The sequence below is a fragment of the Undibacterium sp. KW1 genome, assembly GCF_009937955.1.
Taxonomy (GTDB): Bacteria; Pseudomonadota; Gammaproteobacteria; order Burkholderiales; family Burkholderiaceae_D; genus Undibacterium.
Genome location: NZ_AP018439.1, coordinates 4,783,985 through 5,706,730 on the forward strand (window position 1 = coordinate 4,783,985; position 922,746 = coordinate 5,706,730).

At 51.7% G+C, this 922,746-nt stretch carries 844 protein-coding genes, 19 tRNA genes, 3 rRNA genes, 14 pseudogenes and 1 riboswitch (2 of these 881 only partly in view); of the genes and pseudogenes, 397 read left to right on the forward strand and 483 right to left on the reverse strand.

Annotation, left to right across the window (positions count from 1 at the left end):
* Both UNDKW_RS21405 and UNDKW_RS21410 read right to left on the reverse strand, forming a co-directional pair.
* On the reverse strand, positions 1–144 hold the 5' end (the start) of the coding sequence (locus UNDKW_RS21405; RefSeq protein WP_232063074.1) for an amino acid ABC transporter substrate-binding protein. 744 nt of this gene lie to the left of the window's left edge; only the first 144 of its 888 coding nucleotides appear in the window; its start codon is at positions 142–144; its stop codon lies off the left edge, out of view.
* Positions 145–164: 20 nt separating this feature from the next.
* On the reverse strand, positions 165–1,631 hold the full coding sequence (locus UNDKW_RS21410) for an aspartate/glutamate racemase family protein (RefSeq protein ID WP_232063075.1): 1,467 nt from the start codon (positions 1,629–1,631) through the stop codon (positions 165–167).
* Positions 1,632–1,813: 182 nt separating this feature from the next.
* Between UNDKW_RS21410 and UNDKW_RS21415 the strand changes: the two genes are divergently transcribed.
* Positions 1,814–2,719 (forward strand): LysR family transcriptional regulator, encoded by a 906-nt coding sequence (locus UNDKW_RS21415; protein ID WP_162060374.1) that lies wholly within the window; start codon positions 1,814–1,816, stop codon positions 2,717–2,719.
* Positions 2,720–2,811: 92 nt separating this feature from the next.
* Here UNDKW_RS21415 and UNDKW_RS21420 read toward each other — a convergent pair whose 3' ends face one another.
* On the reverse strand, positions 2,812–3,645 hold the full coding sequence (locus UNDKW_RS21420) for a hypothetical protein (protein WP_162060375.1): 834 nt from the start codon (positions 3,643–3,645) through the stop codon (positions 2,812–2,814).
* A 333-nt stretch (positions 3,646–3,978) separates the two neighbouring features.
* Positions 3,979–4,278, reverse strand: coding sequence for a hypothetical protein (locus UNDKW_RS21425; RefSeq protein ID WP_162060376.1), 300 nt, complete (start codon positions 4,276–4,278; stop codon positions 3,979–3,981).
* Positions 4,279–4,630: 352 nt separating this feature from the next.
* Here UNDKW_RS21425 and UNDKW_RS21430 point away from each other — a divergent pair, with 352 nt between their 5' ends.
* The 4 genes from UNDKW_RS21430 to UNDKW_RS21445 all read left to right on the forward strand — a co-directional run bounded on the left by UNDKW_RS21430 (position 4,631) and on the right by UNDKW_RS21445 (position 9,184).
* Positions 4,631–5,560, forward strand: coding sequence for a hypothetical protein (locus UNDKW_RS21430; RefSeq protein ID WP_162060377.1), 930 nt, complete (start codon positions 4,631–4,633; stop codon positions 5,558–5,560).
* Between the two features lie 384 nt (positions 5,561–5,944).
* A complete protein-coding gene (gene aspA, locus UNDKW_RS21435) occupies positions 5,945–7,381 on the forward strand; it encodes an aspartate ammonia-lyase (protein WP_370529146.1) in 1,437 nt (478 codons plus the stop codon).
* Positions 7,382–7,432: 51 nt separating this feature from the next.
* The gene (locus UNDKW_RS21440) at positions 7,433–8,734 is read left to right on the forward strand and encodes a dicarboxylate/amino acid:cation symporter (RefSeq protein ID WP_162060379.1); all 1,302 of its coding nucleotides are present in this window, start codon (positions 7,433–7,435) and stop codon (positions 8,732–8,734) included.
* A 162-nt stretch (positions 8,735–8,896) separates the two neighbouring features.
* Positions 8,897–9,184: a hypothetical protein gene (locus UNDKW_RS21445; protein WP_162060380.1), complete on the forward strand. Its 288-nt coding sequence runs from the start codon at positions 8,897–8,899 to the stop codon at positions 9,182–9,184.
* Positions 9,185–9,298: 114 nt separating this feature from the next.
* Here UNDKW_RS21445 and UNDKW_RS21450 read toward each other — a convergent pair whose 3' ends face one another.
* Entirely contained in the window at positions 9,299–10,525 is a 1,227-nt protein-coding gene (locus tag UNDKW_RS21450) for a YbfB/YjiJ family MFS transporter (RefSeq protein ID WP_232063076.1), read from the reverse strand.
* A 152-nt stretch (positions 10,526–10,677) separates the two neighbouring features.
* Here UNDKW_RS21450 and UNDKW_RS21455 point away from each other — a divergent pair, with 152 nt between their 5' ends.
* The 8 genes from UNDKW_RS21455 (at position 10,678) to UNDKW_RS21490 (ending at position 19,894) form a co-directional block, all read left to right on the forward strand.
* Positions 10,678–11,622 carry a LysR substrate-binding domain-containing protein gene (locus tag UNDKW_RS21455; RefSeq protein ID WP_162060381.1) on the forward strand — a complete coding sequence of 315 codons (945 nt, stop codon included), beginning with the start codon at positions 10,678–10,680 and terminating at the stop codon, positions 11,620–11,622.
* Between the two features lie 238 nt (positions 11,623–11,860).
* Positions 11,861–12,088 (forward strand): hypothetical protein, encoded by a 228-nt coding sequence (locus UNDKW_RS21460; protein WP_162060382.1) that lies wholly within the window; start codon positions 11,861–11,863, stop codon positions 12,086–12,088.
* A 1,510-nt stretch (positions 12,089–13,598) separates the two neighbouring features.
* A complete protein-coding gene (locus tag UNDKW_RS21465) occupies positions 13,599–13,868 on the forward strand; it encodes a hypothetical protein (RefSeq protein WP_162060383.1) in 270 nt (89 codons plus the stop codon).
* Positions 13,869–13,945: 77 nt separating this feature from the next.
* Positions 13,946–14,788 (forward strand): DUF692 domain-containing protein, encoded by an 843-nt coding sequence (locus tag UNDKW_RS21470; RefSeq protein WP_162060384.1) that lies wholly within the window; start codon positions 13,946–13,948, stop codon positions 14,786–14,788.
* A 24-nt stretch (positions 14,789–14,812) separates the two neighbouring features.
* Positions 14,813–15,583 (forward strand): DNA-binding domain-containing protein, encoded by a 771-nt coding sequence (locus UNDKW_RS21475; protein ID WP_162060385.1) that lies wholly within the window; start codon positions 14,813–14,815, stop codon positions 15,581–15,583.
* Between the two features lie 584 nt (positions 15,584–16,167).
* The gene (locus UNDKW_RS21480; protein WP_162060386.1) at positions 16,168–17,853 is read left to right on the forward strand and encodes a hypothetical protein; all 1,686 of its coding nucleotides are present in this window, start codon (positions 16,168–16,170) and stop codon (positions 17,851–17,853) included.
* A 313-nt stretch (positions 17,854–18,166) separates the two neighbouring features.
* Positions 18,167–19,117, forward strand: a complete 951-nt coding sequence (locus tag UNDKW_RS21485; protein WP_162060387.1) for a hypothetical protein — start codon at positions 18,167–18,169, stop codon at positions 19,115–19,117.
* 366 nt (positions 19,118–19,483) lie between these two features.
* Positions 19,484–19,894 carry an NUDIX hydrolase gene (locus tag UNDKW_RS21490; protein ID WP_232063077.1) on the forward strand — a complete coding sequence of 137 codons (411 nt, stop codon included), beginning with the start codon at positions 19,484–19,486 and terminating at the stop codon, positions 19,892–19,894.
* A gap of 237 nt (positions 19,895–20,131) precedes the next feature.
* Here the strand turns inward: UNDKW_RS21490 and UNDKW_RS21495 are convergent, their stop codons facing one another.
* From UNDKW_RS21495 to UNDKW_RS21570, 16 genes are all read right to left on the reverse strand, one after another.
* Positions 20,132–20,548: a hypothetical protein gene (locus tag UNDKW_RS21495; RefSeq protein ID WP_162060389.1), complete on the reverse strand. Its 417-nt coding sequence runs from the start codon at positions 20,546–20,548 to the stop codon at positions 20,132–20,134.
* A gap of 528 nt (positions 20,549–21,076) precedes the next feature.
* On the reverse strand, positions 21,077–23,200 hold the full coding sequence (locus UNDKW_RS21500) for an NHL repeat-containing protein (protein ID WP_162060390.1): 2,124 nt from the start codon (positions 23,198–23,200) through the stop codon (positions 21,077–21,079).
* Positions 23,201–23,416: 216 nt separating this feature from the next.
* Positions 23,417–23,501 (reverse strand) — tRNA-OTHER (locus UNDKW_RS21505).
* Positions 23,502–23,630: 129 nt separating this feature from the next.
* A tRNA-Leu gene (locus UNDKW_RS21510) sits at positions 23,631–23,713 on the reverse strand.
* Between the two features lie 441 nt (positions 23,714–24,154).
* Positions 24,155–25,195, reverse strand: coding sequence for an IS110 family transposase (locus tag UNDKW_RS21515; RefSeq protein WP_162060391.1), 1,041 nt, complete (start codon positions 25,193–25,195; stop codon positions 24,155–24,157).
* A gap of 112 nt (positions 25,196–25,307) precedes the next feature.
* Positions 25,308–25,384: transfer RNA gene (locus UNDKW_RS21520), tRNA-Pro, on the reverse strand.
* 266 nt (positions 25,385–25,650) lie between these two features.
* Positions 25,651–25,735: transfer RNA gene (locus UNDKW_RS21525), tRNA-Leu, on the reverse strand.
* Positions 25,736–25,782: 47 nt separating this feature from the next.
* Positions 25,783–25,869: transfer RNA gene (locus UNDKW_RS21530), tRNA-Ser, on the reverse strand.
* A gap of 14 nt (positions 25,870–25,883) precedes the next feature.
* Positions 25,884–25,968, reverse strand: a tRNA-Leu gene (locus tag UNDKW_RS21535).
* A 24-nt stretch (positions 25,969–25,992) separates the two neighbouring features.
* A tRNA-His gene (locus tag UNDKW_RS21540) sits at positions 25,993–26,067 on the reverse strand.
* Between the two features lie 140 nt (positions 26,068–26,207).
* Positions 26,208–26,284 (reverse strand) — tRNA-Pro (locus UNDKW_RS21545).
* Between the two features lie 23 nt (positions 26,285–26,307).
* Positions 26,308–26,383: transfer RNA gene (locus tag UNDKW_RS21550), tRNA-Gln, on the reverse strand.
* A 7-nt stretch (positions 26,384–26,390) separates the two neighbouring features.
* Positions 26,391–26,475 (reverse strand) — tRNA-Leu (locus tag UNDKW_RS21555).
* Positions 26,476–26,498: 23 nt separating this feature from the next.
* Positions 26,499–26,573, reverse strand: a tRNA-His gene (locus UNDKW_RS21560).
* 141 nt (positions 26,574–26,714) lie between these two features.
* Positions 26,715–26,791, reverse strand: a tRNA-Pro gene (locus UNDKW_RS21565).
* A gap of 161 nt (positions 26,792–26,952) precedes the next feature.
* Positions 26,953–27,261, reverse strand: a complete 309-nt coding sequence (locus tag UNDKW_RS21570) for a hypothetical protein (RefSeq protein WP_162060392.1) — start codon at positions 27,259–27,261, stop codon at positions 26,953–26,955.
* Positions 27,262–27,668: 407 nt separating this feature from the next.
* Between UNDKW_RS21570 and UNDKW_RS21575 the strand changes: the two genes are divergently transcribed.
* A complete protein-coding gene (locus tag UNDKW_RS21575; RefSeq protein WP_162060393.1) occupies positions 27,669–29,267 on the forward strand; it encodes an FAD-binding protein in 1,599 nt (532 codons plus the stop codon).
* A 259-nt stretch (positions 29,268–29,526) separates the two neighbouring features.
* Here UNDKW_RS21575 and UNDKW_RS21580 read toward each other — a convergent pair whose 3' ends face one another.
* Entirely contained in the window at positions 29,527–30,489 is a 963-nt protein-coding gene (locus tag UNDKW_RS21580) for a LysR family transcriptional regulator (RefSeq protein WP_162060394.1), read from the reverse strand.
* Positions 30,490–30,664: 175 nt separating this feature from the next.
* Here UNDKW_RS21580 and UNDKW_RS21585 point away from each other — a divergent pair, with 175 nt between their 5' ends.
* The 8 genes from UNDKW_RS21585 to UNDKW_RS21620 all read left to right on the forward strand — a co-directional run bounded on the left by UNDKW_RS21585 (position 30,665) and on the right by UNDKW_RS21620 (position 40,663).
* Complete coding sequence (locus UNDKW_RS21585; RefSeq protein WP_162060395.1) at positions 30,665–31,531, forward strand: oxidoreductase; 867 nt, start codon at positions 30,665–30,667, stop codon at positions 31,529–31,531.
* A gap of 1,057 nt (positions 31,532–32,588) precedes the next feature.
* A complete protein-coding gene (gene zigA, locus UNDKW_RS21590) occupies positions 32,589–33,851 on the forward strand; it encodes a zinc metallochaperone GTPase ZigA (protein ID WP_162060396.1) in 1,263 nt (420 codons plus the stop codon).
* Positions 33,848–34,363 carry a DUF2796 domain-containing protein gene (locus UNDKW_RS21595; protein ID WP_162060397.1) on the forward strand — a complete coding sequence of 172 codons (516 nt, stop codon included), beginning with the start codon at positions 33,848–33,850 and terminating at the stop codon, positions 34,361–34,363. Before zigA ends, UNDKW_RS21595 begins: the two co-directional genes overlap by 4 nt.
* Positions 34,363–35,082, forward strand: a complete 720-nt coding sequence (locus UNDKW_RS21600; RefSeq protein WP_162060398.1) for an ABC transporter ATP-binding protein — start codon at positions 34,363–34,365, stop codon at positions 35,080–35,082. The genes UNDKW_RS21595 and UNDKW_RS21600 overlap by 1 nt, the downstream gene beginning before the upstream one ends.
* Positions 35,082–36,380, forward strand: coding sequence for an ABC transporter permease (locus UNDKW_RS21605; protein WP_162060399.1), 1,299 nt, complete (start codon positions 35,082–35,084; stop codon positions 36,378–36,380). The genes UNDKW_RS21600 and UNDKW_RS21605 overlap by 1 nt, the downstream gene beginning before the upstream one ends.
* A 139-nt stretch (positions 36,381–36,519) precedes the next feature.
* Positions 36,520–37,221, forward strand: a complete 702-nt coding sequence (locus UNDKW_RS21610) for a DUF3299 domain-containing protein (protein ID WP_232063078.1) — start codon at positions 36,520–36,522, stop codon at positions 37,219–37,221.
* A gap of 203 nt (positions 37,222–37,424) precedes the next feature.
* Positions 37,425–39,509 (forward strand): TonB-dependent siderophore receptor, encoded by a 2,085-nt coding sequence (locus tag UNDKW_RS21615; RefSeq protein WP_162060400.1) that lies wholly within the window; start codon positions 37,425–37,427, stop codon positions 39,507–39,509.
* Positions 39,509–40,663, forward strand: a complete 1,155-nt coding sequence (locus tag UNDKW_RS21620) for a DUF1624 domain-containing protein (RefSeq protein ID WP_162060401.1) — start codon at positions 39,509–39,511, stop codon at positions 40,661–40,663. Before UNDKW_RS21615 ends, UNDKW_RS21620 begins: the two co-directional genes overlap by 1 nt.
* A gap of 99 nt (positions 40,664–40,762) precedes the next feature.
* Here UNDKW_RS21620 and UNDKW_RS21625 read toward each other — a convergent pair whose 3' ends face one another.
* Positions 40,763–41,263 (reverse strand): phage tail protein, encoded by a 501-nt coding sequence (locus tag UNDKW_RS21625; protein WP_162060402.1) that lies wholly within the window; start codon positions 41,261–41,263, stop codon positions 40,763–40,765.
* 186 nt (positions 41,264–41,449) lie between these two features.
* Positions 41,450–41,851, reverse strand: a complete 402-nt coding sequence (locus UNDKW_RS21630; protein ID WP_162060403.1) for a DUF3224 domain-containing protein — start codon at positions 41,849–41,851, stop codon at positions 41,450–41,452.
* A gap of 268 nt (positions 41,852–42,119) precedes the next feature.
* On the opposite strand from UNDKW_RS21630, the gene UNDKW_RS21635 reads away from it, so the two are divergent.
* Positions 42,120–43,028: a lipase family protein gene (locus UNDKW_RS21635; RefSeq protein ID WP_232063079.1), complete on the forward strand. Its 909-nt coding sequence runs from the start codon at positions 42,120–42,122 to the stop codon at positions 43,026–43,028.
* 36 nt (positions 43,029–43,064) lie between these two features.
* Here the strand turns inward: UNDKW_RS21635 and UNDKW_RS21640 are convergent, their stop codons facing one another.
* Both UNDKW_RS21640 and UNDKW_RS21645 read right to left on the reverse strand, forming a co-directional pair.
* Positions 43,065–45,083, reverse strand: a complete 2,019-nt coding sequence (locus tag UNDKW_RS21640) for a methyl-accepting chemotaxis protein (RefSeq protein WP_162060405.1) — start codon at positions 45,081–45,083, stop codon at positions 43,065–43,067.
* Between the two features lie 189 nt (positions 45,084–45,272).
* Entirely contained in the window at positions 45,273–45,674 is a 402-nt protein-coding gene (locus UNDKW_RS21645; protein ID WP_162060406.1) for a response regulator, read from the reverse strand.
* Positions 45,675–46,002: 328 nt separating this feature from the next.
* On the opposite strand from UNDKW_RS21645, the gene UNDKW_RS21650 reads away from it, so the two are divergent.
* The 5 genes from UNDKW_RS21650 to UNDKW_RS21670 all read left to right on the forward strand — a co-directional run bounded on the left by UNDKW_RS21650 (position 46,003) and on the right by UNDKW_RS21670 (position 51,935).
* On the forward strand, positions 46,003–46,809 hold the full coding sequence (locus UNDKW_RS21650) for an AraC family transcriptional regulator (RefSeq protein ID WP_162060407.1): 807 nt from the start codon (positions 46,003–46,005) through the stop codon (positions 46,807–46,809).
* A 74-nt stretch (positions 46,810–46,883) separates the two neighbouring features.
* Positions 46,884–47,780: a DMT family transporter gene (locus tag UNDKW_RS21655; RefSeq protein WP_162060408.1), complete on the forward strand. Its 897-nt coding sequence runs from the start codon at positions 46,884–46,886 to the stop codon at positions 47,778–47,780.
* A 155-nt stretch (positions 47,781–47,935) separates the two neighbouring features.
* On the forward strand, positions 47,936–49,243 hold the full coding sequence (locus tag UNDKW_RS21660) for a M20/M25/M40 family metallo-hydrolase (protein WP_162060409.1): 1,308 nt from the start codon (positions 47,936–47,938) through the stop codon (positions 49,241–49,243).
* Between the two features lie 35 nt (positions 49,244–49,278).
* Positions 49,279–50,205, forward strand: a complete 927-nt coding sequence (locus tag UNDKW_RS30635; protein WP_232063080.1) for a barstar family protein — start codon at positions 49,279–49,281, stop codon at positions 50,203–50,205.
* 233 nt (positions 50,206–50,438) lie between these two features.
* Positions 50,439–51,935 carry a serine hydrolase gene (locus UNDKW_RS21670; RefSeq protein ID WP_162060410.1) on the forward strand — a complete coding sequence of 499 codons (1,497 nt, stop codon included), beginning with the start codon at positions 50,439–50,441 and terminating at the stop codon, positions 51,933–51,935.
* 291 nt (positions 51,936–52,226) lie between these two features.
* Here UNDKW_RS21670 and UNDKW_RS21675 read toward each other — a convergent pair whose 3' ends face one another.
* Together UNDKW_RS21675 and UNDKW_RS21680 are read right to left on the reverse strand one after the other, a co-directional pair.
* On the reverse strand, positions 52,227–52,511 hold the full coding sequence (locus UNDKW_RS21675) for a hypothetical protein (RefSeq protein ID WP_162060411.1): 285 nt from the start codon (positions 52,509–52,511) through the stop codon (positions 52,227–52,229).
* A gap of 13 nt (positions 52,512–52,524) precedes the next feature.
* Positions 52,525–53,040: an MFS transporter gene (locus UNDKW_RS21680; RefSeq protein ID WP_232063081.1), complete on the reverse strand. Its 516-nt coding sequence runs from the start codon at positions 53,038–53,040 to the stop codon at positions 52,525–52,527.
* Between UNDKW_RS21680 and UNDKW_RS21685 the strand changes: the two genes are divergently transcribed.
* On the forward strand, positions 53,018–53,236 hold the full coding sequence (locus UNDKW_RS21685) for a hypothetical protein (protein WP_162057054.1): 219 nt from the start codon (positions 53,018–53,020) through the stop codon (positions 53,234–53,236). The genes UNDKW_RS21680 and UNDKW_RS21685 overlap by 23 nt on opposite strands.
* Positions 53,237–53,502: 266 nt before the next feature.
* Here the strand turns inward: UNDKW_RS21685 and UNDKW_RS21690 are convergent, their stop codons facing one another.
* The 4 genes from UNDKW_RS21690 to UNDKW_RS21705 all read right to left on the reverse strand — a co-directional run bounded on the left by UNDKW_RS21690 (position 53,503) and on the right by UNDKW_RS21705 (position 58,246).
* Positions 53,503–54,378: a hypothetical protein gene (locus tag UNDKW_RS21690; protein ID WP_162060412.1), complete on the reverse strand. Its 876-nt coding sequence runs from the start codon at positions 54,376–54,378 to the stop codon at positions 53,503–53,505.
* Positions 54,379–54,646: 268 nt separating this feature from the next.
* Positions 54,647–56,251 carry an SMI1/KNR4 family protein gene (locus UNDKW_RS21695; protein ID WP_162060413.1) on the reverse strand — a complete coding sequence of 535 codons (1,605 nt, stop codon included), beginning with the start codon at positions 56,249–56,251 and terminating at the stop codon, positions 54,647–54,649.
* Between the two features lie 45 nt (positions 56,252–56,296).
* A complete protein-coding gene (locus UNDKW_RS21700) occupies positions 56,297–57,046 on the reverse strand; it encodes a hypothetical protein (protein WP_162060414.1) in 750 nt (249 codons plus the stop codon).
* A gap of 285 nt (positions 57,047–57,331) precedes the next feature.
* Positions 57,332–58,246, reverse strand: coding sequence for a LysR family transcriptional regulator (locus tag UNDKW_RS21705; RefSeq protein ID WP_162060415.1), 915 nt, complete (start codon positions 58,244–58,246; stop codon positions 57,332–57,334).
* Between the two features lie 105 nt (positions 58,247–58,351).
* Here UNDKW_RS21705 and UNDKW_RS21710 point away from each other — a divergent pair, with 105 nt between their 5' ends.
* The gene (locus tag UNDKW_RS21710) at positions 58,352–59,557 is read left to right on the forward strand and encodes an MFS transporter (protein ID WP_162060416.1); all 1,206 of its coding nucleotides are present in this window, start codon (positions 58,352–58,354) and stop codon (positions 59,555–59,557) included.
* Positions 59,558–59,637: 80 nt separating this feature from the next.
* Here the strand turns inward: UNDKW_RS21710 and UNDKW_RS21715 are convergent, their stop codons facing one another.
* Positions 59,638–60,249, reverse strand: coding sequence for a DUF4124 domain-containing protein (locus UNDKW_RS21715; RefSeq protein WP_162060417.1), 612 nt, complete (start codon positions 60,247–60,249; stop codon positions 59,638–59,640).
* Positions 60,250–60,617: 368 nt separating this feature from the next.
* Here UNDKW_RS21715 and UNDKW_RS21720 point away from each other — a divergent pair, with 368 nt between their 5' ends.
* Positions 60,618–61,250, forward strand: coding sequence for an MFS transporter (locus UNDKW_RS21720; RefSeq protein WP_162060418.1), 633 nt, complete (start codon positions 60,618–60,620; stop codon positions 61,248–61,250).
* A 614-nt stretch (positions 61,251–61,864) separates the two neighbouring features.
* Here the strand turns inward: UNDKW_RS21720 and UNDKW_RS21725 are convergent.
* Together UNDKW_RS21725 and UNDKW_RS21730 are read right to left on the reverse strand one after the other, a co-directional pair.
* On the reverse strand, positions 61,865–62,251 hold the full coding sequence (locus tag UNDKW_RS21725; protein ID WP_162060419.1) for a phage tail length tape measure family protein: 387 nt from the start codon (positions 62,249–62,251) through the stop codon (positions 61,865–61,867).
* Positions 62,252–62,560: 309 nt separating this feature from the next.
* Positions 62,561–63,208, reverse strand: a complete 648-nt coding sequence (locus UNDKW_RS21730; RefSeq protein ID WP_162060420.1) for a hypothetical protein — start codon at positions 63,206–63,208, stop codon at positions 62,561–62,563.
* 901 nt (positions 63,209–64,109) lie between these two features.
* Between UNDKW_RS21730 and UNDKW_RS21735 the strand changes: the two genes are divergently transcribed.
* From UNDKW_RS21735 to UNDKW_RS21770, 8 genes are all read left to right on the forward strand, one after another.
* On the forward strand, positions 64,110–68,282 hold the full coding sequence (locus UNDKW_RS21735; protein WP_162060421.1) for a hypothetical protein: 4,173 nt from the start codon (positions 64,110–64,112) through the stop codon (positions 68,280–68,282).
* A gap of 67 nt (positions 68,283–68,349) precedes the next feature.
* On the forward strand, positions 68,350–69,693 hold the full coding sequence (locus tag UNDKW_RS21740; RefSeq protein ID WP_162060422.1) for a hypothetical protein: 1,344 nt from the start codon (positions 68,350–68,352) through the stop codon (positions 69,691–69,693).
* A 451-nt stretch (positions 69,694–70,144) separates the two neighbouring features.
* The gene (locus UNDKW_RS21745; RefSeq protein ID WP_162060423.1) at positions 70,145–71,689 is read left to right on the forward strand and encodes a hypothetical protein; all 1,545 of its coding nucleotides are present in this window, start codon (positions 70,145–70,147) and stop codon (positions 71,687–71,689) included.
* 176 nt (positions 71,690–71,865) lie between these two features.
* A complete protein-coding gene (locus UNDKW_RS21750) occupies positions 71,866–73,317 on the forward strand; it encodes a DUF1254 domain-containing protein (protein WP_162060424.1) in 1,452 nt (483 codons plus the stop codon).
* A 393-nt stretch (positions 73,318–73,710) separates the two neighbouring features.
* On the forward strand, positions 73,711–73,986 hold the full coding sequence (locus tag UNDKW_RS21755) for a hypothetical protein (RefSeq protein ID WP_162060425.1): 276 nt from the start codon (positions 73,711–73,713) through the stop codon (positions 73,984–73,986).
* Complete coding sequence (locus UNDKW_RS21760; RefSeq protein WP_162060426.1) at positions 73,976–77,068, forward strand: hypothetical protein; 3,093 nt, start codon at positions 73,976–73,978, stop codon at positions 77,066–77,068. The genes UNDKW_RS21755 and UNDKW_RS21760 overlap by 11 nt, the downstream gene beginning before the upstream one ends.
* A 581-nt stretch (positions 77,069–77,649) precedes the next feature.
* A complete protein-coding gene (locus UNDKW_RS21765) occupies positions 77,650–77,904 on the forward strand; it encodes a hypothetical protein (protein WP_162060427.1) in 255 nt (84 codons plus the stop codon).
* A 482-nt stretch (positions 77,905–78,386) separates the two neighbouring features.
* Positions 78,387–79,397 carry a YiiG family protein gene (locus UNDKW_RS21770; RefSeq protein ID WP_162060428.1) on the forward strand — a complete coding sequence of 337 codons (1,011 nt, stop codon included), beginning with the start codon at positions 78,387–78,389 and terminating at the stop codon, positions 79,395–79,397.
* A gap of 188 nt (positions 79,398–79,585) precedes the next feature.
* On the opposite strand, the gene UNDKW_RS21775 is transcribed toward UNDKW_RS21770, so the two are convergent.
* A complete protein-coding gene (locus UNDKW_RS21775) occupies positions 79,586–80,674 on the reverse strand; it encodes a hypothetical protein (protein WP_162060429.1) in 1,089 nt (362 codons plus the stop codon).
* Positions 80,675–80,766: 92 nt separating this feature from the next.
* Between UNDKW_RS21775 and UNDKW_RS21780 the strand changes: the two genes are divergently transcribed.
* From UNDKW_RS21780 to UNDKW_RS21795, 4 genes are all read left to right on the forward strand, one after another.
* Positions 80,767–81,300, forward strand: a complete 534-nt coding sequence (locus tag UNDKW_RS21780) for a hypothetical protein (RefSeq protein WP_162060430.1) — start codon at positions 80,767–80,769, stop codon at positions 81,298–81,300.
* A gap of 213 nt (positions 81,301–81,513) precedes the next feature.
* Positions 81,514–82,344 (forward strand): AraC family transcriptional regulator, encoded by an 831-nt coding sequence (locus tag UNDKW_RS21785; RefSeq protein WP_162060431.1) that lies wholly within the window; start codon positions 81,514–81,516, stop codon positions 82,342–82,344.
* 80 nt (positions 82,345–82,424) lie between these two features.
* A complete protein-coding gene (locus UNDKW_RS21790) occupies positions 82,425–82,817 on the forward strand; it encodes a cupin domain-containing protein (protein WP_162060432.1) in 393 nt (130 codons plus the stop codon).
* 527 nt (positions 82,818–83,344) lie between these two features.
* Positions 83,345–83,827, forward strand: coding sequence for an Imm30 family immunity protein (locus UNDKW_RS21795; protein ID WP_162060433.1), 483 nt, complete (start codon positions 83,345–83,347; stop codon positions 83,825–83,827).
* A gap of 133 nt (positions 83,828–83,960) precedes the next feature.
* Here the strand turns inward: UNDKW_RS21795 and UNDKW_RS21800 are convergent, their stop codons facing one another.
* A complete protein-coding gene (locus UNDKW_RS21800) occupies positions 83,961–84,524 on the reverse strand; it encodes a DUF6210 family protein (protein ID WP_162060434.1) in 564 nt (187 codons plus the stop codon).
* Positions 84,525–84,728: 204 nt separating this feature from the next.
* Here UNDKW_RS21800 and UNDKW_RS21805 point away from each other — a divergent pair, with 204 nt between their 5' ends.
* From UNDKW_RS21805 to UNDKW_RS21825, 5 genes are all read left to right on the forward strand, one after another.
* Positions 84,729–85,406 (forward strand): GntR family transcriptional regulator, encoded by a 678-nt coding sequence (locus UNDKW_RS21805; RefSeq protein ID WP_162060435.1) that lies wholly within the window; start codon positions 84,729–84,731, stop codon positions 85,404–85,406.
* Between the two features lie 49 nt (positions 85,407–85,455).
* Entirely contained in the window at positions 85,456–85,974 is a 519-nt protein-coding gene (locus UNDKW_RS21810; RefSeq protein WP_162060436.1) for an isochorismatase family protein, read from the forward strand.
* 22 nt (positions 85,975–85,996) lie between these two features.
* Positions 85,997–87,139 carry a PLP-dependent aspartate aminotransferase family protein gene (locus UNDKW_RS21815; protein ID WP_162060437.1) on the forward strand — a complete coding sequence of 381 codons (1,143 nt, stop codon included), beginning with the start codon at positions 85,997–85,999 and terminating at the stop codon, positions 87,137–87,139.
* 79 nt (positions 87,140–87,218) lie between these two features.
* Positions 87,219–87,911: a hypothetical protein gene (locus UNDKW_RS21820; RefSeq protein WP_162060438.1), complete on the forward strand. Its 693-nt coding sequence runs from the start codon at positions 87,219–87,221 to the stop codon at positions 87,909–87,911.
* A gap of 311 nt (positions 87,912–88,222) precedes the next feature.
* Positions 88,223–88,444, forward strand: a complete 222-nt coding sequence (locus tag UNDKW_RS21825; protein ID WP_162060439.1) for a hypothetical protein — start codon at positions 88,223–88,225, stop codon at positions 88,442–88,444.
* Positions 88,445–88,569: 125 nt separating this feature from the next.
* Here UNDKW_RS21825 and UNDKW_RS21830 read toward each other — a convergent pair whose 3' ends face one another.
* Together UNDKW_RS21830 and UNDKW_RS21835 are read right to left on the reverse strand one after the other, a co-directional pair.
* Positions 88,570–89,055: a tetratricopeptide repeat protein gene (locus UNDKW_RS21830; RefSeq protein ID WP_162060440.1), complete on the reverse strand. Its 486-nt coding sequence runs from the start codon at positions 89,053–89,055 to the stop codon at positions 88,570–88,572.
* Between the two features lie 114 nt (positions 89,056–89,169).
* Positions 89,170–90,555 (reverse strand): S9 family peptidase, encoded by a 1,386-nt coding sequence (locus tag UNDKW_RS21835; protein ID WP_162060441.1) that lies wholly within the window; start codon positions 90,553–90,555, stop codon positions 89,170–89,172.
* Between the two features lie 321 nt (positions 90,556–90,876).
* Between UNDKW_RS21835 and UNDKW_RS21840 the strand changes: the two genes are divergently transcribed.
* Positions 90,877–91,842, forward strand: coding sequence for an IS110 family transposase (locus tag UNDKW_RS21840; RefSeq protein ID WP_162062063.1), 966 nt, complete (start codon positions 90,877–90,879; stop codon positions 91,840–91,842).
* A 29-nt stretch (positions 91,843–91,871) separates the two neighbouring features.
* Here UNDKW_RS21840 and UNDKW_RS21845 read toward each other — a convergent pair whose 3' ends face one another.
* Both UNDKW_RS21845 and UNDKW_RS21850 read right to left on the reverse strand, forming a co-directional pair.
* Positions 91,872–92,165 carry a hypothetical protein gene (locus tag UNDKW_RS21845; RefSeq protein ID WP_162060442.1) on the reverse strand — a complete coding sequence of 98 codons (294 nt, stop codon included), beginning with the start codon at positions 92,163–92,165 and terminating at the stop codon, positions 91,872–91,874.
* A 64-nt stretch (positions 92,166–92,229) separates the two neighbouring features.
* A complete protein-coding gene (locus UNDKW_RS21850) occupies positions 92,230–92,826 on the reverse strand; it encodes a DJ-1/PfpI family protein (RefSeq protein ID WP_162060443.1) in 597 nt (198 codons plus the stop codon).
* Between the two features lie 87 nt (positions 92,827–92,913).
* On the opposite strand from UNDKW_RS21850, the gene UNDKW_RS21855 reads away from it, so the two are divergent.
* A complete protein-coding gene (locus UNDKW_RS21855) occupies positions 92,914–94,248 on the forward strand; it encodes a PLP-dependent aminotransferase family protein (RefSeq protein WP_162060444.1) in 1,335 nt (444 codons plus the stop codon).
* A gap of 91 nt (positions 94,249–94,339) precedes the next feature.
* Here UNDKW_RS21855 and UNDKW_RS21860 read toward each other — a convergent pair whose 3' ends face one another.
* The 3 genes from UNDKW_RS21860 to UNDKW_RS21870 form a co-directional block, all read right to left on the reverse strand.
* The gene (locus tag UNDKW_RS21860) at positions 94,340–94,744 is read right to left on the reverse strand and encodes a hypothetical protein (protein WP_162060445.1); all 405 of its coding nucleotides are present in this window, start codon (positions 94,742–94,744) and stop codon (positions 94,340–94,342) included.
* 27 nt (positions 94,745–94,771) lie between these two features.
* Positions 94,772–95,323: a hypothetical protein gene (locus UNDKW_RS21865; RefSeq protein WP_162060446.1), complete on the reverse strand. Its 552-nt coding sequence runs from the start codon at positions 95,321–95,323 to the stop codon at positions 94,772–94,774.
* 225 nt (positions 95,324–95,548) lie between these two features.
* Positions 95,549–96,463: a hypothetical protein gene (locus UNDKW_RS21870; protein ID WP_162060447.1), complete on the reverse strand. Its 915-nt coding sequence runs from the start codon at positions 96,461–96,463 to the stop codon at positions 95,549–95,551.
* 248 nt (positions 96,464–96,711) lie between these two features.
* Between UNDKW_RS21870 and UNDKW_RS21875 the strand changes: the two genes are divergently transcribed.
* On the forward strand, positions 96,712–97,395 hold the full coding sequence (locus UNDKW_RS21875) for a hypothetical protein (RefSeq protein ID WP_162060448.1): 684 nt from the start codon (positions 96,712–96,714) through the stop codon (positions 97,393–97,395).
* Between the two features lie 121 nt (positions 97,396–97,516).
* Here the strand turns inward: UNDKW_RS21875 and UNDKW_RS21880 are convergent, their stop codons facing one another.
* From UNDKW_RS21880 to UNDKW_RS21890, 3 genes are read right to left on the reverse strand one after another with little or no spacing between them, the layout of a single operon-like run.
* Entirely contained in the window at positions 97,517–98,725 is a 1,209-nt protein-coding gene (locus tag UNDKW_RS21880) for an aminotransferase class V-fold PLP-dependent enzyme (protein WP_162060449.1), read from the reverse strand.
* Positions 98,722–99,186, reverse strand: a complete 465-nt coding sequence (locus UNDKW_RS21885; RefSeq protein ID WP_232063082.1) for a RidA family protein — start codon at positions 99,184–99,186, stop codon at positions 98,722–98,724. Before UNDKW_RS21885 ends, UNDKW_RS21880 begins: the two co-directional genes overlap by 4 nt.
* A gap of 11 nt (positions 99,187–99,197) precedes the next feature.
* Positions 99,198–100,172 (reverse strand): quinone oxidoreductase, encoded by a 975-nt coding sequence (locus tag UNDKW_RS21890; protein ID WP_162060450.1) that lies wholly within the window; start codon positions 100,170–100,172, stop codon positions 99,198–99,200.
* A gap of 99 nt (positions 100,173–100,271) precedes the next feature.
* On the opposite strand from UNDKW_RS21890, the gene UNDKW_RS21895 reads away from it, so the two are divergent.
* The 4 genes from UNDKW_RS21895 to UNDKW_RS21910 all read left to right on the forward strand — a co-directional run bounded on the left by UNDKW_RS21895 (position 100,272) and on the right by UNDKW_RS21910 (position 102,666).
* Positions 100,272–101,195 carry a LysR family transcriptional regulator gene (locus UNDKW_RS21895; protein ID WP_162060451.1) on the forward strand — a complete coding sequence of 308 codons (924 nt, stop codon included), beginning with the start codon at positions 100,272–100,274 and terminating at the stop codon, positions 101,193–101,195.
* Positions 101,196–101,449: 254 nt separating this feature from the next.
* Positions 101,450–102,133 carry a DUF3106 domain-containing protein gene (locus tag UNDKW_RS21900; RefSeq protein ID WP_162060452.1) on the forward strand — a complete coding sequence of 228 codons (684 nt, stop codon included), beginning with the start codon at positions 101,450–101,452 and terminating at the stop codon, positions 102,131–102,133.
* 95 nt (positions 102,134–102,228) lie between these two features.
* Positions 102,229–102,372, forward strand: a complete 144-nt coding sequence (locus UNDKW_RS21905; RefSeq protein WP_162060453.1) for a hypothetical protein — start codon at positions 102,229–102,231, stop codon at positions 102,370–102,372.
* Between the two features lie 12 nt (positions 102,373–102,384).
* On the forward strand, positions 102,385–102,666 hold the full coding sequence (locus UNDKW_RS21910; RefSeq protein WP_370529147.1) for an ExbD/TolR family protein: 282 nt from the start codon (positions 102,385–102,387) through the stop codon (positions 102,664–102,666).
* 50 nt (positions 102,667–102,716) lie between these two features.
* Here the strand turns inward: UNDKW_RS21910 and UNDKW_RS21915 are convergent, their stop codons facing one another.
* The 6 genes from UNDKW_RS21915 to UNDKW_RS21940 form a co-directional block, all read right to left on the reverse strand.
* A complete protein-coding gene (locus tag UNDKW_RS21915; protein ID WP_162060455.1) occupies positions 102,717–103,157 on the reverse strand; it encodes a hypothetical protein in 441 nt (146 codons plus the stop codon).
* Between the two features lie 229 nt (positions 103,158–103,386).
* Complete coding sequence (locus UNDKW_RS21920) at positions 103,387–104,163, reverse strand: ATP-grasp domain-containing protein (protein ID WP_162060456.1); 777 nt, start codon at positions 104,161–104,163, stop codon at positions 103,387–103,389.
* Between the two features lie 276 nt (positions 104,164–104,439).
* Positions 104,440–104,892 carry a cache domain-containing protein gene (locus UNDKW_RS21925; RefSeq protein ID WP_162060457.1) on the reverse strand — a complete coding sequence of 151 codons (453 nt, stop codon included), beginning with the start codon at positions 104,890–104,892 and terminating at the stop codon, positions 104,440–104,442.
* Between the two features lie 179 nt (positions 104,893–105,071).
* Complete coding sequence (locus UNDKW_RS21930) at positions 105,072–105,332, reverse strand: hypothetical protein (RefSeq protein ID WP_162060458.1); 261 nt, start codon at positions 105,330–105,332, stop codon at positions 105,072–105,074.
* Positions 105,310–105,789: a hypothetical protein gene (locus UNDKW_RS21935; RefSeq protein WP_162060459.1), complete on the reverse strand. Its 480-nt coding sequence runs from the start codon at positions 105,787–105,789 to the stop codon at positions 105,310–105,312. The genes UNDKW_RS21930 and UNDKW_RS21935 overlap by 23 nt, the downstream gene beginning before the upstream one ends.
* Positions 105,758–106,615, reverse strand: coding sequence for an oxidoreductase (locus UNDKW_RS21940; RefSeq protein WP_162060460.1), 858 nt, complete (start codon positions 106,613–106,615; stop codon positions 105,758–105,760). The genes UNDKW_RS21935 and UNDKW_RS21940 overlap by 32 nt, the downstream gene beginning before the upstream one ends.
* A 201-nt stretch (positions 106,616–106,816) precedes the next feature.
* Between UNDKW_RS21940 and UNDKW_RS31205 the strand changes: the two genes are divergently transcribed.
* From UNDKW_RS31205 to UNDKW_RS21955, 4 genes are all read left to right on the forward strand, one after another.
* Positions 106,817–107,389: an AraC family transcriptional regulator gene (locus UNDKW_RS31205; protein ID WP_370529045.1), complete on the forward strand. Its 573-nt coding sequence runs from the start codon at positions 106,817–106,819 to the stop codon at positions 107,387–107,389.
* Positions 107,272–107,757, forward strand: coding sequence for a helix-turn-helix domain-containing protein (locus tag UNDKW_RS31210; protein WP_370529148.1), 486 nt, complete (start codon positions 107,272–107,274; stop codon positions 107,755–107,757). The genes UNDKW_RS31205 and UNDKW_RS31210 overlap by 118 nt, the downstream gene beginning before the upstream one ends.
* 63 nt (positions 107,758–107,820) lie before the next feature.
* Positions 107,821–108,378, forward strand: a complete 558-nt coding sequence (locus UNDKW_RS21950; protein WP_162060461.1) for a hypothetical protein — start codon at positions 107,821–107,823, stop codon at positions 108,376–108,378.
* A 16-nt stretch (positions 108,379–108,394) separates the two neighbouring features.
* Positions 108,395–108,829, forward strand: coding sequence for an EamA family transporter (locus tag UNDKW_RS21955; protein WP_162060462.1), 435 nt, complete (start codon positions 108,395–108,397; stop codon positions 108,827–108,829).
* Between the two features lie 391 nt (positions 108,830–109,220).
* Here UNDKW_RS21955 and UNDKW_RS21960 read toward each other — a convergent pair whose 3' ends face one another.
* From UNDKW_RS21960 to UNDKW_RS21970, 3 genes are all read right to left on the reverse strand, one after another.
* Complete coding sequence (locus UNDKW_RS21960) at positions 109,221–110,240, reverse strand: alpha/beta hydrolase (RefSeq protein WP_162060463.1); 1,020 nt, start codon at positions 110,238–110,240, stop codon at positions 109,221–109,223.
* A 424-nt stretch (positions 110,241–110,664) separates the two neighbouring features.
* Positions 110,665–111,138, reverse strand: coding sequence for a MarR family winged helix-turn-helix transcriptional regulator (locus UNDKW_RS21965; protein ID WP_162060464.1), 474 nt, complete (start codon positions 111,136–111,138; stop codon positions 110,665–110,667).
* Positions 111,139–111,355: 217 nt separating this feature from the next.
* A complete protein-coding gene (locus UNDKW_RS21970) occupies positions 111,356–113,005 on the reverse strand; it encodes a Tar ligand binding domain-containing protein (protein ID WP_162060465.1) in 1,650 nt (549 codons plus the stop codon).
* 421 nt (positions 113,006–113,426) lie between these two features.
* On the opposite strand from UNDKW_RS21970, the gene UNDKW_RS21975 reads away from it, so the two are divergent.
* The 3 genes from UNDKW_RS21975 to UNDKW_RS21985 all read left to right on the forward strand — a co-directional run bounded on the left by UNDKW_RS21975 (position 113,427) and on the right by UNDKW_RS21985 (position 114,805).
* On the forward strand, positions 113,427–113,828 hold the full coding sequence (locus UNDKW_RS21975) for a PRC-barrel domain-containing protein (RefSeq protein WP_162042992.1): 402 nt from the start codon (positions 113,427–113,429) through the stop codon (positions 113,826–113,828).
* A 311-nt stretch (positions 113,829–114,139) separates the two neighbouring features.
* A complete protein-coding gene (locus UNDKW_RS21980) occupies positions 114,140–114,556 on the forward strand; it encodes a PRC-barrel domain-containing protein (protein WP_370529046.1) in 417 nt (138 codons plus the stop codon).
* Positions 114,557–114,610: 54 nt separating this feature from the next.
* Positions 114,611–114,805 carry a hypothetical protein gene (locus tag UNDKW_RS21985; RefSeq protein ID WP_162042994.1) on the forward strand — a complete coding sequence of 65 codons (195 nt, stop codon included), beginning with the start codon at positions 114,611–114,613 and terminating at the stop codon, positions 114,803–114,805.
* 74 nt (positions 114,806–114,879) lie between these two features.
* Here UNDKW_RS21985 and UNDKW_RS21990 read toward each other — a convergent pair whose 3' ends face one another.
* Positions 114,880–116,970: an AsmA family protein gene (locus tag UNDKW_RS21990; RefSeq protein ID WP_162060466.1), complete on the reverse strand. Its 2,091-nt coding sequence runs from the start codon at positions 116,968–116,970 to the stop codon at positions 114,880–114,882.
* A gap of 160 nt (positions 116,971–117,130) precedes the next feature.
* Between UNDKW_RS21990 and UNDKW_RS21995 the strand changes: the two genes are divergently transcribed.
* On the forward strand, positions 117,131–117,667 hold the full coding sequence (locus UNDKW_RS21995) for a ferritin-like domain-containing protein (protein ID WP_162060467.1): 537 nt from the start codon (positions 117,131–117,133) through the stop codon (positions 117,665–117,667).
* An 87-nt stretch (positions 117,668–117,754) separates the two neighbouring features.
* Positions 117,755–118,057: a YqjD family protein gene (locus UNDKW_RS22000; protein WP_162042997.1), complete on the forward strand. Its 303-nt coding sequence runs from the start codon at positions 117,755–117,757 to the stop codon at positions 118,055–118,057.
* Between the two features lie 75 nt (positions 118,058–118,132).
* Here the strand turns inward: UNDKW_RS22000 and UNDKW_RS22005 are convergent, their stop codons facing one another.
* From UNDKW_RS22005 to UNDKW_RS22020, 4 genes are read right to left on the reverse strand one after another with little or no spacing between them, the layout of a single operon-like run.
* On the reverse strand, positions 118,133–118,774 hold the full coding sequence (locus tag UNDKW_RS22005; protein WP_162060468.1) for an ABC-type transport auxiliary lipoprotein family protein: 642 nt from the start codon (positions 118,772–118,774) through the stop codon (positions 118,133–118,135).
* An 18-nt stretch (positions 118,775–118,792) separates the two neighbouring features.
* Positions 118,793–119,725, reverse strand: a complete 933-nt coding sequence (locus tag UNDKW_RS22010; protein WP_162060469.1) for an MlaD family protein — start codon at positions 119,723–119,725, stop codon at positions 118,793–118,795.
* Positions 119,710–120,600 carry an ABC transporter ATP-binding protein gene (locus tag UNDKW_RS22015; protein ID WP_162060470.1) on the reverse strand — a complete coding sequence of 297 codons (891 nt, stop codon included), beginning with the start codon at positions 120,598–120,600 and terminating at the stop codon, positions 119,710–119,712. Before UNDKW_RS22015 ends, UNDKW_RS22010 begins: the two co-directional genes overlap by 16 nt.
* Positions 120,600–121,793, reverse strand: a complete 1,194-nt coding sequence (locus tag UNDKW_RS22020) for an ABC transporter permease (protein ID WP_232063083.1) — start codon at positions 121,791–121,793, stop codon at positions 120,600–120,602. The genes UNDKW_RS22015 and UNDKW_RS22020 overlap by 1 nt, the downstream gene beginning before the upstream one ends.
* 504 nt (positions 121,794–122,297) lie before the next feature.
* Here UNDKW_RS22020 and UNDKW_RS22025 point away from each other — a divergent pair.
* The gene (locus UNDKW_RS22025; protein ID WP_162043001.1) at positions 122,298–122,444 is read left to right on the forward strand and encodes a lmo0937 family membrane protein; all 147 of its coding nucleotides are present in this window, start codon (positions 122,298–122,300) and stop codon (positions 122,442–122,444) included.
* Between the two features lie 77 nt (positions 122,445–122,521).
* Complete coding sequence (locus UNDKW_RS22030) at positions 122,522–123,367, forward strand: YihY/virulence factor BrkB family protein (protein WP_162062066.1); 846 nt, start codon at positions 122,522–122,524, stop codon at positions 123,365–123,367.
* 41 nt (positions 123,368–123,408) lie between these two features.
* Here the strand turns inward: UNDKW_RS22030 and UNDKW_RS22035 are convergent, their stop codons facing one another.
* Complete coding sequence (locus UNDKW_RS22035; RefSeq protein WP_162062067.1) at positions 123,409–124,689, reverse strand: sorbosone dehydrogenase family protein; 1,281 nt, start codon at positions 124,687–124,689, stop codon at positions 123,409–123,411.
* A 488-nt stretch (positions 124,690–125,177) separates the two neighbouring features.
* Between UNDKW_RS22035 and UNDKW_RS22040 the strand changes: the two genes are divergently transcribed.
* On the forward strand, positions 125,178–125,843 hold the full coding sequence (locus tag UNDKW_RS22040) for a hypothetical protein (RefSeq protein WP_162060471.1): 666 nt from the start codon (positions 125,178–125,180) through the stop codon (positions 125,841–125,843).
* A 242-nt stretch (positions 125,844–126,085) separates the two neighbouring features.
* Entirely contained in the window at positions 126,086–129,571 is a 3,486-nt protein-coding gene (locus tag UNDKW_RS22045) for an EAL domain-containing protein (RefSeq protein ID WP_162060472.1), read from the forward strand.
* A gap of 61 nt (positions 129,572–129,632) precedes the next feature.
* Here the strand turns inward: UNDKW_RS22045 and UNDKW_RS22050 are convergent, their stop codons facing one another.
* Entirely contained in the window at positions 129,633–130,457 is an 825-nt protein-coding gene (locus tag UNDKW_RS22050; RefSeq protein ID WP_162060473.1) for a M50 family metallopeptidase, read from the reverse strand.
* A 176-nt stretch (positions 130,458–130,633) separates the two neighbouring features.
* Here UNDKW_RS22050 and UNDKW_RS22055 point away from each other — a divergent pair, with 176 nt between their 5' ends.
* Entirely contained in the window at positions 130,634–131,053 is a 420-nt protein-coding gene (locus tag UNDKW_RS22055) for a hypothetical protein (RefSeq protein WP_162060474.1), read from the forward strand.
* Between the two features lie 126 nt (positions 131,054–131,179).
* Here UNDKW_RS22055 and UNDKW_RS22060 read toward each other — a convergent pair whose 3' ends face one another.
* The 4 genes from UNDKW_RS22060 to UNDKW_RS22075 form a co-directional block, all read right to left on the reverse strand.
* Positions 131,180–132,262, reverse strand: a complete 1,083-nt coding sequence (locus UNDKW_RS22060) for a calcium:proton antiporter (protein WP_162060475.1) — start codon at positions 132,260–132,262, stop codon at positions 131,180–131,182.
* Between the two features lie 122 nt (positions 132,263–132,384).
* Positions 132,385–133,704, reverse strand: a complete 1,320-nt coding sequence (locus UNDKW_RS22065; RefSeq protein WP_162060476.1) for an MFS transporter — start codon at positions 133,702–133,704, stop codon at positions 132,385–132,387.
* Between the two features lie 124 nt (positions 133,705–133,828).
* Complete coding sequence (locus UNDKW_RS22070) at positions 133,829–134,623, reverse strand: substrate-binding domain-containing protein (protein ID WP_162060477.1); 795 nt, start codon at positions 134,621–134,623, stop codon at positions 133,829–133,831.
* Positions 134,624–134,643: 20 nt separating this feature from the next.
* The gene (locus UNDKW_RS22075; RefSeq protein WP_162060478.1) at positions 134,644–135,744 is read right to left on the reverse strand and encodes a porin; all 1,101 of its coding nucleotides are present in this window, start codon (positions 135,742–135,744) and stop codon (positions 134,644–134,646) included.
* Positions 135,745–135,906: 162 nt separating this feature from the next.
* On the opposite strand from UNDKW_RS22075, the gene UNDKW_RS22080 reads away from it, so the two are divergent.
* Both UNDKW_RS22080 and UNDKW_RS22085 read left to right on the forward strand, forming a co-directional pair.
* Positions 135,907–136,821: a LysR family transcriptional regulator gene (locus UNDKW_RS22080; protein ID WP_174244961.1), complete on the forward strand. Its 915-nt coding sequence runs from the start codon at positions 135,907–135,909 to the stop codon at positions 136,819–136,821.
* A complete protein-coding gene (locus UNDKW_RS22085; RefSeq protein ID WP_162060479.1) occupies positions 136,818–138,080 on the forward strand; it encodes a cation:dicarboxylate symporter family transporter in 1,263 nt (420 codons plus the stop codon). Before UNDKW_RS22080 ends, UNDKW_RS22085 begins: the two co-directional genes overlap by 4 nt.
* Positions 138,081–138,092: 12 nt before the next feature.
* Here the strand turns inward: UNDKW_RS22085 and UNDKW_RS22090 are convergent, their stop codons facing one another.
* Complete coding sequence (locus UNDKW_RS22090; protein WP_232063084.1) at positions 138,093–138,593, reverse strand: histidine phosphatase family protein; 501 nt, start codon at positions 138,591–138,593, stop codon at positions 138,093–138,095.
* A 152-nt stretch (positions 138,594–138,745) separates the two neighbouring features.
* On the opposite strand from UNDKW_RS22090, the gene UNDKW_RS22095 reads away from it, so the two are divergent.
* Positions 138,746–139,165 carry a hypothetical protein gene (locus tag UNDKW_RS22095; protein ID WP_162060481.1) on the forward strand — a complete coding sequence of 140 codons (420 nt, stop codon included), beginning with the start codon at positions 138,746–138,748 and terminating at the stop codon, positions 139,163–139,165.
* On the opposite strand, the gene UNDKW_RS22100 is transcribed toward UNDKW_RS22095, so the two are convergent.
* Positions 139,166–139,771: a hypothetical protein gene (locus UNDKW_RS22100; RefSeq protein ID WP_162060482.1), complete on the reverse strand. Its 606-nt coding sequence runs from the start codon at positions 139,769–139,771 to the stop codon at positions 139,166–139,168.
* A gap of 158 nt (positions 139,772–139,929) precedes the next feature.
* On the opposite strand from UNDKW_RS22100, the gene UNDKW_RS22105 reads away from it, so the two are divergent.
* The 9 genes from UNDKW_RS22105 to UNDKW_RS22140 all read left to right on the forward strand — a co-directional run bounded on the left by UNDKW_RS22105 (position 139,930) and on the right by UNDKW_RS22140 (position 153,127).
* On the forward strand, positions 139,930–141,855 hold the full coding sequence (locus tag UNDKW_RS22105) for an ATP-dependent Clp protease proteolytic subunit (RefSeq protein WP_162060483.1): 1,926 nt from the start codon (positions 139,930–139,932) through the stop codon (positions 141,853–141,855).
* Positions 141,855–141,980 (forward strand): hypothetical protein, encoded by a 126-nt coding sequence (locus tag UNDKW_RS30880; RefSeq protein ID WP_255431518.1) that lies wholly within the window; start codon positions 141,855–141,857, stop codon positions 141,978–141,980. The genes UNDKW_RS22105 and UNDKW_RS30880 overlap by 1 nt, the downstream gene beginning before the upstream one ends.
* Positions 141,981–143,378, forward strand: coding sequence for a class II fumarate hydratase (gene fumC / locus UNDKW_RS22110; protein WP_162060484.1), 1,398 nt, complete (start codon positions 141,981–141,983; stop codon positions 143,376–143,378).
* Between the two features lie 167 nt (positions 143,379–143,545).
* On the forward strand, positions 143,546–143,845 hold the full coding sequence (locus UNDKW_RS22115; protein ID WP_162060485.1) for a putative quinol monooxygenase: 300 nt from the start codon (positions 143,546–143,548) through the stop codon (positions 143,843–143,845).
* An 88-nt stretch (positions 143,846–143,933) separates the two neighbouring features.
* Positions 143,934–145,181: an alkaline phosphatase family protein gene (locus UNDKW_RS22120; RefSeq protein WP_197892970.1), complete on the forward strand. Its 1,248-nt coding sequence runs from the start codon at positions 143,934–143,936 to the stop codon at positions 145,179–145,181.
* A 1,439-nt stretch (positions 145,182–146,620) separates the two neighbouring features.
* Positions 146,621–149,458, forward strand: a complete 2,838-nt coding sequence (locus UNDKW_RS22125; RefSeq protein ID WP_162060486.1) for a TonB-dependent siderophore receptor — start codon at positions 146,621–146,623, stop codon at positions 149,456–149,458.
* Positions 149,459–149,622: 164 nt separating this feature from the next.
* On the forward strand, positions 149,623–149,778 hold the full coding sequence (locus UNDKW_RS22130) for a hypothetical protein (RefSeq protein WP_162060487.1): 156 nt from the start codon (positions 149,623–149,625) through the stop codon (positions 149,776–149,778).
* A 462-nt stretch (positions 149,779–150,240) separates the two neighbouring features.
* Positions 150,241–151,245 carry a ferritin-like protein gene (locus UNDKW_RS22135; protein WP_162060488.1) on the forward strand — a complete coding sequence of 335 codons (1,005 nt, stop codon included), beginning with the start codon at positions 150,241–150,243 and terminating at the stop codon, positions 151,243–151,245.
* Positions 151,246–151,261: 16 nt separating this feature from the next.
* On the forward strand, positions 151,262–153,127 hold the full coding sequence (locus UNDKW_RS22140) for a hypothetical protein (RefSeq protein ID WP_162060489.1): 1,866 nt from the start codon (positions 151,262–151,264) through the stop codon (positions 153,125–153,127).
* Positions 153,128–153,230: 103 nt separating this feature from the next.
* Here UNDKW_RS22140 and UNDKW_RS22145 read toward each other — a convergent pair whose 3' ends face one another.
* Together UNDKW_RS22145 and UNDKW_RS22150 are read right to left on the reverse strand one after the other, a co-directional pair.
* Positions 153,231–153,722 (reverse strand): DUF3060 domain-containing protein, encoded by a 492-nt coding sequence (locus UNDKW_RS22145; protein WP_162060490.1) that lies wholly within the window; start codon positions 153,720–153,722, stop codon positions 153,231–153,233.
* A 210-nt stretch (positions 153,723–153,932) separates the two neighbouring features.
* Positions 153,933–154,433: a GNAT family N-acetyltransferase gene (locus UNDKW_RS22150; protein ID WP_162060491.1), complete on the reverse strand. Its 501-nt coding sequence runs from the start codon at positions 154,431–154,433 to the stop codon at positions 153,933–153,935.
* Positions 154,434–154,624: 191 nt separating this feature from the next.
* On the opposite strand from UNDKW_RS22150, the gene UNDKW_RS22155 reads away from it, so the two are divergent.
* Positions 154,625–155,542, forward strand: coding sequence for a LysR family transcriptional regulator (locus UNDKW_RS22155; RefSeq protein ID WP_162062069.1), 918 nt, complete (start codon positions 154,625–154,627; stop codon positions 155,540–155,542).
* 124 nt (positions 155,543–155,666) lie between these two features.
* Here the strand turns inward: UNDKW_RS22155 and UNDKW_RS22160 are convergent, their stop codons facing one another.
* The 5 genes from UNDKW_RS22160 to UNDKW_RS22180 all read right to left on the reverse strand — a co-directional run bounded on the left by UNDKW_RS22160 (position 155,667) and on the right by UNDKW_RS22180 (position 158,581).
* Entirely contained in the window at positions 155,667–156,140 is a 474-nt protein-coding gene (locus UNDKW_RS22160) for a hypothetical protein (RefSeq protein ID WP_162060492.1), read from the reverse strand.
* 194 nt (positions 156,141–156,334) lie between these two features.
* Positions 156,335–156,685: a hypothetical protein gene (locus UNDKW_RS22165; protein ID WP_162060493.1), complete on the reverse strand. Its 351-nt coding sequence runs from the start codon at positions 156,683–156,685 to the stop codon at positions 156,335–156,337.
* A 108-nt stretch (positions 156,686–156,793) separates the two neighbouring features.
* Positions 156,794–157,381 carry a pilus assembly protein PilP gene (locus tag UNDKW_RS22170; protein ID WP_162060494.1) on the reverse strand — a complete coding sequence of 196 codons (588 nt, stop codon included), beginning with the start codon at positions 157,379–157,381 and terminating at the stop codon, positions 156,794–156,796.
* A 108-nt stretch (positions 157,382–157,489) separates the two neighbouring features.
* Positions 157,490–158,134 carry a gamma subclass chorismate mutase AroQ gene (gene aroQ, locus UNDKW_RS22175; protein WP_162060495.1) on the reverse strand — a complete coding sequence of 215 codons (645 nt, stop codon included), beginning with the start codon at positions 158,132–158,134 and terminating at the stop codon, positions 157,490–157,492.
* Positions 158,135–158,200: 66 nt separating this feature from the next.
* Complete coding sequence (locus UNDKW_RS22180; RefSeq protein ID WP_162060496.1) at positions 158,201–158,581, reverse strand: hypothetical protein; 381 nt, start codon at positions 158,579–158,581, stop codon at positions 158,201–158,203.
* 96 nt (positions 158,582–158,677) lie between these two features.
* Between UNDKW_RS22180 and UNDKW_RS22185 the strand changes: the two are divergent.
* A pseudogene (locus tag UNDKW_RS22185) lies at positions 158,678–159,843 on the forward strand (IS4 family transposase).
* A gap of 819 nt (positions 159,844–160,662) precedes the next feature.
* Here the strand turns inward: UNDKW_RS22185 and UNDKW_RS22190 are convergent.
* From UNDKW_RS22190 to UNDKW_RS30665, 10 genes are all read right to left on the reverse strand, one after another.
* Positions 160,663–160,968: a hypothetical protein gene (locus UNDKW_RS22190; RefSeq protein ID WP_162060497.1), complete on the reverse strand. Its 306-nt coding sequence runs from the start codon at positions 160,966–160,968 to the stop codon at positions 160,663–160,665.
* Between the two features lie 58 nt (positions 160,969–161,026).
* On the reverse strand, positions 161,027–161,776 hold the full coding sequence (locus UNDKW_RS22195) for a TylF/MycF/NovP-related O-methyltransferase (RefSeq protein ID WP_162060498.1): 750 nt from the start codon (positions 161,774–161,776) through the stop codon (positions 161,027–161,029).
* Between the two features lie 795 nt (positions 161,777–162,571).
* Positions 162,572–162,790 carry a hypothetical protein gene (locus UNDKW_RS22200; RefSeq protein ID WP_162060499.1) on the reverse strand — a complete coding sequence of 73 codons (219 nt, stop codon included), beginning with the start codon at positions 162,788–162,790 and terminating at the stop codon, positions 162,572–162,574.
* Positions 162,791–162,824: 34 nt separating this feature from the next.
* Positions 162,825–164,969 carry an Ig-like domain-containing protein gene (locus UNDKW_RS31005; RefSeq protein WP_162060500.1) on the reverse strand — a complete coding sequence of 715 codons (2,145 nt, stop codon included), beginning with the start codon at positions 164,967–164,969 and terminating at the stop codon, positions 162,825–162,827.
* 389 nt (positions 164,970–165,358) lie between these two features.
* Positions 165,359–165,742, reverse strand: coding sequence for a hypothetical protein (locus UNDKW_RS22210; RefSeq protein ID WP_162060501.1), 384 nt, complete (start codon positions 165,740–165,742; stop codon positions 165,359–165,361).
* Positions 165,739–167,349, reverse strand: a complete 1,611-nt coding sequence (locus tag UNDKW_RS31215) for an Ig-like domain-containing protein (RefSeq protein ID WP_162060502.1) — start codon at positions 167,347–167,349, stop codon at positions 165,739–165,741. Before UNDKW_RS31215 ends, UNDKW_RS22210 begins: the two co-directional genes overlap by 4 nt.
* 218 nt (positions 167,350–167,567) lie before the next feature.
* Positions 167,568–169,157: an IS66 family transposase gene (locus UNDKW_RS22220; protein ID WP_162059049.1), complete on the reverse strand. Its 1,590-nt coding sequence runs from the start codon at positions 169,155–169,157 to the stop codon at positions 167,568–167,570.
* A 43-nt stretch (positions 169,158–169,200) separates the two neighbouring features.
* Positions 169,201–169,542, reverse strand: a complete 342-nt coding sequence (gene tnpB / locus UNDKW_RS22225) for an IS66 family insertion sequence element accessory protein TnpB (protein WP_162059050.1) — start codon at positions 169,540–169,542, stop codon at positions 169,201–169,203.
* The gene (locus UNDKW_RS30885) at positions 169,542–169,667 is read right to left on the reverse strand and encodes a hypothetical protein (RefSeq protein WP_255431519.1); all 126 of its coding nucleotides are present in this window, start codon (positions 169,665–169,667) and stop codon (positions 169,542–169,544) included. Before UNDKW_RS30885 ends, tnpB (UNDKW_RS22225) begins: the two co-directional genes overlap by 1 nt.
* Positions 169,668–169,716: 49 nt before the next feature.
* Positions 169,717–170,658: a transposase gene (locus UNDKW_RS30665; protein ID WP_162060503.1), complete on the reverse strand. Its 942-nt coding sequence runs from the start codon at positions 170,656–170,658 to the stop codon at positions 169,717–169,719.
* 202 nt (positions 170,659–170,860) lie between these two features.
* On the opposite strand from UNDKW_RS30665, the gene UNDKW_RS22235 reads away from it, so the two are divergent.
* Positions 170,861–171,073 (forward strand): hypothetical protein, encoded by a 213-nt coding sequence (locus tag UNDKW_RS22235; protein ID WP_162060504.1) that lies wholly within the window; start codon positions 170,861–170,863, stop codon positions 171,071–171,073.
* 297 nt (positions 171,074–171,370) lie between these two features.
* On the opposite strand, the gene UNDKW_RS22240 is transcribed toward UNDKW_RS22235, so the two are convergent.
* The 7 genes and pseudogenes from UNDKW_RS22240 to UNDKW_RS22270 form a co-directional block, all read right to left on the reverse strand.
* On the reverse strand, positions 171,371–171,802 hold the full coding sequence (locus UNDKW_RS22240) for a DUF4279 domain-containing protein (RefSeq protein WP_162060505.1): 432 nt from the start codon (positions 171,800–171,802) through the stop codon (positions 171,371–171,373).
* On the reverse strand, positions 171,799–173,436 hold the full coding sequence (locus UNDKW_RS22245) for an Ig-like domain-containing protein (RefSeq protein ID WP_162060506.1): 1,638 nt from the start codon (positions 173,434–173,436) through the stop codon (positions 171,799–171,801). Before UNDKW_RS22245 ends, UNDKW_RS22240 begins: the two co-directional genes overlap by 4 nt.
* 84 nt (positions 173,437–173,520) lie before the next feature.
* Positions 173,521–173,739: pseudogene (locus UNDKW_RS31220) on the reverse strand (Ig-like domain-containing protein); the annotation flags it as partial.
* Positions 173,736–174,200, reverse strand: coding sequence for an Ig-like domain-containing protein (locus tag UNDKW_RS22255; protein WP_162060507.1), 465 nt, complete (start codon positions 174,198–174,200; stop codon positions 173,736–173,738). The gene UNDKW_RS22255 and the pseudogene UNDKW_RS31220, both read right to left, overlap by 4 nt.
* Complete coding sequence (locus UNDKW_RS22260; protein ID WP_162060508.1) at positions 174,197–175,609, reverse strand: RHS repeat protein; 1,413 nt, start codon at positions 175,607–175,609, stop codon at positions 174,197–174,199. Before UNDKW_RS22260 ends, UNDKW_RS22255 begins: the two co-directional genes overlap by 4 nt.
* Positions 175,606–177,717, reverse strand: a complete 2,112-nt coding sequence (locus UNDKW_RS22265; protein ID WP_162060509.1) for a DUF6531 domain-containing protein — start codon at positions 177,715–177,717, stop codon at positions 175,606–175,608. Before UNDKW_RS22265 ends, UNDKW_RS22260 begins: the two co-directional genes overlap by 4 nt.
* A 1,446-nt stretch (positions 177,718–179,163) precedes the next feature.
* A complete protein-coding gene (locus UNDKW_RS22270) occupies positions 179,164–180,417 on the reverse strand; it encodes an MFS transporter (RefSeq protein ID WP_162060510.1) in 1,254 nt (417 codons plus the stop codon).
* A 96-nt stretch (positions 180,418–180,513) separates the two neighbouring features.
* Here UNDKW_RS22270 and UNDKW_RS22275 point away from each other — a divergent pair, with 96 nt between their 5' ends.
* From UNDKW_RS22275 to UNDKW_RS22310, 7 genes and pseudogenes are all read left to right on the forward strand, one after another.
* Positions 180,514–181,482, forward strand: coding sequence for a LysR family transcriptional regulator (locus UNDKW_RS22275; protein WP_162060511.1), 969 nt, complete (start codon positions 180,514–180,516; stop codon positions 181,480–181,482).
* 26 nt (positions 181,483–181,508) lie between these two features.
* Positions 181,509–181,579 (forward strand): annotated as a pseudogene (locus UNDKW_RS22280).
* A gap of 121 nt (positions 181,580–181,700) precedes the next feature.
* Positions 181,701–181,771, forward strand: a tRNA-Ser gene (locus tag UNDKW_RS22290).
* A gap of 108 nt (positions 181,772–181,879) precedes the next feature.
* A tRNA-Ala gene (locus UNDKW_RS22295) sits at positions 181,880–181,952 on the forward strand.
* A 51-nt stretch (positions 181,953–182,003) separates the two neighbouring features.
* Positions 182,004–183,317 carry an SDR family NAD(P)-dependent oxidoreductase gene (locus tag UNDKW_RS22300; RefSeq protein ID WP_197892973.1) on the forward strand — a complete coding sequence of 438 codons (1,314 nt, stop codon included), beginning with the start codon at positions 182,004–182,006 and terminating at the stop codon, positions 183,315–183,317.
* The gene (locus UNDKW_RS22305; RefSeq protein ID WP_162060512.1) at positions 183,307–184,497 is read left to right on the forward strand and encodes a ribonuclease inhibitor; all 1,191 of its coding nucleotides are present in this window, start codon (positions 183,307–183,309) and stop codon (positions 184,495–184,497) included. The genes UNDKW_RS22300 and UNDKW_RS22305 overlap by 11 nt, the downstream gene beginning before the upstream one ends.
* A 57-nt stretch (positions 184,498–184,554) precedes the next feature.
* The gene (locus UNDKW_RS22310) at positions 184,555–185,163 is read left to right on the forward strand and encodes a hypothetical protein (RefSeq protein ID WP_162060513.1); all 609 of its coding nucleotides are present in this window, start codon (positions 184,555–184,557) and stop codon (positions 185,161–185,163) included.
* 137 nt (positions 185,164–185,300) lie between these two features.
* On the opposite strand, the gene UNDKW_RS22315 is transcribed toward UNDKW_RS22310, so the two are convergent.
* Complete coding sequence (locus UNDKW_RS22315) at positions 185,301–185,702, reverse strand: DUF1801 domain-containing protein (protein WP_162060514.1); 402 nt, start codon at positions 185,700–185,702, stop codon at positions 185,301–185,303.
* Positions 185,703–185,856: 154 nt separating this feature from the next.
* Between UNDKW_RS22315 and UNDKW_RS22320 the strand changes: the two genes are divergently transcribed.
* Together UNDKW_RS22320 and UNDKW_RS22325 are read left to right on the forward strand one after the other, a co-directional pair.
* Positions 185,857–188,037, forward strand: a complete 2,181-nt coding sequence (locus tag UNDKW_RS22320) for a prolyl oligopeptidase family serine peptidase (protein ID WP_162060515.1) — start codon at positions 185,857–185,859, stop codon at positions 188,035–188,037.
* Between the two features lie 79 nt (positions 188,038–188,116).
* The gene (locus tag UNDKW_RS22325; RefSeq protein WP_162060516.1) at positions 188,117–188,596 is read left to right on the forward strand and encodes an NADAR family protein; all 480 of its coding nucleotides are present in this window, start codon (positions 188,117–188,119) and stop codon (positions 188,594–188,596) included.
* A 344-nt stretch (positions 188,597–188,940) separates the two neighbouring features.
* Here the strand turns inward: UNDKW_RS22325 and UNDKW_RS22330 are convergent, their stop codons facing one another.
* The 4 genes from UNDKW_RS22330 to UNDKW_RS22345 all read right to left on the reverse strand — a co-directional run bounded on the left by UNDKW_RS22330 (position 188,941) and on the right by UNDKW_RS22345 (position 192,945).
* Positions 188,941–189,357, reverse strand: a complete 417-nt coding sequence (locus UNDKW_RS22330; protein WP_162060517.1) for a VOC family protein — start codon at positions 189,355–189,357, stop codon at positions 188,941–188,943.
* A gap of 89 nt (positions 189,358–189,446) precedes the next feature.
* Entirely contained in the window at positions 189,447–190,079 is a 633-nt protein-coding gene (locus UNDKW_RS22335) for a hypothetical protein (protein WP_162060518.1), read from the reverse strand.
* A gap of 150 nt (positions 190,080–190,229) precedes the next feature.
* Positions 190,230–191,486, reverse strand: a complete 1,257-nt coding sequence (locus tag UNDKW_RS22340; protein WP_232063085.1) for a DUF4861 family protein — start codon at positions 191,484–191,486, stop codon at positions 190,230–190,232.
* Between the two features lie 37 nt (positions 191,487–191,523).
* Positions 191,524–192,945, reverse strand: coding sequence for a glycoside hydrolase family 105 protein (locus tag UNDKW_RS22345; RefSeq protein ID WP_162060519.1), 1,422 nt, complete (start codon positions 192,943–192,945; stop codon positions 191,524–191,526).
* 208 nt (positions 192,946–193,153) lie between these two features.
* Between UNDKW_RS22345 and UNDKW_RS22350 the strand changes: the two genes are divergently transcribed.
* The gene (locus UNDKW_RS22350) at positions 193,154–194,047 is read left to right on the forward strand and encodes an alpha/beta hydrolase (protein WP_197892976.1); all 894 of its coding nucleotides are present in this window, start codon (positions 193,154–193,156) and stop codon (positions 194,045–194,047) included.
* Positions 194,048–194,395: 348 nt separating this feature from the next.
* Here the strand turns inward: UNDKW_RS22350 and UNDKW_RS22355 are convergent, their stop codons facing one another.
* Together UNDKW_RS22355 and UNDKW_RS22360 are read right to left on the reverse strand one after the other, a co-directional pair.
* On the reverse strand, positions 194,396–196,402 hold the full coding sequence (locus UNDKW_RS22355) for a sulfatase-like hydrolase/transferase (RefSeq protein ID WP_162060520.1): 2,007 nt from the start codon (positions 196,400–196,402) through the stop codon (positions 194,396–194,398).
* A 318-nt stretch (positions 196,403–196,720) separates the two neighbouring features.
* Positions 196,721–197,371 (reverse strand): hypothetical protein, encoded by a 651-nt coding sequence (locus UNDKW_RS22360; protein ID WP_162060521.1) that lies wholly within the window; start codon positions 197,369–197,371, stop codon positions 196,721–196,723.
* Here UNDKW_RS22360 and UNDKW_RS22365 point away from each other — a divergent pair.
* The 5 genes from UNDKW_RS22365 (at position 197,370) to UNDKW_RS22385 (ending at position 200,480) form a co-directional block, all read left to right on the forward strand.
* Positions 197,370–198,263 carry a LysR family transcriptional regulator gene (locus UNDKW_RS22365; RefSeq protein ID WP_162060522.1) on the forward strand — a complete coding sequence of 298 codons (894 nt, stop codon included), beginning with the start codon at positions 197,370–197,372 and terminating at the stop codon, positions 198,261–198,263. The genes UNDKW_RS22360 and UNDKW_RS22365 overlap by 2 nt on opposite strands.
* A 90-nt stretch (positions 198,264–198,353) precedes the next feature.
* Positions 198,354–198,758, forward strand: a complete 405-nt coding sequence (locus UNDKW_RS22370; protein ID WP_162060523.1) for a RidA family protein — start codon at positions 198,354–198,356, stop codon at positions 198,756–198,758.
* 75 nt (positions 198,759–198,833) lie between these two features.
* Positions 198,834–198,907: transfer RNA gene (locus tag UNDKW_RS22375), tRNA-Gly, on the forward strand.
* A 119-nt stretch (positions 198,908–199,026) separates the two neighbouring features.
* The gene (locus UNDKW_RS22380; RefSeq protein ID WP_162060524.1) at positions 199,027–200,049 is read left to right on the forward strand and encodes a ribonuclease I; all 1,023 of its coding nucleotides are present in this window, start codon (positions 199,027–199,029) and stop codon (positions 200,047–200,049) included.
* Positions 200,050–200,189: 140 nt separating this feature from the next.
* Positions 200,190–200,480: a YciI family protein gene (locus UNDKW_RS22385; protein ID WP_162060525.1), complete on the forward strand. Its 291-nt coding sequence runs from the start codon at positions 200,190–200,192 to the stop codon at positions 200,478–200,480.
* A gap of 58 nt (positions 200,481–200,538) precedes the next feature.
* Here UNDKW_RS22385 and UNDKW_RS22390 read toward each other — a convergent pair whose 3' ends face one another.
* Together UNDKW_RS22390 and UNDKW_RS22395 are read right to left on the reverse strand one after the other, a co-directional pair.
* A complete protein-coding gene (locus UNDKW_RS22390) occupies positions 200,539–201,051 on the reverse strand; it encodes a S41 family peptidase (protein WP_255431555.1) in 513 nt (170 codons plus the stop codon).
* A gap of 332 nt (positions 201,052–201,383) precedes the next feature.
* Complete coding sequence (locus tag UNDKW_RS22395; protein WP_162060527.1) at positions 201,384–202,658, reverse strand: S41 family peptidase; 1,275 nt, start codon at positions 202,656–202,658, stop codon at positions 201,384–201,386.
* Between the two features lie 270 nt (positions 202,659–202,928).
* On the opposite strand from UNDKW_RS22395, the gene UNDKW_RS22400 reads away from it, so the two are divergent.
* The 5 genes from UNDKW_RS22400 (at position 202,929) to UNDKW_RS22420 (ending at position 211,855) form a co-directional block, all read left to right on the forward strand.
* Positions 202,929–205,343 (forward strand): PAS domain-containing protein, encoded by a 2,415-nt coding sequence (locus tag UNDKW_RS22400; protein ID WP_162060528.1) that lies wholly within the window; start codon positions 202,929–202,931, stop codon positions 205,341–205,343.
* Positions 205,340–205,948: a response regulator transcription factor gene (locus UNDKW_RS22405; RefSeq protein WP_162060529.1), complete on the forward strand. Its 609-nt coding sequence runs from the start codon at positions 205,340–205,342 to the stop codon at positions 205,946–205,948. The genes UNDKW_RS22400 and UNDKW_RS22405 overlap by 4 nt, the downstream gene beginning before the upstream one ends.
* A 118-nt stretch (positions 205,949–206,066) precedes the next feature.
* Positions 206,067–206,486, forward strand: a complete 420-nt coding sequence (locus UNDKW_RS22410; protein ID WP_162060530.1) for a response regulator transcription factor — start codon at positions 206,067–206,069, stop codon at positions 206,484–206,486.
* 13 nt (positions 206,487–206,499) lie between these two features.
* Entirely contained in the window at positions 206,500–208,200 is a 1,701-nt protein-coding gene (locus UNDKW_RS22415) for a methyl-accepting chemotaxis protein (protein WP_162060531.1), read from the forward strand.
* Between the two features lie 277 nt (positions 208,201–208,477).
* On the forward strand, positions 208,478–211,855 hold the full coding sequence (locus UNDKW_RS22420) for an EAL domain-containing protein (protein WP_162060532.1): 3,378 nt from the start codon (positions 208,478–208,480) through the stop codon (positions 211,853–211,855).
* A gap of 606 nt (positions 211,856–212,461) precedes the next feature.
* Here UNDKW_RS22420 and UNDKW_RS22425 read toward each other — a convergent pair.
* Positions 212,462–213,219, reverse strand: a protein-coding gene (locus UNDKW_RS22425) for an IS5 family transposase (RefSeq protein WP_370529047.1) whose coding sequence is annotated in 2 segments (ribosomal slippage) — positions 212,462–212,890 and positions 212,893–213,219 — 756 coding nt in all. Because the reading frame shifts where the segments join, the coding sequence is not laid out codon by codon here.
* Between the two features lie 209 nt (positions 213,220–213,428).
* On the opposite strand from UNDKW_RS22425, the gene UNDKW_RS22430 reads away from it, so the two are divergent.
* The 4 genes from UNDKW_RS22430 to UNDKW_RS22445 all read left to right on the forward strand — a co-directional run bounded on the left by UNDKW_RS22430 (position 213,429) and on the right by UNDKW_RS22445 (position 216,080).
* On the forward strand, positions 213,429–213,836 hold the full coding sequence (locus tag UNDKW_RS22430; RefSeq protein WP_162060534.1) for a response regulator transcription factor: 408 nt from the start codon (positions 213,429–213,431) through the stop codon (positions 213,834–213,836).
* 51 nt (positions 213,837–213,887) lie between these two features.
* Positions 213,888–214,199 (forward strand): hypothetical protein, encoded by a 312-nt coding sequence (locus tag UNDKW_RS30145; protein WP_197892979.1) that lies wholly within the window; start codon positions 213,888–213,890, stop codon positions 214,197–214,199.
* 173 nt (positions 214,200–214,372) lie between these two features.
* A complete protein-coding gene (locus tag UNDKW_RS22440; protein ID WP_162060535.1) occupies positions 214,373–215,590 on the forward strand; it encodes a hypothetical protein in 1,218 nt (405 codons plus the stop codon).
* Positions 215,591–215,744: 154 nt separating this feature from the next.
* Positions 215,745–216,080: a hypothetical protein gene (locus tag UNDKW_RS22445; RefSeq protein ID WP_162060536.1), complete on the forward strand. Its 336-nt coding sequence runs from the start codon at positions 215,745–215,747 to the stop codon at positions 216,078–216,080.
* A 70-nt stretch (positions 216,081–216,150) separates the two neighbouring features.
* On the opposite strand, the gene UNDKW_RS22450 is transcribed toward UNDKW_RS22445, so the two are convergent.
* Positions 216,151–217,050, reverse strand: a complete 900-nt coding sequence (locus UNDKW_RS22450) for an ABC transporter substrate-binding protein (RefSeq protein ID WP_197892982.1) — start codon at positions 217,048–217,050, stop codon at positions 216,151–216,153.
* Positions 217,051–217,442: 392 nt separating this feature from the next.
* Between UNDKW_RS22450 and UNDKW_RS22455 the strand changes: the two genes are divergently transcribed.
* Positions 217,443–218,336: a CPBP family intramembrane glutamic endopeptidase gene (locus UNDKW_RS22455; protein ID WP_162060537.1), complete on the forward strand. Its 894-nt coding sequence runs from the start codon at positions 217,443–217,445 to the stop codon at positions 218,334–218,336.
* Between the two features lie 479 nt (positions 218,337–218,815).
* Positions 218,816–219,622 (forward strand): hypothetical protein, encoded by an 807-nt coding sequence (locus tag UNDKW_RS22460; protein ID WP_162060538.1) that lies wholly within the window; start codon positions 218,816–218,818, stop codon positions 219,620–219,622.
* 14 nt (positions 219,623–219,636) lie between these two features.
* Here the strand turns inward: UNDKW_RS22460 and UNDKW_RS22465 are convergent, their stop codons facing one another.
* Entirely contained in the window at positions 219,637–220,191 is a 555-nt protein-coding gene (locus tag UNDKW_RS22465) for a carboxymuconolactone decarboxylase family protein (protein WP_162060539.1), read from the reverse strand.
* Between the two features lie 137 nt (positions 220,192–220,328).
* Here UNDKW_RS22465 and UNDKW_RS22470 point away from each other — a divergent pair, with 137 nt between their 5' ends.
* The 3 genes from UNDKW_RS22470 (at position 220,329) to UNDKW_RS22480 (ending at position 223,089) form a co-directional block, all read left to right on the forward strand.
* Positions 220,329–220,676: a helix-turn-helix domain-containing protein gene (locus UNDKW_RS22470; RefSeq protein ID WP_162060540.1), complete on the forward strand. Its 348-nt coding sequence runs from the start codon at positions 220,329–220,331 to the stop codon at positions 220,674–220,676.
* A gap of 84 nt (positions 220,677–220,760) precedes the next feature.
* Positions 220,761–221,828, forward strand: coding sequence for a tetratricopeptide repeat protein (locus UNDKW_RS22475; protein WP_162060541.1), 1,068 nt, complete (start codon positions 220,761–220,763; stop codon positions 221,826–221,828).
* A gap of 22 nt (positions 221,829–221,850) precedes the next feature.
* Complete coding sequence (locus tag UNDKW_RS22480) at positions 221,851–223,089, forward strand: metallophosphoesterase (RefSeq protein ID WP_162060542.1); 1,239 nt, start codon at positions 221,851–221,853, stop codon at positions 223,087–223,089.
* Between the two features lie 187 nt (positions 223,090–223,276).
* On the opposite strand, the gene UNDKW_RS22485 is transcribed toward UNDKW_RS22480, so the two are convergent.
* The 4 genes from UNDKW_RS22485 to UNDKW_RS22500 all read right to left on the reverse strand — a co-directional run bounded on the left by UNDKW_RS22485 (position 223,277) and on the right by UNDKW_RS22500 (position 226,980).
* Positions 223,277–224,401: a DegT/DnrJ/EryC1/StrS aminotransferase family protein gene (locus UNDKW_RS22485; RefSeq protein ID WP_162060543.1), complete on the reverse strand. Its 1,125-nt coding sequence runs from the start codon at positions 224,399–224,401 to the stop codon at positions 223,277–223,279.
* Between the two features lie 77 nt (positions 224,402–224,478).
* Positions 224,479–225,657 (reverse strand): MFS transporter, encoded by a 1,179-nt coding sequence (locus tag UNDKW_RS22490; protein WP_162060544.1) that lies wholly within the window; start codon positions 225,655–225,657, stop codon positions 224,479–224,481.
* On the reverse strand, positions 225,654–226,058 hold the full coding sequence (locus tag UNDKW_RS22495) for a hypothetical protein (RefSeq protein ID WP_162060545.1): 405 nt from the start codon (positions 226,056–226,058) through the stop codon (positions 225,654–225,656). The genes UNDKW_RS22490 and UNDKW_RS22495 overlap by 4 nt, the downstream gene beginning before the upstream one ends.
* A gap of 142 nt (positions 226,059–226,200) precedes the next feature.
* Entirely contained in the window at positions 226,201–226,980 is a 780-nt protein-coding gene (locus UNDKW_RS22500) for an ABC transporter substrate-binding protein (protein WP_162060546.1), read from the reverse strand.
* Between the two features lie 195 nt (positions 226,981–227,175).
* On the opposite strand from UNDKW_RS22500, the gene UNDKW_RS22505 reads away from it, so the two are divergent.
* From UNDKW_RS22505 to UNDKW_RS22515, 3 genes are all read left to right on the forward strand, one after another.
* Positions 227,176–229,893 carry a TonB-dependent siderophore receptor gene (locus UNDKW_RS22505; protein WP_162060547.1) on the forward strand — a complete coding sequence of 906 codons (2,718 nt, stop codon included), beginning with the start codon at positions 227,176–227,178 and terminating at the stop codon, positions 229,891–229,893.
* A gap of 505 nt (positions 229,894–230,398) precedes the next feature.
* Positions 230,399–230,881: a hypothetical protein gene (locus UNDKW_RS22510; RefSeq protein WP_162060548.1), complete on the forward strand. Its 483-nt coding sequence runs from the start codon at positions 230,399–230,401 to the stop codon at positions 230,879–230,881.
* A gap of 11 nt (positions 230,882–230,892) precedes the next feature.
* Entirely contained in the window at positions 230,893–232,173 is a 1,281-nt protein-coding gene (locus tag UNDKW_RS22515; protein ID WP_162060549.1) for a DUF2235 domain-containing protein, read from the forward strand.
* 64 nt (positions 232,174–232,237) lie between these two features.
* On the opposite strand, the gene UNDKW_RS22520 is transcribed toward UNDKW_RS22515, so the two are convergent.
* From UNDKW_RS22520 to UNDKW_RS22535, 4 genes are all read right to left on the reverse strand, one after another.
* A complete protein-coding gene (locus tag UNDKW_RS22520) occupies positions 232,238–232,681 on the reverse strand; it encodes a thioesterase family protein (RefSeq protein WP_162043093.1) in 444 nt (147 codons plus the stop codon).
* A 102-nt stretch (positions 232,682–232,783) separates the two neighbouring features.
* Positions 232,784–233,155, reverse strand: a complete 372-nt coding sequence (locus UNDKW_RS22525) for a nuclear transport factor 2 family protein (protein ID WP_162060550.1) — start codon at positions 233,153–233,155, stop codon at positions 232,784–232,786.
* 17 nt (positions 233,156–233,172) lie between these two features.
* The gene (locus UNDKW_RS22530; protein WP_162060551.1) at positions 233,173–233,781 is read right to left on the reverse strand and encodes a transglutaminase family protein; all 609 of its coding nucleotides are present in this window, start codon (positions 233,779–233,781) and stop codon (positions 233,173–233,175) included.
* A 55-nt stretch (positions 233,782–233,836) separates the two neighbouring features.
* On the reverse strand, positions 233,837–234,250 hold the full coding sequence (locus UNDKW_RS22535; RefSeq protein ID WP_162060552.1) for a GNAT family N-acetyltransferase: 414 nt from the start codon (positions 234,248–234,250) through the stop codon (positions 233,837–233,839).
* 353 nt (positions 234,251–234,603) lie between these two features.
* Between UNDKW_RS22535 and corA the strand changes: the two genes are divergently transcribed.
* The 3 genes from corA to UNDKW_RS22550 all read left to right on the forward strand — a co-directional run bounded on the left by corA (position 234,604) and on the right by UNDKW_RS22550 (position 236,589).
* A complete protein-coding gene (corA, locus tag UNDKW_RS22540; protein ID WP_162043097.1) occupies positions 234,604–235,572 on the forward strand; it encodes a magnesium/cobalt transporter CorA in 969 nt (322 codons plus the stop codon).
* 37 nt (positions 235,573–235,609) lie between these two features.
* Positions 235,610–236,005 carry a VOC family protein gene (locus UNDKW_RS22545; RefSeq protein WP_162060553.1) on the forward strand — a complete coding sequence of 132 codons (396 nt, stop codon included), beginning with the start codon at positions 235,610–235,612 and terminating at the stop codon, positions 236,003–236,005.
* 173 nt (positions 236,006–236,178) lie between these two features.
* Complete coding sequence (locus tag UNDKW_RS22550; protein WP_162060554.1) at positions 236,179–236,589, forward strand: VOC family protein; 411 nt, start codon at positions 236,179–236,181, stop codon at positions 236,587–236,589.
* A 3-nt stretch (positions 236,590–236,592) separates the two neighbouring features.
* Here UNDKW_RS22550 and UNDKW_RS22555 read toward each other — a convergent pair whose 3' ends face one another.
* From UNDKW_RS22555 to UNDKW_RS22565, 3 genes are all read right to left on the reverse strand, one after another.
* On the reverse strand, positions 236,593–237,792 hold the full coding sequence (locus UNDKW_RS22555; RefSeq protein WP_162060555.1) for a DUF4272 domain-containing protein: 1,200 nt from the start codon (positions 237,790–237,792) through the stop codon (positions 236,593–236,595).
* 216 nt (positions 237,793–238,008) lie between these two features.
* Entirely contained in the window at positions 238,009–238,824 is an 816-nt protein-coding gene (locus UNDKW_RS22560) for an ABC transporter substrate-binding protein (RefSeq protein ID WP_162060556.1), read from the reverse strand.
* A 172-nt stretch (positions 238,825–238,996) separates the two neighbouring features.
* Positions 238,997–239,461 carry a MarR family winged helix-turn-helix transcriptional regulator gene (locus UNDKW_RS22565; protein WP_162060557.1) on the reverse strand — a complete coding sequence of 155 codons (465 nt, stop codon included), beginning with the start codon at positions 239,459–239,461 and terminating at the stop codon, positions 238,997–238,999.
* A 123-nt stretch (positions 239,462–239,584) separates the two neighbouring features.
* On the opposite strand from UNDKW_RS22565, the gene UNDKW_RS22570 reads away from it, so the two are divergent.
* The 4 genes from UNDKW_RS22570 (at position 239,585) to UNDKW_RS22585 (ending at position 242,249) form a co-directional block, all read left to right on the forward strand.
* Entirely contained in the window at positions 239,585–240,007 is a 423-nt protein-coding gene (locus tag UNDKW_RS22570; protein WP_197892985.1) for a nuclear transport factor 2 family protein, read from the forward strand.
* Positions 240,004–240,369 carry a cytochrome-c oxidase gene (locus UNDKW_RS22575; protein ID WP_162060559.1) on the forward strand — a complete coding sequence of 122 codons (366 nt, stop codon included), beginning with the start codon at positions 240,004–240,006 and terminating at the stop codon, positions 240,367–240,369. Before UNDKW_RS22570 ends, UNDKW_RS22575 begins: the two co-directional genes overlap by 4 nt.
* Positions 240,370–240,503: 134 nt before the next feature.
* Complete coding sequence (locus UNDKW_RS22580) at positions 240,504–241,475, forward strand: YHYH protein (protein ID WP_162060560.1); 972 nt, start codon at positions 240,504–240,506, stop codon at positions 241,473–241,475.
* Positions 241,476–241,586: 111 nt separating this feature from the next.
* A complete protein-coding gene (locus UNDKW_RS22585) occupies positions 241,587–242,249 on the forward strand; it encodes an SCO family protein (protein ID WP_162060561.1) in 663 nt (220 codons plus the stop codon).
* A 42-nt stretch (positions 242,250–242,291) separates the two neighbouring features.
* On the opposite strand, the gene UNDKW_RS22590 is transcribed toward UNDKW_RS22585, so the two are convergent.
* Complete coding sequence (locus UNDKW_RS22590; RefSeq protein WP_162060562.1) at positions 242,292–242,609, reverse strand: hypothetical protein; 318 nt, start codon at positions 242,607–242,609, stop codon at positions 242,292–242,294.
* A 108-nt stretch (positions 242,610–242,717) separates the two neighbouring features.
* Positions 242,718–242,894, reverse strand: coding sequence for a hypothetical protein (locus UNDKW_RS22595; protein ID WP_162060563.1), 177 nt, complete (start codon positions 242,892–242,894; stop codon positions 242,718–242,720).
* A gap of 315 nt (positions 242,895–243,209) precedes the next feature.
* Between UNDKW_RS22595 and UNDKW_RS22600 the strand changes: the two genes are divergently transcribed.
* The 6 genes from UNDKW_RS22600 (at position 243,210) to UNDKW_RS22625 (ending at position 248,203) form a co-directional block, all read left to right on the forward strand.
* Positions 243,210–244,226 (forward strand): SPFH domain-containing protein, encoded by a 1,017-nt coding sequence (locus tag UNDKW_RS22600; RefSeq protein ID WP_162060564.1) that lies wholly within the window; start codon positions 243,210–243,212, stop codon positions 244,224–244,226.
* A gap of 14 nt (positions 244,227–244,240) precedes the next feature.
* Positions 244,241–245,218, forward strand: a complete 978-nt coding sequence (locus tag UNDKW_RS22605) for a sugar kinase (protein ID WP_162060565.1) — start codon at positions 244,241–244,243, stop codon at positions 245,216–245,218.
* 221 nt (positions 245,219–245,439) lie between these two features.
* A complete protein-coding gene (locus UNDKW_RS22610; RefSeq protein ID WP_162060566.1) occupies positions 245,440–246,378 on the forward strand; it encodes an ADP-ribosylglycohydrolase family protein in 939 nt (312 codons plus the stop codon).
* A complete protein-coding gene (locus UNDKW_RS22615; protein ID WP_162060567.1) occupies positions 246,375–246,833 on the forward strand; it encodes a macro domain-containing protein in 459 nt (152 codons plus the stop codon). Before UNDKW_RS22610 ends, UNDKW_RS22615 begins: the two co-directional genes overlap by 4 nt.
* A 78-nt stretch (positions 246,834–246,911) precedes the next feature.
* Positions 246,912–247,577, forward strand: coding sequence for a hypothetical protein (locus UNDKW_RS22620; RefSeq protein ID WP_162060568.1), 666 nt, complete (start codon positions 246,912–246,914; stop codon positions 247,575–247,577).
* Positions 247,578–247,669: 92 nt separating this feature from the next.
* Complete coding sequence (locus UNDKW_RS22625; RefSeq protein ID WP_162060569.1) at positions 247,670–248,203, forward strand: hypothetical protein; 534 nt, start codon at positions 247,670–247,672, stop codon at positions 248,201–248,203.
* Between the two features lie 324 nt (positions 248,204–248,527).
* Here the strand turns inward: UNDKW_RS22625 and UNDKW_RS22630 are convergent, their stop codons facing one another.
* The 3 genes from UNDKW_RS22630 to polA form a co-directional block, all read right to left on the reverse strand.
* Positions 248,528–248,869, reverse strand: a complete 342-nt coding sequence (locus UNDKW_RS22630) for a hypothetical protein (RefSeq protein WP_162060570.1) — start codon at positions 248,867–248,869, stop codon at positions 248,528–248,530.
* A gap of 39 nt (positions 248,870–248,908) precedes the next feature.
* Positions 248,909–249,436, reverse strand: a complete 528-nt coding sequence (locus UNDKW_RS22635) for a transposase (RefSeq protein WP_162060571.1) — start codon at positions 249,434–249,436, stop codon at positions 248,909–248,911.
* 248 nt (positions 249,437–249,684) lie between these two features.
* The gene (gene polA / locus UNDKW_RS22640; protein ID WP_162060572.1) at positions 249,685–252,453 is read right to left on the reverse strand and encodes a DNA polymerase I; all 2,769 of its coding nucleotides are present in this window, start codon (positions 252,451–252,453) and stop codon (positions 249,685–249,687) included.
* On the opposite strand from polA, the gene UNDKW_RS22645 reads away from it, so the two are divergent.
* On the forward strand, positions 252,454–253,191 hold the full coding sequence (locus UNDKW_RS22645; RefSeq protein WP_162060573.1) for a TIGR00730 family Rossman fold protein: 738 nt from the start codon (positions 252,454–252,456) through the stop codon (positions 253,189–253,191).
* Positions 253,192–253,262: 71 nt separating this feature from the next.
* On the opposite strand, the gene UNDKW_RS22650 is transcribed toward UNDKW_RS22645, so the two are convergent.
* Positions 253,263–254,027, reverse strand: a complete 765-nt coding sequence (locus UNDKW_RS22650) for a hypothetical protein (protein WP_162060574.1) — start codon at positions 254,025–254,027, stop codon at positions 253,263–253,265.
* A 289-nt stretch (positions 254,028–254,316) separates the two neighbouring features.
* Here UNDKW_RS22650 and UNDKW_RS22655 point away from each other — a divergent pair, with 289 nt between their 5' ends.
* On the forward strand, positions 254,317–254,820 hold the full coding sequence (locus UNDKW_RS22655) for a hypothetical protein (protein ID WP_162060575.1): 504 nt from the start codon (positions 254,317–254,319) through the stop codon (positions 254,818–254,820).
* A gap of 139 nt (positions 254,821–254,959) precedes the next feature.
* On the opposite strand, the gene UNDKW_RS22660 is transcribed toward UNDKW_RS22655, so the two are convergent.
* The 8 genes and pseudogenes from UNDKW_RS22660 to mpl all read right to left on the reverse strand — a co-directional run bounded on the left by UNDKW_RS22660 (position 254,960) and on the right by mpl (position 263,336).
* Complete coding sequence (locus UNDKW_RS22660) at positions 254,960–255,508, reverse strand: hypothetical protein (protein ID WP_162060576.1); 549 nt, start codon at positions 255,506–255,508, stop codon at positions 254,960–254,962.
* Positions 255,505–256,199 (reverse strand): annotated as a pseudogene (mtgA, locus tag UNDKW_RS22665) (monofunctional biosynthetic peptidoglycan transglycosylase). The gene UNDKW_RS22660 and the pseudogene mtgA overlap by 4 nt, the downstream one beginning before the upstream one ends.
* Positions 256,199–257,035 (reverse strand): shikimate dehydrogenase, encoded by an 837-nt coding sequence (gene aroE, locus UNDKW_RS22670; RefSeq protein WP_162060577.1) that lies wholly within the window; start codon positions 257,033–257,035, stop codon positions 256,199–256,201. The pseudogene mtgA and the gene aroE overlap by 1 nt, the downstream one beginning before the upstream one ends.
* On the reverse strand, positions 257,032–258,123 hold the full coding sequence (locus UNDKW_RS22675; RefSeq protein ID WP_162060578.1) for a TonB C-terminal domain-containing protein: 1,092 nt from the start codon (positions 258,121–258,123) through the stop codon (positions 257,032–257,034). The genes aroE and UNDKW_RS22675 overlap by 4 nt, the downstream gene beginning before the upstream one ends.
* Before the next feature lie 2 nt (positions 258,124–258,125).
* Positions 258,126–260,240, reverse strand: a complete 2,115-nt coding sequence (locus tag UNDKW_RS22680) for a ribonuclease catalytic domain-containing protein (RefSeq protein ID WP_162060579.1) — start codon at positions 260,238–260,240, stop codon at positions 258,126–258,128.
* 501 nt (positions 260,241–260,741) lie between these two features.
* Entirely contained in the window at positions 260,742–261,308 is a 567-nt protein-coding gene (locus UNDKW_RS22685; RefSeq protein ID WP_162060580.1) for a chorismate lyase, read from the reverse strand.
* A gap of 46 nt (positions 261,309–261,354) precedes the next feature.
* Positions 261,355–261,927: a YqiA/YcfP family alpha/beta fold hydrolase gene (locus tag UNDKW_RS22690; RefSeq protein ID WP_162060581.1), complete on the reverse strand. Its 573-nt coding sequence runs from the start codon at positions 261,925–261,927 to the stop codon at positions 261,355–261,357.
* Positions 261,924–263,336, reverse strand: coding sequence for a UDP-N-acetylmuramate:L-alanyl-gamma-D-glutamyl-meso-diaminopimelate ligase (mpl, locus tag UNDKW_RS22695; RefSeq protein ID WP_162060582.1), 1,413 nt, complete (start codon positions 263,334–263,336; stop codon positions 261,924–261,926). Before mpl ends, UNDKW_RS22690 begins: the two co-directional genes overlap by 4 nt.
* Before the next feature lie 169 nt (positions 263,337–263,505).
* On the opposite strand from mpl, the gene UNDKW_RS22700 reads away from it, so the two are divergent.
* Positions 263,506–264,117, forward strand: a complete 612-nt coding sequence (locus tag UNDKW_RS22700) for a hypothetical protein (protein ID WP_162060583.1) — start codon at positions 263,506–263,508, stop codon at positions 264,115–264,117.
* Between the two features lie 103 nt (positions 264,118–264,220).
* On the opposite strand, the gene UNDKW_RS22705 is transcribed toward UNDKW_RS22700, so the two are convergent.
* The 14 genes from UNDKW_RS22705 to UNDKW_RS22770 all read right to left on the reverse strand — a co-directional run bounded on the left by UNDKW_RS22705 (position 264,221) and on the right by UNDKW_RS22770 (position 281,375).
* The gene (locus UNDKW_RS22705) at positions 264,221–265,267 is read right to left on the reverse strand and encodes a M48 family metallopeptidase (protein WP_162060584.1); all 1,047 of its coding nucleotides are present in this window, start codon (positions 265,265–265,267) and stop codon (positions 264,221–264,223) included.
* 7 nt (positions 265,268–265,274) lie between these two features.
* On the reverse strand, positions 265,275–266,540 hold the full coding sequence (locus tag UNDKW_RS22710) for a YjgN family protein (protein ID WP_162060585.1): 1,266 nt from the start codon (positions 266,538–266,540) through the stop codon (positions 265,275–265,277).
* Between the two features lie 113 nt (positions 266,541–266,653).
* Complete coding sequence (locus UNDKW_RS22715; RefSeq protein ID WP_162060586.1) at positions 266,654–268,543, reverse strand: DUF3426 domain-containing protein; 1,890 nt, start codon at positions 268,541–268,543, stop codon at positions 266,654–266,656.
* Between the two features lie 7 nt (positions 268,544–268,550).
* Positions 268,551–269,462, reverse strand: a complete 912-nt coding sequence (gene prmA / locus UNDKW_RS22720) for a 50S ribosomal protein L11 methyltransferase (protein ID WP_162060587.1) — start codon at positions 269,460–269,462, stop codon at positions 268,551–268,553.
* 452 nt (positions 269,463–269,914) lie between these two features.
* A complete protein-coding gene (gene accC / locus UNDKW_RS22725) occupies positions 269,915–271,282 on the reverse strand; it encodes an acetyl-CoA carboxylase biotin carboxylase subunit (protein WP_162043138.1) in 1,368 nt (455 codons plus the stop codon).
* Between the two features lie 110 nt (positions 271,283–271,392).
* Positions 271,393–271,848, reverse strand: coding sequence for an acetyl-CoA carboxylase biotin carboxyl carrier protein (gene accB / locus UNDKW_RS22730; protein ID WP_162060588.1), 456 nt, complete (start codon positions 271,846–271,848; stop codon positions 271,393–271,395).
* A gap of 145 nt (positions 271,849–271,993) precedes the next feature.
* Positions 271,994–272,431: a type II 3-dehydroquinate dehydratase gene (gene aroQ / locus UNDKW_RS22735; protein ID WP_162060589.1), complete on the reverse strand. Its 438-nt coding sequence runs from the start codon at positions 272,429–272,431 to the stop codon at positions 271,994–271,996.
* Positions 272,432–272,509: 78 nt separating this feature from the next.
* Positions 272,510–273,046 (reverse strand): TlpA disulfide reductase family protein, encoded by a 537-nt coding sequence (locus tag UNDKW_RS22740; protein ID WP_162060590.1) that lies wholly within the window; start codon positions 273,044–273,046, stop codon positions 272,510–272,512.
* A gap of 287 nt (positions 273,047–273,333) precedes the next feature.
* Complete coding sequence (locus tag UNDKW_RS22745) at positions 273,334–275,844, reverse strand: VIT and VWA domain-containing protein (RefSeq protein WP_162060591.1); 2,511 nt, start codon at positions 275,842–275,844, stop codon at positions 273,334–273,336.
* A gap of 54 nt (positions 275,845–275,898) precedes the next feature.
* Positions 275,899–276,327, reverse strand: a complete 429-nt coding sequence (locus tag UNDKW_RS22750; protein WP_162060592.1) for a MerR family transcriptional regulator — start codon at positions 276,325–276,327, stop codon at positions 275,899–275,901.
* Positions 276,328–276,481: 154 nt separating this feature from the next.
* A complete protein-coding gene (locus UNDKW_RS22755; RefSeq protein ID WP_162060593.1) occupies positions 276,482–278,038 on the reverse strand; it encodes a DHA2 family efflux MFS transporter permease subunit in 1,557 nt (518 codons plus the stop codon).
* Entirely contained in the window at positions 278,038–279,303 is a 1,266-nt protein-coding gene (locus UNDKW_RS22760; RefSeq protein WP_162060594.1) for an HlyD family efflux transporter periplasmic adaptor subunit, read from the reverse strand. Before UNDKW_RS22760 ends, UNDKW_RS22755 begins: the two co-directional genes overlap by 1 nt.
* Positions 279,300–280,832 carry an efflux transporter outer membrane subunit gene (locus UNDKW_RS22765; RefSeq protein ID WP_162060595.1) on the reverse strand — a complete coding sequence of 511 codons (1,533 nt, stop codon included), beginning with the start codon at positions 280,830–280,832 and terminating at the stop codon, positions 279,300–279,302. The genes UNDKW_RS22760 and UNDKW_RS22765 overlap by 4 nt, the downstream gene beginning before the upstream one ends.
* A 57-nt stretch (positions 280,833–280,889) precedes the next feature.
* On the reverse strand, positions 280,890–281,375 hold the full coding sequence (locus tag UNDKW_RS22770) for a MarR family winged helix-turn-helix transcriptional regulator (RefSeq protein ID WP_162060596.1): 486 nt from the start codon (positions 281,373–281,375) through the stop codon (positions 280,890–280,892).
* Positions 281,376–281,900: 525 nt separating this feature from the next.
* Here UNDKW_RS22770 and UNDKW_RS31225 point away from each other — a divergent pair.
* Both UNDKW_RS31225 and UNDKW_RS31230 read left to right on the forward strand, forming a co-directional pair.
* Complete coding sequence (locus UNDKW_RS31225) at positions 281,901–282,449, forward strand: diguanylate cyclase (protein WP_370529048.1); 549 nt, start codon at positions 281,901–281,903, stop codon at positions 282,447–282,449.
* Entirely contained in the window at positions 282,446–282,736 is a 291-nt protein-coding gene (locus tag UNDKW_RS31230) for a GGDEF domain-containing protein (protein ID WP_370529049.1), read from the forward strand. Before UNDKW_RS31225 ends, UNDKW_RS31230 begins: the two co-directional genes overlap by 4 nt.
* Before the next feature lie 43 nt (positions 282,737–282,779).
* Here UNDKW_RS31230 and UNDKW_RS22780 read toward each other — a convergent pair whose 3' ends face one another.
* Positions 282,780–283,193, reverse strand: a complete 414-nt coding sequence (locus tag UNDKW_RS22780) for a hypothetical protein (protein WP_162060597.1) — start codon at positions 283,191–283,193, stop codon at positions 282,780–282,782.
* 126 nt (positions 283,194–283,319) lie between these two features.
* Positions 283,320–285,248: a phosphatase PAP2 family protein gene (locus UNDKW_RS22785; protein WP_370529149.1), complete on the reverse strand. Its 1,929-nt coding sequence runs from the start codon at positions 285,246–285,248 to the stop codon at positions 283,320–283,322.
* 235 nt (positions 285,249–285,483) lie between these two features.
* Here UNDKW_RS22785 and UNDKW_RS22790 point away from each other — a divergent pair, with 235 nt between their 5' ends.
* Positions 285,484–286,569, forward strand: a complete 1,086-nt coding sequence (locus tag UNDKW_RS22790) for an endo-1,4-beta-xylanase (protein ID WP_162060599.1) — start codon at positions 285,484–285,486, stop codon at positions 286,567–286,569.
* 160 nt (positions 286,570–286,729) lie between these two features.
* A complete protein-coding gene (locus UNDKW_RS22795; RefSeq protein ID WP_162060600.1) occupies positions 286,730–287,527 on the forward strand; it encodes a DUF4019 domain-containing protein in 798 nt (265 codons plus the stop codon).
* 96 nt (positions 287,528–287,623) lie between these two features.
* Here UNDKW_RS22795 and UNDKW_RS30890 read toward each other — a convergent pair whose 3' ends face one another.
* On the reverse strand, positions 287,624–287,749 hold the full coding sequence (locus UNDKW_RS30890; RefSeq protein ID WP_255431520.1) for a hypothetical protein: 126 nt from the start codon (positions 287,747–287,749) through the stop codon (positions 287,624–287,626).
* A 27-nt stretch (positions 287,750–287,776) separates the two neighbouring features.
* Here UNDKW_RS30890 and UNDKW_RS22800 point away from each other — a divergent pair, with 27 nt between their 5' ends.
* Positions 287,777–288,049 carry a hypothetical protein gene (locus UNDKW_RS22800; RefSeq protein WP_162060601.1) on the forward strand — a complete coding sequence of 91 codons (273 nt, stop codon included), beginning with the start codon at positions 287,777–287,779 and terminating at the stop codon, positions 288,047–288,049.
* Between the two features lie 164 nt (positions 288,050–288,213).
* Here the strand turns inward: UNDKW_RS22800 and UNDKW_RS22805 are convergent, their stop codons facing one another.
* Positions 288,214–289,365 (reverse strand): hypothetical protein, encoded by a 1,152-nt coding sequence (locus UNDKW_RS22805; RefSeq protein ID WP_162060602.1) that lies wholly within the window; start codon positions 289,363–289,365, stop codon positions 288,214–288,216.
* Positions 289,366–289,520: 155 nt separating this feature from the next.
* Here UNDKW_RS22805 and UNDKW_RS22810 point away from each other — a divergent pair, with 155 nt between their 5' ends.
* Positions 289,521–290,057 (forward strand): NIF family HAD-type phosphatase, encoded by a 537-nt coding sequence (locus UNDKW_RS22810; RefSeq protein WP_197892987.1) that lies wholly within the window; start codon positions 289,521–289,523, stop codon positions 290,055–290,057.
* Positions 290,058–290,135: 78 nt separating this feature from the next.
* Here UNDKW_RS22810 and UNDKW_RS22815 read toward each other — a convergent pair whose 3' ends face one another.
* The 5 genes from UNDKW_RS22815 to UNDKW_RS22835 form a co-directional block, all read right to left on the reverse strand.
* Positions 290,136–290,369, reverse strand: coding sequence for a hypothetical protein (locus tag UNDKW_RS22815; protein ID WP_162060603.1), 234 nt, complete (start codon positions 290,367–290,369; stop codon positions 290,136–290,138).
* A 27-nt stretch (positions 290,370–290,396) separates the two neighbouring features.
* Positions 290,397–291,047, reverse strand: a complete 651-nt coding sequence (locus UNDKW_RS22820; RefSeq protein ID WP_162060604.1) for a YdcF family protein — start codon at positions 291,045–291,047, stop codon at positions 290,397–290,399.
* A 9-nt stretch (positions 291,048–291,056) separates the two neighbouring features.
* The gene (locus tag UNDKW_RS22825; protein WP_162060605.1) at positions 291,057–291,749 is read right to left on the reverse strand and encodes a hypothetical protein; all 693 of its coding nucleotides are present in this window, start codon (positions 291,747–291,749) and stop codon (positions 291,057–291,059) included.
* A gap of 91 nt (positions 291,750–291,840) precedes the next feature.
* Positions 291,841–293,106 (reverse strand): M56 family metallopeptidase, encoded by a 1,266-nt coding sequence (locus tag UNDKW_RS22830; RefSeq protein WP_162060606.1) that lies wholly within the window; start codon positions 293,104–293,106, stop codon positions 291,841–291,843.
* Positions 293,096–293,473 (reverse strand): BlaI/MecI/CopY family transcriptional regulator, encoded by a 378-nt coding sequence (locus tag UNDKW_RS22835; RefSeq protein WP_197892991.1) that lies wholly within the window; start codon positions 293,471–293,473, stop codon positions 293,096–293,098. Before UNDKW_RS22835 ends, UNDKW_RS22830 begins: the two co-directional genes overlap by 11 nt.
* A gap of 231 nt (positions 293,474–293,704) precedes the next feature.
* Here UNDKW_RS22835 and UNDKW_RS22840 point away from each other — a divergent pair, with 231 nt between their 5' ends.
* Positions 293,705–295,357 (forward strand): glycoside hydrolase 43 family protein, encoded by a 1,653-nt coding sequence (locus UNDKW_RS22840; RefSeq protein WP_162060607.1) that lies wholly within the window; start codon positions 293,705–293,707, stop codon positions 295,355–295,357.
* Between the two features lie 117 nt (positions 295,358–295,474).
* Here UNDKW_RS22840 and UNDKW_RS22845 read toward each other — a convergent pair whose 3' ends face one another.
* Positions 295,475–295,834 carry a hypothetical protein gene (locus UNDKW_RS22845; RefSeq protein WP_162060608.1) on the reverse strand — a complete coding sequence of 120 codons (360 nt, stop codon included), beginning with the start codon at positions 295,832–295,834 and terminating at the stop codon, positions 295,475–295,477.
* 398 nt (positions 295,835–296,232) lie between these two features.
* Here UNDKW_RS22845 and UNDKW_RS22850 point away from each other — a divergent pair, with 398 nt between their 5' ends.
* Genes UNDKW_RS22850 through UNDKW_RS22865 form a run of 4 tightly spaced genes read left to right on the forward strand, consistent with a single transcriptional unit; the run spans position 296,233 to position 300,800 of the window.
* On the forward strand, positions 296,233–296,967 hold the full coding sequence (locus UNDKW_RS22850; RefSeq protein ID WP_162060609.1) for a response regulator transcription factor: 735 nt from the start codon (positions 296,233–296,235) through the stop codon (positions 296,965–296,967).
* On the forward strand, positions 296,964–298,496 hold the full coding sequence (locus UNDKW_RS22855; protein ID WP_162060610.1) for a sensor histidine kinase: 1,533 nt from the start codon (positions 296,964–296,966) through the stop codon (positions 298,494–298,496). Before UNDKW_RS22850 ends, UNDKW_RS22855 begins: the two co-directional genes overlap by 4 nt.
* Positions 298,493–298,759, forward strand: a complete 267-nt coding sequence (locus UNDKW_RS22860) for a DUF4212 domain-containing protein (protein ID WP_162060611.1) — start codon at positions 298,493–298,495, stop codon at positions 298,757–298,759. The genes UNDKW_RS22855 and UNDKW_RS22860 overlap by 4 nt, the downstream gene beginning before the upstream one ends.
* 4 nt (positions 298,760–298,763) lie before the next feature.
* A complete protein-coding gene (locus UNDKW_RS22865; protein ID WP_162060612.1) occupies positions 298,764–300,800 on the forward strand; it encodes a sodium:solute symporter family protein in 2,037 nt (678 codons plus the stop codon).
* Positions 300,801–300,911: 111 nt separating this feature from the next.
* On the opposite strand, the gene UNDKW_RS22870 is transcribed toward UNDKW_RS22865, so the two are convergent.
* Positions 300,912–301,934 carry a GlxA family transcriptional regulator gene (locus tag UNDKW_RS22870; protein ID WP_162060613.1) on the reverse strand — a complete coding sequence of 341 codons (1,023 nt, stop codon included), beginning with the start codon at positions 301,932–301,934 and terminating at the stop codon, positions 300,912–300,914.
* A 95-nt stretch (positions 301,935–302,029) separates the two neighbouring features.
* Here UNDKW_RS22870 and UNDKW_RS22875 point away from each other — a divergent pair, with 95 nt between their 5' ends.
* Positions 302,030–302,641 carry a LysE family translocator gene (locus UNDKW_RS22875; protein ID WP_162060614.1) on the forward strand — a complete coding sequence of 204 codons (612 nt, stop codon included), beginning with the start codon at positions 302,030–302,032 and terminating at the stop codon, positions 302,639–302,641.
* 81 nt (positions 302,642–302,722) lie between these two features.
* Here UNDKW_RS22875 and UNDKW_RS22880 read toward each other — a convergent pair whose 3' ends face one another.
* Positions 302,723–303,820, reverse strand: a complete 1,098-nt coding sequence (locus UNDKW_RS22880; RefSeq protein WP_162060615.1) for an MBL fold metallo-hydrolase — start codon at positions 303,818–303,820, stop codon at positions 302,723–302,725.
* A 225-nt stretch (positions 303,821–304,045) separates the two neighbouring features.
* On the opposite strand from UNDKW_RS22880, the gene UNDKW_RS22885 reads away from it, so the two are divergent.
* The 4 genes from UNDKW_RS22885 to UNDKW_RS22900 all read left to right on the forward strand — a co-directional run bounded on the left by UNDKW_RS22885 (position 304,046) and on the right by UNDKW_RS22900 (position 305,821).
* On the forward strand, positions 304,046–304,690 hold the full coding sequence (locus tag UNDKW_RS22885) for a TetR/AcrR family transcriptional regulator (protein ID WP_162060616.1): 645 nt from the start codon (positions 304,046–304,048) through the stop codon (positions 304,688–304,690).
* A gap of 21 nt (positions 304,691–304,711) precedes the next feature.
* Positions 304,712–305,110, forward strand: coding sequence for a hypothetical protein (locus UNDKW_RS22890; RefSeq protein ID WP_162060617.1), 399 nt, complete (start codon positions 304,712–304,714; stop codon positions 305,108–305,110).
* Between the two features lie 112 nt (positions 305,111–305,222).
* Positions 305,223–305,471 carry an AbrB/MazE/SpoVT family DNA-binding domain-containing protein gene (locus UNDKW_RS22895; RefSeq protein WP_162060618.1) on the forward strand — a complete coding sequence of 83 codons (249 nt, stop codon included), beginning with the start codon at positions 305,223–305,225 and terminating at the stop codon, positions 305,469–305,471.
* The gene (locus UNDKW_RS22900) at positions 305,471–305,821 is read left to right on the forward strand and encodes a type II toxin-antitoxin system PemK/MazF family toxin (RefSeq protein WP_162060619.1); all 351 of its coding nucleotides are present in this window, start codon (positions 305,471–305,473) and stop codon (positions 305,819–305,821) included. Before UNDKW_RS22895 ends, UNDKW_RS22900 begins: the two co-directional genes overlap by 1 nt.
* A gap of 58 nt (positions 305,822–305,879) precedes the next feature.
* Here UNDKW_RS22900 and UNDKW_RS22905 read toward each other — a convergent pair whose 3' ends face one another.
* From UNDKW_RS22905 to UNDKW_RS22915, 3 genes are all read right to left on the reverse strand, one after another.
* Entirely contained in the window at positions 305,880–306,317 is a 438-nt protein-coding gene (locus UNDKW_RS22905) for a hypothetical protein (protein WP_162060620.1), read from the reverse strand.
* 226 nt (positions 306,318–306,543) lie between these two features.
* The gene (locus UNDKW_RS22910) at positions 306,544–307,170 is read right to left on the reverse strand and encodes a tetratricopeptide repeat protein (protein ID WP_162060621.1); all 627 of its coding nucleotides are present in this window, start codon (positions 307,168–307,170) and stop codon (positions 306,544–306,546) included.
* Positions 307,171–307,227: 57 nt separating this feature from the next.
* Positions 307,228–307,743 carry a MarR family winged helix-turn-helix transcriptional regulator gene (locus tag UNDKW_RS22915; RefSeq protein ID WP_162060622.1) on the reverse strand — a complete coding sequence of 172 codons (516 nt, stop codon included), beginning with the start codon at positions 307,741–307,743 and terminating at the stop codon, positions 307,228–307,230.
* Between the two features lie 204 nt (positions 307,744–307,947).
* Here UNDKW_RS22915 and UNDKW_RS22920 point away from each other — a divergent pair, with 204 nt between their 5' ends.
* Together UNDKW_RS22920 and UNDKW_RS22925 are read left to right on the forward strand one after the other, a co-directional pair.
* Positions 307,948–308,829, forward strand: a complete 882-nt coding sequence (locus UNDKW_RS22920) for an EamA family transporter (protein ID WP_162060623.1) — start codon at positions 307,948–307,950, stop codon at positions 308,827–308,829.
* Between the two features lie 36 nt (positions 308,830–308,865).
* Positions 308,866–309,483: a nitroreductase family protein gene (locus UNDKW_RS22925; protein ID WP_162060624.1), complete on the forward strand. Its 618-nt coding sequence runs from the start codon at positions 308,866–308,868 to the stop codon at positions 309,481–309,483.
* 15 nt (positions 309,484–309,498) lie between these two features.
* Here the strand turns inward: UNDKW_RS22925 and UNDKW_RS22930 are convergent, their stop codons facing one another.
* The 5 genes from UNDKW_RS22930 to can form a co-directional block, all read right to left on the reverse strand.
* On the reverse strand, positions 309,499–310,212 hold the full coding sequence (locus UNDKW_RS22930) for an SDR family NAD(P)-dependent oxidoreductase (RefSeq protein WP_162060625.1): 714 nt from the start codon (positions 310,210–310,212) through the stop codon (positions 309,499–309,501).
* Positions 310,209–310,448 (reverse strand): TIGR02450 family Trp-rich protein, encoded by a 240-nt coding sequence (locus UNDKW_RS22935; protein ID WP_162060626.1) that lies wholly within the window; start codon positions 310,446–310,448, stop codon positions 310,209–310,211. The genes UNDKW_RS22930 and UNDKW_RS22935 overlap by 4 nt, the downstream gene beginning before the upstream one ends.
* Positions 310,449–310,478: 30 nt before the next feature.
* The gene (locus UNDKW_RS22940; protein WP_162060627.1) at positions 310,479–312,026 is read right to left on the reverse strand and encodes a cryptochrome/photolyase family protein; all 1,548 of its coding nucleotides are present in this window, start codon (positions 312,024–312,026) and stop codon (positions 310,479–310,481) included.
* A 26-nt stretch (positions 312,027–312,052) separates the two neighbouring features.
* Entirely contained in the window at positions 312,053–312,220 is a 168-nt protein-coding gene (locus tag UNDKW_RS22945) for a DUF2256 domain-containing protein (protein ID WP_162060628.1), read from the reverse strand.
* A 114-nt stretch (positions 312,221–312,334) separates the two neighbouring features.
* On the reverse strand, positions 312,335–313,003 hold the full coding sequence (gene can, locus UNDKW_RS22950) for a carbonate dehydratase (protein ID WP_162060629.1): 669 nt from the start codon (positions 313,001–313,003) through the stop codon (positions 312,335–312,337).
* 209 nt (positions 313,004–313,212) lie between these two features.
* On the opposite strand from can, the gene UNDKW_RS22955 reads away from it, so the two are divergent.
* Entirely contained in the window at positions 313,213–313,860 is a 648-nt protein-coding gene (locus UNDKW_RS22955) for an amino acid ABC transporter substrate-binding protein (RefSeq protein WP_162060630.1), read from the forward strand.
* On the opposite strand, the gene UNDKW_RS22960 is transcribed toward UNDKW_RS22955, so the two are convergent.
* The 4 genes from UNDKW_RS22960 to UNDKW_RS22975 form a co-directional block, all read right to left on the reverse strand.
* Entirely contained in the window at positions 313,854–315,116 is a 1,263-nt protein-coding gene (locus tag UNDKW_RS22960) for an RNA polymerase sigma factor (RefSeq protein ID WP_162060631.1), read from the reverse strand. The genes UNDKW_RS22955 and UNDKW_RS22960 overlap by 7 nt on opposite strands.
* The gene (locus tag UNDKW_RS22965; RefSeq protein WP_162060632.1) at positions 315,098–315,481 is read right to left on the reverse strand and encodes a YciI family protein; all 384 of its coding nucleotides are present in this window, start codon (positions 315,479–315,481) and stop codon (positions 315,098–315,100) included. The genes UNDKW_RS22960 and UNDKW_RS22965 overlap by 19 nt, the downstream gene beginning before the upstream one ends.
* Before the next feature lie 129 nt (positions 315,482–315,610).
* Positions 315,611–316,717: a hypothetical protein gene (locus UNDKW_RS22970; RefSeq protein ID WP_162060633.1), complete on the reverse strand. Its 1,107-nt coding sequence runs from the start codon at positions 316,715–316,717 to the stop codon at positions 315,611–315,613.
* Positions 316,717–317,427, reverse strand: coding sequence for a glutathione S-transferase N-terminal domain-containing protein (locus UNDKW_RS22975; RefSeq protein WP_162060634.1), 711 nt, complete (start codon positions 317,425–317,427; stop codon positions 316,717–316,719). Before UNDKW_RS22975 ends, UNDKW_RS22970 begins: the two co-directional genes overlap by 1 nt.
* Before the next feature lie 165 nt (positions 317,428–317,592).
* On the opposite strand from UNDKW_RS22975, the gene UNDKW_RS22980 reads away from it, so the two are divergent.
* The gene (locus tag UNDKW_RS22980) at positions 317,593–319,755 is read left to right on the forward strand and encodes a gluconolaconase (RefSeq protein ID WP_162060635.1); all 2,163 of its coding nucleotides are present in this window, start codon (positions 317,593–317,595) and stop codon (positions 319,753–319,755) included.
* Positions 319,756–319,839: 84 nt separating this feature from the next.
* Complete coding sequence (locus tag UNDKW_RS22985; RefSeq protein WP_162060636.1) at positions 319,840–320,580, forward strand: hypothetical protein; 741 nt, start codon at positions 319,840–319,842, stop codon at positions 320,578–320,580.
* A 45-nt stretch (positions 320,581–320,625) separates the two neighbouring features.
* Here UNDKW_RS22985 and UNDKW_RS22990 read toward each other — a convergent pair whose 3' ends face one another.
* From UNDKW_RS22990 to UNDKW_RS23010, 5 genes are all read right to left on the reverse strand, one after another.
* Entirely contained in the window at positions 320,626–321,438 is an 813-nt protein-coding gene (locus tag UNDKW_RS22990; protein WP_162060637.1) for a TOBE domain-containing protein, read from the reverse strand.
* 22 nt (positions 321,439–321,460) lie between these two features.
* Positions 321,461–322,144 (reverse strand): ABC transporter ATP-binding protein, encoded by a 684-nt coding sequence (locus UNDKW_RS22995; RefSeq protein ID WP_162060638.1) that lies wholly within the window; start codon positions 322,142–322,144, stop codon positions 321,461–321,463.
* Positions 322,145–322,168: 24 nt separating this feature from the next.
* Positions 322,169–322,843 carry a molybdate ABC transporter permease subunit gene (modB, locus tag UNDKW_RS23000; RefSeq protein WP_162060639.1) on the reverse strand — a complete coding sequence of 225 codons (675 nt, stop codon included), beginning with the start codon at positions 322,841–322,843 and terminating at the stop codon, positions 322,169–322,171.
* Positions 322,844–322,861: 18 nt separating this feature from the next.
* Entirely contained in the window at positions 322,862–323,620 is a 759-nt protein-coding gene (modA, locus tag UNDKW_RS23005; protein ID WP_162060640.1) for a molybdate ABC transporter substrate-binding protein, read from the reverse strand.
* A gap of 191 nt (positions 323,621–323,811) precedes the next feature.
* Positions 323,812–324,159, reverse strand: a complete 348-nt coding sequence (locus UNDKW_RS23010) for a hypothetical protein (RefSeq protein WP_162060641.1) — start codon at positions 324,157–324,159, stop codon at positions 323,812–323,814.
* A gap of 255 nt (positions 324,160–324,414) precedes the next feature.
* On the opposite strand from UNDKW_RS23010, the gene UNDKW_RS23015 reads away from it, so the two are divergent.
* Positions 324,415–324,789: a hypothetical protein gene (locus tag UNDKW_RS23015; RefSeq protein WP_162060642.1), complete on the forward strand. Its 375-nt coding sequence runs from the start codon at positions 324,415–324,417 to the stop codon at positions 324,787–324,789.
* Between the two features lie 127 nt (positions 324,790–324,916).
* Here the strand turns inward: UNDKW_RS23015 and UNDKW_RS23020 are convergent, their stop codons facing one another.
* Together UNDKW_RS23020 and UNDKW_RS23025 are read right to left on the reverse strand one after the other, a co-directional pair.
* Positions 324,917–325,519, reverse strand: a complete 603-nt coding sequence (locus UNDKW_RS23020) for a chalcone isomerase family protein (RefSeq protein ID WP_162060643.1) — start codon at positions 325,517–325,519, stop codon at positions 324,917–324,919.
* 70 nt (positions 325,520–325,589) lie between these two features.
* Positions 325,590–328,568 (reverse strand): EAL domain-containing protein, encoded by a 2,979-nt coding sequence (locus UNDKW_RS23025; protein WP_162060644.1) that lies wholly within the window; start codon positions 328,566–328,568, stop codon positions 325,590–325,592.
* 160 nt (positions 328,569–328,728) lie between these two features.
* On the opposite strand from UNDKW_RS23025, the gene UNDKW_RS30895 reads away from it, so the two are divergent.
* The gene (locus tag UNDKW_RS30895) at positions 328,729–328,860 is read left to right on the forward strand and encodes a hypothetical protein (protein ID WP_255431521.1); all 132 of its coding nucleotides are present in this window, start codon (positions 328,729–328,731) and stop codon (positions 328,858–328,860) included.
* A gap of 26 nt (positions 328,861–328,886) precedes the next feature.
* Here UNDKW_RS30895 and dnaJ read toward each other — a convergent pair whose 3' ends face one another.
* The 3 genes from dnaJ to grpE form a co-directional block, all read right to left on the reverse strand.
* Positions 328,887–330,005: a molecular chaperone DnaJ gene (gene dnaJ, locus UNDKW_RS23030; protein WP_162060645.1), complete on the reverse strand. Its 1,119-nt coding sequence runs from the start codon at positions 330,003–330,005 to the stop codon at positions 328,887–328,889.
* Positions 330,006–330,163: 158 nt separating this feature from the next.
* Positions 330,164–332,104: a molecular chaperone DnaK gene (gene dnaK / locus UNDKW_RS23035; protein ID WP_162060646.1), complete on the reverse strand. Its 1,941-nt coding sequence runs from the start codon at positions 332,102–332,104 to the stop codon at positions 330,164–330,166.
* A gap of 143 nt (positions 332,105–332,247) precedes the next feature.
* Positions 332,248–332,850 (reverse strand): nucleotide exchange factor GrpE, encoded by a 603-nt coding sequence (gene grpE, locus UNDKW_RS23040; RefSeq protein WP_162060647.1) that lies wholly within the window; start codon positions 332,848–332,850, stop codon positions 332,248–332,250.
* Between the two features lie 607 nt (positions 332,851–333,457).
* Here grpE and rfbB point away from each other — a divergent pair.
* The 15 genes from rfbB (at position 333,458) to UNDKW_RS23115 (ending at position 349,254) form a co-directional block, all read left to right on the forward strand.
* Positions 333,458–334,540, forward strand: a complete 1,083-nt coding sequence (gene rfbB / locus UNDKW_RS23045) for a dTDP-glucose 4,6-dehydratase (RefSeq protein ID WP_162060648.1) — start codon at positions 333,458–333,460, stop codon at positions 334,538–334,540.
* On the forward strand, positions 334,537–335,445 hold the full coding sequence (rfbA, locus tag UNDKW_RS23050) for a glucose-1-phosphate thymidylyltransferase RfbA (RefSeq protein WP_232063086.1): 909 nt from the start codon (positions 334,537–334,539) through the stop codon (positions 335,443–335,445). The genes rfbB and rfbA overlap by 4 nt, the downstream gene beginning before the upstream one ends.
* 17 nt (positions 335,446–335,462) lie before the next feature.
* Positions 335,463–336,008, forward strand: coding sequence for a dTDP-4-dehydrorhamnose 3,5-epimerase (rfbC, locus tag UNDKW_RS23055; RefSeq protein ID WP_162043202.1), 546 nt, complete (start codon positions 335,463–335,465; stop codon positions 336,006–336,008).
* On the forward strand, positions 336,005–336,982 hold the full coding sequence (gene rfbD, locus UNDKW_RS23060) for a dTDP-4-dehydrorhamnose reductase (protein WP_162060649.1): 978 nt from the start codon (positions 336,005–336,007) through the stop codon (positions 336,980–336,982). Before rfbC ends, rfbD begins: the two co-directional genes overlap by 4 nt.
* Complete coding sequence (locus UNDKW_RS23065; protein WP_162060650.1) at positions 336,979–337,380, forward strand: FdtA/QdtA family cupin domain-containing protein; 402 nt, start codon at positions 336,979–336,981, stop codon at positions 337,378–337,380. The genes rfbD and UNDKW_RS23065 overlap by 4 nt, the downstream gene beginning before the upstream one ends.
* Before the next feature lie 114 nt (positions 337,381–337,494).
* Complete coding sequence (locus UNDKW_RS23070; protein ID WP_162060651.1) at positions 337,495–338,619, forward strand: DegT/DnrJ/EryC1/StrS aminotransferase family protein; 1,125 nt, start codon at positions 337,495–337,497, stop codon at positions 338,617–338,619.
* 2 nt (positions 338,620–338,621) lie between these two features.
* Positions 338,622–339,869: an O-antigen translocase gene (locus UNDKW_RS23075; RefSeq protein WP_162060652.1), complete on the forward strand. Its 1,248-nt coding sequence runs from the start codon at positions 338,622–338,624 to the stop codon at positions 339,867–339,869.
* Complete coding sequence (locus UNDKW_RS23080; protein ID WP_162060653.1) at positions 339,856–341,277, forward strand: hypothetical protein; 1,422 nt, start codon at positions 339,856–339,858, stop codon at positions 341,275–341,277. The genes UNDKW_RS23075 and UNDKW_RS23080 overlap by 14 nt, the downstream gene beginning before the upstream one ends.
* Before the next feature lie 15 nt (positions 341,278–341,292).
* On the forward strand, positions 341,293–342,084 hold the full coding sequence (locus tag UNDKW_RS23085) for a glycosyltransferase family 2 protein (RefSeq protein ID WP_162043208.1): 792 nt from the start codon (positions 341,293–341,295) through the stop codon (positions 342,082–342,084).
* A 3-nt stretch (positions 342,085–342,087) separates the two neighbouring features.
* Positions 342,088–343,044: an SDR family oxidoreductase gene (locus UNDKW_RS23090; protein WP_162060654.1), complete on the forward strand. Its 957-nt coding sequence runs from the start codon at positions 342,088–342,090 to the stop codon at positions 343,042–343,044.
* 8 nt (positions 343,045–343,052) lie between these two features.
* Positions 343,053–343,613 (forward strand): sugar transferase, encoded by a 561-nt coding sequence (locus UNDKW_RS23095; RefSeq protein WP_162062075.1) that lies wholly within the window; start codon positions 343,053–343,055, stop codon positions 343,611–343,613.
* Between the two features lie 18 nt (positions 343,614–343,631).
* Positions 343,632–345,560 carry a nucleoside-diphosphate sugar epimerase/dehydratase gene (locus UNDKW_RS23100; RefSeq protein ID WP_162062076.1) on the forward strand — a complete coding sequence of 643 codons (1,929 nt, stop codon included), beginning with the start codon at positions 343,632–343,634 and terminating at the stop codon, positions 345,558–345,560.
* Positions 345,561–345,585: 25 nt separating this feature from the next.
* Positions 345,586–346,962, forward strand: coding sequence for a phosphomannomutase/phosphoglucomutase (locus UNDKW_RS23105; protein ID WP_162060655.1), 1,377 nt, complete (start codon positions 345,586–345,588; stop codon positions 346,960–346,962).
* A 180-nt stretch (positions 346,963–347,142) separates the two neighbouring features.
* Positions 347,143–348,144, forward strand: a complete 1,002-nt coding sequence (waaC, locus tag UNDKW_RS23110; RefSeq protein ID WP_162060656.1) for a lipopolysaccharide heptosyltransferase I — start codon at positions 347,143–347,145, stop codon at positions 348,142–348,144.
* A gap of 282 nt (positions 348,145–348,426) precedes the next feature.
* Positions 348,427–349,254 carry an AraC family transcriptional regulator gene (locus tag UNDKW_RS23115; RefSeq protein WP_162060657.1) on the forward strand — a complete coding sequence of 276 codons (828 nt, stop codon included), beginning with the start codon at positions 348,427–348,429 and terminating at the stop codon, positions 349,252–349,254.
* A gap of 21 nt (positions 349,255–349,275) precedes the next feature.
* Here the strand turns inward: UNDKW_RS23115 and UNDKW_RS23120 are convergent, their stop codons facing one another.
* From UNDKW_RS23120 to UNDKW_RS23145, 6 genes are all read right to left on the reverse strand, one after another.
* Positions 349,276–350,268, reverse strand: a complete 993-nt coding sequence (locus UNDKW_RS23120; protein ID WP_162060658.1) for a proline dehydrogenase family protein — start codon at positions 350,266–350,268, stop codon at positions 349,276–349,278.
* 360 nt (positions 350,269–350,628) lie between these two features.
* On the reverse strand, positions 350,629–351,075 hold the full coding sequence (locus UNDKW_RS23125) for a hypothetical protein (RefSeq protein ID WP_162060659.1): 447 nt from the start codon (positions 351,073–351,075) through the stop codon (positions 350,629–350,631).
* A 248-nt stretch (positions 351,076–351,323) separates the two neighbouring features.
* Positions 351,324–351,536: a hypothetical protein gene (locus UNDKW_RS30150; protein WP_197892994.1), complete on the reverse strand. Its 213-nt coding sequence runs from the start codon at positions 351,534–351,536 to the stop codon at positions 351,324–351,326.
* A gap of 53 nt (positions 351,537–351,589) precedes the next feature.
* Positions 351,590–352,279 carry an energy transducer TonB gene (locus UNDKW_RS23135; protein ID WP_162060660.1) on the reverse strand — a complete coding sequence of 230 codons (690 nt, stop codon included), beginning with the start codon at positions 352,277–352,279 and terminating at the stop codon, positions 351,590–351,592.
* 64 nt (positions 352,280–352,343) lie between these two features.
* A complete protein-coding gene (gene kdsA, locus UNDKW_RS23140) occupies positions 352,344–353,189 on the reverse strand; it encodes a 3-deoxy-8-phosphooctulonate synthase (protein WP_162060661.1) in 846 nt (281 codons plus the stop codon).
* 44 nt (positions 353,190–353,233) lie between these two features.
* On the reverse strand, positions 353,234–354,232 hold the full coding sequence (locus tag UNDKW_RS23145) for a hypothetical protein (protein WP_162060662.1): 999 nt from the start codon (positions 354,230–354,232) through the stop codon (positions 353,234–353,236).
* A gap of 372 nt (positions 354,233–354,604) precedes the next feature.
* Between UNDKW_RS23145 and UNDKW_RS23150 the strand changes: the two genes are divergently transcribed.
* Together UNDKW_RS23150 and waaA are read left to right on the forward strand one after the other, a co-directional pair.
* The gene (locus tag UNDKW_RS23150; protein WP_162060663.1) at positions 354,605–355,507 is read left to right on the forward strand and encodes a DMT family transporter; all 903 of its coding nucleotides are present in this window, start codon (positions 354,605–354,607) and stop codon (positions 355,505–355,507) included.
* Positions 355,508–355,510: 3 nt separating this feature from the next.
* Positions 355,511–356,788 carry a lipid IV(A) 3-deoxy-D-manno-octulosonic acid transferase gene (waaA, locus tag UNDKW_RS23155; RefSeq protein ID WP_162060664.1) on the forward strand — a complete coding sequence of 426 codons (1,278 nt, stop codon included), beginning with the start codon at positions 355,511–355,513 and terminating at the stop codon, positions 356,786–356,788.
* Here waaA and UNDKW_RS23160 read toward each other — a convergent pair.
* Complete coding sequence (locus UNDKW_RS23160; protein WP_232063087.1) at positions 356,783–361,864, reverse strand: two-component regulator propeller domain-containing protein; 5,082 nt, start codon at positions 361,862–361,864, stop codon at positions 356,783–356,785. The two genes, waaA and UNDKW_RS23160, sit on opposite strands and share 6 nt — an antisense overlap.
* Before the next feature lie 14 nt (positions 361,865–361,878).
* Positions 361,879–362,070 (reverse strand): annotated as a pseudogene (locus UNDKW_RS31235) (hypothetical protein); the annotation flags it as partial.
* A 697-nt stretch (positions 362,071–362,767) separates the two neighbouring features.
* On the opposite strand from UNDKW_RS31235, the gene UNDKW_RS23170 reads away from it, so the two are divergent.
* Both UNDKW_RS23170 and tnpA read left to right on the forward strand, forming a co-directional pair.
* Positions 362,768–365,257, forward strand: coding sequence for an adenosylcobalamin-dependent ribonucleoside-diphosphate reductase (locus tag UNDKW_RS23170; protein WP_162060667.1), 2,490 nt, complete (start codon positions 362,768–362,770; stop codon positions 365,255–365,257).
* A gap of 184 nt (positions 365,258–365,441) precedes the next feature.
* Positions 365,442–365,872 (forward strand): annotated as a pseudogene (gene tnpA / locus UNDKW_RS23175) (IS200/IS605 family transposase).
* A gap of 187 nt (positions 365,873–366,059) precedes the next feature.
* Here the strand turns inward: tnpA and maiA are convergent.
* The 12 genes from maiA to UNDKW_RS23235 form a co-directional block, all read right to left on the reverse strand.
* Positions 366,060–366,716: a maleylacetoacetate isomerase gene (maiA, locus tag UNDKW_RS23180; RefSeq protein ID WP_162060668.1), complete on the reverse strand. Its 657-nt coding sequence runs from the start codon at positions 366,714–366,716 to the stop codon at positions 366,060–366,062.
* Between the two features lie 6 nt (positions 366,717–366,722).
* Complete coding sequence (locus UNDKW_RS23185; protein WP_162060669.1) at positions 366,723–367,439, reverse strand: ABC transporter ATP-binding protein; 717 nt, start codon at positions 367,437–367,439, stop codon at positions 366,723–366,725.
* An 11-nt stretch (positions 367,440–367,450) separates the two neighbouring features.
* On the reverse strand, positions 367,451–368,200 hold the full coding sequence (locus UNDKW_RS23190; RefSeq protein ID WP_162060670.1) for an ABC transporter ATP-binding protein: 750 nt from the start codon (positions 368,198–368,200) through the stop codon (positions 367,451–367,453).
* Complete coding sequence (locus UNDKW_RS23195) at positions 368,197–369,222, reverse strand: branched-chain amino acid ABC transporter permease (protein WP_162060671.1); 1,026 nt, start codon at positions 369,220–369,222, stop codon at positions 368,197–368,199. Before UNDKW_RS23195 ends, UNDKW_RS23190 begins: the two co-directional genes overlap by 4 nt.
* Positions 369,222–370,145 (reverse strand): branched-chain amino acid ABC transporter permease, encoded by a 924-nt coding sequence (locus UNDKW_RS23200; protein WP_162060672.1) that lies wholly within the window; start codon positions 370,143–370,145, stop codon positions 369,222–369,224. The genes UNDKW_RS23195 and UNDKW_RS23200 overlap by 1 nt, the downstream gene beginning before the upstream one ends.
* Complete coding sequence (locus tag UNDKW_RS23205) at positions 370,146–371,321, reverse strand: ABC transporter substrate-binding protein (RefSeq protein ID WP_162060673.1); 1,176 nt, start codon at positions 371,319–371,321, stop codon at positions 370,146–370,148.
* A gap of 64 nt (positions 371,322–371,385) precedes the next feature.
* The gene (locus tag UNDKW_RS23210) at positions 371,386–371,697 is read right to left on the reverse strand and encodes a non-heme iron oxygenase ferredoxin subunit (protein ID WP_162060674.1); all 312 of its coding nucleotides are present in this window, start codon (positions 371,695–371,697) and stop codon (positions 371,386–371,388) included.
* 7 nt (positions 371,698–371,704) lie between these two features.
* Positions 371,705–372,178, reverse strand: a complete 474-nt coding sequence (locus UNDKW_RS23215; protein ID WP_162060675.1) for an aromatic-ring-hydroxylating dioxygenase subunit beta — start codon at positions 372,176–372,178, stop codon at positions 371,705–371,707.
* A 1-nt stretch (position 372,179) separates the two neighbouring features.
* Positions 372,180–373,457, reverse strand: a complete 1,278-nt coding sequence (locus UNDKW_RS23220; RefSeq protein WP_162060676.1) for an aromatic ring-hydroxylating dioxygenase subunit alpha — start codon at positions 373,455–373,457, stop codon at positions 372,180–372,182.
* Between the two features lie 30 nt (positions 373,458–373,487).
* A complete protein-coding gene (locus tag UNDKW_RS23225; RefSeq protein ID WP_162060677.1) occupies positions 373,488–374,186 on the reverse strand; it encodes a fumarylacetoacetate hydrolase family protein in 699 nt (232 codons plus the stop codon).
* Positions 374,187–374,199: 13 nt separating this feature from the next.
* A complete protein-coding gene (gtdA, locus tag UNDKW_RS23230) occupies positions 374,200–375,252 on the reverse strand; it encodes a gentisate 1,2-dioxygenase (protein WP_162060678.1) in 1,053 nt (350 codons plus the stop codon).
* A gap of 15 nt (positions 375,253–375,267) precedes the next feature.
* Positions 375,268–376,254, reverse strand: a complete 987-nt coding sequence (locus UNDKW_RS23235; protein ID WP_162060679.1) for a 2Fe-2S iron-sulfur cluster-binding protein — start codon at positions 376,252–376,254, stop codon at positions 375,268–375,270.
* A gap of 117 nt (positions 376,255–376,371) precedes the next feature.
* Here UNDKW_RS23235 and UNDKW_RS23240 point away from each other — a divergent pair, with 117 nt between their 5' ends.
* Both UNDKW_RS23240 and UNDKW_RS23245 read left to right on the forward strand, forming a co-directional pair.
* A complete protein-coding gene (locus UNDKW_RS23240) occupies positions 376,372–377,277 on the forward strand; it encodes a LysR family transcriptional regulator (protein ID WP_162060680.1) in 906 nt (301 codons plus the stop codon).
* 197 nt (positions 377,278–377,474) lie between these two features.
* Entirely contained in the window at positions 377,475–377,939 is a 465-nt protein-coding gene (locus UNDKW_RS23245) for a cache domain-containing protein (RefSeq protein ID WP_232063088.1), read from the forward strand.
* Positions 377,940–378,207: 268 nt separating this feature from the next.
* Here the strand turns inward: UNDKW_RS23245 and UNDKW_RS23250 are convergent, their stop codons facing one another.
* Positions 378,208–380,286 (reverse strand): multicopper oxidase family protein, encoded by a 2,079-nt coding sequence (locus UNDKW_RS23250; protein WP_162060681.1) that lies wholly within the window; start codon positions 380,284–380,286, stop codon positions 378,208–378,210.
* Positions 380,287–380,636: 350 nt separating this feature from the next.
* Between UNDKW_RS23250 and UNDKW_RS23255 the strand changes: the two genes are divergently transcribed.
* The 19 genes and pseudogenes from UNDKW_RS23255 (at position 380,637) to UNDKW_RS23345 (ending at position 402,447) form a co-directional block, all read left to right on the forward strand.
* Positions 380,637–381,881 carry a nitrate/nitrite transporter gene (locus UNDKW_RS23255; protein WP_162043225.1) on the forward strand — a complete coding sequence of 415 codons (1,245 nt, stop codon included), beginning with the start codon at positions 380,637–380,639 and terminating at the stop codon, positions 381,879–381,881.
* A gap of 146 nt (positions 381,882–382,027) precedes the next feature.
* The gene (locus UNDKW_RS23260) at positions 382,028–383,413 is read left to right on the forward strand and encodes a NarK family nitrate/nitrite MFS transporter (RefSeq protein ID WP_174247611.1); all 1,386 of its coding nucleotides are present in this window, start codon (positions 382,028–382,030) and stop codon (positions 383,411–383,413) included.
* Positions 383,414–383,765: 352 nt separating this feature from the next.
* Complete coding sequence (locus tag UNDKW_RS23265) at positions 383,766–387,494, forward strand: nitrate reductase subunit alpha (RefSeq protein WP_162060683.1); 3,729 nt, start codon at positions 383,766–383,768, stop codon at positions 387,492–387,494.
* Positions 387,491–389,044: a nitrate reductase subunit beta gene (narH, locus tag UNDKW_RS23270; protein WP_162060684.1), complete on the forward strand. Its 1,554-nt coding sequence runs from the start codon at positions 387,491–387,493 to the stop codon at positions 389,042–389,044. Before UNDKW_RS23265 ends, narH begins: the two co-directional genes overlap by 4 nt.
* 62 nt (positions 389,045–389,106) lie before the next feature.
* A complete protein-coding gene (gene narJ / locus UNDKW_RS23275; RefSeq protein WP_162043229.1) occupies positions 389,107–389,784 on the forward strand; it encodes a nitrate reductase molybdenum cofactor assembly chaperone in 678 nt (225 codons plus the stop codon).
* Positions 389,781–390,464 (forward strand): respiratory nitrate reductase subunit gamma, encoded by a 684-nt coding sequence (narI, locus tag UNDKW_RS23280; protein ID WP_162060685.1) that lies wholly within the window; start codon positions 389,781–389,783, stop codon positions 390,462–390,464. The genes narJ and narI overlap by 4 nt, the downstream gene beginning before the upstream one ends.
* A 40-nt stretch (positions 390,465–390,504) precedes the next feature.
* Positions 390,505–391,251 carry a peptidylprolyl isomerase gene (locus UNDKW_RS23285; RefSeq protein ID WP_162060686.1) on the forward strand — a complete coding sequence of 249 codons (747 nt, stop codon included), beginning with the start codon at positions 390,505–390,507 and terminating at the stop codon, positions 391,249–391,251.
* 16 nt (positions 391,252–391,267) lie between these two features.
* The gene (locus UNDKW_RS23290) at positions 391,268–391,726 is read left to right on the forward strand and encodes a hemerythrin domain-containing protein (protein WP_162060687.1); all 459 of its coding nucleotides are present in this window, start codon (positions 391,268–391,270) and stop codon (positions 391,724–391,726) included.
* 104 nt (positions 391,727–391,830) lie between these two features.
* On the forward strand, positions 391,831–393,048 hold the full coding sequence (locus UNDKW_RS23295; protein WP_162060688.1) for a hypothetical protein: 1,218 nt from the start codon (positions 391,831–391,833) through the stop codon (positions 393,046–393,048).
* An 84-nt stretch (positions 393,049–393,132) separates the two neighbouring features.
* A pseudogene (gene moaA / locus UNDKW_RS23300) lies at positions 393,133–394,139 on the forward strand (GTP 3',8-cyclase MoaA).
* A 41-nt stretch (positions 394,140–394,180) separates the two neighbouring features.
* Entirely contained in the window at positions 394,181–394,876 is a 696-nt protein-coding gene (locus UNDKW_RS23305; protein WP_162060689.1) for a carbonic anhydrase, read from the forward strand.
* 68 nt (positions 394,877–394,944) lie between these two features.
* Entirely contained in the window at positions 394,945–396,882 is a 1,938-nt protein-coding gene (locus UNDKW_RS23310) for a type IV pili methyl-accepting chemotaxis transducer N-terminal domain-containing protein (protein ID WP_162060690.1), read from the forward strand.
* Positions 396,883–396,918: 36 nt separating this feature from the next.
* A complete protein-coding gene (locus UNDKW_RS23315) occupies positions 396,919–397,566 on the forward strand; it encodes a response regulator transcription factor (RefSeq protein WP_162060691.1) in 648 nt (215 codons plus the stop codon).
* Between the two features lie 154 nt (positions 397,567–397,720).
* Positions 397,721–398,413: a Crp/Fnr family transcriptional regulator gene (locus UNDKW_RS23320; RefSeq protein ID WP_162060692.1), complete on the forward strand. Its 693-nt coding sequence runs from the start codon at positions 397,721–397,723 to the stop codon at positions 398,411–398,413.
* A gap of 71 nt (positions 398,414–398,484) precedes the next feature.
* Complete coding sequence (locus tag UNDKW_RS23325; protein ID WP_162060693.1) at positions 398,485–399,489, forward strand: peptidase U32 family protein; 1,005 nt, start codon at positions 398,485–398,487, stop codon at positions 399,487–399,489.
* Between the two features lies 1 nt (position 399,490).
* A complete protein-coding gene (locus UNDKW_RS23330; RefSeq protein WP_162060694.1) occupies positions 399,491–400,414 on the forward strand; it encodes a U32 family peptidase in 924 nt (307 codons plus the stop codon).
* A gap of 6 nt (positions 400,415–400,420) precedes the next feature.
* Complete coding sequence (locus tag UNDKW_RS23335; RefSeq protein ID WP_162060695.1) at positions 400,421–400,873, forward strand: SCP2 domain-containing protein; 453 nt, start codon at positions 400,421–400,423, stop codon at positions 400,871–400,873.
* Entirely contained in the window at positions 400,873–401,247 is a 375-nt protein-coding gene (locus tag UNDKW_RS23340; protein ID WP_162060696.1) for a putative zinc-binding protein, read from the forward strand. The genes UNDKW_RS23335 and UNDKW_RS23340 overlap by 1 nt, the downstream gene beginning before the upstream one ends.
* A gap of 15 nt (positions 401,248–401,262) precedes the next feature.
* The gene (locus tag UNDKW_RS23345) at positions 401,263–402,447 is read left to right on the forward strand and encodes an NnrS family protein (RefSeq protein ID WP_255431522.1); all 1,185 of its coding nucleotides are present in this window, start codon (positions 401,263–401,265) and stop codon (positions 402,445–402,447) included.
* Positions 402,448–402,564: 117 nt separating this feature from the next.
* Here the strand turns inward: UNDKW_RS23345 and UNDKW_RS23350 are convergent, their stop codons facing one another.
* From UNDKW_RS23350 to msrB, 4 genes are all read right to left on the reverse strand, one after another.
* Complete coding sequence (locus UNDKW_RS23350; RefSeq protein ID WP_232063089.1) at positions 402,565–404,007, reverse strand: coniferyl aldehyde dehydrogenase; 1,443 nt, start codon at positions 404,005–404,007, stop codon at positions 402,565–402,567.
* Positions 404,008–404,177: 170 nt separating this feature from the next.
* On the reverse strand, positions 404,178–404,885 hold the full coding sequence (gene msrA / locus UNDKW_RS23355; RefSeq protein ID WP_162060698.1) for a peptide-methionine (S)-S-oxide reductase MsrA: 708 nt from the start codon (positions 404,883–404,885) through the stop codon (positions 404,178–404,180).
* A 126-nt stretch (positions 404,886–405,011) separates the two neighbouring features.
* A complete protein-coding gene (locus tag UNDKW_RS23360; protein WP_162060699.1) occupies positions 405,012–406,880 on the reverse strand; it encodes a cytochrome c biogenesis protein DipZ in 1,869 nt (622 codons plus the stop codon).
* 40 nt (positions 406,881–406,920) lie between these two features.
* A complete protein-coding gene (msrB, locus tag UNDKW_RS23365) occupies positions 406,921–407,397 on the reverse strand; it encodes a peptide-methionine (R)-S-oxide reductase MsrB (RefSeq protein ID WP_162060700.1) in 477 nt (158 codons plus the stop codon).
* Between the two features lie 152 nt (positions 407,398–407,549).
* Here msrB and UNDKW_RS23370 point away from each other — a divergent pair, with 152 nt between their 5' ends.
* From UNDKW_RS23370 to UNDKW_RS23380, 3 genes are all read left to right on the forward strand, one after another.
* A complete protein-coding gene (locus UNDKW_RS23370; protein ID WP_162060701.1) occupies positions 407,550–408,266 on the forward strand; it encodes a response regulator transcription factor in 717 nt (238 codons plus the stop codon).
* Positions 408,263–409,774 carry a HAMP domain-containing sensor histidine kinase gene (locus UNDKW_RS23375; protein ID WP_162060702.1) on the forward strand — a complete coding sequence of 504 codons (1,512 nt, stop codon included), beginning with the start codon at positions 408,263–408,265 and terminating at the stop codon, positions 409,772–409,774. Before UNDKW_RS23370 ends, UNDKW_RS23375 begins: the two co-directional genes overlap by 4 nt.
* 126 nt (positions 409,775–409,900) lie before the next feature.
* Complete coding sequence (locus UNDKW_RS23380; protein ID WP_162060703.1) at positions 409,901–410,512, forward strand: phosphohydrolase; 612 nt, start codon at positions 409,901–409,903, stop codon at positions 410,510–410,512.
* A 52-nt stretch (positions 410,513–410,564) separates the two neighbouring features.
* Here UNDKW_RS23380 and UNDKW_RS23385 read toward each other — a convergent pair whose 3' ends face one another.
* From UNDKW_RS23385 to UNDKW_RS23400, 4 genes are all read right to left on the reverse strand, one after another.
* Positions 410,565–411,983, reverse strand: coding sequence for a PepSY domain-containing protein (locus UNDKW_RS23385; RefSeq protein ID WP_162060704.1), 1,419 nt, complete (start codon positions 411,981–411,983; stop codon positions 410,565–410,567).
* 67 nt (positions 411,984–412,050) lie between these two features.
* Positions 412,051–414,375, reverse strand: a complete 2,325-nt coding sequence (locus UNDKW_RS23390) for a TonB-dependent receptor (protein ID WP_162060705.1) — start codon at positions 414,373–414,375, stop codon at positions 412,051–412,053.
* A gap of 232 nt (positions 414,376–414,607) precedes the next feature.
* Entirely contained in the window at positions 414,608–415,012 is a 405-nt protein-coding gene (locus UNDKW_RS23395; RefSeq protein ID WP_162060706.1) for a DUF2946 domain-containing protein, read from the reverse strand.
* A gap of 203 nt (positions 415,013–415,215) precedes the next feature.
* Positions 415,216–415,767: a fasciclin domain-containing protein gene (locus UNDKW_RS23400; protein ID WP_162060707.1), complete on the reverse strand. Its 552-nt coding sequence runs from the start codon at positions 415,765–415,767 to the stop codon at positions 415,216–415,218.
* A gap of 665 nt (positions 415,768–416,432) precedes the next feature.
* On the opposite strand from UNDKW_RS23400, the gene UNDKW_RS23405 reads away from it, so the two are divergent.
* Positions 416,433–418,526 carry a TonB-dependent receptor gene (locus tag UNDKW_RS23405; protein WP_232063091.1) on the forward strand — a complete coding sequence of 698 codons (2,094 nt, stop codon included), beginning with the start codon at positions 416,433–416,435 and terminating at the stop codon, positions 418,524–418,526.
* Between the two features lie 154 nt (positions 418,527–418,680).
* Here UNDKW_RS23405 and UNDKW_RS23410 read toward each other — a convergent pair whose 3' ends face one another.
* The 4 genes from UNDKW_RS23410 to UNDKW_RS23425 are packed head-to-tail and all read right to left on the reverse strand — an operon-like array spanning position 418,681 to position 425,627.
* Positions 418,681–420,126: an efflux transporter outer membrane subunit gene (locus tag UNDKW_RS23410; RefSeq protein WP_162060708.1), complete on the reverse strand. Its 1,446-nt coding sequence runs from the start codon at positions 420,124–420,126 to the stop codon at positions 418,681–418,683.
* Positions 420,127–420,135: 9 nt separating this feature from the next.
* Entirely contained in the window at positions 420,136–423,363 is a 3,228-nt protein-coding gene (locus tag UNDKW_RS23415; RefSeq protein WP_162060709.1) for an efflux RND transporter permease subunit, read from the reverse strand.
* A gap of 40 nt (positions 423,364–423,403) precedes the next feature.
* On the reverse strand, positions 423,404–424,639 hold the full coding sequence (locus UNDKW_RS23420) for an efflux RND transporter periplasmic adaptor subunit (protein ID WP_162060710.1): 1,236 nt from the start codon (positions 424,637–424,639) through the stop codon (positions 423,404–423,406).
* A gap of 58 nt (positions 424,640–424,697) precedes the next feature.
* Positions 424,698–425,627 carry an alpha/beta hydrolase gene (locus UNDKW_RS23425; protein ID WP_162060711.1) on the reverse strand — a complete coding sequence of 310 codons (930 nt, stop codon included), beginning with the start codon at positions 425,625–425,627 and terminating at the stop codon, positions 424,698–424,700.
* A gap of 187 nt (positions 425,628–425,814) precedes the next feature.
* On the opposite strand from UNDKW_RS23425, the gene UNDKW_RS23430 reads away from it, so the two are divergent.
* Positions 425,815–426,846: a LysR family transcriptional regulator gene (locus UNDKW_RS23430; RefSeq protein ID WP_162060712.1), complete on the forward strand. Its 1,032-nt coding sequence runs from the start codon at positions 425,815–425,817 to the stop codon at positions 426,844–426,846.
* A gap of 111 nt (positions 426,847–426,957) precedes the next feature.
* On the opposite strand, the gene galA is transcribed toward UNDKW_RS23430, so the two are convergent.
* From galA to arsA, 3 genes are all read right to left on the reverse strand, one after another.
* Positions 426,958–429,825, reverse strand: a complete 2,868-nt coding sequence (galA, locus tag UNDKW_RS23435) for a beta-galactosidase GalA (protein WP_162060713.1) — start codon at positions 429,823–429,825, stop codon at positions 426,958–426,960.
* Between the two features lie 102 nt (positions 429,826–429,927).
* Positions 429,928–431,976: an ATP-binding protein gene (locus tag UNDKW_RS23440; RefSeq protein ID WP_162060714.1), complete on the reverse strand. Its 2,049-nt coding sequence runs from the start codon at positions 431,974–431,976 to the stop codon at positions 429,928–429,930.
* A gap of 127 nt (positions 431,977–432,103) precedes the next feature.
* The gene (gene arsA / locus UNDKW_RS23445) at positions 432,104–433,867 is read right to left on the reverse strand and encodes an arsenical pump-driving ATPase (protein ID WP_162060715.1); all 1,764 of its coding nucleotides are present in this window, start codon (positions 433,865–433,867) and stop codon (positions 432,104–432,106) included.
* A gap of 462 nt (positions 433,868–434,329) precedes the next feature.
* On the opposite strand from arsA, the gene arsC reads away from it, so the two are divergent.
* The 3 genes and pseudogenes from arsC to arsH all read left to right on the forward strand — a co-directional run.
* A complete protein-coding gene (arsC, locus tag UNDKW_RS23450; RefSeq protein ID WP_162060716.1) occupies positions 434,330–434,758 on the forward strand; it encodes an arsenate reductase (glutaredoxin) in 429 nt (142 codons plus the stop codon).
* The gene (locus tag UNDKW_RS30155; RefSeq protein ID WP_370529050.1) at positions 434,742–434,933 is read left to right on the forward strand and encodes a hypothetical protein; all 192 of its coding nucleotides are present in this window, start codon (positions 434,742–434,744) and stop codon (positions 434,931–434,933) included. Before arsC ends, UNDKW_RS30155 begins: the two co-directional genes overlap by 17 nt.
* Before the next feature lie 255 nt (positions 434,934–435,188).
* Positions 435,189–435,737, forward strand: a pseudogene (gene arsH / locus UNDKW_RS23460) (arsenical resistance protein ArsH); the annotation flags it as partial.
* 78 nt (positions 435,738–435,815) lie between these two features.
* Here the strand turns inward: arsH and UNDKW_RS23465 are convergent.
* Positions 435,816–436,169, reverse strand: a complete 354-nt coding sequence (locus tag UNDKW_RS23465) for a CZB domain-containing protein (protein WP_162060718.1) — start codon at positions 436,167–436,169, stop codon at positions 435,816–435,818.
* Between the two features lie 575 nt (positions 436,170–436,744).
* Between UNDKW_RS23465 and UNDKW_RS23470 the strand changes: the two genes are divergently transcribed.
* From UNDKW_RS23470 to UNDKW_RS23490, 5 genes are all read left to right on the forward strand, one after another.
* Complete coding sequence (locus UNDKW_RS23470; protein WP_162060719.1) at positions 436,745–437,194, forward strand: hypothetical protein; 450 nt, start codon at positions 436,745–436,747, stop codon at positions 437,192–437,194.
* A 236-nt stretch (positions 437,195–437,430) separates the two neighbouring features.
* Complete coding sequence (locus tag UNDKW_RS23475) at positions 437,431–438,579, forward strand: hypothetical protein (protein ID WP_162060720.1); 1,149 nt, start codon at positions 437,431–437,433, stop codon at positions 438,577–438,579.
* A 186-nt stretch (positions 438,580–438,765) separates the two neighbouring features.
* Positions 438,766–439,869, forward strand: a complete 1,104-nt coding sequence (locus UNDKW_RS23480) for an aminoglycoside phosphotransferase family protein (protein WP_162060721.1) — start codon at positions 438,766–438,768, stop codon at positions 439,867–439,869.
* Complete coding sequence (locus UNDKW_RS23485; RefSeq protein WP_162060722.1) at positions 439,866–440,873, forward strand: T3SS effector HopA1 family protein; 1,008 nt, start codon at positions 439,866–439,868, stop codon at positions 440,871–440,873. The genes UNDKW_RS23480 and UNDKW_RS23485 overlap by 4 nt, the downstream gene beginning before the upstream one ends.
* A 20-nt stretch (positions 440,874–440,893) precedes the next feature.
* Entirely contained in the window at positions 440,894–442,207 is a 1,314-nt protein-coding gene (locus UNDKW_RS23490; protein ID WP_232063092.1) for a lanthionine synthetase LanC family protein, read from the forward strand.
* Between the two features lie 136 nt (positions 442,208–442,343).
* On the opposite strand, the gene UNDKW_RS23495 is transcribed toward UNDKW_RS23490, so the two are convergent.
* From UNDKW_RS23495 to UNDKW_RS23505, 3 genes are all read right to left on the reverse strand, one after another.
* Positions 442,344–442,643: a DUF1843 domain-containing protein gene (locus UNDKW_RS23495; protein ID WP_162060724.1), complete on the reverse strand. Its 300-nt coding sequence runs from the start codon at positions 442,641–442,643 to the stop codon at positions 442,344–442,346.
* A 119-nt stretch (positions 442,644–442,762) separates the two neighbouring features.
* Entirely contained in the window at positions 442,763–444,232 is a 1,470-nt protein-coding gene (locus UNDKW_RS23500; protein WP_162060725.1) for a GDL motif peptide-associated radical SAM/SPASM maturase, read from the reverse strand.
* 56 nt (positions 444,233–444,288) lie between these two features.
* Positions 444,289–444,741, reverse strand: a complete 453-nt coding sequence (locus UNDKW_RS23505; RefSeq protein ID WP_232063093.1) for a DUF1843 domain-containing protein — start codon at positions 444,739–444,741, stop codon at positions 444,289–444,291.
* 220 nt (positions 444,742–444,961) lie between these two features.
* Here UNDKW_RS23505 and UNDKW_RS23510 point away from each other — a divergent pair, with 220 nt between their 5' ends.
* Both UNDKW_RS23510 and UNDKW_RS23515 read left to right on the forward strand, forming a co-directional pair.
* On the forward strand, positions 444,962–445,585 hold the full coding sequence (locus UNDKW_RS23510) for a bifunctional 2-polyprenyl-6-hydroxyphenol methylase/3-demethylubiquinol 3-O-methyltransferase UbiG (RefSeq protein ID WP_174247612.1): 624 nt from the start codon (positions 444,962–444,964) through the stop codon (positions 445,583–445,585).
* Between the two features lie 110 nt (positions 445,586–445,695).
* Positions 445,696–446,781 (forward strand): hypothetical protein, encoded by a 1,086-nt coding sequence (locus UNDKW_RS23515; RefSeq protein WP_197892997.1) that lies wholly within the window; start codon positions 445,696–445,698, stop codon positions 446,779–446,781.
* Here the strand turns inward: UNDKW_RS23515 and UNDKW_RS23520 are convergent.
* The 6 genes from UNDKW_RS23520 to UNDKW_RS23545 form a co-directional block, all read right to left on the reverse strand.
* The gene (locus tag UNDKW_RS23520; RefSeq protein WP_162060726.1) at positions 446,778–447,212 is read right to left on the reverse strand and encodes a GAF domain-containing protein; all 435 of its coding nucleotides are present in this window, start codon (positions 447,210–447,212) and stop codon (positions 446,778–446,780) included. The genes UNDKW_RS23515 and UNDKW_RS23520 overlap by 4 nt on opposite strands.
* 31 nt (positions 447,213–447,243) lie before the next feature.
* Positions 447,244–448,143, reverse strand: coding sequence for an EboA domain-containing protein (locus tag UNDKW_RS23525; protein ID WP_162060727.1), 900 nt, complete (start codon positions 448,141–448,143; stop codon positions 447,244–447,246).
* Positions 448,144–448,166: 23 nt separating this feature from the next.
* Positions 448,167–449,126 carry a UbiA family prenyltransferase gene (locus tag UNDKW_RS23530; RefSeq protein WP_162060728.1) on the reverse strand — a complete coding sequence of 320 codons (960 nt, stop codon included), beginning with the start codon at positions 449,124–449,126 and terminating at the stop codon, positions 448,167–448,169.
* The gene (eboE, locus tag UNDKW_RS23535; RefSeq protein WP_162060729.1) at positions 449,123–450,343 is read right to left on the reverse strand and encodes a metabolite traffic protein EboE; all 1,221 of its coding nucleotides are present in this window, start codon (positions 450,341–450,343) and stop codon (positions 449,123–449,125) included. Before eboE ends, UNDKW_RS23530 begins: the two co-directional genes overlap by 4 nt.
* A gap of 7 nt (positions 450,344–450,350) precedes the next feature.
* Entirely contained in the window at positions 450,351–451,634 is a 1,284-nt protein-coding gene (locus UNDKW_RS23540; RefSeq protein ID WP_197893000.1) for a 3-dehydroquinate synthase, read from the reverse strand.
* 161 nt (positions 451,635–451,795) lie between these two features.
* On the reverse strand, positions 451,796–454,474 hold the full coding sequence (locus tag UNDKW_RS23545) for a ferritin-like protein (RefSeq protein ID WP_162060730.1): 2,679 nt from the start codon (positions 454,472–454,474) through the stop codon (positions 451,796–451,798).
* A gap of 363 nt (positions 454,475–454,837) precedes the next feature.
* Here UNDKW_RS23545 and UNDKW_RS23550 point away from each other — a divergent pair, with 363 nt between their 5' ends.
* The 3 genes from UNDKW_RS23550 (at position 454,838) to UNDKW_RS23560 (ending at position 460,318) form a co-directional block, all read left to right on the forward strand.
* A complete protein-coding gene (locus UNDKW_RS23550) occupies positions 454,838–456,295 on the forward strand; it encodes a nucleotide pyrophosphatase/phosphodiesterase family protein (RefSeq protein WP_162060731.1) in 1,458 nt (485 codons plus the stop codon).
* Between the two features lie 24 nt (positions 456,296–456,319).
* Positions 456,320–457,441, forward strand: coding sequence for a TatD family hydrolase (locus tag UNDKW_RS23555; RefSeq protein ID WP_232063094.1), 1,122 nt, complete (start codon positions 456,320–456,322; stop codon positions 457,439–457,441).
* 102 nt (positions 457,442–457,543) lie between these two features.
* A complete protein-coding gene (locus tag UNDKW_RS23560; protein ID WP_162060732.1) occupies positions 457,544–460,318 on the forward strand; it encodes a tetratricopeptide repeat protein in 2,775 nt (924 codons plus the stop codon).
* 27 nt (positions 460,319–460,345) lie between these two features.
* Here UNDKW_RS23560 and UNDKW_RS23565 read toward each other — a convergent pair whose 3' ends face one another.
* A complete protein-coding gene (locus UNDKW_RS23565; RefSeq protein WP_162060733.1) occupies positions 460,346–460,924 on the reverse strand; it encodes a 5-formyltetrahydrofolate cyclo-ligase in 579 nt (192 codons plus the stop codon).
* Between the two features lie 33 nt (positions 460,925–460,957).
* Between UNDKW_RS23565 and UNDKW_RS23570 the strand changes: the two genes are divergently transcribed.
* From UNDKW_RS23570 to UNDKW_RS23585, 4 genes are all read left to right on the forward strand, one after another.
* A complete protein-coding gene (locus UNDKW_RS23570) occupies positions 460,958–462,916 on the forward strand; it encodes a lytic transglycosylase domain-containing protein (protein WP_162060734.1) in 1,959 nt (652 codons plus the stop codon).
* An 18-nt stretch (positions 462,917–462,934) separates the two neighbouring features.
* The gene (locus UNDKW_RS23575) at positions 462,935–463,648 is read left to right on the forward strand and encodes a glutathione S-transferase family protein (RefSeq protein ID WP_162060735.1); all 714 of its coding nucleotides are present in this window, start codon (positions 462,935–462,937) and stop codon (positions 463,646–463,648) included.
* A gap of 35 nt (positions 463,649–463,683) precedes the next feature.
* Positions 463,684–464,808 (forward strand): multifunctional CCA tRNA nucleotidyl transferase/2'3'-cyclic phosphodiesterase/2'nucleotidase/phosphatase, encoded by a 1,125-nt coding sequence (locus tag UNDKW_RS23580; protein ID WP_162060736.1) that lies wholly within the window; start codon positions 463,684–463,686, stop codon positions 464,806–464,808.
* A gap of 163 nt (positions 464,809–464,971) precedes the next feature.
* Positions 464,972–465,658, forward strand: a complete 687-nt coding sequence (locus UNDKW_RS23585; protein ID WP_162060737.1) for a GNAT family N-acetyltransferase — start codon at positions 464,972–464,974, stop codon at positions 465,656–465,658.
* A 170-nt stretch (positions 465,659–465,828) separates the two neighbouring features.
* Here the strand turns inward: UNDKW_RS23585 and UNDKW_RS23590 are convergent, their stop codons facing one another.
* Positions 465,829–466,332, reverse strand: a complete 504-nt coding sequence (locus tag UNDKW_RS23590) for an Lrp/AsnC family transcriptional regulator (protein ID WP_110256008.1) — start codon at positions 466,330–466,332, stop codon at positions 465,829–465,831.
* A 178-nt stretch (positions 466,333–466,510) separates the two neighbouring features.
* Between UNDKW_RS23590 and hppD the strand changes: the two genes are divergently transcribed.
* Together hppD and phhA are read left to right on the forward strand one after the other, a co-directional pair.
* On the forward strand, positions 466,511–467,623 hold the full coding sequence (gene hppD, locus UNDKW_RS23595; RefSeq protein ID WP_162043281.1) for a 4-hydroxyphenylpyruvate dioxygenase: 1,113 nt from the start codon (positions 466,511–466,513) through the stop codon (positions 467,621–467,623).
* A gap of 74 nt (positions 467,624–467,697) precedes the next feature.
* The gene (phhA, locus tag UNDKW_RS23600) at positions 467,698–468,603 is read left to right on the forward strand and encodes a phenylalanine 4-monooxygenase (RefSeq protein WP_162060738.1); all 906 of its coding nucleotides are present in this window, start codon (positions 467,698–467,700) and stop codon (positions 468,601–468,603) included.
* 54 nt (positions 468,604–468,657) lie between these two features.
* Here the strand turns inward: phhA and UNDKW_RS23605 are convergent, their stop codons facing one another.
* Positions 468,658–469,188, reverse strand: coding sequence for a DUF2147 domain-containing protein (locus UNDKW_RS23605; protein WP_162060739.1), 531 nt, complete (start codon positions 469,186–469,188; stop codon positions 468,658–468,660).
* A 220-nt stretch (positions 469,189–469,408) separates the two neighbouring features.
* On the opposite strand from UNDKW_RS23605, the gene UNDKW_RS23610 reads away from it, so the two are divergent.
* Positions 469,409–470,155 carry a response regulator gene (locus tag UNDKW_RS23610; RefSeq protein ID WP_162060740.1) on the forward strand — a complete coding sequence of 249 codons (747 nt, stop codon included), beginning with the start codon at positions 469,409–469,411 and terminating at the stop codon, positions 470,153–470,155.
* On the forward strand, positions 470,155–471,495 hold the full coding sequence (locus UNDKW_RS23615; RefSeq protein WP_162060741.1) for a HAMP domain-containing sensor histidine kinase: 1,341 nt from the start codon (positions 470,155–470,157) through the stop codon (positions 471,493–471,495). The genes UNDKW_RS23610 and UNDKW_RS23615 overlap by 1 nt, the downstream gene beginning before the upstream one ends.
* A 586-nt stretch (positions 471,496–472,081) precedes the next feature.
* Here UNDKW_RS23615 and UNDKW_RS30160 read toward each other — a convergent pair.
* Positions 472,082–472,963, reverse strand: a complete 882-nt coding sequence (locus UNDKW_RS30160) for a DUF2087 domain-containing protein (RefSeq protein WP_197893003.1) — start codon at positions 472,961–472,963, stop codon at positions 472,082–472,084.
* A 337-nt stretch (positions 472,964–473,300) separates the two neighbouring features.
* Entirely contained in the window at positions 473,301–473,921 is a 621-nt protein-coding gene (locus UNDKW_RS23630) for a LysE family translocator (protein ID WP_162060743.1), read from the reverse strand.
* A gap of 124 nt (positions 473,922–474,045) precedes the next feature.
* On the opposite strand from UNDKW_RS23630, the gene UNDKW_RS23635 reads away from it, so the two are divergent.
* Positions 474,046–474,942 (forward strand): LysR substrate-binding domain-containing protein, encoded by an 897-nt coding sequence (locus UNDKW_RS23635; protein ID WP_174247613.1) that lies wholly within the window; start codon positions 474,046–474,048, stop codon positions 474,940–474,942.
* Here UNDKW_RS23635 and UNDKW_RS23640 read toward each other — a convergent pair.
* Together UNDKW_RS23640 and UNDKW_RS23645 are read right to left on the reverse strand one after the other, a co-directional pair.
* Positions 474,936–475,799: a lipid A biosynthesis acyltransferase gene (locus UNDKW_RS23640; RefSeq protein ID WP_162060744.1), complete on the reverse strand. Its 864-nt coding sequence runs from the start codon at positions 475,797–475,799 to the stop codon at positions 474,936–474,938. The genes UNDKW_RS23635 and UNDKW_RS23640 overlap by 7 nt on opposite strands.
* The gene (locus tag UNDKW_RS23645; RefSeq protein ID WP_162043288.1) at positions 475,796–476,656 is read right to left on the reverse strand and encodes a lysophospholipid acyltransferase family protein; all 861 of its coding nucleotides are present in this window, start codon (positions 476,654–476,656) and stop codon (positions 475,796–475,798) included. Before UNDKW_RS23645 ends, UNDKW_RS23640 begins: the two co-directional genes overlap by 4 nt.
* A 237-nt stretch (positions 476,657–476,893) precedes the next feature.
* Between UNDKW_RS23645 and metK the strand changes: the two genes are divergently transcribed.
* Entirely contained in the window at positions 476,894–478,075 is a 1,182-nt protein-coding gene (metK, locus tag UNDKW_RS23650; RefSeq protein WP_162060745.1) for a methionine adenosyltransferase, read from the forward strand.
* 195 nt (positions 478,076–478,270) lie between these two features.
* Here the strand turns inward: metK and UNDKW_RS30670 are convergent, their stop codons facing one another.
* Positions 478,271–478,432 carry a hypothetical protein gene (locus UNDKW_RS30670; protein WP_232063095.1) on the reverse strand — a complete coding sequence of 54 codons (162 nt, stop codon included), beginning with the start codon at positions 478,430–478,432 and terminating at the stop codon, positions 478,271–478,273.
* Positions 478,433–478,457: 25 nt separating this feature from the next.
* Between UNDKW_RS30670 and UNDKW_RS23655 the strand changes: the two genes are divergently transcribed.
* The 4 genes from UNDKW_RS23655 to gorA all read left to right on the forward strand — a co-directional run bounded on the left by UNDKW_RS23655 (position 478,458) and on the right by gorA (position 482,230).
* Positions 478,458–479,111: a M14 family zinc carboxypeptidase gene (locus tag UNDKW_RS23655; protein ID WP_255431556.1), complete on the forward strand. Its 654-nt coding sequence runs from the start codon at positions 478,458–478,460 to the stop codon at positions 479,109–479,111.
* Between the two features lie 318 nt (positions 479,112–479,429).
* Entirely contained in the window at positions 479,430–479,837 is a 408-nt protein-coding gene (locus UNDKW_RS23660; protein WP_162060746.1) for a lysozyme inhibitor LprI family protein, read from the forward strand.
* A gap of 120 nt (positions 479,838–479,957) precedes the next feature.
* Positions 479,958–480,839 (forward strand): dienelactone hydrolase family protein, encoded by an 882-nt coding sequence (locus tag UNDKW_RS23665; RefSeq protein ID WP_162060747.1) that lies wholly within the window; start codon positions 479,958–479,960, stop codon positions 480,837–480,839.
* A gap of 38 nt (positions 480,840–480,877) precedes the next feature.
* Positions 480,878–482,230, forward strand: coding sequence for a glutathione-disulfide reductase (gene gorA, locus UNDKW_RS23670; RefSeq protein WP_162060748.1), 1,353 nt, complete (start codon positions 480,878–480,880; stop codon positions 482,228–482,230).
* A gap of 206 nt (positions 482,231–482,436) precedes the next feature.
* Here the strand turns inward: gorA and UNDKW_RS23675 are convergent, their stop codons facing one another.
* The 3 genes from UNDKW_RS23675 to UNDKW_RS23685 form a co-directional block, all read right to left on the reverse strand.
* Positions 482,437–483,207, reverse strand: a complete 771-nt coding sequence (locus tag UNDKW_RS23675) for a hypothetical protein (RefSeq protein ID WP_162060749.1) — start codon at positions 483,205–483,207, stop codon at positions 482,437–482,439.
* Between the two features lie 230 nt (positions 483,208–483,437).
* Entirely contained in the window at positions 483,438–484,499 is a 1,062-nt protein-coding gene (locus UNDKW_RS23680; protein WP_162060750.1) for a tetratricopeptide repeat protein, read from the reverse strand.
* A 179-nt stretch (positions 484,500–484,678) separates the two neighbouring features.
* A complete protein-coding gene (locus UNDKW_RS23685; protein ID WP_162060751.1) occupies positions 484,679–485,485 on the reverse strand; it encodes a hypothetical protein in 807 nt (268 codons plus the stop codon).
* Between the two features lie 206 nt (positions 485,486–485,691).
* Between UNDKW_RS23685 and UNDKW_RS23690 the strand changes: the two genes are divergently transcribed.
* On the forward strand, positions 485,692–486,441 hold the full coding sequence (locus tag UNDKW_RS23690) for a ZIP family metal transporter (protein ID WP_162062088.1): 750 nt from the start codon (positions 485,692–485,694) through the stop codon (positions 486,439–486,441).
* 175 nt (positions 486,442–486,616) lie between these two features.
* Here UNDKW_RS23690 and UNDKW_RS23695 read toward each other — a convergent pair whose 3' ends face one another.
* From UNDKW_RS23695 to UNDKW_RS23720, 6 genes are all read right to left on the reverse strand, one after another.
* Positions 486,617–487,462 carry a sulfurtransferase gene (locus UNDKW_RS23695; protein ID WP_162060752.1) on the reverse strand — a complete coding sequence of 282 codons (846 nt, stop codon included), beginning with the start codon at positions 487,460–487,462 and terminating at the stop codon, positions 486,617–486,619.
* A 26-nt stretch (positions 487,463–487,488) separates the two neighbouring features.
* A complete protein-coding gene (locus UNDKW_RS23700) occupies positions 487,489–488,409 on the reverse strand; it encodes a DMT family transporter (protein ID WP_162060753.1) in 921 nt (306 codons plus the stop codon).
* 59 nt (positions 488,410–488,468) lie between these two features.
* Positions 488,469–489,569 (reverse strand): aromatic ring-hydroxylating dioxygenase subunit alpha, encoded by a 1,101-nt coding sequence (locus UNDKW_RS23705; RefSeq protein WP_162060754.1) that lies wholly within the window; start codon positions 489,567–489,569, stop codon positions 488,469–488,471.
* 192 nt (positions 489,570–489,761) lie between these two features.
* Positions 489,762–490,208: an SRPBCC family protein gene (locus UNDKW_RS23710; protein ID WP_162060755.1), complete on the reverse strand. Its 447-nt coding sequence runs from the start codon at positions 490,206–490,208 to the stop codon at positions 489,762–489,764.
* Positions 490,209–490,217: 9 nt separating this feature from the next.
* Entirely contained in the window at positions 490,218–490,898 is a 681-nt protein-coding gene (locus UNDKW_RS23715; RefSeq protein ID WP_162060756.1) for a GntR family transcriptional regulator, read from the reverse strand.
* A gap of 30 nt (positions 490,899–490,928) precedes the next feature.
* Positions 490,929–491,747 (reverse strand): fatty acid hydroxylase family protein, encoded by an 819-nt coding sequence (locus UNDKW_RS23720; RefSeq protein ID WP_162060757.1) that lies wholly within the window; start codon positions 491,745–491,747, stop codon positions 490,929–490,931.
* Positions 491,748–492,370: 623 nt separating this feature from the next.
* On the opposite strand from UNDKW_RS23720, the gene UNDKW_RS23725 reads away from it, so the two are divergent.
* The 3 genes from UNDKW_RS23725 (at position 492,371) to UNDKW_RS30165 (ending at position 495,282) form a co-directional block, all read left to right on the forward strand.
* Positions 492,371–493,303, forward strand: a complete 933-nt coding sequence (locus UNDKW_RS23725) for a triacylglycerol lipase (RefSeq protein ID WP_162060758.1) — start codon at positions 492,371–492,373, stop codon at positions 493,301–493,303.
* 68 nt (positions 493,304–493,371) lie between these two features.
* Complete coding sequence (locus UNDKW_RS23730; protein ID WP_162060759.1) at positions 493,372–494,328, forward strand: lipase secretion chaperone; 957 nt, start codon at positions 493,372–493,374, stop codon at positions 494,326–494,328.
* A gap of 249 nt (positions 494,329–494,577) precedes the next feature.
* Entirely contained in the window at positions 494,578–495,282 is a 705-nt protein-coding gene (locus UNDKW_RS30165) for a type II toxin-antitoxin system HicB family antitoxin (RefSeq protein ID WP_197893006.1), read from the forward strand.
* Between the two features lie 94 nt (positions 495,283–495,376).
* Here UNDKW_RS30165 and UNDKW_RS23740 read toward each other — a convergent pair whose 3' ends face one another.
* Positions 495,377–497,716 (reverse strand): DUF1631 family protein, encoded by a 2,340-nt coding sequence (locus UNDKW_RS23740; RefSeq protein WP_162060760.1) that lies wholly within the window; start codon positions 497,714–497,716, stop codon positions 495,377–495,379.
* Positions 497,717–498,199: 483 nt separating this feature from the next.
* Here UNDKW_RS23740 and UNDKW_RS23745 point away from each other — a divergent pair, with 483 nt between their 5' ends.
* The 4 genes from UNDKW_RS23745 (at position 498,200) to UNDKW_RS23760 (ending at position 502,174) form a co-directional block, all read left to right on the forward strand.
* A complete protein-coding gene (locus tag UNDKW_RS23745) occupies positions 498,200–498,487 on the forward strand; it encodes an exodeoxyribonuclease VII small subunit (RefSeq protein WP_162060761.1) in 288 nt (95 codons plus the stop codon).
* Positions 498,484–499,377 (forward strand): polyprenyl synthetase family protein, encoded by an 894-nt coding sequence (locus tag UNDKW_RS23750; RefSeq protein WP_162060762.1) that lies wholly within the window; start codon positions 498,484–498,486, stop codon positions 499,375–499,377. The genes UNDKW_RS23745 and UNDKW_RS23750 overlap by 4 nt, the downstream gene beginning before the upstream one ends.
* A 391-nt stretch (positions 499,378–499,768) precedes the next feature.
* Positions 499,769–501,610 (forward strand): 1-deoxy-D-xylulose-5-phosphate synthase, encoded by a 1,842-nt coding sequence (gene dxs, locus UNDKW_RS23755; RefSeq protein ID WP_162060763.1) that lies wholly within the window; start codon positions 499,769–499,771, stop codon positions 501,608–501,610.
* A gap of 162 nt (positions 501,611–501,772) precedes the next feature.
* Positions 501,773–502,174 (forward strand): hypothetical protein, encoded by a 402-nt coding sequence (locus UNDKW_RS23760; RefSeq protein WP_162060764.1) that lies wholly within the window; start codon positions 501,773–501,775, stop codon positions 502,172–502,174.
* Positions 502,175–502,327: 153 nt separating this feature from the next.
* On the opposite strand, the gene UNDKW_RS23765 is transcribed toward UNDKW_RS23760, so the two are convergent.
* Positions 502,328–502,621 carry a hypothetical protein gene (locus tag UNDKW_RS23765; protein WP_162060765.1) on the reverse strand — a complete coding sequence of 98 codons (294 nt, stop codon included), beginning with the start codon at positions 502,619–502,621 and terminating at the stop codon, positions 502,328–502,330.
* A 145-nt stretch (positions 502,622–502,766) separates the two neighbouring features.
* Between UNDKW_RS23765 and UNDKW_RS23770 the strand changes: the two genes are divergently transcribed.
* Positions 502,767–503,327 (forward strand): hypothetical protein, encoded by a 561-nt coding sequence (locus UNDKW_RS23770; RefSeq protein ID WP_162060766.1) that lies wholly within the window; start codon positions 502,767–502,769, stop codon positions 503,325–503,327.
* Between the two features lie 149 nt (positions 503,328–503,476).
* Here the strand turns inward: UNDKW_RS23770 and UNDKW_RS23775 are convergent, their stop codons facing one another.
* A complete protein-coding gene (locus tag UNDKW_RS23775; protein ID WP_162060767.1) occupies positions 503,477–504,124 on the reverse strand; it encodes a DsbA family oxidoreductase in 648 nt (215 codons plus the stop codon).
* A 395-nt stretch (positions 504,125–504,519) separates the two neighbouring features.
* Between UNDKW_RS23775 and UNDKW_RS23780 the strand changes: the two genes are divergently transcribed.
* Both UNDKW_RS23780 and UNDKW_RS23785 read left to right on the forward strand, forming a co-directional pair.
* A complete protein-coding gene (locus UNDKW_RS23780) occupies positions 504,520–505,269 on the forward strand; it encodes an acetoacetate decarboxylase (RefSeq protein WP_162060768.1) in 750 nt (249 codons plus the stop codon).
* Positions 505,270–505,298: 29 nt separating this feature from the next.
* Complete coding sequence (locus tag UNDKW_RS23785; RefSeq protein WP_162060769.1) at positions 505,299–506,081, forward strand: 3-hydroxybutyrate dehydrogenase; 783 nt, start codon at positions 505,299–505,301, stop codon at positions 506,079–506,081.
* Between the two features lie 80 nt (positions 506,082–506,161).
* Here the strand turns inward: UNDKW_RS23785 and UNDKW_RS23790 are convergent, their stop codons facing one another.
* The 3 genes from UNDKW_RS23790 to UNDKW_RS23800 form a co-directional block, all read right to left on the reverse strand.
* Positions 506,162–506,923: a hypothetical protein gene (locus UNDKW_RS23790; RefSeq protein ID WP_162060770.1), complete on the reverse strand. Its 762-nt coding sequence runs from the start codon at positions 506,921–506,923 to the stop codon at positions 506,162–506,164.
* Positions 506,920–508,521 (reverse strand): RNA-directed DNA polymerase, encoded by a 1,602-nt coding sequence (locus tag UNDKW_RS23795; RefSeq protein WP_162060771.1) that lies wholly within the window; start codon positions 508,519–508,521, stop codon positions 506,920–506,922. Before UNDKW_RS23795 ends, UNDKW_RS23790 begins: the two co-directional genes overlap by 4 nt.
* Positions 508,522–508,705: 184 nt before the next feature.
* Positions 508,706–509,257 (reverse strand): cob(I)yrinic acid a,c-diamide adenosyltransferase, encoded by a 552-nt coding sequence (locus UNDKW_RS23800; RefSeq protein ID WP_162060772.1) that lies wholly within the window; start codon positions 509,255–509,257, stop codon positions 508,706–508,708.
* A gap of 89 nt (positions 509,258–509,346) precedes the next feature.
* On the opposite strand from UNDKW_RS23800, the gene UNDKW_RS23805 reads away from it, so the two are divergent.
* From UNDKW_RS23805 to UNDKW_RS23815, 3 genes are all read left to right on the forward strand, one after another.
* Entirely contained in the window at positions 509,347–509,979 is a 633-nt protein-coding gene (locus UNDKW_RS23805) for a hypothetical protein (RefSeq protein WP_232063096.1), read from the forward strand.
* 153 nt (positions 509,980–510,132) lie between these two features.
* Entirely contained in the window at positions 510,133–511,557 is a 1,425-nt protein-coding gene (locus UNDKW_RS23810) for an FAD-binding oxidoreductase (RefSeq protein WP_162060773.1), read from the forward strand.
* 187 nt (positions 511,558–511,744) lie between these two features.
* The gene (locus tag UNDKW_RS23815; protein WP_162060774.1) at positions 511,745–512,632 is read left to right on the forward strand and encodes a LysR substrate-binding domain-containing protein; all 888 of its coding nucleotides are present in this window, start codon (positions 511,745–511,747) and stop codon (positions 512,630–512,632) included.
* A gap of 227 nt (positions 512,633–512,859) precedes the next feature.
* On the opposite strand, the gene UNDKW_RS23820 is transcribed toward UNDKW_RS23815, so the two are convergent.
* The 6 genes from UNDKW_RS23820 to UNDKW_RS23845 form a co-directional block, all read right to left on the reverse strand.
* Positions 512,860–515,193: a bifunctional diguanylate cyclase/phosphodiesterase gene (locus UNDKW_RS23820; protein WP_162060775.1), complete on the reverse strand. Its 2,334-nt coding sequence runs from the start codon at positions 515,191–515,193 to the stop codon at positions 512,860–512,862.
* Positions 515,194–515,436: 243 nt separating this feature from the next.
* Positions 515,437–516,354 (reverse strand): aldo/keto reductase family oxidoreductase, encoded by a 918-nt coding sequence (locus UNDKW_RS23825; RefSeq protein ID WP_162060776.1) that lies wholly within the window; start codon positions 516,352–516,354, stop codon positions 515,437–515,439.
* Positions 516,355–516,362: 8 nt separating this feature from the next.
* On the reverse strand, positions 516,363–517,013 hold the full coding sequence (locus tag UNDKW_RS23830; protein ID WP_162060777.1) for a DsbA family protein: 651 nt from the start codon (positions 517,011–517,013) through the stop codon (positions 516,363–516,365).
* 162 nt (positions 517,014–517,175) lie between these two features.
* Complete coding sequence (locus UNDKW_RS23835; protein WP_162060778.1) at positions 517,176–518,327, reverse strand: anhydro-N-acetylmuramic acid kinase; 1,152 nt, start codon at positions 518,325–518,327, stop codon at positions 517,176–517,178.
* 53 nt (positions 518,328–518,380) lie between these two features.
* Complete coding sequence (locus UNDKW_RS23840) at positions 518,381–518,914, reverse strand: GNAT family N-acetyltransferase (RefSeq protein ID WP_162060779.1); 534 nt, start codon at positions 518,912–518,914, stop codon at positions 518,381–518,383.
* Between the two features lie 3 nt (positions 518,915–518,917).
* A complete protein-coding gene (locus UNDKW_RS23845; RefSeq protein ID WP_162060780.1) occupies positions 518,918–520,291 on the reverse strand; it encodes a M23 family metallopeptidase in 1,374 nt (457 codons plus the stop codon).
* 276 nt (positions 520,292–520,567) lie between these two features.
* On the opposite strand from UNDKW_RS23845, the gene tyrS reads away from it, so the two are divergent.
* The 3 genes from tyrS (at position 520,568) to UNDKW_RS23860 (ending at position 523,138) form a co-directional block, all read left to right on the forward strand.
* On the forward strand, positions 520,568–521,836 hold the full coding sequence (tyrS, locus tag UNDKW_RS23850; RefSeq protein ID WP_162060781.1) for a tyrosine--tRNA ligase: 1,269 nt from the start codon (positions 520,568–520,570) through the stop codon (positions 521,834–521,836).
* A gap of 186 nt (positions 521,837–522,022) precedes the next feature.
* Complete coding sequence (gene dtd / locus UNDKW_RS23855; RefSeq protein ID WP_162060782.1) at positions 522,023–522,463, forward strand: D-aminoacyl-tRNA deacylase; 441 nt, start codon at positions 522,023–522,025, stop codon at positions 522,461–522,463.
* 15 nt (positions 522,464–522,478) lie between these two features.
* Positions 522,479–523,138, forward strand: a complete 660-nt coding sequence (locus tag UNDKW_RS23860; protein WP_162060783.1) for a histidine phosphatase family protein — start codon at positions 522,479–522,481, stop codon at positions 523,136–523,138.
* Positions 523,139–523,259: 121 nt separating this feature from the next.
* On the opposite strand, the gene UNDKW_RS23865 is transcribed toward UNDKW_RS23860, so the two are convergent.
* The 3 genes from UNDKW_RS23865 to UNDKW_RS23875 are packed head-to-tail and all read right to left on the reverse strand — an operon-like array spanning position 523,260 to position 525,720.
* A complete protein-coding gene (locus UNDKW_RS23865) occupies positions 523,260–524,006 on the reverse strand; it encodes a LytTR family DNA-binding domain-containing protein (RefSeq protein WP_162060784.1) in 747 nt (248 codons plus the stop codon).
* Positions 524,003–525,037: a sensor histidine kinase gene (locus UNDKW_RS23870; protein ID WP_162060785.1), complete on the reverse strand. Its 1,035-nt coding sequence runs from the start codon at positions 525,035–525,037 to the stop codon at positions 524,003–524,005. Before UNDKW_RS23870 ends, UNDKW_RS23865 begins: the two co-directional genes overlap by 4 nt.
* A gap of 29 nt (positions 525,038–525,066) precedes the next feature.
* The gene (locus UNDKW_RS23875; protein ID WP_162060786.1) at positions 525,067–525,720 is read right to left on the reverse strand and encodes a hypothetical protein; all 654 of its coding nucleotides are present in this window, start codon (positions 525,718–525,720) and stop codon (positions 525,067–525,069) included.
* Between the two features lie 236 nt (positions 525,721–525,956).
* Here UNDKW_RS23875 and UNDKW_RS23880 point away from each other — a divergent pair, with 236 nt between their 5' ends.
* Positions 525,957–527,639, forward strand: coding sequence for a hypothetical protein (locus UNDKW_RS23880; protein WP_162060787.1), 1,683 nt, complete (start codon positions 525,957–525,959; stop codon positions 527,637–527,639).
* A 71-nt stretch (positions 527,640–527,710) separates the two neighbouring features.
* Here the strand turns inward: UNDKW_RS23880 and UNDKW_RS23885 are convergent, their stop codons facing one another.
* The gene (locus UNDKW_RS23885; RefSeq protein WP_232063097.1) at positions 527,711–529,039 is read right to left on the reverse strand and encodes an NAD(P)/FAD-dependent oxidoreductase; all 1,329 of its coding nucleotides are present in this window, start codon (positions 529,037–529,039) and stop codon (positions 527,711–527,713) included.
* A gap of 326 nt (positions 529,040–529,365) precedes the next feature.
* Between UNDKW_RS23885 and dusB the strand changes: the two genes are divergently transcribed.
* From dusB to UNDKW_RS23925, 9 genes and pseudogenes are all read left to right on the forward strand, one after another.
* Positions 529,366–530,376: a tRNA dihydrouridine synthase DusB gene (gene dusB, locus UNDKW_RS23890; RefSeq protein ID WP_162060788.1), complete on the forward strand. Its 1,011-nt coding sequence runs from the start codon at positions 529,366–529,368 to the stop codon at positions 530,374–530,376.
* Between the two features lie 93 nt (positions 530,377–530,469).
* Positions 530,470–530,703 carry a helix-turn-helix domain-containing protein gene (locus UNDKW_RS23895; RefSeq protein WP_110258221.1) on the forward strand — a complete coding sequence of 78 codons (234 nt, stop codon included), beginning with the start codon at positions 530,470–530,472 and terminating at the stop codon, positions 530,701–530,703.
* 47 nt (positions 530,704–530,750) lie between these two features.
* On the forward strand, positions 530,751–532,316 hold the full coding sequence (purH, locus tag UNDKW_RS23900) for a bifunctional phosphoribosylaminoimidazolecarboxamide formyltransferase/IMP cyclohydrolase (protein WP_162060789.1): 1,566 nt from the start codon (positions 530,751–530,753) through the stop codon (positions 532,314–532,316).
* 142 nt (positions 532,317–532,458) lie between these two features.
* Positions 532,459–532,680, forward strand: a pseudogene (locus UNDKW_RS31240) (GIY-YIG nuclease family protein); the annotation flags it as partial.
* Between the two features lie 273 nt (positions 532,681–532,953).
* A complete protein-coding gene (gene ruvC / locus UNDKW_RS23905; protein WP_162060790.1) occupies positions 532,954–533,496 on the forward strand; it encodes a crossover junction endodeoxyribonuclease RuvC in 543 nt (180 codons plus the stop codon).
* 124 nt (positions 533,497–533,620) lie between these two features.
* The gene (gene ruvA / locus UNDKW_RS23910) at positions 533,621–534,202 is read left to right on the forward strand and encodes a Holliday junction branch migration protein RuvA (protein ID WP_162060791.1); all 582 of its coding nucleotides are present in this window, start codon (positions 533,621–533,623) and stop codon (positions 534,200–534,202) included.
* Between the two features lie 3 nt (positions 534,203–534,205).
* On the forward strand, positions 534,206–535,276 hold the full coding sequence (ruvB, locus tag UNDKW_RS23915) for a Holliday junction branch migration DNA helicase RuvB (RefSeq protein WP_162060792.1): 1,071 nt from the start codon (positions 534,206–534,208) through the stop codon (positions 535,274–535,276).
* Between the two features lie 50 nt (positions 535,277–535,326).
* Entirely contained in the window at positions 535,327–536,151 is an 825-nt protein-coding gene (locus tag UNDKW_RS23920) for a 2-keto-4-pentenoate hydratase (RefSeq protein WP_162060793.1), read from the forward strand.
* Between the two features lie 56 nt (positions 536,152–536,207).
* On the forward strand, positions 536,208–536,399 hold the full coding sequence (locus UNDKW_RS23925) for a hypothetical protein (RefSeq protein ID WP_162060794.1): 192 nt from the start codon (positions 536,208–536,210) through the stop codon (positions 536,397–536,399).
* 12 nt (positions 536,400–536,411) lie between these two features.
* On the opposite strand, the gene UNDKW_RS23930 is transcribed toward UNDKW_RS23925, so the two are convergent.
* Both UNDKW_RS23930 and UNDKW_RS23935 read right to left on the reverse strand, forming a co-directional pair.
* A complete protein-coding gene (locus UNDKW_RS23930) occupies positions 536,412–537,473 on the reverse strand; it encodes a porin (RefSeq protein ID WP_162060795.1) in 1,062 nt (353 codons plus the stop codon).
* Positions 537,474–537,854: 381 nt separating this feature from the next.
* The gene (locus UNDKW_RS23935; RefSeq protein WP_162060796.1) at positions 537,855–538,991 is read right to left on the reverse strand and encodes a porin; all 1,137 of its coding nucleotides are present in this window, start codon (positions 538,989–538,991) and stop codon (positions 537,855–537,857) included.
* A gap of 348 nt (positions 538,992–539,339) precedes the next feature.
* On the opposite strand from UNDKW_RS23935, the gene coq7 reads away from it, so the two are divergent.
* On the forward strand, positions 539,340–539,990 hold the full coding sequence (gene coq7, locus UNDKW_RS23940; RefSeq protein WP_162060797.1) for a 2-polyprenyl-3-methyl-6-methoxy-1,4-benzoquinone monooxygenase: 651 nt from the start codon (positions 539,340–539,342) through the stop codon (positions 539,988–539,990).
* Between the two features lie 120 nt (positions 539,991–540,110).
* On the opposite strand, the gene UNDKW_RS23945 is transcribed toward coq7, so the two are convergent.
* Positions 540,111–542,402, reverse strand: a complete 2,292-nt coding sequence (locus tag UNDKW_RS23945; protein ID WP_162060798.1) for a UvrD-helicase domain-containing protein — start codon at positions 542,400–542,402, stop codon at positions 540,111–540,113.
* Between the two features lie 350 nt (positions 542,403–542,752).
* On the opposite strand from UNDKW_RS23945, the gene dapA reads away from it, so the two are divergent.
* On the forward strand, positions 542,753–543,697 hold the full coding sequence (gene dapA / locus UNDKW_RS23950; protein WP_162060799.1) for a 4-hydroxy-tetrahydrodipicolinate synthase: 945 nt from the start codon (positions 542,753–542,755) through the stop codon (positions 543,695–543,697).
* A gap of 239 nt (positions 543,698–543,936) precedes the next feature.
* Complete coding sequence (locus tag UNDKW_RS23955; RefSeq protein ID WP_162060800.1) at positions 543,937–544,497, forward strand: ATP-dependent Clp protease proteolytic subunit; 561 nt, start codon at positions 543,937–543,939, stop codon at positions 544,495–544,497.
* A 31-nt stretch (positions 544,498–544,528) separates the two neighbouring features.
* Here UNDKW_RS23955 and UNDKW_RS23960 read toward each other — a convergent pair whose 3' ends face one another.
* The 9 genes from UNDKW_RS23960 to UNDKW_RS24000 all read right to left on the reverse strand — a co-directional run bounded on the left by UNDKW_RS23960 (position 544,529) and on the right by UNDKW_RS24000 (position 558,259).
* Positions 544,529–545,413 carry a DUF2628 domain-containing protein gene (locus UNDKW_RS23960; protein WP_162060801.1) on the reverse strand — a complete coding sequence of 295 codons (885 nt, stop codon included), beginning with the start codon at positions 545,411–545,413 and terminating at the stop codon, positions 544,529–544,531.
* Between the two features lie 122 nt (positions 545,414–545,535).
* A complete protein-coding gene (gene thiE / locus UNDKW_RS23965) occupies positions 545,536–546,168 on the reverse strand; it encodes a thiamine phosphate synthase (protein ID WP_162060802.1) in 633 nt (210 codons plus the stop codon).
* The gene (locus UNDKW_RS23970; RefSeq protein WP_162060803.1) at positions 546,165–546,983 is read right to left on the reverse strand and encodes a hydroxymethylpyrimidine/phosphomethylpyrimidine kinase; all 819 of its coding nucleotides are present in this window, start codon (positions 546,981–546,983) and stop codon (positions 546,165–546,167) included. Before UNDKW_RS23970 ends, thiE begins: the two co-directional genes overlap by 4 nt.
* Before the next feature lie 21 nt (positions 546,984–547,004).
* Positions 547,005–547,796 (reverse strand): thiazole synthase, encoded by a 792-nt coding sequence (locus tag UNDKW_RS23975; RefSeq protein WP_162060804.1) that lies wholly within the window; start codon positions 547,794–547,796, stop codon positions 547,005–547,007.
* 170 nt (positions 547,797–547,966) lie between these two features.
* Positions 547,967–548,167 (reverse strand): sulfur carrier protein ThiS, encoded by a 201-nt coding sequence (gene thiS, locus UNDKW_RS23980; RefSeq protein WP_162060805.1) that lies wholly within the window; start codon positions 548,165–548,167, stop codon positions 547,967–547,969.
* A 2-nt stretch (positions 548,168–548,169) separates the two neighbouring features.
* Positions 548,170–550,083: a phosphomethylpyrimidine synthase ThiC gene (thiC, locus tag UNDKW_RS23985; RefSeq protein WP_162060806.1), complete on the reverse strand. Its 1,914-nt coding sequence runs from the start codon at positions 550,081–550,083 to the stop codon at positions 548,170–548,172.
* Positions 550,084–550,163: 80 nt separating this feature from the next.
* A riboswitch (TPP riboswitch) is annotated at positions 550,164–550,265 on the reverse strand.
* A 71-nt stretch (positions 550,266–550,336) separates the two neighbouring features.
* Positions 550,337–552,466: a tetratricopeptide repeat-containing diguanylate cyclase gene (locus UNDKW_RS23990; RefSeq protein WP_162060807.1), complete on the reverse strand. Its 2,130-nt coding sequence runs from the start codon at positions 552,464–552,466 to the stop codon at positions 550,337–550,339.
* Between the two features lie 70 nt (positions 552,467–552,536).
* A complete protein-coding gene (locus UNDKW_RS23995; RefSeq protein WP_232063098.1) occupies positions 552,537–557,090 on the reverse strand; it encodes an EAL domain-containing protein in 4,554 nt (1,517 codons plus the stop codon).
* Between the two features lie 197 nt (positions 557,091–557,287).
* Positions 557,288–558,259 (reverse strand): ABC transporter substrate binding protein, encoded by a 972-nt coding sequence (locus UNDKW_RS24000; protein ID WP_232063099.1) that lies wholly within the window; start codon positions 558,257–558,259, stop codon positions 557,288–557,290.
* On the opposite strand from UNDKW_RS24000, the gene UNDKW_RS24005 reads away from it, so the two are divergent.
* Positions 558,260–558,730, forward strand: coding sequence for a hypothetical protein (locus UNDKW_RS24005; protein ID WP_162060809.1), 471 nt, complete (start codon positions 558,260–558,262; stop codon positions 558,728–558,730).
* A gap of 145 nt (positions 558,731–558,875) precedes the next feature.
* Here UNDKW_RS24005 and UNDKW_RS24010 read toward each other — a convergent pair whose 3' ends face one another.
* Positions 558,876–559,133 (reverse strand): hypothetical protein, encoded by a 258-nt coding sequence (locus tag UNDKW_RS24010; protein WP_162060810.1) that lies wholly within the window; start codon positions 559,131–559,133, stop codon positions 558,876–558,878.
* Between the two features lie 224 nt (positions 559,134–559,357).
* Here UNDKW_RS24010 and UNDKW_RS24015 point away from each other — a divergent pair, with 224 nt between their 5' ends.
* The 3 genes from UNDKW_RS24015 to UNDKW_RS24025 all read left to right on the forward strand — a co-directional run bounded on the left by UNDKW_RS24015 (position 559,358) and on the right by UNDKW_RS24025 (position 563,782).
* Entirely contained in the window at positions 559,358–562,183 is a 2,826-nt protein-coding gene (locus UNDKW_RS24015) for a valine--tRNA ligase (RefSeq protein WP_162060811.1), read from the forward strand.
* A gap of 120 nt (positions 562,184–562,303) precedes the next feature.
* Positions 562,304–562,768, forward strand: a complete 465-nt coding sequence (locus tag UNDKW_RS24020; protein ID WP_162060812.1) for a DUF2147 domain-containing protein — start codon at positions 562,304–562,306, stop codon at positions 562,766–562,768.
* Between the two features lie 207 nt (positions 562,769–562,975).
* Positions 562,976–563,782 carry an ABC transporter substrate-binding protein gene (locus UNDKW_RS24025; protein WP_162060813.1) on the forward strand — a complete coding sequence of 269 codons (807 nt, stop codon included), beginning with the start codon at positions 562,976–562,978 and terminating at the stop codon, positions 563,780–563,782.
* A gap of 23 nt (positions 563,783–563,805) precedes the next feature.
* Here the strand turns inward: UNDKW_RS24025 and UNDKW_RS24030 are convergent, their stop codons facing one another.
* Entirely contained in the window at positions 563,806–565,413 is a 1,608-nt protein-coding gene (locus tag UNDKW_RS24030) for a sensor histidine kinase (protein WP_162060814.1), read from the reverse strand.
* A 308-nt stretch (positions 565,414–565,721) separates the two neighbouring features.
* Between UNDKW_RS24030 and UNDKW_RS24035 the strand changes: the two genes are divergently transcribed.
* Positions 565,722–565,970 carry a YdcH family protein gene (locus UNDKW_RS24035; protein WP_162043364.1) on the forward strand — a complete coding sequence of 83 codons (249 nt, stop codon included), beginning with the start codon at positions 565,722–565,724 and terminating at the stop codon, positions 565,968–565,970.
* Between the two features lie 30 nt (positions 565,971–566,000).
* Here the strand turns inward: UNDKW_RS24035 and UNDKW_RS24040 are convergent, their stop codons facing one another.
* From UNDKW_RS24040 to UNDKW_RS24050, 3 genes are all read right to left on the reverse strand, one after another.
* The gene (locus UNDKW_RS24040) at positions 566,001–566,798 is read right to left on the reverse strand and encodes a DUF3025 domain-containing protein (RefSeq protein WP_162060815.1); all 798 of its coding nucleotides are present in this window, start codon (positions 566,796–566,798) and stop codon (positions 566,001–566,003) included.
* A gap of 16 nt (positions 566,799–566,814) precedes the next feature.
* Positions 566,815–567,879, reverse strand: coding sequence for a dihydroorotase (gene pyrC, locus UNDKW_RS24045; protein ID WP_162043366.1), 1,065 nt, complete (start codon positions 567,877–567,879; stop codon positions 566,815–566,817).
* Between the two features lie 143 nt (positions 567,880–568,022).
* Positions 568,023–568,730, reverse strand: coding sequence for a hypothetical protein (locus UNDKW_RS24050; protein ID WP_162060816.1), 708 nt, complete (start codon positions 568,728–568,730; stop codon positions 568,023–568,025).
* 99 nt (positions 568,731–568,829) lie between these two features.
* Here UNDKW_RS24050 and UNDKW_RS24055 point away from each other — a divergent pair, with 99 nt between their 5' ends.
* The 3 genes from UNDKW_RS24055 to UNDKW_RS24065 are packed head-to-tail and all read left to right on the forward strand — an operon-like array spanning position 568,830 to position 571,136.
* Positions 568,830–569,162 carry a hypothetical protein gene (locus UNDKW_RS24055; protein WP_162059051.1) on the forward strand — a complete coding sequence of 111 codons (333 nt, stop codon included), beginning with the start codon at positions 568,830–568,832 and terminating at the stop codon, positions 569,160–569,162.
* Complete coding sequence (gene tnpB / locus UNDKW_RS24060) at positions 569,162–569,503, forward strand: IS66 family insertion sequence element accessory protein TnpB (protein ID WP_162059050.1); 342 nt, start codon at positions 569,162–569,164, stop codon at positions 569,501–569,503. The genes UNDKW_RS24055 and tnpB (UNDKW_RS24060) overlap by 1 nt, the downstream gene beginning before the upstream one ends.
* A gap of 43 nt (positions 569,504–569,546) precedes the next feature.
* On the forward strand, positions 569,547–571,136 hold the full coding sequence (locus UNDKW_RS24065; RefSeq protein ID WP_162059049.1) for an IS66 family transposase: 1,590 nt from the start codon (positions 569,547–569,549) through the stop codon (positions 571,134–571,136).
* Between the two features lie 313 nt (positions 571,137–571,449).
* Here UNDKW_RS24065 and UNDKW_RS24070 read toward each other — a convergent pair whose 3' ends face one another.
* From UNDKW_RS24070 to UNDKW_RS24110, 9 genes are all read right to left on the reverse strand, one after another.
* The gene (locus UNDKW_RS24070) at positions 571,450–576,582 is read right to left on the reverse strand and encodes a DUF4214 domain-containing protein (RefSeq protein ID WP_162060817.1); all 5,133 of its coding nucleotides are present in this window, start codon (positions 576,580–576,582) and stop codon (positions 571,450–571,452) included.
* 273 nt (positions 576,583–576,855) lie between these two features.
* On the reverse strand, positions 576,856–577,581 hold the full coding sequence (locus tag UNDKW_RS24075; RefSeq protein ID WP_162043369.1) for an amino acid ABC transporter ATP-binding protein: 726 nt from the start codon (positions 577,579–577,581) through the stop codon (positions 576,856–576,858).
* 20 nt (positions 577,582–577,601) lie between these two features.
* Positions 577,602–578,291, reverse strand: coding sequence for an amino acid ABC transporter permease (locus UNDKW_RS24080; protein ID WP_162060818.1), 690 nt, complete (start codon positions 578,289–578,291; stop codon positions 577,602–577,604).
* Positions 578,292–578,293: 2 nt separating this feature from the next.
* A complete protein-coding gene (locus tag UNDKW_RS24085) occupies positions 578,294–579,046 on the reverse strand; it encodes an amino acid ABC transporter permease (RefSeq protein ID WP_162060819.1) in 753 nt (250 codons plus the stop codon).
* 120 nt (positions 579,047–579,166) lie between these two features.
* Positions 579,167–580,114 carry a transporter substrate-binding domain-containing protein gene (locus UNDKW_RS24090; RefSeq protein ID WP_162060820.1) on the reverse strand — a complete coding sequence of 316 codons (948 nt, stop codon included), beginning with the start codon at positions 580,112–580,114 and terminating at the stop codon, positions 579,167–579,169.
* A gap of 205 nt (positions 580,115–580,319) precedes the next feature.
* On the reverse strand, positions 580,320–581,216 hold the full coding sequence (locus UNDKW_RS24095) for an amino acid ABC transporter substrate-binding protein (protein WP_162060821.1): 897 nt from the start codon (positions 581,214–581,216) through the stop codon (positions 580,320–580,322).
* 412 nt (positions 581,217–581,628) lie between these two features.
* A complete protein-coding gene (locus tag UNDKW_RS24100; RefSeq protein ID WP_162060822.1) occupies positions 581,629–582,915 on the reverse strand; it encodes a Glu/Leu/Phe/Val dehydrogenase in 1,287 nt (428 codons plus the stop codon).
* A gap of 260 nt (positions 582,916–583,175) precedes the next feature.
* Positions 583,176–584,147, reverse strand: coding sequence for a LysR family transcriptional regulator (locus UNDKW_RS24105; protein ID WP_162060823.1), 972 nt, complete (start codon positions 584,145–584,147; stop codon positions 583,176–583,178).
* Position 584,148: 1 nt separating this feature from the next.
* Positions 584,149–586,026, reverse strand: coding sequence for an ABC transporter ATP-binding protein/permease (locus UNDKW_RS24110; RefSeq protein WP_162060824.1), 1,878 nt, complete (start codon positions 586,024–586,026; stop codon positions 584,149–584,151).
* Positions 586,027–586,299: 273 nt separating this feature from the next.
* Here UNDKW_RS24110 and UNDKW_RS24115 point away from each other — a divergent pair, with 273 nt between their 5' ends.
* Positions 586,300–586,980 carry an acetyltransferase gene (locus tag UNDKW_RS24115; protein WP_162060825.1) on the forward strand — a complete coding sequence of 227 codons (681 nt, stop codon included), beginning with the start codon at positions 586,300–586,302 and terminating at the stop codon, positions 586,978–586,980.
* On the opposite strand, the gene UNDKW_RS24120 is transcribed toward UNDKW_RS24115, so the two are convergent.
* Positions 586,955–588,604 (reverse strand): glycosyltransferase, encoded by a 1,650-nt coding sequence (locus UNDKW_RS24120; protein WP_162060826.1) that lies wholly within the window; start codon positions 588,602–588,604, stop codon positions 586,955–586,957. The two genes, UNDKW_RS24115 and UNDKW_RS24120, sit on opposite strands and share 26 nt — an antisense overlap.
* Before the next feature lie 149 nt (positions 588,605–588,753).
* Between UNDKW_RS24120 and UNDKW_RS24125 the strand changes: the two genes are divergently transcribed.
* Both UNDKW_RS24125 and UNDKW_RS24130 read left to right on the forward strand, forming a co-directional pair.
* Positions 588,754–589,173: an acyl-CoA thioesterase gene (locus UNDKW_RS24125; protein WP_162060827.1), complete on the forward strand. Its 420-nt coding sequence runs from the start codon at positions 588,754–588,756 to the stop codon at positions 589,171–589,173.
* 8 nt (positions 589,174–589,181) lie between these two features.
* Positions 589,182–590,759 (forward strand): alkaline phosphatase, encoded by a 1,578-nt coding sequence (locus tag UNDKW_RS24130; protein ID WP_162060828.1) that lies wholly within the window; start codon positions 589,182–589,184, stop codon positions 590,757–590,759.
* 70 nt (positions 590,760–590,829) lie between these two features.
* On the opposite strand, the gene UNDKW_RS24135 is transcribed toward UNDKW_RS24130, so the two are convergent.
* The 3 genes from UNDKW_RS24135 to UNDKW_RS24145 form a co-directional block, all read right to left on the reverse strand.
* Positions 590,830–592,506 (reverse strand): long-chain fatty acid--CoA ligase, encoded by a 1,677-nt coding sequence (locus UNDKW_RS24135; RefSeq protein WP_162060829.1) that lies wholly within the window; start codon positions 592,504–592,506, stop codon positions 590,830–590,832.
* Between the two features lie 319 nt (positions 592,507–592,825).
* Positions 592,826–594,922: a molybdopterin-dependent oxidoreductase gene (locus tag UNDKW_RS24140; RefSeq protein ID WP_162060830.1), complete on the reverse strand. Its 2,097-nt coding sequence runs from the start codon at positions 594,920–594,922 to the stop codon at positions 592,826–592,828.
* Positions 594,923–595,116: 194 nt separating this feature from the next.
* Complete coding sequence (locus UNDKW_RS24145) at positions 595,117–596,034, reverse strand: NAD(P)-dependent oxidoreductase (protein WP_255431523.1); 918 nt, start codon at positions 596,032–596,034, stop codon at positions 595,117–595,119.
* A 147-nt stretch (positions 596,035–596,181) separates the two neighbouring features.
* Here UNDKW_RS24145 and UNDKW_RS24150 point away from each other — a divergent pair, with 147 nt between their 5' ends.
* Positions 596,182–596,721, forward strand: coding sequence for an acyloxyacyl hydrolase (locus UNDKW_RS24150; RefSeq protein ID WP_162060831.1), 540 nt, complete (start codon positions 596,182–596,184; stop codon positions 596,719–596,721).
* Positions 596,722–596,843: 122 nt separating this feature from the next.
* On the opposite strand, the gene UNDKW_RS24155 is transcribed toward UNDKW_RS24150, so the two are convergent.
* The 7 genes from UNDKW_RS24155 to UNDKW_RS24185 all read right to left on the reverse strand — a co-directional run bounded on the left by UNDKW_RS24155 (position 596,844) and on the right by UNDKW_RS24185 (position 604,932).
* Complete coding sequence (locus UNDKW_RS24155) at positions 596,844–597,224, reverse strand: hypothetical protein (protein WP_162060832.1); 381 nt, start codon at positions 597,222–597,224, stop codon at positions 596,844–596,846.
* Positions 597,225–597,817: 593 nt separating this feature from the next.
* Positions 597,818–597,930: ribosomal RNA gene (gene rrf / locus UNDKW_RS24160) — 5S ribosomal RNA — on the reverse strand.
* Between the two features lie 244 nt (positions 597,931–598,174).
* Positions 598,175–601,047, reverse strand: a 23S ribosomal RNA gene (locus UNDKW_RS24165).
* 413 nt (positions 601,048–601,460) lie between these two features.
* Positions 601,461–601,537: transfer RNA gene (locus UNDKW_RS24170), tRNA-Ile, on the reverse strand.
* A 26-nt stretch (positions 601,538–601,563) separates the two neighbouring features.
* Positions 601,564–601,639 (reverse strand) — tRNA-Ala (locus UNDKW_RS24175).
* 89 nt (positions 601,640–601,728) lie between these two features.
* Positions 601,729–603,257: ribosomal RNA gene (locus UNDKW_RS24180) — 16S ribosomal RNA — on the reverse strand.
* The 16S, 23S and 5S rRNA genes sit together here with 2 tRNA genes alongside, the layout of an rRNA operon.
* A gap of 898 nt (positions 603,258–604,155) precedes the next feature.
* Positions 604,156–604,932 carry an enoyl-CoA hydratase gene (locus tag UNDKW_RS24185; RefSeq protein WP_110258199.1) on the reverse strand — a complete coding sequence of 259 codons (777 nt, stop codon included), beginning with the start codon at positions 604,930–604,932 and terminating at the stop codon, positions 604,156–604,158.
* Positions 604,933–605,084: 152 nt separating this feature from the next.
* Here UNDKW_RS24185 and UNDKW_RS30030 point away from each other — a divergent pair, with 152 nt between their 5' ends.
* Positions 605,085–605,255, forward strand: coding sequence for a hypothetical protein (locus tag UNDKW_RS30030; RefSeq protein ID WP_174247614.1), 171 nt, complete (start codon positions 605,085–605,087; stop codon positions 605,253–605,255).
* Positions 605,256–605,273: 18 nt separating this feature from the next.
* Here the strand turns inward: UNDKW_RS30030 and apaG are convergent, their stop codons facing one another.
* A complete protein-coding gene (apaG, locus tag UNDKW_RS24190; RefSeq protein WP_162060833.1) occupies positions 605,274–605,648 on the reverse strand; it encodes a Co2+/Mg2+ efflux protein ApaG in 375 nt (124 codons plus the stop codon).
* Between the two features lie 103 nt (positions 605,649–605,751).
* Between apaG and rpe the strand changes: the two genes are divergently transcribed.
* The 6 genes from rpe to trpC all read left to right on the forward strand — a co-directional run bounded on the left by rpe (position 605,752) and on the right by trpC (position 611,412).
* Complete coding sequence (gene rpe / locus UNDKW_RS24195) at positions 605,752–606,417, forward strand: ribulose-phosphate 3-epimerase (RefSeq protein ID WP_162060834.1); 666 nt, start codon at positions 605,752–605,754, stop codon at positions 606,415–606,417.
* 65 nt (positions 606,418–606,482) lie between these two features.
* A complete protein-coding gene (locus tag UNDKW_RS24200; RefSeq protein WP_162060835.1) occupies positions 606,483–607,166 on the forward strand; it encodes a phosphoglycolate phosphatase in 684 nt (227 codons plus the stop codon).
* 270 nt (positions 607,167–607,436) lie between these two features.
* Positions 607,437–608,933 (forward strand): anthranilate synthase component I, encoded by a 1,497-nt coding sequence (trpE, locus tag UNDKW_RS24205; RefSeq protein WP_162060836.1) that lies wholly within the window; start codon positions 607,437–607,439, stop codon positions 608,931–608,933.
* A 73-nt stretch (positions 608,934–609,006) separates the two neighbouring features.
* A complete protein-coding gene (locus UNDKW_RS24210; protein WP_110258194.1) occupies positions 609,007–609,579 on the forward strand; it encodes an aminodeoxychorismate/anthranilate synthase component II in 573 nt (190 codons plus the stop codon).
* Positions 609,576–610,607 carry an anthranilate phosphoribosyltransferase gene (gene trpD / locus UNDKW_RS24215; protein ID WP_162060837.1) on the forward strand — a complete coding sequence of 344 codons (1,032 nt, stop codon included), beginning with the start codon at positions 609,576–609,578 and terminating at the stop codon, positions 610,605–610,607. The genes UNDKW_RS24210 and trpD overlap by 4 nt, the downstream gene beginning before the upstream one ends.
* Positions 610,608–610,611: 4 nt before the next feature.
* Entirely contained in the window at positions 610,612–611,412 is an 801-nt protein-coding gene (trpC, locus tag UNDKW_RS24220; protein ID WP_162060838.1) for an indole-3-glycerol phosphate synthase TrpC, read from the forward strand.
* 189 nt (positions 611,413–611,601) lie between these two features.
* On the opposite strand, the gene UNDKW_RS24225 is transcribed toward trpC, so the two are convergent.
* The 6 genes from UNDKW_RS24225 to UNDKW_RS24250 all read right to left on the reverse strand — a co-directional run bounded on the left by UNDKW_RS24225 (position 611,602) and on the right by UNDKW_RS24250 (position 617,734).
* On the reverse strand, positions 611,602–612,234 hold the full coding sequence (locus UNDKW_RS24225; protein ID WP_162060839.1) for a hypothetical protein: 633 nt from the start codon (positions 612,232–612,234) through the stop codon (positions 611,602–611,604).
* A gap of 153 nt (positions 612,235–612,387) precedes the next feature.
* Positions 612,388–614,256, reverse strand: coding sequence for a PDZ domain-containing protein (locus UNDKW_RS24230; RefSeq protein WP_162060840.1), 1,869 nt, complete (start codon positions 614,254–614,256; stop codon positions 612,388–612,390).
* 68 nt (positions 614,257–614,324) lie between these two features.
* The gene (locus UNDKW_RS24235) at positions 614,325–614,789 is read right to left on the reverse strand and encodes a DUF3429 domain-containing protein (RefSeq protein WP_162043392.1); all 465 of its coding nucleotides are present in this window, start codon (positions 614,787–614,789) and stop codon (positions 614,325–614,327) included.
* Between the two features lie 224 nt (positions 614,790–615,013).
* Positions 615,014–615,628, reverse strand: coding sequence for an NTP transferase domain-containing protein (locus tag UNDKW_RS24240; protein ID WP_162060841.1), 615 nt, complete (start codon positions 615,626–615,628; stop codon positions 615,014–615,016).
* Between the two features lie 23 nt (positions 615,629–615,651).
* Complete coding sequence (locus UNDKW_RS24245; RefSeq protein WP_162060842.1) at positions 615,652–616,392, reverse strand: DsbC family protein; 741 nt, start codon at positions 616,390–616,392, stop codon at positions 615,652–615,654.
* Positions 616,393–616,516: 124 nt separating this feature from the next.
* Positions 616,517–617,734 carry a UbiH/UbiF family hydroxylase gene (locus tag UNDKW_RS24250; protein ID WP_162060843.1) on the reverse strand — a complete coding sequence of 406 codons (1,218 nt, stop codon included), beginning with the start codon at positions 617,732–617,734 and terminating at the stop codon, positions 616,517–616,519.
* Positions 617,735–617,889: 155 nt separating this feature from the next.
* On the opposite strand from UNDKW_RS24250, the gene UNDKW_RS24255 reads away from it, so the two are divergent.
* The 7 genes from UNDKW_RS24255 (at position 617,890) to UNDKW_RS24285 (ending at position 626,142) form a co-directional block, all read left to right on the forward strand.
* Positions 617,890–617,965 (forward strand) — tRNA-Phe (locus UNDKW_RS24255).
* 466 nt (positions 617,966–618,431) lie between these two features.
* A complete protein-coding gene (locus UNDKW_RS24260) occupies positions 618,432–619,466 on the forward strand; it encodes an AAA family ATPase (RefSeq protein WP_162060844.1) in 1,035 nt (344 codons plus the stop codon).
* Entirely contained in the window at positions 619,444–621,960 is a 2,517-nt protein-coding gene (locus tag UNDKW_RS24265; protein WP_162060845.1) for a S8 family peptidase, read from the forward strand. The genes UNDKW_RS24260 and UNDKW_RS24265 overlap by 23 nt, the downstream gene beginning before the upstream one ends.
* A 578-nt stretch (positions 621,961–622,538) precedes the next feature.
* Positions 622,539–623,039: a helix-turn-helix domain-containing protein gene (locus tag UNDKW_RS24270; RefSeq protein WP_370529051.1), complete on the forward strand. Its 501-nt coding sequence runs from the start codon at positions 622,539–622,541 to the stop codon at positions 623,037–623,039.
* A gap of 424 nt (positions 623,040–623,463) precedes the next feature.
* Positions 623,464–624,456 carry a taurine ABC transporter substrate-binding protein gene (gene tauA / locus UNDKW_RS24275; RefSeq protein WP_162060846.1) on the forward strand — a complete coding sequence of 331 codons (993 nt, stop codon included), beginning with the start codon at positions 623,464–623,466 and terminating at the stop codon, positions 624,454–624,456.
* Positions 624,429–625,253: a taurine ABC transporter ATP-binding protein gene (locus UNDKW_RS24280; protein WP_162060847.1), complete on the forward strand. Its 825-nt coding sequence runs from the start codon at positions 624,429–624,431 to the stop codon at positions 625,251–625,253. Before tauA ends, UNDKW_RS24280 begins: the two co-directional genes overlap by 28 nt.
* A 10-nt stretch (positions 625,254–625,263) precedes the next feature.
* Positions 625,264–626,142: an ABC transporter permease subunit gene (locus tag UNDKW_RS24285; protein ID WP_162060848.1), complete on the forward strand. Its 879-nt coding sequence runs from the start codon at positions 625,264–625,266 to the stop codon at positions 626,140–626,142.
* A 66-nt stretch (positions 626,143–626,208) separates the two neighbouring features.
* Here UNDKW_RS24285 and UNDKW_RS24290 read toward each other — a convergent pair whose 3' ends face one another.
* Positions 626,209–626,775 carry a DUF3455 domain-containing protein gene (locus tag UNDKW_RS24290; protein WP_162060849.1) on the reverse strand — a complete coding sequence of 189 codons (567 nt, stop codon included), beginning with the start codon at positions 626,773–626,775 and terminating at the stop codon, positions 626,209–626,211.
* A 229-nt stretch (positions 626,776–627,004) separates the two neighbouring features.
* Between UNDKW_RS24290 and UNDKW_RS24295 the strand changes: the two genes are divergently transcribed.
* The gene (locus tag UNDKW_RS24295; protein WP_162060850.1) at positions 627,005–627,553 is read left to right on the forward strand and encodes a hypothetical protein; all 549 of its coding nucleotides are present in this window, start codon (positions 627,005–627,007) and stop codon (positions 627,551–627,553) included.
* A gap of 60 nt (positions 627,554–627,613) precedes the next feature.
* Here the strand turns inward: UNDKW_RS24295 and UNDKW_RS30170 are convergent, their stop codons facing one another.
* Positions 627,614–628,093 (reverse strand): hypothetical protein, encoded by a 480-nt coding sequence (locus UNDKW_RS30170; RefSeq protein WP_197893009.1) that lies wholly within the window; start codon positions 628,091–628,093, stop codon positions 627,614–627,616.
* Positions 628,009–628,596 carry a hypothetical protein gene (locus UNDKW_RS30175; RefSeq protein WP_197893012.1) on the reverse strand — a complete coding sequence of 196 codons (588 nt, stop codon included), beginning with the start codon at positions 628,594–628,596 and terminating at the stop codon, positions 628,009–628,011. Before UNDKW_RS30175 ends, UNDKW_RS30170 begins: the two co-directional genes overlap by 85 nt.
* 186 nt (positions 628,597–628,782) lie before the next feature.
* On the opposite strand from UNDKW_RS30175, the gene UNDKW_RS24305 reads away from it, so the two are divergent.
* Complete coding sequence (locus UNDKW_RS24305; protein WP_162060851.1) at positions 628,783–629,976, forward strand: glycerophosphodiester phosphodiesterase; 1,194 nt, start codon at positions 628,783–628,785, stop codon at positions 629,974–629,976.
* Between the two features lie 77 nt (positions 629,977–630,053).
* Here UNDKW_RS24305 and UNDKW_RS24310 read toward each other — a convergent pair whose 3' ends face one another.
* The 3 genes from UNDKW_RS24310 to UNDKW_RS24320 all read right to left on the reverse strand — a co-directional run bounded on the left by UNDKW_RS24310 (position 630,054) and on the right by UNDKW_RS24320 (position 632,456).
* A complete protein-coding gene (locus UNDKW_RS24310; RefSeq protein ID WP_162060852.1) occupies positions 630,054–631,253 on the reverse strand; it encodes a S9 family peptidase in 1,200 nt (399 codons plus the stop codon).
* Positions 631,254–631,486: 233 nt separating this feature from the next.
* Positions 631,487–632,254 carry a zeta toxin family protein gene (locus tag UNDKW_RS24315; RefSeq protein WP_162060853.1) on the reverse strand — a complete coding sequence of 256 codons (768 nt, stop codon included), beginning with the start codon at positions 632,252–632,254 and terminating at the stop codon, positions 631,487–631,489.
* A gap of 1 nt (position 632,255) precedes the next feature.
* The gene (locus UNDKW_RS24320; protein WP_162060854.1) at positions 632,256–632,456 is read right to left on the reverse strand and encodes a hypothetical protein; all 201 of its coding nucleotides are present in this window, start codon (positions 632,454–632,456) and stop codon (positions 632,256–632,258) included.
* A 470-nt stretch (positions 632,457–632,926) separates the two neighbouring features.
* Here UNDKW_RS24320 and UNDKW_RS24325 point away from each other — a divergent pair, with 470 nt between their 5' ends.
* Both UNDKW_RS24325 and prfH read left to right on the forward strand, forming a co-directional pair.
* Positions 632,927–634,120, forward strand: coding sequence for an RNA ligase RtcB family protein (locus UNDKW_RS24325; RefSeq protein ID WP_162060855.1), 1,194 nt, complete (start codon positions 632,927–632,929; stop codon positions 634,118–634,120).
* Complete coding sequence (prfH, locus tag UNDKW_RS24330; RefSeq protein WP_162060856.1) at positions 634,120–634,752, forward strand: peptide chain release factor H; 633 nt, start codon at positions 634,120–634,122, stop codon at positions 634,750–634,752. Before UNDKW_RS24325 ends, prfH begins: the two co-directional genes overlap by 1 nt.
* Here the strand turns inward: prfH and UNDKW_RS24335 are convergent.
* Positions 634,749–635,204 carry a MerR family transcriptional regulator gene (locus UNDKW_RS24335; RefSeq protein WP_162060857.1) on the reverse strand — a complete coding sequence of 152 codons (456 nt, stop codon included), beginning with the start codon at positions 635,202–635,204 and terminating at the stop codon, positions 634,749–634,751. The two genes, prfH and UNDKW_RS24335, sit on opposite strands and share 4 nt — an antisense overlap.
* 239 nt (positions 635,205–635,443) lie before the next feature.
* Between UNDKW_RS24335 and UNDKW_RS24340 the strand changes: the two genes are divergently transcribed.
* The gene (locus UNDKW_RS24340) at positions 635,444–637,870 is read left to right on the forward strand and encodes a penicillin acylase family protein (protein WP_162060858.1); all 2,427 of its coding nucleotides are present in this window, start codon (positions 635,444–635,446) and stop codon (positions 637,868–637,870) included.
* Positions 637,871–637,910: 40 nt separating this feature from the next.
* Here UNDKW_RS24340 and UNDKW_RS24345 read toward each other — a convergent pair whose 3' ends face one another.
* The 3 genes from UNDKW_RS24345 to UNDKW_RS24355 form a co-directional block, all read right to left on the reverse strand.
* Positions 637,911–639,026 (reverse strand): AI-2E family transporter, encoded by a 1,116-nt coding sequence (locus UNDKW_RS24345; protein ID WP_162060859.1) that lies wholly within the window; start codon positions 639,024–639,026, stop codon positions 637,911–637,913.
* Entirely contained in the window at positions 639,023–639,445 is a 423-nt protein-coding gene (locus tag UNDKW_RS24350) for a cyclic nucleotide-binding domain-containing protein (protein ID WP_162060860.1), read from the reverse strand. Before UNDKW_RS24350 ends, UNDKW_RS24345 begins: the two co-directional genes overlap by 4 nt.
* 204 nt (positions 639,446–639,649) lie before the next feature.
* Complete coding sequence (locus UNDKW_RS24355) at positions 639,650–640,585, reverse strand: DMT family transporter (RefSeq protein ID WP_232063101.1); 936 nt, start codon at positions 640,583–640,585, stop codon at positions 639,650–639,652.
* Between the two features lie 119 nt (positions 640,586–640,704).
* On the opposite strand from UNDKW_RS24355, the gene UNDKW_RS24360 reads away from it, so the two are divergent.
* The 19 genes from UNDKW_RS24360 to prmC all read left to right on the forward strand — a co-directional run bounded on the left by UNDKW_RS24360 (position 640,705) and on the right by prmC (position 660,983).
* The gene (locus UNDKW_RS24360) at positions 640,705–641,607 is read left to right on the forward strand and encodes a LysR family transcriptional regulator (RefSeq protein ID WP_162060861.1); all 903 of its coding nucleotides are present in this window, start codon (positions 640,705–640,707) and stop codon (positions 641,605–641,607) included.
* Positions 641,608–641,754: 147 nt separating this feature from the next.
* On the forward strand, positions 641,755–642,966 hold the full coding sequence (locus tag UNDKW_RS24365) for an acyl-CoA dehydrogenase family protein (RefSeq protein WP_162060862.1): 1,212 nt from the start codon (positions 641,755–641,757) through the stop codon (positions 642,964–642,966).
* 12 nt (positions 642,967–642,978) lie between these two features.
* Positions 642,979–643,776, forward strand: a complete 798-nt coding sequence (locus UNDKW_RS24370) for a methionine ABC transporter ATP-binding protein (protein WP_162060863.1) — start codon at positions 642,979–642,981, stop codon at positions 643,774–643,776.
* A complete protein-coding gene (locus tag UNDKW_RS24375; RefSeq protein WP_162060864.1) occupies positions 643,769–644,431 on the forward strand; it encodes a methionine ABC transporter permease in 663 nt (220 codons plus the stop codon). The genes UNDKW_RS24370 and UNDKW_RS24375 overlap by 8 nt, the downstream gene beginning before the upstream one ends.
* Positions 644,432–644,457: 26 nt before the next feature.
* A complete protein-coding gene (locus tag UNDKW_RS24380; RefSeq protein WP_162060865.1) occupies positions 644,458–645,288 on the forward strand; it encodes a MetQ/NlpA family ABC transporter substrate-binding protein in 831 nt (276 codons plus the stop codon).
* An 8-nt stretch (positions 645,289–645,296) separates the two neighbouring features.
* A complete protein-coding gene (locus UNDKW_RS24385; protein WP_162060866.1) occupies positions 645,297–646,685 on the forward strand; it encodes an LLM class flavin-dependent oxidoreductase in 1,389 nt (462 codons plus the stop codon).
* Between the two features lie 44 nt (positions 646,686–646,729).
* The gene (locus UNDKW_RS24390; RefSeq protein ID WP_162060867.1) at positions 646,730–647,716 is read left to right on the forward strand and encodes an aliphatic sulfonate ABC transporter substrate-binding protein; all 987 of its coding nucleotides are present in this window, start codon (positions 646,730–646,732) and stop codon (positions 647,714–647,716) included.
* A gap of 22 nt (positions 647,717–647,738) precedes the next feature.
* Positions 647,739–648,578 carry an ABC transporter permease gene (locus UNDKW_RS24395; protein WP_162060868.1) on the forward strand — a complete coding sequence of 280 codons (840 nt, stop codon included), beginning with the start codon at positions 647,739–647,741 and terminating at the stop codon, positions 648,576–648,578.
* Position 648,579: 1 nt separating this feature from the next.
* Positions 648,580–649,338 carry an ABC transporter ATP-binding protein gene (locus tag UNDKW_RS24400; protein ID WP_162060869.1) on the forward strand — a complete coding sequence of 253 codons (759 nt, stop codon included), beginning with the start codon at positions 648,580–648,582 and terminating at the stop codon, positions 649,336–649,338.
* 358 nt (positions 649,339–649,696) lie between these two features.
* A complete protein-coding gene (gene minC / locus UNDKW_RS24405) occupies positions 649,697–650,491 on the forward strand; it encodes a septum site-determining protein MinC (protein WP_162060870.1) in 795 nt (264 codons plus the stop codon).
* A gap of 46 nt (positions 650,492–650,537) precedes the next feature.
* Positions 650,538–651,353, forward strand: a complete 816-nt coding sequence (gene minD / locus UNDKW_RS24410; protein WP_162060871.1) for a septum site-determining protein MinD — start codon at positions 650,538–650,540, stop codon at positions 651,351–651,353.
* Position 651,354: 1 nt separating this feature from the next.
* Entirely contained in the window at positions 651,355–651,618 is a 264-nt protein-coding gene (gene minE, locus UNDKW_RS24415; RefSeq protein WP_162043427.1) for a cell division topological specificity factor MinE, read from the forward strand.
* Between the two features lie 222 nt (positions 651,619–651,840).
* Entirely contained in the window at positions 651,841–652,533 is a 693-nt protein-coding gene (locus UNDKW_RS24420; RefSeq protein WP_162043428.1) for a response regulator transcription factor, read from the forward strand.
* 57 nt (positions 652,534–652,590) lie between these two features.
* Entirely contained in the window at positions 652,591–654,309 is a 1,719-nt protein-coding gene (locus UNDKW_RS24425; protein ID WP_162060872.1) for a FecR domain-containing protein, read from the forward strand.
* 44 nt (positions 654,310–654,353) lie between these two features.
* Entirely contained in the window at positions 654,354–656,759 is a 2,406-nt protein-coding gene (locus UNDKW_RS24430; RefSeq protein ID WP_162060873.1) for a CHASE2 domain-containing protein, read from the forward strand.
* Positions 656,760–656,942: 183 nt separating this feature from the next.
* Positions 656,943–658,223 (forward strand): glutamyl-tRNA reductase, encoded by a 1,281-nt coding sequence (gene hemA / locus UNDKW_RS24435; RefSeq protein ID WP_162060874.1) that lies wholly within the window; start codon positions 656,943–656,945, stop codon positions 658,221–658,223.
* Between the two features lie 111 nt (positions 658,224–658,334).
* The gene (gene prfA, locus UNDKW_RS24440; protein ID WP_110258149.1) at positions 658,335–659,414 is read left to right on the forward strand and encodes a peptide chain release factor 1; all 1,080 of its coding nucleotides are present in this window, start codon (positions 658,335–658,337) and stop codon (positions 659,412–659,414) included.
* A 208-nt stretch (positions 659,415–659,622) separates the two neighbouring features.
* The gene (locus tag UNDKW_RS24445) at positions 659,623–660,129 is read left to right on the forward strand and encodes a disulfide bond formation protein B (RefSeq protein WP_162060875.1); all 507 of its coding nucleotides are present in this window, start codon (positions 659,623–659,625) and stop codon (positions 660,127–660,129) included.
* Positions 660,129–660,983, forward strand: coding sequence for a peptide chain release factor N(5)-glutamine methyltransferase (gene prmC / locus UNDKW_RS24450; protein WP_162060876.1), 855 nt, complete (start codon positions 660,129–660,131; stop codon positions 660,981–660,983). Before UNDKW_RS24445 ends, prmC begins: the two co-directional genes overlap by 1 nt.
* A gap of 44 nt (positions 660,984–661,027) precedes the next feature.
* On the opposite strand, the gene UNDKW_RS24455 is transcribed toward prmC, so the two are convergent.
* From UNDKW_RS24455 to UNDKW_RS24470, 4 genes are all read right to left on the reverse strand, one after another.
* A complete protein-coding gene (locus tag UNDKW_RS24455) occupies positions 661,028–661,711 on the reverse strand; it encodes a phage tail protein (protein ID WP_162060877.1) in 684 nt (227 codons plus the stop codon).
* 189 nt (positions 661,712–661,900) lie between these two features.
* Positions 661,901–662,953, reverse strand: a complete 1,053-nt coding sequence (locus tag UNDKW_RS24460) for a sulfotransferase (RefSeq protein WP_162060878.1) — start codon at positions 662,951–662,953, stop codon at positions 661,901–661,903.
* Between the two features lie 9 nt (positions 662,954–662,962).
* A complete protein-coding gene (locus tag UNDKW_RS24465) occupies positions 662,963–663,682 on the reverse strand; it encodes an aspartyl/asparaginyl beta-hydroxylase domain-containing protein (RefSeq protein WP_162060879.1) in 720 nt (239 codons plus the stop codon).
* On the reverse strand, positions 663,669–664,244 hold the full coding sequence (locus tag UNDKW_RS24470) for a GNAT family N-acetyltransferase (protein ID WP_162060880.1): 576 nt from the start codon (positions 664,242–664,244) through the stop codon (positions 663,669–663,671). The genes UNDKW_RS24465 and UNDKW_RS24470 overlap by 14 nt, the downstream gene beginning before the upstream one ends.
* Before the next feature lie 89 nt (positions 664,245–664,333).
* Here UNDKW_RS24470 and UNDKW_RS24475 point away from each other — a divergent pair, with 89 nt between their 5' ends.
* The 4 genes from UNDKW_RS24475 (at position 664,334) to UNDKW_RS24490 (ending at position 676,263) form a co-directional block, all read left to right on the forward strand.
* A complete protein-coding gene (locus tag UNDKW_RS24475; RefSeq protein ID WP_162060881.1) occupies positions 664,334–664,663 on the forward strand; it encodes a hypothetical protein in 330 nt (109 codons plus the stop codon).
* A 330-nt stretch (positions 664,664–664,993) separates the two neighbouring features.
* Positions 664,994–665,554, forward strand: coding sequence for an adenylyl-sulfate kinase (cysC, locus tag UNDKW_RS24480; protein WP_162060882.1), 561 nt, complete (start codon positions 664,994–664,996; stop codon positions 665,552–665,554).
* Positions 665,555–665,802: 248 nt separating this feature from the next.
* Positions 665,803–666,660 carry a sulfotransferase gene (locus UNDKW_RS24485; RefSeq protein ID WP_162060883.1) on the forward strand — a complete coding sequence of 286 codons (858 nt, stop codon included), beginning with the start codon at positions 665,803–665,805 and terminating at the stop codon, positions 666,658–666,660.
* 168 nt (positions 666,661–666,828) lie between these two features.
* Positions 666,829–676,263 (forward strand): DUF4347 domain-containing protein, encoded by a 9,435-nt coding sequence (locus tag UNDKW_RS24490; protein WP_162060884.1) that lies wholly within the window; start codon positions 666,829–666,831, stop codon positions 676,261–676,263.
* Positions 676,264–676,381: 118 nt separating this feature from the next.
* Here UNDKW_RS24490 and UNDKW_RS30900 read toward each other — a convergent pair whose 3' ends face one another.
* A complete protein-coding gene (locus UNDKW_RS30900; RefSeq protein WP_255431525.1) occupies positions 676,382–676,516 on the reverse strand; it encodes a hypothetical protein in 135 nt (44 codons plus the stop codon).
* 219 nt (positions 676,517–676,735) lie between these two features.
* On the opposite strand from UNDKW_RS30900, the gene UNDKW_RS24495 reads away from it, so the two are divergent.
* The 9 genes from UNDKW_RS24495 (at position 676,736) to UNDKW_RS24535 (ending at position 688,928) form a co-directional block, all read left to right on the forward strand.
* Positions 676,736–677,605: an ABC transporter ATP-binding protein gene (locus tag UNDKW_RS24495; protein WP_162060885.1), complete on the forward strand. Its 870-nt coding sequence runs from the start codon at positions 676,736–676,738 to the stop codon at positions 677,603–677,605.
* Positions 677,602–679,197 (forward strand): hypothetical protein, encoded by a 1,596-nt coding sequence (locus UNDKW_RS24500; RefSeq protein ID WP_162060886.1) that lies wholly within the window; start codon positions 677,602–677,604, stop codon positions 679,195–679,197. The genes UNDKW_RS24495 and UNDKW_RS24500 overlap by 4 nt, the downstream gene beginning before the upstream one ends.
* A 334-nt stretch (positions 679,198–679,531) precedes the next feature.
* On the forward strand, positions 679,532–681,376 hold the full coding sequence (locus tag UNDKW_RS24505) for a M48 family metallopeptidase (RefSeq protein ID WP_162060887.1): 1,845 nt from the start codon (positions 679,532–679,534) through the stop codon (positions 681,374–681,376).
* A 194-nt stretch (positions 681,377–681,570) separates the two neighbouring features.
* Positions 681,571–682,839 (forward strand): efflux RND transporter periplasmic adaptor subunit, encoded by a 1,269-nt coding sequence (locus UNDKW_RS24510; protein WP_162060888.1) that lies wholly within the window; start codon positions 681,571–681,573, stop codon positions 682,837–682,839.
* 31 nt (positions 682,840–682,870) lie between these two features.
* Positions 682,871–683,626, forward strand: coding sequence for an ABC transporter ATP-binding protein (locus UNDKW_RS24515; protein WP_162060889.1), 756 nt, complete (start codon positions 682,871–682,873; stop codon positions 683,624–683,626).
* A gap of 8 nt (positions 683,627–683,634) precedes the next feature.
* The gene (locus UNDKW_RS24520) at positions 683,635–684,939 is read left to right on the forward strand and encodes an ABC transporter permease (protein ID WP_370529052.1); all 1,305 of its coding nucleotides are present in this window, start codon (positions 683,635–683,637) and stop codon (positions 684,937–684,939) included.
* 7 nt (positions 684,940–684,946) lie between these two features.
* A complete protein-coding gene (locus UNDKW_RS24525; protein ID WP_162060891.1) occupies positions 684,947–686,194 on the forward strand; it encodes an ABC transporter permease in 1,248 nt (415 codons plus the stop codon).
* Between the two features lie 41 nt (positions 686,195–686,235).
* A complete protein-coding gene (locus UNDKW_RS24530; protein WP_162060892.1) occupies positions 686,236–687,570 on the forward strand; it encodes a sigma-54 dependent transcriptional regulator in 1,335 nt (444 codons plus the stop codon).
* Positions 687,567–688,928, forward strand: coding sequence for a PAS domain-containing sensor histidine kinase (locus UNDKW_RS24535; protein ID WP_197893015.1), 1,362 nt, complete (start codon positions 687,567–687,569; stop codon positions 688,926–688,928). The genes UNDKW_RS24530 and UNDKW_RS24535 overlap by 4 nt, the downstream gene beginning before the upstream one ends.
* Here the strand turns inward: UNDKW_RS24535 and UNDKW_RS24540 are convergent.
* Complete coding sequence (locus UNDKW_RS24540) at positions 688,925–690,163, reverse strand: ATP-binding protein (RefSeq protein WP_232063102.1); 1,239 nt, start codon at positions 690,161–690,163, stop codon at positions 688,925–688,927. The genes UNDKW_RS24535 and UNDKW_RS24540 overlap by 4 nt on opposite strands.
* Positions 690,164–690,181: 18 nt before the next feature.
* Positions 690,182–690,871, reverse strand: coding sequence for a response regulator (locus tag UNDKW_RS24545; RefSeq protein WP_162060893.1), 690 nt, complete (start codon positions 690,869–690,871; stop codon positions 690,182–690,184).
* Between the two features lie 202 nt (positions 690,872–691,073).
* On the opposite strand from UNDKW_RS24545, the gene UNDKW_RS24550 reads away from it, so the two are divergent.
* Together UNDKW_RS24550 and UNDKW_RS24555 are read left to right on the forward strand one after the other, a co-directional pair.
* The gene (locus UNDKW_RS24550) at positions 691,074–691,946 is read left to right on the forward strand and encodes an intradiol ring-cleavage dioxygenase (RefSeq protein WP_162060894.1); all 873 of its coding nucleotides are present in this window, start codon (positions 691,074–691,076) and stop codon (positions 691,944–691,946) included.
* 299 nt (positions 691,947–692,245) lie between these two features.
* Positions 692,246–694,015: an ABC-F family ATP-binding cassette domain-containing protein gene (locus UNDKW_RS24555; protein ID WP_162060895.1), complete on the forward strand. Its 1,770-nt coding sequence runs from the start codon at positions 692,246–692,248 to the stop codon at positions 694,013–694,015.
* Positions 694,016–694,088: 73 nt separating this feature from the next.
* Here the strand turns inward: UNDKW_RS24555 and UNDKW_RS24560 are convergent, their stop codons facing one another.
* The 3 genes from UNDKW_RS24560 to UNDKW_RS24570 are packed head-to-tail and all read right to left on the reverse strand — an operon-like array spanning position 694,089 to position 696,603.
* Positions 694,089–694,352 carry a hypothetical protein gene (locus UNDKW_RS24560; protein WP_162060896.1) on the reverse strand — a complete coding sequence of 88 codons (264 nt, stop codon included), beginning with the start codon at positions 694,350–694,352 and terminating at the stop codon, positions 694,089–694,091.
* 54 nt (positions 694,353–694,406) lie between these two features.
* Positions 694,407–695,903, reverse strand: coding sequence for an ATP-binding protein (locus UNDKW_RS24565; RefSeq protein WP_162060897.1), 1,497 nt, complete (start codon positions 695,901–695,903; stop codon positions 694,407–694,409).
* A gap of 58 nt (positions 695,904–695,961) precedes the next feature.
* A complete protein-coding gene (locus UNDKW_RS24570; protein ID WP_162060898.1) occupies positions 695,962–696,603 on the reverse strand; it encodes a response regulator transcription factor in 642 nt (213 codons plus the stop codon).
* Between the two features lie 434 nt (positions 696,604–697,037).
* On the opposite strand from UNDKW_RS24570, the gene UNDKW_RS30675 reads away from it, so the two are divergent.
* The 3 genes from UNDKW_RS30675 to UNDKW_RS24585 all read left to right on the forward strand — a co-directional run bounded on the left by UNDKW_RS30675 (position 697,038) and on the right by UNDKW_RS24585 (position 699,936).
* On the forward strand, positions 697,038–697,709 hold the full coding sequence (locus UNDKW_RS30675) for an energy transducer TonB (RefSeq protein ID WP_162060899.1): 672 nt from the start codon (positions 697,038–697,040) through the stop codon (positions 697,707–697,709).
* 160 nt (positions 697,710–697,869) lie between these two features.
* Entirely contained in the window at positions 697,870–698,226 is a 357-nt protein-coding gene (locus UNDKW_RS24580; protein ID WP_162060900.1) for a hypothetical protein, read from the forward strand.
* Positions 698,227–698,310: 84 nt separating this feature from the next.
* A complete protein-coding gene (locus tag UNDKW_RS24585; RefSeq protein ID WP_162060901.1) occupies positions 698,311–699,936 on the forward strand; it encodes an alkaline phosphatase in 1,626 nt (541 codons plus the stop codon).
* A 345-nt stretch (positions 699,937–700,281) separates the two neighbouring features.
* Here the strand turns inward: UNDKW_RS24585 and UNDKW_RS24590 are convergent, their stop codons facing one another.
* The 7 genes from UNDKW_RS24590 to UNDKW_RS24620 all read right to left on the reverse strand — a co-directional run bounded on the left by UNDKW_RS24590 (position 700,282) and on the right by UNDKW_RS24620 (position 707,181).
* On the reverse strand, positions 700,282–700,683 hold the full coding sequence (locus tag UNDKW_RS24590) for a hypothetical protein (protein WP_162060902.1): 402 nt from the start codon (positions 700,681–700,683) through the stop codon (positions 700,282–700,284).
* 514 nt (positions 700,684–701,197) lie between these two features.
* Positions 701,198–702,037 (reverse strand): penicillin-binding protein activator LpoB, encoded by an 840-nt coding sequence (locus UNDKW_RS24595; protein WP_162060903.1) that lies wholly within the window; start codon positions 702,035–702,037, stop codon positions 701,198–701,200.
* 59 nt (positions 702,038–702,096) lie between these two features.
* Complete coding sequence (gene lpoB, locus UNDKW_RS24600; RefSeq protein ID WP_162060904.1) at positions 702,097–702,711, reverse strand: penicillin-binding protein activator LpoB; 615 nt, start codon at positions 702,709–702,711, stop codon at positions 702,097–702,099.
* A gap of 52 nt (positions 702,712–702,763) precedes the next feature.
* Positions 702,764–703,165, reverse strand: a complete 402-nt coding sequence (locus tag UNDKW_RS24605) for a YcfL family protein (protein WP_162043465.1) — start codon at positions 703,163–703,165, stop codon at positions 702,764–702,766.
* Positions 703,166–703,187: 22 nt separating this feature from the next.
* Entirely contained in the window at positions 703,188–704,729 is a 1,542-nt protein-coding gene (locus UNDKW_RS24610) for a COG3014 family protein (protein WP_162060905.1), read from the reverse strand.
* Between the two features lie 211 nt (positions 704,730–704,940).
* Positions 704,941–705,918 (reverse strand): S9 family peptidase, encoded by a 978-nt coding sequence (locus UNDKW_RS24615; protein WP_162060906.1) that lies wholly within the window; start codon positions 705,916–705,918, stop codon positions 704,941–704,943.
* Between the two features lie 48 nt (positions 705,919–705,966).
* Positions 705,967–707,181: a toxin-antitoxin system YwqK family antitoxin gene (locus UNDKW_RS24620; RefSeq protein WP_162060907.1), complete on the reverse strand. Its 1,215-nt coding sequence runs from the start codon at positions 707,179–707,181 to the stop codon at positions 705,967–705,969.
* A gap of 284 nt (positions 707,182–707,465) precedes the next feature.
* On the opposite strand from UNDKW_RS24620, the gene UNDKW_RS24625 reads away from it, so the two are divergent.
* The 3 genes from UNDKW_RS24625 (at position 707,466) to UNDKW_RS24635 (ending at position 712,230) form a co-directional block, all read left to right on the forward strand.
* Positions 707,466–709,814 (forward strand): Tex family protein, encoded by a 2,349-nt coding sequence (locus UNDKW_RS24625; protein WP_162060908.1) that lies wholly within the window; start codon positions 707,466–707,468, stop codon positions 709,812–709,814.
* Between the two features lie 281 nt (positions 709,815–710,095).
* A complete protein-coding gene (gene adh / locus UNDKW_RS24630) occupies positions 710,096–711,616 on the forward strand; it encodes an aldehyde dehydrogenase (protein ID WP_162060909.1) in 1,521 nt (506 codons plus the stop codon).
* Positions 711,617–711,882: 266 nt separating this feature from the next.
* Positions 711,883–712,230, forward strand: coding sequence for a DUF779 domain-containing protein (locus UNDKW_RS24635; protein WP_232063453.1), 348 nt, complete (start codon positions 711,883–711,885; stop codon positions 712,228–712,230).
* On the opposite strand, the gene UNDKW_RS24640 is transcribed toward UNDKW_RS24635, so the two are convergent.
* Positions 712,231–714,078: a sigma-54-dependent Fis family transcriptional regulator gene (locus tag UNDKW_RS24640; RefSeq protein WP_232063454.1), complete on the reverse strand. Its 1,848-nt coding sequence runs from the start codon at positions 714,076–714,078 to the stop codon at positions 712,231–712,233. It lies immediately after the preceding gene.
* Positions 714,079–714,361: 283 nt separating this feature from the next.
* Between UNDKW_RS24640 and grxD the strand changes: the two genes are divergently transcribed.
* Positions 714,362–714,673, forward strand: coding sequence for a Grx4 family monothiol glutaredoxin (gene grxD / locus UNDKW_RS24645; protein WP_162043472.1), 312 nt, complete (start codon positions 714,362–714,364; stop codon positions 714,671–714,673).
* Between the two features lie 7 nt (positions 714,674–714,680).
* The gene (locus UNDKW_RS24650) at positions 714,681–715,271 is read left to right on the forward strand and encodes a UbiX family flavin prenyltransferase (RefSeq protein WP_162060911.1); all 591 of its coding nucleotides are present in this window, start codon (positions 714,681–714,683) and stop codon (positions 715,269–715,271) included.
* Here the strand turns inward: UNDKW_RS24650 and UNDKW_RS24655 are convergent.
* The gene (locus UNDKW_RS24655; RefSeq protein ID WP_197893018.1) at positions 715,268–716,113 is read right to left on the reverse strand and encodes a hypothetical protein; all 846 of its coding nucleotides are present in this window, start codon (positions 716,111–716,113) and stop codon (positions 715,268–715,270) included. The genes UNDKW_RS24650 and UNDKW_RS24655 overlap by 4 nt on opposite strands.
* 163 nt (positions 716,114–716,276) lie before the next feature.
* Here UNDKW_RS24655 and UNDKW_RS24660 point away from each other — a divergent pair, with 163 nt between their 5' ends.
* Entirely contained in the window at positions 716,277–718,361 is a 2,085-nt protein-coding gene (locus tag UNDKW_RS24660; RefSeq protein WP_370529053.1) for an esterase-like activity of phytase family protein, read from the forward strand.
* Positions 718,362–718,416: 55 nt separating this feature from the next.
* Here UNDKW_RS24660 and UNDKW_RS24665 read toward each other — a convergent pair whose 3' ends face one another.
* A complete protein-coding gene (locus UNDKW_RS24665) occupies positions 718,417–719,301 on the reverse strand; it encodes a LysR family transcriptional regulator (RefSeq protein ID WP_162060912.1) in 885 nt (294 codons plus the stop codon).
* A gap of 78 nt (positions 719,302–719,379) precedes the next feature.
* Here UNDKW_RS24665 and UNDKW_RS24670 point away from each other — a divergent pair, with 78 nt between their 5' ends.
* Together UNDKW_RS24670 and UNDKW_RS24675 are read left to right on the forward strand one after the other, a co-directional pair.
* A complete protein-coding gene (locus tag UNDKW_RS24670) occupies positions 719,380–719,808 on the forward strand; it encodes a DoxX family protein (protein WP_162060913.1) in 429 nt (142 codons plus the stop codon).
* 14 nt (positions 719,809–719,822) lie between these two features.
* The gene (locus tag UNDKW_RS24675; RefSeq protein WP_162060914.1) at positions 719,823–720,485 is read left to right on the forward strand and encodes a glutathione S-transferase family protein; all 663 of its coding nucleotides are present in this window, start codon (positions 719,823–719,825) and stop codon (positions 720,483–720,485) included.
* 60 nt (positions 720,486–720,545) lie between these two features.
* Here the strand turns inward: UNDKW_RS24675 and UNDKW_RS24680 are convergent, their stop codons facing one another.
* The 7 genes from UNDKW_RS24680 to petA form a co-directional block, all read right to left on the reverse strand.
* Positions 720,546–722,732, reverse strand: a complete 2,187-nt coding sequence (locus UNDKW_RS24680; protein ID WP_162060915.1) for a S9 family peptidase — start codon at positions 722,730–722,732, stop codon at positions 720,546–720,548.
* 191 nt (positions 722,733–722,923) lie between these two features.
* Positions 722,924–722,999: transfer RNA gene (locus UNDKW_RS24685), tRNA-Thr, on the reverse strand.
* A 58-nt stretch (positions 723,000–723,057) separates the two neighbouring features.
* Complete coding sequence (locus UNDKW_RS24690; RefSeq protein ID WP_162060916.1) at positions 723,058–723,549, reverse strand: ClpXP protease specificity-enhancing factor; 492 nt, start codon at positions 723,547–723,549, stop codon at positions 723,058–723,060.
* Positions 723,550–723,704: 155 nt separating this feature from the next.
* A complete protein-coding gene (locus UNDKW_RS24695; protein ID WP_110256517.1) occupies positions 723,705–724,316 on the reverse strand; it encodes a glutathione S-transferase N-terminal domain-containing protein in 612 nt (203 codons plus the stop codon).
* 151 nt (positions 724,317–724,467) lie between these two features.
* On the reverse strand, positions 724,468–725,328 hold the full coding sequence (locus tag UNDKW_RS24700) for a cytochrome c1 (RefSeq protein WP_162060917.1): 861 nt from the start codon (positions 725,326–725,328) through the stop codon (positions 724,468–724,470).
* 22 nt (positions 725,329–725,350) lie between these two features.
* On the reverse strand, positions 725,351–726,763 hold the full coding sequence (locus UNDKW_RS24705) for a cytochrome bc complex cytochrome b subunit (protein WP_162062098.1): 1,413 nt from the start codon (positions 726,761–726,763) through the stop codon (positions 725,351–725,353).
* Complete coding sequence (gene petA, locus UNDKW_RS24710; protein ID WP_162060918.1) at positions 726,763–727,377, reverse strand: ubiquinol-cytochrome c reductase iron-sulfur subunit; 615 nt, start codon at positions 727,375–727,377, stop codon at positions 726,763–726,765. The genes UNDKW_RS24705 and petA overlap by 1 nt, the downstream gene beginning before the upstream one ends.
* Positions 727,378–727,777: 400 nt before the next feature.
* Here petA and mscL point away from each other — a divergent pair, with 400 nt between their 5' ends.
* Positions 727,778–728,197, forward strand: coding sequence for a large conductance mechanosensitive channel protein MscL (gene mscL / locus UNDKW_RS24715; protein WP_162060919.1), 420 nt, complete (start codon positions 727,778–727,780; stop codon positions 728,195–728,197).
* Positions 728,198–728,358: 161 nt separating this feature from the next.
* On the opposite strand, the gene UNDKW_RS24720 is transcribed toward mscL, so the two are convergent.
* Positions 728,359–729,120 carry a Nif3-like dinuclear metal center hexameric protein gene (locus tag UNDKW_RS24720; protein WP_162060920.1) on the reverse strand — a complete coding sequence of 254 codons (762 nt, stop codon included), beginning with the start codon at positions 729,118–729,120 and terminating at the stop codon, positions 728,359–728,361.
* A 13-nt stretch (positions 729,121–729,133) separates the two neighbouring features.
* Here UNDKW_RS24720 and UNDKW_RS24725 point away from each other — a divergent pair, with 13 nt between their 5' ends.
* Positions 729,134–730,309 (forward strand): Do family serine endopeptidase, encoded by a 1,176-nt coding sequence (locus UNDKW_RS24725; protein WP_162060921.1) that lies wholly within the window; start codon positions 729,134–729,136, stop codon positions 730,307–730,309.
* A gap of 6 nt (positions 730,310–730,315) precedes the next feature.
* Positions 730,316–730,990: a DUF2461 domain-containing protein gene (locus UNDKW_RS24730; protein WP_162060922.1), complete on the forward strand. Its 675-nt coding sequence runs from the start codon at positions 730,316–730,318 to the stop codon at positions 730,988–730,990.
* On the opposite strand, the gene tatC is transcribed toward UNDKW_RS24730, so the two are convergent.
* The 30 genes and pseudogenes from tatC to UNDKW_RS24885 form a co-directional block, all read right to left on the reverse strand.
* Positions 730,976–731,749, reverse strand: a complete 774-nt coding sequence (gene tatC / locus UNDKW_RS24735; RefSeq protein ID WP_162060923.1) for a twin-arginine translocase subunit TatC — start codon at positions 731,747–731,749, stop codon at positions 730,976–730,978. The genes UNDKW_RS24730 and tatC overlap by 15 nt on opposite strands.
* A 44-nt stretch (positions 731,750–731,793) precedes the next feature.
* Complete coding sequence (gene tatB, locus UNDKW_RS24740; protein ID WP_162043487.1) at positions 731,794–732,279, reverse strand: Sec-independent protein translocase protein TatB; 486 nt, start codon at positions 732,277–732,279, stop codon at positions 731,794–731,796.
* Between the two features lie 46 nt (positions 732,280–732,325).
* Positions 732,326–732,544, reverse strand: coding sequence for a Sec-independent protein translocase subunit TatA (gene tatA, locus UNDKW_RS24745; RefSeq protein ID WP_162060924.1), 219 nt, complete (start codon positions 732,542–732,544; stop codon positions 732,326–732,328).
* Positions 732,545–732,644: 100 nt separating this feature from the next.
* Positions 732,645–733,016, reverse strand: a complete 372-nt coding sequence (locus UNDKW_RS24750; protein ID WP_162060925.1) for a histidine triad nucleotide-binding protein — start codon at positions 733,014–733,016, stop codon at positions 732,645–732,647.
* 47 nt (positions 733,017–733,063) lie between these two features.
* Positions 733,064–733,417, reverse strand: a complete 354-nt coding sequence (locus UNDKW_RS24755) for a phosphoribosyl-ATP diphosphatase (RefSeq protein ID WP_162060926.1) — start codon at positions 733,415–733,417, stop codon at positions 733,064–733,066.
* Positions 733,414–733,815 carry a phosphoribosyl-AMP cyclohydrolase gene (hisI, locus tag UNDKW_RS24760; RefSeq protein ID WP_162043491.1) on the reverse strand — a complete coding sequence of 134 codons (402 nt, stop codon included), beginning with the start codon at positions 733,813–733,815 and terminating at the stop codon, positions 733,414–733,416. The genes UNDKW_RS24755 and hisI overlap by 4 nt, the downstream gene beginning before the upstream one ends.
* Positions 733,812–734,576 carry an imidazole glycerol phosphate synthase subunit HisF gene (hisF, locus tag UNDKW_RS24765; protein WP_162043492.1) on the reverse strand — a complete coding sequence of 255 codons (765 nt, stop codon included), beginning with the start codon at positions 734,574–734,576 and terminating at the stop codon, positions 733,812–733,814. Before hisF ends, hisI begins: the two co-directional genes overlap by 4 nt.
* Complete coding sequence (gene hisA, locus UNDKW_RS24770; RefSeq protein WP_162043493.1) at positions 734,573–735,364, reverse strand: 1-(5-phosphoribosyl)-5-[(5-phosphoribosylamino)methylideneamino]imidazole-4-carboxamide isomerase; 792 nt, start codon at positions 735,362–735,364, stop codon at positions 734,573–734,575. The genes hisF and hisA overlap by 4 nt, the downstream gene beginning before the upstream one ends.
* A gap of 103 nt (positions 735,365–735,467) precedes the next feature.
* The gene (hisH, locus tag UNDKW_RS24775) at positions 735,468–736,106 is read right to left on the reverse strand and encodes an imidazole glycerol phosphate synthase subunit HisH (protein ID WP_162060927.1); all 639 of its coding nucleotides are present in this window, start codon (positions 736,104–736,106) and stop codon (positions 735,468–735,470) included.
* Between the two features lie 49 nt (positions 736,107–736,155).
* Positions 736,156–736,758 carry an imidazoleglycerol-phosphate dehydratase HisB gene (gene hisB, locus UNDKW_RS24780; RefSeq protein ID WP_162060928.1) on the reverse strand — a complete coding sequence of 201 codons (603 nt, stop codon included), beginning with the start codon at positions 736,756–736,758 and terminating at the stop codon, positions 736,156–736,158.
* Positions 736,755–737,831 carry a histidinol-phosphate transaminase gene (gene hisC, locus UNDKW_RS24785; RefSeq protein ID WP_162060929.1) on the reverse strand — a complete coding sequence of 359 codons (1,077 nt, stop codon included), beginning with the start codon at positions 737,829–737,831 and terminating at the stop codon, positions 736,755–736,757. The genes hisB and hisC overlap by 4 nt, the downstream gene beginning before the upstream one ends.
* A 69-nt stretch (positions 737,832–737,900) precedes the next feature.
* Entirely contained in the window at positions 737,901–738,674 is a 774-nt protein-coding gene (locus tag UNDKW_RS24790) for a site-specific DNA-methyltransferase (RefSeq protein ID WP_162043497.1), read from the reverse strand.
* 37 nt (positions 738,675–738,711) lie between these two features.
* Positions 738,712–740,028, reverse strand: coding sequence for a histidinol dehydrogenase (gene hisD, locus UNDKW_RS24795; RefSeq protein ID WP_162043498.1), 1,317 nt, complete (start codon positions 740,026–740,028; stop codon positions 738,712–738,714).
* A 17-nt stretch (positions 740,029–740,045) separates the two neighbouring features.
* A complete protein-coding gene (gene hisG / locus UNDKW_RS24800; protein WP_162060930.1) occupies positions 740,046–740,723 on the reverse strand; it encodes an ATP phosphoribosyltransferase in 678 nt (225 codons plus the stop codon).
* Entirely contained in the window at positions 740,723–741,973 is a 1,251-nt protein-coding gene (murA, locus tag UNDKW_RS24805; protein ID WP_162060931.1) for a UDP-N-acetylglucosamine 1-carboxyvinyltransferase, read from the reverse strand. The genes hisG and murA overlap by 1 nt, the downstream gene beginning before the upstream one ends.
* Complete coding sequence (locus UNDKW_RS24810; RefSeq protein ID WP_162043501.1) at positions 741,973–742,209, reverse strand: BolA family protein; 237 nt, start codon at positions 742,207–742,209, stop codon at positions 741,973–741,975. The genes murA and UNDKW_RS24810 overlap by 1 nt, the downstream gene beginning before the upstream one ends.
* A gap of 73 nt (positions 742,210–742,282) precedes the next feature.
* Positions 742,283–743,038 (reverse strand): ABC transporter permease, encoded by a 756-nt coding sequence (locus UNDKW_RS24815; protein ID WP_370529150.1) that lies wholly within the window; start codon positions 743,036–743,038, stop codon positions 742,283–742,285.
* A gap of 5 nt (positions 743,039–743,043) precedes the next feature.
* Positions 743,044–743,964, reverse strand: coding sequence for an ABC transporter ATP-binding protein (locus UNDKW_RS24820; RefSeq protein WP_162062099.1), 921 nt, complete (start codon positions 743,962–743,964; stop codon positions 743,044–743,046).
* A 171-nt stretch (positions 743,965–744,135) separates the two neighbouring features.
* Positions 744,136–744,411: a lipid asymmetry maintenance protein MlaB gene (locus UNDKW_RS24825; protein ID WP_162060932.1), complete on the reverse strand. Its 276-nt coding sequence runs from the start codon at positions 744,409–744,411 to the stop codon at positions 744,136–744,138.
* Positions 744,412–744,438: 27 nt separating this feature from the next.
* Entirely contained in the window at positions 744,439–745,092 is a 654-nt protein-coding gene (locus UNDKW_RS24830; protein ID WP_162043504.1) for a phospholipid-binding protein MlaC, read from the reverse strand.
* Between the two features lie 135 nt (positions 745,093–745,227).
* The gene (locus UNDKW_RS24835) at positions 745,228–746,004 is read right to left on the reverse strand and encodes a VacJ family lipoprotein (RefSeq protein ID WP_370529054.1); all 777 of its coding nucleotides are present in this window, start codon (positions 746,002–746,004) and stop codon (positions 745,228–745,230) included.
* The gene (gene mlaD, locus UNDKW_RS24840; RefSeq protein ID WP_162043505.1) at positions 746,001–746,477 is read right to left on the reverse strand and encodes an outer membrane lipid asymmetry maintenance protein MlaD; all 477 of its coding nucleotides are present in this window, start codon (positions 746,475–746,477) and stop codon (positions 746,001–746,003) included. The genes UNDKW_RS24835 and mlaD overlap by 4 nt, the downstream gene beginning before the upstream one ends.
* Positions 746,478–746,603: 126 nt before the next feature.
* Positions 746,604–747,371, reverse strand: coding sequence for a lipid asymmetry maintenance ABC transporter permease subunit MlaE (gene mlaE / locus UNDKW_RS24845; protein WP_162060933.1), 768 nt, complete (start codon positions 747,369–747,371; stop codon positions 746,604–746,606).
* Positions 747,368–748,171: an ABC transporter ATP-binding protein gene (locus UNDKW_RS24850; RefSeq protein ID WP_162043507.1), complete on the reverse strand. Its 804-nt coding sequence runs from the start codon at positions 748,169–748,171 to the stop codon at positions 747,368–747,370. The genes mlaE and UNDKW_RS24850 overlap by 4 nt, the downstream gene beginning before the upstream one ends.
* Positions 748,172–748,513: 342 nt before the next feature.
* Positions 748,514–749,977, reverse strand: coding sequence for a glutamate synthase subunit beta (locus tag UNDKW_RS24855; protein ID WP_162060934.1), 1,464 nt, complete (start codon positions 749,975–749,977; stop codon positions 748,514–748,516).
* 115 nt (positions 749,978–750,092) lie between these two features.
* The gene (locus UNDKW_RS24860; RefSeq protein WP_162060935.1) at positions 750,093–754,781 is read right to left on the reverse strand and encodes a glutamate synthase-related protein; all 4,689 of its coding nucleotides are present in this window, start codon (positions 754,779–754,781) and stop codon (positions 750,093–750,095) included.
* Positions 754,782–755,226: 445 nt separating this feature from the next.
* Positions 755,227–755,925, reverse strand: coding sequence for a transposase (locus UNDKW_RS24865; RefSeq protein WP_162060936.1), 699 nt, complete (start codon positions 755,923–755,925; stop codon positions 755,227–755,229).
* 252 nt (positions 755,926–756,177) lie between these two features.
* A complete protein-coding gene (locus UNDKW_RS24870; RefSeq protein ID WP_162043511.1) occupies positions 756,178–756,519 on the reverse strand; it encodes a hypothetical protein in 342 nt (113 codons plus the stop codon).
* Positions 756,520–756,748: 229 nt separating this feature from the next.
* Complete coding sequence (gene phnD, locus UNDKW_RS24875) at positions 756,749–757,726, reverse strand: phosphate/phosphite/phosphonate ABC transporter substrate-binding protein (protein WP_162060937.1); 978 nt, start codon at positions 757,724–757,726, stop codon at positions 756,749–756,751.
* A 282-nt stretch (positions 757,727–758,008) separates the two neighbouring features.
* Positions 758,009–758,575 (reverse strand): annotated as a pseudogene (locus UNDKW_RS24885) (hypothetical protein).
* On the opposite strand from UNDKW_RS24885, the gene UNDKW_RS24890 reads away from it, so the two are divergent.
* Positions 758,510–758,842: a right-handed parallel beta-helix repeat-containing protein gene (locus tag UNDKW_RS24890; protein ID WP_162060939.1), complete on the forward strand. Its 333-nt coding sequence runs from the start codon at positions 758,510–758,512 to the stop codon at positions 758,840–758,842. The pseudogene UNDKW_RS24885 and the gene UNDKW_RS24890 overlap by 66 nt on opposite strands.
* Positions 758,836–759,249 (forward strand): hypothetical protein, encoded by a 414-nt coding sequence (locus UNDKW_RS24895; protein ID WP_162060940.1) that lies wholly within the window; start codon positions 758,836–758,838, stop codon positions 759,247–759,249. The genes UNDKW_RS24890 and UNDKW_RS24895 overlap by 7 nt, the downstream gene beginning before the upstream one ends.
* Before the next feature lie 18 nt (positions 759,250–759,267).
* Here the strand turns inward: UNDKW_RS24895 and UNDKW_RS24900 are convergent, their stop codons facing one another.
* Positions 759,268–760,539 carry a DEAD/DEAH box helicase gene (locus tag UNDKW_RS24900; protein ID WP_162060941.1) on the reverse strand — a complete coding sequence of 424 codons (1,272 nt, stop codon included), beginning with the start codon at positions 760,537–760,539 and terminating at the stop codon, positions 759,268–759,270.
* Between the two features lie 185 nt (positions 760,540–760,724).
* Between UNDKW_RS24900 and UNDKW_RS24905 the strand changes: the two genes are divergently transcribed.
* On the forward strand, positions 760,725–761,252 hold the full coding sequence (locus UNDKW_RS24905) for a GNAT family N-acetyltransferase (protein WP_162060942.1): 528 nt from the start codon (positions 760,725–760,727) through the stop codon (positions 761,250–761,252).
* Between the two features lie 24 nt (positions 761,253–761,276).
* Positions 761,277–761,696, forward strand: coding sequence for a VOC family protein (locus tag UNDKW_RS24910; RefSeq protein ID WP_162060943.1), 420 nt, complete (start codon positions 761,277–761,279; stop codon positions 761,694–761,696).
* A gap of 169 nt (positions 761,697–761,865) precedes the next feature.
* Here UNDKW_RS24910 and ssb read toward each other — a convergent pair whose 3' ends face one another.
* Together ssb and UNDKW_RS24920 are read right to left on the reverse strand one after the other, a co-directional pair.
* Entirely contained in the window at positions 761,866–762,366 is a 501-nt protein-coding gene (gene ssb / locus UNDKW_RS24915; RefSeq protein WP_162060944.1) for a single-stranded DNA-binding protein, read from the reverse strand.
* A 34-nt stretch (positions 762,367–762,400) separates the two neighbouring features.
* Positions 762,401–763,585, reverse strand: coding sequence for an MFS transporter (locus UNDKW_RS24920; RefSeq protein WP_162062102.1), 1,185 nt, complete (start codon positions 763,583–763,585; stop codon positions 762,401–762,403).
* 190 nt (positions 763,586–763,775) lie between these two features.
* Here UNDKW_RS24920 and uvrA point away from each other — a divergent pair, with 190 nt between their 5' ends.
* The 3 genes from uvrA to UNDKW_RS24935 all read left to right on the forward strand — a co-directional run bounded on the left by uvrA (position 763,776) and on the right by UNDKW_RS24935 (position 768,568).
* The gene (gene uvrA, locus UNDKW_RS24925; protein WP_162060945.1) at positions 763,776–766,715 is read left to right on the forward strand and encodes an excinuclease ABC subunit UvrA; all 2,940 of its coding nucleotides are present in this window, start codon (positions 763,776–763,778) and stop codon (positions 766,713–766,715) included.
* 180 nt (positions 766,716–766,895) lie between these two features.
* Entirely contained in the window at positions 766,896–767,468 is a 573-nt protein-coding gene (gene pth / locus UNDKW_RS24930; protein WP_162043524.1) for an aminoacyl-tRNA hydrolase, read from the forward strand.
* Positions 767,465–768,568, forward strand: coding sequence for a patatin-like phospholipase family protein (locus UNDKW_RS24935; protein WP_162060946.1), 1,104 nt, complete (start codon positions 767,465–767,467; stop codon positions 768,566–768,568). The genes pth and UNDKW_RS24935 overlap by 4 nt, the downstream gene beginning before the upstream one ends.
* Here UNDKW_RS24935 and UNDKW_RS24940 read toward each other — a convergent pair.
* The 5 genes from UNDKW_RS24940 to UNDKW_RS24960 all read right to left on the reverse strand — a co-directional run bounded on the left by UNDKW_RS24940 (position 768,565) and on the right by UNDKW_RS24960 (position 772,347).
* Positions 768,565–769,170 (reverse strand): ACP phosphodiesterase, encoded by a 606-nt coding sequence (locus UNDKW_RS24940; RefSeq protein ID WP_162060947.1) that lies wholly within the window; start codon positions 769,168–769,170, stop codon positions 768,565–768,567. The genes UNDKW_RS24935 and UNDKW_RS24940 overlap by 4 nt on opposite strands.
* 61 nt (positions 769,171–769,231) lie before the next feature.
* On the reverse strand, positions 769,232–769,444 hold the full coding sequence (locus UNDKW_RS24945; protein WP_162060948.1) for a hypothetical protein: 213 nt from the start codon (positions 769,442–769,444) through the stop codon (positions 769,232–769,234).
* Positions 769,444–769,899, reverse strand: coding sequence for a hypothetical protein (locus UNDKW_RS24950; protein WP_162060949.1), 456 nt, complete (start codon positions 769,897–769,899; stop codon positions 769,444–769,446). The genes UNDKW_RS24945 and UNDKW_RS24950 overlap by 1 nt, the downstream gene beginning before the upstream one ends.
* 19 nt (positions 769,900–769,918) lie before the next feature.
* Positions 769,919–770,839 carry an SPFH domain-containing protein gene (locus tag UNDKW_RS24955; RefSeq protein WP_232063103.1) on the reverse strand — a complete coding sequence of 307 codons (921 nt, stop codon included), beginning with the start codon at positions 770,837–770,839 and terminating at the stop codon, positions 769,919–769,921.
* Between the two features lie 185 nt (positions 770,840–771,024).
* Positions 771,025–772,347 (reverse strand): MFS transporter, encoded by a 1,323-nt coding sequence (locus UNDKW_RS24960; protein WP_162060950.1) that lies wholly within the window; start codon positions 772,345–772,347, stop codon positions 771,025–771,027.
* 141 nt (positions 772,348–772,488) lie between these two features.
* Here UNDKW_RS24960 and UNDKW_RS24965 point away from each other — a divergent pair, with 141 nt between their 5' ends.
* The 4 genes and pseudogenes from UNDKW_RS24965 to UNDKW_RS24980 all read left to right on the forward strand — a co-directional run bounded on the left by UNDKW_RS24965 (position 772,489) and on the right by UNDKW_RS24980 (position 778,334).
* Complete coding sequence (locus tag UNDKW_RS24965) at positions 772,489–774,174, forward strand: SgrR family transcriptional regulator (protein ID WP_162060951.1); 1,686 nt, start codon at positions 772,489–772,491, stop codon at positions 774,172–774,174.
* Positions 774,175–774,392: 218 nt separating this feature from the next.
* Positions 774,393–775,681, forward strand: a pseudogene (locus tag UNDKW_RS24970) (MATE family efflux transporter).
* Between the two features lie 197 nt (positions 775,682–775,878).
* Positions 775,879–776,970 carry a redox-regulated ATPase YchF gene (gene ychF, locus UNDKW_RS24975; RefSeq protein WP_162060952.1) on the forward strand — a complete coding sequence of 364 codons (1,092 nt, stop codon included), beginning with the start codon at positions 775,879–775,881 and terminating at the stop codon, positions 776,968–776,970.
* Between the two features lie 170 nt (positions 776,971–777,140).
* Positions 777,141–778,334 (forward strand): GGDEF domain-containing protein, encoded by a 1,194-nt coding sequence (locus UNDKW_RS24980; protein ID WP_232063104.1) that lies wholly within the window; start codon positions 777,141–777,143, stop codon positions 778,332–778,334.
* Between the two features lie 234 nt (positions 778,335–778,568).
* On the opposite strand, the gene UNDKW_RS24985 is transcribed toward UNDKW_RS24980, so the two are convergent.
* Together UNDKW_RS24985 and UNDKW_RS24990 are read right to left on the reverse strand one after the other, a co-directional pair.
* Positions 778,569–779,681 carry a LacI family DNA-binding transcriptional regulator gene (locus UNDKW_RS24985; protein ID WP_162060954.1) on the reverse strand — a complete coding sequence of 371 codons (1,113 nt, stop codon included), beginning with the start codon at positions 779,679–779,681 and terminating at the stop codon, positions 778,569–778,571.
* 148 nt (positions 779,682–779,829) lie between these two features.
* A complete protein-coding gene (locus tag UNDKW_RS24990) occupies positions 779,830–780,468 on the reverse strand; it encodes a cysteine hydrolase family protein (RefSeq protein WP_162060955.1) in 639 nt (212 codons plus the stop codon).
* Between the two features lie 140 nt (positions 780,469–780,608).
* On the opposite strand from UNDKW_RS24990, the gene UNDKW_RS24995 reads away from it, so the two are divergent.
* The 3 genes from UNDKW_RS24995 to UNDKW_RS25005 all read left to right on the forward strand — a co-directional run bounded on the left by UNDKW_RS24995 (position 780,609) and on the right by UNDKW_RS25005 (position 783,765).
* Positions 780,609–781,601 carry a GlxA family transcriptional regulator gene (locus tag UNDKW_RS24995; RefSeq protein ID WP_162060956.1) on the forward strand — a complete coding sequence of 331 codons (993 nt, stop codon included), beginning with the start codon at positions 780,609–780,611 and terminating at the stop codon, positions 781,599–781,601.
* A gap of 163 nt (positions 781,602–781,764) precedes the next feature.
* On the forward strand, positions 781,765–782,607 hold the full coding sequence (locus UNDKW_RS25000; protein WP_162060957.1) for an MOSC domain-containing protein: 843 nt from the start codon (positions 781,765–781,767) through the stop codon (positions 782,605–782,607).
* A gap of 24 nt (positions 782,608–782,631) precedes the next feature.
* Positions 782,632–783,765, forward strand: coding sequence for a DUF484 family protein (locus UNDKW_RS25005; RefSeq protein WP_174247615.1), 1,134 nt, complete (start codon positions 782,632–782,634; stop codon positions 783,763–783,765).
* A gap of 6 nt (positions 783,766–783,771) precedes the next feature.
* On the opposite strand, the gene UNDKW_RS25010 is transcribed toward UNDKW_RS25005, so the two are convergent.
* The 3 genes from UNDKW_RS25010 to rsmD are packed head-to-tail and all read right to left on the reverse strand — an operon-like array spanning position 783,772 to position 785,305.
* Entirely contained in the window at positions 783,772–784,038 is a 267-nt protein-coding gene (locus UNDKW_RS25010) for a YfhL family 4Fe-4S dicluster ferredoxin (RefSeq protein WP_162043539.1), read from the reverse strand.
* Between the two features lie 39 nt (positions 784,039–784,077).
* Positions 784,078–784,578: a pantetheine-phosphate adenylyltransferase gene (gene coaD, locus UNDKW_RS25015; RefSeq protein WP_162043540.1), complete on the reverse strand. Its 501-nt coding sequence runs from the start codon at positions 784,576–784,578 to the stop codon at positions 784,078–784,080.
* Between the two features lie 55 nt (positions 784,579–784,633).
* Positions 784,634–785,305: a 16S rRNA (guanine(966)-N(2))-methyltransferase RsmD gene (gene rsmD, locus UNDKW_RS25020; protein WP_162062104.1), complete on the reverse strand. Its 672-nt coding sequence runs from the start codon at positions 785,303–785,305 to the stop codon at positions 784,634–784,636.
* Positions 785,306–785,436: 131 nt separating this feature from the next.
* Here rsmD and ftsY point away from each other — a divergent pair, with 131 nt between their 5' ends.
* The 4 genes from ftsY to rpoH all read left to right on the forward strand — a co-directional run bounded on the left by ftsY (position 785,437) and on the right by rpoH (position 789,411).
* Positions 785,437–786,531: a signal recognition particle-docking protein FtsY gene (gene ftsY, locus UNDKW_RS25025; RefSeq protein ID WP_162060959.1), complete on the forward strand. Its 1,095-nt coding sequence runs from the start codon at positions 785,437–785,439 to the stop codon at positions 786,529–786,531.
* Between the two features lie 26 nt (positions 786,532–786,557).
* Positions 786,558–787,232, forward strand: a complete 675-nt coding sequence (locus UNDKW_RS25030; RefSeq protein WP_162043543.1) for a cell division ATP-binding protein FtsE — start codon at positions 786,558–786,560, stop codon at positions 787,230–787,232.
* Positions 787,233–787,263: 31 nt separating this feature from the next.
* The gene (locus UNDKW_RS25035) at positions 787,264–788,178 is read left to right on the forward strand and encodes an ABC transporter permease (protein ID WP_162060960.1); all 915 of its coding nucleotides are present in this window, start codon (positions 787,264–787,266) and stop codon (positions 788,176–788,178) included.
* 336 nt (positions 788,179–788,514) lie between these two features.
* Positions 788,515–789,411 (forward strand): RNA polymerase sigma factor RpoH, encoded by an 897-nt coding sequence (gene rpoH, locus UNDKW_RS25040; RefSeq protein ID WP_110256444.1) that lies wholly within the window; start codon positions 788,515–788,517, stop codon positions 789,409–789,411.
* 128 nt (positions 789,412–789,539) lie between these two features.
* Here rpoH and UNDKW_RS25045 read toward each other — a convergent pair.
* The 5 genes and pseudogenes from UNDKW_RS25045 to UNDKW_RS25065 all read right to left on the reverse strand — a co-directional run bounded on the left by UNDKW_RS25045 (position 789,540) and on the right by UNDKW_RS25065 (position 793,401).
* Positions 789,540–790,093, reverse strand: a pseudogene (locus UNDKW_RS25045) (SCO family protein).
* Between the two features lie 23 nt (positions 790,094–790,116).
* On the reverse strand, positions 790,117–791,001 hold the full coding sequence (gene cyoE, locus UNDKW_RS25050) for a heme o synthase (RefSeq protein ID WP_162060961.1): 885 nt from the start codon (positions 790,999–791,001) through the stop codon (positions 790,117–790,119).
* The gene (locus tag UNDKW_RS25055) at positions 790,998–792,089 is read right to left on the reverse strand and encodes a heme A synthase (RefSeq protein ID WP_162060962.1); all 1,092 of its coding nucleotides are present in this window, start codon (positions 792,087–792,089) and stop codon (positions 790,998–791,000) included. Before UNDKW_RS25055 ends, cyoE begins: the two co-directional genes overlap by 4 nt.
* Positions 792,090–792,095: 6 nt before the next feature.
* Entirely contained in the window at positions 792,096–792,653 is a 558-nt protein-coding gene (locus UNDKW_RS25060) for a cytochrome C oxidase subunit I (protein ID WP_232063456.1), read from the reverse strand.
* A gap of 34 nt (positions 792,654–792,687) precedes the next feature.
* Positions 792,688–793,401 carry an SURF1 family protein gene (locus UNDKW_RS25065; RefSeq protein WP_162060963.1) on the reverse strand — a complete coding sequence of 238 codons (714 nt, stop codon included), beginning with the start codon at positions 793,399–793,401 and terminating at the stop codon, positions 792,688–792,690.
* A gap of 61 nt (positions 793,402–793,462) precedes the next feature.
* Between UNDKW_RS25065 and UNDKW_RS25070 the strand changes: the two genes are divergently transcribed.
* The gene (locus UNDKW_RS25070) at positions 793,463–793,663 is read left to right on the forward strand and encodes a twin transmembrane helix small protein (protein ID WP_162060964.1); all 201 of its coding nucleotides are present in this window, start codon (positions 793,463–793,465) and stop codon (positions 793,661–793,663) included.
* Between the two features lie 116 nt (positions 793,664–793,779).
* Here the strand turns inward: UNDKW_RS25070 and UNDKW_RS25075 are convergent, their stop codons facing one another.
* The 7 genes from UNDKW_RS25075 to UNDKW_RS25100 all read right to left on the reverse strand — a co-directional run bounded on the left by UNDKW_RS25075 (position 793,780) and on the right by UNDKW_RS25100 (position 799,601).
* Positions 793,780–794,640, reverse strand: coding sequence for a cytochrome c oxidase subunit 3 (locus UNDKW_RS25075; RefSeq protein WP_162060965.1), 861 nt, complete (start codon positions 794,638–794,640; stop codon positions 793,780–793,782).
* Between the two features lie 39 nt (positions 794,641–794,679).
* The gene (locus tag UNDKW_RS25080) at positions 794,680–794,895 is read right to left on the reverse strand and encodes a DUF2970 domain-containing protein (protein WP_162043552.1); all 216 of its coding nucleotides are present in this window, start codon (positions 794,893–794,895) and stop codon (positions 794,680–794,682) included.
* Positions 794,892–795,488 (reverse strand): cytochrome c oxidase assembly protein, encoded by a 597-nt coding sequence (locus UNDKW_RS25085; RefSeq protein WP_162043553.1) that lies wholly within the window; start codon positions 795,486–795,488, stop codon positions 794,892–794,894. Before UNDKW_RS25085 ends, UNDKW_RS25080 begins: the two co-directional genes overlap by 4 nt.
* 12 nt (positions 795,489–795,500) lie before the next feature.
* Positions 795,501–795,608, reverse strand: coding sequence for a cytochrome oxidase small assembly protein (locus UNDKW_RS30680; protein WP_232063105.1), 108 nt, complete (start codon positions 795,606–795,608; stop codon positions 795,501–795,503).
* A gap of 48 nt (positions 795,609–795,656) precedes the next feature.
* The gene (ctaD, locus tag UNDKW_RS25090; protein ID WP_162043554.1) at positions 795,657–797,252 is read right to left on the reverse strand and encodes a cytochrome c oxidase subunit I; all 1,596 of its coding nucleotides are present in this window, start codon (positions 797,250–797,252) and stop codon (positions 795,657–795,659) included.
* Between the two features lie 24 nt (positions 797,253–797,276).
* A complete protein-coding gene (coxB, locus tag UNDKW_RS25095) occupies positions 797,277–798,464 on the reverse strand; it encodes a cytochrome c oxidase subunit II (protein WP_162060966.1) in 1,188 nt (395 codons plus the stop codon).
* Between the two features lie 222 nt (positions 798,465–798,686).
* The gene (locus tag UNDKW_RS25100; RefSeq protein WP_162060967.1) at positions 798,687–799,601 is read right to left on the reverse strand and encodes a methyltransferase domain-containing protein; all 915 of its coding nucleotides are present in this window, start codon (positions 799,599–799,601) and stop codon (positions 798,687–798,689) included.
* Positions 799,602–799,693: 92 nt separating this feature from the next.
* Between UNDKW_RS25100 and UNDKW_RS25105 the strand changes: the two genes are divergently transcribed.
* The 4 genes and pseudogenes from UNDKW_RS25105 (at position 799,694) to UNDKW_RS30690 (ending at position 803,503) form a co-directional block, all read left to right on the forward strand.
* Positions 799,694–800,413: a phosphoribosyltransferase family protein gene (locus UNDKW_RS25105; protein WP_232063106.1), complete on the forward strand. Its 720-nt coding sequence runs from the start codon at positions 799,694–799,696 to the stop codon at positions 800,411–800,413.
* A gap of 9 nt (positions 800,414–800,422) precedes the next feature.
* Positions 800,423–800,893, forward strand: coding sequence for a tRNA (uridine(34)/cytosine(34)/5-carboxymethylaminomethyluridine(34)-2'-O)-methyltransferase TrmL (gene trmL, locus UNDKW_RS25110; RefSeq protein ID WP_162060969.1), 471 nt, complete (start codon positions 800,423–800,425; stop codon positions 800,891–800,893).
* A 130-nt stretch (positions 800,894–801,023) separates the two neighbouring features.
* Positions 801,024–802,529: pseudogene (locus UNDKW_RS30685) on the forward strand (PAS domain-containing protein); the annotation flags it as partial.
* 44 nt (positions 802,530–802,573) lie between these two features.
* On the forward strand, positions 802,574–803,503 hold the full coding sequence (locus tag UNDKW_RS30690) for a GGDEF domain-containing phosphodiesterase (protein ID WP_162060971.1): 930 nt from the start codon (positions 802,574–802,576) through the stop codon (positions 803,501–803,503).
* Here UNDKW_RS30690 and rfaE2 read toward each other — a convergent pair.
* The 15 genes from rfaE2 to UNDKW_RS25195 form a co-directional block, all read right to left on the reverse strand.
* Positions 803,500–803,979, reverse strand: coding sequence for a D-glycero-beta-D-manno-heptose 1-phosphate adenylyltransferase (gene rfaE2, locus UNDKW_RS25125; protein WP_162060972.1), 480 nt, complete (start codon positions 803,977–803,979; stop codon positions 803,500–803,502). The two genes, UNDKW_RS30690 and rfaE2, sit on opposite strands and share 4 nt — an antisense overlap.
* Positions 803,980–804,271: 292 nt before the next feature.
* The gene (locus UNDKW_RS25130; RefSeq protein WP_162043560.1) at positions 804,272–805,135 is read right to left on the reverse strand and encodes a ferritin-like domain-containing protein; all 864 of its coding nucleotides are present in this window, start codon (positions 805,133–805,135) and stop codon (positions 804,272–804,274) included.
* Between the two features lie 311 nt (positions 805,136–805,446).
* On the reverse strand, positions 805,447–806,379 hold the full coding sequence (locus UNDKW_RS25135) for a CysB family HTH-type transcriptional regulator (RefSeq protein ID WP_162060973.1): 933 nt from the start codon (positions 806,377–806,379) through the stop codon (positions 805,447–805,449).
* An 18-nt stretch (positions 806,380–806,397) separates the two neighbouring features.
* Positions 806,398–807,462: a sulfate/molybdate ABC transporter ATP-binding protein gene (locus tag UNDKW_RS25140; RefSeq protein WP_162060974.1), complete on the reverse strand. Its 1,065-nt coding sequence runs from the start codon at positions 807,460–807,462 to the stop codon at positions 806,398–806,400.
* An 18-nt stretch (positions 807,463–807,480) separates the two neighbouring features.
* The gene (gene cysW, locus UNDKW_RS25145) at positions 807,481–808,386 is read right to left on the reverse strand and encodes a sulfate ABC transporter permease subunit CysW (RefSeq protein ID WP_162060975.1); all 906 of its coding nucleotides are present in this window, start codon (positions 808,384–808,386) and stop codon (positions 807,481–807,483) included.
* A 2-nt stretch (positions 808,387–808,388) separates the two neighbouring features.
* Entirely contained in the window at positions 808,389–809,243 is an 855-nt protein-coding gene (gene cysT / locus UNDKW_RS25150; RefSeq protein ID WP_162060976.1) for a sulfate ABC transporter permease subunit CysT, read from the reverse strand.
* A 284-nt stretch (positions 809,244–809,527) separates the two neighbouring features.
* Positions 809,528–810,373, reverse strand: coding sequence for an EAL domain-containing protein (locus tag UNDKW_RS25155; RefSeq protein WP_162060977.1), 846 nt, complete (start codon positions 810,371–810,373; stop codon positions 809,528–809,530).
* Positions 810,374–810,397: 24 nt separating this feature from the next.
* The gene (locus UNDKW_RS25160) at positions 810,398–810,613 is read right to left on the reverse strand and encodes a molybdopterin-binding protein (protein WP_110256421.1); all 216 of its coding nucleotides are present in this window, start codon (positions 810,611–810,613) and stop codon (positions 810,398–810,400) included.
* Between the two features lie 26 nt (positions 810,614–810,639).
* Positions 810,640–811,569 carry an ATP-binding cassette domain-containing protein gene (locus tag UNDKW_RS25165; protein WP_232063107.1) on the reverse strand — a complete coding sequence of 310 codons (930 nt, stop codon included), beginning with the start codon at positions 811,567–811,569 and terminating at the stop codon, positions 810,640–810,642.
* A complete protein-coding gene (ssuC, locus tag UNDKW_RS25170) occupies positions 811,566–812,450 on the reverse strand; it encodes an aliphatic sulfonate ABC transporter permease SsuC (protein WP_232063108.1) in 885 nt (294 codons plus the stop codon). The genes UNDKW_RS25165 and ssuC overlap by 4 nt, the downstream gene beginning before the upstream one ends.
* 9 nt (positions 812,451–812,459) lie before the next feature.
* On the reverse strand, positions 812,460–813,605 hold the full coding sequence (gene ssuD, locus UNDKW_RS25175) for an FMNH2-dependent alkanesulfonate monooxygenase (protein ID WP_197893222.1): 1,146 nt from the start codon (positions 813,603–813,605) through the stop codon (positions 812,460–812,462).
* A gap of 166 nt (positions 813,606–813,771) precedes the next feature.
* Positions 813,772–814,746 carry a sulfonate ABC transporter substrate-binding protein gene (locus UNDKW_RS25180; protein ID WP_232063109.1) on the reverse strand — a complete coding sequence of 325 codons (975 nt, stop codon included), beginning with the start codon at positions 814,744–814,746 and terminating at the stop codon, positions 813,772–813,774.
* 8 nt (positions 814,747–814,754) lie between these two features.
* Positions 814,755–815,741: a sulfonate ABC transporter substrate-binding protein gene (locus tag UNDKW_RS25185; protein ID WP_162060981.1), complete on the reverse strand. Its 987-nt coding sequence runs from the start codon at positions 815,739–815,741 to the stop codon at positions 814,755–814,757.
* Positions 815,742–815,871: 130 nt separating this feature from the next.
* Entirely contained in the window at positions 815,872–816,444 is a 573-nt protein-coding gene (ssuE, locus tag UNDKW_RS25190; protein ID WP_162060982.1) for an NADPH-dependent FMN reductase, read from the reverse strand.
* Between the two features lie 27 nt (positions 816,445–816,471).
* The gene (locus UNDKW_RS25195; protein WP_162060983.1) at positions 816,472–817,482 is read right to left on the reverse strand and encodes a sulfate ABC transporter substrate-binding protein; all 1,011 of its coding nucleotides are present in this window, start codon (positions 817,480–817,482) and stop codon (positions 816,472–816,474) included.
* Between the two features lie 311 nt (positions 817,483–817,793).
* On the opposite strand from UNDKW_RS25195, the gene UNDKW_RS25200 reads away from it, so the two are divergent.
* Positions 817,794–818,363, forward strand: a complete 570-nt coding sequence (locus tag UNDKW_RS25200) for a glutathione peroxidase (RefSeq protein ID WP_162060984.1) — start codon at positions 817,794–817,796, stop codon at positions 818,361–818,363.
* A 17-nt stretch (positions 818,364–818,380) separates the two neighbouring features.
* Here the strand turns inward: UNDKW_RS25200 and UNDKW_RS25205 are convergent, their stop codons facing one another.
* Positions 818,381–819,178: an IclR family transcriptional regulator gene (locus UNDKW_RS25205; RefSeq protein ID WP_162060985.1), complete on the reverse strand. Its 798-nt coding sequence runs from the start codon at positions 819,176–819,178 to the stop codon at positions 818,381–818,383.
* 130 nt (positions 819,179–819,308) lie between these two features.
* On the opposite strand from UNDKW_RS25205, the gene UNDKW_RS25210 reads away from it, so the two are divergent.
* The 3 genes from UNDKW_RS25210 to UNDKW_RS25220 all read left to right on the forward strand — a co-directional run bounded on the left by UNDKW_RS25210 (position 819,309) and on the right by UNDKW_RS25220 (position 822,308).
* The gene (locus UNDKW_RS25210) at positions 819,309–820,271 is read left to right on the forward strand and encodes an MBL fold metallo-hydrolase (protein ID WP_162060986.1); all 963 of its coding nucleotides are present in this window, start codon (positions 819,309–819,311) and stop codon (positions 820,269–820,271) included.
* A 127-nt stretch (positions 820,272–820,398) separates the two neighbouring features.
* Entirely contained in the window at positions 820,399–822,084 is a 1,686-nt protein-coding gene (locus UNDKW_RS25215; protein ID WP_162060987.1) for an FAD-dependent oxidoreductase, read from the forward strand.
* The gene (locus UNDKW_RS25220; RefSeq protein ID WP_162060988.1) at positions 822,075–822,308 is read left to right on the forward strand and encodes a DUF2783 domain-containing protein; all 234 of its coding nucleotides are present in this window, start codon (positions 822,075–822,077) and stop codon (positions 822,306–822,308) included. Before UNDKW_RS25215 ends, UNDKW_RS25220 begins: the two co-directional genes overlap by 10 nt.
* 5 nt (positions 822,309–822,313) lie before the next feature.
* Here the strand turns inward: UNDKW_RS25220 and UNDKW_RS25225 are convergent, their stop codons facing one another.
* Positions 822,314–822,934 (reverse strand): TetR/AcrR family transcriptional regulator, encoded by a 621-nt coding sequence (locus tag UNDKW_RS25225; protein WP_162060989.1) that lies wholly within the window; start codon positions 822,932–822,934, stop codon positions 822,314–822,316.
* A 331-nt stretch (positions 822,935–823,265) separates the two neighbouring features.
* On the opposite strand from UNDKW_RS25225, the gene UNDKW_RS25230 reads away from it, so the two are divergent.
* The 7 genes from UNDKW_RS25230 to UNDKW_RS25260 all read left to right on the forward strand — a co-directional run bounded on the left by UNDKW_RS25230 (position 823,266) and on the right by UNDKW_RS25260 (position 829,036).
* Positions 823,266–824,567, forward strand: a complete 1,302-nt coding sequence (locus tag UNDKW_RS25230; RefSeq protein ID WP_162060990.1) for an NAD(P)/FAD-dependent oxidoreductase — start codon at positions 823,266–823,268, stop codon at positions 824,565–824,567.
* Positions 824,564–825,373 carry a DUF1365 domain-containing protein gene (locus UNDKW_RS25235; protein ID WP_162060991.1) on the forward strand — a complete coding sequence of 270 codons (810 nt, stop codon included), beginning with the start codon at positions 824,564–824,566 and terminating at the stop codon, positions 825,371–825,373. The genes UNDKW_RS25230 and UNDKW_RS25235 overlap by 4 nt, the downstream gene beginning before the upstream one ends.
* The gene (locus UNDKW_RS25240) at positions 825,370–826,632 is read left to right on the forward strand and encodes a cyclopropane-fatty-acyl-phospholipid synthase family protein (protein ID WP_162060992.1); all 1,263 of its coding nucleotides are present in this window, start codon (positions 825,370–825,372) and stop codon (positions 826,630–826,632) included. Before UNDKW_RS25235 ends, UNDKW_RS25240 begins: the two co-directional genes overlap by 4 nt.
* Complete coding sequence (locus UNDKW_RS25245; protein WP_162060993.1) at positions 826,629–827,204, forward strand: chalcone isomerase family protein; 576 nt, start codon at positions 826,629–826,631, stop codon at positions 827,202–827,204. Before UNDKW_RS25240 ends, UNDKW_RS25245 begins: the two co-directional genes overlap by 4 nt.
* A gap of 34 nt (positions 827,205–827,238) precedes the next feature.
* Positions 827,239–827,814, forward strand: coding sequence for a DUF3833 domain-containing protein (locus tag UNDKW_RS25250; RefSeq protein WP_232063110.1), 576 nt, complete (start codon positions 827,239–827,241; stop codon positions 827,812–827,814).
* On the forward strand, positions 827,811–828,512 hold the full coding sequence (locus tag UNDKW_RS25255; RefSeq protein WP_370529055.1) for an SDR family NAD(P)-dependent oxidoreductase: 702 nt from the start codon (positions 827,811–827,813) through the stop codon (positions 828,510–828,512). Before UNDKW_RS25250 ends, UNDKW_RS25255 begins: the two co-directional genes overlap by 4 nt.
* 65 nt (positions 828,513–828,577) lie before the next feature.
* Positions 828,578–829,036 (forward strand): nuclear transport factor 2 family protein, encoded by a 459-nt coding sequence (locus tag UNDKW_RS25260; protein ID WP_162060994.1) that lies wholly within the window; start codon positions 828,578–828,580, stop codon positions 829,034–829,036.
* Between the two features lie 2 nt (positions 829,037–829,038).
* Here UNDKW_RS25260 and UNDKW_RS25265 read toward each other — a convergent pair whose 3' ends face one another.
* The 13 genes from UNDKW_RS25265 to UNDKW_RS25325 all read right to left on the reverse strand — a co-directional run bounded on the left by UNDKW_RS25265 (position 829,039) and on the right by UNDKW_RS25325 (position 840,775).
* The gene (locus tag UNDKW_RS25265) at positions 829,039–829,467 is read right to left on the reverse strand and encodes a nuclear transport factor 2 family protein (RefSeq protein ID WP_197893021.1); all 429 of its coding nucleotides are present in this window, start codon (positions 829,465–829,467) and stop codon (positions 829,039–829,041) included.
* 108 nt (positions 829,468–829,575) lie between these two features.
* A complete protein-coding gene (locus UNDKW_RS25270; protein ID WP_162060996.1) occupies positions 829,576–830,790 on the reverse strand; it encodes a phospholipase effector Tle1 domain-containing protein in 1,215 nt (404 codons plus the stop codon).
* Between the two features lie 12 nt (positions 830,791–830,802).
* Positions 830,803–831,312, reverse strand: coding sequence for a hypothetical protein (locus UNDKW_RS25275; protein ID WP_162060997.1), 510 nt, complete (start codon positions 831,310–831,312; stop codon positions 830,803–830,805).
* Positions 831,313–831,844: 532 nt separating this feature from the next.
* Positions 831,845–832,159, reverse strand: coding sequence for an HU family DNA-binding protein (locus UNDKW_RS25280; protein ID WP_162060998.1), 315 nt, complete (start codon positions 832,157–832,159; stop codon positions 831,845–831,847).
* Between the two features lie 232 nt (positions 832,160–832,391).
* Positions 832,392–833,378: a hypothetical protein gene (locus tag UNDKW_RS25285; RefSeq protein ID WP_162060999.1), complete on the reverse strand. Its 987-nt coding sequence runs from the start codon at positions 833,376–833,378 to the stop codon at positions 832,392–832,394.
* A gap of 94 nt (positions 833,379–833,472) precedes the next feature.
* Positions 833,473–834,573, reverse strand: coding sequence for a M23 family metallopeptidase (locus UNDKW_RS25290; protein ID WP_162061000.1), 1,101 nt, complete (start codon positions 834,571–834,573; stop codon positions 833,473–833,475).
* Complete coding sequence (locus tag UNDKW_RS25295) at positions 834,563–835,273, reverse strand: hypothetical protein (protein ID WP_162061001.1); 711 nt, start codon at positions 835,271–835,273, stop codon at positions 834,563–834,565. Before UNDKW_RS25295 ends, UNDKW_RS25290 begins: the two co-directional genes overlap by 11 nt.
* Positions 835,273–835,923 carry a hypothetical protein gene (locus tag UNDKW_RS25300; protein ID WP_162061002.1) on the reverse strand — a complete coding sequence of 217 codons (651 nt, stop codon included), beginning with the start codon at positions 835,921–835,923 and terminating at the stop codon, positions 835,273–835,275. The genes UNDKW_RS25295 and UNDKW_RS25300 overlap by 1 nt, the downstream gene beginning before the upstream one ends.
* Before the next feature lie 43 nt (positions 835,924–835,966).
* Positions 835,967–837,658: a hypothetical protein gene (locus UNDKW_RS25305; RefSeq protein ID WP_162061003.1), complete on the reverse strand. Its 1,692-nt coding sequence runs from the start codon at positions 837,656–837,658 to the stop codon at positions 835,967–835,969.
* A 16-nt stretch (positions 837,659–837,674) separates the two neighbouring features.
* Positions 837,675–838,844 carry a hypothetical protein gene (locus tag UNDKW_RS25310; RefSeq protein ID WP_162061004.1) on the reverse strand — a complete coding sequence of 390 codons (1,170 nt, stop codon included), beginning with the start codon at positions 838,842–838,844 and terminating at the stop codon, positions 837,675–837,677.
* Positions 838,845–838,858: 14 nt separating this feature from the next.
* Positions 838,859–839,509: a hypothetical protein gene (locus UNDKW_RS25315; protein ID WP_162061005.1), complete on the reverse strand. Its 651-nt coding sequence runs from the start codon at positions 839,507–839,509 to the stop codon at positions 838,859–838,861.
* A 151-nt stretch (positions 839,510–839,660) separates the two neighbouring features.
* Positions 839,661–840,287 carry a hypothetical protein gene (locus UNDKW_RS25320; protein WP_162061006.1) on the reverse strand — a complete coding sequence of 209 codons (627 nt, stop codon included), beginning with the start codon at positions 840,285–840,287 and terminating at the stop codon, positions 839,661–839,663.
* Positions 840,287–840,775, reverse strand: coding sequence for a hypothetical protein (locus UNDKW_RS25325; RefSeq protein ID WP_162061007.1), 489 nt, complete (start codon positions 840,773–840,775; stop codon positions 840,287–840,289). The genes UNDKW_RS25320 and UNDKW_RS25325 overlap by 1 nt, the downstream gene beginning before the upstream one ends.
* Before the next feature lie 177 nt (positions 840,776–840,952).
* On the opposite strand from UNDKW_RS25325, the gene UNDKW_RS25330 reads away from it, so the two are divergent.
* Together UNDKW_RS25330 and UNDKW_RS25335 are read left to right on the forward strand one after the other, a co-directional pair.
* Positions 840,953–841,480 (forward strand): hypothetical protein, encoded by a 528-nt coding sequence (locus tag UNDKW_RS25330; RefSeq protein WP_162061008.1) that lies wholly within the window; start codon positions 840,953–840,955, stop codon positions 841,478–841,480.
* A gap of 82 nt (positions 841,481–841,562) precedes the next feature.
* Positions 841,563–843,818, forward strand: coding sequence for a DotA/TraY family protein (locus UNDKW_RS25335; RefSeq protein WP_162061009.1), 2,256 nt, complete (start codon positions 841,563–841,565; stop codon positions 843,816–843,818).
* 315 nt (positions 843,819–844,133) lie between these two features.
* Here the strand turns inward: UNDKW_RS25335 and UNDKW_RS25340 are convergent, their stop codons facing one another.
* The 13 genes from UNDKW_RS25340 to UNDKW_RS25400 form a co-directional block, all read right to left on the reverse strand.
* Entirely contained in the window at positions 844,134–845,135 is a 1,002-nt protein-coding gene (locus UNDKW_RS25340; protein ID WP_162061010.1) for an HNH endonuclease, read from the reverse strand.
* An 828-nt stretch (positions 845,136–845,963) separates the two neighbouring features.
* The gene (locus UNDKW_RS25345) at positions 845,964–847,058 is read right to left on the reverse strand and encodes a hypothetical protein (RefSeq protein WP_162061011.1); all 1,095 of its coding nucleotides are present in this window, start codon (positions 847,056–847,058) and stop codon (positions 845,964–845,966) included.
* A gap of 4 nt (positions 847,059–847,062) precedes the next feature.
* Complete coding sequence (locus UNDKW_RS25350) at positions 847,063–847,716, reverse strand: DUF882 domain-containing protein (protein ID WP_162061012.1); 654 nt, start codon at positions 847,714–847,716, stop codon at positions 847,063–847,065.
* Between the two features lie 8 nt (positions 847,717–847,724).
* On the reverse strand, positions 847,725–850,286 hold the full coding sequence (locus UNDKW_RS25355) for a type IV secretory system conjugative DNA transfer family protein (RefSeq protein ID WP_162061013.1): 2,562 nt from the start codon (positions 850,284–850,286) through the stop codon (positions 847,725–847,727).
* Between the two features lie 103 nt (positions 850,287–850,389).
* Positions 850,390–851,178 (reverse strand): hypothetical protein, encoded by a 789-nt coding sequence (locus UNDKW_RS25360; protein ID WP_162061014.1) that lies wholly within the window; start codon positions 851,176–851,178, stop codon positions 850,390–850,392.
* A gap of 40 nt (positions 851,179–851,218) precedes the next feature.
* On the reverse strand, positions 851,219–852,376 hold the full coding sequence (icmP, locus tag UNDKW_RS25365) for a type IVB secretion system coupling complex protein DotM/IcmP (protein ID WP_162061015.1): 1,158 nt from the start codon (positions 852,374–852,376) through the stop codon (positions 851,219–851,221).
* Positions 852,354–852,881, reverse strand: coding sequence for a lytic transglycosylase domain-containing protein (locus UNDKW_RS25370; protein ID WP_162061016.1), 528 nt, complete (start codon positions 852,879–852,881; stop codon positions 852,354–852,356). Before UNDKW_RS25370 ends, icmP begins: the two co-directional genes overlap by 23 nt.
* Before the next feature lie 10 nt (positions 852,882–852,891).
* A complete protein-coding gene (locus UNDKW_RS25375) occupies positions 852,892–853,434 on the reverse strand; it encodes a hypothetical protein (protein WP_162061017.1) in 543 nt (180 codons plus the stop codon).
* Between the two features lie 23 nt (positions 853,435–853,457).
* On the reverse strand, positions 853,458–854,036 hold the full coding sequence (locus UNDKW_RS25380; RefSeq protein WP_162061018.1) for a hypothetical protein: 579 nt from the start codon (positions 854,034–854,036) through the stop codon (positions 853,458–853,460).
* Positions 854,033–854,767, reverse strand: coding sequence for a hypothetical protein (locus UNDKW_RS25385; protein ID WP_162061019.1), 735 nt, complete (start codon positions 854,765–854,767; stop codon positions 854,033–854,035). The genes UNDKW_RS25380 and UNDKW_RS25385 overlap by 4 nt, the downstream gene beginning before the upstream one ends.
* A 5-nt stretch (positions 854,768–854,772) precedes the next feature.
* Positions 854,773–855,390 (reverse strand): hypothetical protein, encoded by a 618-nt coding sequence (locus UNDKW_RS25390; protein WP_162061020.1) that lies wholly within the window; start codon positions 855,388–855,390, stop codon positions 854,773–854,775.
* Positions 855,391–855,401: 11 nt separating this feature from the next.
* The gene (locus tag UNDKW_RS25395; RefSeq protein ID WP_162061021.1) at positions 855,402–855,902 is read right to left on the reverse strand and encodes a hypothetical protein; all 501 of its coding nucleotides are present in this window, start codon (positions 855,900–855,902) and stop codon (positions 855,402–855,404) included.
* A gap of 305 nt (positions 855,903–856,207) precedes the next feature.
* On the reverse strand, positions 856,208–856,981 hold the full coding sequence (locus UNDKW_RS25400; protein ID WP_162061022.1) for a hypothetical protein: 774 nt from the start codon (positions 856,979–856,981) through the stop codon (positions 856,208–856,210).
* A 744-nt stretch (positions 856,982–857,725) separates the two neighbouring features.
* On the opposite strand from UNDKW_RS25400, the gene UNDKW_RS25405 reads away from it, so the two are divergent.
* Positions 857,726–858,592, forward strand: coding sequence for a hypothetical protein (locus tag UNDKW_RS25405; protein WP_162061023.1), 867 nt, complete (start codon positions 857,726–857,728; stop codon positions 858,590–858,592).
* A gap of 32 nt (positions 858,593–858,624) precedes the next feature.
* On the opposite strand, the gene UNDKW_RS25410 is transcribed toward UNDKW_RS25405, so the two are convergent.
* The 3 genes from UNDKW_RS25410 to UNDKW_RS25420 form a co-directional block, all read right to left on the reverse strand.
* A complete protein-coding gene (locus tag UNDKW_RS25410; protein WP_162061024.1) occupies positions 858,625–858,975 on the reverse strand; it encodes a hypothetical protein in 351 nt (116 codons plus the stop codon).
* A 167-nt stretch (positions 858,976–859,142) separates the two neighbouring features.
* Positions 859,143–859,385, reverse strand: a complete 243-nt coding sequence (locus UNDKW_RS25415; protein WP_162043613.1) for a hypothetical protein — start codon at positions 859,383–859,385, stop codon at positions 859,143–859,145.
* A gap of 82 nt (positions 859,386–859,467) precedes the next feature.
* A complete protein-coding gene (locus tag UNDKW_RS25420) occupies positions 859,468–860,307 on the reverse strand; it encodes a hypothetical protein (RefSeq protein ID WP_162061025.1) in 840 nt (279 codons plus the stop codon).
* Between the two features lie 460 nt (positions 860,308–860,767).
* Between UNDKW_RS25420 and UNDKW_RS25425 the strand changes: the two genes are divergently transcribed.
* Positions 860,768–861,106: a hypothetical protein gene (locus UNDKW_RS25425; protein WP_162061026.1), complete on the forward strand. Its 339-nt coding sequence runs from the start codon at positions 860,768–860,770 to the stop codon at positions 861,104–861,106.
* Between the two features lie 91 nt (positions 861,107–861,197).
* Positions 861,198–861,728, forward strand: a complete 531-nt coding sequence (locus UNDKW_RS25430; RefSeq protein WP_162043616.1) for a PH domain-containing protein — start codon at positions 861,198–861,200, stop codon at positions 861,726–861,728.
* Between the two features lie 7 nt (positions 861,729–861,735).
* Here the strand turns inward: UNDKW_RS25430 and UNDKW_RS25435 are convergent, their stop codons facing one another.
* A complete protein-coding gene (locus UNDKW_RS25435; RefSeq protein ID WP_162061027.1) occupies positions 861,736–862,425 on the reverse strand; it encodes a thiol:disulfide interchange protein DsbA/DsbL in 690 nt (229 codons plus the stop codon).
* A 299-nt stretch (positions 862,426–862,724) separates the two neighbouring features.
* On the opposite strand from UNDKW_RS25435, the gene UNDKW_RS25440 reads away from it, so the two are divergent.
* The 4 genes from UNDKW_RS25440 to UNDKW_RS25455 are packed head-to-tail and all read left to right on the forward strand — an operon-like array spanning position 862,725 to position 865,099.
* On the forward strand, positions 862,725–863,603 hold the full coding sequence (locus tag UNDKW_RS25440) for a hypothetical protein (RefSeq protein WP_162061028.1): 879 nt from the start codon (positions 862,725–862,727) through the stop codon (positions 863,601–863,603).
* The gene (locus tag UNDKW_RS25445; RefSeq protein ID WP_162061029.1) at positions 863,603–864,043 is read left to right on the forward strand and encodes a hypothetical protein; all 441 of its coding nucleotides are present in this window, start codon (positions 863,603–863,605) and stop codon (positions 864,041–864,043) included. The genes UNDKW_RS25440 and UNDKW_RS25445 overlap by 1 nt, the downstream gene beginning before the upstream one ends.
* Positions 864,040–864,693, forward strand: a complete 654-nt coding sequence (locus tag UNDKW_RS25450; protein WP_162061030.1) for a hypothetical protein — start codon at positions 864,040–864,042, stop codon at positions 864,691–864,693. Before UNDKW_RS25445 ends, UNDKW_RS25450 begins: the two co-directional genes overlap by 4 nt.
* Positions 864,683–865,099, forward strand: a complete 417-nt coding sequence (locus UNDKW_RS25455) for a hypothetical protein (protein ID WP_162061031.1) — start codon at positions 864,683–864,685, stop codon at positions 865,097–865,099. The genes UNDKW_RS25450 and UNDKW_RS25455 overlap by 11 nt, the downstream gene beginning before the upstream one ends.
* Positions 865,100–865,174: 75 nt before the next feature.
* Here UNDKW_RS25455 and UNDKW_RS25460 read toward each other — a convergent pair whose 3' ends face one another.
* The 5 genes from UNDKW_RS25460 to UNDKW_RS25480 form a co-directional block, all read right to left on the reverse strand.
* Complete coding sequence (locus UNDKW_RS25460; RefSeq protein WP_162061032.1) at positions 865,175–866,614, reverse strand: hypothetical protein; 1,440 nt, start codon at positions 866,612–866,614, stop codon at positions 865,175–865,177.
* A gap of 112 nt (positions 866,615–866,726) precedes the next feature.
* On the reverse strand, positions 866,727–867,014 hold the full coding sequence (gene icmT / locus UNDKW_RS25465; RefSeq protein WP_162043623.1) for an IcmT/TraK family protein: 288 nt from the start codon (positions 867,012–867,014) through the stop codon (positions 866,727–866,729).
* An 18-nt stretch (positions 867,015–867,032) separates the two neighbouring features.
* On the reverse strand, positions 867,033–868,286 hold the full coding sequence (locus UNDKW_RS25470) for a type IV pilus twitching motility protein PilT (protein WP_162043624.1): 1,254 nt from the start codon (positions 868,284–868,286) through the stop codon (positions 867,033–867,035).
* 13 nt (positions 868,287–868,299) lie between these two features.
* A complete protein-coding gene (locus UNDKW_RS25475; protein WP_162061033.1) occupies positions 868,300–869,244 on the reverse strand; it encodes a type IV secretory system conjugative DNA transfer family protein in 945 nt (314 codons plus the stop codon).
* 19 nt (positions 869,245–869,263) lie between these two features.
* On the reverse strand, positions 869,264–869,797 hold the full coding sequence (locus UNDKW_RS25480) for a DotD/TraH family lipoprotein (protein ID WP_162061034.1): 534 nt from the start codon (positions 869,795–869,797) through the stop codon (positions 869,264–869,266).
* Here UNDKW_RS25480 and UNDKW_RS25485 point away from each other — a divergent pair.
* Positions 869,796–869,960, forward strand: a complete 165-nt coding sequence (locus UNDKW_RS25485; RefSeq protein WP_162061035.1) for a hypothetical protein — start codon at positions 869,796–869,798, stop codon at positions 869,958–869,960. The genes UNDKW_RS25480 and UNDKW_RS25485 overlap by 2 nt on opposite strands.
* A gap of 180 nt (positions 869,961–870,140) precedes the next feature.
* On the opposite strand, the gene UNDKW_RS30905 is transcribed toward UNDKW_RS25485, so the two are convergent.
* The 15 genes from UNDKW_RS30905 to UNDKW_RS25555 form a co-directional block, all read right to left on the reverse strand.
* Positions 870,141–870,263, reverse strand: a complete 123-nt coding sequence (locus UNDKW_RS30905; RefSeq protein ID WP_255431526.1) for a hypothetical protein — start codon at positions 870,261–870,263, stop codon at positions 870,141–870,143.
* Between the two features lie 64 nt (positions 870,264–870,327).
* Positions 870,328–873,363, reverse strand: a complete 3,036-nt coding sequence (locus tag UNDKW_RS25490; protein WP_162061036.1) for a type IV secretion protein IcmB — start codon at positions 873,361–873,363, stop codon at positions 870,328–870,330.
* Positions 873,364–873,647: 284 nt separating this feature from the next.
* Positions 873,648–874,058 carry a type IV secretion protein IcmD gene (locus UNDKW_RS25495; protein WP_162061037.1) on the reverse strand — a complete coding sequence of 137 codons (411 nt, stop codon included), beginning with the start codon at positions 874,056–874,058 and terminating at the stop codon, positions 873,648–873,650.
* Positions 874,059–874,205: 147 nt separating this feature from the next.
* Positions 874,206–874,805, reverse strand: coding sequence for a hypothetical protein (locus UNDKW_RS25500; RefSeq protein WP_162061038.1), 600 nt, complete (start codon positions 874,803–874,805; stop codon positions 874,206–874,208).
* Between the two features lie 31 nt (positions 874,806–874,836).
* Complete coding sequence (locus UNDKW_RS25505; protein WP_162061039.1) at positions 874,837–875,967, reverse strand: hypothetical protein; 1,131 nt, start codon at positions 875,965–875,967, stop codon at positions 874,837–874,839.
* A gap of 70 nt (positions 875,968–876,037) precedes the next feature.
* The gene (locus UNDKW_RS25510; RefSeq protein ID WP_162062108.1) at positions 876,038–877,483 is read right to left on the reverse strand and encodes a DotG/IcmE/VirB10 family protein; all 1,446 of its coding nucleotides are present in this window, start codon (positions 877,481–877,483) and stop codon (positions 876,038–876,040) included.
* Entirely contained in the window at positions 877,484–878,572 is a 1,089-nt protein-coding gene (locus UNDKW_RS25515; RefSeq protein WP_162061040.1) for a DotH/IcmK family type IV secretion protein, read from the reverse strand.
* Between the two features lie 16 nt (positions 878,573–878,588).
* A complete protein-coding gene (locus tag UNDKW_RS25520; RefSeq protein WP_162061041.1) occupies positions 878,589–879,314 on the reverse strand; it encodes a DotI/IcmL/TraM family protein in 726 nt (241 codons plus the stop codon).
* A 29-nt stretch (positions 879,315–879,343) separates the two neighbouring features.
* The gene (locus tag UNDKW_RS25525) at positions 879,344–879,664 is read right to left on the reverse strand and encodes a hypothetical protein (protein ID WP_162061042.1); all 321 of its coding nucleotides are present in this window, start codon (positions 879,662–879,664) and stop codon (positions 879,344–879,346) included.
* Positions 879,665–880,030: 366 nt separating this feature from the next.
* Positions 880,031–880,465, reverse strand: coding sequence for a hypothetical protein (locus UNDKW_RS25530; RefSeq protein WP_162061043.1), 435 nt, complete (start codon positions 880,463–880,465; stop codon positions 880,031–880,033).
* A 62-nt stretch (positions 880,466–880,527) separates the two neighbouring features.
* On the reverse strand, positions 880,528–880,923 hold the full coding sequence (locus tag UNDKW_RS25535; RefSeq protein WP_162061044.1) for a hypothetical protein: 396 nt from the start codon (positions 880,921–880,923) through the stop codon (positions 880,528–880,530).
* Complete coding sequence (locus tag UNDKW_RS25540) at positions 880,920–881,621, reverse strand: hypothetical protein (RefSeq protein WP_162061045.1); 702 nt, start codon at positions 881,619–881,621, stop codon at positions 880,920–880,922. Before UNDKW_RS25540 ends, UNDKW_RS25535 begins: the two co-directional genes overlap by 4 nt.
* Positions 881,622–881,640: 19 nt before the next feature.
* Positions 881,641–882,081: a hypothetical protein gene (locus tag UNDKW_RS25545; protein ID WP_162061046.1), complete on the reverse strand. Its 441-nt coding sequence runs from the start codon at positions 882,079–882,081 to the stop codon at positions 881,641–881,643.
* Between the two features lie 5 nt (positions 882,082–882,086).
* A complete protein-coding gene (locus UNDKW_RS25550) occupies positions 882,087–882,359 on the reverse strand; it encodes a hypothetical protein (RefSeq protein WP_162061047.1) in 273 nt (90 codons plus the stop codon).
* Between the two features lie 58 nt (positions 882,360–882,417).
* Positions 882,418–882,993: a hypothetical protein gene (locus tag UNDKW_RS25555; protein WP_162061048.1), complete on the reverse strand. Its 576-nt coding sequence runs from the start codon at positions 882,991–882,993 to the stop codon at positions 882,418–882,420.
* 165 nt (positions 882,994–883,158) lie between these two features.
* On the opposite strand from UNDKW_RS25555, the gene UNDKW_RS25560 reads away from it, so the two are divergent.
* From UNDKW_RS25560 to UNDKW_RS25570, 3 genes are all read left to right on the forward strand, one after another.
* Positions 883,159–883,533 (forward strand): hypothetical protein, encoded by a 375-nt coding sequence (locus tag UNDKW_RS25560; RefSeq protein ID WP_162061049.1) that lies wholly within the window; start codon positions 883,159–883,161, stop codon positions 883,531–883,533.
* Positions 883,533–884,000 (forward strand): hypothetical protein, encoded by a 468-nt coding sequence (locus UNDKW_RS25565; RefSeq protein WP_162061050.1) that lies wholly within the window; start codon positions 883,533–883,535, stop codon positions 883,998–884,000. Before UNDKW_RS25560 ends, UNDKW_RS25565 begins: the two co-directional genes overlap by 1 nt.
* Positions 884,001–884,171: 171 nt before the next feature.
* A complete protein-coding gene (locus UNDKW_RS25570) occupies positions 884,172–885,182 on the forward strand; it encodes a hypothetical protein (protein ID WP_162061051.1) in 1,011 nt (336 codons plus the stop codon).
* 7 nt (positions 885,183–885,189) lie between these two features.
* Here the strand turns inward: UNDKW_RS25570 and UNDKW_RS25575 are convergent, their stop codons facing one another.
* Both UNDKW_RS25575 and UNDKW_RS25580 read right to left on the reverse strand, forming a co-directional pair.
* On the reverse strand, positions 885,190–887,031 hold the full coding sequence (locus UNDKW_RS25575) for a phosphoethanolamine transferase (RefSeq protein ID WP_162061052.1): 1,842 nt from the start codon (positions 887,029–887,031) through the stop codon (positions 885,190–885,192).
* Between the two features lie 54 nt (positions 887,032–887,085).
* Positions 887,086–887,607 (reverse strand): hypothetical protein, encoded by a 522-nt coding sequence (locus tag UNDKW_RS25580; protein ID WP_162061053.1) that lies wholly within the window; start codon positions 887,605–887,607, stop codon positions 887,086–887,088.
* A gap of 156 nt (positions 887,608–887,763) precedes the next feature.
* Here UNDKW_RS25580 and UNDKW_RS25585 point away from each other — a divergent pair, with 156 nt between their 5' ends.
* Positions 887,764–888,021, forward strand: coding sequence for a hypothetical protein (locus tag UNDKW_RS25585; protein WP_162043646.1), 258 nt, complete (start codon positions 887,764–887,766; stop codon positions 888,019–888,021).
* 120 nt (positions 888,022–888,141) lie between these two features.
* Entirely contained in the window at positions 888,142–889,038 is an 897-nt protein-coding gene (locus UNDKW_RS25590; RefSeq protein ID WP_162061054.1) for a hypothetical protein, read from the forward strand.
* Positions 889,039–889,080: 42 nt separating this feature from the next.
* Here UNDKW_RS25590 and UNDKW_RS25595 read toward each other — a convergent pair whose 3' ends face one another.
* Positions 889,081–891,096, reverse strand: a complete 2,016-nt coding sequence (locus UNDKW_RS25595; RefSeq protein ID WP_162061055.1) for an NADPH-dependent 2,4-dienoyl-CoA reductase — start codon at positions 891,094–891,096, stop codon at positions 889,081–889,083.
* Between the two features lie 238 nt (positions 891,097–891,334).
* On the opposite strand from UNDKW_RS25595, the gene UNDKW_RS25600 reads away from it, so the two are divergent.
* On the forward strand, positions 891,335–891,883 hold the full coding sequence (locus tag UNDKW_RS25600; RefSeq protein ID WP_162061056.1) for a PadR family transcriptional regulator: 549 nt from the start codon (positions 891,335–891,337) through the stop codon (positions 891,881–891,883).
* 42 nt (positions 891,884–891,925) lie between these two features.
* On the opposite strand, the gene UNDKW_RS25605 is transcribed toward UNDKW_RS25600, so the two are convergent.
* The gene (locus UNDKW_RS25605; protein WP_162061057.1) at positions 891,926–892,879 is read right to left on the reverse strand and encodes a hypothetical protein; all 954 of its coding nucleotides are present in this window, start codon (positions 892,877–892,879) and stop codon (positions 891,926–891,928) included.
* A gap of 11 nt (positions 892,880–892,890) precedes the next feature.
* Positions 892,891–893,310, reverse strand: a complete 420-nt coding sequence (locus UNDKW_RS25610; protein ID WP_162061058.1) for a hypothetical protein — start codon at positions 893,308–893,310, stop codon at positions 892,891–892,893.
* A gap of 290 nt (positions 893,311–893,600) precedes the next feature.
* Here UNDKW_RS25610 and UNDKW_RS25615 point away from each other — a divergent pair, with 290 nt between their 5' ends.
* Positions 893,601–894,572 carry a hypothetical protein gene (locus tag UNDKW_RS25615; RefSeq protein ID WP_162061059.1) on the forward strand — a complete coding sequence of 324 codons (972 nt, stop codon included), beginning with the start codon at positions 893,601–893,603 and terminating at the stop codon, positions 894,570–894,572.
* A gap of 132 nt (positions 894,573–894,704) precedes the next feature.
* Here UNDKW_RS25615 and UNDKW_RS25620 read toward each other — a convergent pair whose 3' ends face one another.
* Together UNDKW_RS25620 and UNDKW_RS25625 are read right to left on the reverse strand one after the other, a co-directional pair.
* Positions 894,705–895,619 carry a PhaM family polyhydroxyalkanoate granule multifunctional regulatory protein gene (locus tag UNDKW_RS25620; RefSeq protein ID WP_197893023.1) on the reverse strand — a complete coding sequence of 305 codons (915 nt, stop codon included), beginning with the start codon at positions 895,617–895,619 and terminating at the stop codon, positions 894,705–894,707.
* Positions 895,620–895,652: 33 nt separating this feature from the next.
* Positions 895,653–896,966 carry a branched-chain amino acid ABC transporter substrate-binding protein gene (locus UNDKW_RS25625; RefSeq protein WP_232063111.1) on the reverse strand — a complete coding sequence of 438 codons (1,314 nt, stop codon included), beginning with the start codon at positions 896,964–896,966 and terminating at the stop codon, positions 895,653–895,655.
* Positions 896,967–897,076: 110 nt separating this feature from the next.
* On the opposite strand from UNDKW_RS25625, the gene UNDKW_RS25630 reads away from it, so the two are divergent.
* Together UNDKW_RS25630 and UNDKW_RS25635 are read left to right on the forward strand one after the other, a co-directional pair.
* Positions 897,077–898,207 (forward strand): DUF3108 domain-containing protein, encoded by a 1,131-nt coding sequence (locus tag UNDKW_RS25630; protein WP_162061060.1) that lies wholly within the window; start codon positions 897,077–897,079, stop codon positions 898,205–898,207.
* 2 nt (positions 898,208–898,209) lie between these two features.
* The gene (locus UNDKW_RS25635; protein ID WP_162061061.1) at positions 898,210–898,968 is read left to right on the forward strand and encodes a DUF3108 domain-containing protein; all 759 of its coding nucleotides are present in this window, start codon (positions 898,210–898,212) and stop codon (positions 898,966–898,968) included.
* A 15-nt stretch (positions 898,969–898,983) separates the two neighbouring features.
* Here the strand turns inward: UNDKW_RS25635 and UNDKW_RS25640 are convergent, their stop codons facing one another.
* The 3 genes from UNDKW_RS25640 to queC form a co-directional block, all read right to left on the reverse strand.
* The gene (locus tag UNDKW_RS25640) at positions 898,984–900,420 is read right to left on the reverse strand and encodes a bifunctional serine/threonine-protein kinase/universal stress protein (protein ID WP_162061062.1); all 1,437 of its coding nucleotides are present in this window, start codon (positions 900,418–900,420) and stop codon (positions 898,984–898,986) included.
* A 12-nt stretch (positions 900,421–900,432) separates the two neighbouring features.
* On the reverse strand, positions 900,433–901,176 hold the full coding sequence (locus UNDKW_RS25645) for a metallophosphoesterase (RefSeq protein ID WP_162061063.1): 744 nt from the start codon (positions 901,174–901,176) through the stop codon (positions 900,433–900,435).
* 71 nt (positions 901,177–901,247) lie between these two features.
* Complete coding sequence (gene queC / locus UNDKW_RS25650; protein ID WP_162061064.1) at positions 901,248–901,970, reverse strand: 7-cyano-7-deazaguanine synthase QueC; 723 nt, start codon at positions 901,968–901,970, stop codon at positions 901,248–901,250.
* Between the two features lie 154 nt (positions 901,971–902,124).
* Here queC and UNDKW_RS25655 point away from each other — a divergent pair, with 154 nt between their 5' ends.
* Entirely contained in the window at positions 902,125–903,408 is a 1,284-nt protein-coding gene (locus UNDKW_RS25655; RefSeq protein ID WP_162061065.1) for a lipopolysaccharide biosynthesis protein, read from the forward strand.
* Here the strand turns inward: UNDKW_RS25655 and UNDKW_RS25660 are convergent.
* The 7 genes from UNDKW_RS25660 to UNDKW_RS25690 form a co-directional block, all read right to left on the reverse strand.
* Complete coding sequence (locus tag UNDKW_RS25660; RefSeq protein WP_162061066.1) at positions 903,377–905,314, reverse strand: serine aminopeptidase domain-containing protein; 1,938 nt, start codon at positions 905,312–905,314, stop codon at positions 903,377–903,379. The two genes, UNDKW_RS25655 and UNDKW_RS25660, sit on opposite strands and share 32 nt — an antisense overlap.
* Before the next feature lie 10 nt (positions 905,315–905,324).
* A complete protein-coding gene (locus UNDKW_RS25665; RefSeq protein WP_162061067.1) occupies positions 905,325–907,862 on the reverse strand; it encodes a glycoside hydrolase family 2 protein in 2,538 nt (845 codons plus the stop codon).
* A 9-nt stretch (positions 907,863–907,871) separates the two neighbouring features.
* A complete protein-coding gene (locus UNDKW_RS25670) occupies positions 907,872–908,858 on the reverse strand; it encodes a DUF1839 family protein (protein ID WP_162061068.1) in 987 nt (328 codons plus the stop codon).
* Entirely contained in the window at positions 908,855–909,766 is a 912-nt protein-coding gene (locus tag UNDKW_RS25675) for an amino acid--[acyl-carrier-protein] ligase (RefSeq protein WP_162061069.1), read from the reverse strand. The genes UNDKW_RS25670 and UNDKW_RS25675 overlap by 4 nt, the downstream gene beginning before the upstream one ends.
* Before the next feature lie 10 nt (positions 909,767–909,776).
* Entirely contained in the window at positions 909,777–910,946 is a 1,170-nt protein-coding gene (locus tag UNDKW_RS25680) for an acyl-CoA dehydrogenase family protein (RefSeq protein ID WP_162061070.1), read from the reverse strand.
* A 1-nt stretch (position 910,947) separates the two neighbouring features.
* The gene (locus UNDKW_RS25685) at positions 910,948–911,187 is read right to left on the reverse strand and encodes an acyl carrier protein (protein ID WP_162061071.1); all 240 of its coding nucleotides are present in this window, start codon (positions 911,185–911,187) and stop codon (positions 910,948–910,950) included.
* A gap of 344 nt (positions 911,188–911,531) precedes the next feature.
* Positions 911,532–912,740 (reverse strand): ABC transporter substrate-binding protein, encoded by a 1,209-nt coding sequence (locus UNDKW_RS25690; RefSeq protein ID WP_162061072.1) that lies wholly within the window; start codon positions 912,738–912,740, stop codon positions 911,532–911,534.
* Positions 912,741–912,923: 183 nt separating this feature from the next.
* Between UNDKW_RS25690 and UNDKW_RS25695 the strand changes: the two genes are divergently transcribed.
* On the forward strand, positions 912,924–913,757 hold the full coding sequence (locus UNDKW_RS25695) for a Sir2 family NAD-dependent protein deacetylase (RefSeq protein WP_162061073.1): 834 nt from the start codon (positions 912,924–912,926) through the stop codon (positions 913,755–913,757).
* 2 nt (positions 913,758–913,759) lie between these two features.
* On the opposite strand, the gene UNDKW_RS25700 is transcribed toward UNDKW_RS25695, so the two are convergent.
* A complete protein-coding gene (locus tag UNDKW_RS25700; RefSeq protein ID WP_162061074.1) occupies positions 913,760–914,932 on the reverse strand; it encodes an alpha-D-ribose 1-methylphosphonate 5-triphosphate diphosphatase in 1,173 nt (390 codons plus the stop codon).
* Positions 914,933–915,212: 280 nt separating this feature from the next.
* On the opposite strand from UNDKW_RS25700, the gene UNDKW_RS25705 reads away from it, so the two are divergent.
* Positions 915,213–916,097 carry an amino acid ABC transporter substrate-binding protein gene (locus tag UNDKW_RS25705; protein WP_232063112.1) on the forward strand — a complete coding sequence of 295 codons (885 nt, stop codon included), beginning with the start codon at positions 915,213–915,215 and terminating at the stop codon, positions 916,095–916,097.
* Between the two features lie 18 nt (positions 916,098–916,115).
* Entirely contained in the window at positions 916,116–916,793 is a 678-nt protein-coding gene (locus UNDKW_RS25710) for a DUF1045 domain-containing protein (protein WP_162061076.1), read from the forward strand.
* A gap of 16 nt (positions 916,794–916,809) precedes the next feature.
* Here the strand turns inward: UNDKW_RS25710 and UNDKW_RS25715 are convergent, their stop codons facing one another.
* Both UNDKW_RS25715 and UNDKW_RS30695 read right to left on the reverse strand, forming a co-directional pair.
* Positions 916,810–917,412 carry a substrate binding domain-containing protein gene (locus tag UNDKW_RS25715; RefSeq protein ID WP_232063113.1) on the reverse strand — a complete coding sequence of 201 codons (603 nt, stop codon included), beginning with the start codon at positions 917,410–917,412 and terminating at the stop codon, positions 916,810–916,812.
* Entirely contained in the window at positions 917,391–917,690 is a 300-nt protein-coding gene (locus tag UNDKW_RS30695) for a LysR family transcriptional regulator (protein WP_232063114.1), read from the reverse strand. Before UNDKW_RS30695 ends, UNDKW_RS25715 begins: the two co-directional genes overlap by 22 nt.
* A gap of 144 nt (positions 917,691–917,834) precedes the next feature.
* Between UNDKW_RS30695 and UNDKW_RS25720 the strand changes: the two genes are divergently transcribed.
* From UNDKW_RS25720 to UNDKW_RS25735, 4 genes and pseudogenes are all read left to right on the forward strand, one after another.
* Positions 917,835–918,479, forward strand: coding sequence for an NAD(P)-dependent oxidoreductase (locus tag UNDKW_RS25720; protein ID WP_162061077.1), 645 nt, complete (start codon positions 917,835–917,837; stop codon positions 918,477–918,479).
* Positions 918,480–918,499: 20 nt separating this feature from the next.
* Positions 918,500–919,329 (forward strand): annotated as a pseudogene (locus tag UNDKW_RS25725) (MFS transporter).
* 99 nt (positions 919,330–919,428) lie between these two features.
* Entirely contained in the window at positions 919,429–919,731 is a 303-nt protein-coding gene (locus tag UNDKW_RS25730) for a hypothetical protein (RefSeq protein ID WP_162061078.1), read from the forward strand.
* Between the two features lie 20 nt (positions 919,732–919,751).
* Positions 919,752–920,489: an alpha/beta fold hydrolase gene (locus tag UNDKW_RS25735; RefSeq protein ID WP_162061079.1), complete on the forward strand. Its 738-nt coding sequence runs from the start codon at positions 919,752–919,754 to the stop codon at positions 920,487–920,489.
* Here the strand turns inward: UNDKW_RS25735 and bchE are convergent.
* Both bchE and UNDKW_RS25745 read right to left on the reverse strand, forming a co-directional pair.
* Positions 920,486–922,063 (reverse strand): magnesium-protoporphyrin IX monomethyl ester anaerobic oxidative cyclase, encoded by a 1,578-nt coding sequence (gene bchE, locus UNDKW_RS25740; RefSeq protein ID WP_197893025.1) that lies wholly within the window; start codon positions 922,061–922,063, stop codon positions 920,486–920,488. The two genes, UNDKW_RS25735 and bchE, sit on opposite strands and share 4 nt — an antisense overlap.
* A 36-nt stretch (positions 922,064–922,099) precedes the next feature.
* Positions 922,100–922,746, reverse strand: the final stretch of a protein-coding gene (locus UNDKW_RS25745) for a CoA transferase (RefSeq protein WP_162061080.1). Its footprint extends 745 nt past the window's final position; only the last 647 of its 1,392 coding nucleotides appear in the window; the start codon falls outside the window, past its right edge; its stop codon occupies positions 922,100–922,102.

Here is a 922,746-nt window from a genome sequence, read left to right on the forward strand (position 1 = left end):
CGCATCGAGATAAGAAAACGGAATCGACGATTCACGGTGCGCAATGATGATGGTTTTGCGTTCGCGGATAGTGCTCAGGGTGTCGCTGGCCATGGCTGATAATGGCAATAGCAGAATGACGAAATGCAAAATAATCTTGGCCACAAAATACTCCATCAAGGTAGTTACGCTGCCTCGGCCCGCTTGACACAGGCCTGAGCGAGTATCGTCGTAGGATCAAGCAAGGCAACCGTCTTGCCAGCAATGACAAACGCCGAGTCTTGCTGCAAGACCAGCGGCAACTCGGTGCAACCGAGGATGACAACTGCCGCCCCCTGCTCCACCAGGTGTGCCAGCGCATCGAGCAAATCCTGCCGGGCGACACCACCGGTATGGCCCGCCTTGATGCCCAGCGGGCCGTAGATGGCGTTCATGACCTTGTCTTGATGCACCGCGTCTGGAGTAATAAGTTCAAAGCCCTGCCCAACGGCGGCATCATGATAAACGCGGCTGGTGATCGTGCCAGACGTCGCCAGCAGGCCCACTTTGGCAGGCAAAGTGAAATGCGCACGGATGTAGCTGACCGTTTCTTCCAGCATGTTGACGATGGGGATGGACAGATGCGCCTGTATGCGCTTGACGTAGGCATGCGCGGTGTTGCAGGGGATGGCAATCAGCGCCGCCTCGTTTTCTTCCAGGCGTTTGCAGGCAGAATACAGGGCGATGGTGGGGTCTTCGCCATCGGCAATCAGGTTGGCGGTGCGGTCAGGTATTTTGGGGTTATGTTCGACCATGATCTTGATATGGTCCTGATCACGCGCGGCGTGGGTGTTGTGGATGATCTTGTCCATGAAATCAACCGTGGCTGCTGGCCCTACGCCACCGACCACACCGATCTTGAAGCTGCGCGGTTGCGGTGCCTGCTCATTGCGCAGCGCATATTCGACATATACCTGGTTGGTATCAACGATGGGTATGCCACGGCTGCGCAGCAGGTCAGCCACAATGGCAACATCGGTGGCACCCGAGACAATTACGTCAGCCCCGCGTGCCAGCAAATGCACGCATGCTTCATGCAGGCGATTGACGGCATCACCCTGCAGATTGCCGGCCTTGATACCCTGCTCGCCATAGATCGCCGACATGACGCAGCCGTCCTGCACGGCATCGTCAGGATACACGACCGTAATACCTGAACCTGCAAAGTATTGGTCAAACAGTTTCTTGTTTTTGACATAGGTCGATGCCAGCACGCCAACCTTGCAACCAGCAGGGAACTCTTGCTGCAAATGGGCCAGCAAGGCATCCATGATATTGACGATAGGGGTGGCCAGCTCGCTTTGCAATTCCTTGATGAAGGTGTGGCTGATAAAGCAAGGCAGCAGCACGCGCTCTACCTTGCTTTTTTCGAACTGCTTGATCATGTCGAAAATGTATAGTTTGCGCGCATTCAGGTTGGGGTTTTCACCGCCTGAGTTCTCATTGCCTTCAAACGGGTGTTGTTCAAAGAACAGCTCATAGCGCTCAGAAATGCTGTCGCGCGCCAGTGCGCGGGCGACTTTGAAATAGACATCCACACCTGCCAGCGTGCCCAGGCCACCGATGATGCCCAGCCGGGTTTTGTGTGTTTCTGGTTTGATGGTCATGTTCATGGCAGGTCGATTTTCTTTTTTGGACGTACCAATAAAGATACCGGATAGCCAGAAAATGTTTATGCAAAATCGGTCTAGTTCTATGCCGATACTACATAGATGGTTTTTTGTACCGCGCACGGAGCTACAATGGCAGTCATCAAAGTGCTTGGGGAAGCGCTGGGGGACGCATTGGGAACGATATGGACATCAAATGGCTGGAAGATTTTTTGAGCCTGGCGCAGACACGCAATTTTTCTCGTGCGGCAGACGACAGGCATGTGACCCAGTCCGCCCTGAGCCGCCGCATCCGCAGCCTGGAAGCCTGGGTAGGTGCCGACCTGGTGGACCGCAGCACTTACCCCCTGGTGCTGACACCAGCCGGTAAAATCTTCAGTGCCTCGGCAGAAGAGGCGATGCGCCTGTTGAACGATACGCGGGCACAACTGCGTGTGCGCGGGCCGGATGAAAACCTGCTGCGCATCTCTGCAGGCCACACACTGTCGCTGAATTTTTTTCCCATGTGGTTAAAGAGCGTGCGCTCGCAAGTGGGCGAAATCCACGCCAGCATCCTGCCTGCAAATGTGCATGATTCTGTGCTGTCCCTCGTCGAAGGCAATTGTGACCTGCTGCTGTCCTACTACCATGCCGACCTGCCGGTGGAACTTGATGCCCTGCGTTATGAATATGTGAGCCTGGGTACCGAGGTCGTCTTGCCAGTATCCGTGCCCAGCCGCAAGGGCACGGCCCTGTACAGCCTGCCCGGCAGCAAAGCCAAACCCATTCCCCGCCTCAACAACATCAAGGCATCCTTCTTTGGCCGGGTGGTAGAGCGCGTACTGGCCCGCTCAGACCAGCCCTGCTATTTTGTGAATGCCTACGAGAGCGACATGGCCGAACTATTAAAACGCATGGCCCTCGAAGGCCACGGCCTGGCCTGGCTACCCCAGAGCAGCATCGCCAATGAACTGGCAGAAGGCAAACTCGTACGCGCTGGCGGTGAGCAGTGGGCTATGGAGATGGACATACGGCTGTACCGGGCGGTGGATAACAAGAATCCGGTGTTGCTGAAGTTGTGGGGGGCGCTGGGTGGGCGTCAGGGGGAGTAACGAATTTGTCGATGTCTCCTGTATCACGGTAATGCTCGCAACCGGATAAGCGTAGGTGCGATTAGCGCAAGCGTAATCGTACAACTACCAAATCACGATTTCGTCTCACATTGGGATTGAAGGATAACAAAGGGACCATCTCTTTTGGCCTGATCTCGTAGATCATTCAATCTTGTTTCCAACCGCCCGGCTTCTACGCAACCAATAACGACAAATCCAAATGACTTTCCAAATAAGACTTGCAGCATAAAACTATTTTTGTCAGATGAGATTGAAAGCTTAATTTCAAATTGATCGTCTAAGTATTTCCCTGAACGTACAATTGGAGGAACTTCTCCATCAATAGATTTAAAAATATCAGAAACAATATAATTTCCATGCAAAAAAATTTGCGCATTGGTAAACCAGTTCATCAGAAGACAACCATCCAAAGGAAACGCCTTGCCAACGTATTGATAATAAACTCCTTTTACTAATTTTGATGCCAGCACAGCGACTGCCTTATGGAAAACATCTGGCAACTTCATTGCAGCAATATCTTGATGTGCCTGACCAGAAACTGGATTAATACCCAACCTCTTGTTTAAGTTACGTTCTTCCAAAGCTGTTGGTTTCATATTCTGAATAAGGTTTGGGTATTGCCGGTTTGCACTTTTAACTAAACCACTAAGTGCACCATCCTGATCTCCCTGGCCATCGTTTTGACCTATACGCGCTAGTACAGCTATTAACAAATCATCGTTTGTAGAACCATGATTGCATTCAGCGCATGAAGGAAACTCGAACCCCTCTGGCCATTTACGTCCTTGAAACATAGCGCGTGGAGGACAATGCTCTACTGTTGTGGCTTTTTCCACTCCGCCGCAAAATATGCATAACGGATTTTCTTGTAGAAAACTCTTGCGGCGGCGCGTTGCGGATCCCATGCATTTCTCCATTTTTTGTGTCACCACGCGATAAATTTACACTAGCTTGCAATTGTCAACCACCACTAGTTTTTCTACCGCGCAACGTAATTGCACACATCCTCAGCTTCACTTTGCCTGAACCGAATTTGCACAGATGGACCCCAGCCTGCGCTTGGATGACCTGAATATCTATACTTGGGCGCTACGTACTTTGCTTCGGTAAGGATCAAAGAGCAATGTCAGGTTAACTCTCCTGACCGTAAGGCGCCTTGTAAGATACCGGATATTGAGCCCACGTAGATACGATTACCTAGCGTAATCGTACGCATGCCGCATGCAATGTGAATCACCTTAGCGCTCTCCCCACATCATAAGGGCAGCTCCCACAATCACCAATGCCCAGCTCATCAATTCGGTTTTTCTCATTGATGAGACACACTCTTTCACCTCCTCTGGTTCGCGCTCAAAAACCAAAGTTAATTTCCTGATTGAGCTTTTCCAGAAAAGATATTCGAAAGTGCCATGGCGATACAATCGGTCTGCGTACTGCACGGAAGCATGCATGATATCTGGATGGTAACGTCGTGCCCGCAACTCAGTCACCCATCCGCAAATCACCCCCAATATAAACAAGGTAAATCCATATGGCATGTTAGTCTGCTTTCTCTGTTTTTTCTGCACTCGCGTTTATCTTGCATGGCCGTGCAGACATTATAAACCCGTCTACTTTTTACTGAAGGCTGCCTGCGAATAAAGGGGGGCGGTAGTTACACACCTGCGTCCCGTCGTCACAGTTCCGGGAGCAATCGCAAGGCGCAAGCCAGTACGTGGCGATTAGGTTCAATCTTCATCCACTTTAGCGCAACTTATTCCAAACAATGTAATAAGTGTAACTAAGTTAAATTTTTATTAATATATTTGATGTTAATGTTATATTTTTATTGCAATCTGGAAAGTCTTATTTTGTCAATCAGGTCAATTTATCACTCGAAAAGGAAATGCCATGACTTCAACAGTACATCAACTCACCAAGGGTTCTGAAGCGAAGTTCAAGAAAACAGACCGCAAGCGCTACTTTGCCCCGGCTCTGCTGGCACTTTGTGCCAATCTGTTTTTGCTGCCCCAGGCAAGTGCAGATCAAACCATCTCGGCGATGGCTGGCCCTTGGCCAATCACCATCAGGACTTGCTCTTACGATGCCGGTGCCGTCTGTTCACTGACATGGAGAGGTAAGGAATTCATCAACGACTATGATCATGGCCGGCAACTGCAATCCGCTTCATCGTTTGACAATTTAGGGGAAAGTTTTAATCCAACCGAAGCTGGCGCAGCGGTACCGTATAACGGCGTCAATCCAAGCGCGAGCAGCAGTATCCTGCAAGGAGAATGGGCAACCAGCAATGTGCTGGCGACACAGACCAGGATGGCATTCTGGTATCCGGTAGGAGGGAACCAGGTTTCCAATCATATTCTCAACAAGCGGATCACCATTGGTCTGCCCAACATGCCGCATGTGATTGAGTATCTGACGCAATTTACCATCCCGAGTAATGAAACACATTCTTTCGGCGTATTTGAGGCCCTGACAGGTTATATGCCGCCAGAGTTTTCCAAGTTCTATACATTCGATGTCAGGAACAACGCCGTCATGGAAGCCCCGCTAAGCGATGGGCCTGGTGAGCAAAATCTGCCCGTCATTTTTTCTACGCCAGATGGTGGATGGGCAATGGGGATTTATTCGCCAGAAGCGCCACAACCTACGTTCGCAGGCCTTGGCTATGGTCGCTTCAGGTTTCCAGATACGGTGAAATGGAATAATGTATTTCGCATCTACAATCCATCTGGCACCTATCACTTCAGGTCTTATGTCATTGTAGGGTCACTGGAAAACGTGAAAGTTTCAATGACGCAGTTGTATAACTACGTGCATTGAGATTTGCCGTAGATTCCCATTTATCATCAGGTAGTGATGCGGGCATCCGGAACGCTGCAATGCACCGGGTGCCTGGCTACCAGAGACAATCAGCCTCTTCGGGCCTGCCCGCATTACAGGGTATAAATGGTACGCACGGCGCGCCCTGCTCTTCCGGCGTGAAAACCGTACTTCCTTACACCTGAAAATTATTTTCCACCGCCACCACTACTCCTGTAGCAAACCCTGCCATTTCCCCCCACATGCCGCCACCGCATCAAAGTATGCGTAATCAGAATAAGTAGGCCGTCTTAATTATCTACACTGCGTTGCGAAGTGTATTCATCTGCCTTTCATGGCCGGTGCCATACATGCAAACCAAACCCACCCAACCACCAGGAGTTTATTTTGTCCATACCAGCGACCAGGATAGAGCACGATTTGCTCGGCGACCGTGCCGTACCGGCAGATGCTTATTACGGCGTGCACACCTTGCGCGCGATTGAAAACTTCCCGATTACGGGCACGCCCATCTCCAGCTACCCAGAGCTGGTGGCGGCGCTGGCGAGTGTCAAGCAGGCGGCGGTGGTCGCTAATCGCGGCCTTGGCTTGGTCAGTGATGAACATGCCAAAGCGATTATCAATGCTTGCGAAAAAATTCGCCAGGGTGGCTTTCGTGCGCATTTTGTAGTCGATGTGATACAGGGTGGCGCGGGTACTTCTACCAATATGAATGCAAATGAAGTCATCACCAATATCGCGCTCGAAGAGCTGGGTTATGCGCGCGGCAGCTACAATATCTTGCATCCGAATGAGCAGGTCAACCTGAGCCAGAGTACCAATGACGTTTATCCCACGGCCTTGCGGATTGCAGCTTACCAGGGCATCTTGCGTCTTGTGAGTGCGATGGAGGTATTGAAAACATCTTTTCATAACAAGGCGCTGGAATTCAAGGATGTGCTGAAGATGGGCCGCACGCAATTGCAGGATGCGGTGCCGATGACGCTGGGCCAGGAGTTCAGCACTTATGCAGTCATGATAGACGAAGACCAGGAACGCCTGCGCGAAGCGGCCAAGCTGATGTGCGAGATCAACCTCGGTGCAACGGCGATAGGCACGGGCATCAATACCCACCCTGATTATGCGCGCCTGGCCTGCCAGGCTTTGCAGGACATCACTGGCATACCGGTCAGCACTTCACCCAACCTCGTTGAGGCAACGCAGGATGTAGGTTCGTTTGTGCAGTTGTCGGGCGTGTTGAAACGTGTTGCCGTCAAGCTGTCGAAGATGTGCAATGACTTGCGGCTGTTGTCCAGCGGCCCGCGTGCGGGTTTTGGTGAAATCAATCTACCTGCGGTGCAGGCTGGGTCCAGCATCATGCCGGGCAAGGTCAACCCTGTGATACCTGAAGTGGTGAACCAGATTGCCTTTGAAGTGATCGGCAATGATGTCACCATCAGCTTTGCGGCAGAGGCTGGGCAATTGCAGTTGAATGCCTTTGAACCCATCATCGCGCACAGCCTGTTCAAGAGTGTGTCGCACCTCAGTAATGGCTGCATGGTGCTGGCAGAACGCTGTGTCGATGGCATCACCGCCAACCATGAACGCCTGCGCGAAATCGTCGAAAACTCCATAGGCATCGTCACTGCCCTCAACCCTTACATAGGTTACAGCGCCGCCACCGAAGTCGCGCAACAAGCCCTGCTGAGTGGCAAGAGCGTGTATAGCCTGGTGCTGGAAAAGAAACTGCTGACTGAAGTGCAGCTGAAAGAAATCCTGCAACCGCAAAGGCTGACGATGCCACGCCAGGTGGAAATAAGCGAAGCGCTGATGACGAAATAAGGCGCAACCGCAACCAAAAAAATTTGAGCAAACAAACCTGAGGAGACACAAATGAAAAAAAACAGACTAACCACATGGATCATCACCGGCATGGTGCTGGGGCTGATCACTGGCTATATCTGCCACCGCTATGCGGCAGATGCCGCGCAGGCCAAGACCATTGCCGGTTACTTCAGCATCGTCACCGACATCTTTTTACGCCTGATCAAGATGATCATTGCACCGCTGGTGTTCACCACTCTGGTAGCGGGCATGGCGCATAGCGAGCCGGGCTCGATAGGCCGGGTGGGCTTGAAGGCGATGAGCTGGTTCATTACCGCATCTTTGATTTCGCTGGCGATAGGCCTGCTGTTCTCTAACCTGTTTGAACCTGGCCGTTCGCTGGCGCTGGCTTTGCCAGATGTGAATGCGAGCACCAAGCTGGCGACTGGCTCGCTGAACCTCAAGGATTTTTTGACGCATGTATTCCCGCGCAGTTTCTTTGAGGCGATGGGCAATAACGAGATTTTGCAGATCCTGGTGTTCTCCATCTTCTTTGGTTTTGCCCTGTCTTCACTCAAAGGCAATGGCCCGCGTGTGTTGGTCAGTGCGATAGAAGAAACCGCCAACACCATGCTGAAGATCACAGACTATGTCATGCGCTTTGCGCCGATAGGCGTGTTCGCTGCCGTGGCTGCGGCAATCACCGTGCAAGGGCTGGAAGTGGTGCTCACGTATGGCAAGTTCCTCGGCAGCTTCTTCCTGGCGCTGGCCTTGTTGTGGGTGATTTTGATTGCAGTAGGTTTTCTGTTCCTCGGGCGCGAGGTATTCCGCCTGATGGGCCTGATCAAGGAACCGATGATCATTGCCTTTTCTACCGCCAGCAGTGAAGCGTCTTATCCCAAGACCATAGAGCAACTTGAAAAGTTCGGCGTCAGCAGCAAGATCACCGGCTTTGTGCTGCCATTGGGTTATTCCTTCAATCTCGATGGTTCCATGGTGTATCAGGCCTTTGCCGTAATGTTCATCGCCCAGGCGTATGGCATAGAGATGAGCCTGTCGCAGCAGATCACCATCCTGCTGGTGCTGATGGTATCGAGCAAGGGCATGGCTGGTGTATCCCGCGCATCACTCGTGGTAGTGGCGGCAGTGCTGCCCATGTTCAACCTGCCAGAAGCTGGCCTCTTGCTGATCATGGGCGTAGATCAGTTCCTCGACATGGGGCGCACTGCCACCAATGTACTGGGCAACAGCATTGCCACCTCAGTGGTGGCGAAATGGGAAGAAGGCAAGGAGCCCGTTGCCAGTGGTGTGCCGGCGAATGAGGCTTATGAGGAGCATGAACCAGTGTTGGCGAGGGCGGCGAATAGTTAAGGTAGCGAAATATTGGTTGTGCTTGCAGGGATGGCGCGCGTGAGTGTGCTGTCCTTTTTTTAGGGTGCGCCGTGCGCACCTTTGAATCAGGATCAAAACATGGAAATGAAAATTTCGCTTGAGATATACTAAATTTTTAAAAATCACGCGACATGCGACATGATGAACAAAATAAGGGCCATGAGCTGGATCAACGAAGTCTGCGGTGCAGGCTGGCTGCCATTGGTAGAAGACGTATTTGATCAATTACCTGCAGATGTACAGGTAGAGCAAGTCTATCAAAAATATGGTTCCTTGCGTTTTGACCTTATTCCTCGCAGGTGTGCGTTTGCCTCTTACGTTAAGAGTATAGAAGAACGTAGCTTGAGCATGTGTGAAATATGCGGAGAGCCAGGTACAGAAAAGATTGTCGATTCTTGGGTCAGGACGCGATGTGAAATCCATAGTTAACAATATTTGCTTGCGTAAAACGAGCAGGCGGTTTTTGTAGGGTGCGCCGTGCGCACCAGCTCATGGTCTAGGCAATACGAATACACGCTAATGCAGCGGTGCGCACAGCGCACCCTACTCGTGATCGGCGTTTTGCACAGGCTTTTGCTGCCACGCCAGAATGCCACCCACCAGCAGCGTCAGGCCAGAGAATATCAGGCCACGTTCCAGCCCGCCCTGGCCGTCGGCTATCCAGCCCACGATGGTGGGGCCGACAATCTGGCCCAGCGCAAATACGGTGGTGAAGGCGCTGATGCCTGCTGACCAGGCTTCTGGCCTGGCGTTGTGCCGCACCAGTGCGGTGGTGGATGCAACGGCGGACAAGAACACCGCACCAAACAAAATGCCGGACGCAAACACGGCAAAGACATTGCTGCTCAGTGCGGGCAGCAAGGCCGCGACACCCGCCAGCGCAGTCAATATCGCGAGCGACTGGCCGCCCTTGTAGCGGTCCAGCATGCCTGCCCAGATGCGTGATGAAGCCAGCACGGCCAGCCCCAGCAGGGAATAAAAGCCAGTGATGGCTGGCGCTGGCATGCCCTGTTCTTTCAACAGCGCGACGACAAAGGTCATATAACCTATATAGCCGGCACCAAACATGAAATAACCTGCCAGACCAAAGCCAAACGCCTTGATGCTGAACGCACTTTTGGCACCAGCCTGCCCTGGCAAATCCTGTATCGCCCTGATGGGCAGGCTCATGACTATGGTTGCCAGCAGGCAGGCAGCGCCCATCGCCAGCCACGGCCATTGCCAGGCATGTTCGACATGCTGCGCCTGTGCAGCAGCCAAGGTGGCAGGTACCAGCAAGGCAGACAGGGTAATGCCAAAACCAGTGCCACCGTAATAAAGGCCTATCAATAAACCTGCCCGTGCCGCATGCAAGCCACCAAGGCGCGAAATCAATACGCCACCCGCAATAAAAATCAGTGCGCTCGATATGCCCGCGAGTATGCGTTGCAACAGCAAAAACCCGGTGGCAGTGACCATGCCGGACACCAGCATGAATATGCCCGTCAGCACCGCGCCGCCAGTCAACAGGCTATGCGCACGATAGCGCCGCATCAGCAGGGGCGTAATCAGTGCACCTAAAAAATAGCCGAGGGCATTGCCGGTATTCATCACCCCGGCCAGCAGGTAAGACCAGCCTAGGTCGGCGCGCATGGGTGGCAGCAGCAGGCCGTAAGAAAAGCGCGACAGGCCCAGTGCAATTGCCGCCCCCAGCGACAGTGCCAGGGCAGTCAGGACGGGGCGTTGTGCGGGGAAATGACTGAACAGCCTGGGCATGGTGATAGTGGTCATGGTAAGCAATTCAAGTAAGGTTGCTGGCAGCCAGGCAACAAGTTTTAGCTTCCTGCGATAAAATGGCTGTGAGTATAGTCCTGCCCCCCATTTTATAGACAAGCCTACCAACTACAAACGCAATTTACACATGTGTCGTATGAACTAAATTCATGAGTAACCCGCTACTCCACCTGCCGCCGCTGGATGCCATCCGTGGTTTTGTTGCCGTCGCCCGGCGCATGAGCATCACCGTTGCGGCAGAAGACCTGTGTCTGACGCAATCTGCCGTCAGCCGCCAGATACAAAGCCTGGAAGAACATCTGGGCAGCAAACTGCTGATACGCAAGCACCGCGCCATCGCCCTGACCCCGGCGGGTGAACAATTGCTAAAACTGGCCTCGCCGTGGCTGGATCAACTCGCTGAATTTTCAGCTTCGCAGCGGCAACAGTTGCAGTCGCGCCCGGTCACCATGACATCGGCAGTCAGCGTGACTGGCTTGTGGATTTTGCCCATGCTCGGTGCTTTTCAGGCGGCGCATCCCAATATCGATGTGCGGGTATCTGCCGACAACCGCATGCTGGACCTGAAGAAAGAAGGTCTGGACATGGCGATACGCTATGCCCGCGCGGCGGATGTGCCAGCGCAGGCGATCAGGCTGTTTGGTGAAAAAATCATGCCGGTAGCCTGCCCCGCCATCGCCGCCCGCGCCTTTGGCGAGCCTGAGGGCTTGCTCAGGGAAGTCTTGCTCGAACTTGATGAACGCGCCCTGCCCTGGCTGCGCTGGTCAGACTGGCTGAGCGCCACCGGCCTGCTCAGCATCAAACCCGACGCCAAACCCAAGGCCTACCTGCACCTGAACCAGTACGACCAGGTCATCCACGCCGCGCTTGAAGGCCATGGCATAGCCCTGGGCCGCGCCGCACTGCTGCAACCCATGCTCAAGGATGGCCGCCTGGTAGCCCTCGAAGACCCGCGCCTGGGCAACAGCGACTATGCCTACTGGCTCATCGTTGAATCCACTACACCACGCGCTGATGTACAGGTGTTCAGGGACTGGATTATTGCAGCAGCAAAGCAAGCGGATCAAACAGCTGAAAGCTCGGCGGACGCCTGAGACCAGGGCATTGATCTGCGCTGAACTGCACCATCACCGTGACGTAGGGCCCATTGCAATGCCCTACCTCTGCATGGTGCGATTTTTCTGTAGGGTGCGTTTCAACGCACCAAATCGCCAATAATCAACAACGTGAAGAAAGACGGTGCGTCAAGACGCACCCTACGGGCTGTTTTGGTTGCAGGCAGGAATTTGAGAGCGTAAGATATCTTTCAGAAGATAAGCGGCCAGGATCATAATGAAAAAAGCAAGAGCATCTTTTTGGGAACAGTCTGCAGGCTTTTATCTTGGCGCTGGCTTCGTCGGAGAAATACCGTTGACACTGTTTTTGAAAATGGACATCAGCCGCCAATTTCTCGACAGGTACGTCGATTGGCCACCACCAGTTTGGTTAGTAATGATGCTGGCGCTAGTCGCTTACGTTTTTACATGCTGGGCAAGCTATCAATTAGGGTTTGGGGAATGAAATTTTTCCAGACAGATGTCGCCGCAAATATGGCGAATATCTGGTGTGGTTTTTCTGTAGGGTGCATTTCAACGCACCAAATCACCAATAATCAACAACGTGAAGAAAAACGGTACGTCAAGACGCACCCTACTGGCTACGGGCTAGGTGCGATTGCGCCCCGTCGATTACATTGGCGCCCCAGGTTTGTCACTGAGATATCTGTCCTCTTCCGCAAAAACTGACTTTTTTAATGCCCGCCAGCTTATAAACTCTACTACCATCAGCAGAGCCAGCAGGACAACCTGCGTACCGGGTCGCCAGGGGGAGAAAGCAGACGCGATGATGAGAAGCGGAAGCGCAGTCAATTCTGCCCTGCTCCTGTACGGAATAGTCCGGTCCCTTAGAAAAGCCTGACAATGTGGGCATTGCGGCTTATAAGATTGTGGCCGGTACCATTTCACATTGGGCGGCCATAGTCCAGTGCCAACCTGGTCAAAACGGCAGGCGCAATCCGGGCAGCGGTACTTGCCGGTATGCTGTGCCGTGTTTGGTGCTAAAAATTCTGGTTCGCAATGTGGGCAAACCATATTCGGCGTAGCCAGACGAGCGCCGCAATTGGCACATTGAGTTACGCTATCGTTCATGAACTCTGGGCTCTGTTTTATTAAATAGGGATGGATCAAGTTCGAAGTGCCGTCGGTACGATTAGCGCAGCGTAATCGTACGTATGTTCGGCCAGAAAATTACAGAAACACATCAAGCTGCCCTGTTCTGAACTGCCGGAAGAAAAAGATTTTACTCTACAATTTCCCGAGAAAACAAACTTCGAGAAAAGCAGAATTTTGCTGACATGCGTGCGATTACGCTGAGCCAAGAGCCTGGAAAAAATCTGTGCCATGCACAACGCATACATGCGGCGCATTGCAATCCGCCCCACGGCGATGGCCTTGATACACAGCATGAGCATTTTGCAGGGTGCGCCGTGCGCACCGGCTCAGCTCCTTATCAATATTGACGTACAGCATCTATTGCTGCGCACGGCGCACCCCGCCCCCCTCATTGATGTCTTTCAAAGTTTTTTAAAAATATTTAAAAAGAAGTGTAAGTAATCTGAAATCCGTCCGACTGATGCTTAAGTTCTGCTTGTTGATGCTTACAGCAAGGCAAGCAAAGGACTTGGTTTGACTTTCAATCATGTTTCAAAAGTCGTTGGCAGTATTTAGAACTCATTTCATAAATAGGATGAGTGCGAACAAGACGATTTGGGATGCAGTGCAAGGCGTGGTCCGCTGCTAAGGCTCCTGCCTTAGCGAGGGCCACAACGCCGCAATGCGCCCAAATCGTCAGTTCCCGGAGGGTTTACCTCATAGCGCGTGCTGGACAGCGTTGGACTCGTTATCAATAGGCAAAGCTATTGACTGCCTCGTCCGCCTTGCCAGCCCACGCTATGAGGCAAACGCATCTCACCCTATTTATGAAATGAGTTCTAATTACCTTCACTTATTTTATATTTTACGGAGAACACATCATGAAAAAATCTATCCAAACTGGCGCCCTGATCGCTGCTGCTGCCGCTACTCTGGCTTTGTCTGGTTTTGCTGTTGCTGCTACAAGCACCATCAGCGCCGGTGACAAGGTACATTGTGCTGGCATCAATAGCTGCAAAGGTACTAGCGACTGCAAAACAGCAGAAAACGCATGCAAAGGCCAAAATTCTTGCAAAGGCCATGGTTTTGTAGCAACTGCTGCTGGTCAATGCCTGGCCAAAGGCGGCAAGATCATTGATCTGGATAAATAATCCAGCTTAATCGATGAAATGCGCTGGCCGACTCTCAGGCTGGCGCATTTTCTGTTTTCACTCCATATATCTTCATCATGACAAATCCCCTCACCTCTTCCAGCTTTGGCCTGGGTTTGCGTACCGACCATTATCTGTCCATACTGGCCGATAAACCGGCAGTCGATTGGTTCGAGATTTTGTCTGAAAACTATATGGTGCCCGGTGGTAAGCCGCTGGCGATGCTCGATGCCATACGCGCTGATTACCCTGTCGTCATGCATGGCGTATCGATGTCCATCGGTACACCCGAAGGCCCGTCGGATGACTACCTGCGTGACTTGAAGAAGTTGATGGACAGAGTTGAACCGATGTGGGTATCTGACCATATCTGCTGGACGGGTGTGCATGGCAAGAATATGCATGACCTGTTCCCGCTACCGTATAACGAAGAAACCATCAAGCTCGTGGTCAACAATGTGCGTTGCGTGCAGGATGTGCTGGGGCGCAGGCTGGTGCTGGAGAATGTATCCAGCTATCTGCAATACAGCAGCGACAGCATGCCTGAGTGGGAATTTGTCGCGGCCATTGCAGAACAGGCTGACAGCATGATTTTGCTGGACGTGAATAATATCTATGTCAGCAGTATCAACCATGGCTTTGATGCGATGGACTATCTGCGCGGCATACCGCTGAACCGCGTGCAGCAAATCCACCTCGCAGGCCATAGCGACCACGGCACGCATATCGTTGATACCCATGACCAACCGATTGCCGACCCGGTGTGGGACTTGTATGCGCAGGCAATACGCCGCTTTGGTGCGGTGCCGAGCATGATAGAGCGCGATGACAATATCCCGCCGCTGGCCGAACTGGTGGCAGAGTTGGAGCAAGCTCGCCGTATTTGCGCTGACATACTTTCACCAGCTATCGCGGCATGAAGCTGACAAAAAAACGTGACGATGATGAATACCACGCAAACCCTGCAAACGGATTTCCAGCAATTTATTTTAGGCCAGCGTGATGCGCTCAGCATGCACAAGCACCTGGCCGAGACACCAGGCCTGGGGCGTGATGCCAGGCTGGATATTTATTACCAGGCTTACCGCCTGCGCCTGCGCGATGCCTTATCCGAGGCTTACGGCAAGACCCATGCTTATCTTGGTGATGATTTGTTTTCCCAGGCGTGCGCGACCTACATAGACGCCCACCCTTCGTCGTACCGCAATCTGCGCTGGTTTGGTGATGCATTTGCAGAGCAGTTGCGCACGCAGTTTGTCGAACACCCGCAAGTCGCCGAACTGGCACAGTTTGAATGGGCGCTGGGCCTGGCCTTTGATGCGCCTGATCACGCCATCCTGAGCCTGCCTGATCTGGCAAGCGTGCAAGACTGGGAAACCGTGGCTTTGCGCACCAGCGGCTCTTTGCAATTCATCCCCATGCAGTGGAACAGCGTGGCGATCTGGCTGGCCCTGAATGAAGACAGCGCCCCGCCCGATCCGGTATCAACACAGCAGGCAACGACCTGGATAGTCTGGCGCAAGCAGTTGCAGGCGCATTTCAGGTCCTTGAGCGCAGCAGAAGCGCAGGCGCTGGCGCAACTGGGTGCAGGCAGGCGCTTTGCCGATGTCTGTGAACAGGCGGCAGAAAATAATCCAGAGATCGCCGGTGAGATAGGCGGCTGGTTGCAGACCTGGGTGGTGGATGAAATGCTGGTGGAGGCGGTGGAGGCGTAACAGAATTGTTGCCATAGCCGTCATTTAAAAAAAACGATAGCAATCCAGTAGGGTGCGCCGTGCGCACCGCTGCATAGCCGTACATTAATATTGCCAGGACCATCAAACGGTGCGCACGGCGCACCCTACTTCTGACATCAGGCCGCCGCTCCCGCAAATCATCATCGCCGTATATGATGCTCTCTGAAGACCACTCACCACAGAGGCACAGAGACACAGAGAAAACCCAAAGAGATTGCTGAAAGATTTGTACAGGATACGGCCTGAGATCGGGTGGCACATACATGCCATATTCACGCGATGTGTCGTATGAACCTATGGTCCCGTTCACATAAATCTCCAACGCCGTGCATGACGCCCATATGCGGCGCATTGCAATGCGCCCTGCCATGATCTTCTTGCACGCATCGCCGTCAACCTGCCCCTACATCCCCCGCAGAAGCAAAGCCTGCAAGCAATATTCCCACAGAGAAATTTTGTCGTTTTGCAAAGCAGTGAAACAATTTGACACAATTCACGCGGCAATGTTCTAATCCATGCTTCGCTACGGCGACATCCCAGCCTAACTGCCTCACAGATCACCCATGACATTTGACCCGCCGAACCGGAACACCTCTGCTACTCCCTTCCCTGAGATCAATGTCAATGCAGGCACATTGAGTCTTGAAGAATGGGATGAGCCAGTCGCCAAAAAAGCAGCGCCTGCTGCTTCTACTTCTGCTCCTGCTTCTGCTGCTGCGCCACCGCCGCAATCGCAATCACCAACGCCGCCTAGCCAGCAAGAGCTGACGGGGCATGATATTTCTTACCTCAACCCCAAAGAATTTCGCAATGCCCATCTGGGGCTGGAGTTTTATGCGCCGGGTAGCTGGAGAGAGGTCAAGAACAGCCGCTCGCTGCATTTGCTGGACGCGGCCACAGGCACCAAACTCGAAGCAAATGGTTTTGCGCGCGAAGGCATCTCCATAGAAAAATGGGTGGGCATGCGCCTGCACATTGTCGATAAAGAGATGCCGCACTTCAAGCAGGTCGCCAAGCCCACTGTCATCAAGGGAGAGAACTGGGGCAGCCGCGTCCAGGGCATCGTGGCCGAATACAAGGGCATACAGCCTGGCGACACTGAAGAAAGCCATCTGCTGATCTGTTGCATGCGCACCGACAGCATGCTGGTTTCTATCGCCATTACGGCCAAGGCTTCGGTGTTTACCATCAAGCGGCCGGTATATAACTGGATTTTTAGTCGCAGCGATATGGTGATGCCCGTGGCTGCGGGCGCTGCCGCAGCAAAAAGCAGCGCGGCGGCCAGTGCAGGCAGCCGCAATGAGGGTGAGCGCAGCAATACCCTGGCAGACAGCGTATCGTCTGTGCAATACGCGTGCGCCGATGGCCATGACGTGGGCCGCCTTGCCATAGGCCAGCGCCTGTTGATATTGGGTATCTTGTTCTACTTTGTCCTGGCTGCCTGGGCAAAGAGTATGGACTTCTCCAGCCGCGTAGAAATACTGGGCTTATGCTGTCTGGGCCTGATGACCATCTTCTCCAGCCTGCTCGGTTTTTTCCGTTTGGCTGGTGGTTTTGGCTGGTCGGCTGTCAAGACGCTTTTCATGTTCATCCTGTCTTTTATACCGCTGGTGAATATCATCCTGATGGTGTCCTATAACATGAAGGCCACTGCGCGTATCAAGGAAGATGGTTACAGGGTCGGCTTTCTCGGTGCGCGTGAAGCGATACCGGATGATAACCATGACTTGCGCAATATCTTCCTGGTCAGCCTCGCCCTGACGGCATGTCTGTTTGCGGTGTCAGGCAAAATCATCAAGCCACCAAAAGAAGAGCCCGTCGCCGAGTTTTCACCGCCTGACAACCGCTATTCCATCAGCATGCCGGGCACGCCAATTGAACAAGAGGCGCCAGCGGCCGAAGGTGTGTTCAATAATCATACCTATTCCGTGACCTCTGGCAAGATACAGTATGCGATCACGTCTTTTGACCTCGCCGTCAGGCCCGCCGACCCCACCTATTTCCTGGATACGATCAAGGCAGGCATGGTAGGCCAGGGCAAGGGCAAGATCAGCGTCATCAACGAAAACAGCATACAGGTAGAGGGCAATGCCGGACGCAGCGTCACCCTGTCTGCCCCTGGCGCGGTGAAGAAGGTGGATTTCTTCCTCGTCGGAAAAACCGTATACATCATCGAAGCGGGCGCACCAAAGGAGATGGCCAATTCACCCAAGATTGCAGCGTTTTTTGAGTCTTTCCATACGAATTGAGTATCGCTGGCGCATTCCATCAACTGGGATGCGCCATATAGTCAAGGCTTAACATCGATAGCCATGTCGCGTCATTGAGTAGGGTGCGCCGTGCGCACCGGTGCATCGTCATAGGATTATCTTGCGGTAGTTGATACTGCTGTAGTTGATATTACTCTCGCCAGAGATCGGTGCGCACGGCGCACCCTGCGCCTCACCTCATACTGATCCTGCATCCTTCCAAAACTGATATCGCAGTAGCTCAGGCGATGTGCGTCCGGTAAAATACGCCCGGACATTCCCATCCTGACCAGGTCTTACCAGCAGATTACCCATGCCCACGACAGAAAAAGTCAGCATCAACCATCCACTTATCAGCATCGCCTTTTTCGCCAATTTGCTGCTGGTGCTGTATTGCGTCATCCGCTTCCTGGCGTATTTGTTCCGCCCCAACTATGCAAGCGCAGACATGTTGTCCATCATGATGTTCATGATACCGGTAGGCGTTTCTCTCAGGGCTTGCTCAGAGGGCAGCAGCAGACTCAGGCGCCTGCTTGCGGTGCTGCTGAATTTGCTGTTTTTGCTGATGGCAGTGAAAAGCATGTTCCCGGCCAAAAAAGTGCTTGAACCAATCAGCCTGTGGATCAGTATACCCTTTGCCCTGGGGTTTTTAATCAATGCCCTGGTATTGTGGAAAAAGGATGTGGTGCAGATCCGTACCGTCAATGACGAAGTTGAAGACGGTGAAGATGGTGAAGCTGGCAACAGCAGCGAGCAGGAAAGCCGCGAACACCACTGGACCATGACACGAGTCGTCTTGCCACGCCTGTTGCAGGGTGAGGGTGCCGCCAGTTTTGTTGCCAGCCTCAAGCAGGATGGCACTGCTATCGTCACCCGCATCTGGGTTAATTTTGGCAAAAGCAATATCAGCGACGCCAACAAGATCGTACCCTGCCGCGGTATCGCCGTGTTTACGGACAAAACCCCATCCGGCAAAGAGCTGATCACGATACAGATGCCCAGGGCCATCGCCAGAGGAGAAGCCCACTTCATGGCCATCGCCCCAGGCGACCAGGATTCTGGCTACCAGACCTTCAGCCTTGAATACAGCACCATGCCGCGCGGCGGCAAAGCCTTCACCATGCTGACTGGCATACAGGACGGCTGCCGCAGCAATTACGGCCTGGGGCCAGTGCCGGACAAGGATGCGTTTGTGAAAGCTGTCACTGCCCTGCTGGAAAAACCAGAACCACCCATGACGGCGATGAAAATGCCGTCGCTCTGAGCAATACAGGATGTAGGTACGATTAGCGCAAGCGTAATCGTACGCATGTCAGCGTTTGCCAGTCGTTAAGATTTCAATTTTTATGCATTGCTTTTCCGGGGAACAATATCTCATCGAGAAGGTATTCCATTCCGCGCAGTCTTTGAAAGACCGTAATTTCTCAGACATATCATGCGTACGATTACGCGCTGCTAATCGTACCTACGCGGACTACAAACCAAGGCTACTATGCGCAAGCAAATCAGAGATGAAGTTATTTCTATCACTCCCATCGACGCCATCGAGCGTGATGATATTTCTCGTTGCCTTGCATGGATAGACTCCGGAACTGATTTGTGCCGCGTAGCAAAGCCAGCCACGCCGCCCATGCATCTTGTATCCTATGTTGTCGTTGTAGATAACGGGCATGTCCTGCTGGTCGATCACAGGAATGCGCAGTTGTGGCTTCCACCAGGTGGCCATGTTGAGCCAGGAGAACACCCGCGTGTCACAGTCGATCGTGAATTGGAAGAGGAACTCGGCTTTGTCGCATCACATCCCATAGAGCCACCTCTATTCGTGACCATCACGACGACTGTTGGGCTCACGGCCGGACATACCGATGTTTCGCTATGGTACGTAGTACGCGCCAGCCGTCACCACAGCTTCAAATTTGACGAAGCTGAGTTTAGGGATGCACGCTGGTTTCCGTTTGACGAAGTTCCAATTGAGCGCACTGACCCGCATATGAAACGCTTCCTTACCAAGCTGGAAAATAACAAGCTCTTAGCGTCATGACGCAGGTTCAATTAGTGACGTAGGTACAATTAGCGCAAGCGTAATCGTACGCATGTCAGCGTTTGCCAGTCGTTAAGATTAAAAATTTTATGCATTGCTTTCCCGGGGAACGACATCTCATTGAGAAGGTAATTCATTCTGTTCAATCTTTGAAAAACCGTAATTTCGCAGACATATCATGCGTACGATTACGCGCTGCTAATCGTACCTAGGTGGGTTATATGCAATAGCCTGGTATCACCTGCAATCAGCCGGTTCCAGCATCACTTTCCAGGTTTCGCTGGAGAGGTCATTGAGTGAATGTGGTTGCGTTTTAAAGTTGTATTCGACCCTGGCCTTGGCTTTGTAAAACGGCTGCATATTCCCCTTGCAATAGGATGCGACCATCTCTTTTTTGAATTTCTCTTTCTGGCTGTCAGTCGCTTCAAACTTGAATGCTTCTGTGGCATACATGCGGGCCACGCGGTCAACGTACTCTGCCTTGTCGATACGGATACCGTTCTCCAGTGTCATCGGCAATTTTTGCTGCACCTTGTCAAATTGAGCTTTAATCTCTACATCATCGGATGCTGCCTTGATGTCGCCCTTGTTCATCGTATAGACAACCTTGGCCACAACGCCAAGTACCAGAAGCATGGATAAAAAACGAAACATGGTGCAAACCTTCCCGGGTTAAAGTGCCTGCGCATGCCTCTATCATGGCGCGCGGGCTTTTTGTTTTATGTGAATACAAACCTGCACGCATGGCCTTGCAGGTGCACATGCGTAGATGGACGTATCAGTTTTATGGTTTTTAATACGAGTATGAGAATGACGACAGGGAGCAAAATTACTGGCAAGCAATCGCAAACCCATCGCGCAAAACAGCGCGCATTTTATCAATGATTGTTGGGCAGAGGGAGACAATGTCCGGGCCTGGGGGCGTTTTTTGCTGCGCTTGACAGATTAGTCAAGCGCAGCAATTCCGGGCGATGCAAGCCCGTCATCATATAAAGCAAGTTCAGATGCCAGGTGCAACAGGGTAGGTGTTCATTGTCGAAATGCGCCGTATGAAATTGCCATCTGCTCAAATGAATCATTGTCGCCGTGCACGACGCTCACATGCGGCGCATTACAATGCGCCCTACAGTCTGGCTGATGCTACCCGTGTGAGTAACATCAGCCACGAACATTTAACAACACTCAAAAATTACGCGCCACCACCACGCCTTGGTAAGTGGTGATGTACAAGGCATCATTGCTGAACACCACAGACTGCGGTTTTGACAATACGCCTGGCAAGGGGCCGGTGGTAAAACCTTCCTGCCCTGCGACGCCGACGATAGTGCTGACCACGCCTGCCGGGGTGATTTTGCGTACGGTATGGTTGTCGGTATCAGCCACATACAAATTGCCTTTGGTGTCGATAGTCATGCCTTGCGGGCGGTTGAAGCGGGCGGCGGTGCCTGTGCCATCGGCACTGCCAGGCTGAAATTCGGCACCGGCAAAAATACTGCTGATGCCTGCGCTGGAAATCTTGAAGATCACATGGCTGCCGCCGTCTGCCACATACAGATTGCCACTGCTGTCCATCGCCATGCCATTGGATATATAAGGTGTTCCACGTCCCTCACCAAAGGGCTTGAAGCTGGCTGACTGCGTCAGCGGGATGCTGGCATAGGTGCTGACCTGGCCAGCAGCCGTGACTTTGCGTATGGCCTGGTTGACCATGTCAGCCACCAGCATGTCGCCATTACCCATGTTGACGATACCATTGGGAGATTTGAACCTGGCTTCGCTGCCCTTGCCATCGACCAGACCAAACTTCCACTCCACACCCGCCACTGGCGTGATGACACCGGCCGGGTTGATCTGGCGGATGGTGCCTACGGTATCGGCGACATACACATTGCCATTGACATCTGTCGCCAGGCCACCGATCTGGTCAAAATTGGCAGACACGCCAGCTATGGTGCTGACCACACCTGCTGCTGTGACCTTGCGCACGATGTGTTTGCCAGACATAAAATCATTGAGGTAAAGATTGCCGTTGATGTCTGCGGCCAGGTTACCTGGCGCATAAAACCCGGCAGCGGCACCTACGCCATCGAGGGCATACCTGACGTTGATGGCACCCGCCAGCGTCGTGACCACACCGGCTGCATTGATTTTACGTACGTTGAAATTGCCTGCATCTGCGACATACAGGTTACCCGCGTTGTCACCAACGATGGCCACAGGCTGGGCAAATCTGGCGGCCACGCCAGTGCCATCGTCTATCCCCACTTGCCCGCTGCTACCGGCCAGGGTGCTGACCATGCCTGCCTGTGTGATCTTGCGGATGACGCTGTTGAAAGTGTCAGCCACAAAGATATTGCCAGCCGTATCGACAGCCACTGCACGCGGCGTATTGAAACGGGATACAGCGACTGTGCCATCGACGCTGCCGGTCTCACCGGCCCGGCCAGCGACGGTAGTGACTGCGCCTGCGGGTGTCATCTTGCGTATGCTGTAATTGTAGCTGTCTGCAATATAGACATTGCCAGCAGTATCGGTCGCCAGGCCAGAGGGCCAGAAAAACCGGGCATTGCTACCCTGACCATCATCTGCCGCACTGACCCCGCGCTTGCCCGCGATAGTCGTGACCATGCCTGCTGGAGTGAGCTTGCGTATGGTGTGCTCATCCGCGATATACAGGTTGCCTGCGCTGTCTATGGTCATGCCTGAGAGCGTGGAAAAGCTGGCAGCACTGCCCTGCCCGTCTGCCATAGCACCAGAACACACACTGCCAGCCAGCGTCGATGAGACGGCAGCAGGTGTCAGTTTGCGCACCACGCAGGCATAAGGGTCGAGCACATAGATATTGCCGGCAGCATCACTTGCCATGTGCTGTGCCTTAAAGAACTTGACACTGCTGCCGCTACCTTCTGCATAACCAAATTCGCCTCCGGCAAAGCTCGTGACCACGCCTGCTGGCGTAATCTTGCGCACGCGCTTGTCGTCACCGACATAGAGATTGCCGCTGGTATCGAGCGTGATGCCATTGAGGCCACTGAAGCGCGCGTTTGTCCCCGTGCCATCAACAATGCCAGGACCACCGACATTACCGGCAAGCAGGGCAATACTGCCTGTGCCAGCTGTGGTGCCAGTGTTGGTGCCTGTCGTATTACCTGCGCTGCCGCCGGTCGTACCCGGAGAGGTGGCAGCAGGAGCCGCACTGCCACCACCGCCACAGGCCGTGAGTATGGCTGCGGTGATGAGACAGCTCAGGGAGGCGCGAAAAGGAATGCCAGAAAGAGAATGACTAAAAGCTTTGAATGTAATCATGAGCAGATACGGGAGGGTAAACAAGCAAGCAGACTGGCCGGTCCATGCATGGGTTTAAGCTGAACCATGTCCGGGTGCACCAAGCGCTGAGGCAGCGGCACAAGAATGCCAAATTGCAAACATATTACCACATTTGAATATCTTTATCGCAAGCAACTATATTGGCGGTAGCATTTCACGAACGCGACTGTCTTCATCTACCACCAAGAAAATATCTGAAAACGGTGAGATTCGAACTCACGGCCCCCGACAGCGATTGCTGTATTTAGACAGGTGCATTCAACCGCTCTGCCACGTTTTCAAAATTCTTATTGCCATACACTCGGTACGCGCAAATTTTATCTCTGCCCAATCTCGTCCTGCTTGGCAGCGAACGTGGCTGGATGACAGATCAAGTCTGACATGACGGCAGTAATATTGACGACTATCCTGGTGCGCGTGGTGGGACTCGAACCCACATGCCAGAGGCGCTGGTGTTTAAGACCAGCGTGTATACCATTCCACCACACGCGCAAAAACTGGGTTGTATTTTCTGGCAGGGTGCGCCGTGCGCACCAGTGCACGCGTATCGTTGATCAACGATGGTGCGCACGGCGCATACATGGACGCCCCCCATTTGCAAGAGCATTTTCAAATTAAACCTGACATAGTCGATTGCAGCCATACATTCGGTCTTTATTGCAGCCGCTTGATGACTGCTGACGCATGATGAAATACGCTGATGGTCGCTCAATCACCCTATCGTGCTGATCGCACAGTGCGCCGAACGAGCTATTGACCATCCCGGTCTGACCTGTCCTGTCTTCATTTGAGTTTGCCCAAACAATCGGTGGTGTGCTCCGTTTCTTTGTCTTTGCTGCTATTTTTCCTGCTACTGCATGACGTTTTTACTTCACCTGGCTTCCTGCCTCGCCCCTGCTTTGTGGTTGCTACTGTTCTTTCAAACCGTGCTGATCATGTGCAGACGTCGTTGGTCTGCGCATGATCAGCACGGAATACTTCTCCGCTCTGCAGCATCGCCCAGATCCTCCTGGCATTCTTGGCTGCCAGAGCGCACACGGCGATGTTGTGTCCCCGCCTTTTGGCCAGTTTTACGACCCAGTCTTCGGCATAGGCCGGTTTGTTGATCCTGGCCTGCAAGACGGACCTGGCCCCATGGACGAGGAGTTTGCGTACATAACCATTGCCTCGCTTGCTGAGCCCCAGCAGAACTTGTTTGCCACCACTGCTGTGTTCCCTCGGTATCAGCCCCAGGGCATTGGCAAACTTGCGTCCTTCTGTAAAGTTCTCTGCCCGTCCAAAGCTGCCGATGATGGCGGTGGCGGTGAGGACGCCTACGCCGGGGATGGTTTCTATCAGTTTGCAGGCGGGATTGCTTTGCAGTACTTGTTTGATCTGTTTCTCTACTTGACCAATTCTTTCTTCTAACTCACTGAGATACTGCAGTAACTCATCGACCAGGCCGTTGAGTATGCCGAGCATGCCGCGGCTTTGCTCTTGCCAGAGGGCGACTTCACGGCGCAGGTGGCGCAGGCCGGGAGTGAGTATCTGACCAAACTCAGCGAGCAGGCCCCGTATCTGGTTGGCGGTCGCAGTACGGTGTTTGACCCAGGCTTCTCTTACTCTGTGCAGGGCTTGTATCTGTTGTTCTTCACGGCTGCGTATCGTCACTCTCTGGATACTTTCTCTTACTGCTGCTTCTGCGATACCTGCGGCATCTCTGGCATCGGTCTTGTTTCCTTGTACAAAGCCTTTGACGTACTGGGGTGCCATCAGTTTGACATCATGCCCAAGTGACTGGATCTGCCGCGCCCATTCGTGAGCTCCTCCGCAGGCTTCCATCCCTACCAGGCACGGTGGCTGTGATGCAAAGAATCCCATGACTTCGCTACGCTTGAGTTTCTTCGACAGCAGCTTCTTGCCTCGGGCATTGGCACCATGAACTTGAAAAATACTCTTTGCCAAATCCAGCCCAATTACGGTAATCTTTTCCATGACGCTTCCCTTCTGTTAAGTAGTTTGTCGAAACTCTACTTTGGCACATCACGATGCCGTTTGGGAGGGGGCGTCCATTTCATTACCCTACAAAATCATGCGAGACTCAAACTGGTCGGAGTGCGAGGATTTGAACCCCGGACCTTCTGCTCCCAAAGCAGTTGCGCTACCGGACTGCGCTACACTCCGAAAAAACTTTTCACTACTGAATACTGGAAGGGGATCAAGGATTCGAACCTAGTGGACTGTGAAAGTGAAAGCGAAAGTGAAGGACATGTGCCCGGCGAATCAGGGCAAGGCGCAAAACACAGCGATAGCGGGGCTATCGCGAGTATTTGCAACGCAGCCATGATCGTCGCGCACATGGCAGGCACTTCGCTTTTCACTTTCACAGTTCACTAATATGCCGGACTCAAATTCCGGTGCCTGGCCTCTTGGCAAATCCCCTGTAAAACTGGTGCGCGCGGAGGGACTTGAACCCTCAATCCTTTCGGCACTGGTTTCTAAGACCAGCATGTATCCCAATTCCACCACACGCGCATACAACTCTCTCGCTCACCGACATGCATGCCGATGCGCTTACTCACTGGCGGAAACGGTGAGACTCGAACTCACGGGACCTTTCAGCCCTACTGTCTTCCAGACAGCTGCAATGGCCGCTCTGCCACGTTTCCAAATTTCTAAATACTGGTGCGCATGGAGGGACTCGAACCCTCAAACCTTGCGGTGCTGGTTTTTGAAACCAGCGTGTATTCCAATTCCACCACATGCGCATTTATTCATTCTTCAACCTGCTTTGGGGTGACCACCCGGAGTCGAACCGGGATAAGCGGAATCACAATCCGCGACTTTCACCGTTAAGCTATGGCCACCCCAAAGCAGGCTGATCTTTTCTTTCATTGCTGAACCTTTGCTTGTTCTCGTAGGGTGCGCCGTGCGCACCAGCACACCCGTTTCGTTGATCAACGATGGTGCGCACAGCGCACCCTACAAAATCATGCAAGACTTAAACTGGTCGGAGTGCGAGGATTTGAACCCCGGACCTTCTGCTCCCAAAGCAGTTGCGCTACCAGACTGCGCCACACTCCGAAGAAAATTTCACTACTTAATACTGGAAGGGGATCAAGGATTCGAACCTTGGAGTGTCGGGTTCAAAACCCGATGCCGTCACCGCTTGGCTAATCCCCTGTAAAACTGGTGCGCACGGAGGGACTTGAACTCTCAATCCTTTCGGCACTGACTTCTGAGGCCAGCGTGTATTCCAATTCCACCACATGCGCTTCATTCATTCTTCAACCTGCTTTGGGGTGACCACCAGGAATCGAACCGGGATAAGCGGATTCACAATCCACGACTTTCACCATTAAGTTATGGCCACCCCAAAGCAGGCTGATTATTTCCTTTCATCGCTGAACCTTTGCATGGACTCGTAGGGTGCGCCGTGCGCACCATCACGCACGTTTCGTTGATCAACAACGGTGCGCACGGCGCACCCTACAAAATCATGCAATACTCAAACTGGTCGGAGTGCGAGGATTTGAACCTCGGACCTTCTGCTCCCAGGGCAGTAGCGCTACCAGGCTGCGCCACACTCCGATTTGACTGTTAAGGCCTGTTGCAATCTGCAATCAGGCTAAAAATTCTGCACTCCGCAGGGCTTTCGCAAAATTGTCCCAGCAAGGCGTCAGCGACGACGACAGTACTTTAGTACGGCTAGGAGCTGCAACGCAGCTGGGGCGGTTTTGCGTAAGCCCTGCCTAAAAACTAAAAAGCCCGGTGCGTTGATCGCATCCGGGCTGGTCGCTACAGGTGGCCTGACCATTAACTGGTGAGGCTTGCCTGTGGGGTTTCCCCCGGATGTTGAGCTGCACGCATGCGCCCAGATGATGCAAGGGCAAGGCGAAGAGCGGGCTGGGCAATGTTGGCAGTGCTGGCTGCAACTGCAGGTCAGTGGCTAAATGGGATGGGAGCGATGCTGCATCCAGCAGCGCTGCGCCAGCCTGTGCCATGCCCTGCGCGATGAGGCGCAGGTTCTGGTGCAGTTGTTGGAGTAGCGTTGCGTTCACAATAGGTCCTGTTCTTTAAAAATTGATGTTGGTATTCAAGCGGGTGTTGCTGTATTCGATGGATGTATCTTGCCATAGCTTTTAAAATAAAACAAGCATGGCATGACGAATTTATTCAAGTATTTGATATATTTTTGCAACAGGTGGGTATTTCAGCAGGAAATTAAGCTGAGAATATGTGCATGTCCACACTATGACAAAGGCTTATTTTATTGAAATTTATGCTAGAGTAAATTACATCGAAATATTTTTTTGCTGCTTGAAATTTGATGTAACTGGACAGAATTTTTAGCATCACACATGCGCTTGACTTACAGATGCCAATCGCAAATGTGAAGTTTTAGTCCCCTCTCCTTCAAGGGGAAGGAGCAAAAACATCCCCCTTGCATCCCCTACCGGAGTAATCCATGCCACAAACCAGCACAGACAACACCAAGCCCTCCTCGCCACTCTGGCTGAACTGGAGCCAGAACCTGTTTTACCAGGGCGATAATTATTACTACACGCCACGCACGCGCGCAGAATTACAAGCTATCGTCAGCACAGCCGCTGCACAAGACAAACAACTGCGTGTTTCCGGCCAGCGCCATTCACAAACCCCGCTGGTGGCCAGCAGCGAGACGCCTGCGAGTGGCGTCGTTATCCTTGATCTGTCCTGCTATGCAGACCTGGGCCGCGAAGGTGACCAGCGCATGCAAATCAGCAGCGATGGCAAAAGCGTTACCGTGAACACTGGCGTGCGTGAAGATGAACTCGATGCCTTTCTGACGCAAAACAAGCTCATGCTGGAAACCGTGACGGCTGGCGGTTTTTTTAGCCTCGGTGGCATGACGGCGGTAGATGTGCATGGTGCGACCGTGCAGGCACCTATCTTTGCCGAGACCGTCACCGCCTTTGCCATCATGGGGCCCAGCGGCATCGTCAATACCATCGACGCCAGCACACCCAAGGTGGGTGCATGGTCACCACTGCAATTTGCCCGCGTGTCACTGGGCAGCCTGGGTATTGTGACTGCCGTTACCATCAGCGTCTTGCCACGCCCGTTTGCGAATTGTCTGGCTGCGGGGATCAGTGATTTTGTGTGGGAGAATGCCGCCAATTTTGGTGCTGGCCTGTCTGCCCTGCTGGCCTCCAAATCCAGGGTAGAAACCTTCTTCAACCCCTATGCACTGACAGGCACCAGCAACTTCACTGCAGCATGGTGGAATGTAGAAAGCGGCTCGGGTGTAGCCCCCGTGGCAGAACCCACGACAGATGCCTGCCAGCTCGCACAAAAAAATGAATTCGGAGCACCCTATCTGCCTTATGCGGAAAAAATCGCCGAGGACGCCGCCATCTATGCACAAAGCTTTGATGCGCCCATCGTCGGCACCGCAGCGGCAGCGATGATCACATCGACCGCGATATCTGTCATCAAGGGTGAAGTCAAAAAAGCAGCGCAAAAGAATTCCGACCTTTGGCTGAATGAGGCCGCCAGGGTCATTTTCATGTCTTACTTTATCGAGTTGCCTGACCTGGGTGCAGAAAGTTTATCTACGGTCTGGGGAGCCTTGAAATCAGTCAGCGACAAGGTCAACAAGAGCAGCAACTTTCACATCGCTGCGCCTATGGAGTTTCGCTTCATCAAAGGTGGCAATACTGCCATGGCAGGTACCTACACCAGCAATGCCGACGCCTATTTCGTCAACCTTGACCTGATCGCCTTTGTCGCCGTGCATGAAGATAATAGCGGTCTCGACTACCCGACCAAGCTGTTGAATTTTTTTGCGGAGGTAGAAAGCGAATGGGTCGCCCTCGGTGGCTGGCCTCACAATGGCAAGATGTATGGTTTCTATGATCCCACCACGGGGCCAGGTACCGGCACACAGCCCTTCAACCCGGCATTTCTGAAGCAGTTACGCAGCCGCCGTACAGAGCGCGTGCAGGCCTTTGATGATTACCGCCAGAGTTGTGACCCTACCGGGATGTTTGTGAATGCCTATGTGGCGAGACTGGTGGGGGAGTGAGCTTGCAGGTTCACATGCTGCATGTGAATACACAGCCACTCACCGCAGAAAGGCACAGAGAAAGATATTTATCGCTTGCCCTCCCTCAGCGCACAAGGATAAATGTAGCCGTAACGGGAGATGCATTGGAACGCGCCGCATATGAACGTCGTGCACGGCGCAGATTATTTGCCCGTGTGTTGTGAGACCATGCGGCGCATTGCAATGCGCACTATGTCAAGGCGATGACGGGAAATGGGGTACGCATGCGCGATCAGATTCAATGCTTTTCGCTGGTTTTCTTCTTTTTGACAGCGGTGGCAAGTTTGTGATCAGCACCATCCGGCGCACGAATAAAATCAACAAATGCACGCAGGGGTGCAGGCAGGTGTCGCCGCCCTGAATAATATAAAAACGGCCCCGAAAAACTCAACCACCAATCCTGCAATATGGGCTGCAACTGTCCTGATGCGATGTAGGGAGCAAGCCATTCTTCAAACAGATAAATGACACCATGGCCAGCCACTGCAGCATTGACTGCCAGATCCATCACGGTGGGTGTCACGATCAGGGGACCGCTGGGGTCAAGGCTTAGTTTTTGCCCATCGCGCTCAAACTCCCACGGAAAAATAGCACCGCTGAGAAATTTTCCGCGCAGGCAGGCATGTTGCAACAAATCACGCGGGTGCTCAGGTATGCCCCGCCTGGCGAGATAGGCAGGTGCAGCGGCGACAGCAAAACGTTGCGTCAGCGGGCCGATGGGGACGGCGATCATGTCTTGTTCCAGCCGTTCGCCATAACGTATGCCAGCATCACACCCGCTTGCCACGACATCGACAAAATTATTGTCAATGACGATGTCGAGCAGGATATCCGGGTATTTGCGCATGAATTGATCGACGATGGGCTGCAAGAAAAAAAGCGCCGCACTGACTGGCACATTGAGTCGCAAGGTACCACGCGGGCTGTCGCGCAGATCGTTGAGTACATCCAGTGCACTGGCTACATCGTTGAGTGCGGGTTGCAGGCGGCTAAGCAATAGCGCACCGGCCTCGGTTGGCGTGACGCTACGGGTGGTGCGCAATAGTAGCCGTATGCCAAGCTGGCTTTCCAGCCGCCGTACAGCCTCGCTCAGTGCCGAAGCGGATTGCCCGCTGGCACGCGCAGCCTGGCGGAAGCCGCGATGCTGCACGACCAGCGCAAAGGTGGACAGGTCAGCCAGGGAATGCAAGTCTGTGGTCATGGTTGGAATGCTCCATTGTGCGGAATATCGTACAAGCCGTGCGGAATTGCCCTGATTATCACACAGTACGACTCTCGCTATGATGTCTCCATGCCTTACCCCAATAAGCGACAAACGCGAAACAAGCGCAAAACAGGGGCCTGGCAAACCTGTCAACCATCACCCTGGAGTTTTTATGAGCACTTATTCCCCCTCCCGCGACCAGTTCACACCTAAGCATTGCGACATTGCATTCAATCGCATGGGCTACGGCGCCATGCAACTGGCAGGCCCGCATGTATGGGGCCCACCCAAAGACCGCGTTGCTGCCGTGGCAGTGTTGCGTGCAGCCATAGAGCTGGGCATCAACCATATCGATACCTCGGATTTTTATGGGCCGCATGTGACCAACCAGATCATTTGCGAAGCCCTGCATCCCTACCGCGATGAGCTGACCATCGTCACCAAAATAGGTTTCAAGCGTGGCGAAGATCAATCATGGCTGCCCGCCGCATCTGCCAAGGAATTGCGCGACGCCGTCCACGACAACCTGCGCAACCTGAAGCTGGATGTGCTTGACGTGGTCAACCTGCGTGCGCCTGGTGTGGCTGGCCCGGACGGCTCATCTCTCGCCGCAGCGCTGGATACCATGCTGCACCTGAAACAAGAAGGCCTGATCCGCCACATAGGGCTCAGCAACGTCGATATGCAGCAACTGACAGAAGCGCAGCAGATCACCGACATCGTCTGCGTACAAAACCAGTACAACCTGGCGCATCGCGGTGACGATGCCATGATAGATACACTGGCTGCACAGGGTATCGCCTATGTACCGTTTTTCCCGCTCGGCGGATTTACACCTTTGCAGTCGGACGTGTTGACGCAGGTGGCAGCAAGACTGCAAGCCCAGCCCATGCAAGTGGCACTGGCGTGGCTGCTGCAACGTGCACCTAATATTCTCGTCATCCCTGGTACATCATCGGTGGCACATCTGCATGACAACGTCGCAGCGGGTGCATTGCGACTTGATGAGGCGGCATTGGTGGCGTTGAATAGTATGTAAAAGCAAATGAGTAACCAGCTTCATCCAGTGCCTAATCAGACTGGCCGAAGCTGGCGATGATCGTTTGATGATGCAGATATCTTGACAAAAGGGATCATCGTTGCCGTAATGGGAAGTGCATTGTAATGCGTCGCATGTACGCGTGGGGCATGGCGCAGATATGTTGCCCAGGATAGTGTGAAGCCATGCGGCGCATTGCAATGCAACCTACGTCACGGCGCTGATAAAGAATTGGGTACGCGTCGCCCTCAGAAAACGTAGATACGATTAGCGCAGCGTAATCGTACGCATGATGTGTGCCCAAATAATCACAGCCCCAAGAAAATCTGAGCATCGCAAAAGACCTGCTTCAACAACATTACGGCCTTTGCTGAAAACACTACATTGAAGTCGTGATGACTTTCACTCTCATCAGTTAGCGGCGGTTGGCATGCGTACGATTACGCTGCGCTAATCGTACCTACACACGGCTCATTTACTTTTATCACTGCACGATAGATTGCGATGTAAACCTCATGCTTGAGTATCGTGCACGGCGTAGATATGTTGCCCGGGATGGTGTGAAGCCATGCGGCGCATTGCAATGCGCCTTACACCAAGGCTGGCAGAAATATCCCTGCAGTGCCGCCATCTTCCATCCGTCCATTCACTGACAACCACATCTATTGCAACACTGTTGCAAAAAAACTTGAATTACTTTATGATCCTGAAAAATGCAATTGTGTTGCAAATAGACTTGAGTAACAAACCATGTGCGTGCCTGATGCGTGGCGGATGCTGCCTGTTTGCTTGAGGTGTTGAGCTGCTGAGGTGCTGAGCTGCACGCACGTCTTTGCAGGCGTTGCTCAGAGCTGGAAAATTGAGAGATGCAAAGATAAGCACAGACTGATTTCAGTCTATTTTTTTTAAATCAATAATGCAACAAAGTTGCATTTAATAATAAAACGAGACCGGATACGCCGCACTTCTGTCGTTGAAAACTCTGGCCTGGTGCCATCCCTATCAAGACTCAGTCACACATCTGCCACCTACCGCAAACCCAGACACAGGACCCATCATGCCAAATCCCACGCTCTTGCCCGTCACCGTACTCTCCGGTTTTCTGGGTGCAGGTAAAACTACCCTGCTCAATCACATCCTCAACAACCGCGAAGGCAGGCGGGTGGCGGTGATTGTCAATGATATGTCTGAGGTGAATATCGATGCTGATCTGGTGCGGCAAGGTGGGGCCGAGTTATCGCGGGCGGATGAGAAACTCGTCGAGATGAGCAATGGCTGCATTTGCTGCACCTTGCGGGAAGACTTGCTGATAGAAATCCAGCGGCTCGCCAGTGAGCAGCGTTTTGATTATCTGCTCATAGAATCGACCGGCATATCCGAACCCATGCCGGTGGCCGAGACCTTTACCTTCAGGGATGAAGATGGTCGCAGCCTGTCTGACATTGCGCGGCTCGACACCATGGTCACGGTGGTGGATGCCTATAACTTCTTGCGCGACTATGCGTCTGGCGACAGCCTGAACCAGCGCGGCACTTCCATGGGGGAAGAAGATGAACGCACGGTGGTTGACCTGCTGGTCGAGCAGATAGAATTTTGCGATGTCATCGTCCTCAACAAGGCTGACATGGTCAGTGCTGCCGAGTTTGAGAGGCTGAGCCAGATCTTGCGGGCGTTAAACCCGCGTGCGGATATCGTGCCTTGCAGTTTTTCAAATGTGCCGCTGGAACGGATATTGAACACGGGCCGCTTCAATTTTGAACAGGCCTCTGCCGCACCAGGCTGGTTGAAAGAACTGCGTGGCGAGCATGTACCTGAGAGTGAAGAATATGGCATAAGCAGCTTTGCCTACCGCGCGCGCAGGCCGTTTCACCCTCAGCGTTTCTGGTCTTGCATACATCAGGGCTTTGCGGGTGTGGTGCGGTCAAAAGGTTATTTCTGGCTGGCGACGCGCATGGATATCGCTGGCGAATGGTCACAGGCGGGTGGCATTTGTCGGCATCATGAAGCAGGCTTGTGGTGGTCAGCCGTCAGCAAGGCGGAGTGGCCGCAGGATGCAGATTACCAGCAGCATATTTTAAGCAAATGCATAGAGCCATTCGGTGACCGCCGACAGGAGCTGGTGTTCATTGGCATGGATATGGATCAGGCGGTGATAGAAGCAACACTGGATGCCTGTCTGCTGACGAATGAAGAAATGGCGCAAGGGCCAGCAGACTGGGCCAGCTATGACGACCCTTTCCCATCGTGGATGGAGACGGACGATAGCGAAGATGACGAAGACGCCAACATGATCACACAGCATGTGGAGGCTTTAGCATGAACAAACTGATCCCCCTCACCCTGCTCGCTGCATTGCAGGCGATAGCAATCAATAGTAGCGCCCATGAAGCCCACGTACACGGCAGCGCGACTGTCTTGCTGGCGCAGGATGGCAACAGGCTGACGCTGGAATTTGACAGCCCGCTGGATAACCTGCTGGGCTTTGAACATGCGCCGCGCACGGACAAGCAAAAACAGGCAGCCAAGGCTTTGCTTGATCTCATGCAAAAGCCGGATACCTTATTGAAGCTCAATGCAGAAGCAGACTGCCAGTTAGCCACGGTGAAAGTAGTTGCGCCTGTACTGCAATCCACTGCGACAGCTAAGGATGAACATGCAAACCTGCATGCCGAATATGAATATGGCTGCACCAAAGTCGCCGCATTGAAGTCGCTGCAACTGAGTTTGTTTGATGCATTCCCGTCTATACACAAGGTCGATGCACAAATGGCTGGCGCACGTGGGCAGGCTGCCGCAACACTGACACCAAAACAACGTATGCTGGCATGGTGATGTCTGCAATAGAAAAAGACAGCAGCCCCGCGCTGAGCCTGAGCAACGTACAGTTTCACTGGCAGGCCGGACATGCAGCTTGTCTGGACATAGAAAGCTTCGCTATCAGCAAGGGTGAAAGCGTGTTCCTGTACGGCCCCAGCGGCAGTGGCAAGAGTACATTGCTGTCGCTGGCGGGTGGCATCATCACGCCGCAGCGCGGACAGGTCACGGTGCTGGGCAGTGACCTGGGTGCCTTGTCTGGTGCAGCGCGTGACCGCTTTCGCGTTGATCATGCGGGATTTATTTTCCAGCAGTTCAACCTCATCCCTTATCTGTCTATGCTGGAGAATGTCTTGCTGCCTTGCCGCTTGTCGGTGAGACGGCAGCAACGTGCCAGTGCAGCACATGGCAGCCCGCGCGAGGCAGCAGTGGCTTTGCTGGATACGCTGGGGCTGGATGCCAACCTGTATCAGCGCCATGTCACAGGACTGAGCATAGGCCAGCAACAGCGTGTGGCGGCGGCGCGTGCGCTGATAGGCCAGCCAGAAATCATCATCGCTGATGAACCCACATCGGCACTGGATGCGGACAGGCAAAAAGATTTTATCGCACTCATTTTGCAGCAATGCGCCAGCCATGGCAGCAGCCTGCTGTTTGTCAGCCATGACCACAGACTGGCCAGCCAGTTTAGCCGCGAGCTGGACTTGCAAAAAATTAACCGCGTGGAGCAGCACTGATGTTTTCGCAGTTATTTTCGCAGTTATTTTATTTCTTGCGACTGGCAGGCAAAAGCGCCTGGAACCGCCGCCTGACGCTGGGCCTGATGCTGTTTGTCATTAGCCTGTCGGTCTGCCTGTTGCTGGCGGTTGAGAGGCTGCGTAATGATGCGCGTGAAGGCTTTTCGCATGCCATCTCCGGCACTGACCTGGTCGTGGGTGCGCGTACCAGCCCGGTGCAACTGATGCTGTATGCGGTGTTTCGTATCGGTGCGGCGACCAATAATATTGCCTGGCAAAGTTACCAGGATTTGCTGCATGACCCAGCCGTGGCCTGGGCTGTGCCGCTGTCGCTGGGTGACTCGCATCGCGGCTTTGCAGTGGTGGGCACGACGCCAGATTACTTCAACCGCTTTCGCTATGGTGATGCGCAAGGCCTGCAACTGCGGGCGGGGCAGGCTTTTGCCGGGGATGCAGATCATCTGTTTGACGCCGTCATTGGGGCAGATGTGGCAGACAACCTCGGTTATCAGGTCGGCACAAAAATCACGCTCAGTCATGGTACTGGCGATGCTGCATTGGCTGAACATGCCGACAAACCTTTCAAGGTAGTGGGTGTGCTGGCACGCACCGGCACGCCAGTCGATAGTAGCGTGCATATCAGCCTGCAAGCCATGCAGGCTATCCATCTTGACTGGCAAGGCGGCGCACCCGTGCCGGGCTTTTCCATTGCCGCCGAGCATGCGCGCAAGTTTGATTTGCAACCCAAAGAAATCACTGCCGTGCTGGTGGGCCTGCACAAGCGCAGCATGGTGTTTCGCTTGCAAAGGCAGATTAATACCAAGAGTGGCGATGCCTTGCTGGCCGTACTGCCAGGCGTGGCGCTGGATCAGTTGTGGCAAGTCATCAGCATCATTGAACGGGTCTTGCTGGCGATGTCGTCGCTGCTGGTGCTGCTGGGCAGTGCAGGTTTGCTGGCGGTGATGCTGGCCAGCCTTAATGAGCGCAGGCGTGAGCTGGCGATTTTGCGTTCTGCCGGTGCCGGGCCTGGTCATTTGTTTTTGATGTTGATGGCTGAGAGCCTGGGCCTGACCATTGCCGGGGCCATCAGCGGCCTGCTCTTGCTTGATGTACTGACGCTGGCGGGCAAGGACTGGGTACAGATGCATTACGGCATCCTCATCAAACCCGGCATTCTCAATGCAACAGAAATCCCGCTGCTAGGTATGGTGGTACTGATGGGCATGCTGACCAGCCTGGTACCGGCATGGCTGGCTTACCGTAATTCGCTGGCGGATGGTTTGACACCGCGCCTGTAGAAAGTAGGACTTACGCAAAACCGCCCCAGCTGCGTTGCAGCTCCTAGCCGGACTAAAGTACTGTCTTCGTCGCTGTCGCCTTGCTGGGACAATTTTGCGTAAGTCCTAAATAAGTAAATAAATGAGTGAAAGCATATCAATGAAAACCAGACATCAATCCCGCTTTGCTTACCAGTTTTGGCTGGGTAGCGCCTGCTGTATTTTATTCATGCTGACTGCCTGGCTGTTGATGACGGCCAAAGCGGCGGAGCCCAGCGGGCAATACAAGGTCGGGGACAGGCTGCCGCAAAACAAGGCTGCCGCAGTATCAGCATCAACGTCGGCATCAGCAACACCAGCATCAGCGCCCGCCAGCAAACCCGCAGCCACGCCTGTCGCCAGCGACAGCTACAAGGAAATCCGCTGGGAAGCCCTGATCCCAAAAAACTGGGACCCGAGCAAGGACTTCAAGAACCTGGACATGAATTTTCTCAACGATGGCGACCCACGCGCCATGGCCGCCCTGCAAACCATGCGCGAAGCCTGGGACAAGGCACCAGTCGAAGCCAGCCTGAACGGCACGCGCATCAAGATACCCGGCTTCATCGTACCGCTGGATGGCGAACGCGGCAAGCTGCGCGAATTTTTGCTAGTCCCCTACTTCGGTGGCTGCATCCACACCCCGCCACCGCCTGCGAACCAGATCATCGATGTCGTGCTCGACAAGCCTGCGAAGATACAGATGATGGATGCGGTATGGGTCAGCGGTGTGCTGGAAACCATCCGTAGTGATACCTCCATGGGCAGTGCGGGGTATCGCTTGAAGGGGATGAAGGTGGAGGCTTATGTTTATGCGAAGTAGGGTTTACGAACCGGTGCAGGTTAGACCCGAGCGCAGGTTGGGACCGAGCGTAGGTTGGGCTACGCCTTATCAGCCCAACACTGGGCCTCAACATACGTATCGTCATTTAAACGCCGAGTGTTGGGCTGGTAAACCGTAGCCCAACCTACGCCCTATTCAACCTACGTCCCCAAATCAATTTTTCAATTTCCCCAGGAACCCCCATGCACTACAAACACCTCACCCTCCTCATCGCCGCCGCATACCCCGCGTTCACCCACGCCCAGGAATCAACCCAAACCGAAGTCCTCATCAAAGCCCAAAGACAAAACTACCGCAGCATCTCCGCCACCGGTGCCACCAAGACCGATGCCCTGCTGGCCGACCTGCCGCAAAGCGTGCGGGTCTTGACGGCTGACCTGCTCAAGGACAATGGCGTCACCAGCCTTAACAATGCGCTGGACCTGACGAGCGGCATTGCGCGGCAAAGCAATCTGGGTGGTTTGTGGGACAGCTATGCCATGCGCGGTTTTACCGGCGACCCTAATTTTGGGTCTGATTACATGGTCAATGGATTCAGTTCCAGCCGTGGCTACAATGGCTTGCGCGATACTGCGAGTACGCAATCCATCGAGATATTGAAGGGGCCATCATCGGCCCTGTATGGCCGTGGAGAACCCGGCGGCACGGTAAATATCATGACCAAGAAACCGCGCTTCAAGCCTGAGTATGATGTTGACCTGACGCTGGCCAGCCACCAGACTTACCGCATCGCTGCCGACCTGACCGGGCCAGTCAGCGACAATATCGCCTACCGCATCAATGCCGCAGCAGAACAGGGTAACAGCTACCGCGACACCGTCAGCAGCAAGCGCAGCTTTGTCTCGCCTTCGCTGGTGTGGCTGATAGGCGATCGTACGACACTCTCATATGAACTCGAAGCCAGTGAGCAGAAAACACCGTTTGACCGCGGTGTGCTGGCAGTAAATGGCAAACTGGGTCTGATACCCAATTCACGCTTTCTGGGTGAGCCTGGCGATGGCCTGATGACGGTAAAATCTCTGGGACACCAGGTGTTTGTGCAGCATGATTTCAACCAGCAATGGTCGCTGCAAAGTGGCTTGTCTTACCGCGACAGTGCGCTCAATGGTTACTCCACCGAGGCAAATAATCTGCTGGCAGATGAACGTACCTTGCGCCGCCAGCGCCGCTACCGTGATTTTTCTGCGACGGACAAATCTGCGCGGGTAGAACTGGTGGGCAAGTTTGACACTGGCATCATCAAGCACCATGCCTTGCTGGGCGTGGATACCTACCAGTTTGATGACAGCCGCGTGCAGTTGCGCCGTAATCCATCGGCTACCAACGCCTATGCCATCGACATCTACAATCCTGTGTATGGCAAGACAGCCGACCCGCTGACCCTGTCCATCAATACCCTGGAAAACCAGCGTGCGCGTGGACTCTACCTGCAAGACCAGCTTGATCTGGGCACACAATGGAAGGCGCTGCTGGGCCTGCGCAGCGACCATTATGAGCAGACCCTGACGAACTACCGCGCATCAGTCGCCAATAACCAGTCACTCAGTGCCACCAGCCCGCGTGTTGGACTGGTGTATCAACCCATGAAGGGCATATCGCTGTATGCCAATGTCGCAAAAGGCTTTCGCCCGAATAGCGGCATCAGCATCAGTAACACGGCTTTCCCGGCAGAAGAAAGCCGCTCTTATGAAGTAGGCCTCAAATTTGATACACCAGACAACAAAACCAGCGCGACTATTGCCCTCTACCGTATCAAGAAAAGCAATGTGCTGACCACTAACCCGGCCAATACTGATTTCTCTATCGCAGCGGGTGAAGTGGGCAGCAAGGGGCTGGAGCTGGATGTGGTGGGCGACATCGCCACTGACCTGCGCCTGTCTGCCGCCTATGCCTACACCGATGCGACCGTCACAAAAGGCGACAACACCATCATCACTGGCAGCCGCTTCCCGAATGTGGCCAAGCATAGCGCCAACCTCATCCTGAGCCAGTTATTCACCATAGGCACAGCCAGGGCCAGTGTGGGTGCGGGTATCAATTATGTGGGTGAACGCCTGGGCGACGTGGCGGTGTCTTCCAGCTTTGTGCTGCCAGCCTACACAACGGTGAAACTCATGTCTTCTTATAGCCCCAGCAAAACTACGCGAGTGTCACTGAATGTGGATAACCTGTTCAACAAACGTTATTACGCCAGTTCGTATAGTCAGTTGTGGGTGGCACCGGGCACAGAGCGCGGTGTCAACCTCACTCTGCATCAACAATTCTGATGAACGTGGCGACTCAAAAAACCAGCCAGCGCATCAGCAGCATTGATGCGCTGCGCGGCCTGGTCATGATGATCATGATGTTTGATCATGTGCGCGAGACTTTCTTTTTGCATCAGCAAGTCAGCGATCCCATGGATGTGGGCCAGACTGCACCAGCATTGTTCTTCACGCGGCTGGCGGCGCATCTGTGTGCACCTGTGTTTGTATTCCTGACGGGCTTGTCTGCATGGCTGTATGCAAACCCGCCATCTGGATCGCGCGATGCCAGTGGCTTTCTCATCAAACGTGGCTTGCTGCTGGTGGCGCTGGAGCTGACAGTAGTCAACTTCGCCTGGGCCGGGCAATTCCCGCCTGCGACGATTTACCTGCAAGTGATCTGGGTCATCGGCCTTTGCATGATTATCCTCGGCCTGCTGCACAAGCTGCCACCGCTGTTATTGGGCATGCTGGGTTTGCTGATCGTGACCGGGCACAATGCCCTGGCTGAATTGAATTTTGCGCCAGGCACTGTGTCGCATGCCTTGTGGACTTTGTTGCTGCATCGTGGTTATCTCATCAGTGATGCGGCAATCAAGATCAAGGTCAGCTACCCTCTGCTACCGTGGATAGGCATCATCCTGCTGGGTTATGTTGCTGGTAGTTTGTATGCGGCAGACATCAGCGCAGCACGCCGCCAGCGCCAGCTGACTATCCTGGGCATCACTGCCCTGCTTATGTTTGCGATGCTGCGCGGCATCAATGGCTATGGCGAAACCCAGCCCTGGCAGGATCATGGCAACAGCCTGCTGACGCTGATGTCTTTCTTCAACCTGACCAAGTACCCGCCCTCGCTGGACTTTGCCCTGTTGACGCTGGGCATAGGAATGTGTTGTTTATCCTTGCTGGAAAAATACCCAGGCAAGTTAAGCCGCATCGCCAGCGTGTTTGGTGGCGCACCCATGTTTTACTACCTGCTGCATTTATATGTCTTGCTGGCCTTGCAAAGGCTGATGCTTGCCGTATATGGAGCCAACCATGGACAGCGTTTTGGTGTCGATCATGTCTGGCTAGTCTGGTTGATTGCTGCGGCCTTGATACCTATATTGTATTACCCATGCCGTGCTTTTGCGCTTTACAAACGGCAAAGCGGGAAGACATGGGTCAGGTATTTTTGATAGGTAGGGAATCAACTGGCAGGGTGCGCCGTGCGCACCGTTTTCCTGACACGGATGTGGTGCGTCAAGACGCACCCTACGGGGTAATTTCTTACGCGTTCAATACTTGACGATATACGTCAGCGCAAAATACGGTGGCCGGTTTTCATGGGCCTGGCCGCCGCCGGTTTTGTCGGTGCCGCCTATGTAGGTGTTATACTTGGTTTCATAAGGCAGGTCAGAGTCGTTGTTACCTTCAAATGAACGGCTATGCAAACCAAAATCACCGTTGTTGATGGTGTGCGAGTGGGATGGTATCTGGTCAGTGGTGAGCGTTACGGTTTCAAGACCGCCGGTTGCGTTGGTGGGGTAGTTACTCAGGCCAGCGCCCTGCCCTGCGCCGACAACAAAGCGGCTGCGCAGGTCTGGCAGTGTGCCGTTAACCAACATGGGATACAGGTTGGGATAAGTTGCCTGGTCGATGCGCGTGCCATTGCATAGCAGCCAGCCATTCGGCGCGCTTTGTCCCAGAAAGCTGATGACCGTGCCAACCGGCATGGCGATCAGGGCAACTACCGAGCTGCTGTCTGCGGGGAGTTCGGCATCGAGTGTATATGTCATCATCCAGTCCTTTTATCTGAGTTGCACAGCGAGGGGTTAAGCGGCATAAGGTATAAGGCATCAGAACACTCTGGACGACCAGAGCGAGCGCCATTAATTGACATAACAATAATTGTTAATTAATTAAATTTCAAGCTTAATTCGCAATTAACGTGCAAATCCTGGGAAAGATGATCATTACTATCTTCAAGGCAAGCTGAAATCAAAAGTGTAAAAATGCTGCCCTTCCTTGATATCGATGCCCATGTTGCCGCTGATGCCTGTCAGCTCGTCAGTACCGGAATCAGGCACGACCTGTATCGTCAACTGTGGCTGGCCACGGTTCATGGTGCCGGTGTGCATGAGCGCGAAGCTGCCCTTTTTGCCTGCCAGAGTGCCGCTCACCCTTTCTATCGCGACATAGCCCGCCGAGCCCTTGACCTCGCCCATGGCAGACATCATCTCGCCCAGGCTATGGGCTTGCAAATCGCCATGAAATTGCTTGTCTATCGTCATGTGGCCCAGCCTGGCAGCTTCTATTCCTGGTGCTGCGGCTTGCGGGCTGAGTTTGACTTCAAATGTACCGCTGATGTGATGTGGGTATTGCATACTCTGCTCCTTTGCGATGGCAGGCGGGAATTGAGGCCTGAGTCTGTCAAGTCGCAGTGTACAGCTAGATCGCACTGGAGGCGACAACAGGCAGGCTGGCAATCGGACCGGCTTACGTTGACCAGACCTATTTTGTGCGGGATTTCAGTCAGTTGGTGGCGATGACTCAGGGAAGATGAGAAGAGTTTGCGTCAGGCAGGACAGACTTGCAAAATAGATAATTATGTTTTATCTTATATTTTCTCCTCCCCGACAACAAGGAAATAGCATGAACTACGACAATAGCGCGACTGCCCTGTTTCACCCTGAGCTACAAGCTCCCTTACTGACAAATAATTTTCCGGCAAGCGAACATGCACTTTGCGCAGAATTGTCGCGACTGGCGTATTGGCGTTACGAAAACGAGGGGCTAGACGACCAAGGCAAATTTGTACGTAGAGAATTCAATAATATACTTGTCAATGCAGGTTTTGATCACCTGTTGCTGTTGATCGACGCACGCACGGGTACGCAGGGCTTCGCCGCCACCAGAGGGGGGAAAGCCTATGTCGTCTTTCGTGGGTCACAAACGGATGAGCCTGCAGATGTCTTCATCGATGGCTTTTTCTGGCCAGTACCATGGAGAGGCAAGGGCTGTGTACATAGCGGCTTTCTGGCATCTTACCAAGGTATTGAAGGCCAGCTCAATGAATGGCTCAAAAAGCATCAGGACATGAGGGTCTGCTTTACTGGCCACAGTCTGGGGGCCGCAATAGCAACGCTGGCGGCAGCCATCCATACCAACAGCACTTTGATTACTTTTGGATCACCGCGTGTTGGCGATAAAGAATTCGCCCAAGTCTTTGATCTGCGCGATGTTCGTCGGTATGTCAATCATGCCGATCTTGTTACTCGTGTACCACCCGATTCTCTACCCTTTGCTAGTTTGGAATATCTACTAGATATCGTGTATTACGCACATGTACAGGGCCTGCGCTATCTGGATGCAAACGGCAAAGAGGCAACTGGTAAAAATGCGCTAACCAAGTTTGAACACGCCAGTAATTCAGTGTCATTCAACTGGCGCTTACAAGTGCGTGGTATGTGGGATTCAAATGAGACCACAATCAATAGTCGCTCCCTGACTGATCACGCGCCGATCAATTATCTGCGGGCGGTGCTGGATTTGCCAGGGTAACAGGGGGCCATAGCGCCCCCGCTATTTTTAACTTTATCAGGCAACAATAAAGTTGGCGATTTCACTTTGCAGGGTTTCTGCCTGTTGCGTCAGAGCGCCTGCGGCTGCGGCGGTTTCTTCGACCAGGGCAGCGTTCTGTTGGGTATGTTCATCCAGTTCATTGATGGCAGTGGCGACCTGCGACACACCGGTTGCCTGCTCTTTAGAGGCAGAGGCAATTTCGGTCAAGTAGCTATTGATCTGGCGGGCGTTGTTGACCATGGTGTTCATGGTGGCACCAGCCTTTTCTACGACGACGGTACCGCTGTTGATCTGATCGACGCTATTGGAGATAAGGCTCTTGATCTCTTTGGCGGCATCGGCACTGCGATGCGCCAGGCTGCGCACTTCGCTGGCAACCACGGCAAAACCACGGCCTGACTCACCGGCGCGCGCTGCTTCTACGGCGGCATTGAGCGCAAGGATATTGGTCTGGAAGGCGATACCGTCAATCACGGAAATGATGTCGCTGATCTTGGAGGACGATGCATGGATATTGTGCATGGTGTCCACCACATCGACGATGACCTTGCCACCTTCTTCTGCGACGTTGGCGTTGTCGGCGGCAAAGCGCGCCGCCATCAGGGCTTTGTCGGTGGTGTTGTTGACGGTGCTGCCGATTTCTTCTATGGCTGCGGCTTGTTCTTCCAGCGAAGCTGCGGCATTTTCTGAACGCGAGGACAAATCCAGGCTGGCAGAAGAAATTTCGCTGCTGGTGTGGTGCAGGGCGCGCGCCGAGTGGCGTACGGTGCGTATCAATTCATGCAGGGCATTATACGTCCTGCGCAGATCTATGATCACATCCGCCGTTTCGTCCTTACCCCACGGCACAGCGGGAGAAACGCGCAAGTCGCCCACTGACATTTCGTTCAGATGCTTTTGGATGGTCTGCAACCCGCCGCGCGTTACCAGAAAGAAGCTGTAGAAGAAATAGGCTGCCAGCAACATGAAAAAGATAAATAGACCAAATCCTGTATATAGCGCGTTTTTCATGCCTGCGATGCGGTTTGCGAGAATTTCATCAAGCTCAGCCAGCATGTGGCCTGCCAGTTGATGTTGCTCCTCTAAAGCCTTATTCGCATGAGAGACGAAAGCGATTTGAAATTCAGGCGAGAAATTCTGAGTTTCAACGAAATTTTTTTCAAACACTGTTATAAATGAGGATATATCGCTACTGATTTTTTTTGTATCCACTTGCTTCGCCAGAGCGGGATCGGCTACCACAGCTTTTCCAAGCGCTTCCTGTAAACCTTCAAATTCATTTGCTGCAACCGCATGCAGACTGATCAGCTCCACACTTTGCTTAGGGCTGACGTTGCCACGTTGCAATGTCGCAATGCCCTTACCACCCAACAAGCCCGTCTGATCAATCACCTGTGGCATATGGCCTAAAGATGCATCCATCATGTAGAAGCTCGCAACTTCTGGGTCCAGGGTCAGTTTTGAACCATCGGTCACGAGGCCCATCAACTCGAGTAGGGCTTTTATATGTTTGCCATGGACTAGTAGAACTTCATCAGCTGTCTTCGCAGAGGCTGTCTCAGCATAGGCTGCCTGGACTTGGGCAAAGGCTTTCGCGCTGCCAAAATCAGCCCCATATTTTTTTTCGGCTTCCGCCAATTTGGCCTGCAATACTTTCAGTTTTTCTTTGGTCGCTTCAACCGTGGCAGCAGCTCCTGCGTTGGCAATTGCAAGGCCAGAATCTCGGCGTAATTGCTGTGCATAGTCGATCATCTGAAAAACAATCTGATTGTATTCGACCCCCTGTCTTTCTTTGGCTGAGAAACTGATATTCTCAAGCGTCTGGTTCACATAATTCCACGATACCAGTGACATGGGGATCAAAAACATCAGGCAAATGACAGCCGCTTTTGACTTAAACCGCAAATTGCGCATCAAGACCACACCCATGGTCCAGAATCCATGGGCAGCAAAGGCGGAATCGTATTTTGGTTTGGCTGCGGGGGCGGCCAAAAACTGCTTGAGCTCTGCACTGGCTCTGACAATATTCGACATACTCACGTCCTTTTGATACGAAGTTTAGTGCTATGTAGGGAGCGAAGTGTGCCTGAAATGTCTCCTGAGACACACAACCCGGCTTTGATGCAAAAACTGACCACGATGCTGCCACTTGCTGCTTGATGACTTACTTAGCTGATGCAAAATTTGAAACCGTGTTGCACTATCTGATTACTCGTGAGGATGTCAGCTCATCACACGCCGGAGTTCTCGCTCCAGTGCATCGATCTCCAGCGGTTTGCTAACATAGCCATCGGCTCCCGCGGCGCTCAGTCTGGCTCTGTCCGTTGGCTCCGCATGACCAGTGACCATAATGACACGCTGATGCCTGCCGTTAACCTGCTCTTGTTTGCGCAATGAGGCAAGCGCCTGCAAGCCATCCATATTGGGCATCATGATATCCATCAGAACCAGGTCAAAACGTCTTTTGGCTAATGCAGCCAGGGCCTTTTCACCGTCGTCAACCACCACACCAGTGTGGCCCAGACTATTGAGCAGGATAGTGGCGAGCCTTTGCATGAAGAAATCATCATCAGCCACCAGCACATGCAGTGAAAGTGCATTTTTTCCAGTACCTGTATCCCCCATGCCTTGCAGTCCTCTGTCAAGATATCAAACCGGTTTTTGATCAGTTTCACCGCATCGCTACTGTGTTGATCGACTTAAAACCAGGGCGAGGAGGCAAATGAAGGTGTTTCTTCAGACTTGCTTATTGAGTACTTAGCTTACCCGAAAAAAAGTAGAAAAATACGACTTGCACCAAAAATCCATACACGATAATGTCATTAGCAACAATCGTTGACATCCCTTGCATTTGGCAGTTTTAATAATACAAGCACAACATTGTACATACACATTGTAGGAAAATCATGCAATATTGCAATATTAACTTGCATTAAATTTGTCTCATCACCCCATGCCCGCCAGCCGACCAAAACAATTCACCCTGCTGCCCTGCCACTTGCCTGGCGTGGAAGCAGTGCGGGCGCAATCCCGGCACCGCTTTGGGCGGCACATGCATGAGCAGTTTGGCATAGGCGTTCTGGTGCGGGGTGCGCAAAAGTCCCTGAGCAGGCTGGGCATGGTCGAGGCCATGGCGGGGGATACGATTACTGTCAACCCTGGCGAAATCCATGATGGCACGCCGATAGGGGATAGCGGGCGTAGCTGGCAGATGCTGTACTTTGAACCGGCGCTGATCGCCAGCCTGATGACTGATATCAGCGAAGGCAAAATGGCCCAGGCCGAATTTCGCCTGCCAGTCATGCGTGATGCACGTATCAGAAAAGCAATGCAGGAATTGTTTGCGACGATGACTGCAACACCGCATGTGGCAATGTTAGCAGAAGAACAAATGCTCTTGCTGTTCGCCAGTGTCATGCAACAGCCTGCCGTGCTCGGCCAGGCGACGCCGACTGCCATACACCATGCACGCAGCCGCATTGATGATGACCCGACCTCCATCCTCAGTCTGCAAGACCTGGCGCAGCAAAGCGGGCTCAGTCGCTTCCAGCTCTTGCGGGCTTTTGCCAAAGCCACCGGCATGACACCGCATGCCTATATCCTGCAACGCCGCCTGCACCATGCCCGCCGCCTCATCGCTGCGGGCATGCCACTGGTACAAGTCGCGATGGACAGCGGCTTTGCTGACCAGAGCCATCTGACGCGGCTATTTGTGCGCAACTTCGGGATATCGCCAGGGGCTTATAGCACCAAGCGATAAGCTGCAATTTTATTCAAGACACCGCAATTTCAAACTGGCACGCTGTGGTTTTTTCATCCATGGTGAGGCAGGCAATGTCAGAGAAATTAGTGGGATATGTATATTTGGCGCTGGCGATGATCGTCGTTGGCAGTACGGTAGTCGCCAGCAAAGTCACAAGTAGTGGCTTGCCGGTGTTTACCGCAACGGCGCTGCGTTTTGCCATCGCCTTCCCTTGCTTTTTATTCTTGATGCGCGTCACCGGCGCGCCACTGCCCAGGCTGGGCAAGCGCGACTGGCTACTGCTGATCTTGCAGGCGGGCGCTGGCAGTGTAGGCTATACCACCCTGCTGATCGCTGGCATGAGCCTGACATCGGCGGCCGATGCCGGTGTGATCATCGGCACTCTGCCCATCGTCTCTGCCGCGATTGCCATCGTCTTGCTGGGTGAAAGACCTCAAGCCAGTTTATTGCTGGCCGTGCTGCTGGCGGGTGCAGGTGTGTTGTCGATCGCTGTGCGGGCAGATGGGGCAAATACAGGTGCTCAGCATTCACTGCTGGGCAATGCCCTGATTTTTGCTGCGATTGTTTGTGAAGGCTTGTTCATCCTGCTGAATAAACGTCTGAAGACGACAATCCCACCTTTAGCCTTATCGACCATCATGACGGGCCTGGGTCTGGCCTTGTCCATCATCCCCGCCGTGTTTGAAATGCCGTGGCAGACGCCTGTCACCAGCAAGGCAGTATGGGCCGTGGTCTATTATGCGCTGGTGCCGACCGTTGCCGGTTTTTTGCTGTGGTATGCAGGCGCGGCCAAAGTCAGCGGCAGCGAAGCCGCTCTCTTCACTGCACTGGCCCCGGTATCAGCCGTGGTGCTGGCGGTTGTAGTACTCGGCGAAGTGGTCAGCAGCAGCCAGCTCACAGGCATCGCTTGCGTGTTGCTGGCGATAGGGGGAATGGCGTTGTTTGGCAAACGTGAAAAGAGTGGGTAAGGTGAGTAGCGTGCGCCGTGCGCACCATCAACCGTGTCCAAAAAATGGTGCGCACGGCGCACCCTACCAATATTTTCGCCCTCCCCCGTCTCTTGCAAAACCGTGTACATTATGCATCTGTCCAAACCAGCCAACACAGATACCAGGAACGCGCCATGCTCATCAAAAAAGTGCTCCCTTTTTGCATCGTCTTGTCCATAGGCGCATTGACCTCCACTGCCAACGCGCAAAGCCTGTCACCGACTGAACAAAAAATTGTCGCTACTGTGCAGGCCAGGTCAGAAGCCGCGCTGCAACTGCTGGAACGCAGTGTCAATATCAATAGCGGCACACTCAATCATGCAGGTGTGCGCGAAGTCGGCAAGTTATTCAGCAATGAACTTGAGGGCCTGGGCTTCAAGACCAGTTGGTCTGAGATGCCCGCAGCCATGAACCGAGCCGGGCATTTGCTGGCCGAGCGTGAGGGCAAGCAAGGCAAGCGCATACTAATGATAGGCCATCTCGATACCGTGTTTGAAAAAGACAGCCCCGTGCAGTTATGGGACAGGCAGGGCAACCGCGTGCGCGGCCAGGGCGTGAATGATATGAAGGGTGGCGACGTCATCATGATAGAAGCCCTGCGCGCCCTGCATGCCGTGGGCGCACTCGACAATACCCGCATACAGGTCATCTTCAGTGGTGATGAAGAAAGTGCTGGCCACCCCATCGCCACTTCGCGTGCTGACCTGGTCAATGCAGCCAAACGCAGTGACGTAGCCCTGGCCTTTGAGGGTACGGCACTCGATAAAAACGGCAACGCCACCGGCACCGTAGGCCGCCGCGCCTCTGGCGGGTTTGTGCTGGATGTGACAGCCAAGCAAGGCCATTCCGCTGCCGTGTTTGGCCACAATGGTTATGGCGCGATTTATGAAACTGCGCGCATCCTGAACAGCTTTCGCGAACAATTGATCGAACCCGACCTCACCTTCAACCCCGGCAATATCGTCGGTGGCACCGAGATCAGTTACGACAACCAGAACAGCAAGGGTACTGCCTTCGGCAAGACCAATGTCATCGCCCCCAGCGCCCAGGTGCATGGCGATTTGCGCTACCTCAGCGCAGAGCAGGGCCAGCGCGCCAGAGAGCGCATGAAAGACATCGTCAGTAAAAACCTGGCTGGCACCAGCGCAAAGATACGCTTTAGCGAAAACTACCCACCCATGTCCCCCACCCCCGGTAACTACGCCCTGCTAGACCTGTACTCCAAAGCCAGCTTTGATGCAGGCCTCGGTGAAATCAAAGCCTTCCCGCCGGGCGAACGCGGTGCTGGCGACATACAATTTGTCGCACCGTATGTCGATAGCCTGGATGGCCTGGGCGCCACCGGCAGAGGTGCGCACTCACCGGATGAAGACCTGGATATTTCTTCAATACAGAGAGCGACGATCAGGACGGCGATATATTTGTATCGGTTGACGCGGTGAGACAATGCAATTCGTGACGCTACAAATACCAACCAATGAAAATTCAAAGCCACGTGACGCACCACAAAAATTTTTGCCTGTCCAACTGGGAATTCCAGAGAGAAGATGACGACTTAAAGCTCATTGAACTTCTCTCCTTTAGCACGATTCAAGTGCTGCATAGAGAAGTTCGTTTTCCAAGCAGTCAAGATGCGACTTTGCAACTGTCCGGGTGCGTTATTGTAAATCCGGATTTCCAGAAATCCATCACGTCTGCCGCATCTGTCACCAGGATGACAGGCCTGGTAGTTTACATGATGGACTCAGAGGGACGAAAAATTGCGGAATACTCTGTAACAGCGACAAATATTTTGAATACCAGTGTACAGATTAATGGCGTTATGGACATCGTCTTGGCCGTAACGCATTTTGATCCTGATCTGAAGCACGTGAATGTTTTACAGGCGATGTGGTGCAGAGATAAGCAAAAAAATAATCGTTGGGCTGATCTGGACTTTCTGCAACGCAGGTCATGGCTGAATCTGGTTCGCAAGCATCATTGTCTATGTGAGAACGATATTGAAGATAAACCTGCCAATATGGTGTATGAACTGGATGGGAATCATGTCACTGACTATTCAAGCTTTTTTATCGCACTAGGCGAAGCTGTCAATGGCCCGGGTGGCTATTTTGGTGGCAGTTTTGATGCACTCGCTGATTGCCTTTGTGGTGGCTTTGGAGCAGAGCACCCCTTCACATTGATTTGGAAAGCATCAAATATCGCCAGAATAGCGTTCGACAAAAAGGCACGCATTGAAGAAGTCTTAGCGCAACGCGAATATGCATTACGAAACCATGATTATGAGGAAGATGAACTATCAAGCATTGCCGAAATCATGGCACGGGATGACCGGCCATTGTTTGATGAGATTGTGGATTTCTTGCAAAGAAAAAATTACATCCGCTTAATTTTGGAAAACTAACTCAATGGATATTCATTAGCAGTGTATGTGCAAGATGAAACTCAAATTTTGACATAATTTGCACAGATTGATCCCTGCCTATGCCGGGATGACCTGAATATTGATTGCTGAACTACAAACGTCAATGCTTCGATACGGCAATGCGAATAAGGCCCTCATGTCATTACCCGAAACCGTGCAGTTTTTTAGAGTGACATAGTTCGTCCTTCCTGACCATTTAAAGAATTGGAAACATGTTTCGATCAAGCCGTATCATTCAACTCTTCTACGTTTTATTTATTTTTAGCCACGTTCAGTGTTTCGCATTTGGGAAAAATTTACCTGCCAATTTCGCTGCTCTTGATAATTATTTACAGTCGCAATTTGATGCTACTGGAGTGCCCGGTGCTGCGTTGGTTGTGGTGTCAAAAGACAAAATCCTTCACATGCGGGGATTTGGTATTAGCGGGCCGGATCAACGAGCTTGCACACCGCGAACTTTATTCTTAATTGGATCTACCTCAAAATCATTTACCGCCCTTGGCATCATGCAATTGGTTGAAGCAGGAAAACTTGAATTGGATGCACCAGTGAGCCGCTATCTTCCTTGGTTTCGAACATCTGATTCAGTAGCCTCAGAACAGATCACGGTTCGTCATCTGTTAAACCAAACCAGCGGATTCTCGACGTTCGAAGGCTTAAAAGACTTTGCCAATACCGATACTTCCGACGAAGCTGTTGAAAAAAGATTGCGGGCGCTCCAATATCTTAAGCTAGGATCTGCTCCAGGAAAACACTTTGAATATTCAAACATTAACTATGTAATCCTCGGTTACTTGATTCAGGTAGTCTCCGGGCAGTCGTATAGCCAATATATGGAGGGCCACGTTTTTGCACCTCTCGCAATGAGAAGCAGTGCAGCTACCGATAAACGCAGTGACGCAACTGATCTCGCCACCGGCTATCGTTATTGGTTTGGTAAATCAATTCCAGCCACATCATTGCCATATCCAAAAATTTTAATTCCAGCTGGCTATTTGTATACAAACGCAGAAGATATGGGACATTATCTGATGGCGCATATGTCTGGAGGTATGTTTGAGGGTAAGGCGGTATTGTCTTCGAATGGCATTGATGTACTGCATAGTTCAAGCGTCCCATTTGGCTCACGTTTGCGATATGCGATGGGTTGGATTGCTGATACTCAAGACCCAGGGTTTTATGATCATGACGGCGGATTGCCGCATTTTGCAAGCTACATGGCAATCGCACCGGATGAGGATTGGGCTGTCGCTATACTTGTCAATGCCAATAATATGTTGTCAGACCGAAGCATCGCTGCAATCGGATCTCAAGCTGTTCGTATTGTAAGGGGGAAAGCGCCGACTGCTCTTGAACGAGATAAATTCCTGCCTACTGTATTGATAGGACTAATTACACTCTTTGTTATTCAGCTTATCATCGTCACTTGGATGATTCGACGAATCCGGAAGTGGCACGCACACCCCGAAATATCGCCAAAGAACCGATGCAGATGGTTGTTAAATGCGTTCGTACCGTTGATCTTTGGCTCGCTTCCAATACTGACGATATTCATTGTTCTTCCTGTTTTTCACAATTTTTACCTCCCCGATTTGCTGATGTTCACACCAGATGCCGGTTTCTTGATCATGCTTAATCTTGTCATAGCGTTGGTCGGCGGAGCCACTTGTGCGCACCTGACATTAGCGCAGGGCCGTAGGTACGATTAGCGCAAGCGTAATCGTACGCATGATCAGCTGCCGGCTCCCATGCTGCTTGACAATCCGTGGCCTTGTGATGAGATAAAGGCTGGCATGCAACACGCTCACATCGCAAAGGTGCAGCCGGACAAGTGAATTACTTGAGACTACTTGAAATTTGAGGTATCGCATGCGTACGATGACGCTTGCGCTAATCGTACCTACACGGATTGAATATCTACTACAGAATTACAAACGAAAATGCTTCGATACGGTTATAGAAACAAGGTTTTCATGTCATTGCACGCCACCTTGCCGCCATTAATTCAAGAAAACCATACGCCCCACAACCAGCATCACCATCGCCAGCAAACCCCAGGCAATAAATTTATTTGATTTTTTGGTCGCAGACTTTTTATGGTGTTCAATAACGATAGGCCATATCAGTAGATAGTCGATAAAGGACTTATTGTTTCCCTTCTCGCCGCCTTTTAAAACCCGAGAGACGCGATAAAAAACAAGGGTAAACCCGGGCAGGAGCAAGAATATTCCAACTACGTTATAAGCATAGGGATAGGTAGAAAGCCATGATAAAAAGCTTTGCATAAGATTTTCTAATTCACTCAGCGCTACGGAATTTCAAGCTTAGCACTAGCGGCACCGCCAGTGCATACACCATCATCACGCTGAGCCAGATCGCCCCTGGCCATTGTGAGCGTACGACAAAATACAGTGTAGAAAACATCAGCGGGCCAATGATGGACGCAAGGCTGACGGCGGATGCCAGCACGCCCTGGAATTGTCCCTGCATGCCTTCATCGACCATGCGGCTGGCCAGCGACTGCAAGGCTGGTATGCCGACGCCGCCCAGCACAAACACGGGCATGACAGCAAATACCATCCAGCCCTGTTTGGCAAAAACCATGACGACTAGAGCCAGGCAGGTGCCTGCAAACCCGGTCAGTATGGTGCCGCGCTCGCCCAGCAGTTTGACAGCAGGGCCGGGCAAGAAGGCTTGCGCGAGTGCCTGGCACAGGCCATAGGTGCCTAGCGACAGGCCTATCCACAGACCGTTCCAATGAAAGGCATCATTGCCCCACAGTGACCAGCAGGTGCCATACACTTCGCCCGTCAAGCGCAAAGCTGGCGACACCGACGCCATACTGGCGGCCAACCTGCTGCTGGCAACGTGGACGGTGGCACTTATACAGGCTCACCAGAGTTTCAGGCAAAAGCAGCATACGGCAGAAGCGAAAGCGGTTTTTTTGGCGATAGTGGATAAGGGCAGCGTGGGGATCAAGGCGGCGATGGCGGAGACGGTTTATGCTTGAGTGTAACTGCGTGAATGCCGTGAACCTCGTTTTGCTGCGGCATCGAGATGTAGCCTGCCTCCCCATACTACTGAAAGCTACTTACTATTGCTGACCACGGCATTTCCGCAGATGGATCCCAGCCTGCGCTGGGATGACCTGAATACGTGTTGCGGTGCTTTAAACTCCAAGGCTTCGATACGGTTATAAGAGCCGCACGTTCATTCTAAAGCCGTATCCGGTAGGGTGCGTTGTAACGCACCGCATGGGTGTACGCAATCAAATATTTAAAAAGCTAGGGCCATCCATTGCAGGGCAAGTTCAGATGAAGGTGAAGCCAGGAAAATTTCAGCCTTCCTCGCCCACTCATTTGCATCTTCGTCGCTTTGCGCTTTCAATAGTGAAATAGCAGCCATCATATCTAGCAAACCGTCTGGATTTTTTCCTGCAAGAATTTGAGAACCCATACTTCCACACATTGCGTACAAAATGGAAAACATAGTTTTTCTTGTTGGACAATTCTGGTCACTGGCAAAGTCTGCAATGAGTAATAACCGATCAATGATGAGCAGTTGATGTAAGACTCCTTCAAATGGACCACCACTATCCGAATATGCCAATTCGCGGATATCTTCATCACTCAATAAAGACATTCTCTTACTGGACAATTCAATTCGCTGTTCTATGAAAAGCTCAACTTCTTCCCGACGTGATTTCATATAAACCTGAGTCTGGACTTTTACTTCTTCACAGACTAGCTGACACTCCTGATCAAATTGATTGAAAATTCTGGCCTGAACTTCATCGCATTCTATTTGTTCAATTACATCAGGCAACAAGCCTGGCTCATAGGGATGTTCGCCTTTCGTAACAAGCATGGTGACTTCTGCAAACATGCTGGAAGCCTGATTCGCCTTGATCAGATCGAGAAAGCGCGTAGCGTCAATCCACCTATTCTCCGAACAAAGTAAATAATGACTTACGCCCTCGGATTCTATCGCTGTGACTAACTCATGGAGTGCGACAGCCAGTTGGCCAATTTCCTTCATCTTGCGGTAATCAGCATAACCCTGACAGTTGATCAACTGAGTCAATTCAGAGAGAAACTGTCCTGGCTCATTGACAGAAAAGAGATCAGATTTTAAGCGAACACTCTTTCTCATCTTAGTCGCTCCAACTTTAAAACATAGATGGCAGTTTCTCTCATATTTTTTCTGACAGGTTCAATAAAACAGATAGGTGTATTTGGAAAGCAGATTCAAGTAAGAAAACCAATAAGCAAAGATCACAACATACGATTCCATACGTCTTTTCTTTGACAGCAAATGCACGGACAATGCGACACCAATAATTGCACCTGCGATGAAAATAACGCGCAATACATCATCTGAAGAGAGAAAACTGCCTACGCTTGCTACCATAAAAGTCATATTAATTAACATCCTTTGTTGGTACATAAGTAGTATCAATAAAAGGATATTTCTTCAAAGTCTCTTCAACAAATGTTGATAATTCAGTTCGCCAGGACATGGCAACACCATCGTAATCAATGATCGCATCTTCGCAATCATTGCGTAATTCTGCACGGGCGATGACTATAGTCTTTGGCCATGCGAGCAAGCGCAACAAATGCGCCCGCAAAACATGATGCGGTAAGACTTTATTGCTTGTGTAGTCTGGCCCGACGGAAAAGATACCCACAAGACCAGGGCGAACACGCAGCTCATCGCGAATTGGATGAGGGTTTCCCTTTTCAAGGTCACGGCAAACAGATAGTAGTTTCTCAAAACACTTAACATCTGCTGCTTGCCCGGAGTCGGAAACCAGTTCGACAAGCTCAGCTTCTGGTCTTTGGTTGTTCATATATTTAAATTCCCAGACATCGTTCAACATGAAGGCCTGCGGAAAAAATCTTACCTGCGATTTCACGTAATCTATAGGGATTTCGATGTCTTCAGTACAAACATAAAAATCCATAGCCCGCCCCGAAAGCGAGAAAGATGGGCCATCGTGGTAGATAGCGTCGCTTTTCCATCCAGCCTTTTTTTGCTCCTGCCGTATGATTTTCTTGGCATCTTTGGAAAAACTGGCAGACCATCGCGTGACACTGTTTATCCAGCTCCAGTAAATGCCAACATCACAAAAACGCAAACCCTCTGGCGCAAGTACGCGAACTATACTTAAGCGCCCCTCAAGGAGGGGGGCAACTAAAAACCTGACGCAAGCAGTTTTTTCAAATTGCCTGCCTTTGTCTTCCAGGTCCATTAAAGACACTTTACCTACTTCAAAACTGACATTCTTACACTCCAACAATCCCAGCTCTAATTTTTCCACAGAAATTGAATTACTCAATTTAGTCTTACTTTTTTCTCTTGATTTTCCATGCGAAACCAGTCCTGAAATTTGCCAACGCCTATTCGAGACTTCATCTGTCCATCCCTTGGTGATATAGGCCAAAGGATCATTCACTACGATACTAAAAAACGTCAGGTAGGATACGGCAACTTCATCGACATCGCTGGGCAGCAAAGGCCCGCCATGCCTCATTTCATGACCGATAAAAATGACCGGGCATTCTCCATCTGATCGGCGATTATAAGTATCGAGGGCAAAGCGATCACCAGAACAAAAGGGAGCCGCGATAGGTATCAGGCCTGCCATCCATGCAAGCTCTTCTGCATCGTTATCGCTGGATTCTGCATCGTCACTAAATTCATCTTGCAGGTCAATTTGTTCTTGCGTAATTTCTTCCAGATCGAAAAAAATAAAGCCTGCTTCTGCTTCATCATTGGGTCGGAATAAATTGGCGCCGTTAAAATTCTTAAACAATTCCTTCATCGAAGGTGGCATCCATGTTGCCAGTCGCCTGGCGGGCAGCTTGGTACCAAACTGATGTACAGCCTGGTGTATCTGTTCTGTTGCCCCTTCTTCTGAGATACATAGCATGTGTGGGGGATTTTTTAAAATACTCAGAACTGCCTTTACCTCATCCTGCATGTCAGTGTTTCCTGAAACTGGTTCTATGTGGTTATTCATGCGGTTTCAACTTTTCGGCTGATATTCTTCGCTTTGCGAGTTTCATCATTTCCTCCCCTTCTCCAGCCGCCACTCTTTCTGACAATCCGCATAATTCGCAAACTCATAACTGACGCCGACTTCGCCGCGGTTGATGGCGTGGGCATGGGCGAAGACGATGATGTTGAGGATGTTGTCGGGCAGTTCGCGTTCGGTTTTGCCGTTGGCCCACAGGTAGCCGTAGCTGACTGAGCCTTCTTTGAGGCCGACCATCCAGAATTGCGGGCGGCGGTTGTAGATGTCGGTTTTGACTTTGTCTTTTTTGAGGCTGGGTTTGCCGTAATGCTGTTCGAGCGCTTGCGCGATGCGGTCGGCGGCGGCTTTGATTTGTTCACCGGTGCCGCTGACGGCGGTGATGGTGCGCGATGCGCCGACCTTGCAGATGCCGCTGATGGGCGCGGTGACGGCGTAGTAGTCGCTGAAATCAGTTACCGGTATTGGCGGCTGGCCTTCGAACAGGTGTTTGGCTTTGCTGGATTTGACAAAACCAAACTTGCTGGCGAGCTCGGTTTCGCTGATGGCCATGGCGAGGCCGAAGGGGCCAGGTTCTGTGGATGCAGGCGCTGCATCTGACACTGCTTCTGCGGCAGTGCTGGTTTCTATCGTGGATGCAAGCACGCTGGCGGGTTGCTCTGCTACAGAGCTGGCGGCAGTGTTGGCATTAGCGTTGGCAGTCTTTTTGCAGGCGACGAGGCTGGCTGTCGTCATCAACAGGGCTATGATGCAGAGGTGGTGGAGTTTATTTTTATGCTGCATCAGGCTGGGGTGGATGTATGGATATGGTTTGCCAGGGTCGCTGCAATTTAATGATATTCAGGCATAAATTGCAATGGGTTTGATTTAATTCCTTCTCACGAAAAAATGGGGACACGGTATAGCGTTTGCGGCTGAAGCCGCTTCTGCGGGATATTTGTGATATGCACTGTATGGCACATCAAAATTCACGGCGTAAATACGATGGATTCCTGTATGCGCAGGAATGACGATTTTGAGGGTATGCAAATTAACGGGCGACGCGGTTTGCATGGCCCGACTCCCCCCTCACACCCTCTCCAGCGGCAATCTCGTCATCAAAAAATCCAGCAAGACTGCCACGCGTGGAGGTATGGCTTCCTGTTTATAGAATACCGCCCAGACCGGCTGCATCCATGGCAGGCTGATGTCGGCCAACACGGGTTTGAGCCTGCCGTGGGCGCGGTCGGCCATGGTCAGGAAGTCGGACAGGCAGACGATGCCAGCGCCCTGCACGGCCAGGTGCCGCAGGGTTTCGCCATTGCTGACGCTGACTACAGGGTCTATGGCATAGCCCTCAGCGCCTGTACCATCTTTGACGCCATCCAACTTGGGCAGCGGCCAGGTATTGAGGCTGGCGGGGGCGGTAAAACCCAGCAGCCTGTGCTGTGCCAGATCAGCCACGGTGTGAGGTTCACCGTGACGTGCAAGGTAATGCGGTGCGGCGACCGGGCGGATGCGGCTGCTGCCCAGGCGACGTGCGTGCAGGCTGGAATCGGTGAGCTGGCCTATGCGTATGGCGAGGTCGGCGCGTTCTTCAATGAGATCGACAAAGGTTTCGCCGCTGATCAGTTCAAGCTTGATAAGAGGATAGGCATCGAGAAAATCGGCCACCAGCGGGGCCAGCAGATGATCCAGCGTGGGGGTGGCGGCATTGACCCGCACCAGGCCGGATGGTTGCGACAGGCATGCAGTCAGTTGTTCTTCAGTGTCATCAATATCACAGAGTATCTTCTTGGCCCTTTGCAAGAGCCAGTGGCCTTCTTCTGTTATCTCAAGCTTGCGGGTGGTGCGCGTCATCAGGGTCATGCCGAGCTGTGCTTCAAGGCGGGAGATGCTGCGGCTGATGCCGGATGGCGTTTGCCCCAGGCGCTCGGCTGCGGCTGAAAATGAGCCAGTATCGGCCACTGCGACCAGGGCTTTCATGGTTTCCAGGCTTAGCATTGTTGACTCCGAGTCATAAGTAAAGTGTAGCTTAAGCTATTTTTCTTTGTCTTGCATGGGTTCAGACTGCAGCCTGTTATTCATTTCCCCATGCATGGAGTCCATATGCCACTTGCTTTGTGGGCGCTGACACTCAGCGCCTTTGCCATCGGTACGACAGAATTTGTGATTGTCGGCCTTATCCCCACCATCGCCAGCAGCCTGGCGGTATCTGTTCCTTCTGCCGGTTTGCTGGTCAGCCTGTATGCGCTGGGCGTGGCAGTCGGCGCGCCGGTGTTGACAGCACTGACTGGCCGGGTGCCGCGCAAGCAGTTATTGCTGGGCCTGATGGCCTTGTTCACGATTGGTAACCTGGTGGCCTGGATGGCACCCAACTATGCCTCGCTGATGGCGGCACGGGTCTTGACTGGCCTGGCGCATGGGGTGTTTTTTTCGATAGGTTCAACGATAGCCACTGGCCTGGTCGCCAAGGACAAGGCAGCCAGTGCAATTGCGCTGATGTTCAGCGGCCTGACGGTGGCGCTGGTGACGGGTGTGCCACTGGGTACCTTCATCGGCCAGCATCTGGGCTGGCAGGCGACGTTTCTGGCAGTGTCGGCGCTGGGTGTGGTTGCCTTTATTGGTTGTGCGATCCTGATCCCTTCAACCATCGCCAGCAGCAAGCCTGCCTCTTTATTAACACAAATGGCGGTGCTCAAAAAACCGCGCCTGTTACTGGTATATGCGATGACGGCGCTGGGTTATGGCGGCAGCTTTATCGCCTTCACTTACCTCGCACCGATACTGCAAGACATCAGCGGCTTTAGCGCCAATGCGGTGGGCCTGGTGATGCTGGTGTATGGTGTCTCGGTGACGTTTGGCAATATCTGGGGTGGCAAACTGGCCGATAAAAAAGGCCCCGTGGCTGCATTGCAAATCGTGTTCGCCTTGCTTGCCCTGGTCTTGCTGGTGCTGACTTTTACTGCACACAATAAATGGCTGGCCTTGCTGACGGTATTGGCCTGGGGCGCGGTGGCCTTTGGTAATGTGCCGGGTTTGCAGGTGTATGTAGTGCAACGTGCTGAACATGATGCACCACAGGCTATCGACGTTGCATCTGGCTTGAATATCGCTGCCTTCAATGTCGGCATCGCCTTTGGTGCCTGGGCGGGTGGCTTGATCGTCAGCCACATCGGCCTCATGCATACGCCATGGATAGGTGCCCTGGTCGTGGTAGGTGCCTGGGCTTTGACGACGCTGGCAGGCAGGCTGGACAAGGCGGATGGTTTGCCTGACAAAGCCGTGCGACTGGCTGCGGTCAGCATGCATTGATAGCTATCCAGGCTTAAAAAAAGGGACAGGCTTTACGACCTGTTCCCTCTTTTTTTTGCATAAATAGCTGCACAAGGCGTCTATCTTCTTCTGTTATAAGAACTGCTGCTTTTTTCAGGATCAGGCAAACCCATTAATTTGACCTCGATATTCTTGGCGTCTTGTGGTGGCACTTTGTCGCTGAAGTTTTGCTTCAGATAGGACCACATATCTTTTTCCAGCACTTCACATTGCAAGACAGCGCGACTTTTGCGGGTATTCCTGTGGCTATATTCGAGATCATCGACTTCTTGCGATGACTCTCTGTATTCTCTACGCTCCCTGTAAGTTCTATAGCTGGTGCTGACGTTGTCGTTGGCGCGGTCTTTGATGAACTGGTTTCTCGGTATGGTGCAGTTTTCCTTGAAGTTGGTCATCAGGGTGCGGTCTACGCTGACATCGCATTGACTGTACCTGTGCTCCAGCACCCAGCAGCTTTTGCCGGTATCGCGGTCTTTTTGCATGGCCGTGATCTTGCGCAGTGTGGCGTCGTTTTTGACTTCGGTCGCGTTGCTGCCTATCTTGGCATTGCAGGGTTGGTCGGTAAATATCGTTTCACCGGAAGGCGTCACACATTTGCGCACCTCGGCCTGCGACAGGCTGGGCCAGGCAAAAACCAGGAAAGACAGACAAGCCAGAAATGTTTTTTTCATAATATAAAGTGACGATGAGCAGATTTTATTGCCTTTTAATAGTTAAAATAGCAATGCGCGCGCGTAAAAAGCAATTGCAGATTATAGCCCAGGCTACAATTAGTTACATTTGAAATTGTGATGGTATTTGCTTATCTATTTTGTCAAGTCAGCACTACCAAGCGGAGCAACAAGCTGATATTCAGTAAAAATCGAGCCACGCTATCCATTCGGGCAGGCATAAATCCAGCACGTTGACTGCCTGTTTTTTCTTTGTTAGCACCGCCCCATATCACTGGAAACAGTGACGTAAGCGTTTACGTTAGCCAACGCGCAAACAAATTTGTCCTGCATTTGCAAGCAGATTTGTCGCGCCATTGATAATGTATATGCGATTACTATTGCGACTGCTGTCTCAGCTCCCCCGCAGATTCTCTGCCTCTCTCCGCATTTTCACGAATGCACCTCTTGCCACTGCTGTTGGCCTTTTCCTCTGTTTCTTTGTCGGCTTTGCTGATGGTGTACTCATGCCGTTTTTTGCCCTGTGGGCAGAAAAAGATGCAGGCATTTCTGCCAGCCGCATAGGCTTGCTGCTGGCCTGCTATTCTGGCGGCGAGTTGCTGGCCACGCCTTTGGTTGGCGGCATTGCCGACCGCGTCGGGCGCCGCCCGGTCTTGCTGATCTCCACAGCAGGCGTAGGTATTGGCTTTGCGATACTCTACTTTACCCATGGCGTATGGGCATCTGCCCTGGTGCTGATCTTGATAGGTGCGTTTGAAAGCGTTTTGCACCCCACTATCTCTGCCGTCATCGCCGATACCATACCGGCTGAGCAGCACCGTTATTACTTTTCCATCGCACGCGTCATGTCGAGCGCAGGCCGTGTGGCTGGCCCGGCAGTGGGCTCTGTGCTGGCGCTGTTCGATGATGGTCCAATTTTAATGAGTCAATCTGTTGAATCCTCCATGGTGTTTCAATTTTATCCCTTGGGTAATCTGGTCGCTGCGGAAGTGCAATTTTGAAAGAAAGTCAGACTTAACCCAATTGCATACGATGCGAATGCAGCGTAACCAGATATCTGACGGGATATCCTTTATTGCCCGAGCGAGCCATAATACGAATTAATTACTTTCAGGTGCGAAAAAAAATTTATCCATGAACTATAGCTCTCTCCATTTTTTCCTGGAAAGCCCATTGCTTCCATTAATGCCTTTTGTGCTCTTTTTGGGCATTTCGACGATTTTGCCGTTTCTTGGTGGCTGGGCCAGTCTGGCGACACATTATCGGGCGACGCAGGCAGCGACAGGTGAGCGTTTTCGCTTTGTTTCAGGCTCCATGGGTTCCAGGTTTTTCACGGTCAATTATGGCAGCTGTCTGTTTGTGTCGGTCAGAGATGTAGGTAAGATTAGCGCAGCGTAATCGTACGCATGCTCAGCCGCAATTTTCTGTGCTGCTTGCAAATCACGGCTGCTTTATGATTTTTAATCAAGGATACATCACTCTCGTGGGGAGATGTACAGGCGGCGATCATCGGATTTTCTTGGCGTCTGTAGCTATTTTTGGTATCTCATGCGTACGATTACGCTGCGCTAATCGTACCTACTCAGGCTCACTCCAATCTCACACCAATTTCGTCTTATTTCGGACAACCGTCGAGTGGCGCGCGTGCTGATGGATCGACCATTTTAATCAAGGTGGTAACCGCCTCTTTTTCACTCAGCCCTTGTGCAGATACCAAACCTAAGGCAGCTTTGGCCGATGGTTCGATTGTGGCGGATGAAAACCGGCCGCTGCATACCAGCCAAAAAATCACTTCACGCGCTTCTCCTATGGTGCCTACGCCATTCTTTGAGATGCTAGTCCCAAGTTCATAGAGCTGGCCTTCTGTCATGCCGACGTAACCCCCGGTCAATTGCAGAGCAGATTGCATACGGCGTTGATCACCAGCTCCTTGCATTGCAACCACCACAATAATGACGGCAAGGCCGACAACGACGATTGCTAACCACTTTAATATTTTCACACTAAGTCTCTTTCATAAAATAGATACGATTAAATTACAGCTAAAGCGACTCGCAATGGTCAAATAGTCCGAAAGGGACGTGGGTACGATTAGCGCAAGCGTAATCGTAATCGTACGCATGTTGCAGACTTCCACTTGCTTCTGCAAGCATGGCTTCTTTGCGATTACTAGTCAAGAATAAACCATGTTCATCTTGAGATGGACTGAAGATAACCATGCGATGTGCTTGATATCTTTTCTTTTGGGGACGCGGTTTTGTACGATTACGCTTCGCTAATCGTACCTACGCGGGGGTTGCGAATTTCCTTGCTATTTCTGTTCAACAAAGTCGAGTGATATTTCGCTCAGATAAGGCTGTGCCTGGATGACTGCTGGCAGGCTGGATTTGATTTTTTGTTCGCCAAGAATTGCCTTGGGCGTATTTTTATCAGTACGTAGCTGGAAGCGGAAATTTGGGGTGCAGTCGCTGGATGGTGTTGAAAAGGTGCCTTCATTGAAGCTGGTGACGTGGCCGCCATAATCCCAGCCAAAGCCGTACAGAATCAGCGGCTTGCCGTTTTGTTTTTCTACCGCCTGGATGGAATCAAGTATCTTCAAGCCTTGATAAGTCCACTGGCTTTTCTCAGCATTGATATTGACGGAAACAAGGCGGGTCATTGCGTCATCATCAAAGTACACTTCTACTCTATAGGGCTTCATCTGGTTTTGCGGGTAGAGCACCAGTACTTTTTGAGTTGCTCCTTCCGCGCCATCCACTTCCTGCACTGTGGTGTTTCCTGGATAGCGTTTCTTCAGGCTTCGTGCGGTATCGCCTTTCTTTACCGGGTTTTGGCAAGAGAGCGCGAGGTCAGCGGGGGCAGCAGGTTTATCGGCTGCATAGGCACAGGGGGAGCTGGCAAGCGCGATGGCTGCACATAAGAAAACAGCTGGTTTCAACAAAGAAGTCATGGCGCTCATTTCTCGAAATCTGGTATGCGAAAAGTAAATGGATGATGTGCCTGTTTCGGGTAGATGTGAACCAGACTAAAGTTCAGGTCGCTGGCTTTAAATTACGGCCGAGCACAGGAGAGAACTCTCTGTGCTGAGACATGCTTAGGCAGTCAGCTTTACAGTCGTTGATTTTCTCTCGCTCCATTGTCGCGCATGGTCTTGCGCTGGCGGGCTGAATGGCGTTTCAGATCTGCTGCCACCGGCAGTGATGCCTCGCGAATTGCTCTGACTGGAAAGGCGGGTGACTTCCATGTGATCACAAAACTCAACATAAGCTAGTCAGATTTCCTGAAAAAGTGATGAAAAAAACAGTCGCACATGTTGTATTTTGAATAATTTAAGTGGCGCTTATGCCAACAATAGATGCTTTATGATAATCTGCATTTCGTCGGCAATTTTTAGACACCTTTATAGCGTTCGTCGCGTTTATCGCTTGCCTCCTGTTCTTGATCAACGCCCTTAATTTAAACAATTTCGTTAAACAATTTCGTTAAACAATCTTCGTCACCGCTGCATTTGTATCGGCTTGCACGAATACCTTCCTGAGATTGCATCACATGAAAATTCAGCGTCTGATCGGTAATGGGTCGTCCCTGCTGGCGATTTTATTCTTTGCGCCACAAGTCGCGCACGCCTATCTTGAGGTTCTCTGTGCCTCCGCGAAAGACTGCAAGATCGTTGCCCCATGCACGGTTTGATGGGGGCTAGCAGCCTGGCGACTGTCCTCTACTTTAACCGGCTTTTTTTAGTGGAATATTCATGTCCGGACAAAACCTCCTTGGGCACTAAGAAAACATTAAAGTTGCGCTTGTAATAGCAGCTGTATACATCAATTACGACCGTCAAGCAGAGAAGAAGGAGTACTGTGATGCCAAGTTCAAATTTAGGTGGGAATGTGTTGTCGGGGCAGTTCTCGGCTTCGGCGGGGGATATGGCTAGTGTGGCCGGAAGTGGCCGGCTTGATGCGGGTCTATCAGCTGAGTTCAACCGTGGAGTAGAGTTGAGTGCGCAAATCAATGCGCAAGTCGGCTTGAGTGCTGAGTTTAGTCATTTTATCAGTGCTGGAGTCACGGGCGAGACACATGCTTCTGCGAGCATTCAGGCTCAAATCCAGGCACCCATGAATCTTTTTGATGAAGCTGGTTTGTTCGTGCGTTTAAAGGCGGCAGCCGAGGTGGGTGCAGGAGTTCAGTTAGCGATTGGCTTGAGCGCCAGAGAATTTCTCGAGCAGGCCGCAAATATCCCCGGCATGGGTTCGCTGCCGCTGAGGCTGGTCAAGGTGCTGTTGGATGAAGTGGTTGTAGAAGGTGGTGTTCATGCCCAGGTAGCGGTTTCTGCAATGGCTTATGCCAATACGGTGGTGGGATTTCAGCTGGTCGAAACCAATAAAGGTGGCGTCGTTCAGAAGCCAGGATTCTACGTCGGTGCCGAGGCGGGAGCTGGCCTTGAAGCGGGTGCAGGATTTCGCGTCTTTGCTCAAGCCAGCTTGTCAGACCCAAGGCGTATGGTTAGACGATCAATTGACTTGCTGGCAGATGAGGCATTGAGTCAGTTAGCTGACATGGTGCGAGCGCAATCACCTGCCGTCTCGGTGTCGATTGATGCTGCACGCAGCCCACTGAAAATGGCCTTACGGCTCTGCTATGAGCTGGGGGATTTGAGCGCGCAGCGGATAAAAACCGGTCAGACAGGCTTTACCACCAATGACTCTGGCCAAATGGCCTTGCGGACTCTGCAGGTCATCATTGATGAGGCGCAGCGATATATTTGCAGTCAAGTATGTGAGGCCGCAGTCACGCTCCTCAGTCAACAAATAAGCGCGATCGGTGTGCCGGCAACAACATGGCAATCTGCGCGATCGCAGCGTGAAGCTTTCGCCGCGCAATTGCGGGCAATACCGGACGAGCCTTTTGAGGCGACTACAGTCAATCGCACCTATTGGTCAGACCTGGTTAACAAAGGTGCCAGTTTGCTTGCTGCGCTGCTGAGCACTCAGCAGCGCCAATCAATCGCCGAACCGATCGCCATGCTGTGGGCGGGATCGCAATTACTTTTCGCGGTGATGGAACGCATAGCGCCCGCCAGTGCGAGCGCCACGTTTCTCGGGCACAATATCAGCAGACCTACGCCCTCATTCTCAGGGGCGAATTTGCAGCAACCGCCGTCGCTTATTGGTCAGCATATTCTGACGGCACTGAACATGTCCACGACTCACACCCTAGTCCACGCGGACTTAATCGCCTATCTGACTAGGGCGTCTGGGCTAACAAATCTGCGCCAGCGTCAGGCAGGCCTGGATCAGTTCCTGTCAATTTTCGAGTCTGTTATGCCATCAAACCTGCTCGTCAATTCGGCTGCCGAATTGTTTTTGAAGGGCGAGGCTGCGTTTGTCCCTAACGGCGGCACGTTTAATCCAGAGCGTGCCTTGCTTCCCTTGACCAATGCCTTGCGGGCATTTGTGGATGATCAAATTAATGCTGTTATCACGCCTGCAGTGCGCAACTTGGGCCGTAACAATGATGATGTCGTGGTTTACTGGCGCGAAGTTTGCGTTCCATCACTTAACGCTGCGACGCAGATGGTGTTTGCTCAGGTGGAGAGCTGGAGTCGTCAGCAGTTTTCAGAGAAGGCGTTTCAAGAGGCGCTGTCTTCTGTTCTGCTGACATTTCTCGGTCGCAATTTAGTTGTCTTTGCCGATGTGATTACCCATTCCGCCCGCTCACAGATGCGAAGAATGTTAAACCAGGCGGCGGACAATGTAGGTGCACCGAACGGGCTGGCTAATACCTTGCGTCCAGTAACCGGTGGCTCAGCTGACGAGCTTGCGGACCTGCTCGAAGAAGTGCTGCGAATCGGCGGTGAAGTCTTTGGCCCACTGCCGCCAGAGCAGCGCCAGCGCATGCGCAGTCTCATGTTTCGGGCGATACAACCCATCTCGCTTGAAAATCCTGGCACATTGATACAAAACTTAAGCAATCCCGCCATGGTGCCTGATCCGCAGCTCTTGGCAGAGTTGGGTTTGGCAATGGGGAGCTTGATGGTTGAGCAATTTCTGGATTTCGTCGGACGTGTACTCGCACGTGTAGCTCAAATGATACTCGACGCTCTCAGCGACGCTGTTGAGGCACTCACCGAAGCCGTGCAGCAATGGTTAACTGATATTGGTAATGCCTTGGAAGATGCGCGCGAGCGTGTCCAGGCCATCGCGCGCGAGCTGCGCGAGGCATTGGATGCGATGCAAGACCATGTGCAAGATGAAGCAGAAGCGTTCACCGCGCTTATCACACAATTTAGTCGTCGCAAAACGCGCATGGCTCTTTTGGATGGCATCAGCAATCACGTCTACGACCAGGTCGCCAGCGCGCTACATTCGATTCCCGGATACGATTGGTTGCCCTCTGTGGCGCGTAAAAGCGTCCGGCAAACTCTGCGCGGCGTTATTGAAAATCTCATCGAGTCCGAAGTCATGGATGATTTGCTGGAGGCCTTGCGCACCGACCAGGCAGAAGCCAATCGCCTGTTGCGCGATGTGCGAGCACTGCGAGGCCGTAGTGGGTACACCAGAAAACTTTTGGACCTCATGCTCGATTGGGCCATTGGACGGCTGCAAGAGCGGTTGCGCGATGGTTTTGTCATCAACATAAAATTCACGGTCTTCGATAATGATTTTAACCTCGGCGAGATAGCGCTTGGGGCGAGTGATTTACTCCTGGGTGTGTTGCGCGCCTTGCTTGAGGGTGTTGCGGATATAGTAGATGCCGTTGGAGAACTGTCTGATAAGGCGCTCGCGGCTCTTGCTGCCGAGAATTTGTTGGAGAGCAAGCAAGCCGAAGCCCGTGTTGTCGAGGAAACGGAGGCACGATTAACAGCGCTGCATGCAGAGTCCCGCCCTCAATCGCGTCGCATCGAGATCATGGAGCCTGCCAATGGCGCATTCTGCGGCGACACGCCTGATTTTGAAATTCACCTTTACGGAGTCCCACTCTCCTTCATCAAGGAAGATGAAGGAGGCCGCGAACGGGTGGCACTTTTCTTGAACGGGCAAGAACTAGAGCTGAACCAATTCAGTATTCGGGAATTTGCCGCCACATCGACTGAATCGGTTCGATCAACTCCCCCCATCGATATCAATGCAATAGGGCGCTCGGTAAAATCGAAAGTGCCTTTCACATTGGCGCAAAATTTTTCGGCAACCGTGCTGAATCAGTCCTTACTGAAAGCACAGCGTGAAAAAACTGCATCTAAAACAATCAACCGCACAATCACCGGCGGGATGCTCAAAGGGCCTGCACTAGCGAATGTCGATCTGGCCAGTGGCGGATTAGGGCGCCTGCGCCGTGTCGATCTTGGTGCCATTCGTAACAAGAATGATGCCGAAGCGGGTATAGTGCTGACGCGCAGAGTCAAGTCAACAGAGCTGCAGCAGGGGATTAATACCTTGGTCGTGGTCGTGGCCGATGGACACGGAGCGGCGTTGCGCTCAACCGCTACTTTCTTGAGTCCGCCACAAACCAAGGCACCGGTGACGTCATCCAATCCCAGAGATCCTGGTCGCCCCTCCAAGCTGCCTGCTTCCACCATGGAAGACTTGCGCGCCTGGCTGCCCAATGCCGAACATATCAAGCGCGCTGTTTCAAAAGGCCGTGACATTAACGCTGCAAAACCACGCGTCGTGCCACGCATTCCCACAGTATCCACCGCACCTATGGGGTGGTCGGCAGCGCCACCATTCGCACTATTTCCACTTAAGCAGGGGGCGCTTGTGCGTGGCCGAATAATATCGGCAGATACAAAAGTATTGACACTTGCATTAGGACCAGGCGTCATTGGCAAATTGCCGATCAAGAATGCATCTCCCGATCAAACCGCCGTCCCGACCAAAACCGGGCAGATACTTTATGTTGAGGTTGTGAAGATATCGAACGCAAAGTCAATTAGCCTGAAGCTTGCTGCTGACAAGCCCCCCTCAATGGTGGTGGCGAGACCACTATCACCCTTGAAGTGGATGGCACCTGTACCAAGGCGAGGCCAAAGGCTGTGAGACAGTGCGATAACAAGCTGCAAATTAATTGAGCGCAAGTAATACCACTCTCGGAGAGGAGATATTCATGAGTAACTTAACTGAAACTTTTCAAAAGGCCGCCGATTTCTTTTGCGGACCAGCACCGGGTAGCACCTACGTGCCTTTTGCATTTGAAGTTGCAGATCGTAGTTCACTCCCGATTCGTTATTCAAGTTATGGGGTTCCTGGTTTGACGGGCGATGCTTCGGATTTTGTGCCAACTGATGCGGTTTCATCATTTTTGCAAACATCTGCAGATGTTAGTTGGCAGAATGATCCTATCGGCGGCGGCTTTGGCGAAACCAGATTGTCGCTATTGTGTGGTTATGGAACTGGTGTGCGTGTAGTTCCAGATGAAGAAATAGATGCTTTAATCGATGTGGGAACTATTGATGTTCTCCTAAAAGCCCCTCCTCACTATCTCTTTCGTACCGCGCTAAAAGACAGATATGTTTTTCGAGTGTGTTCTGCCGCTTTTCAGGACGGAATATTGTTTTTGGCTTCAGATGAGCCTGATTTACGTGAACTCGGAAATCCTGATCTTGTTGGGCTATATCCGCTCAATATGCAACAAATTCAAATTGCCACGAAACGAGATCCAGCCGACATTCTGCACACAATTAAACACGAATTACTTCATTATGTATTCGACAAAAGTTTTAATATATTAGGTAATGTTAGGCATGAAAACCCATCGTTGGATCCCCCATCTATAGCTGTAGATCACTTCGTTATCGAGGTGGTAATGGAGAAACTTCAGGCGCAGACTCTTTGTAAACAAGGTTTAATAACGCATCTCAGTAAGCCTATGTGGTCGGCGAATACTTATAGATTTACAGCAAAGTTTGATGTTCCTTTTTTAATGGAAATTGAGGAGAAAGATGCAGTACTGGTGAAGTTTGTACATGCGACAACGTTCAGCGTCATATCATTTGGCGGCATAGATTTTCCTCTGTTAATAGAAAGGCATCGCTTGGCATGGGATGAAAATGATCATATTGGCATCATGTCCGTACTCGATGACCCTGACTTCGCCAGTGCAGCTGTCGCCGCTCAGTTAATTCCTCTTTTGCCCCAACCAGGATTTCCTGAATTGGAATCCATCCCCCTGCTGTTCACGCCAGAGATGTACCAAGACATGGCATTTCTCCATGCCCAGCGTTACGCCATGTATGTGCACGGTATTTATGAGCTGAGTCTTATTTCGAAGAGGGAACGGAAAACGATGAACATCTTGTTTGCAAATGCTGACATAAGCGAGGGCGCTATGCTACGTAACTTTGGATGGGCCGCTCGTATGGATGCTTTTTTCACTGAATTTTTTGAAGCTTTGATTACTGATCCCATGGAAGGCGTGCTCGCAATTGAGCGGCGACTGCGCAAGCCATAGTGTCAATGCCAAAACCTGTGTACGGTCTTTCATTGCGACATTTTTACTTTACTTCTGATCGCTGATCCTGCCCGATACCTCATCTGCCAGCCGCCAGCTCAAGCTATCCCCTTGTGCCTATCTCATCGCAGGGCATCCAAATCGCTCCAGTCCCAAAGGCCGGGGCGACTTTCATGTGATCCCTGAGATCTCATTCAAGATATCGCATTTACTGAAAAAAACGACAGGGAAAAACACTGCCACAGTTGTTGTATTTTAACTAATCAATATAGCAATTACATTAATTAAAGATGTTTTTATGATAATCTCAATCTTGTCGGCGATTTTCCAGGCATCTTTGTAGCGTTCGTCGCTTTCATCCTGCTTTTGATTGACAGCCTTCACTTTAACAATCTTCGTCAGTCTGACGTTTATATCAGCTTGTGCGAATACCATCCTGGGATTACATCACATGAAAATTCAGCGTTTGATCGGTAGTGGGTCGTCCCTGCTGGCGGCTCTATTCTTTGCGCCGCAAGTCGCGCATGCTTATTTTGAAGATCTCTGTGTCTCCGCGAAAGACCGCAAGATCGTGGCCTGTGTGGAGCCGCGTGCGGCGTGTGCAAAGACGCCGTCTGAAGGAAAAGCTTGTCCGGCGCAACTTGCGCAGGCGGTGAAGCAAATTGCCGCGCCTGTTCCCGCCAGAAGTATGATCCATTCAGATGCCACCTACTTTTTGGCGCAGGCACTGGGCTATAGGGCCGATGTGGCGTATTGGATTGTTGCCTACAATGAAGTGGCAGACTACACGCAATATGCACCCATTGACCAGTGCGGCGTGCAAGCGTCTGCCAGCAACTCTGGCCAGTCTTATATCACGGCCAAATTTAATGGCTTCCAGCGCACCAATGCCACAACCGATGGCCCGCTGTATCACTATGTGCTGCCGTTTTCCCCGAACGGTGCAGGCACGGACGTGCATGGTGCCAGTGGTATCCAGGCCGTGTACCCGTTCCATTTCCCTGTACCCGGCTATCCGCTCGTGATTGACGATGTTTATGAGGGTTCGCTCTCCAATATGCGGCAATGGGCCATGCAAGCAGATGAAGAACCTGGCTTGCTGTGCGCGGCAGGCCTGACGGTGCCAAATGGGGCGTCGAATTTCAGTGGCCGTGCGTGCAGGACCGGGATCACTGCGCAGGGAAATGTGCCGGTGATTACAAAGTCACAGAACGGTGTTCAGGTAAGCTTTAACTCAGGGCCTAAAATTCTCGACAATAGCAATGGTGATGTCAGTTACCGCGAACTGGGCCAATGGCTGAAGGATAAATCCCGTACAACCGGTGTCTTGTGGAAAGATCCGGCCATGCCGCCAGTTCCGGTGCAGCTTGCCCGCATCGGCTTGTATATCCACAGCATGCAGGACACGGCTTCGCATTCGACTTACTGCGGTGACGATGCGCCTTCTCCTCCTGGCGGCACCGATGCCGGCAGCTATATGAAACTGGATGGCAATAATCTGCAACTGATCTTTGGTGCGACCTGCGCCACTGCGCCGCACATCGCCGGGCATACAGAAGAAACCGCGACCGGCGATTCTCCCTTGCCCCTGCGTAATTACTCAGCACTCAATATGACCTTGAACGAGCTGATTATTTTTGGTAATACGGTGGCCAAAGCAAGGGGATGGATCGTCAACCCTGAACTGCTGCCACCTGATGTCGTTGGCGGTAAAAACGCACTGGGGCAAAGTGCCGCCGATCTGCAAGCCAAGCTGGTTGGCACCATCACTCAGGGTCAGCAATGGACACGCGGCGAAGTTTACAAGTCCGGTCTGGTGACATTGCCACTGCAGCAGCTTTCCACTTTGAACCGCTTGCATGTCATGAACGCGGCGCTGATGTCGTACTCTGACTATGTGCAAAATCAATACACGGCACCTGCCCGCTTCACGCCATTCGAGTTGATGCCTGGCAACGCGAAAAACCCGCAAGATACCAGCGTCTGTTATAAATAGGATAGGGCTTGCAAAAAATTGCCACAACAAGGCTATCGCTGTAGGGAACCCTCTCTTGCCGGAGAGGGTTCCAAGTTTGGCAAACAAGAGCTAGTCTGAAAACACTGACTATGCCTCCAAGCCAAAGAACGTGTTTTGCTTCAGTCACCATCATTCCACCCCGGATAGGAGTCATCATGAGCAACGCAGCATCAACACCAGACACCAGCCTGTTTAGCCTGCAATTGCCGCAACTCAGTCTGCCTGATTCAGACAATGCCGAAGAAGAGTATGCGTATTCGCTGGGCATCCAAGCCTACATCTATGGCTTTCCCTGGATTTACAATGCGCAATTGCGCTGGTTGTGGGCCAGCGAAGCAGGCAAGCATTTTTCAGAAAAGCATGGGCTGCCTGACCTGTATGCGCCTATCAATACTTTTCATCACGCAGCCGTACTGGCTACTCCGGCGGCACAAACGGGGGGCGCGCCCAATACCGATACGCTGTACTCCACTGCCTGGCTCGACATCGCCGAAGACCCCATCGTTCTCTCGGTTCCAGCTGTCACCGACCGGTATTTCGTGATCGAAATGGTGTGCATGGACGCCGACAACTTTGCCTATGTGGGTACGTACGCCACAGGTACAGAAGCAGGCAACTACCTGATTGCACCACACCACTGGAACGGTACGGTGCCAGATGGCGTGGCTGATATCTTGCCACGCTCGCGCACTGATACTGTATTCCTGTTGGGGCGCACCGGAGTCAACGACAGCAGCACGACCGAAGTTCAAGCGGCCAATGAGGTCCAGCAGCAATACATTTTGACGCCGCTGGCAGACTGGCCCAATGCGCCCACGCCATATAAAAAACCGGTGATGATACCCTGGGGTGTCGACTACAACCATACCGCAGGAGCATGGCGCACCATGAACGACGCCATGACACAAAACCCGCCCGGTTTGCCACCGGGGATCAACCAGGAGCAATTGCTAAACCTCTTTGCCACGATTAACATCGGCCCGAACCAGCATGTAGAGCAACAATCCGAAGCTACCCGCATCGGCCTTCAGCGGGCGGCGAGAGACGGGCTGGACTTGCTTAAAAAGTTCAGCAAGTCCCGTGGAAAATCGGTGAATAACTGGACGTATCCACCGCAAGACGTAGGCCGCGCCGGGCAGTACAGCGACTTTATTACCAGGGCAGCGGTGCAATCACTGTCAGGCATCTGCGCCAATGACCCGGACGAAGCGGTGTATATCAACACCAGCATCGACAGCCAGGGCAATGAATTGAATGGTTCCAATTGCTATCGCATGACTTTTTCGGCAGGTAATTTCCCACCGTTCAATGCAGACATGCATGGCTTCTGGTCAGTCACCTTGTATAACTCGACTTACAACCTGTGCCCTGGCTCAAGCAATTATTCCATCAACGGCTATTATCCAGAATTTTCAACAACCGATGCCGAGGGCGGCATCACCATCGTGATCCAAAGCGACAAGCCCGACAACTTACCTGCAGGAAGTTACTGGTTGCAGTCGCCCAGTGCCGAAAGTTTCTTTTTGATTTTGCGGGTCTATGTTCCCGGCCCTACTGTCAGCTTCACGCAAACCTATAGCCCGCCAGCGATTGATCTTGCAAGTTAGAACTCATTTCATCAATAGGATGAGTGCGAACAAGACGATTTGGGATGCAGTGCAAGGCCTTAGGTGTGTACCCTGTGCAGCTAAGGCGTCCGCCTTTGCAAGTGCGTGGTAACAAAACTGCACGCTGCAATGCGCCCAAATCGTCAGTTCCCGGAGGGTATGCCTCATAACGCGCGCTGGACTTGCCCCGTTGATGAGCGCAAACACAATTCGGGGCCACGTCATTCCTGGATACATTCTCTTGACTTGGAGATGTCGCGATGTTGAGCCTGACTTCCATGTTGACGATCTTCTGAACTTACTATCTTTAAAGTCTTTGTGGCTCATAAGAAATTTCGCTTTCACAGTGTTGCTCTTTGGATATAAATCTGCCCATTCAGTCATAGAGAGATCATGAAAGAAAAAGATTACCACGAAAAAATTTCACAACTACATTCTGAATGCGGGTGTCGTTTTGCTGCAATTCTATTTCTCATAACAGGGGTGGCTTATCCTTTGGTTCTCAGCGTGGACGCATCAGGTTTCGGTTTGTCAGGCTATATCGCATGCTGGATTCTAAGCATGTTCATATCTGCTGTTGTTGGCAAGATTCTCGGAATAAGCAACGCCCGATTCAAAATCTCATTGCTAAGAAAACGTTGCAAGGAGGCGGGAAATTATGTCTGCTGATAACTGCATTTATGAGGCAAAAAAGTGCATTGAGCACGCAACAAAGAAAACAAAGATTTGTGTAGAGAACGAGGATAGGGGTTATAGAAAATGCACGGAAGAAGAAGATAGAGGATACAACGCCTGTTGTGACTGGCAGCCATGCAAATTATTTTGCAGTGTGCTGACATGGGTGTCCAATTGGGTGTGCACCGCTTCAGTCTGGATAGCCAAAATTGTTTGTATTGCCTGGGAATGGTTAGTCACGACGGTATGTATTGTATTCGCGACAGTCACTTTTACCGTGTGTGTTGTTTTGAAAATGATTGTTTCGCTCATCAGCCCAATCGTTCTGATGGTCTCCGGCCCGTCGCGAATAGTTAATTCAACCATAGGCAGGCAGGTTCCAGGAACAAAGAAAGTGTTTACAGATTCACGAAGCCCTGCATCGGCAATCGATTATGACGATCTTTCTGATCGCCTTCAATTTTGCGATGGTGGCCGCTATTTAAGATTCCGTTTGGATGATGAAGGTAGCGTAAGCTGGAGCAATTCCTTTCCGATTGATAGTTTCAGTACTTTCGCACCTAACGGAGCAGTCTTTAATTCTCCACCCAATCCAGATGGCAACCCAATTTCAGTCAGCTACGACGAGTTAAGGGCAGGAAGCTGGAGTGTCAAGGAAAGCACTCCCAAATTGGAGATGTTAGCTGCATCTTCAGATCGTGTTTTCGCCAAGGAGCGCAGTAAAGATATTTTTTACCTGGCACTTCCCACACAAGTCTTCCTTCATAAAACCATCAATGGCGAGCTGGTCAAGTTGCCGCAATCTTTCTTCAAGATCGATCCGGAATTAGGAACACAAGACGAAAATGTCGATGATTTACTGTTACACCTGAAGGTGTCCGAAGATGACGAGAGTCACCTCGCCACGGAGAGGTTTCCGCTTTTTCGTTCGCTCTTTCGCGTATTTAGTTCGCCTCTAAAATACCTTGCTCCTATTCGAAATTTGTTCCAATCAATGGTCGTGCAAGTTCATCCATTCGTCTGGGTTAAGTTCGACACACGGCCTGGTCGGGGAAGTTCAGATACACCAGAATCCTTTCCATCTTATGAACACGTCGTTTATAGGAAAGATGGACTATTTGGTATCTCAAAAACCGAAGCTTATCGTTCGATACTGTTTGATAAAGTACTCGATATAGGCGTTGGTTTGTCTCATTTGCACGAACAATATGAACCAATTTACGGAGGTGAGCTGGATAATCTCGATGCGCCCTCACCCTTTTCTTTGGTTTCAAATGAAGCTCTATATAGATTCGCTAACGGACCAATACAAGATACCGGCGGTTGGGTCGACGGGACATGTATCTATTATGTGTTGGCGCAACTGCCTCATTCAAAAGATCCTGGTTCTGATTCCCCGTCAGATTCTCCCGACGATCAGTTGAGTAGCGACAACAAATTATTCCAGGATAGGTATTGCATACTTTGGGTCGACGAGCAATTGGCCTTTACTGAAAGATGGAGAGTATTGGGCCTCCGTGACACGGAATTTACCTCCCCTGTAAAACCCATGATTGCAATATTAGGCGAAAACTCAGAAGCCTTCAGCTTCAATCCAATGACTTTTATGGATCCTTTTCAGCAAGGTTACATCAGAGCCTTTAGTCGTATGGCGGTCGCTCGTCAAATAATAATCGTCAACGGTTTTGATCGGAGCAAAGGAGAAGCTGGAAAACACCGATTATTCTCCATCCATTTTTCATGGCCCACGATGGATAGAACCTGGCGAGTTCGGGATCTTCCAATGGATACGAATCCGCGATTAATGGACGACCATCATGATGTTGAGGAAGTACAGCGAATCTTAAGGGAGGAGCAGCATTCCACGGTGTTGCCGCAGTCAATTGGTTTGCGCGAAGACATGACCTTGCATCTTTTGGGAAGCCATCGGGTTGGTGGAAAACTCAGGCTTGGCAGATGGGTGCAGAAGTACTTACCACCAGATAATATGGAAATACCTTCTGCTCAAGAACTTCTCAATGGGGACCTTGCTGACTTGTCGCGAGGATACAATCATCCCTGGACTTTCTACACAGAGAAGGCTTTTCTGAAAATGCATCAAGCCTATAGTCATTTCGGTGTATATGAAAAAGTTGAGAGCCGCAATCAATACTACCAAGTAGACATACTTAAAACTGCAATGAATGAAGCTACGATTGAAGAGGCGACATGGCTAGATAGGGAGAAAAGCGCAAAAATAAATCGACTTGAATTAAATTATGCGAAGCTTGCCACGGTAGTTGATGTCGCCGCATACACAATCCCGATAACTCTTTTATTAACGGTGGCAGCAGCCATTTTTAGTGAAAGCTCTTGGGGTGCTTTAATTATGCTGCTTGAGCTACTCGCAATTCAAGCTGGCCTTGCTATCGCTTACAGCATCGAGTTGCGTAGTTTCCCGTCTCTGTATGAAGATATTGTTCGTTTCAAAATAAAATTCACCAGTTTAGGCCCCATTCTTCTCTATCTGGATAAGCGAGAAGATAAGACTATCAGTCTCGATGGAATTCCGCTTTCATTGACGCTATTCAATGAGCAAGACGTTTCTCAAACCTTAAGTGTGATACTGACAAAATCTGTAAGAAATTCACGTTCCATTGCCGATAAAGGCATCCTCACGCCACCAGAAATTCTAAGCGCAACTATTACCAAAATTTTCGACTTGGCGGGAAACTTAACCCAGGTGAAAGTAGATTTTTTCTCAGCACGTGCTGTAACAGAATTTGGATCAGACTCGGATTTCACAAATTGGTTTTCGCTGAACGTTGATCAAGTGCGTATTGGTCTACCTGATTCTTTGGGTGGAGTCACTTTATTATTCTCCTCACAACGCGAGGGAATAATTAAGCGAGTAGATCGAAGCAATCAATTTTCATTCGCGTGGACTCCAGTAAGGAGCGATCCACTTTATCCTGAGTTGAATGAAATTCTTTCAGAGGATGGACAAATTTTGAAAGGGGTCAGCTTGTGGTTCATTGGCATTACAGGGCTTGCTAACATTCCAGGAAAAATAGTATTCGCCACAACAATCGAGTAGAACTCATTTCATAAATAGGGATGAGTGCGAACAAGGCGATTTGGGATGCAGTGCAAGGCCTCAGTTGTCTATCCTCTGCAGCTAAGGCTCATGCCTTAGCAAAGGACGCAACGCAGCAATGCGCCCAAATCGTCAGTTCCCGAAGGGTTTGCCTCATAACACGTATCAGACAACATTGGATTTATTGAAAATAGTGCCACAATTGACAACCACAAACGTGTTACCGGTCCGTGTTATGAGGCAAACGCATCTCATTCATATTTATGAAATGAGTTCTAAATCATTGCAGTTCAAGGATGTGTAAACCTGCAAGATCGCGGCTATGCAAAAATAGGCGTCAGGTTATAGATTAAGACAATTCCACGCTAAGGAAATGTGCGAAAGTAAGACCTGACAATCATCTACAGACATATCAAATTCAGGCAATGGCCCTGCGCGTGAGATTATCAATGGTAAGCAGGCAGCTCATGCATATATCCTTTGTTCTGTGGAACTTTCTCGGCTAAAAATGGCCTGAAGCAAACCGTCCGTAAAGTAATCACTACGGGCATCGCTTGAGAATTTCCATTAACAGATTGCCTATGAATAAGCTACTGCCAGCCCTTGTTCTGTCTTTTTCGCAAATTGCTTTTATAGAAGCAGCGCAAGCAGTGCTCTCTGACCCTGGCCCCGGGGCTGCAACACCGGCACCGTCAATCGAAGCACCGCGTGACCGGGCGTTTCATGGCGTCATGACACTGGATGTGGATGCCTCTGATACGGTGCACAAGATCATCCGTGTGCGGCAAAGCATAGGTGCCCCCGGCGAGACGTCGCCAACACTGGCAGGCCTTTAGTACGACAGGGAGGCGCAACAACGACAGGTTAATTTTGCAACAGCCTCCAAGTAATTACGTGCAGTGCCTCCCATGCGTGCAAGGCATCTATACGATGCGGTGGTTGGGCGATGTCATCGTGAATCTGCATTAACATCAGGGCAACTCGTCATCTCTTCGATTCAAGCCAGGACAACCGTCGCACATTGGTAGCGTGGCAGGCAGGGCTTTGTCGGGTGAGTTTAATCATGGAAGCCGCGCTAGTAGTCAAAACATAAAGCAGACACATGACCGTTCATCGCCAGAAACCTATCAGTGGTGCATAAAAACGCAGAAACAAAATACAGTGCAACCAAACACACAAATGGATACAAATTGTTGCAACTTTAAAAACATCAAGCGGCTAAGATGGCCCACCCAATCTGAACTTGACTAGCATGACTTTGCCTCACACTGCTGTATCTGCAATTTCAATAAACATGCGTACGAGAATATGTACGACAATGCGAACGCGCACGCTGGCGGGCCTGGGTCTGATTTTGCTGGCTACCGCGTGCAGCAAAAATACCGACAATGCGCCCGCAACGACAGCAACCCAGCCCGTTGCCGCAAGTCAGGTACAAGTTGCGCCTGTTACTGCGCCAGTTACTGCCCCCACAGCAAGCGGCTCAGACAAACTGCAAGACTACATCGCCTGCTATAACCAGCTCGACAGAAATGCCCATCGCAGCATTGCGCGTTACGCGAGCTGGGTCAAGAACATGGAAACTGGCCCCAGCGGAAAAGAAAGCGTGGTGTATGGCCTGTATAAAATCGATGTCGATGAGATAGCCAAATGCCAGGCCAGCTTTGCCCAGGCAGGCAAGGCAGCACCGGGCAAACTTGATGTGGCTGCTACGGCTTACATCAACAGCCTGGCAGAGCTGGGCACACTGGTGGCCGATGCCGACCAGTATTACAGCCGCGACAATTACAAGGATGATGCCTTTGCCAAGGGCAAAAAAATGCACGCGCCGCTGGCAGCAGCGATGAAGCTGTTTGAAGAAAAGAGCAATGTTTTTTCTGATGAAATCGAAGCAGAGAACGACAAGGTACTCGATGCAGAAATGCAGCAACTCGAAAAAACCGAGGGCCGCCAGCTACCCTATCTGCAAATGGCGCTGATGAGCAAAGCCAAGCACCTGATACGCCTGATAGGTGAAGAGAAGTTCGATGCCGCCACCGCGGCCAAGGCACTGGCCGAGTATGAAAGCGTGACTGACGAAGCGATTGCCTATGTCAAAAAGAATAGTGAAAGCGCGGCCAGTGGCTGGTCCAGCCTGGAGAGAGCCAGCGAAGATTATCGCAAGGCCGCCAAAGAACGCGTGCGCCGCATCCGTGACAAAGTGCCCTACAGTGAAGGCGACAAGATGATGCTCAAGCCAGGTTCAGCCTGGATGGTAGAGGGCAGCCAGGAGAAAGTCACCAAGGCCTACAATGAATTGATAGAAGCGAGTAACCGCATGCACCGTTAAGGTCGATTAATTATACAAAATTAAGTATTCACGATTTTTTTACGCATGCGGGATTTTTTCAAGCGCGCATCGCTACTCTGCAGTCACGGAGTGCATTTGAAGAAGCCCCCATGAACCCCACCCGGTAGTACTCCAGGTCCCCATCTGGAGATGCTCTTTACAATGCCCTGCTGTCCGAGGGCATTTTTTTATGGCTTTACAGGCTTGCATTGCGCGGCCTGTTTATCCACTACGGCCTTGTCGCCAAACAGCAATTTCACCCCGCATTGTGAACCGAACATCCTGGTTTGGTCATGACCTACACCTTCCACATCGAGGTAATGATGGTTGCTGGCTGGCAGGGCTTTGGCGACCGGGGTTTGCTTGCCCAGGTATTGTTCATAAGCCCAGTAGGCATGGGCACGGTCATAGCGCGTTGGCCCTTCTGCCTCGGCACCGCAGGACTTGTCGAGCACCCGGTGGTTCGGATCAGTATCCAAGCTGCCAACCAGATAAGTGACCTGTCTTTGCAGGTGACGGCTGAATAAATCCTGGCCATTCATGCCCTTTGCATAGGGCACCATATTCTGCATGCCATAGCGGTAGTCATCATAGGCAGGGCACACTGATTTGTCGTAGAGAGCAAAGCCAGTAGATGCTGGTCGCTCAGGCGTGAAATACAGATAGGAGGAAGGATTCGCCACCACATATTGCACATCCAGCCCGCGCGCACGCAAGGCTTCATCCACATGATTGAGGACGGCATAACGGTGTATCAATTGCCCGCCACCAGAATGCCCGGCGAACGTGATTTTCTTTAGCAGAGGCAGACGCGACTTGTCTGCCAGCAGCTGGGCGATATCATCGATGACCTGCAATGAACTCAAACCCGCCTGCGTGCCTGTGCCCGGCAAGGCAGGATCACCCCCGGTCCAGCCCTGCACAGACCAGACCGGCATGCCATCAAAACCGCTATCAGGCTTGCCTGGAAAATTGGGCGCAATCACCAGCACTTCGTCCAGCGAGCGACCAGACGCCTGCAACAAAGCCATCGCCGCCGCATAATAATCATTGCCATTGCGCTGTATGCCATGCTGGACGATGATGACTTCACGTATCGTATCGAGCCTGTCATCGAGCCTATGATTCGCATATACCGGAAAATCATATCCAGCCTGCTGACCAGGTACAGGAAGATGCAAACGCTGCCAGGCAGGTGCGGCACTGGCAGGCTGCACAAGACAGCAAACAGCCAGCGTCGAGGATGCCAGCCTGCAAAAGAAATTAGATGCTTTCATGCCTGCCTCTGCGTTATTTGTATGGTGGGAATGATAGCATTGCCATTCCATTCAAATTGACCGCAGCCCGCCCATTTTGGAAATGAAATGTAATGAAAAGTAGCATCGTATGTATCGCCACAGCCTTGCTGCTGGCCTCAGGCAACAGCTTCGCACAAGACACCGCCAGCGATACCCGCCGGCTTCTCTCGCTGGCCCTGGTCAATTTTCAATACACGACCGCGGATGAAATCGAGGCTTTTTGCACCCGCCTTGATCCCGCCTACAGCCCACGCTTCGCAGCAAAAAGACTGGAGTGGGACAAGAATATCAAGACCATGTACGCGATGATGTCGCTTACAGTCAGCCGCGCAGGAACTACCGACAAGGCAACTGGTGACAAGGCCACATCAGGTTTACGCGCACAGTTTGAAAAAGGTATGGAAATGTCTAAAGAGCTGGCCGACAGCGCCAAACCTGGGTATGAAATCCCCGCACAGTGGAAAGAAGTGAAATTGGGTAAAAATATAAAAGAAGACGTGCAACGCGCCATGTCTGGCCTGGATGAGAATGAACAAAAGCGGCGCTGTGATTTTGTACTCGCACAAAAGGGAATGCCAGCAATACCACCGAAAGAATTACCCTGATTTGGAATGATGCGCTGCAGAGTGCGCCGTGCTCTCCCTACCAAAGTCTGATCATCCGCTTTTCAGCATCTCAAAGACCTCATCCCGCATTACGGATGAAAACCTTGCAACCACCGTACCCGACTTCATCTGGTATCTGGTAGAAAATTCAGACTCTGTGTAAAAACCACCCACAAGTGCTAGCATATACCCCATGGAAGCGAGCACACCGCCATGAGCAAGAAAAACACCGACTGGATACGCCACGCGCCAGGGTCTGCCCGGCTGGAACGTATCGAAGCTTATTTTTCAGGCAATGCCTATGCCATGCACAGGCATGACACTTATGCCATAGGCAGCACGCTGGCGGGCGTGCAAAGCTTTGCCTATCGTGGCAGCAAGTGTAACAGCTTGCCAGGCGGCACCATTGTGCTGCATCCTGATGAAGCACATGATGGCCAGGCGGGTACTGGCGATGGTTTTCATTACCGCATGATCTATGTCGAGCCTGCGCTAATACAGCAAATCCTGGGCGGCCAGGCTTTGCCTTTTATCAAGCACGGCATCTCCAGTGACCCGCGCCTGTTTGCCGCCACCCTGCCCCTGCTGCAAGCCATGGACAAACCCATGGATGCGCTGGAAGAACAAGACGCCCTGTTCGACCTGGCCCATGCCATGCACAATTGCTCAGACAAACTCGCTGGCGCAGCGGCCAGCAAATTACATTTCGATTACCAGGCCGCCGAACGGGCGCGCGAATATATCCACAGCGCCATAACGGACAACATCACCCTCGATGAACTGGCAGACCACAGTGGCCGTGACCGCTGGAGCCTGTCACGCGATTTCCGCCTGCTGTTTGGCACCAGCCCCTACCGCTACCTGACCATGCGCCGCCTTGACCTCGTCAAAAGCCTGCTGATGCAAGGCTACACGCTAGTAAATGCCGCACTGGCTGCCGGGTTCAGCGACCAGAGCCACATGAGCAAACACTTCAGCAAGGCCTTTGGCCTGACGCCTTTGCGCTGGCTGAACATGCATGGCAAAGCATCACGGCCTGGATAGCTGACGCACAAACGTACAAGAATTGGGGCAGCAGCTTGCGTATGCTGGGGCTTTTCAAACAAAAGCCAGGAGCGCCAGCCATGAATACCGCAGCAGTCAACGACAGCAAGACTTATCACAGCATTAATTTCGCCAACAAGTTCAGTCTGTTCAGCGAACAATGGTCACAAAAAGTCATCGCCGAGATGAATGACTACCAATTCAAAGTCGCCAGACTGCAAGGCGATTTCATCTGGCATGACCATGCCGACACTGATGAAAGTTTCATTGTCCTCGAAGGCCAGTTACGCATCGATTTTCGCGATGGCCATGTACTGATATCTACAGGCGAAATGTTTGTCGTACCCAAAGGCGTGGAACATAAACCCAGTGCAGAACATGAAGTTAAACTCTTGCTGATAGAACCGCGTGGTGTGGTCAACACCGGTGATGAAGGTGGGGAGCGTACCAGTCCGCTGGATGTGTGGATTTGAGATTGAATTTGAGTTTGAATTTTTCCTTGATATTTTTCTGAATAGTCTGAAAAGACGTATCGCTTATTCAAAGCAAAAACTCAAAAAACTGTCATGCCAGACTTGATCTGGCATCCAGCGGCGTTCGTTGCGCACTTGCGGCAGAATTCACAAGCCGGAAGCTGCACACGTCTTTTGCAAATATCAGTAACGATCTTTAGCCAGAGTTCAACGACACTGGATGCCGGATCAAGTCCGGCATGACGAGTTTGAGGGTGATAGTAAAACAAGCAGAGTGTCGTTAATGTCTGTGATGTAGCCGTAACGGGAGGTGCATTGCAATGCGCCGTATGCACAGCAAGATACGGAGGAGTTATTTCCTCCAGTGTGCCTAAAGCTGGATAATTGAGCCTTCCCAGTAGGAAAACTATAAAGCTAAATCATGCTCTTCTGCGTTCGATAATTGCTCGCTCAGTATTACAATCCACCCTGCATTTTTGTTAAACTTCACTATACAGAATCTGTTCACCATAAGATGAATATTAACTATGTCACGATCTGAATTTGAAATAGCTAAAAACTTGAGTGACTTTGGCCCAATCACAGAAGACAAGGTTGAGCGATTTGAGCATTTAATAGCCGAGGCAAGCGATGGTTTAAGTATCTCAATGATCTTGCCATTGCTATTAACCTTAGATGACAAGTGTGAATTTGACGAAGTCATGTTCAGCGTAGTGCACGCCGTGGAAAGATACCCTGCCGAGTCCTACTTCGCGGTTCTAGTGGAAAACATATCTGCTATTTGGAATAATTCCCCGCGTTGGTGTGAAATCCTGCATACAAGAATAATCAATTCACCATCTTCTTTTACTCATTTTATAAACGCGTTCTTGCTCATGGACAGCAACATCAAAGCATTAGAGACTCACATACTCAAAAAAATATCAGGCAAAGAAAAATTTACTGATCGTTGCATGACAGGTATTCACTCTCTTGCTAACAAAATACCTATGCAAAGTGCCAGCACTTAGTGACACTGGATGCCGGATCAAGTCCGGCATGACGGGTTTAAGTTTGCGCATTCAAGGCACATCTCAACGCACGCATGAGTTGCAAAAAATTGCTTTGCATACGTTGATCACCTGATGGGAAATTCAAATTGCTTTAATCACTATTTTGCCAAACCAGGACCATTTCTGAGCGTGGATTTGAGTTAGTACAAAATGGTACCCAGGTGTATTCTGGCCTGACACAAACATGCAACCAGGCTTCATAAGATTCTTTGAGACGGTTAGGCGCAATACATAGCCAATTCAGGCCATTTCTATTTAAGATAGCTTCGATTTCTGCGATCTCTTCCCATTCCAGGCCTGAGTAACTATGGCCCGAGATGAAGTATTGCGCCAACTCTTCTTCTGCCCCGTCAGTTTGTTCCAAGGGCACCAGATATCCTTCCAGCGAAAGATGGGAGCACGAAAGCCCAGCACATTGATGGGTATATTCCACCCCGGTAGGATGGCGGACTATGAGGTATAAGCCTTTCAATTCCTGAAGCTCAACATCAATCAACTGGCGCTTTTCCTGTTCAGGCAGCGACTTGGGGGCATCAACTGTTCTTGGGGAAAATGTATAGGGTGGGAAATTACTGCTGTAGCGTAAATTGACTGCAGGTTTGGCTACAAGCGGCACTTCTTCTTTTATTCCCAACAATTTCTTTAGCCAGTTCACTTTATTTACCCTCATTTGATGCTGCGTTAATCCCTATAAGTGCCTCCTTAATCCGCGTCCCAATCAGTCGTGCGTCCTGATTATCGAAGAAGATTTAAACGCCATTACAGCATATGCCATATCAAAGAATCAATTAAATTCGTCCAGTGACTAAATTATTATCCTGTAGTATATTACATACTACCTATTTTATTATCGCATCACATGCCCATCCCCACCAGCACAACCCCTCTGAACCGCTCACTCGCCCGTGAAGAGGTATACCGCAGCCTCAAGCAATGGATAATAGAATTGCAGCTCGCACCCGGCGAGATCTTGCGTGATCAGGAGCTGGCGGTGCAGTTGGGGGTATCGCGCACGCCTGTGCGCGAGGCCTTGCGGCAGCTTGAAGATGAGGGTCTGGTGGTCACCAGTTTTCATAAATGGACCAAGGTTGCACCTTCCAATCTCGAAGAGATTACCGCGCTTTACCCTGTAGTCGCTGCGCTGGAAGCAGCGGCGCTGGAGCTGGCCATGCCGCGTCTGACAGCGGCGGATATAAAAGAACTGGAAGCCATCAATGTCGCACTGGCAAAGGCGATTGCAGCAGATGCCCGGCAGCAAGCGACTGAACTCGATGCGCAATTCCATGCCCTCATCGTGCAGGCCAGCCAGAATGCGGAGATAGAAAAGCTGCTGGCGAATCTGCGACCACGCATTAAACGCATAGAGCTAGCGCATTTTGATGACCAGCGCATGGCACCGCAATCGATACAAGAACACAAAACCATCATCGCGGCGCTGCGTGCTGGTGATACCCAGGCAGCAGTGCAGGCCATCAAACAAAACTGGACTCTGCCACCGGATTTATTGCAGGTGATCGCAACTACTGTTTCTGCATAAGCCTTTAAGTCCCCCTTTGTAAGCCTGCTTATCAATTTTGGAGTAAACCATGTCATCTGCCCTGCTAATCATCGATTTCCAAAATGCAGTTTTCATCGACCCGCCAGCCCATAGGGCAGACGAGGTGCTGGCGCGCATCTGCGAATTGATTGCAAGGGCACGCAAGGCCGGCATGCCGGTCGTGTATGTACAGCACAATGAAGCAGGTACCGCCTGGGAAATAGACAGCGACAGCTGGCAATTCCCTGCCGCCATTGCACCACAGGCTGGCGACTATGTCTGTGCCAAGCAGCACAGCAGCGCCTTTCAGCAAACGGGTTTTGAAGCCGGGCTTGCTGAACGTGGCATAACTGAAATTTTTGTCTGTGGTTATGCCAGCGAGTTTTGTCTTGACAGTGCAATACGGCAGGCAGCGGCGCTGGGTATCAAGACCAACGTCATTGCCGATGCCCATACCACACGCAATCGCCCTCACCTTGATGCAGCGACCATCAGCAATCACCACAACTGGGTGTGGAGCGAGATGGGGCAGATCAGCGTGATACCGGCTGCGCAACTGCCATTCTGATCAGTGTTTGGAGAGTATAGCCATGACTGACATCAATACCAGCCTCGTAAAACCTGCCAGCGATATCCCGGATGGATTTGCGTCGTTGTCGCAGGGTGTATTCCATGCATCGACTATCGTCTTCCCGGATGTTGCATCATTCCTGCGCAGGCAGGCGCAGGCACATACGGGTTATAGCTACGGGCAAAATGGCACGCCCACCCACTATGCACTCGCAAATAAATTGTCTGAGCTTGAAGGTGGTGGCCATACCGTGTTGGTGCCCACTGGCCTTGCCGCGGCGGTGCTGGTCAACAGCATGCTGCTGGCTGCCGGCGACCATGTGCTGCTGCCAGACAGCATCTATGGCCCGACGCTGGAGACCACCAAATCCCTGTTTGCCAAATGGGGCGTGCGCCACAGCATTTACCCGAATGATATTGGCGCTGGCATCGCTGATTTTTTTGGACACAATACCAAACTGGTGTGGACAGAAAGCCCTGCTTCCAACAGCATGGAAATGCAGGACATACCCGCTATCGTTGCTGCTGCCCATGCGCGCCAGATCAAGGTAGTGATGGACAATACCTGGGCCACGGCACTGGGCTTCAGGGCGCTGGATGCCGGCGTCGATTTCAGCATACAGGCGCTGACCAAATACGTGGGCGGGCATTCTGATTTGTTGATGGGTGCAGTCAGCACACGCGATGAAGCAGCCTACCATGCACTGCGTGACACCGCAGAACTGCTGGGCTATTACGTCGCCCCTGATGAATGCTTCCTGGCGCTGCGCGGCTTGCCGACATTGGCCTTGCGGCTGGAAAGGCAATATGCATCTGCCCTGCGCATCGCCGCATTCTTGCAAAGCCATGCCGCGATAGCCCAGCTCAATTACCCACCACTGCCGGGGGACACATATCACCACTTTTGGAAACGCGATTTCAAACTCGGCAATGGCTTGCTGTCTTTCAGTCTGAAACAGGATGATTTGCCCGCAATAGAAAAGTTTGTCGCCGCACTACAGTTATTCACGCTAGGCAATAGCTGGGGTGGTGTGCACAGCCTGATTGCGGTTGCCCCACAGCGCGCGCCAAAAACCGGCTGGCTGCTGCGCCTGCATGTGGGGGTGGAACATGTTGATGACTTGCTGGCAGATCTTGAACGGGCGCTGGCTACCTTGGACTAATAATGGCCTGTGTTAGACTGGCAGCATACAATAGTGGACTGTACCAGCCCAGGCAGGCCAAAACAGATATTCCCCCTATATGACCGAAAGTACAGATTCCATACACCAGATACCCGTCGCGACAGATACGTGCAAACAGCGTTTAGATTTGCAAACACAGGTACAAGCGGACTTTTTTGCGGCTCTTGAAGCAGAACTGCGCAGCCTGGTGTATGACCGCCTGCTTGTTTGCCGCAAGCGGATTTTTACAGACACCATACAATTATTTCGCGCAAGGCTGGCGAAATATGTCAGCGCCATTGGGCTCTGTCTCTCGGTGGTATTGATTTCCCTGGATGGATCAACAATGCATGGCATCAGGGTTGATCTGCTACTTTTTTTCCTGTTCTCTGTCGCTTTTTTCTGCACCTGGGATACCGACAGGTTCCTGAAAACACAGGAAAAAATCATCCTGCCCTATTGGCGCCGGATTGCCAATCTTAGTGCAGCCAAAATACTCAAGGCCCCAAAAAAAGTCTTGCCATTCACTGCAGAATATCAGTTTCGTGATGATGTCGTCTCTTGTTACCGCATCAACACAAACGGCAACAGGCTGGCCTGGAGCAAAGCACTGGAAGGCTGGTACTTCAGTGGACAACATGTCACCATGCTGTTCAAGAAGAAAACTTCAATCCATCCCTACCTGCTCATCATGCACGAAGCCCCGCAAGAGTTGGCCTTGTATCTGGATGCACTGAGCTTACAGTGTATTGACAGTATCCAGGCTACATAGATTTGAGGGGCGCGCCACGCGCACCGATTTACAATCAGTGAATGGGGCGCATGACGCATTTACCCAATTGCGAACGTCGCCACCTACATAGCAAATGCAGAACATATGCAATGCACCGTAAGCTGGCGGTATGCAGCACGCTATCTTCTCTAATAAAGCGTCATATAGCCTCTTGCAAAAATCTGGCGTATCCGCAAATACGCGATATTGATATTTCAAATATAGAAAGCCCATCATGAACCAGCACAGCAAAAAGTTCTTCATGCCACACAAGGCGGCAATCGGGCCGCCCGGGGTATTGAGGAACTATCATGAAAGATCTCTCTCGTGCTTTGCGCAGGCATCATGCTGCGCGCCTGAAGAAGAAACGTCAGTATTATTTTTATAGCTGGGAAGAAAAGCTCAGTGTCTTGCGCCTGGGTATGGTCTTGCATACACCAACCACCTGCAGTTGCCATATGTGCGGCAATCCGCGCAAGTATTTCAAGGAACGTACCGTGCAGGAAAAACGCTGGATGCAGGTAGTTGAATAAGCGAATGCTAGCGGTATAAGTTCAGCATAACTGCAGGCAGTCATCGGACAGAAACTCAGGATATAGTCTGGGTTTCTGTCATTTTCTTGCGCTACATGTGTACGATTACGCGACGCCATTCGCCCCTACGAATTGATTTGCTTCAAAATTTTGTGTGCCTCATCATGCGTATCAGGCATGACATTGTCTGATTCAAGGGATATATTCAAATATTTAACTGCTTGGGCTCTACTTTGCTTTGTTCCTTTATGGACGCAAATTTTTGCCAAAGCAATTGCAGCGTCACCGTCGCCGCTATGTAGAGCTTTTAAAAACCAATAAGAAGCACGCTTAAAATTGCCCACATTACGATACCATGCACCGATATTCATAAAAGCGCAGATGTCCTTATTTTTTGCAGCCTTTTTATACCAGAGCAATGCTATATCCTTATTTTGAGGCACGCCGACACCTTCGTCCAGGAAATAGCCAATAGTGTTATAGGCATAAATTTCGCCCTGATTGGCCGCTAAATGTAGCAATTCAAAAGCTTTCTCGTTTTCTCCGCCGTCCCATGCATCGTTGGCCTGGTCAAATAAACTTTGAGATGAATTCTCGTCCGCCTTAATCATCGCATTTTCTTTCAATTCAATTTAGATGACACGTAGAGACATAAAAATATCAATAGTCATCATAAAGTCATGAGTACGATTACGCTTTGTTAATTGTACCTACACGGGTTAAATTTATTGTTGCAGTATCCAACCAGACATAGCTTCTAAGGCTGTAGGTGACAAAGTTTCGTCGATTTTTCCGTATTCAGCCGATGAACCGGTGGTCGCGGTTTGGAACAGATGGTTTAGTTTAGGCAGTTCTTTGATCACGACGTTTTTGTTTGCTTTCATATTGGCACGAATGCCATCGAGATTCATTTTAGCGGGAACTTGCAGATCCAATTCGCCATTCAAAACCAGTGTTGCTTGCTTCACTTTCGCCAGGGTCGGTGCGGGGTCGTATTTGATAAATGCTCTAAACCAGGGCCTTTCCAATCTGCTTAATTGTTTTGCTCCTGCGCCCTTGTCCAGATCGCCGTTTTTTTCCGCTTGGTCGAAATATGCTTTCAGTCGCTCGCTGATCGTCTTGTTGTCTGCACCTGAATTCATAATGGAATAGGCTTCACGAAATACTTTCTGAGCTTTCTCGACTTCGGCTTGGCTCTCACCATTGGCAAGTAAAGTTAGTCGACTCTGTTCCAGTAGTACAGCATCGGTGCGTACGCCAGGACCTGCCATCAAAACAATAAATTTCAGTTTGGGATTGTTTGCTGCCAGCATGGGCGCGATCAGACCACCCTCGGAATGGCCTATCACTCCCAGTTTGTCCTGGTTGATTTCAGAGTGGGTGCGCAGATAATCGACTGCTGCCTGGGCATCGTCGGCAAAGTCAAAGGTCGTAGCACTCTTGTAATCGCCTGTCGATGCTGCGATGCCGCGTTTATCGTAGCGCAGCACCGCGATCCCTTGTGTGCTTAAATGATCTGCCAACACCAGAAAAAATTTATGGTCTTTAATTGTCTCATCTCTATCATTGGGACCTGATCCATGCACCAAAACGACTGCGGGAAATGGACCTTTTCCTTGCGGTAGCGTCAGTGTGCCCGCCAAACTTATCTTGACTTTTGCATTTTGAAAACTCACATCTTTACTCGAATAGTTGCGCGGGCTTTTTGCTATTGCTTCTTCCTGCGGGCGCCTTTGCGTTTGTGCAGCTAAGGCTTCGGCGTCTAAACGCGTAAGCTTAAGTTTGAGTGACTGCCCTTGTGTCCATGTACCGAGCCATGCTTTCTGGGTCTCGTCCCATTTTGCTTCGTAGTTGGCGTTGTACTTCGCAATGCTAAAACGCATGAAATTTTCTCGAGCTTCTACTTTGTCGGCTTTAATGGTTTCCTTGTCGTCGTCAGGACTGATGATATTGACTTCGTGTTGGCCTGATGGTGTCTTAGTGAAGAAAATATTCAGACGAATCATGCCTTCTATTGAACCTGTCCAATCTCCCACGGGGTCTTCCGCGAATGCAGGCAGACTGGCTGACAAGGCGAACAGCGTGCCGCAAGTGATGAGAAGCTTTTTCATCTGGTATTCTTTCTAAGAGGTTGTTGCAAGCGCGGGGGTAGGTTTGACATACATACATTTTCAGCCCGGCGGGTAATTTCGCTTTTCTAATCGTACCTTGTATTATGACGCTTTCGGTAGTTATTCGTTAATATAGCGACCAACAAGTTCTTGGTAGGCATATCAAGATCGAGTGACTGGATGCCGCATCGTACCTTTGGTTTGAAACCTGCAACGTAGATTCCCGCACCAGTCACTCACCCCTCGTCTTAAATCGGACAGTATCTTTGGCCCAGCATGCTGGCAGCCCGCATTCACAAGGTTGGTTATCAGAGGATTTGTATGCATGATTTTCATTTAGGAATTGATGTCGCGAAGCTGAAATTAGATTGTACTTTGCGCCTGACATCTGGCAAATTTCGCCATAAGGTGGTTCAGAACAACCAACAAGGATTCCAGGACTTAGGCGTCTGGCTCAACAAGCAAGGTGCATCAATTGCCCATGTCTGCATGGAAGCTACTGGCGTCTATTGGGAGGCCGTGGCATACTATTTTGTTCAACATAAATTTCCTGTCAGTGTGGTCAACCCTGCGCAAATTAAGGCTTTCGGCGTTTCTCGCTTGGTCAGAACCAAGACAGACAAGATAGATGCGCAACTGATTGCTGAATTTTCTTTTGAGCGCAAGCCTGAACTTTGGATCGCACCGTCATTGGCAGAACAATCTTTACGCGCCATGGTGTTGCGCCTCGACGCGTTACAAGTCATGCGGACACAAGAGCTGAACCGGCTCGACGTCGCCCGTGATGCCATTCGACAAGGAATAGTTGATCATATCGAATGGCTGGATAAAGAAATCAAGTCACTTATCAGGTCTATCAACGACCATATGAACAACGATCCAGATTTAAAAGACAAGCAGAAATTATTAGACAGTATTCCTGGACTCGGTGACCGCACGATCGCTGTATTGCTCTCCTACTATGCTGATACTAAACGTTTTACTTCGGTGAAGAGGGCGGTGGCCTTTGCTGGTCTTGACCCGCAGCACCATGAGTCTGGCAGCAGCGTCTGTCGAAAAACAAAAATGTCAAAGGTCGGACACACTTTTATCCGTAAAGCACTCTATATGCCTGCCATGGTGACTTTGTATCGAACTACCTGGGGTAAGGCTTTCCAACAACGATTAGCTGCTGCTGGAAAACCTCCCAAGCTCATTATTGGCGCTATGATGCGAAAGCTGGTTCATGTCGCCTTAGGCGTATTGAAATCCGGCAAACCATTCGATGCTAGCTTACATTTAGCTTGACCGGAATAACAGTATCTACAAACAATGCCTTAGGACGCCGACAAAATCTCCAGCAGCCGCGCAAAGCCTGCTGGGATTTCATGCATCTGTTCGGGTGAATAAAGCACATTCAAGACCTGATCCTCCGCATCAAGATCAACGACGTCAATCGCCAGCCAGTCTTTGGACCAGAAATCGATCGCGCCGATTTTGGAGGATGATGAAAATTCCAGTCTTTTCAAATCACCAAAATCCCCTTCCAGATATTCAGTCCAGGTCAGGACATAGGAAGCGGGGATCAGAGGTTCTACAAGTTCCTTGAAGTAAGCAAGGTGTTCGTTCATATACTGGTGGACTGTAACAGTGGAAATCGGGAACACGCATCTTATCCTGAACCTGTCGCCGGTGTCACAAATACGGAGTGATATTGCGCATGGTGCGCTGTATATAGTCTTCTTTCTCACCGACTGGTGCAACATAGTGGATGGCGCTTTCTGCTGCTTCTGTTCCTGCCAGGCGGGCAATGACCCAGGCAGACAGGTATTGCGAAGCCAGGCAGCCACCTGCAGTGGCGACATTGTCTTTGGCGAAGAAGGGCTGGTTCAAGACTTCAATACCTGCTGCCTGCACCCAGGGTTTGGTGGTAAGGTCAGTGCAGGCTGGCACGCTGCCCAGCAAACCCAGTTTGGCCAGCACCAGCGTGCCTGAACACTGTGCGCCCAGGATTTGCCGGGCTGGGTCAAGCCGCAATTGCGCCATCAGGGCGGCGTTTTCCACCACTTCTCGGGTGCGCATGCCACTGCCGATGATGACGGCATCTGCTGCATTTGCTTCCTGCAGGGATATCTGCGACTCCAGCAAGAGCCCATTCATGGAACGAACCTGCGTTGCAGGACTGGCGATGGACACACGCCAGCCTGGCGTCTTGATGCGGTTCAAAATACCCAGAGCGATCAGGGAATCAAGTTCATTAAAACCTTCAAATGTCAGGATGGCGATGTGCATAATCTCTCTTTGGGTTTGCAATGGCGATGAGGCATAATATGCTGGCAAAACAATACAATCAAATAATTGTCATGGATACGCTTTAGTATGCCGCTGAGCCGCTATAAACAACTCGTCGATACAATCGCCAGCGAGATACGTTCTGGCCGCCTGGCGCCAGGCACCCGCCTGCCCACGCACCGCAAACTTGCGGCAACACATGGTCTGGCGCTGGTCACGGCCAGCCGCGTGTATGCCGAACTCGAAACCATGGGCCTGGTCAGTGGTGAAACCGGGCGTGGTACCTTTGTGCGTGAAACGACGCTTTCACCCGGCATGGGCATAGACCAACATGCGACTGCGACGGGGATGACTGACCTTAATTTTAATTATCCATCCCTGCCGGGCCAGGCAGAATTATTGCGCGCCGCCTTGCGCCAGTTAGCATCTTCAGGCGACATAGATGCACTGCTGCGTTATCAGCCGCATGGCGGCAGGCAGCATGAGCGTGCCGCCATGGCCCGCCATCTTGCCAGTCGTGGCGTTGATGTCAGGGCTGAGCAGCTAGCCATCGTCAGCGGTGCGCAACATGGGCTGGCAGTGACCGCCATGGCTTTGCTGCAACCGGGTGACGTGGTCGCTGTGGATGCGCTGACTTATCCTGGTTTCAAAGTTGTTGCACAAGCACAGCATCTGGAATTGTTGCCGATCGCAATGGGCAAAGACGGCCCCAACCTGAACGCGCTGGAAAAACTATGCAGGCAACGCAAAGTGCGGGCGGTATATACCATGCCCACCATGCATAACCCCCTGGGCCTGGTCATGGGTCTGGCATGGCGGCAAGAGCTGGTGCGCATCGCCCGCAAGCATGGCTTGCTGATCATGGAAGATGCTGCCTATGCGTTTCTGGCGACCAGGCCACCTGCACCACTGGCAGCACTGGCACCTGAGCTGACGGTGTATATATCAGGATTTTCCAAGAATATTTCTACCGGGCTCAGGGTGGGTTATGTCGCAGCACCCACGCAACACCTGCCCGCGATTGAACGTGCGATAAGGGCCACGACCTGGAACACGCCTGCCTTAATGACCAGCCTGGTGTGCAACTGGCTGGGCGATGGCACGGTAGCCCGCCTTGAAAAAGAAAAGCGTGCCGATGCAAAATCCCGGCAGGCACTGGCGGGAAAAATACTGAATGGATTTGATTACATCAGCCACCCGGCATCGTATTTTATCTGGCTGCCCCTACCCGCAGAGCTGCGCGCAGATCAGATAGCCATGGCACTGGAACGTGAGCAGATTGCCGTCTCAACGGCAGAACCTTTTGCGACCACAGAACAGGTGCCGCATGCCTTGCGTTTGGCACTGGGTTCGGTTGATATGGATATGCTGAAGCTGGCGCTGGAGAAAGTGAAGCATATAGTCAATCACTTTTCGTATTAAAACTGATGAGAGCGATCTGCTCTACCTACATTGTCACCTGCATTCACTTTCACGCCTGAGTGGATTCTTGGCCAAATCGTGGCACCAATTTTTAATCTACCGACCACCACAATTCAAGCGAGAAATAGCGATTATCAGAACGACGAACCATTGAGAAAGTAACTTCCATATCCCATCCCTTATCATCTGTTGTCATCACTATTTCATCATATTCAAGATCGGCTTGCAGCATAGTAATGAAAGTGCTTGCCAGTAAAACTGATTCTTCATTCGCCTCTTTGATACCATAATGCTGTTCACTCTGGCTTTGTTGCAAGAACCTGGCAAATTCTTTCACTTCTAATGTATTTAAAACTGCGTCTCCCGGCTTAAGCATACGACTGTGTGCTTGTCTAGACGCCTCTGTGTATGTGTAAAGGAGCCCGCCTTGATCATACTCGACGTCCGATTTTTCTTGTAAGACTTCAAGCAATTGAAGTAAATCCGTTTTTAGCATGCGCTTCTTTCTGTATATACAAGCGTTCTAACATTCAAGCCGCTGCAGCATGAAATCAACGAAGGCATCCAGCGTCGGTTGTGGCCCGGCACCCAGATTGGCATTTGTCCCCATGGCATCAATCTCGCGCAAAACCGTACCACCACCCATGGAGGTTTGGCCCAGTACATAGTAACGGATATGCTGGCTGGCCTTGTTACGCACGATGCCCGAGAAATGCGGTGCCAGCACCCAAGTGCCTGCGCTTTGCTTGACTTCTTCCAGCGACTTGCCCGTCAGGTCAACCGGCGTGGCCTGGGGATAAGCCAGCACCAACAAAGTATGGCTGGCATCAAGTTCACACTGATGCCAGCGGTATTGCGTGGCTTCTTCCTGCAAGCTGGGTATTTCCTGCGCTTTGCAGCCAAGGTGATAAAACAGGTAGTGGGAATTTTCGTCGGCTTTTTCGACAATATCAAACAATTGCGCGGCCTGGCGAAAGACATAGTGCGGCAATATCTGGTAGGCGATGTTATAAGACAATTGCTCCAGCGAAGTGCGTGCAGGTGGCTTGCTTTTGAAAAAGTCGAATAGTCCCATGGTGTGGCCCCGGATTTTTTGTATGTTTTCTCTTTGCCTCGCAAGAGACAGGATTGCAGATGAAACCATACGGGCGGGAGTTTTGTCAATTAGTCAGGTCGGACATGTGGGCAACAGTGGCAATTTCCTTGTTGGGGACGCCGTGCGCGCCAGGTTTATTGATGACAAAGACTGGTGCGCATGGCGCACCCTACAAGATCGTATTTCCTATCGCAAGGCTAACTATTACGCGTCCAGCCGCAGCAGCTTGCTCAAATCCGTGCTCTCTACCAGGGCATCATCCAGCCCTTCGTTCCAGTCGCCCAGGTTTTCTTCAGCGAGAAAACCTGCGACTTCCATCAACCGGTGCTCGTCATAGTCTTCAGCGAAACTGTCCTGCACTTCCCCCATCACCGCCGCAAACCTTTTATCCTTGCGCAAGGCGTTCAGGAAAATTTCTGTGACCTGCGCATATTGCGCTTTGTCCTCACCTGCGTAGATACGGGCGAATTCGCGTAATTTCCAGGCAGATTCAGGATCAGGCAAGATAGCCAACGCAGTGCTGACAAAATCTTCAAGCGCGATTTGCTGTTTGAAACCATGGCGATACAAGGCACGCAAGACATTCTCACCGCTATGCTGGCCATCGGCGCAAACACGCGCTGCCAGCAAGAACAGTGTCTGTTCTGTATAGCCGTATTTTTCAAAGAGTTTATCGATGAGCCTGTAATGATAGGTCTCATGGCCCATGTCCCAGTTGAACAGGAGTTGGGCAAATTGCGGTATATAGTTTTGATCAGCCAGCACCAGTTCTGCAATGGCATAACTGCCCCTGGGGTGGTATTCGTCCTGCCAGGTGTTGCTCTCATGATTGACATTGCTCACATATTGCGAGATCAATGATCTCAGGGCAGCAAACTTTACCGCTTCATGGAAGAAGGCACGTTCATGGACGATGGTGTCGCCATGCCTGAAAATGATCTTGTAATCACTGGATCGTTCTCCATTGCCAAGATCTAGAAATTTTTCCATGTCAGATGTAGCCGCAATCAATTGCTCGCAGGCTGCTTGCAGGCCAGTCTCATCCATCTGAATATCTATGGTGAGGACCAGCCAGTCGCCAAAATTTTTTCTGTCACCTGCATGTCGCCAGCGCTGCATCTGTCGTTCCTATTGAGAAGTAAGTTGGGAATTATGGCATTTTTTAATTAATGAGCCTATTGATGATATTCTCAAGCATAAATGTAAAAAAAACCAGATAAAATCACTAAGTACAGACATCAACTTTATGGTGAAAAGTTCTGTCACTCAGAGCTGTGGCAGTGGTTTGGTTTTCGCATTAAAACAAGGCTTACAATGATTTTAATTTCTAAAAATTCTGGCTTATCTCGGCGAGAAAGTAGTCACTAATGGGAATAATTGCCTTTGCCGGTTTATTGGTTTGCCTTGCAGGTGCAGTTTTACTATATCTAATCTGCGGATGGGTAGTCGATCGCAAATTCAGCGCACAAAGCGCCCGTCGTCGTTCTGTCATTCATAAACTCAGTGTATTCGTGCTTGTCCTTACGGCTTGGTTAGCTTTCAACTACTCTGATATCGTCAAACAACACCAGATAGACGCATTTACCCAAGATTGTGGCTGGAAAGTATATAAACAAGCGGTCGATGTTGAAGGCGTTTATCTGGAAGATGACAATACAGGCCGGTACGGTGATATCAATCAACTTTTTCTGGGTATTTACCCCCAGATTGAATATCAGGACAAGGGAAAAAAATTTCATGTAAAAAAACTAGGCAGTGCGGAAGAGTCAACGTTAGACAAGCGTACTTTCAGATACGGTTTTCGCAGGGAGCATCAAGAACTGCCGCATCAACTTACGCGATATGCCATCACCTACCTGGACTTTGATACACAAGAAAAGTTAGCAGAAGATATTTCTTACGAAATCAACGACACAAGCAATCCGGATTTCCTGTCCTTGATGTTTTTTTTCGTCAGTTATCAAAAGCATTCTTGCGAATGGGCGGGATCAATGGAACGTGAAAAGCGTTATAAGTCGGTATTGCGCCCCAAACCCGTAGAAAAAATCTGAATTAACAGAACATGCGTCGCAGCCATGGTGAAGAGCATGCAGATTCCCTGCAAGGTGCGCCATGCGCACCATGAGGTGACGATCAAAGTTAGCAGGCGGTGCGCACGGCGCACCCTGCAAATCAAATCATTGCCGCCAAAGCCCGCGCCAATATCTCCACATCATCCTCGGTATTGAGATAAGAAAACGACGCCCGCGCTATGCTGTGCAAGCCACGCGCCTGCATGTCCAGCGGAGTATAGGGCACGCCGTTTGCACCTATGTAGATGCGTTGCCGGGCGAGTTTGTTTTTCAGGCTCATCGCATCATGTCCTTGCAAGTTGAAAGAGACTATGCCGGATCGTGCGCCCTCCCCCAGGTCATGCAGGCTGATGGCCGGGATGGTCGCCAGACGTTCTCGGCAAGCTGCCGCCAATGCAGCACTGACGGCTCCCAGCTCGGCGACACCCATGTGCAATGCCAGCCTGACTGATTCTGCCAGACCCAGTTGCAGGGCGACTGCGGCTTCGCTGGTTTCAAAGCGGCGGGCGTCATTGCGCAGATGGGTTTCATTTGCCGCGATGGGGGCAGATGAGACATCGACCCAGGCGGGTTCCAACTTGTCGAGAAATGATTTGCGCACATAGAGCAAGGCGGTACCGCGTGGCCCGCGCAAGTGTTTGCGGCCTGCGCTCTTTAATACATCGCATTGCAGGGCTTTGACATCAACCGGTATTTGCCCTAGGGCTTGCCCGGCGTCGATGAGATAAGGCACGCCAGCCGCAGCGGCGACACGGCCAACGGAAACGGCGTCATTGATAAGGCCACCATTGGCGGGTAGCCAGGTCAGTGAAATCAGGCGTACATGTTTGTCGATCATTTGTGCCAGGGCATTTGCATCGACACTACCATCTGCTTGGCTGGGGATAGTCTCTACCGTCGCACCCGCGCGCTGTGCGGCACGCTGGTAATTAGCAAGGTTGCCGCCCCACTCCTGTCGCCCTGTCAGTATTCTGTCGCCCGGTCTTAATTGTCGCATGGCGGCAAATACGCTGCCAAAGGCACTGGAGCCAGAGCCCATGAGAGCGATTTCATCGCTGCTGGCATTGATCAGTGCGGCGACATCTTCACGCAGGCTTTGCAGCCTGTCAGCCACCAGCAGGGCAGCCTCCATGGGGCCGACCTGCGCTTCGAGATCAAGGTGGGCGTGTATGGCTTGCAGGGCAGCCCGTGGCAATAGCGAGGCACCGGCATGGTTCAAGTGCGTGCTTTTGTCGAGGCCTGGTGTTTGCGCCCGCAATTGCGCCAGTTGTTCAACACTGATCACGCTGTTAATCACGGGCTTGATCATGCTTCCACCAAAGTGACTATCGCATCGACTTCTACCGCTGCACCTGTGGGCAGGCTCGATACGCCTATTGCCGTGCGGGCATGGCGGCCTCGCTCACCGAGGACAGCAACGAAGAGATCAGAAGCCCCATTGGCAACGGTGCTATGGCCATCAAAGTCATGGCTGGCGGCGACGAATACGCCGAGACGCTGTACCTGTGCTATGCGCTCTATGTCACCGCCGGTGACTGCATCAATAACGGCCAGCAGGCGCAGCGCTGCCATTTGCGCTTCTTTGTGTGCTGCCTCGACTGAGCCGCCTGCACCCAGCACGCCGTCTTTGGCTGTGCCTGGATTGCCTATCTGCCCGGCGATGATGAGCAGGTTGCCTTGCAGGGTGTAGCTCAAATAATTGGCCGCCGGTGCTTTGACGGGCGGTAAAGTGTGGCCGAGTTCTTGCAGTTTTTTTGCGATCGTAGTCATGATGGTATTTCCTAAACGAGAGTGGGATTAATTGCTAACAAAAGCTTGCCTTGCGTACCGCGTTCTGCCAATGCTGCATGGGCTTGTGCGACTTCTGCCAGCGCATATTCGGCATGGATGCGCAACTTGACCGTGCCATTGGCCAGGTAGTCAAACACCTTGCTGGCATGCGCCTGCAAGACCGTCGGAGTTGTCAGGTAATGCGGCAAAACCGGTCGTGTCAGGGTGATGCTCTTACGCATGAGTTGCAGGACATCGACAGGATCAGGCTGGCCGCTGGCGGCACCAAATAAAACGACGTGGCCGCAAGGGGCGACGACATCCAGGCTTTGGGGGAAAGTACTTTTACCGACGGAATCAAATACGACATCGACACCACGCCCCTGGGTTCTATCGCGGATGTGGGCAAGCCAGTCTTTGCCATCTTCATACGTCACCGGCTGGGCACCAACGCTGCGCAACCAGTCAGCCTTGCTGGCGGACGATGCCGTACCAAATACCGTCAGGCCGCGTGCCACCAGTAATTGCACCAGCCAGCCGCCAACACCGCCAGCGGCAGCATATACCAATACCGACCCGGAGGCTGGCAGGCGAGCGACATTGTCGGTCAGCATGATGGCAGTCAGGCCGTGCTCTATGGCGGCGCAGGCATCACGCAGGCTGACTGCAGCGGGGATGCGTATCAGGTGCGCAGCAGGTACGGCCACCTGGCTGGCATAAGTGCCTTGCACGCCTGTGGTATAGGCTACCCTGTCGCCCGCGTGCCAGCCGCTGCCCGCCGGTGCAGTAGCGACTATGCCTGTACCCTCTATGCCCATGGGCCAGGGTTGTTTAACACCGGGGTAGCGGCCTTCACGCTGGTAGATATCGACAAAATTGATACCTGCCCAGGCAGCATTTACGATGACATCGCCGGTGGGTGCAGGCACATCCTGCAAGAGCAATTGCCCTGGCCCGCCAAACTGGTTCACAATGATAGCCTGCATGCTCTTTTCCCCGTCAAGTGTCGATGTCGCCATTATTGTCGTAACATAGACAGGTAAAAAAACGATACTTTCGCAATATGAAAGTGAGGAAAATTCAATATGCAAGGAAAACTGCCACCCCTGTTCACGCTGCAAGCCTTTGAGGCAGCCTCGCGCCTGGGTAGTTTCAGCAAGGCAGCCGATGAACTGAGCCTGACGCCGGGTGCCATCAGCCGCCAGATACGCCAGCTTGAAGACTGGAGCAGGCTGACCCTGTTCAAGCGCCACGGCCCCAAAGTAAGCCTGACCGATGACGGTGCAGCCCTGCTAACTCGCCTTGCCGGCCCCCTGTCTGCCCTGCACCAGGCGATTTACCCACCGGCAGATGCAGCAACAAAGACCCTGCACATCTCCACCCTGGCATCCATCGCCAAAGAATGGCTGCTGCCACGCCTGACCAGCTTCAGTGCGGCCCACCCGCATATACGCCTGATCATTGATACCGACTATGCGCTGGTGCGCCCTGCCCCGCGCGTGGCCATGGTGGCGATACGCCACGGTGCCAGGCAAAGTACAGACCAGATTTGCGAGACGCTGTTCACGGACCGCTTATTGGCAGTGACATCGCCAGAACTCAAGAGCAGGCTGGGTACAGATGCACGCCTTTGGCCCGCATCGATGATGCTGCAACACCTGTCACTGGACCCCGGCCACTGGCTGGCTGCCGCTGGCCTGCCTGAGGACTTCAGCCTGCAAGGCCAGGCCTATAACGATGCCGATGTCCTGCTTGAAGCTGCCCAGCACAGCCAGGGCATCGCCCTGGGCCGCCTGTCAATAGCCTGGAGACGCCTGCAGGCTGGCAGCCTGGTACTGGCTAACAATACCATCTGCCCTACCTCTCGCGACAATCTGCTGGTCTTGCGCGAAGACAGTGCGGCACTGCCCGAGGTACTGGCCTTTACCACCTGGCTACGCGAGCAGGCCAGGCTGTGGCAGATGGAAATGGACAACTTCGACAGCATGCATCATGTCGGACAGGGATGATAAGTATCTGAGTGTGTCCACAAAGCTATCACTGTGATGGAACTGATTGCTTTAATTGACAGATGAATGCGTGAAACAAGCAGCCAGCGCTCAACGCGACGCCCGGTGACGCTGACGAAAATCCAAATGAAGCTTACAATGGAGGAAACTTCATCTCTGCAATATGGTCTCATGCTGGTACAAGCGAGATTTTACAAACGCAATCTCAGGGCCTGTTGCAGTAATCCTGATTCGATCAATTCGAGAGTAGCGTCATGAAACCAGTGAACAAAACCATAGACTTGGCCAGCCTGAGCGCTTTAGCAGGCATAACAGCATTGGCCGGCTTGCTGTTTTTTAATATCCATGAAACAAGGCAGGCTGCTGTCGCTGGCCTGCAGGCCAGCAATGACGCTAAAATGGCCGCAGGCAATGCCAGGCCAGCATCGCGCCTGGTCGGTAAAGCAGAATGGTCACAATTAAGCGCAGCCCAGCAAAAAACCCTGTCGCCCTTGCTAAGCCAATGGGCCAAGCTTGACGACAAGAACAAGGCAAAGTGGATCACCATTGCCGACCGCTACCCGGGCCTGAAACCTGAAGAACAAAAACGCATACAAAAACGCATGGAACTGTGGGCGCAACTGAGCCCAGAACAAAAACAGATCGCCCGCCTGAACTACGCACAGGCCAAGAAAATCGAGACTGCCCAAAAAACCAGGCAATGGGAGCTGTACCAGCAATTGCCGGCAGAGAAAAAACAACTGCTGGCCAGCGGCGTACCTCTCCAGCTCGCCCCCTTGCCGGCCCCCAAAACCCTGGCCGATACGATTACGGCAGCCAGTACAGAAAACATCGCAGCATCAGCCACCGAGCAAAGCTCAGCCTCTGCCAGCCAGTCTGCTGACCTGGAGGTAACAGCTTCTCCCGCCAGCCATGGTGATTTGCCAGTGGCGAAGTAAGCATCATTAAACTGTACCCATCCAAACGACAGCTACTTGCGCCCTAAACAGATTAAGGCAATGCTAAGGCATCACACCGTCAGCAGGATGCCATCATGTTTTTTTCAACTTCAGCCAGACCAGACGAAGACAGTGATCGTCTATTGGGTATGAATATGACGCCCTTGATTGGCGTCATTCTGGTGCTGATGATGGTAATGATCATTGGCGTACCAAGGCAGCGGGATATGTTGCTATGAAAACTGTCAAGCCTGGCAAATGTTAGCTGCGACGGCATGATGGAAATATCCGTGACACAAATTGCTATAGATTTTGATGACAGCATATTGTGGAACGGGCATGTGATATATCTTGAGGAAATGCAAACCCGCTTGTCTCAGATAAACAAGACTGAAGCGTTGCCGCCAGCGGTATATTTGAAACCAAGTTTCATGACCAGCCATGCGAGCCTGGTATCGGTTACCAATAGCATACGGCGCAGCGGAATAGACAGCATACGTCTGGTGATGAGTGAGTTCAGGACGACATCGTAGAACCACAGAGTGCATTGTAAAATGCTCTGCACTCTACAGTCATATCCCAGTCAATAAGCATGTACCCGCATAGGCCCTAGTTTGACGATGTTTTCTTTGTTCTTTTCTATGAGTGCGATCATCTGCGCCCTTTTTTCTGGGTTCGCCTTTCCAAATTTAAAGCTGTAATAGGCAGCGGTAAAAGACAGGGCTATGACGCCTGTGCAGGCAGCGACAAACCACCATGCGTCGCGGTCGATTGGGCTGCCGGACAATATGATCAACATAGATAAAATCGACACAATAATCACAGCACCTATCAGTAACCTCAAATATGCAAAGGCGATAGATTTGAAATTGATGGGAATACGCAGGGTATGCGTATTGTCGATCACAATATAGCTGCCCTGATAAACCAGAGGTATCAAAGAAAAATGATGGAATCGTGTCGCTATATGCAAGTGACGATCAACAGACTCAACCTGCCCAAAGAATTTGGTACCATAAAACATCCTCTACACTCCAGTGAAATTTGCGCACAGTATCAACCTGGCGTAGCCGTGCCAGCCATCATTGCGATGCCGATCTTACTAGCTTTAACAATTGCAGACAAATGAAGTAAAAGTCTATCGCTTTAATGCCGTGACCGTAGGGCGCATTGTAATGCGCCGCATGAGAGCATTGCACGCCGGGGAAAATATCTGTGCCGTGTAGCGCGCCTGCAGGCAACTCACTGTGAGACTAGGCTTCAAACATTCCCACAAACTTTGCCGCATCCCATTTCTTGCGATCAGAAACCTGACCGTCGCCGAGTTCCATCAACCTGGCTACACCGTGACTATTCAAAACGATATCGATGGAAAAAAACGGGCTGTCTATTCGCCGCGCAATATCCAACACGATATCGGGCACGACATCTTCGCGCGCATACACCTGGTCACTCAATACAAAGTATCGCTCTTCTGTTTCAGGCAATAGTTCTTCAAACTCACGTACGCAGATGCCGCCTTCAATCTGGCCGCGGTAGCGTTCCATCAGACCGACGATTTCGCGCACCTCATCTGCATTGCGTGCTACTGATCCTCGGCTCGTGGTCAGGGACTTCACATAGTCCTTGACGAAATACGCTTGCCAGCCTGTGCTTGCCAGTGCCGCATCAAAGTCGTCATCGCGCGTCAGGAAAATGGTGCCCGGTGTCACGTCGCGGCAAGCCTCATACCATGCTGGCAGATAATGACATTGCCTGTATTGATGGGCAGTAGTGAGCAAAGCAGCATTTTTTGCTGCAATTGCCTGTTCCAGTTGGGCGTAGCGCTCTGGTGTCAGCATCCAACCCCTGTATAGTATATTCCCGGAAAACTGGTTTGCTGGTCTGGGCCTGAAGTCACCGGACGCAAAGTCTTCTGCCGAAAACAGGAAACAGGTCAGGCCTGCTGCTTTGGCCGCATGGAATTCTTCTGCATAGGCTTCATCAGGCTGGTTCTTGTCAAAGGGATCGCAAGGATAGAGGAGTTGCATGTTATATTTTTATGATTGTATAGATGATTGCTTGTGCAATTTCAGCCTGTCACTTCAGATGATTGAATCAAAGAAGAGATATCAGACTGGCCGTGACCGTAGAGCGCATTGTAATGCGCCGCATGAGAGCATTGCAAACGAGAGAGAAATACAGGTGCCGTACACGCCGCATGCATGCGGGCACTGCAATACGCCTTACGTATCAGCGTAATTCAGCGATTGAAAACGTGCGATCACTCTTTGCTAATCGCACCTACGCGATGCATCCCAACTACATCAATTGCCTTTATAAATCCCTGCTTCCAGCGTGTAGTCGCCGCTGCGTACATAGTACGTGGATTTATTTTCCAGTTGTTTGGTGACGGGATTATTGTAGCGGTAATCGACCCAGCCTTTGCCCTTGGCTTTTGCGCCTTCGACGATTTCCTTGCGGAAGAGTTTGCCGTCTGCATCTGGCAAGACGATCATGTTCTTGCCGATCAGCTTGGGATTGACGGGATGGGCCAGGGTGGTGCCATCGAGACTACGTACAACGAGATACATTTCGCCTTTGACAAATTCAGGGTTTTTGTTATTGACCTCTTTGATGAGTGCTTCAATACTGTTTTTCTTGACATAGGCCAGACCTTTTTCAACCATGTCGATGGCATCAGACGGGTTGTCGGCGTAAGCGCCAGGGGTAATCATGGAGCAGAACAAGACCAGAAAAATCACTGCACGTCGTTTCATCGCGTCTCCCCTTATGGTGATTTGTTGGCTCAGTATAGGCAAGTAGCATGGGCGAGACAAGTCAAATATCATTAAAGAAATACGGCATTGACATGTGCAAGCAAGATGGAGTTTAATGCGAAAATTACCAATTCAACACTATTACCAACTTGGTTCCAGCTAAACTAGCTGTGAGCAGGTCAGCTTGCATCCCCCTGCCACATCGATACGAAAAAACTATCCCCGAGTTCCTCCTGCAAATTTATTGCCAGCTCTTTAGCCATTGCGATGAAATCATTTTCTGCATCGATGCTGTCGAAACCGCATGTCTTTTGAGCACGGCCGATAGAATAGATCTTCCTGGCCTGCGTAGGCGCACAAAGCCATTCATCAATGCTATCCAATTGAAGTAAGAACCAGTTGTGAGTTGAGTTCTGATCAACCAGGGAAGTTGAAGTCACGTCTGACTGCGACAAAGCCGGGATAGGCAGTCTTCCTGACGAAACTCATATTTGCAGATTGCCACAAGGTGAGTATGTCATTATCTTGCGCAAAGATCAGGTAGCCATTTCCTATATAACCCAATACACCGAGCTTGCCTGCCCGCCCACCAGTAATATACACACTGGCCTCGCCAGTTTTGCTTATTTTGTGGATAAGTGAAATATTATCCTTGTCCCAGGAGCCGCCGACATAAATATTACCTTCAGCATCAATAGCAAAACCAGTGCTGGGTCTCTCCAGCTTGTGGAATACTTCCCCCTCGCCACCCTGAGTATATCTGCTGAGCTGTCCGCCAGAAGATTCGACCACAAGTTCATTGCCATGCGCACTGATATAGCAAGGATGAGCCAAGGCAGCCAGATCACGTACCTTGCCATGCTGATCAATGACTTCCAGCATAAGCAAAGTCACCATCTGTCGATACCGACAAGACCCGCCATTGCTGCAACTCTTGCTGGTGTTTTTCGAGGCTGGCGCCAACAACCTCTATCGCGTCGGAACCTGCGGCGTAACGCAATGGTGGTTCTGCCATATTGCTGAGGCTCACCACAGCAGCACCCAGTTTGACCGGGTCACCGGCTTGCTGGTGATTGTAGCTGGCGAAAGTCTCGCGGCTGTTGATGCCGCTGCTGGCGTAGTCGGCGATGGTTTTGTCACCATAGCGTACCGAAGTTTGATCCAGGAAATCCGTACGGAAGAAGCCGGGTTCAACGATGGTGATGTGTATGCCAAAGCGTGCCACTTCCAGCGCCAGTGATTCTGAAAAACCTTCTATGGCGAACTTGCTGGCGCAATACACCGATGCGCTTTCAAAGCCAGCGACACCACCTATTGAAGACAGGTTGAAGATATGCCCGCGTCTTTGCTCGCGCATCACCGGCAAGGCAGCGCGTGCCATGTTCATGCTGCCATACACATTGGTGTCGAATTGCTGGCGTATCTCTGCCGTGCTGATTTCTTCAAACAGGCCCAGCTGACCATAGCCCGCATTATTGACCAGCACATCCAGGCTGCCAAACTGTGCGCAGGCTGCCTTGACGGCGGCTTGTGCCTGGGCTTCATCATTGACATCGAGTGTCAATGCCAGCACCTTGTCGCCATAGCTGGCGAACTGGCTTTGCAGTTTGCTGATATCGCGGCCAGTGACGACAACCCTGTCGCCGGCATCGAGTGCGGCTTTGGCGATGGCTGCGCCTATGCCACGGGTGGCACCAGTAATTAACCAGGTTTTTTGTTTCATGATCTGCCTTTCAAGGATGACCGCTCATTGCGGAATGTAGCCATGATAGGCAGACAGCGTCATAAGCTAAATGCCGGAAACTTTCTGATTCTTGCCTAATCCTATTTCTGGCTTCATTCGGCGAGCAAAGTGCCCGGGATTATTGCTATGATGAATGCCTGTTCCTCTCTGGCTCATCTACAAGCAAGATATAAACAAACCATGCAAAACAAGGACGACATCAATCAGCAACTGGCCGCCATGGTCGCCACCTTGGCGCAGCAGGAAGGCTTTACTGCATCAGCACTCGACTATGTGCATTTCATGCGTAGCGAGCAAGCCTACAGCCGCACGCCGGTGATGTATGAACCCTGCATCTGCATCATCGTGCAGGGGCGCAAGCGCGCCTATCTGGGTGAGGCCATGTACACCTATGATGCGCGGCAATACCTGGTGGTATCCGCCCCCATGCCTTTTGAGGCGGATACTGAAGCAAGCGCCGAGCAGCCGATGCTGGGCATACACCTGGGCATACAGCAGACGCTGGCTGCCGAACTGGCACTGGCGGTGCAGGAAGCACAGCAGTTGCAAGCCGATGTGCCTGCCAACGCCACAATTACCCCACCTTCATGTATGCCACTCAGGTGGACGATACCCTGGCAGCCGCCGTGCTGCGCCTGTTGCAGGCACTGGCATCACCACTGGAAGCCAGGATACTGGCGCCTGCCATCGTGCGGGAAATTTATTTCCGCATCCTCATGGGTGAACAGGGTGCGGCAATGCGGGCGGCACTGAACCAGGGCAGTCACTTTCAAAAAATCACACGTGCCCTGCGCAAGATACACGATGGCTTCAGTGACAAACTTGATGTCGATAGTCTGGCGCGTGAATCGGGCATGAGCCTGCCCGCCTTTCATCTGCACTTCAAACAAGTGACTAGTACCACGCCTATCCAGTACATCAAGGCCATGCGCCTGCACAAGGCGCGCCTGCTGATGATACGTTCAGGCATGAATGCCTACACCGCATCGAATACCGTGGGTTATGAAAGCAGCTCGCAGTTCAGCCGCGAATTCAAGCGCCTGTTTGGCCGCAGCCCTCTCGAAGAAGTCAGGCAAATGCGCAGTGTCTTGCGCATGCACGAGGGTGCTGGTTTTTCTTAATCAAAATAGAAGGTAAAATAACACCACCCCCTAGCCTGCCTACCTTCAGTAAGGAGTGTCCCCATGGCGATCACCATAGTCAACAATACTGGCTACGAAGCGTTTCTCACCATCAACAAAGGTGACCTGGTCATCGCGCGCTGGGCACGTGTAGGTAGCAGCCACAAGTTGGAAATACCGACCCATATCATAGGCACTATCGTTGCCAAGGCCACCTTCCAGAACCGGGAATACGTGTCAGCCAGGATGCAGTTGAACGACACCGCCGCTTATATCGCCCAGATAGAGCAGGACCTGGAAAACAAGTCCTATGTATTGCGCCTGTTGGAAAGCGGCAGCAGCGAACCACCCTTCATGCAGTTGTACAAGACCTGCACACCAGCCGTCAGTTTCATCATCCAGATGCATGGCCTGTTCGAGCAGGAAATCACCCAGTCGCTCGGCTTTATGCCATTCAGATTAAGAAGCGGACCAGCCTATATGCTGCAAGCCGTTATCAATGGCATCACCCTGCCGCCGGTGCAATTCAGTGACGAGAATGCGACGATTACGGTAGAGACGGTGGAAAATGATCCCGCCGCAGGTTTTTACAGGCTGGACGTGGCGCAATCAAAAACTTGAAAACCTGGGGCAAGCAATGAGTACATCCAACGCCTGGTTTTATTGGGCTGCCCTGTCGGCGATGTTTGCAGCGATGACGGCCATTTTTGCCAAGATAGGCATACAGGGCGTAGATTCTGACCTTGCCACCCTGATCCGTACCGCCGTCATCATCGTCGTGCTGTCGCTGTTTGTGGTGTATGCCGGTAAATGGGCCAACCCGCTGGCCTTGTCTGGCAAGACCTGGTTGTTTCTGACGTTGTCCGGCCTGGCCACGGGCGCATCATGGGTATGTTATTTCCGCGCCTTGAAGCTGGGTGATGCATCCAAGGTCGCGCCTGTCGATAAATTCAGCCTGGTGCTGGTGGCGGCGTTTGCATTTGCGTTCCTCGATGAACGGCCATCCTTGCGGGAATGGGCAGGTATAGGCATGGTGGCGGGCGGGGTTTTGTTGTTGGCGTTTAAGCGGTGAGCTTGATTTATTGTTTTGAAAAAGACCAAAAATCTTACCACAGAGGCACAGAGACACAGAGAAAGCACGGAGAAAGGCTGAGAGATATGTGGGCAGTAGTAAATTGCCTGCATCTTTTAGTTCTCGTTGCCCCCTCTGTGGTGCAGCAGGGATTTCGAACGGCATGCCGTTCGCCTGCGTAACGAAGACTGCTTGCAAGCGGTCTTTCCTTCCTCTGTGCCTCTGTGGTGAGTGGTCTTAATTTAGTACGTAGGTTAGGCCGGGCCTCGTTAGGCTAAGGAGTATCAGCCCAACACTTAGCATTTGCAAACTATATGTCATTTGAAAGCCCAGTGTTGGGCTGATGAAGCGTAGCCCAACCTACAAACCTGGACAAGCTATCAAGCAGCCCTTACTTCAAACTCGCCTTCAATTCCCCACCTGCCTGCAACATCGCTGAGCGCACTGCCGGTACCTTGGCCAGCACATTCAACAAACCAAAATCATGGATCATGCCCTTGTAGCGCACGGTCGTAACCTTGACGCCTGCGGCATCGAGTTTGCGGCCATAGGCTTCGCCTTCATCGCGCAGGACATCGAATTCTGCGGTCTGTATCAGGGCTGGCGGCAAGCCCTGTAACTGCGCATTGCTCGCGCGCAGTGGCGATGCATAAATCTCCTGGCGTTTGGCAGCGTCGGTCGTGTAATTGTCCCAGAACCAATTCATCATATTGCGGGTCAGGAAATGTCCATCGGCAAACTGCTTATAGGATTCATTATTGAAATCAGCATCCGTTACCGGCCACAACAGGATTTGTGAACGCAGTTTGGGGCCGCCCTTGTCCTTGGCCATGAGACTGACCACTGCCGCCATATTGCCGCCTACGCTATTGCCTGCGACAGCCAGACGGCTGCCATCGACCTGGATTTCCTTGCCGTGTTCTGCAACCCATTTGGTGGCGGCATAAGCCTGCTGGATGGCGACGCCATAACCCGCTTCTGGTGAAGGTGTGTAATTGACGAAGATGGCAACCGCGCCGGATTCTGCCACCAGGTCGCGCACCAGTCTTTCATGGGTAGGATAATCGCCGAGTACCCAGCCACCACCGTGGAAGTACATAAAGCCGGGCAAGGTTTTTTTGATGCCAGCCGGACGCACGATCGTGAGTTTGATGTCGCCACCATCGACCCTGATGGTTTTTTCGGATACATCGGCAGCGGGCAATGTCAGCTTGACACCAGCCTGTGCACCGACCAGTACGCCACGTGCATCAGCTACTGGCAATTGTTCCAGCGGCTTGCCGCCCCCTGCTTCCAGTGCCTGCAAGAAAGCCTGGGTAGTCGGTTCAACACCGGGACTGCCTGCCGCAAAGGCATTGCTGATGGAGAGGCTGATGGCGGTTGCAGCGAGCAGGGATTTCAGGTGTGTCATGGTCATTTCCTTTTCATGTTATGGCAGTGTGATTACTGCGCGGTGACTACGTTGGGGTGCTACAAACTAGTTTTCTTTCTTCTTGCCAAAATCTTCTTTTAGCCATCAATTTAAATAAACAACTATTAAATAGCGCACTATATATTTACCAAACTGCTGAAGGCGTAACAAACTCACGGGCAGACAAAATCGCCCATGCTTATAGTGTCATTAGCCATCTCTTCAACATCAGCCGTGTCCGCAATATCCCGTAGGAGCGGCTTTAGCCGCGAACATCCAGCCATATCGATTATTCAAGTTGCGCAGCGATTCGCGACTGAAGCCGCTCCTACGTCATCAATGCAAATGAGCACTAACAAATAAAATAATAAGCTATTAAATAGCGCACTATATATTTAATACTCCAAAAATCTCTGAACTATCCTCACACATTCTTCATCAATGCCGCGCGCAGGGCCAGTATCTCTTGCTTGAGGTCACGCGCCTCATCGGCTGAACATTCTGTTGCACACAAGACCGAGGTCGGCAGACTGGCTGCCTGCTTGCGCAAATCACTGCCGGCTTTGGTCAGTGAAATGATCACCTGGCGCTCATCTGCGGCTGACCTGACGCGATTGATCAACTCCTGCGCTTCCATGCGTTTGAGCAAGGGCGTCAGCGTGGCTGAATCCAGTATCAGGCGCTCACCTATGTCATTGACGGTTTGCTCATCCTGTTCCCACAAGACCATCAGCACCAGGTACTGCGAATAGGTGATCCCCATTTGCTTGAGCAATTTGCGGTACAGCTTGTTCATCGCCAGCGAAGTCGAATACAGGGCAAAACAAAGCTGGTCACCCAGTTGCGGCGTTGCCGTTTGCTCTACTTTTGCTGCTGATTTGGCGTTTGCGGTTTTCATGCTTTGCATTTTAAATAGCGCACTATTTATTTGCAAGCTATTTTTGAAAAATATTTTTCGATGGAAACCGCAGGACTGCTAGCAGACAGACCTGAGAAATTCTTCTTTTCTCTACGCTAGCCCGTTGTCTCCACGGTACAGCAGGGAATTCCTGCGGCCCGCGCAGGGTGGTATGTCACTCGCCTGCGCAACAAAGACTGCTTGCATGAATCATGGTTCAGGTACGCACCAAGCGCAAGTCCGGGCGTTTATGTGGCACATGTCCGGTCACTGTTGAGCTAACCACCTGCAATTGCGACTTCGCCTTGTGCCCTGCGCCAAGTTTGAATCCATTACTCAGCCGCGTGAGATGGCTGGCATGCTGCTCCATTAGTTTGGCGGCTGTCGTGGTGGCGCTGAGCAGGATAGCGTCCTTGCGGCTGGCATAGTCGAGATCACTGACGGCATGCCTGATCTGCCTGAGGTCTGCTTCCTGTTTTTTGCCTGCGGCATCGATTCCTGCCATGAGCTTATTGGCATGCTGCAGGGTGAACAGCAGCTTTTCTGCATCGGCATTGTCCTGGCTGGTCAGCCTGCCAGCGCGGCCCAGGCTTTCCCATGATTCATTGAGCAGGTTCTTGATTTCATGAACGGCACAGGCAGCGCCTTGTGCAAGGCCGCGTACTTCAGATGCGACAGTGGCAAAGTACAGTTCAGCGCCCTCTGCAGTCTCAACAGCCTTGCCTTCTACCGTACTCCTGAGCACTGCGGTATCAAGCTGGAAAACAAGTTCATCTATCACCTGGATGTTGGTGTCCAGCTTGTCCCAGGCATGCCGCAATTCTGTCATGGCAGCCATTGCCCCGCTGCCTGCCTGCGCTTTTTTAATGGCAAGTTCGCTGGCTTCGTCAGCAAGCAGCATGGCCTGGCGCGCCTGCTCTGAATTCTGGCGTATGGCTGCGCTCAGGTCCCTGGCGGCCAGGCTAATCTGCGTGTGCGAGGCGGACTGTTGATCCATGCGCGAGGACAGTTGCGCATTGTTATTCTGTATTTGCACGGATGTCCTGGCTATGCTGCCAGTATGGCGGTGCAAGTCCTTGCCGATTTTTTCCAGCTCTCTTTGCAGCTGCTGCAGTGAGGCCAGCAAACTGGCATCGTCATGCACATCTGGCGTGATACTGACAGCGTGATTACCATCTGCCATTTGTCTGGCTATGCGCGCAGCATAAGCAGGCTCACCGCCGAGCTGGTGGTAGATGACATGGATGAGGAAATAAGCCAGTGCAGCGGCCAGCACCAGGCCCATGCCTATGGCGGCCCACATCAGATTGCTTATCCGGGCATAAGCAGCCTCGGCACTGCCGAACTCTATATTGAGTGTATCAAGTTGCAGGCTGCGCAGGCTGTCCATGGCGCTGATGACGGGGTCTTTGAGTTTGTCTGCGACGAGCCTGATTTCCTTGAGACTGGCGATGTCAGCGGCGTGCATGGCCTTGATCGCAGGCAGGGTCACTGCATGGTCGAAGCTGAGACGTGCTGCACTGAGTTCATCCGCTTTTTTCCTGGCATCCTGTGACATGGGGAGTGTCGCAACGTCCAGCCATAACTGTTCTATGGCGCGCCTGTCGTGTTCCATGGTATCGGCAAGGGTACTGAGTTTTCCGGCGTCCGGTTCAGCCAGTGCTGCAAGGATGGCATGCCGGTTTGCCAATAACAATTTGTCCATGCTGGCGAGCTTATACAGCCCCAGGCTGCGCTCTTCATGGCTGCTTTTCAAGCTGTCATGCGAGGCTTTCATCGCATACAGACCCGTCAGCCCCAACAACAGCATGAGTGTACTCATGATACCCATCACCAGCATGAGTCTGGTTTTCAACGTCGTCTTCATTGCCCTGCCCCGGTCGTGAATCTGTATAAATAAAATAGCAAAATCCAGAACTCCCTGCGGCCTCAATGCTTGTCATGTTTTTATTTTTTCAAGACCAGATCGCAAGCGGAATTCTTTTACTGTATTAGACAGGAAGTTATAAGAGAATTGCCCGATGGAAAACCGTATTTAGCAATGTTTGACCGTGTGCAATATGAATTCACATTCCTGTGTAAATGGCATCATCAGTATCTGGATAAACCATCAACTGCGACTTACCATTTCAGCAGATTAACTCAGTGAAGGATACGGTTACGTGCAGAACACTCATGGACCTGTTTAAAATTCCTGTCAAAAAGACCTTCTTATGTGTGGTATCGAACTGTTAAGACTTGCAAGAAAGCGCATGCTCAGCTCTCCACTCACCCTGAAGGACAAGACAATGATTGATACTACTTCCAGTACTTATACTCCCGGCAGCTCTACAAATGGTCACAAGGGTCCGGGCCCTGAACTGATGGGTGCCAACACCCTGACTGGTGACAATGTCGTCAATCAGGCGGATGAAAATCTGGGTGACATCAAAGAAATCATGCTGGATATGCGCACTGGCCGCGTTGCCTATGCGGTCGTGGCTTTCGGTGGCATTCTGACCATAGGCGAAAAACTGTTTGCGGTACCGTGGTCAGCACTGACGCTGGACACTACCAACAAACGCTTTGTCCTGAACATAGAAAAGAGCCGTTTTGAAAATGCACCAGGCTTTGACTCTGATCACTGGCCAGATATGGCAAACCAGGCCTGGGCAGATTCCATACACAGCTACTACGGCATGACTGTATGACTGCATGACGAAGCGCTGCAGGCGCAGATCGCAGGGGTCAGAATGACGACCCTGGTCTATGAACAGCAGCATTTCGTTTTTATCGATGATGAATGGCATAAACCGGCACTGCAAGCGCAAGCTTGGCAGTGCCGTTTGCTTTAAAGAAGCAAATCCCTCCATTGGGTGGTTGATCGCCGGAACCCAGTGCCTGACTGTTCTTCCGGATTCAAACCGGCACTCAAAATTTGCTGTCTGTGTACGCTATCGTACCGATCACTTTCATTGCGGCGCACATACTGGAGGCTCCAATTCTTATGAAGGAAAAGATCATGATTGATATTAATTCCAACATTTACGATACGGGCCCGGGTAACAATGATCACAAGGGGCCTGGCCCTGAGCTCATGGGCGCACGCACGCTGACAGGTGACAATGTCGTCAACCATGCTGACGAATACCTGGGTGAAGTCAAAGAGATCATGCTGGACATGCAAGCCGGGAGGATAGCCTATGTGGTCGTCGCCCACGGTGGCTTGCTGGGCATAGGCGAAAAACTGTTTGCCATCCCCTGGACAGCGCTGACACTGGATACAGTCAATAAACGCTTCATCCTGAATATAAAAAAAGCCATTTCGACAATGCCCCGGGCTTTGATCCTGAGCAGTGGCCAGACATGGCAGATGAAATTTGGGTGGATTCAGTACACGCCCATTACGGCACGAAAACATGAAGCAGTAATCAGCTAAGCCTTAACCAAGCATCAACTGAGCATCAGCAAAACAAGAGAACAGGAGAAAGACATGGACTACACAGAAATGCAGTTTGCCTTCAAGGTATATGAAAAAGCCCTCAACAAACGCAGCCGTCATTTGATACGGACGCCAGAATCTGTACGTGAAGCGGAAGAAGCAAAATACACTTTGCAAATGGCGGTCAATGATGTGCTGGCTGAAACGCGTGAAGTAGCGACGATGATCAGGACCAGCCCGTATTGATGGCAGCAATGCCATCTGCAATCGTGCAATACTGCAATGGCAGTCTTTAAACATAGCAGCTCTTAAAAGGGCTGCTATTTTTTTGCCGTTTTCAACAAGCTGCCACAGCCACTGGTCTGATCCGGCCCGGTACTCACCAGTGGCAAGAGTGCGGCAAATGGCGTCAGCAGGGCCAGGCCTATGGCACCACCGGCACGCAGGGCCATCACACCTTTATCGACTGAGACCTGAGGATGCAAAAAAGTGCCGCGTACATACAAAGGGGCACGCAGGGAGAAGACACGCAAGCCTTTGCTATTGGGCTTGATGGTCAGGTTCAGGTCCTCCTTTTGCATATTGATACTGCCACTGATGTCTATCAGTGCTTCGTCAGTATCAACCAGGAAACTGCGGGCATTCATTTGGCCATCTTTTACGGCAAAATCTGCGAGCATGCAATTGAGTTTGACCTGTTTATCACCAGACAGTCGGGTCAGGATGACGTTGCCTATGTTCAGGCCCATTTCTTCCAGCAAGAGCTTGCTGACCGTGCCACGGTCTATCATGCTGCTGAGCTCGCCATTCGATGTTCCCAGCAGACCGGCGACAGAATTGCCGGTCGCGGTCAGGTTGCCGTCGGCATTGATCTCGCCGACTGTCAGCTTTGATGCGGCCAGTGTCGGGATGAATTTTTGCAATTGTATATGCCGCGCAACAAGCCGCATTTTTGCCCGTATGGCATGCGCCTGTGTCTCTTCATCGCCCTGCTCGCTTGGCTTGTTCTTGTTGCCGCCACTGCCGTCGAGGGTGATATGCGCCTGCAATTGCCCGCCTGCAAGTTCAAAACTCAGAGGCAGCATGCTGATGACACCATCTTTCATGATCAGCCTGGTTTGCAGCTTGTGTATGGGCAGCACTTTTTCACGTATCAGTTTGGTGGCGCTCAGGTTCACGTCTGCATCAATGCTGCGCCAGCGCTCAGTACGAAAATTTTCTACTGGCAGGAGTTTATCACCCGGTTGTACTGCAGCCATGCCACGTTTGAGTTTGTTGGCATTGGAATCAGCACCGACCAGTGGCGCCAGGTCGGCGGATTGCAGTACCTCTGAACTCATATTCCCTTGCAACAGTGGGCGCAGCTTGTCTGCCTTTCTGGTCTGGTAACCGAGGCTGCCAGCGAGATCACTGGAACCTACCTTGCCTGTGAACTTTTCATATTTCCAGTGATTATCTATCTTGCCAAGGGTGGCACTGAGATGGCCAGCAGTGCTGTATGCCGGGGTCTCAGGCAAGACTATGCCAGTCAATGGATACAGCCTTGCCATGCTGTTGCCCGAGATTTGTAATTGCATATTGACTGCAGCCAGTTCGCTGGGCTTGGTAACGCTGCCTTCAACACTGACCCTGGTTTGCCCCATTTGCAACTGCGCCATGATGGGGAAAGGCTGGGTCTGGTGCTGTAAGCTCAGGATGGCCCCGGCCTTGCCGTTGCCAGTGACGGCTTCACCGTGTAGCTTGCCCTTGAGCTTCCAGTTGATGCCGTAATTGGCCTCCGTCGTCAGGCTTTCTATATCGGCGACGACATCGGCATGGCGTATGGCATCGACATAATGCACTTTGCCCTGGCTGAGTACCAGCCTGCGTAGTTCCAGCCGCCACGGAGATGCATTGCTGCTTTTCCTGAAGGTCCAGTTATTGCTGCCATCGGCAAAACGTTGCAGGGACAGGCTGCTGTCATGGAAGCGCAGCAGGGGTATCTCAAGTCGTTTGTCCAGCAAGGCCAGCGGATTCAGGGAAAACGAGACTTCATTGATCTGTGCCATGTCTTCTGCCGGCGCGGCGGCAGATTTTGCAGATGCGGCAGATTGCCTGGCTGGCGGCGCTCCAGTCAGACTATCCGGCGGCTGGCCAATATGGATATCTTGTGCCAGCAGATGTGGCCAGGGTATCTTGCCGCGCCAGCCAGTCGCGTTTTCCGGCCCGCTGAGCTGCTTTTCCCAACTGAGTGCAAGGTTGCCACGTATGCTGAAGGGCCGCCCCAGTGCTTCGCTGGTGCGCTCATTGAGCCAGGGCCTGGCACGGTTCCAGTCCATATTGAGCAGGATCACCACAGCAACGGTCAGCAGCACGATGATGCCGGACAGTAGCCAGAGGCTGATACGCAATATTTTATTGTTGAGTGTCATGGATCATCTTCTTTTTCGCCAGCCTACAGGCTAACGCAAAACTATATAGCTCTATGTACGGCAGCGTACTGACCTTATTTTTGGTGAGGGATATAAAGGAGCCTGGACGAAAAAAATCGTCCGTCTGAATTCTCTCTCTTAATTTAACCGGAATCTCATCATGCATGAAGTCAATAGCAATCTCCGCAATGGCATGGACACTGCTGCCATCCGCGAAGCAGCCAAAAATCTTGATGACGGTGCAGTCACTGCAGGTTATCAAGGCAATCGTGAAGAAGTCATCGCCATGCTTAATGGCGCACTGGCTACGGAGCTGGTGTGCGTCTTGCGATACAAACGTCATTATTACACTGTTTCAGGCGTGCACAATGGCCCTATCAAGGCAGAATTTCTGGAGCATGCAGTTGAAGAACAGGCGCACGCTGATTTGCTGGCAGAACGCATCGTCCAGCTCAATGGCAAACCCGACTTTAACCCCGCCACACTGACTGAACGCAGTCATGCTGAATATGATGATGCCGAAGATGTGCGTGCGATGCTCAAAGCTAATCTGATTGCTGAACGGGTCGCCATAGAATCATACCGTCAGATGCTGGCAAAAATCGGCGACAGTGATCCAACCACGCGGCACATGCTGGTCGGGATCATGGCTAAAGAAGAAGAACATGCGGATGACATGAGAGATTTGCTGGCTTGAGAACCAAGGCAACACCAAGGCCGCAAGCAGTTTCAACGACCGTTTCAACAATTGCAGCGCCCACCCCCACACTGAAAGGTATGCATCATGCTCGAATCTGATTTTAAATCTGTCAACAAAGACATCAAAGTATTACTCAAGGATGCTCAGGCATTGCTGACCGCTGCAGCATCCCTCACCGGCGAAAAAGCCGATGAAATGCGCGCACGCGGGATGAAGATGATAGACTCAGCCATGCAAAAGACGCACGACGCTCAGGCATCCGTGCTCGCCACCGGCAAGCAGGTGGCTGAATCTACCGATACTTACGTCAAGGATCATCCCTGGAGTACCCTGGGAGCAGCAGCCACAGTGGGTTTGCTGGTTGGCTTGCTGTGCTGCCGTAAATAGCAGGCTATCGTAACAAGCCATACAGGCTTGCTACAACAGTAAGGTCAAGAAAGCAGAAGCAGCCCTGTTCCAGTATCAGGGCTGCTTTTTTCTTGCCTGCGCTGCCAGCGTAATCTGCTCTACACAAAATACCCTCAGTTGCTGCAAGACCTGGGCTACCGCCTGATTGCTGGCGAGCACGCCGCCATAGGCATCTTCACTCGCAGTGGGAATACTGATGCTGAATTCACGCCAGGACATGACCTGCTGAGTCTGGCGGTCCGACAAATGGGCGCGCAGCTTGAACTGAACATGGCTGGGCTTGCTGCTGAAGTCTTGTTGCAGGCTCAACAGCTCCAGGTCCAGACGGTAAGTTGTCAGCGTCGCATTGGGTGCTTGCAGAACAGCCTTGAACATGCCGGTCGATTCCAGCGCCGTTGCCACCAGCGGCATGAGCATTGCAGCGGGCGGTTTTTGCCACTGGCTTTGCTGGAATTCTTCTACCTGATACGGCTGGCGTGTATAAAGCATGCGACCGGTGTCAAAACCGGCAGCCGCGCGGATATTGCCAACCAGGATACTGGCCGTGACATTGGCGGGTGCGACTGAGCTGCCGGGTGCGGTGGCCTCCAGTCTATAGACGGCCATGGGAGCCACATTGGCAGGCTGCAGGGCGGAGCAGCCAGTCAGGGCGATTGCCATCACGGAGACAAAACTGCTTGTGGTTAAGTGTTTCATGGGGTGACTCCTTTAGTTTTATTTAGCTTCACCCGGACCTGCCGGTGGGGTTTGCCGCCCTCTGATCAGGCTGCTGGGATTATGTTCTGTCTGCTCTATGAGACGGGTCATCGAGGCTGACAGGGTCGTCAGCTCTGCCATCAGCCTCTGCAATTCCGGCAGGGTATCGCTGCTTAACTGGCGCACACCGCCACCGAGCTCGTCTGCAGTTTTCCTGGTGCTGTCGCTGGCCTTGCCTGCCTTGTCTGCCATGCTGGCGACGGCATCGGCACTCTTACCTATGCGCTGGAACAAGAGATCAATCTTGGCACTGGCCTGGGCAGTGTTGGCGGTGGTGATGGCGGCATTGCTGATGGCCACGCGCATGGCATCTTTTTGCGAGGCCAGTGTATCCATGACAGTCGAGGTATCACGCAAAATCTTGCCAAAGGCAGCGCGGTTTTCATCATTCAGTATTGCGTTAACGTTGGCGGCTGTACGGTCGAGATTGGCCAGCACGGCACTCAGTACATTCTCCAGTCTGGCACTCAGGGACGGCTTGGTGGGTATCTGTGGATAAGCCTGGCCTTCCCTGGCCTGCAATAATGACGCTGCCGGTGAGCCACCGCTCAACTCGACATAGGCAATACCGGTCAGGCCCTGGGTCTTGAGAACAGCCAGGGTATCAGTCTTGATGGGTGTACCTGCAGCGATGGCGAACACCAGTTGCACTTGCTGGGGATTGGCAGGGTCAAGGCTGATAGTGCGCACCTTGCCGACATTCACGCCCTGGTATTTGACAGGCGCATCGAGGTTCAGGCCCGCCACCGACTCATTGACGATGGATTGATACAAGACAGTCTGCTGGCGTTTTCCCAAACCGACGGAAAGCCACAATACCGCGGCCACCAGCAGCGCGCCCAATGCCAGCACAAAGGCACCGACAGCGGCATAATTTACTTTGGTTTCCATGGGGTTTCCTGTGCGCTCTTGTGTACGCTGTTGTGATCATTCTTTTGTTCGTTCCTGAATTCAATGTCGCGTGCCTGTTGCGCCTGTTGCTGTGCAGCCCTGCCACGTGCACCATCAAAATAATCGCGGATGACGGGATGCTGCAGTTGCGATAATTCTTCCATGCTGCCCACTGCCAGCACCTTGCCCTCACCCAGTACCGCCACCCTGTGTGTGACTTGCCATAGCAGGTCAAGATCATGGGTGATCATGACAATGGTAGGCTGGTACAGCTCGTGCAAATGACGCAGCAGGTTATCGAGCCCACCGGCGCTGGCCGGGTCCAGCCCGGCAGTCGGCTCATCAAGAAACAATAGCTCAGGGTCCAGCGCCAGTGCCCTGGCCAGTGCCGCCCGCTTCAACATGCCGCCACTCAGCTCTGCCGGATAAAGGCCCGCAGCTTCGGGCTTGAGGCCGCTTAGTGCGAGCTTGAGTGCGGCGATATCATTGATGCTCTTATCATCCAGCTCACTGTGCTCACGCAAGGGCAGGCCTATGTTCTCTGTGACAGTCAGGGTGCCAAACAGGCCGCCTTTCTGGAACATCACGCCGCAGCGCTGCCGTAAAGAGCTGGCTTGCTCATCGCTGATATCAGCCAGGTCCATGCCCAGCACTTTGACCGTGCCTGAGTCTGGTGTATGCAACAAGATCATCTCGCGCAGCAAGGTCGATTTACCAGAACCGCTACCGCCAACAATTGCGAATATCTCGCCACGGCGTATCTGCAAGTCCAGGCCTTCATGCACGATCTTGTCACCAAATCGGGTGCAGACTTGCTGCATGTCTATGGCGTAGTCATACGCTTGCGTCGGGCTTGTGGGCTGGTTTGTACTCATTAAAGTCCCAGCAAATTAAAGATGACGGAAAATACCGCGTCGAGCACGATGACGATAAAGATCGCCTGCACCACACTGCGGGTAGTCTGGCGACCGACGCTGTCGGCATTACCTCTGGTGCGGAAGCCCTGGTAGCAGCCGATGATGACGATCACCGCGGCAAACACCAGTGATTTACCCAAGCCGATGAGCAGGGTCTTGAGCGGGATCTCCGTGGCAAAGCGATCAACAAATTCATGCATGCCCACATCCAGCTGGCTACTGGCCATCAGCATGCCGCCAATGATGCCGATCAGGTCGGCAAACAGGGTCAGCAAGGGCAAGGCCAGCATCAGCGCGATGAGCTTGGGCAGCACCAGTAACTCTATGGGTTTGATACCTATGGTTTGCAGGGCATCGATTTCTTCTGTGACGACCATGGTGCCTATCTGTGCCGCATAGGCAGAACCAGAGCGGCCAGCAATGATGATGGCCGTGATCAGCGGTGCAAATTCACGCAGCATGGCGTAACCCAGCAGTTCAACGACAAAGATATTCGCGCCATAATGCTTGAGCTGGTCTGCTCCCTGGTAGGCGATGACGATACCGAGCAAGAATGAAGTGACACCGACTATGGGTAGCGCTTCAAAACCGGCGATCTGGATATTGTGCAGGATCGTGCGACCACGCCAGCGGCGCGGATGCAGGAACAGGCCCAGCAGGCTGACGGCAGTTTCCCCTACAAAGCTCAGTAGCGCCAGGTTGTCTTTGAAGATATCGACAGTGGCTTTGCCGGTTCTTGCCAGCACGCCCGGCATTTTTATGTCCGGGACAGCATCCTGTGGCAATTCACCCAGCCCATCGAGCATTTGCTGATATTGCGCAGGCCAGCCTTGCATGCTGATCAGCACACCGCTGTCACGCAATTTTTTTAAACGTGTTTGCAAGACCCAGGCCGTGATGCTGTCTATCTTTTGAATTTGCTGCCCGTCCAGTTCCAATACCGCTGGATGCCGCATGAGCAGTCCATCTAGCTGACGCATGACATTGCCAAGCTGGCAGACTGTCCATGTACCGGAAAATTGCAATACACCAGGCGCAGTTTGCAGTATGCGGGCAGGCATGCGCGCTGGATCATTGGCAACCCTGGAGCTGGCAACTTCGCTTGCCACTCTGGTGGCAGATTTGATGGGACTGACAGGAGCAGCAGGCATGATGGATTCTTTTATTTGCACACGCTCAACAGCTTGCCGTTTAACAGAAACTTAATCTGTGCGCTGGCGTACTCAGAAACTGAGTAAACACAGGAAAACAAGCACTTGCGCAAAACCACTCCAGCGACCCTTACTGTATTTGCATACATATTTGCATGCGGTATGGGCCACCGTTTGTGCTGGAGTGATCTTGCGTAAGTACTCTTTTCCTGACGTTTCTGGGTTGGCAGTTTTGCCTTGACTGCATCAGTAAGAATTAACTGACATTATCTTGGTCAATTTCTTCCCTGGCGTCCGTACGCTGGCGAACAGACGCTGGCCGGCTGCTGCATCACGATGCAAGTGTGCTTCAGGTAAGACCAAGCGTTGCATTGTTGATGCGGATTGTTGAGCGATATGACAATGAGAATAGCTTCAACACGGTTTGATCACTTATCTGATGCCAGCAATCTTAAACCCTGTGCGCAATCGCTACGCTTGTGCACTTTTACAGGAAGAAAAATCATGCTCTATACCATCGCTGTCATTTTACTGATCATGTGGCTGCTTGGCATGGTGTCGGCTTACACCATCGGTGGCTTTATCCACATCTTGCTGGTCATCGCCATTGTCATGATACTGGTTCGTGTCATACGCGGCGAACGACTCTGAAGCCTTTGTTTTCTGCACTCGGGTCGCTGCTGAAACGTGGCATTACGCTGCCACTGCTGTCGCCGGACCTCGTCCACATCCTGCAGCGCACCCTGAGTGAATGGCTACGCCACCGCGCCGCCAGCAAGGGCGCGGCGCTGGCTTTCTATACCCTGTTTTCGATGGCACCTATCCTGGTACTGGTGCTCGCCATCGCCGGTTTTTTCTACGGCCAGCAAGCAGCACAGGGGCAGTTATTCCATCAATTACAGACCCTGGTCGGACACACCAGTGCTGAGGCCATACAAGCCATGCTGGCGGGTGCACGCAATGAAGAGGAGGGCCGTCTGGCGACCATCATTGCCAGTGTGCTGCTGCTGGTTGGTGCCACCAGTGTCTTTGCCGAACTCAAGGAAAGCCTTGATGAAATCTGGCAAGTGCCACACCAGACCGACAGCAGCATCTGGCATTTGCTGCGTACCCGCCTGCTGTCTTTTGGCCTGGTGCTGGTACTGGCATTTCTGATGCTGGTTTCGCTGGTGATCAATGCCGTGCTGGCAGCGCTGGAACATTACTGGAGCGGTAGCCAGATTGCTATTTCCCTGGTGTTCCTGCCCCTGTCTGCGATGACCAGCTTTGCCGTCATTGCCTGTCTGTTTGCGGTTATTTTCAAGATGCTGCCACAGGTAAGACTATCCTGGAATGATGTCTGGGTAGGTGCGCTTGGTACGGCGGGTTTGTTCCACGCCGGTAAATATGCGATAGGCCTGTACATAGGCAATAGTGGTGTCGCCAACAGCTTTGGCGCAGCCGGATCAATGATCGCGATTTTGTTGTGGGTATATTACTCAGCCCAGATTTTCCTGTTAGGTGCAGAATTCACTCGCCAGTATGCTTATTCGCTGGGCAGTTTGCAGGATCAAAAGCAAACTGCCGCGGTGTAATAGCATTCTCTAACTACCATGCTGTAAGCCTGGCACCTGACTTATTTTGCAGTTACTCTCCAGATGATATTACCAACATCATCTGCCACCAGCACTGCACCCGCAGTATCCACCGCGACACCTACAGGACGGCCCTTGGCTTTGCCATCGCCCGTCAGGAAACCTGTCAGCACATCCTGCGGCATGCCGGTCGGTTTGCCATTGGCAAATGGCACGAAGATGACTTTATAGCCACTATGCGGCTGGCGGTTCCATGAGCCATGTTGCCCAATAAATGCGCCGCCGGCATAGCGCTCAGGCAGCATTTTTGCACTATAGAATGTCAGACCCAGCGATGCCGTGTGCGCACCCAATGCATAATCCGGGGCAATGGCTTTGGCGACAAGATCGGGCCTTTGTGGTTTGACACGTACATCCACATGCTGACCAAAATAACTGTAGGGCCAGCCATAAAATGCGCCATCCACCACTGAAATCATGTAGTCGGGGACCAGGTCATTGCCCAACTCGTCCCTTTCATTGACTGCCGCCCATAAAGCACCACTTTGCGGTTGCCATGCCAGGCCATTGGCATTGCGCAAGCCGCTGGCAAATACACGTGTGTGGCCAGTGGCGATATCAATCTCATGAATGGCAGCACGGTCTGTTTCTTTATCAATGCCATTTTCACCTACATTGCTGTTCGAGCCTACCGAGACATACAGGCGCAAGCCGTCGTGGCTGGCAATCAGGTCCTTGGTCCAGTGGTGATTGATTTTCCCGGCAGGCAGATCGACCAGCTTTACTCCGGGTGTAGTGATCTGCGTCTGCCCACGCTGGTAAGGGTAACGCATGATGGCATCGGTATTGGCGACATACAGGTAGTCACCCACCAGCGCCATGCCAAACGGTGAATGCAGTCCTTCTAAAAATACGGTGCGAGTCGTTGCCTTGCCTTGGCTATCGATACCCCGCAAGAGAGTAATTCGGTCGGCACTTTTTACATTCGCCCCGGCAGATCCCTTGACCAGTGACTCCACCCAATTCTTGATACGTTTGATACCGTCCACCGCATCATGCACTGCTGGCGCATTGCTTTCAGCCACCAACACATCGCCATTTGGCAAAACATGCAGCATGCGCGGGTGATCCAGCCCATATGCGTAAGCAGAAACAGCGAGACCATCTGCAGCGACAGGCTTCTCCCCTTCTGCCCATCCTATGGCTTTGGCGATGTTCACGGTCGGCAGAAGTTTTTTCTTCTCTGGATCGGGCAAAGTGGGCTGGCTGCCAAAACCTGGCGCGTCTGCTGCAAGCACAGTTGCCAACGCACAGGTTTGCATGCTTAAAAAAACGCAAGTACGGAGGAGGTGCGGGTGACGACGGTGGTGCTTCATGGAATGCTCCTGAACAGAAAAATGTGGTTCGGCTATGTCCAACGGTGCTTAACTATGAGCATCAGGGAAACACTGATCTGCCTAGCATGTCTGTTCGCCATCTCACATTGATGGCATGAACAAAAGCTCCTATTCTGTAATCACAAGGCAAAGCGAGCCAGCCATAGCTGGATCAGGGAAATTTTGTTCATCTCTCATTAAGGTATAAAAGGAATAACAAATTACCTTTTAGTTATGAAATTACATTGCAGTTGACCAGAATCACTGCAAAATCCCGCCACTATTTGGCTTCCGACATGTTTGCTTACAAATGTACATAAAGTGTCACTCAATTAATATTGTTAAATAATGTAAACTTGATAGTATTGCTGCTGGTAAATAGATTTACAGATGGCGAGCTAGCCAGAAGCTAGGGTTTGACCATTTTTTTGCAAATGAACACAGCATTTCTACACGTAGTAACAGACCCGGACCTGGCCAGAGACTTGAGCCGGATTGCGGATGATTTTGACATACTCGGTTTTTTCCATCACTTTGGCAGCTCCTGTTTTGGCATGTCGGCCATGCTGGCACAGATACTGACAGCTAAAGGTTATCAGGCCAAAGTACAGGGCTGTTATGGCGAGATCAGGCAGGGTAATGGGGTTTTCTACATAGGCTATCAGGGCTTTACCCATCAGGGGCAAAAAGAAGGCCATGCAGTTTGCCTCGTAGAAGACAAATACCTCATCGATTTTGGCCTCGGCTCGGTCAGGAAACATTACGCAGCCAACTTCGAGCCAGCACTGGTCAGTCCACTCCACAATAATGCAGGCGGAGCCGGGGTGATTGCCCACCTGCCACTGGACGATGGCAGTGATATGGTCTGGCGCACCGACTGGATTTCACCCATGGTAGAAGTAGAGCTGCAGTCGCAGACAGCGGCCATACAAAGGGTTCTGGCAGTATTTGATGACTTTCAAAGAAACCGCGTTGCCCATCTGGTCAAAAAGCTGTTTATCGATAAAGATGCTTCTCCGGCAGACCATGAATTGCTGGTCATGCGCCATCCCCATGAAGAAGTCATCAACACACTGACACCACAACAACGTGTCGCCTGAGCTGCTGTCAACTTCCCTTTGGATTTGCCGTCTGGATTTCCTGCCGAATTGCCAGTGCAATGCAGCACTGACTAAGCACTGGTCAAGCCAAGCAGAGATGGTTAAGATCAATACAAGTTATCTCTCGTCAAATCACATCTTGCCGCAAGTCACCTTTTGAAAAGGATATAGTTACCGCTTCATGTTAAATTATTGATCTCAAACGGTTTTTCATTCCAGACCCTGCCCTGTGGGAAAGCAAGATGACAGAAACGCGTAAAGGCTTACCGGCACCGGCGCAAGCAGCGCCTGCGAGGTCTATACGCAGTTATTTGCTGATGCTGGTACTGGCCGTGTCCTTGCCACTGCTGGCGGTGGTCGCTTTTGGCATCTATTACGATTTCCAGCAATCGACCAATTTCACCAAGACCACTCTCAAGACCATGACCAGCGTCATGATCAAGAATACGCACAGCAAGCTGGACCAGGCGCACAAGATCATGGCCGGGGTTGCCAGCCTGCCGCTGGTGAAGCAATTGCAGTTGCAGGATTGCCCTGAAAAAATGACCAACCTGGCCAGCCTCGACCCTGCCTATACACGCCTGGCCATCGTCGATCTGCAGGGCAATATCCTGTGCAGTGCCCGCAACATTCCTGCTACCTTGGTCAAGGACATGGTCAACGTTGCCGAATTTGCAGAAACCGTCAAGAGCGGGCACCTGACTATCTCAGCACCACACAAGGTACAGGCATCAGCTCCCTTAAGCACGGTTATGAGCCTGCCTGTGCACAATCAGGCAGGCCAGATCATCGCCGTGGTGGTCTTGTCGCTGGATGTGAATTTCTATGATCCCGGCATTCCTGCCGAGTCCTTGCCAGAAGCCAGCCGCTTTGGTTTTTTCAGGGATGACGGCATCATGGTCTGGCGCAATCTGGACCCGGAACAGTCAATAGGTACGCGCCCCAGTGCCGAAGCCGCCAGACGTATTGTGGCGACCAGAAAAGGTGAATTCGAGAGCGTGGCGGTGGATGGTGTCAGACGCTTTTTCTCGGTCATGCCCATGCCTGAATATGGCATGATTGCCTTTGTCGGCGTACCGGCTGACACCATCTTTGCCCAGGCCAGGACGCGTGCTGTCGAAGCCATTATGCTAGCACTGCTGATGATAGGCTTGCTGTTGGTAGTCGCACGCGCTTTCGGGCAACGCATCACGCGGCCCATGACAGCACTGGAAAGGGTTGCCCGTGCGGTGCAAAGGGGTAACCTGAGCGCCAGGGCTACCCTGGCGGGGCCAGGAGAATTGCAGGCAGTAGCAAATGAATTCAACCGCATGCTGGCGGCACAACAGCATAGTGATGAATTATTCCGCGCCTTTCTCGACAATAGCGCCATCGTGGCCTGGATCAAGGATGAAGATGGTCATTACCAGTTTGTCAGCGACAATTTTCTGCGGCGTTTTTCTTTCCAGGCCAGCGAGGTCATAGGCAAGACTGACCACGATATTCTACCGGCAGAAATTGCCGACAGCTATCGCGCCAGTGACCTTGCCCTGCTGGCCAGTGGCGAGCAGGACGAGGCTATCTGGCCTTCGGACAATCCCGGTGACAGTGTCAGCTGGTGGCTGGTCAACAAGTTTGTGTTTACCGGCTCGGAAGGCAAGCGCCAGCTTGGCGGCCTGGCCGTGGATATCACTGAACGCAAGCGCATGACCGACCTTGATGAGTTGATCCTGCAAACTGCCATGGACGCTTTCTGGCTGGTCGACAAGAACGGCAAGCTGCGCGCCGTCAATGAAACTGCCTGCAGCATGATGGGTTACAGCCGTGAAGAAATGCTCAAACTCAGTATCGACGATGTCGATGTGCTCGATGAATATGAAGGCAAACTGGTGCATGAAAGGCTGGACATCGTGCGCCAGGCTGGTGCCCAGCAATTCGAGGCCAGACACAGGTGCAAGGATGGCCACATCATTGATGTCGAAGTATCGGTGCGCTACCTGCCCGGCCAGGAATTGTTCCCCGCCTTTGTGCGCGATATCACGGCGCGCAAGCAGGCCGAACAAAGCCTGCACCTGGCAGCTACCGTATTTGAATCGCATGAAGGCATGTTCGTGACGAATGCCAACAAGATTATCCAGCAAGTCAACCGTGCGTTTACCGAGATCACCGGCTATAGCCGCGAAGATGCGATAGGACAAAGCCCCAAGATTCTGAACTCTGGCCGCCACGACCAGGATTTTTTTGCCGACATGGATGTGCACCTGGGCATGGGTGGCTCCTGGCAGGGTGAAATCTGGAACCGTCACAAGAACGGCCATATCAGCCCGCAGTGGCTGGCCATCACCGCCGTGTATGACCGCAATAATGAATTGCTGCATTATGTTGGCACCCTGGTTGATATCTCCATGCGTAAGGCTGCAGAAGATGAAATCAAGACCCTGGCCTTCTATGACCCGCTGACCCACCTGCCCAACCGCCGCCTGCTGACCGACCGCCTGCAACAGGCCCTGCTGGCCTGCGCCCGCAGTGGCCGCAAGGGTGCGCTGATGTACATCGATCTCGACAATTTCAAGACGCTCAATGATACCCAGGGCCACTACAAGGGCGACCTGCTGCTACAGCAGGTATCCGGGCGCCTGACCAATTGTGTGCGCGAAGGTGACACGGTAGCACGCATAGGTGGCGACGAGTTTGTGCTCTTGCTGGAAAACCTCAGCGAATCGTCTCATGAAGCTGCCAGCCAGATAGAAATGGTAGGCAAGAAAATACTCGCTGCACTGAACCAGCCGTATGACCTCGAAGGCTATGAATGCCATAGCACGCCCAGCATAGGCGCGACCCTGATTGCCGATCACGAGAATGGCTATGAAGAGTTGATGAAGCAGGCCGACCTCGCGATGTATGCAGCCAAGACCGCAGGCCGCAATACCCTGCGCTTTTTTGACCCTGCCATGCAAGCCGTGGTGAGCTCACGCGCCCGCATGGAAAAAGAATTGCGCGATGCCTTGCGCGAGCAGCAATTGCGACTGTTTTACCAACCCCAGGTTGGCCGCGATGGTGAGTTGCTGGGGGCAGAAGCCCTGGTGCGCTGGCAGCACCCTCAGCACGGCATGATCTCGCCCGCCGAGTTTATCCCGCTGGCAGAAGCCACCGGCCTGATCCTGCCGCTGGGCCAGTGGGTCTTGCGCACGGCCTGCATGCAATTACTGGACTGGGCTGACGACCCCATCAGTGCAAAACTGACCATTGCCGTGAATGTCAGTGCCCGCCAGTTCAGGCAGATAGATATCGTCGAACAGGTCCTGGGCATATTGCAAGAAACCGGGGTCAATCCGCAATTGCTGAAACTGGAATTGACAGAAAGCCTGCTGGTCGATGATGTAGAAGATACCATCACAAAGATGGAACAACTGAAAGCCGCAGGCCTGTGCTTCTCTCTTGACGATTTTGGTACCGGCTATTCTTCCCTGACTTACCTGAAACGCCTGCCGCTCGACCAGCTCAAGATAGACCAGTCCTTTGTACGCGATGTCCTGACTGACCCCAATGATGCCGCCATCGCCAGGACCATCGTCGCCCTGAGCCAGAGCATGGGCCTGTCCGTCATCGCCGAAGGGGTGGAAAGCGCCGAACAGAGGGATTACCTCGCCAGCCAGGGTTGTTTTGCTTATCAGGGCTATCACTTTGGCAAACCTGTCCCTATTGCTGACTTCACCACGGCCCATCTTGATCAGCCTGGCCTGCCCTGATCTTGCGGTAATTGCATGAGTCAGTGAAGTGCGAATGCCACCACTGACGCGGCTAACTCTGCTAAGCGGGTTTGCGTAGTGCCCGCCCTACTCCCAGACCCAGCAAGGCAAAATTCAGTACGGCGATCAAGGCAGCAAAAAATACAAACACCAGCCAGGGCAAGCCCTGCACGCTGAAGGGCGAAAACAGTGCCGCAAATTCCCGCGCATCTGAATACATACCATTGCGCAAGGCTTCATACTGGAAAATATAACTCGTGTCACTGAAGGCCGAGTAACACATGACAATGCCCAGGCATTGCAAGACCAGCCGCTGCCAGGCGTCTGAGGCACGCATCAGCATGACAGTCATCAGTATCAGGCTAACGGGCAAGATCAGGCCCAGCAAATGCGTGGCATGCCACTGCGCCAGTATGGGATAAGTGCTGCTGCTCATGAAGAGCGGCTTGATCATGTAATAAGCACCGCACACAAAGAAGAGCAACAGGATCAAATACGCTATCCGCAACTTCTCTGCCCTGGTCGAGACCATCAGCAAGATGCTGCCAGACACCGCTGGCCCCAATAAACCACCCAGCAAGACCAGGCTTTGCCAGCCACCGCTGGTAATCGCCGCACCACCATCGCCATCCATCTGGAACCAGTAAAACGAGCCACCACTGAGCAGGCTGGCCAGCCCATGCCCCATCTCATGCACGAATACCCCCAGATAGCGCAGGGGCGCGGTCAGCCAGTACAGCAAATAAGCCTGGGCAGGCAGTAGCAAGGGCAAGACTATCCATAACAGGAAAAACACTGCCATCAGTGAAAGCAACATGCGCCTGTGCCCCAGGCCGCGGTTGCTGGCACCATGTACTGGATCAAACGGCATCTGCTGGCTTGCCATGGGTATTCCTGTCAAAAAGATATTGGCTTAGTGTACCTCAAGATCAACTTTGCCCTGCACAAGCGGCCTATGCCAAGCTCAGATTAAACGACAGCAAAGCCCGACGATACTTCAAGGCAATAGTAAAAACCGCCGAACATAGTAAAATTGCGGGATACCCCTTACCGGAAATTTGCATGTCCAAGAAAAACGAACTTACCCTGCTGATGGCAAAAGTTCTTTTAAAACTCAGCTCCGAATCCCCGCAAGCCTGGGACCAGTCATATTGCCGCTTTTTAGCGCAAGGTCAAACCAGGCCCGGCTTTGAGTTCGTTATCCGCTGGGGCAGAACCATCTACACCCTGCCTGTACAGCCTGAATACACCGATTTGCTGGCACCGCTGATGCAATCACTGTTTGATGAAATGCAGGTCGAGACCACGCACAGACCCATACTCGCCGTGTTGACGGTAGATTCAGCAAAAGCCTATAAACTCAAACTTGAGTACAACAATCCGCAGGCACATGAAATCAGCGTGCAGGCACTGGGGACAGCGGCTTCGTATTTTGCAAAAGATGAAGTTGATGTGCCACCGCGGGATCAATTCAAATTTTAAAATGATGCGTCTTGGTTCAAGGCAGTAATGTAGAGCGCATTGCAATGCACCTCCTGTTACGGCTACGGCTACGGCTATGGTTACGACTACGCCTTTACCATCATCACACCAAATCTCAAGAAAAGCTTACGGCACTATCGTCGTAAACAAATACACCGCAAAGATCACGCAATGAATAGTGCCCTGCATGATGGTGGTTCGTCCCGTCCCCAAAGACAAAGAAGTAATCATCAGTGACAACAGCAGCAACACCGTCGATTTCGCATCAATGCCGAGGTTCAGTGACCAGCCTGTGGTCAGCGAAATAACGGCAACGACAGGGATGGTAAGGCCTATGCTGGCGAGTGCAGAGCCCAGCGCCAGGTTGATGCTGGTTTGCAGGCGGTTGGCGCGGGCGGCGCGAAAGGCGGCGACACCTTCTGGCAGCAAAACCACCATGGCAATGATGATGCCTACCAGTGCCTGTGGTGCGCCAGCAGCAGCGACGGCACTTTCCAGCGTTGGAGCCAGGGACTTGGCCAACAATACCACGGCCCCCAGGCATAACATGAGCAGGCCTGCACTTGCCCAGGCCACGCCATTGCTGGGTGGCGCTGCGTGCGCCTCCTCATCACCGCTGGATGCAGCGGGCAGGAAATAATCGCGATGGCGCACAGTCTGCACCAGTACAAAAGTGCCATACAAGACCAGCGAAACGACCGCAATAAAAGCCAGCTGACTGGCGCTATACACAGGCCCTTGTGCAGTCGAAGTAAAGTTCGGCAATACCAGGGTCAGTATCGCCAGCGCAGCCAGGGTCGCCAGTGAAGTGCTGGCACCGCGCAGGCTGAAGCTTTGTTCCTTGTGCAGGCTGCCTCCGGCCAGCAGGCACAGGCCGATGATGCCGTTAAGGATAATCATGATGGCCGCAAACACGGTGTCGCGTGCCAGACCAGCCGTGACTTCACCGCCAGCCAGCATCAAAGAGACGATCAGCGCCACTTCTATGAGGGTGACGGCCAGAGCCAGCAAAAGCGTGCCAAAGGGCTCGCCAATTTTATGCGCGACTACTTCAGCATGATAGACGGCAGTCAGCACACCACCAAACAGGGCGATGGTCAGCAGGATTGCATATAAGGGGGCGGTGATCAGCATGCCGCCACCAAGGATGACCCAGGCAGCAAAAGGCATGATGATGGACCAGCGCGGCAAGTTAGCAGATATCGTCATGTATGGAGTCCGGGGGCAAAAAAAACGTCAACACATAGCGTGTTGACGCATTGTATCAGGAGCCCGATGAATCTATCTTTTCTCATCTGGCAGAGACGGTGGAACCATACCTTGCCGGGGGGCTAACGTTCTTTTACCACACCGCGATAAATCAGGAAGGTGGCCAGCAAGCCGAAGGCACCAGCCATAGCCATCCAGTATCCAGGTGCGGCCTTGTCGCCCGTGCTTTCTATCAACCAGGTAGAAATCAGCGGCGTCAAGCCACCAAACAATGCCGTTGCAAGACTGTAAGCAAGGGAAAAGCCGGTGGTGCGTATGCGCACCGGGATGATCTCCGTCAGTGCGACAATGGTGGCACCGTTATAGCTGGCATATAGAAAAGACAGCCACAGTTCTACCATTAACATGTGCTCAAAACTGGGATTAACAATCAGCCATGATAACAAAGGGTAAGCTGTCGCCATTGTAAGAGCAGAAAACAAAGCCATGATCGGCCATCTGCCAATACGATCTGAAAGTGCGCCCATTATGGGCAACCAGATAAAATTTGATACACCCACACACAGGGTCACAAGCAGACTTTCTACCGTTGTCAGTTTCAGTACGGTTTTACCAAAGGTCGGTGTGTAAACGGTGATGAGATAAAACGACACCGTTGTCATGACGATCAACATGGTACCAGCGACCACCAGTGGCCAATTAAGCGAAATGGCTTTCAACATTTCTTTGAAGCTGGGATGTGTCTTTTGAGCCAGATAATCTTCTGTCTCCTGCAATGAGCGACGGATGTAAAATACAACAGGGATGATGGAACAGCCAATGAAAAAAGGGATGCGCCAACCCCAGTCAGCGATAAATTCCTTGCTCAGCGTTTCATTGAGAAAGTAGCCCAGTCCCGCAGAAAATACGATCGCTACTTGCTGGCTTGCCGATTGCCAGCTGACATAAAACCCCTTATGTCCCGGTGTCGCCATTTCTGAGAGATACACTGACACGCCACCGAGTTCCACGCCTGCAGAAAAGCCTTGCAGCAAGCGTCCGATCAATATCAGGAAGGGTGCGAGCAAGCCTATGGTGGAATAATCGGGGATAAAGGCTATCATGGCCGTTCCTGAAGCCATGATAGCCAATGTCAGCACCAGGCCCTTGCGACGACCTATGCGGTCAATATAGCTACCAAGAATAATCGCGCCCAATGGCCTCATGAAAAAACCAGCACCAAAGGTGGCAAACGTCATCATCAATGCAGCGTACTCGCTACTGGCCGGGAAAAAGGCTTTGGCAATATAGGTGGCATAAAATCCAAAAAGAAAAAAATCATACATTTCTATGAAGTTTCCACTGGTGACACGAATAACGCTGGAAAACTTCGACTGACGCTGTGCAGGAGCTATGGGCACCTGATCAACGAGAGTTGGTGCTACTGATGGGTTGCTGGACATTTTATTCGACCTTTGTACTCTGATGGCGGGCGTTCATGCTGGCCATATCTGCTAAAAAAATGAATGAAACCGGATGAGACGGAATGATTTCGGACAGGATGGATGCGAACGGCATTCATGACACCTATTTACCGGCAACTGGCTCCAGACCTGTCTCTGCAATCACTGGAGCATTTTTCGTCGCCGCAAGAAAGTTCAGCAATGCCTGTGCCTGTGCCTGCACTTTGCTTCCTTTGACGATAGCAGCAGAGAATTGCGTTTGCAATTGCACTTCTTGCGGAAGCAAACCAACAATTTCTATGCCTTGTACAGGCAACAGTTCGCTACGTTGCTGGCATCCAAAGTCAGCCTCACCCTGCGCAATGATTTCACCAACAGGGGTGGCAGGTATTTGCGCGGCCTTGCCCTGCATTTGCTCTTCTATCTCCAGCTTTTTCATCAATTGATGCTTGATGTACTCACCACTGGCGCTATCAGAATAGGCGACTTTGCGCGCCTTCAAGAAAGCATTTTTCAGGCCGACTATCGTGCTGATGTCAGGTTTTGAATTTCCTTTTTTTACTGCGCACGCGATGGGAGAATTAGCCAGCACCACCTTGCTGCCAGCGACCAGCTTGCCTTCATTCATCAGCTTGTCCAATGAGTCGCCAACCATGATGACAACATCTATTTCTTCGCCGCGTGCCATGCGTGCCGGGATAGCATTGCTAGTTTTACCCATTGATGGGCCCCAGTCCGACAGCAACTTGTCGCCAGTGGCAAGCTCGTAAGCGGGTGCGAGGTTCTTGTAAGCCTGGGCAAAACCGCCAGAGCTGACGACACGTATATCGGCTGCCTGAGCCTGCTCACTTGCACATAATGCAGCGACACTCATACAAATAATGCTAACCAGGCTTGCGATGTGTTTGGGTGTGGACATGATACTTTCTCCTTACTGATTCAAAACTTGTGCATTAGTCCAAGGCTTAAGCCAAGGCCGCGGTCTCTGTTTGCCTGACCAGCAGTGATGCCGGCAGCATTGCCTCTCCAACTGGTATAGTCAGTTTCCACATAGAGCATGCTGCGTTTGGATAATGCCTGTTCCAGATAAACAAAACTGCGATCGAAACCATCATCGGAATAAGTACTTGCTTCGCGACGCACACGATAATAGGCGGTCGTCAGATTCAGCTCAGGGTTAATCGAATAAGCCACTCCGGCAGAAGCAATCCGCTGTCGGGTTTGTTTACCCGGACCCGTTTCCGCACTGTTATCGCCTGCATTAGCCCTGAATACCAGGCCACCATATTGACAGGCAACACCCAGTGTGTAAGCCTGCAGGTTAAAGCCAGCGCTGTTTTTCAATTTCATATATGCCCCGGAAACTGACCAGCCATCACGCTGATAAGTGAGACCAGCGGCAACACTGGACAAGGCAGAGTTGTTACCTGCCACTTCACCAAAGGAATAGGAGCTACGTACAGTGTAGGGGCCGGTTTCAAGTGTATATTTCACCATATTATCAAGGCGATAATAATTATCTGCATAGCCACTGCTGCCATACTGCACACCAAACGCATGCGTGCCAAAAGCAGTGTTGCTGAGTGCGGTTATATTAATATTCGGATTAAAGCTGGCGTAGCGCATGCCCAATGGATCAACGCTTGAGATTGCATCCGACAATATTGTGGCCTGGCGACCAGCGGTCAGATTACCGTAGTTCGACTTGATACCGACAAAGGAAAGCCGGTCAAACAATTTGTCGGGTTTTGCCGATGTACCAGTGTCGAAATTCAAGCCGCCTTCGAGCTGAAAAACCGCTGCCACACCGGCACCCAGATCTTCCTGCCCTTTAAAACCCCATCGACTGGTATTATTGACGCCGCTATTTAATGCAAGACTACTGCCAACTGAAGCACCAGAAACAGGTGTATTGCCAGCATTCATGCCGCGGCTGTAGTGCACACCAAGATCAGCGATGCCATAAACGTCAACTTGGGATTGTGCATAAGCGCTGTCGCTTGCGCATACTAAAATGGCAAGGTAGATAAATTTTCTCACATTGTCTCCAAAGGATTTTCATTGCGGCCTTCTTGATGAGGCGTTAAGTATTTGCCAAAAAAATTGGCCGCTCCTGGCGGATCAATGTTCTTATTCAGGCTGGTACGCATCATCCAACACATGGCATAATTTGTGAATTGCAATATTTATTAAGATTAATGCATGGGACGCATCAATTTCGATTTGCAGGAATTACAGGCATTTGTTGCAGTAGCTGAACGTAGCAGCTTCAAGCATGCAGCGGAGGACCTGTTCCTTTCACAGCCAGCGCTCAGCCGCCGCATAGAAAAGCTGGAAGACTTGCTTGGTGTAAAACTGTTTGAACGTACTACCCGTCGCGTGCAGCTGACGAATGTGGGCAGAATTTTTTTGGCAAATGTCAGAAATGCGCTGGATGAACTTGAGGGTGCCATGCTGAGCGTGTCTGATCTTGCGGCACACCGTACGGGTGTCATCAGCCTCGCCTGCGTGCCTTCTGCTGTCCATTATTTTCTGCCCGGTGTGCTCAAGAGTTTCACTGAGCGTTTTCCCAAAATCCGTGTACGAATCCATGACGAAAGCGCGCAGGACGTTTTGAACCTGGTCTTGGCAGGTGAAGCCGATTTTGGCATCAATTTTGCAGGCGCAGAAAACCCGGAAATTGACTTCCAGCCCATCTATAAAGAACACTTTGTGCTGGCGGTGCCACAAGATCATCCGCTCGCCAGGCGAAAGAAGCTGACCTGGAAAGAAACTGCCAAGGAGCGCTATATAGCAGTTGCCAAATCAAGCGGCAACCGAAGCCTGATCGACAATGCGCTGGCAGGAGTAGAAAAGCACCCCACGATTTATTATGAAGTCAATCATGTTTCCGGCCTGCTTGCGCTTGTCGAAGCCGGTATGGGTGTAGCGGCGGTACCACGTCTCTCATTACCCGCAAATCCCAGGCTGGTCGGTATTCCACTGACTGAACCTGTCATACAAAGAACTCTGGGTATGATCAGCAAGCGGGGCCGCATTATGCCACCAGCGGCACAAACTCTATTTGACATGCTGGTCAGCAGCATGGCAAAAAACAAGAGATCACTGCCAAAATGAAGTCATCAACCCTGTTTAGGCAGCGTTACATACAAGTGATATTCGCGGTGATCCTGGGTATTTGCTTTGGCTATTTATGGCCAGATCTTGGACGCGATATAAAGCCGGTGACCGATGCCTTTATAAAGTTGATCAGGATGATGCTGGCTCCACTGGTATTTTCCACTATCGTCCTTGGCATTGCCAGTCACAGTCATCGACATGGCAGTAGTGTAGCAAGTACGCTTTTTAAATCGATGGGTCTGTTCTATTTTTTGACCCTGCTCGCCCTGTTATCGGGCTGGTTGGCAGCCACCTTATTGCAACCCGGGGTGGGATGGCATTTGCAGACCGCCGCTATAGATAAACACTTGCTGCCAGCGCTGCCTGCCAACACGGCAGAAAAGGGGGTAGCCGGATTTTTGATGCAAATCATTCCTACAACTTTTGTCAGCGCATTTACTGAACCGGAAATCTTGCCGGTGCTTTTGCTGGCCATGTTGACCGGTTTTGCCATAGCGAGCGCCAAACCCAGCAACGACTATGCCTTGAAGCTCGTGGACGAACTGGGAAAGATATTTTTTAGCATCTTTGACGTCATCATGAAGCTGGCACCGCTGGCAGCTTTTGCTTCCATGGCGTTCACTGTAGGCCAGCATGGAATACAATCCCTGGCCGGTTTCAGCTATCTGATATTGAGCTTCTATCTTGCTTGTACGGCTTTTGTATTGCTCGTCCTGGGTGGGCTGGCAAGATGGCACGGTTTTAGCCTGTGGAAGTTAATACGCTATATCCGTGAGGAACTATTGGTGGTTCTTGGCACCTCCTCGTCCGAACCGGTATTGCCACCGCTTTTGCAAAAGCTACAGAAGCTGGGGTGCAAAAAAGAGGTGTCAGGCCTCGTGTTACCAATGGCTTATTCCTTCAACCTCGATGGGACTGCTATTTACCTTACTTTGGCTTCACTATTCATTGCCCAGGCTTGCGATATACAACTGAGCAATGCACAAATACTGAGCTTGATTGCAACCATGTTGCTGACATCTAAAGGGGCAGCAGGTGTCAGCGGCAGTGGCTTTGTAGCGCTGGTGGCAACCCTGGGGATTATCCCGGATTTGCCACTGGAAGGTGCTACTCTTTTGCTTGGTATAGACCGCTTCATGTCAGAAGCCCGGGCCCTTACAAGTACCATCAGCAATGTTGTAGTTTGCCTCATTGTCAGCATCTGGGAAGGGGCCTGCGACCGCACACTCCTGCAGCAGCAGCTTGATTTGCCATGAATAAATGGGCTGCTACTGACAATCTGCGCTGAACTTTCCCGTATCTGCTTCACCATAACGTGTTTGCACTACATGCATGTCCGGTCCGGCGGGTCGTAAAACCAGCATGTGACTGTAACTGCTTTCACAAAATTCCTTCATCGCAGGTGCACCCAGCGCAGTAGCAATTGCGGGTACGGTGTTGCCATGCCCCACTACCAGCACGGTGCCGCTGCTGGCACGCACGGCATCAGCCACCTCTTTGATATGCTCGGCGCCGCGTTTGGCAGACAGCACTTGCGGCGTGATATTTCTTGCTTGTGCCAGCGGCTGTGCCGTTTCGCGGGTGCGTTTGAATTGGGTAGTGAAGATGCTGCTAACACCTGCATTCTGCAAAGCCAACGCCAGTGCCTGCGCACGCGCCTGCCCTGCTGCTGACAGGCTGGGGTCAGCAGGATTTTCTACTGCTTTTTCTGCATGACGCACCAGGATGATGAGTTCAGGCTCGGCGCTGGACATCATGGGAGAGAGCATCGTACAGAAAATGAAAAAGCAGGTCAGGGAAGTTCGCATACTGGCTCTATGAACAAAAAAGGGAAAATAACCCGTGCATGCGTCATTGCATGCATGAAGATTTTAATACGTCACCATGTTATGCTTGCATATCAGTTTTGCAGGAATAATTCATGAAACTAACGGGCAACAGAGCATTGATCAGCAATGTCGTGCTGAACATAAGAAACGCCATGCCGCCTAGCTTGCTAAAGTTGTTGAAAGTGCTGGCTGTCATGCCCTGCATCATGCTGGTATTTGTTGTGCTGGTATCTTATGCCAGCAGACATTCACTGTCTTACTGGATGCTTCTCGCCATGCTGGTGCTGCCTGTTGCCATCTGGCGCAGCAGCAAATTCACATTGACTGCCGCCATTTTTTTACTGGTTGGGATGCTCCTCGCACTCAGCCCGGTAGATTTTGTTTACAAGTCTGGGCAAGCGGGCTTAAACCTGCTACCTACCAGCGTCGGTAATGCGACGCGTCCAGGTACCGTAGGCTATGGCTGCATTGCCAGAAATACTCCACCATGGGCGCTGGTACTTTCTTTTTAATCAGCTGGCCTGCAATTGCAGAAAACCAGCCACCACCGCCATCACCGCTGCCACCGTCTGCTCCACACTTGCAGCAGCATCTCCCAGCACTGCCCATAAACCGGTATCCACCCTGGCCAGTTTGCTGATTTGCGCATACGCATCACGGGCGCAAGCACCTGATCTTGCGATCGGAATGACGAGCGCGCCGTTGCTCAAGGCGATCTGCACTTCATCTGCCGTCGCTGGCCCGCCTTCGATGACGATATACACGGGTGCCATGCGCGCCAGCACGGCGCGGCGTTCCTGCATGTCCTTGCCTGCATGCAGGGTCTGGCCATAATCCCAGGCAGCCATGCCTTGCGGCAGGATGTGGAATACCTGGGGCGGCATTTGCAATTGCTGGCGGCGCTGGTAAAAACTGCGGCCACAGGCCTCGCCTATGCCACTGACGCCACCCGTCAGCAGCACCAGACCAGGGATGGATGCCAGAGCTTGCCCCAGCAATTGACAAGTCTGTTCACTATCGGGATGCCAGAAGGCAGTACTACCTATGATCGCAATACGCGGGCCAGGTGGCAATATGTGGAGCAGGGTTTGCAGGGTTTGATCTGTTTCGGTTTGCATAAAATTTCTTGTCAGCGTCTTTCTGGCATGAGCATAATCCTGTATTAGAACACCTCACTGTGCCCTTTGTCCACGCAGCACAAATAGATGCGCCTTGCCATCTGCCAGCCTGATATGCGATGCTCTCGCTTTATCCTGCCAGCCTCTCCGTAACACCCATGATCAAGTTCACGCGCATTGCCAATTTGTCCCTGATGATATTGCTGGGCCTGGTCTTACTACTGGAAGCAACTGGCAGATTGCCTCAGAGACTGGTGACGCTATTTGGGCCCTGGACTGAATTAATGGCGCTGCCAATCATTCACCTGATTCCCTGGTACGCACTCAATGATACGGCTAAGCCGCGTTTTCTGCGCTTTGCCAGAGGCTTTGCGGCCATCAACCTGATGCTTGCCATCGCTTTATGTGCTCGCGTAATATCGAACCCGGACTTACTCAACAGGCCCCCATTTATGATGGGCATGTTGCTCATGGCGCTGCTTGCGCTTTTGAATTTCCTGGGATTGAATCAAAAGTACAAGCATCTCCAACTGGCCGTCGGCCCCCTGCCTAAGCAGCCTGAGAGACTGACGGCCTGGGGTGCATACATGATGGCACACTGGCGTGGCCAGTTGTCGCTGGCGCAATCATTCTGGGTCAATGGCTTTGGCATAGGTAGCCTGCTGGCGGCATTGATGGTGATAGGCTTATCCAGATTGCTGGAAGTGACAGATGTCAGTTTGCGCATGCTGGCGGCGATCAACATAGTGGGCTTCGTTATTTCCGGGATGTTATGGCTATGGGCCATCACTGGCATCATACGCTCTGCCAGCAAACATGCTGAGCGCGGCGGCTCAGGTTGGGTCGCAGGTTTGACAATGATGTTGGTTTTTTTTAATGCCCTGGCCATGCTGCTGAGTACCTTGTCGTCTTATCTGCCGCAAATGAAAGAGTATGCGCTGATCGCGACAGGGCACGACAGCATGAGCACGGTCGTGATCACCAGCACACCCAAAGGCGATGTCCTGAACCTGCGAGGCACTCTGGGCGAAGGCAGCGTGGCGCGCTTTGCCGCCGCCCTGAAAAAAACACCGCAAGTCAAGACCATTTCCCTGAATTCGCCCGGCGGGCGCTTGCGCGAAGCCCAGCAAATAGCCAGCTTGCTCAAATCGCGACAGCTCAATACCTATGTCGAGGGCGAGTGCAGTAGCGCCTGTACTTATGTGTTTTTGGCGGGCAAGGACAGGGCTGCAACCCCGAATGCCCATATAGGTTTTCACCAACCCAGTTTTCCTGGCGTGAGCGACACTACGCTGGCGATTGCCAGCTCTGGCATGGAAAAATACTACCGGTCAGCAAATTTGCCCGACGATTTTATCCAGAGAGTGCTGCAGATCAAGCCCGAAGGCATGTGGTACCCAGACCGCGAAGAATTGCTCCAGGCGAGGGTCATCACCCGGGTTTCGCTGGGTAGTGAAGCCAATAGCCTGTTTGATTTGCAGTCGCGTGATGAAGTCTTCGCAAACCTCAGCAACAGCAGTATCTGGCGCCAGTATGAAAGGCACTCACCCGGCAAAATGAATGAAGTGGCTGACCTGATCTGGAACATGAAGCAGCAGGGCAAGGACCATCTGGACATACAGGATGCCGTCAAGACGGCGACCAGAGATATCTATCTGCGTGCCTTGAAAAGTGCGCCAGATGATTTGCTCGATGAACACGCACAATTACTGTCCGAGCAACTGGAAGCCGCCCGGCACATCAGCCCACAAGCCTGCGGCCAGTTGATCAAAGGGAGACTGAGCATACATCGCACCATGCCGGAAGAGCTGGTCAAGCGTGATACGGCCCTGATGGAGAAAATGCTGGCGAGCAGCCCGCGCAGTGTCAGTCATTACATGGGGTCAAAAGAATTTGCCAGGAGCGCCAGCAAACTGCAAGAGCGCCTGAGCCCGCTGCAGCGGCAAGTCACTGCCAATCTGGCTGCCTATGACGACCAGCCCATGTTCCAGTGCGATGCCATCCTCAGCATGTACCGGAACATCCTGCGCATGCAGGATACCGACCGGCATATCATCCTGAGTGCCCTGATGCAGGCGAAGTAATGGCAATGCCCGGCATGGCAGCAGGCGCAACTGTCTCGGCAACTGTCGTGGCAGACATCTGGCTTCAGCGCTACAATGTCGGCAGCCATCGCCAAATCTTAGAACTCATTCAGGAGCAGGTGTAAATGAAAACCGATACTACTGTCGCGCAAAGAACAGAGCGCGATACCTTTGGCGACATCGCCGTCCCCGCAGCCGCCTTGTGGGGTGCGCAAACCCAGCGTTCGCTGCATCACTTTGCCATCTCCACAGAAACCATGCCGCCAGAACTGGTGCTGGCCCTGGCACGTGTCAAGCGCAGTGCTGCCCAGGTCAACAGTGACCTCGGCCTGCTCGATGCCAAAGTGGCAGCAGCGATTGCCCAGGCGGTGGAAGAAGTGCTGGCAGGCACGCATGCAGCAGAATTCCCGCTGTCGGTATGGCAGACTGGCTCCGGCACGCAAAGCAATATGAACATGAACGAGGTACTGGCTAACCGTGCCTCTGAATTTTTGGGCGGCACGCGCGGCATGAGCCGGGTGGTGCACCCAAATGACCATGTCAACATGGGCCAGTCATCGAATGATGTCTTCCCCACAGCCATGCATGTGGCGGCCAGCATTGCCGTCATCAGCCAGGTATTGCCATCGCTCGCCAAACTGCGCACCACGCTGGATGCCAAGGCGAAAGAATTTGCCGACATCATCAAGATAGGCCGCACCCATTTGCAGGATGCCACACCACTGACACTGGGGCAGGAAATATCTGGCTGGGTTGCGCAACTTGATTATGCAGAGCGCGCCATACGCCACACCCTGCCCGCCCTGCAAGAGCTGGCCATCGGCGGCACGGCGGTGGGCACTGGTCTTAACACCCATGCAGATTTTGGCAAGCTGGTTGCGGCCAGCCTGACGCTCGATACCGGCATAGCCTTTGACGCAGCACCCAACCGCTTTGCCGCACTGGCCGGGCATGATGCCATGGTCAGCAGCCATGGTGCACTCAAGACCCTGGCCACCGCACTGATGAAGATTGCCAACGACATACGCTGGCTGGCATCCGGCCCGCGTTCTGGCCTCGGTGAATTGCAGATACCAGAAAACGAACCGGGTTCATCCATCATGCCGGGCAAGGTCAATCCCACCCAGTGCGAAGCGGTGACCATGTTGTGCTGCCAGGTCATGGGCAATGATGTGGCACTGAGCATAGGTGGTGCCTCCGGCAATTTTGAATTGAATGTTTTCAAACCCCTCATCGTTCACAACTTCCTGCAAAGCTGCCGTCTACTGGCCGACGGCATGGCCAGCCTGGATGAACACTGCGCCCGTGGCATGCAGGCCAACCGCACACGTATCAAGGAATTGCTCGACAATTCGCTGATGCTGGTGACTGCCCTCAACCCTTACATAGGCTATGATCGCGCCGCCGCCATAGCCAAGCATGCCCACGCCAAAGGCACGACACTGCGCGAAGCCGCACTGGCTTTGGGATATGTGACGGCTGAGGAATTTGATGGCTGGGTCAGACCTGAGGATATGGTGTAATCACCGTTTTAGTATTGCTCTTGATGACCACGCATCGGACTTAAAATCCGATGCGTAATTTCGTGGGGTGCGCCGTGCGCACAGCCCTAATTTTTGCACACACAATGGTGCGCATGGCGCACCCTACCGCGTACAAATCCCCCAACATAAAACACAGAAACCCCACCATGTCCGAACAACTCAAACTCGTCATCCTGATACAGACCAAACCTGGTCAGGCTGCCGAACAGATCGCCGCCTTCACACAACTCGCACCACTGGTGCGTGCCGAAGCAGGCTGCCTGCAATATGAAATGCACCCCATTGCTGGCGATGAAAACAAATTCGTTCTCATAGAAACCTGGACATCCCAGGCAGCACTGGATGCACATGACGCCATGCCATATATGATAGAGGCCGATGCCAACAGCCCCAGCTTTCGCGCCGGGCCAGCGACTGTGCTGTTTTTAGGACCTGTCATCGCGTAGTAAGACACTGATCTTAGAATCCATCCTGCCGCCTCAGGCAAAATACCTTGTGCCTGGCCCCTAGCTATTGTTTATACCAAGAGTCACCATGATGAAACCATCTTGCAAAAAAATCCTGAACTACAGCTTGCTTAGCCTGGCCATCGCTGGCTGCTCTTCCAAGCCACAGCAAACTGTCAGCAATGCTGACGACAACTACCATCCCGTCATCCTGGTATCGATAGATGGTTTCAAGCCTGACTACCTGACGCGCGGCGTGACTCCGACGCTGAATGCGCTGGCAGCAGATGGTGTACGCACCGAGGCCATGCGCCCTTCTTTCCCGTCGATCACCTTCCCGAATCATTACACCCTGGTCACCGGCTTGCGCCCTGATCATCACGGCATCGTCGGCAATACCATGGAAGACAGCAAGATACCTGGCGTGCGCTTCAAGCTCAGCAATAAAGAAGCCGTGCTCGACAGACGCTGGTGGGACGGGGCTGAACCGGTCTGGGTCACTGCAGAAAAGAACAAGGTAAAAACCGGCATCATGTTCTGGCCAGGTTCTGAGGCTGCCATACAAGGCGTGCGCCCCAGTGAATACCGTCCCTTCGATGACAAACTTGCCCCTGCCACGCGGGTTGATACCATGCTCAGCTGGCTCGACAAACCTGTCGCTGACCGACCCGGATTTTTGACCGTGTATTTCGACCAGGTCGATCACGCAGGCCATGATTTTGGCCCGGATACCAAAGAAGTAACGGACGCCGCCGCAGATGTAGATGCCGCGATTGCCCATTTGATGAAAGGCCTGCGCGCCCGCAACATCAAGGCGAATGTTGTGATCGTCTCTGACCACGGCATGGCCGCAACCAGCCCTGAACGCACCATCTTGCTGGACCAGATTGCTGACCCAGCCAGCTATGATGTCGTCAACTATGGCAGCTATGCAGGCGTCAATCCCAAACCCGGGCAGGAAGCAGTCGTGGCAAATACACTACTGAAAAAGCATGAACACATGCAGTGCTGGAAAAAAGAAAACATACCAGAACGTTTTCACTTTGGCCAAAACGCCCGCGTGCAACGCTTTGTCTGTTCAGCCGATGTAGGCTGGCTGGTGGTGCCAGATGCCAAGGCAGCCACCAAGGCCAACCGGGGCTCACACGGCTACGACAACCTGAGCAAGGAAATGCAGGCCCTGTTCATCGCAAACGGCCCGGCCTTCAAGAAGGCGACAGTCTTGCCACCGTTTGACAATGTCAATGTATATCCGCTGCTGATGAAGCTCATCAAGCTGCCTGCACTGGCGTCCGACGGAAACATCGATGCGACCAAAGCAGCCTTGACGGATTGAACATATCGCCTCTGGTATCCATGCTAAAGGTTACTAAATGAGGACTTATGCAAAATTGGCCTTGACAGTTCTTTTGTCGGCCATGCATGCACAGCAATCAGCACAATGGGCACAAGCCATCCTATGCACCACAAACCGTCATTCCCGCATGCTTTTAGCGGGAATCCATCGTTGATTAACCGCACAGGCTTAAGACAGGTGTGGCCGATCAGACATGGATACCCGCCTGCGCGCACTGCTGTCCGGAATAGCGTGCTTGAAAAAAATGATGAGCAGATTCCCTCCCTTTCAAGGGGAGGGTCAGGGTGGGGATGGGGTTCGGTCGATCAACGGCAATTGAATTTACGATAGAAACCCATCCCCATCCCAACCTTCCCCTTGAAGGGGAAGGAGCTTCAAGCATGACTGCTGGCAGAAAATATTCAATTACAAAATCAAGTCTCCGACACAGAAAAAATGCCAAGACGTCGGCTATATATTGATTTCAGAACAAGTCAATATAATTATTCCGGACAGCAGTGCGCTTGCGCGGATATGACGAATTTAGAAGTACGGTGAGCTGCAAGCTTTGGGGTAGTTTTGCGTAAGTCCTATCAATGAAACTGCCCCCCGCCAATGCACTCTTGCTGATATAGACCGGCAACTTCAGCACGGAGTCGAGATAATTCATGTGAGAATACAAGCGCTTCACAAGAGGTCAGATATTTCTGGAAAACTTTCTCGCTTTATTCGACATCAATTTCAAAAGCTCCAGGCTTTCTTTCGGTAGCACTTTACATCTCCTCCCTTTCAAAAAAGCCGTTGCTAATTTCCGTCATTGTTGTTTCGCAAACAAACTAAACTGAAAAGCGCAAATAAGCTCTGATTGACTGAATTTTCCAGACAAAGTTAGGATGAGTTATCGCCAGGGTTTGCCTTTCATGATTCTGTTTAGTGAATTTTCGCATTAATTATTTATATTATTTATATTATTTATATCAATAATTGTGACATGAATATGCCAGGACTTGAATGAAGCAAAGGGCTTCTCACTTGGCACTGTATCGAGTGCATGCAAAAGGCGGCCTGACACGACGGAAACAACGCACGCAATGGTATTTGATACTGCTCAAGGCAATGCTGATGCGCTTAAAAAATTGAAATACGGTCGAATACTGGCGCTCGCCATATTCAAAGCCTGAAGCTCGCTTGCAAGAGCGATTAGGAGCCGTGTTTGCCAGCCGCGCCGACCTGGTGACGCGAACGATGGCAACATAATTTTGAAGCAACCGGGCCTGGCATTGGTTGGCGCAAGGGGCGCCATCATTGCGACCTCGTCAAGATTCACGCCTCGTCAAAAAATCACGTATCAAGGAATTGGTCTGGCCATCGTTGCCGAGCGATGGCTGACCTGCATAGGGCGTAAACACAGAGACTCGAATAAACATAAAGGAATTGATATGACGAACAAATTGAAGGTATTACCCCAGGCAATTGCCTCTCTCATCGCAGCCGGAGCATTTTCCGCTTCGTTCGCCGGCGTCGCATTTGCACAAGAAACTGAACCCAAGGCAAGCCCTGTAAATCGCGTCGAGATCACCGGCTCTTACATCCGCCGCGCTGACGCTGAGACCCCGAGTCCGGTACAGGTGATTAATGCAGCCGACCTGAAAAATTCCGGTTACACCTCAGTGTCAGAGGTATTACAGCATATAACAGCCAACGGGGCGGGGACGCTGAGCCAGACATTTTCGGGCGGGTTTGCGGCTGGCGGCAGCGGCATTTCGCTGCGCGGTTTGAACAACAACGCTACCCTGGTACTGATCGACGGTCACCGCATGGCCGGCTACCCGCTGGCCGATGATGGCTCGCGCTCGTTTGTCGATATTTCGAATATTCCTTTTGATGCTGTGGAGCGAATTGAAATCCTCAAGGACGGTGCCTCTGCGGTGTATGGCTCCGACGCCATGGCCGGCGTGGTCAACGTCATTCTGAAAAAGAATCTGGTCGGCACGACGCTGTCTGCCGAGACGGGCACTACCAGCCAGGGAGGCGGCAGCACAACTCATGCAACGTTTAGCCATGGCATCGGCAAACTGGACCAGGATGGCTTTAATTCCTATATCAGCGTGGAATATCGCAAGCAGGACCCAATTTATTATACGCAGCGACGTGACGCGGGATTGTGGCAGGCCCTGGATATGTCGGCCTATGGCGGCGCGAACAAGGCGTTGGGCGTTGTGACCCCGCAATCAACTGCCCCCACCGTGCTGTCGCCTTATCTGTTGAATCCCAACGTGAAGCGGGTAGCTGGTGCTGACAACAGTGCCGCTTTCGCCTTCTTCCCCGGTACGGTTTGTGGCAGCTACTCCCAACTGGCGTCCGGTGGGTGCGCCTATGATGACCCGTTCAAACAGCTACAGCCGAAGACGGAAAACATCAATATCCTGGGCAGTTATACCAAAAATCTGGGCCAGGACTGGAAAGTGAATATCAAGGCATCCCTGTTCGAGAGCAAGGTTACCCTGCCACAGGGCTTCAGCAACTTCCCATCGTCCTATCCCACCCAATTGGAAATGGTATCCGGCGTGGCACCACACTATATTGCAGGCACAGCCATTCCCTCCATCCGCGTTCCCGCCGACTATCCGGGCAATCCGTTTGGTGTACCAGCCATCGTGCGCGGCCCCATCCCGGGCGCTCCGGCACGTAACATCACTACCGACTCCAAGGCCTACCGCCTGGTGGCTGATCTTAGTGGCACCATCGGCGCGTGGGATATCGACGCCTCGCTCGGCTATACACGTAACAACCTGAACCGGGTAAGCACGGGCAATGTGAATGTACCGGCGATGAATGCTGCCTTGAATCGCAGCAGCAATCCGTATTCTGTGACGGGGGCCAACAGCGCGGCCGACATGGCAAACATCTTCAGGACAGTTTCCTCCTTCGACACCTCAGAGCTCAGCTTTGGCGAGCTGCGCGCCGCGCGTGCACTGACAAAGCTTGACGGTGGCGATCTGATGGTAAGTATGGGCCTGCAGTCTTTCCATACCAAGTTGTCAGCGCCTTCGATGCCGCAGGCGGACGGGCACACCAACGGTGCATATGCCTATGGTTCTGAGACGGCAACGTCTGCCTACGCGGAATTCATCGCGCCGGTGTTGAAGGGTCTGGAAATCGATGGGGCTGTCCGTTTTGATCACTACGGCCTGGCTGGCAATTCGAGCACGCCCAAGCTGGCGTTCAAATGGACGCCGAGCAATGCATTTGCGCTGCGCGGTACAGTGGCTAAAGGATTCCGTGCGCCAGGCCCGGCCGAGAACGGTAATTCAGCGAGCAGCGGCGGAGTCGGTAATGCGAACGATCCCGTGCTGTGCCCGGGCGGCTATCTGGCCAATGGCATGTATCCCAAAGGCACTGTCATCGCCTCTTGCAACGAGTCGCTGATCGGTTTGACCACGACCAATCCAAATTTGAAGCCGGAAAAGTCAACTTCGGCCACCCTCGGCGTCATACTGGAACCAGTCAAAGGCTGGAGCACGGCGATCGATCTGTACCAGATCACCGTCAAGGATCAGATCATTGGCGGCCCACTTTCTAGCACACCGGTACGCAATTCCCCTGAACTCAGCGACTGCGCTGACGGTAATGGCGGCACCACCTCGTGTACGCCCCCTGTTGGCCGGATCGCCTACTATCCGGCTACCCCGGTCAATGCCAACAGCACGCGCACCCGCGGCATAGAATTCGACACCCGCTACACATTCAAGCTGGGTGAATATGGCAGCCTGAAGGCCGAGTTTCAATATACGCACGCCTTCAGCTATGCCATGACTATCGATAACAAGACTTACGAACTGGCGGGTACCCACGGGCCGGCTGGTATTGGCGCCGATACCGCCAATCCCAAAGACCGCGCGCAGCTGGACCTGACATGGAATATGGGACAGCTGGAGGTCGCCACCAGCCTGCACTGGATATCTGGCTACGACCTGACTGATCCTACCCTTGGTCAGACCACATGTAGTGAGGGTGGCAAAATGAATGGCGTATTCCCGGAAGGAAATACACCTGCACGTTTCTGCCGTGTCTCGCCCTTCCTGGAAACTGATTTGTCGCTTAACTACAAGATGGGCAAGCAATGGACCTTGCATGCATCGGTCTCTAATCTGTTCAATCAGGCCCCACCTGTCGATGTCAGCACCTACGGCAGTGGGCGTCCATACAATCTGTCGCTGCACTCGGCAGGTGCGGTGGGGCGTTTCATCAACATCGGGGCGATCTACAAGTTCTGATTTGATAGAAACTTTGCATGCTGAAGTAGCCTGGAACGTAGCGGGTGTCCAGGACGATGTTGACGCCCGTTATGGTCAAGCTTGGCACGCACGCCTGATTTGCGGCGCTTGGTCAGGCATTCATCCTCTGTAGGTGTGTGACTGCGTATCCACGAACGTTGGTAATGAAAATACTGCCCCCTGAGGCGAAGCCACAAGCCGGGCCGGCAGGTCGCACCCAACTGCTCATACCCGCCTGGCAACTCTTCCCTGCCTTGGGCTTGTTCCAGCGCCTGTTCCAGCATTTTTCTGACAAATCTGTCTCATTAATGCAAATTTGACAAAACATCCCCTACTTGACTATTATCATATAGTAAATTCAAATTATTAATTTATCTGACTTCTGTAGCCGCCGCAAACAGGGAAATCTTTCCAATAAACAACATGGTCGCGTCCGCCGGTTTTGTTCTGGCTTGCTGCCATGTCCCGTCTTCACTGTTTGTTGCGCACTGTGTTTTTGCCGTGCTTTTGCTGTATGTCCGCTGCGTGTCTGTTGCGTGTCTGCTGTTGGACAGCAGCGCAGGCCTGGGCTATGCCCAGGTCTTTTTGATCATGTATGCGCATTGCCTGTGGCTTGCAATATCTGTCGCAGGATAAACCGGGGATTGCCAACAGGCAGTCTCACCCGTCGTTTGTGTTTGTTGGTCCATGTTTGTCTATACCAAATCACTTCTTGCCAAGGAGAACAGCAATATGAATACGCATTTGACGCTTGACTGCCACCATGCATGCAGGGGGCAAGCATGATACGCTTACAACTATCCCCGATCACCAGTGTGGCGCAGGCGCAGGCCATGCTGGAGACTGCCATCAATGTGGAATTTGGCACCCTGCCGCCCTACCTGTATGCGCAACTGACGATACTGCCGGGCAGCAATGCACCCGCTGCCGGACGCCTGCGCTCCATCACGCATCAGGAGATGATCCATCTGTGCCTGGCGGCAAATATCCTCAATGCCCTCGGTGGCAGCCCCAAGCTGCAGCCGCCCAAATACCCCGGCCCATTACCCGGTGACATAGGCCACGACGGCAAGGTGCTGACCCTGCACATACTGCCGTTTGGCAAGCCCGCGATGCAGCAAGGCATGAATATAGAAATGCCGGTTGATCCTATCGATTTCCCGCAACTGAAACTGGCAGCATCGCCGACCAAGGCGGTCACCATAGGCCAGTTTTATGAAGCACTGGATGCCTACTTGAAAACCCTGCCCGCCACGGCCTGGCAGGCCAACCGCAACCAGATCGACGACAAGCAATTCTTCCCGGGCCAGTTGTTTGCTGTGAATAACTATGCAGATGCCCACAAGGCCATACAGATCATCGTCTCTGAAGGTGAAGGTGCCAGCACCAGCCCGCTGGACTTCAGTAATGAACTCGCGCACTTTTACCGCTTTGAAGAAATCTACCGCAACCAGGTACTGACAGCCAGTGATTCGCCGCAAGGTTTTTCCTGGGGCGGGCCGCTGGGTGTGGATTATGCCAAGGTCTTTCCAGCGATTGCGGACCCGCAACTGCATGATTTTTCCAAAGAACCGGCGGCAGCCAGGGCAGCGCAGAATGCCTGCACCAAGGCCTATAGCGCCATGGTCGATGCACTGAACCTGGCCCTGAATGGTGATGCGGCACAACTCGGCATTGCGGTACGCAAGATGTTTGATTTGCGCATGGCGGCCATCGAAGCCTTGCATACGCCCCTGAACGACAAGCACAAAGTCGCCGGGCCAGCCTTCATCTACAAAAAAACCTGAATCGGGAGAGAACAGCATGAGTATCCTGCAAACGCCGCGCATCCATTTCAAGGGACAGATTTCCTGGGACCCCATCGTCACCAATAACTACAAACGCTTTTATGACGAAAACACTTCCCAGACCGTCATGACACCGACCGAGACCATGCAACAGTTCCGCCAGAGCGCGATTGAATCGGTCAAGACCGGCGCTGGTGGCGGTAACTGGAACCCGCATGGCACCCACCGCGTGCAATTCTTTAATACCGCAGTCTCCAGTGTCGACCTGGGCAAGGGGCCGGTCACCACAGACAAGCTCGTTGGTGCCCCGGCCAAGCTCAGCGCTATGTTGATAGACCTGGAACCCTATGGTGCCTGCACTTCGCAATTATTCTTTGACGGCATCAGCTTTGGCATAGATGGCGGCTGCCGTGTTGCCGCGCCATGCAACCAGCGCTTTACGGCACGCTATATCAACTTCCAGCGCAATGCACAAGGCATTATCGCAGGCGTTGCCTCGGTCAACTGGCAGACATCCTTTTCCAAGCACGGCCTGCAGATTGATGTACATAAGAGTGATGCCCTCGCCGCCCTGCACCATGCACTGCAAGACAGTGATGCACAAGGCATCGTCGTCAGCTTCAATGCCTACTGCACAGTTTATTTCGATGACCCCAGCCTGGCCACAGCAGGTGCCTCTGCCACGACGGCACAATTCCAGGCATTACGCGACAAACTGACGAAAGGCGGCTTCCAGCCCAACCCTGCGCGCAGCCAGGTGGTCGGTACCATAGGCGTCTGGCGCAAGGACGAACCCATGCATGAACCAGGTGACCGCGCCCTGCTGCCAGTCGATAATGACAAGGCCTTTGTCGCGGCTGCCCATGCACGCCAGGGCAAGGGCATCATGACAGTCGATTTGTCGAACAGCGTCAGCGAAACCGGCATGGACCTGACCAAGCAGGACCTGGGTGCATTGCAACTCTTCCTGACTGGCAAGACCGATCCCATTGCCAGCATCGACTATGCCAAATATGACCGTAAGGCCTATGAGGCAGGCGCAGGTATCGTCACTTTTGATATCAGCAAGGTCAACCCTGTGGATATAGAAAAAGGCCAGCTTGAACTGCATAGCTCCAAATATGGCCTGCTGTTACAGGAGACTGTGCTGCGCCTGATACCGCACACGCCCAACCTGTATCTGGACCAGGGCCCGGCAGGCAATGTCAAGTTCACACTGTATTCGCGTGGCAAGCCGCTGCACCAGGTCAGCGATGTCACCCTGTTCCAATTATCGGCCAGCGGTGGCCAGGTGACGGGTACACAAAACCTCAAGACCGATGCACAAGGCGTGCTCAATGTCACGGCCAGCGCCACCAAGGGCACGGTCTATGCCTACCTGCCTGTACCCTCAAAAAGCGCCCCGCCACCAACCCAGGGCCTTGATACCCAGACCAATACCTATGCCTATGTACGCGTACGCCAGGCAGACAGCAATATCGCAGCCATGGCCCCTACCTGGGACAATGTGTATAAATACGTGCTCATCAACTGGAATGCCATGGCCCCCTGCATGGACAACTGGCTGGACCTGGCCAACCCGGCCCAGGTACATCAATACGCCAGCATCCTGCGCCGCCTGACCGCGCCTGCCGCATTTGAAACCTACCTGTTCATGCCGGTCACACGCGATATGACGGCAGGACAGCGCAGCCTGTTGTACAAGTTTCTCGACAAGCCATTGACTGCCCTGACTGCCGCCGAGCAGGCCGACCTCGCAGAAAAAGCACCCGCCATGGCACTCAAGGCAGCGCAGGTAACAGAGGCCGCCGATACAGAAGAAGCAGCCTTGCCTCACTTTGCCCAGCTCAGCCGCTCATTACGCAATCCCAACAATGAGTAATCCAAATAATGAGTAAAGCGATGGGTATATTGATTGGTAAATAAAAAGGGTGTGGATATCTGTTTGATTATCCACACCCTTTTCAAGTCAACGGCTTGCCTGCTTACTGCCTGCTGATCTGGTTATCATTACCCGAACTCTGCACCTGCGGCTTAGCCCCATTCACTCCCTGCGCCCACCTGACCTGATTATCGTTACCCACCACCTGCACCTTGCCCAGTTGTTCTATCGTGATCTGGTTTTCATTCCCGTTCACACTGACCTGGGGACAAACCCCGCTGAGGCTGATCTGGTTGCCGTTGCCCTGTATGCTCACAGGCTGGCCATTGCATTGCGTAGATTTGCTCATGTCATTGCCCATGATGCGTCCGCCATCGGCGCGTCCAGCCTGCTTGCCAGCGCCATTGCCGTTGCCATTACCGTTACCTTGCGCTGCATTCACGCTCACACCGGGCATCTGCACATTCGCCTTGCCCCCATTGTCCTGCGCCTTGACGCTGATGCCCGGCATATTGACCGACACATCGCCTGCATGGACAACGCATGTGCTGCCTGCCAATAATAAAACTGCCAATATATGTTTTTGGATAGTCATCATCCTGCCCTTATTTATCTCAACGATTGATCATGCTGTCTGTCTCTGCCTTGAAAAACCGGTACCAGCAGACAGGTGGCCTGTGAGTGATTTAAAACACTGTATTTACATTTTGCTCACCCTGGCAAAGCAGGATGCTAACATAATGCCAACACCACCCTCAAAAACTGCAAGGACCGAGAAGGAAAAAGGTCGATGATCATAACAAAATCAGGCTGCAGCCAGCGTCTTGCCACCTGCAGCAAAAGCCTGCAAACCTTCACCAGCAAGACGATAACGCACCCATTCATCCTGCGGCTGCGCACCTATCGACAAATAAAACTGTATCGCCGGTTCATTCCAGTCCAGCACACTCCATTCAAGACGACCACACCCACCCTCGACGGCCACCTGGGCCAGATGCCGCAGCAAGGCCTTGCCCGCGCCGCTGCCACGCTGGCCGGGCGAGATATACAGGTCCTCCAGATACATGCCCTTGCGTCCCAGCCAGGTCGAATAACTGAGAAAGTAAACCGCATAACCAACCGGCACATCATTGATGCTGCATATCAGGCCACGCGCCGGGCTGTCTGGCGCAAACAGGCTTTGCCTGACATCCTCGACACTGGCAATGACTTCATGCTCGGCTCTCTCATAAATCGCCAGCTCGGTGATATAGGCATGGATCAGGGCGGCGTCTTCGGGCTGGGCTGGGCGGATTTGTATATTCATGAATATCTCATTCGGTATCCCTCGTTCTTCAAAGATCGGGGGAGAAGTTTAGGGTGGGACAGTCTTAGCTCAATGAGCGTAACAGCAAAGTAACAGCAAAAATTGAAGGCCATCTACCTCGCATTTGCCACATCCTAACAAGCCAGCCTACAATGCGGCAAGTGCAATTACTTCAGACTATCATGCAGAACATGCATCTTGACCTGCGCAAGCTCGACCTCAATCTCTTGCTGGTATTTAATGCCCTGTACCAGCAACGCTCGGTCACGGCTGCCGCACATGAGCTGGCACTGAGCCCATCGGCCCTGAGCCATGCACTGGCCAGGCTGCGCACCGCCCTCGGAGACGAGTTATTCGTGCGGCTAGACAACCAGATGCAACCAACCTTGCGCGCCGACCAGATCGCTGAACCCATCAGCACGGCACTGGCACAATTGTCTGCCGGGCTCAGTCTCAGACAGCGCTTTGATCCCGCCACCAGCCAGCGCAATTTTGTCATCTCAGCCAGCGACTATACCGCCTTTGCGATACTGCCGCGCCTCATCAGCAGGCTGCAACAGGTCGCCCCCAATATCACCCTGCGCATCATCAACACCAGCCAAAAAATCGCCATCGCAGAACTGGCCGCAGGTCATATCGACTTCGCCCTTGGCTACGATGAAGAACGCAGCCCACTACCCGCAGGCCTGGAAGAATTTGACTGGCTGCAAGACGACTACGTCGCCATCGCCCGCCAACACCACCCGCATATCAAACGCAAACTGACATTAAAAACCTATCTGCAGGCTCGCCATGTCGTCGTCACCCCCTGGAATGAAAGCCGAGGCGTCATCGACTATGTACTCGACGGCATGGCCCTGCAAAGACAGGTCACCGTCCAGCTCCCCAATGTCCTGGTCGCCCCCTTCATCATCGCCAGCAGCGACCTCATCATGACCCTGCCCCGCAACGCCGCCAATACCCTGGCTCAGGCCGCAGGCATCGCCATCTACCCAGCCCCGTTTGCGATACCGCCCTATACTTTGAAAGTCTATAGTCACAGCAAATATGCTCGTAGCGATGCGCATTTGTGGTTAAGGGGGGTGATGATGGAAGTGGCAGAGAATTAGAGCCTTGGGTTTTTAAAAACCAGCTTTAAAATGCAGCCACGACGAAACGCACGTTACAATGCGCCACATCTCGCCACCGACTTTCTGAAAAAGACGCATGGATGGATTGCCTCACCCCACTGACTTACCTTGGTCGGTGAAACCAGCCACTGCTAGCAAGCCTGTCTCGATAAGCCTTTCCTGCATCAAATGGCTGGCTTATATCGATACCAATGATTGCGTCAATGTACTCGGCCGGGGGAAGATAATGATGCACTTCCATGTAATGCAGGATAAGGACAGGGGACGCAAAAATAATGTCTTCGTATGGTATCCACAATTCAGCATCCCGGATTAACTCACCGCCAGAATTGCAGATTTTGACTGGTCCGCAGACTTCGCAGAATGGAAAGCCTCTACCAGGTTCCACCGTTGGCTGAAAAATTTCATCCTGTCTGGCGACATCTTTGAGTTTTCTTAGAAGGGAGCTTCGCAACTCTCCTTTCTGAAAATCAGATTTCAAGTTTAACCATCCAACATTTTTCACGCCAACAAATGTGTAGGGACTGATTAAATGCGAATAATCAGTAATATCTTCATAAGCAAATAACTCTTGCATCGATATTGCCCTGGAATAGGTGAATGAGAATATATGACTTCAAATAAACTCTCGATATTTGGTTCATCAGCTTCTAGCGAAGTAACGTAACGTACGTTGCAATGCGCCGCATGTTGGTCAGAAACCACAGTGAGAAATAAGAGACTATCACGTCTTGCAGATCATATTACCGGCACTGGCAAGCTCAGCCTGCTTCAGACGGACTTCTTTCTCTGCCAGATCACAGTTTTTTCAAGACCGAAATATATAGTCTCTACCGTTGCCGGAATAGCGATCTCAGACGAAAAACTGACAGATGAATTTGCATGCGCTGGTGCCAAATGCACATAAACATGCAATGTTTTTCCCTCTGGTATTGTTCTTACTTCTTGCACGGCCAATGCACTATGAAATGCGAGACCAGATATTGTAATTGAAGATGACTTCGCGGTTACGTGCTCAGCAACTTTGAAGGCTTGCACATCCCGCGACTCTAATATCATCTTATCCCGTCCGGCGCACGCTGACAGGAAAAGCAGCATCATTACTATGGCTAATTCCTTCACGGCATCCTTAAAAAATTAAATTATTTCCATGCGCGTGCAGACCTTCCCGAGACTATGCACACACAATGTCATCCTGCATCAAGCCGATCTGGCCACGCAACATCACAACTACCGCGATAAATGCAATTCTATTTGTTTTGGCTTGTATTCACCTCTAGCATCAAGCTCCCATTCTTCTATCAACAGATGGTCACTCTTTATTTCGCGGACATTTCCAAAATTCCTCGTAATAAGATCATTCTTTCTGACTATGCGAGCGATGCCTGATTCATCGACAATTGTTGCTTGTCGCTTGCGAGAATCGACTGAAACCAGTTTCAAATTTTCGATACTGCCTACAAATCGAAGGCTTTTCAATAAGCTCACCAACTCTCTGTTATCTGCTTCAGGCAATCCAGAGATGGTAAAAATAATCAATCCAAAGTTAGCTTCGTCTTTAGTATCTTTGATTGAGATTTTTCGTTTTATTTTTTGATGATGCCGCTCTGACGAAATACATTTCAGATCATCCAATGTGATCATCACAGACATATCAGAAATTTCGCAATCAAGCTGGTGATCTGACACACGTAATCCATAATCAAACACAATGAGTTGTGATCCCTTGCTCAAGCTAAATGCCTGACTATCGGGAGATCTGTTTTTTTGAAAGCGCCAACCGGGTGACACATCCAAAAATACCGGGGGTTGCCACACAGGCTTTCCATAGACAGAAATCTGCAGAACAAGCAATATGCAAAATAAAAGAGCTCTATTCACGGAAACGGTTTTCTCAATTTTATCGACCAGATTAGTTGGGTAAGTTCACCTGTCAGCTAAACCTCCAAGCGCATGCTCCCACGCAGCCGCATAGCCGGGCATAGTTTGCAATACGCCTGCACGCACACCGGTATCTGCCGCTGCCAGCTTCACTGCCTGCTGACGATCTTTAGTCTGCAAGGCCGGTTGCGCTTCGGCCAGCGCTGCCAATAGCTGTGGCGTCAGCTTGTCGAGTGCCGGGCGGATTGCTGTCTTCAGGTCAGGCGGATTGTCAAACGGGGCCTGCGCTTTGCTCACCCACTCTGCAAACAAGGCCGTCTGTATCATCTTGCCAGCCACTATCTGTGCAGTAAAAAAGTCCTGTACCTGTCTGGGTGCCAGGCCATATTGAATTGCCTGCTGCGCCAGTGCATCCAGTATTTGCTGCTCACGCACGGGGTCGTCAATCGCTGCTTTGGCGTTCCACTTGTACATGGCGACATCTTGCGCGAGATTCAGGCGTTGCTGCATGAGACCCATCAAACTCACGAGACGCGGGTCGCTCGCGTTCTCGGCCTGGGCAGGATGTGACAGCGACAGTGCAGCGCATGCGAGGGCCACATAAGCCATATAAGTCACATAAAGCAGCCATGGCAAAAAAACTTTTTGCGCAGTGCGCTGTGCTAAAGTGGAAAAAGAATGGTCTGTCATCAGTAATCGCCAGCCTGTTTGTGAAATCGATAAATGACATTGTAATGCCCTGGCTCCGCTTTAAACCTAGCAACTTTTTATTTCAGGTTCTTCCCAGGCCAGCACGCTTACACAGCCATTGCTGCTGGTGATTAAAAATTCCTGGATGGCGGCGATATCCTTTCTCAGAAAACCGGGCCGCAATGATTCTTGCGCATACCAACCGCCTTCTTCAATTTGAAACACCCAGTGTTCAGAATCTGCACATGCCGGCCAAAATTCAAGTAAATCACCTTCATCCAAAAGACGGAATCCGCAGATTTCTGCAAAGCTCGCTTGATAGCTTTTATTTTCTTGCGATGACTCAACCGTAACAGTCAATTTCCCCAGATCGTAACAAACCTGCGTCACATCTGATCTGGAATCACTAGTGTCCCAACGTTTACACATCAGGGGTTTGTAAGTCAATGATTTGTTTGCATAAAATGATGTTTTTATCTGGTCTCGATTTGAACGTCGAGGCGCAGAATTGGAGCTTTTTGCGGATATCCGCCAAAGGCTCCTATGCATCAGGGCAAACTCGTTTTCTCGCAGGTCATGACGTATTTGCCACTGACCACCTTTCGATGATGCGTCGCAGCCCACAGGGGCGATCACAAGGTCAAGGATTTTTCCTGTCTGGATCAATTCTTCGCCATGGCCTTTGCGCAGTTGACCTATCGGGAATCGCTGCGCGATATCGAAGTCAATTTGCGCGCTCAGCCCCATCGGCTGTACCACATGGGATTTCGCTGCGCGACGATTTCCCGCAATACGTTGGCCAATGCAAACGCCACGCGCCCCTGGCAAATTTACGCCGATCTGGTGCAACATCTGATTGCAATGGCGCGCCCGTTGTATGCCAGCGAACCATTTGGCGTGGACCTCGATGCAACGGTCTATGCGTTCGATGCCACTACCATCGATCTGTGTTTATCGGTGTATCCGTGGGCACCTTTTCGATCCGCCAAGGCGGCCATCAAATTGCATACACTGCTGGACCTGCGCGGCTCTATTCCCAGCTTCATTCATATCACCGACGGCAAGACCCACGAGGTCAATATTCTCGACGATCTGCTCATCGAGCCAGGAGCGTATTACCTGATGGATCGCGGCTACCTGGATTTCGCCCGATTGCACAGGCTGCATGCGGCGGGCGCCTTCTTTGTCACGAGAGCAAAAAGCAATACCAAGTTCAAGCGTCGGTATTCGCAGCCAGTCGATCGGGCGACGAGCAGCGTTATCTGCGATCAGACGGGCGTCCTCCCGCTCTTCTACGCAAGCAAGGACTACCCGGCGACTTTGCGTCGTGTCGTCGTCAAGGACGACACTGGGGAACGCATCATTTTTTGACCAACAATTTCACTCTCAAACCGGAGATGATCGCTGCGCTTTACAAGCAGCGTTGGCAGGTCGAATTGTTCTTCAAGTGGATCAAGCAACATTTGCGTATCAAAACCTTCCTGGGAACCAGCGAGAATGCCGTGAAGACGCAAATATGGATCGCAGTCTGTACTTATGTACTCATCGCTATCGTCAAAAAACGTCTGCATTTGCCTCACAGTCTTTACGAGATTCTACAAATCCTGAGTCTCACCATGTTTGAAACAACACCAATAAATCAATTACTTACGCCGCCATCGGGAAATATCAATGACGAAAATCAACCAAAACAGATGTCTCTACTATGAGAAACGTTGGGACACTAGTGATCTGGAATGAAACATCATTGTCGACTTCAAAGCCCTGGCTTTCATCTTAAAACTCTTTTAAAAGGTGTAATTTCAATCTTATAAGAGCATCCGGCTGCGCAGAATAAAATGAGCAGGAAAGACAGGAAGAGAAATTTTTTCTTGATGAGCAATTCGGGCATGATATCCGTGGAGAATGAATAAAATAAAAGAAAATGAGTGAGCAGGGCAAGATCGCGACTATATCTGGAATCAAATTTTCAAAAGAAGACGGGGGCAGTTCTAATATTCCAACATTTTCCAAACCAGTACGCAAAAACGCCGCATGGCTTTGCTTTGGACTTTACTTTACAAACACCTCGCGACGTCACGTGATACAAAACTTCAGTAAATTCTAAACGTAGTGGTCTGACCATGTGTAAAGCAAAACATAACCGCTAAGATATGGCCGAAAATGTATGAATGAAAGCGTAGTAATCGGCTCGCTGCCGAAAATCGCGCCGAAACAAACATTAAAATTTATTCATTGAAAATCAATGAATTAGAATGTTTGCTTAAGAGACCTTTCACGTTGAAGCAAAAGGCACGACGGCATTCTGAAACGAGCGAGTGATGGCGCAGTAAATATTATCGCGGTGTATTGCGAGTATGTTGTTCGGCTACTTGACTGCCGGGGGATAATGGGTGCCCCCGTTTTTTCTGAGAAAGCATGGATTGTTATGAGGGATGAGCGTTAGCACTCGTAGGCACGGTGCATTGCAATCGCAAAAAGTCACCACATCACCGTCTCTCGTAGGAGAGCTTGAGAAAAGCCTGAACTTAGCTATTCTTATTCAATTTGCTCATGACAAACCCGAGCATGTTCGATATTGCTCTTTCTTGAAAGCCACTCCCGGCCAGGTGCAGTTTGAAGCTTTTGGCGAATTGCACTTTTTTGTAGAAATTCATGCTTTGCATCAGATTGAACTGATAGATTTTCATCGTCAGATACTGCAAGACTTCCTGTTTCTTGATTAAAAATCTGTCATTTTCCATCGCCATTTCTTGCGGCAAATTGCTGACTATATGTTCTGCCAGTAAATGCCCCAAATTCTTCGCAGCGTCTGCATTGAACCAGTTAAACATCAGGTGCTCTCAATAATTGATAAATAGTGTCGGGCATTCAGCAGTGATGGCAGAGTACTTATGCATGCTTGATGACCATGCCTTGACCGGTAGGCAACTCCAGCACCTGATAGCCATTTTTTTCGAACCAGGGGTCTTCAAGCAATTTCTGCTTTCTATAATATGCCCAGCCATAGTCATCCAGTATCAACACGGCACCTGGAACCATTCTCTGGAACAAAACATCCAGCGCACCTATTTCTGCTTCCGGGTTATTGATATCCAGATGCATGAAAGCGATTTTCTCGGGGGCTGCGATTGTCAGGCTGTCAGGGATATTGCCTTGCGTGACACGGACATTGGGGAAGTCGGAAAATCTTTCCTGAACTTGCTGATACAGGTTCTTGCCATGCTCAGGCATGTCGTGATGCGGCATGCTGTCGTCATGTTCAAACAAATCATACAGAAAATACTTTTTACTGGATTCTTTCATATCGACGTAGTCGCATACAATACGAGCTGTCGTGCCTTTGTAGCAGGCAATTTCAACAAAATCGCCGTCGAGTTTTTTACCATTCTTTGCCGCCCAGCATACAGTTGCGTAACGCCATATCAACGATTGCTCTGCCGTATTACTTGTATGCGCATGGAAGGCAGCCATAAACTTCTCGTCTTCAAGAAAACTCAGGTTGCGGTTATAGGTGTACATATTATCGCCAGCGAAGATGCCGACTTTGTGCTCTACCTGATCAACAGTTTCCTGTATGAGTTTCATGAACGTACCATGGTCTTTGAGGCCATAGAACTGGCTGGTCGTAAAATTTTGCATGGAATTATTTTCTGGTCAGTATATGGATATTGCTTGTTTGTTTTAAAGCGTGTCAGATGTGCAGGTCCCAATTGCTGGCGAGCAGCTTGCAATGAGGGGAAACTTTTTCATGGCCTTAATGGCTTTTTCCCTCTTTCAGACCAGAGACCTACAAGCCTGCCATCAGACGGATTAAATCTTTCCAGAATATAACATAACTTGTCTATTTGATCAAAAATAGAACCAGCATCCCTACCCAAAAGATACTGTTAACGCTACGTAATCGTACATTTGTGGGAACGGAAAAAGAATATCTCCAGCAGAACCTCTAGCCGTTGTCTAATAGCATCTACAACTCTAATGCCTGAATGGGAATTCCGCTCTTGTCAAAAAAGGCTAACGACCAGGTTAGCCATCTCTGGGGTTGGATCACAAGCCATCAGAACTGATTGGACACGCAGTATCTGCCATCATAATCGTTGTTTTACAATGAGTCGTCTGCAATGCGAGCCACAAGGGGTTGGAACCGAATCCGGTAGCCACAGATCTGCCCATCACTTGAACGCAACGCGGTACTGAGATGCTTCTGGAGTAGCTGTGCTAATGGGCGAAATCCAGCTTGATGTTTCGCTAGATCCACATGGGTGAAGCTGCGATTCACGCAACCACACGTTGAAGCAAAAGGCACGACGGCATTTTGAAACAAACGTGTGATGGCACAGCAAATCTTATCGCGGTGTGTTGCGAGTATGTTGTTCGGCTACTTGACTACCGGGGGCTAATGGGTGACCCCGTCTTTACAGTTGGCAGGCATCATCAATCTTCAGGCTCACCATCAACTTGGTCCTTTTCAAAAAATATGCGTTTAGTAGAATAATATGCAGCAATAAACCATAAAACTACTAAAACAGGAATCACATAAGGACCAATATCAATATGAAAAAATTTATGCAATATTATCAATGGCAATATGAAGATAAACATGGCCGCAAAAACCTGATAGATGCGGAGTAGTGAATTAGACTTTTTTTTCATATTACACCTCAAAAAACACTTCATTTATTGCTATTTAATCTTTCGACGCGTCATCTTCTTCGTGATTTGTATAAACGTACTTACTCCAACATTTCATTGCCCCGCATACAGTTCCCATACCAATTTTAGGCCTCACCGAGAAAATCTTCATTGGATCAAAATTGAAACTTGGATTGCCATCACTTTGTTCTAATGAGACACCTCCAGTTGGATTAGTCATTATTATGCCACTAGATTCTGACCAACCTATTTCTACCCCACCTGCACCAACACCAACAGAAGGACCACCGCCTGCATACATCCCCGGCCCCACGACTACGCAATATTTTTGGTAGACGCCCCAATGGCCTTTATTATCAAAACCGACACCATACTCGACAGTGCCACCTTTCATAAGGGCATGGATTTGCGCACCGACAGAAACCTGCATGTTCATTGCGCCACCCTGTTTGTCGTGCACAGGAGAAATATATTGCTTAAAGAAATTCATGAAGTCGATCGCCCCTGCTTGTAAGCCCAATCGATCTGATAATGTGAGCGGCCTCGCTTTAACATAGCCGTAGGTATTAATTCCTCCATTCAACCCAATCGGATCAGATTCCACATACCTTCCTGTCTGCGGATCGTAATCCCGATGGTAGTTATAGTGCAGCCCCGTCTCCTGATCATAATACTGCCCCGGAAACCGCTGATTAAACACGAACTTAGTTGGTTGGCTGGCTGGCTGCTCATTCGGCAGCGTCTCCCCAAACGGCGCACTATCCCAACGCCAGACTTCCGTCCCTGTCGCGTCCGTAATCACCCTCGGTGTATTGAGATGATCTGCATGAATATCATACGCCTTTGGTGTATTGGCAGTCACTGCGACTGGTACTGCTGCTGAAGTCGTGCTTGCACCGAGGTTGTCTGTAGCTTTTGCCGTCAGGCTGTAACTCCCTTGAGCCACATTCGCCCAGTTGGTCGTATACGGTGCCTGCGTCACTGTCGCAATGCTGGTTGCGCCATTCAGGAACTCCACTTGCGCAATCGTGCCGTCTGTATCCGTTGCTGTCGCATTCAGGATGATGGTCGCTGGCGCTGTGCCATTGGCCGGGTTGGCTGTGAGGCTGACCGTTGGTGCTGAGTTGTTGATGACATTGACGGTGACAGGTGCCGTGGTTGCCGTGGCGTTCTTATTGTCTGTCGCCTTGGCCGTAACGTTATAGCTGTTGGCCGTGACATTGCTCCAGTTGACGCTATAGGTCGTGCCGTTCGTGACTGTGGGTGCGGTGGCTGCGAGGCTGATGCCTGCTGGTGCAACGAAGCTGCCATTCGCTGGTGCAGTCTGGGTAGTTTGCTTGAGTGCGGGTGTCAGGCTGACAGTTGGTGGCGTCGTTGCTGCGGCCTTGACTTGCACACTAACCGGGTTACTGGTTTGTGTGAGGCTTTGGCTGTCGGTGACTTTGGCTGTCAGGCTATAAGTACCGATTGCGGCATTGGTCCAGCTATAACTGTAGGGGCTGGCTGTTGCGCTACCCAGCAGTGTTGCTCCATTGTAGAACTCGACTTTTGAGATGGTGCCTTTGCTGTCTGCTGCTGTGGCAGTGATGGCGATCGGTGTACCTACCGTGACACTGGCATTGTTGGCGGGTGCGGTGACATTGACAGTGATCGGGTTGGTAACGATGATGCTGACGGGGGTGCTGGTCGTTGTGCCGCTGAGGTTGTCGGTTGCCTTGGCGGTGATGCTGTAAGTACCAGGTGCGACGTTTGTCCAGCTATAGCTGTAGGGTGCGGCTGTATCACTGTTGAGCAAGGTAGTGCCGTTATAGAACTCGACTTTGCTGATGCTGCCATCTGCATCTGTGGCATTGGCCGTCAGGGTGATGGTGGCTTTACCAGCAACGCTGCTGTTGTTGGCGGGTGCTGTGATGCTGACGGTGGGGGCATTGTTGACGACGACGGCAACTGCGGTCGAGGTCTTGGTTTCATTGTGGCTATTTGTCGCTTTGGCGGTGAGGCTGTAGCTGCCAGTGGTGACATTGCTCCAGTTGTAGCTGTAGGGGGCTGTCGTGGCTGTACCCAGTAATGTCGTGCCTTGATAGAACTCGACCTTGCTGATGGTGTCGCCGGTGTTGGTGGCAGTGGCTGTCAGGGTAATGGCTGCGGGTGCACCGTAGCGGGCATTGGCGGCTGCCATTTCCGAACTCTACACAGCTATAACTTCTTTTTATAGGTGGAGCGGCTGGACGCTTACCCATCATAATCGTTGTTTTACAATGAGTCGTCTGCAATGCGAGCCACAAGGGGTTGGAACCGAATCCGGTAGCCACAGATCTGCCCATCAATTGGACGCAACGCGGTACTGAGATGCTTCTGGAGTAGCTGTGCTACTTGGGCGAAATCCAGCTTGATGTTTCGCTAGATCCACATGGGTGAAGCTGCGATTCACGCAACCACACGTTGAAGCAAAAGGCACGACGGCATTTTGAAACAAGCGTGTGGTGGCGCAGTAAATATTATCGCGGTGTGTTGCGAGTATGTTGTTCGACTACTTGACTACCGGGGGCTAAAGGGTAACTCCGTCTTTCACTTAGTAAAAATAGTATCCTCAAGCGCTAGTGTTTTTTTGTTATATACAAGATAAATACATCCTCCAAACACAAATTCGACTTTACTCCCAGATTTTGGCCAAAATTGAACTGTATACGAATTGGATTCTTCAAGGATTTTTACTTCGTAATTTTCGACTTTGCTATAAAACCCATTGTCAGCTTTGTAATTTAATTTCTTCAGAATTTTTGTGATTTTAATATATGACAAGTAGCTGACTTTTAACAGTTCAGCAGACATCTCCACTTTCGGTGCTAATGGCGGGTATCTATCATAGACGACGCTACCTTCTTGACCATGGCAATCATAAGAAGTCAACAAGTTGATCACAAAAAAGGATAACCATAATATTCGTTTCATTCACATTTACCCAAGTCTGTTGTTTTTCCAGGGATACCAATTTCTGCTGGGTCATAACGCTTTATGCGATTTAGAGGAGTACCTAAATACGAAGGTACACGCTCTCTATATGCATGTATCTTATCTTTGTCGGAAAAATCCTCGTCAGAGGGCCGTATATATTTTCCATGCGTATGGTACATCGCCACAGCAGTACTATGTCGCTCACCTGGGTTTGAATTATGGCTACCTTCTTCGCCATAGTATTTTCTACCTTCGGTATACGAGTACGTACCATTAGGATTTCTATATATCCAACCGGCATACTCTCTATTCTGTTCAATTGAGCGTGGATTGTAATCTTTTATTGCTTCCCTAGCAGCCCGCTCACGGCTAGCATATTCACATTTAGGGCACAATCCAAGTATGTCTATCATGTCTATAGGACTTCCATCAACATAGGCGTACGTGTTTTTTCCACCAGCTAATCCAATAGGATCAGACTGGACATACCTCCCCACCGCCGGATCATAATCCCTAAAATAATTGTAATGCAGCCCAGTCTCAGCATCATACTGCTGCCCAGGGAAGCGCAAGTTGAACGTGAACTTGGCCGTTGCTTGAGTCGGCTGCTCATTCGGCAAGGTCTCTCCAAATGGCGCAGTATCCCAGCGCCAGACCTCGTTACCATTCTGGTCTGTGATCACACGCGGCGTATCTATCTGGTCCGTATGGATATCATAAATCTTTGGTGCACTTGCCGTCACTGCGACTGGTACTGCTACTGAGGTCGTGCTTACCCCCAGGTTGTCCGTGGCTTTTGCCGTCAGGCTGTAACTCCCCTGCGCCACATTCGCCCAGTTGGTCGTGTACGGTGCCTGCGTGACTGTGGCAATGCTGTTGGTTCCGTTGAGGAACTCGACTTGCGCTATCGTGCCGTCGCTGTCTGTTGCTGTCGCATTCAGGATGATGGTTGCTGGTGCCGTGCCATTGGCCGGGTTGGCTGTGAGGCTGACCGTTGGTGCTGAGTTGTTGATGACATTGACGGTGACTGGTGCTGTCGTTGCCGTGGCGTTCTTGTTATCGGTCGCCTTGGCGGTGATGTTATAGCTGTTGGCTGTCACATTCGTCCAGTTGACACTGTAGGTGTTGCCGTTGGTGGTCGTTGGTGCGGTGGCAGTCCCTATCAGTGTTGCCCCTTGATAAAACTCAACCTTGCTAATCGTGCTGCCGGATGCGGGTGTAGCTGTCGCTGCCAGGCTGATGCCTGCCGGGGCAATGAAGGTGCCATTCGCTGGTACAGTCTGGGTAGTTTGCTTGAGTGCGGGTGTCAGACTGACAGTGGGTGGCGTTGTCGCTGCGGCCTTGACTTGCACACTGACTGCGGTACTGGTTTGCGTGAGGCTTTGGCTGTCAGTGACTTTTGCTGTCAGGCTATAAGTACCGATTGCGGCATTGGTCCAGCTATAACTGTAGGGGCTGGCTGTTGCGCTACCCAGCAGTGTTGCTCCATTGTAGAACTCGACTTTTGAGATGGTGCCTTTGCTGTCTGCTGCTGTGGCAGTGATGGCGATCGGTGTACCTACCGTGACACTGGCATTGTTGGCGAAGATGGGGTCAGGTCTCACATTACGACAATTCTAAACTAAGAAATGCATGAGTGGTTTTGCCCTGCTTCAAATGCCCGCACTGCCCTGCTGACCGTGACGTAGTGGACAGAGAAAAAAGCAGCAATCTCCGCCATGGAATATGCGCCAGAGCGATAAGCCTGGGCCATGGCCTCATTGCGATCACTGAAGTTTTCCTGGTAGGGTAAGCGTCCAGCCGCCCCACCTATAAAAAGAAGTTATAGCTGTGTAGAGTTCGGAAATGGCAGCAGCGAATCGATCTGGTTGTTAGGGCACGTCGGGAGACGTTCCAGGACGCTGGTCAGCCATTGCATCGGATCAAGGCCATTGAGCCTGGCGGTGCCCAGCAAGGTCTGGATGGCGGCAGCACGGCGGCCGGCGCGTTCTGAGCCGGCGAACAGCCAGTTCTTCTTGCCTATGGCAATCGGACGTATCGCGTTTTCGACCGCATTGTTATCAATCGGCAGCGTGCCCGAATCGATATAGCGCACCAGCGCCGGCCAGCGTTTGAGTGCGTGCTCAATGGCCTTGCCCGTGCCGCTGCCTGGTGCGACAGCTTGTTGCATCGTCTGCAGCCAGGCATGCAGTTCAACCAGTACCGGCCTGGCTTGCACTTGCCGTAGTTGCAGGCGCGCTTCGGCCGTCGCGCTCGCGGCCTGTTGCTCGATGGCGTACAGTGTTGCGATGCGGCGTAGTGCCTCGGCCGCCACCGGGCTGCCGTTGGCCGCATGTAGCTCGAAGAACCTGCGCCGCACGTGGGCCAGGCAAGCCAGTTCGGTCACGCCATCGGCGAACAGTGCCTTGTAGCCGGCATAGTCATCCACCATAAGATGGCCGCGCCATGTACCGAGGAAGGTGCGTGCGTGAGCACCGGCACGGCCGCTCTGGTAGTCAAACACGATAATGGGTGGCCCCTGGTCCAGATGGTTGGAGCGATAGGCCCACAAATAGGCGTGTTTGGTCTTGCCCTGGCCGGGATCAAGTTGGCGTACCGGGGTTTCGTCGGCATGCAGGCAAGGCCGCTGCAGCAGCAGCCCGGCTAGTCGCTCGCTTAAGGGTTGCAATACCACGCCGAGCTTACCTATCCAGCCTGCCAACGTAGAACGCGCCAGCGGCACACCCTGGCGGGCGGCGATCTGTTCCAGCCGGTACAGCGGCAAATGATCGGCAAACTTGCTGACCGCAACCCAGGCCAACAAGCCGGGAGCGGCGAGGCCACCATCGATCACCGCTGGCGGGATCGCCGCAGCGGTGACCGTGTCGCAGCCACGGCAGGCATATTGAGGACGAATATGGCGATGCACAAAGAAGCGTGCTGGTTCGACATCAAGTTGTTCGCTGACGTCTTCGCCGATCTTGACCAGGTCGCGCCCGCAGGCTGCACATTGGCAAGAGCTTGGTTCATGGCGGTACTCAATGCGCGGCAGTTCGCTGGGCAGCGGCTGGCGACCGGCACGGCTGCGCGGCTTGGCCGGACGCGGCGCTTGCAGCGCCTCCAGTTCGGCCTCCATCGCCGCCAGGTCGGCATCGCCGGCTTCGTTGAACATATCCAGTTGCTCGCCGCTGTAGGCTTCGCTGGCCTTGCCGAAACGGATGCGCCTGTGATGCGCCAGTTCCAGCGTCAGTGCCTTGATCTTGATGTCCTTGGCGTGCCCAGCGGCACTCAACGCATCCTGCTGTCTCTGCAGGACGTGTAGTTGGGCATCCTTCGCAGCGATCAACTCGTCCTTCTGGGCCAGCATGGCCTGCAACTGCGCAAGGAGCGCAGGGTCGGCGTTGGTATGGGCGAGTTGTTCGAGCAGATCCATGGCGCCATGTTAACAGATTCGCGTCGAAGTTAACAGGGACTTGCTACAGTGCCCAGGCTGCCGGAGCCGGTGCCGACAAGCGCTGCCAATCGACGCCGGCCACCAGCCACTGCCATTGCTCGGCGGTCAATTGCCAACTGAGCTCGCCAGGCTTGGGCCAGACGAATTGACCACGGTGCAGGCGGCGCACGCACATCCACACGCCGTTGCCATCCCAGCACACCACTTTGAGGCGTGTGTGGCGCCGGTTGCTGAAAACGTAGGCAGTACCGTCGCAAGGCATACGCCCCAGTGCTTGCTGGACGTAGGTTGACAGGCGGTCGATCCCGGCGCGGATGTCGACCGGCTGCACCGCCAGCCAGATGGCATCTGCCTGCCATTGCATCACAGGCCACGCAGCAGGTCGGACAGCCAGTCCGCCTTGACCTCGGGTGGCAGACGCAGTTCCCAGCCTTGCGGGCTGCGCAACATCAGCCCTGTGGGAGCAGAAGGAGCAGATGTTACTTGCACGGGTAATAGCGCAATGCCGGGATGCTGCGCTTGGGATGCTGACTTATTCTCAACAGACTGTTCGGCGATGAGTGCGCGCCGCCAATAGTCGAAGGTGGAGAACTTGAGGCCTGCATGCTCGCAAAAGGCGCGCTGACTCAGTGCACTCTGCTGCCACTGGGTGATGTGCTGTTGCCACTGCTGCCGCTTGGCTTGATCTCGTTTCATACTGCTCCTCTTTACTTGTGATGGGAGCGTGAGTCTGGATGAGGTCATCGTTCAATGCTAGATGGGGCGGCTGGACGCTTACCTGGTAGGTATGCAATGGTAAAGATATCGCACGTCGATGTGCAATGGAGACGTCTCTGAGGTCTTCCGGGCGCAATTGATGTTGGTATTTTTCGACAAACTCATCATCCCCCAGCAGCAGTTGGTGCCGGGTCGCCAGCAGGGGTGAAGCCAAGCCTATTCCGTCCAGTACAAACTTGGCATAGGCCACCCTGGCCTGCTTACGTTTACTGCCGAACTGTCCCAATAACCAGTCAGTGTCCAGCCACGGCGGCGCATGCTGATCACGCACGCAGTAGTCATAACTACTCCAGTGCCATTGCTCTGGCATTGCCACCATCCTGGCACGCACCGGATTGAGCACAATGTAGCGCGCCAGTTCCAATAAATGCGCTTCTTTTTGTACCAGGATAGCCTTGTACCTACCCTGGAACAAATGCCCCACTTGCTTGTGCCGACGATTGAAACACTGGGTATATAAACCATTGAGTTGACGCATGCCCCGCGACAAATTGCCATCGATGGTTTCCACCAGCAGATGGTAGTGATTACTCATCTCGCAGTAAGCATGCACCACCCAGTTAAAGCGGTCGCAGACCTCTGCCAGTACCGTCAACCACTCTTGCCTGTCCTCATCATCCAAAAAGATATCCTCACGCCTGTCCCCGCGAGAAGTGACGTGATACAAAGCACCTGCAAACTCTAGTCTTAGGGGTCTGGCCATTGCTCAAGCTCAACACAATTTTTGAAATGTATGAATGTAAGCGTAGTAATCGGCTCGCTGCCGAAAATCGCGCCGAAACAAACATTAAAATTTATTCATTGAAAATCAATGACTTAGAATGTTTACTTAAGAGACCTGACCCCGGCTTCCGCGTAGCAGCAAGTCTTCATTGGGTGCCTCTTATCGTCGCTTGTGCTCTCGTATGGACAAAGCGAAAGCCATTACTGCTGTTGCACACAAGCTGGCCAGGCTTATCTACATGATGCTGACAAAAGGTGAAGAGTACACTGATCAAGGGCAACAATATTATGAAGAGCGCTATCGCGAACGCGTACTCCATCATCTCGCAAAGAAAGCCGAAAAACTGGGTTTAAAACTCGTCAGCAATGAGGGCTGCCAATTTAAATCCAACTAAATCAAAGACTTAGATTTGTTTCTTAAGAGACCTGACCCCACCTTTCTTTGCAAAATCAAAGGTTTGGGCACCTGTGTACCAACATTACCGGCAACTTGGCTGGCCATCAACGGCCACCATGATGATCATCGCCCGTAAAATATTACGGATCGCTTTTACCTTGTTCAAGAACAAGACCGACTTTAATCCTGATCTGATCACAATAAAAACTTGACGGGAACCATAGAATCTAATCGGAGGCATCGTGGGCTGTCCAGCAAAGTGGAGGGGAATTCCCGTGCAAATCAACACTACTAATTACTTCAAAAAAGCGCCGTATGCATCCAATTGAATAGAAATTTCTAAATCAGCAACCCTACGAAGGATTTGCCAATCAAGGATTAATCCAGCAGTCCCTTCAAAAAACCATCCAATAAAAAAGTGCATTTGACCGCCGGAAGACGTCATTTTAACAATGTCGCTCTTTTTCGACTCCAATAGGTCAAGCGTTCGATTGATGGCAGCCTCCAAAGTATCATCCTGATCAAAATCTAATGTACATGTACAAAAGGACTGTTTATGTACTCCACCCAACAATCTGCCGTCTTTAGTTTTTCTTACTTCCCCGGCAGTATTCCATTTCCATGGAATCAGTCCAATAAGATCACAAAATACCAATAAATCTAGCTCAGGATGCGTCATCCTTAAAGATAGAGAAAATTCCTTATTCTTGCGTGGCGTCTTCATCAACAGTCATCCCTCTTATTTCTATTCCCGTTTCGACCATTCTTTCCTCCTTTTCCGCCAGGCTTTTTATTTGACTTTGTATCTGGTGGACCGTGATTAATTCCCTTTCCATCAACATCGCTGGTCCAAACATCTCCCGCTGGTGAAATGCCTGTCCAATCTTTAGGTCCCGCGTTAACCCCATCCTTGATTTCGTGTACCGTATCTCTGTCCCAACCTTGTTCATCAATACCTCTAGTTCCTCGTGGGGCATCAGTTGGTTTTGATTCATTGCCTGGTTTCGCTCCAGCGTTTGCGACCCAATTCGCTGCTTTTCGAACACTGTCCCAATTCCACGTCGGCAAATTAGCACTTGGTTTTGACCAATTAGTGTTTTGGCTCATATACCAAGCACCACCAATTACAACCCCAATACATGGGAGACACAATCCAGTGGGATCAACGCCATCAAGTGGACTGCTATTCACATAGTCATAAGTGGAGAGACTACCGCCATAGAGACCAATCGGATCACTCTGAACATACCTGCCCGCCTGCGGATCATAATCCCTATAGTAATTGTAATGCAGCCCCGTCTCAGCATCATACTGCTGTCCAGCGAATCGCAAATTGAAGACGAACTTAGCCGTTGCCTGCGTCGGTTGCTCATTCGGCAGTGACTCTCCAAACGGCGCACTATCCCAGCGCCAGACCTCATTACCATTCTGGTCTGTGATCACACGCGGCGTATCTATCTGGTCCGTATGGATATCATAAATCTTTGGTGCACTTGCCGTCACTGCGACCGGTACTGCTACTGAGGTCGTGCTTACCCCCAGGTTGTCCGTGGCTTTTGCCGTCAGGCTGTAACTCCCCTGCGCCACATTCGCCCAGTTGGTCGTGTACGGTGCCTGCGTGACTGTGGCAATGCTGTTGGTTCCGTTGAGGAACTCGACTTGCGCTATCGTGCCGTCGCTGTCTGTTGCTGTTGCATTCAGGATGATGGTCGCTGGTGCGGTGGCGTTGGCGGGGTTGGCTGTGAGGCTGACCGTTGGAGCGCTGTTGTTGATGACATTGACAGTCACAGGTGCTGTGGTTGCCGTGGCGCTCTTGTTGTCGGTCGCCTTGGCGGTGATGTTATAGCTGTTCGCTGTCACATTCGTCCAGTTGACGCTGTAGGTGTTGCCGTTGGTGGTCGTTGGTGCGGTGGCTGTGCCTATCAGTGTTGCGCCCTGGTAAAACTCGACCTTGGCAATCGTGCTGCCGGATGCGGGGGTGGCTGTTGCTGCGAGGCTGATGTCTGCTGGTGCAATGAAGCTGCCGTTCGCCGGTGCTGTCTGTGTCGTCTGCTTGAGGGCAGGCGTCAGGCTGACGGTTGGTGGCGTTGTCGCTGCTGCCTTGACCTGGACACTGGCGGCATTGCTGGTTTGTGTGATGCTTTGGCTGTCTGTTGCTTTGGCGGTGATGCTGTAAGTGCCGACTGCGGCATTGGTCCAGTTGTAGGTATAAGGGCTGGCTGTGGCGCTGCCGAGCAGGGTGGTGCCGTTGTAGAACTCGATTTTACTGATTGTGCCTTTGCTGTCTGTTGCTGTGGCTGTCATGGCAATGGGCGTGCCTACCGTGACGCTGGCGTTGTTGGCCGGTGCGGTCAAATTCACCGTGATGGGGTTGGTGACGGTGATGCTGATGAAGTTACTTGTCGCGGTGCCGCTGAGGTTGTCGGTGGCTTTGGCGGTGATGGTATAGCTGCCGGGGGCGACATTGGTCCAGTTGTAGCTGTAGGGAGCGGTCGTGCTGCTGCCGAGTAAGGTGGTGCCGTTGTAGAACTCGACTTTGCTGATCGTGCCATCATTGTCAGCCGCATTGGCTGACAGGGTGATGCTGGCTTTGCCGACAACGCTGCTGTTGTTGGCGGGTGCCGTGAGGCTGACCGTGGGGGCGTTGTTGACGATGGCAGCTATTGCTGTGGAGGTCTTGCTTTCATTGTGGCTATTTGTCGCTTTGGCGGTGAGGCTGTAGCTGCCGGTGGTGACGTTGGTCCAGTTGTAGACGTAGGGGGCGTGGTGACTGCACCCAGCAAAGTACTGCCTTGGTAGAACTCGACTTTGCTGATGGTGTCGCCACTGCTGGCGGCAACGGCTGTCAGGGTAATGGCTGCTGGTGAAGTGTAGCGGGCATTGTTCGTCGGGGTGTTCAGGCCGACGGTGGGTGCGACGGCGAAGGCTGGGCTGCTGATGGCGAGGCTGCCCAGTCCTGTGATGCAGGTCAGGGCTGCGCTGAGGGCTGCTCTGCTGAGTGATGGTTGGTAAAACAAATTTTTCTCCCCTGCCATCAGGTCTGCTCTCGTGGGTGACTTGATGGCTGTTTTTTCAGTAATGGGTTTGACTCTTGGATGCTTGTCTCTGGCTACCAGTTTCATCATTTGATGACCGCCACCGGAATGTTATCCAGATAGACGTAATCCACATCACCTTGCCCATTGCGTTCGCTGATGAGCCTGCCGTTCATGTCGTAGTGGTAGACGGTGTTCGTTGCGGGATTGCTGCCATTGGCGGGAACGTTCTTTTGTACGCGCTGGCCCAGGGCATTGATCTGGTATTGGACAGTACCAATGGCTGTCGTTGCAGTGATCATGCGGCCACGGGCGTCATAGCTGAACTGGTTGATGCCGTTGTTGGTGATGCTGCCATTGGGGTCAGTGGCAACAGGTTTGACCTGGCTATCAGTCACCTGGGCCAGTCGGTTGCTGGTGCTGGCGTAGCTGTAGCTGGTGTTGGCGGCGCCATTGGTCTTGGTGCTGCGGTTACCGACGGCATCGTAGCTGAAGCTTTGGCTGGTTTGTGGTGTGAGGTAGCTGGTCAGGCGGTCAAGGGTGTCGTAGCCGTAGGTAGCCTGGCGGTTGGGGTTGTTGACTTCGTTGATGGTGGCAATACGGCCACCGGCATCGTAGGTAATGGCTTGTACTTTGTTGCTGAGGGTAAAACTGGCAATGCGGCCTTCGTTGTCAAAGCCGCGTGTGTAGTTTTGACCAGCGCTGTTGCGGTAGCTTTGTACGCCGCTGAAGGGGCGGTAAGTTGCCTGGCTCAGGATGGTGGCAGCAATGCCGTCTTTGCTGGTGTCAATCTGGGTGATGCGCCCGAGGGCATCACGGGTGTAGCTGATCTGGCGGCCATTGGGGTAGGTCAGACTGCTTAACCGGCCTGCTGTGTCGTACTGGTAGCGGGTGACATTATTGACGCTGTTCATCACGCGGGTTTCTGTCAACACGCGGCCACGCATGTCGTAGGTGTAGCTGATGCTGCTGTTCTGGTCGCTGATGGTGCTGAGGCGGCCTTTGGCATTGGTACCCTGGTCATAGGTATAGGTGGTGACGCTGTTGTCGTGGTAGGTGATGCTGGTGATGCGGTTGAGGACATCATAGGTGTAGCGGGTGATTTGTCCTTTGGCGTCTTTTTTGGTGAGGACATTGCCTGCCGCATCGACGGTGAGTATGGTGTCGCCGGTGTCGGGGCTAGTGAGGCCCAGCTGGTTACCGAGACCATCAACATTATATAAAGTGGAGAGGTTGCGGGCATCGGTGACTTTGGTGAGGCGGTCTTGTCCGTTATATTCATAGCGGGTGATTTTATTGTCAGCGTCAGTCTGGGTCTTCAGGCGACCGAGTGCATCATATTCGAGTATGGTGATGGAGTTGTTGGCATTGAAGCTTTTGGTGACATTGCCCATGGCATCATAGGCAAACTGGCAGGTGGTGCTGGCAACAGTCTGGCCATACAGGCTGATCAATGTGGCGGCGAGTATGCTTCGTTTCATCAGGATAGATTTTTTCATTGGACGCCTCCGGTCACTTTTTGCAGGCGGTTGAGGGCGTCATAAATGCGGTCAATCTGGCGTGTGAGGTTGCCACTGCTGTCAGTGGTGGTTTCATTGATGCGGTTACCCATATTGTCGAGGGTGTAGGTGATGCTGTTGCCTAAGTTGTCGCTGACTTTTGTGAGGCGGTGGGCATCGTCGTAGGTGTAGCTGATGCTGCTGTTGTCTGGCAAGGTGACTTTGATCATCTGGCCTGCATTGTCGTAATCGTAGGTGGTGGTTTCTGACTGGCCGTCACCTGTGCTGACTTTTTGTTTGAGCCAGCCGCGTGGCGTGTACGTCAGAGTAGTGACGAGCCCATTGGGGTCGGTGATCTGGCCTACTCTGCCGTTGGCGTCGTAGTTATCCAGGGTGGTGATGTGGCCAGCGGCGTTGGTGATGGTGCTGAGGTTGCCTTTGGTGTCGTAGACGTAGGTGGTTTTATCAACGACATCGGTGCGCGGGCCGGTGACGGTCAGGACCTGACCTACTTCATTGTAGGTGTAGCTCCAGGTGCGGGGGCTGCCTGTCACTGTGGCATTGGCACCCTGGCTACCGTTCACGTCGCTGGTGGTTTGTTCTGTTCTGGTCAGGACGTTGCCTTTGCTGTCGTACGTATAAGTGGTACGCAGCAAGGGGACGTTGATTTGCAGGGGAGACGTAAAATTGGCATGCCAGCTGGTGGTGGTGGTTTGGGCCACTGCCGTGCCGCTCGCGTCAACACGTTTAGTTTCGAGGTTACGGCTCAGGTCATATTCGTAGGTGGTGATGGTGCCATTAAAATCAGTGGTGCTGGCGATATTGCCGTTGGCGTCATAGGTTTTGTTGCTGATGTTGGCGCAATTCACGCAAGGCTGGTCAACGCCGGTATTGCCGAGAGTATTGAGCATGGCTTTGAACTGGTAGGTTGCCGTTACCTTTTGCGGATTGGCGCTGGTACCAAGGTAGGTATCAACCACTGTAGATTGCACGCCGCTGGCATTGGCAGCAACGAAGCTGAGGGTGACTTTTTCTACACCGCCTGCATGCTGTGAAGATGTTGCACGGCCCATGCAGTCATAGGTCCAGCTGGCATAGCGCTTGCCGTTTTCGTCTATGATGCCGGTCAATACATAGGGCAGGCCACCAGAGCCATTACCCACTGAACTGGCATAGTCGCAGGCATTACCGCCATTAATATTGCTGGCCTCGTTGTACACATAGCTGCGGGTTTTGCCGTCAGGATAAGTGACTGAAGTAAGATTACTTGCATTGCAAGAAATACTCTGCGTGTTGCTGCCGCACCCCCCTGTCACACCATCGTAGGCATACTGATATTGTCCACCCGCCGGGTCAGTAATATTGTTGATGCGTCCCTTGGCGTCATAACTGAACTTGATCTGTTTGTTCCAGTTATCTGTCACGCACAAGAGCTTGCCTGCCTTCAGCGTCGGCCCTGCATTTGCCGTACCACAAACCGGCGCATCGGCCGGAAGACGACTGACTGTGGTGTCGTTCGTCGCGCCCGAACTATACGTCAGTTTATAGACAACACCATTTCTTTTGGTGATGGAAATCAAACGGCCTTTAGCGTCATATTGCTCTACTTCGTCGATTGATGTATTGCGCAAAGTCCAGCCAGTGACAGTCGTATTGTCGGCATTGTACTGAGCGAGCAGCTTGAAGTCAGCATTGGAATCACCCTGCCAGACCAGGCCATTGCGATTAAAAAAGACTTTATTTCCCCGTGGGCGTGTAACAGATACCGCTTCAGGGACCGTTGCAGTTGTCGTTGCTGGTTTGTTTTCACACCAGTATGCCTGATAGTCTGCAGAAATATAGCAATCAGAACGTGACTGATTGAGTGTCAAAGCCGCCTCTGGCTGTATGCGGGATTCAAAGTTGTGTGTCCACCTGCGACCAAACTGATTAACATCTGCAGAACCAGGCTTGAATGGATTACTGTCATAAAAGCGGGTAATGCTAAGATCACTGATATGAGCGACGCTAAATTCTTTTTCAGCTTGAACTTTTGCGCCAGTTGCAATTGAAATAGGGTTACCGCAAGAGGGGTTGGGGCCACCACCATCACCAGAGCCTGGACACATTTTGGGTGGCTCAGGTTGCGGCGGCTGATTGTAAACGCTAATGCAAGCCTGTTGCTTGCTGAACCAGCGGTAATAAGATGCTTGGCAGACACATGCCTTTGCAGCTTTACTGTATATGGTATTGGATGGGCAAACATATTGATAACTCGTAATCATCCCATGCTCTGAAACGACCTCTCTGCCATCGTACAGATAATTGCTGCAATAAATCGCAAATAGTGGATGCTCTTCATTTTCATCAGGAGGTGACGTATATTTAATTTCTTTCAAGCGCCCTGCTTGACCATCCAGCCAACTTGCATTTTCACAAACAAACTTGGCATGTTCATTGTCTGAAGAAAATTTTTTGTCACCAAACCAATACCCTTCATCGATAACCGACGTACTGGAAGACTGCGCATATGCACTGCTTGCGAAAAAAAACATCAGACTCAAACAAACAAGGCTCATAATGAACCGTGTGGACACAGAAAACACTGCAGGAAAATTTTTCCCGGTTAAAAACCAAGTCATTAAGGGCCTTTCGGGTGGCTTACGAAGATACATAAACAAGTTCCAAACGAATAAACAAAATTTGTAGTCACAGCGATGTGTCAGCCAACGACAGCTCAAACTTTAAGAGTACAGGCTACACAACAGAGCAAAAAATTAATGAGGCAAGCAGATACAGCAAGGGTCTGGTAAAACCAGCAGGCTAACTGCTAACTACCCTGGTCAAATAAACAGGTGTGTTAAGCGATGTGGATATCGAGAGCAGCAAAATATTCATCACTACAAAATACTCAGCTTAATTACATTTCAAGGAAAACGGGGCGCTCAAGCTGAACACCAGCATCAGCATCAGCAACGCTGACAGACGGCATGAAAAGGATTGCATAAACTTCATAAAGTGCTAACTCCATAAGGACAAACCTTGACCATGGCGGGCATGGCCAATTCGTCGTTGAACTTTAAAGAATGGGGTAAAAATGCATAAAAGCTGCGATGACAGGAGCAATTATTCCGGTCAACAATGACAGAGTGTCATATCTGCAGATAAATTCCGGCTGATATGATCTTTCAATGACCAGTGCCGGGAGTTGACATCTGTAAAATCAAAAAAATCAACGCTGCCATATGTATAACTATACGCAGCTTATTTGGATAAATCTTGGCGTTTTAAATTATTTCATTAACAATTAAATGCTTACTGCTCAACAATTTCTGGGCAATTATATGGTAAAAGCATAATCATTGTGAAATTTTGTTTCTCATTTATTTTAAACAATCATTGATCAAATATCACCATTACCACGCTATTTGTCAAATCTGTCAAATCAGACAAAATTATAAAAAGAATGGAATTCAGGCAATAAAAAAGCCAGTTGAGTTTGCACTCAACTGGCTTTAATCTATTACTCAGCAGATGCCGCACATGCAGCAAACGAACAGGTATTAATCTTGTACCTATCTTTCATGCATTACCAGTTTCCTCCCCCAAAACCGCACCGCCAATGCCGCCAGCGAAGTAACTGTTGCCATACCCGTCACGCCTATCCAGCCCCATTGCGCCAGCAGGGCGCTGCCCAGGGTGGCACCGGCTGCCATGCCGATGAACATGCCGACAAACAGCACAGCATTAAGGCGGCTGCGGGCGGCATTGTCTATACCATAGACTATTGTTTGATGAGCGATCAGGGTGCTTTGCACACCAAGGTCAAAGCCTACCGTGCCTATGCCCAGCAGCCACAGTTGTGCAGTGGGCGGCAACAGCGGGCTCAGGTTCATGATGGCGAACGATGCAGCGCTGATGCTGGCACCTACCTTGGTGACGAGCTCTGGTCCGTGCTTGTCTGCGAGATGGCCAGCCAGCGGTGCTGCCAGTGCACCTGCAGCACCGGCCAGGCCAAAGGCACCTGCGACTGCGCTGCCCAGATGGAACGGTTCTGCATGCAACATGACGGCCAGGGTGGACCAAAAGCCGCTGAAGCCCATCGCCAGCAAGCCTTGTGCAAGTGCGGCGCGGCGCAGTTTGCCATGACGGCGAATAAGTTCAAACAGTGAACCCAGCAAGGCACGGTAACTCATGGAGGTGGTTGGGGCAAAATGCGGCAGGCCACGCCAGACTGCAACAGCGATGAGTGTCACACCAAGCGCTGCCACGACGAACATGCTGCGCCAGCCAAATTGCTCAGCCACAAAGCCACTGACCACACGCGACAGCAAGATGCCCATGAACAGGCCTGTCATGACCGTACCCACGACCTTGCCACGGCGCGATTCATGCGCGAGGGTGGCCGCAGCAGGCACAATGTCTTGCGCCATCGTCGCCGTGAGTCCTATCGCCAGGCTGGCGAGCAGCAGCAGGCTCAGGGAATGTGCAGCAGCCATCACCAGCAATGCAGCCACCAGCAAACCAGCCTTGATGAGGATGATATTGCGGCGGTCATGCTTGTCGCCCAGTGGAGCCAGCAGCAAGATGCCGAGTGCATAACCGAGTTGCGTGAGCGTGGGCACATAACCCACTGCGACATTGCTGATACCCAGGTCACTCGCCAATACGCCCAGCATGGGTTGACTGTAGTACAGCGACGCCACCGACAAGGCAGCGCCACAGGCCAGCAAAAATACCAGTGCAGGCGATGGTTGCTGATGTACCTGCGTATCTGTCGCCGGAGATATGGCAGTTATATGATTATGCGAATTTTGAATGGAAGACATGACTTTCTCTCTGCTTTAACTGATGTCTTGCAGTGTAAGACTCTCGCATTTCAAACGGTAGTGGCATGTCACGCAGATTTGTTATACATTTGACGTATGACCAAAACCCTGACCAGCCGCCCGGACAATTCTGCTACCGCCGCCCTCATGGCAGGCGCGGGCGATCGCATAGAGCTCATGCAGACCTTTGTACGCATCGTCGAGGCGGGCAATTTGTCCGCTGCTGCGGCGCAACTGGGCACGACCCAGCCCACGGTCAGCCGCCGCCTGCAATCGCTGGAACAATCCCTCGGTGTGCGCCTGTTGAACCGCTCCACCCACAGCATGCGCCTGACTGCAGATGGCGAACGCTGCTATGAACATGCCCGCAACCTGCTGGCAGGCTGGGCCGCCTTTGAGTCTGACCTGCGTGGCACCAATGACGAGCCTGAAGGCGTGCTGCGCGTCGTTGCACCGCATGCGTTTGGCCAGGAACGCCTGGTCAGACCGCTGGCAGACTACCTGCGGCGCTACCCGCGTGTGTCAGTAGAATGGCTGCTGCATGACGATACCTCGTTGCAGGATTTTATTTCTGAGGGCATAGACTGCGCCATACAGATAGGCGAGCTCAGAGATACCAACCTGGTCGCCATCAAACTGGCAGAGGTGCCACGCATCGTGGTGGCGGCACCATCCGTCCTGGCTGGCAGGCCCATGCCGCAACAAGCCATCGACCTGGTCGGCCTGCCGTGGCTGTCGCTGCGCACCTTTTACCGTAGCGAAGTATTCCTGCACCATGTACAAACCGGCGAAATCCAGCGCGTGGCCTTCACCCCGCGCCTGAGCACTGACAACCTGTATGCGCTGCGCATCGCCACGCTGGAAGGACTGGGTGTCGCCATCGGTTCTACCTGGATACTGGCCGACGACATCGCCGCCGGGCACCTGATACAACTGGCACCGCAATGGCAGGCCGCGCCACTGCCAGTGAATCTGGTTTATCCGTATGCCCGCTTTTACCCGGCGCGGCTGCGCAGGTTTATTGAAGTGATACGGGCTAGTGTGGCTACGGCTTTGCATGTATGAGCCAGCGCCCTTTATAATCGCAACCGGGAACGGTGGTGTAATGGAAGCATGTCTATCACCAAAGAAGAAGGCGCTGGTTCAAACCCGGCCCGTTCCCTTTCATTCCGTTGTCCCCAACAGTTTGCATTCTCCAACCTTCGCCAATATCGATGCATGAGCAAAACCAGCCTGCGGCTTTTTGAGCATGACGGGCGTATGCCCCGCTATAATCGCTAGCGGGAACGGTGGCGTAATGGAAGCGCACTTTCCAGCTAAGAAAGTGGTGTTGGTTCAAATCCAACCCGTTCCCATTTAATTCCACGGTTTCCACTAGCCCTCTCTCCTTCACTATTGACGCAGGCAAATCCTGTCTGTATTTTTTTGACCGTGTCAGGCAAGCTCCGCTATAATCGCCGCCGGGAGCGGTGGTGTAATGGAAGCGCATTTTCTTTGCAAGAAAAAGGTGTTGGTTCAAGCCCAACCTGTTCCCACTGATTTTTGCGTGGATGCGCAAGCGCATTTGACCAGTAAGGATAGCCGCCGTGGCATACACAGATGAAGAATTGAGCATCGCCTTGCGGGTACTGCACACCATTGCAAACGATCCATCGCAGATGGATGATCACCCGCAGTTCAAGACTCTGATTGCCAAAATCCAGAAAACAGCCAAGCGTGGCCACCGCCAGGCGCGCGCCAATGCAGCCAAAGAACAACTGCAACATGCACGCCTGCAGACTGGCCTGGTGCGTACGCAGCTTGCAGCATCATTGCCGCTGACGCTCAGCGACGCAACTGCCGGTACATTGCGTTCACAACGCTGCTATGTCTGCAAGCAGGGTTTTCAGCAACTGCATCATTTCTACCATTCCCTGTGTCCGGTGTGTGCGGACAAGAACTGGCAAAAACGGCACCAGCAGGCAGACTTGCGCGGGCGTTATGCGCTGGTCACTGGTGGCCGCATCAAGATAGGCTTTGAAACTGCCCTGCATCTGCTGCGCGCCGGAGCCCATGTCACGCTGACCACGCGTTTTCCACAGGACGCAGCAAAACGTTTTGCCGCCTTGCCGGACTATGGCGACTGGCAGGAGCGACTGAACATACAGGCACTGGACCTGCGCTGCATCCCCGATGTCGAACAATTCGCCGACAGGCTCAATGCAGAGCTGCCACACCTCGACGTCCTGATCAATAATGCGGCACAGACCATCAAGCGCCCAGGTGAATTCTATGCAGCACTGATGTCTGCCGAAGCAACCCCGTGGCTGCTGGAAGCCAGGCAACAATATCTGGGCAATCAGCCCGGCTATGCCGATTATTTTCCGCGGCATGAGGTCGATATGTATGGACAGGGGCTGGATAAACGGCCCGCCAACTCTTGGTCGCAACGGCTGCATGAAGTATCAACTTTTGAACTGCTGGAAGTGCAACTGGTGAATGCGGTAGCGCCCTTCATGCTGACTGCCCGCTTTAAACCAGCCTTGTTGCGTTCACCACATGCACGCCGCTTTGTGATCCAGGCATCGGCCATGGAAGGACAGTTCAACCGCGACAGCAAGACAGAATTTCATCCGCACACCAATATGGCCAAGGCAGCGCTGAATATGATGGTGCGTACCAGCGCTCAGGACTGGGCCCGCGATGGCATCTTTATGAATGCCGTGGATACCGGCTGGATTACCGATGAAAAGCCCTATCCGCAAGCCATGCATGTGCGGCAGACCCAGGATTTTTACACGCCACTGGACGTGACGGATGGCATGGCGCGCCTGCTCGATCCTGTCATCCGTGGCGTCAATGAAACGGAGGCACCGCTTTACGGCCATTTCCTCAAGGACTTTGAACCCTATGCATGGTGATACTGCTCAAGCATCTCTTGCATTGCCTGGTGATGCAATCACGGCTGTCCAGTGTCCGGCACACCGCGTCAGTATCACGCCTTGTGATGCTGACGAGCTTGATCCCTTGCTGCAGCACCTGAGCGCCAATCTTGCTGCCCACAGCGACCAGCAATTCCCCCGTGGCACGCTGACCGCCGATGGCCGTCTGGATTTATGCAAGCAAAGCCTGGGAACCAGCCACTGCCTGGCGATCACAAAGGCATTGCAAGACAATACCCGCGTCCGCAGCCTCATGCTGGGCACCGATGCAATAGGCGATGCTGGTGCGGCAGCGGTGGCTGGCCTGGCCAGCATCAATCCTCAGCTTGAGGTTCTTTACCTGGGTTGCAATAATATCGGCCCGACAGGAGCACATGCGCTGGGCACGACGCTGGCAGATGGCGCACAAAACATTAGCGGCCTGTGGCTCAAGCGTAATCCACTAGGCCCGGATGGCGCAACAAGCATTGCCGGCATGTTACGCAGCAACCAGCACTTGCGCGTGCTGGACATGGTCAATACCGATTTGCGTGCAGAAGGCGTGCGCGCCATCGTTGATGCCCTGTGCAGTGATAACAAGAACCTGCAAAGCCTTTACCTCAGCGGCAACGGTCTGAACGCAGCAAGCGCAAACGACCTGGCACGCCTGCTGCGCGAAGCGCCACATCTCAAGGCACTCTACCTTAGCGTCAACCGTCTAGGTGATACAGGTGCAACATGCATCGCCGATGCGCTGTGCCACAACCACAGCCTGCAAACCCTGGAACTGGCAAGCAATGGCATAGGCACACAGGGAGCATCTGCTCTGCTGGACGCAGCCCGGCATTCTTCATTGCAAAACCTGAATCTTGGCTACGCACCATCCACCAGGGTGCTGGGTGCACAGGCCAATCACATGGGAGATGAGGGTGCGCTACACGCCGTGGAGTTGATCAACACCTCTGCGACATTGCGCAGGCTTAACCTGACCCGCAATAACATCACGGCTCAGGGAAATGCGGCAGTCATAGATGCTGCGCTACGCAATGGCGAGCTTATCCAACTGACACTTGATGGCCGCCATCCAGATGATCTCGCTGCTCAATTAAAACATAATCAGGCTTTATCTGGTAGAAGCGATACACTGGGTCAGGCGATGATCAAGAGTGTTTATCGATAAAAAATCTACAGGTACAACAAAAGAAATTCTTCTGTTTAAACGAATATGCGGTGAACCATGTTGCCCAATTTTTATATCTGTACCAGTTGCAATGAAAAACTCTTCTTGCCGTTTCGCGAGGCTTATTACTACCTTGGCTCAAGCACCATGGGGCAATTGATAAGGAATGAAGACTTGTTCGCGATACCAGTCCGCCCAGCCTGGTGCAAGACCTGTTCGAACCTGTGTATAGCCGAGGATATTGCCAGCTTGCGTGATTTTGAAAATGCCTTTGGTGCGGTACGCAGTGGCAAGGCAGTGGAATATCCGCTGGAAACAGAGCACATGAATAAGGAGCTGGCGATCCATGAAATCCAGAGCTATCTGCGCTGGAGAATGTCGCGTCAGCAGAAACCAAGAGCGTTGTGCTGCGGTAGCCATGATTTCTTATACACCGACGTGGAGCAACCTCTATTCAAGCACGCGGGCTGCGACTTTGGCAGCATGGAGCCACGGTGCATTTTCCCGGGTGCACATAGCTGGCACGGCCCCGGCATATCCAGCCCTGCCGATATCCGCATATATGATGCTGAGGGCGAACTGAAGGGTAAGCTAACCTGGCGCAAGCGTGAAGAGAATGCATGGGATACAGAAAAATTGACGTATCCGGTTCAGCCTGAAGAATAAGGACTGTCAGTCAGTAGGGTGCGCCATGCGCACCACTCTCAAAAAAACATCAAAGAAAATTCATAAGAAACGGTACGCACGGCGTACTCTACCACGAATATTAAACTGAGCCGCTGGCTCACTATTCTGGTGTTGACTCATTTCTTCACCGACACAGCTTCCTTGATCAGGGTCTCCAGCACCTTTATATTCACATCATTTAATTTCCGTATATACAGGCAGCCTTTGCCGGATTTGGTTTTACCGAGTTCAGACAATAATTGCGCATGGTTGGGTGCGGCATTGAGGCCATACAGGCTGATGTCACCCTTGCGGGATGCAAAGCCGATGAGGCACATATCGCCTTCGCGGCCGCTCTCATAGACATAGTGGTAGTTGCCAAAGCCGACGATGCTGCCCCACATGACGGCGGGCTGTTTGCTGGCCCTGGACATGAGCTTGATCAATATTGCGCAGTCATTGCGGCGCGTCTCGTCCTGTATCGCGGCGAGATAATCATCTACGCTGGAGTCTGTTGCTTTGGTTTTGTTTTCAGCCATGACATTCCCCATCTTTGGGTAGAAAGTGAATCGGCAACGTAATCATGATAGCAGGGACTTGGCCGCACGCAGATCAAATTAAAGGCGGCATTGTCAGTGGCTTGCAAATCCGTCTATACTCAGTGACAGACCCCATACTGAGAGGTAGCAGATTATGATTTCCCGTCGCCAATTTGCCTTGTCCTTGTCCGCATTTGCCCTCTCACCTCTCAGTGTGCATGTGCATGCTGCCGTCAGGAAAACACCCTCGCCCTTGCTGCCACCGCTGGCACGCGAAGAGCCGGTGACCGACAGCTTGTGGGGCAAGAGCATCGTTGATCCTTACCGCTGGATGGAACAAAAGCCGGACACTGCCGAATTCACTAACTACCTTAAAGCGCAAGGCGCTTTTGCAAGGCAAGTGCTGGACAAGTTGCCAGGGCGACGAGCGATAGAAGCATCTCTGCAACGATTCAGTGCAGCAACAACTACGCTGGCGATACGGCAAGTCACGAGTACCCAACTGATTTTTGCGCGCCGCTCGCCAGACCAGCAGGTACTCAAGATTTATGCTGCCCCACACGCGGGTGGTGCAGAACGCCTGTTGATTGATCCCGAAGCCGGTAACAAGGGTGGCCCGGGTGGCCAAGGTGGTCAACCCAGGCGCGTGACCGAAGTGCTGATGTCTCCTGACAACAAGCATCTGGCTTACGCTATCGACAAGGGTGGTGATGAGATGCATGAGTTGCATGTGCTGACACTGGATAGTGGCAAGGACGTGCTGATTACCCGTTTGAATGGCATACCGGCAAGCTGGCTGCCCGATTCCAGCGGCCTGTTTTATGCACGCCTGCGCGACGGTGCAGTCAAGGGCAAAGTCGATTTCTCCTTCGACACGGCAACATGGCTGCACAAAATGGATAAAGACCCTGTGCAAGACACACTGGCCTTCCGCTGGTCAGATGGCCCGGCCATGGGCCAGACAGAACGTGAAATGCCTGTCGTGCATGTGAATACCGCCAGTGACTGGGCACTGGGTGCTATCTATAGCAATGGTGAATGGCCGGCCTATGGCATGGTCGCACGTCTCAATGATCTGCTGGCAGGCAAACCCGGCTGGGCAGAAGTGTTCCGCAAGGACGATATCGCGACCCACGCACTGACCGTGGGTGACGATGTGTATGTACTGGCCAAAGGCAAGTCTGAGCGTGGTGAAGTGTTTAAGGTCAGCCTGCGCGAGGCAGATAAGGGCAAGCGTGTCGTGGTGGTGCCACAAGGCGATTATGTCATCGACAGCCTGAGCCTGGCAAAAGATGGTTTATACATCCATGAGCTGCGTGGCCAGGTCGGTGCCTTGCGGCGTTACAGCTTTGCCACAGGCAAGGTGGAGGATGTAAAACTGCCTTTGACAGGTGCGGTATGGAATATACAATGCCACCCGGCCATAGAAGGTGCCTGGTTTGGCATGGACGACCTGACCTGGTCGGCCCGCACTCTGCAAACCGGCCCCAATCTGGTCGCCAAAGACACGGGCCTGACACCGAAGGCAGCATTTGACACATCTTCGTTCCTGACTACGCGCCAGGACATCAAGGCGCGTGACGGAACGGCTGTACCGGTAGAAATACTGCACAAGAACAATACCAAACTGAATGGCAAGAACCCTCTGCTGATTATTGCCTATGGTGCTTACGGCATCATACTTGACCCTGGCTTCCAGGGTTCCATGCTGGCTTTTCTGGACCAGGGTGGCGTGATTGTCTACGCCCATGTGCGCGGTGGTGGCGAGAAGGGCGAGACCTGGCACACTGCCGGGCAAAAAGCCAATAAGCCAAATACCTGGCGCGACGTGATTGATGTGGCAGAAGCAATGATTAAAGACGGCTGGACTGCACGCGGCAAGCTCGCTGTATGGGGTACCTCTGCCGGCGGCATCATGGTGGGCCGCGCCATCACTGAAAGACCAGACCTGTTTGCCGTGGCAATCGGTGAAGTCGGGGTATTCAATACCCTGCGCTTTGAGCTGACATCGAATGGCCCTGGCAATGATGAAGAGTTTGGTACGGTCAAAAAAGAAGATGAATTCCGCGCCCTGCTGGAGATGGATGCCTATCACCATGTACAAGCTGAAACCAGCTACCCGGCAACGCTGCTGATGACGGGCGCCAACGACATGCGGGTAGAACCCTGGCAAATCGCCAAGATGGCTGCCCGCATGCAAAAAAATTATGATCCCAAGCGCCCGGTATTGATGCGGGTTGATTATGATTCAGGGCATTATTCCACGACCAAGAAAATCGGCATTGCCAAGCATCTGGATATGTTTTCTTTTATTCTTGCGTATACACGGGCTTGATATTTCCAGAATTAAAATCCGGTCATCGCATGCATGGTGGCCGGTTTTCCCTCTCATTTTTTAAGGTGATTAATTTATTTTGAACGACCGTAAATCAAGCACAACTCCAGACGCAAATTCAAACACCATCATCAAATTCTACTCAGTAGAAGATGAGTTTGGAGAGTTCTCCAACTTCGCACGCTATTCCATCTCCATCAAGGGAAAAACCTGGCCCACTTCTGAACATTATTTCCAGGCGCAAAAATTTGTAGATGCGGCATATCGCGAAAAGATACGCAAGGCCAATACACCAGCCATTGCGGCCCGCCTGGGACGAGCACGCACAGAAAAATTACGCCCGGATTGGGAGTCAGTCAAAGTACAGGTCATGCGGGATGCGCTGATGGCAAAGTTCCAGCAGCATGCCGATTTAAAAGCCTTGCTGTTAAGTACAGGCGCTGCAAAACTGGTTGAAGACACCAGCGACGATGACTATTGGGGCTGTGGCAGTGATGGGCGTGGCAAGAATATGCTGGGCAGGATATTGATGGAGATACGTGCGACATTAACGCAATAATAAGCACAATAATAAGAAGGATAATAAAGATGGAGATTTATCGAAATTTGAGGCATTAATCTTTGGTGGGATAGTCTCAGATGTAGATAAAATTCCTATTACTTTTGATGGACTCGATCAAGTTATTAATTTGCTGAAAGTAGGAAAAGATAAACCCTAGTATTCATCTCAAATCCAGCTGGACCGAATGTACTTAATTGGAACTCCATTATCAGAGTAATCACATAGAAACCAAAAATGTGTTGCCACTTATCAAGCGTCAACTAAAGTCAATGAATTGCAGATTACGAGGCGTGCTACAACGCAACATGCAGCAATAAGGCTGGCACGAACAGGCGCAAGCTTTATTGCTCCCTGGCCGGATTCCACACGACCTCCCACAGATGCCCGTCAGGGTCCTGGAAGTAGCCCGAGTAGCCACCCCAGAAATTATCATGCGCAGGCTTGACGATCCTGGCCCCGGCTGAGTCAGCTTTTGCCATGACGGCATCCACCTCTGCTTTTGATGTCACATTGTGACCCAGCGTCATTTCTGTTGCGCTTGCGGTTTGCACTGCAATGCCAGTGTCCTCTGCAATACTCTTGCGTGGCCACAGGGCGAGGCGCAAACCCGCTTGTAGCTGAATGAATACCACGGCACCGTATTCAAATTCTTTACCGATGATACCTTCTGTGGCAAAGCCCAAACCATCGCGATAAAAATGCAAGGATGCTTCCAGGTCATCGACACCCAGGGTGATGACGGTGATTTGTGGTTTCATGGCAGACCTTTATTGGAAGGTTTGTCAGAAGCGGTTATTGTCAACATTTATTGTAAGCAGCGACTCATCAAGCAAATGCCATAAATTCTTCAGCAAAACACGATGGCAGTCTTGTGCTCCAGACTAAGGCGAGCTGCTTCAAACAGCGTGATCCATGTTTCCAGCTCACGGTAGCAGGCACCTTCTTTTTCGGCTTGTTCTTGTATGCGTGCCACTTCGGCATCTGACAATTGCCCGTTGTCGAGTTGTATGCCCAGCGCCGGTGCAATCAGTACCAGCTCGTCCATCAGGCGGTAAGAGGAGCCGAGCATGCCGCCTGGCAAACCGGCCTCTTCACTGTCGAACAGAACTTCATCAAAATCGACAGGCACATAATAACCTTCTGCATCTGAATGACAGATCAAATGGCTAGCAAGATTGTCATATTCTGCCTGCAATGCCTCGTCCTGGCCCGGGTCTTCATTGTCTGCCAGCGGTGTTGCAAGCCATGCAGGGTCTGCCTTGCGGTGCGCATAAGCACGGCGCAGATAATGCAGGAAGGAATAGGGGAAACCATCAAGCTGCGCACGGGATTCCAATGCAGGCAAAGACCTGGGTTCTACGTGCGCAGGTAAACCGGCTTGTGCCAGCACGGTGTTAATTGCCGCAAAATCCTCCTGTGACCATTCAAGCTCTTCATCATCGCAATCTGCCAGAGTGCCTATGCTGATACCCAGTCCCATTACTTTCTCCTGTTAGCGCACTATACGGTGCAAAGACGCATTGCCTGAAAACCGCAATGGTAGCTGCTCAATTGAGCAGATGCAACGTAAAAAAACCAGAAATGCATGGCGGCATATCTGGTTCTTTTTTGAATGACACAGACCTCAATATCAAGGCGTGCGTACCGTCACAATCTTGACGGGATGCTGCATTCTCTCGGCATGGGCCTTCACATAGGCCTGCCATTTTTCATTGCTATTGTAGGGGCTGGCCCTGTCCCAGGCTGCTCCTACGTAATAGCGCAGGGGCTTGCCTGATGCGACTGTGGCGACGATGAGATCATTGAGCTTGTCTTCTGCATAGCCCTCTGCCGTTGGCAAGATAATGGCCGTGCCTATCGAGCCATTGCTGGCCTGATCTACCCATTGGGTGATGGATGGCGTAGCCTGGTTTTTGCTGAGTTTGATGACGGGGTTCTGGCCCTTGTCTGTCGGCGACTTGTTCAGGCCAAGAGCAACCTTCAGTTGTGCCGGGCCACTGAAAGTGAATGTGCTTTCCATCTGGTCAAACAAATGACCTGCATCAACGGTGAAACGTTTGACTTCAGACACTTTGACACCCGCCGCATCCCAATTATCGTAATTGAGTTCAAACACGGTGCGTATGGGGCCGTTGGCGATGATTTTCCAGGTAGCGTAGTTTGCACTGGTATAGAGGGTCTGGCCATCCCAGATGCCGGTGCCGCCACAGCCGCGTGAACGGCCGACATTGTACATGTCCATGCCCTCGCCTTCATCCTTGTGGTAATGGTCATGGCCCTTGTTGTACCAGCGATCGACGATGGGGTAGGTCACGCGCTTGAACCAGATGTCGAGTCCGCTGCTGCGCAAGACTTCTTTATTGCTGCCCGCCGGTGCGGGTGCTTCCAGTGCCGGGCCATAGGTGCGGTGGCCTATCCTGTCATTCTCCCAGGCGAAGTCGTCCAGGCGTTCTGGTATGTAGCGGGCAAAGGCCCTGGTTTCAAATACCGGTATCAGGGTATCGATTTTTTCTACGCTGAAGACGGCCTGTTTTTCACCGGGCGCAAAATCATACTGGAAAATCAGTTCGCCATAAGCAATGCCCTCACCCTTGGGGTCTTTCGACAGGGGCGCAACATTGGTGACCTGGTGCGCCAGCACTTTGCCTTTGGCATCCTTAACGGCAATGCGTTGTATCAGCGCACCGGGCAAGGCCTTGTTGACTTCTGACCACGGCAGCGTAATGGTTTCGGACGGGCGTGCGGCCTCAAGATCATGGCTGACCTGGATAGTGAGCTTGTCGGCAGCGTTGGCCGCTCCCGCACCAAACAGGCTGAGCAATACAAACGGAAGTATCTGATAGCGCAGAGAGAGATGCAGAGTCTGTTTCATGACGATGGATTTCATTGTTGGTGTCCTGTTGGTATCCATAAGATGTAAGGCATCAATGGTGTTCGCGATAATCTGTCTTGCTGTTTCCAGCAGGCAGATAGTGGTAAGTGCGTACCTTGTGCTGGATTTCAATTACCGGATTTTTCAACAATTTGATCATTTCAGCACCAGCCAGCAGCATGGGGCCATAGCCATGCAGGGCATCAACACTGGTGGGGCGGTTGTAGTAATACACCTGATCACTCGCAAAGGTGGTGCCTACGCAAGTGCCTTCAACCTGGCCTTTGGCATTGATGCGCGGGTACAGGGCATTCCAGCCAGCCTGGGCGATCGAGCCATAAGTCGTCGGGCTGATCCAGCCCTGGTTGATTGCATGGGCAAACACATACACATACATGGCGCTGGCCGAGGTCTCAAGGTAAGAGTCATTGCGGTCCAGCATCTGGTGCCACAGGCCCTGGCCAGACTGCAACTCGGCTACGCCATTCAGAGTGGCACGCAGTTGCGCCAGTACCTTTGGATAACCCGGATGATCCTTGGGCAGCACATCGAGCAGATCAGACATAGTCAGTACTGCCCAGCCATTAGCGCGCGCCCAGTAAAAACGCGGCGCGTCAGGATTATTCGCATTCCAGCCGTGGGTGTAAATATTCGCCTGCTTGTTGAACATATAGGCAGACATCTGCAGTACGTTTTTGACAGCATCATCAAAGTGGCTGCGGTCTTTGGTGTAATGCCCTATTTCACCAAGCGGCATGACACCCATATACATATCATCTGCCCACAAGGAAGATGCCTGCGGGCGTTTTCTGGCGAGCGTACCGTCAGCCAGCCTGTACTGCTGTTTGGCGACGAAATTGCTGCACACCTTGATCATGTTACTGAGGTCAGGCCCGATATTGGCAAACCTGGCCCTGATCAGTGCCGCGCACATGGAGCCACTATCGTCGAGCGAGCGTGGGTCCAGGAAGCGGGCAAAGCTGTTGGCGCGCTCTAGGTGAAACTGTTTTTCCTGCGCATCAAAATAAGGCATGGTCTTGGCAAAAAACTGAAAATGGCGTTCTGTCATGGCGGTGAATTTTTTGTCGCCCGTGACTTCTGCTGCCTTCATCAGACCTGCATGCACGACACCCATTTCATAGACCAGGATGCCAAAGTCCCCCTTGCTTGGCTCAAAAATCGCATCGGCAACCGGTGGCTTGCTAAAGTCAGTGATTTCGGCACCCGTATTCTTCTGGATCACGCGGGTAGGCGTGACTGATTCCATATAGGCGCGTATGCGGTGCAGGGCTTCGGTGATTTCTGCCACTTCCGGCTTTTGGTAAGGCACGGGATAAGTACCCTCGCCTGTATCCTTGAGGTCTTTATTGTCCCTGTTACGGTAGCCGCCGTCGGCATAGGCCGTGCCACACAAAAACAAGGATGCGATGACCATGGTCAATAAGTTTTTAACAAGGGTAGAACTTGGTTTCATGTGCGCCCGCCTGGAAGATTTGTTGGTTTGTCTCGTTTGCGTTTTTATTGAATTCATTACCTGAAGCGATATTATTGCTCTCAATTGGTCAGACCATTCTAAATTGGTCTGTCCAATAATGCAATGTGGACTAGCCGCTTATTCTATGATTATGCGATAATTCTTGCGCCTGCCTGCGGCAGGCAGGCAGCAATATTAATAGAAATACATGAAGGAGCAGCGCTTGAAGCCAGCCATCATCACCTTGTTTGCTTCTGTATGCATGGCAGCAAGCCTGCTCACAGCATGCGCAAAACCTGCCCAGCCAGCGCCTGCAGACAATGCCTATACAGCCGAGAACACCTATAAAAAGCTGGTGGTGGCATATCCATATATCCACATCGCCAGCAAACAGCCGCCTGCAACTGTCAGGGTCTTGCGCAATATCAGCTATGTCAGCAATCAGGGCCAAGCCCTGCAACTGGATGTGTTCATGCCAGCCCGCAGCAGTAGCAGCAACCCAGCCTTGCCTGGCATAGTCCTGGTGCATGGCGGCGGCTGGCGCTCAGGCACACGCGACAACCTCGCCCCCATGGCGATACGGCTGGCTGAACGCGGCTATGTTGCTGCCGCCATCAGCTACCGCTTATCAGATGAAGCCCGTTACCCCGCCGCCATCCATGACGTGAAGGCGGCGATACGCTGGCTGCGCACGCATGCGGTTGAATACCAGCTAGACCCCAGGCACATTGCCGTGGCCGGTGGTTCGGCAGGCGGCCAGATCGCAGCCCTGGTGGGTGTCACGAATGACAGGCCTGAATTTGACCCACAGGCACAGCCCGGTGCGGTTTCCAGCGCCGTTTCCAGTGCAGTGCAAGCCATCATCAATATCGATGGCCTGTCCGACTTTACCTCAGAGGAAGCGCGCAAGTATGAAGACGACCCGCGCAAGCAGCCATCTGCGGCGGGTGCCTGGTTTGGCGGTACCTATGCAGAAAAGCCTGAAGTATGGAAAGACGCGTCACCACTGATACATGTCAACAAAAATACCCCACCTATCCTGTTCATAGGCAGCGCACAAAGACGCTTCAGCCTGGGCGGGATGAGATGGTGGAGAAATTAAATGCTCTTGGCATCGCCAATCAGACCGTGCTGCTACCGGATACACCGCATAGCTTTTGGTTGTTTGATCCATGGCTGGGAACAACGGTGGAGGCGATGACGGCATTTTTAGGGAAGATGTTTGGCAGACCATGAGTTGTTGACTTGACGACTTATAACGGGCCATATCAGGGCAATCTGAAGCAATACCAATCTCATACGCACCGCTTTTTTGACCATCGCTTTCAGTTCAAATGAATGACGGGAGTAACCAACAGAACCCCATCCCTCACCCCGCCTCTCCCTTGAAGGGAGAGGCGTTGACGGCAGTGTCATCGCAAAAACTATATCTGCCATTGCTGGTAGCAATTCAGCTCGGTGCCTGTCCATCTGCCACGATGCCCATGTCCTGCATGTTCTGCGGCGTATAACCAGCTTTGATCAGCGACTGGTTCAGAGCCTTGCGTAAATAGGCGAGGTCAAATTCTGTCTGTGCGAGGTTCAGGCCCAGCTCAACGAGCTGGCCAGAGCGCAGTATAGGCGCACCTGTGGTTTTGTCCCAGTGCAGCAGGTTGTGGTTTTCATTCGGGTCGGCATCGAGGTTATACAATTCCCATTGGGTATTCGTGGGATTTTGCGGTTCCCAGTAACGCACGAGTTTCCATGGTTTCTCAAAATATGATTGTATGTGGTTGGGTTGTACGACAGGGCCGGATGCTGTCAGTGGTTGCTTTTCGGTAGGCTTGCCAGTAGGGCTGGTCAGGCGTTCTGTGATATTCACATACCACTGGTATTTGTCAGGCAGATAGTTGGTGTCCAGCGGTGCGGTGATGTTGTCGTCAGAGACAAACAGCACGCCACAGCGTTCAGTTTCATTTGCCGTGCCACGAATGACGGGTGACAGGTCTTCGCCAGCCAGGGGTTTGACATCATGGCCCTGTATGAATTTAGCCAGTGCCTGCCTGTCGTTTTCATCATAGCCTGCCAGGCCCAGCAAAGTTGGCACCCAATCGACATGCGTGGTGTGGCATTGCACGGTGCGCATGGTTTTGTCACCATTGACCAGTGGTGAAGAAATAATGGCGGGAATATGCGTGGCCTCTTGATAGGCACCACACCATTTTTCTATCTGCCCGCCATGCGCACCTGCAAGCTCACCATGGTCAGAAGTGAAAACGACGATGGTATTCTGGTCGAGACCACTTTCATACAGGCGTTCAAGTATGGTGCTGACTTCGATATTGACGAGGTATTGCAGGTACAGGTAAAACGCCAGGTAGTTGCGGTACCAGTCCTCGGCATTGCTTTGCATCTTGAATGGATAAGGCGATGGAATGACCGCATGCTGACCACGCAAGGTCGTCAGTGCAAGTTGGAATTTATAGGAATAATCGTACTGGCAATCCGGCTTGCTGGACAGGTCACCGTCCCAGTTGGCAGGCAGCCTGACATCGCCGAGTTTGAAGCCATCAGGGTTCAGCGGCACGCGGTAAGTTGCCTTGAACTGATTGGGTGCCTTGCCGTAAGTCGGCGGCTGACTCAGCGTACCTTTGACAGGTGCACCATAGGGCGCAATGATGTCGCCCAGCGTCGGCGGTGTAGTGGGTGTTTCTACCGCTGGTTGCCAAGGAAATGGATAAGCACCGATATCATGAGGATTGACAAAAGACGCCACCGCCAGCCAGGGCCGCGGCTTAAAACTGGCATTGGTGGGGTTGTTACTGTTGATCATATTCGCCTCCACGCCCACGCCCTTGCGGCGCAGGAAGGTGGTGACGAGGTCAGTATAGGTCTTGTCGCGATACACGCCGAGGTTGGGCGTACCGAAGCGCTGGTCAGACGGGGTTGAATATTCCCAGTCGCCAAAGCCCCAGTTCTCCAGACTGCCATCAGGCGGGTTCGATAAATCCCAGCGGCCAAAATAATGCGTCTCATAACCCGCCGCACGGAACCAGTCACCCATGGTTGGCACGCCATCTTGCGGCAACCATGGGAAGGCCGGATCAGTATCGACCTTGAACATGCCCTCGGTCTGTGTCACGCCACTATGCGCACTGTACTGCCCCGTCATGATGGTGGCACGACCAGGCACGCAGGCAATGCTGGAGCAGGTATGGTTTTGTAGCGATACCCCATTCTCACGCAGCTTGACGAAACCGGGGAACTGTTCTGCATACGGATTGTCCGCCAGACTACCCTCTTCAAAACGCAAAATCTGGTACAGCGGGTCCAGCGGGTCATCCGCATAACGCGGCGGATAACGCATCTGATCAACCATGATGAACAGGATATTCGGCCTGGCTGGTGGCGCGCTACTGTCACTGGCATTGCTACTCGAATTATTGGAATTACTGGCGTTGAGGCTTGCTGTGCTCATGATCATCCTTTGTGCGTTAAGGGCTAGAACAATGCGGAAGGTTTGCAGCAAGGATGAAGGGGAGTTCACCCTTGCATTGAATTATCTAATTGTCAATTCTAATGCGACTTATCGAAAAAACAAAGATATAAGTTGTACAGGCACAAAAATTTTCAATTGGCGCGTGGCAATAGGAAAATTTATGCCTCCCGAAGGATATGGGCTATTCGCGGGCTCGGTAAGTGATACTGCTTCTGCTCAGACGCAGCACCGGTTCAGGCATTGCGACCAATGCGCTGCACATCTGTTTCTTTATCAAGATATTTATCAGAATCGTTATCAGGATCTCGAATATAAATATTTCAGATTTTTCTCATACACTGCTTCCGCATCAACACGGGTAATCAAATCCAGGGCAAGCAAAGTATGCTTCCTGTCGCGGTTTTCTCTGGTCCCATATTCGTGCAGCACCAGAAAATCCTGATCCAATTCTTCTACTTCACCAATAAAACAGACATCATTGCGCACGCGCTCTGTATGCAGAGTCACATGCCCAAACTGCTCCTGAATAGAGGCCAGCGCTTCATGTAGCGAATTGATGGCAATCCCGGGCATGCATGGCGCGGCCTGGTTGCGCTTGATTAAGGCGTACAGTGATTCAAGGAAATTGCCACCCCAGCGTATCCGGGTAATATCCTCGCCATAGACAAGGCTGAATCCATTCGCCACGCCCTCTTCGGTAAACAAGCTTAACAGTACAAATTTGTCTGAGTAATCGGCAATGATGCCCGTAAATGCATTGCTATCCAGATCGTCGCGGTACAGGTCTATCAGCTCTTGCGTCTCTTTTAGTTTGTTTATCGTCTTGTAATGCACACTCATTTTTATCTTTTCAAACTGTATGCGCAGCCCGGCATTCATGCTGACAATGCTAAAATGAATCACCGGAATCAAGCTGGAAAACGACCATAGCACGAGACGAGGCCGCATGATAGAAAAGCTGGAAATAAATCATCTCAGAACCCTCGATGCCCTGTACAAGTTTGAGAACCTGTCGGCAGCGGCAGAATATCTCGACGTCTCCCAGCAGGCCGTCAGCCTGCAGCTTAAAAAGTTGAGGGATATCCTCAGTGACCAGCTCTTTGTCAGGACAGGTCATGGTGTTGTCGCCACGCCATATGCAAAACTGATACAGCCACATGTCCGCCAGGTATTGATGCATCTCAATGACATCCCCCTGCCTGGCTCAGTCACTCCGGCAAATACAGCAAGAACCCTGGTCATCTCTGCCACTGACTACACGCAAAAAATCATCGTAGGCGAGCTCATCAATGAACTGCGGACTTCTGCACCCGGGGTAAAAATCACCATCATCAATATCGAGAGTGCAAACCTGATCCAGAAAATGCACCAGGGTGAGATAGACCTGACGCTGACATCGAATGGCTACGTGCCTGAGGGCCTGGTGTCAGATGCGATTTTCACGGAAAGATATGTCTGCGTATCCGCCAACAAAGACATTGTCTTTGATGACTATTTACCGCTGGAACGCCTGATCGAATATGACTTTGTCGTGACATCGCCGGGCATCGCCAGCTTCAAAGGCTCGGCAGACAGCTGGTTTGAACAACAAAAGCTGCGACGCAAGGTACAGGTATCAGTACCCTCTTTTTTCATGGCGCAGGAATATTTAAAGCAATCAGGCATGGTCGGCTTTTTACCATCACGCCTGATGCCATGTGCTGGCCTGTTTGAAATACCACTCAAGAAATATCCACCCGGGTATGAAGTCGTTGCCGCCTACCACCCCAGCGCACGGAATGATGCGTTCATGGTATGGCTGCTGGACAAGATAAAGCAAAAGTTCTCGCCAGCTACATAAATCGCTTGTATCGCTTACAAGCCTGCCTTGATGGTCAAGCGCGGCCCTTTCCTCCAGACTCTCTGCATGTTTATTCAACAGAGAGTTCATATGACCATCAAGAAAATCAATCCCGCCACGCTATATGACGGCGCGCCATTTGGCATGTCGCAAGCAGCAATAGAGACTGACAGCGGCCTGGTTTTTATCTCAGGCCAGGTCGACTGGGACGGCGGCTACCAGGTCAAGCATAAAGACATCGCAGCGCAAGCAGGAGGGGCAATCAAAAACCTGCTGACCGTGCTGGAAGCAGCAAATTCTTCAGTCGCCAATATCCTGCAACTACGCGTCTATGTCAGGGGAGAACTCGCCGACCATATGGAAAAGGTAGTACCTGTGCTGCTAACATACCTGGGCACATCACGCCCGGCATTAACCGGTATCGGTGTTGCTTCTTTAGCGACAGCGGATACCCTGATAGAAATTGAAGCCGTAGCAAAGCTGAATCCTGCGTAGTGATCAGCGAATAGCCCGAAGCTGCCACATGCACGATAGACATCACCTCAAAAAAACGCGTAGAATATACGTCATGCGGGTGTAGTTTAATGGCAGAACGGCAGCTTCCCAAGCTTCATACGAGGGTTCGATTCCCTTTACCCGCTCCAGTCCTTTCCATACTTTTCCAGTTTTTCCTTATTGAAGATACAATGCAGGGCAATTTTTACTTTGCTTGCGTACCAAGTACTCCTGTTCACTACCATCTGCCATGGAAGACAAGATCAAAATGAAGCAACTGAGATCACGCAACATCGTCGCGTTTGCATTTCTGGCCGCCGTAGCGTTTTCTACCTACGCCAGCGAACCCGTGAATGGCAGCTTTACCGCCAACAAATCTTGCGAACTGTACTCGTCTTTCAACAAGCAGAGTAATCCTGGTGCTGTGCATACCGTGGTCGGTAAGAGCTATGCGGTGAAGGAGATCAACAAGCCGGGTGACTATGCCTGGTTGCGGGTGGATGTGGATGGTGCCAATCCTAATTTGCGCTGGGTGGCGCGGGATTGTGGTACTGCACAACTGGACCAGGTGCCGCAAGACAATCCTCCAGCAGGCCGGGCCAAGGCGAACCGGGAGGCTGACCGCCAGACCATGTGCAGCACGCCGAATCTTGAAGACAGCTATGTACTGGCAATCACCTGGCAGCCCGGCTTTTGCGAGCACTTTGCTTATCGCGGCAAGAAGCCTGAGTGCGACGCCATCAATAGCGGCAAGCTGAAGATCAACAACCTGACCCTGCATGGCCTGTGGCCAAATAAAAAAGAATGCGGCATCAATTACGGCAACTGTTCTACCGAGCCGATGAAGCTATCTTCAGACACCATCAGACGCATCGCCAAGTGGATGCCGAATTTCCAGTTTGAAAGCAAGTTTGGTGAGTATGAATGGAGCAAGCATGGCACTTGCCAGGCACGCGATGCGGATACGTATTTCAAGACCGCGGCGGCAGCCGTTGAGGAAGTCAATAATTCAGCGGTGGGCAAGTTCATCCTCGATCACGCTGGTAAATCTTTCGCGGTGAAAGATTTCTTTGAAATGGTCAAGAAACAGGAAGGCGAAAAAATCGCGCAAAACTTCATGCTCAGTTGCGCCGATGGTAAATACCTGCAAGAGATACGCCTGAAGTTGCCAACGAATTTTGAAACGGGCAAGGGCCTGGCAAAACTGGTTGGTGATGCGGAGGGATTTAACCGCCAGACCGACAAGTGTGACAATGAAATTATTGTCGAAACGAGTGGCCGCGGGCGGTGATCATTTTGCAGGATGCGCCATGCCCGCCGTTTTCACATACATGAGTATTTGACGATGGTGCGCAGCGCGCCCCCTACTACACCACAAACACTTGGCTTCATTTGCTCGAACATACTTTATCCGCAGAAAATTTATCTATCATGTTCGTCATCGAACTCACCTATATTCAGCCCTTGTCGATAGTGGATAATTTTGTCAGCGAACACCGTGCATTTCTTGAACGGCATTATGCGACAGGACAGTTTTTGCTGTCTGGGCGCAAGGAGCCGCGTACGGGTGGATTTATTCTGGCGAATACGGCAAGCCGGGAAGCACTTGAATCGATCTTGCAGGGAGATCCGTTCCAGCGTGAGGGCATTGCACGGTACACAGTGACAGAATTCCTGCCATCCATGGCGGCGGCGGACTTACAAGGTTTGCTGACGAATTGAGCGTATTACGGGCAGGTGCAGACAAAGCACATGCTGCCTGCATCTGCCCATCAACCCCTTATTTACTGAGCACAGCTACCGCCTTGTCCAGCACCACATCACGCCCGGCACGTATATCTGCAACAGTCGGGGCGATTTCTATATCTGGCGCTATGCCCTTGCCGACAAATTCGCGGCCATCTGGAAAGCTGTCATGCTTGACGCAAATGCGGGCGCTGCCACCACCAGGCAATTTAAAGAACATGGGCATACCCGTGCTGCCAGCAGTAGCACTGCCTATGACGGTACCACGCTGCAAGGTAACGAAAGACATCAAAAAATCTTCTGCGGCTGAAAAAGTTTTTGCGCCAGCCAGCACAACGACCGGGCCTGCATAAACTTCCTTGCGCTCATTCACATACGGTTTGGAAATACCACCACGTACCGTATCAAGCAGGATGACGTCACTCCTGGCACGCATGAAGTTACTCTCCTGTCTTTCTGCGCTGTATGCGTAGGGTACGGGTTTTTTGCTTAAAAAACTCAGTATGGCAGCGCCATGCAAACTGGAGCCGCCGCCGTTATTGCGTATATCTAGAACTCATTTCATAAATAGGATGAGTGCGAACAAGACGATTTGGGATGCAGTGCAAGGCGTGACGCGAAGCTAAGGCTGGTGCCTTAGCGAGGGGCACAACGCTGCAATGCGCCCAAATCGTCAGTTCCCGGAGGGTTTGCCTCATAACGCGCGCTGGACTGCGTTGGACTCGTTGTCAATAGGCAAAGCTATTGACTGCCTCGTCTCCTTGCAGGACGCATGTGCGCTGGTAAGCGCACATCGTACGCAGGCGTGCAGCATGCTGCACGAAACCCCTGCTTTACCCTTGCCAGCCCACGTTATGAGGCAAACGCATCTCACCCTATTTATGAAATGAGTTCTAGTATCAATCCTTTGGCCTTCATGATATTGGGCATCACGGATTCAAGTTTCTTGACACCAGCATCGCTTTCAAAGTGATCAAGGGCAAGATAGGCGATGTCGCCGGGCAGCATTCTGAAATCAAAAGATGGGTCGCCTGGCACGTCCCGGTCTTGCCCGCGAGCGACAACTTCTATCCTTTCTTTACCGGTTGCATCGCGTAAACCAAGGCGTATGCTTTTACTCTGGTCGCCGCTAAACAAGCCATAGCTGTACATGCGCACAACCTTGTCCTGTGGGGTGCCGCTACTGGCGCGTGGAGCTACATTGTTGAGCGCATACTCGTGCACTGGCTGACCGTCTATGCTGATGATTTCATCACCACGCTGGATTTTTTGGGCAAGCTGCTGGTTCTGCACCTTGGTGACCAGTACGCTTTTGCCAATCAGGGCAGTTGACAGCGCTGGCCGTGAATAAAACCCATCTTGCAATTCTTCCGGTGCATAGATATTGGTGTGCCCATCTTGCAGCAAAGGTGCCAGTTGCATCATGACCTGGTAATACTCACGGGTACTCTTGGTTTGCATGACTTTATCCAGGTATTCCAGATAGACCTTGTCCCAATCAAGGTCAGGAACATTATGGAAATTCACAAAGCTGCGCTTGACCTCGGCCCAGAACATCGACAGGCCTGCGACTTTTTCTGCGGTGCTGATTTGCTCTTTGTAGGGCGTTCCTAGTACAGAAGCACGTCCCATTTTTGCGGGCAACTCTATCAGTTTGAGATAAGCTTTAAAGCGCGGTTCATCCTTGACGGTGGCAAAGGCTGGTGTAGTCAGATAGCTCTTCAGGGCAGGAATCAATACCCAGGTCTGGCTGCTTTCGAGGAAATTCAAAAACGCTTCTTTATTACCCAGGCGTAGCTCCAGCACGGCTGCATCGAGCATGAAATCAAAACGGCGACCCCTGAAGTGCAAAGCATCTGCGCTTAGGTTAAGTGATTCATTACTATCTATCGCCGCCAGAGCAAGTTTAAGTTTGGCCAGAGCTGCCTGCAGGTCTTCTTTACTGGCATCCGGCTTGGACAAACTGCTGGCCTCGCCCCTGAGCCGGTATATTCCATCCATTGCATGTGTTATCGCCTGTGCTGATTCACTGACTCTGGTTTTGATGTCACCTTGCCAGGTAGCGTTATCCGCAGCATTTGAGAGATGAAAGACCAGCAACAGAGGGAACGCAGCCAGCAAGCGTAAAGTCAGGGCAGAGGCGGTATTTTTCACAAAGAATATCTCTTTCACTTAAATGATATTGATATAGCATTACTGAATGAATTCAATAATTATAAATTGCATCATGAAATTACAACTACGACAATAATATTTTCTCTACGTAAACCACACTGTGTCTTCGCGCTCTGTTGTAAAGCCCGCAATTCAGACACACTATTTATGCAGAAATTGCGGACAACAAAGTTACAATCCAGACTGATTTAGCTCAATACGTTTAATGTTTTATTGTGCAAAGTTGCAAAAGTAATCTAACTCGAGCTCATGCAAATAATTTCTCATACAACTCTGCAAGACCCGCTGAATACAACACAAAGTGATCAGCTTGCTGCGCAACATTTGCTTGCGCGGGTGGAGCAGCTTGAGCACGAAAATGCAGCTCTTAAACTTACCCTGCAGTCGCAACAGGCCAAACAGAGTTTTTACGAAGACTTTTTCCAACATTCGCGCACCCCTTGCCTGTTCATCGATCCCGCTGGGGAGGTAATGCATGTCAATCTGTCGGCAGCGAGCCTGCTAGGCACAACACCAGAAAACCTGGAGGGGCAGCAACTACGGACATTTGTCTTTGAAGATCAGGCAGTGCTAGAAACTCAATTGTCTGCACTGACCGCCCTTGGCGAGACATCTACTTGCGAGATAAGGGCTGTAAAGGCTGACCGGGAACTAATCTTGCTCAGATTAGAGATGATCGTCCTGAACTCCAACAGTCAGCAAAGCTGTCTGGGTGTGCAATTGACAGATATAACGCGCCAGCAAGGCAAGCTCATGAGCCAGGCTGAGGGGCAATATTTTGCCAGCGTTGTCGCCGAGAACGTACCAGGCATGGTGGCCTACTGGAATTCGGACTTGCGCTGCACTTATGCCAACCACCATTACCTGAGCTGGTTTGGCCGCACCACTGAACAAATGCGAGGCATACATATGCAGGACTTGCTTGGCCAGGAGCTGTTTTCCAAAAATATCGCCTATATCAAGGCAGTCTTGAAAGGTGTAGATCAACAATTTGAACGTACTCTGGTGAAGGCCAATGGCGATGTTGGCCATACTTGGGCGCAATACATCGCTCATACCATTGATGGTATTGTGCAAGGATTCTTTGTGCTGGTGACAGATGTCAGTTTGCTCAAAAAATCGCAAAAAGCACTGTTGGAAAGTGAAGCCAAGAACCGCGCCCTGGTAAGAGCTATCCCGGATTTGATTCTGACTATCCACCGCGATGGCCGCCATCTTGACGTGCATGCCCCTGACCCAGGCATGTTATTGCAAAGCAAGGAACAACTACTGCGATTAAAAATTGAGGAAGTGTTACCGCCAAATGTGGCAAGCCAATATATAAACGCAATTGACCAGGCACTGACCAGCGGCAAACTCCAGGAATTTAGCCATGACCTGCCAGTTGCTGACCGAGGTGACATGCAGTTCGAAGCCAGGATAGTGCCATGCACCCAGGATACCGTCATCGCCATCATCCGCGATATTACAGAAACCGAGCGCGAGCGCCGGGCACAAGAATTGCGGCTATCCGAGCGCCTGCAAGTGCGTGAAAACGATTTGCGCGAAATACAGCTGAGCCTGACCATGGCCAGCGATATTACCAATATAGGCACATGGATACGAGATCTGAGAACTGGAGAATTGTGGGCCTCGTTGGAATGGCGCAGGCAATTTGGTTTTAGTCAGGATGAAACCTTGAATATGGAGATGGTCATTCAGCGCATCCATCCAGCTGACCGCCGCCATATACAAAACGTCACAGGCAATTATACTCAAGATGGAAAGCATCGATTCCAGGCCGAGTTCAGGGTGATTTTTCCGCACGAATCCGAACGATGGGTGGCTGTAGTCTGGCAGGTAGAACTTGATGAACAAGGCCAACCATTGCTGACCCGTGGCGTGGCTGTAGATATTTCTTCACGCAAGGAGGCAGAACTTGAATTGGCACAAAAGCGTGTGGAAGTCATGCACCTGGCACGTGTCGCCACCATGGGTGAATTGTCTGGTGCCCTGGCGCATGAACTAAACCAGCCACTGACTGCCATACTCAGCAATGCCCAGGCTGCCCAGCGTTTTTTGGCCAAGCCCGAAGTGGACCTACAGGAGCTGGGCGAAATTCTGCAAGATATCGTGGACGAAGACAAGCGTGCCGGCGAAATCATCCGGCGTTTACGTCGCTTGTTCGATAAGCGCAGTAATGAGCATCAAAATGTGGACATCAATGAAGTGGTGTTGAAAGTCGTGCATATCCTCCGTAATGACATGATTAATCAGGGAATTACTTTGTTAAGTGAACTGCAAGAAAACTTACCTCTGATCAGCTCGGATACCGTGCAATTAAAACAGGTCTTGATCAACCTTGTTATGAATGCGAGTGAAGTTGTCTCTGAACTCAGTGCTAACCAACGCGTCATAGAAATCAACACCAGACTAACACCAGAAAACAAAGTCGAAGTCAGTGTGAATGACCATGGCCCTGGCGTACCAGAAGCTCTGGGCGACAAAATATTCGAAGCTTTCTACACTTCCAAGAAAAATGGTATGGGACTGGGTTTATCTATTTGCAAGAATATTATCGAAGCCAGTGGCGGCCAATTATGGTACGAAAACCATGACAATCACGCTGGCACTGGCGCAAGTTTCCGCTTCCACTTACCTGTTTCGAACGAGCCCGCCTCATGACAGAAGCACCCAGCGTATTTCTGGTCGATGACCAGCCAGCAATACTCAAGGCCATGTCGCGCCTATTACAATCTGCCGGCCTGAATGCTGTCACCTTTGAATCAGCAAAAGCCTTCCTGGACAGCGACAGTGCAAATAAGGCTGGCTGCCTGGTGCTGGACCTTGCCATGCCGGGTATGGATGGTATGGCACTACAGCATCGGCTCAGCGAGGTGGATAGTGATTTGCCCATTATCTTTTTGACAGGCCATGGCAGCATAGATGCCGGTGTGCTTGCCATGAAGCTGGGTGCGCAAGATTTTTTGACCAAGCCAGTGGATGACGAAAAACTGTTGGCAGCGGTAAAGGCCGCCTTTGAACGTAACCAACGCGCCAGACTTGCGAAAGCCGAAAAGCAAGCAATACAAGCCCGCCTGGACAGCCTGACACCACGAGAGCTTGAAGTCTTGTACCTGCTGATAGAAGGCAAGCTCAACAAACAAGTCGCAGCAGAGCTGGGGACAGTCGAAAAAACCATCAAGGTACACCGCGCCAAGGTGATGAGCAAGATGGACGTGACATCCATCGCTGCCCTTATCCATTTGCTGGGAAAACTAAAAGTCTGAGATCTGCCAGCTCCAGCTGGTCCCGCCCACGCCAACTCACCTTGTTTAACAATGAAATGCCTGCTATTGGACCAAGGTCCAATAGCCTCATCATCTTTTCAAACATAAGATGATGCTCATGGGAAATACATCTACATGGATAGCGGTGGTTGATGACGAAGAAGGAATTCGTCGCTCTTTGCTGCGCCTATTGCGCTCGGCTGGTTTGGAAGCACACGCTTTCGTATCGGGCAAAGTCTTCCTGGGCAGCCTTGAATCCAGGCAACCTGCATGCGTATTACTCGACCTGCACATGCTGGATATGTCTGGCTTTGCCGTGATTGCACAGCTGGCTCAAATTGCACCTGAGCTGCCTGTCGTCATTCTGACAGGGCAAGAAGTCAGTGAAAAACAAAGAAATGCTGATCTTGCCCATGCCTTAGCAGTTTTACAAAAACCAGTCGACGATCAGGAATTATTTGCCGCAATAACCAGCGCCCTGATTAAAAAAGACAAGCAACCACTTTATCACAGCACCAATCCAGTAATAGCTAAATAGCCGGAGACAGAAAATGAAATTATCCAATTTGAAGATAGGCCAGCAACTTGGCATAGGTTATGGCCTGTTGCTTTGCATATTGGCAATCGTCGCTTTGCTTGGCGTTAATGGCATGCATAAATCCAATGAAGCGCTGCACCATGTCGTCGATATCAATGTCGCCAAAATCAATCACCTGGAAGACATGGCCAGCTCTGTGCATATTGAATCGAGGGTGATCAGAACCATTGCCCTGGTGTCTGATGACAGCATGGCGCAAGAGCAGCATAAAAAAATTGACGAAGCCCGCGTGGAGTACAACAAGGCATATTCCAAACTGGAAAAAATGCCTATGGATAACGCGGATAAGACTTTCATGCCCAAAATCAAGGAAGCTCAGCAAGCAGCGCGGACGCTCAATGACAAATTTGTCGAATTGGCAAAAACGGATAAAGATGCAGCAGTCAAATTTTTGTTGAAAGATGTCGTTCCAGTTAACAGCAAATGGCAACATGCAATTCACGAATTTGTCTTGTTGCAAGGTGAAGAAAATGCTAAGGACGAAGTCGATGCCAAGGAAGCCTATAAGGCGTCAATGACTTTCATGATCGTTGCGACACTTGCAGCCATTTCTATCGGCATTGCAATTGCCTGGAATAGTGCACGTGCCATCACCACCCCAATAAAAAAGGCGATACAAGTAGCCCAGAGCGTGGCCGAAGGCGACCTCACCAGCCAGATTGAAGTACAGGCGCAAAATGAAGCGGGTCAATTGATGCAGGCATTGAAGCAGATGAATGACAGCCTCGCTCATCTGGTTGGCCAGGTACGCCAGGGCACAGAAACAATCAACACCGCATCGAGCGAAATTGCCACGGGTAATATGGACTTGTCATCCCGTACGGAGTCACAGGCTGGTGCACTGGAAGAAACAGCGTCGTCCATGGAAGAGTTGACTTCTACCGTCAAACAAAATGCCGACAATGCCCGCCAGGCCAACCAACTGGCCATCGCCGCCAGTGAAGTCGCCATCCAGGGTGGGGCGGTAGTTGCCCAGGTTGTCAGCACGATGGGCGATATCAATACCTCATCGAAAAAGATCGTCGATATCATCAGCGTCATTGATGGCATCGCCTTCCAGACCAATATTCTGGCGCTTAATGCAGCGGTTGAAGCAGCGCGCGCTGGTGAACAAGGCCGTGGCTTTGCCGTAGTGGCCAGCGAAGTGCGCAACCTGGCACAACGTAGTGCATCTGCTGCGAAGGAAATCAAGACACTTATCGATGATTCCGTTGAAAAGGTTGGCGTGGGTAGCCGCCTGGTTGATGAGGCTGGCGTGACCATGAACAAAGTGGTCAGCAGCATCAGTAACGTGACTGACATCATGGGTGAAATCACGGCTGCCAGTGCAGAACAGACATCGGGCATAGAGCAGATCAATACTGCAATCATACAAATGGATGAAGTCACACAACAAAATGCGGCCCTTGTAGAGGAAGCCGCCGCCGCTGCCGGTTCATTACAAGAGCAGGCGGCGAGCCTGGCCAACCTGGTACAACAATTTAAAATCGAACCAACAAATCATCTGCAAACAGCGCCTGCGATAAAGGCGCAGCCTGCCAGCATCAGTAAATCGACTACTGCAGGGATACAAAAAATCCAGCGCGCAGTTGCAAAGACCAAGCCTATGCCCAAGCTTGTCACGGCAAATGAGGGTAGTTGGGAAGAGTTTTGAGCATAATTATTGTGTCGTGTTGGTTTGATTTTCCGGCAAAAGATTAGAGGTAGTTAACATTCAAGAAAATGTGTTTGCTTTCCTTTGGATTTATTGAAAGTAAGCATAGCCTAGTTTGATGGGGTTTTATCTCTTAAATTAGATGTCATATTTTATTAGATGGCCTCAGGTACGTAGTGCATTGAAATCGTACGTTAGTCAATCGCCAACAATCAAACATTTTAATGTTAGTTCATTAAATTTTCTAATTTTGATATTTTCCCTAGAATGATAAGCAATGAATCCAGCACACTTGCCAGCCAACGAGAAAGACCGATTAGCCTCACTTCAATCACTTGACATTCTTGACACTTCTCCTGAAGCTGAATTTGATGCTTTGGTGAGAGTTGCATCTTCCATTTGCGGTGTGCCTATTTCATTGATCAGCCTGGTTGATATAGAGCGCCAATGGTTCAAGGCAAATATTGGGTTACCTGGTGTATCGGAAACACCGCGCGATATCGCTTTCTGCGCGCATGCGATTCTAGGGGATGAGGTATTTGAGGTATCAGATGCAAAGCAAGACGTGCGTTTTGCTGACAATCCCCTGGTTGCGGGTAATCCTGATATCAGGTTTTATGCTGGTGCACCGATCATCTTAAGTGATGGGAATCGTGTTGGCACCCTATGTGTTATTGATCGTCAGCCAAAATATTTAGATGAAAAGCAGCGTGAAAATCTGCAATGTTTGGCTCTCGCTGCCGCAGCGGCTCTGGAAGGGCGGCGCGCAGTACGTCAATACCAACAAGCGGCACTTGATTTGCAGGCCAGTGAAAATCACTTACGCCAGATCTATCATACAACTCCCACGATGCTGCATTCGATTGATGTGAACGGAAGATTGATTGTTGTAAGCAATACGTGGTTGCTTAAACTCGGTTATAGCCGCGACGAGGTGTTGGGACATTTATCTTCAGAATATCTGACCCCTGAGTCACAAGAACATGCCAAAAATATTGTAATACCAGAATTCTTTAAAACTGGACGATGCGATAACATTGCCTATCAAATGGTGGCCAAAGATGGCTCAATACTTGATGTCTTGCTTTCGGCCATTCTCGAATACGATGCAAATGGACAGCCACGCAGTAGTGTTGCTGTAATCGAAGACGTGACTCAACGACGCATCGTTGAGCATAAGCTGCAACAAAAGCGTCAACGGTTAGCACACATCATTGATAGTACCCAATTGGGAACGTGGGAGTGGAATGTTCAGACAGGAGAAGTGATTTTTAATGACCGATGGGCTGAAATTATTGGTTATTCCTTAGAGAATTTTTATCCTCTGTCAATCCAAACCTGGGTCGATACTGTACATCCGGATGACTTAAAGGTGTCGGAAGCATTACTTGAACGACATTTTGCAGATATTAACGTGCGCTACGAGTGTGAAATTCGAATGCGTCACCGGGATGGACACTTAGTACTGGTGCGTAGTCATGGTCGTGTCATGACGTGGACTGCCGATGGCAAACCTGAATGGATGTTTGGCACACACGAAGACATCACGGAACGCAATGCGGAAAAAGTCGCATTGCAAGAAGCGAAAGAGCGAATATCTCTGGCGACAGACTCTGGTCGCATTGGCATTTGGGATTGGGATATTTTAAGCAATACCTTGGCCTGGGATGAATGGATGTATCGCTTGCATGGTTTGACTCCGAGGCAAGATGCTGCCCCTTTTGAGTTATGGTCACGAAGCCTTCATCAAGAGGATCGTAAGAACGCAGAATTAGCCTTGCGGGAAGCGGTCTCTGGACGTAGTGTTTTTGCTACAGAATTTCGTATCGTTTGGCCCGATGGTTCTATTCATCATATCTGTAGTACGGGTCGCGTCACGTGTGATGAATCGGGACGCCCATTACGTATGGTTGGTGCTAATTGGGATGTTACCGAATCTCGAAGCTTGACTGCCGATTTGGCAGAGCAACGTGAGCTGTTAGAAGTGACCTTGCGTTCGATTGGTGATGCGGTCATCACGACCGATGATAGGGGACAAGTTACCTGGCTTAACCCAGTTGCTGAGCGAATGACTGGCTGGCTTGTGGCTGAGGCGATAGGAAGACCACTGGGTCAAGTTTTTCATATCGTTAACGAGGAAACGCGCAAAGCTACTGAGAATCCAGTCTTGGTCTGTCTAGAGCAAGGTAAGATAGTGGGATTGGCTAACCACACTGTACTGATGTCGCGTAATGGAGAGGAGTACGGTATTGAAGATTCTGCGGCGCCTATTCGCAATACAACTGGCGATCTTTTAGGTGTCGTGCTGGTATTTCATGACGTGACGGAGCAACGACGTCTATCCGGTGAAATGAGTTATCGCGCAACCCATGATGCACTGACAGGACTTGTCAATCGAGCGGAATTTGAAAATCGGCTTCGTCGCGTTTTGCAAAAAGCACACGATGAAAGAAGTCAGCATTTCTTACTCTACATTGATCTTGATCAATTCAAACTGGTTAATGACTCTTGCGGACATACGGTTGGTGATCAACTTTTGCAGCAGGTAGCGAAATTATTATTATCTGCAATACGGGAACGAGATACGCTTGCGCGACTAGGTGGGGACGAGTTTGCGATTATTTTAGAACACTGTGCTGATGATCCAGCACAACGGGTCGCGCAACAAATTTGCGAGAAAATGGATGATTTTCGCTTTATGCATGATGGCAGACGTTTCCGGATCGGGGCTAGTATCGGTTTGGTTCCCGTTGATAATCGGTGGTCAACCATCGAATCAATCATGAAAGCGGCAGATACCTCTTGTTATGCCGCAAAAGAGGCTGGACGTAACAGAGTACATGTCTGGTTTGATTCTGATCTGGCGATGCGGACACGGCATGGCGAAATGAAATGGACCGATCGTATCGGGCAGGCACTCGATGAAGACCTTTTCGTGCTCTATGCGCAACATATTTCACCGATAGGCTTTTCATCCAAAGGGCTGCATGCAGAAGTACTTTTGCGGATGGTCGACAGTGATGGCTCTCTCGTGCTGCCAGGTGCTTTTATGCCAGCTGCAGAACGGTTTCATCTGGCCTCACGCATTGACCGCTGGGTCCTTATGCATGCCATAGATTGGCTTAAATCATTGCCGTCGATCGACGACATTGAGAATCTCAGCATCAATCTTTCTGGTCAATCCGTTGGCGACCGCGCTTTTCATCGATGGGCGCTCGAAAAAATGAATGAGGCAGGTAAAGAGATTTGTCATAAATTGTGCATCGAGATAACAGAAACGGCGGTGGTAACCAATCTTGCAGACGCTGCTATATTTATCGAGCAGGCACACACGGCAGGAATCAAGATAGCATTGGACGACTTTGGTGCAGGTGCATCTTCGTTCGGCTATTTAAAATCATTGTCTGTCGATTTCTTAAAAATAGATGGTCAATTTATCCGTGATTTAGCGAAGGATCAGTTGAATGTGGCAGCTGTTCGCTGCTTTGTTGAAGTTTCTAAGGCCGTGGGTGTTAAAACTGTTGCTGAGTTTGTCGAGACGCAGGACAATTTCGACCGGCTACGTGCGATTGGTGTCGATTATGCGCAAGGATATTTAATGCACAGACCATCGCCGCTTGACGAAATAATGGTGTCGAAAATAAACATTGATTAGAAATGACAAAAATTACAGCTTTCTTTCTCAAAATAATCTGCTTAAATGGGTCGCAACCACTTTACTCAAATACAAAGACACACCTGGCTTGATTAGTTTTCTTGCTCTTAGTCGAAATTCGACTAAGCGCCATGCGCAGGCAATCATCCTCTGACCTTGGGTGGCTCCTATCTTAGCAGTCATCGGTCAGTGGGGACAGTATTAAAACAGGAGAAATAGTAAGTTTATTTGTCGAGGTTTCTAGAACTCATTTCATAAATAGGATGAGTGCGAACAAGACGATTTGGGATGCAGTGCAAGGCCTTTGGTGTGTACCCTGTGCAGCTAAGGCTGGTGCCTTTGCAAGCGGCACAACGCTGCAATGCGCCCAAATCGTCAGTTCCCGGAGGGTTTGTCTCATAACGTGGACTGCGTTGGACTCGTTATCAATAGCACCGCTATTGACTGCCTCGTCCCCTTGCAGGGCGCATGTGCGCTGGTAAGCGCACATCGTACGCAGGCGTGCAGAATGCTGCACGAAACCCCTGCTTTACCCTTGCCAGCCCACGTTATGAGGCAAACGCATCTCACCCTATTTATGAAATGAGTTCTAGGGGCTGTTAACATTCAACAAATCCAAAGGTAAGCAAATACAAGATTGATAAAGGAAAGGAAGTTTCTATCCAATTTTTCATACCGTGTTGCAAGTCTACGGAATTGCTTTATGCGATTGAAAAAACGTTCAACAATATTTCTATCTTTGTATAAGTGGCGGTCATATTCACGCTGCACCAGTCTGTTTTTCTTTGGCGGAATAACGGCCAGCATCCCGTTAGCATGAATGTAATCCACAAAAACATTCGAGTCATAACCTTTGTCAGCCAATATCGCTTTCGCCTGAAAGCCTTTAATCAATGGCAAACCTTGATTCATATCGGATCCCTCTCCCCCTGTCAGTAACCAACGCACAGGATTGCCAAGCGCATCCACCGCGACGTGTATCTTGCTGGTCAGGCCGCCGCGTGAACGTCCTATCGCTTGACGCCCTTCTTTTTTGCAGCACCTGAAGCATGTTGATGTGCTCTCACCACCGTACTATCAATCATCAATGCTTCCATATCCCGATCGCCGCTCACTGCTTCCACTATTTCTTGCCATACACCTGCTTCACCCCAGCGCTTAAAGCGCGTATAAGTCGTATGCCAATTCCCTAATTCCGCTGGTAAATCACGCCAGGGTGAACTGGTGCGCACTATCCATAACACAGCTTCAACAAATTGACGATTATTCTCCCCTGACCGACCAGGATCACCCACTTTTCCCGGCAACAAGGCTTCTATTTTCTCCCATTGATCATCTCTTAACATCTTGCGGTCGCCTTGCATTTCGGTATCCCGTTTTTTCAATACCGTATGTAAACACATTTTCTTGAATGTTAACAGCCCCTAGTACGGGTGTATGGCTTTTTGAAGAGAGTGCAGAAAAAATCTGCAGTCTTTTTTTGTATCGGTTTAACACGGCTTTACAAATTCACGTCCCATATTGGACCAAGGTCCAATATCTCAGAACGAAGTAACATCATAAGATAATGCTCATGAGAAACAAATCTACATGGATAGCAGTCATTGATCACGACGCAGCAACGCGGGAGGCGTTAGTCAATCTGTTGGAAACAATGGAGTTAAAGGCGTTGAGTTTTAGCTCTGGTTACCTGTTCATAGCCAGCCTGCCCTTTACACAGCCTGACTGCATCATTCTGGATTTGCACATGCCTTATATGTCCGGCTTTACGATCATGTCCAAGCTCGAGCAACTGGCGAAAAAAATTCCAGTAATCGTCTTGACCAGACACGAACTGACAGAAGATTTTAAACAGGCTTGCTTGTCGAACGCTATTGCAGTTTTACAAAAACCTGTGAGTGATCAAGCTTTAAGCAAGGCAATTAAAAAGGCCCTCAATCACGAAACGCCTGGCTTGCCAGGGTCCAGGCTGGCAATTTGAACGAAGACCAAATCATTTATTAAAGAACTGGTACTTTCATGGAATTCCATCATGCGTAATAATTTTCCCGTCACCAATCAAGAACAAAGTGCGGGCATAGAACAAGTCACTCAGACAAGCACGAAAATGGACGACATTACTCAGCAAAATGCAACCCTTGTTGAACAGGCGGCAGCCTCGACTGAGCGCTCGAAAACCCAGGCGATTAGCCTTAGAGAACTGGTAAATGCATTTACACTGGTGAAAAGCGATAAATCTTCAGTGGTGGCAAGACATGTCACTTCGGAGATGACGGCCTACATAGACGAAAAAAAAAGAATATCTGAGCAAATAAGTCAGATACTCATTGCCAATCAAAGCTGAATTTCACGTTTACATGACTGAACGGGAATTAATGGACTGACAAACCGGGGGGAAGGACGCAAATACGGCGAACACAAGTCCCATCGTTGACGTTATCATACAGAAAATGCCCTGCAGCAAAGATGTAGGGCATCACTGGATTTACGATAACCACACAGCAGGCCGGGAGATTCATGGGATTCTTCGATTTATTCAAGTCCAAGCCATCGACGCACAAATTTGCCCAGATCGTCATCAAGTATGCACGCAACAAGGGCATCGCCCAGACCATGCATTTTGATGAAGCGGAGTTCCGCCTGGTGGCTGGTGAAAATGGCTCGCACATCCTGAACCTGCACAATGCCTACCGTGATTATTGTGCTGCGGCCAAAAGCCAGCGTGACCATGTGCTGCTGAAGTACACCGCAGGTCTGCAGGTGAATGGCATACCCGAGGATTTTGCCAGTGCCAGCAAACATCTGATGCCCAGTCTCAAACCCTGCGGCCAGGGTGAATACCTGCGCCTGACTTCGCTGATGCAGGACAAGTCCATGTCTTATCAGCAGGCTGCCCTGCCCTTTGGCGACGATGCCATGCTGATGCTGGCTTACGATACCGAACATTCGATGGCGCTGGTCAACCAGAGTAATTATGAAAGCTGGAACATCAGCCTGGAAGATGCCCTGAAAGTGGCACTGGATAATTTGCGTGACCGCACTGAAGACAAGTTTGTCAATCTTGGTGAAGGTGTCGTCGCCGGGGTGTGGGAAGATGCCTATGACTCTTCACGCATACTGTTGCCCGACCTGATTTATCGCGCCGGTTGCGGCAGTGACCCGGTATTGATGGTGCCCACCCGTGGCAGGTTATTGCTCTGCAATGCCAATTCCAGCACCTCGCAATTAGCGATGCTGGAGCATGCACAATCCTGCATGGAACAGGAAGGCCGGGTAGTCTCAGCCGGTATGTACAAACTCAGGGATGGCAAGGCAGTCAGTTATCTACCTGAAAATGCCGATGTACTTGACCGCCTGAAAAACCTGCTGACTGCACAAAGGGCAGAAGATTATGGCTCGCAAAAAGAATTGCTCGAAGCCCTGCATGACAAGACCGGGGAAGATATTTTTGTCGCCAGCTATACCGTACTCAAGAACAATGACACCGACAAACTGACTTCACTCTCGACCTGGACCCGGGGTGTAGTATCGCTGCTGCCTAAAACCGACCTGGTCGCCATGGTGATCCCTGGAAGCCAGGAGGGTGAATACACCAGCAAGATACTGAGCTGGGATGACTTGTGCAGCACGGCAGGCGAGCTCATGCAAAAGAAGGAAGGCTATCCTGAACGCTATCTGGTATCAGAGTTTCCGGCACAGGACAAGCTGGATGCGGCGACGGAATCGACTTTATAAGACAGCACACAAGCGTTTTATGGATCATGGCAATTTGCAGGGTGCGTCTTGCGCATCGATAGATTTGCCATGTAGCGATAAACGGTGCGCACGGCGCACCCTGGCCTATGCAATTTAACCTGCTTTCATATTTCACTTTTGCTGAAGCTCCTCTATGAAAATGTATATCCTCGTCAAAGAAGACGTTCCTCTTGGCTTTGCAATGGTGGCGGTGGCCCATGCATCCCTGGCGGGCTATCTGCGCTTTCAGGATACACCTGAAGTCAAAGCATGGCTGGCCGGGCCATTTTTTAAAGCGGTATGTCGTGTCAATGCCAAAGAATTTGACAATGCCAAACTGGTTGAAGATCATGTAGTGTTGACAGAATCTGCGCTTGATCACCGGGAAGTTGCGATTGTGTTCAAGCCGCGCGAAGAATGGCCGAAGATGTTCAGGTTTTTGAAGTTGTACCGTGATTTGCCTGCACAAAAAAATTTGGATAAGCTTTGAGAAGTGCGCAGGGCGCACCCTACCCCAATTTTTCAGCGGCAAAAATCGCGTTGAAACGCAGTCGGTCTTTTCAAGGTTTAAACCACAATTCCGGCCTGTTCAAAGGCATTTTCTCCGGGTTCAGCAAAGGGTTGCGCAAGCTGATGATGGTGCGGGATTTGAGGTTGATGTTTTTGATCGTGGCTTGCTGGTAGCGCTGGAATATTTTTTCAAAGCTGCCATTTTTGATCATTTCTTCCAGGCCGTTCTGTATGTCTTCTGCCATTTTTGGTTCGCGCGGGCTGACAAAGAAGTACAGGGCAGCTGGATAATACAGAGCGATATGCTTGTCGATGACCAGTTTTTGACCTGGGCGGCCATCGAGTTCTACCTGCACTTCAAAAACAGAACGCGGGAAATAATCAAAGCGCCCCGCCTTGAGCATATTGAACAGTGGTTCGTAGGATGCCGAAGTTTTTAGCGGCAGGCCATTGCTTTTCAATATAGGCCCATCGGGCCAGTCCAGCTCTTGCCCGGCAGTGAAGGCCGCCAGGTCCTTGAGGTTTTTGACATCCTTGAAGATATTCGTATTCGCCTCTGTCAGCAGAGCAATGCGCCAGCCTATCAGGCCCTTGTCGATGGGGATGCGGATGGGGATTAGCTGCGCCTCCCTCTCATCTGTGGTCATGGTCCACAGGATATCGACATTCCCCTTCACCGAGCTCAGCTCATAGATACCGCGCGCCTGTTGCATGGGGGCCTCACTTGCTTGCAACTGATAAGGCTGACCACTAGCCTTGATCGCCAGCCTTAACACTTCCAGTACATAGTCACTATGCGGATCAAGTTGCGTGGACAGACGTGGATAGCGTATGAGCTTGCCTGCATTGCTGCTGACATTACTGGAATTGCTGGCAACATCACTGGCGTGCGCCGGGTACAAGCAGCCCATGATCATCCAAAGCAGTATCAGCAGTCTAGGCAATTTCATCTGATATCCTGGTAAAAAGGTTTGCAGTAAGGCTGGTGCCACATTTAAGTGTAATGCGCACTGCCCAGTCTGTGTCAAGAATCCGCAGGCGAATTACAACTTCATCCCGCAGATTGACAGGAAGCAGACAAAATACAGGGACTTGCATTAAGGAGAATGACTGGCCCGATGGATTGCAGCTTGGCGGGCTCTCAATCCGGACTTGCTTTTTATCGGCGTATTTTCCCATTCAATCCCTGCTTTTTGCACTTTGTCTTATCCCTGATGTAAATAGTTTGTCACCTGTTTATAGTGCCAGCCAGTCATCCACGCAATTATTGTCGGGCATTGCCTGCCATTGATGGGTCTGGCTGACGCAGACTATACTCACAACAAAATCCATGGGGATATTTATGACAACTGCAGAAATCACCACCAGCCTGGACAAGCCAGTCTGGCATCAAAAACTTTTGCAATACACCATCGTCAAATTCCTGCTGGCGGTACTCATCGTCGGTGGCGTGCAATTTGTTTCCCGCAAGGCCATGTCACATTTCCTGGGCGGGCCGGACTGGGTGGTATTTCGCAATATCACAGCCATGCTGCTGGGCTGGCTGAGCTATGCTTTCTATGTACGCGTCATAGAAAAACGCAAGGCGACTGAGCTGGCCTTATTTTCTGCCTGGAAAGAATGGCTGATCGGCCTGGTGCTGGGCGCCATGTTGTTTGTGCTGGTGCTGGGTAGTTTGTCCTTGCTGGGTGTATTTCATGTCGATGGCTATAATGACCCGAGGCTGATGCTCAAATACCTGCCCATCTTTGTGGTAGTAGCGGTCATGGAGGAGCTGTTTTTTCGCGCCATGATCTTTCGCATGATGGAAGAATCCCTGGGCAGTGCCGTCGCCATCCTGATCTCTGCCCTGGCCTTTGGTTTTGCCCATGCGTCCAACCCGGGTGCCACTGTCTTCAGTTCAATTGCGATTGCGCTGGAAGCGGGTATCGCATTTGGCGCAGCCTATATGCTGACTCGTCGCCTGGCGCTGTGCATCGCCATGCATTTTTCCTGGAACTTTACCCAGGGTGCGGTGTTTTCTGTTGCGGTATCAGGCACAGACAGCAAGGGCTGGCTGCAAACCCATATGACAGGTTCTGAATGGCTCAGCGGTGGTGCTTTTGGGGCAGAAGCTTCAGTGCTCGCGGTTTTTCTGGCGACCTTGATGGGTGTGGTATTCCTGTACCTGGCCTGGAAGAAGGGTGAAGTCAAATCAGGCTTCTGGAAAAAACCGCGCCAGCTTGCGGCGGCATGATATCTGCGCTGTAGCCAAGTCGCCAATACCGTCACCAGCACCAGTCTGGTGATGTGCCTTTGCGAGAAGATGGGCGTGGCTCATTCAGCTAGCAAAGTAGCGCTCCACACGCCTTACCAGGCGAGGTTTCTCAACCATTCGCTTGACTAAAAGATGGAGTGACACGCCCTGATACACAGTCTTGCGACTTGTTCGGTAGCCCATGACTTTGCAGGTTGAATATCAAAAACTTCTGTTCGCCAGATGGTGCTATGCAAAAATTCATGAGCCTGAATGTGGGTATTCCGGTGTCATGACATAACCTGATCAGCGAAACAGGGCAAAGCAGCCAGGTTTACATTGAGGCCATGCCTGGCAGTTTCTACCAGCGCTTGTGCAAAAAATGCTCATGTGAATGCAAGTGTGAGCAAATGAAAATCTGTTTTTGCTGGAGTGAGCAAGCTGTTATTGTAAAACCTTGAACAGCCCGCAGGAAATATATGCCCGACATCACCCACCAGCAAGCCCTCGACAAACTGGCCGCCCATCAATTGGTGCAGGTCATAGAAGATGATGTCGCCAGCCTGACATCGACTGCCATGAGCTATGCCAAACATGATCAGCAACTGACCGTGGCTGGCTATGTGTTGCCCAAACTGCTGGCGCGCTGGAATTGTGTGCTCAACGCCAGTGACGATGAAGCCACGCCCTTGTACAGGGACAAGACTGCACTGGCACTGGCGCTGCTCTTACACAAGCACGGCATGACCGAGGCAGCCATTACCGTGTCTGCGCTGCAGGCGATAGACAACTTGAATGCAGCAGTGGCACTCAGCGATGCTTTTTTCAGAAATACCGATGCCATCAAGGCCTTGCTGAACAGCCCTGCCCAGGCTTTGAAAAAGCGGCCATCGACGAGAGACAGCCTGACATTCCTGCGGGCGCAGGATGTCATTGCCATCAGACTGGAAGAGTATTATTACGCCGCCTATGTGCATGAGATCAATGGCTTTAATGAATACCCCATTATCGAGTTTTACCGGACGCGCTTTGAGCACAGGCCGGACATGGCCGCCTTGCAGGGATGCACAGCACAAGGTGAGACCTATAATGATGGCAAGACACGCATTTCATTACATGCAGTCTGTGGCATGCGCCATGTGCCTGACCCGGCTAACCAGTTCCACCTGATTGCCACGGGCATTACTGACAAACCTGACCAGAGCCACCTGGTTGCGTCGGTAGGCCTGTATGCAATGAGTGACTTGTTCAGGCTGCAGGCCATGATGCGAAAAACCGGTAACTGATTCAGATCGCCGGCTCACTGGTATTGCGCAAAACGCGCGGCGAAAGTTTCCAGCTCTATTCTTGCGGCATTGGTGACGAAGGACACGGTGTGATAGCTGCCCACCAGGCTGATGATTTCGAGTAGTTGCGCCTGGCTGAAATGCTGTTCCAGATTTGCCCATAACGCATCCGTGATGCTTGATGTTTCATGCAAATCATCGACGACTTTGAGCAATAGCATTTCGCTGGCTGACAAAGCGCTTGATGCTGGCGCATCGCAGAGCGTGGCAGCAATGTCTTCCCTGCTCAAGCCTGCCCTGGCGGCAAACAGGGTGACATGTACCCCCCATTCATATTCCGAACCACAGCGGGCACAGGTGCGCAGGATGATCAGTTCGCGCTCCCGCAAGGATATCTCGCCCTTGTCCAGCAGATTGCCGGCAAACATGCGCAGCAAGACACGCTTGTTATGCGCCTGGGTACGGAATAGCGCCAAGGGCGGCATGCCGGGTGGCATGATGCGGGCAAGAGCCTGCTCTAGGTCAATATCAAAAGGTGGCTCCAGTGGGGCAATTCTTGGCATGTCCATCGTATTCTCCTGAAAAATTCGCCATGAAATAGGGGCCAATGCCAACAAGGCATCACCCGGTGTTAAAATTCACAAACCGCTACGCTATCAGTAGCAAACAGCATACCGCTACATTTAATGTAGCACAAGGAAAAAATATGACGACACCAAAACCAGGGCAGGCAGTACGGGGATCGCAGACTGGTCGCCCCATCATGGCCTTACTGGATTTGCTGGGCCGCCGCTGGACTTTGCGCATGATCTGGGAATTGCGGGGCGAGCCGATGAGTTTTCGTGAATTGCGTGATCGCTGCGACGCCATGTCGCCCACCGTGCTCAACCAGCGCCTGCGCGAACTGCGCGAAACCCGCATCGTCGAGATGGGTGCTGCTGGCGGTTACAGCCTCAGCCCATCAGGCTTGAACCTGGTCAAGGCAATGCTGCCCTTGCTGGCCTGGTCAGAAGAATGGCAGCAGATGCTGGACGATGTCCAGCAGCAGTGCTGATTTCACCTGTGCAGAGCAAGATGATTTACACTAACACCCTCAATAGCAAACCTGAGCCGTCCGCCTGCAAGCCTCTCATCATCCATGTACAAATCCACACTCCTCGCTCCCCTGCTCTGCTCTCTGCTCTCAGCCCATGCCCTGAATGCGAATGCTAATGCTAATGCCATTGCCACAGCAGTCACCGCACCAGCCAAACCTGCTGCCACAGCCGCACCGGATGTCGGCGCAGCCGCCTTCAGAGAGGGTAATTTTGCCCTGGCCTTCCAGGACTGGAGTACCCGGGCAGCAAGCGGCGAAGCCGCAGCCCAGCATAATCTGGGCACCCTGTACCTGAGCGGCAAAGGGCCAGACAAGGATGAAGCCAAGGCCATGGAGTGGTTTAGCAAGGCTGCTGCTTCTGGCTATGCCAGTTCACAATTCAACCTGGCAGAAGGCTATCGCCTGGGCATAGGTGTAGAAAAAGACATGGCGCAAGCCATCTCCTGGTATCAAAAAGCTGCTGCGCAAGGTCTGGCCAGCGCCCAGGTCACCCTGGGTATTTGCCTTGAAATGGGCCTGGGTGTGCCCAAGGATATGGAGCAGGCCAACAAGTTGTACCGGGCTGCCGCCGACCAGCATGATGCAGAAGCCCAGTTCCGCCTGGCGCGCATTTTTGCGCTGGGCCTGGGTACCGAGGTCAACCAGCGCGTCGCCAATATCTATGCGGCGCAGGCTGCCAACCAGGGTCACCCGCAGGCACAGACTTATCTGGCTACCCAGTACCTGTCCGGTGCCAGCATGCCACGCGATGTCAATCTCGCCATCCACCTGCTGGCACAGGCTGCCCGCCAGGGTCACGCACGGGCGTTTGCCTGGCTGGGCAATATCTATAGCGAAGGCAATGGCATTGCCGCCGACCTGCCCCGCGCCTACCTGTATTTCTCTATCGCCGACAGGCTCGATACCGCCAAGGAAATGCAGGACATGCCCAACAAACAAAAGCTGGGCCTGGCCTTCCGACTGAAGACAGAAGAAATACAGCAAGCCATGACACTGGCCAGCGAATGGAAGCTCGGCAATCTGCCACCGAGGCTGGTCTTGCCGGTCTTGAACACGAATCAAGCCAAACCCGAGATTTATCGGGGTGAAGTTTATTATCTAAAAAACTAAGCAAAAATTTTCCAGATAGATCATGCCAGCATCAGCATCACTATTTCGCCTTCGCTCGTTCAATTCATTCAATTCATTCAATTCATTCGTATTGTGCAGTAGCGTTGCCGCCCTCGCCAGTGTCTTAATGCTGAGTACGGCGCTGGCGCAAAATACCGCACCGGTGCCGGCATCAGCTGCAACGGCATCTGCGTCCACCACACCGGTCACTGGCATCAATGATGGCCCGTATGCGTTCTACCAGTCGCCGAACCAGCCCGACAAGGGCGGCCTGGATGTGAACTGGATATGCAATGACCAATTGCAAAAGCAAAACTTCAGCACTTCTGCCAACATCAGCCTGCCCCCAGCTTGCGGTTATCCGCAGGCATTGACGATACGTCCGGCTGAAACTGCCTTTCCTGCGACCATCAAATTCAAGGCCGACAAGCTCGCTGCCATTAGTGACATCCACGGCCAGTTTGACCTCATGCTCAAGCTCTTGCAGGCCAATGGCATCATCAACCAGGACTGGCGATGGACCTATGGCAAAGGCCATCTCGTCATCGCCGGTGATGTACTGGACCGTGGCCCGAAGGTCACTGAATCCCTGTGGCTATTGTATGCACTCGAAGCCCAGGCCAGCGCCGCCGGTGGTGGCGTGCACCTGCTGCTGGGTAATCATGAAGCTATCTCCATGGCAGGCGACGTGCGTTACCTGAATAAAAAATATGCTGCCGTCGCCCAGCACCTGAGTGTCAGTTATCAGCAAATGTTTGATAACAGCAGCGTGCTCGGTCGCTGGCTGCGCAGCAAACCTGTGATCGTGCAGGTCAATGACATGCTCTTCATGCATGGCGGCCTGCATCCCGATCATCAAAGCCTCAACATGAGTCTGCAACAGATCAATGAAAAATACCGCAGCACGCTGGGTTTGAGCAAAGCACAAATCAAGACTGACGATGTACTGAGCTGGCTGTACGGCAGCATAGGGCCGTTATGGTACCGTGGCTATTTCAATGCACCCAAATTACCCCTTGCCGACCTTGATAAGATGCTGCAGCAACTCAAGCTCGAACGCATCGTCGTTGGCCACACCACCATGGATGGTGTGTATTCCCACTACCAGGGCAAAGTCATCTCCATCGATTCCGGCATAAAAGGCGGCGTCAAGGGTGAGATGCTGTTCTGGGATAAAGGCCAGCTTAGCAAGGCAGGCGTGGATGGGCAAAAAGTTGCAGTGCCGGATGCGACGGAAAAGCGCAAGGATGCGGGCGATTGACTCAGCATCAAAACTACCCATACCAAAGCCATACTCTTTGACGTAGGGCGCATTGTAATGCACCGCATGTTTGCTTAATCAACAGATCGCCCTCATTTCACGATCCCATGCGGCGTATTACAATACGCCCTACGATATTCAAATAGCTGAAAGACCGAATAATTTCACTAAAACCGTTGCTGGATAATCACCCCATTAATATTTTTTTCACCACCGCACAAATCTCATCCACATCCACCACCGTTAAACCCACATGCAAAGGCAGGGTCACAGTCTCGCGGGCGATGCGTTCTGCATTGGGGAACATACCCTCGCCATAGCCAAAACTCTTGCCCACGGTAGTCGTGTGACAAGCTTCATAAGAAACGCCCGTACCTATACCTGCATCATGCAGCGCCGCACGGAAGCTGCTGCGGGTGTGGCCAAAGTTTTCGTAAGGGATGAGTACGCAAAACATATTCCAGGTCTGCTCTGGCTGGTCCTGCGGTGGCAGCACGACACCAGGTAGCTGCGGGAAGCTGGCGAAATAGCGATCCGCCAGCACCTGGCGCTGGGCCATGAAGTCGTCGAACTGTGTCAGTTGATGCAGGCCTATCACGGCTGATACATCCGACATATTGAACTTGCCGCTGGCCTCTACCACATCACGGGTCTGGTCTGGCAGTTTGACGATGCCGTGAAAGCGCAGTACATCTACCCGCTGTGCCTCAGCCTCATCGTTCACGACAATCGCACCACCTTCTATGGTGGTCATGTTTTTGTTTGGATGGAAGCTGAAGATGGCGATGTCGCCAAATGAGCCTACGGGTTTTCCCTTCCACTTCGAACCCTGCACCAGTGCTGCATCTTCTATGACGCGCAGTTTGTACTTCTTGGCCAGTGCATACAGCGCATCCATATCACCAAGTGCACCAGGGAAATGCGTAGGCATAATGGCTTTGGTTTTAGGTGTGATGGCTGCTTCGACCTGGGCCAGGTCAATGGCGCGGGTGACCAGGTCACAATCGACAAATATGGGTTTGGCACCGCATTTAACGATCATGTTCATGGCCGAGAAAAAAGTCTGCGCAGACGTAATGACTTCATCGCCTTCACCTATATTGCACAGTGCCAGCGCCACCTCCATCGCACCTGTGGCCGAGGTCAGCAACCTGGTGGGGCGATGTCCAAAAGTTGCTGATAGCGCCTGTTCCAGTTCACCGACCCTGGGGCCAGTCGTAATCCAGTTGGAACGCAGCACATCTACCACGGCCTGTATGCTGGCTTCTGATAATTGTGGCTGGGCGAATTTGCGGTATGCGGATGAGGTCATGGCGAAAATTGTAGGCTGAAAATGAAAGCCTATTGTAGCTGAAGATTTTTTTAAACAGCTTTGCGCCAGCAAATCAATCAGACTGAGCTCCCTGAAAACAGCTTCAACCTCGCACTGGCAGCCACCAGCAACATCGCCACACCCAGCCCTGCAAAAGCCATGTTGAGGCTGATGGCATGGGCAACAAATCCTATCAGCGCCGGGCCAGCCAGCACACCGGCATAGCCTATGGTGGTGATGGCGCCAATGGCCAGGCTGGCAGGCATGGCATTTTGCTTGCCTGCGGCGCTGAACAAGATAGGCACGATATTTGATGCACCTATGCCTATCAAAATAAAGCCCAGGATGGCAATGACTGCTGAGCTGGCCAGTACAGCGGCAAAAAAACCCAGCGCCGCACACACGCCCCCAGCCAGCATGACCAGCTTGCCACCCAGGCGCGCCACTACGCGGTCACCCGTCAGGCGGCCCAATGTCATGGCGACCGAAAATGCGGCATAGCCTATACCGCCCTGCCCGGCATCCAGCCCGCGCCCGGCGGTCAGCAATAATGCGCCCCAGTCGAGCAAGGCACCTTCAGCCAGGAAGACCACGAAACACAGGACACCGATGAAAATCACTGCACCATGCGGTATCACAAATTGCGGGCCATCACGCTCGGATGCTTCGAGTTCATGCAGCAGATTCGGGCTGGCAATCAGCAACATCAATGCGACCAGCAAACTCAGGCAGATACTGGCGGCCAGGACAGGCATGTTCAACCATAACAGCAAGGCCATGGTACCCGCGCCGAGAAAACCACCGGCACTGAACATGCCATGAAAGCCGGACATCAACGCGGCACCGCTGTTCTTCTCAACAATCACGGCCTGTATATTCATCGCCACATCGAGAGTGCCTACTGAAGCCCCGAACAAAAGGAGCGTCAGACCAAACAGCAAGGGACTACTGACGACAGCGAGGCAAGGCAGGATCAGGCAAGTCAATGCACCTGCCGTCAAGATCACGGGCCGGCAGCCAAAGCGTGCAGTCAGCATGCCTGTCACAGGCATGGCACACAAAGAGCCACCACCGAGACACAGCAAGAGCAGACCCAGTGCAGCTTCATCAAGGCCCAGCCTGTCTTTGGCATACGGCACCAGTGGCGCCCATGCAGAAACAACCAGGCCAGCGGCGAGGAAAGCGAGGCGGGTGGAGAGACGGTGTGCCGAGTCAGTTTTATTGATGGGGACTACTTTATTTGATATCAAACTCATGGCAATATCATGTCCCCAAATTTATTCGGAGGACAAAGATATCTCCCATCGCCACCCAGCCCATATTCAGCAAAAGCAGCTTTAATTGCCGATTTCAATTCTTCCAGCTTTGCAGGCTTCATATTCACATGTTCAGCAAAATAAATTGTCTGTGAATCCCTCGTTTTTATGTGCAGGACATGCATGACTTTCTTGAAGAAGAAATAATATTTATTTTCTTCCGACATGCTGACTGGCGGCGCAGAAAACAGATAAGTATCGTTTTCTCTGTCTATGACCCATTTTCTTGGCACGCCATCGTTAAAATAACCTCCTCTCATCTGCAACCATCGCGTCTTTCTAAAGTCATTGGCGAGATCACTAAAAATCTTGTCTTGGTCAGGCTTGGAAATTTCTTCCATTACGTAATTCATTTTTTTCTTCACTGTCTGCAAATGCAATTTTCGTTATCAATATACAGCTTGGTAGGGTGGGCCATTCGCACCGAAATCTCGCCTCGCTTGGGATTTTAAAACGGTGCGCATGGCGCACCCTACCCAAGATTCATGGCTCTGGCCTGGCCCATTTCCTTTCTATGGCCGCATACACACCATTTGCCTTGATCTGGCGCAGGCCCTGATCAAGGGCGTTTGCATAGCGCTGTGATTCCGGGCGGCGCTTGGAAAAACTTACATACAGACTGTCTTCCAGCAGGATGCCGGTTTGCTGGATTTTCCCCTTGAACTCATCCGGGTGTATGCTGCTCAGGTAATCAGCAATACGGGTATAGATGAGAGAGTAGTCAGAACGCCCAAGCAGGAGTTTGCGCAAGCTGGATAAATCACTGGGTGCAGCTTCACGGACTATGCGCGCATCGTTTTCAAATGCGCTGCCATAGGTATAACCATGAGTCACACCGATCACATATTTATGCAATTCCTGCACATTGATCTTGCTGACTCTTGATTGCGGGCTGTCTGTTCTGGCATAGATGCCGACGCTGGCCTTGAAGATGGCTTCCTTGTGGAAGATGAAATCCGGCTCCAGTGCAGTATCTTTGAGGCTGTCGAAACAACCAAGCTCCTGCCCGCTTTTGACCAGCATCAGGCAGCGTGAATATGGGGTGGCAATAAAGCGCACATCAATATTCACCGCCGCATAGGCAGCCTTGATGACATCGACGGCAAAGCCCCGGTTCTTGCCATCCTTGAGGGCAGAATACGGGTACCAGCTATCCTCACCGATGAGCGTGATGGTTTCTGCCTTGCCATCGGTGCTGCCTGCGCATGCGAGACAGCACAACAGGAGACAGAGCAAGTTATACAAGGATTTTTTAAGAAACACTGCGCGTATTCTGAAATATTGGAAACGAAACCACTTTCATAAGTGTGCCACACATTCTCCAGGCAGATGCTGATCAAGGGCAGTCATTAAGTAGTAATACCAATCATGCTATGCATGTGGATATACGGATATATTCGTTTTAATATAAATATATTCTTGATATTTTTCGGTCTTCATTCATACCTGAGAAGACCCATGCATCAAAAAAACTATCCCCGCAAAGCTGCAAGCCAACCCGCGCTGAAACCCCTTGCAGCCTGTTTACTGGCGCTCTTTTACAGCCAGACCCTGAGTAATTCTGCCTTTGCTCAAACGGCAGAAGGCAAACCGGAAGCCGTCGTCATCACCGGTTCACGAATACCCCGCGCCAGCCTGGAAGGCCCCGCCGCGGTGACCATCATCACCGCAGAAGAAATCACCAGGCAAGGCTACAAAAATGTCTATGATGCGATCAATAACGCGGTACAAAACTCTGGCTTTACCCAGGGCGAAGACTTTGGTAATACCTTCACGCCGTCTGCCAACACCATCAGCCTGCGCGGTCTGGGGCCTAACCATACCCTGATCCTGCTTGATGGCAGACGCATGGCTGATTTCCCTATCGCTTATGAGGGCACGGTCAATTTTACCAACCTGGCGAATATCCCGTCGAATATTGTAGAGCGCATAGAAATCCTGAATGGCGGTGCGTCGGCAATTTATGGTTCTGATGCGATTGCCGGTGTGGTCAATATCATCCTTAAAAAACAAAGCCAGGGCTATAACCTGAATGTCAAACTCGGTGATACCGACCGCGGCGGCGGCAGCAACAAGCGCGTGCAATTCTCTGGCACCGCCAATGTCGATCAGTTGCGCAGCCTGTTCAGCCTGGAGTATAGCGAACGTGAACCGCTGCGTGCGACCCAGCGTGATTTCATGGCGACCCGCAGCACACCGAGCGCGACGCTCTACCGCAAGGATATGAAATCTGGCAAATACCTCGACCTGGGTGATGCCTGTAGCCAGCTCAGCGATTTTTTTGAAGGCACGCAGATCAGCTATAAAACCAGCAAGGGCAGCTATTGCGCGAGCCCGCGCCTGAGCCCCATGCACTGGACAGTGCAGACCAAGAACCAGAGCCTGAATTTTTTCTCCAGCAGCAACCTGGATTTGAACGCAGACACTACCCTGTTCGCCGATATCCTGCTGGGCAAAAACAAGACAGAAAACGATACCCGCTCGCCAAGCTGGGTATCGTCTTCGACCAACCAGAGCTATTTCTGGAACAAGAACAGCAATACCTATGAAGCCTGGAGCAAGGTATTCGCACCCGAAGAAATCAATGGCGTGAACCGCTTCAACCGCCTGTGGGATGACCAGTCTGCCGGTATCAATCTCGGCATCAAAGGCGTCATTCCTGGCACGCAATGGAATTATGAGGCAGCGTATAGCGCTTCTGCTTACCGCAGCGAGAACGTGGCACCGCGCACACTGGCCAATATAGACCAGTTTTTCCTGGGCCCCAAGCTGGGTGTGGACGCCGCAGGCATCGCCATCTATGCACCTGATCCAAAACGCCTGACGCAAAGACTGACACCGGCAGAATTTGACCAGATCACCTCGGCATCTCGCAGCTCAGACAGTTCACGCACGCAAACACTGAGCCTGGCAGTCAATACAGAGCTATGGAAGCTGCCCGCAGGCGCGGTCAAGACTGCCGCCATTGCAGAGATAGGCCGCCAGAGTTTTGATAACCTGCCTGATCCCAAGATCAACCAGGGCGTGTTCAATACCGTCACCAAATCAGATGATGTGCGTGGCTCGCGCCAGCGTTATGCACTCGGTGCAGAAGTCTATGTGCCGCTTCTCAAGGAAGTCACCGCCAGCCTGGCTGGCCGCTATGATGATTATCACTTCGCTGGCCGCAAGGATGGCAAGCTGACCTATAACGGCGGCTTGGAGATTCGCCCGACTTCCGAGCTTTTATTCCGCGCCAATTACGCCACCAGCTTCCGCGCGCCGGACATGAACTACATCTTCAAGGCGCGTGGCACTGGCTATTATTCCAGCACCACTGACTATTACCGCTGCAAGGCTGAAGGCCAGGAACTCAAGGATTGCGATTATGCAAATTACTCACCAGGTGCCAACTACGTGCAGTTTGGCAGCCCTGACCTGAAGTCAGAAAAAGGCAAATCCTTTGGCCTTGGTGTGGTCTGGTCACCCAGCAATCAGTTTGATGTCTCGCTTGATTACTGGAACATCAAGATCAGCGACATGGTCGTCAACCTCAGTGCCGACCAGCTCTTGCGCGATGAAGCTGATTGCCGCACCGGCAAACGCGATATAGGTTCCAGCCTGTGTGCTGATACCATCAACCGTATCAAGCGCTACCCCAAAGATGCGTTGAGCCATGCCGGTGAAATACAGGAGATTTGGGTCAATCCCATCAATGCGGCTTATCAGGCCACCAGTGGCATCGACATCAGTGGCAAGTATCAGCTCAAAACCAGTGCTTATGGCAGCTTCATCGTCAAGGCCAATTACAGCAAGACCCTGAGCAAAAAATCCAAGCAGTTTGAAGGCGATGCCCTGTATGATGATTTGGCCGACCTTGGCAACACCGACTGGCGCGACAAGCTCATCACCAGCGTCAATTGGGTAAAAGGAGATTTTTCCAATACCCTGACAATCACGCGCTATGGCAAGATACCAAATGGCTCTGGCCAGTATTACCTGTCACCGACAGGCATCGCCAACTGGAGCACAGTCTATCAGGCCAATAAAAACCTGAGCGTATCCGTCATCGTCAACAATGTCTTGAACAAGATCAAGTATGACTATAGCGGTGGCTGGCCCAACTACCCGGTCGGTTCATTCAGCCCGCTTGGCCGCCAGGGCTGGGTGGAAGTCAATTACAAGTTTGGTGCATGATGATTTAGTAGTTATTGCTACTCTCCGGCCTGGAGAGTAGCAATTGCTGGCTGATGTACATTTCCCCGTCAATCCCCCACTGGCACTCTGCTACTGACATGCTGCATGGCTACCCATGATGCAAGCACCTCCAAAGATAGACCGTCCACACGGTTGGCCTTATAAATATCGCATGCTGTAATGATGCATGGAACTCTGGACAATTTCGCACTATCAATGCTATAAACATAAGGAATATTTAGTATTGCACAGCGCAACGCTTGAATTTTCCTGAAGCAACTAATTGATGCACTCAATCTGAATGGGCAGTAGTGAGGCGAGTGATTAAAGTAATGTATTTCTACATTCTTTTTCCAGCCTCGCCTGACTCGGATCAGCATGCACTATCACGGTCAAATTGCAAATGTTAACGGTAAAAACTGACACTGTATCAAGAAGAAAAGTGCTGAAATGGACGGCGTCTATACTGACTATTCTTTTACAAACACAAATGGGAAGCCTCGCCATGGCAGCAGAAGATGATGTTTTGAAATTCGATTCACACGATCTGAATATCCAGGTCTACAGTGCTGGCGATTTACGGCTTGTTTATGCGGGCTTGCCACACGAACTCGCATTTGGTGAAACGGCCAGAGAAAAAACTCCTGCAGATGCCACTCGCTACCCTGGCTTCACCTCCGGTATATATCCGACCTTTGCCAGTCTGGTAGAAATGGAATGGCGCTCAAAAGATGGTAGCAAGTTTACACACACACTTGATCTGGACAGCATTTTCAAAGACAGGAAAGTACTGCATGATGAAAATCCAGCCGATATTTATAAGCCTGCTCCAATATTAGGTCGTCGCCCCACCATCATTATTGAGGTGGATGACAGGACTGTGAATGTGTACATGTTCACCCCTATACAGTTGATTCCCAAAGACCCCAATGCATTGCGCCGTGACAGACGTGATCATCGGATCCTTGCGTATTCCAAAACATTTTGACTGACTAAATCATGGCAAAGACCGCAGGCAATGATGGCGTAGATGTGAAGGTTGCAACACCAGAACATCTCGACACTTACACCAAAGCGCAAGCCCAAGTAGACAATTTCAAAGTGCCGGGTTTGTACGACTCTGCAGATCCTAACGCCAGAGTTTTCGTTGCACTATTTGATGGCACGGGTAACGATGCAATTAATGATCCGGCTCATATAACCAATGTAGGGACTCTCAACAAGCAACTTGAAAATATCAGCAGGAACAACCCTCATATAACAGGTCAATATATTGCAGGTCCGGGAACCCAAACCGGAGCGATGAGAACACTTGATGGTGCACTAGGCGTAACTTACAACGAGCGCATTGAAAGCATGTATGAAAAGTTCCAATTGCAGTGCGAAAACTGGCTCCAGGAAAACCCTAATGCCAAAATCAGTGTCGTTTCCGTCGGTTTTAGCCGTGGTGCTGAACAGGCTGCTGGCTTTTCCCGCATTGTCGCCGAACGTGGTGTCCAGGATATTCAATCCCAGGTTAATCATCCTGCAAGCAATGATGCTGACCAGTCAAATATCACTTATGCAGCTCCCCCGTTAGTCAAAGGCGACACCATACCGCAAGCCCTGGGTTTGTTTGATCCTGTTGCCACCGGCGTGCCCTCAATGAATGACAGAAGACCGCCAGATACTGTGATTACGGGTATCCAGATCCGTGCTGCGGATGAGCGAAGGCTGCAATTTCCGGCAACCAATTATAGCTATGACGGCTTGTCTGCGGACGGTAGATTCTTGAAGGTCATGGTCGCCGGTGCGCACAGTGATATTGGCGGTGGCTATGAAAAGAATGGCCTGCCTTACCGTAATTTCAATATGATGTCGCAGTTTCTGAATGGCACGCTGGGCGACAATCTCATCAAGAAACTTGATGTTCCTGCAGACCCTGGCATGAGCGTAATACATGATTCATCACAGCATAAAGTGTACTGGATCAAGATGTCAGAACGCGGGGAAAGTAATAGCCTGGATTTATTCGGTAAAAAAATGGAGCCCATGAACCCGGCAATGGAGCAGTATGCAAAAAATGCCAAAGCCCTGGGTACCCAAACGAATAGTGTGGACGACATCAGGCTGGGCAGCAAGGACGCCGCCAGGCCCTTGCCAGCCACGACACAGGAGTGCAAGAATGGCGCCAAACCAGCGGTAGATACCGGCTTGCTGACGGTTGCCGACAGCCCTTCCAGCCGCATGCTGGCGCAATTCAGGGAAGTGCCTCGGGCACCGACGCAGCCCAAGTTGTAGGAATGTCGCCTTCATCTGGCCACATGTCTTGACCAAAAAAGACATGAGCTGTTTTTCAGGCAAATCAATCCAGAAAATTCACACGTGCAAACTTGGCCTTGAAGTCTTCCGGCATTTCCACCACGCGCCCGGCGCGGTAATCAAAAAACACAAAACCTGATTTTGCCATGGCGACCAGGGTCTGGTCTGCTGGCCGGGTGATGCGGAAGGTGATGTCGCCACCATATTTGTTAAAGTCCATGACACCGACTTCAAACAGCAACTGGTCGCGCGCATGAGCTTCTGCCTTGTAGGTCGTTGCGAGGTCAGTCACGATAATACCGCTACCACCAGCCGCAGTTTCTCGTATGCCAAAGTCATACAGGAAGCGTGCCCGCGCTTCAGAAATCATGGAGATCATGGAGTCATTACCCAAGTGGTTGGCGCCATTGATGTCAGTCACCCTGACTGTCAACTGGGTAGTGAAATAATATTGGTCTTCGGGAAAATGTAGTTGCAGGCGGGCCATAGCTGGAGTAATAAAGCTGGATAAAACCTTATTTTAACGCGCAGCCAAAAAAATGCCCGCAAATTGCTGACCATAGCTGGCCACCACAATGTAAATCCGACATCAATCCAGTATCTTGGCACCCAAAGCCACGGAAGCGCTTTGTATCAAGCCATTTTTAATTTCATAGATGGCGATCATTTCCATGCGCCCCGTACCTTCTGGAAAAGTACGCGTGACTTCTTCATGATCAATGACGATGTGGCCTATCACTTCACGGCGTATCAGTTTTGCATGCAGATTGGCTTCGGCGAAGCGCACTGCCATGCGTGGGCGTATTTCTGCGTGACCTGTTGCCAGCAACTTGCCCGGAAATTCAAATTGCTGTGCATCGATGGCATAGGTTTTGAGTATGGCTTCGACATCGCGGGCATTATAGGCATCGAGTTGGGCCTGAACGACGGTTTCAGGACTTAGGTCATTGGTAGTTGTCATGGGCTCAGGTAATCCTTTCAAAGTAGATGCGCGAGCCTGGCAGGCGTGGGATCATTACTCAAATCGCCATCAGGCAAATGGGCCATCACCGCTTCTACCGTTGGCTGCGTCAACAATGACTGCAGCACCGCTGCATGCGGCTCTGCCCAAATACCGGCGAAATCCTGTTCGCCTGGCGTGGTAAGTGCAAAGGCCAGTTGTTCTTTTGGCGGGCAAAATTCTGCATCCACACCGGGCTTATTACCACGCGCGTCCAGCCGGTACCAGCCATGTTCCGGCAAGTAGGCGGCATTCAGGCCATGCAGGCAAAATGGCGGTTCTGTGCCTATGGTCAGTCGCTGGTAACACAGACCAGCCGGAATGCCATTGGCACGCAACAGGGCAGCCAGCAAATGGCTCTTGGCATAGCAGTAACCTGTACCGTGGTCCAGCACATCAGATGCCTTGCAGGTCACGGGATTCTGGCGGTAGTCCCAGCTATGTTTGATCTGGTCACGCACAAAATGAAAGCAGCGTCGCGCGATATCAGCCTGCTCGCCACCGGCGGCAGCCAATTCTTGCGCCTGCGCCAGTACGGCGGGGTGTTGCCAGTCGATATAGGTGGTACTTGCCAGGAATTCTTGCATGCGTGTTTCCGTGAAATAGGTTCTGGAACGGATTCTGAATTGGATTTGAATTGCGTCAGATTTTATAAGCCATGCCCACCGAGGCCGGCGCTGTATGTTTGAAACCAAACTGTGCATACAAGTCTTGCGCCGGGCCGTCAGCAATGAGGCTGACATAGGCTGACTCTGGCGCATTTTGTTGCAGGTAGTGGGTGATCTCGCGCATGATCATCTTGCCCAGGCCCTTGCCCTGATGCTCTGGCAAGACCGCGATATCGACAACATGGTATGAAGTACCGCCATCGCCGACAACACGCCCCATACCAACGACCAGCTCACCTAGCATGATTTGCACGGCAAACAGGCTGGCTGGCAAACCACGCGCCGCCGCTTCTACTGTCTTGGTGCTTAAACCGGATGCCTTGCGCAAGTGGCAGTAGGTGGCAATATCAGGGATGGCGGCAACCGCCTGGTAAGTGTTTGTGCTCATGCTGTTCTTCAGATTAATTTTTACACTGGTTTATTGATTTCAATGAGCAGAGAAATTTATCACAGATAGGCGAGAAACGTGTGCCAGCATACAGCAGGGTGCGCCATGCGCACCGGTTCGTATCAAGCCCAATAGTTCACACAGGACATCTACGCAGGTTAAAAGACACGGTAATGGTGCGCACGGCGCACCCTTCAAAAATGCCAAATCCCCTTCAATCAGAAAAAATTGAACAAAAGACATATAAATCCCCACGAAAAACCCAAATAAAATCCCGCCCCAACCCGCCCACGGGCATAAAACAGGTTTACAATCCAGCCAAACCAAAGACTTTGCTTTCCTGGAATTTGCCTATGATTAATGTCTTCGTCTTGCATAATGGCCGCCTGAGCCAGATCAATGTGGAAAACCGCGCTGATCTTGAAAATACCCTGCCTATCTGGGTCGATCTGACTGACCCCAATGAAGAAGAGCGCGAATGGGTAAAGAGTATCTATGGCGTGACCTTGCCGGGGGAAGACGAGGTCAAGGATATCGAGGCATCAGCCCGCTATTACGAAGCCGATAATGGCGACTTGCATCTGCGTACCGATTTTCTGATCGATGATGACGATGAACCGGCACGTACCGTGACCGTGGCTTTCATCCTGGCGCGTGATATTTTATTCTCTGTCCATACTATCGATTTGCCAGTATTCCGCCTGGTACGCATGCGTGCGCGTTCGCGTCCTGGTTCGATTGCTGATTACAAGGACGTGCTGCTGGACCTGTATGCGACAGACGCCGAATATTCTGCCGATGCGCTCGAAGGTATTTATCAAAACCTGGAAGACGTCAGCCGCAGCGTGCTGCAAAAAAACTTCAGCGATCAGGATGCCGCCGCCGCGCTGAACTCGATTGCTGTTGAAGAAGATTTGAATGGCCGCATACGCCGCAACATGATGGACACGCGTCGCGCTGTCAGCTTCTTGATGCGCGGACGTTTGCTCAATGCCGACCAGTTTGAAGAAGCCCGCCAGATTTTGCGTGATATAGAATCACTTGATGGTCATACCTCCTTCCTGTTCGACAAGATCAACTTTTTGATGGATGCGACCGTCGGTTTCATCAACATCAACCAGAACAAGATCATCAAGATATTCTCGGTCGCCAGCGTGGCCTTCCTGCCGCCTACCCTGATCGCCAGTATCTATGGCATGAACTTCAAGGGCTGGTTCCCGGAACTGGACTGGCAACTCGGTTACCCGTTCGCGCTGGCGCTGATGCTGGCTTCAGCGATTACGCCGTTCTGGTACTTCCGCCGTCGTGGCTGGCTGAAGTAATCCATAGATAAAATAAGCAGATAGAAAGCACAAGCCTATGCCCGCCATCGCCCTTGGCCACTACAATCTGCGCGGCGACCGTGCCACGCTGGAAAAACTTAAGGATTTTTATATCCACTATGTGGGTCTGACAGAAGGCCCTCGCCCGCTGAAGAGCTTTGGTTTCTGGCTTTATGCCGGTAACCGTGATGTCTTGCACCTGTCAGAAAACCGTCCCGGTGAAACTCGCCAGACCGCGTTAAAAACCGGTTTCGACCATGTCGCCTTTGCCTGTACGGATTTGCCTGTCATGCTGGAAAAATTGCAGGCAGCTGGCATTGTGTATCGCCATGCCACGGTGGAAGCATCAGCAGGTTTTGCAACCCAGCACCAGGTATTTTTTAGCGACCCTGAAGGCAATGGCATAGAGCTTAATTTTTCTGAAGGTGCTTGAGTAATCTTCTGCGTTCGTCCGACCAATACGCTCTCAGTAGGGTGCGCCATGCGCACCGGTTGTGCACATGACGATGGTGCTGTAGCGTGCGTCATGCGTCCCCTACCAGGCGTCAGCACAATTCATCAAACAGGTTTAAGATAAGAAATCGCCACTACTGACGAGTCTTAACCATGTTCAAGATACGCGAGATCGATCATCTTGTGCTCAGAGTAAAAAACCTGGACAGCATGCTGCATTTTTATTGTGATGTACTGGGCTGCACTATCGAGCGCAGGCAGGAAGAAATTGGCCTGACACAGTTGCGTGCAGGCAGGTCACTGATAGACCTGATCACGGTTACAGGTAAACTGGGCCGCATGGGTGGAGCTGCACCTGGCAAGGAAGGCCACAATATGGACCACCTGTGCCTGCGCGTTGAACCCTTTGATCTGTCCAGCATACAGGCGCACCTGCAAAGCCACGATGTCAGCGTTGGAGAAGTCGGCCAGCGCTATGGTGCCGAGGGTGAAGGCTTATCGATCTACATCACTGACCCGGAAGGCAATGTGGTTGAATTAAAAGGACCGCCAGACGGCCCCTAAAGATCAGGTCGGTGTATCCACGTCATCCCAGTCTGCATTCTCAAAGTTGACCAGCCAGTTAAGGGCATAGTGCCGCTCATAGATGACACCGGCTTCCAGGTTGAGCGGTAGCGCTTCTTCTTTCATCCTGTTCTGGCGTACCAGCCAGTGCAGGCGATAATGCAGGTCCAGCGCATCGAGTATCTGGCTGGCCGGACGTGTTTTCGCCTTTGCCAAGGCGGCGTCAAAATCCATGTTCATGATGGTACGTGCCGTCAGCGGCACATCGCAGATATCGTCAGCAAAAGGTAATTCTTCCTGCAAGCCCAGCGCCCATTCCAGCACATACAGAGATTCATAACGCCAGGCAAATTGCGGCAGGATATCTTTTGTCGGTTCTTCAGTCTCCAGAAATTCGCGCTCTACCGGCGACAACCACGCATGTACCTGCGGGAAGCGATCTGTCAATTCATAAGCAGGAATGGGCTGGTTAGTTGCCACAGATTCTGCGCGCAAGGCGACGACATACAAAGCCAGTGCCCTGCCCAGTATTTCAACCGCCGGACGTAATTGCAGCTCGGCCTCGCTGACCAGTGGCGGCAGATGGGCAGGCAGTTGTATGCCCATTTCAGTCAGCAAGGTATCGGTACGCGCCTTTCTTTGCCAGGCCAGTGCCGGATAAGGAATAGCCGCGCCGGTTTCGATACCGCCATCAGCAGCGCCCAGCAAGACATATCCATGCGGGTCGCGGATATCGCCATCAGGCATGAAGGCGATGGCATTTGCCGCCACGGCCCAGTCGGAATAGGCATCAAGCTGGCTTTCATCCAGCCACAGGCTAAGGTGTTGCTGCACCCGCTGGATATGGCGCATCACATGATAACGCTGATGTGTCATCTGCCCGTCACCACGCTTGAGTACATAGCCAATAAAGCCTTGCAGGTGCCCATGCAGCTCCGGGTCGCTCATATCGCGCTGGCTATTGAGCTTGTGCGGGAAATTCAGGGGTGGCAATTGCGCGCATGTGCAATAGGCATTGATCAGTATACTGCTGGCGCTGTCAATATCAATCTCGGTTTCTGCTGCCGCAGTTGCGTCCGGGCTTGCTTCTGCAGTTGCTACTGCCGCTACCTCTGCCACCGCCAAACTTGCAGAGCCTGTTGATGGCGCCTGGGCTACCGCAGAAGATTTTCCGGAAATGAGATTCTTTAATTTTTTCAGCATGACGCAAACAGAAATGGAGATTGATCTGCTGATTCAGCATTGACACTTGTTAAGCAGCCAAGATCACTGTTCAGCATGAAAGCGTAACAGGATAAGGGCAATGTAAAAGCCGTGGGCCAGCTTTTACATGTAGAAACAGAATTGAAAACAGGCAATGTTTTGCACGCATGCCTTGCAGGCAAATACAGATTGGCAGGCACGCGTCTGGTGCAGGAATCAATGCCCACCCTCTACCCTGTGTACTTCCATGGGAGGGACTTCACCGGGCAACCATTTCTGGTGTATTTTTTGAAAGCTGCCGTCCTTCTTCATTTGCCGCAAGGCGTTTTCCCACAGGGTGATGCTTGCTGCCCGGGTTTTAAGAGAAAACGCCAGATACAGTTCCAGGCTATCCAGCACCATAACTTCTTCTACATCGGCCACGCTACGGCCACTTTCCTGAAGTACAGAGTTGACAGCCAGGCTACCTTCCACCCACAAGTCAAAACGCCGTGCAAACAGCATCCTTGAAGAATTGAGCGGGGAATCAGCCTGGGCCAGATTGATGAAGCCCTTCTTTTTTGCGGCATCAGCAAAGATGCTGCCACGGTAAGCACCGATTGGCAGCTTGTAGATATCCGAATCGAGGGCCTTGAGTCTTGCTGCTTCACCCTTGCGTGTATAGACAGCAGTCTTGGATATCGCTATCGGGCCAAGCATATGCATGAGTTTTTCGCGCTCTGGTGAGCGACCAAGGCTGAACAGCAGCACGTTGTCATCTTCCAGCACGGCCTTGTAGCCACGTGCCCAGGGCACCAGTTGTATCTCTTCCTTATTACCCGTAATGGCTTGCATGGCCTTCACGATATCGACCGCCATGCCATCAATACCGGTCTTGGTCTTGAAGTTCATCGGTGGCCAGTCTTCCGTGTAGATTGTCAGCTTTTGCGCTTGCGCCGCATGGGCAAACACAAGACACAAGATGCCAAACATCAGCACCGGCAAGCGCCGTGCGCACATCTGCTGCAAAAACAAGAGAGCCTGGCTGAGCATATTTCTCCTGAAGCATGGCATGCCCCTACGTGGACATGTGCTTAATAGTACGCCCGTGCTTCACTGCGGAAAATGTCAATATGGCGATTTAACAGCCCATGAAACGATTTTTTACTTTTTTATTGATATAAATTACATCATCAGTGCGGATGAGGACGAATTGCATGAACAGCTATTTGCGTCCATCACCAGACTCCTCCAGGTGCTGATAAATCTCTTGCAAGATATTCCTGAGCTGTTTGATCTTGCCCTCGCCCACCAGTGTCGAAAGATAAGCCTCTCCCTGCCGGGATAATTCTATGCTGGCATTCACCACCTCTTCGCCACGCGCTGTCAGCTTCACGGTATTGGCCCGTTTGTCATGCGGGTCTGGCGCAATTTCCAGCAAGCCGGCAGCCTGCATCTGATCGACCAGATATCCCATGCTTTGCTTGGTCATGCCGGCACGCGCCGCCAGGTCCACCACGCGCGCGCCTCCCAAAGGCATATTGCGCAATACCGCACTATAAGCAGGACGAACATCATCAAAGCCCAGCTTGGCAAGTTCCGCATAGAGCCAAACGGACATATATTCATACGGCCTGCGCAACAGTGTGCCCAGGGTTGCGTGGATTTCTGGTAAGGATTTGGAATTCATTTAGTGAGTATTGCACAAGACAGAATGACTGTCTATAATAGGCAGACATTCTGTCTATTTGAATTAAGACAAAATACCTGTTGTGCGGGCAGCATCCGCATTTGCTTGATGACTGGAGTAGTAATGAACACCATAGAACATAATCTGGATGTCGTTGATCGCCATATACAGGGCGAGGCACGCGACGTTGATTCCATACTTGATTTGTATACTGACGATATCGTGCTGGAAGTACCGGGGCGCGGTCTGCGTTTTGCCGGGCGTGACGCCATCCGCGCCAACTACCTCGCCATGTGGCCCTCAATGGCGGAAGTTGAATTACAGCCGCTAGACCGCTTCGCCACTGAACATCGCGTGGTTGATGACATGATAGTGCGCATGCGCCTGGTTGGCCCTGGCATGACGAATGCACCAGTGCCTATAGGCAGCCGCGTTGAGCTGCGCCTGATTCATCATTTCACCATGCGCGATGGGCTGATAGCGCGCGAACAAGTATTTGAACTCTGGCGCAATCTGGATGAAACTGATGCAGGAGTGCGGCCATGAGCAAATTCTTTATCCGTATCGCCGTGTTGTGGATGCTGGCCGGCATTTTGCTGGGTATCTGCATGGGCATATCGCACCAGCATCTCGACAAACAATTGCATGTGCATGGCTTGCTGCTCGGCTGGGTCAGTTGCGCCCTGTTCGGCCTGGTGCATTTTGCCTGGCCGCAGTTGCAGGCCATGCTGACGGCACGCGTGCACTTCTGGTTGCATAACCTGGGGCTCGTAGCCTTGCTGGCTGGCCTATTCATGGAAAGGCGTGAACTCGCACTGGCAGGGCCATTCCTGGGTAGTGGGTCGATAACACTGGCAATCGCTACCGCATTATTTGGCTGGAGCGTATGGCGGGTAACGGCGAAGTAAGTACTACTGTCTTGCTCGCTGCAAGGCGGCTGTAAAAATCGTTTTCACTTCATATTTCCTCCATATTTGGATCGCAAGCTACATCTATTGCCATAGATGACGATTTGCGCTGCCATACGCAATCAGGAGAAAATATGAAACACGCCAAGTTGCAAACCAGAGTGCCAGCCATCTTGCTCACCAGCCTCATCTTCAGTATTGCTGCCTGCGGCGGCAGCTCTGGCGGGGCGGCGGCAACTGCCAGCAGCACTACACCTGCCACGACTGGAACAAGCAGTGGGATAACTCCTGGCGCATCCTCTGGCAGCACCAGTGTTGATGCCAGCAAACTGCCACTTGGCGATGGCAAATTCACCCGCACCACTCCGGCGATTGGTTATGTCTATGCCTGCTATACCGCAGGCTCGGGTGGTGCGAGCAGCAAGGGGCCATGGTTTAATGCCGATGGCATGACCTGGAATTCACTCAGCAAGATCAGCGTACAGGGTGCGGTTAACTGGGTCTCTAGTTTTATGGTGACCGTGGGCAGCTCCCTGGGCATCACGGGTAATGGCCTGCCGCCTAATCCCACTGGCACCTTCCCCATCGCCAGCACTGATCCAGCCTACGTATATGACCGCAATCCCAACAGCATCAGCCAGGCCAACATCGCCTGGGGCTTGCCTGCCAACCCGGTCGTCGCTGCACAGCCCACCTGTACCAGCCTCGGCGCTATTGGCGTACTGCTGGATGGCGTGCGCCTCTACAATGCTGACGATGGCGGATACCGCGATGCCGTCGCCTGGGAAATCCAGGATGCCTGCCAGGGCCACCCAGAACGCACGGGTCAATACCATCATCACAATATCACTTCCTGCCTGACACAAAAAGATACCCCGGGCCAGCATTCGCCGCTGGTCGGCTACATCGCAGACGGCTTTGGCATCTATGGTAATCAGGGTGAAAACGGCAAGGCGCTGGCCAATGCCGACCTCGACGAATGCCATGGACATACCCACGCCGTAGAGCGCAACGGCGTCATGGTCACACAATATCACTACCACCAGACCAGGGAATTTCCATACACAATTGGTTGCTACAAGGGGACGCCAGCGACTGTGCATTAGCGCAGCTCCAGTAAAACAGGAGCAGAAGAAGAAAAACATCCTGAGCTTTTGTTTGTCGCTGCGCACACCGAAAAATAAAGACCGCACAAAATTTACTGAGACTTACTCAATATGTCCCTGCTAAAATCATTGCTCTTGTCGATGCTCAGCTTCATCGCCACCGTCGTGACCCTGGGCTGGCTGACAGGTGCGTTCGCCGCACCACAAAATGCCCTCAACAACGACAAGCTACCCTACTACTATCAGCAAGACCTGCAAGCGCATTGGGACACCTGGGCATCCCTGCAGCGCATTGCCACGTTTGAACTCATCAACCAGCATGCGCAAGAAGTTGATCACGGCCTGCTGCGCGGCAAAGCCAGCTTTGTCGGTTTCTTTTACGCAGGCTGCGTCACACTCTGCCCCATTTCACTCGAAGTCATGCGTGAACTGCAAACACAGATCAAACAAAAATCCATCGCCACACCCCAATTCGTTTTACTGACTGTCACTCCAGACCAAGACGATGCCAAAACCATGGCCGCCTATGCAAATAAACTGAAACTGCCTGCGGACTGGAACATGCTCACAGGTGATTCCAGGCAAATGCAAAAGCTCACCACCAGCCTGATGACCGACATCAACGCCCGCGCCAGCAATGGCGAACCCCTGCACGGCCAGCGCGCCTTCCTGATCGATGCGATGGCCCGTATCCGCGGTATCTATGATGCATCGTCGATGCTGGAATTGCGGCGTATGGCAGGGGATTATGAGAGATTGATGATGGAGGAATAGCAAAGAATTATATTTTCACCCCATTGACGTTTCACATTTAATTCATGCTCCCGCGTACAAGGCACCTAAACGCAAGCCTAGACTGTTATCGCAACGAGCATCAATTTTCAACAACAAAATCAAATCAATCAGGGTTGCTTTCCTTGTCTCAAAAAATCTCTCAGTCGAATTTAAGCTGAACAATCTTAATAATACAAGAACAAAAATATTGAAACCCTCGCTACTTAAAGTTTCAAGATACAAGAAATCATGTCCCTCATCATCATAAACTTGGTAGATTTCATTCTTTAAATAAAATTCACTCTCCAAGTAAAGAGGACGCATTTTTTCAAGCAAATAGTCAAAGCTAATTGTGCTCAATGTAACTGACCTACCCTTTGATACAAATATCGTCCCGCTCATAAAATGATCTTCAATCCTTTTATCAATTGTATATGACTGTTTTTTAAGTTTTCTCTATGCAATCAATCAAAAAGCGAAAAAATGCTCTAAAAACTTTTCGCCACTCTTCTCTTTCCTGACATCGCTCACGCCGCAAAAAAACCCGTGTGCATCAATGTCGGTAACTATCGCCTTTCTACCAATGCATGAAATGATTTCGGTCTTTTCATCTTCAGGTAAATCATGAACAAACCAATCTGTCACACCCTGCAATCTGACCTAATCACCGATATTCATCGTCTTTGCACTCATTCCAGTTTTTTCTACATAGTCTAACCGAGAAAATGTTAACAAGTTTTCCATGCCAGTATGGTGCGCGCGGCGCACCCTACCAGTCTTTACATGCCCCATCTGAAAATTGCTGCAACCTACCTTGGTTGAAATAAAAAACTAACTTAGTTGCATTTTATATTTAAGTAGATTATTCTATATTCAAGCAAAAGAAGCGAATCATACCGAGATCAAAATAAACGATCCAAAAACACCTCTGAGCACCTGAAGACAAGAAAAGGAATAGCCATGTTCAGCATCAAATTCATCAAGTTCCAGCCCACCACCTATGTGCTGCAATTCAAGAATGGCAAGCTCAGGCGCGAGGGTGCCGGGCTGGCTTTCTTTTACTATGCACCTACCACGTCCATGCTGGCGATACCCATGGTGAGTACGGATACACCATTTATCTTTGAAGAAAATACCGCTGATTTCCAGACCGTCACCGTGCAAGGTCAGGTGACCTATCGCATCAGCGATCCGCAAAAAGTCGGTGCCTTACTCAATTTCGCCATCAACCCTGTGACCCAGCAATACATTTCTGATGATCCGCAAAAGCTCTCGCAGCGCATCGTCAACCTGGTCAAGGTGTTGACCCGCAAGGGCTTGCAAAGCCTGGCTTTGCGTGATGCCCTGAAAGCGGCTGATACACTGGGTTCTGCGGTGACCATGGCAGTACGCGACAGCAAGGAATTGCAGGCACTGGGGGTAGAATTGCTGGGCCTGAATTTTCTAGCACTCAGACCAACGCCAGAGGCAGCCAAAGCGCTGGAAGCACAGGCGCGCGAGCAAATTCTCAAATGCGCTGACGATGCCATCTATGAGCGTCGCAATGCTGCTGTTGAACAAGAGCGCCGCATACGCGAGAATGAATTGAATACCGAAATCGCCGTTGAAAGTAAGAAACGCCAGATACGCGAAACCCAGATGGAAGCCGAGAAAAGCATACAACAAAAGCAAAGCGAACTGAAACTCGCCCAGGTACAAGCCAAAATCGCAGAAGAAAACCAGCAAACCACGCTTGTCAAACTAGCGACAGAAAACGCCAGGGCAGAAGCAGACAGCCGCGCCTATGCTGCTCAAACCTTGATGAACGCCTACAGTGGCGTCGACCCAAAAGTCTTGCAGGCTCTATCCATGGGCAATATGCAATCCGGTCAGTTGATCGCCCTCGCCTTCCAGGAACTGGCAGAAAAAGCCGGTGCCATAGGCCAGTTGAATATCACCCCAGACCTGTTGCGTGAACTGATAAACCAGCCTGGATAAACCGGGGAAATGATATGAGCAGCATCCATAGTACAACAACGCGCCATACAGAAAACAAGATCATCCTGATCACCCGCAAGACCAGGCTCGAAGAACTCATCGTCAAGTACAACACCGTCGGCCAGGCAAGGTTTTACATAGAACATCTGGGCGGCGACTTTGCCACCTACCAAAGTGAGCATGACAATTACTTGGCTTGTGTCAGCGCGGCAGAAAGCAGTCTCACGCAGCTTGCGCGCCTGCAAAAGATAGATCGCAGCTTCTTACCCAACATGATCTTTGGTCGTGACGATATCGTCATCGCTGTGGGGCAAGATGGCCTGGTCGTCAACACCATGAAATATCTTGACGGCCAGCGCCTGATAGGCATCAACCCTGACGTGCAGCGCTGGGATGGCGTGTTGCTGCCTTTCCAGGTCAGGGATTTACCCAAAATCGTCCCTGAGGTACTGCAACAGCGCCGCCCGGTGCGCGAAGTTACCATGGCCATGGCCAGGCTGAACAACGGCCAGACCATGCTGGGCGTGAATGACATCTTCATCGGGCCCAAATCCCATATCTCTGCGAGCTACACAATACAACTGCAAGAACGCCAGGAACGACAGTCATCAAGCGGCATCATCATCTCCACTGGCATGGGTTCCACAGGCTGGATGAAGAGCATACTGACAGGCGCAGCAGCGCTGCAAGAGAGATTTGATGATCCGCGTCTGATGATATGCAACATCGCCGCCGAGCCGCCGACATATAGCACAGACTGGGATGCCCGCGAACTGATGTTTGCCGTACGCGAACCCTTCCCCAGCAAGACTTCCTCTGCGACTTTAGTCCGTGGTCAGATTCAGGAAGACAGCAAGCTGCAAGTCACCTCCCTGATGCCGGAGCACGGCGTCATCTTCAGCGATGGCATAGAAGCAGATTACCTGGAGTTTAATGCAGGCCTGACGGCTGAGATAGGCGTGGCCGACAGGCGTGGTTATCTGGTGGTGTAGTCAATCAGATGCGCCATACGTATCAAATTTTCCTCCAGTGTTTACACCGCGTTTGTACATATTAGTGCGCGCGGGGCTCGCAACACGTTGATAGTTGCGCGCGAATCTCTCTTTTATCCAAAACAAAACTAAGATAGTTGCAATTAAATACTAACAAGATTAATATCTGCTCATAGAACTACTTAATGCAAGCTTTGAGCGTGCCAATAATGGAATAAATCATGGGTGTCACTTTAGAACAACGCTATCTCGGTACACTGGCCGGCCTGGCCTGCGGTGATGCCGTAGGTACCACGGTAGAATTCTCAGCGCGCGGCAGCTTCGCGCCTGTGACTGACATGGTTGGCAAAGGTCCTTTTGGCCTGCTGCCTGGTGAATGGACAGACGACACCTCGATGGCACTGTGCCTGGCAGAAAGCCTGTTGACGAAGGATGGCTTCGATGCTAAAGACCAGATGGGGCGTTACCTGAACTGGTGGAAATGGGGTTACCTGAGTTCTACCGGCATCTGCTTTGACATCGGCAATACCGTGCGTGCAGCCCTGTCACGTTACGCCATTAGCGGTGAGCCCTACTCTGGCGCAGAACATCCCAGCACGGCTGGCAATGGTTCATTGATGCGGCTTGCCCCTGTCGTCATGTTTAGCTACCCAAATATAGCCGAAGCCATCCACTATGCAGGAGAAAGCTCGCGCACTACCCACGCCGCGCCAGAAGCCATACAAAGCTGCCAGTTGCTGGCGGCGATATTGTGCAAGCTGTTTGCCGGATGTGGCAAGGCTGATTTATTCACGGACCTGTCTTTCACGCCGACCGAGCCAAAAATCGTAGCTCTCAGCAAGGCCGGCTTCATTGATAAAGACAGTACACAAATTCGTGGCAGCGGCTATTCAGTTGAATCCCTCGAAGCCTCGCTATGGTGCTTCATGCACACCGACAGCTTTGAAAGCGCCATCCTCACTGCTACCAACCTGGGTGACGATGCAGATACCACAGCCGCCATCACAGGGCAAATTGCCGGTGCCTATTACGGTGTGGAAGGCATCCCTGCAAAATGGCTGGAACGCCTCGCCATGCGTGAAGAAATACTGCGTATGGCGCGGGACTTGTATGAGAGGTTTGGTAGCAGGGACATTTCACAAGCTAGAGAGTCAGCATGAAAGAATGCAGAGGAGATTTATTGGTACTCGCCCTGCAAGGTGAGTTTGATGTCATTGTTCATGGCTGCAATTGTTTTTGCAATATGGGCGCTGGCATCGCCAAGAGCATCAAAAAACAGTTCCCAGAAGCCTATGCAGCGGATCAAACCACCTTGTCTGCCGATCATGCCAAGCTGGGCAGCTATAGCCAAGCCCGGATACAAAGAGACGACAGGCAATTTGTCATTCTCAATGCTTATACTCAATTTGACTGGCGCGGCCAGGGTGTGAAGGCTGACTATGCAGCAATACGCAAGGCATTTGCCGCAATACGTAAAGAATTCGATGGCTTTCGTATTGCGTATCCATTGATAGGTGCAGGCCTTGCTGGTGGCGACTGGGCGACCATTGCGGCCATCATTGATGAAGAACTGGATGGCATGGATCATACCTTGGTAAGACTACCGTCAAACTGACATAATCAAGGCAGAAGTTTTTTTTCAACATCACACAATGACGGTATTCAATACTAATTACCGCCTTCGTAAAACTCCATGAATAAAATTTATACTTCACATTGCAAAGAATTTGGACATCCAGAATTTTGTCTGCAATTTGATCCAGACATAGCTCTGGCTACCGATGCTGAGTTTGTTGCCAGCCTGCTTGAATCCATGGTCAGCAAGGGTAGTTGTTTTCAGGATGGGCAATCAATGCAGCTGGGCTGGTCTTATCTCATGCTCAGCACACAGCAAGACGGCAGCCTTGGTTTCAAAGAAGCTGATTTTCAGACCATGCCCCTGGTCTGGAATATTGGTATCTCCAACACCTTGCGCCACTTGCGTCTGCATAAGGATATTGTCGAAAGCGTCGTACCCACGGAATATCTGTCCATCCCTTCATTTCGTGCAGAGTGCATCGTCTGCAATGAATTGAAGACTGCAAATGGACAGATCATGATGGTCAGGCAAGAAGAGAAAAACCTAGACAGTGGCTGGTTCTTTGGTTGCTGCGAGGAAGGACATGATCACAATAACGTGGACAATCTGGAACGTATCTCATTGTACGAAGCAGTAGTCATGCATGCATCTGCATGTCTGCCATATCTTGGATTTCCGCAAGGTATGACGATATTATTGGGCGAAGGCAGACCCATCTTTTTCTATGAGGATAAGGAACTCGCCATACTTGAAGGTTCTTATCTGGACATAGCGATCTGATTTACTGGTTCGTCTGATGAAAGAATTGGAACATAGAAACCAGATGTATCATGCATAATTGCTGCACTCCGTATTTAAAATCTAACCTATACATGCGCTCACGTCTTTTTCAACTGGCAGTTCCCATATTGCTGCTCTCTGCCTGCAAGGCCAGTACCGAAATCCCGGCCTACCTTTTACCCGGTGCTGCGCAGGAATTGGTTGCGTCTTCACTGAAACTGAGCAAATGTGATCCTCAAAAAGTAAGTACGGACATCAGTTTTTGTGACGTCAAAGAAGCTAAATTTGGTGGAGCACCAGCATCATTCAAATTGACCCTGCTAAACGGGAAATTGATTTCTACCATTATCACTTTACCCGCTGACGAATTTTCATCCACGGTTTCCAACATGACGAAGCGCATGGGAGAGTCAAGCTATGAAAGAGAATTTGAGGTGTATGGTGTCAAGCACAAAAGCATATATTGGGGAAACAAGAACGTGTATGTCACAGCCAACAGATATGCCTTTGGCGATACCAAACACAGTATGTTGATCTTGATGTTGCCAGAGGCAACGCCAGAAATAGCGCGTCCTCTGTTTTTGAAAAATGACGCAAAGCCATCAAGCAATGCCGCTCGTCAGTAAATGACCGGATCACCGTCAGGCATCAGTAAGTAGGTTGGGCTACGCTTCACCAGCCCAACACTCGGCATATAAATAACGTAAATTTTAATTCTGGATAAGGCATAGATTTATTGAACTTCGTGTTTCGAAACATGCTTAATTTGAGGCCCAGTGTTGGGCTGGTGAAACGTAGCCCAACCTACGATACTACATCTTTGAGCCTTAATTCCACTATGCAGCAACAGAGGCTCGCCTTTTAAAAGGTATTTTCAACAGAAACTACCAAGTGAAAATAAACACCTTTACTTCATCATGCAGACAGGTGATATATGAAAGGCCTGCCCGTTAATAGTCATTCATGTCCATCGACTGTAATCTTTCTGGCGGGTAGGCTTTTTTGACATCTTTAGCAAAAATGTAGAGGAGTTCTTTTTCGACCGCCTTGCCAAACATGACATGACCGTAGGATCCGCCGATATACGGCAGATCAAATGGCAACTGCTCAAGAATGTTTTTAGGGACAGGAACAAAAGGCCAATACACTTTAGCACCGGGATAACTATGCCGCTTCATTTCGCAAAAAGGTCCAATGACTGCATTCAAGTCAAGCTCAAATCCTTTGGTGCAGACCAGTTCACCATCGTCATGTTCAAAATCTACCGGGACAAGGCAGAGATCAACTCCCATGGTTTTCCTTTTTTTAAAGCGATAACAAATGAGCTTGACTTATTCATACCCTGGCAGATCAAGCGAAGAAACATTGTCACCCCAGCTAGTATTGAGCAGGCCTTTTTCTACAAATTTATGCAATGAAGAATAAGGCCAGTCGCTGGCGTTATCTACATAGCCGTGCTTTACTGGATTGTAGTGCAGATAAGCGACGTGTTTTTCCAAATCGTCGTCATCTCGTATCATATGCTCCCAGAATCGACGCTGCCAAATTCCACGTTCACGCTTTCTCTCGCGGCTGGAGCTGATGTTTTCCTGTTTGGGCAAGGCTTTCGAAAATGCTGCCTTGATCAGTGACCAGCGTAAGGAAAAATCTACATCGCCTTCTGGTAGTTGCCAAATGCTATGCAGATGTTCAGGCATGACAACCATGGCGATGATTTCGAAGGGGTATCTTATTTGTACTGTCCGGAATGCATTTCGCAACGCGTCTATGTGGTCTGTGAGGAGCTGACTCTGTCGGTCTTGCAAATTGACCGTGAAAAAGTAAGTAGCACCGGGGACATTGGCGCGGCGATAGCGCATGGTATTAAATTAGAAAGAATTAAAGAGTACATCAAAATTATCGCAGATTCGTAGTATGTCGTAGGTTGGGCTACGCTTCATCAGCCCAACACTCAGCTTATAAATAACGTACCCCCTAACCCTGGTGGAATACAGATTTATCCTACATTTTATTCAGATACATACGTTTATTAAAGGCCGAGTGTTGGGCTGATAACCCGTAGCCCAACCTACAAGGTTCACAACCTACGGAAGCACTCGATGCTCTCTCAATGCGCCTCTTCCCAATTCCCGCCCACGCCGACTTCGGCAAGCAAAGGCACATCCAGTTTCGCCACATTCGCCATCAGCTCAGGCAATTTTTGTTTGACCAGTTCCAGCTCCGCTTGCGGCACTTCAAGCACCAGTTCATCGTGCACCTGCATGATCATTTTTGATTGCAGCTTGTCTTTTTCCAGCCAGTTTTGTACGGCGATCATGGCGAGTTTGATGAGGTCGGCTGCTGTGCCCTGCATGGGGGCGTTGATCGCTGCGCGTTCAGCGCCGGCGCGGCGGGGGCCGTTGGGGGAATTGATCTCGGCCAGCCACAGGCGGCGGCCGAAGACGGTTTCTACATAGCCGTGGGCCTTGGCCTTGGTGCGGGTGTCGGCCATGTATTGGGCGACGCCGGGGTAGCGCTGGAAGTATTTGTCAATATAGCTTTGTGCTGCGCTGCGTTCTATGCCGAGGTTGCCTGCCAGGCCAAAAGCGCTCATACCATAGATGAGGCCAAAGTTGATGACCTTGGCGTAGCGGCGATGTTCGCTTGTTACTTCAGTCAGCGGCACGGCAAAAATCTCTGAGGCGGTAGCGCGATGGATATCTTCGCCATTGGCAAAGGCAGCCAGCAGGCTGGCGTCGCCAGAGATGTGAGCCATGATGCGCAATTCGATTTGTGAATAATCGGCAGAGATGATGACATTGCCTGGCCCGGCGACAAAGGCCTCACGTATGCGGCGACCTTCGGCAGTGCGCACGGGGATGTTTTGCAGGTTGGGGTCATTCGATGACAGGCGGCCAGTGACAGCCACGGCTTGCGCATAATTGGTGTGGACGCGGCCTGTGCTGGCGTTGACCATCTTGGGCAATTTGTCAGTGTAAGTCGATTTGAGTTTGGCCAGGCCACGGTATTCAAGCAAGACCTTGGGCAGGGGATAATCCTCGGCCAGTTTTTGCAAGACTTCTTCATCGGTCGATGGTGCGCCGGAAGGTGTTTTCTTGACGACGGGCAGGCCCAGCTTGCCAAAGAAAATCTCGCCCAGTTGTTTGGGTGAGTTCAAATTGAAAGGCTGCTCTGCCAGCTCGTAGGCCTTTTGTTCGAGTTCCAGCAGGCGTATGCCGATTTCATGCGACTGCGCTTCGAGCAGGTCTTTATTGATGTGTACGCCGTTGCGCTCTATCTTTTGCAAGACAACCGAGGTGGGCAATTCTATGTCGTGATAGACGCGCAGCAGGTTGGCGTCCGGCTCTATCTCTGGCCACATGGCCAGATGCAGTTGCAGGGTGATGTCGGCATCTTCTGCAGCATAGGCAGTAGCACGTTCCAGATCGACCTGGTTAAAGCCTATCTGGCTTGCACCCTTGCCGCAGACTTCTTCAAAGCTGATGGTTTTCTTGCCGAGGTGGCGCATGGCCAGGCTGTCCATGTCATGCGATTTATGCGATTCAAAGACATAGGATTCAAGCAGGGTGTCATGCGCGATGCCGCGCAGGTTCACGCCCTGATTGGCGAAGATGTGGCTGTCGTATTTGAGGTTCTGGCCGACCTTGGGTTTGCTGTCGTCTTCCAGCCAGGCTTTCATCTTGCCCAGCACCACAGCCAGCGATAATTGCTCAGGCGCACCAGGGTAGTTGTGGGCAACCGGGATGTACGCCGCATGGCCGACTTCGCAGCACAGCGAGACGCCGACGAGTTGCGCAGTCATTGGTTCGAGCGAGGTGGTTTCGGTATCCACCGAGGTCAGTTTGGCGGCATTGATGCGGGCCAACCATTCGTCGAGGGCGGCTTCTGTCAATACGGTTTCGTAGTTGGTCACAACGCTGGCCTGGGTTTGCGCATCTTCATTGAACAGGCCGCCTTGTGCAGGATTAGCCGCTTGCACCTTGGCAGCAGGCAATGGCGTTGCACCTGCGGTGGCATCACCTGTCAACTCACGCAACCAGGTCTTGAAGCCCCAGCGGCTGGCAAAGCCGACCAGTTCTGTCTTGTCTTCTTGTTTCGCGACCAGACTGTCCTGTATCGATGTGTAATGCCCGGTCAGGTCGCAATCGGTTTTGACGGTGATCAGCACACGGCCTTGTGGCAGCCATTCCAGCGCACTGCGCAGGTTGTCGCCGACCACGCCCTTGATCTTGTCGGCGTTGGCGATGACGCCATCCAGGCTATCGTATTCTGTCAGCCATTTGACGGCAGTTTTGGGGCCGCATTTGGCAACACCAGGGACGTTATCGACGGTGTCACCTATCAGTGTCAGGTAATCGATGATGCGGTCGGGCGGCACGCCAAATTTGGCCAGTACACCGGGTTCATCGAGCTTTTCATTGCTCATGGTGTTGATCAGGGTGACATTGGCATTGACCAGTTGTGCCAAGTCCTTGTCACCGGTAGAGACGATGGTGTTCATGCCCAGCTTGGTGGCTTCTACTGCCAGCGTGCCGATGACGTCATCTGCCTCTACCCCTTCGACCATGAGGATAGGCCAGCCCATGGCCTTGACGGCGACGTGGATAGGTTCTATCTGCAGGCGCAGGTCGTCTGGCATGGAGGGGCGCTGAGCCTTGTACTCGGGATAGAGGTCGTCACGGAAGGTTTTGCCTTTGGCATCAAACACACAGGCGATGTATGCTGCCGGGTAATCCGTACGCAAACGGCGTAACATATTGATCATGCCGTGTATGGCGCCAGTCGGTTCTCCTTGTGCATTGCGCAGGTCGGGCAGAGCATGGAAGGCGCGGTACAGATAGCTAGAGCCATCAACTAACAAGAGAGTATTTTGCATATGAACGGAAACAGAAAAGATGTAACGAGGTTGCGCCAGATTATCGATCAGGAAAAAGCAACTTCGCTGAAGGCGCGCGAATCATGGCATATGTTCACGATTATGGCAGAATTTATCGAGTCCACCGAGCGGCTTTCATCTATCCGCCCTGCCGTGACGATTTTTGGGTCTGCCCGCACCAAGGATGACCACCCTGATTATGTCAAATGTGTGGATTTGTCGCGTCGTTTGTCGGACGAAGGTTTTGCCGTCATCTCTGGCGGTGGCCCGGGCATCATGGAGGCGGCCAACAAGGGTGCCTTCGAGGGTGCCTCCCCTTCTGTTGGCCTGAATATAGAATTGCCACATGAGCAACGTAGTAATCCCTGGCAAAACATCAGCCTGTCTTTCCGTCATTTTTTTGCGCGCAAGGTGGCTTTTGTCAAATATGCCGATGCCTATGTGGTCTTTCCTGGTGGCTTTGGTACCATGGATGAAGTCAGCGAGGTCCTGACACTGATACAGACTGGCAAGACCCGCCATATCCCGGTGATATTGGTGGGCACCAGCTTCTGGAGCGGCCTGCTGGAATGGATCAAGGTGCAGATGGCAGGTAATGGCATGATAGAGCCTGGTGACCTCAACCTGGTGCAACTGATAGACGAACCAGCAAATATCGTCGATGCCATTTTTGCGTTTTATGAGGCCAGGGATATTAATTTGTCTGAGGATGAACGGCAGAAGATGCTGTATTTGTAGCACGCATGAGCAGGGTGCGCACGGCGTACCCTGCGAAGCTTGTAGCCCCCCCCAAAAAAAACATCCAACTTCTATTTGGCTTTCACAGCCCCCTGCTCTGCCTGCGGAAAACTTTGTATCACCTCACCTTTGTCATCCAGGAAGTTCAGCATGGCCTGGCCTTCTGGTGTCACCAGCATCATGATGCGCGGCTTGCCTTTGGCGTCGGCCATGATGATGGCAGATGATTTTCCACGGGTCTTGCCGACGAACATTCGGTTGGTTTGCTGGCCGCCCGCATCTTTCCACTTCTGCAGCAACGCATCTCTTTCTGGGCCGGCCGGGGCTTTTTCATAGGCCTGGTACAAGCCATCATAATCTTTTTGCAGGCCACAGTCATAGATCTTCAAGCCCGATTCCATGCTGCCGCCACTCTCATAATGACCGAGCGAGAGTTGCTGGTCGCCACCAAACCTGTCCATAGAGAAATGCATGCCGGCGACAGGCTTGCCTTTGTCGTCAAGCTTGCCGTCGAAGATGAAGCCGCCATTTTCATCGCCCTGCGCATTATAGAAAATCATGCTTGGGCGTTGCGGGCCGCTGCGCTTGCTTTGCTTGCCGTCTATCACAGGCTCAGGCAGGCGCAGGTGATTGGCGATGACCATCTCATGCTTGCCTTCTGGCGTGACGATGTTGATGCGTTCGACATCGATTTCAGAAAATTTGCCACGGTTCTCTGTATATGCGGCAGCCGTCAGCAGCATGATGCCCAGACCGGCCCCCGCGACCGTCAGCACTTGCTTGAGCAAACGATTCTGGCGGCTTAATTGTGTGATGAGTTCATCTTGCTGTGTCATGCTGTCTCCTTGATTGTCGTTGATCGTTGTGGCTGCCTTCATGGTTTCTTGCAGCGCTTGCGCATGATAAAAGTTCGGCATTCCTGCAAGCCAGCATGCTGCGACTAGTGGAAAGACCGGAGGCTCGAATGGCAGATTAGAACGATGAGCGGGAGAGCATACTTCTGTATATAGGCTGCGAATGGAAATCGGACTACTATTTGCCAACGACTTGGCTACATGCCTTTGATCCTGATCTGAAAACATGATACGCGCACTACTTTTATTGATTAGCTTGCCAGGAGCTCTCTTGTCCGCCCTGGCATTGCTACTGTCTTACAGCAATCCCGTCATGGTAGAGAACATGGCACCCTTGAGCCTGCTATGGGGTGGCTTTGCGCTGTTTTGGGAATACAGCGTCATCACTTCTGGCGCTCCCCTGTTTTTTTGCTTGTGGGGCATCCCTTTTGTACTGATAGGCTTACACATGATAGGAGGTCGCTTCTTTCTTAAAGCAAGACAAAGCGCTGGCACTTATTATGCCGTCACCAGTGAACGCATACTGATAGTCTCCGGCCTGTTTAACAGCAATCTGAAATCACTGGACCTGAAAAACCTGGGTGAAATCAGCCTGGTTGAAGCAAAAGAGGGTGAAGGCAGTATCGTGTTTGGCAATAACCCACTGGCAACCCTGTTTGGCGGACTCTCAGGCCTGCCTGGCAGGATGAACGCGAAGACGATGACGCAGTTTCAATCCATCGCCGGTGCGAAACAGGTATTTGAGTTGATACATCAGGCCAAAAGGATGGCTTAAAGCTAAAGACGCCGTGCTTTAATTTGCAGGGTGCGTCGTGCGCACCGTCGTAGATTTATCGCTGTAAAACGAATGGTGCGCGCAGCGCACCCTGCGAATCAATAAAAAGCGATAGTGGCGCTGTAAGCAGCCCTGTAAACTATTTCGTTGCCTTATCAATTGCGCGGTTCATGGCCTTCAGATGCAGGTCTTCATCAGCACTGGATGCCGGGGCGCTTTTACCCAAGGCCTGCTCCATGATTTTTTTCTTCATTTCTTCATTGTTCATGGAAGCCGGATAATTATTATCTGCACCCTTGCCGCCATCTTCTTTGGCGACGGCAGTTTTTGGCGGCTCCATGCCTTTGGAGTCGTTGAGCTTGATTTTTTTTGTGGTAGGGTTATTGTCCAGGCACAGGGTGTCTGAATACACGGTCTTGCCATCAATAGTACAGCGATGCACGCCTTCGCTGGTGGTGGCAGCCTCGCGCATGCCGGGGCCCTCACTGCTGCCGGTTGGCAGACCCGTGGTTTCTTTGACGTCATTGCTGATAACGGCAGCCGCCTTGCCAAAGCGCGCCCACATATCATGCATGGGCAGGCGGCCATAGCGCATGTAGTACAGAAAACCCATGCCCAATGCAGCAATCAGCATGGAAAGCAAGGCGACGGCAATCAGGCTCAGCCCGCGTTGTTTTGTATATTTCATGGCAGTTCCGAATTATTCATGCGCTGCAGGATGACTTCACTGCGTCTTTGCAAATAACCAGAGCCCGGGTTTTTATAAAAATAGCGTGGTTTGGGCAGCATCACGGCCAGCCTGGCTGCCTGGGCAGGGCCGAGATTGGCGGCACTGGTATGAAAATAATTTTGTGCAGCAGCCTCTGCCCAAACACACCTACGCCCCATTCTACAACATTGAGGTAGATCTCCAGTATGCGTTGTTTGTCCATGCATTTTTCCAGCATATAGGTGATGATCAGTTCTTCGCCCTTGCGGAAATAACTGCGGTCAGGCGAAAGGAACAGGTTCTTGGCTAATTGCTGGGTAATGGTGGAGCCACCAGAAACGACCTTGCCTTTTTTCTGGTTTTTTTCGTAAGCGGCTTGCATGGCTTCCCAATCCACGCCTTCATGATCGACAAAGCCATCATCTTCTGAAGCGATGACGGCACGCTTGAGATGATTGGAGATACGGTTATACGGCACCCATTTATGCTTGAGCTGGAAGTCGGGCTTTTTCTCTTGCAAGACACTGAGTTGCTGGCGCATGAAGCTGGTGGATGTCGGGTTGTGGTCTATCCACCACCAGACATGCGCCAGATAATAAGCCTGCAAAAGCGTGAACAGCAACAGGGGTACGAGTACCAACCAGAACAGGATACGGCCAAATAATTTCATCACAGGCTCGCTTGCAATGCTGCGCGCATTTCTGCCAGTACCGGTGTAGATGGCGGGCGCACGCCGCGCCACAGGGCAAATGCTTCTGCTGCCTGCTCGACGAGCATGCCCAGACCATCACGGCATTGCGCACCGTGGCTGGCAGCCAGCCGCAAGAACGCGGTGGGTGCGGCGGCATACATCATGTCATAGGCCAGTGTGGTTTTGCCAAATACTATTGCAGCCAGCTGTGGCACATCATCATTGATGCTGGCCGAGGTGGCATTGATGATGACATCAAAAGGCTGTTGCAAATCTTCAAACCTGCAGGCTTGCAGCTCACAACGATCACTCAGGCTGCTGGCCTGTTGCTGCAAATCCTGCGCTTTGGCGAGGGTGCGATTGGCAATCGTCAATGAAGCGGGTTCTTCCTGCAACAACGGCAGCAAGACACCACGGGCAGCGCCGCCAGCACCCAGCAAGAGCAGGCGCTTGCCATGCAGGCTGACACCGGCATTGCGCACGATATCTGCCACCAGGCCTATGCCGTCGGTATTGTCGCCATAGATATGGCCATGCTCAAACTTGAGGGTATTGACAGCACCGGCAATCCTGGCGCGTTCACTGAGTTCAGTCGCCAGGGCAAAAGCTTCAAGTTTGAAAGGCAGGGTCACATTGGCGCCCTTGCCATCAGCCGCAATAAAATCGTGCACGGTGCTGGCAAAACCATCGAGCGGTGCCAGCAGGCGCTGGTAATCCACTTGCTGGCCTGTCAGCTCAGCAAAGCGGGCATGAATGGCAGGTGACTTGCTGTGCGCAATCGGGTTGCCGATGACGACGTAGTGGTCGGCGCTCAATTTGGCCTCTTTTGTAATTCAGTTTCCAGTTGCTGTTCATGTGTGAACTTGAATCTCGCGAACATGATGAAGACCTCATTGCTGTCCGGCCCCAGGCTGGCTTTTGGGTAGTGTCCAAAAGGTGCAGAGCGGCGGACAATACGCAGCGCCGCAGCATCAAGTGCCTTGTCGCCTGAAGAGACCTCTATGCGCGGGCCGCCTTCTTTTTCATAGATGGTACCATCCTGGAAAATCGGTATAGAGACAAACATTTCTCCATACAGTTTTTTACCATCTTTCTGTGGAAAGTTTAGTGTACCGGTATCTTCTATGCGCTTTTGTACAGCCTTGTAATAGATGGCATGGTCAAGACGCTTGGTACTGGGAGTAATATAGTTTTTTTTGGGGCGCTTGTTCTGATCTTCTATGGTTTGAGAAATCTCGGCCGCCATACGGGCCAGAGCCTTGGTGGTCTCGACATTATCGTTGCCTGTGGAGGGTTTGGGCGTGTCGTCGGTATTTTTCTTTTCCTGCTTATCTTGCCGGAATTTGTCCTTGAGCTTGGCCTGATCCATCAACTGCTTTTGCTGCTCTTCCAGATCGGCAATTTTGCGGGTATTGGTTTGCAGGGCATCACCATCTTCACTGCGCTTCATGTCAGGCAAAGGTGATTTACTGCGACCAGTGTCGTGTGCGCCACCACCGTCAAGATCAGCCTGGGCCAGTGCTTCGGCTTTGGCCGGGGGTTTGGCATGCTTGGAATTGACGAGGATAATTTCCAGGTCAGTATCGCGCGGTTTACTATCCACCGTCTTGGGTGCAACAAAATGTACCAGCAAAACTGTACCCGCATGCAAAACCAGGGAAGTGGTGATGGCGATCGTGAAAATCAGTTTTTCAAAATTGGCCTTGCCTGGACTCAAGCGGGCGGAAGAAGGCTTGGCGGTACTGCTTTTGACCTTGCTGCTTGAAGCACTGCCTGCCACAACAGGAGGTGCAGAAACGGAGGATGCGACTTCACCTGCCTTGACGGCCTGTTCTTGCCCGTCTGGCAGTTGTTCTTGTTTGACCTGTTTCGCAGGTTTGGTTTTTTTATTCTGACTTTTCATTACTAGGCTTGTGGCTGTTCTTCGTCTGGAGTATTCGCGTCGTCATTGGCAAGTTCATTGCTAAGCTCAGTTGCCACCTCTGCTGGCGCGCTCTCCGCCTCTGCTACTGTCTCTGTTGCAGGTGCGCCTTCTTCTGCGCTGAAGTCTTCTGCAACTTCAGTGCTGGTTTCGTCGTCCAGTTCTTCTTCCTCAAGCTCGGTGACGGTAGATAACAATTCCAGCAGGCGCGCTTCGACTTCAAGATCGACTTCATCCCAGCGCAGGATATCCAGGCGCACCTGGGCACCGCGTGCTGTCTGTGGCATGCCCGGCAAACGGATGATGAGCGGAATATCGACGAGGCGCAAGACTTCGTCTTTCAAAACAACAGCTTCGACCTGGCGCTGCTCTTGCTGGCCCAGCCAGCGCAGACACCAGTAGCGTTCCATATTGTTCTGGAAATCAGCATAGGCGGCATAAGCGGCATCAAAACCGGAGACTATCGCAAACAGGTCGGCATCCTTGGGTTTGAAGGTGGCGACCAGCGGCGCAGTGATGCCATGTTGCACGCAGGCGATGATTTGCCATTGATTAACCAGGTCGGTATAGCGGCGCAGTGGCGATGTGCTCCAGGCATATTGATCGACACCCAGGCCCTGATGCGGCGCGGCATGAGTCAGCATGCGTACCTGCATGCGCGCTGTCCAGCCGCCGGGGCCACGACCACCTGCCACACCCTGGGCGCGGTAGATGCCAGGGATGCCATGGTCAGCCATGAGCTTGCCCCAGGTGCTGTTGGCAAAGATCATCAGTTCGGCGACGATCTTGTCCAGCGGCGCACCACGCTTGCGGCGCACGATGGAGACCACATCATCTTCTACATAGAAATTGAAATCGACGCGATTGTTTTGCTCAGGCTTCATGCCAAAGCTTTCGCGCTTGACCATACGGCCCTGCTCCAGCACCAGCGCCCATTTCCACAGTTGGGCGATGTCGGCCTTGTGCGGGTATTCACCGGCATCGTTGGCAAGATTGTCTTCAGTCACCAGCGCATCGAGATCATTGTGACGCAGATTGCTGGCCATGGGCACGGCTTCTACCCTGGTCTCGGTGCTGATGACAGACCAGTCTTCAGTATTCAAAGTCGCATACAGCGATACTGCCGGGCGGGTCTGGCCTGCCCCCAGGGTGTAGACATTGACGAGTTCATCCGGCAGCATGGTGATCTTGTCGCCAGGCATATACACGGTGGACATGCGGCCACGTGCCATCTGGTCTATCGCATCACCACGCTGTATGCCCAGTGCTGGCGCGGCAATGTGTATGCCCACACGCAACTGACCATTGCCAAGATCAACGACAGAGAAAGCATCATCAATCTCGGTGGTGGTAACGTCATCGATGGAGAAAGCCTGTACATCTGCCACGGGCAAATCAGTGGGCAAAGCTGGCAAGGTAATCGCCGGGAAGCCCACGCCTTTTGGGAAATGCTCGTAATGAAATTTGGCCAGGTGCAAATGCTTGGGGCTGGCAATGCCACCGACGGCAAGCATCAGACGTTGTGGTGACATTTGCATGGCATCGCAGGCTTCTGCCAGGGCTTTGTATTCTATGCTGTTCTTGTCGGGCTTGAACAAGAGCTGCAGTGCCAGCGATTTCATCGCCTCTGGCAGATGGTTTTGCTTGAGTTCTTCGACATAGCCAGCCTGTATCAAGGCTTGCTGTTTTTTCTTTTCTATACCGGCCAGTGCAGCCTTCAGCGACGCCTCAGGCGCGGCCTTGTAACGGCCACGGCCTTTTTTGTAGAAATAAATGGGGGCGTTATGCAGGGCGTAGATCAGGCCTGCGGCTTCTACCGGTTGTGGTGCATGACCAAAATATTCTGTGCCCAGCTCAGCAAAACCAAATTCTTCCTGTCCGGCGACTTCCCACAGAAATTCCAGGTCTATCTCAGCCGCAGCGGCCTTGGCCTGTTCGATCAGGCTGGCGGGATCGGGCGAGGCAAATTGCAGCAGCACATCCTTGGCTTTGACCTTCGTGCGCTTGCCACTGGCCATCTCGACCTGATAAGCCTCACCAGCATGCGTCATGATGCTGCCTGCCTTGAAATCACCGGATTCTTCGAAAAATAAATTCATTCAATACTTCTTTAATTAAGACCAAAAAGCTCAACACAGAGACACTGAGACACAGAGAAAAGCAAGAGAAAATCTTTGCACTTTTTTTACCCTGCTGTTGTCAGTTACTATTGGTTGAAACGTTTATTGTTTCTATTCTTACTTTGCTTTATCAGCAAAGCGAAAATCATTCAAATACCTATTCAATTCCCCTCCCTTCCAAGGAGAGGAGTAAATACATTGCGGCTTGCGTTTTGGCTACATTAGCTTGCTACAAACGCCGCTGGATCGCCAGCCCGATGGATTCCTGCCTCCGCAGAAATGACGACATTGGTAGTACCACTTCACTTATACGATGCTGGCCTGCTTCTCTCTAAATCTTTTCTGCATTTCTCTGTGCCCCTCTGTGGTCCAGCTGGGGTTTCGAACGGCATGCCGTTCGCCTGCGTAACGAAGGCTGTCTGCAAGCAACCTTTCCCTCATCAGTGCCTCTGTGTTGAGAGGTCTTAAGGTCTTAAGTCCTTAACGCTTTTCAATAATCCGCAAACCCTCAACCCCAGGCAAAAACACTTCCGTCACCTGCAAACACCCGCCCTTGCGCCAGAACAAAGACCGGCGGGCCAGCATGCTGTGCACGCCTGCCAGCTCCGGCTGTCTCGCCACGATGCGGCGTATCAGCGGGTGGCTTTGGCGTAGCCTGGCGTAATGCAAATCACCACGGCGCACCAGCGGGTCATTGAACAAGGTGCTGCCCAAAGACTTTTCACCTAGTGCATGAAACAGCGGCCATTCGTTCGCCGTGGCACTCAGCGGCACTATCGTATGGCCATAGACCATGGCCTCGCCATCGCAACGCAAAAACACTTCGCGTTCATGCACCTTCATGGCACGCGGTAAACCTATGGCAGCATATTCATCCTGCAGGCACACTGCCTTGTGCTGCGACAAACGCTGTACGCGAAACTGCTGGCACCTGGCTACCAGCCTGGCAGTCAGCGAATCGCGGTTGCTGAGCCAGTCTTCCATCAGCGCACTGGTATCGACAGCATTCACATGCGCATACCATTGCGCGGCCAGAGGGCGCCGCATTTGCTTACTTGTCTGCAAACTCGTGTGCAAAATCGCTGCGTCCAAATCAGGCCCTGCCATCCGCAAAGGCCATCACCTGATCCAGGTAATCAGCAAATTCTGCTATGCCATGATCACTGCCTTCAATCACGAACTGCCTGGCTTGCGGATAATGGGCGACCATTTCGCGCCAGTCCAGCACTTCATCGCCAGTCGCGGCAATCAAAAAATAGCGTTCAGGCTGGCTGATCTGTTCCACAGCGAGTGTGCGCAGTTCAGCCACGTATTCTGCCTTGAATTCAAAGACTCTATCGCTATGGTAATAAGTGGTTACACCTACATAGCTTTCCAGGTCGCGCGGTGGCTTGACGGCTGGGTTCAGCAAGATGGCTTTGCAGCCGTATTTTTCTGCCAGCCAGGTCGCATAATAACCACCCAGAGATGAGCCTATGATGCAGATGTCTTCTGCCTTGTGCCCGGCCAGCAAGGCCTCGGCCTGTTGTATCGCCAGCGCCGGCGAGGGTGACAGGTCGGGGCAGGCTATCTCTTCGCTACGGCCGAGCTTCGCCATATGCGCAAGCATGACACGCGCCTTGTAAGAATCTGGCGATGAGCGAAAGCCGTGCAGGTAGAGGATCATGCTGCAATTGCCCTATTACCGTGATTACCAGACTGCTGCGCGCGGTCTTGCAGCGCATCCAGCAATTTCTGGTGTATGCCGCCAAAGCCGCCGTTACTCATGATGAGTACATGGTCGCCGGCCCTGGCCTTGCTGACGATGTCCTGCACCAGTTGATCTATCTTGTGATGACAGGCAACCTTGTCACCCAATGGTGCCAGGGCTTCTGCCAGGTCCCAGCCTAAAGCTGATTTGCCATCCGCCTCGCCAAAACCAAATACCAGATCAGCTCGTTCCAGGCTGCCAGGCAAGGCCTGTTTCATGGTGCCCAGCTTCATGGTGTTTGAACGTGGTTCCAGCACAGCCAGGATGCGGGCATTGCCGACCTTGTGGCGCAAACCTTCCACCGTTGTAGCAACTGCTGTAGGGTGATGGGCAAAATCGTCGATGACGGTGACGCCATCGGCCACGCCACGCACTTCCATGCGACGCTTGACGCTGACGAACTGAGCCAGGGCTTCTATCGAAATTTCTGGTGTGACGCCGACATGGCGGGCAGCAGCAATCGCGGCCAGTGCATTCTGGCGGTTATGTTCGCCATTCAAATTCCATTGCACCCTGCCTTGCAACTGGTCGTTGAAATAGACATCAAAGTCTTCACCGTCTTGCATGAGCAGACGCCAGGCCTGCTCATTACCAAAGAATTCTTTTTCACTCCAGCAGCCGCGTTTGAGCACACGTTCCAGCGAGTCATTATTGCCATTGACGATAAGGCGGCCTACGCCAGGTACGGTACGCACCAGATGGTGGAACTGGGTTTCTATGGCGGCAACATCGGGGAAGATGTCGGCATGGTCATACTCCAGATTGTTCAGTACGGCTGTCTTGGCATGGTAATGCACGAACTTGCTGCGCTTGTCGAAGAAGGCGGTATCGTATTCGTCAGCCTCGATGACAAAAAAGTCAGAGGCATGGTTGCCCCATAAACGGGCAGAGATACCAAAGTTCAGCGGCACGCCACCGATCAGAAAGCCAGGTGCGTAACCGGCATATTCGAGTATCCAGGCCAGCATGGCTGACGTTGTTGTTTTGCCATGCGTGCCAGCGACAGCGAGTACCCACTTGTCATGCAGAATATGTTCGCCCATCCATTGCGGGCCAGATACATAGGGCAGGCCACGGTTGAGGATTTCTTCCATCAGCGGGTTACCGCGCGAAACGACATTGCCTATGACATATAAATCAGGTTCCAGCGCTATCTGTTCAGCCCCAAAGCCCTGGGTCAGGCTGATGCCCTGGGATTCGAGCTGGGTGCTCATGGGCGGATAGACATTGGCATCACAGCCCGTCACGGTATGACCTGCTTCTTTTGCCAATACGGCCAGGCCACCCATGAAAGTGCCACAGATACCTAAAATATGAATATGCATAATTGAACCAAATTCCAGAATCCCGCAATTCTACCTGAGAGAAGGCATGTTCTTGTCACCACTCGTAACAGAAGCTGAAAACCTATGACTACATAGGCAAAAAATTGGCATTTCTCTGGCTTGAAGTCTTGTCTTTGGATTTAACCAAGGTTTCAGTTATGATTACCCCATGATGATCCATACACCGAATGAAGCAGAGAGTCTGCGGGCTGAGATTGCGGCGCTGGCGGCGCGCATGATCGCCGAGGATGGGGCCGACTATGCCTCGGCCAAGCGCAAGGCAGCCAAGCAATTGCTGGGCAACCATAAAGTCAAGGGCGATGTCCTGCCTGACAATGCCCAGATAGAGCAGGAAGTACGCGAATACAATGAACTGTTCTTTGGCGATACCCAGCCACAGCGCTTATTGCATTTGCGACAACTCACCCTTGAACTGATGGAAGAACTGGCACGCTACAATCCTTATGTCGTAGGTGCGGTACTGAATGGCACGGCTGGCAACCATTCCGACATTCATTTGCATCTGTTTGCCGACAATACCAAAGAAGTTGCCATTTACTTATTAAACAAGGATGTGCAGTTCGAGGTTTCTGAAAATTTCAATAATCGCAATGAAAGCATAGAAACCCTGAGTTTCATGTACAAGAATGAAGGTGTACACCTGATCTTGCGCGATCAGGACGATATACGCAGCGGCCATGGCAAGGCTACAGAGCGCGCCAATGCCTCAGGCTTGCGTGCCATCATGGCGGAAGATCAAGCAGATCCCGATACAAAATAAGTGATGCCCCGTCTTTAAATACCTATGCTTAAGTCAGAGTTCACTCATCCGCCCTTGTTTTGCTTCAGACAGGTGGGGAATTGGTGACCTTGAACCTATCTATTTAACGTGCTGCCGCCCTGAACCTTGCCACCCTGTCTTCGGTCGCCGGATGGCTGGACATGTATTGGGTGATACGCTTGGTGGTGGATTCTTGTGCGGCTTCACGCTTGTGCATTTTTTCCATGCGTTCCAGCGCATCGGCCAGGCGGGCGGGTGACAAGCCTGTTTCCTTCATGCGCCTGATCGCATAGCCGTCGGCTTCGGTTTCCATTTCACGCGAAAATTCCATATTCACGACCCCGGCAGACGCCAGGCTGACGACGGAACTGAAATCAGAAAACAGACTGCCCGCAATCACCGTCACCATGGCATCACGCACCAGACGGCGCATGCCATGATTGCCTTCGACGTGGCCGATCTCATGCGCCAGCACGCCCGCCAGTTCTTCCGCCCCTGCCGGGCTCAGGCCACGGTCTTTACTGGTACTGAGCATCTCTATCATGGCGTCGGTAACGACTATGGTGCCACCTGGCAGGGCAAAGGCATTGGCACCTATGTCCGGTGCATTCCTGATTTCCAGCCGCATGGGTATACGGCCATGTTCGGGCATGACACGCTCTATCGCTTCCTTGGCCTGGGCTATGCGGTGATCACTTAAATGGCTGCGGCTCAGCACTGATTTGTCCAGCAGTTTCATGACTTCGTCGCCAAGGGCCTGTTCATACTTGCCTGGCAGGCGCGCAGCGATCTTGTCAGCCAATAAAGGCACGCCCCATTCACGCGCGGCCAGCAGCAAGGCCGCCATCACGGTGATTGCTGCCAGTGCCCATTTCCATTGTCTTTGCCAGCGCTGCACCAGGCTGGGCCGGTAATCAAGAAAATCCAGCAGGGTTTGCTGGTCTGCCCTGTCATGGATTTCGCAATGGCTGCCATCTGAAAAACTGAGTATGCAGGGCGCATGCTCAAAGGGCTCTGACACCTGCAATCTCTTTTTCCTGACGGGATATTGCTTGCCATCAAAAATGACATTCACAATATCTTGTTGCAAATCCAGCTGGATGGGTTGTATCCGGCTCTGGCGATGGTCGAAATAATTGGCTTTAATCATGGGGCAATTACCAGGATAAATCAAAGCCAAACATGTCGGCAGAACTGTCGCCAGTGGCTTGCGTCTGCCCGGCTCTGCTGATGGCTTGCACCTGATCCAGTTCTTCTGCCAGCAGACGTACATACGCAAGGCGAAAGCGATACACGGCCACGACAGCAAATGGCCGGTACAAGCCAAGGCTGAACAAGGTGAAGAAAAAATTTTTCACCTGCAGGCGCCAGTAAGGCCAGTATGGCAGTGAAGAGTCTATGTCTATACCTGGGAAGCTGGTGTTGTCCCAGGATTTATTCCAAGCCACGGCCTGTATATAGCTCAGGCACCCGATTGCGGCCAGCACCGCAGCCAGCAGCATGAGAAATCCTATGACCATGAAAAAAACGTCTTTGGTACTACGGATGTATTGCAACAGGCTGCCACCATTTTTTTCTATGATGACGGCAACTATGCCACTCAGAAAAATGCCGACAATCAGGGAACAAAACAGTGCCAGCAATACGCCGACATAACTCCAGCTAAAGGCCCCGCTTTTCATGTCGCAACTGGCGCGCAAATTACCGTAGCTGATATTGTCATGCTGGTAGATACGCATTCTGGCATGCAGCCAGGGCCAGAAAATATAACCCAGAAAAGCGAAGAATGCCATATAGCTTTCTTCAGGAAACAGCGCACCAAACAGACCCGGCAAGAGGATCACGAGAGCAACCGGTGCATAGGCCGCATAGGCATCCTGTACCGAGCCATGGAACTGGAAACGCAAGCCACGGTAACTGGTCTGATGCAAGCGAAAACGCAAGGCGCTGCGCATCATGAAAGGCAAACCCAGCACGAATATGACGAAAAAGAGCAATGCCAGGTTCTTTGACAAAGTGAACAGATAGTGATAACAGAACAGTAAAACCACGGCAACAATACGGCCACGCAAGATGGTTTTTGCCTCACCATGAAAATTGAAACTGGCACCGGCGAGACTGGTATTGCGGTCAAAATATTCCAGCCGCCTGACCTTGGCCCAGGCCGAATAAATGCCCAGTGTTGCCAGACTCAGGCAAAGATTGACGACCCAGATACGAAAATACTCTTTGCCAGTCCCGCTGAAGCTGAGTTGATACCAGTCAGGCATGCGCGGCTGTCCGGTCTTGCTGGCGATGGCTGCGGCTGTGGTTGCAGGTGAAGGATCAATGTCCAGGGCATCGATGTTCTCGTTCGTCCACTCCTGGTATTCAACAAGGGGGACTGTGGGCAGCCAGACTTCGGCGTCTTGATGGATTTGCATTGCTGAACGTGGTTGTAATGTTTATCTGTGATCAGATGCAAATAAATTTTCCGGCTTCGCTGTACCGGATATATGGATCAGGATGTATTGGCGAGTATGGTTTTATCAGTCTATCAAGGATAAAACACACCTACGTGAAAGCCCGCAGGTTTAAGTACGGGCAGCTCAAAATACAGCTTGATGCTTTGTTCGCCGCCAGCTGCAAAGCCTTTTGCCAGCTTGTCTTTTTCGGCCAGATAGTCTGCCGGGGTAAAAGCACGCTGCAACAGGGGCTTGTCTTTGACGTCGTTCAGGACCAGTTCTATATTTGGCCAGGCCTGCACGACATCGCTCTGGTTCTGGATTTGCATGACCAGCATGAAGACATTGCGTTCTGGTGCCAGGTTTTGCAATTCATTTGAATCAACGGCAATCTTATCTATCTGTGCCGGCAAAGCCACCTGGCATCCCAGGTATTTGCATGCCTGCAGCAACCAGGGTTTGGTTTCTGGCACGCGTGCAGCGAGCTGGTTACGGAAGATATAGGCAGACTGGCCCAACAACAAAGGCAGCAACAAACCAACCATCAGGCCCAGCATGATGTTGGCCATGCGTTTGCGTGAGCGCTGTTTTTCTGCCTGGATGACAAAATTGGGTTTGGCCAGCTCTTCTTCAGGATCACTGCTGGAGTCTTCATTGGCAGCAGCCTGCTGGGCGAGTGCAGCTTCGGCCTCGCCTATATAGGATTCACCATGTACTTCATCCGCGGTATTGGCGGCAGTGTCGGTTCCAACTTCATCATTGATGGAAACAGCCTCATCTGGCGTGGCGATGTCAGCATGGTCTTTATGACGCCAGACCTTGCTGGCACCATGCGCATCGGCTATTTCAGTGGCGGGGAATTCCGGTAGTTTTTTCTTGCTGTCTGCTACCTCTTCTGCACCTTCGCTGACTGACCAGTCGGCAGTTGGTGGGTCCATCAGGGCGGCACGGGTTTCCAGTTCCATGCGGGACAGATCAGCTTCCTGCACTTCTTCAGATGGTAACAGGAAGCCGCCATCACCGAGGTCAAAATCGAGAGCCGATGAGCTAGTGATGACAGGTTCTTTTTTTAAACCTGCCGGTTCAGGGTCAGCCTTGAACTGGCTGAGCGGGTCGAGCACAGGCTCAAGCTTTTGCGTCTCTGCGGTGGTGGGCGCCGCACTGACTGGAGTAACAACGGTGGGAGTAACAGCGGCGGGAGTAAGCACAGCGGGCCTGGCTGCAGGAGGATTATCCCTGGGCATGTCAAAAGCTTCTGCCTCAAATTCCAGCTCGGCCTTGCTGATGGCGGCCAGCACTTTTGTTGCGGGCCTAGCCATCGCGCTGCTTGCTGGCTTGCCGACAGCTGCTGGCCTTTCTGGCGGCACCAGGCTGTCTGGCAAGAGCATGTCTTCTTGCGGCAGCGCATCGGGCGGGAAGAAGCGGCCCACAGGAGTGACGGGAGACGGCGGAACTATACGCGTCTGTTCGAAATTGGGCTCAGGTTCTATCAGGGATGACAGATGTTCTGCTGGCAGTGGCTTGGCGTCCTGCTTGGGTTGCGGCTTGGATTCTGGCTTGGATTCTGGCTTGGATTCTGGCTTGCTTTCTGCCACAACTTCGCTTGCCGTAGCAGACATGACTGGTTTTGCCGCTGACGCTGGCACCGCTGCACTGACTTGCGGCCTGACAGGTGCAACAGGTTTATCAGGTGCTGCTGGTGTGAATGGTGTGGTTGATGCAGCACTGGCCGCCGCTGGCACGGTGGCTACCGTCGCTGTCGCCGGAGTCGCGACACTCGCCATAGTTGCTGGTCTGGCAGGCGTTGGTGCAGGTGTTTGTGCCGGTACAGGTTTTTGCCCATCGCCAGGCAACAGGTTTTCTACGGCGTTAAAGGTTTGCTGGCATGAGCCGCAACGCACCAGGCCCGCATGCAATTTCAACTGATCATTGGCTACCTTGAAGGCAGTCTGACAGTGGGGGCAGCGGGTCGCCAGTGCCATAGTCGCCTCAGTTAGCCAAAGAACCTGACAATGCTACCCAGCCTTCATGCTCAGCCCAGACAGTGAGCTTGATGAAAGGCGCATATGCTGCGGCCACTTCGTCGGCCTGCCTTGCCAGCACGCCTGAGAGTATCAGCGAGCCACCAGGGACAACACGGCCCGCCAGCATCGGTGCCATCAACTTGAGTGGGCTGGACAGGATATTCGCCACGACCACATCAAATTTCTGGGTGGCTGGATGAGCTGCACCAAATCCTTCTGGCAGCGCGTATTCTATCTGGCAGCTATTACGCTCGGCATTGAAATTCGCAGACTCAATTGCTTGCGGATCAATATCCACACCAATGACGCTGGCCGCACCCAGCTTGCTGGCGACCATGGCCAGGATGCCGGAACCACAGCCATAATCGAGTACAGACAAATCCTTGGGCGCGTGCGCTTCCAGCCATTCCATGCACAGCTTGGTGGTGGGATGACTGCCAGTACCGAAGGCCAGACCAGGATCAAGCTCCAGGATCAGGGCATCAGGATCAGGCGCATCATGCCAGCTAGGCACGACCCAGATATTCTTGCCGATATGGATAGGGGCAAACTGCGATTGCGTCAGGCGCACCCAGTCTTGCTCTTCGACATTGCGGGTGATATAGGCTGGCACGGCTGTCAGGCCAACCGCAGCGGCAGCTTCAGCCACCAGTTCGGCGTGATCGGCATCGATATCGGCCAGGGCAACCACTCGGCTGCGATCCCAGGCAGCTTCGTCAGGTTCCATGCCTGGCTCACCAAACAGCGGGCGTTCAGCATCCGTACCTTCATCGGCATCTTCCACGGACACCGACAAGGCACCCGCATCCATCAAAGCGTCCGACAAAGCCTCAGCCTGCTCACGCGCTACTTCTATGACTATTTCTATCCAGCCCATATTGCTACTTTCTTACGTTCTATATACAGCGTTATTACTTCCAGAAACTTCAAAGTACTTCAAGACCAAAAGGCTCACCACAGAGACAGCACCGAGATGCACAGAGAAAAAATCACTCATCGACGCGACGCATATAAAGATGAATATGCTGTGTTTGTTTAACTTCATGCGTTAAAAATCTCAATAGCAAAAAGCTTACCACAGAGGCTCCATAACAAAGCCAAAAGCACAGGGAAAAACTTGTGTTTTCTCTGTGCTTCTTTTTGACGGCATTTTTTTACATCCCGCCTATTCTCGTAGGTTGGGCCACGTTTCATCAGCCCAACACTGGGCCTCAACAAACATATACGTCATTCCAGCGCCGAGTGTTGGGCTGGTAAACCGTAGCCCAACCTACACTCCAAAGCCTTACTCCGTGACTCGGTGTTGAAAGGTCTTAAGGTCTTAAGCTCTTACTTACTTTTCTTCGACAACTCCGGCATATCTGCAAGCTTATGCTCAAGGTAGTGAATATTCGTACCACCTTCAATAAAGCGCGCATCTATCATCAGCTCGCGGTGCAGGGGGATGTTGGTTTGTATGCCCTCCACCACCATCTCTGACAAAGCGATCTGCATGCGTCGGATAGCCTGTTCGCGGGTTTCGCCATAAGCGATGACCTTGCCTATCATGGAATCATAATTCGGCGGCACGAAATAACCTGCGTAGGCATGCGAATCCACCCGTATGCCAGGGCCACCTGGTGTATGCCAGGAGGTGATGCGACCTGGCGAAGGGATGAACTTGAACGGGTCTTCGGCATTGATACGGCATTCAATGGCATGACCCTTGAGTGCGATATCGGTTTGCTTGAAGCGCAGCTTTTCATTGAAGGCGATGCGGATTTGCTCTTGCACGATATCAACACCAGTAATCATTTCTGTCACTGGATGCTCAACCTGAACGCGGGTATTCATTTCGATGAAATAGAATTCGCCGTTTTCGTACAAGAATTCAAAAGTACCAGCGCCACGATAACCGATCTTGCGGCAGGCGGCAGCGCAGCGGTCACCGATTTTTTCTATGATCTTGCGCGGGATGCCAGGTGCAGGTGCCTCTTCGATAACTTTTTGATGACGGCGCTGCATGGAGCAATCTCGCTCACCGAGCCAGATGGCATTGCCGTGCTGGTCAGCCAGGATCTGGATTTCCACGTGACGTGGGTCTTCCAGAAACTTTTCCATATACACTTCTGGATTACCAAATGCTGCACCAGCCTCTGTCTTGGTCATGGTGACTGCATTGAGCAAAGCTGCTTCAGTATGCACCACACGCATGCCACGTCCACCACCGCCGCCAGCGGCCTTGATGATGACCGGGTAGCCGACCTTGCGGGCTGTTTGTACGATGACTTTAGGGTCGTCTGGCAATGCGCCTTCAGAGCCTGGTACACAAGGCACACCAGCCTTGATCATGGCATGCTTGGCAGATACTTTGTCACCCATCATGCGTATGGATTCTGCACGCGGGCCGATGAAAACAAAACCGGATTGCTCTACACGTTCAGCAAAGTCGGCGTTTTCAGACAAAAAACCATAACCAGGGTGGATAGCCTGGGCATCTGTCACTTCAGCGGCGCTGATAATGGCTGGCATGCTCAGGTAACTTAAATTCGACGGAGCCGGGCCTATGCAAACAGATTCGTCAGCCAGCTTCACATATTTTGCTTCGCGGTCAGCCTCAGAGTGCACGACCACGGTTTTGATACCCATCTCGCGGCAGGCGCGCTGTATGCGTAGCGCGATTTCACCACGATTGGCGATAAGAATTTTTTCAAACATGATTTAACTTTGCGGTGGCAATGGTTGCAATTGCGTGAGCAGGAAACACGGTCCGGTCATTTTGCCCTCAACACGGGCACAGGACTTGAGTTTGCACACGCGCGCCTGGATCAGCCAATCACGAACAGCGGCTGGCCGTATTCAACAGGCTGACCATTTTCAACCAGAATCTGTTTGATCGTGCCTGTGAAATCGCTTTCGATTTCATTCAGCAATTTCATTGCTTCAATAATGCAGAGGGTGTCGCCAGCATTGACGCTTTTGCCAATATCAGCAAAAGGCGCTGCGCCAGGAGCAGAAGAACGGTAGAAAGTACCAACCATAGGGGATTTGACGATATGACCATCCGGTACCACTGGTGCGGCGGCGACAGGAGCGGCGGCGGCTGGCGCGGCAGCTGGCATCATTTGCTGGTGCTGCGGCTGCTGCATCATGACTACCTGGTTTTGCGGCATCGCAGAAGATTTGACGATGCGGACCTTGCCTTCACCTTCAGTCACTTCGAGTTCAGCGATATCTGATTCTGCTACGAGGTCGATCAGGGTCTTGAGTTTTCTTAAATCCATGTGGAATCCCCTTGAAAAAAGTGGTTCTGAATTAATTGGGACGCACAATACTGAGCAGGAAAACAGCTCTGCAATTGCCGCCGAAGTTTGGATTATATACGAAATAAGCTGACATTATCAGCAAATTACGCGAAGATGCGAGAATTTAAATATTTTTCAGGGAAAAGTCAATCGCCAGGCGATAACCTTCAGTACCGAGGCCGCAGATGACGCCTTTGGCAATTGCAGACAAGTATGAATGATGTCTGAAGGATTCTCTTTGATGTACATTCGATATATGTACTTCTATAAACGGGATCGCCACACCTGCCAGCGCATCCCTCAGGGCAACGCTGGTATGCGTCAGGCCGCCCGGGTTGATGATAATAGCATCGACTTGCTCATTGCGGGCAGCATGGATGCGGTCAATTAATGCGCCTTCGTGATTACTTTGAAAAAATGACAACTCTGCGCCAGCTGTTTTTGCCTGTTCCTGCGCTGCAGCCTCTATCTCAGCCAGGGTAGTGGCCCCATAGGTGGCAGGCTCGCGCGTGCCGAGCAGATTCAGATTGGGGCCATTCAGCAGCAAGAGTTTGCGCGCCATAGTCACATTCAATTTGACGAAGATGGCCGCATTTTGCCGCTAATCGACGCAGATTGGCAAGGAAAAACGACGCGTCTTCTATTTTTCCAAAGAATATTTGGCAATATCGGTATGCAATTCATCCATCTTCAGGCGGCCAAGATAGGATTTCACGACCTTGCCTTCGGCATTAATCAACACGGTAAACGGCAAGCCGCCACCAGTATTACCTAATTGACGCGACAGCTCAGAACCTTCCATGCCCGCAGAAAACAAGGGATAGCTGATTTTATATTTTTTTGCAAAATCAGCAATATTTGTCGGGCTATCTATGCCCAAGCCCAAAATCTGTATGGACTTGCCCTTGTATCCATCTTGCATGGTTGATAACTCAGGCATTTCCTGCACGCAAGGTGCGCACCAGGTTGCCCAAAAATTCACGACCAGGAACTTACCCTGCCACTCCGCCATCGATTGCGGTTTACCTTCGCTATCCTTGAACTGCTGCGCCATCAATTGCGCGACCGACTTGTCGGCAGGTGGCTTGGGCGTGGTCTGGCGGTTGCCCGCGTAGATACCCAAACCCGCAAACAGCAAACCCAGCGCGACTGCCAGGCCAATAAACTTCTTATTCATAAATACCCACTCACATAAATCCAAAATCACGGCTCAAGGCAGGGATATTAGCCTAGCTGGGAGATTTATGCTGCATAAGTAAGTGATGCGGGATAGATGGCGAACCGTCATCAGGCTCCCTTCACCGAAACTCTATTATGCGTTTGACATTAAAAATGGATAAACCGGGCCTGCTGAGTCTATTTATCTCGACCACATATACGGGGAGAGTCGTTTGATGCGAAAGCAGGACACCATGCCTTGCAAAATGTCCCTGCCCGCCCCTGACTCAGACTGATACAGCTTGCCTACCCTTCCATATTCATCAAAAAGATAGACTCTGACCAGGTTACAGCATCAAGCTCCCGCACTGTTTTGCGTAGCTGGGCTTCCAGCCTGACACTGGCAGCAGGGTTTGCTGACACACTGAGCAATTGCGCAGTATCCGCACTTGTCCTGCCGCTCACCTGCAGCCCTGCCCTCTTCTCTTGCGATGGCAGCAGGCGTTCCAGCATTTCTGGTTCAGCCATGATGCTGAAGAAGAGTTTAATGACTTGCTGTGGGCTGAGCTGGTCTTTGCAGTCTTCCCAGATTGCCAGTTCCAGCCATTCAATGACAGCTTCACCCAGCAGTATCTTCCTGAGCCCGGCAAAACTGTCTGGCCACAATTGCTCATCGAAGTATCTGAGCAAGAGTGTCAGGCCCAGCGGTGTCAGCCCCTGGTAATGCATGTCACGGCGGATTACCCTGTCTGCCCCGACAACGCTGGCGTATTCAAAAAACGCTTGCATTGCCTCTGCATCAAGTACCAACCATTTTGCGACAGGCGATGGCAAATTACTGGCGTCCATGTAGCGCTCGCCCGATTCACCAGCCATGTCCAGAGCGGCCCGTTTCGACAATTTCCAGGTCGCCAGCCTGCTTCGCAGGTCCGGCGGCGCAGCAGCCACAGGTGCTGCCAGCATGGACAAGGAATAGGCCGCACCACCGGCGGCAGCGGGCGCAGCCATGACCGGCGCGGAGCAAACACCGCCCGCGATAGCTCCCAGCCCACCCCAGCCTGCTGGCAACATGTGAGCGACTTCTATCAAGGCTGGCATATCCAGTGGTTTCTCATCTTCGGCTCTTTCCTCGACGATCAGGAAGCTGGTTTCTGCTGAGATCAATTGATATTGCACCGCCAGCTCCTGCACGACAGATACCTGCTCAGTCATGCCTTGCATGCCGGACAAATAAGTCGCTGCAGCCACGCGTGACAAACTGCTTTCAGCCTGCAAGTCCGCTGTCAATGCAAGGCTGCCCAATTCGACTTCTTCTGCCTGCCCCGACAAGCGGCCAAACAGCTTCATCTGACCCTCAGGTTTTTCTGGCAAGAGATAAAACATATTCAGGGTTTCACCTTTGAAGACACTTGCAGGCAAAGCCGTGGACCACAGTGGCTGGCTGGCAAAGCCGGTGTCGATGCGGATATCCTGCCAGACTGGTGAACGCAACTTCATGAACATGCGCAGGATGGCGGGTGCCACGTCTTCGCCCGGCGCCACATATTCACAAGAGCCACCACTGGCCCTGGCCAGGCGTTCCAGATGCACTTCTGCCGGGCTGGAACCTATGCCAACAATAAACACCCTTTGCCCGGCAGCGCGGGCACTGCTGATCAGGCTATCGACGCTGTCGATTTCTCCATCGGTAATCATCAGCACATCGCTGCGCCCGCTGCTCTGAATGGCAAAGGTAGATTCCAGCGCCAATGCCATCTCGGTACCACCAAGGCTGGCATCAAGCTCATCTACCCAGCGCAGCGCTGCCGCCTTGATGGGTTTGGCAAACTTCCACATCGCCGGTGAGCGGTGCTGCACTTCACTGCCAAAGCGTGACAGGGAAATATGATCCCCGACACTGAGTTGTTCGACGATCTCTTTCAGGGCGGTGCGTGCTGCCTGTATGCTGTCACCATGCATGGAACCAGAACAATCAACCAGCAACTTGACGGCCACATCAGTCATGTCAGCAGCAGCAATTTGCGGGCAAAAACTGGCCAGCAAAGCGACATGCGCAGGCTGATGATAGTCCCGTCCCAGGACACTGAAAGCCTGCTGGCTGAACTGATCCAGGCACAGCACAAAATCGCGGTCGAGGTTACCCTTGCGTGACAGGCTGATTATCGTACCGCCGTCGCCAGGCATGACACTGATGGGATGGCTGGGCGAGGCAATGCGTGCGCCCGCCACTTCAGCCGCCAGGCGCAAGCTGATCTCAAACGGATATTCGACGCGTATATCATGCTTGGGAGTGGTCAGACACTCAAACAGATTTTGCTTTTTGCTCGCGACCGCCTCTGTCATTTCATAGCGTGGGGCAATCACTGTTGGTACACAAATGCGCAAGGCATTCATGCCATCCACCTCGGCAAAGCGCAGGCTTTGTGCGTAGTGCATGCTCAGCGTACACGCTTCACCGGGCGCCAGGTTGCCTATACTGAGGCTATAACTGCGATCACCATTTTCTTGCAGCATGAAAGCCGTATTGCCTTCAGAGATAGCTTCTTCATAATCGATCTCAGCTTTTTTCCTGGGTACGACAGCGCCGGATAGCTTCTTGCCATCCAGCTCGACTTCTATATCCAGCAAAACTGCATCCACAGGCAAAGGGAAGGTATATAACACCTCCACATGTTCTTTGTCCGATGGATTGATAAAACTTTGGGTAAGCTGCATGTCCAGCAGCATGCCTTGTATGACACCCGTCGCCCTGACCTTGGTCAGGGCCATTGCCTGTCCCAGGCTGGATTGTATTGTGGCTGTATTTTGGTTAAACATATTCATCCTCTCTGTGCTAGCCATTCGCATTGACGTGTGTTGTTATGCGTGCTGTCATGCGTCCTGGCTGTTTTTCATACGCTCTGCCAATTCGATAGCCTGCCTGACGAATTCCCTGAGCTGCTCCGGGGTCCAGCCTGCTTTGCCAGCATCGATCACCAGCTCCACCCCCTGCGCTACCGTTAAATGTGTACAGACAGAAATTGACCCGATTTGCTGCGGTTTTACTTCCAGCGGGGCTGGTGCGCCATGCAACAATTCACGTATGCGCTCCAGCGATACCCCCGCAGAACTCCACTTCTTGATCAGCAACAATTGTTCGAGATGCTGCGCTCCATAGCGCGCCGCCCGCGTCCCGCCTTCAGGCTTGCTGACCAGACCTATCTGCATGTAGTAACGCACAGTGCGTACTGACATCTCTGCCATCAAACAGAGTTCAGGGAGCAGATAGCTGCTGTCTTTTTTATCAGAATAAGTATTCATACAGTACTTTATAACAGTTAAACTGTTATTATTCAAGTTTACTTTTCAAGCTCCCCCTGAGCAAACCTCAAGATGGAGATGAAACAGTTTGAAAAAGACGAAAAAAAAGCGCTCATGTCATGAGCGCTTCTTCTTGCCTGCCTGAACCTGGAGCCTAATGTGCCCCGCCCGCATCCACAGGGGCGGCTGATTTCTTCGGTTTGGTCAGCCACACCAGACCTATCAGGCCGATGAACATATAAGCAGACATCCAGAAAATATCCGTCGCGGCCATGGTGCTGGCCTGTACGCTGATAGTGCGGTCGATGATGGCGTAGGCACCTTGTTCTGGTATGCCTTGCTGCATCAAGCCCTGCACGGTCTGTACAAAGTTGGGGAAACTGCTGCCGGTGTTCTCGGCGATCTGGGCATGGTGCAGGGTGCTGCGGCTGTCCCAGATGGTGGTCATGATGGAGGCTCCCATACCGCCGCACATGATGCGCACGAAGTTGGACAAACCCGAGGCTGCCGGGATTTTTTCCGGGGGCTGGCCTGACAGGATGATCGATGTCAGCGGGATGAAGAACATCGACATCGCTGCGCCCTGTATCAGTGTGGGTATCAGCAGGGTCGCAGTGTCCACGTCAGTATTGAAATGTGAGCGCAGGAAAAACACCAGGGCAAAGCCCAGGAAGGCAGTCGAGGCAACCTTCCTGGCATCCACCTTGGGCAAAATCTTGCCTATGATGGGTGACAGGATAATCGCGAAAATACCAACTGGTGCCATGACCTTGCCCGCCTCTGTTGCGGTATACGATAACTGGGTTTGCAACCACAGCGGCATGATGACCAGACTGCCGAAGAACAGGCCATAACCTATCGAAATCGCAATCACACCGGCACTGAAATTACGCCCCTTGAACAGCGACAGATCAACCACAGGGTGATCCTGCCCCAGCTCCCAGACAATGAAATACACCAGACCGATGACAGCAATCACAGTCAGCAGGATGATCTCTCCAGAATTGAACCAGTCCAGCTCTTTACCCTTGTCGAGCATGATTTGCAAGGCACCCACCCAAACCACCAGCAGGAACAAACCAACCTTGTCGATAGGCAGACTCTTGATGGCAGATTCGCGTTTGCGATAGATGGACCAGGTGGCCCAGGCAGTAAACAAACCTACCGGGATATTGATATAGAAAATCCAGGGCCAGGAATAATTATCCGATATCCACCCGCCGAGCAAGGGGCCCATAATGGGCGCGACCAGGGTCGTCATCCCCCATAGCGCCAGCGCCATCGAGCTTTTGGCGGGCGGGTAACTACCAAGCAACAAGGCCTGTGACAGCGGGATCATCGGGCCGGCAACTGCGCCCTGCAAGATACGCGCAGCAATCAAAATCTCGATATTCGGTGCCATACCGCACAGCCACGATGAAATGACGAACAGCAGGATAGATGACAGAAACAACCTGACCTGACCAAAGTGCGTCGTCAGCCAACCTGTCAGTGGCACGGAAATCGCATTCGCCACCGCAAACGAGGTAATGACCCAGGTACCTTGCTGTGGTGAGACACCGAGATTACCCGAAATGGCCGGTATCGATACGTTGGCAATCGAAGAATCCAGCACATTCATGAACACCGCCAGCGACAGGGCCAGCGTGCCCATTGCCAGTTGCCCACCTTTCAGTGGCGGATGCGGTGCCTGAGGACGTGGCGCGCTCATTACGCACCCTTGCCTGTGGTTTTCAATGCGGCAGCACTATGATTTTCTTTATGGTCGTCTTTGTGATCTTTAGCACCCGGCAAATTCGCCGCGATAATCTCGGCGATGCGCTGGTCAGCATCTTTACCGTTTTGTTCAAACACAGCAGTCTGATAAGCAGGTACGGTGCGGGCAGCCGCCGTTACTGGTGCGCCTTGCTGTTGCGAGATATTGACCTGCACCTGCATGGAAACACCAATGCGCAATGGATATGCTTCCAGCTCTTTAGGGTCAAGACTGATACGCACAGGCACACGCTGCACGACCTTGATCCAGTTACCACTGGCATTTTGTGCAGGCAGCAAAGCAAAGGCTGAGCCTGTACCTGCTGACATGCCAAGTACCTTGCCGTGGTAAGTCACATCTGTGCCATACAGGTCAGAATGCAATTCCACCTCCTGACCTATGCGCATGCGGGCGAGTTGCACTTCCTTGAAGTTAGCATCTACCCACAAGGTATTCAAAGGCACGATGGACAGCAAAGGTGAGCCGGGAGCAATACGCTGGCCCACTTGCACGGCACGTTTGGCGACAAAACCATTCATGGGTGCTGGCAGGCTGGTGCGGCTCAATGCCAGCAGGGTTTCACGTACACGGGCAGCGGCACGCAAGACATTCGGGTGCTGGGTGACGGTGGTGTTCTCTGTCAGCGTGCGGTTGGATGTCAGTTGCTCACTCGCGGCTTGCAAGGCGGCTTCTGCACTCTTGACGGCATTGCGCGCATGTTCGAGTTCTTCAGAAGAAACCGCACCTGTGCTCAGCAACTGGGTACGGCGTGCCAGGTCAGCCTTGGCTCTTTCGACTTCACTGCTGCGCAGGCTGACATTTGCCTGCAGGCTGCCGTTATTGGCAAACAGTACGCGTACTTCGCGCACGGTCTGAGCCAACTGGGCTTCGGCCTGATCGACCGCAACCTTGGCATCAGTCTTGTCGAGTTCTACCAGGGGCTTGCCAGTCTGCACCACGTCGGTGTCATCAGCATGGATGGCAACTACAGTGCCGGCAACTTGCGACGTCACCTGCACGACATTGCCAGCGGCATAAGCATCTTCAGTATGTTCAAAATTGCGGCCCACTGCGTACCACCATGTGCCATAGGCTGCCAGGGCGATCAGTACGATGAGGGTGATGATGATCAGCAGTACCCGGCGCTTGCCGCTTTTATCTGGGGCATATTCAGGCTGAGCAGGTACGCTGACGGATTTGTTTTGATCTGGGGCGTTCATAACGCAGCCTCCGGTGTGTTTTTAACTAGTGATTGAGTGACGGTTTGATTGGTGCTGGCGGCAGTAACATTGGTCGCAGGCAAGGCCTTGCTCTCATATCCACCGCCCAATGCCTTGATCAGGTTGATGCGTGCTTCGGTATGGCGCACTGCCAGATCCAGCGAGAGTTTTTGTTGCGACAGCACGGCACTTTCAGCAGCCAGTACAGGCAGCTTGTTGGCAGTGCCCGCTTTTTGTCTTTGCTGCGCCAGTTGCAGGCCAACGCGGGCAGCCTGCTCGGCGGCTTGCTGCTCAGCCAATTGTGACTGACTGGCCTGCAGTATCTGCACCTGGTCAGCGACTTCATGCAGGGCATCCGTCAGGCTCTGGTTATACGTCGCCACCGCCACATCATAAGCGGCGACCTTGCCTTTTAATTGCGCACGCAGGCGGCCACCTTCGAATATCGGCAAGCGTATGGCCGGGCCTGCACCTATGATGCCGCTGCCACTATTGGCCAGATTGGAGAGACCCAGGCTGGACAAACCAACGAAGCCAGCGATATTGATGTTGGGATAGAACTGGGTCCTGGCAACCTCAATGTCACCCTGCCCCGCTTCTACGCGCCAGCGCGCCGAGACGATATCAGGACGACGGCCCAGTAATTCCAGTGGCAAATTACCCGGCAAAGCGACATCTGCCGCAGGCGCGAATTTTGGTGTGACAATCAGCTTGCCCTCCTCCGGACCCAGGCCCTGCAAGGCAGCGATCTGGTTACGCGTCAGCGCCATCGCTTCCTGCCACTGGGCGATGTCGTTTTTAAGGCCAGACAATTGCACCAGGTTTTGCTGCACTTCTACTTTAGTGTCAAGACCAGCCTTGACACGTTGCTGCGTCAGGCTGTCAAACTGTTCACGCACTGCCAGTTGCTGCTTGCTGAGTTCCAGCTGTGCATTCTGGCGTGCCAGTTGTAACCAGGCACGGGCGATGGCATTGCTGAGCATCAGGCGCACGCTTTGCGCTTCGGCTTCCGCGACTTTTTCCTGCGACAATGCACCACGCATTTCGGCACTGTGCTTGCCCCAGAAGTCCAGCTCATAAGTGGCATTGAAACTGATCTGGTTATTTGTATTGTATGTACCTGCCAGTGGCGGCGGCACCAGGCCATGCTCGGTAAAGCGCTGGTAAGTGCTGTCGACACTCAGATTAGCCGATGGCAATTTGTTGGCACCTACGAAAGCAGTAGCAGCCTGCGCTGCCTGCAAACGCGCAGCAGCAGCCTGGAGGCTGGGGTGGTTGGCCAGCGCACGGTCTATCAATGCCTGCAACTCTGCGCCACCTATACTGCTTGCCCATTGCAAATCCGGCCAGCCAGCATTGCCGCCCTGGTCAGGGAAGGCTCCCGCTTGCGCCGTCAGTGTCTTGAGTTGCGCCTGGCTTTGTATGCCCTGATAACTGACGCAAGCCGACAGCAGGCACAATGCAGAGGCACTGAGCAGCAGGCGCAGGCTGGCTGCAGCTGTGGCTGGTTTGAAAAATGATTTTTTCATATGGATGATGTCAAAAATGATGACTAAAATTGGCTAACGAATTTATTGCCCAAGCAACTAATTATTCTTTGCCATCCATGCTTCAAGGGTAGATCTGTTGGCTAGCAATTTGCGCAAGAGATACTTGAGAAAACTGATTTCTTCAGGAGCAAACCCGGTAAAACCCACATCCAGTACTTCTGAATACACGGCGGGCAATTGTGCCGCCAGTTGCTTGCCGCTACTGGTCAGCGCGAGCTTGAACAGGCGCTTGTCATTCTCATCGACGATGCGCTGCACATAACCCTTGCTTTCAAGTTTGTCCAGCGTGCGTTTCATAGCGGCAGAGTCAATAAACAACTCACGCGCCAGGTCAGCCGCGGTATGGCAACTCCCCATGGACAGCATCATGAATACACTGCCCTGGGCATGGGTAATATCCAGGCGACGCAGGGATTCATCAATGGCACGTGACAACATGGTGCGGGATCGGGCAAGCAAGTAACCCACGCTTTCTTCAACCTGATGAGCAAAAAACTCTGAATTTTGATTTTCGGGATTCATGGAAGCAACAATATTCATTGACTAGTCAACAGTTTATACCAGTTTAAAATTTTTTGCAGGGCAGCATGGAAATTGATTGCAGCAACAAAGATATATGTCGCTGTCATAGGAGAAATTGACCGAAATTGGCCCAAAAATAGGGATAAGAATGGAGTAATTCTTTTGCTGCGTCACAAAAAATAACAATCGCGGCACAAGTAATAGCATGCTGATAGCATGCTATGCAGGAACAGGCTTGCTGGCAAAAAACAAAGGGGGCACGGCACAGAATTGAAGAAAATCATATCTGATTGCCAATGCGCTCTACAATCAATCTCCATAATATTTATCTATTTTGCACTGATTTTGCCGATTAAGATTATGAGACTCTTGCCACTTATTGCAGGTGGCCTTAAACAATGATGGAAGGTGCCCCTTCATGACCACCTTGACAGCCATAATTACCGAGCGCCCAACCCAGGCATTATTTTATGACGGCGTCCGTTTGAAGAAAAAACTTTGGACAAAGATATCTCGTAATTCCACTTGTTCCGTGAGTATCTCCCCCAGGCCAGGGCTGCGACGAAAACATTTACTTCTGCCCAGGACGGTGTTGTCCGCCTCAATAGTTACCGTCAACTCGATGAATACCCGCTGGTAGTTCCTGCCGCCCTGTCACGCGACGAAGTATTGGCGGACTGGAAATCTAACGCCATTATTCACGCCATAGGTGTGAGCTGTCTGGTCATCGTACTGGCATTCATAAGCTCACGCCTGATACGACAGATCGCATTGCGTGTGCAGGCAGAAGCCGAGCTGGTCAGGGCACGCAACTCTCTCAAACAATTAAACCGGACACTGGAAAAACTCGCCATGCAGGATGGCCTGACGGGTCTGGCCAACCGGCGCCAGTTTGATATTGTCCTGAAAGATGAATCCAGCCGCGCCATGCGCAATGCCAGTTCCCTGGCTTTGATCATGATCGATGTCGATTGCTTCAAACAATATAACGACATCTACGGCCACACAGCCGGTGATGAATGCCTGCGCGCGATCAGTAAGTGGCCGCCGGTAAACACAGGCCAGGGGACTTGAGCGCACGGTATGGCGTTGAAGAAATGGTCGTTTTATTGCCAGGCACCGATGTTGCCGGTGCCATGAAGGTCGCTGAAAGCATCAGACAGGCAATTTACCCGCTGGAACTCAGGCACTCAGGAAATGCCACCGGCGTAGTCACCATCAGCGCTGGCATAGATGCCTTTGTCCCCGTCAGGGAAAACAATCAACCACTGGAATTGATAGAGGCCGCCGACAAAGCACTGTATTACGCCAAGTCTCAGGGGCGCAATTGCATACGCGTCAGCAACGGACATCCAGCCTGATCATGCTTTTGCGGCTGAACTTCTGTGGCTGAACTCTGTAGCTCTAAGACTTCACCTTCCTGCGCCAGATCGTGTAATAGATCAGCCAGACCGGCATGATGAGCGCATTTGAAATCAGGAAGGCAAGACCAGGACTGTCCATATCACCATTGATGCTCAGGCCTATCGCAAATAACTCTGCATAGACCAGTGGGCCAACAACAAACAGGGCAAACCAGGTTTTCTTGACCCAACTTTTTTGGCTGCTACTGATACTGGCAATTGCACGGGCTTCGTCTATTGATGCCTGGAAGGGATCATTTGGGCGATAGACGTATTGCGCCTCTTCCAGGGGCTCGGGTGTTTCCGGCTTGTCTGCTTTGACTGGCGCAGCAGTTGGGTCGGCAGAGATGGAACTGCCCTTGGGCAGCTCCAGGTAAAAATCGCCTGCTTTAAAGCGTTGTGGTGTTTCGCTCATGGTGCGATGTGGTACAAATCTGTACTGAAAAAGAATGCCCACATCTTACACGCGTGCACAGCAAAATTAAATCCTTGCCATACATTGCTACACAAACCCAAAAAAGCCAAACTACTCACAAGCGCATCAGGCAGTCAGCTTCAGTTGCAGACTGGTCGCAGTGTAAGTCGGCGTCGCAGTAAATCCATCCACCGTGATGCTGGTGAACTTGCCTTTCAGGCTGCCTGCATTGATAACGGTAAGGGTGTCGCCAACGCCGGGTTTGTAGCCATTCTGGAAGCGTATGCGCAAGCTGCCGCCAGCGATGGTGACTGTGCTGCCAACCTGCATCTGGCTTTGCGCGCTGCGCAGGTTGATCTCCAGTGTGCCGCTGGTTAACTGCGTGTATTTGCCTGCGATTGCCAGATTGCCTGCAGTATTGACGATGACGCCAGCGCCGCTATACACATCGCCAGTGCCAAAGGCCGTGGCTGAATTGGCTTCAATTGTACCGGCATCAATTTGCGTGCCGCCTGTCCAGCTATTATTGCCTGCCAGCTTCAATGTGCCGCTACCGAGTTTGCTGAGTTTGCCGCTGCCATTGATGTCATTGCGCCAGATATCCATGATATTGAAACCACCTTTGGTGGCATCCATGTTGACAATGACATTGCCAACAAAACTGCCATAACCATCAGCGGCGGCAAACAGGTTAAGCCTGCCCCAGCCTTCAGCATCATCCATGACGGGGTAACCAGACGCCATGGCGGTGGTTTTCAGGACCACGCGCCTTTGCGCATCGCTCAAATAAGGCAAGCGGGTTTCCAGCAAGACTTCTGCCCCCTTGGGTACGACAGGTGCAACATTAGTGGCCGCAATCGGCGCAAAGCCATAGGTCATGCGGCGCAGGTAGTTGGCCTTGTTACTGGCATAGTCAGCAAAGCGGTCAGTCGTTGCAGTGGCAGAATGGGCATAGGCATTAAAGCTGTCTGCCGTGGTATTGGTTTGCGTGATCAGCGTCGCGTGTGCCTGTGCATAAGCTGCGGCTTTCTTGGCTGCATTGGCAGCATCATACAAGTTGGCGGCGGCTACGGCCTGTGCCTGTATGCGGCCACTCATGACATCCAGTGGTGAATGCATACCTGCCATGATGCGGTTTTCACCAAGTTCCAGGCCACGGCTCAACAATTCCTGAAAACGCTCAGGCACCATATAAGCCATGGCAATGACGTCGCGGGTCGCTTCTGCCGAGTGGCCGCTGGTGAAACCACCATCGGTTGCCGGTGTCGTGCTCTTGGCTGGTACCAGTGATGGCGCGACGATGACCTGGCTGCTCCAGCGGTAAGGGCGGGCATATTTATAAAAGCGTTTGGCCGGTTCGGTAGAACCGTTATTGCCTATCAGCGACAACAGATCGACGGCATTGCCAAAGCTGGTATTGGCCGCGCCACCCACACCTGTATTATTACCGCTGTCATTGTACAAAACCGTGCCTGCATCAGCCGGGATGGCAGTGATGCTGGTGGTTTGCTGGGCTGCACTGCGCCATGCGGCTGTCAGTGGTCCCAGGCCATCGGTGACGCTATAGCCTTTGCCGCGACGGTCATCGAGGTAGGCAGCCAGCTCCTGCTCAGGCGTGCGTTTGCCAGTCAGGTTCGCAACGTAACTGATGTTGGCATCATGCACTGCTCGGTTCAGGATAGTGCCATCTGGCGTGCCGTCATTTGGCACACCTGTCCATTTGGAAGTGACTACTGCCGGGAAATTATCTACCGCCGGTGCGGTCACACCAGCATCCACGATCAGGGTCAGCGGCTGCCAGATGGCGAGAAAGCCTGACAACACGCGCACACCCGCATTGGTTTCCAGCGTCGCATATCTGGCGTCCCCGCGCTGGTTGCTGGCGACATTATCGACAAAGGCGGGCACACCAGCAGGCACCGGTGCGCTATCAACCGTGCCAGGATCAGCAGGCGGTGCAGGTATCACCAGTGGACCTTCAACGACGACGGTATCGGTCGCCACGGTGTTCGTGCCACCGCCACAAGCCATAAGAGTAAGTGCGGTGCTGATCATTAAAGCCAGGGGCAGGCGTTTCAAGCAGTGTTTCAAGCAATAAGCAGAGGTCATGATGCAGGTCTGATCTGAAGTGAAAAAGTCCGGCGATCATAAAGTATGCACATGACTGTTGTATGACAACCGATCACAAAGCACATGAAATTTGCCATGTCTTATCAGAAAAACATGATTATTTACCTGCTTCACTGGCATTTACATGGCAATGTTGTAGGATGACTACCTTGCAAATAACATGCCAAACATCATGTCTTACCGCTTTACCGCGACCTTGCTCGCTTTGATCTGCTGTTTCTGCCAGCCTGATAGCCGGGCGCAATCTGCAGCACCTGTGCCCGCACTGAAAGACAATGCCAGGTTTCCCATCGGGGTCGCATTGAATGTGGGCAATGAACCTGGTGATATGGCCGACATCAGGGAAAGTGCGACACTCATCAATTCGCAGTTCAACAGCATCGTCGCAGAAAATGGCATGAAAATGCGCTTCCTGCACCCCGCCATTGATACCTATGATTTTGCAGCGGCAGATGCGCTGGCAGACTATGCCAGCACACATGGCATGATATTGCATGGCCATACCCTGATCTGGCACCATGATTACCAGCTACCTGTCTGGATGAAAAACTATCAGGGTGACTGGCAAGCGATGCTGCGCGAGCATATACAGCAAATTTGCAGGCATTTTGCAGGCAAGGTCAAAAGCTGGGATGTCGTCAATGAAGCGATAGATAACAAGCACCCCAAACAATACCGTGCCACCCTCTTTCTTGAAAAGCTGGGCCCTGCCTACATAGAACAGGCCTTCATCGCCGCCCATGAAGCCGACCCTGCCGCAGTGCTGTACTACAACGACTTTAACATAGAGAGCAAGTCCGATAAATTGCAGTTCATGCTGGATATGGTGGATGACTTCCAGCGCCGACACATCCCCTTGCATGGCATAGGTTTTCAGATGCATGTCAGTATCGATAGCCCGGATATCGCGCAGATCAAAACTGCACTGCAGGCGGTGGCTGCGCGTGGCCTGCAGGTACGCATTTCTGAACTCGATGTCAGCCTGAATCAACAACAAAAGGCAGCCAGCCTGGACCCGGCACGGGCACAACTGCAAAAAACCAGATACCGGGACATTGTCAGCACCTACCTGCAAAGCGTACCACCTGCCCAGCGCGGCGGCATCACCTTCTGGGGTTTGCTGGACAAGGACTCATGGTTGCTGGACAACAAACCTTATCCGGACTGGCCGCTTCTGTTTGACGACAAAGGACAGGCCAAACCAGCGTACTTTGGCGTACTGGAGGGTTTGAAGGAGTCACAATAACTGCTGCCTGATGCCATTTGCTTCTCATATATTTTTCGCTCCGGAGTCACGCGCTTCAGATGCAGTACAAACCTCAGGTAATTTTTTGAAACAGTTTCGTGATTGTTAAATCAGGTCGCATCCCGTATCTTTGCTGGATCTTCTCTCATCACTGATTGCCATGACACCATCCCGCCTTGCCATTGCTGTAAGCACCTGCCTTTTCATCAGCGCCAGCCCGGCGTGGGCTGCTGACCTCGCCTATAAAAAACTCTCAGGCACAAGCTTTGAACTGGTGCTCAGCAGTGACACCAGTTTGACAGTCGATCAGGCGCAAGCCATGATGGCAGAACCAGCAGTAAAGCTATGCAATGGCAAAATACCAGAATTCGGTAAATACAAATTCAGCAGCAATGACCCCGTTGCGGGACAGCCCGCAAGTAACAAAACCAGTTTCAACATGGTGCAAATACTAAGCTGCGTAGCTGACATACCAGAACGCCCCAAGCAGGCAAGCAGCAAACTCAGTGAAGATGACATCGCCAGATTCAAGATAGAAGGCAACAAACTCAGCAATGCCTATATGTCAGCCATCGATAATGGCTACTATGAAGTTGCCTACAATATGCTGGGCAAAAGCCTGAAAAACCTCGGCCCATTGGAAGAATGGCAAACCCGGACAGTTGCCTATCAGGCACAAATAGGCAAGCAATTAAGCCGCGAATTCTGGCGCATTACCGTCTATGACAACCCTCCAAATGCGTACCAAGCAGGCACCTATGTCGCCGTCGATTATGAAACCAAACAAAGCATCGCCCCTATCACCTGTGGTTACCTGATATGGTTCCAGCCAGCTGGTACAAAAAATAATTTCACCCTCATGCGTGAAGAATATGGACATATCTCTGATGACATCCTGAAATCAACAGCGGCAACTGACATGGGCAAACTGCGCAAGCAGATGAAGTGCAAGACATAGATTGAACAATCAATGACACGCCTCTATCACTACGTTGGCCCAGATGAAATTGCCGCCGCAGTTGCAGCCATCCCCATAGGTTTTGCGATACGCCAGTTACAGGATGTCATGCGCTAGATAAAAGAAACTGAACAGCATATCAACCGTGACGGCAGCATTATTGCGACCTGCACCATTGACCAGCATGGCACCCTGCACCTCGCTGACCGGCATAGCGAACATGTCGCTTGCGCCGGTGGCAACCCGGTATTGTCTGCCGGTGAAATCACTTTTGTCATCAATGGAGAAAAGCTCGAAGTAAGTGCCATCACCAATCAATCCACTGGCTATTGCCCACAAGCCTCGTCATGGCCAGACGTGGCAAACGCCTTGCAACTCGCGGGCATAGCTGGGCCCGGACATTTCAGCAGCCACTATGAATTTCGCCGTTGCAGGCTATGCCAGGCTATCAACATCATCAAGGACGATGTGCTTGAATGTGCGTTGTGTGAAGCTGCATTGCCTCAGGATTGGAATTTTTGAAATTATTTAGCAACCGCAGTAATTGTAGATACGATGAGTGAATCGTAATCGTACACTTGCAAGGCTTTGAAGCCACAACGATCTCAATAATGTGGCGCCAGATAACTTCAATATTACCTTGATATTGTTTTTAATTTTGCTGATAAGTTTTTGCTACAGTAGCTTCAAACCTGCCCCTCCCCGGCCAGCCTGTTAAGCCTGAACCACTCAGCAAATCCCTGATCTTCCAAAGCATAGATACCGCGCGATTGTTTCCAGACCAGGTTTTTTTCGCGCAAGCCATCGATGGCTGTTTGCACCGTTGCCTTGGATAATCGTCTGGTTTTGGTGATGGCCATATAGGCCGCCATGGACTCATCAGAAAACGGTATCCATAGTTCGCCCTTGCTGATGAGCACGCTGAGCACGGCTTTTTGTATCGCTGTCAGGGCATCGAACTCGCTGGCGAATTCTTCCCACAGGCGGTTATTGATTTTGCGGGCACCGTCTTCAAGTATCTCGGACAGGCTTTGTGCCTGGCCTTCCAGCGCGATGTGGGCGATCAGGTCGCGCAGCATTTCTGGTCTGTGGCCAAGCAACTGGAATGCTGCCCACACACTCTCGGCGCGCAGCTTGTTGCCCCTGGCCAGATTGCCATTCGCCCATTTGGTGAAGGCATCAGTGTATGATTTGCTGAGCAAGGGAAAAGCCGTGATGCTGGAACCAAAGAAAGGCTGGGTACGGTTCAGCACCAGGTGAGCGAGTTTGTCACGGTTAGAGCCGGTAAACACCAGCATCAGCGCGGGCAGCTCAGCACTGAAGTTCAGGGTGTCGCGCGCTGACTTGAGTGCAAACATGGCATTCAGGCCCGCTGTCGTACTCAGTGCATGCTGGGCTTCATCGACGATGAGCACGATAGGTTTTTTAACCTGGTGACTGAGCTCGGCAATCACATCTGAGAGCGTGACATTGTCTGGCAAACCCGGCTGATTGATATCGATGGTCAGCGTGCCCATGACATTGACTTTGGAGAGGCCCACGGCCTTGGCCGCCTTGCTGATGATGCCTATGGTGTCGGCCAAATGTTTTTTGATGGCCTCGGTTATGATGAGCGCAGGGTCACGTTCTTTGTTGGCCCACAAATCCACATACACTGGCAGCCAGCCACGTGCACTGATCTCTGGCACAAGGTCTTCGCGTAGGAAGGTGCTCTTGCCGACACGCCTTGGGGCCGCCAGGAACAGCCCTGAACGTGCATCACTCAAGCCTTTGCCCTGCAATCTGTTGCAAAGATCCTGTGCCAGCTCAGGGCGGCGAAAAGTGAAGGATAGACTCATGGCTGATACCCTTTATTTGCTCTATTTTATCTTTATTATGCGCAATTATGTTCATTTGCATAAATTATGTACTCAAACATAATAAAGCATAAATTACTGCAAATGCAAGACCATTTCGTATCTAGACGCAGTGCCGCACAATCGGAGGGAGCGCCATGCGCACCAACTATGGCCACAACTTCAAGTACAATGGTACCCCCGCTGCAAAAATCACGTTCATACACTCGCTGACAATGAGCTTCAGTCAAATGAAAATACCCCTGCCCTCCGTACTAGCACTCGACCTTGAAGGCACACTGATCTCCAACGCCATGAGCCAGATACCACGCCCTGGCCTTTATGCTTTTCTCGAACGCTGCGCTGTATTATTTCCACGCCTGGTCATGTTCACGACAGTAAAAGAAGACAAGTTCAGGCAAATCGCCCGCTTGCTGGTGGACGAAGGCATGGCACCAGCCTGGTATGCAGACATAGAGTATGTGCATTGGCATGGCGAAACCAAGAATCTGGAATTTGTACCTGATGCAGCAGTCAGCGATATCATCCTGGTGGATGATTTTGAAATCTATGTCCATCCTGGTCAAGAGGCGCAATGGATGCAGATAGCGTATTTTGACTATCCCTATTCTGAAGAGGACAGGGGTTTATTTGTGATGCTGGAAAAGCTGGAGCCGCTTTCTAACAGAGCTTGATTGTGGAAAGAAAGTCCTTGCCATGTGAAGTGAACAACACTACAACACTGCTGTCGCCTGAAAGACAGCGTACCATGCCTATCTGCCATCCTGCAATGTATGCCACATCATGTACACTCCAATGACAATGATTCCCAGGCCAAGCAGACTGATTCCTGTATGCTGGCCGAACAGCATAATCACCAGATGCTCGAATGCACAGCCCCTCCTGCAAGACAACTTCACGCTATCTGGGGCATAGAGCATGGCCACGCCAGTCAGCACAGCGATCAGGCCCAATATGGTAAATCCTGTCTTCATGAACACATTCATTTGATCAATCTCCTGTGCTGCGACTGTTCAACAAGCATGATCTTCCTCTCGCAACAATTGATGCTTCACATAAAAGAAGCTCTCATACAACAACGACTTCGTTTTTGAGCGCCGACTGATATAACGACTGGTCGGTGTAGCAGCAGAAATGGCATGGAGTTGCAGTTCATTCGCCATCGTCATCGCCCGCTTCATGTGCAAAGGGTCACTGACTATCATTACATTCTTTAATTGATGCGCGCGCATGGGCTTGCAGGCCTGCACCAGATTTTGATAGGTATTTTTCGATACCTCTTCTGTCAAAATATTATCAGCAGGAACACCCTCGGCAATCGCATATTGGCGGGCAGCGGCTGATTCAGAAAGAGTGTCGCCCTCACTCACACCACCTGTAAAAATCAGATACTGCACCTGACCGTTTTTGTACAGGTGTATGCCATGCTTGATGCGCTCTGCAAATACGGGCGATGGCCTGTCTTTCCATACAGATGCGCCTAACACTATCGCCGCATCAGCCTTGATCTTTTCAGGCGTGGCAGATTGTTGCGCTAGCATTGCAGGATAAAGAGCAATGCTCAGCATGACCTGGATAAAGTCAGCCAGCGCGATGATCAATGCCAGCAGCAGAATATACTTGATACGGAAGTAGCGGTGCAAACCAGGAAAATGAAGCTTCACGCCGGCCTGCTACTTTCTTATCACGCGCCAGGGCTTGCTGGTTGTTGGATCGACGGGCACACGTTTTTCATTACTCGCATAATCGTCTTCAAAGACTACCCATGCATCTCCACGCCTGACCAGATACCAGAACGGCAGCTTGCGGCCTTCAACACGCAATGGCGTGCCATACAAATCCAGCTCAGACAAATCCAGGGACAATCTGGCTTTATCCGGTTTGCCATTGATGCTGAGCTTGCCGTCTGCAAAACACCATTGCTCTTTTTCTTCGCTGACAAAGCAGCCTTGTATGATGCGTGCCAGATAAAGATCGGCCTCATTCTGCTCAAGTATGCCCAGGCGTTGATAAGGCCCCTGCTCTGCCCTGTGCTTGCCGTCACCCACTAACCAGATTCTATCGCCTGCTACGCGCAGGCAATATGCAGTCTCGTCACCCTCATGCCAGGCCAGGTTCTGTTTGATGAGTCCGTCCCCGATTGTGAGCGCAACTTGCTGGCTGTCAGTGGCTTTCATGACCCCTGTCCAGTTGCCATGCTTTTTCAACAGACTCAGAAAATGAGTCTTGGTCCAGTAACCGTCTAGCTTGCTCAGGGCGGCGTCGCCTGTGCAAACTTTGGCAGATGCTGCCATGGCAGTGGAAGCGCATAACAGCAGCAGGGGAAATAACAATAAGGCAGTAAATCTGGAAAATGTGAATTGCATGTAATGCCTGCTCTTTTGCTATCAATAAGAATTAAATATTTTACCAGAGCAGCCTGGCGATTCCTGACTAAAGCTACACGGATCATTGCGCCTATTTGACCAGACTAGCCGTCATCGCAATATCAAAATCCTGTTGTTTGTCAGGCGTTTCTTTTTGCAACTTCGCTTGCTGGCCCAGGCCTGTGATCAGTTTTGGCTTAGCGATCACTTCATCGCCTTTTTTGACTACCATATCAATGGTGACTGCATTTTTATATTGCTCGGCGGGTGCAGGAGTCAGCGTAAAACTGAAGTCCCATTTTGCATGGCCATCTTCAGACTGGATAGCGACCCTGGCTTGCGTACCTTGCCTGACGATCACTCGGGGAGAGCTTTTTATTCCAGCCACCTTGATATCCATCGCTACCGAATAACTGTCCGCATCTGGCTTGCCGGCTTCCTTGTCGCTCTGGGTGCTTGTTGCTACGGCACTGACAGGAGTGCTAGCCCAGGCGCTGTAAGCACTGGCACCACAAATACAACTCAATACCGCGTAGGCGACAACACGTTTCAATTTACTCGGATTATTCTGTTGCAATTGCATGATTCTCTCCTTTAAGGGATGACGGGAAGGCCAATGGCAGGCCAGGGCACTGGGGGTGACACTTAACTGGGTTTTGAGCATGGCTTCGGCATAGGTACGCCTGGCCAGTGGCTCTTGCGCAATCACGCTGGCATCGCAGGCCAGCTCCTGGTCGAGGCGGAAATAGCGGGCAGCGACATGCACGAGCGGGTTGAACCAGAACAGGCATTGCAGCAATGCAAACAGGATATTGGCAATGACATCACCACGGCCTTTGTGCACCAGTTCATGGCGGATGATGAGTGCCTGCTCTGCGTCGCTGTAACGTTCATAAAAATCGGCGGGGACGATGATCTTTGGCCTGAAGCAGCCTGCCAGTGCAGGGCCGGTATCAACATCGCTGGCGATATAGACCCCCTCGCTCTCAGTTAGCTTGCCGAGCCTGCGCAAGAAATGCCGGTGCTGCATGACGCAAAGGGTCGAAGCGCACAGACTGCCTGTGAGCCAGACCACCACCATCATCACAGGCCAGACGCTGGCAGTTTGTATCTCCAGCAGAGTTGTACCGGAGATGAGCTGGTTAGCAGGAGCCTGCAACTTTTCCGCCATGTCCAGGTATTGCCGGTGCGGCAAAAACATGGCGAGCAGGGAGAGTGGCAAGACCGCCCAGAGCTGGTAGGCAATACTGGCACCTGCCAGTTTGCGCAAGGGATTTCTGACCAGCAGGATGAGCACGATCAGGCCGCTGATGACGAGGCATGCGAGTATTGATGACTGCAAGAAATTACTGATCATCACCGAGCTCCTTGATGAGACGTTTGAGTTCAGCGATATCCTGCTTCGATAATTTCTTTTGTTCGCTGAAGTGCGCCACCAGTGGTGCGATGCGGCCATTGAACATGCGGTCGAGAAAACCCTTGCTCTCTGACATCAGCCATTGTTCACGCTGCAGGACGGGCGAATACAGAAAACGCCTGCCATCCTTCTCGGCGGCGATCGCGCCCTTTTTGAACAAGCGGTTCAGCAGGGTTTTGACTGTGGCTTCCTGCCAGTCCTGTTGCTGTGCCAAAGCGGCACTGACCTCTTCGGCTGACTGAGGATGCTGTTTCCACAGAGTTTCCATGACCAACGATTCTGCTTCGCTGATGGCGATGTTTTTCATTGCGGGCTCCAGGGAGAAATTTGCATGACGCATTCATTTACAGATGTAATCGACAATAAATGATTACACGTGTAATCAATGAAGTCAACAAAAAAATGCAGCTCGCTGGTTTGCGCAATCCACTGATTTTTGTCACGCACCTGCAAACCACGCTTGCACAGCACAACTTTGCATCGCATAATTGGTCTTACCAATTTAAATTTGGTCAACCAAACTCCAAGGTAATGCGTGATGACAAGAAAAGCCGGATTTTTGCCTCAACTGTTGACAGCGTGCCTGCTACTGCCCGTTTTGACTATACGGGCGCATGCCCAACATGCTGCCCATGCCGACCGGGCGCAATACCAGAACCCCATCATCCACGCCGATTATTCCGACCCCGATGTCATCCGTGTAGGCAAGCACTATTACATGACGGCATCAAGCTTCAATAGTGCACCCGGCCTGCCTTTGCTGGAATCGGCAGACATGGTGCACTGGCAACTGGTGGGGCATGCCCTGCCCCAGCAATTGCCACTCGCGGATTTTGCCCGACCACAGCATGGCAAGGGAGTGTGGGCGCCCTGCCTGCGTTATCACGACCAGCGCTTCTGGATTTTTTATCCCGACCCTGACCAGGGCATTTATGTGATGACGGCAGACAATTTCAGTGGCCCCTGGACTACGCCCCACCTGCTGCTGGCAGGCAAGGGCATCATCGATCCTACGCCCTTGTGGGATGAAGATGGTCAGGCTTATCTGCTACACGCCTGGGCAAAAAGCCGCGCAGGTATCAACAATATGCTGAGCCTGCGCCGCATGAACAAGGAGGCGACACAGATACTGGATACCGGGGGCAAGGTCGTTATCGATGGCAACAAGCTGCCTGGCTACAAAACGCTGGAAGGCCCGAAGCTCTACAAACATCAGGGCTATTACTATGTCTTTGCCCCGGCAGGTGGCGTGGAAGAAGGCTGGCAATCGGTATTCCGCTCACGCCATATTGAGGGCCCCTATGAAGACAAGATCGTTATGGCGCAAGGCAAGTCAACCACCAATGGCCCGCACCAGGGGGCCTGGGTACAGACACCAGCAGGCACTGACTGGTTTTACCACTTCCAGGACAAGCGCGCCTATGGCCGCATCGTGCACCTGCAACCCATGCACTGGAAAGATGGCTGGCCCGTCATCGGTGAAGATGCCAAGGACACTGGTACCGGTGAACCTGTGCTCAGGCATGCGATGCCAGTAGCAGGCAATTTCCCTCAAATACAGCCTGCGACTAGCGATGAATTCAGGGACAGCAAGCTGGGCTTACAATGGCAATGGAATGCCAACTGGAAACCAGCATGGTATTCATTGACAGCCAGGCCACAGCACCTGCGCCTGCACACTCAAGCTGACAGCAGCTATGCAGAACGCAACAACCTGTGGGACGTGCCCTCCTTGCTATTGCAAAAACTGCCTGCCGAACAATTCACGGTAGATACCAGACTGGATGTGAGTCACCTGCAAAATGGCAGCAGCACTGGCCTCATCATGTATGGTTTCAACTATGCCTGGCTGGGCGTGCGCCAGCAAGACAAGGCAAGACAGTTACTCTTATCGACTTGCGACAAGACAGAAGCAAAATGCGCAGAAGTGATACGCGCCAGCCTGCCATTAAACAGCAGCACTGTCTATTTGCGCATGGTGGTGCAGGCAGGTGGCAAAACGCAATTCTATTACAGCACCGACAATCAGCAATTTAATGCGATTGGCGATGAGTTCAATGCAACGATGGGCCGCTGGGTTGGTGCACAGATGGGTTTGTTCAGCGTGCGGCCCGATGTATCACCTTCTGCTGACGATGATTATGTCGATGTGGATTATTTCAGGGTGGCGATAAACAAGCAGTTACCATAATTCAAACGCCCAGGCGGTGCGTCAAGACGCAACCTATTGCCGTGCCCGTAGGGTGCGTCTTGACGCACCGGTTCTGGCTTTGGAGTTTGCTTTTTACAAAGCTGAAAGTGAACGGGTTCAGACTTCTGATGACGCATTAATTTTTTCCCATAGCGCCCGAATTAAAATCGCAGAAGCACCATCGGCATTGATATAAAAAGAACCGTTTTCCACTTCAAGTACGCCTGGATAGCCTGGTTCATGAGCGGCAACAAGATTCAACAGTTTTTCAGCATCAGGTTTCCAAAGCTGCAGATGAGAACGGATTTTTGCACCCAGAGTCAGATGGGCCTGGCTTATTATTTCCTCTTTTGAAAAAGAGGAAATCAATTCCATTTCACTGGGAGTCAAACTGCTGAATACATTTTCTAAAACTTGTTCAAACACCGAAAGATCGTCACTTTCAGCACTGTTTTTAAGGGGCTCATCATTATTCATTAAACATATCCGAATATCTGCGTATTCTTTATATTCTATGCCATCGCAGTATATGAGCAGGTTTTTTACTTGCCTGCTTCATCTTAGGATTTTGATCCCGCGAAGGTACAAGCGCCAGCACCAGCGCTCATCACTCCAAGGTCTCCTACCGTTAATAGCCTGCCAACACATCTTAATATCAAGCTTCCCTGATGCCCCTCAACGACAAATCCTTGTCATGGCGCAAATATATCCCTGCGTAACTCCAGCAAAACCTGATATTGAGGTAAAGTTGATCCTGCATGCAGCGCAAATCTCAGCAGCGTGCAAAAATAGAAAGAGATGCAGCCGGGCAAAGACCATTGCCACGTATGCTGACATCCGATAACAGAGACAAACCACCGTAAAACGAATTCATCATGCGTATTTTGCTAGCAGAAGACGACAGTGTACTGGCCGATGGTCTGACCCGCTCGCTCAGGCAATCCGGCTATGCCACTGATTGTGTCAATGATGGGGAAGCGGCAGATACTGCGCTGACTACCCAGGACTTTGATTTGCTGATCCTTGATCTGGGCTTGCCCAAATTGAGCGGACCAGAAGTATTGCGCCGCTTGCGGGCGCGTAATTCACGTTTGCCGGTGCTGATACTGACAGCGGCAGATTCGGTCGAACAAAGGGTCAAGGGACTGGACCTGGGCGCAGATGATTACATGGCCAAGCCCTTTGCCCTGTCTGAACTCGAAGCACGAGTGCGAGCACTGACGCGGCGTGGCGCGGGTGGCGGGCCTACCGTCATCAAGCATGGGCCGCTGACTTATGACCAGGTCGGGCGTATCGCCTATATCCATGAACAGATGCTGGACTTGTCTGCGCGTGAGCTGGGCCTGCTCGAAGTGTTGTTGCAACGTACCGGCCGGCTGGTATCCAAGGAGCAACTGGTCGATCACCTGTGCGAATGGGGTGAAGAGGTCAGCAACAATGCGATCGAAGTGTATGTACACCGCCTGCGCAAGAAAATAGAGGTGGATGGCGTGCGTATAGCCACGGTACGCGGTCTTGGTTATTGCCTGGAAAAATTCTTTGTTCCTGCAACTGCCCCGGCAACAAGCTCTGCTACTGCCACGCCTACCGCCAGCACTGAACAAAAATGAGTCAACAGCCAGGCAGGGACGACAGCGACGCAGCAGCGCCTGACAGCCTGGCTGGCAAGCAGCCCGAAGAAAAAACGCAACGTTCCCTGTTTGGTGAAATCCTTGACTGGATGCTGGCACCGCTCTTGCTGTTATGGCCGATGAGCATTGCCATCACCTACCTGGTGGCAAAATCCATCGCCAATCAGCCCTTTGACCGCGCGCTCGAAGATAATGTGCTGGTACTGTCACAGCAGGTCAAAGAGATAGACGGCAAGGTCGTGACCCAGCTCAGCAACCCTGCAAGGGATATCTTGCGGGCAGATGATCTCGACAATATCTATTTCCAGATCAAGGTCAGCAAAGACCAGCTCATTGATGGTGACCGTGACCTTCCCGCTCCCATTGAAGAAGACAAACCGACCATAGGTACAGTCCAGTTCAGGAACGCCGTCTTGCGCGGCATAGATATACGCATTGCCTATAGTTATATCGACCTCAACAAGACAGGCAAACCCGGCCCGAATACAGACCCGCATTTAGCCTTGGTACAGGTCGCAGAGACACTGGAAAAACGCGCCCTGCTGGCCAATGAAATCATCAAGGGTGTGATCCTGCCGCAATTCATTATCTTGCCGATTGCCCTGGCGCTGGTCTGGTTCGCATTGAGCCGTGGCCTGTCGCCTCTGGCAGAACTGCAGCAGCGCATACGCGCGCGCAGGCCAGATGACCTCAGCCCCATCGATTCACGCCATGTGCCTGAAGAAATCACACCACTCGTCAAATCACTCAATGAAATGCTGGAAAGGCTGGCACAAACCATCGCCATCCAGAAACGCTTTATCGCTGATGCCGCCCACCAGATGAAGACCCCGCTGGCCGGTTTGCGCATGCAGTCAGAGCTGGCCTTGCGCCAGACTGACCAGCAAGAGATACATCAATCATTAACGCAACTGGCCACCAGCTCAGAAGCAGCCACACGCCTGGTCAACCAGTTGCTGACACTGGCACGCGCAGAAAACCTGGCCCCGGCCAATCAGCCACGCGAACAGATAGACTTGAACATTCTGGCCCGTAATGTCGTGCAGGACTGGATACAGGCTTCTTTTGCAAAAAAAATAGATCTGGGTTTTGAGCAGGATAAAAATGCGGTACTGATTTTTGGCAGCCCGCTGATGTTGCGTGAAATGCTCAGCAACCTGATCGACAATGCTTTACGTTACACCCCACAAGGCCATAGCGTGACCGTGCGTGTGCGCACCGACCATGAACAGGCACTGGCGGTACTGGAGGTCGAAGACAATGGCCGTGGCATACCGATTGAAGAACGCGGGCACGTGTTCGAGCGTTTTTACCGCATCCTCGGCAGCAATGTGCAAGGTAGCGGCCTGGGCCTGGCCATCGTGCGTGAGATCGCCAGCCAGCATGAGGCCAGGATAGAAATACTCGACAATCCGCAACCGCAAGACCCGGCCTACCCCGGTTGCGTATTCCGCATCTCTTTCCAGTTGAACCCTTACGATGAACTTGCCATGGAGGGCTTGTCATGAGCGCAGCACCTGAGCAGACTGGCAGTGTCAGCAAACAATACTGGCGGCATACCCGGCGACTGACCGTGGCCCTGATGGCTTGCTGGGCTGTGCTGTGCTTTTGTGTACTGTTCTTTGCGCGTGAATTGTCCAGCGTGGTTTTCTTTGGCTGGCCGTTTTCTTTCTACATGGCAGCGCAAGGCCTGACGCTGAGCTTTGTGCTGATACTTGCCATCTATTCACTCAGCATGGGCTGGATAGGCCGCAGGCAGACCGGGGACTGATCGCATGGCACAAAAGCGTTTTACCCAAAAACTGACGGTTTATTATCTCTGGTACACACTGCTGTTTTTCATCTTCCTGATCAGCCTGGCCATCCTCGAAAAAGAAGGCGTGCCGCGCGCCTGGATAGGTTATCTGTTCATGTTTGCCACCATCGTGCTATATGCAGGCATAGGCGTGGTCAGCCGTACGGCTGACATCAGCGAGTATTATGTCGCCGGGCGGCGCGTGCCTGCGGTTTTCAATGGCATGGCGACGGCAGCCGACTGGATGTCTGCCGCCAGTTTTTTGAGTCTGGCGGGTGGCTTGTATTTGCAGGGTTTTGATGGCCTTGCCTACGTCATAGGTTGGACCGGCGGCTTTTGCCTGGTGGCCATGCTGATTGCACCTTATCTGCGCAAGTTTGGTCAATACACAATCCCTGATTTTCTCGGTGCACGCTTTGCCGGTAGCCCGGAAAACAATATGGTCAGAATACTGGCTGTCATTGCCACGGTATTCATTTCCTTCATCTATGTGGTCGCACAAATCTATGGTGTGGGCCTGATCACTTCACGCTTTACCGGTGTGGATTTTTCTGTCGGCATCTTCCTCGGCCTGGCCAGCATACTGGTGTGTTCTTTCCTGGGTGGCATGCGTGCGGTGACTTGGACCCAGGTCGCGCAATACATCATTATCATCATCGCCTTCCTGATCCCGGTTGCCTGGTTGTCGGTCAAACACACCAATAACCCGGTCGCGCCGCTCTCTTACGGGGCGGTGCTGCCAGAGCTGAGCAACAAGGAAAAGATTTTTGAGTCAGATCCAAGGGAAAAAGAAGTCAGGGCCATTTACCGCCAGCGTGCCGACGAGCTGCAAAAGAAAATTCAACAATTGCCGCAATCATGGGAAGACGGCCGTTTTGAATTGCAGCACAAACTCGAAGAATTAAAATCAGGCAATGCCTCGCTGCTGGAGATCAAGGCTGCAGGCCGGGTGCTGGCGAATTACCCCAAGTCACAACAAGAAGCACAAAACCGCTGGAACGAGGTACGCAATAATTATCTCGCCAAGGCGCAACCCGGTTTTTCCAAATACACGCCGTATGCGGCAAAGGACAAGAAAGAATCTGACAGCAAGCGCAATAATTTCATGGCACTGGTGCTATGCCTGATGATGGGTACTGCCGCCCTGCCGCATGTGCTGGTGCGCTACTACACCACGCCCACGGTCAAGGAGAGCCGTGACTCGGTGTTCTGGTCACTGTTCTTTATCATGCTGCTGTACATCACGATACCGGCGCTGGCTATCCTGGTCAAATACGATATCTATAATTCCCTGGTCGGCACAGAATTTTCCAAACTGCCTGCCTGGGTCACTTACTGGGCCAATATAGACCGCAACAACCCGCTCGTGAATATCACCGACATCAACCATGACGGCATAGTCCAGCTCGCCGAGATTGTGCTTGATGGTGACATCGTCGTGCTGGCAACACCCGAGATTGCCGGCCTGCCGTATGTGGTATCAGCGCTGGTGGCTGCTGGTGGCCTGGCGGCTGCACTCTCTACTGCAGATGGCTTGCTGCTGACGATATCGAATTCCCTGTCGCACGACATTTACTACAAGATCATAGACCCGCAAGCCTCAACACAAAAGCGGGTGACAATATCCAAGCTGCTGTTACTGGTGGTGGCACTGGTGGCAGCCTATGTGGCTTCGCTCAAGCCTGCTGATATTCTGTCACTGGTAGGTGCGGCATTTTCAGTGGCTGCATCAGCGCTATTCCCCTGCCTGGTATTGGGCATATTCTGGAAACGTGCGAACCGCCAGGGTGCCATCTGCGGCATGATTGCTGGCTTTGTCGTCTGCGTGTTTTATATGCTGTATACCCACCCTATATTTGGTGGCAGCCCGGCGAATCAGTGGTTTAGCATTGCGCCTATATCGGCAGGTGTATTCGGCGTCCCGGCTGGGTTCATCACCATGATGGTAGTGAGTTTTTTCACGCCCAGGCCGGATCAAAAGACCTTGGATCTCGTCGATTTTATACGGCAGCCTTGAGAGCGGAACATGGCAGTGGTGAAAAATCGGAAGATGTAGGGCGCCTTGCAATGCGCCCTAGGTCACGGTATTTCTGCACTCATGTTTGTTGCTCATATTACAGATGTGCAGCTATAGGTCTGGCGGCATGCCCGGTGATGTCTTTCGAAATTGCGCAGGCGACATACCAAAACGCTTGCGGAATATTTTCCCCAGATAACTGACATCGGCTATGCCTGCTTCATCTGCGATGACAGCAATACTGTGGGCAGAATTGAGCAAGCGCCATTGCACATGCTGCAGTCGCAACTCATTCCAATAGTTCTTTGCCGTCATGCCATGCTCAGACAGAAACTGGCGGTCTAGTTGCCGCCTGCTGATGCCGACCATGCCCGCAAGTTCATCGATGGTCTTGCTGGCACTGAGCAGGCTGCGCATCAGGGCAATGGCGCGGCCTGTATGGCGGCTCGTTGCAGCTTCTATATCAAATGAGCGCAACTCATGACCGCTGCTGCGTGCCTCATCGACCAGCATGTCGGCCAGGCCCTTCAGCGCACGGCTGCGGCCGCAGGCACGCGCAAGCATTTCTATCGCCAGGTCTATCGCTGCCATGCCACCGGCGCATGAAATTCGTTCACCGCGCTCGCCATCAAAACAATACATCTGTCCGCTGACGACTTCTATGCGTGGGAATGAGGCACGGAATTCAGCTTCATGCCGCCAGTGCAAGGCAACTTTATGCCCAGTCAATAAACCACAGGCAGACAGCAGGAAGCAGGCATTATCAATACAGACCAGCTTCACGCCATGCCCTGCCGCTTTACGCAGGATGTTTTTGTAGCGCGGTGCCAGCGCCTGCGTTGCCTGCGCGTTCCTGCCACCAAAAACTACCAGATAATCAAAGTCTGCATAATTAATTTCTGCCGGGGTAGTCTGAACTTGAATATCGATGCCACTGCTGGATTTGATACTGCCCGCTTCCAGTCCCAGGATTTGCCAGGTGCAGTACCGCTGGCGACTGTAGTCTGCGTCATCTGCGGTAAAGCGCAGCTTGTCGAGAAATCCCCCAAACGGCAGCATCGCAAATTCAGGCATAGGCATGATCAGCAGGCGTATGTCTGCCACAGTCGTTTCAGTATGCACATAGCGTGGCATAATCGATGTCCATAAATTACCTAAATAAGTCCAGATAATACCATTTATAAAACATGATCCTGTTTACACTGACTTCATGGAAAACAGGAGAAAACATGGCTTTAAACATCTGGATTATTTACGCAATCACAGTACTGGGACTGTCGCTGACACCGGGCCCCAATGGCTTGCTTGCAATGACCCATGGCGCGATGTATGGAGCAAAAAAAGCGCTGTGGACAATCACTGGCGGCGTGGTGGGTTTTACTGCCCTGATTGCCTTGTCCATGTTTGGCCTCGGTGCCTTGCTGCAGGCATCTTCACATGCCCTGCTGGTACTCAAGATAGGTGGCGGGCTTTATCTGGTCTGGCTGGGTATACAGTTATGGCGCGCACCCGCGCTGCATATGTCAATGCAGGAAAACAAGGGAAGTGCCCGTGGGTCCAGCCTGTTTCGCGCCGGTTTGCTGACAGCTATTGCCAACCCAAAAGTGATCTTGTTCTATGGCGCTTTCCTGCCTCAGTTTATTGATATGCAGCGCTCTTTGCTGACACAATTCCTGATCATGACCGCAACATTTGCAGGTATGGAATTCGTGGTCGAATGCCTGCTGGCCAGATTGGCCCACCAGATACGCCCCTGGCTGGAGCGCGGCGAAAAGCTGTTCAACCGCTCTTGCGGGACTTTATTTGTGCTGGCTGGTGCGGCCTTGCCAATCATCAAGTAAGGCCAGATTTTTGAATAAAACCTGGCCCTGCCTTTGTAATCGTATTATGTGTGATCGTCTCTGCGCGCTTGCTGTGTAATATCACTCGGCAAGTGCTGACTGCAAGGACACAGGCTTGCTGGCCTGAACCATAGGAAACAGCCACCAGCGTTTGCCCGTTTGTGGTTCGGCAATATCGACTTCTTCGCCCATCTGCGGTGTGCTGATTTTCACATCATGCTGCTTCGCCAGTGCGACGATACGCTCGAACGGTTCGAACCAGCTATGCATGGATAGATCAAAGGTGCCGTTATGGATAGGCAGCATGGTCTTGCCACGCAAATCGATATGCGCCTGCAAGGACTCTTCTGGCTGCATGTGCACATCAGGCCACATCTTGTTATAGGCACCGGTTTCTATCATGGTCAGGTCAAAGGGGCCGTATTTATCACCTATCTCTTTAAAACCTTTGAAGTAGCCAGTGTCGCCACTGAAAAATATTTTCAGTTCAGACGTCAGTATGCTCCACGATGCCCACAGGGTCTGGTCACGGTCATGCAGGCCACGGCCAGAAAAATGCTGGGCAGGTGTGGCGACAAACTGCGTGCCATTGATCCAGGTGCTTTGCCACCAACCCAGTTGCTGGATTTTGTCTGCGTCTATACCCCATTTGATGAGTCGGTCACCAACACCTGTCGGCGTCAGGATGTGCTCGGTCTTTTTCGCCAACTGCAAAATAGCGGCATAATCAAGGTGATCATAATGATCATGCGACAGGATGATGCCCTTGATGGGCGGCAGGTCAGCAATACTGATCGGTGGCTGGTGAAAACGTTTTGGCCCCATCCACTGGAAGGGCGATGCACGCTCAGAAAACACAGGATCAGTCAGCCAGAACTCACCCTGCAACTTCATCAGTATGGTTGAATGGCCAAGGCGGTAGAGACTATTGTCCGGTGCAGCCAGCAACTGCTCTTGAGTCAGATCAAACACGGGTATGCTGCCGCCCGGTACAGTGTCTTTAGGCTTGTCAAAGAAAAACTTCCACATGATTTTGAGGCTGCCCCACAAGCCTGGTTCGCGCATCTCTTTGTCATTGACAAAACCGCCTGTAGTAGCGGGAGCCTGTGTTGCTGGCGCAATTGCAGAAGCAACGACAGGTAAATTCTGGGCATTGCTGGGGTAAGAAACATAAGCCATGATGATCAACACTCCTGTCATGAAGAGACTGAATACAAACCGCGAAATTCGGGGCATAAATGATTGCGCCTGATGACTGCATAAAACTACACAAGAAAAATGCTGCGCCCAATATTTACACTACACAGTGTAGTTTCTAAATCTTAAAAAGTAAACTAGTTAGTGTAAAATTCTTTTATCGCAGCCAGACAGGCTCAACCAGCACACCAGATAATAAAATTACAAATGTCAGAACCCGTACGCCAGACCGACCGCAAACGCGAAGCCATATTGCAGGCAGCCATTCATGAATTTCGCCTCAATGGTTTCGATGCAACCAGCATGGACAAGATCGCCGCCACGGCGGTGGTCTCCAAACGCACGGTGTACAACCACTTCCCCAGTAAAGACGATTTGTTCGCCGCAATATTGTTAAAATTGTGGCAAAGCGCTGTTTCTCAGGATGATTTTCGCTATCAGGCCGATAAAAACCTGCGCGAACAACTGGAAACTTTCCTTGGCAACAAGATGCGCCTGATGAGCGACACCAATTTCATCGACCTCGTCCGCGTCGCTGTCGCCGCCACCATCCACACCCCAGACCGCGCCCGCGACATGGTAGAACGCATGAGCAAACGCGAAGAAGGCATCGTCGCCTGGATCAGGGCAGCACAGGCCGATGGCAAGCTGAAATCTGGCGATCCCTATTTCATGGGCGACATGCTGCAAGGCCAACTGAAGTCCCTGGCCTTCTGGCCGCAGGTGGCGATGGGACAGCCTATGCTGGAAGAGCCGCAGCAAAAGGTGTTGATAGAACTGACAGCAGGGATGTTTTTGGGGTTTTACGAGGTAGTGCCTGCAACAGCGGTAGGTGCGATTAGCGTAGCGTAATCGGACGCATCGAAAAAATATATGAAACTGGTCTTATATATATTAGCCACCCTGCTGACACCGCTGACAAGTTCCGCTGCTTGTTCTGGCGAAGTTTCAGGTAAGAGCCACAATGTAGCTATCGAAATTTCTGACAGAGGCTGCGAATACAGTAGCGTTCATATATTTTTCGGTAAGAAAAATGGTGAAGAAGGGCATTTTCCAGTTGAGGAAGAATGTACGGGTGACGGAGACCAGTTCTCGTGTAAAGCAAATAGCCGCACACCTCTTGCAGGAAAAACCTACAGACTTCAAAAACATGGGCGTGATGCTTGCGATGCAACGGGGAAAACTCCAGGCGAAAGATTCAAGTGTATTAAGGGCTGCACAAAAACTGGTGATGCCCCGATGTACTTGTACATCACGCCCTACGAATGTTAATCAGCAACATGCGTAATCTGACGCATGCCAAGCGCGTGCATTCAAAATTATCCTACTTGTGTAAAACAAAAAGTCCTACTAAAATAAAACTGATGCAATATCAGGAGGCATTATGCTGCAAACATTAAGACGTGCCGGTGGCTCACTGGTGATGACGGTTCCCAAAGCGTTTATAGAACAAAACCAATTGCAGGAAGGCTCCCAAGTAGAGCTTTCGCTGGAAGGGGCGCGCATGACTGTCAATGCACCAAGTAAGCGTCGTTACAAGCTCGAAGAGCTGCTGGCAGAAATGCCGGGCGGGGAACTGCCAAAAGTAGAAGGCTGGGATGAAATGCCTCCCGCCGGATTGGAAGTTCTCTGATGGCGGCATATGTTCCGGCTCGTGGTGATATCGTCCATTTACAATTTGACCCGGCATCCGGTCATGAAATGAAAGGCAAGCATTTTGGTCTGGTGATCAGCCAAAAGGCTTTCAATCAACGTGGTCTGGCGATGATCTGCCCCATTTCCCAAGGTGCTGCAGATGCTGCCAGGACACACGGGATGATCGTTACCCTGATGGGGTTGGGACTTGATACCCAGGGTGCAGTCCATTGTCATCAAATGAAATCACTGGACTGGAAAATACGTCAGGCCAAATTTAAAGAAAAAGTGCCACTGGCCATCGTTGATGATGTGGCTGCGCGTGTTGAGGCGATTATTTTTGAGTAGCGCACCTATTTTGCAAGCGCAAAATCGCAGTCTCCTGCTAATTCTCTGTCTATTGAAGTTATCTCGTAGCCGGGACAGTCAAATAATTCACCGCCTCCACCAATTTCTGCCAACTGTCGTCACTAAAACTTTCCCGTCCAACAATGACGTAATTTCTCTTGCCATCGACTTCCCACAAACAAGAAAATGTCTTATTGTCCAAATTTTTATGCTTCAGTGTTTGATAAGTAATGGTATTCGTAACTACATCTGCGTTCATTATTGTCAGCCTTTCTGGAGTGAAAATTAATTGATCACCCCACTTGTTCCGCTTGCGAAAAATCAATGGGAAACTAATCAACAACGCCACGATCAGGACGACTGGATATATCCAGGATTTATAAAACAGGATATTAAAAATTATCATCGTGGCGAGTAACCACAGTGGCAAGGAAGTTTTTATATTACGGAAAAAAGCGCCCTGGTTTTTATCTTTTGTTATCTTGATTTCTGTCATAAATTTCAATAGCTCGAGTCAATTAAAAATTGGAAAAATACTCTAATTCATTATATCAAAGTCAATTTTTGATAATAAGGCTATTTGCAAAAACTGGAAGTAGTCAAAATGGCGAACAAATAAGTATTGCAACACAAGAGCTGTTTTACCCATCTACCTTTTTAGCACCTGATCATCACCCTTAGAGCTCGGATGACAACGCATTTGGCATGACATGCACACCTGCTCACTGGCTCTTCAGATAATCACTCGCTACCCAAAATCCAAGTTCTGCCGAGCGTCTTATAAAACGCAGCCCTTGCTCATTATCGAAATCATCTTGCATATACATCAGTCCAAAACTATATAAGGCTTCAGGATGCTCAAGCCGGACGGCCTGATGAAGCCAATACATCTGTTGCTCTGGATTTGCCTTCAAACCACACCATCCATATTTCCATAGGCAGGACAAATGAAATTGCGCTTCTGCATGACCCTTACTGGCTGAAAGCGTGTAAAACTCAACCGCTTTTTTTTCATCGCATCGAATGCCATTTCCATACTGATAGCTGCTGGCTAATTTGAAACTGGCTTCAGCATCACCTTCCTGAATTTGGCGTCTGAGTAAAAAGAAATATTTTGAATACCAGATTGTCGATAGAGCTTCGTCTTTTGCAACATCTTCATTGCCGTCAGCATACATATAAGCCAGATGTACACATGCATCTGGAATTTCCAAGGCGGCCAATTCCTCCAGCAAGGGTAGTGCTTGTTTATAGTCAAGCTCACTGCATGCCGCAAGTGCTTGCTCCATCATGTCCTGGGTATTCAGTTGCTTTGTCATTTGCCTGACTTTCTCAACTTCATTGTTCATGCACCTGCAAAATTTTTGCTTTCACGCTTGCTGATTTGGGTCTATAAGACCAGCGGTTTAGATATCATCTGAACTCTTCTCCAACACCGCCAGCATCGCCCTCAATCCCTCATTCAAACGCTGCAAATCCGTAGCATTTAAACCAGCCATGATGCGTCTCTCGTTCTCTACGTGAGCAACCAGCGCACGGTCTACCAGGTCTTTGCCGGTATCCGTCAATTGCACCAGCATGCTGCGGGCGTCGTCGGGGTTTTGCAGGCGTAGTATCCAGCCGCTGGCTTCGAGCTTTTGCAGTCTGTGGGTCATGGTGCCTGAGGTGACCATGAGTTTGGAAAACAGGTCAGTCGGGCTCATGCAGAAGGTGCTACTGGAGCGGCGCAGCGTGGCCAGCATGTCGAATTCCCAGGCGCTCATGCCGAAGGTATTGAAGGTACTCTCAAGCGCGCGGCTCAGCAGGTCACTGCAACGGCGCAGGCGGCCTATGTTTTCCATGGGGCTGCAATCGAGGTCTGGTCTGGCATTGCGCCATTGTTCCAGAATCTTGTCGACTGCATCCATCTTCTTTTCCGCCATCTTGCTCCCCTGATTATTCATTCGCGCATCAATTATTCGTTTGCGTATAGGTCGCCATTATATGGGCAGCCATCTGGCGATTCATGTATTTACGCTCTTTCACCTCTTGCAGCGACCTTAAAGACCACACAAGGCATATGCATTTATCTTGATATCAAGATAGTTTATGCTAAGATGAATTTATCTTGAACTCAAGACATTATCATGAAAACTGCAAATGCATCTTCGCGTCTGGGCTTTTGGCTCGACACCTTGCTGACTGCCCTTGCCCCTGCCATCTGGGGCTCGACTTATATCGTCACGACACAATTCCTGCCGCCAGACCGGCCATTTACTGCCGCCCTGCTGCGCTGCCTGCCTAGCGGGATTTTGCTGGTGCTGTTTTGCAAGCGCCTGCCCTTGTCGCGTGAATGGGGGCGTTTGCTGGTGCTGGCTGCACTGAATATCGGTTTCTTCCAGGCGCTGCTGTTCATTGCGGCTTACCGCCTGCCGGGTGGCATGGCAGCGGTGATTGGCTCTATACAGCCCTTGCTGATCATGGCGATGGCCTGGCTGCTGGACAGGCGCAGGCCAGCCGCGCTGGCGATCACGGCCAGTGTCTGTGCCGTACTGGGGATGGCGGCCCTGTTGCTATCAGCCACAGCGGTCATGGATGCCGTGGGTCTGGCAGCTGCTGCGGCAGGGGCGGTTTGCATGGCGGGTGGTACCTATCTGTCGCGACGTTGGCAAAGCAGTTTGCCGGTATTGGCTTTCACTGGCTGGCAGCTCTTGCTGGGTGGTTTGATCCTGCTGCCTTTGAGCCTGCTGGTGGATGCGCCGCTGCCTGCACTGAACCTGACGCAGATTTTGGGTTATGCCTATCTGTCCATCGTTGGTGCCTTGCTGGCCTACAGTCTGTGGTTTCGCGGTATAGCACGCTTGTCACCGGTGGCCGTGTCTTCACTGGGTTTGTTAAGCCCCATCACCGCCGTCATCCTGGGCTGGATTGTGCTTGATCAAAGCATGCGGGGACTCTCGCTGGCAGGTTTATTGATCGTTCTTGCCAGTGTCATCGTCGTGCAAAAAAGCATGCGTAGCCAGGCCTGAATTTTTATCACTCTCATCTTTATCAAGGAAAATAAAATGCACGCATCCATACAAGAAATTATTGAATCTCGCGTCTCTGCGAATAACTATGACAGCAGCCGCAAGCTCAGCAATGACGAGATCACCGAGCTCGTGCGGCTGGCAACGCTGGCGCCCTCTGCCTATAATTTTCAAAACTGGAAATTCCTGGCGGTTGTCAGCGACGAGGCTAAACAGCGCTTGCAGGCAGCAGCTTTTAATCAGCAAAAGGTCAGCGATGCTGCAGTGACTTTCATCATCTGCGGCACCCTGAATGCCCACGCCCAGCTCGAACCCGCTTTGCGCCCTGCTGTTGCTGCCGGGATCATTGACGACAAGATGTTGACAACATGGGTAGGCATGGCTGAACAAAGCCATACCAATAATGCGGTGCTGCAAAGGGATGAAGCCCTGCGCTCAGCATCGCTGGCGGCAATGACCTTGATGCTGGCAGCACAAGGCAAGGGGCTGGCATCTTGCGCGTTGAGTGGTTTTGATGCAGATGCGGTGGCGCGTGAATTTGATCTGCATGCCACAGAAATCCCGGTCATGCTGATCACGGTGGGCTATGCCGCCAAAGGCAACTGGTCGCAAAAACCACGCAAGCAAGTGCATGAAGTGATGCAACTGGTTTGAGAATCTGTTGAGGATTTACCAGGGCAGCGTCTCACCGGCATAAGTATAAAACTCACCCGATTGTGCAGGCCGCATGCTGTTGATCACCGCCAGCATTTCACTGGCTGCCTGCGCTACCGGGCGGCCTATGCTGGCACCGCGAAAAGGTTGAGACAAGGCGGTGTTGACCGTGCCGGGGTGCAAGGCAAATAAGACTGCATCGGGATGGGTGCGTTTGAGTTCTATGGCGGCGGTCTTGATCATCATGTTCAGCGCCGCCTTGGATGCGCGGTAGCTATACCAGCCGCCGAGGCGATTGTCTTCTATACTGCCGACCTTGGCAGATAGCATGGCCATGACACCTCTCTGTTTGTCGAGCAGAGGTGCGAAGTGACGCAGGAGCAAGGCAGGACCAAAGGTGTTAACGAGAAAAGTCGCCTGCATTTGTGCATACTGCAAATCGGCCAGTTTTTTCTCGGGCATGAAGTCAGCGGTATGCAATACGCCAGTCGCATTGATGATGAGATGAAAAGGACCACGCTCTTTCATCTCGCTAGCTGCTGCAGCAATGCTGTCTTCACTAGCAAAGTCCAGTACTGGCTGGCTTTGGCGATGCAGACTTACAACCAGTCCACAATGTTCCTGCGCGCGCAATAGTTCTACAAATGCCGCACCTATGCCGCCAGATGCGCCAATCACCAGCGCCCTGAAGCCCTGTGGGAAGGAGCTTAGCAAACTATCAGCCATCATACCCACCCTTGCTTCCACATGGTCGTGTCAGCCAGTTCACGCCAGGCGATCTTGCGTTTGGCCTTGCTATAGACAGCTTCAAGCTCAACAAATTCGACCTGGGCATTCATGACAAGCTGCCCTTCTTGTTGCTCAGGCAAATAGACTTTACTGACCAGAAAATGCTTTTGTTTGGCAACGACTTCTACCGCAGTCCATTTGGAGAGCATGAGCTTGTTTGGTTGTATGGGGTTCATTTTCTGGCTTTCAAATGGTGCTATATCTGCTTAAAGATCATCGAGTCTGGCACGTATATCTGTTGCCCTGTCACGCAACGCCTGCAAGGTGTCTTTATCCATTTTTCTGAGCTGAGGATACACCATGCCTATGCGAGGATTGCTGGATAACTTGTCTTCGTTACGGGCAAAAAAATCCCAGTACAGCGCATTGTAGGGGCAAGCAAGTTCGCTTGTACGTTGCTTTTTATCGTAATGGCAACCCTTGCAATAATCACTCATCTTGTCGATATAGGCTGCGGCAGATACATAGGGTTTGGTTGCCAGCATACCACCGTCAGCAAACTGACTCATGCCCAGGGTATTGGGCAATTCAACCCACTCAAACGCATCTATATATATGCCCAAATACCAGCGATGAACATGCTGTGGCTGCAAGCCCGCGAGCAAGGCAAAATTGCCTATGACCATCAGGCGCTGTATGTGGTGGGCATGGGCTTGCTCCAGCGACTGGCTGATGGCGCTGGAGAGGCAGCGCATTTTTGTTTTACCAGTCCAGAACCATGCTGGCAATTCTGCCTCATGGCCAAAGAAATTATGTTCTTCATAGCCAGGCATTTGCGCCCAGTAAATGCCGCGTACATATTCTCGCCAACCCAGTATCTGCCGTATATGACCCTCTACCGCAGGCAGTGCGGCATGGCCGGCCCAAAGTGCAGCCTCTACCTTGCTGACCACTTCTTGTGGCTGCAGCATTTTGACATTCAAGGCGAAAGAAATCAGTGAGTGAAACAATCGCCATGACTTGCTGCTCATGGAATCCTGGAACTCGCCAAAATGCGGCAGGGCATGCTGGATGAAAGCATCAAGTTGTGCCAGTGCTTCTGCCCTGTTCAGCGGCCAGGCAAAATTTGCCGCATTCGCTTCACCAAAGCTATTGATACCTGCCTGCTGTATGGTTTCCCACAAACCTGAATGATCATGTCGAGGCCGGAAGTCTGCCGGTTCCCAGGGTATGCCGGGCCAGGCTTTGCGGTTGTCGTGGTCATAATTCCATTGCCCGCCGACTGGTTTATTGGCTTCTTCCAGCAAGACCTGGTGCTTGACGCGCATGTGCCGATAGAAATTTTCCATCAGCCATTTCTTGCGACCTTCGAACAGGATGGCGGCTTCATCACGGCGGGTAAAAAAATGTTCACTGCTGCGCATGCGGCAATTGATCTTGCTGGCATCGCAATAGGCGGCGAGTTGTTCATCGAGCCTGAATTCGTCAGGCTCCTGGTATTCAAACTGGCTGCACTGATAACGTGCCAGCAGCCAGTCGAGATTGGCTGTCAGGGATTGTATATTGTCTGCGTCATCGATAGTCAGATAATGCAGGCGATGGCCAGCAGCCTGGAGTTGTGCAGCCAGCGCGCGCATGGCGGCAAAGATGGCGATAATTTTTTGCGCATGATGGAGCACGTAATCTGTCTCTTGCCGGATTTCCATCATGACATAGACGATGTCGTCAGAAGTTTGGCTAAACCAGCTATGCGCAGGATAGAGCTGGTCACCGAGTATCAGGCGTAATGTGGTTGCGGGTGCGGCAGTTTGCATGGCGTTCTCCGATTTGGTGGCGGCTCTCAAGTCTGTGACTTGCCACTGCGACTGCTCTGGCTGTTGCTGCGGCAGCGCTGGGAACAGTATTTGACCTCGTCCCAGTTTTTTTCCCATTTCTTGCGCCAGTTAAATGGCAGGCCGCAAGTCTGGCAAAGCTTGCTGGGCAGGTCCGCCTTTTTTCGCATTTTCATCTGAATTTCATCTGAATACGACCATCAGGAAGATGCCTTGATCTTGCAAATGATGAGATGGCTGCATTGTGCAGCCATCTGTATTGCTACTGACTGATTCCAAAAATGGCGTCTTTATTGATCATAACGTGCCAGGCTGGCTGCGTGATGCGTAGCCAGTTCATCAGCAGAGCTGATGGTCATGCCTAATTCGCTCAGTAAACCGTCGCGCAGGCCATACACCCAGCCATGCACGGTCAATGGCTGGCTACGCTCCCAGGCGTCTTGTACGACAGTGGTGCGGCAGAGATTGACGACTTGTTCAATGACATTGAGCTCGCACAGGCGTTCGCTTTTCTCTTGCACAGACAATACCTCGCCCAGGTATTTCTCATGTTTTTGATGCACATCCTGGACATGGCGCAGCCAGTTATCGGCCAGGCCAACGCGACGGTTGGTCATGGCAGCATGCACGCCGGAACAGCCATAATGACCGCAGATAATGATGTGTTTGACACCCAGTACATCAATCGCGAATTGCAATACAGACAGGCAATTGAGGTCAGAATGCACGACAACGTTGGCGATGTTACGGTGGACAAACAGTTCGCCGGGCAAAAGGCCCAGCAATTCATTGGCCGGAACGCGGCTGTCAGAGCAGCCTATCCATAGGTACTCAGGGCTTTGCTGTGCCGCCAGCGTCTTGAAGAAATTGGCGTCTTTTGCCGTGATGGCAGCAGCCCATTTGCGGTTGTTTTCAAATAATTGCTGTGGAGTCAATCCTGTGTTGCTTGTTGCGCTCATGCTCTCGCCCATTTATTCTAGACAGGCGAGATTCTAACCGTATTGGCGTTTGCCTGCATAATATATCCTGACATGCTAATCTGGCATGCTAATCTGGCATAGTCGATCTGACATGGCAATCCTTGCAGGAAACAAACGTCCAGTGATGGAGATGGAGTTCAGGCATGATCTCAGGCAAGACAATAGTAATTTGGCTTTACGCAGTCAGCATGTTTTGCCTCGGCATCACAGCCCCTGTCACAGCCCAGGCGCAGCAAAAAAACTTGCGTATCGCCACTTTTGGTCAGGGCGGCCCCATGGAAAAAGCTGCGGCTGCCTATCTGATTGAACAATATAAAAAGCTGGGCGTGCAGCTTGAGTTCGTCAACCTGCCCGGCAATCGCGCCTTGCAAGAATCAAATAACGGACGACTGGATGGCGAACTCATGCGCAAGGCAGGCCTGCGTGCGGAATATCCCAATCTATTGCAAATCCTGGTGCCGCTGGCGACCACCAATACCGTCGCTTTTGCTCTGGATAAAAATATCGCTGTTGATCATGGCTGGGACAGTTTGCGTGAACATAGTTTTTCATATGAAACCGGCACCAAGCTTATAGAACAAAACACCCAGGGGTTTAGTACCGGCCATGCCGAACAAAATATCAAGACAGCCTTCCGGCAAATGTTAAACAAACGGGTAGAACTGATCGTCATTGATGAACAGGCTGGTTTGCAGTTGGTGAAAGAATTGGGGCTGGAAGGCACGGTACACATGCTGACGCCGGCAATCAGCACTATCCCACTCTACCACTACCTGCATAAAAAACATGCGGCACTGGCAAACAAGCTGGAAATCCTGTTACGCAAAAATCACTGATCCAGACTGGCACGCTGTTTTTGCAAAAAGCGCCGCACTGCTGCATCCGGCTCCAGCCCTATGGCAATATCATAAGCCTGGCGGGCCTGCTCCACGTCACCGGCACTTCTTAGCAAATGTGCACGCGCCGCCCAGTAAGCCTGGTAGTTTTGCAGGCGCGGCTGTGCCTGTACTGTGGGCAAAATGTCCAGCGCTGCTTGCGGGCCGGCTGTTTCTGCCACAGCGATGGCATAGTTGATGGCGACTACCGGCGAATCAGTCATACACATCAACTGCACATAGAGTTGCACTATGGCTGGCCAGTCCGTCTGGCCACTAAAGCGCCGGGCGACATGGGCAGATTGTATGGCGGCTTCCAGCTGGTAACGCCCGGCCTGTTGCAAGACACTGGCACGTTTCAGGATTTTTTCAGCAGTGCGTATTAGTTTGCCATCCCAAAGCTGGGTATCTTGCTGAGCCAGAGGCACATACTCACCACTGGCATCACGCCTTGCTGGCCTTCGCGATTCTGTGTACAGCATGAGTGCCAGCAAACCCAGGGACTCAGCTTCATCCGGCTTCAGCGCAGCCAATAAATCGGCCAGCCAGATGGCTTCATCAGCCAGACTGGTTTGCCCTTCTGCCCCTGCAAGATCTGCCCAGCCTGCTGTATAAACGGCATAGATGGCGTCATTGATGGCATCCAGTCTTGCTGTGATAACACTCTGGTCTGGTATCAATAAGGGAATGCGAGAGTCGCGTATCTTGGCTTTCGCCCGCACCAGCCTTTGTGCCATGGTGGCAGGTGATACCAGAAAGGCCGAGGCTATGGCTGCCGCGTCCAGGCCAAGGATGGTTTGTAAAATCAGCGGTGCCCGCATGCTGGCATCGATGGCCGGATGGGCACAGGCAAACATCAGGGCCAGGCGCTGGTCAGGTATAGCAGCACTGTCGACCTCCTCCATCAAATCATCGCTGAGCAAGAGTAAATCTGGCAAGGCTGCTGCCTGGGTTTGCCGCTGACGTGCGCCATCGATCATGGCACGCCTGGCCACGGTCAATAACCAGGCTTCTGGCTTTGCCGGTATGCCAGTCTGCGGCCAATGTTGCAAGGCATTTTCAAAAGCCGTGGCCAAGGCATCTTCTGCCCAGGCCACGTCATGCGAACGTGCCGACAGAATAGCGACCAGCCGCCCATAACTGTTGCGGGCGGCGGCCCCGGCTACCTTTGCAGCCTTTTCTACTTCGCCAACACCAGTCAGGCTGCTGCCGTGCATTCGTCGCCAGACATGTTTTCTGTAGGCCAGATGGGTCTGACTTCGATAGAACCATAAGCAGCACCCGGGCAACGCGCCGCCCAGTGCAAGGCTGCATCGAGGTCGGCCACATCGATGATGTAAAAGCCACCCAGTTGTTCCTTGGCCTCGGCATAAGGGCCATCCAGCACCGTGGTCTTGCCTTCCCGCACACGTACCGTGGTTGCCTTGGTCGATTCACGCAAACGTTCACCGGACACCAGCGCGCCTGCCTGTATCAACGCTTCAGTATAGGCACCATAGGCGGCAATCATCTGCACCATGTCGGCATCAGGAATTTGTTGCTCTTCGGCTTCATTTGCAGCGATCAATAACATGTATTGCATGACTTTCTCCTCTTTAATAGTCAACGGGCAGGATGCGCCGTCATGACAATGACGTTTGGGATACTGGCAAATCGACAAAGCAGTGAAAATATTTTATACAGCAATCTTTATTGTATGTCATGACAAGGTTTAAGGAGCTGCCTCGAATGTCAGTGTCTTGCCTCCCCCGCGCCATTGCCCAAGCAATTTATTGCCTGCGCGGCGGTAACTTATGCTTGCCGTAGTATTTCCCTTGCTGTCTGACTCAGTCAGTTCAGTGACATCTTTCTTGCGCTCAACGCTGAGTTCTATGGCCTTGCGATGCCTGTCATAAAAATAGCGGGAACTGGGATAGGATATTCCTTCAACATTGCTTGTCAACATCAAGGTAATGGGCATATTGCCATTAATCTTGCCACGAAAAACTTGTGCATAGGGATTGATGTCATCAATGCTTCCTGTACCCTCTCCCAGCAAAATATATTTTCCATAATTGCTGAGGTAGGCAGTCAACTGTGGTGCCTTGAATGTCATGACCAGATTGCCCAGATCATCAAGGGCCTGGTTAACATGCGCAGAACAAGGTCCAATATCAAAACTGAGGGCACCGTCGAGTATGCGTATAGACCCAAGGTAGTTGCCTGCCTTGCCATTACGAGCTTCCAGGCAGTGCTCATATAGTTCAAGCTGTTGCGCTATCACTTCTTTGTTGTACTGTTTCGTGCCCTTGGCCAAGAGTTTTTCCAGGCGGGCTATTTCTGTGCGCAAACGCCTGAGGCTGTCTTTTTGTAGCAGCGCACCCAGTGCCTTTTTACCAGACTCACTTAATAATTCCACAGGCGTGATGACGCGCCCGCTTCTGGTATCAAAGTCAATATGTATTTCACTCGAAGAGCAATATGCACCGCAGCCTTCGGTATTGACAGCGATGGCATATTGCCGCTTGCCATTCACCAGACCAGAAGATGCTGGCTCCATGGACTCAAGAGGAAATTCCAGCTCTAACAATGCCGTTTTTTTAGCAGCATCTTCTTTTGCAGGTGACAAAGTATTCAGCAAGTGTATGTGCAGAAAGTTATTGATGCGGTCTGCCACTTGCTGATCTTCAGTCGAGATGAAGGGTATAGTGAGTTCTGTCTTGCCACCCATATTATTCTTGCTGACATACTTAAGTGGCTTATCGCTGAAGGTGGCGCCCAGGCAAGTGCCTGAAAATAACAAGGCACTGCCTAGCAAACTGATATTTTTGACGAGCATTATCCGCGTGCCGGTATCAACAAGCCTCTTTGCACAGCAGGACGCCCGACAAACTCAGCCAGGGCGCGTTGCACATGCGGGAAGTCATTGATGCCTACCAGATCACCTGCTTCATAGAAACCGATCAGATTACGTATCCATGGGAATATCGCGATGTCGGCGATAGTGTAGGTATCACCCATGATCCACTTGCGGTCTGCCAGGCGCTGGTTGACGACAGACAGCAGGCGTTTGGATTCTGCCACGTAGCGGTCGCGCGGGCGTTTGTCTTCATAGGCCTTGCCAGCAAATTTATTGAAGAAACCAAGTTGACCAAACATCGGGCCTATGCCACCCATCTGGAACATCAGCCATTGCAGGCATTCATAACGCTCTGCCGCATCGGTGGGGATGCACTGCCCGGTCTTGTCTGCCAGGTAGATCAGGATGGCACCAGATTCAAACAGCGCCAGTGGCTTGTCACCGGGGCCTTGCGGGTCGATGATGGCGGGGATTTTATTATTCGGGTTCAGCGACAAAAATTCTGGCGAAGTCTGGTCATTGGTCTCAAAGCTAACCAGGTGGGGCTCATAAGCCAGGCCGGTTTCTTCGAGCATGATGGAAACCTTGACGCCATTCGGTGTCGGCAATGAATACAGTTGCAGGCGCTCAGGATGCTGGGCTGGCCATTTTTTGGTGATGGGAAAATTATTGAGAACAGAGCTGGACATGGTGTTTCCTTCCTGGGTTGATCTGATAGCGGCCTTTCAGGCGTAGAAACCAGATGCTAATCCATTTATGAAATTTCTGCGCAGGGCCATCATATCTGTGATGGCGAGTGGACGACATTTGGGCTAAGCTGCACGACTTGTGCCGTACATACTATTATTTGCCTCATGCTCAGAACCATCCTCATACGCCTGCTGTTTGTTATCGCCTTGATCGCCATAGTCCTGGGACTGGCACGCTATCTGGGCAAAGACAGCAGTAATGTTGCGCCCGATAACTTGCTGGCGAAAGTAGGTATCATCAAAAAACCGGCAGCAACTTCATTTGACTGGCAGGCTGAACTGGATGTGTATGCAGGCGTGCCTGACGTCGATAGCAGTTATTTTTCTGATCCTTATGCAGTCGCGATAGACAAACACGGCACTATTTTTGTCAGCGATGCAGGTGAGCATAATCAGATATTGAAGATCAGTGTTGATGGCGCAGTTGCGCCTTATGCCGGTTCTGTCGAAGGTTTTGCCGACGGCAAGGCTGATCAGGCGGCTTTCAATACGCCGTCTGGCATGGCGCTGGATGGCAAGGGTAATTTGCTGGTGGCTGATACCGGCAATCATGCGATACGCAGCATCAGCCCTGAAGGCATAGTGACGACATTAGCCGGTAATGGCAAACCCGGCTATCGCGATGGCATGGGTGCTGAGGCACAATTCAATGGCCCGGTAGGCATAGCCGTAGATGCTGCTGGCAATATCTATGTGGCAGACACCTACAATGACCGCATACGCAAGATCAGCCCTGATGGCCAGGTCAGCACACTCGCCGGTGGCAATGGCTCGGGTTATCTGGATGGAGCAGCAGCCACTGCCCTGTTTGATACGCCAACCGGTCTGGCAATCAATAGCAAGGGCGACATACTCATCGCCGACAGCAAGAACGACGCCATACGCAGGCTGAGCAAGGATGGTCAAGTCACCACCCTGGCCCGTGCACTGGATGATGAAGAGAAACCGCTGATGCGCCGCCCTTTGAGTATTGTTGCCACTTATGACGATCATCTGTACATAGGTGAAGGTGGCAAGGGGCGCATCATACAAATTTCTCCCACGGGTGAAATGCGTGGTCTCACAGGTGTGGGCATCAATTTTGAAGCCGGGGATGAAAAGGCCATACGCTTCTTGCAGCCCACAGGTATAGCGCTGAATGACAAAGATGGTCTGCTGGTCAGCGATTCCGCCCGCCTGCAATTGGTGAGCCTGCATAGCAAAGGTATGCCTGACAGCATGGCCGGACAAAAATCAGCTGCACCAGCGCCTGTTCAGGAAATAAAAAATACCCGCACCGATGATGAAATCAAATCCTACCCCTGGCCCATCAAGCCACAAAATTCTCCGCATGAAGTGGTAGGCACCATGGGTGAAGTGCGTGGCAATTATGATGGTGAAAGTCGCGATCACTTCCACGGTGGCCTTGATGTACAGGCCAACATGGGCACGACCGTATATGCCATCGCCAGTGAAAAAGTGCGCGGCACCAGCAGTAGCTGGGGTTATGCCGGGCTCAGCGAAGGCATCAAGCTCGACAGCATGGCGTATATCCACATGAAGGTGGGGCGCACCGCCAAAGATGCGCTGATTGACGAAGACAAATTCCAGCTACAAACACTGGCAGATGGCAAACCCTATGCCGTGCGTGTCAGGCGCGGCACCCGTTTCAAGACTGGTGAAGCACTGGGCAGCATCAACCGCATGTTCCATGTGCATCTGGAACATAATCATGCGGGTCTTAAAATCAATCCTTTGAAATTGAACTTCCCCGGCCTGGTTGATACTGTCGCACCGCAGATAGAAGACATCACTATCGTTGATGGCAGCGGCAAAGAGATCAAGGACAAACAACAGGGCCGCTTGCTCCTGTCCAGCCAGGTCAAGGATTATGGCATCGTCGTGGATGCCTATGACCAGGTCGATGACAATGCCAAACGCCGTCGTCTGGGTCTGTATCAGTTAGGCTACCAGCTCCTGTATACCGATGGCAGCCCCGTGCCTGGCTATGAAACCCCGCGCATGACCATGGAATTCAACGCCCTGCCACCCGACCGTGAAATGGTCAAATTATTGTATGCAGAAGAAAGCGGCATCACCGTGCATGGTGCAAAGAAAACCCGCTTTTTGTATATGGCCAGCAATACGGTCAAGGATGGTATTGCGAAGAAAGGCAGCTGGGATGTCAGCAAGCTGGCGCCGGGCAATTATGTCTTGCGTATCCATGCGGCGGATTTTGCGGGGAATGTGGCGAAGGATAATCGGGACTTGAGATTCACCTTGGAATAATGCTTTTGCAAGCACACTGTAGCTAATAGTAGCTAAGCACTTGGTAATCATCTACCACATTAAGGATAGTACAAATTCTTCACGATGATGCATATTCACATAGTACGTTTACTTTTTCTCGCTGCTTTGATGCAGCTAACTTGCCCTGCATTGGCAGAGATTGTTCAAGAGTCATCTGGACACGGTAGTGTCTATTTCGGAAAATACGAACCGAAAGAACCAAAATCGCTTGCAGACATCCCACAGTCTGTAGCAGCAAGACTTATTGAGCACCTGAAAAAACGCCTGGGTGAAGCACAATATGCACATTTGAAATTTGCAGGTGGCCAGGTGATAGACGCAAAAGAGCTGCGTAAAACAGAACCGGACTCCAGAGACTATCAATGGGAAATTCCGGCCTATATATTGCAATTCGATTTTGAACTGCCTGGTACACCCAAAGTCATTTTTCCTGTTGAAATTTCACTCAGGGCCAATGCAAGCGTAATGAAGGAGATAAATCTACCAGCTTATGCCGATTCAACAGACAAACAAGTATTTCATTCTTTCAAAGATTTAATGGGAGTCATAGCCAGAAAAGGTTTTCTCGAAAAAAACATGGCTTACAAGCTCGAATACGATGAAGATGGTGTCATCGTCAAGAAAGGTTTGTTCGAAAACAATATGACTGTAAGGCTCGAATACTATGAAAAACTTGATACTCTCGTTTGGAAATATACCAAGGTATTATCTGACAACGGCTATGCGATAGAGATGAAATCCATTGTAGTCAATGCATATTCTGGCAAAATTATCCGCACCACTAAATCCAGGGCTATACGTTGAAGTAAGGTGCCAGGTCTGACACCTCTTGCACCAACTATCAAACAATCAGCCTGCCACGCCCAAAATCACGCTCGAAGCCTTGAACAGGCCCGTCACCGTACCACCTACGACGAGACCCATGCTGGTCGCGCTTTCATTGGTGATGATGGCGGCCAGTGTCGCGCCACCTGGCAATTCAAGCACCACTTCGGTATTGACTGCGCCTGGCAGGATGCGGCTGATGGTGCCGGTGAGCTGGTTGCGGGCTGACAGTCTGGCTTTGCGGTCTTCTTCCATGAGGATGATGGAAGACGCTTTGATCAAAGCAAAGGCTTCTGCTCCAATTTGCAAACCCAGCTCCTGCGTGCTCTCATGGGTGATGATGGCGACGATCTTCTGGCCGCCGGCTATTTCAAGTTCAATTTCATCATTGATGGCACCGGGTTTGACCTGGCTGACTTTGCCGAGGAACTGGTTGCGTGCACTGGTTTTCATGTTCATTTTCCTGATGAGTAAAAAGTCGTCGGCAATGCCCTCTGCCTGCCGGTCTAGCTGGGCGATGAAGTCGCGGTGTTCTTTTTCTATAATCCTGAAATTATTGACCAGTTGTTCACCTCGCTTCGTCAGTCTTGTACCACCACCTCCCTTGCCGCCGGTCAGGCGTTCTACCAGGGGTTCGCCTGCGAGATTGTTCATGGTGTCTATGGCATCCCAGGCGGCTTTATAGCTCATCTTGACGGCTTTTGCAGCCTGGGTAATGGAGCCACTTTCGGCAAGCTGGGCCAGCAGGGCGATGCGGCTTTGGCCTCCAAGGTTTTCTCCATCGACGGTCATCCAGACTGAGCCTTGCAGAGTAATTTCTTTATTCTTTGCATTCATCTGCTACAGTCCTCATTGGCTTTCATGCTGCATATTTTGTGCTTTCGACGAGTCTGCCATCCTGCAAATTCAATACATGCTCACCAAACACCTGCGCGTCTTCTACATCGTGGGTGATGAGTATCATGGGAATATTCAATTGCTTTTGCAGGCTGTCCAACTCCTTGCGCATGCTGATGCGCAGGGGCTGGTCGAGGGCAGCGAAAGGTTCATCGAGCAAAAGCGCCCGGGGCTCGGCGATCAAGGCGCGGGCCAGGGCGGTTCTCTGTTTTTGCCCGCCCGATAATTCATGCGGCATCTGCCCGGCCAGGGCTTTTATATGCAGAGCATCCAGCCAGTATGCAACTTTTTCATCCTGCACTTTGGCAGAAGGATTACGCCAGCCATGACTGAGACCAAACGCAATATTCTGCGCCACGTTCAGATGCGGGAACAGGGCATAGTCCTGGAACAGATAAGCCAGTTGGCGGCGCTGTGGCGGCAGATTGATACGCGCAGTATGGTCGAACAGGGTATTGCCAGCGACATGGATATACCCAGTATCGGGCGTCATCAAACCTGCGATGGCTTTAAGCACCAGGCTCTTGCCCGCACCGGATGGGCCTAGTATGACGAGGCGCTGGCTATCGCTGCGAACTACAACATCCAGTTCAAAACGACGCTGGCCAGATTGCAGAGTCTTGTGTATGTGCAGGTCAAATTGCATTTTATTTGCTCATATTCAAAGGCGTCATATACGGTTGGCGACACGGCCAGGGGCCAGTTTGCCCGCCAGTAGCAAGACTGCAATACAGACTGCCGAGGTCAGCAAGACCAGGGTATTGGCGACATCGTCCTGCCCGGCCTGGACGGCTTCATACACAGCAATCGACAAAGTCTGGGTCTTGCCGGGTATGCTGCCAGCCACCATCAGGGTGGCACCAAATTCACCCAGGGCGCGGGCAAAGGCCAGCAATACACCCGCCAGAATGCCGCGCCATGCGAGTGGCAAAGTCACGCGGAAAAACACTGCCATTTCAGAAATACCCAACACCCTGGCCGCCTGCTCCAGTTGCCCATCGACCGCTTCAAAAGCCGCTCTCGCTGGTTTGAATACCAGCGGGAAGGCGACAATGGCTGCGGCAATCACAGCACCCTGCCAGGTAAAAATAAAGCTGAAGCCAAAGTGATCTTGCAGCCATGCACCCAGCGCACTACGCCGCCCCAGCAAGACCAGCAGGTAATAACCGAGTACCGTGGGCGGCATGACCATGGGCAGGGTCAGTATGGTATCGACCAGGTCACGGCCAGGAAAGCGTTTGCGTGCCAGCAGATAGCCCACGCCTATGCCAAAAATCAGGTTCAGCATCGTAGCCCAGCCCGCGACTTTCAATGACAATAGCAGCGCTGTCCATGCTGGATTCATTAATAGCCTTAATTTTATTTAGGATTTCTGAAAACCATATTTGCTCAGGATAGCCTGGCTTTGCGGCAGGAACAAAAAGGAGATAAAACGCTTGGCTTCTTCCCCATTGTTGCTCGCTTTGATTTTCGCAACAGGATAAGTGATAGGCATGTCCAGAGGCACTTCCATGGCGACCTTGACCTTGTCTTTCATGATGGCTGCATCTGTGGCATACACAAAGCCACTTTCGACTTCGCCACGGGCCACATAGTCCAGAGACTGACGCACATTCTGGGTGTAGATAGCCTTGGTTTCCAGCGCAGGCCAGAGCTTGGCTGCAGTCAACGCATGCTGGGTATAACGTCCGACCGGTACGCTGGCAGGGTTACCAATGGCAATGCGCTTGACGCCAGCCTGGCTCAAATCTTCCAGACGCTTGATGGGCAAGGTGCTGTCTATGGGCGCAATCAACACCAGGGTATTTTTGACGAAATCGCGGCGGTCTGCGGCGACGACCAGGCCCTGCTTCTGTGCTTCATCCATGCTTTCCTGGTCAGCTGAGGCAAACACATCGACCGGCGCACCTTTGGCAATTTGCTGCAAGAGTGCGCCAGATGCGCCAAAGTTCAGCGATACCTTGGCCCCAGGATATTGCGCCTGGTAATTTTGTGCGATTTCCTTGAAGGCATTGGTCAGGCTGGCAGCGGCAGAGACTGTGACTTCTGCGGCAAGGCTGATAGCAGAAATTGTGCAGAAAGCAATACTGGCAATTAACTTGCCCAAGGTCTTGATTTGCATGAGTTATCCAGAAGAATAAGTGTCGAACAAGAAGCGTAATATACACTTATATATAGCGACTGAGAAATAAGCAGATTTGAATACTTGATATGTGTCACGAAAATACCCGCTTCCGGTATTTCTGCGCAAAAAAAATGTGATTTTTACAGGAATGAGTAATTAAAAACGCGTGGGTCTGCATCTACCTGAGCCTAAGCTATCATTAGTTCCAATCCATGATCAATTGCATAGCTTATTCCATCCTTCAGTTCATTTATGCGCTGAAAAAAATCTTCAGGCACACCTACTCTGGGGTCGCCATCAGTCCAGTATTTTTCTAATTGCTCTACTTCATTTCTAAAAAGAACTAAATTATCAGAAGAGAGTATCAATCCTTGTTCAAAATCTGCGTTTTCTGTCAATGTAGAAATAATTGGTAAATTTAATTTGCGCCCGACAGATTCCCAGTAAATATCAATAGTCACTGCTGTCCCTAAGAAAAAATCAAGTATTGGCTCATCAGAAGGAGAATCACCAAAAATAAATATGTTGTATGCCATTTTTTGATAGTCCTTATCGTGAAAACTTGAAGCAGGTCTTATACCGCAACATACTTAAGCAGTTCATTGCCTCTGATGTTTACACATAGTGAACCGAAAAAAACAGCGCATTCTGCCAAGGAATACTCGCCTGAGTGATACGGCTGGAAAATTCCTATGTTATCGTCAGCACATTTTTCCGTATGGCGGGAAAAGATTTTGAAATCTCAGAAAATTAGGGCTTAATCAGCCATTCCTTAAGCCGTTATCTTACATATGCGCCCTATCTTTGCAACAGAAGACGACAATGAATATACCATCGCGTGGGATCGATTGATTGAGAGCGGAATTCCTGTTTTCGAACCTTCAAAGTTCTCCAACGTCCCTGGCTTCAAGATTGGCCCTCACCATCGAGTGCTGGCCATTTGGTTGGATCATCAGTACGAGGACGCAATGCAACTTTTGCGTGACCCAAGCCACATAGTTGCGAATCCTGTTGATGTAGATGAATTCGCCCAGATCCAGGATCAGGTCGATGACAGCATTGAGGAGCAGACAGATCAAGCAACTGAGAAAACACTGAATTGGGTTTTCGCCTTCATTGCAGCCGCTTTAATCGGGGCTGTGGCTTATATTGCATTTAGACAGTAAATATGAGGTCACCTATAGTCACGTAAATCAAGCAAATGAACAAGATACTCGCGGCGCAAATGGTACAGGCGTAAAAAAACGCAAGGATTTGCATCCCTGCGTTTTTCCCATTACCTAAGTTGAAAGATCAACGACCGCGTGTATCTTCCTCAGCCAGCATGGCTTTCTTGAGGCTGCGGTCTACCGGGGATTCGCCCAGCCAGATACGCAGCAAGGCATTGTAGAAACCGAGGTCCGGATAAGGATCGCCCATTTTCTTGCCGTTCAGTGCTACAACGGTGCCGACACCGGGTATCCAGTCATTGGTCATGACATCGCCTTTTTTGAGTTCAGGCACGGAGGCAAACAATTCACCGAAACGGATGAATTGCGAAGTCATTTTGGACTTTTCTGCCTTGTCGGTGTTTTGTTGAATACCGGTCATGAAGCCACGCCCGAATTCTTCATTACTGAGGTCGCGCAGCATGACGATAGTCACACGGCGTGGTCCTTGTGATGCCAGTACTTCTGGTACTGTGGTCTTTTTCTCTTTCAGATACAGTCCCGCTGCATAGACTTTGAAAATGGCCTTGTAACGTATGCCAGCACCGTTCAACTTCAGATCAGTGCCACCTACCTGTACGCTTTCATCAAACTTGACCCCGGCAACTTCGGTGGCTCTGGCCTGCACACTCATGCACATGACCAGCGCCAGACCTGCCAGGCGCATTACTGTTTTGTTCAATCGCATTTGTCTCCCCTTTTATTTTAATACCACTTGAAAACTGCCCACCTCGCTTTGGGTTACGAAGGCGGTGCCACTAGCTTACCTGAATTTCAACTTTTGGGCTGTCGGCTTTTTGCAGCGCGTGGCGGGTACTGATGAAGCGGTCAAATTCGTCTATGGGAATAGGTTTGCAGAACAGGTAGCCCTGATAAGCCTGACAACCAGCCTGCAGTAAAAATTCGCGCTGCTGTTCGGTTTCCACACCCTCTGCAATGACGTTCAAATCGAGGCTGGCACCGAGACTGATGATGGTGCGCACGATGTTGGCATTATTTACATCATCAGGCAGATTATGCACAAAACTGCGGTCTATCTTGAGTTGCGTCAAAGGCAAACGTTGCAGATAAGAAAGGGATGAATATCCAGTACCAAAATCATCCATGGAAAAACCGACACCGAGTTTCTTGATGGCATGCATTTTTTCTATGACGATGGCGACATCTTCGAGAACGACACTCTCTGTCAGTTCCAGTTTCAGCAAGACCGGGTTGGTACCAGTTTCATGCAAGATGCGTTTGACGTCATCGACAAAACCGGGATGGCGGAACTGGCGGGCACTGACATTGACGGCCAGTTGCATGCCGGATTTAACCGGGTCGTCGGCCCAGATGGTGATTTGCTTGCAGGCTGTTTCCAGTACCCATAACCCTATCGGCAGAATGAGGCCGGTTTCTTCTGCCAGCGGGATAAAGTCCAGCGGCGATACCAGGCCACGTGCTGGATGGTGCCAGCGCAACAATACCTCTGCCCCTATCGGGTCGCCGAGCGCACTGACCTGCAATTGATAATGCAGGACAAACTGCCTGTGCATGAGGGCATGGCGTAAATCGGTTTCCATTGCGGTGCGGAATTCCAGCGCGGCCTGCATGCTGGGGTCAAAGAAGCGCACACTGTTTTTACCGAGTGCCTTGGCCTGGTACATGGCCATGTCGGCGCGACGCAATAATTCATCGATGCCAACAGCTTCGGCACCAAACATGGTGATACCTATACTGCCTGAACTTTCATAATCAATATGCCCAAGATTGACGGTCTGGCTCAGGGTAATGCGGATTTTTTCTGCGACGTTTTCAGCCAGGCCGGCAGCATATTGCAGGTCTTCATGCAAGCCTTCGAGCAAGACCACGAATTCATCACCACCGGTGCGCGAAACCGTATCATCGGCACGTATGCAGGCATGGATGCGCTTTCCTATCTGGGTCAGCAGCAAGTCACCCATATTGTGACCTTGCGTATCATTCAGGGTTTTGAAGTTGTCCAGATCTATCATTAAAATCGCGCCGTAACGCTGATGCCTGCGGCTTAACGACAAGGCGCGCGCCAGCCTGTCGAGCAAGAGGCGGCGGTTAGGCAAACCCGTGAGTGGGTCAAAGAAAGCCAGTTGATGGATTTTTTCTTCGGAGACCTTGTGCTCGGTGATGTCATTGAAAGAACCAACGTAATTACTGACCTTGCCGTCTTCATCGAGTACTGCAGAAATGACCAGGCGCTCGGAGTAGATTTCACCATTCTTGCGGCGGTTCCACAATTCGCCTTGCCAGTGGTGATTACGGCATATCTCTTCCCACATCTGGCTGTAAAAAGACTCGTCGTGGCGACCGGATTGCAACAACCTGGTGCCCTGGCCTACGGCCTCGCTGGCTTCATAACCGGTAATGCGGGTAAATGCCTTATTGACACGCAGGATGACCAGGTTGGCATCGGTGATCAGGATGCCTTCTTCTGTTTCAAAGGCCATGGCGGCGATTTCGAGTTCCTTGTCGGCCAGCTTTTTATCTGTGATGTCACGCAACAGGGCAACGTATTGTTGCAAAACATTTTTCTGGTCATACACGGGGGTCAACAACAGCTCCAGCCATGACAACTGGCCATTGTCGGCCTTGCGGCTGTATTCCAGCGTCAGCGGTTTTTTTTCCTGATTGTCTTGCGCCAGCATGGTGGCAACAGCAGGTGTGAATAAGTCGCCGAGTTTTTTTTCATATAAGGCGTGCTCAGCATAGCCACTTAAATGACAGGCAGCTTCGTTGACGTAGTTGATATGACCATCACGTGCGGCGATCATGACGCCTTGCGAAGTTGCGCTCAGGGCTTCATTGCGCAGGCGTAGCAGGGCTTCACTTTCTCGCAATTCTTCGGCATTGAGTTCGCGCTGACGGCGTTTGATGGTTGATTGGTAACTGAGCATCCATGCCATCAGGCAGACGATGAGGCCAAAAACCTCAATGAATCTGGATAACCTGGTCGTGCCTTGCCAGCCGCCATGCGGCAAGGCAGCCAGTTCCCAGCTACCGCCCGGCAAGATGATGCTCTGTCTGACAGCATCGCCAGTAAACAAATTGGCTTCACCGAGAAATACTTCACCCTTGCTGCCCTTGGCATCGCGGCCACGTATGGCAAGATTGATTTCATTTTGCACCTGGGCGATACCAGCCTGCTCCATCAATTGGTCATAATTAACGACCATGGCGATAGAACCCAGGAACTCGTCGCGGTTTTCATGCTGATAAACAGGAATACGTACCACCAGCCCGACACCGCCCTGCACCAGGGTCAGTGGCCCGGCTATCTGTATGGTGTGTTCTTCTATCATGCGCTGATAGACTGGCCATTGCTTGGGCAACTGGCGATAATCAACACCGAGGATTTTTTCATTCCCTTTATAAGGGTAAACATAGCTGGCTACCGTGCCTTTGACGAGCACCAGATTGCGTATGCTGGAATTGGCACTGGCCACTTCAGCCGCCAGTACCTTGAATTCCTGATCAGATAAATCCGGCTTGGTGGCGAAGGTGACAGCCAGTACGCGGGCGGCAGAAATATTTGAAGTCATACCAGTACCGAGCTTGGTACGCAAGACCACCAGTTTTTCTATGATGTCGACTTTTTGCTTTTGTATTGCCAGTTCGCGTTCATTATTGTCCAGGGCCCACAAACCCAGGAACACAATCAGGGCTACCCCCAAGGCAAAAAGCCTGGGGTATCTGGATGACAAGCCGATATATGATTTATCCATCAAGGCGATAAGTGTCCTGAAAACAGGCTGAATGTGCCGCTTTCTTGATTTAAGCCATTGCTCTCTGCTGAATTTTTACTTATTTTTTTGCCTGCTTCTGATCAATCTTTTAACTCAGGAGCAACAATAAATTGCTTTTATCATAGTAGCAGAATGCCATATGGGTGACAGGCAGAATTACACCCTTGATGCGCAAGAAATGGTTAAGCTGTCTGGCAACAACAAAAAAGCCTGTCCAAACAAGTTTGAACAGGCTTTTTCAGTTTATTTTGCAGGTCTTTTTGCAAAATAATCAGGATGCGGCTTTATTCTGCAACTTCATTCAAAGAATTTCTTGACCTTGTCCATCCAGGTTTTGCTTTGCGGATTGTGCTTGGAGCCGCCTTCTACCGTCAGCTTTTCAAAGTCACGCAAGAGTTCTTTTTGCTTTTCTGTCAGTTTCACCGGTGTTTCGATGACAACGTGGCAGAACAGATCACCCGCATAGCCGGAACGCACACCCTTCACACCCTTGCTGCGCAGGCGGAAAGTCTTGCCTGACTGGGTGCCTTCAGGCACAGTGAACGATGCCTTGCCACTCAGGGTCGGCACTTCGATATCGCCACCCAGGGCCGCCTTGACAAAGGAAATCGGGATTTCGCAGTGAAGGTCGTCACCTTCACGCTGGAATACCGGATGCTGCTTGATATGGATTTCCACATACAAGTCACCTGGCGGGCCACCATTGACGCCCGGTTCACCATTGCCGGATGAGCGTATGCGCATGCCGTCATCGATACCTGCAGGAATTTTGACTTCCAGCGTCTTGTTACGCTTGATACGACCAACGCCGGAACAGCTAGGGCAAGGGTCAGGAATCATCTTGCCTGTGCCATGACATTTGGGGCAGGTCTGCTGTATGCTGAACAAGCCTTGCTGCATGCGCACCTGGCCATGTCCGGCGCAAGTGGTACAGGTAACAGGTGAAGTGCCTGGCTTGGCACCAGAACCATGACAAGTCTCGCAAGAATCCCAGCTAGGTACGCGGATGGTGGTATCAAAACCGTTGGCAGCCTGTTCCAGTGTGATCTCAAGGTTGTAGCGCAAATCAGCACCACGGTACACTTGCGGGCCCGCATTGCGACGGCCACCACCAAAGATGTCACCAAAAATATCGCCAAAGGCATCCGCAAAACCACCTGCGCCACCACCACCGCCGCCACCCATATTCGGATCGACACCGGCGTGACCATAGCGGTCATAGGCATCGCGCTTCTGGCTGTCGGACAACATCTCGTAAGCCTCTTTGGCTTCCTTGAATTTTTCTTCCGCGACCTTGCTGTCCGGATTGCGGTCCGGATGGTATTTCATCGCCAGCTTGCGGTAAGCCTTTTTGATTTCTTCTTCAGTGGCGTTTTTGCCCAACCCAAGAATCTCGTAAAAATCACGCTTCGCCATCTCTTGTTAACCTCAGTATTGTTCTTGAACTTATGCTGCGGACTTAAGCATTAGCCTAAGCGCAAACGCCGGGTCAGCACCGCAAAGCGAGCCACCCGGCGCGTCATGACGGGCAAGCCCGTCATATCAGTGGACTGGAACAGTCCACCGGCGACGTCTTACTTGCTGTCTTTGACTTCCTTGAAGTCAGCATCCACGACATCATCATCTTTTGGTTTGGCTTCTGCACCAGCAGCGCCTGCACCACCGGCCGCACCTGCTGCTGCCTGTTGTGCCTGCATGTCGGCATAGACTTTTTCACCCAGCTTTTGTGATGCGGTGGACAATGCGCCCAGCTTGGTGTCGATCTCTGCCTTGTCACCGGATTTCAAGACATCTTCCAGTTCCTTGATGGCAGCTTCGATTTTCTCTTTTTCGCCAGCTTCCAGTTTGTCGCCATGTTCAGCCAGCGCTTTTTTGGTGGAGTGCACCAGCGCGTCGCCCTGATTACGGGACTCGGCCAATTCCTTGACCTTTTTGTCTTCTTCCGCGTTCAGTTCAGCATCTTTGACCATTTTCTGGATTTCATCTTCGGTCAAACCAGAATTGGCCTTGATGGTGATCTTGTTTTCTTTGCCAGTAGCTTTGTCTTTGGCACCTACGTGCAAGATACCATTGGCGTCGATGTCAAAAGTCACTTCAATCTGTGGTGTACCACGTGCTGCTGGTGGGATACCTTCGAGATTGAATTCGCCCAGGCCTTTATTACCGGCAGCGATTTCGCGCTCACCCTGATAAACCTTGATCGTCACCGCAGGCTGGTTGTCGTCTGCAGTAGAGAACACCTGACTGAACTTGGTCGGGATAGTCGTATTTTTCTGGATCATCTTGGTCATGACGCCGCCCAGGGTTTCGATACCCAGGGACAAAGGTGTCACGTCCAGCAGCAACAGGTCTTTACGGTCACCAGACAGGACAGAACCCTGGATCGCTGCACCAACGGCAACGGCTTCATCAGGATTAACGTCTTTACGTGGTTCTTTACCAAAGAATTCCTTGACCACGTCCTGCACTTTAGGCATACGTGTCATACCACCAACGAGGATGATGTCATCGATGTCAGTTGTCTTAACGCCTGCATCCTTGATCGCCATGCGGCAAGGTTCGATCGTTTTCTGGATCAGTTCTTCTACCAGGGCTTCCAGTTTTGCACGTGTGATTTTCAGGTTCAAATGCACAGGTGCGCCGTTTGCCATGGCGATGTAAGGCTCGTTGATCTCAGTCTGTTGTGAGCTCGACAATTCGATTTTTGCACGTTCGGCAGATGCCTTGATACGTTGCAAAGCGATAGGGTCTTTGGACAAGTCCAGACCATTGATCTTTTTGAATTCATCGATGATGTAATCGATGATGCGTTGATCGAAATCTTCACCACCGAGGAAAGTATCGCCGTTCGTGGACAATACTTCGAATTGCATTTCGCCATCTACGTCAGCGATTTCAATGATGGAGACGTCGAAAGTACCGCCGCCCAAGTCATACACGGCAATCTTGCGGTCGCCTTTTTCTTTTTTGTCCAGACCAAAGGCCAGCGCAGCAGCAGTTGGCTCATTGATGATGCGTTTGACATCCAGACCGGCGATACGGCCTGCATCTTTGGTTGCCTGACGTTGTGCATCGTTAAAGTAGGCAGGAACAGTGATGACTGCTTCTGTCACTTCTTCACCGAGGTAATCCTCAGCGGTTTTTTTCATTTTGCGCAAAACTTCAGCAGAGATTTGCGGTGGAGCCAGTTTTTTGTCGCGCACGGACACCCATGCATCGCCATTGTCAGCTTTGGAAATGGAGTAAGGCATCAGACCTATGTCTTTTTGCACTTCTTTTTCTTCGAACTTGCGACCGATCAAGCGTTTTACCGCAAACAGCGTGTTCTTGGGATTTGTAACAGCCTGGCGTTTGGCGGACGCGCCAACCAGGATTTCACCGTCTTCTTGATACGCAATAATGGAAGGCGTAGTACGTGCACCTTCTGCATTTTCTATCACTTTTGGCTGACCGCCTTCCATGATAGCAACGCAAGAATTGGTAGTACCCAAATCAATACCAATCATTTTTCCCATGATAATTCCCTCAGAATGTAGATTTTTTTGTCAATGTTGGTGAGTCAGTGCGTTTTTTTAAGCTGCAACTAACTCGTCTGTTTCGGATATATGGTAAAAAACACGCTTTTCAAGCCACTTTTGCGTGTATTTTTACGCTTTTCTTACTTTCCTTGCGCTACTGTCACTAAAGCCGGGCGCAACAGGCGGTCGGCAATGGTATAGCCTTTTTGCAATACCGTCACGACGGTATTTGCCTCTTGCTCGGCTGGCACCATGGAGATGGCCTGGTGCTTCATAGGATCCAACTTATCGCCCTGGACCGGATTGACTTCGGTCAAACGATTCTTTTCAAATGCAGAACTGAGTTGCTTCAATGTCATTTCCACGCCTTCTTTCAGCGCTTCTATGGAAGGCGTGTCTATCTTCAGCGCCATTTCCAGGCTGTCCTTGACTGGCACCATGGCTTCAGCAAAGCCTTCAATCGCAAATTTGTGTGCCTTGCTGATATCTTCCTGGGCGCGGCGGCGGATATTTTCACCCTCGGCCTTGGCACGCATGAAGGAATCTTGCAATTCTTGCACTTTTGCTTCCAACTTGGCAATGACTTGCTCGGCAGTATCCTGTACAGGCGCTGCAGCCTGGGCAGCTTCTGGTGCGGATGTCTGCACCGTTTCACCTTGAACTACACCGTCCAGTTGAACTTCCGGCGCGGCGGCTTCTTTTATTTCTACCTTTTCCGCTTGCTGGTTTTCTTGCTCTTGCATACTTACTCTCCCGATCAAAAACGTACATTACCCCTGCATCTGGGGATATATTCTTACGATTTCAAGGCTTTATCAGCAAATTTTCCTGAACATCCCTGAATTTTCCTAAACTGAGCTTTCCTGACAGAATATTGGGGCTAGGCAGCCAAGCTGCAAGCAGCATTTGATGTACAAATGATGTACAAATAAACACATTTCGTAACAAAGTCAGAACAATTCATTACTGGCATCTGCTGCGCCGCCTTCTAAACTAATGAGTAAGAAATATCTCCCCTGGAGGTCTCATCATGAAACTCTCACTCATCTCCCTGCTCTTGCTGGCTTACACCGTTGCCACCGTCGCCTGGATCTGCCTGTCCCAGACAAACCCGCTGGCCTCCTAGACCATCAAGACATTGCAACATTTTCATATTGGCAAGTTTATAAGCCAGCCCGCTACTTTACTGTGCGCTGTTACACGCTGTCGCGGACTGTCTGTACATAAACAATTGCCAAAACATATTAAATAAACGTATAGATTAGTAGGCCCCGTCAACGAAAGCACGCTCTTCTCAAGTAAAATCGCCTGTTGCGAGCAATTCAGCAGATTTCAGCGATTATTAGAGGAGTGAGGCATGATTTTTGTCACAGGGGCGCAGGTTTCATCGGTGCCAATTTTGTTCTGGACTGGCTGGCCCAGTCAGATGAGTCCGTACTCAATTACGACAAACTGACCTATGCCGGTAATTTGAACAACCTGGCCAGCCTCAATAACGACGCACGTCACGTATTTGTCAAAGGTGACATCATCGACAGTGCGCATTTATGCGGCTTGTTTTTTGAATATCAGCCCAGGGCTATCGTCCACTTCGCAGCAGAAAGCCATGTAGATCGCTCCATCCATGGCCCGGCAGCTTTTGTGACGACCAATGTCAACGGCACCTTCAACCTGCTGGAAGCGGCACGCACTTACTGGCAAAGCCTGGAAGGCGAAGACAAGGCCAACTTCCGCTTCCTGCATATTTCTACTGATGAAGTGTATGGCACGCTGGCTACAGATGATGCGGCATTCAGCGAAACCACGGCTTACGCACCGAACAGCCCTTATTCAGCCACCAAGGCAGCGTCCGACCATCTGGTACGGGCATATCACCATACCTATGGTTTGCCAGTACTGACAACCAATTGCTCAAACAATTACGGCCCTTACCATTTCCCGGAAAAACTGATACCGCTGATCATAGCCAATGCCCGCGCCGGCAAAGATTTGCCGGTGTATGGCGATGGTTTGCAAGTGCGTGACTGGCTGTATGTGAAGGACCATTGCGCCGCAATCCGCCGCGTGCTCGAAGCTGGCAAACCCGGAGAAACCTATAACGTCGGTGGCTGGAATGAACAAACCAATTTGAGCGTGGTACACACCCTGTGTGAATTGCTCGACGAGCTGCAACCCAAGGCGCAAGGCAGCTATAAAGACCAGATCAGGCATGTGACTGACAGACCAGGCCATGACCGTCGCTATGCGATTGATGCCCGCAAGATAGAAAAAGAACTGGGCTGGAAGCCGCAAGAGACTTTCACTACCGGCCTCAGAAAAACCGTGGAATGGTATCTGGACAATGATGAATGGACCAGGCAGGTACAGTCTGGCGAATACCTGAAGTGGGTAGCGCTGCAATATGAAGAAGATGAAGACGGGGACGTAGTATGAGTGGCAACAACATGGCCAGTACTTCGGCACGCAAAGGCATTATCCTGGCCGGTGGTTCAGGCACGCGACTGTATCCGGTAACCCAGGCGATATCCAAGCAATTGCTGCCTGTATATGACAAGCCCATGATTTACTACCCGCTGACATCGTTGATGCTGGCGGGGATACGCGACATCCTGATTATTTCTACACCGCAGGACACGCCGCGCTTTGCCGAATTGCTGGGTAATGGCAATCAATGGGGCATACAACTGAGTTACGCCGTCCAGCCCTCGCCCGATGGCCTGGCGCAAGCCTTTATCATAGGCCGTGAATTTGTAGGCAATGCCAGCACGGCGCTGATACTTGGTGACAATATCTATTACGGCCATGATTTTGAGCCGCAAATGCGCCAGGCTGATGCACAGCAAAGCGGTGCCACCGTATTTGCCTATCATGTACAAGATCCTGAACGCTATGGCGTCGTTGAATTCAATGAAAAACGTCAGGCTATCAGCATAGAAGAAAAACCGAAGACACCGAAATCGAATTACGCCGTCACTGGCCTGTATTTCTATGACAACCAGGTCTGTGACATCGCCGCCAGCATCAAACCTTCGGCCCGGGGTGAACTGGAAATTACCGACGTCAATAATGAATATTTGAAGCAGGGTACGCTGAATGTGGAACTGATGGGCAGGGGCATGGCCTGGCTCGATACCGGCACCCATGAATCGCTGCTCGAAGCCGGGCAATTCATCGCCACCATAGAAAAACGCCAGGGCCTGAAAGTAGCCTGCCCTGAAGAAATTGCCTACCGCCGCCATTACATCAGTGACGCCGACCTCGAAAAACTCGCGCAGCCACTGAAGAAAAATGAATATGGCCAGTATTTGTTGAAGTTACTGGACAAGAAAGCGTATTGATAGATGAGAGTTTTACGATGAAAGTGGTTGAAACCGGCTTGCCCGGCGTATTGATACTGGAACCCCGGGTTTTTGGCGATGACCGTGGCTTTTTCTATGAAAGCTTCAATGCCCGTACCTTTGCTGAACTGACAGGCCTGGATGTCAATTTTGTCCAGGACAATCATTCCAAATCAGCTAAAAATGTCTTGCGCGGCCTGCATTACCAGATACAGCAAAGCCAGGGCAAACTGGTACGTGTGATTGCTGGTGAAGTCTTTGATGTCGTTGTTGATCTGCGCAAGTCTTCACCGACTTTTGGCAAGTCTGAGGCTGTCGTCCTGTCTGGAGAAAACAAGCGCCAGTTGTGGATACCGCCAGGTTTTGCCCATGGCTTTTTAGTCACCAGCGACAGCGCAGAATTTTTGTACAAGACCACCGATTACTGGGCACCGGAGCATGAACGCTGCCTGCTGTGGAATGACCCGGTACTGGACATCAACTGGCCCTTGCAGGATGCACCACTGCTGTCTGGCAAAGACCAGTTGGGCAAACTGCTGGCAGATGCTGAGGTCTTTGCATGAGGATATTATTGACAGGCACGAGCGGACAACTGGGCCATGCCCTGCTGCCGCACTTGTCACGCCTGCCTGCAACTGCGATCATCCATGCGCCACAAAGAGCAGGACTGGATCTAAGCAATGCCGCGCAATTGCGACTGTGCATCAACGACTTCAAACCAGACCTGATCATCAACCCGGCTGCTTATACGGCAGTAGATCTGGCCGAAAGTGAGCCAGAAAAAGCCCATGCCATCAATGCGACTGCACCTGCCATCATGGCAGAAGAAGCTCGCAAGCTTGGTGCTGGCCTGATCCATTATTCAACGGATTATGTCTTCGCCGGTGACAAGGCAGATGCAGCGGGCAACTGGCAAGCCTATGTAGAAGCTGATGCGACAAGCCCCTTGAATGTGTATGGCAAAACCAAGCTGGCAGGCGAGCAGGCCATCATCGCCAGTGGCTGTCAGCATCTGATCTTGCGTACCAGTTGGGTCTATTCAAACTTTGGCAAGAATTTTTTCCTGACCATGTTGAAGCTGGCGCGTGAACGCGATCAATTGCGCGTTGTCAATGACCAGTGGGGCACGCCCAATTCGGCTGACTGGCTGGCTGCTGCTACTTGCAAAATACTGGCTCAGCTACAGCAATCCACAGATGCGGCGGCATGGTGGCAGCAATTTGGTGGCATCTATCATCTGAGTGCTACAGGCGCGAACAACTGGTTTGCCTTTGCCACCGCCATCATAGAACTGGCAGACCAGCAAAACAAACTGGGCAAGGCTGCGCCGCAGATCAGCGGCATACCAGCCAGTGAATACCCTGTGCCTGCACGCCGACCTCACAACTCTTTATTGAATACAGAAAAATTGCAGGCTGCTTTTGGATTGTCCATACCGGACTGGCGCACCACCCTGGATGCCTGCATGCAGAGCGTTCACGCTCCTGCTTCTGCGCAACTAAATTCAACAACTCAAGCTCAAGGTCAGATCACGTGAAACTGCAAATGATACCTATGCGCGTGCTCGGTGATGAGCGCGGCAGCCTGGTCGCCGTTGAGGCCAATCAGGACATCCCTTTTCCTATCGCCAGGGTTTACTATATTTTTGGTACGCTGGAAGGTGTGGAGCGTGGCTTCCATGCCCACAAGACTCTGCAGCAAGTGGCAGTCGCCGTGCGCGGTTCCTGCACCATGGTGTTTGATGACGGCAAAGAGAGAGTAGAACTGGAACTTGATTCCCCGGCCAAGGGCGTTTACATAGGCACGCGCATCTGGCATGAAATGAAAAATTTCACTGAAGATTGCGTCTTGCTGGTGTTTGCTGACCAACACTATGACGAGGCAGATTATTTGCGCAAGTATGATGAGTTTTTGAAGTTCATTGAAACCACCTGAATTAGTAAATCACAAAAAACCTCTCAACACAGAGGCACAGAGATACAGAGAAATTCGTAAGAGAAAATCCATGCAAACTCTCTGTGTCTCCATTCTTTTGAACGAATGGACAATATGAAACCTATACCTTATCTGGAACTCAAGCCTCAGCATCAGGATTTGCGGGCGGAGTTGAATCAGGCTTTTAATGAAGTATTGGAGAGCGGCTGGTTCATCCAGGGCAAACAGCTGGAAGCCTTCGAAGCTGAATATGCTGCTTACTGCGGCAGCCAGTATTGCGTTGGTGTTGGCAACGGCATGGATGCGCTGCACCTGATCTTGCGTGCCTATGGCATAGGTGAAGGTGATGAAGTCATCGTGCCTTCGAATACTTATATCGCCAGTTGGCTGGCGGTGTCGTATGCGGGCGCTAGGCCAGTGCCGGTGGAGCCGGACCTGGCGACCTACAATATCGATCCGGCAAAAATCGCGGCGGCTATTACTTCCAGGACCAAGGCCATCATGGTCGTGCATCTGTATGGGCAGTTGGCAGATATGGACCCGATTATTGCCATTGCCCGTGAACATGGTTTGAAGGTCATAGAAGATGCGGCGCAATCGCATGGCGCAACATATAAAGGGCGAGTCTCTGGTGGCCTGGGTGATGCTGCTGCTCATAGTTTTTATCCGGGCAAGAACCTCGGTGCCCTGGGTGATGCGGGCGGTGTCACCACCAATGATGCCGAGCTGGCCAAACAATTGAAAGTCTTACGCAATTATGGTTCACAAATCAAATACCATAATGAAGTCAAAGGCTATAACTCGCGCCTTGATGAATTACAGGCCGCACTATTAAGAGTAAAACTGCACAGGCTGGATGGCTGGAATGTACAGCGCCGCGCACTGGCGCAGCAATATCATGAAGGTTTGAAAGACTTGCCCGGCCTGGTCATACCGTTTGTACCTCAGTGGTCTGAACCGGTCTGGCATATCTATGCCGTACGTCATGCCAAACGTGACGCCTTGCAAAAACATTTGCAGGATGCCGGTATAGGCAGCCTGGTGCACTACCCTATCCCACCGCACCTGCAACCAGCTTATGCTGAATTGCAACTGGGTGTGGGCAGTTTCCCGTTGTCTGAGCAAATCCATGCAGAAGAACTGAGCCTGCCGCTTGATCCTTATCTTGCACCGGAAGACGTCAGCCGCGTCATTGCCGCTGTGCGCGATTTCGTCCTGCAAGCTAGCTCAACTCTCTGACAATGACACTGGTACATACCAGCCTGTTGAATGCAATTGCTGTCATGGTCAGAATGCTGACCATGCTGGGTCTGAACAAACTGCTGGCAGTGTATGTAGGGCCAGGCGGCTATGCCGTCATAGGGCAATTCCAGAATGCTGTGACCATGATTTTGTCATTTGCCAGTGGCGCGATTTCCACAGGCGTGACCAAATATACTGCTGAACATGGCGACGATGCCGCAGCCCAGCAAAGAGTATGGGCCAGCGCGGCGCGTATCTCTGTTTATTGCTCGCTGGCTGCTTCTGCCGTCATTGCGGTATTTCATCAGCAACTGGCGGTATTACTCTTAAAAGATGCGCAGTATGGCAGCGTGTTTTTATGGCTGGCAGCCAGCCTGGTGCTGTTTGTCTTGAATACGCTCTTGCTGGCGATTTTGAATGGCAAGAAAGCGGTCGCTGCCTATGTGGGGGCGAATATCGCGACCAGTATAGTCACCTTGCTGGCAACCTGGCTGCTGGCCAGCGTCTGGGGTCTGTATGGTGCACTGGTCTCGCTGGCGGTGAACCAGTCTTTCGTCGCCATCATTACACTCGTACTCTGCCTGCGTAGCAAGTGGTTCAGCATGGGCATGCTGTTTGCAAAGGCAGACAAGGACATGCTGCGCAAACTAGGCGCGTATGCGCTGATGGCCATCGTCACGGCCACGGTCGTGCCGCTGAGCCAGATGCTGATACGCAATCAGCTAGTGCAAGACTTTGGCTGGCAAGAAGCGGGTTACTGGCAGGCGGTGACACGCATCAGTGATATTTACCTGATGCTGATCACAACCACGCTGACCGTGTATTACCTGCCGCGCCTGGCAGAAATCAAGGTCGCGGCAGAATTGAAAAAAGAAATCGCCCGGGTATATCGCTTTGTCTTGCCATTGACAGCGCTGGGTGCGGTCATGGTCTATCTCTTGCGTGACCTCATGCTGTGGCTGGTATTTACTGAAGAATTCCGTCCCATGTTGCAGCTACTGGCCTGGCAACTGGCAGGGGACTTTATCAAGATAGGCAGCTGGGTACTGGGCTTTGTCATGCTGGGTCGGGCGCTGACCACACCTTATGTGATTACCGAGATTGTCTTCAGCCTGTCGCTGGTTATCCTGACTTATCTGCTGACCCCGGCATTTGGCTTGCAGGGTGCGGTGATTGCTTTTTGCATTAACTATGTATTGTATTGGGCATGTATCGCCTGGATTTTAAAAAAATATGCCTACCGCTGAACGCCAACTCAAGCTCGCCAGTTTTATACAGGCATGCATCGCCCGTGTACTCGCGGCGGGCGAACTCGATAGCTGCATGCGGCGTGCCCGCGCGCTGGGCGAGCTGCTATGGAAAAACAATCTGGGCCAGTATGCCTTGGTTGAACTGGAACAGGCTTTACTGCAACGCTACCAGCATTTGTTCACAGCACCAGCACAAACAGACATCAAGGCAAGCTATCTACATGTATTGAGCCAGGCTTATACCGCCAGCGGCCATACCCGCGTCGTTGAACACCTGATCGCCAGCCAGGCCTTGCAGAATTCTGCAGTACTGGTAACAGAAAAAGCACCGCCTGCTACCTGGGAGAAGCTGAGTACGCCCGGCCATCCATGCATCTGCCTGCCCAGGTACAGCGACAGGCAAGAGAAGATACAGGCCTTACTGAATCATTTTGCACAATACAAAATCCTTGTGCTGCATATCCACCCCTATGACATTGATGCTGTCGTCGCGGCAGGATTGGCCAGGCAATTGTGCGGCACCCGCATTTATATGTACAACCATGCAGACCATGTATTTTCTTATGGTCACGGCATGGCGGATGTAGTGCTGGAACTCAGTTATTTTGGCTGGGAACTCAGCAAGCTGCGCGGCACGCATGAGAAATGCGTGTTTGCCGGTATCCCGCTCAAGTTGCCGGATGCCACTGCCGATAGGCAGGAAAATGCCACTGGCCATATCGCCAGCGCAGGTTCAGCCTATAAATATAAACCCGGCGGTGACTATTCCTTCCCTGATTTTGCAGTGCAATTACAAGCCAGGACGGGACGCAAGCTGATGCTGATAGGCCCCAACCTGAAAACCAACTGGTGGTGGTGGAAACCTGCGCGGCAGATGGGCAAGCAGGCGATTTTCCACAAGCGTATGGCTTATCAGGATTATCTGGCCTGCATGCGCGACGCCAGTGTGTATGTTGACAGCTTCCCGCTGACCGGCGGCACGGCCTTCCCCGAGATGGCGGTCAAGGGCCTGCCCTGCTTTGGCATACTGACAGGTGCACATGGTTATTCACCAGCGGACCAGCTTAAATCTGCGAGTCAGCAAGCCCTGCTGGATGACATGGGTTATTATCTGCAACAACAGCAACGCCCGGCAATGGACCAGACTGGGATACTGCAAGGAATCAGGCAAGTGCATGGCATAGAACAGGTGGCACAGCGTATCAGCAGGGCAGAAACTGCGAATGCACAAGAAAAACAACCACCATGGTCAAATCCGGCACCTATAAACTGTGATTTCTATGAGAAAATCTGGTACACAAGGAAATTGTTTACGCCGCCCATCCATAATTTCCCTGACTGGAAACTGGGCGTATTATTTTTAAAGTATTGGATACAAAGTCGGCAGCTTGCTCGCCAGGCTTAATGCTGCAGCTAATTTATGATACATGTCGCAATCGTCAGCCACGGCCATGAAAACCTGCTTATCGCAAGCGGCGTGGGTGGCCTGCGCGATGCCGCCGAAGGCATGCATGTGTGGATCAAGGATAACCAGCCTTCGCCGGAGTTGAAAGCCTATTGCCTGCAACATGGCGTGTCTTATATAGACGATAAGCCTGGCCTGGGCTTTGGTGAAAACAATAATTACCTGTTTGACCTGATCAGCAGCAGTATAGGTTTTGCCGAAGGTGACAGCTTTATCGTCATGAACCCCGACATCACCATCAATGCTGACACCATCTTTACCCTGGTAGAGAACATGCGGCGCGATGCTTTTCCGGTGGCGACGATCAATCTCTACCGCGATGACCAGCACCTGTATGTGGATGCGAATGTACGCCGCTTCCCGAATGTGATTTCTTTACTGCGCATGGTGGCGGTACGCTCCCTGTCCGAGCCTTACGACAAGAAAACCATGACAGAAACCTGCCATGTCGATTGGGCTTCAGGTGCCTTCCTGGCTTTTGATGCACTGCACTACCAGGCCTTGCAAGGTTTTGATACCCGCTACTTCATGTATTTTGAAGATGTAGATATCTGCTACCGCTCCAAGCAATTACTGGGCAAGGGCATACGTTTTTATCCGCAACTCGATGCTACCCACACTGCCGCCCACAAGAACCGCAACCTGGTATCACGCCATGCGAGCTGGTTCTTCCGCAGTTTTCTCAAATTTTTGTCGCGCCGCTATTTTGTCTATGACAGGCGGTCGAATTTGCCTGCTGCCAAATAAGGTATGAAGCAGCAAATCTTGTTGACCGGTGCCAGCGGCTTTGTCGGCCAGGCTATTGCGCGTGCCTGCCTGGCTCAGGATGTTGCCCTGATTTGCCCCAGCCGCCGTCCCCTGGCCTGGCAGGATACAAACATGCGCAATCCCATTGTCAGCGATATGAGTGCGGACACTGACTGGTCTGCCCATTTGCAAGGTGTGGATGTCGTCATCCATAGCGCAGCGCGGGTACATGTGATGCAAGAGACAGCGAGTGATCCCCTGGCACAGTTCCGCACCGTGAATGTCGATGCCAGCCTGCAATTGGCGCGCCAGGCAGCAGCAGCGGGCGTCAGGCAATTTATTTATTTGAGTTCAGTCAAGGTGAATGGCGAAGCGACCTTGCCAGGTCATCCATATACCGCTGATGACCAGCCCTTGCCGCAAGATGCCTATGGCATATCCAAAATGGAGGCAGAGCAGGCCTTGCTGCAACTGGCACAGACAACGGGCATGGCTGCCACCATCATACGCCCGCCGCTGGTGTATGGGCCGGGTGTCAAAGCCAATTTCCTGAGCATGCTGCGCATGGTGCGCCGTGGCCTGCCTTTGCCCTTGGGCAGCATACACAACCAGCGCAGCTTTGTGTATCTTGGCAATCTGGTCGATCTTGTCTTGCATTGCCGTTTGAACGAAGCGGCGCGCAACCAGGTTTTCCTGGCATCCGATGGCAGGGATTTATCGACAACAGAATTACTGCGCCTGTGCGCGCAGGCCTTGCAAGTCAAGTCGCGGCTATTACCATTCCCTGCTGCTTTGCTGACACTCGCAGCCAGCATGCTAGGCAAGAAAAATGTTGCAAACCGTTTGTGCCAGTCACTGCAAGTCGATATCAGCAAGACCAGAAAGCTGCTGGCCTGGTCGCCGCCCTATACCGTAGAACAAGGCTTGCAGGCCACAGCCGCAGCCATACCCGTTGAATGAAGAATATGTTGAAGCGTCTTTTTGATCTCGTCCTTGCACTGACAGCCAGCCTGTTTTTGATGATACCTTTGATCATCGTTGCCATCTGCGTCAGGCTGACCTCGCGCGGGCCTATTGTGTATTGGTCTGACAGGGTCGGGCGCAATAATGTCATTTTCAAGATGCCCAAGTTCCGCAGCATGCTGATTGATACGCCCGCAGTGGCTACTCACTTGCTGAGTAATCCTGACCAATACCTGACACCCATAGGTTCTTTCCTGCGCAAATCCAGCCTCGATGAATTGCCGCAATTGTGGAGCATACTGCGTGGTGACATGAGTTTTGTCGGCCCGCGCCCTGCCTTGTACAACCAGCATGACCTGATTGCCCTTCGCACTGAAAAGCAAGTGCATACTATCCCACCTGGCCTGACGGGTTGGGCACAGATCAACGGCAGGGATGAGTTACCTATCCCCGTCAAAGTAGACCTGGATGCGTATTATCTACAGCATCAGTCCTTCATGCTGGATATCCGCATCTTGTTCCTGACCTTCTACAAGGTGGTGCGTCGTGATGGTGTTACACATTAATAAGGCTGCGCTATCATGATGCAATCCGTACTCAATCTGCCCCGCCTGCAAAAACAGGTGATAGCTGCCCTGGCTGACGCCGTCTGCCTGCCGCTGATGTTTATCCTGGCGATCTGGCTGCGTTATGAAACCTTTAATGCCAGCCTGTTCAATCATTACTTCTGGCTCATCGTTTCTTCTTCCCTGATCGCCATACCGGTATTCATACGCATAGGTTTATACCGTGCCGTGATCCGTTTCATCGACCAGAAAATCATCAGCGTCGTCGTCTTTGGCGTTACCCTGTCGGTGCTGTTCATGGCCTTTGTGGCGGTGATGCTGCATATCACGCCTTTGTCGCGTGCCGTGTTTGGTTTTTTCTGGGCCGGTTCCATCCTGTATGTGGGTGCCAGCCGCTTCCTGGCCAGGGCCTGGCTGTTGCAGGCCGACATGGCCGAGAACGCCACCCGCATTGCCATCTATGGTGCGGGCAAGGCTGGTGCGCAACTGGCCACTGCCCTGCGTGCCGGTGGTGAATATGTTTGTACCGCCTTCATCGACGACAACAAATCCATACAGGGCTCCACCATAGGCGGCGTCAAGGTATTTGCACCTGAATTGTTGAAGGACCTGGCTGAGCGCCACGATATACGCGAAATCCTGCTGGCCATGCCCAGCATCAGCAAGACCCGGCAAAAGCAGATACTTGACCAGCTAGAACCGCTGAAACTGAAGATCAAGGTCACGCCATCAATACAGAGCCTGGTGAATGGCGAGCTGCGCTTGCAAGATATACGCGAAGTAGAGATAGAAGATTTGCTGGGCCGCGACCAGGTAGAACCAGACGCCCGCCTGCTGAGTATCTGCATCACTGGCAAGCGTGTCATGGTGACCGGGGCTGGTGGTTCCATAGGTTCTGAACTATGCCGCCAGATCTTGCGCCAGCGCCCGGCCAAACTGGTCTTGCTGGAAATGTCGGAATATGCCTTGTACGCGATAGAGCAGGAACTGACTGGCCTGCGACAGCAACTGAAGCTGGATGTCGAGATACTGCCGTTTCTCGGTTCCATACTCGACAGCGCCAAGCTTGACCGCATATTCACCACCTGTGAAGTTGAAACCCTGTACCACGCTGCCGCCTATAAGCATGTGCCACTGGTAGAACATAATCCCGCAGAAGGCATACGCAATAATGTGTTTGGTACGCTGTCTGTAGCGCAAGCGGCGATGGCGGCAAAGGTCAAGAATTTTGTGCTGATTTCTACCGACAAAGCGGTGCGCCCGACCAATGTCATGGGTGCGACCAAGCGTCTGGCCGAACTGATCTTGCAAGCCTGCTCACGCCGCCAGCAACATACCCGCTTTTGCATGGTGCGCTTTGGCAATGTGCTGGGTTCATCCGGCTCAGTCGTGCCTTTGTTCCGCAAGCAGATCATGGCAGGTGGCCCCATCACTTTGACCCATCCCGAGATCACTCGCTACTTCATGACCATACCCGAGGCCGCGCAACTGGTCTTGCAGGCTGGTGCCATGGGAGAAGGCGGTGATGTATTTGTGCTCGACATGGGCGAACCGGTACGTATCATTGACCTCGCACGCCGCATGGTGCACCTGAGTGGCCTCGAAGTGAAAAGCGAAACCACGCCCGACGGCACCATAGAAATCCAGCACGTAGGCCTGCGCCCTGGTGAAAAACTGTATGAAGAATTGCTGATAGGCGACAATGTTGAAGGCACCTCCCACCCGCTGATCATGCGCGCCCAGGAGAGCGAGTTGCCATGGGATCAACTGAATGCCTTGTTGCAAAACCTGCAAGCTGCCTGCACCGCCTTTGATTATGAGCAAATCCGTGCCCTGTTGCTGCAAATAGTGGCAGAATATGAGCCACAATGCGGTATTGAAGACCTGATCTGGCAAGCCCAGCAAACTGGCCCCAAAGACCAGACAGCTACCGGACTGCTCCACTGACTCTTTTTACTATAGAAAAATAATCATGTCCCTACTCTCCCCCAGCATATTCAAAGCCTACGATATTCGCGGCATCATCGATAAAACCCTCGATGCAGAAGTTGCCCACCTGATCGGTCAGGCTTTTGGCAGTGCCGCCATCGCCAAAGGTGAGAAAACCGTAGTCATAGGCCGTGACGGCCGCTTGTCCGGCCCCGATCTCATCACTGCGCTGGCCAAAGGTTTGCAATCGACTGGCGTGGATGTCATCGACCTCGGTGTAGTCGTCACCCCCATGGTGTATTTTGGCACCAATGTGCTGGGCGCGACATCCGGCATCATGGTCACTGGCAGCCACAATCCACCTGACTACAATGGCTTCAAGATGGTGCTGGCAGGCGAGGCAATTTATGGTGATGCAATCCAGGCCCTGTACCAGGCCATCCTGAATAAAGACTTTAAACAAGGCAGCGGCAACTACCGCACGCATGACATCAAGGCGGCTTATCTTGAACGCATCATTGGTGACGTGAAAGTTGCCCGTCCTTTGAAAATTGCCGTCGATTGCGGCAATGGCGTGGCTGGTGCATTTGCCGGTGAGTTGTTTCGCGGCATGGGTTGTGAAGTCATCGAACTGTTTTGCGAAGTCGATGGCACTTTCCCCAACCACCATCCTGACCCAGCTCACCCGGAAAACCTGCAAGACCTGATACGCTGCCTGCAAACCACTGATGCAGAAATAGGCCTGGCATTTGATGGCGATGGCGACCGTCTCGGTGTCGTTACCAAGGATGGCCAGATCATCTACCCAGACCGCCAGCTCATGCTGTTTGCCGAAGACGTATTGACACGCAACCCCGGCGCGCAGATTTTGTATGACGTCAAATGCACACGCCATATCGCCCCTTGGGTAAAAGCCCGTGGCGGTGTCCCGCTGATGTGGAAAACCGGTCATTCCCTGGTCAAGGCCAAGCTGCGCGAAACCGGCTCACCTCTCGGTGGCGAAATGAGTGGCCACATTTTCTTCAAAGACCGCTGGTATGGTTTTGATGATGGCCTGTATGCTGGTGCCCGCCTGCTGGAGCTCGTCAGCCGCGTGGCTGACATGACAGCCACGCTGAACAACTTGCCACAATCCACCTCGACACCAGAACTGCAATTGCAACTGGCCGAAGGCGAAAACTTCAAGATCATCGCCGCCATGCAGGCGAATGCCAGCTTCCCTGGTTCCGATGAAATCATCACCATCGATGGCCTGCGCGTGGAATATCCCGACGGTTTCGGCCTGGCCCGCTCATCGAATACCACCCCCGTCATCGTCATGCGCTTCGAAGCCGAAAACCCTGAAGCATTGGCACGCATACAGGGTGCAATGAAGCAGGCTGTGCTGGCTGTGAAGCCAGAAGCTGTCTTGCCATATTAATTTCCAAGACCGAAAAGATCACCACAGAGACACCGAGACACAGAGAAAGGCAAGAGAAAATCTTTTGAGATAAGGGTGTTTAGTAAGAACTCTTCACATCTTTAGTTTTTCTCTGTGCTCCTCTGTGTCTCAGTGTCTCTGTGGTGAGCAGTTAGGTCTTCACCCGTATCTACTATCCAAGTGAAAATCCTTCTTGTTCGTGTCTCATCGCTGGGCGATGTTTTGCATAATATGCCCATCGTGGATGACTTGCGTCGCCAGTTTCCGCAGGCGCGCATAGACTGGGTGGTGGAAGAAGCCTATGTACAACTGGTGCGCCTGAATCCCGGCGTCGATCAGGTATTCCCATTCGCCCTGCGCCGCTGGCGCAAGAGCCTGGGGCAGGCGGGAACGCGGCAAGAAATCAAGAATTTCTTTCGCCAGTTACGGCAGGAGCAATACGACCTGGTACTTGATACCCAGGGCTTGCTCAAAACAGGCATCATCATGGGCCTGGCAAAAACCGTCAAAGGTGGCAAAAAAGTCGGCCTCGCCAATGGCACTGAGGGTTCAGGCTATGAAGGCATTTCCAGAATTTTCCACGACATCAGCGTACCAGTAGATAAGCGTACTCATGCCGTCCTGCGCGGCCGTCTGGTTGCTGCCGCCGCTGGCAGCTATACCGTCAACACACCTGCCAGCTTTGGCTTGCAGGCACCGGATATACCAGTTGACCAGCATGCATGGTTGCCAGCTACACCATATGCAGTGTTCTTTCATGGCACTGCAGGTGCAGCCAAGAAATGGCCACGCGATCACTGGCAAGCGATTGCCGCCGAATTAAAAAACTACGAATTACCGATACTGCTCCCATGGGGTAGTGCTGCTGAAAAAGCCGAGGCCGAAGCGATGGCTGCGGTCATGCCTAACGCCAGCGTCTTACCTGCGCTCTCCATGCAGGCTGCAACTTTGCTGGCACAAAAAGCACACCTAGCCATTGGTGTGGATACCGGCCTGACGCATATCGCAGCAGCTTATGAAACACCCACCATAGAAATCTATTGCGCTTCACCGCGCTGGAAGACTGAGGGCAACTGGTCAGACAAGATTATTAATCTTGGGGATAGCGGGCAGCCTGCGACTGTTGACGAAGTTCGCGGGGCGATTAGCGTACTAATGAGAGTAACCAGCGCACAGCAATAGCCTGGCGGTTAAGAATAAACCTTCTACTTAGTAACGTCATTCCAGCGTGCCTTTAGCTGGAATCCAACGGGCTGGCGCTCCAGCAGCGTTCGTAGCACGTCACAGAAGGTATTTACTTCATGCCCGTACAAATTTACACATTAAATTTTCAAATATCTTCGTAAGTCATTCAGGCAGGCCAGAGGTAGCCCAACATCCCCCCCTTCTCTTGCATTCACCAAGATGCCAGGAAAGTGCCAGATACGGTAAAATAAACCCCCGCCTGTCAATATACCGCGAACCATGGCATCCCCTTCCAGCCACAGCGCTTCACCCAGTTTCTGGCACGACAAAAAACTGCCTTTTGTTGAGATGCGGTCTATCAAGGGAGCGCGTAGCATAGGCTATGCGAAGCACTCGCATGAGAGCTTTTCCATCGGCGCAATCACTGGCGGGAAGAGTACCTACCTGAACGGCAAAATGAAAGAGCAGGTAGGTGCGGGGACGGTCGTCATTATCAATCCTGAAGAGATGCACGCCTGCAATCCCGTTGTTGATGAGCCCTGGTCTTACCACATGCTATATGTCGATCATGCATGGCTGGCGGCGCTTCAGCACGAACTTGGCTTTAGCGCCAATGCAGACTTCAGGCCGTTTTCAACTATATCGACCAATTCCCTGTTTGTGGAACTGACCACCTTGTGTGCGATATTGGCGGATGAACATGCGGATCAATTGCAAAAACATGGCGCTGTCATCGATTTTTTCTCAATGCTGCAAAACCGGCTTGATCCTGCATCCACCAGCAACAAGGATGCCAACGTCAAGCTTATGCGCGCGGCAGAATTCATCAAGGAAAACTTTAATCGTAGCCTTAAGCTTGAAGAAATCTGCGCTGCAGCAGAATTATCGCCAGCCTATCTGATACGCGCATTCAAGCAGCATTTTGGCATGACGCCTCATGCCTATCTGATCAATCACCGCATTCAACAGAGCCGCGCCCAGCTCAGACGTGGCCATGCCATAGCCGACATTGCCATCGACATTGGGTTCTCGGATCAGGCGCATTTCCAGCGCGCTTTTAAACAGCATCTGGCAGCCACACCCGGTCAGTATCGCGGTCGCGGATAGACTCATGCCTTCATAAGCGAATTATGATGATGCTTCCATGACGTCAATCACTGCCTGATATAGCCGCACAGGTTCCTCCGCAATACGGTTGAGTACGTAAAGAAAATATTCTTCGCCAAATACCGCATATTCCCGTGTCGGGAAACCCTGCTTCTGCAAGCTATCAAGCAAATCAGTGCCAAGACCGATCAGGGATTCAAATTCATAGCGATCGCGACTTACATCCTCGCTTGAGATAAAGGTAGATAATTCCTCTTGAATTTGCCCATCATGGGTCGCTATCGAACATAGATGGCCGCTCGTGAGCAAGGCCTTTGCGTAGCGTCGATAGCAGGCTGCCAGTTCAGGGCTATCGCGGCTGTAAGCGATATTCTCTGCCTCCAGAAATGCGCCCTTGACCAGGCGTATCCGCCCTGGATACGCTATCAACGCCGGAAGATCCTGCTCGGTGCGATGCAGCTTGGCGGGCACGGTAATGCCAACATTGCTCAGGCCCGCCTCCGTATGCAAGCGGCCATAGGTGACATAAATATTGTCAGCACGATCCGATCCCTCCATGGAAATCATGACCTCACGCCCCACCGCTGCTGCGGCTGTGGCGATACGTTTCATATTTTGGAACCCAAGTTCGGCATCAATCACAGATCCCACGTGTGACAGGTCCAGGGAAATCGAACAGCGCAAGTTCAGTCTATCGATAGCCGCAATCAATTCAAGGAATATGGCTGTTTCTGCCAGTGCCTTGCCTTCGTCGCGGCAACTTTCTCCCATATATTCAGCCGACCCGGCATGGCCTCTTGCATTGATTTGTTCTATGCGCCGCAGCAAATCTGGAATTGTCTCGCCAGCGACATAGCGCTTGGCCACGCGTTGCATATAGGGACGTAAGCTTGGATCGTAACAAAACCGCTCCTTGGCTTCTTCATCCAGTGCCAATTGGCGAAGTTCATTCGCCGCCTGCGCAACCAATGGCTGCCATGCCGCTGGAAATTTTGGCAAATTTGATACTGTCATGTTCAACTCCGATCGAAGAATGGAAAGGAGTCAATGGTGGCGGGATACTTCGCCAAAGTATTGAAGAAAACTGCCCTTTACCCATCTCAAAGCCCAAGTGCCCTCCCTCGGGGGAACAAGTCAGCGATCGCTACGTCTGTCAACGAATGTGCGTTTGTCCGGCCTACGGACGTCCGCAGGTAGCACCTGCGTACAGTGAGCGCTAAACTCAATTAGGCGAAAAAAATAGTAGAGAATTTTTCCCGATGCTGCAAAAGAATGGGCAGGATAAATGGGGTGATCGACCAAGCCTAACTCGAATCGTCAAGATCTGTACATGACCAATACCAGACAAGATAAATATGTACGTGAATGTCTTACTCAAGAAATCCAGACATTTTTCACACAAACAATCAACTGCTTTTCTTCGCCGAATTTGTAATGTGCCCCACGTCCAGATGTGCCGCCCCAAATAAAATCCAGGTAAATCAATTCCGAATCACTTACTGGTGCAAAAGAAGCCAAACCTATGGAGTGAATGCGAAATGGCCTGTCGTTAAATATTGTAGATGGCAAAACCGGGATTGTCAGACTATTCCAATGCACGCCAGACTGCACTGTCCTGAACCGGACGTAATCAGATGCTGACCGCTCTTCGATCCCATCGTGATCCATTAACCATGCGTGACACACCGGTGTATCAGCGTGCGCGCAATATTTTGAGATATGGCTGTGCTCAGCTATCCAGACTGAGTATGGGCGCATGTTTTCTTCAGCTTCGAGCCAAAGTCTATGTATCTCATCTAAACATGCTTGCTGAATACTCATCTATGTCGCTTGCTGTGTTGTGTTCAGACATTTTAATTTTTCACAAATCTGCCCTGATGCCGCAAAAGAATGGGCCGGATAAATGGGGTAATCGACCATGCGTCGCTCAAATCCTCAGTATCAGTGCATGACCAATACCAGACAAGATGAATATGTATGTCAATATCTCGCTCAAGCAAGTCCAGAAACTGCGTCCAGCTCTCGCTACGCAGAAAATTCTCTTTTCTATCTATGGCGTCGCAAGATGATTACACTAACATAGCCATGAGCGTGAATTTTTCGTCTTCCCTCAACTCGCCACTATCATAGGCAACAAGAAATTCATCTATCCTGTTTGCATCAGCAACTTCATATTCCCAATCCTGCATATTTTTTGTATTGGGCAGATTAAAGCGTATTGCCAGTGCGTCTATAGCAGCTCTGGTGGGGAAGCGGTAAAGATGATCGAGGTTTTCGAACATGGCTTACTCAAACATCTTTACTTAAGAAATTCATTTACTGGTATTCGTAATTCTCAATTTGCTCGCAACGGCAGAAACCTCAGAGAAATCGTTGATGCCCGATTTCCCTTTTCATTCGATGCTGGCTTGAATTTACAGGAACGAGCAAGTCTTAAACTTTCTTGATCCAATTTGTTTTCCATCCGCCATTGAAGTTCAGCCACATCGACTCCTCCCTCATTATTCAACCAAACGCCAACTACAATACCGCGTCCAGGTTCATTTGATCTTGCGAAACTTACAAATTCAGATTTGCTACATGTATCTGTCAACAACTCTGCCGGAATCTCAGCAGGCCCCTCCAATTTCCAAACAAAACCACCCTTTACATATACTTTCTCCAACCCTGGATTATCAAATATTTTACATCCCATGATATTTATTAAAACAGTTTCATCCAATAGGCGCCAGCCACTACTTCTCACGATCTCAGCAATAATAACGCGACCCTCAGAGTCAGTCACGGCATCAACTTCAGTTTTTCCTTCAAATTCGTGTCGCAATGCAAACCGTGGATATTCAGCTCTTTTGCAACGGTGAAATGCCAAGGGTTTGTCAGAAAAATATGCTTGCATCTCCGAAATTTTCGCGTTGTTAGAATTTATTCTTGAATCAGTTTGTATCTGCGCTGAGGATAGCCCCCAATTTAAATTCAACAGCACAAATAAAAGAATATAACGAATAGAAATTTGATTTTTAAACATGTTTTCTTATTAAATCGCGAGTCAATGCAAGGAGAACATACGCCTCATTAAAATGAACCTGATATTAAATTTCCAGCTTGGCAAACGACTTTACCAAATCATCCAGCGATTTCAATTGCGCCAGGAAAGGTTCCAGCTTATCCAGCGGCAAGGCACTTGGCCCATCACACTTCGCTTGTGCCGGATCAGGATGTGCTTCGAGGAACAGGCCCGCCAGACCAGTCGCCATGCCCGCACGTGCCAGCTCGACGATCTGTTCGCGGCGGCCACCTGAGGCTGCTGCGCCAGCTTCGCGTTGTTGCAGGGCGTGGGTAACGTCGAAGATGACAGGCAGATTGTTCGTCACTTTTTTCATGACGGCGAAGCCGAGCATATCGACCACCAGGTTATCGTAGCCAAAGCAGGTGCCGCGGTCGCAGAGTATCAATTGATCGTTGCCTGCTTCCCTGAATTTTTCGACGATGTTCTGTACTTGTGAAGGGCTCAGGAATTGTGGCTTCTTGATGTTGATGACACGGCCAGTTTTGGCGAGTGCAACCACGAGGTCAGTCTGCCGTGCCAGGAAGGCGGGCAGTTGCAGGACATCGACGACTTCTGCCACTTGCACAGCTTGCCATGGCTCGTGTACGTCGGTGATCAGGGGTACGCCAAATTCTGCCTTGATGGCTTCGAATATCTTCAAGCCTTCTTCCAGGCCAGGGCCACGGTAAGAATGGATGGAAGAACGGTTTGCCTTGTCAAAGCTGGCCTTGAAGACATAGGGGATGCCCAGCTTGCTGGTGACGCGCACGTATTCTTCGGCAACGCGCAAGGCCATGTCTTTGGATTCCAGCACGTTCATGCCGCCGAACAGGACGAAGGGGCTTTGGTTGCTGGCTTGAATTTTTGGGGTGATGGCGACGGTAGTCAAGATGATTCCAGTTCTGAAAATAATATATTAGCTTCTGAATATGTTTAGGATACCCAGCGCAGGTAGTCTTGCCATTGCGGATCAAATTCGCTGCTGATAGCAAACTCCAGCGGGGCAAAGTTTTGTGCCAGGTTGTGCGCCTTGGCCATAGCGGTTTCTACATCGCTGACGTGCCAGTTCATGCTGCGCACATTGCCATGCAGGGTGATCTGGCTGGTGATGCCTTCCTGGGTTTGCGCGAGCAGGGTTTCAAGCTGGTCTTCAAACTCGCGGGCGGCTTCAAGATCATCTTTATTGTCCAGTGTCACATCGACTTGCACGCGCCACAGCATGTCGGCCCTGCCAACCAGCGCCATGGCGGATTCATTGCGTTGTACCAGCAATTTGTCGTCAGGGTCGGTATTGCTGACGAGCTCAAAACCTGTCCATTCATTTTCACCGGTCGGGAACAGGGTCGTATGCCCAAGTTCATCGCGCCAGAAATGGTCAAGCACAGCCGGGAAGGCAGCCAGGCTGACAGTGTCCTGTTCAGCTTCGTCTTCCATAAATTCTACCGGACCTATCTTGATGGCGAAATCATATTCACCGATGGCATGGTCCAGCAGGATGAAGGACATGTGCCTGGCATGATCGACCATGTCTTGCGGTATGGGTTTGGCAAACCATAATTGCAAACCCACCCTGCCTGCGTCGGCATAATGGCCAACCAGCACGTCGGCAGGGCTGAGGCTGAAATTATCCATGGACATGCCAAACTCACCCATTTCTGTGCGTGCCCGGAAGGCAGTTACATTGGGGAACATGGTCAGTTTGGGCGCTGTCTGCGCCAGCGTCATGACATCCTGAAAATGTTCGGTCGCGCCGTGGGCGGTGATGATGAGGTCATAGACACCATCTTCAGTCTTGCCTTGCAATTCAGCAGCCAGCTTGGGGAAATGGGGTTCCAGCAATGCATTGATGGCTTCCATGACATCGCGAATTTCCATTTGCTGTAATTGTGGCTGTGCATTTGCCAGTGCTTGCCAGAAAATATCTGTACTCATCTATTCATGTCCAGGATGGTGAAGGGCTCAACATGTCCTTGCATGTTGTTTAAGAGGCATAGGATATCATTTTATGGGGGTGGTTTTGTATGGTGTTGCAGTGAAGGCAACTAGATTGCTGTTTTAAGCAATCTGAAGAACTTAAAATTACGAATGAGTCACTTCACCGAATGAGTCCCCTCCCCTTCAAGGGCGAGGGTTAGGGTGGGGATGGGTTTCGGTCGAATGACCACTTATTAAATTTACTACAAAAATCCCCCCTATCCCAAGCTTACCTTTGAAGGGGAAGGAGTAAATCCCCAAAACAAGACATAACCCCTGCACACCGTTTTCAGGTATATTCCCACCTCTTCGCCCACACTCCCAAGCTTGATGTCTGCTCATCGTAAAAATCTTGATGGTTTTGCCACTTCCCTCATGCTGGTGCTGTGCCTGTGCTGGGGTTTGCAGCAGGTGGCGGTTAAACTGGCGGCGCCTGTTATCGGTGCCACCATGCAACTGGGTCTGCGCTCAGGCCTTGCGGCGATGCTGGTGTTGCTGCTGATACTTGTTAAAAAGCTTCCATTTTCTTTGCGCGACAAACATCTTATGCCCGGTATTGCGGCGGGTGTTTTGTTCGCTGTTGAATTTTTATGCATATCGCTGGGACTGAAATACACCACGGCTTCGCATATGTCGGTGTTCTTATATACCGCCCCTATTTTTACCGTGCTGGGCCTGCACTGGCTGATCCCGGCTGAGCGTTTGCAGTCGACACAGTGGCTGGGTATCTTGTCGGCATTTGCGGGCGTGGCAATTGCCTTTTCTAGCGCCTTCAGTAGTAGCCAGCGTGATGTGGCTGACATGCTCATCGGTGACAGCTTTGGTGTGGCGGCAGCGGTGTTGTGGGCAGCGACCACGATTACCATACGCAAGTCCAGCCTGTCTGAGGCAGAACCAACGACCACGCTGTTTTACCAGTTGGCGGTGGGCGCAGCGATCCTGCTGGCATTTGTCACGCTGCGTGGCGAAAGCCTGCCCACGCAATGGGATATAACCAGCATCGTCAGCCTGGTTTTTCAGACGGTGGTGATTGCCTTTGCCAGTTACCTGACCTGGTTCTGGCTGATGCGGCGTTATCTGGCGTCGCGTCTATCTGTTTTTTCTTTCCTGACACCCTTGTTCGGCGTGGCCGCTGGTGTCATTCTTATGCACGATCCCATTAGCCCGCGCTTTGCGCTGGGTGCAATACTGGTCTGTGGTGGTATTGTATTGGTGAATTTCCGTCGGACATAAAGCATGCGTCTTCTTTACTCCCTGGTATGGGGCCTCTCCCTGCCGTTTGCCCTGTTCCGTCTCTGGTGGCGTGGACGCCTTGAGCCCGGTTATCGTCAGCATATCGCTGAACGCCTGGGCTTTTACCCAGCTTCTGCAAGCGTGCCAACGATCTGGGTGCATGCTGTCTCAGCCGGTGAAACACGTGCGGCTGAACCGCTGATACGAGCCCTGCTGGCGCGCTGCCCTGAACACCGTATCTTGCTGACGCATATGACAGCCACCGGGCGTGAGACGGGCGGCAAGCTGTTTGCCGATGTAGGCCCAAGGCTGCAACAGGCATTTTTGCCATATGACATCAACTGGATGATCATACGTTTCCTGCAGCATTTTTCGCCGCAACTGTGCATCTTGATAGAGACAGAAGTCTGGCCTAACCTGATTGCCCAGTGTGAGGCCAAGTCCATCCCCGTGACGCTGGTGAATGCCCGTTTGTCAGAAAAATCTTTGCGCAAGGCCCAGCGGCTGGCCTCGCTGATCTTGCCTGCGGCGCGTGCCATCAGCAGTGTGGCGGCACAATCTAATCCCGATGCCCTGCGTCTTCATGAGCTAGGCATAGAACAACCGGGTGTGACCGGCAATATGAAGTTTGACGTGACACCGCCGCCATTGATGGGTGAGCGCGGTGCAGCCCTGCGCCGCAGCTTTGGCGAGCGCCAGGTGATCTTGTGCGCCAGCACCCGCGATGGCGAAGAAGAGCTGATACTGCAAGCCTTTGTTGAGCAGGTGCCTTTGCTGCAAACCAACCCGCTGCTGATCATCACGCCACGCCACCCGCAACGCTTTGACCATGTGGCCGGCCTGCTGGAATCACATGGCATTAAATATCTGCGCCGCTCCAGCCTGAACCATGAAGAGATCGCCCCTATAGGTAAAGACATACAGGTCATACTCGGTGACAGCATGGGCGAGATGTATATGTACTATGCGGCCTGCGATATTGCCTTTGTCGGTGGCAGCCTGGTGCCACTCGGTGGCCATAACCTGATTGAAGCCTGTGCCATGGGCAAGCCTGTACTGACAGGCACGCATACCTTCAATTTTTCTGAGATCACTGACCAGGCGATTGCCAGCGGTGCAGCCTTCCGTGTCGATGGTGCGCTGAGCCTGTTCCGCCAGGCTCATGCCCTGCTGGCTGACAAGCCAAAATGCCATCGCATGGGTGAGGCAGCCTACACGTTCTTTTTGCAGCATCAGGGCGCAACCGCACGTACCATGCAGATGCTGGAAAAATATCTATGATGTGGTACTGCCGACAGGACTGACATTATCGAGTATCTGCAGAGCCGCCTCAAAGTCAAACGCCTGCAGGGCCCGCACAAATTCATCAGCCTGCGCCCCCAATACCTGGCGCATGCTGGGCTGGTGGGTATTGAAATAATCGAGTGCTTCACTGTCTGAGTCTTCGAGATACTGGCGCAAGGTCGTGAACAGACCAGCAATTTCTGCTGCATCAGTAGTATTTCGGTCTCGCCCTGTCTGCTCTGCCTCTTTCTCCTGTAAAGCGGCTTTAGTCGCCTGATCTTGCAAAACCTGTTTCAGGGCATTGATAAGTTCTGCACTGGCCGCACTGAATTTTTGTAGCAGAGCCTCATTCTCTTCAGAATTTTCTATAGCCAGCTCCAGCTCAGTGGATACTGCAGCCAGTGCTGTCGCACCGATATTGCCCGCCGCACCGCGCATGGTATGGGCTTCGCGCTCTGCCGTGCCACGGTCACCCCGCTCCAATGCCTGCCTGATCTTGTCTGGCGCACTTGCAGCACTTTCAACAAAGATTTGCAGCAGGCGCAAGTAGAGGTCGAGATTCTGGCTGCAACGGCGCAAGGCGGGGGCGACATCGACACCGGGTATGTTCAGGTCGTGGACAGGGGCCCCTGGCTTGACTGGCTCCGCCTTGGTGGTTGCTGTGGCGGGTGCATCGGGTACAGTACCAACAGCCGCTGCCGTCACGGCTGGTGCTGATGCTGAGTCTTCAGCCTGATAACCTGGCATGCGCTGGCCACACCAGCGGGCAAGAGTGGCAAAGAAACTGTCGGGGTCTATCGGCTTGGCGATATGGTCATTCATGCCGGTATCAAGGCAGCGTTGCCGCTCTTCATTCATGGCGTGCGCGGTCATGGCGATGATGGGCAAGTCCAGCCATTCGGGGTAAGAGCGGATGACGGTAGTGGCGGCATAGCCGTCCATCTCCGGCATTTGCAAGTCCATCAGCACGATGTCATACGGGTTGCCCTGGTTCAGCTTGTCGATAGCGATGCGGCCATTGTCGGCCACATCGACGATCATGCCTGCCTCAGTCATCAGCTCAGCAGCAATTTGCTGGTTGATATGATTGTCTTCTACCAGCAGGATGCGCATGCCTTCAAAGCGGCAGTCGCTATGTGTCTCAACTGCAGTGCTGTCAGGCGCCTCACGCGATGTGGCACTGATACGCAGCAGGACCTCCAGCAAACCCGCCATGCCTGTGGGCTTGGACAGATAGGCGAGTGGTGCATAAGTCCTGGCTTGCATGGTGGTTTCATCAAAACTCATAGTGGTCAGCATGATGACCTGGGGTGCTTCCTTGCCCATGCTGGCGGCGATGGCATTCATGGTGGCGGCACCATCCATGTCAGGCATGTGGGCATCAAGTAACAGTAAATCATAGGGGTGACCATGTACCCTGGCTTCGCTCAGCATGTGCAGAGCCAGCTTGCCGCTGTTGGCAGCATTCACTGTCAGGCCAAGTTGCTGGCCCAGCTTTTGCAAATGCATGCGGGCAACGTCATGGTCATCCACGACCAGCAGCTTCAGGCTTTGTACCTGTTCAGGCAAGACGATTTGCGGAGCCGGGGTAGCAAACGCGAACCAGGAAGTGAAATGAAAATTACTGCCCTTGCCTACCTGGCTTTCTACCCAGATCGTGCCACCCATGAGTTCAACCAGGTGCCTGGAGATAGTCAGGCCCAGCCCAGTGCCGCCATATTTACGGGTAGTGGAACTATCCGCCTGGGTAAAGGCCTGGAACAGGTTTTCCTGCTGCTCTTCTGTCATGCCGACGCCGGTATCCTGCACGCTGAATTGCAGTTGCACCTTGTCGATTTCTGCCTGCACCTGCTTGACCAGGATGATGACTGAGCCCTGATCGGTAAACTTGATGGCATTATTGACCAGGTTGGTAATGATCTGGCCCAGGCGCAAGGGGTCGCCGCGCATGCTGCGCGGGACATGGGTATCGATATCAAATACCAGTTCTATGTCTTTTTCTGCGACCTTGTGGGCAACGATGGTGGCAACATCGTCGATGACATCGGCCAGTACAAATTCGGCAGATTCTATATCGAGCTTGCCTGCTTCTATCTTGGAAAAATCCAGGATGTCATTCACCACGCCGAGCAGCGAAGTACCAGCACTATGTATTTTGTCGATATAGTCGCGCTGCTTCAGGCTCAGGCGGGTTTTCTTGGCCAGGTGCGAGAGACCGATGATGGCATTCATCGGTGTGCGTATCTCATGGCTCATATTCGCCAGGAAATAGGACTTGGCAATGGTAGCCTGCTCAGCCTGCTCCTTGGCTTCGCGCAGTTCATCTTTTTGCAGATAGGTTTCGGTTTCATCTATCCAGAAACCATTCCATATCCAATCCCCATTGACACGCTTGGGTGCCACGGTTTGCGAGCGCAACCAGCGCACCTCGCCATCGACAAGAACACGCTGGTGAAAATTGCTGGAGGTGCGGTTATCAACGGCCCGGTTCAGGCTGGCCTCGGCAGTTTCACGGTCTTCTGCCAGTGTGGTGCGCCAGCGCGCGTCCTTGTCGGCCAGCAAGTCTGCTGCTGGCACACCCATGACGTTTTTCACATTCTCGCTGACATAGGCATATTCTCTTTGCCCATCCGGCCTCTCACGGTATTGATAAACCGAGAGTGGCAGGACATCGGTGAGATCGGTCAGGCGCTTGCGTTCACGGTCAGCCTCGGCAGTTCTCTGCCTGACCAGTTCTTCGAGCTGGCTTTGTTGGTAAGAGAAACGACTGACACGCCAGCGATAGGCCAGGAAGATCAGACCCAGCAGGATAAGGCTGACGATGATCCTGAACCACCACTCCATCCAGAATGGTGGCGTGATGGTGATGAGCAGGCTGGCACCTTCTTCACTCCACTCGCCATCCTTGGTGGCGGCACGCGTCCTGAACACATATTCGCCTGCGCCCAGATTGGTATAGTTGGCAGCACGGTGGGCACCATCTATCTGTACCCAGTCCTGGTCAAAGCCATCGAGCTTGTAGGCATAGCGATAATGCAGGGGGTCGGAATAATTCAGTGCGGCAAATTCTATCGATACAACACTGTGCTTGTAAGACAGGGTGATGGATCTGGCATCAGAAATATTGCCGTCCATCTTCACACCTGCAGGCAATTTGCCGCCACGTACGGACTGGTTGAAAATCAAAAAATCAGTAATTGTTGTGACAGGTTTGGCAGTGTTATCGCGTATGGCTTTAGGATAAAACCAGGCCATGCCCTGAAAGCCACCAAAATACAACGCACCGTCAGCATCACGGTGACTGGCCCCTACCGTGAATGTGCCATCGATGAGGCCATCATCGGCGGAATATTTTTTGATGGTCTTCCTGTCCGGCCCGAGTTTGTACAAACCACCATCGGTGCTGATCCACAGATTGCCAGCTTCATCTTCAGCAAAACCGGCGGTCGCATCATTCCCCAATGCACCACCGTAACGAATAAAACTGATCTTGCCATCCGCGCCCTGCACCATCTGGTTCAGGCCGCTGGCCGTGCCTACCCAGATCACCCCGGCCTTGTCTTCATACACGGCATATACGCGGCTATGGCTCAGGCTATCCGGGTTATCGGGATCGTGGGCATGATGTTCAAAGCGGCCTGTGCTGCGGTCCAGCCTGTCGAGGCCGCCAAAGCTGCCCACCCAGAACTGGTCGCGACGGTCAAACAGGATGGACACTACCCGGCCATGGGCAAGGCTGTCGCTGTCCCTGGGATTATGCATATAGCGCTTGAACTTGCCACCCTGCATGAGGTTCAGGCCGTCATCGCTACCCACCCATAAATTACCTGCCCTGTCATAGGCCAGCGAGTGCACGATGCTGGAACTGATGCTGTCTGCCTGCTTGGGGTCATTCTGGAAATGCTGCGCACGCGCGGTCACGGTGTCGAACAGGTTCAGGCCATCCTGGGTACCGACCCAGAGCTTGCCCTCAGGTGCCAGCTTCAAAGCCCTGATCTTGCTATTACTGAGGCTGTTTGGCATGCTGTCCAGGTGATGATAGGCGCGCACCTGACCGCTGGCCTTGTCGAGACGGTTCAGGCCATCGCCGGTACCTATCCAGACCACGCCGTCCTTGCTGGTAATGGCTGAGACTGTATTATTGCTGAGGGTCTTGGCTTCGCCCGGCAAATGCAGCAGGCGCTCGAACCCACCACTGGCCAGATTGGTCCGGCTGGCACCACCGAGCCAGGTGCCTACCCATAAGGTGCCGGTACGGTCTTGCAGCAGCCGCGTGACGCGGTTGTCAGCCAGGCTGTGCCTGTCGCTGGCATGATGGCGGTAAGATGAGAATGTGTTGTCGGCAGCGTTCCAGCGCTTGAGACCATCATCGGTGCCTACCCAGATCACGCCGTCACGGTCTTCCAGCAAAGAAGTGACAGGGCCCGGCTCCAGGCCTTCTGCCCGCCCAAAGCGGCGTTTTTGCTTACGGTCGCGTGACCATAGCTCCAGCCCGGCCGAGGTGGCGATCCACAGGTTACCCTGTTTGTCGCTGAGCAGGGCCTGTACATTATTGTGGCGCGGGTCTGGTCTGGCATCGCTGTCCAGGCGAAAATTCTCGAAGGCGGTCTTGCCCCGGTACATGACGCTGAGACCGGCATTACTGCCCGCCCACAGGTTGCCATCCTTATCCAGGTTCAGTGCACTGATCTGGTCACTGGCGATGCTGGCGGCATCCTTGTCGTCATGACGCAGGATCTGGAAACGGGCAGTATCCGGGTCAAAATACGCGAGGCCATCACCTGTTGCCAGCCACAGGCCTGAGCTGCTGTCACTGATAATGGCCTGTATCTGGTTGCCGCCAGAGCTGCGGATATCGGCGAGGTTGCGCTTATACCTGACCATGGTCTCGGTTGCCATGTCATAACGGTGCAGGCCGCCATTGCGCGTGCCCACCCATATCCTGCCCTTGTCATCCTGATGCAGGGCCCAGACCCAGTTGTCGGTGAGGCTGTCTGTACGGCTGGGGTCATGGCGGAAAAATACCACCTTGGCACCGTCATAGCGATGCAGCCCCCCTGGGTGCCAAACCACATATAGCCCTGGCGGTCTTGCAGCATGGATTGCACGGATTCATGCTGGAAACCCTGGTCCCGCCCAACCTGCTCAAAACGCAGGCTTTGCACACTGACCGCATGAGCAGGCTGGCAAAACAAAAGGAAAACCAGGCACAGCAAGCTGATGCAGGCGAACAGGAACTGAGGAAAAGTATATCGCCTAGCCAAACTGCCCTGCCTCATTATGTGCCCTCTGTTTTTATTGAATTTCTTGGATCAAATTTTGTTCAAGTATATGTTATACAGTCATCAAGAAATCACTGTTACCCCTGAGATTCGCAGAGTTTTTCACAGTTTGTAGGGAATTCGCTAAAAAGCGGCAAGTTTGGCTAGACTTACTGACATCAGAGCCCTGTCCGGACGCAAGTGGAAACAAAAAACTATGCACGCAGATATCAAAAATACATATCTGCCTGGCAAACCGGATGAGGAATTTTTTTAACGATAAAAATCTGTTCATGTCATACAGACATGGTTGCCGGAAAGATAAAGTCCGGCCCAACTTCCTGCATCTCTATCCAAAAATCCTGTATCGCTACGGCAGTTTTCATTCTGCCGGAAAATCAGTTGTTCCGGCTGAAATTTTTGCTTGGTAATTTTGTTATGTCTTGTCTGCAAGATTATTCTTATCTAGATGCAGCTCAAGAAAAATTGTCGCAGCGGGGTTTATAATGGAAGCCATCAGACATCAGGATGGTTGGCATTGCGATGCCTTAAATTCAATAGGGCAATACTTCGCAATACTTCTTTTAATAAGGACTACGCCATCCTGCTTCCCATCTAATACCCAGGCAAAACAGCCTGGCACCCTGCCTGTTTTATTGAACAGGCAGGGCTTAGGATTCATCTCTGCAACAAGTAACAAAGAAAAACTATTGATATGAACGCAAACGAAAAAATTTTAGGATTGACAGAAATGTCTCCCCAGGAAATCTCCCTCGATGTCTTGCTCGAAAAATATGCCAAAGGCGATGAAGTCACCATCCATGATGTGCAGTCTCGTGTTGCCAAAGCACTCGCCAGTGTAGAGCAGCCAGACTTTCAGGCTTACTACGAAGAAAAATTCTTGTGGGCGCAAAAGAATGGTTTTGTACCAGCAGGCCGCATCAATTCTGCCGCTGGCATGGACTTGCACGCCACCCTGATCAACTGCTTCGTACAACCGGTAGGTGATTCTGTTTCCAGCGCCACCGATGGCAAGCCTGGCATTTATACCGCTTTGGCAGATGCCGCAGAAACCATGCGTCGCGGTGGTGGTGTTGGCTATGATTTCTCTACCATACGCCCCAAGGATGCATTGGTGCGCGGCACCCGTTCACGCGCCTCCGGCCCGGTTTCTTTCATGCAGGTCTTCAATGCATCCTGCTCGACAGTTGAATCTGCCGGTGCGCGTCGTGGTGCGCAGATGGGTGTCTTGCGTGGCGATCATCCTGACATCCTGGAATTCATACGCTCCAAGGACCAGGGTGGTTTGACGAATTTCAATATCTCCATCGGTGTTACCGATGAATTCATGGAAGCAGTGGCAAAAGACACAGACTTTTGTCTGGTCCATAAAGCGGAACCTGGCGAAGACAAAAAAGAAGCCGGTGCCTACCAGCGTGAAGACGGTCTGTGGGTCTATCAAACCGTACGCGCACGTGATCTGTGGGATGAGGTCATGAAATCGACCTACGATCATGCAGAACCAGGCATCCTGTTTTTGTCACGCATGAATGCGGAGAATAATCTCTACTATTGCGAAAAAATCGAAGCCACCAATCCCTGCGCAGAACAACCGCTGCCTGACTATGGCTGCTGCTGCCTGGGTTCGATCAACCTGACGCGTTTCATCAAGGGTGCATTCACTGATGCTGCCGAATTTGATTTCACTGCCTTTGAGGCGGTAGTGACTGTAGCGACACGCATGCTCGACAATGTACTCGATGCCACTGCCTGGCCTTTGCCACAGCAAAAAGCTGAAGCCATGTCCAAGCGCCGTGTCGGCCTGGGCTTCCTTGGCCTGGGTAGCAGCCTGGTCATGCTGGGACAGCGTTATGACTCCGATGCTGGCCGTGCTTTCGCACAAAAGGTATCTGAAGTCATGCGCGATGCAGCCTATCTGGCATCGGCAGAACTGGCCAAAGAAAAAGGCCAGTTCCCCTTATTTGACAGCACAAAATACCTGTCTGGCGCATTCGCCAAACGCCTGCCAAAAAATGTACGCAATGCGATTTCCAAACACGGTTTGCGCAATTCCCATTTGCTGTCCATCGCCCCTACCGGCACCATCACCCTGGCCTTTGCTGACAATGCATCAAATGGTATAGAACCGGCATTCTCCTGGGTGTATAACCGCAAGAAACGCATGGCTGCGGGTGACCCAAAAATCTATGAAGTGGCTGACCATGCATGGCGTTTGTACCGCCACCTGGGCAATGATGTATCTGACGACAGCAAGCTGCCCAAGCAGTTTGTCACCGCTCTCAATATGTCCGCCAGCGACCACATGAAGATGTTGCAGGTAGTGCAGCCTTACATTGATTCTGCGATTTCCAAAACCGTCAACGTACCGGCAGATTATCCTTACGAAGACTTCCAGAACCTGTACATGGATGCCTGGCGCGCTGGCCTCAAGGGCCTGGCAACTTACCGCCCAAATAGCATCCTGGGCAGCGTCCTGTCGGTCTCTACTGAGCCAGCACCGGAAGTCAAACATATTCCTGATGATGACCTCTTGCGCAAACAATTCGATGGCCGCCCATTTGGCGACCTCGAATCTGTCACTTCCAAAGTGCAGTACATGACGTATGAAGGCAAAAAGACAGTCTATCTGACAGTCAGCTTCATCCACATAGATGGCATGGTCGGCGGCGAACGCGTGACGATAGAGCGCCCGTTTGAATTCTTCATGCCTGCGGGACAAAAGAACGATGGCCAGCAATGGATATCAGCCAGCATGCGCTTGCTGTCGATGGCAGCTCGCTCAGGTGGCTCCATCGCCAAGGCACTGGCAGACATGCGTGAAGTGGTGTGGGACAAGGGCACAGTACGCTGTGGCATGATCACCAAGGACGATGGCTCACAGGCACCGCTGTTCCATGAATCCGAAGTCGCCGCCATAGGCTACTCGCTGCAACGCATACTGATGAAGCGCGGTTTCCTCGACGCTGCAGGCAACCAGATCCCTATCACCGTATTGGCAGAAAAGTTCAAACAAAGAAGCCATCACTACGGCATGGATGACCTGGCCTATGAAGGTGAAAATGCAGCACCGATCAGCTATATCCCCACCGGCAAAAAATGCCCGGATTGCGGCGCACATGCCCTGCAAAAAATCGATGGTTGCAGCCGTTGTGTTTCTTGCGGCTATGTCGGGGCCTGCGGTTAACTTGCAGGCTAATTATTGGTAGTAACTGTGGGTGACACCATAAGCTGCAAGTTTGACAGCATAAGCTGCAAGTAGTTTAAATAAATAAGGTAATCCCCCGGCTCTGCCGGGGGACTCCTCAAGGTTTGACCTATACGGCGGTCGGTTTGAAACTTCTATCTCTACCAAAAGAAGGAGTTTCAAGATGAAAGAGTATCAAAATTTGAGTCATACGAGGTGGGATTGTAAATACCATATAGTGTTCATCCCGAAATACCGGAAGAAGTTGATCTACGGGGCATTGCGGAAGCATCTTGGAGAAATATTTCGGGAATTGGCGAGGCAAAGAGAATGCAGTGTTGTTGAAGGCCACTTGATGATTGACCATGTTCATATGTGTTTGAGCGTTCCGCCAAAGTATTCAGTATCGAACGTTGTGGGATTCATGAAAGGCAAGAGTGCAATTTCGATAGCCAGACACTTTGGTGGAAGGCAAAGAAATTTCACAGGAGAAGTATTTTGGGCAAGAGGTTACTTTGTCTCAACAGTGGGACTGGATGAAGAAATGGTTCGGCATACATCCGAAATAAGGAGCAAGAAGATGAACGTTACGACCAAATGAAATTGGGACTGTAGCCGCCTTTAGGCGGCTCAAGGGTTACCAGCGCCTTTGAGGCGCACCAGCAATAAACCTCCGGCTTTGCCGGAGGCAATTTAAGCAATATTTGTTGGTACGCCATATCTTGAGTTGACACGCTCAAGATATGGTGACCCAGGGAAAGGTGAAGCTAGTCCCTATACATCCGATAAACTCTGGCTGAAATTACTCTGTGTCTGGTTGCATTCCAGGATGCGCCAATTCAAATGCTTTTAGCATCTCACATTCATGCGCAATTGCTAGCAAGGTCGGGTATGGTGCGAGATCTACATCAAAGCGCCTGGCATTGAATAACTGAGGGACAAGGCAACAGTCTGCTATTGTTGGTGTGTTTCCACAAATAAATTGCCCTCTCTTGGGCGAATTCAAAATAGTCTTTTCAAGAGCCTGCAAGCCCAGTTCGTTCCAGTGACGAATCCAGCCTTTTTTCGCGTCATCAGTCAGTTTGAGTTCTTCAGTCAGATATTTCAGCACACGCAGGTTATTCACGGGATGCATCTCGCATGCAATTGCATTCGCTATCTGCCTTACGTAGGCCCTGTCCTCGGGCGTTGATGGCAATAACGGATGCTCAGGATACATTTCTTCAAGATATTCAATGATGGCGAGTGACTGGCTAATACTGTTTCCATTTTCAAACAGTAGTGGAACCAGTTGTTGTGGATTTAGCGTTCGAAAGTCATGCGAAAATTGCTCGCCTCCATGTCTATTCAAATGCACGGCGAGATACTCGAATGGAAGCGATTTCAGATTCAGTGCTATACGAACCCGATATGAAGAAGAGCTACGGAAATAATTGTAGAGAATACGTTCGCTGGACATGATGATTTAAACTCCAAGGTATCGATGAATGATGTCGGATTCATTTGAAAGATTTGCTGAAGTGCCGGTCCAGACTATCCTTCCTTTTTCCATGACAAAATGACGATCAGCCAGGTTCAAAAGAGATTTGATGTTTTTATCAATCACGATTTGTGACAGACCTTCATTTTTCAATATCTTTAAAGCGGCCCATATCTCTTGCCTGATTAAGGGGGATAGCCCTTCCGTAGCCTCGTCCAAAACCAGAAGTCGTGGATTGGTCATCAAAGCTCTGCCAATTGCCAGCATTTGCTGTTCACCGCCAGATAGCTGCCACCCCTGATTACTGCGTCTCTCTTTTAATCTTGGAAAAAATTCGTAAACACGGTTTAGTGTCCAAGGCGAAGAGCGGGTGTTTTTTTTCGACGTCCTTGCTGTAGCGACTAAATTCTCTTCCACAGTCAGATTGGGAAATATCTGGCGCCCTTCTGGTACCAGCCCTAAGCCAAGACGAGCAATTACATGTGATGCGCTTGATTGAAGGTCAGTCCCCGCAAAGCATATATTTCCTTTTTGTATCGGCAATAGTCCGAAAAGGCATTTGATTGTCGTCGATCTACCCATGCCGTTTCGCCCAAGCAGAGTGACTACTTCTCCTTCTCTGACATCCAGAGTAACGCCAAACAAGGCCTGGGCATGTCCATAAGACGCAACAACATTTTCAATGTTAAGCAATTGGTCCATCGGGTTAATCCTTATTCTTCTTCGCCAAGATAAATAGCTTTCACCTCTGGGTGATTGCGAATTTCATCTGGTGTCCCACAAAACATGATGCGACCGTAAACAAGCACGCTTATACGATCCGCAAGTGCAAATACGGCGTCCATATCATGCTCGATAAGCAGGATTCCATATTTGCCTTTGAGTCGCCTGAGTAAGGCTATTACGACTGTAGACTCTTGAGAGCTCATTCCAGCCATCGGCTCATCCAATAACAGAAACTTGGGTTCCGCCGCTATAGCCATTGCGAGTTCGAGTTGTCGTCTCTCCCCGTAGGCCAATTCGCCTGCCGGAATGTTTTGGTTGGCTACCAGGCCAATATCTTCAATAACTCTGTCTGCTATATCGGTAAGGTTTTTATGCGCGAGCATCGGTTTTAGAAAAGAAAATGCATTTCTTTTAGCTCCGGCTGCAGATAACACAACATTCTCGCGAACAGTGAATGCCTCAAAGATCGAAGTTATCTGATACGACCGGAGCAAGCCAAGGCGAACCCGTTTTTCGATATCAAGACTTGTGACATCCTGACCTTGGAAATATACTTGCCCGACATCAGGTGATAATTCTCCTGACAATTGATTGATGAGGGTAGTTTTACCCGCGCCATTTGGCCCAATGATTGCATGTAGTTCACCTGGCTGAATATCAACTGTGACATCATCAGTAACGAGCAATCCACCATATCGTTTTGTCATGGAGCGGGTACTTAGTAAGCTTGTCGTCATACTGATTTCTCCTCAGACGGGATATTGCTCGTATTTTTCATTGTTTCATAATGATTGCGAAGACGTGTCAGCCTTTGATCAATGCCATTCAACCAGCCAATAATTCCTGACTTCCCGAGCAGGGCAATCAAAACAATAACAGGGCCAAAAACGACCATCCAATGCTCGAAGTATGCTTTCAGTATTTCTTCAAGTCCCAAGAATACAAATGCGCCAATCAGCGGTCCGGCAACTGACCCCATCCCACCGAGTACGACCATCACAATTAAATCTCCAGACACGGACCAGGCCAGTGTGCTGGGTGATGCAAATGCATTCAGGTTTGCCAAAAGAAATCCTGCAATGCCGCAAATAATCGCAGAAATAACATAGGCAACAAGCTGATATTTTTTTGCTGAAAACCCTGATGCATTAATGCGACGCGTATTTTGTTTTGTGCCGCGCAGCACCATCCCAAACAACGAGGAATAGAGCCGCCACATAAACCAGAAAACAACGCACAGCAGAAAAAAAGCGACATAATAAAGCGTGGTCAGATCACCTAAATTCATGCTGAAAAATTTGGATGGATTAGAGATGGTCATGCCGTCATCTCCACCGAAATTTTTTAAACTTACAAACACGAAATACCCCATTTGAGCAAAGGCAAGCGTAATCATGATGAAAGCGATACCTGAAGTACGAAGGCTGATTAGGCCGGTGATGCAACCGAGTACAGCACATGTTGCTATACAAATGCACAGTTGTATCCACCCGGAATCGATACCATAAAAGGCTGGTATCGCAACACAATAGGCGCCAACTCCAAAAAAAAGAGCATGGCCAAAACTGACCAACCCTGCATAACCCAGCGAAAGATTTAAGGCCATTGCAGCCAATGCGTAAATGACTATGCGGCCAAACAGTGATACATAAAATGGCTGATCAAGCATTCCTGCCATTAATGGCACCAGACCGAGCAGGGCCAATATGAACATTGGCAGGAAAAAGGCTATTTTGTGAAGCATTACTTTTTTCAACATTACCGCCTCCCCGTTGGAAAAAGGCCTTGTGGTTTGACAGCCAACACAACTGCCATCAAGATATAGACCAGCATTGAAGCAACAGCTGGCCCGGCTGCTGTGGCCACTTCTCTATCCATTATCGAGCGGAACAGCAGGGGCAAAAAAGCACGCCCCAGCGTATCTGCTACACCAACGATGATTGATGCGTATAGGGCGCCCCGAATTGACCCAATTCCACCGATCACAATCACGACAAGTGTGGTTATCAATACAGATTCACCCATCCCCGATTGAATCGACAGTATTGGCCCAGCCATCACGCCCGCCAATCCTGCAAGTACAGCACCTATGCAGAACAAGAGCGTGTTGAGTAATTTAATATTGACCCCCAGTGCGCCAACCATGGCAGGGTTGCTCGCGCCTGCACGAATGAGCATCCCCAAACGTGTGCCTTGCATGAGCCATTGCGCTCCCACGGCGACCACGATACCGACAACGATGATAGAAAAGCGGTAAGCAGGGTAGGTGATGCCAAAAAGATTCACCGTTCCTTCAAGGAATGACGGAACTGGCAAAAAATAAGGCTGCGAACCAAACAGGATGCGTACCAGTTCATTAAAAAAAAGCACCAGTCCAAAAGTTGCTAACACGTGATCCAGATGGTCTCGGTTATATAGTTGGGTAATGACAATGCGCTCTAAAAGCAATCCAACAGTAGCGCAACCGACGACTGCTGCCAGCAATGCCCATATGAACGATCCTCCATACTCGTAGCCAAGAGCGGAAAAATATGCGCCCAGCATGTACAGTGAACCATGCGCCAAATTGACAAAGTTCATGATCCCGAACACCAATGTCAGGCCGGCTGCAAGCAAGAACAAGAGCACGCCATATTGGACGCCATTCAGGATCTGCGGAAATACCTGCATCAAGATGTCCATTTACTTCCTCGGGCATTGATTGCTGTAGGCGTCAGAATGTTCTTTTAGCGCAACGCTACTTTGCTTTACTTCAATGTTGCCAGCATTTTTTATCACGTCAAATATGTAGTAATTTTGGATGGGGAGATTATTGTTATTGAACTGAAAAGGACCTCTTACCGATTTAAACTCTTTGCCAGCGGCTCTTACGGCTTCTGAGAAAGCTTTTTTGTCTGAGGTGTTGCCGCCGAGCTTTTCCACCGCCAAATTTAAAATGCGTGCAGCATCAAACGCAGTTGCGGCATATTCACTTGGAACACGTTTGTACTTCGCCTGGAACGCTGCGACGAATTTCTTGTTTTCAGGGTTGTCCAGGGCAGCATCCCACATGGCACCAAAGGTACTGCCAACTGCAAAGTCTCGCAATGCTGGCATTGTTGTGCCGTCTACTGTGAATACCGAGAACATCGGCACTTTACCCAATAAGCCAGCCTGGCTGAATTGTTTTACAAAATTGACACCCATACCGCCTGGATAGAAGACAAACACAGCATCTGGCTTTGCAGACTGAATTTGGGCAATTTCGGCAGAGTAGTCAGTTTGACCGACTTGCGTGTAGAGTTCCTCCGCGACGCCGCCTTTATAGAATCGCTTGAACCCCGTCAGCATATCTTTGCCGGCCTGATAGTTGGGAGCCAGGATGAATACTTTTTTGTAGCCTTTGGATTTTACATATTGACCGACTGCTTCAGCAGAACTGTCATTTTGCCATGCCACTGAGAACACGTTTGCCGCGCATGAGATACCAGCGACTGGGGACGGGCCGGCGTTTGTTCCAATAGCTACCGTTCCCGAGTCTACGATAGTCTTGAATCCGGCCATGAAGACGTTAGAAAACCCCAGGCCGACAATTGCGTCAACCTTATCCTTTTCGATAAATTTACGAATGATCTGCGCACCTATCTCCGGTTTTAGTTGATCGTCTTCTTTAAACAGGGTTACTGTGCGGCCGCCCAAACGACCAGTATATTGCTCGACTGCCAGGTTAAAACCATCCAATTGATCTTGCCCGACCATTGCCTGACTTCCTGATAGTGGCGCTGAAAAGCCAATCTTTATTTCATTGGCGCTGTGGGCTGATGATGCGAAAGCTAGAGTGAAGGCTATTGTTGAGCTTATTTTTTTTAAGTTTTTCATTTTGTCTCCTGATGTTTTTTGGTGCCTGCTTTTGTTCAAACGCAAGCGTTAACTGGGGTGCTATTTAAATTTCTATGAAAACCTTTCCTGCCTCAATCTTCACAGGGTAGGTGCGAAGGTCCTGAGTGAGAGGGGCGCACATAGCCTTGCCATTGCGAATGTCGAATTTTCCCTGATGCAGTGGGCATTCGATTTCATGCCCTTCCAGGAAGCCATCACACAAGCGCGCATGTCCATGGGTGCAAATGTTGTCAGTTGCGTAGACGTTTCCGTCAAAGCTATAAATAGCTAAATCCTTGCCTTCCAAAGCGACGCCAATAACATCATCTTGTGGAAGATCATCGACTGCAATTGCCTGGATCCAGTGCTGATTCATGAGTACCTCAAATTGGATAAATAAGTGAATTCGGAATCATTTCTGAGTCATAAATACATAGCTTTGACTCGAACTTCATTCCTTCAGGAGTAAGACGTACTTTATCCAGGTATTTGCCAGCGTTAAATACGGTGGTTTCCTGGTTAAGTTTGGTTCTGAATACGGCATAGTTCGTTTCGACAGTAATCAGACCGCCTTCGCAGTTCTTTACCAATGGAATGCCGGTAATATTGCGTTGATAATAGGGATCATGAAATATGGTCTCTTCGATACCGTAGACACGATCCAGCAACATTTTCTTGCTGATGAACGATAGTGTGGCAAGAGGGAAGTTTCGCTCAAAATTCTCACGGGGCTGTATCATGTACGTACATGTATCAGTAAAAAAATCCGGCCATTTCTTCCATTCTGCATTGCTGACCACGGAGGCGTAGTTCGCATGCAGTTGGCATAGGTCGAAGTATGTTTTTTGATCAATCATGTTAACGCCCCATCACTTTCCGCCAATAGTTGTACATGCCGCGAATCAATGTCTCGGTCACCATATGCTCAGTGTCCTGGATGTGTATGCCATCCAATTCAGCAAGCGTATGATGGTTGGGTTTCTGTTCGAATCCGCATTGTGAAAACTCGATTACTTCACCGTCATCTGCCGATACAAAGCCCGCTGGACCGAACAGATTTGCCTGTATCAAACGTCGCCCTGTCATTTCTTCGGTATCATCTGCAAAGCCAAAATGAGTCCAGATAAAGTCAAATGAACCCGTGCCATTCGGCTGAATGTGGCGGGTGGATACGCTGTTGACCTGCTGTTGGAAAATAACACTTGGAAACACCGTCATCATTACCGCCGTTGGGCCGTTCCACCAATCTTCCTTGACAATATCAAGAAGACGCTGGTCGTTGATTTGCATGTTCTCTTTAAAGCTGCTTACACCAGCAGTGACTTCGGTTTTGCTGCCACCGGTGCCACGGGTCGAGATCATCGCGGCATGACGGAATTGATCATCCATGCGCAACTGCGATTTGTTGTCTGCGCGCCAGAGACCATAGGTGACAAACCAGGTATGAAGCAAACCAGGATGGTAGGGATCCTTGATATTTTCTTGCATCAGCTTCCAGTTGCCAGGTATGCGCTGACGGTTATAGCCCAGGATTTTGAGCTGGCGTCCATTGAACAGACGATCAAAATACGTCAGCATTTGCGGCCCCAGAAATTCTTCCAAGGGCTCTATGTCCAGATCGAAAGAGGCAAACACCACGCCTCCACGGGTAGCGACCTTCAACTTAGTCAAACCGTTATCCTCGGTTTTAAAGCTGGCTGGCATCCCGCCATTGATTTTTCCATCTTGTTTGACGCCGCGACGAAATGGAACTCCTTGCAGGTCACCGTTGAGTTTATAACTCCACTGGTGGTAAGGGCAAACCAGCTCTTTTTTATTGCCGTGACGCACTCGGCAAAATTGCATGCCCCGGTGGGCACAAACATTTTCAACAACGCTAATGGCACCGTCGGCATCGCGTGTCATGACGACCGATCTTTCGCCAACAACTGTGCGTTTAAAATCGCCAAAATTGGGGATTTCAGCTTCAAGTCCGACGTAACACCAATGCTTGTTGTAGAAAAACCGTTCCAGCTCCTTCTTGTAGATGGATTCGTCGGTGTAGGCCCAGAATGGAATCCGGCTTGACCCGTCTCCTTCCCATTTAGGATCGCTTGGAAAAATAGTTTTTGAATCATCCGTTTTTGAATCATTCATATCTCGCTCCCTTTTTTTGATTCATGGCTATCAGGCTGCAACGCGAACTGTAATTGTGCCCAGGCCATCTATTGATCCGACCATCACATCGCCAGCTACGACCGCATTGACGCCTTCTGGCGTTCCAGTCATGATGATGTCGCCAGGTTCCAATTCTTCGAACTGCGAAAGATAGGCAATACTTTCCTCAACAGACCAAATCAATTCCTTTACGTCGGAGGATTGCTTGGTCACACCATTGACAGTTAAGCTGATTGCTCCGGTTGCGATGTGGCCCACTTCTTCTATCCGGTGGACAGGACCGATTGGTGCAGAGCCGGAAAAGGATTTTCCAAATTCCCAAGGCCGTCCTTTTTCTCTCGCATCCAATTGCAGGTCGCGGCGCGTCATGTCCAGCCCAACGGCATAACCGTATACATGTTGCAGCGCGTCTTCTTTTGAAATGTTTGATCCGCCACGTCCAATCGCGACCACCATCTCAATTTCATGATGAAAATTGTTGGTCATGCCTGGATAAGGAATGCTGGATTCTGTATTTTTCACTTTGACTGCAGCACATGCTGGTTTCATGAAGAAAAATGGTGGATCACGTTCTGGGTCTTTCCCCATTTCTCTTGCGTGGGCAGCATAGTTTCTTCCGACGCAAAAAATGCGATTGACGGGAAATTCATCTGTTGTGCCTGCCACTTCCAGACTGTATATGGGAGCTGTATTGACGACGTATTTCATCTTCTTTTTCCTATTAGTTATTTTGGATTCGTTCTTCTCGCCAAATTCCCAGCGCTTGCTGAACAGGCCTGTCGGAATAACTGAACAGGATGCAGTTACTGGTAGCATGCAGACTGAGTTTGTTCCAAGAGGGAACGACGAATACGTCGTTTTGCGAGAAGTGAAATGGTTTGTTGTCAATCGTCACTGTTCCTTCACCTTCCAGGCAGACGTAGACAGTTGCATCCGTGCAGCGATACGGATGGCTCTTAAAATCTTGTGGTAGGTATTGTGCGAAAGCAGCAATCGTTGGCATTGGAGATGCACCTGTAGCTGGATTCACAAAACGCAGCTTGTGCCCGTGATGTTTATCAGTTTCTCCTTGAGACACTGTCAACAGCGACTGGCGTGTTTGGGTAAATGGATAAACAAAGACCTTGGTAGGCTGATTGCATGTCTGGTAAAAATCTACTGGCAGCATATTGCTACCGTAACGCGCCAATGCGTCTCCTTCTGGTCGGCTGACTTGCTGAGATCGTTCCTGACTATGTTCAGCAAAGCCTGCATCAAAGAATCTGACCAGGGGAATATCCAGCCCATCCAGCCAAATCACTGGGTCATTACCCAGATTGCCATGGTCATGCCAAGTCCAGGAAGGTGTAATGATGAAATCACCTCTCTGCATGGTAGTGCGTTCGCCATCAACTGCCGTGTAGGCACCTTCGCCGTCCAGCACCAGTCTGAGAGCAGACTGGGTATGACGATGTGCCGGAGCTACTTCGCCGGGCATAATCAGCTGTAGGCCAGCATACAAGCTTTGTGTGATGGATGAATTCCCGCGAAGTGCCGGGTTTTCCAGAATAAGCACACGGCGTTCTGCCTCTTCTGCGGTAATAAGCTTGCCTGCTTTCAGTACATGATCACGTACTTCGCTGTATTTCCATAAAGTGGCAGCTACGACAGGTGCAGGTTCTTTGGGAACCAGGCGGCCTAATACTTCCCATAGGGGTGTCATGCTGTATTTGTTGATGTGCTGGTAGTATCTTTGACGTTCTTCGTGAACATCATTCGTTAGTTCTTTGTTCATAGGGTCGTTACTCACTTAATTCGCACTGGCATAAAATGCATCTGCATAAACATGTTCATTCGCAATACCTTTTCTCTTCACTATCAATTTCGCTGCATCAACCATAGGCGGAGCGCCGCAAAGATAAGCACGCCATCCTGTTAAATCTCTCCAATCCTGTTCAACGGCATCCGTCACCAGTCCGATGCGATATTTGGAATCGGCTTCGTTGGTTGAGACGATGACGTGTATGTGTAAATTTGGATTCTGCAGTGCTATGGATTCGAGCCATGCCAGACCGTATATATCTGCTGATGAACGAGCACCAAAGTACAGATGAATTGGATTATTGAGTCCGGCGGAGGTGGCGCCGCGAACGATAGCCAGTACGGGCGCAAGCCCTGTGCCGCCGGCTATGCAAAGTATTGGACCGGTATGTTTTTTACGTAAATAGGCAGTCCCCATGGGGCCTGAGATGCGAATCGCATCGCCGACCTTGAGCTCGTTGAAGACGTAGCTGGTAACACGACCATGCGGCACTGCACGGATATGAAATTCGAGTATGTCATCGTCAGGCAGGCAGGCCATTGAGTAAGGGCGTATATGTTCTGCAGTGAACTGCAGCGTCGCATATTGACCAGGTGAAAATGAGAGCTGCTTGGGAGATTTCACGACGAGTCGTTTGATGTCGTGAGTTAAATTTTCCAGGGAAACCACGGTCCCTTTAATTATTTTGGCAGGGTGATGAACGATCTCATCAGGTTCAGGGATTTCGATTACACAGTTTTCTGTCAGCACACTCATGCATGCCAATACATGATTATCGTCATCTGGATTGGTGATTTTTGCATCTCTTCCAGACTCGAGTACTTTGCCTTCCAATATACGGCACCGGCAAGTTCCGCATCTTCCTGATTTGCAACTATAAGAGATTGGAATACCGTTCGCTTCCAGCACCCCCAGCAGATTTTGTCCAGGCTGAACGCTAAGCGCGCGCCCCAGGGGTTGCACAACGAGTTCCATTTTTTCTCCCTTTAGCTATTGCAATTGACTGGCTGGGGGAATTATAGAAATCCATGCTTTATTAATATATAGTATTCTGTGAATTTTAATAATCACTAAAAATGATATTACTTAACTATGGAACTCAAGGACATTGACCTCAACCTGCTAGTCGTCTTTAATCAATTGTTGATAGACAAGCGCGTTTCTATCGTTGCAGAAAAGCTTGGTCAGACACAGCCGGCAATCAGTAATGCGCTCAACCGGCTCAGGCGTCTATTGGGGGATGAGTTGTTCCTTCGAACTTCAAAGGGGATGGAGCCAACCTCGTTGTCGGTACAGTTGGCTGAACCTATTGCGTATGCATTGAGTGCTATTCACAGTACCTTGAACCAGCAAACACTATTTGATCCAAAAAGTAGCTCAAGAACTTTTAGGATAGGGATGACGGATATTGGCGAAATATATTTCCTACCTAAATTAATGAATGCGCTATCCGGGATTGCACCTCATGTTTCAATCAGTACGGTTCGTAACACCGCGGTTAATCTTAGAGATGAAATGGAAGCAGGGAATGTTGATCTGGCTGTTGGCTTATTACCTCAGTTGAAGGCTGGCTTTTTTCAGCATCGCCTCTTCGAGCAAAAATACGTTTGTATGTTGCGCCGTGGCCATGCTCTGGATAAGAAAAAAATTTCAATCGAGGAATTTTCCAATGCTGAGCATGTTGTTGTTATCTCGGCCGGAACCGGGCACGCAAAATTGGATGAATCTATAGAAAGAAAAGGCGTCAAGAGGAACATTAAATTAACTGTCCCTCATTTCGTCGCAGTCGGACATATTCTGTCTACAACCAATATGTTGGCAACTGTCCCCGAGCGCTATGCCAGAGAATGCCTGGCACCGTTTAACCTTCGTTACATGGATCATCCAATACCACTTCCGGAGACAGGAATCAATTTATTCTGGCATGCCAAATTTCATAAGGAGCCAGGCAATCAATGGATGCGACGGTTGATATTCGACATTTTTTCGGATTCGTAACAATGCGTAGTAAATTGACAAAAGGAACCACACATTGAAGTGAATGTGCCGTTTGTTGGCTGATCATGGCGATTGACTTGATTGCCCACTATTGACAGTGTTGCTAAAAGAGGAGAACAATGAAGCGTTGCACTTGAAAGATCCTATAATCATTGTTGAATTCTTTAACCTGTTTAAATTTGCAAGGAGGTCATACCATGTGCTTTTTTATAAAACATATGTTTGCCGTTGTTGCTTTTTTTGTGATGTTACCTGTTGCTTACGCTGCTGGCGAGTCTGGGACTAAAGAAGAGGCGATTGCCTTTGTAAAAAAAGCTGTTGCGTTTGCCCAGAAGAATGGGAAAGAAAAAGCGATTGCCGAGTTCAATAAACCACAAGGACAATTCATCGACAGGGACTTGTATATCGGTGCTCTTGATTTCAACGGCGTTATGCTGGCTAACGGAGCCAATACTAAGTTGGTAGGCAAGCCATTAATTGATATTAAGGATACGAACGGCAAATTTTTTGTTCGCGAAGAAATAGATGTGGCTAAAAACAAGGGTAGTGGGTGGGTGGAATTTCAGTGGATAAACCCGTTAAGTAAATCCTTGGAGCGTCGGTCTGTTTACCTGGAACGTGTCGACGATTACATTATTTTGAGTGGGGTTTTTAGTAAATGAAAACGTATAATTGAAAGTGCTATCTGTTTATTAAGCCAGTAAGTATCAGTATCGGACTCTTAAACCTCACCATTTTTAAAACAGGGCTGTGCAATTGCAAGTTACTTGCTGGTTCGCGCGGGAAAGGTATCTGCACGGATAAATGCAATAACTCCCCCGCATCATCACTATGCTGCAGAGCAATGATGCGCTGAATGCTCCAGACAACAAAATGGCTGCCGTACAGGCAGCCATTTTGAGAGTGCAAGATGTGCAATATTACAGTCTGTTAGTGATGCGCCCCATGCCCACCTGTGGATGCACCGCCATTACCATCCGGCAGCACCACCTTGACGTTTTGCATCATGCCCTGGTCTTCATGATCGAGGATATGGCAATGCAATACATATTCGCCGATATAACGTTGATAGCGGGTGCGGGTTTTGACGGTATAGCCTGGTGTCGCCATGATGGTGTCTTTCCAGACTCCCTGCATACCGGCATATTGGCCTATGGTCGGTGCTGTTGTATCTTTGAGTGCGCTGACATCAACACCGTTCTTATCGGTGATGCTGATAATCTGGTAGGGATTCACGTGGATGTGAAAAGGATGCTGTATCGGTGCTTCACCTGTGTCAGTTGGGTTGTAAGACTTGATATGCCATTCCTGCACCTGGCCCAAGATCAGGGTCTGATGAACTTCTGACGGTACATAGGGTGCACCATTGACGTCAAAGGCAATTTTGCCGCCGCGCTGATCAATACCCAGTACCAGATCGACTGGTTTTTGTGGGTCGGTGAGTTCAGATTCAGGGATGGCTTTATGCGGCACGAATTTCGTCAGTTTCAAGCCATCTTTCAAATCCCTGATGATGGTATCGCGCACACTTCTTGACAACAGACCGGCGGCACGTACCAGTTCTTTGGTGACGAATTGCGTTTGATCACCGCTGGTCTTATTGCCTGTCGCATGGATCACCGTGATCACCTTCGCATTATTCGGCTTGGCAGAAACAAAGTCAGGCGCGCCGGAATCGCTATAGACGCAATAATCACCTTTTTCTGGAAGGCTGAACAGGATGTCGCTGCGATAGCCCGGTTGCAAGGTATTGGTCACCTTGGCGAAAGCGCTGGGGCGGGTCAGGCCATCGGTTGCGACTTCAAACTGCAATACGTCTATGCCGTTGCAGGCATTTTTTACCTCGGCTTGCAGTGCCTCTGGTGTATTGGCGGTGGGTGTCAGCTTGCTGATGTCGTTGATTTTGCGGATACGTAAAACGATGGACTCACGTACACCTGCATCTATCAAGCGCCAGCGATACAGTTTGCCTGCTTCCATCACCAAAGGTTTGGCAGGATTACGTGCGAAACCGTTGATCAGGGTATGACGGCCAGACTTGGTCCAGGCAGTGGGGGCGAATTGCGCCTTAAAGTCTTGCACTATGCCTATGTCTCCCTTTTTACATAGCCAGGTACCATCAGGGTTGGTCTGTATGACGTCTATTTCTTTGCCAGGGTTCTTGGGGTCAGGTCCCTTGATGAAGCAGGCATAGGGAATCTGCTGCATGAGCATCACTTCGCCATAGCTGCCCGCAGCAGGCTTGAAGGGATTGAGCAAGGTGTCGAGATCACCATTGCTGAGTACGGTGGGCTGCCTGTCGCCCTTGACGATCAGCGCACCTGCCATGCCGCTACCTACCTGTATAGCGGTTGAGCCATGCACATGCGGGTGATACCAGAAAGTGCCAGCCGGGTGATCCCCCGGCACGTTGTATTCGTATTCAAAATTGACCTTGGGCTTGATCGCCAGCAGCACATTGTCGCTATTGCCCGATGGTGAAATCCACAGGCCATGTGAATGCAGATTGGTGGTGTTGTAGCAATGCGGGGTATTTACATTGTCTTTCGCGACCAGCTCGCAACCCGGTTCCTTGTCGAGGCGGTTACTGAGGTCAAAGCGCACGGTCTGCCCTGGTTTCATGACTACCGTAGGTGCAACAAAGTCGGGGCGCAGCAGATTGGGTACACCAGAAACATTGCGGCCATACGAACGCAGGGACACCTGGTCATACTCGCCTGTAGAAGGATTGTAGATAAACCCCGGTGTCATCTGTATGGGCAGGAAATAACGGATTTCACGGCCCGATCTTTCCACCATCTTGCGCTGCTCACCACTCAGCAGATTGGCTGCGGGCTTGATCAGGTCCGCCGCTACATCGCGGTCATCGATCTGGCTGGCAAGCGGCGGTGCTGGTGGCGTCTCTTTGATTTTGGCCTCTTGTGCCAGAACCGCATGACAGAACATGCTGGCCCCGGTCACGGTGGCGACACCAGCCAGGCGGCGCATTTGCTTTAATTGTGTGTGCATAAGATGATCTCAAATCGGAGTGAGGAGGATGAGGAAGATATCAACGGTATTTACTTGCCATTTCAGTTTATAAAATTGACATGTATCTTGCAACAAAGTTAATCAATCGCTAGCACAATTTTGTTGTTTTTTCGATAAATCTTTCAATTACTTGCAATTGAAACACTCATCGTGAGCGCGCCGCCCTGCGCGGCCTGCATGGTTTGCTCCGGTCTGGCTATTCAAAAGAACTAGTTCTTCCAGATATGCCTCCCCTCCTTTTGCATGGAAAACAGCAACCGTCAGACGAATTTCTTAATACCCCTACTCTTTGTAAGCTGATAGCACCTATAAAAGTAAAAGGAGCTGTCATGGCCAGTCAGGGCAAAGCGTATGCGGTGCTGGGTTCCAGCACGCTGGCGTTCACTGTATGTTTCACCATCTGGATGATGTTTGGTGTGATCGGGATACCCATCAAGACCGCCCTGCATCTGAATGAAACCGAATTTGGTTTGCTGACAGCCATGCCGGTGCTGACCGGTTCGCTGATACGCGTACCACTGGGCATCTGGACAGACCGTTTTGGCGGTCGCATCGTCCTGTTTCTGCTAATGCTATTCACAGTAATACCTATTTATCTGATCAGCTATGCCACGGCTTACTGGCATTTCCTGGTGCTGGGCTTGTTCGTTGGGCTGGCAGGTGGTTCTTTTTCTGTTGGCACACCTTACGTAGCGCGCTGGTTCAAGAAGGACAGGCAAGGCCTGGCCATGGGCATCTTTGGCGCTGGTAACTCGGGGGCGGCTGTGAATAAATTCATTGCTCCCGCCCTGATCGCTGCTGCGGGCTGGACCCTGGTGCCCAAGGTGTATGCAGGCTTGATGCTGGCTGCAGCCCTGATCTTCTGGGTGTTCTCTGCCACTGATCCCAGCCATAACGTCAAATCCAATATCAGCTTCCTGGCCCAGCTCAAGATGCTGAAAGACCCAAAAGTCTGGCGCTATTGCCAGTATTACTCAGTCGTGTTTGGTGGCTATGTGGGTCTGAGCCTGTGGATGGTCAAGTATTACGTGACTGAGTATGGTTTCGACATCAAGAGCGCCGCCCTGCTGGCCGCATGCTTCTCTTTGCCTGGCGGCGTCCTGCGCGCCTTTGGCGGCTGGCTGTCCGATAAATTTGGTGCCTATAAAGTGACCTGGTGGGTCATGTGGGTGTGCTGGGTCGCCTTCTTTTTGCTGTCTTATCCGCAAACTGATTTTACGATCAAGACCATCAATGGCATGCAGACCTTCCATATCGGCCTGACACCAATGCTGTTCACGACCATCCTGTTTGTCGTGGGTATTGCGATGGCTGTTGGCAAGGCATCTGTCTTCAAATTCATCTCGGATGACTACAGCAGCAATATCGGTGCCGTGTCCGGCGTGGTTGGCCTGGCTGGCGGTCTGGGCGGGTTCATCCTGCCTGTGCTGTTTGGTGCGATCGTCGATGTGACAGGAGTACGCAGCTCCTGCTTCATGCTCTTGTACGGCACGGTCTGTGTATCCCTGGTATGGATGCACTTCCAGTTCCGCAGAGAGGGCATGCTGGCGGCACAGGCAGCCATGCCAGCCTGAAGGACTTACGAAAAACCGCCCCAGCTGCGTTGCAACTCCTAGCCGTACTAAAAGTACTGTCTTCGTCGCTGCGCCTTGCTGGGACAATTTTGCGTAAGTCCTAAACAGAAAATTGTAATTACAAGTGAGTTGAGAACAAGGAGCGTATGATGGGTCATGTATTAAACCGCTGGGAGCCAGAAAATATTGAATTCTGGCGCAAGGAAGGCAGCTCGATTGCCAACAGAAATTTATGGATATCCATCCCCAGCCTGATGCTGGCATTTGCGGTCTGGATGCTGTGGAGTGTGGTGGCAGCCAATCTCGACAAGGCGGGATTTCATTTCAGCAAAGACCAGCTGTTTTTCCTGACAGCCTTGCCCGCGCTGTCTGGCGCGACCTTGCGGATATTCTATTCTTTCCTGGTGCCTGTATTTGGTGGCCGCAAATGGACAGCGATTTCCACCGCAAGTTTGCTGATCCCCGCCATTGGCATGGGCTTTGCCTTGCAAGACCCGACGACCAGTTATTCGACCTTGCTGATACTGGCCTTGCTGTGCGGCTTTGGTGGCGGCAATTTCAGTTCCAGCATGGCGAATATCAGTTTCTTTTTCCCTAAATCACGCAAGGGTTATGCGACTGGTATGAATGCGGGCATAGGCAATCTGGGGGTCTCTGTCGTACAGTTTGTGACTCCGTTCGTAATTTCTTCTGCCATGTTTGGCGCAGCCGTCTCTGGCGAGGGCTTCCTCTTCCATCATGCCAAGACGGGCGCAGACCATATGTACTGGCTGGCGAATGCCGGGTTTATCTGGGTACCGTTTATCGTCGTGGCAACCCTGATGGCCTGGTTTGGCATGAATGATATTGCCTCTGCCAAGGCGTCTTTCGCCGACCAGGCGGTGATCTTCAAACGCAAGCATAACTGGCTGATGTGCTGGCTGTACATTGGCACCTTTGGTTCTTTCATAGGTTTTTCGGCTGGCTTTGCTATGCTGATCAAGGCGCAGTTCCCGGAAATAGATGTGGCAAAATTTGCCTTCCTCGGCCCTTTGGCCGGTGCGCTGGCAAGACCGGTAGGTGGCATGATCTCGGACAAGATAGGTGGCGCAAGGTTGACCTTCTGGGTATTTGCTGCCATGACCATCACTATACTGGCGGGTATCTTGCCAGCTTTGCATGATCACCAGTTCATGATCTTCCTGGTATCTTTCATAGGCATGTTCATTTTGACAGGTCTGGGTAATGGCTCTACGTTTTGCATGATCCCCATCATCTTCCAGACTGAGCGTGAGCGTGCCGCCAAAGGCAAGGGCGAAGCTGCACTGAAGCAGGCCAGGCTGGATGCGGCCAAGGAATCTGCAGCTGTACTGGGTTTCTCTGGTGCGATAGGTGCTTATGGCGGTTTCTTCATTCCCCAAAGCTTTGGTACTTCCATCAAGATGACAGGCGCGCCTGACATGGCCTTGTATGTCTTCATCACCTTCTACATCTCTTGCATGGCTATCACCTGGTGGTATTACTCGCGCAAGGGCGCAGAGATGCCTTGCTAGTTTTTTAATAGACAGAAATATCCTGAAAACAGCCTGTAGATACACAGGCTGTTTTTTTGCAAGCCTGCTCTTAGGAATACCTGAGTAAGCGTAGCGAGCGGCGCTAGTTTGGGTTAAGACGCGCAGTCGTACAAAAGTACGACGACGTACTTGCAAAAACAGCAGGCCCAAAATAGCGTCGCGCAGTAGCTTAATCAGGGATTACGTAGTTCTAAAGGACTAGACGACCTAGTGCGAATGCGCAACTTATTACACCGCACCGAAGAATGGGCGTAAGGCCTCTCCTTCCCTACACTTCCAGCATGCATTAAAGAAAATGTGGGTACATCCCCCACCTGATAAGGAGTTTACGATGAGTCATTTTCTGGATAGATTGAAGTTCATGTCGCGGGTGAAGTCTACCTTCTCCGATGGTCATGGTGCCGTGGTCGAAGAAGACCGTAAATGGGAAAATGCCTATCGCAGCCGCTGGCAGCATGACAAGATCGTGCGTTCTACCCATGGTGTCAATTGCACAGGTTCCTGCTCGTGGAAGGTATATGTCAAGAATGGCCTGATCACCTGGGAAACCCAGCAAACTGACTATCCACGTACCCGCCCCGATCTGCCCAATCATGAACCACGTGGCTGCCCGCGTGGTGCGTCTTACAGCTGGTATGTGTATTCTGCCCAGCGCGTCAAATACCCGATGATACGTGGCCGCCTCATGGAAATGTGGCAAGAAGCCCGCAAGACCATGGGGCCGATAGAAGCCTGGGAGAGCATCAGCCAGAACCCTGAAAAAGCCAAACGCTACAAATCCATACGTGGCCTTGGTGGTTTCGTGCGTGCAGACTGGGATACGGCACAGGAAATCATCGCTGCATCAAATGCCTACACCATCAAGAAATTTGGCCCTGACCGTGTGATCGGTTTCTCACCGATTCCAGCGATGTCCATGGTGTCTTATGCAGCAGGCGCACGTTACCTGAGCCTGATAGGTGGTGTACCGCTGTCCTTCTATGACTGGTATTGCGATCTGCCACCAGCCAGCCCACAAATCTGGGGCGAGCAGACTGACGTGCCTGAATCTGCCGACTGGTATAACTCGACCTACCTCATGGTATGGGGTTCGAACGTACCGCAAACCCGCACGCCGGATGCCCACTTCTATACCGAGGTGCGCTACAAGGGTACCAAGACCGTCGCCGTGTCATCTGACTTTGGCGAGATGGTCAAGTTTGGTGATATCTGGATGGCACCGAAACAGGGTACCGACGCTGCCCTCGCCATGGCGATGGGCCACGTTATCCTCAAGGAATTCCATCTTGGTAACAAGTCAGACTACTTCCGCAGCTATGTCAAACAATATACCGACATGCCCATGCTGGTACGTCTGGTCGAGCGCAATGGCAGCTATGTACCAGACCAGATGCTGCGCGCTTCGCAATTGCCTGGCAACCTGGATGAAGCCAATAATCCAGACTGGAAAACCCTGGCGATTGATGAAATCACAGGCGAAATCGTATCACCCAATGGTTCCATAGGTTATCGCTGGGGCGAAGGTAAATTCGACGACGGTGCAAAAGTCGGCCGCTGGAACCTGGAAGCCAAGGACGGCAATACTGGTCGCGCCATAGACCCGCAACTGAGTCTGGTCGGCAAGCATGATGAAGTTGTCACGGTAGGCTTCAATTACTTTGGTGGTGCTGATGCGAATGACATGTTGTTGCGCCACTTGCCAGCAAAACGTGTGACTCTGGCCGATGGCAGCACTGCGCTGGTGGCAACTGTGTATGACTTGTCGATGGCGAATTATGGTGTCGATCAGGGTCTGGGCGGTGCGGTGGCAAGTTCGTATGACGACGACGTCCCCTACACACCTGCCTGGCAAGAAAAACATACCAGCGTCAAGCGTGAGCTGGTCATACAGGTCGCCCGCGAATTTGCGCAAAATGCCCATGATACCCAAGGCAAGAGCATGGTCATCGTCGGTGCCGCGTTAAATCACTGGTACCACAACGACATGATTTATCGCGGCATCATCAATATGCTGATGATGTGTGGCTGCATAGGCAAATCCGGTGGTGGCTGGGCGCATTATGTAGGACAGGAAAAACTGCGTCCACAGTTTGGCTGGGCGCCGCTGGCCTTTGCCAGTGACTGGGTACGCCCTGCCCGTCAGATGAATGGCACCAGCTTCTTCTATGCCCACACCAGCCAGTGGCGTCACGAAAAACTGGCGATGGATGAGATACTCGCACCGACTGCCGACAAGTCAAAAATCAGCCACATGAGCATGATAGACATGAATGCCAAGTCTGAACGTCTGGGCTGGCTGCCATCGGCGCCGCAACTGGAAACCAATCCTCTCGACGTCTGCGATGCAGCAGAAAAAGCAGGCCTGACACCGCAAGACTATCTGAAGAACAGCCTGAAGTCTGGCACGGTCAACATGAGTTGTGATGACCCGGATAATCCTAGAAACTTTCCGCGCAATATGTTTGTCTGGCGCTCGAATATCCTCGGCAGCTCAGGCAAGGGCCATGAATACTTCCTCAAGTATTTGCTGGGTACACAAAATGCCTTGTTTGATGATCCTGACGAAGCAGTCAAACCGTCTGAAGTCAAATACCGCCCTGTGGCGGCTGAAGGCAAGCTGGACTTGCTGGTCGTGCTCGACTTCCGCATGAGTACCACTTGCCTGTATGGCGACATCGTCTTGCCGACTGCGACCTGGTATGAAAAGGATGACCTCAATACCTCTGACATGCATCCCTTCATCCACCCATTGAGTGAAGCAGTACAACCGCTGTGGGAAAGCAAGACAGACTGGGAAATCTATAAAGGTATCGCCAAGAAGTTTACTGAAATTGGCGGTGACTATCTGGGTACCCGCAAGGACATCGTCCTGCAACCTTTGATGCACGACACACCGGGTGAACTTGGCCAGGCTTTTGAGCCCAAGGACTGGAAAAAAGGTGAATGTGACCTGATACCTGGCAAGACTGCACCTAACTTCTTTGTCGTCGAACGCAACTACAAGGATATCTACAAGAAGTTTACTTCGATAGGACCTTTGCTCGACAAACTGGGCAATGGTGGCAAGGGCATCAACTGGAATACCGAGCATGAAGTCAAGGAAATCGGTGGCATTACCAAGGTCGTGACTGAAGAAGGTGTCAGCAAAGGTCGCCCACGCCTGGAAAGTGCTATCGATGCCTGCGAGATGATACTGACCTTCGCACCGGAAACCAATGGCCATGTCTCCGTCAAGGCATGGGAAGCACTGGGCAAGATCACTGGCCGTGACCATACCCATCTGGCAGTAGGCCGTGAACATGACAAGATACGCTTCCGCGATGTGCAGGCACAGCCACGCAAGATCATTTCTGCACCGACCTGGTCTGGCCTGGAATCTGAAGAAGTCAGCTACAACGCCGGTTATACCAATGTGCATGAATACATACCATGGCGCACGCTGACTGGTCGCCAGCAGTTCTACCAGGATCACCGCTGGATGCTGGATTTTGGTGAGGGCCTGTGTGTGTATAAACCGGCGATCGATACCAAGACCGTGGCACCGATGCTGAATAAATCACCCAATGGTGAGAAAGAGATCGTCCTTAATTTCATCACTCCGCATCAGAAATGGGGCATCCATTCCACCTATTCAGATAATCTGCGCATGTTGACCCTGAGCCGTGGCGGCCCGCATGTATGGGTATCTGAAGTCGAGGCGAAAGAAGCAGGTCTGGTCGATAACGACTGGGTTGAAGTCTTTAACAGTAACGGCACTTTGACAGCCCGTGTCGTGGTCAGCCAGCGTGTGCCCAAGGGCATGTGCCTGATGTATCACGCCCAGGAAAAAATCATCAATACCCCTGGGGCGGAACTCAGCGGCAAACGCGGTGGCATCCATAACTCGGTCACCCGAGCAGTCCTGAAGCCTACCCACATGATAGGTGGCTATGCACAACTTGCTTATGGTTTCAATTATTACGGCACCGTTGGCAGTAACAGGGATGAGTTCATCGTCTTGAGAAAAATGAAGAAAGTAGATTGGCTGGAAGGCAAACTGGAAGAGGAGTCAGCATCATGAGAATACGCGCACAAGTCGGCATGGTGCTGAACCTGGATAAATGCATAGGCTGCCATACCTGCTCGGTCACTTGCAAGAACGTCTGGACCAGCCGTGATGGTGTTGAGTATGCCTGGTTCAATAACGTGGAAACCAAGCCTGGCATAGGTTATCCGAAAGAATGGGAAAACCAGCAGAAATGGAAAGGCGGCTGGCACCGCACTGAAGCTGGCAAGCTGGAACCCAGACAGGGTGGCAAGCTGCGCATACTCGCCAATATCTTCGCCAACCCCAACCTGCCTGCGATTGATGACTATTACGAGCCATTCACGTTTGATTATGAGCACCTGAAAAATGCGCCATTGATGCAGACACCTCCAACTGCACGCCCTATCTCGGTGTTGACTGGCAAGAAGATGGACAAGATAGTCTGGGGCCCGAACTGGGAGGATGATCTTGGTGGTGAATTCAGTGCACGCAGCAAGGATGCCTTGTTTGAAGGTGTGCAAAAAGAGATGTACAGCACCTTTGAATCCACCTTCATGATGTATTTGCCACGCCTGTGTGAACATTGCCTGAATCCGGCCTGCGTCGCATCCTGCCCTTCTGGCTCGATTTACAAGCGTGAAGACGATGGCATCGTGCTGGTCGATCAGGATAAATGCCGTGGCTGGCGCATGTGTATTTCTGGCTGCCCCTACAAAAAGATTTATTACAACTGGAGTTCGGGCAAGGCTGAGAAATGTACTTTCTGCTATCCACGCATAGAGGCTGGTCAGCCTACTGTCTGCTCGGAAACTTGTGTAGGCCGCATACGCTATCTCGGTGTCTTGCTGTATGACGCCGACAAGATAGAAGCCGCAGCATCGGTACCGGATGAAAAGGATTTGTATGAGGCGCAACTAGGTTGTTTCCTCGACCCACATGATCCGGCAGTGATCGCCGAAGCGCGCAAGCATGGCATACCCGAGAGCTGGATAGAGTCTGCACAAAAATCGCCTGTCTACAAAATGGCGATGGAATGGAAGATAGCCTTCCCCCTGCACCCTGAATACCGCACCCTGCCCATGGTCTGGTATGTGCCGCCACTGTCACCGATACAAAAGGCAGCAGAGGCAGGCCATATGGGCATGAATGGCATTATTCCTGACGTCAAGTCCCTGCGCATACCTGTGCGCTACCTGGCTAACCTGCTGACCGCAGGCAAGGAAGAACCCATCACCAGCGCACTCGAACGCATGCTGGCCATGCGCGCCTACAAACGTTCTGAAACCGTGTATGGCGAGCTTGATCACGCAGTATTGAAACAGGTTGGCCTGAATGCAGCGCAAGTCGAAGATATGTACCAGACGCTGGCGATCGCCAATTATGAAGACCGTTTCGTGATCCCGTCATCACACAAGGAAATGGTGGAAGACAGCTTCAATGAAAAAGGCAGTTGCGGTTTCACCTTTGGCAATGGTTGCTCAGGCGGCACTTCGGACGGTGCCTTGTTTGGCAAGAAGCCACAAGGCAGTGTGATCTTTGTCGATATGCCCAAGTCACGCAAGAAAATATCGACTGTTGAGTAACAACAGGTGCGCGTGTTATGCGCACCTGTAAAAAACAATAAAGACACCATAAAGGAAATCGTATGCAAATTTATCGCATCCTGTCGGCACTGATGAGCTATCCACAAGCTGATCTGATCGCCGCCCTGCCTGAGATTGAGCAGGCGCTGCAAGACGAGCCTGTGTTTCTCGATGCCTTGCAAGCCACCCTGGACTATCTGCGTTCTGACAGCCTGATCGCTCTGCAAGAAAACTATGTGGCAACGTTTGACCGCACCCATTCTTTATCACTGCACCTGTTTGAACACATCCATGGCGAAAGCCGTGACCGTGGGCAGGCCATGGTCGATTTGCTGGAAGAATACCGTACCCATGGCTTTGAGCCAGAGGCCAGTGAATTGCCTGACTTTGTTCCCTTGTTCCTGGAATTCCTGAGTCTGATGGATGAGAGTACGTCAGAAAAATTGCTCGGAGAAGCCATCCATGTACTGGCAGCCATAGGTATGCGCCTGCAACGCAAGGACAGCCCTTATGCCAACCTGTTCCTGATACTGACGACCCTGACCGATGTCGTACCGCATGAACAGGGGGAGCCGCCAGTGCGTGACATGGACGATGCAATGGAAACCTTTGGCCCGGGTGCCGACGGTGTAGAACCACTGCTCAAACCCAATCTGTCGGGTACGCACCCCCTCAATTTTTATCCCAGACAGCCCGGGCACGGTGCTGCTGCCGCCCAATCAACAGGGAGACCATCATGACTTATCTGCACCAATTCATTTACGGGATTTATCCCTATATCGCACTGGCGATTTTCCTGTTCGGCAGCCTCGCGCGTTTCGAGCGTGAGCAATATACCTGGAAGAGCGATTCTTCACAGATGCTGCATGCCGGTAATCTGCGGCTAGGCAATATCCTGTTCCACGTAGGGATACTGGGCCTGTTCTTTGGTCATCTGGTGGGTTTGCTGACGCCTGTCATCGTCTGGGATACCTTGGGTATCAGCCACAGCTTCAAGCAAATGATCGCCATGGTCGCCGGTGGCGTCTTTGGCAGCCTGTGCATGCTGGGCTTGCTGATTTTGTTGCACCGTCGTTTTACTGACGCACGTATTTCTGCCGTCACCAAGGCGGGCGACAAGGTCTTGCTGTTATGGATCTTCGTCACACTGGGTCTGGGCTTGTCGACGATATTTGAATCTGCCCATCACAGCGATGGCCACATGATGGTCTTGCTGATGACCTGGGCCCAGCACATCGTCACTTTCAAGGGAGATGCTGCAGAATTTATCATCGCTGCGCCCTTGCTGTTCAAGCTGCATCTGTTCATGGGGCTGAGCCTGTTCGTAATCTTCCCATTCACCCGTCTGGTACATGTCTGGAGTGGTTTTGCTTCAGTAACTTATATCAGCCGTGCATGGCAGCTGGTCAGGCCACGCTGATCGCCCCTGATCATTCATGATTTGAAAGAAGGAGAACAAGATGCCCGTCATAGTCAATGATTACGAACTGACAGACGCTGACATGGAAAAGGAATTGCCTGCCCACGAGGGCACGGCAGATGCCATGAAAAGCGCCATGACTGCCCTGGTATTGCGCCGCGTGCTGCTGGATGAAGCGCAGCAACAGGGTATGCAACAGGCAGATGAGGATGAACGCATTGATGCGCTGTTGCGGCAGGAAGTCATCGTCCCCATACCGGCGCGTGAAGAATGCCTGCGCCAGTACCAGGCCAATCCTGCCCGCTTCAAGGTCGGTGAACTGGCGGAGGTCAGCCATATCCTGCTCCAGGTAACGCCAGGTGTGGATCTCGATGCCCTGCGCAAGCATGCACAATTGCTGCTCGATGAGCTGCTGGAAAACCCGGCGCAGTTTGCCGCATGCGCCAAGGTAAATTCGAATTGCCCCTCCAGCGAAGTGGCTGGCAGCCTGGGGCAGGTGACACGTGGCATGACGGTGCCTGAGTTTGAGCAAGCCGTATTTGCAGCAGAACCCGGGCACATCATCCCCAGGCTGGTGGAAACTCGCTTTGGCCTGCACATCATACTGCTGGGCCGCAAACTTGATGGCCAGTTGCTGCCTTTCGAAGAGACCGAAAGCAAGATCGCCCTGGCCATGCAAAAGGCCAGCCATGACCGTGCCCTGCACCAGTACCTGCAATTGCTGGTAGGGCGCGCAAGGATATCCGGCATCGATATCCAGGGTGCAGCTACTCCTTTAGTTCAATAAACCCGAAAGTAAAATCATGTCGCAGGCAATGAAAAAACTCGTGCTTCAACACCTGGAGTGCGATGAACAACTGAACCGCTGCGAAGCAGCTTTGCACAAGGGCGATATGGCGGCTGCGGCCAGGAATTTTGCCCTGTTCAGCCAGCAACTTGATGCTCATTTCGCATTGGAAGAAGAGCGACTTTTCCCGGCGCTGGAAAAAGCCACTGGCATGCTGCATGGCCCTACCGTGGTCATGCGCGCCGAGCACGCAGAAATCCGCAACCTGCGTGATGAAGCCAGGGCTGCCATCAGTGAAGAAGCGGCAGGACAGGCACTGGCCATACTTGATACCCTGAATGTCCTGATACAGCAACACAATATCAAGGAAGAGAATATTCTCTATCCCATGTGCGGCGGCAGCATCCCCGACCTGGAAACAGTGCTGGGCATGAGCACCGGCAGTACCTGCTGCGGTGCCTGTTCCTGCTCCTGATCATTTCAGGAAAAAAGATGTGCTTCAATGGCCAGCCTGAAAGTTCTTAACTACGAACTGTCCCCCGCACCAGCCACCATCTTTGGCTGCTTGTTACCCGCCCCATGGATGGGGTGGTAACGGGACTGCTGCTGGCCTTTGGGCCACAACAGGGCTTGCCTGAGCGTTTTTCCCCACTGGTACTGGCGCTGACGCATTGCCTGGTACTGGGCATGCTGGCACCCATCATGCTGGGCGCCTTGTTCCAGCTCATGCCCGTGGTGGCAGGACAGGCGGTGACAGGTGCCCGCAGGATAGCGCCGTTTGTAGCCCTGGGTTCTGCCCTGATTGCGGCGGCACTGACCCTGGGCTTCTTGCGCGGTCAGAGCTCAGGCTTTGTCTTTGCAGCCGTGCTGGCGGCGATCTTGTACGGTTCAATCATTGTCGCCTTGCTGGTGGCGGCCTGCATGGTCGTGGTGGTCGATGCCACCACCCGCAGCCTGCGCTGGATAGCCTGGCCCCTGCTGCTGGTCGTCGCCCTGGGTATCAGCCTGGCCGGTAATTTTGCGGGCTGGTGGCAGCTTGATGTCATGTATGTACTGGACTTGCACGTGGGTTGGGGTCTGGCAGGCTGGATAGCGGCGCTGGTACTCGGTGTCGCTTCCACCACGGTACCGATGTTCTGGCAAACCAGACGGCCATCAGCGCATTGGCAAAAAGCTTTGCCGGGCGTCTTGTGGCTGGCCTTGTTACCGGCCTTCCTGCCATCCTTGCAGCCTTATGCCCTGCTGTTTGCCTGTTTGCTCATTTTTATCATCGCCAGCTTGTCCTTGAAGGCTATTTCACAGGCCAGGCGGCGCTTTGATCCGGCCTGGGGTTTATGGCTGGTGTGCGCTGGCAGTTATATGACCGCAGCCCTGCTGGCAGCCCTGCCCACTTTGCAAAGCCTGAGTGGCGGCTTTGTCTTACCGGATTTTATGTCTAAGGCAATACCCTGGTGGACAGGTATCCTGGTGCTGGTCGGTGGCGCCGTCTTGCCTGTCAATGCGATGCTGGGCAAGATCATTCCCTTCCTGGTCTTCCTGCATTTGCGCAGGCAGACGCCGATGGGGCAGCGGGTACCGACGATGCAGGTAGTATTACCGCCGCAGCGCCTGCTATGGCAGGCACGCATGGTATTACTGGCATTTGCCCTGCTGTTGCTATTACCGCTGGCACCTGCCTGGCTGACGACTGCAGCAGGTCTGGTATTTTCGCTATCACAAGGCTATCTGGGCAGCCTGCTGATCATCTGCCTGTTGCGTTACCGGCATGAATTGAAGGCCGTGTTGCTTGCTCAATAAACTATTCATATAGGTCAAAAGAACTATCCTGCTTTAGCTTGGCGGCGAATTGTGTCATTGCCGGTCACAGACCACAATGCAGACATGGAAACTCCTGCCCCTCCCTCAAGCACAGCCGCACTGACAGACCGCTTTGGCCGTCGCGTCAGCTACTTGCGCCTGTCTGTCACTGACCGTTGTGATCTGCGTTGCAGTTATTGCATGCCTAAAGGATTTTCTGGTTTTGAAGAACCCGAGAACTGGCTGCGCTTTGATGAGATCACCCGAGTGGTAGCGGCATTTTCCCGCATGGGTGTGGCGCGGGTACGCCTGACCGGCGGCGAGCCCTTGCTGCGCCGTGGCTTGCCACAACTGGTGACACAATTATCGGGCTTGCCTGGATTGCAAGATATTTCGCTTTCCACCAATGCCACCCAGTTACACAAGCATGCCCAGGTCTTGCATGATGCAGGCGTGCGCCGCATCAATGTCAGCCTGGACAGCCTGGACCGTGCCTGCACAGAAAAAATCACCGGGCGCGACAGTTTCGCCAGCATCATGGCCGGGCTGCAGGCAGGCAAGCAGGCAGGCTTTGATCCCATCAAGCTCAACATGGTGGTCATGCGCGGCATCAACGACCATGAAATCATGCGCATGGCACAATTCTGCTTTGAAGAAGGCTTCATCCTGCGCCTGATCGAAGCCATGCCCATGGGCGAAACCGGGCGCAATAGCCAGTACATGGACATAGGCCCGGTACGTGAGCAACTGGTCAGCAAATTCAATTTGATCCCAGCTGCAGCCGAACTGGGGGCGGGCCTGCCCGCTACTGGACCACAGCCGACAGCAAGGGCACGATAGGCTTCATCTCGCCCATCAGCCAGCATTTCTGCGCTACTTGCAACCGGGTGCGTCTGTCGGTAGATGGTACCTTGTATATGTGCCTGGGCCAGGAAGAAAAATTTGAATTGCGTCCCCTGCTGCGTGCCGGCATCAGCGACCAGGAGCTGGAAGCTGCAATCAGAACGGCGATAGAATTGAAGCCTGAGCGCCATGAATTCAAGGAACAACCGCATAAAATCATCCGTTTCATGTCGCAAACCGGTGGCTAGCCATGATGGAAAAAAGGATGAAAAAAAGGGTGGAGTAAAGTATGGAAGTCAGAAATATTCAACAGTTCATCGAGGGATTCCAGCGTTTCCAGAGCAAGTATTTTGCCGGTGAAGACAAGTTGTTTGAAAAACTCAATCATGGCCAGAATCCTACGACCCTGTTGATAGGTTGCTGTGATTCCAGGGTAGACCCGGCGCTGTTGCTTGACTGTGATCCTGGCGATATCTTCGTGGTACGCAATGTGGCGAATCTGGTACCACCCTGCAATGAATCGGCACAGCAGCATGGTGTCAGTGCAGCGATACAGTTTGCTGTAGAAGCATTGAATGTCAAGCGCATCATCGTCATGGGGCATGAAAAATGTGGCGGCATACGGGCGCTGATGCAGGGTTACCAGCCTGGCCGCAAAATAGATTTCATAGGCCGCTGGATGAAAATCGCAGAGCCGGTAAAACTGCAAGTCAAGCAGCAACTCGCCCATTGTTCAGAGGCAGAACAACTGCGTGCCTGCGAGTTAGGTGCGGTGATCAATTCACTCAATAATCTGCGCAGCTTTCCCTGGGTATCCGAGCGGGAAGCCACAGGTGAACTGGCACTGCACGGCTGGTACTTTGATATGAGCAATGGCGCCTTGCTGGCCTATTCAGAACGCTCGGATACTTTCTTGCCCATGGTCTGTCCCCTGAATATTTCCAGTAAAACCCTTATTCCCGAAGTTTCGTACAGCGAACCATAAAAAAACTTCCTTATGCGCCTATACTACGGCTAATCACCAAGACTAATCAAACAGCACTGACCACTACCATGAATCCTATCTCAGGTCCCCCATATACCTTACCAGCAGGCAAGCGCCTGACTTTCAGGATCCTGCTGACGACACTGATAGGTTTAAGTCTGACGCTGGCAGCAGTCGGCTATACCTTATTGCTGTCATGGCAACTTGAGGGCGGTGGCGCAGCGATCAATGAGGCAGGCAGTTTGCGCATGCGCTCTTACCGGCTGGCCATGGAACTCGAACACCAGCAGGTCGCCACAGAGATAAAGCAAGAACTCGATGACTTCAACCGTATCCTGAACGACTTGCAAACAGGCGACGCCAAGCGCCCGCTATTCCTGCCAGCATCACAAGCGATACGCGAACAAATGCTGCTGGTACAAAAAGAATGGCAGCAGCATGTAGAGGTCAATGCAAGAAAAGTCCTGGCTGAAACCGACCTGCAAAACAAGCAGGCCATGCTGACCCTGTATGCAAAAGAACTGCCGGTTTTTGTAGAGAGCATCAACAAGCTGGTGTCGCTGGTTGAAGTAGAGCTGGCAGAAAAAACAACCTGGCTGCGCCTGTGCCAGACCGCCCTGATTTTCATGTCACTGGCCGCCAGCATTGCCTTGCTCTATCTGCTCTACCTGTGGATAGTTGGCCCGGTAACGCGCATGCAGGCCGGTATTGCGCGCATGTCCAGGGATGATCTCAGCGTGCGCCTGCCAATTGAGACTGAAGATGAATTCGGAGTCCTGGCACATGCCTTCAACCAGATGGCTGACCATGTGCAAAGCGTGCACCGCACGCTGGAAGAACGAGTGGCTGAAAAAACCGCCAGGCTGCAAAACCAGAACCATGAAATCAGTACCCTGTATGAAATTGCCGGTTTCCTGGCTGGCCCACATGCGATAGAGGATTTATGCCGGGGTTTCCTGAAAAGAATCATGCAGAGGATGGAGGCTGATGGCGGTACCGTGCGCATACTCGACAACCAGAGCGATAACCTGCATATCACGGTGCATGAAGGCATCTCGGAACAAATGATAGAAGAGGAGCATTGCATCAAGACAGATGACTGCCTCTGCGGTGCAGCTACCCATCAGGGCATTATCATCGTCAGGGATTTTCGCAAGATGGACCAGCAGCGTAGTTATCGCTGCCAGGAAGAAGGGTTTTTCTCGCTGGCGGTGTTCCAGATAATGGCGCGTGAACAGGTCATAGGCAGTTTCTCCCTGCATTTTTCCAAAGAGCGCAATATCATCAGCGAAGAACGCAGGCTGCTGGAAACCCTGGGTAAGAACCTCGGCGTGGCAATTGAAAACCAGCGCCTTATCGCCAGGGAAAAAGAATTTGCTGTGTCCAGTGAACGCAACCTGCTGGCGCAAGGCCTGCACGACAGTATTGCGCAAGGCTTGAATTTCCTGAACCTGCAGGTACAGATGCTGGAAGATTCATTAAGCCGCAATGATGTAGCAGAAATCAAGGACATCGCGCCGCTGCTGCGTGCCGGTGTGCAAGAGAGTTATGAAGATGTGCGCGAACTGTTATTGAATTTCCGTACCCGCCTGCAAGACAGTAATCTGGAATCCGAGATGCGCAATGTCGTCGCCAAATTCCAGCGCCAGACCGGCATCCATGGCGAGATAGAATTTGTCGGTAATGGCGCACCACTTGCGCCAGAACAGCAATTGCAGGTGCTATTCATTTTGCAGGAAGCCTTGTCGAATGTGCGCAAGCACGCGCAGGCTGGAGAAGTCAGGATCAGGGTGAAGAATGAACGTGATTTTTCCCTGACTGTGACGGATAATGGCGAAGGTTTCAACATGGACGAAGTCCATGAAAAAGGCGAAGCCCATGTGGGACTGCGCATCATGCAGGAAAGAGCAGACCGGCTGGCTGCCAAATTCCATATCGCAAGCCAGTCTGGCGAAGGTACCACGATAGCACTGGAGTTATTGCGGCAGGAACGCCTGGTAGCATAAGCATCATTTATAAAAAACTGGGGACACGGAATAGCCATGCCTATCAAGATTTTGCTGGTGGATGACCACACACTTTTCCGTAGCGGCATACGCTTGCTGCTACAGCGTAATCCTGAATTTGAGGTGGTCGGCGAAGCCGTCGATGGTCTTGACGGCGTCAAGCGGGCCAAGCAATTGCGCCCTGATGTCGTGCTGATGGATTTGAACATGCCCGGCCTGTCTGGCCTGGAAGCCATGCAACTCATCGTTGAGGATTTGCCCGACACGGCAGTGCTCATGCTGACCGTATCTGAAGAAGCCGAGGATTTAACGACCGCCTTGAAAAATGGCGCACGCGGTTATTTATTGAAGAATATAGAAGCAGATTACCTGACCCAGGCCATCAAGCGTGCCGCCGCTGGTGAGCCTGTGATCGCCGAATCCATGACCGCCAAGCTGGTATCGCAATTTCGCTCCGGGTTGAATCAGAATAATGTTCCCAAAAAAGAAAAACTGACACCGAGAGAAAGAGAAACCATGGTCTGCCTGGCTCGCGGCGAGAGCAATAAGGAAATTGCCCGCAATCTCGACGTGGCAGAAAGCACCGTCAAGATCCATGTGCAAAACATATTGAAGAAACTGAACCTGACCAGCCGTGTGCAGATTGCCGTGTATGCAGTCGAGCATGGCATGGATAAAAATTAATTTTTAAACAAAGCCATCCCTTTCCCCTCATCCGACCACATCTCGCCTCATCCTCCCTTATCCATTTGCAGCAGCGGCCTAGTCCTCCCGGCGTATAGGCATAGCCACATCAGACTTCTACACTTGATCTCAGTCAGTTTGCCGGAGATCTGTGATGACGAAAATAAATTTATTGGGCCTGCTGCAAAACCATGCCTTGTTCCGCCATATTTCGCAGGAAGATGTCAGGGAACTGCAAAAAGAAGTCCTCAAGCTGGAGCTGGATAAAGGCGCCATGCTGTTCCGCAAGGGCGACATGGCAGAAGCCACCTATATTGTGGTCTTTGGCCTGGTCAAGCTCTGCCTGCCCTCATCACAGGGCAATGATAAAGTCCTGGAGCTGATACGCGGCGGGCAAAGCCTCGGTGAAGCCATGATGTTTCTCGATGAGCCCTACCCCTTTTATGCAGAAGCGCTGGAGAATACGCTGCTGCTGAAAATCCCGCGCCACGCGCTGTTGCAATTGCTGGACCGCTCCCCCCTGATTTCGCGGCAGATGCTTGCTGGCCTGTCATACCGCCTGCTGGGTTTCATCCGCAATGTAGAACGCTATTCCCTGCAAAATGCGACGCAGAGAGTGATCGATTATTTGCTGCAATTGTCTGCCTCGCAGCACAGCAATGATATACGGCTGGAACTTAAAAAACACCTGGTCGCGTCCCTGCTGAATCTCTCGCCTGAAACCTTGTCACGTGTCTTGCACCAGTTAATGGATGAGCAATTGATCAGGGTATGTGGATCAAATATACATATCGCTTCTGAAGAAGCACTGAAATCATATCAGACGCAAATTCCCGCCATGAACTGAAACTGAAGCAGAGCCCATTTTATTGACCCAGCACAATGACTGTGCGAATAATTTTCATTACCATTTGAGGCATGAAACCTATAGATCTGGTGGCTCCTGCCGGTAGTCTGCTTGCCTTGAAGGCAGCGGTAGATAAAGGGGCAAATGCGGTTTACCTTGGCTTGCGCAATGCGACCAATGCGCGCAATTTTGGTGGATTGAATTTTGCCGACCACGATATACGGCAAGGAGTTGCCTATGCCCATGAACGTGGCCGGCAAATCCTGTTTGCCATCAACACCTATCCGCAGGCACGCGCTGTTGGTGAATGGCGGGCGGCAATTGACACTGCCGTGCAGATGGGTGCAGATGCGGTGATACTGGCCGACCCTGGCCTGATGGCGTATGCGCGTGACCGCCACCCTGAGCTGCGCCTGCATTTGTCGGTGCAGGGCTCGGCCAGTACGCTCGATGCGATAGAACTCATGCGTGAGCAATTTGCCATCCGGCGCGCCGTACTGCCGCGCGTGCTGACCCTGCCCGAGATAGAAAAGATCATACGCCAGACCAGCGTGGAAATAGAAGTGTTTGGCTTTGGCAGCCTGTGCGTTATGGCGGAAGGCCGTTGCCTGCTCTCAAGCTATGTCACCGGCGACTCACCAAATAATAAAGGCGTATGTTCGCCAGCGCATGCGGTGAGCTGGGAAGAACAAGACCAGACCATGTATGCGCGTTTGGGCGGTACCCTGATAGACCGCTATGCACCCGGTGAAGCCGCCGGTTATCCAACCTTGTGCAAAGGGCGTTTCGAAGTCGAAGGTGAAATCGACTATGCACTGGAAGAACCAACCAGCCTGAATGCCATTGGCCTCTTGCCCAAGCTGATCAATATGGGTGTTGCCGCCATCAAGATAGAAGGCCGCCAGCGCAGTCCGAATTACGTCAGCCAGGTCGTGGCTACCCTGCGTGCGGCACTCGATGCCGCGCAACGCGACCCGGAACGCTATTCACCGCGCACAGACTGGCAAGCCAGCCTGGCCCGCCATGCCGAAGGCGCGCAAGTGACCCAGGGTGCTTTTGAACGTCCGTGGAAATGATATGACTGACAGCTTACCTGCTACCACCGCTCTGCTTTCCCTCGCGCCCCTGGCCTACTACTGGTCCAGACAGGACACTTTGAATTTTTACGTCGATGCCATGCAATGGCCGATCGATATCGTCTATCTCGGTGAAGTCACTTGCTCGCGCCGCCATCTGATGAAACTGGATGACTGGCTGGCACTGGGCAAGGAATTACGGGATGCAGGCAAGCAGGTTGTGCTATCCAGCCTGACCCTGATAGACAGCGAGGCCGACCGGCGCAATATGCACAGGATGATAGAACGCGCCTGCGCAGAAAACTTCCTGGTCGAGGCGAATGACTACAGCGCCGTGCGCGCCATGCAGGGCAAGCCCTTTGTTGCCGGGCCGCATCTGAATATCTATCATGCAGACAGCCTGGCATGGCTGGCCAGCCTCGGTGCCTGCCGCTTTTTACCGCCGCTGGAAATGGGGCGCGATGCGCTGGCAGCCTTGCAACAGCAACGCGGTGTACAGATGCAGACTGAAGTACAGATCTGGGGGCGCATGGCCCTGGCTTTTTCATCACGCTGCTTCACCGCCAGGCATCATCGCCTGCGCAAGGATAGTTGTGAATTCCGCTGTGAGCTATACCCGGACGGGCTGCCCCTGGCCACCCGTGACGGCAAGGATTTTTTGACCATCAATGGCATACAGACCCAGAGTGCCAGTTGCGTCGATCTGGGTGCGCAATTACCTGAACTGGCCGCCATGCAGGTGGATATCTTGCGCCTGCAGCCACAGTCACAAGGCATGGCAGAAGTGATTGCGGCATTTGACCGTGCCAGAACGGCAAAGCTGGCTGCCGAAGTCAGCGAGACCCTGCTGCCACCCCATGCACAGCGCAGCAATGGCTACTGGATGGATAAGCCCGGCATGCAATGGCTGGCCGGAGAGAGATAAATCAACATGGACCTGAGTAATTTCCGTTTTCCCAAGAACATACAAAAACTGGGCAGCTATGTGCCAGCACCACTGGCGAATGCCCCTTTGATGCTGCTGCTTGAACTGGCCAGGCAGCGGGCACTGCTGGTCGCACCTGAGAGTCTGTACGGCAAGAGTTTTCGTATCAGGGTAGAAGACCTCGGTTTGTCACTGTGTTTTTACTGCGAGGCTGGCAAATTCAAGCCACTATCATCTCTGCCCCAGCCGGATGTCAGCCTGTCTGCCAGCGCCATGGATTTTTTAAAACTGGCAACTGGTCAAGAAGATGCCGACACCCTGTTCTTCCGCCGTCGTTTGAAGATGGAAGGTGACACTGAACTGGGCATCGCCGTCAAATACTGGCTTGATGCCAGCGAACGCCCTGCCTGGCTCGCCCGCTTTGGTCAGCGCTTCATGCATGCAGGTGAAGGTGTGTGATGAAAACCGTGCCACTGCCCCTGGTGTATTCCTGCTCTGGCTGTTCCAGTGTCGCGCAACTGGCCAATGATTGTGCGCTCAGGCTGGACCGCGAACAAAAGGCGCAGATGTCCTGCATCAGTGGCGTTGGTGGCGGCGTTGCCAGTCTGGTTAAACTGGCGCAATCTGGCAGGCCTGTACTCGCACTGGATGGCTGTGCACTGGCCTGTGTCAAAGCCTGCCTGCAACAGGCCGGTGTCGTCCCTGATGTTCATCTGGTGCTGAACCAGCAAGGCGCACGCAAGCGCTTCCATGCTGATGCCACTGAAGATGAGAGGAAACATATCTGGCAACAGGTCGAAGATGCCGTGCAGGCCCTGGAGCCGCAAGCATGAAGCCAGGTTTATATTTTGCGGGGCCTCGCTGGCCCCACCCAAGGGATACATGATCATGAAACGTCTTGCCACCGCCCCCACAGACTGTATTTCTTTCTCGGTGCTGTGTCTGTCTTTATCCTGTTCTTCTGGTGGTGGTTGCAGCTACAGCATCCGCAGACCATGGCCATACCCTTGCATGCCTTGCTGATGCCGCTAGGTGTCTTCCCCTTGTTCATTTTGGGTTTTACTTTCACTGCCGGGCCTAAATGGCTGGCCGTCAGCGCTGACGATGACTACTTCCTACTGCATGGTGCCACCTATTTTTGCGGCCTGCTGTTGGCCATGCTGGCAGCCAGTCTGGGCTTGTCGCCTTTGCGCAGCTCGGGTTTTGCACTGATGCTATGCGCCTGGCTGGCAGTGATCTGGCGCTGGGCCGGTTTGATCAAACGCAGCACAGTGCCGGATAAAAAACATGCGATTGCCATCTTGCTTGCCATGTGCGGTGGCGCATGTGCACTGGCCGCGACCCTGATGTGGAGTTGTGGCTGGACAGATGCATGGATCATCGCCCGCCAATGCGCCTTCTTTGGCTTTTTACTGCCGGTGTTCCTGACCGTCTGCCATCGCATGCTGCCATTTTTTAGCGGCAATATCATCAAACCCTACGTGGTCTGGCGTCCTTACTGGTTGCTGCTTGCCTGGTTAAGCGGCTGTGGTTTGCTGGTGATCAGCGGCAGCCTGCAATGGCGCTGGCTGGAAGCTGGTGCGGCCACAGCGATGAGCCTGAGTTTCATGTATACCTCCTGGCGCTGGGGTCTGTTGCGCAGCATGGCAAACCGGCTGCTGGCCATGCTGCATCTGTCGTTTGCCTGGCTTGCCATCGTCTTTGCACTGCAGGCTGCGGGCGCGTATGGCGTATCAGTCGGATCAGCGCCTGTGCATGCGCTGGCCCTGGGTTTCATGGGTACCATGCTGGTGGCATTTGTCAGCCGGGTTACTTATGGTCACAGTGGCCGCCCGCTGCAGGCCTCCGGCCTGTTATGGGGTATTTACCTGGGCTTGCATATTGCCGCCCTGTTGCGCATTTTGGGAAGCCTGTTGTCATACAGCTTTCTCATCACGGTCTCTGCAACAGCCTGGCTGGCCCTGCTGGCATGCTGGATCGCGATGATGCTGCCTATCTACCTCAAAGCGCGGGCAGATGGGCAGGCTGGTTAATTGTGAAGTCCATGCAAAACAAAAGAAATCAGGCGCGTATATACACCCAGGCTCGCCTGCCATATTTTAACAATATGAATTGATGATGCAAGTCGATAAGGCATGCAGATTTTATTTTCAACCTATGAGCTTCAATAACTTCAGCATGCGTGCGAAAGTTTTTCCATAAGGTGGATAAAGCAGGTGCATGCCATTCAGGCTGCTTTGATAGAACACAGGCTTCTCCTTGCTGAGCGCACGGAAACCCCATTCGCCATGGTAGGCACCCATGCCACTGGCACCAACGCCACCAAAAGGCTGTGACTCCTGACTCAGATGCCACAGACAATCATTGATGGTCACACCGCCAGACACGGTTTGCTGCAGCACCAGGTCGTGGTTGCCATTGTCGGTGCCGTACCAGTACAGGGCCAGTGGGCGCTCCCGGTTGTTAATGAATTCTATCGCCTCTTTGACGTTGCCTTGATAGGTAACGATGGGCAGCAAGGGGCCAAAAATTTCTTCCTGCATGATGCGCATGTCTGGCGTGGGATTCAAGACCAGCACCGGGGCCTGTTTGCGTGCGGCTGTCATGCCTGCTGACTGGGCGGTGCTGGTGAGTGGCAGCAATTGCGCACCCTGCTCTATGGCGTCATTCAATAAGCCTTGCAAGCGCTGGTAATGATGGTCGTTGATGATGGCAGTGTAGTCTGGATTGTCTTCCAGCACCGGGTACATCTTGCCAGTGGCAGCTACCAGCGCGGCCACCAGTTCATCGCGCTTGTCTGCCGGCACCAGTACATAATCCGGTGCCACGCAGGTCTGGCCGGCATTGAGCAATTTGCCAAAAGCCAGGCTGGCTGCGGCGGTTTTGATGTTGGCGCTGACATCCACAATTGCCGGGGATTTGCCACCCAGTTCCAGCGTTACTGGCGTCAGGTTCTTGGCTGCGGCAACTGCCACATGCCTGCCGACTGCGGTTGAACCTGTGAACACCAGGTGGTCGAAACGCAGTTCAGAAAATGCCTTGGCCACGTCTGCACCGCCAGTGATGACCACCATTTCATCTTCAGAGAAATAATCAGCAACCAGCTTGGCCAGCAGTGCTGAATAATGTGGAGTCAGCTCTGAGGGTTTGAGCATGACCCGGTTGCCTGCGGCAAAGGCAGCAATGGCTGGCCCCAGCGCAAGTTGATGCGGATAATTCCATGGCGAGATGATGCCGACCACACCCAGCGGCTGGCTCAGCAACCTGTTCTTTGCAGGCAGGTATTGCAGGGCAGTGGCAGCACGACGCGGCTTCATCCAGCCAGCAAGGTGGCGTCTGGTGTGCTTGATGGAAGAAGCGATGAGCGATAAATCGGCCAGTTCAGTTTCGTGCGCTGAGCGATGTCCAAAATCCTTGCTGATCGCCTGGTTGATTTCTGCACCATGTTGCACGGTTATTTTTTCGAGACGGCTGAGCCAGTCCAGTCGCTGCTGCAGATCAGGGTGAGGCTGGGTACGACAGGCAGCTCGCAAACGCTTGAGCGTGGCTTCCAGGGTTTGCGCAATGACTTCGGGTGCCAGATTCATTTCCATACCAGTCTCCTCAACATAATGATCATTTATGTAATTTTTGCCATTATGCGTCAAATTTCAAGGGGATCAAGGTATAAATGTATGAGGAACCTTTGATATCAACAATAGACATGAAAACCGGCCAGTATCAGTTGACCAATACCTGACCGGTTTTTTTTAATACTAGCTACTCAAATGCCTTTACGCACCAGCACTGGATCTGGCCGGTATACCGCAGGCATGACACGCTTGAGGTTTTCAACCTTGGGCAAGTCGTTGATGGCGATGTATGGCTCATTAGGATGCAGGGTCAGGTAATTCTGGTGATAGGCCTCTGCTGCGAAGAAACCTGTGTCTGCTTCCAGGGTGGTCGCCAGTTTGCCACGGAAAGCGCGCGAGGCATTTAGTTGGGTGATGTATTTTTCAGCCACGTCGTGTTGTACTGGCGTAGCTGGGAAAATCGCAGAACGGTATTGTGTACCACTATCCGGCCCCTGGCGGTTCAACTGGGTTGGGTCATGCGCGACAGAGAAAAATATCTGCAGCAGCTTGCCATAACTGATCTGGCTAGGATCATAGGTCACCTGCACTGCTTCTGCATGGCCGGTTGCGCCTGAGCCCACCAATTCATAATGCGCAGTTGCTGCCTTGCCACCGGCATAGCCCGAGACTGCATTGGTGACACCGCGCACATGTTGGAAAACGCCCTGCACACCCCAGAAGCAGCCACCGGCAAACACTGCAGTCTCAGTCTTGGCACTGCCTGCCGGTACATCCACCACTGGCGCGGCAATGATGACTGCTGCCTCATCGGCCCTTACCTGGCCATTGAAAACCAGTGCTGCTGCGACACAGCCTATGCCCAGCAACAGGGCTGTAAAACTGTTTGCTATTTTCATGTCGTACTCCTTGTAATTAATGTAGAGGCTGTTGCAAAATTAAGCTGGCTAGGCGTCGCCGACGAAGACAGTACTTTAGTACGGCTAGGAGGCGCAACAACGCCAGGTTAATTTTGCGGCAGCCTCTTAACCAAAAGTGAAGGCGTAAGTTTCAACGCCAGGATCAAGAAACTCTATGCTGAAAGTGTGCCCGGCAACTTTGCCGGATTGTCGCACCAGTTGGTACAAACGCTGGCCAGTCACCGTGCCCGTACCGTCGGCGGCGATGTCACTGCCATGTGCGGCACCAGGCGCAGCACCGTCGATAGTGACGCGGAAACGCACAGGCTTGCCGTCTTTGCCGGGCCCCAGCACCAGATGCAGGTCACGGGCCTGGAAGCGGTAAGTGATGCGCCCGCCCTTTTGCGTCAGGGCGGCATGTTCTTCCTGCACCTTCCAGTTACCTGCCAGACCCCATTGATTCAGCGCGAGTTGCGCTGGCAGGCTGTAATCAGCATTGCGGTTTTGCTGTACACCGCCAGCTGAAGCAAAGTTTTGCACGCGGCTATAACCAAGATAGGTTTCTGGTGATTTGACCTGGCTATCGTCCGCCGCCATTTGTGCACCGGCCGCCCCCGTCTCAATGACGACATCATTGGCGACATTTTTCTGGCCTGCTTCTTCCAGCAATTGCTGTATCACCTGCTCAGATTGCACATACTCGCCTTCACCAAAATGATGGTGGCGTATGCGGCCAGTGGCATCGATGAAATAATGCGCAGGCCAGTACTTGTTGCCAAAAGCACGCCAGATTGCATAGTTGTTGTCGATGGCAACCGGGTAGCTGATACCCAGGTCGCGCACGGCCTTGCTGACATTGGCAGGGTCACGCTCAAACGCAAATTCAGGCGCATGCACACCAATCACAACCAGGCCCTGGTCACGGTATTTCTTGGCCCATGCCTGCACATACGGCAGGCTACGCAGGCAATTGATGCAAGAGTAGGTCCAGAAATCGATGAGCACGACCTTGCCTTTGAGCTCCTGCGCAGTCAGTGGTTTGGAATTGAGCCATTGTGTTGCACCATCCAGTGACGGCATGCTGCCCTCTTCGGGCAAAGAACCCGTTGCTGCATTATTGCCATGCGCAGACATCGTGGCATTCGATGGTGCCATGGTGTTGGATGTCATTTGCTTGTTCGATGCCATCATGGCATTGGAAGCCATCGTTGCATTCGAGGCCATCATCGCCCCCTGCTGCGTTGCGATCTGTGCTGGTGCCGGATTGGCTTGTACATCTGGTGAAAAACGGTCTATCAATTGCTGTTCCAGACCTGAGGTGGCAACAGTAGATAAGCGTGTCAGCAGGCCAGTATCCAGACCCAGCGCAATCGCAGCAACACCGGCTATCATCGCAGCACCCAAAATGCGGCGTACCCATTCACCAGCACCCAGTGAGCGTTTCATCGCGGCAAATACCTTGCCACCTATCAGCAAGGCCACGGCCAGTGAAGTCGCGGCACCAGCAGCATACGCCAGCAGCAGGAAAGTTGTCTGTGCACTCGCACCATTGAGTGCTGCGCCAGTGAGCAGCAGACCAAGTACCGGCCCGGCACAGGGTGCCCACAACAGGCCCGTCGCCACGCCAAGCAATAACGATGAACCTATGCCACCGCCATCTGCCTGTGCCGTACTTGATAAACGGTCACCAGCAGCCACCAGTGGCTTGGTGAGCTTGTCAGCCAGGTGCGGGAACAATAGCGTCAGGCCAAAGAACGCCAGCAAGGCCATTGCAAGCCAGCGGCCATATTGATTGGTCTGCAACACCCAGTTACCACCAACCGCAGCCAGCGTGGCAACCGCGGCGAAAGTCAGCGCCATGCCCACCAGCAATGGCAAGCCACTGCGGCGGAAAGGCTGACCAGTGCGGGCGAAGACAAACGGCAGCACCGGCAGGATGCAGGGGCTGAGTATGGTCAGCACGCCACCAAGATAAGAAATAAGTATCAACAACATGTTTGCTTTCTGTATGCCGCTCAGGCTTAATCAGGCTTAATTAGGCTTTACCCGGTGTGAATGTCATTGCCACGCCATTCATGCAATAACGCAAACCGGTAGGGCGCGGGCCGTCATCAAATACATGGCCGAGGTGACCACCGCAGCGGCGGCACAGCACTTCTGTGCGCAGCATGCCAAAGGTAGTGTCGGTCACATTGACAACAGCGCGCTCCAGTGGCGCATAAAAGCTGGGCCAGCCAGTGCCGCTGTCAAACTTGGTTTTTGATGAAAACAGTGGCAACTGACAGCCAGCGCAACTGAACTGACCGCTGCGGTGTTCATCATTGAGCGGGCTGCTGAAGGCACGCTCGGTCGCGCCACGGCGCAAGACCTCGTATTGCATGCCGGTCAGCAGACGACGCCATTCGGCATCGGTGCGTTGAACTTCAAACACATTCCCCACAGGGGCGGCTGACAACATGCGGCTCATGGCGAGCATGCTGCCAGCCAGTAGAAATTGACGTCGGTTTTGCATATATCCTCCTTGGTGTATGTGCAGCATCTGTGCCACTGTTCTTATTGTGCGCCTCAATCGCTGTCCAAGTCTTCACGTAAAGTTAAACGATTTGTGATACTTTTTATCTGCAAATCCTGCACAATGACAACATTCGGATGGCGGGGAAAAGCGTGGATACAGCAAAAAATATTCTGATCGTGGAAGATGACATGCCCATCGCCGACCTGCTACGCCTGCACATGAAGGACGAGGGTTATCAGGTCACGCATTGCGCTGACGGCAGACAGGGCCTCGCACAATTGCGCACTGGTAACTGGGATGCCCTGATCCTCGACATCATGCTGCCTGGTGTGGATGGTCTGGAGATTTGCCGCCAGGCACGTGCCATGGAAAACTATGTGCCGATTATCATCATCAGTGCCCGTTCCAGCGAAGTGCACCGCATCCTGGGTCTTGAACTTGGCGCTGACGATTACCTGGCCAAACCTTTCTCGGTACTGGAGCTGGTGGCCCGCGTCAAGGCCATGCTGCGCCGTGCCGATGCGACGGACAAGAGCCGCCGCACTGAAGCCGGAGACGTGGCCGTAGATGGCGTGGCCTTGTCGCCAGTGACACGGGTCGCCACTGCCGATGGCAAGCTACTGGACCTGACCCCGCGTGAATTTGACTTGTTGTACTTCTTTGTACGCCACCCTGGTCAGGTCTATTCACGCCTGGATTTGCTCAACAAGGTCTGGGGTTATGAGCATGAGGGGTATGAACATACCGTCAATACCCACATCAACCGCCTGCGTGCCAAGATAGAGAGCAACCCGGCGGAACCGCAGCGCATCCTGACTGTGTGGGGCAAAGGTTACCGTTACGCGCTGCCGGGAGAGGTGACGTGAAGCTGACGCTGTCCCAGCGCCTGTCGCTGGTATTTTCTGTGTTGTTGCTGGCCAGTTGTGGTGTCTCTGCCTGGTTGCAGATACGCGCCAATGACATGCGTGAGATGGAAGTGGTGCAGGGCCTATCGCGCGGACTGGCAGCCAGCATCGCCGTCAATGCGCAATTGACAGGCACAGAAGAAATGGGGCCGGATTCTGTACGCCGCCTGTTTGACCAGTTAATGAGCGTCAACCCCAGTGTGGAAGTTTATCTGCTCGATGAAACCGGCAAGATCATCGGCAATGCGGCACCACCTGGCCGTATGAAACGCCAGCAGGTTGATCTGACACCTATACGCAAATTCCTTGATGGCCGTATGTTGCCCATACTCGGTGACGACCCCCGCAGTATCACCGGACGCAAAGTATTCAGCGCGGCGGCATTGCGCAGTAACAAGCCTGAATCACATTACATCTACGTTATTTTGCAAGGCGAAGAACATGATCGCTATGCTGCGCATGCGGGTATCAATGCGGTATTGCGTGTCACCCTGTTATCGATGGCACTGGTAGCATTGCTGACACTGGTGGCTGGCTGGGCTGCACTGCGCTGGGTCACCCGACCTTTGCACAAGCTGGCAGACACCATGCGCCGTTTTGATACCCAGGCTGAACAGCCCGTCGTACCACCACCGTTAGCACAGGCTACCAACCAGCGTGATGAAATCGCGGTACTGGAAACCAGTTTCGGGCAAATGGCGGCGCGCATCAATGAGCAATGGCATACATTGAAGCAGATGGATCATGACCGGCGCGAAGTGGTCGCCAATATCTCGCACGACCTGCGCACGCCGTTGACATCCATCCACGGTTACCTGGAAACCCTGGCTGCCAGAGATGCGACGCTGGATGCGGCTGAGCGCCAGCGCTATCTGGCGATTGCGCTGGGCCAAAGCCGCAAAGTTGGCCGTCTGGCGCAGGCGCTGTTTGACCTCGCGCGTCTCGAACATGGCGGCGTAGCGCCAGAGCCTGAAGCCTTCATGCTGAATGACCTGATACAGGATGTGTTCCAGAAGTTTGAGCTACAGGCGCAAAACGGCCAGGTCAGGCTGGAAGCAGAGCTGGATGGCAATGCCATGGTCATGGCAGACCTCGGCATGATAGAGCGGGTGCTGACCAACCTCATCGACAATGCCATACGCCATACACCAGCAGGCGGCGCGGTGGCTGTGGCGGTAGCAAAACGCTCGCAGGCAGTGGAAATCTGCATACGTGATACTGGCCCGGGCATACCCGCTGAATTACTGGACAAGCTGTTCAAGCGGCCATTTGCACTCAGCGGTGCAGGCCACGGTGGCGGCCTGGGTTTGCTGATCGTGCACCGCATCCTGCAATTACACCATAGCAGTATAGAATTACGTACAAACCCTGCTGCAAACAGCACGGGAGCCTGCTTCTGCTTTGCCCTGCCACTGGCAACTGACGCTGCGGGTAACATTAACTCATCGATAAATAAACAGATTAAGTAGGACTTACGCAAAATTGTCCCAACCAGGCGTAGCGACGAAGACAGTACTTCAGTACGCGGCTCCTAGGAGAGGAGCTGCAACGCAGTTGGGGCGGTTTTGCGTAAGTCCTATTAAGGAAAAGCACCATTGAAAACTAGAGCATGGATCAGGCTGCCGTCGGGCAAACACCTTGACCTGATCAACCCCGATCCCCAGGCCTGGCTGGATAGCGACCTGGCAGACAGACTGTCGAGAACTTACCGCTGGGGTGGCGAATCCTGTTGGCCACGTCCACTGTCAGTAGCCCAGCATAGCCTGAACGTACTTGCCCTGCGCAGTACCATGACAGAAACACCCATGAGCGCAGGAGCCGCCTTGCGCGAACTCTTGCATGATGGTGAAGAAGGCCTGCTGGCCTTCGACTGTATTTCACCGCTGAAAGCCGTATTAGGCGCGCCGTTCAAGGAAGTCAGCGACAGGCTCACAGATGCGATCGTCAGACGCTATCAGCTACCCGCCTGGGATGAGATGGATTACCGCCTGCATAAACTGGCAGATGAACTGATCGCCGCCTCAGAAGCCGTGCATTGCGCCGGCTGGCCGCGCAATGAAGTACTGGATGTGCTGGAAATCAAACTCCCCATCCTCGAAGACGACCCGCTGGCAGAAATCTATGATAGTCAGCCGTGGGAGCCTTGGCCTCCAGAACTTGCAAGTCAGCGATTTCTGGATAGGATGATAGAGTTGAGCAAGACATAAGGACAGAAAAGTCTGTACCTGCTCATTCTCCTGCCTGATAGAAATTTCTGTGCTAAAAATCAGGCGACAAGGTTTTTTTCCAACTCAAATAAGTCAGCTCTATCATTATCAGCAGCAACATGCTTATACCCAGTGCAGGCAAAGCTATTCCCAGGGCGATCATGAGCAGCCATACCCACCAGGAGATTGCCTGTGCATGCCTGCGCTCCAGCTTAGGTGCAGACAATGTACCTGCTTTGCGGCGTTGCAGCCACATGACATAGCCAGATACCACTGAAAAAATCACGCTTACACCCACCAGCACCAGCAGTGCCTGGTTCCACCAGCCAAATTCACCACGATGAAATGGAATGCCAACAGCAGTAGCGCGGGACAGGACTGGCATCTGCTCCCAGCCAGACTGGAACATGGTATTGCCGCTGTAAGCATCCAAAATCAACTGAAAGCGTTTGCCAGGCTGGCTGCGATCATAATTATCTATCTTCCATACTCCGCTTTCAGATTTTGGTGGTGTCAATTGCATCTGTACATCAGGTGCCTGATTTTTTGCCTGTTGATATACCGCTTGCATGCTCAGTGCCAAGTTGCCATTGATAGCAACAACTGACTTTAAGTCTTTCGGTGCTCTTGGTGTATTTTGTGCAGCCGCATTCTGCGCCATGCGGAAGTTTTCCCCTGCATATTTAGCCCAGGTCAGGCCTGTCAGCAAAATAGTCAGAGTGACTAAGCCCAGGACGATACTTAACATGCTATGCAGGTAGCGCCAGGTAGCACGGCGATTATTGCCACTGTATTGCAACACGCTGCGCCAGCTTGCTTTGCCCCGTGGCCACCAGAGATAAATGCCAGTGATCATCATCATGAGCATCCAGCTGGCTCCCAGTTCTATGATCCAGCGCCAGCCATCCCCTTGCAGCATATTGGAATGCAGTTTGCGGGCCCAATTGCGGAATCGCCCTGACTCCAGAATACTTCCCTGTATTTTGGCTGTACCAGGATCAACATAGACAATCAGGTTTTCTGCCCGGGCGCTATGATCATTAGCTTCGACCTTGGCAGCCTTTGACGCTGCTGGCATCTGATGTCCCTGGTGCTCTTCATGCCCATTCGGCTTACTGGTCTCTGTATTGTCAGTTTTTTTGCCGCGCTGTCTTTGTTCACCAAAGATCACTTGCGTGGTTTCTCCCACTGTATAAGCCGGGATTATGGACTTGATTTGCTTACCCGGAAAGGCTGCCATCGCCGCATCAACTTGACGATCAAGTGGCAACGCAGGCCTGATTTGCTCAACCTTATCCAGCTCGCCATGTTTCCATGCTTCGATCTGCGGTGTAAAAATGTACAGTATGCCTGTCAGTGCAGCAAACAAGACGATAGGTGCAGTCAGCAAGCCTGACCAAAAATGCAAGCGCCAAAAGACCCTGTGCAATAAAGCGCTTTTATTGACATGCTGTATATCCAGGTCACTCATTTTCTTACTCCAGAATTCTTAGGGAAGCAGGCGGACGCCAGTGCTCCGCCTGTTTGTTGATCGCTACTTAGTATTGGTAGCGCACTTCGACAAACAGATTTCGTCCTGGCGAAGGATGAGATTGATATGCCCGGTAATCCGTGACGTTGTCTATTCCCGCTGCCAGCTCCAGACCTTTGACTGGCTTGAACAAGACACGCAGATCAAGCTGCTTGACACGCGACAAACCTCCATAGGTATCTGGATTGGTATCCAGATTCAGCATGTCATTGTATTGACGCCCTGCGTAACGGTAACTGCCCGCCACACTCCAGCGACCGCTTGGTGCGTAACTCAGGGTGACTGATCCACGGATGCGGGGTATGCGTACCCAGGTCTTGCCTACTGAGGCGATAAAATTATCGTTCTCGATGATCTTGGAATCATTCAATGCCAGATTACCATCCAGATTCAGGCCGTTAATGAACAGATTGTCGATGTCGCCAGCCAGTTCAATACCCCGTGTACGTACCAGCCCCACGTTTTGTACATTGGTGATACTTGGGAAAACAGCCGTATTGGTCTGACTCCAGATGGTATCGCGTATATTGTCTTGAAATAGTGAGACTCGCAGACTGGCATTGCGGTAGCGTTTCTCCAGCATCAATTCAATGGCATCGGATTTTTCCGGGCGCAAATTAGGATCATTCAACACAATGCTACTGCCGGATTGCGTGCCCTGGAATAACTCGGCAACCGTGGCAAAGCGCGTACCTCGTCCAGCAGAAAGGCGGGCAGTAATATCATCTGCCGCTTCCCAGGTAACAGCCAGTTTGGGTGACATCGCAGTGATACTGCGCTCCGGGTAAGCTTGTGATGCGCCAGGAATAAAACGCTGACTACCGTTGTAAGCCTTCCATGATTCCCAGCGGGTACCTATAGTCGCCTTCCAGTCCTGGGCAAAACGCCATGCATCTTGCGCATATAAAGCAAACAAGCGTGTATCACCGCCTACAAACTGGCTTTCAGCTCCAGCGCCGCGACGCCAATCCGTTGTCAAGGTCTGTGTGCTTTGTGCCAGATGATAGTCATTGGCATGCAAACCAAAAGTCAGGTAGTGCACGCCACCGGTCCAGTCACCTTGTATCGGGCTATAGGTAGATTGCAGCTCGAATGTCCGAAATCCTGTGCCGTCACGCAAGGTAGAAGTTCCCGCGCCACCATTTGCGGCCACAGGGTCTGGATTGTTTGCAGTGCGTTGAATGTCTTCAATAATCCGATATTGACTTGCAACTACAGACATATTCCAGCCTGACTGATGACGTGTCTTGACGGTCAGTCCTGCCTGCACATGGCTCTCCTGGCGATTGAAGGGGGCAAAGGCTGAAGCAGGTATATCAAAAACATTGCCGTTATTGCTGACTCGACCCGACCAGATGGTTTGACCGTTGGCATCGCGCAGGAAGCTATTATTGCGATTGTCGCTATCATTTTTCCACCAGGCCAGCATCCCTTCTGCACTCAGGGTCGGTGAGAAATCATAGCCAAATGCAGCTTTCCCTGTGGTTTGTATGGTGTGATCAATAGCACCGGCGTTGGCACCAAAGACTGCACGTTTTTGGCCGGTAGGAGCTATATCGTACTGAACTCCGGTAACAGTGGTCGTCGGCCTGGTTCCTGTTGGTGCGGTGAATACGCCTGCATTATTTGCATTCACCGTGTAGTACTGCATGGGGTGACCAGTAGAGTCCTGACGATTGAGCATAAGGCGATACCATGCTCCATTCGCGAGTTTGTCACCAATCTGGGCAGACGCCTGTGCGTTGGTGTAGGTTTCACTCAAGCCATAGCCGTCAAATTTTTCTGATTGCACCGCCAGACGGGCTGATGCTTCAAACTGCTTTGGTTTTCTGGTGCTGATAACCACAGTTGTTCCTATGGAGTTGCCCGGATAAATAGCCGAATAAGGACCATACAACAAATCCACCCGTTCGATTTCTTCCGGTGCAATCATATTCCAGCGTGGGGCATCGAATCTTCCAAGGAAGTTTGAAATCAGATAGCCATCCATCAGCACCAAGCCACGCGGAGCCTGGGTCGTGCCGAAGCTACGGCCACCAATGAGAGCATTGCGATCACCGCTGTAACGCTTGCGTATCGTGGTATTCGGCATATTGCGCAAGACATCTTCCGGATTGAATATATTTTGCTGCTCGCGGAGTTCTGCCGCTGTCAGGCTGGCAGTTGTAGATGGCAAATTTGCCGCCAGTGGCAAGCGGGTGCCGTCCACGGCAACTGTTTGCAATTGTTGTTCTGTGGCGACTCCCTGAGCAAAAACAACAGTAGAAAACGTACTGGCGATCAGTACGGAAAGTGGTTTCAACAAGGGTGAAACGCGAAAGTTTGTAGTCATTTGAAATGAAATTACATCTTGAGATTTTTGGACTGCCAGGCTGATGTTTTCAAGAAATTCGGAATAAGCTACTTTGACGCACACGATCCTTTGGCATGACCTGAAGCCAAATGCCAATCGCTACGCAATTGAATGCGACAGAAGCTTAAAACCGGACTAAGTAGAATTTCCCTGAGTGCAATCAGACATACCCAGAGCCACATTGCGATGTGCTCAGGGAACTAGTTGATGATCAGGATTGTGCTGGCGGAGCTCGCGGCTGTGCGCTTGCCCATGAGAAGAGTGCTTGTGGAGAGTGATAAAACAGCGAAGGGAAAGATTCACTCAACGCCATGTCGGGAGAATCTGCAGCATGTGTTGGCAACAGAAAATGGTGATCTGCGTGCGGCAGGCAATTGGCACAATGCGCTTTGGCATGTTTTGATTGTTGCGGATCAGCATCTGGACTGTCTTTGACAAACTTGCCGGTAGTAATGTCGAATAATTTATTACCGTCAACACTACAAATTTCGATAAAGCCTGCTTTGACTTTCGTCGGAGTCATTGCGCTTGCCATAGACGGCACGATGCCATTGAACAGCAATGCAAAGCATGCCAGCCAAATGGTGAGGTGTCGGAGACTAAGGGAAATTCGCATGGCCGGATTATAACCAAACTGCGCGCTATTGAAAAACTTGTTTTGAATTTAGATGAAATTATATTTTTAATATGGCGATGCTAATACCGTTCAGACCTTCAGAATAAAATGACACATAGAAGAGCAGTGTTGCATCAGAAATGCAACACTGCTCTTCCAGGGGGACATAGCCTGATATGGATGAATCTATATCAAGTGGTTATTTATTTCGGCATCAAAACCGTATCAATCACATTGATGACACCATTGGATTGATAAACATCATAAGTACTGATACTGGCGACATTACCGCTCTCATCCTTGACGCTGATGTTGTGAGGGCCATTCATCATGAACGATAATTTGCCACCACTGGCTGTCGCCAGTTCTATGGGGCCGCCCTGCTTTTTGATCTGGGTAGAAATACTCATGAAATCATGTTTGCCTGGTACTACGTGGTAAGTCAATATCTTGGTCAACGTGGTTTTGTTTTCTGGTTTGACCAGGGTTTCCACGGTACCTGCAGGCAGCTTGGCAAATGCGGCATTGGTTGGCGCAAACACGGTGAACGGGCCTTTGCTTTTCAGCGTATCGACCAGGCCTGCTGCTTTGACTGCGGCAACCAGCGTGGTGTGGTCAGCAGAATTGACGGCGTTATCAACGATGTCTTTGGATGGCATCATACTCTGGCCACCGACCATGACATCAGCAGCACTGGCGATGGATGTTGCAGCCATGGCGGCAGCGAAGACAAGAGCGTAGCTAAATTTGCGCATGATCATTTCCTTTTAAGATAAGTGCGAGTTCGCATCAAGTTCTACGGAGGAAAAATCATATCGGTTTCAATTATTTTTAAAAAATGTGAATTTACATTTATCGCGGGCCATGCGTGAAGTAACCACCAGTCTTCAAACGCCAGGTTTGCAAACGGCTCTTTTCAATTTGCCGTGCACCTGCCAGTTGCATGGATATCTCGCAGGCCAGTCCTGCCCTGGCTCTTTCATCCCGAACTGGAAATAGTCATGCCCTAGCGCTCTGCCAATTTCAACAATGTCGGGCTCGTCCATAGAAGTCATGATCAATGTGGTGTCTGACACTGGGAAAATTTAGCTCAAGTATGAAGATTATCAGAATCTTCATACTGACGGGCAGAAGCCTGGTGCGATATAAGGGTGAGATATAAGGGTGCAAAAAATTTTAAAAATGTGAATCCGCTTGTTTGTTTTCAACGTAATAAGTAAGAGCAGCAATAAAGCAGGTTCAGAAATCGACTTTTCTCTCTGAAGCAAGCATGTGCGGTAACTGGATATTGAATGGAAAGACTACAGGCCTGGTTTTTGCTCATTCAAATGTTAAGTATGAATAATTTTATTTTCCTCATACAAATGAACGAGCAAGAATTGAAATGAAACTACATAAAAAGAATATATACGGAGCAATAATGCAAAAGACGACCATGAACCGCACTGAACTTGTACTGCTGCTGGCAAGCCTTGGTGTGATGTTGATGCATGTCGCTCCGGCTGCGCAGGCACAACAATCCAGTGAAACAGCACAGTCAGAAAAAATCGCCACCGTACAAGTGCTGGGCAATTACGATAATGCCGTTGGCACCAGCAATGCTGCCAGCCAGGGCTCGGTGACATCCAATCTCGTCAGTAACCGCCCTGCCCTGCGTACTGGTGAATTGCTTGAATTTGTACCAGGCATGATCGTCACCCAGCATAGTGGTGATGGCAAGGCCAACCAGTATTTTTTGCGAGGCTTCAATCTTGACCATGGCACTGACTTTGCCACTTTTGTTGATGGGATGCCAGTCAATATGCGTACCCATGCGCATGGCCAGGGTTATTCGGATTTGAATTTCCTGATTCCTGAGCTGGTACAGCGCATTGATTACAAGAAGGGGACGTATTTTGCCGATGAAGGTGATTTTGCCTCTGCCGGTGCGGCTCATCTTCGTATGACAGACAAGCTGGGTGCCGGCATTGCCAGCTTGTCTTTGGGGCGGTATGGCTATCAGCGGGCTGTGCTAGCTGATACTGCGGCTGTAGCGAATGGCAATCTGCTGTATGGGATAGAAGTCAACCGCAATGACGGCCCCTGGGTCACACCTGAAAATGTGCGCAAGTACAGTGCCGTGCTGCGCTATAGCCAGGGCGGCCATGACGATGGTTACAGCGTGACAGCCATGGCTTACAAGAATAACTGGAATTCCACAGACCAGATACCCTTGCGTGCTGTGCAGTCTGGCCAGATCAGCCGCTTTGGTGCGCTTGACCCTACGGATGGTGGACAAAGTTCGCGTTACAGCCTGTCTTATGCCATGAAGAAGCGCAGCCAAGATGGCGTGTTTGAAATCGATGCTTACGCCGTGCAATCCAGTCTTGACCTGTTCAGCAACTTTACGTATTTCCTGGTAAACCCTGATACGGGTGACCAGTTCAGCCAAAGTGAGAAGCGCCAGATGCTGGGGATGAATATCAGCCAAACCTGGCCGCTGACTGTGGCTGATCTTGAAATGCATAACAAGATAGGTGTGCAGTTGCGTTACGATAAACTTTCACCCGTCGGCATTTATAACACCATCGCACAGCAACGCATATCAACAATACGCGAAGACAGCGTGAAGGAAGCCAGCGCTGGTTTTTATGCAGAAAACTCCATACAGTGGCACCCCAAATTTCGCAGCATTGCCGGGCTGCGCTACGATGCCTACCGCTTTGATGTCAACAGCAGCATAGACGGCAATTCAGGCAAAGTCAGTGACCATATTGTCTCGCCCAAGTTGTCATTGATCTTTGGCCCATGGAACAAGACCGAATATTTCATCAACTATGGCAGCGGCTTTCACAGCAATGACGCGCGCGGCACCACGCAAACACGCTTGCCTGATGGCGGCATCTCCACGCCGGTACCACCACTGGTTAAAACCAGGGGCGCAGAATTGGGTGTGCGCACAGAAATCATCCCCGGTCTGCAAAGCTCGCTGGCACTGTGGCGGCTGGATATTGCCTCTGAACTCTTGTTTGTCGGTGATGCTGGTGAAACCGAACCCAGCCGCGCCAGCCGCCGTACCGGCATAGAATGGAACAACCATTACATCGCCAGACCATGGCTGTTGTTTGATCTTGACCTGGCAGCATCCCAGGCGCGCTATACACAAAATGATGTGGCGGGTAATTACATCCCCGGCTCCATTGACAAGGTGGCCTCTTTTGGCGTGACAGTGACCGACCTGGGCCGCTGGCATGGTGGTTTTGAGCTGCGTTATTTTGGCCCACGTCCTTTGATTGAAGACAATAGCGTGCGCTCTTCATCGACGACACTGGCCTATGCCCGCATGGGTTACAGGATCAATGCCAGGACCAGGCTGACGATGGATGTGTTCAACCTGTTCAACAAGCAGGCCAGCGACATTGATTATTATTACCAGTCACGCCTGCCGCGCGAAAGCATGGAAGGTGCCAATGACATACATTTTCACCCAGTAGAACCACGCTCTGTGAGACTGACATTGACACATAATTTTTAATGCATACAGATGCCATTGGCGCAAAAAAAAAGCGTACTCCTTGACGGAATACGCTTTGGAAACCAGAACTCGTTCTGGGAGGGTGGAAATCTTAGCCGGCTTTTGCCGCGATAATTTTCAGAGCAGTTTCAGTGTTTACTACAGGTAGACGATCTCAGCCGCCACTCCAGCCACCACCGATGGCACGTATCAGGCTGACCGCAGACCTGGCGCGTGCACCATCGAGTTGTGCGGCGATGCGCTGTTGCTGTAATACCGTACGGTCAGCATCGATGACGTTCAGGTAACTGACTGAGCCTTCACGATATTGCACATGCGAGAGTTTCGCTGCCCGTTCTGCCGCCTGCACCGCATTGTCTTGCGCCTGGGTCTGGTCGCGCAGCAACCGCAAATCCGCCAGATTGTCTTCGACTTCCCTGAAGGCGTTCAGCACAGTCTGGCGGTAGTTGGCCACATCTTCTTCATAGACGGCGCCCGCTCTTTCCACATTCGCCTGGCGGCGGCCACCATCAAACAGCGGTATGGACAATAAAGGCCCCAGCAAGAAGGTACGGCTGCTCCAGTTCAGCAAATCACCGAGGCTGGCTGATGCATAACCGGCAGAGCCTGTGATATCCAGCCTGGGGAAGAAGGCTGAGCGTGCCACGCCGATGCGTGCATTGGCGGCAGCCATGCTGCGTTCTGCTGCGGCAATATCAGGGCGGCGTTCCAGCAAGTCTGATGGCAAACCGGCCGGGATATTGACCGCAATGCGTGACAAGGGACGCGGCAGAAAATTGAATTCTGCCGGTGTCGTGCCCAACAAGACGGCCAGCGCATGTTCTGCCACCGCCCGGCTGCGTGCAAGGCCCAGTGATTCTGATTGTGCCGTTGCCAGTTCTGCCTTGGCGCGTGCCAGATCCAGTTCGCTGATATCACCCTCATTAAACCGGGTTTGCACCAGCTTCAGGGTTTTTGAGCGCAACTCTACCGTAGCGGCATATAAAGCCTGTTCTGCATCCAGCTCGCGCAGTAGAAAGTAGGCTTGTGCGACATCGGCTTGCAAGGCCAGTTGCACAGACTGGAACAGGGCCTCGTTCTTTTGCGTATCTGCCGTTGCGGCATCAACGCTGGAAGCCACGCGGCCAAACAAATCCAGCTCATACGATGCACCAAGCTGGGCATTGTAGGTTGTGGAAGTAGGCATCCTGGTATTGTCAGGCTGCCCCTGGGACGCCGGTGCAGCACGCCCACGGTTGGCACCCAGACCCGCATTCACTTGCGGGAACAGGCCAGCACGCGCATCCTGCCGCAAGGCGCGGGATTGCTTCAGGCGGGCAGCAGCGGCTTTGAGATTCTGGTTGGCAGTCATGGCCTGAACCTCCATCTCGTTGAGGCTATCGTCCGCAAAGATTTTCCACCAGTCGCCACGGGCGACTTCTTCTGAGGGCTGGGCTTCTTTCCAGTTGCTCGAGTTACTGCTTGCCTGCACTTCTTTATAGGCAGCGGGTGTTGTCACTTCCGCTTTCTGATAAACCGGTGCGACTGAACAGCCAGCCAGCACCAGCAATAACATCAGCAGGGATGAAGCAGATTTCAGGGGTTTGATTGTATTCATCATCATGCTCTCTCAAACTTTAACTACGCTGTGTGCGTGCTCATGATCGTGACCATGGGCAAGGTCGTGTGCAAGAGCGGGCGCTTCATGCACGACAGCAGAATGCAGCTTGCGGCCACCTGCAAGAGTACGCAGCAATACATAAAATACCGGCGTCAGGAACAGGCCAAACAGGGTCACACCCAGCATGCCAAAGAACACCGCCACACCCATCGCATGACGCATCTCGGAACCTGGGCCGCTGGAAATCACCAGTGGCACCACACCCATGATGAAGGCGATGGAAGTCATCAGGATAGGACGCAGACGCAAGCGGCTGGCATCTATCGCTGCCTGCAGTGGAGTGCTGCCCTGCAGTTCAAGCTCCCGCGCAAATTCCACGATCAGAATCGCATTCTTGGCCGATAACCCCACCAGCACCATCAAACCTATCTGGGTGAAGATGTTATTGTCACCACCTGTCAGCCAGACACCAGTCAGGGCCGCCAGCAAACTCATGGGGACTATCATGATGACAGCCAGTGGCAAGGTCAGGCTTTCATACTGCGCCGCCAATACCAGGAAGACCAGCAAGACACTGATAGGGAATACCCAGACACCGGCATTGCCCGCCAGGATTTGCTGGTAAGTCAGGTCCGTCCATTCAAACTTGATACCGGCTGGCAGGGTCTTGGCAGCAATACGTTCTGCCGCAGCCTGCGCCTGATTCGATGAATAACCGGGGGCAGGGCCACCATTGATATCCGCCGCGGTATAGCCGTTGTAACGCACTACCATTTCCGGGCCAAAGCTCGGCGTGACTTTGACGAGGGAAGACAGCGGCACCATTTCACCAGCCGTATTACGGGTTTTCAGTTGCAGGATATCTTCCGGTTTGGCACGGTAAGGCGCATCTGCCTGGGCACGCACCTGATACACGCGGCCAAAGCGGTTGAAGTCATTTACGTATAAAGAGCCAAGATAGATCTGCATGGTGTCAAACACATCGGTCACAGGCACACCGAGTTGCTTGGCCTTGACGCGGTCGAGATTGACATCCAGTTGCGGCACATTGATCTGGTAGCTGGAAAACATGGGCCCCAGTTCTGGCGCTGTTTTGGCGGCAGCGATAAAGGCCTGTGTTGCGGCATCCAGTTCAGCATAGCCGAGCGCACCCTTGTCTTCTATCTGCATCTTGAAACCACCCACCGTGCCCAGGCCCATGACAGGCGGTGGCGGGAAGACAGCGATGAAAGCATCCTTGATGCCGAAATACTTCTGGTTCAGCTTGCCTGCAATCGCGTTGGCAGAAAGCTCGGCACTGCGGCGTTCTTCAAACGGCTTCAGCGTCACAAAAACAATACCAGCGCTGGAGCTATTGGTAAAACCATTGATGGACAAACCAGGGAAGGCAACTGCGCTTTCCACACCCGGTTCTTTCAAGGCGATGGCAGACATGTCACGGATGACTTTTTCAGTCCTGTCCAGTGTTGCGCCATTCGGCAACTGCGTGAAGCTGATCAGGTATTGCTTGTCTTGCCCCGGCACAAAGCCGCCCGGCACGATATACGAAACACCCACGGCTGCCGCCAGCAACACCACATACACCACCATGCTGGAAGCCTTGCGGGAAATAACACCGGCCACACCCTTGGAATACTTTTCAGAACCGCGATTGAACATGCGGTTAAAGGCATTGAAGAAGCGGCCAAACAGACGGTTCATGACCTTGGTCAGCCAGTCCGGTTTTTCATCATGGCCTTTGAGCAAAATCGCAGCCAGTGCTGGTGAAAGGGTCAGCGAATTGAAAGCAGAAATCACGGTCGATATCGCAATCGTCATCGCAAACTGTTTGTAGAACTGCCCGGTCAGACCTGTCATGAAGGCCAGCGGCACGAATACCGCAACCAGTGTCAGGGCGATAGCGATAATAGGGCCGCTGACTTCACGCATGGCTCTGTAAGTCGCTTCTTTCGGTGACAGGCCAGCCGAAATATTTCTCTCGACATTCTCTACCACCACAATCGCATCATCGACGACGATACCGATGGCCAGCACCATGCCAAACAGTGACAGGGCATTGATGGAATAGCCAAAGCCCAGCATCAGCGAAAAAGTACCGACGATGGATACCGGCACGGCCAGCAAAGGGATCAGTGAAGCACGCCAGGTTTGCAAAAACACGATGACCACCAGCACCACCAGCGCAATCGCTTCCAGCAAGGTCTCGACTACCGCATGGATACTGGAGCGCACGAATTGTGTAGGGTCATACACGATCTTGTATTGGACTGAGCTGGGGAAGTCTGTCGCCAATTCTTTCATTGCCGCACGCACCTGATCAGACACGTCCAGCGCATTCGCACCAGGTGCCTGGAAGATAGGTATGGCGACGGCCGGTTTATTGTCGAGCAGGGAACGCAAGCCATATTCAGCGGCATCCAGTTCTATACGCGCCACGTCCGCCAGGCGGGTAACGGCACCATCGGCAGAAGTCTTCAAGATGATTTCGGCAAATTCTGCTTCTGATTTCAAACGGCCTTGCGCATTCACATTGAATTGCAAAGGTGTGCCTGGCACATTCGGTGATGCACCAATGACACCCGCCGCCACCTGCACGTTTTGCTCACGCACGGCGTTCACGACATCAGAGGCAGTCAGGCCACGCTGTGCGACTTTTTGTGGATCCAGCCAGACGCGCATGGCGTAATTACCAGAACCAAACAAGCCCACTTCACCGACGCCCTTGATGCGTGCGAGGCGGTCTTTGACATTCAACACTGCATAGTTGCGCAGGTAAGTCATGTCATAGCGGTTATCTGGTGAAATCAAATGCACGACCATGGTCAGCGCAGGTGAACTCTTGATCGTCGTCACACCCAGGCGTTGCACATCAGCAGGCAGGCGTGGCAAGGCTTGCGAGACACGGTTTTGCACCAGTTGTTGTGCCTTGTCAGGATCAACGCCGAGCTTGAAGTTGACGGTCACCGTCAGATTGCCGTCACTGTTTGCCTGTGACTGCATGTACAACATGTTTTCCACGCCATTGATGGATTCTTCCAGAGGAGAAGCCACCGTTTCTGCAATCACCTTGGGATTGGCACCCGGATATTGCGCCCGCACGACAACCGAAGGCGGCACCACCTCGGGATATTCCGAGATGGGCAACTGGAACATGGCCAGGGCACCGGCCAGCAAGATGATTACCGATAACACCCCGGCGAAGATGGGGCGGTCGATAAAGAATTTTGAGATATTCATGATGTTTTTCTATCTGCGTTTATATTTGTGTACGCAATGATCAGGACTTGTTGGCCGCAGCAGTTTTTCCTGCTTCGGCAGTCGTGTCCGGTTTCGCTGCTGCAGCAGCCACTTTGCTCATGGGCACCATATTCGGTGTGATGGCGTCACCAGGTCGTGTACGTTGCAGGCCATTGACGACGATGCGTTCACCGGCCTTGAGGCCTGCTTCGACGATGAGCAAATCTTCCTGCCTGTTACCGAGGCGTACTTCGCGGTAAGCAGTGTGATTGTCCTTATCAACTGCCAGCACAAAGCGTTTGCTCTGGTCTGTACCCACGGCTTTTTCATCTATCATCAGGGCTGCATGTGGCGCACCACCACCCAGGCGTACACGGGCATACAGGCCGGGCAAGAGCAAGCCATCCTGGTTTTCAAACACGGCGCGTACACGTACGGTTCCTGAAGAAGTATCCACACGGTTGTCGATGGAAACCACCTTGCCCTGGCGCGAATAGCCTTCTTCATTCGCCAGGCCCAGGAAGACTGGTACCTGGGTATTTTTGGCCTGCGCCGGGTTCACGTATTTCAAAAAGCTTTGTTCATCCACATCAAAGGATGCATATACCTGCGAGACAGAAACCAGGGTGCTCAGCGGCGGGGCATTGCCGCCGACAGCGATGACGTTACCGACAGTAACCTCGGCACGGGAAATGCGGCCAGCAACCGGTGCGGTGATCTGGGTATATTCAAGATTGAGTTTTGCTGCTTTCAATGCCGCCTGCGCTGCCAGTACATTGGCGGCTGCTTCACGCGATGCATTTTGTTTTTCTTCAAAGTCACGGCGGGCGATAGCGTTTTCACCGAGCAGTCTTTCACCGCGGGCCACGTCAGAACTGGTATAGGCTGCACGTGCCTCAGCGGCCGCCAGTTGTGCCTGTACTCTGGCAACTTCAGCCGCATAAGGGCGCGGGTCTATGGTGAACAGCAAATCACCTTTCTTGACCAGGCTGCCATCCTTGAAATGCACGGCAGTCAGTGTGCCGCCTACCAGCGGGCGTATCTCTACGCGGTCTACCGCTTCGAGCTTGCCAGAATAATTTTGCCAATCGACGATATTGCGGCTGACGACTTCAGCGACATCAACCATCGTTGCAGGTGGTGCAGCCTTGGGGGCGTCATTGGCTTCAACATTGATGGCGCCTATGGTGCCAGCAGCAGCAATCAACAGGACGATGGCGGCGCTGATGGCGATGGATTTACGGCTAGGTACAGTGGAGCTGGTAGATTCGGACATGATATTCCTCGTGGATGTAGTATGTAAGTTACTGAGTTCTTGAGAGTTTTTTGTTTTGTCAGACATTTTGTTTTTCCTCCAGGGATACGAAAGCAGATGTATTCAAATCATTGGGAACTGCAAGGCGGCGGCGCAAAAAATCCGCCACTTCCACCAGCACAGGCTGGTGCTCAGGCAATGAGGCATGCTTGATCCCGGCAAAGCGGGCAACCTGCACAGGCACACCAACGGTGATCAGGGCTGCTGCATATTTTTCGGCTTCCACGTGCAGGACATCATGTTCAGCAGTAGCGATAAAGGCGGGGGACAAACCACCGAGGCGGCTGGATTCCAGCGGTGCGGCATAGGGGTGCAGGCGTTGCAAAGAACGCGGCAAATATTGGCCATAGCAATGCGCGCATTCTTGCGGAGTCAGGTCAGATTCCAGTTTTTTGGCGTCGCCCAGGCGTGTCATGCTGGGGTCCAGCATCGGGCCTATCAGCGCCTGCGCCAAAATCGGCGGAGCATTGCGGTCACGTGCTATCAGGGTCAGGCAAGTCGCCAAGTTGCCACCGGCATCGTCCCCAGCTACTGCCAGGCGGCTGGCGTCAGCCCTGATGCTGGCAGCGTTCTTGATGGCCCATAGCATGGCGGTGTAAGCATCTTCCGGCGCGGCCGGAAAAGGTTTGGCCGGGGCCAGCGAATAACCTACGGACAGGACGATCACGTTACTGTTACGTGCAATGAAGCGAGCCGGTACATCGGCATCATTCAGGGAACCGCTGATGAAACCGCCACCGTGGAAATACAGCACCACTGGCAAAACCGCGTTGCCCTTTGGGCGATACAGGCGCACAGGAATGACCCCAAGCTGGCCAGGGATAAGGAAATTGTCTATCTGCAAAGATGGCTCAGCCGTCTTTGTGGTCTTTTTTCTTTTCTTGACGGCGTTGCCGGGATTGCCAATAGCGCCGGAAATACCAAGAATTGTTACTGTTTCGTCCATCATATTGTCGCCAATCGCGCCAGAGCTTAGTGAATGGACCGAATAGTAGGCGCGATGCGCTTGCGGATAAACGCCTATAATCGAACATGACTATTCGGTCAGGTCGACTAATCAAGCTTCAAATTAGGTTTATACTTCGTTCAGACGAATAGTCCTTAACTATGCCAACCAGTTATTCAGGAGTACCGCGATGGACCGCTTCCAGGCAATGCAAGTCTTTACCCGTGTGGTGGACAGCAATAGCTTTACCCGCGCCGCCGACAATCTCGGCTTGCCGCGTACTACTGTCACGACCATCATCCAAAACCTGGAAAGCCTGTTGCAGGTACGCTTACTGAACCGCACCACCCGCCGCCTGAGCCTTACTCCAGACGGCGCAGCCTACTATGAGCGCTGTGTGCGCATTTTGGCCGACGTCGATGAGACTGAATCCTCATTCCAGAACGTCGCGCGCGGCCCCAAAGGCCAGTTGCGCATAGATGTACCAACTTCGATAGGCAGGCTGATACTGTTGCCGCAAGTCTGTGAATTTTATTCGCGCTACCCTGACATCAAACTGGTCATGGGCATGGGCGACCGCATGGTGGACATGGTGCAGGAAGCGGTCGATTGCGTGATACGGGTAGGGGATTTGCAGGATTCCAGCATGGTGGCCCGCCGCATAGGCACGTTCCAGAGCATCACTTGCGCAGCGCCAGATTATCTCGACACTCATGGTGAACCACAAACCATAGAAGACTTGCAGCACCATCAGGCCGTACATTATTTTTCCAGCCGCACTGGCCGCAATCTCGACTGGGATTTTGTCGTCGATGGCAAGACCGTGGATGTCACGGTTAATGGGAAAATCTCCGTCAATGATTCTGAAGCCTACATAGAATGCGCACTCAAGGGTTTTGGCCTGATACAGGCACCGCGCTTCATGCTGATGCCGCATCTGCAATCCGGTGCATTGCGTGAAGTATTACCGCAATGGACACCCGCCCCCATGCCCATCTCGGTGGTCTACCTGGCTAACCGCCATCTGTCACCCAAGGTACGCGCCTTTGTTGACTGGGTCGCAGAACTGTTCCCGCGTTGCCCGCTGTTCAGCGGCCGCGATGCAGAATTGCTGAGCGGGATGGGTGAATGTATTTTCGCAGGCAAGCAAGACCAGGGAGCGTCACACAATACTTTGCGCTCTGTCATCGAGAAAAAGAATATTGCTGAGAGCGTTTTTTAGTCTCGCTTAAAGCATGTTTTCTGTTAGACGTTCATGACAATATCAGACTTGCCAGCAACGGCTGCGCTGCTGGCAAGCCTTAAGCGCATGGTCCCGGCTTTGGCAAGCCAATTACTTTTTTGGCTCTGCAATAATATTACCTTCCAGCCCGGCTTTCTTGCCTGGTTCGCCCTCAACTAACACCGTCACTTGCGCAGGTCCTTCAACGGCGGGCAAATCCAGACTGAAGTCACCTGTGCTCGCAGAAGTTTTTGTTCCCAGCAATTTGCCATTCAACCAGACCTCGGCCTTGCCGTTGATGCGTGAAAAAAGCAGGCGGGCTTTGCCGCTGCCTAGTGTTCTATCCAGCGTAAAATAGCTGCGGAACAGATGGAAGTGATTTGCCTTGCTATCACTTCCCCTGGTATCAACTTCCAGCATCGGTGCTTGCCCCCAGCTCCAGGTATTCATGTCATTGTCTGCCAATGTCTGAGCCGGGTCGGGTCGCGTGGCAAACGTGGGTGAGATGCGCCAGTTTTGCAGATACAGCGTGGGGGCATAGCTGACTGCGACAGCAGGAATACCCGCCGTTTTCTGTACCGGTATGCGCACGCTGGCTGCTGTCATGCCAGGCGCTGTGGCGGTAACCAGCAATTCGCCGCTGCTGTCAAAATGACTTTGCACGATCAGTTGTGCCAGACCGTTAAACAGCTTGCGTGTCTTGCCTTTTTCATCTTCGTGCGAATTAGGGTCACCATTGCCATGACCTATGGACTGGCCAGCACCTGAGACTGCAAAGCTGACTTCGCTATGATCAATTGGGACGGCGCGCCCTTGCGCGTCAAGCGCACGCACGGTAATCGGCATGGCATCACGGCCATCACCTGCCAGTGATGCACGGTCAGGCAAAAGTTGTAATGCGGTTGCCTTGCCTGTGGTTTCTACGCTGGTGTGCGCCACCTCTTTACCCCCCTGGTAGCCCAATGCTTCCAGCTTGCCGGGTTCATACACGACCTGGAAGGTATTCATGCGGTAAGGATCGACCTTTTGCTCACCCAGCTCACGGCCATTCAGCAAGAGCTTGATGCGCTCTACATTGGCCATGACCATGACGCGGATTTCCTTGCCCTCCTGCCCTTGCCAGTTCCAGTGCGGGGCGATATGAATCAAAGGGCGATCCTTGATCCACTGTACCTGATGCATGTAGTAGGCAGTCTTGGGAAAGCCATTCATGTCCATGATGCCGAAGACTGAACTCACCGAGGGCCATTCGTGTGGCGTCGGTTCGCCACGATAATCAAAGCCAGTCCAGACAAAGCCACCTGCCACATACGGGCGGCTGTCTATGGCTTGCCAGGCATCGCGGTGACTATTCCCCCATTTGGCAAAGTCATCGTCATAACTGGCGACGATATTCCTGCTTTTATCAGTAGTGAATTCACCGCGCGTCATGAAGGCCGAGGTATCTTCTGCGCTGGTGAATGGCTTGTCGGGATTGGCCTTGTGATAGCGATCATAATCAGGCACCTGGTAATTGGCACCCAGCACATCGACGGCATGTGAGACATTCAAGGCAGTAAAAAATCCGCCATTCATCGCGGCAGTGACAGGCCGGGTATCATCCAGCGCCTTGACTGCCGCTGTCATGCGGCGTGCCATTTCATAGCCGACTTCTGTGCCCTGTACCGGTTCTTCATTAAACACTGACCACAGGATCACGCCGGGATGATGCCGGTCACGCCGCACCATCCATTCCAGTTGCTTCATATAGTCTGGTGAGGGATTAAAATTGCGGTTTTCATCCATGACCAGAAAGCCCATGCGGTCTGCCATATCCAGCACTTCAGGGGCCGGTGCATTATGGGAAAAGCGTATGGCATTCACGCCCAGTTCTTTCAGGCGGCGCAAGCGATATTCCCAGATAGCATCTGGCACCGCCACACCGACACCGGCATGATCCTGATGCAGGCAAACCCCCTGCAATTTCACATGCTGATCATTGAGGAAGAAACCTTGCCTGGCATCAAAACGTATGCTGCGAAAGCCGGTTTTCAGACTCACCTCATCCAATGCCCTGCCGTCTTGCAGCACCACTGTTTTAACGCGGTACAGTGCCGGTTTATCCAGCGTCCAGCGCTGTGGTTGATTGATGGCTACTGGCAATTTGGCGATAGCCTGGCCAAGCACAGGCACACTGACTGACTGTATCTTGCTGGCGACCACCTTATCATCGGGACTAAACACCGTGACTTCGACCTTGACATTAGCTGTCTGCTTGCCGCTGTTGTCCAGCGTCACCGCTACCGGGATTTGCCACTGTTTGTCATTGATTTGTTTGGGTGTTGCATGCACACCGTCAGTCATGATGTGGACGGGATCGGATTTCAGCAGCCATGCATGGCGGTAAATACCCGCACCTTCATACCACCAACCCTCCATCTGTTCGGCATCGACACGAATGGCAATGGTATTGCTGACATCCCCATAGCGCAGATAGGGTGTGATATCGATATTACTGGCGTTATAACCAGACCAGTTGCGGTGCACGATATTGCCGTTCACCCAGATACTGGCATGGGTGGCAATGCCGTCAAACTGCAACTCAAAATAGCGGCCACGCTCACTTTCGTCGACCCGCAGGTAACGGCGATACCAGGCAATACCGCGCGGCCTGTAGCCTTGCGAGATATTCGCCCTGGGGTCGAACGGTCCTTCCACTGCCCAGTCATGCGGCAGGTCCAGCTTGCGCCAGTCACTGTCATTGTATTTTGTAGCTGCCGCCCCCCGGGCGTTGCCTGCCTTGGCATTGCCATAGCTTGCACTATGACCGACTATCTCTGGCATGGAAATATCGCCGGGATGGAATAACCAGCCTCTGTCCAGCGACAAGCGCTCACGGCCAGAATCAGCGAAAGCAAAAGTCGATGGTAAAAGCGACAGCAGGATGCTGATGATGCACAGCCGCCATGCCTGCCTCAGTGATGATATGAAAGTTAGCATATCCTGCCCCTTTGAATAGAGCAGGATATTTTATGGGAGTATGCTCAGCGCCGACGCCCGCCCCGGAAAGAATCAACACCTTGACTGATTTTCATAAAATGCTCAATTTTTCGCAGTAGCTAAATCACCACCACGCTGTGCAGCAGCAGGCAGGGTGAACCAGAACACGGTACGCACACCAGACTCTGATTCAAAACCTATACTGCCGCCCATGGTCTCTACCAGATTCTTGGTGATGTTCAGGCCCAGGTCAGCGCCGCCGAGATTTTTTTCACCATGTTCTTCTGCCTGGGCAAACTTGCCAAAAATACGCGGGCGGAATTCGTCAGGAATACCTGCACCATGGTCTTCTACCTCTATCCTGAAAACCTCATCCTCATGCCTGAGGCGGATTTCAACTTGCACATGTTTGGGTGAATATTTGGCCGCATTCGACAAGAGGTTGGCAAACACCTGCATGATGCACTCTGGATCACCCATGACCCAGGCCGACCTTGGATAGTCGGTCAATACAAAAGATGTCTGGCGTTCCTGTGCATAGCCGGTATTTGCTTCTATCGCCTGCAAGGCCAGGGCGGCCAGATCGACGCGCTGAATTTCAAAACGCATGTGACCCGAGCTGATTTTTTCCATGTCGAGGATATCGTTGACCAGGCCAGTCAGGCGCTTGCTGTTGTTATGGGCTATGCGTACCAGTTGCAAGGCCCTGGGAGTGAGTTCCATCAGCGTGCCTGATTCCAGCAAACCCAGTGCACCCCTGATGGAAGTGATAGGGGTACGCAATTCATGGCTGACCGTAGAAATAAAGGCCGCCTTCATATTATCTACCTGCTTGCGCTGGGTAACATCACGTGCAATAGTGGAAGCGCCTATGACGTTTTGCTCGCCATCATGTACCGGTGACATGGCAATCGAGAGCTGGATTTTTTCACCATTCTTGCGCAAGCCCGTGACTTCAAAATGACTGACCCGCTCTCCCCTGATGATGCTGTCCAGATGCGCAGCACTGGCAATCACATCATTGTCCGCATACAGTAGCCTGGAAGAACGGTCCAGCACTTCAGCCGCCTGGTAGGCAAACAACTTCTCTGCTCCGGCATTCCAGCTGGTGATGATGCCTTCCAGGGATACACCGATGATGGCGTCTTCCGAACTGTCTATGATGGCAGACAACTGGGACAGCTTTGCAGCCGCTTGCAATTGCCTCTCAAATTGCCGGACGATGATACCGCCAAAGATCAGCAGCATGATGGTCAGCGCAGCATTGCCTATGCCTTGCACGATGGCACTGGAGCGCCAGGCTTCCAGTACTTCTTCCCTGGACAGGGCAGCCACCGCTATCAGAGGAAATTGTTCAAGACGGCTATAACCAACGATGCGTTCTATGCGGTCAAGCTTGGAGGTTGTAGAAAATGTGCCGAAATTATTGACAGCAATCTGCTCACGGAAGATGGGGCTGTTAATGTATTTTTTCCCGAGTGCGCCAACGATGAGCGGCCTGCGCAGGATCAAGGTACCGTCATCTGTCAGCATGGCGACAGAACCTTTTTTGCCAAGGTTAATGCTGTTGAAGTATTTGAGCAGGAAATCAACATCAATATGTGCCAGCACCATACCCGCATATTCGCCGTTTTTATGGTCGAAACGGCGCGACATCAAAAAAACCCAGCTGCCATCCTGCACCACTTTGGCTGATTTGCTGATATACCAGCCAGCCCCGGCATGTTCCTGATGATAAGCAAGATTGTCACGCTCCAGTTCACTGACCTGGGTAAAACCGGCATTGCTCGATGCCATGAGCTTGCCATCGGCATCGACTACCGTCATGAGTTTTAACTGGGGCAGGTTGTCCATCTGACGCTTCAGGGTCAGCGTCAGTTTGTCGCGCTGATGCAGGTAATTGGCATCCTGCTCCAGCCTGTCCATGACAGAAATGATGGCAGCATCCACAGCCTTGAGCGTATCACCGGAATGCTGGGCCATGGCCTGCGCCAGATTACCGGCGGCCACATCGCCGGCACGCATGGCCATCTCATGGGTTTTCCACATTTGCCAGATACTATTGCCTGTCAGTACCGTACAGACCAATACAATGAAGATGTACATGGCCAGTTTGATGGGTAGCCTTTTTACAGGAACTGCAGTTTTCATACGTGATAGTGAGCGACAAAGGCAACCGCCTGGATGGCAATGTCGGCCATTGTATGTTGTCTGGCATATTGTGAGCAAACTTTCATTGCCCGCCTAAAGCACTATCGAGAAGACGCCTTGCCAATACTTAACTCACTGCGTGTAATAATTTTTTGAGTCGCTCCAATCCCACCGGCTCTTCTGCCTGCAAGGGTATTACAGCCCAGCGCTGGGCATATTTTTTTGCTACTTCATCAATCAGTGGTAGTTCACTACGTGCACGTTGACGCAGCAAACCAGAAACCGGATTTGCCAGGGCCAGACTGTTATTAATGATCCAGGCCCAAGGCTCTATACCTGCACGGCGCAATTCATTTTGCAGGCCCGCTGCTTCCAGAACTGGCGTAGTCTCAGCCAAGGTGATGATGACAACTTTGGTTTGAAGCGGGTCTTGCAACTGCATCATGGGCGTTGTGAAATGTACCTTGGTATTGAGCATCTGCCGTTCAATTTCTCTATGGTAGGCGCCTGTCGCATCAAGTAACAGCAGCGTGTGTCCAGTCGATGCGGTGTCCATGACCACAAATTTCTTGCCGGCTTCGCGTATGACACGTGAAAAAGCCTGGAACACGGCAATTTCTTCTGTGCAAGGTGAGCGTAAGTCTTCCTCCAACAAGGCGCGCCCACGATCGTCCAGATTCTTGCCCTTGCTTTTCATTACCTCCGCGCAGTAACGTGCAGTCTCTGTATGCGGATCTATACGGCTAACGGTCAAATTTTCCAGGCTGCCGTCCAAGGTCTCAATCAAATGTGCCGCAGGATCAGAAGTCGTCAAATGTACTGGATAGCCGCGACCAGCCAGTTCCAGCGCAATGGCTGCTGCAACTGTGGTTTTACCCACACCACCTTTGCCCATGGTCATGATCAGGCCATGACCGTTACCAACCAGACCGTCAATTAAACCAGCGAGACTGGGAACAAGAGGAATATCTACCGGCGCAACATCGCTCCGTTTTTTCTGCGTGTTCGCTGGTACCAACAAGGCCCTTAGTGCCTCCAGTCCGACCAGATTAAATGCTTTCAGCGGTAGATAATCAGTAGGAGTGTCTTTCAATACGCTGGGTATGGCTGATAAGGCTGCCTGTTCGCGTTTCCATACTGCGGCAGCCAGCACATCCCCGGCAAGTTCGTTTTCTGGCAGCATCCCATTAATCACAAGGTATTGGTGTTGGAAGCCGATATCTGCCAGTTCCTGATGGGTACGCGCAGCTTCACGCAAACTTGCGCTCTGCGCGCGTGCGACCAATATCATTCGGGTATGTCGCGGGTCAGAAAGCGCGCTGACCGCTGCATGGTATTGCTCGCGCTGCTTTTCCAATCCTGCCAGTGGCCCCAGGCAGGAAGCATCGCCCTTTCCTTCCTCCAGAAAACCAGACCATGCCCCAGGCAATTGCAACATGCGTATGGTGTGACCGGTAGGAGCAGTATCAAAGATGATATGGTCAAAGCACTTCGTTATAGTGGGATTAGTCAAGAGATTGGTAAATTCGTCGAATGCGGCAATCTCGGTTGTGCAAGCACCCGATAATTGCTCTTCCATGCTTTTTAGCACCGCATCAGCTACACGTCCACGGGCAGGTCCGACAATGCGGTTGCGGTAGATTTGTGCAGCCGCCTGTGGATCAATCTCCAATGCGGACAAATTCGCGACATCGGGCACTGCAGTAATGGCGTTGCCAATGCTGATACCAAACACCTGTCCCACGTTAGAGGCCGGGTCTGTACTTACAATCAAGACACGTTTGCCTGAGTCAGACAGCATAATCGCACTGGCGCAGGCCAGCGAAGTTTTGCCGACACCGCCTTTACCAGTAAAAAATAGAAACTGCGGTGCTTCTGTCAGAAATAACATGGCATTCCTTGAGGTGGGTTCGATCTTCATTTCAGATTGTCAGTCCTGTCACAAAAAGCCCCAGCTGCGTTGCAGCCAGTGCGAGTACAAAAATCTGCACATTGAAGCAGCAATTTTTATATACCCTTTCAATTTAATCAGGTGGTCAGATACTGCATTGTCTAAGAACAAACAAATCTATCTTACTTTACTTTAATTCTATATTTCCAATATTATTGAAGTATAGAATCAAAGCAAAGTTTCATTTTGATATCAAGCTTCCCGGTAGAAGCCACATTCAAACGCCTGTTACCAGTTGACTGAAAGGCAGTGAATGCAAATTGCGAGCATGCTGGTCAGCTTAACGCGTACTCACTTGGGCGTAAACGCAGCGGTACTGAGGGTGTGATGGCAACGGTGGCATTTTGCTGCTTGTATCGACTTCCACACTCTGTAAACGCTTAACTTTTTCTGGAAAGATATATGACGATTACCATTTACCATAATCCTGAATGCGGCACATCCCGCAATACCCTTGCCCGGATACGAAATAGCGGCGCTCAACCGCAAGTGATTGAATACCTGCAGCATCCGCCAGGGAAAGCAAAACTGCTCGAACTGATCGCGGCAATGAAGGTGCCGGTAAGAGACGTCTTGCGCAAAAAAACTGGGCCTTACGAAGAGCTGGGGCTTGAAGATGAAAAATGGTCTGATGATGATCTCGTCAACTTCATGGTCGCGCATCCGATATTAATGAATCGCCCTATCGTAGTAACGCCGCTTGGCACGAGGCTATGCCGCCCTTCAGAAGTCGTACTGGATATTTTGCCATTACCGCAGCAAAGCGAATTCTTCAAGGAAGACGGCGAGAAAGTCATCGACAAGGAGGGTAATCGTGTTCACCAACAATGACTTTCCCAGCCTGCACCTGGACTTGTTCAGGCAGCCGGAAACAGAGCAATTGTTTGCACCTGTACGAGCAGGCCACGCGCCGCGAATACTGCTCCTTTATGGCTCTTTGCGCGAGCGTTCGTACAGCAAATTACTGACCCTGGAAGCGGCCAGGTTACTAGAACTCATTTCATAAATAGGATGAGTGCGAACAAGATGATTTGGGATGCAGTGCAAGGCGTGACCCGCTGCTAAGGCTCCTGCCTTAGCGAGGGGCACAACACTGCAATGCGCCCAAATCGTCAGTTCCCGAAGGGTTTGCCTCATAACGCGCGCTGGACTGCGTTGGACTCGTTATCAATAGCACCGCTATTGACTGCCTCGTCCATATTTTTACCATTGGCCAGCCCACGTTATGAGGAAAACGCATCTCACCCTATTTATGAAATGAGTTCTAAAGGCAATGGGCGCAGAAACACGGATTTTTGATCCACATGGTTTGCCATTGCCCGATGAGGTACCTGACAGTCACCCCAAAGTGCAAGAATTGCGCGAGCTGGCGCTATGGGCTGAAGGAATGGTCTGGACTTCGCCTGAACGTCACGGTGCTATGACTGGCATCATGAAGACGCAGATCGACTGGATTCCCCTGTCCGTTGGCGCCGTGCGCCCTACGCAGGGCAAGACACTGGCGGTCATGGAAGTATCAGGAGGATCGCAATCATTTAATGCCGTCAATCAAATGCGCATACTTGGCCGCTGGATGCGCATGATCACGATACCGAATCAGTCATCGGTCGCGAAAGCTTTTCTTGAATTTGATGAGGTCGGACGCATGAAGCCATCAGCTTACTATGATCGCGTAGTCGATGTCATGGAAGAGTTAATGAAGTTCACTTTACTGACACGTGATGTAGCCACTTATCTTGTGGATAGATATAGTGAACGCAAGGAGACCGCAGAGGAACTGTCCAGGCGCGTCAATCAGCGTGGCATCTGATAGTTGCCCCCCCATTAGCCCGGCGACAGACTAATGGGGGTAAATGAATGTCATCCATTAATAAAAGCATAATTCACTTCATAATCCCGCCTCTTTTTTGAATTTCATGATGGCCACTCCTACCGCACTTGATGCTGCCGAATAATTCGTGCCAGCATTAATCATTGCTTCTGCCTCGGAATATTTCTTCGCATTGATAGCCTGTGCCACTTTACCAGCTTCAATATGAAATGCCGCATGCCTGGCAACGCAATCCGCATGCGTTGCCAGATTGCCGAATAAGGATTTGCCCTCGCCGTGCAAATACTTGCCCAACTCGCAGCAATTGTCCCTGGCGATAGTGGCAGCATCCATGGCTTCTTTTTTACTTATTGCCATACGGAATTTTGTCTTCCATTCTGAATGTTTAGCCACAGCATCTTCAAGATCCATGTCTTCTCCTCATTATTTTTTTACTTCCGGTTCAGGATAGATGTGCCTCACTTTCACGAGTTGATGCAAATCAAGCTGCAGGCAAAGCTGGACAGAGGTCACAAAGCAAAATTTCTCGACATCAACCACTATTCACACATCGTTACGGAAAGCAAAAAGATACTCATAAAACAAGATAGTAATAAATTGTTACGCATTTCGACCTTGACAAATATTAATAATAAATTAACCTTGAATTATTGACATGCAAATAAAGTAATAAGCATATGCATTAAATTTCCTCGTCTGCAATCTCTCCCTTTCAAGTGATTTTTGAGCATTTGAGCCCGTTTCTGACTGGCTTGGGGTGGATCGTTGTCGCCGTTTTTTTTTGCACGCACGGATTTGCATCACAGCAGGGATTTTGAACGTGTCATTTGTTTGTAACGGTGGCACGTGTTGTAGCTGCAAGGCAGGAGCCTGGCTTTTGCTTATTGAGTTTGTATTGTTGTCCAAATTTTCTGAATCCAGCACCAGGTATCTGAAAAAGCCCTATGCCTGATCTGTGTTTCAGTTTCAACCGAATGGAGAATGTGATGGCGAAAGACAAGTATTTTGTAGAAGTATTGGCCGCTGATCCGGCGAATATTCCTGATGTGGTCTTGCTCAATGGCTTTGTGGGTAATTCTGCACTGGAAGGCTATACCCGGCTGTACCTGAATGCAGTCCTGAATGAATATTATGAAATCCCCAGCGACGCAATCTTGCACACGGCGGCGGCATCCGCCAGCAGCAATAATCCCCTGGAAACAGCCTATGTATGGATCAAGGCCGATGCCGAGCTCATACGCAAGGGCAAGAGCGTGGCTGACACCAAGCTCAGTTTTTTCAACGGGCCCATACAAAGTGCGCAGGCAGCATCCGCCGCCAATGCTGCAGCCCAGGCAGCGGTGGCTGGCGGCCCTACCGGCGTACTGAACTGCACGCAGGCCCCGGCGCAATGCGGCAACACTGCATGGCCAGGTTGCCCTGATACCCCGAAATAATCTGACAGAAATTCCGACAAGAATTCAGACCGAATTACCCGAATTGGAATATTCGTGATGTGAAGGGCTCTTGTTTGAATGGCCTTTTTCTCATGCGAATGTGTGAAGAATGGCGCATGTCATTGCCCTGCTTCTTATCAGAGGCATGCATTGCGGCCATTAGTTTGTTGTTTTGTTTTTCCCTGGTTTTCTTTTTTGTTCATGAAATGCAGTACCACTCTTAGGAGAGTTTTGCCATGACTACTCAATTACCGATTTGTCACATCAACACATTGATTCCTCAATGCCTGCCTGTGACTATTCCGGCCGCATGTCATCATCTGACACAACCACCACAATGCCTGATACCAACTTCGCCTGTCATCTGCCATGTGACGCAACCGCCACAATGCTTCCCGCAGACTCTGGTTGGACCAATCTGCCAGCATGTCACCAGCCCCGCAATATGCCATTTCACCCATAATCAACCTCAATGCGGCATACAATGTCAGGCTAATACACGCTTGCCTATCACTACGACCTTCGATCCAACCATAATCCAAAACCAGACACCAGTATTCCAAAATCAGACACCGGTACTACATGGTGGTGTGGGTGGCCTGGCCGCACCAGCGCAGGCACAAAACTTTGCCGGAGCAGCAGCGCCTGCCCAGCAATTTGCAGCACAAGCCAATGTCGGACCAACCGGCGTACAGCATTGCACAGCCGCACCACAATTTTGCGGTAACACAGCGTGGCAGCCTTGCCCGCCCATCGGTCCAACCGGCGTGCAACATTGCACCGCTGCACCTCAGGTTTGCGGCAATACGGCATGGCAGGGTTGCCCGCCACCACAAGCACAACAAGCGCAACAGGCACAATTCCCTATCCATCCAACGACAAATCCTACTGCCAATACTCATTGCTTCATTTGCCCACCGTTCACCATTGAGGCGCAGCAGGCTGCACCTCAGCAAGCACAGGCAATGAACCCAACGAATGCGACACATTGCTTTGTTTGCCCTCCACCTACCCTGGAAGCACAACAGCAGGTTGGCCCAACTGGCGTTCACTTTTGCACAGCCGCGCCGCAATTTTGCGGTCATACAGCGTGGCATGGTTGCCAGCCACCACTGTCAGCGCCGCCACATTGCCCAACCGTTGTTGCCGCTGTTTGCCATACCGCCGTACCTGTTTGCCACACAGCTGCTACGGTGTGCACACAAACGGTAGCTCCCACCCATCTGCTGGGTTGCACTTGCCTGCCGATGACAGTTGGCCCTGTAATTCCTACCCAAAACATGCAAGTTTGTGGCAACACTTGCCTGCCAATGACGGTAGGGCCTGTTATTCCTACGAATAACATGCCAATTTGCGGCAATGTCACTGCACCTGGTTTTTGCTAATCAAGGAGCAAGTGAACTAAAGCAGTACAGAGCAGTTTGATCAGCCCTGGTAAAAACGGTCGGGATACATTCCCGACCGGGGGTTGACTCATTCTTTGTAAACCCCGGGTGCAATTTTGCACCTGGGGTTTCGGCATACTGGCAAGCGTAAGGCTTGCGCAATACCAGGAGTAATCAGGAATGTTTTTGACCGCATCCAATATGGCCCACTATCTGCTGGCGCGAGGCACGGTTCCACCAGGCGTGGTCGTCGATGGTGATTTCATGGTGGTAGAGGCAGGCCGCCGCAACCGCAATTACAAGATCATCAGACGCGATGGTTCAGGCTTGTTCGTCAAGCAGATCAAGGAAGTCGAGCCCATGGCAATCTCGACCATGCAACGCGAAGCAGCCTGCTACCGCATGGCGCAAAAAAAAGGCTATGAAGCATTGGCAAGACTGATGCCCGGCTTTGTCGATCATGATGCTGGCCGTCATTGCCTGACCATCAGCTTGTTACCTGGCGGTGAAAACCTGACAGAATTTCATGCCCGCAAAAAAACATTCCCAGCCGGGATAGGCAAGTTGCTCGGTGCTGCACTGGGAAGCTATCACCAGACCCTGCGTGGCAAGTCGCTGCAGGCAGAAGATCTCAGCAATTTCCCGCGTATGGCACCATGGATATTGAGTTTTCATCTGAACAGTGTGCAGGCTGGCTCCACCCTCAGTGGTGGCGTGCAACAATTGGGGGCACTGATCAGGCAATACCCTGACCTGCAGCAAAACCTGGCACGGCTGGCACAGGGCTGGCGCTATGACAGCATTATCCACGGTGACATGAAATGGGATAATTGCGTGGTCTATCCTGACCCCAATGGCGAACCGGCTTTACGCATCATAGACTGGGAACTGGTTGATTATGGCGATGCCAGCTGGGATATAGGGGCAGTGTTGCAAGCCTATCTGACCTCTTGGATTTACTCCATGCCGCTGTATCAGGAATTTGACCCTGCCCGCTTTGTCGATAAGGCTGTTTATCCACTGGAGGGCATGTACCCGTCCATACACGCTTTCTGGCGCAGCTATGTACAAACGGCAGGCATAGATAATTCGCAAGCCTATCCCTACCTGCTACGCTGCATAGAATACGGTGCTGCACGCATGGTGCAGACTGCGTTTGAATCACTGTATTACTCGCCCACCATGACCAATCATGCAGCGACCTTGTTACAGGTCAGCCAGAATATTTTGCGCGATTCACGGCAGGCCTCATCCGCCCTGTACGGGTTTAGCGGGGAGTTATCATCATGAGCGAGCCATCCATGCACGAAGAATTAAACAATATCTACGCTGCCTTGCAAATCCACAATCAGCATAGCTATGCACTAGGCAATAATACTCTCATCCCCGTCACATCGACAGGTGCCCAAGCCAGCCCAGCCCAGGCACTGACCGCCGCCATCAATAACAGCCTGTATGGCATGTACTATGTACGTGATGCTGTGGATGAAGCTGCCCTGCCTTCGCAAAGCCTGGTAGCCAACCTGAGCCAGGCCAACCAGACATCAGACCGTTGGGACCCTGGCTGGAAAATTTACCAGCAAAGCCCCGATGGCCGCGTCATGATACAAAAGGGTGAACGCAGCCGCACCGCAATGGCAGGCGAATACGCCGCCAACAAATGGCCGGGCATGCCAGCGCTGGCCGGTGAGATGGTGAACTTGCGTGTGTATCCCGGCACAGCCGATATGCAACAAGGCTTTTACTATGCGTTTGGCAGCAACCTGTCTGACCAGTTTGACGATTATGAACTGATACGTTTTTACTTCAATGTACCAGCCCATGCCGCAGCAGAATTACTCTACGGCCTGACCACACAACTGAACCGTTATGCCCTGCCCTTCAGGTATAAAACCCTGGTCGATGCCAGTGCCTACCGCCGCGCCGATGCCGCTGTACTGTACATCGCCAAGCGCCACTACGCCATGGTCGCAGCGCTGATGCAGGACTTGCATGCCAGCCTGGGCAGCAAGCTGCGTGCAGCCACACCAATGTTTTGTAAATCACTGATGAGTGGCATAGGTGTGGCAGAAGAACCGGGTACCGGTGAAAGCTTTGGCATGCACAGATGCAGGCTGGTGGCAGAAGGCATGGTCGATGCATGGCTGGCAGGCTCACAGAGCGTGAGCGCACGCGCAGACGCCGTGCAAAAACGCTTTGCAGCGAGCGGCATAGACATGCGCACCCCCTACCTGAACCGCAATTCAGTCAACCTGTTTGAAACACCCGTATTTAGCGGAGGCTTGCTGTTATGAATGCACCGATCAATGTACCTATGACTACACCTGTAACTGCGCCTATGACTGCACCCATCAATGCGGTCATCAATCCTTACAAAGAAATTTATCTCGACGTTGCCGACCGTATAGGTCGCAATTTATGCCGTGATGCGGTCTGGGATGGTGCGCGTTGCAACTGGCTGGGCTGGTCCATGGAAGCCGTGAATCAAAACTGGGTACCAGCTTACCGCTCCTTTGCCGGTGACCTGTATGGCGGCACCAGCGGCATCGCCCTGTTCCTCGCTGAACTGCATCAGTTCAGCGGCGACAAACAACAAAAACGGATACTCGAAGGTGCATTGAACCAGGCACTGTCGCTGTCTGACAAAATGCAGGGCCCAGCCCGCAGCGGTTTTTACGCAGGCAGCAGCGGCTTTGCCTATGTGCTGGTACGCATAGGTACATTATTGAAAAATGAAGCCCTTATCGCCCGTGGCCTGCGTGAAATGGCCAGCCTCAAAGAGCAGGTGCCGGATGCGATGTTCATCGATGTCATCGGCGGCAGTGCCGGTGCCATACCGGCGATGTTGAAACTCGGCCTGGAACACCAGCGCTCTGACTTCATCACCATGGCGCAAAGACACGGTGATTATTTGCTAGAGCACGCCAGCAAAAGCGACGCTGGCTGGTCATGGGAAACCATGCATGTGCCCGGACAAAAACACCTGACCGGTCATTCACATGGCGTGGCTGGCATCGTCACTGCCTTGCTGGAACTGTATCGCGCCACAGGAGAAAAGCGCTACCTGGATGGGGCCAACGAAGGCTTGCGCTATGAACGTGGCCTGTTCAGCGCCCAGCATAATAACTGGCCAGACCTGCGCATCATGGATGCCAGCCAGACCGATGCACCTCCGGTGTATAACATGGCCTGGTGCCATGGCGCACCAGGCATAGGTTTATCACGCCTGCGCAATGTTGCCCTGATGCCGGATGATGCCATGCTCATGCAGGAATTGAATGCGGCCATACAAACCACCGCCAGTTCACTGTTGCCTGCCTGGGTGCATGGCATAGGTAATTTTTCGCTGTGTCACGGCGCATGTGGCAATGCCGAATTGATGATCATGGCCGGACAATGTCTGAAACGCCCTGACCTGACACAGGTCGCCGAAAAGATAGGGCAGGAAGGCTGGCAGCATTACGGCCAGTCCGACATGCCCTGGCCTTGCGGCGTGGCAGGTACGGGTGAGACGCCTAACCTGATGCTGGGTACGGCGGGCATAGGGCACTTTTATTTGCGCCTGTATAACCCTGAGGCTGTGCCTTCGGTGTTGATTGTGACGCCGCCGGAGAAGGTGGGGAGTTGATTGAAATTTTGTAGGTTGGGCTACGCTTCATCAGCCCGACACTTGGCCTCAACATACGCATACGTTATTTAAACGCCGAGTGTTGGGCTGGAAAACCGCAGCCCAACCTACAAGTTCAAGCCAACCTACGAAAACATTAAAACAAACGATTATAGTAAGCCACTTGCGCTTTCAGACGAGAAATTTCAGCCTGATCACCACGTGTCACTGCATCTTGTATCGCCACACCATACAAGGCTTGTGGCGGCAAGCCCTTGGCCTTCATGGCTGTTTCCAGCGACGGTAAGAGGCGTTCTATTTCTGATGCGGCTGCCAGATAGTCCAGTGCCTGATCGCGGACGGTGGACATTTTTTTGACATCGCCACTGGCGATTGCTTCATGCATGGGTACTGCATACAAGGCGGCCAAGGGTGCTGCATGTGTTGGGGAAACCATATCTACTCCTTCGAGAAATCCTGGCATCAATATAAAGCCAGGCGGATTAAGGAAAATATTCATCAATACAAAATTTCCCCCGGCAAACCCCAAAAAATTTGGAGGCCGGGCTTTGATCGTTACACTGTGCTGGTCAGCACATGCAGGCGATCGAGTACGCTCTTGAGTTCTGTCATGACGGCTTGCCGTCTGGCTTCTTCAATGGCATATTTTTGTGCGGCGGTAACGACATCGGCATGGCAGTGCGGGCACTCTGTCTCATCCTGCCAGATGTACTCATGACAGTTGCGGCACAATCCCAGTTCAGGCAAGGGATTGCTGCTGGTGCGTTCTGCCACGCGTGGTGCTGGCGCAGGTTCCTCAGGCAGAATTTGCCTGCCGGGAATCGCTTCTTCATACAGTTCAAACCTGCCTATGGCAAAAGGCTTGTCAGGCGCTGGTGCCACTTTGCGGATTTTTTCATGTATGCCGCGTTTCTCCAGCTTCAGTGCACGGTAGTGGCAATAGGGATTATTGCCGGGCTTGCCGAACAGGGAATCTGAAGTCCAGGTACAGCCACCACGGCAGACATCGGCGTAGTAGCAGGTGCGACAATGCCCCCACAGTGAATCGATATTGCGCATGCGGCCAAAGTGCAGTTCCTCAGACGTGTTCCACAATTCTGCCACGGCAGTGTCACGGACATTGCCACCACCATAGGTTTCTGTTGCCAAAGATGGACAACCCTTGATGGTACCGTCCGCCTCAAGACCGATGACATTCTGGCCGGCAGCGCAACCTGTCCAGTGCAAGGTTTCATCACCGAGGCCACGCCAGTGATGCTCGAAAGGACCGAAGTAACCAAGGTTGTTGCCAAAGGTCAGCAACAGGCCGCGTTGCTGGCCTTCATGATAAAGGCGGTTCAGCAGTGGCATGAGCTCCAGCACGCGGTGCGGTTGCAGCAACAGGTGGTCATTCTCTACCGCATTGCCCATGGCCACGGTGATCTGTAATTGCCAGTGAGTGGCACCTGCTTCGATGATGCGGTTGAACAGGGGCTCCAGCTGATCTATGGTCTCTGCACCTATCTGGGTATTACAGCTGACACCCAGGCCCAGGGACTTGGCGGTTTCCATGGCACGCAGGGCATCATTCCAGGAACCGACCACGCCACGCACCCTGTCGTGATAATCCTTCATGCCATCGATGGACACACCTATGCCAAACAAACCGGCCTGCTTGCCTGCTTCCAGCCTTGCAGTATTGAGGTTGCGGGCACCGGTTTGCATGCCTACCCGTATGCCGTGACCAGCAATACGTTCCACCATTTGCAGCCAGTCCTTGCGCAAGAAGGCTTCGCCACCTATGAGGGTGATTTCACGCGTGCCCAGGGCGGCCAGTTGATCGATCACGGAGAAGGCTTCTTCGGTGGAGAGCTCACCCACCCTGCGCTTGCCTGCGCGAGAACCGCAGTGGCTGCATTTCAAATTGCAGGCGAGGGTAATTTCCCACACCACGTGCACAGGCGTATGGCCGTTGAGATCAGACAGCGTACGCGCCCTGGCGGGTTGGGATAGTTGAGAAGATTGAGATACCTGAGTTTGTTCCATACTTGGCTCCGGTGGCAAATGCCAGCAAGCTGGCATCCGGGATCATGCGGCTGTACTTATTTGCTGGCGTTGAGCTGTGCCAGCAGGCTTTGTGCGAGTTCTTTCAGGCGATCGACTTCGGCCTGATCACCACGCGCCTGCGCGTCCTGAATCGCGACGCCATAAGGTGTGACAGGGTGAAAAGCGGCGGCAGAGTTGCTGACACCACCGAGCAAATTGCCATAGGAAGCGAGTTCGGATTTGATGCGGGCGATTTCAACCTGGTCGCCGCGGGCGACGGCGTCTTGTATGGTAACGGCATACAGGGGACGGATAATACCGCCCTTGCTTTTGATGGCGCTTTCCAGTTCAGGCAACAGACGGGCCACATCGGCGGCAGCCGCCAGGTGGCTGAAGGCGGCATCACGCGCTGCGCTCATTTTTGCTGCGTCGCCACTGGCAATTGCATCGCTCATTGCGACTGCATACAGGGGGATGAAACCGCCATAAGATTCTTTACTGGTAGTCATAAAATTACTCCTTTAAGTGAGTACGGGTTATGAAACTGGGGTGGGTATCTATAAAATTCTGGAAACCTGCCTGCTATCAATATGGCAAGCTTACTTAGTATATTTTCAATTATTTAAAAGTCAATGACATTATTCTTTTTTTAATTAAATTAAATGGATAAAGAAATCATCAAGGCCGATGCTTTACACTTGGCAATCCTGCCAAACACTAAACCAGAACATGAATGTGAATAAAGTCAGTGGCACCGAAGGCTATGCAGAGATGGCGGATTACCTGGTGCAGCAATGGCAGGAAATTTCTTTCAAAGAACATCACGCTACCGTCTTGCACCTGCTGCCGGTAACACCTGGCCGTGTGCTTGATATTGGTTCTGGCATAGGTAGTGACGCTGCCGCCTTTGCAGCAATGGGACATCGTGTTGTCGCCGTAGAACCGGTCAGTGAATTACGCCTGCCGGGCATCGCCCTGCATGACTCAGCACTGATCACCTGGCTGGATGACAGCCTGCCAGACTTGTCATTACTCAGCGCCAGGAATGAGACTTTCGACCTTATCATGTTGAGTGCTGTGTGGATGCATCTTGATGAGCTTCAACGCCAACACGCCATGCCCAGACTCGCGAGTTTGATGAATACATCCGCGACCCTGATATTGTCGCTGCGCCACGGCCCTGTCCCTGCGGGACGACGGATGTTTGATGTCAGCGCCGCAGAGACCATAGGACTGGCTGCGCTGCAAAACCTGGAACCTATCTTGCACGCAGAGGCACCGTCAATACAAAAACTCAACCAGCAAAGTGGAGTGACATGGACACGGCTGGCGTTCAGGCATGCAACACCGTAAAGCGACAAAAATACCAAGATGCAAAGACACATATCATATTGACCACAATTGTCTTTTGTGAAACACTTCCTGTATTGAATTCATTTCAGGCTCATTTTCAGGCTCATTACATGGCAAACCCGCTACCCATCGTTGTGCCGCAACTCATGATGCAGCAGCGATGCGCATCCAGCATTGTCTTGCGTGGCCTGAATAATCCGCGCGGCATCAAATTCAAACAAGATGGCAGCCTGTTGCTGGTAGAAGCAGGCAGCGGCGATGCAGGGCAGCCTTTCTCTGGACGACTACTGCAATTCAAGCAAAATGCAGCTGGCGAGTATGTAAAGTACGAAGTACTCGCTGATGGTTTTCGCTCAATGAATATGCAGGCACGCATGTGCAGGGATGAAATATTTGGACTTGCCGATATCGCCTACGGCGATGGTCGCTGGTTGTTGAGCCAGACTGATTATGTGTCCGGCTCGCGCATACTTGATTTAAGCAGCCTGCCACCACGAGCAATCATCCATAGCCGTGGCAACCTGAATGCACTTTGCTATCATCCGCAAAGGCATAGCTGGCTGACGGTAAAACCAGATACCAACCAGGCGATAGAATTTATTGATGATCAGCCGGAAGCGGTAGTCGGTGCACTGGCAGATTTGTCTGGTGGCCAGCATGCGGTGCCAGTGACTATCATCCTGGATCAAAGCTCAACAACAGATGAGGCTAATCAGCCAGTCTTGATTTCCCTGTTCTCTGGCGAGTTGCAAGGCGATGCAGACAGGATGGGTATCAACTTTGAAAAAGGTGTCAGCCAGATCGTCAGACTGGATCTTGCTACGGGTGAAGTCAGCACAGTCATAGCGGGCCTGACGCTGGCGACTGGCATGGCATTCACTGAACAAGGACAATTGCTGGTGCTGGAATTATGCGAGGATTTTTTAGAACCCATGCCTGCAAATGCAGTGCCAAAAACTGCCTGGCATGGTGGTTTCAAGCGTTATTCCGGTCGCCTGCTTTGCATTGATCTGGGCAAGCGCACGGTAACTTGTCTTGCGAGGCATCTGGATACACCATCGAATTTATGCGTGGCAGGCAACACAGTTTTTATCAGCGAAGGCATGGGCCTGCCTGGTCGCCCCATCGCCAATGCAGATGGAGAAACCAAGGCACTCGAAGGCTATGTGCGCAAACTGATATTGCCCGAAAACTAGATCGCCTGTAAAAGCGCAGTCAGCTCAGCCAGCTTAGCGGGGAAAGGTGCCTGTGCCACCCACTCTGCCGGGTCACCTTCTTTTTGCCAGGCAAAACCAACCACGGCCATGACATCGCCCGCTTTGCTGAGCAGGGGAATCGCAATTGCCGCCTGTGCACCAACAGCCTTGGCACCGGGTCGTATATTGCCACTTTTATCGTCTTGCAGATTGCAGGTTTGCACAGGCGCCTTGCTCAACTGCGCCGCACCTGCCATGCCCTTGCCATGACTGACATGAGCAACGATGGCGAGTACTGGCTCGGGTATACGCAAGGCCGCACTCAGGTATAAATCTTCACCGCGCTGTACATGGATAGTACCAGCGGCAGCATCGAGATTGGCGATGCTGTCTTCCAGCCATTGCTGGTGTTCTGTGTTTTTTTCGAACATATTCATTCTCCTCAGTTTATGAGTATTGCTATCAATGTGAATCTTGCAACAGCTCTTGCCAGCTCTGGTCTTTGGCTGCTGTGATCAGATTTTGTTGCTGGCACAGTGAGCGAATTTTGCTGTCATGGGCAGGCAGGCTTTTGGCAATCGCCAGTTTTTCTGCGATGCTGCCTTGTTCAAGCGCACGCAATAATTCTGGTTCACCGAGCAATGCCAAATGCGGTGTCACGCAACGCCATAATTCAGGACTGATGGCACGTCCCGCTGCCCAGCGTTCATGGGCGAGATCAATCAGGATAGCGGCCAGGGCAGGATTATTCCTTTGCTCCAGGCCTTGTATTGGCCATAGCAGGCTGTCGAGAAAAAAACATTTGACGACCATCTGGTTCCAGGCAGCCTCATCAAACGCCTGCATGGGGTAAGGATTGCGGTGCGCCATCGCTTCAAAAATGGGACGCATGCTGGAGCGTATCGCTTCACGGGCGCGGTGCTCTATCGCCACCGCTGCGGGATACAGCGGAAAGCCGGAATACAGGGCGATCAGTTCATTGATCTCGGCACTGTCAGCGATGCTGTCCAGTTGCATGGCAAATTGCGCTTCATCACCGGCATAGCTGGCGAGTATGAAAGCCACCCTGGCTGCGATATCGACGCTCCAGGCCGAGGGGTCAAAACCAGGGCGTAGTGCATGCGCTGCGGCCAGTTCATCGGTACTCGAGTTCAAATCCTGTTTGCCGAGTTTGCGCGAGGCCATGCCCATGGCGCGATATACATCACGCTCCTGTTTCGCGGTACTGATTTGCTGGCATTGCAGGCGGAACCACAGCAAGGCTTCTGGCGTGCTGCGTGCGGCTATCCAGATATCGAGTTGCGACAAGGCTGCAGCAGTTGGTGTCAGTGCCTGCATTTCTTCTAAAGATGGATGTCTCATGATGGCCGCCTTCAAATGATGGATCAGGTTCCGGGAATGACACGTTGCAGAACCCTGGTCAGGATAAAGGCGCCCAGGCAAAATGCCACGGCGGCAAGGCCGCCGCCGGCAATGGCAATCACCAGTGCATCCAGCAAAGAGGTCGCAGCAATCAGTTGCGCCACGGCTCTGGGTACCGAACCTGCCAGATGACGGGTAATCAATAAACGCACAGCGATAACGTCTGCAACGATCAGGGCCAGCAGCATCAGCAAGGCCAGCCCGCCGTCGGCCCAACTGCTAACCGAGCGGCTGCCATACAAAAGCACAGGCAAGGCCAGTATCAGCAAGGGCCACAGGCTGCCAAGACGGTTCAGGCTCTCTTGTTTTGCAGCATATGTCAGGCCCACCACATGCGCCCAGATAGCCAGTGCTGCCAACACCACTGTAGTATTGAGCAGCACAGTGCTGGTCAGGGACGGCTCAACAGCAGTCTCAACAGCAGTATTCAATTCAACCATCATGACACTGGCAGCCGCAACAAAATACACCAGTGCGCGGCACAGGCCCATGATCAGCGGGCTCAGTGGATTACCCTTGTGCCAGACGTTGTACAGCAGGATGGTGGCAGCCAGTGCGCAGCCACAAACAATGGCCCAGGTGCCGTAATAACTGAGTATGGCAATGCCTGCCACTTGCAGGACAAAGCCTATGGCAAACACTGCCCTGGCGCTGATCTGGCCAGAAGGAATTGGTCGCCCCGGCCTTTCACGGGCATCAATTTCACGGTCAAAGGCATCATTCAAGTACATGCCCGCACAATAAAAAGCCGATATCGCCAGCATCACCAATAGCGTATGCATGAGGGATAAAGGACGACCAGTAATGCTGCCAGCAACGATGGCACCCGCCAGCACATTGGTCCATACGGTTGGCAGATTGGATACCCGGCCCAGCCTCAGATAAATACCCATGCGGCTGTTATTCATGACTAAAGTATTCATGTCAGCAGTTCTTTCATGATAAAGCTCAACTCACGCGCAATGGCGTGGGCTTTGGATTCAGTCTTCAAGTGCGCAGGCAAGACATCCCAGGTATAAGTCTCGACTTCCAGATGCCCTGAAAAGCCTTGCTTGCGCAAAGCTCGCAAAGTCGCCAGCAAATCTGCACGGGTTGATCCCAGTGTTGAAGCTTGCTGTTGTTCACTATCCCAGAAAATAGGCACATGGCAGTGCACACGCCATTCACCGTCTGCATGGCCAGCCTGGTAAGCTGACAGCGCGGCAGGCAGGTCGGTATAACGTTGTAACTCGTCTTCATTCTGAATCACGACCTGATGCAGATAAACACCGTCATCAAAACGCCGCAATTCACTAAGCAAATCTGCATGCATGACAGGAATGCGCAAGGCACAAGATAACTGTATCTTGGGTATGCGTATGCCGAGCGCGGTGAGGGTCTGCATGGCATGGACGGGGTCTTCAAATTCGACAGCAGCATGACAGACGTCATAGCACACACCCAGATGACGGCGCATCAGGCGCTCAGCCTGCGCTTCTGTGCAGGCCAGCAATGCAGCCAGCTTGCTGATGCTGTCTTTTGCCCATAGCTGGCCGCAGAAAAAAGCCGTGGTCTCGCTCATGGTTTCCAGAAAACAGCAGGGCTCTGGCTCCAATGCCAGGGCTATGCATTTTCCAGTTGCTTGTTCCAGTTCGGCCAGCATGGCAACTGCCTGTATGAGCTGCTCAACAATCTGCTGTTGTGCATCCGCAGTCTGCGTTTCAGATTTGTAGGCACCTGGGACGGTGGAAATACTGCCCTCCATATCATCAGGCAGGAGCTGGCTCAAAATCATGGCGCATTGTCTGGTGTAGCGCAAACGTTCAGCATCGCGCCAGTCTGGCAGATAGACTTGCTCCTTGACCCTGACATTGTGAAAGGGCCCGTAAGGAAAAGCATTGATGGTGAATACATATGCACCCAGGTTTTGTAGTTGCGTCTTGAATTGCTGCAAGACTGCTGGCTGGGCCAGACTGTCAGCCGCCATCGCCGACAGGCGCAGACCTATGCCGAAGGGCTGGTCTTCAAGCAGCTCCAGCTTTTTCCTGAGTACGGGGATAGTTTCATCGAGGCTGGCGCTGATTTCTTCCCAGCTTTCACCCGCATGGATATTCGTGCAGTAAGTCAGGTGCACGTTTTGCGGTGGCAGGGATATCAGCATATCAGTCTCAGCCTGCGATGGTGGTTGAAGTTTCGGCTGATATTGCGGCTGGTATTGCTGACTGCGCGCTTGCCTGCAGGCTTTGCAGCCAGTCTATCGCTGCCCGCACCAGCCCGGCATCCATCTCATGTACTTCTACACCGCTGCCTATCGCGGCCAGCAGGGTGATGGTCAATTCTCCGCCCAGATGTTCGCGGAATTCTCGCAAACCCTGCAGCACCAGTAATTCGCCTTGCGCATTCTGCGCGAGTAATTGCGGGTGCCACAAATCAAAACCCAGTTGCGTCAACAAGCGGTGGATGCGCGCATCTTCTCCTGCTGGCAATAAACCGGCGAGGCAGGAATAACGGGCATCAAGCGCGAGGCCTATCGCCACCGCCTCGCCATGCGACAGCGCATGTGCGGTCAGGCGTTCGAGTTTGTGGGCGACCCAGTGCCCATAATCGAGGGGCCGGGCGGAGCCACTTTCAAACGGGTCACCACCATGCGCGATCTGGTGCATGTGCAGGCTGGCTGAACGGGCGATAACACTGTTCAGGATTACACTGTCAAATGCGGCCAGTGCGGGCAGCTGTTTTTCCATCATGAGAAAGAAGGCGTGATCACGTATCAAGGCCACTTTGACGGCTTCTGCCAGCCCTGCCCGTTTCTCGCGCGCAGGCAGGATATCGATGAAAGCCGCATCATTGATGACCGCCCAGGGCGGTGCAAACGTGCCTATGAGATTTTTCTGCCCTTGCCAGTTGACGGCATTCTTGACACCGACACCGCTGTCATCCTGCGCCAGCACCGTCGTCGGGAAGCGTATATGGCGCACCCCGCGATGGAAAATCGCCGACGCATAACCGACAGCATCCAGCACTGCGCCACCACCTATGGCAATGGCATAGGAATGCCGGTCTATCGCCCGCTCTGACAATGCCTGCAACAGTGTTTCTACGAGGGCAGGATCATTTTTGCAGGCTTCACCACCGGGCATCATGAAGATGTCACCTATTAATTCCATCGCTTCATGGTGGAAGTTGATGTAGGTCAGTATCTGCTCGGCAAGACCAGGCATGGCCCTGGCCACGCCTTCATCGAGAAAAATGGCGAGGCGGTGGCGGCGTTGTGGCTCACGCAACGTCACAACCGCACGAAAATCAGGATTGGCAATATCAAAGGCATCGCGGGTGGATACCACGGGGAAAGAATAATCGACACGCACATGTTGCTGCTGCCAGGCACCGCGCAAGGCAGGCGGCGCTGTCACATCCAGATCGGGCAGCCTGTTGAGTTCAGCCAATTTCACGATAAGTCCTTTTCATGGATATCCACATCCAGTTCACCATCATGCTGTCATTGATTATAAAACTGATATGCATTTGTTTGCAAATTTATCAATCTCTCCAGACAACATCGACAACATTGGTAACATCAGCAATGCTGTCTGGAGGAAACACGATGGCTCACTCAGTCAGGGAAAGGCAGTTGGAAGCTCGGCCCTGCTGTCGTGCCATCGTTCAAACCAGAAGGCGTCTCCATCAATTGCTGCGCTGCCAAACCCAGCGAGAACATCAGGCCAACTGCCTGGCCCAGCTTGTCTGGCTCGCCATTGAAGGCGATGTGCAAGCCATTCAGCAGTGCCTGATAAGTACTGGCAAACTGCTCCTGCAAGATGCGGGCGCGTGAGCCTTTGGGATACACCGCCAGATTGGGGTCATCCATCATTGGCCAGACACCATCAGGGTCAAACGGGATTTTTTCGCCACTATAGGAAAAGCCATGTTCGCTCTTCACAAGGCGATGTCCATTGACTATTTCTGCATATTTGTAATAGTGCGACAACTCCCCATCACCATCACCGGGATGACGTGCATTTGCGCCCTCGCCCTGACGCTTGATTTCATCGATCGCCCGGCAGGCATCCGCCAGCGACGTGATCGTGAACAGTTTACCTGTGCCATGCCATTCCGTGACCTGTTTCTCTGCATTGCCAAAACTGATCTGTCCGGCATTACTGAGCTCCGTCAAAGCCTGTTTGATTTCATCATAGAACCAGCCTATGGTGTATTTCGATGTATCAACAGGATCACCTCTCCTGGCGCGATAATGCACGGGCTCTATGGTTTTTTCTGGTTGCTCTATGGACATGAAGGCACGCAACTGGTCTATCGAGCATTTGCGCAGGCGTACATTCAGGTCTGCTCTTAAACCACCCGGCAAGGAGCCAGGATAGACAGGGACGAATTTGGGGCGGTTGAAGCAGGGCTGGCCACCTATGGAGATGAAGAGATTTGATACCAGCGCCATGTGCAACATCTCTTCCATGACAACGCTACGTATCAACTGCGCCACTTCGATATTGGCATTTGGCTTGATACTGTAGAGCGCAGTCAGGTAAGGCGGTATCGTCGCATGCTCCAGCTCTATCGCCTGTTGCAGGGCGCGGTGCAGATCAGGGACTGAATCGAGCTCCATGTAGAGCGGGCTTTCCAGCCACTTCAACAGCATCTTGCGCTTTTTGGTAGAAAGGTCGCGTGTCACCGGCATGTAATTGGGATCGGATACCGGGGCCTTGAACACATTCTTGAGTGCATAGATCTTGTTCGTCAGACTGGCATAATTCGACAGATCGACGATCTTGTGCATGATGGGATAGAGGTCGGCATATTGCTGGAAGATGGGCCGCACATCACACATCCAGTCTGGTTTGTCAGGTATCGTGTAGCCGCTGAAGACCAGGGCATTCAGCGTCAGTGCGCCATTACCCACGCTGCCCAGCGGCGGTGGCGCACTTCCTATCTGGTAGGTCACGCAATATACCTGCCCATCAATATAGCCGCGTGGATTACCGGGGTCTGTCGCTTTCAGTGTCAGTTCCGCCCGGCCATCGCTGCCAGTGGTAATGCTGGTCTGGAAAGCCAGTGCTTCGGTAGGTGTGCCGACTTGTTGCGGGCCCGATACTGGCCCCTGAGTGACCTGGCCTTGCATCGCAGATGGATCATAACCGAGGCTGATCTGGGTATTCGCCAATGGCTGCCCGAAGCTGCTTGCATAAAAATGCACGCTGGTATTTTCAGGTGGATTAAACCTGAAGACGAAATTGTCTGCCCTCACCCATTGACCATTCGGTGCTTCTGCCAGCAGGGGCTGGGTAGCGTTTTTGACCAGGCCCAGCGGGGTATTGCTGGCAGCGGCGAGCTGGGTGCTGCTCAAGGGAATGGAGACTATGCCTGCCGTGCTTTCATACCAGTGCTGCCCTTGGTAATTGACTTCGGCCAGCAATTGCGGCGGGCCATCATTCGGCAGCAAGGCTATAGTCAGGCTGCCAGAATCTGCACGGGCACCGCCCAGTTCTGCGATAGGCAGGCTATTACCCAAATCCAGTGTCAGCACATTGCCGACAATTTGCCCGATGGCGTCATTGGCTGTTTGCCCTGGCACTGCCCACAGGCGGCGGCCAGGCACGAAATGCCGGGGCTCACACACATCATGCAAGCCTATGCTGCCGACCACGCGGCCAAAGGTGAAATTGGGCGAAGACATGGTGTCGTCAAAACTGTCGACATTGAACTTGATACTGAAATTGTCTGGCGTTTTATTCTCGGCCAACAACTCTTGCAGGAAGCGCGAAGGTCCGGCCCCGGTAATGCTGATCTGTTCGAGCACTGACTGGTAATACGCGCAAAAGAATGAATCAGGCTCACCAGGCGGGTAATTGACCCAGATGTCCGCAAACGGCGCGACCGCAAAACGGCTACGGAAGCCCATGCCGGAAGCCTCGCTGCCAAGATTGACCGAAAAACCCCAGATCTGCGACACCATCTGCTGTTCACTATCGAGATCAACCAGCTTGCCCTCTACCCTGCTGTCGGTGCCATTCACTGCCAGGCCGATGACGGGATCAAGACTGGGGTCGCTGCAAGTGCTGCCATCCTTATACACCACGCTGGTCACTACGCACTGACGGAAACGCCACGAGCCAGTGCCATTCGGGTTCCACCAGCCATTGCTGGCGCCTGGCCCGGGCATCTGGTAATTCGAACGGAAACGCGCTGTATTGAAATGTTCGGGGTCATTATTGACCGTGGATACATCCGCTTGAAACTGCCCGGCAAAAACCAGACGGGGAAGGCTTAGATAACTCATGGTGACTCCTGGGGTAGATATCAAGTGAATTGACGGGCTTACCTGGGTTTGCCGGGTTTGTCTTGGCAATAATGGTGACGCCTGATAGTGGTACTGAGGGCGTTCCGCTACTGCTCGCAGACAACCGCTGTGCCAGCCTGAACAGGCAGCACACAATTACAAATATTGAAACATTAATGCAAAATAATCAATGAATATTTGCAAACAAATGTTGAATTATGATGACATTTCGAAATTATTCAAAAAGAAACATTTTTTACATAAAGCATATTGCAGTAAACGATAGATAAGATAATAATCAGGCAACAAGAGAGACCAGCAAGGAGCAAGACAAGGGCAGGCTTTGCAGCGCAAACCCGTTTCATGCTTACCAAACCTGCCCAACTCAGCCGACCCAGCCACATAGCCAATGAACAAAGATTTGCCATGCAAGCCCAAACCCTGTTGATACTGAATATCGTTGGACTGACACCTCGCCTGATAGGAACCTACACACCAAGGCTAAAGGCTTTTGTTGAACAGGGCAGGCTGCTGCCCTTACAAACCGTGACACCAGCAGTCACCTGTACCGTACAGGCCAGCATGATGACGGGGCTGTCGCCGCAGCAACATGGCATAGTCGGCAATGGCTGGCTATTCCGTGATCTGGCAGAAATCTGGTTCTGGCGGCAATCGAACAAACTCGTCAGCGGAGAAAAAATCTGGGAAGCAGGCAAGGCGCGCGACCCCAGGTTCACTTGCGCGAACCTGTTCTGGTGGTACAACATGGCCTCCAGCCATGACTATGGCATTACGCCCCGCCCTATCTACAAGGCAGATGGCCGCAAGCTGCCAGACTGTTATACGACACCTCCAGAGTGGCGCGATGAACTGACTCAAAAACTCGGTGCCTTCCCGCTGTTCCAGTTCTGGGGCCCGGCCACCACGATCAAGTCCAGCCGCTGGATAGCTGATGCTGCCAAGCTGGCGATCACAGAAAAAAATCCCACCCTGACCATGGTCTATCTGCCCCACCTTGATTATGACTTGCAAAGACATGGGCCAGACCTGACAGACCCGGCGGTACAGCAATCGCTGCGTGATATAGACGAAGTGGCCGGAGACCTGATCGCCCATGCACAACAGGCCGGGCGTCGTGTCATGATACTGTCTGAATATGGCATCACGGCTGTTGATCGCCCGGTGCACCTGAACCGCATACTGCGTGACGCCGGTTATCTGGTGGTACGCCAGGAAGATGGCGCAGAACTGCTGGACCCGATTGCCTCCAGCGCCTATGCGGTGGCTGACCACCAGTTTGCCCATGTATATATTTCCAGGCCCGAGCTGATTGCGCCGGTGCGCAGGCTACTGGCCGGTGTCGCTGGTGTGGAAGGTATCTGGGCCGGTAGCGAGCGTGCAGAAATAGGGCTGGACCACCCGCGCTCCGGTGAACTGGTCGTCATGGCAGACAAGCGCTCATGGTTTACCTACTATTACTGGCAAGATGATGCGCTGGCACCAGACTTTGCGCGCACGGTAGAGATACACCGCAAACCCGGCTATGACCCGGCTGAATTATTTGTCGATAAAAATATCCGTTTCCCCAAACTCGCCGTTGCATGGCGGCTGGGCAAGCGCCTGCTGGGTTTGCGCAGCCTCATGAATGTCATCGGCCTCGATGCCAGCCTAGTCAAAGGTTCGCATGGCAGGCCGGTGGATGATGTGGCCGATGGCCCCTTGCTGATACTGGACCAGGCAAAGGCCGATGGCGTGAACGAAGTCCACGCGACCGATATCAAGGACATCGCCTTGAAAATCATGTTTGAAAATCATATTTAAAGATGCACACTCAGGAGCAGGCAAATGAACGAGAATGGCACCCCCCAAGATAAGTACCCTGGTAACTTCGTCGCCGACAGCACGATAGTCGATGAAATGTTTTCCGACCGTGCCGTCACCTGCCCCTGCTGCAATGGCACGATCACGCCGCAGATGCTGCAAAACCTGCTGACCCAGGCCGGACAACTGCAACAGGGCCAGGCCGCATTCAGGCAACTGGCCAGCGGTGGCAATGGCATGATGATAGACCCGCATGCACACATGATCGCCCGCACTACCGATGACTATGAAGCCATGGCCAAGGCTGGCATCGTCGCTGTCATAGAACCGGCATTCTGGCTAGGGCAGTTGCGTACCAATGTCGGCAGCTTTATCGATTATTTTTCTACCATCACCGGCTTTGAGCGTTTTCGCGCCGGGCAGTTTGGCATACGCCATTATTGCGCGATAGGTCTCAATCCCAAAGAGGCAAATAACCCGGCACTGGCAGAAGCGGTACTCGATATCATGCCACGCTACCTAGGCAAGGAGGGTGTGGTGGCGCTCGGTGAAATTGGCTACGACGAGCAAACCGAACTCGAAGACAAGGCCCTGCGGGCGCAGATCGCCATGGCAATAGAATTTGAACTGCCCATCATGATACACACGCCGCACCGTGACAAAAAACGCGGTACCACCCGCACCATGGATGTTCTGGAAGAATGCGGCTTTGACCCGGCGCGCTGCGTCATCGACCACAATAATGAAGAAACCGTGCAAGAGGTACTGGACCGTGGTTACTGGTGCGCCTTCACGATTTACCCATCAACCAAGATGGGCAATGAAAGACTGGCTGACATCGTCAATCAATACGGCCCTGAACGCATCATCGTCAATTCTGCTTGCGACTGGGGCGTGTCTGACCCACTGGCGGTACCCAAATCAGCCCGTCTGATGGCCAGCCGGGGTATTTCTGCCGAAGTCATACACCAGGTCGTGTATGCCAATGCCCTGTCTGTCTATGGCCTGAACCAGGAGATGCAGGAAGCCCACTGGTGCCAGCCAGCGAAAATAGACCAGCGTACCCTGTATAGCGGCAATTCCGTGCTGCGTGGGCAGATGCCACGTGTGGATGAAGAAGTCTTGAATCCGGATATTATTCGCTGAGTTGGCCGGGAGCTTGTCATTTGCTGAAGTCGATTTGCCGCCAGTAAGCCTGATTACTGGTTAAAATACCTGAACTTGAGACCAACCAGATGACCAGCTCCCATGTTGAAATGGCTTAAAAACACTTTTTCAAAGTCAACAGAAACGTCCCAACAACGATCTGTAGAAACCGCAGTAGAGCAACATGCTCAGGCACCTGCGCCAACATCTCCGACAGAACAGGCTGCGCCTGCTGCATCAACAGTCGTCACCATGGTTGAGGGCGACCAGAATGCGCTAATCATTGCCTACCAAAAACTGGCCCTGGACCCGGCAGAAAACCTGCCCGCCGATATCCTGGCTGACAAGTTGTATGAAAAAATGCTGTTGCCAGAAGCAGAAGCAGTGTATCGCCTGGTGTTAAAGGCCAGGCCAGAATCGCTGGAAACCTGGACCAATCTGGGCCTGACCCTGGATGGGCAGTCACGCTCTGCCGAGGCGATACCGTGTTACCAGCACGTCATTGCAAAAGATCCTGGTAATACGATTGCTCATTTCAATCTTGCCGTCAGCCTGTCATTGCTGGGAAAAAATCCTGAGGCTGAGCAGGCTTATCTGCGCGCACTGGAAATCAATCCGCAAATGACGCATGCGCATTTCAACCTCGGCATACTTTTCCAGCAGCGCGACCATTTTAGCGGGGCCATCCATCATTATGAAGAACTGCTGAAACTGGACCCACAACATTACTACGCCTACTGTAACCTCGGCATGATACTCGCCAGCCAGGGCCGCATGGCTGAGGCAGAATCCTGTTTCCAAAAGGCAATTGCTGCGCAACCTGAATTAGTCAATGCAGATTTTTTCCTGATCAACCTGTATCAGCAACAAGGCAGGCAGGCTGATGCAGTAACCCTGCTCAAGAATCTCTATCAGCGCCAGCCTGAGAATACCAATGCGCGTGACAGCTTGCTGAATCTGTATATGCAGCAAAAACGTTTTGCCGAGGCGGCCAATATTTATAAGCAGATGCTGAACCAGGCGCCGGCAGAGCCAGTTCATCACTACAACCTGGCAGTCGTACTCAAGGAGCAGGGCCTGGTTGATGAAGCCTTGCAACATTATCAGCAGGCCGTGCAACTCAAGCCCGACTTTACCGAAGCACACTGTAATCTTGGTGTCGTCTTGCAAGAGCAAGGTAAATTGAAAGAGGCGCAAGCCAGCTATCAGCGCAGCCTCGAATGCAATCCCTGCTACAGCATAGCCTTGAGCAATCTCACCTATATTTACGTCGGCACAGGGCAATTTGCACAGGCAGAAGCAAATTATCGCAAGGCACTGTCGCTGGAACCTGGCAATGCAGACCATCACGGCAATCTGGGACGTTTGTTGTATCAGCAAAATCGGTATGCCGAAGCCGAAGCCAGTTTCAAACAGGCACTGAAACTCAATCCCAATTCCTTCAACGCCCTGCACGATTATGGCAAACTGCACATGCATTTCAGCCGCCTGACGGCAGCGCACCAGTGCTTTGAGCAGGCCATCAAACTCAAGCCGGATTTTGCGGATGCCTACAATAGCCTGGGTGCCCTGTTTGATGACCAGGGCATGATCCCCGAGGCAGTAAATGCCTATCGCCGCGCTCTGGAATACCGCCCGAATTTTTCTGAAGCCTATGGCAATCTGCTGTTTGCCCTGAACTACCATCCAGACCTGAGTGCAGAAGAGATTTTTGCTGCCTACCGTGAATATGAACAGCGCTTTGCCGCACCACTGTATCAGTTGCAGCGACCGCACACCAATAACAAGACCGCAGACCGCCGTCTGAAGATAGGCTATGTATCTCCAGATTTGCGCCGCCATCCGGTGCAGCATTTCCTTGAACCGCTGATGGCGCATCATGACAAAAACCAGTTTGAAATTTATGCCTACTCTGAATTGCTGAATGAAGATGCGGTATCAGAACGTTACCGCAGCTACGCCCATCATTGGATACCTACGACACATTTAAATGATGATGCACTGGCAGACCGGATCCGTACTGATGGTATTGATATCCTGATAGACCTGGCCGGACATACCAGCAATAACCGTCTGCGGGTATTTGCCCGCAAACCTGCGCCAGTGTCCCTGTCCTGGCTGGGTTATGGCTACACAACAGGCTTGCAGGCCATCGATTATTTTCTGGCAGATTCTTCTACTGCCCCATACCGGACGGAAGCCCTGTTTGCTGAAAAAGTCTGGCGCGTCGAAAGCCCGGTATTTGCCTACAGGCCCAAGGAAGGCATGGGTGCGGTATCGAGTCTGCCGGCCCTCAAGAATGGCTATATCACACTGGGCACCTTAAGCCGGGCAGTACGCATCAACCATAAAGTCATACGTACCTGGGCAAAAATATTGCAGCGCCTGGAAAACGCCAGGCTGGTGATAGACAGTAGCAACTTCAGCGATGCGGCCACGCGCAAAGCCATGGAAGACAAATTTGTTGCCCTGGGCATAGACAGGAGCCGTCTGCAAATTGGTGTACATAGCCCGCCATGGGATGTACTCAGGGGCATGGATTTAGGCCTGGATTGCTTCCCGCATAATTCGGGTACCACCCTGTTTGAAACCCTTTATATGGGTGTGCCCTTTGTGACCATGCAAGGCAGGCCGGGGGTGGGCGGCATAGGCGCCAGCATACTGGAAGGTCTGGGGCGGCCAGAATGGATAGCCCGCACTGAAGATGAATATGTAGAAAAAGTCGTCAGCCTGGCAGCCAATCCAGATTACCTGAGCACCCTGCGCATGAGCCAGCGCAGCCAGATGCAAAACAGCAGGCTCATGGATGAAACCGGCTTTTGCCGCAAGGTGGAAGCAGCTTACCGTTCCATGTGGCAAACCTGGTGTGAGAAATAAAGCTGAAAATAGAGCTGAATACAGGGCCTAAGCCTTGATGATGAAGTCCATCGCAATATCATGTGGCTCTGAGGCAAATTCAGCCTCGGTACAGGCATAGGCAATCCCTATCGCCACAGGACGTGGGCTGGCGGCCAGAGTACGGTCATAAAAGCCACCGCCATAGCCCAGGCGATAGCCTGCTGCATTCCAGCCCAGACAGGGGATGATCAGGACAGGCGGCTGGCTGACCAGCCTGCCATGGGCAGGAATGGCGATACCATAGCTATCGACCGCCATGGCATCTCCAGCCTGCCAGTCAAGAAAACTCAAAGCCATGTCCTTGCCCGTCACCAATGGCAAGGCCAGGCGCAAGCCGCTGCCCTGTAATTCCCGGTAGTAAGTACGCAAATCCGGTTCAGCCTGTATCGGCCAATACACGCCCAGACTGGCTGGCTGGTTTTGCTGACACCATGCAAGTAATTGCCTTCCTATCTCTGCATCCAGCACCTGCTTTTGTTCTGCCGCAATCTCCTGGCGTTTTTTACGCAGGAGCTTGCGCAATTCGGGGCGACTTTGCGCTGTTTCAATGCTGAGTTTGTGTGCGCTATTCTTGGGCTGTGTCATACTGTCAGAAATGTAATCTCAAACTGTCAAAAGATGTCTGTGAAAAAAAGTTTAGCTAGTCTTGGCCTGATGATCTTAGCAGGTTTTGCAACAAGTCCTTTCGCCTATGCAGCGCCAGCGAAGAGGAGCCTGATTGCCAATGATGATGACCGTTTCATGGCGCTGCGCGATGCCGCCATGCATGATGACGCTGCCAGCGTCGAGCAATATGCGGCGGCGCTGAAGAATTATGACATTCCTTCCTACATCGATTATTACCGCATACGCTCGCGTCTGGTAAAAACCAGCAATAGTGAATTCCGTGACTTTATTAGCAAGTATGAAGGCAGTGCCATCGCTGATCGCCTGCGTAATGACTGGCTACTCATGTTGGGCAGGCGTGGTGAGTGGGACTTGTTTGATCAGCAATATCCGCAATTTGTAGTTGCCGACGATAATCAGCTGCGCTGCTATTCCCTGTTATCGAAGGCAAACAAACAGCAAAAAGTGGCAACAGAAGCACGCAATTTGCTCAATAGTCCGCGTGACTATGGCGAAGGCTGTTATGCGCTGGTGACTTATCTGTCTGCTAACGGGCAATTCAACCAGTACGATTTATGGGCGCAAATGCGCATGGCGGCAGAAAACGGTGCCATACCCCTCGCGCAACGCATAGGCAAGTTACTGAATCTGCCAGAAAAACAAGTCGCAGAAGTCATCGACAAACCTGCCGGCCTGTTGAAAAAAGCACCGGATGCCGGCCATGCAGCACATGAGCTTTACCTGATCGCCCTTGGCCGCCTTGCCAAAACTGATCACGAGCAGGCTGCCGCCACCCTCAGCCGTCATACGGCCCTGTTCACTGACAATGAAAAAGCCCTGGGTTGGGCGCAAATCGCCATGCAAGCTGCACTAAAGCTGGAGCCAGAAGCTTTAGGCTACTGGCAAAAAAGCGAAGGCGCACCGCTGACGCTGGAAGCCTATCAATGGCGCACCCGCACTGCCTTGCGTGAACTCGACTGGAAACTGGTGAAATCCAGCATCACCGCCATGCCTGCCAGCCTCAAGGGTGAACCAACCTGGGTCTATTGGTATGGCCGCGCCCTGAAGGCAGAAGGCAAGAATGAAGAAGCACGCCAACAGTTTGCCAGCATCGCTGATCAATTGCATTTCTATGGCCAGCTTGCGCTCGAAGAGCAGGGTCAGAAAATCGGTTTGCCCGCCACCGTCAAGCCTGTAACGCCAGAAGAACTGGCACCGATGGAAAAAAATCCCAACCTGCAAAGAGCCTTACGCTTCTATGCCATGAATTTGCGCTTTGAAGGCACGCGTGAATGGAACTGGGAATTGCGCAAGATGAGCGAACGCCAGCATCTGGCGGCGGCGGAGCTGGCAAGACAAAACAATTTGCTCGACCGCATGGTGAATACTTCGGACCGCACCAAGGGCGAACTGGATTTCAGCCAGCGCTACCCTACGCCGTTCAATGACAGCATGTACAAGACTACCCAGGCACTGGGCATGGATATGGCCTGGGTGTATGGCTTGATACGCCAGGAATCACGTTTCATCATGAATGCCAAGTCACATGTGGGTGCCTCTGGTCTCATGCAACTGATGCCGGCAACTGCTCGCTACGTTGCCAAGAAAATTGGCCTCGGCAATTTTGTACCTACCCAGGTCAATGATGTGGAAACCAATATTGCCCTCGGCACAAATTACCTGAACATGGTCCTGACTGATCTCGGTGGTTCGCAAGCGCTGGCATCGGCCGCCTATAACGCTGGCCCTGGCCGCCCGCGTGCCTGGCGCTCCAAGCTGACCCGCCCGGTGGAAGGGGCGATCTTTGCCGAGACCATACCGTTTAATGAAACCCGTGGCTATGTCAAGAATGTCTTGTCAAATGCAACTTACTATGCCGCCCTGTTCGAGAAAAAACCGCAATCACTGAAGACACGCCTGGGCGTTGTCGTGCCCAAGGGTATGACTGCTGGCGACCCTGATCTTCCTTAATTTTCAAGTGTAAACATCATGCAAGATACAGAAATGCAACCCGCCCTGGCCGCCTTGCTGGACCAGCACCGTGCCGGTTTGCGACTGGTGATAGGCAATAAAAATTATTCCTCCTGGTCCATGCGCGCATGGGTGCTGATGAAGGCCTTTGGCATTCCGTTTGAAGAAATACGCATCATACTGAACCAGCCGGATACCACCAACCGCATTGCCGAATATTCAGCCGCTGGTCGCGTGCCTGTCTTGCTGGCAGGTGAAATCACGATCTGGGACTCTCTGGCAATCTGTGAATACCTGGCTGAGCAATTCTCGATACTCAATCTGTGGCCGGAAGATGTCGCCGCAAGAGCCACTGCACGCAGCATCTGCGCCGAAATGCATTCCGGTTTTTCTTCGCTGCGCTTTGACATGCCCATGAATATCCGTGCCGACCTGTTTGGCAAGGGCCGTACCATAGGTTCACAGGCTGACATAGGCCGCATCTGCGAAATCTGGGAAGATTGCCTGGCTCTGTATGGCGCGCATGAATTTTTGTTTGGCGCATTCTCTATTGCTGACGCCTATTATGCACCGGTCGTCATGCGCTTCCGCACCTATGGCGTGTCGCTGGCCCCTGCCCTGCAAGCCTATGCCGATCGCGTCATCGCCCATCCTGCGGTAGCCCTGTGGGTCAGGGAAGCCTTGATGGAAACCGAAAACATGCCTGGCCATGACAATCGCCATGGCGATTGAGCCATAGCTGCATGAAGACATCGGTGAAGACATAGATGAAAACATACATCGTAGGCGGCGCCGTGCGCGATGCCCTGCTCGGTTTCCCTGTACAGGACCGTGATTTTGTCGTCGTAGGTGCCACTCCTGAAGACATGCTGGCCCAGGGTTACCTGCCGGTAGGCAAGGACTTTCCGGTATTCCTGCATCCCAAAACCCATGAAGAATATGCACTGGCCCGTACTGAACGCAAAACGGCTGCAGGTTACAAGGGCTTTGTCTTTCATACCGATGCAGAAGTCACGCTGGAACAAGACCTGATACGCCGCGACCTCAGCATCAATGCGATGGCGCAGGATGATGACGGCAATATCATCGACCCTTATGGCGGCTTGCAAGATATCAAAAACCGCGTATTCCGCCATGTATCGACGGCTTTTTGCGAAGACCCGGTACGCATACTTCGCCTGGCCCGCTTTGCTGCCCGCTTTGCCGTACCGCCCCAGGATTTCAGCGTCGCAGAAGAAACCACAGCACTGATGCAAAGCATGGTCGCTGCCGGTGAGGTCGATGCGCTGGTGGCTGAGCGGGTATGGCAGGAAATTTCGCGTGGCCTGATGGAAGCCCGTCCTTCACGCATGTTCGACGTCTTGCGCAGTTGCGGAGCCTTGCAGCGTTTGTTACCAGAAATTGATGCCTTGCCAGAAGTGCAAATGCAGCGTCTCATGCAGTTAATCGATGCCAGTGCCCAGGCAAATTTGGCCCTGCATCTGCGCTATGCCGTGCTCTTGCATGATTTGCCAGGCAAGCTCGTTGATGGCATCTGCCAGCGCCTGAAAGTCCCGGCAGAATGCCGTGATCTTGCCGTCATGCTGGCACGTGAACATTTATGCATCAAGGATGCAGCTGGCCTGTCTGCGGCAGATACCGTCGATTTATTCGGACGTTGCGATGCCTACCGCAAACCCCAGCGCTTCCTCGAACTATTGCATGCAGCAGCCTGCCTGTATGCCCGGCCGGAACAACCATATGCACCACTAGCCAGCCTGAGCAAGTCGCTGGAGGTTGTACAGCAAGTCAATGGCGGCGAGATTGCCAGTTTGCATACCAACAAACCAGCGCAAATTCCTGTCGCTATACGGGCGGCAAGGATAGCGGTGCTGGAAGCCATGGATAAATAGCATGAAAAGCCAGGCCAGGTTCCGGTTTCAATCAGGTTTCATTCCGGCTCCACTGAACGGAATAGAAGGTTTATTCTCAAAAACCGGGCTTTTCTGGAATAATCAGGGCAGATCATCTACAATGCATTGTGCAGTGCACAAAAGCTACCCATAAGGAGCTGATATGAATGCGTCTGATATGTTTCCCGAAGATCCCAAACACTTGCTCGACTCCTCCAACAAGCCCTCCAAGCCCACTATTTTTGTCAAGGAATTGTCAGAAAAAGACCGGCACCGCATCATGAAACACTTTCTTGGCCTCGAAGAAAGTGACCGCCTGCTACGCTTTGGCACCTACCTGCCCGATGCCATGGTAGAAAAATATGTCGATGGCATAGACTTTTCCCGCGACAAGGTATTCGGCGTCATCAGTCACAGCTTCAATCTAGTGGGGGTTGGCCATCTCGCCTATGCTCCCCGCAGTGAAGACGATGAGCACACCGACAAGGACAAGGTCGCAGAATTTGGCGTCTCCGTCTCAGGTAATGCACGCGGCAAGGGCATAGGGTCCAAGCTGTTTGAACGCGGTGCCATCCACTGCCGCAATGATGATGTTGATACTCTGTACATGCATTGCCTGTCGTCGAACCAGACCATGATACACATCGCCAAGAAGGCGGGCATGGAAATCCACCGCGCCTATGGCGAAGCCGACGCCTACCTCAAGCTCATGCCAGCAGACGCCGCCAGCATGCTCAAAGAAGCCATGCAGGAACAGGTCGCTGCGATAGATTACAGCATCAAGGCGAATACCCGTGCTGCGGCAAAATGGCTGAGGCATTTGCCGGGGATAAGGGGTAAATCGAAGTAGCGTAACCAAGACCTTTCACCACAGAGACACGGAGACACAGAGAAGATCAAGAGAAAAGCAAAGCCTGTTTCTCTGCGTCTCAATCGTGGATTTATTTACTATCAAGAAATCTGAATGCAAGTCGTCATTTGAAGGCTAACTATATTAAAGATGCCGCTGACAGTAGTCCTTTATACCCCAACCACCACCGGCAATGCCGTCGTATCCTTAATCTGCTGCAAGGCAAAGCTGGACTTTACATCCAGCACGGCAGGATGACGTAACAGCGTCTCCATCATGAAGCGTGAAAAGTGGTTCATGTCTTCCACATGCACCCGCAAGAGATAGTCCATTTCCCCGGTCATTGCATAACAGGCCACCACCTCGGGCCACTGTCCTACCGAGGCCGAGAAGTCATCGCGCGGCGAGCGTGATGCGCCCTTGCCAGGGGCATCACTATGCTTTTCCAGGCGCACATTGACGTAGGCCAGCAAGCCCAGGCCTATCTTGGCGGGTTCCAGCAAGGCTACATATTTGCGGATGACACCGCTGTCTTCGAGGCGCTTGATGCGGCGCAGGCAGGGCGAGGGCGAGAGATTGACGCGTTCGGCCACTTCCTGATTGGTCAGCCTGCCATCGGCCTGCAAAATCGCCAGTATCTTGCGGTCTATCTTGTCCAGTTCAACTTCAAGCATAATCTGCCTCACATCAAATAAATTAAGCAATATTATTGCTCAAATCAACCAAGTATTGGGTTATTTTGCAATTATATGGCGCGTTTCGCAGACTATACTGAGAACTTGAGCTATATCAAAACCAGCCGTAAAAGCGGTGGATATAGCAAACACTGATGATCACACTGAGGAGACAGGCATGACTTTCCAAACTTGGGAAAACCCTATGGGTACCGATGGCTTTGAGTTTATCGAGTACGCAGCACCCGATCCAAAAGCACTGGGCGAATTATTCGTCACCATGGGTTTTACCGCGATAGCCAAGCATCGCACCAAGGATGTAACCCTGTTCCGTCAAGGCGATGTGAATTTCATCATCAATGCAGAACCTGATTCTTTCGCACAAAAATTTGCCCGCAAACATGGCCAGTCTGTTTGCGCATTCGCTTTCCGCGTCAAGGATGCCAACGCTGCCTACAAGCGCGCTCTGGAACTGGGTGCCTGGGGTTTTGACAATAAAACCGGCCCTATGGAACTGAACATCCCGGCCATCAAAGGCATAGGCGACTCCCTGATTTATTTTGTTGACCGCTGGCATGGCAAAGATGGTGCGCAAGCTGGTGCGATCGGCAATATCAGTATCTATGATGCTGACTTTGTAGCTATCCCTGGCGTGGATTCCAACCCGGTTGGCAAGGGCCTGACTTATATCGACCACCTGACCCACAATGTACACCGTGGCCGCATGAAGGAATGGGCAGATTTCTATGAAACCCTGTTCAACTTCCGTGAAATCCGTTACTTCGATATCGCTGGCAAACACACAGGCCTGAAGTCCAAAGCCATGACTTCTCCTTGCGGCAAAATCCGTATCCCTATCAATGAATCTTCGGATGACAAATCCCAGATCGCTGAATACCTGGACTTGTACCACGGCGAAGGCGTGCAACATATCGCCATGGGTACGGACAATATCTATGACACAGTTGGCGGCATGAAAGCCAATGGCGTGGTATTCCAGGACACGATAGAAACTTACTATGACCTGGTCGATCGCCGCCTGCCAGGCCATGGTGAAAACCTGGAAGAATTGCGTAAGCTGCGCATTCTGATTGATGGCAAGAGCACAGAAACATCACGTGAATTGCTGTTGCAGATTTTCACGACGACAGTTATCGGCCCTATCTTCTTTGAAATCATACAGCGCAAGGGCGACCAGGGTTTTGGTGAAGGTAATTTCCGCGCCCTGTTTGAATCTATTGAGCTCGATCAGATCCGTCGTGGCGTCATCAAAGACGAAACCGTTGCGTGATTTTTGTCAATAGCTAATGGAGATATGAAAGAGGCTGGTTATCATCTTGATGCCGGCCTTTTTCACTGAAAAATATGGATACTATCGCTACTCCCGCTACTGCTGACACAACCGTCAGCAACGACGATTTTCTGGCCACCGTTGCCGAAAAATCCAACGGCGCAGCCTTGCGCGGCAACTATGAAAAAGCCGATGATCATTATGTCGTAGCACAAGACTGGGCTGCCTATACAGAAGAAGAACACGCACTTTGGCGCAAGCTTTATCAGCGCCAGATGGAACTCTTGCCTGGCCGCGCCTGCGACGAGTTCATAGAAGCACTGCACAAGATGGATGCCTCGAGTGGCATACCAAAATTTGAGCGCACTTCAGAGGAATTGTTTGCCGCTACTGGCTGGCGCATTGTGGCCGTGCCCGGGTTGATTCCTGAGCTGACCTTCTTCGAACACCTGGCCAACCGCCGCTTTCCCATCACGGTATGGTTGCGCAAGCCTGAAGAGTTCAATTACATTGTAGAACCTGACGTTTTCCACGACTATTTCGGCCATGTACCACTGCTGTTCAATCCGGTCTTTGCTGACTATATGCAGTTGTATGGCAAGGGTGGTTTGAAGGCGATGAAACTCGGTGGTCTGGACTTCCTGGCCCGCCTTTACTGGTACACAGTGGAGTTTGGCCTGATCAAGACGGACAAGGGTTTGCGCATCTACGGCGCGGGCATCCTGTCATCAGGCGGTGAAGTCGAATACTGCCTGAAACCGGGCACGCCTTCACGCCATATCCATCTTGACATAGAACGCTGCCTGCAAACCCTGTACAAGATAGACAGCTTCCAGGAAACTTATTTTGTCATCGACAATTTCCAGCAGTTGTTTGATGGCACGGCACCGGATTTCACGCCTTATTATGAGCGCCTGAAACAACTTGATGCCTTGCCAGCCAATACCCTGTTGCCAGATGAAGTTGAATTGCTGCCGTAAGTCTGCATTGAAAATGGAAAAATGAAATGGGAGCATCAGACGATGCTCCCATTTTTATTTTTGCGCTGTGATGATGTTGGACACGCGCGTCCACACCTGGGTACGGCCATTTTCTGGCTTGTCCTTGTAGGCCGTGACTTCCAGCTCAGTCGGGTTCAGCATGCGCATCTGGCAGGCGTAAGTCTGGCCATCGGCACGGTTGAAAATCTTGCCTGACCAGGTGTCGGCCTTGCCTGGAGTAAAGCCTTCCATGATGGTCTTGCCCAATACCGGTGCTGCGGATGCGGGCGTTGCGGCACTACCCATGGCGGTCATGTTGCTCAAATTCGCCGCATCATTGACCTTGCTGACTTTACCGCACAAAGCATCGCCGCAATTGCTGATTTGTACTTCCAGACTGCCACTTTGCGTGAGCCAGGTACCGGCGACTGCGCCAGCCTTGCCACTGGCAAGATTGTTGGCCTGGATTTGAGCTTCCACAGGTGCCAGGTAGTAATCAGACAATCCAGCCTGCTGCGCCTGGGCAGACCAGGCACTCATCAATACAGTGGCGAAAGTGCTGATAACGATCATTTGCTTTTTCATGTCAGTTCTCCTTGAGTTGTCGAGGTGATGTCATTCATCACGGCCATGTCATTAGACAGGCGCAAGGTATCTGGCAGATGTCAGGAAATGCCATATTTGCATCTGCATATGTTTCTACAGCACTCAGATACACTGGGATACAAAAGATTTTGCCTCTGCCGCGATTTAAGCTATAAAGCCCTATGAGCGTAGCGAATAGAATGAGCACAAAGCCCGACACATGGAAAACACAGAATCCCCGGATCACATCCTCATCGTTGATGATGATGCAGAAATACGCGAACTGACTGCCCTTTATCTGCGCAAGAATGGCAACAAGGTCAGCACGGCTGCGGGCGGCAAGCAAATGCGCGCCCTGCTGGAAGGCAGTGCCATCGACCTCATCGTGCTCGATATCATGATGCCGGGTGAAGATGGTTTGAGCCTGTGCCGTGAATTGCGCTCTGGTCCGCATAAAGTCATTCCGATATTTTTTCTGACAGCACGCGCTGAAGAAACTGACCGCATCGTCGGCCTGGAAATGGGTGCCGATGATTACCTGACCAAACCTTTCGCTGCACGGGAGTTGCTGGCACGCATCAAGGCGGTCTTGCGCCGTACACGCATGCTCCCACCTAAATTGCGCGAACAAAAGCCACCTGCGATGCTGCAATTTGGTGACTGGCAACTTGATACACTGGCACGCCATCTCCTCGATAAAGACGGTGTCATGGTCACCCTCAGCGGAGCGGAATACCGTTTGCTGCAAGTCTTTGTCGAACACCCGCAACGCGTGCTGAACCGTGACCAGTTGCTGAACCTGACGCAGGGTCGCGATGCCGACCTGTTCGAACGCTCCATCGACTTGCTGATCAGCCGCCTGCGCCAGCATTTATGCGATGATGCGCGCGAGCCGCGTTATATCAAAACCGTACGCAGTGAAGGTTATGTATTTTGCGCCCAGGTCACAGCACCCGAGGAGGCCTGATGCACATCATAGAAAGCCCGCACTGGCCGCACACCCTGTTTGGCCGCCTGTGCCTGATCTTGCTCAGCGCGCTGCTGATGGCCTATGCGCTGTCGTTTGCCTCGTCGCAATGGGACAAAATGCAGGTCAGAAAAAATCATATGGTTTACTCAGTTGGCAAGGATGTCACCAATGCGATTTCATTTCTTGACCGGCTGCCAGTCAATGAACGTCAGGGCTGGTTGGACAAACTTGCCCGCAACAACTATGAATATACTTTGCAGGCCGCCCCCGCTGATGCCAAGGACAACATAGACCTGGACATTGCCAACGAGGCGATAGAGGCTATCAAAAATAATCTGGAGCATCCGGCAAAAATCAGGATCAGCGTACGTACTGAAAACGATAAAAAAATCCTGCAGTTGCATCTGGCCCTGAGCGATGGCGCGCCGCTCACCGTGCGCCTGGCTGCAACGCCATACACCATACAATGGAACATGTTCTCGCTACTCTGCGTACAGCTTGCCATCATCATGTTGGCAACCTGGCTGGCCGTCAGGACGGCGACGCGCCCACTGGCCATGCTGGCCGACGCTGCCGATGCGATGGTCAAGCCAGGCGCCAGGCCACAGTTCCCTGCCCGCGCGCCACGAGAAGTATTCCGTGCAGCGACTGCCTTCCAGAATATGCAGGAACGTATAGACACTTACCTGGCCGAACGCATGCAAATCCTGGCCTCCATCACCCACGACTTGCAAACCCCCATTACCCGCCTGCGCCTGCGTACCGAACTCATGGAAGACGATACCCATAGGGAAAAAATGCAGGCAGACCTGCACGCCATGCAAAAACTGGTGGAACAGGGTCTGGCCTATGCCAAGGTGCAAAATCAACTGCAAGCCGACCAGGAAGCCAGCAGCAAGATCAATCTCGACGCTTTGACTGGTAGCCTGGCACAGGACTATTGCGACACCGGCCAGCAGGTCAGCCTGCATGGCAATAGCAACCAGATCCTGCAAACCCGCCCCCTGGCCCTATCCCGTTTACTCGGTAACCTCATCGACAATGCTCTTAAGTTTGGTGGCGAAGTAGAACTTACTTTAAGTAGCGATACACAGCACGCAATCATCACGGTACAGGACAGAGGCCCAGGCATCCCGGAAGAACAATGGGACACCGTCATGCAACCCTTTGTGCGGCTTGAATCTTCCCGTAACCGAGAGACTGGTGGCGCTGGCCTTGGCCTTGCGATCGTGGCACAACTGGCGTTGCAACTGCATGCGGAGATACGGTTTGCCAATCGTGAGGGTGGGGGCTTGGCGGTGAGTGTCAGGTTGCCTTTGCAGGCTGCGGTGGGGTAGGTTTAATCGGTGAGCAGTTGATCGCGAAGAATGTGAGTGGCAGTCGTGGTAACGTTGCTGTTGCTGTTGCTGTTGGGTTTGACTTTGGGGTTGAGGCTGTTTTTGACTTTCGCTGTTCCCATGTGTAGACGCCGATTGTGCGGCACAGAAAATGGATTAAGAAGAGCCGCTGTCTGAGGTGTAGCAGGGGTTTCGAAGTGCATGCACTTCGCCTGCGTAACGGCAATCGCTTGCAAGCGATTGTGCGCCCTGCAAGGGTAGCGAGTTTCGGATCTTCCCATTTTTTGTACTGCACAAATGGGAACCCCGAAGGGGATGTTGGCAGGGTTTCGCAAAGCATGCTTTGCGCTGCCAACATCTAAGCCGCTTGCAAGCGGCGCAGTGGAGCGCTATGCCTGGGTCGCCTTTCTTTGAATTCTTTCTTTGGCGACGCAAAGAAAGAATTTCGGCCGCCGGGCCGAGACCCGGCTTGGTTCTACGAAGGGAAATTTATTTTAATCGATACGGTATGCAATAAAAGCCTCTGGATTCCAGCCAAAAGCACGCTGGAATGACGGTAACTTTATTGCCGTTAGTTTGGATATTTTCAGCCCGGTATGTATATCAGGACCGCGAATTTCATCTGCAGCAAAATGCAAGTATGCCAATCACACTCTCCAATACTCCCCTCCGCCCTCTCCATCAATCCATTCATAATAAACTCCCGCCGCAAGGTCGCAAAATCAGAATGAAACTGCAACAGGAAACTATTGATATCAGCCTCCACATAACGCCGTTCAAACTGTAATTGCTCCACCAGCCAACGCAAGATCACCAGCCGCTTTTTACGCTGTTCAGGAATACTCACCAGACGCCCATCCTTGACGAAAGACTTCATCACCCGCTCAGCCTCAACTTCGGTCGATTGCAAATCCAGCATGATTTGGGAGGCATCCCAGTTCGCCTTGAAACGCTCGGTACGGCTGGCTTGCAGGCGTTGCTGCGCCAGGTTCAGCCAGCTTGCACTACCGTAACCCTGTACCAGATCACGACCGATAGCGTCCCAATATTCAGCAGCAGCGCTAACGCCCAGCGCCTGCAAATAATCACTGGTGACGACAAGGTATTGCTTGCGGTAAGGCAGCAGATAGCCAGCGTCATTCGCCTGCAATTGCGCCTGCGCTTCGGCATAGCTGGCATACCAGTGATTGATAAAGACCGACACCTCGGGACCATGCCAAAAGTCCCCCATGTCCTCACCAGGTTTGGCTTCGCCACCGAGGACGATGCGGGCATGTTCCCAGTTCTGAAAACCGGCATCAGCTGCGGCCAGGTTCATGCAATGCTTGAGTTGCCAGTTCCCGGGGATTTCCCACTGGCGCTGGCGGCTTAAGATCAGGGCGCGTTTGCTGGCTGCGGTATTGCGTGTCTCCAGCAGTTTTTGCAATAAACGGGCACGGGTTTTGATTTCTGTAGTTAATGCGTTCATGCTGCAGCTCCAGTCAATATGGGCTGTTGTGCGATGAGCAAGGAAGGGTAATACGACGATAACATGATGAACTCCAGTTCGCTTATCGACGACCCGCTGACGTCAAACGAAACATGGAAACTATCACATTAGTATGGATGTGAATATCTAGAGGCTGTTACAAAATTAAGATGGCTAGGCGCCATCGCCGCAGACAGTACTTTAGTACGGCAAGGCGATGCAACAACGCCAGGTTAATTTTGTAACAGCCTCTAAGGGTGAGAGCCTCTTGTGCGGGTAGGCGCCCCTTTAGCACCTGCCGCAATTCTAGGCGTGCATCCGGGTTTCGTCAACCATGTCACGAATGCAAGGCCGGCAAACTGGCAAGTGATACACCCAGAATGACCAGCACTGCGCCAATGAAACGATTCAATATCACTTGCTGCCTGAGCATGCCAGCACGCAGGCGATGATCTGAAAAGAACAGGGCAACCAGGCTGAACCATATCCAGTGTGCGACAGACATGAACAAGCCGTAGCCAAATTGCGCCAGCAGGCTGGTATCAACTTGCACGACTTGCGTGTAAGTGCTCAGGACAAATAAAGTGGTTTTGGGATTGAAGGCATTGGTCATGAAACCTGCGCGCAAGGCCGCCAGATTATTCAATGACAGCCCCTCTCCTGCTTCTGCGTTAACGACAGCGCGGGCAAAAAAAGTCTGGTAACCGATATAAATCAGGTAGACCGCACCGATGATCTTGATGGCGAAATACAGACTGGGGGATTTGGCTATCAGCAAACCTACACCCAGCATGGTGTACATCACATGCACCTGCACACCCAGTGCTATGCCACTGGCAGCCAGCAGGCCTGCACGGCGGCCATACAGATAACTGTTCCTGGTGACCATGGCAAAGTCAGCCCCGGGGCTGATGACGGCAAGAATGGTGATGATGGCGACGGCGATGAGTTCTGTCATTTTCTTCCTCAGAATAAGAAATATTTACTTGTGATGAGACATCACATATACGTGTATTCTGAAGCACAGCATTAAACATAAAAATCGATATATACTCAGACATATCATTGAGAAAAACTCACACATGTCCAAGCACTTGCCATCGCTGAATGCCATACGTGTATTTGAAGTCGCCGCACGGCATTTGAGCCTGGTCAGGGCGGCGGAAGAACTGCATGTGACCCACGGTGCTGTCAGCCGTCAGATCAAGCAACTGGAAGAGAACCTGGGCCTGGAATTATTCGAGCGCCGCAACCGCGCCATCTTTTTGACAAGCGCCGGGCTGAGTCTGCAAGGCACTTGCACTGACATCATGCGGCAACTGGAAGCAGGTTTGCGCCAGCTCAGGCAGGCCGATGATCAGCCGCTGGTAGTCTCCTGCGAACCGACTATCGCCATGCGCTGGCTGATCCCGCGCCTGGGTAAATTCAGAGAACTACACCCTGAGCTGGAGATTCATTTATTCGCTGCTGGCGGTTCTGTCGATTTGCGCCATGGGCATATAGACCTTGCTCTGCGGCGCAATGATTTTGCCTGGGATGCGAACTATCATGTAGCCACAGTTGCCCGTGAACTGATCGCTCCGGTTTGCACACCAGGCTTGCTGAAGCAAGGCAAACTGCAACTTAACCAGCAATGCCTGCTGCACACGGCAACCCGGCCCGATGCCTGGCCGCAGTGGCAAAAACTCAGCAGGCAAACAACATGCGGTAAAAGCCGGGCGAACTATGAACATTTTTACCTGAGCCTGCAGGCAGCTTGCGCTGGCCTGGGTGTCGCGATGGCATCAGCGTATATGGTGGAAGATGAAATCCGCAGCGGGCAACTCATTGCGCCTCATGCTTTCATGGAAGACGGCACAGACTATGTCTTGCTGTCATCCCTGTACTTTGATGAAGACCAGCGCCGCCTGAGGTTTCTGGAATGGTTGCAGCAAGAACTGGAAGTGACGGCGCAAGCCGTCACTGACCTGACTCAGTAAACGCTGGGTTCACCAGGAGGGCGTGTTTTGAAACGCTTGTGCGCCCAAAAATATTCGGCTGGCGCTTTCAGAATCTCCTGCTCAATGAAGGCATTCATATAACGCGTGGCCGCGACAATATCGTCGCCCGGATAATTTTGCCAAGGCTCGTGGAAAGTCACTTTCCACCCCTTGTAGTCAGGCAAAATAGTCGCGATGACAGGAATGACCTTGGCACCTGTGGTTGCGGCAATTCTCGGCACTGCTGTCAGGGTCGCTGCAGGCACGCCAAAGAAAGGCACGAACTCAGAATCCTTGGCACCAAAGTCCATGTCCGGCAGCATGAAGAAAGGCAGGCCTTCACGCATCGCCCGTATGATGGGCTTGACACCCTCAGCCCGGGAAAACAGCTTGACCGGGCGGAAACGTGAACGCCCCTTGCGCAAGGCGGCGTCAAATACCTTGCTGCGCTGGCGGGTATAAATCGAACACAGGTTAGACTCCAGCAAGACGGCCACCCCAGCCACATCAAGGCTCACAAAATGCGGGCACATCAAGATCGTCGCGCCCTCACTCATTGCCACCACGGGCACCGCAGGGTCTAGCTGTATCAGGCGTCGCAGGCGTGCTTCTGAAGCCCACCAAAGTATGCCGCGCTCCAGTACGCTGCGCGCATAAACCTGGAAATGACGTTTGGCGATAGCCTGACGTTCAGCCGCACTCAAATGTGGCAGGCACAATGAGAGATTCGTGAGCGTGATATGCCTGCGTTTGCGTATCAGCATAAATAATATGCTGCCTATTCCCTCACCAAGACGCCCAAGGACTGATAAGGGTAACCAGTGCAAAATCCACATCAGGACCAGCACCGCCCTCATGCGAGCTCCCTGTCTGCGCTGGCTTCGGGGCCATCGACGCCTTCTGGTTTTTTGTAACGGTTATAACTCCAGAAATATTGTGCGGGTGACAAGGCAATCAGTTTTTCCATGCCACGGTTAATGGCTGTTGCCTGCGCCACCGGGTCTGTACCCAGCTCTTCTTCAAAGGGCACGAAGCGGATCACATAGCCGCGACCGCCGGGCAAGCGTTCTGCGAAAGTCAGGATAATCGGTGCGTCTGTCATGCCGTGCAATTTGGCAGACAGGGTCATGGTGTAGGCACGCTTGCCAAAGAATTTGGCCCAGACGCCCTCACCCTCTTGCGGCACCTGGTCGGGCAGCAAGCCTATGGCCTCACCTTTTTTAAGGGCCTTGGCCATGATACGGACACCGGAAAAGTTCGCCGGGGCCAGCAAGAGATTGTCACGCGCACGCGCCCCCTCTATCAGCGGTTTGAGAGCAGCTTTACGCGGCGGGCGATATAAAACAGTCAGGCGGGTGCGTACGGCGATGCTCTGGGCGACGATTTCAAAACACCCCAGATGTGGTGTTAAAAATATCACACCTTTTTTGGCGTCCAGTGCGGCCTGCACCAGTTCCCAGTTCTCTATCGTCGCCGTTTTCAATACCCTCTCGGGCTTGGCACACCAGATAAAGGGCAGCTCCAGAATATTCTTGCCAGCCTCACGTACGGCCTCATGCAGATGACCAGGGAAACCGGCGCGGCGGATATTCTGCTTCAGGCGGCGACGGTAGGAGCCAGACAGCAAATAGACGACCCACCCCAGCACAGCCCCGGAAAAATGCAAGACCGACAATGGAAAGATGGAAAGGAAACGAAACAAAGTGACAAGCATGACGCCGCTCAAGTATCAGTATAATAATAAGGGTATATTCGACAGACTATGCAGAACGAGCGTAAAATATCACATATTGGCTAGCTCTGACCTGCTTTAGGGCAGGATAAACACAGAAGACCAGCCACCGCCGAGTTAATGACAACTTGCGAGGCGGTTAATAAAATTCGCTAAAGCGTCGCAGGACTCTTCCGACTGCGGCATAATTTTTACGGTCAATTTTTATAGGAGCCTGCGATGGCTAATGATTTTCTCTTCACCTCTGAATCGGTATCCGAAGGACACCCGGACAAAGTCGCCGATCAGATTTCCGATGCGATTCTGGATGCTATCTTTGAACAGGATCCACGTTCCCGCGTTGCCGCCGAAACCCTGACCAATACCGGCCTGGTAGTGCTGGCAGGTGAAATCACCACGAATGCTCACGTAGATTACATACAGGTGGCGCGCGACACCATCAAGCGCATCGGCTACGACAATACTGAATACGGTATAGACCATAAAGGTTGCGCAGTGCTGGTTGCCTACGACAAGCAATCCAATGATATCGCCCAGGGCGTAGATCAGGCGTCTGACGATCACCTCAATACCGGTGCCGGTGACCAGGGTCTGATGTTTGGCTATGCTTGCGATGAAACACCAGAACTGATGCCCGCGCCAATTTACTACGCGCACCGTCTGGTTGAACGCCAGGCACAATTGCGCAAGGATGGCCGCCTGCCTTTCCTGCGCCCTGATGCCAAGAGCCAGGTCACCATGCGTTATGTTGATGGCAAACCGCACAGTATCGATACTGTCGTGCTTTCTACCCAGCATCACCCTGACCAGAGCGAAACCTCAACCAAGATGAAGCAGTCTTTCATTGATGCTGTCATTGAAGAAATCATCAAACCAGTCTTGCCTAAAGAATGGTTGCTGGACACCAAATTCCTGATCAACCCGACTGGCCGTTTCGTTATCGGCGGCCCGCAAGGTGATTGCGGCCTGACTGGCCGCAAGATCATTGTTGATACCTACGGCGGTGCCTGCCCTCATGGCGGCGGTGCTTTCTCTGGTAAAGATCCTACCAAGGTAGACCGTTCTGCTGCCTATGCTGCCCGTTATGTGGCCAAGAATATCGTCGCTGCTGGCATCGCCCGGCAATGCCAGATACAGGTAGCTTATGCGATTGGCGTAGCGCGTCCTATGAACGTGACTGTTTACACTGAAGGCACAGGCGTCATTCCTGACGACCAGATCGCCGCACTGGTGAACGAGCATTTTGACCTGCGTCCAAAAGGCATTATCCAGATGCTGGACTTGCTGCGCCCGATCTATTCGAAGACAGCCGCTTACGGCCACTTTGGTCGTGAAGAGCCAGAATTCACCTGGGAACGCACTGACAAGGCAGCGATTTTGCGTGCCGCTGCCGGACTGTAATGTATCTTTATTGTTTTAAGTAATAGGTAGCACTGGGAGTAGAAGCGAGAATGCCGGTCAGTTTTATGAGAAGTAAGTTCTGCGCATCTCGCTGCAAAAACCTCAGTGCTTTGTTTGCGGTGGCTGGCCTGCTGGTCATGCCATCTGCAAACAGCCTGTCTGCTACTCCTGCTGCATCAGTTCCACCAGCAGCATCTACGCCATCAGCAGCGTCAGCACCATCCACGCAAGCCCCCCCCCTGTCAAACCAAAAATCGTCAGCGACTGGTGCACGCCACTGGTAGCGCGCCTGCCCAAGGTCAGCCTGGCTGACTGCAAGAACAGCAAACTCAGCCCTACGGGTGCAAACTCGCTCAACGGTTTCCCGGTACTATTCCGCGATATCAAGGCAGATGCCAAACATCCGCAAGCCATACGCGTACTGCTGCTGGGTGGTATCCATGGTGATGAACAGACTGCATCCTCCATCGTCTTCAAATGGATGGACACTATGCAAAAAAGCCCGCTGGAATTCAACTGGCGTATAGCACCGATAGTCAATCCTGACGGTTTGCTGGCCACCAAGCCACGCCGCGTCAATGCACGGGGCATAGACCTGAACCGCAACTTCCCCACGCCCAACTGGCAAAAAGAAGCGCCAAGCTACTGGGCTCGCGTCACCCGTAGCGACCCGCGCCGCTATCCAGGCAAGGCACCTATCTCAGAACCGGAAAGCCGCTGGGTGTATGAAACCATAGAAAAGTACAAGCCCGACGTCATCATCTCCGTCCACGCCCCTTTTGGCGTACTCGACTTTGACGGCCCGACCACGCCACCGGACCGCTTTGGCCGCCTGATCTATAACCGTGTTGGTGTCTATCCTGGCTCACTCGGCAATTACAGCGGCCTGCACAAGGACATCCCGGTGGTCACTATCGAGCTGCCAAACGCCACGCAAATGCCGCCAGACGCTGAAGTACAGCGCATCTGGCAAGACATGCAGACGTGGATACGGCAGAACGTGGCAACCCCGTTGAAGACGGCACGCAATCCTTAATACCCTATTCCCGATTTGTAGTGCATTGAGTCAAAACCAGCTAATCATGGACGGCTTGGCTCTGTGTAACGCATCCTGACACCAGGGATCAACTTCATAACTGGCATTGATGACGCAAACCAGGATACGAATACACGTACTGATATTTCAAATTTCTGGTCACAACGCTATTCACGATCACCGCATCGATGAAGCAAAAACAGTGCTTCAAAATAAGTTGTTTCCGGGTAAGTTCTGATAATTTCCTTGTGTTATTATTTACTTAACATCATTCCAGTGCTGATATGTTGTGACAATCTCAAAGAACTTAAGGACTTTATGAAATCCATTCAATTAGCACTGTTGCCCTTGCTCTGCACCATAGCAACATCCAGCCAGGCTGAAATCCTGTGTACAACAGCGAAAAATACGCAGGAAGAAGCCCAGTGCATGGCTACCGAAGTGAGCAAGGCAGACAAGAAGCTGGGCACCTATCTGCAAGCTGCCAAAAGCCGGATTGGCAAGACTCCAGACGTCAAACTCAACCTCGATACCGCGCAAAAAGTCTGGGAACAATACCGCGCCGCCCATTGTGGCGATGTCTATACTTATTGGGCACAAGGCAGCGTGCGCTATCGCCAGTCTGCCCAGTGCCAGCTGGACCTGACACAAAGCCGTACCCATGATGTGTGGCAAGCCTACCTGACCTATGCAGACAGCACGCCACCTGTACTGCCCCGTCCCTGAGGCCCAAACCTTAAACAAGCGGGGCTGACAGGTAGGTTTTGGTAATCGGTTGTACAATGCAATGCTGTTTTATCCGGCGTTTCATACATAACCCACGAAGAAACCTTACAGGAGAACACCATGCAGCTTCGCGAAGACTTTAATAGCCTGGTTGGTAGCACTGAAGATAGTACGGCAGTCAACCGCCGCAGTTTCATGCAAACAGCAGTTGGTGTCGGCTTTGCCGCAGCAGTTGCTCCAGTGAGCGCGCAAACCATGATCAAGACTGACCGTGCCGGTCTGACAGATGGCGTGGCAAAACTGACGGTCGCCGGTGCAGAAGTACCTTTGTACTTTGCCAAGCCTGAAGGCAAGAGCAATTTGCCAGTGATATTGGTGATCTCTGAAATTTTTGGTGTGCATGAACATATTGCCGATGTCGCCCGCCGCTTTGCCAAACAGGGTTATCTGGCAATTGCGCCTGAATTGTTTGTGCGCCAGGGTGATGCAAAAAATGCTGCCAGCGTGGCCGAACTGATCAAGGAAATTATTTCCAAAGTGCCTGATGCGCAAGTCATGGGTGATCTTGATGCTTCAGTTGCATGGGCAGCCAATAATGGTGGCGACACCAAGCGCCTGGGTATCACCGGCTTTTGCTGGGGTGGCCGGATTACCTGGATGTATTCTGCCTACAACCCGAATGTCAAAGCCGGGGTGGCATGGTATGGCAAGCTGGTCGGCGATGCGTCGGCATTGACTCCCAAGCACCCTACCGATATCGCCGCCAGCCTGAAAACACCGGTGCTGGGCCTGTACGGTGCCAAGGATCAGGGTATACCCGTAGAGTCTGTTTTCAAGATGGAAGTGGAACTCAAAAAAGGCAATAGCAAATCAGAATTCAAGGTGTATGAAAATTCTGGTCATGCCTTCAATGCTGACTACCGCCCCAGCTATAACGAAGCCGATGCCAAGGACGGCTGGGGCCGCGCTCTGGCCTGGTTCAAGGCTAACGGCGTCGTGTAGTCCATCTTTCTTCCTCACCATATTCCAGGGCCACTACCATGCACACTTACGACTATGACTTATTCACGATAGGCGGCGGTTCTGGTGGTGTGCGGGCCAGCCGCTTTGCGGCGCAATATGGTGCCCGGGTTGCCCTGGCAGAATCGGGCCCGCTGGGTGGCACCTGCGTGAATGCAGGTTGTATCCCTAAAAAACTGATGTCGTATGCGGCGCATTACCATAATGACTTTGAAGAAGCCGCCGGTTTTGGCTGGAGCCTCGGTGAGCAACGCTTTGACTGGGCTACCCTGATCGCCAATAAGGATAAGGAAATCGCCAGGCTCAATGGCATCTACAGCCAGATACTGACGAAGGCAAATGTGGATGTCATCGCCGGTCATGCGCAGATAGTCGATGCGCACACGGTGGTGGTTAACGGTAAAAGCTATAGTACGCATCATATCCTGATCGCCACTGGTGGCCACCCCATCAAACCAGAATTGCCCGGCATTGAACTGGGCATTACGTCGGACGAATTCTTTCACCTGGCTGCCCTGCCGCGTCACGCGGTAGTACAAGGTGGTGGATATATTGCGGTAGAGCTGGCCTCCATCCTCAACGGCCTCGGTTGCAAGGTCACGCTGGTGCAACGTGGCACCCAAATTTTGCGGAGCATGGACGCTGACCTTGGCCATTTCCTGATTGCTGAAATGCGCAAGAAAGGTGTGGAGATTGCGCTTGATACCAAAATATTGTCCATCACGGCCCATGGTGACAGCAAGCAAGTGACTCTCAGTGATGGCCGTACCCTGGATAGTGACTGCATCCTGTTTGCTACGGGCCGCAAGCCTAATGTCAGAGGACTGGGGCTGGAGAACGCCGGCGTGATAGTGCGCGAGAATGGTGCCATCAGCGTGGATGAGCATTTCGCCACCAATGTTCAGCATATCTATGCCATCGGCGATGTCATCGACCGCGTGGCACTGACCCCGGTAGCGCTGGCAGAGGGCATGGTTGTTGCAGCCAACCTGTTCCAGCATGGCCGCAAGCTGATGTCGTATGACAATATTCCCACTGCCGTATTCAGCCACCCTAATATCGCCACCCTGGGCATGACTGAAGCCAGGGCACGTGAAAAACATGCCCATGTCAAAATTTTCAAAAGTGAATTCAAGGCACTCAAGCACACCTTGTCAGGTTCCAGCGAACGCTGCCTCATGAAAATGATCGTCGATGCCGATACCGACCGTGTACTAGGCATGCACATGGTAGGCCCGGACGCTGGCGAAATCATCCAGGGCTTTGCAGTGGCAATGCAATGCGGTGTGACCAAGGCACAAGTAGATGCGACCATAGGTGTGCATCCCACGATAGCCGAAGAATTTGTGACGATGCGGACGGCGGTGGTGTAGTTTGATGTGACTGTCTGTTTAAAGAAATATTGTTGAAATTATTTCAGCCAGGGTGCGATAACAGAGCATAGTCGCACGCAAATTAATCATCAAGAACCATCTTCGTTTGCGCGACAAGGAGGGGCCGTGTGATCCACTCTTACCCCAATTCCACTCTTACCCCAATTCCAGTTTTTTCGATCCAGATGAAGCTGTTTCAGCCTGCCTTATAGACCAAATATCTTTCGATCACACTGCAGTCTATCTTCCTCTTTTTCTAATTTTTCACAGTTGCGCATACGTGGTTTTAATTCTGTCAGTTCGGTATATTTTTGATTGCTCTCTATCGCCACGCATTTCCGTAAGTTGTACACATAAATATAAGTAGTATCGACATCAGGATTTTCAAAAACCTCGTTAATTATTGCTGGCATTACCCGCAAAGTAAGCTGGTCATTTTGCAATCCAGTTTTGACGAGAGCGCTGGCACTTTCTTTTGACATTCCTTTGTCTCTGGCAACGGCAACATTGGATGCGGACTGGCCGATATTTTCGCATAGAGGCACTCGCTTCAATGGATCCCATGCAGACCGTGGGTTTCTTTCGAGGTAGTTGGCAATATAACGCGTATCTGCATTTTGGCCTTTGTAATGCGAACAGGCATCGACAATTGTAGCTTGAGTCGCGCCACGCTGGATGGTCTGATCGGCATAAATAAGCTCATAGATTTTGCCAACAACAGCGATGTATTCAGACAGCAAATTTGCCGGAATTTTAAGATGACGATTCATTGATGCTTGGACCATGTTGAATGCAACCTCCTTCGGCAGTGCAGAGTCACGTCCGTCTACTGCGAAGTCTGCATACATATCAAGGTTAGAACAAACCATCAAGGTTTCTTGGTTGACTGGATTCTGGCTGCTTTGGTCTGCTGCCTTCACGGCAAATGGAAGCACCATGCCCAGGATGAAAAAGAGGGAAAATATTTTATTTTTCATTTTCTTGAATACCAAGTTTAGAAATAGTCAGGCTAATTAAAACCACTCAGCAGATCCCGGCGACAAAGCGACACATGAATGACAGCCGGTAGGGTACGTTTCAACGCACCGGCTGTGATGGCCATGATGATAGATCGAGAACAGTGGCAATATAAAATCGGTGCGCTAACAGGTACCCTACAGACGGCTTGTTTGCAGCATTTATAGTGTTCGCAGCATTCCTGCTTTGCTCAATCAAGGTAGCCCAGCGTCTGTGCCAAAGGATCTATCTTTTCCCATTGCTCTTGCTTGGGGATTGCTTTCGCCCGCAACATCAGGGCATCAGCTTCGGCAATCTGGCCTTTGCGCTGACTCAGTTCAGCCAGCCTGGTCAGCACCAGCGGCAATCGCTTGCCAGCTTTCTTTTCCTGTACCAATAAAGATGCGCGCAACAGCGGTTCAGCTTCAGCGTCGCGCCCCAGTTTCAGGTAAATCGCTGCCTGATCATCCAGCAAGGCGGTTGGCTCACCGTGCGTGGCCCAATATCCTCCCGCTACGGGCTCCTTGGGCATTTGCGAAATGGTCTGCGCGCGCTTCTGCTCCATGCTTTGCAGCAGGACTAGGGCTTTTTCGTGTTTCCCTTCCCGCATGAAGTGGGCGGCAATACGGCGCCCTGACTCATAGGGATTGACTGGTTCCAAACCGATGGGATTAGCTTCCCAGGGGGCTCGCCCGGAAAAATTGAGTTTCTTGAGCAATTGCTCAAGCAGGACCTCGGCTTCGCTAGCACGCTGTAAGCCTATCAGCGCGGCACAACGCATCAACACAAGCTCGTCAGGCTCACCTTCAGGTTTGCCCAGTTTTCCCCAGATGGAGGAATACTGGTCCAGATAGCCCAATGCCTCTGCATATTCACGCGTGCTCAAAGCAAGATTTGCTAAATTGATGTTAATCATGATGCCAACAATACTGGCACTCATATCGGCATCTCTTCCTGTAAATTTTCTTTTTTTGCTCAAATCCACTGCAAGCAGGTTAAATTTTTTCGCATCAGAAAAATCCCTAGCCCAATACGCCAGTTTTGCCATCATGATATACGAAAATAACTGCTCACCAAATTCGCGCTCGTTCTGGGGCGGTTTTGCTTTTTCCAGATAATCAGCGAGACGCTTCCAGCATTTGGATACAGGTACTGGTTCACAAACTGGTGAATCATCGAATTGTGTTTTCTGATTATTCTTTGTATTGTCTGCTGCCTGGGCCCGGTCAAAAGCGAGTAACAACACCAGAGAATATACTATCCATTTTTTCATTGATATGTCTTTGGTGAAGGCGATAGCAGGACGAAAGTATATAGTTCAAAAAATATCGCTGGCATTTCGCAGCATTCCTGTTTGAACCGATTACCAGCAATGCTGCAATATTTTTTTTATTTCTGACGATGCGGTACATTTCAGTTGCGCAGGAAAGCTCCCTTTACCTGCACCTGCCATCAATTCGATGGCTTGATCTTCTGATATACCCGTCCAGTGCCCTGATCAAACACCCAAATTTGCTCCAGCTGGAATACCAGCGCATTACCGGCATAAGTTCCTTCTGTCATTCGGGAAGCAGAAGGGCTTCGGACATGCAGGTAACTCTGTATGAATTGCGGTACCAGGTGCCCAACATACAGTATCCTTAATCTGCTTTTAGCAAGGCGCGCCTCATCTGCCGGTATGTTGAAATCGAGCCTGACTCGCTGCCAAGCGCGGGTATTGGCGATATTCAAAGCACAAACACGGTACTGAAAAAGATCGACATAAACTTCAATACCAGAGGCGCTTCTTGTTCGACCTTTGCTGGCACCTTCGTACGTTTGATTAAGCGTCCTGCTACTTAATATTTCAGTTTTCGCGCTACTCAACTGACTGTAGTCTCCAATCTCAAATGAACCACTCATCTGGGCTTTGTCTGCATCATAATTGAATTCCAGCACGTTTCTTGGTACGACAAAAGCCAGCGTGTCGGACAAGCGCAATTGACCACGCAAACCGGCGTTTGCCATTTGTCCAACCCTGCTCTGATAATCTGCAGTTGACTCAAATTCGTCTTTGATCAAACGGAGTTTTTTGACATCTCCGACGATATCTCCACATACTTGCCCGGTATAAGCAGGACTCAAAGCTTCAAGCTTGTCATCAAAAGGCATCAGTGCAGGAGAGTTTTCATTTCCAGAAACCCCGACACCACTGGTCTGGGCGCAGGCAGATAACATCAGTAATAAGGCTGCGGAAAAAATACTCTGTATTGTTTTCATCTTGTGGATTGGTAGTAGTGAGATAGATTGTGAATTAACAACGTCATTCATTATAGCCAAGGAACCATAGGATTCGGCGAATAATGCATATCCCGATGTTGACAAGAGAACCAACTTGATTTGCAGAAAACCCCGCAATATGTTTTAATTTGCAACCTGGTTGCAAATTCCCGAGGCTTAAAATTCACTCCACGCTGTTATCCATCCTGTTTGCTACCACGATTGCTGGTGTATTAAGCATCACTGCGGCTGCCATTTTTTCGTTTTCATTGCTATCAAAAGTTGTAGAACGCATGGTCAGTTTGTCGGTCGGCATCATGCTATCGACTTCTTTGTTGCATGCCCTGCCTGAGGCTTTTGAGTCTGGGGCGGACACACGTACGCTGTTTGCTTGTTTGCTGGGCGGCTTGCTGGCTTTCTTCTTGCTGGAAAAATTCGCCATTCTGCGCCATTCACATCATCATGAGGGTGACGGTCATCACCATGAGCATGGCCATGATGCGCATGAGGCTGGTAAGGCTGGCTGGATGATACTGGTGGGTGATGGACTGCATAATTTTACCGATGGCATTCTGATCGCTGCTGCCTTTCTGGCCAACCCAAAACTTGGCCTGGTGACCGGCCTGGCGATTATCGCGCATGAAATCCCGCAAGAGATAGGTGATTTTATCGTTTTGCTGAACGCTGGCTTCAGCCGCATGCGTGCATATATGTATAACCTGATCTGCAGCATGATGGGTGTGGTTGGCGGCGTACTTGGCTATTACACGCTGGAAAGCGCGAGCGGCATGATCCCGTATGTGCTGGTGTTTGCGTCTTCCGGGTTTATCTATATCGCAGTCAGTGATCTGATGCCGCAGATGCAGAGGCGGGCGACGATTAAAGAAACGATACCGCAGATTATTCTGATTTCACTGGGAGTGGTGCTGGTGTTGTTTGTGACTAGTCACAAGTAATCTTTTGCAGTCTGGCCTCACAAGGCTGCGCTTCCAAGGTTGAGACAAGCCTCGTAGGTTGGGCTACGGGGTATCAGCCCAACACTGGGCCTTCATCAACGAATACGTCATTTGAACGCCGAGTGTTGGGCTGGTGAAACGTAGCCCAACCTACCATAATCCACCCGGCCTCAACTCAGCGCTCCACCGGCCTGGACGTATCCGCACACCACTCACTCCACGATCCCGGATACAAGGCCGCGCCGTGCAAGCCTGCCACTTCCAGCGCCAGCAGGTTATGACAGGCCGTTACGCCTGAACCGCATTGCATGATGGCATGGCTGGCATCGCCCACGATGGCAGACCACTCTTGCTGCAACTGTTCTGCCGGTTTGAAGCGTCCATCGGCTTGCAGATTGTCTTTAAAGAAGCGGTTTTTGGCACCGGGAATGTGGCCACCTACCGGGTCTATGGTTTCATTCTCGCCACGGAAGCGGTCAGCAGCGCGGGCATCGACCAGGGTTCTGGCAGCGCTGCTGATATTGCCCAATACGTCAATGACACCAACGGTCAGCGCCAGTGCATGCTTGTCTGTGATACTACCGCTGCGTGCAGGTGGCACTTCTGTCGTGACTGGCTGGCCTGCCGCAGTCCAGGCTGGCAAGCCACCATCCAGCACGGCAGCCGCCCTGTGCCCCACCCAGCGCAACATCCACCACAGGCGTGCGGCAAACATGCCACCATGCGCGTCATAGACGATGACCTGACTGTCATCATTGATGCCCAGCGCCTGCAAAGTAGCGATGAAATCCGCTTTCTCAGGCAGGGGATGGCGGCCACGGAAAACACCATCAGCATCGACCTTGGCAGCCGACAGGCGCTGGTCCAGGTGCACAAATTGCGCGCCGGGGATGTGGCCCTGCTCATAGGCAGCCTGGCCTGCATTGGTATCCATCAAATCATGGCGGCAATCCAGCACGACCCAGTTGGTGTCGGCGATGTGGGATGCCAGCTCTGTTGCATTGATCAATGTGGTGTACATCCTGGTCTCCTGAAAAAAGATGATGATTATTCTGAACTGATGGCATCGCCGGGTATGGATTTGCGATTGGTTTTGGCATTATAGAATGTCGCCAGCAAGCCGCTGCATAAAATCACCGCTATACCCACCCAGCTTAGCCAGGCCAGGCTTTCTTTCCAGATCAGCACATCCCATACACTGGAAAAGACGATGCCCACATATTGGAGGTTGGCTGTGACCAGGGTATTACCAAGTCTATAGGCACGTGTCATGGCCATTTGCGCGCTGGCGGCTGTCACACCTATCGCCAGCAAGAGCATGATGCCCCTGCTGTCAAGATGATGCCAGGTGACATCGCCCACTGTGGCGTGGAAGGACTTGCCTATCAGCGTGCCCAGCAGACCAGCGACAGCACAGGTCATGGAAAAATAGAATACCACGCGGTATTCAGGCTCGCCCAGCAAGCCCATCTGCCTCACCTGCATATACGCCCAGGCTGCCAGCATGCCGGATAGCAGGGCGATCATGCCACCTATGACCTGGTCAGCATGTATGCTGGGTCGCAATAACAAAACCACGCCGATAAAGCCCATGAGGATGGCGGCTACCGGCTGCCAGGTCAGGCCACGCTGCTTGCCCCACCAGGCGCTGACGAGCAGGATGGCGGCAATCCAGATCGGCGACATGTAATTCAGTGTCACGGCCATTGCCAGCGGCAACTTGCCCAATGCATAGAACCATAACCATAGCGAGACCACCCCCACGCCACCACGCACCAGATGGTGATAGGGCATACGGGTTTTTAGAGTGCCGCCTTTGAACCTGATCAGCGCAGCAATCATCAGCATGCCTATCGCACCACGGTAGGCGACGATTTCTGAAGTTGAATAATCGGCCGATGCCAGCTTGACGCAAACACCCATGATGGAAAACAGAAAGCTGGCCACCAGCATCCATAAAGACTGCATAAAAACACGACTCCAAAAGATAAGGGAGGCCCACGCCTCCCTTATTTACATTGCTTGCACTATACCGCGATTTTTCTTCGGTACCATTCATGGAAGTGCTGCATGCCATCTTCCATGGGCGATTGATAGGGGCCGACTTCATTGACGCCACGGTCAAACAAAATCTTGCGCCCGGCATCCATGCGCTGGCCTATCTCATCATCCTCGACGCAGGTTTCCATATAGGCTGCACGTTCAGCCGCGATGAATTCGCGCTCAAACAGCACGATCTCTTCAGGATAATAAAACTCAACCACATTACGGGTCTTGCCAGTCGCCGTAGGCCACAGGGTAGAGACCACCAGGACATGCGGATACCATTCAACCATGATGTTGGGGTACAGGGTCAGCCATATCGCGCCGTACTTGGGTGCTTCGCCATTACGGAACTTCAGCACTTGTTCTTGCCAGCGCTGGTAAGTGGGCGAACCGGACTTTTGCAAGCCCTTGTGCACGCCTACAGTTTGCACGCTGTAGTCTTCGCCGAATTCCCATTTAAGGTCATCGCAAGATACAAAACTGCCCAGACCAGGATGGAAAGGCTCAACGTGATAATCTTCCAGATAGACTTCAATAAAAGTCTTCCAGTTGTAATCACATTCATGCACTTCGACATGATCCAGCATATAGTCAGTGAAATCCAGGTCCTGGGTGACACTGAGTTTGGACATGCGTTCCATGACGTTGTAGCCGTTTTGCTCGAACAGCAGGCCATTCCAGTTTTGCAGCGGTGTACGCTGCAAATTCAGGCAAGGGGTGTCTGCAAAATGCGGCGCACCGATGAGTTCGCCCTTGAGGTCATACGTCCAGCGATGCAGCGGGCAGACAATATTATTGGTATTGCCACGCCCATTGAACATCAATGCCTGGCGGTGACGGCAGACATTCGACATCAGTTCTATGCCCTGCGCACTGCGCACCAGCATGCGGCCTTCATTTTCGGCAGCAAGCGTGGCAAAGTCGCCGACATTGGGCACCATGAGTTCATGGCCGACATAACGCGGACCAGAATGGAATAAATCTTTGATTTCGCGCTGTAACAGCGTTTCATCAAAATACACGTAAACCGGAAGTTGCGCGTCAGAACGCGCGAGTGTAGACAAAGAAGCCAGATCGGACATCCCCACCCCCAAATTAATTTGCACCAACCTAAGAGAGAAAGAATCCACAAAAACCTGTTCCGTAAGGATGTTCAATCCCGACGAAAATTCAAACGATCAAACGACTTGAAGAGGAAATTTTGGACAGAACCGGGGATTATACCCGAACTTGAAAAAAATGGTCTGAAAGGATAATGAAATGATATAAAAAGTTCAGCCTGCCTCTAAAACTGCCTGCAGTTGCCTTAATGACAAAGCTGATTCTTCGGCGATGCGGCGGCGCAAAATCAGGAAGTTGAGAATGTTCAGCAAGGGGTTCGGCAAATCGTAATGCAGATGCCTTTCAAACAAGGTTCCTGCTGGTGCCGCTGAAAATTGATAACTGACTGTCAGGCGGGCGCCATTATCAACTGTTGCCTGCCCGGTCCAGCGTTGCAGATCCTGGCATTCAGTTACCGTCCATACCAGGTGCCCGGTGCGGCCACCGGCACGTACATCTTCTTCAAAGCGGGTACCGCTGGTGGCGATGCCGGCATGATCCATATACAGCTTCAGGGATGGGGGATGCCAGTCCGGCCAGTGCGTGGGCGAGCAGGCGTAGTCAAACACCTGGCGGACAGGGCGCTGTATCTCTATGGCATTGTAGATATGTGTAGCCATGGCATACTTTCAGCTGCGGTCCAGCGCAGCGCGGGTATAGGTTTCGACATGGTCGAGCAGCTTTTCTGTGGCGGCAACGGCGCCATCAGCATCGCCACTGGCGATGGCATCGGCCAGGTCAGCATGGGTCATGGCGGTAACATGCAGGATGTCTTCAAACTGTGCCTGCATCTTCCAGAAACGGCGTGTCAGGGCATGCATACGCTGCAAGGCCGAGACCAGGAATTCATTGCCTGCCACCGCGAACACCAATTGATTAAAAGCTGCGTCGGTTTCGCTCAGGATAAGTTCATCTGCCTTGCTGGCTGCCTGGCGAAAGCCTTCTGCCAGGCCACGGAACTGTGCGCGCTCACCCTTGCTCGCCTTGCGGGTGGCGATGCGTATCAGGCTGGACTCCATCGCACGGCGCGCTTCTATCAAACGCATCTGGCATTGCAAATCAACTTCACTGACTATCATGCCACGCCTGGGCAAAACCTTGACCAGCCATTCCTGCGCCAGTCTTTGCAAGGCTTCACGCACTGGTGTACGGCCTAGATCAAGATATTCACAGAGTTCACTTTCAGTAATCGCCTGGCCGGGTTTGAGGTCCAGCGAGACGATACGCAATTCCAGCAGGCGATAAGCGCGCGCAGCTTGCGACTCGTTTTTGATAACAGGAAAAAGCTTGCTGAATTCTGATTTATCCATGGTCTGTTGATGAGGTAAATGGCCGTTGTTTCATAGGTTTTTTTTGGCATCAGGGGACAGCACCACCACGCTCACTGGCTGTAGCGGCGCTTGCACATGTGGCGCCGGGGGCTGCATGCCCAGCTCCTGATAACGCCTGGCTACTTCCGGCTTCAGGTGTTGCGAAGCATAGCCATTGAAGATGGTGCCCAGCAAACTGCGCTGCAAGTCTGATGTACCCAGCAGCCAGTCAGCAAAAGGAAATGTCAGGTTCATATTGTAGTCGGTCATCAACGCCTGGGTATGGTGCACCATGTGATTCCTGCGCATGGTATTCACTAGTGGCAGATGCCTGACCACGCTGTTTTCATCGACATGGCAAAGAAAATGCATGGCTTCATACAAAAGATAAAAAGCGATGGCAGTGGCAAATACGATGTAGCCAAGATTGCGTCCCGCCACCAGCGCGCAGACCAGACCCAGCAAAATGCTTTGGATAGCGATCAACACAAGAGCATAGGCCGGGAAAAATACGATGCGGTATTCACGTGTGCTGGCTACCCGCATTTCTTCATGGGTGAAGTAATGATGATGCTCCTTGGTGTGGCGATGCCAGATCAATTGTGACAAGCGGTTCTTGCCACGCTTGTGCAAGCGGTTCTTGTGCACATACCACTCGTTCAGATTGGCAATCAGCAAGGTCGCTGGCACGCCCAGCCAGGCCCAACTGGCTGCCTGCACCTGATTGAGCGCTGCCACAATGAGGGCAATACCCAGGCCAAATACAAACAGGCCGTGCAAGACGCCATTGTAATAAGGGCTGGTCGCAGCCTGATACTGACTGCGGAACAGACGCTGCTTTTCATCCATGCTGCCATCTCCGGATAATTTTATTTTGAAGTTCAACTGATATATCACATGTTCATCGTATACCAGTTTTAAAAAATTAAAAGCATCCATGTATGATTTTTTGTTCAGGCTGGTTGAACACACACGGTAGCCACAGCTGGCGCCCCAGGCTGCGCGCCCGGACAAGGACTGTCCTCATTTGGCACTACGCGTAAGCAGATGGCTCAGCCAAGATTGATGACTGGTTCTGCAATACATACATGGGATGAAGACGCGGGAGACATCGCAAGAGAAAAGTGGCAACAGAGAAGTAGCAGCAGAGCGCCTGTTGTGGTGAACCGACAAACTTGCCCGCCAAAAACGCAAGACTGCATTTTAGTGAATTTCATCTAAAACCCCGCAACTGCATGCCTTGCTCAGGGAACTACAGAGTGCATATAAATGATTTAACTATTTATATGGCCGCTTGTGCCGTCACAAATTCCCAACACTCCTCATTTTCCGGTCTGTTTTATGTTGCATAGCAACTTGCTAATCAAGCCTGACGAACCTAGCCTGAGCTTGCCATATCAAGACCTGCTCACAGAAGCAGGCACATAGGCACCGCTGCGTTTCATTTCAACGATAACAATGAAAGAGACAAAATGAAAAAACAAATGGTAAAAAGTGTAGTGATGTTCGTCATGGCCATGATGGTGTTACCAGCACCGTCGTGGGCAGCAGGTTATACGGAGACAAAATATCCGATCGTGCTGGTGCACGGCCTGTTCGGCTTCGATAACATCGGCCCGGTAGATTACTGGTACGGAATCCCCTCGGCCTTGCGCAGTGATGGTGCCAAGGTCTATGTCACCCAGGTTGCGGCTGCCAACAGCACCGAAGTCCGGGGCGAACAATTGCTGACCCAGGTCAAACAAATCCTGGCAGTCACAGGCGCAAGCAAAGTCAACCTGATTGGACATAGCCACGGTGGTCCCACCATACGCTATGTGGCTTCTGTCAGGCCTGACCTGGTGGCGTCAGCTACTTCGGTAGGCGGTGTCAACCGTGGCTCCAAGGTGGCAGACGTCTTGCTTGGTGTAGCACCGGCAGGTTCCTTGTCGAACACCGTACTGGTCTCGATCACGAATGGCCTGGCACAAGTCATCAGCTTCCTGTCAGGCAAACCAAAAATGTCGCAAGATGCACTGGCCGCAGCCAATTCGCTGAGCACGGCTGGTTCACTGAAGTTCAACGCCAAATACCCAGAAGGCGTACCAACGACAGCTTGCGGTGAAGGTGCCTACACGGCACGAGGTGTTGCATATTTTTCCTGGAGTGGTGCCAAGCCCTATACCAATGTGCTCGACATCATAGACCCAGCGCTGGCACTGACTTCACTGGCTTTCTCAGGTGAAAAAAATGATGGCCTGGTCGCCAGTTGCTCCACCCATCTGGGCAAGGTCATACGGGATGACTATGCAATGAACCACCTGGACGAAGTGAATCAGACCATAGGCCTGATCAATATCTTTGAAACCAATCCGGTTACCCTGTATCGTCAACATGCGAATCGCCTGAAAAATCAGGGCCTGTAATTTTGTAATACGGCCTCTGAATGCAGTCCCCGCAACAAGATGCAAATTTGAACAAGGAGCGGTAGTCTATGAGAACAGCCAATCTGGCATTTGCTGGCGCGACGGCCCTGGTCGTCGCGGTTTTTTTCGTTTTTACTTCCCTCAAATCAGAGAGCAATAGCGAGCCCATCAAGCAGCGCAAGAGCGATCAAAGCTTTGACTTTGTACGCTCATTTGAAGGCACTACCCGCGATGGCAATATCAGCCAGAGTGACATGAGCCAATTACAGGTCAGCGCAGAATTGCGACTGCTGTTTGATTACTACCTGGCAGCGACCGGCGAAAAAAAACTGCCCGAGATACGCACCGAAATTGAAAGAGTACTGGATCAAAAACTCAGCGGCAATGCAGCTCTGCAAGCCAAGAACCTGCTGGCCCGCTACATCCAGTATAAAGAAGCCCTGGTCAGCGTAGAGGCCAATGCACAAAACATCAGCGCGGGTAAAACCAGCATGGCCTCAGCAGCCCGCCAGCGCTGGTCTGCCATGCAGCAAACCCGCCAGCGCTTCTTCAGTGAAAAAGAAAACCAGGCCATGTTTGGCTTTGATGACGCCTACGACATCGATGCCCTGAACCGCCTTGATGTCTCCGAAAACGCCAGCCTCACCCCCGAACAGAAACAGGCACAACTGAAAGCCCTTGACGACGCCCTGCCCGCTGCCTTGCGCGAAGAAAAAAATGCCCCCTACCAGGTCATACGCCTTGAAGAACAAGCCGCCAATCTGCGTGCCACAGGCGCCAGTGAAGAAGACATCTATAAAATGCGCGCCGCCGCCACTTCACCAGAAGCCGCCAGCAGACTCGCCGAAGTCGATAGAGAAGAAAGCATCTGGAAAGCCCGCATACAACAATACCTGGAGCAAAAGAATAAACTGAATACCGAAATGGCCTTCCACAGCGCGACCGAAAAACAGGCTGCACTAGACCAGGTACGCAAGCAGTATTTCAATGCGGATGAACAGCGCAGGTTGCCTGCGTATGAGTGAATGCAGTCCACTTTTTAAAAATATGCAGATAGTTCAAATAGACGAAACTTCGTAGGTTGGGCTACGTTTCACCAGCCCAACGCTCGTCCATTGATAAACAAATATGCTATTTGCGGCCAACAAAACCAAAATACAAACAATTTTGTTTATGTTTATCACACTATATAAACAATTTTGTTTATAATTAATCTGCGCAATAGCAGATTCGCGGAATTTCATTGCGTCTTTATATAGACATTGGAGGCAAAAATGAGATATCCAGCAAAATTTTCCGAAGACAAAAACGGGTATGTTCAAGTCACATTCAGAGACATTCCCGAGGCAATTGCAAATGGTGATTGCGAAGACAGTGCAATATTTCTAGCAGGCGAAGCTCTTGTTTGCTCAATGAAAAATTATCTTCAAAATAAGCGAGCTGTGCCAATGCCATCCACATTAATGGACGGCGAGCAAATTATTGAGATTCATTTGCAAACCTGGTCAAAGGTTTTACTTCTCAATGAAATGATAAAACAAAACGTCAGAGCTGCCGATCTGGCAAGACGGATGAACTTGTCACCTCAATCTGTAAATAGGATAGTTGATATATCCCATCCAACAAAAATAGAAACCACATACGAAGCACTAAGAGCTCTTGATTCCCAGCTCTGTTTAATCACTCAGCCGACAACACCGAGCCTAACACATTGGCAATTTAGTCGAGAGGAAACTCCATTTCCAGACCAAAGACAGCGCGCATCAACTGACGCCGTCAATGCACTTTTTCGCTGGCAAAATAAGGGGGGCAACAACAATCGGAGACTTGAAAAATTTATTGATGAAGATGATAAGCTCGAAGCTATTCTTTATTCTTCCGCAAATGACCAAACTGCCTGGAGCGACTTGAAACTGGAGTGTGAAAACTTATGCTTACGGTTGGAAAAAATAGAGGAAAAAACACAGCTGGGACGTTGAGTGTGCCGCTTTGAACAAGCTTAGCCACAACTTACAGGCACTTTATATCAGATGAATTGCCTGTACTCTTAGCTCTGCAATACAGAAACGAAAATCAAACCAGACTCATCTCTTCTTCAGCCTCTTGCTCATCTGGCGTATTTTCCAGAGCTTCGGTCAAAGCGCGATCGACGACGCGGTCGAGTTCGAGTATCTTCGCGCGTTTTTCGCGGAAGGTTTGTTCAAGTTCTTCGGCAGTGACCTGGAAGGTTTTTTCCTTGTCACCGGTTGTGAAGATGTACAAGCTGCGCATGGGGCTGACCCAGGCGAGTTTGACCTTGGTGGTGCCACCGGTTTTCTTGGTGAATTCCAGCCAGACGCCACGTTCGAGTTCGGTGACGGTATCGACGTGTTCATCTGGTGGCGGTGCAGGTTCGGCTTCGGCCTTGCCTTCTGCTTCTGCACGTTTTGCTATTCTGCGTTCGGCAGCTTGCTGTGCCACTTCGACAGCGATTTCAATCTGACGCTCTGGTGACAGGTCTAGTGGTGCACGGACGATGGAGGCGTGGCATTCTGCCAGGTCAGCAAAGAATTGCACACGGTCGGCATCTTCCCACTTGATCAGGCTCAGCCATTTGTTCAGGCGGGCCAAAATCGCAGGCAGTCGGTTCAATAATTCCTGCCGCTGTTGCAGGGTGATCTTGGGCTTGACGCTCCAGATCAGGTCATCCATGGTCTTGATGGCGTCTTCAACAGCATAGGGCTTTTCTTCCTTGACGCTATAGGCCAGAGTAAGCACCTTGGTCCAGCGGTCTTCAAGGAAAGTTTCAACAAAGGCGACGACTTCACCAGTACCCACGCGCAAGGACACCTCGTGGGTGGCGGCGATGCCAGCCTGTTTGACTTTTTCTTTTTTAAGCGCTGTCTTGATCGGCAGTTGCAATGCCTCGGCCGCTTCTTTCTCTTCTTTCTGGATGAAAGATTCGAGATCGTTGACGACTTCATCAAACAAAGCGACTTCCTGGTCAAACTCTTGCTGCACACGATGGACGTTGCGCTGCATGGTCTGGAACAGGGGATCTTGCTGACCTTTTTTCTGATCCCAGGCCAGGCTATAACGCGACAGCAAATCTACCAGGCGGCGGGCCGGATGATTTTCCTGGAAGAAGAATTCCTTGTCCATCAAGGCGGCCTTGAGGACAGGTATCTGCAGGACTGAGATCAATTCCTTGATCTGGGTAGGAATGGCCTGATTGCGGAACACGCTGTCAAATACTTGTGACAGCAAATCCAGGGTATTTTTTTCTATACCGGTGTTGGCGATGTTGGCAATTTCCGGCATTTGCTCGCGCATTTGCGAGAGGCGCAATACGTCTTGCGCACCGGCCATCATCTGCTGCAGCTTGACACTCTTTTGCAGCTCAGCGAGTTTTTGGAACAGCTCGGCACGCGCCACTGTCTGTGACTCACCCGACTGGGCAAAACCGGAATAAGGGGTAGAGCCACCAGCACCTTCCGATGCACCGCCCATCTGGCCTGCACCACCTTGGTGACCGCCGAAATTACCTGAACTGCCTGAGCCACCCGAGCCACCACCAGCAAAACCACCGCCTGCGCTCATGCCACCAGCACCGCCATGTCCGCCGTCAGCATGGCCACCTGCTTCATTCGCGGCACCAGCCTGGGCATTGCCAGACAAGAGGTTTCTGAGTTTTTGCGAGATATCGCCAGGGGCTGCTTCTTTGCGCTTTTCTGAATTACGGCTACGGCGTATGCGGAAGGACTCGTGCAAGTCGGGCAAAATGCCTTTGGCAATCAATGCTTCATTGAGGGCATTTAAAATTGGTTCCAGATCGAACAGTATGTCGGCTCGCAACAGTGGCAACACCAGCTCATGGGTGTTTACCTCTGGATCAAACTCACACCAGGCAGAATAAATGGTGTGCAGGAAAATCTCTGGACGGAAAGGATTTTGCGCAATGCTCAGTGCATCATGCTCCATCAAGTGGGCAAAACGCATATTCAATGCGGCATACTGCTCGGCACTATCGAGTTCCAGTGTGCGGCCAGCCCTGCTCAGGGCCAGTTTTTTGTCCATCTCTTCGTAAGTGACCAGCGTCAGGGCGACGTCGGCATTGCTCGCGACGATTTTGACACCTTGCAGGAGAGCCTCGATTTCCTTGCGGAAAGCAGCTTCAAATCCAGCCGATGTCAGGTAGAAAAAGGCATAGCCATTTTTTTTGAGCAATTGCCCGGCGTTAAAGCTCAGGTTTGCTTCGCGCGCATCCATGCTTTGCTCAGACAAGGCGAGGAAGGCATTTGCCAGGCGGGCAGAGAATGCATCTAACTGGGATGCCACCAAATGATTCGCCAGCGGAATCAGACCGCGCAAGACGGCATCGCGGGACTGTAGAACAGTACCGGTAGGCTTGGGCAGGTTGGCTGGCGTGGACATGGTGACAAGAGAATCAGGTTATTTTGTTCAAACTGAAATTAGAACAATAAAAGTAAGAAAATTTATCCAAGTAATACTATAGTGCAAATCGCACATTACAATTGCAAAGAATTAAGACAAAGTCATGACACAATTACAGTTTCTTTTGCGGTGTATGTTCTTTGCTCTAAGATAGTTGGAAAACAGCTAATCTGCACAAGAATTAATCAAACTGGATGAACGAACTATATACCGCTAATTTCCACATGGAAATGTTTGAAACGCAATTTCTGCAAAATTTAAGCATAGCTTCAGAACAAATTTCAAAACAGCAACAGCTCCGAGCACATCCCTTAAAATTGATTGCCATCATTGCAATAAACAGTAAATTTCTCGGTATTGCTCTAAAATAGCAGGTTGAACTCTGTTTACCTTGCTTTTCACGCCGATTTTTACGTTTGGTTTCACTTTTTTTTGTTAACGGCGCGAAACAAACATTTCTTTATGACAAAAAAACAATCAACTGCAAATCTAGCTGTTCCCGCCCATCTGGAGGGTCTGTCCTTTGAAGATGCGATGGCTGAGCTCAATAAGCTCGTCAACAGCATGGAAGCAGGCGAGCTGCCGCTTGAAGCCTCTGTAAGTGCTTACCAACGCGGTTCTGAACTGGTGAAATATTGTGCATCCCAGCTAGAAAAAGTAGAGCAACAAGTTAAGGTACTGGAAGCTGGCATGCTCAAACCTTTTGCCGACTCTGGCAATCAGGGTGGCAATCAAGGCAATGAGGAATGAGCATGAGTGAACAATTTGGTAACTGGATGCGACAAACCCAGGCAGAGTGCGAAACCAGCCTGAAACAGTTTTTGCCGGACGAAAATACAGTCCCGCAGCAATTGCATGCCGCCATGCGTTATGCGACCCTGGATGGCGGCAAACGGGTACGTCCTCTATTAGTATATGCAGCAGGCCAGTTGTTTGATGCGCCTGCCGCCTTGCTGAGCCGGGCTGCTGCTGCAGTAGAAATGATCCATGCGTATTCGCTGGTACACGACGACATGCCCTGCATGGACGACGATGCCCTGCGCCGTGGCAAACCTACAGTGCACGTCAAATATGATGAGGCAACCGCACTGCTGGTCGGCGATGCCTTGCAGGCACAGGCCTTTTTGGTCTTGTCTGAAGGTGAAGGTGATGCCAGCGCCAAACTGGCCATGCTGCAATTGCTGGCACGTGCTGCCGGCTCGGTCGGCATGTGTGGCGGACAGGCGATTGATCTGGCCAGCGTCGGTGTCGCCCTGAACCGTGAACAACTGGAGCAGATGCACAGGCTGAAAACCGGTGCCCTGCTACGCTCTTCTGTATTATTAGGGGCCATGTGTGGCAAAACCCTCGCTGCAGATGAAACTGCAGCGCTGGATAGCTATGCTGCCGCGATAGGCCTGGCTTTCCAGGTGGTAGATGATGTGCTCGACGCAACGGCAGATTCTGCCACTCTGGGCAAGACGGCAGGCAAGGACGCGGCAGATAACAAGCCCACCTTTGTCAGCCTCATGGGCCTGGAAGCTTCACGCGCATTAGCCACGCAACTATGCCATGATGCGCATGCAGCACTGAGCAATTTTGGTGACAAGGCCAGTTTATTGCACGACTTGGCAGATTTGATCGTGCAACGCCAGGCTTGATGTCAGGCTGTAGTTGATGTTGTAGGGTGCGCCATGCGCACCATCGTAGTTAAGCCTGCAATCAAGCAAGCGGTGCGCATGGCGCACCCTACGGGCAGCAGTAATTAAGGCTAACAGTAATCACGTCATTCCAGCGCAGGCTGGAATCCATCTGCGCAAGATCAGTTCATGCAGATAGACAAGGTTAGGAGTGTGCGCCGTGCGCACCACAGCAGTAAAAATAGTAAAGCGAACAATAAATTTGGCAGAGAGTTTTGCCAAAGAGTAGTAGTCAGACAGAAGTAAGCACGGACAGTAATACAATGCAGGTATGCGATAGCAGCTCTGACCATCGACCAGTTAATACATGGCAGACAATCAGAGGCGTTTAGCCAAGTAATGAAAAAGAACAATGACGACTTTATTAAACACCATTAATTCCCCCGCTGACCTGCGCAGCATGACGCGCAGCCAACTCAAGCCGCTGGCCGATGAATTGCGTCAATACGTGCTTGACTCCGTTTCCAAGACGGGCGGCCATTTGTCGTCGAACCTGGGCACGGTGGAATTAACCATCGCCCTGCATTACGTCTTCAACACGCCAGAAGACAGGCTGGTATGGGATGTCGGCCATCAGACCTATCCACACAAGATTCTGACAGGCCGTCGTGACCAGATGCATAGCCTGCGTCAGTTGAATGGCATCTCCGGTTTCCCGCGTCGTACTGAAAGTGAATACGATACCTTTGGCACCGCGCACTCATCGACCTCGATTTCTGCCGCGCTGGGCATGGCACTGGCCGCCCGCACCAAGGGTGAAGACCGCCACGCTGTTGCCATCATCGGCGATGGCTCGATGACGGCGGGCATGGCTTTTGAAGCCATGAATAATGCTGGCGTACATGATGATATCAATCTGCTTGTCGTGCTGAATGACAATGACATGTCTATCTCGCCACCTGTGGGTGCACTAAACCGCTACCTGGCGCGCCTGATGTCAGGCAAGTTTTATGCGGCCGCACGCAATGTCGGCAAATCGGTCTTGCCATCACCTGTGCTGGAGCTCGCCAGGCGCTTTGAAGAACATGCGAAGGGCATGATAGTACCGGCCACCATGTTTGAAGAATTCGGTTTCAATTACATAGGCCCTATCGATGGCCATGATCTTGATTCGCTGATACCGACACTGCAAAACATCCGCAACCTTAAAGGCCCGCAATTTTTGCATGTGGTAACCAAAAAAGGCCAGGGTTATAAACTGGCTGAAGCTGATCCCGTTTTGTACCATGGCCCGGGCAAATTCAACCCGGCGGAAGGTATCAAGCCTGCAAGCGCACCGGCCAAACAAAGCTATACCCAGGTATTTGGCAACTGGTTGTGCGATATGGCAGCGGCGGACCAAAAACTCGTCGGCATTACACCGGCCATGCGCGAAGGCTCGGGCATGGTGGAATTTGAAAAACAATTCCCCAAGCGTTATTACGATGTCGGCATTGCTGAACAGCATTCCGTCACCTTTGCCGCTGGCCTCGCTTGTGAAGGCTTGAAGCCTGTCGTCGCGATTTATTCCACCTTTTTGCAGCGCGCTTATGATCAGTTGATCCATGACGTCGCCCTGCAAAACCTGGACGTGACTTTTGCCCTAGACCGCGCCGGCCTGGTTGGCGCCGATGGTGCAACCCATGCCGGTAATTATGATCTGGCCTATCTGCGCTGCATCCCTAACATGGTCGTCATGGCCGCATCCGATGAAAACGAATGCCGTCAGATGCTGAGCACAGCCTATCAATACCACGGCCCTGCAGCAGTACGTTACCCGCGCGGTGCTGGCATAGGTGTGCCAACAGGCAAAGACCTCGATACCATCCCCCTGGGCAAAGGCGAAATCAAACGCCAGGGCAAGCGCATCGCGATTCTGGCATTTGGCTCTCTCGTGCACCCCGCACTGCAAGCGGCGGAACAACTAGATGCGACGCTCGCAAATATGCGCTTCGTCAAACCGCTGGATGTGGAATTGCTCAAATCCCTGGCCGCCAGCCATGATGAACTGGTGACCGTCGAAGAAGGCTGCACCATGGGTGGCGCAGGTTCAGCAGTGGCTGAAGCACTTGCCGAAGCAGGTATCAACAAGCCCCTGCTGATACTGGGCCTGCCAGACCGCTTTGTCGATCACGGCGACCCAGGTTTGCTGCTGGCGCAATGCGGGCTGGATGCTGCGGGTATAGAGAAATCAATCCGCGCCAGGTTCGATTAAAAAAACCTGCGACGCTGATGCTCAACAACAAAAAGACTGCTGGCAAGCAGTCTTTTTCGCTAATGGTGGCATGACACTCATATTCACTATGCTCTGAAGAGTGAAGTAAATCAGGGTGCAGATATTATAGATAGAGCATCCTCAACACTGTAAGGAAATCCATTGAGACTATTGATTGACAAGGCAGGTTTTACTGCCACGCTTGAGTCCATTCATGGCGTAGATTCATTTTCCGGGCTACTGGAAGCAACACCTTTTCTGCTCAGAAAGCTGCGGCAGGCGCGAATGCGCCGTACTACTGAGCAGCCTGGCCATCACTTCCCGGGCATGGATGACCTGACACAAGAGTTGCGGGATATGCCATCCGATTATAATGTCTGGCCTGACAAGGAATATTGGTATGCAAAATTAGTCCGGTCGCCGGAATGGCCGGCAAATCGCAGGCTGTTTGTAGTTTTATACTGGTATCAGGAAGGCGACGATCCGCTAAAAAGGCTGGAAGAAATTGTCTCGACAATCAACTTGGAACAATGCATGGCATATGAAGAATACTCTTACGATTAAATGCCCATAGTGTCCACGGCCTTAATCTCGACTATGACAAATCCTTTCTGCAATTTGTCCTCCAGCGTATCTTCCTGCATCTCGCCAAACTGGGCAACATTGCGGGTCTGAGGCTCAAGTCTCGCCTCTGCAACATATGCAGAATATGCAGCATCATCGACTACCGCCTTTTTTAACTGCTGGCTGCACAATTATCTTTGCAGCCGCGGTTTTTGGAGAGTGGACGAAATAAGTCAGGCTGTCGCCACTGACCTCACCCATGTCAGCCGATGTTGCACTGCAATCTGCGCGACGCTTTCTGTCGCTAGCGTCACCAACACAAATATCGAACACTTCAGCCCACCACTGTTCGAGATTACCATCACCGTCCAGATCGAACACCTGCGCGAGATTGTTTTGCGCCGGTCCGCCACGAAAGCGCACCGGCAACCATACATCGCCCAGCATTGCCGCTGATCGCCTGGTATTTGAACTAGGTGCACTACATCAATATAATCATTGCACCGCAGTTTTTACATGTGCATTGTGTGGATAGAAATCACGCAAAGACGACACTGCCACAATACTCCAGGAATTTTTAAAGGAAACCAGTATGCATATACATTCCAAACGACTCTGGTCAGCCATCCTCCTGCTAGGTGCGCTATCTTGCGGACACGCGCAGGCAGCAGATGCAGGCGGGCAGGTAGTGACGACGGATGACAAGCACGTCAAATTCTGGGCGGCAGGCACGCCAGAAAAAACTGAAGAAACCATGCCCGACCGTAAGGGTGCACCCTATAAGCGCACCACTTACACGATGGAAGCTGGCGGTAGCACGCTCATGCTCGGCGTACTGGAGTTTCGCCAGGATGATGGATCGGCCCCAGGTTATGAAACCGCCTACCTGAACACCATGCTGGACAATATGCGCAGAAGCTTTGTTAACAAGTTTTTGCTCGATAGCGATGGCGGCTGGAAAGATATAGACCTGCCCAATTCAAACCTGAAAGGCAAGCAGGTCAAAGGCAGGCTTGAGAATCAGGATTTTGTTTTGCGCGCCTACGTGGCCCCGCATACTATCTACATGCAGCAGGCAGGTCATGCGCCGCAAGATAAAAAGGCCGCAGAAGTGGCGGACAAGTTCTTGCAATCGCTGGAGATCACGCCTTAAGCAGGAGTGCGATGCCGCCTGGGAGTAGCCCCAGGCAAGCATTCAGCTATTCATCCCCCCGTAACTTCAAGGGTGATTGAATAGCCTTCAAAAAAAGCATGGGATTGCCCCTGCTTTTTTCTCCTGCTACAGTTTATTCCTGTTGCAGCTTATTCCTGCGTCATTATCTGGCGCAGCGCCCGTTCAAATACTTCTGGCGGCTGGCCGCCCGAAATCAGGTGGCGCTCGTTGATGATAATCGCCGGTACCGAATTGATGCCTTGCTGGTGATAGAAAGTCTCAGTCTCACGTACCTCGGCAGCATAAGCATCAGATGCCAGGATGCGCGCAGCCTCCGCCGTATCCAGCCCTACTTCACCCGCTACCCGGAGCAAAGCCTCGTGCGAAGCCGGGCTTTCACCCTTGCTGAAATACAGTTCAAACAGCGCTACCTTCAGCGCATGCTGGCGGCCCTGCGTTTCTGCCCAATGCAGCAGGCGGTGTGCATCAAAGGTATTATAAATACGGCTGCGCGTCGCCATATTGAACTCAAAACCCAGCTCTGCACCACGGGCCCGTATCATTTCACGGTTCTTGGCGGTCTGCTCCTGACTCGCGCCGTATTTCTCTGCCAGATGTTCTGCAATGTCCTGCCCTTCCGGCACCATCTTGGGATTTAATTCAAAGGGCTGGAAGTGCAAATCCACTTTGGCATCATCACCTATCTGATCAATTGCTTTTTCCAGTGATTTGAGGCCAATGATGCACCAGGGGCATGACACGTCCGAAACGAAGTCGATTCTGATTTCTTTACTCATGATATTTCTTTCTGCTGTCAGGCCAGTGGACTGTAACAGCTATCCAATTGATGGCGCGTTAAACCAGGGGCTTGTGCACCGATATGCCAAGCTATATATGCACTTTACCAGTCAATTCAAGTGTCTGCTGCCGGATGCTATCGGACGCCACTGCGCCCACCGCCTGCAAATTGATACACATTAGTTTTCCTGGCAAATTCATATATATGCATTAAAAAACAGATAAGCCCACTTTTTTTATGCACATATGGCTATATCTATAAGCCTATGGGTCTGAGGATTACCGACCCCGGAGCAGGAATTTACGGAACCATAAGCGCAACGCTGAGTCATCCCCTGTAGTCTTCATTAGCCGTCTGCATTCCCCTCACCCACGCATTAGCCAAGGAAAAGAAATGACAGAAGATGAAATCCGCCGTAACGCCTTTGCAATGCCTTATTCGAATTCAGCCTTTCCACCCGGGCCCTACCGCTTTACCGACAGGGAATACCTGATCATCACCTACCGCACTGACCCTGATCTGCTGGAAAAAATCATCCCCGCCCCTTTGAAGCTGGCAGAACCTGTCGTCAAGTTTGAGTTCATCAATATGCCAGACTCCACAGGTTTTGGGCATTATTGTGAATCCGGCCAGGTCATCCCGGTGACATTTGATGGTGTGCATGGCGCTTATGTGCACAGCATGTATCTGAATGATCACCCACCAATTGCGGCTGGGCGTGAGCTGTGGGGTTTTCCTAAAAAACTGGGTGATCCTGAACTCCGGGTCCACAAAGACACCCTGGTTGGCACGCTGGACTATAGCGATTTCCGCATCGCCACTGGCACCATGGGTTTCAAGCACACGCAACTCGATCATGCCGCCGTCAAGGCAAGCATGGAAGTACCTAATTTCTTGTTAAAAATCATCCCCCATGTCGATGGCACACCGCGCATCTGCGAACTGGTGCAGTATCAGCTCACTGACATCACTATCAAAGGTGCCTGGGGTGGCCCGGGTGCGCTGGACCTACACCCACACGCGCTGGCCCCTGTCGCTGGTTTGCCAGTACTCGAAGTTTTATCTGCAGTGCATATCCTGTCTGACCTGACTTTACCTTACGGTACAGTCGCCCATGATTACCTCGCCCCCACCAGGAAATAAGCAAGTCATAACCAAATAAAGGAATTCACATGCTACTCAATAATAAAGTCGCCCTCATCACCGGTGCTGCCAGCGGCATAGGCAAAGAAATCGCCATAGAATACGCCAAGCAAGGCGCAAAAATCGTCATCGCCGACATGGCACTCGAAGCAGCACAAGCCACCGCTAAAGAAATCGAAGCGTCCGGCGGTACCGCCATGGCTGTGGCCATGAATGTGACTGACGAAACACAGGTCGATAAAGGCGTGGCTGATGCAGTGGCTGCCTACGGTAATATCGATATCCTGATCAGCAATGCAGGCATACAAATCATCAGCCCCCTGGTCGATCTGAGCCTGGATAACTGGAAAAAAATGCTCGCTATCCATCTGGATGGCGCATTCCTCACCACCCGCGCCTGCATGCGTTCCATGATCGCTGGCGGCAAAGGCGGCAGCGTGATCTACATGGGCTCCGTCCATTCGCACGAAGCATCCCCACTGAAAGCCCCCTACGTCACCGCCAAGCACGGCCTGATCGGTCTGGCAAAAACCGTTGCCAAAGAAGGCGCAAAAAACAATATCCGCGCCAACGTCATCTGCCCTGGCTTTGTCCGTACCCCACTGGTCGATAAACAAATCCCGGAACAGGCAAAAGAACTAGGCATCACAGAAGAAGAAGTCATCAAGAATGTGATGCTGAAAGAAACAGTCGATGGCGAATTCACGACCGTACAAGACGTCGCCCAAACCGCGCTATTCCTCGCGGCCTTTGGCACCAATGCATTGACTGGCCAATCCATTACGGTTAGTCATGGGTGGCATATGCAGTAAGGTGATTTGCTGAACGGCGCACCTGTGCGCTGTTCAGATGAGGTAACTGACTTTAAGGATTCCATACCGTACTGTCACACTTAAAAAGTGTGATCTATCCTTGTCTCATTTGCCTCAACAAATTTGATCAGTTCAGCTAAAACATCAGAACTTGGCTTTCCTCCTGAAAGCCGTAGAATGAGTGGATCAATTTCTGCATAATGAAAAGTGCCGCGTCTAGGATTAAAAAGTCCGATATGCGACCATTTTCTTCTCCCAGTATTTGCATCAAGTGCCAAGTAGGATATTAATTGCTTGATGTTGCTTCCTGATGCTCTCCGGGTAGTTGTCTTAACTTCTATTAATGCAGTTCCTATCCCTATATCACCTTCACAAGAGTTTAAAAACCCAGATCCACTAAATTTCGGGCAAAACTCTATATTTTCACTTTCTGGAAATGCGGCAAATAATGCATCATAGCGACTACATAATAGAAAGCCGTCAGCCATTTCCATTTCTGACAATGGCGCACTTACAATTGCTTGATTACCGTCATACCTTTGAATTAATTGAAACGCTAGCTTCTGAGCATCGGCAACGATAGGTGCCTGACACCAAGCATCCTGTATGCTTAGACCATTTTGATTTGCGAGTTGTGCAAGGCGAAAAGCGAATTCTGCAATGATATCAAGGCGCTTAGTACCAGGCTTAACCAGAATAGGAACTAATTCTCTTCGACTACGATCGCATAGAATTTTTTGATATGCTTCATTAAATAGCGAAACAAATTGAGGTGTGAGCAAAGGAAGGAGTTCGCTCCAAAAAGAATGAAAAGCGCGGGAAAATGATCTCTCAGAAATCATACTGGCGCACTTTTATTTTTTTGAAACCTAGCCGAGTACCAATCGCGAATTAGCAACTCAGGCTCACCCCAATTAGATTTTGTATTTTCCCTCCAATGCTTCCCTTCATCTCCTAGTGAGTAAGAAGAAATAATAAAAGCACGTCTCTCAAATAGGGACATGGATCCGTATCTATTTTTTATATCTGTAAGCCAATAGTGACAATTCCAATTGGCCATAATCAACATTATCAACCGACGTATCATAGGATTAGAAATATTATCAAAAACCTCACAAAGAATTTCCTCCTTGCGCAAAGTTCGATTTCCGCTAAGTGCCCTAATGTAATAGGATAAGTTAACTTCTACAGAGAGAAGAGGTGATTTTTTGCTCGATAGTTCACACAATATTTCATCTATTTTTGTTTGAAAAAGTGGATTCGATTTAGAGTAAATTTCTCTAACAACTCGCATCACAGTTACAAAAACGGGAGCAAGTGTCATCAAATTGTTATATTCCAAAAGCATTTCAACAGCAAGCTCTTGCTGTTTATTATTCAATGCTAAAACCGCTTGAACTGCATGTTTAGCAACGACTGAATCAATCGTTGTTTTCCCGATCTCCCTACCTAAAATTCCAATTATGTCAATTTGCTCAATCGCATCTTTTAACTCTTCATACTCATCTTCCGCATTTGGCGAATATGGGTCAAATCGGAGCGAAATATTCAGCAACTTTTGCTCCTCTGTTGCTAGTTTTTCGTTGGCATCCGCTGGGTCAAGTAGTTGTGCAGTTTGTCGGAATTCATCAGCAGAAATAATACGTGTTTTTTTCTTTTGAAGGACAAGCCCTTCGTTCATAAGTTTTTCAGATAAAAAAACTAAAATTCGATATGCATCACTTTTATCCTCACAGAAAATTGCATAGTCATCCGCATATCTACAAAATTTTATTCCTTTTCGAACCAATAAAGTATCAACTCCATTTAACGCTAATTCTGAGAGTAAACGAGAAGCTGGTCCTCCAACTGGAAGACCGTATGACACATTTTTTGAAAATGAATTCAAGAGAGCCATTATTCGCTTCGGAGTATCACCAACCTCAGGAAGTCGATTAAGAGCATTTTCTACTCGATGATGGTAAATACGCGGATAAAAATCAGAGATATCAGTTTGGACGACAATAGGATAATCTTCACTCAACTTTAAACATTGTTTCCTAAAATCATTCCAAGTGCTGTCTTTGAAGATTTTAGCTTCATCATCTTGCCAATTAAAACGATAAGAGAAGACTACATTTTGCGCTTCTGGAATTCGTTGATCCTCAATTTTTTGAGCCAAAGAGATTACTAAGGCCAAGTAATATGCGTTCCAAAAAGGGTCAATTAATGTTGCCCATCTAAATCCTGTATATCCGACTTGTGCCAAGGTAGGCATGGTCTCAGGCGGAGACATCGCAATTTGATTATAAAAATTAGTGTGAATAGCCGTTAAAACTGCTTTTGATTCTTTAGGTTTGTCATAGAAAACGAAATTTTCAAATGGGAATGGGAAAATATCAGTATCGCCGTGACTAGCTATATTTCTCAATGATGCCGCTATTGCCGAATCGATTTTCATAATTACCTTTTTTACGCACACACAATTTCAATAGTTTACTTTTATCAAAATATAGCTTATTTTAAAAATATAAAAAAAGCAATTATTTAATCAAGTCACCGAGGTAACTTATCGCAAATACGCATTCGAAAAATTAATTCATACCTTTTACTTATAGGCAAAACCCATCTCAAAATTCATTGCATCATCTCGTCCTATCTTTTTCCCACAACACATCCGATCCCCCCGCATACCAGTTCAACACCCGCGACAACACAAACAGCAAGTCCGACAAGCGGTTCATATACTGCCTTGGTGCGTCATTGATGGTCTCGGCATTGCCGACGCTGACTATCGCGCGTTCGGCGCGGCGGCAGACGGTGCGGCAGACGTTGGCGATGGCGGCGGCGCGGGAGCCTCCTGGCAGGATGAAGTCTTTTAATGGTGGCAGGTCGGCATTGTATTTCTCGAGCAGGGAGTCCAGCCTTTCTACCTGGGTATCGGTGATCATGGTGTAGCCGGGGATGCAGAGTTCGCCGCCCATGTCGAACAGGTCGTGCTGGATGGAAAACAATTCCTGCTTCATCTGCTCTGGCATGTCTTCACACAGCAGGACGCTGATCTGGGAATTGAGTTCATCCACGTCACCCATGGCGTGCACGCGCAGGGCGTCTTTGGCGACGCGGCTGCCGTCACCGAGGCCGGTCGTACCTTTGTCGCCGGTACGTGTTGCGATTTTTGAGAGTCGATTACCCATGGCAAATAAATTAAGTGAAAAATAAATAAGGAAGTGTGCAAGGATACGGCAAAATCTGCCTGGATACATTATGCACAGCGCTGTGCAGCATGCACATCATAGCTGGTATTGGTGCTTGGACACTCGCCAAGATTGCCCTGCTTGCCGCGTATCAATATAATCTCGCCATGACACTTATACAATTATTCGCCGCGATACGCGCTTCTTATGTTGCCGTGCTGACTGCGGCCATCAATCAGGTTAATGCCCACGTTGAACCGGCCTACCGCAATGCCGATGGTGCACTCGCTCTGGAAGGCAGCCCGGCCTTGCCCTGCCGGGCAGACTGGATACCGTTAGAGGGTGAATATGCCGGTCAGTCGCACACGGTGGATGCCAAAACCCAGCTGGAATTTGAGCCCTTTGGCTTTGGCATGTCTGGTACTGAAGTAAGCATCACTCCGTTTACCTGGGACTGGCTGCCCCTGCAGATCAGCGGCCTTGCGCCTGAGCCTGCAGAGGCTATCCTCGCAGACTGGTTCATGGCCTGGTTTGATGCTGAGGATAACAATGCCAAAAATGCCGAAGGCCTGTATGGGGTCGTGCATTTCATGTCAGGCATTACGCAGGAAGATGAAGCCCTGCAAGTCAGCATAGACCTGGGTTCTGTCTCGGAGGCGGCTCTGGAAGATTTGCTATTCAAACTGACTGATGCCAAGGCGCAGTCCATACAACTGGGCTGAAGTAGCACTGCAAAGTACTGCTTGCCGAACAGGCAATATTTGTACACGCATTGCTGCTGGCAAATAAAATAAGGCAGGAAGTTGGAAAGCTTACGGCAAAATCTGGCAGGACACAGCATAATAGAGGTCACCACTACCTGTACGGACCGCATAATGAACCATCCTGCCATTTTGGCGAATGTCAGAAAGCCCCTGCCCGCTGGCCTGCTGCATGCTCTGCAAGCCTTGCTGGAAGACCGTTGCAGCATTGCCCTGGCAGTGCGCGAGCATCATGGCCGCGATGAGTCTTCGTATGACCCCATGCCGCCAGAAGCGGTGGTATTTGCCCAGAGCACCGAAGAGGTCGCAGAGATCGTCAGACTGTGTCATGCGCATGATGTGCCAGTGATCCCCTATGGTGCCGGTTCTTCGCTGGAAGGCCATATCCTGGCCCTGCATGGCGGCGTGACGATAGATTTGTCACAGATGAACAAGATGGTGGCTGTGCATGCCGAGGATTTGACCGCTACCGTGCAGGCTGGCGTGACACGCAAGCAACTGAATACCGAGATACGCGACACCGGCCTGTTCTTCCCGATAGACCCTGGTGCTGATGCCAGCCTGGGTGGCATGGCAGCCACGCGGGCATCCGGCACAAACGCGGTGCGCTACGGCACCATGCGTGAAAACGTTATGGCGCTGACGGTGGTGACAGCAGATGGCCGCATCATACGTACGGGTTCGCGTGCCAAGAAATCATCTGCCGGTTACGATTTGACGCGGGTGTTTGTCGGCAGTGAAGGCACGTTGGGCATTATCACTGAAGTCACCGTCAAACTTTATCCCTTGCCGGAAGCCATCTCGGCTGCGGTGTGCAGCTTCCCTGATAATGCCGATGCGGTGAATACCGTTATCCAGACCATACAGATGGGCGTGCCAATTGCGCGGGTAGAATTTCTGGATGCGAATGGCGTGCGTGCCATCAATGCGCATGACAAGCTGAATTTGCCAGTCAAGCCTTTGCTGCTGTTTGAATTTCATGGTACTGAGCATGGCGTCAAGGAACAGGCTGAGCTGGTACAGGAGATAGCAGCAGCCAATGGTGCCGGTGATTTTGAATGGGCGACCAGGCCAGAAGACCGCAGCCGCCTGTGGGCTGCGCGGCATAATGCCTATTTTGCGCTGCTGCAATTACGGCCAGGTTCACGTTCTATTTCTACCGATTGCTGCGTACCGATTTCACGCCTGGCTGAATGTATCAGTGAGACCCAGATAGATTGTGAAAACCATGGCATTACCTATTCCATCATAGGCCATGTCGGCGATGGTAATTTTCATGTGCTGATGCTGGTAGATCCGGACAGCCCGGATGAAATTGCGGTGGCAGAATCCATCAACCAGCGCATGGTGACGCGGGCGATTGCCATGGATGGCACCTGCACGGGTGAGCATGGCGTGGGCATACACAAGATGGGATTTTTGATAGAAGAACATGGGGCAGATGCAATACGCATGATGCGTATGCTCAAGCATGCATTTGATCCCAAGAATATTTTAAACCCGGGCAAAATTATTGCGTGGGATGAGGCTGAAGAATAAATCGAGACAGTATTCAATTTGGTAAAAAACCACTCACCATAGAGACACTGAATCACAAAGTAAGCACCGAGAAAAGCAAGCAAAGGATATACAGAATTCCTCTTTGTCTTTTATTGCGACAACCGGATTTACGGGTGATCTCTTAACGAGTGCTTGAGTACGCTACATAAAACAAATCAGGAAGAGTATGGCAACACGATTACCACCGGTACATGCATTATCTGCTTTTGAGGCTGCGGCGCGGCATAGTTCTTTTGCGATCGCGGCAGAGGAATTGTGCATCACACCTTCTGCACTGTCGCACCGCATACGTCTGCTGGAAGAACATTTGTGCGAGCGCGTTTTTGTACGTGAAGGGCGCAGTGTCACGCTGACTGAGTTTGGTCGCCGTTACCTTGATGTGGTGCGGGTAGCCTTGCGCACCTTGTCTGATTTCCCGCTGCCAAACAAGATCACGCAAAGTCAGTTGCGCGTCAAGGTGACGGTGCCGCCTACCTTTGCGCGCTATATGTTCATGCCGCGCCTGGCTGAATTCATGCACCAGTATCCCGATATAGAAATTGAAGTCTATCTGTTTGTGCCGCTATATGATCTGAGCTTGTCAGAAAGTGATGTAGAAGTGCGTTTTGGTGCTGGCGAATATCCTAATCTGGTCACCAAGAAATTATTTGTTGAACCCAGCTTTGCCGTCGCCAGCCCGGCTTACCTGAAATCTTTGCCGTCGATACAGACACCGGCAGACCTGCGTCATGCCAGACTCTTGCGGTCTGCCCTGGAACCCTGGCAGCCATGGTTTGAAGTGGCCGGACTGGACTGGCCAGAACCAACGACAGGCTTGCGCATCGATGACCTGGGCCTGTTGCTGGAAGCAGTCAAGCATGGCCATGGCATAGGCCTGACACGCCAGCATTTTGCCCAGGAGATGATCAACCGGGGTGAGGTCGTGCGTGTGTTTGATACGCAACTGGCAACGCCACCGCATGCCTATTACCTGGTGCATGAGGCCCAGGCAAATATACGGCCCGAGGTAGCGCTTTTCATAGACTGGATGCAGGCAACTTATCAGCAGGCTTAGTGCTATGTTTTGTAGGGTGCGCCATGCGCACCGTTTGAGACACGGACACGCCTCCTTGAGTTTATAGTTTGCTGCATGCGATGGTGCGCACGGCGCACCCAGCAATTTGCTCAGGCTAATCAATCACCGGGACTTGGGTAATGAGAAAACCGTAGGGCGCATTGTAATGCGCCCCACAACACGGCTACGTTTAAAACTAGCCTATGTGCACCGCAAAACTGTCTGCGCTACACCACCCTGCTGCTTTCCTGCCCCGGTTGCTCTATCTGTTTTTGCAGGGCCAGCCATTTGTCCAGTGGCATGGGGCGGGCGAACAAGAAGCCCTGCATGGATGCGCAACCGTTGGCGATCAAAAATTCTGCCTGCTCCTTGGTCTCCACCCCTTCTGCCACTACACGCAAACCCAGGTGGGATGCCATCGACAATATCGATTGCACGATGGCCGTGCCATTCGCATCACCCGGCGTATCGTGAACAAAACTCTTGTCTATCTTGAGTTCATACAAAGGCAGGCGTTTGAGGTAAGCCAGGCTGGAATAGCCGGTACCAAAATCATCGATGGAAAAACGTATGCCCAGCGTCGTCAATTCCAGCATGCGGGCGATGGTGTCTTGCAGGTTATCAATGAGCAGGCCCTCTGTCACTTCAAAGATCAGGCGTGATGGCGGCGCGCCAGTGTAGCGTAAGACGCGCCTGACTTTTTCTACAAAATCTGGCTGACGGAATTGCTTGGGGCTGACATTGACAGACAGCGGGATGTCCCAGCCTGCCGCCTGTAATTGCAGCAGGGCCAGGCAGCCCTGTTCCAGCACCCAGTCACCGAGCCGCAAGATCATGCCGGATTCTTCTGCCACTGGGATAAACAGCGCGGGTGACACAAATCCACGCTCAGGGTGTATCCAGCGCATCAGCATTTCACCACCAACCGGCTTGCCCAGTCTGTCAACCTGGGCCTGGATATACATATACAGTTGCCCGCCCGAGATGGCTTCGCCCAACTCCCTTTCCATGGTCAGCCTTTGCTCGACCTCGGTCTGCATGCCGGTTTCATAAAAAGCGATCTGGTTGCGGCCACTGCTCTTGGCGCGGTACATGGCGGTATCTGCTTCACGCAGCAGGTCGTGCGAATTCTGGTTTTCTCTTGGCAACAGGGTCACGCCTATGCTGCAGGTCGTGCTGTATTGCAGGCCATTGATGTCAAAAAACTGTGAGATCGAATGGCGGATTTTCTCAGCCACGGCCTGTGCGGCGTGAGCACCTGCTGCGGCATTATTCGAGATATGGCAGAGCATGACGACGAATTCATCACCGCCTATATGGGCCACCGTATCGACTTCGCGCAGGCTGCTGGAGAGTCTTTGCGCGACCAGGTTCAGCAAGGCATCGCCAACGGCATGGCCGCGCGCATCATTGATGTATTTGAAGTGGTCGAGATCGATGAACAGCACTGCACTGACCATATTGCTGCGTCTGGCGGTGGCCAGCAGTATGCTCATGCGGTCCAGCAAGAGGCGGCGATTCGGCAAGCCTGTCAGCACATCGAAATAAGCCAGCCTGTGTATATGTTCCTGGGCTTTTTTGCGGTCACTGATGTCGCGCCCGGTAGCAACCCAGTGGCTGAACAGACCGTGTTCGTCGGCCAGCGGTACCACGTCGGCCTCCATCCAGAATTCACTGCCATCGTGGGTGTAGCAAATCAGTTCTATATGAACCGATTCATAAGACAGCAATGCCTGGTTGAGTTTATCGACTTCATCTACCTGGGTGCGCGGCCCTTGCAAAAAAACCGGGGACCTGTCGATGACATCCTCACTTTTAAAACCAGTCTGGCGCACGAAGGCGTCATTGACGAAGACGATCTTGAGACGGCGTTTCCCTGCGCCATCAATATCGACCTTGATGATCATGACGATGTCATTAAGGCGCGCCACGGCAGCAACAATCAGGCGCAATTCTTCGTTCGCTGCTTTTAATGAAGATTGCCCGTGTTGCAATGAAGCAGCGATGACATGCTGATGTTCAAGAGAACTATCCAGCCTATGCAACAACACGCTGCAAGAAATGGACATAACGGCTGTGATAAAACTGAAATTGATGGTCACCACCACCAGTTGCATGAAGGGGTGGGAATCAAAGCCATAAACATGCAAATTGGAATCAGAGATATAGCCCACCCCCAGCAAGCTCACTGAAGCCAGCACCAGCGCATACATGGACAACCGCATGTTCAGCAGCAACGAGGTCAGTACCGGGAATGCCAGTAAATAAATCAAGCCAGTCAGGCCGACCTTGATGAGGAACCAGACACCGAGGAGATACAGGAAAAGCAAAAAATTCCAGGCGCGTTGCTGATAACTCAAAAAAGGCAGGCGCCAGATCGTGGCAACCCAGCCCAGGGCAAAAATATCCACCACGACGACTGACCACAGGTTTTCACTGATGGCCAGCACGATGCTGGGTATGGCTGTTGCGCCACCAAGTGCGAGTACAAAAAACAGGATGGCCGACAGAACCTGCTCACGCCACTGGTGGGTTTCCCCAGGTGCCGAAGAGCTAACCATGAAATTACTGCGGATGAATTGAAAAACAGTCACAAATCCTGTCCTTCTGCAATCACATCACGAAACGGGCCAGACCAGATTTAGCGGCCAGAAAGGTAATAATATACCAACATTTATCGATTCAAACAGAAATTGCGGCCTTGCTCGCAAAAAGCGACAAATGACTTTACACAAGGCAACAATATGGCTGTTTGGCAGGCTGGTTGATCAACAAACTGATCAATCAGTGCCTGACAATCCCGACTAATCTACGTTTTTGCCCGCAGACGCACACCACAGGGCAAACCATTGTTCACGGCTGAGTTTGATGGCAGTAGCATTGACTGCATCTTCAATCGCGGCGATACGGCCTGAACCTGTCAGCACCAGTGGCCGGGATGGATGTTGCAAAATCCAGGCAAGGGCAATGGTACTGGGGCTGCTATCAAGCTCTGCAGCAATGCGGGCCAGCACAGTGCTGATACGCTGGCCACGTTCGTCCTGCTCATGCAGGGGACGGAACAGGCTGCCACCGCCAAGGGCCGACCAGATCATCGGTGCAATGCGCAGGCGCTGACACAAATCCAGCGTGCCATCGTGCAGGGGCTGCATATGCAGCAGCGATAATTCAACCTGATTGGTCACCAGCGGGAAGCGGGATGCCAGCAATTCAAATTGACTGTTGGTGAAATTTGACACGCCAAAATGCCTGACCTTGCCACTGTCCTGCAGGTGCTGGAAGGCACCGGCGATTTCATCGGCATCCATGAGCGGATCTGGCCTGTGTATCAGCAATAGATTAAGCTGTTCTATTTGCATCGCACGCAATGATTGTTCTGCCGACGCAATGATGTGTGCGGCACTGGTATCGTAATGCTGCATGCCATGGGCAGGGCGATTATCAGACACCAGCTTGATGCCACATTTGCTGACGAACTGGAACTTGTCACGCAGATGCGGTGCCAGCGCTATCGCCTCACCGAGCAATTGCTCGCTCTCATAATTGCCATAGATATCTGCCTGGTCTATGGTGTTAATGCCAAGCGCCAGCGCCTTCTCAAGAAAAGTCACTCTTTGCTGTGCTGTCATCTGCCAACTGGCGAGCCGCCACAGGCCAAGTACGATGCGGGAAAATTCAGGGCCATTTGGAGCGATAGGGGCAATCTGTAAATGTGGGGTCATGCTATTTGTCATTGTTGTGTCAGTGCCTGGAAAGTAGAGATCAGATCATCACGCGTGGTGTAGCCAGAAGCGAGCATGTGTAGAGCACCTTCATGCACGAGCAAGAGCGCCGGAAAGCCTCGTATTCCCCAGTTTTTTGCCTGCTCAAAATGCTCGCGGGCATCTGACATGGCCATGGGTGACACCAGGGTTTCGGCAAAGCTGGCCACATCAAAACTGCCCTCACCTTCGACCTTGTTCATCGCAGCGACGGCAAGTTCAGACAAGACTGCCGGATCACGCACATCACGCCCTTGCGCATAAAAACCATGCTGTACCGCATGGAAGACGGCCAGTGCAGATCGCCCGGTATCATCGTCAGTCAGCGTGCGCGCAGTCACCACTGCACGGCAGGCTGGTTCGGTGTCATACACAAAGCCGGGCTGTGGCATGGCACTATCGCTAAAAGGCAGGCCACTACGTTCTGCTACCTGCTGCCAGTGCCCCATGATGGAAGTGCGCGTAGCATCATCCAGCACTTGTTTGTTATAGGCGCGCAAACCGCCCATAATCAAATCAATTTTGGCATGCGGCACAGTATCAAGAAAAGCCAGCAATTCTGGCCCGAACCCATAGCACCAGGAACACATGGGGTCGGCGACATAAATCAGTTGCGTCATAAAGCAATCTCAACGTATCAGTATTGATTTGCCATTGTATAGAAACTTGGGATTGACTGTCGCCTGCGATTTTGCAGGGTGCGCTGTGCGCACCTGCCTGCCTATATTTGCACGCATGGATTTACACGCGTGACTACGGTGTGCACGGCGCACCCTGCTAAACTACGCGGGGTAAAGGGCACCTAAAATTCGCCCGCCAGCGGCCCCCGTCACATCCGCCAGATTGCCCGGCAAACGCAGGCAAAAGCGCTGTGCCAGCCAGGCGAAGGCCAGGGCCTCTACCTGTTCAGGTGCGACACCGAGCACCGCAGTGCTGCTGACAACGGCAGGGCAGGATTGCGCTGCCAGAAGAGCCTGCAAGCGCTGCATGAGCTGGTGATTGAGAGCACCACCACCGCAGACATAAACATGGGCGGCATCGGCAGCATGGCGGGCAATATCATTAGCCAGCGTCAATGCGGTAAACTCACATAAAGTTGCCTGCACATCGACAGGCGATGCAGCCTCGAATCCCTCCAGCTTGCCTTGCAGCCATGCGGGATGAAACAAATCACGCCCCGTGCTTTTGGGTGGTGGCATCCGCAGATAAGCTTCGTCCATCAGGCTTTCCAGGAGGGTTGGTATGACTGCGCCCTGTGCTGCCCAGTCACCATTGGCATCATAGCTTTTACCCTGATGTTGCAGCACCCAGGCATCCATCAATACATTGCCGGGGCCGGTATCAAAACCACGGGTACTGCCATCTGCCGCGAGCACGCTGATATTGCTGATGCCGCCGATATTGGCAACCACGCTGGAAGCACCCGCGCGGCCAAATACGGCACGGTGAAAGGCGGGCACCAAGGGTGCGCCCTGACCTCCGGCGGCGACATCACGGCTGCGGAAGTCAGCGATAACATCTATCCCCGTCAACTCTGCCAGCAAAGAAGGGTTATTGGTCTGACGGGTGTAGCCTAGCTCTGGCCTGTGCCGGATAGTCTGGCCATGCGCACCTATGGCATGCACAGTTTGCTCCGGCGCACATGCCTGCAGCTTTTTGACGCAAGCGGCATAGGTGCTGGCGAGTGCATTTGCCAGCAGTGCCTCATGATGCAGTTCATTGTCACTGGCCTGCTGCAGGCGCATGGCTTGCTGGCGCAAGTCTGGGTCAAAGGGGATATAGGCAGTTGCAATGATCTGCATGCCTGGATCAACTCCATCGGCTTCATCAACTGGATCAGGCAGACGCACCATGACACCATCCACGCCATCGAGGCTGGTGCCTGACATCAGGCCTATATAGATGTTTGCCGTATTGTGTTGATTGTGCAGCATGCTGATTCCACCTGTATGTTGATCTGCATGAGTATAGAAGAATCAATTGAGTATTACAGCGTCTTGCAAAAAATTCTGTTGTCGACTTCTTCGTTTTCCATGCGGAAGACGGTGGCACCTATGTCGGCATAACCAGTACCTGGATAAAAGCGCAGGGCTTTGTCGTTACCGACCCAGGCTGTCAGCCACAGTTGCTGTACGCCCAGAGAACGTAAATGTTCTTCGGCTTCAGCCAGCAAGCGGCGGCCTATGCCGCGACTAAAGAATCCAGGATGCACGTACAGATGATCGAGTTCGGCCTGGTGTTCGGCCTGCACCTGGTCATTGCGTTTACCATTCAGCGTCTGACAATAGCCAACCAGATGGCCATCCATTTCTGCCAGCAGGATGTGGGTATGTTCTTGCGCGAGATAGGCGGCCGTGCGTGCTGCTGTCAGTTCAGACAGCACATAATCGGCAATCGACTTTTTGATGCCATGCTTGACATAGGTATCAAGCCAGACTTGCAATATCAATACAGTCAAGGCAGAGACATCCTCTGTCTCTGCCTTGCGTATGATGACTTCGCCCCCTGCCAAACCAGCCAAGGCTTATGAGCGCTTGGCCGCCAGACGCATGACTTCTGCCATGCGTTCAGGATGCAGCAGGTTGAAGCGATGAATCATGTCGCCAGCAAAACCTTTGAAGCGGCTCATTTCAGCGGCTGCCAAAGGCGCTGCCTCTGTCATGTTGATGCTCATCGGGTCACGCGCTTCATTATTGACGCGGAACTCATAATGCAGATGTGGACCAGTGGACCAGCCGGTAGTACCGACATAACCAATGACATCGCCCTGGCTGACCTTGCTGCCCTTGTGTATGCCGGGAGCAAAACGACTCATGTGGGCGTAAGCTGTGCTGTAGTTATTCCAGTGCTTGAGCACGACCAGGTTGCCATAGCCATTGCTGGGCGCGGCGGAATCAACTACGCCATCAGCCGAGGCGCGGATAGGTGTACCCGTGGCAGCAGCAAAATCAACACCCTTGTGCGCCTTCCATTGACCGGAGATAGGATGCACGCGCATGGAGAAGCCAGAAGATACGCGGGTAAATTCTATCGGTGACTTCAGGAAGGCTTTTTTGAGGGACTTGCCGTCAAAGGTGTAGTAACCACCCTTGCCACCAACCTCTTCAAACCAGGCAGCCTGATACAGCTTGCCAGAATTGCTGAATTCACCTGCCAGCACGCGGCCAGTGCGGACGCGCTCACCGTTTTGCCAGAAGCTTTCATAGACAATATTGAAATAGTCACCCTTTTGCAGGCGCTGGTAATCAACATTGGTCTCGAACATGGATTTGACCTGCTCGGTGACGTTGTAAGGGATCATGGCATCATCGGCAGCCGGGTAAAAGGCGGTACGGATATAGGCTGTTGCCATTTCCACACGTCTTTCGAGCTTGGCAGTAACATCGGAAGATGTCAGTTTGCCATGGGCATCACGGTTGATGACGATATTTCTGACTGGTTTGTCCGGGCCATCAGAGACCGTTGTTTGCAACCACAGCAGTTCACCCTCTTCATCCGTTTTAACTGCCACGGTTTTGTCAGCCCTGAATTGCAGGATAGTACGTGCAATATTGTCTGATTTGATGAACTGTGCCGCTTCTTCATCATCCACGCCTATGCGCTGCAAGAACGTGGCCAACTGCTCACTGCTCTTGAAGGTGGCTTCACGGATGAATTGCTGATCAACCGCTTCGAGTGCGGCGACCTGTTCATCAAGGGAAGGCAGGCTGAGTTCTTCCTTGATGCGCTTGACGGGCAAGTCAGATGCATCTGGTGCCAAAGGAGCAACACCAGCAGCGCCAAATGCGCAAACAGCAAAGAAGAGTGCGGAAACAGAAACGATGCGCGAAGCGCGTGTGGTGCCGAATAACAGCCTGCCGCCAGAGACGATACGAAGTAATTTATCTGTTGGACGCATGCAATAAGTTAAAATTGACTGGTTTTATAGAAAATTCGAGTACATTGCGGTGAGATGTTTTTGCATATTTTATGCGCACATTATCAAGACGGCAATATTAAAACTCGCACTAAGTTCGGGATTAAAAAACCAGGCAAAGGCATTAAAATGCTGACATCTGGCTTGAACGATAATCCCTGCTAATTAACCAACACCCAGAATTTGGCAAACGCTGATTATGGATTCAGATTTGAAATTCGACCAGCGGTGTTACAAAAAAATTGATTTCCATTAAAGATGACTTCTGAACATAATTCCAGCTCCTCTGAAAACTCTGGCAATGCCAGCAAAACCCTGCCCCTTTCCGATGCAGTGCAACATGCACTCGCAGTGACCAAGCGCGGCGTTGATGAACTGCTCATCGAATCCGAATTTGCCCAAAAACTGGCACGTAGCGAACAGACAGGCAAGCCCCTGCGCATCAAGCTGGGCCTTGACCCGACTGCACCAGATTTGCACCTGGGCCACACTGTTGTACTCAACAAGATGCGCCAACTGCAAGATCTGGGCCATACCGTGATCTTTTTGATAGGCGACTTCACTTCCATGATCGGTGACCCGTCTGGCCGCAATGCCACCCGCCCGCCGCTGACGCGCGAACAGATAGAAGAAAACGCCCAGACTTATTTCAAGCAGGCTGCTTTGGTGCTGGACGCCAGCAAGACCGAGATACGCTACAACTCTGAATGGTCAGACCCACTCGGTGCACGCGGCATGATACAACTGTCATCCAAGTACACCGTCGCCCGCATGATGGAGCGCGACGACTTCACCAAGCGCTTCAAGGCTGGCACACCTATTTCCGTACATGAATTCCTGTACCCGCTGATGCAGGGCTACGATTCTGTCGCCCTCAAATCTGACCTGGAACTTGGTGGCACTGACCAGAAATTCAACCTGCTGGTAGGTCGTGAGCTTCAAAAAGATTATGGACAAGAGCCACAATGTATTTTGACCATGCCTTTGCTCGAAGGCCTGGACGGCGTTGAGAAGATGTCGAAGTCCAAGAACAACTACATCGCCATCACTGAGCCAGCCAATACCATGTTCGCCAAGATCATGAGTATTTCTGATGTCATGATGTGGCGTTATTACGAGCTGCTGTCTTTCTGTTCTCTGGAGCAGATCGCTGCGTACAAAAAAGCCGTGTCTGAAGGCCAGAACCCGCGTGATATCAAGGTGGCGATTGCGCAGGAAATCGTAACGCGCTTCCATAACAGGCAGGCGGCGGAAGATGCTCTGGCAAATTTTGTCAATGTTACCAAGGGTGGGATACCGGATGATCTGCCAGAAGTCAGCGTCAGCGGTGCGCCAATTGGTATAGGCCAGTTGTTAAAGCAAACGAATCTGTGCGCATCATCATCCGAAGCCCTGCGTATGGTGGAGCAAGGCGGCGTGCGTATAGATTCCGTTGTTATCAGTGATAAGGGCTTGAAAGTGGAAGCAGGTACTTTCGTGCTGCAAGTTGGCAAGCGCAAGTTTGCAAAGGTGACGTTGACGGCTTAATGTTTGAAATTCGTAGGTTGGGCTACGTTTCATCAGCCCAACACTCTGCGTTTAAATAATGTATGCGTTTGCCAAGGCCCAGTGTTGGGCTGGTAAACCGCAGCCCAACCTACGGGTCCCAGCCCAGCCTGCGATGTCTCACGCACTTCACCTCCTCCAAAAAAAACAAAACCTAGCACATCCTCCATGATCGCCCTACTCCAAAGAGTCACCGAAGCCAAAGTTGTCGTCGATGGCAATACCATAGGCGCCATCAATGCCGGCCTGATGGTCCTGGTCTGCGCCGAGCGCGAAGACACTGAAAAACAGGCTGACGACCTGCTAAAAAAGTTACTCGCCTACCGCGTCTTCTCTGACGACGCGGGCAAGATGAACCGCAGCGTCACAGACGTACAAGGAGGCTTGCTCTTGGTGCCGCAATTCACGCTGGCGGCAGATACCAATTCCGGCACGCGCCCGTCTTTCACACCGGCTGCACCACCAGAACTGGGCAGGCAATTATTCGATTACTTTGTCGCCCAGGCGCGTAGCAAACATGCCCAGGTAGAAACCGGCAGCTTTGGTGCCGACATGAAGGTCTCACTGACCAATGATGGTCCAGTCACGTTCTGGCTAAAAACAAAATAAGAACAAAATAAACAAATGAAACCCACAGAAATTTTATTGATACGCCACGGCGAAACCGCCTGGAATGCAGAACGCCGTTTGCAAGGTCATCTCGACATCCCCCTGAATGCAGAAGGCACGCGCCAGGCCAAGGCATTGGCCTGGGCTTTGCAAAATGAAAAACTGCACGCGATAGTCTCCAGCGATTTGCAGCGCGCCGTACAAACCGCCGGTGAAATCGCCCGTCTGCAAGGTGTCAGCACACGCATAGACAAGGGTTTGCGTGAGCGCTGCTTTGGCGGTTTTGAAGGCAAACTGTATAGCGAACTACCGAGCCTGTACCGCAAGGAATATACGGCCTGGCAAGCACATGAACCAGATGCGCAATTCCCACCTGGTGAAAACGAAGGCGAAACCATACGCCAGTTCCACAAGCGCATCATGGAACATGTGCTGCACTATGCCAAACAATTCGAGGGCAAGAAAATTGCACTGGTTGCTCACGGTGGCGTACTCGAATGTGCCTACCGTGCCGCCAAGGATTTACCGCTGAACGCCCCACGTGAAGTGACCATCTACAACGCCAGCATCAACCGTTTTGAAGTGATGGGTAAAGAAATCAAACTGCTGCAATGGGGTGATATTGCGCATCTGGATGCCGATGACGCGATGGATGAAATCAACCAGAAGCCATGAACCGAACCAGCACATGTGCATGGCGGGTGGGGTATGTCTACTCCAGGCAATACGTCGCCTTCCGGTACGGCAGGGTAAGGATGACAGGAGACAGTTTGCCTGCAACTGATACCCTGCCCCCTTACATCTGCCTGAACTGAAATTGATACGGCTGCGATACGGCCAGCCATTCCATCTCGTTTTCCAGCCGCAGGCTGAGTCCGCCATCAACACGTTGCACGGCGGCGATAGCGGCGACGTTGATGATATTGCTGCGTGATATCTGCCAGAACCTGTCGCCATCCAGCTGAGCCACCAGGTCCTTGATGGTGGTGCGTATATGGGCTTCGAGTTTGCCGGTCAGCACCTTGGTGTATTTGGCGTCGGCCCTGAAACAAAGCACGTCGCTGACATTGATGAAGCGTATCTGCTGGCCGACTGATGCCTGTATCCAGCGCAAGGCAACATCCGGCTTTTTGATCTGCAATGCCGACAGGTCAGCTGGTTGCTGTGTCAGGCGTTGCTTCAACCTTTGTACTGCCAGCGCCAGGCGACCGACATCAAGCGGCTTGAGCAGGTAATCGACAGCACCCTGGTCAAAGGCATCGACCGCATAATCATTGTGGGCAGTCAAAAAGACGATATGGCAGTCCTGGCTTGCCAGACGCGCCACGTCTATGCCAGTCAGGCCCGGCATGCGCACATCAAGAAAAGCCAGGTCGGGCTGCAGGTCGGCAATGGCCTGGGCGGCGGTGATACCGTCCTCGACTGCGGCGACCACTTCCAGTTCTGGCCACAGGCGTGCCAGTGCTGCCTGCAATTCGTCACGCAAGATGGTTTCGTCTTCGGCGATCAGGGCGCGTGGACTGGTTTTGCCGGGCAGGTTCATGTCTGCCCCCTCGTTGTTGCTGGCAGAATCAGTTCTGCATTGACACCGCCGGTTTGCAGCGGCGAGAGTCGTAACTCTGCCTTTTCACCAAACAGTGCCAGCAGCCTTTCCTGCACGTTAAGCAAACCGACTCCACTGCCCAGCTCGTTCTGGAAACCACGGCCATTATCCCTGACTGCCACATGTAAAGTACCGCCTTCGCAACGGGCGTGAATATCAATGCGCACTTCACCTGGTTGCGGCTCTATGCCATGCTTGATGGCGTTTTCCACCAGACTCATGATGGCCAGTGGCGGGATCAGGCAAGCGCGCACTTCATCTGCGGCCTGGACTGAGTATTGAAAGCGTGCGCCCAGACGTATCTGGAAGATTTGCAGATACGCCGCTGCCCTGTCCAGCTCTTGCCCCAATGTGGTGGTACTCAGGCGCATGTCGGGCATGGCGGCACGCAGATAGGCAATCAGGTGGTTCAACATTTGTTCTGCCTGATTTGCATCCTGGTGTATCAGGGCACGGGTATTGGCGAGGGTATTAAACAAAAAATGTGGTTCTATCTGGCCCTGCAGTGCCGCAAGTCTGGCTTCCAGCATTTGCCTCTCGACTTTGTGCTTGCTGGCTTCTGCCGCCAGGCTGGCCTGGGTGCGGTGCCTGATTTCCTGGTCTATGGCAGCAGGCAAGACGGTGGCGAAAATAAACACCAGGATAATGGCTGGCAATAACCAACTGGCATGGCCTGTACTCATCGCTGGCCAGAATACGGCCTCCGCCTTGAGACCTGCAAGCAATGCCAGCACCACGGACAAGGCCAGGATAGCCCAGCGCTGGCTGGCATGTTTGAACCACAGTATTTTTTGCGACAGACATAAACCGGCTTGTGCCAGGGTATAGGCCAGCAGGATAGCCAGGCTATCTGCCAGCCAGGCTGAGCGGCTAGCACTAAAACTGGCGAAAGCCGACATGCCCAGTACAGCAAGGGCAGGCAACAGAGGCCAGGAAACAGGCGTCAGGCTGCCATTGTCTGGTCCGGGCATGGTCAATTCTTGATACATCAATTTTTAATTTATTCCGAGAAATTCAAGTTTTGCAGGGATGCCATCACAGACCCCATCGTGATTTTGTTGGCGACATAATCTTTACTTTCAGGGATGGGGGTTCTCACCTGCATTTCGTTGAACGCCATGCCCTTGACGAATAACTTCCCATTATCCTTGAGACTTACACCAAGCTCCAACTTTGTGGCATTAGCGGGCACAGTCAATTTGGCCCTGATCGCCTCCCAGGTATCACTCTTACGTGCCCAGGTTGAAGAAATTGAAACACCGCCCTTGTCATCCACGGTCCTGATCCAGAACTCATAACCACCGTGCTCCCCAATATGCAGGACTGACGCAGTAAAGGACATTGTCTTCCCTCTATATGCGGCGGCATCGACCACTTGCGTGATGGCAGCAAAGTCATCCGCTTTGGCATCCTTGGCTGCGATAAAGAAAGCCGGTTGCTCTTTGCTTCCTTGCGACTCATCAAACCCACTTTCGTAATGAGTAGCGATTGCCCCATTGCCTGTCCAGCCTTTGGGAATACCATTCTTGACAGCGCCTGCGTAAGAGAAATTAACGGCAAAGGCAACCAGGGGGGCTGCGATCAGAATTTTCCAGTGTTTCATCATCTTTACTCCATGTGGGTTGTTGATGATGTGCAATATACGGATGAACAAGTTTGGTTTCCTTCGCTTTGCGATTACTGCCCCGTCACCGCCGATAAATGGCGGGAAATTTCTGATGAATGGAGCTGTTAAAAAATAGTTTTATGCATGGCTGCCAGAATGACACAAGTGAATTGACCATGGCATGCTAAATGGCGATACTGCCAGCTTTATCTTGCAATTTTTTCGCGCATACCATCTGCGTGAAGTTATTGCTGATCTGCCTCTTTAATTGAAGGAATGTTGTAGTGCGAGCCTTCTATCAACTCGATTATGACGCACTCCCCCGTGACGTCAAAAAGCAACTGGCCAGGTCAGTCAGAAGCCCGGACTATTTGGTGCATGCTGACGCCATGTCGAATCGGTCCTGGTACCTGCGGCATGCGGCCTTGATGGCGGTGTGTATTTTCTTCATTTATGTGGCTGCAGCGTCCAACTTTGGCGACCCCATCAATGATCTGGCCTGGGATAATACCGGTCTGATCGTCTGGTATGCCATCCTGTTTTTCGGGGTGGTCTATGCGGGCAATGAAATATGGCAGCGCATGCAGTTGAGTGCCAAATTTCGTTTTATCCCTGGCTGCTATCTGTTCCCGCTGGCACTGCTTGATATCCGTAGCAATAAAATTGCGGTACATGATCTGGCACAGTTGCGCAAACTGGATGCTACCCATTTTGAATCGAATGGCCGTTATCAAAAAACGGTTTTTTCCTTCAATTTCAATGATGGTACACGCAAGGACCTGATCATCAATAACCAGAATCTGGCTGAAGCCACGCTGGGAAAATTCAATATCTATAAGACCAAGGCCAAGGATGCATTTCATAACCGCGATCTGGCAAGCCTGTATGGCTTTGACCCTTTGCTGGATGTGCGCAGACACAAGTGGCGGGAAGCACTGGCAACTGCAGGCCTGGGCAAGCGCTTGCTCGATCTGTTGAGTCAATTCAAGGTAACACTACTGGTCCTGGCGATCTTTATCGCAGCCTTGTTCTGGTACGGCAGGAATACGGCAGCTGACAAGAAAATGTACCTGAATGCCAAGCACATGCAGACCGAAGCGGCGTATCTGGGTTATCTGGCGCATGGCAAATTCAAGATTACTGAAATGCAGGCAGAATTGCCGCGCGTGGTATTCAACGAGGTGCAAAAGAAAAATTCAGTGACCATGCTGCGCCAGTTGAAGCTGCGCTTCCCGCAATCAGATATCTTGCCTGAGGTGGCAGAAGAAATTCATGTGCTGTATGAAAACTCCATGCAAAAATTCCGGCAACAGGCAGTTAATTCAGACGCTGCCTTGATCAGGTCAATGGAAAATTTGCTGAAATTTGCCGAGGAGCATGACGACCCGAATGTGGCAATCAGCTTTACTCGCCCGACGGAAAGTGAGCTTGGTCAGCTCGATGCGATCCTGAAACTCAAGGAAAATAAATTGCGCGGCATGCGTATCATACCAGCGGCGAAATACTTTGCAGACAATAGCGCAGCCGTCAGGGAAACACGGATTATCGTCGGGATACGTAGTGCGTTCAGCTCCATATTCCCGAATGATGTGCTGTCATTCAATGCCAATCCTGTCGCCCCTGACAATGCGCCCAGGTTGCAGATCACTTATCAGATAGAACCTTCTGGCAAGGTGTTTGTGTCTGACAAACAAGATGATGCCTTTGTTGGCATGGTCATGCGCTTCAAGTCCGCGCTCATCGTACCTGATACCAGAGACCGGTGGAAATTCGACCTGGAAGTAGAGCCACCAGATTCATTCAATGTCGAGTACCAGACATCCAGCCGCACACTGGTACAGCACGCACCTGAAGGCCAGGTCTATGCGGTAATGGCAGAGCGGGCCTTCGATAAACTGGCAAACAAGATCAATGCCGCATTCTTCAGGCCAGATAGTACGGCATACATGAAGCAGAATGGGCGATGAATTGCAGTACAGGCAGGTTTTGCACCCCGTCCATACTGCAGGATCAATGCCGTTTCAGCATTGCATAAGAATCAATGCAGCTTGATACGCGGATTACGTACCCTGTCTATGGTCTCTGCCCAGGTCGACAGCCAGGTATGGAACAAACCATTGACTGCCACCTGGTGATGTTTGTGCAAGGACCAGTACATCCATTTTGCCAGCGTGCCTTCAATAAAGACTGAGCCGCTGGCAATTGCGCCCATGAGGCTGCCTACCGTGCTGTAGTTACCCAGCGATACCAGCGAGCCATGGTCCTTGTAAGTGAATTCCAGCAAGGACTTGCCCTGTAACTGGCGCACCAGTGACTTTGCCAGCATGCTGGCTTGCTGATGGGCAGACTGGGCGCGCGGCGGCACATTAGGCAAACCCTCGCCTTGCGGGCAGGCACAGCAATCACCGAGGGCAAAAATGGCCGGGTCACGTGTGGTTTGCAGCATGCGGTTAACCACCAGTTGGTTAATGCGGTTGCATTCCAGTCCATCGAGGTCTTTCAAAAACTCAGGGGCCTTGATACCGGCTGCCCATACGACGATGCCGCTAGGGATGAATTTACCGCTGGCCATTTGCACGCCCGCCTTGGAGACTTCCACCACTTTTTCATTGGTATGCACTTCGATGGCGATGCTGCGCAATTCTCGGACGACAGATTCTGACAGGCGCTCAGGCAACATTTGCAGCAACCGTGGCGAGGCATCGACAATAACTATCTTTAAATCTTTTTCAGGATGAAAGTTGACCAGTCCATAGCTGGACAGGATTTTGGTGGTCATGTGCAGTTCAGCCGCCAGTTCTACCCCGGTAGCACCACCACCTATGATAGTGACGGTAAAGCGCCCTTCACCAGCAACCTGGTCCTGTGTCTGCGCACGCAGGCAGCAATTGATGAGTTTTTGATGGAAGCGTTCAGCCGCCGCCAGGGAATCCAGCATGATGCTGTTCTCACGCGCACCGGGCGTACCAAAATCATTGGTCTGGCTACCCAGGGCGATGACCAGACTGTCATAGGGTATGGCCTGGCGTGGCAACAACTCTATGCCATTCTCATCCAGCGTAGGGGCGAGATAAATTTCTTTTTTGTCACGTGAGAGACCATCCATACGCCCCAAACGGAAATCAAAATGATTTGATCTGGCCAGGGCAAAGTATTCGCGCTCGTCAGCATGGCTGTCGAGGGTGCCTGCGGCCACCTGATGCAATAAAGGTTTCCACAAATGGGTGCGGCTGGCATCGACCAGCGTAATGACGGCTTTGCCGCGTTTACCTAATTTCTTACCCAGGCGAACCGCCAGTTCCAGCCCGCCCGCACCACCGCCAACGATGGTAATTCTATGCACTGCCTCCTTGTTTTGCGTGTTCACGACGACTCCCTGTATATTAAAAATGTATTCCCTTGGTGCCGGTCAAGCAAATACCGGGTCCACGGGAATGGACTTTTGTCAGGAGTCAATATGACAAATGGCAGATAGAGTATACACACATGCCGTCAGCTCGTGGTTGATATCCCGCCTACTACAGTAATTTAGAAATGCAAGTCTAAAAGACTGACAATTTATCCAGATTTATACTATCGCCAGCGCATGTCATATAGATAAAAATATTCCTTACGAGTGGTAACGAATTTGCCGAATATTTAGGCAGGATTCAGGTAGAATAGCGCTTCTTCGAATTTCCCCCTTCCCTGATCGTGCAAATCGGCTCTTACGTGCTGCGTAATAATATTTTTGTTGCTCCCATGGCTGGTGTGACTGACAGACCTTTCCGTCAGTTGTGCAAAGAACTGGGTGCGGGTTATGCCGTGTCTGAAATGGCGGCCTCCAATCCCAAACTCTGGGAAACAGAAAAATCCACGCGCCGTACCAACCATGAAGGCGAAATGGAACCCAAGGCCGTGCAGATTGCCGGTGCAGACCCACAGATGCTGGCTGAATGTGCCAAACACAATGTTGATAAAGGTGCGCAAATCATCGATATCAACATGGGTTGCCCGGTTAAAAAGGTCTGTAATGCCTGGTGTGGTTCTGCCTTGTTGCAGCATGAAAGCCTGGTCGGGCAGATACTGGATGCGGTGGTCGGCGCAGTCGATGTGCCGGTCACACTCAAGTTCCGTACAGGCTGGGACAGGGCCAATAAAAATGCCCTGAACATTGCCCGCATGGCAGAAGCGGCTGGCATACAAATGCTGACCCTGCATGGACGTACCCGTGCCGATGGCTATAAGGGTGATGCCGAATATGAGACCATTGCTGCCGTCAAGGCCGCAGTCAATATCCCCGTAGTTGCCAATGGCGACATCACGACACCGGAAAAAGCCAAATATGTACTGGAGGCCACCGGTGCGGACGCCATCATGATAGGGCGGGCGGCGCAAGGCCGACCGTGGATCTTTCGCGAGATCGCCCATTTCCTCAATACCGGCGAGCATTTACCTGCCCCACTGATTTCGGAAGTTCGTGAACTCATGGATGCCCATTTGAAAGCGCACTATGCCTTCTATGGTGACTACCTTGGCGTACGAACGGCACGCAAACATATAGGCTGGTATGTGCAGGACCTGGTAGGTGGTGAAGATTTCCGGCAACAAATGAACTTACTGACGGATTGTGATGAACAACTTGCCGCCGTCAGCAGTTTTTTTGATCACATGGCTGGGGAGCGGTTACAATACCGCCCCTTTGAAGAAAAACTGGCAGCATAAGACAAAGCACTTTCACAAAAACCAATTTGTCTTGCCGTCCATGAAGCATGGACTACCCGCCGCCTGGCTTAACCGAACAGTGATAAAAACAGCATGAGCAAAGATAGCATTCAAGACGCCGTCCACAAAAATCTGGAAAAATATTTCCGTGACCTGGGCGAGCAACCTGCCTCCAATATTTACGACATGGTCGTGTTAGCCGTTGAAAAACCTATGCTGGAAATGGTCATGACGCGCGCATCGAGCAACCAGTCACAAGCCGCCGATATGTTGGGCATTAACCGGAATACCTTGCGCAAGAAATTGCAGCAACACGGTTTGCTTTAATCCATCCGCGAGGCTTGACACCGATTTCCTTACTCACATCAAAAATCATGATCAAACAAGCCCTCATTTCCGTCTCCGACAAGACCGGTGTGCTCGAATTTGCACGTGAATTGTCTGCACTCGGTGTCAAGCTCTTGTCTACGGGTGGCACAGCCAAGTTATTGGCTGACAATGGCCTGCCTGTTACCGAAGTGGCTGACTACACCGGCTTCCCTGAGATGCTCGATGGCCGTGTCAAGACCCTGCACCCTAAAGTGCATGGCGGTATTTTGGCACGCCGTGATTTTCCTGAACATGTGGCAGCACTGGAGCAGCACGGCATCCCTACCATCGATATGGTGGTGGTCAACCTGTACCCGTTCCAGCAAACTGTCGCCAAGGGTGAATGTTCACTCGAAGATGCGATAGAAAATATCGACATCGGCGGCCCGACCATGTTGCGTTCTTCTGCCAAGAACCACAAGGACGTGACCGTCATTGTTGATCCGTCTGATTATGCCGTTGTACTGGCAGAGATGAAGGCAAATCAGAACGTCGTCAGCTACGACACCAAGTTCACGCTGGCGAAAAAAGTATTTGCTCACACAGCACAATACGATGGCGCCATCACCAATTACCTGACCAGCCTGGGTGAAGACAAGGCGCACACCACACGCAGCGCTTATCCACAAACCCTGAACCTGCATTTTGAAAAAGTGCAGGAAATGCGTTACGGTGAGAACCCGCATCAGTCAGCCGCCTTTTATCGCGACCTGAAGTCTCTCGAAGGCTCGCTGGCCAACTACAAGCAATTGCAAGGCAAGGAACTGTCTTACAACAATATAGCCGATGCCGATGCCGCATGGGAATGCGTGAAGTCTTTTGCTGAATCTGCCTGCGTCATCGTCAAGCATGCCAATCCTTGCGGCGTAGCCCTGGGGGCGACACCGCTTGAATCTTATAGCAAGGCTTTGCAGACTGACCCGACTTCTGCATTTGGCGGCATCATCGCCTTCAACCGCGAACTTGATGGCAAGGCTGCTGAAATCGTCGCCAAGCAATTCGTTGAAGTGCTGATCGCACCATCGTTCACTGCCGAAGCGAAACAGATTTTCGCTGCAAAACAAAACGTACGTCTGCTGGAAATTTCTCTGGGCAATGGCTTCAATCTGTATGACATGAAACGCGTAGGCGGTGGCTTGCTGGTACAGGCACCGGATGCCAAAAACGTCTTGCAGGAAGAACTGCGCGTCGTCTCTAAACTGCAGCCAACTCCACAGCAAATGGCTGATATGATGTTCGCCTGGCGCGTGGCAAAGTATGTCAAATCAAATGCAATTGTTTTCTGCGGCAATGGCATGACACTGGGTGTAGGCGCTGGCCAGATGAGCCGCATAGACTCGGCCCGCATCGCGTCCATCAAGGCACAGAATGCTGGTTTGACTTTGACTGGTTCTGCCGTCGCGTCTGACGCCTTCTTCCCGTTCCGTGATGGTCTGGATGTGGTCGTCGATGCTGGTGCGACTTGTGTGATCCACCCGGGTGGCTCCATGCGTGACCAGGAAGTGATTGATGCTGCGGATGAACGTGGTGTCGTGATGGTTTATACCGGTACACGTCATTTCCGCCATTGATAATGATATTGATGCGGTATTGATCCACTAGCGACTCTGTTTAAAACGGCTCTGTTCAAGCAGAGCCGTTTTTCATTCTGCATTCTCGCCTTTATGGCTTACGTCTATATTCTTGCCAGTGCCTCCATAAGTTGGTGTTACCAGCGATTTGATAGCTCGTGTTTATCAGCATAAGAACGGTTTCGTCGGCAGTTTTACTTCCCGGCATAGGGTTTATCAACTGGTCTGGTTTGAACAGGTCGATTCAATTCTTTCGGCCATTCAGCGTAAAAAGCAGATCAAGGCCTGGAAGCGGGAATGGAAGATCAGGTTAATTGAAGAAACCAATCCCTACTGGCGGGAATTGTATTTGGATATTGTTTGAATCTCACCAAGCTCTTTTCCGCTGACGTGCCGCAACCAGTCTTGACGTCGCTCCAGCGAAGGATGGAACCTAGCGGCATTGCTTGTTCACGAATACCATCCGCAAATGTGCAGCAAGTCGGCACGCGACACGTATCAATCACATATAACAATAAACAAAAGTAATCACCCACTCACATAGCAACAAATAAAAATCCAGGCTGATACGCTATACTGCCCAGCAAGACCCGCTCAGCAACACCAGTACCAGCTCACCGATATCCACAAAGAATCCATGAAAATCCTAGGCATAGACCCCGGCTTGCGTACCACCGGTTTTGGCGTCATCCATAAACAGGGTAGCAAGCTGACGTATATTGCCTCAGGCACCATCAAAACCGTCGATGGAACTTTGCCAGAACGCTTGAAGACGATATTGTCAGGCGTGTCAGAAATAGTACGCACTTACCAGCCAGACTGTGCAGCGATAGAAAAAGTCTTTGTGAACGTCAATCCGCAATCCACCCTGTTGCTGGGGCAAGCGAGGGGTGCGGCAATCTGCGCGCTGGTAGCTGCTGACCTGGCGGTGTCAGAATACACAGCGCTACAGGTCAAGCAAGGCGTAGTTGGCCATGGCCGCGCCAAGAAGGAACAGGTACAGGACATGGTGCAACGTCTGCTGGCCTTGTCCGGCCTGCCCGGCAGTGATGCGGCAGATGCGCTGGGCGTCGCTATCTGCCACGCACATAGTGGCGATACACTGGCGACCCTGGGTGCGATTGCACCGGGACTGGCCAAGAAGGGCTTGCGTGTCAAGGGCGGGCGTCTGGTCGGTTAACTTCTGGCGGAACTCGCTACATTGCAGTATCGCAATATCCATATAATTTCCCCGCATTTACCTCGTCAAACGCACAAGAATCGTTTACTATCACTGCTTATTCATACAGTATGAAAGCAGTCTCATGATAGGTCGCATTGCAGGCACTCTGATAGAAAAGAATCCTCCGCAATTGCTGGTCGATTGCCAGGGCGTAGGCTATGAAGTCGACGTGCCCATGAGCACTTTCTATAACCTGCCGCATCTGGGTGAAAAAGTGGTCTTGCTGACGCATCTGGCTATACGCGAAGATGCCCATGTACTGTTTGGTTTTGGCACGGCTGAAGAACGCACGACGTTCAAGCAATTGATCAAGATCAGCGGTGTTGGCGCCCGCACTGCGCTCTCCATATTGTCCGGCATGTCGGTAGCCGATCTGGCGCAGGCGATTACGCTGCAGGAAGCCGGACGTCTGACCCGCGTGCCCGGCATAGGCAAGAAAACTGCTGAAAGATTATTGCTCGAGCTGAAGGGCAAACTCGGTGCAGATCTGGGCACTGCGACTGCGGCACTGGCTGCAGGTGATCATAGCGCCGACATCCTGAACGCCTTGCTGGCTCTGGGTTATTCTGACAAGGAAGCCTTGCTGGCGATGAAATCCGTGCCTGCTGGCAGTGGCGTATCCGATGGCATCAAACTGGCATTGAAAGCCTTGTCCAAGGGTTAAGCGATGACGATACAGACTGACAATCTTTCTTCCAACTTCAGCGAGCCACGCATTATCTCGGCCACGCCCAGCTCGCCCAATGAAGAAGCGATAGAACGCGCCCTGCGCCCCAAGCAACTTGATGAATATGTGGGCCAGGAAAAAATACGTGGCCAGCTGGAGATTTTCATTACAGCAGCCAGGCAGCGTAGTGAAGCGCTTGATCACACCTTGCTGTTTGGCCCGCCGGGCCTGGGTAAAACCACGCTGGCTCATATCATTGCCCGCGAGATGGGTGTCAACCTGCGCCAGACTTCTGGCCCTGTGCTGGAGCGAGCTGGTGATCTGGCTGCCTTGCTGACAAATCTGGAAGCCAATGATGTGCTCTTCATCGATGAGATACATCGCCTGTCGCCTGTCGTAGAAGAGATTTTATACCCGGCACTGGAAGACTACCAGATCGACATCATGATAGGCGAAGGCCCGGCAGCCCGCTCGGTGAAGCTGGATTTGCAGCCTTTTACCCTGGTTGGCGCCACCACCCGCGCCGGTATGCTGACCAATCCGCTGCGTGACCGCTTTGGTATCGTCGCCCGGCTGGAATTTTATACACCGGAAGAATTGACCAAGATCGTGACCCGCTCCGCATCGTTGCTGGGCGCACCGATACAGGCGGATGGTGCGCGTGAAATTGCCAAGCGGGCACGTGGCACACCGCGGATTGCCAATCGTCTGTTGCGACGTGTCCGTGACTATGCCGAGGTCAAGGGTAATGGTGAAATCACCAAGGGTATTGCTGATGCGGCCCTGAAAATGCTGGATGTCGATGCCGTTGGCTTTGACCTCATGGACAGAAAACTGCTGGAAGCCATCCTCTTTAAATTTGGTGGTGGCCCGGTAGGACTGGACAATGTTGCCGCCGCCATAGGCGAAGAACGCGACACCATTGAAGATGTACTCGAACCCTATCTGATACAACAAGGTTTTTTGCAACGCACGCCCAGAGGCCGGATAGCAACCCCGTCCGCCTATGAACATTTTGGCGTAACCATGCCCAGATCGGGCAACAACGGTGACTTATGGGGCGGTGGCTAATACTCCGACCTTCTCCATAGTTTGTGCTCAATCCAACCAAACTTGATGCCATGTCCTTACTAGCCGAACAGCATGCCTATACCTTCCTTGAGGCAAGAGCACGCACCCAGCACTTGAGCCCCCTGAGCTCGCAATTTGATTTAAGCATTCACGATGCGTATGAAATCGCCAAAGCATCCGACACCATACGTGCCTCCGAAGGCGAAGTGCACATAGGTCGCAAACTGGGCTTCACCAATCGCAAACTGTGGACCAAGTATGGCGAAAAAGCCGCCATACGCGAACCTATCTGGAGCAGCCTGTTTGACAGCACGGTGCGCTATGTAGAAGACAGCCATGCTTATCAAAGCCTGACAGGTGCCTTGCAGCCACGTATAGAGCCGGAAGTGGTATTCAAGCTCGGCAGGACACCTGCTGCAGATGCCTGCATAGAAGAGCTGGCAGATTGCCTGGAATGGATGGCACATGGCATAGAGATCGTCGTCAGCCCCTACCCCGACTGGAAGTTTGAGGCTGCCGATGCGATAGCTGCACTTGGCCTGCACGGCACCCTGCTGATCGGTGAACCGCGCATCTTGTCGAGTGCCAGTCGCCAGCATCTGGCTGAGCTGCTGGCCAATGCCAGCGTCTCACTGTCTTGCGACGGTACTTTGCTAAGCGCGGGTTATGGCAGCAATGTATTGGACAGCCCCTTGCATGCGATCTGGCACCTGCATGGCCTGCTGCAGAAGCAACCGCAATTCCCAGCTTTGCACGCGGGTGAAATCATCACCACCGGCACCTGGACTGATGCTTACCCGGTACAGGCCGGGCAAACCTGGGGGACTGCTTTCTCTGGTATCCCATTACCGGGCCTGAGTGTCAGTTTTGCTTAAAACAACCAAACATCAGATACTATGGCGGCAACCTCTGTGAAACACTGGCTGTCTGAATGAAAAAGGCTGACATTTATCGCATGTCAGCCTTTTTCTTTTTTCAGAAACGCATAAACTTTACTGGCAATTCAGCCTGGCAGCCGCTGCCAGCATTGTTTGAAACACTTCACAAAGCAAACGCGAAAAGAGAAAGCACTCACCGGGAGTGCCTTCTCAATCTTGCCAGGCTCTTTTTAAAACTGACCTAAGTCAGCATTAAATTAGAACTTGTGACGGATACCAACGTTAACCAAACGTACATCAGCGCCGTTAGGTACTGGGTGGAAAGTTGCTGAAGAATCAGCGCTACCCAGGTTGATGTTTGCATCGTTGCTTGCGCGGGAGATCGAAGTATACAGGTTAGTACGCTTGGACAGAGAGTATGTGTAACCCAGAGCCAATTGTGTACCGTTAGCAGCTTTCAACAAGCTGTTTTGGTTAGTGGAACGGATGTAGCTGGCGATGATATTACCAGAACCAACTGGCACTGTCGCACCCAGCAACCATACGCGACGATCCAGAGCTGCTGCGCCTACGCCATCATCTTTGATAGAGGAGAAAGCAGCGTGTGCTGTAACTACGTCAAAGTTGTATGTACCAGCCAGCAAGTAGCTCTTGGTTGCATTAGTACCAGCAGCATTTTGCGCATTGCTGTATGCCAGTTCAGCAAACAGAGGACCAGCAGTGTAAGCGCCGGAGAAACCGATGTAACGGCCAGCTGTTGTATTACCAGCAACTTCACCGAAACCATAAGCCAGAGTACCTACGAAACCGCCCAGGTTAGTTGTGTTATAGACAGCGGAGTTGTTGATACGAACGCCACCGTGGTCGAAGTAAGCTGCAGCGCCCAGACCGGATGTGCCGCTACCTGCTGTACCGCTAGTGATACCAGTGCTGAATGGATCGAAGCTGTCGATAGCAACGAATGCTGGTGTGTATTGACGGCCGAAGTTAATCCCACCGAAGTCACCAGACAAACCTACGAAAGCTTGACGACCGAATGCACGGCCACCTTGAGCGGAGCTACCTGTATCAGCATTGATACCCATTTCCAATTGGAAATTTGCTTTCAGACCGCCACCCAGGTCTTCAGAACCTTTGAAGCCCAGACGGGAACCGGATTGAATACCACTATCCAGACCCAGTGTGGAGCCAGCAGGATCGCCAGTGTTTTGATGTTGCAAAGCCATATCAACTACACCGTAGATAGTGACGGAAGATTGAGCTTGCGCTGTACCAGCAACAGCAGCCAAAACTGACAGAGCGATGAGTGATTTTTTCATTGATATTTCTCCAAAGGATTTCACATTGATATTGAACTACATTAAGCACAGTTCGCGCAAAACAGAGCCAAAACATTGATTGCACGAAGAGCGCAAATACTTAAGAACCGACAAGACAGCTAAAAAGAAGTTAACGTATTTGACCAAAAATGGTGTCAGGCAGCCAAGCTAAATCGGCTTTTGGAGGGAATATGGGGGTGTTTTGTCTCGAATAAGCAACAAAAGTTACCTTAAAAGCAATAATTTAAATGCTATTTAATTAACATCGATAATGCCGGACAAGTGCTGAAAAATTACATTATTACCAATGAAAATGAAACAAAAACAAAATTGCAAAGGTCGCCTTCGGCGACCTTTGCAAGTAAAACCGTCTATCTACAATCAGAATGCGTGCAATACGCCTACTGCTGTACGTGTTGCAGAACTATTGCCTGCACCAATGATGCCCAATGCCAGGGAAACATCTTGTGCATTAACAGAACCAGCTTTTGCATATGTCAGGGAAGCATAGGCAGTTGTACGTTTGCTGAATGCATATTTACCCAGCAAAATGTACTGATCAGCTTTACCATCGATATCGCCAGAGCGTTTGGTGTTGTAATAAGCAGTAGTCAAAGTCGTTTGATCAGACAATGTGAAGTCTGCACCCAGGCCTATCACAGCCAATTTGCGGCCATCAGCATTTGGCAGTGCATCAATCTTGATTTTGCCCTCAACTTTGGTATGTGCATAAGTACCGCGCAGCATGACAGTTGGAGCAACTTTGAACTTCGCACCACCTGCAAAGCCAGACAAACTAGCTCCACCAGTATTGTCTTTCAGCTTGGCATAAGACAGGGCTGCACCATTGGTACCGTCAGTAAAGAAGCCTGACACACCGGCATAGTTACTTGCAGCGTTGTCGCCCGCTTTTTCACCAAAGCCATACATCAGCGCACCACCGAAGCCTGACATAATTGGAGAAACGTATTTGATCGAGTTATTTTGACGCAAGCCCGAACCACCCTGATTAGTACCGAAACCGCCATACAGCGCACCGGAATTCAGGGCACTAACCATGACGTTAGGATTGGAACCTGCGTGTGCCAGACTGATAGGGTCGGCCAGACCGACAGAGTCAACACCCAGAATATTATTGCGGCCCAGAGTGACGCTACCAAAACTGCCAGACAGCCCTACCCAAGACAGACGGTCAAACAAGGAAGTATTGCTACCAACCTGATTGAATACATTACCACCATAACCTGCACCGGCCGTGCCAGTGTCATTGGCCAGTGTGCCTTCGAGATTGAAGTTGGCTTTCAAACCACCACCCAGGTCCTCAGAACCCTTGATACCCCAACGGGAGGTCAGTAATTGACCAGCATCCATGGAGAATTTGGAGCCACCAGTTGGTGTCTGATTGGTAGTGGCAACTACGGCTGCGTCGATAATACCGTAGATAACGATAGAAGATTGTGCTGAAGCGGTTGCTGCAAATGCGCTCAAGACTGCGAATGCCAGTATCGATTTTTTCATTGAAAGCGTCTCCAAAATTATTAATTTATGCGGCCACAGTTGAAAAGCTTCGGCCATTATTTTACGAATTTAGTCTTGCCAAGACTTCGAAACCTGCTGATTAAGAAGCTAGATTCCATTGAAACAAATTAAAGGAATTAGGGCAAAGAGAATTTGCGAACGATCGTTTTTAAGCAAATTTTATGTGGCGTTATCGCAACAAGCATCTACTTTCTCATTATTAGAATCTTAAGTTTTCTGTAGGTTTCCAGACTTGGTCTGATGGCGCGGATGCTTAATCCTTCCTACAATAGACACTATATGGCCTGGTATGGCTCATGGCTCCATCATTACATGCTTAAAAACAATATGAATCGACCAATAACATCTCCCAGGGTTAGCCTGGATCAAATAATCAGCAAATTTGACCGCGCCTTGCGTGTGGTCAGCGGCCAGGCCATGTCCAGGCGCACTTACCCTGGTCATGATTTGCCCGATGGTAATTTGTCAGAACAGGAGAAATCCCATAGCGCAGGTTTGATGCGTGTTAATCATGTCGGTGAAATTTGCGCCCAGGCCCTGTACGACTCTCAGGGCGCGAATGCGCATACAGAAGATATACGCCAGCAGTTCGAGCATTCCGGCATAGAAGAAGAAGATCACCTGGCCTGGACGGCAAAAAGGCTGCATGAACTGAATTCACATACCAGCTTTCTGAATCCACTTTGGTATGCCGGGGCCTATGCCTGCGGAACCCTCGCTGCCAGATTTGGCGATGCCGTCAGCCTGGGCTTTGTCGTCGAAACAGAAAAGCAGGTAGAAGCGCACCTGGCCAGCCACCTCAAGAAATTACCGGCAGAAGACCAGCGCTCACGCGCCGTGGTAGAACAAATGCGCGTCGATGAAATTGCCCACGGCGCAGCGGCGCAAGCTTTGGGTGCCAGCACCCTGCCCGCTCCAGTGCAGGCAGGCATGAAACTCATGGCCAAGGTCATGACGACGACGGCTTACTATATTTAAAGCCCGAAGTCTTGAAAAGCAAAAAGACTGAAGAAGGCCAACCTATAAACTTGAGCAGTTGAACAACCGAGCTACTGCGCAACTAACACGCAATCCCTGGACTGCGCGTTAGTCTTTTGCTTATATTTTTTCCAGCTTGGCAATGCTCAAGTCCAGCTCCTTCATGCCAAACTTACCGAAATTGATTTGTGCTCTCAGGCTGCCACTGCCGCCACCGCCATTCAAATTCACAATGACACCCTCACCAAATTTTGCATGCTCCACATTCTGGCCTATGCGCCAGGTCATGCTGTCGTTGCTTTTCTTGAAGGTCTGAGCAATACGATTCGCGGCATCATCCGGCGCTTCATCCCAGGCGGACTTTTTATTACCAAACCAGGTCGGCTGTACCCGGGGCGCCAACCACTTCAATGATTCTTCCGGCAACTCATCAAGGAAGCGGGAGCGCATGTTGTAACGCGTCTGGCCATGCAGCATACGGGTTTGTGAAAAACTCAGGTACAGGCGTTTGCGCGCACGTGTAATCGCCACATACATGAGGCGGCGTTCTTCTTCTACACCGCTGTCTTCCTGTGTACTGTTTTCATGCGGGAACAAGCCTTCTTCGAGACCGGTAATAAATACCGCATCAAACTCCAGGCCCTTTGCAGAATGCACGGTCATCAACTGCATGGCGTCTTGCCCGGCTTGCGCCTGGTTGTCACCCGCTTCGAGAGAAGCATGCGACAGGAAAGCAGACAGCGGTGACATCACCGTTGGCAAGGCCGCGTCGGCATCAATAATTTGATCACCATTCTCGCTCTGCAGTAAAACAGCCGCACTGCTGGCAGGCCCGGCAAAGGCTGGCGCTTCTTTGTTAAAGCCTTCTTCCGACACAAACAGGGTGGCAGCGCTAACAAGCTGCTCCAGGTTTTCTATACGGTCTGCACCTTCTTTTTCAGTCTGGTAATGTGTCAGCAGGCTGCTGACTTCCAGCACGATCTTGACCATCTCGGGCAAAGGCAGGTTCTGGGTTTCAAAACGGGCACCTTCTATGAGCTTGACGAAGTTCGCCAGAGAAGAACCCGCCTTGCCAGCCACGTAAGGTACTGCAGCATACATGGAAACATTTTGCTGCCTGGCGACATCCTGCAATTGCTCGAGCGAGCGAGCACCTATGCCACGGGTAGGGAAGTTCACCACGCGCAAAAAGGCAGAATCATTATGCGGGTTGTCCATCAATTGCAGATAGGCGATCGCATGTTTGATCTCGGCGCGCTCGAAAAAGCGCTGGCCGCCATAAACGCGGTAAGGGGTATTTGCCGTGAACAGCGCATGTTCAATGACCCGCGATTGCGCATTCGAGCGATACAGTATCGCAATCTCGCTACGCAGAGAACCTTCACGTATCAGATTTTTTGCCTCTTCTATGATCCAGTTGGCTTCCTGGATATCGCTACTGGATTCCATGATGCGTACTGGTTCACCATGACCGGCATCGGTACGCAAATTCTTGCCGAGTCGTTTGCTATTGTGCTCGATAAGCACGTTAGCACTATCGAGGATGTGACCATGGGAGCGATAATTCTGCTCCAGCTTGATCAGGTTCTGCACCTGGAATTCACGCTCAAAAGCAGACATATTGCCGACATTGGCACCACGGAAGGCATAGATACTCTGGTCATCATCACCGACGGCAAACACCGCGCCACCTTTTTTACCACCCTCGCCCGCCATCAGCTTCAGCCACTTGTATTGCAGGTCATTGGTATCCTGGAACTCATCGACGAGGATGTGGCGAAACCTGTCCTGATAATGCTCACGTAACGGCTGGTTACGGCTCAGCAATTCGTAGGTGCGCAACAGGAGTTCAGCAAAATCAACCACACCTTCGCGCTGGCACTGCGTGTCATACAGATCATACAAGCCAACCAGCTTGCGGTTGAAATCATCATAGGCATCGACCTGGGCAGCACGCAAACCCTGGTCCTTGGCACCGTTGATGAAATACATCAAAGTCTTGGGTGGGAATTTTTCATCATCGATATTATTGGCCTTCAACAAACGCTTGATGAAGGATAACTGGTCGCCAGAATCAAGTATCTGGAAAGTCGATGGCAAACCTGCATCGCGGTGATGTGCGCGCAAAAGGCGGTTACACAGGCCATGGAAAGTACCTATCCACATGCCACGTGTATTAATCGGCAACATGGCAGACAAACGCGTCAGCATCTCCTTGGCGGCCTTGTTGGTAAAAGTCACGGCTAAAATACCACCGGGCGACACCTGGCCAGTCTGTATCAGCCAGGCGATGCGGGTAGTCAGCACACGTGTCTTGCCAGAACCGGCACCAGCCAAAATCAGGGCAGACTGCGCCGGCAAGGTCACGGCAGCAAGTTGTTCGGGATTTAAGTTATGGAGTAAATTTTGCATAGGCAGATTATACGGGACTATGCCTGCCAGCCTGTTTTCCAGTGCCTGAGACAGGCAAAATCAGACGAAATTTATTGTCGGCAGGCTTGACAGGCCTGGCTGCACGCGCAGATAATCAATCCAGCCGATATTACAATTTCATTATGCAAACTCAAGTCAAAGATCAATTTCACACGCAAAGCAGCACTGCTTTGTGTATGGTCTTTACTAAAGCCAAGAAACAGACGCTCATCTGACCGGGGCGTGCTGTCCCGTCAGGTGAGCTGACAGGATGGCAAAAACGGTACTCTTCCCTTTACGCTATAAGTCAACTCCCTGCGGGTCTTTAACCGGTCCAAAGGAGAACAGGTATGTCCAGCAGCAATAATAGCAATTCCAGTAACACTCATATTGAATCCAGTCATCACAACAGGCGCGACGATTTTTCTGGCATCTGGGTCGCCCTGATAACGCCATTTTGCGATGGCCGGGAAGCGGCAGTGGATGTCCCTGCACTGCAGGCACTGGCCAGCAAGTTGATCAAGGAAGGTGTCACCGGATTGGTCGTTTGTGGTTCCACAGGCGAAGCTGCAGCCCTCAGTGAAGAAGAACAATTGCAAGTGCTGGATGCGGTGCTGGCCGTGGTAGCGCCCAATCAAGTCATCATGGGCTTGAGCGGTAATCATATGGGGCAAGTATTGCACCGGCTGGCAGACATAGGGCAAAGGCGGGTTGCCGGAGTATTGGTCACGCCACCGTATTACATACGGCCATCACAGGCAGGCATCTTGCACTACTTCCATGAAATTGCCGAGGCGTCTGCCGTGCCGGTACTGCTGTACAACATTCCTTACCGCACGGGCGTAAATATGGACTTACCCACTCTGCAGCAATTGGCAAAACATCCAAACATCGTCGCCATCAAGGATTGCGGCGGCAATCTGCAAACCACCATGCAACTCATCACCGATGGCGACATACAGGTGCTGACCGGAGAAGACCATCAATTGTTTACTACTCTATGCCTGGGCGGTGCGGGCGGCATATTGGCATCTGCCCATCTGCGGCCTGATCTTTTTGTACGCCTGCAAGCACTGATCATTGCAGGAAAGCTTGCGCAGGCCAGGATAATTTTTTATCGCCTGCTGCCTGTCATGCAGGCCTTGTTTGATGAACCCAATCCTGCGCCGCTGAAAGCTGGACTGGCAGCATCAGGGCTCATACAGGCTAATCTGCGCGCGCCTATGCTGCCAGCAAGTACCGAAACTACGGACAAACTCTTAAGCAAGATGGCACAACTTGACCTGCTTCAATAGCAGATTGCCTTGTCGGCGCAAGCAAACCATCATGCCGTGCAATAACTACTTACAACATGATGATGCGACGACTTAATTCTTTGTTTGCCGTTTGCGCTGGCATGGCAACGGCCCTGACTATCCACAGCAAGCCAGCCTCTGCCATGACCATGCTCAGGTCAAATGACAACTTGATTTTTTATGGCAAGGTGGAGCCTGAAGACGCATAGCGATTTCGCCGCAATCTGTCTGGCGGTGAAGTGCATACTGTCGTATTGACCGAAAGCCCGGGTGGCGACCTGGGCGCCGCTTATGCCATTGCCGAGCTGATCAAAAATAGAAAAGTCAATACCGCCGTTCAGGGCAATTGCTTTTCTTCTTGCGCTGTTATATTCATGGCTGGCACTGAGCGGCGCATGCTGGCCAACAAGAATCTGGCACGAACCCGATTGGGCTTTCATGGCCCACACAATAAGTTAACTCTCGAAGTCAGTACAGAAGGCATACCCAAATTGCGTGAATGGCTACTAAACGCGACAGATGGCAAATTTCCGGAAGCTTTACTGGATCAGGCCATGTATATCAACAATGCCGGTGACATGATGTACTTCTACTACCCGGGTGCAAACAAAAATAACAATATCCGTTTTTGCAAAGCAGGCACTATCGCTTATCCAAAACTGTGTGAAACAGTAACAGGTCACGATGTCGTCAGCGTTGGCATCCTGACTACAGCAGACTTATTAAAGGTTGAAGAGCTGGACCAACAAGCCGCTGGCGGCAAGGAAAACCCTGTGGCTGCAGAAAGCCTCAAGCAATAAAGATCACCGGGATATACCGCAAACCTGTCTCTTACTTACGCCTGATGTAAAAAAATTCAGTCGCGTCGTATCTGCATTCATGCGGTATATCCAGGGTAGAAAAATCACCGCGCATACATCTCCATAAAATTTCCTTTTCCCCTTCGTAACGGGGTGCCAGATAAAAAGTCTGCGCTATGAAGGGAGCAACATTCATCGTGACAGCGATCAGGCCATGCCTCTGGTCAATTTCTATACTCTTGACATAATCTGGTAGCTGGGATTCAAAACCGGCCTGGGCGATATTTTTAGGGAAAGCCTGATGAGCAAGAATATAGTCGCCAACTCCCTGGGAAACGTCTTTTGCAATATTCACCGCGTCGGCAACGGCGTGACGGCCATTCAACACCAGCTCTTTCCTGATTGCTTCATTTTTAGCGTCAAGCTGCTTCCTGGCGACCTCTCTTTGTATGTCAGGATATTTTACAGCGCCGACTAGCGCAATCGTCAGCGCATACAGGCTGAATGCAACAAGTGTCCAGTTCCGTTGTGCGCTCTTGAAGTGCTCCAGACTATCCCAGTAAACATTTTGCCAGGCCCATAGTCTTGCGTTACGACCAATTTTGACAGCGCAAAAGAAACTGATGACAGGACTGAAAAAAAACAGCAAAACCATCCATCTTTTGCCTATGCTGCTTATGTTATTAAGCCCGACCACGCTAGCGACAATGGGAGCTACGAGAAGAAAAAAACTGATCCAGCGTTTATGACGGGCTGTCCAAAAAATCGCAAGCAAAAATGCGCCCCACGACCAGCCAGCCACACCATCAGGTGCCGGATAAAAATCTCCTTTACCCGAAGTATTGTCTTTGCCCACCAGCTGTCTGCGGGAAATCATTTGTGGTTCTGGATTTGCTGGAAAGCTGTTCGCACTCATGGGGACAAGATAATTGGTCGGCTTGGAAAGCGAAGTATATCTGAGGTCCCTGCATCTCTTCGAGCAGTTTTTGAGCCAGCCGACAAATGAAATCCTTCACGCAGACAAGATAAGCAAGCAAACTAAGCAAACAAGCTGGCAAATGCCCGTGCCGCCTGTTGCGGCTGCTCTGCCATATACACGCTGCTGATTGCAGCGACCATGCGCGCGCCTTGTGCGAGCAGGGGCTGACAGTTTTCCAAGGTCATGCCACCGATGACCACATTTGGCACAGTAAATTCCCTGACCGCATCTCCAACTATGCTGGCGGGCGTGGTCACTGCATATTTCTTGATACGGGAAGGATAGAAACCACCAAAGGCAATATAACTCGCATCCCCCACGACAGCAGTACGCGCCAGTTCCAGGTCACCATAGCAGGACGCACCCAGTATTTTGTCCGCACCCAGCTTGGCTCGGGCATCGGCCACTGAGATATCCGTGCCACCTACATGCAGGCCATCGGCATCAATATCAAGACAGAGTTGCAGATGGTCGTTGATGATGAAGGGCTTGTTAAAGCGGCGGCAGAGTTCCAGCAAGGCCAGTGCCTGTGTTTTGCGCAATGCATCGCTGGCAGTCTTGTGGCGGTATTGCACAATATTCGCGCCGCCCAGCAGAGCTTGTTCGGTGACTTCAAGCAGCTTCGCCGTATCGTCCCAGTCGGGGGTAACGATGTACAGGCCACTGAGTTGATGCTTGCTTAAATTATTCATGATTTCTTTCTTGTAGTCAGAACTGGCTGACGTGCCGGAATGAGCTGCCCTGCGGCAATCGCATACGCATGTTGCAAGCTCTGCTGGGTATAGCTTTGCGCCTGTTGCAGCGCTACAGGCAAGCTGGCACCAATTGCCAGTTGCCCGGCTATCGCCGACGCCAGGGTGCAACCGCTGCCGTGGAATTCACCAGGCAAACGCGGCCACAACCATTCTTGCGCAGTCTGCCATTGTCCATGCTGGAACCAGATATTTTTAACCTGCGCTTCAGTTGCATGTCCACCCTTGAGCAAGACATCCGCCGCATAGGTTTGCATGAGATTTTCTACCTGTGCCTGTATGTCTATAACCAGTGGTGACAGGCGTTTTAGCTCAGGCAGATTCGGAGTGATCAGGGTTGCGATTTTCAGTAAAGACTCAATCGCCTCTACCGGGTTATCGAGAGACAGACTGTCACCATGACCGCTGCCCAATACAGTATCAACGATGACTTGCAAATCAGGCTCTTGTAGTTTCATCTTCTGGATAAAACTGGCAATCGCCGTCGCATTCTTTTTATGTGCGACGATGCCCAGCTTGACGACCTTGACCGGCATTTTTGCCACCAGGGTCATTGCTTGCTGCAAAATGATTTGCACATCAACGGCATGCACGGCATAGGCATGATCATTGTCTTGCACGGTCAATGCGGTAATCACCGGCAGGGCATGTGCGCCCTGCGCAGCGATGGCTTCTATATCTGCCTGTATGCCAGCACCACCGCTGGGATCATGCCCGGCAAATACCAGCACACAGGGGCGCGTAGTTGTTTTCATCAAACGATCATCAAACGAATATCAGACTATGCGGCCAGCCATAGGAGACGAAGGCGATGCTGCAAACTTGCGCGGCATGCGTCCTGCCAGAAAAGCTTCTCGCCCGGCTTCGACCGCCAGACCCATGGCGCGTGCCATGCGCACCGGGTCTTTGGCGCCTGCGATGGCAGTATTCATCAACACACCATCACAACCGAGCTCCATGGCTATCGCGGCATCTGATGCAGTACCTACGCCAGCATCGACCAGTACCGGCACTTTGGACTGTTCGATAATCAGCGACAGATTCCATGGATTCAATATACCCATGCCTGAACCTATCAATGAAGCCAGCGGCATGATGGCAACGCAGCCTATGTCTTCCAGCATGCGCGCCTGTATAGGATCATCGCTGCAATACACCATGACATCGAAACCATCCTGCACCAAAGTCTTGGCAGCCTTCAGGGTCTCGGGCATATTCGGGAACAGGGTTTTCTCGTCGCCCAGTACCTCCAGCTTGCACAGCTTGTGGCCGCCCAATAATTCACGCCCCAGTTGCAAAGTATACACCGCGTCTTCAGCGTTGTAGCAACCGGCTGAATTTGGCAGTATGGTGTATTTGCTTGGTGGTACTACATCCAGCAAACTAGGTGCATTCGGGTCTTGCCCTATGTTCACACGACGGATCGCTACCGTGATGATATCGGCTCCGCTGGCTTCTGTTGCCAGGCGGGTTTGTTCCAGGTCTTTGTATTTACCGCTACCAACCAGCAAGCGGGAGCGGTAGGTTTTTCCGGCTATGCTTAAGCCTTGAGTGTTTTCTGTGTTCATAAAATTCTTTCAAATTTGTGAAGACCAAGTAATACGTCATAGATTGGACTGCATCCTGTTAGCGCCGTAGGTTGGGCTACGGTTTATCAGCCCAACACTGGGCCTTGAATCAACATGCACGTCATTTGAATGCCGAGTGTTGGGCTGATGAAGCGTAGCCCAAGCTACACTCATCCACCGCCAATCGCCCTCACCACATCAACCTTGTCATCCACTTGCAACTCATGCTCCGCCCACTGCGACTTCGGAATAATCTGCCTGTTCACTGCCACCGCAATCGCCTGCTGTGACAGATTCAATTCAGCAATCAAATCTGCCAGCAGCATGCTCGCTAGTTGCCGCTTCTCTCCATTGAGCTGTATCTCTACCATGGCTATTGTTTCTTATAAATTTCCGCGCCGGATTTGATGAACTCAACTGCCTTGACTTCCATGCCCTGCTTCAAGGCCTGGATTTCGCTGATACCTTGTGCATTGGCATAGTCTCGCACCTCCTGCGTGATTTTCATCGAGCAGAAATGCGGGCCGCACATGGAGCAGAAATGGGCGACCTTGGCAGAATCCTTGGGCAGGGTTTCATCATGGAATTCGCGCGCCTTGTCGGGGTCGAGGCCAATGTTGAACTGGTCTTCCCAGCGGAATTCAAAGCGTGCCTTCGACAAAGCATTGTCACGTATCTGCGCACCGGGATGGCCTTTTGCCAGGTCGGCTGCATGAGCAGCAATCTTGTAAGTGATGATGCCATCCTTGACATCGACCTTGTTAGGCAAACCCAGATGTTCTTTGGGTGTCACATAACACAGCATGGCAGTGCCATACCAGCCTATCTGGGCTGCACCTATGCCGGAAGTGATATGGTCATAGCCAGGGGCGATATCCGTCGTCAAAGGGCCCAGGGTATAGAAAGGCGCTTCATGGCATTGCTCAAGTTGCAGGTCCATGTTTTCTTTGATGAGGTGCATGGGCACATGGCCAGGGCCTTCTATCATGACTTGCACATCATGCTTCCAGGCGATCTGTGTCAGTTCGCCCAGGGTTTTCAATTCACCTAACTGCGCTTCATCATTGGCATCATAGATAGAGCCTGGACGCAGACCGTCACCAAGGCTGAAGGACACATCATAGGCTTTCATGATTTCGCAGATATCTTCAAAATGCTCGTACAGGAAGCTTTCCTTATGATGCGCCAGACACCATTTCGCCATGATGGAACCACCGCGCGAGACGATGCCGGTCAGGCGCTTGGCTGTCATCGGCACATATTGCAGGCGCACGCCGGCATGGATGGTGAAATAATCGACGCCCTGCTCGGCTTGTTCAATGAGCGTATCCCGGAATATTTCCCAGGTCAGGTCTTCTGCCTTGCCATTCACTTTTTCCAGTGCCTGATAGATCGGTACGGTACCGATAGGCACAGGTGAATTGCGGATGATCCATTCGCGGGTTTCGTGGATATGCTTGCCAGTGGAAAGGTCCATGACATTGTCGCCACCCCAACGTATTGCCCAGGTCATTTTTTCGACTTCTTCACCGATGGAAGATGTCACCGCAGAATTGCCGATATTGGCATTGATCTTGACCAGGAAATTACGGCCTATGATCATGGGCTCGATTTCAGGGTGATTGATATTCGCAGGGATAATCGCACGGCCACGGGCGATTTCTGAACGCACGAATTCTGGCGTGATTTCTGCGGGAATTGAAGCGCCAAAAGACTGGCCCGGATGCTGGCGGCCCATGACTTCTGCCAGCTTGCTACCCATAGGGCCTGAGGCTTTCAGGTTTTCCAGATATTCTTTCCTGCGCAGGTTTTCGCGTATCGCGACAAATTCCATTTCCGGCGTGATGATGCCCTGGCGCGCATAGTGCATTTGCGAAACATTTTTGCCTGCCAGTGCACGGCGCGGCAGGCGTTTGAGGTTGAAGCGCAGCTCAGCCAGTTTGGGATCATGCAGGCGGGCGATGCCGTATTCTGATGTTGGGCCTGCCAGTTCTTCAGTATCATTGCGCTCGGCTATCCAGGCACCGCGTACGGATGCCAGGCCAGAGCGGATATCGATTTTTACTTCTGGGTCGGTGTAAGGACCAGAGGTGTCATACACATAGATAGGCGGGTTTTTTTCCGAACCAAACATGGCTGGCGTATCAGACTGCGTGATTTCGCGCATGGGTACGCGGATATCGGGTCGGCTGCCCTGTATATAAGTCTTGCGGGAATTCGGCAGTGGCTGTATGGCTGCCTCATCTACCGTGGCGGTAGCGGACAAGAATTGCGGGTTGGCGTTCATTTTGGCTCCTTTGCTTTGTTGGCATGGAGCCAGCAAAGGAGTTTCCAAAATCAAAATGTGCACGCTGAAAGCGCGTAGCAAGAAGTCTTTGGCAGCTTCCCTTCGCTGGCATTATCCAGATCAGGTTCGAGGGTATTTCTCACCCGCCAACAAGATTGATGGCAGGACCCCTAGCATTTTTTCTTCGGGTTCCAGAAATAAATCCAGAACCGCGACGACGGCAGATTATACGACTTTTTTAAACTCAGGTGCTTTATTTGATGGCGCTGGCCAGTTCTTCATCAGATACCGTTGCCGACGCAGCAGGATTGCCTTCTGGCAGTTTTACCGGTCCATGCACCTCTATCAACTCGACCATGCCAGCCTTGATCGCAGCCGACAGATCATGATCGAGTACGGGCAAGGCTTCTTCATAGGCGATCAATAATCTGCTGACACCATAGGCGCGGTTGCGGCCATTGAGCTTACCCAGATATAAGGCCATGTCGGCAATTTGCAGGGCTTTTTCCCAACTGCAGATGGCTTCTGGCAAACCGGAAAATGGCAGGCTGATGAAACCGGCAGTCAGGGTGACAGGAACACTGGCACCATCAGCCTGAATGTCTTCTTCACCTATGCTGCGCAAGATGCGTTCAACCAGTCCCTTGAGTTGTGCGGGATTGGAACGTGGTGAATAAATCAGGAATTCTTCACCACCCCAGCGCAACACCATGTCACTGTCACGCACGGTACTGCGTAAGCGGCGTGCCACTTCTATCAATACCGCGTCGCCAGTGGCATGACCAAAGCTGTCATTGATATTCTTGAAGTGGTCGATGTCCATGAGTATCAGGCAGTCAGGATTATCAAGCGCATCTTCACGCCTTTCACCTTCAGGCAAGATGGCCCTGCCCTTCATCATATCGACAAAAGAGCGGCGGTTATACAAACCTGTGAGGGGATCACGCACCGCATGGAATTCGAGTTGCTCATTGACTTCACGCAGTTTTTCATTGGTCTTGCGAACTCGCCGGTACAGGAAGAAAACCACCATCCCCGCCATCACCATGATGACTGCAGCCAACATCAGCACCAGTTGTTGCAACTGACGGTTTTTGATATCGGCATCCTTGAGCTGGTTTTCACGCGCCAGCAATTCAATTTGTTTTTGCCTTTGCTGGGCATTGAATTGCTCTTGCAAAGTGGCTACGGCACGTGCCCGGTCAGAGCGGAATAATTCATCGCTGAGTTTTTGCTGCTCGCGCACCGTCGCCAGCGCCTCTTTATACATATCGGCGGCTTCATACATATTGCCGATTTCACTGAGCAGGTTTTCCACATCCGACTTGGAGCCGGTTTCCATGAAAAACTTCTTGGCTTCATTGATGTAGCCTATGCCCTGGGCGAATTTCTTTTGCCCTGCCAGTGCAAACCCGATATTTGCCTTGGCAATAGCGATCGCAAAAGGATCATTCACGGCCTGGGCTTTTTCCAGTGAGAACCTGGCGGCGCGTTCAGCCTCAGTAAATTTGCGCACATGCAGGTAATAATCGGCAATATTGCCGAGTGCTGTGGCGGCTACGGCAGGCATGCCGGCATCGGTGGCTATCTGCAAGACGGTCTTGTAGGCCTCGAGTGCTTCATCATGACGCCCCAGGTCTATCAGGGCCAGGCCACGTGTCATTTGCAGCGAAGAAGTGATTTTGGGCGAGTCTATGCCGGGCAACATTGCCAGGGCCTCATTGGTGGTTTCCAGCGCCTTCTCTGCATTATGCATATTCAGGTAGAGTCTGGCAATGGATTCCATGCGGTACAGTTTGGCCTGGGCACTGCGGCGCGGTATCTGGTCAGCCAGCTTCAGTGCTTCAAGAAAATAAGGCAGGGATTTATCAAAATTGCCTATCGCCAGTTGCACCATGCCAAAGGCGATATTCAGGCGCATCTGCACTTCAGCATTTTTTGAATCACGCAGGCTTTGCTGTATATCATTGAGCTTCACCAGCGCCATGGCGAATTTGCCCTGATCCAGCATCTGAAAGGCTTCGCCTATCAGCGCCATATTGATCATGTCATTGTCTTTTTGTGCCCTTGCCAGTTGCAGCAACTCTGCGTTGGCGGCATCAGCCTCCTTGATTTTGCCTGCGTCATACAAGATACCTATCAATGTCTTCAAGACTTCGGCACGCAAGGCGTAATTGGCATCTTTGCCCAATTTGTCCTTGTATTCCTGCAACTGTTTAAGGGCTGCAGTATTGTCGCGATCAGATAAAGAATGTATTGCTTCTATCTCAGAAAAATCAGGCCTGGTCTGGGCATATGCAGTACTGTTCATGCATAGCAAGGCAATAACCAGCAAACCCGGCATCAGCCTGGTTTGCCATTTAGGTAGTTGAAGCTGCGACATGCAAGCCCTCATTGTTCTGTCCGTATCTCTGTTCAATTTTTTATCAGGCTGGCGCTATTCTGCCCCGCTTTTATTTACCTGTCTGGTCCAGGAATACGCTGCCCACTTGCGACAATATTTCATCTTCGAGTTGCTGCGCCGGTATAGGTTTGCTCAGGTAAAAACCTTGCAGGATATCGCAGGACTGGGTGCGTAAAAACTCCAGTTGTTCGCGGGTTTCTACCCCTTCTGCCACCACTTCCAGCCTAAGGCTATGTGCCAGCGCGATGATGCCGGTGACGATGGCGGCATCGTCGGCGTCACCAGGAACGTCACGCACGAAGGACCTGTCTATCTTGATGATATCCACTGGGAAGCGTTTAAGATAAGACAAAGATGAATAGCCAGTGCCAAAGTCATCAATGGTCAGCCTGACGCCCAGGCTGCGCAAGCGGTCCAGTATCGCCAGGGTATCCTGTGCATGTTCCATCAGCGTGCTTTCGGTGATTTCCAGTTCCAGCATTTTCGCTGGCAGGCCGGTATCAAACAAGACCTGCTCCACAGTATTGGCAAAATCTTTTTGCAGTAACTGGCTGACAGACAGGTTCACGGCAACCCGCAGATGCCCCATGCCCTTGTCCATCCAGTTGCGCATCTGGGCGCAGGCGGTACGCAGCACCCATTCGCCAAGTGCAATGATGAGACCGGTTTCTTCTGCCATGGGGATAAATTCCAATGGCGACACCATGCCACGGGTAGGATGGAACCAGCGCACCAGTGCCTCGGCACCGATGATTTCACCATTATCCATGCGTGCCTGGGGCTGGTAAAACACCGCCAGCTCATTACGCTCCAATGCGCGGCGCAGGTCGTTCTCCAGACGTACCCGTTCAGAAATCGAATGTTCCATCGCTGCTTCAAAAAACTGGAAGTCAGTATTGGTTTTCTTGGCGCGGTACATGGCTGTGTCTGCATGTTTGACCAGGGTGCCTACGTCCATGCCATCGCTGGGATAGACAGAAATGCCGATGCTGGCGGTCACAAAAATATCATGGCTATCAATCTGGAAAGGCTTGGCCAGGGTGCGGCAAATATTTTGCGCCGCCGATGCGGCAGCAGCAGGGTCGGCCAGTTCACTGAGTATCACCGTGAACTCATCACCACCCAGGCGTGCCACGCAATCGGCATTGCGCACACTGCGGCGTATGCGCTGGGCCACGGCAATCAGCAGGCGGTCACCGACATCGTGGCCGAGCGTATCATTGACGTTCTTGAATCTGTCCAGGTCAAGGAAAAGTATTGCCACCGACTCGACATTTTCCTTGGCCATGGCCAACCTGCGACCGAGTTGATCGAGGAACTGCGTGCGGTTGGGCAAGCCAGTCAGCACATCGTTGAAGGCAAGGTGACGTATGCGTTTTTCTGCCTGGTTGGCTTCTATGATGCGGCGCACACGTTGCGACAATACGGCGAAATGGATAGGCTTGGGGATATAGTCGCAGGCACCGGCAGCAAAGGCTCTCTCCACCGAAGTATTGTCTTCCAGCGCAGTAATCATCAACACCGGTATGCTGCGGCCACGCGGCATTTCCTGTATCAGGCTGCAGGCGGTAAAACCGTCCATGACAGGCATGACGGCATCCATGAGAATAACGTCAGGACGCATGCGCTTGAGCATCAGCAAGGCTTGCGAGCCATCTGCCGCCTCTTCAACCTTGAAACCATCTCTTTGCAGGGTATGACGCAGCGTGCTGCGGGTGCTGCGGTCATCATCGACCACGAGCACTTTGGCAACATGTCGGCCGGGGCTGACTACTTCATGGCCTTCCAGGAATACCTCATTGCTCAGTTCATACGCCACTGCTTCGTAAGCCTGATGCAGGCTGCTCAGCAGCGGCGAGATTTCTGACAAATGTCTTTCCAGCGCCAGTTGTTCAACTTCCTTGGCAAACTGCAAAAGATTGCTGGCCCCCAGGTTACCACTGCTGCCTTTGATGGAATGTGCCATGGCGCGTACCATTTCAGCATCGCCTTGCTGCAAGCCCTGGTTCAATTGTTCCAGATAGACAGGTGTATCTTCCAGGAACAGGGATACTGTCTGCTGCAAACCTGGCCCCAGGATATCGCGCAACTTGTCAAACACCGCGCGGTCAAGTGGCTGACCATCAAGCGGCTGCAATTGTCCACCTGACGGCAAGGCACGTCCTGCCGCGCCGCCACGGGTAAGCCAGCGTTCCAGCTTCTGACGCAACTCCACCAGGGTGATAGGTTTGGCCAGATAATCATCCATGCCTATCGCCAGACATTTTTCTGCATCGCCACGCTGGGTATTGGCCGTCATCGCCACGATAGGTGTGCGCCTGCCCAGACCATCTTCATAACTGCGTATCCTGACGGTGGCTTCATAACCATCCATTTCCGGCATGCTGCAATCCATGAGTATCAGGTCATAGCGGTTGCGGCGTGCCGCTTCGACTGCTTCCTTGCCATTTCCGGCAAATTCGCAATGGCAGGCGGACAGTGACAGCATGCCCGCCGCCACCATCTGGTTGGTGCGATTATCTTCAACCACCAGCACGCGCCACTCCACCTGGCCACCCTGTGCAGGGTGACGCGCCACTTCCATGTCCCTGGCTGGCATGGGTACAGGTGGCCTGACTATATTTGCCGTGGCTGGTGACTGCGATTGGCTTTCAGTCAGCAACAAATGCCGCAAGGCTTGCAACATTTTTTCTATATGCACTGGCTTGCTCAGGCAGATTTCTGCTGCCGTGGAGTTGGTATCTCCCGCACAGCCATTCCTGTCCAGTGCCAGAGTGTGGATGCCGCTATAACGATGATCGTTGCGCAGACGGCGCGCGAGTTCCACGCCGTCATCATCCGTGCTGCCGACATCCATAATGACCAGGGAATGAGGGGCACCTTCTTTGGCGGCCCTGTCCAGTAAACTCAGGGCCTGCATGCCACTGGCTACTGCATGACATGCCATGCCATGACGGGAAAGTTGCTGCAGCAAAAAGCTGCGCACGATCTCACTGGGATCAACGATGAGTATGCGCTCGCCCTGCAAGTCGGTGCTGGCCAGGGCTGGCCTGTCAGTGTTGCTGATGCTACCGGTGTTAATAGTGCTGCTGGCCCTGCATTGCATGCTGAAGTAAAAATTGCTGCCTTGCCCCGGTACGCTGCTGACGCCGATTTCACCATGCAGAAGTGCCACCAGTTGTTTGCAGATAGCCAGGCCCAGGCCGGTTCCACCATATTTGCGTGTCGTTGAGCGGTCAGCCTGGGCGAAGGATTCAAACACATTGGCGACAGCATCAGCCAACATCCCTATACCGGTATCGCTGACATCAAAACGCAAGCTCATCGGTGCAGCCGGATCTGCCTGGTCGTGGTACTGGCTCAATACCACCCGCACCGCTATTTCACCATGCTCGGTAAATTTGACAGCATTACCTATGAGGTTGAGGAGTATCTGGCGCAAACGCAAGGGATCGCTCTTGATGCGCAGAGGAACATCATCGGCGACCAGGTAGGCCAGTTCCAGACCCTTTTGCTGGGCAGACTTGGACAACAACTCCAGCACCTCAGCCACCAGTTTATTCAAATCAAATTCGATTTCTTCGACCTCGACCTTGCCCGCTTCCATCTTGGAAAAATCCAGGATGTCATTGATGAGCTCGATCAGGGACTGGGAAGAATTCCAGGCCACATCCACGCATTCGCGCTGGCTGCGGGTAAGGCGCATTTCCTTGAGCATGTCGAGCATGCCAACCACGCCATTCAAAGGGGTGCGCACTTCATGGCTGACGGTGGCAGCAAATTGTGCCTTCATGACGGCGGTATGCAGGGCCTGGTCACGTGATTGCTTGAGTTCAGCTTCACGCTCTTCCAGCACTGCCATCATCTGGTTGAAGGCATGCGCCATTTCCATGATGTCTTTTGAGCCTTGCGGTGTCGCGCGCATGCCGGACTCGCCGGATTCTGCCCTGCCCATGAGAACAGACAAATGGTTCAGCGGGCGTATCATCTGCCGCGACATCAGGCGTATCACGGCCAGCAGGATCAGGGCAAATGAGAACGTGATGGCGAGGTTGCCGAGCAGCAGCGACGACACCAGTTTATCCAGCGTGGTCTTGCCGACCACTACGTGTACATAACCCAGTAATTGTGGCTTGCTCTCCTGCACTTCAAAAGGCGAGGCTTCTGCCTCACCGGCAAATACCGGGGCGCTGAAACGCCAGTCCTGCTCACTTTCCTGTTCCAGTCTGGCACTCGACAATGGCCCGGCCGGTTGCGTCTGTAAAGGCGGCAAGACAACGCCAGGTTTGCTTTGTGACAGCAAGACCTTATGCTCTGCATTGGCGATTTCTACCTGTAGGACATCAGGAAAAGCCAGGGTGGTCGTCACCACTTCCCTGGCATTATCGGCAGAGTGATACAACAGGGCCAGGCGGCTTTGACGTGCCAGGTTTTCTGCCACTTGCTGACCCTGCACAACAAAGTAAGCGCGCATGCGATGGCTGGCCTGCCATGAATTCATGATGGAAGAAAACAATGCCAGCACCAGGATAGCAGCCGTGATGATCACCGTTAGCTGGAGACTGAAACCTGTGCGGCGAAAGTAATTTCTGAAAAACTTCATACTTGAACCAAATTACTTGTGGCCATCCACCGTCAGGCATCGCTGGTGAACAACACTTTGTCTCAGAATATTCAAGATCATGGCAGCATTCTCACGGATGCATGGCATGCTTGGCTCTTTCACTTCTCTTCGTTTTTATTATTCTTTACATCGCAGCAGCATGGCAGACAGCCTGCAATGGCAATCAATTACAACACTCAAGGCTCAGGGAAGATAGAGTCAAAACTTCTCTGGCTTTGATAATCAATGTTCAAACCTATATGGCTGGCTGTACGCAAATTCACTGCCACCAGGACCTCACGCAGCAAGGACACGCCAGACTTGCGGCCATCTCCGCTCACGGCACTATGGGCTGCCATGGCCAGGCTGTGTCCCAGCTCCAGATTATTCGGATAGAGCGCAAACAGTGCTCCTTTTTTTGCGTGCAGAAAACTGCTGGAAAAGAAGGGGATGCCACGGTTCCAGGATTCACGCAAGACCAGCGGCAAGATACTACCCTCTTCCACCGTGGTTGAATCTTGTGGCAGCCACAAGGCGTCGCGCCGGTCCGCGCTGGCAAAGGCCATTTCATACTGATGGGCGGCACCAGCGAGGTCTTTGGCTTCATAGGTTACCAGCTCCAGCCCCTGCTGCCTGGCTGCTTCGCGCGCCAGTTTGATCAGTGACTCATTGTTTTTGGGGTCATACACGACAATGACTCTTTTGACGCCTGGCAGCAGGCTTTTGAGGCGGGTAAACAACAAGGCAGGATCGGGCATAAGACTGACGCCTGTCATGCTGCGGCTTTCGCTTTCAGGAATGTTCAGCACACCACCAACGACCACGGCAATCTCGCGGTCCAGGCCACTGGCCAGCTTGACTCCCTGACGGCCAAGGGCGATGACGACCCTGACACCATTGCGTTTCAATTGCGCATTCAGGTCAGCGGTTTCCAGCTTGGCGCTTATCGGCACGCTGATCACCGGCATGCGTGACTTGCTTTCTATGCCTTCGATGATTTTGGCAAAAATACTGCGGTAAGGTTCACCCATGTCAGGATACAGTACCGCCAGGCTGCCCCCGGTACTAACCTCAGGGCGGCGGCCCTGAGTAGCGGCATCTGCAAAGACCAGATGCTCGCCATAGCGGTAACCCATGCGCAAATCCTGGGCCATTGCAGGAGTCTGCACTTGCAACACCTGGTTTTGCAGCATGGCCAGGTCTTGCCTGAGCATGGGCTGCTGAGCCATGGCAGGGGAAACGAGCAAAAACAATATGCACAGGACGAGATTGAAAAACTGGCAGGCGTGCTTAAGCAAGCCAGCTTTCGCATCAGTCTTTTGACCGAGGCGGCAAGCATGGATATCAGAAAAATAAGAACAGCCTTTTTCCAGCATCTAAAGTTTTATTCCTTATCTTATTCTCAACACAGTTTCGTCCTGCTTTTGCGGCGCTTGCCGCTCCTGCCGTTATTACTATTCTTACTCCTGCCATTATTCCTGCCGCCATTGCTGCTGTTTTTTTACAAACAAACTATCAGGCTGCTACAGCCATACCAAGAATCAGCCATCAACATTAACAGATTTACGCACGCCCCCATATCGAAATTGATGCGCCTGCTTTATTCACCCGACAAGCGGTCAGATGTCACTGCAAAGTGATCATCGGTATTCCTATAATTTATAGCCAAATTGCAAAAAGACCGAACGCCCGCCCTTGGGAAATTTCCTGACTCTCTCTGATGGTCTGCGATATGGTTGATTTGGGTATTCACTCTCCATCCTGATCCAGGCCACCAACCCTCTCTCAACTGGTAGCGCCGCTTACCTCTATATCAGCAGCAGTAATCACTATCGCTACGGCAGTTGCATGGCGCAAAGGAAGGGCAGAACCTGTGGCAACGCTGATGACAGACTTGTCGCCGGATTTGTCACCGGATTTGTCAACATAGGCCAGCACCAGGGCTTCTTCTGTATTTGGTTTATCAGCCCTGGCGGGCTGAAACAGGACTATCAGCAGAAAGACAAAATTCATGGCACTTATCGTATTGATCAGACTTCTCATGATGTCCCCAGGGGTTTTCAAACATCTTAATCCAATCTTTCCGGCAACAACAAGCCAGATGCATGGTGGCAACATGGCATTTGTCGCTTTGCTGTCCACAAGTGACGAGATTTAAAATATTTATTGTCTTTAAGATATTTTATTATTGCTATCCGCAGGAAAAACCGCCTTCTGCACTTTCCTCATTTATAATCAAAGGTTTAGCAATCACCGCAGATCATATTATGGAATTAGCCAAGTCTTTTGAGCCCGCAGAAATCGAACAATCCTGGCGTGGCGAGTGGGAAAAACGTGGATATTTTGCCGCCACCATGGATGAAGGCAAACCCTCATTCTCCATACAGCTGCCACCGCCAAATGTGACAGGCACCCTGCACATGGGTCATGCCTTCAACCAGACCATCATGGATGGCCTGACGCGCTATTACCGCATGCGAGGTCACAATACGGCCTGGGTGCCGGGTACTGACCATGCCGGTATTGCCACCCAGATCGTCGTGGAACGCCAGCTGGATGCACAAAAGATTTCGCGCCATGACCTGGGCCGTGAAAAATTCCTGGAAAAAGTCTGGGAATGGAAAGAAAAATCCGGCTCCACCATCACCGGCCAGATGCGCCGCATGGGTGCGTCTGCCGACTGGGACCGTGAATATTTCACGATGGATGCTGAACGCTCCAAGAGCGTCACCGATGTCTTCGTCAAACTGGTAGAGCAAGGCCTGATCTATCGCGGCAAGCGCCTGGTGAACTGGGACCCCGTGCTGGGTACTGCGGTATCTGATCTGGAAGTGGTGTCGGAAGAAGAAGATGGCTCTATGTGGCATATCTGCTATCCGTTTGTAGATGGCTCCGGCCATCTGACAGTAGCGACCACCCGCCCTGAAACCCTGCTGGGTGACGTGGCCGTGGCAGTTGACCCGACGGATGAACGTTACATCCACCTGGTTGGCAAGATGCTCAAGCTGCCGCTGACAGACCGTGAAATCCCGGTGATTGCCGACAGCTATGTCGATAAGGAATTTGGTACTGGCTGTGTGAAGATCACGCCTGCGCATGACATGAACGATTACGCTGTTGGTCAGCGTCACAAACTGGACATGATCTGCATTTTCACTCTGGATGCCAAGATCAATGAAAACGGTCCTGCGCAATATCAGGGCATGGACCGTTTCGTCGCCCGCAAACAAATCGTGGCTGACCTCGATGCACAGGGTTTGCTGGAATCGGTAAAACCACACAAGTTGATGGTGCCACGTGGCGACCGTACCAATGTGGTGATTGAACCGATGCTGACTGACCAGTGGTTCATGGCCATGAGCAAACCGGCACCGGAAGGTACCTTCTTCCCTGGCAAATCCATCGCTGAAGTGGCGCTGGAAAAAGTCGCTGATGGTGAAATCAAATTCATCCCGGAAAACTGGACAACGACTTACAACCAGTGGCTGACGAATATCCAGGACTGGTGTATCTCTCGCCAACTCTGGTGGGGTCATCAAATCCCGGCCTGGTATGGCGACAATGGTGAAATTTTTGTTGCCCACGATGAAGCAGGTGCCAAAGCCAAGGCAGCTGCCGCTGGTTACACTGGCGCATTGAAGCGTGATGATGACGTGCTAGATACCTGGTTCTCATCTGCGCTGGTGCCTTTCTCTACCATGGGCTGGCCGGAAGAAACACCGGACATCAAACAGTTCCTGCCATCCTCGGTACTGGTCACCGGCTTTGACATCATTTTCTTCTGGGTAGCGCGTATGGTCATGATGACCACGCACTTCACCGGCAAGGTACCGTTTAATACAGTTTATGTGCATGGCCTGGTACGTGATTCCAGCGGACAGAAAATGTCCAAGTCCAAGGGTAATACCCTGGACCCTATCGACCTCATCGACGGTATCAGCGTAGATGAACTGGTGGCCAAGCGCACTGCCGGCCTGATGAACCCGAAACAGGCTGCCAGCATAGAAAAAGCCACGCGCAAGGAATTTGCCGACGGCATCCCTGCCTATGGTACGGACGCTTTGCGCTTCACGATGGCCAGCTATGCATCACTGGGCCGCAATATCAATTTCGATCTGGGCCGTTGCGAAGGTTATCGCAACTTCTGCAATAAACTGTGGAATGCGACCCGCTTTGTCCTGATGAATACTGAAGACAAGGATTGTGGTTTTGGTGCTGGTGTCACAGATGCTGACCTCGAATATTCACAGGCTGACAAATGGATCATCTCTACCCTGCAACATGCAGAGGCTGAGATAGAAAAAGGTTTTGCCGACTACCGTTTCGACAATATCGCTTCTGCCATCTACAAGTTTGTCTGGGATGAATATTGCGACTGGTATCTGGAAGTAGCCAAGGTGCAGGTACAGCAAGGCAATGAAGCGCAACAGCGTGCGACCCGCCGCACTTTATTGCGCGTGCTGGAAGTGATCTTGCGTCTGGCTCACCCTGTCATTCCTTTTGTTACCGAAGCCTTGTGGCAAACAGTGGCACCGCTGGCAGGCAAGACCCTGAACCCTGCTGGCGACAGCATCATGATCCAGCCTTACCCGCAATTCGTGGCGGCAAACGTCGACACTGCGGCAGAAGCCTGGATGCAGGCACTGAAAGCCATGACCGACGCCTGCCGTAACCTGCGTGGTGAAATGCAATTGTCCCCGGCCAAGCGCGTGCCACTGTTGTTGCAGGCCGCGAACGCAGAAGACAAGGCCCGCCTGCAGTCTTTTGCGCCTTACCTGGAAGCACTGGCGAAACTGTCTGAGGTAGCTGTCGTTGATGCGCTGCCTGAATCACCGGCACCGGTATCCGTCGTTGGCGAATCGAAGCTGATGCTGAAAGTGGAAATCGATGTGGCAGCAGAGCGTGCACGTATCAGCAAGGAAGTCGCCCGTCTGGAAGGTGAAATTACCAAGCTGGAGACCAAGCTGGGTAACGAAGGCTTTGTCGCCAAGGCACCTGCACAGGTCATCGCGGTTGAGAGAGAACGTCTGGCGAATTTCAAGGCAACCCTGCAAAAACTGCTGGAACAGTTAGATAAGCTGCCACCAGCCTAAGATGTTGCAATACCGTGGGTTAAAGTAGGTACTCTAAAAATATTGTACGTGGTGAAAATTTTGCCACGTACAATCAAATCACATAAATCAGAGACCACAGTTTTTTCTTTTGGAGACAGCATGAAAAAAACAGTTCCACTCGTGTTATCCGTACTATCCGCATTCATCGCATTCGCAGGCATGCCCCTGCTGGCACAGGCTGAAGAAAGCCCGGTCGGCCTATGGAAGAGCATAGATGACAAATCAGGCAAACCCAAGGCACTGATACGTATCACCGAAACTGCCGGTGAATTGCAGGGCAAGATAGAGAAACTGTTTTTGGAAGCCGATGCCCCCGAAAAGAACCCAAAATGCGATAAATGTGAAGGCGCAAATAAAGACCAGCCCATCGTCGGCATGACCATCTTGTCTGGCCTCAAAAAAGACGGTGACGAATATACTGGCGGCAAAATCCTCGACCCAGGTAATGGCAAGCTGTACAGCAGCAAGCTCAGTGTCGTTGAAAACAACAAGAAACTGAATGTGCGCGGCTACATAGGCGCACCGATGTTTGGCCGTACCCAGACCTGGTTGCGCGAACAATAAATCCGCAACGCCAGATAAGGTAACAACAATACAACAACGGGAGCTCAGGCTCCCGTTGTTGTTTCTCATTCATGATTCCAGCATGGTTTGGTCTGCGCACTATGGTCTGATACTGTGGTTGCACCTTGTTGCACGCCAGCGACTTGCCAGAAATAGCAATAAGGCAGATGATAGGCTACTGAATCCCTTTTTGATGAAGGCGGTATCATGAAAAAAGCATGCTCATCCTGGTTTGCTGTCGCTCTGCTGATACTGCTCCCCTTATTGCCAGGCTTGTCATCGGCACAAGGAAAATTACTCAAAATCGCCACTGGCGAACTCCCACCCTATGCGACTGAAAGCAGGCCAGACAAAGGCATAGCCCTGAGCATAGTGCGGCGTGCTTTTGAACTCGAAGGCTATCAGGTGGAATTTACTTTCTTGCCGTGGTCACGCGCCCTGGCCGAGAGCCGCGCAGGTAAATGGGATGGTACGGCTTACTGGGGTCACAAACCTGAGCATGACCAGAGTTTTTTCCTGAGTGACAATGTCATCACCGAGCAATGGGTGCTTGTCTATCGCAACGCCATCGATTTTAAATGGAAACAACTCGACGATCTCAAGCCCTACCGTATTGCCATGATACAGGACTATACCTATACGCCAGAGATCTGGGCGATGGCGAATAAGGGTGACCTGAAGATGGAAAAGCTACCGAATGATACGGCCGCCCTGAAGCTCTTGCTGTTGAAGCGGGTAGATATCGCACCGATGGAGAGAAACGTCACCTGTGATTTATTGGCGAAGAATTTTTCACCTGCCGATGCGGCACAGTTATCTGCACACCCAAAATTGATGACCGAAAGTTTTACGACTCACCTGATGATGTCGCGTGGCCTGCCAACCAGTGCAGGCAGGGTTGCGGCATTTAATAATGGCCTGAAAAAACTGCGCGCCTCTGGCGAATATCAAAAACTGTCTTCCCAGGTGAATTGCCCGCAAGGTTGGTCTGATGTGGCCAAGTCCAGCCACTGAATTTGCTATTCATTATTCCGTCTTCACTGCGCAGTATCACCAGCATGACCGGGAGCACACAAGGGCAAATGCATGATAAAGCTGGCACCTTTTCCTGGCTCGCTTTCCACCCGTATGCTACCGCCCAGTACATCGCACACCAGGTTATAGACGATATTCAAACCCAGGCCACTGCCGCCCTGCCCCAGCTTGGTCGTGAAGAAGGGATCAAAGATACGCCCGAGGTTGATGTCAGCAATACCAACGCCGTTGTCATTGACGCTTAATTCCACTTTGGCTGGCTCTGTATCCAGCAAATGCGCCCTGATATCGATGATGCCATTTTCACGGCCATCAAAACCATGAAGGATGGCATTATTGATGAGATTGCTGATAATCTGTCCGAGTAAACCCGGGTAGGCATCCATACGTATTCCAAGCGGAATATCGATACGGACTTCATGTACATGATGCCTGATACTGGCCCCCATGGTCAGCATGGTTTCCCTGACGACTTCATCAAGAAAAAACACCCGGCGCTGGGCGCTGGTCCTGTCTACCGCCACGCGCTTGAAACTGCCGATCAGGTCAGCCGCGCTATGCAAATTGCGCAAGAGTATATCGCTGGCCTGCAGGTTATTTTCGACATAATTTTGCAGGGCTGCACGGGTGACACCCTGTGCCATTTTCTTATTGAATTCGCGGCTCAGGTCATGAATGGTACTGGCCACCGTCACAGAATTACCTATAGGTGTATTGAGTTCATGAGCCACGCCTGCGACCAGCGAACCGAGCGCGGCCATCCTGTCGCTGCGCTGGATTTCGGCGTGTGCGCTGTTCAAATCATTGAGGGCCGTGCGCAACTCCTGATTCGATGCGTGCAACTCCCTGGTGCGGTCGGTGACCCTTTGCTCCAGCGTAGCATTGTGGCTGGCCTGCTCGTTCATGAGTTCACCTAGGCGCAGGCGCATGGAATCTACCCCAAGCGCCAGGCTGCCCAGTTCATCGGGCCGGGCGGCGCTGACGACTTCTGTGAGATGACCCTCACCCAAGCGATCGACATCGCGCTGTAATTGCTGCAAGGGACGCATCAGGCGTTTTTGGAACAGCAGCCATAACAGGAAAAAAGAAATCAGCAATTGCACCAGGATGGCAGCACCGCCCTTGAGGAATTTTTTCAGGAATTCCTGTTCCATCCAGTAGCTGCTCATTTCTATCGTGACCCGGCCTATGATGCTGCCATCTTTGCGGATATTGCGGGTTTCACTGATCAAGCCCTGCTTTTGCTGTATGGACTGCTCAGCATGGACAAAACGGCCCAGGGCGGCATCTTCGACAATAATGCGCACGACATCAGGATTGAGCATGACAGAATTAACAAAGCTTTGGGCACTGCTTGCATCGACTTGCCACAATGGCACAGGCATGGTTTGCTCCAGCATGCTGGCATATTGCTTCAGTGGCCTACGCACGCGCACTTCGTACTCGCGTTCATAGCTATCCCTGGCCAGCACAGTGCCGAGCAGGACGGCGGGAATCAGGATGCCCAGAGCTATACCCAGCACGATGGCCTTACGCAAGGACATGGTCGCTGCACGCCAGCCTGTATGCTGGTCTGGTAATACTGGATGAGGTGAGTGCTTGCCCAACATAGTTGCAGCCAGTCCCGGTGTTAGCCTGATGCCAGATGGCGGAATTTGTCCAGACCATAGATCCAGACCTGATAAATTTGCAAAGCAGCTGCCGGAATCCCAAGGCCATACACCTGCAGGTATACGGCATTGCACAAATATTCTACCCGAAATTGATGATGGGCCTGCAATCAGCAATGCAGGCGGCAAACATCAAGGCCAGCATTCTGTCTTTCTCTGCCTGACTTGATGCAGGTCATGGATGAGGGTCTGGATAAGCTTAATATAGGGGCAGGGAAAATCCCTTCCTCTATCATTAAGGAGTATCCATGCAAGTAGATCACCACCCTCTTTCCACTGAATTCCCAGAGTTCAAGCAAGCCATCCACGAACTGAAAGCCAACGACAAGCATTTCGCCAAGCTGTTTGCTGAATATGATGACACCGACAAGGCCATCAACCGTGCAGAGAACGGTGCAGAGCATCTGGGTGATGCTGCGCTGGAAGACTTGAAGAAAGCACGCCTGAGCCTGAAAGATCAATTGTTCAAGATCATACAGACTGGCGCTGCGGCCTGATAGTAACCTGCGGCCTCTTGAACGCCGGGCTCAGTTCCGGCGTTTTACCCTGAAAACTTGCTGATCTTGGTAAAAAGCTGCATCCTGCTGCGGCCACCAGCCTGGTATGCCAAGTACGGGTAAAGGCGTGTAATCTGCCGTGGTCAACACCTGGCTTGCGAGTTGCGCTGCCACTACCCCATCGATATGTGCACGTCTGGCGCTGGCATCGAGCTTGAAATAAGCTGGCTCCACCATGACGACCCAGGTATGTGCTGTAATCGCCTTATAGGGCTTGACCAGCTTTTCCATCAAGGCATGTCCAAAGCACCAGACTTCGGCGCAGCCACCGAATTTATCTGCCTGTCTGACAAAGGCGTCCTGCCATGCATGCGCGCGCAAAGCGGCGATCAGGTCTGCTCCTTCGGGCGTATCTGCAAGGACCAGCAGCGCCGCATTCTCATCAAAGATAGTTGCTGCATCACGCGCGGGGCCGCGTGACTTGCCTATGCCGAGAGCAGCAATTTGCGCGGCCTGCAAGGCATTCAACTGCCGCTTGATGGCAGGGAAAGTCAGCCACACCAGCGCATTGAAAAAATCATGCAGGTTCTCGCGCGTGGGCACTAGTCCAGTGGCACTGATATGCGCTTCATAAGCCGTCCCCTCAGGCAATTCTTCCTGTGTGATAAAGCGCAAGGGCAATTCGAGGTGATTGCTTAAACCTGCCTCCAGAGCGAGATGATTGAGTTGCGAGCGCCAGTCTTCGGCCGCCAGCAAGCTGTCAGCCGATTCGCGCACGGCAGCAAACCAGGCTTGCGGCCAGTCTATCTCATCAAAAAAACGTGTCATGAATTGCCAACCAGATTTATGCAGTACGCATTTTCCAGTGCAGGGTTTCGCCACTGTTCAGTGGCACGATGCTGGTGTCGGCAAATGGCAGTTCTGCCGGCATTTGCCAGTCCTCGCGCACCAGGGTAATGCTGCCGCTATTGCGCGGCAATTGATAAAAGTCAGGGCCATTGAAACTCGCAAAAGCTTCCAGTTGGTCAAGTGCACCAGCCTGCTCAAAAGCCTGGGTATACAACTCCATCGCATGCAAAGCGGTGTAGCAACCGGCACAACCGCAGGCATGCTCTTTCAAACCCTTGGCATGCGGTGCAGAATCAGTACCCAGGAAGAAACGCTTGCTGCCCGAGATAGCCGCCTTGACCAGCGCCTGGCGATGGGTTTCACGCTTGAGCACTGGCAAGCAATAATAATGCGGGCGTATGCCGCCTTTAAAAATCTCATTGCGGTTATACAGCAGGTGATGGGCAGTAATCGTCGCCGCAATCGGGCCACCCGATTCTGCCACATAGGCTGCAGCATCACTGGTCGTGATATGTTCAAACACCACTTTCAATTCCGGCATGTCCTTGCGCAGCGGTTGCATGACGCGGTCGATGAACACGGCTTCGCGGTCAAACAAATCAATCTCGGCATCTGTCACTTCACCATGCACGAGGAAGGGCATGCCGACTTCCTGCATGGTTTCCAGGGTCTTGTAGCAATTTTTGAGGTCAGTCACGCCAGCATCAGAATTGGTGGTGGCACCTGCTGGATACAATTTCACGGCATGCACAAAACCACTGTCCTTGGCACGGCGTATCTCATCTGGTGGCGTGTTATTGGTCAGGTACAGAGTCATCAGCGGTTCGAAATTCATGCCTGCTGGCAAGGCAGCAAGTATGCGTTCACGATAAGCGGCAGCCTGTTCAGTCGTAGTGACCGGCGGCTTCAGGTTAGGCATGATGATGGCACGGGCAAACTGTGCCGCCGTATGCGGCAGCACGCTGGCCAGGGCGGCGCCATCGCGCACGTGCAAATGCCAGTCATCCGGGCGGGTAATTGTGATTTCTTGCGGGGAAGTGCTGGAAGTAGAGGCAGTCATGGTAGCTCGCAGTGACGGAATACCGGCATTTTACCTTTTCCCTCTGCCTTAAGCACCTTTGCCAGCACAGATCAGGTGCATTTCAGCAGCAGTAATGGCTGAAAAATAGTGAAGCAGCAATAATCTTCCAACACTGTATTTCCCTAATGACATGCAATCACGGGATCAAGTCTTCCACCAAAACGCTGCAATGCCATGATCCGCATGATCAGTGCCTGCTCCGGCAATATATCCAAAGCATTTTGCGGTGAAGTACCCTGGGTCATCAACAAGGCCTTGTACTGCGTGTGTGCAAGACCCAGTACGTGCCCTAGTTCATGCCCCAAAGGTTTGCCCATCAGGAAATAGGGATTCGCGTGTCTGCTTGGACGATTCATCAGCACATCATTAAATACTGCCTTACCGGCTGGCAGATTGCCAAATGCATCGGAGACCTTGCCAGCCGGGGCAGGCATGGCCGAAGAAAAAATCACTGTCAGTTGATTGCGGTTTTCAGTCCAGGCTGGCAATTCGCCTATTGGACGGAATCTGAAATTGAAAGTGATGCGCGCCTGCTGATAATAGCGATTGACGAGTTCGATATAAGGCTGCAATTGCTCAGGCTTGTTCCAGATGGCAGAGTTCTTGAAAAACACATCCACATCGACTGCGATGATTTTCAAGCTTTCAGCTTCGCTACAAATTGCCGCATTCATTGCGCAGGCAACTTGCTGATCAGGAAAAATTTTTAATTCGCGCGGTAAGTCTGCAGCACGCAAATGTGACCAGTCCAGTGTCTGCCATTGATATTCGTCGGGTAGCAATTTGCTGCAGTTTTTTGTAGTAGCGTCGGTTGCGGCGTTTGTGGGCATATTCTGTTCCGCACCAAGTAAGCGTCCAGCCGCCCCATCTAGCATTGAACGATGACCTCATCCAGACTCACGCTCCCATCACAAGTAAAGAGGAGCAGTATGAAACGAGATCAAGCCAAGCGGCAGCAGTGGCAACAGCACATCACCCAGTGGCAGCAGAGTGCACTGAGTCAGCGCGCCTTTTGCGAGCATGCAGGCCTCAAGTTCTCCACCTTCGACTATTGGCGGCGCGCACTCATCGCCGAACAGTCTGTTGAGAATAAGTCAGCATCCCAAGCGCAGCATCCCGGCATTGCGCTATTACCCGTGCAAGTAACATCTGCTCCTTCTGCTCCCACAGGGCTGATGTTGCGCAGCCCGCAAGGCTGGGAACTGCGTCTGCCACCCGAGGTCAAGGCGGACTGGCTGTCCGACCTGCTGCGTGGCCTGTGATGCAATGGCAGGCAGATGCCATCTGGCTGGCGGTGCAGCCGGTCGACATCCGCGCCGGGATCGACCGCCTGTCAACCTACGTCCAGCAAGCACTGGGGCGTATGCCTTGCGACGGTACTGCCTACGTTTTCAGCAACCGGCGCCACACACGCCTCAAAGTGGTGTGCTGGGATGGCAACGGCGTGTGGATGTGCGTGCGCCGCCTGCACCGTGGTCAATTCGTCTGGCCCAAGCCTGGCGAGCTCAGTTGGCAATTGACCGCCGAGCAATGGCAGTGGCTGGTGGCCGGCGTCGATTGGCAGCGCTTGTCGGCACCGGCTCCGGCAGCCTGGGCACTGTAGCAAGTCCCTGTTAACTTCGACGCGAATCTGTTAACATGGCGCCATGGATCTGCTCGAACAACTCGCCCATACCAACGCCGACCCTGCGCTCCTTGCGCAGTTGCAGGCCATGCTGGCCCAGAAGGACGAGTTGATCGCTGCGAAGGATGCCCAACTACACGTCCTGCAGAGACAGCAGGATGCGTTGAGTGCCGCTGGGCACGCCAAGGACATCAAGATCAAGGCACTGACGCTGGAACTGGCGCATCACAGGCGCATCCGTTTCGGCAAGGCCAGCGAAGCCTACAGCGGCGAGCAACTGGATATGTTCAACGAAGCCGGCGATGCCGACCTGGCGGCGATGGAGGCCGAACTGGAGGCGCTGCAAGCGCCGCGTCCGGCCAAGCCGCGCAGCCGTGCCGGTCGCCAGCCGCTGCCCAGCGAACTGCCGCGCATTGAGTACCGCCATGAACCAAGCTCTTGCCAATGTGCAGCCTGCGGGCGCGACCTGGTCAAGATCGGCGAAGACGTCAGCGAACAACTTGATGTCGAACCAGCACGCTTCTTTGTGCATCGCCATATTCGTCCTCAATATGCCTGCCGTGGCTGCGACACGGTCACCGCTGCGGCGATCCCGCCAGCGGTGATCGATGGTGGCCTCGCCGCTCCCGGCTTGTTGGCCTGGGTTGCGGTCAGCAAGTTTGCCGATCATTTGCCGCTGTACCGGCTGGAACAGATCGCCGCCCGCCAGGGTGTGCCGCTGGCGCGTTCTACGTTGGCAGGCTGGATAGGTAAGCTCGGCGTGGTATTGCAACCCTTAAGCGAGCGACTAGCCGGGCTGCTGCTGCAGCGGCCTTGCCTGCATGCCGACGAAACCCCGGTACGCCAACTTGATCCCGGCCAGGGCAAGACCAAACACGCCTATTTGTGGGCCTATCGCTCCAACCATCTGGACCAGGGGCCACCCATTATCGTGTTTGACTACCAGAGCGGCCGTGCCGGTGCTCACGCACGCACCTTCCTCGGTACATGGCGCGGCCATCTTATGGTGGATGACTATGCCGGCTACAAGGCACTGTTCGCCGATGGCGTGACCGAACTGGCTTGCCTGGCCCACGTGCGGCGCAGGTTCTTCGAGCTACATGCGGCCAACGGCAGCCCGGTGGCGGCCGAGGCACTACGCCGCATCGCAACACTGTACGCCATCGAGCAACAGGCCGCGAGCGCGACGGCCGAAGCGCGCCTGCAACTACGGCAAGTGCAAGCCAGGCCGGTACTGGTTGAACTGCATGCCTGGCTGCAGACGATGCAACAAGCTGTCGCACCAGGCAGCGGCACGGGCAAGGCCATTGAGCACGCACTCAAACGCTGGCCGGCGCTGGTGCGCTATATCGATTCGGGCACGCTGCCGATTGATAACAATGCGGTCGAAAACGCGATACGTCCGATTGCCATAGGCAAGAAGAACTGGCTGTTCGCCGGCTCAGAACGCGCCGGCCGCCGTGCTGCCGCCATCCAGACCTTGCTGGGCACCGCCAGGCTCAATGGCCTTGATCCGATGCAATGGCTGACCAGCGTCCTGGAACGTCTCCCGACGTGCCCTAACAACCAGATCGATTCGCTGCTGCCATTTCCGAACTCTACACAGCTATAACTTCTTTTTATAGGTGGGGCGGCTGGACGCTTACCGCACCAAACACTGCTGAGACGAACAGCAGCAAACTTGTGAACGCGCCAACGCAGATAGCAAGCCGTGCTGAATTAAACGAATGAAGAAATGCATACATAGAATTTGCCAGATGTCTTTGAGTTGATTGTGATGCCTCACATGCAAAGACGCAGCAATTTTATTGTATCTGTGAATGCTGACTACAGTTACAAACAAGCCCGGCACTTTGCAGTGCCGGGCTTGTTTGTTTTTTAGTTTGCGACAGGGGATCACTCCCCCTGCTTTGCTGCGAACCTGATTAAGCGATGAAGTCGCCAGCGACGATGGAACCTGCGCCAGTGATTTTAACGATAAAGTCAGTTGCATCAACTGCACCAGTAGTGCCACCGATGTTTTGGAAGGCGTATGTACCAGCTGCTGTACCTGCGGCTACAGTGATGATGTAAGCCTGAGTGTTCGCTGCCAGAGCCGCGCCAGCACCAGTTGCTGCTGTAGCGATTGCTGCTGCCAGAGTTGCTACGTCAGCGTTAGCGATGTTCAGTGCGTTCAATGTTGTTGCATTAACGCCTGTTTTGAACACGTCAGCGCCAGCAACTTTGAAGTTTGCCACTGTATCGATAGAACCGATGTTGGAACGTGTTCCAGCAGTAGTTGCATCGATAGTTTCAGCACCAGTTGCAGTTGCAGACAGGTTGATTGTATCAACACCTGTACCGCCTGTAATGGTGGTTGCACCAGTACCAGTACCCAGAACATTCAGGGTCTGACCACCAGTTCCAAGGATGACGTTATTGATTGCAGTAGAAGCAGACTTGGTGAAGTTCAAAGTCACACCAGCACCGTTTTCATTAGTCACAGTCCATGCGGCGTTAGTACCACCAGTCACATTCACGGTTTCAACACCGGTTACCTTTGCAGACATATCCAACGCAGCAGTCACAGCACCTACGTTCAGGATGTCACCGGCACCAACACCACCGTTAATACCATTGGCAGCAACAGTTGCCGTGATAATGGCATCGCCCACTGTGAACGTATCGACACCTGTGCCACCAGTGACAGAAATCAAGCCAGCCGCGCCAGTGAAGGTATTTGCACCATTCGCAAGTACATAATTTTCTACAGTCGCGTTACCAGCGATAGTACCTGCTGTAGAGAATGTGAAGGCATTTGTACCTGTCGCCGTGATGCTGGTGAAAGCACTGTATTGAGCTGCAGACAAAGTAATACCAGCATTGCTGGCAACCACCAGGCTTTCGAAGCCAGAGATATTCGCACCAGCAATATTGGATGACGCGACCAGACTCAGGATGTCGGATGTCCCTGCACCTGCAGTGAAAGTCCCACTGTAAGTCTTGCCTTCCATGGTCAAGGTATTGTTACCTGCACCCAGATTGACATTACCCGCCAGCATGGAGTTGCCGGAGTTTGCCAGGTAGACGCGGTCATTGCCTGTGCCGCCATTGACAGTGGTAACACCTGCGGTAGCAACGTTGAAGTACACGTCTGTCGATGTATTGTCGATTGCCAGTGTCTTGATGTTAGTGATGGTATTGCCGCCACCGATAACGATACTGCCGCCACCAGTGAATGTGATCATGTCTGTATCACCGGCATTACCGTTGACAGTTGTACCAACCAGCGCTGCCGCATTACCTGTGAAATTATCATTCACGCTTGCTGTACTGTTAAATACACCACCTGCAGTCAGGGCAATCGGCGCCAGAGCTATGCCACCGCCATTGACTGGATTAGTACCTATGACACCAGCAATCGCAGTAGCGCCACCGGATGTACCGATTGCATTCGATGTCGTCGTGTTGTTCACGCCACCACCAGTTGCGTTGGAAGAAGACGTTACGTCGAATACCAGACTGCCGCCTGTGACCGTAATAAAGGACAGGTCGATGTTATTAATACCACCAATATCGTCAACGATAGTCAGTTGATGAGGTACGTTACCAGAGAATGTCAGCACAGGACCAGACAGGTTCAATGCCGCACGCGCTGCGATTAATGCAGCATATTGGGAAGCAGTGATCACAACAGCAGAGTTCGCTGTGATGTTTTCAATACCAGACAATTGTGCACCAGCCAGGTTGATCGCACCGTAAGTAACCAGTGTATCGTTACCTGTACCCAGGTTGATGGTGTCTGTCACTACACGTGCCACGGCATTTGCTGTGGATTGTGCGTTCAGGTTCACACCGTTTTCAGATGTGTTGTATGTACCGGCAACATAGTTACCCAGCAAGACAACGCGGTCAGCACCAGCACCCAGGCTCAGGAAGTTGGCGCCACGGGCCAGAGTCACGTCCAGAGCAGATTGTGCTGTCAATGCGCCTGCATCGATCGATACACCAACAGTGGCGTTAGCAACGTTGACGTTGTCCAGTGCGCGGATAGTCAGACGTTCTACGTGTGTTGTTGTGTTAGCAGCCTGGTAGCCGTCAACCAGTGCATCAACGATCGTATCGTTCAACTGGATTTGGGACACTTGGGTGACTGCTGTGTCGTTGGTCAGTTCGATGTTACCGATGTTGCTGATACCGTTGAAGTCACCGATCGCTGCGTTTGTTGCATTACGCAGTTCGATGACGTCATCATTCTTCTGGCTGTTGTTGGTGGTGTTGTTGTCCACTGCACCGCCGTTGATGGCGTGTGTACCATTGAAGTTGGCATCTGTGAAGATGATACGGTCTGCTGTGCGGCTTGCACCTTCTTCGCCGTTGTAGCTGAAGCGGCTTGTGGCGCTCAGGCTACGGGCGTCGATGACGACTGCGCTTTCAACGGCTGTACCAGCTGTGTCTGCGGCGTTAGCTGCATCATTGGCTGTGTCGTTGTCGTTGACGATAGCCAGAACACCACCGTTGTTGTTGGCAGCGATCAGGGCATCTGTCAATGTCAGACGGTAGTTACCTGCACCGTCAACACCGGCGTTGTTGGAGGTACCAACCAGACGGATTGTTTCGAAACCGGAAACGTTAGTCCATTCAGACGCGCCCAGAGCGATGGTGTCGCCCAGTGCTGCACCTGTCAGGTCGCCGTCGATGACGAGTGTGTCTGTACCAGCACCACCTACGACTGTGTCGGAGATTGTCAGGCCAGCACGTGTGTCTTGCAGGTTATCGAAAGTGACTGTGTCGTTACCAGCACCCATCTTGATGTTTTGCGCGCCGTTAGCTGCACCGCTGGTGGAAACACGAACGATAACGCTGGCTGTTTCTGCGGATGCATCGATGTTAGCGGCAACCAGTTTGATCTGGCCAGCTGTTTTGGACAACTCTTGTACGCCAGCGATGTTGGCTGCTGCGCCGCCTGTTGTGTCGATACGGTACAAACCGCCGTTACCTGCAACTGTGGTGTCGAGGTTGAGGAAGGTTGTTGTGGAACCAGCACCTGCTGTTGTGCCGATCGTGATGGTGCCTGTGTGGGCAGCAACGTTGGCGAGAGCAACTGTGTTGGATTCTGTATCAGCATCGACCAGAGTGATGTTTTCAACAGCGTTGGTGTTCAATACGAAGTTGAAACGTGGGTCAACGTTCAAGCCTTCAGCGATCGTGACAGCAACGGTATCGGATGCACCAGTCGCAGTCGCCAGGTTGGCGTTGATGGTGGATTGGCCGATGGCGTTGGAGCCTGTGTCGCTATGACGGATGGTGATGGCTGCAGCTTGACCAACACTCAGGTTGTTGAGTGTGAACACGTCTGTACCAGCGACTGGTGCGGAGTTCGCAGGAGCTGCGACGTTGGTGTTGGAGACGTTGCGAACCAGTACGCCTGTGACGTCTGGCAGTTTGGCGAAGTCAACTGTGGAAGCGGCGTTGTTCAACAACACTTGCACTGCTTCTACTTTGGTGATGATGGAGGAACCAGCTGCACCGGCTGTGACGTTACCGCCGTTGACGATGACCAGGGTATCTGTACCGTCGCCGCCTGTGATGCTGTCGCCTGTTTCTACTGTGTCTGCCAGGTAGAATGTGTCGTTACCAGAACCGCCAGTGATGGTGACGTTTTGAACGGAACCGGATGTGTCAGCTTTACCAGTGGTGAAGATGCCATTGCCGAGGTTCAGGGTCAGGTTGCCTTTGAATGCGGATGCATCAATGGCGGACAGACGGCCTGCTGCTTGGAGGATACCACCGGAGAAGTTGGTGGATTCAATGGTTGTTACACCATTAACAACATTGGATGTTTGGGCCAGTGTGAGGTCTTTGTCGCCAGTGATGATGACTTTGCCTGCTGTACCTGTGTCCATTGGCAGGTTGAGTGTGCCGATGTTGTTGGTGTTGCCTGTGCTGTTGATGGTCAGTGTTTCGTAACCTTGGTTGCCTACGCCTGCGGCGGATGTGCCGGAGGTGTTTTGACCAATGTTGACGGTACCAACTTGGACGTCGGACAGGTTCAGTGTACCTGCATTGGCGCCGAGCAGTGTGCCGTTGCCGAAGGAGAATTCAACGACGCCAGCGTTGTTGGCGTTGGTGCTGGTCAGGGACAGTGTGTCGAGAACGGATTTGATGTTTTCGATACGGGCAACGTTTGTACCTGCTGTGGAGGCGATACGGTTGATACCAACATTCTTCAAGCCAGTGGCATCTTGCAAGTCAACTGCAACAACGGCGTTGTTGTTGACGTTTTGTGCATCAGCAGAGCCAGTGAACGTGAAGTTCGCTGTCTGGATGTTTTTGAGCGTTGGGGTGATGATTGGCGCGCCGTTGTCATTGGAGTTACCCAGTGTGGCTGTCAATTTGTTGTTGGCTGTGGCGGATGTGTTGGAGCCTGTCAGGACGTCTTCGTCTTGCAGGGCGTTGACACGGGAACCACCGTTTGGTGTGTAGACGAGGCCAGCTGTGAAGTTTTCTGCTGTAGCGATGTCTGTGTTGCTGGTCAGTGCGAAGTCTTTAACACCACCACCGTTGACGATGGATGTCAGGACTGCATCTTGAACTGCGATCTGGGATGCTTGTGTGGCGGAATCCAACACTTTGCTCAACCAGTCCTTGGCCAGGGCTGTGTTGGCTGGCAGGGAGTAGGCAACGATTTCTTCGTTGGTGTCGATGGCTGTGGTGAAGGAAGTCGCAGCGGCAACTTTGGAGTCAACGGCAACTTTGTCTGCACCAGTAGCACCACCGAGGATGGCCAGAGCGGCTTGACCCAGTGTGACTTTGCCGTTCAACAGTTGACCTGTCCAGTAGTTGAGACCTGCTACGTCAGCTTTGTGGCCGAACAGGTTGTTGTAGATGGTGTTGACGGTGTCTTCTGTTGTTTTACCAGCGAATACGGTGGCGTATTCTGCTTGTTTGGAGAAGCTGTCGGCGATTTGGTTCAGTGTCAGGCCTTGGGCCATCCAGTAAGCCAGACCATTTGGGTCTGCTGGGCGGTTGAAATAGGCGATGTAAAGCTTTTGGATGTCTGCTGCTGTGTTGGCCATTGCGATTTGTCCTGTGTAATTGTTATTAATACAAAATGAAATAATTGAAGAACTACTTTTCAGTGCATTTTTTTAGCGATGAAAGATTAGCACGGCAGGACTCTTTTACCTGTGACGTAAATCACAATTTCCACTGTTTTACAGAGAACCTGCCCATAAAATGAAAACAGCCCTGAAATCAGGGCTGTTTTTCAAATCAAACATCAAGCCAGAGGGCAAATTTCAAACAAATGCCATAATGCAATTTATTAAAAGTCAGGCATTAGCTAGGTATTAGTGAATGATTTTTGCCAGGAAATCACGGGCACGGTCTGAGCGAGCATTGTTGAAGAATTCGTCTTTTGAACAATCTTCAACGATCACGCCCCTGTCCATGAAGACTATGCGGTTTGCCACTTTCTTGGCAAAGCCCATTTCATGCGTAACCACCATCATGGTCATGCCTTCTTGCGCCAGGCCTACCATGACATCCAGCACTTCATTGATCATTTCAGGATCAAGCGCAGAAGTTGGTTCATCGAACAGCATGGCGATCGGGTCCATGGACAAGGCGCGGGCAATCGCCACACGCTGTTGTTGACCACCGGACAACTGACCAGGGAATTTGTCTTTGTGCGCAATCAGGCCGACGCGGTCGAGGTATTTGAGACCGCGCTCAGTCGCTTCCTCTTCTGAACGTCCGAGCACTTTGACCTGGCCGATAGTCAGGTTCTGACGGATAGACAGGTGCGGGAACAACTCAAAGTTCTGGAACACCATGCCTATGCGTGCACGCAATTTGGACAAATTGGTTTTAGGATCGCCAACAGAAACACCCTCTACCGTGATCTCGCCTTTCTGGAAAGGCTCCAGGCCATTGACGGTCTTGATCAGGGTGGATTTACCAGAACCGGACGGGCCGCAAACAACCACAACTTCACCCTTGGACACTTCGGTCGTGCAGTCAGTCAACACCTGGAACTGACCATACCATTTACTGACATTATTCAATTTAATCATTTCAAATCTCCACAATATTCTTAACGTATGATCGCCACTTTTGCTTGCAACTTCTTCACGAGTGAGGACAAGCCAAAGCACATGACGAAATAGACAACCGCTGCGAAGGAATACATTTCCACCAGACGGCCATCACGCTGCGCCACTTTGGCTGCAGAGCCAAAAAAGTCAGGAATGGACAAGATCGATACCAGTGACACGTCCTGGAACAAAACGATGGTTTGCGTAAACAAGATGGGAATCATATTGCGGAATGCCTGAGGCAAGACAATATTACCCATGGTTTGCCAGTAGTTCATGCCCATAGCATAACCGGCCCAGATCTGGCCACGCGGAATGGACTGTATGCCTGAACGCATGATCTCGCAGTAATAAGCTGCCTCAAACATGACAAAGGTGATCAGGCAAGAAGAAAAAGCACCCACGGCCACAGGCTCATTTGCACCAATTATCCAGGCACCAATATAGGGCACCAGGAAATAAAACCAGAACAGCACCAATACCAGAGGTATCGAGCGCATCAGGTTGACATAACCGGAGGCAAACAGATTGATCAGCCTGTTGCTGGACAAACGCATCATCGCCAATAAAGTGCCGATGATGATACCGCCTGTCATTGCCAGGAAGGTCAGCTTCAGTGTAAACACCATGCCAGTCTGGAACAGATACATCCAGGAACGCTGAATGACATCAAAATCAAAATTACCCATGTTTAGTGCCCTCCACTATTGGCTGAACCAGAAGTAATGAAACCTGGTACGCGCAGTTTCTTTTCCAACAAATTCGACATCAGGATCGCAACCACAGACACGATCAGATAGATGATGGTGGCAGCACTGAATGCCTCAAAAGTCTTAAAAGACATTTCTTGCATGGAACGTGTACTTGCCATCAGCTCTATCAAACCGATGGACAAAGCCACCGAACTGTTTTTGATGATCGCCGCCACTTCATTGATCAGTGAAGGAATGATGATGCGAAATGCCATGGGCAACAGCACAAAGCGGTAAGTTTGTGGCAGTGTCAGACCCAGTGCCGTACCCGCCATTTTCTGACCACGTGGCAGGGCATTGATACCCGTTGATACCTGTACCGCCACCCTGGCTGAAGTAAAAAACCCCAGGCTCAGTACTGCCGTGACGAAAGGTGCATTCGGCAATTGCTTAAGTGCCGTGCCCCATGCTTCAGGCAAGACTTCAGGGAAGACAAAGTACCAGAGAAACATTTGCACGATCAGTGGAATGTTCCTGAATAATTCCACATAGGCATTTGCCAGCCTGACTACCCATTTGTTTGGCGCTGTGCGCAATGTTCCTATCACCAGGCCCAATGCCAAAGCAATCACCCAGCCCAAACCTGCTGTCGCCAGCGTCCACTTAAGACCAGCGATCAGGGATTCAAAATAGGTTCCCGTTCCATCGGGCGCAATGTCCCAAAAGATATTCCAATTCCAGTTGTAATTCATATTCTCCTCCTGTGCAGCGCTTTCAGTCCGCTTTTTGCAAGATGATGCATACATGGTCTTGCAAAAGAAAACGGGAGGTGCATCCCCCCGTTTTGTCGGACTACCTTACCTTGCTATGTATTATTTTTTCTTGTTCAAAACGGCTTTTTGAGCCTCTGGAACAGCAGCATAAGCAGAAGGTTCACCTGAATCTGTAGGCTTGGCGGCCACTGCCTTGAGCTGATCAGACATAGGCCAGTTCAAGGCGATGCCTTTAGGTGGAATAGGTTGCATGAACCATTTATGGTAGATGCGGTTAACATCACCAGAAGTCAGTACATTGCCTATCGCTGTATCAACTACTTTCTTGAATGGAGCATCGTCTTTACGCAGCATGATGCCGTATGGCTCAACTGACAGTGCTTCCTTGCTGATTTCATAGTCAGCTGGATTTTTTGAGTTGGATACTTGTGAAGCCAGCAGGATATCATCCATGACCCATGCGACTGCACGGCCAGTTTCTACCATCAGGAAAGCTTCTGCATGATCCTTGGCTGGCAAAATATTGATGCCCAGATTCTGGTCTGCATTCAGCTGTGTCAGCTGTTTCAGGTTGGAAGTACCTGAAGTCGATACCACAGCCTTGCCTTTAAGGTCAGCCAGGGTTTTAACGCCAGAAGATTTTTTTGACAGAATACGGTTAGCGGTCACAAAAGTGGTCGGTGCAAACGCAACCTGTTTTTGACGTTCTACGTTATTGGTTGTAGAACCACATTCCAGATCGATCGTGCCATTGGCCATCAAAGGAATACGGGTAGCAGAAGTCACCGGATTCATTTTGACGTTCAGGGAAGACAAACCCAGTTGCTTTTGCACTGCCGTCACAATTTTCATGCACAGGTCAATGGAGTAACCCTGATAGGACTGCTTATCGTCCAGGTAAGAAAAAGGGTTGGAGGAATCACGCACGCCCAGGGTGATGATGCCTGTATCCTTGATTTTTTTCAGCGTACCAGTTTCCTGCGCCTGTGCTGCACCAGCAACCAGGCCAGCACCAACCAAAGCTACCAACAATTTCGAAAATTTCATACTGTCTCCAAAAAGTTAAATCAAAAAATCGTGGCTTTGAGTTTAACAAAAACCCTCAGCAAATTACCGTTTTTTTCAGCCGGTTTAATACGTATTACTACTTATATGTTGCTAAAAAATTAGACAGCCGTTACTGCTAACAGATCAGATAAATTCCACCACCGTAATATTCTTCCTACCTGCTGGCAAACACGGAACCAGCCTGTTAATCCGCAACCTTGTCCGTAGGGAAGCGGATATTGTCGCGCAACAGAAAATTCATGGGCATGTTCAGGTTTGCACCTTTTGGGGGCACAGGCTTACGGAACCACTTGTCATACAATTTGGTGACTTCGCCATCACTCATCAGGCGCGCCATTTCACGGTCCAGCAGATTCTTGAATGCAGGATCATCCTTGCGCAGCATGATGGCATAGGGCTCGGTAGATAATGAATCGCCTACCACAACGAACTTGCTGGGGTCTTTGGCATTGGCGCGTTGCCCGTACAGGAGCACGTCATCGACGGTAAAGGCATCTGCTGCACCGCTCTCTACCATGCCAAAGGACTCATTATGATCAGCACCTTCCAGCAATTTCAAATCCAGGCCCCTGACCTTGTCACGGTCATTGAGCAGCTTGACGGTCGTCGTCCCCTTGGAGGTCACGACTTTTTTACCCTTGAGGTCAGTCCAGTTTTTGATGCCGGAATCGGTCCGGACTATCATTTTTGCGGTGGCAAAGAAATGGGGGATAGTGAAGGCGACCTGCTTACGGCGCTCCGCATTATTGGTGGTTGAACCGCATTCCAGATCAGCCTTGCCCTCAGCAATGGCAGGAATACGTGTGCTGCCTGTCACCAGAACATAATTCACGTTGAGTTGGGGCAGCTTGAGTTCTTTTTTTATCGCATCGACCAGTTTCAGACAAATGTCCATGGAATAGCCGATGGGCTTCTTGTCATCACCAAGATAAGAAAATGGAAAAGACGCTTCACGGTGCGCGATAGTCATCGTGTGCGTCTCTTTGATGCGTGCAAGGGTATCCGCGGCTAATGAAAGCGAGGAGCACAGGACTAGCGCACAGGGCACGCCAGCCTTTACTATCCATTTCGAAACTTTCATATGATCCCCTTTGAACTTAATTCAGGATGGTAATGATAAAGCCCAACAAAATTCAACAGAAAAATTCACATTTAACAAAATATTATTCGGTTTTTTTGACAATTCACTCTTGCAAAGATTTCAAAAACAAGTATGCAATTATTGTTCCATACTCTTGCACCACCTTAACCGGATTAAACTAAGCCTTGATGACACTGATATATTCAACTGCAGCACCTGCGTTAAGCTTCTTTACAACGCCCTGACTCAGCAAACGGACTCATTAAACAAAATGAAGCGAAATGAAATGAAATAAATGCGCATGCGACGCAAAAATGGCTTTTCTTTAGCCAAGTCCACATCGCATCACGCCTCGTTCGCATGATTGATCAGCTATCAGCATAGGTGATCAATAGCTTTTTACAATTCCAGATTATGGATACAAGCCGCGAACTTCACGCGCCTGCAACACTCTGGAGCAACCGATGATAAATGCTGCTGTACGCAAGGAGACGTTTTTGTCTTCTGTAACTTGCCATACAGAATTAAAAGCTTCCTTCATGATGCGGGTCAGGCGCTGGTTGATTTCATCTTCAGACCAGAAATAGCTGGAGAAGTCCTGTACCCATTCAAAATAAGACACGGTTACACCGCCGGCATTGGCGATCACGTCTGGCACAACCAACACGCCTTTATCGCGCAAAATATCATCTGCTTCTGGTGTAGTCGGACCATTCGCGCCTTCGAGTATGATTTTGGCGCGGATCTGGTCAGCGTTTTTCAGGGTGATCTGTTGTTCCAATGCTGCCGGGATCATGATATCGCAGTTCACGGCCCAGAATTCATCATTTGGCAAAACAGCTTCTATACCTTCAAAACCGGCAACACTGCCTTTGGCTGCCACGTGATCCAGCAGTTTGTTGACATCAATACCATTCGAATGGAAGATCGTGCCACCGTGATCTTGCACAGCCACGATCTTGGCACCTGCTTCTGCGAACAAACGAGCAGCAATACCGCCTACATTACCAAAACCCTGCACGGCAATTTTTGCACCAGCAATGCTCAGACCACGCTTGGCTGCAGCTTCGCTACCGACCACGAATACACCACGGCCAGTCGCTTCACGACGGCCCAGGCTACCACCGAGGGAAATAGGTTTGCCTGTAACGACACCAGTAGCAGTACGGCCTTCATTCATGGAATAAGTATCCATCATCCATGCCATGGTTTGCTCATTGGTGTTCACGTCTGGTGCCGGAATGTCTTTGTCCGGGCCAATGATGATGCCAATTTCAGAGGTGTAACGACGCGTCATGCGCATCAGTTCGCCACGTGACAAGGTTTTTGGATCAACGCGGATACCACCTTTTGCACCACCGTAAGGCACGTTCACCGCCGAGTTCTTGATCGTCATCCAGGCAGACAAGGCCATCACTTCTGACAGCGTCACATCCTGATGGAAACGCACACCACCTTTGCCTGGGCCACGGGAGGTATTGTGCTGTACACGGTAGCCTTCAAAGTGAGAAATGCTGCCGTCATCACGTTCGATAGGCACATCGACGATGAGGATACGCTTGGGGCGCTTCAGGGTTTCTACCCAGCGTGACAAATGGCCAAGGTAAGGAGTAACACGATCAATTTGCTCAAGGTAAACTGACCAAGGACCGGTCTCAGTCGGGGTAAGATAAGACGGTATCTGGTGCTGGCTGGACATTATATGACCTCTTGAATGTGGTTTGAACTGACTTGCAAATCTTGCATTTTCAGACAGGTCTTTCACCCGCGCTGAAAGCAGACGCATAGTAGTCTTTTCGCTTTGAGATCAGCCAATGCTTTGTTTGCATGTATCTATGCATGAAATGCATAACCATGTAGTGGCCTTATGATATGTTCGGCCTGATGCCCTGGCCCGCTACCGCACTCCTCTTTTGATGTTTTCAATTTAGCAAACCCGTGCAGAATCCGTGCATAATATCAACTACTGCGACGGCTCTTTCCTTGCCGGTTTTTTCCCTGACTTTCTTCCGTCTGCAATTGCTCCAGGTATTCCCACAAACGTGAAACGATGGCCTTGCCCGGTCTTTGTATGGATGGCCGTTCACGGTACAGGCGGATTTCCATATTCACTTCCCAGGTACCACTGCCATCATCGGCACGTGCCAGTTGCTTTTGCTTGACTTCGCGGGTCACCGCAGACTCTGGTAGAAATGCCACGCCACGGCCTTCCAGCGCCATCATTTTCAGGCCTTCTGCCATATCGGTTTCATAGCATTTTTCCAGATGCAAAGGCTGGCGTGTGTCATTCAAAATCAGATCTACCATGCGCCCCAGATAGGCATTGTTGGCATAGGCCAAAAAGGGTAATGGAGTTTTTTCTGTCCCTGGCAAACGCAATTCAGGCACGCCATGTTTGTCGCAACGCGTGTAGGCGCGCACGGTCTCTGTACCCATGCTGATCATGTCGTACTGACCGCTGTCAAGCAAGAGCGGCTGACGCGGATGGTGATAGCAGAGCATGAGATCACAACCACCTTCTACCAGGGTCATGACGGCATCATGCACATTCAACGCCAGCAAACGGCTGTTGATTTCACCAAAGGCCTGATCCAGGCCTGTCAGCCAGCGCGGCACGTAGGTCAGCGATAGCGTATGCGGCACAGCAAAATCCACTGTGGTTTGCGTGGTAGTGCGCTTGCCGCGCAACAGCGCGCGGGCATTATTGATTTGCCCCAGCATGGCAATGGCCTGCTCGTAAAAAACTTCACCCGCATGCGTCAGCCTTGTCGGATACGACGTGCGGTCTATCAGATCGCTGCCCAGCCAGGCTTCCAGCGATTGTATGCGGCGTGAAAAAGCCGGTTGCGTCACATGGCGCAATTCTGCAGAACGGCTAAAGCTGTTGGTCTCTGCCAGGGATACGAAATCTTCCAGCCACTTGGTTTCCATTTTATGCGCTCACGAGTTCAATTTCATCGGCTTCGTCATCATCTTCAGCCATATCTTTTTTCTTGCTTTGCTGCCTTTCCCACATGCGCGCATAAGCACCGTGCAGAGCCAGCAAATCATGGTGGGTGCCGCGCTCTATGATATGGCCTTTGTCCATGACCAGTATCTGCTGCGCATCAACAATCGTCGATAATCTGTGGGCGATGACCAGGCTGGTGCGGCTGCGGGCGATGTCTTTCAATTGTGCCTGTATCAATTGCTCGGACTGAGAATCAAGTGCGGATGTGGCTTCATCAAAAATCAGGATGGACGGATTCTTCAGCAAGGTGCGCGCAATCGCCACGCGCTGTTTTTCACCGCCTGATAATTTCAAACCACGCTCGCCAACCATGCTGTCATAACCGTCGGGCAGCGACTCGATAAAGTCATGGATATAGGCAGCCTTGGCAACCGCAATAATCTCTTCTTTACTCGCCCCCGGTTTGCCATAGGCGATGTTGTATTCTATGGTGTCATTGAACAGCACCGTGTCTTGCGGAACTATGCCTATCGCCGCCCTGACTGAGGCCTGTGTCACGTTGCGCAAATCCTGTCCATCGATGGAAATATGGCCAGACTGAATATCGTAAAAACGGAACAATAAACGCGACAATGTCGATTTACCAGAGCCGCTATGGCCTACCACTGCGGTGGTTGTACCAGGGGCAATCGTAAAATCTACATCGAACAAAATCTGGCGCTTTTCTTCATAACTGAAATTCACATGCTGGAAGCGTATTTCAGCACCATTTTTATGGTGCACCTGTAGCGCTTGTGCAGCAGCATCGTCAGCCACTTCGCGGTTCTGGTCGAGCAGGGAAAACAGCCTTTCCATGTCGGCCAGGCTTTGTTTGATTTCACGGTACAGGACACCGAGAAAATTCAAGGGAATATACAGCTGTATCATGAAGGCATTCACCAGTACCAGGTCACCCAGGCTCATGGTACCATCGATGACACCCTGGGTTGCGCGCCACAGTATCAGGGTCACAGCAGTAGCGATGATCATCGATTGACCGGTGTTCAGCAAGAACAGGCTGCTTTGCGATTTGACGGCGGCAGTTTCAAAACTTTTCAGGCCTACGTCATAACGCTGGGCTTCGTATTCTTCATTACCAAAATACTTCACCGTTTCATAGTTGAGCAGCGAATCGATGGCCTTGGTATGCGCTTTGGAATCAAGCTCATTCATGGTACGGCGAAAATGCGTGCGCCATTCAGTGACAACAATGGTGAACACGATATAGGTCACCAGTGCCGTCGCGGTAATCACACTGAACCATTTATCGTAATGGGTACTCAGGTAAATCAGGACCAGGGTAATTTCCAGCAAGGTAGGGACAATACTGAACAGGGCATAAGAAATCAGCGAAGAAATCGCCCGCGTGCCCCGCTCTATATCGCGGGTGACACCACCGGTTTGCCGGTTCAGGTGAAAACGCAAAGACAGGGCATGCAGGTGGCGAAACACTTGCAGGGCTATCGTGCGCACTGCCCTTTGCGTGACTTTGGCAAACACGAACTCACGCAACTCTGTGAACAGGGTTGTTGATAAGCGCAGGGCACCATAGGCAATCAACAAGCTCACAGGCAAGACCATGACAGCCGCCGGATGGGCGGGGCTGATGGTCATGCTGTCGACCAGATTTTTCAAGACCATGGGCACACCGACATTGGCCAGTTTGGCCGATACCAGAAAGGTCAACGCCAGCAAAACCCGCCACTTGTAGGCCCACAGATACGGCAGCAGGGTTTTGACAGTGGACCAATCGCCGCGCTGGGCAGGATTGCTGACCGGAGCAGAGGGAGAAGGATGACGAACGGATTCTCGGCGTCGCATTAAAGATGTACTCGTATGAAGGTTGAATGGGCTTATCAGAACTGGCACGGCTAGTACTGACGTGAATTGGCAATTCAACAAAATCGCCCCGGCTTCTGGCAGGCGACAGAGAGAACAACACATCATGCAAAAACTGCATAAGGAAAATTATAGGCCATAAATCAGATGTTCATCGGCCACCGCTCTCTGGCTATCGTACAATTTGCATTTCGTCACCACCACGCAGGTATACTGTGGCGAAAATGTCCCACATACAAAGTACAAAACTACAATATGAACAAGAATAAACTCGTAATTTTTGGCAGCAGCAATATTTTGTCTGACTTGTTTGATTGCGCCCTGGCCCATGGCCTCACCGTATCAAAAATTGTGTTGCATTTGCCAGAAACACCAGGCGAGCGTGACATCCCCCTGCAAGACCGGATAGCCGGATGGACGCAATATGGCGCGACACCTGAAGTCATCAATCTTGCTGATTTCATCCCTGCTGCGGATGAACTGTATCTGCTGGGGCCGACCACACCGACACGCAATGCTTTGGAACAGGAAATACTGCAGCGCCATGCTGGCCTGGAATTCCATACACTGATACACCCACGTGCCTTTGTATCGCCATTAGCAAGACTGTCACCTGGTGTATTTGTTGGTGCGAATAGCGTGATAGGTCCCGGTGCCGTACTGGGTCGCCATGTCTTTGTGAACCGCGGTGTCACCATAGGGCATGACACCCATATCGGTGCTTTTTCACGGGTGCAGCCAGGCAGCAATGTCGGTGGCTTGTCGCGCATAGGACACAGTGTCACCATCGCCATAGGTGCCACCCTGATAGAGCGCCTGCGCATAGGTGAACATGCCTTCATCGGTGCAGGCGCTGTCGTGATCAGCGATGTTGAAGCCGGGGCGCTGATGGTCGGCAACCCGGCCAGATTCAAGAAGTCTGTGCTGCCATCCTGAGATGAAAACGCTGTAAAGCCAGCTCGCATGCACCCTGCAAGCTGGCAGCCGCCTTGCTCAAATCCAGATATTCGTCAAAATGCTTTTGCATGGCGAGCCCGGCAGTTTTTCTGACATCAGGATTAGCCAGCCACAGCGCCAACGTCTGGAAATATTCCTGCAAGTCAGCCTGTGCTGCACTACCCAATTTATCGCCACCGTCCGAGCCCTGCAAACTCAGCGCTGGCAAGCCCAGGGCCATCGCTTCTGCGACGGCAAAACCGCCACCCATCATGGGTGGGTTGATATAGATATCGCTGCAGGCCAGGTATTTGACGGCGTCCGCGCAAAAGGCGAAACAGCGTACCTGCCCAGTACTTGCTGCCTGCAAGGCTGTTGGCATGGCACCGTTGCCACCAATGATGAGCCACTGCACCTGAGAGTGCCCGTCCAGCACTTGCAGCATGGCCTTGGCCCATGCGCCCTGTATCCTGGATTCGCTCTCATTGACGAGCGTGACCAGTAGCAGCTTGTCTGGTGCCAGTCCTAAAGATGCGCGTGTGTGATTGCCTTTGATCTCTGGCCTTTGTACACGGTAAGAGTGATGGTAAGCCTGGCTGGCCGGGAAAGCCGTAGTCCATTGCGAAGCCTGTAAGCCCTGCAAGTCTTGTTGCGCAGTCAGCCATACATCGGCGGGTGACATTGGCGACAGGGAGTTGATGCCCAGACTGAGTACCGGACGGGCTGGATAAGCTGCTGCCGCCAGCCCCGCATACAGACCAACAAACATGACCAGGTCAGGGTCAAAAGAGGCAAGCGAACCCAGCAGGCTTTTCCATCTTTGCAGCAGCGAAAAGCGCGTATCGCCGGTCATGACCTGCCCGCCCTGCCCCAGGTATTTGTCCCAGCCTGCAGTGACAAACTGTGGCTCGGGTGTATAGGAACGGCTGCCGAGATAATGCATGAAGTCTGGCCCAAGCATTTCTTGCGCTGAATACAGCACGACTTCATAACCTAGCTGGCGCAGGTTTTCTGCCTGCTGCAAGGCCATCAGCGTGGGTGGATGCTTGATATTACTGACAAAGGGTGCGATCAGGGCTACCTTGCGTACTTCGTTGATAACACGCAGCTTCAACACCTGCGCGGGTTGCACCTGCTGCCATATCCAAGAGTTAAGACTGGCGGCAATCGCAGGCAGCGCCAGTTCCTGCAGGCGTTGCTGAAAAGCCTGGCGACCAGGAATATCGAGCAAAACTCTTTGCCAGCTATATTGCAAAAACGTGACCATGCGGTCTGCATCAAAGGGCTGCAAGCTCAGGGCAATTTGCCCGGCCTGCTGCAAATATTCTGGCCTGCCGGTCAGCATGTCGAGGAAAGTAGCGCGGTAAAATCCTGGCAAGCCGCTGGCAGCGACATTCGCCAGCAGGAATTGCTCAAGTTGCAGCGTCAGCGCCGGTGTAGCATGACGGCGCATCAGATCGACCATCTGATGCCAGCAATGGCTGGCTGTGGGGTTGGCTACCGTGCGCAAGACCACATCGTCGAGCAGTCTTAGTTCTTCGTGTTTTACTTCCATTGGCTGTTCTTTATGTTTTTCCACCAAAATCAGCGGCCGTACCAGCCAGTCTGCTCTATTCTGGCTCATGAAATTACTACATTGTCATCAACTTCACAATATATCACCCTGTAAGTCGCTGGCAAGCCACTTGCTTTGCTCAGTCAGCATTAAATCTGGTTTAAGATTTGCCTGACCACCTTCTACTCATCCTACTCATTCTATTTTGCAAAATTATTATGACTGAACAAATTTCCAACGGCTTGCCAGCCCACATGCCTACCCTCAGGGTCATGCCCATGCCCGCTGATGCGAATGTGCATGGCGACGTATTTGGCGGCTGGATCATGTCACAGGTCGATATTGCCGGTGCCATCCCTGCGGCACGCCGTGCCAATGGCCGCGTTGCCACCATCGCAGTCAATTCTTTCCTGTTCAAGCAACCGGTATTCGTTGGCGACCTGTTGTCGTTTTATGCCGAAGTCATCAAGGTAGGCAACACTTCGATCACAGTATCAGTAGAAGTATATGCCGAACGCAACCGCTTGCAGGCTTCGACCGTCAAAGTCACGGAAGCAACCCTGACTTACGTCGCCACAGGCAACGACCGCAAACCACGCCAGATTCCGCCACTGGAAGAAATCACCAGGGTGGGCTGAGCATTGGTATGAAGTTAACACGCCGTTCGTTTTTACAGCAGTCCCTGCAATTCACTACTTTTGCTGCACTGTCCCAGGCTTTTCCCGGCTTTGCCGCCGAGCGCAGCAGTGTTTATCCTTTCAGCCTTGGTGTAGCCTCAGGCTCGCCGCGACAGGACAGCGTAGTCTTGTGGACACGCCTCCTCCCTGAGCCACTGAATGCAGCCGCGCTGTCCGCCATTCCCTATAAGCTACGCTGGGAAATTGCCGAAGATGAGCAATTCAACCGCATTGCCGGCAAAGGTGAAACCCATGCCTTGCCTGAGCTCGCGCATAGCGTGCATGTGGATGTCACTGGCCTGCTGCCAAATCGCTGGTACTGGTACCGCTTCATGCTGGGCGATGCAGTCAGCCCGGTAGGCCGCACCCATACGGCACCGGCTGCCGATGCACTGAACGTCAATCTGCGGCTGGCCGTGGCGTCTTGCCAGCACTGGGAGTTTGGTGAATATGCGGCGCACCGGCATATTGCTGCCAGCAATCCTGATCTGGTGGCATTTCTGGGAGATTATATTTATGAGTGGGGGCCTTATGACTTACGCCACCCTGGCAAGCCGCGCAACCGCGAGATAGAGAGTTTCAGCCTGGCAGATTACCGTGCCCGTTATGCACAGTACAAGACCGATCCGCAATTGCAGGCTGCCCATCATGCGGCACCATGGATAGTCACCTGGGACGATCATGAGATCGCCAACGATTACGCGAATGACAGAGACGAACGTCTGGACGTGAACTTCATGCTGCGTCGTGCTGCTGCCTACCAGGCATTCTATGAGCATATGCCAGTACGTTTGCATGCTGGCCATACCGACTTCGTCAATATGCGTATTTATGAGCGTTATGACTGGGGCAGGCTGGCGCGCTTCCATGTACTCGACAGCAGGCAATACCGCTCGCACCAGGTGTGCCCCAAGCCTGGTCGCGGTGGTTCGAATTCTGTCACCAATGCAGAATGCAGTGAGCGACTCGACCCTAGTCATAGCATGCTGGGCATGGAACAGGAGAGATGGCTGGCGCGCGGCTTTGCCAGTTCAAATGCGAAGTGGAATATGCTGGCCCAGCAAACACTGATGGCGCAATCTAGCCAGACTATCATCAATCAGGAAGGTGATGGCAAATTCTGGACCGATGGCTGGGACGGTTATCCCCTTGCCCGCCAACGCCTGATGGATGATCTGCAAAAGCACAAGCCTGCAAATCCTGTCGTGATTTCTGGTGATGTCCATACCTTTTATGCAGCTAATCTGAAGCGTGATTTTTATAGCAAGGCATCGGCCAGCAACCCCATACTGGCGACGGAATTCTGTGGCACTTCGGTCACCTCAAGCTCACGCCCGCAAGAGCGCACTGAGCAATATGTGGCACAAAACCCGCATATCAAATATGGCCGCAGTGATAAACGTGGATTCATGCTGCTTGATCTTTCACCGACCAGGATACAGACACATTTCCTGGCGCTGGATGATGTGGCTAAAGCAGATTCCGGTATTTCCACGCTCAGGAGTTTTGTTGTTGAAGATGGCAGAACGGGTGTGGTCGTCGCCTAGCCGCCAGGTTCAGGCATGCAATAAAAAAGGAAGGCTAAGCCTTCCTTTTTTATTATCAAGAGCCAGGTACTCAGGCTTTTTTCTCGTCACGCAATTCGCGACGCAAAATCTTGCCCACATTTGTCTTAGGCAGCTCAGAACGGAACTCGATGTACTTCGGTTTCTTGTAACCAGTGAATTGTTCCTTGCAATAATCCATGAGCTGATCGACTGTCAATGCTGGATCTTTGCGCACGACAAACAATTTCACGGCCTCGCCAGAGTTTTCATCCGGCACACCAACGCAGGCACACTCCAGCACGCCCGGATGCATGACGATGACTTCTTCAATTTCATTGGGATAAACGTTGAAACCGGATACCAGGATCATGTCTTTCTTGCGATCGACGATCTTGGTATAACCGCGTTCGTCCATGATGCCAACGTCACCGGTTTTGAAGAAGCCATCTGCCGTCATGACCTTGGCAGTTTCTTCAGGACGGTTCCAGTAACCAGCCATGACTTGCGGGCCACGGATGGCGATTTCACCACGCTCACCCAAAGCAACCGGATTGCCATCATCGTCCAGTATGGCTATTTCTGTAGATGGGATAGGCATACCTATGGTGCCGGAGAATTCCTTGGTATCTGCCGGATTGGCGGTAGCGACAGGTGAAGTCTCGGACAGGCCATAACCTTCGGCAATGGCGCAGCCAGTGGTCGCCAGCCATTTGTCGGCCACGGCTTTTTGCACGGCCATGCCACCGCCACTGCATATCTCATAACCTGAGAAATCCAGTGCAGCAAAACCTGGATTATTCAGCAAGCCGTTATACAGGGTATTCACCGCCGGGAAAATATTCACTCTGTATTTGCCCAATTCCTTGATGAAGCCAGGAATATCACGCGGATTGGGTATCAACAAATTCAAGGCACCGATGCGGGTACCAAGCAGGCTGCAGACCGTCAGCGCAAAGATGTGGTACAGCGGCAAGGCACAGACAATGACTTTCTGCTCGTCAGTATGACCGGCCATACTGGGCGAGAGCCAGGCATCATTTTGCAGGATATTGGCAACCACATTTTTATGCGTGAGCGTCGCCCCTTTCGAGACACCGGTAGTACCACCAGTATATTGCAGGAAAGCTACATCATCATGTGTAGTTGTCACAGGTGTGAAACTGGTACCTGCAGCCTCAGACATCACTTTATTGAAGCGGATGGCGTTAGGTAAAGAAAATGCAGGTACCATTTTTTTGACATGGCGCACGACAAAGTTGACGATAGTCCCTTTCAAGCCACCCAGCATTTCGCCCATATTGGCGACGATGATATGTTTGATTGCCGTTTTGCTGAGTACCTGCTCCAGCGTGGTGGCAAAGTTTTCGAGGATGAAAATGGCTTCTGCACCAGAGTCCTTGAGCTGGTGCTCAAGTTCGCGCGGCGTGTACAAAGGGTTGACGTTAACCACCGTATAACCAGCACGCAGAACCGCTGCCATGACAACAGGATATTGCAATACATTTGGCATCATGATGGCAACGCGTGCGCCTTTCTTCAGGCCCTTGCTTTGCAACCAGCCTGCCAGTTGCCTGGACATGGTATCGAGTTGGCCATAGGTAATACGCTTGTCCATACAGGCATAGGCATCACGTGCAGCATACTTCTGAAATGACTCGTCAAGCATTTGCACCAGGGATTGATACTGGTTGATATCAATTTCTGCCGGTACACCTGCAGGATAGTTTTTCAGCCAAATTTTATCCATATCTTCTCCGTCTCCTGTGATTGTTGTTTTACGCCTTTGCCTTGCGCATCTTGCTTTGGGTCTCTCACTTTGCGCCTATCACTACGCACGGTGTAATTGCACAAAGACAAGCCTTGCAGGCATGGGTTTCCTAGTTTCGATGCTATCGGCTAAGTTCGGCTAAAGCAAGCGATTTAAAGCCTACTTGAAAGCATCCTCTAGGGAAATGTCGCAGCGCAACAAATCTGCATTGGAAGATTTTGCCTGCTTTTGATGTGCAACAATACCAGCCTGTCACAGTTATGACAGGCTGGTGATGCAAGATGAGGGCGATGTTGATTTATGCAGCAGTAGTTTGTGCACACTTCTCAACTTGTACCAGCAAGTCGTAGAAAGTAGGGCCACCACCCATGTCAGTCAGGCGCTGACCGGTGACTTCGTTGGCATTCTTGCGGTCATCTGCAAGTTTTTTCCACCATATCGACAAGCCTACCACCAGGCCCGGCCTGGCTTTGTCGGTAACGCGGGCGATGGCTTCAAAACTGCCCCTGTCATTGAATATCCTCAACTTGTCGCCCTGTACGATGTGACGACTGCTGGCATCTTGCGGATGTATGTCCAGATGCGGTTCACCCTCGGTATCACGCAGGCTTTGTACATTGACGAACGTGGAATTCAAAAAATTGCGCGCTGGAGGAGAAATCATGGCCAGCGGATAACGCGATGCCAGCGCTGCATTCGATGCCACTGATTCATAGGGGGCTATGTAAGCGGGCAAGGGGTCTAGTCCATCGCGCTTCATGGTCTCGCTATAAAACTCGCATTTACCGGATGGTGTACCAAAGCCTCCATTGGCAAACGGCGCGTCTGCCACCTTCAGTTTGGCCCAGCCAGTTTTCTTTAATGAAGACCAGTCAAAATGCACCGCATGTGCATGATTTTTATTGAAGGCCAATGCGGCGATATCATCATCGCTGTCTGCAAAACAGGCATCGTCAAAACCCATGGCCCTGGCAATCAGACGGAAGATCTCTGTATTCGGTTTGGCTTCACCAAGAGGGGTAATCGCAGGATTATTCGCCATCATGTACAGATGGCCATAGGTGCTATGAATGTCCGTATGTTCCAGTTGCGTCGTTGCTGGCAATAATATGTCGGCATAGTCTGCGGTATCAGTCTGGAAGTGTTCCAGAACGACCGTGAACAGGTCTTCACGCGCAAAGGCTTGTGCGACTTTGGAAGACTCAGGCGCGATAGCGACAGGATTGGAGTTATAGACGATCACGGCCCCCACTTTGGGACCAAACTCTGGTGAGGCTTCACGCAATAAATCATCACCTATGGTGCTCATATTGATGGTGCGGCGAGGGAAACCTTCAGGGAATAAATCTGGTCTTTGCAAGGCTGCAGTATTTTTGGGGAAGGCATCAGACATCGACAATTGCGTACCGCCAGCAGCATGACGCCAGGCACCTGTCAGCGCGGGCAGACAAGCGATATTGCGCACTGCCATACCGCCACCATGCACCCTTTGCACCCCATAGTTCATGCGTATCATGCTGGCTTCGCCACGCTTGCCGCATTCGCCATATTCTTTGGCGAGTTGGACGACTTCATCGGCGCTGATACCGCATACTTCAGCAACGCGCTCCGGTGTCCATTCTGCAACCCGTTCACGCAATTGTTCAAAGCCCAGGGTATGTTCTGCGATGTAATCGTGATCGAGCAAATCCTCACGTATCAGAACATGCATGAGACCGAGCGCCAAGGCAGAATCAGTACCCGGCAACAAGGCGATATGCTGATGGCATTTTTCTGCGGTCAGTGAACGGTAAGGGTCAATCGCAATCAGCTTCGCACCATTGCGTTTGGCCTCTTGCACGCGCATCCAGAAATGCAGATTTGACGCGATAGGGTTGCCACCCCACATGATGATCAGTTTCGCATTCTGGGTATGTTCTATGTCTGCGCCCTGGCGCGTACCTACGGTATATTTATAGCCGACGCCACCCGCTGTCGCACATATAGTGCGATCCAGAAATGAAGCACCAATCTTGTTGAAGAAGCGCATTGCCATACTCTCGCCCTGCACCAGGCCCATGGTTCCTGCATAACTGTAAGGCAGGATGGATAACGGATTGCTGGCAGCCAGCGGCTTGAGTTTTTCAGCGATGGTCGCAATCGCTTCCTCCCAGGTGATGCGGACAAACTTGCCCTCACCTTTTTTGCCTATGCGTTTTTGCGGATAAAGCAAACGGTCAGGATGGTAAGTGCGTTCTGTATAACGCGATACCTTGGTGCACAATACGCCCGCCGTCGTCGGATGCAAGGGATCGCCTTTGACTGAAGTAGCGACGCCGTTTTCTACAGTCACGTGCAGGGCACATGTGTCGGGGCAATCATGCGGGCATACGGCTTTGACGATATTGCTACTCATAGTAATCCTGGTTCAATTATTTACATACTACTACTGTGCTTGATACTGTGCTTGCTTATTCAATTAGTGCCGCATTAGTACTGCATTAAGGCATTGAGCTTTGCATCTGTCTATTGCACCTATCTTATTCCAGAGTCCGTTATGACTACCGATACACAAACGCTGTTTTTCTGCGCATCAGCAAAGATTCATTTCTACTCTGGCAATATATCCTGCTTGTCACTCAAACGCTTACCCGGATTCTTATGTTCCAGTGCCAGCAAAGCCGCAGAATGATCAGCATGCGGATAGACGGGCAGCAAGCCGCGATAGACATCCGTCACCAGTTTGGTGATAGGCAAATCAACGCCCGCATACTGTGCAGCGATCAGGATATTTTCCATATCCTTGGCCTGGCTTTTGACCTGCCCACCGGGCATGAAAGTTCTATCCAGCATACGCTGTCCATGTACTTCCAGTATGCGGCTCTCGGCAAATCCACCTCGCAATGCCTGGCGTACCGCCGCAGGATCAGCACCACCTGCCTGTGCCAGCAATAAAGCCTCGGCCACAATATTAATCGTTGCGCCAACTATCAGTTGATTACAGAGTTTGGCCAGTTGCCCTGTTCCTGGGTCACCTACGCGTTGTGGCTTGCCCATGGCAGACAATACCTGTACCGCCTCTGGATAAACTGCTTCCTCCGCACCCGCCATGATGGCCAGGCTCCCCGCTTCCGCACCAATGACACCACCGGAAACCGGCGCATCGATAAAATGCACATCCTGTTTTTGCAGCAAGGCATGTAACGCCTGCGCCTGCGATTGCTGTATGGAACTCATATCGATGACGATACTCCCGGCACGCAAGGCTGGCAGGATTTGTGCGATCACACCTGCCACCGCGTCGCCATCTTCCAACATGGTAATCACGATATCCGCATTGGATTGCTTGACAGCCAGCAAGGCCGTTTCGGCTACGATACCGCCATCTGCTGTGAGCGCTTCTGCTTTTGTGCGGGTGCGGTTCCATACTGTCACTGGATACCCTGCAATTAACAAGCGGCGCGCCATGGGCTTGCCCATTAAACCAGTGCCCAGAAAAGCGATATTTGTTTCAGATACTGTCTTCACACTGACCCTTTAATGCGGATATGATTGGCGGAACTTAATTGTAAACGCTAGCTCTTAGCAGCGTATTGCAAGACGTTGCTACAATAGGGGCTGTGGTTTTATATTGATGTCCCATTGATTCCTTATTTTCACCTGAAAGCCCTTTTTATGCGCCTGCGTATCTCATCTTTAATCGCCGTTGCCGTCACCGCCATGTGCGCCAGTTCATCCGTATTCGCCATTGATACTGTTTCGCTGGAATTTGCTACTGGAAATAAAACCAAGATGCTGCGCCTTGGCCTGCAATCCGCTTGGTCCAACCAATGGTTTTCCTCCAATGGCACACACGTCGGTGGCTACTGGGACTATACCCTCGCACAATGGCGTGGCAGTAATTTCGAAGGCAAGGGCGGCACACAGAATTTGGCAGATATAGGCGTTACTCCCGTCTTCCGCTTTCAAAATGATAGCAAAAAAGGTGTCTATGGCGAAGCCGGCATAGGCTTGCACATGCTGTCAGAAATCTATGACAACAACAACCGCCATTTTTCGACCAACTTCCAGTTCGGTGACCATATCGGCGTAGGCTATGTCACCAAAGACGGCTGGGATTTGAGCTTCAAGATCCAGCATTATTCAAATGGCGGTGTTAAACATCCAAATCCTGGTGTGAATTTTGCGGTGCTGAAGGCTGGATACGCGTTTTAAGATTTTGAGACCTCATCTGCAGAGGCTCAGAAAAAGACAAAAGGCTGCTTGTATGCAGCCTTTTTCTCAACACCCTCTCAACATACTGGCGTGCAGACAAAATTTAAGGCAATTTGTATTAATTACAGGTCATGGACAATGTGATTCCTGATACCAAGTTCGTTCAAACGCTGAGCCAACACACGTAACCCATGCAAGCCCATTGCAATTTCTGAATGCTTTGCAGTATGCAAGTGCCTGATTTCAGTGTACGTAAAATGTTGATAGAGTTCACGCTTTAAAAAATAGAGCTGCTTGGCTGACAAATCTTGCACCTCAATTCGCAAAATGGGCTCTTGCTCAACGCCATCAGGTAATCCCAGCATTGGTGTTCCGTTCGTTTCAAATCCAACGCACTTGCCTTCTGCAGCAGCACGATCAAAGTCTTCCTGCTTATCTACCCAATGCACTTGTTGATTGCAGCTGTCGCAATATCTTGTTCTGTGACTCTCTGTTCGAGTCATCTCGTCCCAGGTCTTTGGGCAAATGAAGGATAGATTGCACTTAATCATTTGAAATATCAGAGTTACTTAGACTGTGTAGCAACAGAACAGTATACTGAATTTCAAAGGAGTGACGAGATAAGTGAGCCTCTTGGTTAGTCAACGAACACCGCTGGAGCGCCAGCCCGGTGGCCTCCTGCCTGCGCTGGAGCGACGATGTTAAGTTTTCACGTTGAAACACGTGCATGCGGATGCAAAGATTTGAGCGACAGCGTCAACAATGGTAGCGATGCTGGCAGCCAGTCGCACAGGTTGTAAGAGAGCCAGCCTCAAATTCGTCGCTCCAGCGCAGGCTGGAGCCCAGCGTCGTTGGTTGACGGGACGTGCGGTGAGGAAGAGAACGTTTCAGCAATGGGGAAATAGAGAACCTGAGCCCCAGAGTAAAAGCAGAAATTTCTCTCTATTCTTGCCTTTCTCAGTGCCCCTCTGTGTCTCTGTGCCTCTGTGTTGAGAGGTCTTGACGTAGTTTTTGTTTGCTACGGCCCGATGCATTTCCGTTCGCGCAAAAGCAAAACCCCCACACAATAGCTTGTGTGGGGGTATGCGGAATAAAAGCCTGACGATAACCTACTTTCACACTGGTTGCAGCACTATCATTGGCGCGTAATCGTTTCACGGTCCTGTTCGGGATGGGAAGGGGTGGTACCGATTAGCTATGGTCATCAGGCATAACTTGTTGATTCGTTGATCGCTACGTTGTTTTGTAGCTGGCAACAAATCCAATTCAGAAGAAGTTAAGTAGAGTGTGCGATCTTATTCGCACTAATCAAATTTGTTTTGTTACCCCAAGCGAGACCATCGCTTGAGGTAGTGGTTGTGACTGCTGTCGAACTTGCCTGCTGTTTCCACAGCTAGCACATTTCGCAAACGCTTCACAATACTTGTCGTAGCCTATTACCTGCTAAGGTTATAGGGACAAGCCTTACGGGCAATTAGTACTGGTTAGCTTAATGCATTACTGCACTTCCACACCCAGCCTATCAACGTCCTGGTCTCGAACGACCCTTTAAAGAGATCAAGTCTCTGGGAAGTCTCATCTTAAGGCGAGTTTCCCGCTTAGATGCTTTCAGCGGTTATCTCTTCCGAACATAGCTACTCGGCAATGCCACTGGCGTGACAACCGATACACCAGAGGTTCGTCCACTCCGGTCCTCTCGTACTAGGAGCAGCCCCTTCAAACTTCCAACGCCCACGGCAGATAGGGACCAAACTGTCTCACGACGTTTTAAACCCAGCTCACGTACCACTTTAAATGGCGAACAGCCATACCCTTGGGACCGGCTACAGCCCCAGGATGTGATGAGCCGACATCGAGGTGCCAAACTCCCCCGTCGATATGAACTCTTGGGAGGAATCAGCCTGTTATCCCCAGAGTACCTTTTATCCGTTGAGCGATGGCCCTTCCATACAGAACCACCGGATCACTATGTCCTACTTTCGTACCTGCTCGACTTGTCAGTCTCGCAGTTAAGCACGCTTATGCCATTGCACTATTAGCACGATGTCCGACCGTACCTAGCGTACCTTCGAACTCCTCCGTTACACTTTGGGAGGAGACCGCCCCAGTCAAACTGCCTACCATGCACTGTCCCCGACCCGGATAACGGGCCAAGGTTAGAACCTCAAATAAACCAGGGTGGTATTTCAAGGATGGCTCCACGCAAACTGGCGTCCACGCTTCAAAGCCTCCCACCTATCCTACACAGATCGATTCAAAGTCCAATGCAAAGCTACAGTAAAGGTTCATGGGGTCTTTCCGTCTAGCCGCGGGTAGATTGCATCATCACAAACATTTCAACTTCGCTGAGTCTCGGGAGGAGACAGTGTGGCCATCGTTACGCCATTCGTGCAGGTCGGAACTTACCCGACAAGGAATTTCGCTACCTTAGGACCGTTATAGTTACGGCCGCCGTTTACTGGGACTTCAATCAAGAGCTTGCACCCCATCATTTAATCTTCCAGCACCGGGCAGGCGTCACACCCTATACGTCCACTTTCGTGTTTGCAGAGTGCTGTGTTTTTATTAAACAGTCGCAGCCACCAGTTTATTGCAACCCCTTCGTCCTTCTGCCGCAGGGCAGTCAAACTACAAGGGCGTACCTTATCCCGAAGTTACGGTACCAATTTGCCGAGTTCCTTCTCCCGAGTTCTCTCAAGCGCCTTAGAATACTCATCTCGCCCACCTGTGTCGGTTTGCGGTACGGTCTCGTATGACTGAAGCTTAGAGGCTTTTCTTGGAACCACTTCCGATTGCTTCGTGAATTAATTCACTCGTCTCAACCCCTTGAATTACGCTGCCGGATTTGCCTAACAGCCTTCTCCAGGTTAAAAACCGACTATTCCAACAGTCGGACAACCTTCCGCGATCCGTCCCCCCATCGCATCATACGACGGTGCAGGAATATTAACCTGCTTCCCATCAGCTACGCATCTCTGCCTCGCCTTAGGGGCCGACTCACCCTGCTCCGATGAACGTTGAACAGGAAACCTTGGGCTTACGGCGTGGAGGCTTTTCACCCCCATTATCGCTACTCATGTCAGCATTCGCACTTCTGATACCTCCAGCAACCTTTACAAGTCACCTTCGCAGGCTTACAGAACGCTCTCCTACCATATCCATAAGGATATCCGCAGCTTCGGTGTATAGCTTAGCCCCGTTACATCTTCCGCGCAGGACGACTCGATCAGTGAGCTATTACGCTTTCTTTAAAGGGTGGCTGCTTCTAAGCCAACCTCCTGACTGTTTTAGCCTTCCCACTTCGTTTTCCACTTAGCTATACTTTGGGACCTTAGCTGGCGGTCTGGGTTGTTTCCCTCTTGACACCGGACGTTAGCACCCGATGTCTGTCTCCCAAGCTCGCACTCAACGGTATTCGGAGTTTGCAATGGTTTGGTAAGTCGCGATGACCCCCTAGCCATAACAGTGCTCTACCCCCGTCGGTGATACTTGAGGCACTACCTAAATAGTTTTCGGAGAGAACCAGCTATTTCCAAGTTTGTTTAGCCTTTCACCCCTACCCACAGCTCATCCCCTAATTTTTCAACATTAGTGGGTTCGGTCCTCCAGTGCGTGTTACCGCACCTTCAACCTGGCCATGAGTAGATCACTTGGTTTCGGGTCTACACCCAGCGACTGATTCGCCCTATTCGGACTCGATTTCTCTACGGCTTCCCTATGCGGTTAACCTTGCCACTGAATGTAAGTCGCTGACCCATTATACAAAAGGTACGCAGTCACGGAACAAGTCCGCTCCTACTGTTTGTATGCACACGGTTTCAGGTTCTATTTCACTCCCCTCCCGGGGTTCTTTTCGCCTTTCCCTCACGGTACTGGTTCACTATCGGTCGATATCGAGTATTTAGCCTTGGAGGATGGTCCCCCCATGTTCAGACAGGATTTCTCGTGTCCCGCCCTACTTGTCGCAAACTTAGTTCCACACCGATGATTTCATATACGGGGCTATCACCCTCTATGGCCGGAGTTTCCAATCCGTTTTATTATCAAAGATGCTAAATCTTGCAGGCTCTTCCCATTTCGCTCGCCACTACTTTGGGAATCTCGGTTGATTTCTTTTCCTGTAGCTACTTAGATGTTTCAGTTCGCCACGTTCGCTTTGCAACCCTATGTATTCAGGTTGCAATGACCTTACGGCCGGGTTTCCCCATTCGGAAATCTGCGGATCAATGTGTGTTTGCTCACTCCCCGCAGCTTATCGCAAGCTACTACGTCCTTCATCGCCTGATATCGCCAAGGCATCCACCATGTGCACTTAGTCACTTGTCCCTATAACGTTAGCTTCTGGTGTCTGTTATCGAATCTCTTCAATCCCAGGTTCATCACCAAAAACCGGTTATAGTTCTTTACTACTTATGAGTATTACTTTAGCGTTTGCCGTATCTCAAGGAATTTGATTTTTTCTAAAACTTGTCTTTCGACAGCTTTTTCAAACTCGCTTTTTAATACTATGTTTGTTCGATACAATCACAACCCTTCCATAAATTCGATTAGCTCGTCATTGCTGACTCACCAACCTCTCTTTACAGAAATAATTTTGATTATTTCTACTTTACTTCTTCTAAATTGTTAAAGAACGAGAACTACTTATTACTATGTCTTTCGCTTTGAAAGTACAAACCTAAATCTCTGTGCTCTATTCTTACTATGCACTGACTTACGTTTGCACTGTCGAGATCTTGTGGTGGGTCTGGTTGGGCTCGAACCAACGACCCCCGCGTTATCAACACGGTGCTCTAACCAACTGAGCTACAGACCCGATTCCTATTACTTCTACCAGAATCTTGGTGGAGGATGACGGGATCGAACCGACGACCCCCTGCTTGCAAAGCAGGTGCTCTCCCAGCTGAGCTAATCCCCCTTTTCGGGAACATGATCTCTTACCTGTGTTCTCTGTTCATTATCATTAACAGTCAATAAGTGTGGACACTTAACTACGCGCTACTCTAGAAAGGAGGTGATCCAGCCGCACCTTCCGATACGGCTACCTTGTTACGACTTCACCCCAGTCACGAACCCTGCCGTGGTAATCGCCCTCCTTGCGGTTAAGCTAACTACTTCTGGCAGAACCCGCTCCCATGGTGTGACGGGCGGTGTGTACAAGACCCGGGAACGTATTCACCGCGACATGCTGATCCGCGATTACTAGCGATTCCAACTTCATGTAGTCGAGTTGCAGACTACAATCCGGACTACGATACACTTTCTGGGATTAGCTCCCCCTCGCGGGTTGGCGGCCCTCTGTATGTACCATTGTATGACGTGTGAAGCCCTACCCATAAGGGCCATGAGGACTTGACGTCATCCCCACCTTCCTCCGGTTTGTCACCGGCAGTCTCATTAGAGTGCCCTTTCGTAGCAACTAATGACAAGGGTTGCGCTCGTTGCGGGACTTAACCCAACATCTCACGACACGAGCTGACGACAGCCATGCAGCACCTGTGTAAAGGTTCTCTTTCGAGCACTCCCAAATCTCTTCGGGATTCCTTCCATGTCAAGGGTAGGTAAGGTTTTTCGCGTTGCATCGAATTAATCCACATCATCCACCGCTTGTGCGGGTCCCCGTCAATTCCTTTGAGTTTTAATCTTGCGACCGTACTCCCCAGGCGGTCTACTTCACGCGTTAGCTGCGTTACCAAGTCAATTAAGACCCGACAACTAGTAGACATCGTTTAGGGCGTGGACTACCAGGGTATCTAATCCTGTTTGCTCCCCACGCTTTCGTGCATGAGCGTCAGTGTTATCCCAGGGGGCTGCCTTCGCCATCGGTATTCCTCCACATATCTACGCATTTCACTGCTACACGTGGAATTCTACCCCCCTCTGACACACTCTAGCCTTACAGTCTCCAATGCAGTTCCCAGGTTGAGCCCGGGGATTTCACATCAGACTTATAAAACCGCCTGCGCACGCTTTACGCCCAGTAATTCCGATTAACGCTTGCACCCTACGTATTACCGCGGCTGCTGGCACGTAGTTAGCCGGTGCTTATTCTTCAGGTACCGTCATTAGCATTCCGTATTAGGAAACACCGTTTCTTCCCTGACAAAAGAGCTTTACAACCCGAGGGCCTTCTTCACTCACGCGGCATTGCTGGATCAGGGTTGCCCCCATTGTCCAAAATTCCCCACTGCTGCCTCCCGTAGGAGTCTGGACCGTGTCTCAGTTCCAGTGTGGCTGGTCGTTCTCTCAAACCAGCTACTGATCGTCGCCTTGGTAGGCTTTTACCCTACCAACTAGCTAATCAGATATCGGCCACTCCATGAGCACGAGGTCTTGCGATCCCCCGCTTTCATCCTTAGATCGTATGCGGTATTAGCGTAACTTTCGCTACGTTATCCCCCACTCTAGGGTATGTTCCGATATATTACTCACCCGTTCGCCACTCGCCGCCAGGTTGCCCCGCGCTGCCGTTCGACTTGCATGTGTAAGGCATGCCGCCAGCGTTCAATCTGAGCCAGGATCAAACTCTTCAGTTTAATCTCTGTTTTGTGTTCATTTCTGAACTGTGTCATGTGACTGACACATCGCTCACTCAAAATACTGACAGTTCAATGACTCATCTCTGAATCATCGTCTTGCTTTGTTATTTCTTGTGAACACTTGCTATATTATTTAAGCATTCCATTCAACCTAGATCGAATGGTGCGCTTCACCAAGTGCCCACATTTATTGACTGTTAATTGTTAAAGAACCTAAATCTTTTCTACCTAACCGGACTACTTATTCATCCAGTTTTGCGTCGCAGCGTTGTGTGCGTCAGCAGCAGAGAAACGAGATTATGAAGCACTTATTCGCCGCTGTCAACACCTGCAACTCATTTCGTTTTGTTTCGTTCTTGCGAACTAGCTAAACTGTTGCAAACTATTCACAGCAACCAGATCTTTCCGCAGCTTTTAACTTCTCCGCTCAATCTCCAGCTTTGCTTCATTTCTCACCCGCTCTTCAGCGGGAGGCGAACTATAGCAAACTTCCCCTCCCCTTTGCAAGACCCTGGCGTAAATTATTTAGGGCGTTTGTAGAAAAAGCATAATCAAGGGGTGCGCTGCGCGCACCCTGCTGCTTTCTTATTATTTATGGATATGCCTGTGAACGGGCATCACGCCTCATTCACGATCGACGCTGGGCTCCTGCTTGCGCAGGAGCAACGCATCGGAGGGCTTCTATATTAATCGTATTTCGCTTATCGACCGAAAACCATTCCCGCCCTAAGCCTCTCCTTGAAAGGCAGGGGTTTCATGGCTTTGCGGGATGCTGGAATTGCTGCATGAGTGAGATGGATTTTTTCAAACTATATAGACGCTAGACGCGGCTTATATTTATAGAGGCGCGGCCATATATAGCGCGCCTCTATCTATGTAGTAAGTAGAGGCGCGATTACTTATTCTTAAATACTGCCGGACGTTTCTCCAGGAAGGCTTGCATACCTTCTTTCTGATCTTCCGTACCAAAACTCGCCTGGAACAAACGACGCTCATACTGTATGCCTTCTGACAGCGTCGTTTCATAAGCGCGGTTCACAGACTCCTTCGCCATCATGATGATAGGCAAAGACATGGAAGCGATCACATTCGCTGCAGCGAAAGCCTCTTCCATCAACTTGTCCAGTGGCACTACACGGGATACCAGGCCTGCGCGTTCTGCTTCAACCACATCCATCATGCGTGCAGTCAGGCACATGTCCATGGCTTTGGATTTGGAGATCGCACGTGGCAGGCGCTGTGTGCCACCAGCACCTGGCAGAGTGCCCAGCTTGATTTCTGGCTGGCCGAACTTGGCATTTTCTGCAGCAATGATGAAGTCACACATCATGGCGACTTCGCAGCCACCACCGAGAGCATAGCCTGCAACAGCGGCGATGACTGGCTTACGTATCTGGCGCATGGTTTCCCAGTTGCGGGTGATGTAGTCATCTTTATAGGCATCCATGAAGCTATAGCCGACCATGGCGGCGATGTCAGCACCGGCGGCGAAGGCTTTTTCACTGCCCGTCAGGATGATACAGTGAATGTTTTCATCCTTGTCGAAAGCTTTCAGTGCCAGGCCCAGTTCATCCATGAGCTGATCATTCAGCGCATTCATGGCCTTGGGGCGGTTCAGGGTGATCAAGCCGACTTTGTCGCGGGTTTCAGTCAAAATACATTCGTATGTCATAGATGCTCCTGATTTTATTAAGTAGTGATATGCAGCATGAATGCCGGTATATCTATTGTAATGCGCCGGACCAGCACCTGTAATGAGGTACGCAAATAAGCACACAAATTAGCAGGTACAATGCGCTTAGTTTATTGAGCGAGGTGGATGCGATGTGGTTATTAGCGCTGGAAGCAGGCGTAGCGATGTTCATGCTGATTTTTATCGTCTGGTGGACGATGTTTCATGGTCGCGCACCAGAAAGACCAGAAACACCACCCAAGGAAGATAAAAAGCCTATAGAACAAAGCAAGCAAAGCCAGGATAATGGAAATCCGCAATAAGCCTGGACTGTGCCAGTATCAATGCAGGGTACGCGGCAAAGACAAAACAAACTCAGGTATCTCTGCCTCAAAGCGATGGGCATCTTCTGCCACGCAGAAATAAGTGCCCTTCATGCTGCCCTGTGGGGTCCTCAATGAACTGCCGCTGGTGTATTCAAAGCTTTGCCCTGGCGCCAGGAAGGGTTGATGGCCGACTACACCCAGGCCCTTGACTTCTTCTACATGGTTGGTACTGTCGGTAATGATCCAGTGGCGTGAAATGACTTGCGCTGCCACAGTGCCGGTATTATTGATGGTGATAGTGTAGGCAAAAACGAAATTGTTTTGCTCAGGATCGGACTGATCTTTGAGGTATTGGGTCGCCACCGATACACTTATTTCATACGCTGCCATAATTTTCTTTCATGATGAACTATGTTCATTGTGCCAGACGAAGACAACAGCCGCTTGCCCTCACAAGGTAAAATAGCATATCTTTTTCAAGCACGATTCCATCATGACTACTTTCCGCATTGCTCCCAGTATATTGTCTGCCGATTTCGCCCGTCTGGGAGAAGAAGTCCGCAATGTTGTCGCCGCTGGCGCAGACATGATCCATTTTGATGTCATGGACAATCATTATGTTCCCAACCTGACCATAGGCCCCATGGTGTGCGAAGCGATACGCCCACATGTGCAAGTGCCTATCGATGTGCATCTGATGGTTAAGCCAGTAGACCGTATCATCCCCGACTTTGCCAAGGCAGGTGCGAATATCATCACCTTCCACCCGGAAGCATCTGAACATATAGACCGCAGCCTGCAAACCATACGTGACCATGGTTGCAAGGCTGGCCTGGTATTCAACCCTGCCACGCCATTGCATGTACTGGAAAACGTCATCGATAAAGTCGATATCGTTTTGATCATGTCGATCAACCCCGGTTTTGGTGGCCAGACTTTTATCCCGCATACACTGAAAAAAATCGCACAAGCACGCAAGATCATTGATGAATCTGGCCGCGACATCATGCTGGAAGTGGATGGCGGCGTCAAAATCGAGAACATCGCAGAAATAGCTCGTGCTGGTGCCGATACCTTTGTTGCCGGTTCTGCCATATTTGGCAAGCCCGACTACAAGGCCATCATTGATGCCATGCGCGCTGAGTTATCCAAGGTTTAATCCCTCTATTCATCTTCAGGCTTTTCGTCATTCCAGGTGGAAAGCCTATCTCTGATCGCCCCACCATGTTCAGCCAAATCAAAGCCGCCATCATCGATCTTGACGGTACCATGATAGATACCGCACCAGACTTTCTGGTCGCCATCAACCGCATGCGTGAAGGCTTTGCGCTGGCACCGTTGACGCTAGATGTCATCAAGACCATGGTGGGCAAAGGCTCTGAAAATCTTATCCAGCAAGTCTTGTCGCTGGATTTTGATGCGGATGGCGTAGCAGCGCGCTTTACTGATGCATTGGCTGCTTACCAGCGTCATTACCTGGCTATCAATGGTGATCACAGCCAGCTTTACCCTGAGGTGCATGAAGGTCTGCAGGCCATGCGTGACCTGGGATTGCGCCTGGTATGCGTTACCAATAAGCCACTGGCATTTGCCCATCCGCTGATGCAAAAGAAAGAAATCAGCTCTTATTTTGAACAAGTCTATGGCGGCGACAGCTTTGCAAAAAAGAAACCTGATCCCCTGCCCATGCTCGAAGCCTGCAAGGCTCTGGGCTTGCCGCCATCACAAGTGCTGGCCATAGGCGATTCCAGCAATGATGCGATAGCCGCCCGCGCTGCCGGTTGCCCGGTCTTGACAGTGCCGTATGGATACAACCACGGCGAAGCTGTACAAAATATTCAAAGTGATGGTATAGTCGAAACCCTGTTGGTAGCAGCACAACTGCTGTCAGCGAAAAACTCTCATTGACTTTCAAACCATTCACATAACGAATGTTCATCGATAACAAACGTTCCATGATCACTCCAGGCACTTTTGAGGCCTGGCTATGGCGACGCTGGCAATTCTGTTAAACCACGAATGCCGCGAGTGGCTGTGCACATCCCAAGCACATCTTCTTGCTTGTTATATCAATCTGTCTTACCCGTCCATACTCTCTTGAGCGAATTTGTGTGCGCTGCTAGCTGCTGCAGACGCGTGCATAAGCCTTAGGAGCAGGCAGGCGGTTGAAAGAAAACCATGACCGAACTCGAATTCAAATCGTTGGCCGCGCAAGGCTACAACCGTATCCCCATGATTGCGGAAGCTTTCGCCGATCTGGAAACCCCGCTCACCCTGTATCTGAAACTCGCGCAAACCCAGAATGCCGGCAAGAATACTTTCTTGCTTGAATCCGTCATGGGTGGCGAGCGTTTTGGACGCTATTCCTTCATAGGCTTGCCTGCCAATACCCTGGTGCGCAGCTTTGGCGACAAAGTCGAAGTCCTGAAAAATGGCCAGATCATCGAAAGCCGCGACATGAACCCGCTGGATTTCATTGCTGAATTCCAGGCGCGTTTCAAGGTGGCATTGCGCCCTGGCCTACCACGCTTCTGCGGTGGTCTGGCTGGCTACTTTGGTTACGACGCCGTGCGCCATGTAGAAAAACGCCTGGCTGGCAAGGCACCAAAAGATGATCTGGGCTTGCCAGAAATTCAGTTATTGCTGACTGAAGAACTGGCCGTCATCGACAATGTATCCGGCAAACTCTATCTCATCGTGTATGCCGACCCTACCCAGCCAGAAGCCTGGTCCAAAGCCCGCCAGCGTCTGAAAGACTTGCGCGCCATGCTGCGCCGTAGTGTTGATGCGCCTGTTACATCGGCTTCAGTCCGTACAGAAGCCATACGCGACTTCGCCAAGGATGATTATCTGAAGGCAGTAGAAAAAGCCAAGGAATACATCATGGCAGGCGACCTCATGCAGGTGCAAGTTGGCCAGCGCATCAAAAAACCCTATGTCGATTCACCGCTGTCACTGTACCGCGCCTTGCGTTCGCTGAACCCTTCGCCTTATATGTATTTCTATAATTTTGGCGATATGCAAATCATCGGCGCATCTCCAGAAATCCTGGTGCGCAATGAGAGCCTGAATGATGGCAGCAAGAAGGTCACGATACGCCCACTGGCAGGCACCCGCCCACGCGGCGCTACTCCAGAACGCGATGCAGAACTGGCGAAAGAATTGCTGGCTGACCCGAAAGAAATCGCCGAACACGTGATGCTCATCGACCTGGCCCGCAATGACATAGGCCGCATTGCCCAGACCGGTAGCGTCAAGGTCACCGACCAGATGGTCATCGAAAAATATTCGCACGTGCAACACATCGTCTCGAATGTAGAAGGTGTCTTGCAAGCCGATTTGTCCAACCTTGATGTATTGAAAGCCACCTTCCCGGCAGGCACTTTGTCTGGCGCTCCCAAGGTCAGGGCGATGGAACTCATTGATGAACTCGAACCCGTCAAACGAGGCATCTATGGCGGTGCCTGCGGTTACCTGTCCTTCGGCGGTGAAATGGATTTGGCGATTGCCATACGCACCGGTGTCTTGAAGGATGGCATGCTGTATGTACAGGCAGCCGCTGGCGTGGTGGCTGATTCAGTGCCAGAAATGGAATGGCAGGAAACCGAAAACAAGGCGCGCGCAGTATTGCGTGCAGCTGAACAAGTGCAAGATGGCCTGGATGGAGAGATTTGATCAAATGCCAGACCAAAAATCTCACCTGATTGCCACCCAGTCATCCCTTACGCTGTTTTAAGAGGTCTTACTTATGCTACTGATGATAGACAACTACGATTCCTTCACCTACAACCTGGTGCAATATTTTGCCGAGCTGGGTGAGGATGTGCGTACCTACCGTAATGATGAAATTACGATAGAAGAGATAGAGGCGTTGAAGCCTGATCATATCTGCATTTCGCCCGGTCCTTGTACACCAGCAGAAGCAGGTGTTTCCATCGCCGTCATAGAACGCTTTGCTGGCAAGACGCCTATCCTCGGTGTCTGCCTTGGTCACCAGGCCATAGGTGCGGCATTTGGCGGCAAAGTCATCCGCGCCAAGCAGGTCATGCATGGCAAGACTTCTGCCATTGCGCATACTGGCGTTGGCGTCTTCAGAAATTTACCCAGCCCTTACACGATTACCCGTTATCACTCCCTGGCGATAGAACGCGCCAGCCTGCCGGATTGCCTGGAAGTGACTGCATGGACAGATGACGGCGAAATCATGGGTGTGCGCCATAAGGAATTCAATCTCGAAGGCGTGCAATTCCACCCCGAATCCATATTGTCCGAGCATGGCCACGCCCTGCTGAAAAACTTTTTGACTGGAACAGCATCATGACCATCTCTCAACAAGAAGCACTGACACGCCTGATAGAACACCGTGAAATTTTTCACGATGAAATGCTGTTCCTGTTCCGCAAACTGATGGGTGGCGAAATGTCGCCAGTCATGATCACCGCGCTGACTATGGGCCTGCGCGTCAAGAAAGAAAGCATAGGCGAGATCACCGCAGCAGCTCAAGTGATGCGTGAATTCTCGACCAAGGTACCACTGGCAAATACGGACAACATGATCGACATCGTCGGTACTGGTGGTGACGGTGCGCATACTTTCAATATCTCTACTGCATCGATGTTCGTTACTGCCGCCGCTGGTGCGCGTGTTGCCAAGCACGGTGGCCGCAGTGTGTCTTCCTCTTCCGGCAGTGCCGATGTGCTCGAATCATTGGGCGCGAACATCAACCTCAAGCCTGAACAAATTGCCCAGTCGATAGCACAAACCGGTATAGGTTTCATGTTTGCACCGAATCACCATGCGGCGATGAAGCATGCGGCGCCGGTGCGCCGTGAACTGGGTGTACGTACCATCTTCAATATCCTGGGGCCACTGACCAACCCTGCTGGCGCACCGAATATCTTGATGGGCGTATTCCACCCTGATCTGGTGGGTATACAAATCCGCGTCTTGCAAAGACTGGGGGCGCAACATGCACTGGTGGTGTGGGGGCGTGACAATATGGATGAAGTCTCACTCGGTGCACCGACCATGGTAGGTGAGCTCGTGAATGGTGAAATCCGCGAATACGATATCCACCCGGAAGACTTTGGTTTGCAAATGGTATCCAACCGCAATCTGCGTGTAAATGGTGCAGACGAATCAAAAGCCAAGATATTGGAAGTGATGAACAATGTTGAAGGCGCAGCAACTGATATCGTCGCCCTGAATGCAGGTACAGCCCTGTACGGTGCAGGCATAGCCACGTCGATTGCAGATGGCGTCAAGCTGGCCCAGGCAGCTATCGCATCCGGCGCAGCCAAGGCCAAGCTGGAACAGTTCATAGCAGTCACCCAGCAATTAGGGAAGTAAGCCCATGTCAGACATTTTAAATAAAATCCTGGCAGTCAAAGCCGATGAAGTGGCAGCAGCAAAGAAATATCAATCCTTTGCCAGCCTGCGTGCAGAAGTAGAGAGCAACAAGGAAGCCCAAGCAGATCTGCGCGGTTTTGAAGGCAGCTTGCGTGACAAGATTGCTGCCGGCAAGGCAGCGGTGATTGCCGAGATTAAAAAGGCTTCGCCTTCAAAAGGCGTGCTGCGTCCCGACTTTCACCCAGCAGAGATTGCGCAAAGCTATGCTGAACACGGTGCGGCCTGTTTGTCAGTGCTGACCGATATACAGTTCTTCCAGGGCGCGCCGGAATACCTGCAACAGGCGCGCGCTGCCTGCGCTCTGCCAGCATTGCGCAAGGATTTCATGATTGATCCTTACCAGATCTATCAGGCCAGACATTGGGGAGCAGATTGCATCCTGCTCATCGCCTCTGCACTAGATCACGGCTTGATGGCCGACCTGGAAGCCTGCGCACATGAACTCGGCATGGGTGTGCTAGTTGAGGTACATGACGCGCAAGAGCTGGACACCGCGCTGAAACTCAAGACCGCCATGCTGGGCATCAATAACCGTAACCTGCGTACTTTTGAAGTGTCTCTGGATACGACCATAGGTTTGCTGCCAAGGATTACGTCGGATAAACTGGTGATTACCGAATCCGGCATCATGTCAGCAGCGGATGTCACCCGCATGCGTGAAGCGAATGTGCATGGCTTTTTGGTGGGAGAGGCTTTTATGCGGGCTGAGAACCCAGGAGAGGAATTAGCCAAAGTGTTTGGGTAACTTGCGACAGAAGCGCAAGTTTAGCCCAGCCCCCCAAAAAATATAACCTTTACTCCCAATGTCGTCGCTCCTGCGCAGGCAGGAGCCCAGCGACTTTCGTTGGTTATCGACGGTACTTGTAAAGTCCGCGTAAAAAATACTCTCGCCCTTCAATGCAAACGAGGAAATTGCATCGGGCGGAAATCAAACTCACCACTTACACCCCTTCCCACTTACCGTATCCGCCACGATCACCCCAGCGACAAGCAAACCGGATATGGCAACATTCCCTATTCTCGCCCCTTCCGAATACGCATTCATGCAGTTTTTGCGTTTGGCATCCGCGACGTCTCTGCCAAATTTTTCTTCCATTCTCAATTCAGTCACGGGCTGACTAAAAGCCAGTGCAGGCTCTTTCAAGCGCTGTTTCTTGTCATTCGCAACAGCGCCACGCCGCAAAGCATCGAGATCAAGCGAGGCTGAATTACTCTCAGTCGCAACTTGAGTAGCTGGCACATCAGTGACAGGTAAGGTCTGGGGTTCAGGCGTTGAGTTTGCAGAAATTGGCTTGCTATTTTCACGAACAGATGGCAATCCCGGCGCAAGCGTCCTGGGTGACCGGACAACTTCAGGCTGGGTTTCAGGCCTGGTTTTGGGAAGAGACTTAGTCACAGGCTGCACCATACTGATATCCAGATACGCCAGCCCGTCTTGCTTTGCTACATATCGTCCGTGTATCTGCCGCAAACCCAGCAACAGGAACAGGTGCAATAGAATAATCCCTGCCCAGTTCGCAGACTTTTGCCATAACGCTTGCTGCGGGTAAGAAGGTGACACTGTCATGCAAGCCCAGGCTGAGAGATAATTTAATATGACAAAATCATACTATAGAAAGTTCAGCGCCTGCGCAGCAGAAATAGCAGACATAAAAAAACGCCGTACAGCAAATCACTGTACGGCGCGTTATCAGATATCAGATTAGATGCAGTTTACAACTTACTTCTTGCCAGACTTCTGAAAGCTTGGTCTCACCAAACTGGCAACCTTGCCTGCTGCCTGCACTGTCAGGCTCACGGCTGGTACATCATCCGCCTGCAATTTAGCCTGCACTGTCAACAATTCATCACGGCGGAAGGCATGAATCTGCACAGTCTCACCTACGCGATACCGTCCCAGCGCCGTAGCCAGACTATCAGCAGCATCTGCAGCAGTGACACGCAAACCATTGATGGCGATGATGAGATCGTTGGGCGACAAACCAGCGACATGTGCTGCACGGCCTTCATGTGCATTGGCGATCTTGCAGTCATTACCGTCGCGCACTACACGCACGCCAAGGCTGGCTTTTTTATTTCCACTGCCTTCATTTACCTGCAAGGCGAAGTCTGCATACAAACCTGCCAGCGGCACATCTTCAGTACCGCGTACATGCTTGTCGAGGAAGCGGCGTACATTCACGCCTGTGACTTGCTCGACCAGACTTTCAAACTCAGTCTCGCCCAGGCCTTGCTGCTTGCCTGAGAGGCTGCGCTCATAAAAGTCGCGGCCAAATTTTTGCCACATGGCGCGCATGACGTCATCGAGGGATTTTTTACCTGCAGTTTCTGCACGTATCATCAAATCCAGGCCCAGTGCCACCAGAGAACCCTTGGTGTAATAACTGACTATCGCATTCGGTGAATTTTCATCCTGGCGATAGTACTTGGTCCAAGCATCGAAGCTGGATTCAGCCACGCTTTGCTTTGTACGACCGCTGCCACGTGTCACCATATTGATGGTTTTGGCCAGCAATTTGAAGTAAGCAGCTTCATCAATCACGCCTGCACGTACCAGCATCAAGTCATCATAGTAGCTGGTGAAGCCTTCAAATACCCACAGCAGGCTGGTGTAGTTTTCGTGACGCAAATCATAGCTGGCAAAGGCCGCAGGCTTGATGCGCTTGACGTTCCAGGTGTGGAAATATTCATGGCTGCACAGGCCCAAAAAGCCGCGATAGCCATCGCTCATTTCCGCCTGGTGTTTGACTGGCAAATCAGTGCGGTTGCAAATCAACGCAGTAGAAGCACGATGCTCCAGACCGCCATAACCTTCGCCCACCACCATGGTCATGAAGACATAGCGGTCCATTGGTGCTTTTTTGGTGCGCGGTTCGAAGAAAGCGATTTGCGTTTCACAGATTTTTTGTACATCTGCGACGATGCGCTCCATATCCATATTCGGTACTTTGCCGGTCACGACAAAATCATGCGAGATGCCGTGCGCATCAAATGTCGCCAGCGCAAAATCACCCATTTCAACCGGGTGATCTATCAGTTCATCATAATTGGCGGCTATATAAGTACCAAAGCCGTAGCGCTTGGCTTTCAGCTCAGGTAGCGACGTGGCAACGCGCCAGGTCTTGCAGGCGACATCGTCAGAACGCTGGATATCAACCACATGCGCATTCATTTCCTGGCCATGCACGCTCAAAAATACGCTGGTGCCATTGAAGAAACCATGGCTTTGATCGAGGTGCGCTGCACGAACCGACAAATCCCAGGCATATACTTCATAAGTGATGCGCAGAGCGCCTTTGCAAGGCGCAGCTTGCCAAGTGTGTTTGTCGAGCTTTTTCAGTGCGACTTTTTTGCCGTCAGAGCTGGCCTTGATCTGCACGATGTTGCGGGCAAATTCACGCACCATATAACTGCCGGGTATCCATGCCGGCAAGCTGACGATCTGACCATCGGTATCAGGTGCTGCGATATCCAGCGTGACCAGGTACATATGTCCGGCCAGGTCCTTGGGGACGATGGTATATGCCAGTGCATGGGCTGATGCAGACACGTTCGTCACTTGTCTCTTTGTTGTTATCGTTTTTTTCATTCTGAACGATCTTTCTGTTTCTTAAATAATGAGTACTGAAGTGAGGAGTGGGAAGTCGGAACAGAATTTTATGACGCGGTGTAATTACGTACATTGGCCGCAATAAAAGTAAATAACTGCGCCCCTACAACTGCACGTGTCAATTGCAAACGCAAATTGATAAACCATGCTGGCACACCATAAGATTGATAGAGACGCTTGTCTATCTTGTAGGTCGCGATAAAACCGGCAACCTGCACGATAAAACCTATCAGCATATGGTTCAAAAACAGCCAGGCAATAATAATGGGAACTACGCCCCAGATCAGGACTTTTTTGTTTTCATTCTCATGCCCGCCACCTGCCATGAGAGCGACGCCCCAATGCAGGCCGCCAAGAAAAGACAAAATCACAATGCCATAATGCAGTTGTGCCTTGATCAGAGCCCCCAACCAGTCTGGATGCACGATCCAGCAAGCCAGCGTCAAAAAGATAAATGGTGCAAGCCCGGCAATGCCTATCCGTATTGCCAGTTTTCGATTGAGATTATCCATACATTTTGGCAGCACCAATACCGCCCACTTCTAAATCAGGTGGAAGAAAACCGCTATTCTATGGTTATTTTAGTTGTATAGATATATCCACAAGCTATTTAGAAGCAACAAAACTGGCGGTGAAGGTCAAAAATTGTGGAAAATCCTTAGCCGTCGTACGTATCGTCTGTGAAACCATATCTTATTTGCAGTATTTTAATCACAAAATCATTGAATCCTGTATTTCAAGCATTTGCTTTCCCGCCTTTACCCAAATGGCTGAGCAAGGCATCGCAGGTATCAATATCCTCATGAATGCCAGGGTCATCCACTTCTATTTGCGTGAGCGGATTGCTTTGTAAAACACTGCGGGCACCAACATCACCCTGCAAATCCAGCAATTGCGGCAAGTATTGATTGGCAAACCCAACCGGGTTACCGCGCCGTCCCTGATACACCGGCGCGACTATTCCAGCCCCTGCCTGCAAGGCTTCAAACAATAGTGATATGGTAGAAGTTTTTACTGAGGGCATATCGGCGAGGGCGATGACCCATCCAGCACTGTCAGCGGTGGCACGCAAGGCATGTTTGAGAGAATTAGCCATGCCCGCATCAGCGTCATGACAGACCAGGCACTCAATACCCATTGCCTGCAATTGGCCTGTCAACTCCGAATTATCTGGCCTCAGCACAGCAACAACATGCGGCATGACCGCCAGCAAATTGTGTGCGCTATGCTGGGCCACCGATTTGCCATACGCCAGTATTTGCAAGAGTTTGTCTTGCTGACCACTGGCATCAAAACGACGACCGCGTCCTGCTGCCAGCAAAATGCCTGTCCAGCGTGGCGACGAAGTCATCGTGAATTATTACTTTAAATGGATTAGTTGGCTTTGCTATTGCTGGCCGCTGCAGCAATCCTGCTTTCCAGCGTTTTGACATCCAGCATGCCAGGCGCACGCGTGCCATCTGTAAAGAAAACAGAAGGCGTACCCGTTACACGCAACTTTTGGCCAAGGGCAAAAATTTTATCGTTGGGTGTATTGCAGTTGGCAGCAGCCTCAGGTGCGACCTTGCCGTGCAACATCCATTCGTCCCAGGCCTTGTTACGGTCAGCAGAACACCAGATGTTTTTGGATTTGGTTTTGGAATCCTCTGCCAGAATGTTGTACATGAACGTGTAAACAGTGATGTTGTCCATCGTCGCCAGCGTCTTACGGAACTGTTTGCAATAGCCACAATTCGGATCTTCAAATACCGCAATGACACGCTTGCCATCACCCTTGACCATCTTCAGAGCAGAGTCCAGCGGCAGCTCAGAAAACTTCACCTTGGTCAGGTCATCTATCCTGGCCTTGGTGTAATTGGTGCCATTCTTTGCGTCTATGACTTCACCCGTGAACAGGAATTGTGCCTTCTCATCGGTGTACATGATATCTGAACCTATGCGTACCTCGAACAGACCTGAGTATGGCGTCTTGGTCACAGAATCAATCTTCACACCTTCGCGAAATGTGGGCTGTACCAGCTTGCGCACATTGGCTTCTTGCGCCGTCTCAGCAGCAAAGACACTGCCAGCCAAGGCCAGCGCAATGACCATCAGGCCTTGTAGAGTTTTTTTCATTTTCAATCTTCTTTCATTTTCTTCATACTTGTGCAAGAACGTCAAAACCATAAAATGCCTGGTCTGGTTCTTGGTCGCATTCATTGCTGCAAACTTACAAACACACCACGACACCACTCCGGGCTTATTTCCCCATGGCGTGGGCGATTAATTTGTTCTTTATGACCGGCAAGCGGTCCAGCAAGTTCAATCCCAGATCACGTATTGTACGCAAAGGCGTCAAATCAGATGCAAACAGGCGCGCCAAACCATCTGTGGTCGCCAGCATCAGCATCACTTCTTCCTTGCGCGCACGCTGGTAGCGGCCCAGCAAACGGGCATCACCGCAATCACGGTGTGTTTCTTTTTCTTTAATCACTTTCAGCAAATCAACCACGTCAGCAAAACCCAGGTTCATGCCATGCCCCGCCAGCGGATGCACAGCGTGCGCAGCATCCCCCACCAGCGCAACCCGTGGCGCGATCATGCTGTGCGGCCGCATCAGACGCAAAGGAAAAGCCTTGATCGCCTCTGGCAAAACTGGCTGCAAGGCACCAAGCACTTCACCACAATATGGCATCAAACGCTCAACCAGCGCCGACAAAGGCTCGCGCAATAAAGTCTCGGCCAGTGCATCGGGTGCCGACCATACCAGCGATACACGGTTACCCGGCAAAGGCAGCAAGGCGATAATGCCCTGCTCTTGTACAAACCACTGATGAGCAACACCATGATGCGGTTTGGTACATTCAAAATTAGTCACCACACCCTGCTGATGATAAGAACGGTAATCCAGTCCAATATCGCAAGCACCTCGTACCCAGGACTGTGCACCATCTGCGCCGATGATCAGAGACGCACGTATGCTGCTGCCATCGTCCAGCACTATTTGCGCAGCATCAGGCTGTACCACCAAAGCCTGCGCCCGCCCCTGCACCAACGTCAGATTTTGCGCAAACCGCAAAGCCGTATCCAGCGCCTGATTCAGATTCTTGTCTTCGATGATCCAGGCCAGTTCATTCACATGCGCGCCATAAGCATCAAAGCCCAGCCTGCCCGCATCGATACCGCCACCCTGCACCTGCATGGCTGACACAGGTGCTACCCGCGCCTGATCCAGTGCATCCCAGACTTTTAATGAAGACAGCAAATCATGCGCCACATGGTTAAGCGCATATACCCGCACATCCCAGTCAGCAGTTGAACCGGGAGCCGGATTTGGAACAACTGCAGGCACTCCAGAACCAGGAGCGCACAACAAGTTCACACGCAAACCCGCCTGGGCAAAGCCCAAAGCCGCCGCCTTGCCAACCGCCCCATTACCAACAATACAAATATCGCAATCCCGCACCTGAGCAGACATCAGTCCCCCATCAAAAACCAGATAATGCCCCATTATACGGGAAGCCCACCCACCTGCCCGATGCGCCAGATCAAAGCCCCGCCATAGAGGGAAACACAGATTTTTTTAGAAAAAGCTTGCAAACCGCACCCAACATGTCTATAATTCTTGGTCTTGGCCTGGTAGCTCAGTCGGTAGAGCAGAGGATTGAAAATCCTTGTGTCGGTGGTTCGATTCCGCCCCGGGCCACCAAGGAATAACCTTACAAAATGCCCGCTTCTTGAAGTGGGCATTTTTGTTTTCAAAACAACTCAGTCCTTGTGTCCGGTCTATTTCCGGTTCAAAGGAAAGCGTTGTTCCAACAGCCTGGGCTTCAATGTTCGACCGAACTTGCCAATTAGGATGCGCCCCCCACCCCGAGTCACGTGGCAGACTCGAGAAGTGGCACCGTTTGTGTCCGTATAATTTGTGCCCGATGTGCCAAAATTCACAAGGTCGGGTCGGTCGCAAAGCGAAATTCGGCGACATTTTTTGGCATAAAACCGTCGAGATCGCTCTCGATGGTAAATGAGACAACTGGCGCACATTCGTCGGGAAACGATCTGCTATCCTAGATAGAATCGCATCACGCAAAATTTAGCCGCAAGCTCACCCCTAAACGCTCTTCCTCGCCGCAGGTGTAGTAGAGTAATATACAACTATACAATTCTGGAATGTTATGGCTAGTGCGGAACAAATCAAGGCTCTGCTGAAGTCGCACCTGAACGGCGACGATAGCCATTTTTTGTCCGTTGCGATGCAGGTTGCAGCGCACGAAGCAAAGCTGGGACACGGGAAATTGGCCGAAGAACTACGAGACATGGTCGATGCAGCCAAGGCTCGACGCGTAAATGGCCAACCTGGAAAACTTGTACAACTGAGTCAGCCGCGCGGTGAGCTTGCTAGCCTTCTTAGCGTTAGTTACCCGGCCACGCGCGTTGTCGACATGGTGCTCGATGAAGATGTTGATAACCAACTGCTTCGTATTATCAAAGAACAACGACAGTTTGCGAAGATTCGCGAACATGGGCTGTCACCACGCCGCAAGCTTTTGCTAGTCGGGCGTCCAGGTTCAGGCAAGACTATGACTGCGTCGGCCTTGGCAGGAGAACTAGGTATACCGCTCTTCCTCGTCCGGCTTGATGCGCTCATCACCAAATTTATGGGTGAGACCGCAGCGAAACTGCGGCAAGTTTTTGATTCTATTGCCGAGGTGCGTGGCGTTTATTTCTTCGATGAATTCGACGCTATTGGTTCACAACGCGGATTGGCGAATGACGTGGGTGAGATTCGCCGAGTGCTCAATAGCTTCTTGCAGATGATTGAACACGACCATTCGAACAGCCTCATCATCGCAGCAACAAACCATCCTGAAATTCTTGACTATGCTCTCTTCCGTCGATTCGATGACGTGATCGAGTATAAGTTACCTGGTCATGAACAAGTCGCGATGTTGCTCAATCGTCGCCTAGGCAAATTCAAGCCAAAAAAATTCAACATGAAGATGGCTGTGAGTGAAGCCGAAACCTTGAGTTATGCCGAACTGTGCCGCGCGGTCGATGAATCGATCAAGGACGTGATCCTTCACGATGGAGACACGGTATCAGAGACTAGCCTAATCAACATGCTGCATGAGCGTAAGCAAATCAGCGTTAAATTAACCGGCAATAATTACAAAGAGCTGCCAACCAATGACGGAACCGGTAAGCGCTAAGCGCCCTCACCTCGTACTGATCGAGACATCCCAACGTAAGCCGTTCACAGCCCATACTCCAAATGGGGGAGCGAAACCGACTGTTCCCAACTTACCACGCGCCCAGCATGGCGCTTCGCTACACGCCCAATTAGCAGCGCTCGCACCAATCGCCGAGCGCGCCAAAGCGCTGCAACAGGAACAGGAACTTGAAGCCGGGTTTGGGGTGCAGATCCAATTCATTGGACAACCTGACGTGGAACTGGCATTCACAAAACTCGGCAATGACACGAAACGCATCGAATTGCTGAGTGTCCGCCAAGACGGCAACCATACAATCGCCAACGTCTTTGTGCCGGATGGACAGCTCGTGCACTTCGAGAAATACGTCACCGACTATCTCGCGGAAAAGAAGAATAAGAACGGCAGTGCACTCGACAACAAAGCGTTATTAAACACAATCGCATCAATTCGAGCGGCAGAATTGCGAGCTTTGTGGACAGACGACCCATCACTCCTCCCAGAAGACCAGTCCGTTGCGTTTTGGTGGGAGGTATGGCTTCCCGTTCGTGGTAAACATGGCGAAATCCGAGAGGAAGTTGTCAACGATTTCCGGAAACTTGCGGCGACGACTGGTTGCCAAGTCAGTACATCCCGAGCGGATTTCCCCGAACGTGTTGTCCTTCTCATGTATGGATCAGAGAACCAATTTTCACAGTCAGTGATGGCGTTGAACTGTGTCGCGGAGCTACGACGAGCAAAGGAAACCGCTGAATTTTTCGATGGCATGCCTGTTGAGGAACAACAAGGGTGGCAAGACGACCTACTTGCCCGAGCCATTTTTTCCGACGACGTGGAAAATGCCCCTCGAATTTGTTTACTCGATAGTGGTGTGAATCGAGCACATCCATTGGTTGCGCCAGTCATCCAAAATGACGACCTGCACACTGTCAGTCCTGCTTGGGGCGTTCATGATTTTGCAAATCATGGTACAGGCATGGTTGGTATTGCAGCATACGGAGACTTGACCGAAGCATTGTCGTCAAGTTTACCTATCCGAATTGATCATCTTGTGGAAGCTGTAAAACTAGTCGAAGACCATGGTGACAATCAGGGTTCAAATGAGCTTCATGCCAGCTTGTTCGCCGACGCGGTAAGCCAACCTGAAGTGGCGGCTCCAAATCGACCACGTGTATTCAATTCCACTGTCACATCTGCTGATTACCGGGATCGTGGTCGTCCGTCGAGTTGGTCTTCAATGGTGGACCGACTGGCGGCAGATGCCGACCACAACGGTGAATTTCCTCGGCTTTTCATTCAATCCACTGGCAATATGTTCGATCAGAACGCATGGCTGAACTATCCCGCATGTCTGTCTACGAATTTGATCCATGATCCAGGGCAGGCTTGGAATTCCCTTACAGTGGGCGCTTATACGACTAAGGTGGGAATTTCGGAGGCAGACTATCTCAATTGCACAACAATAGCACCAACCGGTGGGCTTAGCCCTATGACGAGTTCGTCTGCGACTTGGGAGCGAGCTTGGCCTTTGAAACCTGACGTTGTGTTTGAAGGTGGGAACGCCGCCCGCGACCCACTGGGTGCATGGGTCTTGCCCAGTTTGAGTCTGCTTACAACTCACAACAATCCACAAGAGCGGCTTTTTACCATTACGAACGCCACGAGCGCTGCATCTGTCCTGTGTGCACGCATGGCAGCGCAACTGATGGCTGAATACCCTGCTTTTAACCCCGAGACAATTCGCGCTTTGATTGTCCATTCGGCTGAATGGACGCCTGCGATGCAACAAACGTATTTACCTGCTCAAGGCGCGCCGACAAAAACTGATTATATTAACCTCATCCGACATTGCGGCTGGGGTGTTCCCAATGTTGATAGAGCCATTTGGAGCATGGCAAACTCATTGACCTTGGTGGTCGAGGACTCGATTCATCCGTACCAAAAAGAAGGTAGCACGGTCAAATCTAGAGATATGAATTTGCACACGCTACCATGGCCGAAAGATGAACTTGAAGCTCTTGGCGCTTTGCAGGTTGAAATGCGAGTCACGATTTCATATTTCATTGAACCAAATCCGTCTTCACGTGGATCAGCGTCAAAGTATCACTACCCGTCGCACCGCCTGCGATTTGATGTTCGTCGCGCTCTGGAACCGCTTGATGACTTCATTGCCCGTGTCAACGCCGCTGCGGCACAAGAGGACAATGGCGAGCATCAAAGTCCCCGTGACTCCGCCTGGATTCTCGGCGACAAGCGAAACAAAGGTTCCCTACATCAAGACACTTGGAAGGGTACTGCAGCCGACCTCGCAAGTCGTGGACACTTGGCAGTCTATCCTGCAGCGGGTTGGTGGAGAACACGCCAAAAACTTGAGCGCTACGATTTGCCAGCACGTTACTGTCTTCTTATATCGATTCGGACACCAGAGACAGATACCGATCTATACAACGCCATTGCTCAACAAATTGCAGTACCGGTTGTAAATATTGCCTAGAAGATGGCTGTAACCGAGCGATCCTTGGTGGCGCATGTAGGAGGTTTGAATGTCAACCAATGCCCACCGAGGGATTTTGAACACCTTCAAAAGCGTGCAATGCTTGCTTAGGACACATCAACATAGTTTCATGCGTACGAAGAGATTGAGTGGTGCGCGAAATTCGAGGCAAGAATTGTTTGGGTCATCTTACAAAATACCAGTTTCTTGAAATGGGCCTTTTTATTTAAAAAAAACCACTTATTCCTAATGTTCGGTTCATTGCCGAAATCACGCTCATTCGAGGCTACGCAGCTATATCAGATGAATATAAATTTATAGTTTCAAGGGGATTTTCGAATTAGAACTTGCAGCTTTCATTGACTTATAACGAGCGGATCGCCTTTTAGCAGCTAAAGGTCGGATACCACCTTTGTTAGTGCTGTTTGTTAGTTTTTCTGATCCACGTTGTAATGCCTCTTGTTGTTGATTTGCACTGAAGATTGCCCCACTTTGCTGGATAAATTGCATCTAAAATTGACCCACGTTTAGCACACAATCCTACTTATCTTGATGAGTAGGGAGCAGGAGTGATTGACGTGGCATTACTAGGTATTATTCGACGCTGGCACATTCGTGACCAGATTCCATTACCCGAGATCGCCAGACGACTGGGCATCTCTCGCAACACTGTCCGGCGCTATCTGCGCTCCGAAGTCAGAGAGCCAGCCTACGCGGATCGGCAAACAACAAGCGCCATCGATAAATATGCATTACAGCTTTCAAGCTGGCTTAAAACCGAAGCGAGTAAAAATCGTAAGCAGCGACGAAGCTTAAAGCAGCTTCATCTCGATCTGAAAGAACTGGGATTTGAGGGGTCGTATGACCGGGTGGCCGACTTCGCCAGGAAGTGGAAGGTGGATCAAACTGACAGGGTCAATTCAGCTAGCAAACGAACAATTCCATCTTTAAATGAAATATTAGGTGCCAAGAACGACTTAAATTCCTGTGAGAAACGTTGGGACACTAGTGATTTAAACATAGAAATTACTAAAAATGCAAATATGGGTACTACGTTGGGCTATTATGATCTCAAATAATATTGCTAATCGACGACGATATGGTCCAGGTGGCGCGGCTGATTTCTGAGGAAAATGCAATAATCCTTACTTCCGGCGCAGGCACAGACCTCGATTCTGGATTACCTAATTTCTGAGGTGAAACGGTTTCGAAAATTCCTGCTCTCGATAATTTGGGAATTAATTTTAACCAAATCGCCAACCCTCAAGGCTTTTCAATATCATCCAGAGTTGGCATGAAGCTTTTATGACTGTCACTTGCAGCTTTACCGCAATACTGTTCCCTATGAAGGCTTCCAATGTTTGCTGAAGCTAGCAGCAAACATGTCGCTAGGTTAGCGACAATTCACCAGCAGCACTCGCATATTCATAGTCGGAAAGATTCGTTTTGTCGCACAAAACAGGCCCATATACTGGGCCATCTGTCACTTATCCGTCACCACTCATGAAAAAGAATCTGCATATACTTGCTCTGGCCACCAGTGTCTTCCTTAGCGGAAGCGCATTAGCTGAAAACAAAGAAGTAGTCATCGCTTATCAGGACATGGTCGTGCCCTGGCGTTATGCGCAGGAAACGCACAACCTGGAACAAAAGACAGGATACAAAGTCACTTTCCGCAAGCTGGCCAGTGGTGCTGACGTGATCCGGGCGCTGGCCTCTGGTTCGGTGCATATAGGCGAAGCTGGGGCGGCACCGATTGCCTCTGGCTTGTCGCAGGGATTGAACATACAGTTGTTCTGGATACTGGACAATATCAATGACGCGGAAGCTCTGGTGGTGCGTAATGGAAGCAATGTCAAAACGCTGGCGGATCTGAATGGCAAGCGCATTGCAGTGCCGTTTGTCTCGACCTCGCATTTCCATACACTGCTGGCACTGGAACATGCAAAGGTAGATGCGCGCGGCGTCAAGATTATCAATCTGCGTCCACCAGAAATTGCTGCAGCGTGGGAGCGTGGTGATATTGATGCGACTTTCATTTGGGATCCAGTACTCGCCAAAGTGAAGAAGACTGGCAAGACCCTGATCTCTTCTGGCGAGATCGCCAAGCAAACTGGTACGGCAACCTTTGATGGCATCGTGGTCAACAAGGATTTCGCCAAACAGAATGATGCATTCCTCACAGAGCTGGTGAAGCTATTGGCGGCCACAGATGCCGACTACCGCAACAACAAGGCAAACTGGAAAACAGACTCAGCGCAAATCAAGGCAGTCGCCAAATGGGCTGAGGCTGCTGAGGTTCCTGCCAGCCTGGCACTATATGAGTTTCCGACTTTGCAGCAACAGGCGTCGGCACAATGGCTGGGTGGCGGTGCGGCTAAATCGCTGGCGGCAACAGCGGCCTTCCTGAAAACCCAGGGCACGATCCAGAATGTTTTGCCAGACTACAGTGCAGGAGTCAATGCCACATGGGTACGCAAAGCGGCAGCACAATAAGCCCGTCGGCTGCGCATAGCGGCGGCCGACTTGATATACGCAGGCTGTCGGTGCGCTTTGCCGCGGCCGGGTCTGACGAAGCACTGGCCTTGTCCGACGTCAACCTGTCTATCGCGCCAGGAGAATTTGTCGTCGCCCTTGGCCCTTCAGGATGTGGCAAGACCACTTTGCTGAATTGCCTGGCCGGTTTCATCCAAGCTTCTGAAGGTGAACTCACGCTGGATGATGTGGCAATCAATGGGCCCAGCCCTGACGTGGGTGTGGTATTCCAAAAGCATGCGCTGATGCCGTGGTTGAATGTGCTCGACAATGTCGCGCTGGGATTGCGCTTTAGGGGCATCGCACGTGAGCAGCGCAATGCGCTTGCGCTGGATCAGTTGCGTCTCGTGGGGCTTGAGCAATTTGTGGCGTCGCCCGTCTATCAATTGTCTGGTGGCATGCAACAACGGGTAGGGATAGCCCGTGCGCTGGCCAATAATCCGCGCGTGCTGCTGATGGACGAACCCATGGGTGCGCTTGATGCCCTGACGCGTGAGGCGATACAAGAACTGCTGGTCAAGGTCTGGCAAAGCAGCGGCAAGACTATTTTTTTTATTACCCATAGTGTAGAGGAAGCACTTTTTCTGGGCACGCGGGTAATCGTCATGTCGCCGCGTCCTGGCCGCATTGCCCAACAATTTGAGTTACCGTTTTCTGGCGAATATCTGGCCTCGGGCGATGCGCGTGCAGTCAAATCTTCACCGAACTTCATTGCCTGGCGTGAACGCCTGCTGCAACTTGTGCATCACCCTGTCTGAATATATCACTATGCCGCTATCATCCACTTCAGCTATCGCCCCTGATACCGTTTATACAGAGCTTGTAAAGCACGATGCTGTGCCGCAGATTCCTGTGGCCAGGGTGTACCCGCGACCGGGCAGTGGTAATACACTGGGCGTGACTATCGTCACTATCGCCATACTGCTGTCTGGCTGGTGGCTCATCACCGCAAGAGCCTGGGTGGAGCCCTTGTTCCTGCCCTCGCCTGCTGCCGTATGGCTGGCTGCTCAACAGGCCTGGACGGGCAATATACAAGGCGGGCTGCCCTTACTTCAGCATCTGGCCTGGAGTCTGGTACGCGTGTTTGGTGCATTCTTGCTGGCGGCTATCAGCGCCGTACCGCTGGGCTTATTGATGGGCACCAACCGTATCGTGCGCGGCATCTTTGATCCCATCCTGGAATTTTATAGACCGCTGCCGCCACTTGCCTATCTGCCCTTGATCGTGATCTGGTTTGGTATTGATGAAACAGCCAAGATATTGCTGATCTACCTGGCGTGTTTTGCACCTATCGCGGTAGCTACCCGCGCAGGCGTCATCAAGGTCGCTTCCGAACAATTGCATGCGGCACTGTCCATAGGCGCAAGCCAGTGGCAGTTATTACGGCATGTGATCTTGCCAGCGGCGCTGCCTGATATTCTGACCGGCTTGAGGATAGCCATAGGCTTTGGCTGGACCACGCTGGTCGCGGCTGAAATGGTGGCCGCGACGGCTGGCGTGGGGCAGTTGGTATTGAACGCGTCAAGCTTCTTGCGCACTGATATCGTGATCATGGGCATCATTCTCATCGGCATCGTGGCCTACCTGTTCGATTTGCTCATGCGCCGCCTTGAACGCAAGCTGGTGCCATGGAAAGCGCATAGCTGAGTACTTAGCGAATGAATTGGCGCGGCGCTTCAATTCAGAAGATATCTCAGCCGCGCCCAATTCGGGTCACTTCCAGAAAATATAATCCGCCTGGTAATTCACCGTCTGCTTGCTACCTGCACTACCCGCATCGCAAGTGCTGGATGGTGCGACACCACCTTTGGTTGCCACGCGCTGTATGTAAGTGACACCTGTCATGGCACCGCTGCCAGTTGCTGGATTGGCTTTGACCAGTTGATATGGAATATTGCCTGCGCCTGCTGGTGCCACTGCTACCTGGGTGGCGGTGACTTTGGAACCGTCCATGTTTTCCCATGTCGCTGGTGGGCCATAGTATTTGCCGACCTTGGTGCCGCTGCGATCACTGAGTGTGGCGTCCGGGCCGACGAAGGCCCATTCAAACTGGCCGGCCATGTCTTTCTTGGCGCGGCATTCATAGGTGATCAGCCCTGCGCCTACGGTCTGCATAGCTACTTTATTGCCTGCGGGCACCTTGACTGCATCTGGCAAGCTGTCTTGCGAGTAGGTGGCTGCCATGGGGCTCATGGAAGTGCAGCCTGCCAATAGTGCGCTGGCCAGCGCGGTGGAAATGCCAGTAGCGCGCGACGCGGTAGTCAGAGTAAAGGCTTTCATTTAAGGCTCCTGTATGGTGGTTGGGATATCAGTCTTTGATGACCAATATTTCAGATACGCAGGAGACTCATGAATGGATTCAACATTCTTTAAATAAATTATTCATTCACCAAAACTATTTGGCGGAATCAGTTCTCACCAGCCTGAATTTATTTCACTGTAAAATTGTCCACCCTATATGCAGGCAGAGACCTCAGTATCAGGTTCGCAACTTTAAGAGAAAATCAGCATGAACAAAAATCCGGCGCAATCTGAAAAAGACTTGCGTGCCCTGCTCAGGGCAAATAAACAGACTCTCAAGGGCATGAAGCTGCCGCAAGCCCTGAACCTGATGAGCGCTTACTACCAGGATATGCGCGACTACGACGTCATTACTACTGAAGGTGACGGCCTGGTGGTGTATGACGACATCACCAATCGCGGGCGCGGTACGCGCTTTGAAATAGGTATCGTCCGTCTGTTTTGCTTGCCTTCAGATAAAGCCAGCACAGAGCCGCAGCCTGCTCTGCGTTTGCGGCTGCGCCTGTGCTACAAGTTTGACATGGATATTGCGACCAGCGTACTGGCAGAAGACACCTGGTCATATTACTGCTGGTCTGTCGCCGATCTGGCAAAAATGTTGGATAAACTGAAGGGCGAAACGGCTTATCAGGTCTTGCAAGACAAGCAGCCTGCCGAAGTCAATATCAGTCTTGAGGAAACGACTTATCTGCCCTCAAAAAAATATCCTGCAACTGATGCGCAGCAAAACTGGTGGGGTGTATGGGATGTGGACTAATAGTCAGACGTAGTGTCAGCGAACATTGCCTTTACTGGTCTTCAGTAAAGGTGCAAGACTTTATTTTGATTTTGCCCGGATGATCTGGTTAAGACGAAAACCTTCAATATCGGTCTTGATCTGTATCCAGACCGGGAAATGATCAGACATCTGGTAGCTGAATTGCTGCAATGTGTAATTCTTACCTGGATATAGTCTGGCGATATTGGCCTCATCGACAAAAAAATCGACCACCCCGCCTGCATTGGTAAAATTCTCAGGCACGGTAGGCAAATGCAGTATCTGGTCATAACGCGCATTGCCCTTCAGATTAGAGCCACCTATGTTGCGCTTGCCTGCTTTTAACTGCACCAGTGGCTTGGGTATCTGCAAGCCACAATCTACCAGGGCTGCAAATAGCTCATCCTTGATGGTCGGTGTATTAAAATCGCCAAACACGATCAGGTCATGGTCTTCTACATATTTACTCTCAAAGCGGCGCTTGATCCAGTTGCTGAAGCGCTGTAATTCATCACGGCGTGCGGCGGTGCTGTCCCCCATCTGGCATGCAGGGCCAGCGCCAAAAAATCAAAGTTACCGGCCCTGAATGAACACAAGTATGGCGCACGCCAGTAAGATTCTTTGGTGACCCATTCATCACCTTCCTTTGCCCTTTGCGCCTCTACTTCAGCGGCGAGACCGGTATGCGTCACAGCCCTTCTGTCATATAGAAAAGCGGTGCGCTCATCATTGCCACCGCGGTCGTCTGACCAGTCTGAATACACAACGCGCCACGAGTCACCAAGATAAGTCATGACCTTGCCCAGGTCTTCGAGATTATTGCGCAATTCAACAATGGCGATCAGATCAAATTGGCCGAGGATTTCTGCAATGTAATGGATTGATGCTTCGTTGCGGGATTTCCGGCCAAATTCGCGGATATTCCAGGTGGCGATATTGATGGTTTCATCCAGCTTGGAAGAAGGTATTTCTGCCTCCTTGATGCTTTCTTTCAATACCAATAAACCTGCTGCAATTTCTGCAGATACTTTGCCATGATGCATGATTACCCCCTTGAAAGCCTGACTATTTCAACTGGAACCAGGAACAGAAATGCGCATATCGGCGCTCATCATAGCATCGCAAAACCAGGCAAAAAATATTTTTGAGACAAGTGTAACAATTACAACTCTGTCATTACATCGTCATACACAACTTATATCGTCGATCTTTTTTACCGAGAGACGCTCATGCTACCTACACGCACTCCAGAATATTTATTGGCATCTTCCCTGCTGGTCTTGCTCAGCGCCTGCGGTGGCAATAGCCTCCAGCCTTTACCTACCCTGAATGGCGACAAACCTTTGGTGGTTGCCCATCGCGGCGCATCAGGCTATCTGCCCGAAGAGACTTATGAAGCCTACGTCAAAGCGATTGACCTGGGTGCAGATGCGATAGAACCCGACCTGATTTCGACCAAGGATGGTGTACTGATTGCGCGCCATGATCCCAACCTGGCCTACAGCACCGATGTAGATAAACACCCTGAATTTGCTTCCAGAAAGAAAACCATAGACGTTGATGGTGAAACGCAAACCGGCTGGTTTGCCAGCGATTTTACTTTTGCAGAGATCAAGACTCTGGGCGGCATCTCCACCGATGCTGAGCGTCCGCAGCAATACAATGGCTTGTATAAAATAGTCAGCTTCCAGGAGATCATCGATCTGGTCAAAGCCAAGAGCAAAGAAACCGGCCGCACGATTGCAGTCTATCCTGAAACCAAGAACCCCAGCTACCACCGCGCCCTTGGTTTGCCGCTGGAAGACAAGCTGATAGACCTCATCACCAAGGCAGGCTGGAATGATAAAACTGCGCCCATCTTCGTGCAGTCATTTGAACCCGGCAGCCTGAAAGAAATGCGCAAGAAAGGTTTGAACGTCAAGCTGGTGCAATTGATCGATGCAGATGATGTTGATCTGAAAACCGGCGCACTGACTTTTGCAGCACCTTACGACCGCCCTTATGACTGGGCCCTGGCGGGTGACAAACGCCTGTTCAGCGACATGGTGACGCCCGCTGGCCTGGCCGAGATCAAGACCTATGCAGATGGCATAGGCCCTTGGAAGCGTTATATCGTCAGCGTCAAGGGTACCGTGGGTGCCGATGGCAAACTGGTCGATGTGAATGGCGATGGCAAGATCAATGAAACTGATGCCACTACCCTGGCGCCAACCAGCCTGATCAGCGATGCACACAAGGCTGGCCTGCTGGTACATCCTTACACTTTCCGTAATGAAAAGCGCCGCCTGGCAGCCAACTACAATGGCGATCCCAAGGCAGAATACCTGCAATTCTTCCGTCTCGGGATTGATGGCATGTTCTCTGATTTTGCCGACACAGCACTGGCCGCACGTGCTGACTATCTGAAAGAAACAGGCCGCTGATTTATTTCATCAGCGTCTAGCATGCCAAGCGTGAAGTGTCTTCACTTCACGCCTGGTCTTACAGGTGAATGGTTGGCTTACAGTCCTTTAGCCAGAGTCCCCAGGCGGGTAATATCATTGATCAGGAAGGCCGGTACACAGGGGATATGCTCTGCCGGTTTGACCGGGCAATCCATGCGGTCCAGCAGTGTGCCTGCGCCGCGCCTGGTCATGGCCTGGAAGGCAGAATCTGTATTCCCATACGGCACGGTCGTGTCATCACGGCCATGGAAAAATGAGATAGGTGATTGGGGCGTCCAGTCATTGACATTGCTTTGCGCGATGATGGCGGCATTGTCATCGTTGAGGAAATTGTCGAGGAAAGCAGGGTCAAATACGATATCGCTATTGTTGCCCAATGCAGACGACAACAAGAGGTTACGCACATTGGCCCTGTCATTCGCACCGAGTTTTTTCAAGAAACCGGGGCTGATAAGTGCGCCGACAATAGGATTCTCTTTGCGTACCGCATCAAGCATCGCATTCAGCGTCAGCACCACGTCGTAAGGCCCTGCACCGATATAGGTATTGACAGGCAAAGCACCTGCCCGGTTTTGTGTCAGGTAACGCAGGGTTGCCATGCTCGCATACGCCCCCTCTGAATAACCGGTTAAAAACACCTGGCCATTGTCAGCAATGGACTGCGTCTGCCGCCAGCGCGCAGTGGCGGTCATGAAATCAGCCACTGAAAGAGCAGTCGGTGTCGCCAGCAGATAAGGATGTGGCAGCCCCCTGGTCACACCATAGCCGACATAATCAGTGGCACTGACCAGATAACCCATGGAGGCGAACAACACTGCCGGTTCATCTGCAGTGGCATGGTTGCTCGGTGCCTCAGCATTGGTTTTGATGGTTGCATGCTGGTAACTGAGTACCGGGCTGGCCAGGCTGCCAGTCTTACGCGGTATAGCCGCCAGACCAGAGGCCACCACGCTGCGGCCACTGGTGTCCGTCGTGGTATAGGTGATCTTGTAGGTATCAACTGCATACAAAGGTTTGATCACTGCTGTCACTTCTTTTGGCAAGGCAGCAGTCACATCAGCAAGGCTGATGGTTTTGATAAAGGTGGCAGTATCGAAATGCCCGGGGCCAGGTGGATTAAGCACATCTGGCGTGGTGACAACAGGAATGGTCGCGGGACTGGAGGCGGAGCCACCGCCACAGGCAGTGACAATCAGGCATACCGTCAGACCGGCTAAATAGCCTGGCAATACACGTTTTAATAAATCAGATTTCATATTCTTTCCCTTTATTGCTCAGGGTGTGGTCAGGCAGCATAGGTAGCCAGATTGCATTACATGAAGAAAAGCATCTGCCCTATGGTGCTTGGTGCTTTCTGCATGACTGCAAACACAGGAATAAATACAGGCATACCTGCCTATAACGGCAAAGAACAGAATCGGATGACAACAAAGCTGCATTGATACATATTGATGTATAAGTCAGCTTTGCTCGCGGCAGCGTCTTAAATTCAGGGCTTGAGCTTATCCGCTTTAATTGCTTCGTTTGCGGTGGAGATCACCCGATTCGAAGGGCTATCAGAGCCTGAAAACAAATTAACATCTGTTACGGCCTTTTGAGTTTGTTTGTCAGAAATTTCAGTGGAATTTTCGAACTCCTTTGCCAATGGTGCATTTTCTTTCCGTGTCTGTATGTCTATCAGGGCCTTGTTTTCTATGCCTTGTATCCAATCCGGCGCTTTTTTTCCGGTAAGACGTATGACTTGATTGTTTTGAATTTCAAGATAGGTGACGGGATATAACTCCGAATTATCACGAACCATAATCAGATCACATATCGCAATAGCCTTGATGAGATTTTCCTGACTTTCAGTATAGCGCCTCCGGATAACATCCTCATCTATATGATGCCCTCCTTTAGCCACTCTATTGGCGACACGTAAAACATTCAAATCAGCATCTTTCAACCCTACATAGAAAAGCTGGGTTTCGAATCCAGCAGACTTGGCTTCTTCCATGCGTCTGAGTATGCCGTTACCAGTCAGTGTAGTTTCCATCGAAAAAGAAGTTTTATTGTCGATTGCTTCTTTGAACTGGCGTATCGCCTCTCTCCCGGCAGCAACATCAACAGAACGTGGATCTTTGGGATTGATGACACGTGCAATTGCATCCGGGTCTATATGTTTTTTGATCTCAGTGTTGGTGTCTATCTCTCTCAAAGTCGATTTACCTGAGCCATTGGTGCCGCCATAAAATAAGGCTATAGGACGATCACTCATATCAGGATTTCACACTCGGAACATCGCGCATTCTGGTAATGACGCCGTCAGGGGAACGCATGACTACATAGCCTTCTTCATCGATATAACTGACAGATTCGGTTTCATTAAGTTTTTTGATATGCTCTGCAAATTTCTGATCAAGTTCGAGCGCACGTTTGGCAGCATCACTCAATTTTGTTTCTTTATCGGTGTGATTCATTTTCATTCCTAACATGGCAATAAATAAATAATTCAAGAAATTCCGTTTTTTCATTCTAGTCGTTTGATAGCGAGAGAATAAATAAAGTTGCAATATGTTACGCGCTGGCTTTCGCTGGATTTAAGGCATAGCGAGGATACAAATGCAAAAATACAAATGTAAAAAACTCCTTGCCAAAACCAAAATCCATCAGCTACTATCAAGACCTCACCTCAACCAACTATCTGAAAGGAGATCAACATGCGACTACTACCGAACCTCTCTCCTTCATTGGGTCTGGTTTTCTACTGCCTGCATTAATTCGTATTTTAGTGCGCGTATTTCAGCGCGCGTATTTCATCGTTCTGTTAATACAGCGCACGCGTCTGCAAGCATTTCATCTTAGTCTTCATTTTGTCAGCATCTGCTGGTGATTTGATACGTCTAGACCAGCGCCCAATTCCTAAAAAAATATTATTTGGAATTCCTCTATGGGCAATTTTATTCAGCAATTGTCTGAGCGCGTATCTGTGATCGCCTCAGACCGCTTGTGGCTTGAGGACAGCGCGATACAGCAACTCAAGACCACAGCACAATTAACACATATGGTCAGTGTAGTGGGCCTGCCTGATTTACACCCAGGCCGTGGCTACCCTGTGGGTGCCGCGTTTTTATCACAAGACCATTTCTACCCTGCCCTGGTTGGCAACGACATAGGCTGCGGCATGAGCCTGTACCAGACTGACCTGGCAATCAACAAGGTCAAACTGGACAAACTCGACAAGCAAATCGGCAATCTCGATGAACCTGTCGATGAAGATGAGTGGCAGCAATTGCTCAGCCTTGATCCTGATATGGCCATAAAAAAACAGGCCATCGCAGATGGCTTGCTGGCAGCGGGACTGGATTTACTGCAAATGCGCTCGCTCGGCACTATCGGTGGTGGCAATCATTTTGCTGAATTACAAATCACCGACAGAGTCGATGATACAGCCAGCTACGATGCAGCAAACTTGCATGCGAAGCGCGTGCAATTACTGGTGCATAGCGGTTCGCGTGGTCTGGGGCAATTCATCTTGCGTCAGCATGTCGATGCGCATAGTCACGCTGGTCTCGCAAGTGACAGCGAAGCAGCGGCAGACTACCTGCGCAAGCATGATGTCGCGCTGGCGTATGCCGCACTGAACCGCGCCATGATCGCTGCACGTATCTTGCTCCGCCTGCGTTGCCATGGCGAATTGGTTCTCGACGTGCATCACAATCTCGTCACACCTGTAAAAGCGGATGGCAAGATTTTGTGGCTGCATCGCAAAGGTGCCAGCCCCAGTAATCAGGGCATGGTGATGTTGCCAGGTTCACGTGGCGATTACAGCTATCTGTTGCAACCAAAAACAGAAAATGGCGCAGCCAGTTTGCATTCACTGGCGCATGGTGCAGGCCGTAAATGGCAGCGCACTGATTGCAAGGACAGATTATTCAAACTGGCGACACCAGATCAATTGAGCCGCACAGAACTTGGCAGCCGCGTGATTTGTGCTGACCGTGCCCTGATTTATGAAGAGGCACCGCAAGCCTACAAAAATCTGGATAGCGTACTCGACTGTTTGCTGGGTGCAAATCTGGTTACAGTCATCGCCCGCAGCAAACCCCTGCTGACCTACAAAACACGCGGGGAGTGCTGCTGATGCTGTATCTACAAATCACCGCGAATACAGGCCCGGCAGAATGTTGTCTGGCCGTTGCCAAGGCTTTGCAGCTATTCAATAAAGAAGCGGCAAAAGCAGGTGTCACTGCGCGCATCATTGAGCAAGTCGATGGCCCATATGCTGGCAGCCTGCGGTCAGCTTTGCTGGAATTAAGGACTGATCAAAATGAAGATGCCTTGCAAAATCTGGCACATGCATGGGAAGGCAGCCTGCTATGGATCTGCAATAGCCCTTACCGGCTGGGCCACAAACGCAAGAACTGGTTTTTGGGTTGCAAAGTATTCCAGGTTGGCAGCAGCATGCCGGAGAGTGAAATACGTTATGAAGCCACTCGTGCATCCGGCCCCGGTGGCCAGCATGTCAACAAGACTGACAGTGCCATTCGCGCCACGCACATCGCGACCGGTATTTCAGTCAAGGTACAGACTGAACGCAGCCAGCACGCCAACAAGCGCCTGGCCGCGCAACTGCTGAGCAGCAAACTGGAAGAATTGCATGCCGCCAAAGAACGCGACAGCAAGGCAGAAAGACGCATGCAGCATCATGATACAGAAAGGGGAAATGCAAGACGCATATTTTTTGGCATGGATTTCAAGGAACAAAAAGCTTAAAGCCTTTTTGCGGCAGGTTTCTTGAAGGCCTTTTTTGCGATTGCCGCACCAGCACCGCTGCCGCTATCGGTGGCGGTGCTTTGTGTGGTGGTGACTGACAATTCAGGCTTGCAAGTCAGCAAGGCAAAGGTCGCCTGCAATTCTTTTTTAAGAGTTTTCAACTGACGCATGTGCGCGTCTATCTGTGCCATCTTGTTCATTAATTGCTGCTCTATATCGGCACGGCCAAACTTGCCCTCTGCCAGACGCGGCAGGATGACCTGTATTTCTGCCAGAGAGAATCCCAGTGCCTGCGCGCCACGGACAAAGCGCAGGGTTTGTACATCGGCATCGCCATACTTGCGATAACCATTACCCTGACGCGGGGCGGGCTTGATGATGCCCTGCTTTTCATAATAGCGCACGGTGTCGGTCGATACTTCGCAGACTCCTGCAAACTGGCTGATGTTCATAGACTGCTCCAGATTAAAATCTTCCTTGACTATGGAGTGTAGTCCAGGCTTTAGGCTGGATACAAGACCCAATACAAGATCAAATACAAGATCAAATAATTTCGCTTTGCAGCAAAAGCCCTCGCACAGTGATTATTGCTTGACTGCGCTAGCGGCTTGCGAAATGATGAGAGCCTTGCTTAAAAAGGCAGACAAATATAACAATGGGCAGGCCAGGGCCTGACCCAGATGGAGACAAGATGAGTAAAATATTGAAACGCACGACCATAGGTCTGGCGATTGTACTGGTTGTGGGCGCTACGGCTGGCTATCTGAAGCTACGCAGTTCCGGTCACCCGCAAATCGATGGTGAAATGCAATTGGCTGGTTTGACTGCCCCCGTCAAAGTCTTGCGCGATGAACTGGGCATACCCTATATTTTCGCCAGTAATACACCTGACCTGTTACGAGCCCAGGGTTTTGTGACTGCGCAAAACCGGCTGATGCAGATGGAATTGTTCCGTGCTACCTGGCGCGGTGAATTGTCAGCCATCCTGGGTGCCGAGACCGTGCCCAGCGACATACGCATGCGGGTGCTCGGCATACACCGCAATGGCATGAAACATGCAGAAAAACTCAGTCCTGAATCGCGGACTTTTTTCCAGCATTATGTCGATGGCATCAATGCCTATATCAAGTCTTATCCCGATGAACATCCCATAGAGCTCAAGGCCGTCGGTCTGGTGCCGCAAGCCTGGACAGTAGCTGATCTGGTGGCGCTGGTGCATTACATCCATTACACCCACTCCACCAATTTCAAGGCGGAAGTCATCGCGCAAAAACTCATTGATCATCTGGGCATGGAAAAAGCGCACGAGATTTTCCCGCTGACTGTGAATCCTGACAGGAAGACAACGTCAGTAGCATCCATCAAGCAAGCAGAAAATCGGCAGGCACAATCCGCACAATTAAATCTGACATGGAGTGATTTGAATATCGCACCCGAGACTTTGAATCATCAGGGCCTGGGTTCAAACAACTGGGCAGTTGGCCCATCGCGCTCCCTATCCGGCAAGGCCATGGTGGCAAATGACCCGCATCTGGATAACCGCATCTTGCCTGGCACCTGGCACCCCGTAGGTTTGTTTACACCCGAGATACAGGCCGTGGGTGCTGCCATACCCGGCATGCCTGGCATTATGGTGGGACGTAACAAGCATGTGGCGTTTGGTGTCACGAATGCCTATGGCGATGTGCAGGACTTGTATGTGGAAAGCCTGGACCCGGCCAATAAAGATCATTACATGGATGGTGGCCGCAGCGTGCCATTCATGATCATCACTGAAAACATACGCATCAAGGACAAGAGCACAGCGGGCGGCTACCGGGATCAAGCACTGGTCATACGCTATACCAAACGTGGGCCAGTAATTACCGATCACCCCGGCCTTGGCCCCAAAGGTGACAAGCTGCTGGTCTTGCGTTCTACCGATGCCGAAGTATTGACACCACAAATCGGTATAGAAGGTATGCTGACTGCCGCCAATGCCGCTGACTTTGATAAGCAAGTACAAAAGATAGATTTGATGATGTTCAATTTTGTCTTTGGTGATGACCAGGGAACTATCGCTCACCGCGCTACTGGCGCTGTTCCAATACGCTCAGGCGCTGATGGCGGCTTCCCGCGCCTGCCACCGGCAGATGGTAGTGATGACTGGACTGGTTTTATTCCCAAGGACAAGATGCCCGGCATGACTAATCCGGCACGCGCCTGGGTGGGCACCGCCAATCACGATACCCGGCCTGAAGATTTCCCCTGGTATTACACCAATTATGTTTCACCGAATTATCGCTATACCCGCATAGGACAGGTACTCGGTGCGGCACAAAAAATGACGGTGGAAGATCACTGGAAACTCATGCATGACAGCCGCAACCTGCAGTCAGATGCCCTGCGCCCTGCCCTTATTACTGCGCTGGAAAATGATCCCGCAAACAAAGACCTGGCTGCCATACTCAAGACCTGGGATGGCAGGGACGATGCTGCCCTTGCTGCACCGCTGGTCTATCAGGCGCTGTACAGGGAAGTCGTGATAGGCACGTTCAGCGATGAACTGGGTGACGATGTCGCCAAAGACATGTTATCGACCTGGTATTTCTGGCAGCAGCGTTTTGATACCCTGCTGGCCAAGCCGGATTCCATCTGGTTTGACAATGTGCGCACCAAGGACAAACGCGAAACCCTGGCTGACGTGATACGCGCCGCCGCACCACGCGCCCGGGCAGAAATAGAAGCCTTGCAAGGTAAAGATACCAGCCAGTGGCGCTGGGGCAAGGCGCATACCGTGCGTTTTGTCAGTCCCTTGCGCCGCAATGGCGCAGGACAGGAATTGCTGGGTGGCTTTACTGTTGAACGCTCGGGCAGTGGCGAAACTGTCAGCCGTGGTGTCTATGATTTCCAGAAACCCTACGAATCCAACTTCTTCGCCTCTATGCAAGTCATCATGGATTTTGGCGACAATGAAAAGATAGAAGCGGCCATGGCTGGTGGTGTCAGTGAAAGACATTTCCAGGAGCACCAGAATGACATGGCCAAACTGTGGGCAAAAGATGAACGCCGCCCGTGGTGGTTTGCGCCTGACAAGGTGGAAGCCAATGCCAGACACAGGCAAACCCTGAAGCCTTAAAGCAAAAATGGCAGCCTCATCGCTGCCATTTTTTTATCTCTTAGTCTTTTAAATCAAAGCTGACCTGTCGCTCACGCAAGGCTTTGGCATGGCGGTGACGTGCCCGCAAACGTGGGTTGGTAATCACACTCCCTACTGTCTCACCCACCACCATGGCAATGCCCAGTATAGGCAATACCAGCATCAGGCCGGCGATACCGGCCAGTTCACCACCGACGAAAATCATCAGCACAGAAATGAGCGGATGCATATGCAAGCTGCGGCCCAGGGTCATGGGCATGAAGATGAAATCATCGAGCAGGCGCACCGTGATGAAGACGGCAATCGCGCCATACGCCAGCAAGGGAGTGTCAGGTGCGTCAGTAGCCGCCACCAGCACCACCATGATGCAACCCAGCACAGAACCAACAAAAGGCACCCATGCGAGAATGGCTGATATCAACGCCAGTGTGAATGGTGCTGATATGCCGATAGACCACAGACCAAGCGCCAGTATGAGAGTATCGATCACCGTCAGTTTCAACAAGCCCTGGAAGTAACGGCGCGCAGTCTGGCCAATTTCATGCATGAGAAACAGGGTTTCTTCAAAAAAAGCATTCGGCACAGCACGTGCCAGAAATTGCTTGAACTTGCGGCCATCACGCAAGAAAAAGAAAGTCAGGAAAGGGGTCAGAAAAAACGCCGGCAATACTCCGGCCATGGAAACCAGGATGTTGGCAACATATTGCTGGGCAAAATTATCGGTATTACTCGCCATCCATGCATTCACTGATTCGCTCGCATGCGCCTTGCGGAGTATGGAAAAATTTTCTTCCATGGTCTGCATGGAATTGTGCACGAAACGTATCCCGCCATCGACATAATGCGAGAACATGTCTTGCAAAGATCCTGCACGCAAAGTGAATTTATTAATGATGTAGGCCAGTGCCAAAGCCAGAGCAATAAAAAAAATACCGCCAACCAGGGTAGCTGCCAACTCACGCGGCAAACCCAGCAAACTCAGGCGTGCCACTGCAGGTACGAGGATGTAATACAGTATCATCGCAAACATGAACGGTATCAGCAGCCACAAGACCTTGGGCAATAAAAATAGCAGCGCGCAAGTGGAAGCCAGTACACATAGCCATACAATGGGGCCAGATTGACGCTGGTTCACAAGGCCTCACTACGCGAAACATCATCGAGGGAATCACGCAGGCGGCGGCTGTTCAGCCTGGCCAGTTCCAGCGAAATTTTATAGCCAATGACGGCATTGGTTTCCAGTAAAGAGCTGAAGTCAGCACGGAAAAATACCGCGACCTCGCAATTCTCTGCTGCCTTGGCCTGCGCGCTGCGCGGAGAATTATCCAGCAAGGCTACGTCACCGAAAAAATTGCCCTCGGTCAGATTGGCAATGAACTCATCACCATGCTCGCGCCTGCGGTTGATACTGACTACGCCGGACAGGATGATGTACAAGGCCTGCCCTTCCTCACCCTCATCGAAGATGATTTCATTGGCAAGATACTGCCTGTCGTGCAACATGCCATCAATAATTTTCAGCTCACGCGGACTCAGGGTGGCGAACAATGACATACCTGACAAGCGTTGCAGGCGATAAGAAGTGGGGGTTGTCTTATCCAGGTGAGTGTCATGTGTATCCTTTTTTATTCTTGGTAACAGAGCAATCTGCAATTATGCTGCACCCGACGGCCCTTGCCCATGAAAATCTCATGCATCGTATCCAAGTAGCACAATGAAAGCGTAGATATTATCACCACAAATCCCGCAAAAACACTTTCACATTTGTTTTCCGCGCCCAGACACCGCATTCGCGACATGCTTCAAAATGGCAGGATGCCAATCGCGCTGATTTGCCAATACAGCCAGCAAGATCATGACCATGCCCAGCAATTGCCAGGCACTCAGTACAGTTGCAAAAAACAGCACATCAACCAGCAAGGCCACCAGCGGATAAATAAAGGACAAGGTAGCAATACTCGTTGCTGGCAATTTTTGAAAAGCATCGTACATGAGTTTATACATCAACCCGGTATGGACAAAGCCCAGCAGCAATAAACTGCCCCAGCTTTGCCAATGCCAGCTCCAGTTTGATAAATCTGCCATCGGTGCCAATACCACGGCACCCGTCAGCAACTGTAATCCTGCAATCTGCGCCGGGACTATGCCTTGCAGCTTACGCGTCGCCAGGGTAGCGAAGGCATACAGTAAGGCTGCCAGCAAAGCCAACCCGGCACCTGCCAGTGCCTGACTAACATGTCCGTCAGCATTGCGCAGGAAATCATGCCGGATATCCAGACCAGAACTAAGCACCACGCCAACAAAAGCCAGTAACAGGAAAGGCAGCTTGCGCCAGATCTGCCCATCTCTTTGCGTGATGGCCAGCAAGATCAGTAAAAAGAAGGGTTGTACATGATAGACCACCGTGGCGATGGAAATACTGCTGAGCCTGTAGGCAGAAAACAGGCATAGCCAGTTGATGATAAGGGCTGCGGCTCCCAGCAATAGCCACTTCACTTGCCTGGCATTCAAATTCTGCCAGCCGCCTTGCCAGTACAGCAAGGCCAACAGGCTAAGCCCGCCAATCAGACAGCGTAACAACACCACCGTCATTGCTGGTTGCCCGCTGGCCAATACGAACAGACCTATGGTGCCGGACAATGACATTGCCACTACCATTTGCCATTTGCCGGAATTACCAGAGTTGCTATTCATCGTATCCGCCTGCTTCTGATTTAAGTTGCCTCCATTATCGACAAGCTGACACTCTTCAACAATACGCATAAAATACAAAGGATTATTGCTCATGGAGCAAAAGCAAAAGGATATGCGTGATGGAAATGCTCAATGAGATGGCGATCTTTGCCCAAGTCGTGGAAAGTGGCAGTTTTTCAGCGGCGGCCCGGCAATTAGGCGTAAATACCTCAGCTATCAGCCGCCACATCACCCGGCTGGAAGCGCATATGGGTGGCAGGCTATTGCAAAGAACCACGCGCTCATTTTCCCTGACCGAGCTGGGGCAGGAAGTGCTGACCGGCAGCAGGCGTATCTTGCAGGCAGCACGTGAAACCCATGCGCTGGCAGGCACTTACAGCCAGCATCCCAGCGGCGTGATACGTGTGACTGCCCCTGTGGTACTTGGCGAAGTCTGGCTGGCGCCCTTGCTACCGGCCTTTCTGGATGCCTATCCCGATGTATCTGTGCGCTTGACGCTGATAGACAGTACCCTGGACCTCATTGATGAAGGTGTCGATCTGGCGATACGTATTTCTCGCGAACTGGCACCCGGTCTGGCAGCCCGGCCATTGGGCAAGATGCGTTATGTATTGGTGGCTACGCCGGATTATCTGCAACAGTCTGGCCGTCCCGCTGAACCTGATGAATTAACGACACATCGCTGCATTTATCTGGGCTATGGCAGCTTTGGTGATCACTGGAGCATGCAAAAAGGCAAGCAGCAATGCAATGTACAAATCCCGGCGCGACTGACTATCAACAATAGTTCAGCAATACTCGCTGCCACCCTGGCTGGTGGTGGCATAGGCCTGGTCCCGGACTTTACGGCACGCGCTGCCATTGCCGCGAAACAGGTGGAAGTTGTTTTACCTGATTGGGAATTTTGCGCGCCTTATACTGGCAATATTTATGCGGTATATACGCCAGGCAAACATCTGGCCTTGAAAGTCAGGGGCTTCATCGATTATCTGCTACAGACACAAAACTCATCGGCCTCATAACCTAAACATAATGCACATTTCGACTATGCAATCTTGATTTTCTTCATAGGTCAATAACGCATAAGGTAAGCTGGATTTGTTCGTGTACGCGCATAAGGAGCAATGTAATACTGATTTTTCAAATTATTTTGATAGATCAGGTTTGCCATGCCTTTTGCTCTCCACAGCCGCGTTACACCTACTTCTTCGTCAGATCAGCAAGAAGATGCTCTGGCTATCGCGAGTGCTTTGGCTGATCAACTGGCCAGCACCGCCGTAGCACGTGACCGCGCAGGCGGGCATGCGCAACAAGAGCGCGAATGGATACGTACCTCTGGCTTGTTGACACTCTCCATCCCGGTAGAATTTGGTGGCCAGGGTGCGGACTGGCCTCTGGTGTTTCAGGTGATACGCCTGCTCGCCAAGGCCGACAGCGCACTTGCCCATGTGTTCGCTTTTCATCATTTGCAACTCGCTGGCATACAGCTGTATGGCAATGCGCAGCAACAGCGCCGCTTGCTGGCAGCGACAGTAGAACAAAGACTTTTCTGGGGGAATGCCCTTAACCCTCTGGACAAGCGCACCACGGCAACAAGGACGGATGGCGGTTATATCCTGCATGGCATCAAGAGTTTTTCATCTGGCTCTGTGGGTGCAGAATGGCTGACCATCTCGGCCTGGGATGAGCAAACTCAAAGTGCCCTGATCGCCGCAGTGCCCACAAGTCAAAAAGGTATCTCGGTACAAGCCGACTGGGATGCCTTTGGTCAAAAGCAGACGGATAGTGGCAATGTGCATTTTGAAAATGTCTTCTTGCCTGCTGATCTGGTGTTGCAAGCGCCAGCAACAATACCCACTGCGCAGGCAACACTGCGCTCGCAAGTTGCACAGCTCATCATGACGAATCTGTACCTGGGCATAGGCCTGGGTGCCTTTGATGCTGCCCGCCAATATACGCAAGAACAGGCCAGAGCATGGTTTGCTGCAGGCGTGGATAAAGCCACGGACGACCCTTACATACAACACCGATATGGGGAACTGTGGTTGCTATTGCGCCCGGCAGTTGCCCTCGCAGACCAGGCTGCAGCGAACCTGGAAAAAGCTTTTCGCCAGGGACCGCTGGTCACGGCAGAAACCCGCGGCGAAGTGGCGATTGCCGTGGTAGAAGCAAAGTGCCTGGCGCACCGCGCTGGTATAGAAGTCAGCTCGCAAATGTTTGAACTGACTGGCGCCCGTTCCACCTCGGCACGCTATGGCTATGACAGGTTCTGGCGCAAAGTCAGGGTACATACCCTGCATGACCCCATCGATTACAAATTGCGTGACCTGGGTCGTTATGTATTGAATGGCAGCTTTCCTGAACCTACTGCATATTCTTGATCGGCAATAAACGTGAGCACACCTCTTATACAAATACAGTCTGTCAGCAAGGCTTTCGCTCTGCCGGATGGCAAGACTTTTCATGCAGTCAAATCTGTCAGTCTCGATATTGAACAAGGCGATATCTTTGGCCTGATAGGCAAGAGTGGCGCTGGTAAATCAACATTGCTGCGTTTGATCAATTTGCTGGAGCGTCCAGATAGCGGTGCGGTCATCGTCGCCGCTCAGGAACTAACCAAGCTGGGTAAAAAAGAACTGCGCGTCGCCAGACAAAACATAGGCATGATTTTCCAGCAATTCAATCTCTTGCAAAACGCCAGCGTATTTGAAAATTTCGCTTTCCCGTTGAGAATACACACGAAGCAAAGCAGGCAAGAAATCGCCGCGCGTGTTGCGGAATGCCTGGACATCGTCGGTCTTTCCAATAAGTCAGGCAGCTATCCGGCCCAATTGTCTGGCGGACAAAAACAGCGTGTCGCAATTGCACGTGCGCTGGCCAGCAAACCCAATGTGGTCTTGTGCGATGAACCCACCTCTGCACTGGATGCAGAAACCACGCGCGAAGTGCTGGATACCCTGCGTGATATCAATCAGCGACTGGGTGTCACTATCGTCATTGTCAGCCATGAGCTATCGGTGCTCAGTACCATCTGCAACAAGGTAGCCGTCATCGAAGACGGAGAAATTGCCGAGAGTTTTTCATTGGCTGATACCGGCATCCTGCGCAAGACTGCGCTCGGTCGCGAGCTGGCTTTTCATGGTCAGGAGAATGGTAGCAATCCACAGTGGAAGGAATTAAGCCATGTTTGAAAATCTGATTGCATTATTACCTGAGTTGGGTACAGCCGCATTGCAGACTTTTACCATGCTGGCCATAGGCCTGAGTGCGGCCGTGCTAATCGGTGGCCCGCTGGGTGTTTTGCTTTTTCTTGTGGGAGATGGACAATCGCTGCAAAACCGTCCGCTGGCAGTTTTCCTGGGCTGGCTGGTGAATACCATACGCTCCTTCCCCTTCATTATCTTGCTGGTGGCGCTGGTGCCATTCACACGGTTTATAGTCGGCACCTCGATAGGCCCGCTGGCGGCAGCGGTGCCTTTGTCGATTGCGGCCATCCCCTATTTCGCCCGCCTGGTAGAACAAAGTTTTCGTGAAGTGCCGCGCGGCGTGATTGAAGCCGCGCATGCGATGGGTGCGTCTGAGTTGCAAATCATTCTCCGCGTCTTGCTGGTGGAAGCGCGCAGCGGCCTGGTGTTGGCACTGACTGTCTTGGCGATCAGTTTCCTGTCTTACTCTGCTGTTGCCGGTGTGGTTGGTGGCGGTGGCATAGGTGACCTGGCAATACGCTACGGCTATTACCGCTTCCAGACCGACGTCATGTTCATCACGGTTGCCCTGCTCATTGCACTGGTGCAGATCATACAGTTCACGGGCAACCGCATTGCCCGCCATATCGATAAACGCTAATTCTATATTTTAAAAAGGCCCCTCTCATGCATCGTCGCCCATTCCTGCTAGCCACACTGACTCTTGCCCTCGCCACTACCTTGACTGGCTCAGCATTTGCAAAAGACCCTAAAGAACTGGTGATAGGTACCAGTGCCGGCCCCTATGCAGATCAGGTCAAACTGGGTATCAAACCCATACTGGAAAAACAGGGTTACAAGGTCAAGGTCGTTGAATTCAATGATTACATCCAACCTAACTTTGCACTGGCAGAAGGTTCACTGGATGCCAATGCCTTCCAGCACATCATCTATCTGAAGAAATTCTCGACCGACAATAAACTGGCACTGTCAGAATTGATCAAGGTGCCAACTGCGCCGATTGCGATCTACAGCAAAAAGCATAAGTCCCTGAACGAAGTTAAAGAAGGTACGACAGTTGCCTTGCCCAATGACCCAACCAACCAGGCACGCGCGCTAGTCTTGCTGGATCAACTGGGCTGGATCAAATTGAAGGCAAATATCGACCCTATCCGTGCATCTGAAAAAGATGTGGCGGACAACCTCAAGAAAATCAAGCTGATACCACTGGAAGCAGCACAACTGCCACGCTCTCTCGAAGATACTGATTTCTCTTTTGTGAATGGCAATTTTGCACTGGCGTCGGGCTTGAAACTCAATGAAGCACTGGCGCGTGAAAAAATCTCTGCCAATTATCAAAACCTGGTTGCTATACGTACCGATGACAAGAGCAAACCCTGGGTAAAAGACCTGGAAGCAGCTTACCGTTCAAGAGAATTTCTGGAAGTGACGAATAAGCATTTCGCCGGTTTCTCCAAGCCTGATTATCAGCAGGCACTTGAAGTCGCAGCCAAATAGATATTTGTATGAGCAAAAAGCTTATCCGCTTCAATGCATTCCAGATGAACACTGTCGGACATCAATCGCCCGGCATGTGGCGTCACCCCAGGGATAATAGTCATCGCTATACCAGTGCAGAACATTGGACAGAGCTGGCACGCCTGCTCGAAGAAGGCTTGTTTGATGCCATTTTCCTGGCAGATGTGCTGGGTGTATATGACGTATATGCGGGTGATACAGATGCCGCATTGCGCCATGCGATACAAGTACCGCTGAATGACCCGCTGGCACTGGTGCCACTGATGGCCAGCGTCACCAGGCATCTGGGCTTTGGGGTGACTTGCGCACTGACCTATGAGCACCCTTATACCTTTGCGCGACGTATCTCTACGCTGGATCATTTGACGCAGGGGCGCATAGGCTGGAATATCGTGACTGGTTACCTGGATAGTGCAGCCCGTAACCTGGGCCTGCAAAAACAACTGAGCCATGATGAACGCTATGACCTGGCGGATGAGTACATGGAAGTGGTCTATAAGTTATGGGAAAAAAGCTGGGATGAGCAGGCTGTGGTGCGCGACAAGGAGCGTGGCATTTATACCGACCCCGCGCATGTGCATGCCATCCACCATCATGGCAAATACTACAGCGTGCCCGGCATACATTTGTCCGAACCTTCACCGCAAAGAACACCCCTGTTGTTCCAGGCGGGTAATTTCGCACGTGGCACTGCCTTTGCGGCTCAGCATGCAGAATGCACTTTCGTCAGCGGCCCCAGCAAGCAGGTCGTTAAACGCTATGTTGATGACACACGCGCGGCGTTGAAAACCGCCGGGCGCGAAGCTGGCGATGTGTATATCTATGCACAGGCCTTGATCATCACGGCAGAAAGCAGCGAAGCCGCAAAAGCAAAATATCAGGAATATCGCCAGTACATTGATATTGAGGCTTCACTGGCCTTGCTGTCTGGCTGGACAGGTGTCGATTTCTCGAAGTTACCACTGGATGCAACTATCGATTACATAGAATCTGAAGCAGGCCGCTCTGCGCTGGCCTCATTCAGTTCTGCTGACCCTGGCAAGAAATGGACAGTACGCGAAGCCGCAGAATTTATCGCCCTCGGTGGCCGTGGCCCTGTGCTAGTTGGCGATGCAAGGGAAGTGGCTGATCAACTCGAGGCATGGCTGGATGAAACCGGTATTGATGGCTTCAACCTGAGCTTCGCTCTCGCGCATGAAACCATCAGGGATGTAGTGAAGTTCATCGTGCCGGAATTGCAGGCGCGTGGCCGTTACAAAACCAGTTACAGCGATGGCACTTTGCGCCAGCAGTTATTCCAGCGAGGCTCACGACTTCCAGAAAACCATATAGGCAGAAATACACATATCAACAATCCGCTGGCTGATGCAGCCTAAAAGATTGCATCTAATAAAACACAATAACATTATCGGGAAACGTCATGAAACGCCGCCATTTTCTACAACTATCTACTGTTGCTGCAACCACTGGCATTGCGAGCTTGCCATCACTCGTTCAGGCTGCATCACCGCTCAAGGAATTGCGTCTCGACTATGCCTATTACTCGCCAACCAGTCTGGTGTTGCGCCGCTTTGGCTGGCTAGAAGAAGAATTCAAGGCAGATGGCACGAATATCAAATGGGTGCTCAGTGCCGGTAGTAACCGCGCCCTGGAATACCTGAATGCGAATAGCCTGGACATAGGTTCCACTGCGGGACTGGCCGCCTTGCTGGCCAAGGCGAATGGCAACCCGATCAAGACACCGTATATTTTTTCACGCCCTGAATGGACAGCGCTGGTAGTGCGCAAGGATTCTCCTATCCGCACTTTGGCAGATTTGAAAGGGAAGAAAGTCGCAGCGACCAAGGGCACTGATCCTTACTTGTTCTTGCTACGCGCCTTGAAGACCGCTGGCCTGAAACGTTCAGACATTGAACATGTGGGCTTGCAACATGCCGATGGTCGCGCCGCACTCGAGCAAGGGAAGGCCGATGCATGGGCCGGGCTTGATCCGCATATGGCAGCCAGTGAACTGGAAGCCAATTCGCGCCTGATTTATCGCAACGTGGCTTTCAATACTTATGGCTTTTTGAATGTGCGTGAAGACTTTCTGAATAACCGCGGCCCCGAAGTGACACGTGTGTTGCGGGCTTATGAAAAAGCCAGGGCATGGATACGTACTAACCCGACTGAAGCGGCAAAAATTTTGTCCGAAGAAGCCAAGGTCAGTTTGCCGGTAGCCTTGTTGCAAATCAAATTGCGCAGTGACTTTAGCAATGCCCTGCCATCGAATGAGCATATACAGGCCTTACAGGTAGCAGCACCTATTCTGCAAGATGAAGGTCTGGTGAAACCGGGCGTTGATTTGAGCCGTACCATACGCGATCTCGTTGATACTCGTTTTGCCCAGAAGCTGATCACGGTTTAATCCAGACTAGCGAATCAGCATCATGCCTTCGACCAGCGCCACCATTATTGCGGATACGCCCGCCAAAACTGTCACTGCCAGCAGGCAGCGTCCTGGCATACCGCGTGTCTTGTTGGGCTTGATATTGCCCTTCGCCTTGATCCTGCTGGCAGAAATCAGTGTCAGCCGTGGCTGGATCGCCGCCAATCATTTGCCTGCTCCCAGCGAGATTTTCAACACCATTGCTCACCTTGCACAGCAAGGCTTGCTGGCACACATAGGCATTAGTAGCGCAAGGGTCGCGGCAGGTTTTATCGCAGGGGCCACTCTGGCTATTGTGACTGGTTCGCTGGTGGGTCTGAGTACCCGCCTGGAAGCAATACTGGATCCCAGCTTCCAGGCTTTGCGGGCGATACCTTCACTGGCATGGGTGCCTTTGCTACTGCTGTGGCTGGGCATAGATGAAGCACCCAAGCTGGTGCTGATTGCGATTGGTGCTTTCTTCCCGGTGTATATGGGTGTGGTGTCGGGCATACGCGGAGTAGATCGGCGTCTCATCGAAGTGGGCAAGCTGTACCACTTATCGACCGCTGCCATGATCAGGCGCATACTCTTGCCCGCCGCCTTGCCTGCCATTATCACGGGCTTGCGCAATGGTCTCAGCCTTGCCTGGATGTTCATGGTGGCGGCAGAACTGATTGCTGCCAGCCAGGGCCTGGGTTATCTGCTGACTGACGGTCGTGAAACCAGCCGTGCCGATATCGTGCTGGCGGCGATAGCCATACTCGCGGTCTTGGGCAAAAGCAGCGACTGGCTCATGCAAAAACTGGAAACGCATTTTCTGGCCTGGCGGGATACTTACCAACACGGTAACAGGACTTGAGATGAGCAGCTTTTCGTCCCCCTTTTTACAAATCGAAGTCGCCAGGAGATCCTATGGCACACGTCAGATACTCAAGAACCTGCAACTCAGCGTGCAACAGGGTGAAATCCTCAGCCTGATCGGTGCAAGTGGTTGCGGCAAGAGTACCTTGCTATCCATCGTTGCCGGGCTGGATGGCAATTTTGAAGGACAAATCAGCCTGGATGGCCGCAAGCTGCAGGGTGTCAGCCGCGACATCGGTTTTATCTTCCAGGAGCCGCGTTTATTCCCCTGGCTGACGGTGGCTGAGAATATTGCTTTCGACAGCGATGACGCCAGTCGCGACCAGCCTAAAGTTGCCAGGCTATTGGCTGAAGTCGGTATGCATGGCTATGAGCATGCCCTGCCCAAGCAACTATCCGGTGGCCAGGCACAACGTGTGGCAATTGCCCGTGGCTTATTCTCCAGCCCTAAAATTCTGTTACTGGATGAACCTTTTTCTGCTGTGGATGCGTTCACCCGCATGAAGATGCAGGATTTGCTGATCAATATCGCCAGCGAGCATGGCTTGACCATCATCCTGGTCAGCCATGATATTGATGAAGCCCTGTACCTGAGTGACCGTGTCGTACTCATGGAACAACAGACGGTTCAGCATACCGCGAGCATAAGACAAGAATTTGCCGTATTGCAGGAAAGACCACGCAAGCGGACGCATGCAGCTTTGTCAACGATGAAAATTAATATACTAGAAAGCTTGCACGAAGCACATGCTTTTTAAGTCGATTTAAGTGCACTCACCTCAGTTTTTGTAGCTTTGTAAAATAAAAAGTGCATAATTTTGCAATCCTGCCCGCCTATTGGTAGGATTAGTCCTTTTCATGCCTGCCACAATTGGTACATGAATATAATGCTGACATAGGGGAATGCAATTATTCCTCCTGTGCAAGTATTTGGGTAATAAGAACCTGTTTGCGATCTGTAGCGAGCGAACGTCAGCGGGGGTGAAGAGCAGCGCAAAAAGCGGAATGTACTCTAGTACATGAGCATTTTGAGCAGCACATGAGCCCCGATCACGCTCGCGCAGTAAGATCGGAAATAGGTTTTAAGCAGATTTACCACTATTTTTTTTGGATGCCATGCAAAACAGCCTGACGCGCAAGCCCATTGAGATCAAGATTTCTACTGTTGTTGCTGTTGCAATTTTGCTGCATGACTCCGCTTTTCCTGTGCTCGAAGCAGCATTGAAGGAAATGACCGCGGGTTCGCCTGATTTTTTTGATGATGAATTTGCCGTCATTGATGTGGAAGCGATTACTGAACAGACGCCGGATTGGAATGCACTGATCCCGCTGTTCAAGTCGCATGGGCTGAACCCGGTTGCCGTGCGCCATGCGCGTGAAGAAGACCATGCCACCATACGCTCTCATGGCCTGAGCATAGATGTGGTCAGCAAACCCAGGGCAGAGCCGGAACTTAAGCTTGAAGCCCCGGTTGAAGCGCCAGTTGAACAGCAGCCAGCCCCAGCACCTGTAGAGGTGGTAGCGGCTCCGGCACCCGTTGCAGTTGAACCACAAATCATCATCCGCAATATGCCTGCCATGGTCATTGATACGCCTGTACGCGCTGGCCAGCGCATTTATGCACGCGGGGCTGATCTGATCATCACCGCTTCAGTCAATAACGGGGCTGAAGTGATTGCCGATGGCAGCATCCATATTTATGCGCCTTTGCGTGGCCGCGCCCTGGCTGGCGCAACTGGAAATACCGAAGCCAGGATTTTTGCCCTGACCATGGAACCTGAACTGGTCTCCATTGCCGGGATTTACCGTACATTTGAAAATGGCTTCCCGCCGTTACTACCCCACCATCCGGTTCAAGTTAAACTGCTTGGTGACAGTATTGAAGTATCATCAGTGAAATCAGCAGGCTGACGCCCCCCAATTTTCAGTATCTTCGGATAGATAAAAGGAGTTATTTGTGGCAAGAATCATCGTTGTGACATCCGGTAAGGGCGGCGTAGGCAAGACGACTTCCAGTGCCAGTTTTTCTTCAGGCCTGGCCATGCGCGGCCATAAAACAGCCGTGCTGGACTTTGACGTAGGCCTGCGCAACCTTGACCTTATCATGGGCTGCGAACGCCGTGTCGTGTATGACCTGGTGAATGTCATCAGCGGTGAAGCGACCCTGAACCAGGCCCTGATCAAGGATAAACACTGCGATAACCTGTTTATTTTGCCCGCCTCACAAACCCGCGACAAAGATGCCCTGACGGAAGAAGGCGTGGAACGGGTATTGAATGACCTGATCAAGATGGATTTTGAATTCATCGTCTGCGATTCGCCTGCCGGTATCGAGCGTGGTGCGGTTATGGCGCTGACTTTTGCCGACGAAGCCATCGTCGTGACCAATCCTGAAGTCTCATCCGTCAGGGATTCTGACCGCATCCTCGGCATTATCCAGGCCAAGTCCAAGCGTGCCCAGGCTGGTGGTGAACCGGTCAAGGAACATCTGCTGATCACCCGCTACTCACCAAAACGGGTAGAAGCCGGTGAGATGTTGTCTTATACCGATGTACAGGAAATCTTGCGCATACCGCTGATTGGTGTTATTCCTGAATCCGAAGCGGTACTTCATGCATCTAATCAAGGTAACCCTGCCATTCATATGAAGGGCAGTGATGTGTCGGATGCCTATGAAGACGTGGTTTCCCGCTTTTTGGGGGCAGAAGTGCCCTTGCGATTCATCAATTACGAAAAACCGGGGCTGCTGCAACGCATTTTCGGAGGCAAATAATATGGCTCTGCTTTCATTTTTATTTAATACCAAACCAAAAACCGCCAATGTGGCGAAGGAACGCCTGCAAATTATCATCGCCCGTGAGCGCACAGGCCGTGATGGCTATGATTTTTTGCCAGCATTACGTGAAGAACTGATCGCCGTGATTTCAAAATACACCAAGGTCAATCCGGAAGATATCAAAGTATCATTGGATAAACAGGGTAATCTGGAAGTGCTGGACGTGAATGTGGTTTTGCCGGAACTGGAATTACGGAGTTAAGTCATAAAGACACTGACTGGTTTTACACATACAGGCGGTACGGCGAGGAATTTACTAAAAAACAACAAAATCAGCAATTGACGCCTTCTATTGGCGGAAGTTTGTAACAAGAAGTAATTTGTGTTTTATTCACATTTTTTCACAATTACTTATTTTTTCACTTGCTTTCGATATAATGGAAGATATTCCACTTTATTTGCCGAACATCAACGGTAACATCCCATGAGAATCGCTGTACTTGACGACGACAATAACTTGCTCGAATTGGTCTGCACCATATTGAATGCAGCCGGTCATACGACTCACCCTTTCCTGAGCGGGAAAGAGATGCTGCATCAATTGCGCAGGGAGAGTTACGACATGCTGATACTGGACTGGCAAGTGCCAGACCTGAGCGGCACCGAGATTTTGCACTGGGTACGTGAAAAACTCTCTCCTACGCTGCCAGTCCTGTTCATGACCAGCCGTTCTGGTGAAGACGATATCGTCGCTGGCCTCGCAGCCGGTGCCGATGATTACATGATCAAACCGATACGCCGCAGTGAAATGGTGGCCAGGGTGCAGGCCCTGTTACGCCGCGCCTACCCTACCCAGGCAGCGTCTGAACACTTGCAATTTGGCATCTACAAATTTGAGACCCGCGCTGGCCGCGTCAGTGTCAATGATGTGCCTGTAGAAATGACACAGAAAGAATTCGACCTGGCCCTGCTGTTGTTCCGCAACCTTGGCCGCCCCCTGTCCCGCGCCTACATACTCGAAGCAGTATGGTCACGCGATGTGGATATCCCTTCGCGTACCATGGATACGCATATTTCCAGAGTGCGCAGCAAACTGGAATTGCGACCGGAGAATGGCTACCGCCTGGCGCCCGTCTACAGTTACGGCTACCGCCTCGAACAAATGACACCAGAATAAATACCTCCGGGGCAGCCAAGGCTGCCCCGGAAAGCTTTTCCCAACGAGGAGTCCCGCATGAGACTAAGCGCCCCCACACTCTTGCGACAAATACCATATTGCATGTTATTGAGCCTGACACTGGCCACACCCATCAGTATTTTTGCCAGCCCTGTACCGGCCAGCAATGCCACAACCGGCACACCAGGCAGCTTCATCAATACCCCGCCAGACATGACTTATTTCGCCCTGCAGGGTGATACTTTGACATCGATTGCCAAACGCTACACTGACAAGACCACCAACTGGCCAATACTGGGCAAGCGTAACAAGATAGGTAATGACAGAACTATCCCCATAGGTACGGCGATACTGATACCGCTGGAACTGTTGCCAGAAGAACCCAGTGAAGCCAAGGTCATTGCCATGACTGGCAACCCGGCCTATAAAGCCGCCGATGGCGAGGTTGGCACGCTGGCCCTGGGCAGCGTATTGAAAGAAGGCGCGCAGATCAGCACTGACAAAAATGGTTTCCTGACCATGGCCTTGCCGGATGAATCGCGCATCTCGATTCCATCGAACAGCAATGTCAGCCTGTCCAAGTTGCGTAAAACCAAATATACAGGCAGCCCGCGTACTGAGGTCACCTTATTACAGGGCAAGGTAGAGTCACGCGTTTCTTCGCTGGTCAACAACAAGGGGCGTTTTGAAGTGCGCACCAACCTTGCTGTGGCGGGTGTACGCGGCACCAACTTCCGCGTTGGCGTCAATGAAGACGGCATTGCCAATGAAGTGCTGGAGGGTGGTGTAGCAGTCAACAATACTACTGCCAAAAAGACAGATGAACTGGTGCTGACTGCTGGCAAGGGTAATATCATTTCTGCTGCGGGTGTCGGCAAGCCTGTTGATCTACTACCACCACCGAAGATGAATGACAGCTATCTGCTGCAAGAACGTCCTACCCTGCAATTCCAGGTAGAGACTAATCCTGCAGCCACGGGCTATCGCGTGCAAATTGCCCAGGACAAGGACATCATCAATGTGTTGGCAGAAAACCGCTACAAAGACAACCGCTTCAAGTTTGATGGCTTTGCCGATGGCAATTACTTTGTACGCATCACTGCCATCGACAAACTGGGGCTGGAAGGCCTGCCACTAGTCAAAGCAGTGACCCTGAAAGCCCGTCCGGAACCACCTTTTACCGTACAGCCCAAAAACAAGACCAGGGCTGAACGCCTGGATTTTGCCTGGACAGAAGCCAGCAATGCCGTGGCTTATCACTTGCAAGTCGCCAAAGATGCAGAATTCAAAAACCTGCTCATCGACAAACCGGGTTTGAAAGAAGTCCAGTTCAGCGCTGATCGCCCTGCCGAAGCTGAGTATTTCTGGCATGTCGCCACGATAGTGCAAAAAGATGGCAAGCCAGATCATGGCCCTTACAGCGATGCACAAAAATTCGTGGTCTTGCCAGTCACCAGCCTGGCACCGCCGGATGAAGGCAATGGCAATCAATTGTCATTTAGCTGGGCTTCTGAACCGGGACAGAAATTCCTGATACAGATCAGCACTGATCCTGATTTCAAGAAACTGTTCCTGAGCAAAGAACTCGACAAGGCAGAGCTGAAGATCAACCGGCCAGATGCGGGGGTCTACTTCATCCGGGTGCGCTCTACCGACCCGGATGGTTATGTCAGCCCCTTCTCATCGACCCAGAAAATCACGCTGCAACAGCGCTGGACCAGTGGTGACGGTTCTGCAATACAGAGCGGGAACGGCCCTGTTGGTACCAATTATTGATACAATCACAGCATAAAAAGGCCAGGAAAAATTAGCAGCACCCTATGAAAAACAGCCACTTACAGGTAGAACGTATTGCATTACGCGAGTGGCTGGTTCTCAGTATCCTCATCCTCTGCGTCACCGCTGGCCTGCTCTACTACAAGACCCTGGAGCGAACTGACCTGGTCTTGTATGACAGGCTGATGCAACTCAATTCCCAACCGGCGCGGGATGACATCATCATCGTTGGCATAGATAGTCACAGCCTGAGTGAACTTGGCAAATGGCCGTGGCCGCGCCTGCGTCATGCTGAACTCATCAAGCAAATCAGTGCAGCCCATCCTGTCGCCATCGGCATGGACTTTGTCTTTACTGAAGCAGAAGAACGTAGCGACCAGACACAAAATGGGGACCAGCAACTGGCCGAAGCGCTGGTACGCAGCAATAACGTGGTCCTGCCCCTGATCTCGGAAAATGCTGGCAAGGGCCTTGCCACGGTACGCCCTATCCCTCTGCTGGCGAGTGCAGCCCGTCAATTGGCGCATATCAATCTTGAAGTCGATAAGGATGGCGTAGTGCGTAGCGTTTTCCTGCGTGAAGGCATGAATGGTGAATGGTGGCCACATTTTGCGCTGGCGCTGGCCGACATTGGCAATCAGGTTGCCCCGGGCACCGAAACAAATCTGCCAGGTGAACGCCTGCCTGCCAGCTTGCGCAATGCAACGCCTGAGCCCGGTACCTGGCAGCGCGACTACCTGATGCACATCCCTTTTGCTGGCAGTGCCGGACATTTCCGCTCTGTGCCGTATGTCAGTGTTTTGCGAGGCGAAGTGCCTGCTGATTTTTTCAAGAACAAATATGTGCTGGTCGGCCCCACGGCCAGTGCCATGGCTGACTCCTTCCCTACCCCGGTATCTGGTAACGAGGGCATGATTTCCGGTGTGGAGATCAATGCCAATATCCTCGCTGCGCTGCTGGACCAGCGCAGCATACATGCGGCACCCAAGCTGTATTTATACCTGCTGAATCTGCTGGCCGTGGCGCTGGCGCTGATGGCTTACCAGATGCTGTCACCACGCAAGGCCCTGATGGCGACTGCGGTAGTGGCGGTCATTACCATGTTCGGTAGCTGGGCTATGCTCAGGTATGCAGGGTATTGGGCGCCCCCTACCGCAGCACTGTTTGCACTGATCATCGCTTACCCCCTGTGGAGTTGGCGCAGGCTGGAAGCAGCGATACGCTTCCTGGCCGAAGAATTCAGGATACTCGATAAAGAGCCCCATCTCTTGCCTGAATTTATCGATGAAGATGACGAGCAACCTGTGCGCGCACTGACCGATACCCTCGAACAAAGCATCAATGCCATGCGTGAAGCAGTAGACCGGGTACGTGACCTGCGCCAGTTTGTCAGCGACAGCCTGGCCAGCCTGCCAGACGCGACCATGGTCACCACGACCGATGGTAATGTCTTGCTGACCAACCAGCCTGCGCTTGATTATTTTGCCGGCATAGGTATGCCCAAGGTCAATGATGCACTGGTGCCCTATCTGTTCGCCAAGATGTCACCACCAAGCAATGCCGATACCGGCTCAGACGCCAGTTTTAGCTGGTGGGATTTGCTCGACATCAAACACACCAAAACCATGTCGCAGGGCATAGAGGTCAGAGACCCACAGGGCAAGGATTTGCTGATCAAGAGCGCCCCGAGTTACAACGGTGAAAAGCAGCTGGTGGGCTGGATAGTCAGCCTCATCGATATCACCAGTGTGCGTGCCGCCGAACGCAGCCGGGATGAAACCCTGCATTTCATTTCGCACGACATGCGTGCACCGCAGGCCTCGATATTGGCACTGCTGGAATTGCAAAAAGACAGCAGCACCGCCCTGCCAGCGGATGAATTCATGGCGCGCATAGAAAGGGCATCGCGCTCCACTTTGGGCCTGGCTGATAATTTTGTACAACTCGCGCAGGCAGAGTCGCAAAATTATCGCTACGAAGAAGCTGATTTCCAGGACATCTTGCTGGTAGCGACAGAAGAAATGTGGTCGCTGGCCCGCAGCAAGAATATCCGCATACAAACAAAAATCCAGGACGAAGAATTCCCTGTGCTGGTCGATAACTCGCTGATGACCAGGGTGCTGACAAATCTGTTGTCAAATGCCATCAAATACAGTCCCAAGGACACTACCATCACCTGCTCGCTGGTGCGTGAACAGCGCCTGGCTGACTCTGTCATCGTCTGCTCTATTGCCGACCAGGGTTATGGCATTACCCATGCAGACCAGGCCAGGCTATTCCAGCGCTTCCAGCGCTTCAAGACCAGTGACCAGCCTAAAAATGACGGCATAGGCCTGGGCATGGTCTTCGTCAAAGCCGTGCTGGACAGGCATCAGGCGACCATAGACTTCACCAGCGTACCGAATGAGGGAACGACCTTCAATGTACGCATTCCAGCCGACCTGGAATAAATCCCAGCTTTAAGCATGACAACAAAGCAAATGTTGACGCATTACATGTTGCAAAAAAGGCATAACTCCCTGCATATACGGCTCACTTGATATGCATCAAATGCCCGCGTTCAGGAAAATGCTGGTGCAAAGCGTTATAATGGAGCCTTACATCCTCCCACAGCTTAATTGAGCTTAATTGCAATGCAACTGTCTGCTGTTGGCCTCAACCACACGACCGCGCCGCTGTCCCTGCGCGAAAAGGTCGCCTTCTCGCCTGAGCAAATATCTCAGGCGGTGGTGGCTGCGCGTGCCTGGTTTGGTCGCGATGACAATGTGGCAAGGCATGGCAACGAGGCAGCAATCTTATCGACTTGCAACCGTACCGAACTCTATGCCGCCTGCAAGGGCGACAATGCAGTCGACGCTGCAGCTCACTTCCTGGCAGATTTCCACAAGCTGCCTTACACAGATTTACGGCCGCATCTATATACCCTGCCGCAAGATAATGCGGTAAGACATGCTTTTCGCGTGGCTTCTGGCCTGGATTCCATGGTCATAGGTGAGCCCCAGATCCTCGGGCAAATGAAAGATGCCGTGCGCCAGGCAGAAGCAGCCGGTGGCCTGGGTACTTATTTGCACCAGATGTTCCAGCGCAGCTTTGCTGTCGCGAAGGAAGTACGCACTACCACAGAGATAGGCGCGCACAGTGTCTCGATGGCGGCGGCTGCCGTCAGATTATCACAACGGATTTTTGACAAGATCGCTGACCAGCATGTCCTGTTCATCGGTGCGGGTGAAATGATAGAGCTCTGCGCCACCCATTTTGCCGCACAAAACCCCAAGTCGCTCACCATTGCCAACCGCACACTCGAACGTGGCGAAGCACTAGCCCACCGCTTCAGCGGCAAGGCCATACGCCTGGCAGACTTGCCGCAGCAACTGGCGCAGTTCGATATTATCGTTTCCTGCACGGCCTCCTCCCTGCCCATCATAGGCCTGGGTCTGATAGAACGTGTGGTCAAGGCGCGTAAGCACCGCCCCATTTTCATGGTTGATCTGGCGGTACCGCGCGATATAGAACCTGAAGTCGCCAAGCTCGATGACGTGTTTTTATACACTGTCGATGATCTCGGCACTGTCGTACAAACCGGGCTGGAAAGTCGCCAGGCTGCGGTGGCGCAGGCAGAAGCCATCATAGAAACCCGCGTGCAGTCCTTCATGCATTGGGTTGATGGCCGTGCTGTTGTACCGGTGATACAGGACTTGCATGAAAGCAGCGAGCAACTGCGCCTGATGGAGCTCGAACGCGCACGCAAGATGCTGGCACGCGGCGATGATATAGACGCCGTGCTCGAAGCCTTGTCCAAGGGCATCACCGCCAAGTTCCTGCATGGCCCGCAACAAGCCTTGCATCAAGCCAGCGGCGATGAACGCGCCCGCCTGGCAACGCTGTTACCTCAATTATTCCGCACCAAGCGTTAGCGATACGCTACGCTGCTGGCCTGTACGCGTAAGCGCTTACGGGCACTTTCTTCTGGGTCAGCCTGACCCGCCCCATTATTAGCGTCATTAGCTATAGTCAAAGAATATATTATGAAACCATCAATGCTACACAAGCTGGACCAGCTTGCAGAACGCCTGGACGAAGTCGGCCACCTGCTCATGCAGGAAGGTGCCACCAATGACATGGATGCCTACCGCAAACTGAACCGCGAGCACGCCGAACTCGAACCACTGGTCGCCCTGTACAACAACTACAAGCAGGCCCAGGCCGATATCGCCGAAGCCGAACTCATGCTCAGCGACCCGGACATGAAGGCCTTTGCCCAGGACGAAATCGAAGCCGCCAAAAACACCATGCAGACGCTGGAAAGTGATTTGCAAAAAATGCTGCTGCCCAAAGATCCCAATGATGACCGCAACATCCTCATGGAGATACGTGCAGGTACTGGTGGTGATGAAGCTGCCCTGTTCGCTGGCGACTTGCTGCGCATGTATATGCGCTTCGCCGAGCGCAATCGCTGGCAGACTGAGATCATGTCGGAATCGCCATCTGAATTGGGCGGCTATAAAGAGGTCATCGTCCGCCTGGCAGGCCAGGGCGTGTATTCCAAACTCAAGTTTGAATCTGGCGGCCACCGCGTACAGCGCGTACCTGCAACAGAAACCCAGGGCCGCATCCATACCTCAGCCTGCACTGTTGCCGTCATGCCTGAGGCCGATGAACTGGCCGACGTGGTCATCAACAATGCCGACCTGCGCATAGACACCTTCCGCGCCAGTGGTGCTGGTGGTCAGCATATCAACAAGACTGACTCCGCCGTGCGCCTGACGCATATCCCTACCGGCATTGTCGTCGAATGCCAGGACGGCCGCAGCCAGCATCAAAACAAGGCACAAGCCATGCGCGTGCTGGCAACCCGCATCATGGACGGCCAGTTGCGCGAGAAACAGGCCAAGGAAGCCGCCACCCGCAAGAGCCTGATCGGTTCCGGCGACCGCAGTGAGCGCATACGCACCTACAATTATCCACAAGGCCGCATGACCGATCACCGCATCAACCTGACCCTATACAAACTCGATTTCATCATGGATGGCGAATTGAATGAACTGACGACCGCGCTGGTGGCAGAGCATCAGGCCGAACTGCTGGCTGAGCTCGGTGATGATTGATAGAAAGGCCGACAGAAATGCGAAGAGAGATGGCTAATAGATATGACAAATAAGCATATCCATAAGACAAAATCAGCTTTCGCGTAAAATCAACAGTATTTGATTGCGCAATTGCATGAAACTGTCGGATACTCGCTGCCACTATCCTGCGATACAGAACTAAAACGCCAGGATTGCGTCCAATAACAATTCTTTCATCGCGTGCACCATGAATCTGTCGAAAAAACTTTTGCTGTCGATTGCCCTTACCTGCATAGGCTTGCTGGCGGCTGCCATGTATTTGCAAATCGTGGAAAAAATGCTGCCTTGCCCATACTGCGTATTCCAGCGCTACGCCTTTGCCCTGATCGCGGTTTTCTGTCTCATTGCGGTGGCTACCGATGGCATCATGCACCGCATCACAACAGGGTTGGCACTGCTATCTGGTTTGATTGGTCTGGGTGCTGCTGGCAAGCATTTCTGGATACTTGAGCACCCTGCCCTGTCCTGCGGTATTGATCCTCTGGAAACTGGCTTGAACAGTTTCTTCCTGGCGCAATGGTGGCCAGCCATGTTCAAGGCCGACGGCCTGTGCGAAACACCTTATCCACCTACCTTGGGCCTGTCACTGCCAGCCTGGGCCGCCATATTCTTTATATTATTTAGCCTGACCTTGCTGATTGTGTTGATACGCAATCAAAAAACCAAGCGCGGCATGTTTGGCCCCTCACGCTGATGCTAGACTGGCTACAGCCCGGCATCACCCTGGCTGCCTGTGAAAACAGCAGCCCGCTCGAACGGATAGACACCCGCCTGCTGCTCATGCAAGGGCTGGGCCTGACGCGCATACAACTAATCACCCAGTCTGAACTTGTACTCGATGCTGAACAACTCGCCATCGTGCAAGAGTTATTTAGCCGTCGCATAAAAGGCGAACCCATTGCCTACATACTGCAGGAGCGAGAATTCTTTGGTTTGAATTTTCACGTCACACCTGCCGTACTCATCCCACGCCCCGATACAGAATTGCTGGTGGAACTGGCGCTGCAATATGCGCCAGCCAATTCCAGGCTGCTGGACATGGGCACCGGCTCTGGTGCAATTGCCGTGGCAATTGCCCACCAAAGACCAGACTTGCAAGTCACAGCCCTGGATGTCAGCCCCGCTGCATTAGCAGTCGCCCAGGAAAATGCCAGGCGACATCTGCCCGCAGATAAAGTGGAATTTTTTTGCAGCAATTGGTACACAGCACTGACAGATAAAAAATTCCAGACCATCGTTAGCAACCCACCCTATATCGTTGAAAATGATGCTCATTTACAACAAGGTGATTTACGCTTTGAACCCGTCGATGCACTGACTGACCACGCAGATGGCTTGTCTGCCTATCGCCAGATCATAGGAGAGGCACATTTGCACTTGCTGGCAGATGGCTGGATCTTGCTGGAGCATGGTTATGACCAGGCAGAAGCGGTGAGAGACTTGTTAATACTGGCCCGTTTTACTGAGGTACAAAGCTGGCGTGACCTGGCCGGTATAGAACGGGTATCAGGCGGAAAACTCCCTGCACTGACAGCAGAACAGGTATAAAAAAATGGCGCAGATTGCGCCATTTTTTATCGAGCAGGAAAATCTTAGTTCCTCGATGGGAAGATACCTTCCATCGCGATGATGTAGTTCAAGCCCAGATAAGGTTGCATATTGGAGATAGTAGCGCTTGATACGACAGGTACTGTCAATGGTGTGCCGCTGCCGGTATTCGAGTTAGTGACTGTACCACCAGTGGCGCCTACTGTTGTTGTAACACCACCCAAGGCCACTGGGGCGGTTGGTAGGGTTCCAGCTGGTAAATATATTGATGCTGCCGTACCTACGCCGGTGGCCGTACTAGTCAGTCCACCGTTGGTTGGCACAGCCCCCACAACACCATTCGTTCCTGTACCAACGGTGATCGTCGTAGTTGCTGACAAGCCAGACAGATTCAACGTAGCCGTATGGGTATGCGAAGGCAAATTGTTTATGTTCAAGGAGATCGTGGCTGTACCATTAGAGATCACTGTCGCATTATTGGTCCCCGCTTTTTCGCCTTGCGACACATTCTGCAAACCAGGCCCTTGCGCTTGGGAGCCAACAACGACACGTCCACGCAGATCAGGGATGCCAAATGTAGTTTGTCCATCGCCGCCATACATGGTGCCCAGCAAAGCAAACATGGCTGAATTCTGTTGAATAGGCACTGTTTGCCCATTGCAGAAAAGCCAGCCACGTGGGGGATAATTAAAGCCAACCGCCAATACGGTACCCATAAATGCATCCATTGCATACTCCAATTCAAGTTATCGTTTAAACAGGGATCTTGCTATCTAGTCTCTTCTGCATTCATCGCCAAAATACGGGTCTGAATTCAGAGCTTTCATCAATGGCTTTCAATATGCAAACAAACAAGCAATTTCAAAAAAAGCAAACCAATTCTACAACTGTTATTTAGAAATAACACTGCAATATTTTCATCCTGATACAACTTTACAAATTTTAACTTTTGATCGCAATTCCTCTAGTTGCAGATAAATTTGATTGCAATGTCGCAGGCAAGTAGATGCCTCCCACTCCTGCGCAGATACGGCAGGCGCAGGATCTCCTGTAAAACCGGTATGCCTGTGCTTGGAATGCAAGGCGGAGCGCGCTTTCAGCTTCATCAAATCTTGCTCACAACAATCGAGTCGAAACAGCATCAGCAATTCAACCCATAAGACTTCTGGTAATTGGCTGTAATTTAATAAAATCAAATCTTGCGAGACGGCGTTTTCAAAACCGGCCTGTAACATGCTCACCAACATACTGGCAGCGTAAGCATCAAAATTTGCCGCTTGCTCATGCGAGGCTGCAGCTTGGAGCCGGGTAGTATTCAATAACCCCGGTATCATCTGCGGCCCGCGCTGACGCTGATGCGAAGCCAGCACTGCTTGCGGTTCGCGGTATAAAAAAATGATGGGTATAGCGGGAAACGCGGCACGCACAAAGGGCAACCATGGCAAATGCCAGCTATCGAATTTTACAAAAAAATGACTTTCGTCTGGTGAACGTCTTTGACCCAATGCGGCAATCAGATTCTGGAAAATGTTGGTCGCATTTTGCAGTTCGGGATGTGCATGGTAGTAGCGGAAAAATGCATCGATGACTGGTGGCTCCGACATCACCACGCATTGCGGCAGCGATGCCAGCATCTGTGTCAACAAGGTAGAACCACAGCGAGATACATGAAAGATAAACGCCATTGGAGGCACCTGCGACAAGCTGGCCAGTTGTGCTGGCAAACTCGCCAGCGGCGTCAGGCAAACTTGCCTGTGCTCACGGCTTTGCTGATTCAATGTGTCAAGAAAAAATGACTCCAGAAACCTGGCCTCACCCAGATGCCGCCAGCAGAGTGTGCCTGCACCCGCCTCAATAGCCACAGGGAACCAGCCCAGCATGCTTGGCAAGTCTCGCGCATCGATTTGCTGCCCGCGCAGCAAAGCCCTTTCTTCGGCGGCGAAGCCGGGTTTGATTTCCATGCTATCCATTTCTTGTATTCAATTAGGTATCGCCTGCCCCAACCGTATGGCTTCCAGACGGCTGGCAATTTGCAAGCCCGCACTTTGCCCGGTCGCGCGCAACATGGCGATCACTTCCTGCACATTACCGTCATGAATGGCTGGGTCATCATATTTTGGTTTGGGTCTGGCAATCCAGCCAGCATCAAGGAACACCTGCTCCAGCCAGGCATTGCTGACACAATCGAGCATCAAATGTACCCTGGCATGACTACTGGGGTTGACTACACCATGCAGGCAGGCGGCATTCAAATACCAGGTATCGCCCGCTGAAAAATGCACTTCTTCACCATCGATTTTGAATAGCACGTCCGGCGTAGTGGTGATGGGGATATGCAAACGGGTAATACCATCCTCCAGCGAAGTACCATCGTCCCTGTGCTCTTTGATAACACCGCCTGCCTCCAGCGACATCAGGCGCACAGACGTTTTTTCACATAGAAACGTATCGACAACTTCCCGCAAATAAGGGGAGGTTTGCATGAGCGCCGTATCCTGAAAATTGCCTTCATTGACAGGCATGATGTGATCAATACGGCCATCCACCGCGCGCAAGGGCAGGCAGGTCCAGTTGTTGATGTAGGCATTGGTATTGAAATGCCTGATCCATTCTGAGGCTTCGAGTTGGTGCAGTTCGGCACGCAGGCGTCCTAAATCAAAACTGAATGGCAACTTCAGATAACGGCTAGGCTGTCGCATCAAACTGCCCTTGTTGTGTGATCTTCTGAGCGAGGGTGGTGGCTGGCAATAAATTGATCATGGCTTGCTCCTCTGCGGCTGCCTGTGAACGCCAGTGCATTTGTTCAAACAGGGCATCAGCACTTATGACAACAAAGCCCAACTGTAAATACAGGCCGCGCGCTGCAAAATTGGTTTGTTCAACAGCAAGGCTGACACCCTTTCCCTGGCCTTGTGCATCGGCCTGTAGTGCCAGCAAAATAGCCCTGGCGATACCTTGGCGTTGCACAAACGGAATAATCGCTATATCGATCAGGCGTATATCATCACTGCCTGCATTGATAATGACGCGCCCTACAGCCTGACCAGCGCGCTCAATCACCCTATGCATGGCATCAGGATAATTCATCCTGACACCCTCCATTTGCACATGCTGTTGCATTTTGATCATTTGCGCAATGAATGCGGCATCCATCGGCATTTGCCGCAAGTCTTCGCGGCGGCTGGCGTACAGAGCATCCAGAAAAGCCTGATCGTCGTCATGCACTTCACGCAATGCAAGCGCAGCAGGTAATTTATACACAAGCACTCCCAAGCTGGTTAAAATAACATGTATATTATCCTGCCTATGCTTGTGTTTTCTTGCAAGTGAAACTTTTCACAACTTTGATCATGACCATCAGCCTAGAACAAGTACACCCCCTCATCGGCAACAAATTTCAACTCGAAACCTCGAATGGCGTCATGTACCTCGAACTGGTAGAAGCAGAAGAACGCCCACGCCGTGGCCTTCCAGAAATATTCCGCACCCCTTTGTTGTTGATTTTTGCTGGATCTTCCAGCCAACCGCTGGCACAAGATAATTATTTTGTTGAGCACCCCGCCTTGGGCAGGCACATCTGGACTGTCGCCCCCACCCTGGCCGACCATTCCAAAGGGCAATATCAGCTCCCACATGAAGATGGTGGCACTTGTGTTTACTATCAGGTTATCTTCAATTAATTTCTCTGAGACAAGCTTCTCTTAGCTTGCATCTGTTACATTTAAATTTTTCATCTAAATTGCTTATTTATTTAGCAGTTTTTTTGTTACATTTGCCCGCAAAAAAAGTTTTCAATGTTAGTATTACAGTTAATTATTTAACACTTAACAATTTATCTTCTTGATTTCCCAAGATAAATTGCAAGTCAGAAATATTGGCCTTTCAAACTGACTGGCACCATCTGTGAGTTTTGCAATTAACCAATTCAAACAGCCCCTGCTGATTTCTGATCTGTTACGTATCGGGTTTTTGCTTAGTCCCGATTTTTTTCGCTTATCGGTGGTGTGCAGATGCCTGGAAGTAATCAAACAGAAAGCAGTACAGAACCTGCTGCAAACAAAGTAAAAACCTGGTGGCTAAGTGGCTTGCCCGGGGCGGGGAAGACAACACTTGCGCAAAACCTAGCCAGGCATCTACGCGAACAATCTATTGCAGTATGCGTGCTTGATGGTGATGAAATAAGGCAGGGTTTGTCAAAGGACCTGGGCTTTAGCCTGGCTGACCGTGAAGAGCAAGGCCGCAGGACCGCTGAAATGGCCCGCCTGCTCAATCTCAATGGCATTTCTGCCATCGTCGCTCTGGTTTCTCCCAGCATGCGTGGGCGGGCGCTGGCACGCGGCATCATAGGCCACGACAAATTTGTAGAAGCCTATATATCGACACCTCTGCACATTTGCCAGCAACGCGATCCCAAGGGCTGGTACGCCAAAGCAAAACAAAACCCTGCCCTGCAACTCACTGGCGTTTCTGCACCGTACGAGGCACCAATTTCTGCCGAATGCGTGATAGATACCAGTCAAACAGACCTGGCAGATGCAATTCGTCAACTGAGTACTTTTTTGAGAACGTGAGCATATTAAAAACATAAAAACATAAAAACATAAAAACATAAAAACATAAAAACATAAAAACATAAAAACATAAAAACATATTTTGGATCCGGCTGATAGGCTTTAGCTTAGACGACACATACTTTTCTATCTTATTACGATGCACTTACGGGACTCTATTAAATTGATCAATTTTTTGAGTATCTAGCCGATAATCAATTTAATATTTATTGCATTAACGCCACTTTCAGTTTGAACGCGAAGACCTCATGACTCATAAAAAATATCATTTCATCTCAGGTTTACCCCGTTCCGGCTCTACCTTGCTGGCAGCCTTGCTGCTGCAAAACCCGCGTTTTCATGCTGGCATGACCAGCCCGGTTGGCAGTCTGTTTCGAGGCATGTTGAATCAGTTAGGTGCAGGTAGTGAATTTGGCAGTGTTGTCAGCAAAGAACAAAGACGTCGCTTGACACGCGGTCTTTTTGAATCTTTCTACGCCGATCAAGCTGATAAAGAAGCTATTTTCGACACTAACCGCATGTGGAGCGCCCACATGCCGGTATTGATGGATCAATTTCCCGGCTCAAAAGTGATTGCCTGTGTACGCAACGTTGCCTGGGTGATGGACAGCATAGAGCGGCGTTATCGCTCCAACCCCTACGAAATCACCCGACTGTTTAATGACGATGTGGAACGCAATACTGTGTACAGTCGGGTAGAAACCCTGGCGCAGGCAAATCGCCTTGTCGGCTATCCATGGACTGCACTGAAGGAAGCCTTTTATGGTGAGCATGCGTCTTCACTATTAATTGTTGACTATGACTTGCTGGCGCAGGTACCGGAGAAGGTCGTGCCACTGATTTATCAATTCATTGACGAACCTGTCTTCCAGCATGACTTCACGAACGTCAATTACGATGCACCTGAATTTGATGCCCAACTGGGCCTGCATGGCATGCACAAGGTACGCAACAGTGTCAGTTACGAAAGACGTGCAAGCATACTTCCGCCAGACCTGTTCGAGAAATTCTCCACACTGTCTTTCTGGCACGATACCAATCAAAGCGCTGCCAATGTCATTGCAGTCAAAGCACCTATAGCGAACAAGGAAGCGTTACATGAATAACGCACAGCAACTGTTAAACCTAATCGACAATATGGCTTTACGAGCGTGTCAATAGCTAACACTGCCAACAATTTGCAGCAAGAAAAGTAAGCTGATTTGCTTAGTATCTAATAACATCATTACGATTTTTATTTATTGCTCCCCAATTTACATTCAGGCCTGAATACCATGAACACATATAACGTCAATCGTCCGCAAGATGCACAGTCCGAACATGATCATGCGCTTATTCAGGTTAGCGATACTGTACATATCAACCCTCTCATCCCCGTCACACCAGCGCCCACCGTCAATGCCGCCAGCGCACCGCAAGAAGTCCTGTTCATAGACAGTCGTGTGCCTGATTTGCAAAAATTCATTGACGCAGCGGCACCTGGTGTGAAAGTGGTCATACTTGACGCCAATCATGACGGTCTGGATCAAATGGTTAATGCATTGGAAGGCATGCACAACCTGCAATCCATCAGCGTTATTTCGCATGGCGATGAAGGCGTAGTCCTGCTGGGCAATGGCCCCTTGTTCGCTGGCAATCTTGAACAAAACCAGGCCAAGCTGCAAACAATAGGTCAGGCGCTGTCCAACGATGGTGATTTCTTGCTCTACGGATGCGACATAGGCCGAGGTGAACAAGGAACCGCGTTTGTCAATAAACTCGCTCAAATCACTGGTGCGGATGTGGCGGCATCTTCAGACACATCCGGTGGAGCCACGGGCAACTGGGATCTGGAAATCAAGACAGGCAATATCGAAGCGCAATCCGCCATCAAGACGACAGATTTGTCAGGATACAATTATCTGCTACATACCGCCAGTGTCAACTCGGTAGCACAGTTAAAGGCGGCGATCCTCACCGCCAGCACGGACGGTTCCGCCGATACGATCACTCTGACAGGCAATATCACTTTTGCCAGCGCAGCAGATGCCATCAGCATCAATGTCACAGATGGCCAGACCCTGACCATTGTTGGCGGTGGATTTACCTTGAGTGGCGGTAATTTTGCACGCGTCCTCGACACTAATACCACTAACCCAGGCAGTAAAATTGCCATTGACAACCTGACTATCACCAACGGCAAGGTGTCTGGTACCGGGGGTGCTGCGGGAGCAGGTGGTGCCGCCGGGACCGGTGGCGATGCCTTAGGGGCCGGTATTAAAAATGCAGGCACGCTGATCATCACCAATAGCACAATTACTGAGAATAAAGCCTCCGGTGGCGGTGGCGGTGGTGCTTCTAGTTCTGGCGGAAATTTCGCCGGTGGCGGTGGCGGTGGCGGTGGCTTTGGGGCTGGTAATGGTGCTGCCGGCGGCGATGGCACCCCTGGGGGGCTCTATGCGGCAGCAAGTGCGGCATCAGGTATAACTGGCGGTAAGGGTGGTGGCGGTGCAACCGGTTCAGCAGGTAAAGGCGGGAGCGCGACTGGTGGTGCGGGTTCAACTTATTCTGGCACCGGGTACACTCTTGGAGGAAATGGTTCAACAGCCAACAACGGCAGTATCAGTATTGGTGGTGGAGGTGGTGGCACGGGAGCCAAAGGTACAGGTGGAGCGGGCGGCAACGCCGCAGGTGGTATCTATAATGCCTCGACAGGCAATATTACCATTACGAATAGCAGCATCACCAATAATATTGCCGCGGGCGGCGGCGGCGGCGGCGGCGGTTCGACTTACTTCTCAAATACAGGTAATGGCGGCGCTGGCGGTGTTGGTATCGGTGGTATCTGGAACAAGGGTGGTGTCGTTCAACTGGATTCAACGACAAATACTACTCTGAGCACTGGCAATACAGGAGCAGGTGGTACAGGCGGCTCCGCAACTGGCGGCACAAATACAAGCGGTGGTAATGGAACAGCGGTGTCGACACTGACATCTACCAATGGTGGCACGCAGAATACAAACTTTACACCCACCGCTATTACTAGCGCAACTTATGATGCAAATACTGGTACTCTAGTTGTTACTGGTACCGGCATGACCAATGGCGGCACGATAGACGTCACCAAACTCAGCCTGACAGGACAAGGTGGCTCGTACACACTTACTGCGGCAACTACTAATCCTACGACAAGCAGTGCCACCTCTTTCACAGTCACGCTGGGTGCCGCCGACAAGATTGCGGTCAATGGCGTACTGAACAACAACGGAACTACCTCTGCAACTGGTGCCATCACGTTCAACCTGGCGGCAGCGGCCAACTGGGATGTAACAGCCGCCGCCTCAGCTGACCTGACCAGCAATGGTGTGACCGTCTCCAACGTCACTGCACCAACGATTACGTCTGCGACTTACGATGGTACTTCGCATCAGTTCGTCATCACCGGTACCAACCTCGTCAAGACCATCGGTGCAACAAACGATGTGAACATCTCGACGCTGACCATCACTGGCGAAGGTGGTGCAACCCGCACCCTGTCCACAACGGGCAACGTCGAAGTCACCTCCGCCACCAGCTTCACCTTTACCCTGGCTGGTGCCGATATTGTCGCAGTCGATAACTTGCTCAATAAGAATGGCACATCCTCTGCCAGCAGCTCTACCACCTATAACATCGCTGCTGCCAACAACTGGAACGGTACCGTCACCGGTGGCAATATCCAGGATTTAACCGGCAATGGCATCACCGTCGCCAATGCTGCACCAAGTATCCTGAGTTCCACCTACGATGCCGCAACTGGCATCCTCAGCGTGTCTGCCGTCAACATCGTCGGCGGAGACACCATTGATGTCTCCAAACTGTCCATCACTGGTCAGGCAGGTTCCTACACATTAACCACCCCCAATGTCACCGCCAGCAGTTCGACCGCCTTTGCTGTCACGCTCAATGCTGTCGACAAACTCGCCATCAACGGCATCCTGAACAACAACGGTACATCTGCGGTTGATACCACCACCTTCAACCTGGCCGCTGCCGCTTCCTGGGATCAGACCACAGCATCGGGTGCTGACCTGACCGGCAATGCCGTGACAGTATCGAACGTCACAGCACCAACAATCACGTCCGCGACTTACAATGGTAACACCCACGTCTTCACCATCACCGGCACCAATCTCGTCAAGACCATCGGTGCGACCAATGACGTCAACCTGTCCAAACTCACCATCACTGGTGAAGGCGGTGCGACCTACACCCTGTCCGCCACTGGTAACGTTGAAGTCACTTCTGCCACCAGCTTTACCTTTACGCTGGCGGGTGCAGATATCGCTGGTGTCGATGCCTTATTGAATAAAAATGGTACTTCTGCTGTTAGTAGTACCACCTACAATATCGCCGCTGCCGACGACTGGAACAGCGCCATCACCGGTGGCAACATCCAGGATTTGACTGGCAACGGCATTACCGTCTCCAATGCCGCACCCAGCATACTGAGCTCCACTTACGATGCAGCCACCGGCGTTTTATCGGTCTCTGTGGTCAATATTGTCGGTGGCGACACCATTGATGTCTCCAAACTGTCCATCACTGGTCAGGCAGGTTCCTACACATTAACCACCCCCAATGTCACCGCCAGCAGTTCGACCGCCTTTGCTGTCACGCTCAATGCTGTCGACAAACTCGCTATCAACGGCATATTGAACAACAATGGCACCACGGCGGTGGACACCACCACCTTCAACCTGGCCGCTGCCGCTTCCTGGGATCAGACCACAGCATCGGGTGCCGACCTGACCGGCAATGCCGTGACAGTATCGAACGTCACAGCACCAACAATCACGTCCGCGACTTACAATGGTAACACCCACGTCTTCACCATCACCGGCACCAATCTCGTCAAGACCATCGGTGCGACCAATGACGTCAACCTGTCCAAACTCACCATCACTGGTGAAGGTGGTGCGACCTACACCCTGTCCGCCACTGGTAACGTTGAAGTCACTTCTGCCACCAGCTTTACCTTTACGCTGGCGGGTGCAGATATCGCTGGTGTCGATGCCTTATTGAATAAAAATGGTACTTCTGCTGTTAGTAGTACCACCTACAATATCGCCGCTGCCGACGACTGGAACAGCGCCATCACCGGTGGCAACATCCAGGATTTGACTGGCAACGGCATTACCGTCTCCAATGCCGCACCCAGCATACTGAGCTCCACTTACGATGCAGCCACCGGCGTTTTATCGGTCTCTGTGGTCAATATTGTCGGTGGCGACACCATTGATGTCTCCAAACTGTCCATCACTGGCCAGGGTGGTTCCTACACATTAACCACCCCCAATGTCACCGCCAGTAGCAGTACCGCCTTTTCAGTGACATTGAACGCCGCCGACAAACTCGCCATCAACGGCATCCTGAACAACAACGGTACATCTGCGGTTGATACCACCACCTTCAATCTGGCCGCTGCCGCTTCCTGGGATCTGACAACAGCATCGGGTGCTGACCTGACCGGCAATGCCGTGACCGTCTCCAACGTCACAGCACCAACAATCACCTCAGCGACTTATGACGGCACCACCAACGTCTTGACCGTCACTGGCACCAACCTTGTTAAAACCATCGGTGCGACCAATGACGTCAACCTGTCCAAGCTCACCATCACTGGTGAAGGCGGTGCGACCTACACCCTGTCCGCCACTGGTAACGTTGAAGTCACTTCTGCCACCAGCTTTACCGTCACCCTGACCGGTGCTGATATCGGTGGTGTTGCCGCGCTGTTGAATAAAAATGGTAGCTCTTCGGTCAGTAGTACCACCTACAACATCGCCGCTGCCGACGACTGGAACAGCGCCATCACCGGTGGCAACATCCAGGATTTGACTGGCAACGGCATTACCGTCTCCAATGCCGCACCCAGCATACTGAGCTCCACTTACGATGCAGCCACCGGCGTTTTATCGGTCTCTGTGGTCAATATTGTCGGTGGCGACACCATTGATGTCTCCAAACTGTCCATCACTGGCCAGGGTGGTTCCTACACATTAACCACCCCCAATGTCACCGCCAGTAGCAGTACCGCCTTTTCAGTGACATTGAACGCCGCCGACAAACTCGCCATCAACGGCATCCTGAACAACAACGGTACATCTGCGGTTGATACCACCACCTTCAATCTGGCCGCTGCCGCTTCCTGGGATCTGACAACAGCATCCAGTGCAGATTTGACTGGCAATGCCGTGACCGTCTCCAACGTCACAGCACCAACAATCACCTCAGCGACTTATGACGGCACCACCAACGTCTTGACCGTCACTGGCACCAACCTTGTTAAAACCATCGGTGCGACCAATGACGTCAACCTGTCCAAGCTCACCATCACTGGTGAAGGCGGTGCGACCTACACCCTGTCCGCCACTGGTAACGTTGAAGTCACTTCTGCCACCAGCTTTACCGTCACCCTGACCGGTGCTGATATCGGTGGTGTTGCCGCGCTGTTGAATAAAAATGGTAGCTCTTCGGTCAGTAGTACCACCTACAACATCGCCGCTGCCGATGACTGGAACAGCGCCATCACCGGTGGCAACATCCAGGACCTGACTGGCAATGGCATCACCGTTTCCAACGCTGCACCGAGCATCATCAGCTCTACCTACGATGCAGCCACAGGTATTCTGAGTGTCACTGCCGTCAATATTGTCGGTGGCGACACCATTGATGTCAGCAAACTCTCACTCGTCGGCCAGGGTGGCGGTTCTTACACATTAACCACCCCCAACGTCACCGCCAGCAGCAGTACCGCCTTTGCCGTGACCCTCAACGCCGCCGACAAACTCGCCGTCAATGGCCTGTTGAACAAGACTGGCACCACGGCCGTTGATGCCACCACCTTCAACCTGGCCGCTGCTGCTTCCTGGGACGCTACCACCACATCGGGTGCCGACCTGACCGGCAATGCCGTCACCGTATCGAACGTCGCCGCCCCAACGATCACCTCAGCCACCTACGACGTCAACACCCACGTCCTGACCGTCACCGGCACCGGCCTCGTCAGTACCCTCGGCGCCACCAATGACATCACTGTCACTGCCCTGACCATCAAAGGCGAAGGCGGTATCGTCCGGACTTTGTCGACCACCGGCAATGTCGAAGTCACCTCCGCCACCAGCTTTGCTGTGACACTGGCCGGTGCTGACCAGACTACCGTTGAAGGCCTGTTCAACAAGAATGGCACCACCTCCACCGGTGGCACCACCTACAACCTGGCCGCAGCCGATGACTGGGACAGCGTCATTACCGGTGGTGACATTGCCGTCACCACGGCCCCGATTACCGTCTCCAATGTCGCAGTGCCGACCATCACCTCCTCGGTCTACAACGCCAGCACCGGTGTACTGACCGTCACAGGTACCGGCCTGACCGGCCTGACAGGGGCGAACAACGACATCGTTGCCAACAAATTCAGCCTGCAAGGCGAAGGTGGTGCCAGCTATACCCTCACCACCACCAGCAATGTCGAGATCACCTCCGCCACTTCCTTCACAATGACCTTGAGTGCGGCGGACAGGCTGGGTGCCAATCTCATCATGAACAAGAATGGCACCAGCTCCACCAGTGTCAACACGTACAACCTGATCGCCAACGAAGACTGGAATGCCGGGGCTGATGCCGCTGTCGTCATTGCTGATCTGACCGGCAATGGCGTGACCGTTACCAATGTGGTGGCACCTACCGTTGCCTCGGCGACATACAACGTCGGCACGGGCGTGCTGGTCGTTACAGGCAATAACTTCCTGTCCTTGGCAGGAGCCAATAACGACATTACCGCCAACCGTATCCGTTTCCTGGGCCAGGGTGCCATTAACTACACCCTGACCACTTCCCCGAATATAGACATCACCTCCAACACCAGCTTCACCATGACCATGAGTGTCGCCGACAAGACGCAACTGGCACTGAGGCTCAACAAGGATGGCAACTCTTCCACCGACGGCACCACCTACAACATCGGCATGCTGGAAGACTGGAATACCGGTGCCGCTACTGCTGTCGTCATCGCTGATCTGTTTGGCAATTTCATTACCGTCACCGGTAACAATGTCGCTCCCGTCATCGGCGGTGTCGTCGCTGGCCAGACCGTGACTGAAACCACCACGGTTTCTCCTTTTACCGGTGTCACCATCACCGATCCTGATGTCGGTGCTTCCGAAACCATCATCATCAGCCTCGATACCGCGGCCAAAGGCGCCTTTACTGCCGCTTCACTGGCAACCACAGGTTTCTCAACCGCCGATGGTGGTCTGACCTATACCCATGCAGCCGGTACCCCGGCTGCCGTTGAGGCAGCTATCCGTGGCCTGGTATTCCAGCCAGCGGCGGGCCGTGTCCCTGTGGGCGGCACAGAAACCACGACCTTCACCATCAGTGCCAATGATGGTATTGCTTCTGCGGTACTCAATAACACCACCACCGTGATTGCGACGGGTGTCAATGCGGCGCCGACCAATATCACGCTGTCAAATGCTGCTGTCCAGCAGGGTTCTGCTGACAATACCAGTGTTGGTACTTTGACAGCGATTGACCCGAATCCGGGTGATACCGCCAGTTTTACCCTGGTGAGTGGTAATGGGACGAATGACAAGGACAACAGTAAATTCACCATCTCGGGCAATACCCTGGTGGCGAAGAACCCTGTGGGCATGACACCGGGCAATTACAGTATCTTTGTGAGAGCCACGGATGCCATGGGTTCTGCCTATGAAAAGAACTTCATCATCGCCGTTGGTGACAATGTCGCCCCAACCGCGACCGGTATTACCCGCATCCAACCTGAAAACACCAGCCTGGGCACGATAGACTACAAGGTCACGTTCAGTGAAGCGGTGACGGGCGTGAATGCGGCAGCCTTTGCGCTGGCGACGACGGGGACAGTGGCAGGAACCATCAGCAATGTGACCCAGCTTGATCCTTCTACCTACAGCGTCAGGATCACGGGATTGACTGGTGATGGGACACTGGGCCTGAATCTGAAGAATGCCGGTACTGGCATTGTGGATACGTCCAGCCTGGCTCTGAATGGTGGCTTTACCGGGCAGTTGTATCAGGTCGATCATACGGCGCCGACGACGGGTATTGGTTCAGTGCGCCTGTCGAATGATGATGGTGTCAGTGGTACTGACTTCATCACCACCATCAGTGACCAGGCCATTTCCGGCAACCTCACCGCAGGTCTGGCAGTGGGCGAAACCGTGCAAGTCTCGCTCGACAATGGTGCCAACTGGATCAATGCACTGGCAACCATCGGTGGCACTGGCTGGAGTTTGCCAAACCAACTGCTGAGTGGCAATAACACGCTCAAAGTCAGGGTGGTAGATCTGGCGGGCAATAGCGGGCCTACCTTCTCGCAGGCGTTCAGCATCAACCCTAATACTGACAATCCTGGCACGAGCGGCTCGGATGCGGATGGCGATGGCATCCTGCAGCGGGTAGAAGCAGAAGTGCCCAATTTACTGGGTGCTGGCAATGGCGATGGGAATGGTGACGGCATACCGGATCAGTCGCAGAAGAATGTCAGTTCGCTGTTGTGGCATAACAATACGGCGGCGAATAACCATTATGTGACGCTGGCGAACAATAACTTCCTGTCGCAAACCAATGTGAACACCACAGTAGCGCCAGCCACACTACCAGCAGAACTGAGCATGCAGTATGGCATGATCACCACCCAGCTCACTGGCCTGGCTGCGGGGCAGGAAACCACGATGTCGCTCTATACCGATGCGATGGGCCCGGTGAATGGCTACTGGGTACAGGACAAGGCTGGCACCTGGACGAATATCGCCACCAATATTGCAACAGTGAACGGCAAGCTGAAAGTGGACTTCAAGATCACGGACGGTGGCATCTTTGATACTGACGGCAAGGTTGATGGCAAAATCAGCCTCACTGGTGGCCTGGGCTTTAAAACCACGGTGCCAACCAATCCAAGCACTTCTTTGCCGGGCGACAAGGATGGTGATGGCATCCCGGATGCGATAGAAGCCAGAGTCGGTACCAAGCTTGATGTCAAGGACAATGATGTCTTGCACCGCTCTGACCTGTTTGCCATGCAGCTTTATCGTGACGTGCTGTTCCGTGAGGCAGATACCGCAGGTGTGCAGTACTGGCAGCAGCAAATCGACAGTGGCAAGATGAGCCGTGCCCAGGTGGCGGCGTCGTTCATGGAGTCAGCTGAATTCCAGAGCGGCATAGGCGGCATCACGCGTCTGTACTTTGGGGCCTTTGACCGTTTGCCTGACCGTGAAGGTCTGGCTTACTGGATGCAGGCGCAAAAGGATGGCATGAATCTCTCCAAGGTCAGCGCTTCGTTTGTGTCGAGTGCTGAGTTCCAGAAGACTTATGGGGCGCTGGACAATACGGCCTTTGTGGACCGGGTCTATCAGAATGTGCTGCACCGTAGTTCAGATGCCGCAGGCAAGGCCTATTGGCTGGGGCAACTGGGTAATGGCCTCTCCAGGGGCGATATGCTGGCGGGCTTTACGGAATCGACGGAGTTCAAGGCGAATTCGCAGTCCAAAGTGTCTTTGACGCTGGATTACATCGGTCTCTTGGGGCATGCGCCGGATCAGACAACGTTTGATGCGCTGCTGGCGCAGTCGGGTACGGATGTGGTCACGCTGATCGGGCAGTTTATTAATTCGCCTGAGTATCTGGCGAGGTTTATGCCGGTTTGAGTTGTTGGTGGGCGGGGTTGATGTGCGGAGTTTCTCTCAAAAGGAACTCCGCACATAGTCTATCTTTGATACATCCATACTCACCAGGCTGAAATATACAACCTGGTGCAGATCAAATCTATGCGCCTGTGCGCTGTGTCCATGGAATTGCCGTTCCAGCTTCCTTCTTGGCTTGCTTGGCGGCTTTCTTTTCTTTAGGCGTACTGGCCGCCTGCTTTTTGGTTTCTTTATTGCTTTGCTGAACTTTACTCATGATTTACTCCTGGGAACACCAAGGCCTTGGTGACAAGCCAGTATAGGCTTGTATGGCTCCATTAACCGTTTTCCGAAAAATATAGTCCACATGGCTTAAATGTCATGTAAAAGCCATTTCATACCGCGATTTGCGCAATCTGTCTCAATGCCAGGGCAAAGCAAACAGCTTTTCTTTACAGTCACCCTACTCAAACAAAATGATCATGCGGGGGACACAATGCTGGAAATCCGGAATGTCACAAAAACCTTTGGTAAAAAACTGACTGCAGTCCATGACTTGTCACTCAATCTCGGTCACGGTGTGATCGGCCTGATAGGGCACAATGGCGCGGGCAAGACTACGCTCATGCAAATGATCGCGACCCTGACACGTCCCAGCAGCGGCAGCATATTTTTTCAGGGACAGGACATTGTCAAGAAACCGCAGGCCATACGCCAGCGCCTGGGATTCCTGCCGCAGGATTTTGGTATTTACCCTAACCTGACAGCGCTGGAGTTCATGCAATATTTTGCCGCCCTGAAGGGTGTGCGCGATCCAGCCAGGATCAGGCATTTGCTGGAAGTGGTGAACTTGCATGAACAGGCCAAACGTCAGGCTTCTAGCTTCTCTGGCGGCATGCGGCGGCGTCTGGGTATTGCCCAGGCCTTGCTGAATGATCCAGACATCCTCATCGTCGATGAACCAACCGCCGGACTGGACCCGGAAGAACGCCTGCGCTTCCGCCATTTATTGAGTGAACTGGGTTTCAAGAAACTGGTGATCATGTCCACCCACATCGTCTCTGATGTAGAAAGCATCGCCAGTCAACTGGCCATCATGCGCCAGGGGAAATTGATTGCCTATGCAACGCCAGATGACATCCTGGCGCAGGCCCATGGACAAATCTGGACTGCCGACATTGCCAGTCATGAATATGAGACCTTGCGCAATAAAGTGCATGTATTGCAAAGCCAAAAACAGGGCAATCAAATGAGCTTGCGTATTGCTCATCCACACCAGCCATGTGCAGGCGCACGCCATGCTACACCCAGCCTGGAAGAGGCCCTGATGGCACAACGCTATGCAGTACAGGAGCTGGCAGCATGAGCCCATCCCTGCCAAATACACTGAACACACTGAACATTCTGCTTCTGAGTGAAGCTCGTCTGCGCCTACGGCGTCTGGGCAGCGTGGTCGCGATACTGGCAGTCATCGCTCTGGCCTGGGTCATGATCCCTGATCCGCAATCGGGTACGTCCCTGATGGTGATAAAAAGTACCCGTGTACTCTATACCAGCTCCACACTGGCTTATGGCAGTGCAACACTGGCCAGTCTGTTATTTGGCCTGGCCGGTTTTTATCTGGTGCGTGGCCGTATTGCAGAAGACATGCGCAGCGGCTGTGGTGCCGTCATCGCCGCTACGCCTGTCAGCAATGGCATCTTTTTGCTGGGACGCTGGCTGGGCGGTGTGGCTTACCTGCTGGTGCTAAGCACTGCCTTTATGGGTGCCATGCTGGTCTGTCATCTGGTACGGGGTGAAGGCCCGATAGAGCTGTTGATCTATCTGCAGACCTATCTGGCCCTGCTCTTGCCGATGATATTTTTTGTTTGCAGTTGCGCCATCCTGTTTGACAGTTTTTCACCCTTGATGGGCAAGCTCGGCGATGTGATTTTCTTTTTTGTCTGGGTCGCACAAATCGCCCTGCTGGACAAAGCAGATAGCGGTATTGCCGGTGAAATCAATCCTTACATGTATATCGATTTCATAGGTGCAGCCACATCGATGGCACATCTGAAGTTATATGTCAGTACCAGGCATATCTCTTTGGGCACTGCCAGTTTTGATGCAAAACTCATTCCCATACTTTTACCCACCTTCATGTGGTCGGGCAAATTAATGGCCCTGCGTTGCGCCACAGCGATGCTGGCCTTGCTGCCGCTACTACCAGCGATCGCCTTGTTCCACAGGTTTTCACCAGACCGGGTAAAAGTCAGCCAGGCCCGCAAGCGTCGCTCACCCCTTAATTATTTAAATCAAATACTGCGCCCTTTCGCTGGCTTGTGCCAACCGTTATTTCGCCTCGCGCGAGTCTTGCCAGGTCTGGCCGGGCAAATATGTGCGGACCTTGCCCTGACAGTGGCGACTACGCCTGTTGCTGGCCTGGCCTTATTGATCATCCCCTTGTTATCCATGTTCTTGCCAAGCGCAGTTTTGCCAGGTTTATTGACGATCACCGTCGCCATCTGGGGAATACTCATCAGTGATCTGAGCAGCCGTGACCATCAGGCTGCTACCGGTGAAATGACGGGCGCCGTATCAGGCGGTATTGCCCAGCGTTATTTGCGGCAGTTTGCAGCTAGTGCAGTGCTGGGCTTGATGCTGATGGGTGTCATCGGTTTGCGTTGGCTTATGCATGAATCAATGCATGAGCCAATGCGGGCACTGGCCTTGGTGAGCGGCATTTTCAGCATGAGCGCGGTGGCCTGTTTGCTGGGACGCTTATCTAAAACGCCACGTACTTTTTTGTCGTTGTTTCTGTTTGGCATCTATGTTGCAGTGAATGCAAATAAAGCCCCGGTGATGGATGTATTCGGTTTCAATGGCGTGGCGAACAATTTGTCTATCACCTGGCAACTGATGCTGGGCGCAATCGCACTGAGCGGCGGCTATCTATATAACCGCCGCGCAGCAGCATAAATCTTGCCTGTGCATAAACCAGTGCATAAGTTGTAGATAAGCCCGGTCTTGCTTGTGGAGAAGCTGTAGATAAGTTGTAGATAAGCTGTGGACAAGCTAGGGATGTTTTATTTCTTTTCAGCAAAGCACAAATTGTATTATTTGTAAGCAGACTTTAGTTTCATTGTTTTAGCAAAATGATGCCTCTATACTTTTTATACTTTTGTTGACCTGACGACGATGTTTTCAGGTCTGCCGGAATCCTGTCTGCTGAGCTTTTTTTGCCGGGTTAATATATGGCCTGTTCATCAGCATCGTTCCCTCCGCATGTTCATGAACAGGATAAATTACGCCTATGTCTAACGGATTGTCTCTCAAAAAAGATTTGGCAAAAATATTGCTGTATTCGCTGCTATCGCTATTCCTGATACCAGTGTTTACTTACTGGTTTTCCCAGCATGTGGAAAACAAACAGGATGAAAAATTTCTCAGTTTTGTATCGCAGCAAATTGATACAGACAGTAAGCTGAGCGCTGAAGAAAAATTCCAGCAGCAAGAATTTTTCCGTCTGTCCCCACCGTCTAAAATCTGTGACAGCAATATAGCCGAAGCCGCCAGTTACAGAGAACGTGTATGCGCACGCTATTCAGATAATTGGCAATTCATTATGGCCAAAAAAGTCTCGGCCTGGACCATGGTCGGTGGCGTCGTCTTGCTGATCAGTGTGCTCTTGCTCGGTGCTTTCGCCTTTCTCAACGAAAAAGCACAATACCTGAGTTTTGTCACAGGCTGGCGTGTGCTGACCTTGAGTTGTACTGCCGGGACAATTGCCCAGGGCGCGATGCTGATGTGGCTGTCGTTCTGGGTCACGGCGTATTTCATGAACCGCTATTCCATCAAGCTGATAGGCGTGGCCGTCATCTTTGTCGCGATTGCAGTTTTCTATGTCATCGTCAGCATCTTTAAACGTGTTAATAACAATCACCAGATCCAGGGTGAACTGATTTCTGAACAGGCAGCACCAGGTTTGTGGCAACGCGTACGTGAACTGGCGGCACGTTTGAAAACAGCAGCGCCAGATAATATCGTCGCCGGTATAGATGCCAATTTCTTTGTCACTGAATCCCCCTTGAATGTCAGCGGCAGAAGCTTGCGCGGGCGCAGCCTGTTCATCAGCATCCCGCTGCTACGCCTGCTGAGTCAGTCAGAAGCGGATGCCGTGCTGGCACATGAGCTGGCGCACTTCCGTGGTGGTGATACGGCAAACAGCGCTGCGCTGGGGCCCAAGCTGGCGCAATATGATCAATACTGTTTTGAGATGCGTAGCGCCCATGTGCCTACTGTGTTTTATCTGATGTGCCTGTATCGCATGATTTTTGAAATCGCCTCTGCGCGCAATAGCCGTGACCGTGAATTTTTGGCAGACCGCATCGCCGCCAAAGTGATTGCACCTGCAGCAGTCACTTATTCACTGATCAAGATTGCAGCTTATGCCAACTACAGGAATGAAATCGAAAACCAGTTGTTTTCACGAAATGAAAGACATGGTGCCAGTGTAGGGATAGCACAATTTGTGGCGTCCGGTCTGCACCCATATGCGCGTTCGTCCGCCTTCATCGACACCATGAAACATGCGAGCGTGCCGCACCCCTACGACAGTCATCCCAAGATGACAGAGCGCATGAAGAACGTCGGCCATGTGATAGCCGAAGCTGATTATGGTGCCATCGTCACCAGCGTCCCTGCACAAACCTGGGCAGCCGATATACAGATTGCCGATGAAATTGAAGCGCGTTTGTGGACCAGTTATGAAGAAGATTTTTCACAGGCGCATGAACACAGTCTGGCCTATCGCTACGAACCCGCCAATGAAGAAGAACAGGCACTGGTGTTACGCTACTTTCCACCGGTAGAATTTTCCCTGAGCGAGGGCAAAGCCATACAAGTGACCTATGCAGGCTGGATCTTGCCGGATGAAACCGAGCCGCTGGCCTGGGACAGGGTAGATACCTATGAATATGAAGATGGGATGCTGTCGGATACACTGACCATCAAGCATCCGGAAAAAGGCATGCTGGGTGCCAAATCGACCAAGGTAAAGCTCGCCGGTATCAAGAAAGTGCGGGAAGAGTTCAAGAACGTCTCTGGCCATTACTGGCACAGGCATCAGGTCATGCGGCACCAACAGGCCTTGCAATAAATCTGTTGTTCTGCTTACCCGGCAAGAATCCCGTCCAGGCTGGCGGGATTTTTTTATCGTGTACGCTTAGCTGTACGGACAAGCTTGCGGACAGTGCGGACAATCAGGAGTCAATAAAATACCCATATAAATCAATGACTTAAAACTGGCACAGTTTCTGCTAAACAGTATGCAAACTGTTTAATGGAAACATCATGATAAGAGACACTTCAGGCCAGGATACGGTGTTGGCCGTCAATCAAGGACAAAAACGCAAGCGCGTCATCATTGCTGGCATCGCCACACTGGTGGGCGTCACTGGCCTGGTATTACTGATGTCGGCATGGCGTGGCAGCAGCCAGTCTGTGAATGCATCACGCTTGCGCATTGCTACAGTCAGCCATGGCACCCTGGTTCGGGATGCTTCAGTCAATGGCCGTATCGTTGCCGCCATCAGCCCGACCTTGTACTCCAGCGCCGGTGGCACTGTGACGCTGAAAGCCAATGCGGGCGACACCGTCAAGAAAGGCGATATCGTGGCCGAGATAGAATCCCCTGACCTCAACGACCAGCTCAAACGCGAACAATCGAATACCGAACAACTGGAAGCAGAAGTCGCGCGGCAGCAAATCCTCGCCAAGAAACAAAAACTGATCGCCAGACGTGATGCCGACCAGGCCGAGATAGACCGCGTAGCAGCCCAGCGCGCCTTCCAGCGCATAGAAGCAGCAGGAGTTGTCGGTGTGGTTGCCAAGAATGATTTCCTGAAAGCCCAGGATGCCATGCGATCTACCGAAATACGCTCCAAACATGCAGCACAGGCAGCAGACCTGGAAAACGAGGACGTGACGCTGGAATTAAAAACCAAGATGAGCCAGTTGCAACGCCAGCGCCTCTCCCTGGACTTTGCCAAACGCCGTGTCGATGAATTGAAACTGCGTGCGCCTGTCGATGGCATCATCGGCAGCCTGGCCATCTCCAACCGCAGTGTGGTGGCCGCCAATACAGCCTTGATGACACTGGTTGATCTGTCGCAACTTGAAGTCGAAGTCGAAATCCCTGAGTCATATATGACCGACCTGGGTCTGGGCATGAAAGCAGAAATCATGATCAACAATAACAAGGTCATGGGCACCCTGACCGCCATCTCGCCAGAAGTGGTAAAGAACCAGATACTCGCCAGAGTACGTTTCAGTGACAAGCAGCCTGAAGGCCTGCGTCAAAGCCAGCGCGTTTCGGCCAGATTGCTGATGGAAGAAAAAGCCAACGTCATGATCTTGCCGCGCGGCCCCTTCGTCGAGGCAGACGGCGGGCGCTTTGCCTATGTCGTCGAAAATGGTGTTGCCCAGCGCCGCCCGATCAAAATGGGTGCAACCAGTATCTCTGCAGTAGAAATTCTCAGTGGTTTGAAAGACGGCGACAAAGTCGTGATATCGGGTACCGATACATTTGAAAGCGCGAACAGCGTTTCTATCAATAACTAATATCAACAATTAATTTAAGAAGGAATATCCCATGTTACGCATGAAAAACCTCAGCAAAGTTTACCGTACGCACCTGATCGAAACCCATGCCCTGCGCGGCTTTGACATCCATGTCAAGGAGGGCGAATTCGTCACGGTGACCGGACCATCCGGCTCTGGAAAAACCACTTTCCTGAATATTGCCGGTTTACTGGAAGAATTCAATGACGGCGATTATCTGCTCGATGGCATCAATGTCAAAGGCATGAACGACAATGCCCGCACCCGTCTGCGTAATGAAAAACTGGGTTTCATTTTCCAGGGTTTCAACCTGATCCCTGACCTGAACCTGTTCGACAATGTCGATGTACCTTTGCGCTATCGCGGTTTCAATACGGCTGAACGCAAGGAACGCATAGAAGATGCACTGGCACAGGTTGGCCTGGCATCACGCATGAAACATTATCCGGCTGAACTGTCTGGTGGTCAGCAACAGCGTGTGGCGATAGCCCGTGCGCTGGCCGGTTCACCAAAATTGCTGCTGGCCGATGAACCTACCGGTAACCTCGATACACAGATGGCACGCAGCGTCATGGAATTGCTGGAAGAAATCAATGCCAAGGGCACAACCATCCTGATGGTAACGCATGACCCTGAACTGGCCGTACGGGCCCAACGCAATGTGCACATCATTGACGGCCAGGTCAGTGATCTGGTGCGCAAGGTGCCGTCACTTTACGATGCCAAAGCTGAAGGAAAAACCGATACCAGCTCGGCCAATGAAGTCGACAGTTCGGCAGTCGCCTGAGGAGCCGCATGATGTTCCGTTATTATTTTTTACTCGGCATCCGCAGCCTGCGCCGCAATCCGGCCCTGACTGCGCTGATGGTACTGACGCTGGCAGTTGGCGTTGCTGCCAGCATTTCCACCCTGACGATCTTGCATGTGATGTCGGGTGACCCGATACCACACAAAAGCAACCGGCTGTTCACACCCTGGATGGATAACGGTCCATTGAAAGGCTATACGCCCAATGATAAACCGAATGATACCCAGATGAGTTACCGGGATGTCTTGAATCACCTACCGGCAAAAATTGGGGAAAGACGTTCGGCCATGTACGGCATATTAATGGCCATAGAACCTGCACGCAAAGACTTGCCCGCGATAGAACCGGAAGGTGCAGCCGTGACCAAGGATTTTTTCGCCATGTTTGACACGCCATTTTTGCATGGCCAGGGATGGACTGAAAGCGACGACGCAAAAGCAGCAGATGTTGTTGTACTTGGGAAAAAACTGGCTGATAAACTGTATGGCAATACCAATCCTGTTGGTCAGTACCTGACCATGATAGGTCATCAGTTCCAGATAGTCGGTGTACTCGACACCTGGGAACCAAGTCCGCGCTTTTACCGCAATGCCACTTTTGGTGCGCAGGAAGATTTCTTCATCCCTTTGGCCAGCGCCATCCGGCATGAAATCACCCATGCTGGTGGTATGGGCTGTACTGGTGACACTGCGCCCGGCTGGCAAGGGCGGCTGGATTCTGAATGTACATGGCTGAGCTTCTGGTTTGAATTGAAGTCAGAAAGCCAACGCCCTGAACTGCAAAGCTATCTCGACAATTATGCATCCGAGCAGCGCAAGCTTGGGCGTTACATGCGCCAGGCAAAAAACAAACTGTTTAATGTCATGGAATGGCTGGAAGAATCCAAAGTGGTCGGCAACGATAACAAACTGTCTGCCTGGCTGGCATTTGGCTTCCTGTTGCTGTGTCTGGTGAATACCGTGGGTCTGTTACTGGCGAAATTTTCTGTGCGGGCATCGGAAGTCGGCGTACGGCGTGCACTGGGCGCATCCCGTAAAGAGATCTTCAATCAATTTCTCATCGAGAGCAGTGTCATCGGCCTGGCTGGTGGTGTTGCAGGGCTGTTGCTGGCATTTGGTGCACTTGCCCTGATCGCCAACCAATCGAAACAGTTGACTGTCGTAGCACACATGGACTGGCAAATGCTGAGCATTACCTTTGTGATGTCAGTCACCGCAGCCATATTGGCGGGATTGTTCCCGACCTGGCGTGCATGCCAGGTGACGCCTGCCATACAACTCAAATCACAATGAGGCTATCATGAAACTTAATCTAGAAATTCGCCCCATTTTATCTGCGCTGCTGCGCAGCAAGACTGGTGCCATCCTGGTGGCCCTCCAGGTTGCCATCAGCCTGGCAATTTTAACCAACGCCGTCTATATTGTTCAATTGCGCATGGAAGTGGTAGCACGCCCCAGTGGATTAACAGAAGAAAATGACCTGTTTTCCATCAATATCAGCAACCGCAAAGTCGCCGATCATGCCGAGCAGATCGCCACGCAAAAACAAGAAGAAGCAACCATACGAGGGGTCTCTGGTGTACAGGGCGTGACAAGGGTCAGCCAGACACCATTATCCTGGTCCGGCAGTACCACTGGTGTTTCGCTGGACAGGAAGCAGGCTGCCACCAGTGCCAACGTATCGATGTATATCGCATCGGAATCCGTGATGAAACTCTGGGGCCTGAAGCTGGCCGACGGGCGTGACTTCAATCAGGGTGAATTCCGCGAAATTGACACCAGTACCAGCAAGGAATTTCCCAATGTCGTCATCATTACCAAGGCACTCGCAGAAAAACTTTTCCCAGGTCAGGCCAGTGTCGTTGGCAAAACCATTTATTTTGGCACGGGCGACGATGCGAACGAGAGCAGGATCATCGGTGTGCTTGAGCGTTTGCAAACCCATGCTGCCCAGATTGGCGAAAAAGGTGAAATCTCGGTGGTCTTGCCCATACGCATGTCAAATGACCCCTACTCCAAGTATTCGGTACGCGCCGAACCCGGCCAGCGTGAACGTGTCATGAAGGATGTTGAGATGGCATTGAGAAAAGCATCTGCGACACCTATCATCATCAATATGCGCAGTTTGCAGGAAGACAGGTCCAGACGCTACCGCGCTGACAATGGCCTGGCCTGGATGCTGATCGCCGTTTGCGTCTTGCTCTTATTGGTAACGGCCAGCGGCATCGTCGGCATTTCCAGCCTGTGGGTGACGCAACGGCGCAAGCATATCGGTGTGCGCCGTGCACTGGGTGCGCGCAAGATAGACGTGTTGCGTTATTTCGTCACTGAGAACTTCATGATCACCACTTTTGGTATCGCCTGCGGCCTTGCCCTGGCCATAGGTCTCAACCAGTTATTGGTCAGCAAGCTGGAGCTGACCAAATTGCCTGCAGCTTATTTGCTGGGAGGCAGTGTAATTTTCTGGATACTTGGTATCATCGCGGTGGTGGGACCGGCGGCCCGTGCTGCGTCGATTTCACCGGCCACTGCTACCCGCAGTACCTGAAGTACTACAACCCCTAAGCCTTGAAAACACAAACACTGACAATGCCTACCGTATTAATTATTGATGACAATGCCACCGTTGCGGTGGCACTGGAAGTGCTGTTTTCCCTGCATGATATTGATGCGGTCTGTGCCACTTCGCCAGAACAGGGCCTGGCGATGCTGGAGCATCAGGCGATAGACCTGGTGATACAGGACATGAACTTCACCGCAGACACCACCTCTGGTGATGAAGGTCGCGCCCTGTTCACTGAAATACGCAAGCGCTACCCTGACCTGCCCGTGATCTTGCTGACAGCCTGGACACATCTGGATGCGGCGGTAGAACTGATCAGGTCAGGCGCTGCCGATTACCTCGGCAAACCCTGGAATGACCAGAAACTATTGACCACAGTCAGGAATCTGATAGAACTCGGGCAAAGCAACCGCGCCCTGCAACAAAGACTGCAACGCGAACGCAAGCAAAAACGTGAGCTGGAGCAAAAATTCAATCTCTGCAATCTGGTCTGGAATGATGCTGCGACCGAACGGGTACTGGGCATGGCTTGCCAGGTCGCCCGCGCCGATGTGCCGGTGCTGATCACCGGGCCAAATGGTGCAGGCAAGGAAAGAATCGCTGAAATCATACAGGCCAATTCCAGCGTCAAGGATGGCCCTTTTGTCGTCCTCAATTGTGGTGCCTTGCCAGCCGAACTTATAGAAGCCGAACTGTTTGGTGCCGAAGCTGGTGCCTACACCGGGGCCAGCAAGGCGCGCGAAGGCAAGTTTGAAGCAGCCGATGGCGGCACCCTGTTCCTCGATGAAATTGGTAACCTGCCACTCGCCGGGCAAATGAAATTATTGCGGGTGCTGGAAACCGGGCGCTTTGAAAGACTGGGCTCAAACAAGGAAAGACAGGTCAAGGTACGCGTCTTGAGCGCCACCAACGCTGATTTGCCAGCCATGATCAAGGCAGGCAGCTTCCGCCAGGATTTGCTGTATCGCCTGAACGTCATCGAATTGCATTTGCCTACACTGGCAGAACGCACTGGCGACATCTTGCCGTTGGCAGAATACTTCCTCAGCAATGGCAAGACCCTGCATCCCAGCACGGCATCGGCACTGATGCAATATGCCTGGCCGGGCAATGTCAGGGAACTTAAAAATGTCATGCAGCGTGCCTGCCTGCTGGCCGCCAAAACTGAAATCATGCCCACTGATCTTGGCCTGCCTTTGGCTAATAGCTGGGTCAATGAGCAGGAGCCCGACAAAGAGGCGATAGAACGCGCCCTGCAAAAAGCCCATGGTGTGGTGGCGCAAGCCGCTGCCGAACTGGGTTTGAGCCGCCAGGCCTTATACCGGCGTATGGACAGGCTGGGCATCAGTCGTAGCGCATGACAGAGCAAACGCCATCAGCCAACGGCACCAATAAAAAGCCGCTGTTTTCCATGCTCACGCGACTGAGCCTGTTGATCATCGCGATTTTATTGCTGGCAGTTGCAGTCAGCATGCTGATGCTGCATTTATTGCCAGAACAGGTCTGGCTGGCTGCCGGACTCAGTTTGCTGATTATCTTGCCCTTGGGTGTGGGCATAGTACGCAGCCAGTTGCAAGCCATGATACGTTTATTCCATACCCTTGCCGGTACCGTCATCAGCTACCAGGACAATGATTTTTCCATAGGTGTACACTGGCCCTTGCAAGACGAGTTGGGTGAACTGGTAGATGCCCACAATGCCTTGGGCGATGTCTTGCGCAAGCAAAGATTGAATCTGGTACAGCGTGAATTGCTGCTTGATACCATGGTGCAGAACACGCCAGTGGCGATGATGCTGGTGGCTGACCACGGCCCCATTGTCTTCGCCAATATCGCGGCCAGGCAATTGCTGAACCAGGGACGCAAACTCGAAGGTTTCAGTTTTAATGAAGTGATGACACAAGTCTCGGCCTCATTGCGGGAGGCCATACTGCGCGGTGGCGATGGCTTGTTCACAGTAGCAGCCAAAGATGCAGAAGAAGAGGAAGAGGTATATCACCTGGCGCGCCGCCACTTCAGCCTGAATGGCCGTCATCATGAATTATTTTTGCTGCGCCACCTGACGGTGGAATTGCGCCGCCAGGAAGTGCAGACCTGGAAAAAAGTCATACGTGTGATCAGTCATGAACTCAATAACTCACTGGCACCGATAGCCTCGCTGGCGAATTCTGCTGCGGTACTGGTAAGCCGTGGCCAAACCGAGCGCCTGCCCGGTATTTTGCTCACGATAGAAGAACGCACCCGCCATCTGGAAAGTTTTATCGATGGTTATGCACGCTTCGCCAAGCTGCCGACACCGAGGCTGGAGAGTACCCACTGGGATAACTTTATCGCAGGCCTGAAGTCACAGGTCATCTTCACCGTGACTGACAGCTTGCCTGAAGAACCTGTCAACCTCGACAGGGCACAAATGGAACATGCGCTGCTGAACCTGTTGAAGAATGCCCATGAGTCTGGCTCACGGGAAGATGAAGTATTTCTAAACATACGCAACTTGCAAGGCATCATACGCATAGAAGTCATGGACAGGGGTAGCGGCATGACAGATACGGTGATGTCGAATGCCCTGATCCCCTTTTACTCCACCAAACGCAGTGGCACAGGCCTGGGCCTGGCACTGGTGCGTGAAATCATAGAAGCACATGGCGGCAGGATCAGCCTGCAAAACCGTGAAGGCGGCGGCCTGAACGTCAGCCTGTTCCTGCCTGTATCACCCTAAGCAAATGCGATTGGTAAAACGATCAACATGCACAACCCGGCGGCACGGCGGTTGCTGGCAGTAATGCTGCCGCCATGCGCCTGTATCACGCGCTGGGTAATCGCCAGCCCCAGGCCATAGCCTTCACTGCTTTGTTCTGCCAGCACACTACGGTAGAAAGGCTGGAAGATGCTCTGCAATTCAGCTTCCGGCACGCCTTCGCCTTCATCCAGGATGGATACATGTAATTGCCTGCCCAGTACTTCTGCGTGAAGGGTCACGGCAGTATCGGGACGGGTATGCCGTATCGCATTGCGCAAGACATTTTCCATCGCCCGGTGCAGCAATTCATAGCGCCCCAGTACGCACACCTTGCTGATGGCATCGACAGAATATTCAGTCTTGAACGCCTTGCCTGCGGTCTTCGCTTCAAAGTGGGCATTGTCAGTCAAGTCAGCGAATAATTCATCCATGTGTATCAGGTCTTGCCCTGCATGGGCACCTGCTTCGAGACGCGACAGTGTCAGGATTTCACCGACCAGTTTATCCATGCGCACGGCTTCCCTGTCCATGCGCACCATGTATTCTTCTGCCTTGTCCGGCTGCTGGCGCGCCAGGCCTATCGCTGCCTGCAAACGTGCCAGTGGTGAACGCAGTTCATGTGATACATCATGTAAGAGACGGCGCTGGTTTTGCAGTGAACCTGTCAACTGCTCGGCCATGCGGTCAAAGTCGCGGCCCAGATCAGTCAGTTCATCCTTGCGCTTGCCCATGCTGTCCCCTATGCGCGTCTGTAGCCTGCCATTTGTCAGTTCATGAAAAGCCTCGCTGAGCCTGCGTATAGGCTTGGACATATACCAGGCCATCAGAGCCGCAAACAGCAGGCTGGCAAACAGGGCAACCGTCATGGGAATGAAGGCTCGCGAATCGCCGCCATCATGCGGTGGCTTGCGCATACCCATAGGCACCCGCCCAGGCTCACCAGGCGGACCACCGGGCCTGGCTGCATCACGAAAATCCGGACCGGGACCATGTTTGAATTCAGAACCAGAACCTGAGCCGGGGCCGCGCCTGTCTTCATGCTGGGGTTTGTCGGGCTGCACAGCCATTACCGCAGCCCTGGCCATGTCTTCGTTGCTGCGTTTGATCCAGAAGGTCACACTGATACCGGCGATGGCCGTCAATTGGGCCAGCCAGATGAAGAAAAAGAATTTCCAGAACAAGCGACCGAGTTTCAGCATACTGAGTTTAGGCATCATTACTCGCTTATTCACTTACTCGCGCGTCAGCATATAACCCTGGCGATATACCGTCTGTATGACAGTACGGCCATCGGCAAAGGCGCTGATCTTTTGTCGTATACTGCTGAGGTGGACATCGATATTCCTGTCGAATCTGGCCAGTGGGCGGCCCAGACCCTGCTCGGACAATTCATTCTTGCTGACAGTTTGTCCGGCATTTCTTGCCAACAACTCCAGCAAAGTGAATTCAGTGCTGGTCAGGTCCAGCATTTTATTATTCCATTCTGCGCGGCGCTGGCCCGGCCATATCTGCAGTGCACCCACGACCAGGCATAGTCTGTCCTGGTCGGCATTCATGCCACTCTCGGTACGGCGCAGGATGGCCCTGAGCCTGGCCAGCAATTCGCGTGGGGTACATGGTTTGGGCACATAATCATCGGCCCCCAGTTCAAGACCGATGATGCGATCGACATCATCGCCACGCGCCGTCAGCATCAGCACCGGCATGCGGCTGTGCTCGCGGATGCGGCGCAGGGCTTCGATGCCATTCATGCGCGGCATCATGACATCCAGCACTGCTATCGCATGCTGGCCAGACAAAGCCTCTGCTACGGCTTGTTCGCCATCATGTACGGTAGTAATGGCAAAACCCTCACGCTCAAGATATTCCTTGAGCATGCCTATCAGTTCGACGTCATCGTCTGCGAGCAATACCTTGGTCATAAAGTGTGGGGATATGAATTCTATGTACTGATGATAGCAAAGCCATCTATGTACGCGTGCAAATTTACCTGCTTTTACAGTCGCACTTCTTTGGTGACACAAAATCCTTACCTAACTTTACCTTTGCTTTACTGCACTTAACAAGTCATCAAGACACAATGCAGCAACACCAATGTAATACCCACAGCAAGGAAAAAACATCATGGAAAAGCATGGCAATCAACTGGAAACTGATCTTCATACCCTGATGCAGTCATCTGCCTCACGCAGGCAGATGCTGCGCTGGATATCGGCGGGTGGCGCTGCGACCTTGTTAGGCTGTGGTGGTGGCAGTGACGCCTCCACCTCAACAACGACTTCATCAACGACAAGCACCACAGGTACAACTACAGGCACAAGCACAGGAACAACAGGCAGCACGACTTCCTCCTGCAGCATCATCCCGGAAGAAACTGCCGGACCTTATCCCGGTGACGGCAGTAACAGCAATGGTGTCAGTATTGCCAATGCGCTGGCGCTGTCCGGCATAGTGCGCAGTGATATACGTTCCAGTATTGCCGGTGCCAGCGGTGTGGCGGCAGGTGTGCCCCTGACCATCAAGCTGCAACTCGTGAATACCAAAACCAGTTGCGCTTCGCTGGCGGGTTATGCGATCTACCTGTGGCATTGTGACAGGGATGGCAATTATTCCATGTATTCATCCGGGGTCACCGCAGAGAACTACCTGCGCGGCGTGCAGGAGACGGACAGCAATGGCAGTGTCAGTTTCACCACGATCTTCCCTGGCTGCTATTCAGGACGTATCCCGCACGTGCATTTCGAGGTCTATCCCAGTGTGAGCAAGATCAGCAGTTCCAATAACAAGGTCAAGACTTCGCAATTCACCTTCCCCATGGCGACGCTGAATGAAGCCTACCAGGCCACAGGTTACACCTCCAGCGTACGCAACCTGTCGCAGATCACATATGCAACTGACAATGTCTTCAGCGATGGCACCAGCCTGCAAATGGTCAGCGTGACTGGCAATGCCACACAGGGCTATGTCGTGACTCTGACCGTGGGTATATCCGTATAAAACTTACAATGCCGGGGACAGAAGCAACTTGTTTTGCTCCCGGTATTTACATAGAATCGGGTTTGATTGACACTCTCTTACACTCTTTTCAAGAAAGGAGGAAATATGGAAGTTCTAAAGTATGCCATCAGCGGCATACGCAACTTTGGTACCTTTGCCAGCTCTTGTCCTGAATCCATCGCGCAGCGATAAAAGGCGAGAGCACGTAGATCCCATCACCCTCCGGGCCAGTTCTCGGCTCATTATCGTTAGCGCTCCTGTTGACGTGGATGCCTGCATCCCAAAACAAAGACAAGAGCATGACTACCTTATTATCTGCACAAGCATTACAACTCGACACCAGCCACGGTGTCTTATTCGAAAACCTTAACTTCACCCTACAAGTCGGTCAACGCATAGGCTTGATAGGTCACAACGGCAGTGGCAAATCGACCTTGCTTTCCCTGCTGGCAGGACAACGCCACGCCCATAGCGGCAGCATACAGATGGCACGCCTGTGCCGCCTGCAATATGTAGAACAACACCTGCCACCTGCGCTGCATGCGCTGAGCCTGTACGATGCGATGCTGGATGCCATCAATGACCAACCAGAATTGCACTGGCGTGTCGATAGCCTCTTGCAGGAACTCGGCATCGATGCACGCACTGCCGGGGTAGCCGTACAATCCCTGTCCGGTGGCCAGCATACCCGCCTGCTATTGGGCCGGGCCTTATTACGCGACCCCAATCTCTTGCTGCTGGACGAGCCCAGCAATCATCTCGACTTGCCATCGCTGTTATGGCTGGAAGAATTTTTGCTGAACTGGAAAGGCGCATTTGTGCTGGTGTCACATGACCAGCGCCTGCTGAACCGTGTGACACGACAAAGCTGGATCTTGCGTGACCGGCAAATCACCTGCTTTGACCAACCCTGCTCTGAAGCCCTGCAATCCCTGGCTTTGGCGGATGAAGCCGCACAGGCAAGACGTGATGCCGAGCAATCCGAAATTGACAGGCTGGCAGCCAGTAGCAAGCGTCTGGCCATCTGGGGTAGTGTGTATGACAATGAAAAACTGGCACGCAAAGCCAAGACTATGCAAAAGCGGGCAGACCGGCTGAAGGAAGAACAAACCACAGTCACCGAAGGCCAGCCCTGGACTTTGCAATTGCATGGCAAGGCATCGCCCGCCAATCACTTACTGCAACTTGATAAGCTGACAGTCAGGGCAGCGCCTGGTTTGCCAGCGCTGTTCAAACTGGAGCAATTCGGTGTACGGCCGGGTGACAAGATCGCCTTGCTGGGCGCGAATGGCACGGGTAAGTCTTCGCTGCTCAGGCAGTGCTGGCAAGCGATACAGTCAGGCCAGGAGCCAACACAGGCCAGCGAACACATCAGTTGGCATGCGACAGCGCAGATCGGTTATTACGACCAGTCTTTGCAACAACTGAACAGCGATGCCAGCCTGCCTGATGCGCTGTATCCCTTTGTCGCTGGCTCTGATACTGCCAGGACAGAACTGGCACGCAAGCAGGCGCTGATCTCAGCAGGCTTTCCTTATCACCGACATCAGCAAAAAGTGGCATCGCTGAGTGGTGGTGAACGGGCACGTCTGTTGTTTTTGGCACTCTCGCTGGCAAGCTACCATTTACTGTTTCTTGATGAACCGACCAATCATCTGGACATGCAGGGCAAACAGGAATTAACTGAAGCACTGGCAGGATTTGCCGGTGGCTTTTTGCTGGTATCGCATGACCGGGATTTGATAGAGCAAAGCTGCCAGGAATTCTGGGTAGTACAGGATGGTCGCCTGGAAAGATGGCTGGATGCAGAAAGTGCCTATGAATGTCTGCGGCAAAAACAGCCAGCATCTGAAACGGGGCGGGCAATGTCCGCGGCACCTGACACAGTGCATAGCAAAGCTGGCGAGACAGCGCTCAGTGATACGGAGCTGGCTTTGCAAAGACTATGTGAACTGGAGGAATTATTGCATGCTGATCTGGCACGCAGACCCAAGCACCAGAAGCCGCAACAGCAGGCAAGCTGGCGTCAGGAAATGGCAGATTTAAATCAGTTTCTTGGTCTGAATTAATCCGCCTGACCAGCAGTAAGTCATCCTCGGCGGAGCGCAACATCAGGCAAGCAAGATGTCGTGCTCCGTTTTTTTAACTCCCGGGCAAACCCTGGTCACACCACATGCATGCCTCACGCTGACTATCGGTACGCATGCTGCATGCCGGGCATGCCACCAGGTTTTCTTTTTGTGTTGAAGCGTTTGAAAATACCCTGAAAAATATCCAAACAGCCAGGGCAGCAAATCCCACAAAGAAAACCAGATACACAGCCGCAGACGCAGATATCCAGTCCTGCAGTACCGCCCGGGCAATCAACAGCAACAAAACGACGCTGACAACTGATATTCTGAACAAGAATTTCATCCTGCGTATCCCATATATATTCCTTACATATCCCTTATTTCAGGCTCATGCAAGCGGAAAGCGTATGAGCAATTGCGTCCCGGTCGCGGCAGAGGATTGCAATTCAATCTCGCCATTAAAAGCCACCACCCGTTCGCGCATACCGGTGATGCCTATGCCAGCAGAGCTGTGGTGTATATCAAAACCCACGCCATTGTCGCTGACCTCTATCTGCAAACTCTTTTGCTCTTCCAGCATGGTCAGGGCCACTTCGACCTGCGTCGCCCCGGCATGCTTCATGACGTTGGACAAGGCTTCTTGTATGATGCGATAAACTGAAATTGCCAGCCCGCTATCCAATCCTGAAAAATCCCCATCGCTGTCAAAATGAAACTGACAGCCTGGCACATTGCTGTTGTAATGCCTGAGCATGTCTTCGACTGCACCTTGCAAACCCAGCATATCCAATACTTCAGGCCGCAGGCGGCGCACCAGGTTGCGGCCATTGGCATATAAATCCAGCGTCAGTTTGGTGATGGCTCCGGCGCGCTCCTGGATTTCTTCACTGACACCGCCAGCGGCCATCTGCGCAGCAAGGTGCTGTATACGTTGCGCTTCCAGCCGCGCGGCAATCAATGAGGCATTCAGTTCATCGTGTATTTCTATAGCGATGCTCTTGCGTTCATCTTCTACTATGCTGTGCACCTTTTGTATGAGCTTGCGTTTTTCTGCATTGGCTTTCAACGCTTCATTGCGCGACTCCATCAAATCACGCGTTCTTTCCTGTACCTTGTTTTCCAGATCCTGCTTGGCCTGTTGCAGGCTGATGGACATGGCATTGATAGAAATCTGCAAGTCCCCTATCTCGCCACCCGTAGTCACTTGCAGCGTATTCGAATAATCACCCTCACGTATCTCACGCAGGGTTTCTATGGATTTTTGCAAGGGCCGTGTCAGGCTCAATGCCAGATAGACTGCCAGCACCGCGCTGACAAACAAAGCCAGCCCGCTCATCGCCAGTTCAAACATGAAGCGCTGGCTATGTTTGGCCAACATGCGCGTCGCCGACATCGTGACCCTGACATAACCCAGCATATCTGCATCTTTACTCTCCTTGCTGGCCGTGGTCAGGGGCAAGACACCTGATGTCGCAGCCCTGGATTCTTTGAGCAAATTCACCCACACCAGTTGACGTCTGACAGGTACTTCCACCGAATGTTCCGCTTGCTGGATTTTTTCTGTAGAGATGACGTGCAGGATGTCTTTCTTATCCGTATCGAGCACATCTATCCTGGCGATGCTGCGGTCTGACAGCATGACATCGCTCATGGTGCTTTTCAGGCCGGGCAGGTTCTTGGTCAGCAGGTTGTATTCCACACTCTCGGCCAGTGCTGTGGAGATCACATAGGCACGCTCCAGCAATTCTGCCTTGCCCTCTTGCAGGCGCGACTGATAGGAATACCAGACTACCGAGCAAAACATGTAGATCACTGGCACAAAGATGATGAGGAACAGGCGCGAGCGCAAATCCCAGTTGCGCCAGAGCAGCGCGGCAAAATTCATTGCGGCACTGCCTTGATCAAGCCAGATGTCAATGCGTGTAACTTTGTCTGCAACAGCATCACGGTGCGATCAACCCGTGTTTGACCGCCAGTTTGGTGATGTAGGCAGGCCGGTGTACACCCAGTTTTTCCTTGATGGCCTGACTGACATTGCTGATGGTTTTTAATGACAGGTCCAGCCGCTCGGCGATCTCGGCATTGGTCAAGCCTTCTGCCATAAGCTTGAAGATTTCCAGGTCACGTTCATTCAGCAGCGATTGCGGTGACTCATCCCCGCGCACAGACAAATTCGCCAGACGCTCTGCAATCTGCGGCAGGAAATACAATTCACCCTGATGGGCACGCTGCACAGCGGTTGCCAGATCAGCCGGATCGCAGTCCTTGGTTACAAAGGCCTTGGCACCGAGGCGATAAGCCTCTTTGATCAGCGCATCCTGGTCAAACTGGCTCAGGAAGACAATCTTTGCATCGGCAAATTGCGCGAGGATATCGCGCGCCGCATCCAGACCAGTCAGGTCTGCACCAAAGCGTATGTCCAGTATCACAACATCCGGCTTCAAAGCGGCATATTGTTCAAACGCCTCTTGCGGCGTCCTGGCCTGCCCCAGCACAGTAATCCCCAGACTGCCCAGCGACATGGCAAAACCCGTCATCACGATGGGATGATCATCAGCCAGCAATACCCGTATGCCATTTTGCATAATTACAACACCTTATAGATTAGCAGAGTTATTTACTCATCAAACGTAATAGTAATGCTTTTTACTAGCAATTGCATTAGCAGCATCGCATAAAGCACGAGACATTGTGACAAAGAGCATTATTGACAGATTTTTTAATCTCAGACTGCACCAGTAATCAGAAATGAAACGGGGATATTTTTTCTTTCAGGCAACGCGGAAACGATGAGATTGGCAATAAATGCTTCATGTGAGAAGCCACAAATCACAAAATAAATAAAATAAATGCTTTTCAAGTGACATTTTCATTGCTATTGTAAAGCACATGGATTGCACATAAATGCCATTTTCAACTACTTTCACAGTTAAGAAACGGCAAAAACAGTTGCATCTCCAAGCCAGCCCCGGCATGTGCTTGCGCCACGCCGGGCCAGATCCCAAACCTGGAGAACAAAATGGAATTTACACAAAACCAGCAACATCCCTTCAAGCGCATGTCACGTTTGGGTGTCGTCGCCGTGCTGCATGTGGCCTTGTTGGCTGCTTTGCTTAACAGCATGAAGATCAAGATCAGCCCGCCAGTTTTTTTTAAACCCGAGTCAATTCACGAAATTGAAAAAATCAAACCTGTAGAACCCGATCATCACCCAAGTACACCCAAGACTTTGGCCCCACCCATAAATCCGCCTATCGCGCCTCCGACAGTGGTACCGGATAATCCACCGTCCGTTACCCCTCCTGTAGTACGTGGTGGCAAAACCGACGACGGCGAGACAGGGAAAGTCATTGAAGGCACAGGCGTGTCGGGTGGTGGTACCGGAACGGGCACTCAAGCCGTAAAGAACCCGGTCCATGTCGCAGCCGTCGTCGATATGAGCCGTTGTGAAAAGCCCGCCTATCCAGCAAGGTCGATACGTATTGGAGAAACCGGGACAGTGACACTAGCCATGTTGATAGGTACAGATGGGCGTGTGCTTGAAACAAAAACAGAGGGTAGCAGTGGCTCACGCGATCTTGACAAAGCAGCCAGCCAGGCTCTGTCACTGTGTCGCTTCACGCCCGGTACCATCGATGGCGTAGCACAGCAAAGCTGGACCAAAGTGCAGTATGTCTGGAAGATAGATTAATCAGGGAGGGAAACAACAAGGCATGCCTTCCCCGATGTCTTTCCCACTTTGCCGCTTTGCCGCTTTCCCGTTTTTCTGCCTGCCTGTCGTCCGGTACCTGCGACAGGCAAGGCAGTTTTTTTAAATCTGAACTGACACTTTTACCAATGACGAGCAAACCATGTACCGCAAATACAGCCACTCCAGCTATCTTCGTGCCCTCTGCTTTTTTGTCAGCATGATGCTGGCTTCTTACGCAACAGCTACTTTGCCTCCCGCGATCAATAGCGAAGAGGACTTGCCTGTACTCATGGTCAATATCCAGGATCATACGGCCACCTCAACTGCAGCAAGTGCCCCTGCTTTTACACCCTATCACGGCGCCATCGAACGCTCACCTTATCTGGGCTGGGTTATCCTGATATGCGCGTGGCTGCTGCCAGCAGGCATGCTGGTCGTAACGCTTGCCACCGTGTTTGACTTTCGCAAACGCAGGCGGGACGATGGATTATTTACTGCGGCTCTGGCAGCACATTAAATCAAGTCTGCGTCTGCATTGACATGTCTTGGTCATACTGGCACTTTAGAATAAGGCCATCTAAAGTCTCCGTAAGGAAAAGCCATGTCCAAGGATCGCAAGCCAAACAAGAGTGAACTGAAACGCCGCCAGTTCCTGTGCAATGCCAGCGCCAGCGCTGCTGCCATCATCGCAGCAACCTGCCCGCCAAAACTAGTACGCGCACAAACAGCACCTGCACTCATCACCTCAGACAAGCTGCGCCCGCAACTTCCCTGTGGCGTCATGAGCGGCGACATCACGCGCGACAAAGCCATCATCTGGAGCCGCACTGACAGGCCCGCGCGCATGCTGCTTGAGTACGCGAATAACGAAGCTTTTAAAAATGCTACCAGCATCAATGGCCCGCTGGCCGTACCCGGCACAGATTACACAGCACGCATAGACTTGAGTGGCTTGCCCGCTGGCCAGCGTACCTTTTACCGTGTCCGTTTCCAGGACCTGCAAAACCCATCTGCTGTCAGTGAGGCAGTACAGGGCAGTTTGCTGCTGCCAGGCGGCAAGGAGCGCGACATCACTTTTGCATTTTCTGGTGATGAAGCTGGTCAGGGCTGGGGTATTAACGAAGCTTTTGGCGGCTACCGCATTTATGAAAGCATGCGCCGCTTCCAGCCTGATTTTTTCATTCACTCAGGCGACCAGATTTATGCAGACGGCCCTATACAGGCGCAAGTCAAACTGGATGATGGCAGCCTCTGGAATAACCTCACCACACCCGCCAAATCCAAAGTGGCAGAAACCCTGGACGATTATCGCGGCAATTTTGCCTATAACTTCCTGGACGCCAACAAGCGCCGCTTTGCTGCCGAAGTACCCTTCCTGGTGCAATGGGATGACCATGAAGTACGCAATAACTGGTACCCAGGCCAGCAGATAGGCGAAGCGGAAAAACGTTACCAGCAGCGTGATCTGAACACACTGGCGACCAATGCACGCAGGGCCATGTTTGAATACAATCCCTACCGCATAGACCAGCATGATCCAGACCGTATCTACCGCATGTTCAGCTACGGCCCCTTGCTGGAAGTGTTCATGCTCGACGAGCGCAGCTACCGTGGCAAAAATTCACCGAATCTGCAAACGACATTGAATGAGGACGCCGCCTTCCTCGGCAAGCCGCAACTGCAATGGCTGAAGCAGGCACTGCTGCGTTCACACTCGACCTGGAAAGTCATCGCCAGCGACATGCCTATCTCCATCGTCGTACCAGACCTGAACCCCGATGTTCCCAAAGGCACTTATGAAGCCTGGGCCAATGGCGACAATGGCAAACCACTGGGACGTGAACTGGAAATTGCCGAGATACTCAAATTCATCAAACAACACAATATCAAGAACGTGGTCTGGGTCACCGCCGATGTCCACTATGCAGCAGCGACTTATTACACGCCTGAAAAAGCTAAATTTACCGACTTCAAACCCTTCTGGGAATTTGTCGGCGGCCCCTTGAATGCAGGTACCTTTGGTCCGAATGAGGTAGATCAGACCTTTGGACCCGATGTGAAATATGTCAGCGTGCCACAGGGCATGAAACAAAACCGCTCACCGGCAGAATTGCTGCAATTCTTTGGCATTGCGAAAATTGATGCGAAGACCAAGGCGATGACCGTGTCCATCCATGACATCGATGGCAAGAGCCTGTACAAAGTCGATATCAATCCAGAAGCCTGATTGTTCACAACTGCGAACAATCTGGTATTCCAGAATGCAAAAAGTCTGGTGAACACACCAGGCTTTTTGCTTCAGATTACTGCCCGTCGTTTTAATTGTAAACAGCGACTAATTCAGTATTTTGCAAGGGCACAACATAGAGCGAATTCGCATGAGGAGGCTCCAGCCAAGATGCTGGCAGCGGTTGCACTGCCTCAGGGTGAGGCCGGGCAAGCTGAATGAGATTGCCTGACCTTGGCGTCGTGCTTGGCGACAATCCCAAGCACGACGCTCAGATCAGGAATATCGCAATGTATAACGCGCCTTCAGCTTTAGAACAGACCTCAGCCTTTGTGAGGATTTCTCTCAAACTTCAAGAGGTAAAAATTTAGCATTTATCCGGTCGACGTCAATAGATATCATCTTACCGTCAAGAAACGCACAATCGTACTCAAACGCCTCATCCTCAAACTCATAACCACATGCATACAAACGGTCACCAACGAGCCTACCTTGAATTTGATAAGAATAACCGCTTCCACATCTTAAAATTAGCGATTCCGAATCATCGTCAATCTCGCGAATATGAGGATCATCTAAAATCAGAAAATTTAATCTTATTGAATAACTATGTCCCACAATTAGTTGATATGGTCGCACGTCGAAGAAGCAAACAAGATCACCGGTACCATTATTCAGAACAACCTCCTCTTCCACAGTTTCATGAAATCTCTCAATTCGAATTATCTGCTTGGCGGTATCACTCATAAAAACCTTACTTTCTACTTTATCTTCGGAAATTTGTGACCATTTTGTGGGTTTGGACCTACTGTATTAATATGGAATGCGTTCAGTTTACTTTGAGCGGAATCGCCCAACATATCCATTAACTCTGTCCGTGATTTGGTGTGGATGGTCGTAATAAATCCGTTGGAATCAGTGCACAAAAGTCCAAATAGCGCCTCTCCAGATTTTCTTGAGTTCCTCATTTATGACAAGTAACCTGTCCTCACCTCATTCGCGGGCCCATAGAAATAATAAAGCTTCTGCCTGCACTTCATAATATCTCGCCCAACATCAAGATAATCACCATGGAAGCCATAATTTGCAAGGTTGTCACCACTAACGGAACTAGCAAGAAATCAACGCACTACCCAAGTCTGGACAAACTAAATGGGTCGTTTTCAGCACTGGCATTGCTTTGAGCCAGACTTTCACCGAGATCATCACAAAAAAAAGCCCGGTGAAACACCAGGCTTTTTGTTGAGCGGGCTGCTGCCAATTACTTGTACACAGTGACTGGTTCAGTATTTTGCACTGGCACAACAGGTTGGCCATTTTGCACACGGCCATACTGGCCACGGTTGGCACCTCGTGGCGCGCCGAACTGCACTAATAACTCATCATAGGCTGCATCAGCCAGGCTGCGGGACGTCTCTTGCATAACCTTGCCACGGCTGAAGACTACGCGGTCACCGGCACGGCTGATAATCTTGGTATCGACACCAGAACCGCTGGCGCTGAAAGCTGCCTTGACTTCATAAGTTTTGGTATTGATGAGGCTAAAGTCAGCAACCAAATCCAGCGACAGGCTAGCTGTCATGGAGTTACCGTATTGCAGCTGGTTACTCTCCTGGCGGAACTGGATGTTACTGACGGTGCCAAACAAGACATAATCAGCACCAGGGTACATGCCCTGCTTGATACGGCCTATGATGTCATAGATTTTTTCCATAGGCTTGCCGACATACGGGCGTGCCTGCACCAGGGAAACACCACCGCCCTTGATCAATGCACCCTTGAGGTCAGCAGTATAAGTCTTCAATTCACCACGATCGATATAGGTGTAGAAACCTTCGGCTTCGTAGTAATTGCTTTCGCTCTTTGCATTCACATTGCCACGCTGGGAATAGCTGTGATCGGTTTCACGTTCACTATAGCTGCCCTTGACACTGCTCTTGCTGGAAGCAGAAACCACACGGAAATATTCACTGACTTTTTCTTCATAGGTCAGGTCAGTCACCGCAATTTTTGGGATGGTCATTTTTTGTTCAGCGGCAACGGCAGAAAATGCCGCTACAGAGCAGAACAAACCTGCCATCAGTTTTTTCAGATTCAACATCGTATTGCCTCTTTGAATGAATAGCGCTTCAGAATTGCGCTTCAGAGTAAAGCCTGAGATTAACGCTTGGAAGTTTTACGAATTTCTTTTTCGTCTTGCCATTCGATGGAGCCTTCTTCGACATCATACAATTTCAAAGTCATTTTGTAGAACACGTCTTTGGTATTGGCATTTTGCTTGACGATGGAAACGATCTCGCCTTCCAGGGAATATTTGGCAGCAGCCATATTGCCGATTTTTGCCTTGCCCTGGGCTTTATACAAACCGCTTTGATTTTGACGTTGCAACTCATCAACGCCTTGCTGCATTTCATCAGCGCTACGGGTGAATTTCACCTTGCGGCTTTTCACCAATGCAGTCTGAATACTGTTCATGATGGATTTGGTATCGATGTATTCGCTGGTCTTGTTGCGTACGCCAGCCAAAGTCATGGTCGGGCGATTTGCCAGTACCGGGTCTTCCAGCAGGGAACCGACCATTTTTTCTGCAATCATTTGCAGGTCAGTAGAACCAAACTCATTGGTGACCGTTTCTACCGCCTTGTTGTCGCCATAACTAACCTGGCGAGCCAGGCTGACTGTAGGCTGGGACAACCTGGTCTGGCAGGCAGACAGTGAGAGACCAAGCAAGACGACGAGCGCGCAGCTTTTGGACAGTGAGGAAATGCGTTTCATAAATACTCCGTAAAAATAATCTTGTTACTGTTCACTATTTCACTATAGGTGATTAGCGTGGTTCTGCGCTGAGCTCTATCCTGAAATCCGTCGCTTGCGGACCATAAGCCGTGCCTTTGACGAATTGGCTTTGCTGGCCCAGTATCATCAATGGTTTCCAGACTTCGCCATCACCTACCTGCATGCCTGCTGCATCAGTCCAGCGGAAGCGGTAATACACACGGACATCGCGGTTGGTCAGGTTGACCATCTCGGCCTGCACGACCATCACATCATTCTTGCGTTGTGAACGCAGGTCAGTCACCTGCACACCTTCTAGCGTGCCACGCACCATCAGTTTGGCAGCAATACCGGGCGAAGATGCATTCGGGATATCCTGGGCCATGACAGGGGTGACAAAGCAGGCAGCCAGCAAAGCCGTGCATGCCGCAAATTGTTTGGAAATCAGTTTCATATATCCTCTTCTATCCTATAAATCAGTTGGATTTGGTGCCGGTGGTGCTGACTGTACTGGTGTTGGCCGTTGCGGCATTGGCTTTCACTACAGGTTTTGCCTTGACTGCTTGCTTGCCCTTGACAGGTGGCTTAGGCGCTTCTGCCGCTTTGGTTTCTGGCTCGGCCTGCAATTGTGCCACAGGCGTCACGCTACCAAATTTTGCCAGGTCACCCAGGTAAGTCTTGTCCTGGTAAACGCGCACAGGAACCACCATGTAGCGGCCATCAACCGTGATCTTGCTTGATTCTCCACGGTTACCAAAATTCAAATCATAATCGCCGGGAGGCAAAAATGCACGGGCGACAAACACGCGGTCTGGCAAACTGCGCCACATGCGGTCATCTGCCGGGCTCTCAGTCGCAGCAACTGCCAGATTGGCTGCCAGGCCAGCGAGTGCACCAAAGTTTTTATTTACCTGGTCCTGCACCAGACCCTTGGTAATGGCGCGCACCGCAGCACGCGTATAAATACCTGGCAATTCATCTTTCAAAGCCTTACGTGCCATGACGTTGAAGTCGGTGACCAGCGCGGTAGGCAGCATTTGATTACCAACACGGATACTGTTGATGACAGGTGCATTCGGGTCAGGGTAAATCACCGGGAAAGCAAACGAGATCGTCACCAGGCCACGGCCAGTGGGTATTGGGAAGGCGATTTTCTTGGATTGGCGAGCAGGTGAATTACCAGCCTCAATGATGAACAGTACATCCGTCACGCCTTTCTTGCGGCGGAAGCTGGTGCGCTGATCCAGTCCTTTCAGGCCATCTTCGAGCACTGGCAGATCGGGGCGCAATTCTATCGCCTTGCGGTAACCAGGAGCAGCCAGGCCAGGCTCATTCAGGGCTTCATAAACAAAACCTGCGAGATAGTGGCTGAGGGCATTCTGATAACCGTTTTTCAGTTTCAGCACTTCAGGGTCGTTCAGGGTTTCTACCGGATAGCCATTGAGTTCCTTGCCGGTGGAACTGACGCCTTTGTCCTTGGCTTCTTTCTCTGCTTCGGCTGTTTCTTTAGCGCGGAACTCTGCAATAACGGCTTCACGCTCATGCGTGCGTTTGATATCAACGCGGGCAGTATCGAGGTCACCCAGGTTCAGCCTGTCCATGGCCATGCGCGTGGTCAGCATGACTTTTTCATAGTCCTGGCCTTCATAGTCGCGGCTGGCATCACCCATGATAGTGGCGCCAATCTGGCCCATGAGTTTTTGAGGTGAGGATTTGGCAGTTTCTTCCCAGATTTTTACTTTGGCATCGGCCACGTCAAAAGCGTCCAGGCTGTCCTTATAGCGTTTACCTACGCGCAACAATTCACCCTTTTCCAGATTCAACAGCAAGTCGGTTTTGTTATTGCCTTGCGTTTGCGCTTCTACCTGCCTGATTGCTTCATCAATCTGGCCAGATTTTGCAACGGAAAGTGAGGCAGCAACTTTACTGTCATGCGTAGGCGTAGTCACGCAACCAGTCAGCACAAGTGCGGCAACAACAGGTGTCAGGGTAAAGGCTTTTAGGCGCATAGTTATCATTATTGATGAGCTTGTGTAAGAAGAAATGCAAAACGCACGCATGGAAATACCCACGCGTACGCATAACCACCAAGTATAGTAAGGCTTTGTTTTTTTGTCATGCCGTTTACTGCTACAAACCCAAAGTTCTTGTAACCAGTTGTAATGAAATGAAGGAAAATGAATACTGTTTCGATATGAATTGCTGAAGACCAAGAAAACTACAGCAAGACTAATGTTCAAGTAGCCACAAATCCATCTGATGCATGAAGTCAGGTAAATAGTTTTTGTCTTTCGTAGCAAGGCTGTGTCCAGCATCGGGGAAACGTCGTATGTCTATGGTTTTTCCTGCGGCCTGAAAACCTTGCTGCAACTGCGCAAACGCATTGACTGGAATTACCGGGTCAGCGTCTCCTGCCGCCAGCAATATGGGCATGTCCAGCGCCAGCAAATTGGCAGTTTGTGGAATGGCAGCAATCTCTGACCAGTAACGCCAGCTGCGGCCATGTATTTGAACAGTATCGGGATCGGCTGGCGTAACACTTAAGCCAGTCTGTAATTGCTGCCAGGCAGGCAGCATTGCAGGATTTTGTTTCGCCAGAGCGGCATACACATCCAGCGCATTCATACCAGCATGCGACAATAAAACCAGATGCGTTGCCCGCAGTTGCTGCGCCAGTATGGGTGCCAGTTCTGCCCCTTCGGAGATACCCATGATGATCAGGCGTTGCGGCATATTTCCTTGCGCTTGCAGGCCCGCCATTTGCGCACGTATGAATTCCAGTTGATCCGCCTGCCAGCGGGATGGATGATCAGCAAGCTTGTAGGCAGCACCGCAAGAGACTCCATTCGAACCTGGCAAAATATGGCGCTTGTGCATGATGAAAATCCGCGTACGGCCACTCTCGCCTTCGAGGCCAGAAAAATACTGCGGCAGAAACGGCCCCATGCTGACACAGTCTGAACCAGAGATCACAAAGATCACATTGCGCAAAGGCGCATCCATGTCCTGTTGCTGCCAAGGCTTTCTGTTCATGTCAAAATAAATCGCCTTGCCACCGTCTCGGAACTGGAATTGATGGACATTGACTGCTAGCTGTTCACGCCGCAAATCAGCCACGTTACAAGCAGACAACAGACAACCTAGCATCATGGCTGCCAGTCTCATGAATAGCCCGGGCATATCAGAAACCGCGAGCCTGTACTTCATGATGGATTCCAGCATCGCGGGGGACGCATGCCCAGTAGTGCAATCGCATTATTTTGAAAACGCCTTGCGCGACCCATCTTCATAGACCTGGTCATCTGCAAGCAATTTACCGCTGTCATCCCAGCTACGCTCGCGCTGTATGCGGCCACGCTCATCGTAATGAGATTCCCGCACCAGCGTGCCGTTTTGTGCAAAGCTCTGGTGCACACCAATCGGACGTTCGCGGTAGCGGCCTTCGTAAACATAGCGCTCAAGACTGGATAGTTTGCCATTATCAAAATAGTTGCGCACTTCCTTGACGTCGTCCTTGCCTTCGACGGTGTATTTTTCACTGCGTTTGGGCTGTCCATTCAGATAAAAACTGTTGTCGGCAATCAGGCGGTTCTGGCGACGTCCCTCTTTTTCAGTCAGTGCATACAGTTGTTCGCGCACTTTTGATCCACTCTCGTGATATTCAATTTCACGCTCTATGGTTGCCGGTTTTTCCGTCACATTCCAGGCGGTTTCCTTGCGCAAAACGCCTTTGTCGGAATAGACCTTGCGCGTCTTCTGTTTTGGTCCGAGCTCATCGACCGTATCAGGCTTGCCATTGTCGTGGAAGTAGGTGCTCTGCTGGCTCACGCCTGACAGAAAGTTGATCTGGCTCTTGAGCTTGCCGCTGTCTGAGAACAATTGCACCACTGAAGTCTTGGCCTGGAAACCGCACAATGCTGCATCGTTGACATGTGGTGCCAGCAGGGGTTTGTCGCCACATTCGAGTTCACTCAGTTGCTTGTCTTGCGTATATTTGACAGAGGCTTTGTCACGCGGCCCCTCACCTATGAATGCCACGCGCCGCAATACACCATTCGGATACCAGGCACGCAAGAGACCACGGGTGCTTCCATTGACATTGTTTTCTTCCAGGATCACCTGTCCATTCGGTGCAAACTCCCGCAATTTGCCGTCGGTATTGCCTTTTTCATTGACGCTGTATTCCTTGAACAGCAAGCCATCCTTGTAATAGCGCACCAGCCCGACATAGACACCGGCGCGCAATTCCTGCTCGCGCACCAGCTTGCCGCTATCCCTATCCTTGCACTTCATCATGCCGGTCTTGCCTGCCGTGGTATAGCCATTCGCCGGATTGACTGATTCCTTGTTCAGCTCGCAATCCTCGACTGCAAATACAGCTGAAGCTGGTGCAATCAACATCGCGGCAACGATGACCTGGAAAACAGATGGATATAAATTCCGGCTCGAATGAAAGAAAGTGGTGTCCATAATTTCTTGAGATAAGTGGCAAAATAAGCAGTAATAAAGCCAACTTTACACTAGTAAAACTAAATCCTGTAAAACTTGGTAAGTGAAACTCAAAATGAAAAGACTGCGATAAGTAATTGATAAACAACCTGTTTATCGCTGCCCGACATCTCTTTTTAACATGCAATTCAGGCAACTTTGAAGTTCTAACCCTAGTCTCTTCTGCTGTCAAGACTGGCGCAAAGTCACAAATTGCGTATCATCTGCGCCTTGATTGCTTTTTTTTATGTCTGGATTCTGGATTTATGTTGCCTTCGATTGAACAAAGACTCGCCGTAGAGCTGGCTGCCAAGCCGGTTCAGGTTGCCGCTGCTGTTGCCTTGCTGGACGAAGGTGCTACCGTCCCGTTTATCGCCCGTTACCGTAAAGAAGTGACTGGTGGCCTGGATGATATACAGCTGCGCCTGCTGGAAGAGCGCCTGCGTTACCTGCGCGAGCTGGAAGACCGCCGTACCGCCATCATCGCCTCGATAGAAGAACAGGGCAAGATGACGCCGGTATTGCTGGATGCCATCACCCATGCCGAAGACAAGACCCGCCTCGAAGATTTGTACCTGCCGTACAAACCCAAGCGCCGCACCAAGGCGCAGATCGCCGTTGAAGCTGGTTTGCTGCCACTGGCCGATGCCTTGCTGGCCGACCCCATGCTCAACCCGGATACCGAAGCCGCGAATTACCTGAAGCCAGCTTTTACCACTGACAATGGCGACAACCCAGGTGTGCCGGACGCCAAAGCGGCTCTTGATGGCGCACGCCAGATTTTGATGGAACGCTTTGCTGAAGATGCGACCCTGTTGCAAGCCCTGCGTGAATACCTGAATGACCACGGCATTGTGGAATCCAAGGTCGTTGCTGGCAAAGAAGAAGCCGGTGAAAAATTCGCCGATTACTTCGATTATTCAGAAACCCTGGGCACTATCCCTTCCCATCGCGCCCTGGCCCTGTTCCGTGGCCGCCGCGAAGAAATGCTGACCGTGACTCTGCGGCTGGATAGCGAAGAAGAAAAACCAAAATGGGATGCACCGCTGAACCCATGCGAAAGCCGCATCGCTGCCCGCTTTGGTGTCAGCCAGAAAGACCGCCCTGCCGACAAATGGCTGGTCGATACCGTACGCTGGGCCTGGCGCGTCAAGGTCTTCATGCATCTCGATACTGAGCTGATGGGCAAGTTGCGTGAAACCGCAGAAATTGAAGCCATCAACGTATTCGCCCGCAACCTCAAAGCCCTGCTGCTGGCAGCACCTGCCGGCCCACGCGCCACCATGGGTCTCGATCCTGGCCTGCGTACTGGCGTCAAAGTGGCGATCGTGGATGCCACTGGTAAAGTGGTTGAGCATGCGACGATTTACCCGCATCAGCCGCGCAATGACTGGGATGGCTCGCTGCATGTATTGGCGCAACTGGCGGCCAAGCATAATGTGTCGCTGATCTCCATCGGCAATGGCACGGCATCGCGTGAAACCGACAAACTGGCGGGCGATTTGATCAAGCTCAAGCCTGAACTCAAACTGACCAAGATCGTGGTCTCTGAAGCCGGTGCATCGGTGTATTCCGCTTCTGAATTTGCGTCCAAGGAATTGCCTGATCTGGATGTGTCGATTCGTGGTGCAGTATCGATTGCACGCCGACTGCAAGACCCATTGGCGGAACTGGTGAAGATCGATCCCAAATCCATAGGTGTAGGCCAGTACCAGCATGATGTCAGCCAGTCGCAACTGGCGCGTTCACTCGATGCCGTCGTTGAAGATTGCGTGAATGCGGTTGGTGTCGATGTGAATACGGCTTCTGCCCCTTTGCTGGCGCGTGTGTCTGGCCTGTCATCGAGCGTGGCGGAAAGCATCGTCAATTTCCGCGATGCCAAGGGCATGTTTAACTCACGTTCAGACTTGCGTGCAGTACCGCGCCTGGGCGACAAGACTTTCGAGCAGGCAGCCGGTTTCTTGCGCATCATGAATGGCAGCAACCCGCTTGATGCATCTGCAGTCCACCCTGAATCTTATCCACTGGTAGAAAAAATCCTCGCTGATATCAAGAAGGATGTGAAGGGCGTCATTGGCGATGCTGGCTTGCTGAAATCTTTGAATCCAGCTAAATACGCCGATGAAAAATTTGGTGTGCCGACCATCACCGACATCATCCGCGAGCTGGAAAAACCAGGCCGTGACCCGCGTCCTGAATTCACGACTGCCACCTTCAAGGATGGCGTAGAAGAAATCAAGGATTTGCGCCCTGACATGATTTTGGAAGGCGTAGTCACCAACGTTGCCGCCTTTGGTGCTTTCGTTGATATTGGTGTGCATCAGGATGGTCTGGTACATATCTCTGCCTTGTCCAACACCTTCGTCAAAGACCCGCATACAGTCGTCAAGGCTGGCCAGGTCGTCAAGGTGAAAGTGCTGGAAGTCGATGTCAAACGCCAGCGCATCGCCCTGACCATGCGTCTGAGCGATGCAGCACCTGTCGCTGGCAGCAAGCCTGAACAACGTGGCGACCGTAACGACGCCAAGCGCCTCAATCAACACCGCTCGCAAGCCCAGGCACCGGCACCCGCTGGCAACGCGATGGCTGCGGCGTTTGCGAAATTGCGTGGGTAAGTAATAAGTAAGAAATAAACGAGTTGATCAGACTGTCCCAAATTGTGACAGTCTGATCTGCGTTGCGAAATAATGTGACACTTTGATTTGTCATTACTCTCTCCTCCGCAAATCCGTCATTAGCATCGGCAGTCATTCTCCCTCTGCACCTTCTCCCTCGCTAATCTGTACCTGCTGTATTTTCCGCAAGGAAAATATTTTAGCCATGGCACGCCGTTTGCGTTGTTATCCCCGTGTCGCAGCTTATGCACACCATCTAATAAACAACGGAGACCACCATCATGAACATGGCAGACATCAGCAAACTCGGTATCAGCAACCCTTTCGCCAAACGCTACGATAATTTCATAGGCGGCAAATTTGTGGCCCCGGTCAAGGGTGAATATTTCGAGAATATCAGCCCCGTCATCGGCCAGGCTTTTTGCGAAGTCGCGCGTTCAACCGCAGAAGACGTGGAACTGGCACTCGATGCTGCCCATGCCGCCAAGAAGGCATGGGGCAAGACCTCGCTTGCTGAGCGCTCGAACATCCTGAATAGAATTGCAGACCGCATGGAAGCCAACCTCAGCCTGCTGGCAACGGCAGAGACCATAGACAATGGCAAACCCATACGCGAAACCATGGCGGCAGATATTCCTCTGGCGATCGATCACTTCCGCTATTTCGCCGGCTGCATACGGGCGCAGGAAGGCACTGTCGCGCAAATCGATGACCAAACTTATGCCTATCATTTCCATGAACCGCTGGGTGTCGTCGGCCAGATCATTCCATGGAATTTCCCTATACTGATGGCGGTGTGGAAGATGGCTCCAGCACTGGCAGCTGGCAATTGCATAGTCCTCAAACCGGCAGAGCAAACACCAGCATCCATCATGGTGTTGATTGATTTGATCAAGGATTTATTGCCGCCTGGCGTCTTGAATATCGTGAATGGCTTTGGCCTGGAAGCTGGCAAGCCACTGGCTACCAGCAAGCGCATTGCCAAGATTGCCTTCACTGGTGAAACCGGCACTGGTCGCCTGATCATGCAGTATGCATCGCAAAACATCATCCCTGTCACGCTGGAACTTGGTGGAAAATCACCGAATATTTTCTTCGCCGACGTCCTGGATCAGGACGATGCCTTTTTCGACAAATGCCTGGAAGGTTTTGCCATGTTCGCGCTGAACCAGGGCGAAGTTTGCACCTGTCCATCACGCGTGCTGATACAGGAATCTATCTATGACCAGTTCATGGCCAGGGCCATCAAGCGCGTGGCGGCCATCAAGCAGGGTAACCCTCTCGACAGCACCACCATGATAGGTGCGCAGGCTTCACAGGAACAACTGGAAAAGATTTTGTCCTATCTGGACATAGGCAAACAGGAAGGCGCACAACTCTTGCTGGGTGGCGAAAGGAATATGCTGGATGGTGACCTGGCCAAGGGTTATTACGTGAAGCCGACTATCTTCCAGGGTCACAACAAGATGCGCATCTTCCAGGAAGAAATCTTTGGCCCTGTCGTATCGGTCACTACCTTCAAGGATGAAGAAGAGGCGATATCAATTGCCAACGACACCTTGTACGGTCTGGGTTCTGGCCTGTGGACACGCGACGGCTCCCGCGCCTTCCGCGTGGGCCGCGCCATCGAAGCTGGCCGAGTCTGGACCAATTGCTACCACCTGTATCCTGCACATGCAGCATTTGGTGGTTATAAACAATCAGGAATAGGACGTGAAAACCACAAGATGATGCTGGATCACTATCAACAGACTAAAAACCTGCTGGTGAGCTATAACCCGAATGCGATGGGGTTCTTTTGATTGACATTTAAGACCTCTCAACACAGAGGCACAGAGGCACAGAGACACAGAGAAAGGCAAGAGAAAACCTGGAATGATGATTTTTAGATTTGTCTCTGTGTCTCTACTTTTATAGAGACACAGAGTTAGAATACAAGAAGTTTTTTGGCCTTCTCTTGCTCTTCTCTGTGTCTCTGTGCCTCTGTGTTGAGCTTTTTGGTCTTTACGTAAAACAACCGAAAAAAAATGACCACTACCCCGCCCGCGTTACCGCTACACCCACAGCGCTGGAATTTATCAGTGCGCTGCAAACCAAATACGGCCCATTATTATTTTTCCAGTCCGGCGGTTGCTGTGATGGCAGTTCACCGCTTTGTTACGCCAGGAATGAATATGGCATAGGCGATGCTGATGTGTATCTGGGTGATCTGGATGGCACACCGTTTTATATGGGAAGTGATCAGTTTGAATACTGGCGGCACACACAATTGATCATTGATGTGGTAGCAGGCATGGGTGGCATGTTTTCACTCGACAATGGCACGGGCAAACGCTTTTTGACACGTTCACGCCTGTTCACGGATGAAGAAAATGATTTACTGGGTACTGCAGTTTTGCACGGCCCGCAGGCTTGATCAGTCACTCTTCAAAGCGGCCAGCTTGCGGTAAATTGTATTGCGCGACACCCCCAAGGCCTTGGCCGCAGCAGTGACATTGCCCTGATGCTGTTGCAGGGTCTGTTGTATGGCATCCATTTCCAGCGCGTCCAAACTGGCGGGTGTTTGACTCAAAGCCATGGCTGCGGGTTTCAGTACCACATCCATATCTTCCAGAAAATCCTCGGGCAAATGTTCGAGACGGATTTCCATATCGGCGTCCGTCATGACGATGGCGGTGCGCAGGAGATTCGTCAACTGGCGGAAGTTGCCTGGCCAGCCATGGGCATGAAATAACTGCATGACTGCAGGCGCTATCCTGTATTGCCTTCCTTCGCTTTCTGTCGCCAGGACTTTGGCTATCACGACATCAAGGTCTGTGCGTTCACGCAAGGGTGGTAAGCGCACTACCAGACCATTCAAACGGTAATACAGGTCATCACGGAATTCGCCTTTGCCTATCATCTCGCGCAGGTTGCGGTTGGTGGCGCAGATCAGGGCGAGGTTGACGGGGATGGATTTGCTGCTGCCGAGAGGTGTCACCATGCGTTCCTGCAAGACCCGCAGCAAGCGGGCTTGCAGATTCAGGGGCATGTCACCGATTTCATCGAGAAATAGCGTGCCACCATTGGCCTGCAAGATCTTGCCGACATTGCCTTTCTTGCGTGCACCAGTGAAAGCGCCATCTTCATAGCCGAACAGTTCTGATTCAATCAGGGTTTCTGGTATCGATGCACAATTCACGGCAACAAAGGGGCCGGATTTACGCGGTGAATCATTATGCACAGCCTGGGCCAGTAATTCCTTGCCAGTGCCAGTCTCACCCGTTACCAGTATCGAGATATCACGCCCTATGACACGCTTGAGTTTATCGATGGCACGGGCAAGTTGCTCATCACCGGTATCCAGATAATGCAGGCTCGATAGCTTGGATTTGACTTCTACCGACTGCGGTTCACGTGCATTGTCCAGCACATGCCTGGCAGCGGCTGAAGGACGCTTGAGGCTCTGGCTTTTGGCATACACACGCACACCATTGTGCAGGCACAGCGTCAGCAAACCCGGTGTCGCGGTACGGTAGTGTTCATGCAAAGCTGATACAGGCAAACCAAACAGGGAACTGAAAGTGTGCGTTTGCAAAGCAGATAGTGGCAAACCCAGCTGGAACAATCCACTGCGGCTGGCCGATAAAAAACGGCCATCATTGTCAAAGCAGGCGATGCCCTCCATCAGGGTACCCAAAAATTCCGGGCGGCTATGAAAACTGAGTTTGATGGCATCCTGAAAAGAAGAGGCAAACAACTGGTTTTCTATCATCTGCGCCGACATGCGCACCAGGGCCATGGTGTGCTTGTGGAAATTATGCTGGTCTCCCGTCACATCCAGCACACCGATGACATTGCCCATGACATCAAAGATAGGTGCAGCAGAGCAAGTCAGAAAATTGTTGGCTTCGAGATAATGCTGGTCGGCATGGACGATGGTGGGTGTTTTTTCGGCAATGGCCGTGCCTATGGCATTGGTGCCTTTGCTACGCTCAGACCAGGCGACACCGGGGCTGAGGGCCACCCTGTCCGCTTTTTCCAGAAAATCAGCATCGCCAAGAGTATGTATGATGAGCCCATTCACATCGGTCAGGATGACCATATTGTGCGTGTTAATTATTTGCTCATACAAGTTTTCCATGACGGGCAAGGCATGCTGGTGCAAGACCCGGTTTTGTTCCAGCAGGGTCTTGATATCTGTCTTGCCCAGCGGGCCATAGTCTGGCGCAGCCGTGCGCGGCAAGCCATAGGCGGCTGAGCGTTCATGTGCCTGTTCTATCATCATGCGGGCAGATGATGCAGGACTTATGCCAGGGCCAGGCTTTATTTGCCCGGAGGAAATTCCAGTGTCACGCATTTGCATACGGGTCTCCAGCAACTGGCCGATTTTTTCGGCTCTAGGTAGGATATTAAGCACTTAATGTAACACTATTAGCCCATGGTGCCTGAAACTGCAAATTGATTTACATTAACTTTCCTGCACCCGGATACGCTGCTGCGGCACTGCGTGAGGCTTTCTACTATAATGCAGGTATTCGTAATTCAAGTATTCAAGAAAGATAGCCATGAGCGACGTACAAAGCTGGATCAAAGAAACTGTTACTGCAAACCCTGTAGTGTTATTCATGAAGGGTACGGCCCAATTCCCGCAATGTGGCTTTTCTGGCCGTGCGATTCAATTGCTGAAAGCCTGTGGCGTGCAAAACATGGTCACCGTGAATGTGCTGGAAGACCCGGAAGTGCGCCAGGGCATCAAGGACTTTTCCAACTGGCCTACCGTACCGCAGTTGTATGTCAAAGGCGAATTCATTGGTGGCTCTGACATCATGAATGAAATGTTTGACAGCGGCGAATTGCAGACTTTGCTGAAAGACTAAGCAAGGCATGACTGACGCCGCAGCCCCCAAGCGCCTGATTGTTGCCATTACCGGTGCAACGGGTGCAATCTATGGTGTGCGACTGTTGCAAGTATTACGCAATATTTCTGGCGTAGAAAGTCATTTGCTGATTTCAGAAGCAGGTGTACTGAACCTGCACCAGGAAATGGATTTGAAACGCAAGGATGTAGAAGCCCTGGCCGATGTTGTCCACAATGTGCGCGATGTCGGTGCCAGCATTGCCAGCGGTTCGTTTTTGTCAGACGGCATGATCATCGCGCCCTGCTCGATGAAGACCCTGGCAGCCGTGGCACATGGGCTGTCAGACAATCTCATCACCCGCGCCGCCGATGTAGTCTTGAAAGAGCGTCGCCGTCTGGTTATGATGGTGCGCGAAACACCTTTCAATCTGGCGCACTTGCGCAATATGACAGCCGTGACAGAAATGGGCGGCATCATCTTCCCGCCCCTGCCCGGTTTTTACCACCGCCCGCAAAGCATAGAAGAGATGGTCGATCACACGTTGGGTCGCGTACTCGATATGTTTGCCTTGCCGCATGAATTAACGCCACGCTGGCAAGGCCTCAAAGAATCTTAATAGCGATCCATAATCAATTGGGTCTTCAGAGAATCCTCAGCGACAAACCAGCCACGCGAAATCAGATAAGCCTGCAATTCATCATGCTTGGCAGATGCTGTTGCTTCGCTCGTGGTCTTGAAAGAAGCTTCAACGATATAGTCAGTACCTGTGCCAGCCTGGTTCAGGATAGGCCAGACTTCGATGTACAGCTTCAGGCCACTCCAAGTACCAACTGAGCGCTTGGCCAGTATCGGGCCATACTTGCGCGAACTGTCGAGCATGGATTTGCCCCAGCCGCTATACAGCCAGTTATCCATCTTGCCGGGGATGTTCTTTTTGAGCAGGCTGCGGGAGTCGCTGGCAGACGGCAAGTCCATGCCACTGTAACCCGATTTGCTGTCTGTCTTGCTGTTGGAAATACTCAGGGTTTTCTTTTGATAGCCCCATTCAACCTGGGCTTCGTAATTCTTTTCAGTGGAATCAAAACCTTCAGCATTGGCTTTGTACAGGGCCTCGGTGATATTGCCATTGTCGATGGCATAGCGCTTCTTGTAGGTCAGCTCGAAATCACTTTCACCTTCTGTCTTGCGTATCCGCGCTATCCAGGTATTGCCATAGATATCTTTGGCATTCGTATCCATGAACAGCACATTCATCTTGGTCACGGACGTTGGCATATTGAAGGTGCTGAGTACCGTACTTTTGAGTTTGTGATCTGCATCGAGAACCACGTTCGGGTTCATGAGCAATTTGACTTCATAGTCGGGCACCATATTGCTGGCGGCAATTGCCTGGCCTAGTGGCAGCAACAATGTCAAAGCCATACCAGATATTGCGCGACGTATCGTAGATTTCATCATGATGTGCACTCCATGGATTTTGGTGAGCACACTATAAAAGCCAATTGTGACCTTCGCATTACGACAGGCATTATCGATAGTGTCATTGCTGCGTCATATGCCGGTAGTAAATTCGCGGGCAAGAATTTTCACGCAAATTTATCTATTCAAGAGGTCCTGTCAAATGATGCAAAGTAACAAGAACCTGATACTCAGTAGCCTGGCTGCTGCCATGCTGCTGAGCGCCTGCGGTGGCAGCAGCAATAATACTGTCGTCACCACACCTGCCACGCCTACACCAGTCAATGGCATATTCCTGGATGCCGCAGTGGATGGCCTTGAATATTCTATTGCTGGCGGCACCAAGCAAAACACATCTGCCACTGGCGGTTTTAGCTGCAATGTGGGCGATACTGTTGCATTTTCTGTGGGTGGCATAGGTATCGGCTCTGCTCCTTGCGCTACGACCATTACGCCATTGACGCTGGCTAATTCCAGCAACGTCAAGGACGACAGCGTAGTCAACCGCCTGCTATTCCTGCAATTGCTGGATGAAGACAATGATGTTGCTACAGGTATCAAAATACCTGCTACAGTGAAGGCTGCGCTCGCTGGTCAGACGCTGGATTTCAATGCCAATGCAGCCAACTTCAACACGGCACTGACGGCAACTCTGGCCAAGCTGCCAGCGAATTACCAGAAGCTCACCGTGGATGCAGACCGCCGCACCCTGGTACGCGAACATTTTGAAGACACCATGGCGTCAAAGCTGGGCACACCTGTCGTTGATACTGTGACGCAAACCAATGCCCTGGGCACGGTCAGCGCTGCCATCACGCGTTATCAGGTGCAGGCTGCGGATAATTTCTTCGTGCCATATGAAGGTACAAATGCGGCAGTCAAGGCAGAATTCCCGAAAGGCTTCTTGCCATCCTATGGTTCTGGTCTGACATTCAAGGGCAAGGCCGCTGATGGCTCGCTGGAATTTTATGGCATCACCGACCGTGGTCCTAACGGCGATGGCCCTAAAGTACCTAACTCTGTCGTGACCCCTGGCGCTACCGGCACGAGTGATGCCAAATTCTTCCCATCCCCCAGCTTCACGCCTTCATTTGGCCTGATCAGCATAGGCAAGGATGGCGCTGTGCTGAAATCAAGCACGCCGATCAAGTTCAGTCCCACTATCAATGCATCGGGCCTGTCTATCGCGGCAGGTAAGGTCGGTTCTTCTGCCGAAGTGCCTTTGAATGATGCCGCCAAATTTGATGCCAGCAGCAAGACAAGCTTTAGCGACTATGGTTTGGATACTGAATCCATCGTCTATGATGCAGCACGCGGTGTAGTCTGGGTGTCTGATGAATACGGCCCATTCATTTTGAAGATTGATGTTGCCACCGGCATCATCCTGAAAAAATACCAGCCAGGTACAGGCGCAGCCGACCTGCCTGCTGTCTTGCTGAAACGCCGTGCCAACCGCGGCATGGAAGGCCTGTCACTGGAAGTCGCCACCGGCAAATTGAATGGTTTTGTGCAAAGCCCACTCGATGATGGCAAGGCCAATTACATCGTGCCCGGTGCAACTGCAGCGACCAACGAAAGCATCAAGGATTACGCGAAGTTCAACCGCTGGGTAGAGTTCGACCCAACCACAGAAAAGACCAAGCTGTACGCCTACCCTATCGACAGCACGCAATACACGGCAGGCAAAACCGGCAATGCCAAACTGGGTGATATGGTGTCATTGGGTAATGGCAAATTCATCGTCATAGAACAAGGTACAGGCCCGGACGGCAAGGCCTTCAACAAGCTGATGCTGGTACAAGTACCGAGCAATGCGACTGATATTGCCAACATGAGCACAGACCTGGAAAAAAGCAGCATGACAGGTGCAGCAGTCAATGGTGTCAATTATGCCGATGTGGTCTTGCTCAAGAAAACCCAGTTGTTTGACCTGAACAATGCTGGCTGGCTGGCAGAAAAAGCCGAAGGTCTGGCCCTGGTCGATGAAAACACCCTGGCGCTGACGAATGATGATGACTTTGGCATGAAGACTGTCATCGTCGATCCTAGCGGTGCTATCGTGGTTGGTGCCGACGTCACCAAGTGTACGGTTGATGCCAATGGCGCCCTGACGACTACTGCCGGTGTACTGGGCTGTACCGCAGGCAATACCATGCGCGTAGCCCGTGGTGCAGATACTGAACGCCCTAACCGCATCTGGCTGTTCAAGTTCAGCAAAAAACTGGCTGACTTCAATATCCCTTCCTGATATTGTCTTACCGATAGAAAGCCGCTGTGAGTGATCAAGCTCACAGCGGCTTTTTTCAATTCAAGACCATCTCTTGCGACAGGTAGGAATACACCGCCGACACCCGGCGCAAATGCCTGGCCTCGGCATGCGTGAGCAGCCATAGCTCAGTCTGGCATTCATCCAGCACATCACTCAGTTGCACTACATCCTTGCGCCCATGGGCGAGGAATAGTGGCAAGATACCCAGCCCCAAGCCCTGTCCCACCAGCTCTGCCACGGTGAGTATGCTATTGACCTTGTAGGTCGCCTGCAGCTTTGGGAATTGCTTCTTGCGCCACACGACAGACGGATGTTCTGGCAAGGCATCGTCAGGGGCTATCCAGTGATGTCGCTGGGCGACGTCAGCATCAAAGTGCTTTATCTTGCTGCTCTTGCCTGCATACAAAGCCACCCGTATAGGCCCTAGGTGCTTGCCTATCAAATGCTGCGGTGGCCGCTTGCTTGCCCGTATGGCAATATCGGCATCGCGCCTGGTCAGGCTGGCCAGTTCATTGCCTGCATGCAGATCAAGACTCAAGAGGGGATGCAGCAGTTGCAAAGGCTTCAAGACAGGTGCCAGCAAGCCATGCAATATGGTATCTGTCGTTGTGATGCGCACGGCTCCTGCGACCTGATCTGGCTGCATTTGCATGGCGGAACGGGCAGCTTCGAGCTGCGCTTCCATTTGCTCTGCATGCACTGCCAGTTCCTGCGCCAGCTCATTGGCCTGATAACCTGTGCGCGAGCGTTCAAACAGGCGTTGCCCCAGGCCTTTTTCCAGCTTCTTTATACTGCGAAATACGGTGGATGCATCCAGTGCCAGCCGTTCTCCCGCCTCAGCCAGCTTGCCGGTACGCACCAGCGCCAGCACCACTTCAAGGTCAACAGCATTTAGCTTGTATTGCGTTTTTGCATTCATAGTTTGCTCTACCGCCTATTTTCATTGCAAATGCGAAATCATATAGTAGCTCCATCAACCACTTTTTTGGAGAACAAAATGACTCATTCAAATCCCTTTGCAGACCACAGCAACAATGCCTACGGTATCACTTTGCTGCGCATCAGCCTGGGCATCATGTGGATAGCCCATGCCCTGCTGAAACTGTTTGTGTTTACCCTGCCCGGCACCGCGCAGTTTTTTATCAGCATAGGTTATCCGGGCTTTCTCGCTTATCCCGTGTTTGCACTGGAATTACTCGGCGGTGTGGCGCTGGTACTCGGCATCTACAGCCGGCAGGTTGCACTGGCGCTGGTACCCATCATGGTAGTTGCCGCTACCGTGCATTTTGGCAATGGCTGGGTGCATACCAGCCCTAACGGTGGCTGGGAATATCCAGTGTTTCTGATCGTGACTTCAATCGCGCTCTGGTTACTCGGTGATGGTGCCTTTGCCCTGCGCCGTAGTTCACGCTTTTCACTGGCATAAGAGAGGGGTAAATCATGAGCAACAAATATACCCTGATCAGCCACAAACTTTGCCCCTATGTGCAACGCGCTGCCATTACCCTCGCCGAGAAAGGTCTGGAATTTGAACGCATAGACATAGACCTGGCGAATAAGCCTGACTGGTTCCTGCAAGTGTCGCCACTGGGCAAGACGCCAGTGTTGCTGGTGGATGGACAAGCCATCTTTGAATCAGCAGTCATTTGCGAATACCTCGATGAAACCACGCCACACCGCCTGCACCCGGAAGCAGCACTGGAAAGAGCACAGCACCGTGCCTGGATAGAATTTGCCTCCGCCACTCTGAATAGCATAGGCGGTTTTTACAATGCCGCAGATGCGCAGATATTACATGCCAAGGCCGCCGAGTTAAGAACAAAGTTTGTACAACTGGAAAAACAGCTAGGCGATGGGTCTTATTTTTCAGGTGATAACTTCAGTCTGGTAGATGCGGCATTTGCGCCAGTATTTCGCTATTTTGATGTGTTTGAGCACATAGCAAATTTCGGATTTTTCACCGACCTTCCCAAACTAAAAGCATGGCGGCAAACCCTGCAGGCACGGACTTCAGTGCAGACTGCTGTCAGTGAAGACTACTCAACTTTATTGCGTGCTTTCTTGCATGCACGTCATTCTGCCTTGTCAGCTTTAATGCAATAAAAAACGGTGCAGATTTTTCTGCACCGTTTTCATTATCACGTCTCGAAGGTCAAAAAAGAATCAGAGATTGTTTTTCAAAAATTCCCACTTGGCTTTTTGCTGCGACCAAACCACCCAGTCACCGCGCGGGCCATGGCCTGCCCCGGGATACAATTGCAGGCTGTAGTCCTTGCCATTCTTGATCAGTTCATCAATGAACATGATGGTATTTTGCGGATGGACATTATCATCCATGGTGCCATGCATGATCATGATCTTTCCGCTCAAGTCCTTGGCAGCCTTCAGTACACTACCCTTGTCATAGCCTTCGGCATTCTCTTGCGGCAGCCCCATGTAGCGTTCGGTATACACGCTGTCATACAAGCGATAATCCGTGACTGGCGCACCAACGAAACCTATCTTCCAAGCCTTGCTATGGGTCATTGCATAAGAAGTCATATAGCCGCCATAGCTCCAGCCATTCAGGGCTATCCTGTCCATATCTGCCCAACCCTGCTTGCGCAACCATTCCAGGCCATCGAGCTGGTCCTGCAATTCAAGCTGGCCCAGTCTTTTGTGGATAGGCCATGCGCTGGCCAGGCCCTTGTTGCTGGCACTGCGATTATCCATTATCCAGACGATATAACCTTGCTGCGCCAGGAAGTGATGCCAGAGATTGCTGTTCCAGCGGTCGACCACTTGAGACGCCATGGGGCCGGAATACAGGTGCTGATAAACTGGGTATTTCTTATTAGGATCAAAGTCTGGTGGCAGGAACAGCAGGCTTTCCATAAGGAAGCCATCACGCGACTTGATTTGTTGTTGGGTGACTTTGGCCAGTTTCAGACCCTGCATTTTCTCAGGCACACCAACATCGTCGACCAGCTTTTGCGATACACCTTCTGCATTGAATACTGCCTGCCTTGGTGGCTGCCTGAGGCTGCTCCAGCTATCGATGAAATGGGTATATGCACTATTCCAGCGTGCATTATGAGTGCCTGATTCTGTCGTCAGCCTTTGCAGCTTGCTGCCATCGAGATTGACGGCATACACATCATTGCCTATGGGGTTGCGTTCATTGGCCGCAAAAAAAACTTTGCCTTTGGCTTCATCCACACCATAGACGCTGCGGATATCCCAGTCGCCTTTGGTTATCGCGCCCTTGAGCTGGTATTGCTGGTCATAGCGATACAGATGATGATGGCCGGTGCGATCAGATTCCCAGATAAAGCTGCCGTCTTTCAAGAATTGTGGCAAAGGCAGGCGCTCAACCCAGGCCGGGCTGCTCTCGCGCAGCAATTGCCTGCTACGGTATTTGGCATCATACAGGCGCAAATCCAGCCAGGTCTGCACACGGTCTTGCCAGGATGCCAGCAACTTGCCATCCGGTGTCCAGCCTACCTGGACGATCAGGGTTTCCTTGCCCGCATAAGGGTTTTCAGTCCAGCTGGTTTGGCCCGTCATATCGACAACGCCCAACTTGACATCAGGATTGGGGTCACCAGCCTTGGGATAGCGGGTCCGCTCACTCTTGATGGGCTGCACATGGTCGCCGCTCAAGGTATATACCGGCACCTTGCTTTCATCAAAACTCAGGTAAGCGATCTTTTTGGAATCGGGCGCCCACCAGAATGCCCGCAATTTACCGCGGCCATAAATCTCTTCCATGTATACCCAGTCCAGGCGGCCGTTGAAGGTGGTTTCATTGCCACCGGTGGTCAGGCGTTTTTCTGTGGCAGTGGCGATATCGGTCAGGTAAATATCATTGCCCTTGAGATAAGCGACCGATTGCAGATCAGGTGACAGTATGGCTTCATCTTCAACCTGATCTGGCGTATGAGTCAGCTCCCTGACCTTGCCGCGTTGCAGATCAAGCAACCATAAATCATTTTTATATGTGAACAGGTAAGACTTCAGGTCGGGCTTGATTTGCGGTGTCAGTTTGTCTATTTGTGCTTTGGCTTCTTTTTCTGGTATGCCTGCGGCTGTCATCATCGCCAGGATATTGCCATCCAGGCTTAGCACCTGTTTGTGCCAAGTCGCAGGATTCACCACAAATTGCTGGACTACGCCATCCTTGCTTTGCGTTTCTATCAGGCGGTTTTGCGCATCCCATGCCAGGCGTGTCAGTGGTTTGGTGTCAAATTTTTCTTTTTTTGTCGGGTGATACAGCATTTCGAGGCTGAGCATGCCATCCTGGGCTTGAGCGGCACTGGCCGCAAGTACAGGACTAATCACCAACAACAAAGACGCGATGCAAGTTCGCATAAAACTCCCAGACCGTAAATTTAAAAAAGATTGAGTCAAAGCCCTGCCCTGGTATCTGGCAGTCAGAGATTCTGACCGTGCCCAGCTTGAGCAGTTCATGAAAAAACAGTTTATGGAATAAATATGTTTGAGAAGAAAAATGAATAGAAAAGAAAAAACCCACCGTTATTGCTAACGATGGGTTTTTAATTTGGTGCCGACTGCCGGAATCGAACTGGCCACCTGATGATTACAAGTCAACTGCTCTACCAAATGAGCTAAGTCGGCGAAACTTTTTTCGTTCTTGCTTCGTTGCCGTTGCATTCCCGAAGACCAAGATTATAGGCTACTTTATTATTTTTAGCGAGGGCTTTTCTGATTTTTTTTCAGATTTTTTTGGTTCTTCTTCAGAAAGCTGGTTTTCTACAGGCGCAGGCGTGCTTTTTACCGATGCCAGGCCCAGCACAGGCTTGCTGATTTCTTCGACTTCTGCGCCAGCTTCTTCGCTTTCTTCCTGCGCTTCGCTGAGATCAACTTCAAATGCCATGCCCTGGCCGTTTTCGCTGGCATACACGGCCAGCACATTTTCTACCGGCACATAGATTTCGCGGGACACACCGCCGAAGCGGGCTTTGAAGGCGACTGCATCGTTATCCATCTTCAGGCCACTGGTCGCGCCAAAACTGATGTTGAGTACTATTTCACCATTCCTGACGAATTCCATAGGCACGCGCGCAGCATGGTTGACCTTGACCGCCATGTAGGGGGTAAAGCCATTGTCGGTGCACCATTCATAGATGGCACGCATAAAATAAGGTTTGGTGGATATTTCTTGCATGTGTATACGATAAATGCGATGGCTGCGATAGATGGAAATGTACTTTAGGTGGTACTTGCGGATACTGTAAAACTTACTCAAGCATAGGCGTAGTGCCCAAAAACAACAAGGCTGATATGCATCAGCCTTGTTATCTTATCCTGAAATTGCCTTGCTTATCTGCGCATGACTTTTTCAGATGGTGTCAGCGCTTCGATATAGGCAGGACGGGAAAATATACGTTCTGCATACTTCATCAAAGGTGCTGCTGTCTTCGACAATTCTATACCGTAGTGATCAAGACGCCACAACAACGGGGCAACGGCCACGTCGAGCATGGAGAACTCATCACCGAGCATGTATTTGTTCTTGACGAACAAAGGTGCCAGTTGGGTCAGGCGGTCGCGGATTTCTGCGCGGGCCTTGTCCTGTACTTTGGCCGACGCGGTGTTCTTGTCGTTTTCCAGAGTGTGGACGTGGATGAACAATTCTTTTTCAAAATTGAACAACATCAAACGGGCGCGGGCGCGTTGCAGCGGGTCTGCCGGCATCAGTTGCGGATGCGGGAAGCGCTCATCGATGTATTCGTTAATGATATTGGATTCATACAATATCAATTCACGTTCAACCAGGATAGGTACCTGACCATAAGGATTCATGGTCGAGATATCTTCAGGCTTGTTAAACAGATCAACATCACGGATTTCAAAATCCATGCCTTTTTCAAACAGGACCAGGCGGCAACGTTGAGAAAATGGGCAGGTTGTACCCGAATAGAGAACCATCATTTTTATAGTTCCTTAGAAACGATCAGGGCGAGGAGCCAGTTTTGCGCACCTCACCCCAGGGATTACACGTCCGCTTACGACGGAGAAAAACGGACGATCTCAAAAAATTCCGGGCTCATGCCGTTAGCAGCACAAGCCAGGAACCTTACATTTATTTCACTTCTTTCCAGTACGATGCATTCAAGCGCCATGCCAGCGTTGCCAGCGTTGCCAGGAACAGCAAGACCCAAACGCCCAGGCGTCTGCGTGTGTTTTGTGCTGGCTCACCCATCCACTGCAAGTAAGCAACCAAATCGCCAACTGCATTGTCATATTCAAGGCGGCTCATCGTTCCACCACTGGCAAGGCCCAATTTAATAGGTTCTTTACCGACATGGTGATGCTCGCCTTTGAGTGCTTCAGTGTGTTCAGTGCGATTGCCTTGCTCATCAAAGGTAACGGTAGTTTCAGCAAAGCCGTTGGCTTTACCATCTGCCGTCTTTACTTCCTTGACTTCTACGACGGTCGCACCACGTTTGGCACCCTGTAATTCCCACAATACATGAGGCATGCCGACGTTTTCAAATACCGCATTATTCCAGCCAGTCGGTCTTGTTTGATCACGGTAGTAAGTACGCAGGTAAGTGTAAATCCAGTCTGCACCTGTGCCGTCGCCAGATGCCTTGGCACGGGCAATCACGGACAAATCAGGAGGCACTGCACCAAACCAATCCTTGGCATCCTTGGCGGACAAGGTGGTTTTCATCAAGTCGCCGACTTTTTCGCCAGTGAACAAGAGGTTTTGCTTGATCTGCTCATCTGTCAAACCGATGTCTTTCAAGCGGTTGTAACGCATGGCCGAAGCAGAGTGACAGTTCAGGCAATAGTTGACGAACAGCTTGGCACCATTTTGCAATGCTGCCATGTCAGTAGAGCGATCAGGTGCACGGTCCAGAGGGAAAGTGCCGCTATTGGCCAATACCATTGCAGGAGCAAATGCCAGCACAGCGATCAGTTTTTTAAGTAATTTCATGCTTATTCTTCCTCGCTTTTTCTCAGTGCGCTGCAAATGTTACACGCTTGGGCACAGGCTTGAATGTACCCATACCGCTCCACCATGGCATCAACAGGAAGAAGCCGTAGTAAATCACTGCGCAAACCTGGGAAACACGTTCACCAGTAGGGGAAGGAGCCTGCACACCGAGGTAACCCAGGGCAACAAAGGCGATACCAAACACGATATACACATATTTGTGCCAGTCAGGACGATAACGTATGGATTTGACCGGAGAAACATCGAGCCAAGGCAGGAAAGCCAGGATCACGACGGAGCCGCCGAACAATACCACACCCCAGAATTTCGCATCGAGTGCACCAGGCATCATGCCAGCGACTGCTACCAGTGCAATTGCGGCAATTGCGATCTTCAGCAATTGTGGCAACTTGGTGGTCAGCCAGATCAGTGCTACATAAGCAACAGCTCCGGCTTGCACCACGTACAGGAACTCGGAAGTAGTTGCACGCAAGATCGAGTAGAAAGGCGTGAAGTACCAGGTCGGCGCAATATGCGGAGGCGTTTTCAGCGAGTCAGCCGGGATAAAGTTATTGTACTCAAGGAAGTAACCACCCATTTCCGGTGCAAAGAACACGACTGCACTGAAAATAGTCAGGAACACAGTCACGCCAAAAATATCGTGGAAAGTGTAGTAAGGGTGAGAAGGCACGCCATCAACAGGATGGCCATCAGGACCCAGGTTTTCTTTGATTTCTATACCGTCTGGGTTATTGGAACCCACTTCATGCAAGGCGATCAAGTGAGCAACCACCAGGCCCAGCAAAACCAGAGGAATCGCAATAACGTGGAAGGAGAAGAAGCGGTTCAGAGTCGCATCAGACACCACATAGTCACCACGGATCCACAGGGACAGATCAGGACCAATGAAAGGAATGGCACCAAACAGGTTAACAATAACCTGAGCACCCCAATAAGACATCTGGCCCCATGGCAGCAGGTAACCGAAGAAAGCTTCGGCCATCAGGCACAGGAAAATCGCGAAACCGAACAGCCAGATCAGCTCACGTGGCTTGCGGTAAGAGCCGTACAGGAAGGCACGGGTCATATGCAGATAGACCACGATGAAGAAGGCCGAAGCGCCGGTCGAGTGCATGTAACGCACCAGCCAGCCCCAAGGCACATCACGCATGATGTATTCGACAGAGGCAAACGCCAGATTCGCATCTGGTTTGTAATGCATGACCAGGAAAATACCGGTAACGATCTGGATAACCAGGACCAGCATGGCCAGGGAACCGAAGATGTACCAGAAATTGAAGTTCTTTGGTGCGTAGTACTTGCCCCATTGATCATTCCACAGCTTGGTCAGCGGGAAACGGGAATCGACCCAGTTCAAGGCCTTGTCCACGACAGGAGCGTCTGCCGGGAGTTTTTTCTCAACAAATGCCATGATTAAGCCTCGCCTTTCTCATCTTTACCGATGACGATTTTGGTGTCTGATAAAAACATGTGACGAGGCACATCCAGATTTTGTGGAGCTGGTTTGTTTTTATATACACGGCCAGCCAGATCGAAGGTCGAACCATGGCATGGGCACAGGAAGCCACCTTTCCAGTCATCTGGCAGAGATGGCTGAGCACCTTCCTGGAATTTGGAGCTTGGGGAGCAGCCCAGGTGCGAGCAAATACCGACGGCGATCAGGATGTCGCTATGTTCTTTGCGTGAGCGGCTTTGCTTGTCGCAGTACTCTGGCATGTCCATGGTATAAGGTTTTTCCGATTTTGGATCGGCAACCTTGTCTTCAGTCTTGGCCAGGCTCGCCATCATTTCTGGTGTGCGCTTCAGAATCCATACTGGCTTACCACGCCATTCAGTCGTTTGCATTTCGCCTGGTTTCAAGGACGAGATGTCCACTTCCACCGGTGCACCTGCAGCCTTGGCACGCTCGGATGGCTGGAAAGTGCTTACCAGCGCACCTGCCGTTGCCAAGCCTGCCACACCACCCGCCGCGCAAGTGGCGACGAGCAAACCGCGACGGCCGGAATCGACCTGCTTTTCGATACTCATACCAACCCCAATCTGTCAATAATCAAAAACTGATGAAGCAAAACCCAGCTTCTAGCAACCTTAAATTATAAATGACCCGGATATGGTTTTAAAGAAAAAGATATCCGAAACGCCAACTTGCTGGCATTTTTCAACAATTCAAGCCCGAAATACAAGTTCAGGCTGGTCGCAATGCCGCTTTGAGCACAAAATCATAGGCAATAATAAATATTTAAGGCTTGAGAGAAAACAAAATTGACAAAAAACTGCAGGCTTTTCCCCTGCTTTGGGCATTAAAATCGGGATAATTACATTTTGTGCATGCATTTTTGTCGTTTATTCTGCAGCACAATGAGGTATTTATCTGCGCCTCATGATCTGTTTATGATTTATTTACCAGCTTCTCACCCGGAGAATTTCTATGTCCATGTTGCATGAATTTAAAACCTTTATCAGCCGCGGCAACGTCGTTGATCTGGCTGTCGGCGTCATCATTGGTGCTGCCTTTGGCAAAATCGTTGATTCCCTGGTAGGCGATATCGTCATGCCTGTTATTGGCCGCATCGTTGGCGGACTGGACTTTTCAAATTACTACATACCGCTGAATGGCCAGGGCACGCACCTGGTGCTGGCGGAAGCAAAAAAAGCAGGTGGCGTTATCGCTTATGGTAATTTTGTGACTGTCAGCGTAGGTTTCCTTATCCTGGCGTTTGTGATTTTCCAGATGGTCAAACTGGTCAATGCCCTCAAAAAGGCAGAACCGGCACCGGAACCTGCGCCAGAAGTCACACCTGAAGATGTGTTGCTGTTGCGCGAGATCAGGGACGCTTTAAGGAAGTGATTGCTACGTATTGCCCCAAAAACCAGATGTTCTGGCGGGGTCAAAACAAATTGTCATGATTTGACAGGGGGCGGATTGCCCGCGTAAATTCATTGTTGACTCACCACCGGCAACCCATCCCCTCCTTACCCCTCCCCTTGAAGGGGAGGGAAATTCTGGCCTCACACCGGATTGTCGATATCCACAAAGCTGTGCTGCACCCCAAACGTGTCAGCAACGAATGCCCCCAGGCTCTGCACGCCAAAACGCTCGGTCGCATGATGGCCGCAGGCGATGTAGGCCACACCTGATTCGCGTGCCAGGTGTACCGTAGGTTCGGATATTTCTCCACTCAGGTAAACCGTGGCACCGGCAGTGATTGCCTGATCGAGCATGTTCTGGGCGGCACCTGTGCACCAGGCGACGCGTCCTACAGGCGCTGCCGGATCACCGATCAGCAGGGGCTTGCGGCACAGCTTGAGTTCTATATGCAGGGCCAGGTCAGCAAGGGTGGTGATGGCTTTGTCTTCCAGAGTCCCCAGCCAGGCCAGATCGTTTTCACCAAAGCGCCCGTCAGCAACCAGCCCCAGGCGGCGCGCCAGGCCTATGTTATTGCCCAGTTCTGCATGGTTATCCAGCGGCAGATGATAGGCGAACAGGGAAATATCATTTTCCAGCAAGAGTTTCAGGCGGCGCTGCTTTTGCCCTATGACGCGCATGTCTTCACCGCGCCAGAAATAACCATGGTGCACAAGGATGGCATCTGCCTGCAATTCCACGGCTTTTTCCAATAATGCTAAACTGGCAGTCACACCGCTGACTATATGTTTAATGGTGTTACGCCCTTCCACCTGTACGCCGTTTGGGCAATAATCACGAAAATAATTGACTTGCAATTCTTTTGCCAGGAATTGCGCTAATTCGTCCCGATTCACTGATTTCATACTGATTCTCACTATGCGTCGTCTATGGTTATTGTTTGCCCAAACTGTCACTGTCGGTCTGGCGATCTGGTTTATTGTAACCACCTTGAAACCCGACTGGGTAAAAGCTGGCTATAACAGCAGGCAAACCCAGACCCTGAATGCCGGTGCCATCGTCAAGGAGGCTCCTGCCAACAGCGTCCCCGCGCAAAGCTCGTATGGCGCTGCTGCGAAGCGGGCCATGCCCTCGGTGGTGAATATCTTCACCTCGAAAGAAGTACGTCAGCGCCGCAATCCACTGTTGAATGACCCCTTCCTCAGACGTTTCTTTGGCGACCAGCAAAACCCGCAGGCCGAGCGCCTGTCCAGCCTGGGCTCGGGCGTCATTGTCAGCCCTGAAGGTTACATCCTGACGAATAACCATGTGGTGGAAGCAGCCGACGATATTGAAGTTGCCCTCGCGGATGGCCGCAAGGCCAGTGCCAAGATAGTCGGCACAGACCCGGAAACCGACCTGGCTGTCATCAAGATCAATTTGCCGGACTTGCCTGCGATTACCCTGGGCCGCTCTGACACGGCCAACGTAGGCGATGTGGTGCTTGCGATTGGCAATCCTTTTGGCGTCGGCCAGACCGTGACCATGGGCATCATCTCTGCGCTGGGGCGCAATAACCTGACTGACAATGCCTTTGAAAACTTTATCCAGACAGATGCAGCCGTTAACCCTGGCAACTCTGGTGGCGCACTGGTGGATGTAAATGGCAATTTGCTTGGCGTGAATACCGCGATTTATTCGCAGACCGGCGGTTCGGTAGGCATAGGCTTTGCGATACCGGCAAGCACAGTCAAGCAAGTCATGGAATCCATCATCACCAATGGTCATGTCGTGCGCGGCTGGATAGGTGTAGAACCGCAGGACATCACGCCTGAGCTGGCCGACAGCTTTGGTCTGAAACAGAAATCCGGCGCCATTATCGCTGGTGTCATACGCGGCGGCCCGGCTGACAAGGCAGGCATGAAGCCTGGCGACATCCTGATTGCGATTGAAGGCAAGCCAGTCGGCAACACCACCCAGATGCTGAACCTGGTGGCACAGCTGAAGCCTGGCAACAAAGCCAAAGTCACGGTTTTGCGTGACACCAAGGAACCAACACTGGAAATCCTGATAGGCAAGCGCCCGTCAGCCCGTAAAGAAGAAGCAAGGGAATAAATACCCATGCATTTGATCGACCTGCAAGCTTACTTATCCGAACTGGGCGACAACAATAACCGCGCCTGGTTTGTCATGAACAAACCGCGCTATGACATTTTGCGTGCAGAATTTTTACAACTGGTGACTGAACTGATCGCCGAGATCAGCAAGTTTGACCCTGCCATCCTGGGGCTGGAACCGAAAAAAGCCTTGTTCCGCATCAACCGCGACGTCCGTTTTGCGCATGACAAATCGCCTTACAAGACCACCTTCTCTTCTTCCATCGTCCCTAGCGGGCGCAAGAAACCCAGTGAAGGCGGCGGGCCAGCCTATTATTTCCAGATGGATGGTACTGGCCGCCTGTTCTATGCGGTTGGTGAATACATGCCACCTTCAGACCGCCTGAAGGCGATCCGCAATCACATCGTCGCTGACCCTGATGGCTTTGCCAAGGTCTTGAAGGACAAGAAACTGAAAGCCCAGTTTGGTACCCTGCAGGAAGAAGGCAAGCTGCAACGCCCACCCAAAGGCTTTGATGCCGACCTGCCGCATATAGAGCAGATCAAGCTGAAGAACTTCATGGTGTGGACTGAATGCCCACTCAAGGGCATGGATACAGATCAATTGAAAACCACCCTGCTGACCGCTTACAAGAGCGCGATGCCACTGGTAAGCTGGCTCAGGTCAGCTCCCGTTTGATTCTGTCGAGTCAGGTGCCTGGGTTGCCCGTACAAACATGGGGGCAACCAGCAAACCCAGCTCATACAATATCCACATGGGCACAGCGAGAGAAAACTGGCTGACAATGTCAGGTGGCGTCACGATAGCTGCAATCACAAAGGCACCGACGATGACATAAGGGCGTATGGCCTTGAGCTTATCCAGCGGCGCCAGGCCCATACGTACCAGCACCACCACAACTACCGGTACTTCAAAGGTCACGCCAAAAGCGAGACACATGGACATGATGAAATCCAGATAGTTTTCTATGTCAGGTGAAACATTGATGGACGCCGGGGCAAATTCATTGATGAATTTGAAGACGCGGCCAAAAACCAGAAAATAACAAAACGCCACACCGCACAGAAAGAGCACGGAAGAGGAAATCACCAGCGGTGCGACCAGACGCTTTTCATGGGTATACAGGCCAGGTGCAACAAAGGCCCACACCTGATACAAAATCCATGGCAAGGCCACCATGAATGCCAGCAACAAGGTCACCTTCATCGGCACCAGAAAAGGTGAAATAACGCCCGTCGCGATCATTTTCGAGCCGGCAGGCAAAGACGCCAGCATGGGTTGTGCCAGAAAATCATAAATCGCTGAGGGCCCTGGCCACAGCATAAGAATGCCGCAGGTGATGGCCAGACCATACATGGACTTGACCAGCCTGTCACGCAACTCAACCAGATGCGAGATGAAACTTTCTTCGGGAGCCTGTTCCGTGTGATCGCTCATGCGAATACCACCAGATTATAAAAACGCAATGACATAAGCGAAAATTAAAAGAAACTACCACCAGAACGGGGATAGGCGCGGTGACGCGCCATTCTCGCCGACCCGGAGATAATGTGCTGGCGCTGGCCATGGCGGTTTTTATACCAGGCAGGCAAGGCCGAAGTACGAGCGAGTTTTTTACGGCGGAAGCTTTTTGCCTTGACCGCCAATTGCTCAGGCGTGGCTGTATGCAACATGGCTGTTTCAGTTTCCTGCCCCAGGTTGCGCAATTCCTGTTCAGTCTCTGACCAGGTCTGGTGTATGGATTGCTCTACATTCTGGGCGGCATCCTGTACATCTTTTTGCATCTTGCGCAATTCTTCGAGCTCGATTTCGCGGCTGACTTCAGACTTGACGTCATTGATGTAACGTTGCGCACGTCCCAGCAAAGTGCCAGCCATTCTTGCCACCTTGGGCAATTTTTCAGGGCCGATGACGATGAGAGCAACCACGCCTATCAAGGCGAGCTTGCTGATTCCCAGGTCTATCATGGGTAAAACCTACAAAATAAATCCAGGCTGGAAGTAAAGAAATGAATCACAGTTTGGATTTTTCTTTGGCTTCCACGTCTATCGTACTTTTGTCAGCTACCTGTTGGGAAGCTGCCGTTTTTTCTTCTTCACCTTTTACGCCATCTTTGAATCCTTTGACAGCCTTGCCCAAATCAGAGCCTACATTACCCAATTTTTTGGTACCAAAAACCAGCACAATGACAACCAGAACAATCAGCCAATGCCAGATACTTAATGAACCCATTACTTACTCCTTGTGAGAACCATGCTCTCGAAAATATTGATTTGAACCCGTCGACTTAACGATGCGGTCACCCTGCCAGGCCGGTTCAGTGGTAGCGATATTAGCGTTGCCCACGCCATGGCTTGGGCCCGCCTATCACATGCATGTGCAAATGATACACCTCTTGCCCACCATCCGGTCCGGTGTTGATGAGGGTTTTGTAACCGCCTGTCAGACTACCATCTGCACCAAGCACAGGAGCACAACCCTGCTCTTGTGCCAGCTTTGGTGCAAGGGCGAGCATTTTCCCCAATACGGCAGTATGTTCGGGCTGTACCGACGATAAAGTATCAATATGTACTTTGGGAATGATCAACAGGTGCACTGGGGCAGCCGGGTTGATATCTTTAAATACCAGCAATTCTTCATCTTCATAGACGCTGGCAGAAGGAATTTGTTTTGCAGCAATCTTACAAAAAATACAGTTATCCACGTTTTATCCGTTCTTTTCAACAAGACGCATGATGTCAAATGATGGCCTCACGCATCCTTGCGTGCTGCCTTTTCTTCAATACCAGAAATACCTTCGCGCCTTGCCAGCTCGTCCAGCACCTGCTGAGGGCTGAGATCATACTGCGCTAACATGACAAGCGAATGAAACCACAGGTCAGCACACTCATATAAAAGCTTGGACGCATCACCAGACACACGTGCATCCTTGGCGGCCATGACGGTTTCGGTTGCTTCTTCGCCTATTTTTTTCAAAATGGCGTCGTCACCCTTGGAAAACAGGCGGGCGACATAGGACTTGTCCGGGTCACCACCATTCACCAGTTTACGGCTTTCTATGATCTCTGCAAGACGCTGTAAAGTCTGTATTTGTGTGTTACTCATTTGTAGATGCTTTCCGGATCTTTCAAGACTGGATCAACTGCCTGCCAGTCGCCGTCATTCAAGCTGCCCTCAAACTTCTGGAAGAAACAGGAATGGCGGCCAGTGTGACAGGCAATGCTGTCAATCTGCTCTATCTTCAGCAAAACCACGTCTTCGTCGCAATCGATACGGATTTCCTTGACCTTCTGGATATGGCCCGACTCTTCGCCTTTGTGCCAGAGCTTCTTGCGTGAACGACTCCAGTAAACTGCTTCACCCAGCTCTACCGTTTTGGAGAGGGCATCGCGATTCATCCAGGCAAACATCAGAATATCGTTGCTGCTGGCCTCTTGTGCGATGACAGGTACCAGGCCGTTTTCGTCCCATTTGACCTTGTTCAACCATTTTGCCGCGCTCATGACAACCTCATCGGTATATGTTGTGCTGCCATAAATTGCTTTGCTTCACCGACCGTATGTTGCCCGTAATGAAAGATGCTGGCAGCCAGTACCGCATCGGCACCACCAACTTTGATGCCATCAGCCAGGTCTTGCAAGCCACCGACACCGCCGGAGGCAATGACGGGTATAGGCACCGCATCCGACACTGCACGTGTCAGACCGAGGTCAAAACCGGAACGCGTGCCATCCTTATCCATGCTGGTCAGCAAGATTTCACCTGCTCCCAGTTTTGCCATGTGCATGGCCCACTCAACCGCATCCAGGCCGGTGGCATTGCGGCCACCGTGGGTAAATACCTCCCATTTGCCTGGCCCCACATTCTTGGCATCAATCGCCACGACTATGCATTGCGAGCCATACTTGTGTGCAGCATCGGCCACCAGTTGCGGGTTGGTCACGGCAGAAGTATTGATACCGACCTTGTCAGCACCGGCATTGAGCAGACGGCGTACATCAGCCACCGTGCGCACACCACCACCGACAGTGAGCGGGATGAACACTTGCGAAGCCACGGCTTCGATAATTGGCAAGATCAGGTCGCGGCCATCGGAGGATGCCGTGATATCAAGAAAAGTAATTTCATCTGCGCCCTGCCCGTCATAACGGCGGGCGATTTCTACCGGATCACCGGCATCGCGCAGTTCCTGGAAATTAATGCCCTTGACGACACGGCCAGCGGTCACATCCAGACAAGGGATAATACGTTTGGCTAAGCTCATTCAGTTTCTTCTTCATCGTCGAATTCACCGCTGAGTTCATCAGCGCGGTCTTGCGCCGACGACAGGTCCAGCGTGCCTTCGTAAATCGAACGGCCACAGATGACGCCTTCTATACCCTCGTCCTGTACAGCGCACAGGGCTTCGACGTCAGCCAGTACATGCACGCCACCAGAGGCGATAACGGGGATGCTGACGGCCTGCGCCAGCTTGACCGTGGCTTCAATATTGACGCCACCCATCATGCCGTCACGGCCTATGTCGGTATAGACAATGGCTTCGACGCCATAGTCCTCAAATTTCTTGGCGAGATCAATCACCTCATGACCAGATAATTTGCTCCAGCCATCAGTAGCTACCTTGCCATCCTTGGCATCGATGCCAACGATAATCTGGCCAGGAAAAGCGCTGCAGGCATCTGCCAGGAAACCGGGGTTCTTGACCGCTGCCGTACCTATGATGATGTAGGACAGGCCATCGTCGAGATAGCGTTCTATGGTATCGAGATCACGGATACCGCCACCGAGCTGTACGGGGATTTCTTCGGTATCGGTTTCTTCTGCGTAATCGCGTACCGCCTGTATGATGGCTTTGACAGCCGCCTCGTTCTTGGGCTTGCCGGCAAAAGCACCGTTCAAATCCACCAGATGCAGACGACGCGCACCCTGGCGTAGCCAATGGCGCGCCATTTCGGCCGGGTCTTCAGAGAATACGGTAGCCTGGTCCATGTCACCTTGTTTAAGGCGTACGCAGTGGCCATCTTTCAGGTCTATAGCAGGAATGAGCAGCATGATATGAAAAAAAGTAGGAACGTCAATGTGGCAATAAGAAGAAAAGACAATACCAGTTAAAAATCAGTGTAAAAAATTTACCTCAAACACCTGGTTCGCAAGCTTACGGTTTCCAGTGTACAAAATTCTTATACAGTTGCAAGCCAGCCGTTGCGCTCTTTTCAGGGTGGAACTGGGTGGCGAAAATATTGTCGCGCGCTACGGCACAGGCAAACAGGCTGCCGTAATCCGTCATGCCAACTGCGTGTTGCGCATTTGCGGGCTGGGCATAATAGCTGTGCACAAAATAAAAATAGGCTTCATCAGCAATATCTTGCCATAAAGCATGTGACTGCGATTGCTGTACGCGGTTCCAGCCCATTTGTGGCACTTTGTAACGCGAGCCATCTGCCTGCAGTTGCCCATCCAGTGCAAAACGCACTACCTTGCCGGGCAAAAGCCCCAGGCCAGGCGTGTCACCTTCTTCACTGAGATCAAACAGCATTTGTTCGCCAACGCAAACACCAAACAGGGGTTTGTTGCGGGCGGCTTCAAGCAGGGCGTCTTGCAGGCCTGATTCACGCAGGCAACTCATGCAATCGGGCATGGCGCCCTGACCTGGTAAAACGATACGGTCTGCGCTGCGGATATCGGCAACTTCACCCGAGATCAGTACGTTGGCCTCTGGGGCAACGGCACGCAGGGCTTGCGCTACCGAGCGCAAATTACCCATGCCGTAATCTACTACTACAATTTTATTCATAATGAATCACCAGCAAACTGGTATCTCTTGTCTGCGATCTGCATTGCGATCAAAGGCTGCCTTTGGTCGAGGGTATGGTTCCTGCCGCGCGCGCATCGAGCTCGGTTGCCATGCGCAGGGCGCGGCCAAAGGCCTTGAATACCGTTTCACATTGATGGTGGGAATTATCGCCGCGCAAGTTGTCGATATGCAAGGTCACCAGTGCATGATTGACAAAGCCCTGGAAAAACTCACGGGTCAGATCAACATCAAAATTGCCTATCATGGCGCGGGTAAAGGGAATATGGTATTCCAGGCCTGGGCGGCCAGAAAAATCGATGACCACGCGCGACAAGGCCTCGTCCAGAGGAACATAGGCGTGACCGTAGCGGCGTATGCCTTTTTTATCACCTATCGCCTTGGCAAATGCCTGGCCCAGGGTAATACCAACGTCTTCTACCGTGTGATGGGCATCAATATGCAGGTCGCCAACGGCTTCTATGTCCAGATCAATCAAGCCATGACGGGCAATCTGATCCAGCATGTGATCCAGAAAAGGGACGCCGGTATTGAGTTTTTGCTGGCCTGTGCCATCAAGATTGATGGCAACACGGATTTGTGTTTCATTGGTATTGCGGGTAACCGCCGCAATGCGTTCTATGGGCTTATTCATTTTGATGATAAAGATGCTGCCAGGGCAGCAAGAAAAAGAGCATTCTCTTCCCGGGTACTGACTGTGATACGCAGACAGTCGCCCAGCAGATTATGCATTTTACCTACATTTTTGACTAAAATTTTTTGTTCGCGTAATTTCACAAAGACTTGTTCGGCATTCGCAACACGTATCAGCACAAAATTGGCAGCCGAGGGAAAGACTTGCACACCTGACAAGCTTGCCATGGCAGCCATTAATTCAGTACGTTGCTGGCGCAATTCTGCTGCTTGCGCATCCAGTATTTCTACCCTGCTCAGCACAAATTCTGCCGCTGCCTGCGTCAGTACATTGATGTTGTAAGGCGGGCGCACTTTTTCAAATTCATGCATCAGGGCATTATTGCCTGCCATATAACCAAGACGTATGCCTGCCAGGCCCAGCTTGGACACGGTACGCATGACGACCAGATTATCAAACTCTGCCAGACGTGACATGAAGCTGGTCTGGGCAAAGGGCTGATAGGCTTCATCGACGATGACGATGCCATCCGCGCCAACCGCCTGCAAAATAGCGACCATATCGTCAGCATCGTAGAGCGTGCCGGTAGGATTGTTGGGGTAAGCCAGATAAGTAATGGCTGGTTGATGCTCAGCAATAGCCGCCAGCATGGCAGCCTTGTTCAGCGTGAAATCCGGGTTCAGATCTACGCCTACAAATTCCAGCCCGGCAAACAGGGCGGACATCGCATACATGACAAAGCCCGGCACAGGCGCCAGCACCTTGGCACCTGGCTTGGCGCAGGCGATGGACACCATGCTGATGAGTTCATCCGAGCCATTGCCCAATACGATGTCATGTCCAGCAGGCACACCGAGTTTGTCGGCAATCAATTGCTTGAGGCTGGCATAGGCTGGTTGTGGATAACGGTTCAGTGCTACGCCTGCCAGATGCTTGGCCAGTTCCTGCTGCATATCGGGCGGCAGCAGGTAAGGATTCTCCATTGCATCCAGCTTCACAAAACCGCTGGCGTCCGGCACATGATAGGCAGACAGGCTGGCGATTTCAGGGCGTATCAGTTTGGTGATGCTCAATTCTTTACTCCATGTTCAGGCTTGTGTACTGTAACAGTGAAAATCGCTCAGACAATGGCTAGACACAAATCAGGCAGGAAGTACTTCCGTGTCTATGGAGGCCAGGCGATTTTCTATCATTGCGCAATAGTCGGGATTTAATTCAAATCCGACAAAATCACGCCCGCAACGTTTGGCAGCTACGGCAGTGGTGCCGCTGCCCATGAAGGGATCGAGTACCACGCCGCCGGGTGGGCAGGAAGCCTTGATCATGCGCTCGATGATTTCGAGCGGTTTTTGGGTAGGATGTTCTTCGCGTTCGGCATGTTCTCTATGCAGGCGCGAGACACTCCAGACATCCTTGGGATTGAATCCCAGTTCCAGCCACTTCGCACCCTCAAAAATCTTGCGGCTGCGGGCTTTCTTGGTGGCTGCATCATACGGGATGCGTATTGCATCCAGGTCAAAATAATAATCTTTGGCTTTGACGAAAAAGCCTATGGTGTCATGCACCGATGAATACTTCCGTACGGTACCACCCATAGAGGGCACGCGCCTGTCCCAGATGATTTCATTCATCATGCTCATGCGTTGCTTGAGCATCACAAAGACTTCAGGCGAATAACGCCAGGTCAGGAAGATATACAGACTGCCATTGGCTTTCAGCTTGGGCAGGGCCAGATCTATCCACTGCGCCATCCATTCCAGGTAGGCAGCCGACTCCATCTTGTCGGACTCATTGCCATAATCCTTGCCCAGACCATACGGTGGGTCGGCCAGCAATAAGTCTACGCTGGCATCTGGCAGCCGCGCCAGGCCTTGCAGCGCATCTTCACAAAAAACCTGGTTACGCCATTCGGCCATCATATGCAGGTATTCATAGCAGACAGCAATTTTACTTTCATGACTTGAGCCGCAATTCTGCACTACGCGCGTGGGCTTGCAAGCCTTCGCCATACGCCAGTTCAGCGGCTACTTTACCGAGGGTTTGCGCGCCCTGCTCACTGACAAAAATCATCGATGAACGCTTTTGGAAATCGTAGACACCCAGCGGCGAAGAAAAACGTGCCGTGCGTGAAGTCGGCAAGACATGGTTGGGGCCAGCACAATAATCACCGAGGGATTCAGATGAATAGCGACCGAGGAACATAGCACCGGCATGACGTATCTTGTCTGCCCATTGCTGAGGATTTTCTGCAGAAATTTCCAGATGTTCAGCGGCGATGCTGTTGGCAATTTCGCAGGCTTCATCCATATCGCGCACCTTGATCAGTGCACCGCGATTGGCCAGTGAAGTGCGTATCACTTCATGTCTGGGCATGTCAGGCAACAGCTTGATGATGCTGGCTTGTACGGCTTCTATATAGGCTTCATCCGGGCACAATAAAATCGATTGCGCCAGCTCATCATGTTCAGCCTGCGAGAACAAATCCATCGCGACCCAGTCAGGATCAGTCGTGCCATCGCACAACACCAGAATCTCGGACGGACCGGCAATCATGTCTATGCCAACCACGCCAAACACGCGGCGCTTGGCGGCAGCCACATAGGCATTGCCGGGGCCTACGATTTTATCAACGGGCGGTATCGTTGCCGTACCATAGGCCAGGGCACCGACCGCCTGCGCGCCACCTATCGTAAACACGCGGTCAACACCAGCGATTGCTGCAGCCGCCAATACCAGGGGATTTTTTACGCCGTCTGGTGTAGGTACCACCATGATGATTTCTTTGACGCCCGCCACCTTGGCCGGTATCGCATTCATCAATACCGACGATGGGTAAGCTGCCTTGCCACCGGGTACATAAATACCAACGCGGTCCAGCGGCGTGACTTTTTGCCCTAGTACGGTGCCATCTGCCTCGGTATAGCTAAAGCCAGCCGAACCACATTCGGTCTTTTGCACTTCATGATAGGCGCGTACGCGTGCTGCTGCCGTTTCCAGCGCAGTGCGGCGCTCAATATTCAATGACGCCAGTGCGGCCTGCATTTCTTCCTGCGTCAACTCCAGCGCCGCAACGCTGCTGGCATTGAGGCGGTCAAAACGATTGGTCGCTTCCAGCACGGCGGTGTCACCACTGGTTTTGACGCTGGCCAAAATCTGCGCAGCGGCGCGGTCTATCGCTTCATCTTCACTCGCTTCAAAAGCCAGTAGTGAAGTCAGTTTCCTGGAAAAATCTGCATCGGTCGTATCAAGCCGGGTAATCAGGGATGCCATGCTGTTCTCTTGGTCAATTATGCATTTGCCTTGGAGGCACGATCAAATGCTTCCAATATGGGTTGCAGACGTTCACGTTTCAATTTCAATGCTGCCTGGTTAACCACAAGGCGCGAAGAAATTTCCATGATGTGCTCCACTTCCACCAGATTATTCGCACGCAGGGTGCTACCGGTACTGACCAGATCGACAATCGCATCTGACAAACCAACCAGTGGCGCCAGCTCCATCGAGCCATACAGCTTGATCAGATCGACGTGTACACCTTTGCTGGCAAAATGCTGGCGCGCTGTTTCGGTATACTTGGTGGCAACGCGCAGGCGTGCGCCCTGGCGCACGGCGTTTTCATAATCAAAACCCACGGACACCGCGACTGACATGCGGCATTTGGCAATGTTCAGATCGATAGGCTGGTACAGGCCAGCACCACCATGTTCATGCAAGACATCCTTGCCCGCCACACCAAAATCGGCTGCACCATATTGCACATAAGTGGGTACGTCAGATGCACGGACAATAATGACGCGCACATCAGGGTCATTGGTCGCCAAAATCAGCTTGCGCGATTTTTCTGGATCTTCGGTTACACGTATGCCTGCGGCTTCCAGCAAAGGCAGGGTTTCTTCAAAGATGCGGCCTTTGGACAAGGCCAGTGTCAGTTGCGAGGTGACAGAAGTGCGTGTAGGAGCAGACATTATTTGACTCGCTGTATCTGTGCACCAACTGCGGAGAGTTTGACTTCCATACGGTCATAGCCACGGTCCAGATGGTAGATGCGGTCTATCAGGGTTTCACCCTCGGCCACCATGGCGGCAATCACCAGCGAGGCAGAGGCCCGCAAATCAGTCGCCATGACTGGTGCGCCTATGAGTTTATCGACACCATTGACGATGGCAGTGTGGCCGTCGATTTCTATTTTTGCACCCAGGCGGTTCATTTCCTGTACATGCATGAAACGGTTTTCAAATATCGTTTCCGTGACACGGCTACTACCTTGTGCGATACAGTTCAATGCCATGAATTGCGCCTGCATGTCAGTCGGGAAGCCAGGATATTCAGTAGTGCGGAAACCGACAGCCTTGGGACGGCTGCTCATTTGCGCGCGTATCCAGTCCGGGCCCGTCGTCAGTATCACACCAGCGTCACGCAATTTATCAAGCGCGACATCAAGAATGTCACTGCGTGTGTTTTTCAAGGTAATGTCACCACCAGTAGCAGCTACTGCGCACAGGAAGGTTGCGGTTTCTATACGGTCAGCGATGACGGTATGCGTTGCACCGTGCAGACTTTCTACACCCTGTATCACCAGACGGTCTGTGCCTATGCCCTCTATCTTCGCACCCATGGCGACCAGCAGATTGGCCAGGTCAGTAACTTCGGGCTCACGCGCGGCATTTTCGAGTACGGTTTCACCTTCGGCCAGCGTCGCTGCCATCAACAGGTTTTCTGTACCGGTCACGGTAATCATGTCGGTGACTATGCGTGTGCCTTTGAGTTTCTTGGCCTTGGCATGGATATAACCGGCTTCAATATTGATCTCGGCGCCCATCGCTTGCAAGCCCTTGATGTGCTGATCAACCGGACGCGAACCTATCGCACAACCGCCTGGCAAAGATACTTTCGCTTCACCAAAACGTGCCAGCAAGGGACCGAGCACGAGTATCGATGCACGCATGGTTTTCACCAGGTCATACGGTGCTTCGAGCTTGTCTATGGCTGCACCATTGAGTACGGTCACGCCGTCTTCCTGCGTGACTTGCAGGCCCATTTGACGCAGCAATTTCAGCATGGTGCTGACATCTTGTAGCGAAGGCACATTGTGCAATTCGACATTACCCGAAGTCAGCAAACCTGCGCACAGGATAGGCAGTGCAGCATTTTTTGCGCCAGAAATCGTGATGTCACCATTCAGGCGATTCCCGCCTGTGATCAATAATTTATCCATTATGCAGCGTACTCTTCAGGCGTCAGGGTTTTCATGGAAAGGGCATGTATTTCTTCGCGCATGCGGTCACCGAGAACTGCGTAGACGATCTGGTGACGCTGTATCGGGCGCTTGCCAGCGAAGGCTGCAGAAACGATCACGGCATTAAAGTGCTGGCCGTCGCCTTCGACTTCCAGGTGCGTACATTCCAGACCGGCTGCAATGTAATTTTTAATTTGTTCGGGCGTAGGAAACACGGCTAACTCTCTTGATCAAAATGGTGAAGCAATTGTTGTACTGCGTATTGTTTTTTACTTGATGCTGACTTACTCAGTGCCTTAACTTGTATCCACGTTTCAACATCTGGATGGCAATCGTAGCCAACAATAACGAGAACACGGTCACGATCATCAGGCTATGCAGGGGATCAACATCGGACTTGCCAAAGAAACCAAAGCGAAAGCCATCTATCATGTAGAAAAACGGATTGAAACGCGAAATACTTTGCCAGATGCCAGGCAGTGAATGGATGGAATAAAACACGCCTGACAGGAAAGTCGCAGGCATGATCAAAAAGTTTTGAAAAGCGGCGAGCTGGTCAAATTTCTCTGCCCAGATACCGGCAATCAAACCCATGGTACCCAGCATGGCAGCACCGAGGAAAGCAAAAATCGCTATCCACCAAGGCGCAACGAAATGCAGATCAGCAAACCAGGCCGTGACGATGAAGACACCCGCACCGACGGCAACACCACGCAAAATCGCTGCCAATACATAGGCACTGAAAATTTCCCAGTGTGACAGCGGGGGCAAAAGGATGAAGACCAGGTTACCTGTAATCTTGGATTGGATCAGTGAAGAAGATGAATTCGCAAACGCATTTTGCAAGACACTCATCATGACCAGGCCAGGCACCAGGAAGGCCGTGTATTTGACGCCAGGATAAACCTGTACATGCTCTTCCAGCACATGGCCGAAAATCAGCAAGTACAGAATGGCTGTCATGATGGGTGCAGTGATGGTTTGCGTTGCCACTTTCCAGAAGCGCAAAACTTCTTTGTAGAACAGGGTATTAAAACCGGTCAAGCTACTCATTTGCTGCCCTCCATAATTTGCAGGAAGACATCTTCCAGATCAGCTTGCAATAAATGCATATCTTCGATGACGCAACCGTCTGCGCGGAAGGCGGCCAGCATGCCCTCGACCTGGTTATAGTCTGTCACACGCAGTGCGAACTGGCGCGGGTCTGCCTGGATTTCATGGCTGATGACTTTATCGCGCAAGCTGGCAGGCAAAGTCACTACACCACCGGCTGCCAGCGTAATACGCAATTGTGAACCCGAGATGCGCTTGATCAGGTTGGCAGTGCTATCCAGGGCCACCACCTTGCCCAGCTTCAGCATGGCGATGCGATTACAGAGTGCCTGGGCTTCTTCGAGGTAATGTGTGGTCAAAACCACAGTATGACCTTCACGATTCAGGCGGGCGATAAATTGCCACAAGGTCTGGCGCAATTCCACATCAACACCGGCAGTCGGTTCATCGAGAACGATAACGGGTGGTTTATGCACGAGTGCTTGCGCGACCAGCACCCGGCGTTTCATGCCACCGGACAGGGCGCGCATATTGACGTCGGCCTTATTGGTCAGGTCGAGGTTTTCCATGACCTCGTCTATCCACTTGTCATTATTCTTCAGGCCGAAATAGCCAGACTGCATGCGAAGGGTTTCACGCACGGTGAAGAAAGGGTCGAATACCAGCTCTTGCGGCACCACGCCCAGCTTTTTGCGGGCATTGCGGTAGTCCGTGACCACATCATGACCTTGTACGGTGATATTACCGGCGTCAGCGCGGTTCAGGCCTGCCAGTATGGAAATCAAAGTAGTCTTGCCAGCACCATTTGGCCCCAGCAAACCGAAAAACTCACCCTCTTCTATCGTGAGTGACACGCCGCCCAGCGCCTGTAGCGACTGGTAGCGTTTTTGTATGTTGCTAATTTGTATGGCTGCCATCTGGCGTGTTTGCACAAAGTGCTCATCAGGGAATTAAGAACCGGAAAACCCGGTTTCTGGCCACTTAAGTGGCGAAACCTTTGATTATAGGGGATTTTCGGGATTTGATCTGAAATGGCATGCCGGTATTCCTGGCATGCATGCCTTTCAGGAAATAGATTCAGGATGCGATCAATGTCGCTCTGAAGGATGAAGCTGGAATTGCTCGTTGAGGCCGTACAGGGTGAGCAAGCTCAGCAGGTTGGCAGAGTACCCACTGAATTGCAATTGCATGCCACGCTCTATAGCCTGGCGTTGCCAGGCTATCATGACAGCGACTGCGCTGGAATCGATTTTAGTCATTGCCGACAAATCGAATTCCGACTGACCTGCAGCTATGGCAGACAAGCCAGCAGCAGCAACTGCACTGGCATTATCATGGCTAAGCTCACCTGTTACTGTATACACAATACGTTCCCGGACTTATTTTACATTTTATTTTGCTGCACTCTTTGCTGCACTGGAGGCAGCCAGTTTTTTATTCTTTTCAGCCAAAGTCTGGATCAAGCCATCAATGCCGGATTTGCTGATTTCAGCAGAGAAGCTGCCTTTATAGGTTTCCACCAACCAGGCACCGAGTACATTGATATCAAAAATCTTCCAACCAGCTGGCAATTTTTCGAGGCGATAGTTCAAGACGATTGGTTCACCACGTGACTGTATCACCTGGGAACGTACCTCAACTTCTGTATCCGTTGGATCAGCACGCATAGGCTTGAATTCAACACGCTGGTCCTTGATCTGTGAAATCGCACCAGAATAGGTGAATACCAGCAAAGTGCGGAATTCATTCGTTAATTGTTTTTGCTGAGCTGGTGTCGCTTCTTTCCAGCTTTTACCAGCAGCCAGGGATGTCATGCGTGGGAAGTCTATATATGGCAGGATTTTGTTTTCCACCATGTCATATACTTTCTTTTGATTCCCTGCCTGGATATCCTTGTCACTTTTTGCCAGATCCAGTATTTCCTGGCTCAGGCGTTTGATCAGCACGTCCGGTGCTTCCTGCGCCTGTGCCGCACCACTGGCCAGACCTGTAATAAGCAGGCTGGCGAATATCAAGTTAAAAAATTTCGTCAGAGTTCGTTTCATTTTATTGTTCCTGTTCCTGATTTTGCGGTAAATACCGCACATGAGCAGTTAACTTGTCAGCAGCCTCAGCGGTTGACCAAGCTCACCACACCTTCACCAATTCTTACATTTGCAGACTATGATTTTTAGATAAAATCAATCGCCATCATCTGGATTAACCTGCCCCGCGCGACGCTGCAAATAGGCATCACGGAAAAAGACATATTTATCAAGTGCCGCTTCTTCCAGCAGGCTACCGGCATCCAGTACCGATGCACGCTTATCGACCAGACGCACTACCGAACCTATGTTCTTGATATACATGGGCCGTTTGTAATACCACAGGTCACCGCGCATATCGACAGGAGTCGCCAGCGCATCCCTCACCGTTGATGGCCCCAATACCGGCAAGACCAGATAAGGGCCGGACTTCACACCCCAGCGCCCCAGGGTTTGCCCAAAATCTTCATTATGCTTGGGCATGCCAGCCGCTGAACCTATGTCGATCAGACCACCGATACCTATGGTGGTGTTCACGGCAAAACGCATGACGTCGGTGACACCATCATTGACACGTCCTTGCAGCAAATTGTTCACTGCATTCCAGACATCGCCAATATTGCTGAAAAAATTGCCTATACCAGTCTGTACAAAACTTGGCGTAGCAGCACGGTAAGCCTGTGCCACTGGTTTCACGACTGCCGTATCGACGGTGTCGTTAAAGCTGAACATGGCACGGTTGAAACCCTCCAGCGGATCGCGCGGGTTCTTACCTATATTGGTCTTGGTACTCAATACATCAAGAGTCTGGTCAGCCTTGTCCTTGATTTTTTCTACAGTGACTGTACTGCAGCCGGTCAGCAAAACACTGACCAATAAAAGGAACATGGTCAGCAACCTGCCGGTAGCAGGAAATTTATCTGTTCGTGTCATTTTTTCTCTTCCGTATTACCGTCTGCTGCTTTGCTGAACAGGAACTGACTGATCAGGCTTTCGAGCACGATGGCATCCTGGGTAAATTTAATTCTGTCACCTGCGGCCAGCAGTTTGTCATCGCTGCCTGCAGTCAAACCTATATATTGTTCACCAAGCAAACCTGCGGTCAGTATCTTGATGGATGAATTTTGTGGAAATTTGTAACGTTTTTCTAACTCCATGACGACAGTCGCCTGGTAGGTTTTATCGTCAAACTTGATTTCGCTGATGCGTCCTACCACTACACCTGCACTTTTGACTGCAGCTCTGGGTTTGAGGCCGCCTATATTGTCGAAGCGTGCAGTAACAGTATAGGTCTGCTCAAAGGACAAAGAACTTAAATTGCCCGCCTTGAGTGCCAGAAACAACAGAGCAGCGGCACCCAGCAAGACAAACAGCCCTACCCAGAAGTCGAGAGATTTTTTTTGCATTTTTCTTTTCCACCTATTTCTTGCGATTTCTTACGTTTTTGCCAAGCTCACAGCCACTTTGCGGGCATGGCAATTAATTCATTTTCCCCTACCCGCACAGTGTGAAATAGGCGGGTCAGGACGGGATTACTGGAACATCCAGGCCGTCAACAGGAAGTCCAGCCACAGCACCAGCAAAGAGGATATGACCACGGTCCTGGTGGTGGCGCGCGCTACCCCTTCGGGTGTAGGCTGCGCTTCATAACCCTGGAACAATGCAACAAAGCTTACTGCAAAACCAAAGACGATGCTTTTGACAACACCATTGCCTATGTCCTGGAATACTTCTACCCCTGCCTGCATCTGCGACCAGAAAGCGCCATTATCAACACCGATCAGTTTCACACCAACAACATAACCACCAATAATGCCCATGGCATTAAAAATAGAGGTAAGTATGGGCATGGCGATGATGCCAGCCAGGAAACGCGGTGCCAGTACCCTTTGTATAGGATTGACTGCCATCATTTCCATCGCAGCCAGTTGTTCACCGGCCTTCATCAAACCTATCTCTGCGGTCAGCGAAGTACCGGCGCGGCCCGCAAATAGCAAGGCCGTGACGACCGGGCCCAGTTCCCGTACCAGCGAGAGCGCAACCAGCAGGCCCAGCGCCTCCTCAGAGCCATAACGGTTCAGGGTGTAATAACCCTGGTAGGCCAGCACAAAGCCGACAAACAATCCCGACACCGCAATAATCACCATGGAGTAATTGCCGATGAAATGGATCTGGTCCGTTATCAGTCGTGGCCTGCGCCACAAACCGCCGCAATTCATCAATATCGAAAAAAAGCTGCGGGCCGCATAACCCAGGTCAGCCATGGTCGATCTGACAAAACCACCAATTTTTTCTATCATGTGCGCTTCTCCAAACCCAGGTCCGCCTGCAGGGATGCGCCGGGATAATGGAAAGGCACGGGTCCATCTGCCTCTGCATGCACAAACTGTTTTACATACGGGTCTTGTGACACCCGCATTTCTTCTGGTGTACCTTGCGCGACTATCTTGCCCTTGGACAGGAAATACACATAGTCAGCAATCGCAAAGGTTTCGTGCACATCGTGCGACACCAGGATGGAAGTAGACCCCAAAGCGTCGTTCAAGTTCCGTATCAGATTGGCAGCAACACCCATGGAAATAGGATCAAGCCCGGCAAAGGGCTCGTCATACATGATCAATTCAGGGTCCAGCGCTACTGCACGGGCCAGCGCCACGCGCCTGGCCATGCCACCAGAGATTTCAGCAGGCATCAAACTGGCGGCATTACGCAAACCCACGGCCTGTAGTTTCAGCAAGACCAGGTCACGTATCATGGTTTCACTGAGACTGGTATGTTCGCGCATGGGGAAAGCGACGTTATCAAAGACATTCAGGTCCGTGAACAAGGCACCATGCTGGAACAGCATGCCCATTTTGCGGCGGATTGCATACAAGCCCTGGGTATCGAGCTCGCTGATTTCCTGACCATTGACCTTGATACTGCCGCGCTGCGCGCGGATTTGCCCGCCTATCAGACGCAAGATCGTAGTCTTGCCCGAACCTGAACCACCCATGACGGCAATCAGTTTACCGCGTGGGAAATCCATACGGAGTTCAGACAGGATAGTCCGGTCTCCATACCCAAACTGGATATCGCGAATTTCTACAAGATTTGGCACAACAATGGGAAGGTAGTTTTATAAAAACTAGATTGTAATGCAGAAAGGCAAAGAGGGTTGTACAGACAACTATATCAAAAAAACAACTAATTGATGAATATTCGGAATAATGCTCTTATTTAAGCTAAAACACGAGAAATATGCATTTTTCCAAATTTAATTCAAATCAGGGGGATGAAAATAATTTTTATTAATGAACGGAAAGTCAGTTATTTACAAAATTCCTGCCAAATTTGACTTGCGGCTGCTGACTTACAACTGATTTCAGTGATGAAGGCAAATCAAGGCAGCATGCCCGTCACCACTGAAAATATGAGTGACGGACATGGATTTCAACCAGGATTAGCGAGGCAAAACAGAATCACCCATCAAGAAGGCATCCACTTCGCGCGCGCATTGACGTCCTTCACGTATCGCCCATACCACCAGCGACTGACCACGGCGCATGTCACCTGCGGCATACACCTTGTCTACATTGGTCCTGTAACAGCCAGCACCATCAGTCGTTGCCCTGGCATTGCCACGCGCATCCTTATCGACACCAAAAGCATCGAGCACCTGTTGTACCGGCGAGACAAAGCCCATGGCCAGCAAGACCAGATCGGCTTTCATCTCAAATTCAGAGTCTGGCACTTCCTGCATCTTGCCATCTTTCCATTCGACGCGGCAGGCGATCAGTTTTTCGACCTTGCCTGCCTTGCCTTCCAGGCGCTTGGTCGCTACTGCCCAGTCGCGGTCGCAACCTTCTTCATGGGAAGAAGAGGTGCGTAACTTGGTTGGCCAGTAAGGCCAGACCAGGGGTTTGTTTTCTTGCTCTGGCGGTTGTGGCATCAGTTCAAACTGGGCAACTGATTTGGCACCGTGACGGTTGGATGTGCCTACGCAGTCAGAACCGGTATCACCACCACCGATGACGACCACATGCTTGCCGCTGGCCATGATCTGGTCCTTGACCTTGTCACCGGCATTGACCTTGTTTTGCAAGGGCAAAAAGTCCATGGCGAAATGCACACCTTTGAGTTCGCGGCCAGGCACGGGCAAGTCGCGTGGCGTTTCTGCACCACCGGCGATGATGACGGCATCAAAGTCTTTTTGCAGTTGTTCAGGCGAGATGGTTTCCTTGGCCCAGTTGGTCACTGTTGCCGGGAAGTCCTTGCCAACGAATACGCTGGTGCGGAAAGTCACCCCCTCTGCCACCATCTGATCGACACGGCGGTCGATATGGGATTTTTCCATCTTGAAGTCAGGAATCCCATAGCGCAGCAAGCCACCGACACGGTCATTCTTTTCAAATACTGTCACATCATGGCCAACACGCGCCAGTTGCTGGGCGGCAGCCAGGCCCGCAGGACCAGAGCCAACCACGGCAATTTTCTTGCCAGTCTTGATGGATGGCACTTGCGGTACGACCCAGCCATTTTCCCAGCCTTTGTCGATGATGAAATGTTCTATCGACTTGATACCAACCGCATCGCTATTGATACCAAGAGTACAGGCAGATTCACAAGGTGCTGGACAAATGCGACCTGTGAACTCCGGGAAATTATTCGTCGAATGCAGGGTATCGAGGGCCAGTTTGTAATTACCGTTGAACACCAGGTCATTCCAGTCAGGGATGATGTTGTTGACGGGGCAGCCGTTATTACAGAAAGGAATGCCGCAATCCATGCAGCGTGCGGCCTGGACCTTGGCCTGGCCATCATCAAGATGCACCAAAAATTCCTTGTAATGCTTTTTGCGTGACTGTGGCGCTTCGCTTGCTTCCTGCAAACGCTGGTATTCCATGAAGCCGGTAACTTTACCCATTTTCTAACCTCAATTTTGTTGCGGGCATCTGCCCTGTCCGAATCTAAAATAAGCTGAATAGTCTGGAGAACACAGGAAGGCGCGACCGCAGCAAAGCTGCGGCACGCTCACTCGACTATGCCGTGACTTTTTCCTTTTTCACTGCGAGCTGTTTGGCTGCATACATTTCACCCAGGGCGCGCTTGTATTCGGTAGGGAATACCTTGACGAACTTGGCACGGCTGCGGGCCCAGTCGTCCAGCAAATTGCGGGCGCGGGTACTGCCTGTGTGTTTGAAATGACGCTCTATCAGATTGCGCAGGATGGCTTCATCCGTCTCGCCATCACCACCACGCGTGCGGCTATGCCAGATGGATTTATCCAGGGTCGCGATCTGTACATCACCAGCCAATACCGGCTCCAGTGTCACCATGGACATATTGCACTTGGCTTCGAATTCAGCTTCCGGGTCATACACATAGGCGATACCACCCGACATACCGGCAGCAAAGTTACGGCCTGTGTTACCCAGCACGATGACGGTGCCGCCTGTCATGTATTCGCAACCATGATCGCCCGTACCTTCGATGACAGCCAGCGCACCGGAATTACGCACGGCGAAACGTTCGCCAGCCACACCATTGATGAAGGCTTCACCAGAAATGGCACCGTACAGAACTGTGTTGCCGCAGATGATGTTATCGACAGCCCAGCCACGGAATTCTGTATTCGGGCGGATGATGATACGGCCACCGGACAAACCTTTGCCGACATAATCATTACCTTCGCCCACCAGATCGAGGGTCACGCCATGCGCCAGGAAGGCACCGGCAGACTGGCCAGCCGTACCTTGCAACTGTATGTGAATAGTGTCATCCGGCAAACCAGCGTGACCATATTTCTTCGCCACTTCGCCAGACAACATCGTGCCCACAGTGCGGTTCAGGTTTTTGATCGGTGAAATGAAGGATACTTTTTCACCATTCTCCAGAGCGATTTTTGCCTGGGCAATCAGTTTATTGTCGAGCGCTTTTTCCAGACCATGGTCTTGTACATCGACATGGCGTATCGCTGCACCTTCAGCCAGTTCTGGCTGATAGAAGATGCGACTGAAGTCCAGGCCCTTGGCTTTCCAGTGGGCGACTGCCTTGGATTTATCCAGCAGATCAACACGGCCTATCAAATCGTCATAAGTGCGTATGCCCAGTTGCGCCATGATCTGACGCAACTCTTCTGCAACGAAGAAGAAGTAATTGACGACATATTCAGGCTTGCCAGAGAACTTGGCACGCAGGACCGGGTCTTGTGTAGCCACACCTACCGGGCAGGTATTCAGATGGCATTTGCGCATCATGATGCATCCTTCGACCACCAGCGGTGCTGTAGCAAAACCGATTTCATCGGCACCCAGCATGGCCGCAATCGCGACGTCACGGCCAGTTTTCATCTGGCCATCGGCCTGTACACGCACACGGCCACGCAAGCCATTCAAGACCAGGGTTTGCTGGGTTTCAGACAAACCCAGTTCCCACGGTGTACCGGCATGCTTGATGGAGGACAAAGGTGAAGCACCCGTACCACCATCATGACCGGCGATAACAACGTGGTCAGCCTTGGCTTTGGAGACACCGGCAGCAACCGTACCGACACCCACTTCAGACACCAGCTTGACCGAGATCGAGGCTTTGGGATTGGCGTTTTTCAAGTCATGGATCAACTGCGCCAGATCTTCAATCGAATAAATATCGTGATGCGGTGGCGGAGAAATCAAGCCCACACCAGGCACAGAGAATCGCAGTTTGGCGATGTATTCCGACACCTTATGGCCAGGCAACTGACCGCCCTCACCTGGCTTGGCACCTTGCGCCATCTTGATCTGTATCTGGTCGGCAGAACTCAGGTATTCCGTCGTGACACCAAAGCGGCCAGACGCGACCTGCTTGATTTTCGAGCGCAGCGAGTCACCATCCTGCAAGGGAATATCGACTTCTATCTGGTCCTTGCCGACGACAGACGCCAGCGTCGCGCCCTGCTTGATAGGGATACCTTTGAGCTCTTGCTGATAGCGTGCGGGATCTTCACCGCCCTCACCAGTATTTGATTTACCGCCTATGCGGTTCATCGCAATCGCCAGTGTCGCATGGGCTTCTGTGCTGATGGAACCCAGGGACATCGCACCAGTCGCAAAACGTTTGACGATTTCCTTGGCTGGTTCTACCTGATCCAAAGGTATTGCCTTGGCAGGATCGATCTTGAATTCAAACAAGCCGCGCAAGGTCATGTGGCGCTTGCTTTGATCATTGATGATCTGTGCGTATTCTTTATACGAATTATAGTTGTTGGCACGGGTGGAATGCTGCAACTTGGCGATTGCATCCGGTGTCCACATGTGGTCTTCACCACGCACACGGAAGGCATATTCGCCACCGGCATCCAGGGCGTTTTCCAGTACCGGGTCGGCACCAAAAGCAGCTTTATGCAAACGCAGGGCTTCCTCAGCAACTTCAAATACGCCTATGCCTTCTACATTCGATGCCGTGCCCTTGAAGTATTTATCAACCAGGGATTTGTTGAGACCGACAGCTTCAAAAATCTGCGCGCCGCAATAAGACATATAGGTAGAGATACCCATCTTGGACATGACTTTCATCAAGCCCTTGCCGACTGCCTTGGTGTAGTTATAGACCGCTTTTTCTGCCGACAATTCACCCGACAAATCCTTGGCCATGTCGGCCAGTGTCTGCATCGCCAGATAAGGATGAACTGCTTCAGCGCCATAACCTGCCAGCAAGGCAAAGTGATGGGTTTCGCGGGCAGAGCCAGTCTCGACTACCAGACCAGTGGTGGTGCGCAAACCCTTGCTGACCAGGTGCTGATGCACAGTCGACGTTGCCAGCAAAGCCGGGATGGCGACATAGTTGGCATCCATCTTGCGGTCAGTGATGATCATGATGTTGTGGCCAGACTTGACCGCATCAACGACTTCAGCACAAATGGAGGCCAGGCGCGCTTCGATACCATCCTTGCCCCAGGCAATGGGGTAGCAGATATCCAGCTCGTAGGACTTGAACTTGCCACCGGTATTGGCGCTGATATTGCGCAGCTTGGCGATGTCAGCAAAATCCAGTATCGGTTGCGCGACTTCCAGACGCATCGGTGGGTTGATGTTATTGGTGTCCAGCAAATTCGGTTTTGGACCGATGAAGGATACCAGCGACATCACCATCGCTTCGCGGATAGGGTCGATAGGTGGATTAGTCACCTGCGCAAACAATTGCTTGAAGTAGTTATACAGAGGCTTGAGCTTGTTCGACATGACTGCCAGCGAAGAATCATTGCCCATGGAGCCGATTGCTTCTTCGCCTGCCAGCGCCATTGGTGCCATCAGGAACTTCAAGTCTTCCTGGGTATAACCAAAGGCTTGCTGACGGTCCAGCAAAGTGGCGGAGTATTCTATCTTGTCTTCTGCGGCCTTCAACTCATTGAGCTTTATACGGACGGATTTAATCCATTGCTTGTAAGGCTTGGCATTGGCGTAGGTATCCTTGATTTCCTTGTCATCGATGATGCGGCCGGCTTCCAGGTCGATGAGGAACATCTTGCCTGGTTGCAGACGCCATTTCTTGATGATCTTGGATTCTGGAATAGGCAAGACGCCGGATTCAGATGCCATAACGACCAGGTCATCATCGGTAACGATATAACGTGCCGGACGCAGGCCATTACGGTCCAGTGTGCCGCCGATCTGGCGGCCATCGGTAAAGGCCATGGCGGCTGGGCCGTCCCATGGTTCCATCATCGCTGCATGGTATTCATAGAAGGCGCGGCGGTTTTCATCCATCATGGTGTGGTTTTCCCAGGCTTCCGGGATCATCATCATCATGGCTTGCGCGATGGGGTATCCAGCCATGACCAGCAATTCCAGCGCATTGTCGAAACTTGCGGTATCGGACTGGCCTTCAAATATCAGCGGATACAGTTTTTGCAGATCGTCGCCGAGTACCGCAGATTTCATGACACCTTCACGCGCGCGCATCCAGTTGAAATTGCCTTTGACGGTATTGATTTCACCGTTATGCGCAATCATGCGGTAAGGGTGAGCCAGCGGCCATTCGGGGAAGGTATTTGTCGAGAAGCGCTGATGCACCAGGGCCAGCGCGGAAACGCAACGCTCATCCTGCAAGTCTTTATAGTAGATACCTACCTGATCAGCCAGCAGCAAGCCTTTATAGACGATGGTACGGGCAGACATGGATGGCACAAAGTACTCTTTGCCATGCAAAAGATGCAGGGCTTCAATCGCATGCACAGCCGATTTGCGGATGACATACAGTTTGCGTTCCAGTGCATCTGTCACCATGATGTCAGGGCCGCGGCCGATGAAAATCTGGCGTATGACCGGTTCTTTTTCACGCACGGTAGGCGACATAGGCATGTCGCGATCCACCGGCACATCGCGCCAGCCCAGTACTACCTGGCCTTCTGCGCGCACGGCTCGTTCTATCTCTTGTTCGCAAGCCAGGCGGGATGCATGTTCCTTAGGCAGGAAGATCATGCCTACGCCATATTCACCCGGTGGAGGCAGGTTGATGCCCTGCTTGGCCATCTCTTCACGGTAATACTGGTCAGGAATCTGGATCAGAATACCGGCACCGTCACCCATCAGGGCATCGGCACCAACCGCGCCCCTGTGGTCAAGATTTTTCAAAATCAACAAACCCTGATCGACGATGGCATGCGTCTTCTTGCCTTTGATATGGGCAACAAAACCTACGCCACAGGCGTCATGTTCATTGGATGGGTCGTATAAACCTTGAGCGTGCATAGTGGATCTCCGGAGGACAATTTCAATATCAGGACTTACGTGAAACAGCTGTCGGCATGAATAGCTGGCTTGCTTATCTTGGCTATTCAGCAATTTTGCTGGCTGCGGATGGCAGCTTGATGACGTTAGCTTGAAGGGTGATCAAACTGTGGGCCATGCTTCCGGGTAAGGGCACGGCGCTACGCTGGACAAATGTGCCAAGTATTTTTTAATACCGGCACGACAGTTTGGCGTAAATCCTGTCAGGACAAGACAGAGAATAGTGCAGTGCAAAATATTACGCAACTGGTTTAATTGGGGTCGGTGTCAATTTAAAATAATCATATTCTCATGAATATTTAAATAGGGACATAGTAAATGCAGTGATGTTTGTTGAGTTTCCAGCGCTCATTAAGGATTTTTGGCATGGAAACATGCCTGCAGGCCCGCTCTGTAAAAGAAAAAATCATACGCTTTCCTGCGCCTTGCGGGGGCGGCCACGTTTGACGGGCTCTACCCGTCTCTCGGTCAGCTTACTCATTTCTATTTTGAATCTGGCCGAACCCAGCATCCAGGCCTTGGTGGTGGCCTGGCTAATTTCGCTGATTTGTGTATTTGACAAGCCCAGCTCCAGACTTTGCTTGTAGGCAGCCTCGCGCTGGAAAGGCGTATTGCCCAATGCCCAGTAGCAGCTATGATCAGTGATCAGGGGGTCAATATGCAAACCTACATGATGTCTGTAACTGGACCAGGTGTAATCGAGCAAATCCTGCACCAGACCAGCGCGCAGAGGATTGCTTTCCATATAAATACTGCAAGGGATGAAGTAATTGGCAGATTCAATGACAGTCGCACGGTAACGTCCCTGCCACAGGGTGCCGGTGCGCTGATATTTGCGGTTGAAATAAGGGACATAGTGACGGCCCAGCCACTGCATCATCTTGCCCAGACCTGGCTCATCACCGGGTGTCAGCAGCAGATGCAGGTGATCTGGCATCAATACATAGGCATGGATGGCAACATCAAACAGCTTGGCAGCTTGCTTGAGCCAGTCCAGAAAGCTGTTGTAATCCTCGGCATCCTGGAAAATCACGGCACCGGCATTGCCGCGCTGGATAACATGATGTTGCTGATGCGGAATAACAAGTCGGGCTAGTCTGGCCATGGGTGTGCGGGTAATCCAAAAGAGTCTGGATTGTGCTTGGCATCAGTCTGTCTTGTCAAAACTTATCTGCCAGCACATGCACGACAGTACCGCAACACCCTGGCGACAGCGAACTGATGCATGCATAAGCTTGCCATGAGAGCAACCACCATGCCCACCTTGCGAGAGCATGGATCATCAAAGGACTTTCAAGGATGCTTGTGCCGCCGCCAGCAATCCGGCCTGACCGAAACGCTGGCAATCATACGGCGCTCAGGCTGCGATGAGTTCTTGAGCCGGGCTTTTCAAGCGGAAAGCTTTGAGTGCACGGGATGCATCCGGCACTGCGACGATTTCTGGAGTACCAGTCATCAATTCAGAAATACGGCTTTTCAGGGCTTTTGCCTGTGTCGCCAGATTGAAATGTGCAGGACGCTGAGTCTGCACTATGCTCCAGCGCGCTACAGGCGCATGGCCACTACCATCCAGCAAAGATTTTTCACGCAGCCAGTTCTCAAAAGAACGGGTAGTCATGTTGCTTTCTATCCAGATCAAATGATCGGAAGTCATTTTCTTGCTGTTGTCCGAAGGGCGAACCAGTATTTCGTAAATCATTTTCTGACTCCTTAAAGGGAAACTTTGCTTAAAGGAAGGTGTCAGCAAAGATTCTTTAGTCCGAAAACGCACCGGTTCGCGATTCAGTTGACATGATAAGTTACAAAACTCGAAATTTTTTTTATATATTTTATAAAAAAACAATAAATTAGGCAAAATTTGAGCAAAAATGCCCTATTCATTGTATTTATTTCATCTTTTGTTACAAATCAGCTGGAACTTTTCAGGCTTATTTGATGCGCGAGGCCTCAAGAACGAAGCTCAGCTTGCCAAAACGTGCACTAACTTCATCAAATTTCTTTTGTTTTTGCGCATCCGTGAGGCTGGGGTTATTCAAATTGTCGCGCAAAAGGCTAAACAATGTTAAATCTGCGATAGGCTTCAACTGCGCATCGGTAGAACGCTGGAAACCGGACAAATTCAAAATGTCTTTCAACACAGCCTGCGCCTGTTTTTGCTTGCCATAATTGACAAAGAAATCTTCTACGCGGGTTTTCAGGGCTGGCGACATGTCCTTGCGGTACAGAATAGGGTCATTGGGTATCAGGGGCGAAGTCCAGATAACGCGCACCTTGCTGAGCTGATCTGGTGCTTCTTTCTTCAGCCTGTCCATCTCTTCACTATTAAAGGTGGCGACATCGGCTTCACCGCGCAAAATAGAAGAAAAATTCGCCTGATGATTACCAATGATGACCTTCTTGAACAGTTTTGCCGGATCTATCTTGTTCTTGGAAAACAGGTAATAAGCAGGAACCAGATAACCAGACGTCGATTTTTTATCGCCATCAGCAAAGATATACACGCCAGGTTTGGCAGAGACCTGGTCAAAGCTGGTCAGTGCGCTTTTGCTGGATGCAATAATGACGGAGTTATACCCGCGTGAACCATCACTTTTGACCATTTGCGCAAACACGGTGGCCTTGCCATCTTCCACCGCATCCAGTGCAACCTTGCTGCTCAGCCACGCGATTTGTATCTTGTTTTCTTTCAAACCAGCAACGATGTCGCTGTAATTAGAAGAAATGGCGGCAGTCACTTCAGTGCCTGTGCTTTTTGCCAGGTCATCCAGCAAAGGCTGCCAGCGTTTGCGGGTGTCTTCTATACTTGTTGTAGCGATCAGGCCTACAGTGATCTTTTCTGCTGCGTGGACAAGGGACATGAACATACTGCTGAGCAGCAGTACCAGGGTGACAATTTTTTTAAACATAAAACCTCAATAGAAAATGCAAATACCCAAAGCACGGGAGTGCCAGTGACCGGTCAAACATGTATGCGGTAGCAAACAAACAAGTGACGTCAACGACGTACTATGGGACAGGAATGGGGGATGGTGATTGGATGCACGCTGATTAATTTTTGTGCATCAATTGCCTGCTATTATAGCATTAGATGAATTTGGGCAACCAATTCCCCTAAAGCAAGAAATGTTTTAGAGTTAATTCACCAGACACTTGGCTATGGAATTCGGTTATCAAGCCCTGTGTTTTACTTAGGGCTTTTGGTCTGGCAGCACCTGACCGCTTTTCGATAGCGGTGTCACAGAAAAGCGCAAACTGGTCACAGACTTAAACACTTGACCTGGATTAAGCACCGTCGAAGGGAAATTTGCGTGATTCGGGCTGTCGGGCAAGTGCTGGGTTTCAAAGGCAAAGCCGTCATGGCGCTGATAGGCTCAGGCTTCGCTGCCATCAAAGCCATTACCGCTATTGAACTGCACTGAAGGTTCTGTGGTGTAGATATCCATTTGCCGGCCAGATACAGTTTCAGTGATGCACGCAACGGATCGCAAGGACTGATCCCAATTGGCAAAAAGCAGGCTGTGATCATAGCCGGGTGGCTGCCCCAGCAAGGCATCCCCTTGTTCAAGGTGGCGTGTGATGGCGGTGGGTTTTCGCAAATCCAGCACGCTGCCATCCACCGGTAGAGTACGCCCCGTGGGTATGCGTTTATTGTCGGTTTCGGTGTAACGGTCGGCATGGATTTGAAACAGGTGAGTACTCAAACCCCTGCTACCTGTACCTGCCAGGTTGAAGTAGGCGTGATTGGTCAGGTTGATGACCGTCGCTTTATTTCAGGCAAGGGCATCATCCTTGATACCTCCAGCAACAACGTACTGCAAAACCTGACCGTGCATGATGTCGATGACGAGGGCATACACTTTCGCGCCTTCAGCACCGACAATGTATTGAAAAACAGCCACATCTATAACACCGGCAAGAAACAGGCTGGTTTTGGTGAAGGTGTATATATAGGATCAGCCAATTCTCCTGGTGCACCTACACTTCATGCAACCCGGACAAGAGTGACCGCAACAAGGTGCTGAGCAACAGCATAGGCCCGAATGTGAATGCCGAGGGCATAGACATCAAGGAAGGCTCATCTGATGGCCTGATACAGGGCAACACCTTTGACGGCAGCGGCATCAGTGGTGAAAACTATGCCGACAGTGTGATTGATGTCAAAGGCAATAATTACGCCATCACTGGCAATACCGTCAATAACCACCCCACCTCCAGCGACAAAAACCTGCTGGACGGCTTTCAGGTGCACCAGGCTTATACCGGCTGGGGCAAGAACAATAAGTTCAGCAGCAATCGCTTCAACCTCAATACCAAGGGATATGGCATCAATGTACAGTCCGGCCTGACGGGCAATATCGTCTGTGACAATAACTCGGTAACGAATACAACAGGCGGTGTCGCCCATGTGGCACTGAGCCATTGCCAGTAATGAATATGCGTCCAGGCTTTAGCTGATCTGCCCGTCTTTGGCAGCCAGTTCACGCAGCTTGTCTTTCTTGCTTTTACGCTTGCCCTTGATGCCGCCAGTGGGCGCATCAGGGCTGGCTTCAGACTCTGCTTTGTGTATTGCAATTGCCACAGGCTCAAAACCGGGCAAGGTCTCGCGAGGCACACGCTTGCCCTGGCGTTTTTCTATGAGGCGGAAATGCATTTCATGTTCAGCCAGGATAAAGCTGATTGCCGTGCCACTCGCACCGGCACGGCCAGTGCGGCCTATGCGATGGATATAATCATCTGCCGAACGCGGCAAATCATAATTGACAACCGCAGGCAAACCGGCAACATCAATACCACGGGCCGCCAGGTCAGTCGCAACCAGCACTTGTATGCGGTTTGCCTTGAAGTCGGTCAGCATATGCTGGCGTGCCCCCTGGCTGGCATCGCCATTAAATGCCTCTGCCTTGATACCTGCTTTTTTTAATTTATTGCTGACGGTGTCGCTCGCATATTTGGTGGAGACAAACACCAGCACGCGTTCCCATTGCTGCTCTTTGATCAGGTGCACCAGCAGGCGGGTGCGCTTGTCAGCATCAACTGCTATCGCCCTTTGTGCGATATCGGGCAGGTTCTCAGTCAGATCGGCAATCGCGATGCGCACCGGCTCATGCAGCATGGCTAGCGCCAGCTTTTTGACTGCTGGTGAAAAGGTCGCCGAGAAAAACAGGTTTTGCCGTTTGGCAGGTAACTGCTCAAGTATGCGTTTGATTTCATCGGCAAAGCCCAGATCCAGCAGGCGGTCTGCCTCATCCAGTACCAGTGTCGCAACGTCTTTTAAAGACAGGGCATTGTTACCGAGCAAATCCAGCAAGCGGCCCGGCGTGCTGATGACGATGTCAGCGCCACCACGCAAATGCATCATTTGCGGGTTGATGGAAGCACCGCCATAGATCACAGCTACCTTCAGCTTCTTTGGCAAATGCTCTGCCAAAGCTTCGATTGTTTGGCCTACCTGACCGGATAATTCACGGGTAGGTACCAGTATCAGGATTTTGACTTTACGCTGCTTGCTGCTTTCTTCCATGCCCTGCTGCAAGCGCTGTAACAGTGGCAAGGCAAAGGCAGCCGTCTTGCCGGAACCGGTCTGTGCCAGCGCCATGACATCCTCGCCAGCCAATACCGCCGGAATAGCCTCAGCCTGCACCGCAGTTGGTGTTTCATACTGGCGTGCGGCGACCGCTTGCAAGAGTTCCGGGATCAGGCCTAGGGATTCAAAAGTCATGAGTAAATTGGAGAAGGGAAAAAGAAATTCTGTATTGAGCGTTACACTATAAAATCAAGCTGCGCCGCAAGCTTCATCGCGCGGAGATGTCGCTCCATCAATGCGCATTGTAGTGCAAAACCGACCTGTATCTGCAGATACCTGTCCCTGCAATACATGTGCTTACTCATCGGGGAGTCAGTGTTTTGACAACAATTACTTTCATCCAGGCGGACATTGCCCGCCACAAAGATATGCTCTTGGCCATGAATCTTGAATACATGGGTTGGGTCGCCGCACACATCAAGCAGGATTTTGGTATTACCAGCGAAGACTTGCTCGGCATGCCACTGACAGATTATGTAGCTGGTGCACTGGACAAAATCTGTGGCACAGATACACTGGACAGCATGTTTTATCTGATAGAGGCAGACGGCCAGATAGCCGCCATGGGTGGCAGACGCGGTATACAGCCAGGCGTAGCCGAGATCAAGCGCCTGTATGTATTGCCAGGCTTTCGTGGCCTGCATCTGGGCGATGCGCTTTTACAACGCCTGCTCAGCGACGTACGCCAGCAGGGCTATGAGCGCGTGCGCCTCGACAGTGCACCCTTCATGCATGCAGCCCACAAACTTTACGAAGCAGCAGGATTCAAGGATTGCCAGCCCTATGAAGGCGCAGAAGTACCAGCGGTCCTGCATCCCCGCTGGCGGTTTATGGAATTGAGACTGTAAGCAACACTCACTTTGAGGCAACCCATGCAAATCCAGACCATCCTGGCCTTTGGTGGCCATAGCGAAGCAGCGATACAGTTCTACAAACAAGCGATAGGTGCAGAAGTGCAAGTCATGCTGCGCTGGAAAGACAGCCCAGACCCGGTCATGCGCAGCATATCATCCGATCTGGATAAAATCATGCATGCCTCATTCCGCGTAGGTGACACCATACTGATGGCAACTGACGGCATACAAACCCTGGCCCAGCCTGACATCAAAGGCCTCACACTGAACCTCGAAGCCAGGGACGACAGCGAAGCCAGGCAGCTATTCGCTGCACTCAGCAATGGCGGAACTGTACAAATGCCCCTGAGCAAAACCTTCTGGACCTCACTGTCAGGCATGCTCACCGACCGCTTTGGTGTGTCGTGGATGGTGAATGTGGCCTCGCCCGAGGAATAATGCATCATTTACTTTGGTCTTGAATGAAAGAGAATTGGCACAACACTGGAAAGCAAGGCTTCATTCATCACGACTGTTTCAATCATTACGCCTGTTTCAATCATATAAAAGAAAAAACCCACTCCTGTGTAGAAGTGGGTTTTTGTTTACGTTCTAAACAAGCTCGGGGTTAAAACGGAATATCGTCATCCATATCCGAGAAGTTCGGGGCCGGGCGTGAGGCTGGGGCCTGGCGTTGTTGTTGTGGGGCTGCCTGTGGGCGTGGTGCTGGTGCACCCCCACCTCCGCCACCGTAGCCACCACCATCATCCATGCCTGCGCCGCCGCCCATGCCCTGGCGGCTGCCCAGCATTTGCATGCTGTCGGCCTTGATGTCGGTTGCGTATTTTTCTACGCCGTCTTTGTCGGTGTACTTGCGGGTGCGCAGGCTGCCTTCAACGTAGACTTGCGAACCTTTCTTCAGGTATTGACCGGCGATTTCTGCCAGTTTGCCGAAGAAGGTGATGCGGTGCCATTCTGTCTGTTCTTTCTTTTCACCGCTGGATTTGTCTTTCCAGCTATCGGTGGTTGCCACGGTGATGCTGGTCATTGCATCGCCTGATGGCATGTAACGGGTTTCCGGGTCTCTCCCAAGGTTGCCAACGATAATGACCTTGTTCACTGATGCCATGTATTTCTCCTCATTTTTCCTGATACAAATTAATTTATGCCTTGACCGCAACAGCAGTTTTGCTGCGCTTGGGGATGTTGGGCATATTGATAGCGATTATAAGCCACGCGGCTGTAAGCACAGAACTAACAATAAAAACTGATGACGGGTTGAAACTTTGTTTAATCCAGCCGCCCAACAAACCACCACAGAACAGGCCCAGGGCCTGCAAGGTGTTATACACACCTAGAGCCGCACCTTTGGCGGCTGGCGGGGCGATACGCGATACCAGGGATGGCTGGCATGCCTCAAGGATATTGAAGGCAATAAAAAATGCAAACAGCAAGCCTACCAGCATGGCTGGGGATTGCAAGTATTGCCACAGACCAAGCTCAACTACCAGCAAGAGTGCGATAGCGGCAACAAAGACCTGCTTCATCTTGCCAAATTTCTCGCCGATGAAAATTGCTGGCAGCATGGCGATGAAAGAAGCAAACATGACAGGCAGATAGACTTTCCAGTGCGCGGTCACCGGCAGGTCAGCATATTGCACCAGTGCCGCTGGCACAACAACGAACATGGCCATTTGCGTCAGGTGCAGCGCAAACACGCCGTAATTGAGGCGCATCAGTTCAGTGTTCTTCAAGACCACGGACAGGGGCACGGGCGCATGGCGTATGGCCGGTGCTTCTGGCGTGATAAACAAGACAACGGCTATGCCTACCAGTGACAGAACACCCGTCATGGCAAAGATGCCACTCATGCCTATGCTTTGATACAACAACGGTGCGGCCACCAGTGAAAATGCAAAGGTCAGACCGATGGAGCCGCCTACCATGGCCATGGCCTTGGTGCGGTGTTCTTCTCTGGTGGTATCGGCGATCAGGGCAGTAATGGCGGCGGAGATTGCGCCTGCACCCTGTATGCCACGGCCGATGATGACACCAACCACTGTGGTTGCGTATGCTGCAACAAAAGCGCCAATCGCGAACAGCAACAGGCCGATGACGATGATACGCTTGCGGCCAAATTTGTCTGACGCTATCCCGAATGGGATTTGCCCGAAGGCCTGGCTCAGGCCATACATGCCCATGGCCAGGCCAACCAGGCTGGCATTATCACCATCAGGCAAGGTCTTGGCATGAATTGCAAATACCGGCAGGATGAGGAACAGACCCAGCATGCGCAAGGCAAAGATGGAAGCGAGGGAGGCACTGGAGCTGATTTCCTCGCGGCTCATGCTGGCAGGCTGTTGCTCACTCAGGGCGGATGCGTCGGAAGATGTTGCAATAGTCATATTCAAAAAAGCTCGTCCAGTGTGTTTAGTTTGCGCAAAGCAAAGGCGAGCCCGCAGTGATTTTCAAAACCCGTTATAGTATCAGGTTGCACGCCTACTTCCTCCAATTCGGCCCAAATTCAGCACAGAGATTATGACGACACGCACAAAAGCAGCAAAAGCGCCCAAACCGGCAGAAATCGACTTTGATGCCAGTGATGTTCAATTGGCACAAAAACGCGAATTGATACGTGTACGCGGCGCACGTACCCACAACCTGAAAAATATCAGCATAGACTTGCCGCGCAATAAACTGGTGGTAATCACCGGCCTGTCTGGTTCGGGCAAATCTTCACTGGCTTTTGATACCCTGTATGCAGAAGGCCAGCGCCGCTATGTAGAGTCTCTGTCAGCCTATGCGCGCCAGTTTTTGCAGTTGATGGAAAAACCGGATGTGGATCTGATCGAGGGTTTGTCACCGGCCATCTCCATAGAACAAAAAGCCACTTCGCATAATCCGCGCTCCACCGTTGGCACGGTCACCGAGATCCATGATTACCTGCGTCTGCTGTATGCACGCGTGGGTACGCCATATTGCCCGGATCATCCTGAGAACCCGCTGGCTGCACAATCAGTGTCGCAAATGGTGGATGCCGTGCTGGCCATGCCTGACGATACCAAGCTCATGATACTCGCGCCTGTGGTTGCCAACCGCAAGGGCGAGCACATGGATTTGTTTGAACAGATGCAGGCACAGGGCTTTATACGCTTCCGTGTACAGAGCGGCACGCATGAGGCGAAGATTTATGAAGTCGATAATCTGCCCAAGCTGAAGAAGACTGAGAAACATACGATAGATGTGGTCATCGACCGCGTCAAGGTAAAAGCGGACATCAAACAGCGTCTGGCCGAATCATTTGAAACCTGTTTGCGTCTGGCAAATGGCCGCGCCCTGATTGTGGATATGGATAGCAATCATGAGCAATTATTCTCGAACAAATTTGCCTGCCCTATTTGCGGTTATTCATTGCAAGAACTGGAACCGCGCCTGTTCTCTTTCAATAACCCCATGGGGGCCTGCCCTGAGTGTGATGGTTTGGGGCATATAGAATTCTTTGATCCCAAGCGCATCGTCGCCTTTCCTAACTTGTCACTGGCAAGTGGTGCGGTCAAGGGTTGGGACAGGCGCAACCAATTCTATTTCCAGATGCTGTCCAACCTGGCGGCATTCTATGAGTTTGATATCGATACGCCTTACGAGCAATTGCCAGAGTCAGCGCAGCAAATCATTTTGTATGGTTCAGGCAAACAGCAGATACCGTTTACCTATATCAATGAAAAAGGTCGTACCGTCATCAAGGAACACAGCTTTGAAGGCGTGGTGACGAACCTGCAACGCCGTTATCGCGAAACTGATTCCATGGCCGTCAAGGAAGAGCTGGCCAAGTTCATCAATGAAAAGCAATGCCCGTCTTGCGATGGCGCACGCCTGCGCATAGAAGCGCGTTATGTCAAGGTGGGTACAGGCAAGCAAGAGAAGGCGATTTACGATATCAGCGCCATGCCGCTGCGTGAAACCCTGCATTTCTTTGAGCACCTGAAATTGACCGGTTCCAAGCGCGATATCGCTGACCGCATCATCAAGGAAATCACGGCACGCCTGACTTTCCTGAATAATGTCGGTCTCGATTATCTGTCGCTGGAACGCAGTGCCGACACCCTCTCTGGTGGCGAAGCACAGCGCATACGCCTGGCATCGCAAATTGGTTCTGGCCTGACTGGCGTCATGTATGTGCTGGATGAGCCATCTATTGGCTTGCATCAGCGCGACAATGACAGGCTTATCGATACGCTCAAGCACCTACGCGATATCGGCAATAGCGTGCTGGTGGTTGAGCATGACGAAGATGCGATACGCTGCGCCGACTTTGTGGTCGATATGGGTCTGGGTGCGGGCGTGCATGGCGGTGAAATTATCGCCCAGGGTACGCTGGCAGATATCATGGGCAACAAGCGTTCGCTGACTGCGCAATACCTCAGTGGCGCGCTGGAAATAGCTGTGCCTAAAAAGCGTACCAAGGCTGATCCGGCCAAGCAATTGCTGATTGCTGGCGCGCGTGGCAATAACCTGAAAAAAGTCTCGATGAAATTGCCGGTGGGCTTGCTGACTTGCGTGACCGGTGTTTCTGGTTCAGGCAAATCGACGCTGGTGAATGACACGCTGTACCACGTCGCTGCGCGTCACCTGTATGGTTCACAAACAGAACCGGCAACATTTGACCACGTCAGTGGCCTTGAGCATTTTGATAAAGTCATTTCTGTCGATCAGGCACCTATCGGTCGTACCCCACGTTCCAACCCTGCCACTTATACTGGCTTGTTCACACCTATACGTGACCTGTTCGCCACCGTGCCAACAGCCAAAGAACGTGGCTATAGCGCAGGCCGTTTCTCCTTCAACGTCAAAGGTGGTCGTTGTGAAGCCTGCCAGGGTGATGGCGTGATCAAGGTCGAGATGCATTTCTTGCCTGACGTGTATGTACCTTGCGATGTCTGCCACGGCAAGCGCTATAACCGCGAAACCCTGGAAGTGCATTACAAGGGCAAGAACATCAATGAAGTGCTGGGCATGACGGTGGAAGATGCGCATGAATTCTTCAAGGTTGTGCCTATCATTGCACGCAAATTGCAAACCCTGCTGGATGTAGGGCTGGGTTATATACGCCTGGGGCAAAGTGCCACGACCCTGTCGGGTGGTGAAGCGCAACGCGTCAAGCTGTCGCTGGAATTGTCCAAACGTGATACTGGCCGCACCCTGTACATCCTGGATGAACCGACCACAGGCTTGCACTTCCATGATATCGCCTTGCTGTTGAAGGTCATACACAGGTTGCGTGACCAGGGTAATACCGTCGTTATCATCGAGCATAATCTGGATGTCATCAAAACTGCTGACTGGCTGATTGACCTTGGCCCTGAAGGCGGCGCTGGCGGTGGCAAGATCATAGCGACCGGTACACCGGAAGAAGTGGCGGATAATCCTGAGAGTGTGACTGGCAAGTATTTGCTGCCACTGTTGAAGAAATCAAAATAAGGTAATGCCTTGATGTGAGGCGCTGTTCCTGCAAAGGAAACAGCGCCTTTTTTATTGATGTTGCGTTGTGATGTTGCGTTGGGTGGTGTGCATTTTCATGAGCGTACTTTAGGCTTGGTTATAATAGGCTTCAATCCGCAGCACATCAGTTCTGCAATAACTACAAGATACTGCTTAGCAATGACAATACGCCTGATCGTTGGCCTGGGTAATCCCGGCCCTGAATATGAACAAACCCGTCACAATGCCGGTTTCTGGCTGGTAGATCAATTGCCAGCCAGCCTGCAAAGGGACAAAAATTTCAATGCCCTGGTAGGCAAGACCCGCATTGCCAACCAGGAAGTGTGGTTGCTGGAGCCGCAAACCTTCATGAACCGTTCGGGGCAATCGGTAGGCGCGATCTGCCGTTTCTACAAGATCACGCCAGACCAGGTGCTGGTCGTGCATGATGAACTGGATATCATGCCTGGCATTGCCAAGCTCAAACTTGGTGGTTCATCTGGCGGGCATAATGGCCTCAAGGATATTACTGCAGCTTTGGGCACCCAGGATTACTGGCGTTTGCGCATAGGCATAGGCCACCCACGCAGTTTGAATTTGACGCAGGGTGTGGCGGACTTTGTCTTGCACAGGCCACGCAAGGAAGAACAGGGGCCGATAGACGAAGCCATCGCCAATAGCCTGGCTGTGCTACCCTTGCTGGTTGAAGGTAAATTCCCTGAAGCGATGATGCAACTCCATACAACAAAATGAGTTCAGCGATACAAATCCATGCCGGTCGCAAAGCCTATGCACACTTGCGTGAGCATGGCTTGCGCGCGCAGGATGTGGCCATCATCCCGGCGGCAGCGGGTGGCCCCAAGGGTTTGATATTGCAGGCTCTGGATCAATGGATATTTGGTGAATGGCTGCCAACTGCACCGCGTGAACGCACGCTGATCGGTGCATCAATTGGTGCCTGGCGCATGGCGGCGGCCAGCCATACTGACCCGGTGGCGGCTTTCCAGCGTCTGGGTGATTTGTATTGTGAACAGCGTTATCCTGAAAAACCTTCTGCCCACTATGTGACGCGCGAAATCCAGAATCTCTTGCATGACTTTATCGGCGGGCATGAAGCAGAAGTCGTCAACCAGCCCTTGCACAGGCTGCATTTGCTGGCAGTGCGTGGCCGCGGCTTGCTGACAGCACCGCAATCGGTGAGCAAGGCCAAGGCTGGTTTTGTGGCGGCCACTTTTGCCAACCTGACTTCACGCTCACGCCTGGCAAGGCATATGGACCGCGTGATTGTTGGCGATACCCGTGATCCACTGTTCTGGCTGAAGGCGAAATTTGATGGTTTTGATACCCACTTTTGCCCGCTGAAAACGGACAACCTGGGCTGGTCGCTGCTGGCATCTGGCACGCTGCCGCTGATCATGGAACCGGTCAGGAATATCCCACATACGCCAGCAGGTACTTACTGGGATGGCGGCATCATTGATTACCACCTGGCCCTGCCCTACTCACGTGTGGCGGGCAGCAAGGATGGTGACCTGGTGCTCTACCCCCATTTTACAGATCACATCGTACCCGGCTGGCTGGACAAGCCCATGCCCTGGCGCAGGGCTGGCACAGGTGTCAATAGTCAATGGCTGGATAATGTGATCATGGTGTCACCATCTCCTTCTTTCCTGAAGACGCTGACACGTGGCAAGCTGCCGGACAGAAAAGATTTTTTTTACTACGGACTGAATCACGATTTCCGCATTCAGAACTGGAAGCTGGCGATCAGCGAAAGCGGGCGCATGCGCGACGACTTTGCGGCATTTGTTGAGAAACCAAATCTTGATCTGGTGCAGGCTTTGAATTTTTAAGCTGGTAGAGATAATTTTTGTTCGCGCTGCTCAGCCACATATTGCACAAGTTCAGGAAAGAATTCCAGAAAGCCTTTGCTCAATGCATCGTAATTGCTGAGCAAATCACCCAGGCCCGCACGCAACAAATCACCATTCTTTGACAGCCTTTGCGAAGTGCGTTCAACGGCAATTCTGACGCCGTCAAATTCATGATAAGAGCCCAGCCAGTCCTGGTTAAGCATGCGCGGCAAGGCTGCCTGCAGGCTGTCAGGCAAGATTATCGTTGATTGTGCTTGCAGGGCACCATAAAACCGCTGTATCAATTCCTGGCGTGCAACAGGGCTGCCTTGTGGCCAATGCTGGCTCAACACATGGTCATAAAAGATATCCAGCAAGATGCCGGCATAGCGGCGGTGCTGGTCCTGGAATAAGGCTTTGGCTTGCAAGACGATGGGATGGCTGTCGGTATAACTATCGACTTGCCTGTGTATCTGAATATCAGCCTGGATTTCAGGATGATAGAGCGCAGTGTCCTTTAGTTTGACAAAGTCACCGAGCAAGGCTCCCAGCATGGCGCGATCGCTATGCTGAGCCAGGTAGATGTGGGCAAGGTAATTCATATTCGCTGCAAGTATAGCTGGCTTTGTATTTGCCTGCTTCTGCGTCCAGATTACCTTATCTTTATTCCTCTATTTGCTCGCCATCTTTTTCGGCACCGTCAGACGCTGTCTTGGCGGTGGGCACATGCCGCCCCTGCTGCTTCAGTGCCTGCCTGAGCAGATACTCAACCTGGGCATTGGCACTGCGCAGCTCTTGCGCCGCCATGCGTTCGATCTCGTTCCACAACAGGGGATCGATACGCAGGGGGAAGGATTTTTTTCCTGGGCTGGCCATTAGCTGGCATTCAAACGTGGAGTGATATAACTAAGCAGCCGCTGCGGGTCTTGCGTGCCCAGGCGCAGTGCCTTGCCATTGCGCAAAACCACCAGTATTGCGGTGTTGCCAGTGGCGTTATATAACATGCCCTTGCTTGTGAATCTGATGGCATAACCTTCCATCATGCTCGTCGTGGTGGCTTCTACATAAGCGATATCCGACAGGGCAATTTTCCAGGAAGGAAAACCAATCAGACCAAAATGCCAGCGCAGATAACTTGCATCAACACTTATGGTCAAGGCCCCAAGTAAAGCCAGCAACAGCAGGCTCACCAGCGGTAAAGCCAGTTTGATGCCGGGCATTCCAGGCCCCAGGTATATCATTTGCACCGCGAGCAAGAGCACAGTACTGACAGGCAGGATAATCCACAACAACTTCATCCACTGTTTTTCCACATAGACTGGATGTTCCATTTTCTTATCTCGCTACAAATTAATTGTATAAAGTGCCGGTATTAATGACGGGCTGGGTCTCTTTATCCGAGCACAGCACCACCAGCAAATTACTGACCATGGCCGCTTTTCTTTCATCATCGAGTTCGCATATCTTGCGTTCTGACAGACCTTGCAAAGCAGCCTCCACCATGCTGACCGCACCATGCACGATTTTTTTGCGGGCGCTGATGATGGCTTCTGCCTGCTGGCGGCGCAACATGACCTGGGCAATTTCTGCGGCATAGGCCAGGTGCGTGAGCTTGGCGTCTTCCACATCAATGCCGGCTGCGGTAAAGCGCTTGTGCAATTCGTCACGCATGGCACCGGCGACGACATCCATGCCTGCGCGCAATGTGGTCTCGCCTTCAGCCAGGTCTTCACCGTCATCATAGGCATACTGGGTTGCCAGATGACGTATCGCTGCTTCAGACTGGATATTCACAAACCGCTCAAAATCATCGACATTGTAAATCGCCAGTGCCGTGTCCTGCACGCGCCAGATGATGGCCGCACCTATTTCAACAGGATTGCCGCGCTTGTCATTCACCTTCAGCGGAGCAGTGTTCAATGTACGGGCACGCAGGCTGAGTTTGCGTTTGGAATAAAAAGGATTAACCCAGCGCAGGCCTTCGCTGCGGTCTGTGCCCTTGTATTGTCCAAACAGCGACAACAAAGCCGCTTCATTCGGTTGCAACATGTACAGGCCGGTGAGGATGAAAATACCCAGCACCACCGCAGCAAGCCGCATCAACACACCAGCCAGGCTGGGCTGCCCTGCACCGACCAGGTCAATAAAACTATAGGCACCGCCTGCGACAAACAGCAGGCCGACAATGATCATGAAATAACCGTCCAGCGACGTAAGTGAACGTTCTTGTATTAATTTTTTACCAGTCGCCGACACTGAGGTAGTACTCATACTTTCTCCTGATAGATGGCACTTTGAAATCAAAGTGATATCACTTTAGAGCGCAGACATGGAATTGTCAAGGACGTTGATAAAATGAATGAAGTTACAGTTCAGCAGGCGAAAAATAACAAAAAGGCTACTCTTTACGAATAGCCTTTCAGGTTGACGGACTTACGGTAAATATCTGCCGGTGTTCAGGATAGCGGGAACAAATTCTTCACGCGGTTACCGGCAAGTTGCTTGCTCGCCGCCAGCACTGACAGGCAAGTCCTGGGCTTGCAAGTGACTTTTGCAGGCGCTATTACAGGCTTTACAACCGCCTCACTCTCAGCGCGATGCTCTTCAACCGGCTTGCTGCGGGTACCGGCAAAATACATCAACACGCCCAGCATGGTCGCCGAGATCAATACCCAGAACATGACATCGCTATGAAAATGCGCCAGCAGGTAACCGCAAATCACAGGATTGAGTGCAGCGCCAAACATGGCCAGGCTCTGCGCCCCGTAATAACTGCCGCGCTTGTCGGCAGGGGCGATCATGTCGATGAACATATATTCACAGGGAATGACGATGACCTCACCCACCGTGAAGACCAGGGTTGCCAGCACCCAGCTCATGGCACTGCCAGCATGCATGAAGCCCAGCAAACCCATGGCATACAAAGTGGCACCCAGACTGACCCATCGGAACAGGTATTTTTGCTGCATCAGCTTACCTACCGGATATTGCAGAGCCACCACAGTCACCGCATTGGTGATGAGGATAAATGGCAGCAATTGCGCGGTCGCCTGCGTACCCTGGCTGACCATCAGGTATTGCGACAGATAACCCGAGACGAAACGGCCAAACACAAAGGACGTGAGCACGCTGCCCATGGAAAACAGGATGAGGCGGCGGTCACTTCTCAGCACGCGCATGGTCGCCCTGAAACCGGCGGGGCTGGATCTGCTTGCTTCTCCTGTCTTGAGTGCAGTGCCAGACTTGCCCAGCACCTGCGACGCCAGCAGCGAAAATGCAGCCGCCATCCACAAGGGTCCGGACACCTTGATGGCAAACAGCCATGCACCCAGCACCGGCCCCAGGGCAAATGCCACATTGATCAGGGTGTAGTTCAGAGAAAATGCCTTTGGTCTTTGATCGGGCGGCAACAGATCAGCCAGTGTGGCTTTCAGGGAAATACCACGCAAGGTCAGTGCCGACTCTATGCACATCAGGGCAAACAGCGCTGTCCATGCATTCGGCACTATCGTCAGCGTGGCCGTGCTGACAGCAACGACGATGCCTGTCAGTTTCATCAACAAATTCTTGCTGAGCCGGTCAGCCAGATAACCGGCATACAGGCTGAAGAGGGTAGAAGAAAAAATACTACCACCCAGGACCCAGCCTATGGTTTGCTGGTTAATACCGAGGTGTTCATAGAGGTACAACGCCATAAAAGGTAGGGCAACTGCACGCCCCATGACAAACACAAAAGAACTGAATAAAAGCCGTATCACGGCGGCGGGAAAGCGGGACATCATCTTCCTTTTCTGTACATTCAACAACAGATGGGTACTGATGTCAGACAGTATGGTAAAAAAAGCTGAAAGGAAAAATGGATATAATTTAAAAAAATTTTTCCCCTTTTATGGGCCAGGCCAGCGCTTACACTATCCCGCATGAAACTGCTCGATCATTACCGCAAGCTGCATGCTTTCCTGCAGCATCATGAACAACAACCTGGCCTGCCCGCTCTGGCACTGGCCATGCATTGCAGTGAGCGCAATATGCGCAACCTGCTGGCAAAAATGCAGCAACGCGGCTGGCTGGACTGGCAGGCTGGGAGTGGGCGTGGCAATCACTCGCAATTGCAGCTTTTGCAAACCCCGGATAACCTGGCGCTTGATCATCTGTCGCAATACCTGGCACGTGGTGATCTGGAGCAGGCTTTTGCCAGTCTCGACGATCACCAGCGCCAGCAACTTGCAAGCCGTCTGCCGGATTACCTGGGCATGCCAGACAGTGCCTGCCGCAGCTTGCGCATGCCCCTGTTCCGGAGCGTAGAAAGCCTGGACCCTTTAAAAGTCTATGGCCGTCTCGAAGCACATCTGGTACGGCAGATTTTTTCGCGGCTGACAACCTTTGATCATGAACAGAATGCCTTGCGCCCGGCAATTGCCCATCACTGGGAAAGCGAAAAAAATGGCAGCATCTGGCATTTCTGGTTGCGCTCCGGCCTAAGTTTTCATGACGGTACTGAACTGAGCACAGAAGATGTCAAGGCCAGCTTCTTGCGACTGCGTGATGAATCAGCGATTTACCAACGCTTATATCGTCACCTGCAATATGTGGAGACTGGCCCCAGCCAGCGCGTGAGTTTTTATCTCGATCACCCTGACCAGTTGTGGCCAAATTGTCTGGCCACTGCCAACTCCTCCATCGTGCCACGTCAACGTGCAGTTGACTTTGCACGCTTCCCGGTTGGCAGTGGTGCATTCCGCGTGATACGCAACAACACCTACCAACTGACCTTGCAGGCTTTCAAGGATTATTACCGCGAACGCCCTTTGCTTGATGAAATAGATTTGTGGATGCTGCCGCCGCCATCCGGCCCATCAGGCTTTGATTTGCAGTTTGGTTATGCGAACCAGGATTGTTCAAAAAAACAAACGATTGCCGGTGCAGAGTCCGGTTGCACTTACATCATCTGTAATTCTTCGCGCAGCTTTTTTAAAACTGCAGAGCAAAGGCTGGCACTGGCAGACTGGCTGGCACCCGAAACCTTATTTGATCCAGAAGAACGTAGCAGGAAACCGGCCTCAGGCTTGCTCGCCATCTGGAAGCACCGCGTCGCAAAAAAACCCAGATGCAGCAGCTTCAAGGCTGGCAGTAAATTACGCATGGTCAGCGGCCAGACGGCAGAAATGCTGAGCCTGGCGCAAGCAGTGAAACAAAGACTGGAAGCGGGTGGCATCACGGTTCATTGGACCAGCCTGCCCTATGACCAACTGCTGGCACGCGAATGGATGAAAGACGCTGATATCGTCGTGACCCGCGAAGTCATGCATGATGACCAGGATTTTGGTTGCTATGAATGGTTCCTGGCCGACAGTGTCTTCCGCCGCTGGATGCCCGCCAGCGCCCTGAAACCTCTGGATGCTGACCTGATGAAGGTCAGGGAACTGGCAGACAGCAAACGCCGCATGCTGGCCTATGCACGCATAGGAAGGCGGCTCGTCAAAGAAGGCTGGATGATCCCCATCTCGCATGAAAACCAGCAAGTCAGTATTGCCCCGCATGTGGCGGGCGTGAGGATGACGCCGTTTGGTTTTGTGTCTTTCAATGAACTGTGGTTGCGGCACTAAGCTGGCTTTTGAGAGTGCCTATCGTGCTTATAGTGCATATGAAAATCCGGCCATAGCGGGGTAATTGCTTTCTACGGTAAGATGCCGATCCAGCCATCCTTTGTTTGAACAGCATGAAAACCCGCATCCGCACTGAAGCCGCCGCCCTCTGGACCATTGCCTGGCCTGTCCTGATAGGACAACTGGCCACCGTAGGCATGAGTGTGGCTGACGTCGCCATGACCGGCCACCTCAGTGCGAACGACCTGGCTGCGGCGTCACTGGGCGCAAATGTCTGGGTGATTATCCTGGTCAGCGTGATGGGCATCATGATGGCGGTGAATACCGTCATCGCCCATGAAGTCGGCGCAGAAAATCATGAGCGTGTGCCACACATGGTGCGCCAGGCTTTGTGGCTGGGCCTGGGTGTAGGCCTGGTTGGTTGCGTGCTGTTGAATATCGCCACGCTGGTTTTCAATTACCTGCAACTGGATCCGGCCATCAATGCCAAGGCTTCAGAGTTTGTACATGTCATCAGCCTGGGCATGCCTGCCTTTGCCATGTATCGCGCCCTGTATGGTTACACCACCAGCCTGAACCAGACCAAGCCTGTGATGGTGATTGCACTCGGTGGTTTGGCTTTTAATATCATCATCAACTGGCTGTTTATTTACGGCCATTTGGGTTTCCCCAAGCTGGGTTCTACCGGCTGCGCCATGGCTACCGGTATGGGCCTGTGGCTGATGCTGGGTGCAATGCTATTCTGGATGCGTCGGGCCGAAGCCTACAAAGAGACTTTCCCTTTCAGCCATTATGAATCTCCAAACTGGGCAGAGATACGCTCTACCCTGCGCCTGGGCCTGCCTATAGGTGTTACCTATTTTGCTGAAGTGTCGGCGTTTGGCGCTGTCGGTTTGCTGATTGCCCGCTTTGGCGTGGTACCAGTTTCGGCCAACCAGATCGCTCTGAATTTTTCATCACTGGTGTTCATGGTGCCCCTGAGTCTTGGCATTGCTCTGACCACACGGGTCGGGCAAACCCTCGGGAAGGCGACCCGGAGCGGGCGCGCTTTATCTCCTGGACTGGCTATGCGCTATCGACCAGCTTTGCCGTCATATCGGCATTGGGCATCATGATCTTCCGCGATCTGGTGGCGGCAGCCTATACCTCTGACCCGGCGGTGCAGGCCATGGCATCCGAGTTGCTGCTGTATGCGGCGATCTTCCAGTTGTCTGATGCGGCACAAGTCACGGCATCCTGCGCCATACGCGGCTACAAAGTCACGCGCACGCCGATGCTGATACACCTGATGGCCTTTTATGGCTTTGCCCTGCCTATAGGCTGTGTGCTGGGGTTGGCACCGGCCTGGTTGCCATGGCATCCAGAAGAACCGATGGCGGCACGCGGTTTTTGGATAGGCTTGGTGCTCGGCCTGACGATCGCTGGCTTCATGCTGACTGGCTTGCTGCATAAACTTAGTGAACGCAGGATACGGCAGGCAGCTGGCTTGCCTGGCGCAGTTGCCTGACATCAGTTTTTTTGAAAAAGTTATAAAAGTCATAAAAACAAGGGCCAAGCTATCAATTTGACTACTAAAGACCCGCTATTAACCGGATAACTGCTGTATTTATCAGCAAGATTTCTGGCAATTCAGGCCAGAAACGGTCTGAGGGGCAGGCTTTCCGGTAAAATAGCGGGTTAATCAAATCCAACTGGCAAAACATCATGAGTCTCAAATGCGGCATCGTCGGCCTGCCTAACGTCGGCAAATCCACCCTGTTCAATGCACTGACCAAAGCAGGTATACCGGCAGAAAATTATCCTTTCTGTACTATCGAGCCTAACGTCGGTGTTGTTGAGGTACCTGATCCACGTCTGAAGCAATTGTCTGACATCGTCAAGCCTGAACGCATCCAGAACGCCATCGTTGAATTTGTCGATATTGCTGGCCTGGTGGCCGGTGCCTCCAAAGGTGAAGGTCTGGGCAACCAGTTCCTCGCGCACATCCGCGAAACTGACGCCATCGTCAACGTCGTGCGCTGCTTTGAAGATGACAACGTCATCCACGTTGCTGGCAAAGTCAGCCCGCTCGACGATATCGAGGTTATCCAGACTGAGCTGGCCCTGGCTGACATGGGTACGGTAGAAAAAGCCATCCACCGCGAAAACAAGAAAGCCCGCTCTGGCGATAAAGATGCTTTGAAACTGGTCACCGTGCTGGAACGCATCATGCCAGCACTGAACGATGCCAAACCAGTGCGCGCCCTGGGTCTGGATGCAGAAGAAATGCTGCTGATCAAGCCACTGTGCCTGATCACGGCCAAACCGGCGATGTATGTTGCCAACGTCTCTGACAGCGGCTTTACCAACAACCCATTGCTGGACCAGTTGACTGCCTACGCAGCATCCCAGAATGCCCCTATCGTCGCCATCTGCGCTTCGATAGAATCTGAAATCGCTGACCTCGACGATGCCGACAAGGCAGACTTCCTGGCCGACATGGGCATGGAAGAACCAGGCCTCGACCGCCTGATACGCGCTGCATTCAAACTGCTGGGCCTGCAAACCTATTTCACCGCTGGCGTCAAGGAAGTACGCGCCTGGACCATACACGTAGGTGACACCGCCCCGCAAGCAGCAGGCGTCATCCACACCGACTTCGAACGCGGTTTCATCCGCGCCCAGACGATTGCATTTGATGATTACATCACTTACAAGGGCGAAACCGGTGCCAAGGAAGCAGGCAAGATGCGCGCCGAGGGCAAGGAATATGTGGTCAAGGATGGTGATGTGCTGAACTTCTTGTTTAACGTCTAAATAAGGTCTAAAAGAATCTGGTCAGCATCAGAAAATCCCACAAAAAGCCGCGACATTCGCGGCTTTTGCGCTTACTTTATTGCCCTTGTGTCTGAGATGTAATATTTTAAGTGCTTCGCTGCCCAGCAGCATTCATCACTTCGCGGAGAGAATTTGCCTGATAAATATCCATGCCCCGCCACTTATGCGAGCAAGACATGAATCTTGATGTCCGTACCATCATGCTGATGTGGAGTTGTATTAATCTGCTTGGTGCGGGCATGATGGCGCTCATCAGTTTTCATGCTGACAACGTCAGAGGCGCACGTCAATGGGCACTGGGGCATTGTTGCATGGGCTTAGGTATTTTTACCAGTACCCTGATGTCTCCTGAATGGCCTTTGTTGATTATTGCCAGCGTACCTTTCATCGCGGGTTGTGGCTTTGGTCTTCTCTTTAACGGAATCGAAGCTTTTAAGGGAAAGCGCTGTCATTACTGGGTTCCGGTATGGATAGGCGGACAAATGATGCTGCAAAGCCTGTGGCTGGGCATCGTGCATGACAATGTGCGCATGGTAGTCACCGCCAACTCCCTGCTGGTCAGTGCCATATTCGCTGCCTGTGCGCTGAGTCTGATCGTCAAAGCCACGCAGCCATTAAAAACCGCTTACAACCTCGCCGCAGCGTCCTTTTCATTTATTGCCTTAGTGAGTTTTCTCAGGGCTTTGAATATCCTGCTTAAACCGGCTGAAGAGATTTCCTTGTTTGCACAGGGTAATGTCAATCCGGTGCTCATTGTGCTCGGTGGCTTGTCACAACTATCCATCTCGCTGGCACTAGTTCTACTAATCACTTTCCGGCTGGTCAGTGATTTACGCGAGCAAGCCTCGCATGACAGCCTGACAGGACTGTTGAACCGTCGTAGTTTCGAAGATGAGTCAAAGCGCTTGCTGGCGCGTGCTACCCGGACTGGTGAGACTTTGTCTGTCATCATGATTGATGTTGATTACTTCAAGCGTATCAATGATGTACATGGTCACCAGGCGGGTGATGAAGTATTGCGCCGTCTGGCAGCGCTGTTGCAGTCTGTGGTTCGCAGTGAAGATTGCCTGGCCCGTTATGGCGGGGAAGAGTTTTGTGTTTTACTCACTGGTACTGGCGAACAAGGCGCCGCGCAATTGGCTGAGCGTGTGCGTTCGCTGTATGCTGAATTACAGATAAGCTGGAAAAACGAGGCACTGCAAAGCACTCTGAGTGCTGGCATTGCCGATTCTTTAGGTATTGGCATGAATTTGGCTGCACTGGTAGAGGCCGCAGACCAGGCATTATACCGGGCAAAAAATGCTGGTCGTAACTGCATAGCCTTGTATTCGACAGGCAGTTAAATGCCCTTGTTTAAGGCATGAGTTCGCTGGTTGTTTGAACGGAGAGACAGATTATCCCGGGCATGAAATTCAAGTTGAATGTGCTGCAACTGAATGCGGGCGAAATCCTGATGAGTCGCTTGTGGCAATCCCGGTATATTGCCGGATTAATGAATTTAATTGATATCAGACTATCGATCTGGCGCTAAGTCAGGCGCAAACAATTGAAAATCGGTCGCGAGTAAAAAAACAATTTTATGTGCTGTCGCGTTCGACGATGGAAAAACCTATATCCCTGACCTTGTCTGTTACAGGAATACCATTGACGCGGTCAATGATGAAGCGTGCCGCCAAATTGCCTATAGTCGTACCGTCTATGCGTACACTGGTCAGTGGTGGATCAAGGTCTTTTGAAAATTTCTGGTCACCCAAGCCGATAACTGCCAGTTGTTCAGGTATGGCAATGCCCATCGCGTGGGCTTCTATGATGACACCCAGGGCCATCATGTCCGAACTGCAAAAAATCGCATCGATAGCGGGATCATTCTCCAGCAGGCTACGCAGGCCACTGCGCCCACTCCCTAAGGTAGTCGGGGCTTTAACGATGCATGTAGCAACTTCAGTCGCACCTACCCGCCCCATCCCCATCCCCAAAGCCGCATCAGAAAACGCCTTGTTGCGACGCGCTGCGCGTTCATCATTGGCACTGATGGTGGCCACGCGCTGACGCCCGCGGCTATGCAGATATTTCGCCACTGCCTCACCAATTTTTTCGTGTGAAAAACCAACCAGCATATCTATTGGAGTAGGTGTCAAATCCCAGGTCTCCACTACCGGGATACCGCTGGCAAGCAAACGTTTACGGCCCAATTCTGAACGCATGATGCCGGTCAGGATGACACCATCTGGACGACGTCCTATGATGGCCTCAAGCAAAACATCTTCCCTTGAATTTTCATATCCTGCCTGGCCCAGCATCAATTGATAGCCTTCGTCTGCCAGTGATTTGGTGAGCGACTGCACCATCTCCAAAAATACTGAGCCGGTTATGGTCGGCACAACAGCCGCAACGAGTCGGCTTTTTTTTGACGCCAGGCCACCTGCCAGCAAATTGGGAACATAGCCAGTACGCTCAACCGCTTCACGTACACGTGCCCGAACTGCTGGAGATACAGCATCAGGGGTATTCAAAGCCCGTGAAGCAGTAATCGGCGCAACATTGGCAAGTTTTGCCACATCGCGCAAAGTAAAGCCACCGCTGGAGCGACGACTACGACGCACTGTGTCAGCCGGAAGCAGGTCCGTTTCAAGCTCTTCAGTTGCAGTATCAAGTTTGGCTGTCGTGGTCTTGGATTGCTTGTTTTTCATTCATAAATTATAGCATTGCACATTCAGTCAACCATATGCCAACTGCGACGCCCTTGTTGTCGTTGTTACTGAATTTGCCCGGTTTAAATCAAAAAACCCGAATGCAATGCAATCCGGGTTTTGTCATACAAGGCTAGAAATTCTGAATTTATCCAACTGCGCGTTGGCGCCCTGCCATATGTGAACTGTAGACATCGCCTTTGCTTAAGAGCGTACCTGCTTCAACTGCAACTATCCAACTGTCTGTACTGGCAACCGCAGCAAAATTGGAATGGAAGACGACACTGAAGGCACGATGGATTTCTTCTGCACTGGCATAACCGGCAGCATTTTCATAAGGCAGTGAACCTGTTGCATCACTCAGGGTTTCGACCTGATAACCAAGATGCGCTGCTTCCAAGATGGTGCTGGCATTGCAGTTGTGTGTCATGTAGCCGACTACACTCAGTGTATTGATCTCATTCTTTTTCAGCCAGGCAGCGGCATCGGTGCCAGTAAAAACACTGGCCATGTTTTTTTCTATACGGTGATCAGCGTGACGGCTGGCAACCACGTCATGCAACTCCCAGGTTTTGGAACCACGCGCAAAGATGGGTGAAGTTTCTGGCGCGGAGTGCTGCACCACCAGGACAGGAATACCCGCAGCCTTGGCCACATCCATCGCCCGGCCTATATTTTGCAGGGATACTTGTGGGTCAGGGTAGCTGATTTGCATATTGCCGGTGAAATATTCATTTTGTACATCAATAACGATCAGGGCGCGTTTTACAGGGTTGCTGGCAGTCATGGCATTTCCTTTTGAGGTAAATTCAAGATAGATTCAAGTTTGATTGAATAAAACAGCAGCGCTGTTCATGGGATGTATTTTCAGCCATGCAGGCTCAGAATATAAGTGACCCGATTGCCAATATTCGATACAATCAGGCCATGCTCACATCTACCTCTGATTGCAAGATCAATATCGCGGTGCTGGCCTTTGATGGCATCAGCCCTTTCCATTTGTCTGTTCCCTGCATGGTATTTGGCGAGCATCATGGCGGGCTGGACATGCCCTTGTTCGATCTCAAGGTCTGTCTGGCGCTGCCAGGCAGGACACAGGCTGAAGTGCGCACCAGTGCTGGCTTTGGCATTCATGTGCGGCATGGCCTGCCTGCACTGGGCAAGGCCGACATGGTAGTCATCCCCTCCTGGCATGATGACTTGCGCCCTGCCCCGCCGGCACTGCTGCAGACACTGCGCCATGCACATGCACGGGGTGCACGCATCATAGGTTTATGTCTGGGGGCCTTTGTGCTGGCCGAAGCTGGCTTGCTCGACAAGCGCAGTGCCACCACGCATTGGGCTTTGAGCAAGGCTTTTTCTGAACGCTATCCGAATATCAGCCTGGACCCGAATGTGCTGTATGTCGATCATGGTGATGTTGTCACCTCAGCTGGCACTGCTGCGGGCATAGATTGCTGCCTGCATGTGCTGCGCAGTACCTATGGTGCTGATGTGGCGGCCCATGTTGCCCGGCGTCTTGTGGTAGCACCGCACAGGCAGGGTGGGCAGGCGCAATACATAGAACAACCGGTGCCTGTGCTGGCCACCGATGACCGCCTGGCCAAAGTGCTGGAATGGATGCTGGCTCATCTGGCAGAACCGCAGCAGCTCGATCAACTGGCGCAAAGAGCCTTGATGAGCAGGCGCAGCTTTACCCGCCACTTCCAGCAACAGACCGGCACGACCGTGGGTAAATGGTTATTGAACCAAAGACTGGCGCTAGCCCAGCGTCAGCTAGAAACCAGCAAGCGGTCGATTGATGACATCGCTGCTGATACCGGATTTGGCACAGGACTATTGCTGCGCCGTTATTTCGCCCGTGAATTTGGCCTTTCCCCTTCAGCCTACCGGCATGCTTTCCAAGGGAATGAACGGTAGCCAGACGTCATCAAAAGCATGGGCTTGTGAAGCAACTGGCATGGAATATGCCTGAAACATCAGCATAAATAGAGCTTAGCCATTAAAATAGCCAGAACTCATTTCATAATCAGGAGAGATGCATTCCAGCATATTTCCCGGCTAACTTAATTGCATCAAGACCATGCCCAGCATATTGTCCCTTAGCATTTACCCCATCAAGTCCTGCGCCGGTATCGCGCTGGAGGCGGCCACGCTGACTGAAACCGGCCTCAGTTTTGGAGGCATACATGACAGGGAATGGATGCTGGTCAACCAGCAAGGACAATTCCTGACGCAAAGAGAATTCCCGAAGATGGCTTTGATACGGCCAGAAATCCGTAGTGACGGGCTCTACATCCACGCACCCGGCATGCCTGTGCTGTCCCTGAATCCGCAAGAAGATACCAGCACCACTTCAGTCACGATCTGGGAAGAAAATTTCCCCGCCCTTGATTGCGGTCAGGCCATGGCAGACTGGTTCAGCAAGGCGCTGGATACGCCCTGTCGACTGGTGCGTAGCACGCCACAGACGCAGCGCTATGCGAGTCAGAAATGGACAGGCGACAAACTGGTCGCTACCCGCTTCTCTGATGGCTATCCCATCTTGCTGACGGCATCTGCTTCTCTGGATGACCTCAATCAGAAACTCGAAAAACAGGGTCGCAGTGCGCTGCCCATGAATCGCTTTCGCGCGAATATCGTGCTGGATGGCATAGAAGCTTTTGAAGAAGACTATGCAGAGAATTTTGAGATCGGCAGCCTGATACAACTGCGCCCGGTAAAGCCGTGCCCGCGCTGCCCCATGCCATCAATAGACCAGAGTACAGGTGAGTTTGGTCCTGACCCTATGGATATCCTGCAGACCTACCGCGCCAATCCCCTGGTTGATGGCGGCATCACCTTTGGCATGAATGTTATTGTCGAACAGGGCGTAGGGCAATTGCTGCGTGTCGGTGATGCCATCAATATGAATATCGCCTTCTAATTACAGACCAATATGGAAAGCATGATGCCAGCGCATACCGATGCAGAGCCAGATGAAGCCCCGTCTGCACTACTGGAATTGCAGCATGAAAATCAGGCGCTGCGTGCACGGCTGGACAGCTTGCTTGAACTTGCGCACCGCAATCAAAGCATCATGGCGCGGCACCAGAGTTTTGATCTGAAGATTATTGGTGCTAACAGTTTTCGTGAACTCATCACAAATATTTTCAGTGCGCTGGCGATCACTTCAGAACTCGATGTAGTGTCTCTGGTCTTGTTCGATAAAATGGGCGACTTGCAGCAAATGCTGTGCGACCTGAAGATAGACCTGAATGAATTCCCGCACCTGGTTTTCTTGCGGCATGAAGTAGAACTGAGCCAGCCAGAAACTGCATTGCGCAAACCCCAGTTAGGCCTGTACCAGAGCCTCGCTTATTCATCTTACTTCAGCAGCTTCAATAAAAAACCGGCGAGTATCGCCATCATCCCCATGCGCAGGCAAGGCCGCCTCATTGGCTGCCTGAACCTCGGCAGTTTCAAGGCTGACCGTTTCCAGCCGAACATGGCAACAGATTTTATCGAACGCCTAGGTTCCATCATTGCGATCTGCCTCGAAAACGTCATCAACAATGAGCGCCTGACTTATATAGGCCTGACCGACCCTTTGACGAATGTCAGCAACCGCCGTTATGTCGAACAACGCATGCTGGAAGAAATTGCCCGTGCACGCCGGCAAAGATACAGTATTGCCTGCATGTATCTGGACATCGATTTCTTCAAACAGATCAATGACCGCTACGGGCATCAGGGTGGTGATGATGTGTTGAAAGAGGTTGCAAAAAGAATCAAGAATGAATTGCGTCTCAGCGACACCCTGGGCCGCTTTGGCGGTGAAGAATTTGTTGTGGTGCTGGTCAACACCAATCTGCATGACGCGATACAGGTGGCAGAACGCATACGCAAAAGCATTGCTGGTCAGGATTTTGTCCTGAGTGAAGCGGGCACTTGCCAGGCCACGATATCCATAGGCCTGACCACCATTGATGAAAATACCAATTACGACAATGCCACCAGCATCGCGCGCGACCTGGTGTTGCGTGCTGACCGTGCCCTATATCAGGCTAAAAACGGCGGGCGTAATCAGGTGAGGTGTTTTTAAGCAGACTTATGCTTGCGCAGGCTTTTTGTCGGCCTGCAGTTGTTCGTACTTGGCCTTAAGCTGCTCCGGAGTTTCACGCCACTCAGGATTAAAAGGAATACAACTGACCGGGCACACCTGCTGACACTGCGGCTCTGTGTAATGACCTACACATTCAGTGCATTTATGTGGATCGATCTCATAAATTTCCGGCCCCATGTAGATGGCGTCGTTAGGGCATTCGGGTTCGCAGACATCGCAATTGATGCAATCGTCTGTAATCATCAGGGCCATGTCTTCACTTTCATGTGCTGATTATTCAGCACGTACTAATTAACTACTTGTCTTCTCGGCCAGCAAAGCAACTTTCTTCTTCAACCAGCGGTCCACTGAAGGGAAAACAAATTTTGACACGTCACCGCCAAACATGGCGATCTCACGCACTATCGTACCTGAAATAAATTGATACTGATCAGACGGGGTCAGGAACAGGGTTTCTACATCAGGCAGCAGATAACGGTTCATGCCTGCCATCTGGAATTCATATTCAAAGTCAGACACGGCGCGCAAACCGCGCACGATGACGCGTGCATCATTCTTGCGCACAAAGTCTTTCAGCAAACCAGAGAAGCTCTCTACCTTCACATTTGGATAATGGCCCAGCACTTCATTGGCAATTTCCAGGCGTTCATCGAGGGAGAAAAATGGATTCTTGCTTTTGCTATCCGCCACACCCACCACCAAAGTATCAAAAAGACCAGAGGCGCGACGCACCAGATCTTCATGACCGCGTGTCAGCGGATCAAATGTTCCCGGATAAACGGCTGTGACCATCTTCACTCCCTTTTTTCGCAATCTGCATAAGGATATGCACCAAGTTGAGCAGGCATTATGCCTGATTTTCGTGCGCCTCATGCGGCAAAATGTTGCGTTGCAGTATATGGAAGTACACACTACCTGCTTTATCTGCGCGGATAACTTGCCATCCACTTAATAATTTAGCCAATTTTTCATCTGTCGCTACGTCGCCAGAAGAGATAGTCAGTGAAAATTCTGATTCGACATAAATACAGCCCTTAGCGCTCAGCAATGGCGCACAGGCTGGCAGGACACGCTCCAGCCAATCCTGCTCAAAAGGAGGATCAAGGAAAATCACATCCATTTTCTGAGCCTGGTTTGCCATGCCCTCGACTACCTTGAGTGCATCTGCCCTCAGCAGCTTGCATTGGCTGGCTTGCAATTTATCCCGCACTTGCTCCAGTTGTTTATAAGCTGGCGTATGCGCTTCCACCATGATGACTTGCGCTGCACCACGGCTGGCGGCTTCAAAACCCAGGGCGCCACTACCTGCGAACAGGTCCAGGCAATGCACACCTGTCCAGTTACTGTGCAGCAAGTGATTGAGCCAGTTGAACAGGGTTTCCCGGACGCGGTCTGGCGTAGGGCGTAACCCCTCGGCATCAACCACGCTGAGCAGGCTGCGCTTCCACGCACCGCCTATGATGCGGACTTGATGGTGTTGACGTTTTACCGGTGTGGCTTTTGCGGCCGCGTTTTTTATTTTTTTATTACTATTTTTTTCATTGCATGCTTGCTACGGCTAAATCAGTTTATCTTGCGCTGTCTGTTAAAATGGCAGCATTCTAATATCAGGGCTGGCTATTTTGCCGCCCGCACTCCCAAAATATCCCGATGTTTAGTTTTTTCAAAAAGAAGCCCAAAGAAGAGGCGCCAGTTGTTGTGGCTGATCCGGCACCGCTAGTCACTGCGCCAGGCAGTCATGAGGCTGTTGTTCCTGCGCCAGCGGCTGAAGTTACGTCACTTGCTACATCACTTCAGACTCCCGCCAAGGCAGAAGTACTTGCCGCCAAGCCGCAAGAACCTGAACAAAAACGCTCATGGTTAAGCCGCCTGAAAGCCGGGCTGGCCAAAACATCCTCGAATCTTACCACCCTCTTCATCGGTGCCCGCATTGATGATGATTTGTATGAAGAACTCGAAGCTGCCCTGCTGACCTCGGATGCGGGTGTAGAAGCCACCCAGTTCCTGCTCGATGGCCTGAAGAAAAAGGTCAAGGAAGAAAAGCTGACTGATGCCGAGCAAGTCAAGGCGGCCCTCAAAGCCCTGTTGCTGGAATTGCTGACACCCTTGCAAAAACCGCTGGAACTGGGTCGTTACCAACCCCTGGTCATGATGATCACCGGTGTCAATGGTGCGGGCAAGACCACCACCATAGGCAAGCTGGCCAAACACATGCAAAGCCACCAGCAGTCGGTATTGCTGGCTGCGGGCGACACCTTCCGTGCGGCAGCGCGTGAGCAATTAACGATCTGGGGCGAGCGCAATAATGTCACTGTCATCGCGCAAGAATCCGGCGACCCGGCGGCGGTGGCGTTTGATGCGGTGGCATCTGCCCGTGCCCGTGGCACAGATGTGGTCATGGTGGATACGGCTGGCCGCCTGCCTACCCAGTTGCATCTGATGGAAGAACTCAAAAAGATCAAACGCGTCATCGCCAAGGGCATGGATGGCGCACCACAAGAAGTCTTACTCATCATCGACGGCAACACTGGCCAGAACGCCCTGGCCCAGGTCAAGGCCTTTGACGATGCGCTGCAACTGACTGGCCTGGTCATCACCAAACTTGATGGCACAGCCAAAGGTGGCGTGCTGGCAGCAATCGCCAAGAACCGCCCTGTGCCTGTGTATTTCATCGGTATAGGCGAGCAGATTGAAGATTTGCAGCCGTTTAACGCCCAGGAATTTGTTGACGCCCTGCTCAGTTAATTGCTCATAAAAGGTCTAACGCGATCATGATTGAATTTGAACACGTCAGCAAACAGTATTCGCAAGATGTGTATGCACTCAAAGATGTTTCATTGTCAATTGCCGCCGGTGAATTGATCTTCCTGGCTGGCCCATCTGGTGCTGGTAAATCGACCTTGTTGAAGATGATTGCAGGCATAGAGAAACCGACGGCGGGGCATGTCAGGGTCAATGGCCAGGACATAGGAAAGCTCAAAACCAGCAGCCTGCCTTATCTGCGCCGCAAGCTGGGCCTGATTTTGCAGGACCAAAAATTACTGACTGACCGCCACGTGCTGGCGAATGTCATGCTACCCATCATCGTCACTGGTGCCTCCCATGCTGAAGCTGAGACCCGCGCCCGCATTGCGCTGGAAAAAGTCGGCCTGCCGGACAAGGCTTATTCTTTGCCGCTGGCATTATCTGGTGGTGAGCAGCAGCGGGTAGCGATAGCCCGCGCCATTGTCAACCGGCCACAGATCATCCTGGCGGATGAACCTACCGCCTTCCTCGACCGTGATAATGCCAACAAGGTATTGAGCGCGCTGAAGGCTTTCCAGAGCGCCGGTGTCACCTGCATTATCTCCAGCCATGATGAACAATTTCTCGATCAGGCCAGCCGTGTGATTTACCTGAGCCAGGGCCAGGTCGTCAGCACCTGGAAATCCTCACTGGCCGCATGATCCTGCATTACAGAATAACAAGGAAGAATTCATGACCAACTGGTTTCGTCAACACTTGTTCGCCATCAAGAGCGCCTTCGCCCATCTGCGTGGCAGCCCGGGCAATTTCCTGTTCAATGTACTGGTGGTCGCCATTGCACTGGCGCTGCCGATCGCTGGCCTGACCCTGATAGAAAATATACGTCCTATCTCTTCGCAACTGTCCATAGAACCTGAGATCAGCATCTTCGTCAGCCCGGACACACCGAGGGCAACGGCCACCGCCTTGTCGATACCACTGAAGAAATTGCTGAAAGAAAGAAACATCACGGCCAACCTGAACTTCATTCCCAAGGACAAGGCCCTGGCCAGCCTGGAGCAATCATCCAATCTGGCGGAAGTCTTGTCTACCCTGGGTGGCAATCCCCTGCCGGACGCCTATGTCTTGTCCATGTCGAATAGTGATGCTGGCAAGATAGAAGCGCTGGTCGAAGAAATAAAGCAAATGCAGGACGTCGATGTCGTGCAACTCGACTCTGCCTGGGTCAAGCGCCTGGCAGCACTGGTGCAAATCATGCAACTGGGTCTGATGTTCCTGGCCGCCACTCTGGGTGTGGTGGTGATCGTGGTGGTATTTAATGCCACTCGCCTGCAAGTGATTTCACACAGGGCAGAAATTGCCGTATCGCGCCTGTTGGGTGCGACCAACAGTTTCATCCACAAACCTTATTACTATACCGGCGCCTTGCTGGGCCTGTTGGCCGGAGGCCTGGCATTGGGCTTGATTGCTGCTTCCCTGCAACCCTTGAACAAGGCAATCGCCGAATTTGCTAAATTATATGCCTCAGAATTCCATCTTGTTCCGTTGGGTATCGTACAGAGCGCCATACTCCTTGCTGTTAGCATGTTGCTTGGCCTGATTGGTGTTTTTCTGTCAGTAAGAAGGCAGTTGGCTAGCGCCAGCTAAATTTTTGACACCTGTCTCACAATAAATTGACTGCTGTTTCGTCTCCATAGTGCTGACCTCTGTGTTTGGCAATGTCTGGCACCGTGGCACCAGCCTGCACATCCAGGTTTTGCAACAGGCTTTTACAATTTGCATCGAATTGATTGCAACTTTCCACCCAGGCGTCTATCTAAGCACTATATATGCTGTAAATGAATGCTTGTTTTTCAATAGATTTATTTGATGAACTTCATAGAATCTGAGTATTAGCACTCTTCTCAAGAGAGTGCTAATATAGGAACTTGAAAGTGCCAAAAGGAGTAATTGATACTCTTAAGGCAGCAATAAGGAGGAAAAATGGCAACTACATCGACACAATTGATCCCTGCAACCGACAGCACTGCGCTGGCTCTAGGCTTTAGTGGCACGCTGGGTAATATTGATGCCTATATCTCTGCAGTCAACCGTCTGCCTATGCTCACGCATCAGGAAGAGATAGACTTTGCGAACAAATTGCGTAATGACAATGACCTGGCTGCTGCGCAGCAACTAGTTATGTCACATCTGCGCCTTGTCGTATCAATCGCTCGCGGTTACCTCGGCTATGGCTTGCCCCATGCAGACTTGATTCAGGAAGGCAATATCGGCCTGATGAAAGCCGTCAAACGCTTTGATCCTGACCAGGGCGTGCGCCTGGTGTCCTATGCGATGCACTGGATCAAGGCTGAAATGCATGAGTACATTTTGAAAAACTGGCGCCTGGTCAAAGTAGCAACGACCAAAGCACAGCGCAAACTGTTCTTTAACCTGCGCAGCCATAAAGAAGGCCTGGACGCGATGACACCAAAGCAAATTGATGCACTGGCATCAACGCTGGATGTCAAGCGCGAAGAAGTCATCGAAATGGAAATGCGTTTGTCCGGCCATGATATTGCTCTGGATGCACCTACGGATGATGACGATGAGAAATTTGCACCCATCGCTTATCTGAAGACTGAATCTGACGAGCCTACCCGTGTGCTGGAAACACGCCAGTATGACCGTCTGCAAAGCGAAGGCCTGGAATCTGCATTGTCCAAGCTGGATGCGCGCTCACGCCACATCATAGAATCACGCTGGCTGAAGAATGATGATGGTACAGGTGCCACCCTGCATGAACTGGCTGACGAATACGGTGTTTCTGCCGAGCGCATACGCCAGATCGAAAGCGCAGCCCTGAAGAAAATGAAGGGCAGCCTCAGCAGTTTTGCATAATCAAAACAGGCTGCAGCAATGAAAAAGGCACTCGCGAGAGTGCCTTTTGTTTTATCCAGCGGCTTTGTGGTCAGTTTTGCGGTCGATTTCGCGACCTGAGCACCACCTGCTTTGTATTTTCTGCTGATTTACTTCAGCAGTATCTTCAAATCATGGGCAACAACTTCTGCCCCTGGCCATGGCGCAGGAATAAGCGTATGCGCCCCTGAGGGTCAAATACATAGCTGCCCGCAGTATGGTCCATGGTATAGCTGCCGGGGGTTTTACCTTCCACCTTTTGATAAAACACCTTGAATTCTTTGGCTACCTTGGCCGTTGCAGCGGCATCGCCATACAAGCCCAGGAAGCGCTTGTCAAAATTGGGGACGTAGTTGGCCAGCAAGGTCTGGGTATCGCGTTCAGGGTCCAGGGTCACAAACAGCACCTGCACCTTGTCCGCATCCGTGCCCAGTAATTTCATGACATTGGCCATTTCCACCATGGTGGTCGGGCAGACATCCGGGCATTGGGTATAGCCAAAAAAGATCACTACCGCCTTGCCCTTGAAGTCTGCCAGCGTACGTGCCTTGCCAGTATGATCTGTCAGCGCAAAGTCTTTGGCGTAATCGAGGCCGGTCAAGTCAGTGTTATTGAATTTTTCCTGGGCCGGGGCGCAAGCAAGCAGGCTCAGCGCCATCAGCATACTGGCCAGGTGCTTCAGAATTTTCATAGCTTGATATAGTGATCAATCAACAAGGCTGCAAACAGCAGGGACAGGTAAATAATGGAATAGGCAAACGTCTTGCGCGCCAGCACGTCATCATAGTGCTTGTAAATACGCCATGCATACCAAAGGAAAATCAGACCCAGGATAATCGCGCTGACCAAATAAATCAGGCCACTCATGTGTACCGCATAGGGCAGCATGGTGGTAGCAAACAGAGCAATGGTATACAGCCAGATATGGAAGCGGGTAAATTCCAGGCCATGGGTAATTGGCAACATCGGCAGGCCGGAACGCGCATAATCATCGCGCCTGTACATTGCCAGCGCCCAGAAATGCGGTGGCGTCCAGACAAAAATGATCAAGACCAGCAACCAGGCCTGCATAGGCACATCGTTTGCGACAGCTGCCCAGCCCAGCGCTGGTGGCATGGCACCTGACAAACCACCAATGACGATATTTTGTGGTGTCGCCGGTTTCAGGATGATGGTGTAAATGACGGCATAGCCAACGAAAGTGACGAAGGTCAGCCACATGGTCAGCGGATTGACCATGGTATACAAGACCCACATGCCCATGCCACCGATGACGCCGGAGAATACCAGAGTCTGCGGCACTGTAATCTCACCCTGGGCTGTTGCACGGCGTGCAGTTCTTGCCATACGGGAATCAATTTCTTTTTCCACCAGGCAATTTACGGCGAAAGCAGCGCCTGCCAGCAGCCAGATACCTACAGTGGCAGCGACAACTACACGCCAGTCCGGCAAATCTGGCGTTGCCAGGAACATGCCGATGACGGCGCAAAATACCGCGAGCTGTGTTACACGGGGCTTGGTCAAAGCCCAGTACTGAGCCAGTCGGTTGGAAGGCAAACTTAAAGTGGTCATGATCTATCTTTGGCAGCGGCAAGGCTCACATGCCTTATGCGGTAGTTTAACATGGTCAGCAAAAGCACGAGCATGGCAGCCATCCCATTATGCAAAACTGCCAGCAGCAAAGGCCAGGAAAAAAAGACGGTAGAAATGCCGATGATGAATTGAGCAACAATTGCGAGCAAGATATGGCGGCCCAGCTTTTCCAGCCCCGTAATCTTGCGCGCCCTGAGCGCGGCCCACAGACAGACTGCGACTACCAGCAAGGCAAAGTTCCTGTGCACCCAGTGTATGGCAACCAGGGCATTGAAAGGCAGGTAATCACCATTTACAGTCTGGCCGAGCTGACGCCACAGGCTGAAACCATGTTCAAAGTCCATCGCCGGTATGACCTGGCCATTGCACATGGGGTAATCCTGGCAAGCCAGAGCAGCATAGTTAGTACTTACCCAACCACCCAGGCTGATTTGCACAAACACCAGCACTAAAGCCAGGCTGGCTGGCCATAGCATGCGCCTGCCATCGGCGGCGGCAATGCTGCGGCCCGGCAGCGAGCTGCTTTGCTGTTCCAGGCTGGCACTGAGCAGTGCCAGCAAACCCATGCCGAGGATGAGGTGAGTGGTCACTATGACGGGTTGCAGCTTGAGGGTGACAGTCCAGGCGCCGAATGCACCTTGCAGGCAAACAAAGAACAGCAGGAAGGTGGCCATCCAGGGACTGCTTGCAAGCTGGCGGCGGCGCACCCAGGCGATCGCCATCTGGGCAATAATCAGTATGCCCACACTCATCGCCAGATAGCGGTGCACCATTTCTATCCAGGCTTTTTGTAAAGTCACGGGGCCAGTTGGCATGGCAATTTCTGCCGCCTTGATCGCGGCATGGGATTGCAAGGGGTTGGATTGACCATAGCAACCCGGCCAGTCCGGGCAACCCAGACCAGAATCTGTCAGGCGGGTGAATGCGCCAAACATGATGAGCTCAAAAGTCAGGGTGACAGTGACCGCAATGAGCTTGCGGTATTTATTCTTTTCCCTGGACAAGAACACCGTAGCCGCCGGTATTACCGCGACCATCAGTGCTGTCAATGCTATCTGCAACCACATGATTATTTAACCTATCGCTGACGCACGCAATAATTTGCTGAGGTCTTTTTTAATCTTGTTGGCATCTGCATTTTTTTGGTAACGCATCATCAGATTGCCTAGCGGATCTATGAGGTAAATATGGTCGCTGATCTGGGTATCGCTCTCGGTCGGCAACCAGGCCTTGAGGGCGGCAGGATCAACCTTCAGCATACGGGCCCCATCATGCTGGCGTATCAACATGGTGTCGATGGGAGCATCGTCGGTGATCAGCCAGACGCGCTCTATCCTGTCCATTTCCTTGCCCTGGGCGGTGCGCAACTGGCGGATGTCATACATTCTTTTCTGGCAAGCCTCAGCACAGGCACCGCTATCTACCTGCAGCATCAGCCATTTGCCTTTATAGGCTTCCAGACCAATCACGGGATCAGTCGCCGCCGCGCCCAGCAGATGCCCGGCCAGCTTGGGCATGGGGTAGTTGCGCGGGTCAAGTATGGTGCCGTAATTGGTGCGGCCCTCAGGCTTGATGACATAGTAGGTCAGGTAAGAAAAAACCATGGGAGCAGCACAGACTGCCAGCACCATCAATAATTTCCAGCGACCACGCGACTTTTGCTTTTCAGTTTTTTCCACGACGAAATCCAGTAACAACAAAAAATAATAAGGCCATCAGAGCCAGTGCATACCATTGAAAGGCATAGCCCCTGTGTTTGTCAGCACCCGCCGAAGGCATCGGCCATTCGCGCGAGAGACCATCGTTTTCCAAAGAAGTTTGTTCCAGCACAAAGGGATAAAACTCCCAGCGCGTCTGTTTTGCCAATGCTTCAACATCGATATTTTGCAGCAGGCTGCCAGGTTTGACCGCCTCGGCCTGGCCGAGTTGCATTACCCGCTCCAACCTGTCCCTGAGTATACCTTCCAACATGACTTGACCGCCTGGAACCGGAATATCCGGCACATGCATCCTGTCACGCGCATCACGCGGGTGCCAGCCGCGGGCGATCAGGACATACTTGCTGCTATTGGCCAGTTTGAAAGGCATCAGCACATACAAACCTGCTTTTCCCTGCAGGGGACGGTTATCCAGATACAAGGGCCATTCGCGTATGAATTGCCCGCTGACTTGCAGCTTGCGAAACGCCAGCAACTGTCCAGGCGGCGTTTGCGCATTCAATGCCAGCGCAGGCAAATGCTGGCGCTCGGCCATTTGCGCTGCAAGCGTTTCTTTTTCCTCTGCCCTGTGGGTCTGCCATTGCGCCAAAGCGATGCCCAGGCTGATCAACAGCAGGCTGGCGATAAACGGAATCAGTCGGAAGCGGAAGGAAATAGGCATTCAGGTATTAAGGTATTACAATGCAGGAGTCGATCAATTAAAGTATCAACAATAACCAAGTATGAGAATTCTTGTCGCCATCGCTTTTTTCCTTATCCTGTTCAGCCTGGGGTCTGCCCTGGTTTATCTGATGAAAGACAAGGGAAAAAGCAATCGTACGGTCAAGGCACTAGCCTTCAGGGTGGGGTTTTCCATCACGCTGTTTTTGCTGATCCTGCTGGCCAACCATTTTGGCTTGATACAACCTACCGGTATCAGGTAAGTCCGTCCCGGATTTCAGGGACGTAAGGGTTCTAACACCACCAGCTATTCAGGCATTTCCATATATGTAAAAAAGCCGCACTAACTGTGCGGCTTTTTTTACGCTACTGCTTGCTATTACAGCCAGTAGACCACGACATACAGACCCAGCCAGACCACGTCAACAAAGTGCCAGTACCAGGCAGCGCCTTCGAATGCGAAGTGGTGTTCAGGTGTGAAATGACCTTTCATGACACGATACAGGACAACCGACAACATGATCGCACCCATGGTCACATGGAAACCGTGGAAACCGGTCAGCATGAAGAAAGTGGAACCATAGATACCAGAAGTCAGTTTCAGGTTCAGTTCGCTATACGCATGCATGTATTCGTAAGCCTGGAAGCCCATGAACACTGCACCCAGCAAGACAGTAGCAAACAACCAGAATGCTGTCTTGGCACGATGGCCTTCACGCAAGGCGTGGTGAGCAATCGTCAGCGTCACGCCGGAAGTCAGCAACAAGGCCGTATTGATCGTTGGGATAGGGAAAGGGCCCATGGTCTTGAAGGCTTCGACTGTACCAGCCGGGCCCACATTACCCCAGTTCGCAGCAAAATCAGGCCACAGGACTTTGTGATCCAGATCAGCCAGCCAGGGCATGGAGATTGTACGTGCATAGAACAAGGCACCAAAGAAGGCTGCAAAGAACATCACTTCAGAGAAAATGAACCAGCTCATGCTCCAGCGGAAGGAGACATCAATACGCGCACTGTATTTACCGCCTTCAGATTCAGCAATCGCATCACCAAACCATTTATACAAGACCACCAGTGTCAGGATAATACCGGCGAAGTTCAGGTAAGAACCCCAGGCCATGCCATTGACCCAGGCAGAAGCACCGATCATGGTCAGCAATAAGGTGGTGCCACCAAGTACTGGCCATTTGGATGGGCCAGGCACAAAATAGTATGGCGCATTAGCGTGTTGAGAACTCATTTCCATCTCCCGATGCAATTTAATGTACTACTTGAATTGTTATTTTGCGACTACATGTCTGACTATCATGATCAGCACTGAAATAAAAATCAGCGCACCTATGATGCCGGCAATAATCACGTGAACAGGATTCAACTGCGCTGCATCCTGCTCATAATCTGTTTTCTTACGTATTCCCAGAAACGACCAGAATACGGCTTTCATTGTTGCGAAAAACGAAGCCTTACGCTTGCTTGCTTCTTTCAAATCAGTCATGACTTACCCTGCCCTTCTCCAGCTACGCCGGTTGCTGCCTGTGGCTTGACGCCAACTTCAAAGAAGGTATAAGACAAGGTAATCGTCTTCACATCTTTAGGCAGGGCCGGGTCCAGATAAAACACTACCGGCATTTGCCGCGCTTCATTTGGCCCCAGGGTTTGCTGCTTGAAACAAAAGCATTCCATCTTCTTGAAGTAATTGCCAGCCTGTTGTGGAGCGTAGCTGGGTATGGCCTGCGCATCCATTTTGTAAGACTGCTTGTTGACTACTTCATAAACGATTTGTGTCATTTCACCGGGGTGCACTTTCATGCTCGCCACGGTAGGACGAAAACGCCACGGGCCCTGCGTATTTGCATCAAACTCCACCGTCACTTCACGGCTTCTGTCTATCTGGGAATTGGAAATCTCTTTAACCGAGATATCCTTGGGCGTCAGTATATTCACACCCGTCAATTCACAAATCTGCTTGTAGATGGGCACCAGTGCGTAACCAAATCCAAACATCAGAACCGCGATCACCAGCAACTTGCCCAGCATTTTGGCATTCAGCTTGTTCTTGCCAGCGACGCCGGATTCCTCTTGCAACATGAAGCTATCCTATCAACGTAACCAGGTTTGCTTGATGAAGACACCGGCAAAAAACACCAGTGCCACAGAAAACAAAATGATGGCAGTTCGCAAGTTATTCGGTTTTTTTCGATTACTCATTTTTTGTCTTGCTCCGGCAAAACCGGAGCAAGCCTCAGCTGCACTACATTATTTGAATTCTGGTGGTTCTTCAAAAGTGTGGAAAGGCGCAGGGCTAGGCACTGTCCATTCCAGGCCTTCAGCACCATCCCATGGTTTCGCTTCTGCTGGTATGCCGCCTTTGATGGACGGGATAACCACTGCCAGGATGAAGTACACCTGCATCAGACCAAAACCAAACGCACCGATAGTGGCAATCTGATTGAAGTCAGTGAACTGCGCTGGGTAATCAGCATAACGTCGTGGCATACCGGCCAGACCCAGGAAGTGCATAGGGAAGAAGGTCACGTTGAACAAAATCAGCGAACCCCAGAAGTGGATCTTGCCGCGCGTTTCGTTGTACATGAAACCTGTCCATTTTGGACCCCAGTAGTAGTAACCGGCGAACAATGCAAACAGGGAACCCGCCACCAATACATAGTGGAAGTGGGCAACCACGTAGTAAGTATCCTGCAACTGTATGTCAATCGGGGTCACCGCCAGGATCAGACCTGTGAAACCGCCCATGGTGAACACGAAGATGAAGCCGACTGCAAACAACATAGGTGTCTCGAAAGTCATCGAGCCTTTCCACATTGTTGCAACCCAGTTAAACACTTTCACGCCGGTAGGTACCGAGATCAGCATGGTGGCATACATGAAGAACAACTGTGCTGTCACTGGCATACCGGTTGTAAACATGTGATGCGCCCAAACGATGAAGGACAGGATCGCGATGGATGCGGTTGCATACACCATCGACGCATAACCGAACAAAGGCTTGCGGGCAAATGCAGGAACGATCTGGGAAACGATACCGAAGGCTGGCAAAATCATGATGTACACCTCTGGATGTCCGAAGAACCAGAAAATGTGTTGGTACATGACAGGGTCGCCGCCGCCAGCCGCATTAAAGAAGGACGTACCGAAATGACGGTCAGTCAGCGTCATCGTAATCGCACCGGCCAGAACCGGCATAACAGCGATCAGCAGGTAGGCAGTAATCAGCCAGGTCCAGCAGAACATCGGCATCTTCATCAAGGTCATGCCAGGAGCGCGCATGTTCAGGATGGTAGTGATGATGTTAATGGAACCCATGATGGAAGACGCACCCATGATGTGGACCGCGAAAATCGCCATATCCATGCCTGGGCCCATTTGTGTGGACAATGGTGCATAAAGTGTCCAGCCAGCAGCAGTTGCACCGCCAGGAACAAAGAAAGAACCCATCAACAGCAGAGCTGCTGGAGGCATCAGCCAGAACGAGAAGTTGTTCATACGCGCGAACGCCATATCAGACGCGCCGATCTGCAGCGGGATCATCCAGTTGGCAAAACCAACGAAAGCCGGCATGATCGCGCCGAACACCATGACCAGACCATGCATGGTGGTCAGCTGGTTAAAGAACTCCGGTTGCATGAGCTGCAATCCAGGCTGGAACAATTCACTGCGAATGCCCAGGGCCATGACGCCACCGGCCAGCAACATCGTGAAAGCGAACCACAGATACAAACTACCGATATCTTTATGGTTGGTGGCAAACAACCAGCGCTGGAAACCATGTGGATGGTCATGCGCGTGGTCGTGAGAGTGATCGTGAGCGTGATCAACTGTAGTAGTGCTCATCTTTTCTCCTGTTCTTCCTGTTTATTACTTACGCGCAGCCAAAACTTCAGCTGGTTGGACGATGTTTTCAGCAGCCTTGTTAGACCAGTTATTGCGGGTATAAGTGATTACAGCAGCAATTTCTGTGTCAGACAAAGTAGCCTTCCAGGCTGGCATGCCGCCCTTACCATTCAGCAAAATACCGATTTGAGCTGCTTTAGGACCGGTCACAACAGCAGAGCCATCGATTGCAGGGAAAGCACCTGGCACACCCTTACCGGTAGCCTGATGGCAGGCCACACAGTTTGCTGTATAGACTTTTTCGCCACGTTGTTTCAGCTCATCGACAGTCCAGACCTTGCTTGGATCATCTGCCTTGGCAGCCATTTCTTTTTTCTTGGTATCCACCCATTTTTTGTAGTCATCGTCAGAAACGACATTGACAACGATAGGCATGAAGGCATGTTCTTTACCGCACAGCTCTACGCACTGACCACGGTAAGTACCGATTTTTTCAGCCTTGAACCAGGTGTCACGGACAAAACCAGGAATCGCATCCTGTTTCACGCCAAAGGCAGGGATAGTCCATGCATGGATAACGTCATTGGCGGTGGTAATAATGCGGACTTTTTTGTTGACCGGTACCACGACTTCATTATCGACTTCGATGAGGTAATTGTCGCCGCGTTTTTCTGTAGGTTCTACGCCAGGTGCGCCAACTTGCGTACGGGGAGTCGCCAGTGTCGAGAGGAAGGAAATGCCTTCGCCCTCACCCTTCAGGTAATCATAGCCCCATTTCCATTGCATGCCCGTGGCTTTAATGGTGATGTCGGCGTTCGAGGTATCTTTCATTGCAACAACAGTTTTTGTTGCTGGCAAAGCCATGACGATAACGATGATGAAAGGCACAACTGTCCAGGCGATCTCAACAGCAGTACTTTCGTGGAAAGTAGCTGGCTTATGGCCGACAGACTTGCGGTGTTTCAGAATGGAATAAAACATCACCCCGAAAACTGCCACAAAAATGACCATGCAGATAACCAGCATCAGGTTATGGATGGAATAGATTTGCTCCGCAATTTGCGTAACAGGTGGCTGCAGATTCAACTGCTTGACTGCCGGACCGCCCTTCATATCCACTACCGGACCATTGACCACCGCCCAAGTTGGCAGACTAGCAGCCAAGAGCGAGGCACCCAGCATGAACGACTTTAATCGCTTAGCATGTTTCATGAATTTCCCCAAAACCCGATTAGAATTCTTTTAACAGAGCGCCAGGGACACAGATTCAAAAAATTTTCATATGCGTTCCGGCAACTTCCACAACTGCAAGAGTATAAGGCGTAAAGCAGGGCGATATCAAGCAGAATACATGAATGACATCTATGATCTCGCTCAAATGTCACAAAGATTTATGAAGAAATTTTACAGTTTTTCGGCTTTTTTTGATCTGGATTAAGGTGATTTTTTAGGCAAATCAAAACGGACTATGGATTCTCCGGCGGCAGTTTTGCGGTTCACAGGCCGGAAAGCATGGCCGTAAACCACTTCCAGCGTCAGGGCTATGCGTCCATCGACATCTTTGCGCTTATCCAGCGCTGCCAGCAAGCGCGCATGGGCTTTGCGGCCCAGCAAGGCTTGCCTGCGTGTCATCAATGGATTGCCCCCGAGGGCGCGCACGTCTTCCAGCAATTTATCGGCACTGGCATAAGTCAGCGTGATTTTTTCCATATCCATGACGGGCGTGGAGAAACCTGCATTGACCAGCATATCGCCAAAATCATGCATATCAACAAAGGGGAGTATGTGTGGCAAATCGTCCACTTCGGCAAAGGCCTGGCGCAATTCCACCAAGGTATCCGGACCAAAGCATGAAAACATCAGCAGGCCATCAGTGCGCAAAACCCTGCGCCATTCGGCGAACACCAGGTCAGGCTGGGGATGCCAGTGCAATGCCAGATTCGACCAGATCAGATCCACGCTGGCATTTGCCATAGGCAGACGGGCAAAATCAGCGCATAGTAAATACTGGCTGGACTCCTGGCGCAAGGCTGCGGGCGTCCATTTGGATAACAAACGCCCGACTGCGCTCCTGGCCGCCAGATGCTTGTGCTTGCCCGCCTCCAGCATGGACAAAGAAGCATCAATGCCGTAAGCCAGTGCAGCAGGATAACTTTTTTGTAATTCAGCAATATCATCTGACTCGCCACAACCGGCATCCAGGACAGCGGCAGGCTGGATTTTGACGAGTTCCAGTTTTTCACGCATGCGCGTGGCTATTTCGCGACGCAAAAAGTCGGAAGGGCGGATTTTTGTCGCATCGGCAAACAGGCGGCGCACCAGTTGCAGATTGATAGGAGCACTCAACATAGGCAAAATAATAATGAATTACGTTATTCTTTAAGCTGGCAGTTTACACGCTTGTATACACTCATGCGCTCATGATCACAGACAAACTCAAAATGACCTGGAAAAGAGGCCTGGCTGCCCTGATACCAAATTCCTGCGCCCTGTGCCGCATGGATAGCAGCGAAGTGGTTTGCCACACATGCCATGCCCGCTATTTCCAGACCGGGCAGACCAGATGCCTGCAATGTGCCCTGCCCTTGCCGCCCGCCAGTGCCAGCCCACGCTGTGGAGATTGTCTCAGCAATCCACCAGCTTTTGACCGCACACTGAGCGTCTGCGACTATGCCGCGCCTCAGGATCAGTTGGTACTGTCTTTGAAGTTTGCCCATCAACTGGCGCTGGCGCCCTGGTTCGCCCGCATGCTGAGGGATAGCATATTGCAGCAGCAAGGCCATGAATTGCCGGATCTGCTGTGTGCCGTGCCCCTGGGTAAAGACCGGCTGGCGGAGCGCGGCTTCAACCAGGCCTGGGAAATTACCCGCCCACTGGCGAAGCATCTGGGCATAGCGGCCAACATGCATCTCCTGCAACGCAGCAGGAACACTGCGATGCAAAGCAGCTTGCCAAATGCCGCCAGGGCGCGCAATGTCAAAAATGCCTTTTGTGTCGATGAAAGCCAGCAAGAAAGCCTGCGCGGCGCGCATGTGGGTATCGTCGATGATGTCATGACTACTGGCATGACCCTGCATGAAATCGCTACAATGCTGAAACGTTACGGTGCCGCCAAAGTGACAGCTTATGTTTTTGCCCGCACCCTTCCCCATATTCACTAAGGAATCAACTTGTTTCACGTCGTCCTGGTCGAACCAGAAATACCGCCAAATACTGGCAACATCATCCGCCTCTGTGCCAACACTGGTGTGCAACTACATTTGATAGAGCCACTGGGCTTTCCCCTGGACGATAGCAAGATGAAACGCGCAGGTCTTGATTATCATGACTATGCGACCATGAAAGTGCATAAGAACTGGGCAGAATTCTGTGCCAGTGAGCAGCCCGACAGCAGCCGCATGTTTGCCATGACCACCCACGGCTCCACTGCTTTTGCAAACCTGGCCTTCCAGCCAGGCGATTATTTTGTGTTTGGTGCAGAAACCCGTGGCCTGGCACCTGAATTGCGCGAGTCCTTTCCGGCCAGCCAGCGCATACGCCTGCCCATGCGGCCAGATAACCGCAGCCTGAATTTATCCAACACGGTGGCAGTCGTGGTGTATGAGGCCTGGCGTCAAAATGGTTTTGCGGGCGGCAGCTAAGTTTTGGTGAACAGTGTTTTCATTGCCACATGTTAATTACCTAAATTACCACACGGCACCTGAAATTTACTGCATTTGCTGAAAAAACCTTTAGCATGTTTGCAGTAGAGCGAATATCAGGGTCAAGACCGTGCAAAATCCGGCAACTGAGCAATTTGAAAATGATTTGCAACAACTGCGGCATTTGATTGATGCCCTGCCCGTCTGCATTTCTTATGTCGATGCCAATTACCACTACCAGTTCATCAACCAGGTATATATAGACTGGTTTGGCATACCCCGCGCGGCAGTCATTAACAAGCACATGGCTGAAGTCATAGGCGAAGAAGCTTTTCAGCATGTGCGCCCGCAGGTAAGGCGTGCACTGTCAGGAGAAAGCATCGCCTACGAAACCACGGTACCTTACCTGCACGGCGGTACCCGCAGTATCTCAGCCCAGCTCTTTCCAGTATTTGATCATGACGGCAAGGTCAGGGGTTGCTATGCCATGATTATTGATATCAGCCAGCGCAAGCAAAGCGAAGAGCAATTGCATCTGCATGAAGAGCGCTGGCAACTGGCACTGGAAGGTTCTGGTGATGGTGTCTGGGACTGGTACCCGCAAACTGGTATAGAGATATTGTCTGACCGCCTGCGCGAAATTTATGGTTATACAAAAGAAGACATAGCTGATTTATCCGAAGAGCTGGACAGGCGCACCCATCCTGACGATCTGAGACAGATGCATCTGGACAGGCAAGCCCATTTTGATGGCAAGACACCCATTTATATCAATGAGCACCGGGTGCAATGCAAGGATGGCAGCTGGAAATGGATACTGACACGCGGTACGGTCATACAGCGTGATAGGGATGGCAAGCCAACCCGCGTGGTGGGCACCCACACCGATATTTCAGAGCGAAAGCAGGCTGAAGTTGCCCTGCGTGAAAGCGAAGAACGCTTGCGCATGGCACTGTCAGCTACTCATCAAGGCTTATATGACTTGAACGTGCTGACTGGCGATGCCATAGTCAGCCCAGAATATGCGCACATGCTGGGTTTTGCACATGATGGTTTTCGAGAGAATAAAAAGAACTGGGTAGCCAGGGTGCATCCCGAGGATATCCCCGCAGCAGCGCGCGCTTTCAAAGAACATCTGGAGGGCAGGAGCGATGAATACCGGGTCGAATTCCGGCAAAAGAAAGCCAGTGGTGAATGGGCATGGATACTGTCTGTCGGTGCGGTGGTGGAATGGGACAGGGATGGGCGGGCGCAGCGCATGCTCGGTACCGTGCTCGATATCACAGAAAAGAAAAAAACCGAAGCCCTGATCTGGCAGCAGGCAAATATCGATACCCTGACCGGCCTGCCGAACCGGCGCATGTTTTATGACAGGCTGGATCACGACATCAAGCTCAGCAAGCGCCATAAGCTGGCGCTGGCTGTGCTGTTCATTGACCTGGACTTTTTCAAGGAAGTCAACGACACCCTGGGCCACTCCACTGGCGATGCCTTGTTGATAGAAGCCGCGCACCGGCTACGCAAGTGCGTCAGGGAAAGCGATACCGTGGCCCGCCTCGGTGGTGATGAATTCACCGTTTCGCTGCCAGAGATGCATGAGGAAAACCGGGCTGAGGCCATCGCGCAAAACATCATACGCAGCATGTCCACCCCTTCCAGCTGGCGGGCGAAGAAATCTATTTGTCTGCCAGCGTGGGTATCACCATCTACCCGCGCGATGCCGACAATCTGGATGACCTCATCAAGCATGCCGACCAGGCCATGTATGCGGCCAAGGCCCATGGCCGGAATCGCTTCAGCTATTTCACACCCGGCCTACAGACTGCTGCATTGGCACGTCTGCGCATGACGAATGATCTGCGCACTGCGATTGCTGAAAATAGCCTGCGCGTCTATTTCCAGCCCATCGTCGATATCCATAGCGGGAAAATACAAAAAGCTGAAGCTCTGGTACGCTGGCTACATCCCCAACGGGGATTCATCAGCCCCATGGAGTTTATACCCATTGCAGAAACCAGCGGCCTGATCATCGCCATCGGCGACCTGGTATTCCGTGAGGCATTATGCTGGGTCAGGAAATGGCGCGAGCTGTATCGCCCAGACTTCCAGATCAGTATCAATCAGTCTCCTATGGAATTCCAGGGTGACCAGGAACGTTATATCAAATGGATACATGAACTGGCACTACAAAACCTGCCTGGCCAGGCCATCAGCGTAGAAATTACCGAAGGACTATTGCTGGATGCCAGCCAGAAAATCACCAGCAAGCTGTTGCAGTTCCGCGACGCCGGGATACAGGTGGCGCTTGATGATTTTGGTACCGGCTATTCTTCACTGTCCTACCTGAAGAAATTTGATATCGATTACCTCAAGATAGACCAGTCCTTCGTCCGTAACCTGGCAACGGATGCCAGTGATATTGTCTTGTCTGAAGCCATCATCATGATGGCGCACAAGCTGGACCTGAAAGTCATTGCCGAAGGGGTAGAGACGCAACAGCAACATGACTTGCTGAAACAGGCAGGCTGCGATTTTGCGCAAGGTTATTTATTCTCGAAACCCTTGCCACCGGAAGAGTTTGAGATCTTACTGCAGCGACAAAAAACTTAAGCGCCTGAGCGTACTTTGGCCAGCAATTTGCTGGTCGAACGGTCATGCTCAAAATCGATGGCTGCCACCGTACCACCATAGGCCAGCACCGCCTGACCTTCGGGTATGGCTGTCATATCATAGTCACCGCCTTTGACATATACATCGGGATGCGCTGCCAGCACTACCTGTAAAGCGGTATCTTCATCAAATTCCACCACCAGGCTGACAGACTCCAGCGCTGCCAGTACCGCCATACGGTCTGCACAGGTATTGACGGGCCGGTCATCGCCCTTGCCCAGGCGTTTGACCGAGGCATCAGTATTCACCGCCACCACCAGCGAAGCACCAAATTCGCGTGCATCAGCAAGATAGCTGACATGACCACGGTGCAGGATGTCGAATACGCCGTTGGTCATGACTACCGGTTTTGGAAGCTCGCGTACACGTTCCGACAATTGCTCGCGGGTAGTGAGTTTTTTTTCGAATTCTGGCATGGAAATAGTTCAGTATTTTTTTGAAAAACCACTCACCACAGAGGCACGGGGAAAATCGTAATCGTAATTTATTGTAGGTTGGGCTACGTTTCATCAGCCCAACACTCGGCGTATAAATAGCGTATTCGTTTATCAAAGGCACAGTGTTGGGCTGGTAAATCGTAGCCCAACCTACGGAAAACCACGCGATTTTCCTCTATGCCCCTCTGTGCCCCTTGTATTGAATGGTCTTGAATTTATAAACAAAAACGCCGCTAATGATTAGCGGCGATTGTACATGCTCAAACCAGCTTTATGCAGCGCTAGGCAAGCTGCCAGGCAAAATAACCAATCTTTGCGCGACTTCCTTGCGATAGCGGTTCAGGTCTTGCACTGTTTCAAAAGTACGCTCGAACAGCAGCGACATATTATGCAGGATGCGATCGACGACTTTCTTTTCCCACACGCCGTCAAACTTGATCTGGCCATCGAGCCAGCGTTCCAGCCAATCAGGGTCAGGCAGACGTGATTGTATGGTGTCGTTCGGGAACAATGCCTGGTTGACATGCAAGTTGGTCGGGTGCAAAGGTTTTTCGGTACGTCTGGCGGACGCCATCAGGACGCCGATCTTGGAAAATGCGGCACGGGCGACGTCGCCGACTTCGGCCAGGGATTTTTTCATGTAGCGCAGATAAGCACCGCCATGGCGTGCTTCGTCCTGGCTAATGATTTTGTAGATATGCTTGATGACAGGTTCGGTATGCCAGTCAGATGCACAGCGGTACCAGTGGTTCAGGCGTATCTCACCGCAGAAATGCAACATCAGGGTTTCCAGCGGTGGTGCGGGGTCGAACTCGAAACGTACATTGTCGAGTTCTTTTTCTGTCGGCACCAGCTCAGGGTGGAAGCGGCGCAGGTACTCCATCAGGACCAGGGAATGCTTTTGTTCTTCAAAAAACCAGATGGACATGAAGGCACAAAAGTCACTGTCGCCACGGTTATCACGCAAGAACATTTCTGTCGCTGGCAGCGCAGACCATTCAGTAATGGCATTCATCTTGATGGTTTGCGCCTGTTCAGGTGTCAGTTTGCTGGCGTCATACTTATCCCAGGGGATGTCTGACTCCATATTCCAGCGCACTTGCTCCAAAGACTTAAACAATTCAGGGTAAAGCATGGTCAACCTCTGATAAAAAATGCAGAAATTAGAATAATTTGCCTAATTTTACCAGAGAGATGTGACGCCTTCACGACAGTGCCTGAATTGCTGAAAATTTAGGCGGGAACACAACAGAAAAATAAGACTTGCGCAAAATTGTCCCAGCAAGGCCTTGCCTGGGAAAGCTCCCTTGCAAGGGAGCTTTGTTTCATCGGCGGACAACATATTGTCCGAAACCCCGATTGCACCGTAGCGACGAAGACAGTACTTTAGTACCGAATTTATCAACTGCCGGAGCTGCAACGCAGCTGGGGCGGTTTTACGCAAGTCTACGCTAATTCATTTTCACTGACTGCTTGTCGCACCTCATCCCTGTCCAGATTAGGTGCAAACTGTTGTATGAATTCATAGGTATAAGCGCGCAGGTAAGCGCCACGGCGTACCGCCAGACGTGTCACATTCGATGCAAACAAGTGGCTGGCCGAAATTGTCCTCAAGCCATGTGCACGTTGCACTTCTATGGCCATCGAAGCCACCAGACCCACGCCCAGACCCAGCGCCACATATTGCTGGATAACGTCAGAATCCATCGCAGTCAGGACGATATCGGTGCGCAAGCCAGCCAGGCGGAATGCGTCATCAATATGACCACGACCGGTAAAACCAACGTCATAAGTAATCAGTGGATAATTCGACAGGTCTTCCAGCGTCAGTTCTTCCTTGCTCAGGAGTGGATGACCTTCTGGTACGACGACAACGTGATTCCATTCATAGCAGGCGAAAGAAGCCAGGTCCTTGAACTGTGACAGACCCTCGGTCGCAATACCGATATCGGCCTTGCCAGACAATACCCATTCAGCAATATGTTCCGGGGAACTTTGTTGCAGGGCTATGCGCACTTCAGGGAAAGCCTGACGAAAGCCTTGTACCACCTTGGGCAGCACATAGCGCGCCTGGGTATGGGTAGTAGCGATTGTCAGCGTGCCTTTGGACTGGTCAGAATAGTCCTCGCCAGCCTGGCGCAGGTTTTCTGCTTCCAGCAGCAATCTTTCTATGATGGGCAATATGTCCTTGCCAGGTTCTGTCAGACCGGTCAGGCGTTTGCCATTACGTTCGAAAATATCGACACCAAGTTCTTCTTCCAGTTCACGGATCTGGCGGCTGACGCCGGGCTGGGAAGTAAACAAGACATTCGCCACTTCAGTCAGGTTATAACCACGGCGTGATGCTTCACGGATAGAGCGTAGTTGTTGGAAATTCATGGGGCACCTTATTCTTTATTATTGAGCATCGACAAAAACATGCAGGCGTTTTGGGCGCACTACCAGGGCTTCGCCGACTTTGAGTTTCAGTTGTTCATAGCGTTCTGTAGAAATCATGGCTTCGACCAGTTCGCCGTTGTCATCTCTTTCCAGTTCAAGCTGGGCCAGCGGGCCTATGCTGTGGACGCGGCGGAGTTGCACATTGAGGCCTGCCGCTCCGGGCGAATAGCGGTCTATTTCGAGTTCATGCGGGCGCACATAGCCAGTACCAAAAGCGTCACGGGTTTCGGCATGGCCTGGCGCTTCAAAAGGCACACCGCCAGCATCAAGTATGCCTTCATGAATACGGCCACGGAACAGGTTCACATTACCGAGGAAGCCATAGACAAAAGGCGTAGCCGGATTATGATATACCTCAGCCGGAGCGCCTACCTGCTCCACCTTGCCGTGATTCATCAGGACGATCTTGTCAGCCACTTCCAGCGCTTCTTCCTGGTCATGCGTGACGAAAATACTGGTCACATGCAATTCATCGTGCAGGCGACGTAACCAGCGGCGCAACTCCTTGCGTACCTTGGCATCGAGCGCACCGAAAGGTTCGTCGAGCAAAAGTACGCGTGGTTCTACTGCCAATGCACGTGCCAGCGCAATACGCTGACGCTGGCCACCTGACAATTGCGGTGGGTAACGGTCAGCCAGCCAATCGAGCTGCACCAGTTCCAGCAGCTTGGTGACTTTCTCCTTGATCTCACTTTCTGATGGGCGCACATGGCGTGGCTTGACGCGCAAGCCGAAAGCAATGTTTTCAAAAATCGTCATATGCTTGAATAAGGCATAGTGCTGGAATACAAAGCCAACCTGGCGTTCACGCACATGCTGCGCAGAGGCATCTTGCCCGTCGAGCAAAACCTGGCCACTGTCGGCATATTCCAGACCGGCGATGATGCGCAACAGTGTGGTCTTGCCGCAACCTGATGGCCCCAGCAAGGCGGTCAGTTCACCATTCGGGAAATCCAGCGAGACATTGTCCAGTGCGGTAAAACTACCAAAGCGTTTTTGTAATTGATTAACAGCGATACTCACGGTGAACCCCTTCTCTCTTTATTCTTGCGGCAATTGGCGGTTTTCATTGGTACGCCATTCGACTAATGTTTTCAGCGCGAGTGTCAGCAAAGCCAGCAAGGTCAGCAGTGACGCGACAGCAAAGGCGGCGGTGAAGTTGTACTCGTTATATAAAATTTCGACTTGCAACGGCATGGTATTGGTCTCGCCACGGATATGGCCGGACACCACTGATACCGCACCAAACTCACCCATGGCACGCGCATTACACAGAATCACGCCATACAGCAAACCCCATTTGATATTTGGCAAAGTCACGTACCAGAAAGTCTTCCAGCCAGATGCGCCGAGCACCAGTGCAGCCTCTTCTTCTTCGCTACCCTGCGCCTGCATCAGCGGTATCAATTCACGAGCGACAAATGGAAAAGTAACGAAAATGGTTGCCAGCACAATGCCAGGTACCGCAAACAAAATCTTGATTTCATGATCACGCAGCCATTCACCAAACCAGCCCTGCGCACCAAACAGCAAGACATAGATCAGACCGGAGATCACGGGAGACACTGAAAACGGCAAATCAATCAGCGTCAGCAAAACATTTTTGCCACGGAATTCAAACTTGGCGATAGTCCAGGCTGCCGCTACACCAAACACCAGGTTCAGCGGCACGGCTATGCCCGCAGCTATCAGGGTCAGTTTGATGGCTGACAAGGCATCTGCTTCTACTATCGCTGCCAGGTAAACTTCCCAGCCTTTTTTCAGTGCTTCGGCAAAAACGGCTGCCAGTGGAATGAATAAAAACAGAGTCAGGAACAGCAATGCAGTCACGGTCAAGACTATACGTACCCACAACGGTTCCAGCGTTGCCGCTGGTGTGATCGCAGGTTCATGCCTGCGTGCAGTGATGGGCGTCTTGACGGGCGTATTGATGGCGGCTGTCGTCATGATCAATCCCTCCCTGCATTTTGGCGGCTGCGCGTCCAGGCCTGCAACGCATTAATCGTCAGCAACAGGGTGAACGACAGCAACAGCATGACCACAGCTATCGCTGTCGCCCCGGCATAATCATATTGTTCGAGTTTGGTAATCATGAATAGCGGCGTAATTTCAGAAATCATGGGCATGTTGCCAGCGATAAAAATCACTGAGCCATATTCACCGGTAGCGCGGGCAAAGGCCAGTGCAAAACCCGTCAGCAAAGCCGGTATTATGCTGGGCAAGATCACGCGCAAAAATGTCTGCAGATGACTGGCACCCAGACTGACGGCTGCTTCTTCCAGTTCTTTTTCAGCCTCCTCCAGCACGGGTTGTACAGTGCGCACCACGAAAGGCAGGCCGATGAATGTCAGCGCAATCAAAATACCGAGAGGCGTGTAGGCAACCTTGATACCCAATGGTGTCAGCAATTTGCCTATCCAGCCATTTGGTGCATACAGGGTTGCCAGCGTAATGCCTGCCACTGCTGTCGGCAGGGCGAATGGCAAATCCACCAGTGCATCGATGAGACGCTTGCCAGGAAACTTGTAGCGCACCAGCACCCAGGCAACGATGCCGCCAAAGAAGACATTGATCAGCGCACCCAACAGGGACGCACCAAAAGTCAGGCGGTAAGATGCCATCACACGGTCAGACGTGACGGTATTCCAGAAAGCCTCCCAGGTCATGGTAAAGGTTTTCAGGAACACGGCAGAAAGCGGTATCAGGACAATCAAGCCCAGATAAAACAGGGTAAAACCCAGAGAAAGCTGAAAGCCGGGCATCACCCGTCTTGCCCTTTTATTTGATCCTAAAAACTGCGCCATGCTTAGCCTTTATTACAGATATGACTATCGATGAGCAATCTTCCCAGTATTTTGTTATATAGAAAACGAATTTTTTCTTATGCTTAAATACGTTTTTCGCATATAGATTAGACGTTAATGAGCAAAAATACCAAAAAATTATTTATAAGTCATTGAATTGACGATGAATCGGGCATTTTTTGGTTTTGCATATGCAGAAAGCGCAAAAACGCAGAAACACCTCTGCAAGCATCTGCATCGGTGATCTCTACTGATCTCTACGTTAGTTGTTGAGATGGAAAATCTCAGGCGAGTTTGAATTCCTCTTCGTAATGGAAGCTCAGCTTGCTTTCTTCACGGCTTAACAATATCGCTTTGGGCAAATCAAACAAGAAACCCTGTAACAGATAAGGGCTGGCAGTCTGATTGGTCTCACGCAATGCCTGCAGGCGCTTCTGATTCTCTATGCGACGGAAAATAATGTGGCACTGGGCCCGGTCAGCCTGCTCCAGCAAACGCACTTGCGCCTCTGCATCATTGGCCAGACTGATATCAAGCTTGATGGATGAAGGCCGTATGCGGTCCAGCAAATCAACGGCTTGCTCCAGGCTGGCCGCATGTAAGCCTATGCGAAAGCCATTGCGCCGGTAATTCTCGGCAACGTGGGTCAAGACCCAGCGCTGACTCGGCGCGATCAAGGGCAGTTGCAAAACTATATCGGGATGTGGCAACTCCAGCACATCAAGGATACGGCGGAACGCCATGCCATGATTACCCTCCACCGCTGCCAGCAAGCGGCTATGCACACTAAGATATAAATCCAGCTTGGCACTTTCTGGCTGCCGGTAAAAATTCAGGGTATGCAAGAGCCGGCACAACCTGTCCAGCTCTACCGACTCATCATCATTAGCGGCGTTTTCCAGCAATTTCCAGATATTCAGGCCCTGGTCATCGCTGGCATAGCTGCGTGCATAGGCCTCATAAGCAATAATACGGCCATCATCTCCAGCGCGTATGGCCTGGAAGGCGCTGGTCAGGGTGGAATTAAAATAACGTCCGCGCGCACGCCCTTGTTCATCCAGCCACAAGTTGGTGGTGGCAAGCGTACTTTGCAGACGACTCAGGTAGTTTTGCAATGCGGGAGAATGCATGCCTGCCTCAGCTTAAAATTCTATCTATAACTTGGCGATAGAAACTTCTGTCGCTTTTACCAACGCCACAACTTCTGAACCGATGACCAGGTTCAAGTCTTTGATGGAGCGCGTAGTAATGACAGAAGTGACGATGCCTGCGGGTGTCTCGACATCGACTTCAGACACAACAGATCCTTCGATGATGGCCTTGATTTTGCCGCGAAATTGATTACGGACGTTGATAGCTTGTATGCTCATGATAATTCCTTACATTAGTGAAACAATCAGATTGCCCATGCAACCTGACTGACAGTCCTCAACAGCGACACATCACCCAGTTCGGTGTCTGGCGCGGCTGAAGGTTTTTGTAAAACGCGCTGCAAGATACGGTCTTCCAGCTCGGCAAATTTTGGATTGCCACGCGCCCGTGGGCGGGGTAAGTCAATTCTGGTATCCAGTGTGATTTGGCCATCTTCTATCAGGATCACGCGGTCGGCCAGGGCGATAGCCTCTTGTACATCGTGAGTCACCAGTACAGCAGTAAAGCCACGCTGCTGCCACAGGCTTTCAATCAGGTTTTGCATCTCTATGCGGGTCAGTGCATCGAGTGCCCCCAATGGTTCATCAAGCAGCAACAAGGCTGGTTCATGCACCAACGCTCTTGCCAGCGCAACACGCTGACGCTGGCCACCGGACAATACCGATGGCCACTCGTCAGCGCGCTCAGCCAGCGCGACCTTTTCCAGAGCCTGACGAGCCCTGGTCTTGTCACTGCCCAGACCGAGTGCGACGTTGGCGATAACGGACTTCCACGGCAACAGGCGGGAATCCTGGAACATCACCCTGGTATCAGGTTTTGCTTTTCCCTCGGCAAATTCCAGGCTGCCGCTATCGGCTTTTTCCAGGCCGGCAATCAGGCGCAGCAAGGTACTCTTGCCGCAGCCGCTACGACCTATGACGGCGACAAACTCACCTGCAGCAATCTGCAGATTCAATGATTTCAGTACCTGCCGACCCTGATACGATTTTTGTATGAGGCGCAAACTGAGTGCGGTACCGCTGCTAGCTGACGCACTCCCCGCATTCTGGGCAGTTTCAGTCCCCGGCGACCATTCACCTTTGGCAGTATGCTCCCAGCCACCATCAAGTTCGTCGCGCAAGGCAATGATGTCTGGAACGGCACTGATGGAAAACTCTGAAAATTGACGCATCATGCTGCCCTCCCCTGATAGCCCGGATGCCAGCGCAGGCAATACTGTTCAAGCCCACGCGACAGCACATCGGCCAGCTTCCCCAGCAAGGCGTATAACAATATGCCGACCAGCACCACATCGGTTTGTAGAAATTCACGGGCATTCATGGTCATATAACCTATACCCGCCTGGGCAGAAATGGTTTCTGCAACGATCAGCAAGACCCACACCAGACCCAGCGAAAACCGCACGCCAACCAGTATTGAAGGCAGTGCACCTGGCAAGATCACATCGCGATATAAAGCCCAGCCAGACAAGCCATAGCTTTGCGCCATTTCTATCAGACCCTTATCAACAGTACGTATGCCGTGAAAAGTATTCAAATAAACGGGAAAAAACACACCCACCGACACCAGGAACAACTTGGCCATCTCATCGATACCAAACCATAAGATCACCAGTGGTATCAAGGCCAGGGCAGGAATATTTCCGACCATTTGCAAGCTCGTATCGAGCAGAGTTTCTGCGAACCGGAAACTGCCTGTCAGCAAACCCAGCAAGAGACCCAGCCCACCGCCAACTGCAAAGCCGGATATCGCCCGCCACAGACTGGTCTTGGCATGTACCCAGATTTCGCCGGAAACAGCGAGAGTCCAGAATGCTTTTACCACCGCCAGTGGTTCGGGCAAGATACGGCTGGACAACCAGCCAGTCTGCGCTGCCAGTTGCCAGAACAGGATCAATGTTACTGGCACCAGCCAGGGCAAACCCCGCTTCAGCAGACGCACGCTGGCCTGGCGAAAGACATCTGGTTTTTTTGCGGTAAGCTGTGCTGCATGGCCGGAGCCACCCTGCGCATAGGTAGCAGCAAATTCACTCACTTCAGTAATCATTGGTCCCATTTTGCCTCCCTAGCTTTGCGATACCTTGGGGACGATGCCATTGGCCATGACTTCACCAAACGGGCCAGTCAGGCTGGTGGAAACACCGGGTACGGTCTTGCCTATCAGAGGGAATACCAGTTCTGAAAAACGGTAAGATTCTTCCAGATGCGGGTAACCCGAGAAAATAAAGGTGTCGATGCCAAGCGCCTGATATTCCTTGATGCGTGCGGCCACGGTTTCAGGGTCGCCAACCAGCGCAGTACCTGCACCACCGCGCACCAGACCGACACCGGCCCACAGATTAGGCGACACTTCCAGCTTGTCGCGCTTGCCGCCATGCAGGGCGATCATGCGTTGCTGGCCGACTGAATCCATTTTGGCAAAAGCTTTTTGTGCACGGGCAATGACATCATCATCAACATAGCGGATCAGGTCATCTGCAGCTTTCCAGGCTTCATCGTTAGTCTCACGCACGATCACATGCAGACGTATGCCAAAGCGCAAAGTCCTGCCATGTTTGGCTGCACGTTCACGCATGTCGGCGATCTTGGCGGCTACTGCTGCCGGTGGCTCACCCCAGGTCAGGTAAACATCGACCTGCTCTGCTGCCAGCTCATGTGCCGGTTCAGAAGAACCACCAAAATACAGCGGCGGATAAGGTTTTTGTATCGCCGGATACAAGGTTTTTGCGCCCTTGACGGTAATGTGCCTGCCTTCGAAATCATAGCCGGCGTCACCACCTTCGCCAGCCAGTGACGCACGCCAGACACGCAAGAATTCGTCAGTGATTTCGTAACGCTTTTCGTGATCGGCAAATACGCCATCAGCCTCCAGCTCGCCCTGATCACCACCGGTGACGATATTGATCAGCAAACGCCCCTTGGATAAACGGTCAAAGGTCGCGGCCATGCGCACTGCCAAACCGGGGCTGCTCAAACCGGGGCGTATCGCTACCAGAAATTTGAGTTTACTGGTCGCGCCTATGAGGCTGGAGGCTACCACCCAGGCATCTTCGCAAGAGCGGCCAGTAGGCAAGAGTACACCGTCAAAACCCTGGATGTCGGCAGCAACCGCAATCTGTTTCAGGTAGTCATAATTGACTTCACGCGCGCCATGCGTCGTCCCCAGATAGCGACTATCACCATGGGTGGGAATAAACCAGAATATATTCAAACTCATTATTTGCTCCTGTATTTTTCTCGTGTCATAGTTAGAGGCTTTTGCAAAACTAAGCTGGCTAGGCGCCCCCGGCTAGGCGCCCCAGGCGCAGACAGTGCTTTAGCACCGGGTTTTACATCTTGACGGCGCAACAACGCCAGATTATTTTTGCGAGAGCCTCTCATAGTTTGGTGCCTGGTGGCAGCCATACTGCATCACGCACATTGACTGCTTTGGGTATCAATTTTTGTTGATAAAAATTGTCAGCCACTCTTTGCTGTTCATCGACGATGTTCTGGGTCAGATAGACGACGGGTGAACGTGCCCGACGTTCCAGAAAGCTGGCGATGGTCGGTTTATCTAAGCCCGTACTGGCAGCTATGATGGCAACAGCTTCATCGCGGTTCTTTTGTACGAAGGTATCGCTGCGCGTCAGTTCTTCAAACAGGACTTGTATGACTTTGGGATATTTGTCAGCAAAGCTGCGTGCAGACAAATGGTGAGACAGATTGTTGACCAGGCCCTTGCCTGTCGCCAGTATTCTTGGTGCTGCGCTTTGCTCAATCGCGGCCCAGTACGGGTCCCAGATCGCCCAGACATCAACACTGCCACGCTCGAAAGCTGCCCTGGCATCAGCCGGTGCCAGATACACAGGCGTGATGTCTGACCATTGCAAACCAGCATGCTGTACAGCGCGCAAGACGTGGTAATGCGCACTTGAGCCTTTTTGAAAAGCGATTTTCTTGCCTTTCAATTCTGCCAGCGTGCGTATGCCTGAATCAGGTTTCACCAGAATCGCGCTGACACCTGGCTTGGCCGGTTCAGCGCCGACATACACCAGATTGCTGCCTGCAGACTGGGCAAAGATAGGTGGCGGTTCGCCCGTGGTGGCAAAGTCTATGCTGCCTACTGACAGGGCTTCCAGCATTTGTGGGCCTGCAGTAAATTCAAACCAGGTGACTTTAACACCTTTCAATTGCTGTTCCAGCGCCTGCCTGTGTTTCAGCAAGGTCAGGTTGACTGAGCTTTTTTGAAAACCTATACGTAACTCTTTGGGTAATTCTTTGGGCAAATCAGTGCCAGCTGCAAAGCTGGCTACAGACAATATGCTCAAAGAAAATGCCAGCAGCAGGCGGCGGATAGCAGACAATTTCATCATCAGCCTCAGGTCTTGACCGCAAATACTGCATCGCGGATATTGATACGCTTGGGTATCAGTTTCAGGTCAGCAAAGGTATCCGCTATGCTTTGCTGTTCCTTGATGACTTGTTCAGTCAAAGGTTTGACGCCAAAACCAAAACGGGAAGTGGATAATTCCACGATGCTGGTTTCCAGCCCGGTTTGCGTGGCCAATATGCTGGCAACTTCCTTGTGGTTTTTTGCTGCCCAGTCATCGACCTTGGCCAGCTCTTCGAGAATGATGCGCAAGACTTCAGGGCTTTTTTGTGCATAAGGCCGCGCAGCCAGATAAAACTGGTGATTGCTGACCGCGCCTTTACCATCCACCAGTATCCTGGCACCCAGTTGTTTTTCAGCCGCCGCCAGGAATGGGTCCCAGATCGCCCAGGCATCAACACTGCCACGCTCAAATGCTGCGCGTGCATCGGCGGGCGGCAGGAAGATAACTTCAACATCCTTGTAATTCAAGCCCGCTTTTTCCAGCACCTTGACCAGCAGGTAATGCACATTCGAACCCTTGTTCAAGACTATCTTTTTGCCTTTGAGGTCTGCTGCTGATTTCAAAGGAGAATTCTTGGGCACAATGACAGCTTCACCACTCGGTGCTGGCGGCTCATTGCCGACATACAGCAAATCTGCACCAGCGGCCTGGGCAAAAATTGGTGGTGCTTCACCTGTGGTGCCAAAATCGATACTGCCTACATTCAAACCTTCCAGCAATTGTGGGCCAGCGGGAAACTCTGTCCATTTGACATCGACACCCTGGGCAGCCAGCCGTTTATCCAGCGCCCCTGTCCCCTTGAGCACCGTCAGTGTTCCATACTTCTGATACCCTATGCGCAGACTGGTCTTGGCCTTGTCCTGGGCAAAGGCTTTGGGCAAAACCACGCTCAAAGCGGCCGCGGTCAAGGCCGACAGGCGGCTCAGGGTAAGACGTTTTTCCTTGCTGGTAATTTGAATTTTGCGGCTCATGTTCTGCTTTCATATTTTGGACAAGACTTCCCCCTGCCGGGGTGCCAGCATGAAAGAAAGGTTATTAGTAAATGATGTTAGAGCGGGTACTTGCTCAGTGCTATACCAATGCGGCTATGTTTTGCCAGGGTCAACAAGGTAAAACCAGTTCAGCTTCTGTTCTTGCTGATGGTCGCAAAAAACTCAGGCTATCAAGCAGGAGCTGCACACCATCTTCTACCCTTTGCTGTATCGCCGTATCCAGCTGCAGACCATGCAGCTCTGACCAGCTCACTTGTGCATCTGTCGCATAAATACTGGGCAGGACATGCCGGGCGGACAGGGACGCAAGTACCGGGCGCAAGCCATAATCAAGTGCCAGCATATGTGACTGGCTGCCGCCGGTCGCGAGAGGTAATACCAGCTTACCGGCGAGACCATCCTGCGGCAGGATATCCAGAAAACTTTTCAGCAAACCACTGTAGGCCGCTTTGTAGATGGGCGTAGCGATGACTATGGCATCCGCCTTTGCCAGCAGGCTTTTGGCTGCCGACAATTCAGGATCAGAAAAGTCGGCATGCATCAAAGCCTGAGCAGGCAAGTCCCTGACATGCAGACTGCTGGTACGCTGCCCCAGTTCATTGAGCTTGATACCCACGTGATTCAGCAGTCTGGCTGAACGTGAGGGGGAAGACGGGCTTCCCGATAGCAGTAAGATGCGCATGTTCTTGCCTCCGGTTTTTACTAAAGCTTATTTTTTGCCTGGCTGATAGATCTGATCAAAGATACCGCCGTCAGCAAAATGCTCTTTTTGCGCCTTGGTCCAGCCACCGAAAGTGTCATCTATCGTAAACAGTTTCACTTTAGGGAATTGCGCTGCATATTTTTTCGAGGCTTTTTCTGTAGTAGGACGATAGTAGTGCTTGGCTATCGTGTCCTGACCTTCATCGGTATACAGATAGTTCAGATAAGCTTCTGCCACTTTGCGGGTGCCACGGCGGTCAGCTACTTTATCAACAACAGCGACCGAAGGTTCGGCCAGAATACTGGTCGATGGGGCAACAATTTCCACCTTGTCCGGGCCCAGTTCCTTGATCGCCAGCAGGGCTTCGTTTTCCCATGCCAGCAAGACATCGCCTATGCCACGTTCAACAAAAGTCGTGGTGGCACCACGTGCGCCAGAATCCAGCACCGGCACGTTCTTATACAGCTTGGACAAAAACTCTTTTGCCGTCGCTTCGCTGCCACCTGGCAGTTTCAGGGCATAACCCCAGGCTGCCAGATGGTTCCAGCGTGCACCACCTGAAGTTTTTGGATTAGGCGTGATCACGGCTACGCCAGGCTTGACGATATCTGCCCAGTCCTTGATGCCTTTTGGATTACCCTTGCGTACCAGGAATACGATGGTAGAAGAATAAGGCGAGGCATTGTGCGGCAAGCGTTTTTGCCAGGCTTTGTCGAGCAAGCCTTTTTCAGCCAGCGCATCAGTGTCATAAGCCAGTGCCAGCGTGACCACGTCAGCATCGAGACCATCAATCACTGCACGCGCCTGTTTGCCAGAGCCGCCATGCGATTGTTTGATGGTGACATTGTCACCGGTTTTGGCTTTCCATTGCTTGGCAAAAGCCTGGTTCACATCCTGATATAACTCACGGGTAGGGTCATAGGAAACATTGAGCAGGTTGATGTCTGCCGCTACTGCGCCAAATGATGCAAAACTTGCTACGATGCTTGTTGCGAGGATTATCTTTTTGATCGTCATCTCTAAGTCCAGGGAAGTAATAATTTTTATGAGGAGTACAGGATAAAACGGCTCTATATAAATTAAAACGAAGTGTTTCGATGTTTTATATGTGTTTTTGGTATATGGTGCTCATCATGATGAAGACCGAAAAGCTCAACACGGAATGAGCACAGAGGCACAAAGCGAAAGCTGAATTAAGTTATATATCACTTGCACCTGTTTCTTTTATTGAAACAATCATCACTAGCGCTCATTAAACACTTGTTCTCCAAGCTATTTATTTCCTCAGGACTGAGCTAAGATGACATTCTCTTTTTCAGGAGTTAGTCATGCTGCGACGCACACCAATTCAAGTTGCTGTTTTTCTGGGTTTGATTACTTGCTCATTGGGAGCGTGGGCTGATACCGGTGATGCCTGCCCGGCCGTGCTGAACCACAAATTCAAGCGCCTGCAAGATGAAGCGCCGCAAGACCTTTGCCAGTACAAGGGCAAGGTGGCACTGGTGGTCAACACTGCCAGTTATTGTGGTTTTACCAAGCAATATCAAGGTCTAGAAGCGATGTCGGCCAAGTACGCCGACAAGGGCCTGGTGGTGCTCGGTTTTCCATCGAATGATTTTGGCAAGCAGGAACCGGGCAATGACAAGCAGATTGCTGATTTTTGCTTTAATACCTATGGCGTGAAATTCCCGATGTTCAGCAAGTCTTCTGTCATGGGCAAGGATGTCAATCCCATGTATGCGCAGTTAATCAAGGCGACCGGCACGACACCAAAATGGAATTTTTATAAATACCTGATAGACCGCAAAGGCAATGTCGTTGCGGCCTACTCCAGCGTGACCACGCCAGACGACAAGAAACTGGTCGCCGATGTAGAAAAGGCACTGTCCGCACAGTAACTCCTGCAAATTGATCCCTATAAAAGCTTGGGCACATGGCCCAACTGACGTGATATAGCACTGGCACTGGCGCGCAAAGCCTGTGCCAGTTCGCCATTCCAGTCTGTATCAAAACTGCCCTTGGGGCCGGTGGCAGTAATCACCAGGCTCAGTGCCTGGGCATGATTGAAGACCGGTGCGCTGAGGGCATTGATGCCCGGTATCGGCAAACCCTGCGCCCTTGCCAGCCCCTGCTCTCTTACCTCTGCCAATACGCTGGCGATATCCTGAGGTTTCATCTGCACGCCAGCCTGCCCTATCACCAGCTCATCCCTGAGTTCCCTGGCGATCACCTTATCGACCAGCGCTTGCGGCAAGAAGGCAGAAAATACCAGACCTGTTGCCGTACCCAGCATGGACATGACCGAGCCCGCATGCATGTTCACGTGGATAGGGCGGCTGGATTCGGCGATATACACCACGGTAGGACCATGGCTGCCCCACACCGCCAGCGCCACAGTCTGATCCGTGGCAGCAGCAAGGCGGGTGATCTCAGGTATCGCCAGCTTCACAGGTGACATTTGCTGCAGGCTGACCAGGCCCATCTGCAAGGCAAAGGGGCCTAACTGATAAGCGCCCGTTGCCGCATCCTGCTCGACCAGGCCGAGTTTGCCAAAGCTGACCAGATAAGCATGTGCCTTCGAGGCTGGCATGCCACTCTCACGCGCCAGATCACCCAGCGACATGGCGCGACCAGAGCTGACCAGGGCATTCAGGATCAGGCCACCGACCTCGATTGCGCCTATGCCGCGTCTTTCCTTGTTTTTCTCTGTCATGGCTGCCTCTTGATTAATGGGAATCCATTTTACTATTAACAAATGCATTTACAAATAACGAATTAATGCTTATTCTTATCCGATAGCATCTCCTTTATCTTGAGTACAACACATCTCAAAGGTTATCCCCATGAGCACCAAGCAATTTGCCTCCCACGCTGACCTGGAAGAAAAGAAAGTCAGCTTCCAGCAATTATCCGAACATGCCTACGCCTACACGGCTGAAGGTGACCCGAATACCGGTATCATCATCGGTGACGATGCTGTCATGGTCATCGATACCCAGGCCACGCCCATCATGGCGCAGGATGTGGTGCGCCGTATCCGCGAAGTCACTGACAAGCCGATTAAGTATGTCGTGATGTCACACTACCATGCGGTGCGCGTACTTGGCGCCAGCGGCTATGTAGCCGAGGGTCTGGAGCACATCATCGCCAGCCGCGATACTTATGACCTCATCGTTGAACGTGGTGATGCCGACATGAAGAGTGAGATAGGCCGTTTCCCGCGCCTGTTCCGTAATGTTGAAAGCGTGCCTGGCCTGACCTGGCCGACGATTACCTTCAAGGGTGAAATGTCGATCTGGCTGGGCAAGCTGGAAGTGAAGCTCATGCAGGTAGGCCGCGGCCATACCAAGGGCGATACCATCGTCTGGCTGCCACAGGAAAAAGTCTTGTTCTCTGGTGACCTTGTTGAATTTGGTGCGACACCGTATGCGGGCGACGCCTATTATTCAGACTGGCCAAAAACTCTCTCCAATCTGGAAGCGATGAAAGCCGAGAAACTGGTACCAGGCCGCGGCGCTGCGCTGACTACTCCTGAACTGGTGGCAGCGGGTCTTAGTGAAACCCGTTCTTTCATCAGCGATCTGTTTGCCAGCGTCAAGGCGGGGCAACAACAACAGCATGACCTCAATACCATATACAAAAATACTTATGCCGCTTTGAAGCCCAAGTATGGCCACTGGGTGATATTTGATCATTGCCTGCCATTTGATGTGACGCGGGCTTTTGATGAGGCATCTGGACATGTTGATCCGCGCGTGTGGACGGCGGAGCGGGATGTGGAGATGTGGAAGAGTTTGGAGGGGTAATTTTACGAACATCAAGACCTCTCAACATAGAGGCACAGAGACCCTGAGAAATCCTTTTCTTATTGTCACTGATCATGCATCTCTGTGTCTTTTGCTTTCGCTCTAATCGGGTCGCAGGAGTCGCATTTTGCTTAGCACTTATCAATATCAAAAATTCCCTTTCGTGACCCCAGCGGAGTTGCAGACCAGGGAAATCACACGCCGCAAAGTTGTGATAGTCGGTGCTGGCCCTGTAGGTCTGGCGGCGGCAATAGATTGCAAGCTGCAGGGGCTGGATGTGCTGGTGGTCGATGATGATGACACGGTCTCGGTAGGTTCACGCGGGCTGTGCTATGCCAAGCGTACACTGGAGATACTCGACAGGCTAGGCGTTGCCTCGGCTGTGCGTGCCAAGGGTGTGGAGTGGAATGTTGGGCGTACTTTCTTTCGCAAGGAAGAAGTATTCAATTTCAACCTCTTGCCAGCGCCTGATCACAAACATCCGGGCATGGTGAATCTGCAGCAATATTATCTGGAAGATTTTCTGGTACAGCGGGCGATGGAACTCGGCATAGAGTTGCGCTGGAAAAGCCGTGTCACTGCGATTGAGCAAGGCGATGATTTTTCCACCTTGCAGATAAACACACCAGAGGGAGATTATAGTCTGCAGGCCGACTGGCTGATCGCCTGCGACGGCGCACGCAGCCCCTTGCGCCAGATGCTGGGGCTGGAAGTGGAAGGTAAGGTGTTCATGGACAGATTCCTGATTGCAGATGTCGTCATGAAAGCTGACTTTCCAGCAGAGCGCTGGTTCTGGTTTGACCCACCGTTCCATCCCAATCAATCAGTACTGTTGCACCGCGAAGCCGACAATGTCTGGCGTATAGACTTTCAACTGGGCTGGAATGCTGATCCGGTGGAAGAGCGCAAACCCGAAAACGTGATACCGCGCATCAAGGCGATGCTCGGTGACGACAGGGAATTTGAACTTGAATGGGTCAGTGTGTATACCTTCCAGTGCCGGCGCATGGAAAAATTCCGTCATGGCCGAGTGCTGTTTGCTGGCGATGCCGCACATCAAGTTTCACCCTTTGGCGCACGCGGCGCCAATTCCGGCATTCAGGATGCAGATAATCTGGTGTGGAAACTCAAGCTGGTCGTTGATGGCAAAGCACCAGACAGCCTGCTTGATACATATTCCGATGAACGCGTATTTGCAGCGGATGAGAACTTGCTCAATTCGACGCGCTCTACTGATTTCATCACACCCAAAAGTGCCATCAGCAAATGTTTTCGCAATGCCGTATTGAGCCTGGCACAGGAACATGTGTTTGCGCGCAAACTGGTCAATTCCGGGCGATTGTCTGTACCTGCTATTTTGTCTGAATCGAATTTGAATACAGAAGACAGCAAAGACTTCGATACAGCTCTGCAGCCTGGTGCGCCATTTGAAGATGGGCCAGTCATTGATCAACACAAATCAGGTTTCCTGATCGATTATTTGCGACCAGTTTTTCATGGTCTGTATTTTTGCGATGCTGTATCTGACATTCCTGATGCACATCTGACAGCGATCAAGGCTTTAGAGCAAGAAGCAATTCCAGTAAGTACGCTCATCATCAGCAAACAGGAAGACACCCTTGATGACCACTTAACACTGACCGATATCAAAGGCCTATTGCACCAGCGTTATGGTGCGGGCAATAGCAGCTATCACTTGCTCAGGCCTGACCAGCACCTGACTGCACGCTGGCAACAATTTGAACTTAATCTGGTGCGCCAGGCAGTACAAACTGCCTGCGGCAATTCATCAGGAGTGGCATCATGCCTTTGAACCTGCAAGCCAATTTCCATTACCCTGATAAATCAGCACAACGCGATTACAGTGCAGGCGATGATTTTTATCAGCTACTGATAGACAGCCATCGTGACCTCAGCGATGAAGCCAGTGCTGCACTGAATGCACGATTGATCTTGCTGCTAGCAAATCACATCGGTGACATCAGTGTCTTGCAGGAAGCCTTGCGCCTCGCTGCAACAAAACAAGAATCGGCTTGAGCAACTTAAGCCTTCCTCGCTTCATTCGACAAAAACCCACCTATGGTCGCATGCACCATGGCATCAACGATTTGCTCATGCGTCAGGCGCTTGTCGCGCAATAAAAACTCCATGGTCGGATCGCAGGCGCGTGAATACAGGGTATAGACCAGCACATCATCCGGCACCAGCGGCGTTAAAGCGCCCTGCTTTCTAGCCTCTGCTACCAGTGCGTAAAAGCGCTTGTTAACACGCAAGGCCACCATCACGTATTCAAGGTTCAGCATCAGGCTACGCTGCAAGGCCAGGCTGGTTGATGGCAGATGTGGTACACCACCTTGCAGGCGCAATCTTAAAGACCAGGCCAGGATATGCCTGATCTTGTCTATTGCAGGCATGTCTGCCGCCAGGGTATCAAGCTCAGCCTGGGTCGCCTTCAGCAGTCGCGTCATGGCTGCCGCTGCCAGCTTTTCCTTGGAAGAAAAGTGCTTGTACAGGCTGCCCTTGGCGATGCCCACCGCATCGGCAACATCATCCATGGTCATCAAGTCATAGCCTTTTTCTGACAAAAGGCGATTGACGGCATCAATGATGGCTTCTTCCCGCGCATCAAACTGTTGTTTTTTAAAGGGAATCCGGATTTCCATTATTTTTTCTGCACAAATAAAAACTTTGTAGTATATTTTGTGACTGATCAGTCACAAATTGAAATTCATAGTCACATTCTAACTGAGCACAGTTTTTTTACCAGCGATTTTTCTTGCTCTGCCGCTGGGGCATTGAGTAAAGAGGATGAAACGGACATGGAGCAGGATTGAATCCAAACAGGCGGGTTTTGCGTATGTATAAACAAGTACGTCAGGCAGGGCGATGCATGCACACATCACGCACGCCTCTGAAAAGCACCATTTCTACAACAGATGTATTGTTTAACATTTTTATTTACTCTTATTTATTAATCATCAGCATAATCAGATTATGAAAATCGCTGTCATCGGTTCCGGCATCTCCGGCCTGTCTTGCGCATACGAGCTTTCTAAAGCAGGACATGAAATCAGCCTGTTTGAAGCCAATGATTATTTTGGCGGACATACTCATACCGTCGATGTCAGCCTGGAAGGCCAGACTTATGGTGTTGATACAGGTTTCCTGGTGTTTAACCACAAGACCTATCCCAAGCTCGTCAACTTATTCAAGGAATTGGGCATCGCCACGGTTGCGACCGACATGTCTTTTTCGGTCAAGATGCCGCTTGGCAAAAATGGCAGCCGTCTGCTGGAATGGGCAGGTGCCAATCTGGATACTGTATTCACTCAACGCCGCAATCTGCTGAACCCGGCCTTCATACGCATGTTGCGCGATATCCTGCGCTTCAATAAGCAGACAACTGCACTGGCAACAACACAGGAGCATCCATACTTCAAGCAGCCGCTGGGCAGCTTCTTGGATCAGAATGGCTATAGCAAAGAATTTCGCACCTGGTATTTGCTGCCCATGGCAGCCTGTATCTGGTCTTGCCCTACCGAGACAATGATGGCATTTCCACTGTCGTCATTCGTCAATTTTTGCCATAACCACGGTTTGCTGCAAGTGAATGACAGGCCGCAATGGCAAACCGTCAAAGGCGGCGCAAGACAGTATGTAGAAAAGATCTTGCCGAGCATCGCACACAAGCATTTGCAAACCCCGGTTTTAAGCGTACGCGAAAAAGCAGCAGGGGCCATTGCGGTCAAGACGGAAGAAGGTACCCAGGTATTTGAGCATGTGGTTTTAGCCAGCCATAGCGACCAAAGCCTGAATTTGCTGGCGGATGCTGACCTGGACGAGCGTCAGATACTTTCATCCGTCAAATACCAGCCCAACCGGGCAGTGCTGCACACTGATGCCAGCGTACTACCGGAAAATAAAAAAGCCTGGTCAGCCTGGAATTATCAAAGCGAAAGCGGCAGCGAACCGCGTGTCTGCGTACATTACCTGATTAATCAATTGCAGCCCCTGCCTTTCAAGACACCTGTCATCGTCACCCTGAATCCAATTGTAGAACCAGCTGCAGACAGTATTATCAATAGCTTTGATTATTCCCACCCGGTCTTTGATGCAATGGCCATCAATGCACAAAACCAGCTGACAAATATCCAGGGCAGGAGGAATATCTGGTTTGCCGGCGCCTGGACAGGCTATGGCTTCCATGAAGATGGCTTGAAGTCAGGTCTGCGCGTCGCGGAAACCATACTCGCGCGAGCAGAAGCAGCCTACGAAAAAATGATACGTGCGGCATGAATACGCCTGCCATCAAATCTGCGGTCGTCTTGTGCACGGGCGAAGTCATGCACAAGCGTTTGCGTCCGGCAAAAAATGCTTTTCGCTATGGCGTATTTTTTATCCGGGTACCTGTGCGTGACATCAATCATATGAGTACACCAACGCTGTTTTCTGTGAACCGGTTTAATGCCCTGTCTTTTCATGAACGTGATCATGGTGACGCCAGTCAGCCACTGGCGCAATGGATAGATGCTTTGCTGCAAAGTGAAGGTATTGCTGATGCCGATGGTGAGGTGTGGTTGCAATGCTTCCCGCGCGTGTTTGGCTATGTGTTTAATCCTGTGTCTTTCTGGTTTTGTCATCGCCAGAATGGCGAGCTGCGTGCGGTGGTGTGCGAGGTACGCAATACCTTTGGTGAAAAACATCTATACCTGTTGGAAAACGGCGGCAAGCTGGTCAATGGCGAAGAATTGCATGCCAGGAAAATTTTCCATGTTTCCCCTTTTTGCAAAGTCGAGGGCAACTATCGCTTCTGCTTCATGAAAGCTCAGCAAGACTTGCGCGGACAAGCCGCACAACATTCGCTCATAAAACATCTGGCGCGTATCGATTACGAAGATGCAGAAGGCCCCTTATTGCTGACCAGTGTTTCTGGCCGCGAACAGGTGATGAGCAACATGCAAATCGCCAGAGTCATGCTGCGCTATCCCTTCATGACCTTGGGTGTCGTACTGCGTATCCATGTGCAGGCACTGCGCCTGTGGATCAAACGTGTGCCTTTTTTTTCCAAACCTATTCCTCCTACTGAAGAGTTAAGCCGATGAGCAGCCTACATCCCACATTCACCTCTGGCGCGTCTACAGCTGATAATAATGCACAAAATGCTCCACTGAACAGCAAGCATTTCCCGGCGCAAGCCAGGTTCGTGTTAAGCCTGCTGAACAAGCTTGAGCACGGTTGCCTGACCATACAATTCCCTGATGGTCAGACGGCCAGCTTTGGCCGCACATCAGAAGGCTGGCAACATGTGAGCCTGCATCTGAAAGACTGGCAGTTGTATCGCGCCGTACTCAAGTCAGGTGACATAGGCTTTGCCGAGAGCTATATAAACGGGCACTGGACCACCAGCAGCCTGACCGGCCTGATAGAACTGATTTCCCATAATCGCCAGCAACTGGAAAGCGTCATCTATGGCAGCTGGTGGGGCAATCTGATCTACAGGATCAAGCATCTGCTGAACCGCAATTCCCGCACAGGCAGCAAGAAAAACATTCATGCCCACTACGACATAGGCAATGAATTCTACAAGCTGTGGCTGGACCCTACAATGACTTACTCCAGCGCGATTTATTCTGGCGAGCAAGAGCAATCACTGGAAGAAGCCCAACTGGCAAAATACCGCCGCATACTGCATCAACTGGCCTTACCGGAAAATGCCAAAGTACTGGAAATAGGCTGCGGCTGGGGCGGCTTTGCCGAGATGGCGATACGTAATGCCGGTGCACACGTCACCGGACTGACGTTGTCTGTTGAACAGCTGCAATATGCCCGTGCACGCTTGCATCATGCCGGTCTGCATGCGCAAAGTGATTTGCGCATAGAAGATTACCGCGATGCAAACGGCAGCTATGACGCCATCGCCTCGATAGAAATGTTTGAAGCTGTTGGCGAAGCCTATTGGCCAGGCTATTTTGAATGCCTGCAACGCAATCTGAAACAAGGTGGCCGTGCCTGCGTTCAAAGCATCGTCATTGCGGATGAATTATTTGACCGCTACCGCAAGGGTACCGACTTTATACAGCAGTACATTTTCCCTGGCGGCATGCTGCCATCCATAGAAAAATTTCATGCGATGGCAGCAGGCTACGGCATGGAGGTACTGGATACCTATAATTTTGGGCTCGACTATGCACGCACTCTGTTGCACTGGCGTCATGCTTTCATGGAAAAATTGACGCAGGTCAAGGCCCAGGGCTTCGATGATCAATTCCTGCGTACATGGGAATTTTATCTGGCGTATTGTGAAGCCGGTTTCCGCGCTGGCAGTATCAATGTCACGCAATTCACATTGAGAAAAAAATGAACGTCCGATTGCTTGCACGCGGTTTTTTTATGTCACTGATGCTTTCATCTGCAGCATTGCTTGTGCAAGCAGAGGATAAAGCCATCACTACGGCACCAGCGCATATCAGTGAAGAAATCCCACAAGCCAGTTTGCAGGGTAGTGGCAGTTTCCGCTGGTTCGGCTTGCATATTTATGATGCGAGCTTGTGGTCTTCACCTGAGGGCTATAAACCAGACAGCGACAAGCCGCAAAAGTTTGCGCTGGATCTGGCCTATGCCCGCAACTTGTATGGTGGAAAAATCGCCGATGCCAGCATAGATGAAATAGAAAAACTCAAACTGGGTACAGCAGAAAAACGTGAGCGCTGGCTAACGCAGATGAAGACGATTTTTCCTGACGTCAAACAGGGCACGCATATCACCGGCATCCACATACCGAACGAGGCTGCGCGGTTTTACCTGAATGGAAAATTGCTGGGCGAGATACGCGATGCCGAATTTGCTCGCGCCTTCTTTGCGATCTGGCTGGATAAAAATACTTCAGCCCAAAGTTTGCGCACCAAGCTGTTAGGGAAAGCCACTGCTGGCTAACGCCTGCTAACCAATCACCACCACGGGAAGATATATGTTTACACGTACGTTCTATCGTCAATACCGGCTGTTCTTCTCCAGCCTCAATGTAGCGTTGCTCATGCTGCTGACATCCTGTGCCAGTCAATATGACCCTGGCCGCTACCGTAACGAAACCCCAAAGCTGGACATGCAAAGCTATTTCAATGGCAAACTTGATGCCTGGGGCATGTTCCAGGACAGATCGGGGGCGATCGTCAAACGCTTTACCGTGGTCATGGATTGCCAGTGGTCGGGCGATACAGGTACGCTCAATGAAGACTTCAGTTACTCCGATGGCAGCAAGCAAAAACGTATCTGGACCTTGAAGAAAGTGGGCAATGATCAATTCACCGGCACTGCTGCCGACGTGATAGGCGAAGCGAAGGGACAAGTATCTGGCAATACCCTGCACTGGAATTATGTATTGGCATTGCCAGTCGATGGCAGCGTTTACAATGTCGATTTTGACGATACCATGGTCTTGATGGACGACAGGATCATGCTGAACCGTGCCATCATGCGCAAGTTTGGCGTCGAGCTGGGCAGCGTGACTCTGTCCTTCACCAAACGTAGCAGCACCACACCATGAATCCCGTCATACGCGACTGGCGTGGCAAACGTGTCTGGATCATAGGCGCATCCAGCGGCATAGGTGAAGAAACGGCGAGGCTGTTGCTGACCCTGGGTGCCAGGGTCGCACTGTCCGCCCGCAAACTGCCGCAGTTGGAAGAAATTGCGGCTGGCTACCCCATGGCCGAGGCCGTGGCAGTGGATATCTGTGATCATGCCAGTATCATGACTTGCCATACAGGGCTGATGCAAAAATGGGGAAGCATTGATCTGGTACTCATCGTTGCCGGCAGCTACAATGAAATGCGGGCAGACAGTGTTGATATGGCTGCAGTTAACCAACTGATAGACATTAATTTGCGCGGGGTTTATCAATGCCTGGATGTGGTCCTGCCTGCTTTGCTGAAGCAAGGCAGTGGCGGCATAGGCGTAGTCGGTTCAGTTGCGGGTCTCTCAGGCTTGCCCAAGGCGCTGGTGTATGGTCCGACCAAGGCGGCCATCATCAATTTGTGTGAATCCCTGTACCTCGATGTGCGGCCAAAAAATATCGCGGTATATATGATTAATCCCGGCTTTGTGGAAACGCCGATGACTGCGAAAAATGACTTCAAGATGCCCGCATTGATCAGTGCACCTGAAGCAGCGTTGGCTATCGTCAAGGGTATGCAAAGGGGGACTTTCATATCCACTTCCCGCATCGTTTTACAAACTGGCTAAGACTGGCGCGTCTACTGCCTTACCGCAGCTATTTTTATCTGGTTCATAAAGTCACAGGTTTATAAATGTCCAACACTCATGTACCAGTTCATGTAGATCATCAGGCCAGTCTGGATAAGCTCGTCAGCTTCTTTGAATCCATCACACTGGCGACCTGCCAGGACTTGTCTGGTGTCTATACTGAAGATGCCTATTTCAAAGACCCGTTCAATGAATTGCGTGGCCTGCCTGGCATCAACCAGGTTTTCCAGCACATGTTTGTGCAAGTTCATGAGCCGCGCTTTCGCGTTACTTCTACGGTGTTGCAGGGTGACACCGCTTTTCTGGTCTGGGATTTTTTATTTTCGATGAAAAACTTCAATGCAGCACCGCAATGCATACGGGGTGCCACGCATATACGTTTTGCGGATGATGGCCGGGTGAATTTTCACCGTGATTATTGGGATGCGGCAGAAGAATTGTATGAAAAGCTGCCCGTGCTGGGCAGCTTCATGCGTTTTTTGAAAAACCAGGCGCGCAAATAAATTTACTTGCCTGCCTTATAGGCGGGCAAATATTGGGCCAGCCTCGTGCCCATTTCCTGGCCCAGCGCTTGCAAGCCACTCATGGGCCTGACCATGACTTCAAAATCGACGATCTTGCCTTCGGCATCAAAGCGTATCATGTCTATGCCCTTGAGCTGCTTGTCACCGACATTGGCACTGAATTCCAGCACGATATTCAAACCATCATCGGAAGACAATTCGCGGTGATAAGTGAAATTTTCAAATACCTTGACGACGGTACCCAGTATCAATACGACTGCCTGGGCGCTGGCATAAGGCTGATGCGCCATGGGAGAACGAAAGACCGCATCTGCATGCACGATGGATGGCAAGGCACTCAGGTCTTTATTGGCAATCATCTCATGCCAGGTTTGCAGGGAAGCGGCAACAGCGTCGGGCAGCTTGTTCATTGTCATCCTTTTATGTTGATTTAGCCCGGTATGCTTCGGGCTTTATGTAAAAGGAATGATCTTAGACCAAATTCTGCCTGCGGGTATTTTTGCTGTTGTAATTTCAGTCTACAGTTTTGGTTGTACAGGCTTCGCGACTTCTGGCGTACGTGATAACAAACGACTAGAGGGGCTGTCATCAGCACTCAATACATTCAGGTCGGCACCTGGCCTGGTGGCCGTAATGGGCTTGATACTGCCGCTGAACTGTTCCAGCAATTTCTTATCGACAGGTTCAACTGGTTTGCCATCAGGATCTTGTTTAGGTGTGATCCCGCGCTCTTCTACCCTGCGGTAAAAAAACTTATGTTGAGTAGAATCATGGATAACACTCTTCTCTGGCTCTACCGGCACTTCACGCTTCATGATCAATGCTGAACCCAGACTGGCATTCAGGTAACCACTCATCAGATTGAAGTTACGTGTAGAGAGGCCATTGAGCTCATAACCACCACCTATGTCGCTATGGCAGCCAGCAGTCGTCACACCGAGGAAACGCTTGTCAGCCGACAGGCCCTGCGGAATGATGTTATCTGCCGGGAACAGGGAGCGATGTTCATCGCCCGCCTTGATTTGCAAACCGCTGATGACTGAATCGGCAGGCCGCCTGTCCTTGCGCTCTGGAGCTCCCGTCGCAACCGGGTCGTACATGGCCAGCGCCTGAGGGATAGAGCCTGGCTCCTTCAAAGGTGGCGCAGTATAGATTACCTTGTCATCTTTCAGACCCAGGCTCAGCGCATAGGTTTCGACCTTTCTGGCATTCGGGTCCTGGACACCTCTTTCATCGACCATCCGTGTAAAGCCTGCCGCCTGCTCGGCACCGCGGCTGAAACCGACGGAGACTACACTGATCTTGGCATCGGGATTTTCTTTCAGCCAGACAGCCGCCTGATTATCGAACTGCTCATACATCGCTTCCAGGCGTTCCTGATAGGTGCCACCTGTAGCGCCATCCCAGGTCCCCTTGAGTCCACCCTGGGTACCCGGACCTTCCTTATAATATCCACCGATATGTGGATTGTCCTGTGCCGCTGCCTCAATCTGATCCTTTAATAAACCAACATTGGTTATATGCTTGGGATCATGAACTGCATCATTACCTGTGCCATCAAACAGGGCCACGAAAACCCGTGAATTGGGATCCTTGCTGTCATATAACTGAGGCACTTCAAAGGCATTGATTTGCGCCTCCGCCTTGGTATAAGTCGCCAGTTGGGCAGGAGTAGCCTGCCTTACGTCAACGCCATCCGATTTCACAGGATCAGATTTCACAGGGTCGGTCATGGAATGGTACCATTAATAGGTTTTTGAATAAGCCAAAGTACGGTGGTCGTGATGATCGCGTGTCGCCTCATCTTTTTCGAGCCGTATTGTGACGAACATGTACACGTTCAAAGTTCTGTCATTCACTTCAATAATGATAGTAGGCTGACCACCGGAGATGGGGTCGGCCTTGTATATCCGGCTAACATCATCTGTATGCAAGACTTTGCGGTCCTTGAAAATGTCGTCCAGATTCAAGCTGGCTGAAAGCTTGCTGCCATCTGCTGCAGACCATTTGACTTCAACCGGTCCGGCAAAAGTGATATAAGACCCGGATTTAAAATTTGGGTATCTGTTTTGATCTTTCTCGGTCTTCGCGGGTGCCAGTTTTCCTGCACTCAGCTTGTGTGGTGTTCCTGCATACAGGACATCAACATCACTGGCGCTGTACACTTGGATGTTCAAATCATGTTTGGAGAATTTCAGAAAATCTTCATTTGCCATTGCGCTAAATCCCAGTTGTGTTTGTAAAGCGATTGCCATCAAAAATCCTGCAAAATTTCGTTTAGAGAGTTTCATTTTTACCCATCTTTGCACAGAACGCATGCGATGAAACCGCAGAAATGCATGCCAGAATTACACCGATTAAATATGCTGCATACGAATTATTATCAGAATTTCAAAAATAATCCAAGTTACCGTGCAATTCCTTAGCAGTTGAGGAAAAACGACATCCAGAATTGCGGATAAAGCCAGCGTTTTCACCACACCTGGCGACATGACTGATGGCTCCGGAATCTGATTACTTACAGGCAAAACAACATCGCGTTACAGACTTGATGACAATAATTATACGTCCATGTTTTTTATTTTACAAATAAATATACGAATAAAAGTAAAAAACAATTTAAGAATTGATTGTGCGGAAACTGCACTGAAATCGCCTCCTGCGGCCGTGCTGTTTGGGAGCAGGATTTTGCTGAGTCGTGATAGGGAAACAGGGATAAAAAAACGGATGCCGCAGCATCCGTTTTTTATAATAACAAGCGAGTATCGCGCCAAGGCTGATCCGGGCTTAATCGTCCTCTTCCTTTATATCATCCACGGGCAAATTATTAACCTTGTTCTGCAGATAACGGCTGGGTTTGAACTTGGGAACCTTGCGGTCTTCTATCATGACAGGCTCGCCTGTGCGTGGGTTCCTGGCCTGTTTGGCATTTCTTTCAGCAAGCTTGAAGGTGCCAAAACGGCTGATCTTGGCTTCACCGTCTTCTACCATCTCCCTGACTATCTCGTCAAAGACGAAGCTGACGATGTCCTTTACTACATTCCTGGTCAAATCACCCTGATATTTGCTGTAAATACGCTCGACGATATCGTGTTTTGTCATTTTTTATGAATGCTTTCTTATAACAGCGATTAACTGCCTGGTTTGCAGTCAACAACTGCCGATTTTCTAAAAAGCTATAATATGCCTTCATAAATTGAAAGTCAAAGCGGGCTGGACGGAAAGAAAAACGGGCTGGCAGGCAGCAGTCTGCAGAAATTGCCGCTCAATGACAAGCCGGAAAGAGGGTCGTGACGTCAAAAAACACTATTGCGCAGTTCTTAGAAAGCAGGCATTAAAGGCCAGGGATAGGTGAAGCTTTGCGCGCAGGCATTTCTGGCTGCGCCTTATTTTTATCTGCTGCGCCGGGGCCAGGCAAAGGCATAGCCGCAGCAGGTGCAACTGCGTTTCCATTGCGTGCCAGTTCCTGCAACTTGCTCTTGCCATCTGCCTCACTGACCGTACGGGCATCCGGGCCATAGCGCTGGGATACTGTCATGCTCTTGTTTGACCTCAGTTGCAGTGACAAGTCGTCCATCTGCGCTTTGATCAAGCCTGCATTTGCTGGCGGCAAAGCAGATGCCCTGGGCATCAACGCCGCCGGTTCTTCTGTTGCCATTTTGCGCACCAGCCAGTTCGATTTCAAGACATCCATGGGCAATGGCGCAGCTTTGGTCTGCTCAGTCTTGAGACCGGCTGATTCAAAATTTTTGGCATAGTCTGCCTGCCTGTCAAGATTGGCTTTAAGGTAAGCAGATGACTCATCCTGCATGCGCCGGTTTTTTTCACGACGGGCTGGGTCAAAGTATTTTTGCCGTATCTGCGCTTCCCTGTGCTCAAAATACGTTTTTTGCTGCACAGTCATTCTCTTGCCATCACCACGATCCAGCCCCAACAAGTGTATTTGCAGTTTCTCCATCGCGGCATCCAGCGATTTATATTGAGGACTGGCGTCACCGGCCTTCAGCTCGGACTGGTATTTTTTTTGATAGTCCTCAATCTGCTTTCGTCTTTCAGGAGACATCTTCGCCAGCTTTTCGGCATTCGCCGTCTGCATGGCTTTCAGGATTTCATCGCCATTCTTGCCTTTCATGCCGGCAACGGCCGCCTGATATTTTTTGCTGTCCTCGGCTCTCAATTTTGGCGCGCTGCCCGGGCCACTCTGCGCTTTTTTCTGTTCAGTGGCGGTTTTATTTGCGCCGGGACTGTCCATCTGTGTCAGGTCGTTGACTTGCCGGGCCTGAACACAAACAGGCCATATCATGCCAAGCAACAAAGACATGATTGCTACCTGGTGTATGCAGTATTTTCTTTGCTCAGACTGATGAGGGCGCGCGTTCATTTCATCGATACCGGGTTCACAAAAGTATCAGGCATTAAGGTGAAATACTGCGCAATGCAGGTTCACGCAATTTTTTGGTTTTCATCTGGATAGCGAGTTCATTGAGCAGCGCTGTCCTGGTGGCAGACAACTGCACTATATTCTCGGCAACTTCCTGTTTTTGATACTGCATATAGATCTGGTACGCCGTCATGACTGCCAACTCATAGTACAAAGGCAGCTCTCCCTTGAGTGAGAGTTCGGAATACCACTGTTCAGAACCAAAGCGCTTCTTCGCCTCACCAACTATCATTTCAGAAAATGACATTTCTTCCGCAAGCAAAGGCGCGGGCATAGGTGGTTGTTGCGATGCATTATCACCAGACTTGGCGATCTTGGCAGCATCCACATTGGCGACAGGATTGGGAACAGCAACGGACGAGCTGGGTACCGTTCCCGTCGTGGCATTCTGCGCCAGATATTTGTCGTAAAACTCTTTGTCGAAATTAGGTGTGGCTGCGCCAAAAACATCCCTGTCTGTCACGCCAGCCGGACGTACCAGGCTCAGGGGTGGCTTTCTCTCTGGTTTATCGACGGCGGCCTGATAGGTAAATGAAACACCACCGCAAAACGGTGGCGGTATACGCCAGGCCTTGGTGCTACTGGCCTCACCTTTGGTGATCACTTCCAGATGGATATGTTCGGGATTGGGCAGGATACCGGTGTTCGACGGTACGCCTATCTTGTCACCGACACTGATGCTGGAACCATTCAGCCTGGCCTTGCCGCTGGCGTCAGGTTCAAAACTTTTCAGGTGGCAGAATTTGGTGGCAAAACCATCTGGCTGGCTGATGACAACCATATTGCCACAACCAGCAGTACCTGGAAAGGAGCGGTAAGTGCCATTCAGCGGTGCTACTACCATGGGGTCGGTCAGTGCTTTTTTTGAAAAGTCCGTACCATAGTGAAACTGCCATTTGCCACGGCCATTAGGATTGGCATCAAAGCGCCAGCCAAACGGGCTGCTGACAACCAGCTGGCCCGACTTGATGACAGTTTGCAGGCAAGTGCTTGCTGACGCCAGATTTTGCGTCATCAAGCTCGCGCAGACTGCTGTCGCCAGCAGATAGGGTCTGAGAGTAAATTTAGCCTGCATTTTTTTTCAACAATGGTTTTAGTATGGACTTAATCGTGTCTTTTTCATTCCGCGTGGGATTTTCACGCTCCATCAAAAATACTCCGGCCTCATAAGCGATCTTGTCCTCAAATCCCAGGCCCAATGCTGCCCAGTTCAGGTATTGCCTGATTTTCTCATTGCGTAATTCGCTCTGCGCACGGCTTGCTGCTGTCTGCACTGTCTTGCACACTGTCTGGTCGTACTCACTGTCATGTGAAGTATCGACGCAGATACTGTTATAAATAAAGTGATGCAAGGTCAGGTAAGGTAAATCAAGTGCCACACCCTTATTCTGGTCAGCCTGTTTCAGGCGAACAGCGGTATAAAACAAAATTTGCGCTGATACCACCTGGTCATTTGCCGCATACCACGCCATCTTCTTGTAGATCATGGCATAGCGCTTGTCCGGCTCACTGGCAATAATGCCAGCAGGACGCAACACCGCCATCTTGGGATAGGCATAGGCCAGCGAGGTATCGATTTTCTTTACGGCGTCCGTCTCCTTCATGGAGAATATCTTGCTCGCCTCAGCCCGATTCTTCGCCGACTTTTCTATCATGTAAAACGAAAACCAGGGACTGTCTTCAGCAGGTTCACTCCCCAAGCTGGTTTGCGCCTGCACGACACCAGCAGCAAGGCAAGCCAGGGTAAATAGCAAATAATTGAAAAACAGCCGCATCATCGTTTGGCAATGTATTGCCTGGCCTTGGCATCAAAAGTAAATGAAAAAGTCCGGTCGAGTTTTTCCAGTGCCGTTCCAGACTGGTTCATTGCCGTTCCTGTCTGGCGCAAAACCACATCCGGGTAATCTGGCGTGACCGAAACAGGGAAGCTGGCGGAAAGCTTGCTGTCAGCACAAAGCTTTTTGCCCTGGCACGCGGCACCTTCGAGGTTATTCAACAGTACTTCTGCAGTCTTGAGTACGCTTTGAGGCTTCTTGTCTGCGCCGAAGATAAAGATTTCTGCAGATGCATACATATAGCCCCCTTTATTTGCGGGAAGCAAAACCACGGCTACCTGATTTTTTGTCTGCGAAAAAAATCCACCAGCCCCGCTGGCGTCTTCCACAGCGATACTGGCTACACCGCCAGGGCCTCGCACATTAATCGCATCATTACCACACTTACCTGACTTCTCAGGGCAATTACCGTCGCGGACAAAACTCGACACCCAATAGGTATCCTTGCCACTGTCAGCAAGGGCAATGACTTTTTCGACACCTGCGGCCGATTTTGCTTCCTGCCCCAGCTTGACTACATCTGCAGCATGGGCAGTTGCAGTTACCGCAAGCACTGCAGTCAGGGTAATTGTGAGCACACTTCTTTTCATGGTTTCACCAGATATTCTCTGTTTCTCTTTTACATGACCGGCATCAGCAAGCATTGATGCCAAATTTCTTGCGCCAGAATTCCCAATACATCTGACCATTGATCTGCTCCAGCGGGACACGCGGACTCATATTGCCCTGGATAGCTTTTTTCCTGGCTGTAGATAAAGGCGCACCTGTTGTGATATTGTCGTAAATCTGCTTGAAACCGGCAGCGCCCATATTGTGCATGCCGTACAGGACAAACACCGGCGGCACACCTTTCACCCCTTGCGGGAAAGTGCTGCTGAAAGCTGCGATATTGGCGATCGCATATTTTTTGGCAGCGATACCGTTCTGGTAAGGATCAAACACCTGCTCGGGCAAGAGCCCGCTCATGCCTACGTCAGCCAGTGCGCCAGCACCCATCTGATACAGGCCATAGTAATGAGCCGGGCTGACGGCACGCGGATTCTTGGTTGATTCTACATAGGCATAGTAATGCCAGGCAGAGCGGGAAATACCAAAATTGAGCAAAGGGGTTCCAGAGTCACCGTTGGCAAAGGAATTATTGATGGCGGCATTCACATCTGCCTTACCCATGGCTTCATATTTGGCGAAATCGGCACTGGCGGCGCAGCGTGCCTGCGTCTCTGGCGTGCCTGTCGTTGTTGAAGATGGGTCAAGATTGGGATTAGCGTCAGCAATCTGGTTGGCCACGTCGGCACGCGCTGAATTGTCTGCATTGAACGCCACCACCACTTTACTGCGGCGGGCGATCTGCGAATTAAACGAGTGAGCCACGGTACTCATGCGCGCCTGTATGACATCATTACTACCTGAAAAAGCTTTCCTGGCGTCGGAATTGTAAGTGTCTTCGTTGTAATCAGTGGCAGGATAATTACCCATGCCCATGACGTTTTCTGACCATACCATGGCCGCACGCTTTTCTTCTTCTGACAGCTGGGTGGTCTTCGCCTCACCAGTCCTGGTATAACCAGGTGGTATGACATCAAGATTCTGCAGGTGATCGGCTGCGGCAGCTTCGCAAATACCGTTAAATACATCGGACATGCTGCAATAAGTCGTGGAATGGCGCAGATAACTTGCCTCAGCATCTGCCATCCTTGAAGTACGCATGCTATTGACAAGGCGGGTATTCATTGCATCAGCCGCTATCGCCGTGCCGGAAGAAACCAGAGGCGTGACCTGCGTTTGTGCAACCAGCTCATTGCAGACCTTGGTAGGCATATTGGTGCCGACTCCCTTGATCAGGGTAGCAGCAACGGCTTCTTCCGGACCACGGGGAGTGCTGCCGGGCAGGCCGACCTGCGTTCCATACAGGAAGGACTTGCCCTGCAACATGGCCGCTTCGCCATCATTCTCGACTTTATTGCGCGCCCCGCCAAGTTCAAAAGCAGCAGCTACTTTTGCACCTGCGCCCCAGGTCTCAGGCAATACCTGGTAATTAACCAGCGAAGCAGCGGCAAGAGTCACGGCAGAAACCGCAGCAGAGATGGCTGCGATGATCAATGATGTGGATTCAGATATGGCAAGCAGCATATCCGGCGACCAGATCTCGCAGATAGTGTAGCCCATATAAACGCAGACACCAGCCCTGGCCGACTGCGAAATAAAGAACAGGGACAACAACAAAAAACTCAAATAGAACGGAGCATACCGCCGCAAACCACTCTTCCTGGCGGCGGGATGCTTTTGCGATTTTTGTTTATTGAAATAAGTCCACATGAATGTCATCGCTCTTTGTATGCGATTAAGGAGTTGTACCAATGGAACGCAGAGCCATTTCACGATTCTTCGCGTAATTCGGATTCATGCTCACGGCAATTTCATTGAGGATCGCAACCTGTGTCGCCAGGTTTTGCTCCACCCTTTCCTGCTGCACATAGGATTGATAATCCATCCAGCTTTTGAATGCCATCATCTTGTTCAGCTCACGCAACAGACCATTGGTATTGTATTGCGACAAAGTCAAATACCAGGACTGATCGACAAAGCGGTTTTCCACGAACAACTTCATGGCCTGCAAAGGCGACAAGGCTGTGATACCAGGCGCAACCAGGCCCATGGAATCTGGTGTCAGGCTGGGATCAACCTTGCGCATCAGGGCGCCATTTTCCATCGTCGCCAATGGCACAGATGCCCGCGCCGCATAGGTGTTATTGGCTGACAGCCATTGCTTGCCTGCGGCAGTCTTGGAAATTTCATCGACATTCTTGGGCGTATTCGGCGGCTCACCCACTACGTTGACCGCAAAACGTGATGCTGCAATCAGGCCTGCGTCATCCAGTGGTTTGTCAGCGGATGCCAATACCGTCTTGGAAGCATTGACCGGTGCCTGGTAATAACGCTTGCCTTCTGCACTGTTTTCCAGATAGATCATGTCGTCCTGATAGCGCTTGGCCATCTCTGCACGAATATCCGGCGCACCGTTGCGGAAGTAGTTAACTTTTTCCTGCACGCTTTGCGAGTCCGGTGAAACTCCACCCACAGCAGACCCCAGGGTAGTTGATGAGGCCAGGTCATAGCAATTACGCTGACCATTCAGCATGGGGTCTTTGATATTCAGCAAGGCGATTGCAGCGGCTTCATTGATCTTGATATCACCATCAACGGCTATCTTGCCTTCTGCCAGTACCTTGGCTCTTGCACCATTCATTTCAACGGCAGCCTTGACCTTTGCACCGGCACCCCAGATTTCAGGCAGGATTTGCAATTCGACGAGTTCAGTCATGGCGGCAATCACTGCGACCGCCGCAGCCTCTACTGCAGCAACTACTGCTGCACCTGCAGAAACCGCACCTGCCGCAGCAGCCGCACCGTCACCGCAACAGGCGTCAGCACGCAAAGGAATTAATGTGACTGGTACAGCAAGGGCGCATGACACTGCAATCGCCACGAATTTTTTATTCAGATTTTTCATCGCTTAACCTTTACTCATAAGCCAGGAATAGTCGATTGAGACTGGGCGGGCGCAGCAGGTGGCGGCGCTGGCGAATACACAGGTGGCGGGCTGGACGGCCCGCTGCCGACACTGACGAAGCTGCCAAAGGTATTCACGCCTGACTGGTTGATACCCGAGTTGACAGTGCTGACTGCATTGCTGACTGCGCTATTCCACGCCCCAGTGGCCGCTGCACAGATCTTCATGATGATGTCGTTGACCAGCTTGTCGATGAGCTGATTCAGGATGGCTTCAAATGCCGCCGTAAAACTGAAACTGGTCGGCAGATTGAACGCCACTGAAATCAACTGGATATTGTTGAGACAGGAATTAATGGAGTCGTTGAAGCGCTTGACCGGATCGCCCGGCGCCGCCGCAGTTGCCATGTTTCTCGACGACTTGTTGATGGCATCGTCCATATCATTACCGCAATTTTTTTGCGTCCTGGCCTTGGTTTCACTGGTACCCAGAGCATTTGATGCACGCATGTTTTTCTGCGTATTCGCATCCAGTATCACCAGGCTGGAATCCACCGATCCCACTGCACCAACAGTCGAGACACCGTCTGCCCTGACCATGGCTGGCAAGATGGCGACAGAGACTATCAACAAACGGCACATCACATTTTTCACAATTTCCCGCATCACTAAGCTCCTTGCTTTCGTATCATTGTCTGAGCTGCTCAAGCGCATACATCCTGTTTATTCTGCCCATCTATGTTGCTTATTTATTTCGCTTATTTACTCTACTTTTATACTGTCTTTTCTATCCCGTCCAACACAAGCGCCGTGCAAATTACAAGCCTGGTATGGCGGATGGGGGACTAGCTGGCGCGGGTGCTGCAGGTGCCGGGCCAGGCGGCGCAGGTCCAACAACGACAACACTGCCAAAAGTATTGATACCTGATTGATTGATGCCCGTATTAAGCGTATTGATCGCATTACCAACGGCAGAATTCCATGCCCCAGTCGCAGCAGCACATATTTTCATGATGACTTCATTCACCAGTTTTTCCATCAACTGTTTGAGTATTGTTTCAAACATTTGTGTAAAACTGAAACTGGTTGGCAAGTTAAACACTGCAGAAATTGTCTGTATATTGTCAAGACAGGCATTCACACTGTCATTCAGTTTTTTGACTGAATCACTGTATGTCATGGAACGGGCCATGTGCTGCTGCCCCTCTGTCAGAGAATCTTTTGCTTTTGTGGCGCAGGGATCAATCGCTGCCAGCTCTGTCTGATTTGCCCCCACTACCCCATTCAGTTCCAAAGTTTTTTGTGCGCTTGCATCCAGCGTGGTGATGGTCAGATCGCCCACGCCGGACATGCTGTCGGCAGCACTGATACCTGGCATCAGCATCAACAATGCCATTATTAATGACCAGACTGACAGCAGTAATTTTTGAGAAATGAATTTCATCAGGCCACCCGCACGCCCTGCTCAATGGCTGCCTTTACTGCAGCCAGTCGCTCAGGTGCAAATACCGTTTGCAACAGCGCTGTCTTCCGTGCGAAGCGCAATCTATCCATCATGAGCTTGAAAGCCACCCGGTCAATAGCAGTCACACCACCCTGCTCATACAGACTCTGTGCCTCATGCAGGAAATTAAATTCAATTTCAGGAAATCCGGTTTCCAGCCAATACACCAGGCGCAAGGCCCTGGACGAATGCAAATAGGCGAGTACAACCAGCAAGTCGTTGATGAAAGCCGCCTTTTGTCCAGACTGCACAGCCTGGGCCAGCATGGCTGGCATGGATGTCACCAGTGCTGTCAACTCATCATCCATGGGTGTATCACCATCCAGCACCCAATCCTCGGTAGCATCCATCGCGCCAATAATATACGGCGCACCGGGCGACACTTCGCTCCAGTACGTCTCCAAGCCTTTACTTGTTAAATCAACCATATATTATCCATGCCAGAAAATACAACACTGACGCATTATAACTACAGAATTATTTAAAGAAAATACCCTTGTACTTTTTACTTTGTTTCAAAAAACCTTTATAAGTAATAAGTTTTTTAAAAATATTATTTTACTTGTCGAGTTTTTACCATCAGGTTATCATTAATAATTGAAAAAGTGAAAGTAAAAAACTTAATGGCGGTAATTTTGGACAATAAGTCAACATTAAGAAATGCAAATTCAGCAACATCCGAAGCCGAGGCAACGGATGAATTTAGCGACAATTTGCAAAAACATAAAATGATAGAGGCAGCCCATCATGTTGCCGACATCATGCTGGGCCCGGTAGGTGGTGTACTTGTGGCGCACGCTTTGCACGCCGCAGATATGGTTGCAGAGCTGTATAACCAGCCGAATACGAACAATGCAAATGCCATCCCATTAAACCAGCCGCATTTAACGCTGAATGGGGTGCCGACAGCAAAACCGGTATTGGTGCTGGATGCAAATGATGACCTCAGAAATCCAGGTAGGAAGCTACACAAGAAGCCAAGTGAAAAAGTAGTCAACGAAAATGAAAAACGCTATCACGAAAGAGCATTCAGCCAGGGTATGGATCTGACACCCGCCATCACCCTGCCTACCGGGCGACCGGATATGGCGACTGGCACGACGCGCAAGAAGAAGCGTATTACACCTATTTGAAAATACTCATGGATGATTTAATCGTCCACAAAAGAACATCATCAGAGTCGCCCAACAGCATTCAGCCATTAAAGAGATAACCATGCGGATACAAAAACACTTTAGCAAATATGCCGTGCTTCCACTTTTATATTTCTTTCAGATGACGAGTGCTTATGCAGGCAATTTCTGGGTACCCACCAAAGGAGACGAGGATTATTCGATAATGATCCTGAGGTACGTTTTCGGCGACGTCGTGAAAAATATTTATAACGGCAATATAGCCTCCAACGGTACTCACATCCTTTCCAGTTTGCTAGGCACCATGAATGCTGGCGTTCTGGTCATTGGCATGATTATCATGGCCTACACTTATATTGGTGGGGCTGTACATACTGCCAAGGACGGAGAGTGGCTGGGCAAAAAATGGGACACCATGATGGTTCCATTACGTACTGCTGGCGGCATGGCGATGTTGCTGCCAACGGTTGCAGGCTATTCTTTCTTACAAGTAGTACTGATCTGGGCTGGATTACAGGCAGTTGGACTGGGCAGCACAATCTGGAAGACTGCATATAAGAATATCGGTGAGCAAGCCTCTATTGCGCCCCCATTTCTTGCTCCAAATAAAACTGCAAAACAAGTATTCCTGATGGTAGCTTGCAAGCAGGCCGGTGATATGTACGGAATGAAAATCACTCCTAATGTTAATATTCCAGACGGAAAAATTATTTACGCCGCCGAAGGCTCCCAAGACGCCGGTAGTGCGGGCTATTGCGGCACCATACAGTGGAGTGCTTCGAGCCTGATAACGAAGCTAGCCAATGCAAAAAACACCCTGATTGGTTGCGACAATTTCTTCTCTAGTCAGACAGGCTGCACAACATTGCTATCAGATACTGACGGTCAGCCAGCCTCAAAATTCAACGTAACCGGTTTTGAAGCCGTCAATTTGTTTAACGATGCGGACAAGATAAAATTTGAAACAGAAATGCGCAAGGAGCATGGAATAATTATTGAAAATATGCTCAAGAATCCTGATCTCATCGCGATGGCTGATGCCTTGCTAATGTCAACGGATGCCTCCAAAGTCGTAATGCTTCCGGGTCCGGGTGGCACGTATCAAAGCACACTTTCAAACATCCAACTGCAATACGAAAAAGACTTGATAGAAAAAATTCAGTTACACATGAAAACAATTCTGCTAAAAAATGGCACTATTCAGGCTCTGTGGGTAAGTAAAATGCAGGCACAAATGGAAGAAGCGGGATGGCTGCACGCCGGTTCTTTTTACATGAAGATCGGCAACTTGAATAATGCCATTCAAAATGTGATCAATTCCTCGATTTCTACCGCTTATACCATCCCCAATATTGCCGGTATGCAGAACGAGAGTCAGAATTCTGCGTTCTCTGTTTTTCTGAACAATATCCAGCAAACTATTATAGGAACAAATGATCTTGCGAATAAGATAGAGAGTAACACTCCAGCAAAGTTCGATATATTCGATATCAGAAAAACCTGGAATAGCATCACTGATGGCATTTCCACAGGTATGTTGAAGTTCGCCATGGTAGGCGAAATTGGGAAAAATGGCCTGGATCCCCTGATACAGCTGAAGTCAATTGGCGATACTGCCATCGTGGCAGGGGAAGTCATGCTAGTGCAAGGTTCTGGTGCTTTGCCGTCCGGTGAAAAATCTGGCAACGCTACCACCATGTCGATTATTTTGGCAGCCCTGACAGGGATCATGTTGAGCATGGGGATGTTCCTTGGAATAATATTGCCCATGCTCCCCTATGTATTTTGGGTTTCTGGTGTCGCCTGGTGGTTAATCTCCTTTGTTGAGGCTGTCATTGCAGCGCCAATTTGGGCAATTGCGCACATGCATCCGGAAGGACACGATATTGCTGGCCGTGGCTCACCGGGCTATATGTTTGTCCTGTCTATCTTGATACGCCCCGCATTAATGGTTATCTTCCTGTTTGCTGCCATGCTGCTGATTAAGCCTATCATGACCGTCGTCAATCAGGGATTTTTTCAATCCATCTCGAATATGACTGAAGGCTCGATGGTAGGCATCATGACTTTACTTGGGACATTGATACTGTATTCGGGCATAACTACCAAAATGATTATTACTGTGTTTGGCATCATCAATACCGGACCGGACAATATCATGCGCTGGATAGGTGGCAGTGACTCTGTCGGCAGTCAAGCACAATCCATGGCAGGCAATATCCATCAGGGCGTTGATGGTGCCGGCAGTCAGGCGGCAGCAGGGGTAGGTCAGGTTGTCAAAGGGGTTGGTGGCAAGATGGCTGCTAAACGTGGCAGCGTAGTATCCTCAGCGCAGTAAGCGCTTCATCATGCGCAAAATGCCATCCCTGCTCCCGCTATAACATGGGCAAGGATGGCATATTCAATTCAGCTGTTTTGGCCAATAACGATAAAGACTTTGGCACAACAGTCTTGCGAAACCTGCGCTGCAAACTCGTCGATCTGAAATGCGTATTCGTGACTGCGTACAAGTTCGTACCTTAAGAAATCATTGTTGATTTAATGAAATTCTTATGGGTAAATCAGACCAGATTTTCCGGCAAAACAAAAACGCCATATACATTCTAAAGAACTGTATATGGCGTTTTACAAATTCACCTGCAATCCAAAAAATTCAACCCTCTTTCTGGGCACCCGCTATAGAAAACAATTTCATGCTGTTCAGTGGGAGCTGGGATAGAAAAGGCAGCTTGGAGCCGACTTCACGTCCCCGCTTTGGGCGCTTTACCACCTGTTTATCCTCCCCAGGAAACTGCAAGCCTGTACCATCAAGCAAATCCAGATTCAATTCCCAGGATTTTTTTGAACGTTCTTTCCATACATGCAGGGCATGCTGGTAATAAGTCTGTGCCTGCGGTTTGCTCCAGCCATTGATCCTCGCCAAATGCGCCATCGCTGCTTCGAATTCTTCATCACTCTTGGCCCTGCTCAGCTCTATATTTTTGACCGAGTGGCAACGAGGGCATAAACTCATCAGGGCTGTGATTTTCTGCGTTCCCCTGGTTTCGTCGTATTCAAACACTTCATGGCATTCAACCGGGTGTTGATGGCCTTGTTCAAAACCATTTTCCAGACATATCTCACAACGGTACCCGGCGCGAACAAAAACCGCCTTTTTGAGACGGTTGAATTCTGCGTGGCCAAGGTGGCTGCGGACACTGGAAAAACGGCTGGAAAATGGGACAGGCTCTATAGACAGTACCGGACGGCTCAAGGGCACCTGCAACAGGTTTTCTGCGCTCGAAGCGGTAGTGACGATAGTCGGACGCAGGGCCGCCATTTTCTTCAATTCCTGCTGCAAGGCAGGCAATTCATTGACGAGCACACCAATTTCACTGGCCAGCTTGTTGACTACGCGGACATACGGGAATATGGCAGCCAGTTGCGTCAGGCCAAAATTCAATTCATCCCTGAACAGCAGTCCCTGCTCTTCATAAAACTCTTCACGCGCCAGGATGCGGCGCTGCGCCAGTGACAAGGGGCCGAGTAAGCACAAGCGCTTGCTTTGCGTATCAGGGTCATAGGCCACCACCATACGCAAGGTGTGCATCGTCAAATCCGCCCACTTGGTCAGTGGCTGAGCTGCGGTTTCTGAAGATTTCAAGTCCTCATTCATGATTTCGTCCACTGAATGCTCCAAACTAAAACGCAATATCAATCTTTATGTTCCGGGTTTTGCTGAGTCTGTTTCTTCAAGCTGGCACCAGAGCGCCAACCCACTACATCCGCCTTGAATCCATGCACGATGTTCCTGCCTAACTGACGTAAGGAACGCAAGCACCAGACAACTATGCGTACGAACAATTTTCGCGGCCTGGTCGTCTCTGGATCAATTTCAGATTGCTGATCAAAGGCATATATAACAAGACAAAGCAACACGACTACCAAAATCCAAAAGTAAATCATTTCTACCTCACACTGTCTTTGTTGCTTGCAGCCTTTATTTCCATGGGCCCTTCATTGTTGCAGAGAAGAATGTCCGTATGATGAAAAATGCTGACTGGCTTGTTTAAATTTAGCTTAAAAAGACAGTAGTTGCCGTAGATTAATAATAACTATTCATGAATCTTGGCAAGCGTTTAAGCCACATATCTTAACCTAGCGGCCATGTTCAGCCTATAGCGCGAGGTTCAAACTGGTTTTGCTTTTGTTTCTATTTGCAAGCACCCTTGACAAAAAATAAAATATATAAATAACAAGGCACCGTACCACTTGATGATGACACCGCCCTCAACTGCGATACTTGAGATAGTGCTTGAAATGCCGCTATGAAACAGCGGCAGTTTCAAGCATCGTCTCAACAGAAATCAGGCCGCGGCTGCCCTTAGTTACATGACATGCCCGTCAGCTTGTTTTCCACCAATATAAACACTGAATACCTACTCAAGTATGTAGATTAGCTCCTCAAATTTCCCCCAGCATCAGAGTCAGGAAACATTTGGTTTCAATTTTTCCTGATCATGCGTTCTATCTGTTCGACCTCAGGTTGCTCAGGGACAATAAAAGCATTGCGTTCACCGCCACGCTGATAAATCAGCAGAGGAGTTCCTCTAAATTTGGTATCGCGTAAGAACAACAGATTCTGCGACAAAGACCGCGCCACCCTGTCATCCGGCGCGACCGACTTGATGGTTTTCCTGAACATTTTTTCGACGATATCGGTTTCACCGCGATTCAATAAAAAGTAGGCTGCCATCTGCGCCGATGGGCTTTGCATATTATTACCGCTTAATGAAATGACCGGTATCCAGCGTACGCGCAAGAGACCGCGTTGCACATAAGGCCGCAGCATTTCCCAGGTTTTGTGGCAATGTGGGCAGATAGGGTCAAAGATCACGTACACGATATTATTGCCACTACCCTCTTCTACCCATGCGGTAGATTTTTCTGCTGCGGCAAAAACCTTGTTCTTGAACTCAGTAGGAACAGTTTCCAGCTCACGGATGGTAGTGAGCATCTTGCTTTGCTCGGAAACCGTCTTATCAACTTCGCTTGCCTGCGTTGGTGACAATCCTGTGACCGCAACAGGCGCAGCCTGAGCGACGCCTGCCTGCTCAGCCATCTCGATTTTGGTGATGGAGCCACCGGCAGAGTTAAAGACCTCGCCAGCCGCCAGGAATTTGCCGTTAGCAGTGACATAAAATATTTTCTTGCTGCCATTACGTTCTACCACCAGGCCCTTGAAGCCGGAAGAAGAACGGAATTCCTTGACGATATTATTACCCTTGCCCTGCATGATGCGGTTCCAGTCTGGCGCTGACTTTGGCGCAACACTCTTCTGCGACAAGGGCAGGCCGTCTTCACCAAACAACTCGCCCGAAAAAAGATAGTCACCGTTTTCAGTCACATAGAATGTCTTCTCGGCACCGCCAGCCTCGACGACCAGGCCACGAAACCCGGAAGGTGAAGAAAATTCCTTGACGACTTTGTTGCCGCGCGATGTCATGATTTTCTTCCAGTCCGTCGCTGCCATTGCAGACAGGGAAAGCGACACACCCAGCGCCATGAGCATACTTTTTACCAAGCGTTTCTTTTGCATTACATCATGCCTTCCATAAATTCGGCTTTCCCACTACATCAGTGTGAACAAACCCACGTTTTTTATATAAGCCAACACCGCCAGCCCTGAGGCTGAGAGCGGCACCGGCGAGATCCTCGACACTGACACCATCCAGCCAGCCATCTGCAGCGCCAGCATAGACATGGCCAGAATCTGCTGCTGCGCCCTCAGTCTGGTCGTTGGTGACCCAGGAACGGTAACCAGAAGTCAGGTGGTAATAACCATGTATGCCCTGGTTAAACCAAAAATGGCTCTGCACCGCTGTGATCAAGGCTGCCAGGCGCATATCCACCTGAACTACCCTGCTGCTCCTGACATCCCTTAAAAACCAGCACAGGCGCTTGTAGCCTTCGGCATCGATACGGCCATCCTTACCCCAGAGCAAGAAGTCAGCCCGTTCAGCCGCATGCCACTTCGAGGCTTCGCGCGTCAGATAAAGACGGCGCAATATGCGCCCTTCGCCAGATTTCTCTGGATAGTAATAATCCGGCCTGAACAACTGCCCAGCTGCATCATTGGCAGCGCCCACCGTGGCAGGCAGGATCAGCCCCGCCGCAACAGCAAAGGACTTAGCCAGGAAATCACGTCTGGGTGACGGCACTGTGCTGGTATCCAGGTTGGCTGGCGGCGTGTACATTTGCATGCCTACCTGACAGCGTATTTCTTGCTGAATGCTTCTACCAGACTGCTTTTGCCGTTACGTTTTGCCGGTGTAGGCTGGCATGCATAAGAGGCATTGGCAACAATGGCATTGATGACATGCGCAGCATCATTTTGCGCCTTCGAGGCATCCACACCCAGGAGCCTGTCCATCGCCACCAGAGCAGCATGGGTATGCTGCTGGTCTATCAGTATCTGTGTTTGCGTGGCCTTGCCATATTTCTCTTCCATGGCATACAAATCACTCAGAGTCGTGGCTGTTTGCCAGCCTGTTTCATACGCATTTGCAGGTGCCAGTTGCTCGTGCATGCTGGCCTGTATATCTGCGGCCCAGGGGGCGACCACTGCCTTGCTGGCTTCATCCAGACTGTCATTGCTGCGGCCAAAAATGCTGATCACGGCACCGTCAAATTCCTGTTCCGCTGCTTTTTTCTGGCCGGATCGCTTGCCAAACAGAGTACGCGCGGTGCGCTCTCTGATGCCTGTTTCCTGTGCTGCCTGATTCTCTGTTTTCAAAGGAGCGGCACTGCTTGAGGGCTGGGCGACAACTGATGCACTTTCAGCGGCGGGCATGACCTTGGCGATGACAGCAGTTGCATCTGCAACTACCGCTTCTTTCGCAACCGCTACGTCTTTCTCTGCCTGCGCCTTAGCGACATCGGCTTTCTTTTTCAATGCTTCGGGCGACAAATCCCATTCTGCCATTTCGCCATAGGCAGGAGGCTTGACTTTGATGAAGTGATTCAGCCTGTATTTGGTCAAGAGATTGCGTTCATCGACCATGCCGCATGAGAACATGCGGGCACGGATAATCCTGGACTTGAACAGGATATGTGCTTCACCCGGCGTCTGCTCTTTCAAGTCTTGCAGTGAGCCGCGTGAACGCTGCTCCATGGTGGCATTCATATTGTCCATATAGTTGGTGGACATGCCGTTGGTGCTGGCTTGCATGCCGCCCATGACCATGACGTCAGCCATGCCTACAGACTTTTCAAAAATCTCGTAAGTGCGCTCGGCATCTTCGAGCTTCATGAAGATCTTGATATTGCAGTTGGCGGCGATGGAGGCAGCATCTTCCTTGGAAGCCTTCTCGAAGCCCGGCATATCCTGGCTGGCGAATACCATGCTGAAACCCAGGCTTCGTGCCTGCGCAGGCATGACGGCAACACCGGGCACGGCGTAGGCGCCATATTCATCAAGTATCGTCACGAACGGCGACGGTGCATTGGTAGGGCGGTTATCCAGCACTTCCATCTTGCTGCCTTCCATCTGCGCACCAAGAGTAGCTGCCATCATGTTTTTCAGACTCATGATGACGACTTTACCCAGATTGGCCAGCTCGTCCTGAGATTTTTCCAATGCGGGCAGCAAGACCACCAGGATGCGGCGGTTCACGACGACGTCGTACAGATCGACTTCACCAAGATTGGTTTTAAAGATATGACCCAGCGTATCAGACAAGGAACCAAGCACGCGGGTAAATTGCATTTGCAGATAGCCATGCTGTTCCAGCGTCGTGGCGGATTGGTCAGCACCTTTCTTTTCTACAAAGCCAGGCAGGGAACTCAGGTAAGCCTTGATGGCAGCCTGGGCGCGGTCAGACAATTTGATCGGCGTGCCATCGATAGGGTTCTTGCCATTCGATAAGGCGACGATGTATTTCAATTGCATGAAGTCACGTATGACTTCGACGTCCAGCAAGATACGGCCTGCATCGCGCAGGGAAACCAGAGCGATCATCAAGCCAGTCAGCAAGGAAATCGCACGGCCTTTCCACATATCACCGCTGCCGCCGGAATCGCCCATCAGGCCGACCAGCAATTGTGTCAGCGCATCAGACGCACCAAAAGCAAAGGGATTGATGGTATTCGATAACTTGGTCAGTTGCGGGCCTTCAATATCGCGTGAACCGGTACCAAAATTGATGATGAGGAAATCATCTTCCCTGCCCATTGCACGGCTCATGGAAAAGATCGTAGCAAACAGGCTGGCATCGCCTTTACCATCGACGAAGATAAAGCCTGAACCCTGCATCAGGGCGTTATAGGCCATGGACACGAGTGCCACGGTTTTACCACTACCGGTAGAGCCAAAGATCAGGATGTGAGTGCGCAGGTCATCATTATTGAACCAGAGTTCAGCATCATCTTTTTTGCGGTTACCAAAATGCGAAATGCCTTTGGCCCAGGTCGGCTTGTCGGTTGCAGGGTTGATTTCTTCAGGATCAATAATGCCTGAGCGTCCCTTGCCATCATTCGCAGCAGCGTCATAGTCAGTGGACATGGGCATGCGAAAAGGCAGGCTGTAATGCTTGAAGCTGGAGCGTATATACAGGAATAGCAGGATGCCGAATACGACAATGTATTCATGCCAGGTAGGTGAGATCATGGCGGCGGCGCCAATCACAAACATCAGTATGCTGGCAGCTTCCGGCTTGAAAAGAATATCTTCTTTAATTCTTTGTAACTGCGGACGCGTATCACGACGTCTGTGATGGGCCTTGACCTCATTTTCCGGCTCAAGACCTGCCTGTTGTGGTTGGGCCATACTTCCCTCAATACTCAATTATGTCGATAACATCTGCCAGTAACTACAAGGGCCGTGCACCTGTCATACACCTGCCCTTTTCACTCCGACACCAGGGCTGCCATTAAAAGCCGAAATTACCCTGGCTCTGTTCAGGTCTGGCTGCAGCACCCTGCGCAGGCGATGCTTGTGCAGTTTGTGCAGGCTCCATCGCTGTGCCAGGGCCACCGAGCATGGAGGATGGATCTGGCTGCGCTGGCATGGTTTGCTGCGGCTGGGCCATGAGCTCACTGCCGACAGTGCGGCTACGGTTGATGTTTTCCATCTGCCTTGCGACTTCCGGATTGCGCATTTCCATGCTGGTGGTAATTTCCTCCAGGGATTTTTGCGGTGGGCGCTTGATCATGGGAATGGTCAGCAGCAAATACAAGACGATAAGGACGCCGAGAATTTTCCAGAACCGGGTTTTCCTGGCATTCAGTTTTGCCAGCTTGCGCAAGGCAATACCGGCACTTTGCATATTCGTAAAGGAGGCAAGCACCATGCCGTGTTCCAGCCCGTTCCCCTGTCTGACGATGAGGTGATAGGCATCATTCTTCAAGTCACTGACCAGGCCACTTGCCAGCCTCGGCAGGACACGGTCAGCTTGGGCCGCAGGCGCCGGAGCAGGCGCTGCATCAGATTCACTGGCAGCGATGGGAGCTGCCTGCGGTGACAGGGTAGAACCGCTTTCTATGGAAAATATAGAAAAGCCCTGTTCTATGGATGGGAAGCGTATGACATTGGCCACTTCAACTTCGCGCGCACCTTCCAGCAAGATTTTTCCAAGCACAGTCAATTCATGCGAATTGAAGTTCTTGTTGACCTGTATAGCCTGATAGCTTTCAAAGCGATTGATCAGATTCTGTAACATTCCGTTTTCCTAAATAAAATCATATTGAATTCAAAAGCCATCACACCTGGCTGCCATAGGTATCGAGGTATTCATCAAGATAAGACTCCAGGCCATCCAGCGCTGTCTTGACATAGGGCCTCATTACTTTGCCACCTGACTGCAGCTCGGCCTGATAATGGGCAAATATGCCTGCCGATTCCATCCAGCAGGTACGGCGTCCCAGGGCATTGAACATATAGAACAGCGTGCGGTTGACTGGTTTGAGCCATAAGAATTCGGCTGAGGCCACGACACCACTGCTGCGTGCCTTGTCCAGCAGGGCCAGCATGGCAGTCGCCATATAGGCATGGCGCGCAAGTATCTTTACGATGGCTTCGGTATTTTTATATTTTTCAAAACAAGCCAGGCCCAGTTCAGTATCGAATTTTTCCAGTGCCAGCTTCACCGACAGATCATTGCTGGCAACACCTGCTGCCGTGCTTGATGCTGATAACTGATTCAATATCTTCAGCGCAGTTTTCTTGTCACCACTGATCTTGGCCATGAAAGAACCCAGCAAGGCTTTAAGATAGGGCGGCAAATCATTGAACGAGACAAATTTGGGGCCAAGCTGTCTGATCAATGCGACCTCTGCGCTGGCACGGTCAAGACGGCGCTTATCAACCGGCAAGCCACTGACAGGCGAAATCTCCTGATAGGTTTCCCATAACTGGTTTTTTTCTACCCACTCCTTGGGAGTCGTGCTCCAGGCCCAGCGGCCACTCTCCACTGGCACCTTCAGGAGATTGGCGTCCAGCACTGGTGTAATGCAGGGCCACAATGCCACTTCTTTTTTTGCCAGGCTGAACATATCCCAGCGGCGTTTGAATTTTTGCGATGGGTGTTTGAAGAAAATATAGACGCCCATGGCCACACATAAGAGCATCGCCGGTATCTTGGTGTATTTGCCGATCAATTCACCATTGGCGGCGAACTCACTGTACTCCACCTGACCGTAAGGTACGCTGCCCATCCAATCGACTGCCGCACGCACATCGGCATCAAACAAGCCTATCAACGGCCCGGTCACGTAAGAACGGAACAGGAAAACTGCGCCGACAATGAAACCCTTGCCGACAAACCAGAGTATCAATACACCTGCAGCAAACAGCAGCATGGCCCACAGGCCTTCGTTGGAAGTGTCGTTACCGGAATTACCTGCTTGTGGTGGCGGCATGCCCTGCTCCTGCGATTAAATATTCCCATCTGCCTTTGCTGGCATCATACAAAGCCAGTGACCGGAACCAGTTCAAAAATTCTGTGTCTCGTTGAATTGCCTGATATTTTTTATATACATTCCCTACGTAAGTGGAGCGGTAAGGCTCATTCGCCGAATGATATAAACCTATTGCACACCACACATCCGATTTGCAGGTGAGATACCTGAGCTTGAAAATATTCGCCCCTACATAGGCATTCAGGCAGTTATCTTTCAATACCCTGCTCAAGGGAATGCGATGCTCAGCCAGGTACTGCTTCCAGCTCGCATCATTGATCTGGAAACGGCCATAATCTTGCGTACGGTTGGCATTGCCTGAAGTACGTACCGATGAACCGCGCTCCTGCGCATAAATCGCCAGCAGTGCCATGGCTGGCACCTTGTAATACTCAGAAGCACCTTTAATACAGGAGTAAAAGGCTGGCTCAGAGCTGGTATCTACTGGCGCAATATAGGCATCCACGAACCTGTCCTCAACTATTATTGTGGTTCTTGTTCAGATCGATGACCTTGGAAGACTCTTCTGTACGCTTGCCCGCATCGGTTTCTTTTTTTTCGCTCAGCCCGGCACTGATTTCCCTGACACTTTCAGACAGGAAGGGAAACAGTATTCCCAGATACTCGGCAAATGAGAAAAGAGCGCGGTGACGTATCTGGGTCAGGCGAAAATGGGCGACCAGCCATCTGGTACCTATCATCAGCATGACTGCCATGGAAGTCACCAGATGTGTGACAGGGTTTTCTGAATATGGGGAACCGCAGGCAAACAGGAAAGCGATTGCTGTCAGCAAGGCATATATAGTCGTTTCTTTTTTCCGGTATGCCAGAAATCCGGCAATATCATCCTCAGTCCAGCCAAGGCGCTCCTGCGCTTCATTGAAACTTTCTTCCCTCTCCGAACGCGCACTGGTAAACAAGCGCTTGAATGCGCTCCGGGTAATACCTGCCGCTTTCTGTGCATCGCCAGAAGGAACAAGTTTGCGCCTGAGTGGCGATGCTTCTTTTTTTTCCGTCATTGGAGCTCCACAAACAGCAGCGATTAAGTATTTTCCGTTACAGGCTCAGGCATGGGCGTAAGCACCATCTGGAATAAATCCAGCAAGCCGTTGGCATTGACTATTTTTTTTTCTTCCAGTTCTTCCAGCAAGCGCCCATCATCTATCTCAAAACGCCAGTCTTTCACTTTACGGTAACTGTACTGATGCATACGTTCGATAGCGTCATGTACAAACAATAAAATCACGGAAGGCGACACCAGCAGGCCAGCATCTGAAATCTGTGCACGATAACCCGTGCGGCTCTGGAAACTGGGATCAGGAATCCAGTCTATGCCAAAACCCGGGGCCAGCGTGTCTTGCGCTGGCGCGACGGCATAGTCGCCTTCAAAAAAGGTATCTTTATAGTGCCGCTCCGCCAGATACAGCATGGCGGGAAACAAGCCCTCTTCGCCATATACCCAGTCATTTTCACTACGGCCATAGACGATGCCATCATGGACACGACCATCCGCATTATTGGCAAAGAAAATATACTGTGGCGCAAGCAGAGACTCCATGGTCTCGCGCAATACAGGCAGGGCATTGATGTTGCCTGCTGCGCTCGTGACTGCTGCATTCATTTGGCACGTATCTCCAGAATTTTCAATTCGCAGACCTGATTCATGGCATCCAGTGCCAGTTTTTTATCGACCTTGCCTATCAAACCCAGTTGCACTGCACGGTTTTGCGGAGAAATGTAGTACTGGTCTTCAACCAGAGTGCCAAACAAGGTACTGATGTACTGCATGGGCTTGCTACCCGCTTCACGGACAAAGGGAAGGCGCATGACCTGCTCACTCAACTGCCGGGCTTTTTCTTCATAAGGCGGGAAAGGCTCGCCACGTGACCCGGCCAGCAATGCGCCCATGGCAACGTCAGAAAAACCCGCGCAGATCTGGCTGGCCTGTGCCATGGAAAACACGGAAGGAACACCACTGGCTGCATCTTTTTGACCAAACGGGTTTTGCGCAGCAGCTCCAGTAGCAGGCGTGGTCGTGGCATTTCCACCAGCCAGCTCCTGCGGTGCGCCTGTGGGTTTGGACATATCCAGGGCCGGTACTGCAGTATTCGCCTGAGCATTGCCAGACAAACCAAAATCACCACTTACCGTCGCCGCAGTCTCACCACTCTTGCCACTATTACCAGATATGCCGGCATAAGCCACCACTGCACAAGAAAGTACGATCAGCAGCAAAGCTGCAAGGCCAGCATATTGCAAGACTTGAGGCTTGCCACCGCCCGCAGGGACATACATGCGCGTGCCCAGCAACAGCAAACCCAGGATAAAGAAAGAAGTAGCCGCGTAAACCATGGGCTTTATTTACCTGAACGGAAATAGTCAGCGAAGGCCGTCTTGCCAGCCGCCCTTTCCGCTGCGATACGCTCCTGCTCATCACGCTGCGCTTCAGCAGCTTCGGCCATCGCATCTCTGAGTTCTATACGGATATAACGCTCTTTTTCAAACACCGTAATCTGCACACTTTTTGCACGCAAGCGTTTGGTGTCTTGATATTGGTGGAAATTATTTCTTCCCTCATCGGAAAAATAAGCCAGGTCTTCCATGGCGGCATACAGGTTGCCAACAAAGCTGCCATCAGACTGCACGTAGGGGTCCCAGCCCAGCGGGATGCGGGATTCAAAGCGGAAGGCATAACGATGCGCCCAGGCATCCACATGCTGCCCCAGAGTCTGGCCACGTTCATAAAACCAGGTGTAATTCATGGTCACGGGATCTGCTTTGGCATGGTCTGCAGCCAGCGCAGGCTCCAGCTTCATGTCGCGCATGAAGGGTGAAGGCGACTTCGCCGGTAATTCGACTATGCCCTTGAAATTGTTTTCTGGAATAACTTCACGATACTGCGCTGTTGTTTGCCGCGTGGCACAGCCCGACACTGCGAGCGCTGTCATCACTACCACCGTAGAAAAAACTTTCACCTGTCACTCCTCTATACAGCGAATCCGACTTGATAATCCAGCGATACCGGCACACGTTCTATTAAATTCACCGCGTAACCACCCGACTGCTCCAGCTTGACCAGACCGCAGCCATCGCGAAACAGGAAAGACATCGCAAAGGCCTGCTGCCCATCCGAGCCATACATGCCAACTGCCCTGGCTATCATTTCATTCATGACATAGCGGGTGTTCACATGCAGGGATTTGATGTCATAGTCCAACACAACTGCGGCAGACACCGCAACATCCACCTGCAACTGCCCGTCTGGTCTTGACAGAAAAATCATGCAGTTGCGAAAGCAAAATGGTGCAATCACTTCTGCATCCAAAATCATCTGCACATCCAGCAAATATTGCACACAGAGTTGCACTGCTTTTTGCAGGGCAATCGTTTCTGCAGGCTTTATAAGCACGGCCTCTTCACCAGTGAGCAGATTCGATTCCAGGTTCACAGCAAACGCTCTACGCAAGTAAATTAAAAAAGCAGCCATTGGCTGCTTTACTGTTCAATACAGATATATGTGACTGGTGTATGCACCGGCTTTCTGCATGACCAGATCAGACTGGTTGCAGGCCGGACGAATGCAGACTCAAGATGCTTTCATGCAACCTGCCACACCGGGCAGGCAATCTGGCAAAACATCTCGGTCAGTTGATTGTCCATTCATTCAATTGTGCACGTATCCGGCGCAAAAGCAGGACAAAGAAATCATCAACTTTACATTCGCATTTTGTGGCGCAGGCAGCAGCACCACCCCATATATGAGACAAAGTTTAGGCGAATGAAAATCAAAAGTCAAACGATTTTCCGCAAGTACCTTTCAGACATGGGGAAACCTTCTGCAAGCAGGGCTGTGACGGCGTGGTCGTGCTCTTCCAGGCGATTGCATTTGATCGCCAGTTCGGCAAAATTTGCCGAAAAAGCAGGAATGGAACCGCCATATCTGGCATCAACTATCCAGTTGACGAACTTCTTTAAATTCCCACTGGCAATCTTTTTTTCCGACCACTCTTTGACACGCTCAAAATTATGCAGAACCAGAAGCTCAGGACGCGGCACCTTGACGACAAATTCACCGATGGGGTCGGAACATATCTTGTCTTCGTAAAACTCATAATCACCATTGGTCTTGAGCATTTCATACGGAGGATGCAGGGATTGCACCAGCATCAGTTTAATATCGCCCTCACCCAGCTCCAGACCATAAGAGTACTCACCTGCGACAAACACCAAGGGCGGCCCCGATTCAGACTTGATCGCTTCCAGCGTGAAAGCACTTGAATAACATAGCCCCGTTGCATTCTTGAAATGCAGACTGGCCAGGCGTATCGCATGCCGCATCAGAATGGCCTTGCCATCCGCCATCTTGTCAGTGGGTATATATACGCCGTGCGCCACACGTTGTATCAGCGCTTTTTGTGCCAGGTAGTAACTTTTATTTTTTGCGATATTGGTGCCGACTATCATAAGCTCGGGAAACACTTCATCCACCACCTCCTCCTTGGCAGGTGACTTGCGTCGTGCTGTCACTTTCGCTATTTTCTCAGGCACAGTTTTACTTGATTTCAATTACAGACTTCCTCGACAAAAACAATGATTACGAAACGGAACTCATTTAGTGAGCATGGACGAAATGCGTCCTAGTATATTCTGAATCAGGGCTCGTCCAGCGATTCGTATACACACTTAACAACACCTGCCTTTCTTTAATGTGCAGACACACCATGAAGTATTTGCATTTTTTACTTTGACAGGTAGATAAAAGGCAGACATGCATGCATTACTGCACTCACTTTTGAGCCATGTTATGGCCTTTGCGGCGAATATCAGACGTCATTGTGTTACATTTTGTAAGACGATCACAAGGTCCATGCCAAGAGCGCACTTATGCCCGACAATGTAGCTCATGAAAAGTCGTGCGCGTGCTTCACAAATTTAGCTATGTCAACGAATCCGCTCACAGGACGTTTTTGATGAGCGTTGCGCTTGCTCCTGAATTCAGTCTGGAAATAATAAGCTTGCGTTTTTACCGGTTGATTTTTTGAAAAACGCCCTCATTTGCACGCGGTATATCAAAAAAATTTGTCGCACTCATTCCTCTGGATATGAGTGACATCAGAGCAAACAAATTGATTTGAATTGGTGCGTGTACGGATACTTGCATCGCTTGATATTGATGACTGCAATGAAGCAAGACATGAAACACAGCAGCGCACGCGGCCGGATGGTCAGAGTTTGACTTTCCTACTTTAATTTCGTAATATCTCGCGTGCTAAAAATAAAAAATTGCTCGAATGGAGCAAGAGGACAAAGATGAGTGGCTCAACTATCGATCTTACGGAGGAAGATATTCTTGATGTACTTCGCCGTAATGGAGTTGATCCTGAATTTGTCTCTCCAGAGCAACTAGACCGCATTTTTGAATATGTTGAATCGGAAGAAGACCGCGTTCTTTCGGGGGTACTTTACTTTGAAGACCCCAAGCAAATTCAAATGTATGCGCGTGTCGAAATCGCCAATATATTGCGCGAAAAGGGCATACTCGAAATCAAGCCCGAGCTTGCCATCACAGTCACCGGTGCCTGCCTGATCAGTACTGATATTTTCGAGCGCTACAATAAAATTCGTGCCGAAGTTGAAAAACTGGAAAAATTCGGTAATGTTGCCATCACCATTAATCCTGGTGTCGATGGTGACAAATCGGCACATCAGATCAGTGTAGATATTCATGAAGTCGCATTGGAGAACGTCAATGCGGCCTCTCTGATCACCGATGCGCTGTCAGAAATTTCCAAGCGTGCCATGCTGGGCGGCAGCTTTCAAGTCAACTTCATTGAACAGCGCGAAGACACAGCAACACATCAACGCAATATTGATAGCGGCATCATGCCAGCCAAACTGGAAGTCATTGATTTTGGTTACGGCAGTGATGGCGATGAAAAGTTTGCAGAACGCACCTACAAAGACGTGGAAGGTGATTTCTTCACACTGCGCCGTGAAGCAGGCGGCTATTCCCAGTTCAGCGTGATAGGCCCCTACCAGAATGCCAGCGACAAGAATGATGCGACTGTCAGCACACTCAATGGTGATAACTGGACCAAGGTAGAACCTGAACTGTTTGAGTTAATCAATCAAAAGCTTGAACAAACTGCCACTGCCAGAAGCACACCAAAAATGTAATGCAAAAGTGCAGGCATTTATCTGGCTGCCACCTACTTTTGCCTTACCTCTTTCGCGCTCACTGCACTCTTCTTGCTATCGGCAATGGCCTGAGCTACTGACTTGGGTATTTCTGTGCTTGAACTGGTGGCATAAAATGGCCAGGGGCGCGATGCCGGGCATTTATACTCTATCGTTTTCTTATCTTCGGCCAGGCGCCAGGCTATCCTGGTCTTGGCTGACAAGCCCCTGCAATCGCCAACGGGATTCAGCACCTCAGCAGCCGCGATCTCGCCCTCATACCTGAAGGGATAGGTAAAACGTTCAATGGCGGCGGCAAAGAACCACAGCGTTGCCATCAGCAACCAGATTCTGACGAATAAAACAAGATCCGAAATTTTCATGAGGCAAGCCAAGCAGGCAAATTTGGTAGAGGGTATGAGCCGCGACGAGTGCGCACGCAAGCAATCACGGCAGACAGATTATCTGCCTTCCTCATTTTACTTACAAGCAGGCTGCTACCCTGATACAACATCAGGCAGCTAGCGCATGAGACCTGCCAGTGTCCGGCTTATTTCATCGACAATGCAGCATCTTTCGCCAGTGATTTGACTGGCGGTTCTGTAACTGAAGACATCAGCATCTTTGAGGGCGTGAATGGCATATCCATCTTGCCGCCCTTGTCGAGTTTGCCCAGCCCCTCTTTCAACACCCCGGAAGACATGACAGACTCTGCCAGTTTTTCCACGCCTTTTTCCATCACTTTTTGACCTACATATTTTGCGGCCATGCTGGCCAGGACTGGCAATGCCATACATCCTCCCTATATAAACGTTAAATAAATGCAAGCCATTAGCGCCAAAATTGAACACGAACCAGCTCCCGCAGGACCTGCCTCAGGCGCGAATAGACTCCCGCCGCCCCAGAGCAGCTCCATACAGCAAGCCCTCCAGCCTGAAATAAGTCTGAATCTCGCGCACCATGGGTGCATCTGCTGTTGACTTTGCAATCACGTGCAAGAGGCGCGATATAAATCCAGGTTCAGGCAAATGCCCAGGGTCTGACTGCTTGAAGAACACAGCATCCACCATGGAAAACAATTGCATTTCATCCTGATTCAAAAACGCATCACTGCTGGTGACCACGACAAAAAAAGCTGCCAGCACCCTGCACAAAGAATAACTGCAAGCACTCTCATTCGCCTCTGCAACGTTGACAAATTGCAGAGCCAGGACTTCCAGGCCCGCAACATCCTTGTTCCGCAGAAAAGCCAGCAAAGCAGCCTGATAGGCTTCACGCGACAAGCCATGGCAGACATGTTGCACGCTCTTGTACAAGCCATCCTCAATGTCCCAGAACACATAAGGAGCAAAGAAATTGCCACAAGCCGGTGGCAAGCGGCCTGAGACATCAGACAACAGCAAAACCTCTTCATAAAAAAACAAAGTAGGCCCCGCACCAAAGCGTACGGCATCTCTCAGATATGAAGTCAGTATCGTCATTGAGCGCTTGAATGCACGCACCTCCCGCGTTCCCAGTACGGCTTGTGCAAATGTATGCTGGATTTCTTTGGCGAATACCGTAGGTGCGACAAATCCGGCGACCCGCAACATATCTGTCGCATAAGACAAACCTGAATACACTAAAGGGTCTGGAGTACCGGCATTATTCGAAATGATCTTTCCCACATCACCGAGTGCAGCAACCGCACTTTCAGTGGCAAGGGAAGAAACCATATCAAGTTCATGCCGCCACATCAGTCTCAACCTTTTCAGTCATTTGAAAATACGACAGTTAAAAAAGCCAATCGAGGCTCACGAGAATAGTGCATCTGACATCGTCACTCAGACAAAAACCCTGGCAACATACCCCTTCCGGCGCAACAAGCACTGCAAGCTCACATCAAGCCAATGATTATACAAACAAAAGTAACAAAATCAAGAATAATATATTTGCAAACAATTCTAATTATTGCCCCCTCTTGGCCGTGGATAATCAGCCAATGGCGGCAAAAAGAATGAATGGAAATTAAAAACTTGCTTGAAATATGCAGAGTATTACTAAATAATAGTCAATAAATTCAAGAAAAATGCTGATGACCGGCGTCCGGTTGCAATCAGCGTTAAGCAAGAAGACGCTGCGCAAATGCTGAACTGGCAGTCTGCGCCCCTTCAGACCAAGCAGGCCGCAGACAAAATGAATAATTCCAGCCAAGCAAGAGCAAGTACGAACTTAGTCAGACCTGGTGACACTGAGCGAGCGCCTGACCTCAAAGACCCGAATATCACGCCAGGCAGCATACTCGACATGGATGCTGATGGTCGCCGCGACACCAAGGAGATGAGCCTGCACGCCTTGTGGCATTTGCGGCATGGTGACGCCATGCTCAATGGGCAAGTCGCCCACCCCACGCAGAATTGCGTGCTGGCGCTACCAGAATTGCTGCCCAGCACCAATATTCCTGCCATACCCACACCAGTGCCAACGCCATATAAGGATATGTGCGCACCAACACCTTATGAAGACGAAGAATAATTGCGTTTTTTTGCATTTATATCCGGCATGCCCAGTCCTGAAGCAATAGAATAAGCTTTCGTCAGTTGCCTCCCTATAAACAAGGATATGAATGAACGAGCAATACAATGAAGAGAGCATGCCATGCCCGGTATGCCGCGAAACCATTAAAGTTGGCGCCTTAAAATGCCGCTTCTGCAATTCCAATCTGAAAACGGCTGCGGTCGATCAAGAGGCAGAGACAGAACATGTTCTGTATTCAGGACACCCTGCGGTCATCTATAGCGCCTGGCAATGGCTGGCCGTGATCTGCACTCTCGGCATTGCCTTTATTTATTACTGGATGGAGAGTATCTCTGTCACTTACCAGATCACCACCCAGCGCATCAAGATAGAGCACGGCGTATTGTCCAAATTAATGGAAAGCGTGGAACTGTTCACGATAGAACATTTTGATGTCTACAAGCCCCTGGGCATGCGCCTGGCGGGTTATAGCAGTATCAGGCTCAGGTCATCCGATGCCAGCTCGCCGGTCATCAGCATCTATGGCATTGATGACCTGGAAAAACTGGCCGACCAGTTGCGTGAATGCTCCCTGCGCGAACGCAGCAGGCGCAAAATCACTTCGATTATCCAGACCTGATCCCTGCTCAAAATGCCGATGGCTTGCCGGCATTCTTAGTATAAAACTCTTTCACCTGACTCAGCAAGGCGGCTTCGACCGCCTGGTTGTCGGCATACTCTTGCGGCAGGATCAGCGCGCGATTGAACAGGATGAACACAGGCACCGAGTAAACCCCATATTGCCTGGTCAGCATTTCGGCACGGTTCACGTCTGCCTTTATTTCAGCACTCTTGATGGTAGTGACGAATTCAGCCACCGGTACAGCCTCTTTTTGCAAAAAACTGCGGATAGAGTCAGGATCACCCGCATTCAGGCTTTTGTCCTGGATGGCGATAAACAGTTTGGCACGCAATTGATGCTCCAGCCCCATTCTGCGCAGTGTGTAAAAGATCGCCGCCTCTCTTTCACCCACCTTGCTGTCATTACGCCAGTTGGCAGAAAAAACTGCCGGTATCTGCTCGAACGCATAAATGCCTTGTTGAAACAACACAGATTGCTTGGCCTGCCAGCTATTAACGCTGGGCTCAACAGCACGGCAGTGCGGGCAGGTGTACATGAAGAACTCAAGAATCTTCTTGTCTTCGGGCTGGGCTGCCATGGCTGCCTGCATCAATTCCTTGGATTTACCAGTGTCTGTACAGGCAAACATCAGGCCGGAAATCAGAAAAATTCCAGAAATCTTAAGAAACATCTTCCACATAGTCTTGTTTTGCATTTGCCAGTCCAAATTTCACTGTAGTTTCAAGATTGCATTAGCTATCAATGCAAATTTGACGAATAAATGAAATAGTAATGCATTTTCCGGTTAATGATTCTTTTCCAATAGCGATTTATTTTGTATTTATATTGAGTTAAACTCTCATGATTAAATGAAAATATTCATTTGGGTATTTTGTGCGCGTGCCTGCCAGCCAGGCTTGTGCGCCCGGCATATTCATGCGCTATCGGCACGCAAGACATCTTGCCGGAGAGCCGCCTGGCTGAAACTGTGTAAAAGAATAAACGAGGTCGCGAATGGAGTATTGGAAACTGGCCCGGTGGCCACATTGGGCTTCAGGCTTTTTCGCCCTGATGGGGATTTTCTATGCAAGAAAGCTGTTTGACACCAATTATCTCGCCATTTCTTTCTGGTTCTTTTTTCCTTTCCTGCTGGCCGGTATCGCTTCCGAATTGCTGATCACGGCGATCAGCCTGAAAAAAAATGTACGCCTGTTGTCTGATACTGAAAGACAGTTGTCCCGGCACTTCGACTGGAAAGTCATTGCCTGCCTGGCTATCGTGCTGTTTGTCACGGCAACCATCCTGTCCAGTGTATATACCAAGGGCATCCATAGCAGTTGGTTCATCATGGCCATGGCGGCACTGGCGCTGATCTATGGTCTGGTATTGCGTCAGGTATGGCTGGTCGATGCACTGAGCTTTCCTCTGTTTTATCTGATCCCCGCAGTTGCTGGCACACTTGACACCATGCTGCCACTGTTTGCAACACAGATTGTGCTGGTCTATATGTTCGGCGTCATGGTGTATTCGGTCAGGCTGACCTCGATGCTGGAAGTCTCCACCATGACCAATGAAGACCATAGTTATACGATGGCAGGCGGCATCTATGACCGTCACCTGATGGCTTATCTGCTGGGCCTGAGCGGGGCCACCTTTGCACTGGCCATGGCATATCACCTGATAGAGCAAGCCAGCAGAATGGGGCGCGCTTCGCTGGTCATCATCCCACTGATGATCTACGTGATCACCCATGTGACACAGCATTACCGGGTGTATGTGAAGGGCCAGGGTCCCGAGAAAAACTTCCGCGAAGTAGTGTGGAATCTACGTGTCAAGCTGTGTAGCTGCAGTGCGCTGGTTTTACTCGCTATCGCGGTTAACTGGGGTATCTGATGGCTTCCAAAGCACGTGTCAGCCTGGTATTGCTGAGCTATCTTTTGCTAGGCGGGCTACTGTTGGCAATGCCAGTCTTATTGCTGGTCGTAAAAAACATTGCGTATCGTTTTGAAATACTGGCTGGCTTTTACGTTTTGCTCTTTTTTGCATTTGTGATCAGAAGCTTCATGCTGGGTGGTGGCCTGGATTTGCGTCTGACTACCCAAGTCAATGATGTCTATGGTGCCAGCCTGAAAAATAAGCCGGACCGGTTTGTCGATTTGCAATGTATGAGTTTACTGCGGGTCTTTGGCGTGTGGCTGGTATTTCCAGCAGCATGGACATCAAAAATTATTCAACAGGCTGATTTATTCCTGGCCTACGAACTGAGCCTGGATGCATGGATTAATCATGCCCCGGTACCACGCCTGATCAGTGAAGAAGGGGAGACATTTTGAGTTACGCACTTTTTCTGCACACGCTGGAACAAAAGCGTGATGAAGACGGCCATGCTGGCTGCTACAGGGACGACGCCATCAGGGCATTGGCACAGGATGATATCTCATCCATGTTGAACAAGGAGCGCGGTATGAATATCCGGGAGGAAGGCACAATGGCGAAGAACAGGCTGGAAGAATTGAACCAACTTTTACAATCAGGCAGCAAACCTGACTTCTCTGCTTCAGATGCGGCCTGCAACCCGCAATCATTTGATGTCAAGTACGCCGGGGCTGTGGAGCGCTGCAATCTTTTCCTGATACAAAAACAATTAACCAGTCTCAATACCCAGGCTGCCCGTGTGGATGCTGCAGCCAGGCTGACGGGTATTGATACCAAAGATATCAAACCAGAATCACTGCAATTACCCGAAAACCAGACACTGCTCAAGGAACTGCAGACATTCCGGAAACTGAGCATCAATATCGCTGGATTGCTGGCCTTTGATATTTCACGCCAGGAACGCTCAGAACATCTGCAAAAGAACATACAGCAAATCGGTGTCAAAGCCAGGGAAATACTGAATACCCTCTCCCCCATCCATCATGAGTTGAGGCTGGAAACAGAGGATGCGAAACAGGCCAATACGGGAATCAGAAATGGAAATTGAAAACGCATGCTTTTACCTGATCAAGGACAAGGGTAGTGAAAAAATCGTATTCACGCTGTCAGATGGCGTTAAAGACAGATTGCGCTTCATTGAGAATATGAGTGCAGGCCTGGAAGAGTCTTTTGACCCGGCTGCATCTACCATCGTCCGCCGCATAGGCAATGCCACTGAAATCTGGGAAGACGAATTCTCAGCAAAGGTGCTGGGCATCCTCGTCAATGACGGCCTGGAACTCGATACCCTGGAATCCCTGCAACTGGTGCAACTGATACGCCAGCAAGGACTGGCTTTAGGCGATTTGAACGGCATACGTGGCCTGGTCGCCCAACTACATGAAGAACGTCGGGAAATTGAAGCTTCGCGCAGTAATTTATGGCACAGCTTTGCGCATCGCTCCGCCATCTGAAGTACATAAAAAGTAAATAAAAAAAGCACCGCATTCATTTATTTTGCGGTGCTTTTTTGTTTGTCTATGCTCTGTTTAGTCGGTGACGATAATCAAGCGCCCCAGCAACCTTGACTCCACCTGACGGATACGCTTGCCGGTAGCAATTTCGATTTCACGCAAGGCACCATCAAAAGTACCAAAGAAGGTACCGCCCATCTTGATATCCTGATCCTTGGTCTGGTAAGAGAGCGAGTAACCATTCTTTGATGCCAGGCGCAACAGTGCATTGCGCAAGGTTTTGTCATTCAATGAAATTTCCCATTTGGTGCGGGAAGCCTCCTGCACTTCCACATTCGCCTGCACCGGGAAAGAGATCACGCTGCTATTGGCTGTGGTCGTCGCTACCTCTGTGATGACATTATTATCGACTACTGATGAAGTAGCTTGTGCCTCTGCGGCAGCAAACCTGGCCTTGGTCATAGCTGGTTTGGCCTCATCTGCACCTGCAACTGCTGCGGGCAAATCCATCCTGCTCATTCTATAGCCGCCTGCGGCAGGCCGCGGGAAACGGTAGTCAGCACGCATCATTCTGGTGGCAGAGGTGGGTTTGGCATCGCCATCTTCAAAGCTGATAGGTTGTGCAACTGGCTTGGTCGTGGTCGCATCCTGAGGAGCAGATGAGGGCTCAGGCTTGACCTGCTGGCTGCGGGCATTCAGTTGCTCAAGCTTTTCACGGTATTGTGCCTCCAGCGCTTCGAGTTGCGCCATTTTTTCCCTGGTTGCCTGCTCCACGCGCTGGTTGATCATGCTGTCTATCGTGCCATCAGTTACCTTGACACCAACACTGGCGCTGCCGCGATTGTCGCCGACTTCACCCAGTGCACGCACGGGTACATCCACGCTCGCAATCGGTACTGCACGCGCTTCTGTAATCGCAGCGTGCGCCGGTTGCAGACGCAAAGCGATCAGAGGCTCAGGTGTCTCAAATTGCTGCCTGACGGTCACATGACGCAGTATGCTCTTGTCCTTGCCCTGGCTGAGCAACTGAGATGCGTAGTTGCGGTTGGACATGGGTGCCAAAGTGATTTCACGGCTTTCCCAGTTGATATCGGCAATCAGCTTGTGCTTGAGTAGCACACCATCGAGTGCAATCACCCAGGTCTGGGCACTGTTCCACTCTATCTTGTTCCGCAGATTCACGCCTTTCAGCGCGAACACACGCCAGCCCTGGCTTTCCGGCACGATACCGCGCAAGCCTGTGAGCATATCGACACCCTTGTTGGCAGCCACCGGTATCATCACCATGTCCATGTCGATGTGACCATGATGCAGGGTATTGGCGGTTGCGCCCACTACCCGCTCTTCACGGACATCAACCACTTTTCTCTGCGCACCAGATATCTGATAGACATAAGGCGTATTGGAATTGCTGACGACCTCAAAGCCCGCCAAGGCAACCGGCGCATAGGCCGCAAACCCAGTGGCAAAAATACTGGAAACCAGAATGCTCAATAAATTGCGTGGATATTTCATCAGTAATTACTCCGGTAGCGCAACGCTACAAAAATTAAATTCTTATTTGATGCCAAGACTCATACACCATCCAGGGTACATGCCGACATGGCACATGAGTCTCAAAGCAATGCTAACTACGGTAACGCTTCATTTCATTCCAGTTTTTTGCATAACGGACCTTGCCACCGATAAAGCAACGCACCAGGCGAAACACCACCATTGGTGAATACTTGAAACGTTCCAGTATCGTCAATGCCACAATCACGGTAACAGCCACTACAAAGGTGAACATATTGGCGTGCAATAACCAGAACACCAATGGGAACACTGCAACATAGTTAATACCCAGGAAACGCAACTCCCTGGCAGAGTCACGCCAGATTACTTTCGCGGTGCCGTCATCTATATTATTTGCCATCTCAACTCCTTGTCAGGGTCAGTCACTGCCCAGCATGCGTTCTGCCTGGCTGGCACTGACTTCATATTTTTTGTATTCAATCTCGGAAATCATGCCTTCACGGTAGTAACGCCTGGCCTCATCTACCAGTAGCTGCTTTCTTTCCTTGACGATAGAGTGCGTCAGGAAGGGCAACATGTTCACATCAGCGCCTACCTGCTCTATCAGACGAGTCTTGACCTCATCATCAAACACAAGATACTCACGCAAGGCGATACGTTTGAAATTACCGTCATCATTTTTTTCTGTCGAAGCAACCAGGCGCTGAGTCAGGATCACCTTGGTGGTATCGATCAGATCGACCATCTTGGATACCCGCTCTTCATGCGGGAACACATTCACCATGCGCTTCCAGGTCTGTCCTACCGAGTTGGTATGCAGGGTGGAATACACCGCCTTGCCCACCTGCGCCGCCATAATCCCGGCATTGATGGTTTCATGATCGCGCATTTCACCGACCATGAGGATGTTCGGATCACGGCGCACTGCATTACGGATAAATTCTGAAAATGATTTCAGGTGGCGGCCTATCTCGTGCTGGGCCACCATTGATGAATAGCGTTTGCATTTATCGAAGACAAATTCAATAGGATCTTCACCCGTCAATATGCGTTTGTTCGACTCCGGCTGTTCCAGGATGTAGCGGATGACCGCCGCCAGTAAGGTAGTCTTGCCTGAACCGGTTTCTCCCGTTACCAGCACCAGGCCAATTTCAGGGAACAGTTGCTCCATCAGTTCAGGAGGCAACTTCATGGTAGAAATTTCTGGCGGGTTTTCCTGCAAAGGACGCATGACGATTTCTACACCCGGCCCTGAAGGCGAGAGGCAACCGGTGGCATTCATACGAAAGCGTACGGATACGCCACGCTGCCCTTCCAGTTTTAATTCATAGGCATAGTCAATCGCTTCACCGCTACCGAGTTTGGATGGACCATTGGTACCATAGACCTCAGTGACGATGGTATTGAGTTCACTGGTTTCCAGGCTGCGCTTGGTGAGTTTGAAGATGGGCTTGCCTACCCTGACCTTGACCGGGTCACCCGTCTTAAGATAAATATCAGATACACCTATGTCCAGGCAATGCTGCAGTAATCTGCGAAAAGAGTTTTGCTCAAAGGTATTGGGCACATCCTTGAATGCATAACGTGCTTCGACCGCTTCGCGATCGAAATTGACATCCTGGTTTTTTGCTGGCTTGGGAGCAAGTGCAATGGGCTGTACAAGCGCGGACATAATTAACTCGCTATCAAAAGCTGGGGAACAGCATCCAGTCGTTAGAATTCAAATTGAATTCAGGGCGCTCGGTAATCGTCAGCGTAATATCATCAATCGATATGCCGGTCTTGCCATTGCCAGTGACACCAAGGCGATTGCGCGAGACAAAGGGCTTGGTCACCAGGTTTTGCAACAACAGATACTGATAGCGCTGCATGCCGGAAAAATCTTCATTCAGCATCGCCAGATTTTGCCGGTAAATCGCATTTGCCTGATCGACACCCTTGTCCCAGCCCTCTGCCAGTGCCAGGTTCCAAACCCGCTTTTCTTCATCACTTTTAGGGAACAGGCTGGGGTGCACATCATTGCCTGGCGTACCGGCATCAAACACCAGATAATTTTCCCAGATAGGAATGGTGGTGATCAGGCGTGCCTGCTTTTTGATGCGGAAGCTGGCCTTGGAATAACGCAACACATCACCCTGACCATCTTTGTCGCTCAACAGGTTTTTTGCACCCAGTATGACAGGTGGTTGCATGACGCAATTTTCGTTAGGACGTTCAGCAATCAGTTTTTGCGAGTAACGGTTTTTTTCTTCCTTGCCGCAATCGAGCATCAATGGTGCAAAGTTGAATATCCGGTCCATCTCTGAACGGTGGCGGTACAAAAATTCCTTGATCAGAATAGACCTGGCAACCAGGCCATTGCGTATGCCCAGGCCATAGGCAGCTTCACGCACGGCAGCTACACGCAGGTCGCGGATATCACTACCCTTGAACGGATCATCTTCACTGCGCTTGGCCTTGGCAATATTGTCTGCAGAAAAATCATCCAGTGTCGGCGCGGCAGATTCTCTGACCGTGTTGCCGGCATTCAGATTCACAGTGACGGGCTCACCTTTGCTATCGTAGGCAAAGGCAGAGGCGCCACATAGTGCAAGCAAGGATACAACAGCAATTTGACTTAATTTGAACATACAAGACCCGTTATCAATATTAGTCAAAGAAGCGAACCAGCACTTTTCTTCTTGCTTCATCGACCACGATATCTGCACGTGAACCTGCCTGCAAACCGGCATCGCGCAAGATGGAAGCGATGGATTGTTCCCTGGCATTGATCTTCACCATGACAGGTATGGCGGGGACGCTGCCTTCAGGCTGCATGTATTCATAGCCAGAACGTATTGCCATCTGACGTGCCACTTCCTGTATCGGCCCGGCCTCCCAGACAAAGCTGATTTTTGCCGTCATGCCATAGGGTTCTTTGGTATTGGCCGCCTTATCCATCTTCACCTGCTGCGCGGGCGAGAGCTGGGCTTTTTCAACTGCGACGCGGGTATTGCTCGCTTCTGCGAGCAATTGCGAATTGCGCTCTATCGCATCGGCAGTTGATAACAATTGCTGCTGCAAAGTCACTGTCTCTGACAAACGCGATTTCTGGTCTTCTGCCACCTTGGGATTTCTCGTCTGGCAGCCAGCCAGGGTTGCAGAAACAACTAACAAGCTAACAGCAAATTTGATCTGGTTCATGGATGAAGTCTCTGAGTTGCAAGCGCGCATTCAACGCGCAACATGTAAAGCCCTGTTGGTGCAGGATTTTCATCTGCACTGGTCTGGCATGCTATTGAAAAACCTGTTTATTTCCATTTCTACGAATGAAAATCAAAATAATACGAAAACTTTAAGACAATGATAGCATAAAATATTTGCAGATTTTGTTGAAATTAAAGCTCTGAAACAGAGTATTTTTCAGGGTGCAGCAGATTCTGATTTTCTTGCAACGGCGTGCGCACTCACCCTGCTGGCCGCAAGATTCAGGCAGACCCAGACATGCATTGCTTGCAGGAAAATTGAGAGCAAAGCATGATTGAATTTACTTGCGACAAACAGTGCCGTCGAAGGATGCTGCGCAAGCAGAGAAAACAGGCATTGGCAGACTATCCACGGCATCAGCCGCAACCAGCATGATGGGCGTGTCGCCAACAGTCATCAGCATGCTCACACCAGAACGGACAGCAATTGCTGTCCGTTTTCAGTTCAGTTACTTATGTTTGATTCCGCTATACCAGTGCTGCTGCCCGCTTTTTCTCTTCATGGTCTTTTTTATGGGAATACGTCAGCAGTTCCTCAGCCATGGCTTCAATGATATTGGTGTCGTCATCTTCACCTATCATGCCGGTAGCGGATTTTCTGGCGAGCTCCCGGCGTTCTATCTCATCCATGGCTGAACCGTCAGGGAAGTTCTCTGCCAATACCCTTCTGGCCTTGGAAGACCCGATAGCACGGTAGAGCCTGTCCCTGAGGATGGTGTCCTTGCGCGTGGTTGAGAATGCCCATAATTCCATGGGGCCGACAGTGTTGGTCAGCAATTGCTCGTTCCTGTGTTTCTTGGTCGAGAAAATTGCCAGGAAAGTCGAACCACCAGAACGCGGCGGGTGAACGCGGCCAGACTCCAGCGCATGACGGGCGGTTTTTGACAAACCAAAACGGTCACCAATTTCCTTGACCTGGGCGGCATCACCACCATCCAGTACAAAGATGGACGTCGCAAACTCCACCATCTCTTTATCAAAGTCATTCATGGATTGCGACAGCAGGCAAACCTGCACGCCCCACTTACGACCTTCACGCATATATACCAACACCTGGTCACGCACCACCGGTGAATTTTCTGTCCTGTGGAATTCATCGAAGACAACCCGTTTAGGATCTTCCTTGATTTCATCGACGCGGCTCTTGTGGTAAGCCTTGTACAGAGGACGGCATTCCTGCAAATTCTCTTCATTGAAGAAGAAGTTGCGGGTACCTATAAACTGGCCCAGCATATACATGATACCGGTACGGCGGTCGGCAGCAGCGCCACCTGATTTAGCCACTTCATCCAGATCAATCGCGACAATGCGGGTGTCACCAATATCGAACCTGGTAGTTGATGTCAGTACCGGATACTCACGCAAGACTGACTGTATCATGCGCGAAAACGCATCGACGATGGTTTCGGAAGTCGCCGTCTTTGGTTTGGTATACACGTCCCTGAAAGACTGATCCTGCACAACCGATGTCAGGTCATTCATATTGGGGACGGCAAAGCGCTGGGCCAGGATGGCTTCATGCACCATGCCGTGCCTGAACAATTCGTCGGTGATGTCCCACCATGTAGTAATTTCGTCAGTGTGCAAGCCCAGCGACCTGACGGCTGCATCGACTTTTTCATCCTGATGCTCAGAGTAACGTTTGGGGCTTTTCTCTGGCGAATAAAGGCGGTAAGCTTCATCGACCACCATGCCGCAAATATCCGGCATACCATCGTAGGGCTCGGTCTTACCCATGGGCATGGTCAACAGGGTCAGCAAGTTCACCAGGAATGCGCGCTCTTGCGGTATCGGGTAGTGATAGCCAAGCTGTGTATCAAAGGGATTGACGGCATATTCCGGCGTCATGCGCAGGCGGAAATAATTGGCCAGATGCTTGAGATTCGGTGGCAGGGCATCCTTGACCAGGGAAATCAGACCGCTTGATGAAGGGCCGATATCAATCACGGAAATGCGTGGCAGGCGCTTGAGGCCAGGCATCACGCAAATTGCCCAGTTCAACATGTTCGACAGTACAGACTTCCCCGAACCTGGCTTCGCGAAAATAATATCAATCCAGGTCGTTTGCTTGCTGGAGCCAGGCTGATAAGGCCACAGCTTGCCATCCGGGGAGCGGAATAATACTGCGCCTTCTTTCCACGACGATGCCGGACGCTGCAGTGGCATCATATAGACGATGTCCGGCAATGGAGCTATTGCAGGCGTACCCATATTCTTGGTCGAGAAGCCGACCAGAGTGGAGGCAACGCCCTCGAACGGGTCGCCACTCTTGTCGAACACTTCTATGCCGCCCCAGCCTTCGATGGCGCGCGCCAGTCTTTGTTCACGGCTGCGCAAGAGTTTTTCTTCACCGACTGGTGCCCAGGTGGCAAACGACATCGACACTTTGACGACAGTGCCGCCTTCCATGTCCTGATAATTCTGCAAGGCCTGCACCGCATTATTGGCCAGTTTGTTGTTTGCTGAAGCAAAGGAGATCAGCGCCGCTATCATGGATTTCATACCAAATCCGCGTACGCCGCCACCTTCCATCATCATCGAATAACGCCATGGCAGGTCCGCCTCCCTGATGCGGGCAAACAATCTCTGGAAGGTATTGATGTCTTTGGGGAAGAGATAGACATGCACAGGCGCAATGATGCGGTCACCTATGCGCAACCACTTGCCATTCAATTCTTCTGCATCACGCGGCATGATCTGGTGTTCTATGCGCGGATACAGGATGTCTGAAATATCGCGCGGATGTGGATTTTCAAAAGCACGCGGAGACAGCTTGTCACCCAGCAACCTTGGCCTCCACAATTCGTCGGTGTAATCAGCGTCGTAAGACATGCGTGCCACACGCAAGGCACTATGCGCATCAAGGATTTCACAATCCAGACCGGCTGTCTCCAATTCCAGCTTGACTGAACGCTTGAAAGAACTGTGTCTGTCGCGCAGTTCACGGATCGCGGCGAACAGGTACTGGCTGTGCTTCATGACGGGCACATTATGGTCTTTGTTGAACTGGACTTTTTCTTTGTTCGCTGAAGCGGATTCGGCCTTGGTCATGGATGATCCATGAGTCCACAGCACAAGGTAGCATTCTTCATGCGAGGTATATTGCGACATGTGCGCCACTTTGGCATCGAACATGTCCTGCACATCCATTTGCAGGTTCCTGGCTGTTTCCCTGGAACCATCAAGGGCATAAGTGATGTCGCGCACCACAAAATCTTTGTCACAGCCAAAGACGATTTGCATATGGTGGCCTGGATTACCGAAGAAAGCTTCTATCCCCTGCATCAGCGAGCGGTGAATGGAAGCAAATTCTTCCACGCCAACCAGAAACCTTGCGCCATCGACCCGTATAAAACTGATCAGGGAGCCGTCTTTGGCGACCAAGGTGCTTTCATCGTCTGTAGTTTCCAGTTCACAATAAACAGAAGCAGAGCTCCTGAACATGGAGCCTGCCCAATAGACGAATTCATCAACACCTTCAAGAACAGAATTTACAACCGACATACATACTCCGATCAAATAGAACTTATTGCATATGGGTGATCAGCACTTTACTTTTTGCATGGATAACTGTCCACCGCATAAGAACTTGCCTGGCATCGCGTTTCTGTAAGCGTTTCTACAAAAAAACCCCGCAGACAGGGCCTGCGAGGCTTTTTGCTGGCTTTCAGAATTTCATGCTATACGGACAAAAATGCGAGTTGAATTCTCAGAATTTTTTCTATACTGACATGCAGCATTAAAAGACTGAAACACAGTTATACATCATTCTGTTTCAGGCAGGGAGCTTAAGGAGCAGTGCCATAGCTACTGTATTCATAAGAAACCTTGGTGCTATTTTGTGAACCGCCCCACAGAGACTGACCTGCAGTAGACATCAAGGATGGCAGATACAGCAGGCCTGCAGCCACAGCCAGCATGACGATAGGCGTGGATAAAGGCGTTTGCTGAGGATTGTCTTTATGCGCCTTGAATTTGAACATGGAGCCACCTGCCAGCGCTACACCCGCCATATAGCAGGCACCTTGTATCATTACTTGTACGCCGTTGATGCTCTTGGACGCATTCATGGCAACGTCACCAATCGATGTACCTGCCTGCGCGAATGCCAGTTCTGGAACCAGCGCTACTGCTACGCCCGCAGCCACGCCCAATGCCATGCCCAGCTTGCCTTTAATACTTTTGTTAAGTTTTTTCATGGAAACACTCCTAAGCTTTAGAAATAGATGCAACAAAGTCCGGTAAGAACATCAACAAGAATACCTTAGACCAAAAATGCTTTCAAGTTTTTATACAAACAAAAGTAAAAATATTTTCCTTTTTAAGACAATCTGCAAAGCCTGGCCTCAAGGGGTGATGATAATGTTGCTGATCCCCAATGTTTTTTGCAAAACTTCTGAAAGTGCAACGATATTCAGGCAGAAAGTACCACCAACCAGTAATACGATGGCGCGCTTGGCTGTGTCTTCTTTATGACCACCACCAGACCCCAGCATCTTGAGTGCATACCAGCCACGGACAAACGCAATCAGGCCTATCAGGTTAACGAAACCGATCACTACCCGCGCTGCCTTGATGCCATCCGCATCCAGTATGGAAGAGGTGGTATAGGTCATGATGCTGCTGGTGCCAAAGGTCGAAACCAGGAAGGTGTCGATGGAAGAAGACAGATAAAACATACCGGTTGCGGCCAGCAAGGTCATGACCACTGACATCGCCCCCTCATCGGATTTTCTCTCCCCTATGCGCTTTAACTTGAACATGGAAAAACCGAACAGGAACATCGCAGTCACAAAAGCCATGGCCTGCACAAAGTTCCATAGCCCGGGAATGCTCTCGCCAAACTTCAGCAACATCGTCAAGGCCGTCGGCCCCTGAGCAAAGGCTGGCGCCGCCAGCAAGCAGGCTGCCATGCCGGCAAGTAATCGTAAGCGCGATGCTGACATCAAAGTCCCCATAGCTGTCATCAGTTATTCATTAGTTATAAGTACGTCCACCAGCCTGGAAAGATTTTCTTTCGAAATCGATTCTTTCCAAACGGCCCAGACCTTCCATGTCACCACCAAGCTCAACCTCATGGGTCAGGCCATCACGATCACGATAAAGTACACGGTCACGCAAGATAGTCAGGCCTTGCAGGGACAGGGCCTTGGGCGTGGCATCCATTATCTGGGTACGGGCACCCGGGTTTTGAGCTTGTGCGACGCTGGTCTTTGTGGAAATGCGGGGCAGTTCGGTTGCGACTGTGCTTCCTGGTCTGGCGGTGTCAAACAACATGACACGACCGCCGTTTGACTGAACTTGCTGGGCTGGCTGGACAGACTGAACCTGTTGGCCTGACCTGATATTCGCTTGAACTGGTTCACGCTGCGCTTCCGGCACGGCTCCAGATTTATTGGATGCATTACAGAAAGCACGTCTGGGTTCGTATTTGCAGAGCTCAGCTTCCAGGCGCAATTTAGTCAGGCCGAGGTCATTCACCCGCCCTTCCAGCATGCTGACATATTGCTCCCGCTTCTGTGCATCCTGGCTTGGAGCATAAGTTGGCGCAACTGCTGCGCTTTGCAAGACAGGCCTTGGCGCCATCGTATTTGCTGTTTGTGCAGGTACAGCTACCGGGGCAGGCGCAGGCGCTGCCGTTGTGGCCGTAGTTGCCGCTGCAACAGGTGCAGCCGGGTTGCTGCCATTGCGGTTTTTGAGCTGCGCCAACGCAGCCAGGTCATCATTCTGGGGCTGGCTGGCTGGTGCGGCTGCGGTTTCAGCCACTGGCTTTTCTGTGGCTGCTACGACTGGCTTGTCTTTTGCCTCAGCCTCGCGCTTCTTGCGCTCAGCATCTTCCTTTTGATTTTTAAATGCCTGCTGCTGCCGCATACGCTCATCGTTTTGCGCGGCCTGGAGTTGCATGTACTGGTAGTAACCATATACCCCCATGACAAACAACATGAGACCACCCATGGCCAGGTACATGGTCTTGTTATTATTTTTTGCAGCCACCGGCGACATAGGTACTACTTTTTTTTCTGACTCTGTCTTACCAGCTTGCGAAGAAGCAACTCCGGCATTTTCATCATGCTCGCCTGAAAGGCCATCCCAGTCATTCATACCCATCATCTATTCCTTATCTTCAATTTACTTTTGGCTTTGCGGTCAAAAATGAAAATGCGTTTTACCAGCGGTACTAGCGTTGACCATACACAGGGATTTGCCCATACACTGCGGGCTGACCACCATAGGCTGGCTGAGGATAGGCAGGCTGCGGCACATACATTTGCTGCTGACCATACATGGCTGGCGGCTGGACAGGTGGCATAGGAAGCGCTGGTGCATAGGAATTCGCAACTGCGGCCTGCCTTGCACCATTTGCAGTAGCAGCGCCTGGTGCAGGCCCGCTATTGTCAGCATTGACACCTTCGACATAGACGATGTCAGCCGCGACCAGCAGGCCTATTTCGGTTTGTGAATATACTTCCAGGGTATTTGGCCTGTTGGTGTACGGTGCCAGCGTGCTGGCTACACGGTTCATGGTTTTTGCGGCACCACGGGCGATCAATTGCTTGTTGTTAAGCTCTGACTGTGTCACCACCGTAGGTGAACCATTCTGGCCATAAATAACCGTCGAATTATTTTGCGACTTGCCCTCGGCATACCCCTGGGCAAAATCAACAATGGCAGCCAGCCCGAATTTGGTCAGCAAATGCCTGTCCACATTATCGGCAACCGCTGCGCGCTTTGTATCCCGGTCAACAGCAAAAATTTTGACGGGGATGGAGCGTTCAAACTTGGGATGATTCAGAGAAGTAAATTGAATCACGGCTTTTTCTGAGTAAGGCGCGGTCTGCCCTGCCAAGGCGCCAAGCAGTTTGCCGCCCTTGAATGGGCCGCTCAGAATGTAGGCAGTAATGGCACTAGGTTCATCGGTATTCATGCCTATATCGATGCTGCCATAGAAAATATCACCGGCCCTGGCAAAGACCTGGCCTTTCTTTTGTGCATCAGCCTTGCCAACTTGCTGTTCATGGACATCTTTTTCTTTTTTCTCACCCTGGACACTCTCGTTGCCTACATAGGCCGTGTAGAAAACCCTGGACCCGGGCTCCCATGCCTCGTTGATCTTGGCTTTATCGGCAGTCAGCTTGCGTTTCCATTCATCAACTTTTTTCTGCTGGGCGGCTTCTGCATCACGGATATCCTGCTCGCTGGGTTCGCGTGCACTTGCGTACCGGGCATAGCCATTGTCGGCATTGCGGGCCGCGTACATGCTTGGGTCTATGCCATTGCCGGCACTGGCAACAGATGCCGGCGCGGCGTCCGGACGCATCGTTGCAATAAAGGTCTGCCCGTTTGACTCTGCCCGTTTGGCCGCATCTTCGTTGGCAGTTTTGCGCAAGTCAGATTGCTGAGCATCGACTTTTGTAGGGTCGATGGCGGCCTTTTTATTCGCATCGGCTGGCAGGGCTGCGGTGCTAGTGGGCTCGCTCGACTCTTTGCTCATGGAATTTTTCTTGATCATGCCATTGACTGCCAGTGCAATACCGGCGACCAGGACAACGGCAACACCAATGACCATCATGCGGGATTTAGGATTTGCCAGGAAAGCCATTCCGCCTGTTTTCTTTTCTGCCATTTAAAACCCCGACACGCGTAATTCAACACTCTTACCTTCTTGCGCTGCATAGATCACCGGCGTGCGCGCAGGAAGCTCATAAACATTGGTACCATCAATCGAGGACATGGTTCCTGTCCATGATGGTGAGCGCACTGAAGTCTTGTTGGTCAGGCGCAAATACATTTTTCCATCCAGCATCCAGGCCCTGGCATCTGCCCCCTCAACCCTGAGTTCCTGTGCTTTTTCTGGTACCACGCCATTGAGCATGGAGAACATCGAAGAAGAAGCCTCAGGCGGCATTTGCTTTTCTATCAGGGCAGCGGCATTCGGTCCGCGTACAGGCATCCTCGCGTCCAGACGCACATCAGTTTCTTTTTGACCGGTGACCAGGCGCACAAAGACTGGTGTGCTCATGCCCGCCAGGAAAACTTTCAAATTGCCGTAGGCATAATCCTTGATAGGTTCCAGGGCAATTTCATGCGGATTATTATTCGGATGAAATTCCACCGCAAACATGCTCTTGGAAGGAGCCGCAAATTTGACCACAGGCCAGGGATTGCCCGTTGAATCCGTGAACAGCAAGGACGAGTTTTCATTGACGTTCAGGCGCATCACCGGGATCACCGAGCCAGGCTGCAAGTTCACAATCACCGAAGAAATCACCGCCCTGTGCATCTGCCCGTCAGGTGTGCGCACCGAACGCTTGAAATCATCAATGCGGTCGTAATAGCGATTGATTTCATCACGGCTGAAAGTCACGGTTTCATCGAGCAACTCATCAAAGGCCTGCTCTTTGGGATCGCGTAACTGCGGCATCTTGAGCTTGGTGCGTGGTTTCGCATAACCATCTGGTGACGGCAGCATGGCAGGGTCGCTATATCTGGCATTCAGTTCAGATGCTGTCAATCTCGCTGCGCTGGCAGGGCTGGCCTGCTGCATTGACTCTGCAGGTGCGGGTGGCAAGGCACTGGGCAGGGCCATTTCACCGGGTTTGGTTTGTGACTTGGCAGGCGGAGCCTCGGCACCAGCCTGTCTGGCCAAAGCGGCAGTACCAAGCAACCCCATGAAGAGTGCGCAGGCAAGCCGGATATTTCTATTCTTATTCATCATCAACGACCTCAAATCACCGCTCGAATGTACTGAAGCTATCAATCACCACGCCGCGCGGGTTCTCCAATGGAGAAATGGCACGCAGGTTCATCTTGATGATCAGTTTTTGCTTGATAGGACTTTGTCCGAAAGGCGTGTAAGTCACATCGATCGGCATTTCTACTTTCCACATATAGATACCATTTACCGGTGCTTCACCAGTGATTACGGGGCTGCTGGTAACAACGGCAGAAACCAGCATGGATTTTTCCTTGACGGTCTGCAGCGTGCCTGATTTATCCAGTTGATCCATGTATGCCTGCCAGCCCTCGGCACTGAAATAATCGACATTGCTCTGGAACTGCCTGCGGTAATTCACATAGTCATAAGTAAAAATCGAAGTGACAGACTCAGCAGCCCAGGTCAGCAAGGCATTCTTGGAAATGGTGGGGCGGCTGATGGGGCGCAATTCAATAATGCGTCCATCATTTTCTGCGGCGATATACAGGGGCTTGGGGGGATTGCGGTAAACATCGTACAAGGCATACGCCAGCAGGATAGTCAGCACCAGCAGACCTGCCACAATTTTCTGGATAAAGCGGTAACGGTCGAGATAAAACTCGGCGCGTGCCATATTCAGCTCAGGCTGCCCTGTGGTTTCCCTGGTATTGCCGCCTGCAAGCGACGCGTCAACTGCATGCACAGGCGGCTTGGTTTCCGCCTTGGCTGGCAATTGTTGTTGAGCTATGGAGCCAGACATCTTGATCCTCTTACACGTTATGGATACGCTTATTCAACATTTGCTGCTGCGCCTGCTGGCGCATTCGCAGCCTTGGCGGCCTTGGCAGACTTTACCTGGCCGACAGTGTCAAACTGCCTCAATTTCACCAATAAACCATTGCGCGTGGTGGCATACAAATCACGCTGGGGAAAACTGCTATAAACCAGGAACATTCCCACCACCAGGACTATGTCCAGACCGACCAGGCCTATCGCCAGGACAGTCATGCGGCGGAAGTTATCCCTATAAAACTCAAAGCCATAACGCCTGGTCTTTTTGACCACAGGCTTGGGCGTTGGCGGTGCTGATGCTGCAGGGTCTTTTTTCATAGAAAAATTTAGAATTCTTCAATAATCTTATCATGTCAATTTATGAAAACAAAGGCCAGATAAGGTTTTTTCGACATTTATTCCAAATTCTACCAGCTTTACAATTAAATTATTAAGACAATGATGGTAAAAAACATCTTGTTTGTAACAAGGCAGCGAAATACTGTCAGCTGGCAGTCATGAGGGAAGTTTTCGGAGGGAAATATTTCAAAGAAAATAAAGCTGACAGGCGAGCGTCAAGTTCATGTCATGAAGAAACAATGGGGCATGCAGAAAGAATTCATCAACAGCCATCCTGCTTGCGCATGGTTTGCCTCAAGTTAGCTCTGTGCCAGAGGCCAGGGTGGTGCAGGCACCTGGACCCGGCTATTCCTGCAACATTTCCCGTATCATTGCGAGGCGATTCAGATACACGGCCTCGCCATTGGCATCATCAGACACGGCCGGAGAAAAATATTCATCCTTCATCTTGTCGAACAAAGTCTCCTGCACCGCCCTGACTGCCTGGTCTTCTGCGACAAATGGCAGCAGCGGTAAAGCTCGTCCGAAAGGGAAATTGGTTGCGCAACGGTTCAGCACCTGTATTACGCCGTACAGGGCCTCCAGCGCTGCCGCCAGCTTTGCACCACCATCAGCAGGCAAATCAGCGGCCATGGCAGGGCTGTTCTGCTGCAGATGCCGGTAGTATTCAGCAGCCAGGCCATCCGGGGCCTGTATCGACTGGTATAGCTGCAAAGCCCTTTCCACATGAGGTTTGTGCAGGTTGTGCAGGGCTTCGACTAATTGATCTATCAATGGCATGACATGTATTCCAGGTGATATATTTTGCAGTAGCTGATTGGGGTTAGCTTATTTAAGATAAATTACTCAGTCAGATTCAAATTGCAGGTTTTCTTTTTTCCACCCTGCGCCATAGCTGCCTGATAGCGGCTGCTGGCGGCCTGCCTGGAGACATCCATCAGTGATTCCTTCATCTTCTCCACATCAAATTCTTGCGAGGCGGCTGGCTGGCTGTTGCCGATCACCATCTTTCCATCCTTGTTTTGCAGCACATCACCACCCGCGGCTTTACTACCTGCTGGAGTACCGTTGCAGCTCATGATTTGCGGCTTTACCGGCGCTGATTTGGATTTCCCCAGCAAATCCACATTGACCAGTTTGATGCCGCGCTCAGCGGCCAGTTCTTCGCTTAAGGACCCGCCCGCAAGACATGATTGTGCTGCAGTAGCAAAGCAGACCAGGAGGTATATTCTTTTCATAAGCCCTTCTCCAGCATTTTGACTTCGTACGAAGGATCAATGATTTCATCACATTGCTTGATCACTGCCAGATATACTGGCTCATTCTTTTGCACCTGCGCCTCGGCAATCAGGAAAAAGTTTTTTGACTCGCTGATGGATGACTTGAATTTGATATTACGGCCAGACGGGCTGATTTTTTGCCCCGATCCCAACAGGTGGTACTTGAACATGCCAAACACATCCACTTCCATTTTCCCTGCATCGAGCTGCATGGGCCTGACGACAAAACTGACATCCTCAAAAAGCACCTGCTCACCTACAGTCCCGCTCTTCTTGAAGGCCACGGAGAAATACTTCCCCAGTATGAATTCGTAATTCGCTGACACCGCATACTGCTGCAAACGACTGACATTCATCCTGGCAAAATCACTGTCGAATTCATCAAATTTCGATGAAAACGCGTAGAAAGAATAAGGACCACTGACTTTTTTCTCACACTTGCGGACCGCCCCGCAAACTTGCCTGGCCACTTCACTACCTGCAGGCAGGCGATAAATAGTCAGCTCATATTCGTTGTGGTGCTGTGGCACCTGGCCTGGCAAGCTGGTCCTTGGCCTGGGGTCAGGCTGAGGCTTTACCCCGGCAGCCGGTGCCGCCAGCACCGGCCACATGAGTGCAAGTGCACAAATGCTGATGGGAATGTGTAGGCGCAACAAAACCTGCTCCTATCTGTATCTACCGATTGCGCCTGAACAGGCGGGCAATACCCAGACGCACGGCCTGCCCTGCCGTTACCAGGGCGAGTAAAAACACGGTCAGGCAAAAACCATAAAACAACCAGGCCAGATAAGCCTTGAGTTGTGGAAACAGGGTATTGGCGAGGAGGCCGATCAGAAAATATACGCTCACCAGCAGCAGGTGCAGCCTCCCGGTTGTCAGTGACGGCAGGCGCAAGGCAAAGCACAGAGGCAACAAGAGCAATGCACAAAAAATAATCAGGCTGAATACACGCTGTTCAAAATAGATGCTGAGCATGCGGGTAAGACCAATTCCAAATAGCAGACAAATCACGGCACTGACAGCAAACAAGATTTGCATGACGCTGCCCGACATGGTGGTTGACTTGCCCGCAGCATGATTGGCGCTGACTTCGTTAAGTGTGCTAACTGTGCTCATGGTACTCACTCTTTACTTTCATCAAGTACTTGTTTCCAGGCCGCAAACCGGGCCAATTGCTGCATAAAAAAACTACGGTAGAAAAAATAGCGTCCCAACTCATAGAAAATAACGCAGACAAAAGCACCAGGTATTGCCATGGCACCCGCGCCGGTGGCATTCAGGGCTGTTACCAGCAAGGCAAAGACAGCGACGGCACTGAGCATGCACAAGACCAGGAAAAACAGGGTCGTTGCCAGCCTGCGTAATTTCTTGCGCAAGAATGATTGAAACATCATGGCTTATTTACTCTTATTCATTTGTGGTTGACAGAGCGCTTGCAGCAGCTGGTCTGCATCATTTTTTCGGCAATGCATTCGGTGAGACAAATTCCGTCTTTTCTTTCAGCTTCGGTGCCACACCGTCGTCAATGCAGACACTGCGGAATGTAAAACCCTGCGGCCTGCTGTCTTCGTACGACTTCAGCTCGGCTGGCTGCAGCAAATCCTTGCGCTGGAACTCCAGCAGGTTTTTCTTGGCATAGGCATAGATCGCCTTATAGTCAGATACCTCGTATTTGGACGCATTCAATTGATCATAGGCAGTGAAAAAATTGCCCTGGACTGTTGTTGCATCTTTGACGCATTCTTCCATTTGCTTTTTACGGATGGCAAGAAGCTCTTTTTGCTTTTCATTAAATGGTTCAAGACTGACATTAATTTCCAGCTCCTTGAGCTTGATTTGCCTGTCACTGGCAAAATGTCTGACAAACATCAGGTCAGTCGCGAGTACAATCAAGCGTTGCGAGCGCTTGTCATCAAGCGGTTCCCTGATCTCCGGAATTGGAATTTTTTTCTTGTCTTGAGCATGGGCAATATTGCAAGTACTTCCAAATACCAAAGTGGCTAACAAAGACAGAGCGAGTTTATTCATTGACTTAACCGAATTTTAAAAAATACATACCCAGCAATAGTTTTTCATCGGAACTGCGTAATTTACAGGGTTCTGCATGGTGCATCAAAATTGACACTTCCAGACACAATTGCTAGCATTCGATGAGAAAAGTTTTTTTACCTTCATTTTTATAAAGGTATTTTGATGAGCTTAACAAATATTGCGGAAAAATACGAGAATGAAACCGAAAATTCTGTATTACCCGCATGGAAAAAAGAATTTTTCCAGACCTTGAACAAGAACCCGGCCATAAAAACCATCTTTTTGCGCCTGGAAACCCAATACGTGCAAAAAAAACAAGTTCATCACAGACTGGTTCCCACCATCGCCTGGAAAGTGGAATTACCAGGCTTTCAGAGCAATTCTCCGGCGCAACTTGCAGAATTGCGGCGGGAGCTGGTGGCAACTTTGAAAGTGAACGGTGTTCAGGTGGTCCACAAGACCGACGAATGGATGCGCCACCTCAAAGCCCATCATGAAGTAGGCATGTCGTATGCAAGACTGTGTGGCGCAGCCTGATGAAGAAGTTGATATGTACGCTGACGGCCACGGTCTTGCTGGCCTCCTGCGGGAAAGTCTCTGCGCCCGCAGCCAGCGATGGCATAGCCTCACCCAACATGAAAGTGCCGCTGAGTCTGCTGCAACTGGAAATGGCCTGTGAAGACGTGGCGTCCATCATCATGGTCTCGATGTCCAACCGGCTCAGGAACGTCGATGTGTACAAGACCCGCAGCTTTGCCCGCTCTGTTGCCGACTCTTTCGATACCCGCTTCCCGGAGTTGCCCGCCGATATACGCCTGCAAACCAGGCGCATATACATGCAGACAGTCAGTGATCAATATCTGGCTGAACAATCGGTCATACAGCAGCAGGTAGAGACCTTCCGTCAGTATGGTGAAAATCAATTCAGGGATGGCGCGATCAAGGCCTGCAAGCATGGGCTGGCCAATATCCCCAGGGTGAAGCCTTGCCTGTATTGCAGTTAAGGAAATAAGACACTTTTGTTATCTTTGTTGGTACAGCAAATGCCCGGGGCAACATGTATCATCTTTATTTGCCTGCCATATGTCATATAGCAGGCAAATAGACTATGCACCATCAATAAGCAATCAATGATCAATGCGCCAACTGTACGCATTTCCTCAGAAAAATAAAAAATGAATACCCCGAACACGGTTAAATCAAAAATAGACAATATCCTCCATGAATTACCCCGCTTTGGCAGTTATGCGTTTGCTGACCTTGCTGCTGAAAAAGAGAGAATACGAGCCATCCTCGCCAAGATCCTGGAAAAACGCGAAGAAGAGCCGCAACTGAGTAGCTTTGAAGAAAAAATTCTGGCAAAAGCGCTCAATGTCTATGAGCCCTATATTGATGCAGCGATACAACGCAAGCAGACAGGTGAAATCATTATCCGCCCGCTGCATACCATTGCCTCGATACAGCCGGAGCAGATAGAGACAGGAGCAGGTGAGAAATTATGGATCAAGTCTGTGCTGAAGACACGCTATGCGCTGAGCATGCCCGACGATTTGATACTCAAGCTCGAAAGCGTACGCGACTGTAATTTCCGCATCCGCATGGAAGAAGGCTTTACCGATCCTGATTTGCCCGATCTGAACGGAATGGCACATTCAGAGCAATTCAGCCTGCTGCCTGAAGGTTACCTGAGCCGCGATGAAGATGGCGTGCCCTTACTGTATGCGACAGCCAGAAGCACCATACCCTTGGCACTGGACATGCAAAACGTGGTCAGAATCGAATTTGCCAACCGTAATCATGGCGGCGAGTTATGGCGTCACCCGCACTACCAGTTAAACGATGGCTGTTTTATCAGTCTGGACATGCAGGGATTCTTGCTACGCTCCAGGCTGATGGCGCATATCTCGAAATCACAGCAGCGCTATGAGATCAAATTATATGACCATGGAAAACTGATCGCAGAGTCACGTAATTTCCAGACCCGGCATGCGAAACATGCGCTTGTTGAAAACGAAAACCTGCTCAGCAATGTCGCCTTGAAAGAGGCCATACTCAAACTCACGCCCAGGCCTGGCGAATTGCCTGAAGAAGGCTTCCTGGAAAAATTTGACACTGCACAAAAGGACTGGTTCGCGTCGGCAAGGGCAAAAGAGCTGGCCCGGATAGGTATGGATTTAGACGTCTGAAGCCTGATTACTCCTTGACCTGCAACATGCCGCAGGCTCCCGCTTTTTCCTTGGCGGTATTGAAGTCCAGCTCAGTGTTTTGCATGTTCATCACCATTCTTTCCGATCTGACGCGGTACTCCCTGACCAGGCTATGTTCGGCAGGGAAGTTTGCAAAACTGATGCCTGCCATGTCCAGCAAGGTGGCGAAATTGGCACTGGTCATGCTTGCCTTGTCCTGGTTCTTCAAGAGATTTTGCCACATCGTCACATGCTGCTGACGGTAGGCCTGATTGGCCCAGACAAAATAGGGCACGCGCAAATTCTCCTCATTCAGGACGCCATGGCCTATGAATTTGCAAGCCTTGGTGGGTAATGATTCGCCGTGATCTGAGCCATAGATCATGGCAGCATTACCGGGCAATAAAGCCAATGCCTGCATGATTTCACCGAGCACATGATCGGTATATCTGATGCTGTTGTCGTAGGCATTCGAAGTCGCCTGCATGTCATCGATTGGTTCTGCTCCTGCCTTGCCTGCGCTGCTGACAGGATATTTCTCAAATGCCCTGGGATATCTGGCAGAGTAAACTGCGTGGCTGCCCATGGTGTGCAGGACGATGAGTTTTTTTGCCGGTTTTTCTTGCAGGATATTTTTGAGCGGCCCCAGCAAGGCATCGTCATACACCAGGCCCAGGGTTTCGTCTGATTCAAAATACTGCTGTACATCGGCCTCTGCCGCGAACAGGGTCGTGACATTGTTCAAAAAACTTTTCTTCACCTGCGTCGATAAGAAATAAGTCTTGAAGCCGGCTTCCCTGAAGGCTGAAATCAGGGATTTCTGTCGCGCACCCTCCTGCATGATATCGCGCCCGCTCAAATAGATGGGTATAGAACCCATCGTGAATGTTCGCGGGGTAATCATGTCACGCATGCTGACCAGTTCGCCGTTTTGCCTGGCTTTGAGCAGATTGGGAGAGGTATCGCGTTCATAGCCATTTATAGTCCAGCGGTCAAACCTGGCCGTCTCGCCTAATACCAATACATAGGTTTCTTGCGCAACTTTATTGGTAGCTTCCGCCTGCGGCGCGACTGTCGCTGCACCAAAGCGGAACTGACTCAGCTTCTGTTCCATGCCGCGCATGACTTTTTCTTCGCGCCAGAACATCCATAACCTGACAGGCAAACCATAAGGATAGGTATCTTTCACGGTAGAAAGCAAAGGCGGCAGATTGCCAACACCAAACAGTTTTTCTTTACCATCTTCGCTGATGGTCGGATAGCGGTTGGCATTTTTCTCTTTGAGGTAAGTACTGGCACTCATGGCACCGATGTACCAGCCATATCCAGCGATGCACAGCAGGCAAAGAATCACGAAGCCGCCAGGCTTAAAAGCGCTGCGGCGGGCAAAATAGATTGCCAGCGCAGTACTGGCTGCGCATAGAACAAGCCACAACATGGTGGTCTGAGCATGCTGCAACAGATAATGAAAGGATTCGCTGCTGTCGCTGGTCGTGAGTATGGAATACAGGCTGGAACCGGATACACCACCAAACTCATAGGCGACATAAGCTTCGGCACCTGCGAAGATGGCCAGCAGGGCTGTCAGCAACCTGAGCACCAGCAGCTTCTTCCATAACTGGAAAAAGAGAAAGGATACCGGCAATACAAACAGGATGATTTTGCCACCGTACAGGGGCAATGCTGCAGCTTTGGCAATGACGATACCGTTGGCGATGGCAAACGGTATCAGCAAGAAAAAGAAAGACAGCAACTCATAAGACAGGCCAGCTTTAAGCTGGTGCTGGTCCTGATTTTGTTGCTGACTTTGCTGCTGATGCTGCTGTGACTGGCTGGCAGTGGTATTCATTGATTCTTGCAAGCGGGTACGGTGCACCGGCTATAACTCTATTAGTATTGCTGGTTATTGTGGTTTACTGGCAGCCACAGGGGCAAGCATGCGCAGGCGCATGATAGAATTTTCATTCTTGAATTCAATACCGTCCTGCGTCCAGGCACTGATCACGCTGCGTGCCTTGTCCGACATCAGGCCGGTGTGCCCCTGTAAATTCTCGAAGTAAATGACATTGCCTTTGATTCTATAGACACCGGACAATTGTTTGCTGACATCTGGCGTGGTCTTGGCCCAGTCTTTTTTTGCCGCATACGAAGACACACTGAATTGAAAGCTGCGGTTCTCTGCCAGACTCATTTTATATTCCAGCACCTGCTGCCTGGACTCAACCGCATTAACGAAAGTGCCTGGAATTATTTTTACATCCGGCATTTTTTCTGCATTTTCCACCATCCCCGCATATTCCGGCGCTTCTTTCAGCGGAGTATCGCCGACTGCATCAAGTTGATTTTTATTGCCAAAAAATTCAACAAGCAAGGCAAGGCCCGCAACCAATACTGCTACCAGCACAAACTTGTTGATCAGCCGCATGAAATTCTCTTTCCTTTTATTAGCTAATGAAAGTAAAATTTCATCAGCATTGACGATAAAGGCAATGTTATCATTAGCTGACAAAAACTGGTCGAAAAACCGTCATTTCAGGTTTTTGCGAAATCCAGACTGTATTGCACCAGAGAATCCGGGATTATGAACACCATACTTGTCGCCTTACTGGCCAATATGATAGGCAATGAAATGCTGGCCCCGAATCAGCCGCGGCCTAATGGTCTGCCCATACTGTACCGCTGTGAGGTGTATCCGCAAGCGAAAATCAATCCAGAAAATTTTGACATGGTAGTCACCCAGGGACTGCGTAATTGCGTGGCCATGCGTGAAATGACTTTTCCCGAATACCTGGACTGGCGTGACGAGCAGGCGAAGAAAAAACCGGCTGCGCCAACTTAGCCCCTGCATTGACCTGATTTAATTGTTAGCAAGTCCGGGTTGCGCTTACAATGCAAGAAGTCTTTCTGCATAACAACAAATTATCAATCATCAGACATTTCATTAAAAAGGTCACTATTCGTGCTTTCTGAACATCTGAATGCCAGCATCTTTTCTGAAACAGAAATTAAAAAGCACTGTGCACGAATTATTATCGATGGCTATGCCATAGAAGCCAATGACGGTGTCGTCCCTACCGTTGCTGAATGCCTGCAGGCAGAAAATGGCCTGCGCATCGTCGAGACTTATCTGGCCAGGGGCTATCCTCGCCAGTACTTCAGCCGTTGTGCCCTGCCCCGTGACAGCAATGATTTCTTGCGGGCATTTGCGATTTCAGACCGCTCAAAAATCAGGCTGTATGGTGACATACTGGGCTTCTCTGTTTTCTTTGGCAATCTGCCCATCACTGCACTCTTGCTCGAAAGTATGCACGACAGCCTGGGCAAAACCCATTTTGTCATGACAGAAGACAGCAGCCTGATCTCGGATGAAGAACTGAAGGCACATATCAGCTATGACAATATTGCCGAGTACGCAGCCAATGAAAATGAGCGCTGGACCATGCTGGAAGTGGCATTGGCAGCACCAAATGGCGCCGTGCTTGAATTGATTGAGAACCGCCTGAATACCGATACGCAAAAAATTATCCTGCGGCAGCAACTGCGGCTGGAAAAAAACAGCCTGCAATCACCTTTGTCGAAGATGGTGCGCTATTTTATCGACACCCAACGCATCGATAAAATCGCCATCATAGACCGCTTGCTGAAAGAGATAGGCAGCCCGGTCAGCTTTGCTGAACACTTTAGCGATATCGTATTTGATGCGATACGCAAGCGCTCTTTGCCACCATCCAAGCTGGCCTTGATACCAGGCTTGAACAAGCACATGGCTGACCGTAACCAGAATTCATGGTCACTGTACCTGGATGCGTTTATTTCAGATCAGGACAGGCCGGAATACGAAAAGCTGTTTGCCTGAACACTGCTGGCAGAGCCAGCTGCCAGCAGTTTCATGCCTTATTTAAATTGTCGCTGCCAGACGCGTACCCTGGTTGATAGCACGCTTGGCATCCAGTTCTGCCGCTACATCCGCACCACCGATCAGATGAACAGGCTTGCCTGCTGCTTCCAGCATGGCTTGCAGGTCACGTCTTGGTTCCTGGCCCGCGCACAGAATCACATTATCAACTGGCAGCAATTTTTGTTCGCCACCGATGGTGACATGCAAACCCGCGTCGTCTATCTTGTCATAACTGACACCGGCGATCATTTGCACTTCACGGTTTTTGAGACCTGTGCGATGTATCCAGCCCGTGGTTTTACCGAGGCCATCACCTACTTTGGAAGTCTTGCGCTGTAACAGGAAAATCTGGCGTGCCGGTTTTTCTACATCTGCAGTGCGCAAGCCACCGACGTTTTTATAGTCAGTATCGATACCCCATTCGGCATAGAATTTTTCCGGGTCCAGGCTAGGGCTGGTACCAGTGTGGCTCAGGTATTCGGCGACATCAAAACCTATGCCGCCAGCGCCTATGATGGCGACAGATTTGCCAACGGTTTTCTTGTCACGCAAGACATCAAGATAACTGAGGACTTTGGCATGTTCTATACCTTCAATAGGCGGGACACGTGGGGTGATGCCAGTTGCCAAGACCACTTCATCAAAGTCTGCCAGGTCAGCCGCATCAACCTTGGTATTGAGCTTGAGCGTGACGCCGGTCAGTTCGATTTGTTTGCCGAAATAACGCAGGGTTTCATAAAACTCTTCCTTGCCCGGCACTTGCTTGGCGATGTTGAACTGGCCGCCAATTTCAGAACCGGCATCAAACAGGGTCACAGCATGGCCGCGATTCGCTGCGGTCGTGGCAAAGCTCAAACCTGCAGGGCCAGCGCCAACTACCGCAATGCGCTTGGCTTTTTCCAGAGGTGCATCGACCAACTCAGTCTCATGGCAGGCACGTGGATTGACGAGGCAGGACGTGACCTTGCCGCCAAAAGTATGATCCAGACAAGCCTGGTTACAACCTATACAGGTATTGATTTCTTCTGTTCTTCCCTGTTCTGCCTTGCGCATGAACAGCGGGTCTGCCAGCAGCGGGCGAGCCATGGATACCATGTCGCAATAGTCTTCTGCCAGCAATTGCTCGGCAATCTCAGGGGTGTTGATACGGTTGGTGGCGATCAGCGGGATATTCACCTGGCCTTTGAGCTTCTTGGTCACCCAGGCAAACGCGGCGCGTGGCACCTTGGTGGCAATGGTAGGGATGCGCGCCTCATGCCAACCTATGCCGGTATTGATGATCGTCGCACCAGCGGCTTCTATGGCTTTTGCCAGTTGCGTGACTTCTTCGAGCGTTGATCCACCATCGACCAGATCCAGCATGGACAGGCGGTAAATGATGATGAAGTTGCTTCCTACTTTTTCGCGTATGCGGCGCACGATTTCTATAGGGAAGCGGATGCGGTTTTCATAAGCGCCGCCCCATTCATCATCGCGCTGGTTGGTGCAAGCAGCGATGAATTCATTGATCAGGTAACCCTCAGAGCCCATGACTTCAACACCATCATAGCCAGCCGATTGCGCCAATGCAGCACAGCGGACAAAGTCAGAGATGGTTTGTTCGACTTCTTCTGTCGTCAGTGCATGTGGCTTGAATGGGTTGATCGGGGCCTTGATGGCGCTCGGCGCAACCAGGGTAGGCTGGTAAGAATAACGGCCAAAATGCAAAATCTGCATGGCGATCTTGCCACCGGCATCGTGCACGGCCTTGGTGACTATCTTGTGGTGTTCTGCTTCTGCCTCGGTGGTCAGCATGGCGCCGCCATGCATGGGACGCGCTCTTTCGTTCGGGGCAATGCCACCAGTCACGATCAGGCCTACGCCGCCACGGGCGCGCTCTGCATAAAATGCCGCCATACGCTCAAAGCCATTGTCGACTTCTTCCAGCCCCACGTGCATGGAACCCATTAACAGGCGATTAGGTAAAGTAGTAAAACCCAGATCGAGTGGCTTTGTCAGATGAGGATAAAAAGACATGGCGTATTCCTAAAGAGGGGGCGTCAAAAAAGGACTTACGCAAAGCCGTTCCAGCAAGGCGCCAGCGACGAAGACAGTGCTTTAGCACGGCTAGGAGCTGCAACGCAGCTGGGGCGGCTTTTCGTAAGTCCTCACAGTTATGCAACTGAGTGCATAAGAATATACCGAAACCACTTTATTTATGCAACCAGTTGCATATAAAATGTCTGAAAACCACACCGACTATTTACTCTAAAACATGTCCCTGCCCCACGCCTTGCTGACCTCGATTGCCGAAAAGCCATGTTCAGGCTATGACCTGGCACGGCGTTTCGACAAGTCCATAGGCTATTTCTGGCATGCGACACACCAGCAAATCTACCGGGAACTGGGGCGCATGGAAGCGCAGGGCTGGGTCATTTCTACGGAAGTAGAAGGTGGCCGTGCAGGTAAAAAACTCATCGCCATTCTGCCTGCGGGCCGGGATGAGTTACGACGCTGGGCCAGTGAGAGCAGTGCACCGATGCGACTGCGGGATGACATGATGGTCAAACTGCGGGCTGATGCTGCCATAGGCCCCTTGGGTCTGGCAGAAGAGTTTGGGCGCCGCCTGCAATTGCATGAGCAGGAACTGGCAACTTACCTGGAGATTGAAAAGCGTGACTTCAGCGCCCAGACACTGTCACACGAGCAACAATTGCGTTACCTGATACTCAAGGCGGGTATCACCTTTGAAGAAAGCCGTGTGCAATGGACCAAAGAAGCATTGCGCATCCTGACATCGGATACAGGGGCCAAAAGCCCCTGAACAGCCTCATCCCGGACATCAAACTGCCTGCTCCACTGCAGCTCAGAGTGCCAGCCCACCCTGCTTTGCCTCTTTTTTTGCAGCCGGAATCGAAGCAAGCATTCTTGATGATGGTGAATCAGCCACCAGCAGCAAACCTGCGGAATCATTTTCCAGCTTCTTGTCTGCCTGCTTATGCTGCTCCGCCTTGGTCAGCAGCACTTTCCCCTCATTGATATTGGCCTGGTATTTAGGATCAGGAGCAGTGGCAATTGAGAGATTTGCTTCGCCCTTGGCAAGGCTGGTGCCGCGGTAAGCAGAGCCTTCAAACAGGCTCTTGGAACCTACTTTTTCAGCAATCTTCTTCTCGATGCCATCGGCGTTCACATGGGTGGATGCCTTGACTTCCATATTGCGCATCAGCTCGTGAGAAGAAGATGCAACGGCCTTGAATACTTCGGTCAGCGAACCGGTTTCTTCATAAATAGACTCGAAGATTGCCTTGGGCTTGCCATTGATGTGTGTGACCTCTGGATTTTTCAATATGGTGGGCAATTCCACCAGACCCAGGGTACGGTCGGCACCGGCATAGCCACTGAGCGTCATGACTTCACCCTTGGTGGCAGCAGCAAAGCGTGCCGAGGCATCAGCCCAGCGGCCATCCGTTGCCGCAAACATGAACTGGTTAGCCGGATGATCGCGCTTGCTCAGGACTTCATCGACTGACTTGCAGTTATGCGCTTTCGCGACCGCCTCGAGATAGTCTTCCGATTGCAGGAAAGCCGCTACCGGGGTCTTGTTGATCGCCCGTATATCCTCTTTATTGGCGACCATGAGTTCTACCAGGTCATTACTGGAAATATCTTTGTGCACCATGCCGCCATACAGTAGGGTGACTTGCCCATCAGAATAGATGGATACCTGGTTGGCGAGATCTTTCAATGAATCCGGCGTGCGGTAATCTTCGGGATGATCCTGCAGCAGTGCCATGGCTTGCTGATGACTGAGACCTGACATAAGCCCTCCGTCTAAAAGTCGAATTCTGCAACGTTTGCAGAATAGGCAGGCGACAAGGAACCGTCGCGATAGGCCCGCAAGGCATCTTTGAGATCAGCCATGAAAGCTGTGCGGTTCGCGTCAAATTCTGCCTTGGCGTCTGCTTCAGGTTCATGCATGCCCAGCCAGCTCCAGCTGGTTTTCCACTTATCGTCAGGCAGGTCATGCCCTTCGCTGCTCAGGCGCAGGCTATACAGATTGCCGTTCCAGAAGTAGCTGAAGTTTTTGTGTGATGGCTGTTCACGGTCATAGGTCATATAGCGCAGATAGATATTACGCTCGCGGTCTATCACCCACCTCGACGCTGTCGCCATGGGAAACTGTTTGTCAATTTCGCGCAAATCAAAAGCCACGATATCCGCTTCGGGGATTCTTTCATAGACAAAGGCCACTGCCGGTTCTCCTGATGTTTCAGTTAAGCAAATGAATAAAAATGCGTTCCAGCGCTATCACGATGTAGCGATTATTTTCACCGTTAAGCTAATAACAAAATCCTGAGCACGATGCAAATCTGCTTACACATTGTTGCGCTTTAATATAAAAAACACAATTACTTGATTGACACGCCTGCACCTGTCATGCACCATCCATTTACTTTAATGCATCATGCGCCCAGATACGACACCCTATTTGGGAACAGGCATGGCTAGACCAATTTCAACCACCTTCATCCAGCGACCACATGAAAAGCTTACATTCCCTGAAAACTCTCAGCCTGCTCTCAGTCAGTCTCGCATGTATCGCAGCTCCTGCCCTGGCTGCAGATTACAATCCATTTCCCAAAGCCGGTGTCTATGATGCCAGCGACAATGGCTTTGAACGTCTGTTGACGGTGAAGCCTGATGGCAAATTCACTCTGGAAGTGGCAGAAAAAGGCAAACCCGGTAATTTGCGCAGCGGTGCGGGCGAAGGAAAGCTGACGGATGCCCCGGGTGGATGGAGCTTTAGCGAAGGCCGTTGCAATATGACCCTGAAACGCGCTGCGGGTGGCATGCAATTGCATGTAGAAACTTGCGCCAGTGCATGGGGCGATGTGCCATTTGATGGCAAATACAAATACCAGGGCGAAGAAGTTGCTGCGGCACCTGTCAAAGCTGGGCCCGTCCCTGCCCCTATGCAAAAAGCTGCAGCACCTGCACCTGCAACAACAACGGCAGCACCTGCTGCTGCCGTGACGGCAGTTCCTGCTCCAACTCCAGCAAGTGGCCCCCTCCCCTCCCGCAAGGAGTTGATGGAAAAATGGGCGAATATTGCAACTGACGGTATTGCCGGAAAAAGTGTGCTGGTCTGGACCAAGTCCACCGGCAGCATATCACCAGACACCACGCTGGAAGCTTATTCCCAGGCCGCCTTTGTGGTAGATACAACGAGTGATTACCAGGCACTGTCAGCAACTGAAAAGGCCAAGTCGCCACTGCGCCTGATCAATATCCCTTTGCCAGCGACCGGCCCGAAGGAAGGGCTGGAGTTCGAGGTGGACTGCAAGTTTGGCAAATCCGATAAAGTCATCGCAATTAATGTCGCGAGCCAGGCCAAGGGAAAACCTGTCACACGCAAACGTACAAGTGCGTGGATGCTGAATAACAACTTCGAAGTAGTGGAAGTAAAACCGGCGAACAAAGCGAAATGCCCGACCGCGCAGGCTGGTTACTAAAAACGGAGCTTGACGATTGAATCCGGAATGGCACCCTTGGGTGCCATTTTTTAACCTGCTTTTAAGGAAATAGTCCTATCCCTTGCTCACTTGATACTTCAGGCTGGAGCATGTCTGCTGACGATATCTTCCTTACCTTGCTTTTGTCGTTTTGCTGGTCTTCGCTAAAGGTTTGGCAGCCGCTTTAGGTTTTGTTGCTGTTTTTGCTGCTGGTTTTGCTGTTGGTTTGACCGCTGAGCTGGCAACTGATTTACTTCCCGCCGCTGCCTTGCTGGCAGGTTTGGCTTTAGCACTTGCGCCAGCTTTTGCAGTTTTGGTCGCTGTACCAGCTGTACTTTTGCCAGCCGTTTTTTGTACCGGCACAGCTTCTGCTGTCGTGCTGCTGTCCTGTTCCCCTTGCATGGCTTTGCTGACGGCTTGCTTGAACTGTTCTTGCAACAGTCCCCACCAGGCGGCGGGGTTGACGAAGGGTGTGCTGGCATCTGCTGAGTCTGCTTCTTTAGTAGATTTGGCAGCATCGGTAGCTTTGGTAGATTGAGTGGGCTCTTCTACCGGCGCTTCAGCCTCTGCCGCAGATGCGCCTGCTTCAGGCGGCATATCGGCACTATCTTCATCGACCTCATCATCAGGATCAGGCTCAGCGACCTTTGCCTTGGCCGTGTGTGGATGCATGGGCCAGTCGGCATTGCTATTGCTGTTACTGTTGCCCGAATTGCTGGCTGTTGAACTTGTTGTTGCCTGCTCCGCCATCGCACCAGCCTGCTGCGCGTGCTGGGCAAAGCTTTCACCTATCGATTGCAGCGCAGCCAGCGTTGCGCGTTGCACTTCGAGTGCCTGTATGGTCCCGCGCAGCATATTCATGTTGACTGTCAACCAGGATTCGACCGTCTTCAAATCCTGGATTTTCTTGTCCAGCTCATCAACGGACATGGGTGGTGCCACCATGCCAGGTACCTGCATATTGCCCCAGAGTTTTTTGACGAAAGACAGGGTATCGCCCATGGCATTCATGCCGGGAATTTCAGAACCAGAAAACGGATTACTCATACGATTCTTCCTTCATATTTTCAGGGTTGCAGTTTATTTAATTCTAAGCATCTTGCATGAGCTGGGCAAGGCCGTCAATCGCGCATCGAAATATCGCTCGGTTTTAAAACCGTAGCCACTGCCTTCATTATCAAAACGCACGCCACTCTCGCCCTTTTTTTGCATGACCGAGACATACAAGGGCTGTATCAGTTGATGGTCTTCTGCGCGCATGATGGCGTCATGGAAGGCATTCTTGTAATGCGCGCCTTCCATGGCGTGGGCCACGGCTGCTGCTTCGGTCGTCCTGGCTTTTTCTATGGCGGTAACCAGCATCTCCACCATGAGCTGCATGCGCAGATGCACATAATCATCGCGCGGGTCGGGATAGCGCTGACGGAATTGCTGATAAAAGGCGTCGCTGTCGGCACCGCCAGCATTGGGGTGCCATTCCGCCACCGCACGCACCCTGTCTATGCCTGCATCGCCCAGTGCCGCCGGTGCACCCAGGCCATTGCCATAGAAGGTATAGAACTTGGTCACCATGCCCGCCTCCTTGGCGGCCTTGACCAGCAGGGTCAGGTCATTGCCCCAGTTACCGGTGATGACGGCATCGGCACCGCTGGCCTTGATCTTGGCCATATACGGAGCAAAGTCCTTGATCTTGCCTATGGGATGCAGGTCTTCGCCAACAATCGCAATATCCGGTCTTTTCTCTGCCAGCATGGTACGTGCTGATTTATTGACCTGGCGGCCAAAGCTATAGTCCTGGCCTATCAGGTAAATCTTTTTGGCGCGGCTGTCCGCCTTGATGACTTCTGTCAGCGCATGCATGCGCATGTCGGCATGGGCATCGAAACGGAAATGCCAGTAACTGCATTTTTCATTGGTCAGTGCCGGATCGACCGCAGAATAGTTAAGAAAGAGCAGGCGATTATCAGGTGTACGCTGATTATGCTTGTTGATGGCATCCACCAGAGCCAGGGCAACAGCAGAACTATTGCCTTGCACAACAAAGGGAATATGCTGATCTGTTACATGCTTGAGCGCAGTCAGGGAATCTTCTACCCCTTGCTTGTTATCAAAACTGCTTAATTGCAGGGGATGGGCACCATCAGGCAGGCGCACGCCGCCACGGGCATTGACTCTTTCTATGGCGATCTGCAAGTTTCTTTGCACTGCCTCACCGGCATTGCTGAAAGCACCGCTGAGACCATCTATCATGCCTATGCGTATTGGAGCAAGAGCGGAGCCGGGCTTGGTGTTTCCAGGATTTTGCGGCGTCACCGCCTGGACATTCTGTAGCAGACATAGCGCCAGCATTACGGGGGAATATCGTTTCAAGTAGTTAATTATTGTCATCGGCATCAGGTCTATCCAGTCATGTCCTGCATGATTGCTGCAAAAAATGCCATTTTACTCCCTGGCAAAATACCTCAGGTCATCCAAAATTTATCTACTGCGTTTACACTAGCAGGATGAATGCTACCGCCCCTCAATTTGATACCATGTTGTTGACCCGCCAGAATATGCTGTTTTTGACGCTGGCGGTATTGCTGCACCTGTTTGTCTTGTATGGACTGGACAGGGACGTGATGCCAGACAAGCCACGATTGCAGGAAAACCCCATCGCAGTGCAATTCAGGGATATCCCCGAACAGACGGAGCAAAAAACCGTCAGCCCCGCCCCGAAACCAGGTCCACAAGCAGCGCCGGAAGCAAAACCACCCGCTACGGTGAAAAAGACGGTGACGCCTGTGGTCAGCCCTGAGCCCGAACCCGCCCCCGACCCGACTCCCGTAGCACCTGTTGAAGTCAAGGACAATACGCCTGTACCGGTAGCCGAGACCAAGCCTGAAGTCAAGGCCGAGGAGGCCAGCGGCACGCCTGGCCAGGACAGCAGCAATACCGAGGGACCGCAAACCTATCCTGTGCGTGCGCCCCAGACCGGCACAATCAGCATGCGCATCGTGCGTACTGAACCTAACCGCAGCCCGGTTTATGGCGATGGCGAGATTAACTGGGAGTTCAAGACTGGCCGCTACAAGATGAGCATCAATGCCTCGCTGGATTTGTTACTGACCTCCATCAACCTGTACCAGATGCACAGCGAGGGCATGATTGATACGTATGGCATCACCCCTGCGACCAGTTCAGAAAAACGGCGCAACCGCAGTGAGACGGCGACTCATTTTGACCATCAGAAGAAATCTGTCAGTTTTTCTTCTTCAAATAAAACGGCAGAAATAAAAGATGGTGCCCAGGACAAGGCCAGTTTCCTCATGCAACTTGCTGGCATAGGCTATGCCGATCCCGAGAAATTTCAGCCTGGTCGTGAAATCCGGTTGCAAGTCGCTGAAGAAAGGGATGTCACCACCTTTGTCTTTATTGTGACCGCGTATGAAGAAGTCGAGACCAAGGCAGGCAAGTTCATGGCCTGGCATATAGTGCGCCCGCCCTTGCCTGGTTCTTATAATTCCAAGCTCGAAGTCTGGCTGTCACCCGACCAGCACTGGTATCCGGTGCAAATACGCAATACGGAAAGTAATGGTGCCGTGACTACCCAGACCGCGACCAAAATCATCAGCATCACCAATATGGAAAGATAATAATGCGCACCGCAAGAGCCCCGCTTTTCACCCTATTTCTTACCCTGCTGCTGGCATCGGGCCTGAACAGCCCTGTCATGGCGCAGGGACATGAGACTGCCACCAAATATGCGACGAAGCTGCCACCTTCGGTTGAGCTGCAATACAGCATCAAGGCCAAACAAAGCGGCTTGCCGCTGAGTGGTTCAGCCTCAGTCAAGTGGCAAACCGGCGACCAGAAATACAGCATCATCACAGAAACCCATGCCATGCTGGTCGGCAAAATACTCGATGCGAGCAGCGTGGGGAATATCGATGATTTTGGCCTGGCACCCGACAAGTTTGTCGAAAAACGCTTTCGCAAACCCGCCACCACGACCAGCTTTGAACGCGACAGCAAGACCCTGCGCTTTAGTGCATCTGCTGAAACCTATGTACTTAAAGGGGGAGAACAGGACAGGACCAGTGCCAGCTGGCAGTTGATTGCCATCGCCCGCGCCGCTGGCGATGCTTTCAAGGCAGGTACGGAATGGAAGATGCTGGTGGCTGGCCGCCGCGATGCCGACCCCTGGACTTTCAAAGTCGTTGGGCCGGAAAACATCAAGACCCCGATGGGCGACATGCTCGCCATCCACGTCAACAAGGCACCACCTGCTGATTCCAAGGATCAGCAACTGGATTTATGGCTGGCACCCAGCCTGGAATGGTATCCGGTAAGGCTGAAGTTCAGCGATGCGGATGGGGATTATGTCGATCAGGTGCTGGAAGGCCTGAAAAAATAAGACCGGGCTGCACGACTATTTTTCATGTGCCTTGACAACCGTGACCGTGCATTCTGCCTCGGCCACGACCTGGGCAGAAACACTGCCCAGATAACGGCGCAAGGCAGAGCTGCCGCGTGAACCTATGATGATGTGATCGACCCGGTTGCTATGGGCATAATCAATGATGGCGCTGGCTGGATCGGGTGCTTCCAGCACATGAAAGGTGATCTTGTCCGGGTTCAGGTTTAGAGGCCTTGCCCAATGCTTGAGATCGACCAGTTGTTTGACATGGATGTTCTCACCCTGCTGTATCAGGCTTTCATCCATGCCTATGCGGCTGACCTTGCGTATGGTCAGACAGGCCAGGCGGGCACCAGGTTCGGTTTGCAACATACGCCGTGTGATATTGCGCAGGCTGGCTGCCAGTGCTTCTGAACCGCCGGTCAAATCCAGCGCAGCGACGATGATGGGCGCGCGGGATAATTGATCTGCTGCACTTTGCAACAAAGCTGGCTCTGCCCCGGCTGCCTGAAAACGCCGTTTGAGTACTGACAGATAACCATCCTGCCCCTGCTTGTCGGCCCGTGCCGTTAATTGCAACTGATCTGGATGCTGCAATAAAAAAGCCAGTTGGGCAGCCGTATCAAAGCGGGCCTGCGGTTCCACTTCCAGACAGCGCAAGATAATTTCCTGCAACCATGGCGGTATCTCGCTGCGATGGCTGCGCGGCGGCAGGGGATCACGATACAGGCGTTTTTTTAACCCAGACACCGAAGTCGGATGACCAAAGGGCCGCTGCCCGGTTGCCAGGTGATACAGCAAGACCCCCAGCGAAAACAGATCGCTGCGCGGTTCATTGCGCACACCCATGACCTGCTCAGGTGAAATATACGGGCCTGTGCCCATGGGCAGGCGAAATTCTTCATCCAGCAGATCAGGCAACCTGTCATGCCGCGACAGGCCAAAATCGATGAGCACCACCGTGCCATCGGGGCGGAACATGATATTGCTGGGCTTGATATCGAGGTGAATGACATGCTGCTTGTGCAGATCCTGCAAGGCATGCGCAACCCTGATACCAATATCGACCACTTCGGCCAGCGGTAAAGGCGCGTCTTCAAAACGGCTGCGCAAGGATGTACCGGCAATTTGCTCCATGACGATGTAGGGCTGGGCATCAAAATCACCGGCACCAAAATAACGCGGCACATGCCTGCCCTTGAGCTTGGGCATGATCATTTGCTCGACTTCAAAGGCGACGATGGCGGTTGGGTCATCTGTTGAAAACAGCAGGGGCACTTTCATGATCAGCGGGCTATGCTCTGCCTCACCCTGTGTCGATGCATGACGATTACGCAGGTCAGTGACGCGCCACAAGGCTGCCATACCACCAGTATGCAATTTTTCTTCAAGGCGGTAGCCGTCGAATTCCATGCCACTTTGCAGCTTTTGATGTGGGTGAGTGCTCATATCCAACCTGTCTCAATTACCATGCAGCAGTCTGTGCCCCAGGGCCGGTGGCAGACCGGCAGCAATGATTTTCTGGCAGGCAGTTTCTGTATCGTAGGGAACGCGGTAATAAGTCAGTTCCTGGTCTTCAGTATCAAAAGTCGCGTAACAGGCGGCAGGGTTGCCATCACGCGGCTGGCCTGCCGAACCGGGGATGACCAGCCAGCGCCGCTGCCTGCTCAATGGTATGCCTTCTTCAGGTACGGGAGTGAATTCACCGGTCTTGCCAGTCAGACTGATATGGTAGAGGGTGGGCATGTGTACATGACCACAGAAAGTAATATTGGCCTTGGTCGCATGCATGCTGCGTGTGGCTTCCATGACGCCGTCTATGTATTCCCATTTCTCCGGTGCCCATGCATTCGCGTGGACGAACAATAAGTCTTCCCACTCTATGCGGTAAGGCAGTCTGGCAATGAAATCGAGTTGCCCGGGACTGAGCTGGGCACGTGTCCAGTCGACCACGGTCCTGGCAGTCGGGTTCATGCCCTGCCTGTCACTTTGCAGCAAACCGGCATCGTGATTGCCGATCAGCGCCCAGGCACCCTGGCTGACATACTCCATTACTTTATCCAGCACCCAGCACGGATCGGCACCATAACCGACCAGGTCGCCGAGGAAAGCATAGCGCGTCACCTTGCGCTGTTGCGCATGTGCCAGGCAAGCTTCCAGTGCTTCACGGTTGGCATGCAGGTCGGTGATGATGGCAATCAGCATAGTGGGGCTTCATTCATGGTGTATGCACCTATTCTAGGCCTGCAAGTTAACGGCTAGCTTACAAGGCGACATTACAAGTCAAAGTTACCGCTGCGGTAATACTCATAACCGCGGGCGCGCAAGGCGCAGGCAGGACAGGTACCGCAACCATGGCCCCATGGATGCATGTCGCCACGTTGCCCGAGGTAGCAGGTATGCGTGTCTTCGCGTATCAGATCAACCAAAGCATTGCCACCAAGTTGTTCTGCCAGTTGCCAGGTCTGGGCCTTGTTAATCCACATCAGCGGGGTTTCCAGCTTCAGGCGGGTATTCATGCCCAGGTTCAGCGCCACTTGCAGGGCTTTCATGGTGTCATCACGGCAATCGGGGTAGCCGGAAAAATCGGTTTCACACATGCCACCGACCAGCACATTCAGCCCGCGACGATAAGCCAGAGTGGCTGCGGTCATCATGAACATCAGGTTGCGGCCTGGGACAAAGGTATTCGGCAAACCGTTTTCCTGCATTTCTATGGCGATGTCTTCTGTCATGGCCGTATGCGAAAGCTGGGAAATCAGCCCCAGGTCTATCATGTGATCTTCACCTAGGCGGCTCTGCCATTCGGGTGAAAACTGGCGTATTTTCTCTATCAGCACAGGCCTGACGCTGAGTTCTATGGCATGACGCTGACCATAGTCAAAACCTATAGTCTCAACATGGGAATAGCGGGACAGTGCCCAGGCCAGACAGGTGGCAGAATCCTGGCCACCACTGAACAACACCAGTGCTCGGTCTTTAGTGGTTAAATTATTCATAAATGACGGAAAATAAAGGTAAAGCTATTGTAAAAGAATGAAATACTTTGTGTATCAGTCAGTCTTGATGTTATGTTTCTGTTGCAAAATATGCTGAGGTCAGCCCACGCACTGCAATCCCGCATCATAAGCCAGGACTCTCTCGTGCAAGCTCATGAGTTTTTATAAAAAATTTCTTTCTTCTTCCATCTTATCGGTCATCGACCAGGGCATGCTCAGCGCCCTGAATTTCGTCATTGGCATTTTGCTCATGAATCTGGTGACCAAGGACGACTATGGTCTGTATGGGCAATTGTACGCCGGTGGCTTGCTGGTCGGCCTGATTGTTGATTCCTGGATAGCCGGCCCGCTGACCACGGTTGCACCATCGGTCCACGGTGACACCCGTAAATCCCTGTTGCGCCACTATTGGTACAAACAGGTATTCTGGACCCTGGCGATGGGCTCGCTGGCTTTCGTGATTGTGGAATTCGTCCCGGCGGCAACTCATTACAGCAACAAGAGCTGGCTGCTGGGCGTGGTATTTGCCACTTACCTGTTTGGCAATGGCATACGTGAATATGGCCGTACGGTGGGCTTCATACAGTCCGATATCATTTCTGTATTGCGGCAAGATATTTTATATGTAGGCCTGGTCGGCATAGGCCTGGCGTCACTGTATTTCAGCAAGCATTTTGACCTGGTCACGGTGTTTGTGCTGCTGGCCGCCTCCTCCTTCCTGTGCACGCTGGCCAGCCGCCAGCATTTCCTGGCACATACCTCTACCGATGTTGAAGCCCATGCGGAAGAAGAAATCCGCCAGGCCATCAATGATCATCAGGAAACCATCTCTGGCCATGGGCGCTGGGCAGTGTCTGGCGTCATCGTCGGCTGGCTGTCGAATTACAGTTATGTGTATCTGTCCGGTGCCTGGCTGGGGGTAGCGGCAATTGCCGACCTGAATGCCTCGCGCCTGATGCTGATGCCCATACCGCTGGCGGTGGCTGCCTGGTCGCGGGTAGCCAGGCCGGAAGCCAGCCGTCTGATGGCAGAAAAAGACTGGCATGGTCTAAAGCGCCTGACCCTGTTCTCCATCGCCGGGATAGAACTGGTGGTACTGGCCTATGTTGCCCTGCTCCTGACCTCACTGCCCTGGCTGGAAAACCATGTCATCAGCGCCAAGTACAGCGGGCTTGATCCCTTGGTCATGATGTGGGGCGCGTATTTCGCTATCAATGCGGCACGCTGGGTGGGTACCTCCTGGTTATCCAGTGGTGGCGCCTACAAGCAAATGTTTTTCCTCGGCAGCGTGACACTCAGCATGGTGCTACTCATCACCGCCTTCAGTATCCCGCGCATGGGGGCACAAGGCGCTATCCTGGCACTGATCGTGGTCGAAATATTTGAACTGATCGTGGTCTGGCGTTTTATTCTGCCACGTCTGCAGAAACAGGCTTAATCTGGTGCTCTGAACTGGCAATCGCATCAAAACGCCGCTGCGGTGCTACTGGTGTGGCGATGGCTGCCAAGCTTTCCTGCTGACGATAACTGTAGCGGTACAGCAAATGCCTGCCGATGAAATCGACCAGGGCCAGTTGTGACCAGCGTGGTGTAAAGGTATGGTCAGCCCCTTTGAAAAACTTCAGGCAGATACGCTCGCTCTGTCCCAGTAATTTTGCATGCCTGCCAAATTGCTCGGTCATGACATCCACTGCCGTATCACTGGCTTCATAAATCAGTACCAGCTCAGTACCCCGGGCCTCGAGATTCTTGAAATTGCGTGCCACCTGACCAAGAAAAAGATTATTGTGTGTCACGCGACTACCCAGCGATTGCCATTGCGTGTGCAAACGCTTGCCTATGCGGCGTAATAAATTGCCAGTGATCTGACGAAAATCCACCTGTCCTTTGAGTACGCGCTTCCAGGTATCCCCTCTGGCCATGGCATGCACATAATAATGAGTAGATTTGATGGTGGCTTTCTTGCGTGCCTCTATGGTATCGCCTGCACGCCACCGATAGGTCAGCTGGTTCATGAGTACCAGACCGCTGACACGCTCATCCATGAGCCCACTCAGATAAGCCATATAGGCGCCAGAGCATAAACCTGTCAGCACAAAAGACGGACTATGGTATTTGCCCTGCATGAAATACATGGCTCTACTGAGATCATCGACACTGGATGCGGCATGGACGTCATTTTCCTGATCGTCCGGCGTAGTCCTGCTATAGCCTATACCCGACTTGTCAAAGCGCAGGACATAAAAGCCCTGGCTGGCCAGACTACGTGCGAGAGTGACATACAGGCGGTGATTGCCAACTCTGTGATTGGCACCGATATTGCACAGGATCACGGCGGGCAAGGCAAAGGCATCTGCCCCTGTCTGGTGGCTGACTACGCCTGTCATGCCTTCAAACTCGACCAGTTCTTCTTCGACGATAGTATTGGCAATACGCAGGCTGGCGATATTATTCGACACGGGGACATCCCTGCTGACAATCTCGTGCAAGGGGAAGTAGCGCGCCAGCCAGGCCTGCATCTCTTGCCAGATCGCATGCGGCACTTCAGTATCATGCGCGTCTTCACGCATCATCGCGGCATAGCCCGGCAATTCTGACAATTGCAGAGCATGGTCATGATGGTGCCAGGCCTGTACCAGCTTGGCCTCCGGGCCTGTAATATCATCACGTTGCTGCAAAAAGACCGGCATGGCTGGTGCTGGCAGCTTGCTCAAGTCCAGCTTGCCCAGGCTGCTGCGGGTGGCTGCGCTGAATTCATACCCGGTCAGCTCATCATCCGCGACCACATGATTGGGGTCTATGGTTTGCTCGGTTTCCACATCTTTTTGCAGTGAACTCATGCTGCGCAAGACCAGCATTTCACGCGCATAGGCGCGACCCGAGATGACTGGTGCCATCAGCATGAGGGCCTTGGCATCGATGCTGGCTGTCACTGTCGCTGCCAGCAAGCCACCCAGGCGCAAACCAAACAGGGCAATATGCTCTACACCCGCCATCTGGCGCAATTGAGTAGCAGCCTGGCGTATATTGTTTTGCCACAGCTCTATGCGGTCGCCCCCGTCATCAGCAACATCGGCGGCATCACCAGTATTGTTATAGTCAAAAAAACAGACATCAAAACCTGCTTTTGCCAGATGCGTGGCCAGGTGCTTGTAAGCCAGATAAGACACCATGTACTCATGCCCGAATGGTGGGCAAAGCACCACACCGCAGCGGCGGCTGCCACCAGCATCGCGTATGCGGGCAGGATGGTACCAGCCCAGCATGGGGGTAGCGGCATCACCAAACCAGAAGGCTTGTGGCGTATATAAAATATCTTTGCTGGGATACTGTTGTGTTGCCAAATCTGCCCCGCTAAGTTACTACAGTAGTTGCTGCACTACTTGCTGCACTAATCGTACTATTTTCCAAAACCACCCTGACGCTCGTCAGCGCATTCTGTGCCTGCACCTGCCCAGCTTTGACAGACTTGCCGTCAATGGCAGTCAGACGCACTTGCCTGATGCTGCCAGGTGCCATATGAAAATAATTATCTTCAGGGAGCATGCCAGGGATTTGTATGGATACTGCCTGCGCCAGCTTTTGCGCACTCAGATGCAGAACATGATTACCGTCCGCATCCAAACTACAATGCGCACGCAAACCCACATCGGTCTGCACTGCAAATTGATGACCCTGCGGGAAATGGAAATCATTGGCGATGATCTGCTCGCAGTCATACAAAACAGTCTCCACCACATCATGCCCTGCGGGCCCGAAGCGATAGGCATAACTGGTATCGACAAAATGCGGCAATAGCGCATAGTCCTGCACTTTGCTTACACTATGCGCCGCCACCTGCATGGCAATACGGCCATGGGCAACACGGCTTTCTGCATGACGGTAGAGATTCAGCTCCAGTTCCCCCTCGAATGCCTGCGGCCCGTCATTGATGACGTGCAGGCAAAGCCCATTCAAACCTTCGTCAGTGATGAGCACGGTCAGCGCTGCCATGGCGCGCTTCAGATAATAATAGGCCGCCTTGGGTTTGCCATGCGCATCAATAACACCCCAGCCTGCGCCTGGCCGCAGGTCACGCCAAAACCAGACCAAGGCGCCATGACAGGTCGAACCATCGCGACGCCATTCAGCGATGGTTTTCGCCATAACTTCACCGGTCGTAGTACGTGCCAATGACAGATAGCGTTCACGTTCGGCATAACGCAGGCTGGCTGGATTTACCTTATACAGCTCTGCCATATAGTGATCGCGCACATCTTCAAAATCCCAGCCTGTGCCATTGTCACGTGGAATACCTTGCTTCCATGCCGGATGCGGGCCTGGTGTCTCGCCATTGTTGAGCATGCTGTCGATCAGATCGTCGTCGGGCATATTCGAAAAACCCAGGCATTCCGAAGTAAAGCGTATCGCACTGCGGCGCGCATCATCAAGTGGCCGCAGATAAGCACCAACACCAAAGTAATGAGCAACGCCAGTATCAAGCTGGAAAGGCATGACACCACCGCTGGGGCTGGAAGGCCAGTACTGCACATCGGGCCTGTATTGTTCACACAGCGCAGGCAGGGTCTCTGCAAAAAATGCATTGCGCCAGAGTTCTGCAGGCTGGCCCAGCATGGCTGCCTGTTGTTCCACTTCGCTATTGCCACAAACAATGGCAATGCAGGGAGAGTGCTGCGTACGCTGCAGGAATTGCTGCACTTCAGTTGTGATACTTGCTGCAAAGGCCTCATCACTGACCGGGTAATCCATGTTGGCAAACATGCAGTCTTGCCAGACCAGGATGCCGAGTTCATCACACAGTTTATAAAACTCTGTAGTCTCATACACCATGGTACCGACCACACGCAGCATATTCATCCCTGCATCGCGTGCCAGCGTCAGCATGTGACGTAAATCAGTGCTCTCATTTTGCAGGGAGATAATATCGACAGGCGTCCAGCAGGCACCACGACAAAATACAGAAACCTGATTCACATGCAGATGAAAATCGCCATCACGCTGATCAAGCGTTACACGGCGGAAACCCGTATGTCCAAGATCAATAACACACTGATGATCAGCAGAATGCATGTGCAATTCCAGCGCATATAAAACCGCATCGCCATGCGTATGCGGCCACCATTTTTTGACTTCCGCTATGTGGCACAAGCCAAGAATGCGGTACTGGTTCTGCCCCAGACTTTGCCAGTTCAGTGTGTAGTCTTGCCCGCTTATCTTGATGGTACAAGATGACAAGGCTTGCTGGCTTTGTACAAGTAATTCGATTTCCAGTACACCATCTGCACCGGCAATCCTGGAGCTTATATTTTTTTGTGTAAGTTGTATGGCACTTTGCAATTCCAGCAGGATGGGCCGGTACGGGCCGACTGGCGCAACCGGTGGAGACCAGCCCGGCATGCGTCCCAGCAGGCTGGTGCGCATCCAGCGTAATTGCTGTTGTTCGACCAGCCGGGTTTTCCAGCGCGGGCGCGGACGGCGTTGCGCCAATTGGGTATTCATGGCCAGGAAGCGCAGGCTCAAACGACCTTTGCCACTGATGGCATGCTCAGCCAGATCAAGTCTGTGGGCGATGAACATATTCTCGCTACGCAATATCAGGCTGTCATTCCAGTAAACTTCTACATGCGTAGCCAGACCTTCAAAATGCAGGCGGGCAGCATTGTCAGGCAAATCCAGGTCGCAGAAATACCAGACATCAACCTCATCGAAATTGTCTTTGCCGTATTCAAACTGCCCCGCAACACGCAATGCGCTGGCAATAGTGCCAGGAACTTGCGCCGGTATTTGCACAAACAATGCAGCAGGCAAAGTGGACGGCGAAATTATGCTGCCGCCAGTCACCTGTACGGCATGCCAGCCAGTATTAAGTGGAATGAATATTTTGTCTGTCATGTATGCAATTCACTGGCCAGCCAAACTGTTATCGAGTGCTGTCATACCCTGTTGCCAATGCACCGCCAGTTGTTCCACCAGCGGTGCCAGGTCCACCGCCTTTTTACCCATGACAGCTCTGGCGGTTTTCAACAGCAGGGTCTTGGTGACTTCGGAAATGGCATCAAATTCCGTGGCTGCTGCCTCGAATTGCAAACCCTGGTGTTGCTGCAGCCAGCGCAGGTAATGCGCACCCAGACTAAAGCCTGCACCGAGTTGACGCAGGCAAGCAAAAGCATAGGCATGATAAGCCGCCATGCCCTCTTCTTTCAATTGCTCTACATCGCGGATAAAGACTGGCAGGAACAGGCTGACAGGGTTATTGCGCGGGCGCCTTGCCAGGTATTTGCGCAGGAGTGGCAAAGAAATCGCAGCCAGTTCTGCATCTGTTTTATTCTGTACCTGATCAAGGCGCACGAATTCGGCAAACAGCGGCATGAATGTCGCATCATGCGGCTTGCCTATCCTGAAGATTTCTACGAAATCTTCGCCCTGCAATTCATGATAGCTGCTGTTGTGGAAGTAACCGAGCTTTTGCTGTTCAAGATCGATTTCCTGTATCGCTATCGTGGTCTTGACGTGATTCGTGCGGTAGTCCGTACCTGCAGTATCCGGCAGGTAAAAGGAATCTGTCTCTGTCAGCACCAGGCGGCCACGGCCCAGTTGTACTGTGGCGTTATTCAGCAAGCCGCGCCATACATTGAGTTCCTGCACATCAATGCCATACAGGGCAAACAAGTCTTCATGCGGTGGTTTGTAAAACGTCCACTGATCACCATCAAAATCATTGGCAAAGACCATCGGCAAACATGCCAGCGGGTTTAGCCCTTGTGCATGCAAGACTTCTATCCAGACATCGATATAGCAATTGGTTTCTGCCCAGGCCCTGTCAGCACCATGCAGGGCATGAGGCTGATAGGTACTGGCAATAATCGGCTGTAAAGCGTGCAGGCTCATGACCACAATATGTCGCGGGCAGTTTGGGGCCAGTTCTCTGGCTGCATGCCATGCGTCTTGAACAAGGCCATGACTATACGTTCCAGACCAAAACCCAGGCAGGCGGTATGGGCCAGCTCACCATTCTGTTGATAAATCTCAAACAGTTTGCCGAAATGATCCTGGTGATAATTGAAGGAACATACCGCGGTCGGTTTGGCTTCGGAGATCACTGGCACCAGCACTTCAAACTTCAATTGCTGTTCACGCTGGTTGGCTGCCAGCATGCGGCCACCACGGCCAAAAAAAGGATCAGAGGCGACATCTGAACGCGCAGGCAAACCCAGGGATTTTAGAATATCCAGGCCACGCTGCAACCAGACATCGCGCCAGGCTACGACCATGTCAGGCGTGCCGACACGGACAAATTCACGCACGCGGAAAGACTGCATGCGGGTAGGCTCAGGCGAGGGCTCATTCCTGAACACCCAGTTTTGCATATCCACAAGACGGCCTTCTGCCGGAATAGTGCCGGTGAAGCTTGGATACACCGGGTAGCAGGCAGCGGGCGTCAGGCAGACTGCGGTCATGGTTTGCAGATGCGTCCATGGGCGGCCTTCATGAACGTTTTCCATGAGTTCTTTATGCTGTGCTTCATTGCCGGTAAAGCTGAAAATGGTACCCGCCAGTTGCGGGAAAGAATCCAGGTATTCACTACGTTCCAGCACCTTGCGGTCCAGACAGGGCGGGAAAGACATCTTGACCGCACCATCATTGGCAGCCACGCGGCTGACATAATCATCAAAACGGCGCAGCACATCTTCAAACACCGGGCCGCGGCCAAAAATGCCTTGTACGCCGACGGGAATGATATGCCCGGCAGCGACCAGGTCATCGGTCAGGCCTTCAGGAGAAAAATCGATAGACATGGTGTCCTTCCTAATCGTCTTTAAGTACCAGCAACAAATTGGCATTGGTCGCCAGGATGCGGTCATTGCCGACCATGATGGCGGCTGAATGAGCATCACGCAGATGGCGGCTCATGCTGAACTTGCTGTCGTTTTTGTAGCCAAGGATGCCGCAGATGGACAAGGCCTTGGTGACTATATTCGGCAATGCCTGGGTTGCATCTATCTTCAGGTTATTCATTTTCAGTGAATAACCCATGGAAGTCAGCGTACCAACCGCAGCATCATCTGCCACAGACAAAGTTTCATACTCGGTCAGGCAGGCCTGCACTGAAGTACGCAGGCTTTGCATCATACTGACCAGCTCAGCCAGGCGCAGCGCTGTCGGCGGTACGGTACCGGGATTGGCACGGGCCTGGCCACGTACAAAGGCCCTGGCTTTATTGACGGCCGCTGCCGCACAACCCATCCAGCAACCACCCCATAGCAGGTGCGATACCGGCACCACGGTTTGTGCTGACATGTCACCAAAGGGGACATCGATAATTTGCGCCACATCGCCAACAGAACTCATGAGGAAGGGCGGGCTACAGGTGCCGCGCATGCCCATGGTGTCCCAGCCACCTTTTTGTTCCAGCGTGTAATCGGCTTTGCGTACCAGTATCAATGATTGATCGCTATGGGCCGCATCAGGATTGCGTCTCGCAGTCACCAGTAAATCATCGGCCTGGGCACCATAAGAAATCGTGGTCGCATCCTTGACCAGTTTGAAGCGCTGGCCATCCACTTCGACCGCGCAATGACTGCGGCGCATTTCACCACCGACACCAACTTCTGAAGTTACAGAAGCAATCAGATACTGGTGCTGCACCAGTTCACGCAAATAATTCTGGTACCAGGGATTATCCATCGCATGACGGACTATGCTGATCACCTGTATCTGGTGCATGGCATAGATCATTGCTGTCGATGCGCATTCACGCGCCAGTATTTCTACGATCTGTACCAGCTCAGTCAGGCCAACACCCGCACCACCAAACTCTGCAGGCACGTAGGCACTGAGCAATTTCTCACGCTTGAGTGCAGTCACGGCTTCGATGGGGAAGCGCGCGTCCTGATCAACTGCTTTGGCATGGGGGGCGGCAAATTCTTTGGCGACCAGTCTGGCCGCCAGTATCATGGGAGTGGCCGGGTTATCCATATCATGCCGTCAATTCTTGTATCGCTGCATCGATGGCATTGATGCTTTCAAACACGCTGCGTTTGAGCATGCGGTCAGGGAATTCCAGATCAAAAGCATCTTCCAGAGCCAGCATGACATTCACGCTCGCATGTGATGTCATACCTGCTTCATACAGGTCAGCATTATCTGCAAGGCTATCAATATCGGCAGAAAATTTGCCATGCTCTTTTAATACCTGGCGTATCTGTTCTTTGCTCATGGTGACCTTTCTTATCATTTTTTAGCGAACAAATTTTTTCGAAATTAATTCGCAAATAATTCGCAAACGCGCTTGAACGGCACACCTGTCACAGGAAAAGAACTGAAGGAAAACATTCTCATCCATGGTCGCAATGAGACAGCAGCAGGCATGCCTTAAAGTTAACAGGATAGCCGAATGCCTATACAACCGAAGTTAAATTTGGTTACGTTTTACTTGCCGCAAAGAAAGAGAAAATACAGGAAACTCTGTACTGAAAATTGTCCACCCCACCTGCACCTGCAGGGGGCGGACAAAGAAAAACTTGAGGTCGGTATGTAGAATAAAACTGAAGAAAAAGCGATTTATTTGGTGCGCAGGATCAGGCTGTTATTGGCGTCTTCCTTGTATGCATACGAGACCTTGCCGCGCCTGATTTCTCCTATGAAAAGCATGTTTCTGACGACTGCTTCATGGTCGTTTTTCGAGAAGGGTTTTTTATAGCGTGAGATGACGGTAGAAGTAGCGTCGTACTTCATGTCTTCGAGTGCCATTTTGATCTTGTCACCATCCGTAGAATTTGCCTGCATGAGTGCCAGGGTCAGCATTCTCAGGGCATCATAAGTCTGTGCGGCTGATACAGCAGACGGGATGGATTTAACATTATTTATACGAAAGTAGTTGAGCACGAATTCATTACTACGGCTGCTGGCGTCATTTTCTATGAAGGTCACCGGCATGCGCGCACCCTCGGCATTATTACCAGCAAGTTCAACAAAGCTGCGTTGCGACAGGGTCCAGGAACCTGTCAGCGGCACATTGAACTTGATCTTGCTCATGCCATTGGCAACCATGGCAGCCTCAGAACTCAGGCAGTACAGCATGACCACTTGCGCACCAGCCTGCTTGGCCTTGGCCAGTTGTACGCTCATGTCCTGGTCGCCAACCTTGAAGCTCTCAACCGCGACGGGCGTGATTTTGCGATTTTGCAATTCAGCCAACAGGTTTTCCTTGCCAAAGCTGCCGTAAGGGCTGTCATCATGCAGGATGGCGATCTGGGTCAGCTTGCGCTTGTCAATGACGTCGGCCAGTATCACTGATGGCTGCAGATTATCACTGCCAGCGAGACGGAATACATAACTGTCAGGGATGGCTGGTGGCATGAATTGCTTGGTCACGGCAGCACCGGTGGCAACGCTGATGATGAGCGGCTTTTTACTTTCCTGGAAAACCTTGGCCGCCTGCAGCACCACGCCGGTATTGGCATAGCCGACGACGGCGACGACTTTTTCCTTGTCTATCAGTTCTTTTGCCATGGCAGCACCGATGTCAGGCTTGGCCTGGTCGTCACGCTCGACCAATTCTATGCGCCGCCCCATGACACCACCTATCTGGTTGATGTCTTGCAAGAACACCCTGGCACCACCCCGTATGCTTTCGCCCATATCGGTAGAAGACTTGCCGGTAAACGGGCCTATGATGCCTATGCGTATAGGCGCTTCTTCAGCATGAGAAGTCGCTGGCAAGGCCAGTATCAGAAAAAGTCCGGCTATGAGTGCAGAAGTAATACGCATACCTGAGTCTCCAAAATAATTGTCTGTTTGCAATAGTTTGCATCAACTTGGCCTGTTGAGTATCAGATTTTCATGCTTGCTTACAATTTTCAGACAGACTTGCCTGAAATTGAGAGAAATGGCACATTACACAGGCAAACTTGGCTTATTCGTCCATTGAAGCACCTTTCCCCAAAATTCATCATGCATCCAGCCCATCTGATACACCAGGCAGCAGAGCTCATCACCCAGGCAGACAGCCTGGTGATTGCGGCTGGTGCAGGCATGGGTGTCGATTCCGGCCTGCCTGATTTTCGAGGAAGCGAAGGCTTCTGGAAAGCCTATCCGGCGCTGGGCCAGGAAGCCATCCCCTTCTATGAAATTGCCAACCCGGCAGCTTTTCGCCGCCGTCCTCTGCAAGCCTGGGGCTTTTATGGTCACAGGCTGGCGCTCTACCGCCAGATCCGGCCCCATGCGGGCTTTGAGCTGCTCAGGCAATGGGGAGCCAGCAAACCCCACGGACTAAGCGTGTATACCAGCAATGTAGATGGGCATTTCCAGCAAGCCGGGATGGAGAATGCGCTGATCCATGAATGCCATGGCTCCATCCATTATCTGCAATGCCTGCTACCTTGCCGTGACAGCATCTGGCAAGCAGATCAGTTTATGCCAGAAGTCGATGAAGTCAATTGCCAGCTCATGAATACTGCACCGGTCTGCCCGCATTGTGGTGGCATGGCCAGGCCAAATATCCTGATGTTTGATGATGCTGACTGGAATTCACAAAGGCAGCAGCAACAGGCAGAGCGGCAATCAAACTGGCTGAGCAAGGTCAAACGTCCTCTGGTCATAGAAATCGGGGCAGGCACGGCTGTACCCAGCGTACGCAATTTCAGCCAGCGCATGCAAGCCCATTTTGGCTGCCGCCTGCTGCGCATCAACCTGCGCGAACCGCAAGTACAGTATGCCCAGGATGCAGGCCTCGCCATGGGTGCGCTGGAAGCACTCAGTGCGATACAGGCAGTGCTGCAGCAATAAACTCAGGCGATTTGCCTGCCGTCACGCCATGCAGCGATGACAACAGGCAAGTTATCCAGCATGCGCACGCGGATAAAATCTGCCTTCAACCCCACTGCGATCTCGCCCCTGTCATGCAAGCCCAGTGCCCGTGCAGGGGCACGGCTGACGGTGGCAATTGCCTTGGGTAAAGCATAGCCATCTTCCTGCAACATGAATGCTGCCTGCAGCAGACTGGCCGGTACATAGTCAGAAGACAGAATGTCGAGCAAATCATGCCTGGCCAGTTCGCTAGCCGAGACATTGCCTGAATGCGATCCACCGCGCACGCGGTTGGGTGCGCCCATGACGATGGCCAAACCTTGCTGCCGCGCCATTTGCGCCGCCAGCAGGCTGGTCGGGAATTCTGAAATACTGACGCCGTCAGCCACGCCTTCATGCACATGTTCTGCGGTTGTATCATCATGCGAAGCCAGCGGGATGGGGTGTGCATGTTGCTGGCATCGTTGGATGACGAGCTGGCGGTTTTCAGCCACATGCCGTTGCTGGCGTTCCAGCAATATGCCCAGCATCTTATCGACTTTCTGTTCACTCCAGCCGCGCTTGCCAGTGACATAAGTACGGTAATGCGCGAGGTCTGTCCATTGACGCTGGCCAGGCGTATGGTCCATCAGCGATACCAGTTTGAGCCTGTCATCCTGCAGGAAGGGAGAGAAAAGGTCCAAGAGATCCGGCTCTGCCAATTCCAGCCGCATGTGCAAAAAATGCTGAGCACGCAATAAACCAGCCTGTTCCGCGAGCCGCAGACCTTCTACGCAGGGTTTCAGGGTTTGCATGCGCACACTGTCAGGGTCGATGTCACCTACCGCTATTGCGTCAAGCACGGTAGTAATACCTGAGGCTGCGATTTGCGCATCATGCGCGAGTATCGCGGGCATCACAGGCCAGTGCACCTTGGGGCGTGGCATCAGGTGCTTTTCCATATTATCGGTATGTACTTCAACCAGGCCGGGCAACAGATAATCACCCTGCCAGTCTTCACCTGCAAGACCAGCTACACCATCAACCAGTTCGCTGATCTTGCCATGACGGACGAGCATGGAGCCACTAAACATATTATTGGCGGTGACGATGCGCGCGTTGCGTATTGTCAACATTGCGGTGGAAATGGGACTGGAATCAGGAGAAGAATTCATGGTGATAATGAGCTGTCGGTATGCCGTCACCTTAGCATGATTTTGCCCATGAGCCAGCAAGGCCAGACACAATTACAGGCTGTTCAGCAATCCATATCAAGAAAGCATCTTGTTAGCTGAATCATCACATTTAAGTAATATAATTTTACCTTTTTTACTAAATCTTGTTTAGCTGATACGCTTCAATTTCATACTTTGTCTTGTACCATGACTGTTACAGTCGATTTGCAAGATGCGTAAACTCTCGATGTTGATCACATAATAACGGGTGGAAAATATGATGCGAAAAGCAATTGGTGGCATGACCGCCATGATGTGCCTGGCCCTGCCCCTGCTGGCACAAGCAGGCGATACGATAGGCAAAATACGCAAAACCCAGACCCTGGTGATAGGCATTCGTGAAACCGCACCATTTTCTTATACGGATGAAAACAAGCAACCTCTCGGTTATTCGGTAGATCTTTGCATGAAGGTCGCAGATGCCATCAAAAAAGAACTCAAGATGCCAGCGATGAAGATACAGTTTTACTCTGTAGATTCAACGACACGCTTCAGTGCCCTGCTGGAAGACAAGATAGACCTGGAATGTGGCAGCACGACCAATAATGCAGAAAGACGCAAGAAAGTCGCATTTACGATTCCACATTTCTTTTCCAGCGTACGCGCTTTGGTGAAAGCCGACAGCGGCATCAAGAACTGGCCGCAATTACGCAACCGCACTGTAGTCACGACCAAGAGCACCACCACCGTCAAACTGCTCAATGACAGGAACGACACCAGCTCACTGAATATCAAACTGGTAGAAGGCAATAGCGACCAGGATTCATTCAGGATGGTAGAAGAAGGCAAGGCCGATGCATTCCCTATGGATGATGTCTTGCTGTACAGCCTGCGCGCAGAATCCAAGGCACCAGCATCCTTCGCCATTGTCGGCGACCCTCTGTCTATCGAGCCTTACTCCATCATGATGCGCAAGGATGATCCTGCATTCAAGAAAATCGTCGATAACGAGATGCTGAGGCTCATCCATGACAATGAAATCTACCGCATCTATGAAAAATGGTTTACCAAACCGATCCCACCGAAGAACATCAACATGAATATGTCCATGGGCTTCTTGCTCAGGGATTCTTTGCGCTTCCCTACGGATCAAGTTGCTGACTGATCTACGGTAAACATAGGCATGACAAGATATGCCCTGTATTTTGCCCCGGAAGCCAGATGGTGGCAGCAAGGCAGTAGCTGGCTGGGGCGCGATGCCGCCAGCGGCCAGTTACTAGCCCAGCCCACTATTGTCGGCCTGGATGCAGGCTTGCAACGACAACTGAGTAGCGACGCACGTCGCTATGGTTTTCATGCCACGCTGAAAGCACCTTTCCAGCTTGCAGAAGGTTTGGCAGAAGCAAACTTGCGCCAGGCCCTGCAAGAATTTTGCGCTCAGCAAAGCATCATCCAGATACACGCGCCACAGGTGCAATGGATGGGTAAATTCCTGGCCTTGCGGGCTACTGGCGACCAGACCGTGCTGAACGATTTCGCCTTTGCCTGCGTGCGCCACTTCGATCATTTTCGTGCGCCCATGAGTGCGGCTGAACTGGCGCGCCGTCAGAAGATGCCATTGACCGCCCGACAAAATGAATTGCTGCTGGAATGGGGCTATCCGTATACGGCAGAAGAATTCCGCTTCCATATGACGCTGACTGACCGGCTGGATGCAGGGGCAGTTGCAGACCGTCTGCATGCTGCCGCCATCCAGCATTTCAGTCTGTCAGAATCCTTGGTCATTGATGGCATTGCCCTGTTTATAGAGCCTGAAGCTGGCGCAGATTTTGAGCTGCTGGCGCGCTTTCCATTTGGCTGAATCGCGTTTATCCCCCTCACATTGCGTATCTGGCGACATGCTCAGCCAATAAGGCCAGCGCATGGCGCACCTTGGCAGGCTGCTCATCACGACGTGGCGTAATTGCATGCATCACCAGGTCAGGCAATTTCCAGTCCGGCAAGACCGCTACCAGGCTGCCATTCGCCAAAGCCTGGTGGTCATCTTCACTGACCGCAATGCTGATTCCCCAACCTGCCACGCATAGCGCATGCAGGGCAGTGACCTGGGTAGCCCTGATCCTGACTGGCAGCTTCATTTCAATGTTGGCCTTGTCTGGGCCTGATAATTGCAAATAACGGGTAGATGCGCCACCGAGCCAGACATGCTGCTCCAGGTCCTGAGGATGCTGCGGCCAGCCATGTTCATTCAAATAAGCAGGCGCAGCGCATAACTGGGCAGACATGCTGCCCAGCTTGCGTGCCACCAGACTGGAATCAGGCAAATTACCTACCCGCAGTGCAATGTCTATACGTTCATCAATCAGATTGACCACGGCATCATCCACCAGCAGGCACAAACTCAGTTTCGGGTATTTTTGCAGCGGTGCCAGCGCTTGCGCCAGCATGCCACCAAAGCCTATCGGTGCGGCGATACGCAATTCCCCTGCGGCTCATCCCTGTGGCGGGCCAGGGCCTGTTCGGCAGAACGGGCAGCAGCCACCATGGCGGCGCATCCTTCAAAGTAGCGTGCACCTGCTTCTGTCAGCGTCAGTTTGCGGGTTGAACGATGTAACAAGGACAAGCTCAGGTCAGCTTCCAGCGCCCGCAAATGCTGGCTGACTGCAGACGGCGTCATGCCCAGCTTGCGGGCAGCACTCGTCAGCGAACCCGCGGTAACCACTTCGGCAAACAGGGCCATGCGTTTGTACTGTTCCATCTTTACTCCCAGACAGGCCATCATTATGCCATCGATTTATTAGTGCAGCTTCACAGTGTTATTGATTTTGACTATCTATTCAAGAAATCATTAAGTATTCAAACTATGCATCACAAACTAAGCATACACACAAAGGAGTTTCAAATGAAAATCGCATTAATTGGCGGCACCGGTTTTGTAGGCACACCCGTTTTGGCCGAACTGTTGAGCCGCGGCCATGCAGTCACCCTGCTGGCACGTAACCCATCCAAAGTAGCAGCGCAAGCCGGTCTTACGGTGGTAAAGGCAGATGTACTCGATGCAGCACAGGTAACACAGGCGGTAGCGGGGCAAGATGCCGTGGTCAGCGCCTACAACCCTGGCTGGGGCGAAGCGCAAATCCACGACCTGTTCTTGCAGGGTACACAAGCCATCTTTACTGGCATCAAACAGGCAGGCGTCAAGCGTTTGCTGGTAGTTGGTGGTGCAGGCAGCCTGTTTGTCGCACCTGGCGTGCAACTGGTGGATACACCTGGATTCCCGGCGGAATATAAACAAGGCGCACTGGCCGCTCGAGAAGCCCTGAACCTCATCAAAAAAGAAGATTCACTGGAATGGAGCTTCCTGTCGCCACCGATAGGCCTGGCACCTGGCGAGCGTAGCGGCCAATACCGGATAGGCGCAGACAATCTGCTGCCCGGTGTTGCTGATGCACCTGCGGGTATTTCCGTGCAAGACCTGGCTGTCGCTATCGTGGATGAACTGGAAACGCCCAAGCATATTCAGAAGCGCTTCACCGTCGCCAATTAATTTTCTTCTGATTGCCTATCATGCCCAATGCAATTTCGACTACACCAGCATCAGTGAGTGCCAAAGCTGATGAAAATACTCAGCGCAAATTTTTATATGCCGTCACTGCACTGGGTTTGGGTGTATTCGCGATAGGCACAGGTGAATTCGCCATGATGTGCTTGCTGCCTGAAGTGGCCAAAGACCTGGCAGTATCCATACCAGAGGCTGGTCATGTCGTCAGTGCCTATGCCTTTGGTGTGGTCATCGGCGCCCCCATGTTTGCCGTGCTGACAGCCAGTTGGCCGCGCAGGACTTTGCTGCACTGGCCAACAAGCAGGTCTGGTTGACGCTGGGCATAGGCGCGGTCGGATTTGGTGGTATGTTTGCCGTGTTCAGCTACATCAAACCGATACTTACGGAAGTTACCCACATGTCGGCCAGCGTCATCCCTTTGATACTGTCACTGTTTGGATTAGGCATGGTGGTGGGCAGCATGCTGGGTGCGCGTCTGGCGGATAAGAACCTGCTACGTTCCATCGCAGTACTGTTAATGTGGAATGCATTGGTTTTAGGTGGTGCTTCTTTCGCGATGGCCTACACAATATCAGCAATCATCTGGGTATTTTTACTAGGCACCCTGGTTGCCATCGGCCCAGCCTTGCAGATACGCTTGATGGACGTGGCTGGTGATGCACAGACCCTGGCCGCTGCCTTGAATCACTCTGCATTCAATGTCGCCAATGCACTCGGTGCCTGGCTGGGTGGCGTGGTCATCACGATGGGATATGGCTGGACCTCAACCGGCTGGCTGGGCGCATTGCTGGCACTGGGTGGGCTGGCTGTCTTTGGATTGTCGATCAAAAAATGAGATGAGAAAATAAGTGCAGTATTCAGCCACCTCAAAAGCAGGCTAGAATGAGAACAGGGAAATGGCATAAAGTCAGGTTCACTATTTTCAGAGGTGCACATGTCCATCACACCAGAACAACTGCAAGAACTGATGAAAGAAGTGGAGCAGGAAGATCCGATAGATTTTGCTGACCTGCCCTTTGAAGAAGATGAGCTGCGCGCCATCACTGCCCAACATCTGTGCGGCATGGCAGATGCGATGGAAAACTTCAGCAATGAAGACAGGCAGGTCACCTTGCTGGCAGTCGCAGCAAAACTGGTGCTGGAAAATCTGGTCCTGCATGTGCAGTTATTGCGCCAGCATGACATACCACTGAGTCAGCAAGTCAGCAGCCTTTTGCAAAACATCAAAAAGAAATAGATCATTCACCATTAAACCGCATGCCTGAATCCACACTCGCTGATACCAGACCAGCACGCCAGTTCCTGCTCATCCCCGGCTTCATGTGTGATGCCAGTTTATGGAAGTTCATGTTGCCCGGACTGGAGCAACTGGGACAAGTGCATTTCGCCGATTTGAATGAGGGCAACAGCATAGAGGATATGGCAACACGCCTTCTCCCGGCATTGCCAGACAAGGCCATCATTATCGGTTTCTCCCTGGGCGGCTATGTCGCACGTCATCTGGCCTGGTTGGCGCTTCAGCAAGGCAAAGCAATAAATGGCCTGGTCTTGCTGAACACTTCAGCGCGCGCCAGCACAGCAGATGAAGACAATAAAAACCGTCAGCAAATCAAACTGCTGGAACACTATCCCTACAAGGGCCAGACCATGACAGCCCTGCGCCGCGCCCTGCATCCACAGCGTCAGGATGATGCTGTCATGCTGGCCCATTTGCAAGCCATGTCACTGACGCTTGGCAAGCAGATCTTTTTGCAGCAACTGTCCGTCGTGCGTGCAGATGGTCATCATGAGCTCACTGAAATTGCCCGTCCTGCGCTGGTCGTCGCCAGCAGGAATGACCAGATGCGCACATTGGCAGAATCAGAAAAACTGGCCAGCGGTTTGCCATATTCCAGCCTGCGTATCGTTGAAGATTGCGGTCACATGTCGCCCTTGGAAAAAGCACCGGAGCTGATCACTGTGCTGGACAGCTGGCTCAAGCGCAGCAGACTTTAACTCACCGAACCGGCCTTGATCGCAATCACCTTTTTCTTTTTCTTTGCCAGTGCTTCTTCATTTTCATGCAAAGATGCTCCCCAGAACTTTGCGAGGCTGGGACCATTCTTGATTTGCCTTGTTTTAAACAGGTATTCAGCAATTTCATGGAACCATACGCGCCTGCCCATCCTGGTATACCAGCGCATGGCATGGGCAAATGCCGGGTCGCGGCCACTGAGTATGCGCCAGATTGCTTTTGGCCTGGCCTGCATGATGACTTCCATGGTTTTTACCCACAGTATCACGCGCCAGGGCGGTACTTTATTAGTGGCCAGTACCTGATGCTTGTAATCCCATTTGCGGGTATCGGTCTGTATGACGCGACGGTTTTCCACGGTAGGGAAATAAGGTGTCCAGCGGTGTGGTGTCACGTACAGCATCTGTATCTGATCGGGGTCGTAGCGCAATAAATGTTTTAATGAACGCCAATAGTCAGCATCGGTTTCTTCTTCAAAGCCCACCACATAGGTCGCCATGGAGACTATGCCATGCTGGCGCAGCAGGCGTATCGCTTCCTGGTCTTCGCTGGTGGTGCCACCTTTCCTGATATTTTTCAGTACCGCCTCGTCATAACTTTCTATACCAAGCAAGAAGCGTATGACACCTGCTCTTTTATACAAATGCAGGATATCGGCATCCCGTACGATGTCACCGGTGCGAGTCGAACCTACCAGTGTCAATGGTACGTTCTCGACAATCAGGGCTTCCAGAAAAGCCTTCCAGGCTTTGCGGGAACCAGTCGGCAATTCATCGGCGAAATTGATCAGCTCTACCCCATGTTCGCGATAGAGGCGTGCCAGTTCCTGGGCAAACTTGACAGGATCACGGTGACGCCATTGCGTCCAGAAACCACGCTGTCCACAGTAGCTGCATAGATAGGGGCAACCACGGGAAAACTGCACGACCACGGCGCGCATATTACCCCAATAGGAATAACGGCTATGGTCTATGAGTTCCCAGCCGACGCGATAATCATCAAGCTTTTCTATCATGGCCGCAGCGGGCGTGGCAAAGGGCAGGCCATCAACGCGCAGGGCAATGCCATCGACTGCCTGCACGTCAGCGCCTGCGCTGAGGGCTTGCACCAGCAAAGTAGTCGTCCGCTCACCCTCACCCTTGACGATATAGTCAATGGCGGCACACTCATTGAGTACGTCTTCCCAGTGATAGGTAGGAAAAACACCACCATAAATCAGGCTGATATGTGGCATGCGCTGCTTCAGCATGCCTGCCAGTTCAACGATAGTGACATGCACGGAAGTAGAGCCGGAATGTCCCATCATGATGATATCTGGCTGCGCAGCGACCGCATGAGCAAGGATAGCTGGCAAAGGCATGGGGCCAAATTCAGCATCCAGCAATTCCACCTCAAAGCCAGCATCTATCAAAGGCCCACCGACGCTAAGCAAGCCTAGCGGCGGCAATTGCTCACGCGGTATGCGGCTTCCTATGGCAGTATGCGGAGGATTGATCAGCAGTATCTTATTTGCTGGCTGCGGTCTGGCTTTGAATGGCAATATATTGTTGTTCACCGTGATGTCTGTAGCTGAGTGGTCTTGCGCTACATTTTACATCCACACTGCCTGGTGCTGCCCCAATACTGGTGCGGGCAATTCAAAATGCGCGGGTGTCACGCTCATTTTTTCTACCGGCGCAATCGCCTGCACTTCTCCAAAACCTGAACTGGATGTCTGCAAGAAAGCAGCGATTTCTTCGGGCCGCAATTCTGCAGCATTTTCATGCAAACCACGTCTATGCATGGCTTGCAACCAGCGCCCTGTCTGTGCCAGCGATACCCTGACTTGCCAGCTACCACCTTCAACAGCACGTTTTTGCAGGGCCAGCATGGTCGCATACGCCAGCAAATAACCAGTTGCGTGATCGAGTGCCTGAAAGGGTAGCTTGCCTGGCGCTGCATTGCCTGCTGCCTTGCCTTCTGCATCGGCAATGCCGCTTGCAGATTGCACCAGGCTGTCAAAGCCACGCCGGTTTGCCCAGGGGCCGACATGGCCATACGCCGACAGGCTGACATGTATCAAGCCCGGATGCAATGCACATAATTCTTCCGCAGAATAACCGAGACCAGCGATAGCGCCGGGGCGGTATGCCTGCATGAAGACATCCGCACCACGTATCAGTTCATGTAGTTTTTGCCGTGCATCAGCGTTTCGCAAATCCAGTTGTGCTGAACGCTTGCCACGGCCAGTATCCAGCA

What these genes read in the sequence shown, in the direction of transcription:
- UNDKW_RS23265 (WP_162060683.1), top strand. Translation starts at nt 383,766, where the DNA reads ATGAGTCATTTTCTGGATAGATTGAAGTTCATGTCGCGGGTGAAGTCT.
- UNDKW_RS23205 (WP_162060673.1), bottom strand. Translation starts at nt 371,321, where the DNA reads ATGAAAAACTTAAAAAAAATAAGCTCAACAATAGCCTTCACTCTAGCT.
- UNDKW_RS21895 (WP_162060451.1), top strand. Translation starts at nt 100,272, where the DNA reads ATGCAAGGAAAACTGCCACCCCTGTTCACGCTGCAAGCCTTTGAGGCA.
- UNDKW_RS23200 (WP_162060672.1), bottom strand. Translation starts at nt 370,145, where the DNA reads ATGGACATCTTGATGCAGGTATTTCCGCAGATCCTGAATGGCGTCCAA.
- UNDKW_RS23845 (WP_162060780.1), bottom strand. Translation starts at nt 520,291, where the DNA reads ATGCGTCCAACAGATAAATTACTTCGTATCGTCTCTGGCGGCAGGCTG.
- UNDKW_RS25065 (WP_162060963.1), bottom strand. Translation starts at nt 793,401, where the DNA reads ATGCCTATTTCCTTCCGCTTCCGACTGATTCCGTTTATCGCCAGCCTG.
- UNDKW_RS25000 (WP_162060957.1), top strand. Translation starts at nt 781,765, where the DNA reads ATGCCCAGCATATTGTCCCTTAGCATTTACCCCATCAAGTCCTGCGCC.
- UNDKW_RS24820 (WP_162062099.1), bottom strand. Translation starts at nt 743,964, where the DNA reads ATGGCAGCCATACAAATTAGCAACATACAAAAACGCTACCAGTCGCTA.
- UNDKW_RS23665 (WP_162060747.1), top strand. Translation starts at nt 479,958, where the DNA reads ATGCAGCTTCGCGAAGACTTTAATAGCCTGGTTGGTAGCACTGAAGAT.
- UNDKW_RS21485 (WP_162060387.1), top strand. Translation starts at nt 18,167, where the DNA reads ATGCCCACGACAGAAAAAGTCAGCATCAACCATCCACTTATCAGCATC.
- UNDKW_RS21440 (WP_162060379.1), top strand. Translation starts at nt 7,433, where the DNA reads ATGAAAAAAAACAGACTAACCACATGGATCATCACCGGCATGGTGCTG.
- UNDKW_RS21825 (WP_162060439.1), top strand. Translation starts at nt 88,223, where the DNA reads ATGAAAGATCTCTCTCGTGCTTTGCGCAGGCATCATGCTGCGCGCCTG.
- UNDKW_RS22145 (WP_162060490.1), bottom strand. Translation starts at nt 153,722, where the DNA reads ATGACTATCCAAAAACATATATTGGCAGTTTTATTATTGGCAGGCAGC.
- UNDKW_RS23870 (WP_162060785.1), bottom strand. Translation starts at nt 525,037, where the DNA reads ATGCCCGGACCAGACAATGGCAGCCTGACGCCTGTTTCCTGGCCTCTG.
- icmT (WP_162043623.1), bottom strand. Translation starts at nt 867,014, where the DNA reads ATGGCAAATAATATAGATGACGGCACCGCGAAAGTAATCTGGCGTGAC.
- UNDKW_RS24900 (WP_162060941.1), bottom strand. Translation starts at nt 760,539, where the DNA reads ATGACTTTTGAATCCCTAGGCCTGATCCCGGAACTCTTGCAAGCGGTC.
- UNDKW_RS21720 (WP_162060418.1), top strand. Translation starts at nt 60,618, where the DNA reads ATGCGATTACTATTGCGACTGCTGTCTCAGCTCCCCCGCAGATTCTCT.
- UNDKW_RS23770 (WP_162060766.1), top strand. Translation starts at nt 502,767, where the DNA reads ATGCATATACATTCCAAACGACTCTGGTCAGCCATCCTCCTGCTAGGT.
- UNDKW_RS21645 (WP_162060406.1), bottom strand. Translation starts at nt 45,674, where the DNA reads ATGGGGGATACAGGTACTGGAAAAAATGCACTTTCACTGCATGTGCTG.
- UNDKW_RS24020 (WP_162060812.1), top strand. Translation starts at nt 562,304, where the DNA reads ATGAAAAAAACAGTTCCACTCGTGTTATCCGTACTATCCGCATTCATC.
- UNDKW_RS24650 (WP_162060911.1), top strand. Translation starts at nt 714,681, where the DNA reads ATGACTGACGCCGCAGCCCCCAAGCGCCTGATTGTTGCCATTACCGGT.
- UNDKW_RS25675 (WP_162061069.1), bottom strand. Translation starts at nt 909,766, where the DNA reads ATGTCTATCGATTTTTCTCCTGAAGGCCTGACCGATGACCTGGTCGCT.
- UNDKW_RS23680 (WP_162060750.1), bottom strand. Translation starts at nt 484,499, where the DNA reads ATGAAAAAATGGATAGTATATTCTCTGGTGTTGTTACTCGCTTTTGAC.
- UNDKW_RS22045 (WP_162060472.1), top strand. Translation starts at nt 126,086, where the DNA reads ATGACAGAAACGCGTAAAGGCTTACCGGCACCGGCGCAAGCAGCGCCT.
- UNDKW_RS24605 (WP_162043465.1), bottom strand. Translation starts at nt 703,165, where the DNA reads ATGAAACTGATTTCCAAACAATTTGCGGCATGCACGGCTTTGCTGGCT.
- UNDKW_RS23250 (WP_162060681.1), bottom strand. Translation starts at nt 380,286, where the DNA reads ATGCACACACAATTAAAGCAAATGCGCCGCCTGGCTGGTGTCGCCACC.
- UNDKW_RS24140 (WP_162060830.1), bottom strand. Translation starts at nt 594,922, where the DNA reads ATGAGTAGCAATATCGTCAAAGCCGTATGCCCGCATGATTGCCCCGAC.
- UNDKW_RS23075 (WP_162060652.1), top strand. Translation starts at nt 338,622, where the DNA reads ATGACACTGGTACATACCAGCCTGTTGAATGCAATTGCTGTCATGGTC.
- UNDKW_RS23120 (WP_162060658.1), bottom strand. Translation starts at nt 350,268, where the DNA reads ATGACAGTATCAAATTTGCCAAAATTTCCAGCGGCATGGCAGCCATTG.
- polA (WP_162060572.1), bottom strand. Translation starts at nt 252,453, where the DNA reads ATGCAAAATACTCTCTTGTTAGTTGATGGCTCTAGCTATCTGTACCGC.
- trpE (WP_162060836.1), top strand. Translation starts at nt 607,437, where the DNA reads ATGACCGAACTCGAATTCAAATCGTTGGCCGCGCAAGGCTACAACCGT.
- UNDKW_RS24260 (WP_162060844.1), top strand. Translation starts at nt 618,432, where the DNA reads ATGGCTAGTGCGGAACAAATCAAGGCTCTGCTGAAGTCGCACCTGAAC.
- hppD (WP_162043281.1), top strand. Translation starts at nt 466,511, where the DNA reads ATGACTTTCCAAACTTGGGAAAACCCTATGGGTACCGATGGCTTTGAG.
- UNDKW_RS22910 (WP_162060621.1), bottom strand. Translation starts at nt 307,170, where the DNA reads ATGAACAATGAAGTTGAGAAAGTCAGGCAAATGACAAAGCAACTGAAT.
- UNDKW_RS22475 (WP_162060541.1), top strand. Translation starts at nt 220,761, where the DNA reads ATGTACAAATCCACACTCCTCGCTCCCCTGCTCTGCTCTCTGCTCTCA.
- UNDKW_RS24385 (WP_162060866.1), top strand. Translation starts at nt 645,297, where the DNA reads ATGAGCAAAAAGCTTATCCGCTTCAATGCATTCCAGATGAACACTGTC.
- UNDKW_RS21670 (WP_162060410.1), top strand. Translation starts at nt 50,439, where the DNA reads ATGTTTCGATCAAGCCGTATCATTCAACTCTTCTACGTTTTATTTATT.
- trpD (WP_162060837.1), top strand. Translation starts at nt 609,576, where the DNA reads ATGACCATCTCTCAACAAGAAGCACTGACACGCCTGATAGAACACCGT.
- UNDKW_RS22985 (WP_162060636.1), top strand. Translation starts at nt 319,840, where the DNA reads ATGATGCATATTCACATAGTACGTTTACTTTTTCTCGCTGCTTTGATG.
- UNDKW_RS24610 (WP_162060905.1), bottom strand. Translation starts at nt 704,729, where the DNA reads ATGATAACTATGCGCCTAAAAGCCTTTACCCTGACACCTGTTGTTGCC.
- UNDKW_RS21855 (WP_162060444.1), top strand. Translation starts at nt 92,914, where the DNA reads ATGCCGCTGAGCCGCTATAAACAACTCGTCGATACAATCGCCAGCGAG.
- tnpB (WP_162059050.1), bottom strand. Translation starts at nt 169,542, where the DNA reads ATGCAATGGCAGGCAGATGCCATCTGGCTGGCGGTGCAGCCGGTCGAC.
- UNDKW_RS23545 (WP_162060730.1), bottom strand. Translation starts at nt 454,474, where the DNA reads ATGAGTTATCTAAGCCTTCCCCGTCTGGTTTTTGCCGGGCAGTTTCAA.
- grxD (WP_162043472.1), top strand. Translation starts at nt 714,362, where the DNA reads ATGAGCGACGTACAAAGCTGGATCAAAGAAACTGTTACTGCAAACCCT.
- UNDKW_RS21620 (WP_162060401.1), top strand. Translation starts at nt 39,509, where the DNA reads ATGAACGTGGCGACTCAAAAAACCAGCCAGCGCATCAGCAGCATTGAT.
- UNDKW_RS25505 (WP_162061039.1), bottom strand. Translation starts at nt 875,967, where the DNA reads ATGGGTATGAATGACTGGGATGGCCTTTCAGGCGAGCATGATGAAAAT.
- UNDKW_RS22945 (WP_162060628.1), bottom strand. Translation starts at nt 312,220, where the DNA reads ATGAAAATGCGAAAAAAGGCGGACCTGCCCAGCAAGCTTTGCCAGACT.
- UNDKW_RS25665 (WP_162061067.1), bottom strand. Translation starts at nt 907,862, where the DNA reads ATGACAGACAAAATATTCATTCCACTTAATACTGGCTGGCATGCCGTA.
- UNDKW_RS23105 (WP_162060655.1), top strand. Translation starts at nt 345,586, where the DNA reads ATGTCCCTACTCTCCCCCAGCATATTCAAAGCCTACGATATTCGCGGC.
- UNDKW_RS24025 (WP_162060813.1), top strand. Translation starts at nt 562,976, where the DNA reads ATGAAAAAAGCATGCTCATCCTGGTTTGCTGTCGCTCTGCTGATACTG.
- UNDKW_RS25355 (WP_162061013.1), bottom strand. Translation starts at nt 850,286, where the DNA reads ATGGCCCAACCACAACAGGCAGGTCTTGAGCCGGAAAATGAGGTCAAG.
- UNDKW_RS21580 (WP_162060394.1), bottom strand. Translation starts at nt 30,489, where the DNA reads ATGACCACAGACTTGCATTCCCTGGCTGACCTGTCCACCTTTGCGCTG.
- apaG (WP_162060833.1), bottom strand. Translation starts at nt 605,648, where the DNA reads ATGGCAGCGTATGAAATAAGTGTATCGGTGGCGACCCAATACCTCAAA.
- UNDKW_RS22850 (WP_162060609.1), top strand. Translation starts at nt 296,233, where the DNA reads ATGCGTATTTTGCTAGCAGAAGACGACAGTGTACTGGCCGATGGTCTG.
- rfbD (WP_162060649.1), top strand. Translation starts at nt 336,005, where the DNA reads ATGAGGATATTATTGACAGGCACGAGCGGACAACTGGGCCATGCCCTG.
- UNDKW_RS22065 (WP_162060476.1), bottom strand. Translation starts at nt 133,704, where the DNA reads ATGTCCAGCAACCCATCAGTAGCACCAACTCTCGTTGATCAGGTGCCC.
- UNDKW_RS24865 (WP_162060936.1), bottom strand. Translation starts at nt 755,925, where the DNA reads ATGGCCAGACTAGCCCGACTTGTTATTCCGCATCAGCAACATCATGTT.
- UNDKW_RS25720 (WP_162061077.1), top strand. Translation starts at nt 917,835, where the DNA reads ATGAAAATCGCATTAATTGGCGGCACCGGTTTTGTAGGCACACCCGTT.
- UNDKW_RS21780 (WP_162060430.1), top strand. Translation starts at nt 80,767, where the DNA reads ATGAAAAGTAGCATCGTATGTATCGCCACAGCCTTGCTGCTGGCCTCA.
- UNDKW_RS21740 (WP_162060422.1), top strand. Translation starts at nt 68,350, where the DNA reads ATGAGTAACTTAACTGAAACTTTTCAAAAGGCCGCCGATTTCTTTTGC.
- UNDKW_RS22690 (WP_162060581.1), bottom strand. Translation starts at nt 261,927, where the DNA reads ATGATCCTCTACCTGCACGGCTTTCGCTCATCGCCAGATTCTTACAAG.
- UNDKW_RS24500 (WP_162060886.1), top strand. Translation starts at nt 677,602, where the DNA reads ATGAGCCCATCCCTGCCAAATACACTGAACACACTGAACATTCTGCTT.
- UNDKW_RS21610 (WP_232063078.1), top strand. Translation starts at nt 36,520, where the DNA reads ATGAAAACCAGACATCAATCCCGCTTTGCTTACCAGTTTTGGCTGGGT.
- UNDKW_RS23660 (WP_162060746.1), top strand. Translation starts at nt 479,430, where the DNA reads ATGAAATCCATTCAATTAGCACTGTTGCCCTTGCTCTGCACCATAGCA.
- UNDKW_RS23260 (WP_174247611.1), top strand. Translation starts at nt 382,028, where the DNA reads ATGATGGGTCATGTATTAAACCGCTGGGAGCCAGAAAATATTGAATTC.
- UNDKW_RS22055 (WP_162060474.1), top strand. Translation starts at nt 130,634, where the DNA reads ATGTCCAAGAAAAACGAACTTACCCTGCTGATGGCAAAAGTTCTTTTA.
- UNDKW_RS21415 (WP_162060374.1), top strand. Translation starts at nt 1,814, where the DNA reads ATGGACATCAAATGGCTGGAAGATTTTTTGAGCCTGGCGCAGACACGC.
- UNDKW_RS23255 (WP_162043225.1), top strand. Translation starts at nt 380,637, where the DNA reads ATGGCCAGTCAGGGCAAAGCGTATGCGGTGCTGGGTTCCAGCACGCTG.
- UNDKW_RS23555 (WP_232063094.1), top strand. Translation starts at nt 456,320, where the DNA reads ATGAACGAGAATGGCACCCCCCAAGATAAGTACCCTGGTAACTTCGTC.
- UNDKW_RS25155 (WP_162060977.1), bottom strand. Translation starts at nt 810,373, where the DNA reads ATGCATTCTCCCGCATTGCAAAACTACCTGAGTCGTCTGCAAAGTACG.
- UNDKW_RS23340 (WP_162060696.1), top strand. Translation starts at nt 400,873, where the DNA reads ATGAAAACCGTGCCACTGCCCCTGGTGTATTCCTGCTCTGGCTGTTCC.
- UNDKW_RS21480 (WP_162060386.1), top strand. Translation starts at nt 16,168, where the DNA reads ATGACATTTGACCCGCCGAACCGGAACACCTCTGCTACTCCCTTCCCT.
- UNDKW_RS22560 (WP_162060556.1), bottom strand. Translation starts at nt 238,824, where the DNA reads ATGCTCAGCCAGGCTCTCTTGTTTTTGCAGCAGATGTGCGCACGGCGC.
- UNDKW_RS22680 (WP_162060579.1), bottom strand. Translation starts at nt 260,240, where the DNA reads ATGAATTTATTTTTCGAAGAATCCGGTGATTTCAAGGCAGGCAGCATC.
- UNDKW_RS22710 (WP_162060585.1), bottom strand. Translation starts at nt 266,540, where the DNA reads ATGCAAATCCATCAAGACGCCGAAGTCTGGCTGCCCACAGTCCCCCTT.
- UNDKW_RS25405 (WP_162061023.1), top strand. Translation starts at nt 857,726, where the DNA reads ATGAGTGGCTCAACTATCGATCTTACGGAGGAAGATATTCTTGATGTA.
- UNDKW_RS24940 (WP_162060947.1), bottom strand. Translation starts at nt 769,170, where the DNA reads ATGAATTACCTTGCCCACATCTACCTGGCTCAGCATAGCGATCGCGCC.
- UNDKW_RS25455 (WP_162061031.1), top strand. Translation starts at nt 864,683, where the DNA reads ATGGAAATTGAAAACGCATGCTTTTACCTGATCAAGGACAAGGGTAGT.
- UNDKW_RS25460 (WP_162061032.1), bottom strand. Translation starts at nt 866,614, where the DNA reads ATGAAATATCCACGCAATTTATTGAGCATTCTGGTTTCCAGTATTTTT.
- UNDKW_RS22760 (WP_162060594.1), bottom strand. Translation starts at nt 279,303, where the DNA reads ATGAACGCCCCAGATCAAAACAAATCCGTCAGCGTACCTGCTCAGCCT.
- mlaE (WP_162060933.1), bottom strand. Translation starts at nt 747,371, where the DNA reads ATGATAGAAAAAATTGGTGGTTTTGTCAGATCGACCATGGCTGACCTG.
- UNDKW_RS22870 (WP_162060613.1), bottom strand. Translation starts at nt 301,934, where the DNA reads ATGCCACGCTATGTGCATACTGAAACGACTGTGGCAGACATACGCCTG.
- UNDKW_RS22450 (WP_197892982.1), bottom strand. Translation starts at nt 217,050, where the DNA reads ATGAAATTGCCTAGACTGCTGATACTGCTTTGGATGATCATGGGCTGC.
- UNDKW_RS23575 (WP_162060735.1), top strand. Translation starts at nt 462,935, where the DNA reads ATGCAAGATACAGAAATGCAACCCGCCCTGGCCGCCTTGCTGGACCAG.
- UNDKW_RS24920 (WP_162062102.1), bottom strand. Translation starts at nt 763,585, where the DNA reads ATGAGCCGCGAGGAAATCAGCTCCAGTGCCTCCCTCGCTTCCATCTTT.
- UNDKW_RS21640 (WP_162060405.1), bottom strand. Translation starts at nt 45,083, where the DNA reads ATGTCGAATATTGTCAGAGCCAGTGCAGAGCTCAAGCAGTTTTTGGCC.
- UNDKW_RS21890 (WP_162060450.1), bottom strand. Translation starts at nt 100,172, where the DNA reads ATGCAGGCTATCATTGTGAACCAGTTTGGCGGGCCAGGGCAATTGCTC.
- UNDKW_RS22005 (WP_162060468.1), bottom strand. Translation starts at nt 118,774, where the DNA reads ATGAAACACTTAACCACAAGCAGTTTTGTCTCCGTGATGGCAATCGCC.
- UNDKW_RS21450 (WP_232063076.1), bottom strand. Translation starts at nt 10,525, where the DNA reads ATGACCACTATCACCATGCCCAGGCTGTTCAGTCATTTCCCCGCACAA.
- UNDKW_RS22520 (WP_162043093.1), bottom strand. Translation starts at nt 232,681, where the DNA reads ATGGCCCGCCTGCAACTACATTTTCCCGAAGACCAATATTATTTCACT.
- UNDKW_RS24365 (WP_162060862.1), top strand. Translation starts at nt 641,755, where the DNA reads ATGCCTTTTGCTCTCCACAGCCGCGTTACACCTACTTCTTCGTCAGAT.
- UNDKW_RS24230 (WP_162060840.1), bottom strand. Translation starts at nt 614,256, where the DNA reads ATGAAAAAAACGATAACAACAAAGAGACAAGTGACGAACGTGTCTGCA.
- UNDKW_RS24870 (WP_162043511.1), bottom strand. Translation starts at nt 756,519, where the DNA reads ATGATTTACGAAATACTGGTTCGCCCTTCGGACAACAGCAAGAAAATG.
- UNDKW_RS23810 (WP_162060773.1), top strand. Translation starts at nt 510,133, where the DNA reads ATGAACCATCCTGCCATTTTGGCGAATGTCAGAAAGCCCCTGCCCGCT.
- UNDKW_RS25525 (WP_162061042.1), bottom strand. Translation starts at nt 879,664, where the DNA reads ATGAAAAAAGACCCTGCAGCATCAGCACCGCCAACGCCCAAGCCTGTG.
- UNDKW_RS22840 (WP_162060607.1), top strand. Translation starts at nt 293,705, where the DNA reads ATGACAAGAAAAGCCGGATTTTTGCCTCAACTGTTGACAGCGTGCCTG.
- cysW (WP_162060975.1), bottom strand. Translation starts at nt 808,386, where the DNA reads ATGACGACAGCCGCCATCAATACGCCCGTCAAGACGCCCATCACTGCA.
- UNDKW_RS23520 (WP_162060726.1), bottom strand. Translation starts at nt 447,212, where the DNA reads ATGTTCGAAAAAAACACAGAACACCAGCAATGGCTGGAAGACAGCATC.
- UNDKW_RS24150 (WP_162060831.1), top strand. Translation starts at nt 596,182, where the DNA reads ATGCGCCTGCGTATCTCATCTTTAATCGCCGTTGCCGTCACCGCCATG.
- UNDKW_RS21700 (WP_162060414.1), bottom strand. Translation starts at nt 57,046, where the DNA reads ATGCAGCATAAAAATAAACTCCACCACCTCTGCATCATAGCCCTGTTG.
- UNDKW_RS23645 (WP_162043288.1), bottom strand. Translation starts at nt 476,656, where the DNA reads ATGCTTGTCACTTTGTTTCGTTTCCTTTCCATCTTTCCATTGTCGGTC.
- UNDKW_RS23815 (WP_162060774.1), top strand. Translation starts at nt 511,745, where the DNA reads ATGGCAACACGATTACCACCGGTACATGCATTATCTGCTTTTGAGGCT.
- UNDKW_RS24980 (WP_232063104.1), top strand. Translation starts at nt 777,141, where the DNA reads ATGCCCCGCCACTTATGCGAGCAAGACATGAATCTTGATGTCCGTACC.
- UNDKW_RS21635 (WP_232063079.1), top strand. Translation starts at nt 42,120, where the DNA reads ATGAACTACGACAATAGCGCGACTGCCCTGTTTCACCCTGAGCTACAA.
- UNDKW_RS25570 (WP_162061051.1), top strand. Translation starts at nt 884,172, where the DNA reads ATGAATACCCCGAACACGGTTAAATCAAAAATAGACAATATCCTCCAT.
- UNDKW_RS25160 (WP_110256421.1), bottom strand. Translation starts at nt 810,613, where the DNA reads ATGAGCATACAAGCTATCAACGTCCGTAATCAATTTCGCGGCAAAATC.
- UNDKW_RS21860 (WP_162060445.1), bottom strand. Translation starts at nt 94,744, where the DNA reads ATGCTAAAAACGGATTTACTTCAATTGCTTGAAGTCTTACAAGAAAAA.
- UNDKW_RS24245 (WP_162060842.1), bottom strand. Translation starts at nt 616,392, where the DNA reads ATGAAAAAAACTCTACAAGGCCTGATGGTCATTGCGCTGGCCTTGGCT.
- UNDKW_RS24340 (WP_162060858.1), top strand. Translation starts at nt 635,444, where the DNA reads ATGAGTAAAATATTGAAACGCACGACCATAGGTCTGGCGATTGTACTG.
- UNDKW_RS21515 (WP_162060391.1), bottom strand. Translation starts at nt 25,195, where the DNA reads ATGGAAAAGATTACCGTAATTGGGCTGGATTTGGCAAAGAGTATTTTT.
- UNDKW_RS22825 (WP_162060605.1), bottom strand. Translation starts at nt 291,749, where the DNA reads ATGCAATTCACATTTTCCAGATTTACTGCCTTATTGTTATTTCCCCTG.
- UNDKW_RS24265 (WP_162060845.1), top strand. Translation starts at nt 619,444, where the DNA reads ATGACGGAACCGGTAAGCGCTAAGCGCCCTCACCTCGTACTGATCGAG.
- UNDKW_RS25585 (WP_162043646.1), top strand. Translation starts at nt 887,764, where the DNA reads ATGAACACCATACTTGTCGCCTTACTGGCCAATATGATAGGCAATGAA.
- ctaD (WP_162043554.1), bottom strand. Translation starts at nt 797,252, where the DNA reads ATGAGCACTACTACAGTTGATCACGCTCACGATCACTCTCACGACCAC.
- UNDKW_RS25250 (WP_232063110.1), top strand. Translation starts at nt 827,239, where the DNA reads ATGTTTACACGTACGTTCTATCGTCAATACCGGCTGTTCTTCTCCAGC.
- UNDKW_RS24125 (WP_162060827.1), top strand. Translation starts at nt 588,754, where the DNA reads ATGACTGAACAAATTTCCAACGGCTTGCCAGCCCACATGCCTACCCTC.
- dnaJ (WP_162060645.1), bottom strand. Translation starts at nt 330,005, where the DNA reads ATGGCGAAGCGTGATTTTTACGAGATTCTTGGGTTGGGCAAAAACGCC.
- UNDKW_RS21835 (WP_162060441.1), bottom strand. Translation starts at nt 90,555, where the DNA reads ATGAAAAAGCTTCTCATCACTTGCGGCACGCTGTTCGCCTTGTCAGCC.
- UNDKW_RS24425 (WP_162060872.1), top strand. Translation starts at nt 652,591, where the DNA reads ATGAGACTAAGCGCCCCCACACTCTTGCGACAAATACCATATTGCATG.
- UNDKW_RS22220 (WP_162059049.1), bottom strand. Translation starts at nt 169,157, where the DNA reads ATGGATCTGCTCGAACAACTCGCCCATACCAACGCCGACCCTGCGCTC.
- UNDKW_RS24200 (WP_162060835.1), top strand. Translation starts at nt 606,483, where the DNA reads ATGTTCAGCCAAATCAAAGCCGCCATCATCGATCTTGACGGTACCATG.
- UNDKW_RS22010 (WP_162060469.1), bottom strand. Translation starts at nt 119,725, where the DNA reads ATGGAAACCAAAGTAAATTATGCCGCTGTCGGTGCCTTTGTGCTGGCA.
- UNDKW_RS24660 (WP_370529053.1), top strand. Translation starts at nt 716,277, where the DNA reads ATGATGCAAAGTAACAAGAACCTGATACTCAGTAGCCTGGCTGCTGCC.
- UNDKW_RS24375 (WP_162060864.1), top strand. Translation starts at nt 643,769, where the DNA reads ATGTTTGAAAATCTGATTGCATTATTACCTGAGTTGGGTACAGCCGCA.
- UNDKW_RS23610 (WP_162060740.1), top strand. Translation starts at nt 469,409, where the DNA reads ATGGAAAACACAGAATCCCCGGATCACATCCTCATCGTTGATGATGAT.
- UNDKW_RS22905 (WP_162060620.1), bottom strand. Translation starts at nt 306,317, where the DNA reads ATGACAGAAATCAAGATAACAAAAGATAAAAACCAGGGCGCTTTTTTC.
- UNDKW_RS24990 (WP_162060955.1), bottom strand. Translation starts at nt 780,468, where the DNA reads ATGACTGCCAGCAACCCTGTAAAACGCGCCCTGATCGTTATTGATGTA.
- ftsY (WP_162060959.1), top strand. Translation starts at nt 785,437, where the DNA reads ATGTTTAGTTTTTTCAAAAAGAAGCCCAAAGAAGAGGCGCCAGTTGTT.
- UNDKW_RS24590 (WP_162060902.1), bottom strand. Translation starts at nt 700,683, where the DNA reads ATGAGTGATACCGCCAAGCAGATAATTCGAATTGAGAGATTTCATGAA.
- rfbC (WP_162043202.1), top strand. Translation starts at nt 335,463, where the DNA reads ATGAAAGTGGTTGAAACCGGCTTGCCCGGCGTATTGATACTGGAACCC.
- UNDKW_RS23565 (WP_162060733.1), bottom strand. Translation starts at nt 460,924, where the DNA reads ATGACACAGCCCAAGAATAGCGCACACAAACTCAGCATTGAAACAGCG.
- UNDKW_RS22080 (WP_174244961.1), top strand. Translation starts at nt 135,907, where the DNA reads ATGGGACGCATCAATTTCGATTTGCAGGAATTACAGGCATTTGTTGCA.
- UNDKW_RS23830 (WP_162060777.1), bottom strand. Translation starts at nt 517,013, where the DNA reads ATGACGCAACTGATTTATGTCGCCGACCCCATGTGTTCCTGGTGCTAT.
- prfA (WP_110258149.1), top strand. Translation starts at nt 658,335, where the DNA reads ATGAAACCATCAATGCTACACAAGCTGGACCAGCTTGCAGAACGCCTG.
- UNDKW_RS23725 (WP_162060758.1), top strand. Translation starts at nt 492,371, where the DNA reads ATGAAAAAACAAATGGTAAAAAGTGTAGTGATGTTCGTCATGGCCATG.
- UNDKW_RS22930 (WP_162060625.1), bottom strand. Translation starts at nt 310,212, where the DNA reads ATGATGGCTGATAGTTTGCTAAGCTCCTTCCCACAGGGCTTCAGGGCG.
- UNDKW_RS23185 (WP_162060669.1), bottom strand. Translation starts at nt 367,439, where the DNA reads ATGGACCAATTGCTTAACATTGAAAATGTTGTTGCGTCTTATGGACAT.
- UNDKW_RS22255 (WP_162060507.1), bottom strand. Translation starts at nt 174,200, where the DNA reads ATGATGAAACTGGTAGCCAGAGACAAGCATCCAAGAGTCAAACCCATT.
- UNDKW_RS24390 (WP_162060867.1), top strand. Translation starts at nt 646,730, where the DNA reads ATGAAACGCCGCCATTTTCTACAACTATCTACTGTTGCTGCAACCACT.
- UNDKW_RS22350 (WP_197892976.1), top strand. Translation starts at nt 193,154, where the DNA reads ATGAAGGAGCAGCGCTTGAAGCCAGCCATCATCACCTTGTTTGCTTCT.
- UNDKW_RS23605 (WP_162060739.1), bottom strand. Translation starts at nt 469,188, where the DNA reads ATGAAAAAGCAAATGATCGTTATCAGCACTTTCGCCACTGTATTGATG.
- UNDKW_RS22815 (WP_162060603.1), bottom strand. Translation starts at nt 290,369, where the DNA reads ATGAATGTGTTCATGAAGACAGGATTTACCATATTGGGCCTGATCGCT.
- UNDKW_RS30880 (WP_255431518.1), top strand. Translation starts at nt 141,855, where the DNA reads ATGGCAATGCCCGGCATGGCAGCAGGCGCAACTGTCTCGGCAACTGTC.
- UNDKW_RS30695 (WP_232063114.1), bottom strand. Translation starts at nt 917,690, where the DNA reads ATGGAACAGTACAAACGCATGGCCCTGTTTGCCGAAGTGGTTACCGCG.
- UNDKW_RS23125 (WP_162060659.1), bottom strand. Translation starts at nt 351,075, where the DNA reads ATGAGTATTCAGCAAGCATGTTTAGATGAGATACATAGACTTTGGCTC.
- UNDKW_RS23430 (WP_162060712.1), top strand. Translation starts at nt 425,815, where the DNA reads ATGGACCGCTTCCAGGCAATGCAAGTCTTTACCCGTGTGGTGGACAGC.
- UNDKW_RS22120 (WP_197892970.1), top strand. Translation starts at nt 143,934, where the DNA reads ATGATGAAACCATCTTGCAAAAAAATCCTGAACTACAGCTTGCTTAGC.
- tatC (WP_162060923.1), bottom strand. Translation starts at nt 731,749, where the DNA reads ATGAGCGATCACACGGAACAGGCTCCCGAAGAAAGTTTCATCTCGCAT.
- arsC (WP_162060716.1), top strand. Translation starts at nt 434,330, where the DNA reads ATGACGATTACCATTTACCATAATCCTGAATGCGGCACATCCCGCAAT.
- accC (WP_162043138.1), bottom strand. Translation starts at nt 271,282, where the DNA reads ATGTTTGAAAAAATTCTTATCGCCAATCGTGGTGAAATCGCGCTACGC.
- mpl (WP_162060582.1), bottom strand. Translation starts at nt 263,336, where the DNA reads ATGCATATTCATATTTTAGGTATCTGTGGCACTTTCATGGGTGGCCTG.
- UNDKW_RS22685 (WP_162060580.1), bottom strand. Translation starts at nt 261,308, where the DNA reads ATGCGGCGCCCTCTGGCCGCGCAATGGTATGCGCATGTGAATGCTGTC.
- UNDKW_RS24030 (WP_162060814.1), bottom strand. Translation starts at nt 565,413, where the DNA reads ATGTTGGGCAAGCACTCACCTCATCCAGTATTACCAGACCAGCATACA.
- prmC (WP_162060876.1), top strand. Translation starts at nt 660,129, where the DNA reads ATGCTAGACTGGCTACAGCCCGGCATCACCCTGGCTGCCTGTGAAAAC.
- UNDKW_RS25290 (WP_162061000.1), bottom strand. Translation starts at nt 834,573, where the DNA reads ATGCAGGCTAAATTTACTCTCAGACCCTATCTGCTGGCGACAGCAGTC.
- UNDKW_RS30665 (WP_162060503.1), bottom strand. Translation starts at nt 170,658, where the DNA reads ATGGCCAGACCCCTAAGACTAGAGTTTGCAGGTGCTTTGTATCACGTC.
- UNDKW_RS25535 (WP_162061044.1), bottom strand. Translation starts at nt 880,923, where the DNA reads ATGAAAAGAATATACCTCCTGGTCTGCTTTGCTACTGCAGCACAATCA.
- UNDKW_RS25205 (WP_162060985.1), bottom strand. Translation starts at nt 819,178, where the DNA reads ATGACAGAGAAAAACAAGGAAAGACGCGGCATAGGCGCAATCGAGGTC.
- UNDKW_RS23505 (WP_232063093.1), bottom strand. Translation starts at nt 444,741, where the DNA reads ATGACTACCAGTAAAGAATCTTATGGCGGTTTCATCCCCCTGTATGCA.
- UNDKW_RS22610 (WP_162060566.1), top strand. Translation starts at nt 245,440, where the DNA reads ATGGGTGTCACTTTAGAACAACGCTATCTCGGTACACTGGCCGGCCTG.
- UNDKW_RS21805 (WP_162060435.1), top strand. Translation starts at nt 84,729, where the DNA reads ATGCCCATCCCCACCAGCACAACCCCTCTGAACCGCTCACTCGCCCGT.
- UNDKW_RS22440 (WP_162060535.1), top strand. Translation starts at nt 214,373, where the DNA reads ATGGGATTCTTCGATTTATTCAAGTCCAAGCCATCGACGCACAAATTT.
- UNDKW_RS25480 (WP_162061034.1), bottom strand. Translation starts at nt 869,797, where the DNA reads ATGAACCAGATCAAATTTGCTGTTAGCTTGTTAGTTGTTTCTGCAACC.
- phnD (WP_162060937.1), bottom strand. Translation starts at nt 757,726, where the DNA reads ATGTTTAAAAAAATTGTCACCCTGGTACTGCTGCTCAGCAGTATGTTC.
- UNDKW_RS24505 (WP_162060887.1), top strand. Translation starts at nt 679,532, where the DNA reads ATGTCTAACGGATTGTCTCTCAAAAAAGATTTGGCAAAAATATTGCTG.
- UNDKW_RS24860 (WP_162060935.1), bottom strand. Translation starts at nt 754,781, where the DNA reads ATGCACGCTCAAGGTTTATACGACCCATCCAATGAACATGACGCCTGT.
- tatA (WP_162060924.1), bottom strand. Translation starts at nt 732,544, where the DNA reads ATGGGTTCATTAAGTATCTGGCATTGGCTGATTGTTCTGGTTGTCATT.
- UNDKW_RS23820 (WP_162060775.1), bottom strand. Translation starts at nt 515,193, where the DNA reads ATGGTTAGCTCTTCGGCACCTGGGGAAACCCACCAGTGGCGTGAGCAG.
- UNDKW_RS21880 (WP_162060449.1), bottom strand. Translation starts at nt 98,725, where the DNA reads ATGATCAAGCCCGTGATTAACAGCGTGATCAGTGTTGAACAACTGGCG.
- UNDKW_RS24835 (WP_370529054.1), bottom strand. Translation starts at nt 746,004, where the DNA reads ATGACACGAACAGATAAATTTCCTGCTACCGGCAGGTTGCTGACCATG.
- UNDKW_RS23330 (WP_162060694.1), top strand. Translation starts at nt 399,491, where the DNA reads ATGACTGACAGCTTACCTGCTACCACCGCTCTGCTTTCCCTCGCGCCC.
- UNDKW_RS24530 (WP_162060892.1), top strand. Translation starts at nt 686,236, where the DNA reads ATGCCTACCGTATTAATTATTGATGACAATGCCACCGTTGCGGTGGCA.
- zigA (WP_162060396.1), top strand. Translation starts at nt 32,589, where the DNA reads ATGCCAAATCCCACGCTCTTGCCCGTCACCGTACTCTCCGGTTTTCTG.
- UNDKW_RS22705 (WP_162060584.1), bottom strand. Translation starts at nt 265,267, where the DNA reads ATGATTAAAGCCAATTATTTCGACCATCGCCAGAGCCGGATACAACCC.
- UNDKW_RS24085 (WP_162060819.1), bottom strand. Translation starts at nt 579,046, where the DNA reads ATGAATTACAACTGGAATTGGAATATCTTTTGGGACATTGCGCCCGAT.
- UNDKW_RS21410 (WP_232063075.1), bottom strand. Translation starts at nt 1,631, where the DNA reads ATGAACATGACCATCAAACCAGAAACACACAAAACCCGGCTGGGCATC.
- hisF (WP_162043492.1), bottom strand. Translation starts at nt 734,576, where the DNA reads ATGAGCTTAGCCAAACGTATTATCCCTTGTCTGGATGTGACCGCTGGC.
- UNDKW_RS21730 (WP_162060420.1), bottom strand. Translation starts at nt 63,208, where the DNA reads ATGAGCGCCATGACTTCTTTGTTGAAACCAGCTGTTTTCTTATGTGCA.
- UNDKW_RS21705 (WP_162060415.1), bottom strand. Translation starts at nt 58,246, where the DNA reads ATGCTAAGCCTGGAAACCATGAAAGCCCTGGTCGCAGTGGCCGATACT.
- UNDKW_RS23100 (WP_162062076.1), top strand. Translation starts at nt 343,632, where the DNA reads ATGCAATCCGTACTCAATCTGCCCCGCCTGCAAAAACAGGTGATAGCT.
- UNDKW_RS22865 (WP_162060612.1), top strand. Translation starts at nt 298,764, where the DNA reads ATGGCACAAAAGCGTTTTACCCAAAAACTGACGGTTTATTATCTCTGG.
- dtd (WP_162060782.1), top strand. Translation starts at nt 522,023, where the DNA reads ATGATCGCCCTACTCCAAAGAGTCACCGAAGCCAAAGTTGTCGTCGAT.
- UNDKW_RS22345 (WP_162060519.1), bottom strand. Translation starts at nt 192,945, where the DNA reads ATGAAACCAAGTTCTACCCTTGTTAAAAACTTATTGACCATGGTCATC.
- UNDKW_RS22365 (WP_162060522.1), top strand. Translation starts at nt 197,370, where the DNA reads ATGATAGAAAAGCTGGAAATAAATCATCTCAGAACCCTCGATGCCCTG.
- UNDKW_RS25220 (WP_162060988.1), top strand. Translation starts at nt 822,075, where the DNA reads ATGCCTTTGAACCTGCAAGCCAATTTCCATTACCCTGATAAATCAGCA.
- minE (WP_162043427.1), top strand. Translation starts at nt 651,355, where the DNA reads ATGGCTCTGCTTTCATTTTTATTTAATACCAAACCAAAAACCGCCAAT.
- UNDKW_RS23925 (WP_162060794.1), top strand. Translation starts at nt 536,208, where the DNA reads ATGAAAAAGGCTGACATTTATCGCATGTCAGCCTTTTTCTTTTTTCAG.
- UNDKW_RS24310 (WP_162060852.1), bottom strand. Translation starts at nt 631,253, where the DNA reads ATGAAATCTGATTTATTAAAACGTGTATTGCCAGGCTATTTAGCCGGT.
- UNDKW_RS25680 (WP_162061070.1), bottom strand. Translation starts at nt 910,946, where the DNA reads ATGGATAACCCGGCCACTCCCATGATACTGGCGGCCAGACTGGTCGCC.
- coq7 (WP_162060797.1), top strand. Translation starts at nt 539,340, where the DNA reads ATGAATCGACCAATAACATCTCCCAGGGTTAGCCTGGATCAAATAATC.
- UNDKW_RS22880 (WP_162060615.1), bottom strand. Translation starts at nt 303,820, where the DNA reads ATGGCTTATGTTTCTTACCCCAGCAATGCCCAGAATTTACCTGTCGTT.
- UNDKW_RS22995 (WP_162060638.1), bottom strand. Translation starts at nt 322,144, where the DNA reads ATGCAATTTGACCTGCACATACACAAGACTCTGCAATCTGGCCAGCGT.
- UNDKW_RS22260 (WP_162060508.1), bottom strand. Translation starts at nt 175,609, where the DNA reads ATGAAAAAATCTATCCTGATGAAACGAAGCATACTCGCCGCCACATTG.
- UNDKW_RS25005 (WP_174247615.1), top strand. Translation starts at nt 782,632, where the DNA reads ATGCCAGCGCATACCGATGCAGAGCCAGATGAAGCCCCGTCTGCACTA.
- UNDKW_RS22535 (WP_162060552.1), bottom strand. Translation starts at nt 234,250, where the DNA reads ATGAGCACAAACACTTACCAGGCGGTTGCCGCCATCCCTGATATTGCC.
- UNDKW_RS24620 (WP_162060907.1), bottom strand. Translation starts at nt 707,181, where the DNA reads ATGGACACCACTTTCTTTCATTCGAGCCGGAATTTATATCCATCTGTT.
- UNDKW_RS24555 (WP_162060895.1), top strand. Translation starts at nt 692,246, where the DNA reads ATGACTACCTTATTATCTGCACAAGCATTACAACTCGACACCAGCCAC.
- UNDKW_RS24910 (WP_162060943.1), top strand. Translation starts at nt 761,277, where the DNA reads ATGCAAATCCAGACCATCCTGGCCTTTGGTGGCCATAGCGAAGCAGCG.
- UNDKW_RS22965 (WP_162060632.1), bottom strand. Translation starts at nt 315,481, where the DNA reads ATGCAATACATGTTATTGATCGCTGCAAATGAAGCCGAAGAGCAACAA.
- UNDKW_RS23220 (WP_162060676.1), bottom strand. Translation starts at nt 373,457, where the DNA reads ATGAATGATTCAAAAACGGATGATTCAAAAACTATTTTTCCAAGCGAT.
- UNDKW_RS21785 (WP_162060431.1), top strand. Translation starts at nt 81,514, where the DNA reads ATGAGCAAGAAAAACACCGACTGGATACGCCACGCGCCAGGGTCTGCC.
- UNDKW_RS24305 (WP_162060851.1), top strand. Translation starts at nt 628,783, where the DNA reads ATGCTACCTACACGCACTCCAGAATATTTATTGGCATCTTCCCTGCTG.
- UNDKW_RS22035 (WP_162062067.1), bottom strand. Translation starts at nt 124,689, where the DNA reads ATGCAAACCTGTGCGTTGGCAACTGTGCTTGCAGCAGACGCGCCAGGT.
- UNDKW_RS25530 (WP_162061043.1), bottom strand. Translation starts at nt 880,465, where the DNA reads ATGCCATTGATAGATCAATTAGTCGAAGCCCTGCACAACCTGCACAAA.
- prfH (WP_162060856.1), top strand. Translation starts at nt 634,120, where the DNA reads ATGCTGTATCTACAAATCACCGCGAATACAGGCCCGGCAGAATGTTGT.
- UNDKW_RS24110 (WP_162060824.1), bottom strand. Translation starts at nt 586,026, where the DNA reads ATGCGACGCCGAGAATCCGTTCGTCATCCTTCTCCCTCTGCTCCGGTC.
- gorA (WP_162060748.1), top strand. Translation starts at nt 480,878, where the DNA reads ATGCACACTTACGACTATGACTTATTCACGATAGGCGGCGGTTCTGGT.
- UNDKW_RS25080 (WP_162043552.1), bottom strand. Translation starts at nt 794,895, where the DNA reads ATGACTGATTTGAAAGAAGCAAGCAAGCGTAAGGCTTCGTTTTTCGCA.
- UNDKW_RS25595 (WP_162061055.1), bottom strand. Translation starts at nt 891,096, where the DNA reads ATGTCTTTTTATCCTCATCTGACAAAGCCACTCGATCTGGGTTTTACT.
- UNDKW_RS23335 (WP_162060695.1), top strand. Translation starts at nt 400,421, where the DNA reads ATGGACCTGAGTAATTTCCGTTTTCCCAAGAACATACAAAAACTGGGC.
- UNDKW_RS25635 (WP_162061061.1), top strand. Translation starts at nt 898,210, where the DNA reads ATGCGCACCGCAAGAGCCCCGCTTTTCACCCTATTTCTTACCCTGCTG.
- UNDKW_RS23780 (WP_162060768.1), top strand. Translation starts at nt 504,520, where the DNA reads ATGACAGAAGATGAAATCCGCCGTAACGCCTTTGCAATGCCTTATTCG.
- UNDKW_RS23560 (WP_162060732.1), top strand. Translation starts at nt 457,544, where the DNA reads ATGTTGAAATGGCTTAAAAACACTTTTTCAAAGTCAACAGAAACGTCC.
- UNDKW_RS24055 (WP_162059051.1), top strand. Translation starts at nt 568,830, where the DNA reads ATGAAACGAGATCAAGCCAAGCGGCAGCAGTGGCAACAGCACATCACC.
- rpe (WP_162060834.1), top strand. Translation starts at nt 605,752, where the DNA reads ATGACTACTTTCCGCATTGCTCCCAGTATATTGTCTGCCGATTTCGCC.
- UNDKW_RS22915 (WP_162060622.1), bottom strand. Translation starts at nt 307,743, where the DNA reads ATGGCGGAAAAGAAGATGGATGCAGTCGACAAGATTCTGGAACAATGG.
- UNDKW_RS24680 (WP_162060915.1), bottom strand. Translation starts at nt 722,732, where the DNA reads ATGCGAACTTGCATCGCGTCTTTGTTGTTGGTGATTAGTCCTGTACTT.
- UNDKW_RS22885 (WP_162060616.1), top strand. Translation starts at nt 304,046, where the DNA reads ATGTCAGAACCCGTACGCCAGACCGACCGCAAACGCGAAGCCATATTG.
- thiE (WP_162060802.1), bottom strand. Translation starts at nt 546,168, where the DNA reads ATGAATAATTTAAGCAAGCATCAACTCAGTGGCCTGTACATCGTTACC.
- UNDKW_RS22150 (WP_162060491.1), bottom strand. Translation starts at nt 154,433, where the DNA reads ATGAATATACAAATCCGCCCAGCCCAGCCCGAAGACGCCGCCCTGATC.
- UNDKW_RS25260 (WP_162060994.1), top strand. Translation starts at nt 828,578, where the DNA reads ATGTCCAACACTCATGTACCAGTTCATGTAGATCATCAGGCCAGTCTG.
- UNDKW_RS22330 (WP_162060517.1), bottom strand. Translation starts at nt 189,357, where the DNA reads ATGAAACCACAAATCACCGTCATCACCCTGGGTGTCGATGACCTGGAA.
- UNDKW_RS25700 (WP_162061074.1), bottom strand. Translation starts at nt 914,932, where the DNA reads ATGAATTCTTCTCCTGATTCCAGTCCCATTTCCACCGCAATGTTGACA.
- UNDKW_RS25380 (WP_162061018.1), bottom strand. Translation starts at nt 854,036, where the DNA reads ATGAATGCAGCAGTCACGAGCGCAGCAGGCAACATCAATGCCCTGCCT.
- UNDKW_RS22895 (WP_162060618.1), top strand. Translation starts at nt 305,223, where the DNA reads ATGCTGCAAACATTAAGACGTGCCGGTGGCTCACTGGTGATGACGGTT.
- UNDKW_RS24995 (WP_162060956.1), top strand. Translation starts at nt 780,609, where the DNA reads ATGCTCACATCTACCTCTGATTGCAAGATCAATATCGCGGTGCTGGCC.
- UNDKW_RS22830 (WP_162060606.1), bottom strand. Translation starts at nt 293,106, where the DNA reads ATGATCAGTAATTTCTTGCAGTCATCAATACTCGCATGCCTCGTCATC.
- UNDKW_RS22360 (WP_162060521.1), bottom strand. Translation starts at nt 197,371, where the DNA reads ATGCGGCCTCGTCTCGTGCTATGGTCGTTTTCCAGCTTGATTCCGGTG.
- UNDKW_RS23475 (WP_162060720.1), top strand. Translation starts at nt 437,431, where the DNA reads ATGACTACTCAATTACCGATTTGTCACATCAACACATTGATTCCTCAA.
- UNDKW_RS22620 (WP_162060568.1), top strand. Translation starts at nt 246,912, where the DNA reads ATGAATAAAATTTATACTTCACATTGCAAAGAATTTGGACATCCAGAA.
- UNDKW_RS24965 (WP_162060951.1), top strand. Translation starts at nt 772,489, where the DNA reads ATGAAACTGCTCGATCATTACCGCAAGCTGCATGCTTTCCTGCAGCAT.
- ruvB (WP_162060792.1), top strand. Translation starts at nt 534,206, where the DNA reads ATGACGATACAGACTGACAATCTTTCTTCCAACTTCAGCGAGCCACGC.
- UNDKW_RS24790 (WP_162043497.1), bottom strand. Translation starts at nt 738,674, where the DNA reads ATGGCCGAATGGCGTAACCAGGTTTTTTGTGAAGATGCGCTGCAAGGC.
- UNDKW_RS23320 (WP_162060692.1), top strand. Translation starts at nt 397,721, where the DNA reads ATGACGAAAATAAATTTATTGGGCCTGCTGCAAAACCATGCCTTGTTC.
- UNDKW_RS23195 (WP_162060671.1), bottom strand. Translation starts at nt 369,222, where the DNA reads ATGTTGAAAAAAGTAATGCTTCACAAAATAGCCTTTTTCCTGCCAATG.
- UNDKW_RS21965 (WP_162060464.1), bottom strand. Translation starts at nt 111,138, where the DNA reads ATGAAAACCGCAAACGCCAAATCAGCAGCAAAAGTAGAGCAAACGGCA.
- UNDKW_RS22765 (WP_162060595.1), bottom strand. Translation starts at nt 280,832, where the DNA reads ATGAAAAAATCATTTTTCAAACCAGCCACAGCTGCAGCCAGCCTGCGC.
- UNDKW_RS25185 (WP_162060981.1), bottom strand. Translation starts at nt 815,741, where the DNA reads ATGAGCCGCAAAATTCAAATTACCAGCAAGGAAAAACGTCTTACCCTG.
- UNDKW_RS21695 (WP_162060413.1), bottom strand. Translation starts at nt 56,251, where the DNA reads ATGAATAACCACATAGAACCAGTTTCAGGAAACACTGACATGCAGGAT.
- UNDKW_RS23510 (WP_174247612.1), top strand. Translation starts at nt 444,962, where the DNA reads ATGAATGTGAATAAAGTCAGTGGCACCGAAGGCTATGCAGAGATGGCG.
- UNDKW_RS21445 (WP_162060380.1), top strand. Translation starts at nt 8,897, where the DNA reads ATGAACAAAATAAGGGCCATGAGCTGGATCAACGAAGTCTGCGGTGCA.
- UNDKW_RS25395 (WP_162061021.1), bottom strand. Translation starts at nt 855,902, where the DNA reads ATGGCTGCTTTTTTAATTTACTTGCGTAGAGCGTTTGCTGTGAACCTG.
- UNDKW_RS23360 (WP_162060699.1), bottom strand. Translation starts at nt 406,880, where the DNA reads ATGTTGTTGATACTTATTTCTTATCTTGGTGGCGTGCTGACCATACTC.
- UNDKW_RS25685 (WP_162061071.1), bottom strand. Translation starts at nt 911,187, where the DNA reads ATGAGCAAAGAACAGATACGCCAGGTATTAAAAGAGCATGGCAAATTT.
- UNDKW_RS24100 (WP_162060822.1), bottom strand. Translation starts at nt 582,915, where the DNA reads ATGTCCAGCCAGCACCAGATACCGTCTTATCTTACCCCGACTGAGACC.
- UNDKW_RS24730 (WP_162060922.1), top strand. Translation starts at nt 730,316, where the DNA reads ATGCATTTGATCGACCTGCAAGCTTACTTATCCGAACTGGGCGACAAC.
- maiA (WP_162060668.1), bottom strand. Translation starts at nt 366,716, where the DNA reads ATGTCCAGCGAACGTATTCTCTACAATTATTTCCGTAGCTCTTCTTCA.
- UNDKW_RS22270 (WP_162060510.1), bottom strand. Translation starts at nt 180,417, where the DNA reads ATGTCTTCCATTCAAAATTCGCATAATCATATAACTGCCATATCTCCG.
- UNDKW_RS25695 (WP_162061073.1), top strand. Translation starts at nt 912,924, where the DNA reads ATGCATCCAGCCCATCTGATACACCAGGCAGCAGAGCTCATCACCCAG.
- UNDKW_RS25580 (WP_162061053.1), bottom strand. Translation starts at nt 887,607, where the DNA reads ATGCGGCTGATCAACAAGTTTGTGCTGGTAGCAGTATTGGTTGCGGGC.
- UNDKW_RS25310 (WP_162061004.1), bottom strand. Translation starts at nt 838,844, where the DNA reads ATGAAAAATCTGAATAAAAAATTCGTGGCGATTGCAGTGTCATGCGCC.
- adh (WP_162060909.1), top strand. Translation starts at nt 710,096, where the DNA reads ATGAACATGGCAGACATCAGCAAACTCGGTATCAGCAACCCTTTCGCC.
- UNDKW_RS21425 (WP_162060376.1), bottom strand. Translation starts at nt 4,278, where the DNA reads ATGCCATATGGATTTACCTTGTTTATATTGGGGGTGATTTGCGGATGG.
- UNDKW_RS25315 (WP_162061005.1), bottom strand. Translation starts at nt 839,509, where the DNA reads ATGCGGGAAATTGTGAAAAATGTGATGTGCCGTTTGTTGATAGTCTCT.
- UNDKW_RS23470 (WP_162060719.1), top strand. Translation starts at nt 436,745, where the DNA reads ATGGCGAAAGACAAGTATTTTGTAGAAGTATTGGCCGCTGATCCGGCG.
- UNDKW_RS24360 (WP_162060861.1), top strand. Translation starts at nt 640,705, where the DNA reads ATGGAAATGCTCAATGAGATGGCGATCTTTGCCCAAGTCGTGGAAAGT.
- UNDKW_RS24430 (WP_162060873.1), top strand. Translation starts at nt 654,354, where the DNA reads ATGAAAAACAGCCACTTACAGGTAGAACGTATTGCATTACGCGAGTGG.
- UNDKW_RS21655 (WP_162060408.1), top strand. Translation starts at nt 46,884, where the DNA reads ATGTCAGAGAAATTAGTGGGATATGTATATTTGGCGCTGGCGATGATC.
- UNDKW_RS25550 (WP_162061047.1), bottom strand. Translation starts at nt 882,359, where the DNA reads ATGATGTTTCAATCATTCTTGCGCAAGAAATTACGCAGGCTGGCAACG.
- UNDKW_RS22770 (WP_162060596.1), bottom strand. Translation starts at nt 281,375, where the DNA reads ATGAATCCCGAAAATCAAAATTCAGAGTTTTTTGCTCATCAGGTTGAA.
- UNDKW_RS25300 (WP_162061002.1), bottom strand. Translation starts at nt 835,923, where the DNA reads ATGAAAAGAAGTGTGCTCACAATTACCCTGACTGCAGTGCTTGCGGTA.
- UNDKW_RS23420 (WP_162060710.1), bottom strand. Translation starts at nt 424,639, where the DNA reads ATGTCCGAATCTACCAGCTCCACTGTACCTAGCCGTAAATCCATCGCC.
- UNDKW_RS22095 (WP_162060481.1), top strand. Translation starts at nt 138,746, where the DNA reads ATGAAACTAACGGGCAACAGAGCATTGATCAGCAATGTCGTGCTGAAC.
- UNDKW_RS24015 (WP_162060811.1), top strand. Translation starts at nt 559,358, where the DNA reads ATGGAATTAGCCAAGTCTTTTGAGCCCGCAGAAATCGAACAATCCTGG.
- mscL (WP_162060919.1), top strand. Translation starts at nt 727,778, where the DNA reads ATGTCCATGTTGCATGAATTTAAAACCTTTATCAGCCGCGGCAACGTC.
- UNDKW_RS21600 (WP_162060398.1), top strand. Translation starts at nt 34,363, where the DNA reads ATGTCTGCAATAGAAAAAGACAGCAGCCCCGCGCTGAGCCTGAGCAAC.
- UNDKW_RS24855 (WP_162060934.1), bottom strand. Translation starts at nt 749,977, where the DNA reads ATGGGTAAAGTTACCGGCTTCATGGAATACCAGCGTTTGCAGGAAGCA.
- UNDKW_RS22085 (WP_162060479.1), top strand. Translation starts at nt 136,818, where the DNA reads ATGAAGTCATCAACCCTGTTTAGGCAGCGTTACATACAAGTGATATTC.
- UNDKW_RS23945 (WP_162060798.1), bottom strand. Translation starts at nt 542,402, where the DNA reads ATGCAAAATTTACTCCATAACTTAAATCCCGAACAACTTGCTGCCGTG.
- UNDKW_RS21820 (WP_162060438.1), top strand. Translation starts at nt 87,219, where the DNA reads ATGACCGAAAGTACAGATTCCATACACCAGATACCCGTCGCGACAGAT.
- UNDKW_RS30895 (WP_255431521.1), top strand. Translation starts at nt 328,729, where the DNA reads ATGGGTGACAGGCAGAATTACACCCTTGATGCGCAAGAAATGGTTAAG.
- UNDKW_RS23935 (WP_162060796.1), bottom strand. Translation starts at nt 538,991, where the DNA reads ATGAAAAAATCGATACTGGCATTCGCAGTCTTGAGCGCATTTGCAGCA.
- UNDKW_RS21495 (WP_162060389.1), bottom strand. Translation starts at nt 20,548, where the DNA reads ATGTTTCGTTTTTTATCCATGCTTCTGGTACTTGGCGTTGTGGCCAAG.
- UNDKW_RS21990 (WP_162060466.1), bottom strand. Translation starts at nt 116,970, where the DNA reads ATGACACTCAACAATAAAATATTGCGTATCAGCCTCTGGCTACTGTCC.
- murA (WP_162060931.1), bottom strand. Translation starts at nt 741,973, where the DNA reads ATGGATAAATTATTGATCACAGGCGGGAATCGCCTGAATGGTGACATC.
- UNDKW_RS25070 (WP_162060964.1), top strand. Translation starts at nt 793,463, where the DNA reads ATGAGAATTCTTGTCGCCATCGCTTTTTTCCTTATCCTGTTCAGCCTG.
- UNDKW_RS23440 (WP_162060714.1), bottom strand. Translation starts at nt 431,976, where the DNA reads ATGAAAACTGCAGTTCCTGTAAAAAGGCTACCCATCAAACTGGCCATG.
- UNDKW_RS25320 (WP_162061006.1), bottom strand. Translation starts at nt 840,287, where the DNA reads ATGAAATTCATTTCTCAAAAATTACTGCTGTCAGTCTGGTCATTAATA.
- UNDKW_RS23800 (WP_162060772.1), bottom strand. Translation starts at nt 509,257, where the DNA reads ATGGGTAATCGACTCTCAAAAATCGCAACACGTACCGGCGACAAAGGT.
- UNDKW_RS21745 (WP_162060423.1), top strand. Translation starts at nt 70,145, where the DNA reads ATGAAAATTCAGCGTTTGATCGGTAGTGGGTCGTCCCTGCTGGCGGCT.
- grpE (WP_162060647.1), bottom strand. Translation starts at nt 332,850, where the DNA reads ATGCAAGAGCAAGAAAACCAGCAAGCGGAAAAGGTAGAAATAAAAGAA.
- UNDKW_RS24670 (WP_162060913.1), top strand. Translation starts at nt 719,380, where the DNA reads ATGACTCATTCAAATCCCTTTGCAGACCACAGCAACAATGCCTACGGT.
- aroQ (WP_162060495.1), bottom strand. Translation starts at nt 158,134, where the DNA reads ATGACAGACCATTCTTTTTCCACTTTAGCACAGCGCACTGCGCAAAAA.
- UNDKW_RS24520 (WP_370529052.1), top strand. Translation starts at nt 683,635, where the DNA reads ATGATGTTCCGTTATTATTTTTTACTCGGCATCCGCAGCCTGCGCCGC.
- UNDKW_RS21690 (WP_162060412.1), bottom strand. Translation starts at nt 54,378, where the DNA reads ATGAGAAAGAGTGTTCGCTTAAAATCTGATCTCTTTTCTGTCAATGAG.
- UNDKW_RS23015 (WP_162060642.1), top strand. Translation starts at nt 324,415, where the DNA reads ATGCGCCCTATCTTTGCAACAGAAGACGACAATGAATATACCATCGCG.
- UNDKW_RS23145 (WP_162060662.1), bottom strand. Translation starts at nt 354,232, where the DNA reads ATGAGTACAGATATTTTCTGGCAAGCACTGGCAAATGCACAGCCACAA.
- UNDKW_RS22955 (WP_162060630.1), top strand. Translation starts at nt 313,213, where the DNA reads ATGTTTTGCCTCGGCATCACAGCCCCTGTCACAGCCCAGGCGCAGCAA.
- UNDKW_RS23215 (WP_162060675.1), bottom strand. Translation starts at nt 372,178, where the DNA reads ATGATTGATCAAAAAACATACTTCGACCTATGCCAACTGCATGCGAAC.
- UNDKW_RS24700 (WP_162060917.1), bottom strand. Translation starts at nt 725,328, where the DNA reads ATGAAATTACTTAAAAAACTGATCGCTGTGCTGGCATTTGCTCCTGCA.
- UNDKW_RS23570 (WP_162060734.1), top strand. Translation starts at nt 460,958, where the DNA reads ATGTCTGTGAAAAAAAGTTTAGCTAGTCTTGGCCTGATGATCTTAGCA.
- UNDKW_RS24080 (WP_162060818.1), bottom strand. Translation starts at nt 578,291, where the DNA reads ATGGGTAATTTTGATTTTGATGTCATTCAGCGTTCCTGGATGTATCTG.
- narJ (WP_162043229.1), top strand. Translation starts at nt 389,107, where the DNA reads ATGCAAATTTATCGCATCCTGTCGGCACTGATGAGCTATCCACAAGCT.
- UNDKW_RS23860 (WP_162060783.1), top strand. Translation starts at nt 522,479, where the DNA reads ATGAAACCCACAGAAATTTTATTGATACGCCACGGCGAAACCGCCTGG.
- UNDKW_RS23285 (WP_162060686.1), top strand. Translation starts at nt 390,505, where the DNA reads ATGCCCGTCATAGTCAATGATTACGAACTGACAGACGCTGACATGGAA.
- UNDKW_RS22410 (WP_162060530.1), top strand. Translation starts at nt 206,067, where the DNA reads ATGGGAAATACATCTACATGGATAGCGGTGGTTGATGACGAAGAAGGA.
- UNDKW_RS21850 (WP_162060443.1), bottom strand. Translation starts at nt 92,826, where the DNA reads ATGCACATCGCCATCCTGACATTTGAAGGTTTTAATGAACTTGATTCC.
- UNDKW_RS25295 (WP_162061001.1), bottom strand. Translation starts at nt 835,273, where the DNA reads ATGCGGCTGTTTTTCAATTATTTGCTATTTACCCTGGCTTGCCTTGCT.
- UNDKW_RS24580 (WP_162060900.1), top strand. Translation starts at nt 697,870, where the DNA reads ATGTACCGCAAATACAGCCACTCCAGCTATCTTCGTGCCCTCTGCTTT.
- UNDKW_RS22750 (WP_162060592.1), bottom strand. Translation starts at nt 276,327, where the DNA reads ATGAATACTTATTCTGATAAAAAAGACAGCAGCTATCTGCTCCCTGAA.
- UNDKW_RS22335 (WP_162060518.1), bottom strand. Translation starts at nt 190,079, where the DNA reads ATGGGACTGGGTATCAGCATAGGCACTCTGGCAGATTGCGATGATGAA.
- hisH (WP_162060927.1), bottom strand. Translation starts at nt 736,106, where the DNA reads ATGAATAAAATTGTAGTAGTAGATTACGGCATGGGTAATTTGCGCTCG.
- UNDKW_RS24355 (WP_232063101.1), bottom strand. Translation starts at nt 640,585, where the DNA reads ATGAATAGCAACTCTGGTAATTCCGGCAAATGGCAAATGGTAGTGGCA.
- UNDKW_RS23500 (WP_162060725.1), bottom strand. Translation starts at nt 444,232, where the DNA reads ATGGAACAAACTCAGGTATCTCAATCTTCTCAACTATCCCAACCCGCC.
- UNDKW_RS22400 (WP_162060528.1), top strand. Translation starts at nt 202,929, where the DNA reads ATGCAAATAATTTCTCATACAACTCTGCAAGACCCGCTGAATACAACA.
- UNDKW_RS22275 (WP_162060511.1), top strand. Translation starts at nt 180,514, where the DNA reads ATGACCAAAACCCTGACCAGCCGCCCGGACAATTCTGCTACCGCCGCC.
- UNDKW_RS30165 (WP_197893006.1), top strand. Translation starts at nt 494,578, where the DNA reads ATGAGATATCCAGCAAAATTTTCCGAAGACAAAAACGGGTATGTTCAA.
- UNDKW_RS23745 (WP_162060761.1), top strand. Translation starts at nt 498,200, where the DNA reads ATGACAAAAAAACAATCAACTGCAAATCTAGCTGTTCCCGCCCATCTG.
- UNDKW_RS21660 (WP_162060409.1), top strand. Translation starts at nt 47,936, where the DNA reads ATGCTCATCAAAAAAGTGCTCCCTTTTTGCATCGTCTTGTCCATAGGC.
- UNDKW_RS22140 (WP_162060489.1), top strand. Translation starts at nt 151,262, where the DNA reads ATGAGTATCCTGCAAACGCCGCGCATCCATTTCAAGGGACAGATTTCC.
- cysT (WP_162060976.1), bottom strand. Translation starts at nt 809,243, where the DNA reads ATGGCGCAGTTTTTAGGATCAAATAAAAGGGCAAGACGGGTGATGCCC.
- UNDKW_RS21650 (WP_162060407.1), top strand. Translation starts at nt 46,003, where the DNA reads ATGCCCGCCAGCCGACCAAAACAATTCACCCTGCTGCCCTGCCACTTG.
- coxB (WP_162060966.1), bottom strand. Translation starts at nt 798,464, where the DNA reads ATGAAACATGCTAAGCGATTAAAGTCGTTCATGCTGGGTGCCTCGCTC.
- UNDKW_RS25035 (WP_162060960.1), top strand. Translation starts at nt 787,264, where the DNA reads ATGACCAACTGGTTTCGTCAACACTTGTTCGCCATCAAGAGCGCCTTC.
- UNDKW_RS23765 (WP_162060765.1), bottom strand. Translation starts at nt 502,621, where the DNA reads ATGCTGGGCGATGTATGGTTGCCGGTGCGCTTTCGTGGCGGACCGGCG.
- UNDKW_RS22890 (WP_162060617.1), top strand. Translation starts at nt 304,712, where the DNA reads ATGAAACTGGTCTTATATATATTAGCCACCCTGCTGACACCGCTGACA.
- UNDKW_RS24755 (WP_162060926.1), bottom strand. Translation starts at nt 733,417, where the DNA reads ATGAGTAACACACAAATACAGACTTTACAGCGTCTTGCAGAGATCATA.
- UNDKW_RS23210 (WP_162060674.1), bottom strand. Translation starts at nt 371,697, where the DNA reads ATGAATCAGCACTGGATCCAGGCAATTGCAGTCGATGATCTTCCACAA.
- UNDKW_RS21765 (WP_162060427.1), top strand. Translation starts at nt 77,650, where the DNA reads ATGAATAAGCTACTGCCAGCCCTTGTTCTGTCTTTTTCGCAAATTGCT.
- UNDKW_RS22635 (WP_162060571.1), bottom strand. Translation starts at nt 249,436, where the DNA reads ATGCGCTATCGCCGCGCCAATGTCCCCGGTGCTACTTACTTTTTCACG.
- prmA (WP_162060587.1), bottom strand. Translation starts at nt 269,462, where the DNA reads ATGGGCTGGATAGAAATAGTCATAGAAGTAGCGCGTGAGCAGGCTGAG.
- UNDKW_RS21675 (WP_162060411.1), bottom strand. Translation starts at nt 52,511, where the DNA reads ATGCAAAGCTTTTTATCATGGCTTTCTACCTATCCCTATGCTTATAAC.
- UNDKW_RS23245 (WP_232063088.1), top strand. Translation starts at nt 377,475, where the DNA reads ATGTGCTTTTTTATAAAACATATGTTTGCCGTTGTTGCTTTTTTTGTG.
- UNDKW_RS24350 (WP_162060860.1), bottom strand. Translation starts at nt 639,445, where the DNA reads ATGTCATTGTTCGCCACCCTGAGTCCGCGTGAGCTGAAAATTATTGAT.
- UNDKW_RS21810 (WP_162060436.1), top strand. Translation starts at nt 85,456, where the DNA reads ATGTCATCTGCCCTGCTAATCATCGATTTCCAAAATGCAGTTTTCATC.
- UNDKW_RS24050 (WP_162060816.1), bottom strand. Translation starts at nt 568,730, where the DNA reads ATGCCCACAAACGCCGCAACCGACGCTACTACAAAAAACTGCAGCAAA.
- UNDKW_RS25100 (WP_162060967.1), bottom strand. Translation starts at nt 799,601, where the DNA reads ATGTTGAGTGCTCCTATCAATCTGCAACTGGTGCGCCGCCTGTTTGCC.
- UNDKW_RS24325 (WP_162060855.1), top strand. Translation starts at nt 632,927, where the DNA reads ATGGGCAATTTTATTCAGCAATTGTCTGAGCGCGTATCTGTGATCGCC.
- UNDKW_RS25560 (WP_162061049.1), top strand. Translation starts at nt 883,159, where the DNA reads ATGAGCTTAACAAATATTGCGGAAAAATACGAGAATGAAACCGAAAAT.
- UNDKW_RS21775 (WP_162060429.1), bottom strand. Translation starts at nt 80,674, where the DNA reads ATGAAAGCATCTAATTTCTTTTGCAGGCTGGCATCCTCGACGCTGGCT.
- UNDKW_RS23400 (WP_162060707.1), bottom strand. Translation starts at nt 415,767, where the DNA reads ATGCGCAAATTTAGCTACGCTCTTGTCTTCGCTGCCGCCATGGCTGCA.
- UNDKW_RS25265 (WP_197893021.1), bottom strand. Translation starts at nt 829,467, where the DNA reads ATGAACAAGCTGCCCGACGCTGTTGCCGCTTCCCTGCAAACCTGGCAT.
- UNDKW_RS22135 (WP_162060488.1), top strand. Translation starts at nt 150,241, where the DNA reads ATGATACGCTTACAACTATCCCCGATCACCAGTGTGGCGCAGGCGCAG.
- UNDKW_RS30680 (WP_232063105.1), bottom strand. Translation starts at nt 795,608, where the DNA reads ATGAGTAATCGAAAAAAACCGAATAACTTGCGAACTGCCATCATTTTG.
- UNDKW_RS22990 (WP_162060637.1), bottom strand. Translation starts at nt 321,438, where the DNA reads ATGAATGCAAAGAATAAAGAAATTACTCTGCAAGGCTCAGTCTGGATG.
- UNDKW_RS22525 (WP_162060550.1), bottom strand. Translation starts at nt 233,155, where the DNA reads ATGACAACTACCAATGACCTAAGTCCTGAAACCGTCGTTCAGGCCCAA.
- UNDKW_RS30145 (WP_197892979.1), top strand. Translation starts at nt 213,888, where the DNA reads ATGCGTAATAATTTTCCCGTCACCAATCAAGAACAAAGTGCGGGCATA.
- UNDKW_RS22510 (WP_162060548.1), top strand. Translation starts at nt 230,399, where the DNA reads ATGGCAGCAGAAGATGATGTTTTGAAATTCGATTCACACGATCTGAAT.
- UNDKW_RS21940 (WP_162060460.1), bottom strand. Translation starts at nt 106,615, where the DNA reads ATGAAACAAAAAACCTGGTTAATTACTGGTGCCACCCGTGGCATAGGC.
- UNDKW_RS24540 (WP_232063102.1), bottom strand. Translation starts at nt 690,163, where the DNA reads ATGCCTAAACTCAGTATGCTGAAACTCGGTCGCTTGTTCTGGAAATTC.
- msrB (WP_162060700.1), bottom strand. Translation starts at nt 407,397, where the DNA reads ATGCAAAACCGACGTCAATTTCTACTGGCTGGCAGCATGCTCGCCATG.
- UNDKW_RS25230 (WP_162060990.1), top strand. Translation starts at nt 823,266, where the DNA reads ATGAAAATCGCTGTCATCGGTTCCGGCATCTCCGGCCTGTCTTGCGCA.
- UNDKW_RS23865 (WP_162060784.1), bottom strand. Translation starts at nt 524,006, where the DNA reads ATGAACCTGCCCGGCAAAACCAGTCCACGCGCCCTGATCGCCGAAGAC.
- UNDKW_RS25430 (WP_162043616.1), top strand. Translation starts at nt 861,198, where the DNA reads ATGAACGAGCAATACAATGAAGAGAGCATGCCATGCCCGGTATGCCGC.
- UNDKW_RS21500 (WP_162060390.1), bottom strand. Translation starts at nt 23,200, where the DNA reads ATGATTACATTCAAAGCTTTTAGTCATTCTCTTTCTGGCATTCCTTTT.
- UNDKW_RS23290 (WP_162060687.1), top strand. Translation starts at nt 391,268, where the DNA reads ATGTCGCAGGCAATGAAAAAACTCGTGCTTCAACACCTGGAGTGCGAT.
- UNDKW_RS30160 (WP_197893003.1), bottom strand. Translation starts at nt 472,963, where the DNA reads ATGAACGCATTAACTACAGAAATCAAAACCCGTGCCCGTTTATTGCAA.
- UNDKW_RS23235 (WP_162060679.1), bottom strand. Translation starts at nt 376,254, where the DNA reads ATGGAACTCGTTGTGCAACCCCTGGGGCGCGCGCTTAGCGTTCAGCCT.
- UNDKW_RS22600 (WP_162060564.1), top strand. Translation starts at nt 243,210, where the DNA reads ATGTTCAGCATCAAATTCATCAAGTTCCAGCCCACCACCTATGTGCTG.
- UNDKW_RS23715 (WP_162060756.1), bottom strand. Translation starts at nt 490,898, where the DNA reads ATGGATAAATCAGAATTCAGCAAGCTTTTTCCTGTTATCAAAAACGAG.
- UNDKW_RS25195 (WP_162060983.1), bottom strand. Translation starts at nt 817,482, where the DNA reads ATGACGATCAAAAAGATAATCCTCGCAACAAGCATCGTAGCAAGTTTT.
- rfaE2 (WP_162060972.1), bottom strand. Translation starts at nt 803,979, where the DNA reads ATGCCAGAATTCGAAAAAAAACTCACTACCCGCGAGCAATTGTCGGAA.
- UNDKW_RS21455 (WP_162060381.1), top strand. Translation starts at nt 10,678, where the DNA reads ATGAGTAACCCGCTACTCCACCTGCCGCCGCTGGATGCCATCCGTGGT.
- UNDKW_RS25345 (WP_162061011.1), bottom strand. Translation starts at nt 847,058, where the DNA reads ATGCAAAAGAAACGCTTGGTAAAAAGTATGCTCATGGCGCTGGGTGTG.
- UNDKW_RS22570 (WP_197892985.1), top strand. Translation starts at nt 239,585, where the DNA reads ATGAACACCATAGAACATAATCTGGATGTCGTTGATCGCCATATACAG.
- UNDKW_RS25375 (WP_162061017.1), bottom strand. Translation starts at nt 853,434, where the DNA reads ATGACGGAAAAAAAAGAAGCATCGCCACTCAGGCGCAAACTTGTTCCT.
- UNDKW_RS25575 (WP_162061052.1), bottom strand. Translation starts at nt 887,031, where the DNA reads ATGAATACCACTGCCAGCCAGTCACAGCAGCATCAGCAGCAAAGTCAG.
- UNDKW_RS22160 (WP_162060492.1), bottom strand. Translation starts at nt 156,140, where the DNA reads ATGCAAGAGTTATTTGCTTATGAAGATATTACTGATTATTCGCATTTA.
- UNDKW_RS25285 (WP_162060999.1), bottom strand. Translation starts at nt 833,378, where the DNA reads ATGTCTTTGTTGCTTGGCATGATATGGCCTGTTTGTGTTCAGGCCCGG.
- UNDKW_RS25620 (WP_197893023.1), bottom strand. Translation starts at nt 895,619, where the DNA reads ATGAGTAATCCGTTTTCTGGTTCTGAAATTCCCGGCATGAATGCCATG.
- UNDKW_RS21995 (WP_162060467.1), top strand. Translation starts at nt 117,131, where the DNA reads ATGCATGAAGTCAATAGCAATCTCCGCAATGGCATGGACACTGCTGCC.
- UNDKW_RS21830 (WP_162060440.1), bottom strand. Translation starts at nt 89,055, where the DNA reads ATGATTAAGGCGGACGAGAATTCATCTCAAAGTTTATTTGACCAGGCC.
- UNDKW_RS21585 (WP_162060395.1), top strand. Translation starts at nt 30,665, where the DNA reads ATGAGCACTTATTCCCCCTCCCGCGACCAGTTCACACCTAAGCATTGC.
- UNDKW_RS24675 (WP_162060914.1), top strand. Translation starts at nt 719,823, where the DNA reads ATGAGCAACAAATATACCCTGATCAGCCACAAACTTTGCCCCTATGTG.
- ychF (WP_162060952.1), top strand. Translation starts at nt 775,879, where the DNA reads ATGAGTCTCAAATGCGGCATCGTCGGCCTGCCTAACGTCGGCAAATCC.
- can (WP_162060629.1), bottom strand. Translation starts at nt 313,003, where the DNA reads ATGAGCGCAACAAGCAACACAGGATTGACTCCACAGCAATTATTTGAA.
- UNDKW_RS25500 (WP_162061038.1), bottom strand. Translation starts at nt 874,805, where the DNA reads ATGTCAGCATCGCGCTTACGATTACTTGCCGGCATGGCAGCCTGCTTG.
- UNDKW_RS21770 (WP_162060428.1), top strand. Translation starts at nt 78,387, where the DNA reads ATGCGAACGCGCACGCTGGCGGGCCTGGGTCTGATTTTGCTGGCTACC.
- UNDKW_RS21885 (WP_232063082.1), bottom strand. Translation starts at nt 99,186, where the DNA reads ATGACTACGATCGCAAAAAAACTGCAAGAACTCGGCCACACTTTACCG.
- UNDKW_RS30675 (WP_162060899.1), top strand. Translation starts at nt 697,038, where the DNA reads ATGGAATTTACACAAAACCAGCAACATCCCTTCAAGCGCATGTCACGT.
- UNDKW_RS21750 (WP_162060424.1), top strand. Translation starts at nt 71,866, where the DNA reads ATGAGCAACGCAGCATCAACACCAGACACCAGCCTGTTTAGCCTGCAA.
- UNDKW_RS22970 (WP_162060633.1), bottom strand. Translation starts at nt 316,717, where the DNA reads ATGCTCGTCAAAAATATCAGTTTGCTAGGCAGTGCCTTGTTATTTTCA.
- UNDKW_RS23080 (WP_162060653.1), top strand. Translation starts at nt 339,856, where the DNA reads ATGCCTACCGCTGAACGCCAACTCAAGCTCGCCAGTTTTATACAGGCA.
- UNDKW_RS25210 (WP_162060986.1), top strand. Translation starts at nt 819,309, where the DNA reads ATGAGCACCAAGCAATTTGCCTCCCACGCTGACCTGGAAGAAAAGAAA.
- UNDKW_RS23315 (WP_162060691.1), top strand. Translation starts at nt 396,919, where the DNA reads ATGCCTATCAAGATTTTGCTGGTGGATGACCACACACTTTTCCGTAGC.
- UNDKW_RS22420 (WP_162060532.1), top strand. Translation starts at nt 208,478, where the DNA reads ATGAATCCAGCACACTTGCCAGCCAACGAGAAAGACCGATTAGCCTCA.
- UNDKW_RS21630 (WP_162060403.1), bottom strand. Translation starts at nt 41,851, where the DNA reads ATGCAATACCCACATCACATCAGCGGTACATTTGAAGTCAAACTCAGC.
- icmP (WP_162061015.1), bottom strand. Translation starts at nt 852,376, where the DNA reads ATGCCGCCACCACAAGCAGGTAATTCCGGTAACGACACTTCCAACGAA.
- UNDKW_RS24400 (WP_162060869.1), top strand. Translation starts at nt 648,580, where the DNA reads ATGAGCAGCTTTTCGTCCCCCTTTTTACAAATCGAAGTCGCCAGGAGA.
- UNDKW_RS23795 (WP_162060771.1), bottom strand. Translation starts at nt 508,521, where the DNA reads ATGAAAATCGATTCGGCAATAGCGGCATCATTGAGAAATATAGCTAGT.
- UNDKW_RS21615 (WP_162060400.1), top strand. Translation starts at nt 37,425, where the DNA reads ATGCACTACAAACACCTCACCCTCCTCATCGCCGCCGCATACCCCGCG.
- UNDKW_RS23930 (WP_162060795.1), bottom strand. Translation starts at nt 537,473, where the DNA reads ATGAAAAAATCACTCATCGCTCTGTCAGTTTTGGCTGCTGTTGCTGGT.
- UNDKW_RS22845 (WP_162060608.1), bottom strand. Translation starts at nt 295,834, where the DNA reads ATGAATAATGATGAGCCCCTTAAAAACAGTGCTGAAAGTGACGATCTT.
- UNDKW_RS25655 (WP_162061065.1), top strand. Translation starts at nt 902,125, where the DNA reads ATGAGTTTTTATAAAAAATTTCTTTCTTCTTCCATCTTATCGGTCATC.
- UNDKW_RS22715 (WP_162060586.1), bottom strand. Translation starts at nt 268,543, where the DNA reads ATGGCACTGGCGACCCGCTGCCCCCACTGTCAGACTGCCTTCAAGGTA.
- cyoE (WP_162060961.1), bottom strand. Translation starts at nt 791,001, where the DNA reads ATGACCACTTTAAGTTTGCCTTCCAACCGACTGGCTCAGTACTGGGCT.
- UNDKW_RS23675 (WP_162060749.1), bottom strand. Translation starts at nt 483,207, where the DNA reads ATGAAAAATAAAATATTTTCCCTCTTTTTCATCCTGGGCATGGTGCTT.
- ssuE (WP_162060982.1), bottom strand. Translation starts at nt 816,444, where the DNA reads ATGCGCATCTTACTGCTATCGGGAAGCCCGTCTTCCCCCTCACGTTCA.
- UNDKW_RS21755 (WP_162060425.1), top strand. Translation starts at nt 73,711, where the DNA reads ATGAAAGAAAAAGATTACCACGAAAAAATTTCACAACTACATTCTGAA.
- UNDKW_RS24665 (WP_162060912.1), bottom strand. Translation starts at nt 719,301, where the DNA reads ATGAATGCAAAAACGCAATACAAGCTAAATGCTGTTGACCTTGAAGTG.
- UNDKW_RS23550 (WP_162060731.1), top strand. Translation starts at nt 454,838, where the DNA reads ATGCTTACCAAACCTGCCCAACTCAGCCGACCCAGCCACATAGCCAAT.
- UNDKW_RS24545 (WP_162060893.1), bottom strand. Translation starts at nt 690,871, where the DNA reads ATGACCAAGGTATTGCTCGCAGACGATGACGTCGAACTGATAGGCATG.
- UNDKW_RS22155 (WP_162062069.1), top strand. Translation starts at nt 154,625, where the DNA reads ATGCATCTTGACCTGCGCAAGCTCGACCTCAATCTCTTGCTGGTATTT.
- UNDKW_RS23085 (WP_162043208.1), top strand. Translation starts at nt 341,293, where the DNA reads ATGATACATGTCGCAATCGTCAGCCACGGCCATGAAAACCTGCTTATC.
- UNDKW_RS25225 (WP_162060989.1), bottom strand. Translation starts at nt 822,934, where the DNA reads ATGGAAATCCGGATTCCCTTTAAAAAACAACAGTTTGATGCGCGGGAA.
- UNDKW_RS22740 (WP_162060590.1), bottom strand. Translation starts at nt 273,046, where the DNA reads ATGAATAAGAAGTTTATTGGCCTGGCAGTCGCGCTGGGTTTGCTGTTT.
- UNDKW_RS22495 (WP_162060545.1), bottom strand. Translation starts at nt 226,058, where the DNA reads ATGGAAGAAATTTCCAAGCCTGACCAAGACAAGATTTTTAGTGATCTC.
- UNDKW_RS21960 (WP_162060463.1), bottom strand. Translation starts at nt 110,240, where the DNA reads ATGACACACCTGAAATCCCTGCTCGCTGCAACCGCCATCAGCCTCTCC.
- UNDKW_RS24070 (WP_162060817.1), bottom strand. Translation starts at nt 576,582, where the DNA reads ATGGCCAACACAGCAGCAGACATCCAAAAGCTTTACATCGCCTATTTC.
- UNDKW_RS24235 (WP_162043392.1), bottom strand. Translation starts at nt 614,789, where the DNA reads ATGGATAATCTCAATCGAAAACTGGCAATACGGATAGGCATTGCCGGG.
- UNDKW_RS23490 (WP_232063092.1), top strand. Translation starts at nt 440,894, where the DNA reads ATGACTACACCTGTAACTGCGCCTATGACTGCACCCATCAATGCGGTC.
- UNDKW_RS22585 (WP_162060561.1), top strand. Translation starts at nt 241,587, where the DNA reads ATGTCCCTGCTAAAATCATTGCTCTTGTCGATGCTCAGCTTCATCGCC.
- UNDKW_RS23895 (WP_110258221.1), top strand. Translation starts at nt 530,470, where the DNA reads ATGAGCAAAGATAGCATTCAAGACGCCGTCCACAAAAATCTGGAAAAA.
- UNDKW_RS23525 (WP_162060727.1), bottom strand. Translation starts at nt 448,143, where the DNA reads ATGAGACATCCATCTTTAGAAGAAATGCAGGCACTGACACCAACTGCT.
- UNDKW_RS24285 (WP_162060848.1), top strand. Translation starts at nt 625,264, where the DNA reads ATGCCGCTATCATCCACTTCAGCTATCGCCCCTGATACCGTTTATACA.
- UNDKW_RS24570 (WP_162060898.1), bottom strand. Translation starts at nt 696,603, where the DNA reads ATGCAAAATGGCATACGGGTATTGCTGGCTGATGATCATCCCATCGTG.
- fumC (WP_162060484.1), top strand. Translation starts at nt 141,981, where the DNA reads ATGAAAACCGATACTACTGTCGCGCAAAGAACAGAGCGCGATACCTTT.
- UNDKW_RS24420 (WP_162043428.1), top strand. Translation starts at nt 651,841, where the DNA reads ATGAGAATCGCTGTACTTGACGACGACAATAACTTGCTCGAATTGGTC.
- UNDKW_RS22200 (WP_162060499.1), bottom strand. Translation starts at nt 162,790, where the DNA reads ATGAAAAAAAAGTCTAATTCACTACTCCGCATCTATCAGGTTTTTGCG.
- corA (WP_162043097.1), top strand. Translation starts at nt 234,604, where the DNA reads ATGATTAATGTCTTCGTCTTGCATAATGGCCGCCTGAGCCAGATCAAT.
- UNDKW_RS24090 (WP_162060820.1), bottom strand. Translation starts at nt 580,114, where the DNA reads ATGAAATTTTCGAAATTGTTGGTAGCTTTGGTTGGTGCTGGCCTGGTT.
- UNDKW_RS24830 (WP_162043504.1), bottom strand. Translation starts at nt 745,092, where the DNA reads ATGAAACGAACTCTGACGAAATTTTTTAACTTGATATTCGCCAGCCTG.
- UNDKW_RS22125 (WP_162060486.1), top strand. Translation starts at nt 146,621, where the DNA reads ATGACGAACAAATTGAAGGTATTACCCCAGGCAATTGCCTCTCTCATC.
- UNDKW_RS24720 (WP_162060920.1), bottom strand. Translation starts at nt 729,120, where the DNA reads ATGAAATCAGTGAATCGGGACGAATTAGCGCAATTCCTGGCAAAAGAA.
- UNDKW_RS25085 (WP_162043553.1), bottom strand. Translation starts at nt 795,488, where the DNA reads ATGTTGCAAGAGGAATCCGGCGTCGCTGGCAAGAACAAGCTGAATGCC.
- UNDKW_RS23025 (WP_162060644.1), bottom strand. Translation starts at nt 328,568, where the DNA reads ATGGATAAATCATATATCGGCTTGTCATCCAGATACCCCAGGCTTTTT.
- UNDKW_RS21595 (WP_162060397.1), top strand. Translation starts at nt 33,848, where the DNA reads ATGAACAAACTGATCCCCCTCACCCTGCTCGCTGCATTGCAGGCGATA.
- UNDKW_RS30900 (WP_255431525.1), bottom strand. Translation starts at nt 676,516, where the DNA reads ATGAGTAAAGTTCAGCAAAGCAATAAAGAAACCAAAAAGCAGGCGGCC.
- UNDKW_RS23790 (WP_162060770.1), bottom strand. Translation starts at nt 506,923, where the DNA reads ATGATTTCTGAGAGATCATTTTCCCGCGCTTTTCATTCTTTTTGGAGC.
- UNDKW_RS22780 (WP_162060597.1), bottom strand. Translation starts at nt 283,193, where the DNA reads ATGAGCGAAACACCACAACGCTTTAAAGCAGGCGATTTTTACCTGGAG.
- phhA (WP_162060738.1), top strand. Translation starts at nt 467,698, where the DNA reads ATGGATACTATCGCTACTCCCGCTACTGCTGACACAACCGTCAGCAAC.
- UNDKW_RS25485 (WP_162061035.1), top strand. Translation starts at nt 869,796, where the DNA reads ATGGATGAAGTCTCTGAGTTGCAAGCGCGCATTCAACGCGCAACATGT.
- UNDKW_RS23425 (WP_162060711.1), bottom strand. Translation starts at nt 425,627, where the DNA reads ATGATGGACGAAACAGTAACAATTCTTGGTATTTCCGGCGCTATTGGC.
- UNDKW_RS22355 (WP_162060520.1), bottom strand. Translation starts at nt 196,402, where the DNA reads ATGAGCACAGCAAGCCTCAACGCCAGTAATTCCAATAATTCGAGTAGC.
- UNDKW_RS24935 (WP_162060946.1), top strand. Translation starts at nt 767,465, where the DNA reads ATGAGTTCAGCGATACAAATCCATGCCGGTCGCAAAGCCTATGCACAC.
- UNDKW_RS21935 (WP_162060459.1), bottom strand. Translation starts at nt 105,789, where the DNA reads ATGGTGACTTTGCTTATGCTGGAAGTCATTGATCAGCATGGCAAGGTA.
- UNDKW_RS23240 (WP_162060680.1), top strand. Translation starts at nt 376,372, where the DNA reads ATGGAACTCAAGGACATTGACCTCAACCTGCTAGTCGTCTTTAATCAA.
- UNDKW_RS25730 (WP_162061078.1), top strand. Translation starts at nt 919,429, where the DNA reads ATGTCCATCACACCAGAACAACTGCAAGAACTGATGAAAGAAGTGGAG.
- UNDKW_RS22210 (WP_162060501.1), bottom strand. Translation starts at nt 165,742, where the DNA reads ATGAAACGAATATTATGGTTATCCTTTTTTGTGATCAACTTGTTGACT.
- UNDKW_RS22660 (WP_162060576.1), bottom strand. Translation starts at nt 255,508, where the DNA reads ATGAAATATACAAAACAACGCGGGCTGAGCCTGATTGCCGTCGCCTTG.
- UNDKW_RS22040 (WP_162060471.1), top strand. Translation starts at nt 125,178, where the DNA reads ATGAACACAGCATTTCTACACGTAGTAACAGACCCGGACCTGGCCAGA.
- UNDKW_RS23615 (WP_162060741.1), top strand. Translation starts at nt 470,155, where the DNA reads ATGCACATCATAGAAAGCCCGCACTGGCCGCACACCCTGTTTGGCCGC.
- UNDKW_RS22875 (WP_162060614.1), top strand. Translation starts at nt 302,030, where the DNA reads ATGGCTTTAAACATCTGGATTATTTACGCAATCACAGTACTGGGACTG.
- UNDKW_RS24465 (WP_162060879.1), bottom strand. Translation starts at nt 663,682, where the DNA reads ATGCGACAGCCTAGCCGTTATCTGAAGTTGCCATTCAGTTTTGATTTA.
- UNDKW_RS22060 (WP_162060475.1), bottom strand. Translation starts at nt 132,262, where the DNA reads ATGACGATATCTGCTAACTTGCCGCGCTGGTCCATCATCATGCCTTTT.
- ruvA (WP_162060791.1), top strand. Translation starts at nt 533,621, where the DNA reads ATGATAGGTCGCATTGCAGGCACTCTGATAGAAAAGAATCCTCCGCAA.
- UNDKW_RS23730 (WP_162060759.1), top strand. Translation starts at nt 493,372, where the DNA reads ATGAGAACAGCCAATCTGGCATTTGCTGGCGCGACGGCCCTGGTCGTC.
- UNDKW_RS24135 (WP_162060829.1), bottom strand. Translation starts at nt 592,506, where the DNA reads ATGGATAAAATTTGGCTGAAAAACTATCCTGCAGGTGTACCGGCAGAA.
- hisD (WP_162043498.1), bottom strand. Translation starts at nt 740,028, where the DNA reads ATGGCATCCCTGATTACCCGGCTTGATACGACCGATGCAGATTTTTCC.
- UNDKW_RS21575 (WP_162060393.1), top strand. Translation starts at nt 27,669, where the DNA reads ATGCCACAAACCAGCACAGACAACACCAAGCCCTCCTCGCCACTCTGG.
- narI (WP_162060685.1), top strand. Translation starts at nt 389,781, where the DNA reads ATGACTTATCTGCACCAATTCATTTACGGGATTTATCCCTATATCGCA.
- UNDKW_RS25510 (WP_162062108.1), bottom strand. Translation starts at nt 877,483, where the DNA reads ATGGCAGAAAAGAAAACAGGCGGAATGGCTTTCCTGGCAAATCCTAAA.
- UNDKW_RS23515 (WP_197892997.1), top strand. Translation starts at nt 445,696, where the DNA reads ATGGCAAACCCGCTACCCATCGTTGTGCCGCAACTCATGATGCAGCAG.
- arsA (WP_162060715.1), bottom strand. Translation starts at nt 433,867, where the DNA reads ATGTTATTTCTGACAGAAGCACCGCAGTTTCTATTTTTTACTGGTAAA.
- UNDKW_RS22485 (WP_162060543.1), bottom strand. Translation starts at nt 224,401, where the DNA reads ATGACCTCATCCGCATACCGCAAATTCGCCCAGCCACAATTATCAGAA.
- purH (WP_162060789.1), top strand. Translation starts at nt 530,751, where the DNA reads ATGATCAAACAAGCCCTCATTTCCGTCTCCGACAAGACCGGTGTGCTC.
- UNDKW_RS23310 (WP_162060690.1), top strand. Translation starts at nt 394,945, where the DNA reads ATGAATCCTATCTCAGGTCCCCCATATACCTTACCAGCAGGCAAGCGC.
- UNDKW_RS25135 (WP_162060973.1), bottom strand. Translation starts at nt 806,379, where the DNA reads ATGAATTTCCAACAACTACGCTCTATCCGTGAAGCATCACGCCGTGGT.
- UNDKW_RS22070 (WP_162060477.1), bottom strand. Translation starts at nt 134,623, where the DNA reads ATGTCCACACCCAAACACATCGCAAGCCTGGTTAGCATTATTTGTATG.
- UNDKW_RS21465 (WP_162060383.1), top strand. Translation starts at nt 13,599, where the DNA reads ATGAAAAAATCTATCCAAACTGGCGCCCTGATCGCTGCTGCTGCCGCT.
- ruvC (WP_162060790.1), top strand. Translation starts at nt 532,954, where the DNA reads ATGAAAATCCTAGGCATAGACCCCGGCTTGCGTACCACCGGTTTTGGC.
- minC (WP_162060870.1), top strand. Translation starts at nt 649,697, where the DNA reads ATGCAAAACAGCCTGACGCGCAAGCCCATTGAGATCAAGATTTCTACT.
- UNDKW_RS25495 (WP_162061037.1), bottom strand. Translation starts at nt 874,058, where the DNA reads ATGAAAAAACTTAACAAAAGTATTAAAGGCAAGCTGGGCATGGCATTG.
- UNDKW_RS25625 (WP_232063111.1), bottom strand. Translation starts at nt 896,966, where the DNA reads ATGCCGATGACAATAATTAACTACTTGAAACGATATTCCCCCGTAATG.
- UNDKW_RS23225 (WP_162060677.1), bottom strand. Translation starts at nt 374,186, where the DNA reads ATGAAATACGTCGTCAATACAGCTCCCATATACAGTCTGGAAGTGGCA.
- pth (WP_162043524.1), top strand. Translation starts at nt 766,896, where the DNA reads ATGACAATACGCCTGATCGTTGGCCTGGGTAATCCCGGCCCTGAATAT.
- UNDKW_RS24240 (WP_162060841.1), bottom strand. Translation starts at nt 615,628, where the DNA reads ATGACTTCGTCGCCACGCTGGACAGGCATTTTGCTGGCAGCAGGACGC.
- UNDKW_RS23020 (WP_162060643.1), bottom strand. Translation starts at nt 325,519, where the DNA reads ATGCGATTGAACAAAACAGTAATGCGCCTGGCAGGTCTGGCGCTGGTC.
- UNDKW_RS25705 (WP_232063112.1), top strand. Translation starts at nt 915,213, where the DNA reads ATGCGAAAAGCAATTGGTGGCATGACCGCCATGATGTGCCTGGCCCTG.
- UNDKW_RS24515 (WP_162060889.1), top strand. Translation starts at nt 682,871, where the DNA reads ATGTTACGCATGAAAAACCTCAGCAAAGTTTACCGTACGCACCTGATC.
- UNDKW_RS23695 (WP_162060752.1), bottom strand. Translation starts at nt 487,462, where the DNA reads ATGTACACCACATTGATCAATGCAACAGAGCTGGCATCCCACATCGCC.
- UNDKW_RS23405 (WP_232063091.1), top strand. Translation starts at nt 416,433, where the DNA reads ATGCAAAAGACGACCATGAACCGCACTGAACTTGTACTGCTGCTGGCA.
- UNDKW_RS24065 (WP_162059049.1), top strand. Translation starts at nt 569,547, where the DNA reads ATGGATCTGCTCGAACAACTCGCCCATACCAACGCCGACCCTGCGCTC.
- UNDKW_RS21955 (WP_162060462.1), top strand. Translation starts at nt 108,395, where the DNA reads ATGAGTACATCCAACGCCTGGTTTTATTGGGCTGCCCTGTCGGCGATG.
- UNDKW_RS25340 (WP_162061010.1), bottom strand. Translation starts at nt 845,135, where the DNA reads ATGAATGAGGACTTGAAATCTTCAGAAACCGCAGCTCAGCCACTGACC.
- UNDKW_RS25615 (WP_162061059.1), top strand. Translation starts at nt 893,601, where the DNA reads ATGAAAAGCTTACATTCCCTGAAAACTCTCAGCCTGCTCTCAGTCAGT.
- UNDKW_RS24485 (WP_162060883.1), top strand. Translation starts at nt 665,803, where the DNA reads ATGACTCATAAAAAATATCATTTCATCTCAGGTTTACCCCGTTCCGGC.
- UNDKW_RS24380 (WP_162060865.1), top strand. Translation starts at nt 644,458, where the DNA reads ATGCATCGTCGCCCATTCCTGCTAGCCACACTGACTCTTGCCCTCGCC.
- UNDKW_RS22505 (WP_162060547.1), top strand. Translation starts at nt 227,176, where the DNA reads ATGCATCAAAAAAACTATCCCCGCAAAGCTGCAAGCCAACCCGCGCTG.
- UNDKW_RS22580 (WP_162060560.1), top strand. Translation starts at nt 240,504, where the DNA reads ATGAAACACGCCAAGTTGCAAACCAGAGTGCCAGCCATCTTGCTCACC.
- UNDKW_RS24945 (WP_162060948.1), bottom strand. Translation starts at nt 769,444, where the DNA reads ATGGCCAGCCCAGGAAAAAAATCCTTCCCCCTGCGTATCGATCCCCTG.
- UNDKW_RS25670 (WP_162061068.1), bottom strand. Translation starts at nt 908,858, where the DNA reads ATGAGCCTGCACGCTTTACAGCCGATTATTGCCAGTACCTATCAGCCT.
- UNDKW_RS23805 (WP_232063096.1), top strand. Translation starts at nt 509,347, where the DNA reads ATGCACATCATAGCTGGTATTGGTGCTTGGACACTCGCCAAGATTGCC.
- UNDKW_RS21905 (WP_162060453.1), top strand. Translation starts at nt 102,229, where the DNA reads ATGTTTTTTTCAACTTCAGCCAGACCAGACGAAGACAGTGATCGTCTA.
- mlaD (WP_162043505.1), bottom strand. Translation starts at nt 746,477, where the DNA reads ATGCAAAAAAAATCTCTCGACTTCTGGGTAGGGCTGTTTGTCTTGCTG.
- UNDKW_RS25545 (WP_162061046.1), bottom strand. Translation starts at nt 882,081, where the DNA reads ATGAGCACAGTTAGCACACTTAACGAAGTCAGCGCCAATCATGCTGCG.
- UNDKW_RS23975 (WP_162060804.1), bottom strand. Translation starts at nt 547,796, where the DNA reads ATGAACACAGAAAACACTCAAGGCTTAAGCATAGCCGGAAAAACCTAC.
- UNDKW_RS22615 (WP_162060567.1), top strand. Translation starts at nt 246,375, where the DNA reads ATGAAAGAATGCAGAGGAGATTTATTGGTACTCGCCCTGCAAGGTGAG.
- UNDKW_RS24115 (WP_162060825.1), top strand. Translation starts at nt 586,300, where the DNA reads ATGAACAAGAATAAACTCGTAATTTTTGGCAGCAGCAATATTTTGTCT.
- UNDKW_RS21970 (WP_162060465.1), bottom strand. Translation starts at nt 113,005, where the DNA reads ATGAAGACGACGTTGAAAACCAGACTCATGCTGGTGATGGGTATCATG.
- UNDKW_RS22920 (WP_162060623.1), top strand. Translation starts at nt 307,948, where the DNA reads ATGAAAACTGCAAATGCATCTTCGCGTCTGGGCTTTTGGCTCGACACC.
- hisG (WP_162060930.1), bottom strand. Translation starts at nt 740,723, where the DNA reads ATGTCTGCTCCTACACGCACTTCTGTCACCTCGCAACTGACACTGGCC.
- UNDKW_RS24035 (WP_162043364.1), top strand. Translation starts at nt 565,722, where the DNA reads ATGCAAGTAGATCACCACCCTCTTTCCACTGAATTCCCAGAGTTCAAG.
- modA (WP_162060640.1), bottom strand. Translation starts at nt 323,620, where the DNA reads ATGCAAATCAAGACCTTGGGCAAGTTAATTGCCAGTATTGCTTTCTGC.
- UNDKW_RS23135 (WP_162060660.1), bottom strand. Translation starts at nt 352,279, where the DNA reads ATGTTTAAAAATCAAATTTCTATTCGTTATATTCTTTTATTTGTGCTG.
- UNDKW_RS22430 (WP_162060534.1), top strand. Translation starts at nt 213,429, where the DNA reads ATGAGAAACAAATCTACATGGATAGCAGTCATTGATCACGACGCAGCA.
- UNDKW_RS25435 (WP_162061027.1), bottom strand. Translation starts at nt 862,425, where the DNA reads ATGCAAAACAAGACTATGTGGAAGATGTTTCTTAAGATTTCTGGAATT.
- UNDKW_RS24950 (WP_162060949.1), bottom strand. Translation starts at nt 769,899, where the DNA reads ATGGAACATCCAGTCTATGTGGAAAAACAGTGGATGAAGTTGTTGTGG.
- UNDKW_RS30170 (WP_197893009.1), bottom strand. Translation starts at nt 628,093, where the DNA reads ATGGGGGACAGCACCGCCGCACGCCGTGATGAATTACAGCGCTTCAGC.
- UNDKW_RS25325 (WP_162061007.1), bottom strand. Translation starts at nt 840,775, where the DNA reads ATGGTTGATTTAACAAGTAAAGGCTTGGAGACGTACTGGAGCGAAGTG.
- UNDKW_RS25415 (WP_162043613.1), bottom strand. Translation starts at nt 859,385, where the DNA reads ATGGCATTGCCAGTCCTGGCCAGCATGGCCGCAAAATATGTAGGTCAA.
- thiS (WP_162060805.1), bottom strand. Translation starts at nt 548,167, where the DNA reads ATGGTAGAGATACAGCTCAATGGAGAGAAGCGGCAACTAGCGAGCATG.
- UNDKW_RS23070 (WP_162060651.1), top strand. Translation starts at nt 337,495, where the DNA reads ATGAAACCTATACCTTATCTGGAACTCAAGCCTCAGCATCAGGATTTG.
- UNDKW_RS25555 (WP_162061048.1), bottom strand. Translation starts at nt 882,993, where the DNA reads ATGAATAAACTCGCTCTGTCTTTGTTAGCCACTTTGGTATTTGGAAGT.
- UNDKW_RS21875 (WP_162060448.1), top strand. Translation starts at nt 96,712, where the DNA reads ATGGGAATAATTGCCTTTGCCGGTTTATTGGTTTGCCTTGCAGGTGCA.
- UNDKW_RS22925 (WP_162060624.1), top strand. Translation starts at nt 308,866, where the DNA reads ATGCACGCATCCATACAAGAAATTATTGAATCTCGCGTCTCTGCGAAT.
- UNDKW_RS24595 (WP_162060903.1), bottom strand. Translation starts at nt 702,037, where the DNA reads ATGTTGAATCTGAAAAAACTGATGGCAGGTTTGTTCTGCTCTGTAGCG.
- UNDKW_RS25490 (WP_162061036.1), bottom strand. Translation starts at nt 873,363, where the DNA reads ATGTCGGTTGTAAATTCTGTTCTTGAAGGTGTTGATGAATTCGTCTAT.
- UNDKW_RS24655 (WP_197893018.1), bottom strand. Translation starts at nt 716,113, where the DNA reads ATGATGAAATCTACGATACGTCGCGCAATATCTGGTATGGCTTTGACA.
- UNDKW_RS22835 (WP_197892991.1), bottom strand. Translation starts at nt 293,473, where the DNA reads ATGAAAAACATCGCCATCAGCGAAGCAGAATCGTTGGTCATGGAAACT.
- UNDKW_RS22855 (WP_162060610.1), top strand. Translation starts at nt 296,964, where the DNA reads ATGAGTCAACAGCCAGGCAGGGACGACAGCGACGCAGCAGCGCCTGAC.
- UNDKW_RS25010 (WP_162043539.1), bottom strand. Translation starts at nt 784,038, where the DNA reads ATGGCCCTGATGATTACAGACGATTGCATCAATTGCGATGTCTGCGAA.
- UNDKW_RS25470 (WP_162043624.1), bottom strand. Translation starts at nt 868,286, where the DNA reads ATGTCCGCGCTTGTACAGCCCATTGCACTTGCTCCCAAGCCAGCAAAA.
- UNDKW_RS25735 (WP_162061079.1), top strand. Translation starts at nt 919,752, where the DNA reads ATGCCTGAATCCACACTCGCTGATACCAGACCAGCACGCCAGTTCCTG.
- UNDKW_RS24185 (WP_110258199.1), bottom strand. Translation starts at nt 604,932, where the DNA reads ATGACATACGAATGTATTTTGACTGAAACCCGCGACAAAGTCGGCTTG.
- coaD (WP_162043540.1), bottom strand. Translation starts at nt 784,578, where the DNA reads ATGGTCACAGCCGTTTATCCGGGAACATTTGATCCGCTGACACGCGGT.
- UNDKW_RS22755 (WP_162060593.1), bottom strand. Translation starts at nt 278,038, where the DNA reads ATGAGCGCGCCACGTCCTCAGGCACCGCATCCGCCACTGAAAGGTGGG.
- UNDKW_RS25235 (WP_162060991.1), top strand. Translation starts at nt 824,564, where the DNA reads ATGAATACGCCTGCCATCAAATCTGCGGTCGTCTTGTGCACGGGCGAA.
- UNDKW_RS24075 (WP_162043369.1), bottom strand. Translation starts at nt 577,581, where the DNA reads ATGATTAAATTGAATAATGTCAGTAAATGGTATGGTCAGTTCCAGGTG.
- UNDKW_RS22195 (WP_162060498.1), bottom strand. Translation starts at nt 161,776, where the DNA reads ATGCAAAATTTTACGACCAGCCAGTTCTATGGCCTCAAAGACCATGGT.
- hemA (WP_162060874.1), top strand. Translation starts at nt 656,943, where the DNA reads ATGCAACTGTCTGCTGTTGGCCTCAACCACACGACCGCGCCGCTGTCC.
- UNDKW_RS23295 (WP_162060688.1), top strand. Translation starts at nt 391,831, where the DNA reads ATGGATGGGGTGGTAACGGGACTGCTGCTGGCCTTTGGGCCACAACAG.
- thiC (WP_162060806.1), bottom strand. Translation starts at nt 550,083, where the DNA reads ATGAACGCCAACCCGCAATTCTTGTCCGCTACCGCCACGGTAGATGAG.
- UNDKW_RS24455 (WP_162060877.1), bottom strand. Translation starts at nt 661,711, where the DNA reads ATGGATGCATTTATGGGTACCGTATTGGCGGTTGGCTTTAATTATCCC.
- UNDKW_RS21735 (WP_162060421.1), top strand. Translation starts at nt 64,110, where the DNA reads ATGCCAAGTTCAAATTTAGGTGGGAATGTGTTGTCGGGGCAGTTCTCG.
- UNDKW_RS22340 (WP_232063085.1), bottom strand. Translation starts at nt 191,486, where the DNA reads ATGAAATCCATCGTCATGAAACAGACTCTGCATCTCTCTCTGCGCTAT.
- UNDKW_RS25385 (WP_162061019.1), bottom strand. Translation starts at nt 854,767, where the DNA reads ATGGTTTACGCGGCTACTTCTTTCTTTATCCTGGGTTTGCTGTTGCTG.
- UNDKW_RS22130 (WP_162060487.1), top strand. Translation starts at nt 149,623, where the DNA reads ATGAAAATACTGCCCCCTGAGGCGAAGCCACAAGCCGGGCCGGCAGGT.
- UNDKW_RS23395 (WP_162060706.1), bottom strand. Translation starts at nt 415,012, where the DNA reads ATGCGAATTTCCCTTAGTCTCCGACACCTCACCATTTGGCTGGCATGC.
- UNDKW_RS22480 (WP_162060542.1), top strand. Translation starts at nt 221,851, where the DNA reads ATGCCAGCATCAGCATCACTATTTCGCCTTCGCTCGTTCAATTCATTC.
- UNDKW_RS24535 (WP_197893015.1), top strand. Translation starts at nt 687,567, where the DNA reads ATGACAGAGCAAACGCCATCAGCCAACGGCACCAATAAAAAGCCGCTG.
- UNDKW_RS22645 (WP_162060573.1), top strand. Translation starts at nt 252,454, where the DNA reads ATGAACGGAAACAGAAAAGATGTAACGAGGTTGCGCCAGATTATCGAT.
- UNDKW_RS25645 (WP_162061063.1), bottom strand. Translation starts at nt 901,176, where the DNA reads ATGCTGATTGCCATCATCACCGACCTGCATGCCAACCGTGAAGCACTG.
- UNDKW_RS23635 (WP_174247613.1), top strand. Translation starts at nt 474,046, where the DNA reads ATGTCCAAGCACTTGCCATCGCTGAATGCCATACGTGTATTTGAAGTC.
- UNDKW_RS23785 (WP_162060769.1), top strand. Translation starts at nt 505,299, where the DNA reads ATGCTACTCAATAATAAAGTCGCCCTCATCACCGGTGCTGCCAGCGGC.
- UNDKW_RS25420 (WP_162061025.1), bottom strand. Translation starts at nt 860,307, where the DNA reads ATGGTTTCTTCCCTTGCCACTGAAAGTGCGGTTGCTGCACTCGGTGAT.
- UNDKW_RS22385 (WP_162060525.1), top strand. Translation starts at nt 200,190, where the DNA reads ATGTTCGTCATCGAACTCACCTATATTCAGCCCTTGTCGATAGTGGAT.
- tyrS (WP_162060781.1), top strand. Translation starts at nt 520,568, where the DNA reads ATGACTTCTGAACATAATTCCAGCTCCTCTGAAAACTCTGGCAATGCC.
- UNDKW_RS22090 (WP_232063084.1), bottom strand. Translation starts at nt 138,593, where the DNA reads ATGCTCTCTCCCATGATGTCCAGCGCCGAGCCTGAACTCATCATCCTG.
- UNDKW_RS25270 (WP_162060996.1), bottom strand. Translation starts at nt 830,790, where the DNA reads ATGACCGACCCTGTGAAATCTGATCCTGTGAAATCGGATGGCGTTGAC.
- hisB (WP_162060928.1), bottom strand. Translation starts at nt 736,758, where the DNA reads ATGAATAAGCCCATAGAACGCATTGCGGCGGTTACCCGCAATACCAAT.
- UNDKW_RS30635 (WP_232063080.1), top strand. Translation starts at nt 49,279, where the DNA reads ATGAAAATTCAAAGCCACGTGACGCACCACAAAAATTTTTGCCTGTCC.
- UNDKW_RS23705 (WP_162060754.1), bottom strand. Translation starts at nt 489,569, where the DNA reads ATGTCCGATCTGGCTTCTTTGTCTACACTCGCGCGTTCTGACGCGCAA.
- UNDKW_RS23990 (WP_162060807.1), bottom strand. Translation starts at nt 552,466, where the DNA reads ATGTCGCAGCTTCAACTACCTAAATGGCAAACCAGGCTGATGCCGGGT.
- UNDKW_RS22460 (WP_162060538.1), top strand. Translation starts at nt 218,816, where the DNA reads ATGCCCGACATCACCCACCAGCAAGCCCTCGACAAACTGGCCGCCCAT.
- UNDKW_RS22380 (WP_162060524.1), top strand. Translation starts at nt 199,027, where the DNA reads ATGAAGCAACTGAGATCACGCAACATCGTCGCGTTTGCATTTCTGGCC.
- UNDKW_RS23750 (WP_162060762.1), top strand. Translation starts at nt 498,484, where the DNA reads ATGAGCATGAGTGAACAATTTGGTAACTGGATGCGACAAACCCAGGCA.
- UNDKW_RS22190 (WP_162060497.1), bottom strand. Translation starts at nt 160,968, where the DNA reads ATGTTTAACTGGTTCAATGCAGACGCTGCGAAGAATTTGGGGCATTTA.
- UNDKW_RS31005 (WP_162060500.1), bottom strand. Translation starts at nt 164,969, where the DNA reads ATGGCAGCCGCCAATGCCCGCTACGGTGCACCCGCAGCCATTACCCTG.
- accB (WP_162060588.1), bottom strand. Translation starts at nt 271,848, where the DNA reads ATGGATTTAAGAAAACTCAAGACCCTGATCGACCTCGTAGCAGAATCA.
- UNDKW_RS22455 (WP_162060537.1), top strand. Translation starts at nt 217,443, where the DNA reads ATGACAACTGCAGAAATCACCACCAGCCTGGACAAGCCAGTCTGGCAT.
- UNDKW_RS24295 (WP_162060850.1), top strand. Translation starts at nt 627,005, where the DNA reads ATGAACAAAAATCCGGCGCAATCTGAAAAAGACTTGCGTGCCCTGCTC.
- UNDKW_RS22555 (WP_162060555.1), bottom strand. Translation starts at nt 237,792, where the DNA reads ATGCTGAAAAAATTAAAGAATCTCATTTCCGGAAAATCTTCTGCGGTA.
- dapA (WP_162060799.1), top strand. Translation starts at nt 542,753, where the DNA reads ATGTCCAGCAGCAATAATAGCAATTCCAGTAACACTCATATTGAATCC.
- ssb (WP_162060944.1), bottom strand. Translation starts at nt 762,366, where the DNA reads ATGGCATCAGTGAACAAGGTCATTATCGTTGGCAACCTTGGGAGAGAC.
- UNDKW_RS21900 (WP_162060452.1), top strand. Translation starts at nt 101,450, where the DNA reads ATGAAACCAGTGAACAAAACCATAGACTTGGCCAGCCTGAGCGCTTTA.
- UNDKW_RS24130 (WP_162060828.1), top strand. Translation starts at nt 589,182, where the DNA reads ATGAAGTTAACACGCCGTTCGTTTTTACAGCAGTCCCTGCAATTCACT.
- UNDKW_RS25410 (WP_162061024.1), bottom strand. Translation starts at nt 858,975, where the DNA reads ATGAAAATTTCGGATCTTGTTTTATTCGTCAGAATCTGGTTGCTGATG.
- UNDKW_RS25360 (WP_162061014.1), bottom strand. Translation starts at nt 851,178, where the DNA reads ATGTTACAGAATCTGATCAATCGCTTTGAAAGCTATCAGGCTATACAG.
- UNDKW_RS22625 (WP_162060569.1), top strand. Translation starts at nt 247,670, where the DNA reads ATGCGCTCACGTCTTTTTCAACTGGCAGTTCCCATATTGCTGCTCTCT.
- UNDKW_RS23825 (WP_162060776.1), bottom strand. Translation starts at nt 516,354, where the DNA reads ATGACCCCACATTTACAGATTGCCCCTATCGCTCCAAATGGCCCTGAA.
- msrA (WP_162060698.1), bottom strand. Translation starts at nt 404,885, where the DNA reads ATGAAAATAGCAAACAGTTTTACAGCCCTGTTGCTGGGCATAGGCTGT.
- UNDKW_RS22810 (WP_197892987.1), top strand. Translation starts at nt 289,521, where the DNA reads ATGCGCACCAACTATGGCCACAACTTCAAGTACAATGGTACCCCCGCT.
- UNDKW_RS22405 (WP_162060529.1), top strand. Translation starts at nt 205,340, where the DNA reads ATGACAGAAGCACCCAGCGTATTTCTGGTCGATGACCAGCCAGCAATA.
- UNDKW_RS23710 (WP_162060755.1), bottom strand. Translation starts at nt 490,208, where the DNA reads ATGGCTACACATATCTACAATGCCATAGAGATACAGCGCCCTGTCCGC.
- UNDKW_RS30175 (WP_197893012.1), bottom strand. Translation starts at nt 628,596, where the DNA reads ATGCATCATGGCAAAGTATCTGCAGAAATTGCAGCAGGTTTATTGGTA.
- metK (WP_162060745.1), top strand. Translation starts at nt 476,894, where the DNA reads ATGGCTAATGATTTTCTCTTCACCTCTGAATCGGTATCCGAAGGACAC.
- UNDKW_RS23720 (WP_162060757.1), bottom strand. Translation starts at nt 491,747, where the DNA reads ATGGATGAAAAGCAGCGTCTGTTCCGCAGTCAGTATCAGGCTGCGACC.
- UNDKW_RS22025 (WP_162043001.1), top strand. Translation starts at nt 122,298, where the DNA reads ATGCTCTATACCATCGCTGTCATTTTACTGATCATGTGGCTGCTTGGC.
- UNDKW_RS22115 (WP_162060485.1), top strand. Translation starts at nt 143,546, where the DNA reads ATGTCCGAACAACTCAAACTCGTCATCCTGATACAGACCAAACCTGGT.
- UNDKW_RS22015 (WP_162060470.1), bottom strand. Translation starts at nt 120,600, where the DNA reads ATGAGTACAAACCAGCCCACAAGCCCGACGCAAGCGTATGACTACGCC.
- UNDKW_RS22960 (WP_162060631.1), bottom strand. Translation starts at nt 315,116, where the DNA reads ATGCACGGCAGCAGCCTGACTGGTGTTGGCGAAGTAGAAAAGGCTGCA.
- UNDKW_RS23410 (WP_162060708.1), bottom strand. Translation starts at nt 420,126, where the DNA reads ATGATGAATACAATCAAACCCCTGAAATCTGCTTCATCCCTGCTGATG.
- tatB (WP_162043487.1), bottom strand. Translation starts at nt 732,279, where the DNA reads ATGATAGACCTGGGAATCAGCAAGCTCGCCTTGATAGGCGTGGTTGCT.
- UNDKW_RS22700 (WP_162060583.1), top strand. Translation starts at nt 263,506, where the DNA reads ATGATGATCCATACACCGAATGAAGCAGAGAGTCTGCGGGCTGAGATT.
- UNDKW_RS23465 (WP_162060718.1), bottom strand. Translation starts at nt 436,169, where the DNA reads ATGGATCTTGAAGATGCTGTGGCTAAACATTCAGAATGGAAGACAAAA.
- UNDKW_RS22940 (WP_162060627.1), bottom strand. Translation starts at nt 312,026, where the DNA reads ATGCAAACTGCCGCACCCGCAACCACATTACGCCTGATACTCGGTGAC.
- UNDKW_RS24315 (WP_162060853.1), bottom strand. Translation starts at nt 632,254, where the DNA reads ATGAGTGATCGTCCTATAGCCTTATTTTATGGCGGCACCAATGGCTCA.
- UNDKW_RS22310 (WP_162060513.1), top strand. Translation starts at nt 184,555, where the DNA reads ATGTTGCCCAATTTTTATATCTGTACCAGTTGCAATGAAAAACTCTTC.
- UNDKW_RS24495 (WP_162060885.1), top strand. Translation starts at nt 676,736, where the DNA reads ATGCTGGAAATCCGGAATGTCACAAAAACCTTTGGTAAAAAACTGACT.
- UNDKW_RS24320 (WP_162060854.1), bottom strand. Translation starts at nt 632,456, where the DNA reads ATGAATCACACCGATAAAGAAACAAAATTGAGTGATGCTGCCAAACGT.
- lpoB (WP_162060904.1), bottom strand. Translation starts at nt 702,711, where the DNA reads ATGAAACGCATTTCCTCACTGTCCAAAAGCTGCGCGCTCGTCGTCTTG.
- UNDKW_RS23170 (WP_162060667.1), top strand. Translation starts at nt 362,768, where the DNA reads ATGAACGCAAACGAAAAAATTTTAGGATTGACAGAAATGTCTCCCCAG.
- UNDKW_RS23740 (WP_162060760.1), bottom strand. Translation starts at nt 497,716, where the DNA reads ATGTCCACGCCAGCCAACCTGCCCAAGCCTACCGGTACTGTTCTACAG.
- hisA (WP_162043493.1), bottom strand. Translation starts at nt 735,364, where the DNA reads ATGCTGCTCATTCCTGCTATAGACCTGAAAGATGGCCACTGCGTACGC.
- UNDKW_RS23485 (WP_162060722.1), top strand. Translation starts at nt 439,866, where the DNA reads ATGAGCGAGCCATCCATGCACGAAGAATTAAACAATATCTACGCTGCC.
- UNDKW_RS24625 (WP_162060908.1), top strand. Translation starts at nt 707,466, where the DNA reads ATGTTGCCTTCGATTGAACAAAGACTCGCCGTAGAGCTGGCTGCCAAG.
- UNDKW_RS25605 (WP_162061057.1), bottom strand. Translation starts at nt 892,879, where the DNA reads ATGTCAGGTCTCAGTCATCAGCAAGCCATGGCACTGCTGCAGGATCAT.
- UNDKW_RS22980 (WP_162060635.1), top strand. Translation starts at nt 317,593, where the DNA reads ATGCTCAGAACCATCCTCATACGCCTGCTGTTTGTTATCGCCTTGATC.
- UNDKW_RS22235 (WP_162060504.1), top strand. Translation starts at nt 170,861, where the DNA reads ATGGACAAAGCGAAAGCCATTACTGCTGTTGCACACAAGCTGGCCAGG.
- UNDKW_RS22675 (WP_162060578.1), bottom strand. Translation starts at nt 258,123, where the DNA reads ATGAAAAGTCAGAATAAAAAAACCAAACCTGCGAAACAGGTCAAACAA.
- UNDKW_RS23530 (WP_162060728.1), bottom strand. Translation starts at nt 449,126, where the DNA reads ATGAATACTTTAGTCATGAATAACAGCCGCATGGGTATTTATCTGAGG.
- UNDKW_RS25565 (WP_162061050.1), top strand. Translation starts at nt 883,533, where the DNA reads ATGAAGAAGTTGATATGTACGCTGACGGCCACGGTCTTGCTGGCCTCC.
- UNDKW_RS22415 (WP_162060531.1), top strand. Translation starts at nt 206,500, where the DNA reads ATGAAATTATCCAATTTGAAGATAGGCCAGCAACTTGGCATAGGTTAT.
- UNDKW_RS21870 (WP_162060447.1), bottom strand. Translation starts at nt 96,463, where the DNA reads ATGCAGCGCTGGCGACATGCAGGTGACAGAAAAAATTTTGGCGACTGG.
- UNDKW_RS23580 (WP_162060736.1), top strand. Translation starts at nt 463,684, where the DNA reads ATGAAAACATACATCGTAGGCGGCGCCGTGCGCGATGCCCTGCTCGGT.
- UNDKW_RS22470 (WP_162060540.1), top strand. Translation starts at nt 220,329, where the DNA reads ATGACGACACCAAAACCAGGGCAGGCAGTACGGGGATCGCAGACTGGT.
- UNDKW_RS23585 (WP_162060737.1), top strand. Translation starts at nt 464,972, where the DNA reads ATGAATGCGTCTGATATGTTTCCCGAAGATCCCAAACACTTGCTCGAC.
- petA (WP_162060918.1), bottom strand. Translation starts at nt 727,377, where the DNA reads ATGAGTATCGAAAAGCAGGTCGATTCCGGCCGTCGCGGTTTGCTCGTC.
- UNDKW_RS23325 (WP_162060693.1), top strand. Translation starts at nt 398,485, where the DNA reads ATGAAACCTATAGATCTGGTGGCTCCTGCCGGTAGTCTGCTTGCCTTG.
- dnaK (WP_162060646.1), bottom strand. Translation starts at nt 332,104, where the DNA reads ATGGGAAAAATGATTGGTATTGATTTGGGTACTACCAATTCTTGCGTT.
- UNDKW_RS22630 (WP_162060570.1), bottom strand. Translation starts at nt 248,869, where the DNA reads ATGGGAGTTGATCTCTGCCTTGTCCCGGTAGATTTTGAACATGACGAT.
- UNDKW_RS24335 (WP_162060857.1), bottom strand. Translation starts at nt 635,204, where the DNA reads ATGAACATCAGCCAGTTTGCAGGAGTCTGCGAAGTATCGACCGACACC.
- UNDKW_RS25425 (WP_162061026.1), top strand. Translation starts at nt 860,768, where the DNA reads ATGAATAATTCCAGCCAAGCAAGAGCAAGTACGAACTTAGTCAGACCT.
- UNDKW_RS21795 (WP_162060433.1), top strand. Translation starts at nt 83,345, where the DNA reads ATGTCACGATCTGAATTTGAAATAGCTAAAAACTTGAGTGACTTTGGC.
- UNDKW_RS30030 (WP_174247614.1), top strand. Translation starts at nt 605,085, where the DNA reads ATGTGGTTATTAGCGCTGGAAGCAGGCGTAGCGATGTTCATGCTGATT.
- UNDKW_RS21815 (WP_162060437.1), top strand. Translation starts at nt 85,997, where the DNA reads ATGACTGACATCAATACCAGCCTCGTAAAACCTGCCAGCGATATCCCG.
- UNDKW_RS21950 (WP_162060461.1), top strand. Translation starts at nt 107,821, where the DNA reads ATGGCGATCACCATAGTCAACAATACTGGCTACGAAGCGTTTCTCACC.
- UNDKW_RS22785 (WP_370529149.1), bottom strand. Translation starts at nt 285,248, where the DNA reads ATGATCAGCACCGCACTTACTCTTATGGCTTGTGGCGGTGGCACGAAC.
- UNDKW_RS21460 (WP_162060382.1), top strand. Translation starts at nt 11,861, where the DNA reads ATGAAAAAAGCAAGAGCATCTTTTTGGGAACAGTCTGCAGGCTTTTAT.
- UNDKW_RS21790 (WP_162060432.1), top strand. Translation starts at nt 82,425, where the DNA reads ATGAATACCGCAGCAGTCAACGACAGCAAGACTTATCACAGCATTAAT.
- UNDKW_RS22795 (WP_162060600.1), top strand. Translation starts at nt 286,730, where the DNA reads ATGACACCATCCCGCCTTGCCATTGCTGTAAGCACCTGCCTTTTCATC.
- UNDKW_RS21420 (WP_162060375.1), bottom strand. Translation starts at nt 3,645, where the DNA reads ATGGGATCCGCAACGCGCCGCCGCAAGAGTTTTCTACAAGAAAATCCG.
- UNDKW_RS23190 (WP_162060670.1), bottom strand. Translation starts at nt 368,200, where the DNA reads ATGACGACAAGCTTACTAAGTACCCGCTCCATGACAAAACGATATGGT.
- UNDKW_RS24120 (WP_162060826.1), bottom strand. Translation starts at nt 588,604, where the DNA reads ATGAGCCAGAATAGAGCAGACTGGCTGGTACGGCCGCTGATTTTGGTG.
- UNDKW_RS24010 (WP_162060810.1), bottom strand. Translation starts at nt 559,133, where the DNA reads ATGAGAAGTCTGATCAATACGATAAGTGCCATGAATTTTGTCTTTCTG.
- UNDKW_RS22790 (WP_162060599.1), top strand. Translation starts at nt 285,484, where the DNA reads ATGCCAAACATCATGTCTTACCGCTTTACCGCGACCTTGCTCGCTTTG.
- UNDKW_RS24695 (WP_110256517.1), bottom strand. Translation starts at nt 724,316, where the DNA reads ATGATGGTTCTCTATTCGGGTACAACCTGCCCATTTTCTCAACGTTGC.
- UNDKW_RS22000 (WP_162042997.1), top strand. Translation starts at nt 117,755, where the DNA reads ATGCTCGAATCTGATTTTAAATCTGTCAACAAAGACATCAAAGTATTA.
- UNDKW_RS24095 (WP_162060821.1), bottom strand. Translation starts at nt 581,216, where the DNA reads ATGAAAGTTTCGAAATGGATAGTAAAGGCTGGCGTGCCCTGTGCGCTA.
- cysC (WP_162060882.1), top strand. Translation starts at nt 664,994, where the DNA reads ATGCCTGGAAGTAATCAAACAGAAAGCAGTACAGAACCTGCTGCAAAC.
- UNDKW_RS23920 (WP_162060793.1), top strand. Translation starts at nt 535,327, where the DNA reads ATGTCCTTACTAGCCGAACAGCATGCCTATACCTTCCTTGAGGCAAGA.
- pyrC (WP_162043366.1), bottom strand. Translation starts at nt 567,879, where the DNA reads ATGACTGCCTCTACTTCCAGCACTTCCCCGCAAGAAATCACAATTACC.
- UNDKW_RS22050 (WP_162060473.1), bottom strand. Translation starts at nt 130,457, where the DNA reads ATGGCAAGCCAGCAGATGCCGTTTGATCCAGTACATGGTGCCAGCAAC.
- UNDKW_RS24250 (WP_162060843.1), bottom strand. Translation starts at nt 617,734, where the DNA reads ATGTCTGCTCAGGTGCGGGATTGCGATATTTGTATTGTTGGTAATGGG.
- UNDKW_RS24280 (WP_162060847.1), top strand. Translation starts at nt 624,429, where the DNA reads ATGGGTACGCAAAGCGGCAGCACAATAAGCCCGTCGGCTGCGCATAGC.
- UNDKW_RS22545 (WP_162060553.1), top strand. Translation starts at nt 235,610, where the DNA reads ATGCCCGCCATCGCCCTTGGCCACTACAATCTGCGCGGCGACCGTGCC.
- UNDKW_RS21845 (WP_162060442.1), bottom strand. Translation starts at nt 92,165, where the DNA reads ATGAACGAACACCTTGCTTACTTCAAGGAACTTGTAGAACCTCTGATC.
- UNDKW_RS25075 (WP_162060965.1), bottom strand. Translation starts at nt 794,640, where the DNA reads ATGAGTTCTCAACACGCTAATGCGCCATACTATTTTGTGCCTGGCCCA.
- UNDKW_RS23305 (WP_162060689.1), top strand. Translation starts at nt 394,181, where the DNA reads ATGGAAGTCAGAAATATTCAACAGTTCATCGAGGGATTCCAGCGTTTC.
- dxs (WP_162060763.1), top strand. Translation starts at nt 499,769, where the DNA reads ATGACGACTTTATTAAACACCATTAATTCCCCCGCTGACCTGCGCAGC.
- UNDKW_RS24960 (WP_162060950.1), bottom strand. Translation starts at nt 772,347, where the DNA reads ATGTCCCGCTTTCCCGCCGCCGTGATACGGCTTTTATTCAGTTCTTTT.
- UNDKW_RS22370 (WP_162060523.1), top strand. Translation starts at nt 198,354, where the DNA reads ATGACCATCAAGAAAATCAATCCCGCCACGCTATATGACGGCGCGCCA.
- UNDKW_RS24690 (WP_162060916.1), bottom strand. Translation starts at nt 723,549, where the DNA reads ATGCAAGAAATATCCACCAAACCTTATTTTATGCGTGCCATCTATGAA.
- UNDKW_RS25440 (WP_162061028.1), top strand. Translation starts at nt 862,725, where the DNA reads ATGGAGTATTGGAAACTGGCCCGGTGGCCACATTGGGCTTCAGGCTTT.
- UNDKW_RS24290 (WP_162060849.1), bottom strand. Translation starts at nt 626,775, where the DNA reads ATGAAAGCCTTTACTCTGACTACCGCGTCGCGCGCTACTGGCATTTCC.
- UNDKW_RS23960 (WP_162060801.1), bottom strand. Translation starts at nt 545,413, where the DNA reads ATGAGTGCGAACAGCTTTCCAGCAAATCCAGAACCACAAATGATTTCC.
- tauA (WP_162060846.1), top strand. Translation starts at nt 623,464, where the DNA reads ATGAAAAAGAATCTGCATATACTTGCTCTGGCCACCAGTGTCTTCCTT.
- UNDKW_RS21470 (WP_162060384.1), top strand. Translation starts at nt 13,946, where the DNA reads ATGACAAATCCCCTCACCTCTTCCAGCTTTGGCCTGGGTTTGCGTACC.
- UNDKW_RS22550 (WP_162060554.1), top strand. Translation starts at nt 236,179, where the DNA reads ATGTTCAAGATACGCGAGATCGATCATCTTGTGCTCAGAGTAAAAAAC.
- UNDKW_RS22105 (WP_162060483.1), top strand. Translation starts at nt 139,930, where the DNA reads ATGATCAAGTTCACGCGCATTGCCAATTTGTCCCTGATGATATTGCTG.
- UNDKW_RS25710 (WP_162061076.1), top strand. Translation starts at nt 916,116, where the DNA reads ATGACAAGATATGCCCTGTATTTTGCCCCGGAAGCCAGATGGTGGCAG.
- UNDKW_RS22305 (WP_162060512.1), top strand. Translation starts at nt 183,307, where the DNA reads ATGCATGGTGATACTGCTCAAGCATCTCTTGCATTGCCTGGTGATGCA.
- UNDKW_RS23495 (WP_162060724.1), bottom strand. Translation starts at nt 442,643, where the DNA reads ATGGTTTCCCCAACACATGCAGCACCCTTGGCCGCCTTGTATGCAGTA.
- UNDKW_RS25130 (WP_162043560.1), bottom strand. Translation starts at nt 805,135, where the DNA reads ATGCTTTACCCTGAATTGTTTAAGTCTTTGGAGCAAGTGCGCTGGAAT.
- UNDKW_RS21975 (WP_162042992.1), top strand. Translation starts at nt 113,427, where the DNA reads ATGATTGATACTACTTCCAGTACTTATACTCCCGGCAGCTCTACAAAT.
- UNDKW_RS30905 (WP_255431526.1), bottom strand. Translation starts at nt 870,263, where the DNA reads ATGCTGATGACTGTTGGCGACACGCCCATCATGCTGGTTGCGGCTGAT.
- UNDKW_RS22650 (WP_162060574.1), bottom strand. Translation starts at nt 254,027, where the DNA reads ATGACACAGCAAGATGAACTCATCACACAATTAAGCCGCCAGAATCGT.
- UNDKW_RS23640 (WP_162060744.1), bottom strand. Translation starts at nt 475,799, where the DNA reads ATGAGGGCGGTGCTGGTCCTGATGTGGATTTTGCACTGGTTACCCTTA.
- UNDKW_RS25275 (WP_162060997.1), bottom strand. Translation starts at nt 831,312, where the DNA reads ATGGCAATCGCTTTACAAACACAACTGGGATTTAGCGCAATGGCAAAT.
- UNDKW_RS22900 (WP_162060619.1), top strand. Translation starts at nt 305,471, where the DNA reads ATGGCGGCATATGTTCCGGCTCGTGGTGATATCGTCCATTTACAATTT.
- modB (WP_162060639.1), bottom strand. Translation starts at nt 322,843, where the DNA reads ATGAATCCAGCATGGACAGCGCTGCTATTGTCATTGAAAGTCGCGGGC.
- UNDKW_RS24510 (WP_162060888.1), top strand. Translation starts at nt 681,571, where the DNA reads ATGATAAGAGACACTTCAGGCCAGGATACGGTGTTGGCCGTCAATCAA.
- UNDKW_RS21920 (WP_162060456.1), bottom strand. Translation starts at nt 104,163, where the DNA reads ATGCAACTCCTCTATCCTTGCGATCCCTTTGACAAGAACCAGCCTGAT.
- hisI (WP_162043491.1), bottom strand. Translation starts at nt 733,815, where the DNA reads ATGAGCGCGGCAAAATGGTTGAACAAGGTCAAATGGGACGAAAACGGC.
- UNDKW_RS22465 (WP_162060539.1), bottom strand. Translation starts at nt 220,191, where the DNA reads ATGGACATGCCAAGAATTGCCCCACTGGAGCCACCTTTTGATATTGAC.
- UNDKW_RS21715 (WP_162060417.1), bottom strand. Translation starts at nt 60,249, where the DNA reads ATGAAAAAAACATTTCTGGCTTGTCTGTCTTTCCTGGTTTTTGCCTGG.
- UNDKW_RS21625 (WP_162060402.1), bottom strand. Translation starts at nt 41,263, where the DNA reads ATGACATATACACTCGATGCCGAACTCCCCGCAGACAGCAGCTCGGTA.
- narH (WP_162060684.1), top strand. Translation starts at nt 387,491, where the DNA reads ATGAGAATACGCGCACAAGTCGGCATGGTGCTGAACCTGGATAAATGC.
- UNDKW_RS23590 (WP_110256008.1), bottom strand. Translation starts at nt 466,332, where the DNA reads ATGCTTGAAGTTGAACTGGACAAGATAGACCGCAAGATACTGGCGATT.
- UNDKW_RS24525 (WP_162060891.1), top strand. Translation starts at nt 684,947, where the DNA reads ATGAAACTTAATCTAGAAATTCGCCCCATTTTATCTGCGCTGCTGCGC.
- UNDKW_RS22565 (WP_162060557.1), bottom strand. Translation starts at nt 239,461, where the DNA reads ATGAATTCCAAATCCTTACCAGAAATCCACGCAACCCTGGGCACACTG.
- UNDKW_RS25305 (WP_162061003.1), bottom strand. Translation starts at nt 837,658, where the DNA reads ATGACATTCATGTGGACTTATTTCAATAAACAAAAATCGCAAAAGCAT.
- UNDKW_RS30890 (WP_255431520.1), bottom strand. Translation starts at nt 287,749, where the DNA reads ATGTTCGCTATGCCGGTCAGCGAGGTGCAGGGTGCCATGCTGGTCAAT.
- uvrA (WP_162060945.1), top strand. Translation starts at nt 763,776, where the DNA reads ATGACGACACGCACAAAAGCAGCAAAAGCGCCCAAACCGGCAGAAATC.
- UNDKW_RS21985 (WP_162042994.1), top strand. Translation starts at nt 114,611, where the DNA reads ATGGACTACACAGAAATGCAGTTTGCCTTCAAGGTATATGAAAAAGCC.
- UNDKW_RS23350 (WP_232063089.1), bottom strand. Translation starts at nt 404,007, where the DNA reads ATGGAAATGAATCTGGCACCCGAAGTCATTGCGCAAACCCTGGAAGCC.
- UNDKW_RS23385 (WP_162060704.1), bottom strand. Translation starts at nt 411,983, where the DNA reads ATGAGTGACCTGGATATACAGCATGTCAATAAAAGCGCTTTATTGCAC.
- UNDKW_RS24550 (WP_162060894.1), top strand. Translation starts at nt 691,074, where the DNA reads ATGGAAAAGCATGGCAATCAACTGGAAACTGATCTTCATACCCTGATG.
- tnpB (WP_162059050.1), top strand. Translation starts at nt 569,162, where the DNA reads ATGCAATGGCAGGCAGATGCCATCTGGCTGGCGGTGCAGCCGGTCGAC.
- UNDKW_RS23090 (WP_162060654.1), top strand. Translation starts at nt 342,088, where the DNA reads ATGAAGCAGCAAATCTTGTTGACCGGTGCCAGCGGCTTTGTCGGCCAG.
- UNDKW_RS22575 (WP_162060559.1), top strand. Translation starts at nt 240,004, where the DNA reads ATGAGCAAATTCTTTATCCGTATCGCCGTGTTGTGGATGCTGGCCGGC.
- UNDKW_RS22320 (WP_162060515.1), top strand. Translation starts at nt 185,857, where the DNA reads ATGATTTCCCGTCGCCAATTTGCCTTGTCCTTGTCCGCATTTGCCCTC.
- UNDKW_RS24460 (WP_162060878.1), bottom strand. Translation starts at nt 662,953, where the DNA reads ATGGATAGCATGGAAATCAAACCCGGCTTCGCCGCCGAAGAAAGGGCT.
- UNDKW_RS24985 (WP_162060954.1), bottom strand. Translation starts at nt 779,681, where the DNA reads ATGAAAAACAAGCAATCCAAGACCACGACAGCCAAACTTGATACTGCA.
- UNDKW_RS22100 (WP_162060482.1), bottom strand. Translation starts at nt 139,771, where the DNA reads ATGCAAACCGAAACAGATCAAACCCTGCAAACCCTGCTCCACATATTG.
- UNDKW_RS22490 (WP_162060544.1), bottom strand. Translation starts at nt 225,657, where the DNA reads ATGAGTTTGATATCAAATAAAGTAGTCCCCATCAATAAAACTGACTCG.
- UNDKW_RS21980 (WP_370529046.1), top strand. Translation starts at nt 114,140, where the DNA reads ATGATTGATATTAATTCCAACATTTACGATACGGGCCCGGGTAACAAT.
- UNDKW_RS25520 (WP_162061041.1), bottom strand. Translation starts at nt 879,314, where the DNA reads ATGTCTGGCTCCATAGCTCAACAACAATTGCCAGCCAAGGCGGAAACC.
- UNDKW_RS25165 (WP_232063107.1), bottom strand. Translation starts at nt 811,569, where the DNA reads ATGATGCGTCAATTTTCAGAGTTTTCCATCAGTGCCGTTCCAGACATC.
- eboE (WP_162060729.1), bottom strand. Translation starts at nt 450,343, where the DNA reads ATGCTGATATCCCTGCCACCGCAAAACGTGCACCTGACTTACTGCACG.
- UNDKW_RS24225 (WP_162060839.1), bottom strand. Translation starts at nt 612,234, where the DNA reads ATGACAGTGTCACCTTCTTACCCGCAGCAAGCGTTATGGCAAAAGTCT.
- UNDKW_RS25350 (WP_162061012.1), bottom strand. Translation starts at nt 847,716, where the DNA reads ATGTACACGCCGCCAGCCAACCTGGATACCAGCACAGTGCCGTCACCC.
- UNDKW_RS25180 (WP_232063109.1), bottom strand. Translation starts at nt 814,746, where the DNA reads ATGAAATTGTCTGCTATCCGCCGCCTGCTGCTGGCATTTTCTTTGAGC.
- rpoH (WP_110256444.1), top strand. Translation starts at nt 788,515, where the DNA reads ATGGCAACTACATCGACACAATTGATCCCTGCAACCGACAGCACTGCG.
- UNDKW_RS24395 (WP_162060868.1), top strand. Translation starts at nt 647,739, where the DNA reads ATGCCTTCGACCAGCGCCACCATTATTGCGGATACGCCCGCCAAAACT.
- UNDKW_RS22805 (WP_162060602.1), bottom strand. Translation starts at nt 289,365, where the DNA reads ATGAGTCTATCCTTCACTTTTCGCCGCCCTGAGCTGGCACAGGATCTT.
- UNDKW_RS24640 (WP_232063454.1), bottom strand. Translation starts at nt 714,078, where the DNA reads ATGATAGAACAGGCACATGAACGCTCAGCCGCCTATGGCTTGCCGCGC.
- UNDKW_RS25515 (WP_162061040.1), bottom strand. Translation starts at nt 878,572, where the DNA reads ATGAATAAGAATAGAAATATCCGGCTTGCCTGCGCACTCTTCATGGGG.
- UNDKW_RS21915 (WP_162060455.1), bottom strand. Translation starts at nt 103,157, where the DNA reads ATGTTTTATGGTACCAAATTCTTTGGGCAGGTTGAGTCTGTTGATCGT.
- UNDKW_RS22935 (WP_162060626.1), bottom strand. Translation starts at nt 310,448, where the DNA reads ATGAACCCCATACAACCAAACAAGCTCATGCTCTCCAAATGGACTGCG.
- UNDKW_RS23685 (WP_162060751.1), bottom strand. Translation starts at nt 485,485, where the DNA reads ATGAAAACAATACAGAGTATTTTTTCCGCAGCCTTATTACTGATGTTA.
- UNDKW_RS23390 (WP_162060705.1), bottom strand. Translation starts at nt 414,375, where the DNA reads ATGACTACAAACTTTCGCGTTTCACCCTTGTTGAAACCACTTTCCGTA.
- ssuC (WP_232063108.1), bottom strand. Translation starts at nt 812,450, where the DNA reads ATGGGACCAATGATTACTGAAGTGAGTGAATTTGCTGCTACCTATGCG.
- UNDKW_RS25335 (WP_162061009.1), top strand. Translation starts at nt 841,563, where the DNA reads ATGCGGATACAAAAACACTTTAGCAAATATGCCGTGCTTCCACTTTTA.
- UNDKW_RS21710 (WP_162060416.1), top strand. Translation starts at nt 58,352, where the DNA reads ATGCCACTTGCTTTGTGGGCGCTGACACTCAGCGCCTTTGCCATCGGT.
- queC (WP_162061064.1), bottom strand. Translation starts at nt 901,970, where the DNA reads ATGAATAATTTAACCACTAAAGACCGAGCACTGGTGTTGTTCAGTGGT.
- UNDKW_RS22445 (WP_162060536.1), top strand. Translation starts at nt 215,745, where the DNA reads ATGAAAATGTATATCCTCGTCAAAGAAGACGTTCCTCTTGGCTTTGCA.
- UNDKW_RS25055 (WP_162060962.1), bottom strand. Translation starts at nt 792,089, where the DNA reads ATGTGGTTGCAGATAGCATTGACAGCACTGATGGTCGCGGTAATACCG.
- UNDKW_RS25475 (WP_162061033.1), bottom strand. Translation starts at nt 869,244, where the DNA reads ATGTTCAAATTAAGTCAAATTGCTGTTGTATCCTTGCTTGCACTATGT.
- UNDKW_RS25600 (WP_162061056.1), top strand. Translation starts at nt 891,335, where the DNA reads ATGTCCCTGCCCCACGCCTTGCTGACCTCGATTGCCGAAAAGCCATGT.
- UNDKW_RS25105 (WP_232063106.1), top strand. Translation starts at nt 799,694, where the DNA reads ATGACCTGGAAAAGAGGCCTGGCTGCCCTGATACCAAATTCCTGCGCC.
- UNDKW_RS22020 (WP_232063083.1), bottom strand. Translation starts at nt 121,793, where the DNA reads ATGCCTGCTGCTCCTGTCAGTCCCATCAAATCTGCCACCAGAGTGGCA.
- UNDKW_RS25240 (WP_162060992.1), top strand. Translation starts at nt 825,370, where the DNA reads ATGAGCAGCCTACATCCCACATTCACCTCTGGCGCGTCTACAGCTGAT.
- UNDKW_RS24565 (WP_162060897.1), bottom strand. Translation starts at nt 695,903, where the DNA reads ATGAATTTTGCCGCGCTGCTCTGGCGCAACTGGGATTTGCGCTCGCGC.
- rfbA (WP_232063086.1), top strand. Translation starts at nt 334,537, where the DNA reads ATGAGTGGCAACAACATGGCCAGTACTTCGGCACGCAAAGGCATTATC.
- gtdA (WP_162060678.1), bottom strand. Translation starts at nt 375,252, where the DNA reads ATGAACAAAGAACTAACGAATGATGTTCACGAAGAACGTCAAAGATAC.
- UNDKW_RS24585 (WP_162060901.1), top strand. Translation starts at nt 698,311, where the DNA reads ATGTCCAAGGATCGCAAGCCAAACAAGAGTGAACTGAAACGCCGCCAG.
- galA (WP_162060713.1), bottom strand. Translation starts at nt 429,825, where the DNA reads ATGCTAACTTTCATATCATCACTGAGGCAGGCATGGCGGCTGTGCATC.
- UNDKW_RS25630 (WP_162061060.1), top strand. Translation starts at nt 897,077, where the DNA reads ATGAATGCTACCGCCCCTCAATTTGATACCATGTTGTTGACCCGCCAG.
- UNDKW_RS24725 (WP_162060921.1), top strand. Translation starts at nt 729,134, where the DNA reads ATGCGTCGTCTATGGTTATTGTTTGCCCAAACTGTCACTGTCGGTCTG.
- aroQ (WP_162060589.1), bottom strand. Translation starts at nt 272,431, where the DNA reads ATGGCGCGCAAACTCTTGCTGCTGAATGGCCCCAATCTGAATCTGCTC.
- UNDKW_RS21605 (WP_162060399.1), top strand. Translation starts at nt 35,082, where the DNA reads ATGTTTTCGCAGTTATTTTCGCAGTTATTTTATTTCTTGCGACTGGCA.
- UNDKW_RS23415 (WP_162060709.1), bottom strand. Translation starts at nt 423,363, where the DNA reads ATGAATATCTCAAAATTCTTTATCGACCGCCCCATCTTCGCCGGGGTG.
- UNDKW_RS24615 (WP_162060906.1), bottom strand. Translation starts at nt 705,918, where the DNA reads ATGAAGTACAGGCTCGCGGTTTCTGATATGCCCGGGCTATTCATGAGA.
- UNDKW_RS22745 (WP_162060591.1), bottom strand. Translation starts at nt 275,844, where the DNA reads ATGTTTAACCAAAATACAGCCACAATACAATCCAGCCTGGGACAGGCA.
- UNDKW_RS22605 (WP_162060565.1), top strand. Translation starts at nt 244,241, where the DNA reads ATGAGCAGCATCCATAGTACAACAACGCGCCATACAGAAAACAAGATC.
- UNDKW_RS25255 (WP_370529055.1), top strand. Translation starts at nt 827,811, where the DNA reads ATGAATCCCGTCATACGCGACTGGCGTGGCAAACGTGTCTGGATCATA.
- UNDKW_RS22530 (WP_162060551.1), bottom strand. Translation starts at nt 233,781, where the DNA reads ATGCAAGAATTCCTGGCAAGTACCACCTATATCGACTGGCAACACCCC.
- UNDKW_RS25200 (WP_162060984.1), top strand. Translation starts at nt 817,794, where the DNA reads ATGCTGCGACGCACACCAATTCAAGTTGCTGTTTTTCTGGGTTTGATT.
- UNDKW_RS23115 (WP_162060657.1), top strand. Translation starts at nt 348,427, where the DNA reads ATGGCATCCCCTTCCAGCCACAGCGCTTCACCCAGTTTCTGGCACGAC.
- UNDKW_RS24445 (WP_162060875.1), top strand. Translation starts at nt 659,623, where the DNA reads ATGAATCTGTCGAAAAAACTTTTGCTGTCGATTGCCCTTACCTGCATA.
- UNDKW_RS23700 (WP_162060753.1), bottom strand. Translation starts at nt 488,409, where the DNA reads ATGCAGTCTTTATGGATGCTGGTGGCCAGCTTTCTGTTTTCCATCATG.
- waaA (WP_162060664.1), top strand. Translation starts at nt 355,511, where the DNA reads ATGCGTCTTCTTTACTCCCTGGTATGGGGCCTCTCCCTGCCGTTTGCC.
- UNDKW_RS25030 (WP_162043543.1), top strand. Translation starts at nt 786,558, where the DNA reads ATGATTGAATTTGAACACGTCAGCAAACAGTATTCGCAAGATGTGTAT.
- UNDKW_RS31205 (WP_370529045.1), top strand. Translation starts at nt 106,817, where the DNA reads ATGCAAAACAAGGACGACATCAATCAGCAACTGGCCGCCATGGTCGCC.
- UNDKW_RS25690 (WP_162061072.1), bottom strand. Translation starts at nt 912,740, where the DNA reads ATGCGTATTACTTCTGCACTCATAGCCGGACTTTTTCTGATACTGGCC.
- UNDKW_RS23835 (WP_162060778.1), bottom strand. Translation starts at nt 518,327, where the DNA reads ATGCTGCACAATCAACACAATACGGCAAACATCTATATAGGCCTGATG.
- UNDKW_RS24955 (WP_232063103.1), bottom strand. Translation starts at nt 770,839, where the DNA reads ATGAGTACTACCTCAGTGTCGGCGACTGGTAAAAAATTAATACAAGAA.
- UNDKW_RS23010 (WP_162060641.1), bottom strand. Translation starts at nt 324,159, where the DNA reads ATGGCATACAACATATTTATTTTTGGTGATTCTCCTTCTGATGAGCCA.
- UNDKW_RS24040 (WP_162060815.1), bottom strand. Translation starts at nt 566,798, where the DNA reads ATGACACGTTTTTTTGATGAGATAGACTGGCCGCAAGCCTGGTTTGCT.
- UNDKW_RS30150 (WP_197892994.1), bottom strand. Translation starts at nt 351,536, where the DNA reads ATGTTCGAAAACCTCGATCATCTTTACCGCTTCCCCACCAGAGCTGCT.
- UNDKW_RS22515 (WP_162060549.1), top strand. Translation starts at nt 230,893, where the DNA reads ATGGCAAAGACCGCAGGCAATGATGGCGTAGATGTGAAGGTTGCAACA.
- UNDKW_RS21840 (WP_162062063.1), top strand. Translation starts at nt 90,877, where the DNA reads ATGCATGATTTTCATTTAGGAATTGATGTCGCGAAGCTGAAATTAGAT.
- UNDKW_RS24105 (WP_162060823.1), bottom strand. Translation starts at nt 584,147, where the DNA reads ATGGAAACCAAGTGGCTGGAAGATTTCGTATCCCTGGCAGAGACCAAC.
- UNDKW_RS24490 (WP_162060884.1), top strand. Translation starts at nt 666,829, where the DNA reads ATGAACACATATAACGTCAATCGTCCGCAAGATGCACAGTCCGAACAT.
- UNDKW_RS25445 (WP_162061029.1), top strand. Translation starts at nt 863,603, where the DNA reads ATGGCTTCCAAAGCACGTGTCAGCCTGGTATTGCTGAGCTATCTTTTG.
- UNDKW_RS23970 (WP_162060803.1), bottom strand. Translation starts at nt 546,983, where the DNA reads ATGAAAACAACTACGCGCCCCTGTGTGCTGGTATTTGCCGGGCATGAT.
- UNDKW_RS22265 (WP_162060509.1), bottom strand. Translation starts at nt 177,717, where the DNA reads ATGTGTCCAGGCTCTGGTGATGGTGGTGGCCCCAACCCCTCTTGCGGT.
- UNDKW_RS23995 (WP_232063098.1), bottom strand. Translation starts at nt 557,090, where the DNA reads ATGAAGTTTTTCAGAAATTACTTTCGCCGCACAGGTTTCAGTCTCCAG.
- UNDKW_RS24475 (WP_162060881.1), top strand. Translation starts at nt 664,334, where the DNA reads ATGACCATCAGCCTAGAACAAGTACACCCCCTCATCGGCAACAAATTT.
- UNDKW_RS22315 (WP_162060514.1), bottom strand. Translation starts at nt 185,702, where the DNA reads ATGGCTGAAAACAAAACCAAAGCAACAGACTCCAGCGTAGATGATTAT.
- UNDKW_RS25245 (WP_162060993.1), top strand. Translation starts at nt 826,629, where the DNA reads ATGAACGTCCGATTGCTTGCACGCGGTTTTTTTATGTCACTGATGCTT.
- UNDKW_RS21475 (WP_162060385.1), top strand. Translation starts at nt 14,813, where the DNA reads ATGAATACCACGCAAACCCTGCAAACGGATTTCCAGCAATTTATTTTA.
- UNDKW_RS21490 (WP_232063077.1), top strand. Translation starts at nt 19,484, where the DNA reads ATGCATCTTGTATCCTATGTTGTCGTTGTAGATAACGGGCATGTCCTG.
- UNDKW_RS25280 (WP_162060998.1), bottom strand. Translation starts at nt 832,159, where the DNA reads ATGACAAAACACGATATCGTCGAGCGTATTTACAGCAAATATCAGGGT.
- UNDKW_RS25640 (WP_162061062.1), bottom strand. Translation starts at nt 900,420, where the DNA reads ATGAGCACTCACCCACATCAAAAGCTGCAAAGTGGCATGGAATTCGAC.
- UNDKW_RS23775 (WP_162060767.1), bottom strand. Translation starts at nt 504,124, where the DNA reads ATGAGTAAAGAAATCAGAATCGACTTCGTTTCGGACGTGTCATGCCCC.
- UNDKW_RS21925 (WP_162060457.1), bottom strand. Translation starts at nt 104,892, where the DNA reads ATGAAACGACGTGCAGTGATTTTTCTGGTCTTGTTCTGCTCCATGATT.
- UNDKW_RS24210 (WP_110258194.1), top strand. Translation starts at nt 609,007, where the DNA reads ATGCTACTGATGATAGACAACTACGATTCCTTCACCTACAACCTGGTG.
- UNDKW_RS22860 (WP_162060611.1), top strand. Translation starts at nt 298,493, where the DNA reads ATGAGCGCAGCACCTGAGCAGACTGGCAGTGTCAGCAAACAATACTGG.
- UNDKW_RS21430 (WP_162060377.1), top strand. Translation starts at nt 4,631, where the DNA reads ATGACTTCAACAGTACATCAACTCACCAAGGGTTCTGAAGCGAAGTTC.
- UNDKW_RS22975 (WP_162060634.1), bottom strand. Translation starts at nt 317,427, where the DNA reads ATGTCCAGCTCTGTTCTCAATAATTTTCCCATCACCAAAAAATGGCCA.
- UNDKW_RS21865 (WP_162060446.1), bottom strand. Translation starts at nt 95,323, where the DNA reads ATGGGACTATTCGACTTTTTCAAAAGCAAGCCACCTGCACGCACTTCG.
- UNDKW_RS21760 (WP_162060426.1), top strand. Translation starts at nt 73,976, where the DNA reads ATGTCTGCTGATAACTGCATTTATGAGGCAAAAAAGTGCATTGAGCAC.
- trpC (WP_162060838.1), top strand. Translation starts at nt 610,612, where the DNA reads ATGTCAGACATTTTAAATAAAATCCTGGCAGTCAAAGCCGATGAAGTG.
- UNDKW_RS25060 (WP_232063456.1), bottom strand. Translation starts at nt 792,653, where the DNA reads ATGGTGCTGGCAGTCTGTGCTGCTCCCATGGTTTTTTCTTACCTGACC.
- UNDKW_RS24155 (WP_162060832.1), bottom strand. Translation starts at nt 597,224, where the DNA reads ATGACTCGAACAGAGAGTCACAGAACAAGATATTGCGACAGCTGCAAT.
- UNDKW_RS23150 (WP_162060663.1), top strand. Translation starts at nt 354,605, where the DNA reads ATGTCTGCTCATCGTAAAAATCTTGATGGTTTTGCCACTTCCCTCATG.
- UNDKW_RS23630 (WP_162060743.1), bottom strand. Translation starts at nt 473,921, where the DNA reads ATGACAGAACTCATCGCCGTCGCCATCATCACCATTCTTGCCGTCATC.